Origin of the sequence: Amycolatopsis sp. 2-15, assembly GCF_030285625.1 — a bacterium.
GTDB lineage: Bacteria > Actinomycetota > Actinomycetes > Mycobacteriales > Pseudonocardiaceae > Amycolatopsis > Amycolatopsis carbonis.
Genome location: NZ_CP127294.1, coordinates 2,294,539 through 3,200,840, shown reverse-complemented (window position 1 = coordinate 3,200,840; position 906,302 = coordinate 2,294,539). Strand labels below are relative to the sequence as shown.

General features: G+C 70.1%; 873 protein-coding genes, 6 tRNA genes, 24 pseudogenes and 6 riboswitches (1 of these 909 running past the window's edge). Of the genes and pseudogenes, 422 read left to right on the top strand and 481 right to left on the bottom strand.

The genetic code is table 11. The features are described 5' to 3' along the window. On the top strand, positions 1-213 hold the end of the coding sequence (locus tag QRX50_RS15660; RefSeq protein ID WP_285972666.1) for an acid phosphatase. Its footprint begins 378 nt before the window's first position; only the last 213 of its 591 coding nucleotides appear in the window; the start codon falls outside the window, past its left edge; the stop codon is at positions 211-213. Positions 214-217: 4 nt separating this feature from the next. Beyond that, positions 218-700, top strand: coding sequence for a GNAT family N-acetyltransferase (locus QRX50_RS15655; RefSeq protein ID WP_285972665.1), 483 nt, complete (start codon positions 218-220; stop codon positions 698-700). Positions 701-714: 14 nt separating this feature from the next. On the opposite strand, the gene QRX50_RS15650 is transcribed toward QRX50_RS15655, so the two are convergent. After that, positions 715-1,197: a hypothetical protein gene (locus QRX50_RS15650; protein WP_285972664.1), complete on the bottom strand. Its 483-nt coding sequence runs from the start codon at positions 1,195-1,197 to the stop codon at positions 715-717. A 349-nt stretch (positions 1,198-1,546) separates the two neighbouring features. Here QRX50_RS15650 and QRX50_RS15645 point away from each other — a divergent pair, with 349 nt between their 5' ends. The 5 genes from QRX50_RS15645 (at position 1,547) to QRX50_RS15625 (ending at position 5,705) form a co-directional block, all read left to right on the top strand. Then, positions 1,547-2,473 (top strand): diacylglycerol/lipid kinase family protein, encoded by a 927-nt coding sequence (locus QRX50_RS15645; protein ID WP_285974473.1) that lies wholly within the window; start codon positions 1,547-1,549, stop codon positions 2,471-2,473. A 275-nt stretch (positions 2,474-2,748) separates the two neighbouring features. Beyond that, complete coding sequence (locus tag QRX50_RS15640; protein WP_285972663.1) at positions 2,749-3,003, top strand: WhiB family transcriptional regulator; 255 nt, start codon at positions 2,749-2,751, stop codon at positions 3,001-3,003. A 559-nt stretch (positions 3,004-3,562) separates the two neighbouring features. Continuing rightward, positions 3,563-3,946: a PadR family transcriptional regulator gene (locus QRX50_RS15635; RefSeq protein WP_285972662.1), complete on the top strand. Its 384-nt coding sequence runs from the start codon at positions 3,563-3,565 to the stop codon at positions 3,944-3,946. Continuing rightward, positions 3,943-4,902 carry a permease prefix domain 1-containing protein gene (locus QRX50_RS15630; RefSeq protein WP_285972661.1) on the top strand — a complete coding sequence of 320 codons (960 nt, stop codon included), beginning with the start codon at positions 3,943-3,945 and terminating at the stop codon, positions 4,900-4,902. Before QRX50_RS15635 ends, QRX50_RS15630 begins: the two co-directional genes overlap by 4 nt. Further along, positions 4,902-5,705 (top strand): VC0807 family protein, encoded by an 804-nt coding sequence (locus tag QRX50_RS15625; RefSeq protein ID WP_285972660.1) that lies wholly within the window; start codon positions 4,902-4,904, stop codon positions 5,703-5,705. Before QRX50_RS15630 ends, QRX50_RS15625 begins: the two co-directional genes overlap by 1 nt. Here the strand turns inward: QRX50_RS15625 and QRX50_RS15620 are convergent. Then, the gene (locus QRX50_RS15620) at positions 5,692-6,360 is read right to left on the bottom strand and encodes a MerR family transcriptional regulator (protein WP_285972659.1); all 669 of its coding nucleotides are present in this window, start codon (positions 6,358-6,360) and stop codon (positions 5,692-5,694) included. The two genes, QRX50_RS15625 and QRX50_RS15620, sit on opposite strands and share 14 nt — an antisense overlap. A gap of 146 nt (positions 6,361-6,506) precedes the next feature. Here QRX50_RS15620 and QRX50_RS15615 point away from each other — a divergent pair, with 146 nt between their 5' ends. Then, the gene (locus QRX50_RS15615; protein ID WP_285972658.1) at positions 6,507-7,721 is read left to right on the top strand and encodes an erythromycin esterase family protein; all 1,215 of its coding nucleotides are present in this window, start codon (positions 6,507-6,509) and stop codon (positions 7,719-7,721) included. Positions 7,722-7,734: 13 nt separating this feature from the next. On the opposite strand, the gene QRX50_RS15610 is transcribed toward QRX50_RS15615, so the two are convergent. After that, a complete protein-coding gene (locus QRX50_RS15610; protein WP_285972657.1) occupies positions 7,735-9,255 on the bottom strand; it encodes a sensor histidine kinase in 1,521 nt (506 codons plus the stop codon). A gap of 198 nt (positions 9,256-9,453) precedes the next feature. Here QRX50_RS15610 and QRX50_RS50300 point away from each other — a divergent pair, with 198 nt between their 5' ends. Beyond that, positions 9,454-9,528: a 50S ribosomal protein bL37 gene (locus QRX50_RS50300; RefSeq protein WP_098515123.1), complete on the top strand. Its 75-nt coding sequence runs from the start codon at positions 9,454-9,456 to the stop codon at positions 9,526-9,528. 86 nt (positions 9,529-9,614) lie between these two features. Here QRX50_RS50300 and rsrA read toward each other — a convergent pair whose 3' ends face one another. Beyond that, positions 9,615-9,947, bottom strand: a complete 333-nt coding sequence (gene rsrA / locus QRX50_RS15605; RefSeq protein ID WP_285972656.1) for a mycothiol system anti-sigma-R factor — start codon at positions 9,945-9,947, stop codon at positions 9,615-9,617. After that, a complete protein-coding gene (locus QRX50_RS15600) occupies positions 9,944-10,570 on the bottom strand; it encodes a sigma-70 family RNA polymerase sigma factor (protein WP_220244018.1) in 627 nt (208 codons plus the stop codon). Before QRX50_RS15600 ends, rsrA begins: the two co-directional genes overlap by 4 nt. Before the next feature lie 189 nt (positions 10,571-10,759). Between QRX50_RS15600 and ybaK the strand changes: the two genes are divergently transcribed. The 3 genes from ybaK to QRX50_RS15585 all read left to right on the top strand — a co-directional run bounded on the left by ybaK (position 10,760) and on the right by QRX50_RS15585 (position 12,548). Next, positions 10,760-11,236, top strand: a complete 477-nt coding sequence (ybaK, locus tag QRX50_RS15595) for a Cys-tRNA(Pro) deacylase (RefSeq protein ID WP_285972655.1) — start codon at positions 10,760-10,762, stop codon at positions 11,234-11,236. Between the two features lie 467 nt (positions 11,237-11,703). Next, positions 11,704-12,123 carry a prevent-host-death protein gene (locus tag QRX50_RS15590; protein WP_285972654.1) on the top strand — a complete coding sequence of 140 codons (420 nt, stop codon included), beginning with the start codon at positions 11,704-11,706 and terminating at the stop codon, positions 12,121-12,123. Between the two features lie 185 nt (positions 12,124-12,308). Then, positions 12,309-12,548, top strand: a complete 240-nt coding sequence (locus QRX50_RS15585; RefSeq protein ID WP_285972653.1) for a hypothetical protein — start codon at positions 12,309-12,311, stop codon at positions 12,546-12,548. A gap of 4 nt (positions 12,549-12,552) precedes the next feature. Here QRX50_RS15585 and QRX50_RS15580 read toward each other — a convergent pair whose 3' ends face one another. Beyond that, complete coding sequence (locus QRX50_RS15580; protein WP_285972652.1) at positions 12,553-13,161, bottom strand: alpha/beta hydrolase family protein; 609 nt, start codon at positions 13,159-13,161, stop codon at positions 12,553-12,555. Then, entirely contained in the window at positions 13,161-13,910 is a 750-nt protein-coding gene (locus tag QRX50_RS15575; protein WP_285972651.1) for an SOS response-associated peptidase, read from the bottom strand. The genes QRX50_RS15580 and QRX50_RS15575 overlap by 1 nt, the downstream gene beginning before the upstream one ends. Before the next feature lie 113 nt (positions 13,911-14,023). Between QRX50_RS15575 and rsgA the strand changes: the two genes are divergently transcribed. The 3 genes from rsgA to QRX50_RS15560 all read left to right on the top strand — a co-directional run bounded on the left by rsgA (position 14,024) and on the right by QRX50_RS15560 (position 17,000). Continuing rightward, positions 14,024-15,034 (top strand): ribosome small subunit-dependent GTPase A, encoded by a 1,011-nt coding sequence (gene rsgA / locus QRX50_RS15570; protein ID WP_285972650.1) that lies wholly within the window; start codon positions 14,024-14,026, stop codon positions 15,032-15,034. 157 nt (positions 15,035-15,191) lie between these two features. After that, the gene (locus QRX50_RS15565; RefSeq protein ID WP_285972649.1) at positions 15,192-16,079 is read left to right on the top strand and encodes an SCO4651 family lipoprotein; all 888 of its coding nucleotides are present in this window, start codon (positions 15,192-15,194) and stop codon (positions 16,077-16,079) included. Positions 16,080-16,229: 150 nt separating this feature from the next. Next, positions 16,230-17,000, top strand: coding sequence for an SCO4651 family lipoprotein (locus tag QRX50_RS15560; protein ID WP_285972648.1), 771 nt, complete (start codon positions 16,230-16,232; stop codon positions 16,998-17,000). 12 nt (positions 17,001-17,012) lie between these two features. Here the strand turns inward: QRX50_RS15560 and QRX50_RS15555 are convergent, their stop codons facing one another. Together QRX50_RS15555 and QRX50_RS15550 are read right to left on the bottom strand one after the other, a co-directional pair. Then, positions 17,013-17,222 carry an aromatic-ring hydroxylase C-terminal domain-containing protein gene (locus QRX50_RS15555; RefSeq protein WP_285972647.1) on the bottom strand — a complete coding sequence of 70 codons (210 nt, stop codon included), beginning with the start codon at positions 17,220-17,222 and terminating at the stop codon, positions 17,013-17,015. 233 nt (positions 17,223-17,455) lie between these two features. Further along, a complete protein-coding gene (locus QRX50_RS15550) occupies positions 17,456-18,988 on the bottom strand; it encodes an FAD-dependent monooxygenase (protein ID WP_285972646.1) in 1,533 nt (510 codons plus the stop codon). Positions 18,989-19,039: 51 nt separating this feature from the next. Here QRX50_RS15550 and QRX50_RS15545 point away from each other — a divergent pair, with 51 nt between their 5' ends. Further along, positions 19,040-19,810, top strand: a complete 771-nt coding sequence (locus QRX50_RS15545) for a TetR/AcrR family transcriptional regulator (RefSeq protein ID WP_353074121.1) — start codon at positions 19,040-19,042, stop codon at positions 19,808-19,810. Between the two features lie 163 nt (positions 19,811-19,973). Here the strand turns inward: QRX50_RS15545 and QRX50_RS15540 are convergent, their stop codons facing one another. After that, positions 19,974-20,465, bottom strand: coding sequence for a DUF6912 family protein (locus tag QRX50_RS15540; RefSeq protein ID WP_285972645.1), 492 nt, complete (start codon positions 20,463-20,465; stop codon positions 19,974-19,976). Beyond that, the gene (locus QRX50_RS15535) at positions 20,462-21,868 is read right to left on the bottom strand and encodes a WS/DGAT/MGAT family O-acyltransferase (protein ID WP_285972644.1); all 1,407 of its coding nucleotides are present in this window, start codon (positions 21,866-21,868) and stop codon (positions 20,462-20,464) included. Before QRX50_RS15535 ends, QRX50_RS15540 begins: the two co-directional genes overlap by 4 nt. Positions 21,869-21,902: 34 nt before the next feature. Between QRX50_RS15535 and QRX50_RS15530 the strand changes: the two genes are divergently transcribed. Further along, positions 21,903-22,664 (top strand): TrmH family RNA methyltransferase, encoded by a 762-nt coding sequence (locus QRX50_RS15530; RefSeq protein WP_285972643.1) that lies wholly within the window; start codon positions 21,903-21,905, stop codon positions 22,662-22,664. Here the strand turns inward: QRX50_RS15530 and QRX50_RS15525 are convergent. After that, positions 22,657-23,040, bottom strand: a complete 384-nt coding sequence (locus QRX50_RS15525) for an HAD-IA family hydrolase (RefSeq protein ID WP_285972642.1) — start codon at positions 23,038-23,040, stop codon at positions 22,657-22,659. The two genes, QRX50_RS15530 and QRX50_RS15525, sit on opposite strands and share 8 nt — an antisense overlap. 152 nt (positions 23,041-23,192) lie before the next feature. On the opposite strand from QRX50_RS15525, the gene QRX50_RS15520 reads away from it, so the two are divergent. Continuing rightward, positions 23,193-23,681: an Rv3235 family protein gene (locus QRX50_RS15520; RefSeq protein WP_285972641.1), complete on the top strand. Its 489-nt coding sequence runs from the start codon at positions 23,193-23,195 to the stop codon at positions 23,679-23,681. Positions 23,682-23,737: 56 nt separating this feature from the next. Here the strand turns inward: QRX50_RS15520 and QRX50_RS15515 are convergent, their stop codons facing one another. The 8 genes from QRX50_RS15515 to QRX50_RS15480 form a co-directional block, all read right to left on the bottom strand. Further along, on the bottom strand, positions 23,738-24,946 hold the full coding sequence (locus tag QRX50_RS15515; protein ID WP_285972640.1) for a cytochrome P450: 1,209 nt from the start codon (positions 24,944-24,946) through the stop codon (positions 23,738-23,740). A 470-nt stretch (positions 24,947-25,416) separates the two neighbouring features. Continuing rightward, a complete protein-coding gene (secA, locus tag QRX50_RS15510) occupies positions 25,417-28,323 on the bottom strand; it encodes a preprotein translocase subunit SecA (protein ID WP_285972639.1) in 2,907 nt (968 codons plus the stop codon). A gap of 257 nt (positions 28,324-28,580) precedes the next feature. Then, the gene (gene hpf, locus QRX50_RS15505; protein WP_285972638.1) at positions 28,581-29,288 is read right to left on the bottom strand and encodes a ribosome hibernation-promoting factor, HPF/YfiA family; all 708 of its coding nucleotides are present in this window, start codon (positions 29,286-29,288) and stop codon (positions 28,581-28,583) included. A 540-nt stretch (positions 29,289-29,828) separates the two neighbouring features. Next, positions 29,829-30,602 (bottom strand): ComF family protein, encoded by a 774-nt coding sequence (locus QRX50_RS15500; RefSeq protein ID WP_285972637.1) that lies wholly within the window; start codon positions 30,600-30,602, stop codon positions 29,829-29,831. 79 nt (positions 30,603-30,681) lie between these two features. Further along, a complete protein-coding gene (locus tag QRX50_RS15495; RefSeq protein ID WP_285972636.1) occupies positions 30,682-32,433 on the bottom strand; it encodes an LpqB family beta-propeller domain-containing protein in 1,752 nt (583 codons plus the stop codon). Further along, complete coding sequence (mtrB, locus tag QRX50_RS15490; RefSeq protein ID WP_434533274.1) at positions 32,430-34,214, bottom strand: MtrAB system histidine kinase MtrB; 1,785 nt, start codon at positions 34,212-34,214, stop codon at positions 32,430-32,432. The genes QRX50_RS15495 and mtrB overlap by 4 nt, the downstream gene beginning before the upstream one ends. A 7-nt stretch (positions 34,215-34,221) precedes the next feature. Continuing rightward, the gene (gene mtrA / locus QRX50_RS15485; RefSeq protein WP_139099890.1) at positions 34,222-34,899 is read right to left on the bottom strand and encodes an MtrAB system response regulator MtrA; all 678 of its coding nucleotides are present in this window, start codon (positions 34,897-34,899) and stop codon (positions 34,222-34,224) included. Positions 34,900-35,078: 179 nt separating this feature from the next. Further along, positions 35,079-35,420 carry a bifunctional 3-phenylpropionate/cinnamic acid dioxygenase ferredoxin subunit gene (locus QRX50_RS15480; RefSeq protein ID WP_285972635.1) on the bottom strand — a complete coding sequence of 114 codons (342 nt, stop codon included), beginning with the start codon at positions 35,418-35,420 and terminating at the stop codon, positions 35,079-35,081. Between the two features lie 166 nt (positions 35,421-35,586). Between QRX50_RS15480 and QRX50_RS15475 the strand changes: the two genes are divergently transcribed. The 3 genes from QRX50_RS15475 (at position 35,587) to solA (ending at position 40,029) form a co-directional block, all read left to right on the top strand. Beyond that, a complete protein-coding gene (locus QRX50_RS15475; RefSeq protein ID WP_285972634.1) occupies positions 35,587-36,372 on the top strand; it encodes an IclR family transcriptional regulator in 786 nt (261 codons plus the stop codon). A 220-nt stretch (positions 36,373-36,592) separates the two neighbouring features. Then, positions 36,593-38,887 carry an FAD-dependent oxidoreductase gene (locus tag QRX50_RS15470; protein ID WP_285972633.1) on the top strand — a complete coding sequence of 765 codons (2,295 nt, stop codon included), beginning with the start codon at positions 36,593-36,595 and terminating at the stop codon, positions 38,885-38,887. Further along, on the top strand, positions 38,884-40,029 hold the full coding sequence (gene solA, locus QRX50_RS15465; RefSeq protein WP_285972632.1) for an N-methyl-L-tryptophan oxidase: 1,146 nt from the start codon (positions 38,884-38,886) through the stop codon (positions 40,027-40,029). The genes QRX50_RS15470 and solA overlap by 4 nt, the downstream gene beginning before the upstream one ends. Before the next feature lie 4 nt (positions 40,030-40,033). On the opposite strand, the gene QRX50_RS15460 is transcribed toward solA, so the two are convergent. Together QRX50_RS15460 and QRX50_RS15455 are read right to left on the bottom strand one after the other, a co-directional pair. Next, complete coding sequence (locus tag QRX50_RS15460; protein ID WP_285972631.1) at positions 40,034-40,684, bottom strand: dTMP kinase; 651 nt, start codon at positions 40,682-40,684, stop codon at positions 40,034-40,036. Positions 40,685-40,723: 39 nt separating this feature from the next. Then, a complete protein-coding gene (locus QRX50_RS15455; RefSeq protein ID WP_285972630.1) occupies positions 40,724-41,749 on the bottom strand; it encodes an aldo/keto reductase in 1,026 nt (341 codons plus the stop codon). 140 nt (positions 41,750-41,889) lie between these two features. Between QRX50_RS15455 and QRX50_RS15450 the strand changes: the two genes are divergently transcribed. Then, on the top strand, positions 41,890-42,531 hold the full coding sequence (locus QRX50_RS15450; protein WP_285972629.1) for a TetR/AcrR family transcriptional regulator: 642 nt from the start codon (positions 41,890-41,892) through the stop codon (positions 42,529-42,531). On the opposite strand, the gene QRX50_RS15445 is transcribed toward QRX50_RS15450, so the two are convergent. Next, complete coding sequence (locus tag QRX50_RS15445; RefSeq protein WP_285972628.1) at positions 42,528-42,959, bottom strand: hypothetical protein; 432 nt, start codon at positions 42,957-42,959, stop codon at positions 42,528-42,530. The genes QRX50_RS15450 and QRX50_RS15445 overlap by 4 nt on opposite strands. Positions 42,960-43,153: 194 nt before the next feature. Between QRX50_RS15445 and QRX50_RS15440 the strand changes: the two genes are divergently transcribed. Both QRX50_RS15440 and QRX50_RS15435 read left to right on the top strand, forming a co-directional pair. Further along, positions 43,154-44,146: a hypothetical protein gene (locus tag QRX50_RS15440; RefSeq protein ID WP_285972627.1), complete on the top strand. Its 993-nt coding sequence runs from the start codon at positions 43,154-43,156 to the stop codon at positions 44,144-44,146. A 96-nt stretch (positions 44,147-44,242) separates the two neighbouring features. Further along, complete coding sequence (locus QRX50_RS15435; protein ID WP_285972626.1) at positions 44,243-44,539, top strand: hypothetical protein; 297 nt, start codon at positions 44,243-44,245, stop codon at positions 44,537-44,539. Positions 44,540-44,577: 38 nt separating this feature from the next. Here the strand turns inward: QRX50_RS15435 and QRX50_RS15430 are convergent, their stop codons facing one another. Then, positions 44,578-45,411 (bottom strand): acetoacetate decarboxylase family protein, encoded by an 834-nt coding sequence (locus QRX50_RS15430; RefSeq protein ID WP_285972625.1) that lies wholly within the window; start codon positions 45,409-45,411, stop codon positions 44,578-44,580. A gap of 366 nt (positions 45,412-45,777) precedes the next feature. Then, positions 45,778-47,259, bottom strand: a complete 1,482-nt coding sequence (ahcY, locus tag QRX50_RS15425; protein WP_285972624.1) for an adenosylhomocysteinase — start codon at positions 47,257-47,259, stop codon at positions 45,778-45,780. 98 nt (positions 47,260-47,357) lie between these two features. On the opposite strand from ahcY, the gene QRX50_RS15420 reads away from it, so the two are divergent. Beyond that, complete coding sequence (locus tag QRX50_RS15420) at positions 47,358-49,631, top strand: hypothetical protein (RefSeq protein WP_285974470.1); 2,274 nt, start codon at positions 47,358-47,360, stop codon at positions 49,629-49,631. A gap of 114 nt (positions 49,632-49,745) precedes the next feature. On the opposite strand, the gene QRX50_RS15415 is transcribed toward QRX50_RS15420, so the two are convergent. The 8 genes from QRX50_RS15415 to QRX50_RS15380 form a co-directional block, all read right to left on the bottom strand. Next, positions 49,746-50,471 carry an LPXTG cell wall anchor domain-containing protein gene (locus QRX50_RS15415; protein ID WP_285972623.1) on the bottom strand — a complete coding sequence of 242 codons (726 nt, stop codon included), beginning with the start codon at positions 50,469-50,471 and terminating at the stop codon, positions 49,746-49,748. A 334-nt stretch (positions 50,472-50,805) separates the two neighbouring features. After that, the gene (locus QRX50_RS15410; protein WP_285972622.1) at positions 50,806-52,359 is read right to left on the bottom strand and encodes an amino acid permease; all 1,554 of its coding nucleotides are present in this window, start codon (positions 52,357-52,359) and stop codon (positions 50,806-50,808) included. A gap of 80 nt (positions 52,360-52,439) precedes the next feature. Continuing rightward, positions 52,440-53,354 (bottom strand): cation diffusion facilitator family transporter, encoded by a 915-nt coding sequence (locus QRX50_RS15405; protein WP_285972621.1) that lies wholly within the window; start codon positions 53,352-53,354, stop codon positions 52,440-52,442. Between the two features lie 181 nt (positions 53,355-53,535). After that, positions 53,536-54,768: a mannose-6-phosphate isomerase, class I gene (gene manA / locus QRX50_RS15400; protein WP_285974469.1), complete on the bottom strand. Its 1,233-nt coding sequence runs from the start codon at positions 54,766-54,768 to the stop codon at positions 53,536-53,538. A gap of 107 nt (positions 54,769-54,875) precedes the next feature. Next, positions 54,876-55,970, bottom strand: a complete 1,095-nt coding sequence (locus QRX50_RS15395; RefSeq protein ID WP_285972620.1) for an SIS domain-containing protein — start codon at positions 55,968-55,970, stop codon at positions 54,876-54,878. Next, positions 55,954-56,199, bottom strand: a complete 246-nt coding sequence (locus QRX50_RS15390; protein WP_285972619.1) for a Trm112 family protein — start codon at positions 56,197-56,199, stop codon at positions 55,954-55,956. The genes QRX50_RS15395 and QRX50_RS15390 overlap by 17 nt, the downstream gene beginning before the upstream one ends. 86 nt (positions 56,200-56,285) lie before the next feature. After that, positions 56,286-57,641, bottom strand: a complete 1,356-nt coding sequence (locus tag QRX50_RS15385) for a phosphomannomutase/phosphoglucomutase (RefSeq protein ID WP_285972618.1) — start codon at positions 57,639-57,641, stop codon at positions 56,286-56,288. A 74-nt stretch (positions 57,642-57,715) separates the two neighbouring features. Further along, positions 57,716-58,069, bottom strand: coding sequence for a DUF3499 domain-containing protein (locus QRX50_RS15380; RefSeq protein ID WP_204093559.1), 354 nt, complete (start codon positions 58,067-58,069; stop codon positions 57,716-57,718). Between the two features lie 115 nt (positions 58,070-58,184). On the opposite strand from QRX50_RS15380, the gene QRX50_RS15375 reads away from it, so the two are divergent. Beyond that, positions 58,185-58,613 (top strand): metallopeptidase family protein, encoded by a 429-nt coding sequence (locus QRX50_RS15375; protein ID WP_220244053.1) that lies wholly within the window; start codon positions 58,185-58,187, stop codon positions 58,611-58,613. 84 nt (positions 58,614-58,697) lie between these two features. Here QRX50_RS15375 and QRX50_RS15370 read toward each other — a convergent pair whose 3' ends face one another. After that, positions 58,698-62,033 carry a glycosyltransferase family 2 protein gene (locus QRX50_RS15370; RefSeq protein WP_285972617.1) on the bottom strand — a complete coding sequence of 1,112 codons (3,336 nt, stop codon included), beginning with the start codon at positions 62,031-62,033 and terminating at the stop codon, positions 58,698-58,700. 787 nt (positions 62,034-62,820) lie between these two features. Then, positions 62,821-63,174, bottom strand: coding sequence for a WhiB family transcriptional regulator (locus QRX50_RS15365; protein ID WP_434533273.1), 354 nt, complete (start codon positions 63,172-63,174; stop codon positions 62,821-62,823). A 224-nt stretch (positions 63,175-63,398) separates the two neighbouring features. Here QRX50_RS15365 and QRX50_RS15360 point away from each other — a divergent pair, with 224 nt between their 5' ends. Continuing rightward, entirely contained in the window at positions 63,399-64,157 is a 759-nt protein-coding gene (locus QRX50_RS15360; RefSeq protein ID WP_285974467.1) for a site-2 protease family protein, read from the top strand. Positions 64,158-64,197: 40 nt separating this feature from the next. Here the strand turns inward: QRX50_RS15360 and QRX50_RS15355 are convergent, their stop codons facing one another. Genes QRX50_RS15355 through mshB form a run of 3 tightly spaced genes read right to left on the bottom strand, consistent with a single transcriptional unit; the run spans position 64,198 to position 66,212 of the window. Further along, positions 64,198-64,992: a hypothetical protein gene (locus tag QRX50_RS15355; RefSeq protein WP_285972616.1), complete on the bottom strand. Its 795-nt coding sequence runs from the start codon at positions 64,990-64,992 to the stop codon at positions 64,198-64,200. After that, entirely contained in the window at positions 64,985-65,350 is a 366-nt protein-coding gene (locus QRX50_RS15350; RefSeq protein ID WP_285974466.1) for a hypothetical protein, read from the bottom strand. Before QRX50_RS15350 ends, QRX50_RS15355 begins: the two co-directional genes overlap by 8 nt. Positions 65,351-65,384: 34 nt before the next feature. Next, positions 65,385-66,212: an N-acetyl-1-D-myo-inositol-2-amino-2-deoxy-alpha-D-glucopyranoside deacetylase gene (gene mshB, locus QRX50_RS15345; RefSeq protein ID WP_285972615.1), complete on the bottom strand. Its 828-nt coding sequence runs from the start codon at positions 66,210-66,212 to the stop codon at positions 65,385-65,387. 544 nt (positions 66,213-66,756) lie between these two features. On the opposite strand from mshB, the gene QRX50_RS15340 reads away from it, so the two are divergent. The 6 genes from QRX50_RS15340 (at position 66,757) to QRX50_RS15315 (ending at position 73,274) form a co-directional block, all read left to right on the top strand. Further along, positions 66,757-68,508 (top strand): ABC transporter family substrate-binding protein, encoded by a 1,752-nt coding sequence (locus QRX50_RS15340; RefSeq protein WP_285972614.1) that lies wholly within the window; start codon positions 66,757-66,759, stop codon positions 68,506-68,508. 185 nt (positions 68,509-68,693) lie between these two features. Next, positions 68,694-69,674, top strand: coding sequence for an ABC transporter permease (locus QRX50_RS15335; protein ID WP_285972613.1), 981 nt, complete (start codon positions 68,694-68,696; stop codon positions 69,672-69,674). Further along, positions 69,667-70,626: an ABC transporter permease gene (locus QRX50_RS15330; protein WP_285972612.1), complete on the top strand. Its 960-nt coding sequence runs from the start codon at positions 69,667-69,669 to the stop codon at positions 70,624-70,626. The genes QRX50_RS15335 and QRX50_RS15330 overlap by 8 nt, the downstream gene beginning before the upstream one ends. Further along, positions 70,623-71,717, top strand: coding sequence for an ABC transporter ATP-binding protein (locus QRX50_RS15325; RefSeq protein WP_285972611.1), 1,095 nt, complete (start codon positions 70,623-70,625; stop codon positions 71,715-71,717). Before QRX50_RS15330 ends, QRX50_RS15325 begins: the two co-directional genes overlap by 4 nt. Beyond that, positions 71,714-72,745, top strand: a complete 1,032-nt coding sequence (locus QRX50_RS15320; RefSeq protein ID WP_285972610.1) for an ABC transporter ATP-binding protein — start codon at positions 71,714-71,716, stop codon at positions 72,743-72,745. Before QRX50_RS15325 ends, QRX50_RS15320 begins: the two co-directional genes overlap by 4 nt. A gap of 82 nt (positions 72,746-72,827) precedes the next feature. Beyond that, the gene (locus QRX50_RS15315; protein ID WP_285974465.1) at positions 72,828-73,274 is read left to right on the top strand and encodes a tetratricopeptide repeat protein; all 447 of its coding nucleotides are present in this window, start codon (positions 72,828-72,830) and stop codon (positions 73,272-73,274) included. Positions 73,275-73,296: 22 nt separating this feature from the next. Here QRX50_RS15315 and QRX50_RS15310 read toward each other — a convergent pair whose 3' ends face one another. Beyond that, a complete protein-coding gene (locus tag QRX50_RS15310) occupies positions 73,297-75,021 on the bottom strand; it encodes an ABC transporter family substrate-binding protein (RefSeq protein WP_285974464.1) in 1,725 nt (574 codons plus the stop codon). A gap of 261 nt (positions 75,022-75,282) precedes the next feature. Continuing rightward, positions 75,283-77,211 (bottom strand): translational GTPase TypA, encoded by a 1,929-nt coding sequence (typA, locus tag QRX50_RS15305; RefSeq protein WP_285972609.1) that lies wholly within the window; start codon positions 77,209-77,211, stop codon positions 75,283-75,285. Positions 77,212-77,442: 231 nt separating this feature from the next. On the opposite strand from typA, the gene QRX50_RS15300 reads away from it, so the two are divergent. After that, positions 77,443-77,610: a hypothetical protein gene (locus QRX50_RS15300; protein WP_285972608.1), complete on the top strand. Its 168-nt coding sequence runs from the start codon at positions 77,443-77,445 to the stop codon at positions 77,608-77,610. 767 nt (positions 77,611-78,377) lie between these two features. Next, positions 78,378-78,587: a hypothetical protein gene (locus tag QRX50_RS15295; RefSeq protein ID WP_285972607.1), complete on the top strand. Its 210-nt coding sequence runs from the start codon at positions 78,378-78,380 to the stop codon at positions 78,585-78,587. Here the strand turns inward: QRX50_RS15295 and QRX50_RS15290 are convergent, their stop codons facing one another. After that, positions 78,588-78,887 carry a YciI family protein gene (locus tag QRX50_RS15290; protein ID WP_285972606.1) on the bottom strand — a complete coding sequence of 100 codons (300 nt, stop codon included), beginning with the start codon at positions 78,885-78,887 and terminating at the stop codon, positions 78,588-78,590. Positions 78,888-79,094: 207 nt separating this feature from the next. Here QRX50_RS15290 and trpS point away from each other — a divergent pair, with 207 nt between their 5' ends. Then, entirely contained in the window at positions 79,095-80,060 is a 966-nt protein-coding gene (gene trpS, locus QRX50_RS15285) for a tryptophan--tRNA ligase (RefSeq protein WP_285972605.1), read from the top strand. A gap of 61 nt (positions 80,061-80,121) precedes the next feature. Here trpS and QRX50_RS15280 read toward each other — a convergent pair whose 3' ends face one another. Genes QRX50_RS15280 through QRX50_RS15270 form a run of 3 tightly spaced genes read right to left on the bottom strand, consistent with a single transcriptional unit; the run spans position 80,122 to position 82,576 of the window. After that, positions 80,122-80,514 (bottom strand): (deoxy)nucleoside triphosphate pyrophosphohydrolase, encoded by a 393-nt coding sequence (locus QRX50_RS15280; protein WP_285972604.1) that lies wholly within the window; start codon positions 80,512-80,514, stop codon positions 80,122-80,124. A 23-nt stretch (positions 80,515-80,537) separates the two neighbouring features. Next, positions 80,538-81,869, bottom strand: a complete 1,332-nt coding sequence (locus QRX50_RS15275; protein ID WP_285972603.1) for a sensor histidine kinase — start codon at positions 81,867-81,869, stop codon at positions 80,538-80,540. Further along, positions 81,866-82,576: a response regulator transcription factor gene (locus QRX50_RS15270; protein ID WP_285972602.1), complete on the bottom strand. Its 711-nt coding sequence runs from the start codon at positions 82,574-82,576 to the stop codon at positions 81,866-81,868. The genes QRX50_RS15275 and QRX50_RS15270 overlap by 4 nt, the downstream gene beginning before the upstream one ends. Before the next feature lie 146 nt (positions 82,577-82,722). On the opposite strand from QRX50_RS15270, the gene QRX50_RS15265 reads away from it, so the two are divergent. The 3 genes from QRX50_RS15265 to QRX50_RS15255 are packed head-to-tail and all read left to right on the top strand — an operon-like array spanning position 82,723 to position 85,708. Then, on the top strand, positions 82,723-83,826 hold the full coding sequence (locus QRX50_RS15265; protein WP_285972601.1) for a LolA family protein: 1,104 nt from the start codon (positions 82,723-82,725) through the stop codon (positions 83,824-83,826). Between the two features lie 11 nt (positions 83,827-83,837). Beyond that, positions 83,838-84,833, top strand: a complete 996-nt coding sequence (locus tag QRX50_RS15260) for an ABC transporter ATP-binding protein (RefSeq protein WP_434533343.1) — start codon at positions 83,838-83,840, stop codon at positions 84,831-84,833. Beyond that, positions 84,830-85,708: an ABC transporter permease gene (locus QRX50_RS15255; RefSeq protein ID WP_285972599.1), complete on the top strand. Its 879-nt coding sequence runs from the start codon at positions 84,830-84,832 to the stop codon at positions 85,706-85,708. The genes QRX50_RS15260 and QRX50_RS15255 overlap by 4 nt, the downstream gene beginning before the upstream one ends. Positions 85,709-85,715: 7 nt before the next feature. Here the strand turns inward: QRX50_RS15255 and QRX50_RS15250 are convergent, their stop codons facing one another. From QRX50_RS15250 to QRX50_RS15240, 3 genes are read right to left on the bottom strand one after another with little or no spacing between them, the layout of a single operon-like run. Beyond that, positions 85,716-86,735 carry an ABC transporter ATP-binding protein gene (locus QRX50_RS15250; protein WP_285972598.1) on the bottom strand — a complete coding sequence of 340 codons (1,020 nt, stop codon included), beginning with the start codon at positions 86,733-86,735 and terminating at the stop codon, positions 85,716-85,718. Position 86,736: 1 nt separating this feature from the next. Continuing rightward, positions 86,737-88,377: an ABC transporter permease gene (locus tag QRX50_RS15245; protein WP_285972597.1), complete on the bottom strand. Its 1,641-nt coding sequence runs from the start codon at positions 88,375-88,377 to the stop codon at positions 86,737-86,739. Beyond that, on the bottom strand, positions 88,353-89,411 hold the full coding sequence (locus tag QRX50_RS15240; protein ID WP_285972596.1) for a thiamine ABC transporter substrate-binding protein: 1,059 nt from the start codon (positions 89,409-89,411) through the stop codon (positions 88,353-88,355). Before QRX50_RS15240 ends, QRX50_RS15245 begins: the two co-directional genes overlap by 25 nt. 18 nt (positions 89,412-89,429) lie before the next feature. Further along, a riboswitch (TPP riboswitch) is annotated at positions 89,430-89,544 on the bottom strand. A 33-nt stretch (positions 89,545-89,577) separates the two neighbouring features. Between QRX50_RS15240 and QRX50_RS15235 the strand changes: the two genes are divergently transcribed. Beyond that, positions 89,578-89,856 (top strand): 4a-hydroxytetrahydrobiopterin dehydratase, encoded by a 279-nt coding sequence (locus tag QRX50_RS15235; protein ID WP_285972595.1) that lies wholly within the window; start codon positions 89,578-89,580, stop codon positions 89,854-89,856. 544 nt (positions 89,857-90,400) lie between these two features. Here QRX50_RS15235 and QRX50_RS15230 read toward each other — a convergent pair. Further along, positions 90,401-90,907 carry a hypothetical protein gene (locus QRX50_RS15230; RefSeq protein ID WP_285972594.1) on the bottom strand — a complete coding sequence of 169 codons (507 nt, stop codon included), beginning with the start codon at positions 90,905-90,907 and terminating at the stop codon, positions 90,401-90,403. A gap of 506 nt (positions 90,908-91,413) precedes the next feature. On the opposite strand from QRX50_RS15230, the gene QRX50_RS15225 reads away from it, so the two are divergent. Continuing rightward, positions 91,414-94,941: an AAA domain-containing protein gene (locus QRX50_RS15225; RefSeq protein WP_285972593.1), complete on the top strand. Its 3,528-nt coding sequence runs from the start codon at positions 91,414-91,416 to the stop codon at positions 94,939-94,941. 144 nt (positions 94,942-95,085) lie between these two features. On the opposite strand, the gene ychF is transcribed toward QRX50_RS15225, so the two are convergent. After that, positions 95,086-96,168 carry a redox-regulated ATPase YchF gene (ychF, locus tag QRX50_RS15220; protein WP_285972592.1) on the bottom strand — a complete coding sequence of 361 codons (1,083 nt, stop codon included), beginning with the start codon at positions 96,166-96,168 and terminating at the stop codon, positions 95,086-95,088. Between the two features lie 102 nt (positions 96,169-96,270). Between ychF and QRX50_RS15215 the strand changes: the two genes are divergently transcribed. Continuing rightward, positions 96,271-97,701, top strand: coding sequence for a DNA-3-methyladenine glycosylase 2 family protein (locus tag QRX50_RS15215; RefSeq protein WP_285972591.1), 1,431 nt, complete (start codon positions 96,271-96,273; stop codon positions 97,699-97,701). Beyond that, complete coding sequence (locus QRX50_RS15210; protein WP_285972590.1) at positions 97,698-98,201, top strand: methylated-DNA--[protein]-cysteine S-methyltransferase; 504 nt, start codon at positions 97,698-97,700, stop codon at positions 98,199-98,201. Before QRX50_RS15215 ends, QRX50_RS15210 begins: the two co-directional genes overlap by 4 nt. 131 nt (positions 98,202-98,332) lie before the next feature. On the opposite strand, the gene QRX50_RS15205 is transcribed toward QRX50_RS15210, so the two are convergent. Then, positions 98,333-101,296 carry an AAA family ATPase gene (locus tag QRX50_RS15205; RefSeq protein ID WP_285972589.1) on the bottom strand — a complete coding sequence of 988 codons (2,964 nt, stop codon included), beginning with the start codon at positions 101,294-101,296 and terminating at the stop codon, positions 98,333-98,335. Beyond that, entirely contained in the window at positions 101,293-102,447 is a 1,155-nt protein-coding gene (locus QRX50_RS15200) for an exonuclease SbcCD subunit D (RefSeq protein ID WP_285972588.1), read from the bottom strand. Before QRX50_RS15200 ends, QRX50_RS15205 begins: the two co-directional genes overlap by 4 nt. Positions 102,448-102,744: 297 nt before the next feature. Here QRX50_RS15200 and QRX50_RS15195 point away from each other — a divergent pair, with 297 nt between their 5' ends. Both QRX50_RS15195 and QRX50_RS15190 read left to right on the top strand, forming a co-directional pair. Beyond that, the gene (locus QRX50_RS15195) at positions 102,745-103,659 is read left to right on the top strand and encodes a DNA recombination protein RmuC (RefSeq protein ID WP_285972587.1); all 915 of its coding nucleotides are present in this window, start codon (positions 102,745-102,747) and stop codon (positions 103,657-103,659) included. Between the two features lie 592 nt (positions 103,660-104,251). Then, positions 104,252-105,154, top strand: a complete 903-nt coding sequence (locus QRX50_RS15190; RefSeq protein WP_285972586.1) for a DUF6542 domain-containing protein — start codon at positions 104,252-104,254, stop codon at positions 105,152-105,154. 897 nt (positions 105,155-106,051) lie between these two features. On the opposite strand, the gene QRX50_RS15185 is transcribed toward QRX50_RS15190, so the two are convergent. Further along, positions 106,052-107,062: a 4-hydroxy-3-methylbut-2-enyl diphosphate reductase gene (locus QRX50_RS15185; protein WP_285972585.1), complete on the bottom strand. Its 1,011-nt coding sequence runs from the start codon at positions 107,060-107,062 to the stop codon at positions 106,052-106,054. A gap of 151 nt (positions 107,063-107,213) precedes the next feature. On the opposite strand from QRX50_RS15185, the gene QRX50_RS15180 reads away from it, so the two are divergent. The 6 genes and pseudogenes from QRX50_RS15180 (at position 107,214) to QRX50_RS15155 (ending at position 111,946) form a co-directional block, all read left to right on the top strand. Further along, on the top strand, positions 107,214-107,852 hold the full coding sequence (locus QRX50_RS15180) for a lipid droplet-associated protein (protein WP_285972584.1): 639 nt from the start codon (positions 107,214-107,216) through the stop codon (positions 107,850-107,852). Beyond that, positions 107,849-109,113 (top strand): annotated as a pseudogene (gene xseA / locus QRX50_RS15175) (exodeoxyribonuclease VII large subunit). The gene QRX50_RS15180 and the pseudogene xseA overlap by 4 nt, the downstream one beginning before the upstream one ends. Continuing rightward, a complete protein-coding gene (locus QRX50_RS15170) occupies positions 109,110-109,553 on the top strand; it encodes a hypothetical protein (RefSeq protein WP_285972583.1) in 444 nt (147 codons plus the stop codon). Before xseA ends, QRX50_RS15170 begins: the two are co-directional and overlap by 4 nt. Before the next feature lie 245 nt (positions 109,554-109,798). Continuing rightward, on the top strand, positions 109,799-110,029 hold the full coding sequence (locus QRX50_RS15165; protein WP_220244087.1) for an exodeoxyribonuclease VII small subunit: 231 nt from the start codon (positions 109,799-109,801) through the stop codon (positions 110,027-110,029). Between the two features lie 88 nt (positions 110,030-110,117). Then, positions 110,118-111,173 (top strand): class II fructose-bisphosphatase, encoded by a 1,056-nt coding sequence (gene glpX, locus QRX50_RS15160; RefSeq protein WP_285972582.1) that lies wholly within the window; start codon positions 110,118-110,120, stop codon positions 111,171-111,173. Between the two features lie 17 nt (positions 111,174-111,190). Then, positions 111,191-111,946 carry a S1 family peptidase gene (locus QRX50_RS15155; protein WP_285972581.1) on the top strand — a complete coding sequence of 252 codons (756 nt, stop codon included), beginning with the start codon at positions 111,191-111,193 and terminating at the stop codon, positions 111,944-111,946. Positions 111,947-112,048: 102 nt separating this feature from the next. Here the strand turns inward: QRX50_RS15155 and QRX50_RS15150 are convergent, their stop codons facing one another. Further along, complete coding sequence (locus tag QRX50_RS15150; protein ID WP_285972580.1) at positions 112,049-113,020, bottom strand: NAD(P)/FAD-dependent oxidoreductase; 972 nt, start codon at positions 113,018-113,020, stop codon at positions 112,049-112,051. Positions 113,021-113,158: 138 nt separating this feature from the next. Here QRX50_RS15150 and QRX50_RS15145 point away from each other — a divergent pair, with 138 nt between their 5' ends. From QRX50_RS15145 to QRX50_RS15125, 5 genes are all read left to right on the top strand, one after another. Next, positions 113,159-114,556: a class II fumarate hydratase gene (locus QRX50_RS15145; protein ID WP_285972579.1), complete on the top strand. Its 1,398-nt coding sequence runs from the start codon at positions 113,159-113,161 to the stop codon at positions 114,554-114,556. A gap of 707 nt (positions 114,557-115,263) precedes the next feature. Further along, positions 115,264-116,517 (top strand): formamidase, encoded by a 1,254-nt coding sequence (gene fmdA / locus QRX50_RS15140; protein WP_285972578.1) that lies wholly within the window; start codon positions 115,264-115,266, stop codon positions 116,515-116,517. Between the two features lie 95 nt (positions 116,518-116,612). After that, positions 116,613-117,773: an urea transporter gene (locus QRX50_RS15135; protein WP_285972577.1), complete on the top strand. Its 1,161-nt coding sequence runs from the start codon at positions 116,613-116,615 to the stop codon at positions 117,771-117,773. Positions 117,774-118,051: 278 nt separating this feature from the next. Continuing rightward, on the top strand, positions 118,052-118,963 hold the full coding sequence (locus QRX50_RS15130) for an NAD-dependent formate dehydrogenase (protein ID WP_285972576.1): 912 nt from the start codon (positions 118,052-118,054) through the stop codon (positions 118,961-118,963). Positions 118,964-118,985: 22 nt separating this feature from the next. After that, the gene (locus QRX50_RS15125) at positions 118,986-119,783 is read left to right on the top strand and encodes an alpha/beta fold hydrolase (RefSeq protein ID WP_285972575.1); all 798 of its coding nucleotides are present in this window, start codon (positions 118,986-118,988) and stop codon (positions 119,781-119,783) included. A gap of 27 nt (positions 119,784-119,810) precedes the next feature. On the opposite strand, the gene QRX50_RS15120 is transcribed toward QRX50_RS15125, so the two are convergent. Further along, positions 119,811-120,647 (bottom strand): helix-turn-helix domain-containing protein, encoded by an 837-nt coding sequence (locus QRX50_RS15120; protein ID WP_285972574.1) that lies wholly within the window; start codon positions 120,645-120,647, stop codon positions 119,811-119,813. On the opposite strand from QRX50_RS15120, the pseudogene QRX50_RS50575 reads away from it, so the two are divergent. The 3 genes and pseudogenes from QRX50_RS50575 to QRX50_RS15110 all read left to right on the top strand — a co-directional run. Continuing rightward, positions 120,622-121,146 (top strand): annotated as a pseudogene (locus QRX50_RS50575) (NADPH-dependent FMN reductase); the annotation flags it as partial. The gene QRX50_RS15120 and the pseudogene QRX50_RS50575 sit on opposite strands and share 26 nt — an antisense overlap. Positions 121,147-121,401: 255 nt before the next feature. Continuing rightward, positions 121,402-122,925 (top strand): ATP-dependent DNA ligase, encoded by a 1,524-nt coding sequence (locus QRX50_RS15115; protein WP_491700788.1) that lies wholly within the window; start codon positions 121,402-121,404, stop codon positions 122,923-122,925. A 124-nt stretch (positions 122,926-123,049) separates the two neighbouring features. Continuing rightward, positions 123,050-124,339 (top strand): S53 family peptidase, encoded by a 1,290-nt coding sequence (locus QRX50_RS15110; RefSeq protein ID WP_285972572.1) that lies wholly within the window; start codon positions 123,050-123,052, stop codon positions 124,337-124,339. 75 nt (positions 124,340-124,414) lie between these two features. Here QRX50_RS15110 and QRX50_RS15105 read toward each other — a convergent pair whose 3' ends face one another. Both QRX50_RS15105 and QRX50_RS15100 read right to left on the bottom strand, forming a co-directional pair. Beyond that, positions 124,415-125,476, bottom strand: a complete 1,062-nt coding sequence (locus QRX50_RS15105; protein WP_285972571.1) for an iron-containing alcohol dehydrogenase — start codon at positions 125,474-125,476, stop codon at positions 124,415-124,417. After that, positions 125,460-126,002, bottom strand: a complete 543-nt coding sequence (locus tag QRX50_RS15100) for a VOC family protein (protein WP_285972570.1) — start codon at positions 126,000-126,002, stop codon at positions 125,460-125,462. Before QRX50_RS15100 ends, QRX50_RS15105 begins: the two co-directional genes overlap by 17 nt. A 155-nt stretch (positions 126,003-126,157) precedes the next feature. Here QRX50_RS15100 and QRX50_RS15095 point away from each other — a divergent pair, with 155 nt between their 5' ends. Further along, positions 126,158-126,625 (top strand): MarR family winged helix-turn-helix transcriptional regulator, encoded by a 468-nt coding sequence (locus tag QRX50_RS15095; RefSeq protein WP_285972569.1) that lies wholly within the window; start codon positions 126,158-126,160, stop codon positions 126,623-126,625. Positions 126,626-126,695: 70 nt separating this feature from the next. After that, complete coding sequence (locus QRX50_RS15090; protein WP_285972568.1) at positions 126,696-127,349, top strand: Pr6Pr family membrane protein; 654 nt, start codon at positions 126,696-126,698, stop codon at positions 127,347-127,349. Here QRX50_RS15090 and QRX50_RS15085 read toward each other — a convergent pair. Next, positions 127,309-128,529 (bottom strand): NADH:flavin oxidoreductase/NADH oxidase family protein, encoded by a 1,221-nt coding sequence (locus tag QRX50_RS15085; protein ID WP_285972567.1) that lies wholly within the window; start codon positions 128,527-128,529, stop codon positions 127,309-127,311. The genes QRX50_RS15090 and QRX50_RS15085 overlap by 41 nt on opposite strands. Before the next feature lie 105 nt (positions 128,530-128,634). Here QRX50_RS15085 and QRX50_RS15080 point away from each other — a divergent pair, with 105 nt between their 5' ends. Further along, complete coding sequence (locus QRX50_RS15080; protein WP_285972566.1) at positions 128,635-129,258, top strand: MBL fold metallo-hydrolase; 624 nt, start codon at positions 128,635-128,637, stop codon at positions 129,256-129,258. On the opposite strand, the gene QRX50_RS15075 is transcribed toward QRX50_RS15080, so the two are convergent. Further along, on the bottom strand, positions 129,255-129,545 hold the full coding sequence (locus QRX50_RS15075; RefSeq protein WP_285972565.1) for an MmyB family transcriptional regulator: 291 nt from the start codon (positions 129,543-129,545) through the stop codon (positions 129,255-129,257). The genes QRX50_RS15080 and QRX50_RS15075 overlap by 4 nt on opposite strands. After that, positions 129,530-130,021, bottom strand: a complete 492-nt coding sequence (locus tag QRX50_RS15070) for a helix-turn-helix domain-containing protein (RefSeq protein WP_285972564.1) — start codon at positions 130,019-130,021, stop codon at positions 129,530-129,532. Before QRX50_RS15070 ends, QRX50_RS15075 begins: the two co-directional genes overlap by 16 nt. Positions 130,022-130,093: 72 nt before the next feature. On the opposite strand from QRX50_RS15070, the gene QRX50_RS15065 reads away from it, so the two are divergent. Next, the gene (locus QRX50_RS15065) at positions 130,094-130,822 is read left to right on the top strand and encodes an SDR family NAD(P)-dependent oxidoreductase (RefSeq protein WP_285972563.1); all 729 of its coding nucleotides are present in this window, start codon (positions 130,094-130,096) and stop codon (positions 130,820-130,822) included. A gap of 81 nt (positions 130,823-130,903) precedes the next feature. On the opposite strand, the gene QRX50_RS15060 is transcribed toward QRX50_RS15065, so the two are convergent. Then, positions 130,904-131,374: a DUF309 domain-containing protein gene (locus tag QRX50_RS15060; protein ID WP_285972562.1), complete on the bottom strand. Its 471-nt coding sequence runs from the start codon at positions 131,372-131,374 to the stop codon at positions 130,904-130,906. Positions 131,375-131,441: 67 nt separating this feature from the next. Between QRX50_RS15060 and guaB1 the strand changes: the two genes are divergently transcribed. Next, a complete protein-coding gene (gene guaB1 / locus QRX50_RS15055) occupies positions 131,442-132,881 on the top strand; it encodes a GMP reductase (RefSeq protein WP_285972561.1) in 1,440 nt (479 codons plus the stop codon). A 58-nt stretch (positions 132,882-132,939) separates the two neighbouring features. Here guaB1 and phoH2 read toward each other — a convergent pair whose 3' ends face one another. Then, positions 132,940-134,226, bottom strand: coding sequence for an RNA 5'-3' helicase PhoH2 (gene phoH2 / locus QRX50_RS15050; protein WP_285974463.1), 1,287 nt, complete (start codon positions 134,224-134,226; stop codon positions 132,940-132,942). Positions 134,227-134,962: 736 nt separating this feature from the next. Here phoH2 and QRX50_RS15045 point away from each other — a divergent pair. After that, entirely contained in the window at positions 134,963-135,208 is a 246-nt protein-coding gene (locus tag QRX50_RS15045) for a hypothetical protein (protein WP_285972560.1), read from the top strand. Between the two features lie 80 nt (positions 135,209-135,288). Here the strand turns inward: QRX50_RS15045 and QRX50_RS15040 are convergent, their stop codons facing one another. Then, positions 135,289-136,065 carry an isoprenyl transferase gene (locus tag QRX50_RS15040; protein ID WP_285972559.1) on the bottom strand — a complete coding sequence of 259 codons (777 nt, stop codon included), beginning with the start codon at positions 136,063-136,065 and terminating at the stop codon, positions 135,289-135,291. Positions 136,066-136,194: 129 nt separating this feature from the next. Here QRX50_RS15040 and trhA point away from each other — a divergent pair, with 129 nt between their 5' ends. Beyond that, positions 136,195-136,836: a PAQR family membrane homeostasis protein TrhA gene (gene trhA / locus QRX50_RS15035; RefSeq protein ID WP_285974462.1), complete on the top strand. Its 642-nt coding sequence runs from the start codon at positions 136,195-136,197 to the stop codon at positions 136,834-136,836. A gap of 27 nt (positions 136,837-136,863) precedes the next feature. Here the strand turns inward: trhA and QRX50_RS15030 are convergent, their stop codons facing one another. Beyond that, complete coding sequence (locus QRX50_RS15030; RefSeq protein ID WP_285972558.1) at positions 136,864-137,226, bottom strand: hypothetical protein; 363 nt, start codon at positions 137,224-137,226, stop codon at positions 136,864-136,866. A 482-nt stretch (positions 137,227-137,708) separates the two neighbouring features. On the opposite strand from QRX50_RS15030, the pseudogene QRX50_RS15025 reads away from it, so the two are divergent. Further along, a pseudogene (locus tag QRX50_RS15025) lies at positions 137,709-137,851 on the top strand (hemolysin III family protein); the annotation flags it as partial. Between the two features lie 244 nt (positions 137,852-138,095). Here QRX50_RS15025 and QRX50_RS15020 read toward each other — a convergent pair. Then, complete coding sequence (locus tag QRX50_RS15020; RefSeq protein WP_285972557.1) at positions 138,096-138,989, bottom strand: MBL fold metallo-hydrolase; 894 nt, start codon at positions 138,987-138,989, stop codon at positions 138,096-138,098. A gap of 91 nt (positions 138,990-139,080) precedes the next feature. Here QRX50_RS15020 and QRX50_RS15015 point away from each other — a divergent pair, with 91 nt between their 5' ends. After that, the gene (locus tag QRX50_RS15015) at positions 139,081-139,956 is read left to right on the top strand and encodes an AraC family transcriptional regulator (RefSeq protein ID WP_285972556.1); all 876 of its coding nucleotides are present in this window, start codon (positions 139,081-139,083) and stop codon (positions 139,954-139,956) included. On the opposite strand, the gene QRX50_RS15010 is transcribed toward QRX50_RS15015, so the two are convergent. Next, positions 139,940-141,835 (bottom strand): acyl-CoA dehydrogenase family protein, encoded by a 1,896-nt coding sequence (locus tag QRX50_RS15010; protein ID WP_285972555.1) that lies wholly within the window; start codon positions 141,833-141,835, stop codon positions 139,940-139,942. The genes QRX50_RS15015 and QRX50_RS15010 overlap by 17 nt on opposite strands. 126 nt (positions 141,836-141,961) lie before the next feature. Between QRX50_RS15010 and QRX50_RS15005 the strand changes: the two genes are divergently transcribed. After that, on the top strand, positions 141,962-142,456 hold the full coding sequence (locus QRX50_RS15005) for a hypothetical protein (RefSeq protein ID WP_285972554.1): 495 nt from the start codon (positions 141,962-141,964) through the stop codon (positions 142,454-142,456). Positions 142,457-142,524: 68 nt separating this feature from the next. Here QRX50_RS15005 and abmR read toward each other — a convergent pair whose 3' ends face one another. The 4 genes from abmR to mca form a co-directional block, all read right to left on the bottom strand. Further along, the gene (gene abmR / locus QRX50_RS15000; RefSeq protein ID WP_285972553.1) at positions 142,525-143,082 is read right to left on the bottom strand and encodes an ATP-binding transcription factor AbmR; all 558 of its coding nucleotides are present in this window, start codon (positions 143,080-143,082) and stop codon (positions 142,525-142,527) included. Between the two features lie 117 nt (positions 143,083-143,199). After that, positions 143,200-145,191: a thioredoxin domain-containing protein gene (locus tag QRX50_RS14995; protein ID WP_285972552.1), complete on the bottom strand. Its 1,992-nt coding sequence runs from the start codon at positions 145,189-145,191 to the stop codon at positions 143,200-143,202. 69 nt (positions 145,192-145,260) lie between these two features. Continuing rightward, positions 145,261-145,605, bottom strand: a complete 345-nt coding sequence (locus tag QRX50_RS14990; protein ID WP_285972551.1) for a hypothetical protein — start codon at positions 145,603-145,605, stop codon at positions 145,261-145,263. Continuing rightward, positions 145,602-146,516 carry a mycothiol conjugate amidase Mca gene (gene mca, locus QRX50_RS14985; RefSeq protein ID WP_285972550.1) on the bottom strand — a complete coding sequence of 305 codons (915 nt, stop codon included), beginning with the start codon at positions 146,514-146,516 and terminating at the stop codon, positions 145,602-145,604. Before mca ends, QRX50_RS14990 begins: the two co-directional genes overlap by 4 nt. A 158-nt stretch (positions 146,517-146,674) precedes the next feature. On the opposite strand from mca, the gene QRX50_RS14980 reads away from it, so the two are divergent. From QRX50_RS14980 to QRX50_RS14970, 3 genes are all read left to right on the top strand, one after another. Beyond that, positions 146,675-147,130, top strand: coding sequence for a DUF4307 domain-containing protein (locus QRX50_RS14980; protein ID WP_285972549.1), 456 nt, complete (start codon positions 146,675-146,677; stop codon positions 147,128-147,130). A 198-nt stretch (positions 147,131-147,328) separates the two neighbouring features. Beyond that, positions 147,329-147,829 (top strand): transcription elongation factor GreA, encoded by a 501-nt coding sequence (gene greA / locus QRX50_RS14975; RefSeq protein WP_285972548.1) that lies wholly within the window; start codon positions 147,329-147,331, stop codon positions 147,827-147,829. Between the two features lie 80 nt (positions 147,830-147,909). Continuing rightward, positions 147,910-148,722 (top strand): MBL fold metallo-hydrolase, encoded by an 813-nt coding sequence (locus QRX50_RS14970; RefSeq protein WP_285972547.1) that lies wholly within the window; start codon positions 147,910-147,912, stop codon positions 148,720-148,722. On the opposite strand, the gene QRX50_RS14965 is transcribed toward QRX50_RS14970, so the two are convergent. Continuing rightward, on the bottom strand, positions 148,719-149,201 hold the full coding sequence (locus QRX50_RS14965) for an Lrp/AsnC family transcriptional regulator (protein ID WP_434533342.1): 483 nt from the start codon (positions 149,199-149,201) through the stop codon (positions 148,719-148,721). The two genes, QRX50_RS14970 and QRX50_RS14965, sit on opposite strands and share 4 nt — an antisense overlap. Positions 149,202-149,304: 103 nt before the next feature. Between QRX50_RS14965 and hppD the strand changes: the two genes are divergently transcribed. The 7 genes from hppD (at position 149,305) to QRX50_RS50295 (ending at position 158,135) form a co-directional block, all read left to right on the top strand. Beyond that, positions 149,305-150,504 carry a 4-hydroxyphenylpyruvate dioxygenase gene (gene hppD, locus QRX50_RS14960; protein ID WP_285972546.1) on the top strand — a complete coding sequence of 400 codons (1,200 nt, stop codon included), beginning with the start codon at positions 149,305-149,307 and terminating at the stop codon, positions 150,502-150,504. A 308-nt stretch (positions 150,505-150,812) separates the two neighbouring features. After that, positions 150,813-151,361, top strand: coding sequence for a YbaB/EbfC family nucleoid-associated protein (locus QRX50_RS14955; RefSeq protein ID WP_285972545.1), 549 nt, complete (start codon positions 150,813-150,815; stop codon positions 151,359-151,361). A gap of 80 nt (positions 151,362-151,441) precedes the next feature. Further along, positions 151,442-151,756 carry a type VII secretion target gene (locus tag QRX50_RS14950; protein ID WP_285972544.1) on the top strand — a complete coding sequence of 105 codons (315 nt, stop codon included), beginning with the start codon at positions 151,442-151,444 and terminating at the stop codon, positions 151,754-151,756. Next, positions 151,756-155,715: a DUF8616 domain-containing protein gene (locus tag QRX50_RS14945; RefSeq protein WP_285972543.1), complete on the top strand. Its 3,960-nt coding sequence runs from the start codon at positions 151,756-151,758 to the stop codon at positions 155,713-155,715. The genes QRX50_RS14950 and QRX50_RS14945 overlap by 1 nt, the downstream gene beginning before the upstream one ends. Continuing rightward, positions 155,693-156,130, top strand: a complete 438-nt coding sequence (locus QRX50_RS14940) for a hypothetical protein (RefSeq protein WP_285972542.1) — start codon at positions 155,693-155,695, stop codon at positions 156,128-156,130. Before QRX50_RS14945 ends, QRX50_RS14940 begins: the two co-directional genes overlap by 23 nt. Before the next feature lie 63 nt (positions 156,131-156,193). Continuing rightward, positions 156,194-156,640, top strand: a complete 447-nt coding sequence (locus tag QRX50_RS14935) for a hypothetical protein (RefSeq protein WP_285972541.1) — start codon at positions 156,194-156,196, stop codon at positions 156,638-156,640. Between the two features lie 19 nt (positions 156,641-156,659). After that, positions 156,660-158,135 (top strand): hypothetical protein, encoded by a 1,476-nt coding sequence (locus QRX50_RS50295; RefSeq protein WP_434533272.1) that lies wholly within the window; start codon positions 156,660-156,662, stop codon positions 158,133-158,135. 6 nt (positions 158,136-158,141) lie between these two features. Here the strand turns inward: QRX50_RS50295 and ilvA are convergent, their stop codons facing one another. Next, on the bottom strand, positions 158,142-159,347 hold the full coding sequence (gene ilvA, locus QRX50_RS14925; RefSeq protein ID WP_285972540.1) for a threonine ammonia-lyase: 1,206 nt from the start codon (positions 159,345-159,347) through the stop codon (positions 158,142-158,144). A 96-nt stretch (positions 159,348-159,443) separates the two neighbouring features. Here ilvA and QRX50_RS14920 point away from each other — a divergent pair, with 96 nt between their 5' ends. Next, the gene (locus QRX50_RS14920; protein ID WP_285972539.1) at positions 159,444-159,743 is read left to right on the top strand and encodes a hypothetical protein; all 300 of its coding nucleotides are present in this window, start codon (positions 159,444-159,446) and stop codon (positions 159,741-159,743) included. 321 nt (positions 159,744-160,064) lie between these two features. Here the strand turns inward: QRX50_RS14920 and QRX50_RS14915 are convergent, their stop codons facing one another. From QRX50_RS14915 to QRX50_RS14895, 5 genes are all read right to left on the bottom strand, one after another. After that, a complete protein-coding gene (locus QRX50_RS14915) occupies positions 160,065-161,222 on the bottom strand; it encodes a cystathionine gamma-synthase (RefSeq protein ID WP_285972538.1) in 1,158 nt (385 codons plus the stop codon). 121 nt (positions 161,223-161,343) lie between these two features. Then, positions 161,344-162,081: a hypothetical protein gene (locus QRX50_RS14910; protein ID WP_285972537.1), complete on the bottom strand. Its 738-nt coding sequence runs from the start codon at positions 162,079-162,081 to the stop codon at positions 161,344-161,346. Positions 162,082-162,166: 85 nt separating this feature from the next. Continuing rightward, on the bottom strand, positions 162,167-162,694 hold the full coding sequence (locus QRX50_RS14905) for a hypothetical protein (protein WP_285972536.1): 528 nt from the start codon (positions 162,692-162,694) through the stop codon (positions 162,167-162,169). A 714-nt stretch (positions 162,695-163,408) separates the two neighbouring features. Further along, positions 163,409-165,052: a hypothetical protein gene (locus QRX50_RS14900; protein WP_285972535.1), complete on the bottom strand. Its 1,644-nt coding sequence runs from the start codon at positions 165,050-165,052 to the stop codon at positions 163,409-163,411. Positions 165,053-165,268: 216 nt separating this feature from the next. Further along, complete coding sequence (locus tag QRX50_RS14895; RefSeq protein WP_285972534.1) at positions 165,269-166,639, bottom strand: cystathionine beta-synthase; 1,371 nt, start codon at positions 166,637-166,639, stop codon at positions 165,269-165,271. A gap of 202 nt (positions 166,640-166,841) precedes the next feature. Here QRX50_RS14895 and QRX50_RS14890 point away from each other — a divergent pair, with 202 nt between their 5' ends. Beyond that, positions 166,842-168,062, top strand: coding sequence for an acetyl-CoA C-acetyltransferase (locus tag QRX50_RS14890; protein ID WP_285972533.1), 1,221 nt, complete (start codon positions 166,842-166,844; stop codon positions 168,060-168,062). 181 nt (positions 168,063-168,243) lie between these two features. Here QRX50_RS14890 and QRX50_RS14885 read toward each other — a convergent pair whose 3' ends face one another. Both QRX50_RS14885 and QRX50_RS14880 read right to left on the bottom strand, forming a co-directional pair. Next, positions 168,244-169,800: a DHA2 family efflux MFS transporter permease subunit gene (locus QRX50_RS14885; RefSeq protein WP_285972532.1), complete on the bottom strand. Its 1,557-nt coding sequence runs from the start codon at positions 169,798-169,800 to the stop codon at positions 168,244-168,246. A gap of 328 nt (positions 169,801-170,128) precedes the next feature. Beyond that, complete coding sequence (locus tag QRX50_RS14880; protein WP_285972531.1) at positions 170,129-170,995, bottom strand: Bax inhibitor-1/YccA family protein; 867 nt, start codon at positions 170,993-170,995, stop codon at positions 170,129-170,131. A 331-nt stretch (positions 170,996-171,326) separates the two neighbouring features. Here QRX50_RS14880 and QRX50_RS14875 point away from each other — a divergent pair, with 331 nt between their 5' ends. The 5 genes from QRX50_RS14875 to QRX50_RS14855 all read left to right on the top strand — a co-directional run bounded on the left by QRX50_RS14875 (position 171,327) and on the right by QRX50_RS14855 (position 178,857). Then, complete coding sequence (locus tag QRX50_RS14875) at positions 171,327-172,832, top strand: SpaA isopeptide-forming pilin-related protein (RefSeq protein ID WP_285972530.1); 1,506 nt, start codon at positions 171,327-171,329, stop codon at positions 172,830-172,832. Positions 172,833-172,848: 16 nt separating this feature from the next. Continuing rightward, positions 172,849-173,556: a class F sortase gene (locus QRX50_RS14870; RefSeq protein ID WP_285972529.1), complete on the top strand. Its 708-nt coding sequence runs from the start codon at positions 172,849-172,851 to the stop codon at positions 173,554-173,556. Between the two features lie 343 nt (positions 173,557-173,899). Next, positions 173,900-175,891, top strand: coding sequence for an SDR family oxidoreductase (locus QRX50_RS14865; protein ID WP_285972528.1), 1,992 nt, complete (start codon positions 173,900-173,902; stop codon positions 175,889-175,891). A 121-nt stretch (positions 175,892-176,012) separates the two neighbouring features. Continuing rightward, entirely contained in the window at positions 176,013-177,227 is a 1,215-nt protein-coding gene (locus QRX50_RS14860) for a coiled-coil domain-containing protein (RefSeq protein ID WP_285972527.1), read from the top strand. A 430-nt stretch (positions 177,228-177,657) separates the two neighbouring features. Continuing rightward, a complete protein-coding gene (locus QRX50_RS14855) occupies positions 177,658-178,857 on the top strand; it encodes an IS110 family RNA-guided transposase (protein ID WP_285972526.1) in 1,200 nt (399 codons plus the stop codon). A gap of 578 nt (positions 178,858-179,435) precedes the next feature. On the opposite strand, the gene QRX50_RS14850 is transcribed toward QRX50_RS14855, so the two are convergent. Then, positions 179,436-180,758 carry an amidase family protein gene (locus tag QRX50_RS14850; RefSeq protein ID WP_285972525.1) on the bottom strand — a complete coding sequence of 441 codons (1,323 nt, stop codon included), beginning with the start codon at positions 180,756-180,758 and terminating at the stop codon, positions 179,436-179,438. Between the two features lie 20 nt (positions 180,759-180,778). Continuing rightward, the gene (locus tag QRX50_RS14845; RefSeq protein WP_285972524.1) at positions 180,779-181,789 is read right to left on the bottom strand and encodes an NAD-dependent epimerase/dehydratase family protein; all 1,011 of its coding nucleotides are present in this window, start codon (positions 181,787-181,789) and stop codon (positions 180,779-180,781) included. An 88-nt stretch (positions 181,790-181,877) separates the two neighbouring features. Here QRX50_RS14845 and QRX50_RS14840 point away from each other — a divergent pair, with 88 nt between their 5' ends. Further along, a complete protein-coding gene (locus QRX50_RS14840; RefSeq protein ID WP_285972523.1) occupies positions 181,878-182,429 on the top strand; it encodes a TetR/AcrR family transcriptional regulator in 552 nt (183 codons plus the stop codon). Between the two features lie 91 nt (positions 182,430-182,520). On the opposite strand, the gene QRX50_RS14835 is transcribed toward QRX50_RS14840, so the two are convergent. The 3 genes from QRX50_RS14835 to QRX50_RS14825 all read right to left on the bottom strand — a co-directional run bounded on the left by QRX50_RS14835 (position 182,521) and on the right by QRX50_RS14825 (position 183,956). Further along, on the bottom strand, positions 182,521-183,156 hold the full coding sequence (locus QRX50_RS14835) for a response regulator transcription factor (RefSeq protein WP_285972522.1): 636 nt from the start codon (positions 183,154-183,156) through the stop codon (positions 182,521-182,523). 201 nt (positions 183,157-183,357) lie between these two features. Continuing rightward, on the bottom strand, positions 183,358-183,651 hold the full coding sequence (locus QRX50_RS14830) for a WXG100 family type VII secretion target (protein WP_285972521.1): 294 nt from the start codon (positions 183,649-183,651) through the stop codon (positions 183,358-183,360). Further along, positions 183,648-183,956: a WXG100 family type VII secretion target gene (locus QRX50_RS14825; RefSeq protein WP_285972520.1), complete on the bottom strand. Its 309-nt coding sequence runs from the start codon at positions 183,954-183,956 to the stop codon at positions 183,648-183,650. The genes QRX50_RS14830 and QRX50_RS14825 overlap by 4 nt, the downstream gene beginning before the upstream one ends. Positions 183,957-184,288: 332 nt before the next feature. On the opposite strand from QRX50_RS14825, the gene QRX50_RS14820 reads away from it, so the two are divergent. Beyond that, a complete protein-coding gene (locus QRX50_RS14820; RefSeq protein ID WP_285972519.1) occupies positions 184,289-187,579 on the top strand; it encodes an ATP-binding protein in 3,291 nt (1,096 codons plus the stop codon). Between the two features lie 138 nt (positions 187,580-187,717). Then, positions 187,718-191,425, top strand: a complete 3,708-nt coding sequence (locus QRX50_RS14815) for an ATP-binding protein (RefSeq protein ID WP_285972518.1) — start codon at positions 187,718-187,720, stop codon at positions 191,423-191,425. Positions 191,426-191,519: 94 nt separating this feature from the next. On the opposite strand, the gene QRX50_RS14810 is transcribed toward QRX50_RS14815, so the two are convergent. The 5 genes from QRX50_RS14810 to QRX50_RS14790 are packed head-to-tail and all read right to left on the bottom strand — an operon-like array spanning position 191,520 to position 196,508. After that, positions 191,520-192,893 (bottom strand): GH1 family beta-glucosidase, encoded by a 1,374-nt coding sequence (locus QRX50_RS14810; RefSeq protein WP_285972517.1) that lies wholly within the window; start codon positions 192,891-192,893, stop codon positions 191,520-191,522. Beyond that, positions 192,886-193,710 (bottom strand): carbohydrate ABC transporter permease, encoded by an 825-nt coding sequence (locus QRX50_RS14805; RefSeq protein ID WP_434533271.1) that lies wholly within the window; start codon positions 193,708-193,710, stop codon positions 192,886-192,888. Before QRX50_RS14805 ends, QRX50_RS14810 begins: the two co-directional genes overlap by 8 nt. Beyond that, positions 193,710-194,621, bottom strand: a complete 912-nt coding sequence (locus QRX50_RS14800; RefSeq protein WP_285972515.1) for a carbohydrate ABC transporter permease — start codon at positions 194,619-194,621, stop codon at positions 193,710-193,712. The genes QRX50_RS14805 and QRX50_RS14800 overlap by 1 nt, the downstream gene beginning before the upstream one ends. A gap of 7 nt (positions 194,622-194,628) precedes the next feature. Further along, the gene (locus tag QRX50_RS14795; protein ID WP_285972514.1) at positions 194,629-195,900 is read right to left on the bottom strand and encodes an ABC transporter substrate-binding protein; all 1,272 of its coding nucleotides are present in this window, start codon (positions 195,898-195,900) and stop codon (positions 194,629-194,631) included. Positions 195,901-195,914: 14 nt separating this feature from the next. Then, a complete protein-coding gene (locus tag QRX50_RS14790; RefSeq protein ID WP_285972513.1) occupies positions 195,915-196,508 on the bottom strand; it encodes a helix-turn-helix transcriptional regulator in 594 nt (197 codons plus the stop codon). Positions 196,509-196,684: 176 nt separating this feature from the next. On the opposite strand from QRX50_RS14790, the gene QRX50_RS14785 reads away from it, so the two are divergent. Both QRX50_RS14785 and QRX50_RS14780 read left to right on the top strand, forming a co-directional pair. Further along, positions 196,685-197,875, top strand: a complete 1,191-nt coding sequence (locus tag QRX50_RS14785; protein ID WP_285972512.1) for a glycoside hydrolase family 3 N-terminal domain-containing protein — start codon at positions 196,685-196,687, stop codon at positions 197,873-197,875. A 59-nt stretch (positions 197,876-197,934) separates the two neighbouring features. Beyond that, the gene (locus QRX50_RS14780) at positions 197,935-198,810 is read left to right on the top strand and encodes an oxidoreductase (RefSeq protein WP_285972511.1); all 876 of its coding nucleotides are present in this window, start codon (positions 197,935-197,937) and stop codon (positions 198,808-198,810) included. A 3-nt stretch (positions 198,811-198,813) separates the two neighbouring features. Here QRX50_RS14780 and QRX50_RS14775 read toward each other — a convergent pair whose 3' ends face one another. The 4 genes from QRX50_RS14775 to QRX50_RS14760 are packed head-to-tail and all read right to left on the bottom strand — an operon-like array spanning position 198,814 to position 204,062. Beyond that, complete coding sequence (locus QRX50_RS14775) at positions 198,814-199,704, bottom strand: hypothetical protein (RefSeq protein ID WP_285972510.1); 891 nt, start codon at positions 199,702-199,704, stop codon at positions 198,814-198,816. Further along, entirely contained in the window at positions 199,704-202,199 is a 2,496-nt protein-coding gene (locus QRX50_RS14770) for an Hsp70 family protein (RefSeq protein WP_285972509.1), read from the bottom strand. Before QRX50_RS14770 ends, QRX50_RS14775 begins: the two co-directional genes overlap by 1 nt. Continuing rightward, complete coding sequence (locus tag QRX50_RS14765) at positions 202,183-202,710, bottom strand: hypothetical protein (protein WP_285972508.1); 528 nt, start codon at positions 202,708-202,710, stop codon at positions 202,183-202,185. The genes QRX50_RS14770 and QRX50_RS14765 overlap by 17 nt, the downstream gene beginning before the upstream one ends. Then, positions 202,707-204,062: a hypothetical protein gene (locus QRX50_RS14760; RefSeq protein ID WP_285972507.1), complete on the bottom strand. Its 1,356-nt coding sequence runs from the start codon at positions 204,060-204,062 to the stop codon at positions 202,707-202,709. The genes QRX50_RS14765 and QRX50_RS14760 overlap by 4 nt, the downstream gene beginning before the upstream one ends. Positions 204,063-204,415: 353 nt before the next feature. Between QRX50_RS14760 and QRX50_RS14755 the strand changes: the two genes are divergently transcribed. Next, complete coding sequence (locus tag QRX50_RS14755; RefSeq protein WP_285972506.1) at positions 204,416-204,727, top strand: hypothetical protein; 312 nt, start codon at positions 204,416-204,418, stop codon at positions 204,725-204,727. Further along, complete coding sequence (locus QRX50_RS14750) at positions 204,724-204,993, top strand: hypothetical protein (RefSeq protein ID WP_285972505.1); 270 nt, start codon at positions 204,724-204,726, stop codon at positions 204,991-204,993. Before QRX50_RS14755 ends, QRX50_RS14750 begins: the two co-directional genes overlap by 4 nt. Positions 204,994-204,999: 6 nt before the next feature. On the opposite strand, the gene QRX50_RS14745 is transcribed toward QRX50_RS14750, so the two are convergent. After that, a complete protein-coding gene (locus QRX50_RS14745; protein ID WP_285974460.1) occupies positions 205,000-205,968 on the bottom strand; it encodes a LacI family DNA-binding transcriptional regulator in 969 nt (322 codons plus the stop codon). A gap of 239 nt (positions 205,969-206,207) precedes the next feature. On the opposite strand from QRX50_RS14745, the gene QRX50_RS14740 reads away from it, so the two are divergent. The 6 genes from QRX50_RS14740 to QRX50_RS14715 all read left to right on the top strand — a co-directional run bounded on the left by QRX50_RS14740 (position 206,208) and on the right by QRX50_RS14715 (position 212,873). Further along, positions 206,208-207,518 (top strand): ABC transporter substrate-binding protein, encoded by a 1,311-nt coding sequence (locus tag QRX50_RS14740; protein ID WP_285972504.1) that lies wholly within the window; start codon positions 206,208-206,210, stop codon positions 207,516-207,518. Continuing rightward, complete coding sequence (locus QRX50_RS14735; protein WP_285972503.1) at positions 207,515-208,498, top strand: carbohydrate ABC transporter permease; 984 nt, start codon at positions 207,515-207,517, stop codon at positions 208,496-208,498. Before QRX50_RS14740 ends, QRX50_RS14735 begins: the two co-directional genes overlap by 4 nt. After that, a complete protein-coding gene (locus QRX50_RS14730) occupies positions 208,495-209,340 on the top strand; it encodes a carbohydrate ABC transporter permease (RefSeq protein WP_285972502.1) in 846 nt (281 codons plus the stop codon). Before QRX50_RS14735 ends, QRX50_RS14730 begins: the two co-directional genes overlap by 4 nt. Before the next feature lie 2 nt (positions 209,341-209,342). Continuing rightward, positions 209,343-210,740: a GH1 family beta-glucosidase gene (locus QRX50_RS14725; RefSeq protein WP_285972501.1), complete on the top strand. Its 1,398-nt coding sequence runs from the start codon at positions 209,343-209,345 to the stop codon at positions 210,738-210,740. A gap of 387 nt (positions 210,741-211,127) precedes the next feature. Beyond that, positions 211,128-212,480, top strand: coding sequence for a ricin-type beta-trefoil lectin domain protein (locus QRX50_RS14720; RefSeq protein WP_285972500.1), 1,353 nt, complete (start codon positions 211,128-211,130; stop codon positions 212,478-212,480). A 165-nt stretch (positions 212,481-212,645) separates the two neighbouring features. Beyond that, on the top strand, positions 212,646-212,873 hold the full coding sequence (locus QRX50_RS14715) for a hypothetical protein (RefSeq protein WP_285972499.1): 228 nt from the start codon (positions 212,646-212,648) through the stop codon (positions 212,871-212,873). Here QRX50_RS14715 and QRX50_RS14710 read toward each other — a convergent pair. Further along, positions 212,839-213,618 (bottom strand): hypothetical protein, encoded by a 780-nt coding sequence (locus tag QRX50_RS14710; protein ID WP_285972498.1) that lies wholly within the window; start codon positions 213,616-213,618, stop codon positions 212,839-212,841. The genes QRX50_RS14715 and QRX50_RS14710 overlap by 35 nt on opposite strands. Positions 213,619-213,731: 113 nt before the next feature. Between QRX50_RS14710 and QRX50_RS14705 the strand changes: the two genes are divergently transcribed. Both QRX50_RS14705 and QRX50_RS14700 read left to right on the top strand, forming a co-directional pair. Beyond that, positions 213,732-214,259 carry a molybdenum cofactor biosysynthesis protein gene (locus tag QRX50_RS14705; RefSeq protein ID WP_285972497.1) on the top strand — a complete coding sequence of 176 codons (528 nt, stop codon included), beginning with the start codon at positions 213,732-213,734 and terminating at the stop codon, positions 214,257-214,259. Beyond that, positions 214,256-214,690, top strand: a complete 435-nt coding sequence (locus QRX50_RS14700; RefSeq protein ID WP_285972496.1) for a cupin domain-containing protein — start codon at positions 214,256-214,258, stop codon at positions 214,688-214,690. The genes QRX50_RS14705 and QRX50_RS14700 overlap by 4 nt, the downstream gene beginning before the upstream one ends. Positions 214,691-214,703: 13 nt before the next feature. On the opposite strand, the gene QRX50_RS14695 is transcribed toward QRX50_RS14700, so the two are convergent. From QRX50_RS14695 to QRX50_RS14685, 3 genes are all read right to left on the bottom strand, one after another. Further along, positions 214,704-214,931 (bottom strand): hypothetical protein, encoded by a 228-nt coding sequence (locus tag QRX50_RS14695; RefSeq protein WP_285972495.1) that lies wholly within the window; start codon positions 214,929-214,931, stop codon positions 214,704-214,706. A gap of 237 nt (positions 214,932-215,168) precedes the next feature. After that, entirely contained in the window at positions 215,169-217,343 is a 2,175-nt protein-coding gene (locus QRX50_RS14690) for a hypothetical protein (RefSeq protein WP_285972494.1), read from the bottom strand. Continuing rightward, the gene (locus QRX50_RS14685) at positions 217,343-218,227 is read right to left on the bottom strand and encodes a 5'-methylthioadenosine/S-adenosylhomocysteine nucleosidase family protein (protein ID WP_285972493.1); all 885 of its coding nucleotides are present in this window, start codon (positions 218,225-218,227) and stop codon (positions 217,343-217,345) included. Before QRX50_RS14685 ends, QRX50_RS14690 begins: the two co-directional genes overlap by 1 nt. 212 nt (positions 218,228-218,439) lie before the next feature. On the opposite strand from QRX50_RS14685, the gene QRX50_RS14680 reads away from it, so the two are divergent. Next, positions 218,440-219,147 (top strand): NUDIX hydrolase, encoded by a 708-nt coding sequence (locus QRX50_RS14680; protein ID WP_285972492.1) that lies wholly within the window; start codon positions 218,440-218,442, stop codon positions 219,145-219,147. A gap of 214 nt (positions 219,148-219,361) precedes the next feature. Here QRX50_RS14680 and QRX50_RS14675 read toward each other — a convergent pair whose 3' ends face one another. Beyond that, the gene (locus QRX50_RS14675) at positions 219,362-220,243 is read right to left on the bottom strand and encodes an ion transporter (RefSeq protein ID WP_285972491.1); all 882 of its coding nucleotides are present in this window, start codon (positions 220,241-220,243) and stop codon (positions 219,362-219,364) included. 78 nt (positions 220,244-220,321) lie between these two features. Continuing rightward, positions 220,322-220,852 carry a DUF4232 domain-containing protein gene (locus tag QRX50_RS14670; protein ID WP_285972490.1) on the bottom strand — a complete coding sequence of 177 codons (531 nt, stop codon included), beginning with the start codon at positions 220,850-220,852 and terminating at the stop codon, positions 220,322-220,324. Between the two features lie 305 nt (positions 220,853-221,157). Here QRX50_RS14670 and QRX50_RS14665 point away from each other — a divergent pair, with 305 nt between their 5' ends. After that, the gene (locus QRX50_RS14665; RefSeq protein ID WP_285972489.1) at positions 221,158-221,391 is read left to right on the top strand and encodes a hypothetical protein; all 234 of its coding nucleotides are present in this window, start codon (positions 221,158-221,160) and stop codon (positions 221,389-221,391) included. Here the strand turns inward: QRX50_RS14665 and QRX50_RS14660 are convergent. Together QRX50_RS14660 and QRX50_RS14655 are read right to left on the bottom strand one after the other, a co-directional pair. Beyond that, positions 221,388-221,954, bottom strand: a complete 567-nt coding sequence (locus tag QRX50_RS14660) for a M15 family metallopeptidase (RefSeq protein ID WP_285972488.1) — start codon at positions 221,952-221,954, stop codon at positions 221,388-221,390. The two genes, QRX50_RS14665 and QRX50_RS14660, sit on opposite strands and share 4 nt — an antisense overlap. 104 nt (positions 221,955-222,058) lie before the next feature. Beyond that, positions 222,059-223,048: an ArsR/SmtB family transcription factor gene (locus QRX50_RS14655; RefSeq protein ID WP_285972487.1), complete on the bottom strand. Its 990-nt coding sequence runs from the start codon at positions 223,046-223,048 to the stop codon at positions 222,059-222,061. Positions 223,049-223,115: 67 nt separating this feature from the next. On the opposite strand from QRX50_RS14655, the gene QRX50_RS14650 reads away from it, so the two are divergent. From QRX50_RS14650 to QRX50_RS14640, 3 genes are all read left to right on the top strand, one after another. Beyond that, positions 223,116-224,306, top strand: a complete 1,191-nt coding sequence (locus QRX50_RS14650; protein WP_285972486.1) for an MFS transporter — start codon at positions 223,116-223,118, stop codon at positions 224,304-224,306. Next, positions 224,303-224,764, top strand: coding sequence for a MarR family winged helix-turn-helix transcriptional regulator (locus QRX50_RS14645; protein WP_285972485.1), 462 nt, complete (start codon positions 224,303-224,305; stop codon positions 224,762-224,764). The genes QRX50_RS14650 and QRX50_RS14645 overlap by 4 nt, the downstream gene beginning before the upstream one ends. A 62-nt stretch (positions 224,765-224,826) precedes the next feature. Beyond that, a complete protein-coding gene (locus tag QRX50_RS14640; RefSeq protein WP_285972484.1) occupies positions 224,827-225,747 on the top strand; it encodes a trypsin-like serine peptidase in 921 nt (306 codons plus the stop codon). 48 nt (positions 225,748-225,795) lie between these two features. Here the strand turns inward: QRX50_RS14640 and QRX50_RS14635 are convergent, their stop codons facing one another. From QRX50_RS14635 to QRX50_RS14625, 3 genes are all read right to left on the bottom strand, one after another. Then, positions 225,796-226,593, bottom strand: a complete 798-nt coding sequence (locus tag QRX50_RS14635; RefSeq protein WP_285972483.1) for a family 1 encapsulin nanocompartment shell protein — start codon at positions 226,591-226,593, stop codon at positions 225,796-225,798. Continuing rightward, positions 226,590-227,624, bottom strand: a complete 1,035-nt coding sequence (locus QRX50_RS14630) for a Dyp-type peroxidase (protein ID WP_285972482.1) — start codon at positions 227,622-227,624, stop codon at positions 226,590-226,592. The genes QRX50_RS14635 and QRX50_RS14630 overlap by 4 nt, the downstream gene beginning before the upstream one ends. Before the next feature lie 148 nt (positions 227,625-227,772). Further along, complete coding sequence (locus tag QRX50_RS14625) at positions 227,773-228,396, bottom strand: TetR/AcrR family transcriptional regulator (RefSeq protein ID WP_285972481.1); 624 nt, start codon at positions 228,394-228,396, stop codon at positions 227,773-227,775. A 128-nt stretch (positions 228,397-228,524) separates the two neighbouring features. Here QRX50_RS14625 and QRX50_RS14620 point away from each other — a divergent pair, with 128 nt between their 5' ends. The 13 genes and pseudogenes from QRX50_RS14620 (at position 228,525) to QRX50_RS14575 (ending at position 241,432) form a co-directional block, all read left to right on the top strand. Continuing rightward, positions 228,525-229,328 carry an SDR family NAD(P)-dependent oxidoreductase gene (locus QRX50_RS14620; RefSeq protein WP_285972480.1) on the top strand — a complete coding sequence of 268 codons (804 nt, stop codon included), beginning with the start codon at positions 228,525-228,527 and terminating at the stop codon, positions 229,326-229,328. Positions 229,329-229,385: 57 nt separating this feature from the next. Continuing rightward, entirely contained in the window at positions 229,386-230,507 is a 1,122-nt protein-coding gene (locus QRX50_RS14615; RefSeq protein ID WP_285972479.1) for a DUF5938 domain-containing protein, read from the top strand. A gap of 16 nt (positions 230,508-230,523) precedes the next feature. Further along, a complete protein-coding gene (locus QRX50_RS14610) occupies positions 230,524-232,068 on the top strand; it encodes an acyl-CoA synthetase (protein WP_285972478.1) in 1,545 nt (514 codons plus the stop codon). A 260-nt stretch (positions 232,069-232,328) separates the two neighbouring features. Then, the gene (locus QRX50_RS14605) at positions 232,329-233,810 is read left to right on the top strand and encodes an LCP family protein (RefSeq protein WP_285972477.1); all 1,482 of its coding nucleotides are present in this window, start codon (positions 232,329-232,331) and stop codon (positions 233,808-233,810) included. A 134-nt stretch (positions 233,811-233,944) separates the two neighbouring features. Continuing rightward, positions 233,945-234,799: a class I SAM-dependent methyltransferase gene (locus QRX50_RS14600; RefSeq protein WP_285972476.1), complete on the top strand. Its 855-nt coding sequence runs from the start codon at positions 233,945-233,947 to the stop codon at positions 234,797-234,799. A gap of 236 nt (positions 234,800-235,035) precedes the next feature. Further along, a complete protein-coding gene (car, locus tag QRX50_RS14595) occupies positions 235,036-238,536 on the top strand; it encodes a carboxylic acid reductase (RefSeq protein ID WP_285972475.1) in 3,501 nt (1,166 codons plus the stop codon). Positions 238,537-238,663: 127 nt separating this feature from the next. After that, positions 238,664-239,211 (top strand): annotated as a pseudogene (locus tag QRX50_RS49500) (epoxide hydrolase N-terminal domain-containing protein). Next, complete coding sequence (locus tag QRX50_RS14590; protein ID WP_285972474.1) at positions 239,187-239,636, top strand: alpha/beta fold hydrolase; 450 nt, start codon at positions 239,187-239,189, stop codon at positions 239,634-239,636. Before QRX50_RS49500 ends, QRX50_RS14590 begins: the two are co-directional and overlap by 25 nt. A gap of 123 nt (positions 239,637-239,759) precedes the next feature. Next, a pseudogene (locus tag QRX50_RS14585) lies at positions 239,760-240,098 on the top strand (response regulator transcription factor); the annotation flags it as partial. Positions 240,099-240,195: 97 nt separating this feature from the next. After that, entirely contained in the window at positions 240,196-240,471 is a 276-nt protein-coding gene (locus QRX50_RS50290) for a hypothetical protein (RefSeq protein ID WP_434533400.1), read from the top strand. Then, positions 240,387-240,716: pseudogene (locus QRX50_RS50285) on the top strand (alpha/beta fold hydrolase); the annotation flags it as partial. The gene QRX50_RS50290 and the pseudogene QRX50_RS50285, both read left to right, overlap by 85 nt. 199 nt (positions 240,717-240,915) lie before the next feature. Then, complete coding sequence (locus tag QRX50_RS50280) at positions 240,916-241,197, top strand: hypothetical protein (RefSeq protein ID WP_434533399.1); 282 nt, start codon at positions 240,916-240,918, stop codon at positions 241,195-241,197. A 13-nt stretch (positions 241,198-241,210) separates the two neighbouring features. Then, a complete protein-coding gene (locus QRX50_RS14575) occupies positions 241,211-241,432 on the top strand; it encodes a hypothetical protein (RefSeq protein WP_285972473.1) in 222 nt (73 codons plus the stop codon). A gap of 69 nt (positions 241,433-241,501) precedes the next feature. Here QRX50_RS14575 and QRX50_RS14570 read toward each other — a convergent pair whose 3' ends face one another. After that, the gene (locus tag QRX50_RS14570; RefSeq protein ID WP_285972472.1) at positions 241,502-242,683 is read right to left on the bottom strand and encodes a thioester domain-containing protein; all 1,182 of its coding nucleotides are present in this window, start codon (positions 242,681-242,683) and stop codon (positions 241,502-241,504) included. A gap of 290 nt (positions 242,684-242,973) precedes the next feature. On the opposite strand from QRX50_RS14570, the gene QRX50_RS14565 reads away from it, so the two are divergent. The 5 genes from QRX50_RS14565 to argG all read left to right on the top strand — a co-directional run bounded on the left by QRX50_RS14565 (position 242,974) and on the right by argG (position 248,951). Beyond that, positions 242,974-243,498, top strand: a complete 525-nt coding sequence (locus QRX50_RS14565) for a PadR family transcriptional regulator (protein WP_285972471.1) — start codon at positions 242,974-242,976, stop codon at positions 243,496-243,498. After that, a complete protein-coding gene (locus QRX50_RS14560) occupies positions 243,495-244,175 on the top strand; it encodes an ABC transporter ATP-binding protein (RefSeq protein ID WP_285972470.1) in 681 nt (226 codons plus the stop codon). The genes QRX50_RS14565 and QRX50_RS14560 overlap by 4 nt, the downstream gene beginning before the upstream one ends. Then, positions 244,172-246,442, top strand: coding sequence for an FtsX-like permease family protein (locus QRX50_RS14555; RefSeq protein WP_285972469.1), 2,271 nt, complete (start codon positions 244,172-244,174; stop codon positions 246,440-246,442). Before QRX50_RS14560 ends, QRX50_RS14555 begins: the two co-directional genes overlap by 4 nt. A 128-nt stretch (positions 246,443-246,570) precedes the next feature. Then, entirely contained in the window at positions 246,571-247,338 is a 768-nt protein-coding gene (locus QRX50_RS14550) for an NPP1 family protein (RefSeq protein ID WP_285972468.1), read from the top strand. A gap of 161 nt (positions 247,339-247,499) precedes the next feature. Beyond that, positions 247,500-248,951, top strand: coding sequence for an argininosuccinate synthase (gene argG, locus QRX50_RS14545; RefSeq protein WP_285972467.1), 1,452 nt, complete (start codon positions 247,500-247,502; stop codon positions 248,949-248,951). Positions 248,952-249,090: 139 nt separating this feature from the next. Here the strand turns inward: argG and QRX50_RS14540 are convergent, their stop codons facing one another. Further along, the gene (locus tag QRX50_RS14540) at positions 249,091-249,792 is read right to left on the bottom strand and encodes a helix-turn-helix transcriptional regulator (protein ID WP_285972466.1); all 702 of its coding nucleotides are present in this window, start codon (positions 249,790-249,792) and stop codon (positions 249,091-249,093) included. A gap of 73 nt (positions 249,793-249,865) precedes the next feature. Between QRX50_RS14540 and QRX50_RS14535 the strand changes: the two genes are divergently transcribed. From QRX50_RS14535 to QRX50_RS14525, 3 genes are read left to right on the top strand one after another with little or no spacing between them, the layout of a single operon-like run. Continuing rightward, the gene (locus QRX50_RS14535; RefSeq protein WP_285972465.1) at positions 249,866-251,107 is read left to right on the top strand and encodes an acetate--CoA ligase family protein; all 1,242 of its coding nucleotides are present in this window, start codon (positions 249,866-249,868) and stop codon (positions 251,105-251,107) included. Positions 251,108-251,124: 17 nt separating this feature from the next. Beyond that, on the top strand, positions 251,125-251,526 hold the full coding sequence (locus tag QRX50_RS14530) for a carboxymuconolactone decarboxylase family protein (RefSeq protein WP_285972464.1): 402 nt from the start codon (positions 251,125-251,127) through the stop codon (positions 251,524-251,526). After that, entirely contained in the window at positions 251,507-252,631 is a 1,125-nt protein-coding gene (locus tag QRX50_RS14525; protein WP_285972463.1) for an FAS1-like dehydratase domain-containing protein, read from the top strand. The genes QRX50_RS14530 and QRX50_RS14525 overlap by 20 nt, the downstream gene beginning before the upstream one ends. A gap of 44 nt (positions 252,632-252,675) precedes the next feature. Here the strand turns inward: QRX50_RS14525 and QRX50_RS14520 are convergent, their stop codons facing one another. The 11 genes from QRX50_RS14520 to QRX50_RS14470 are packed head-to-tail and all read right to left on the bottom strand — an operon-like array spanning position 252,676 to position 262,367. Further along, positions 252,676-253,986 (bottom strand): MFS transporter, encoded by a 1,311-nt coding sequence (locus QRX50_RS14520; protein WP_285972462.1) that lies wholly within the window; start codon positions 253,984-253,986, stop codon positions 252,676-252,678. A 37-nt stretch (positions 253,987-254,023) separates the two neighbouring features. Beyond that, a complete protein-coding gene (locus QRX50_RS14515) occupies positions 254,024-254,602 on the bottom strand; it encodes an NADPH-dependent FMN reductase (RefSeq protein WP_285972461.1) in 579 nt (192 codons plus the stop codon). Positions 254,603-254,615: 13 nt separating this feature from the next. Then, positions 254,616-255,416, bottom strand: coding sequence for a tryptophan 2,3-dioxygenase (locus QRX50_RS14510; protein WP_285972460.1), 801 nt, complete (start codon positions 255,414-255,416; stop codon positions 254,616-254,618). Continuing rightward, positions 255,413-256,432, bottom strand: coding sequence for an amidohydrolase family protein (locus QRX50_RS14505; protein WP_285972459.1), 1,020 nt, complete (start codon positions 256,430-256,432; stop codon positions 255,413-255,415). Before QRX50_RS14505 ends, QRX50_RS14510 begins: the two co-directional genes overlap by 4 nt. Next, complete coding sequence (locus tag QRX50_RS14500) at positions 256,432-256,962, bottom strand: 3-hydroxyanthranilate 3,4-dioxygenase (protein WP_285972458.1); 531 nt, start codon at positions 256,960-256,962, stop codon at positions 256,432-256,434. The genes QRX50_RS14505 and QRX50_RS14500 overlap by 1 nt, the downstream gene beginning before the upstream one ends. A 1-nt stretch (position 256,963) precedes the next feature. Continuing rightward, positions 256,964-257,395, bottom strand: coding sequence for a RidA family protein (locus QRX50_RS14495; protein ID WP_285972457.1), 432 nt, complete (start codon positions 257,393-257,395; stop codon positions 256,964-256,966). Then, complete coding sequence (locus tag QRX50_RS14490) at positions 257,392-258,162, bottom strand: 2-keto-4-pentenoate hydratase (protein WP_285972456.1); 771 nt, start codon at positions 258,160-258,162, stop codon at positions 257,392-257,394. Before QRX50_RS14490 ends, QRX50_RS14495 begins: the two co-directional genes overlap by 4 nt. Beyond that, positions 258,159-259,184, bottom strand: a complete 1,026-nt coding sequence (dmpG, locus tag QRX50_RS14485; RefSeq protein ID WP_285972455.1) for a 4-hydroxy-2-oxovalerate aldolase — start codon at positions 259,182-259,184, stop codon at positions 258,159-258,161. Before dmpG ends, QRX50_RS14490 begins: the two co-directional genes overlap by 4 nt. Continuing rightward, positions 259,181-260,116: an acetaldehyde dehydrogenase (acetylating) gene (locus QRX50_RS14480; protein ID WP_285972454.1), complete on the bottom strand. Its 936-nt coding sequence runs from the start codon at positions 260,114-260,116 to the stop codon at positions 259,181-259,183. The genes dmpG and QRX50_RS14480 overlap by 4 nt, the downstream gene beginning before the upstream one ends. Next, complete coding sequence (locus QRX50_RS14475) at positions 260,113-260,916, bottom strand: 2-keto-4-pentenoate hydratase (protein ID WP_285972453.1); 804 nt, start codon at positions 260,914-260,916, stop codon at positions 260,113-260,115. Before QRX50_RS14475 ends, QRX50_RS14480 begins: the two co-directional genes overlap by 4 nt. Further along, the gene (locus QRX50_RS14470; RefSeq protein ID WP_285972452.1) at positions 260,913-262,367 is read right to left on the bottom strand and encodes a 2-hydroxymuconic semialdehyde dehydrogenase; all 1,455 of its coding nucleotides are present in this window, start codon (positions 262,365-262,367) and stop codon (positions 260,913-260,915) included. The genes QRX50_RS14475 and QRX50_RS14470 overlap by 4 nt, the downstream gene beginning before the upstream one ends. A gap of 111 nt (positions 262,368-262,478) precedes the next feature. Between QRX50_RS14470 and QRX50_RS14465 the strand changes: the two genes are divergently transcribed. Continuing rightward, positions 262,479-263,429 (top strand): LysR substrate-binding domain-containing protein, encoded by a 951-nt coding sequence (locus QRX50_RS14465; RefSeq protein WP_285972451.1) that lies wholly within the window; start codon positions 262,479-262,481, stop codon positions 263,427-263,429. Here the strand turns inward: QRX50_RS14465 and QRX50_RS14460 are convergent. Beyond that, positions 263,413-263,961, bottom strand: coding sequence for a flavin reductase family protein (locus QRX50_RS14460; protein WP_285972450.1), 549 nt, complete (start codon positions 263,959-263,961; stop codon positions 263,413-263,415). The genes QRX50_RS14465 and QRX50_RS14460 overlap by 17 nt on opposite strands. A 144-nt stretch (positions 263,962-264,105) precedes the next feature. Here QRX50_RS14460 and QRX50_RS14455 point away from each other — a divergent pair, with 144 nt between their 5' ends. Then, positions 264,106-264,606, top strand: coding sequence for a kinase (locus tag QRX50_RS14455; RefSeq protein ID WP_285972449.1), 501 nt, complete (start codon positions 264,106-264,108; stop codon positions 264,604-264,606). Positions 264,607-265,523: 917 nt separating this feature from the next. Here QRX50_RS14455 and QRX50_RS14450 read toward each other — a convergent pair. The 5 genes from QRX50_RS14450 to QRX50_RS14430 all read right to left on the bottom strand — a co-directional run bounded on the left by QRX50_RS14450 (position 265,524) and on the right by QRX50_RS14430 (position 269,725). Then, positions 265,524-266,063 (bottom strand): flavin reductase family protein, encoded by a 540-nt coding sequence (locus QRX50_RS14450; RefSeq protein ID WP_285972448.1) that lies wholly within the window; start codon positions 266,061-266,063, stop codon positions 265,524-265,526. Further along, positions 266,060-266,404: a cupin domain-containing protein gene (locus tag QRX50_RS14445; protein ID WP_285972447.1), complete on the bottom strand. Its 345-nt coding sequence runs from the start codon at positions 266,402-266,404 to the stop codon at positions 266,060-266,062. Before QRX50_RS14445 ends, QRX50_RS14450 begins: the two co-directional genes overlap by 4 nt. Further along, the gene (locus QRX50_RS14440; RefSeq protein WP_285972446.1) at positions 266,401-267,837 is read right to left on the bottom strand and encodes a 4-hydroxyphenylacetate 3-hydroxylase family protein; all 1,437 of its coding nucleotides are present in this window, start codon (positions 267,835-267,837) and stop codon (positions 266,401-266,403) included. Before QRX50_RS14440 ends, QRX50_RS14445 begins: the two co-directional genes overlap by 4 nt. 85 nt (positions 267,838-267,922) lie before the next feature. Continuing rightward, the gene (locus QRX50_RS14435) at positions 267,923-268,645 is read right to left on the bottom strand and encodes an alpha/beta fold hydrolase (protein ID WP_285972445.1); all 723 of its coding nucleotides are present in this window, start codon (positions 268,643-268,645) and stop codon (positions 267,923-267,925) included. Positions 268,646-268,750: 105 nt separating this feature from the next. Then, positions 268,751-269,725: an AraC family transcriptional regulator gene (locus QRX50_RS14430; RefSeq protein ID WP_285972444.1), complete on the bottom strand. Its 975-nt coding sequence runs from the start codon at positions 269,723-269,725 to the stop codon at positions 268,751-268,753. 205 nt (positions 269,726-269,930) lie between these two features. On the opposite strand from QRX50_RS14430, the gene QRX50_RS14425 reads away from it, so the two are divergent. Continuing rightward, the gene (locus tag QRX50_RS14425; protein ID WP_285972443.1) at positions 269,931-270,170 is read left to right on the top strand and encodes a hypothetical protein; all 240 of its coding nucleotides are present in this window, start codon (positions 269,931-269,933) and stop codon (positions 270,168-270,170) included. Positions 270,171-270,239: 69 nt separating this feature from the next. Here the strand turns inward: QRX50_RS14425 and QRX50_RS14420 are convergent, their stop codons facing one another. Beyond that, positions 270,240-271,313, bottom strand: coding sequence for an SGNH/GDSL hydrolase family protein (locus QRX50_RS14420; protein WP_285972442.1), 1,074 nt, complete (start codon positions 271,311-271,313; stop codon positions 270,240-270,242). Positions 271,314-271,443: 130 nt separating this feature from the next. Here QRX50_RS14420 and QRX50_RS14415 point away from each other — a divergent pair, with 130 nt between their 5' ends. Further along, a complete protein-coding gene (locus QRX50_RS14415; protein ID WP_285972441.1) occupies positions 271,444-272,037 on the top strand; it encodes a phosphoribosylanthranilate isomerase in 594 nt (197 codons plus the stop codon). Positions 272,038-272,085: 48 nt separating this feature from the next. Here QRX50_RS14415 and QRX50_RS14410 read toward each other — a convergent pair whose 3' ends face one another. After that, entirely contained in the window at positions 272,086-274,008 is a 1,923-nt protein-coding gene (locus tag QRX50_RS14410) for a LamG-like jellyroll fold domain-containing protein (protein WP_285972440.1), read from the bottom strand. Between the two features lie 288 nt (positions 274,009-274,296). On the opposite strand from QRX50_RS14410, the gene QRX50_RS14405 reads away from it, so the two are divergent. From QRX50_RS14405 to QRX50_RS14385, 5 genes are all read left to right on the top strand, one after another. Beyond that, positions 274,297-274,926 carry a DUF5134 domain-containing protein gene (locus tag QRX50_RS14405; protein WP_285972439.1) on the top strand — a complete coding sequence of 210 codons (630 nt, stop codon included), beginning with the start codon at positions 274,297-274,299 and terminating at the stop codon, positions 274,924-274,926. 216 nt (positions 274,927-275,142) lie between these two features. Continuing rightward, positions 275,143-275,283, top strand: coding sequence for a hypothetical protein (locus tag QRX50_RS14400; RefSeq protein ID WP_285972438.1), 141 nt, complete (start codon positions 275,143-275,145; stop codon positions 275,281-275,283). 150 nt (positions 275,284-275,433) lie between these two features. Continuing rightward, positions 275,434-275,844 carry a histone-like nucleoid-structuring protein Lsr2 gene (locus tag QRX50_RS14395; protein ID WP_285972437.1) on the top strand — a complete coding sequence of 137 codons (411 nt, stop codon included), beginning with the start codon at positions 275,434-275,436 and terminating at the stop codon, positions 275,842-275,844. Positions 275,845-276,365: 521 nt separating this feature from the next. Continuing rightward, on the top strand, positions 276,366-276,593 hold the full coding sequence (locus QRX50_RS14390; RefSeq protein WP_285972436.1) for an NfeD C-terminal domain-containing protein: 228 nt from the start codon (positions 276,366-276,368) through the stop codon (positions 276,591-276,593). Next, positions 276,547-277,758 carry an SPFH domain-containing protein gene (locus tag QRX50_RS14385; protein ID WP_285972435.1) on the top strand — a complete coding sequence of 404 codons (1,212 nt, stop codon included), beginning with the start codon at positions 276,547-276,549 and terminating at the stop codon, positions 277,756-277,758. Before QRX50_RS14390 ends, QRX50_RS14385 begins: the two co-directional genes overlap by 47 nt. A 137-nt stretch (positions 277,759-277,895) precedes the next feature. On the opposite strand, the gene QRX50_RS14380 is transcribed toward QRX50_RS14385, so the two are convergent. Further along, on the bottom strand, positions 277,896-278,342 hold the full coding sequence (locus QRX50_RS14380) for a hypothetical protein (RefSeq protein WP_285972434.1): 447 nt from the start codon (positions 278,340-278,342) through the stop codon (positions 277,896-277,898). 191 nt (positions 278,343-278,533) lie between these two features. Between QRX50_RS14380 and QRX50_RS14375 the strand changes: the two genes are divergently transcribed. The 4 genes from QRX50_RS14375 to zwf all read left to right on the top strand — a co-directional run bounded on the left by QRX50_RS14375 (position 278,534) and on the right by zwf (position 281,514). Continuing rightward, positions 278,534-278,827, top strand: a complete 294-nt coding sequence (locus tag QRX50_RS14375) for a hypothetical protein (protein ID WP_285972433.1) — start codon at positions 278,534-278,536, stop codon at positions 278,825-278,827. A 59-nt stretch (positions 278,828-278,886) separates the two neighbouring features. Beyond that, the gene (locus QRX50_RS14370) at positions 278,887-279,333 is read left to right on the top strand and encodes a DUF6325 family protein (protein WP_285972432.1); all 447 of its coding nucleotides are present in this window, start codon (positions 278,887-278,889) and stop codon (positions 279,331-279,333) included. Positions 279,334-279,357: 24 nt separating this feature from the next. Continuing rightward, positions 279,358-279,639: an SHOCT domain-containing protein gene (locus QRX50_RS14365; protein ID WP_285972431.1), complete on the top strand. Its 282-nt coding sequence runs from the start codon at positions 279,358-279,360 to the stop codon at positions 279,637-279,639. Between the two features lie 468 nt (positions 279,640-280,107). Continuing rightward, a complete protein-coding gene (gene zwf / locus QRX50_RS14360) occupies positions 280,108-281,514 on the top strand; it encodes a glucose-6-phosphate dehydrogenase (protein WP_285972430.1) in 1,407 nt (468 codons plus the stop codon). A gap of 6 nt (positions 281,515-281,520) precedes the next feature. On the opposite strand, the gene QRX50_RS14355 is transcribed toward zwf, so the two are convergent. The 5 genes from QRX50_RS14355 to QRX50_RS14335 all read right to left on the bottom strand — a co-directional run bounded on the left by QRX50_RS14355 (position 281,521) and on the right by QRX50_RS14335 (position 288,854). Next, positions 281,521-283,074 (bottom strand): GMC oxidoreductase, encoded by a 1,554-nt coding sequence (locus tag QRX50_RS14355; RefSeq protein ID WP_285972429.1) that lies wholly within the window; start codon positions 283,072-283,074, stop codon positions 281,521-281,523. Between the two features lie 17 nt (positions 283,075-283,091). After that, positions 283,092-284,429, bottom strand: a complete 1,338-nt coding sequence (locus QRX50_RS14350) for an NAD(P)/FAD-dependent oxidoreductase (RefSeq protein ID WP_285972428.1) — start codon at positions 284,427-284,429, stop codon at positions 283,092-283,094. Further along, positions 284,426-286,288: a glycoside hydrolase family 15 protein gene (locus QRX50_RS14345; RefSeq protein ID WP_285972427.1), complete on the bottom strand. Its 1,863-nt coding sequence runs from the start codon at positions 286,286-286,288 to the stop codon at positions 284,426-284,428. The genes QRX50_RS14350 and QRX50_RS14345 overlap by 4 nt, the downstream gene beginning before the upstream one ends. 104 nt (positions 286,289-286,392) lie before the next feature. Next, positions 286,393-287,427 carry a cytochrome d ubiquinol oxidase subunit II gene (locus QRX50_RS14340; protein ID WP_285972426.1) on the bottom strand — a complete coding sequence of 345 codons (1,035 nt, stop codon included), beginning with the start codon at positions 287,425-287,427 and terminating at the stop codon, positions 286,393-286,395. Next, positions 287,424-288,854: a cytochrome ubiquinol oxidase subunit I gene (locus QRX50_RS14335; protein ID WP_285972425.1), complete on the bottom strand. Its 1,431-nt coding sequence runs from the start codon at positions 288,852-288,854 to the stop codon at positions 287,424-287,426. Before QRX50_RS14335 ends, QRX50_RS14340 begins: the two co-directional genes overlap by 4 nt. A gap of 1,165 nt (positions 288,855-290,019) precedes the next feature. Between QRX50_RS14335 and QRX50_RS14330 the strand changes: the two genes are divergently transcribed. Further along, the gene (locus QRX50_RS14330) at positions 290,020-290,652 is read left to right on the top strand and encodes a GAP family protein (protein WP_285972424.1); all 633 of its coding nucleotides are present in this window, start codon (positions 290,020-290,022) and stop codon (positions 290,650-290,652) included. A 756-nt stretch (positions 290,653-291,408) separates the two neighbouring features. Here the strand turns inward: QRX50_RS14330 and QRX50_RS14325 are convergent. Together QRX50_RS14325 and QRX50_RS14320 are read right to left on the bottom strand one after the other, a co-directional pair. After that, positions 291,409-291,482: transfer RNA gene (locus QRX50_RS14325), tRNA-Leu, on the bottom strand. A gap of 31 nt (positions 291,483-291,513) precedes the next feature. After that, positions 291,514-292,125 (bottom strand): TetR/AcrR family transcriptional regulator, encoded by a 612-nt coding sequence (locus QRX50_RS14320; protein ID WP_285972423.1) that lies wholly within the window; start codon positions 292,123-292,125, stop codon positions 291,514-291,516. Between the two features lie 50 nt (positions 292,126-292,175). On the opposite strand from QRX50_RS14320, the gene QRX50_RS14315 reads away from it, so the two are divergent. Next, entirely contained in the window at positions 292,176-293,900 is a 1,725-nt protein-coding gene (locus QRX50_RS14315) for a multicopper oxidase family protein (protein ID WP_285972422.1), read from the top strand. Positions 293,901-293,964: 64 nt separating this feature from the next. Here QRX50_RS14315 and QRX50_RS14310 read toward each other — a convergent pair whose 3' ends face one another. The 3 genes and pseudogenes from QRX50_RS14310 to QRX50_RS14300 form a co-directional block, all read right to left on the bottom strand. Next, a complete protein-coding gene (locus QRX50_RS14310) occupies positions 293,965-295,290 on the bottom strand; it encodes an NAD(P)/FAD-dependent oxidoreductase (RefSeq protein WP_285972421.1) in 1,326 nt (441 codons plus the stop codon). Positions 295,291-295,374: 84 nt separating this feature from the next. Further along, a complete protein-coding gene (locus tag QRX50_RS14305) occupies positions 295,375-296,061 on the bottom strand; it encodes a uracil-DNA glycosylase (RefSeq protein WP_285972420.1) in 687 nt (228 codons plus the stop codon). Next, positions 296,061-296,716, bottom strand: a pseudogene (locus QRX50_RS14300) (endonuclease V). Before QRX50_RS14300 ends, QRX50_RS14305 begins: the two are co-directional and overlap by 1 nt. 40 nt (positions 296,717-296,756) lie before the next feature. Here QRX50_RS14300 and QRX50_RS14295 point away from each other — a divergent pair. Then, positions 296,757-298,241, top strand: a complete 1,485-nt coding sequence (locus QRX50_RS14295; protein WP_285972419.1) for a S10 family peptidase — start codon at positions 296,757-296,759, stop codon at positions 298,239-298,241. Positions 298,242-298,260: 19 nt separating this feature from the next. Here the strand turns inward: QRX50_RS14295 and QRX50_RS14290 are convergent, their stop codons facing one another. The 10 genes from QRX50_RS14290 to QRX50_RS14245 all read right to left on the bottom strand — a co-directional run bounded on the left by QRX50_RS14290 (position 298,261) and on the right by QRX50_RS14245 (position 310,118). Then, positions 298,261-299,124 carry an LLM class flavin-dependent oxidoreductase gene (locus QRX50_RS14290; RefSeq protein WP_285972418.1) on the bottom strand — a complete coding sequence of 288 codons (864 nt, stop codon included), beginning with the start codon at positions 299,122-299,124 and terminating at the stop codon, positions 298,261-298,263. Between the two features lie 161 nt (positions 299,125-299,285). After that, positions 299,286-300,233 (bottom strand): hypothetical protein, encoded by a 948-nt coding sequence (locus tag QRX50_RS14285; protein ID WP_434533270.1) that lies wholly within the window; start codon positions 300,231-300,233, stop codon positions 299,286-299,288. Positions 300,234-300,441: 208 nt separating this feature from the next. After that, entirely contained in the window at positions 300,442-302,139 is a 1,698-nt protein-coding gene (locus QRX50_RS14280; RefSeq protein WP_285972417.1) for a S8 family serine peptidase, read from the bottom strand. A gap of 89 nt (positions 302,140-302,228) precedes the next feature. Next, a complete protein-coding gene (locus tag QRX50_RS14275) occupies positions 302,229-303,227 on the bottom strand; it encodes an ABC transporter ATP-binding protein (RefSeq protein ID WP_285972416.1) in 999 nt (332 codons plus the stop codon). Beyond that, positions 303,220-304,221 carry an ABC transporter ATP-binding protein gene (locus QRX50_RS14270; protein WP_285972415.1) on the bottom strand — a complete coding sequence of 334 codons (1,002 nt, stop codon included), beginning with the start codon at positions 304,219-304,221 and terminating at the stop codon, positions 303,220-303,222. The genes QRX50_RS14275 and QRX50_RS14270 overlap by 8 nt, the downstream gene beginning before the upstream one ends. Positions 304,222-304,229: 8 nt before the next feature. Next, a complete protein-coding gene (locus tag QRX50_RS14265; RefSeq protein ID WP_285972414.1) occupies positions 304,230-305,183 on the bottom strand; it encodes an ABC transporter permease in 954 nt (317 codons plus the stop codon). Beyond that, positions 305,176-306,102 carry an ABC transporter permease gene (locus tag QRX50_RS14260; protein ID WP_285972413.1) on the bottom strand — a complete coding sequence of 309 codons (927 nt, stop codon included), beginning with the start codon at positions 306,100-306,102 and terminating at the stop codon, positions 305,176-305,178. Before QRX50_RS14260 ends, QRX50_RS14265 begins: the two co-directional genes overlap by 8 nt. Positions 306,103-306,197: 95 nt before the next feature. Then, positions 306,198-307,832: a peptide ABC transporter substrate-binding protein gene (locus QRX50_RS14255; protein WP_434533269.1), complete on the bottom strand. Its 1,635-nt coding sequence runs from the start codon at positions 307,830-307,832 to the stop codon at positions 306,198-306,200. Between the two features lie 153 nt (positions 307,833-307,985). After that, positions 307,986-308,939 carry a Ppx/GppA phosphatase family protein gene (locus QRX50_RS14250; protein WP_285972411.1) on the bottom strand — a complete coding sequence of 318 codons (954 nt, stop codon included), beginning with the start codon at positions 308,937-308,939 and terminating at the stop codon, positions 307,986-307,988. A gap of 24 nt (positions 308,940-308,963) precedes the next feature. Then, complete coding sequence (locus QRX50_RS14245; protein ID WP_434533341.1) at positions 308,964-310,118, bottom strand: lytic transglycosylase domain-containing protein; 1,155 nt, start codon at positions 310,116-310,118, stop codon at positions 308,964-308,966. 60 nt (positions 310,119-310,178) lie between these two features. Here QRX50_RS14245 and QRX50_RS14240 point away from each other — a divergent pair, with 60 nt between their 5' ends. Beyond that, on the top strand, positions 310,179-310,823 hold the full coding sequence (locus QRX50_RS14240) for a hypothetical protein (protein ID WP_285972409.1): 645 nt from the start codon (positions 310,179-310,181) through the stop codon (positions 310,821-310,823). A 99-nt stretch (positions 310,824-310,922) separates the two neighbouring features. Here the strand turns inward: QRX50_RS14240 and QRX50_RS14235 are convergent, their stop codons facing one another. Further along, positions 310,923-311,474: a DUF501 domain-containing protein gene (locus tag QRX50_RS14235; RefSeq protein ID WP_434533340.1), complete on the bottom strand. Its 552-nt coding sequence runs from the start codon at positions 311,472-311,474 to the stop codon at positions 310,923-310,925. A gap of 273 nt (positions 311,475-311,747) precedes the next feature. Between QRX50_RS14235 and QRX50_RS14230 the strand changes: the two genes are divergently transcribed. Next, on the top strand, positions 311,748-311,984 hold the full coding sequence (locus QRX50_RS14230; protein ID WP_285972407.1) for a hypothetical protein: 237 nt from the start codon (positions 311,748-311,750) through the stop codon (positions 311,982-311,984). On the opposite strand, the gene QRX50_RS14225 is transcribed toward QRX50_RS14230, so the two are convergent. The 5 genes from QRX50_RS14225 to QRX50_RS14205 all read right to left on the bottom strand — a co-directional run bounded on the left by QRX50_RS14225 (position 311,981) and on the right by QRX50_RS14205 (position 315,289). Next, positions 311,981-312,244, bottom strand: a complete 264-nt coding sequence (locus tag QRX50_RS14225; protein ID WP_285972406.1) for a helix-turn-helix domain-containing protein — start codon at positions 312,242-312,244, stop codon at positions 311,981-311,983. The genes QRX50_RS14230 and QRX50_RS14225 overlap by 4 nt on opposite strands. Continuing rightward, the gene (locus QRX50_RS14220; RefSeq protein WP_285972405.1) at positions 312,244-312,735 is read right to left on the bottom strand and encodes a DUF2975 domain-containing protein; all 492 of its coding nucleotides are present in this window, start codon (positions 312,733-312,735) and stop codon (positions 312,244-312,246) included. The genes QRX50_RS14225 and QRX50_RS14220 overlap by 1 nt, the downstream gene beginning before the upstream one ends. A gap of 115 nt (positions 312,736-312,850) precedes the next feature. Beyond that, on the bottom strand, positions 312,851-313,213 hold the full coding sequence (locus QRX50_RS14215; RefSeq protein ID WP_285972404.1) for an FtsB family cell division protein: 363 nt from the start codon (positions 313,211-313,213) through the stop codon (positions 312,851-312,853). 229 nt (positions 313,214-313,442) lie between these two features. Beyond that, entirely contained in the window at positions 313,443-314,729 is a 1,287-nt protein-coding gene (gene eno, locus QRX50_RS14210) for a phosphopyruvate hydratase (protein WP_220244276.1), read from the bottom strand. An 89-nt stretch (positions 314,730-314,818) separates the two neighbouring features. Further along, complete coding sequence (locus QRX50_RS14205) at positions 314,819-315,289, bottom strand: VOC family protein (RefSeq protein ID WP_285972403.1); 471 nt, start codon at positions 315,287-315,289, stop codon at positions 314,819-314,821. Between the two features lie 72 nt (positions 315,290-315,361). On the opposite strand from QRX50_RS14205, the gene QRX50_RS14200 reads away from it, so the two are divergent. Continuing rightward, complete coding sequence (locus QRX50_RS14200; RefSeq protein ID WP_285972402.1) at positions 315,362-315,763, top strand: tetratricopeptide repeat protein; 402 nt, start codon at positions 315,362-315,364, stop codon at positions 315,761-315,763. A 139-nt stretch (positions 315,764-315,902) separates the two neighbouring features. Then, complete coding sequence (locus QRX50_RS14195; protein ID WP_285972401.1) at positions 315,903-316,094, top strand: hypothetical protein; 192 nt, start codon at positions 315,903-315,905, stop codon at positions 316,092-316,094. A gap of 8 nt (positions 316,095-316,102) precedes the next feature. Here the strand turns inward: QRX50_RS14195 and QRX50_RS14190 are convergent, their stop codons facing one another. After that, a complete protein-coding gene (locus QRX50_RS14190) occupies positions 316,103-316,828 on the bottom strand; it encodes a lysozyme family protein (protein ID WP_434533268.1) in 726 nt (241 codons plus the stop codon). 47 nt (positions 316,829-316,875) lie between these two features. Further along, a complete protein-coding gene (locus tag QRX50_RS14185; protein WP_285972400.1) occupies positions 316,876-318,045 on the bottom strand; it encodes a hypothetical protein in 1,170 nt (389 codons plus the stop codon). Positions 318,046-318,066: 21 nt separating this feature from the next. On the opposite strand from QRX50_RS14185, the gene QRX50_RS14180 reads away from it, so the two are divergent. The 5 genes from QRX50_RS14180 (at position 318,067) to QRX50_RS14160 (ending at position 322,366) form a co-directional block, all read left to right on the top strand. After that, complete coding sequence (locus QRX50_RS14180) at positions 318,067-318,279, top strand: hypothetical protein (RefSeq protein WP_285972399.1); 213 nt, start codon at positions 318,067-318,069, stop codon at positions 318,277-318,279. Between the two features lie 386 nt (positions 318,280-318,665). Then, the gene (efeU, locus tag QRX50_RS14175) at positions 318,666-319,514 is read left to right on the top strand and encodes an iron uptake transporter permease EfeU (protein ID WP_285972398.1); all 849 of its coding nucleotides are present in this window, start codon (positions 318,666-318,668) and stop codon (positions 319,512-319,514) included. A 2-nt stretch (positions 319,515-319,516) separates the two neighbouring features. Beyond that, on the top strand, positions 319,517-320,662 hold the full coding sequence (efeO, locus tag QRX50_RS14170) for an iron uptake system protein EfeO (RefSeq protein ID WP_434533267.1): 1,146 nt from the start codon (positions 319,517-319,519) through the stop codon (positions 320,660-320,662). Continuing rightward, positions 320,659-321,918, top strand: coding sequence for an iron uptake transporter deferrochelatase/peroxidase subunit (gene efeB, locus QRX50_RS14165; RefSeq protein WP_285972396.1), 1,260 nt, complete (start codon positions 320,659-320,661; stop codon positions 321,916-321,918). The genes efeO and efeB overlap by 4 nt, the downstream gene beginning before the upstream one ends. 34 nt (positions 321,919-321,952) lie before the next feature. Next, positions 321,953-322,366: a PPOX class F420-dependent oxidoreductase gene (locus tag QRX50_RS14160; protein ID WP_285972395.1), complete on the top strand. Its 414-nt coding sequence runs from the start codon at positions 321,953-321,955 to the stop codon at positions 322,364-322,366. Positions 322,367-322,432: 66 nt separating this feature from the next. Here QRX50_RS14160 and QRX50_RS14155 read toward each other — a convergent pair whose 3' ends face one another. The 6 genes from QRX50_RS14155 to QRX50_RS14130 are packed head-to-tail and all read right to left on the bottom strand — an operon-like array spanning position 322,433 to position 327,205. Continuing rightward, positions 322,433-322,996: a hypothetical protein gene (locus QRX50_RS14155; protein ID WP_285972394.1), complete on the bottom strand. Its 564-nt coding sequence runs from the start codon at positions 322,994-322,996 to the stop codon at positions 322,433-322,435. Continuing rightward, complete coding sequence (locus QRX50_RS14150) at positions 322,993-324,357, bottom strand: hypothetical protein (protein WP_285972393.1); 1,365 nt, start codon at positions 324,355-324,357, stop codon at positions 322,993-322,995. Before QRX50_RS14150 ends, QRX50_RS14155 begins: the two co-directional genes overlap by 4 nt. Next, positions 324,354-325,157, bottom strand: a complete 804-nt coding sequence (locus tag QRX50_RS14145; RefSeq protein WP_285972392.1) for an ABC transporter ATP-binding protein — start codon at positions 325,155-325,157, stop codon at positions 324,354-324,356. The genes QRX50_RS14150 and QRX50_RS14145 overlap by 4 nt, the downstream gene beginning before the upstream one ends. A 21-nt stretch (positions 325,158-325,178) precedes the next feature. After that, positions 325,179-325,961, bottom strand: a complete 783-nt coding sequence (locus tag QRX50_RS14140; protein ID WP_285972391.1) for a zf-HC2 domain-containing protein — start codon at positions 325,959-325,961, stop codon at positions 325,179-325,181. After that, the gene (locus QRX50_RS14135; protein ID WP_285972390.1) at positions 325,958-326,539 is read right to left on the bottom strand and encodes an RNA polymerase sigma factor; all 582 of its coding nucleotides are present in this window, start codon (positions 326,537-326,539) and stop codon (positions 325,958-325,960) included. Before QRX50_RS14135 ends, QRX50_RS14140 begins: the two co-directional genes overlap by 4 nt. A 30-nt stretch (positions 326,540-326,569) precedes the next feature. Beyond that, entirely contained in the window at positions 326,570-327,205 is a 636-nt protein-coding gene (locus QRX50_RS14130; RefSeq protein WP_285974457.1) for a TetR/AcrR family transcriptional regulator, read from the bottom strand. A gap of 116 nt (positions 327,206-327,321) precedes the next feature. Between QRX50_RS14130 and QRX50_RS14125 the strand changes: the two genes are divergently transcribed. Further along, entirely contained in the window at positions 327,322-328,257 is a 936-nt protein-coding gene (locus tag QRX50_RS14125) for a zinc-binding dehydrogenase (RefSeq protein ID WP_285972389.1), read from the top strand. Here QRX50_RS14125 and trpC read toward each other — a convergent pair. The 3 genes from trpC to QRX50_RS14110 all read right to left on the bottom strand — a co-directional run bounded on the left by trpC (position 328,254) and on the right by QRX50_RS14110 (position 331,034). Further along, complete coding sequence (gene trpC, locus QRX50_RS14120) at positions 328,254-329,039, bottom strand: indole-3-glycerol phosphate synthase TrpC (RefSeq protein WP_285972388.1); 786 nt, start codon at positions 329,037-329,039, stop codon at positions 328,254-328,256. The two genes, QRX50_RS14125 and trpC, sit on opposite strands and share 4 nt — an antisense overlap. A gap of 160 nt (positions 329,040-329,199) precedes the next feature. After that, positions 329,200-330,114, bottom strand: coding sequence for a nucleoside triphosphate pyrophosphohydrolase (locus tag QRX50_RS14115; RefSeq protein ID WP_285972387.1), 915 nt, complete (start codon positions 330,112-330,114; stop codon positions 329,200-329,202). After that, on the bottom strand, positions 330,111-331,034 hold the full coding sequence (locus tag QRX50_RS14110; protein WP_285972386.1) for a hypothetical protein: 924 nt from the start codon (positions 331,032-331,034) through the stop codon (positions 330,111-330,113). The genes QRX50_RS14115 and QRX50_RS14110 overlap by 4 nt, the downstream gene beginning before the upstream one ends. A gap of 181 nt (positions 331,035-331,215) precedes the next feature. Here QRX50_RS14110 and QRX50_RS14105 point away from each other — a divergent pair, with 181 nt between their 5' ends. Further along, positions 331,216-331,629 (top strand): hypothetical protein, encoded by a 414-nt coding sequence (locus QRX50_RS14105; RefSeq protein WP_285972385.1) that lies wholly within the window; start codon positions 331,216-331,218, stop codon positions 331,627-331,629. Here QRX50_RS14105 and QRX50_RS14100 read toward each other — a convergent pair. From QRX50_RS14100 to QRX50_RS14075, 6 genes are all read right to left on the bottom strand, one after another. Beyond that, a complete protein-coding gene (locus QRX50_RS14100; protein ID WP_285972384.1) occupies positions 331,613-331,879 on the bottom strand; it encodes a DUF397 domain-containing protein in 267 nt (88 codons plus the stop codon). The two genes, QRX50_RS14105 and QRX50_RS14100, sit on opposite strands and share 17 nt — an antisense overlap. Continuing rightward, on the bottom strand, positions 331,860-332,747 hold the full coding sequence (locus tag QRX50_RS14095; RefSeq protein ID WP_285972383.1) for a helix-turn-helix domain-containing protein: 888 nt from the start codon (positions 332,745-332,747) through the stop codon (positions 331,860-331,862). Before QRX50_RS14095 ends, QRX50_RS14100 begins: the two co-directional genes overlap by 20 nt. A 91-nt stretch (positions 332,748-332,838) precedes the next feature. Continuing rightward, a complete protein-coding gene (gene mfd / locus QRX50_RS14090; protein WP_285974456.1) occupies positions 332,839-336,402 on the bottom strand; it encodes a transcription-repair coupling factor in 3,564 nt (1,187 codons plus the stop codon). Positions 336,403-336,822: 420 nt separating this feature from the next. Next, entirely contained in the window at positions 336,823-337,257 is a 435-nt protein-coding gene (locus tag QRX50_RS14085) for a hypothetical protein (protein WP_285972382.1), read from the bottom strand. A 2-nt stretch (positions 337,258-337,259) separates the two neighbouring features. Then, the gene (locus QRX50_RS14080; RefSeq protein ID WP_285972381.1) at positions 337,260-337,673 is read right to left on the bottom strand and encodes a hypothetical protein; all 414 of its coding nucleotides are present in this window, start codon (positions 337,671-337,673) and stop codon (positions 337,260-337,262) included. A gap of 227 nt (positions 337,674-337,900) precedes the next feature. Next, positions 337,901-338,818, bottom strand: coding sequence for an LLM class flavin-dependent oxidoreductase (locus QRX50_RS14075; RefSeq protein ID WP_285972380.1), 918 nt, complete (start codon positions 338,816-338,818; stop codon positions 337,901-337,903). Between the two features lie 150 nt (positions 338,819-338,968). Between QRX50_RS14075 and QRX50_RS14070 the strand changes: the two genes are divergently transcribed. Next, positions 338,969-339,772 (top strand): helix-turn-helix transcriptional regulator, encoded by an 804-nt coding sequence (locus QRX50_RS14070; RefSeq protein ID WP_285972379.1) that lies wholly within the window; start codon positions 338,969-338,971, stop codon positions 339,770-339,772. On the opposite strand, the gene QRX50_RS14065 is transcribed toward QRX50_RS14070, so the two are convergent. Next, positions 339,714-340,220, bottom strand: a complete 507-nt coding sequence (locus QRX50_RS14065; RefSeq protein WP_285972378.1) for a DedA family protein — start codon at positions 340,218-340,220, stop codon at positions 339,714-339,716. The genes QRX50_RS14070 and QRX50_RS14065 overlap by 59 nt on opposite strands. Then, a complete protein-coding gene (locus QRX50_RS14060) occupies positions 340,192-340,794 on the bottom strand; it encodes a class I SAM-dependent methyltransferase (RefSeq protein ID WP_285972377.1) in 603 nt (200 codons plus the stop codon). Before QRX50_RS14060 ends, QRX50_RS14065 begins: the two co-directional genes overlap by 29 nt. Positions 340,795-340,941: 147 nt before the next feature. Here QRX50_RS14060 and QRX50_RS14055 point away from each other — a divergent pair, with 147 nt between their 5' ends. The 3 genes from QRX50_RS14055 to QRX50_RS14045 are packed head-to-tail and all read left to right on the top strand — an operon-like array spanning position 340,942 to position 343,952. After that, complete coding sequence (locus QRX50_RS14055) at positions 340,942-342,069, top strand: histidine kinase (RefSeq protein WP_285974455.1); 1,128 nt, start codon at positions 340,942-340,944, stop codon at positions 342,067-342,069. Continuing rightward, positions 342,066-342,713, top strand: a complete 648-nt coding sequence (locus QRX50_RS14050) for a response regulator (RefSeq protein ID WP_285972376.1) — start codon at positions 342,066-342,068, stop codon at positions 342,711-342,713. Before QRX50_RS14055 ends, QRX50_RS14050 begins: the two co-directional genes overlap by 4 nt. A 45-nt stretch (positions 342,714-342,758) precedes the next feature. Continuing rightward, positions 342,759-343,952, top strand: coding sequence for a PQQ-dependent sugar dehydrogenase (locus tag QRX50_RS14045; protein WP_285972375.1), 1,194 nt, complete (start codon positions 342,759-342,761; stop codon positions 343,950-343,952). Here QRX50_RS14045 and QRX50_RS14040 read toward each other — a convergent pair. Continuing rightward, a complete protein-coding gene (locus QRX50_RS14040) occupies positions 343,937-344,656 on the bottom strand; it encodes an SDR family oxidoreductase (protein WP_285972374.1) in 720 nt (239 codons plus the stop codon). The two genes, QRX50_RS14045 and QRX50_RS14040, sit on opposite strands and share 16 nt — an antisense overlap. Positions 344,657-344,720: 64 nt before the next feature. Here QRX50_RS14040 and QRX50_RS14035 point away from each other — a divergent pair, with 64 nt between their 5' ends. Both QRX50_RS14035 and QRX50_RS14030 read left to right on the top strand, forming a co-directional pair. Further along, positions 344,721-345,239 carry an isochorismatase family protein gene (locus QRX50_RS14035; protein ID WP_285972373.1) on the top strand — a complete coding sequence of 173 codons (519 nt, stop codon included), beginning with the start codon at positions 344,721-344,723 and terminating at the stop codon, positions 345,237-345,239. After that, positions 345,236-345,625 (top strand): NUDIX hydrolase, encoded by a 390-nt coding sequence (locus QRX50_RS14030; RefSeq protein ID WP_285972372.1) that lies wholly within the window; start codon positions 345,236-345,238, stop codon positions 345,623-345,625. The genes QRX50_RS14035 and QRX50_RS14030 overlap by 4 nt, the downstream gene beginning before the upstream one ends. On the opposite strand, the gene QRX50_RS14025 is transcribed toward QRX50_RS14030, so the two are convergent. Beyond that, the gene (locus QRX50_RS14025; RefSeq protein WP_285972371.1) at positions 345,622-345,981 is read right to left on the bottom strand and encodes a nuclear transport factor 2 family protein; all 360 of its coding nucleotides are present in this window, start codon (positions 345,979-345,981) and stop codon (positions 345,622-345,624) included. The genes QRX50_RS14030 and QRX50_RS14025 overlap by 4 nt on opposite strands. 145 nt (positions 345,982-346,126) lie before the next feature. Between QRX50_RS14025 and QRX50_RS14020 the strand changes: the two genes are divergently transcribed. Further along, on the top strand, positions 346,127-346,396 hold the full coding sequence (locus QRX50_RS14020; protein ID WP_285972370.1) for a hypothetical protein: 270 nt from the start codon (positions 346,127-346,129) through the stop codon (positions 346,394-346,396). A 162-nt stretch (positions 346,397-346,558) separates the two neighbouring features. Here the strand turns inward: QRX50_RS14020 and QRX50_RS14015 are convergent, their stop codons facing one another. Both QRX50_RS14015 and QRX50_RS14010 read right to left on the bottom strand, forming a co-directional pair. Next, the gene (locus QRX50_RS14015; protein WP_285974454.1) at positions 346,559-347,149 is read right to left on the bottom strand and encodes a TetR/AcrR family transcriptional regulator; all 591 of its coding nucleotides are present in this window, start codon (positions 347,147-347,149) and stop codon (positions 346,559-346,561) included. A 108-nt stretch (positions 347,150-347,257) separates the two neighbouring features. After that, complete coding sequence (locus QRX50_RS14010; protein ID WP_285972369.1) at positions 347,258-348,082, bottom strand: oxidoreductase; 825 nt, start codon at positions 348,080-348,082, stop codon at positions 347,258-347,260. An 80-nt stretch (positions 348,083-348,162) separates the two neighbouring features. Here QRX50_RS14010 and QRX50_RS14005 point away from each other — a divergent pair, with 80 nt between their 5' ends. Continuing rightward, a complete protein-coding gene (locus QRX50_RS14005) occupies positions 348,163-349,056 on the top strand; it encodes a LysR family transcriptional regulator (RefSeq protein ID WP_285972368.1) in 894 nt (297 codons plus the stop codon). Positions 349,057-349,109: 53 nt separating this feature from the next. On the opposite strand, the gene QRX50_RS14000 is transcribed toward QRX50_RS14005, so the two are convergent. Then, complete coding sequence (locus tag QRX50_RS14000; RefSeq protein WP_285972367.1) at positions 349,110-350,072, bottom strand: acyl-CoA desaturase; 963 nt, start codon at positions 350,070-350,072, stop codon at positions 349,110-349,112. Between the two features lie 206 nt (positions 350,073-350,278). Here QRX50_RS14000 and QRX50_RS13995 point away from each other — a divergent pair. The 8 genes from QRX50_RS13995 (at position 350,279) to QRX50_RS13960 (ending at position 356,380) form a co-directional block, all read left to right on the top strand. After that, positions 350,279-350,350: transfer RNA gene (locus tag QRX50_RS13995), tRNA-Gln, on the top strand. 100 nt (positions 350,351-350,450) lie between these two features. Further along, positions 350,451-352,145: a GGDEF domain-containing protein gene (locus tag QRX50_RS13990; protein ID WP_285972366.1), complete on the top strand. Its 1,695-nt coding sequence runs from the start codon at positions 350,451-350,453 to the stop codon at positions 352,143-352,145. Positions 352,146-352,193: 48 nt separating this feature from the next. Further along, the gene (glmU, locus tag QRX50_RS13985) at positions 352,194-353,687 is read left to right on the top strand and encodes a bifunctional UDP-N-acetylglucosamine diphosphorylase/glucosamine-1-phosphate N-acetyltransferase GlmU (protein ID WP_285972365.1); all 1,494 of its coding nucleotides are present in this window, start codon (positions 352,194-352,196) and stop codon (positions 353,685-353,687) included. Beyond that, positions 353,684-354,664 (top strand): ribose-phosphate diphosphokinase, encoded by a 981-nt coding sequence (locus QRX50_RS13980; RefSeq protein ID WP_285972364.1) that lies wholly within the window; start codon positions 353,684-353,686, stop codon positions 354,662-354,664. Before glmU ends, QRX50_RS13980 begins: the two co-directional genes overlap by 4 nt. Before the next feature lie 91 nt (positions 354,665-354,755). Beyond that, complete coding sequence (locus tag QRX50_RS13975) at positions 354,756-355,607, top strand: TIGR03621 family F420-dependent LLM class oxidoreductase (protein WP_285972363.1); 852 nt, start codon at positions 354,756-354,758, stop codon at positions 355,605-355,607. 38 nt (positions 355,608-355,645) lie between these two features. After that, the gene (locus tag QRX50_RS13970; RefSeq protein ID WP_285972362.1) at positions 355,646-355,807 is read left to right on the top strand and encodes a hypothetical protein; all 162 of its coding nucleotides are present in this window, start codon (positions 355,646-355,648) and stop codon (positions 355,805-355,807) included. Next, entirely contained in the window at positions 355,801-356,100 is a 300-nt protein-coding gene (locus QRX50_RS13965) for a hypothetical protein (protein WP_285972361.1), read from the top strand. The genes QRX50_RS13970 and QRX50_RS13965 overlap by 7 nt, the downstream gene beginning before the upstream one ends. Next, the gene (locus QRX50_RS13960; RefSeq protein WP_285974453.1) at positions 356,045-356,380 is read left to right on the top strand and encodes an acyl-CoA dehydrogenase family protein; all 336 of its coding nucleotides are present in this window, start codon (positions 356,045-356,047) and stop codon (positions 356,378-356,380) included. Before QRX50_RS13965 ends, QRX50_RS13960 begins: the two co-directional genes overlap by 56 nt. Positions 356,381-356,417: 37 nt before the next feature. Here QRX50_RS13960 and QRX50_RS13955 read toward each other — a convergent pair whose 3' ends face one another. Together QRX50_RS13955 and QRX50_RS13950 are read right to left on the bottom strand one after the other, a co-directional pair. Then, a complete protein-coding gene (locus QRX50_RS13955) occupies positions 356,418-357,224 on the bottom strand; it encodes a ClpP family protease (RefSeq protein ID WP_285972360.1) in 807 nt (268 codons plus the stop codon). Positions 357,225-357,342: 118 nt separating this feature from the next. Next, positions 357,343-357,984 (bottom strand): TetR family transcriptional regulator, encoded by a 642-nt coding sequence (locus QRX50_RS13950; RefSeq protein ID WP_285972359.1) that lies wholly within the window; start codon positions 357,982-357,984, stop codon positions 357,343-357,345. 83 nt (positions 357,985-358,067) lie between these two features. On the opposite strand from QRX50_RS13950, the gene QRX50_RS13945 reads away from it, so the two are divergent. The 3 genes from QRX50_RS13945 to QRX50_RS13935 all read left to right on the top strand — a co-directional run bounded on the left by QRX50_RS13945 (position 358,068) and on the right by QRX50_RS13935 (position 360,208). Next, positions 358,068-358,778 carry an AMP-binding protein gene (locus QRX50_RS13945; RefSeq protein WP_285972358.1) on the top strand — a complete coding sequence of 237 codons (711 nt, stop codon included), beginning with the start codon at positions 358,068-358,070 and terminating at the stop codon, positions 358,776-358,778. An 86-nt stretch (positions 358,779-358,864) separates the two neighbouring features. After that, complete coding sequence (locus QRX50_RS13940) at positions 358,865-359,290, top strand: hypothetical protein (RefSeq protein ID WP_285972357.1); 426 nt, start codon at positions 358,865-358,867, stop codon at positions 359,288-359,290. Between the two features lie 45 nt (positions 359,291-359,335). Further along, the gene (locus tag QRX50_RS13935; protein ID WP_285972356.1) at positions 359,336-360,208 is read left to right on the top strand and encodes an esterase/lipase family protein; all 873 of its coding nucleotides are present in this window, start codon (positions 359,336-359,338) and stop codon (positions 360,206-360,208) included. Between the two features lie 42 nt (positions 360,209-360,250). Here the strand turns inward: QRX50_RS13935 and QRX50_RS13930 are convergent, their stop codons facing one another. Continuing rightward, the gene (locus QRX50_RS13930) at positions 360,251-360,895 is read right to left on the bottom strand and encodes an NAD(P)-dependent oxidoreductase (protein WP_285972355.1); all 645 of its coding nucleotides are present in this window, start codon (positions 360,893-360,895) and stop codon (positions 360,251-360,253) included. A gap of 100 nt (positions 360,896-360,995) precedes the next feature. Continuing rightward, positions 360,996-362,123 (bottom strand): hypothetical protein, encoded by a 1,128-nt coding sequence (locus tag QRX50_RS13925; protein WP_285972354.1) that lies wholly within the window; start codon positions 362,121-362,123, stop codon positions 360,996-360,998. A 351-nt stretch (positions 362,124-362,474) separates the two neighbouring features. Here QRX50_RS13925 and QRX50_RS13920 point away from each other — a divergent pair, with 351 nt between their 5' ends. The 3 genes from QRX50_RS13920 (at position 362,475) to QRX50_RS13910 (ending at position 364,247) form a co-directional block, all read left to right on the top strand. Continuing rightward, positions 362,475-363,083: a 50S ribosomal protein L25/general stress protein Ctc gene (locus QRX50_RS13920; protein ID WP_285972353.1), complete on the top strand. Its 609-nt coding sequence runs from the start codon at positions 362,475-362,477 to the stop codon at positions 363,081-363,083. Between the two features lie 10 nt (positions 363,084-363,093). Continuing rightward, positions 363,094-363,687, top strand: coding sequence for an aminoacyl-tRNA hydrolase (gene pth, locus QRX50_RS13915; RefSeq protein ID WP_285972352.1), 594 nt, complete (start codon positions 363,094-363,096; stop codon positions 363,685-363,687). Positions 363,688-363,881: 194 nt separating this feature from the next. Further along, positions 363,882-364,247 carry a DivIVA domain-containing protein gene (locus QRX50_RS13910; protein WP_220244318.1) on the top strand — a complete coding sequence of 122 codons (366 nt, stop codon included), beginning with the start codon at positions 363,882-363,884 and terminating at the stop codon, positions 364,245-364,247. Positions 364,248-364,457: 210 nt separating this feature from the next. Here QRX50_RS13910 and QRX50_RS13905 read toward each other — a convergent pair whose 3' ends face one another. The 4 genes from QRX50_RS13905 to QRX50_RS13890 form a co-directional block, all read right to left on the bottom strand. Beyond that, a complete protein-coding gene (locus QRX50_RS13905; RefSeq protein WP_285972351.1) occupies positions 364,458-366,146 on the bottom strand; it encodes a fatty acyl-AMP ligase in 1,689 nt (562 codons plus the stop codon). Positions 366,147-366,213: 67 nt separating this feature from the next. Beyond that, a complete protein-coding gene (locus QRX50_RS13900; protein ID WP_285972350.1) occupies positions 366,214-367,986 on the bottom strand; it encodes an ABC-F family ATP-binding cassette domain-containing protein in 1,773 nt (590 codons plus the stop codon). A 37-nt stretch (positions 367,987-368,023) separates the two neighbouring features. Then, a complete protein-coding gene (locus QRX50_RS13895) occupies positions 368,024-368,992 on the bottom strand; it encodes a 4-(cytidine 5'-diphospho)-2-C-methyl-D-erythritol kinase (RefSeq protein WP_285972349.1) in 969 nt (322 codons plus the stop codon). A gap of 201 nt (positions 368,993-369,193) precedes the next feature. Further along, positions 369,194-370,204, bottom strand: a complete 1,011-nt coding sequence (locus QRX50_RS13890; RefSeq protein ID WP_285972348.1) for a methionine ABC transporter ATP-binding protein — start codon at positions 370,202-370,204, stop codon at positions 369,194-369,196. A 213-nt stretch (positions 370,205-370,417) separates the two neighbouring features. Next, a riboswitch (SAM riboswitch) is annotated at positions 370,418-370,508 on the bottom strand. A 387-nt stretch (positions 370,509-370,895) separates the two neighbouring features. Here QRX50_RS13890 and QRX50_RS13885 point away from each other — a divergent pair. Then, positions 370,896-371,480 (top strand): TetR/AcrR family transcriptional regulator, encoded by a 585-nt coding sequence (locus tag QRX50_RS13885; RefSeq protein ID WP_285972347.1) that lies wholly within the window; start codon positions 370,896-370,898, stop codon positions 371,478-371,480. Here QRX50_RS13885 and rsmA read toward each other — a convergent pair. The 4 genes from rsmA to metG form a co-directional block, all read right to left on the bottom strand. Continuing rightward, the gene (gene rsmA / locus QRX50_RS13880) at positions 371,471-372,310 is read right to left on the bottom strand and encodes a 16S rRNA (adenine(1518)-N(6)/adenine(1519)-N(6))-dimethyltransferase RsmA (protein ID WP_285972346.1); all 840 of its coding nucleotides are present in this window, start codon (positions 372,308-372,310) and stop codon (positions 371,471-371,473) included. The genes QRX50_RS13885 and rsmA overlap by 10 nt on opposite strands. Positions 372,311-372,345: 35 nt before the next feature. Then, the gene (locus QRX50_RS13875) at positions 372,346-373,731 is read right to left on the bottom strand and encodes a resuscitation-promoting factor (protein WP_285974452.1); all 1,386 of its coding nucleotides are present in this window, start codon (positions 373,729-373,731) and stop codon (positions 372,346-372,348) included. 413 nt (positions 373,732-374,144) lie between these two features. Then, the gene (locus QRX50_RS13870) at positions 374,145-374,981 is read right to left on the bottom strand and encodes a TatD family hydrolase (RefSeq protein ID WP_285972345.1); all 837 of its coding nucleotides are present in this window, start codon (positions 374,979-374,981) and stop codon (positions 374,145-374,147) included. A 129-nt stretch (positions 374,982-375,110) separates the two neighbouring features. Continuing rightward, on the bottom strand, positions 375,111-376,904 hold the full coding sequence (gene metG / locus QRX50_RS13865) for a methionine--tRNA ligase (protein ID WP_285972344.1): 1,794 nt from the start codon (positions 376,902-376,904) through the stop codon (positions 375,111-375,113). A gap of 62 nt (positions 376,905-376,966) precedes the next feature. Between metG and QRX50_RS13860 the strand changes: the two genes are divergently transcribed. The 5 genes from QRX50_RS13860 to QRX50_RS13840 all read left to right on the top strand — a co-directional run bounded on the left by QRX50_RS13860 (position 376,967) and on the right by QRX50_RS13840 (position 381,401). Further along, a complete protein-coding gene (locus QRX50_RS13860) occupies positions 376,967-377,554 on the top strand; it encodes a PadR family transcriptional regulator (protein ID WP_285972343.1) in 588 nt (195 codons plus the stop codon). A 92-nt stretch (positions 377,555-377,646) separates the two neighbouring features. Further along, the gene (locus tag QRX50_RS13855) at positions 377,647-378,645 is read left to right on the top strand and encodes an ATP-binding cassette domain-containing protein (RefSeq protein ID WP_285972342.1); all 999 of its coding nucleotides are present in this window, start codon (positions 377,647-377,649) and stop codon (positions 378,643-378,645) included. Further along, entirely contained in the window at positions 378,635-379,399 is a 765-nt protein-coding gene (locus QRX50_RS13850; RefSeq protein WP_285972341.1) for an ABC transporter permease, read from the top strand. The genes QRX50_RS13855 and QRX50_RS13850 overlap by 11 nt, the downstream gene beginning before the upstream one ends. 95 nt (positions 379,400-379,494) lie before the next feature. Next, positions 379,495-380,106 (top strand): GH25 family lysozyme, encoded by a 612-nt coding sequence (locus QRX50_RS13845; RefSeq protein WP_285972340.1) that lies wholly within the window; start codon positions 379,495-379,497, stop codon positions 380,104-380,106. A 44-nt stretch (positions 380,107-380,150) separates the two neighbouring features. Then, positions 380,151-381,401 carry an aminodeoxychorismate synthase component I gene (locus tag QRX50_RS13840; protein ID WP_285972339.1) on the top strand — a complete coding sequence of 417 codons (1,251 nt, stop codon included), beginning with the start codon at positions 380,151-380,153 and terminating at the stop codon, positions 381,399-381,401. On the opposite strand, the gene QRX50_RS13835 is transcribed toward QRX50_RS13840, so the two are convergent. Next, the gene (locus QRX50_RS13835) at positions 381,402-382,361 is read right to left on the bottom strand and encodes a quinone oxidoreductase family protein (protein WP_285972338.1); all 960 of its coding nucleotides are present in this window, start codon (positions 382,359-382,361) and stop codon (positions 381,402-381,404) included. Between the two features lie 168 nt (positions 382,362-382,529). Here QRX50_RS13835 and QRX50_RS13830 point away from each other — a divergent pair, with 168 nt between their 5' ends. Next, positions 382,530-383,000 (top strand): QsdR family transcriptional regulator, encoded by a 471-nt coding sequence (locus QRX50_RS13830; protein ID WP_285974451.1) that lies wholly within the window; start codon positions 382,530-382,532, stop codon positions 382,998-383,000. 105 nt (positions 383,001-383,105) lie between these two features. On the opposite strand, the gene QRX50_RS13825 is transcribed toward QRX50_RS13830, so the two are convergent. Together QRX50_RS13825 and rsmI are read right to left on the bottom strand one after the other, a co-directional pair. Further along, positions 383,106-383,357, bottom strand: coding sequence for a hypothetical protein (locus QRX50_RS13825; protein ID WP_285972337.1), 252 nt, complete (start codon positions 383,355-383,357; stop codon positions 383,106-383,108). Positions 383,358-383,425: 68 nt separating this feature from the next. Further along, a complete protein-coding gene (gene rsmI, locus QRX50_RS13820) occupies positions 383,426-384,253 on the bottom strand; it encodes a 16S rRNA (cytidine(1402)-2'-O)-methyltransferase (protein ID WP_285972336.1) in 828 nt (275 codons plus the stop codon). 54 nt (positions 384,254-384,307) lie between these two features. Here rsmI and QRX50_RS13815 point away from each other — a divergent pair, with 54 nt between their 5' ends. Next, positions 384,308-385,876: a dolichyl-phosphate-mannose--protein mannosyltransferase gene (locus QRX50_RS13815; RefSeq protein ID WP_285972335.1), complete on the top strand. Its 1,569-nt coding sequence runs from the start codon at positions 384,308-384,310 to the stop codon at positions 385,874-385,876. Here QRX50_RS13815 and QRX50_RS13810 read toward each other — a convergent pair. Then, positions 385,827-386,588, bottom strand: coding sequence for an AraC family transcriptional regulator (locus QRX50_RS13810; protein WP_434533339.1), 762 nt, complete (start codon positions 386,586-386,588; stop codon positions 385,827-385,829). The genes QRX50_RS13815 and QRX50_RS13810 overlap by 50 nt on opposite strands. A gap of 82 nt (positions 386,589-386,670) precedes the next feature. Between QRX50_RS13810 and QRX50_RS13805 the strand changes: the two genes are divergently transcribed. Continuing rightward, on the top strand, positions 386,671-387,243 hold the full coding sequence (locus QRX50_RS13805) for a class I SAM-dependent methyltransferase (RefSeq protein WP_285972333.1): 573 nt from the start codon (positions 386,671-386,673) through the stop codon (positions 387,241-387,243). Here QRX50_RS13805 and QRX50_RS13800 read toward each other — a convergent pair. Both QRX50_RS13800 and QRX50_RS13795 read right to left on the bottom strand, forming a co-directional pair. After that, positions 387,237-387,644, bottom strand: coding sequence for a hypothetical protein (locus QRX50_RS13800; protein ID WP_285972332.1), 408 nt, complete (start codon positions 387,642-387,644; stop codon positions 387,237-387,239). The two genes, QRX50_RS13805 and QRX50_RS13800, sit on opposite strands and share 7 nt — an antisense overlap. Before the next feature lie 54 nt (positions 387,645-387,698). Beyond that, positions 387,699-389,426, bottom strand: coding sequence for a serine/threonine-protein kinase (locus tag QRX50_RS13795; protein ID WP_285972331.1), 1,728 nt, complete (start codon positions 389,424-389,426; stop codon positions 387,699-387,701). A 320-nt stretch (positions 389,427-389,746) separates the two neighbouring features. Between QRX50_RS13795 and QRX50_RS13790 the strand changes: the two genes are divergently transcribed. The 5 genes from QRX50_RS13790 to QRX50_RS13770 all read left to right on the top strand — a co-directional run bounded on the left by QRX50_RS13790 (position 389,747) and on the right by QRX50_RS13770 (position 395,470). Continuing rightward, positions 389,747-390,184: a hypothetical protein gene (locus tag QRX50_RS13790; RefSeq protein ID WP_285972330.1), complete on the top strand. Its 438-nt coding sequence runs from the start codon at positions 389,747-389,749 to the stop codon at positions 390,182-390,184. Between the two features lie 81 nt (positions 390,185-390,265). Next, complete coding sequence (locus QRX50_RS13785) at positions 390,266-392,140, top strand: propionyl-CoA synthetase (protein WP_285972329.1); 1,875 nt, start codon at positions 390,266-390,268, stop codon at positions 392,138-392,140. A gap of 46 nt (positions 392,141-392,186) precedes the next feature. Further along, on the top strand, positions 392,187-392,969 hold the full coding sequence (locus QRX50_RS13780; protein ID WP_285972328.1) for an alpha/beta fold hydrolase: 783 nt from the start codon (positions 392,187-392,189) through the stop codon (positions 392,967-392,969). 23 nt (positions 392,970-392,992) lie between these two features. Then, positions 392,993-393,802, top strand: coding sequence for a helix-turn-helix domain-containing protein (locus QRX50_RS13775; RefSeq protein ID WP_285972327.1), 810 nt, complete (start codon positions 392,993-392,995; stop codon positions 393,800-393,802). Between the two features lie 93 nt (positions 393,803-393,895). Next, on the top strand, positions 393,896-395,470 hold the full coding sequence (locus QRX50_RS13770) for a beta-N-acetylhexosaminidase (RefSeq protein WP_285972326.1): 1,575 nt from the start codon (positions 393,896-393,898) through the stop codon (positions 395,468-395,470). Between the two features lie 52 nt (positions 395,471-395,522). On the opposite strand, the gene QRX50_RS13765 is transcribed toward QRX50_RS13770, so the two are convergent. Next, the gene (locus tag QRX50_RS13765; protein ID WP_285972325.1) at positions 395,523-396,218 is read right to left on the bottom strand and encodes an MOSC domain-containing protein; all 696 of its coding nucleotides are present in this window, start codon (positions 396,216-396,218) and stop codon (positions 395,523-395,525) included. Between the two features lie 264 nt (positions 396,219-396,482). Here QRX50_RS13765 and QRX50_RS13760 point away from each other — a divergent pair, with 264 nt between their 5' ends. Next, positions 396,483-397,628 (top strand): hypothetical protein, encoded by a 1,146-nt coding sequence (locus tag QRX50_RS13760; protein ID WP_285972324.1) that lies wholly within the window; start codon positions 396,483-396,485, stop codon positions 397,626-397,628. Positions 397,629-397,697: 69 nt separating this feature from the next. Here the strand turns inward: QRX50_RS13760 and QRX50_RS13755 are convergent, their stop codons facing one another. From QRX50_RS13755 to QRX50_RS13745, 4 genes and pseudogenes are all read right to left on the bottom strand, one after another. Further along, positions 397,698-398,072 (bottom strand): DUF779 domain-containing protein, encoded by a 375-nt coding sequence (locus QRX50_RS13755; protein WP_285972323.1) that lies wholly within the window; start codon positions 398,070-398,072, stop codon positions 397,698-397,700. After that, a pseudogene (locus QRX50_RS13750) lies at positions 398,072-398,244 on the bottom strand (aldehyde dehydrogenase family protein); the annotation flags it as partial. The pseudogene QRX50_RS13750 and the gene QRX50_RS13755, both read right to left, overlap by 1 nt. 45 nt (positions 398,245-398,289) lie before the next feature. Next, positions 398,290-398,364: pseudogene (locus tag QRX50_RS49495) on the bottom strand (hypothetical protein); the annotation flags it as partial. Between the two features lie 210 nt (positions 398,365-398,574). Continuing rightward, positions 398,575-398,901, bottom strand: a complete 327-nt coding sequence (locus QRX50_RS13745) for a PadR family transcriptional regulator (protein ID WP_353074120.1) — start codon at positions 398,899-398,901, stop codon at positions 398,575-398,577. 158 nt (positions 398,902-399,059) lie between these two features. On the opposite strand from QRX50_RS13745, the gene QRX50_RS13740 reads away from it, so the two are divergent. The 4 genes from QRX50_RS13740 (at position 399,060) to QRX50_RS13725 (ending at position 401,077) form a co-directional block, all read left to right on the top strand. Continuing rightward, a complete protein-coding gene (locus QRX50_RS13740; protein WP_285972322.1) occupies positions 399,060-399,845 on the top strand; it encodes an SGNH/GDSL hydrolase family protein in 786 nt (261 codons plus the stop codon). Beyond that, a complete protein-coding gene (locus tag QRX50_RS13735; RefSeq protein WP_220244346.1) occupies positions 399,842-400,411 on the top strand; it encodes a TetR/AcrR family transcriptional regulator in 570 nt (189 codons plus the stop codon). The genes QRX50_RS13740 and QRX50_RS13735 overlap by 4 nt, the downstream gene beginning before the upstream one ends. A 262-nt stretch (positions 400,412-400,673) precedes the next feature. After that, a complete protein-coding gene (locus tag QRX50_RS13730) occupies positions 400,674-400,841 on the top strand; it encodes a hypothetical protein (RefSeq protein ID WP_285972321.1) in 168 nt (55 codons plus the stop codon). Then, positions 400,841-401,077 carry a hypothetical protein gene (locus QRX50_RS13725; protein ID WP_285972320.1) on the top strand — a complete coding sequence of 79 codons (237 nt, stop codon included), beginning with the start codon at positions 400,841-400,843 and terminating at the stop codon, positions 401,075-401,077. Before QRX50_RS13730 ends, QRX50_RS13725 begins: the two co-directional genes overlap by 1 nt. 143 nt (positions 401,078-401,220) lie before the next feature. Here QRX50_RS13725 and QRX50_RS13720 read toward each other — a convergent pair whose 3' ends face one another. Further along, positions 401,221-402,615 (bottom strand): phytoene desaturase family protein, encoded by a 1,395-nt coding sequence (locus QRX50_RS13720; protein ID WP_353074154.1) that lies wholly within the window; start codon positions 402,613-402,615, stop codon positions 401,221-401,223. A 208-nt stretch (positions 402,616-402,823) separates the two neighbouring features. Between QRX50_RS13720 and QRX50_RS13715 the strand changes: the two genes are divergently transcribed. The 3 genes from QRX50_RS13715 (at position 402,824) to QRX50_RS13705 (ending at position 405,713) form a co-directional block, all read left to right on the top strand. Next, positions 402,824-403,552: a DUF2786 domain-containing protein gene (locus QRX50_RS13715; RefSeq protein ID WP_285972319.1), complete on the top strand. Its 729-nt coding sequence runs from the start codon at positions 402,824-402,826 to the stop codon at positions 403,550-403,552. Positions 403,553-403,691: 139 nt separating this feature from the next. Next, positions 403,692-404,426 carry a GNAT family N-acetyltransferase gene (locus QRX50_RS13710; RefSeq protein ID WP_285974449.1) on the top strand — a complete coding sequence of 245 codons (735 nt, stop codon included), beginning with the start codon at positions 403,692-403,694 and terminating at the stop codon, positions 404,424-404,426. Positions 404,427-404,573: 147 nt separating this feature from the next. Further along, positions 404,574-405,713, top strand: coding sequence for an adenosylhomocysteinase (locus tag QRX50_RS13705; protein ID WP_285972318.1), 1,140 nt, complete (start codon positions 404,574-404,576; stop codon positions 405,711-405,713). Here QRX50_RS13705 and QRX50_RS13700 read toward each other — a convergent pair whose 3' ends face one another. The 3 genes from QRX50_RS13700 to QRX50_RS13690 are packed head-to-tail and all read right to left on the bottom strand — an operon-like array spanning position 405,714 to position 407,052. Then, a complete protein-coding gene (locus tag QRX50_RS13700; RefSeq protein WP_285972317.1) occupies positions 405,714-406,091 on the bottom strand; it encodes a VOC family protein in 378 nt (125 codons plus the stop codon). Further along, complete coding sequence (locus tag QRX50_RS13695; RefSeq protein ID WP_285972316.1) at positions 406,088-406,456, bottom strand: SgcJ/EcaC family oxidoreductase; 369 nt, start codon at positions 406,454-406,456, stop codon at positions 406,088-406,090. Before QRX50_RS13695 ends, QRX50_RS13700 begins: the two co-directional genes overlap by 4 nt. Beyond that, the gene (locus QRX50_RS13690; protein WP_285972315.1) at positions 406,453-407,052 is read right to left on the bottom strand and encodes an MPN domain-containing protein; all 600 of its coding nucleotides are present in this window, start codon (positions 407,050-407,052) and stop codon (positions 406,453-406,455) included. Before QRX50_RS13690 ends, QRX50_RS13695 begins: the two co-directional genes overlap by 4 nt. A gap of 184 nt (positions 407,053-407,236) precedes the next feature. Between QRX50_RS13690 and QRX50_RS13685 the strand changes: the two genes are divergently transcribed. Next, positions 407,237-408,103: a LysR substrate-binding domain-containing protein gene (locus QRX50_RS13685; RefSeq protein ID WP_285972314.1), complete on the top strand. Its 867-nt coding sequence runs from the start codon at positions 407,237-407,239 to the stop codon at positions 408,101-408,103. 25 nt (positions 408,104-408,128) lie between these two features. Continuing rightward, positions 408,129-408,617, top strand: a complete 489-nt coding sequence (locus QRX50_RS13680; RefSeq protein WP_285972313.1) for a VOC family protein — start codon at positions 408,129-408,131, stop codon at positions 408,615-408,617. A 2-nt stretch (positions 408,618-408,619) separates the two neighbouring features. Here QRX50_RS13680 and QRX50_RS13675 read toward each other — a convergent pair whose 3' ends face one another. The 5 genes from QRX50_RS13675 to QRX50_RS13655 form a co-directional block, all read right to left on the bottom strand. After that, positions 408,620-409,615, bottom strand: coding sequence for a P-loop NTPase fold protein (locus tag QRX50_RS13675; protein WP_285974448.1), 996 nt, complete (start codon positions 409,613-409,615; stop codon positions 408,620-408,622). A 743-nt stretch (positions 409,616-410,358) separates the two neighbouring features. Then, positions 410,359-411,294 carry a P-loop NTPase fold protein gene (locus QRX50_RS13670; RefSeq protein WP_285972312.1) on the bottom strand — a complete coding sequence of 312 codons (936 nt, stop codon included), beginning with the start codon at positions 411,292-411,294 and terminating at the stop codon, positions 410,359-410,361. Between the two features lie 731 nt (positions 411,295-412,025). Beyond that, on the bottom strand, positions 412,026-412,334 hold the full coding sequence (locus QRX50_RS13665) for a hypothetical protein (RefSeq protein ID WP_285972311.1): 309 nt from the start codon (positions 412,332-412,334) through the stop codon (positions 412,026-412,028). Positions 412,335-412,763: 429 nt separating this feature from the next. Next, entirely contained in the window at positions 412,764-413,429 is a 666-nt protein-coding gene (locus QRX50_RS13660) for a YdcF family protein (RefSeq protein ID WP_285972310.1), read from the bottom strand. Between the two features lie 12 nt (positions 413,430-413,441). Then, positions 413,442-414,206, bottom strand: a complete 765-nt coding sequence (locus QRX50_RS13655) for a GntR family transcriptional regulator (RefSeq protein ID WP_285972309.1) — start codon at positions 414,204-414,206, stop codon at positions 413,442-413,444. Between the two features lie 142 nt (positions 414,207-414,348). On the opposite strand from QRX50_RS13655, the gene QRX50_RS13650 reads away from it, so the two are divergent. The 14 genes from QRX50_RS13650 (at position 414,349) to QRX50_RS13585 (ending at position 422,212) form a co-directional block, all read left to right on the top strand. Continuing rightward, positions 414,349-414,732: a hypothetical protein gene (locus tag QRX50_RS13650; RefSeq protein ID WP_285972308.1), complete on the top strand. Its 384-nt coding sequence runs from the start codon at positions 414,349-414,351 to the stop codon at positions 414,730-414,732. Positions 414,733-415,179: 447 nt separating this feature from the next. Next, complete coding sequence (locus tag QRX50_RS13645; RefSeq protein WP_285972307.1) at positions 415,180-415,311, top strand: hypothetical protein; 132 nt, start codon at positions 415,180-415,182, stop codon at positions 415,309-415,311. Further along, positions 415,308-415,472 (top strand): hypothetical protein, encoded by a 165-nt coding sequence (locus tag QRX50_RS13640; RefSeq protein WP_285972306.1) that lies wholly within the window; start codon positions 415,308-415,310, stop codon positions 415,470-415,472. The genes QRX50_RS13645 and QRX50_RS13640 overlap by 4 nt, the downstream gene beginning before the upstream one ends. Before the next feature lie 3 nt (positions 415,473-415,475). Further along, a complete protein-coding gene (locus QRX50_RS13635; protein ID WP_285972305.1) occupies positions 415,476-415,643 on the top strand; it encodes a hypothetical protein in 168 nt (55 codons plus the stop codon). Between the two features lie 5 nt (positions 415,644-415,648). After that, positions 415,649-415,912 (top strand): hypothetical protein, encoded by a 264-nt coding sequence (locus QRX50_RS13630; protein ID WP_285972304.1) that lies wholly within the window; start codon positions 415,649-415,651, stop codon positions 415,910-415,912. A gap of 1 nt (position 415,913) precedes the next feature. Next, positions 415,914-416,099: a hypothetical protein gene (locus QRX50_RS13625; protein WP_285972303.1), complete on the top strand. Its 186-nt coding sequence runs from the start codon at positions 415,914-415,916 to the stop codon at positions 416,097-416,099. Between the two features lie 97 nt (positions 416,100-416,196). Next, entirely contained in the window at positions 416,197-417,564 is a 1,368-nt protein-coding gene (locus QRX50_RS13620) for an FtsK/SpoIIIE domain-containing protein (protein WP_285972302.1), read from the top strand. Further along, the gene (locus QRX50_RS13615; protein WP_285972301.1) at positions 417,564-417,917 is read left to right on the top strand and encodes a hypothetical protein; all 354 of its coding nucleotides are present in this window, start codon (positions 417,564-417,566) and stop codon (positions 417,915-417,917) included. The genes QRX50_RS13620 and QRX50_RS13615 overlap by 1 nt, the downstream gene beginning before the upstream one ends. 2 nt (positions 417,918-417,919) lie before the next feature. Then, complete coding sequence (locus tag QRX50_RS13610; RefSeq protein ID WP_285972300.1) at positions 417,920-418,141, top strand: hypothetical protein; 222 nt, start codon at positions 417,920-417,922, stop codon at positions 418,139-418,141. After that, positions 418,138-418,560 (top strand): hypothetical protein, encoded by a 423-nt coding sequence (locus QRX50_RS13605; protein WP_285972299.1) that lies wholly within the window; start codon positions 418,138-418,140, stop codon positions 418,558-418,560. Before QRX50_RS13610 ends, QRX50_RS13605 begins: the two co-directional genes overlap by 4 nt. A 37-nt stretch (positions 418,561-418,597) precedes the next feature. Beyond that, positions 418,598-419,431, top strand: a complete 834-nt coding sequence (locus QRX50_RS13600) for a hypothetical protein (protein WP_285972298.1) — start codon at positions 418,598-418,600, stop codon at positions 419,429-419,431. A gap of 105 nt (positions 419,432-419,536) precedes the next feature. Then, the gene (locus QRX50_RS13595) at positions 419,537-420,907 is read left to right on the top strand and encodes a replication initiator (RefSeq protein WP_285972297.1); all 1,371 of its coding nucleotides are present in this window, start codon (positions 419,537-419,539) and stop codon (positions 420,905-420,907) included. Beyond that, positions 420,879-421,055 (top strand): helix-turn-helix transcriptional regulator, encoded by a 177-nt coding sequence (locus tag QRX50_RS13590; protein ID WP_285972296.1) that lies wholly within the window; start codon positions 420,879-420,881, stop codon positions 421,053-421,055. The genes QRX50_RS13595 and QRX50_RS13590 overlap by 29 nt, the downstream gene beginning before the upstream one ends. Then, on the top strand, positions 421,055-422,212 hold the full coding sequence (locus QRX50_RS13585; RefSeq protein WP_285972295.1) for a tyrosine-type recombinase/integrase: 1,158 nt from the start codon (positions 421,055-421,057) through the stop codon (positions 422,210-422,212). The genes QRX50_RS13590 and QRX50_RS13585 overlap by 1 nt, the downstream gene beginning before the upstream one ends. 52 nt (positions 422,213-422,264) lie before the next feature. Here QRX50_RS13585 and QRX50_RS13580 read toward each other — a convergent pair. Next, positions 422,265-422,340: transfer RNA gene (locus tag QRX50_RS13580), tRNA-Arg, on the bottom strand. Positions 422,341-422,556: 216 nt separating this feature from the next. Here QRX50_RS13580 and QRX50_RS13575 point away from each other — a divergent pair. Next, positions 422,557-423,030 carry a DUF4190 domain-containing protein gene (locus QRX50_RS13575; protein WP_285972294.1) on the top strand — a complete coding sequence of 158 codons (474 nt, stop codon included), beginning with the start codon at positions 422,557-422,559 and terminating at the stop codon, positions 423,028-423,030. A 48-nt stretch (positions 423,031-423,078) separates the two neighbouring features. Here QRX50_RS13575 and rph read toward each other — a convergent pair whose 3' ends face one another. Further along, positions 423,079-425,667: a rifamycin-inactivating phosphotransferase gene (rph, locus tag QRX50_RS13570; protein ID WP_285972293.1), complete on the bottom strand. Its 2,589-nt coding sequence runs from the start codon at positions 425,665-425,667 to the stop codon at positions 423,079-423,081. A 367-nt stretch (positions 425,668-426,034) separates the two neighbouring features. On the opposite strand from rph, the gene QRX50_RS13565 reads away from it, so the two are divergent. The 7 genes from QRX50_RS13565 to QRX50_RS13535 all read left to right on the top strand — a co-directional run bounded on the left by QRX50_RS13565 (position 426,035) and on the right by QRX50_RS13535 (position 432,967). Further along, entirely contained in the window at positions 426,035-426,688 is a 654-nt protein-coding gene (locus QRX50_RS13565) for a response regulator (RefSeq protein WP_220244425.1), read from the top strand. 3 nt (positions 426,689-426,691) lie between these two features. After that, positions 426,692-427,312, top strand: a complete 621-nt coding sequence (locus tag QRX50_RS13560; RefSeq protein WP_285972292.1) for a trimeric intracellular cation channel family protein — start codon at positions 426,692-426,694, stop codon at positions 427,310-427,312. A 52-nt stretch (positions 427,313-427,364) separates the two neighbouring features. Next, positions 427,365-428,057, top strand: coding sequence for a response regulator transcription factor (locus tag QRX50_RS13555; protein ID WP_285972291.1), 693 nt, complete (start codon positions 427,365-427,367; stop codon positions 428,055-428,057). Between the two features lie 23 nt (positions 428,058-428,080). Further along, complete coding sequence (locus QRX50_RS13550) at positions 428,081-429,484, top strand: HAMP domain-containing sensor histidine kinase (protein ID WP_434533338.1); 1,404 nt, start codon at positions 428,081-428,083, stop codon at positions 429,482-429,484. A gap of 104 nt (positions 429,485-429,588) precedes the next feature. Continuing rightward, positions 429,589-430,389, top strand: a complete 801-nt coding sequence (locus QRX50_RS13545; RefSeq protein ID WP_285972289.1) for a DeoR/GlpR family DNA-binding transcription regulator — start codon at positions 429,589-429,591, stop codon at positions 430,387-430,389. Next, a complete protein-coding gene (gene galT, locus QRX50_RS13540) occupies positions 430,386-431,468 on the top strand; it encodes a galactose-1-phosphate uridylyltransferase (RefSeq protein WP_285972288.1) in 1,083 nt (360 codons plus the stop codon). The genes QRX50_RS13545 and galT overlap by 4 nt, the downstream gene beginning before the upstream one ends. An 80-nt stretch (positions 431,469-431,548) precedes the next feature. Beyond that, positions 431,549-432,967 carry a S1C family serine protease gene (locus QRX50_RS13535; RefSeq protein ID WP_285972287.1) on the top strand — a complete coding sequence of 473 codons (1,419 nt, stop codon included), beginning with the start codon at positions 431,549-431,551 and terminating at the stop codon, positions 432,965-432,967. A gap of 517 nt (positions 432,968-433,484) precedes the next feature. On the opposite strand, the gene QRX50_RS13530 is transcribed toward QRX50_RS13535, so the two are convergent. The 5 genes from QRX50_RS13530 to QRX50_RS13510 form a co-directional block, all read right to left on the bottom strand. Then, on the bottom strand, positions 433,485-433,940 hold the full coding sequence (locus QRX50_RS13530) for a hypothetical protein (protein ID WP_285972286.1): 456 nt from the start codon (positions 433,938-433,940) through the stop codon (positions 433,485-433,487). Continuing rightward, positions 433,937-435,118 (bottom strand): molybdopterin-dependent oxidoreductase, encoded by a 1,182-nt coding sequence (locus QRX50_RS13525; RefSeq protein WP_434533337.1) that lies wholly within the window; start codon positions 435,116-435,118, stop codon positions 433,937-433,939. The genes QRX50_RS13530 and QRX50_RS13525 overlap by 4 nt, the downstream gene beginning before the upstream one ends. A 260-nt stretch (positions 435,119-435,378) precedes the next feature. After that, on the bottom strand, positions 435,379-436,008 hold the full coding sequence (locus QRX50_RS13520) for a class I SAM-dependent methyltransferase (protein ID WP_285972285.1): 630 nt from the start codon (positions 436,006-436,008) through the stop codon (positions 435,379-435,381). Further along, positions 436,005-436,688, bottom strand: coding sequence for a TIGR04282 family arsenosugar biosynthesis glycosyltransferase (locus tag QRX50_RS13515; protein WP_285972284.1), 684 nt, complete (start codon positions 436,686-436,688; stop codon positions 436,005-436,007). Before QRX50_RS13515 ends, QRX50_RS13520 begins: the two co-directional genes overlap by 4 nt. Beyond that, complete coding sequence (locus QRX50_RS13510) at positions 436,685-437,344, bottom strand: glycosyltransferase family 2 protein (RefSeq protein ID WP_285972283.1); 660 nt, start codon at positions 437,342-437,344, stop codon at positions 436,685-436,687. The genes QRX50_RS13515 and QRX50_RS13510 overlap by 4 nt, the downstream gene beginning before the upstream one ends. A 143-nt stretch (positions 437,345-437,487) precedes the next feature. Between QRX50_RS13510 and QRX50_RS13505 the strand changes: the two genes are divergently transcribed. From QRX50_RS13505 to QRX50_RS13495, 3 genes are read left to right on the top strand one after another with little or no spacing between them, the layout of a single operon-like run. Then, entirely contained in the window at positions 437,488-438,897 is a 1,410-nt protein-coding gene (locus QRX50_RS13505; RefSeq protein ID WP_285972282.1) for a hypothetical protein, read from the top strand. 8 nt (positions 438,898-438,905) lie between these two features. Beyond that, a complete protein-coding gene (locus tag QRX50_RS13500; protein WP_285972281.1) occupies positions 438,906-439,607 on the top strand; it encodes a response regulator transcription factor in 702 nt (233 codons plus the stop codon). Continuing rightward, positions 439,604-440,665 (top strand): sensor histidine kinase, encoded by a 1,062-nt coding sequence (locus QRX50_RS13495; protein ID WP_285972280.1) that lies wholly within the window; start codon positions 439,604-439,606, stop codon positions 440,663-440,665. The genes QRX50_RS13500 and QRX50_RS13495 overlap by 4 nt, the downstream gene beginning before the upstream one ends. A gap of 27 nt (positions 440,666-440,692) precedes the next feature. On the opposite strand, the gene QRX50_RS13490 is transcribed toward QRX50_RS13495, so the two are convergent. Beyond that, positions 440,693-441,547 carry an MBL fold metallo-hydrolase gene (locus tag QRX50_RS13490; protein WP_285972279.1) on the bottom strand — a complete coding sequence of 285 codons (855 nt, stop codon included), beginning with the start codon at positions 441,545-441,547 and terminating at the stop codon, positions 440,693-440,695. Between the two features lie 48 nt (positions 441,548-441,595). Beyond that, a complete protein-coding gene (locus tag QRX50_RS13485) occupies positions 441,596-442,657 on the bottom strand; it encodes an NAD-dependent epimerase/dehydratase family protein (protein ID WP_285972278.1) in 1,062 nt (353 codons plus the stop codon). Positions 442,658-442,779: 122 nt separating this feature from the next. Here QRX50_RS13485 and QRX50_RS13480 point away from each other — a divergent pair, with 122 nt between their 5' ends. Further along, entirely contained in the window at positions 442,780-443,280 is a 501-nt protein-coding gene (locus QRX50_RS13480; RefSeq protein ID WP_285972277.1) for a MogA/MoaB family molybdenum cofactor biosynthesis protein, read from the top strand. 91 nt (positions 443,281-443,371) lie between these two features. After that, positions 443,372-443,539 carry a hypothetical protein gene (locus QRX50_RS13475; protein ID WP_285972276.1) on the top strand — a complete coding sequence of 56 codons (168 nt, stop codon included), beginning with the start codon at positions 443,372-443,374 and terminating at the stop codon, positions 443,537-443,539. A 3-nt stretch (positions 443,540-443,542) separates the two neighbouring features. Here QRX50_RS13475 and mscL read toward each other — a convergent pair whose 3' ends face one another. The 4 genes from mscL to QRX50_RS13455 all read right to left on the bottom strand — a co-directional run bounded on the left by mscL (position 443,543) and on the right by QRX50_RS13455 (position 445,777). Continuing rightward, positions 443,543-443,950 carry a large-conductance mechanosensitive channel protein MscL gene (gene mscL / locus QRX50_RS13470; protein ID WP_285972275.1) on the bottom strand — a complete coding sequence of 136 codons (408 nt, stop codon included), beginning with the start codon at positions 443,948-443,950 and terminating at the stop codon, positions 443,543-443,545. 58 nt (positions 443,951-444,008) lie between these two features. Continuing rightward, on the bottom strand, positions 444,009-444,656 hold the full coding sequence (locus tag QRX50_RS13465) for an SAF domain-containing protein (RefSeq protein WP_285972274.1): 648 nt from the start codon (positions 444,654-444,656) through the stop codon (positions 444,009-444,011). A gap of 128 nt (positions 444,657-444,784) precedes the next feature. Beyond that, positions 444,785-445,093, bottom strand: a complete 309-nt coding sequence (locus QRX50_RS13460; RefSeq protein ID WP_285972273.1) for an FmdB family zinc ribbon protein — start codon at positions 445,091-445,093, stop codon at positions 444,785-444,787. Positions 445,094-445,183: 90 nt separating this feature from the next. After that, a complete protein-coding gene (locus tag QRX50_RS13455) occupies positions 445,184-445,777 on the bottom strand; it encodes a 5-formyltetrahydrofolate cyclo-ligase (protein WP_285972272.1) in 594 nt (197 codons plus the stop codon). A gap of 24 nt (positions 445,778-445,801) precedes the next feature. On the opposite strand from QRX50_RS13455, the gene QRX50_RS13450 reads away from it, so the two are divergent. From QRX50_RS13450 to QRX50_RS13430, 5 genes are all read left to right on the top strand, one after another. Continuing rightward, on the top strand, positions 445,802-446,707 hold the full coding sequence (locus QRX50_RS13450; RefSeq protein ID WP_285972271.1) for a UTP--glucose-1-phosphate uridylyltransferase: 906 nt from the start codon (positions 445,802-445,804) through the stop codon (positions 446,705-446,707). Then, positions 446,704-447,987: a molybdotransferase-like divisome protein Glp gene (gene glp / locus QRX50_RS13445; protein ID WP_285972270.1), complete on the top strand. Its 1,284-nt coding sequence runs from the start codon at positions 446,704-446,706 to the stop codon at positions 447,985-447,987. The genes QRX50_RS13450 and glp overlap by 4 nt, the downstream gene beginning before the upstream one ends. Further along, a complete protein-coding gene (locus tag QRX50_RS13440; protein WP_220244402.1) occupies positions 447,987-448,646 on the top strand; it encodes a GNAT family N-acetyltransferase in 660 nt (219 codons plus the stop codon). Before glp ends, QRX50_RS13440 begins: the two co-directional genes overlap by 1 nt. A gap of 161 nt (positions 448,647-448,807) precedes the next feature. Beyond that, on the top strand, positions 448,808-449,671 hold the full coding sequence (gene sepX / locus QRX50_RS13435; protein WP_285972269.1) for a divisome protein SepX/GlpR: 864 nt from the start codon (positions 448,808-448,810) through the stop codon (positions 449,669-449,671). Between the two features lie 55 nt (positions 449,672-449,726). Next, a tRNA-Ala gene (locus tag QRX50_RS13430) sits at positions 449,727-449,799 on the top strand. Positions 449,800-449,806: 7 nt separating this feature from the next. On the opposite strand, the gene QRX50_RS13425 is transcribed toward QRX50_RS13430, so the two are convergent. The 3 genes from QRX50_RS13425 to QRX50_RS13415 form a co-directional block, all read right to left on the bottom strand. Continuing rightward, a complete protein-coding gene (locus QRX50_RS13425; RefSeq protein WP_285972268.1) occupies positions 449,807-451,105 on the bottom strand; it encodes a site-specific integrase in 1,299 nt (432 codons plus the stop codon). A gap of 1 nt (position 451,106) precedes the next feature. After that, the gene (locus QRX50_RS13420) at positions 451,107-451,247 is read right to left on the bottom strand and encodes a DNA-binding protein (protein WP_285974446.1); all 141 of its coding nucleotides are present in this window, start codon (positions 451,245-451,247) and stop codon (positions 451,107-451,109) included. Positions 451,248-452,065: 818 nt separating this feature from the next. Continuing rightward, complete coding sequence (locus QRX50_RS13415; protein WP_285972267.1) at positions 452,066-453,364, bottom strand: YfjI family protein; 1,299 nt, start codon at positions 453,362-453,364, stop codon at positions 452,066-452,068. A gap of 32 nt (positions 453,365-453,396) precedes the next feature. On the opposite strand from QRX50_RS13415, the gene QRX50_RS13410 reads away from it, so the two are divergent. Further along, entirely contained in the window at positions 453,397-453,831 is a 435-nt protein-coding gene (locus QRX50_RS13410) for an XRE family transcriptional regulator (protein WP_285972266.1), read from the top strand. 13 nt (positions 453,832-453,844) lie between these two features. Further along, a pseudogene (locus tag QRX50_RS13405) lies at positions 453,845-454,320 on the top strand (NUDIX domain-containing protein). Here the strand turns inward: QRX50_RS13405 and QRX50_RS13400 are convergent. After that, entirely contained in the window at positions 454,303-454,884 is a 582-nt protein-coding gene (locus QRX50_RS13400; protein WP_285972265.1) for an HDIG domain-containing metalloprotein, read from the bottom strand. The pseudogene QRX50_RS13405 and the gene QRX50_RS13400 overlap by 18 nt on opposite strands. A gap of 533 nt (positions 454,885-455,417) precedes the next feature. Next, complete coding sequence (locus tag QRX50_RS13395) at positions 455,418-456,008, bottom strand: HD domain-containing protein (protein ID WP_285972264.1); 591 nt, start codon at positions 456,006-456,008, stop codon at positions 455,418-455,420. Between the two features lie 454 nt (positions 456,009-456,462). Here QRX50_RS13395 and QRX50_RS13390 point away from each other — a divergent pair, with 454 nt between their 5' ends. Together QRX50_RS13390 and QRX50_RS13385 are read left to right on the top strand one after the other, a co-directional pair. Further along, positions 456,463-457,383 (top strand): NADP-dependent oxidoreductase, encoded by a 921-nt coding sequence (locus QRX50_RS13390; RefSeq protein WP_285974445.1) that lies wholly within the window; start codon positions 456,463-456,465, stop codon positions 457,381-457,383. A gap of 14 nt (positions 457,384-457,397) precedes the next feature. After that, complete coding sequence (locus tag QRX50_RS13385; protein ID WP_285972263.1) at positions 457,398-457,880, top strand: cupin domain-containing protein; 483 nt, start codon at positions 457,398-457,400, stop codon at positions 457,878-457,880. A gap of 52 nt (positions 457,881-457,932) precedes the next feature. On the opposite strand, the gene QRX50_RS13380 is transcribed toward QRX50_RS13385, so the two are convergent. The 14 genes from QRX50_RS13380 to QRX50_RS13315 all read right to left on the bottom strand — a co-directional run bounded on the left by QRX50_RS13380 (position 457,933) and on the right by QRX50_RS13315 (position 472,626). Beyond that, positions 457,933-458,208 carry a hypothetical protein gene (locus tag QRX50_RS13380; RefSeq protein WP_285972262.1) on the bottom strand — a complete coding sequence of 92 codons (276 nt, stop codon included), beginning with the start codon at positions 458,206-458,208 and terminating at the stop codon, positions 457,933-457,935. Between the two features lie 1,026 nt (positions 458,209-459,234). Beyond that, a complete protein-coding gene (locus QRX50_RS13375) occupies positions 459,235-459,765 on the bottom strand; it encodes a hypothetical protein (protein ID WP_285972261.1) in 531 nt (176 codons plus the stop codon). Positions 459,766-461,152: 1,387 nt separating this feature from the next. Then, positions 461,153-462,757, bottom strand: coding sequence for a cytochrome bc1 complex cytochrome b subunit (qcrB, locus tag QRX50_RS13370; RefSeq protein ID WP_285972260.1), 1,605 nt, complete (start codon positions 462,755-462,757; stop codon positions 461,153-461,155). Beyond that, a complete protein-coding gene (locus tag QRX50_RS13365) occupies positions 462,754-463,173 on the bottom strand; it encodes a hypothetical protein (RefSeq protein ID WP_285972259.1) in 420 nt (139 codons plus the stop codon). The genes qcrB and QRX50_RS13365 overlap by 4 nt, the downstream gene beginning before the upstream one ends. A gap of 242 nt (positions 463,174-463,415) precedes the next feature. Then, the gene (gene catC, locus QRX50_RS13360) at positions 463,416-463,697 is read right to left on the bottom strand and encodes a muconolactone Delta-isomerase (protein ID WP_285972258.1); all 282 of its coding nucleotides are present in this window, start codon (positions 463,695-463,697) and stop codon (positions 463,416-463,418) included. Positions 463,698-463,704: 7 nt separating this feature from the next. Further along, on the bottom strand, positions 463,705-464,550 hold the full coding sequence (gene catA, locus QRX50_RS13355) for a catechol 1,2-dioxygenase (RefSeq protein ID WP_285972257.1): 846 nt from the start codon (positions 464,548-464,550) through the stop codon (positions 463,705-463,707). A 27-nt stretch (positions 464,551-464,577) separates the two neighbouring features. After that, on the bottom strand, positions 464,578-465,678 hold the full coding sequence (locus QRX50_RS13350; protein WP_285972256.1) for a mandelate racemase/muconate lactonizing enzyme family protein: 1,101 nt from the start codon (positions 465,676-465,678) through the stop codon (positions 464,578-464,580). 35 nt (positions 465,679-465,713) lie between these two features. Then, complete coding sequence (locus QRX50_RS13345) at positions 465,714-466,754, bottom strand: NADH:ubiquinone reductase (Na(+)-transporting) subunit F (RefSeq protein WP_285972255.1); 1,041 nt, start codon at positions 466,752-466,754, stop codon at positions 465,714-465,716. Positions 466,755-466,768: 14 nt separating this feature from the next. Then, on the bottom strand, positions 466,769-467,089 hold the full coding sequence (locus tag QRX50_RS13340) for a phenol hydroxylase subunit P4 (RefSeq protein WP_220244470.1): 321 nt from the start codon (positions 467,087-467,089) through the stop codon (positions 466,769-466,771). 1 nt (position 467,090) lies between these two features. Beyond that, complete coding sequence (locus tag QRX50_RS13335) at positions 467,091-468,617, bottom strand: ferritin family protein (protein WP_285972254.1); 1,527 nt, start codon at positions 468,615-468,617, stop codon at positions 467,091-467,093. Between the two features lie 3 nt (positions 468,618-468,620). Next, on the bottom strand, positions 468,621-468,905 hold the full coding sequence (locus QRX50_RS13330; protein ID WP_285972253.1) for an MmoB/DmpM family protein: 285 nt from the start codon (positions 468,903-468,905) through the stop codon (positions 468,621-468,623). Further along, positions 468,902-469,918 carry a ferritin family protein gene (locus QRX50_RS13325; RefSeq protein ID WP_285972252.1) on the bottom strand — a complete coding sequence of 339 codons (1,017 nt, stop codon included), beginning with the start codon at positions 469,916-469,918 and terminating at the stop codon, positions 468,902-468,904. Before QRX50_RS13325 ends, QRX50_RS13330 begins: the two co-directional genes overlap by 4 nt. 553 nt (positions 469,919-470,471) lie before the next feature. Beyond that, on the bottom strand, positions 470,472-471,365 hold the full coding sequence (locus tag QRX50_RS13320) for a LysR family transcriptional regulator (RefSeq protein ID WP_285972251.1): 894 nt from the start codon (positions 471,363-471,365) through the stop codon (positions 470,472-470,474). A gap of 28 nt (positions 471,366-471,393) precedes the next feature. Next, the gene (locus tag QRX50_RS13315; protein ID WP_285972250.1) at positions 471,394-472,626 is read right to left on the bottom strand and encodes an NAD(P)/FAD-dependent oxidoreductase; all 1,233 of its coding nucleotides are present in this window, start codon (positions 472,624-472,626) and stop codon (positions 471,394-471,396) included. Positions 472,627-472,851: 225 nt separating this feature from the next. Here QRX50_RS13315 and QRX50_RS13310 point away from each other — a divergent pair, with 225 nt between their 5' ends. Together QRX50_RS13310 and QRX50_RS50275 are read left to right on the top strand one after the other, a co-directional pair. After that, the gene (locus QRX50_RS13310) at positions 472,852-473,580 is read left to right on the top strand and encodes a fumarylacetoacetate hydrolase family protein (protein ID WP_285972249.1); all 729 of its coding nucleotides are present in this window, start codon (positions 472,852-472,854) and stop codon (positions 473,578-473,580) included. Then, the gene (locus QRX50_RS50275) at positions 473,573-473,788 is read left to right on the top strand and encodes a hypothetical protein (RefSeq protein WP_285972248.1); all 216 of its coding nucleotides are present in this window, start codon (positions 473,573-473,575) and stop codon (positions 473,786-473,788) included. The genes QRX50_RS13310 and QRX50_RS50275 overlap by 8 nt, the downstream gene beginning before the upstream one ends. Here QRX50_RS50275 and QRX50_RS50270 read toward each other — a convergent pair. Then, positions 473,683-474,114: pseudogene (locus QRX50_RS50270) on the bottom strand (IclR family transcriptional regulator domain-containing protein); the annotation flags it as partial. The gene QRX50_RS50275 and the pseudogene QRX50_RS50270 overlap by 106 nt on opposite strands. A gap of 119 nt (positions 474,115-474,233) precedes the next feature. Between QRX50_RS50270 and QRX50_RS13300 the strand changes: the two are divergent. Beyond that, positions 474,234-474,710, top strand: a complete 477-nt coding sequence (locus QRX50_RS13300) for a RidA family protein (protein ID WP_285972247.1) — start codon at positions 474,234-474,236, stop codon at positions 474,708-474,710. Here the strand turns inward: QRX50_RS13300 and QRX50_RS13295 are convergent. The 4 genes from QRX50_RS13295 to QRX50_RS13280 are packed head-to-tail and all read right to left on the bottom strand — an operon-like array spanning position 474,685 to position 477,064. Next, positions 474,685-475,149, bottom strand: coding sequence for an ester cyclase (locus tag QRX50_RS13295; RefSeq protein ID WP_285972246.1), 465 nt, complete (start codon positions 475,147-475,149; stop codon positions 474,685-474,687). The two genes, QRX50_RS13300 and QRX50_RS13295, sit on opposite strands and share 26 nt — an antisense overlap. Next, positions 475,119-475,280 carry a hypothetical protein gene (locus QRX50_RS13290; protein ID WP_285972245.1) on the bottom strand — a complete coding sequence of 54 codons (162 nt, stop codon included), beginning with the start codon at positions 475,278-475,280 and terminating at the stop codon, positions 475,119-475,121. Before QRX50_RS13290 ends, QRX50_RS13295 begins: the two co-directional genes overlap by 31 nt. A gap of 12 nt (positions 475,281-475,292) precedes the next feature. Further along, positions 475,293-476,420 carry a luciferase domain-containing protein gene (locus QRX50_RS13285; protein ID WP_285972244.1) on the bottom strand — a complete coding sequence of 376 codons (1,128 nt, stop codon included), beginning with the start codon at positions 476,418-476,420 and terminating at the stop codon, positions 475,293-475,295. 14 nt (positions 476,421-476,434) lie between these two features. Then, the gene (locus tag QRX50_RS13280) at positions 476,435-477,064 is read right to left on the bottom strand and encodes an NADPH-dependent F420 reductase (protein ID WP_285972243.1); all 630 of its coding nucleotides are present in this window, start codon (positions 477,062-477,064) and stop codon (positions 476,435-476,437) included. Positions 477,065-477,173: 109 nt separating this feature from the next. Between QRX50_RS13280 and QRX50_RS13275 the strand changes: the two genes are divergently transcribed. The 4 genes from QRX50_RS13275 to QRX50_RS13260 all read left to right on the top strand — a co-directional run bounded on the left by QRX50_RS13275 (position 477,174) and on the right by QRX50_RS13260 (position 479,801). Next, entirely contained in the window at positions 477,174-477,620 is a 447-nt protein-coding gene (locus tag QRX50_RS13275; RefSeq protein WP_285972242.1) for a MarR family winged helix-turn-helix transcriptional regulator, read from the top strand. Positions 477,621-477,681: 61 nt separating this feature from the next. After that, on the top strand, positions 477,682-478,812 hold the full coding sequence (locus tag QRX50_RS13270) for an LLM class flavin-dependent oxidoreductase (protein WP_285972241.1): 1,131 nt from the start codon (positions 477,682-477,684) through the stop codon (positions 478,810-478,812). A 120-nt stretch (positions 478,813-478,932) separates the two neighbouring features. Further along, positions 478,933-479,370, top strand: a complete 438-nt coding sequence (locus QRX50_RS13265; protein WP_285972240.1) for an SAM-dependent methyltransferase — start codon at positions 478,933-478,935, stop codon at positions 479,368-479,370. Between the two features lie 29 nt (positions 479,371-479,399). After that, a complete protein-coding gene (locus tag QRX50_RS13260) occupies positions 479,400-479,801 on the top strand; it encodes a class I SAM-dependent methyltransferase (protein ID WP_285972239.1) in 402 nt (133 codons plus the stop codon). Positions 479,802-479,807: 6 nt separating this feature from the next. Here the strand turns inward: QRX50_RS13260 and QRX50_RS13255 are convergent, their stop codons facing one another. From QRX50_RS13255 to QRX50_RS13235, 5 genes are all read right to left on the bottom strand, one after another. After that, the gene (locus QRX50_RS13255) at positions 479,808-480,680 is read right to left on the bottom strand and encodes an SAM-dependent methyltransferase (RefSeq protein WP_285972238.1); all 873 of its coding nucleotides are present in this window, start codon (positions 480,678-480,680) and stop codon (positions 479,808-479,810) included. A gap of 34 nt (positions 480,681-480,714) precedes the next feature. Beyond that, entirely contained in the window at positions 480,715-481,593 is an 879-nt protein-coding gene (locus tag QRX50_RS13250) for a helix-turn-helix domain-containing protein (protein WP_285972237.1), read from the bottom strand. A 182-nt stretch (positions 481,594-481,775) separates the two neighbouring features. Beyond that, a complete protein-coding gene (locus tag QRX50_RS13245) occupies positions 481,776-482,006 on the bottom strand; it encodes a DUF397 domain-containing protein (RefSeq protein WP_285972236.1) in 231 nt (76 codons plus the stop codon). 241 nt (positions 482,007-482,247) lie between these two features. Next, entirely contained in the window at positions 482,248-482,601 is a 354-nt protein-coding gene (locus QRX50_RS13240; RefSeq protein ID WP_285972235.1) for a hypothetical protein, read from the bottom strand. Positions 482,602-483,133: 532 nt separating this feature from the next. Then, a complete protein-coding gene (locus QRX50_RS13235) occupies positions 483,134-483,913 on the bottom strand; it encodes a transporter substrate-binding domain-containing protein (protein WP_285972234.1) in 780 nt (259 codons plus the stop codon). Between the two features lie 195 nt (positions 483,914-484,108). Between QRX50_RS13235 and QRX50_RS49485 the strand changes: the two genes are divergently transcribed. Next, positions 484,109-484,846, top strand: a complete 738-nt coding sequence (locus QRX50_RS49485) for a class I SAM-dependent methyltransferase (RefSeq protein ID WP_353074119.1) — start codon at positions 484,109-484,111, stop codon at positions 484,844-484,846. A 34-nt stretch (positions 484,847-484,880) separates the two neighbouring features. Continuing rightward, positions 484,881-485,084, top strand: coding sequence for a hypothetical protein (locus QRX50_RS13225; RefSeq protein ID WP_285972232.1), 204 nt, complete (start codon positions 484,881-484,883; stop codon positions 485,082-485,084). A gap of 100 nt (positions 485,085-485,184) precedes the next feature. Here QRX50_RS13225 and QRX50_RS13220 read toward each other — a convergent pair whose 3' ends face one another. Both QRX50_RS13220 and QRX50_RS13215 read right to left on the bottom strand, forming a co-directional pair. Next, positions 485,185-486,606 (bottom strand): neutral zinc metallopeptidase, encoded by a 1,422-nt coding sequence (locus QRX50_RS13220; RefSeq protein WP_285972231.1) that lies wholly within the window; start codon positions 486,604-486,606, stop codon positions 485,185-485,187. Positions 486,607-486,664: 58 nt separating this feature from the next. Further along, entirely contained in the window at positions 486,665-487,639 is a 975-nt protein-coding gene (locus QRX50_RS13215) for a hypothetical protein (protein WP_285972230.1), read from the bottom strand. A gap of 285 nt (positions 487,640-487,924) precedes the next feature. Between QRX50_RS13215 and QRX50_RS13210 the strand changes: the two genes are divergently transcribed. Continuing rightward, entirely contained in the window at positions 487,925-490,639 is a 2,715-nt protein-coding gene (locus tag QRX50_RS13210; RefSeq protein ID WP_285972229.1) for an AfsR/SARP family transcriptional regulator, read from the top strand. Here the strand turns inward: QRX50_RS13210 and QRX50_RS13205 are convergent. The 3 genes from QRX50_RS13205 to QRX50_RS13195 form a co-directional block, all read right to left on the bottom strand. Next, complete coding sequence (locus QRX50_RS13205; protein WP_285972228.1) at positions 490,625-491,026, bottom strand: SRPBCC family protein; 402 nt, start codon at positions 491,024-491,026, stop codon at positions 490,625-490,627. The genes QRX50_RS13210 and QRX50_RS13205 overlap by 15 nt on opposite strands. A gap of 11 nt (positions 491,027-491,037) precedes the next feature. After that, entirely contained in the window at positions 491,038-491,865 is an 828-nt protein-coding gene (locus QRX50_RS13200) for an LLM class F420-dependent oxidoreductase (protein WP_285972227.1), read from the bottom strand. A 148-nt stretch (positions 491,866-492,013) separates the two neighbouring features. Beyond that, positions 492,014-492,838: a CDP-alcohol phosphatidyltransferase family protein gene (locus QRX50_RS13195; protein WP_285972226.1), complete on the bottom strand. Its 825-nt coding sequence runs from the start codon at positions 492,836-492,838 to the stop codon at positions 492,014-492,016. A 33-nt stretch (positions 492,839-492,871) separates the two neighbouring features. Between QRX50_RS13195 and QRX50_RS13190 the strand changes: the two genes are divergently transcribed. From QRX50_RS13190 to QRX50_RS13180, 3 genes are read left to right on the top strand one after another with little or no spacing between them, the layout of a single operon-like run. Continuing rightward, complete coding sequence (locus tag QRX50_RS13190) at positions 492,872-493,846, top strand: zinc-dependent alcohol dehydrogenase (RefSeq protein WP_285972225.1); 975 nt, start codon at positions 492,872-492,874, stop codon at positions 493,844-493,846. A 26-nt stretch (positions 493,847-493,872) separates the two neighbouring features. Next, entirely contained in the window at positions 493,873-494,271 is a 399-nt protein-coding gene (locus QRX50_RS13185) for a 6-pyruvoyl trahydropterin synthase family protein (RefSeq protein WP_285972224.1), read from the top strand. Beyond that, complete coding sequence (locus QRX50_RS13180; RefSeq protein ID WP_285972223.1) at positions 494,268-495,011, top strand: class I SAM-dependent methyltransferase; 744 nt, start codon at positions 494,268-494,270, stop codon at positions 495,009-495,011. Before QRX50_RS13185 ends, QRX50_RS13180 begins: the two co-directional genes overlap by 4 nt. Before the next feature lie 8 nt (positions 495,012-495,019). Here QRX50_RS13180 and QRX50_RS13175 read toward each other — a convergent pair whose 3' ends face one another. Continuing rightward, positions 495,020-495,979 carry a DNA polymerase domain-containing protein gene (locus QRX50_RS13175; protein ID WP_285972222.1) on the bottom strand — a complete coding sequence of 320 codons (960 nt, stop codon included), beginning with the start codon at positions 495,977-495,979 and terminating at the stop codon, positions 495,020-495,022. A gap of 41 nt (positions 495,980-496,020) precedes the next feature. Further along, positions 496,021-496,818, bottom strand: coding sequence for an oxygenase MpaB family protein (locus QRX50_RS13170; protein ID WP_285972221.1), 798 nt, complete (start codon positions 496,816-496,818; stop codon positions 496,021-496,023). A 399-nt stretch (positions 496,819-497,217) separates the two neighbouring features. Between QRX50_RS13170 and QRX50_RS13165 the strand changes: the two genes are divergently transcribed. Beyond that, complete coding sequence (locus QRX50_RS13165; RefSeq protein WP_285972220.1) at positions 497,218-498,678, top strand: SulP family inorganic anion transporter; 1,461 nt, start codon at positions 497,218-497,220, stop codon at positions 498,676-498,678. Here QRX50_RS13165 and QRX50_RS13160 read toward each other — a convergent pair. After that, entirely contained in the window at positions 498,675-499,550 is an 876-nt protein-coding gene (locus QRX50_RS13160; RefSeq protein WP_285972219.1) for a LysR family transcriptional regulator, read from the bottom strand. The genes QRX50_RS13165 and QRX50_RS13160 overlap by 4 nt on opposite strands. A 70-nt stretch (positions 499,551-499,620) precedes the next feature. Between QRX50_RS13160 and QRX50_RS49480 the strand changes: the two are divergent. The 3 genes and pseudogenes from QRX50_RS49480 to QRX50_RS13150 form a co-directional block, all read left to right on the top strand. Then, positions 499,621-500,031 (top strand): annotated as a pseudogene (locus QRX50_RS49480) (FAD-binding oxidoreductase); the annotation flags it as partial. 358 nt (positions 500,032-500,389) lie between these two features. Next, positions 500,390-500,761 (top strand): hypothetical protein, encoded by a 372-nt coding sequence (locus tag QRX50_RS49475; protein ID WP_353074206.1) that lies wholly within the window; start codon positions 500,390-500,392, stop codon positions 500,759-500,761. A 127-nt stretch (positions 500,762-500,888) separates the two neighbouring features. Further along, positions 500,889-502,928, top strand: coding sequence for an alkaline phosphatase family protein (locus QRX50_RS13150; RefSeq protein ID WP_285972218.1), 2,040 nt, complete (start codon positions 500,889-500,891; stop codon positions 502,926-502,928). 72 nt (positions 502,929-503,000) lie between these two features. Here QRX50_RS13150 and QRX50_RS13145 read toward each other — a convergent pair whose 3' ends face one another. Then, positions 503,001-503,216, bottom strand: a complete 216-nt coding sequence (locus QRX50_RS13145; RefSeq protein ID WP_285972217.1) for a hypothetical protein — start codon at positions 503,214-503,216, stop codon at positions 503,001-503,003. Positions 503,217-503,335: 119 nt separating this feature from the next. Between QRX50_RS13145 and QRX50_RS13140 the strand changes: the two genes are divergently transcribed. Further along, on the top strand, positions 503,336-504,487 hold the full coding sequence (locus QRX50_RS13140) for an acyltransferase family protein (RefSeq protein ID WP_285972216.1): 1,152 nt from the start codon (positions 503,336-503,338) through the stop codon (positions 504,485-504,487). A gap of 15 nt (positions 504,488-504,502) precedes the next feature. Here the strand turns inward: QRX50_RS13140 and QRX50_RS13135 are convergent, their stop codons facing one another. The 3 genes from QRX50_RS13135 to QRX50_RS13125 form a co-directional block, all read right to left on the bottom strand. Next, complete coding sequence (locus QRX50_RS13135) at positions 504,503-504,907, bottom strand: nitroreductase family deazaflavin-dependent oxidoreductase (protein ID WP_285972215.1); 405 nt, start codon at positions 504,905-504,907, stop codon at positions 504,503-504,505. 115 nt (positions 504,908-505,022) lie between these two features. Further along, complete coding sequence (locus QRX50_RS13130) at positions 505,023-505,595, bottom strand: oxidoreductase (RefSeq protein ID WP_285972214.1); 573 nt, start codon at positions 505,593-505,595, stop codon at positions 505,023-505,025. A 49-nt stretch (positions 505,596-505,644) separates the two neighbouring features. Next, complete coding sequence (locus tag QRX50_RS13125; protein WP_285972213.1) at positions 505,645-506,313, bottom strand: GNAT family N-acetyltransferase; 669 nt, start codon at positions 506,311-506,313, stop codon at positions 505,645-505,647. Positions 506,314-506,365: 52 nt separating this feature from the next. On the opposite strand from QRX50_RS13125, the gene QRX50_RS13120 reads away from it, so the two are divergent. Continuing rightward, positions 506,366-507,214, top strand: a complete 849-nt coding sequence (locus QRX50_RS13120) for a PaaX family transcriptional regulator (RefSeq protein ID WP_285972212.1) — start codon at positions 506,366-506,368, stop codon at positions 507,212-507,214. Here QRX50_RS13120 and QRX50_RS13115 read toward each other — a convergent pair. Next, entirely contained in the window at positions 507,204-507,596 is a 393-nt protein-coding gene (locus QRX50_RS13115) for a RidA family protein (protein WP_285972211.1), read from the bottom strand. The two genes, QRX50_RS13120 and QRX50_RS13115, sit on opposite strands and share 11 nt — an antisense overlap. Positions 507,597-507,664: 68 nt before the next feature. On the opposite strand from QRX50_RS13115, the gene QRX50_RS13110 reads away from it, so the two are divergent. From QRX50_RS13110 to QRX50_RS13100, 3 genes are read left to right on the top strand one after another with little or no spacing between them, the layout of a single operon-like run. After that, the gene (locus tag QRX50_RS13110) at positions 507,665-510,016 is read left to right on the top strand and encodes a bifunctional salicylyl-CoA 5-hydroxylase/oxidoreductase (protein ID WP_285972210.1); all 2,352 of its coding nucleotides are present in this window, start codon (positions 507,665-507,667) and stop codon (positions 510,014-510,016) included. Continuing rightward, positions 510,013-511,152 (top strand): acyl-CoA dehydrogenase family protein, encoded by a 1,140-nt coding sequence (locus tag QRX50_RS13105; RefSeq protein WP_285972209.1) that lies wholly within the window; start codon positions 510,013-510,015, stop codon positions 511,150-511,152. The genes QRX50_RS13110 and QRX50_RS13105 overlap by 4 nt, the downstream gene beginning before the upstream one ends. Before the next feature lie 60 nt (positions 511,153-511,212). Further along, positions 511,213-511,944 (top strand): dienelactone hydrolase family protein, encoded by a 732-nt coding sequence (locus tag QRX50_RS13100; protein WP_285972208.1) that lies wholly within the window; start codon positions 511,213-511,215, stop codon positions 511,942-511,944. Here the strand turns inward: QRX50_RS13100 and QRX50_RS13095 are convergent. The 9 genes from QRX50_RS13095 to QRX50_RS13055 form a co-directional block, all read right to left on the bottom strand. After that, positions 511,941-512,657, bottom strand: a complete 717-nt coding sequence (locus QRX50_RS13095; protein WP_285972207.1) for an aspartate racemase/maleate isomerase family protein — start codon at positions 512,655-512,657, stop codon at positions 511,941-511,943. The genes QRX50_RS13100 and QRX50_RS13095 overlap by 4 nt on opposite strands. A gap of 9 nt (positions 512,658-512,666) precedes the next feature. Then, positions 512,667-513,380 carry a DUF2306 domain-containing protein gene (locus QRX50_RS13090; RefSeq protein ID WP_285972206.1) on the bottom strand — a complete coding sequence of 238 codons (714 nt, stop codon included), beginning with the start codon at positions 513,378-513,380 and terminating at the stop codon, positions 512,667-512,669. A 390-nt stretch (positions 513,381-513,770) separates the two neighbouring features. After that, complete coding sequence (locus QRX50_RS13085; RefSeq protein WP_285972205.1) at positions 513,771-515,177, bottom strand: GH1 family beta-glucosidase; 1,407 nt, start codon at positions 515,175-515,177, stop codon at positions 513,771-513,773. A gap of 13 nt (positions 515,178-515,190) precedes the next feature. Then, entirely contained in the window at positions 515,191-516,207 is a 1,017-nt protein-coding gene (locus QRX50_RS13080) for an ABC transporter ATP-binding protein (RefSeq protein WP_285972204.1), read from the bottom strand. Continuing rightward, positions 516,204-517,196 (bottom strand): ABC transporter permease, encoded by a 993-nt coding sequence (locus QRX50_RS13075; RefSeq protein ID WP_285972203.1) that lies wholly within the window; start codon positions 517,194-517,196, stop codon positions 516,204-516,206. Before QRX50_RS13075 ends, QRX50_RS13080 begins: the two co-directional genes overlap by 4 nt. A gap of 3 nt (positions 517,197-517,199) precedes the next feature. After that, positions 517,200-518,180 carry an ABC transporter permease gene (locus QRX50_RS13070; RefSeq protein ID WP_285972202.1) on the bottom strand — a complete coding sequence of 327 codons (981 nt, stop codon included), beginning with the start codon at positions 518,178-518,180 and terminating at the stop codon, positions 517,200-517,202. Then, complete coding sequence (locus QRX50_RS13065) at positions 518,177-519,226, bottom strand: ABC transporter ATP-binding protein (RefSeq protein WP_434533336.1); 1,050 nt, start codon at positions 519,224-519,226, stop codon at positions 518,177-518,179. Before QRX50_RS13065 ends, QRX50_RS13070 begins: the two co-directional genes overlap by 4 nt. An 84-nt stretch (positions 519,227-519,310) precedes the next feature. Continuing rightward, entirely contained in the window at positions 519,311-520,981 is a 1,671-nt protein-coding gene (locus QRX50_RS13060) for an ABC transporter substrate-binding protein (protein WP_285972200.1), read from the bottom strand. A 199-nt stretch (positions 520,982-521,180) separates the two neighbouring features. Beyond that, positions 521,181-522,407: an ROK family transcriptional regulator gene (locus tag QRX50_RS13055; RefSeq protein WP_285972199.1), complete on the bottom strand. Its 1,227-nt coding sequence runs from the start codon at positions 522,405-522,407 to the stop codon at positions 521,181-521,183. 121 nt (positions 522,408-522,528) lie between these two features. Here QRX50_RS13055 and QRX50_RS13050 point away from each other — a divergent pair, with 121 nt between their 5' ends. The 6 genes from QRX50_RS13050 (at position 522,529) to QRX50_RS13025 (ending at position 530,290) form a co-directional block, all read left to right on the top strand. After that, entirely contained in the window at positions 522,529-523,779 is a 1,251-nt protein-coding gene (locus tag QRX50_RS13050) for an ROK family transcriptional regulator (protein WP_285972198.1), read from the top strand. 364 nt (positions 523,780-524,143) lie between these two features. After that, positions 524,144-525,388 carry a family 16 glycosylhydrolase gene (locus QRX50_RS13045; protein WP_285972197.1) on the top strand — a complete coding sequence of 415 codons (1,245 nt, stop codon included), beginning with the start codon at positions 524,144-524,146 and terminating at the stop codon, positions 525,386-525,388. Between the two features lie 556 nt (positions 525,389-525,944). Beyond that, complete coding sequence (locus QRX50_RS13040; protein ID WP_285972196.1) at positions 525,945-527,033, top strand: ricin-type beta-trefoil lectin domain protein; 1,089 nt, start codon at positions 525,945-525,947, stop codon at positions 527,031-527,033. 2 nt (positions 527,034-527,035) lie between these two features. After that, positions 527,036-527,323, top strand: a complete 288-nt coding sequence (locus tag QRX50_RS13035; protein ID WP_285972195.1) for a hypothetical protein — start codon at positions 527,036-527,038, stop codon at positions 527,321-527,323. After that, the gene (locus QRX50_RS13030) at positions 527,320-528,906 is read left to right on the top strand and encodes a ricin-type beta-trefoil lectin domain protein (protein WP_285972194.1); all 1,587 of its coding nucleotides are present in this window, start codon (positions 527,320-527,322) and stop codon (positions 528,904-528,906) included. The genes QRX50_RS13035 and QRX50_RS13030 overlap by 4 nt, the downstream gene beginning before the upstream one ends. Before the next feature lie 19 nt (positions 528,907-528,925). Beyond that, on the top strand, positions 528,926-530,290 hold the full coding sequence (locus tag QRX50_RS13025) for a ricin-type beta-trefoil lectin domain protein (protein ID WP_285972193.1): 1,365 nt from the start codon (positions 528,926-528,928) through the stop codon (positions 530,288-530,290). A gap of 511 nt (positions 530,291-530,801) precedes the next feature. Here QRX50_RS13025 and QRX50_RS13020 read toward each other — a convergent pair. Next, positions 530,802-531,509 (bottom strand): GntR family transcriptional regulator, encoded by a 708-nt coding sequence (locus QRX50_RS13020; protein WP_285972192.1) that lies wholly within the window; start codon positions 531,507-531,509, stop codon positions 530,802-530,804. A gap of 124 nt (positions 531,510-531,633) precedes the next feature. Here QRX50_RS13020 and QRX50_RS13015 point away from each other — a divergent pair, with 124 nt between their 5' ends. Genes QRX50_RS13015 through QRX50_RS12995 form a run of 5 tightly spaced genes read left to right on the top strand, consistent with a single transcriptional unit; the run spans position 531,634 to position 535,910 of the window. Continuing rightward, positions 531,634-532,899 carry an MFS transporter gene (locus QRX50_RS13015; protein ID WP_285972191.1) on the top strand — a complete coding sequence of 422 codons (1,266 nt, stop codon included), beginning with the start codon at positions 531,634-531,636 and terminating at the stop codon, positions 532,897-532,899. Further along, complete coding sequence (locus QRX50_RS13010; protein ID WP_285972190.1) at positions 532,896-533,684, top strand: putative hydro-lyase; 789 nt, start codon at positions 532,896-532,898, stop codon at positions 533,682-533,684. The genes QRX50_RS13015 and QRX50_RS13010 overlap by 4 nt, the downstream gene beginning before the upstream one ends. Continuing rightward, positions 533,675-534,424, top strand: coding sequence for a LamB/YcsF family protein (locus tag QRX50_RS13005; protein WP_285972189.1), 750 nt, complete (start codon positions 533,675-533,677; stop codon positions 534,422-534,424). The genes QRX50_RS13010 and QRX50_RS13005 overlap by 10 nt, the downstream gene beginning before the upstream one ends. Further along, positions 534,421-535,023 (top strand): 5-oxoprolinase subunit PxpB, encoded by a 603-nt coding sequence (gene pxpB, locus QRX50_RS13000; protein WP_285972188.1) that lies wholly within the window; start codon positions 534,421-534,423, stop codon positions 535,021-535,023. The genes QRX50_RS13005 and pxpB overlap by 4 nt, the downstream gene beginning before the upstream one ends. Then, positions 535,023-535,910 carry a 5-oxoprolinase subunit C family protein gene (locus tag QRX50_RS12995; protein WP_285972187.1) on the top strand — a complete coding sequence of 296 codons (888 nt, stop codon included), beginning with the start codon at positions 535,023-535,025 and terminating at the stop codon, positions 535,908-535,910. The genes pxpB and QRX50_RS12995 overlap by 1 nt, the downstream gene beginning before the upstream one ends. Here the strand turns inward: QRX50_RS12995 and QRX50_RS12990 are convergent. The 6 genes from QRX50_RS12990 to QRX50_RS12965 form a co-directional block, all read right to left on the bottom strand. Next, a complete protein-coding gene (locus tag QRX50_RS12990) occupies positions 535,879-536,499 on the bottom strand; it encodes an alpha-ketoglutarate-dependent dioxygenase AlkB family protein (protein ID WP_285972186.1) in 621 nt (206 codons plus the stop codon). The two genes, QRX50_RS12995 and QRX50_RS12990, sit on opposite strands and share 32 nt — an antisense overlap. A 218-nt stretch (positions 536,500-536,717) precedes the next feature. Beyond that, positions 536,718-537,773, bottom strand: coding sequence for an alcohol dehydrogenase catalytic domain-containing protein (locus tag QRX50_RS12985; RefSeq protein ID WP_285972185.1), 1,056 nt, complete (start codon positions 537,771-537,773; stop codon positions 536,718-536,720). A gap of 707 nt (positions 537,774-538,480) precedes the next feature. Then, on the bottom strand, positions 538,481-538,813 hold the full coding sequence (locus QRX50_RS12980) for a transcriptional regulator (protein WP_285972184.1): 333 nt from the start codon (positions 538,811-538,813) through the stop codon (positions 538,481-538,483). Positions 538,814-538,887: 74 nt separating this feature from the next. Continuing rightward, complete coding sequence (locus QRX50_RS12975) at positions 538,888-539,709, bottom strand: LLM class flavin-dependent oxidoreductase (protein ID WP_285972183.1); 822 nt, start codon at positions 539,707-539,709, stop codon at positions 538,888-538,890. Positions 539,710-539,976: 267 nt separating this feature from the next. Beyond that, positions 539,977-540,660, bottom strand: a complete 684-nt coding sequence (locus QRX50_RS12970; RefSeq protein ID WP_285972182.1) for a metal-dependent transcriptional regulator — start codon at positions 540,658-540,660, stop codon at positions 539,977-539,979. Between the two features lie 110 nt (positions 540,661-540,770). Next, positions 540,771-541,211, bottom strand: a complete 441-nt coding sequence (locus QRX50_RS12965) for a GNAT family N-acetyltransferase (RefSeq protein WP_285972181.1) — start codon at positions 541,209-541,211, stop codon at positions 540,771-540,773. A 55-nt stretch (positions 541,212-541,266) separates the two neighbouring features. On the opposite strand from QRX50_RS12965, the gene QRX50_RS12960 reads away from it, so the two are divergent. Continuing rightward, positions 541,267-541,614 carry a hypothetical protein gene (locus tag QRX50_RS12960; protein ID WP_285972180.1) on the top strand — a complete coding sequence of 116 codons (348 nt, stop codon included), beginning with the start codon at positions 541,267-541,269 and terminating at the stop codon, positions 541,612-541,614. A 1-nt stretch (position 541,615) separates the two neighbouring features. Here the strand turns inward: QRX50_RS12960 and QRX50_RS12955 are convergent, their stop codons facing one another. After that, positions 541,616-543,193, bottom strand: a complete 1,578-nt coding sequence (locus QRX50_RS12955; RefSeq protein ID WP_285972179.1) for an amidohydrolase — start codon at positions 543,191-543,193, stop codon at positions 541,616-541,618. Between the two features lie 47 nt (positions 543,194-543,240). Here QRX50_RS12955 and QRX50_RS12950 point away from each other — a divergent pair, with 47 nt between their 5' ends. Genes QRX50_RS12950 through QRX50_RS12935 form a run of 4 tightly spaced genes read left to right on the top strand, consistent with a single transcriptional unit; the run spans position 543,241 to position 546,527 of the window. Next, on the top strand, positions 543,241-543,984 hold the full coding sequence (locus QRX50_RS12950; RefSeq protein WP_285972178.1) for an enoyl-CoA hydratase/isomerase family protein: 744 nt from the start codon (positions 543,241-543,243) through the stop codon (positions 543,982-543,984). Beyond that, positions 543,981-545,513, top strand: coding sequence for an ATP-dependent acyl-CoA ligase (locus QRX50_RS12945; RefSeq protein ID WP_285972177.1), 1,533 nt, complete (start codon positions 543,981-543,983; stop codon positions 545,511-545,513). The genes QRX50_RS12950 and QRX50_RS12945 overlap by 4 nt, the downstream gene beginning before the upstream one ends. Beyond that, entirely contained in the window at positions 545,504-546,157 is a 654-nt protein-coding gene (locus QRX50_RS12940) for a TetR/AcrR family transcriptional regulator (protein WP_434533266.1), read from the top strand. Before QRX50_RS12945 ends, QRX50_RS12940 begins: the two co-directional genes overlap by 10 nt. A gap of 46 nt (positions 546,158-546,203) precedes the next feature. Next, positions 546,204-546,527 carry a hypothetical protein gene (locus tag QRX50_RS12935; protein WP_285972176.1) on the top strand — a complete coding sequence of 108 codons (324 nt, stop codon included), beginning with the start codon at positions 546,204-546,206 and terminating at the stop codon, positions 546,525-546,527. 107 nt (positions 546,528-546,634) lie between these two features. Here QRX50_RS12935 and QRX50_RS12930 read toward each other — a convergent pair whose 3' ends face one another. Further along, a complete protein-coding gene (locus tag QRX50_RS12930; protein WP_285972175.1) occupies positions 546,635-547,804 on the bottom strand; it encodes an acyl-CoA dehydrogenase family protein in 1,170 nt (389 codons plus the stop codon). A 147-nt stretch (positions 547,805-547,951) separates the two neighbouring features. On the opposite strand from QRX50_RS12930, the gene QRX50_RS12925 reads away from it, so the two are divergent. Then, a complete protein-coding gene (locus QRX50_RS12925; RefSeq protein ID WP_285972174.1) occupies positions 547,952-548,641 on the top strand; it encodes a 4'-phosphopantetheinyl transferase family protein in 690 nt (229 codons plus the stop codon). A gap of 153 nt (positions 548,642-548,794) precedes the next feature. Here QRX50_RS12925 and QRX50_RS12920 read toward each other — a convergent pair whose 3' ends face one another. Then, on the bottom strand, positions 548,795-549,949 hold the full coding sequence (locus tag QRX50_RS12920; RefSeq protein WP_285972173.1) for an isochorismate synthase: 1,155 nt from the start codon (positions 549,947-549,949) through the stop codon (positions 548,795-548,797). Positions 549,950-550,041: 92 nt separating this feature from the next. After that, positions 550,042-550,353 (bottom strand): integration host factor, actinobacterial type, encoded by a 312-nt coding sequence (mihF, locus tag QRX50_RS12915; protein ID WP_220244543.1) that lies wholly within the window; start codon positions 550,351-550,353, stop codon positions 550,042-550,044. A 463-nt stretch (positions 550,354-550,816) separates the two neighbouring features. Here mihF and QRX50_RS12910 point away from each other — a divergent pair, with 463 nt between their 5' ends. The 4 genes from QRX50_RS12910 to QRX50_RS12895 all read left to right on the top strand — a co-directional run bounded on the left by QRX50_RS12910 (position 550,817) and on the right by QRX50_RS12895 (position 555,588). Then, positions 550,817-552,445, top strand: a complete 1,629-nt coding sequence (locus tag QRX50_RS12910; RefSeq protein ID WP_285972172.1) for a long-chain fatty acid--CoA ligase — start codon at positions 550,817-550,819, stop codon at positions 552,443-552,445. Positions 552,446-552,545: 100 nt separating this feature from the next. After that, positions 552,546-553,850 (top strand): ABC transporter substrate-binding protein, encoded by a 1,305-nt coding sequence (locus QRX50_RS12905; protein WP_285972171.1) that lies wholly within the window; start codon positions 552,546-552,548, stop codon positions 553,848-553,850. Beyond that, complete coding sequence (locus QRX50_RS12900; protein WP_285972170.1) at positions 553,847-554,761, top strand: carbohydrate ABC transporter permease; 915 nt, start codon at positions 553,847-553,849, stop codon at positions 554,759-554,761. The genes QRX50_RS12905 and QRX50_RS12900 overlap by 4 nt, the downstream gene beginning before the upstream one ends. Then, on the top strand, positions 554,758-555,588 hold the full coding sequence (locus tag QRX50_RS12895; protein WP_285972169.1) for a carbohydrate ABC transporter permease: 831 nt from the start codon (positions 554,758-554,760) through the stop codon (positions 555,586-555,588). Before QRX50_RS12900 ends, QRX50_RS12895 begins: the two co-directional genes overlap by 4 nt. Here the strand turns inward: QRX50_RS12895 and QRX50_RS12890 are convergent. Continuing rightward, positions 555,508-555,897 (bottom strand): annotated as a pseudogene (locus QRX50_RS12890) (FAD-dependent oxidoreductase); the annotation flags it as partial. The gene QRX50_RS12895 and the pseudogene QRX50_RS12890 sit on opposite strands and share 81 nt — an antisense overlap. 39 nt (positions 555,898-555,936) lie before the next feature. On the opposite strand from QRX50_RS12890, the gene QRX50_RS12885 reads away from it, so the two are divergent. The 3 genes and pseudogenes from QRX50_RS12885 to QRX50_RS12875 all read left to right on the top strand — a co-directional run bounded on the left by QRX50_RS12885 (position 555,937) and on the right by QRX50_RS12875 (position 558,741). Continuing rightward, positions 555,937-556,416, top strand: a complete 480-nt coding sequence (locus tag QRX50_RS12885; RefSeq protein WP_285972168.1) for a DUF4190 domain-containing protein — start codon at positions 555,937-555,939, stop codon at positions 556,414-556,416. Between the two features lie 162 nt (positions 556,417-556,578). Further along, positions 556,579-558,305, top strand: a pseudogene (locus tag QRX50_RS12880) (TIGR03767 family metallophosphoesterase). Between the two features lie 52 nt (positions 558,306-558,357). After that, entirely contained in the window at positions 558,358-558,741 is a 384-nt protein-coding gene (locus QRX50_RS12875; RefSeq protein ID WP_285972167.1) for a PaaI family thioesterase, read from the top strand. Here the strand turns inward: QRX50_RS12875 and QRX50_RS12870 are convergent. Then, positions 558,738-559,526 carry a hypothetical protein gene (locus QRX50_RS12870; RefSeq protein ID WP_285972166.1) on the bottom strand — a complete coding sequence of 263 codons (789 nt, stop codon included), beginning with the start codon at positions 559,524-559,526 and terminating at the stop codon, positions 558,738-558,740. The genes QRX50_RS12875 and QRX50_RS12870 overlap by 4 nt on opposite strands. Before the next feature lie 122 nt (positions 559,527-559,648). Between QRX50_RS12870 and QRX50_RS12865 the strand changes: the two genes are divergently transcribed. From QRX50_RS12865 to QRX50_RS12855, 3 genes are all read left to right on the top strand, one after another. After that, positions 559,649-560,911 (top strand): C39 family peptidase, encoded by a 1,263-nt coding sequence (locus tag QRX50_RS12865; RefSeq protein WP_285972165.1) that lies wholly within the window; start codon positions 559,649-559,651, stop codon positions 560,909-560,911. A gap of 108 nt (positions 560,912-561,019) precedes the next feature. Continuing rightward, positions 561,020-562,117, top strand: a complete 1,098-nt coding sequence (locus QRX50_RS12860; protein WP_285972164.1) for an S-(hydroxymethyl)mycothiol dehydrogenase — start codon at positions 561,020-561,022, stop codon at positions 562,115-562,117. Further along, on the top strand, positions 562,114-562,740 hold the full coding sequence (locus tag QRX50_RS12855) for a gamma-glutamylcyclotransferase (RefSeq protein WP_434533335.1): 627 nt from the start codon (positions 562,114-562,116) through the stop codon (positions 562,738-562,740). The genes QRX50_RS12860 and QRX50_RS12855 overlap by 4 nt, the downstream gene beginning before the upstream one ends. Before the next feature lie 58 nt (positions 562,741-562,798). Here the strand turns inward: QRX50_RS12855 and QRX50_RS12850 are convergent, their stop codons facing one another. Together QRX50_RS12850 and QRX50_RS12845 are read right to left on the bottom strand one after the other, a co-directional pair. Then, positions 562,799-563,002, bottom strand: a complete 204-nt coding sequence (locus QRX50_RS12850; protein WP_285972163.1) for a hypothetical protein — start codon at positions 563,000-563,002, stop codon at positions 562,799-562,801. A gap of 421 nt (positions 563,003-563,423) precedes the next feature. Continuing rightward, positions 563,424-565,033, bottom strand: a pseudogene (locus QRX50_RS12845) (FAD-binding oxidoreductase). Between the two features lie 16 nt (positions 565,034-565,049). On the opposite strand from QRX50_RS12845, the gene QRX50_RS12840 reads away from it, so the two are divergent. The 5 genes from QRX50_RS12840 (at position 565,050) to QRX50_RS12820 (ending at position 570,706) form a co-directional block, all read left to right on the top strand. Then, positions 565,050-565,694 carry a TetR/AcrR family transcriptional regulator gene (locus QRX50_RS12840; RefSeq protein ID WP_285972162.1) on the top strand — a complete coding sequence of 215 codons (645 nt, stop codon included), beginning with the start codon at positions 565,050-565,052 and terminating at the stop codon, positions 565,692-565,694. A 34-nt stretch (positions 565,695-565,728) separates the two neighbouring features. Continuing rightward, entirely contained in the window at positions 565,729-567,264 is a 1,536-nt protein-coding gene (locus tag QRX50_RS12835; protein ID WP_285972161.1) for a glycerol-3-phosphate dehydrogenase/oxidase, read from the top strand. An 87-nt stretch (positions 567,265-567,351) separates the two neighbouring features. Beyond that, on the top strand, positions 567,352-568,263 hold the full coding sequence (locus QRX50_RS12830; RefSeq protein WP_285972160.1) for an ABC transporter ATP-binding protein: 912 nt from the start codon (positions 567,352-567,354) through the stop codon (positions 568,261-568,263). After that, complete coding sequence (locus tag QRX50_RS12825) at positions 568,260-569,450, top strand: ABC transporter permease (RefSeq protein ID WP_285972159.1); 1,191 nt, start codon at positions 568,260-568,262, stop codon at positions 569,448-569,450. The genes QRX50_RS12830 and QRX50_RS12825 overlap by 4 nt, the downstream gene beginning before the upstream one ends. A 68-nt stretch (positions 569,451-569,518) precedes the next feature. Continuing rightward, positions 569,519-570,706, top strand: a complete 1,188-nt coding sequence (locus QRX50_RS12820) for a serine hydrolase domain-containing protein (RefSeq protein WP_285972158.1) — start codon at positions 569,519-569,521, stop codon at positions 570,704-570,706. A gap of 49 nt (positions 570,707-570,755) precedes the next feature. Here QRX50_RS12820 and QRX50_RS12815 read toward each other — a convergent pair whose 3' ends face one another. From QRX50_RS12815 to QRX50_RS12800, 4 genes are all read right to left on the bottom strand, one after another. Further along, positions 570,756-572,096 (bottom strand): cryptochrome/photolyase family protein, encoded by a 1,341-nt coding sequence (locus tag QRX50_RS12815; RefSeq protein WP_285972157.1) that lies wholly within the window; start codon positions 572,094-572,096, stop codon positions 570,756-570,758. 72 nt (positions 572,097-572,168) lie between these two features. Continuing rightward, positions 572,169-573,485 carry a citrate synthase gene (locus QRX50_RS12810; RefSeq protein WP_285972156.1) on the bottom strand — a complete coding sequence of 439 codons (1,317 nt, stop codon included), beginning with the start codon at positions 573,483-573,485 and terminating at the stop codon, positions 572,169-572,171. Between the two features lie 191 nt (positions 573,486-573,676). After that, positions 573,677-574,618 (bottom strand): carbohydrate kinase family protein, encoded by a 942-nt coding sequence (locus QRX50_RS12805; protein WP_285972155.1) that lies wholly within the window; start codon positions 574,616-574,618, stop codon positions 573,677-573,679. Positions 574,619-574,659: 41 nt separating this feature from the next. Then, entirely contained in the window at positions 574,660-575,247 is a 588-nt protein-coding gene (locus QRX50_RS12800) for a TetR/AcrR family transcriptional regulator (protein ID WP_285972154.1), read from the bottom strand. A 126-nt stretch (positions 575,248-575,373) separates the two neighbouring features. Between QRX50_RS12800 and QRX50_RS12795 the strand changes: the two genes are divergently transcribed. Beyond that, entirely contained in the window at positions 575,374-576,519 is a 1,146-nt protein-coding gene (locus tag QRX50_RS12795; RefSeq protein WP_285972153.1) for an acyl-CoA dehydrogenase family protein, read from the top strand. A gap of 51 nt (positions 576,520-576,570) precedes the next feature. Here the strand turns inward: QRX50_RS12795 and QRX50_RS12790 are convergent, their stop codons facing one another. The 3 genes from QRX50_RS12790 to QRX50_RS12780 are packed head-to-tail and all read right to left on the bottom strand — an operon-like array spanning position 576,571 to position 579,193. Further along, positions 576,571-577,791 carry an amidohydrolase gene (locus QRX50_RS12790; protein WP_285972152.1) on the bottom strand — a complete coding sequence of 407 codons (1,221 nt, stop codon included), beginning with the start codon at positions 577,789-577,791 and terminating at the stop codon, positions 576,571-576,573. An 11-nt stretch (positions 577,792-577,802) separates the two neighbouring features. Beyond that, on the bottom strand, positions 577,803-578,321 hold the full coding sequence (locus tag QRX50_RS12785; protein WP_285972151.1) for a GNAT family N-acetyltransferase: 519 nt from the start codon (positions 578,319-578,321) through the stop codon (positions 577,803-577,805). Then, the gene (locus QRX50_RS12780) at positions 578,288-579,193 is read right to left on the bottom strand and encodes an aldose 1-epimerase family protein (RefSeq protein WP_285972150.1); all 906 of its coding nucleotides are present in this window, start codon (positions 579,191-579,193) and stop codon (positions 578,288-578,290) included. The genes QRX50_RS12785 and QRX50_RS12780 overlap by 34 nt, the downstream gene beginning before the upstream one ends. An 88-nt stretch (positions 579,194-579,281) precedes the next feature. On the opposite strand from QRX50_RS12780, the gene QRX50_RS12775 reads away from it, so the two are divergent. From QRX50_RS12775 to QRX50_RS12765, 3 genes are read left to right on the top strand one after another with little or no spacing between them, the layout of a single operon-like run. Continuing rightward, positions 579,282-579,860 carry a TetR/AcrR family transcriptional regulator gene (locus tag QRX50_RS12775; protein ID WP_285972149.1) on the top strand — a complete coding sequence of 193 codons (579 nt, stop codon included), beginning with the start codon at positions 579,282-579,284 and terminating at the stop codon, positions 579,858-579,860. Continuing rightward, the gene (locus QRX50_RS12770) at positions 579,860-580,669 is read left to right on the top strand and encodes an MBL fold metallo-hydrolase (protein ID WP_285972148.1); all 810 of its coding nucleotides are present in this window, start codon (positions 579,860-579,862) and stop codon (positions 580,667-580,669) included. Before QRX50_RS12775 ends, QRX50_RS12770 begins: the two co-directional genes overlap by 1 nt. Before the next feature lie 34 nt (positions 580,670-580,703). Continuing rightward, entirely contained in the window at positions 580,704-581,132 is a 429-nt protein-coding gene (locus tag QRX50_RS12765) for a DUF5958 family protein (RefSeq protein ID WP_285972147.1), read from the top strand. Here the strand turns inward: QRX50_RS12765 and QRX50_RS12760 are convergent. The 11 genes from QRX50_RS12760 to QRX50_RS12710 form a co-directional block, all read right to left on the bottom strand. Further along, positions 581,092-582,453 carry an APC family permease gene (locus QRX50_RS12760; RefSeq protein WP_285972146.1) on the bottom strand — a complete coding sequence of 454 codons (1,362 nt, stop codon included), beginning with the start codon at positions 582,451-582,453 and terminating at the stop codon, positions 581,092-581,094. The two genes, QRX50_RS12765 and QRX50_RS12760, sit on opposite strands and share 41 nt — an antisense overlap. A gap of 38 nt (positions 582,454-582,491) precedes the next feature. Further along, positions 582,492-583,022 (bottom strand): hypothetical protein, encoded by a 531-nt coding sequence (locus QRX50_RS12755; RefSeq protein WP_285972145.1) that lies wholly within the window; start codon positions 583,020-583,022, stop codon positions 582,492-582,494. A 24-nt stretch (positions 583,023-583,046) separates the two neighbouring features. Next, positions 583,047-584,414, bottom strand: coding sequence for an MFS transporter (locus QRX50_RS12750; protein WP_285972144.1), 1,368 nt, complete (start codon positions 584,412-584,414; stop codon positions 583,047-583,049). Between the two features lie 301 nt (positions 584,415-584,715). Then, positions 584,716-585,399 (bottom strand): pyridoxamine 5'-phosphate oxidase, encoded by a 684-nt coding sequence (gene pdxH / locus QRX50_RS12745; protein WP_285972143.1) that lies wholly within the window; start codon positions 585,397-585,399, stop codon positions 584,716-584,718. 175 nt (positions 585,400-585,574) lie between these two features. Further along, positions 585,575-586,192 (bottom strand): TetR/AcrR family transcriptional regulator, encoded by a 618-nt coding sequence (locus QRX50_RS12740; protein WP_285972142.1) that lies wholly within the window; start codon positions 586,190-586,192, stop codon positions 585,575-585,577. Between the two features lie 497 nt (positions 586,193-586,689). Continuing rightward, the gene (locus QRX50_RS12735) at positions 586,690-587,388 is read right to left on the bottom strand and encodes an urease accessory protein UreD (RefSeq protein ID WP_285972141.1); all 699 of its coding nucleotides are present in this window, start codon (positions 587,386-587,388) and stop codon (positions 586,690-586,692) included. Continuing rightward, on the bottom strand, positions 587,385-588,098 hold the full coding sequence (gene ureG / locus QRX50_RS12730; protein ID WP_285972140.1) for an urease accessory protein UreG: 714 nt from the start codon (positions 588,096-588,098) through the stop codon (positions 587,385-587,387). Before ureG ends, QRX50_RS12735 begins: the two co-directional genes overlap by 4 nt. Then, entirely contained in the window at positions 588,088-588,774 is a 687-nt protein-coding gene (locus QRX50_RS12725) for an urease accessory protein UreF (RefSeq protein WP_285972139.1), read from the bottom strand. The genes ureG and QRX50_RS12725 overlap by 11 nt, the downstream gene beginning before the upstream one ends. Beyond that, positions 588,774-590,495 carry an urease subunit alpha gene (locus QRX50_RS12720; RefSeq protein WP_285972138.1) on the bottom strand — a complete coding sequence of 574 codons (1,722 nt, stop codon included), beginning with the start codon at positions 590,493-590,495 and terminating at the stop codon, positions 588,774-588,776. Before QRX50_RS12720 ends, QRX50_RS12725 begins: the two co-directional genes overlap by 1 nt. Before the next feature lie 2 nt (positions 590,496-590,497). Then, positions 590,498-590,818 (bottom strand): urease subunit beta, encoded by a 321-nt coding sequence (locus QRX50_RS12715; protein ID WP_285972137.1) that lies wholly within the window; start codon positions 590,816-590,818, stop codon positions 590,498-590,500. A 9-nt stretch (positions 590,819-590,827) separates the two neighbouring features. Then, the gene (locus tag QRX50_RS12710; RefSeq protein ID WP_285972136.1) at positions 590,828-591,130 is read right to left on the bottom strand and encodes an urease subunit gamma; all 303 of its coding nucleotides are present in this window, start codon (positions 591,128-591,130) and stop codon (positions 590,828-590,830) included. Between the two features lie 304 nt (positions 591,131-591,434). On the opposite strand from QRX50_RS12710, the gene QRX50_RS12705 reads away from it, so the two are divergent. Continuing rightward, complete coding sequence (locus tag QRX50_RS12705; RefSeq protein ID WP_285972135.1) at positions 591,435-592,580, top strand: citrate synthase 2; 1,146 nt, start codon at positions 591,435-591,437, stop codon at positions 592,578-592,580. Between the two features lie 104 nt (positions 592,581-592,684). On the opposite strand, the gene QRX50_RS12700 is transcribed toward QRX50_RS12705, so the two are convergent. Further along, positions 592,685-593,272, bottom strand: a complete 588-nt coding sequence (locus QRX50_RS12700; RefSeq protein ID WP_285974442.1) for a TetR/AcrR family transcriptional regulator — start codon at positions 593,270-593,272, stop codon at positions 592,685-592,687. Positions 593,273-593,286: 14 nt separating this feature from the next. Further along, positions 593,287-594,990 carry an SDR family oxidoreductase gene (locus tag QRX50_RS12695; protein ID WP_285974441.1) on the bottom strand — a complete coding sequence of 568 codons (1,704 nt, stop codon included), beginning with the start codon at positions 594,988-594,990 and terminating at the stop codon, positions 593,287-593,289. A gap of 228 nt (positions 594,991-595,218) precedes the next feature. Here QRX50_RS12695 and QRX50_RS12690 point away from each other — a divergent pair, with 228 nt between their 5' ends. From QRX50_RS12690 to sepH, 7 genes are all read left to right on the top strand, one after another. Next, complete coding sequence (locus tag QRX50_RS12690; protein WP_285972134.1) at positions 595,219-596,058, top strand: ABC transporter ATP-binding protein; 840 nt, start codon at positions 595,219-595,221, stop codon at positions 596,056-596,058. Next, entirely contained in the window at positions 596,055-596,888 is an 834-nt protein-coding gene (locus QRX50_RS12685; protein ID WP_285972133.1) for an ABC transporter permease, read from the top strand. The genes QRX50_RS12690 and QRX50_RS12685 overlap by 4 nt, the downstream gene beginning before the upstream one ends. Next, complete coding sequence (locus QRX50_RS12680) at positions 596,885-598,057, top strand: sensor histidine kinase (RefSeq protein WP_285972132.1); 1,173 nt, start codon at positions 596,885-596,887, stop codon at positions 598,055-598,057. The genes QRX50_RS12685 and QRX50_RS12680 overlap by 4 nt, the downstream gene beginning before the upstream one ends. Next, positions 598,054-598,677 (top strand): response regulator, encoded by a 624-nt coding sequence (locus tag QRX50_RS12675; protein ID WP_220244584.1) that lies wholly within the window; start codon positions 598,054-598,056, stop codon positions 598,675-598,677. The genes QRX50_RS12680 and QRX50_RS12675 overlap by 4 nt, the downstream gene beginning before the upstream one ends. A gap of 24 nt (positions 598,678-598,701) precedes the next feature. Beyond that, a complete protein-coding gene (locus QRX50_RS12670) occupies positions 598,702-600,048 on the top strand; it encodes a serine hydrolase domain-containing protein (RefSeq protein WP_285972131.1) in 1,347 nt (448 codons plus the stop codon). 114 nt (positions 600,049-600,162) lie between these two features. Beyond that, entirely contained in the window at positions 600,163-601,290 is a 1,128-nt protein-coding gene (gene serC, locus QRX50_RS12665) for a phosphoserine transaminase (RefSeq protein WP_285972130.1), read from the top strand. Between the two features lie 258 nt (positions 601,291-601,548). Next, complete coding sequence (sepH, locus tag QRX50_RS12660) at positions 601,549-602,397, top strand: septation protein SepH (RefSeq protein ID WP_285972129.1); 849 nt, start codon at positions 601,549-601,551, stop codon at positions 602,395-602,397. Here the strand turns inward: sepH and QRX50_RS12655 are convergent. The 3 genes from QRX50_RS12655 to QRX50_RS12645 form a co-directional block, all read right to left on the bottom strand. Then, entirely contained in the window at positions 602,394-602,750 is a 357-nt protein-coding gene (locus QRX50_RS12655; protein ID WP_285972128.1) for an MmcQ/YjbR family DNA-binding protein, read from the bottom strand. The two genes, sepH and QRX50_RS12655, sit on opposite strands and share 4 nt — an antisense overlap. Positions 602,751-602,768: 18 nt before the next feature. After that, positions 602,769-603,359, bottom strand: a complete 591-nt coding sequence (locus QRX50_RS12650; protein ID WP_285974440.1) for a DUF2537 domain-containing protein — start codon at positions 603,357-603,359, stop codon at positions 602,769-602,771. A 319-nt stretch (positions 603,360-603,678) separates the two neighbouring features. Next, the gene (locus QRX50_RS12645) at positions 603,679-604,482 is read right to left on the bottom strand and encodes a TrmH family RNA methyltransferase (protein WP_285972127.1); all 804 of its coding nucleotides are present in this window, start codon (positions 604,480-604,482) and stop codon (positions 603,679-603,681) included. A gap of 226 nt (positions 604,483-604,708) precedes the next feature. Here QRX50_RS12645 and QRX50_RS12640 point away from each other — a divergent pair, with 226 nt between their 5' ends. From QRX50_RS12640 to QRX50_RS12620, 5 genes are all read left to right on the top strand, one after another. Next, positions 604,709-606,208 (top strand): glutamate-cysteine ligase family protein, encoded by a 1,500-nt coding sequence (locus tag QRX50_RS12640; RefSeq protein ID WP_285972126.1) that lies wholly within the window; start codon positions 604,709-604,711, stop codon positions 606,206-606,208. A 63-nt stretch (positions 606,209-606,271) separates the two neighbouring features. Next, positions 606,272-606,889: a TetR/AcrR family transcriptional regulator gene (locus QRX50_RS12635; RefSeq protein ID WP_285972125.1), complete on the top strand. Its 618-nt coding sequence runs from the start codon at positions 606,272-606,274 to the stop codon at positions 606,887-606,889. Between the two features lie 67 nt (positions 606,890-606,956). Continuing rightward, positions 606,957-607,625, top strand: coding sequence for a biliverdin-producing heme oxygenase (locus QRX50_RS12630; protein WP_285972124.1), 669 nt, complete (start codon positions 606,957-606,959; stop codon positions 607,623-607,625). 209 nt (positions 607,626-607,834) lie between these two features. Then, complete coding sequence (locus tag QRX50_RS12625; protein ID WP_285972123.1) at positions 607,835-608,458, top strand: superoxide dismutase; 624 nt, start codon at positions 607,835-607,837, stop codon at positions 608,456-608,458. A 101-nt stretch (positions 608,459-608,559) separates the two neighbouring features. Next, positions 608,560-609,372 (top strand): arylamine N-acetyltransferase family protein, encoded by an 813-nt coding sequence (locus tag QRX50_RS12620; RefSeq protein WP_285972122.1) that lies wholly within the window; start codon positions 608,560-608,562, stop codon positions 609,370-609,372. A gap of 266 nt (positions 609,373-609,638) precedes the next feature. On the opposite strand, the gene QRX50_RS12615 is transcribed toward QRX50_RS12620, so the two are convergent. From QRX50_RS12615 to QRX50_RS12605, 3 genes are all read right to left on the bottom strand, one after another. Next, entirely contained in the window at positions 609,639-610,898 is a 1,260-nt protein-coding gene (locus tag QRX50_RS12615; RefSeq protein ID WP_285974439.1) for an MFS transporter, read from the bottom strand. 200 nt (positions 610,899-611,098) lie between these two features. Then, positions 611,099-611,530 carry a MarR family winged helix-turn-helix transcriptional regulator gene (locus tag QRX50_RS12610; protein ID WP_285972121.1) on the bottom strand — a complete coding sequence of 144 codons (432 nt, stop codon included), beginning with the start codon at positions 611,528-611,530 and terminating at the stop codon, positions 611,099-611,101. 118 nt (positions 611,531-611,648) lie between these two features. After that, positions 611,649-613,115 carry an NCS2 family permease gene (locus QRX50_RS12605; protein ID WP_285972120.1) on the bottom strand — a complete coding sequence of 489 codons (1,467 nt, stop codon included), beginning with the start codon at positions 613,113-613,115 and terminating at the stop codon, positions 611,649-611,651. Between the two features lie 164 nt (positions 613,116-613,279). Here QRX50_RS12605 and QRX50_RS12600 point away from each other — a divergent pair, with 164 nt between their 5' ends. After that, on the top strand, positions 613,280-613,507 hold the full coding sequence (locus tag QRX50_RS12600) for a DUF2530 domain-containing protein (protein WP_220247183.1): 228 nt from the start codon (positions 613,280-613,282) through the stop codon (positions 613,505-613,507). A 16-nt stretch (positions 613,508-613,523) separates the two neighbouring features. On the opposite strand, the gene QRX50_RS12595 is transcribed toward QRX50_RS12600, so the two are convergent. Together QRX50_RS12595 and QRX50_RS12590 are read right to left on the bottom strand one after the other, a co-directional pair. Continuing rightward, positions 613,524-616,289: a sacsin N-terminal ATP-binding-like domain-containing protein gene (locus tag QRX50_RS12595; protein WP_285974438.1), complete on the bottom strand. Its 2,766-nt coding sequence runs from the start codon at positions 616,287-616,289 to the stop codon at positions 613,524-613,526. A 50-nt stretch (positions 616,290-616,339) separates the two neighbouring features. Next, positions 616,340-618,289 carry a DUF3027 domain-containing protein gene (locus QRX50_RS12590; RefSeq protein WP_285972119.1) on the bottom strand — a complete coding sequence of 650 codons (1,950 nt, stop codon included), beginning with the start codon at positions 618,287-618,289 and terminating at the stop codon, positions 616,340-616,342. Positions 618,290-618,339: 50 nt separating this feature from the next. Between QRX50_RS12590 and QRX50_RS12585 the strand changes: the two genes are divergently transcribed. Genes QRX50_RS12585 through QRX50_RS12575 form a run of 3 tightly spaced genes read left to right on the top strand, consistent with a single transcriptional unit; the run spans position 618,340 to position 621,654 of the window. After that, entirely contained in the window at positions 618,340-619,137 is a 798-nt protein-coding gene (locus tag QRX50_RS12585; RefSeq protein ID WP_285972118.1) for a glutaminyl-peptide cyclotransferase, read from the top strand. Between the two features lie 38 nt (positions 619,138-619,175). Next, positions 619,176-621,167, top strand: coding sequence for an MFS transporter (locus tag QRX50_RS12580; RefSeq protein ID WP_285972117.1), 1,992 nt, complete (start codon positions 619,176-619,178; stop codon positions 621,165-621,167). A 10-nt stretch (positions 621,168-621,177) separates the two neighbouring features. Further along, the gene (locus QRX50_RS12575; RefSeq protein WP_285972116.1) at positions 621,178-621,654 is read left to right on the top strand and encodes a DUF2771 family protein; all 477 of its coding nucleotides are present in this window, start codon (positions 621,178-621,180) and stop codon (positions 621,652-621,654) included. Positions 621,655-621,717: 63 nt separating this feature from the next. On the opposite strand, the gene QRX50_RS12570 is transcribed toward QRX50_RS12575, so the two are convergent. Continuing rightward, positions 621,718-622,104 (bottom strand): cold-shock protein, encoded by a 387-nt coding sequence (locus QRX50_RS12570; RefSeq protein WP_220247185.1) that lies wholly within the window; start codon positions 622,102-622,104, stop codon positions 621,718-621,720. Positions 622,105-622,235: 131 nt separating this feature from the next. On the opposite strand from QRX50_RS12570, the gene QRX50_RS12565 reads away from it, so the two are divergent. After that, entirely contained in the window at positions 622,236-622,466 is a 231-nt protein-coding gene (locus QRX50_RS12565; RefSeq protein WP_285972115.1) for a hypothetical protein, read from the top strand. A gap of 3 nt (positions 622,467-622,469) precedes the next feature. On the opposite strand, the gene QRX50_RS12560 is transcribed toward QRX50_RS12565, so the two are convergent. Next, on the bottom strand, positions 622,470-623,075 hold the full coding sequence (locus tag QRX50_RS12560) for an HAD family hydrolase (protein ID WP_285972114.1): 606 nt from the start codon (positions 623,073-623,075) through the stop codon (positions 622,470-622,472). Positions 623,076-623,177: 102 nt separating this feature from the next. Between QRX50_RS12560 and QRX50_RS12555 the strand changes: the two genes are divergently transcribed. Both QRX50_RS12555 and QRX50_RS12550 read left to right on the top strand, forming a co-directional pair. After that, positions 623,178-623,804, top strand: a complete 627-nt coding sequence (locus QRX50_RS12555) for a TetR/AcrR family transcriptional regulator (protein WP_285972113.1) — start codon at positions 623,178-623,180, stop codon at positions 623,802-623,804. 16 nt (positions 623,805-623,820) lie between these two features. Next, a pseudogene (locus tag QRX50_RS12550) lies at positions 623,821-624,788 on the top strand (R2-like ligand-binding oxidase). 45 nt (positions 624,789-624,833) lie between these two features. Here the strand turns inward: QRX50_RS12550 and QRX50_RS12545 are convergent. Then, on the bottom strand, positions 624,834-625,910 hold the full coding sequence (locus QRX50_RS12545) for a hypothetical protein (protein WP_285972112.1): 1,077 nt from the start codon (positions 625,908-625,910) through the stop codon (positions 624,834-624,836). Positions 625,911-626,028: 118 nt separating this feature from the next. After that, positions 626,029-627,687 (bottom strand): AMP-binding protein, encoded by a 1,659-nt coding sequence (locus tag QRX50_RS12540; RefSeq protein ID WP_285972111.1) that lies wholly within the window; start codon positions 627,685-627,687, stop codon positions 626,029-626,031. Positions 627,688-627,820: 133 nt separating this feature from the next. Here QRX50_RS12540 and QRX50_RS12535 point away from each other — a divergent pair, with 133 nt between their 5' ends. From QRX50_RS12535 to QRX50_RS12510, 6 genes are all read left to right on the top strand, one after another. Continuing rightward, on the top strand, positions 627,821-628,591 hold the full coding sequence (locus QRX50_RS12535) for an ESX secretion-associated protein EspG (protein WP_285972110.1): 771 nt from the start codon (positions 627,821-627,823) through the stop codon (positions 628,589-628,591). 203 nt (positions 628,592-628,794) lie between these two features. Continuing rightward, positions 628,795-629,304, top strand: coding sequence for a hypothetical protein (locus tag QRX50_RS12530; RefSeq protein WP_285972109.1), 510 nt, complete (start codon positions 628,795-628,797; stop codon positions 629,302-629,304). Further along, positions 629,301-629,846 (top strand): DUF3558 family protein, encoded by a 546-nt coding sequence (locus QRX50_RS12525; protein ID WP_285972108.1) that lies wholly within the window; start codon positions 629,301-629,303, stop codon positions 629,844-629,846. Before QRX50_RS12530 ends, QRX50_RS12525 begins: the two co-directional genes overlap by 4 nt. A gap of 11 nt (positions 629,847-629,857) precedes the next feature. Next, positions 629,858-631,309: a hypothetical protein gene (locus QRX50_RS12520; protein WP_285972107.1), complete on the top strand. Its 1,452-nt coding sequence runs from the start codon at positions 629,858-629,860 to the stop codon at positions 631,307-631,309. Positions 631,310-631,557: 248 nt separating this feature from the next. Beyond that, a complete protein-coding gene (locus QRX50_RS12515; RefSeq protein ID WP_285972106.1) occupies positions 631,558-632,322 on the top strand; it encodes a PhzF family phenazine biosynthesis protein in 765 nt (254 codons plus the stop codon). After that, complete coding sequence (locus QRX50_RS12510; RefSeq protein ID WP_285972105.1) at positions 632,322-632,696, top strand: YccF domain-containing protein; 375 nt, start codon at positions 632,322-632,324, stop codon at positions 632,694-632,696. Before QRX50_RS12515 ends, QRX50_RS12510 begins: the two co-directional genes overlap by 1 nt. On the opposite strand, the gene QRX50_RS12505 is transcribed toward QRX50_RS12510, so the two are convergent. The 6 genes from QRX50_RS12505 to QRX50_RS12480 all read right to left on the bottom strand — a co-directional run bounded on the left by QRX50_RS12505 (position 632,693) and on the right by QRX50_RS12480 (position 637,531). Beyond that, on the bottom strand, positions 632,693-633,487 hold the full coding sequence (locus QRX50_RS12505; RefSeq protein WP_285972104.1) for a metallophosphoesterase family protein: 795 nt from the start codon (positions 633,485-633,487) through the stop codon (positions 632,693-632,695). The two genes, QRX50_RS12510 and QRX50_RS12505, sit on opposite strands and share 4 nt — an antisense overlap. Before the next feature lie 37 nt (positions 633,488-633,524). Next, positions 633,525-634,319, bottom strand: a complete 795-nt coding sequence (locus QRX50_RS12500; protein ID WP_285972103.1) for an HAD-IIA family hydrolase — start codon at positions 634,317-634,319, stop codon at positions 633,525-633,527. Positions 634,320-634,427: 108 nt separating this feature from the next. After that, positions 634,428-635,504 carry a sulfate/molybdate ABC transporter ATP-binding protein gene (locus tag QRX50_RS12495; RefSeq protein WP_285972102.1) on the bottom strand — a complete coding sequence of 359 codons (1,077 nt, stop codon included), beginning with the start codon at positions 635,502-635,504 and terminating at the stop codon, positions 634,428-634,430. Further along, the gene (locus QRX50_RS12490; protein WP_285972101.1) at positions 635,501-636,301 is read right to left on the bottom strand and encodes an ABC transporter permease; all 801 of its coding nucleotides are present in this window, start codon (positions 636,299-636,301) and stop codon (positions 635,501-635,503) included. The genes QRX50_RS12495 and QRX50_RS12490 overlap by 4 nt, the downstream gene beginning before the upstream one ends. Positions 636,302-636,323: 22 nt before the next feature. After that, positions 636,324-637,130: a molybdate ABC transporter substrate-binding protein gene (gene modA / locus QRX50_RS12485; protein ID WP_285972100.1), complete on the bottom strand. Its 807-nt coding sequence runs from the start codon at positions 637,128-637,130 to the stop codon at positions 636,324-636,326. Beyond that, positions 637,127-637,531, bottom strand: coding sequence for a TOBE domain-containing protein (locus tag QRX50_RS12480; RefSeq protein ID WP_220244619.1), 405 nt, complete (start codon positions 637,529-637,531; stop codon positions 637,127-637,129). The genes modA and QRX50_RS12480 overlap by 4 nt, the downstream gene beginning before the upstream one ends. Before the next feature lie 428 nt (positions 637,532-637,959). Between QRX50_RS12480 and moaA the strand changes: the two genes are divergently transcribed. From moaA to QRX50_RS12465, 3 genes are all read left to right on the top strand, one after another. Then, positions 637,960-639,033: a GTP 3',8-cyclase MoaA gene (gene moaA, locus QRX50_RS12475; RefSeq protein ID WP_285972099.1), complete on the top strand. Its 1,074-nt coding sequence runs from the start codon at positions 637,960-637,962 to the stop codon at positions 639,031-639,033. 25 nt (positions 639,034-639,058) lie between these two features. Next, positions 639,059-639,310: a MoaD/ThiS family protein gene (locus tag QRX50_RS12470; RefSeq protein ID WP_285972098.1), complete on the top strand. Its 252-nt coding sequence runs from the start codon at positions 639,059-639,061 to the stop codon at positions 639,308-639,310. Between the two features lie 667 nt (positions 639,311-639,977). Next, on the top strand, positions 639,978-640,628 hold the full coding sequence (locus QRX50_RS12465) for a LysM peptidoglycan-binding domain-containing protein (RefSeq protein ID WP_285972097.1): 651 nt from the start codon (positions 639,978-639,980) through the stop codon (positions 640,626-640,628). A 141-nt stretch (positions 640,629-640,769) separates the two neighbouring features. Here the strand turns inward: QRX50_RS12465 and QRX50_RS12460 are convergent, their stop codons facing one another. The 4 genes from QRX50_RS12460 to QRX50_RS12445 form a co-directional block, all read right to left on the bottom strand. Then, positions 640,770-641,801, bottom strand: a complete 1,032-nt coding sequence (locus tag QRX50_RS12460; protein ID WP_285972096.1) for a molybdenum cofactor biosynthesis protein MoaE — start codon at positions 641,799-641,801, stop codon at positions 640,770-640,772. Continuing rightward, on the bottom strand, positions 641,798-642,271 hold the full coding sequence (gene moaC / locus QRX50_RS12455; RefSeq protein ID WP_220244624.1) for a cyclic pyranopterin monophosphate synthase MoaC: 474 nt from the start codon (positions 642,269-642,271) through the stop codon (positions 641,798-641,800). The genes QRX50_RS12460 and moaC overlap by 4 nt, the downstream gene beginning before the upstream one ends. Before the next feature lie 89 nt (positions 642,272-642,360). Beyond that, entirely contained in the window at positions 642,361-643,758 is a 1,398-nt protein-coding gene (locus QRX50_RS12450) for an NAD-dependent malic enzyme (protein WP_285972095.1), read from the bottom strand. 127 nt (positions 643,759-643,885) lie between these two features. Beyond that, positions 643,886-644,068, bottom strand: coding sequence for a hypothetical protein (locus tag QRX50_RS12445; RefSeq protein ID WP_285972094.1), 183 nt, complete (start codon positions 644,066-644,068; stop codon positions 643,886-643,888). Between the two features lie 92 nt (positions 644,069-644,160). Between QRX50_RS12445 and QRX50_RS12440 the strand changes: the two genes are divergently transcribed. After that, positions 644,161-646,401 (top strand): helicase-associated domain-containing protein, encoded by a 2,241-nt coding sequence (locus tag QRX50_RS12440; protein WP_285972093.1) that lies wholly within the window; start codon positions 644,161-644,163, stop codon positions 646,399-646,401. A gap of 4 nt (positions 646,402-646,405) precedes the next feature. Here QRX50_RS12440 and QRX50_RS12435 read toward each other — a convergent pair whose 3' ends face one another. After that, complete coding sequence (locus tag QRX50_RS12435) at positions 646,406-646,774, bottom strand: aldo/keto reductase (protein WP_285972092.1); 369 nt, start codon at positions 646,772-646,774, stop codon at positions 646,406-646,408. Positions 646,775-646,812: 38 nt separating this feature from the next. Here QRX50_RS12435 and QRX50_RS12430 point away from each other — a divergent pair, with 38 nt between their 5' ends. Further along, positions 646,813-647,244 carry an SbtR family transcriptional regulator gene (locus tag QRX50_RS12430; RefSeq protein WP_285972091.1) on the top strand — a complete coding sequence of 144 codons (432 nt, stop codon included), beginning with the start codon at positions 646,813-646,815 and terminating at the stop codon, positions 647,242-647,244. Positions 647,245-647,248: 4 nt separating this feature from the next. Here the strand turns inward: QRX50_RS12430 and QRX50_RS50265 are convergent, their stop codons facing one another. The 7 genes from QRX50_RS50265 to QRX50_RS50255 all read right to left on the bottom strand — a co-directional run bounded on the left by QRX50_RS50265 (position 647,249) and on the right by QRX50_RS50255 (position 654,664). Continuing rightward, positions 647,249-648,913 (bottom strand): DUF742 domain-containing protein, encoded by a 1,665-nt coding sequence (locus tag QRX50_RS50265; protein ID WP_434533265.1) that lies wholly within the window; start codon positions 648,911-648,913, stop codon positions 647,249-647,251. A gap of 3 nt (positions 648,914-648,916) precedes the next feature. Then, positions 648,917-649,342, bottom strand: a complete 426-nt coding sequence (locus QRX50_RS12420; RefSeq protein WP_285972090.1) for a roadblock/LC7 domain-containing protein — start codon at positions 649,340-649,342, stop codon at positions 648,917-648,919. 394 nt (positions 649,343-649,736) lie between these two features. After that, entirely contained in the window at positions 649,737-650,345 is a 609-nt protein-coding gene (locus QRX50_RS12415; RefSeq protein WP_285972089.1) for a GTP-binding protein, read from the bottom strand. After that, on the bottom strand, positions 650,326-651,090 hold the full coding sequence (locus QRX50_RS12410) for a DUF742 domain-containing protein (RefSeq protein WP_285972088.1): 765 nt from the start codon (positions 651,088-651,090) through the stop codon (positions 650,326-650,328). Before QRX50_RS12410 ends, QRX50_RS12415 begins: the two co-directional genes overlap by 20 nt. 27 nt (positions 651,091-651,117) lie before the next feature. Continuing rightward, positions 651,118-651,594 carry a roadblock/LC7 domain-containing protein gene (locus QRX50_RS12405; RefSeq protein WP_370643691.1) on the bottom strand — a complete coding sequence of 159 codons (477 nt, stop codon included), beginning with the start codon at positions 651,592-651,594 and terminating at the stop codon, positions 651,118-651,120. Next, complete coding sequence (locus QRX50_RS50260; RefSeq protein WP_434533264.1) at positions 651,591-653,201, bottom strand: sensor histidine kinase; 1,611 nt, start codon at positions 653,199-653,201, stop codon at positions 651,591-651,593. The genes QRX50_RS12405 and QRX50_RS50260 overlap by 4 nt, the downstream gene beginning before the upstream one ends. Then, the gene (locus QRX50_RS50255; RefSeq protein ID WP_434533263.1) at positions 653,171-654,664 is read right to left on the bottom strand and encodes a nitrate- and nitrite sensing domain-containing protein; all 1,494 of its coding nucleotides are present in this window, start codon (positions 654,662-654,664) and stop codon (positions 653,171-653,173) included. The genes QRX50_RS50260 and QRX50_RS50255 overlap by 31 nt, the downstream gene beginning before the upstream one ends. 762 nt (positions 654,665-655,426) lie before the next feature. On the opposite strand from QRX50_RS50255, the gene QRX50_RS12395 reads away from it, so the two are divergent. From QRX50_RS12395 to QRX50_RS12380, 4 genes are read left to right on the top strand one after another with little or no spacing between them, the layout of a single operon-like run. Further along, positions 655,427-656,389, top strand: coding sequence for an ABC transporter substrate-binding protein (locus tag QRX50_RS12395; RefSeq protein WP_285974437.1), 963 nt, complete (start codon positions 655,427-655,429; stop codon positions 656,387-656,389). Between the two features lies 1 nt (position 656,390). Continuing rightward, positions 656,391-657,158 carry an ABC transporter permease gene (locus QRX50_RS12390; protein WP_285972087.1) on the top strand — a complete coding sequence of 256 codons (768 nt, stop codon included), beginning with the start codon at positions 656,391-656,393 and terminating at the stop codon, positions 657,156-657,158. Further along, positions 657,155-657,982 (top strand): ABC transporter permease, encoded by an 828-nt coding sequence (locus QRX50_RS12385; protein WP_285972086.1) that lies wholly within the window; start codon positions 657,155-657,157, stop codon positions 657,980-657,982. The genes QRX50_RS12390 and QRX50_RS12385 overlap by 4 nt, the downstream gene beginning before the upstream one ends. A 22-nt stretch (positions 657,983-658,004) precedes the next feature. Beyond that, the gene (locus QRX50_RS12380) at positions 658,005-658,853 is read left to right on the top strand and encodes an ABC transporter ATP-binding protein (protein WP_285972085.1); all 849 of its coding nucleotides are present in this window, start codon (positions 658,005-658,007) and stop codon (positions 658,851-658,853) included. 66 nt (positions 658,854-658,919) lie between these two features. Here the strand turns inward: QRX50_RS12380 and QRX50_RS12375 are convergent, their stop codons facing one another. The 4 genes from QRX50_RS12375 to QRX50_RS12360 form a co-directional block, all read right to left on the bottom strand. After that, positions 658,920-660,137, bottom strand: a complete 1,218-nt coding sequence (locus tag QRX50_RS12375) for an acyl-CoA dehydrogenase family protein (protein ID WP_285972084.1) — start codon at positions 660,135-660,137, stop codon at positions 658,920-658,922. A gap of 44 nt (positions 660,138-660,181) precedes the next feature. Beyond that, complete coding sequence (gene mdlC, locus QRX50_RS12370; RefSeq protein ID WP_285972083.1) at positions 660,182-661,765, bottom strand: benzoylformate decarboxylase; 1,584 nt, start codon at positions 661,763-661,765, stop codon at positions 660,182-660,184. 35 nt (positions 661,766-661,800) lie between these two features. Next, a complete protein-coding gene (locus QRX50_RS12365) occupies positions 661,801-662,718 on the bottom strand; it encodes a class I SAM-dependent methyltransferase (protein ID WP_285972082.1) in 918 nt (305 codons plus the stop codon). A 181-nt stretch (positions 662,719-662,899) separates the two neighbouring features. Next, positions 662,900-664,540, bottom strand: coding sequence for a S53 family peptidase (locus QRX50_RS12360; protein ID WP_285972081.1), 1,641 nt, complete (start codon positions 664,538-664,540; stop codon positions 662,900-662,902). A gap of 420 nt (positions 664,541-664,960) precedes the next feature. Between QRX50_RS12360 and QRX50_RS12355 the strand changes: the two genes are divergently transcribed. Beyond that, positions 664,961-665,548: a sigma-70 family RNA polymerase sigma factor gene (locus QRX50_RS12355; protein ID WP_285972080.1), complete on the top strand. Its 588-nt coding sequence runs from the start codon at positions 664,961-664,963 to the stop codon at positions 665,546-665,548. A gap of 254 nt (positions 665,549-665,802) precedes the next feature. On the opposite strand, the gene QRX50_RS12350 is transcribed toward QRX50_RS12355, so the two are convergent. The 4 genes from QRX50_RS12350 to QRX50_RS12335 form a co-directional block, all read right to left on the bottom strand. After that, entirely contained in the window at positions 665,803-666,543 is a 741-nt protein-coding gene (locus QRX50_RS12350; RefSeq protein ID WP_285972079.1) for a GAF and ANTAR domain-containing protein, read from the bottom strand. Between the two features lie 24 nt (positions 666,544-666,567). Beyond that, entirely contained in the window at positions 666,568-667,305 is a 738-nt protein-coding gene (locus tag QRX50_RS12345) for an ANTAR domain-containing protein (protein WP_285972078.1), read from the bottom strand. A 69-nt stretch (positions 667,306-667,374) separates the two neighbouring features. Continuing rightward, entirely contained in the window at positions 667,375-668,052 is a 678-nt protein-coding gene (locus QRX50_RS12340; RefSeq protein WP_285972077.1) for a copper homeostasis protein CutC, read from the bottom strand. A gap of 15 nt (positions 668,053-668,067) precedes the next feature. After that, on the bottom strand, positions 668,068-670,833 hold the full coding sequence (locus tag QRX50_RS12335; protein ID WP_285972076.1) for a sensor histidine kinase: 2,766 nt from the start codon (positions 670,831-670,833) through the stop codon (positions 668,068-668,070). A gap of 197 nt (positions 670,834-671,030) precedes the next feature. On the opposite strand from QRX50_RS12335, the gene QRX50_RS12330 reads away from it, so the two are divergent. Continuing rightward, entirely contained in the window at positions 671,031-671,996 is a 966-nt protein-coding gene (locus QRX50_RS12330; RefSeq protein WP_285972075.1) for an ABC transporter substrate-binding protein, read from the top strand. Here QRX50_RS12330 and QRX50_RS12325 read toward each other — a convergent pair. Beyond that, positions 671,993-672,631, bottom strand: coding sequence for an LppU/SCO3897 family protein (locus QRX50_RS12325; protein ID WP_285972074.1), 639 nt, complete (start codon positions 672,629-672,631; stop codon positions 671,993-671,995). The genes QRX50_RS12330 and QRX50_RS12325 overlap by 4 nt on opposite strands. Before the next feature lie 89 nt (positions 672,632-672,720). Here QRX50_RS12325 and QRX50_RS12320 point away from each other — a divergent pair, with 89 nt between their 5' ends. Next, positions 672,721-674,367, top strand: coding sequence for a DNA repair helicase XPB (locus QRX50_RS12320; RefSeq protein ID WP_285972073.1), 1,647 nt, complete (start codon positions 672,721-672,723; stop codon positions 674,365-674,367). An 8-nt stretch (positions 674,368-674,375) separates the two neighbouring features. Here QRX50_RS12320 and QRX50_RS12315 read toward each other — a convergent pair whose 3' ends face one another. Then, positions 674,376-674,825, bottom strand: a complete 450-nt coding sequence (locus tag QRX50_RS12315) for a nitroreductase family deazaflavin-dependent oxidoreductase (protein WP_285972072.1) — start codon at positions 674,823-674,825, stop codon at positions 674,376-674,378. Between the two features lie 317 nt (positions 674,826-675,142). On the opposite strand from QRX50_RS12315, the gene QRX50_RS12310 reads away from it, so the two are divergent. Both QRX50_RS12310 and QRX50_RS12305 read left to right on the top strand, forming a co-directional pair. Further along, positions 675,143-675,904, top strand: a complete 762-nt coding sequence (locus QRX50_RS12310; protein ID WP_285972071.1) for a DUF4253 domain-containing protein — start codon at positions 675,143-675,145, stop codon at positions 675,902-675,904. Positions 675,905-676,526: 622 nt separating this feature from the next. After that, complete coding sequence (locus QRX50_RS12305) at positions 676,527-677,372, top strand: DUF72 domain-containing protein (protein WP_285972070.1); 846 nt, start codon at positions 676,527-676,529, stop codon at positions 677,370-677,372. A 630-nt stretch (positions 677,373-678,002) separates the two neighbouring features. Here the strand turns inward: QRX50_RS12305 and QRX50_RS12300 are convergent. Continuing rightward, entirely contained in the window at positions 678,003-680,756 is a 2,754-nt protein-coding gene (locus tag QRX50_RS12300) for an AfsR/SARP family transcriptional regulator (protein ID WP_285972069.1), read from the bottom strand. Between the two features lie 57 nt (positions 680,757-680,813). On the opposite strand from QRX50_RS12300, the gene QRX50_RS12295 reads away from it, so the two are divergent. After that, positions 680,814-681,749 carry an o-succinylbenzoate synthase gene (locus QRX50_RS12295; RefSeq protein ID WP_285972068.1) on the top strand — a complete coding sequence of 312 codons (936 nt, stop codon included), beginning with the start codon at positions 680,814-680,816 and terminating at the stop codon, positions 681,747-681,749. Positions 681,750-681,752: 3 nt separating this feature from the next. Here the strand turns inward: QRX50_RS12295 and QRX50_RS12290 are convergent, their stop codons facing one another. Next, a complete protein-coding gene (locus QRX50_RS12290) occupies positions 681,753-682,508 on the bottom strand; it encodes a nucleotidyltransferase domain-containing protein (protein ID WP_285972067.1) in 756 nt (251 codons plus the stop codon). A gap of 134 nt (positions 682,509-682,642) precedes the next feature. Here QRX50_RS12290 and QRX50_RS12285 point away from each other — a divergent pair, with 134 nt between their 5' ends. Next, positions 682,643-682,864 (top strand): PspC domain-containing protein, encoded by a 222-nt coding sequence (locus QRX50_RS12285; protein ID WP_220244657.1) that lies wholly within the window; start codon positions 682,643-682,645, stop codon positions 682,862-682,864. A 370-nt stretch (positions 682,865-683,234) separates the two neighbouring features. Here QRX50_RS12285 and groL read toward each other — a convergent pair whose 3' ends face one another. The 8 genes and pseudogenes from groL to QRX50_RS12240 all read right to left on the bottom strand — a co-directional run bounded on the left by groL (position 683,235) and on the right by QRX50_RS12240 (position 690,340). After that, positions 683,235-684,863: a chaperonin GroEL gene (gene groL, locus QRX50_RS12280; protein ID WP_220244658.1), complete on the bottom strand. Its 1,629-nt coding sequence runs from the start codon at positions 684,861-684,863 to the stop codon at positions 683,235-683,237. A gap of 242 nt (positions 684,864-685,105) precedes the next feature. Continuing rightward, on the bottom strand, positions 685,106-685,993 hold the full coding sequence (locus QRX50_RS50250; protein WP_434533262.1) for an alkyl sulfatase dimerization domain-containing protein: 888 nt from the start codon (positions 685,991-685,993) through the stop codon (positions 685,106-685,108). 187 nt (positions 685,994-686,180) lie between these two features. Next, positions 686,181-686,624, bottom strand: a complete 444-nt coding sequence (locus QRX50_RS12265; RefSeq protein ID WP_285972066.1) for an MBL fold metallo-hydrolase — start codon at positions 686,622-686,624, stop codon at positions 686,181-686,183. Next, a complete protein-coding gene (locus tag QRX50_RS12260; RefSeq protein ID WP_285972065.1) occupies positions 686,621-686,773 on the bottom strand; it encodes a hypothetical protein in 153 nt (50 codons plus the stop codon). Before QRX50_RS12260 ends, QRX50_RS12265 begins: the two co-directional genes overlap by 4 nt. A 602-nt stretch (positions 686,774-687,375) precedes the next feature. Next, a pseudogene (locus tag QRX50_RS12255) lies at positions 687,376-688,683 on the bottom strand (serine/threonine-protein kinase); the annotation flags it as partial. Positions 688,684-688,728: 45 nt separating this feature from the next. After that, positions 688,729-688,935, bottom strand: a complete 207-nt coding sequence (locus QRX50_RS12250) for a cold-shock protein (protein ID WP_184782712.1) — start codon at positions 688,933-688,935, stop codon at positions 688,729-688,731. A gap of 102 nt (positions 688,936-689,037) precedes the next feature. After that, entirely contained in the window at positions 689,038-689,661 is a 624-nt protein-coding gene (locus QRX50_RS12245; protein ID WP_285972063.1) for an AIM24 family protein, read from the bottom strand. Position 689,662: 1 nt separating this feature from the next. After that, positions 689,663-690,340, bottom strand: coding sequence for a TIGR00266 family protein (locus QRX50_RS12240; RefSeq protein ID WP_285972062.1), 678 nt, complete (start codon positions 690,338-690,340; stop codon positions 689,663-689,665). A gap of 75 nt (positions 690,341-690,415) precedes the next feature. Between QRX50_RS12240 and moeA the strand changes: the two genes are divergently transcribed. After that, positions 690,416-691,621, top strand: coding sequence for a molybdopterin molybdotransferase MoeA (gene moeA, locus QRX50_RS12235; protein ID WP_285972061.1), 1,206 nt, complete (start codon positions 690,416-690,418; stop codon positions 691,619-691,621). On the opposite strand, the gene QRX50_RS12230 is transcribed toward moeA, so the two are convergent. Together QRX50_RS12230 and QRX50_RS12225 are read right to left on the bottom strand one after the other, a co-directional pair. Continuing rightward, entirely contained in the window at positions 691,536-692,849 is a 1,314-nt protein-coding gene (locus QRX50_RS12230) for an MFS transporter (RefSeq protein WP_285972060.1), read from the bottom strand. The two genes, moeA and QRX50_RS12230, sit on opposite strands and share 86 nt — an antisense overlap. Positions 692,850-693,721: 872 nt before the next feature. After that, complete coding sequence (locus QRX50_RS12225) at positions 693,722-694,294, bottom strand: winged helix-turn-helix domain-containing protein (RefSeq protein WP_434533261.1); 573 nt, start codon at positions 694,292-694,294, stop codon at positions 693,722-693,724. 76 nt (positions 694,295-694,370) lie between these two features. Between QRX50_RS12225 and QRX50_RS12220 the strand changes: the two genes are divergently transcribed. Continuing rightward, the gene (locus QRX50_RS12220) at positions 694,371-694,691 is read left to right on the top strand and encodes a GlsB/YeaQ/YmgE family stress response membrane protein (RefSeq protein WP_285972058.1); all 321 of its coding nucleotides are present in this window, start codon (positions 694,371-694,373) and stop codon (positions 694,689-694,691) included. A 59-nt stretch (positions 694,692-694,750) separates the two neighbouring features. On the opposite strand, the gene QRX50_RS12215 is transcribed toward QRX50_RS12220, so the two are convergent. Further along, complete coding sequence (locus tag QRX50_RS12215) at positions 694,751-694,927, bottom strand: hypothetical protein (RefSeq protein WP_285972057.1); 177 nt, start codon at positions 694,925-694,927, stop codon at positions 694,751-694,753. 250 nt (positions 694,928-695,177) lie between these two features. Between QRX50_RS12215 and QRX50_RS12210 the strand changes: the two genes are divergently transcribed. Continuing rightward, on the top strand, positions 695,178-695,891 hold the full coding sequence (locus QRX50_RS12210) for a phosphatidylserine decarboxylase (RefSeq protein WP_285972056.1): 714 nt from the start codon (positions 695,178-695,180) through the stop codon (positions 695,889-695,891). 4 nt (positions 695,892-695,895) lie between these two features. After that, positions 695,896-696,903: a CDP-diacylglycerol--serine O-phosphatidyltransferase gene (gene pssA, locus QRX50_RS12205; protein ID WP_285972055.1), complete on the top strand. Its 1,008-nt coding sequence runs from the start codon at positions 695,896-695,898 to the stop codon at positions 696,901-696,903. 8 nt (positions 696,904-696,911) lie between these two features. Here the strand turns inward: pssA and QRX50_RS12200 are convergent, their stop codons facing one another. After that, positions 696,912-697,556, bottom strand: a complete 645-nt coding sequence (locus QRX50_RS12200) for a TetR/AcrR family transcriptional regulator C-terminal domain-containing protein (protein WP_285972054.1) — start codon at positions 697,554-697,556, stop codon at positions 696,912-696,914. A 74-nt stretch (positions 697,557-697,630) separates the two neighbouring features. Between QRX50_RS12200 and QRX50_RS12195 the strand changes: the two genes are divergently transcribed. Both QRX50_RS12195 and QRX50_RS12190 read left to right on the top strand, forming a co-directional pair. Then, a complete protein-coding gene (locus QRX50_RS12195; protein ID WP_285972053.1) occupies positions 697,631-698,254 on the top strand; it encodes a nitroreductase family protein in 624 nt (207 codons plus the stop codon). Between the two features lie 5 nt (positions 698,255-698,259). Further along, entirely contained in the window at positions 698,260-700,539 is a 2,280-nt protein-coding gene (locus QRX50_RS12190; RefSeq protein ID WP_285972052.1) for an AAA family ATPase, read from the top strand. Positions 700,540-700,585: 46 nt separating this feature from the next. Here the strand turns inward: QRX50_RS12190 and QRX50_RS12185 are convergent, their stop codons facing one another. Together QRX50_RS12185 and QRX50_RS12180 are read right to left on the bottom strand one after the other, a co-directional pair. Then, complete coding sequence (locus tag QRX50_RS12185) at positions 700,586-701,266, bottom strand: LytR C-terminal domain-containing protein (RefSeq protein WP_285972051.1); 681 nt, start codon at positions 701,264-701,266, stop codon at positions 700,586-700,588. Continuing rightward, complete coding sequence (locus tag QRX50_RS12180; protein WP_285972050.1) at positions 701,263-701,571, bottom strand: DUF3263 domain-containing protein; 309 nt, start codon at positions 701,569-701,571, stop codon at positions 701,263-701,265. The genes QRX50_RS12185 and QRX50_RS12180 overlap by 4 nt, the downstream gene beginning before the upstream one ends. Before the next feature lie 139 nt (positions 701,572-701,710). Here QRX50_RS12180 and QRX50_RS12175 point away from each other — a divergent pair, with 139 nt between their 5' ends. After that, on the top strand, positions 701,711-702,280 hold the full coding sequence (locus QRX50_RS12175) for a peptide deformylase (RefSeq protein WP_220244671.1): 570 nt from the start codon (positions 701,711-701,713) through the stop codon (positions 702,278-702,280). A 63-nt stretch (positions 702,281-702,343) separates the two neighbouring features. Here QRX50_RS12175 and QRX50_RS12170 read toward each other — a convergent pair whose 3' ends face one another. Then, positions 702,344-704,461 (bottom strand): glycoside hydrolase family 15 protein, encoded by a 2,118-nt coding sequence (locus tag QRX50_RS12170; protein ID WP_434533334.1) that lies wholly within the window; start codon positions 704,459-704,461, stop codon positions 702,344-702,346. Between the two features lie 180 nt (positions 704,462-704,641). Then, positions 704,642-704,773, top strand: a riboswitch (TPP riboswitch). On the opposite strand from QRX50_RS12170, the gene thiC reads away from it, so the two are divergent. From thiC to QRX50_RS12155, 3 genes are all read left to right on the top strand, one after another. Continuing rightward, complete coding sequence (thiC, locus tag QRX50_RS12165) at positions 704,767-706,410, top strand: phosphomethylpyrimidine synthase ThiC (protein ID WP_285972048.1); 1,644 nt, start codon at positions 704,767-704,769, stop codon at positions 706,408-706,410. It overlaps the preceding riboswitch by 7 nt. Before the next feature lie 27 nt (positions 706,411-706,437). After that, positions 706,438-707,256, top strand: coding sequence for a bifunctional hydroxymethylpyrimidine kinase/phosphomethylpyrimidine kinase (gene thiD, locus QRX50_RS12160; protein WP_285972047.1), 819 nt, complete (start codon positions 706,438-706,440; stop codon positions 707,254-707,256). 17 nt (positions 707,257-707,273) lie between these two features. After that, a complete protein-coding gene (locus QRX50_RS12155) occupies positions 707,274-707,486 on the top strand; it encodes a hypothetical protein (RefSeq protein ID WP_285972046.1) in 213 nt (70 codons plus the stop codon). A gap of 4 nt (positions 707,487-707,490) precedes the next feature. On the opposite strand, the gene QRX50_RS12150 is transcribed toward QRX50_RS12155, so the two are convergent. Then, complete coding sequence (locus QRX50_RS12150) at positions 707,491-707,886, bottom strand: winged helix-turn-helix transcriptional regulator (RefSeq protein ID WP_285972045.1); 396 nt, start codon at positions 707,884-707,886, stop codon at positions 707,491-707,493. A gap of 91 nt (positions 707,887-707,977) precedes the next feature. On the opposite strand from QRX50_RS12150, the gene QRX50_RS12145 reads away from it, so the two are divergent. Continuing rightward, entirely contained in the window at positions 707,978-708,901 is a 924-nt protein-coding gene (locus QRX50_RS12145) for an NADP-dependent oxidoreductase (protein WP_285972044.1), read from the top strand. A gap of 63 nt (positions 708,902-708,964) precedes the next feature. Here QRX50_RS12145 and QRX50_RS12140 read toward each other — a convergent pair whose 3' ends face one another. After that, positions 708,965-709,984: a phosphatidylinositol-specific phospholipase C domain-containing protein gene (locus QRX50_RS12140; protein WP_285972043.1), complete on the bottom strand. Its 1,020-nt coding sequence runs from the start codon at positions 709,982-709,984 to the stop codon at positions 708,965-708,967. A 113-nt stretch (positions 709,985-710,097) separates the two neighbouring features. Between QRX50_RS12140 and thiD (QRX50_RS12135) the strand changes: the two genes are divergently transcribed. Continuing rightward, positions 710,098-710,931 (top strand): bifunctional hydroxymethylpyrimidine kinase/phosphomethylpyrimidine kinase, encoded by an 834-nt coding sequence (thiD, locus tag QRX50_RS12135; protein WP_285972042.1) that lies wholly within the window; start codon positions 710,098-710,100, stop codon positions 710,929-710,931. 74 nt (positions 710,932-711,005) lie between these two features. On the opposite strand, the gene QRX50_RS12130 is transcribed toward thiD (QRX50_RS12135), so the two are convergent. The 4 genes from QRX50_RS12130 to thiO all read right to left on the bottom strand — a co-directional run bounded on the left by QRX50_RS12130 (position 711,006) and on the right by thiO (position 713,676). Then, the gene (locus QRX50_RS12130) at positions 711,006-711,437 is read right to left on the bottom strand and encodes a MarR family winged helix-turn-helix transcriptional regulator (protein WP_285972041.1); all 432 of its coding nucleotides are present in this window, start codon (positions 711,435-711,437) and stop codon (positions 711,006-711,008) included. 204 nt (positions 711,438-711,641) lie between these two features. After that, a complete protein-coding gene (locus QRX50_RS12125) occupies positions 711,642-712,397 on the bottom strand; it encodes a thiazole synthase (protein WP_285972040.1) in 756 nt (251 codons plus the stop codon). 2 nt (positions 712,398-712,399) lie between these two features. Beyond that, entirely contained in the window at positions 712,400-712,600 is a 201-nt protein-coding gene (gene thiS / locus QRX50_RS12120; protein ID WP_285972039.1) for a sulfur carrier protein ThiS, read from the bottom strand. After that, the gene (thiO, locus tag QRX50_RS12115) at positions 712,600-713,676 is read right to left on the bottom strand and encodes a glycine oxidase ThiO (RefSeq protein ID WP_285972038.1); all 1,077 of its coding nucleotides are present in this window, start codon (positions 713,674-713,676) and stop codon (positions 712,600-712,602) included. Before thiO ends, thiS begins: the two co-directional genes overlap by 1 nt. Further along, positions 713,671-713,776: riboswitch (TPP riboswitch) on the bottom strand. Its footprint overlaps the gene before it by 6 nt. Positions 713,777-713,806: 30 nt before the next feature. Here thiO and thiE point away from each other — a divergent pair. Continuing rightward, positions 713,807-714,472, top strand: coding sequence for a thiamine phosphate synthase (gene thiE / locus QRX50_RS12110; protein ID WP_285972037.1), 666 nt, complete (start codon positions 713,807-713,809; stop codon positions 714,470-714,472). On the opposite strand, the gene QRX50_RS12105 is transcribed toward thiE, so the two are convergent. Continuing rightward, positions 714,469-715,254: a hypothetical protein gene (locus tag QRX50_RS12105; RefSeq protein ID WP_285972036.1), complete on the bottom strand. Its 786-nt coding sequence runs from the start codon at positions 715,252-715,254 to the stop codon at positions 714,469-714,471. The genes thiE and QRX50_RS12105 overlap by 4 nt on opposite strands. A gap of 154 nt (positions 715,255-715,408) precedes the next feature. On the opposite strand from QRX50_RS12105, the gene QRX50_RS12100 reads away from it, so the two are divergent. Then, positions 715,409-716,353, top strand: coding sequence for a threonine ammonia-lyase (locus tag QRX50_RS12100; protein ID WP_285972035.1), 945 nt, complete (start codon positions 715,409-715,411; stop codon positions 716,351-716,353). Positions 716,354-716,356: 3 nt separating this feature from the next. On the opposite strand, the gene QRX50_RS12095 is transcribed toward QRX50_RS12100, so the two are convergent. Together QRX50_RS12095 and QRX50_RS12090 are read right to left on the bottom strand one after the other, a co-directional pair. Continuing rightward, on the bottom strand, positions 716,357-717,871 hold the full coding sequence (locus tag QRX50_RS12095; protein WP_434533333.1) for an MFS transporter: 1,515 nt from the start codon (positions 717,869-717,871) through the stop codon (positions 716,357-716,359). A 152-nt stretch (positions 717,872-718,023) separates the two neighbouring features. Continuing rightward, positions 718,024-718,779 (bottom strand): GntR family transcriptional regulator, encoded by a 756-nt coding sequence (locus QRX50_RS12090; RefSeq protein ID WP_285972034.1) that lies wholly within the window; start codon positions 718,777-718,779, stop codon positions 718,024-718,026. A 155-nt stretch (positions 718,780-718,934) separates the two neighbouring features. Here QRX50_RS12090 and QRX50_RS12085 point away from each other — a divergent pair, with 155 nt between their 5' ends. Together QRX50_RS12085 and QRX50_RS12080 are read left to right on the top strand one after the other, a co-directional pair. Continuing rightward, complete coding sequence (locus QRX50_RS12085; RefSeq protein WP_285972033.1) at positions 718,935-719,978, top strand: SIS domain-containing protein; 1,044 nt, start codon at positions 718,935-718,937, stop codon at positions 719,976-719,978. After that, positions 719,975-720,976 (top strand): N-acetylglucosamine kinase, encoded by a 1,002-nt coding sequence (locus QRX50_RS12080; protein WP_285972032.1) that lies wholly within the window; start codon positions 719,975-719,977, stop codon positions 720,974-720,976. Before QRX50_RS12085 ends, QRX50_RS12080 begins: the two co-directional genes overlap by 4 nt. A gap of 107 nt (positions 720,977-721,083) precedes the next feature. On the opposite strand, the gene QRX50_RS12075 is transcribed toward QRX50_RS12080, so the two are convergent. After that, on the bottom strand, positions 721,084-721,752 hold the full coding sequence (locus QRX50_RS12075; RefSeq protein ID WP_285972031.1) for a DUF3159 domain-containing protein: 669 nt from the start codon (positions 721,750-721,752) through the stop codon (positions 721,084-721,086). 276 nt (positions 721,753-722,028) lie between these two features. Between QRX50_RS12075 and QRX50_RS12070 the strand changes: the two genes are divergently transcribed. The 6 genes from QRX50_RS12070 to QRX50_RS12045 all read left to right on the top strand — a co-directional run bounded on the left by QRX50_RS12070 (position 722,029) and on the right by QRX50_RS12045 (position 726,774). Beyond that, positions 722,029-722,856, top strand: coding sequence for an SGNH/GDSL hydrolase family protein (locus tag QRX50_RS12070; RefSeq protein WP_285972030.1), 828 nt, complete (start codon positions 722,029-722,031; stop codon positions 722,854-722,856). Positions 722,857-722,940: 84 nt separating this feature from the next. Next, positions 722,941-723,678: an OmpA family protein gene (locus QRX50_RS12065; protein ID WP_285972029.1), complete on the top strand. Its 738-nt coding sequence runs from the start codon at positions 722,941-722,943 to the stop codon at positions 723,676-723,678. A gap of 6 nt (positions 723,679-723,684) precedes the next feature. Further along, positions 723,685-724,143: a LapA family protein gene (locus QRX50_RS12060; protein WP_285972028.1), complete on the top strand. Its 459-nt coding sequence runs from the start codon at positions 723,685-723,687 to the stop codon at positions 724,141-724,143. Positions 724,144-724,236: 93 nt separating this feature from the next. Further along, positions 724,237-724,713 (top strand): DUF6932 family protein, encoded by a 477-nt coding sequence (locus QRX50_RS12055; protein ID WP_285972027.1) that lies wholly within the window; start codon positions 724,237-724,239, stop codon positions 724,711-724,713. Next, positions 724,710-725,594 carry a hypothetical protein gene (locus tag QRX50_RS12050; protein ID WP_220244693.1) on the top strand — a complete coding sequence of 295 codons (885 nt, stop codon included), beginning with the start codon at positions 724,710-724,712 and terminating at the stop codon, positions 725,592-725,594. The genes QRX50_RS12055 and QRX50_RS12050 overlap by 4 nt, the downstream gene beginning before the upstream one ends. Before the next feature lie 529 nt (positions 725,595-726,123). Beyond that, positions 726,124-726,774 (top strand): DUF4190 domain-containing protein, encoded by a 651-nt coding sequence (locus QRX50_RS12045; protein ID WP_285972026.1) that lies wholly within the window; start codon positions 726,124-726,126, stop codon positions 726,772-726,774. Between the two features lie 523 nt (positions 726,775-727,297). Here QRX50_RS12045 and QRX50_RS12040 read toward each other — a convergent pair. The 8 genes from QRX50_RS12040 to QRX50_RS12005 all read right to left on the bottom strand — a co-directional run bounded on the left by QRX50_RS12040 (position 727,298) and on the right by QRX50_RS12005 (position 739,146). Then, the gene (locus QRX50_RS12040; protein WP_285972025.1) at positions 727,298-730,060 is read right to left on the bottom strand and encodes an AfsR/SARP family transcriptional regulator; all 2,763 of its coding nucleotides are present in this window, start codon (positions 730,058-730,060) and stop codon (positions 727,298-727,300) included. A 477-nt stretch (positions 730,061-730,537) separates the two neighbouring features. Beyond that, complete coding sequence (thpD, locus tag QRX50_RS12035) at positions 730,538-731,440, bottom strand: ectoine hydroxylase (RefSeq protein ID WP_285972024.1); 903 nt, start codon at positions 731,438-731,440, stop codon at positions 730,538-730,540. Between the two features lie 73 nt (positions 731,441-731,513). After that, positions 731,514-731,909 carry an ectoine synthase gene (locus tag QRX50_RS12030; RefSeq protein ID WP_285972023.1) on the bottom strand — a complete coding sequence of 132 codons (396 nt, stop codon included), beginning with the start codon at positions 731,907-731,909 and terminating at the stop codon, positions 731,514-731,516. A 27-nt stretch (positions 731,910-731,936) separates the two neighbouring features. Continuing rightward, positions 731,937-733,187, bottom strand: coding sequence for a diaminobutyrate--2-oxoglutarate transaminase (gene ectB, locus QRX50_RS12025; protein ID WP_285972022.1), 1,251 nt, complete (start codon positions 733,185-733,187; stop codon positions 731,937-731,939). 38 nt (positions 733,188-733,225) lie between these two features. Further along, entirely contained in the window at positions 733,226-733,729 is a 504-nt protein-coding gene (ectA, locus tag QRX50_RS12020) for a diaminobutyrate acetyltransferase (protein ID WP_285972021.1), read from the bottom strand. Positions 733,730-733,989: 260 nt separating this feature from the next. Next, positions 733,990-737,055, bottom strand: coding sequence for a patatin-like protein (locus QRX50_RS12015; RefSeq protein ID WP_285972020.1), 3,066 nt, complete (start codon positions 737,053-737,055; stop codon positions 733,990-733,992). A 53-nt stretch (positions 737,056-737,108) separates the two neighbouring features. After that, the gene (locus QRX50_RS12010; RefSeq protein WP_285972019.1) at positions 737,109-738,353 is read right to left on the bottom strand and encodes a DUF445 domain-containing protein; all 1,245 of its coding nucleotides are present in this window, start codon (positions 738,351-738,353) and stop codon (positions 737,109-737,111) included. 1 nt (position 738,354) lies between these two features. Continuing rightward, complete coding sequence (locus tag QRX50_RS12005) at positions 738,355-739,146, bottom strand: Abi-alpha family protein (RefSeq protein ID WP_285972018.1); 792 nt, start codon at positions 739,144-739,146, stop codon at positions 738,355-738,357. An 85-nt stretch (positions 739,147-739,231) separates the two neighbouring features. On the opposite strand from QRX50_RS12005, the gene QRX50_RS12000 reads away from it, so the two are divergent. Further along, complete coding sequence (locus tag QRX50_RS12000; protein ID WP_434533260.1) at positions 739,232-740,071, top strand: maleylpyruvate isomerase family mycothiol-dependent enzyme; 840 nt, start codon at positions 739,232-739,234, stop codon at positions 740,069-740,071. A gap of 54 nt (positions 740,072-740,125) precedes the next feature. Here the strand turns inward: QRX50_RS12000 and QRX50_RS11995 are convergent, their stop codons facing one another. The 4 genes from QRX50_RS11995 to QRX50_RS11980 all read right to left on the bottom strand — a co-directional run bounded on the left by QRX50_RS11995 (position 740,126) and on the right by QRX50_RS11980 (position 743,327). Then, complete coding sequence (locus QRX50_RS11995) at positions 740,126-740,509, bottom strand: LapA family protein (RefSeq protein WP_285972016.1); 384 nt, start codon at positions 740,507-740,509, stop codon at positions 740,126-740,128. Between the two features lie 106 nt (positions 740,510-740,615). Then, positions 740,616-741,749, bottom strand: coding sequence for a dipeptidase (locus tag QRX50_RS11990; RefSeq protein ID WP_285972015.1), 1,134 nt, complete (start codon positions 741,747-741,749; stop codon positions 740,616-740,618). 10 nt (positions 741,750-741,759) lie between these two features. After that, positions 741,760-742,365, bottom strand: coding sequence for an alpha/beta hydrolase (locus QRX50_RS11985; RefSeq protein WP_285972014.1), 606 nt, complete (start codon positions 742,363-742,365; stop codon positions 741,760-741,762). After that, positions 742,362-743,327, bottom strand: a complete 966-nt coding sequence (locus QRX50_RS11980; protein ID WP_285972013.1) for a ring-cleaving dioxygenase — start codon at positions 743,325-743,327, stop codon at positions 742,362-742,364. The genes QRX50_RS11985 and QRX50_RS11980 overlap by 4 nt, the downstream gene beginning before the upstream one ends. Positions 743,328-743,422: 95 nt before the next feature. On the opposite strand from QRX50_RS11980, the gene QRX50_RS11975 reads away from it, so the two are divergent. Both QRX50_RS11975 and QRX50_RS11970 read left to right on the top strand, forming a co-directional pair. Next, positions 743,423-743,875, top strand: coding sequence for a MarR family winged helix-turn-helix transcriptional regulator (locus tag QRX50_RS11975; RefSeq protein ID WP_285972012.1), 453 nt, complete (start codon positions 743,423-743,425; stop codon positions 743,873-743,875). Positions 743,876-743,949: 74 nt separating this feature from the next. Continuing rightward, a complete protein-coding gene (locus tag QRX50_RS11970; RefSeq protein WP_285974434.1) occupies positions 743,950-744,303 on the top strand; it encodes a VOC family protein in 354 nt (117 codons plus the stop codon). 396 nt (positions 744,304-744,699) lie between these two features. Here QRX50_RS11970 and QRX50_RS11965 read toward each other — a convergent pair whose 3' ends face one another. The 9 genes and pseudogenes from QRX50_RS11965 to QRX50_RS11925 form a co-directional block, all read right to left on the bottom strand. Further along, on the bottom strand, positions 744,700-745,200 hold the full coding sequence (locus QRX50_RS11965; RefSeq protein ID WP_285972011.1) for an RNA polymerase sigma factor: 501 nt from the start codon (positions 745,198-745,200) through the stop codon (positions 744,700-744,702). A gap of 377 nt (positions 745,201-745,577) precedes the next feature. After that, positions 745,578-746,432, bottom strand: coding sequence for an amidohydrolase family protein (locus QRX50_RS11960; protein ID WP_285972010.1), 855 nt, complete (start codon positions 746,430-746,432; stop codon positions 745,578-745,580). 13 nt (positions 746,433-746,445) lie between these two features. Further along, positions 746,446-748,008, bottom strand: a complete 1,563-nt coding sequence (locus tag QRX50_RS11955) for a benzoate-CoA ligase family protein (RefSeq protein ID WP_285972009.1) — start codon at positions 748,006-748,008, stop codon at positions 746,446-746,448. Positions 748,009-748,018: 10 nt separating this feature from the next. Next, positions 748,019-749,440 carry a benzoyl-CoA 2,3-epoxidase subunit BoxB gene (gene boxB / locus QRX50_RS11950; protein ID WP_285972008.1) on the bottom strand — a complete coding sequence of 474 codons (1,422 nt, stop codon included), beginning with the start codon at positions 749,438-749,440 and terminating at the stop codon, positions 748,019-748,021. 4 nt (positions 749,441-749,444) lie between these two features. After that, the gene (gene boxC, locus QRX50_RS11945) at positions 749,445-751,100 is read right to left on the bottom strand and encodes a 2,3-epoxybenzoyl-CoA dihydrolase (RefSeq protein ID WP_285972007.1); all 1,656 of its coding nucleotides are present in this window, start codon (positions 751,098-751,100) and stop codon (positions 749,445-749,447) included. 31 nt (positions 751,101-751,131) lie between these two features. Continuing rightward, the gene (locus QRX50_RS11940; protein WP_285972006.1) at positions 751,132-751,560 is read right to left on the bottom strand and encodes a hypothetical protein; all 429 of its coding nucleotides are present in this window, start codon (positions 751,558-751,560) and stop codon (positions 751,132-751,134) included. Between the two features lie 64 nt (positions 751,561-751,624). Then, on the bottom strand, positions 751,625-752,527 hold the full coding sequence (locus tag QRX50_RS11935) for a GNAT family N-acetyltransferase (protein WP_285972005.1): 903 nt from the start codon (positions 752,525-752,527) through the stop codon (positions 751,625-751,627). A 322-nt stretch (positions 752,528-752,849) separates the two neighbouring features. Next, a pseudogene (locus tag QRX50_RS49470) lies at positions 752,850-753,260 on the bottom strand (phosphotransferase); the annotation flags it as partial. 309 nt (positions 753,261-753,569) lie between these two features. After that, positions 753,570-754,016 carry a MarR family winged helix-turn-helix transcriptional regulator gene (locus QRX50_RS11925; RefSeq protein WP_285972003.1) on the bottom strand — a complete coding sequence of 149 codons (447 nt, stop codon included), beginning with the start codon at positions 754,014-754,016 and terminating at the stop codon, positions 753,570-753,572. 46 nt (positions 754,017-754,062) lie between these two features. Here QRX50_RS11925 and QRX50_RS11920 point away from each other — a divergent pair, with 46 nt between their 5' ends. Both QRX50_RS11920 and QRX50_RS11915 read left to right on the top strand, forming a co-directional pair. Further along, positions 754,063-754,527, top strand: a complete 465-nt coding sequence (locus QRX50_RS11920; protein ID WP_285972002.1) for a DUF1579 family protein — start codon at positions 754,063-754,065, stop codon at positions 754,525-754,527. 9 nt (positions 754,528-754,536) lie between these two features. Beyond that, positions 754,537-755,397, top strand: a complete 861-nt coding sequence (locus QRX50_RS11915; protein ID WP_285972001.1) for an alpha/beta fold hydrolase — start codon at positions 754,537-754,539, stop codon at positions 755,395-755,397. 1 nt (position 755,398) lies between these two features. On the opposite strand, the gene QRX50_RS11910 is transcribed toward QRX50_RS11915, so the two are convergent. From QRX50_RS11910 to QRX50_RS11885, 6 genes and pseudogenes are all read right to left on the bottom strand, one after another. Further along, positions 755,399-756,151, bottom strand: a complete 753-nt coding sequence (locus QRX50_RS11910) for a glucose 1-dehydrogenase (RefSeq protein ID WP_285972000.1) — start codon at positions 756,149-756,151, stop codon at positions 755,399-755,401. Then, positions 756,151-757,503, bottom strand: coding sequence for a cytochrome P450 (locus QRX50_RS11905; RefSeq protein WP_285971999.1), 1,353 nt, complete (start codon positions 757,501-757,503; stop codon positions 756,151-756,153). The genes QRX50_RS11910 and QRX50_RS11905 overlap by 1 nt, the downstream gene beginning before the upstream one ends. A 27-nt stretch (positions 757,504-757,530) precedes the next feature. Further along, the gene (locus tag QRX50_RS11900; protein WP_285971998.1) at positions 757,531-758,547 is read right to left on the bottom strand and encodes a terpene synthase family protein; all 1,017 of its coding nucleotides are present in this window, start codon (positions 758,545-758,547) and stop codon (positions 757,531-757,533) included. After that, a complete protein-coding gene (locus tag QRX50_RS11895) occupies positions 758,544-759,809 on the bottom strand; it encodes a cytochrome P450 (protein ID WP_285971997.1) in 1,266 nt (421 codons plus the stop codon). The genes QRX50_RS11900 and QRX50_RS11895 overlap by 4 nt, the downstream gene beginning before the upstream one ends. A 565-nt stretch (positions 759,810-760,374) precedes the next feature. Continuing rightward, on the bottom strand, positions 760,375-760,536 hold the full coding sequence (locus tag QRX50_RS11890) for a hypothetical protein (RefSeq protein ID WP_285971996.1): 162 nt from the start codon (positions 760,534-760,536) through the stop codon (positions 760,375-760,377). Continuing rightward, positions 760,536-760,725 (bottom strand): annotated as a pseudogene (locus QRX50_RS11885) (2-keto-4-pentenoate hydratase); the annotation flags it as partial. The gene QRX50_RS11890 and the pseudogene QRX50_RS11885, both read right to left, overlap by 1 nt. A gap of 221 nt (positions 760,726-760,946) precedes the next feature. On the opposite strand from QRX50_RS11885, the gene QRX50_RS11880 reads away from it, so the two are divergent. The 3 genes from QRX50_RS11880 to QRX50_RS11870 all read left to right on the top strand — a co-directional run bounded on the left by QRX50_RS11880 (position 760,947) and on the right by QRX50_RS11870 (position 762,531). After that, a complete protein-coding gene (locus QRX50_RS11880; protein ID WP_285971995.1) occupies positions 760,947-761,450 on the top strand; it encodes a VOC family protein in 504 nt (167 codons plus the stop codon). Positions 761,451-761,487: 37 nt separating this feature from the next. Next, the gene (locus tag QRX50_RS11875; protein ID WP_220244722.1) at positions 761,488-761,889 is read left to right on the top strand and encodes a CoA-binding protein; all 402 of its coding nucleotides are present in this window, start codon (positions 761,488-761,490) and stop codon (positions 761,887-761,889) included. An 84-nt stretch (positions 761,890-761,973) separates the two neighbouring features. Further along, on the top strand, positions 761,974-762,531 hold the full coding sequence (locus QRX50_RS11870; RefSeq protein ID WP_285971994.1) for an NUDIX domain-containing protein: 558 nt from the start codon (positions 761,974-761,976) through the stop codon (positions 762,529-762,531). Between the two features lie 8 nt (positions 762,532-762,539). Here QRX50_RS11870 and QRX50_RS11865 read toward each other — a convergent pair whose 3' ends face one another. The 4 genes and pseudogenes from QRX50_RS11865 to QRX50_RS11850 form a co-directional block, all read right to left on the bottom strand. Then, the gene (locus tag QRX50_RS11865; protein WP_285971993.1) at positions 762,540-763,940 is read right to left on the bottom strand and encodes a phosphocholine-specific phospholipase C; all 1,401 of its coding nucleotides are present in this window, start codon (positions 763,938-763,940) and stop codon (positions 762,540-762,542) included. Further along, positions 763,937-765,079, bottom strand: a complete 1,143-nt coding sequence (locus QRX50_RS11860) for an NHL repeat-containing protein (RefSeq protein WP_285971992.1) — start codon at positions 765,077-765,079, stop codon at positions 763,937-763,939. Before QRX50_RS11860 ends, QRX50_RS11865 begins: the two co-directional genes overlap by 4 nt. 208 nt (positions 765,080-765,287) lie before the next feature. After that, positions 765,288-765,479 (bottom strand): annotated as a pseudogene (locus tag QRX50_RS11855) (ATP-binding protein); the annotation flags it as partial. Positions 765,480-765,656: 177 nt separating this feature from the next. After that, positions 765,657-765,917 carry a hypothetical protein gene (locus QRX50_RS11850; RefSeq protein ID WP_285971991.1) on the bottom strand — a complete coding sequence of 87 codons (261 nt, stop codon included), beginning with the start codon at positions 765,915-765,917 and terminating at the stop codon, positions 765,657-765,659. A gap of 331 nt (positions 765,918-766,248) precedes the next feature. Here QRX50_RS11850 and QRX50_RS11845 point away from each other — a divergent pair, with 331 nt between their 5' ends. The 3 genes from QRX50_RS11845 to QRX50_RS11835 all read left to right on the top strand — a co-directional run bounded on the left by QRX50_RS11845 (position 766,249) and on the right by QRX50_RS11835 (position 770,082). Then, complete coding sequence (locus QRX50_RS11845; protein ID WP_353074152.1) at positions 766,249-766,971, top strand: IclR family transcriptional regulator; 723 nt, start codon at positions 766,249-766,251, stop codon at positions 766,969-766,971. 448 nt (positions 766,972-767,419) lie between these two features. Beyond that, entirely contained in the window at positions 767,420-769,102 is a 1,683-nt protein-coding gene (locus QRX50_RS11840; protein WP_285971989.1) for an L-lactate permease, read from the top strand. Positions 769,103-769,212: 110 nt separating this feature from the next. Then, positions 769,213-770,082, top strand: a complete 870-nt coding sequence (locus QRX50_RS11835; protein WP_285971988.1) for a nuclease — start codon at positions 769,213-769,215, stop codon at positions 770,080-770,082. 10 nt (positions 770,083-770,092) lie between these two features. On the opposite strand, the gene QRX50_RS11830 is transcribed toward QRX50_RS11835, so the two are convergent. The 3 genes from QRX50_RS11830 to QRX50_RS11820 form a co-directional block, all read right to left on the bottom strand. Beyond that, positions 770,093-771,271 carry an RNA polymerase sigma factor gene (locus QRX50_RS11830; RefSeq protein WP_285974433.1) on the bottom strand — a complete coding sequence of 393 codons (1,179 nt, stop codon included), beginning with the start codon at positions 771,269-771,271 and terminating at the stop codon, positions 770,093-770,095. Positions 771,272-771,397: 126 nt separating this feature from the next. After that, entirely contained in the window at positions 771,398-771,748 is a 351-nt protein-coding gene (locus tag QRX50_RS11825; RefSeq protein WP_285971987.1) for a YciI family protein, read from the bottom strand. Then, positions 771,748-772,176: a YciI family protein gene (locus QRX50_RS11820; RefSeq protein ID WP_285971986.1), complete on the bottom strand. Its 429-nt coding sequence runs from the start codon at positions 772,174-772,176 to the stop codon at positions 771,748-771,750. Before QRX50_RS11820 ends, QRX50_RS11825 begins: the two co-directional genes overlap by 1 nt. A 134-nt stretch (positions 772,177-772,310) precedes the next feature. On the opposite strand from QRX50_RS11820, the gene QRX50_RS11815 reads away from it, so the two are divergent. The 5 genes from QRX50_RS11815 to QRX50_RS11795 all read left to right on the top strand — a co-directional run bounded on the left by QRX50_RS11815 (position 772,311) and on the right by QRX50_RS11795 (position 776,961). Further along, the gene (locus tag QRX50_RS11815) at positions 772,311-773,348 is read left to right on the top strand and encodes a small ribosomal subunit Rsm22 family protein (RefSeq protein ID WP_285971985.1); all 1,038 of its coding nucleotides are present in this window, start codon (positions 772,311-772,313) and stop codon (positions 773,346-773,348) included. A 4-nt stretch (positions 773,349-773,352) separates the two neighbouring features. Continuing rightward, positions 773,353-773,925 (top strand): dihydrofolate reductase family protein, encoded by a 573-nt coding sequence (locus tag QRX50_RS11810; protein ID WP_285971984.1) that lies wholly within the window; start codon positions 773,353-773,355, stop codon positions 773,923-773,925. A gap of 369 nt (positions 773,926-774,294) precedes the next feature. Next, positions 774,295-775,053 (top strand): maleylpyruvate isomerase family mycothiol-dependent enzyme, encoded by a 759-nt coding sequence (locus tag QRX50_RS11805; RefSeq protein WP_285971983.1) that lies wholly within the window; start codon positions 774,295-774,297, stop codon positions 775,051-775,053. An 82-nt stretch (positions 775,054-775,135) separates the two neighbouring features. Next, complete coding sequence (locus QRX50_RS11800) at positions 775,136-776,296, top strand: sensor histidine kinase (RefSeq protein WP_285971982.1); 1,161 nt, start codon at positions 775,136-775,138, stop codon at positions 776,294-776,296. A 50-nt stretch (positions 776,297-776,346) separates the two neighbouring features. Further along, on the top strand, positions 776,347-776,961 hold the full coding sequence (locus QRX50_RS11795; protein WP_285974432.1) for a response regulator: 615 nt from the start codon (positions 776,347-776,349) through the stop codon (positions 776,959-776,961). Here the strand turns inward: QRX50_RS11795 and QRX50_RS11790 are convergent. Continuing rightward, on the bottom strand, positions 776,842-777,426 hold the full coding sequence (locus QRX50_RS11790) for an RDD family protein (protein WP_285971981.1): 585 nt from the start codon (positions 777,424-777,426) through the stop codon (positions 776,842-776,844). The two genes, QRX50_RS11795 and QRX50_RS11790, sit on opposite strands and share 120 nt — an antisense overlap. Before the next feature lie 157 nt (positions 777,427-777,583). Between QRX50_RS11790 and QRX50_RS11785 the strand changes: the two genes are divergently transcribed. Together QRX50_RS11785 and QRX50_RS11780 are read left to right on the top strand one after the other, a co-directional pair. Continuing rightward, positions 777,584-779,290, top strand: a complete 1,707-nt coding sequence (locus QRX50_RS11785; RefSeq protein ID WP_285971980.1) for an alpha/beta fold hydrolase — start codon at positions 777,584-777,586, stop codon at positions 779,288-779,290. 53 nt (positions 779,291-779,343) lie between these two features. Further along, positions 779,344-779,493, top strand: a complete 150-nt coding sequence (locus tag QRX50_RS11780; RefSeq protein WP_285971979.1) for a hypothetical protein — start codon at positions 779,344-779,346, stop codon at positions 779,491-779,493. Here QRX50_RS11780 and QRX50_RS11775 read toward each other — a convergent pair. After that, the gene (locus QRX50_RS11775; RefSeq protein ID WP_285971978.1) at positions 779,490-780,761 is read right to left on the bottom strand and encodes a cytochrome P450; all 1,272 of its coding nucleotides are present in this window, start codon (positions 780,759-780,761) and stop codon (positions 779,490-779,492) included. The genes QRX50_RS11780 and QRX50_RS11775 overlap by 4 nt on opposite strands. A gap of 48 nt (positions 780,762-780,809) precedes the next feature. Here QRX50_RS11775 and QRX50_RS11770 point away from each other — a divergent pair, with 48 nt between their 5' ends. Both QRX50_RS11770 and QRX50_RS11765 read left to right on the top strand, forming a co-directional pair. After that, on the top strand, positions 780,810-781,547 hold the full coding sequence (locus tag QRX50_RS11770) for an alpha/beta fold hydrolase (RefSeq protein WP_285971977.1): 738 nt from the start codon (positions 780,810-780,812) through the stop codon (positions 781,545-781,547). Between the two features lie 20 nt (positions 781,548-781,567). Then, positions 781,568-782,389 (top strand): acyl-CoA thioesterase, encoded by an 822-nt coding sequence (locus QRX50_RS11765; protein ID WP_285971976.1) that lies wholly within the window; start codon positions 781,568-781,570, stop codon positions 782,387-782,389. Here QRX50_RS11765 and QRX50_RS11760 read toward each other — a convergent pair. Continuing rightward, the gene (locus QRX50_RS11760; protein ID WP_285971975.1) at positions 782,358-782,909 is read right to left on the bottom strand and encodes a hypothetical protein; all 552 of its coding nucleotides are present in this window, start codon (positions 782,907-782,909) and stop codon (positions 782,358-782,360) included. The two genes, QRX50_RS11765 and QRX50_RS11760, sit on opposite strands and share 32 nt — an antisense overlap. A 129-nt stretch (positions 782,910-783,038) precedes the next feature. On the opposite strand from QRX50_RS11760, the gene QRX50_RS11755 reads away from it, so the two are divergent. After that, the gene (locus tag QRX50_RS11755) at positions 783,039-783,302 is read left to right on the top strand and encodes a hypothetical protein (RefSeq protein ID WP_285971974.1); all 264 of its coding nucleotides are present in this window, start codon (positions 783,039-783,041) and stop codon (positions 783,300-783,302) included. Between the two features lie 529 nt (positions 783,303-783,831). On the opposite strand, the gene QRX50_RS11750 is transcribed toward QRX50_RS11755, so the two are convergent. Then, positions 783,832-783,904: transfer RNA gene (locus QRX50_RS11750), tRNA-Thr, on the bottom strand. 120 nt (positions 783,905-784,024) lie between these two features. Beyond that, a complete protein-coding gene (locus QRX50_RS11745; protein ID WP_285971973.1) occupies positions 784,025-784,552 on the bottom strand; it encodes an NlpC/P60 family protein in 528 nt (175 codons plus the stop codon). Between the two features lie 512 nt (positions 784,553-785,064). On the opposite strand from QRX50_RS11745, the gene QRX50_RS11740 reads away from it, so the two are divergent. The 6 genes from QRX50_RS11740 to QRX50_RS11715 all read left to right on the top strand — a co-directional run bounded on the left by QRX50_RS11740 (position 785,065) and on the right by QRX50_RS11715 (position 793,169). Continuing rightward, positions 785,065-786,570, top strand: coding sequence for a threonine/serine exporter family protein (locus QRX50_RS11740; RefSeq protein WP_285971972.1), 1,506 nt, complete (start codon positions 785,065-785,067; stop codon positions 786,568-786,570). An 83-nt stretch (positions 786,571-786,653) separates the two neighbouring features. After that, positions 786,654-788,096, top strand: coding sequence for an alpha,alpha-trehalose-phosphate synthase (UDP-forming) (locus QRX50_RS11735; protein WP_285971971.1), 1,443 nt, complete (start codon positions 786,654-786,656; stop codon positions 788,094-788,096). Positions 788,097-788,134: 38 nt separating this feature from the next. Beyond that, entirely contained in the window at positions 788,135-790,669 is a 2,535-nt protein-coding gene (gene otsB, locus QRX50_RS11730) for a trehalose-phosphatase (protein ID WP_285971970.1), read from the top strand. A 152-nt stretch (positions 790,670-790,821) separates the two neighbouring features. After that, complete coding sequence (locus QRX50_RS11725) at positions 790,822-791,352, top strand: hypothetical protein (RefSeq protein WP_285971969.1); 531 nt, start codon at positions 790,822-790,824, stop codon at positions 791,350-791,352. 60 nt (positions 791,353-791,412) lie between these two features. Then, positions 791,413-792,030 carry an RNA polymerase sigma factor gene (locus tag QRX50_RS11720; RefSeq protein WP_285971968.1) on the top strand — a complete coding sequence of 206 codons (618 nt, stop codon included), beginning with the start codon at positions 791,413-791,415 and terminating at the stop codon, positions 792,028-792,030. Next, positions 792,027-793,169: a hypothetical protein gene (locus QRX50_RS11715; RefSeq protein ID WP_285971967.1), complete on the top strand. Its 1,143-nt coding sequence runs from the start codon at positions 792,027-792,029 to the stop codon at positions 793,167-793,169. The genes QRX50_RS11720 and QRX50_RS11715 overlap by 4 nt, the downstream gene beginning before the upstream one ends. Here the strand turns inward: QRX50_RS11715 and radA are convergent, their stop codons facing one another. Beyond that, positions 793,170-794,531: a DNA repair protein RadA gene (gene radA / locus QRX50_RS11710; protein ID WP_285971966.1), complete on the bottom strand. Its 1,362-nt coding sequence runs from the start codon at positions 794,529-794,531 to the stop codon at positions 793,170-793,172. Positions 794,532-794,566: 35 nt separating this feature from the next. Then, positions 794,567-795,214, bottom strand: a complete 648-nt coding sequence (locus QRX50_RS11705) for a copper chaperone PCu(A)C domain-containing protein (RefSeq protein ID WP_285971965.1) — start codon at positions 795,212-795,214, stop codon at positions 794,567-794,569. A 286-nt stretch (positions 795,215-795,500) separates the two neighbouring features. Between QRX50_RS11705 and QRX50_RS11700 the strand changes: the two genes are divergently transcribed. From QRX50_RS11700 to QRX50_RS11665, 8 genes are all read left to right on the top strand, one after another. Next, positions 795,501-795,992 (top strand): CarD family transcriptional regulator, encoded by a 492-nt coding sequence (locus QRX50_RS11700; RefSeq protein WP_033294400.1) that lies wholly within the window; start codon positions 795,501-795,503, stop codon positions 795,990-795,992. A gap of 64 nt (positions 795,993-796,056) precedes the next feature. Beyond that, positions 796,057-796,728: an IspD/TarI family cytidylyltransferase gene (locus QRX50_RS11695; RefSeq protein WP_285971964.1), complete on the top strand. Its 672-nt coding sequence runs from the start codon at positions 796,057-796,059 to the stop codon at positions 796,726-796,728. Between the two features lie 5 nt (positions 796,729-796,733). Next, positions 796,734-797,198 carry a 2-C-methyl-D-erythritol 2,4-cyclodiphosphate synthase gene (ispF, locus tag QRX50_RS11690; protein ID WP_285974431.1) on the top strand — a complete coding sequence of 155 codons (465 nt, stop codon included), beginning with the start codon at positions 796,734-796,736 and terminating at the stop codon, positions 797,196-797,198. 233 nt (positions 797,199-797,431) lie between these two features. Further along, positions 797,432-798,070, top strand: coding sequence for an HAD family hydrolase (locus QRX50_RS11685; protein ID WP_285974430.1), 639 nt, complete (start codon positions 797,432-797,434; stop codon positions 798,068-798,070). A gap of 42 nt (positions 798,071-798,112) precedes the next feature. Next, entirely contained in the window at positions 798,113-799,501 is a 1,389-nt protein-coding gene (cysS, locus tag QRX50_RS11680; RefSeq protein WP_285971963.1) for a cysteine--tRNA ligase, read from the top strand. Positions 799,502-799,538: 37 nt separating this feature from the next. Continuing rightward, positions 799,539-800,498 carry a 23S rRNA (guanosine(2251)-2'-O)-methyltransferase RlmB gene (rlmB, locus tag QRX50_RS11675; protein WP_285971962.1) on the top strand — a complete coding sequence of 320 codons (960 nt, stop codon included), beginning with the start codon at positions 799,539-799,541 and terminating at the stop codon, positions 800,496-800,498. 196 nt (positions 800,499-800,694) lie between these two features. Continuing rightward, on the top strand, positions 800,695-802,128 hold the full coding sequence (locus QRX50_RS11670) for an MBOAT family O-acyltransferase (RefSeq protein WP_285971961.1): 1,434 nt from the start codon (positions 800,695-800,697) through the stop codon (positions 802,126-802,128). 84 nt (positions 802,129-802,212) lie between these two features. Continuing rightward, entirely contained in the window at positions 802,213-802,704 is a 492-nt protein-coding gene (locus QRX50_RS11665) for a bL32 family ribosomal protein (RefSeq protein WP_285971960.1), read from the top strand. Here QRX50_RS11665 and QRX50_RS11660 read toward each other — a convergent pair. Next, entirely contained in the window at positions 802,695-803,387 is a 693-nt protein-coding gene (locus QRX50_RS11660) for a class II aldolase/adducin family protein (protein ID WP_434533259.1), read from the bottom strand. The two genes, QRX50_RS11665 and QRX50_RS11660, sit on opposite strands and share 10 nt — an antisense overlap. Before the next feature lie 89 nt (positions 803,388-803,476). After that, positions 803,477-804,517: a coiled-coil domain-containing protein gene (locus QRX50_RS11655; protein WP_285971958.1), complete on the bottom strand. Its 1,041-nt coding sequence runs from the start codon at positions 804,515-804,517 to the stop codon at positions 803,477-803,479. A 385-nt stretch (positions 804,518-804,902) separates the two neighbouring features. Here QRX50_RS11655 and QRX50_RS11650 point away from each other — a divergent pair, with 385 nt between their 5' ends. The 3 genes from QRX50_RS11650 to QRX50_RS11640 are packed head-to-tail and all read left to right on the top strand — an operon-like array spanning position 804,903 to position 808,716. Next, a complete protein-coding gene (locus tag QRX50_RS11650; RefSeq protein ID WP_285974429.1) occupies positions 804,903-806,078 on the top strand; it encodes a DUF445 domain-containing protein in 1,176 nt (391 codons plus the stop codon). Between the two features lie 42 nt (positions 806,079-806,120). Next, the gene (locus QRX50_RS11645) at positions 806,121-807,344 is read left to right on the top strand and encodes a DUF445 domain-containing protein (RefSeq protein WP_285971957.1); all 1,224 of its coding nucleotides are present in this window, start codon (positions 806,121-806,123) and stop codon (positions 807,342-807,344) included. Between the two features lie 52 nt (positions 807,345-807,396). Next, positions 807,397-808,716, top strand: a complete 1,320-nt coding sequence (locus QRX50_RS11640) for an alginate O-acetyltransferase AlgX-related protein (protein WP_285971956.1) — start codon at positions 807,397-807,399, stop codon at positions 808,714-808,716. 3 nt (positions 808,717-808,719) lie between these two features. On the opposite strand, the gene QRX50_RS11635 is transcribed toward QRX50_RS11640, so the two are convergent. Genes QRX50_RS11635 through QRX50_RS11625 form a run of 3 tightly spaced genes read right to left on the bottom strand, consistent with a single transcriptional unit; the run spans position 808,720 to position 811,379 of the window. After that, positions 808,720-809,607: a metal ABC transporter permease gene (locus tag QRX50_RS11635; RefSeq protein WP_285971955.1), complete on the bottom strand. Its 888-nt coding sequence runs from the start codon at positions 809,605-809,607 to the stop codon at positions 808,720-808,722. 3 nt (positions 809,608-809,610) lie between these two features. Beyond that, positions 809,611-810,447, bottom strand: a complete 837-nt coding sequence (locus QRX50_RS11630; protein WP_285971954.1) for a metal ABC transporter ATP-binding protein — start codon at positions 810,445-810,447, stop codon at positions 809,611-809,613. Continuing rightward, complete coding sequence (locus tag QRX50_RS11625; RefSeq protein WP_434533258.1) at positions 810,447-811,379, bottom strand: metal ABC transporter solute-binding protein, Zn/Mn family; 933 nt, start codon at positions 811,377-811,379, stop codon at positions 810,447-810,449. The genes QRX50_RS11630 and QRX50_RS11625 overlap by 1 nt, the downstream gene beginning before the upstream one ends. A gap of 184 nt (positions 811,380-811,563) precedes the next feature. On the opposite strand from QRX50_RS11625, the gene QRX50_RS11620 reads away from it, so the two are divergent. The 4 genes from QRX50_RS11620 to QRX50_RS11605 all read left to right on the top strand — a co-directional run bounded on the left by QRX50_RS11620 (position 811,564) and on the right by QRX50_RS11605 (position 815,248). Next, entirely contained in the window at positions 811,564-812,664 is a 1,101-nt protein-coding gene (locus QRX50_RS11620) for a LacI family DNA-binding transcriptional regulator (RefSeq protein WP_285971953.1), read from the top strand. 113 nt (positions 812,665-812,777) lie between these two features. Then, positions 812,778-813,269, top strand: a complete 492-nt coding sequence (locus QRX50_RS11615; RefSeq protein WP_285971952.1) for a beta-class carbonic anhydrase — start codon at positions 812,778-812,780, stop codon at positions 813,267-813,269. 24 nt (positions 813,270-813,293) lie between these two features. Beyond that, entirely contained in the window at positions 813,294-814,169 is an 876-nt protein-coding gene (locus QRX50_RS11610) for an HhH-GPD family protein (protein ID WP_285971951.1), read from the top strand. A 116-nt stretch (positions 814,170-814,285) separates the two neighbouring features. Next, the gene (locus QRX50_RS11605) at positions 814,286-815,248 is read left to right on the top strand and encodes a peptidoglycan recognition protein family protein (protein ID WP_285971950.1); all 963 of its coding nucleotides are present in this window, start codon (positions 814,286-814,288) and stop codon (positions 815,246-815,248) included. A 54-nt stretch (positions 815,249-815,302) separates the two neighbouring features. Here QRX50_RS11605 and QRX50_RS11600 read toward each other — a convergent pair whose 3' ends face one another. Continuing rightward, complete coding sequence (locus tag QRX50_RS11600; RefSeq protein ID WP_285971949.1) at positions 815,303-816,055, bottom strand: alpha/beta fold hydrolase; 753 nt, start codon at positions 816,053-816,055, stop codon at positions 815,303-815,305. A 111-nt stretch (positions 816,056-816,166) separates the two neighbouring features. On the opposite strand from QRX50_RS11600, the gene QRX50_RS11595 reads away from it, so the two are divergent. Next, entirely contained in the window at positions 816,167-817,585 is a 1,419-nt protein-coding gene (locus QRX50_RS11595) for a M1 family metallopeptidase (protein ID WP_285971948.1), read from the top strand. Here the strand turns inward: QRX50_RS11595 and QRX50_RS11590 are convergent. Beyond that, positions 817,561-818,964 carry an AAA family ATPase gene (locus QRX50_RS11590; RefSeq protein WP_285971947.1) on the bottom strand — a complete coding sequence of 468 codons (1,404 nt, stop codon included), beginning with the start codon at positions 818,962-818,964 and terminating at the stop codon, positions 817,561-817,563. The genes QRX50_RS11595 and QRX50_RS11590 overlap by 25 nt on opposite strands. A gap of 149 nt (positions 818,965-819,113) precedes the next feature. Here QRX50_RS11590 and QRX50_RS11585 point away from each other — a divergent pair, with 149 nt between their 5' ends. Both QRX50_RS11585 and QRX50_RS11580 read left to right on the top strand, forming a co-directional pair. Beyond that, on the top strand, positions 819,114-819,422 hold the full coding sequence (locus tag QRX50_RS11585) for an antibiotic biosynthesis monooxygenase family protein (RefSeq protein WP_220244783.1): 309 nt from the start codon (positions 819,114-819,116) through the stop codon (positions 819,420-819,422). Next, positions 819,415-820,218, top strand: a complete 804-nt coding sequence (locus QRX50_RS11580; RefSeq protein WP_285971946.1) for an SIR2 family NAD-dependent protein deacylase — start codon at positions 819,415-819,417, stop codon at positions 820,216-820,218. Before QRX50_RS11585 ends, QRX50_RS11580 begins: the two co-directional genes overlap by 8 nt. Here QRX50_RS11580 and QRX50_RS11575 read toward each other — a convergent pair. Together QRX50_RS11575 and QRX50_RS11570 are read right to left on the bottom strand one after the other, a co-directional pair. Next, positions 820,205-820,642 (bottom strand): acetyltransferase, encoded by a 438-nt coding sequence (locus tag QRX50_RS11575; protein WP_285971945.1) that lies wholly within the window; start codon positions 820,640-820,642, stop codon positions 820,205-820,207. The genes QRX50_RS11580 and QRX50_RS11575 overlap by 14 nt on opposite strands. Continuing rightward, complete coding sequence (locus QRX50_RS11570; RefSeq protein ID WP_353074117.1) at positions 820,639-821,601, bottom strand: endonuclease/exonuclease/phosphatase family protein; 963 nt, start codon at positions 821,599-821,601, stop codon at positions 820,639-820,641. The genes QRX50_RS11575 and QRX50_RS11570 overlap by 4 nt, the downstream gene beginning before the upstream one ends. A gap of 182 nt (positions 821,602-821,783) precedes the next feature. Between QRX50_RS11570 and QRX50_RS11565 the strand changes: the two genes are divergently transcribed. Next, positions 821,784-822,761, top strand: a complete 978-nt coding sequence (locus QRX50_RS11565; RefSeq protein ID WP_285971944.1) for an ATP-binding cassette domain-containing protein — start codon at positions 821,784-821,786, stop codon at positions 822,759-822,761. After that, the gene (locus QRX50_RS11560; RefSeq protein ID WP_285971943.1) at positions 822,758-823,555 is read left to right on the top strand and encodes an ABC transporter permease; all 798 of its coding nucleotides are present in this window, start codon (positions 822,758-822,760) and stop codon (positions 823,553-823,555) included. The genes QRX50_RS11565 and QRX50_RS11560 overlap by 4 nt, the downstream gene beginning before the upstream one ends. A gap of 85 nt (positions 823,556-823,640) precedes the next feature. Here QRX50_RS11560 and QRX50_RS11555 read toward each other — a convergent pair whose 3' ends face one another. Continuing rightward, a complete protein-coding gene (locus QRX50_RS11555; protein ID WP_285971942.1) occupies positions 823,641-826,811 on the bottom strand; it encodes an AfsR/SARP family transcriptional regulator in 3,171 nt (1,056 codons plus the stop codon). Positions 826,812-826,971: 160 nt separating this feature from the next. Between QRX50_RS11555 and QRX50_RS11550 the strand changes: the two genes are divergently transcribed. Further along, positions 826,972-828,417 (top strand): M1 family metallopeptidase, encoded by a 1,446-nt coding sequence (locus tag QRX50_RS11550; protein ID WP_285971941.1) that lies wholly within the window; start codon positions 826,972-826,974, stop codon positions 828,415-828,417. 169 nt (positions 828,418-828,586) lie between these two features. Then, positions 828,587-829,216: a pyroglutamyl-peptidase I gene (gene pcp / locus QRX50_RS11545; protein WP_285971940.1), complete on the top strand. Its 630-nt coding sequence runs from the start codon at positions 828,587-828,589 to the stop codon at positions 829,214-829,216. Here the strand turns inward: pcp and QRX50_RS11540 are convergent. Continuing rightward, positions 829,194-830,186 (bottom strand): BUD32 family EKC/KEOPS complex subunit, encoded by a 993-nt coding sequence (locus QRX50_RS11540; protein ID WP_285971939.1) that lies wholly within the window; start codon positions 830,184-830,186, stop codon positions 829,194-829,196. The genes pcp and QRX50_RS11540 overlap by 23 nt on opposite strands. 65 nt (positions 830,187-830,251) lie before the next feature. Next, positions 830,252-832,798: an ATP-dependent Clp protease ATP-binding subunit gene (locus tag QRX50_RS11535; protein WP_285971938.1), complete on the bottom strand. Its 2,547-nt coding sequence runs from the start codon at positions 832,796-832,798 to the stop codon at positions 830,252-830,254. A gap of 369 nt (positions 832,799-833,167) precedes the next feature. Between QRX50_RS11535 and QRX50_RS11530 the strand changes: the two genes are divergently transcribed. Next, positions 833,168-833,992, top strand: a complete 825-nt coding sequence (locus QRX50_RS11530; RefSeq protein ID WP_285971937.1) for a (2Fe-2S)-binding protein — start codon at positions 833,168-833,170, stop codon at positions 833,990-833,992. Between the two features lie 7 nt (positions 833,993-833,999). On the opposite strand, the gene QRX50_RS11525 is transcribed toward QRX50_RS11530, so the two are convergent. Further along, positions 834,000-834,581, bottom strand: coding sequence for a TIGR03086 family metal-binding protein (locus tag QRX50_RS11525; RefSeq protein ID WP_285971936.1), 582 nt, complete (start codon positions 834,579-834,581; stop codon positions 834,000-834,002). Between the two features lie 65 nt (positions 834,582-834,646). On the opposite strand from QRX50_RS11525, the pseudogene QRX50_RS49465 reads away from it, so the two are divergent. After that, positions 834,647-834,924: pseudogene (locus QRX50_RS49465) on the top strand (DUF6597 domain-containing transcriptional factor); the annotation flags it as partial. A 132-nt stretch (positions 834,925-835,056) separates the two neighbouring features. Continuing rightward, the gene (locus tag QRX50_RS49460) at positions 835,057-835,470 is read left to right on the top strand and encodes a helix-turn-helix domain-containing protein (protein WP_353074151.1); all 414 of its coding nucleotides are present in this window, start codon (positions 835,057-835,059) and stop codon (positions 835,468-835,470) included. Between the two features lie 94 nt (positions 835,471-835,564). On the opposite strand, the gene QRX50_RS11515 is transcribed toward QRX50_RS49460, so the two are convergent. Together QRX50_RS11515 and lysS are read right to left on the bottom strand one after the other, a co-directional pair. Then, positions 835,565-835,918, bottom strand: a complete 354-nt coding sequence (locus tag QRX50_RS11515) for a histone-like nucleoid-structuring protein Lsr2 (RefSeq protein ID WP_285971935.1) — start codon at positions 835,916-835,918, stop codon at positions 835,565-835,567. A gap of 150 nt (positions 835,919-836,068) precedes the next feature. Then, positions 836,069-837,577: a lysine--tRNA ligase gene (gene lysS / locus QRX50_RS11510; RefSeq protein ID WP_285974427.1), complete on the bottom strand. Its 1,509-nt coding sequence runs from the start codon at positions 837,575-837,577 to the stop codon at positions 836,069-836,071. 94 nt (positions 837,578-837,671) lie between these two features. On the opposite strand from lysS, the gene QRX50_RS11505 reads away from it, so the two are divergent. Together QRX50_RS11505 and QRX50_RS11500 are read left to right on the top strand one after the other, a co-directional pair. After that, positions 837,672-838,466, top strand: a complete 795-nt coding sequence (locus QRX50_RS11505; protein ID WP_285971934.1) for a class I SAM-dependent methyltransferase — start codon at positions 837,672-837,674, stop codon at positions 838,464-838,466. A 24-nt stretch (positions 838,467-838,490) separates the two neighbouring features. Further along, positions 838,491-838,554, top strand: a riboswitch (guanidine-III (ykkC-III) riboswitch). A 32-nt stretch (positions 838,555-838,586) separates the two neighbouring features. Then, entirely contained in the window at positions 838,587-838,901 is a 315-nt protein-coding gene (locus QRX50_RS11500; protein ID WP_285971933.1) for a DMT family transporter, read from the top strand. Here QRX50_RS11500 and QRX50_RS11495 read toward each other — a convergent pair. Next, positions 838,898-839,758, bottom strand: a complete 861-nt coding sequence (locus QRX50_RS11495) for a sigma-70 family RNA polymerase sigma factor (protein WP_285971932.1) — start codon at positions 839,756-839,758, stop codon at positions 838,898-838,900. The genes QRX50_RS11500 and QRX50_RS11495 overlap by 4 nt on opposite strands. Before the next feature lie 79 nt (positions 839,759-839,837). On the opposite strand from QRX50_RS11495, the gene QRX50_RS11490 reads away from it, so the two are divergent. Further along, entirely contained in the window at positions 839,838-840,581 is a 744-nt protein-coding gene (locus tag QRX50_RS11490) for an SDR family oxidoreductase (protein WP_285971931.1), read from the top strand. On the opposite strand, the pseudogene QRX50_RS11485 reads toward QRX50_RS11490, so the two are convergent. The 10 genes and pseudogenes from QRX50_RS11485 to QRX50_RS11440 form a co-directional block, all read right to left on the bottom strand. Further along, a pseudogene (locus QRX50_RS11485) lies at positions 840,578-840,775 on the bottom strand (integrase core domain-containing protein); the annotation flags it as partial. The gene QRX50_RS11490 and the pseudogene QRX50_RS11485 overlap by 4 nt on opposite strands. 13 nt (positions 840,776-840,788) lie before the next feature. After that, entirely contained in the window at positions 840,789-841,892 is a 1,104-nt protein-coding gene (locus QRX50_RS11480) for an IS110 family RNA-guided transposase (protein ID WP_285971930.1), read from the bottom strand. A gap of 246 nt (positions 841,893-842,138) precedes the next feature. Beyond that, positions 842,139-842,945: pseudogene (locus tag QRX50_RS11475) on the bottom strand (IS481 family transposase); the annotation flags it as partial. Positions 842,946-843,060: 115 nt separating this feature from the next. Beyond that, positions 843,061-843,834 (bottom strand): type III pantothenate kinase, encoded by a 774-nt coding sequence (locus QRX50_RS11470; protein ID WP_285971929.1) that lies wholly within the window; start codon positions 843,832-843,834, stop codon positions 843,061-843,063. 60 nt (positions 843,835-843,894) lie between these two features. Continuing rightward, the gene (gene panD / locus QRX50_RS11465; protein WP_285971928.1) at positions 843,895-844,389 is read right to left on the bottom strand and encodes an aspartate 1-decarboxylase; all 495 of its coding nucleotides are present in this window, start codon (positions 844,387-844,389) and stop codon (positions 843,895-843,897) included. 12 nt (positions 844,390-844,401) lie between these two features. Continuing rightward, positions 844,402-845,310 carry a pantoate--beta-alanine ligase gene (gene panC / locus QRX50_RS11460; RefSeq protein ID WP_285971927.1) on the bottom strand — a complete coding sequence of 303 codons (909 nt, stop codon included), beginning with the start codon at positions 845,308-845,310 and terminating at the stop codon, positions 844,402-844,404. Beyond that, positions 845,307-846,209, bottom strand: coding sequence for a Rossmann-like and DUF2520 domain-containing protein (locus QRX50_RS11455; protein ID WP_285971926.1), 903 nt, complete (start codon positions 846,207-846,209; stop codon positions 845,307-845,309). Before QRX50_RS11455 ends, panC begins: the two co-directional genes overlap by 4 nt. A 256-nt stretch (positions 846,210-846,465) precedes the next feature. Then, positions 846,466-847,572 (bottom strand): PrsW family intramembrane metalloprotease, encoded by a 1,107-nt coding sequence (locus QRX50_RS11450; RefSeq protein ID WP_285974426.1) that lies wholly within the window; start codon positions 847,570-847,572, stop codon positions 846,466-846,468. Positions 847,573-848,639: 1,067 nt separating this feature from the next. Then, a complete protein-coding gene (locus QRX50_RS11445; protein ID WP_285971925.1) occupies positions 848,640-850,388 on the bottom strand; it encodes a DUF6779 domain-containing protein in 1,749 nt (582 codons plus the stop codon). A 69-nt stretch (positions 850,389-850,457) separates the two neighbouring features. Next, positions 850,458-850,919, bottom strand: coding sequence for a DUF3180 domain-containing protein (locus QRX50_RS11440; RefSeq protein ID WP_285971924.1), 462 nt, complete (start codon positions 850,917-850,919; stop codon positions 850,458-850,460). A gap of 61 nt (positions 850,920-850,980) precedes the next feature. Here QRX50_RS11440 and QRX50_RS11435 point away from each other — a divergent pair, with 61 nt between their 5' ends. After that, entirely contained in the window at positions 850,981-851,916 is a 936-nt protein-coding gene (locus QRX50_RS11435) for a helix-turn-helix domain-containing protein (RefSeq protein ID WP_285974425.1), read from the top strand. Positions 851,917-852,009: 93 nt separating this feature from the next. On the opposite strand, the gene folK is transcribed toward QRX50_RS11435, so the two are convergent. The 13 genes from folK to dacB all read right to left on the bottom strand — a co-directional run bounded on the left by folK (position 852,010) and on the right by dacB (position 864,928). Then, positions 852,010-852,504 carry a 2-amino-4-hydroxy-6-hydroxymethyldihydropteridine diphosphokinase gene (folK, locus tag QRX50_RS11430; RefSeq protein ID WP_285971923.1) on the bottom strand — a complete coding sequence of 165 codons (495 nt, stop codon included), beginning with the start codon at positions 852,502-852,504 and terminating at the stop codon, positions 852,010-852,012. Further along, complete coding sequence (gene folB / locus QRX50_RS11425) at positions 852,501-852,860, bottom strand: dihydroneopterin aldolase (protein WP_285971922.1); 360 nt, start codon at positions 852,858-852,860, stop codon at positions 852,501-852,503. The genes folK and folB overlap by 4 nt, the downstream gene beginning before the upstream one ends. After that, positions 852,853-853,695, bottom strand: coding sequence for a dihydropteroate synthase (folP, locus tag QRX50_RS11420; protein ID WP_491700787.1), 843 nt, complete (start codon positions 853,693-853,695; stop codon positions 852,853-852,855). Before folP ends, folB begins: the two co-directional genes overlap by 8 nt. Beyond that, positions 853,695-854,321, bottom strand: coding sequence for a GTP cyclohydrolase I FolE (gene folE, locus QRX50_RS11415; protein WP_285971921.1), 627 nt, complete (start codon positions 854,319-854,321; stop codon positions 853,695-853,697). The genes folP and folE overlap by 1 nt, the downstream gene beginning before the upstream one ends. After that, the gene (ftsH, locus tag QRX50_RS11410; protein WP_285971920.1) at positions 854,293-856,695 is read right to left on the bottom strand and encodes an ATP-dependent zinc metalloprotease FtsH; all 2,403 of its coding nucleotides are present in this window, start codon (positions 856,693-856,695) and stop codon (positions 854,293-854,295) included. The genes folE and ftsH overlap by 29 nt, the downstream gene beginning before the upstream one ends. Positions 856,696-856,895: 200 nt before the next feature. Then, the gene (locus QRX50_RS11405; RefSeq protein WP_285971919.1) at positions 856,896-857,720 is read right to left on the bottom strand and encodes an ESX secretion-associated protein EspG; all 825 of its coding nucleotides are present in this window, start codon (positions 857,718-857,720) and stop codon (positions 856,896-856,898) included. Between the two features lie 98 nt (positions 857,721-857,818). Beyond that, entirely contained in the window at positions 857,819-858,622 is an 804-nt protein-coding gene (locus QRX50_RS11400; protein ID WP_285971918.1) for an ESX secretion-associated protein EspG, read from the bottom strand. A 134-nt stretch (positions 858,623-858,756) separates the two neighbouring features. Further along, complete coding sequence (locus QRX50_RS11395) at positions 858,757-860,163, bottom strand: hypothetical protein (RefSeq protein WP_285971917.1); 1,407 nt, start codon at positions 860,161-860,163, stop codon at positions 858,757-858,759. A 19-nt stretch (positions 860,164-860,182) separates the two neighbouring features. Further along, positions 860,183-860,548 (bottom strand): hypothetical protein, encoded by a 366-nt coding sequence (locus tag QRX50_RS11390; protein ID WP_285971916.1) that lies wholly within the window; start codon positions 860,546-860,548, stop codon positions 860,183-860,185. Positions 860,549-860,744: 196 nt separating this feature from the next. Beyond that, complete coding sequence (gene hpt, locus QRX50_RS11385; protein WP_285974423.1) at positions 860,745-861,296, bottom strand: hypoxanthine phosphoribosyltransferase; 552 nt, start codon at positions 861,294-861,296, stop codon at positions 860,745-860,747. A gap of 2 nt (positions 861,297-861,298) precedes the next feature. Further along, positions 861,299-862,282 carry a tRNA lysidine(34) synthetase TilS gene (gene tilS, locus QRX50_RS11380; RefSeq protein ID WP_285971915.1) on the bottom strand — a complete coding sequence of 328 codons (984 nt, stop codon included), beginning with the start codon at positions 862,280-862,282 and terminating at the stop codon, positions 861,299-861,301. Next, positions 862,279-863,295 carry a zinc-dependent metalloprotease gene (locus tag QRX50_RS11375; protein ID WP_285974422.1) on the bottom strand — a complete coding sequence of 339 codons (1,017 nt, stop codon included), beginning with the start codon at positions 863,293-863,295 and terminating at the stop codon, positions 862,279-862,281. The genes tilS and QRX50_RS11375 overlap by 4 nt, the downstream gene beginning before the upstream one ends. A 91-nt stretch (positions 863,296-863,386) precedes the next feature. Continuing rightward, positions 863,387-864,928: a D-alanyl-D-alanine carboxypeptidase/D-alanyl-D-alanine endopeptidase gene (dacB, locus tag QRX50_RS11370; RefSeq protein ID WP_285971914.1), complete on the bottom strand. Its 1,542-nt coding sequence runs from the start codon at positions 864,926-864,928 to the stop codon at positions 863,387-863,389. A 183-nt stretch (positions 864,929-865,111) separates the two neighbouring features. Here dacB and QRX50_RS11365 point away from each other — a divergent pair, with 183 nt between their 5' ends. The 3 genes from QRX50_RS11365 (at position 865,112) to QRX50_RS11355 (ending at position 867,127) form a co-directional block, all read left to right on the top strand. After that, entirely contained in the window at positions 865,112-865,720 is a 609-nt protein-coding gene (locus QRX50_RS11365; RefSeq protein WP_285971913.1) for a hypothetical protein, read from the top strand. A 15-nt stretch (positions 865,721-865,735) separates the two neighbouring features. Beyond that, positions 865,736-866,287, top strand: a complete 552-nt coding sequence (locus tag QRX50_RS11360; RefSeq protein ID WP_285971912.1) for a hypothetical protein — start codon at positions 865,736-865,738, stop codon at positions 866,285-866,287. A 324-nt stretch (positions 866,288-866,611) separates the two neighbouring features. Further along, entirely contained in the window at positions 866,612-867,127 is a 516-nt protein-coding gene (locus QRX50_RS11355) for an inorganic diphosphatase (RefSeq protein ID WP_285971911.1), read from the top strand. Between the two features lie 80 nt (positions 867,128-867,207). On the opposite strand, the gene QRX50_RS11350 is transcribed toward QRX50_RS11355, so the two are convergent. From QRX50_RS11350 to QRX50_RS11330, 5 genes are all read right to left on the bottom strand, one after another. After that, positions 867,208-868,842 carry an MDR family MFS transporter gene (locus QRX50_RS11350; protein ID WP_285971910.1) on the bottom strand — a complete coding sequence of 545 codons (1,635 nt, stop codon included), beginning with the start codon at positions 868,840-868,842 and terminating at the stop codon, positions 867,208-867,210. 12 nt (positions 868,843-868,854) lie between these two features. Then, complete coding sequence (locus tag QRX50_RS11345; RefSeq protein ID WP_285971909.1) at positions 868,855-869,301, bottom strand: ParB N-terminal domain-containing protein; 447 nt, start codon at positions 869,299-869,301, stop codon at positions 868,855-868,857. Between the two features lie 695 nt (positions 869,302-869,996). After that, a complete protein-coding gene (gene glyA, locus QRX50_RS11340) occupies positions 869,997-871,268 on the bottom strand; it encodes a serine hydroxymethyltransferase (RefSeq protein WP_285971908.1) in 1,272 nt (423 codons plus the stop codon). A gap of 21 nt (positions 871,269-871,289) precedes the next feature. After that, positions 871,290-871,375: riboswitch (ZMP/ZTP riboswitch) on the bottom strand. A 16-nt stretch (positions 871,376-871,391) separates the two neighbouring features. Next, positions 871,392-871,910 (bottom strand): gamma carbonic anhydrase family protein, encoded by a 519-nt coding sequence (locus QRX50_RS11335; protein WP_285971907.1) that lies wholly within the window; start codon positions 871,908-871,910, stop codon positions 871,392-871,394. A 19-nt stretch (positions 871,911-871,929) separates the two neighbouring features. Further along, entirely contained in the window at positions 871,930-872,517 is a 588-nt protein-coding gene (locus QRX50_RS11330) for a TetR/AcrR family transcriptional regulator (protein WP_285971906.1), read from the bottom strand. Positions 872,518-872,639: 122 nt separating this feature from the next. On the opposite strand from QRX50_RS11330, the gene QRX50_RS11325 reads away from it, so the two are divergent. Further along, positions 872,640-873,098, top strand: coding sequence for a GreA/GreB family elongation factor (locus QRX50_RS11325; RefSeq protein WP_285971905.1), 459 nt, complete (start codon positions 872,640-872,642; stop codon positions 873,096-873,098). Positions 873,099-873,172: 74 nt separating this feature from the next. Here the strand turns inward: QRX50_RS11325 and QRX50_RS11320 are convergent, their stop codons facing one another. The 5 genes from QRX50_RS11320 to QRX50_RS11300 form a co-directional block, all read right to left on the bottom strand. Next, the gene (locus QRX50_RS11320; protein WP_285971904.1) at positions 873,173-873,601 is read right to left on the bottom strand and encodes a hypothetical protein; all 429 of its coding nucleotides are present in this window, start codon (positions 873,599-873,601) and stop codon (positions 873,173-873,175) included. 74 nt (positions 873,602-873,675) lie between these two features. Continuing rightward, a complete protein-coding gene (locus QRX50_RS11315; RefSeq protein WP_285971903.1) occupies positions 873,676-875,928 on the bottom strand; it encodes a LuxR C-terminal-related transcriptional regulator in 2,253 nt (750 codons plus the stop codon). 86 nt (positions 875,929-876,014) lie between these two features. After that, a complete protein-coding gene (locus QRX50_RS11310; RefSeq protein ID WP_285971902.1) occupies positions 876,015-876,989 on the bottom strand; it encodes an alpha/beta hydrolase in 975 nt (324 codons plus the stop codon). A gap of 125 nt (positions 876,990-877,114) precedes the next feature. Next, the gene (locus QRX50_RS11305; RefSeq protein WP_285971901.1) at positions 877,115-877,498 is read right to left on the bottom strand and encodes a hypothetical protein; all 384 of its coding nucleotides are present in this window, start codon (positions 877,496-877,498) and stop codon (positions 877,115-877,117) included. Positions 877,499-877,699: 201 nt separating this feature from the next. Continuing rightward, a tRNA-Thr gene (locus QRX50_RS11300) sits at positions 877,700-877,776 on the bottom strand. Between the two features lie 135 nt (positions 877,777-877,911). On the opposite strand from QRX50_RS11300, the gene QRX50_RS11295 reads away from it, so the two are divergent. After that, entirely contained in the window at positions 877,912-879,591 is a 1,680-nt protein-coding gene (locus QRX50_RS11295; protein ID WP_285971900.1) for a hypothetical protein, read from the top strand. A gap of 63 nt (positions 879,592-879,654) precedes the next feature. Here QRX50_RS11295 and QRX50_RS11290 read toward each other — a convergent pair whose 3' ends face one another. The 6 genes and pseudogenes from QRX50_RS11290 to topA form a co-directional block, all read right to left on the bottom strand. Next, positions 879,655-880,854, bottom strand: coding sequence for a DNA polymerase III subunit delta' (locus tag QRX50_RS11290; RefSeq protein WP_285971899.1), 1,200 nt, complete (start codon positions 880,852-880,854; stop codon positions 879,655-879,657). Next, on the bottom strand, positions 880,851-883,016 hold the full coding sequence (locus QRX50_RS11285; RefSeq protein WP_285971898.1) for a bifunctional MFS transporter/dTMP kinase: 2,166 nt from the start codon (positions 883,014-883,016) through the stop codon (positions 880,851-880,853). The genes QRX50_RS11290 and QRX50_RS11285 overlap by 4 nt, the downstream gene beginning before the upstream one ends. 140 nt (positions 883,017-883,156) lie before the next feature. Next, the gene (locus tag QRX50_RS11280) at positions 883,157-883,771 is read right to left on the bottom strand and encodes a hypothetical protein (RefSeq protein WP_285971897.1); all 615 of its coding nucleotides are present in this window, start codon (positions 883,769-883,771) and stop codon (positions 883,157-883,159) included. A gap of 1,381 nt (positions 883,772-885,152) precedes the next feature. Beyond that, positions 885,153-885,788 (bottom strand): annotated as a pseudogene (locus QRX50_RS11275) (ESX secretion-associated protein EspG); the annotation flags it as partial. Positions 885,789-886,310: 522 nt separating this feature from the next. Further along, positions 886,311-887,450, bottom strand: a complete 1,140-nt coding sequence (locus QRX50_RS11265; RefSeq protein ID WP_285971896.1) for an MFS transporter — start codon at positions 887,448-887,450, stop codon at positions 886,311-886,313. Positions 887,451-887,521: 71 nt separating this feature from the next. Continuing rightward, complete coding sequence (gene topA, locus QRX50_RS11260) at positions 887,522-890,431, bottom strand: type I DNA topoisomerase (protein WP_285971895.1); 2,910 nt, start codon at positions 890,429-890,431, stop codon at positions 887,522-887,524. Between the two features lie 318 nt (positions 890,432-890,749). On the opposite strand from topA, the gene QRX50_RS11255 reads away from it, so the two are divergent. Continuing rightward, entirely contained in the window at positions 890,750-891,574 is an 825-nt protein-coding gene (locus QRX50_RS11255) for a S1 family peptidase (RefSeq protein ID WP_285971894.1), read from the top strand. Here the strand turns inward: QRX50_RS11255 and QRX50_RS11250 are convergent. Then, entirely contained in the window at positions 891,571-892,290 is a 720-nt protein-coding gene (locus QRX50_RS11250; RefSeq protein WP_285971893.1) for a hypothetical protein, read from the bottom strand. The two genes, QRX50_RS11255 and QRX50_RS11250, sit on opposite strands and share 4 nt — an antisense overlap. Before the next feature lie 40 nt (positions 892,291-892,330). Then, positions 892,331-893,692, bottom strand: coding sequence for an MFS transporter (locus QRX50_RS11245; RefSeq protein WP_285971892.1), 1,362 nt, complete (start codon positions 893,690-893,692; stop codon positions 892,331-892,333). Between the two features lie 52 nt (positions 893,693-893,744). Here QRX50_RS11245 and QRX50_RS11240 point away from each other — a divergent pair, with 52 nt between their 5' ends. Next, positions 893,745-894,200 carry a MarR family winged helix-turn-helix transcriptional regulator gene (locus tag QRX50_RS11240; protein ID WP_285971891.1) on the top strand — a complete coding sequence of 152 codons (456 nt, stop codon included), beginning with the start codon at positions 893,745-893,747 and terminating at the stop codon, positions 894,198-894,200. On the opposite strand, the gene QRX50_RS11235 is transcribed toward QRX50_RS11240, so the two are convergent. Next, positions 894,201-894,785 carry a hypothetical protein gene (locus QRX50_RS11235; protein ID WP_285971890.1) on the bottom strand — a complete coding sequence of 195 codons (585 nt, stop codon included), beginning with the start codon at positions 894,783-894,785 and terminating at the stop codon, positions 894,201-894,203. Between the two features lie 163 nt (positions 894,786-894,948). Beyond that, on the bottom strand, positions 894,949-897,210 hold the full coding sequence (locus QRX50_RS11230) for a sodium-translocating pyrophosphatase (RefSeq protein WP_285971889.1): 2,262 nt from the start codon (positions 897,208-897,210) through the stop codon (positions 894,949-894,951). 300 nt (positions 897,211-897,510) lie between these two features. Here QRX50_RS11230 and QRX50_RS11225 point away from each other — a divergent pair, with 300 nt between their 5' ends. Next, positions 897,511-900,870 carry a DEAD/DEAH box helicase gene (locus tag QRX50_RS11225; protein ID WP_353074116.1) on the top strand — a complete coding sequence of 1,120 codons (3,360 nt, stop codon included), beginning with the start codon at positions 897,511-897,513 and terminating at the stop codon, positions 900,868-900,870. A gap of 42 nt (positions 900,871-900,912) precedes the next feature. On the opposite strand, the gene QRX50_RS11220 is transcribed toward QRX50_RS11225, so the two are convergent. From QRX50_RS11220 to QRX50_RS11190, 7 genes are all read right to left on the bottom strand, one after another. After that, positions 900,913-901,533, bottom strand: coding sequence for a bifunctional DNA primase/polymerase (locus tag QRX50_RS11220; RefSeq protein WP_285971887.1), 621 nt, complete (start codon positions 901,531-901,533; stop codon positions 900,913-900,915). 421 nt (positions 901,534-901,954) lie between these two features. Beyond that, the gene (locus QRX50_RS11215) at positions 901,955-902,308 is read right to left on the bottom strand and encodes an Rv3654c family TadE-like protein (protein ID WP_285971886.1); all 354 of its coding nucleotides are present in this window, start codon (positions 902,306-902,308) and stop codon (positions 901,955-901,957) included. Beyond that, positions 902,305-902,643, bottom strand: coding sequence for a TadE family type IV pilus minor pilin (locus QRX50_RS11210; RefSeq protein ID WP_285971885.1), 339 nt, complete (start codon positions 902,641-902,643; stop codon positions 902,305-902,307). Before QRX50_RS11210 ends, QRX50_RS11215 begins: the two co-directional genes overlap by 4 nt. Continuing rightward, complete coding sequence (locus QRX50_RS11205; RefSeq protein WP_220244842.1) at positions 902,643-902,807, bottom strand: DUF4244 domain-containing protein; 165 nt, start codon at positions 902,805-902,807, stop codon at positions 902,643-902,645. Before QRX50_RS11205 ends, QRX50_RS11210 begins: the two co-directional genes overlap by 1 nt. A 31-nt stretch (positions 902,808-902,838) precedes the next feature. Continuing rightward, positions 902,839-903,531 carry a type II secretion system F family protein gene (locus QRX50_RS11200; RefSeq protein WP_285971884.1) on the bottom strand — a complete coding sequence of 231 codons (693 nt, stop codon included), beginning with the start codon at positions 903,529-903,531 and terminating at the stop codon, positions 902,839-902,841. Further along, complete coding sequence (locus QRX50_RS11195) at positions 903,528-904,280, bottom strand: type II secretion system F family protein (RefSeq protein WP_285971883.1); 753 nt, start codon at positions 904,278-904,280, stop codon at positions 903,528-903,530. The genes QRX50_RS11200 and QRX50_RS11195 overlap by 4 nt, the downstream gene beginning before the upstream one ends. A 478-nt stretch (positions 904,281-904,758) precedes the next feature. Continuing rightward, entirely contained in the window at positions 904,759-905,895 is a 1,137-nt protein-coding gene (locus tag QRX50_RS11190; RefSeq protein ID WP_285971882.1) for a TadA family conjugal transfer-associated ATPase, read from the bottom strand. Between the last annotated feature and the right edge of the window lie 407 nt (positions 905,896-906,302).

Sequence of the window (906,302 nt, the reverse complement as noted above, 5' to 3'; positions counted from 1 at the left end):
CTCGACCGCGCGCGGCGCGAGATCGACAACGGCGACGTGGTCCTGGTGGGCCACGGGCACTTCAGCCGCGTGCTCGTGGCACGCTGGGTGGGCCTGTCCTCCACGGCGGGTGTCCACTTCGGACTCGACCCGGCCGGCATCGCCGTGCTGGGCGACGAACGCGGCGAACCCCAGGTCGAGCACCTGAACCTGCTGCCCGCACTGGAAGGCTGACCCCTTGCCCGACCCCCGCATCCGGCGGATCCGACCCGAAGACGTCGACGCCGTGGTGGAACTGGTCTACGCCCTCGCCGAGTTCGAGCGCATGCCCGAAGAGTGCCATCTCGAGGCACCCCAGTTGCACAAAGCGTTGTTCGGTCCCGCACCGGCGCTGTTCGGCCACGTCGCGGAGGTGGACGGCCGCGTCGGCGGGTTCGCTCTGTGGTTCCTGAGCTTCTCGACGTGGCGCGGCGTGCACGGCATCTACCTGGAGGATCTGTTCGTGCGCACCGAGCTGCGTGGCTCAGGGCTGGGCAAGGCGCTGCTCGCGGCACTGGCGGCCGAGTGCGTCGAGCAGGGTTACCAGCGGCTGGAGTGGGCGGTGCTGAACTGGAACCCGGCCGTCGGGTTCTACCGGGCGCTCGGTGCGCTGCCGCAGGACGAGTGGACCACCTACCGGCTCACGGACGCGCCGCTGAAGGCGCTGGCCGCCGAAAGCTGACGCCACCGGACACGTCAATCTTGCTCGTGGCGCTCGCGTTCCTCGCGGCGCCCGGCGAGGCCACCGCGTTCGGCTGCTTCTTCCTCCGTCTCGCCGTCGCGCAGGCCCAGCGCCCACGCGCGGGCCGGGCGACGGAAGAGCAGCACGAGCGCCGCGAGGCCGCACACGCCGATCGGCACGCCCCACGCCGGCTGGCCGGACGGGCCCAGCACGTACCAGCCGACGCCCATGAGCAGCAGTGCGACCACGACCCCGGGCGAGCGCGCCCACTGCCGGCCGAGGATCAGCCCGGCCGACGCGGCCAGGAACGCGATCGCCAGCACCGCGTAGGTGCCGAACTCGGCCCAGATGTTGTTGCCCGGCTGCGAAGGTTCCTGCAGTCCGCGCACGAGGATCACGACGCCCAGCACCAGGAGCCCGAGACCGGGCAGCGCGGTGAGGATCCCGGCCAGCCGGACCTCGAACGGGGTGGGCGGCTGGTTCTCGTCGAGCGACACGGGTGCGGCCTTCCAAGCTGCTTTGCGGGAGCACAGCGACCCGACCTGCACGGGTCACGGTGGGTGAGCAGTTTCGATCGTATGCCACCCGGTCGGCCGTTTTCGCGCGGCGCCGGGCACGTGAAAATCGGGGTTGTCGTCGATGAGCGGGCGGTCGGCCCGGGTGCACTTGTCACGACGAGCGGATGTTCGCCGTACGCAAGGGAGGATCGCCCGCCACAGGGTCACCGGACGCAGTACTGGCGCTCTCCTCCGAGGCTTTCGCAGCCCCGTTCACCGTGCTGAGCTTCGCGTCACCTTGTGCCGTCGAAGGTTCTCCCGCCGGGTGAACGTCACCTACGCTGCGGAAGTGCGCGCCATCCTCGTCGTGAACCCGCAGGCCACCTCGACCACCGCCGGTGGCCGGGACGTGCTGGCGCACGCGCTGGCCAGCCAGGTGAAGCTCGACGTCGTCGAGACGGACTACCGCGGCCACGCGATGGCCGTGGCGCGCTCGGCGGCCCGCGACGGCTTCGACCTGGTCGTGGCCCACGGTGGCGACGGCACGGTCAACGAGGTCGTCAACGGTCTCCTCGCGGATTCCACCGGAAACCCCGGCGAGCTCGGGTGCGTCCCGATGCTCGGCGTGGTGCCCGGCGGCTCGGCCAACGTGTTCGCGCGCGCCCTCGGTCTTCCCGTGGATCCCGTCGAAGCGACGCACCAGCTGCTGAACGCGCTCGAGAACGACCGGCGCCGCCGCATCGGCCTCGGCCTCGCCGACGGGCACTGGTTCACCTTCAACGCCGGGCTCGGCTGGGACGCCGACGTGGTGGGCCGCGTCGCGAAACGGCGGGGCAAGGAAACGAGCGCGGCGCTCTATCTCCGTGCCTCGGTGCGCTCCTATTTCCGGCCGCCGCTGGGCCGGCCGGCCCTGACGGTGCGGATCCCGGGCGAGGAACCCGCCGAGGTCGTGACCGCGTTCGTGTCCAACACCGATCCGTGGACCTACCTGGGTGATCGCGCCGTCCACCTCAACTCGGGTTGCTCGTTCGAGACGGGATTGGGCCTGTTCGCGTTGAACGGTCTGGGGTTGCCCACCGTGTTCACGCATGTACGCCAAGCTTTGCTCACGAAGAGCGACCAGCACGGGCGTCGGCTGGTGCGCCACGACGACGTGCCGATGATCCGCATCGACGCAGCTGAACCGGTGAACTTCCAGGTCGACGGCGACCTCGTCGGGCAGCGGACGCGAGTGGAATTCCACAGCGTGCCGGATGCACTCACAGTAATCGTGTGACGGTGCGACCACTGATCGCCTGCGGCAAAGTGCATCTTGCCGCTCGTCGACGCAGAAGCTCCGCTCACCGCATCGCGCTTCCGCCGGGCGGTCCGTTTCGGACAGAAACCGCAGGTCAGAGGCGTCGCTCGGCCGGGTGAGCTGACTCACCGATCTTCGGGAAACCCTTGTCGAACGCGGTGCTTCGTGAAAGCATTCACAAGCACCCAAAAAACACGACCGCCATGACGACTGTGGCGCGGCCTTCCCGCGCCACTATGAAGGAGCTCACGAACATGGACTGGCGCCACGACGCGTCCTGCCGAGACGAGGACCCCGAGCTGTTCTTCCCGGTGGGAACCAGCGGTCCGGCTCTGCTGCAGGTCTCCGAGGCGAAGGCCGTGTGCCACCGCTGCACCGTCGCTTCCGACTGCCTGGCCTGGGCTCTGGCCAGCGGCCAGGACGCCGGCGTGTGGGGCGGCATGAGCGAGGACGAGCGACGCGCGCTCAAGCGCCGCCGTACGCACATCGGCACGCGTACCATCGCCTGAGCCTGACGGCTCAGAAGCACCACACCTGAACCGGATTTCGCAGAGGGTCTTCAGTTTCTTTTCGAAGACGCAGTGACCTCTCCGCCTGCGACTTGGGGCGATACCCATCCGGTTTAAGCGTAACAACCGAGGTGAAACCACCCGCACCCGGGTGCACTGCACCTCACCAGGACTGAACAAGTCCTCCCGCGGAACGTCGTGAGGGCCGGTACCGATTCGTTCGGTACCGGCCCTTCGGCGTGTCCGGGGTTCTTCCGGCCGCGCCCTCTTCGGCGCCGCCGGCCCGTCGCCCACCAGCCGTCCGTTGTGGACTGACTCTCGCGGCCGATCGCCCTGGCGTAGAAGATCTTTCGCGTTCGACGCTCCCCCGCCGTCGGCGTGAGCTTTCTCCGCCGCCCGCGTTTCCGCTGAGCGGTTACCCGTCGATTGAACGTTTCCCGAACGGCTCCTGAACGGGACGCGACCCAAGCCTGCGTGGCACCCCTCTCTCGCACACCCTGGCACCTCGCACAGCATTGCCGTTTGACGATACTGTGTCTCACACACTATCGTGGCAAGCGTGAAAGACACCGACTTGCTGGACGCGCATCGGCAGGAGCTGTGGCGGGGGACGGTGGTGCTGGCGAGCCTGCTGGCACTACAGAAGCCCGGGTACGGCTACGGACTGCTCGACGCCCTGGAGCGCGCGGGGGTACCCGCGCCGGCCAACACGCTGTACCCGCTGTTGCGCCGCCTGGAGGGTCAGGGGCTGCTGACCAGCGAGTGGGACACCTCGGGCACCCGGCCGCGGAAGTTCTACCGCACCAGCCGCGACGGGCTGCGGCTCGCGCGGGAGTTGCAGAAGGAGTGGCGCGCCATCGACACCGCGCTGAGCCGGCTGGACACCGAAGCGGACCCGGAGACGAACACCGAAGCAGACACCGAACTGGGGGAACAACCATGAGCACCACACTCACCGACCGATATGTGGCCGCCACCGTGCGGCACGTCTCGGGCAAGCACCGCGGCGAGATCGACCGCGAGCTGCGCGCCGCGATCGCCGACGACGTCGAGGCCCGCGTCTCACTCGGGGAAAACCCGAGCCAGGCCGAGTACGCGGCGCTGGCCGAGCTCGGCGACCCGGCGCAGCTGGCGACGCGGTACGCGGACAAGGCGACCGTGCTGATCGGGCCGGCGAACTACCCGAACTACGCCAAAGCGATGCGGCTGCTGAGCGCGACTGTGCTGCCGATCACCTACCTGGTCAACGCGATCGGGCACTGGGTGCGCGGCGAAAACGTTGCGACAGCGATCTTTTCACCACTGGGCGTGACGCTGACCGCCGCGGTGTACCTGTTCACCGGGGTCACCGTCCTTTATGTACTCGTTGATCGCTTCGGCAGCGACCGCGGCCCCGGGGAACCCGACGAGGACTGGAAACCCGACCAGCTCCCGTTCTCCGACGCCACGGCGACCACCACGTGGAGCGAGGTCGGCAGCGGGATCGTGCTCGCGGTCCTGCTGGTGGTGGCACTGTTCGTGCAACGCTCGGCCACGCTCGTGACCACGGCGTCCGGCGCCCAGGTGCCGGTGCTCGACCCCGCGCTGTGGGGGTTCTGGGTGCCGTTCTTCGTTGTCGTGCTGGTGCTTTCGCTCGCATTGGCAGTGGCGAACCTGCGCCTGGGCCGCTGGACGCTCGCGACAGCCGTCGCCGGCACCGTCCTCATCCTCGCGGTGACGGGACCGCTCGCGTACCTGTTCTTCGAAGCACGCGTGCTCAACCCCGCGCTCGGCACCGTCTTCACCTCCACCGGCAGCTGGATCGGCTGGCTCGCGCTGGTCGTCCTGGCCGCCGTCACCGTCGCCGTGCTCGCCAAGACCTGGCGCCACCGCGACCGTCAGCGAATCGAGGCTCAGTGATGACCACGCTCGCCCCTCCCGAAAAGCCCACCACTCCCCCGGAACTGCGCCGGGAACTGATCGTCAACCTCGCCATCAACCTCGTCGCCCCGGCCGCGCTCTTCTACGGCCTGCGCGCGCTCGGCGTGAACCAGTGGCTGGCGCTGCTGGCGGGGGTCGTCCCACCGGCCGTGCGCGCCGTGCAGACCGTCGTCACGAAGCGCCGAGTGGACACGCTCGCGGTGTTCACGCTGAGCATCCTGGTGCTGAGCGTCGCGACGTCGTTCCTGTCGGGCAGCCCGCGGTTCCTGCTGGCCAAGGACGGCTGGATGACCGCGGCCGCCGGGCTCTGGATGCTGGCGACGCTGCTGCGGACACCGTTCCTGTACCAGGTGCTGCGGTCGTTTCTGGGCCAGGCGGCGCGCGATCGCATGGAGCGCAACTGGCTCGGCTCGCCCACCTACCGCCACGTGCTGCGCGTGACCACCGCGAGCCTCGCGGGCATCTCGGCGGCCACGTTCGACCCGGTGTACTCGGCGAGCAAGCACGCGATCATCGGGCTCGTGCGGTCGTTGGCTCCGGCCTGTGCCGATTCGGGGATCACCCTCAACGCCGTGTGCCCGGGCTTCGTGGAGACGCGGATGATCGGCGGGCTGAAGGACTCGCTCGTGGCGAACGGCTTGGCCGTGGCTTCTCCGGCGGAAATCGCGTCCGCGGTCGCGACGATCGCCGCGGGCGAGGGCACCGGGGAGGCGTGGATGCTGCAGGCCGGGCGGGCGCCGGAACGCGTCGAGTTCCCAGTGGTCGAGCTCAGCCAGGTGTGACCGGATCGCGCAAGGTGAGGTAGGCGTCGAGCTGGGCGGCGCCGGCGAGCAGGGCGCGGCTGCGGGCGGTGAGCCGGTGTTGCCACGCGTCGAGAAAGGCGCTCAACGCGTCGGCCCCGCCCGCTTCGCGCAAAGACTCGAGGAACTGCGCGACCTGACGCAGCAGGTAACCGCCGCGGCGCAACTGCCGAGCGATCTCGGCGTCGCGGACGCAGTCGGGTCCGTATTCGCGGTAGCCGGTGGCCCGGTCTCGTTCGGGCCGCAGGATTCCCTCGGTTTCCCAGGCGCGCAGCGTCGCCGGGTGCACGTCGAGGCGGCGGGCGAGCTCGCCGACGGTCAGCGGCGCGCCTTGCAAGGGTGCCGGCGCCGTGGAAAGGCTGCTCAGGGCCGACGCGACCTCGGTGCGGGTGTCTCGTTCGGACAGCACGGCGACGTGCGCGGCATCGATGAGCCGGTAGGCGGATTCGGTGTCGCCGCGGTGGACCGAGCGCATGATCTCCACCGCCGGCTGGTGCCCGTGGCCCGCGCGCAACGCGAGGAAGGCACGCAGGGCCTGCGCGTGGAGCGGTGTGTAGCGGCGGTAGCCGGTGTCGCTGCGTTCGGTCGGCGGGAGCACCCCGGCGTCGTCGTAGTTGCGGACGGCTTGGGCGGACAACCCGTGCTCCCGAGCGAGGTCGATGGGGCGCAGGGTGCACCTCCGTTTGAGGCTTTTGGTCTTGATTACCAGGTGAACCGCGGCGAAGTTTCACCCGATTCTTCAACGATACGGTCGAGGACAGGTTTCTCTGGAAGGGGTTTTCCATGTCCACCACCACCGCCCTGCGGGGGATCGGCCGCGAAATCGGCGACGCGGCGAGCCTGGGCCGCGCCGTCGACGAGCTGCTCGCCGGGGCCGAGCCCGCGCTGCTCGCCCTCGGCGAGCCGACCCACGGGATCCGGGCGTTTCCCTTGTTGCGCAACGAACTTCTCGCCCACCTCGTCGAGCGGGGCTACCGGTCGATCTCGCTGGAGATCGACGCCTTCGCCGCGTCCGTGGTCGACGACTACGTGACTGGTGGCGCCGGAGACCCCGACGAAGTGCTGAAAACCGGCTTCAGCCACTGGTTCGGTCATGTGCCGGGCAACCGGGAGCTCGTCGAGTGGCTGCGCGAGCACAACGCCGGCCGCGCGCCCCAGGACCAGGTGCGGTTCCACGGCTTCGACGCACCGACGGAGACCACCTCCGCGCCGAGCCCACGGCGCGCGCTGACCGCCGTGATCGACTACCTGCCCCCGGCGTTGCGGCCGGCCTCGAGCCACGACCTCGACGCGTTGCTCGGCGAAGACGACGACTGGACGAACGAGCAGGCCATGTACGACGCGGCCGCGTCCATCGGCGGCTCCGACCGCGCCCGCGCGTTGCGGATCGTCGCCGACGACCTCGCGAGCGCCCTGCACCGCGCGGCACCCGTGCTGCAGCCCGCCGACCCGGCCGGATACCGCCTCGCCGCCGCGTACGCACGCACCGCCGTGGGTCTGCTCCGCTACCACGCGGCGATGGCCTTCGCCGCGCCCGATCGGTTCGGGACCCTGCTCAGCCTGCGCGCCGAGATGATGGCCGACAACCTGCTCGCGATGGTCGACGAAGAACGTCACCGCGGACCGAGCCTGGTGTTCGCGCACAACGTGCACCTGCAGCGGGTGCCGTCCACCATGCAGATGGGCCCGGAGGACGCGACGTGGGGCAGCGCAGGCGCGCTCGTCGCGTTGACGCTGGGCGAGCGCTACGTCTTCGTCGCCACCGACGCGAACCCGCAGGCCGAACCCGGCACGCTCCAGGGCGAGCTGGCCGCGGCGACCACGCGTCGCGCCTTCTTCCCGGCACCGGCCCTGCGTGCGGCGCTACCCGCGTCGACCGGTACGGGTGAGCCGATCCTGCCCGGCCACCTCCCGCTGAGCCCCGCCCAGGTCGACGGCGCCGACGCGGTGATCTTCGTGGCCGACACCGACGGGCAGCGCGTCGAGTACTGGCGTTAGAGCCGACGGGACTCTAGAGCCGACGGGACAACGGGATGCGCAGCGCGGCCTCGGTGCCCGGCACACGCGCGCCGGTGGCGTCCGTGCGCACCTTGCGCAGCGACAGGGACCCGCGCAGTTCCGACTCCACCAGCGTGCGCACGATCTGGAGGCCCAGACCGTCGCTGCGTTCCAGGGAGAAGCCCGAGGGCAGGCCGCGGCCGTTGTCGCGGATGAGGACGTCGAGCCAGCGCGCGGAGCGCTCCACGATGATCTCGACCTTGCCCGGGCGGCCCTGCGGGAACGCGTGCTCGATGGCGTTCTGCACGAGCTCCGTCAGCACCATCACCAGTGGCGTCGCGATCTCGGCGATGACGATGCCGAACGAGCCCTTGCGCGTGAGCCCCACCTGAGACTCCGCGGTGGCGACCTCGCCGACCATCGGCAGGACGTTGTCGAGCAGCTTGTCGAGGTCCACGCGCTCGTCGACGGAGATCGACAGGGCCTCGTGGACCATCGCGATCGACGAGACCCGCCGCACGGACTCGCCGAGCGCGAGGCGGGCCTCTTCGCTCGTGGTGCGGCGCGACTGCAGCCGCAGCAGCGCGGCGACGGTCTGCAAGTTGTTCTTCACGCGGTGGTGGATCTCGCGGATCGTCGCGTCCTTGGACAGCAGGGCGCGGTCGCGGCGCTTGACCTCCGTCACGTCGCGAACCAGCACCAGCGCGCCGGCCGCCTGGCCGGACGGGCGCAGCGGCAGCGCGCGGAACAGCACCACGGCGCCGCGCCGCGAATCGGCCTCCGTGCGGGTGGAGGGCTTGCCGTCGAGGGCCTCGATGATGCGGTGGGAGACCTCGGTGGCGTCGAACGGGTCGCGGATCAGCGAACGCGTCAACGGCGCCAGCCGCTGCCCCACCAGATCGGACTCGTGGCCCATGCGGTGGTAGGCGGACAGGCCGTTGGGGCTGGCGAACACGACGGTGCCGCTCGGGTCGAGCCGGATGAGACCGTCGCCGACGCGGGGGCTGGTGTGGGTGTCGGCCTGGTTGCCGCCGGGGGGCGGGAAGGTGCCGTCGACGATCATCTGGCACAGGTCGCCGGCGCTGCCCAGGTACGCGATCTCCAGCGGGCTCGGCACGCGCGGCGCGGCCAGGTTCGTCTCGCGGCTCAGCACGGCGATCACCTCGCCGCCGAAGCTCACGGGCACGGCTTCGCGGCGCATCGGCAGGTCGCGGTACCAGTGCGGGTCTTCCTCGCGGCCGATCTTCCGCTCGCGCACGGCCTTCGCCAGCTCCGGGTGCTCGGCGACGGTGAACCGCGTGCCGACGACGTCCTCGGGGTGCGCGGTGGGCGCGGTGGTGGGGCGGGCGTGCGCGACACACACGAAATCGCCGCCCTCGGGCTGCAGGTCCTTCGCGACGGGGACCCAGAGCAGGAAATCGGCGAATGACAGGTCGGCCAGCAGCTGCCATTCCGCGACGACGGTTTGCAGGTGGTCGGCCGCCTCACCCGGAAGCCCGGTGTTCTCGGCGAGCAGGTCGGAAAGCGTGGACACGAGCTACTCGACGACCACGAGTGCGTGGTGCGCGGTTCCTCCGGTCATCCGCCCATCAAACCAGAGCGGACGCCGATCAGCACGGGCGCCGCAGGTGAGCCGGGGCACGCATGACACACTGGAGCGGTTGACCCGAGCCCGGCAGGTGCTCCGGCACCCCGCACCCGGGCCATCCGGTGTGAATACGAGGAGTGAAGCATGTCGAAGCGCGCCCGCAAGCGTCGCGACCGCAAGAAGAACGGCGCGAACCACGGCAAGAAGCCCAACGCCTGATTCCGGCGTCCGGACGCGACACGGCCCCCGCACCAGCTGGTACGGGGGCCGTCGTCGTCGAAAATCCCGAAAAGCGTGACCTCGGGTTACTCGCCGGAGCGCTGCTCGACGGTGATCTCGGTGCGCTCGACCGTCACGCCGCCGCGGGTGGCCACGGTCTGGCGGATCGAGGCGCGCAGCCGCGTCTTCAGTTCCGCCGGAGCGAGGTCGCCGCCGCACTTGCGGTGCAGGAGCTCCTTGATCTGCTCGTCGATGCCGTACTCCTCGAGACACGGCGGGCAGTCGTCGATGTGGCGGCGCAGCTCGGCGTCGCGCAGGGGACTGCACTCCTTGTCGAGGAGCAGGTAGATCTCCGAAAGCGCCTCTTCGCAGCGGACCTTGTCCTTGGCTTCGTCGCTCGAGGCCCCACCCGTGCTCATCGCTTTGCCACCTCCTCGCGGTCACCGCGGATGAAGCCGCGCTCGCGCGCGACGTCGGCCAGCAGGTCGCGCAGCTGGGCGCGACCGCGGTGCAGACGGGACATCACGGTGCCGATGGGCGTGTCCATGATCTCGGCGATCTCCTTGTACGCGAAGCCCTCGACATCCGCCAGGTAAACGGCCAGCCGGAACTCCTCGGGCAGCTTCTGCAGCGCCTGCTTCACGTCGGCGTCGGGGAGGTTGTCCATGGCCTCGACCTCGGCCGAACGCAGCCCGCTGGAGGTGTGACTCTCCGCCTTGGCGATCTGCCAGTCGGTGATCTCCTCGGTGGGCTGCTGCACCGGCTGCCGCTGACGCTTGCGGTAGCCGTTGATGTAGGTGTTGGTGAGGATGCGGTACATCCACGCCTTGAGGTTCGTGCCGGCCTTGAAGGAGGCGAACGCCGCGTACGCCTTGAGGTAGGTCTCCTGGACCAGGTCCTCTGCGTCGGAGGGGTTCCGCGTCATCCGCATCGCGGCCGAGTACAGCTGATCGAGCAGGGGCATCGCGTCGCGCTCGAAGCGCTCCGCCAGCTCCAACTCGTCGGCCGCCGTCTCCGGCGCGGTGTTCGGGGTGCTCGGCAAACCGTTCCCTTCCCGTTCGGCGTCGATGCGCTTCTGCGCATACGGCAACGCCGAGTTTACGCGGGGGCTCGGTAGGCCCCGCTCGGTGCTGCGCCTACGAGGGCGGGCAGTGGTAAGCGTCGTGGTCACGTCTCTTTCAACAGCACGTGGCGGGCGTCCATTCCCGCCACCTTCGTAGACTCCGATCCCATGGCGGGCAAGGGAACACCGGCGACGGCGCTGCTCACAAAACACAAGGTGGCGCACACGCTCCACTCATACGATCACGACCCGCGCGCCGACTCGTACGGCCTGGAGGCGGTCGAAGCCCTGGGCCTGGAGGCGGCGCGCGTCTTCAAGACGCTGGTGGCGGACGTCGACGGCAAACTGACGGTCGGCGTGGTGCCGGTCACGGGATCCCTCGACCTGAAGGCGCTGGCCGCCGCGGCCGGTGGCAAGAAGGCACGGATGGCGGATCCGGCGGCTGCCCAGCGGGCGACCGGGTACGTGCTCGGGGGGATTTCGCCGCTGGGACACCGCAGCCACCTGCCGGTGGTGGTCGACGCGTCGGCTTCGGCGTTCGCGACGGTCTACTGCTCGGCCGGCCGGCGGGGGCTCGAGGTGGAGCTGGCGCCTGGCGATCTGGTGCGGCTGACGGGGGCTGTGGTGGCTTCGATCGCCGGTTGACGGCTTTCTCCAGGCCACTTCACTGGTTGTGCCGGCCTTCCCCACCGCCGGACAAACCCCCACCGCCGGACAACCCCACCGCCGGACAAACCCCCACCCTCCCGGGGGCGTCCCTCGTTCCATTCTACCGGCCCCCTCCGACAAAACCGGTGGTAAGCCGCCACGAGGGCCTAGTTGTCCACAGCTGAGGGAAGCCTGTGGACAACTGGTCGCCAAAACGCGGCCGCAGTCCTGGCGCCCGCCCGATGCACCACCAAAGGCGGCGCGAGCCCGACGCATCACAAAGCCACCAGAGCCACAGAGCCACCAGAGCCACTCGAGCCACTCGAGCCTTCAAAACCGCCGCGAGTACCTCAGGTACCTCATGTACTTGACGTACCTGAGGTACGTCCGACACACTTGCCCCATGGGCGAGCCGTGGCTGACGCGCGCCGTCGATTCGCTACGCGGCTTGGGAGGGAGCGGAAGTGAGCGCCTCGGTCCACTACGAAAGCTCGAGTGAAGCCCGCAAGAACCTGAAGAGCCTCTTCGACGCCGCCGGCCAGGGTCGCGTGGCCACGATGCGCCGAGACAACGACACGGTGGCGGTCGTGGATGTGGAGCGCCTGCGGCACTTCCTGGCGTCCGTGGTCCCTTCGCGCGCCGAGGTGGTGTCCGAGGCCGGCGGGTGGTCGGTGTTCATCCCCGGGCTTCCGGTGGCGGCCGATGCCGAGACGTTCGACGACGCCGTCGCCGGCATGGTGGAGGCGCTGCGGGAGTACTCGGACGATTGGCAGGATCACCTGCGCGACGCGCCGAACCACCGGGACAACTGGGGTCTGGTCCAGCTGATCGAGCTCAGCAGCGACGCGGACCTGCAGGCTTGGCTGGTGAACAGCGGCCGATGACCTGGCCGGCACCGACCCGGGCGGATCACGACGCGTTCTGCCGAGCCGAGGGATGGCAACTGGTCAGAGACGCGCGGGGGCGCGCTGTCACCCATCACGTGACGTATGAGCTGCACCTTCCCGACGGACGAATTCTGCGGACGAGGATTTCCCGCCCGCCGAACCGATCGACCTACGGACCGCAGATGTGGCGGGCGATCCTGCGTGACCAGCTCTGTGTGCCGGAAGCCGACTTCTGGGCCTGCGTGCAGGACGACGTGGTCCCGCAACGGTCCATCGCGCGTCCGGTGGCCGAGGTCGGCGTGCCGGCACAGGTCGTGCACACGTTGATCCACCAGGTCGGAATCCCCGACGCCGAGGTCGCCGCGATGAGCCGTGAGGAAGCGATCGCACGCGTCAACAAATTCTGGACCGAAGGCGCCTGACCACTCAGAGGTGTGGCCTCAACACCCGCCCCAACCACTCCGCCGCCGCACGCGAAACAGCGTCCAGATCAGCCGACAAAGTGTGGTCGCCCGAGACCATCACCACCTCGTGGTGCGGCCCCGCCGCGGGGCGGCCGAACGGATCGCGCTCGCCCTGCACCACCAGGGTCGGCACTTCCACCGCGTCCAGTTCCGCCTGCCGCGTCTTCTCCGGCCGGCCCGGCGGGTGCTCGGGGAACGCCAGGCACAACACCGCCACGGCCTGACCGGCCGAAGCCGTCCGGCAGGCGACCCGCGCACCCGAAGAACGGCCACCGAAGACCAACGGCAGGTCGTCGAAGTGCGCCGACAACTCGTCCGCCACGGCCAGCCAAGCCGCGTCCAGTTGCTTCGCCGGGGCAGGAGCCCGGCGCCCCGCCACGCGGTACGGCTGTTCCACCAGCGCCACGTGCACCCCGGCCGCCTTCGCGGCTTGCGCGACCGCGACCAGGTCCTTGGCCCCGATTCCGCCACCGGCGCCGTGGCCCAGCAGCAGTGCCGCGGCGCCGTCTTTGGCGCAGTGGAGCTCGGCGCGGGCGGGGCCGTGCGGGGTGTCGATCTCGAGGGTGGTCATCAGAACAGCGCGTCCGAGTCCACCGAGGGTTCGGTGCGCGTGAGCAGCTGGGGGCCGTTGTTGCGGACGTTGTTGACCAGCGTCGAAATCGGGCGCAGCTCGAGCGACTCGACGAAGTCCGGCGGCGTCGGCACGAGGAGACCGTCCACGGAGGACTGGTCCGGGTCGAGCCAGCCGTCCCAGTGCTCGCGCGGGACGATCAGCGGCATGCGGTCGTGGATGCCGCGCAGCTGGCCCTCGGCGTCGGTCGTGATGATCGAGAAGGTGATCAGCGGTTCCGAGTCCGACGAGCCGTCCTTCGGGCGCCAGCTCTCCCAGATCCCGCCGAACGCGAGCGACGAGCCGGAAGGATCCGTCATGTAGAACGGTTCCTTCTCCTTGCCCGTGCGGCGCCATTCGAACCAGCCGTCGGCCGGCACCAGGCAGCGGCGCGACTTCAGCGCGCGTTTGAAGGCCGGCTTTTCAGCCGCCGTCTCGGCGCGCGTGTTGATCATTCGCGAGCCGACGGAGGGGTCTTTCGCCCAGAACGGCACGAGGCCCCACTTCATGATCCGCAGCGACCGCTCGGCGGGCTCGTCCTCGAGCACCTGCCCGTCGGCGTCGCGGGGGTGGCGCTGGACCACGGTCACGACGTTCTTGGTCGGCGCGACGTTGTAGTCCTCGCGCGCGGCACCCTCGGTCAGATCGACCGCGGCGAACTCGTCGATCAGCTTCGCGGGGTCCTTCGTCGCCGCGTAACGGCCGCACATGCCAGCCTCCTCGCACCTCTCAAGACGCCATCGTTACACGCAGGCCGGGCCGGGCGCGACCGGCATGGGATCATTTCGACCAGGCAGGACGGACCGGGAGGACGGTGGGCGGTTTGGCGCGAGGCGACTGGAGCAAGCTGGACGAATCCGACGTGCGGGTTCGCCCCGGCAAGGGCACCAGGCCCCGGACCAAACGCCGGCCCGAGCACGCCGACGCCGTGACCGCCATGGTGATCGGCAAGGACCGCGGTCGCTGGACGTGCGCCATCGACGCCGATCCGCTCCGTGTGGTCACGGCCATGCGCGCCCGCGAGATGGGACGCGTCTCCGTGGTCGTCGGCGACATGGTCGCCGTGGTCGGCGACGTTTCGGGCCTGCCGGACACCCTCGCCCGCATCGTTCGCGTCGACGAGCGCACCAGCGTGCTGCGCCGCACCGCCGACGACACCGACCCGTACGAGCGCGTGGTGGTCGCCAACGCAGCCCAGCTGCTGATCGTCACGTCGCTCGCCGATCCCCCGCCGCGGACCGGGTTCATCGACCGCTGCCTGGTCGCCTGCTACGCGGGCGGGCTCGAGCCCGTCCTGTGCCTCACGAAAGCCGACCTGGCCAGCCCCGACGAGCTGCTCGCGGGCTACGCGGGCCTCGACGTGCCGGCCGTCGTCACGCGCCACGACGAGAAGCCCGAAGGCCTGGCCGAACGCCTGGAAGGCCGCGTCACGGCGCTCGTCGGGCACTCCGGCGTCGGCAAGTCCACGCTGGTCAACCGCCTGGTGCCCGACGCGGCGCTGGCCACGGGCGTCGTCAGCTCCGTCGGCAAGGGGCGCCACACGTCCGTAGCGGCCATCGCGCTGCCGCTGCCCCTGGCGGGCGGCGGCTGGGTGATCGACACGCCGGGCGTGCGGTCGTTCGGGCTGGCGCACGTGACGGCCGACGACATCGTGAACGCCTTCGAGGAGTTCGCCGAGGCCGCCGAGGAGTGCCCCACGAACTGCGGCCACCTCGGCCCGCCGGAGGACCCGGACTGCGCGCTCGACGCCGTCGTCACCGAAGGCCGCGCGAGCGCCGAGCGGCTGGCGTCGCTGCGGCGGCTGCTGGTTTCCCGAGCGGGTGGCGCGGAGTAGGCGGGAACCGGCGACGGTCACCGCGCGTCCCATGATTACTCCGCAGGTGGACGGCACATCGGGTGATTGGTCACCCAAATTGTGACCTGAAGGGCGTAACCGCTGCCCCGATCCAGCGATACTGCGGGTGGAGTAATGACCTTCATAGGGGGATTGCATGCGCAAAACCACTTTCGTCGTCGCAGCGGGTGCCGCGCTGGCGCTCGTTCTGACGGGCTGTGGTTCGAAGGCTGAGAACGGCACCGCGGCGCCGGCGGGCGACAAGGCCGCCTCGGGGATCGCCGCGCCGTTCGCGAACGTGCTCGAGTTGGCGAGCGCGTCCAAGCAGGGCACCGCGAAGTCGAAGTCGTCGAAGATGTCGATGACCATGTCGATCGGCGGCAAGAACATGACGGCCGAGGGCCTCATGTCCTACGACCCGGCCAACTTGAAGATGTCGATGACGATGACCACCGACGGTCAGCAGAGCGAGATCCGCCTCATCGACAAGACGATGTACATGAAGCTCCCGGCCTCCGAGGCCGCGCAGATGGGCACCGACAAGCCGTGGGTGAAGATCTCGCCGGACTCCGACGACCCGATCTCGAAGGCCCTCTCCGGCAGCATGTCGCAGGCTTCCGAGCAGAGTGACCCGACGAAGATCCTCGACCAGATCAGCCAGGCCGGCCGGATCGTCAGCTCCGACCAGACCACGCTGGACGGCCAGCCGGTGAACCACTACAAGGTCGAGATCGACGTCGCCAAGGGCATCGACAAGATGCTGGACAGCGTCCCGGCCGAGTCCCGAGACCAGGCCAAGCAACTGCTCGAGGGCAAGAACATCAAGATGCCAGCCGAGATCTGGCTCAACAAGGACCAGCTTCCGCTCCAGATCACCATGGACGAGGGCGAACTGATGAAGGCGTTGGGCGCGCCGGCCTCGGCCGCGGGCTCCGGCAAGATCCTCGTCAAGTACAGCGACTGGGGCACCCCGGTCGACGTCACCGCTCCGCCGGCCGACCAGGTCACGGACATGAGCGAGATCGCGAAGCACATGGGCGGCTGACCGCTCGCTGCTTCGTCCGAAGGGCGCCTCGACAACCGTCGGGGCGCCCTTCGCGTTACTACGGGTAGTGCCGCTTCCCCCGAACGGGTTCTCGGGTGCGCCTGTGCTTTTGTAGGGTCTCTTTCCGCCGGTCAGGACGGGGTTTTCCGGATGCGCAGGACGGCCGTGGCGTGCGCCGCGCTGCTCGTGATCGGCGGGTGTTCGGCTTCACCCGAGCGGTTCTCCGACGCGCGCGCCCTGGCCGACGCGGCCGTCGCGGCGACGAACGCCGGCCACTCCGCGAAGTTCACCACCGACGTCGCCGCGGGCGCCCTCGTGTCCCACGGCCAGGGCGAGGCCGTGTTCGGCCCCGGCGGAACGTCACTGCAGATGACCACGGACTACGTCGGCGAGCCCCTGGAGCTGCGCCTGGTCGCGCAGACGCTGTACGCGAAGGTCCCCCCGAGCGCCCTCGATCAGGTAACGGGCCGCAAACCCTGGGTGAAGGTCTCGCCCGACGGCAGCGACCCGTTCTCCCAGGTCCTCGGCGGCAGCCTCGCGCAGCTGGCCGAACAGAACGACCCCGCGCGCACGCTCGAACAGGTCCGCACCGCCGGCACCCTCACCGCCGGCGACGCGACCACCCTCGACGGCACCGACGCCGCCCACTACCGCGTCGACGTGGACTTTGCCCACCTCGGCGCCGAGCTGCCCGCGGGCCTCCCCGCCGACGCACAGCCCGGTGACACGAAGGTCCCCCTCGACCTGTGGCTCGACGACGACAACCGGCCCCTGCAACTGGTCCTCGACCTGTCCCCCGTCCTACGCGGCGCCGGCGGCCAGGGCAGCGCCCGCATCACGGCGCGCTACTCGGCGTGGGGCTCACCGGTGACCATCACAGCCCCGGCGCCCGACCAAGTCGGCACACTCGTCGGCGGCTGACGCGGGCGGAGCTCAGCCCACCGGCGCGTGCTCGGGCGACGGCGCGCCGGCCCAGTCGTGCAGGACCGGGGCGAGGCCGACGGGGTCGGGGACGTCCGTAGCCCAGGCGACGACGCCGTCCGGGCGGAGCAGGAGACCGGTCGGGGTGGCGGAGGCGTCCGGGACGGTGGTGACGCGGGTGGACCACGGGGCCGCGACGCGCGCGACCGACGGGCTGGGCAAGAAATCACGCGACTGCTTCCCCAGGATCGCAACCCGCCGCTGGCGTGGGCGGCCGCGGTAGGCGAGGTTCGAGCCTCCCGGCTCTGTACGAAGCCCGCCGGTCGATCAGCCGGTTGCGGGACCGCACTGGTTCGCGCAGGGGTCTCGTGTCAAGGACCGGCCGGCCCACGAGCCTCGCCACGCGGCGGAGGCCATCGCCGAGGTCGCCGGGCGAGCGACCAATGCCCCGGAGCTCAGCCCACCGGCGCATGGTCGGGTGACGGCGCGCCGGCCCAGTCGTGCAGGACCGGGGCGAGGCCGGCGGGGTCGGGGACGTCCGTAGCCCAGGCGACGACGCCGTCCGGGCGGAGCAGGAGACCGGTCGGGGTGGCGGGGGCGTCCGGGACGGTGGTGACGCGGGTGGACCACGGGGCGGCGAGGCGCGAGAACGCGCCGTCGGGAGTGCGGTCGAGCAGGACGAACCCGCCGGAGTGGGTGTGGTCGGCGAGGCGGGAGCCGTCGGACAGCCGCACGTCCGGGGCGTAGCGGCCGATGAGCGGGTGGTCGCCGGGGAGGTCGAGGCGCTGGGTGACGCCGGAGATCTTCTTGACGGCGTGGGTGGCGCCGTCGGGGGTGGCGAGCAGGTCGGCGACGACGGTGCGCAGCGCGGCCGACTTGGGGTCGCCGCGCAGGACGCCGATCTGGGCGCGCGTCCAGTCGAGGACCCAGGCGCCGAGGGGGCGGCGTTCGGCGTCGTAGGTGGTGAGCAGGCCGTCGGGGGCCCAACCGGCAATGACGGCGCCCAGTTTCCAGCCCAGGTTCATCGCGTCGCCGACGCCGAGGTTGAGGCCCTGGCCGCCGAAGGGCGGATGAACGTGGGCGGCGTCGCCGGCGAGGAAGACGCGGCCGGAGCGGTAGGTGGCAGCCTGGCGGGAGTTGTCGGTCCAGCGCGTGGCCGTGCCGCGCAGGGCGGTGAGGGTGACGTCGGTGCCGGAGACGCGGCGCAGGCTGCCCTGCACCTCCTCCAGCGTGACGGGCGCGGCACGGTCGACGGGGCCGCCATCGAACTCGACGGTGGTCACGCGGCCAGGCTGCGGTCCGCAGCGGTAGGCACCCGCGGCCGACCACGCCCAGCCGTCGGCGAGCTTCTCGGGGTCGACGATATCGGCGACGGCCAGGCGGCCGGTGAGCTCGGGGGCGGTGCCGGGGAAGTCGATGCCGGCGAGGCGGCGAACGGCGCTGTGCCCGCCGTCGCAGCCGACCAGCCACGCCGTGCGCACCGGGCCGGCCGTGGTGCCGACGAGCACGCCGGCGCCGGTGTCCTCGAGCGAGGTGACCTCGACACTGCGCCGCACCGGCACGCCGAGCCGCGCGACGTGCTCGGCCAGCAGCGCCTCCAGCTCGCGCTGCGGCACGAGCCGCGCGCCGTCGACGGCGGTGTGGGCCGCGAGGTCGGGATCGGACCAGTCGACGAGGTCGGCGTCGAGCACCATGCCCGCGAAGTGGCCGGTGAACCGCGGGCCGTCAGGCTTCTCGACCAGGCGCGCGAACGACCCCACCTGCCCGAGCGCCGCCCGCTGCACCTGCTCGGCCGCAGGCCGCAACCCGCGACGGTCGAGCGCCTCGGCCGTCGGCACGTTGATCGCGCCGGCCTTCACCGCCTCGTCCGGCTCGGTCAGCCGCTCGAGGACCTGCACTTTCGCTCCGGACAAGGCCAGCTCGGCGGCCAGCACGAGCCCCACCGGCCCCGCACCGACCACGGTCACGTCCACACGTTCCTCAGACACGAACAATGTTCTACTTACGAACGTCGTTCGTGTCAAACTAGGCTGATCCCCGTGAACCCCCGAGAGCGACGCGCGGCGCGCCACCAGCCGCCGACCTTCCAGGCCGACACCCGACCCCGGCGCCGCCGCAAAACCCCGATCGTGGAACAGGTCATCGACACGGCGCTCGACGTGATCGCCCAAGAGGGCTACGAGGCCCTGACCATGCGCCGCCTGGCCGACGCCCTCGACACCGGACCCGCCTCGCTCTACAACCACGTGGTCAACAAAGCCGACCTCGGCGAGCTGCTCATCGGACGCCTGTGCTCCGAGCTCACGCTGCCTTCCCCGTCTGCCGACGAGTGGCGCGACCAGATCCGCGACGTCTGCGAGCAGCTACGCGACCAATACCTGAAGTACCCCGGCATCTCCGCCGCCGCGTTCGCCATGGTCCCCACCGACCTGCAAGCCCTACGCGTCCACGAAGGCATGCTCGCCATCCTGCTCACGGGCGGCGTCGCCCCACAGACCGCCGCGTGGGCCATCGACGCACTCCTGCTCTACGTCGCGTCCTACTGCCTGGAACTCTCCATCGCCCACCTACGCTCCACCCGCGCCGACACCGCCTGGGTCCTCGACCGCGACGAACTCCGCCGCCGCCTCACCGCCCTACCCGCCGAGACGTTCCCCCACACCACCCGCCACGCCACCGAACTCACAGCCGGCAAGGACCACGACCGCTTCGACTTCACGGTGGGCCTGATGATCGACGGCCTCAACCGCCACTCGCCGGATTCACACTCGGACCCCCGCGACCCCAGCGAAAAGAATCGTCCACAATAGACAACGGCGACCACTCCCCAACCCCACAAGTGGATGGCCCTCCGCCACTCACGAACGCGAGATACCCTCCCACCCCCACCATCTCGGAGACCTGCCCGTCCGGCGAGGACACTCTCTTCTTCTTCAAAGCCCCCGAGCCTCCCAAGAAGCGCCCCGAAGCCCCCTACATCAGCTCCAGCAAGAACGGTAACTCCTGCGGCGCATACCAAGCCAACTCATGATCCTCCGCATCCCCCAACACAAACTCCGCATCTTCGTCGCCCAGGTCGGCCGCGTCGATCACCCCGGCAGCCGCAGAAACAGCATCGGCAGCCTCCGCGGAATCCACATGAATCGCAGCAATCTGCGAAAGCGCAACCGGACCGTCGAGACGCACAACAGCAGCATCGAGATCCGCACGCAGCGTCACGTTATCCACATCCGCCGAAACAACAGCCCGCCGAGGCTCGCCCTTCTCCTCTGCGTTGATCAACCGCAGCGACGCCCGAGCGGCATCCAACAACGCCGCATACTCCAACTCCTCGTCGGAGCCACTCACATACGCCTCCCGCAGCGCGGGCGTCAGCGCGAACGCCGTGCCGCTGCGGGCCCGGAACTCGCCGTTCGACTCGAGGTCGCGGAGCATCGCGATCGTCGCCGGAATGTAGACCCTCACCAGTGCGCACCCTTCAGCTCTTCCAACGCTTCTTCGATCATCCCGCCGAGCAGGTCGACGTCGAACGCGGCCTTGCGGTCGCCGTTGAGTCCGAAGTAGACACCGCCGTGGTAGGAGGTGACCCCGATCGCCAGCGCCTGGGTGCGCATCAGCGGCATCACGGGGAACATCTCGATCAGTTTCGCCTCACCCGCGTACACCGGTTCCTGCGGCCCCGGCGAGTTGGTGATCATGAGGTTGAAAATCCGGCCCGACAGCGAACCGCCGGCCCGCGCGCCGAGCGAATGCAGCGTCGCCGGGGCGAAGCCGCTCACCTTCAGCAGCCCGCGCGCGGCGACGGAGCGGCCGGAGTCGAGGTGCTCGGCCATCGCGTGGCCGACGTGCTGCAGCCGCAGCACGGGGTTCGGCTCGCCCACCGGCAGGTCGACGAGGTAGGCCGCCACCTGATTGCCGACCAGCGCCGGCGTCGAGTACTCGGCCGTCTCCTCGTCGCGCACGGCCATGGGCACCAGCGCGCGCACGGTGGCCGTCGACGTCAGGTTCACCCCGCGCGAAAGGAGCCACTCGCGCAGCGCGCCGGTGATCGCGGTGAGGATCACGTCGTTGACGGTCCCGCCGTGCTCTGCGCGGATCTTGCGGTAGTCCTCCAGCCGCGTGCGCACCACGGAGAACAGCCGACCGCCGGACACACGCACGTTGAGCGGGCCCTGCGGCGCCGGGTTGACGACCGTGCGCAGCGTGGACGCCACGTCGCCCAGCGTCTCGGCGACCTTGCCGACCGAGGTCAGGGCGTCGTTGGTGGCGGAGCGGACGTTCTCCACGAGCTCACCGGGGCGTTGCACGGCCTCGCTCACGGCGTCGAACACCAGCTGCGCGCGGCTCGGCTCGCGCCGCGGCGTCCAGGTGTCCTCGTACGGCTCGGGCGGGGCCGGGGCGTCGTCGAGGATGAGCTGGCCGAGGTCGATGGTGCCGATACCGTCCACAACGGACTGGTGCGTCTTCGTCACCAGCGCCACGCGGTCGCCGGCGAGCCCCTCGACGAAATAGGCCTCCCACAGCGGCCGCTCGGGCGCCAGCCGCCGGGACATCAGGCGCGCGACCAGGTCGAACAGCTGCTCGTCGGTGCCCGGCTGGGGCAGGGCGGAGCGGCGGACGTGGTAGTTGAGGTCGAAGTCGACGTCGTCCACCCACACGGGCCGGGCGAGGTGCCCGGGGACGTCGAGCACGCGCTGGCGGTAGCGCGGCAGGAACGGCAGGCGCGAGCCGACGAGGTCGAGCAGGTGCGCGTAGTCGAACCCGCTGCGCGGGCGCTCGAAGATCGCCACGCCGCCGACGTGCATCGGGGTCGCGTGGTCCTCGACGTACAGGAACGAGGCGTCGAGCGCGGACAGGCGGTCGGGCATGGGCCGATCCTTACACAGTGCGAGACTGACCGGCGTGGGTGATGAGGCGGAGGTTTCTCCGAAAGACCGGTTCCTGACCGTCTACGGGCGCAAGCCGGTGCTCGAAGCGCTGGCCGACGGCGGTCTGCAGGTGGACAAGGTCATCCTCGCCGACACCGCCCGCGGCCCGGCCGCCGCCGAGATCCAGCGCGCCGCGAGGGACGCCGGGGTGCCGGTGCAGCGCGCGAGCGCCCACCGCGTGAAGGTGCTGGCCGGCAACGGCAAGCAGGACCAGGGCGTGCTGGCCGACGTCGTCGCTCCGCGGATGCGCTCGCTCGCCGCCGCGCTGGACGACCGCCGCCCGCCCGCGCGGGTCCTGCTGCTCGACGGCATCACGACGCCCGCGAACGTCGGCATGATCCTGCGCACGGCCACCGCCGCCGGCTTGGAAGGCGTGATCGTGCCGCGGCGGGGGGTGGCCGCGTTGGACCCCATGGTGGTCAAGGCTTCGGCCGGCGTGGCGTTCCGCGCGCCGGTGCTGCGGTGCGGCAGCGCGCGTGAGGCGGCCGAGATGCTGACGGACGCCGGTTATGGCCTGTACGCGCTGAGCGCGTCGGGCAAGTCGACCGTGTTCGACGTTCCACTGCCTCAGCGGGCGGCGTTCGTGCTGGGCGGAGAGACGGAAGGCGTGGGCGCGGCTGTGGCCGAGCTGGTGACCGAATGGGTCTCCATCCCGATGCCCGGCGACGTCGAGTCGCTGAACGTCTCGGCGGCGGCCGCGGTGCTGTCGTTCGAGCTGGTGCGACGGGTCAGCTGAAGAGAACGGCCAGCTCTTCGAGAGTCTCCGCCATCGTGACGTGGTGGATGGCGACCATGCCCGCCTCCGCGGCGCCGCGGACGTTGCGGGCGGCGTCGTCCACGAACGCGCAGGTGGCGGCGGCGAGGCCGAGGCGTTCTGCGGCCACGAGGTAGATCTCGCGGTCGGGTTTTGCGACGCCGACCTCGCCGGAGAAGACCAGCGTGTCGAAGTAGTCGGCCAGCTCGTGCCGGACGGCCGACGTGGCGCCGGGCGCGTTGGAGACCAGGCCGGTGCGCGTGCCGCCGGAGCGGATGGCGCGCAGGTAGTCGTAGAGCAGGTGGGCGTCGGGGTCGGTGAGGACGCCGGCGTAGTCGACCAGCAAGCCTTTGAGCACGCGCTCACCCTAGCGATCCGGGATATAGCGCAACTTGCAGATCGGAATGGGCTGATTCGCGGATTTCGCCGGATCAGGCGCCGACGGTCCCCTTTTCGGCTTTGCCCGCGCACTACCTGCAGCGGATCGTCCGCGGTTCAGGGGAGGAACACATGACGAGCCACCGCCTCCGCGGGCTCGCGGGCAACGAGCCCGCTGCCCGGCCCCGCCAGCTCCGGCACGCCTCGCGCCACCGGCCGCCGGTCCGCGACCTGCCACCGGCCGTCCACAACGTAGTCCGGCTCCTGGGCCCGCCCAGTGAGAAACACCTGGCCGGACGGCTCAACTCCATCCTCGAAGTTCTCAGCGGCCTGCGCGCGGCGTCGCAGATCCAGCAGCTGGTCGCACCGCAGCTCTACGCCCGCCTCATCGCCCACGGGCGGCTTCCCAGCACCCACCACCGCATCGGCAATCTCCACCTCTGCCACCCGACAGACGCCGCCTTGGAAGCCGCGACGACCATCCAGAGCGGACCTCGGGTGCTCGCCCTGGCCGCCCGGTTCGAACGCAACCGCACCGGGTGGGTCTGCACGCGCTTCCACCTGCTGGCGCCCCGGACGGGCCCGCTCCGGATGGTCAACCAGCGCACCGCCGCGGCTTGAGGTCCACACGTCCGACCGCGTGACGGGACGGCTGTCCCAACTCGCGGGTCACGGCGTCAGCCGAGCGCCACCGGGAGTCGGGACAGGCCGCGCATGGTGATGGTCGGGTTCCAGGCCGGGGCGCCGGCCAGGTGGAGGGTGGGGGTGCGGATGGCGAGTTCGCGCAAGGCGGTCTGGCCTTCGAGGCGGGCCAGAGGTGAGCCGAGGCAGAAGTGGATGCCCTGGCCGAAGGCGAGATGACGGGAGGGCTCGCGGCTGGGGTCGAAGGTGTCCGGGTCCGGGTGGGTGGCGGGGTCGCGGTTGGCGGCGCCGATGAGGACGATGGCCTGGGCGCCGGGCGCGACGTCGGTGGTGCCGACGCGCGTGGGCTGCAGCGCGACGCGGCTGGTGAGTTGCACCGGGGAGTCGTGGCGCAGGACTTCTTCGACGGCGTTGGGCGCGAGGGCGCCGTCGTCGCCCAGGGAGCGGAGGCCGGCGTCGGTGCCGAGGAGGGCGAGGACGCCGTTGCCGATGAGGTTGGTGGTGGTCTCGTGGCCGGCGACGAGCAGGAGGGTGAGCGTGACCAGCAGCTCGGCTTCGGTGAGCTTGTCGCCTTGGTCAGTGACAGCCACGAGGTCCGACAGGAGGTCCTCGCCGGGGTCGCGGCGGCGTTCGGCGGCCAGTTCGCGGAAGTAGGCGTTGAACTCGCGGCCGGCCTCGCCCGCTTCTTCGAGCACGGAGTCGGCGACGAGGAAGGAGGGGTCGAGCGCGCGGGCCAGCGCATGCGACCACTCGGCGAAGCGCGACCGGTCGGCCATCGGCACGCCGAGCATCTCGCTGATCACCTCGACCGGCAGCGGCGCGGCCAGCGCGGTCATCAGGTCGGCCGAACCGGCGTCGATCAGGTCGGAAATCAGGCGCGCGGTGATGTCCTCGACGCGCGGGCGCAGGCGCTCGACCATCCGCGGCGTGAACGCCTTCGACACGAGCCGCCGCAGGCGCGTGTGGTCCGGCGGGTTGAGGCCGAGGAACGACACCACCGGGCGACCCTCGGCGTCGACCAGGTCGTCCGGGTGCCGGGTCGCCGGGTCGAGGACCTCCGGCTGCGGGTGCCCGAACGCGGGATCACGCACGACTTCCGTCGCCTCCGCCAGGGCGCTCACCACGAGGAATCCGGGCGCGATCTCGGCGACGGGCTCGGCCTCGCGCCACTTGCGGTACAGCGGGTACGGATCCGCCTTGTACTCCGGCGCGAACATCCGCGTGAAGTCTTCCAGGTCAGCCACGGCTCTCCCCCTCGACGGCACCACCGACCACGTTAGGTGCGAACGCGGATCCCGTCACGTGAAGACAGACCCGCACCAGCGACGCGCTGGCCCACGCAGTACTCAGGACGCGCAGCCGGCGCCCGGACCATCGCCTCGGCGCCGGCCGAACACGGCCTGACGCACCACCGCGACGCGAACACCGGCCCCAGCACGCGAAACGCGCTTCACTCGCGGCCCGCCCGAAAAGTCCGCTACAGCGGTGCGGGCCCCCGCGGCAATGCAGCGCTCACGACGCGAGCTTCCCGCACCCGCGCAATCGCCGCCGTGACTTCGCAGCGCGCCCCACCACACGAAAAAACTTGCGTCGGGCGCCGTGGCGGGCTGCCAATGCCGACGACTTTGTCCGAACGCGACACCGCCAGCCACACCGGGCGCAGCGCACAAAAAAGGGCGGGCCGCACGAATGCGGCCCGCCCCGGAAACCTGCGTCAGCGACGCGGGCCCTTCTTGCCCTTCTTCGCCTGTGCGCGCTCGGCGGCGCGGCGTTCGCGGCGGGTGTTGCCCGCGCCGCCGCCGTCGGTGTCGGCGCTGTCCGAATGGGACTCCACGCCGCCGCCCTCGGCGGGGCCGGACATGGTCAGTCCGGATTGGACGCCGCCGCCGACGCCCTTGCCGCGCAAGGCCGACGGGACCGACTCGGTGTCGGTGGTGGGCGGCTGGGGCGGGGTCGGGCGCGAGTGACGGCCGTTGTCGTCACCGAAGGAGGCGGCCGCGGCGCCCGTGGCCGAGGTGATGCCCGCGGGCAGCGCCGACGGGTCCAGCTGCGGCGCGGGTTCCGGCTCGCTGCGTTCGACCTGGAGGTTGAACAGGAAGCCGACGGCTTCCTCCTTCAGCGATTCGAGCATCGCGCGGAACATGTCGAAGCCTTCGCGCTGGTACTCGATCAGCGGGTCGCGCTGAGCGAGCGCCCGCATGCCGATGCCCTCCTTGAGATAATCCATCTCGTAGAGGTGCTCGCGCCACTTGCGGTCCAGCACGGTCAGCATCACCTGGCGCTCGAGGCGGCGCATCGCGCCCTTCTCGCCCACCAGCTCGTCGATCTCCGCCTCGCGCTTGTCGTACGCGTCGATCGCGTCGTCGACCAGCGCCTGGCGCAGGGTCTCGGCATCGAGGTCGCCGTTCTCCACCAGGTCGTCCCAGTTCAGGCCGACGGGGTAGAGCGTCTTGAGGGCGGTCCACAGCTGCTCGTGGTCCCAGTCCTCGGCGTAGCCATCGGAGGTGGCTCCGTCGACATACGCGCCGACGACGTCCACGGTCATGTGCTCGATCTGCTCACGCAGGTCCTCGCCCTCGAGCACGCGGTGGCGCTCGGCGTAGATCACCTTGCGCTGCTCGTTCATGACCTCGTCGTACTTGAGGACGTTCTTGCGCGTCTCCATGTTGAGCTGCTCGACCTGCGTCTGCGCGCTCTTGATGGCCTTGGAGACCATCTTGTGCTCGATCGGCACGTCGTCGGGCAGGCGCATCGTGGTCATCACGCGCTCGACCATCACGGCGTTGAACCGGCGCATGAGGTCGTCGCCCAGCGACAGGTAGAACCGCGACTCGCCCGGGTCGCCCTGACGACCGGAACGACCGCGCAGCTGGTTGTCGATGCGGCGCGACTCGTGGCGTTCGGTGCCCAGCACGTAAAGACCGCCGACCTCGCGAACGTGCTCGGCCTCCTCCTTGGCGCCGGCCTTGATCTCCTCGAGCACCTTCGGCCACGCGGCCTCGTACTCCTCGGAGTTCTCGACCGGGTCCAGGCCCTGCTCACGCAGCTCCTGGTCGGCGATGATGTCCGGGTTGCCACCCAGCACGATGTCGGTACCGCGGCCGGCCATGTTCGTGGCGACCGTGACCGCGCCCTTCTTGCCGGCGCGCGCGACGATCAGCGCCTCCCGGCCGTGGTACTTCGCGTTCAGGACCTCGTGGGGCACGCCCAGCTTCAGCAGCAGCTTCGAGAGGTGCTCGGACTTCTCGACGCTCGTGGTGCCGACCAGCACCGGCTGGCCCTTCTCGTGCCGCTCGGCGATGTCCTCGGCCACGGCCTCGTACTTGGCCTGCTCGGTCTTGTAGATCAGGTCGGCGCGGTCGGCGCGCACCATCGGCCGGTTGGTCGGGATCGGCACCACACCCAGCTTGTAGGTCTGGTGGAACTCCGCGGCCTCGGTCTCGGCCGTACCGGTCATGCCCGAGAGCTTGTTGTACAGCCGGAAGTAGTTCTGCAGCGTGATCGTGGCGAGCGTCTGGTTCTCGGCCTTGATCTCGACCTTCTCCTTGGCCTCGATCGCCTGGTGCATGCCCTCGTTGTAGCGGCGGCCCACCAGGATGCGGCCCGTGAACTCGTCGACGATCGTGACTTCACCGTCGCGGACGATGTAGTCCTTGTCCTTGTTGTAGAGCTCCTTGGCCTTCAGCGCGTTGTTCAGGTAGCCGACCAGCGGCGTGTTCGCGGCCTCGTAAAGGTTCTCGATGCCGAGCTGGTCCTCGACGAACCGCACGCCCTTCTCGGTGACCGCCACGGTGCGCTTGCGCACGTCGATCTCGTAGTGGTACTTCGAGTTGATCAGGTTGGCCTTCTCGACGCGCTCGCGCGAGCCCATCGTGGTGGTGTCGATGCCCTGCATCAGCGGCGCGAGGCGGGCGAACTCCATGTACCACCGCGACGACTGGTCCGCCGGCCCCGAGATGATCAGCGGCGTGCGCGCCTCGTCGATGAGGATCGAGTCGACCTCGTCCACGATCGCGTAGTTGTGCCCGCGCTGCACGCACTCGTCGAGCGACCACGTCATGTTGTCGCGCAGGTAGTCGAAGCCGAACTCGTTGTTCGTGCCGTAGGTGACGTCGGCGTTGTAGTGCCGGCGGCGCTCCTGCGGGTCCTGCTCGGCGAGGATCACGCCGACCTCGAGCCCGAGGAACCGGTGGATGCGGCCCATCCACTCCGCGTCGCGCTTGGCGAGGTAGTCGTTGGTGGTGACGACGTGCACGCCCTTGCCGGAGAGCCCGTTGAGGTACGCCGCGAGCACGCAGGTGAGCGTCTTGCCCTCGCCGGTCTTCATCTCGGCGACCTGGCCGAGGTGCAACGCGGCAGCACCCATCAGCTGCACGTCGTAGGGCCGCTGGCCGAGCACCCGCTTCGAAGCCTCACGGGCGACCGCGAAGGCCTCCGGGAGCAGCTCGTCGAGCGTCTCACCCTTGCCGTACCGCTCTTTGAACTCGTCGGTCTTCGCCTGCAGTTCGGCGTCCGACAGGTCCTTCACGTCGTCTTCGAGGGTGTTGATGTGATCGGCGATGTTGCGCAGCCGCTTCACCATCTTGCCCTCACCCGCGCGGAGCAGGCGGTTCAGCACCATCCGGTCGACCTCACTAGCTGATCATGATCGCACCCGAGCCGGTCCCGGGCTTGTGGGCACGGCGCGCACTCGTAGTGCGGCGCCGCCGTCTCACCACATCGTAGGGAACACACAGTGGTCCGCGCACGCACGTGCTCGCAGAAGGTCATGAGAGGCCCCTTCGAACCCTACTCCCGGCACGCGGGTGGCCCGCACGCGCTCGCGTGCGGGCCACCCGTGGCGCCGGCCGGCTCCCCGGCCGCACCGGTTCGGCGGGCTCAGCCGCCGAGCCGGATCACGCCGTAGTCGAAACCCTTCCGCCGGTACACGACGCTGGGGCGCCCGGACTCGGAGTCGTTGAACAGGTAGAAGTCGTGGCCGACCAGCTCCATCTCGTAGAGAGCCTGGTCCACCGACATGGGGTCCGCGTTGTGCTTCTTCTCGCGGACGACGCGGCCGGGCTGGTAGCCCAGATCTTCGTCTTCCCAGCGTTTCTGCTGGGGCAGGGTGATCTCACCGGAGCTGACGGCCGCGAAACCTTCGGTGATCGGTTCGGCCGTGTCCACGGCGGGTGCCTCCAGCACTGCCGTGCTCGCGGTGGGACGGGCGACGGCGTCCGGCGATCCGCCGGCCATCGCCATCGAGGTCGCCTCGGCGACCGACTCCGGGCGGCTGCGCCCGTAGTGCACGCGCCTCCGGTCGTGTGTCCGCCTCAGCCGGTTCTCCAGCTTCGTGACGGCGGAGTCGAGCGCTGCGTAGAAGTCCGCGGCGCACGCTTCAGCGCGCACGGCCGGACCGCGGCCCTTTCCGGTGATCTCGACGCGCTGGCAGCTCTTCGCCTGCCGGCGGTTCGGCTCGTGGAACAACTCCACGTCGTACCGGATGACCTTCTTGTCGTAGCGCTCAAGACGGGCCAGCTTTTCGCTGACGAGTGCCCGGTAGTGGTCGGGCACCTCCACGTTGCGGCCCTTTACGACGATGTCCATACACGACCTCCCTCGCTGAGATGACTGCGAGCTGTTGTGTGTTCACACGGCGCCGGTAGTGCGGGGACGGAGCCCGGATCTGGCGGGCTGAGAAGAACTCGATGGCCGGTCACGACGTCTCGTGGCGGATGCTCGAGCGCGGACTCAGCGCGCCTCCGGCGCCAGGGACATGGGCTGCACACCTCCCTGCCTGCGGGGATTGCTGATAGCGGAGCACGTTAGCTTCATCACGCCGCTCGCAACAGCCCCCGAGCCGGGGGATGTCACGATTCGGGAACCCATTACGGCGTGCAGCGAAACCCCCGTGCGCAGCCCGAAATCCCGCCCCTGACGGCCGAACGCGAGCGATGCGTTTTCACGCGTACGGCGCAACGGTGCGGGAGCCCGGAAGCCGAGAGTCACGGCCCGGTGCGCCACAGCCGCCACCCCGGTGGAGTGTTCGGCCGCCCGCGTGATTCCGAGCCAGACCCTCATGTCCCGACAACGGGCGGCCGTTGCGTCGCGTTCCCTGTTGACATCACTCGGGTAGGTGACGTGTGCTCACCCTGCGGCGAGCAACGCGACCACAGCCGACACGGCGACCCCGGCGTCGGTGAGTGCCCGCACGCACGCGGCCGCCGTGGCACCCGTGGTGACCACGTCGTCGAGCACCACGACCCGGCTGCCCGGCGGTGGCCGGCCCGCGGGCACGAACCGCAGCCGCCCGGCCAGGTTGGCGACGCGTTCCGCCCGGCTGAGACCCACGGCGTCACGGGCGCCCTTCAGCGCGAGAGCGGGCGCGACGAAGGCCTCGGCGCCCGTTTGGGCGAGACAGCACGCGGCGGCGTCGGCGAGGCGCTGCACGTGCGGGCCACCACGGAGGCGTGAAGCCGAGCGACGGCTCGGCGCCGGGACGAGGCACCACGGCCCGCCGCGCGCGGAATCCCCGGCGGCCACGGGCTTTCCGAGCCGTGAACCGGGGCGCGAAGACCCGGCGAAGGCCGGTTCACCGAACGAAGGTCCACCGAGTGAGTGTCCCTCACGGCTCGGGCCGGCGCGGGGAGCACCGGCGCGCGGCAAGGCCGCCAGCGCGGACGCGAGCACCCGGCCGAGTGCCGGCGCGACATCACGGCGGCCACGCTCCTTGTAGGCGATCAGGACGCGCTTGGCGACGCCCTGGTAACGAGCCAGCGCGTACGCCGGCGCGAGACCGGCCAGCGGCGCGCGGACCACCTCCGTGAGTGACCCCCACACCCGCGAACACTCCGCGCAGCACGGGACACCCCGGGCACCACAGCCGGCACAACGGGCGGGGACGAGCAGATCGAGAACCATGACTCGCAGTGTGCACCCGGGCACCGACAGTTTCGGAGTCCCCGAGGCCCGCCCGGCGAAAACGAGCGGGAAAACCTCGTCAGCCCGGGTAGAACGGCGTCGCGTTCAGCATCGTGTGGGCCTGGGGCCGCCAGACCTCACCCAGTTCGGTGGCGTTCCACAGCCCACCCGGGTCGGCCACCACGATGGGCCGGTTGGGCGCCGCCGTGACCGCCGTGACCGGCGCGGTCAGGTTCGAGCCGTTGAACGCGTCCATCCGGCGCCCGTCCACGGAAACGCGCTGCACGGGCTGGGAACTGGACGACGTGACGACCACCAGCGTGTCCGCGGTCGAACCCCAGTCGAGGTCCACGACATCCGACAGTTCACCCGGCTGGAGCACGCGCGGCTCCCGCAGCGTCACGGTGTCGCCGTTGCGCACGACCGCCGCGACCACGAGCTGGCCGTTGACGATCGCCGCCACGCGGGCGCCGTCGCGCGACAGGCGAAGGGCGCCGATGTCGGTGCCGAGGGCGAGCAGGTCGTTGGCGTTCACGCTCTGGCGCAGCCAGTGACCGGTCGGGTCGAGGACCATGCGGGCGACGATCGAGTGGTCCACCACCGTCCACACCTCGCCCGACGGACCGGCCTCGCTCGGCGCCGGCCGCCAGGTCGGGCGGCTCAGGGAACCGCCGGAGAGGTCCACCAGCGGCAGGTCGCGGCCCAGGTCGCCGACGCGCAGCTGAACGCGGTCGCCGCTGCGCTCCACCACCGCGAGCCGCTTGCCGTCGATCGACTGCGCGGCGCTGACCACGGCGTACGCGCCGTTGCCGGCCGGCCCCGCCACGGGCGCGCCGTCGCCGAGCGAGCGGATGCGCCCGTCGACCGTCATCAGGCCCAGCAGGTCGGCGCTCGGCGACGAGGCCGCGCTGTAGGAGGGCACGTCGCTGCTGCGCCAGTACTCGTGGCCGCGCACCAGCGGCTGGCCGTCGGCGAGCAGCCGGACGCGGCTGGACGTGACGGCCTGCATCGACAGCATGATCTGCGCCGCGATCAGCGTTCTCGTCTCCGGGCTCGCCCCGGTGAGCCCCGAGAGCTGCACGAGCAGCGAGCCGTCGTCGGCGTTCTTGACGTTGGTGTCGAGCGTGACCTGGTCGCCCAGCAGGTTCTGCACGGCCCCGGCCAGCCCCGCCGACGGACCCTGCAGGATCAGGTCCATCACCCGCCCGGGCAGGCCCGATTGCGGTTTCGCGGGCACGTAGCGCAGGTCGGGCACGAAGGCGCCGGAATCGGGCGAGTAGAAGCTCACGGCGACGCGGTTGTAGTTCGCCTCGAAGTCGTCGTCGGTCACCAGCAGCGTGGGCGGGGCGCTGGAGATCCGCCACTGGCCATTGGCCTGTTTGCGCACCTGGATCGTCAGCTCGGCCGGACCGGAGCCGGGGATGAACGCGCTGTCGGCGCTCAGCGTGCCGAGGGTGTACCCGCGCAGCCCCACGTTGCTCACGTTCGGGTCCGGCGGCGTCGTCGTGGACGGCGACGGCGACGGCGTGTCGTAGACGGTGCTGAAGGTGTTGTCGATGATCGTGATCGCGCGGCTGGGTTTCCACGCGCTGCGCTGCTGGTCGTCGAGGTACGCGCGCGCGGCCGCGTTGTTGGACCGCGGATCGCCGTTGGCGCGGACGAAATCGCGCACGATCGTGAGCGCGTCGAGGCCGTCCTCCGGTTCCGGTGCGTCGTTCGCCACCGGGGGCGTCGAGTCCACGGACACGACCAACGGCTGCGACTCCAGCGGCACGTTGGCGCAGCCCGCGAGCAGCAGTACACCCGCCAGCGCGAGCAGCACTCGCTTCACCGGCCGACCTCCTCGCGGTCGGAGTCCCGTTCGGGGTCGCGGTCGGCGAGGATCGCGTCGGGCGCCGGCTGCACCTCGAGCACCGAAGACGGCGACAGCGTGATCTCCGGCGTGGCGTCGGGCGGCGGCAGGCGCAGCGGGTTCTCCTCGATCGGCACGTTCTGGTGGCGCGGCAGGACGAGGCGGAAGCAGGCGCCCTGGCCGAGCTCGCCCCACGCGTCGAGGACACCGCCGTGCAGCCGCGCGTCCTCCTGGCTGATCGCCAGGCCGAGGCCGGTGCCGCCGGTGCGCCGGTTGCGCGACGGGTCGGCGCGCCAGAACCGGTTGAACACCAGGTCGGCCTCGCCCGTACGCAGGCCCACGCCGCGGTCGCGCACGGTGACGGCCACCGCCGTCTCGTTCACGGCGACGGTGAGCTGCACGGGTTTGCCCTCGCTGTGGTCGACAGCGTTGCCCAGCAGGTTGCGCAGGATCCGCTCCACGCGCCGGGCGTCGACCTCGGCTGAAGCGTCTTCCTCGGGCAGGATCAGCTCCACCGAGCTGCCCGCGGTCCCGGCGATCACGCGTACCTGCTCGACGGCACGTGTCGCGATGGGCCGCACGTCGATGTACTCGGCTGACAGCTCTTCGACGCCGGCGTCGAGCCGGCTGATCTCCAGCAGGTCGCCGAGCAACGCCTCGAACCGGTCGAGCTCGTCGACCAGCAGCTCCGTGGACCGCGCGAGGCCGGCGGGGAACTGCTCGCGTGACGCGTGCAGCACGTCGGCGGCCATGCGGACCGTGGTGAGCGGGGTGCGCAGCTCGTGGGAGACGTCGGAGGTGAACCGGCGCTGCAGCCCGCCGAACTCCTCGAGCTGGCGGATCTGGCGCTGGATGCTCGCGGCCATGCCGTTGTACGACACGGCCAGCTTCGCCAGATCGTCCTCGCCGACCACGGCGAGGCGCTGCTCCAGGTCCCCGCCCGCGAACTGCTCGGCCGCCGCGGCGGCCTGGCGGACGGGCCGCACCACCTGCCGGACCACCAGGTTCGTGATGCCGGCCAGCAACAGCAGCAGCACGAGGCCGCCCACGAGCAGCGTGTTCTGCACGGTCGACACGGTGTTCTGCTCGCTGGTCAGCGGGAACAGCAAGTACAGCTGCAGCGGGCTCGCCACCGAGCTCAGCGGCGTGCCCACGATGAGGTACGTCGTGGTCGCGTTGTTCTCGGAGACGGTGTGCTCGACGCGCGCGAGGTTGCCGCCCTCCACGAACTGGCGCAGCCGCACCGGCACGGACGTGAACGGCCCCACGAACACCGGGTCGGCGTCGGCCTGGTCGTGTCCGACACTCGCGAGCACCGGCTCGAACGTGCCCGCCGTGGACCCCGTGGGCGACGCTGACGTCGTGGAGATCTTTTTCAACGCGTTCTCGAGCCGCGTGTGCAGCGCGTCGGGCGACTCGCCGCCGACGCCCACCAGCTCACGCGCCGCGGTGTCCGCCAGCGCCTGCGTCTGCTCGACGGCGGCCTTGCGCTTCGTGTCGAGCAGGCGCTCGGTGATCTGGTTCTGCAGCACCATGCCCAGCACGAAAACGACGGCGGCCGACAGCGCGAGCGTCGAGATCGTCACCCGGAACTGCAGCGAGTGGCGCCACAGCTCGTTGAACGCCACCACCCGGCGGCGCGCCAAGACCACGAGGCGCCGCACGAGGCGCACCGTGGCTCGGGCGAAAGCGGTCGGCCGTCCCACCTTCGGGTGACTCTTCGTCCCGGCGGGTGGGCCGGCTGCCGCGGAAGCCGTCATCGGACCATCACGGCGGGCCGGCCTTGTAACCGACGCCGCGCACCGTCAACACCACCTCGGGGTGCTCCGGGTCCTTCTCGACCTTCGACCGCAGACGCTGGACGTGCACGTTGACCAGCCGCGTGTCCGCCGCGTGGCGGTAGCCCCACACCTGCTCCAGCAGCACTTCACGGGTGAAGACCTGGCGCGGCTTGCGGGCCAGCGCCACGAGCAGGTCGAACTCCAGCGGCGTGAGCGGGATGGCCTTGCCCTCGCGGGTGACCTCATGGCCCGGCACGTCGATCGCCAGGTCGCCGATGGTCAGCGACTCGGCGGGCTCGGCCTCGGTGCGGCGCAGGCGGGCGCGCACGCGGGCGACGAGCTCCTTCGGCTTGAACGGCTTGACCACGTAGTCGTCGGCACCGGACTCCAGGCCCAGCACTATGTCGACGGTGTCGCTCTTGGCGGTCAGCATCACGATCGGCACGCCGGACTCGGCGCGGATCGCCTTGCAGACGTCGATGCCGTTCATGCCGGGCAGCATCAGGTCCAGCAGGACCAGGTCCGGTTTGAGCTCGCGCAGCGCCGGCAGCGCGCGCGAACCGTCCGCGACCACCGCGGTGTCGAACCCCTCGCCGCGGAGCACGATGGTGAGCATCTCCGCCAGCGCGGGGTCGTCGTCGACCACCAAGACACGTGCCTTCATGAGCACATGTTCGCACTACTTGCGCCGCCGTCGAGCACGACCCGCGCGTTTGACCACCAGAAAGATCAAGATCGCGAGCCCGGGTTGCTCCATCCGGGCGCGCCCGAGCAGGTGCTGGACGGCCCGTGAAGGTTCCCGGGCAGGCCTCGGGAACCCCCACGGGCCTCGGGTGGGAAGAGCTACGCGGTGAGCTGGGCGCTGCCCTCACCGACGACGGCCGGCACCGGCGCGTCGACGAGCACCACACCGTCGGTGACCACCACGGCGTAGGTCCGGACGGGGCTCTTCGCAGGCAGGCAGGTCGGCACGCCGGTGCGCAAATCGAACTGGGCCGCGTGCAGCGGGCACTCCACGAAGCAGCCTTCGAGCCAGCCGTCGGCGAGCGAGGCGTCCTGGTGGGTGCAGGTGTCGTCGATGGCGTAGAAGCCGGTGGCGGTGTGGAAGACGGCGATCGGGGTCGGGCCGTCGATCCGGAGGGACTCACCCTCGGGCAGGTCGGCGACGGCGCAGGCACGGATCATCGGGAAGCCTCCGGAAACGGGTCACGGGAACCGGGAGCGGTTCGTGAATGTTGCGCATGACGCGTCGATGTGCACTGTGCGCAACAGTGCGGCCCGCCTGCCCCCGTCGTCAAGGGATTCGCCCGCTCAGCCGAACAGATCGCCGCCCAGCCGTTAGTGTTGCGCTATGCGGAACCAGGACTCGGGCAACGCAACGGGAAGTCAAGTTCAGTCGGTCGACCGCGCGATTCACGTGCTGGAACTGCTCGCACGCAACGGGGAGTCGGGGATCACGGAGATCGCCGGTGAGCTCGGGGTGCACAAGTCGACCGCGTCCCGGCTGCTGAGTGTCTTGGAACAGCACGGGCTCGTCGAGCAGCTGGGCGAGCGCGGGAAGTACGCGATCGGGTTCGGCATCGTCCGCCTCGCCGGCGCGGCCACCGGCCGCATGGACCTCGCGAAACTCGGCCGCCAGACTTGCCAGGCCCTGGCCGAGGAGCTGGGCGAGACCGTGAACATCGCGATCGCCGACGACGGCGTGGCCATCAACATCAGCCAGGCCCGCGGCGCGGCCGCCATCACCACACAGAACTGGACCGGGCAGCGCACGCCGCTGCACGCGACCTCCAGCGGCAAGGTGCTGCTGGCCGCGATGACCGAGGCCGACCGCAAGCGCGTGTTCGGCCACGGCCTTGAGCAGTACACGCCACGCACGACCGTGGACCCCGAGGAGCTCGAGTCGGAGGTCGAACGCGCGGCCGAGGACGGCTACGCGGCCTGCTTCGAGGAGCTGGAGCTCGGCATGCACGCCGTCGCGGTGCCGATCCACGGCCCGGGTGGCGAGGTCGTGGCGGCGATGAGCGCTTCGGGGCCGTCGTACCGGCTGTCTAAGCAGCGGATCAAGCAGATCGTGCGGCCGATGACCGAAGCGGCGAAAGAACTTTCAGCGCAACTGGGCTACTACGCCAGCTGATACTCCCCCTGGCGTCGGATCGCCTCTGCCGACGTTCGCGTTACGGGCTTCACCTGCCCGGGCGCAAGCGAAAAACCGCTTCCCCACGCGGTCTTGACACACGCCCCCGCGATCCCGCACTTTGTTGCAGAAGACGGAACACACACCCCCATCCGCAACCTGGCCCGTGCCCGGCGGGTCGTTCGGCGCGCCCGGTGAACCCCGGCCAGGAGGTACCGCGATGGCAGCCCGACCGCGAGTGGTCGTCATCGGCGCCGGGCTCGTCGGCTGCGCGCTGGCCGACGAGCTCACCGAACGCGGCTGGACCGACGTCACGGTGCTGGAGCAGGGGTCGCTCTTCACCGGTGACGGACCGGGCCTCGTGCGCCAGACCGACGCGGATCGCACCATGACGGAGTTCGCGAAGTACACCGTGGCCAAGTACGGCTCGCTGACGCTGGAGGGCCGGTGGTGCTTCCAGCCCGTCGGCGGCCTGGACCTCGCGACCACGCCGCCACAGCTGGCGGAGCTCCGACGACGCCACGGCTGGGCGACCTCGTGGGGCGTGCGCGCGTACCTGCGCTCGCCGCGGGAATGCGCCGAACTGCACCCGCTGCTGGACCCGGCGCAGGTCCTCGGCGGCCTCCACACCCCGGGTGACGGCGTGGCGAAACCGCTGCGCGCCGCCGAGGCCCAGGCCCGGCGCGCGATCGACCGCGGCGCGCGGTTCCTGGCGGGTCAACGGGTCATGGCCATCGAGCGCAGCGGCGGGCGCGTCACGGACGTGCGCACCGAGACCGATCGGTTCCGCGCCGACGTCGTGGTCTCCTGCGCGGGGGTGGGCGCGCCGGCGATCGGGCGGCTCGTGGACCTGGTCGTGCCGCTGGTGCCCTTGGCCCAGCACTACGTGCGCACGATAACGCTGCCCTCGCTCGCCGGCCACAATGATGACTTCACGGAGGCAGGCAAGCCGGTCCTGCGCCACGGCAGGCTGTCGGTGCGCGAGCACGTCGACCGCCTCGGCCTCGGCAGCGCCGCGCCGCGCACGGCCGGGCCGTTCGCCCCGGCCGACTTCGAGCAGCCCTGGGCCGAGGCCGTGCGCCTGCTGCCCGCGCTGGCCGACGCGAAAGTCGAGGACGGCGTGACCAGCCTGGTCGCGGCCACCGCGGACGGCAAGCCGCTGCTCGGCGAGCACCCGGACCTCGACGGTTTCTGGGTCGCCGAGGCCGTGGCCTTCCCGCACGCCGCCGGTGTCGCGCGTGAGGTGGCGCGGTGGCTCGTCGACGGGCAGCCTCGGCTCGACCTGCACGCGAGCGACCTCGCCCGGTTCGAGCGGGTGCAGCTCGCCCCGGGCCAGGTGCGGGAACGCGCGATCCGGACGTTCGCGGGCACCCGGCACGACGAGCCGCGGCCGCCGTTGCGCACGTCGCCGTTCTACGAGCGGCACGTCGCCTTGGGTGCGCGCTTCGCGGAAACCGGCGGCTGGGAGCGCCCGGTTTGGTTCTCCGCCAACGAAACCCTGCCCGAGCTGGCGCGCGTGCCGGCGTCGGCCGAAGGGCGGACGGCGGGCGCCGAGGCGATCGTCGCGCGCGAGCGGGTGGCGGTGTTCGACCTGACGCCGGCGACCCGGCTCGAGGTCACCGGACCGGGCGCGCTGCCGTTCCTGCGGACGATGACCACCAACGAGCTCGGCCACGCGCCGGGTGCGGTCACGTACACGCTGCTGCTCGGCGAAGACGGCGGCGTCCGCAGCGATCTCACGGTGGCCCGCCTGGGCACCGACCGGTTCCAGGTCGGGGCCAACAGCGCCCTCGACGTCGACTGGCTGCGCCGCCACCTGCCCGGCGACGGCACGGTGCAGATCCACGAAATCACCGCGGGCACGTGCTGTCTCGGCGTGTGGGGCCCCCTCGCCGCGCGGGTTCTGGCTCCACTGTCCACAACGGACCTGCCGGCGGACGGCGCGGTCACCGCGTTCATCGGCGCCGTGCCGGTACTCGTGCTGCGCCGGTGCGGCGATCCCGGCTGGGAGCTGCACACCAGCGCGGATCTGGGCCGCCTGCTGTGGGACACGCTATGGGAAGCCGGGCAGCCGCACGGGATCGTCGCCGCCGGGCACGAGGCATTCTCGAGCCTGCGGCGGGAGGACGGTCGGCGCACGTGGGGCGTCGACTTCACCGCGGAACACGACCCGTACGAGGCCGGGCTGGGTTCGGCCGTGCGCGAGGACAAGGGGTACTTCCTCGGCCGTGACGCACTGCTCGGGCGCTCGGCCGCCACCGTCGGGCGCAGGCTGACGTCCCTGGTCACCGACGATCTGGTGCAGGGCAAGGAACCCGTGTACTTCGAGGGCTGCCCGGCGGGCTACGTCACGAGCGCGGCGCGCGGCCACACCGTCGGCAAGAACCTCGCCTACGCGTGGCTTCCCGTCGAATGCGCGAAACCTGGTACACCGGTGGAGATCGAGTACTTCGGCCGGCGGGTACCGGCGGTCGTGGAACCCGAGGGACCGGACGGCACGAGGAGAACCGCTTGACGCACTACGACGTGATCGTGATCGGCCTCGGCGGCATGGGCAGCGCCGCGGCGTACCGGCTCGCGCAGCGCGGACAGCGGGTGCTCGGCATCGACCAGTTCGCGCCCGTGCACAACCTCGGCTCCAGCCACGGCGGTTCGCGCATCACACGCCAGGCCTACCTCGAAGGCCCCGACTACGTGCCGCTGCTGCTGCGCGCGCACGAGCTGTGGGACGAGGTCGAACGCGACACCGGCCGCCACCTGTTCACCCGCTGCGGCGGGCTGATGGCCGGGCCGCCGGACTCGCGCACGATCACCGGCAGCGTGCTCTCGGCCGAGAAGTTCGACATCCCGCACGAGTTGCTCGACGCGGCGGAGATCCGCCGCCGCTTCCCCACGGTGGCCCCGCGCGACGACGAGGTGGCGCTCTACGAGCCGGGCGCCGGGTTCGTGTCGCCGGAGGGCAGCGTCGCCGCGCACCTGCAGCTCGCCGCGCGCCACGGCGCCGAGCTGCACCACGAGGAGCAGGTGTTCACCTGGAGCACGTCGGAGTCCGGCGTGCGCGTGGGCACGACATCGAGCTACTACACGGCTTCGCGGCTGGTGCTGTGCCCGGGCGCGTGGGCGCCATCGCTGCTCGCCGACCTCGGCGTGGACTTCGAGGTGCAGCGGCAGGTGCAGTACTGGTTCGAACCGGCGGACGCGGCGCCGTTCGCGGCCGACCGGCACCCGGTGTACCTGTGGGAAACCGAGCAGGGCGACCAGTTCTACGGCTTCCCCGCGCACTCACCGCAGGGCGTGAAGGTGGCTTCGCACTACGCCGGCACGCCGTGCACGGCCGACACGATCGACCGCCGCGTGCACGACGACGAGGTGCGCGCTATCACCCGCCTCGTCGGCTCGCGGCTGCCGAAGCTGGGCACGTTCCGCCGCGCCGCGACCTGCCTGTACACGAACACACCCGACGAGGACTTCGTGATCGCTCAGCACCCGGCGCACCCGCGGTTGGTCGTGGCGTGCGGTTTTTCGGGGCACGGCTTCAAGTTCGTGCCCGTGGTCGGGGAGATCGTGGCCGATCTGGTCGTGGACGGGAGCACGACGCACCCCATCGCCCTCTTCGACCCCGCACGATTCGACCCCGCGGGCTTCGACGAACGCTGAGGGCTCAGGACAGCAGCGACTTGGCCAACGTCGGCAAGTCGACACCGGCCACCCCGTCGAGCACGTGCCAGGGCGCGAGCCAGCCGGCCGCGGCCAGCTCGTCGTACACGGCGGCGCAACGCTGCTGCAGGGCGTCGTCGGATTCGAACGCGTCCCGTGCCCGCGCGCTGTCCGCGGCGGCGCGGCGGACGGCCCGTTCGGCGGCGACCTCGGGCGACACCCGCAGCAACAGGTGCGCGTCGGGTCGCGGGAGCGCGAAGCGGTCGACCTCGAGGCCCCACACCCAGCGCACGACGTCGCCGTCGGCGTTCTCGCTCAAGCGTGCGGCGGCGTACGCGGCGTTTGAGGCGACGTAGCGGTCGAGCAGCACCACGTCGTTGTCCGCCAGCAGCGCGCGGATCTCGTCGGCCGCGCCGCGGCGGTCGAGAGCGTAGAGCAGAGCCATGCCGTAGACGGAGTCGGCGAGGTCGCCGTGGCCGCGGTGCAGGGCCTCGCGCACGAGGTCCGCGTGGATGCTGCGGCCGTAACGCGGGAACGCCAGGCTGCCGACCCGCGCGCCCCCGCGTTCCAGCTCAGCGGTGAGCCCGTCCGCGAGGGTGCGCTTGCCGGCACCGTCCAGACCTTCGATCACGACCAGTCGCCCCACGGGGCTCACCCTAGGACAGGCACCACCGGCCCGGCGCTACCGGCAGTCCTATCGACCCAGCGGCGGGGTGCCGCCGTAGGACCAGTTCTGGTCCAGCGTGACCTCGCGCTCGCCGGCGACCGTGAGCGCGTCGAGCCGCTTGAGCTCGTCGGCGGTGAGCTCCAGCTCGGCGCCGCCGGCGTTCTCCGCCAGGCGATCGACGTGCAGGGTGCCCGGGATCGGGACCACGCCCGGCGCCTGGGCGAGCAGCCACGCGAGCGCGACCTGGCCGGGCACGGCGGCGTGGGCCGTGGCGATTTCCCGCACGATCTCCACGGCGGCGAGGTTGGTCTCGAATACCTCACGCGCGAACCGCGGCATCTTGCGCCGGTAGTCGTTCTCGGGCAGGTCGTCGAACGAGGTGATCTTGCCCGTCAGCATCCCGCGGCCCAGCGGGCTGTAGGGGACGACGCTGATGCCGAGCTCGCGGCACAGCGGGAAGACCTCGTCCTCGATGTCGCGCGACCACAACGACCACTCGGTCTGCACCGCGGTGATCGGGTGCACGGCGTGCGCGCGGCGGATCGTGTCGGGCGCGGCCTCGCTCAGTCCGAGGTAGCGCACCTTGCCCTGCTCGACGAGCTCGGCCATCGCCCCGACGGTCTCCTCGATCGGCGTGTCGGGGTCCACGCGGTGCTGGTAGTACAGGTCCACGTGGTCGGTGCCGAGCCGCTTCAGCGACCGGTCGATGCGCTCGCGCACGTACTCCGGGCGGCCGTTGATGATCGCCGGCTGACCGTCGAACGGGCCCCGGACGATGCCGAACTTGGTGGCCAGCACCACCTGGTCGCGGCGGCGCGCGATCGCCTTGCCGATGGCCTCCTCGCTGTCGCCGTAGACGTCGGAGCTGTCCACGAGGGTGACGCCGAGGTCGAGCGCACGGCCGATCAGGGCATCGGCCGAGTCGTCGGTGGCGTCGTCCTGGGCCTGACCGTAGGGACGGGCGAAGCCCATCGCGCCGTAACCGATGGCACCGACGGTGGGACCGGTCGAGCCGAGCTGCCGCTGGGGAATGGGGCCCTGGGGTGTGGCCATGGAAGGAATCCTTAGTCGCGGTGGTTGATCTCCTCGACGCGGATAAGTCCGCGCCTGTGGACCACCATAAGTCCACGAGTGAGGACTTAGCAACCCGCGCGTGACTCCGAACCACCGACGCGCCTCGTACCCTGGCCTCCATGAGTCCTGATTCGACGCCGAAGCGCCGCGACCCCGTGGCCACGCGCGCGGCGATCCTGAACGCCGCCCGCAAGGCGTTCACCGAGCACGGCTACGACGGCGCCGGAGTCCGCGAGATCGCCGGTGCGGCCGACGTGGACGCGCGGCTGATCGGCAAGTACTTCGGCTCGAAGGAGGGGCTCTTCGCCGAGGTCGTGGAGATCGCGTTCGAGAAGTCGATGATGATGACGCCCGAACTCAACGCCGAGGCGGCGCGGGCCCTGCTGACCGGCGACGACCCGCACGCGTCCGACGGGATGCTGCTCACCCTGCGCTCCGTTGCCAACCCGCGTGCGGCGGCGATCATGCGCGAGAGCATCGAGCGCAACTACCAGAGCCGGCTCGCCGACGCGCTGCCCGGAGCCGGCACCACCGGCCGCTCGGCGCTGCTGATCGCGATCTGCGCCGGGACATTGCTCAACCGCATGCTGCTCGGTTCGACCGTGCTCAACGGCGCTGACGCCGAAGACCTGATCCCGTTCCTGCACGCGGCGCTCGACGCCGTGGCCGAAGACCCGGACCGGACCGCTCCGGACGAGAAGGTGGTCGACCGGCGGCCCGGCGGGAGGGACGGCACCGCCGGGCCGGCCGGTACGCCTTAGGCGGCCTCGCGCCACGAGTGCAGCAGGTAGCCCCCGCCGCCGGTGAGCAGCAGGCCCGCGAGGATGAGCAGCGGCAGCCAGCCGGAGTCGTGGTCCTCGGGCGGCGGGGTGTCACCGCGCGGCAGGACATCGGCCACGAGCCGGATGGCGCGCGCCTCGCCGGTGGCCGACCGCGGAACGAGGTGGGCGTTGCCGACGCCGGCGGGCTGCGCCGCGCTCGCGCCCGGTGCCGACGTCAGCAACGCCATGCCGACGAGCGCCACGAGCGCCAGAACCCGGCCCGTGGTGCGTACTCTCTCGATCCGGACCCGGCCACGGCGGGCGGCGGCCCGGGCGGTGACGGGTAGCTGCTTGGCGAACACCGGCACGGAACCTCCCCACCCCACGACGTGACCCTCGGTCGTCACAACGGTGAACAGTGCGGTCACGCGGAGCAAGATGCTCTTCCGGTGATCAACGCGTTCCGGGTCAGTTCTGGAACACGGAATAGGCACCCTTACGTGGCCAACCACCCCGAACGGGGGTCGGAGCGGCTACCGTGCGCTGCTAACGTGAACGTTCCGCGGTGTTCACGGCCGGCGCACGCAGTGATCTCCACACTGGTCTGGTGAAGGGACAAGCGGTGTCTCGAGACGGGGAAGGCGCACTGATCATCGAACCTGTTCGCCGTGGCTCTGGCGATCTGCCCGCGGAGCTGGCCGACGCGTTGCGCACCGGCGAGTTCCACCACGCCCTGCGCACGGCCATCTCGCATCGGGGACTGTCACTGGCCCGCCTGCGCGCCCACCTGGCGCTGCGCGGCGTCCAGATTGGACAGTCGACGCTCAGCTACTGGCAGCGGGGGCTGCGCCAGCCCGAGGTGCCCAAAGCGTTGCCGGCCGTCCGCGCCCTGGAGTCGGTGCTGCAGCTGCCGGCGGACTCGCTGGTGGTGCTGATCGGCCCGCGCACCGCTCGCCCGCGCGGGCACCAGGCCGCGGTGTCGTTCCACGACCTGCGCTCGGGCGACATGGGCTCGATCGTCGACCAGCTGCTCACCGACCTGGGTGTGCTGCCCTCGTCGAACCACTCCAACGCCGACCTGGAGCTGCTCTCGGTCCACGACCGCATCACGGTCGACGAGCGCCGCCGCCAGGTCAGCATCCGCACGCGCTTGGTCACGCGCGCGCGACGGCACGGCCCCGACCGCTACGTGACCGTGTACAACGGCGACCCCGGCTGCAAGATCGACGACGTCGAGCTGATCACCGCGGAGGGTTGCCGCGTCGGGCGGATCCGGCGCCACCCCGGCGGCGAGACGATGGCGACCGAGCTGCTCTTCGACCGCAAACTCGGCGAGGGCGACATTCACGTCTTCTGCTTCGAGGTGCGCGACGACTCCAGCGCGTTGTTCCCCGGCTACTACCGCATGCTGCGCGACCAGGCCGCCAGCTACCTGCTGCAACTGCAGTTCGCGCCCACCGCGATGCCCGCGCGCTGCACCCGCCAGGTCCGCGCCCGCGACGACGCCCTGCCGGTCGAGGCCGAAGAACTCCCGCTCGACACAGGCGGCGTGACGAGCGGCTACTTCAGGGACGCGGGACCGGGGCTGGCCGGGATCGCTGTGGAGTGGAACTGAGCCGACCGGTGAACAACGGGGCCCCCGACCTGCGTTGACGGGCCCAGATGCCGCGCGCACGATGAGTTTTCGGGGCAGCCTCACCAGGAGCCGAAAATGAGTTTCGTGCAAGTCATCGAGTTCAAGACCTCACACCCGGACGAGCTGAACGAGCTCATGGACGAGTGGAAAACCGCGACGCAGGGCAGTCGCACGGCCACCCACGCGGTCGTGATGAGCGACCGCGACCACCCCGGGACGTACATGGAGTTCGTCGAATTCCCGTCGTATGAAGAAGCGATGCGGAACTCGGAGCTGCCGGAGACCGCGAAGGTCGCCGAGCGCATGGGAAAGCTGTGCGACGAACCGCCGGTGTTCCACAACCTCGAGGTGATGCGGGACGAACGGCTCTGAACGGCCGGGCGCCTCTCGGGCACCCGGCCGCCACCGCATCAGAGGATGATCAGATCCGTGACGCTGTAGGACAACGAGCCGCGGAAGCCCGCGCCGGTGCGCTGCGGGGCCAGGTCAGCCAGCTCCTCGGCCTGCGCGGGGAAGAAGGACAGCTCGCCGGTGCCGGTCCACGTGCCGGCCACCTGCGGAGTGTCCAAAACGGACTGCGTCAGCTCGTGCACGGCGGGGTTCTCGTACTGCCCCTTCGTCAGCCGCGGGAAGTGGCGCAGGTTCACGATCGGCCGGCCGAGCGCCGGGATCGTGGGCGCGGTCTTCTCGAGCGTCACCTGCGCCTGCGCCAGCTGCCGGCCGTTCGACGACAGCGTTGCACCGAACCGGCCGCCGGGGCCGACCACGGGGCCGGCCTGGCTCGGCACGCCGAACGCGCGGGTCTGGTGCACGGCCCCGATCTTCTTCGGGAAGCCCTGGATCCAGCCGCGGGCCAGCGCCTCGTCGTTGTCCACGTAGATGAACGGGCACCACGCCACGGGCGAGCCCTTGTGCACGGCGTCGAGCAGCACGAGGAACTCGCTGTACTGGCTGCGCACCGGGTCGAGGTAGGTGTTGTCACTGGCGGAAAACTGCCAGTCGATGAACAGCGCGTAGCCGTGCCCTGAACTCGCCGGGTCCGGGTCCAGCCCGGTCGGCAGCGACGCGGCGGCCGCGGCCGGCGTGGTCCAGAACTCGACGCCGACCACGTCACCGACGTAGTGCCACGGCGGCGTCGGCGCGAGGTTGGCCACCCCGCGGGCGCTGAGCGGATAGCTGTAGCCCTTGAGCCGTTCGTTCACCGGCGTGGTCGTGGCACCGTCAGCGAACGCGGGGGTGCTCATCGCCCCCGCCGCCACCGCGGCCAGCCCTCCGGCGATTACCCCTCTTCGGCCCACTTCTCCTGCGGACAAGGCAGATCCCCTTCACTTCGACAATCCCCCGGCCGCGGTGCGCGGCCGCTCTCTTCGAAGGAACCACTGGATCGGGCCGAACGGTTCCGCGCGCGGAGAGGCCGGAGCCCAGGAGGCAGACCCGAAGCGGATCTTCGGGCACATCGGACGTCGCGGGCTTGTCCTCGGCCGGGGAACCGGAGTGCACTGCGGGGTGGTCTGAGCCGCCGGGGCGTCCACTATGGAGGCAGGCGCATCCGGAACGCCGAAGCGGCGCCCGGGAACACCCCCGGGCGCCGCTTCGGCACTGCGAAAACCTCAGTAGCGGTAGTGGTCCGACTTGAACGGGCCTTCCACGTCCACGTCGATGTACTCCGCCTGCTCCTTGGTGAGCTTGGTCAGCTCGCCGCCCAGCGCCTCGAGGTGGATGCGCGCCACCTTCTCGTCGAGCTTCTTGGGGAGGCGGAACACCTCCTTGTCGTACTCCTCGTGCTTGGTGAACAGCTCGATCTGCGCGATGACCTGGTTGGAGAAGCTGTTCGACATCACGAACGACGGGTGCCCGGTGGCGTTGCCGAGGTTGAGCAGCCGGCCCTCCGACAGCACGATGATCGTGTTGCCGTTGGGGAACACCCACTCGTCGACCTGCGGCTTGATGTTGATCCGGTGGATGCCCGGGTAGCGCGCGAGGCCGGCCATGTCGAGCTCGTTGTCGAAGTGGCCGATGTTGCCGACGATCGCCTGGTGCTTCATCTTCGCCATGTGCTCGACCATCACCACGTTCTTGTTGCCGGTGGTGGTGATCACGATGTCGGCCTCGGGAAGGACGTTCTCGAGCTTCTTGACCTGGAAGCCGTCCATCGCCGCCTGCAGCGCGCAGATCGGGTCGATCTCGGTCACGATCACGCGCGCGCCCTGGCCGCGCAGCGACTCCGCCGCGCCCTTGCCGACGTCGCCGTAACCGCAGACCACGGCGACCTTGCCGCCGATGAGCACGTCGGTGCCGCGGTTGATGCCGTCGATCAGCGAGTGGCGGATGCCGTAGCGGTTGTCGAACTTCGACTTCGTCACGGCGTCGTTCACGTTGATCGCCGGGAACAGCAGCTCACCAGCCGCGGCGAGCTGGTAGAGCCGCAGCACGCCGGTGGTGGTCTCCTCGGTGACACCGCGGACACCCTCGCCGATGGTGGTCCACTTCGAGGAATCGGCGGCAGCGCCCGTGATGGACGCGCGCAGCAGCTCCAGGAAGACCTTCCACTCGTCGGGGTCCTCGTCGTCGGCGGGCGGCACGACGCCGGCCTTCTCGTACTCGGTGCCCTTGTGCACGAGCATGGTGGCGTCACCACCGTCGTCGAGGATCATGTTCGGACCCTCGCCGTCCCAGGTGAGCATCTTCTCGGTGCACCACCAGTACTCCTCCAGCGACTCGCCCTTCCAGGCGAACACCGGCACGCCCTTGGGCTCCTCGGTGGTGCCGTGCGGGCCGACGACCACGGCGGCGGCCGCGTGGTCCTGCGTGGAGAAGATGTTGCACGAGGCCCAGCGGACCTCGGCACCCAGCGCCACCAGCGTCTCGATGAGCACGGCGGTCTGCACCGTCATGTGCAGCGACCCGGAGACCCGCGCGCCCCGCAGGGGGTAGACCTCGGCGTACTCACGGCGCAGCGACATCAGGCCCGGCATCTCGTGCTCGGCGAGGCGGATCTCCTTGCGGCCGAACTCGGCGGCCTCGAGGTCGGCGACGGCGAACTCGATGCCGCCCCGGGTGTCGTGCCGCTTGGCAACGCTTTCGGGGGTCATAGTGCGGTTCCTCCATGGATTGATGGCATCTGAACAGTACCGTTGTCGGCTTGACGTCCCCCCGACCGGCTTAGGAGACCCTTACCGTGCCCGCCCCGCTGCCCGGCCCCGACACCCGCATCGTCGAGCTCAGGGTGGCCGGACTCGCGGGCACGAGCGGCGAGACGCTGCTGGACGCCGTGTCCACCGTCGACGTCGCCGGCGACGGGATCGGCCGGATCGTGCGCCCGGCGGACCGGCTGCGGCGCCCGGCCCCCGGTCCGATGGTGCCCGCGCTGGGCCGCTCCATCCCACGCACGCTCGAAGGATACCTGTGGAGCCGCATGACCTCGGGCGGCGCCGCCAAGGCCACGTGGGCGCTGCTGTTCCCGTTCTCGCTGGCCAACGTCGCGTTCTGGATGCTGCCGCCGGTGCACCGCGCCCGGTGGCTCGGCGGGCTGTGCCGCGGGCTGCTGCGTGTGGTCGCCGTGCTGCTCACGATGCTGCTGGTCGGGCAGGTCGCCGTGACCGCGCTCGACCTGTTCGCCACCCAGTGCCTCGCGCCGGGCAGCGGCTGCCTGCCGTGGGTGCCCTCGTGGCTGCGCACGGACCCGGCGCGGCTGACGATCGGCGTCGCCGTGCTGTTCGCCGTGGTCGTCCTGCTGCACCGGATCTCGTCATCGAACTGGCAGGTCAAAGCCCCTGAGCCCCGGGCCCGGCGTGGCTCGCCGATGCAGCTGCTCGCCGACCCGGAGGCACCCGGGATGTCCGCGACGCACACGGTCGCGGCCCTGGCCTGCGTCGCGTTGCTGCTGCTCGGCGGACCGCTGCACGTGCCCGACGACGTGCCCCGGCTGATCGGCTGGATCTGTGTGCTGGGACTGGTGGTCGCGGTGATCGTCGGCGCGGCGATCGGGAGCGACCCCGGACGCGTCGCGCGGCGAACGCTGATGACCTTCGCGGCGGCGCTGGTGGTCTTCGCCGCCGTGCTCGCCGCGCCGCTGCCCGAGCGCGGCGGCCTGCGCGGCACCGACGGCACGGTCGAAGGACTCGGCGCGGCGCTGCTCGGGATCACCATCCTGTTCGCGCTGGCGCTCGTGCCGATGGCGCTGCTCGCGCGAACGACCTGGAAGACGCGGCCGAAACGGCTCCGTCCGTGGCTCGGCGGCTGGGCGGCGGCACCGGTGGTCGCGCTCGCCGGCCTGCTCGGCGGCGGCTTCGGCGCCGGGCTGGGCATCGCGATCCGCCGGCTGCTGGGCACGGACGGGCTGCGGCTGCCCGACACCTACGAGCTGATCACCGTGCTGTGGGGCGCCGGCCTCGCATTGATCGCGGTGCTCGCCGTGGCCGGCTACGCGATCGCGGTGCCGCTGCGTCGGCGCCGCCGCGGGATCCCGGCGCTGGTCGAGCTGGTGCAGCTCGGCGCGAAGCAGGAAAAAGCCGCGGCCCGCGCGTGGGCCCGCTCCGCGTGGGAACGCCGGCACCTGCACCAGCTGGCGATGATCGTGGCCATCGGGCTCGGTGTCGCCGGGCTGGCGTTGCTGGTGGTGCGCTTCGGCTTCGACCTGCGGCCCTCGTGGTTCACGCCGGTGTCGGCCGTCGGAGTGTTCGCACTCGGCGGTTTCGCGGCGGGCCTGCTGCGAGTGGTCTACTCCGCCGCGCGCACGCCGGAACGCAACCGGCACCTCGGCGCGCTGTCGGACCTCGTGTCGTTCTGGCCGCGCGCGGCGCACCCGACCGTGCCGCCTTGTTACGCGCTGAAGGTCGTGCCCGAGCTGACCGAACGCGTCAAGGAGCACCTCACCGAACCCGGCACGCGCGTGGTCCTGTCCGGACAGAACCTCGGCAGCCTGCTTTCGGTGCTCACGGCCGCGCGCCTGTTCATGGAGCTGACCCCCGACGAGCGCGATCGCGTCGGACTGCTCACCGCGGGGTCGCCTCTGCAGTGGGGTTACCAGCGCGCGTTCCCTGCGGTGCTGCCACAGGAAGCGCTCGCGACGTTGTTCGGCGACCTCGACGGCCGCTGGCGCGCGCTGTGCCGGGGCACGGACATCTTCGGCGGCGGCGTCACGACCTGGCGGCACAACGTCTCCGGCCGCCACCTCATCGGCGACGGCTACCTGCCCGAAGGCGGCTCCGGCGCGCTCGAAGCGACGCCCGAGGACTCCGGCGTGCTCGTGCTCGGCGGCGACCACTGGCTGCCCGACCCGCTGCGCGCGCCCGACGCCCGCCACCGCTGGGCCCCGGGCGTACTCAAGCACACCGACTACCTGGCCGACGCCGAGTGGGACCAGGCGCTGGCGATGGCCGCGGGGCTCGGCCGCCCGGGCGGCCGCTCCCGGCTGCTGGGCGAACAAGGCTCATTGTTCGGCGATCTGCCTCGCCCGCGCTGAAAATCCTTGTGCGGTAACCAAAAGCTTGTGCGGTAACAAGAAGACCGGAGGGGAGCCGCACCCGTGGGCAAACGGGTGCGGCTCCCCTCCGGTTTCAGGAACCCGAAAAGCAGGTCAGTTGGCGCCGCGGCGGCGGAACTTCAGCAGCGCGAGCAGGCCACCACCGACGACGAGCAGCGCCGCGGCGATGTAGATCAGCCACGCGTTGTCGAAGCCGGTGTTGGCGAGCTGGCCGCCGGTGCCACCGGTCTCGTTGCCGGCCGGGGCGGCGACAACGGCCGAGGTGCTGGTGGGCGCCTCGGTCGGGGCGGCCTGTGACGTGGTCGGCACCGACGAGGTCTCGGTCGGCTGCGTGGTCGGCGTCTCCGACGGCTTGGTCGGCTGCGTCGTCTCAGTCGGCTGCGCCGTCTTGCCGATACAGGCGAACCAATGGCTGATCGTCGCCTGCTGGCCACCACCGTTCAGCGGCGAGCGGAGCTTCTCCCACGGCGGGGTGGTCGCGAGCTCGCGCTTGCCGGGCTCGTAGACGTTGTACCCGTCGCCGCCCTTGACGACGACGGCCTCGACGGTGACACCGTCGGCGACCTTCGTGATGTTGAGGTACTTGTCCTTGGTGGTGCCACCGGTGAAGGTGAAGACCGACGCGGCGTCCTCCTGCGTCACCAACGTGCCCGGCAGGTGCGCGCCGGCGCAGGTCGTGACGTTCGCGCCGACCGGGTTCGCGCGGGTGTCGTCGGAGTGGCACGCCAGCGCGGAGGTGGCAGTGCCCAGCAGCGCCAAGCCGGTGGCGGCAGCGACTGTCAGACCTGCGCGAAGGGGTCGTCTGGTGATGGTGGGCATTCAGAGAACTCCTGTACCGAACGGGGGATACCGAGCGAAGATGAGTGCACTCCCAGTGAGGATCGAAACCACTTACCGTATGAATCACACACGAGTGATTAACCCGCCAGAGGGAAGACGAAGCGGACGGTATCGCATACGGCTCACTCGCTCACCCTGCGTTCGAGAGGTGGTCCAAACCGAGACGCGGAGGTAATTTTCTCGTGATCATTCTGATTTAGGTGACAACTCGGCCACATCACGCAACCTTCACGCTCCCCGGTGAATGCCCAGGTGGGAGACGTAAAACGGCCCGCCACCCCGAGTGGGGCGACGGGCCGCTACGAGCAGTGGTTCAGTCCTCTGAAGGCGGCGCTGAAGGCCCTGTGGAAGCCGATTTCGCCGCAGGTTCCTCACCCGAGGCGATCCGCTTGCCCAGCAGCGAGTGACGCCGGCTGTAGACGAAGTAGATGACGACCCCGACGACCATCCAGACCACGAACCGCAGCCAGGTCAGCACCGTCAGGTTCAGCATCAGCCACAGGCAGGCGAGGATCGCCAGGATCGGGATCAGCGGCACCGCGGGCACGCGGAACGCGCGCGGCAGGTCCGGTCGCGTCCGGCGCAGCACCAGCACACCCGCCGACACGAGGATGAACGCAAACAGCGTGCCGACGTTCACCATCTCCTCGAGCTTGTCGGCCGGGAAGAACGTGGCCGCCACGGCCACCAGGCCGCCGACGACCAGCGTCGCGCGCTTCGGGGTGCCGTGGCCGCCGGTCTTGGCCAGCCCGCGCGGCATGAGGCCGTCGCGCGACATCGCGAAGATGATCCGCACCTGGCCGAGCATCAGCACCATCACGACGGTCGTGAGGCCCGCCAGCGCGCCGACGGAGATGACGTTCGCGGCCCAGTCCACGCCGTTGACGGAGAAGGCCGTGGCGAGCGTCTTGTGGCTGCCGTCGCCGGCCGAGGTCGCCAGATCGGTGTAGGGCACCATGCCGACGACCACGAGCGACACGGCCACGTACAGCACCGTAACGATGGCCAGTGAGCCGAAAATGCCGCGCGGCACGGACTTCTGCGGGTTGCGCGTCTCCTCGGCCGTGGTCGCCACGATGTCGAATCCGATGAACGCGAAGAACACCAGCGACGCACCGGCCAGCAGGCCGAAGACGCCGAACGAGCTGCTCTCGCCACCCGCGATCACCGAGAACAGCGACTGCTCGACACCACTGTCACCGGGGGCACCCGGCTTGGCCTCGGGGATGAACGGCGTGTAGTTCGCACCCTTGATGTAGAAGATGCCGAGGATGATCACGAAAAGCACCACGGCGACCTTGATGCCCGTGATCACCATGGAGAACCGTGAAGACAGCTTCGTGCCGATGGCCAGCAGCGTCGTCAGCGCGACCACGACCACGAGCGCGCCCCAGTCGATGGTGACCCAGCCGAGGTCGATGGTGGTCTTCGCGCCCTTGCCGAAGAGGTAGCCGAGCACGGTCTCGAGGTAAACCGACCAGCCCTTCGACACGGCGGCCGCGCCGACGGCGAGCTCCAGGATCAGGTCCCAGCCGATGATCCACGCCATGAACTCGCCGAACGTGGCGTAGGAGAACGTGTACGCGCTGCCCGCGACCGGCACCGTCGAGGCGAACTCGGCGTAACACAGCGCCGCCAGCGCACACGCGATCGCGGCGCACACGAACGCGACCGACACCGACGGGCCGGAGAAGTCACCCGCCGTGCGCGCGGTGAGCGTGAAGATGCCCGCGCCGATGACGACCGCGACGCCGAACACGGTCAGATCCCAAGCGCCCAGGTTTCTTCGGAGCTTGGTCTCGGGCTCGTCGGTGTCCGCGATGGACTGCTCGATCGACTTCGTGCGCCACAAACCCTGCCCGGGCACAGTGACCTCCTGATGACCTGCGTGCAAACGGGGTGAATCACCCTAACGCGGCAATCTGGAGGCTGCGCGGTGGGAGTTGCTCACCGCGCGTTGCGGTCGAGATCCGGTTCGAGGTAGATGAGCGACGCGACGGGGACCTTCGCGCGAACGCGGGCCTCGGCGTCGTCGATGGCCAGGGCGACCTCTGACGTATCGAGGCCGGGCACCAGTGCGAGCTTGGCGGCCACGAGCAGCTCGTCGGGGCCGAGGTACTGCGTGCGGATGTGGATCACGCGCTCGACCTTGCCCGCGGCCAGCTCGTCGACGATCGTCGCGAGGTCGGTGTCCGTCGCACCTTCGCCGATGAGCAGGCTTTTCATCTCGACGATGAGGATCACCGCGATCACGCCCAGCAGCAGGCCGATCATCACAGTGCCGATGCCGTCCCACACCGGATCGCCGGTGAGCGTGGACAGGCCGACGCCGAGCAGCGCGAACACCAGACCGATGAGCGCGCCCGTGTCCTCGAGCAGCACGACGGGCAGCTCGGGTTCCTTGGCCTGGCGGATGAACCGCCACCAGCCGACGTTGCCCTTGATCTTCCGCGACTCGCCGATGGCGGTGTAGAAGCTGTAGCCCTCCAGGCAGATCGCGACCAGCAGGATGATCACGGCCACGATCGGCGAGTCCAGGCCTTCGGGCTCGATGATCTTGTGGATGCCCTCGTACAGCGCGAACGCCGAGCCGAGCGTGAACAGCATCAGCGCGACGATGAACGAGTAGAAGTACCGCTCCCGGCCGAAACCGAAGGGGTGTTCCTTCGTGGCGCGCCGGCGCGACGACTTCTGCCCGAGCAGCAGCAGGCCCTGGTTGGACGTGTCGGCCAGGGAGTGCACCGACTCCGCCAGCATCGACGACGAGCCTGTGACCAGGAACCCGACGAACTTCGCCACCGCGATCCCGGCGTTGGCCGCGAGCGCCGCGATGATCGCCTTGGTACCGCCACCTGCTGACACGGCGTGCTCCCCTGCCTGTTGCGCAATGGATTCCCGAAATGCCCGATCGGGAGCCTAGAGGACCGATCACCACGCCGTCGCTTCGGCCACGTGAACGTTTTGAGCTCGAACCCTGCGAACCGGGAAGGGCACCTCGCGGGAACCGGAGTCCCTCGAGGTGCCCTTCCCGGCACGTCGGAAGTCAGTCTTCGCAGGTGCCGGCGGTGGCGCGGAACAGCTGGGCCGGCCGGCCCGCGAGCGGGCGGACCGAGACGGCCGGGTCGGCCGCGGGCAGCCACACCGACTGGCCGCGCAGCAGCTCGACCTGCTCCCCGTCCTCGGCCGTCACGAGCAGGTCGCCGTCGGTGCAGAGCAGGATCTGCGGGCCGGTGCAGTCGACCACGAGCTCGGTGTCGTCGCCGGCCTCCCACCGCATGCGCGAGAGCTCGAACTCCGGCGCGTCGGTGTGGTAGACGGCCATTCGCCGGCCGGTGCATTCTCCTTGCTGCACCGGCATCTCGCCGCACGCGAAGTCGACCACACGCAGCAGCTCCGGCACGTCCACGTGCTTGGGAGTGAGGCCGCAGCGCAGGATGTTGTCCGAGTTGGCCAGGATCTCCACGGCCGTGCCCGACAGGTAGAGGTGCAGATTGCCGGCCGGCAGGTAGATCGCCTCGCCCGCGCGCAGCGTCAGGCGGTTGAGCAGCAGCGCGGCCAGCACGCCGGCGTCACGCGGGTGCGCTTCGCCCAGCTCCAGGATCGTGCGGCACTCCACGCCGAACTCGCCGTGGTCGGCGATGTGGCGCACGCACGCGTCGAGGACCTCGGGCAGCAGCCCGTCGAGCGAGGCTTGCGGCAGCGTGATCCACGTGGTGAACAGCGCGCGTAGCCCCGCCGGGTCCGGCTGCGCTTCCAGCAGGCCGGTGTACTTCGCCAGCCCCGGCGTTTCGATGGCTTTGAGCAGCTTCACCGTGCGCTGCGGGTCGCGGAACCCGGCCAGTGCGTGGAACTCCGTGAGTGCGCAGACCAGCTCGGGTTTCGCCGTCGGGTCCGGGTAGTTGCGGTTGGGCGCGTCGCGCGGGATGCCGAGGCGCTCCTCGCGTTCGTGCCCTTCGGCGGCCTGCGCGGCCGACGGGTGGGCCTGCATCGACAGGGGCTCCTCGGCCGCCAGGATCTTCAGCAGGAACGGCAGGCGGCCGCCCCAGCGCTTCGCACACCGTTCGCCGAGCTGGCCGACCGGATCGGCGTCGACGAGCTCCAGGAGGCTCCGTTCGGTGCCGTCCTGCCCGAGCACGCGGGACGGATCGCCCGGGTGGGCACCCATCCACAGCTCGGCCTCGGGGTGCGGCGCCGGCACCGGACGTCCCTGCAGCTGCGGGATCGCGGTGCGCGATCCCCAGGCGTAGGGCCGTACGGCGTTGCGCAACAGCTCCACTGTCACCTCAACTCCCAATCCTTCCCATCGGCCGGAGCCGATGTCGTGCGAGCGGTGCCGTCCCCACGGCGCCCGTCCGCACTTCCTCCCCCTGATCCCGTGAGCCGTCAGGCGGTCACCGGCTCGTACCTCCCGGCGCCGCCGATGTTGCCCGCCGCGAGCCCGAGGTACACCGCGGCGAGCTCGAACCGCAACGCGAGCACCGCGGCCCGGACTATCTCGTCCGCTTCGAACTCCTCCGCGGGCGCGATCACGTCCGCGTCCGGAAGGAACTCCTCGGCCTGGAAGCGGGCCGCCTCTGCGGCGGGCCCGGTCCGCACCGAGAGCAGGAGCACTCTCGTGGCGGTTCCACCGGGTGAGTCGTCCGGATCGGCGAAGATGTCACGCTCTTGGCCGCCCGATTGCGCAATTCGGCGAAGTGCGGGCCGCGCAAGCGCTTGCCGGTAGTCCTCCGCGTCGCACACCACGCCCGAGTGAGCCGCGAAAGCGTGCGCCGCGTGCTCCGCGACGGCCACCGCCACGGGGTCGAGACCCCACAGCAGCGGTACGCGGTCGGCCACGCGCAGCGCGAGCGCCTTGGCCGGGTTCGCGAACGACTCGCGCGCGAGGTAGTCCTTCTCGGCCTCGAGGTCGAGCTGGTCGGCGAGGGCCTGCACGTCGGCCACCAGCAGGCCCAGCGCGTTGGCTGTGAGCAGCCCGGCGGCGAGCCCGCGCGGGAACGCGAGCTCCGGCGGCACCGGGATGCGCGGCGCGAGCAGCACGCCCTTGCCGGCCACCGAAGCGGCGACCGGGCCTTCCGCCGGAGCGGAGAGCACCACGGTCGCGCCGAACCGGGCCGCGCGCTCCAGCGAGGCGGCCAGCTCGCGGTCGCCCGCGTCGTCGGTGTGCGCGAACACCACGTCGAGCGCGCCGATCCACGTCGGCACGATCTCGGCCACCACGACCGGCACCGGGCACGACGGCGCGAGCAGGGCCGCCAGCAGCCGCGTGAGCGTGCGGCTCACGCCGGGCCGGTCGATCAGTACCAGCGAACGCGGGCGCCCCAGGTCCAGCCGGTCGCTCAACTCCAGCTCGGCCGCGGCCTCGGCGGTCGCCCGCACCTGCGCCCCGGCCATGGCGGCGGCACGCAGCAGCCCCGCGCTGTCGGCCTCGGCCAGGCGCGTGGGGTCGTCGAGCAGCGAATCGTCAAGCACTGTCGGCATGGCTGTCATCCGGCTCACCGGGGGTGCCAGGGGCACCAGCACCACTGAGTACCGCTTCGTCGAGAAGCAGCACGGGGATCCCGTCACGGACCGGGTACACCCGGCCGCACTCGGTACAGGTCAGCGCTTCGGCATCCGCGTCGTCCGGCGTGCCGGGACGCAGCGGTGCGTGATCCGGCGACGGGCACGCGAGGATCTCGAGCAGCTGGGCGTCAAGCGTGATGGCCATGGTTCCTCCATACCACGCGTAGGTGGGTCGTTACGGCACCTTCCGGACACAGTTCGCCTCGGTCGGTCCGCATCAGCGTGGCTTGCTCAGCCCCGGACAATAACCAGTACATCGTCGGTCAGCGCCTCGACGGCGGCGCGGTCGGCCGCCTCCACGTTGAGCCGCAGCAGTGGCTCGGTGTTCGACGGGCGCAGGTTGAACCACGCGCCGCCCGGGAGCTGCACGGTCAGGCCGTCGAGCTCGTCGATCTCGACGCCCGGCTTGTCCGCGTACGCGTCCTTCACGGCGAGCATGCGCGCGACCTGGTCGGTCACGGTCGAGTTGATCTCGCCCGAGGCCGCGTAGCGCGAGAAGTCCTGGGTGAGCGCGGACAGCGGGCCGTCCTGCTCGCCCAGCGCCGCGAGCACGTGCAGCGCGGCCAGCATGCCGGTGTCGGCGCGCCAGAAGTCGCGGAAGTAGTAGTGCGCAGAGTGCTCGCCGCCGAAGATCGCGCCGGTGCGCGCCATCTCCGCCTTGATGAACGAGTGGCCCACGCGCGTGCGGACGGGCTTGCCACCGTGCTCGGCGACGATCTCCGGCACACCCTTCGACGTGATCAGGTTGTGGATGACCGTGCCACCCGGTTCCTTGGCCAGCTCGCGCACGGCGACCAGCGCCGTGATCGCGCTCGGCGAAACGGGCTCGCCACGCTCGTCGACCACGAAGCAGCGGTCGGCGTCGCCGTCGAAGGCCACGCCGGCGTCGGCGCCGACCTCGCGGACCTTGGCCTGCAGGTCGACGATGTTGGACGGGTCCAGCGGGTTGGCCTCGTGGTTCGGGAAGGTGCCGTCGAGCTCGAAGTACATCGGCACGATCTCGATCGGCAGCCCGGCGAACACGGTGGGAACGGTGTGGCCGCCCATGCCGTTGCCTGCGTCGACCACGATCTTCAGGGGGCGCGAGTGCGTGAGGTCGACGAGGTTGCGCAGGTAGGCGGCGTAGTCGCCCAGCACGTCGCGCTCGCTCACGCTGCCGGTCTTGCCCTCGAACGCGGGCACGCCCTGCTCGACGGTGTCGCGGATCTCCGTCAGGCCGGTGTCCTGCCCGACGGGGCTGGCGCCGGCGCGGCACATCTTGATGCCGTTGTACTTCGCGGGGTTGTGGCTGGCGGTGAACATCGCGCCCGGCAGGTTCATCGAGCCGGAGGCGAAGTACAGCTCATCCGTGCTGCACAGGCCGATCGACACCACGTCAAGGCCCTGCGACGTCACGCCTTCGGCGAAGGCCGCCGAGAGCTGCGGCGACGAGTCGCGCATGTCGTGGCCGATCACCACCGAGGGCGACTCGGCCTTGATGAGCAGCGCGAACGCGGCGCCGAAGTCGCGTACCAGTGAGGCGTCGAGCTGCTCGCCGACCACACCGCGGATGTCGTAGGCCTTCACGATGCCCGAAAGATCTGGCACGCCGTCTCCCCGCCGTCAGTTCTCGTCGCGGCGCCGGTCGCGCCGCCCGGAAAGCCTACCGGCGGGAGCGGGGCTCAGGCGCGCCCGGGGAGCACGCGGAGGTGGCCGCGCCTGCCGGACGGGCCCTCCGGCTCGGGCGGCGGCGCCGGCCGGTCCGAGCGGCCCGCCTCGCGGACGGCCTCGGCCAGCGCGGTTAGCTCGTCGGCCGACTGCTCCGGAGTGGCGAACGTGCCCTCGTGGCGCACGACTTCCCAGCCCTTCGGCACGGTCAGTCGCAGCGCGTGGGCCTCGCACAGGTCGTACGAATGCGGCTCAGAGGCAGTGGCGAGGGGACCGACGACGGCGGTGGAATCGCTGTACGCATACGTGAGCGTGGCGACAGCGGGCTCTGGACAACCCGTTCGCGAACATTTCCGTACGCTCCGCACGATCCAGAACGATAGCGCGTCGCCGCAAGGGGGCCCCGGCGACACGCGCGTGCCCCTCGCGACCGCATAGACTTGCGCGGTGGCGACGGCTCGTGATTACCGACAGCGGCAGCGAATGCGGAGGGACCGGCACGGCCGGGGCCTGCGCGGAGCGCTCTACCCCGCGTCCCTTCCCGCCGCCGCGAGCCGGGCGGAGAAGTTCGACGCGCTCGTGCTCGACGCGCTGGAACCCATCGAAGCGCGCTGGCGCCACGAGCTGACCAAGCTCGACGTGGCGGTCGACGAGGTGCCCGAGGTGCGCCCGGACGGCCGCGCACCGGCCGAGGGCGTGCTCCACGACGGCTCGGTTCCGCTGTCGCGCCTGGTCCCGGCCGGGGTCGACCGCGCCGGGCTGCCCACGCGGGCGCGCATCGTGCTCTACCGGCGGCCGCTCGAGGCGCGGGCCAAGGACCCGGGTGAGCTGGCGGAACTCGTGCATGACGTGCTGGTGGAGCAGGTCGCGGGCTACCTCGGCGTCGAACCGGACGTGATCGAAGGCGATTGACGCCTCCCTTCCCGCCGTCCGGACCGAACCGCCCCAATGTGGCGTTCGGTGCGTTCAACGCACCGAACGCCACATTGGGGTTCTTCAGGGGCGCGGCGCGCGCCGCCGTGAGGGCACCGCGGTGAGCGCCGTGAACAGCACCGCGGCGAGTTGGGCGAGCAGCAGCAGGCCGCGCTCGGTGCCCGGGAACGCGAGCGAAACCTCCGACGACTGCGGCGGGATCGACACCGCCACCTGGTGACCCCACGCGGGCACGATCGGCACGGCCTTGCCGTTCACGCTCGCCGTCCAGCCGGCCTCCTGCTCGGCGGCCAGCACCAGCAGCCGGCCGGTCGGGCCGTCGGAGGCGCGCACACGGACGTCGGGCAACCGCGCGTCCACGGGCGAGACCCCGGGTGACGCGCCGGGCGCGCCGCCGCCCGTGACGGCCGCCTTGGCCAGCTCCGGGGAGATCAGCGTGACCTCGCCCGCCTTCGGCAGGAGCCGGACCACGGGCCGGCCGTCGGACATCGGGGCCGCCGGGGTGACGAAGTCGCCGGCCAGCGAGACAAGCGCCTGCGGGTTGCTGCCGGGCGGAAGGATCACGTACTCGACGCCGGAGACCGCGGCGGCCGCCACGGCTGATTTGACCGCGTTGGCGTCACCCGTGAGCAGATCGCGACGCCAGTTCGCGAGCCGGTCGGGCGTGCCCGGGGTCGGGGCGAGCTGGTCGTCGCCGAACAGCGCGAGGCGACCGCCGGTCTGGCGGGTGAGCCGGCCCAGGTCGAGCACCGCGCGGCCGCTGCCGGCGACCTCGGCGGCCACTTCCGGGGCGAGGGCGGGGCGCGGCTGGGCGGTGAGCGGGCCGGTGTGCCCGGTGCCGACGGCGCTGACGCCCAACGCGATCAGCACCACCACCCCGGCGACGCCGGCGACCTTCGGCAGCCACGGCGCGGGCACGCTCGCCGAGCCACCGCGTAACCAGGTCGCGAGGACCGCCCACAGCAGCCCGGCACCGACGACCAGCAGCGGCACGCCCGTAAAGCCGGTGGCAGCGGGACCGCCCTGTATCGGCGGCACCGGGACCTGCCGCACGAGCACCACCGCGGCGACACCGAGCACGGCGAGCGCGAGTCCGCCGGCCACCTGTTTCGTCGGCCGGACCACGAGCGCGACGAGCGTGGCCGCCAGCACCACGACGCCGATGGGCCACGCACCGGGGCCGCCCGGCGTCAGCCCGGCCAGGTCGGCGCCGGACGCGGGTGCGGCGGGACCGCCGAGGCCGTGCAGGAGCAGTTCGGGGTGCTTGAGCAGCACCGTCGGCCACGGCAGGAGCAGCACGAGCGGCAGGATCACCACGATCCCGACCGACGCCGCGCGACGCGCGAGGCCCGTCGGCGCCGGAAGGACCACGAAGCCGAGCAGCAGGCCCACGAGCGCGAGGGCGTGCGCGAGCGGCGAGAAGGCGCCGAGCACCGCGACGCCGAACGCCGACAGCGCCGAAACGTGCAGCCAGCGCGTGCCCGGGCGCGTCAGCAGCCGCGCGATCCCCGCGACGACGAGCGGCAGCACGAGGTGGACCACCACGACGTCGAGGCGACCCTGTGCGACCGACGCGGTGGCGGCGGGCAGCAGGGCGTAGGTCGCCGCGACGACCGCGCGCACCCAACGCCGGACGGGCAGCTTGCGCGTGGCCACGTACGCGCTCAGGGCGGCGAGCGGGATGTCGCCGATGAGCAGGATCGCCACGAGCGCGGCCGGGCCACCCACGGGCGCGAAGATCGCGCCGATGGTGCCAAGCACGGGCAGTGTCGCGGGGGCGGGCGCGCCGGTGCCGCCGGCGACCGCGTGCCACGGCGCGAGGTAGGTGGACCAGAGGTCGCCGAGGCCGCCGACGGGCAGCAGCCCGCCGCCGGAGAGGTCCAGGCCGAGACGGCCGCGGTTGACCACGAAGGCCAGCGCCGTCAGCAGGACGACGAGGACCACCGGCGGGGCGAAGATCGTCGCGGCGAGCACACGTCGGCGGTTCACCTCGACGAAGACCAGCCCGGGTTCGCGAGCCGGCGCCGGCCGCGGAGTGGGTGAAGGCTTCGGGCCGTCGTCGAGCGCGACGACGGTTTCCTCCGGGACTTCCTCGCGTTCTGTTTCTTGTTCGGACGGCACGGCGACGGCCACGACCGTGCCCGGCCGGCGCAACCCCGAGCCACGGGAACTCAAGCCACGCAAGGCTCCGGCAGGCAGCGCTTCGGGCCCGACGGGCCGGCGGTCCGCGGCGCCGAGCGCTTCCGGCGCGATCCAGGCCGGCTCCTCGGCGAGGCCTTCGGGGACCGTGCCGAGTGCGACGTCGCTCTCCACGCCACGGCGCACGAGCCCGACCACGCTCGCGCGCAGGGCGTTGCGCAGCCGCGTGTACCGGCCGACGAACAACCCGCGCACGGTGCCGGGGCGAGGCGATTCCCGCCGTTTCGCCCGTGCTGCCCGGAGTTTTCCGCGGCCGCTCGTGAGATAGGCGAGCGCGGACAGTTCCGCGCTCGCTTCGGGACCGCGCCTCAGAACGAAGAAGACGAGCGCGCGCAGCAGCAGGAGCACGGGCAGCCGGACGAGACCGAACCAGAACGAGAACGGCGAGCAGTTCACGAGGAACACGCGCAGCCCGTGCGCGCGGTTCACGGCGGCGAGCGAACGGCCTGCCGCGTCGGGCGTGCGCCGGCCGGTCGAGAGGGCGCGCGCGTGGCGGACGCGGGCAGCGGGCACCGAGAGCACGAGCGCGCCGGCGGCGTTGGCGCGCCAGCCGAAGTCGAGATCCTCGCGCAGCAAGGAGAAGTCCTCGTCGAAGCCACCGAGGGTGTCCCAGAGTTCGCGCTGCACCAACGATCCCGCGCTCGGCACGGCGAGCACCTCGCCGGGCTCGTCACCGGGCGCGGCCATCTGCTGGCGGTGCCCGGACGCGTCCGTGGACAGCCCCGCCTCCACGATCAGGCGCGGCTCGGCCCAGTCGAGCCCGAGCGGTCCGAGCACCTTCGCCGACGGCGTCGCTTCGGCGGCCTGCAGGAGCTGCTCGAGGCAGTCGGTTTCGGGCGCGCAGTCGTCGTGCAGCAGCCACAGCCACGCGCCCGGGTCGCCCCACCGTTCCACCGCGTGCGCCACGGCGGCCGCGATCGCCGCAGCGAAGCCAGTTTCACTCGAAAGAGTGATGACGCCGGACAGTACCGGCTGCGAATCAGGCCCCGCCGCGACGCCGCCGGGCTCGGCCGCCTCGGCGAGCAGCTTCGCGGTCAGGTCGGTGGACCCGGTGTCGACCGCGAGCACATGCCGCGGCCGGACCGTGCTGCGCCGCAAGGAAGAAAGCGCGAGCGGCAGCCACTCTTCGCCGTCGTGACAGACCACAATGGCCAGAACGGGCAACGTCCTCACGAGCGACGGTGCGACGGTACGGGTCAACAACCACTCCTGGTCAGGCTGCGGGCGGGTGCGGTCACCCTACGGCTTCACCCGCGCACGCGGCGCCGGACCCGCACTCTCCTTTTCACCTTCGCGGCGTCGAACGTTTCGCGCGGAAAGCCGTGTGGATCACACTGACGTCTCCACCACACAGGTCCACACCTCGGGACACACCGACCACATGCGACACACCACGACGGCACAACTACCGTCGCCGCCCGCTTCGATCCCCACCGCCAGGCTGGGATTGGTTCGCGCCGAAACCCCCGCCACAGCGGCAAGTTCCCCACGCACACTCCGATGACGCCTGGCTACCCACGCGGTTGCCCGCCCAAACCTCGGAGTTTCGCCGAAGATCGAAACCCGCGGTCGCGAGCTTGCTTCACGTCGGGCACAACCCAGCCACGCGCGGGCGCCGACCAGCCCAATCCGGTGCCATACCAGCGAAAACCCCACAAAAGCGAGGTGGGCCCGTGCCGCGCACGGACCCACCTCACCCCTCACGAAACCCACGTCCGCTCACTACGGCGACCACACCGGTGGTCCGGGGCGTCGGGGCGGGTCAACGGGACGCACCCCAAGAAGCACCTGGACATCGAGATGGTCCACACCTCCGTGAACACAACCCCGCCCGCGCAAAACCCACGCCCAGCTGCAAAAAGGCGACCACAGCCGGGGGTCCGGGGGCGTACCCCCGGGCGGGGTCTGGGGGTTGCACCCCCAGAAGACACTGACCGCGCGAGATGGTTCGCGTTTTCCGCGAACACACCTCACCCCTCGCGAGCGGTCAAACGGCGCGCTTTTTCAGCTTCCGCCGCTCGCGTTCGGACAGACCGCCCCAGATGCCGAAGCGCTCGTCGTGCGCCAGGGCGTACTCGAGGCACTCGTCCTTGACCTCGCAGCCGAGGCAGATCCGCTTGGCTTCGCGGGTCGAGCCGCCCTTCTCCGGGAAGAACGCCTCGGGGTCCGTCTGCGCGCACAAGGCGCGCTCCTGCCAGTCCTGTTCCTCCTCGGTGGCATCGAAGAGGTCGGTCAGATCCCCCAGCTCCTGCTCAGGGTTCTCGCCCCAACCCACGACGTGCCCCCACTCCCTCTTTTCAGGCCTCGAGTCAGTCCTCGAGCCTTCCGCTTCCAACCGCACGTCCGCCTCCTCGCTCCTACGCACTCCCCAGGCTGGCGGTGGTGAAACGACATCCGCTGTCCCCTCTCGACAGCGAATGACATCACTGTGATTACACCCGTGTAGTGCGGTCAGGTCAAGCGGAGTAGCGAGTTCGGGGGATACCTCGGGCCGATCGCGCAAGGGGACACGCCGAACACTTCACACCGGGCATACGGAAGACTGGTGGGGTGCAGAGATCAGCAGTGCGGCCCAGCCCGGTCTTCATCGGCATCCTCGCGATCACCGTGCTCGGCGGAATCCTGGCCGCGTACGGTGATTCCCTGAGTCTGACGGGTGACAAGGACCCGCTCTACGTCACCGGTGTCGTACTCCTCGTGGCGGGCGGCTGGATCGCTTCGCTGACCCTGCACGAGTTCGGCCACGCCTTCGTGGCCTACCGCGGCGGCGACGCCGCGGTCGCCCAGAAGGGCTACCTCACGCTGGACGTGCGGCGCTACACCGACCCTGTCCTGTCGATCCTGCTCCCGCTGATCTTCCTCCTCATCGGCGGCATCCCGTTGCCCGGCGGCGCGGTGTGGATCAACCGCGGCGCGCTGCGCAACCGCGCGACGTCGTCGTGGGTCTCGCTCGCCGGCCCGCTGTCGAACCTCGGGGTGGGCGCCGCGCTGTGTCTCGTGGCGGCGCTGGTACCGATGTCGGCCGGCCTGTTCTACGGCCTGTCCTATCTGGCTTTGCTGCAGGTGATGACGTTCCTGATCAACATCCTGCCCATCCCCGGCCTCGACGGCTGGGGCGCGATCGAGCCGTATCTCTCACCGCAGGCGCGGGCGTTCGGCGCGCGCGTGCGGCCGTGGGCACCGCTGGTGCTCTTCGCGCTGTTCTTCGTGTTCCGCCCGCTGTCCGACGCGCTCTGGTACGTCGCCGGCCTGATCTTCGACGCCTTCGGCGGCAGCGGGCTCGCGGCGCAGATCGGGCAGTCGGCCTTCCTCTTCTGGCGGTGACGGCGGTGACGGCGGTGACGGCGGTGACACGAGCTTCGGCTCAGGAGAAAGAAGCCCAGTGCGAGTTGGCCATCAGCCACGCGTGCGCGCGCTTCCAGATCTGCTTGAGCCCCCAGCGTTCGCCGAGGTAGTCGCCCGCCGCGCCGACCACCGGGACCAGCCCGAGAGCCCGGTGGTAGAAGCGGCCGCGCGGGCGCTTCTCCAGTTCCTCGGTGATCCCCCACAGTGACCGGCCGAGCCGCCACAGTGTCCCGGCGACGGCTTTCACCGTCACCTTGCCGTGGGCGCGTTCGGATTCCGTCAGTTCTTCGGTGAGCTGTGCGGCCGCACTGTCCTCTGCGGACTGGTCGGCAGGCTTTCCCCCGGCGAGCACCGGGTCGATGTCGCGTTCGAACAACACCGACGCGATCAGCCGCACCCGGCTGCCGACGTCGGTCACGCCGTACTCCCCCGCGATCGCGCACAGCAGCAGCCCCTGCGAAGCGGCGCCGAGCGTGTCCTGAACCGGCAGCCGGTCGGCGAGCGCGCCGCCGAGGCCGGGGATCGAGGTGAGCAACGCCGTGAGCCGGCCGACGCGGTTGACCCACCAGCCGCAGCGCTCGTCGATGTCCATCCCGGCCCACGCGGCGGTGCCGGGCACCTTCACCGACGTGAGCGCGCCGATCACCTTCTCTTTGAAGCCGTCGTCGACGAACTCGCCGTCGCTCGCCTTCCGGGCCCGCGCCCGCAGACCGAACGGGTCCGACTCGCGCAACGCGTCGAGCATCGGCGCGCAGGCCCGGACGAACGGGCGCAGCGCCGCCACGACGTGCCGGTCCTCAATCGCCTCAGCCACGGACGTTGCCCTTCGCCGCCGCCGCGCGGCCGAGCCCGCCGCCGAGCACGAGCGCCGCCGGCAGCGCGCTCGCGCCGAGCAGCAGGATCGCCCGCCAGTCCTGAACGAGCACGAGATCACCGCCGGGTCCGGCAAAGCCGATGCCGAACACCACGACCACCCACACCACGAGCGGCACCCACGACAACCCCGGCCGCACGAGCTTCGCGGCCGTCAGCACCAGCCACGGCGTGCTGACCGCGGCGACGAGCACGGTCAGCGGCAGCGGCACCTCCCCGAGCGCGCCGACGCGCAACGGCAGGAAGAACACTTCGAGCAACGCCAGCAACAGTGCGTCCAGGCACAGCACCACCAGCATCAGGCGCTGCCCGGAGCTCAGCGGGGCCGGCACGTCACAGCCCGCCGAACAGGTCGGTGCCCGCGCCGGCCGCGTCGCCGTGGGCGAGCACGAAGTACTCGGCGGGCGGGATCGGCTGCGCGATGTCGTTGGTGAGGGCGAAGTGCACGATCTCTCCGTCGACGACCGTCAATTGCGTCTCGTGGGCGCGCAGGGCCGCGATCTTCGCCGGGAGATGGGCCGAGGTGTCGAGCACGGTCGTGACCTTCTCATCCGCGGTGCCGGGGAGCTCGTCGTCTTCAGGTACCCGGAAGGGTGAGCCGCCACTCGCGCGCAGCCGCGCGAGCCCCGCGTCGACCGCGGCACGGGAGTGCACCACGTGGAAGACGCGCTCGACCGAGGCCGCGCGCGGTGCCGCGGCCATGGTCACGTCGTGGGCGCGGATGTGGTCGGGGTGGCCGTATCCGCCGAAGGAGTCGTAGGTGACCACGACCTGGGGCCGCAGCTCGTCGAGCAGCTCCGCCAGCTGGGCGGCCTGCTCGTCGAGGCGGCCGGCGGCGAACGCGCGCGGGTGCTCGGCGGCCGGCGTGCCCGCCATGCCCGAGTCGCGCCAGCGGCCCATGCCGCCGAGGTACTCGTGGCGCGTCACGCCGAGGGCGGCGCAGGCGGCCGCGAGCTCGCCCGAGCGGTAGCCGCCGAGCTGGTCCGCGGCGGCCGAGGCCAGCAGCGCCAGCCGTGGCGGCACGATCTCGCCTTCCTCGCCGAGAGTGCACGTGACCACGGAGACCTCGGCCCCCTCGGCGGCGTACCGGGCGATGGCGCCGCCGGTCGTGATGGTCTCGTCGTCGGGGTGCGCGTGCACGAGCAGGAGCTTTCGGATCACGGCACCAGGTTAATGAACTCCGGCCGCGGGGCCGGGGCCCCGCCGTTCCGAGTCCCGGAACGTTCCGCGGCGGGGGTTCCGCCCACCCGTCGGGGGCGGCCTGGAAAGGATCGGACATGCCCTGCGGCCCGCACTCCGGTAAACGGTCGCCACCGTTCACGAGATCAGGTTAATTCCTTGTCACTTCCGGTTTGTCACGGCTGTGTGACTAGTCCATTCGCGGGGTCCACAAAGAGGATGGCGTCGGTTATTGTCCCCCGAGCCGAATGACCCACCGAGCCGTGGCCGTCCCCGAACGAGGATTGCGATGATCGAAGATTAGCTACCCTGAGTAGTCAATCAACCGCAGAACCCGAGGTGGAGATAGGCAAGACGAGATTGCTGTTCCATCACGATCTCACTGAGAGTGTCCGGATCGATAGTTTTGACGGCTGTCCACTGCCTAGGTTGCACGACTACGGTGAGCTAACTCGATTACATCGAAGCTCGCGGTCAGGAAGAGGTCGCCTCGCAAACCCGCGACGGCGTCGAGCAAGGAGAATGAATGTTAGTGACGACTAGGTCGCGCGCTGTGAAGCTCGGTGCGTTCGTCGCGGGCGCGGCCCTTCTGCTCTCCGCCTGTGGGGGCGGCGGCGGTGGCGGCAACAGCGCGGTGCAGACCGGGCAGGCCTTCGCCGACTGCGACAAGAGCCCGAACACTTGCAACACGGTTGCCGCGGACCAGCTGCAGCAGGGCGGCGACGTCACGTACGCCATCGAGAAGAACATCCCCAACTGGAACGTGACCTCGGCCGAGGGCAACGTCTTCGAAACGGGCATGGTCACCAAGGGCATCCTGCCCTACACCTTCTACGCGACGCCGGACCTCAAGCCGGTCCTCAACAAGGACTTCGTGGAGTCGGCGGACGTCACCAGCACCAGCCCGCAGGTGGTCGTCTACAAGATCAACCCGAAGGCCTCCTGGGACGACGGCACGCCGGTCTCGGCCGACGACTTCATCTACAACTGGAAGGTCCAGAACGGCAAGGACTGCCCCGACTGCCAGGCCGCCACGACCTCGGGTTACGACCAGCTCGCCTCGGTCGTCGGCTCGGACAACGGCAAGACCGTGACCGCGACCTTCTCCAAGCCGTTCACCGACTGGCGCCAGCTGTGGAGCTCCTCGGGCGCGATGTACCCGGCGCACCTGGCGGCCCAGCACGGTGACACCAGCACCCCGGCCGGCCTCGCCTCGTCGTACAAGTGGTTCGGCGACACCGTGCCGACCTGGACCGCCGGCCCGTTCAAGATCTCGAAGTTCGTGAACAACCAGTCGGTGACCGAGGTCCCGAACGACAAGTACTGGGGCGCCAAGCCGCACCTGTCGAGCGTGATCTTCCGCGTCGTCACCGACGCCACGCAGGAGCCGACGGCCCTGCAGAACAACGAGGTCCAGGTCATCTACCCGCAGCCGCAGGTCGACCTCGTGAACCAGGTCAAGAACATGCCGAACATCTCCTCCTACATCGGCCTCGGCCTGACCTGGGAGCACTTCGACTTCAACATGAAGTCGCCGGGTCTCGACAACAAGGCGCTGCGTCAGGCGTTGTTCACGGCGGTCAACCGCAAGGACATGATCGCGAAGACGGTCGGCCAGTTCACCAACAAGGTCGAGCCGCTGAACAACCACAACTTCATGCCGCAGCAGCAGGGCTTCAAGGACGTCGTGTCGTCGACCGGTCAGGGCACCGGTGACATCGACAAGGCGAAGAAGCTGCTCACCGACGCCGGCTACAAGCTCAACGGCACGCAGCTGGTGGACCCGTCGGGCAAGAACGTCGGCCCGTACCGGATCCGCTACACCGTCGGCAACCCGATCCGCCAGGACGAGTGCGAGCTCTTCGCGGCGGCCGCCAAGCAGCTGGGCATCACCGTGAACGTGTCGCCGACCGACGACCTCGGTGACACCACCACCAAGGGCGACTACGACATCATCGTGTTCGCGTGGGTCTCCTCGCCGTTCCCGTTCGCGGGTGCCGTCCAGAACTGGGTCACCGGTCAGGGCAGCAACTACGGCAAGTACTCCAACCCGCAGGTCGACAGCCTGATCTCCCAGGCCAACGCCGAGACCGACGAGGCCAAGGCCACGGACCTGCTGAACCAGGCCGACCAGATCATGTCCGACGACGCGTACGTGCTTCCGCTGTACCAGAAGCCGACCTTCATCGCGTCGTCCGACAAGATCGGGAACATCCGGAACAACTCCACGCTCGACGCCCCGGTCTACAACATGGCGGAGTGGGGCATCCGCAAGTGATCACCACCCGGTAGATTCGCGCAGGACACCACCGGTGAGGGGCCGGCAAGTTTGCCGGCCCCTCACCGCGTGTTCGAACGTTTTCGTCCGCTTCATCCCGAACTCCAGATTTGCCTCTCTCGTCGCCCGGCCCAGCCACCACAAGCGGCGGGCCGCGGCAGAACCACCAGAGCAGGAAGACCTCCATGCTTGCCTTCTCACTGCGCCGGCTGCTGATTTCGGTGCCGATCCTGATCGTGTCGACCTTCGTCGTCTTCGTGATGGTGTCGCTCTCAGCCAACCCCCTGAGCTATCTGATTCAGAGAAACCCCCCGCCGCCCCCGCAGACGATCGAGCTCGAACGGATCCGCCTGCACCTGGATCAGCCGATCCTCGAGCGCTACTGGCACTGGATCACGGGCGTCTTCAGCGGTGACTTCGGTCCCTCGGTCCAGTCGAACCTCGACATCGGCCACGAGGTTTTCGTCCGCTTCGGCGTGACGCTGCGGCTGATCGTGCTGGCCATGATCGTGGCCCTGATCCTCGCCGTGATCATCGGTGTCGTCAGCGCGGCCCGCCAGTACTCGAAGTTCGACTACACCGCGACCTTCTTCGGCTTCCTGTTCCTGTCGATGCCGTCGTTCTGGTTCGCCATCCTGCTCAAGCAGATCGGCATCTCGATCAACACCTCCGTGGGCGACCAGATCTTCTACACGATCGGCTCCTCGTCGGTGATCACACCCGACGGGTTCGGAGCACAATTCAGCGACGTCGCCGGCCACTTGATCCTGCCGACCATCTCGCTCGCGCTGACGAGCTACGCGGCCTGGAGCCGCTTCCAGCGCGCGTCGATGCTCGAGGTCCTCAACTCCGACTACGTGCGGCTGGCCCGAGCGAAGGGCCTGCCCCGCTGGACAGTTACCCGCCGGCACGCGCTGCGCAACGCGCTCATTCCGCTGACGACGGTGACCGCGCTGGACGTCGGTGCCATCCTCGGCGGCGCCGTGGTGACCGAGACCGTGTTCCAATGGCAGGGCGCGGGCACGTTCCTGCTGAACGCCATCCGGCAGAGCGACGTCTACGCCGTGGAGGCGTGGCTGCTCATCGCGGCCACGTTCATCATCCTGCTCAACCTCATCGCCGACCTGCTCTACGGCCTGCTCGACCCGAGGATCCGCTATGCCTGACGACTCCGCAGCCCAGACGCCGCTCGCCATCGGCGGTGCCCGCTTCTCCCCGGGCGATCCGCAGACGCCGAAGGGCGCTCCCGAACGTGAGTTCACGGTCAAGGAACGCAGCCAGGCCCAGCTGGTCTTCAAGCGGTTCCTGCAGCACCGGCTGGCCATGATCAGCCTGATCGTATTCATCCTGATCATCCTGTTCGCCTACGTCGGTCCGCTGCTCTGGAAGTTCACGCCGCAGTCGATCACCGACGACAACTCGGCGCCGCCGTCGGGCACGCACCCGTTCGGCACCGACGCCGTCGGCCACGACACGCTGGCCCAGGTGATGCGCGGAACCCAGATCTCGCTGCAGATCTCCGTACTCATCGCGATTTTCGCGACGATCGTCGGCACCATCTGGGGCGCGATCGCCGGCTACTACCGCGGCTGGATCGACACGCTCCTGATGCGCATCGCCGACCTCGTGCTCACGCTGCCGCTGCTCGCCGTCGCCGCCGTGCTGGCGCACCAGGTGGGCGGCACGTGGTGGCTGATCGCGGTGGTCATCGCCGGCCTGTACTGGGCCTACGTGTCCCGCGTTGCCCGGGGTGTCGTGCTCTCGTTGCGCGAGAAGGAGTTCGTGGAGGCGTCCAAGGCGCTCGGCGCGAGCGACGCCCGGATCATCTTCCGGCACCTGGTGCCCAACGCGCTCGGCGCGATCATCGTGAACCTCACGATCCTGGTGTCGATCGGCATCCTGCTCGAGACCGCGCTGTCGTTCATCGGGTTCGGTGTCACGCCGCCCGACACGTCGCTGGGCCTGCTGGTCAGCACCGCGCAGACGGCGGTCGACACCCGCCCGTGGCTGTTCTACTTCCCGGGCGTTTTCATCATCCTGATCGCGCTGACGATCAACTTCATCGGGGACGGCCTGCGCGACGCGTTCGACCCCCAGCAGACGAAGGTGCGCGCATGACCGAGTACGAGTCCAATGCACGCGGCGGTGATCCCGTCCTCGTGGTGGAGGACCTGACCGTCGAGTTCCCGAGCGGCGAAGGCCTCGTCAAGGCCGTGCGCGGCGTGAACTACCAGCTGCAGCGCGGTGAGGTGCTGGGCATCGTCGGCGAGTCCGGCTCCGGCAAGTCCGTCACGTCGCTCGCCATCATGGGCCTGCTGCCCCGCACCGCGCGGGTTTCCGGCTCGATCCGCTTCGGCGGCGTCGAGCTGCTGAAGGCCAGCGAGAAGGAACTCAACAAGGTCCGCGGCAAGGGCATCGCGATGGTCTTCCAGGACCCGATGACCTCGCTGAACCCCGTGTACACCGTGGGCGACCAGATCGCCGAGGCGATCACCGCGCACCACAACGTGCGCAAGGACGTGGCCAAGAAGCAGGCGATCGACCTGCTCGAGCTCGTCCGCATCCCGAACCCGAAGCAGCGCGCGGACGAGTACCCGCACCAGCTCTCGGGCGGCATGCGCCAGCGTGTGGTGATCGCGATCGCCATGGCCAACAACCCGGACGTGATCATCGCCGACGAGCCGACCACGGCGCTCGACGTGACCGTGCAGGCCCAGATCCTCGAAGCGCTGCAGGCGGCGCAGAAGGAGACGGGCGCGGCGATGGTGCTCATCACCCACGACCTCGGCGTGATCGCCGGCCAGGCCGACCGCGTGCACGTGATGTACGCGGGCAAGGTGGTGGAGTCCGGCACCGTCGACGAGATCTTCTACACGCCGCGGATGCCCTACACGCTGGGCCTGCTGGGCAGCCTGCCCCGCCTCGACGTGAAGACCGAACGACTCACGCCGATCACCGGCTCGCCGCCGGCCACGCAGAACATGCCGCCAGGCTGCCCGTTCAGCCCGCGCTGCCCGCTGTCGCAGGACATCTGCGACAAGGAGGAACCGCCGCTGGTGGCGGGCCCCGGCTCGCAGTTCGCGGCCTGCCACTTCACCGAGCAGGTCATCGGCCGCGACCCGGCCGAGCTGTTCAGCGCCACCTCGGCCGACACGGCAGCCGTCCCGGTCACCGTCGACGCCGCGACCGACACGGAGGCGAACCGATGAGCGAGGTTACGGCGACCCGGACGCCTGTCCTCTCCGCGCAGAACCTGGTCAAGCATTTCCCCATCCGCGGCGGCGGCCTCGTCCGCCGCACGACGGGCGCGGTGCAGGCCGTGTCGGACGTGTCGTTCGACATCTACCCGCACGAGACCCTGGCGCTGGTCGGCGAGTCGGGCTGCGGCAAGTCGACCACCGCGCGCATCGCGCTGGCGCTGCAGCCGCTGACGTCGGGCAAGGTCAGCTTCGAGGGCCGCGACCTCGGCACGATGGGCAAGCGCGAGCTGCAGCGGCTGCGGCGCGAGATGCAGATCGTGTTCCAGGACCCGTACGCCTCGGTGGACCCACGGCTGCCGGTGAACGAGATCATCGCCGAACCGCTGCGCATCCACGGCCTCTACGACAACGGCGGCCGCCAGCAGGTCCGCGACCTGATGAAGACCGTGGGCCTGCGCCCGGAGCACGGCAACCGCTTCCCGCACGAGTTCTCCGGCGGCCAGCGCCAGCGCATCGGCATCGCCCGCGCCCTCGCGCTCAAGCCGAAGGTGCTCGTGCTCGACGAGCCGGTGTCAGCGCTCGACGTGTCGATCCAGGCCGGTGTGCTCAACCTGCTGAAGGACCTGCAGGCCGAGTTCGGGCTGTCGTACCTGTTCGTGTCGCACGACCTCTCGGTCGTCCGGCACGTCGCGGACCGCATCGCGGTGATGTACCTCGGCAAGATCGTGGAAACCGCGGCGGCCGAGGACCTCTTCAACAGCCCGACGCACCCGTACACCCAGGCACTGATCTCGGCCATCCCGGTGCCGGACCCGCGCAAGGAACGCACCCGCCAGCGCATCGTCATCACCGGCGACGTGCCCAGCCCCGCGAACCCGCCCTCGGGCTGCCGCTTCCGCACCCGCTGCCCGAAGTTCGCCAACGAGATCGACGACGCGGGCCGCAAGAAGTGCTCGACGGAAGAGCCCCTGCTCGTCGACCACGGCCAGGGCCACCCGACCGCGTGCCACTTCGCGGAGAGCCTGCAGCTGATCTGAGCCGTCTTGACGAGAAACGCCCCGGTGCCGATTGTGCGCGCCGGGGCGTTTTCGTTGCGAGGCAAAGGAGTATCCCGTGATCATGGACCCCACGCTCACCCGGATCGGCGAGGCGGTGCGGCTCGGTCACAGCGGCGACCGGGAAGGCGCGCGCCGGGTGTTCACCGAAATCTGGGCCGAAATCGGTGGTACGCGAGGCGATCCGCTGCACCGGTGCACGCTCGCGCACTCGATGGCCGATGTGCAGGACGACGTTCGGCAGGAGCTGCTCTGGGACGAGCGCGCGCTGGCAGCCGCCTGGCTGCTGACCGACGCCCGCATGGCGGAGGCCGGATTGGCGCTGTCGGCGGCCGCGTTGGCTCCGTCGTTGCACCTCAACTTGGCCGAGTGCCACCGCAAGTTGGGCGACCTCGACCGAGCCCGTGAGCACCTGCGTGAAGCGGAGGCGACGATCGGCGCGCTCGGCGACGACGAGTACGGGCAGCTGATCCGGCAGGGCCTTCAGCAGATCGCGGATCGGCTGCGCTGACCGCACCGGTTCAGAGCGGTGCTCAGCTTGCGCCGCGCGTCCAGTTCACCGCGGAGCCGAACGGGCCCAGCATCGACGGCCCCGGCGTCAGGCCCGAGATGCCCTTGCCGACGGCCAGGGTCTCGGCCTCCTGGAACAGCGGGATCACCACGTTGGCCGACCACAGGTCGGGCTCCAGCGTCTTCAGCGCGTCCGCCAGGGTCGTCGAGCCGGTGAGGGCCGAGTCGATCGAGGCTTGGCGGCTTTCGTCGCACAGGCCGGCCGAGTTGGCGGGCACGACGGGCTTCGTCGGGTCTGCCGTGGCCTGGTCGGGGGCGCAGCCGAAAGTGGACGCGAGCACCGTGGCCGGGTCGCCGCCGACGGGCTGCGGGACCACGGCGATGTCGACGCCGACGTTGCCGTTGGCGTCGGGGCCGGCCTGCTGCTGGCCGTTGAGCACGGGCATGGCGAGCAGCGTCGAGAACAGGTCGCGCGGCTCGGGTTTGATGGTGTTGACCTGAACGCCGCCCGCGATGAGCTCGTCGGAGAGCTCCTTCGCGATCGACGCGTAGGGCTCCTCTTCGCCCGGCGACGCGATGACCAGCGACAACGTCTTGGTCCCCTTGCGCCACACGCCGGCTTCCTTGGTGTAGCCGGCGGCCTTGAAGTAGCCCTCGGCCTTCGCCAGGTCCGGTGCGGCGGGCGGGCCGGCCGGAATGGTGGGCGCGTAGCCGGCGCCGGTGGGCGGGATGACCTGCGCGTCGGCCTTCAGGGCGGCGGCGGGACCACCCATGGCGCCCGCCGTGATGAGCTTGCCGCGGTCGAGCAGGGCCGCGACGCCCTGGCGCACCTGCTTGTCCGACAACACCGCGCTCACGGGCCGCAGCAGCACGGTGGCCTCCATGGGCCGCGGCACCGTCGTGAGCTTCACGGCGGAGCCGAGGTCGTTGAGCAGCTGAAGGCCGTTGGCGTCGGTGCGGGTGAGGGAGAACTGGTCGTTGCCGCTGCGCAGCGCGGTCGCGATGCCCGACGGGTCGGAGCGGCGCAGGATCAGCGTGTCGACGGCCGCCGGCTTGTCCCAGTAGCGGTCGTTGCGCTGCAGCGTCACCTCGCCGCGGGCGGTGTCGATGGTCTTGATCGCGAACGGTCCCGCCACGGCCGGGAAGCTCGTGGCCAGCGCGGCCTGCCAGCCGCCCGGGGAGTCCTTGAGCAGGTGCTGCGGGAGCAGGTTGTCGAACAACGTCTGCCAGGCCGGATACGGCTTGCTGAAGGTGACCTCGACGCCCTTGCCGCCGTCGCGCGACTCGATGTCGCTGATGAGCCGGTAGCCGGCGGGCTCGATCACGCCGGGCTGCGACTTCATGGCGTCGGCGAGGTAGGTGAAGTCCTCGGTGGCGATCGGCGCGCCGTCGGACCAGGAGGCCTCGGGGCGGATCTCGTACTTCACCGTGAACGGCACCTGCGACACGACCTCGGCCGAGGTCATCAGCGTCTTGTCGAGGGTGCGCTTGCCGTCGTCGGACTGGCGGAACACCGAGGGCAGCAGCAGCTGCGACAGCGCCGAGGTGACCGTGGACGAGTCCGCGAGCGTGTGGGGGTTGTAGCCGCCCACCACGTCGTCGACACCCACCACGATCTGCGACGCCGTGGGCTGCGACGGGGTGCTCGACGTCGGCGCCGCGGTCACCACCGGCGGCGGTGGTGTGTTCGAGCACGCGGCGAGGAGCGCCCCCGCGAGCGCCAGCACCGGCGCCGCCTTGCGTCCCATCCGCACGCGTACCCTCCCGATTTCCCGCGGTCCGAGCCGACATGCTGCCACGCCGGAGCCTGCTCGGCACCGAGATTCCCACATCCGGCCGGACCGGCCGACACCGGAGTGGATACCGCCAACCGGTGGACGTGCGGGAACCCCGCCCGGTTCCCGTTCGTGATCAGCGGCGCGGCATCGTGACCGGCGCGCGACCCACCCGTGAAACGCCGAAGGGCGCCCCGCCCCGGCGAGGGGAGAGGCGCCCTTCGAGAAGAACCGTCAGCCGTTGTCGCGGCTCTTGGCGCGCGAACGCTCCTTGGCGCGGGTGTTGATGTCCAGCGTGACCTTGCGGACCCGCACGACCTCCGGCGCGACCTCCACGCACTCGTCGACCGAGCAGAACTCCAGCGCCTCTTCCAGGCCCATCTTGCGCGGGCGGGCCAGCGTCTCCATCACGTCGGCGGAGGACTGACGCATGTTGGTCAGCTTCTTCTCCTTGGTGATGTTGATGTCGAGGTCCTCGAAGCGCGGGTTCTCGCCCACGACCATGCCCTCGTACACCTCGGCGCCCGGCTCGACGAAGAAGGTGCCGCGGTCGGCCAGCTGGATCATCGCGTACGCGGTGACGGGGCCGGTGCGGTCGGCGACCAACGAGCCGCTGTGGCGGGTGCGGATCTCGCCCGCCCACGGGAAGTAGCCCTCGAACACGTGGTTCGCGATGCCGGTGCCACGCGTCTCGGTGAGGAAGTCGGTGCGGAAGCTGATCAGGCCGCGCGACGGGAGCACGTACTCGAGCTTGATCCGGCCGCTGCCGTTGCCGCTCATGTCCTCCATGCGGCCCTTGCGCGCCGCGAGCAGCTGGGTGATCGCGCCGAGGTGCTCTTCCGGCGAGTCGATGTACAGGCGCTCGAACGGCTCGTGCAGCTTGCCGTCGATCGTGCGCAGCACCACCTGCGGCTTGCCGACGGTCAGCTCGAAGCCTTCGCGGCGCATCTGCTCGACGAGGATGGCCAGCGCCAGCTCGCCACGGCCCTGGACCTCCCAGGTGTCGGGGCGCTCGGTCGGCAGCACGCGGATCGAGACGTTACCGATCAGCTCCTGGTCCAGGCGTGCCTTCACCAGGCGCGCGGTGACCTTGTCCCCGCCGTTGCGCCCCGCCAGCGGCGAGGTGTTCACGCCGATGGTCATCGAGATCGCGGGCTCGTCGACGGTGATCCGGGGCAGCGCCACCGGGTTGTCGGCGTCGGCCAGCGTGTCGCCGATCGTGATCTCCGGGATGCCGGCGATGGCGACCAGCTCACCGGCGCTCGCCTCCGTCGCGGGCACGCGGGTGAGCGCCTCGGTGACGAGCAGCTCGGAGATGCGCACGTTCTGCACCGTGCCGTCTTCGCGCATCCAGGCCACGGTCTGGCCCTTGCGCAGCTTGCCGGCGTGGATGCGGATCAGCGCGATGCGGCCGAGGAAGTTGGACGCGTCGAGGTTGGTGACCAGCGCCTGCAGCGGCGCGTCGAGGTCCGCGGCGGGCGGCGGCACGTGGCGCAGCAGGGTGTCGAACAGCGGGTCGAGGTTCTCGCTCTCGGGGATCTCGCCGTCGGCGGGCCGCTCCAGGCTCGCCTTGCCGGCGCGCGCGGAGGCGTAGACCACGGGCAGGTCGAGGATCGCGTCGTGGTCGGCGTCCTCGATGTCGCTGGCCAGCTCGAGCAGCAGGTCGTGGGTCTCCTCGACGACCTCGGCGATCCGGGCGTCGGGGCGGTCGGTCTTGTTCACCAGCAGGATCACCGGCAGGCCGGCCTCGAGGGTCTTGCGGAGCACGAAGCGGGTCTGCGGCAGCGGGCCCTCGCTCGCGTCGACGAGCAGCACCACGCCGTCGACCATCGCCAGGCCGCGCTCGACCTCGCCGCCGAAGTCGGCGTGGCCCGGGGTGTCGATCACGTTGATCGTGACCTGGCCGTCGGGGGTCTGGCGGTGGATGGAGGTGTTCTTCGCGAGGATGGTGATGCCCTTTTCGCGCTCGAGCTCACCGGAGTCCATGACTCGGTCGACGAGCTCGGCGCGTTCGGCGAAGGCGCCGGACTGCCGGAGCATGGCGTCGACCAGGGTCGTCTTGCCGTGGTCGACGTGTGCGACGATGGCGACGTTGCGCAGGTCGGGCCGGGTCTTGCCGGACGCGCGGCCGGTTTCGACTGCGGTGGCGCTGGCTGCGGGCACGCGAAGACTCCTGAACTTCAAAGGCGGGTGGGTGGCCGCGTCGCGGGCGGAGCGGTGGCCTCCACCGAAACGGCTTCGCCACCTCAACCGGCATCGTGACCGGCTTTGGCCACACGCGGACTTCATAAGGATACCCGTTGCCGAAGTGTGAGGACCGCCACGCCCCATCATCGGTTAGGCTCACCTAACCTGAACTGTCAGGAAGTGCCGCCGAGGACATGGGAGCCCACCATGGGCAAAAAGGACAAGAAGCAGCCGGACACCCCCGCCGCGGTCGTCCGCAAGCTGATGAAGGCCGGCAAGGTGAAGAAGAAGTGCTGCCGGTCGTCCTCCCGGTGCAAGAAGTGCCCGGTGCTCGCGCTGAAGAAGGCGAAAACGGATCTCGCGAAAGCGGCTTGAGCGTTTCCTGCCGACACTTCCAGTTGTTTTCACCGATCTTGCCCATCCCGGCTTCTACAGTGGACAACACATCGACTGATGCGCTTTCCGGGGAGGGAAAATGCATTCCGGTCGAATCGTCAAGGCATTGGCGTGTATCGCAGGTATCGTGGCCGGCACGGGCGTTGTGAGCGCCACACCCGCGGGCGCGACGGAGCCGCGCGACGCCACCGGCGGGCAATGGGTCGACCACTTCGACCACGGGGTGACCGAGCACCAGGCCGAGCTACTGATCCAGGACACCGCGGGAATCCAGCAGAGTGGCAACCGCTTCGTCTACGGCATGACGTTCAAGGTTGCCGGCAACAGCCTCGTCAGCCTCGGTTCTTCGAGGACCGGTCGCCATCGCAAGCGGCGCCCGACGAGTTCGCACTCGGAATCGTCACGGCGTACTGTCGCGGCGGCGGGCAGAACGGCCCGATCGAAAACCATTGCCCGCCGCTTCCCCCACCGTTTGATCATTAAGGCGAACCGGTTTACCGTCGACCGGTGGACGAAAAAGAAACCCGGGCCGCGGTCGCCTACGTCAATGAAGACTGGGCCGACCTTCGGAATCCCCGGGAGGCGGCGGCACGGAAGCCGTTCCGGGCGGCGAACCGGCTATCGATCCGCGCTACGAGGGCCGGTACCGGGTTCCGTACTGACCGGCGGGCGAGAGCGGTCCGGTCGCCACTGATCACCAGGGTTGGAGCCGCACCCGGTTCCTGGAGGCCACCGCGACCGGAAAAGTGATCGTTCTCACGTTCCAGTGGCCGTCTGACGACCCGGACGCGCGCACGTATTCGCTGGTGACAGACGTCTCGAAGTGGGACGTGGACGACCGGCTCACATCGTCGGTCCTCCAGTCCCGCCTCACCGCTCTCCTCGCGACCTCCGGCTGGACCACCCGGCACTGCCACCCCGTTTCAGGCTGGCTCGCCGTGGCGATCGTGCCCTGATCAGTGCGCCACGGCCTCGTTGACCAGGCGCAACTCGGGTGCCGTCTTCGTCGGTGAGAACTCGATCACCTGGTATTGCGCGAGGTGCTGCGTCGCGAAGGGGTCCGTGGCCAGGATGGCGTCGAGCTTCCCGCGCGCCATCGGGCGCGTGATGATCACGCCGCCCGTACGCGGGTTCTGGCGGCCGGAGGCCAGGAAATGACCGTGGTCGTACTGCTTGCCGAGCCACTCGGCGTGGTCCGGCAGCGCCAGGTCGATCTCCTCGATGGGCGCGGTGTAGGTGAGCAAGACGACGAACATGTCTTGACCGTAAACCCGGTTCCGCGCACAAGCACGCGCAAGTGTTCTAAGGTGTTCACCATGTTCTCGCACAGCACCCAGTGGTGGCCGCCCTCCGGCGGCCCCGTTGCTCTGCGCTGAACTCCAGCGAAGGCCGCCCCGGTGGGCGGCCTTCTCGCTTTTCAGGCGGGTCTCCTCCCGGGGCACACACCCAGGAGAGGAACCCCAGTGGTCCAGTTATCCGGCATCACCCCGTCCGGGCACGTGCACCTCGGCAACCATCTGGGCGCGCTGCGCCGCTTCGCGTCCGACAGTGAGCCCGACGACCTGTTTTTCGTCTCCGACCTGCACGCGATGACCACCGCGCACAACCCCGCGAAGCTGCGCGCCCTCGCCACGGAACAGCTGGCGGTGATGGTGGCGACCGGGGTGGACCCCGAGCGCGTGTTCGTGCAGTCGGACATCGCGAAGGAGCTGGGCGCGCTGACCTGGATCCTCGAGTGCACCTGCTCCTACGGCGAGGCCGCGCGCATGATCCAGTTCAAGGAGAAGGCGAAAGGCCAGGCCGGCGTGCGGCTGAGCCTGCTCACCTATCCCGTGCTGATGGCCGCGGACATCCTGCTGCAGGGCGCGTCCGACGTGCCGGTCGGCGAGGACCAGAGCCAGCACGTGGAGCTCGCCCGCACACTGGCCAGGCGGTTCAACTCCACCTACGGCGACGTGTTCACCGTGCCACGGGCGGTGCTGCCGCCCACCGGCGCGCGGGTGAAGGACCTGGCCGAGCCGACGCGCAAGATGTCCAAGTCGGCGCACGACGCCGCGGGCGTGGTCTTCGTACTCGACGAGCCGGACCAGGTGCGCCGCAAGATCCGCCGCGCGCGCACCGACGGCGGGTCCGTGCCCGCGTACGCCCCGGAGAGCCGGCCGGGCATCTCGAACCTGCTGGACCTCCTCGCCGCCTGCACCGGCCGCGACCCGAACGAGCTGGCCGACGAGTACCCGTCCTACGGCGTGCTCAAGGACGCGGTCGCCGACGCCGTGATCGAGGAGCTGCGCCCGGTGCGCGAACGCACGATGGCCCTGCTCGCCGACACCGCGGAGCTCGAACGCGTCCGCAAGGCCGGCGCCATCCGCGCCGCCGAACGCGGCGACCACCGGCTGTCCTCGGCGCTGCGCCTGATCGGCGCCGGCTGAAGAGCGCGGGCGGGTTTTCCTTGGCGAGCAAGGGAAACCCGCCCCCTGCCGCGGGTGAGCGTCAGCTGATCAGCAACGCACGCAACGCCGGGATCAAGCCGCGATCCGCCGGCAGCCAGTCCACGTCGTCGAGCTCGTCCGGCCCGACCCAGCGCAAAGCCGTGTGCTCGACCGCGCGCGGCTCGTCGCCCGGGGAGATCAACGCGGCGGAGTACACGCGCAGCACCTTCCCGCCCGGCAACGGCACCTCGTCACCGACGCGCCCGCCCACCGTGACGGCGACGTCGAGCTCCTCCTGGCACTCACGGGCCAGCGCGTACGAGTCGGTCTCGCCCTCTTCGACGCGTCCGCCCGGCAGCTCCCACTGTCCCGCGTGGTGCGGCGGCCACGCCCGCTGCTGGGTGAGCAACTTCCCGTCGCGCACCAGCGCCGCCCCGACGATGACCCCGTCCATCGGCCCAGTGTCCCGCATGGCGTTCACCCGGTTGCCGCGGCCCGATCCGCGCGCCACTTGACCTCGAAGCGCGCACCCCCGTCCGGCGACTCCCCCACGCGCACACGCCCGCCCCGCCGGCGCACGGCTTCGGCGACCATCGCCAGGCCCAGGCCGGTTCCGCCGGACGAACGCGCGCGGTCGTCGGCCACGCGGTAGAAGCGGTCGAACACCTTGGCGCGGTGCTCGGGCGCGATACCGGGGCCGTCGTCGTCCACCACCACGCGCACGTCGGAGCGCGAGGCGAGCACGGACACCACGATCTGGCCGCGGGCGTAGCGGCAGGCGTTGCGCAGGAGGTTGTCGAGCACCAGCTCCACCTCCGAGTGCGTCGCGAGCGCCCACGCCTGCGTGACGGCGGCGCTCACCCGCGCCTCGGGCGCGCCCGCCGGCAGCCGGCGTACGGCCGCGCGAACCTGCGTGACCAGCTCCACCGGTTCGGCGGGCGGCACCTCGCCGGCGTCGGACCGGGCGAGCGACAGCAGTCCGTCGAGCAGCGCGGACAGCCGTTCGGCCTCGGCGAGGATGTCCGTGAGCGTCTCCTGCGCCAGCTCCGGGTCCGGGTTCGCCACGGCGACCTCGGCCTGCACCCGGATCGACGCGACGGGCGAACGCAGCTCGTGCGCCGCGTCGCCGGTGAAGCGGCGAAGCCGGCTGCTCACCTCTTCCTGCCGGGCGAGCAACGCGTTGAACTCCTCCGCCAGCGCACGCAGCTCGTCGTGCGACGTCGGCAGCGGCAGCCGCGACCGCGGCGGCAACGAGCGCACCAAGCCCCGCATCCGGGCCACCGGCCGCAGCGCGAAGCGCACCACGAGCCACGTTGCGAGCCCCGCCACCACCGCGCCGACCAGCGCGACGATCACCAGCCACAACCCACCGGAATGCACGGCCGCCGCGAACCCGACGAGGCCCGCGCCCGCGACGACCAGCCGCTGGCTGCCGTCCGGCGCGCTCACGACCTGGCCCCGCCAGCGGTCGCCGTCCGTCCGCACGGGCACGCCCGCCTTGAGCTGCCCGATCGCGTCGCCGCTCAACGGCGGGCGGGGCTGACCGTCGACCGGCGCGCCTGAAATGTCCAGCACGCGCACCGAAACCGGGTCGGCGCCCGCCGGCGGCCGGCCCACCGCGACCGAGGCCGACGCGGGTCCGAGCGCGGCCATGAGCTCGTGGTCCACGGAATCGACGAGCAGCGGTTCGAGCCGGCTGGCGGCGAGCGTGGCGAGGCTGAGCAGGCAGGCGAGCGTGATCGTGGTGGCCAGCACCGTGATCCGGACCTGCAGCGACCGGCCCCGCCACCAGGACGGTGTGCCGATCACATGACCTCGTCCAGCTGCGCGTCGGACGCGAGGTAACCGTGGCCGCGCACGGTCCGCAGCAGCGCGCCGGCGCCAACCGCGTCGAGCTTGCGCCGCACGTAGCCGACGTAGACCTCCACGAGGTTGCGCGTCACGGCTTGTTCCTCGCCCCAGACCGCACGCAGCAGCTCGTCCTTCGTGACGACGGTGCCGGCGCGGCTCACGAGCACCTCCAGCAGCCCGAACTCGCGCGGCGACAGCGGCACCTCGGTGCCGTCCCAGCGCACCTGCCGCAGCGCACGGTCCACCTCCAGCGCGCCGAGCCGCAGCGTGCCGCGCGAAGCGTCGGGCCCGGCGCGCCGCAGCACCGCGCGCACCTGCGCGACCAGCACGACGAAGGAGAACGGCTTCACGAGGTAACCGTCGGCGCCGAGGTCGAGCCCGTCGGCCTGGTCGATCTCCCCGTCCTTGGCGGACACGAGCAGCACCGGCGTCGTCACGTTCTCCGCGCGCAGCTGCTGCAGCACGCGGTAGCCGGACAGGCCGGGCAGCATGATGTCGAGCAGCACCACGTCGAACGCGCCGGTGCGCGCCAGCCGCAGCCCGGACGGGCCGTCGGCCGCCGTGACCACGTCCATGTCCTCCGCGCGCAGGCCGCGTTGCAGCGCCTTGAGCACGCCCGGCTCGTCGTCGACCACCAGCACCCGAGGTTTCACGAACTTCATCATGGCCGGTTTGCGCAGGTCGTGCGCGAGCTCTCAGCGCGATCTCAGCCGCGGAGGCCGAGCATTCAGGGGTATCTCAGCCTCGAGAGGGAAGCGTCGGTTCCAGGAGCCGAGCACACTGGGGCTGAAGAAACACAGGGAGAGACGACATGGATCCGAAGAAGAAGGCCATCACCGCGGCCGTCGTCGGCACCGCGCTGGGGGTCGGGGGGCTCGTGGTGGTCGCGATGCCGGCTTCGGCCGGCGACGCGCCGAAGCTGCCGCAGATCAGCGCCGAGGACCTGGTGCAGTCGGTCATGACGGCCAACCCCGGTCCGTTCGACGGCACCGTGAGCGTGAGCAACGACCTCGGCCTGCCCGCCATGGGCGCGGTCGGCGGCGCGGTCCCGGGGATGAGCGCGCTGAACATCGACTCCGCGCACGTGTTCAGCGACGGCGCCGGCAAGGCCAAGATCTCGCTGACCAACGGCGCTTCGCAGGAGACGATCGTCCGCGACGGCACCACGGTGTGGGATTACCACTCCAGCAACAACTCGGCCACGAAGACGACCATCCCGGCCGACCTCGCCACGAAGCACGACATGGGTGCGGGCGAGATGGCCGACCCGGCCACGGCGACCAAGGAACTGCTGGCCAAGGTGCGCGAGAACAGCACCGTCTCCGTGGACGGCACGGCGAACGTCGCCGACCGCCCGGCCTACGAGCTGGTCTTCACCCCGAAGCCGACCGAACGCACGCTGCTGCGCGAAATCCGCGTGGCCGTGGACTCGCAGACGCGCATGCCGCTGCGGCTTTCCGTGCTGAGCAACGGAACCACGGCGCCGGCGCTGCAGGTGGCGTTCACCGACGTGAAGTTCGCGCCGCAGTCGGCCGACCTGTTCGCCTTCACCCCGCCGCAGGGCGCCAAGGTGACGGAGAAGACCGCGAAGGTCGACGACCAGACCAAGGCGATGGCCGACGAGGCCAAGCAGGACACCGAGCTCGTCGGTGACGGCTGGGACACCGTCATCACGGGCAAGGTGCCGGCCGACGCGCTGTCCGGCAAGAAGCCGGCCGGTGCTTCCGGTGCCGAGGGCCGCAACGCCGACCCGCAGCAGCTGCGCAGCCGTTTCGCCAAGCGCGTGAACGGCGCCTGGGGCAGCGGCTACCTGTTCACCACCAAGGTCGGCGGCGCGGTGCTGACCGACGACGGGCGGTTCGCCGCCGGTGCGGTGCCGGAGCAGGTGCTCTACGAAGCGCTGGGCCAGAAGTGACCGAGACCGACGTGGTCGCGACCGGGGCGGGCATCTCCCAGGAGGTGTCCGCCCCGGCGGTCCCGCTCGCCGCGCGCACGCGCGGGCTGCGCAAGGTCTACCGCGGCACGGTCGCGGTGGACCACCTCGACCTCGACGTGCCCGAAGGCGCCGTGCTCGGGATGCTCGGGCCCAACGGCTCGGGCAAGACGACCACGATCCGCATGCTGCTGGGCCTCGTGCGGCCCACCGAGGGCGAGGTCGAGCTGCTCGGCCGGCCGATGCCCGAAGGCGCGCCGCACGCGCTGCCCGACGTCGGCGCGCTCGTGGAGGGGCCGGGCTTCCACCCGTTCCTCTCCGGGCGCGACAACCTGCTGCGCTTCGCGGCCGCCGAGCCGCGGCTGGCGTCGGGGGCGATCCCCGCGGCCGTGGACGGGGCGCTGGAACGCGTGGGCCTCTCCGTGGCCGCGCGCCGCCGCTACAAGGGCTACTCGCTCGGCATGAAGCAACGGCTGGGGCTGGCCGCGGCGCTGCTCGTGCCGCGCCGGATGGTGATCCTCGACGAGCCGACCAACGGCCTCGACCCCGCCGGCACGCGCGAGATCCGCCGGATCATCGCCGAGCTGCACGCCGACGGCTGCACCGTGCTCGTGTCTTCGCACCTGCTCGCCGAGGTGGAGGCGACGTGCACCCACGTCGCGGTGCTGCAGTCGGGCAACGTGGTGGCGCAGGGCGAGCTGGCGGAGCTGCTGGAGTCGGGCAACGCGGCGCTGCTCGTGCGCACACCCGACGCGGAACACGCGGTGGAAGTGTTGCGGGAGAACCGGATCGGGGCCCGGCTCACGCCCGACGGCGTCCGCGCGGACCTCACCGCCACGCCCGCGCCGCGGGTGCTGCAGGTGCTCGTGAGCGCCGGCATCGAGGTGCACGAGGCGACGCGCGCGCGAACCGGGCTGGAGGATCTGTTCGCCCGCCTCACCGAAGGCTCTGACGACTCTGCAGGGTCTGCGACAAAGGGGGAAGCATGACCACCGCGACGCTCACGGCACCCGTGAGCCGCACCGGCCACGACACGGTCCCGCTGCCGCGGCTCGTCGCGGCCGAGCTGCGCTGGATCTTCCGGCGCCCGCGCACGCTGGCCGTGCTCGCGCTGCTGGCCGTGGTGCCGATCGTGATCGGCATCGGCCTCACGCTGGTCGGCGACAGCGGGCCCGACGGCGGACCGGCCGACGCCGACGCGGCGCTGCTCGCGTCGGCCGTGAACAACGCGCTGGTGCTGCCCATCGCCGCGCTGGTGATGACGCTGGCCCTGCTGCTGCCGCTCGCCTCGGCCATGGCCGGTGCCGACGCGCTCGCGGGCGAAGCCGCCCACGGCACGTTGCGCGCGTGGCTCGTCGCGCCCGTCAGCCGCGGCCGGCTGCTGGTCGTGAAGGCCATCGGTGTGGCGGTCGTGTGCGTGGTCGCGGTACTGGCCATGTGCGTCACGGGTGTGGTGACCGGGCTGATCATCAACGGCACCGGATCGCTGTTCACGCTGTCGGGCACGACGTTGTCGCTCGGCGCGGCGCTGGGCCGGATCCTGCTGGTGGCGGGCTGGATCGTGCTGCAGCTGTGGGCCGTCGGCGCGGTCGCGCTGGCCGTGTCGAGCTGGACGGAACACCCCATGCTCGTGGTGGCGTCGGTGCTGGCGGGCGACATCGTGTTCACGATCCTGGGGTTCCTGACCTCGCTCGACTGGCTGCACCCGTTCCTGCTCACGCGCAACTGGGCCGAGGCCCCGACGGAGATCCTGCAGGACCCGATCGGCGGCTCGATGCTCAGCGAGGGCGCGCTGCGGGCGGCTTGTTACATCGTGGTCGGCCTGTCCCTGGCCTACGGGCGGCTCGCCACGCGCGACGGCTGACGGGGGTTCAGCCGACGACGGCGATCCCGTCCGGGTCGAGTTCGAGCCGGACGGGATCGCCGGCGCGCAGATCCGCCGTCACGGGGGCGACGGCGTCGACGGTGTTTACGGTGTCCTTTTCGGACAGTCGCACGACCAGCCTGAGGTGCTCCCGCCGGTGCACCGCGGCCGTCACCTCGCCGGGCACGCCGGTTTCGGCCACGCGCAACGCATGCGGCCGCAGCCCGAGCCGAACCGGACCGTCTTCGAGCTCCTGCAGGGCGACGTCACCGAGGTCGGTGTGCACCACGCCACCCGCGGCCACCCCGTCGACGAACGATGTGGCGCCGAGGAACTTCGCGACGTCGTCGTCCGCCGGGTAACGCCACACCGACCGCACGGCGCCTTCCTGCCGGATCTCGCCGGCGTCGAGCACGGCCACGCGGTCGGCGAGCGTGAACGCCTCCTCCTGGTCGTGCGTCACCAGCAGTGCGGTGATCTTGCTGCGCCGCAACAGGTCCGCGAGATCGATGGCGAGCTGCTCGCGCAGCCCCGCGTCGAGGCCCGACAGCGGTTCGTCGAGCAGCAGCAGCCGCGGTTCGGGCGCGAGGGCGCGGGCCAGGGCGACGCGCTGCGCCTGCCCGCCGGACAGCTCGGTGACGCGCCGGCGTTCGAACCCCTTGAGCCCCACCAGTTCCAGCAGTTCTTCGACGCGCGCCCGGTGTTTCGCCTTGGGGATCCCGTGCATGCGCAGGCCGAACGCGATGTTCGCGGCGACGTCGCGGTGCGGGAAGAGCTGGCCGTCCTGGAAAACCAGCCCGAACCCGCGCCGGTGCACGGGCACGGTGGCGAGATCGGTGCCGTCCCAGCTCACCGAGCCCGACGTCATGGGTTCGAGGCCGGTGATGGCGCGCAGCAGCGTCGACTTGCCGGAGCCGGACGGGCCGAGCAGGGCGAGCACCTCGCCGTCGGTGATGTCGAGGCGCGCGTCGCGCACCGCGGTGAACGAGCCGTAGTGGACCGTGAGGTCGCGGACGGTCAGCGCCATGTCAGAACTCCCCCACTGAACCGTGCCCGCGAACCGAGCCGAACCGGTCGATCAGCGCGACGGCCGCCACCGTCACGATCATGAGCAGCGCGCAAGCGGCGTACGCCATCTGGTTGTTGAGCTCGCCCGGGCGCGAGATGAGCGTCGCGACGGCCACGGGCAGCGTCGGCGCGTCAGGCCGGGCGAGGAAGCTCGTGGCGCCGAACTCGCCGAGCGCCACCACGAAACCGAACCCGGCGGCCGCGACAAGCGACCGCGCGGTGAGCGGCAGGTCGATCTCGCGCCACACCCGCGCCGGGCTCGCGCCGAGCGTGGACGCGGCCTGGCGCAGCCGCACGTCGACCGCCCGCAACACCGGCAGGATCATCCGCACGACCAGCGGGATGATCACCAGCGCCTGCGCGAGCGGCACGAGCAGCGGCGACGTCCGCAGGTCGCCGGGCAGTGCGTCGAGGGTCACGAGATAACCGAAGCCGACCGTCACGGCGGAGACGCCGAGCGGCAGCATCAGGGCGGCGTCCATCGTCTCGCCCATGCCGCGCGCGAGGCGCCCGGGTGCGCGGCGCAGCGCGACGAGGACCACGCTGGCCAGCACACCGACGGCCATCGCGAGCAGCGTCGCGTCGGTGGCCGCGGCGAGCGAGTTCTTGGCGGCGACCCAGCCGGAGACCTGCAGCGCGTCGTCCGTGCCGGTGCTCGCGAGCGCGCGGAAGCCGGCAAAGCTCCACCCGCCCGGGGTGGACACCGACTCCAGCAGCAGCGCGACGATCGGCGTCATCAGCAGGGCGATCACGACCGCGGCGGCGCCGACCGTCCACCATTCGCCTTTTCTCGGCCGCCGGGGAGTGGACTGCTTGAGCTTCACGGCGTTCTCGCGGCGACGTCGGGCAATCGCGCCCAGCGCGAGCGCGGCGAGGACGGCGGCGAACTGGATGAGCGACAGCGCGGCCGCGCCGGAGAGGTCCAGAAGGTCGACCGTGCGCAGGTAGATCTCGGTCTCGAGCGTGCGGTAGCGACCGCCGCCGAGGATGAGCACCACGCCGAAACTGGTGGCGCAGAAGAGGAACACGACCGCCGCGGCCGACGCGAGGGCCGGGCCGAGCGCGGGCAGCGTCACCGTGCGGAAGGCCCGCCACGGAGAGGCGCCCAACGCGCGGGCCGCCTCCGTCGCGCGCGGGTCGAGGTGGCTCCACAGTCCGGCGACGGTCCGGGCGACCACGGCGACGTTGAAAAACGCGTTGGCCAGCACCAGCGGCAGCACGCCGCCGTCGGGCCACAACGCGCGGAACGCGAGCCCGACGACCACCGTCGGCAGCACGAACGGCACCAGCACCAGCGTCCGCGCCAGCCCGACGCCCGGCAGCTTCACGCGCGCGAGCACGTACGCCACCGGCAGCCCCGCGACCACGGCTACAACCGTCGACGCGGCGGCGCTGACCAGCGTGAACGCGGCGAGCTGCCACGTCTGCGCGTCGGCCAGGACCGTGTCCACGCCGCCGGCGGAGAAGCCGCGGCCGAGGATCGCGACGACCGGCCAGGCGAAGAACACGACCAGGAACGCGACGGGCAGCAGACCGAGCAGCGCCAGGCCCGCCGTGCGCGCGATTTGCGCCGGCGTTACGCGCCCATGAGCGAGCGCCATTCGCCGATCCACTTCTCACGGCCGGCCTGGATCTGGTCGGCGGGCAGAGTCGCGGGGTCCTGCGGCAGCGGCGCGGCCGCGGCCCAGCCCGCGGGCAGGTCGACGCCCTCGCGGGCCGGGTAGACGTACATATTGGCCGCGACCGTCGACTGGAACTGCTGTGACAGCAGGAAGTCGACCACCTTCTGGGCCTGCGGGACCTGCTTGCTGTTCGTGAGGACGCCCGCGTACTCGATCTGGCGGAAGCACGTGTCGAGCAGCGCCTTGGTGCGCGGCTTGCCGTCGTCCCCGATCTCGGCGGCCGGCGAGGACGCGTAGGAGACCACGATCGGGCGCGGGCCCTTGCCCGAGGAGCCGGAGAAGTCCTTGGTGTAGGCCTCTTCCCAGCCGCTGTCGACCTTGACGCCGTTGGCCTTGAGCTTGGCCCAGTAGTCGTGCCAGCCCTGCTCGCCGTACTTCGCCACGGTGCCCAGCAGGAAGGCCAGCCCGGGCGACGCCGTGGCGGGGCTCTCGGCGACGGTGAGGTCCTTGTACTTCGGGTCGGCGAGGTCGTCGTAGGTCTTGGGCTCGGGCAGGTGCTTGCTCGCGAAGTAGGCGGGGTCGATGTTGACGCAGACGTCGCCGACGTCGACCGCGCTCAAGCGGTGCTGCGGGTCCACCGAGTACCGCTGCGGCCCGCGGTCGGCCTCGGGGCTCGTGTAGGCCTGGAAGACGCCTTCACCGAGTGCGCGCGAGGCGAACGTGTTGTCGACGCCGAACGCGACGTCGCCGATCGGGTTGGCCTTGGTGAGCACCAGCTTGTTGGTGAGCTCCCCCGCGTCGCCCGATTTGAGGATCTTGAGCTTGATCCCGGACTGTCGTTGGAACGCGTCGAGCACGTCCTGCGGCGCGACGAACGAGTCGTGCGTGACGAGTGTGACCGTCGGGGTCTGCTGGGCGTCGCCGCCCGAGCTGCCGCCGGACAGCGAGCACGCGCTCGCCAGCACCGTGACCGTGGCCAGGCCCAGCACTGTGCGTGCGGTCCGCGGAATCATCTGCCCTCCTTGCGCCGGATGCGGGGAGAGCAGCCCTCCCTGCGCCGGCATGATCCGAATCAGGTGCGAACGGTCGCGGGCTTTCCTCGCCCGCCTCTCAGCCCAGCTGCACCGGACTCCCGTGGCAACCGTGCAGCGTAGCCCAAACGGGTTCACCATTGGACACATGGCGCAACTACTGACCGACTCCGAGGTCTCCTCCGCCCTGGCCACCGTGCCCGACTGGCGCCTTTCCGACGCCGCCATCACCCGCACGGTCGACCTCGCGTCCTTCCCGGACGCTGTGGCTTTCGTCGTCCGCGTCGGCTACCTAGCCGAAGCCGCCGATCACCACCCCGACATCGACATCCGCTGGCGCACGGTCACGCTCCGGCTCTCGACCCACTCCGAGGGCGGCCTGACCTCGAAGGACTTCGCCCTCGCCGCCCAGATCGACGCTCTGTGATCCGCCCTACCTTCGCGCCACCTTCCGCGGGTTGACACGTCCCCTCTTCGTATGCCGTTTCGAGGAGGGGACCTTTCATGACCCAGGCAATCGTCGTGGGAACCATCGCATTCACCCTGATGGTGGCCGCCGCCGGCGGAGTGCTCTGGCACACCGCCCGCACCCGCCGTGATCTCGACCACAGGCCGTAACACCACCCTTGATCAGCGCGCTATCCCAGCGGAATCTCCGGCCCACGCCCCGCTAGGACACGCGATGAACAACTCGCCCACCACCCTCTCCCCCACCCAGCGCGCCTGGATCACGATGTTCGCCACGGCGATCACGCTGGCGGCTTTGGTGGTGCTCGGCCTGCTGGGCTGAGCCTTCTTTTTCACCCTCCGAAACACCGGACGGTTCTGTGCCGACGACTCGGCATGAACCGTTTGTCCGTCGCGTGCGCGGCAGCCGTGCTGTGCGTGGCTGCCGCGTCGTGCGCACGGCCCGCTGCCGGGGCCGCTGGCGCTGACGTCGAATCGGCGGCCGGGGCCGTCTTGCGCACCTGCTAGCTCTCCGGCCCAGCGATCTCCGGCGGAGCATCGGCTCCGGGCGGCAGCTGAGGCAGCAGTCCCGGCACCGGGTCAGGCGGGTGTTGGTGGAAACGCGCGTGGTCCACCCACCCCGGAGGCAGCCACTGCCCGGTCACGAGCTGGGGATGTCGCGGGTGCACCGCGAACGCCCACGTCACGAACACCAGCTCCGCCCAGTCGGACTGCACGAGCCAGGAAATCGGGCCGCTCTTGCTCTCGCCCGTGATGTGCACCATCCCGGGCCCGACCATCGTCGCGCCGGTGATCGCCGGCCAGTTCCACGCCAGGACGCGTGGTGTGTGCAGGTAGAAGCCGTGTGCGCTCGGGTACAGCGTTCCCTGTTCAACCGGAACCCATCTCGGCACCGCCGCGGCCGCCGCGGCGGTACGGGCACGAGACTTGGCGACCGCTCCCCCGACGAGCGACCCGGCGACGAGACCCACGCCCAGCGCACCGGTCCCGAACACGAACGGCGTGGACACGCTCCAGCTTCCGTCGCCCAGCGCACGAAATTCGGACAGGACGAACGGTCCGGCTGCGAGCAGTCGTTCGCCAGGCGCGTTAGACGGCGGAAAGGGCGCCAGGATTTCCTGGAGATGACCAAGATCGTGCCCCTGGCCGATGAGCATCGCGAGATGGCAGGTGTATCTGAGCACCTCGTCACGTGGTGTCCAAGGCGGTACTGACATCTGCGGCCGCTTCCGCGCCATCGCCCGAGTCCCCCTCTGTCGATGCGCGCCTGATCATACTCAGCCGAACTCGACTGGCCGCGCTGTTCGACGAACCTGTTCCAGACCGAGGCGCAGTCCTCGCCTGGAACGACGTCAGGAGGCGGAAATGGCATCGTGCGGAGCCTCCGAGAGGCGCCGCCGGTTCATCGGTCACCCGCCCAGAGCAGACGGTCCTGGGCCTGTTCGGCCAAGCCTGCGACCGTTCGAAGATCCCGCTCGCCGCAAGCGCTCTTTCCCCCATCTGGCACACATCGGCGATGTCGATCTTGCCGTATCGTGCCGTGCAGCACGAGTGGAGGGGAGCCATTCCTGTGCGAGAAAACGAGCGCGCAGCACAAATCGTCGCGTTCTGGCGGGCGATCGAGGTGTTCGCACCGCAGAAGGTCCCGGATCGCACCCCGCCACGTTCTCGACGCCGTCCCCAATCCGTCGTGGTGGACCTCCAACCCGACGAACTGGCACCGTGGGACGACGGTCACCCCCTCACTGAAATCCCCCTCGCCGACCACCTGACCTGGCAGTTCACGGTATACGGGGGCCTGTACGAGGTCTCCGCGGTCCGCGCCGGCCTCGCCGCCGTCTTCGGGGACGACGACCGGCCCGCAGATGGCCGGCGAGCCGAAGCGACGGCAGTCTTCGCGTTCACACTCGACGCAGAAGGATGCATCGTCGAAAACTCCGCGACGTTGTCGGCGTGCGCGTGGGCGATGAACAGATTGCATTCACCGGGGCCGAACGCTCCGACGTGGCTCGACGGTTTCGAATCGCATCAGCGCGAATTCACCGAAGCGCTGGACCGACTGGCGCCGCGGCGACCATCGGAAACGGACAATAATTCCAAAAACGGAAACGGGGCCGGTAGGCTGGACCGAATAGGTGCCGCAGTCGCGCACCAGGTGAAAGCAGCCGCACAGGAAGCGGTCTCGGCCGGCGCGAAAGCGACCGGCACCGCGGTGACGACCGCCGTCGGCGCTGGTCTCGGCGCGGTAGCAGGGCCGGTGGTCGGCGGGATCGCCGGTGCAGTGGCAGGGAAGTTCGCCGAGAAGCTCCTCACTCCACCGACCGGGGCCAACGACGCGTCAGACGATTCTGGCCCAGCTCAGCCGAGTTTGCCGCGGCTGCACCTGACCACCGCCAACCTGCACGCGTTCACCAGTGAACTGACGGCTGCGCTCGACCCGAAGGGCACCCTCCGCGCTCGCGGCGTCCGCGTGTCGTGCAGCCAAGTCCCCAAAGCGAGCGCCGGCTCCGCCGACGAGCAGAACTTCCTCAACAGCTATCTCGCGGACGACCTGGCGAAGGTCGAAAAGGACGTGCGCGCGGGCAAGCACGGCGCGGCACTCGCGACGTACCTCGGCGACGAACGCGCCGTGGACGTCACGAAGCGGATCGACGTGCGCACCCGCCGAGAACCACTGTTCACCGGGGTGCAGCCGAACGTGGTGCCTGGAGCTCGATGGCCCACTTCGACGTCGCGGCCGTTGGTGGTCAGCCAGCAGTTCGCGGTCGACCGAGTCCTGCTCGAGCTGCGGGACTCAGCAGGGATCTTCGCCGTCAACGGCCCGCCCGGGACGGGCAAAACGACCATGCTGCGCGACGTACTCGCGGCGATCCTCCTGGACCGAGCTCGCCGTCTCGCAGTGCTGAAGAACCCGTCCGACGCGTACACCGAAGTTGTCGACAAAGTGCAGCTAGGCGGGCGCTACGTGCCGGCCGTCCGGGCACTCAAACCGGAACTGACCGGGTTCGAGATCGTGGTCGCCACCGCCAGCAACGACGCCGCCGCGAACGTGACCGCGGAACTGCCCAGCCTGAGCGCCGTGAGCGGGAACGCAGCCGCAGCTCTGGGCGTGGGCTATTTCCCCGACCTCGCTTCGCACCTCCTCGGCTCACCTGCGTGGGGACTGATCGCCGCGGTGCTCGGGAACATGAGTTACCGGAGCGCGTTCGGGAGCAAGTTCTGGTGGGGCGGCGCACGCGAACGACCCGACGGCTCGAACGAAAAGCACGCCGACGACGTGACTGGCTTGCTCGGGATCCTCCAAGACGTCCGCGAAGCACCACCGACAGCCGAAGACTGGGACGCCGCCGTCACCGCGTTCACAGACGCTGACGCGGAGGTACGCCGGCTTTCGGATCTGCGGCAGAGCGCTGCGCAGACGCTCGCCGAGTACCACGCCCAGCTGAGCGTCACGCAGGAGGCGGAGGTGGCCTGCCGGCGAACGGACGAGGCTCGCCGGCGTCTGTCCGCCGAGCTCGCCCGCGCTACTCAGCTGCGGACCACGGCGCAGAGCGAGTTCGAAGAAGCCGACGGGGAGCTAGAAGACTGGCTCAAGCACAAACCAGGCTTCTTCGAACAGCTTTTCACCTGGTTCCGTTCGCTGCGCGACTGGCAGAACAAGAAATCCGACCTCGCCACCGAACGCTTCGCCAAGCGCGAGCTGCGCCTATCCTGGGAGGCGGAAACACAACGGCTCGAGGCCGCGTTCCACGCTGCTCGCGAGGACAACGCGCGGTGGAACTGGCGGTATCAGGAAGCCACGAAAGCGCTGGCGAGCCTGCGGGGGCGGATCGAACAAGCACAGCAGCTGTGGCCGGATTCGGTGCCGCTCGGGCCCGCGTTCGCCGGTGAGGAAAGTTTCCAGCTCTGCGCGCCGTGGGCGGACCCGGAGTTCACGGAGGCACGCAACCGGCTGTTCCTCGCGGCGCTGGCCCTGCACAAAGCATTCCTCTTCCAGACCGAGCCGCTCGCCCGGGGCAACCTCGCGGTGATCTCCGCCGCCTTGCGGGGCAAGGTGCGGCTGAGCCCGCGGACCGCGCTGGCCGCCTGGCAGTCGCTGTTCCTCCTGGTCCCGATGATCTCGACGACGTTCGCTTCACTGCCCCGGCTTTTCTCGGGTCTCGGCGCCGAATCGCTGGGCTGGTTGTTCGTGGACGAAGCAGGTCAAGCAGCGCCACAACAGGTGGTCGGCGGCATCTGGCGGTGCCGCCGTGCGGTCATCGTCGGCGACCCGCAACAGCTCGAGCCCATCGTGGCCATGCCCCTTTCCGCCCAGCAAGCCCTGCAGCGGCATCACGGCGTGCACGAGCAGTGGCTCCCCGACTCGACATCCGCGCAGGGGATCGCCGACAAGCACGCCCGGCATGGCACCTATCTGCCCACGGGTGACGGCAGCGGCGCCAAGGTCTGGGTCGGCGCGCCACTGCGCGTCCACCGGCGCTGCGACCGGCCGATGTTCGAGATCTCGAACATCATTGCCTACGGCGGCGACCTGATGATCTACGGCACCCGCCACCCCGACGACTTCCCCGGGACCAACGCGTGGCTCGACGTCCGCTCGTCGCAGTCGGACGGCAACTGGGTGCCCGCCGAGGGAAAAGCGCTGCTCACGCTGCTCAGCCAGCTGCTCGCGGCGGAGGTCCAGCCGAACGGCATCAGGGTGATCAGCCCGTTCCGCGACGTGGTCCGCGGCTGCCGGGCACTAGTCTCCCGGGCGTTCGACGAGCAGATCCCGCTCAAGAACGTAGGGACCGTGCACACCGTCCAAGGGCAGGAGTCGGACGTCGTGATCCTCGTCCTGGGCACCCCGACAAGCAAAGTCCGGGCGCGGCAGTGGGCAGCCGAGAAGCCGAATCTGCTCAACGTCGCCGTATCTCGCGCGAAGCGGCGCCTCTACGTGATCGGGAACCGCGACAACTGGAAGGACCTACGCCACTTCGACGTCCTCGCGGCTTCGCTGCCCACCACAACGCCTGAAGGTCTGCACCTCAACCTCAGCCGCTGAACTCCACCAGATCACTGCCGCGAGACCGAGCCGTAGTCCGCACCTCGAACGACCTCGGGAGCAGGAAATGGCATCGCGCGGTGCTCTTCGAGAGCAGCGGCCAGTTCGTCGGTCACCCGTCGAGCCGACGACCGCGAGCAAGGCTCAGACGTTGAACCGGAACTCCACCACATCCCCATCCGACATCAGATAATCCTTACCCTCCATCCGCACCTTCCCCGCGGCCCGCGCGGCGGCCATCGAGCCGGCCTCCATCAGATCGGCGTAAGACACGATCTCCGCCTTGATGAAGCCGCGCTCGAAGTCCGTGTGGATGACGCCCGCGGCTTGGGGGGCGGTGGCGCCCTGGGGGATGGTCCAGGCGCGTGATTCCTTGGGGCCCGCGGTGAGGTAGGTCTGCAGGCCGAGGGTGTGGAAGCCGGCGCGGGCGAGGGCGTTGAGGCCGGGCTCGGCCTGGCCCACGGACTCCAGGAGCTCGCGCACGGATTCCTCGTCGTCGAGTTCCAGCAGCTCGGATTCGACCTTGGCGTCGAGGAAGACGGCGTCGGCGGGGGCGACGAGCTTCTCCAGTTCCTCGCGGCGACCGGAATCCGTCAGCACGCCCTCGTCGGCGTTGAAGACGTAGAGGAACGGCTTCGTCGTCAGCAGGCTCAGCTCACGCAGCGACTCGAAGTCCACTTCCTTTTGCGCCTGGAACAGCGTGCGGCCGGCGTCGAGGATTTCCTTGGCGCGCTGCGCGTTCTCCAGCGCCGGGCGCGCCTCCTTCTTGGTGCGCGCCTCCTTCTCGAGGCGCGGCAGGGCCTTGTCGAGCGTCTGCAGGTCGGCGAGGATCAGCTCGGTGTTGATGGTCTCGATGTCGCTCGACGGGTCGATGCGGCCGTCGACGTGGACCACGTCCGGGTCGTCGAACACGCGGATGACCTGGCAGATCGCGTTGGCCTCGCGAATGTTCGCGAGGAACTTGTTGCCCAGCCCGGCACCCTCGGACGCGCCCTTCACGATGCCCGCGATGTCCACAAAGGACACGACAGCCGGCACGATCTTCTCCGAGCTGTACATCTCCGCCAGCTTGTCGAGCCGCGGGTCCGGCAGCGGGACGACGCCGACGTTGGGCTCGATCGTGGCGAACGGGTAGTTCGCGGCGAGCACGTCGTTGCGCGTCAGCGCGTTGAACAGGGTGGACTTGCCGACGTTGGGCAGGCCGACGATACCGAGGGTCAGACTCACGACAGTTGAGTCTACGTGCCCGGCAAACGCCCCGGCCGACCCGGTAACGCCGTGTCGGATTCCCGCCAGCCAAGCCCGCGACCTGCTGGCACCATCGACCACATGGCCACCCAGACCGCCCCCCTCTGGCGCGACACCGAGCGCTGCTACCGGGCCGTCACCGCCCGCGACCAGCGGTTCGACGGCCAGTTCATCATGGCCGTGCGCACCACCGGCATCTACTGCCGCCCGTCGTGCCCGGCGATCACGCCGAAGGCCCAGAACGTGCGGTTCTTCCTCACGTCGGCCGCCGCCCAGACAAGCGGCTTCCGCGCGTGCCGGCGCTGCCTGCCCGACGCCGTGCCGGGCTCGCCAGACTGGAACGTCCGCGCCGACCTGGCCGCCCGCGCCATGCACCTGATCTCCGACGGCTTCGTCGAGCGCGAAGGCGTACCCGGCCTGGCGCGGCGGCTCGGCTACTCGGAACGCCAGCTCGGCCGCGTCCTCACCGCCGAGCTGGGTGCCGGCCCGCTCGCACTCGCCCGCGCCCACCGCGCGCACTCCGCGCGGCTGCTCATCGAGCTCTCGGCGCTGCCGCTGACCGACGTCGCGTTCGCCGCCGGGTTCTCCAGCATCCGGCAGTTCAACGAGACCATCCGCGAGGTCTTCGCGACGACGCCTTCGCAGCTGCGCGCGGCTTCGCTGCGGCGCGGACGCCGCGCCGAACCCACCGGCTCGACGCGCCTGAGCCTGCGCCTGCCGTTCCGCGCGCCGTTCGACGCGCAGGGCGTGCTGCGTTACCACGCATCGCGCGCGTTGCCCGGGGTCGAGGCCGTCGAGGAGCGCGCCGAGGGCATCACCGGCTACGGCCGCACGCTGCGGCTTTCCCACGGCCCCGGACTGGTCTGGCTCTCGCCGCAACCAGACCATGTCCGGTGTGACCTGGCGTTGACCGACCTGCGCGACCTCGGCAGCGCGGTCTCCCGCGTCCGGCGGCTGCTCGACCTCGACGCCGATCCCGAGGCCGTCGCACGCGTCCTCGGCGCGGATCCGGTGCTCGCGCCGCTGGTGACGAAGGTGCCGGGGCTGCGCGTGCCCGGTGCGGTCGACGGGCCGGAGCTGCTGTTGCGCGCCGTGCTCGGCTCGGCCGCCGCCTCCGTCGCCGCGCTCGGCTCGCAGGTGCCGCCCGGTGAGCCGCCGATGGACACCCTGACCACGCTGTTCCCCGAACCCGCGGTCGTGGCCGCCGCCGGCGTGAAACCGCACGTCAAGACGGTCGCCGCGGCACTGGCGGACGGCAGCCTCGACCCGCACGTCGGCCGGGATCCGGGTGAGCTGCGGGCGGAGCTGCTCGCGTTCGGCATCAACGCCGACTACATCCTGATGCGCGTACTCGGCGCCCCCGACGTCCTGCTCACCACCGACCCCGCCGTGCGCCGCTCCGCCGCAGCCCTCGGCCTCGCTCTGCCCGGCGCGGCCCGGGGCTGGCGGCCGTGGAGCTCGTACGCCACCCGCTACCTGCAGACCTTCGCCCCCGAGGAGAACCTCTCGTGAGCACCGCCTTCTGGTCCACTGTGGACACCAAGATCGGCCCCTTCACCGCCGTGGTCACGGGCGACGGCGCCGTCCTCGCCTCCGGCTGGACCGCCGACGTCGCCGACCTGACCCCGCTCGTCTCCCCGTCTCTGGCTCCGGCGACGCTCACCCAGCGCCGCGACCTCGGCCCCGTCACCACCGCCATCCGCCGCTACCACGCGGGCGAACTGGACGCCGTCGACGACATCGAGGTCCGCCAACGCTCCGGCGCCTTCCGCCAGCACGCCTGGGACATGCTGCGCAAGGTCCCGCCGGGCCGCCCGGTGAGCTACGCCGAATACGCCACGCTCTCGGGCAGCCCCACGGCCGTCCGCGCCGCCGCGTCGGCCTGCGCCTGCAACGCCGCCGCCCTCTTCGTGCCCTGCCACCGCGTCGTCCGCACCGGCGGCGCGGTCGGCAACTTCCGCTGGGGCACGGATGCGAAGCGCTGGCTGCTCACGCATGAAGCAGCCGCCTGAGTTACGCCGAGTACGCCGCCCTCGCAGGCAACCCACGGCCGGGAGCTTGTCTCGGCCCCTGTCGCCGCGGCGGACGGCGCCGTCAGCCCATTCCGCCGGGCCCTGGCTGCTCACGCACGAGGCTGCCTGACCTACGCCGTGCGGAGTTCGATTCGCGAGCCGGTACGGGACTTGTGCACGCGCAGGCGGGTCGGGATGCGCTGGCGGAGTTCTTCGACGTGCGAGACGAGGCCGACGACCCGGCCGCCGGCGCGGAGCTCGTCGAGGATGTTCATCACGACGTCGAGGGTTTCGGCATCGAGGGTGCCGAAACCCTCGTCGACGAACAGGGTGTCGAGCAGCGCGCCGCCGGTTTCGCCGGCGACGACGTCGGCCAGGCCGAGCGCCAGCGAGAGCGACGCGAGGAAAGATTCGCCGCCGGACAGGGTCTTCGCGGGGCGGACGGCGCCGGAGTAGTCGTCGAGCACGTCGAGGCCGAGGCCGCCGCGGGTGCCACGCGCGCCGGCCGCGTCGGAGTGCACGAAGGAGTAGCGGCCCTGGCTCATGGTGCGCAGGCGAGCGGTGGCCGCGAGCGCGACTTCCTCCAGCCGGGCGGCGAGCACATACGACCGCAGGGACATCTTGCGCGAGTTCTGGCCGCGGCCGTTGACCACTTCGGACAGTGCGCGCAGCTCGTCATACTCCTTCCGGACGGGCTCGAACTCCGCGAGCGCCTTGCCCATCCGCGCGGCCAGCTTCTTCAGCTCACCGTGTTGCGCCGACACGAATTTCACCGCCGCGAACGCCGTGTCCGCCCGTTCGCGCGCGGCCTTCGCCACTTCGGCCAGTGGCGCGACCTCGACGACGTCGTCGGGCGAGATGCCGAACAGCTCGGGCTGCGCCAGCAGCTCGCGCGCCCCGGCGGCCGTCGCCTCGGCTTCGGCGAGACCTTGTTCGAGTTTGGAGACCTGCTCGTCGGACCGGACCGCGCCCCGCATCTCGTCCAGCGCGGCAAAACCCTTGGCGTGCAAGGAGATCTCGACCAGACCGTGTTGCTCGGCAAGCCGGGACTCCGCACCACCCACGGCCGCACGCGCCTCCGCGACGGAGTCCAGCGCACCCGCCAAGGTGAGCAAGTGCCCTCGCCGCGCCGTGACGTCCGGGAACTCGCCACGCCCTTCGAGCAGCCGCTTCGAGCGTTCGGCCAGCCGTTGCTCCAGCGCCCGGACCTCGGCCTGCGCCTCCGTGACGGCCTGGTCGGCCCGGCGCCGTTGCTCAGCCAGCTGGTCGGCTTCCTGCTCCAGCTTGACGACCTGCCGGGCGAGCTGGTCCTTCCGCGCGGCCTGCTCGGACAACGCCCCCACACCGGCCCGAGCCTCCGTGAGCTCCGCGGCCACGGACTCGGCCGTCCACTCGCCCAGCCGCTCGCGCAACGCGTCCAGCCGCGCCTTCGCTTCTTCCAGCGCCGACACCACGCGTTGCCGCAAGGCACCGGCCTTCTGCTCCGACTCCTCCGCGGCCCGTTCCGCGGCGGGATCCACGAGCTCAGCCCCGTGCCGCGCCGGCGCCGGATGCTCCGCCGAGCCGCACACCGGACAAGGCGCGCCGTCGGCCAGGCCGGCGGCCAGCTCGGCGGCCATCCCTTCCAGCCGACGTTCCCGCAGGTCCAGCCGATGCTGACGAGCCGCCTGATGCGCGTCCACGACCTCACGCAGCTTCGCCTCACCGCGCCCGACCTTCGCGACGGCCTCCGGCAGCTCCGCGGCCGCGCGGGAAACAACAGTCAACTCGTCGACGCGCGCCTTCGCACCGTCCAGCTTCGCCGCCGCTTCAGCCGCCGACGCCGCTTCCCCCCGCACCGCCGTGAGCCGCTCGGGCAGCTCCGCCAGCCGCGTCTGCAGCTCGGTGACGCGCTCGGCCGCCGCACCGGCCGCGACCTTGCGCTCGTCGCGCCGCTCGGCGTCCACCCGCTGCTGCTCGGCCTCCGCGACGAGCTCGGCAAGCGCGCCCGCTTCCTCGCGCAACGATCCGGCGCGCTCACGCAGGTCGGCCGATGCGAGGCCGACGGAGTCAAAACCCAGCTCCCCCAAGGCCCGCGTGTGATCGGCCTCGACGAGCTGCGCGTCGCCCAGCTCGGAAGTCCGCCGCTCCAGCAGCTCGACCTCGGGCACCACGGCCGACGCCCGCCGCGCGGCCGCGATCTCCGCGGTCCACTCCGCGCGTTCGCCCGCCGTCTCGGCGATCTGCGCGAGTCGCGTGTGCGCGGTGCGGACGCGGCGGATGCGGTCGGCGTCCTCCTGGGCTTCCCGCAGCGTGGTCTCCGCCTTGGTCGCGGCCGAACGTGCTTGTGCCGCTTCGGTTTCCGCCGCGTCGGCGCGTGCGGCCACCTCCGCGAGCACGGCGTCGACCCACTCCGCCTGGTCTTCTTCCGGCGGCTCCTGCTGCGCTTCCTGGGCGTAGCGCGCGACGAGCTCCCGCAGCTCCTGCTGGCGCTTTTCCAGCGCCCGCCCACGTTCGGCGCGCAGGTCGGCGAACCAGCGCTCGACGTCGGAGAACCGCTCGGTGCCGAAGAGCCGCTCCAGCAGCTTCTCGCGCTCGGTGGTGTCGGAGCGCAGGAACTTCGCGAATTCCCCCTGCGGCAACAACACGACCTGGAAGAACTGCGCGGCCGTCATGCCCAGCAGCCGTTCGACGGTGCGCGCGACCTCGTCGATCCGGATGACCCCGTCGGGCGGCAGCCCGGCCGGCGGCTCACCGACCCAGGTCAGCGACACCTTCGCCTGCTGCGTGGTGAACCCGTCGCCACGTTTCTTGGCGCGCTGGTACTCAGGGCTGCGCACGATCCGCAGCCGCTGGCGTTGCACCGTCAGCTCCAGCACGACCTCGGTGAGCTGCTCGGGCGCGGCAACGTCGCAGCGCAGCCGCTTCACGTCACCGCGCGCACCCGGGACCACGCCGAACAGCGCGAACGCGATGGCGTCGAGCAGCGTGGTCTTGCCGGCGCCGGTGTCGCCGTGCAGGAGGAAGAGGCCGTCGGCGCCGAGTGCGTCGAAATCGACCACCTCGCGGCCCGCGTACGGACCGAACGCCTCAACCTCCAGCAGGTGCAGCCTCACAGTTTCGCCACCGCCGCCCGGTTGGCCGCTTCGAGCGCGAGGAACACCAGCCGTTCCTCGGTTTCCGTGGGGAACGCGCCGCGGCAGTCGTCGAGGAAGCTGCGGGCGATCTCGATGTCGGTGCGCCCGCGGACGGCGTCGGCGTACTTCAGTTGCGCGCCGGCGAGCCCACCCTCGGGCTCCCAGTCGAGGTGCACCGCGTACGGGAACCGCTCGCGCAGGCGGCGCATCGCGTCGACCGGGCGCACGCGGTCGGTGACCGTGACCGAGAGGAAGTGGTCGCGCCATTCCTCGTGTTCCGGCGCGTCGAGCAGCTCCTGCAGCTCGCCGCGCAACGTCGCGAGCGGGCGCGGCACGGGCAGTTCGTGGCGGCGCACCTCGGCGAGGCCGGCCGCGTCGAGGTCCACGAGCCAGACCGATTTCCGTTGGCGCGCCTCGGAAAACGAGTAGGCCAGAGGGCTGCCGGAGTAGCGGAGATGCTCGGCGAGGGTCTGCGGTCCGTGGAGGTGGCCGAGTGCGACGTAGTCGACGCCTTCGAAGACGTCACCCGGGACCTGCTCGACGCCGCCGACGGCGATGGTGCGTTCGGATTCACTGGCGGAACCGCCCGTGACGAAGGCGTGGGCCAGGACGACCGACCGCGTTTTCGCCCGCGTGGCAAGGTCTTCGCGCACGCGGCGCATGGCTTCGGTGAGCACACCGGTGTGGCCGCGCGCTTCCGGCACGCCCAGCGCGTGACGTGACGGCTCGGGTTCGAGGTACGGGATGCCGTAGATCGCGACGTCGCCGTGTTCGTCGTTCAGCAGCACGGGTTCGGCGAGGCCCGCGATCGTGGCGCGCAGGTGCAGACCGCCCGCGGCCGCGAAGTCCGCGAACGCACCCAGCCGCGCCGCGGAGTCGTGGTTGCCGGGCGTGATCACGAGCTGCGCGCCGGCCTGGCGGATGCGGCTCATGGCCTTGGTCGCGACTCGAACCGCTTCGGCCGAAGGGACCGCGCGGTCGTAGATGTCGCCTGCCACCACCACAACGTCGACCTGCTCGGTCGTGACGAGCTCGGCGAGATGGGTGAGGACGGCCTCCTGCTCGGCGAGCAGGTCGGCGCCGTGGAACGTACGGCCGACGTGCCAGTCGGAGGTGTGGAGGAGTCTCACGGCAACCACGGTAAGAGGCGATCACGACGAAACCGCGGAGACTCGCCGGAGAGCCACTCGAACGTGTGTACGAACCCTATCAGGGCTCTGGTGGACACGCCGACCGCCGAACCGATGAACGCCCTGGTCAGCTACGCAGCGCGACCGCGTGGGCCGGTTTTTGTCGGTGCGGTCCGCCATGATGTCCGCGTCGATCGGCACCGGCCGTTCCGACTGGTCCGGTTGGTCGGGCCGGGAAAGTTGATCGGGCAGGGCTTGATCAGACAGGGCTTGATCGGGCAGGGAAGGGAGACTCCGGTGGAGACGGTGATCACGACCGCGGCCGTCGTGCTCGCGCTGCTCCTGTGCGTCGCGGTCGCACTGCTGTGGCGGCTCTACGGCGACGGCATGCGCCGGGCCGACGCGGCGGCGCGGCTCGTGGCGGCCGAGCGCGCGAAGAACGACCAGCAGCAGCTGGCATTGCGGCGGTACGAGGTGGCGTTCGCGTCGATCAGCGGCCGCGGTGAGCTCGGCGAGCAGGTGCTGGTCGAGACCGCGCGCGCGTTGGGGTTGCGCGAAGAACTGCATTTCACGCTGCAGACCGACCTGGCCGGCGGCGGCAGCGTGAAGCCGGACATGGTGCTGCGCGTGGGCGGCGGCCGCACTGTGCCCGTCGACGCGAAGGCCAGCATGGCGATCTGGGCCGAGGCCGTGGAGACCGACGATCCCGAGGAACGGCTCGACGCGTTGCGCGCCCACGTGCGCCAGATCCGGTCCCGCGCGGCCGAGCTGGCCGGCAAGGGTTACCAGCGCTGGGCCGACGCGATCTACGGCACCATCATGTTCGTCCCGTCCGACGCGGCCGTGGTCGCCGCGCTCGACACCGATCCGGAGCTCCTGCGCTGGCTGATCGACCGGCGGGTGTTCCTGTGTGGACCGACGGGGTTCGGGGTACTGGCGTCGGCGGCCCTGTTCGCCGCGAGCGACCGGGCGCTGGTGGAGGACGTCGAGCAGGTCCGGGCGGGGGCGGCGGCCGCGCACCGCTCGGCGGGCAACGCGGTCGAGGCGCTGAACCTCACGAGCACGCACCTGCAGCGCTTCCTGTCCGCGCGACGGCGGGAGCTGGAGGCACTGGAGAGCTTCCGCGCGACGGTGGCACCCCTGACGGACGCGTCGGGCAGCCCGTCGCCGGTGCCGGAGGTGCGGAAGGGGGACGAGTTGGCGGCTAGCTGAGGACGGCTCCTTGTCTGCCCTCGCCAAACAGCCGTGCTGGCAGGCGGCCGATGGTCTGCTGCGCAGGTGGTCGCGCCCGCACGACCTGCGACACCGCTGACAACCGCATCCGGCAGCCGGGCGCCGGACGTGCGAAAAGCGCGCTGGACCGGCGGCAAGCCGAGACAGCGACAGCCTTGCCCGGGCGGCTCGTGGTCGTGGGAGCTGAGGCTGCACGGCTCGTCACGGTGCGTACCGATGGTGGCCGATTCGGGGTCGATGGGGCATTTGCGCTGCCCGGGGTTCGGTTCCGTCGCTGTGAGGTTTCCGGGGAGCGGGAACGTTCCGCGTCGACGACCGCCGCGCCTGGTGCGCGACGGGGCGGCTGGCGTCCGAGCGGCGACGGAACGGCTGGCCCGGACCAGACCAGTGGGCTGTATCCGCAGGTCAGGTAACCAGACCACGGACCGGGCGCGGAGCACGGCGCGACGGGCCGCGGGACACCACGTGTTCCGGCTTCCGGCAAGTCACGTCACGCTGCCGGGTGGCTGGTCAGGGCGGTCTTCGGCAGTGGCAGCAAGATCGTGACAAGTAACGGCTACGGTGTTGCCTCGTGACCGCGATACGCGATCGCCAGAGCGATCCCGATGCCGAAGACGCCACCGTGCCCTGGGACGAGCGTCTCGTCGTCGGCGAGAGGCATGGCCTGCCCTGGTGGGCGGCTGTCCTCGTGGGCTTCGGCCTGGCCGTGCTGGGCGCCATCATCGACGAGAAGACCAAGGGCAGCCTCGACTTCATTTTCAAGGCCGGCTACTTCGTGGGGGCCGTGCTCGCGGTGGGCGCGGTGCAAAGACGCGCTCTGTTCGGACCGATGGTGCAGCCGCCGCTGGTGCTGGCCGTCACGGTGCCCGGTGTGGTGCTCGTGACCGGCGGGTCCGGCTCGGGCAGCGACACCCTGTCGAAGCTGCTCAACATCGGCACGCCGCTGATCAACGGCTTCCCGACGATGGCGATCACCACCGGCGTCACGCTGCTGTTCGGGTTCGTCCGCATCTTCCGCGAACGCGACCCCGACGCCCCCGTGAAGCTCAAGGGCGGCAAGCCGCCGCGCGACCGCGAGGACGGCGACGAGCCGCCCGCTCGCCCGCGTACGCGCCCGCCGGGCTCGGGTCGTCCCGCCGGCGCCGGTCAGGCCCCGCCGCCCGCCGTCGCGCGCCGCCCGCCCCGCGACCGCGACCTCGACGGCCCGCCCCCGCGCCGCCCCCGGCCGCCCGCGGACCCCGGCGCCCGCCCGCGGCGCGAACCCGGCGACTCCGCCCCCCGCGGCGCGCGCAAGCCCCCGCCGGACGGCCGCCGCCCCCGCCCGCCCGAAGGCGACCCCCGCCGCCGCGACCCCCGCGGCGACGCGCCCCCGCCCCGCCGCCGCCCCCGCGCCGACGAACCGCCGCCCGGCCGTCCGCGGCCCCCGCGCCGCGAACCGCCACGCCGCCCGCGCCCCTGGGACGGCGAATCCTGACCCGACAACGTTGACAGCTGGGCCCTCAACGCCCGCACCACACCGAAGGCCGCCGATCCACCTCGGATCGGCGGCCTTCGTGCATTCGAGCCCCGACAACCGGCAACCGACGCACGGCCGAGCAGGAAAGGCGCCGCAACCCGAACGGTGCGCTCGACGCCAGGGCCGACACACGGCCAGTCCCCGGGGCCGAGCCCGTCAGGTTCAGCGCGCAGCAACCGCAAAGCCGCCCCCGAAGCGGCGGCGCCGGAGCCTCGATCCACAACGCCCAACGACCAGGCTCAAGCCGCGGCCATCACGAGAAGCGGGCCGCACCGTGCCCGTCCGACCCACGCCCACAGCGTCGCCGCAGCCACACCTCGGCCACGTCAGACGCCGACCAGCCGAAATCACCAAGCTGCAAGCCGCGGCAGCCACAGAAACGGGTCCGCGCCACGCCGGCCCAACCCACAACGTCGCCGCACCCGGACCACAGCCACCTCAACGCAAACGCCCGCCAGGCCCAACCACCAGCCTCAAGGCGCAGCAGCCACGCGAGAAGCAGCCGCACCAGCCTGACCCACAACGTCGCCACAGCCGCACCTCGGCCACGTCAAACGCCCGCCAGGCCCAACCGCCGGCCTCAAGCCGCAGCAGCCACGCGAGAAGCAGCCGCACCAGCCTGACCCACAACGTCGCCACAGCCGCACCTCGGCCACGTCAAACGCCCACCGGGCCAACCGCCAGCCTCAAGCCGCAGCAGCCACGCGAGAAGCGCCGCACCAGCCTGATCCACGACCCAAAGCCTCGCCGCGGCCGGACCGCAGCCGCCCCAACCGACCGGCACGCCACACGAAAAAGCCGCGGCGCCCGCCGGAAAATCCGGCGACCGCCGCGGCCTCAAAGCCAAAAACCCCGTCAGGACTCCGACTTGGCAGCCTTCCGAAGCTCCTTCGGCAACGCGAACGCGATCTTCTCGTTCGCCGTCGTCACCTCGTCGACCTGGCCGTAACCGCGTTCGGCCAGCCAGGTCAGCAGGTCCATCACCAGCACGTCGGGCACCGAGGCGCCCGAAGTGACGCCCACCGTCGACACCCCCGAAAGCCAGGCCTCGTCGACCTCCGAGGCGAAGTCGATCAGGTACGACGCCCGCGCGCCCGCCTTCAGGGCGACCTCGACGAGGCGCTTGGAGTTCGAGGAGTTCGTCGAGCCCACCACCAGCACCAGGTCGCACTCCGGCGCCATGGCCTTCACGGCCACCTGGCGGTTGGTGGTGGCGTAGCAGATGTCGTCGCTGGGCGGGTCGGCCAGGCCGGGGAAGCGTTCGCGGAGCTGGTCGACGCGTTCCATCGTCTCGTCGACCGAAAGGGTGGTCTGGGAGAGCCAGATCACCTTGGCCGGGTCGCGCACGTCGACCTTGTCGACGTCCTCGGCCTTGTCCACGAGCTGCACCTTGTCGGGCGCCTCACCCGCGGTGCCCTCGACCTCTTCGTGGCCTTCGTGGCCGATCAGCAGGATGTCGTAGTCGTCCTTGGCGAAGCGGTTGACCTCTTTGTGCACCTTCGTCACGAGCGGGCAGGTCGCGTCGATGGTGCGGAGGTCGCGGTCGGCCGCCTCGGCGTGCACAGCCGGGGAGACGCCGTGGGCGGAGAACACCACCAAAGCGCCCTCGGGCACCTCCGACGTCTCGTCCACGAAGATCGCGCCGCGTTCACGCAGTGTGTCGACCACGTGGCGGTTGTGGACGATCTCCTTGCGCACGTACACAGGCGCGCCGTAGAGCTCCAGCGCCTTCTCCACGGCGATCACCGCGCGATCCACGCCGGCGCAGTAGCCGCGCGGCTTCGCGAGCAACACGCGTTTGGCGGCGCCGGACTGGGAGATCGTCGGGGTACCGGCGGGCTCGGTTCCGGGACTCGCAGAAGTCATGCCTCCAGGGTACGGGCTGTGCCGTACCGGCTTCGAAGTCCTCTTTCGGATGACGTCAGCGGCCATCCGGGCTGTGCCGGGAGTCACGTCCTGTGCCTCAACCCACCCGTTCGGTTGGGCAGGATGGCCCACATACGGCACGCTAGACGGCATGAAGCCACTCCCGCTCCCCCTCCGGGTCGCCGCGGGCCTCGCCGTCACCACCGCCGAGCGGGTTCGTGAGCTCCCGAAGCAGATCACCGGCCTGCCGGTGACCGTCGTCAGCCAGGTCCTCCAGCTGTCCATGCGTGTCCAGCAACACGTCACCGAGCTGGCCATCAAGGGCGACGACGCACTGTCCGGCCTGCGCCCGGTCGAGGACACGCCGAGCTGGGCGACGTTCGACGAGGACGTCGAACCGGACCTGCCCACGCGTCCCACGCTGGTGCCCGTCGACGACCTGCCCGACCCGCAGGCCAACGGCCACCGCCCGAACCTGCCCGGGCTCACGGACGAACCCGAAGACCCGTGGACGCAGGAAGAGCGCGCGCTCGCCGAGGACCACGCCGACGGCGAGAACGACAGCACCGACGGCCCCGCGGGCCTGGCCGGCTACGACGACCTCACCCTGCCCCAGCTGCGCGCCCGACTGCGCCGGCTGACCGTGCCGCAGCTCGAGGAGATCCTCGACTACGAGAAGGCCAACGCCGACCGCGCGTCGTTCGTCGGCATGCTCGCGCGGCGCATCGGCAATGCGCGCAAGGCGGAAGAAGAGGCGACCCAGCAGGGCGACGACGCGGAAGGCCAGTGAGCAGCGACCCCTCGACCAGCGCCGAGAACCCCTGGCCCGTCCGCACCGTCGCGCGCAAGATCGGCGACTGGATCCACCGCCTCGGCGCCGTGTGGGTGGAGGGCCAGGTCACGCAGATCAACGCGCGCCCCGGCACGCAGACGGCGTTCCTGACGCTGCGCGACCCGTCGGCCGACGTCTCGATGTCCGTGACCGCCCCGATGTGGCTGGTGCGCGAGCTCGCGACGCCGCTGCGCGAAGGCGACCGCGTGGTGGTGCACGCGAAGCCGTCGTTCTTCTTCGGGCGCGGCACGCTCAGCCTGCGCGCGGACGAGATCCGCGCAGTCGGCATCGGCGAGCTGCTCGCGCGCATCGAACGGCTGCGCAAGCTCCTGGCGGCCGAAGGCCTGTTCTCCCCGAGCGCAAACGCCCGATTCCCTTTCTGCCCCAAGGCATCGGCCTCATCACCGGCCGCGCGTCGGCGGCGGAGCGAGACGTGCTCGTCAACGCGCAGGCCCGCTGGCCGCACGTGTTGTTCAAGGTCGTGAACACCGCCGTGCAGGGCCCGCAGGCCGTACCACAGATCCTCCGCGCTCTGTCCACATTGGACAAAGACCCGGAGGTCGATGTGATCGTGATCGCCCGCGGCGGCGGCAGTGTGGAGGATCTGCTGCCGTTCTCCGACGAGGCGCTGTGCCGGGCCGTCGCGTCCGCGGGCACGCCGGTGGTGAGCGCCATCGGGCACGAGCCGGACACGCCGTTGCTCGACCACGTCGCCGACCTGCGCTGCTCCACGCCGACGGACGCGAGCAAGCGCATCGTGCCCGACGTGCGCGAGGAGACCGCCCGCGTGCGCCAGATGCGCGACCGCGGCCGCCGCGCGCTGCACGGCTGGGTCGACACGCAGACGCGGCTGCTCACCCAGCTGCGCAGCCGCCCGTCGCTCGCCGACCCGTTGGGCCCGGTCCAGCGCCGCCTCGACGACGTCGAGATGCACCGCGAACGCGGCCGGCGCGCCATGCTCGGCCTGCTCGCGAAGGACCAGGCCGAAATCGCCGGCGCACGCGGCCGGCTGACCGCCCTCGGTCCGGCCGCGACGATGGCCCGCGGCTACGCCGTCGTGCAATTCACCGACGATTCAGGCAACCTCCAGGTGCTGCGCTCCGTCTTCCAGGTTGAGGACGGCGCACGCCTGCGCGTGCGGATCGCCGACGGGGCGATCCACGCCATCGCAAAGTCCACAGCGTCCACCGCATCGAGCGAGGAAGGAGACGGGCCGTGACCACCAGGGCACCGGCGTTCCTCCCGCTCACCGTCGACGCCGCCGCCCGCCTCGACGCCCGCGCCCTGCTCCACCAGGCGCGCGTCACCGACAGCGCCGCCAGCGAATGCTGGACCGCCCTGCTCGCCGGCTGCGGCACCGCCGCCCGCCGCCAGCTCGGCCCCCAGCTGCGCCGCCTGTCCGAGGCCACGTCCGTCCACGTCGGCACCCGCTGGTGGTTCGACGAGGGCGCCGAGCACCGCCGCCGCGTCGCGGGCGCCCAGGAAACCCTCGAGGACGCGATCGCGGACGGTGACGGCCAGGAGTTCGCCCTCGCCTTCGTCGGCTACGACAACGCCATGGCCAGCGCCCTCGTCTGCCGTGAACAGGCCCGGAACCCACCGCCGACCCCGCCGCCGCCACGAACGGGCGGAAGGCACCGGGTCGATCACCGGTCGTGACAGCACCGGGCGCGTCTTGCCCAGTGGCAGACGCGGGCTCGGTCGCGGACGCATCACCCGCCGGCCGGACTCGAGTGGCCGGACGGAGAGACCACGGGACACCGCACCGTCACCCACGGTGCAGGCGCGAGCCAAGCAGTCGCCGGCACGCGACCTCGCCCAGCCGGTACAGCGGTCCGGCACCGACCGACCCCAGCGCGGTACTGTGCCCGGACAGCCCCTCGGAACATCGGAGAGCGTCGAGCGTGAGCGAAGCAGGCAGCGAAACCGCCGGACTCGGTTACGAGCAGGCGCGCGACCGGCTGGTCGAGGTGGTCAGAGAGCTCGAAGCCGGCGGCCTCAGCCTGGAGCAGTCGCTGGCGTTGTGGGAAAAAGGCGAGGAGCTCGCCAAGGTCTGCGAACGCCACCTGGAGGGCGCGCGCGAGCGGATCGAGGCGGCGTTGGCGTCCGTTGAGAATTCCGACGACGCACAGTGATGCGCACCATGCGCGACTGAATCGTTCAGGTGACACGATCATCTGAGAGACTGTCCTCCCGCCGAATTCCGCGATCCGGGAGGCCCGCATGAGCACCGCCAGCGACCCACGTCGCGAAGCACCCGACCGCAACCTCGCCATGGAGCTGGTCCGCGTGACCGAGGCCGCCGCCATGGCCGCCGGCCGTTGGGTCGGCCGCGGCGACAAGATCGGAGGCGACGGAGCCGCCGTCGACGCGATGCGCCAGCTCGTCTCCACCGTCTCGATGCGCGGTGTGGTCGTGATCGGCGAGGGCGAGAAGGACGAAGCCCCCATGCTGTTCAACGGCGAAGAGGTGGGCAACGGCGACGGCCCCGACTGCGACGTCGCGGTCGACCCCGTCGACGGCACCACCCTCATGGCCAAGGGCATGCCCAACGCGCTGGCCGTGCTGGCCGTCGCCGAGCGCGGCGCGATGTTCGACCCGTCGGCCGTGTTCTACATGGAGAAGCTGGCCGTCGGACCCGACGCCGCGGGCAAGGTGGACCTGGCCGCGCCGATCGCCGAGAACATCCGCCGCGTGGCGAAGGCCAAGAACTCCAGCGTCGGCGATGTGACCGTGTGCGTGCTCGACCGGCCGCGCCACGAGCAGATCATCAAGGAGATCCGCGAGGCCGGCGCGCGTATCCGCTTCATCTCCGACGGCGACGTCGCCGGTGCCATTGCCGCGGCCCGCCCGACGACCGGTGTCGACATGTTGATCGGCATCGGCGGCACGCCGGAAGGCATCATCGCCGCGTGCGCGATGAAGTGCCTCGGCGGTGAGCTGCAGGGCCGGCTGTGGCCGAAGGACGAGGAGGAGCGCGAGAAGGCGCTGGCCGCGGGCCACGACCTCGACCGCGTGCTCACCAACGACGACCTCGTGCGCGGCGACAACATCTTCTTCTGCGCCACCGGCGTCACCGACGGCGACCTGCTGCGCGGCGTGCACTACCGCGCCGGCGGCGCCACCACGCAGTCGATCGTGATGCGGTCCAAGTCCGGCACCGTCAGAATGATCGACGGTTACCACCGGCTGGAGAAGCTGCGGGCCTACTCGTCCGTGAACTTCGACGGCAACCTCGACGTGCGCGAGGACGAAGACGTCGTCCCGCCCCTGCCCTGACCCCAAGGAGTCGCCAGGTGCCCAAGCGGTTGTTCGCGCTGCTGTTCACGTTGTTGGCCGGAGCGGCGCTCGCCGCCGGCAGCGCGACCGCCGGGCCGGCGCTCGTCGGCGGGACCGGCGCCGACGAGCCCTACCCGTTCGCGGTGTCCATGCACACCGAATCGGGCACGCTCTTCTGCGCCGGCTCGCTGATCACGCCCACGTGGGTGGCCACCGCCGCCCACTGCGTGTCCGGAAAGGACCCGGCGACGCTCACGTTCCGCTTGGGCACCAACGAAAGCGACTCCGGCGGCGAAACTGCCCAGCCGGTGGAGATCGTGCTCAACCCGCACTTCAACGCCTCGACGCAGACGGGCGACCTCGCGCTCGTCCGCCTCGCCGCGCCCGCGAAGACGACGCCGATCGCCGTCGGCGCCGCCGCCGCGCCGGGCACCCCGGCCCGCGTGCTGGGCTGGGGCCAGACCTGCGCCACGCCCGGCTGCGGCCGCCCCGTGCCGACGTTGCAGCAGCTCGACACGCACCTCGTCGAGGGCGCCAAGTGCACGTCGTCCTTCGACGGCACGGCCGAGCTCTGCACCGACAACCCGGCCGGCAAGGCCGGCTCCTGCTACGGCGACTCCGGCGGCCCCGAGCTGACCCGCGACGGCGGCCACTGGACGCTCATCGGCGTGACCAGCCGCCCCGGCAACGGCTCCCCGACGTGCGCGACGGCTCCCTCCATCTACACGTCGGTGGTCGCGTACGAGCCGTGGATCGCATCCAAGACCGGCTGACGCACCGCGCCCCAATGCGGCGTTGGTTGCGCTGAACGCACCGAACGCCACATTGGGTGCGTCCAACGCACCGAACGCCACATTGGGGCGTTCGGGATCGGGTCACTCGGCGTTGCTGGAGTGGCCCGGGAACAGGTGGGCGTCCGGGTCGAGCGCCACCGCGATGTTGTTCACCGCCGTCGCCGCTTCGCCGAAGCCGGTGGCGATGAGCTTCACCTTGCCCGGGTAGTGCGCCACGTCCCCGGCCGCGTACACGCGCGGGCGGGCCGTCGCCATCGTCGAATCGACTGTGATGGCACGGTGGTCGATCTCCAGGCCCCAGCTCTCGATCGGCCCGAGATCGGCCGTGAACCCCAGTGCGGCGACCACGGCGTTGGCCGGCAGCGACAGGTCCTCGCCGCCCTTCACCGACACCTCGACGCCCTCCAGCGCACCGGAAGGCGACTCGACGAACCGCGTCACCTCGGCGTCGGTGACCAGCGGCACGCCCAGCTCCCGCACCTGCCGCACGATCGACTCGGCCGCGCGGAACTTCCCGCGCCGGTGCACCAGCGTCACGCTCGCCGCCACCGGGTGCAGCGCCAGGCACCAGTCGAACGCCGAGTCGCCGCCGCCGACCACGACCACGTGCTGCCCGGCGTGGACCTGCAGCGACGGCACGAAGTGCACCATCCCGCGGCCCAGCCAGCCGTCGCCCGCGGGCAACGGGCGGGGCGTGAACTCTCCGATCCCGGCCGTGATCAGCACGGCGCCGGCGCTCAGCACGTCGCCGCCGTCGAGGGTCAACTCGACTCGGTCTCCCACCGTTTCCAGTTTCTCGGCCTTGCGGCCCAGCAGGTACGCCGGGTGCCACGGCGCGGCCTGGTCGACGAGGCCTTGCACCAGGTCGCGGCCGCGGATCGCCGCGAAGCCGCCCACGTCGTAGATCATCTTCTCGGGGTACATCGCGGTGACCTGGCCGCCCGGCTCCGGCAGGGAATCGACCACGGCCATGGAAAGGCCGCGGAATCCCGCGTAGTAGGCGGCGAACAGCCCGGTGGGCCCGGCGCCGATGATCACGAGGTCGTAGTCCATACAGCTCGCTCCAGCCAGTGGTGGTTGGCGGTGATCGAGAACACATCCGATCTTAGTCGCAACCACCGGGTGAATCGCCGGATCGGCGTGGGCGACGCCACCACGCCGTCATCACGAAACAGGGCCAGAATCGGGGGTATGGCAGAACAGGAATACCGGATCGAACACGACACGATGGGTGAGGTCCGCGTCCCGGTCGACGCGCTCTACCGCGCGCAGACGCAGCGTGCCGTGGAGAACTTCCCCGTCTCCGGCCGCGGTCTCGAGCGCGCTCAGATCCGCGCGCTGGGCCTGTTGAAGGCCGCCGCCGCGCGCGTGAACCAGAAGCTGGGCGTGCTGGACGCCGACCTCGCCGAGGCCATCGCCGCGGCCGCCGACGGTGTCGCCGAGGGCAAGTACGACGACCAGTTCCCGATCGACGTCTTCCAGACCGGCTCGGGCACGTCGTCGAACATGAACGCCAACGAGGTCATCGCGACGCTCGCCAGGCGCGCCCTTGGCCGCGACGTGCACCCGAACGACCACGTCAACGCCTCGCAGTCGTCCAACGACACGTTCCCGACGACCATCCACGTGGCCGCCACGGAAGCCGTGCTCACCGACGTCATCCCGGCCCTGGAGCACCTCGCCGGCGCGATCGAAACGCGCGCGCAGGAGTGGGCCGGCGTCGTGAAGTCCGGCCGCACGCACCTCATGGACGCCGTGCCGATCACGCTGGGCCAGGAAGCCGGCGCGTGGGCCGCGCAGATCCGCTTCGGCATCGAGCGCCTGCAGTCCGGGCTGCCGCGCCTGGGCGAGCTGCCCATCGGCGGCACCGCTGTCGGCTCCGGCCTCAACGCTCCCGACGGCTTCGGCGCTGCCGTCTCCGCGGAGCTGGCCGCGCTCACCGGCCTGCCGCTCACGGAGGCCCGCAACCACTTCGAGGCGCAGGCGACGCAGGACAGCGTGGTCGAGACGTCCGGCCACCTGCGCACGATCGCCGTGTCCCTCAACAAGATCGCGAACGACCTGCGCTGGCTCGGTTCCGGCCCGCGCACCGGACTCGCCGAGCTGGCCCTGCCGGATCTCCAGCCGGGCTCCTCGATCATGCCGGGCAAGGTCAACCCGGTGATCCCGGAGGCGACACTGCAGGTCGTGGCCCAGGTCGTCGGCAACGACGCCGCCGTCGCCTTCGCCGGCGCGGCGGGCAACTTCCAGCTCAACGTGAACCTGCCCGTCATCGCCCGCAACGTCCTCGAGTCGGCCCGCCTGCTGGCCGCCGTCTCGCGCCTGCTGGCGGACAAGGTCTTCAACGGCGTCACCGCCAACGTCGAGCGGACCCGCCAGTACGCCGAGGGTTCTCCGTCCATCGTGACTCCGCTGAACAAATACATCGGCTACGAAGCCGCTGCGGCTGTGGCGAAGCAGGCGCTCAAGGAGCTCAAGACCATCCGCGAGGTCGTGATCGAACGCGGCTTCGTCAAGGACGGCAAGCTCACCGAGGCTCAGCTGGACGAGGCGCTCGACGTGCTGCGGATGGCTCGCGGCGGCAAGTAGGGTTTCTCGCGCGACGGCCCGCTTCCTTTCGGGAAGGCGGGCCGTTCGTCGTTTCACCGCACCGGCCGGCGAACCGGTCACCGCAAGTGGACAAGGCGTACCTCTGCGCACAAATTCATTCCGGCGTATCCCTTCGTTGTGCCCGAATCACCTGGCTGGTAACGTCGATGATCGCTCTTATTTCCATTTCCACAGTGCGGTTTGATCAATTCCGCGACGGAGAGAGAGCAAGCAGTTGGGAGGCTGCGATGGCGACGTACCAATATCGATGCGCCCGGGACGGTGTGTTCGAGGTGCGCCTGCCGATGGGGACGGCCGAGCCGAGATCGCCGTGTCCGGTCTGCGGTGGCGAAGCAGCCCGGAACTACTGCGCACCGATGCTTTCACTGGCACCGCGTGAGCTGGTCACGGCCATCGACCGGACGGAGAAAACTCGCGACGAGCCGGCCGTGGTGTCCGCGGTGCCGCCCGCTCGCGGCCGGTCGCGCGGGCCGGTGACGACAGCGAACCCCGCGCTGCGACGTCTGCCGAGACCGTAGGCGAACGCGACCCAGCCTGCGCCCTTCCGGGCAATGGCCCGCTTGCTGGGCCGGCGAAGAAGAACTGCGGCTGATGCCCGGAGTGCTCTGCGGAGCCGCCACGCTCCGCGTTGCGGAGGTGCGCAGCACTCGCAATGCCGGTCGCCCACCAAGCCGTCGGGAGATGCCATGCCGCAAGTTGTTTTCTCACTCGATTCCACGAAGAAATTCACTGAACAAGCAATTGTCGGCCACAACCGGTGGCACGGGGATATTCCCGCCCAGGTTCAGGTCAAGCCCGGAGACTCGTTCCGCGTCCACTGCCGCGAATGGTTCGACGGCGCGATCCACAACGACGATTCCGCCGAAGACGTGCTGAACGCACCGCTGCCCGCCGTGCACGTGCTCAGCGGGCCGATCGCGGTCGAGGGCGCGCAGCCGGGTGACCTCCTCATCGTCGACATCCTCGACGTCGGTCCCATCCCGCAGGAGGACTCGGGACCACTCGCCGGCCAGGGCTGGGGCTACACCGGTGTCTTCGCCACCAAGAACGGCGGCGGTTTCCTCACGGAGTGGTTCCCCGACGCGTACAAGGTGGTCTGGGACTTCATGGGCGGAATCGCCACCTCGCGGCACGTCCCGGGGGTCTCCTACACCGGCATCGTGCACCCCGGCCTGATGGGCACGGCTCCGTCCGGTGCCCTGCTCGCCAAGTGGAACGCGCGCGAGCAGGCGCTGATCGACACCGACCCGGACCGGGTGCCACCGCTGGCGCTGCCCCCGCTGCCGGATTCCGCGGTCCTCGGCAGCCTCACCGGCGCCGACTTCGACCGGGTCGCGGCCGAGGCCGCGCGCACCGCGCCGCCCCGGGAGAACGGCGGGAACCAGGACATCAAGAACTTCACCAAGGGAACCCGGGTGTTCTACCCGGTCTTCGTCGACGGCGCGAAACTCTCGATGGGCGACCTGCACTTCTCGCAGGGCGACGGCGAGATCACCTTCTGCGGCGCCATCGAGATGGGTGGGTTCATGGACCTGCACGTCGACCTGATCAAGGGCGGGATGGAGACCTACGGCGTCTCCGAGAACGCGATCTTCATGCCGGGCAACGTCGACCCGTTGTACAGCCAGTGGCTCGCGTTCTCCGGCACCTCGGTCACGCTCGACGGGGTTCAGCACTACCTCGACTCGCACCTGTCGTACCAGCGGGCCTGCCTGCACGCCATCGACTACTTGCAGAAGTTCGGCTACAGCGCGATCCAGGCGTACATGATCCTGGGCTCCGCGCCGATCGAGGGCAGGCTTTCGGGCGTGGTCGACATCCCGAACTCGTGCTCCACCGTGTATCTGCCCACAGCGATCTTCGACATCGACGTGCGTCCTTCGGCTTCCGGCCCGGCGCAGGTCGAACAGGGAATGAGCGTGCCGACGGCGAGTTTCTGACGCCTGGACCGGCTCGGTGACCCGGGCGGGAGGTCGTCTGCCTCCCGCCCGGCCCGGCACGTCGAGAAAGCACCCATCCGCCGGAGGAGGCGGTCATGACCACAGCACCACCGGAACGCGGCCACCACGGACCGTTGCGATGGATCAACGGCACCATGCCCGAGGTCGACGAACGGGCGCTGAAGGTGCCCGTGGTCGGGTTCATCGAGTACTGCCTGCGCGGCATCGGGCAGGTCGTGTTCATGAACAGCCCGATCACGGGCGCGTTCATCCTGCTGGCCACCTGGCTTCAGGAACCGTGGCTCGGGTTCGGCGCCACGGTGGGGGTGGTGGCCTCGACGCTGGCCGCACTGGCACTGGGGTTCGACCGCGACGCGATCCACGCGGGTCTCTACGGGTTCAACGGCGTGCTCGTCGGCCTCGGGCTCGCCCTGTTCCTCTCACCTGAGTGGGACGGGATCGTCATCCTGTGGATCATCCTGCTGAGCGCGGTGTCTTCGATTCTGATGGCCGCGCTGGCGGCGGCGTTCGGCGGCGCGTGGGGCGTGCCCCCGTTCACGCTGGCCTTCAACATCACCACGCTGTTGTTCCTGATCACCGCGCTGCACATCACGCGCGGGCGGCTCGGTGAGGCGATCGCCCCGGCGGCACCCCAAGTGAACGGGCCCGGTGTGCGGACGTCACTGCGGGAGAGCGCCGACGCGGTCGGCAACACCGACGTGGTGGCCGTGATCAACGCGATCTTCCGCGGCATCGGCCAGCTGTTCTTCTGCAACAGCCTCCTCGCCGGTGTGCTGATCATCGTCGGGATCGCGTTCTGCTCCCGGATCGCGGCCGTCTTCGCGCTGGTCGGCTCGGCGGTCGGGATGCTGACCGGCATGGCCCTCGGTGCCGACGGCGTGCTGATCTACAACGGGCTGTGGGGCTTCAACTCCTTCGACGCCGCGCTGGCGATCGCCGGTGTGTTCTACGTGCTGACCTGGCGCTCGGCCATTCTCGGTGTCCTGTGCGCGATCTTCACGGCCCTGCTTTTCGGGGCCATCGGGTCGATCTTCGTGCCGTGGGGCCTGCCTGCCCTCACCCTGCCGTTCTGCTTCGGCACGCTGACGTTCGTGCTGCTGAAGGACTCGTCGAAGTTGTTCGAGTGGGTGCCACCCGCGAAGGTCGTCACCCCGGAGGAACACCTGCGGCGCTCGCACCAGGAGCACGCCATGGCCGCGTCCGGTAACCCGCAGCGGCAACGCGACACCGCGTGACTTGTCCGGTCACGCAACCGAAGGGATTCTCGTGGCGAAAGTGCTTTGTGTGCTCTACGACGACCCGGTCGACGGCTACCCGAGCTCTTACGCGCGGGACAGCGTTCCCCACGTCGACCGCTATCCGGACGGCCAGACCACACCCAGCCCGAGCGCGATCGACTTCACGCCGGGAGAACTGCTCGGGTGCGTGTCCGGGGCGCTGGGGCTGCGCCGTTTCCTGGAGGCGGCCGGCCACGAGCTGGTGGTGACCTCCGACAAGGAGGGGGCCGGCTCGGTTGTTCGAACGGGAGCTCCCGGACGCGGAAGTGGTGATCTCGCAACCGTTCTGGCCCGCCTACCTGACCGCGGAACGCATCGCGAAGGCGCCGAAGCTGAGGCTCGCGATCACGGCGGGGATCGGCTCGGACCACGTCGACCTCGCCGCCGCGATCGACCACGGGATCACGGTCGCGGAGGTCACCTACTCCAACAGCGTCAGCGTGTCCGAACACGTCGTGATGATGATCCTTTCCCTGGTGCGCAACTACCTTCCGGCGCACCAGTGGGTGCTCGACGGCGGCTGGAACATCGCCGACTGCGTCGCCCGTTCCTACGATCTCGAAGCGATGAACGTCGGCACCGTCGCCGCGGGCCGGATCGGGACCGCGGTGCTGCGCCGGCTGAAGCCGTTCGACGTCCGGCTGCACTACACCGACCGGCACCGGCTCCCGGCGGAGGTCGAGGCGGAGCTGGACGCCACGTTCCACCCGGACGTCCAGTCGCTGGTGCGGGAGTGCGACGTCGTCACGATCAACGCGCCGTTGCACCCCGAAACCGAGAACATGTTCGACGACACCCTGATCGGTCAGATGAAACGGGGCGCCTACCTGGTCAACACGGCCCGGGGAAAGATCTGCGACCGGGACGCGGTCGTGCGGGCCCTGGAGTCGGGTCAGCTCGCCGGATACGCCGGCGACGTCTGGTTCCCGCAGCCCGCACCACGGGACCACCCGTGGCGGACGATGCCGCACCACGGGATGACCCCGCACACGTCCGGCACCTCACTGTCGGCGCAGGCCAGGTACGCGGCCGGGACCCGCGAGATCCTCGAGTGTTACCTCGCGGGCCGCCCGATCCGCGACGAGTACCTGATCGTCGAAGGAGGCCAGCTGGCCGGGACCGGCAAGCATTCCTACAGCTCGAAGTGAGAGCGCCACTCTGATGGAGAGTGTGGCCACGGTGGATCTCGACGTCACCGAACACGGCGCGGGCGAACCGCTGCTGCTGATTCACGGAGGCGGGGCAGCCGAGGAAATGCTGCCGTTGCACCGCGAGCCGGAGCTCGCCGCCCGCTGCCGGTTGATCTCGTTCCGGCGCAGGGACTATCGACGGAACGCGGGCGACGCGCCGGTCTCCATCCGGCGGCACGCCGAGGACTGCCGGCTCGTGCTGGACTCTTGTGGCGTCGACAAGGCTCACGTGCTGGGAAAGTCCTCGGGCGGGCTCATCGCGCTGCAACTGACCGTGGACGCGCCCGCGCGGGTTCAGACCCTGTGCCTGCTCGAACCCGCACTGCTCTCGGTGCCGGACGGCGCCGCCTTCTTCGCCTCGGTGGAACCGGTGCTCGAGATCTACCGGGCCGGAGACACGGCGGCGGCGGTGGACGCGTTCTTCACGGCCGTGTGGGGCGCGGATTGGAAGGCGGAGTACGACAGAGTCGTACCCGGCGGCCCGCAACGGGTCGAGCAAGCGGCGGCCACGATATTCGAGTCGGAGCTGCCCGCCGTGCGGAGCTGGGACTTCGGCGCGGACCAAGCCACGACGATCGAGCAACCGGTCCTGTATCTCCTCGGCTCGGAAAGCCTCCCGGTGTTCGCGCAGGGCCGGGACCTGGTGCACGCCTGGCTCCCGCAGACCGAAGACGCCACGCTGCCCGGGCTCAACCACCTGCTCCAGGTTCGCGATCCGGCCGGAGTCGCCAGGGCACTGGCCGGTTTCCTGGCCCGCCATCCCCTCCGCTCGCGGTGATCAGCGCGGCGGCGGACGCCGGAACGTTCAGGAGATGGCCCGAAGCCGCCCGGCCGGCTGCCGGTGGAGTTGCGCGACGACCCGAGCCGTTTCTTCGTCCGCCGGCAGGAAGACGACCAACTGCTGCGCACCCTCGGCGAGCTCCATCATCTCCCGGTGCAGCCGCAACGAACGTCCACCCGGGTGGTTCAACCGCAGAACCCCGCGTGGTGGCACGACGGTCGAGTTGAGGCGGCTGGTGAACTCCGGACCGGCGACGGGGGCGAGTTCCGCCGTGAGCCACTCCGAGTTCTCGACCGTGGGCCCCAGCCACAGGTCGAACGCCTGCTCGTCGGCGACCTCGGCCCAGTCGGCGAAGAACGCGCGAGCGCGAGGGTCGGTGAAGACGTAGCGGGTGAGGTTCGGAGCCTCGGCGTCGAGCAGCCCCGTTCCGCTCGTCACCGCGGCGAAGCCGGTGGTGTGGGCGAGGACGTCACCCAGCCGGTTGGTCACCACGGCGATGCCGGGTTCGAGCAGCCGGAGGGTCTGGAGGACCGAGGCACGCACGTCCCGCCGAGCGGGTGCGGGCCGGACGTGGACTGTGCACTCGCCACCGGTGATCTTCGTGAGGTAGCGCAGGTGGGTGCGTTCGGCGGGGTCCAGGCTGAGCGCGTCGGCGAGGGCGTTCACGACCGGCACGGACGGGTTGCGGTCGCGGCCCTGCTCGATGCGCGTCAGGTATTCGACGCTGATGCCGGCCCGCGCGGCGAGGTCCGATCGCCGCAGGCCGGGCGAGCGGCGACGGCCGTGCGAAGGCAGGCCCAGCGTCTCCGGCTGGGTGCTGTCGCGCTTGGCCCTGATGAAGTCCCCCAGCGGCGTCCCCATGTCACCGAGCATAAGCCGGTTCGGGCGTGCTCAGCGTGGCCGCAGGGGGGCCAGCCTGAGCGCGGTCTGGTTACCGCCTCGGCCGGACCGCACTGTGGTGACCATGGCTTACAAACTCGTGATCATCGTCGGCAGCGTCCGCGACGGCCGGTTCGGCCCGATCGTCGCCTCGTGGGTGGCCGAGCGGGCCCGGGAGCACGGCGGGTTCGAGGTCGAGGTCGTCGACCTGGCGGACGTCGAGATCCCGCTGTCGCTGCCCGCGGCACCCCCCAAGTACGCAGGCAACAGCTACCCGCGCCCCGCCGGGATGGCGGTGCTGACCTCGGCGCTGGAAAGCGCGGACGCCGTCCTCGTCGTCACCCCGGAGTACAACCACAGTTATCCCGCGTCGCTGAAGGCCGCCATCGACTGGCACTTCACGCAGTGGACGGCCAAGCCCGTCGCGTTCGTCAGCTACGGCGGTGCGGCCGGCGGCCGGCACGCGGTGCTGCACCTGGAGAACGTACTGACCGAACTGCACGCAGTGACCATCCGCGACGGCCTCGCCTTCCCGAACTACTTCACCGCGTGGGGAGGACGGTCATCCGCTCGACCCACACGTCGCCGCGTACGCGAAAACGCTGCTCGACCAGCTGGCCTGGTGGGCGGGCGCGCTGCGGTCGGCGCGGAGGGCCGAACCGTACCCGGCCTGACGTTTCCCAGGTCAGTCGCGCTTCACCGGGAAACTGTCGGTGCCGCGGGTCATGATGGTCGGGTGCTGCTCACCCACATCGTCACCGCGTCCGCCGAGCTGGCGGCCACCCGGTCGAGGAAGGCGAAGATCGCCACCCTCGCCGCGGTGCTGCGCGCCGCCGAGACGGCCGAGCTGCCGGCCGTGATCGCGTACCTCACGGGGCAGACGGCGCAGGACCGGCTGGGCGCGGGGTGGCGCACGCTCGCGGAGCTGGCCGTCGAGCCGACACCGGAGCCGAGCGTCGAGGTGCGGGAGGTCGACGCGGCGCTCACGGAGGTCGCGGCGGCATCGGGGGCGGGGTCGGTCAAGCGCCGGGCCGACGTGCTCACGGCGTTGTTCACGCGGCTCACCCGCGGCGAGCAGGAGTTCCTCTTCCGGCTGGTCACCGGGGAGCTGCGGCAGGGCGCGCTGGAGGGCGTGATGGTCGACGCCGTCGCGGCGGCGGCCGAGGTGGACGCCGCGGACGTGCGGCGGGCGTTCATGTTGTCCGGCAAGCTTTCCGTCACGGGATACGCGGCGATGACGGGCGGTGCGGCGCGGCTGGCCGAGTTCCGACTCACGCTGGGGCGCCCGATCAAACCGATGCTCGCTTCGCCCGCGGAATCGCTCGACGAGGCGGTGGCGGAACACGAGCACGCGATCGTCGAGTACAAAATGGACGGTGCACGCATCCAGGTTCACCGCCAGGGCACGGAAGTACACGTGTACACACGCACGTTGCGGGAGATCACGGCCAGCGTCTCCGAGCTGGTGGACCTCGTGCGAGCGCTGCCGTGCGAGTCGGTGGTGCTCGACGGCGAGACACTCGCGCTCACCGACGACGGCCGGCCGCGGCCGTTCCAGGAGACGATGAGCCGCTTCGGCAGCACGCGCGAGGAACAGGTGCGGGCGCTACTGCTGCGGCCGTACTTCTTCGACTGCCTGCATCTCGACGGCGTGGACCTGCTCGACGCGCCGCTGTCGGAACGCAACGCGGCGCTGCGGAAGGTCGCGGGCGAGCACGTGATCCCCGGCGAGGTGGAGCCGCCCGACGCGGCGGCGGTGCTCGACGCGGCGATGGCGGGCGGCCACGAGGGCGTGATGGTGAAGGACCTGACGTCGCCGTACGCGGCGGGGCGCCGGGGCCGCGCGTGGCTCAAGGTGAAGCCGGTGCACACCATCGACCTGGTCGTGCTCGCGGTGGAGTGGGGCCACGGGCGGCGCACGGGCACGCTGTCCAACCTGCACCTCGGCGCGCGCGACCCGGACGGCGGGCCGCCGATCATGGTGGGCAAGACGTTCAAGGGCATGACCGATGAGCTGCTGGCGTGGCAGACGAAGCGGTTCCAGGAGATCGAGACCCACCGCGACAGCTACACCGTGTACGTGCGGCCCGAGGTCGTCGTGGAGATCGAACTCGACGGCGCGCAGATCAGCACGCGCTACCCCGGCGGGCTGGCGCTGCGGTTCGCGCGCGTGGTGCGGTACCGGCCGGACAAGGAAGCAGCCGACGCCGACACGATCGACACCGTGCGCGGCCTCCTGCGAGGTGATCGGGCCGAATGACATCCGGACACCACCGGTCAATTCGCCCGGCCGCGGCCGAAAGGCCAGACGAAAGTCGATGTTGTCCCCTCCGGCGATGCATGAGAGTGGGCGGTACCGCATCGCTCACCACTGGGGAGACGACATGACTTTTCGGGTTCGGTCCGCCGTCCGGCCGATGACCCTGCTCGCGGGTGTCGCGCTGGCCGTCACGGCCGTGGCGGCTCCGGCCGGCGCGGCCACGAACGCGCCGGCTCCGTCGCTGCACCACTTCTCGGCGGCGGCGAAGTCGTTCATCGGCGCGCACACGGTGGCCGATCGCGTCGCGAAGCTCGACGCGGCGATGTCCGCGCTGCCCAGGGAAAGCGTCGCGTACAACGCCACGAAGCTGTGGAACCAGGGCATCACGGGGGCGGGCGCCACCGTCACCACGCTGGTGTCGTTCGGCGACGACCAGGTGAAGCAGGTGCTCGACGAGTACTCCCAGCGCCACGGCCTGCCGCCGGCCAACGTCGAGGTGCTCCAGCCGTCGGGCTCGGTCCCGGCGTGCACCGACCCGGGCGTCGACACGGCGACCTGCGAGTCCTGGGGCGGCGAGACCGACCTCGACGTCACGATGATGCACGCGATGGCGCCCAACGCGAAGATCATCGTCGCCGCGACGCCGGTCGCCGAGACGCAGGGCTTCACCGGCCTGCCCGAGATGATGAACGCCGTCGACTACCTCACGAAGCACAAGCTCACCGACGTGATCTCGATGAGCTTCGGCACCACGGAGGAGAACTTCCCGTCGTTCCAGTCCATCAAAACGCTCGACCCGGCGCTGGAGCGCGCGAGCAAGGCCGGCATCACGATGGTCGCGTCCTCGGGTGACGACGGCCCGACCGGCGGCTTCCTGCAGGGCCCGGGCAACTACCCGTACCGCGTCGCGAGCTGGCCGGCCAGCGACCCGCGCGTGACCACCCTCGGCGGCACGCAGCTGCACCTCGACTCCACCGGCGCCCGCACGAAGCCGGACGACCTTGTGAACGTCGCCGACAACGGCTTCGGCGAAGGCGCGGGCCTGTCGAAGGCCTACGCGCGCCCGGCGTGGCAGGACAGCGTCAAGAAGATCACCGGCAGCAAGATGCGCTCATTCCCGGACATCAGCATGGAAGGCGTTTCCGGCACGTCGCAGTCGGCACCGCTGTTCGCCGGCGTGCTCGCCCTGGCGGTGCAGGCCAACCACGCCAAGCTCGGCCAGATCAACCCGGCCCTCTACGAAAAGCTCGGCCCAAAGGGTGCCAAGGCGGGCATCGTCGACGTCACCACCGGCGACAACAGCCAGGACGGCGTCGAGGGCTTCACCGCCGCCCCGGGCTTCGACATCGCCAGCGGCTGGGGCACGGTCGACGCGTCGGTCTTCGTCCCCGCCTTGGTGAAGGCGCTTCGCTGACGCGGCTCTGAACAACTACGGCGAAGGGCGCGGCTCGTGAGTCGCGCCCTTCGCCGGGCTTGTCGCCGAGGCAAGTCAGCAGCTCGCAGCCAAACGCTCGAACACCGCCGCTTCCGCCCGATCCCCTGCTGCCACGGACAACTCGGCAAGCAACGGCCGAAGCTCAGCCGCGCCAAGTCCAACCGCGCTCGCAGCCCGCCGCGGGTCGGCCTCCGCGGTCAAGCCCAGCCGCACCGCGAACTCGGCCACTGCCTGCTCAGCCGACACCCCGGGTCGTAGCTCCGCCAGTGCGGCACGCGCCCCGTCGGCTGCGTCTCCGTACGCGCGCAGTACGAGCGGTAGAAACAGCGCGTACAGAAGGCCTTGCCCGCACCGCGTGGACAGCAGATCACAAATCTGGTGCACCACACCGGGCCGACCGAGCTCGTGCAGCGCGTGCCCGGCCAGGCCGGCGCCGGCCAAGGCGTCTTGGCGCGTCGAGAGGTCATCAGCGCCGCCGGTGAGAGAAGCGAGGCTGTCCCACAGCAGAAGCAACCCCTCACGAGCCGACGCAAGAGCTTCCTCGCTTGCCGGATGGCACAGCACCTCCAAGCAATGCGCAACGGCGGCGATGCCACTGCCCGCCACGACCTCGCGGGGCAGCCCCGCGACCAGGTCGGGGTCGTAGAGCACCGCGCGCGGCAGAACCCGGCCGGACGTCCCCGTTTCCTTGCCGCGGTCGGTGGTGACGAAGTAGCGCGACGTGCGTTCCGACCCGGAGAAGGTGGTCGGAACCGCGATCAGCGGCAGCCGCAGCGCAAGGGAAACGATCTTGCCCAGCCCGATCGCCGAGCCGCCGCCGATGGCCAGGACTGCGTCGGCGTGGGTTTCCTGCGCCGAGCCGACGGCCAGGTTGGCCTGGTGGGCAGGCACGTGCGCGGGCACGTCCGACCACCGGCCGAGGTAGCGCCCGCCGAGCAGTCCCGGCAGCCGGGCGACGGCCGGATCCGCCGACCGGGACGCCACCGCCAGCACGCGGCGGCAATCCAGGACGTCGGTCATCGCCGGGAGTTCCCGCAGGGATCCGCTGCCCCACACCAGGTTCTGCTCGGGCGCGGCGTCGCGGGACCGGCGGACGGGTTCAGCGGTCCGCGCCACCGTGGCCGTCCGGCGTGTACTGCAGCAGGTGCTCCCCGTAGACGTCCGCGCCGATCGCGGCCAGCGCCGCCGGCACCGGCTCGGAGTCCTGCAGGAACGGCTGCGCGACATCGCACGGGTGCTGCCACGTGGCGAACTCCAGCGCGATCTTGTTCACCGGGTCCTCGAAGTAGATCGAGTGGCAGAACCCGTGGTCGAGTTCGCTGTTGACCTTGATCCCGTTCTCCTCCAGCACCGATTTCGCGTGCTGCAGTTCCCCCTCGGAAGGCACGGTGATCGCGAGGTGGTTGCCCGCCCCGAGCAACGAGTTGTCCGCGGCGATCTCGACGTCCTTGAACTCGAAGAACGCGATCGTGTCCTGCTCGCTGATGCGGAAGAAGTAGTGCCTGCTGCCGGCGAGGTTCCCGGGCACCGCACCGGGAAACGGGTCCGGGTCGGGCAGTTGCAGCGTCACCACAATGGGAAACCCGAGCACCCCGTTGTAGAACTTCACGGTTTCTTCCATGTCGTTGGTCACGAAAGCCATGTGATGACACCCGGTCGTCCGAATACCCATGACGATTCCTTTCGCTGTTCCCGGAGCTGTGAGAATGACGGTACGCGCAATCTCGTTTCCCCGTCAACGAGATTTCCGGAAAGGCCCCTCCCGGACCAACGTGCACGCTCGGTTACGGTGGGGGCGTGACCGCGACGCACGGGGAACGCCCGGTGCCCCACCTGTCGGAGGACGAACTGCTCGCCTGGCGCGGGCTGCTCGAACTGGAAGCACGCGTGCTCGGCGTACTCGACGCCGAACTGCGCGCGGACCACGACCTGTCGATCGCCGAGTTCGACACGCTCTACCAGCTGTGGCTCCAGCCCGGCGGCCGGTGCCGCATGAAGGATCTCGCAGAGAAACTGGTGGTCAGCCGCGGTGGCGTGACCAAGCTGATCACCCGGCTCCGCAGCCGCGGCCTCGTGGCCCGCGTGTCACAGCCCGGTCAGCAAGCCGTCGACGCGCAGCTGACCGAGACCGGCGAAAAGCTCCTCGCCACGGCGATGGACACCCACTTCGACGGCGTCCGCCGGCTCGTGACCTCCCGGCTGTCCGCCGCGGAGCTGCACACCCTTCGCACGGTCACCGAACGCCTGCGCGAGCCGCCGGCCTGAGCACCCCCGACGGGGTGACACCGCGTCGTTTCGGCTGGGTCCGAGCAGGCCGCAACCGTAATCTCACCGCATGCCACCGACGCGACTGACCCGGATCTGGTTCGGGGTGACGGCCCTCGTGGTCCTGATCGGCCTGGTCACGCAGGGCTTCGTGAGCGCGGGAACGCCGGGCCGCTACGCGTCGGCAGGCGCGCGCGTCGCCAACATGTTCGCGTACTTCACCATCGAGTCGAACGTGCTGGTGCTGCTGGCCTCCGTCGCGTTCGCGGCAGGAGCAGGCGCGCGGGCCAACGGGCTGCTGCGCGTGCTGTGGCTCGACGCGCTGATCGGCATCGCGGTGACCGGCGTGGTCTACCACGTCGCGCTGTCCGGCCTGCTCGACCTCAGCGGCGCGGCCCTGTTCGCCGACGTCATGCTGCACACCGTGTCGCCGATCATCGCGGTGCTCGGGTTCCTCGTCGCGTCGCCGCGCGTCCTGCAGTGGCGCGCGGTCGCGTGGTCGGCCTGCTGGCCGCCGGCGTGGCTGGCGTTCACCCTGATCCGCGGTGCGCAGGGCGGCTTCTACCCGTACCCGTTCGTCAACGCCGCCGAGCTCGGCTACGGCCGCGTGGCCGTGAACTGCGTGCTCATCGCCGTGCTGTTCGTCGCGCTGGCGAGCGTCGCGAAGGTCCTCGACGGCTGGCTCACGCACGCACCCGCCGAAACGCGTTCAGCGGATCGTTGATCCCCGTCCGCACCAGCGCGCGCCACGCGCCGCGGCTGCGGTCCGCCGGTTTGCCCGCCGCCAAGCGGTGCAGCTGCTGCGTGTGCCACTGGACTTCGAGCAGGCTGTCGGCCAGGCGGATCCCGGTGTGCGGGCACAGCCGTTCCGCGCGCACGTCCTCGCCGGCGAGCAACCGGCCCGGCAGCTCCGGGTCCACGGTCAGCGGCCGGCCCAGTCCGATCATGTCCAACGCCCCGGACCGCAACGCGTCCGCCATCCCGGCGGCGGTGGTGAAGCCGCCGGTGACCATCAGCGCGACGTCGCTCACCTGCCGCGCTTTCGCCGCGTAGTCCAGGAAATACGCCTCGCGACGCGCGGTGCTCTCGCGTCCGGAACCCATCATCACGGCTTTTTCGTAGGTACCGCCCGAAATCTCGAGCAGGTCGATGCCGGCGTCGCTCAGCGCGCGGACCACGCGCAGCGACTCGTCCTCGCCGAAGCCGCCGCGCTGGAAGTCGGCGCTGTTGAGCTTCACCGACACGGGCACGGCGTCGCCGACCGCCGCGCGCACGCGTCGCACGAGCTCCAGCAGGAAGCGGCTGCGGTCGCGGCCCCACTCGTCGTCGCGGAGATTCGTGAGCGGGGAGAGGAACTGCGAGATCAGGTAACCGTGGGCGCCGTGCAGCTGCACGCCGGTGAACCCGGCGTCGACGAACGTCCGCGCGGCCAACGCGAACCGGTCCACGATCGTCTCGATCTCGTCGCCGGTCAGCGCGCGCGGTGCCGCGAACGCGGTCCGCACCCCGCGGCTGCCGAACGGCACCGCGGACGGCGCAGCCGGTTGGCGGGAAAGGAATCGCGGGCTCTGCCGGCCCGGGTGGTTGAGCTGCACCCACAGCTGCGCGTCGGTGCCGGCCACGCTGCGCGCCCACGGCTCGTACGCGGCGGGATCGGGGCCGACGGGCAACGCGACGTTGCGGGGTTCGCCGAGCGCCGTGGGGTCGACCATCACGTTGCCGGTCACGAGCAGGCCCGCCCCGCCGTGCGCCCACGTGCGGTACAGGTCGGCGAGCTCGCGCGTCGGGGCGTTGCGCCGGTCACCGAGCTGCTCGCTCAACGCCGATTTCGCCAGGCGATGCGGCAGCACGGCGCCGCACCGCAGCTTGAGGGGTTCGGCCAGCAGTTCCCGAGCGGCGGTCATGGCGCTCCCGTCTTCGCGGCTAACTTACCGGCAGTAAGTCTACCCGAAAGTAGATACCGGCGACATACGGCTGGACGGCCGGATGGGCACTAGGGTCTGCAGACCATGACGGCGATAGTGCAGAACCTGGTCACCTCGGGCGTGTTCGAGCTCGACGGCGGCAGCTGGGACGTGGACAACAACGTGTGGATCGTCGGCGACGACACGGAGGTGATCGTGATCGACGCGGCGCACGACGCCAACGCCATCGCCGACGTGGTCGGGGACCGCGCGCTACGCGCCATCGTCTGCACCCACGCCCACAACGACCACGTCAACGCCGCCCCCGCCCTCGCCGAACGCACCGGTGCGCCGATCCTGCTGCACCCTGCCGACCGGGTCGTCTGGGACCTCACGCACCCGGACCGCGCCCCGGACGGCGACCTGGCCGACGGCCAGACCATCACCATCGCCGGCACCGACCTCAAGGTGATCCACACACCAGGCCACGCCCCGGGCGCCGTCTGCCTCCACGCGCCCGACCTCGGCGTCCTCTTCACCGGCGACACCCTGTTCCACGGCGGCCCCGGCGCCACCGGACGGTCCTATTCGGACTACCCCACCATCGTCAAGTCCATCCGCGAACGCCTTTTCTCCCTCCCGGACGCCACGTCCGTCCGCACCGGCCACGGCGAGGGCACCACGATCGGCGAGGAAAAGACGGCGTCGAAGGACTGGCCGGAGAGCTAAACCAGCCGAGCCAACGCGTGAGCAGCAGCGCTGCCCGGTTCAGCGTGGTAGATCAGCACATCCCACTCCCCACCCGGCACCGTCAGCACCTGCCGCCCCAGCGACAGCTCACCCACCGCCGGGTGGTGGAAAACCTTGCGCGGCGCGGCATTCGTGCGGACGTCGTGGCGGGGCCAGAGCCGGGCGAAGTCCGGGCTGGCCGCCAGCAGCTCGGCGACGAGGGTGTCCAGCGCCGGATCGGGTAACGCCGTCCGAGCGCGGAGCATCGCCGTCACGTTGAGGGCCATCGCCGCCCAACCAGGGTGCAGCGAACGCACCGAGGGGTCGAGGAAAACGCGCGAGCGAGATTGGTGCCCGGCCGGTACATCGGCGCCAGCGCGAGGGCGAGCGGGCTGGCGGCGAGCACGTCCATCCGCCGTCCCCACGCGAGCGCCGGGGCGCCGTTGTGCTCGACCAGCTCGCGCACGCCGGTCGGCAGCTCGCCGCCGGTGACGCGGGGCGGCGAAGCGAGGCGGTGCAGGTGGGCGGCGCCGTCGTCGCCCAGGCGGAGGGCGCGGGCCAGCGCGTCGAGCACCTGGGGCGACGGGTGCCGGTCGCGGCCCTGCTCGAGGCGCACGTAGTAGTCCACGCTCACGCCCGCGACGGCGGCCAGCTCCTCGCGCCGCAGCCCCGGCACGCGGCGCGGACCGTCGTCGGGCAGGCCGACGTCGGCGGGGCTCACCAGCGCCCGCCGGGCACGCAGGAACTCGCCGATGGCGTTCACGTTGCCAGGTTAACCGCGGGTGGCCCTGTTACGGCCTGGTGACCGCCGAGCTCCGCGACGACGCTGGCGGCCATGATCACAGCCCTCGTGAGCGGCGCCAACAAGGGTCTCGGCCGCGAAATCGCCCGCGGTCTGGCCCGCCGGGGCGCCACCGTCCTGCTCGGCAGCCGCGACCTCGCCCTCGGCGAGAAGACCGCTGCCGAGCTCCGCGCCGAAGGCCTGGCCGTGACGCCGGTCCGGCTCGACGTGACGTCCGCGGCGGACATCGACGACGTCGCCCGCCACCTCGAAACCCGCCACGGCAAGCTCGACGTCCTCGTCAACAACGCCGGCGCCCGCTTCTCCGTCGAACCCGCCGAGCTGACGGCGGAACACCTTCGTCGCGCCTACGAAACGAACCTCTTCAGCGTCGCCGCCGTCACGCACCGGATGCTGGGCCTCCTGCGCGCCGCCGAAGCGCCGCATGTCGTCAACGTCGCCAGCACCTCCGCGTCGCTCGCCCTCACCACCGCCGAGGGCTCGCAGTTCGCGGCCGCGACGGACATCATCGCCTACTCGTCGTCGAAAACCGCGCTCGTCATGCTCACCATCCGCTACGCGAGCACCTTTCGCGCCGACCCCGCGTACGCGCACTTCCACGTCAACGCCGTGACCCCCGGCTTCATCGCCTCCGACCTCAACGGCCACACCGGCCCCCGCACCGCCGAACAGGGCGCGCGCGTGGTCCTCGACCTCGTCGCGCAGGGCGCCGCGGCGCCGACCGGAACGTTCCTCAACGAGGACGGCCCCGTGCCCTGGTGATCTCACGACCTGTGCGGCCGGGCAAACGCCGCGAAGGCCTCGATCGCCTGGCAGCAGTGTGCCGGCCGGCACCGACCGGAATCAGCCTGCTTTCAGCCGCGGCGGAACGGGCTCGGCCAGCATGCGCGTCTTCGCCTCGCCGGCCAGCTCGCGAGCCCACGCCTGCAAGCCGGGTACGTCGATCCCGTGCGGCGGAGTGGCGGCGAAGGGCTCGAGGTTCACCGCACCGCGCTCCAGCAACGCGACGGCGCCCGCGCCGTTGCCGCGCAGGGCGTGGGTCATGCCGACGGCCAGCTGCGCCAGGCCGCGCCACAGTTCGCACTCGGGGCCGTCGGTGGCCTTCCACGCGTCTTCGAAGACCTCGTGGGCGTGGAACGGGCGGCCCTCGTCGAGGAGCTGCTGGGCTTCGGCGACCGTCTCGGCCGGAGTGCGGACGACGCCTTCCGGCTGGCGGGCGACGCCGTCGGCGCCGTACGGCAGGGGCCGGCCGAGGCCGTCGCGCGGGCGGGCGTTGCGCGCTCGGCCCGTTTCGTCGCGGTCACGGCCGTTCATAACGGCATTGTTCCACGGGTCACGCCGGGTTCGCGTCCCGAGCGTCGGGCACGTAGTCTGGGGACTCGTGCGCTTTCTCGACGGGCACCTGCCCCCTCACGACCTGACCTACGACGACGTGTTCCTGCTGCCGAACCGCTCGGACGTGGAGTCCCGCTTCGACGTCGACCTGTCCACTGTGGACGGAACCGGTGCGACGATCCCCGTGGTGGTGGCCAACATGACGGCCGTCGCCGGTCGGCGGATGGCCGAGACGGTGGCCCGCCGCGGCGGCTTGGTGGTGCTGCCGCAGGACGTGGACACCGCCGCGCTGGCCGAGATCGTGACGTGGGTGAAGAGCCGTCACACCGTCTGGGACACCCCGCTCGTGCTCACGGGCGGTGACGCCGTGGCCGACGCCCTCAACCTGGTCCACAAGCGCGCCCACGGCGCCGTCGTGATCGTGGACGGCGAAGGCCGGCCCGTCGGCGTTGTCGACGAAGCCGCGTGCGCGGGCGTCGACCGCTTCGCGCGCCTGGCGGAAATCGCGCAGCCCGCGACCGTCGCCGTGCCGCTGGACACGCCGCCGCGCGAGGTCTTCGACCTGCTCCACACCCACGGCGGGCGCCTCGCGCTCGGCCTCGACGCCGACGGCCGCCTCGCCGGCGTGCTGACCAGCGTCGGCGCGCTGCGCGCGGGCGTTTACACCCCGGCGACCGACGCCGGCGGCAACCTGCGCGTGGCCGGCGCGATCGGCGTGAACGGCGACGTGGCCGCGAAGGCCGAGGCCGTGCTGGCCGCGGGTGTCGACACGCTGGTCGTCGACACGGCGCACGGGCACCAGGAGAAGATGATCGCCGCGCTGAAGGCCGTGCGCGCGGTGTCGCCGGCCGTGCCGGTGGTGGCGGGCAACGTCGTCACCGCCGAGGGCACCCGCGACCTCATCCACGCGGGCGCCGACGTCGTGAAGGTCGGCGTCGGCCCGGGCGCCATGTGCACCACGCGCATGATGACCGGCGTCGGCCGGCCGCAGTTCTCCGCCGTCGCCGAGTGCGCCGCCGCCGCACGCGAGCTGGGCAAGCACGTCTGGGCCGACGGCGGCGTCCGCCACCCGCGCGACGTCGCACTGGCCCTCGCCGCGGGCGCTTCCGCGGCCATGGTGGGTTCCTGGTTCGCCGGCACCCACGAATCCCCGGGCGACCTGCGCTACGACGAGCAGGGCCGGCCGTACAAGGAGTCGTTCGGCATGGCGTCCAAGCGCGCCGTCGGCGCCCGCACGCGCACCGACAACGTCTTCGAGCGCGCCCGCAAGGCCCTGTTCGAAGAGGGCATCTCCACCTCGCGCATGGCCCTGGACCCCACCCGCCCCGGCGTGGAGGACCTGCTGGACTCCATCTGCTCGGGCGTGCGCTCCTCCTGCACCTACGCCGGCGCGCGCACGATCGAGGAATTCCACGAGCGCGCGTTGCTCGGGGTGCAGTCGGCTGCGGGATTCGCCGAGGGCCGGCCGCTGCCGTCCGGCTGGTAGGACTTCGTGAAGAAGGGCTCCCGAGCACCTCGCCCGGGAGCCCTTCTTCGTGAGCGGATCAGCCGTGGTCCTCCAGCATCTCCGTGACAAGAGCCGCGATCGGCGACCGCTCCGAGCGCGTCAGCGTGACGTGCGCGAACAGCGGGTGCCCCTTCAGCTTCTCGATCACCGCCGAGACGCCGTCGTGGCGGCCGACGCGGAGGTTGTCGCGCTGGGCGACGTCGTGCGTGAGGACCACGCGCGACGCGGTGCCGAGGCGGGAGAGCACCGTGAGGAGCACGTTGCGTTCCAGGGACTGCGCCTCGTCGACGATCACGAAGGAGTCGTGCAGCGAGCGGCCGCGGATGTGCGTCAGCGGAAGCACCTCGAGCATGCCGCGGTCGAAGACCTCGTCGAGCACGTCCTGGCTGACCAGCGCGCCGAGGGTGTCGAACACGGCCTGCGCCCAGGGCTGCATCTTCTCGCTCTCGGACCCGGGCAGGTAGCCGAGGTCCTGGCCGCCGACGGCGTAGACCGGGCGGAACACCACGACCTTGCGGTGCTGGCGGCGTTCCATCACCGACTCGAGGCCGGCGCACAGTGCGAGCGCCGACTTACCGGTGCCGGCGCGTCCGCCGAGGGAGACGATGCCGACGTCCGAGTCGAGCAGCAGGTCGAGTGCCACGCGCTGCTCGGCGGAGCGGCCGTGCAGGCCGAACGCCTCGCGGTCGCCGCGTACCAGCCGCACGCGTTTGTCCGCCGTGACGCGGCCCAGGGCGCTGGAGCTGCCCGCGAGCAGCCGCAGACCGGTGTGGCACGGAAGCTCACCCACGTCGGGCAGGCTGTATTCGACCGGGTCGACGCTGCCACCCGAGAAGAGGCTGTCGATCAGCTCCTGAGGGGCGTCCACGTCGGCCATGCCCGTCCAGCCCGACGGCGTGACCTCGCCCGCGCGGTACTCGTCGGCGGCCAGACCCACGGCCCCCGCCTTGACTCGCAGCGGGATGTCCTTCGTCACCAGCGTGACCGACGGCCGTTCCACCGCGAGGTTGAGCGCGCACGCGAGGATGCGGTGGTCGTTGGAGTCGGTCCGGAAGCCAACGGGCAGCACCGACGGATCGGTGTGGTTGAGCTCCACCTGCAGGGTGCCGCCCTCTTCGCCGATCGGGATCGGCGCGTCGAGCCGGCCGTGCTTGAGGCGCAAGTCGTCGAGCAACCTGAGCGACTCGCGGGCGAACCAGCCGAGCTCGGGGTGGTGGCGCTTCGCCTCCAGTTCACTGATGACGACCAGGGGCAGCACGACCGCGTGTTCGGCGAACCGCGTCACCGCCCAGGGGTCGGAGAGCAGCACAGACGTGTCGAGCACGTACGTGGACTGCCCGGATTCGGGCGAGATCGAGGCTTTCTCCGGGCCAGAGGCACCGGTCGAAGAACGGCCAGAGGCCTTGCGGGGTGAACGCTGCGCAGTCACGACGGCATCTCCCTCGAGGGCGTGTTGCACCCCACGCCCGCACTCGCTGGGCCGGGCACCTCCCTGGCTGGGTCCGCACTCCCTGACGTTGGCTACGTCAGCGCGCGCGGCCACGAGGGCCGGGTGCCGGCCCCCTCGTGCATCGTGTGGGCGGCTGTGCCGCCCCCTCGATCAACGCCACGACCAGGGCCTCCCGCGAGGACCCGCACGGAACGCGTGCCCTCACTTCCGGAAGGTACCGACGGATCGCGGTTCGTGCAGGCAGCCACACAGGTGATTCGCTCATTCGTCACCTCACCGTAGGTCCTCCGACATCGACGCCCGGTCACTGTCACACTGCGTCACCAGACGGGCATTCGGGTGATCACGCGGTGGCATGATCATGGAAAAAAGATCACCGAACGCGTTCGAAAGATCAGTGCAAAGGCTTGTACCACGAGGTGGACCGGAATGCATTTCGCGCCCTGAAGACAGAACCGGACCGGGTGAACAAGGCGTTTTCGGCCTCACACAATAGGCGTACCCAGCATTCATTTCGGCCGCGACGAGGGTAATTTTCTCACTGCGGGACACACCACCGGAAACTTCGGTGCCCCGGATCCCAGGTATCTCTACTGTAGGAGTGTGCGAAGTGCTGAAGAAGGCTGGAGTCATCGCCGGTGCCGCTGCGGGCCTAATGCTGATCGGCGGCACGGCGTTCGCCTCGCCGGCAGACCACGGCTACACCCCGGACCCGACGTTCGGCGACGCCTACGCGACCTTCATCGAGGGTGGCGGGGCCCTGGGCTTCGGCGCCGCCTCGCTGGTCGCCGGTGCCTACACGGGCATCGCCACCACCCCGGCGCTGGTCCTCCACTCGCTGGAGCACCACGGCTGATAGCCGACCTCGGCTACGGAAAGGCCCCCGGAGTTCCGACTCCGGGGGCCTTTCCGCGTTCTCCAGCCGGGCTCGGGCCCTCAGGTCCCGAAGCGGCGGTGACGCCAGGCGTAGTCACGAAGCGCGCGAAGGAAGTCGACGCGACGGAATGCCGGCCAGTAGGCCTCCGTGAACCAGAATTCCGAATGCGCCGACTGCCAGAGCAGGAATCCGGAAAGCCGCTGCTCTCCTGACGTTCGGATAATAAGGTCCGGATCCGGCTGGCCGGAGGTGTACAGGTGTTCCGAGATGTGGTCCACGTCGAGGATTTTCGCCAGCTCGCGGATCGAGGTGCCCTCGTCTGCGTGCTGCAGCAGCAGCTTTCGCACGGCGTCGGCGATTTCCTGCCGCCCGCCATACCCGACGGCGATGTTGACCTCCATGCCCGTCCGGTCCTCCGTGCGGGCCGCGGCGGCGGTGAGCTTCTTCGCGACGTCCAGCGGCAGCAGGTCCAGCGCCCCCATGATCCGCAGCCGCCACGGCACGGCGGGACCCGCGAGCTCGTCGGTGACGTCGGTGATGATCTTGAGCAGCGGCTCGAGCTCGTCGGGGTCGCGGTTGAGGTTGTCGGTCGAGAGCAGCCACATGGTGACGACCTCGACGTCGGCCTCGCGGCACCAGCTGAGGAAGTCGGCGATCTTCTTGGCACCCGCGCGGTGCCCGTCGGCCACGTCGGTGAACCCGGCTTCCCGCGCCCACCTGCGGTTTCCGTCGAGCATGATCGCGATGTGCCGCGGATGGCGGCCCCGCGCCTGCTGGATCAGGCGGCGGCCGTAGACGCTGTAGACGACGTCGGACAGGAAGGACCGGAGGCTCACGTCGGCTGAGCGTACGCACCCCCGCGTCACACGTGTGACGCGCCACGGGGGGTGGCGAAAAACCTACGCTCCCGTAGCGTGGGGGCGGTGAGCGTGACGACCGAACCCCCACCGTCCGGGCCTGCGCAAGTGGACACCCGCCCGCGCCTGCGCGGCCACATCCACTTCTGGTCCTTCTTCGGCGCCGTCGCGGGCACCGCCGCCCTCGTGAGCCTCGCCGCGTCGACCGTCTCGCCCCTGGCCGCCCTCGCGACGTCCGTCTACGGCCTGACCGTCCTCGGCGTCTTCGGCGTCAGCGCGCTCTACCACCGCCACCTGTGGAGCCCGCGCGCGTACAAGTGGATGAAGCGCGCCGACCACTCCATGATTTTCCTGTTCATCGCCGGCACCTACACCCCGTTCACCTTGCTGGCCATGTCGAAGCCCACGGGCTACATCATCCTGGGCATCGTCTGGGGCGGGGCGCTGCTCGGTGTGGCGATGAAGATGCTGTGGCCACACGCGCCCCGCTGGCTGGGCGTGCCGATCTACATCGCTCTCGGCTGGGTCGCGGTCTTCGTCATGCCGGAGCTCGCCCGGCACGCCGGCGTCGCCGCCCTGGTCCTGATCTGCGTGGGCGGCCTGTTCTACACGATGGGCGCGGTGTTCTACGCGGTGAAGTGGCCGAACCACTGGCCGGAGACCTTCGGGTACCACGAGTTTTTCCACGCGTGCACGGTGTTGGCGGCGGTGTCGCACTACATCGCGATCTGGCTCGTGCTCTACGCCTAGCCAGGGTGCTTCGAGGGGTTGATCCCCTCACTCCTCGATCCGGTCTCTCCGGCCTGGATCGAGGAACATGCTACCGATGTTCGTCCACTCGAATCGCTCGCGCCATGTCTTGTCGCGGGAGCACCAGCCCCACAGGGCGGCGACGACCTGCGGGCGATTTCTGGCGTATGCCTGGAAGTGTTCCTGCGGGCCACCAGCCCGGTACTCGATCTGATAATCACCCTGCGGGCGCCGCATCGACTGGATGTAGTGCACGTCGGGTGCGGCGGTTCTTTCGATGATCAGGAACTGACCCGCCGTTCTCAGGTAACCGACGTCGTTGCGGATCAGGTCTTCAGTGAGGTTGTACTTGGTGAAGCCGTTCGACCACCGCATGATCGCGTCGGACACGACGAGGCCCGCGGGTTCGGAGCTCGGCAAGGCAGCGACTTCCACGGACGGCCGAGCGAGTTGCGCGGAAGGCTCCTCCCAGCAGTCCCGAGCGTCGTCTCCGACCCCGTAATCCCTCGGGAGCGCCAACCAAGCCGCGAAGGAGGGATGTCGTTCCCGATGCTCCGGGGGAACCACGCTCACGTTTCCCGTCAGCTTTCGGCGACCACGAATGAGGTCCCGCGGCTTGCCCTCGCGCACGTAGACCGAGCCAGCGCCAAGGCTTTCGCCGGCATCATGCCACCCCCCGACGGAGTACTGGGACCGCACAATTCCAGCCAGTGCCCCACCGAAGCGATCCGGAGGAGCTCGTCCTCCGTGCAGGTCAAGACCCAGTGCGCGGCTTCGGCCTCGCCGTACTGAACCAGGTACCCGGCAATGCTCGAATCGCTGGCGTCGATCATTCCCGTAGCTTATCGCCGCTGGCACGCGAAACTGCTGTTTACACCCTGGGCGCGGTGTTCACGCGGTGAAGTGGCCGAACCACTGGCCGGAGACCTTCGGGTACCACGAGTTTTTCCACGCGTGCACGGTGTTGGCGGCGGTGTCGCACTACATCGCGATCTGGCTCGTGCTCTACGCCTAGCTCACCTCAGCAACAGCAACACCGCCGCACCCACGGTTCCCCGGCTGACCAAAACCAGTAGCGCGTAACGAAACGTCGTCGCCCAGCCGGCTCTGGCGGCGGTGAGCAGGGTGATGTGGCTGGTCCCCCGGGTGGCTGTCAAGGCCAGGACCTCCAGTGATGGGGATGAGTTCCCCCAGGCAGCGGCAGAACCGGCGCCTGGTCGAAGGGTAGCGAGCGGCCCGGGGTCGCCGCGAGAGGCCGATCAGGTGGCGTCGCGCCAGTGGTGGATGGAGAAGCCGGGCCCGGAGCGGCGGATTTCGACGGCCGAGTCGTCCGCGAAGTGGGCCGGGAGGACCAGTTCGCCCAAGTCGGCGGCGCGGTTCAAGACCCGGGTGCGCGTGGTCGCGGCCTGAGCGCGGTCTTCGCAGAAACAGCTGCTGTGTGCGGGCGCCAGGATCTGCACGGGACTGTGCAGCAGATCGCCCACGAAAACCGCGCGATCCGAACCGGAAGTCAAGCGCAGCAAGGAAGAACCGGGCGTGTGGCCGGGCGCGGGCTCCAGCACCAGGTTGCCGTCGATGCGGTACGAGCCGTCCCAGAGCACGGCGCGGTCGAGGACCGGGGCGATGCTGTCGGCGTAGACCAGCAGGCTGCCCTGCAAGCGAAGCGGGTCGACGGAGCGGCGGTGCGCGTTGCGCGGGTCGAACCACTCCTGGTCGGCGCGCGGGATGAGATACGTGGCGTTCGGGAAGGTCGGGACCCAGCCGTCGCCGTCGGCGCGGGTGTTCCAGCCGACGTGGTCGTAGTGGATGTGGGTGTTGACCACGACGTCGACGTCTTCCGGTTGCACCCCGGCGGCGGCGAGACGGCTGAGGAAGTCCGTGTCGAGGTGGTCGAACAGCGGGATCTGCGGGCGCGCGCGCCCGTTGCCGACCCCGGTGTCCACGAGGATCACCTTGCCTTCGCTGCGCAGCACCCACGTCTGCACGGCGGCGTGATACGCGTCGGCCTCCGGGTGCCAGTGCCGCGGCGCGAGCCACTCCTCGTTGTCCCGCCAGAGTTCGGCCGGGGTGTCCGGCAGGACGGCGGAGACGGGCGCGATGTCGCCCGACCACTCGACGATCTTGGTCACTTCGACTTCACCGAGCTGAATCATGCCTTCGACGCTAACCTTCACCACTGAGCGTTCCAATGCTTGAAACCCGCGTATTGATGCGTGAAAGTCTCACGTCCGTATGCTGGAGAGCATGGACGTCCTCAGTGACGCGATCGCCGTGATGCGCACCGGCGAGCCGTCGTCCAACCGGCTGCGCGTCGGCGGCGAGTGGTGCTACCGGTTCGCGCCGTACGCCGGCGCCGGGTTCCACGTGGTCCTTCGGGGCACGGGCTGGCTGCTCACCGAAGGCGAACCCGTGCCGCTCAGCCCCGGCGACGCCGTGCTCCTGCCCCGCGGTGCCACGCACGTCCTGTCGGCCACGCCCGACGGCCGGTGCGCTGTCCCGTTCGAAACCGCCGTCGACGATCCGGCCGGCGGCACAGATCTGCTCTGCGGCAAGTACCGCTTCGACCGCTCGCGCGCGCACTTCCTCGTCGAGGGCCTGCCCGACGTCGTGCACCTGCCTGCCCGCGTCGGCGAGCACACCGAACTGCGCACGGCCATCACACTGCTCGGCGGGGAGGTACACGGCAGCCGGCCGGGTCGCGACGCCGCCGTCGCCGGGTTGCTGGACCTGCTGCTCGTCTACCTCGTGCGCGCGTGGTTCACCGACCACCCGCAGGCCGGGTGGCCGAAAGCGTTGCAGGACCCTGAAATCGCCTCGGCATTGCAGGCGTTGCACGCGGACCCGGCGCGCGCGTGGCGGCTCGAGGACCTGGCCGCCGAGGTCGGCCTGTCACGCGCGACACTCGCCCGCCGCTTCACCGCCCTCACCGGCCGCGCGCCGATGGCCTACCTCGCGTGGTGGCGCATGACCACCGCCGCGCGCCTCCTGCGCGATGGCGACCGCGGGCTGCCCGCCATCGCGCGGCAGGTCGGCTACGGCTCACCATACGCGTTTTCTCATGCCTTCAAACGACATTTCGGCGTCGCGCCGGGCCAGTACCGGCTCAGTCCCGCAGCATAGGCGCGGCCAGGAACTGCGCCGGGATCGCGAAGGCGTCCACCAGAGTCCTGGCGTGGGGCCGCAGCTCGGCGCACAACTCGTTCACCGCGGCGGTCACGGCCTTCGACCGCGAAGCTGTGAGGCGGCCGTGTTCGAGGAACCATGCGCGGTCCGCTTCGATGGCCGACAGGGCGTAGAGATCGCACACCCGCGAGAGCAAAGCCGCGGCCTCCGGATCGGCACACGCGTCGACGGCGCGGGCGAACGCCGACAGCACAAGGCTTTCCACATGCACGCGGCCGGCGGAAAGCACGTGGTCCTGCGCCGCGTTGAAGACGCCGAACGGGTCGTCGGCGGCCTTGCGCAGGCGGTTGGCGACGCCGTCGAGGACGTGTTCCTCGCGGTCCTCGAAGAGGCGCAGCTGCCATTCGCGGTCGAAGAGCACCTCGGCGTCGTCGGATTCCGTCAGGCGCTCCACGAACTTGCGGGCGGAGGTGCGTTCCAATACCGCGCCCACGAGTTGTTCGGCGACGAAGCGCGCGGTCGCAAGTGGACTGAGGTCTTCGAAGTGCTCTTTGTATTGCGTGAGAAGGCCTTTGGCCACGAGCTGGAGCAGCACCGTGTTGTCGCCCTCGAAGGTGGTGAAGACGTCGGTGTCGGCTTTGAGGCCGGCCAGCAGGTTTTCCGACAGGTAACCGGCGCCGCCGCAGGCTTCGCGGGCGGCCTGGATCGTGGCGGTGGCGTGCCAGGTGTTGGCGGCTTTCAGACCGGCCGCACGGGATTCCAGTTCGCGCTGTTCCTCTTCGGGCGCGTCGGGCGCGATGTCGTTCAGCTTCGCGACGAGCTCTTCCTGCGCGAAGTGCAGCGCGTACGTCTTCGCGAGCGCAGGCAGGAGCTTGCGCTGGTGGCCGAGGTAGTCGAGGATCACGACCTCGTCGCCGTCGGGGCTCTTGAACTGCCGGCGCTGCTCGCCGTAGCGGATGGCCAGCGTCAGCGCGCGTTTCGTGGCGCTGCCGGCACTGCCGCCGACGCTCACGCGGCCGCGGATGAGCGTGCCGAGCATCGTGAAGAAGCGGCGACCGTCGCTCTCGATGGGACTGGAGTAGGTGCCGTCCTCGGCGACGTCGCCGAAGCGGTTCAGCAGCGCTTCGCGCGGAACGCGGACGTGGTCGAAGGCCAGGCGGCCGTTGTCGACGCCGTTGAGGCCGGCCTTGCGGCCGCAGTCCTCGATCGTGACGCCGGGCATGGGCTTGCCGGAGCCGTCGCGGATGGGCACGAAAAACGCGTGCACACCGCGGGAATCGCCGCCGGCCACGAGCTGCGCGAAGACGACGGCGGCGTGGCCGTCGCGCGCCGCGTTGCCGATGTACTCCTTGGTGGCGCCCGGATCCGGGCTGTGCACCACGAACTCCTGCGCCGCCGGGTCGTACGTCGCCGTCGTGTGCAGGTCCTGCACGTCGGAGCCGTGGCCGTGCTCGGTCATCGCGAAGCAGCCGAGCAGGTCGAGGTCCATGATGCGCTGCAGGTACTTCTCGTGGTGCCGCTCAGTGCCGAGCAGCTGGACGGCGCCGCCGAACAGCCCCCACTGCACGCCGGCCTTCACCATCAGCGACAGGTCACCGAGGCCGAGCATCTCGAACGACACCACCGACCCACCGATGTCGCTCTGCCCGCCGTACGCGCGGTCGAACCCGAGCGCGGGCCGGTCCGTGGCGGCGAGCTCGCGCAGCTGGTCGAGCACCTGCGCACGGTGCGCCTCGATGTCCAGCTCAACGGGATCGCGGAACTCCTCGGCCGACATCTGCGCACGTACCCCCGCGCGCAGCTCGGCCCAGCGGCCGTCGAGGACGGCGGTGAGCGCGTCCGGGTCCACCTTCGCGGGAACGGCAGGGATGTCCACGGCTCCTCCTCGGCGCGACTGGCTACTCACTGGTAAGCCTGCCCCGGCCACGACGTCGTCGCAGGTCGAGGTGACAAAGACGACTCGATCGTTTGGCGCGCGCACCACCGGGGAAAGCGCGCGGTGATGGGTTCGCAAGTCACGGCCACGTGGATCTCGGCGATCGGCAGCGCCGGTTCACTGCTCGGATTCGCCTCGTACGTGTGGATCATGCTGCTCAACCGCAAGGACCAGCCCGAGATCCGGCAACAGGAGCAGGCGCACTCCGTGTCCGCCTGGCTCGACGAGGGCACCCGCCGCGACCGCGCCGAGGACTACGTCGTGTGCGTGCACAACGGCGGCGACTCCCCGGCGTTCGACTGCACCGTGACCGTCCGGCGCCCCGACGAGGACACCCCGCACCGCCTGCGGCTCGCCATCATCCCGCCGGGCTCCACCGCCGTACGCGGCCTGCCGTTCGGCCACGAGCAGCTCCCGGCCGATGACCTGTACTCCACCGCCGCCGTCCCGGGCCTGGCCTTCACCGACTCCCACGGCGGCCACTGGGATCGGGACTCCGAAGGCCTGCTCACGAGGACGGACCGACGGACCTTGCGGGGACGGTGGCGTTCGCGGGCTTGATCTCAGGCCACCCAGCGCGAAGGGGACTCTCGCACCGAAGCACGAGAGTCCCCTTCGAACGCAGCCCGTCAGCTCAGGTCCGGGCCCTTCGAGCGCAGGTCGTCCACCTTGGTCATCGCGTCGCGCAGCTCGGCGAGCCACGTGTCGGCGTGTTCGCCCACCAGCCGGACGGCCCAGGCCAGCGCCTCGGAGCGCGAGCGGGCGACACCGGCCGCGACGAGGGTGTCGAGGACCAGGCGTTCGGGCTGGCGCAGCCGCGTCATCACGGGCGCGGACAGCGTCGTGAACAGCACCTGCGTGCCGCCGAGCTTGGCGCCCCACGCGACCTTGCGCTGGTAGCGGTGCTCGGCCTGCCGGGCGATCTCGATGCGCTCGTCGCGCGTGTCCTCGCGGAACCGGCTGATGCGGCCGTCCTCGGCGGCCGCGCGGGCCGCATCGTCGGCGTACTCGCCGGTCAGCGCAGGCAGCTCGCCCACGATGATGATCTCCTCGCGGTCGACCGTAACCTCCGGGTCGCCCGTGAACCAGCCGTCCGGGAGGCGCCCGCCGAGCCAGGCGGCCGCGTCTTCGGCCGACGGCACCTCGGCCTGCTGCCAGCCGCCGCGGCCCTTCCAACCTCGTCCCATGTGTCCCACCACCTTGAAGTGCGTGTGCATGTTCGCCTCCGCGATTACATGATTACCTCGTTGCCGAAGCTACGCCGAATACACCTCAAGCAGGGCACTGTTCACCAGAGGCGGAACTCAGAGCTGCGCGAGCAGGTCCTCCGCCGAGGTCACCGGGCGATCGCACACGTAGCCGCGACAGACGTACGCCGCCGCAGCGCCGTCCACCAGCGGACGGTCCGCCAGCAGCGGCACGCCGGGCGCGTCCGGAGCGCCACCCAGCACCACGCCGCCGCCGTGGATCTGCCGCGCGGCCGCCGCGACCAGCGCCGCCCGGTCCTCGCCGACCACGGCCACCTGCACCGGCCCCGACTGCGCCGCCTCAGCCACCGAAAGCCAGTGCCCGGCGAAGCGCGGCGCGCGATCCGCCAGCAGGCCGGCGCGTTGCAACGCCGCATCGGCCGCGTCGCGATACCGGCCGGCCTGCTCGAACCCGGCCAGCGCGGAAGCCGTCAGCAACGCTCCCGCCAGCGCCGAAGCGCCCGAAGGGCTCGCGTTGTCCGTGGGGTCGGAAGGGCGCTGCACCAACGTTTCCGCGTCGTCCGCGGTGTCGTGGTACGCGCCCACGGCGTCCGAAGCGAAGTGCGTCAACGCCAGGTCCAGCAGCCGCGACGCCTCCTCCAGCCACCGCGGCTCCCCCGTGGCCTGGTGCAGGGCGAGCAGGCCGTCGGCCAGGCACGCGTAGTCCTCGAGGACGCCGGCCGGCACGCCGACCACGCCGTCGCGCGAGCTGCGCCGCAGCCGGCCGTCCACGAGGTGCGTGGACAGCAGCAGGGACGCGGCCCCGCGCGCCAGCTCGATCCACTGTGGACGCTCCAGCGCGACACCCGCCTCGGCGAGCGCGGTGATGGCGAGGCCGTTCCACGCGGCTACCACCTTGTCGTCGCGCGCCGGCTGCGGCCGCGAAGCCCGCGCGGCCAGCAACGCCTGCCGGGCGCGCTCGAACCGGTCGGCGGACTCCGGATCACCCGGCAGCTGCAGCGTCGACGAGCCCTTCTCGAACGTCCCGGACTCCGTCACCGAAAACACCGAAGCCGCCCACACGCCGTCCTCGTCACCGAGCACCTCGCGCAGCTCAGCAGGCGTCCACACGTACGTAAGACCCTCGACGCCGTCGGTGTCCGCGTCGAGCGAAGCCGCGAAGCCGCCCTCCGCGGTCAGCAGATCGGCCTCCAGGAACCGGACGATCCCCTCGGCGACGCCCAGCGCGAACGAAGACCCCCGCCGCGCCAAATGGGCGTAAACCCGGAGCAGCAAAGCGTTGTCGTACAACATCTTCTCGAAGTGCGGCACGATCCACTCCGCGTCCACGGAGTACCGCGCGAAACCGCCGGCGAGCTGGTCGTGGATGCCGCCGCGGGCCATGGCCTCCGCGGTCGACGAAGCGAGCGACAGCGCTTCGGCCGAGCCCGTGCGCTTGTGGTGGCGCAGCAGGAACTCCAGCACCATCGACGGCGGGAACTTCGGCGCGCCGCCGAACCCGCCGTGGACGGGGTCCACCTCGGCCGCGAGCTTCGCCACCGCACGGGCGAGCACGCCGGCGTCCACCGCCGAGGCCTGCAACGGCCCGCCCTGCTCGGCGAGGTGCCCGATCAGCCGCTGCGCGCCCTCGCGCAGGTCTTCGGGCCGCTCGGCCCACGCCTCCGAGACGGCCACGAGCAGCTGCCCGAACGACGGGATGCCCGGCCGCGGCGTCGGCGGGTAGTAGGTGCCGCAGTGGAACGGCTCACCCTCGGGCGTGAGGAAACAGGTCATCGGCCAGCCGCCCTGACCGGTCATGGCCTGGGTGGCGGCCATGTAGACCGCGTCGATGTCCGGCCGCTCCTCGCGGTCGACCTTGATGTTCACGAAGTGCGCGTTCATCAGTGCCGCGGTGCCCTCGTCCTCGAAGGACTCGTGGGCCATCACGTGACACCAGTGGCACGCCGCGTAGCCGACCGACAGCAGGATCGGCACGTTGCGCTGCCGCGCCTCGGCCAGCGCTTCGGGCCCCCACTCGCGCCAATCGACGGGGTTTCCCGCGTGCTGCAGGAGGTATGGGCTGGTCGCGTCCGTCAGTCGGTTCGCCATGTCACCAGGGTGACACGGCGCCGGTCGGGGCCAGTCGGGCGCGTCGGCGAAGCCGCCCGGTGGGCGAGGTCAGTCGGACTTGGCCCGCGCCGGATCGGCCGGCTCGGCGGCCTTCACCTCGACCTGCTCGCCCGCGTCCGCCGACTCCGGCTTTTCACCCGAAGCGTCGGAAACCTCGGAGGAAGCCTCCTCCTTGTCGAAGCTCGCCGGCACCTTCTTCAGGTGCTTGCTCATCGACCGGATGAGGAACGCGACCGCGATCAGGAACAGGATCAGCACCAGCAGGCCGACGGGCGAGGACTTGCCGAAGTCCTCGCCCTGGCCGCCGTTGTCACCGCTGTCGGGCTGCTGGGCCAGGAACAGGGCCGAGGCCGTCAGCGGGGCGACCGCGACGGCCGGCACACCGAAACTCATGGACTCACCTTCTCCTTGATGCCGGCGAACAGATCATCCTCCGGCAGCGTGCTGTCCACCAGGGAGCGGTTCAGCTCGTACTCCTCGGTCGGCCACGTCTCGCGCTGGATCTCGAGCGGGACCACGAACCAGCGGCTGGTCGGGTCGATCTGCGTGGCGTGCGCCTTCAGCGCCTCGTCGCGCACCTCGAAGTATTCACCGCACTCGATCCGGGTGGTCACCCGCTCCATGATGTCGGGTCGCTCGGGGTCCCAGGACTTGAGCCACTCGTCATACGGCGACTCGAGGCCGAGCTTCTTGAGCGCGGTGTCGAACGCGATCATCCGGGCCTTGGAGAAGCCGTGCACGTAGTACAGCTTGAGCGGCTGCCACGGGTCGCCGGCGCCGGGGAAGCGGTTCGGGTCGCCCGCCGCGTCGAAAGCCGCCATCGACACCTCGTGGGTGCGGATGTGATCGGGGTGCGGGTACCCGCCGTTCTCGTCGTAGGTGATCAGCACGTGGGGGCGGAACTCCCGCACCACCTGCACCAGCGCCTCGGTGGACTCCTCCAGCGGCACCACGGCGAACGACCCTTCGGGCACCGGCGGCAGCGGGTCGCCCTCGGGCAGCCCCGAGTCGACGAAGCCGAGCCAGCGGTGCTGCACCCCCAGGATCTTCGCCGCGCGCGCCATCTCGTCGCGCCGGATGTCGGCCATGTTGGCCAGCACCTCGGGCCGGTCCATGGCGGGGTTGAGAATGCTGCCCGCCTCACCGCCCGTACACGTCACGACCATGACCTCGTGGCCCTCGGCGACGTATTTCGCCATGGTGGCGGCGCCCTTGCTGGACTCGTCGTCCGGGTGCGCGTGTACCGCCATGAGGCGCAGGTTCGAGGCGCGGTCGCTCGTCATCAGCTCGTCAGCTCGCACCATGTTCCGAACGACCCTCTCGTGTCCCGTTATTCCGTCGTACCCCGCCCCGGCTCCACGCCGCCGGAACGGCTCGCGGATACTCGATGACAGGTGGTGCCCCCAGTCGGGCTCCACCCATTGTCCCCGCGGGTACGACAAGAACGACCGGAGGCCCGGACTTGCAGACCGGAGAGACCGCAACCGCCGAGGGAGACGCCCGTCCGGCGCCGCCCGCGGACCGGTACGGGTCGGCGGGCAAGACCGGGTCGAAACGCTGGAAGCGCTGGGTTTTCACCGCGATCGCGGTGGTCGCGGGCTTCGCGGTCGCGTGGATCGCCTACGTCAACCTCGGCCAGGCGTCGATCGACGCCGAGCGCGTGGCGTTCGAACCCCGCCCGGGCAACGCGATGCAGATCACGATCAACGTCACGCGTGACGACCCGGACAAGCCCGGGGTGTGCGTCGTACGAGTGCAGGACAGGTCCGGCGCCGAGAGCGGCCGGAAAGAGGTGCTGGTTCCCGCCGGGGCCGGCCACAGCCGGGTGAGCACGGTGGTGAAGAGCATCGGGGAACCGGTGACAGCCGACGTGTACGGCTGCTCGTACTCCATACCACGATACATGTCAACCCCATAGCGGCCAACGGGGTGAAATGCGCGGCAGGCGTCCGCGCGGCGTGGAATGGACCGGCGTCGCTGCACGCTGCCGTGATAAGCTGACACACCAGCACGGCCCGAGGCGGGCCGTGTTTTTCCTTTATCCCAGCCGTGCGGGCGCAGTGAGCCCGTGCGGAGGCCGGCTTGAACACCCAAGCCTGGCAGGCCCGACGAGGAGATGGTGACCGTGAGCGACAAGGTGACCTGGCTGACCCAGGATGCCTACGACAGGCTCAAGCACGAGCTCGACGAAATGATCGAGAATCGTCCGGTCATCGCTGCGCGCATCAACGACAGCCGCGAAGAGGGAGACCTCAAGGAAAACGGCGGCTACCACGCAGCGCGCGAAGAGCAGGGCCAGGCCGAGGCGCGCATCCGCCACCTTCAGGAACTGCTGCGTTCGGCGAAGGTCGGCGAGGCCCCCGAGGACGACGGCACCGCCGGTCCCGGCAAGGTCCTCACCGTGAAGTACGCGGGCGACGACGACGAGGAGAAGTTCCTCCTCGCCACCCGCGAAGAGGGCGCCGAGGGCGCGCTCGACGTGTACTCCCCGGAGTCGCCGCTGGGCAAGGCCCTGCTCGGCGCCAAGGAGGGCGAGTCGCGCGAGTACGAGCTGCCCAACGGCCGTACGCAGCAGGTGACGCTGGTCAAGGCCGTGCCCTACAGCGAGGCCTCCTGACCTTTCGGTCTTCGCGTACCCGGCTCTCAGGGGCCGGGTACGCGACTAGCGTGGCCCTCGAACACCACTGGGAGGCCACGATGAGCATCGAACCGATATGCCGCACTTGCGGAATGCAATACCCCGGACCCCGCGCCGACTGCCCGATCTGCGAGGACGAACGCCAGTACGTCCCGCTCACCGGCCAGGCCTGGACCGACCTCGCGACGCTGCGGTCGAGCGGCGAGTACCGCCCGCGCGTCGAAGAGCAGGGACCGGGCGTGATCGGCATCGGGTCCGAGCCCGGTTTCGCGATCGGCCAGCGCGCGCTTCTCGTGCAGGCCGGATCCGGCAACTTTCTCTGGGACTGCGCGGCCTACCTCGACGACGAGCTGGTGCGGCAGATCAACGACCTCGGTGGCCTCACCGGCATCGCGATCAGTCACCCGCACTACTACACGACCATGGTCGAGTGGGCCCACGCGTTCGACGTGCCGATCTACCTGCACGAAGGTGACCAGGAGTGGATCGGGCGGCCCGACCCGTCGATCCGACTCTGGTCCGGCACCACCCTCGACGTGGCCGACGACCTGCGGCTGATCAACCTCGGCGTGCACTTCACCGGCGGCACCGTGCTCCACTGGCCGGCGGGTGAAGCCGGCCGCGGGGCCCTGCTGTCGGGCGACATCGTGCAGGTCATCCCCGACCGCACCCACGTCGGTTTCATGTACAGCTACCCGAACCTGATCCCGGAACGCCCGAGTGTGGTGCGCCGCGCGGCCGAACTACTGGAGCCGTACGCGTTCGAAGCGATCTACGGCGCGTGGTGGGACCGGATCGTGCGCACTGACGGGCACGAGGTCGTGCAACGCTCGGCGAAGCGGTACCTCGCGCACGCGCTCGACGCGTTCTAATCGCGCGCGGTGCGTTCCAGCAGCGGACGCACACGCGGCGGCACCGGCGTGGACAGGGCGATCGAGGTCGACGTGCGCAGCACCCCGTCCACGCCGACCACCTTGTCGATCACGCGTTGCAGGTCGTCGTTGTCGCGTGCGACCAGGCGGACGAACAGGTCGCCCTGGCCGGTGGTGGCGTGCACCTCGCACACCTCCTCGATGGCGGCGAGCGCCTCGGCCACGCTGCCGCGCCGGCCCTGCGCGATCTCCAGCACGGCGAACGCGGTGAGCCCGTAGCCCATCGCCGCGAGGTCGAGCTCGGGCGGGAAGCCGCCGAGGATGCCGCGTTCGGTGAGCCGGTCCAGTCGCGCCTGCACGGTGCCGCGCGCCACGCCGAGGCGGCGCGCGCACTCGAGCACGCCCAGCCGGGGCGAGTCGGTGAGCAGCAGCAACAGCCGGGCGTCGAGCGAGTCGAGCACGGTTTCCTCCCTGCGCAGGTTGTCCACGTTGACCGCAGCTTACGGCTTGCCGCCGGGCAGATTGTCCAGCGAATTCGGTGACCGTTGCTCATCTTGCCGTGACGCACCCATGCTTCATGGCATGACCCACACCATGGATCCGCAGGGCGCACTCGACGACGTCAGCTTCGACCAGCTCCGTCAGCTCGTGGGGCTCGTCGAGCACGACGCCACCAACGACCCGTTCCCGGTCAAGGCTCTCGACGCGGTGGTCTTCGTCGCCGGCAACGCGACGCAGACCGCGTGGTTCTACCAGGTCGCGTTCGGCATGCAGCTCGTCGCGTACTCCGGGCCGGAGACGGGCCGCGTCGACCGCAAGGCGTTCGTGCTCAAGTCGGGCTCGGCGCGGTTCGTGATCACCGGCGGCGTGCGGCCGGACTCGCCGCTGCTCGACCACCACCGCCGCCACGGTGACGGCGTGAGCGACCTCGCGCTCGAGACCACCGACGTCGACAAGTGCGTGGAGCACGCCCGCGCGCAAGGCGCGACGATTCTCGAGGAGCCGCACGACGTCTCCGACGAGCACGGCACGGTGCGGATGGCCGCGATCGCGACGTACGGCGAGACCTGCCACTCGCTGATCGACCGGTCTCGCTACGACGGGGTGTACCTGCCCGGGTTCGAGGCGCGCGAGAGCACGGTGACCCGACCGGAAGGTGCGCCGAAGCGGCTATTCCAGGCCGTGGACCACTGCGTGGGCAACGTCGAGCTCGGCAAGATGGACTACTGGGTCGACTGGTACCACCGCGTGATGGGCTTCGTGAACATGGCGGAGTTCATCGGCGACGACATCGCCACGGACTATTCCGCGCTGATGAGCAAGGTCGTGTCCAACGGCAACCACCGCGTGAAGTTCCCGCTGAACGAACCCGCCGTGGCGAAGAAGAAGTCGCAGATCGACGAGTACCTCGAGTTCTACGAGGGCGCCGGCTGCCAGCACATCGCCTTGGCCACCAACGACATCATCGCCACGATCACCGCGATGCGGGCCGCGGGCGTGGAGTTCCTCGACACGCCGGACTCCTACTACGAGGACCCGGAGCTGCGCGCCCGCATCGGCGAGGTACGGGTGTCGATCGAAACGTTGCAGGAGCACAAGGTTCTCGTCGACCGCGACGAGGACGGTTACCTGCTGCAGATCTTCACGAAGCCGATCGGCGACCGGCCGACGGTGTTCTACGAGCTCATCGAGCGGCACGGCTCGCTGGGCTTCGGGAAGGGGAACTTCAAGGCGCTGTTCGAGGCGATCGAGCGGGAGCAGGAGCGCCGAGGCAATCTTTGACACCGAGGCGCCATCGGATACAGCCGAGGCAATCTCCGACGCCCTTGCGGCGCCAAAGGAAACCCCTGATCGGTGTGGTTGTCAAGGATTGAGTGGTGCGAGCGGCCCGTTCGCGACGAAAAGTCGCGGGCGGGCCGCTTGCCACGTTTTGTGTCGGTGCGGGCACGTACAGTCGATTCAGGTGCCGGTGAGACCGGTTGACCCGGGTGGCAAACTGGGCCGATCGGATCAATTCGGACGGCACCGGAACCTGGGGCGGACCGGATCCGTCACTGTGGGGAAGTCGGCTCGAGAGGAATGGGGGCCCGATGTCGGACGGCGTCGACGCCAGCCAGCGCATGGTGGACGGCTGGACGCGGCAGCTGCAGGAGACGGCTGCGCGCTACCAGGCGATGGCCGACCGCATGCAGGGCCAGACCGTGACCGAGCGGGCGAAGGACGGCACGGTCGAGGTCACCGTAGATGCCAAGGGGCTGCTGAAGAACCTCGTGATCTCCGAGTCCGCGGGCGGCAAGCGGATGGCCGAGGTGTCGGCGCAGGTGATGCAGCTCGTGCAGAAGGCACAGGCGCGGATTCCCGAGCTGCTGCAACAGGTTGCGAGCGAGACGCTGGGCAGTGACGCCACCGGCGACAAGCTCGTGGAGGACGCGAAGAGCACGTTCCCCGCGCCGCCGCCGGAAGAACCACCTCCGCCGCCCGCGCCCGTGCACCGGTTCGGGCCCGAGGACAACGACCCGCCTCCCCCGCCGCCGGCCGCACAGCCGCGGCAGCAGGCGCCGCCACCGCCGCCTCCGCGTCGTCGCCGGGCCGAGACGTCCGACGACGACGATGACTTCGGCGGTTCGATCCTTTCTTGATCCACACAGCTTGATCCACACAGCTTGATTCCGGTTAGCCTTGATTCCGGTTAGCACAGCCATCCTGGGGGATGAACACCATGGCACCTAAGGGATACGAGGTCGGCGGCGACCTCGAGGCGCACGCGCGCCAGCTCGACGGGATCAGCGACGGGCTGCGGCAGGCCGTCGACGCCGCGAACCAGGTCAGCATGCCCACCGACGCGTACGGCATCCTCTGCCAGCCGTTCCGGGCCATGCTCGATCCGGTGGAGGAGTTCGGCATCAACGCATTGCAGAACACCGTCACGGCGATGGACGCGCAGGCGCAGAAGGTCCGCAACGCCGTGCAGGCGTACGAGACCTACGAAACCGGCACGACCGACGCCATCGCCTCCACGAAGGTGCCCGACTGATGGCCGACGGCAACCCGCTCGTCTCGCAGGCGAAGCAGGACGGAGACGGTCCCGGGCCGCTCACGGCGGGCAACGGCGACTACGGCTACGCCACGGGCATCGGCGTCGCCGAGTCGGCGATGGACGCGTTCAACGGCATCAAGGACGGCGACTGGGTCTCGGGCGGCCTCGGGGTGCTGAGCCTCGCGGGCGAGATCGCGGGCGCGGCGATCGACCCGTTCGGCTACCTGATGTCGTCGGTGGCGTCGTTCCTCATGGAGCACGTGCAGCCCCTGAAGGACATGCTCGATTCAGTGGCGGGCAATCCGCCCGTGATCCAGTCCTATGCGGACACTTGGGGCAACGTCGCGAAAGCGTTGCAGGACAGGCAGGCCGACTACACCAACGCGGTCAAGACCGGCACCGCGGAGTGGACGGGCGACGCGGCCGACGCGTACCGCAAGGGCGCGGCGGAGTGCGCGGAGGCCCTCGGCGGGGCCGCCACGGTGGCGAGCGCGATCGGCACCGTCACGATGATCATGGGACAGGTCGTGTCGTTCGTGCGGGAGACCGTGCGGCAGCTGATCGCCGACCTGGTGGGCAAGCTGATCTCGTGGGTGATGGAGGAGGTCTTCTCCCTCGGCTTCGGCACGCCGCTGGTGGTCGCGCAGGCCGTCACGGCGATCTCCAAGTGGGGCGAGAAGATCAGCGGCCTGCTGACCAAGCTGTGCGACACGATGCGCCGGGTCTCGCCGTTGCTCGGCAAGCTGGCCGACGTCTTCACGAAGATCATCAAGATCCTGGGCAAGCTGGCCGGCAAGGTCACGGGCCTCGACGTGATCAGCACGAAGAACATCAAGGCCGGCGGTTTCGCCCACCACACGGGCGGTGGCGGCTCAGGCGGTGGTTCGCACCACGGCGGCTCCGACGGTGACGGGGACTCGCCCGGCGGTGAGGGTTCGGACAGTCCTGACGGGTCGGACAGTTCGCATTCCGGGGACTCGGACACCGACAGTGCCCAGTCCGGTGACCCGGACTCCGGCAGTTCGCGATCCGGTGACTCCGATTCCGCCTCGGACGCCGATGGCTCGCACTCCGGTGACGGTGACTCCGCGTCGTCGAGCCCCGATGGTGGTCCCTCCACAAGGGACGGTTCTTCCGGCGACTCGTCGCGCCGGAGCACGGGCAACGGCACCCACGACGGCGGGGGCGGCGGTGACAACTCCGCGTCGACGTCCGGCGGCGATTCACCCTCCCACGGTGGCTCCGCGCCGCACAGCACCAGTGGTCCGTCCGGTGGCGGGTCGCCGAGCCACGCCGGTTCTTCGTCGAGCTCACCCAGCCACGCGGGCAGCTCTTCGCCATCCGGTGGCGGCAGTTCCGCGCCCTCGCACACGGGCGATGCGCCGAGCACCCACACCGGTGACGCGCCGAGCTCGGCGCACGCTGGCAGCTCGCCGTCCGGCGGGTCGGCGGCCCACGGCTCCGGCGGATCCGGTGGCTCCAGCGGCTCGGCGCCCCACAGCACCGGCGGATCCGGTGGCGGCGCCCCGGCCCATTCCGGTGGCGGCTCTTCCTCCAGCAGTTCGTCGTCTTCGCATCAAAGCTCGGGCGACAGCTCGACCTCGGCGTCGGGCTACGCGCCGCCTGAGGTCGACGAGCCCGCACCCAGCGCGCCCGCGCCGCGCACCGGCGATGGCGCCGGCCCGTCGGGCGCCACCACGCCGAACCAACCTGTCGCGGGTGGGCTGGCGCCGCAGGGTGGTGGTGCGCCGGCAGGTTCGCCGTCGGGCGGCGTTTCCGGTGGCACCCCGGCAGCCCGGCCCGGCAGCGGTGGTGGCTGGACCGGCACCCCAGGCAGTCCGGGCGCCCGTACGCCGGAACCCTCGGGTCCGCGCACCGGTCCCGATCGCGGGCCTTCGTCGCGGCGGCCCGGTGAGGGTCCCGAGCCCTCCTCGCGGCGGCCCGGTGAAAGTCCGGAGCCCTCGTCGCGGCGGCCCGACTCGGGTTCGCCGCGCCGTCCGAGTGACGCGAACACGCGCTCGCCTCAGAGCCCCGACGGCTCGCGCCGCCCGGGCGACCCGGCGGCGGGCGGACCGCGGCGGCCGAGTGACGCGCCGGAGCCCGTCGCGCGGGGTGGCTCGCCGACGGCGGCCCACGCGGAGACCGACAGTCCACATCGGACTCCCGACGCCAAGCCCGGCGACCGGTCCCCGCACCACGGCGAGCCGGACGATCGCGCTCCCCATCACCACGAGCCGGACGACGGCGCACCTCACCACGACACCGACGGCTCACCCGACCACCACGACAACGCCGATCACCACGACACTTCCGATCACCACAACCCGCCCGATCACGACGGCGGGCCACACCACCACGACGATGAACCCCTGACGCCGGACGAGGTCAACCAGCACCACTCCGAAAGCACCCCGGCGGGCAGCTCGTACCACCGCGGCGACACGGACATGGGCGACCTCCCCCACCGCGTGCAGCCGGATCCGGACGGGCGCTACACCGTCGACGTGCACGTGACGTCCGACGGGCACGCGCGCATCGGCGACCGGCACTACACGCCCGAGGAGTTCGCCGACGTCCTGCGCCACAACGCGGACTACGACGGCCGCCCCATCCGTCTGATCGGCTGCGACGCCGGCTCCAACGACTTCGCCGACCGGCTCTCCCGCGAGCTCGACACCGACGTGATGGCACCGACCAAACCGGCCTGGACCGACTCGAACGGCCGGGTCTTCTCGTCCGACTACGAGATCGGCCCGGACGGCCGGATGCGGCCGCGGATCCCACCGGACGGCGAGTGGTCCGTGCACCACCCGGACGGCACGTCTCACCACGCCGGCCAGGACGGTTTCGCGCCGGAGTCGCACCACCACGACCCGCACGACGTTGACGCCGACAGCGCCCACGCGCGGGGCGACGACGCCAACGGGGGTGTCCCGGAGGAGGAGTTCGACCTCCCGCCGGCGACCCGCACGTACAACCCGGACTCGCCGGAGTTCGACCGCCGGTTCGTGGACTGGGACCGGCCCGCCGACTCCGAGTTCGCCGGCCCGCGCCACCGCGACGGCCACCCGGACATCGACTCGCCGTGCGACCTCGACGACGTCCCCGCCCGGACCAGCAACGCCGACCCGGACCCGGACGGCGTGCCGCAGACGCTGCTCGGCGAGCGTCCGCTGGCGGGCCACGCCGAGTACCACGTGTCGTACGAAAACGGTGCCAGCACACGGTTCTACACCGACGCCGACGGCCACATCACGCACGTCGAGGCCACGCCCGGCACGGCGTCGCCCAACCACAACCCCGACCTGCGCTACCCGCTGATCCCGGGCGCGCAGTACCGCGTGCCGAACTTCCACGACCCGGCGAAGTCGTGGACCTTCCACATCGGCGAGAACGGCAAGCCCGACGCGATGACGGGCGACCCGAGCTTCGACGGCCGCAACGACACCTACCGCGACACCAACTCGCAGAACCGCTCCGGCGGCGAGGGCAAGGAGGCGTTCACGGGCCACCCCGAGTACGGCGACAAGTACGAGAAGGTGCGGTGGGCGGGCGGGCACCTCGCGGCCAACGAGATGGGCGGCCCGGGTGAGTACGTCAACATGCACCCGCAGATGGCGGCGTCCAACAGCGGTAACTACCGCGACGGCTGGATCCACGAAGCGTCGTGGCGCAACCAGGAAACGGCGCTCGGCAAGTTCGCGAACACCGAGGGCCAGGACATCCAGAACTACCAGGTCGCCATGCACGGTGACACCAACGGCGTGCCGGAGAGCGTCACCATGCGCTGGCAGGAAGTGGTCTACAAGACCGATGCCAACGGGCACGTGGTCCTGGAGAACGGAAAATCCGTGGAGATCTCGCGCGTGACCAAGGAGCGCGAGTTCCCGAACAACCCCGCGGACATCAACTTCGGAAAGAACAGGCAGTACAGTGACCGATCCCGTTCCCGCTGAAATCGCGACGGCACTGGGGAACGCGGCGCCGCCCGGGTGGGCGGAGATCGTGCTCACGGTGTCGGCGACCGTGGTGGCCAACGACTTCGCGCTGCAGGTGCGGATGCGCGACGGCTCCCCCGGCTCGATGGAGCTGCCCGCCCCGGTGAAGGCCGCGTTCCGCGCGCTGCGCGACGAGATGTACGAACCCGGCCGCGGCACGTGGTTCTCCGCGAAGGTCGTGCTGCGCCCGGATTCGCCGGCGGAGTTCACCTACGACCTCGACGGCGACCCGAACTGGTGGCCGCCCTTGCACCCCAGCGCGTTCACGCGCGATCTGGAGGCGTACCCGCGCGACGACGAGCACGTGCCGGCGTGGCTGCGGAAGCTGCTCGACGAGGGCGGCGAGCAGGAGCGCCTGCGGGCCCAGGAGTGACCGCGCGCCCCGTGCCATGATGGGGCCGCCCGAAAAGTCCGAACGATCAGGAGGACACGACCGATGCCGTTCAAGTGGCCGGAGCTGGACCCGATCCAGCAGAACGAGCTGCTGGGTGAGATCACCACGGCCGTGGTCGAAGCCCTGCCGCCGGGCTGGCAGCAGGTGATGATCGACTACCGCATGGTCGGCCGCAACGTCGACGTCGCAGTCGGGGTGAAGGACCCCAGCGGCACGTTCCGCCCGTGGGACCCGCCGGTCGACGTGTGGAAGATGTTCCAGCGCCTGCGCGGCGGCATGTACACCGAGGGCGAGGGGACGTGGTTCTCCGCGCGCTTCGGCATCGAGCCGCCGAGCCGGTTCACGATCCAGTACAACTGGCGCAACGAACCGGACTTCGACCCGTACCCGGCCGCGGAGCAGTTCGCGATCGAGCAGGAGCGGTTCCCCCGCACCGAGGAGTTCATGCCCGACTGGTTCCGCGAGCGGCTCGCCGCCGCCGGCAACTGACACCACCGCGGGAGACGCATTGAGCCAACCGCCGGTACCCCTGAGCCCGGCCCAGCAGCAGGACCTCGTCCAGCGGATCGGCCAGGCGTGCGCCTCGGCCGTGCCGCCGGGTTGGCGGCAGCTGCGGGTCGAGTACCGGGCCGTGGGGCGGCACGTCGAGGCCGACGTCGTCACCACGGCCCCGGACGGACGCGACTACCCGGCCCGCCCGCACCCCGAGGCCGTCCGCCTCCTCGCCGTCCTCCGCGGCGGCATGTACCGCCGCGGCCGCGGCACCTGGCTCAGTGCGACGCTCCTGTTCACCCCGCAGCACCCACCGCGCCTCGACTTCCGCCCGGACGTCGAGCCGGTCTGGCGCCGCCCGCCCCCGCAACTCGGCTTCCAGGACGAACTGCGGTTCTTCCCGCGCTCGGAAGCCTTCATCCCACCTTGGCTGCGAACCCGCGCGGGCCTGCCACCCCTCCCGGCGCCGTGGACGCCCGAGGCGCCGCCGCCACCGCCCGCCGCGCCGACACCTCCCGCCGGCGCACCTGCCGCCCCGCACCCGGACGCCGCTACCGCGCCACCCGCGGACCAGCGCACGGCAGCCGCGCAAAAGGACACCGCTGCACAGCAGGGCGGCGCGCCAACTCCCGTTGTGCCGGCGTCTCACACCGACGCACCTGCCGCACCTCGACAAGGTGCCGCCACGGCGGCGGACGAAAGCGCAGCCCCCGCCTCGCCGCAGGAGAACACCGGGACAGCGCTTGCGAGCACCCCCGCGGCTCAGCAACAAGGCATGACCGGTGAAGCAGCCACAGCGCCGCCAGAGGGCGCCGCTGCACCGGAGCCAGACGGTGGCGCAACGCCCGCGACTCAGCAGCGAGGCACGCCGGTAGATGCAGCCGCCGCACGGTCAGAGGGCGCCGCCGCACTGGCACCGGACGGTGGCGCAGCGCCCACAGCTCAGCAGCACGGCGCGCCTGCGTCCCTGTCGGCAGCCGAGGAAGCAGCCTCCGTACCGCCCGCGGACACCGCCCTGCCAACACCGGAACGTGCCGCTGCTCCCGAGGAAGCAGCCGGCCCCGCCGCGCCGGCTGGGCACGGCGTCGCCGATCCGCCGGCGACGACGGCGGCCGAGATGCGGACGCCGCGGGTCTACGACGGGCTCGACGAGGCCGGGCGGCCAGTGGTGGAGCGCGAGGCGCTGCCCGAGGCGGAGCGCGAGCGGGTGCTGGCCTACCTCGAGTCCGCGCCGGCTGTGTTGGCGTCGCGGAGTTTCGACGTCGACGCGTTCGAGCCGGGGCGCGCGGACGTGGTGCCGTTGACGTTCCGGACCGATGGCAGCTGGGTGTGGCCCGGCGCCGTCGCGTACTACCTGCGGGAGCACGCCGTGGCGCCGGACCCGGAGCTGCTGAGCCACATTCGCGGGCAGCGGTTCGAGGTGCCCGACGTCGGGGAGCCGGCGTGGCAGCTGGCGCTGGCGGCGGTCACCGGGGAACAGCCAGTCCACTGAGGACGGTCACGAGACGATGGTGAAACCGGCGTCGGCGAGGGCGGCCTCGACCTGCTTGCAGTGTTCGGGGCCGCGGGTTTCCAGGGCGAGCGCCACGTCGACCTCGCCGAGGGCGAGGCTGCCCGAGATGCGGGAGTGCTCGACGTCGAGGACGTTGGCGCCGAGCTCTTTCACGCACGTCAGCACGGAGACGAGCGAGCCGGGCCGGTCGGGCACGCGCAGGTGGAGCTTGAGGTAGCGGCCGCCGGCCGTCATGCCGTGCTGGATGATCTGCTGGAGCAGCACGGGGTCGACGTTGCCGCCCGACAGGATCGCCACCACCGGCGGCTCGAAGGCGCCCGGGTGCTGCATCAGCGCGGCGACCGTCGCGGCGCCGGCGGGCTCGACCACGAGCTTGCGCCGCTCGAGGCACAGCAGCACCGCGCGGGACAGTGACTCCTCGCTGACCGTGACGACGTCGTCGACCAGCGAAGACACGTGCGCGTAGCTGACCGGCCCCGGCTCGCCGACCGCGATCCCGTCGGCCATCGTGTGCAGCTCGCGCAGGCGCACGGGCGAGCCGGCCGCCAGCGAAGGCGGGTACGCGGCGGCGTCCTCGGCCTGCACGCCCACCACGCGGATGTCGGGCCGCAGCCCCTTCACCGCCGCCGCGACGCCGCCGACCAGGCCACCACCGCCCGTGGCCACGAGCACGGTCTTCGCACCGGGCACCTGCTCCAGGATCTCCAGGCCGACGGTGCCCTGCCCGGCGATCACGTCGACGTGGTCGAACGGGTGGATGAACACCGCCCCGGTGCGCTCGGAGAACGCGATGGCCTCCGCCAGCGTCTCTTCGAGGACGGCACCGTGGAGGTGCACGTCGGCACCGTAGCCGCGGGTGGCCGCGAGCTTCGGCAGGGGCGCGCGCAGTGGCATGAAGACCGTCGACGAGATCCCCAACAGCGAAGACGCCAGCGCCACTCCCTGCGCGTGGTTGCCGGCGCTCGCCGCCACGACGCCGCGAGCGCGTTCCTCCTGGGTGAGACCGTGGATGCGGGTGTAGGCGCCGCGGATCTTGAACGACCCGGTGCGCTGCAGGTTTTCGCACTTGAGGTAGACCGGGCCGCCGTGTAAGCGCCGCAGGTCGCGGGCATGTTCCATGGGGGTCACCCTGGTGATGCCCTCGAGGAGCTTGCGCGCCTCCTCGATCCGCTCGATGCTGACCAGTTCCATAGGTCGCGATGATGCCACCGACGGATGGCCGAGGTACCACCGCCGCAGGACCGGTAGTCTGATAACGGCAACCTCACGTGATCAGGGAGTGCGACCATGGCCCGCGGGAAAAACGCGACGACCGCTCGCGGGATGCGCGCGACCCGTTCGGCCGGTGTCCTGCCCCTGGTGCTGGGCGTCGCGTCCGCCGTCGCCCTCACTGGCGCCGCCTACTTCACCGTCGACGCGGCCGGCTGCGGCGCCCACTCCCAGTACATCCGCCACGACAACCACGTCGAGCTCGTCGGCGGCTGCATCGACGGCTCCGAGCTCCCGACCGCGCCCGCCGAGCAGCAGGAGGCCGTCCACCACTCCATGCACACGGCGGGTCCGCAGCCGAGCAGCTACCGGCCCTGACGGGTCTGGACCTCTCCTCCGAACCCCGCGCTTCGAAATCCGCGCGGGGTTCTTGTGTGCTGAGGTCCGCTCGATTCACCGGCTCGTGGCCGCCCAGAGGCACGCGCCCGTCCGAGGTAGACCCGGGTTATCCACAGCAGATCCCGCCGGCCCCGAGTTGTCCACAAATTTCCAGATCACCGTTTTCGGGCCGGTGACCTCGGTAAACTGGAACAGGGCAGTCCCCCCGAGGAGGGCGGGGGCTGTGCCGACCGAGTGAGTAGCCATCGCAGAAACCCCGCACCACGACAAAGTGGCACGGGGTTCCGCGAGAACGCCGGCTCAGCCCAGCGCAGCAGTGAGGTCGGCGACCAGGTCGGTGCCGTCCTCGATGCCGACGGAGAGGCGCAGCAGGTCGGCCGGGACCTGGAGCGTGGAGCCCGCCGTGGAGGCGTGGGTCATGCGGCCCGGGTGCTCGATGAGGGACTCGATGCCGCCCAGGGACTCGGCCAGGATGAAGAGCTTGGTGCGCGACGCGACGGCCAGCGCGGCCTGCTCGCCGTCGGCGTGGCGGAAGGACACCATGCCACCGAAGCGGCGCATCTGCTTGGCCGCGACCTCGTGGCCGGGGTGATCGGGCAGGCCCGGGTAGTAGACCTTCGAGACCTTCGGGTGCTTGGCGAGCGTCTGCACGATCAGCTCGGCGTTGTCGCTGTGCCGCTCCATGCGCAGCGCCAGCGTCTTCAGGCCGCGCAGCGTGAGCCACGCGTCGAAGGGGCCGGGAACAGCGCCGGCGGCGTTGCGGAGGTAGAACAGCTGCTCGCGGACCTCGTCCTCGTTGGTGAGCACGGCCCCGCCGACGACGTCGGAGTGGCCGCCGAGGTACTTGGTCGTGGAGTGGACCACGATGTCGGCGCCGAGGGCCAGCGGCGTCTGCAGGTAGGGCGTGGCGAAGGTGTTGTCGACGACCAGGCGCGCGCCCGCGTCGTGGGCCACGCCGGCCAGCGCCGCGATGTCGGCGATGCCGAGCAGCGGGTTGGTGGGCGTCTCGCACCAGATCAGCTTGGTCTCGGGCCGCAGCGCCGCGCGGACCTCGTCGACGTTCGCGAGGTTGGCGACGGTGTGCTCGATGCCCCAGAGGCTCAGCACCTTGTCGATCAGGCGGAACGTGCCGCCGTACGCGTCGTTGCCCAGCACCAGGTGGTCGCCCGGGCGCAGGGTCGTGCGCAGCACCGCGTCGGACGCCGCCATGCCCGAAGCGAACGCCAGCGCGTGGCGGGCGCCTTCGAGCGAGGCCAGGGCCTGCTCCAGCGCGGTACGCGTGGGATTCGCCGTGCGGGAGTACTCGTAGTCACCCTCGCGGGTGCCGCCGACGCCGTCCTGCGCGTAGGTCGACGTCTGGTAAATGGGCACGATAACGGCGCCCGTCCGCGGATCGGGCTGCTGCCCGGCGTGGATGGCGCGTGTTTCGAAACCCAGCACGGAGTAGTCGTCGACCATGGTTCCAGGGTACGGCCCGGTACCGACAATCCCGCCAGGTGGGATGGAATTCACGCCTGCCTCACCTGTCGTCGCAGGTCCCGCCAGTGCGGTCCCACGATGCGCCGGAGGGGACCGTTCGTCACCAGCCTTGTTGCGGAGGGTAGGTGCCCGGGTACTGCGGCTGCGCCGGTGTGCCGAGTCCGACCCACAACTGGGTGGGCTTGACGATCGCGAGGACCAGCGTGGCCACCGGCGGGATGAGCGCGACGAGACCACTCGCGATGCCGTAGCCCAGGAACTCGGCCGACGCACCGAGCGCGCCGACGCCTGCCGTCGACAGGATCAACGAGATCACGGAGAACGCGATCGAGACTCCGCAGCCGATGATCACACACATCCGGCCCGCCGGCTTGTGCATGATCAGGGCGATGGCGCCGTAGAGCAGCAAACCGGCGAGCGCGAGATCGACGACCAGCGAGACGATGAAGAGCACCTCGGTACCGTGCAGCGTCGACAGCCCGACGATCGACCCGATCACCCCGAGCAGCGCGACGATGCCCCCCAGGATCGCCAGCACGGCCGCGGTGATCGCGGTTCCGCCACCCGGCTTCTGCTGGAGCACGCCCGGGCCGCCCGGGTACGCGGGGAACGGCTGGCTCGGCTGTCCGTACTGCTGGGGGTATTGGCCGGGCACGGGCTGCGGTCCCGAGTACGGCTGACCCGGCATCGGCTGCGGACCGGAGTACGGCGCCGACTGCTGGCCCGGGTACGGCTGGCCGTAGGGCTGCTGGCCGGGGAAGGGTTGTGGGCCGGAGGGCTGCTGACCGTATGACTGCTGCGGATTCTGCCCCTGGCCGGGGTTCTGGGGATAGCTCACGGAAGTCCTCGGGAATCCGGCCCCCACCGGCTGCGGGGAGATGTCCTCGTATCGTGCCAGGCCGGAGACGTTTTCGGGGCGCGAATCACCACTGTCCGGGCACGCAGGTCCGGTACCTGAGATACGAGAACGTCGGGCGCAGCGCCGCCAGCACCAGCACGAGCGGCGCCAGCACCACCAGCACGGCCCGGTCGACGGCCGCGAACCCGTTCAGCGCGAAGACGACCTCGAAGTAGGCCGCGTAGCCGCCGTTGCCGAGCGTCGGCTCCAGCAGGATCGCGCCGATGGCGATCACCGCGCCGAGGATCAGCAGCACGGCGCCCGCGGTGGCGCGGAAGATCGTGGCGAGCGCGCCGACGAGCAGGAAGAGGGCGGCACCCAGGTAGCCGCCGAGGTCCACGAGTGTCCACACAGGAAGGTCACCGAGACTGAACCCCGAAGGGATGTCGATGAACAACGTCACCGGCAGGTAGCCCGCCGCCCCGACCGCCACGAGCCCCAGCAACGCCGCGACCAACGCCGTCGCCCCCGACGGACGGCCGCGCCGCGCCGGCGGTTCCCCGTGCGCGCGACCTGACCGCTGCTGCGCTGGAGATCCGTACGGGCCGGTCAACTCTGCTCCCCCTCGGGCCGAAGGCGAAAACGAACGGCTCACCCTAGCCCGGAAATCGCGATCATGGACGGGAAATGGTGAAGCGATGAAGAACCGGTGCCCGTTTCGCTCAGGTCAGGCAATGGTTCAAGATCAGAAGGGTGGGCTGTTAGTGGAAAACAGCATTTCTCAATTTCCGGCAAAGATCGGCTGTGTGGGTGACCAGGTGCGGCGTCGGCGGCTCCGCGCTCCCGGAGCGCAACGGGATAAGTGCCGACAGTGGGGAAATGGCCCGCGAAGACCGGGCGTGGGCCGGCTTGGGTGGGTGCGGCTCGCGATACCGAACGGTATTCGACAAGCCTCGACTATCTGATCCTGGACAAGCCCGGCACCGCATCGCGAAACCGAACAGCACTCGACGGCGAACGACCGTTACGACGGAACTCAGCGACTCGCCACGGCTTCTCCGCTTAGCTTCGGCCACCGACAGCAAGCTCCTGCAGCCCAGAACGCGACACCCGACCGAAGCCGCCCTCAGCACGAGCACCGCCCTGGACACGGCAGCACAAAGACGAACGCGAGTCGACCTGCGAGCAGGCGGCCGCAGCGATTGCCCGGCAGCGGCGCAAACGCGAGCGCGAGCCGACCCGGCTGCAGAGCCGAAGAGCCGCCGGACAGCAAAAGGCCCCTTCGATGCCATGCACCGAAGGGGCCTTTCACACGAAGCTCAGCTGGTCACCACTGCTGTTGCTGCGGCGGCTGGCCGTAGCCCGGGGGCTGCTGCCCGGGCGGGGGGCCGTAGCCCGGGGGCGGCTGCTGGCCGGGCTGGCCGTAGCCGGGGGGCGGGCCGTAGCCGGGAGGGGGCTGCTGACCGGGCTGACCGTAACCGGGCTGGGGCTGGCCGGGCTGGGGCTGGCCGGGCTGGGGCTGGCCGGGCTGGGGCTGGCCCGGCTGCGGGAAACCGCCGCTGCCGGGCTGTTCGCCGGGCTGGCCGTAGCCGGGCTGCGGGGGCTGGCCGTAGCCGCCGGGCTGGGGGAAGCCGCCGCTGCTCGGGTTGGGGGTGCCGGGCTGCTGGCCGAAGCCGGGCTGGCCGAACGGGGGCTGTTCGCCGGGCTGACCGAAGCCCGGCTGACCCGGCTGACCGGGCTGACCCGGCTGACCGCCGAAGCCCGGCTGGCCGAAGCCCTGCTGCGGCTGGCCGAAGGGGCCCGGCTGGCCGAAGCCACCCGCACCACCCGCGGGGCCACCGAAGCCGCCCGCGCCGCCCGGGGTGCCGCCGCCGAGACCGACGAACTGGGCGGTGGGCGGGATGAGGCCGAGGAGCCCGACGATGAAGATCAGGATGCCGAAGACGAGCGTCGGCATGCCGATACTGTCGGCGCCCGTGTTGCCGGCCTGGTCGAGGAGCTCCTGGTTCGGCGTGGAGCCGGCGATGAGCAGGACACCGAAGACGCCCAGCAGCACGCCGCCCACGGCGACCACGATCGGCACGATCTTCTTGATCCCGCCGCCGAGACGGCCGGCCAGGATGAGCCCGGCGCCGCCCGCGATGGAGACCACCGCGCCGACCAGGACCATGATCACGTAGAACCAGATGGCGCCCGGCGAGGCGAGGCCCGACTGGCTGAGCAGCTGATCGACCTGCGCGTCACCGGCCTTCTGGCGGGCCAGGTCGAGGCTGGACGAGTAGTCGCTCGCGTCGCCCATGTAGAGGAACGACCAGATCAGCGACAGCACGCCCAGCAGCGCCACGACGCCACCGGCGATGAAGCCGTACATGCTGTTGCCGCCACCGGACGCGACGGGCGCGGCGCCGAAAGCCGGCGGCGCTCCGAAACCGCCCGGCTGACCCGGCTGGCCGAACCCGCCCTGCGGCGGAGCGCCGAAGGCACCCTGGCCCTGGTCGAACCCGCCCGGGGCACCGAAGCCCTGCGGCTGGCCCGGCTGGCCGAAGCCACCAGGAGCGCCAGGAGCACCGGGAGCACCCGGAGCGCCGGGCTGTCCCCCGAAGCCCTGCTGGCCGAACCCGCCGCCCATGGCTGCGGGGTTGTCGGCCGCGCTCGGCGGCGGGGAGTACGGGATGGCCGGCGGCTGCGAGCCGGGCGGGACGAGCTGCGTCGACTCGGCGCCGAAGTGGCTTTCGCCTCCGGCGTTCGCGTCACCGGGCCGCACGACCTGCGTGGGCTCGGGGGCTTCGCCGAACAGTCCGCCTTCACCCGAAGACGGGGCCGACGGGTACGGCTGGCCCGGCTGGACCACCTGGGTCGGCTCCGACGCGCCGAAAGGACTGTCCTGCTGAGGTGTGGGACCACTCGGTGGGCCCTGCGGCGGCTGCTCGCCGCCGTCCCCGGGCTGGTTCGGTGGCTGCGGAGCACTCATGTGGGTCTTGAACCCCCTTGACGAGGACGCGAAAAAGTTCTATCGCGCCCACGCTATCGGATAGCGGGGCAGGGCGCTCGGAACGCCCCGGCCCGCGTAGCCCATTTACCAACCCGACCGGAAGTAGACGGGAACCTAACCGGACGGTGCTGCATCCGGCAACCATCCCGGCCGTGACTGTGGTCGGATTGGTGAAGAAGAGCGCAGTGCCTGCTCCTAGCGCCCGGCGAGGAACCCGAGCAGATCGTGCCTGGTGACGACACCCGCGGGCTTGCCGTCGATCAGCACCAACGCGCCGTCCGCGCCCTCGAGCGCCTTCATCGCGGAGCTGACCTGTTCGCCGGCGCCGATCGTCGGCAGCGGCGGCGACATGTGCGTCTCCAGCTTGTCCGCGAGCTGGGCCTTGCCGGTGAACAGTGCATCGAGCAGGTCGCGCTCGTTGACCGCGCCCACGACCTCGGCGGCCATGACCGGCGGCTCCGCGCTGACCACGGGCATCTGGCTCACGCCGAACTCCGACAGGATCGCGACGGCCTCGGCCACGGTCTCGTTCGGGTGCGTGTGCACGAGGTTGGGCAGGGAGCCGCTCTTCTTGGTGAGCACGTCGCCCACCGTGGCGCCCGAGGAGTCGGGCGGGAGGAAGCCGTAGGACGACATCCAGTCGTCGTTGAAAACCTTGGTGAGGTAGCCGCGGCCGCCGTCGGGCAGGAGGACCACCACGACGTCGTCCTCGGTCAGGCCCTCGGCGAGCTTCAGCGCGGCGGCCACGGCCATGCCGCACGAGCCGCCGACCAGCAGGCCCTCCTCCACCGCGAGGCGGCGGGTGATGTCGAACGAGTGCGCGTCGGAGATCGGGATGATCCGGTCGGCGATGCCGCGGTCGTAGGTCTCGGGCCAGAAGTCCTCGCCCACGCCTTCGACCAGGTACGGCCGCCCGCTGCCGCCGGAGTAGACGGAGCCCTCGGGGTCGGCGCCGACGACCTGCACGCGGCCGTCGCTGGCCTCCTTGAGGAAGCGGCCGGTGCCGGAGATCGTGCCGCCCGTGCCGACGCCGGCGACGAAGTGCGTCACCTTGCCCTCGGTCTGGCGCCAGATCTCGGGGCCGGTGGAGAGGTAGTGGCTCTCCGGGTTCGCGGGGTTGGCGTACTGGTTGGGCTTCCAGGCGCCGTCGATCTCGCGGACGAGGCGGTCGGACACGTTGTAGTAGGAGTCGGGGTGCTCGGGCGCCACGGCCGTCGGGCACACGACCACGCGGGCGCCGTACGCGCGCAGGACGTTGCGCTTGTCCTCGCTCACCTTGTCCGGGCAGACGAAGACGCACTTGTAGCCCTTGCGCTGCGCGACCATCGCCAGGCCCACGCCGGTGTTGCCCGACGTCGGCTCCACGATCGTGCCACCCGGCTTGAGGGCACCCGACGCCTCGGCGGCCTCGATCATCCGCAGCGCGATGCGGTCCTTCACGCTCCCGCCCGGGTTCACATACTCGACCTTCGCGAGCACCAGCGGCTTGAGCCCCTTGGTGAGGGAGTTCAGCTTGACCAGCGGGGTGTTCCCCACGAGGTCGACGATGTGCTCGGCGTACTCCACGACTGCGCTCCTGCCCTTCCGCGCCGGATCTCGGCGGCGAGGCCCAGCCTAAACGCTGGACCTGCGGCGCTGTCCACTCAGGCGGGCCGCCCGATAGTGGTCCACGTCGCCTTCGGCTTTGCGGGAGGCGGGACAGGCGGCACTATGGTGAGCAACCGCTTAGCGCCCGCCCGTTGTCACCGACCCGAGGAAGTGTCACGCCATGCCCGAAGCCGTCATCGTCTCCACTGCCCGCTCCCCGATCGGCCGTGCCGCCAAGGGCTCGCTGGTCAGCATGCGCCCCGACGACCTCGCCGTGCAGATGATCCGGGCGGCGCTCGACAAGGTGCCGCAGCTGGACCCCGCCGACATCGACGACCTGATGCTCGGCTGCGGCCTGCCTGGCGGCGAGTCCGGGTTCAACATGGGCCGCGCGGTGGCCGTCGAGCTCGGTTACGACCACCTGCCTGGCTGCACGATCACCCGGTACTGCTCCTCCAGCCTCCAGACCACCCGCATGGCGATGCACGCGATCAAGGCCGGCGAGGGTGACGTCTTCATTTCCGCGGGCGTCGAGGCCGTGTCGCGCTTCGCGAAGGGCAGCTCGGACTCCTGGCCCGACACGCACAACCCGCTCTTCTCCGACGCCGAAACGCGCACGAAGACCACGGCGGAGTCGGGCACGGACAGCTGGACCGACCCGCGCACCGAGGGGAACGTCCCCGACGTCTACATCGCCATGGGCCAGACCGCCGAGAACCTGGCGCGGCTCAAGGGCATCACGCGCGAAGAGATGGACGAGTTCGGCGTGCGCTCGCAGAACCTCGCGGAGAAGGCGATCGCCGACGGCTTCTGGGCCAAGGACATCACGCCGGTCACCCTCCCCGACGGCACCGTCGTGTCCAAGGACGACGGCCCGCGAGCCGGCGTCACCATCGAGGGCGTGTCCGGCCTGAAGCCCGTGTTCCGCCCCGACGGCCGCGTCACCGCCGGCAACTGCTGCCCGCTCAACGACGGCGCCGCCGCCGTGATCGTCATGTCCGACACCAAGGCGCGCGAGCTCGGCCTCACGCCGCTGGCCCGCGTCGTGTCGACGGGCGTTACGGGCCTGTCGCCGGAGATCATGGGCTACGGCCCGGTCGAGGCCTCGAAGCAGGCACTGGCCCGCGCGGGGATGTCCATTTCGGACATCGACCTCGTCGAGATCAACGAGGCGTTCGCCGCGCAGGTCATCCCGTCCTACCGCGACCTGGGCGTCGACCTCGACCGCCTCAACGTCAACGGCGGCGCCATCGCGGTCGGCCACCCGTTCGGCATGACGGGGGCGCGGATCACCTCGACGCTGATCAACTCGCTGCAGCACCACGACAAGCAGTTCGGGCTGGAGACGATGTGTGTCGGTGGCGGGCAGGGCATGGCGATGGTGCTGGAGCGCCTGTCCTGACGTAGACCGCTTTATCGAGCTGGACGCGGAAAAAGGGCCGCTCGCGACTTCGGTCGCGGGCGGCCCTTTTCGCGATGACGCTGGCGGACAACGCGCGCAGCACAAGCAAAGCCCGGTCGCACAAAGGAAAGGGTCGCCCCCGACAAACGCGAAACGGCCCTCCCCCGTGAAGCAAAACCAGTCAGTGCAACGGCGCCGCCGGCACCGGCGCGGCCGCGTCGTCCGAGCCGGTGGACGGGGGCGACGGGATGAAGCGCCGGTTCGGCAGGAAGGCGGCGGGCACCAGGCAGACCGCGAGGATCACCGTGGCGATGAGGAAGGGCGTCGCGAAGGCGCCGGCGGCGAGGGCGGACGCGGCGGTGTGCGTGGCGGGGTTCAGGGTGGCCGCGGTGGCCGCCAGCTGGCCCTCGTTGGTCGGGACGCCGAAGCGCGAGCCGAGCAGGGCGGCCAGCACGATGGACATGATCGCGGAGCCGATGGCGCCCGACGTCTGCTGCAGGATGCTCGTGGTGGTCGAGGCCTTGGCCATGTCCTCGGAGCGCAGCGTCTGCAGGGCGGCGGACGTGATCGGCATCATCGTGCAGCCCATGCCGAGGCCCATGACGAACGCGGCCGACAGCAGCAGCGCGTACGGCGTGGTCGACGTGACCTGCGTGAACGGCACCATGCCCACCACGATCAGCGCCAGGCCCGGCAGCACGATGCGACGGGCGGCGAACTTGTCGAACAAGCGGCCCGCGATCGGCATCATGATCATCGCGCCGAAGCCCTGCGGTGCGAGCAGCAGGCCCGCGTGCAGTGCTGATTCGCCGCGCACCAGAGTGAAGTACGTGGGCAGCAGCAGCATCGCGCCGAAGAAGCCCATGCAGAACACCGAGAGCGTGATCATCGAGACCGAGAACGTCCGGTTGTGGAACAGGCTCAGGTCCATCAACGGGTCGGCCACTCGCAGTGCGCGCAGCACGAAGCTCACCAGCAGCAAGATGCCCGCGATCGCCGGCAGCCACACCTCGATCGCGGTGACCGTGCCCGTGGACGGGATCCGCGAGACGCCGAAGATCAGGGCCGCGAGGCCCGGCGACACCATCAGCAGGCCCGCGAAGTCGAAGCGGCCCGACTTCGCCGCCTTGTCCTTCGGCAGCAGGTGCAGCGCCAGCACGAACGCGATGACGCCGATCGGCACGTTGATGTAGAAGATCCAGCGCCAGCTCACGGCGTCGACGAGCCAGCCGCCGAGGATCGGGCCGCAGATCGGGCCCAGCAGCATCGGCACGCCGAGCACCGACATCACGCGGCCGATGCGCTGCGGACCCGCCGTGCGCGTCAGGATCGTCATGCCCGCGGGCATCAGCATGCCGCCGCCGAGGCCCTGCACGACGCGGAAGATGATCAGCGACTCGACGTTCCACGCCAGCCCCGCCAGCATCGACCCGACCAGGAACGTGCCGATCGCCAGCAGGTATAGCCGCTTGGTGCCGAACCGGTCCGACGCCCAGCCCGTGACCGGGATGACCGTGGCCAGCGCGAGCATGTAGCCGGTCGCGACCCACTGGATCGTGTCGAACGACGTGGAGAACTCGATCGTGAGCTTCTGCAGCGCGACGTTGACGACCGTGGTGTCGAGGATCGCCATGATGGCGCCGAGCACCACCACGGAGGCGATCTTGAGCACGCCGCGGTCGAGTTTGTCGTCGAGTCCGGCAGCGCCCGGCGCGGCCGGACTCGGTTGTGCGGACATGCGGTGGACCATCCCCATCGTTCGAGAGCAAAAGGACACGCGAGCCCCAGGTCGGGTCCCCCTTGCGTGACTTCGTCGAGGCTAGAGGACGCCACCGACAAAAAGCCATCGATTTCGCCCGTAGCACGACGTAGACGACTTTTCGCACTCTCCGACCGGCCGCGGAAAGTCCTCCACCTGCACGGACGCGGCCAGGAATTGGTCCTGCACAAGCACTCTGCGTACGCGCTCCGTCGCGCGAAGAGCCATTTCCCCGCGTACAAAACGCGTACACAGAAAAGGCGCCCCGTAGTACACGGAGCGCCTTCTCGGGAGTCCTACGCGAGTGCTAATCGCGTAGGTAGGACAACAGCCGCAAGATCTCGAGGTACAGCCACACCAGCGTGGTCATGAGGCCGAAGGCCGCGAACCACGCCCACTTGGCCGGCATCCCCGAGCGGATCATGCGGTCGGCCTGATCGAAGTCGAGCAGGAAGCTGAACGCGGCGATGCCGATGACCACCAGGCTGAAGATGATTGCGATCGGCCCGCCGCCGCGCAGCGGGTTGAAGCCGAAGAACAGCGAGGTGAGGAGGTTGACCAGCATCAGGACCACGACGCCACCCACGGCCCCGACGATCCACTTGGTCAGCTTCGGCGTGACCTTCACGGCGCCGGTCTTGTAGACCACCAGCATCGCGATGAACACACCCGCCGTGCCGATCAGCGCCTGCAGCGCGATCCCCGGGTAGAGCAGCTCGAACAGCCCGCTGAGCGCACCGAGGAAAATGCCCTCGGCGGCCGAGTAGGCCAGCGTGAGCGGACCGCTCGCCTTCTGCCCGAAGATGATCACGAGCGAGAGGACCAGGCCCACGATCAGGCCGCCGAACAGCGCGCCGAGCAGCGCCCCGCTCATGCCCTCGACGCGGCCGAGTGAGTCGGTGACGAGCTGGGTCTGGGCCCAGATCGCCGTGAGGACGCCGAACACCAGGGCGACGCCCAGCGAAAGTCCGGTCTTGACGACGACGTCGTCGACCGTCATCGGGCGGTCGGCGGAACCGGCCGCCATCTGCCCGGGACCGTAGCCGGGCACACCGCCCTGGCCCTGAGGAGTGCCGTAGGGCCGCTGGTCGAAGCCCACGTTCGGCCCGTACTGCCCTGAAGCGGCCGAACCGCGGGACAGGTTGCGGAACGCCGGGTTGCTACTGGAACGCACCTGATCCTCCTGGATCTGCTGGCACCTTGCATGGGGTTCAACGACCGCTCGGGCCTGCTGGTTCCCGTCGAGACCGTCAAGTAAAGGAGACTTTACCCTTTTGCCCGATCAGGGGACCGGACCCGCGCCGGGCTACACCGTATGCGACCGAGATCACGACCGTTCACCGCAGGTCACCCGATGGCCCCTAGACAATCCGGGTGATCAGCCGCGAACCTTCACTTCGCGTGTTCGGAATGTGACCGAAGGCGTGTCGGGGAGTTGTTCGATCGTGTGACCTGCGTCGACGCAAAGGCGTCACGGCAGAGCATGTTGAAGGAGTCAACACACCATGGGGTGGTCTTCACGCCCGCGCGCTCGCCTGCGCGCGGCCGCCGGTCTGGTCGCCACGGCCGTGCTCGGCGCACTCTCCCTCACCGCAATCGGCCCGACCGCCGCCGACGCCGCGACCCAGCAGGGCATCGGGGTCGAGGTCCCGGCCCAGCGGTTCGACAACAAGGACCACAGCGGCAACTGGCTCGGGTCCTACCTCGTCGCCGGCAAGCAGGTCTTCTGCGTCAGCTTCCAGCTGAAGGCGCCGGACTCGAACGAGAAGTACAAGCCCGGCGACAAGCTGCTCACCAAGTGGGGCGACGAGATCCCCGCCGACAAGGCGGCCGACATCTCGTACCTGCTGCTGCGTTACGGCGACACCAAGGACGCGAACGTCGCCGCCGCGCTCGCGCACCTGCTGCACTCGTGGACCTCCGCGCCGCGGCCCGGGCACGACGACCTCAACCAGGCGCTGCCCGCGGACAAGATCGGTTACGACATCGACATGCACCTGCAGGGGCTGAAGGACAAGGCCCCCACGGCGTATGACGACGTCGCCGAACTGACCTCCGACGCCGAGGCCAACCGCGGCCCGTGGACCGCTTCGGTCACGCCGCCGAAGGAAGACCAGCACCTCGGCACCGCGGCGACCTGGACGGTCACCGTGAAGAACGCCAAGGGCACCGGCGTCCCCGACGTCGCGGTGAAGCTCGACGCCACCGACGCGACGCTGACCACCGGCAGCGGGTCCGACTCGCAGGACGACGCGCAGGCCAGCGACACGGCCGGCGGTAGCGCGACCGTCCAGGGCGCGCAGACGGAGACCACGCTCAAGACCGGCGCCGACGGCACGATCTCGGTGAAGCTCACGCCGACCGGCGACCAGCCGAAGCTCGCGATGTCGCTCTCGGCCCCGGCCGACCGGCCCTACGTGCAGAACCCGGTGAACACCGGCATCCAGAACGTGGTGTCCACCGGCGGCGAGAAGACGCTGACCGCGGAAGGTGTCGTCGCCGTCGCGAAGCCGGGCAAAGTCCAGGTGACCAAGACGGACGCGAAGACCGGCAAGGGCATCGGCGGCGCGACGCTGCGGATCACCGGCAAGGACAAGAAGTCCGCCGCCACCGGGCAGGACGGCAAGCCGCTCGACGGCCCCGACGGGCAGCCCGTGGTCGTCACGACCGCCGGCGACACCGGCGCGGTGACCGTGGACAACCTGTTGGCGCCGCAGGACATCTGCGTCGTCGAGGTCAACGCGCCGCCGGGCTACGAGAACGCGTTCGACCCGAAGAACCCGCCCTCGGTGTGCGGCTCATTGAAGCCGGGCGACACACTGGCGCTCACCGTCGCCAACACGCCGAACGAGGTCCCCCATGCGATCCCCGCGGGCGACCAGCCGGTGGCGATGGCGAAGGGTGCCGTCGAGACGAGCTTCTCCACGCCGGGGCTGATCGGCCTCGCGGTGCTCGCGCTCGTCGGTTCGGGTCTGGTCGGGTTCGCCGCGCGGCGCGCGTCCCGGAGGTAGTGAGAGCGGAACAGGTATGGCACGCAAGAGCCGGTTGATCACCGGTTTCGTCCTCGGCGCGGCGAGCGTTCTCGTGGTGGAGCTCGCCACCGTCGTGATCAGCGCACCCCCGATGGCGGTGGTGGCCGGCAGTGCTCAGCCGGCCGCCGCCGCCCTCGCGGGTTTGCGGCCGGCTGCGCCTTCGGAGGCGCCTTCTTCGGCGCCTCCTCCGACGCCGTCGTCCACCGCTCCTGCCGCACCGCCGCCGGCCGCGCCGGTGGAGCACAAGCAGCCCCCGCTCGCACCGCAGAAGCCGGGCACGCTCCGGCTGCCCGGCGGCGGGACGGCCGCGATGGTGCGCCAGGGCCTCGGCCCGGGCAACACCCTGCCGGTGCCGTCGGACATCGGGCAGGCGGCCTGGTGGGGCGCGGCGCTCGACGCGGTGAGCGGCGCCAGCGTCTTCGCGGGGCATGTGAACTGGAAGGGCGCGACGGGACCGTTCGCCGAGCTGTGGAACGAGCGCATCGGCGGCGAGGTGACCATTGTGGACAGTGTGGGAAAGACGTCGAAGTACCGGATCTCGCAGCTGGTCACCGTGCACAAGGACGATCTGCCGGGCCGCGCCGACGACCTCTTCGGGCAGGCCGGGCCGCACCGGGTGGTGCTCGTGACGTGTGGCGGCCGGTGGGTCGGCGGGACCGACGGGTACGAGGAGAACCGGGTCGTCGTCGCGGATCCGGTCTGATCCTTTTCAACGAGCTTTCACCGGGCCCTTCGACAACGGTGCCCCGGCGGGATTTCGCCGGGGCACCGGTTTTCTGCCTTTTTCTCCCTGCGCGGCGGGCAACCGCGTGCAGTTCGCGTGGTGCGAGGGGACCGTTCGCGCTGCGCGGCGGGTGTCGCGAACGGTCACCTCGTGCCACTCATCGGGACACCGGTGCCGGCAAAAGGTGCCCTCGACCTGCGGGACCCGGGTTTCGCGACAAGTTACTAGCGAGTAACATCACTCGGGCGCGCTGTGGTCAGCGCGGCGTCCATGCAGCAGAATGCGGCAAGGGTCCAGCGGTGTACGGCGGAGGGTGATGGAAATGGCGACGTTCTTGGTGACAGGTGCGACCGGGTTGATCGGCCGCCAGTTCACCCGGCTGCTGCTCATGCGGCCGGACGCGGAACGCGTCGCCCTCGTGGTGCGCGCGTCGTCGAGGGAGAAGCTGGCGAAGCTGGTCGACGGGTGGCCGCATGCGGACCGCGTGACGCTCGTGACCGGCGACCTCGGCGAGCCGATGCTGGGCGTGTCCGAGGAGGACCGCGACGACCTGCGCGGCGTGGACCACGTCGTGCACCTGGCCGCCCTGTACGACATCACCGCCGACGACGAGACCAGCATCAAGGCCAATGTGGACGGTACGCAGCACGTCGTCGACCTCGCCGCGGACTTGCGCGCCGGCGCGCTGCACCACGTGTCGTCGGTGGCCGTGGCCGGTGATCACGAGGGCCTGTTCACCGAGGACATGTTCGATGTCGGGCAGCGGCTGATCACGCCGTATCACCGCACGAAGTTCGAGGCCGAGAAGCTGGTGCGCGAGCAGCACGAGGTGCCGTGGCGCGTGTACCGGCCGGCTGTGGTGGTCGGTGACTCCGACACCGGCGAGATGGACAAGATCGACGGCCCGTACTACCTCTTCCCCGCCATCAGCAGGCTGGCCGGGCTCCCTGACGTGCCGATCGTCGGGCCGGACCTCGGCGACACCAACGTGGTGCCGGTCGACTACGTGGCCAAGGCGCTGCTGGAGCTGGTGACCACGCCGGGCCTCGACGGGCGTGCCTTCCACCTGGTGAACCCCGAGCCGCAGCCGGTGGTGTCGGTGTACAACGCGTTCGCGCGGTCCGCGGGGGCGCCGACGATCACAGTGCAGCTGGGCGACGGCTTCTCGAAGGGGATCCTCGGGCTGGTCAAGCTCAGCGAGCACATCCCGGGCTTCACGATCGCGCGCGACGCGGTGATGGAACGCCTCGGCATCCCGCCGGTGCTGCTGGAGACGATGGCGTTCCCGTCGGTGTTCGCGTCGACCGAGACGCGCAAGGCGCTGGCGGGCACGGGCGTGGAGGTGCCGCGGCTCGAGGACTACGCCGCCACGCTGTGGCGCTACTGGCGCGAGCACCTCGACCCGTTCCGCGCCCGCAAGCACGGCCCGCGCGGTGAGCTGGACGGGCGGCGCGTGATCATCACCGGCGCGTCTTCGGGCATCGGGAGGGCGACCGCGTTGAAGGTCGCGGCCGCGGGCGGCGTGCCGCTGCTGGTGGCACGGCGGCAGCACGAGCTGGAGGAGGTGCGCGACGAGATCATCGCGGCCGGCGGCACGGCGTCGGTGTACCCGGCGGACCTGACCGACGAGGACTCGGTGCACAAGGCCGTGGACGCGATGCTGGCCGAGCACGGCCGGATCGACATGCTGGTGAACAACGCGGGCCGCTCGATCCGCCGGTCGATCAAGCTGTCGTACGACCGCATGCACGACTACGAGCGCGCGATGGCGATCAACTACTTCGGCGCGGTGCGGCTGATCCTCGCGGTGCTGCCGCACATGTCGGAGCGGAAGTTCGGGCACATCGTGAACGTGTCGTCGATCGGCGTGCAGGGCATCGCGCCGCGCTTCTCCGCGTACGCCGCGTCGAAGGCCGCGCTCGACTACTTCTCACGGATCGCGGCGACGGAGACGCACGGTGACGGGATCACGTTCACCACGATCCACATGCCGCTGGTGCGCACGCCGATGATCCGGCCGACGAAGATCTACGACGCGTTCCCCACGAAGTCGCCGGAGCAGGCGGCCGACATGGTCATGAAGGCGCTGATCGCGCGGCCCAAGCACATCGGCACGCCGGCGGGGCAGGCCATCGGGCTCACCTACACGCTGGCACCGGGCCTCACCGACGCGATCGCGTACCAGGGTTTCCGCATCTTCCCCGACTCGACCGCGGCCGGCGGCTCGGGCCGGCTCAAGATCGGCCGTGGCGAGAAACACCTGTCCCGGGCGGCGATGGCGCTCGCGCGACTGTCGCGCGGGTTCCACTGGTAGTCACGGTGCGTTTCGAGGGTGAGGCCGTTCAGGGGACGATCACCAGGTAGGGCCCGACACGTGGCGGTGAATCACCAGTCCTGACGCCGACGACACAAGGTGCGCGAGTACGGTCGGGCCCATGGTTCCCGAGCGAGACAACGGCCTCCTGCCCCTGCGGCGCGAGTACACCCAAGCCTGGCACGGCTTCGACCGCAACGAGGTGCGCCAGTACCTCGATCACATCGAGGCGCAGCTGCGCCGGCTGCTCAGTGATCGCGACTCGTCGGCGACGCAGGTCGCCACGCTGTCGCGCGAGCTCGAGGCCGCGCGCGGCGAGGTGACCAAGCTGCAGGGCCGCGTCGAGGAGCTGATGAAGCCGCCCGAGCGGCTCGAGGACCTGGATGAGCGCATGCAGCGCACCGTGCAGCTCGCGCAGGCGCGCGCGGACGAGATCACCAAGCGCGCGCAGGTGGCGGCGGAGAAGCACTGGGCTTCGTCCACCGAGGCGTCGACGAAGCTGCGCGAGCGCTACACGCGCTTGGTGTCGGAGCTCGACAAGCAGGCCGAGGCGCTGCACTCCGAGCACGAAGAGGCTTTGAAGGAGACGCGCGCCGAGGTGCAGCGGCTCACCGTCGAGGCGGCGCAGCGCCGGGAACTCCTCGACAACGAAGCCGAGCGCAAGCGCCGCAAGATCGAGCGCGACTTCGACTCGAAGATCATCGCCGAGCGCAGCGCGCACGAGAAGCTGATCGCCGATCAGCGCACGGCGAGCAAGAACCAGGCCGAGCGCCGAATCGCCGAGGCGACGGCCGAGGCCAAGCGCCGCGTCGACGAGGCCACCACGGAAGCCAAGCGGCGCCTCGACGAAGCCACCACGCAGGCCGCCCAGCGCACCACCGCGGCCACCCGCAAGGTCGAGCGCCTCGCCGAAATCCGCGAGCAGGCGCGCAAGAACCTGGCGATGGCGGACGAGGTGCTGAAGAACAGCGAGAGCCTGCTGGCGGCCCTTCCGGCGGAATCGGTGATCCCGTCGGCGTCGAAGCTGGTGGGTGGGGATGATCCGGCTACTTCTTCTGGTTCGACCAAGCCTGCTGGTTCTTCTGGTCCGGCCAAGTCCGTGCCTGCCCCGGCCGCTTCCGCCGCTTCCGCCAAACCCGCTGCGGCACCGGCACCGGCTCCGGCACCCACGCCGAAGCCCGTTCCGGCCCCGAAGCCGAAGCCCGCGGTCGTCTCGGTCGACTCCCCGACCACCCCGGCCCCGACGGTGAAACCCAATCCCGCTCCGGCAAACGGCAACAGCAATGGCTCTACGCCTGAGCCGGTCTCCCAGGCGGCAGGCAAGTCCAACTCCTGATCCACGCTTCACGACCGAAGGCCGCTCCCCCTCAACCGGGGAAGCGGCCTTCGTCGTTTCTCACAGCGGCGCGAGCCTCTGTCAACCCCCGCCCCGCAGTTGTTCACAGGCCGCCGCCTATCCGCAGGAAATGCCGGATTCCCTTGCTACCAGCGGGTTTTGTCGGGGGTGGCCGATAGACTGGACGTGGGACGCCCCCCGTTACCTTTTTCGTAATTCCTGACTAAGGAGCTGTGGTCACCGGGTCCGGCATGACTTTGTCCCCCAGTCGCACGCATGATCCGGGGGGGGGTGGTGTCACCGGACCTGGTGGCATCGACCGACCGCTGATAGGGACACGGCCACCGCTGGGTAGGTCTCGTCGTAACGTGGGTGCCGGCGCTCGATGCCTGACTGGTGACCACTCGCGGCGAACGACACGGCATGGTGGATGAGCAGCAGTTTCGGGGTATTTCTCGGTCTGGACGTCGGCAAGGACTCCCACCACGCGGTCGGTCTCGACCCGGACGGCAAGCGGCTGCATGACGGGCCGCTGCCCAACAGCGAACCGAAGCTGCGAGCCTTGTTCGACAAGCTCGCTGCGCACGGAACACTGCTGGTCGTGGTCGACCAGCCGGCCACGATCGGGGCGTTGCCGGTCACGGTCGCCCGCGCCGCCGGTCACCAGGTGGCTTACCTGCCCGGACTGGCGATACGCCGCATCGCCGACCTCTACCCAGGCCGCGCCAAAACCGACGCCCGCGACGCGTTCGTCATCGCAGACGCCGCCCGCTCCCTGCCGCACACGCTGCGCCCGGTCGATATCGGCGACGAGGCCTTGGCCGAGCTGGAGGTGCTGGCCGGGTTCGACGACGACCTCGCCGGCGAAGCCACCCGGATCAGCAACCGCGTCCGCGGCCTGCTCACCGGCATCCATCCTGCCCTCGAACGCGCCATCGGCCCGAGGATCAGCCACCCGGCTGTTCTGGAAATCCTGTCCCGCTGTGGCGGGCCCGCCGGCATCGCGAAGGCCGGCCGCCGCAAACTCACCGCGATCGCCAAGGTCCACGCGCCGCGCCTGGGCGACACGCTGATCGAGGCGATCATGACCTCGCTGGCCGAGCAGAGCGTCACCGTCCCGGGCAATGCGGCCGCGGACACCGTGCTCCCCAAGTTGGCCGACAGCCTGAAAACCGTTCTGCAGCAACGCAAACAGGTCGCCGAGCAGGTTGAGGGGATACTCGATGCGCACCCTCTTGCCAGGGTCCTGACTTCGATGCCCGGCATCGGCGTCAGGACCGCAGCCCGCATCCTGCTCGAGGTCGGCGACGCCTCGAACTTCAAATCCTCGGCGCATCTGGCCGCCTACGCCGGCATCGCCCCGGTCACCCGCAGCTCCGGCACCAGCATCAAGGGCGAGCACCCGGCCCGGACCGGCAACCGCTTGCTCAAACGCGCGTTCTTCCTCGCCGCGTTCGCCTCCTTGTCCGACCCAGCCAGCCAGACCTACTACGACCGCAAACGAGCCGAAGGCAAGAAACACAACGCCGCACTCATCTGCCTGGCCCGCCGCCGCTGCGACGTCCTCTACGCCATGCTCCGCAACGGCACCCACTACCGCCACCCCGAACCCGCCCCGGCCGCAGCTTGACAACCACATAGGGACACCCCCGGAGGAGGGCGGGGTTCCGGCAAAGTCGGCGGGTGTTCGGGGGTGGATGCCGAGCGGGATGACCGAGCGGGGTGGTGTCGCCATCGAACCGACCGGTCACCTGGCGCACGGCCGTCTCGTCCACGGCGACGTATCCGCCCAACCGCATCGACACGCGCACCCAGCAACACCGGCGCAGGCCGGTGAGGGCCTCGTTTGCCCATTCCCTGATCGGGGCGAACAACCACCGCCACCACCGCCGCCGCCGCCGCCAAAGAATGCCGCACCCGACGCCAGGCCCGCGGATCCGGAAGCCGCCGCACGAACCCGCCCCCGGCCTGCCGCCCGCCCTGGATCTTCATCAGCATCGACGACCAGGCCAGACCACCAACCACGGCAGGAACCAGGCACGATTGCGCAACGAGCACGACTCTCACACGATCATGACACCCACACAATCACCTGATCAACAAAAGCGCCGCCCGCTCAGCGACAGGCCACAAACGACTCGCCGGAACCCCGCCCGAGGAGGGCGGGGGCATGTCACCACCCACGCCTTGTGACCACCGGCGCCGGGGTCAGCGGCTGCGAGGCCAGGGGTTGGCGGCCTCCAGCTGCGCGGCCAGGCCCAGCAACAGCGGTTCGCCGCCGGGTGGGGCGACCAGTTGGACCGAGGTGGTGAGGTCGAGGGTCGGGTGGTGGCCGACGGGGACGGAGAGGGCGGGGAAGCCCGCGAGGTTCCAGAAGCCCGTGAAGTCGGCGACGCGGACGGCCGGCAGGGCGTTCGCGAGCCAGGAGCGGCGGTGCCAGCGCTGGGCTTTCGGGGGCAGAGTGGCGAGCGTCGGGGTGATGAGGACGTCGTGGGAGGTGAAGAACTCCTCGGCGCGGGAGATCCACGTAGTGCGGGCGCGGTCGCGGACGAAGGCGCGCGTGAGGTGGCCCAGGCGGACGTGGGTGCGGGTGCGGGGCTGGAGGTGGCGGAAGGTGAACTCGGCGTCGGCTTGGGCGGCGGGGCCGGCGAACCAGCGGGCGACGAGGGCGAGCATGGTGTCGAAGCCGTAGGTGGGGGTGGCTTCCGTCAGCGAGTGACCACAACCAGCCAGCAACGTCGAGGCTTGCGTGACGGCCTGGCCGAGCGGGCGCGGGAGCGGGGCGCGCGTGACGGGGACCTGGGTGGAGAAGGCGATGCGCTGCGGGCCCGGCACTGGAACCTCGGCCAGTGCAGGGCGTTCGCCCAGCACGGACATCAGCAGGGCCGCGTCGGCGGTGGTGGTGGCGAGCGGGCCGTGCGTGGACATGCCGTACCAGCCCTCGGTGGGCTCCTGCACGACGCCGCGGCCGGGCTTGAGGCCGACGAGGCCGCACATGGCGGCGGGCAGGCGCACGGAGCCGAGGCCGTCGGTGCCGTGGGCGATGGGGACGAGGCCGGCGGCGACGGCGGCCGCGCTGCCGCCCGAGGAGCCGCCGGCCGTGTACGCGGGTTCCCACGGGTTGCGGGAGACGCCGGTGGGGTCGTCGCTCATCGGGTACAGGCAGAGCTCGGGCACGCGGGTGAGGCCGACGATCACGGCGCCCGCCGCGCGCAGGCGGGCCGCGATCACCCCGTCGGAGGAAAAGGGCGTCTGCGGGCCGGCGACCGAGCCCCAGCCCGCGTATTCGCCGGTGACCTCCGTGACGTCCTTGACCGCCACCGGAACGCCCGCCAACGGCAGATCACGAAGGTCCGGGCGGGCCGCGACCTCGGCGGCCTCCGCGAGGGCCTCCGTCGCGCGCACCCGCCGGAACGCGCCGACCACGCCGTCGGCCGCCGCGATGCGGGCGAGGGCCTCCCTGGTCACCTGGACAGGATCCAGCTCACCGGCGCGCACCGCGCGCGCGATCTCCACCGCAGTCTGCACCATGATCCGCACCCTAACCGTCCTCAGTGGACAGCGACAAGGCTGCGCGCGCAGTCGACGACGGTCGCGGCCGCGGGCCGGGGCCGCCAGCCGAGCAGCCGCTGCGCCTTGGCCGAGGTGTACACGTTCTTCCGGCCGAGGTCCGGTGCCACCTCGCGCACGCCCGCGTTGACGAGGGCGAAGCCGCGCAGCACGAAGTCGGGCAGGCCGCGCGTGGGCACCTTGGCGGCGTCGGGGCCGAGCTTCGCGCGGATCTCGCGCGCCGCCTCACGCAGCCACAGGAACTCGCCGACGGCCACGAACCGCTCACCCGCGGCCTCGGGCGCGAGCATGGCGCGAATATGGAGATCGGCGAGGTCACGGACGTCGGTGACGCTGTAGCCGAGCCGCGGGACGCCGGGGAGGCGGCCGTCGAGCAGGGCGCCGATCAGCTGCACGGAGCCGAGCGCCTGGCCGGCCAGCACCGGGCCGAGGATCGCGCCCGGCAGCACCGTCGCCAGCGAAGTGCCGCCACCCGCGGACTCGATGAAGTCCCACGCCGCACGCTCCGCCACGGCCTTGGAGCGGCGGTACGGGTTGAGCCGGCGGTCGTCGGGGTCGGTCCACAAGGTCTCGTCGAACACCTCGGTGCTGCGCGTGCCGATCGGCGGCGCGGCGGCGGCCAGCGAGGAGGTCATCACGACCCGCGAGACCCCGGCCTCGGTCGCCGCCGTGAGCACGCGCAGCGCACCGTCGCGCGCGGGGCCGATGAACCCGTCGGGGTCGCGCGAACCGTCGCCACCCAGGGGCGACGCGACGTGCAGCACGTAGGTGCAGCCGGCCACCGCCTCGGCCCAGCCGGTGTCCGACGTCAGGTCGGCGACCACGACCTCCAGCCGGTCACCGGGGTCGATCTCGCTGCCGACCGCGCGGCGCACGGCGGCTTCCTTGGCGGCCGAACGCACCGTCGTCCGCACGTCGTAGCCGCGCCGCAGCAGCTCGGCGAGGCACCAGCCGGCGACGTAGCCGGTCCCGCCGGTCACCAGTACGCGCATGGGTCTCCTCCGGAGTTCATTAGCCGCTCGGCTAATGAAACCACTGTAGCCCACCCCGGCCGGGAACGGCGTGGGTTAGCATCGCCGGGTGTCACCCACCCGGGCTGAGCAGGCCGAGAAGACCAGGCGCACGGTGCTCGCCACGGCGCGAGAGCTGTTCGCCGAGCACGGGTTCGACGCCACGTCGCTGCAGCTGATCGCCGACACCATGGGCGTCACGAAAGCCAACGTCTACTACTACTTCCACACCAAGGCCGACATCCTCGCGGCTCTTCTGCAGAGCAGCATCACGGCGTTCGACGAACTCCTCGAAGCGGCCGCGAAGGTCCAAATCGGACAGCGACGGCGCGAGCTGCTCGTCGACGGTTTCGTGGAGCAGGTCGTGGCCCACCGCTCCGTCTCGCCGCTTCACCGCACCGACCCGGGCGCGCGGCGGCACGAGAGCATCGGCCAAGCCCTTGACGACCAGGCCCGGCGCGGCCTGCGCCTGCTCTTCGGCGACCGCCCGACGCCCGACCAGACCGCCGCCTACTGGACGGCCGCCGAGCTCGGCCCCGCGCTGCGAGGACTGGACCACCTCTCCGACGACGACCTGCGCGCCACCCTGCGCCGCCTGTGCCTGCGCGTCCTGGACGTCTGAACCCGCTCGACAAAAAGGGCCTTCCCCCACGAAAGGGAGAAGGCCCGAAGCAAGGGCGGCGGCGCGCCGGTCGCTGCCCGGCGTGAGTGGCTCAGATGGCGCCGGCCCGCAGGGCGTAGGCCACGGCGTGGGCGCGGTTGTTGAGGCCGCAGCGGGTCATCAGGCCGTAGAGGACGTTCTTCACGGTCCGCTCCGAATAGCAGAGCTTGGTCGCGATCTCCTCCGTGCCGTAGCCCTCGGCGACCAGCCGCAGCACGTCGCACTCGCGGGCGGCGAGGCCGGACAGGGTGAGGCCGTTGGGCTCGAGCACGTCGCGGCGCATGCGCTGGACCTGGCCGAGCAGCGCGCCCTGCAGGCGCGGCGGCAGACTGGCGGTGCCGTCGCCGGCGGTGAGCACGGCGGACACCAGTTCGGCGCCACCGGTCTCGCGGCGCGGCAGGATCGCGACGACGCCGCACTCGATGGCGGTCATCAGGTCGCTCTCCCGGAAGTGGTCGGCGACGATGACGAGGTGCGGTCCGGCCAGCTGCTCGGACTCGCGATCCAGCTCCTTGACCCGCGACAGCACGCGGTCGGTCACGTGCTCCTCCATCACGAGGACCACGTCGGCCTGCGCGGCCGAGTCCTCGGGGAGGACCTGCAGCTCGGCGCGGGTGCCCAGCAGACTCGCGGCGCCGGCCTTGGTGATCGGGTCCGAGGCGAGAACAGCGACTTTGACGAGCTTCACGAGATCTCCTACCACCACTCCAGGTTGACGGTGACAAGTCTCGCGCGGACGACTTCACGTTTTCTTACCAAGATTCTTCACGCCCGCCGCGATCGTGAAGAACCTACCGATAACCGCAGGTCAGCGTTCTCTGTCCACCACTTCACGACGGTCTTGACGACAGGATCGAGCCACCCGCCGGCCCTGGCTTCACGCCGGTCTTCACGCCTCGGAGCACACCCCGCAGGGACCCGGCCCCGCCGCGCCGGAGTTCCCGGCGATCTCCCGGAACGCCTCCCGCGCCCGGTCGACGCAGTCGGGCATCCGGCCGACGGCCTCGGTCCAGGCCTGCTTGGCCGCCCAGTAGCGCGCCTGCGCCTCCTGCGTCCAGCCCGCCAGGTCCCGTTCCACAGTGGACTCCAGCTCCGCCAGCACGGCCCGGATCCCGCCGGTCGTCCTGCCCATCCGGTCGAGGATCTCGTCGGCGTCGGTGAAGTCGAAACGCCCTGGAGTCATATCCCGCTCAGGCCGCCCGTCCACGGCGTCGTCCGCTCGCCGGCGGCCGGGCGCGCGTCGGCCGCGCCGCCGGTGACCGCGAGCAGGTCGGCGAGCCGGCCCAGGATGAGGTCGTACTGCTGTTCCCAGTCGTTCATCGCCTGGCCGAAGCGCACCGAAGCGTCGCCCCGCCACGAAGCCTGCAGCGCCGCCATCTCGCTGTTGACCCGCCTCAAATGGGCGTTGGCCGAGTCTATGGCGCGGGCGAACTCACCCGCCGCACCACGCATACCGTCCGGCACCACCGTCGGAGGAATCGAATTCACGACACTCTCCTCACCACACGTCCCCAGTACCCCGCGCCCGTGCCGCGCGGGCTTACAACCGAGCGTGACCCACCGGCAGGGGGTGGCGAAACCGGGGACCAGGTGGTATGCCCGATTTTCGGATATCCTTGCCTGCCGTTCCACCGGGGTCTGCGCGGCGGAGTTTCCCCGGTGTTCGCTGTCACGCCGAGTGGTCGTTACACCGCGCCCCGAGACTGACGGTCAGGGCGGCCGGCGAGACCCGGCCCCGGCCCGCTCCACCACCCGTTCGGGCGTAAGATCACCACTGGCATCCGGCGTGTGACGATCCGTCAACGCGTGAAGGGAGACCGATGTCGGCAGCGGACGGCGCGGCAGGCGGTATCACCGCGCCGAAGATCCGACTGCTCGGCCCGGTCCGCGCCTGGCGTGGTGACACGGAACTCGGCAGCGCCGAACTCGATTTGGGCTCCGCCCACCGCCGCACGGTTCTCGCGGTGCTGGCGATGTCGCCCAACCGCACCGTTTCCCGCGAAGAGCTGATCGACGCCGTGTGGGGCGACTCGCCCCCGGCCAGCGCTCAGGGCAGCATCTACACCTACATCTCCGGCCTGCGCCGCGCGCTCGAGCCCGGCCGCGCCAAAGGCACCGGGCCGCAGCTGCTCGCGTCGATCGGGTCCGGTTACTCGCTGTGCGTGGAGCCCGAGACCGTCGACGTGCACCACTTCGAGGCGCTGCGCGACCGGGCCCAGCGCCACCTGTCGGCCGGCGAACGCGGCCCGGCGCTGGCGAAGCTCGACGAAGCGCTCGCGCTGTGGCACGGCGAGCCGCTGCAGAACCTGCCCGGCCCGTTCGCGGCGTCGCAGCGCATCCGGCTCGAGGAGCTGCGCCTCGCGACGGTCGAGCGCCGCGCGGAGGTGGTGCTCGACAACGGCGGGCACCTGGAGCTCGTCGCCGAGCTGGTCGACTCGGCGCGCGAACACCCGTTCCGCGAGCCGCTGCACGGGCTGCTCATGCGAGCGCTCGCGCTCGGCGACCACCGCACCGAAGCGCTGGCCGTGTACACGGACTTGCAGGACAAGCTGATCGAGGGCTTCGGCACCGAGCCGGGCCCGGCGCTGCGCGAGCTGTACGAGCGGCTGCTGGGCGGTGGTTCCGCGGTGGAGACCCCGGCCCCCGCGCCACGGCCGGCGCCGACACCCGCCCGGGTGCCGCGGTTCCCGTTGCCGGTGCTGCCGCCGCGCGCGGAGATCTTCTTCGACCGCGCGAGCGAGACCCTGCTGCTGCGCGAAGTCGTCGCCGGTCTCGCCGGCGGGCTCGGCCGTTCGGTGTGGGTCGAGGGCGAACCCGGTATCGGCAAGACGGCGCTGCTCGCCGAAACGCTGTCCCTGGCCCAGGGCACGGGCGTCAAACCGCTGTTCGCCTCCGCCGACGCGCTCGACCAGCGCTTCGCCCTGCGGCCGCTGCTCGACGCGCTGGGTGTGCACCCGCGCGCGTCGGACCTGCGCCGCGCGGAGCTGGCCGTCGCGCTCGCCGAGAACCCCGGCGCCGACCCGGTGGAGGGCATCCTCGGGCTCGTGCGCGAGCTGTGCGCGGAGGAACCGCTCGCGCTCGTGGTCGACGACCTGCAGTGGGCCGACGATACGACGTTGCGCGTGTGGCGCTACCTGAGCCGCGAGACGCGGCGGCTGCCGCTGCTGCTGATCGGCGCGTGCCGCCCGGTCCCCCGTCCCGCCGAGCTGGACGGCCTGCGCGCGGAGCTGGCGGTCGACGGCACGGACCTGCTCACGCTCGGGCCACTGCCGGAGAGCTCGATCCGCGACCTCGCGGGTGATCTCGCCGGCGCCCCTCCGGGCCAGGTGCTGCGCACGCTGATCTCGTTCGCGTCGGGAAACCCGCGCTACGCCAAGGAAATCGTGGAGACGCTGCTCTCCAACGCGATGATCCTGCTCGACGGCGCGCAGGCGATCGTCGACGGCAACGCCTGCCGCACGATCCCGGCGCCGCTGGGTTCGCGCGTCACGCTGTACCTGAGCTTCCTCTCCAGCGGCACGCGCGACGTACTGCGCTGGGCGGCCTTGCTGGGCAAGGAGTTCTCGCTGTCGGACATCGCGATCGCCACCGAGCGGCAGGCGACCGCGCTCGTCGGCGCCGTGGAGGAGGCGCTCGCGGCCGGTGTGCTCACCGAGTCCGACCAGCTGCTCGCCTTCCGCCACCCGCTGCTGCGCCGCGTGCTGTACGAAAAGACGCCGGCCGCGATGCGGGTCGCGCTGCATCGCCAGCTCGCCGAGGCGTTCCAGGGCGCCGGCGCGTCGCCCGAGCGCGTGGCCGAGCAGCTGGCCGCCGCGCCGGTGCAGGTCGACACGTGGGTCACCGCCTGGCTGACCGAGCACATCGGCACGGTCGCCACCGAGGCGCCGCGCATGGCCGTCGATCTGCTCAAGCACGTGGTCACGCAGCCCTCGCTGCCCGCCGACGCCCGCGAACCGCTCACGGCCACGCTCGCGCGGCTGCTGTTCTGGCTCGGCCGCGAGCCCGAAGCCGAGGCACGCTCGGTCGTCGCGCGGACCGAGGACAGCCGGCAGGCCGCGGAGATGCGCTGGATCCTCGCCTACATCTACTACCGGCGCGGCGAGTTCGCCGAAGCGTCCGAGGAGGTCCGCCGCACGCTCGCCGACCCGAACGTGCCCGAGATGTGGCGCGGCCGGCACGAAACGCTGCGCGCGACGCTCGAACGCCTGGCCGTGGACGAAACGTCCGAACCGGACCTGTCGGAGCTCGGTGTGCTCGACGGTCTCGACGACGCCGCCGAACCGCTCAGCACCGCGCGCCGGCTGGCCGCGACCCGCGCCGTGCCCGGCGAGATGCACCTCGCGGGCGCCGTCCATTACTACTGGCGCGGCCGCTGGCCCGAGGCGCTGGCCGAGCTCGACACGGTGATCAAGGGCGGCGCGGAGACGGCGTCGTACGTGTTGCGCAGCCCCGGTTCCGCGCTGCTCGTGCACGGCGTCGGCGCGTTGATCGCGAGCCACCGCGACGAGCCGGAAGAAGCGAGCGCGCACCTCGACGCCGCCGCGCACCAGCACTGGCCGCAGGGCCTCGAGCCCAACGGCGGCGACTACCTGCTGGCCGCCGAGGCGCAGCTGTCCGAGCTGGAGGGCAACCCGGAGGCGGCGCTCGCCGCGCTGACCCCCTTGCTGGACCAGGGTTATCCGCCTTCGGCGCGCCAGCAGTGGCTGCCGGACCTGGTGCGCCTGGCGATGCAGCTGGGTGAGACGCACTACGCGTACCAGGCGCTGCGGCTGATCGGTGATGCCGACGGCTCCGACGTCCCACCCGCGCACACCGCCGCCGCGGCCCACTGCCGCGGCCTGGTCGCGAGTGATCCCGACGCGATCCTCGGCGCGGCCGCGCACTACGAGGCCGCCGGCCGGGTGCTGAAACACGCCCGCGCCACCGAGGACGCCGCGATCCTGCTGGCGGAACACGGCCGGCTCGACGAAGCCCGCTCGGCGTTCCGCACGGCGCTCACCAGCTACACCACGCTCGGCGCGGCGTGGGACGTGCGCCGGGCCGAAACCCGGATGCACCCGCACGGCATCCGTCGCGCCAACCCCGTGCGCAGCCGCGCGGCGGGGGAATGATCCCGTTTTCGCACCACAGCGCACCACTGAGCGGGACTGACCATGAGGCTTACCGGAAGTGGCCACTCGTACGATGCCGGGTGATCACCGGCTCCCGGTAAGCTCGTCGGGTCAGACCGGTACGTCGAATGGAACGGCATGCCAGGGGATGCGCACAGCGGGTTGCGGGTGGACGTGCTCGGCCCGTTGCGGGCCTGGCGGGGTCCGGCCGAGATCAAGCTCGGGCCAGCGCGCCAGCGTGCCATCTTCGCGATGCTCGCGGTCAACGCCGGCCGGTCCGTGCCGCGCGCGGAGCTCATCGCGGGGGTGTGGGGCGACTCGCCGCCCGCCAGCGTCGAGGGCAGCGTGCACACTTACATCTCGGGGCTGCGGCGCGCCCTCGATCCCGAGCGAACGAAATGGGCGGCCTCGGGCGTGCTCGTGTCCGACGCCGGCGGTTATTCGCTGGCGCTGGACCCCGAAGGCCTCGACGCGGCCGTGTTCGAACGCCACCGAGAGCAGGCCCAGCAGCATGCCGCCGCCGGTGACCACGACAAGGCCGCCGCGGAGTACGACGCCGCGCTCGCCCTTTGGCACGGCGAAGCGCTGTCCGGCGTGCCTGGCGAGTTCGCCGAGCGCCACCGCGAGCACTTGGCCGAGCTGCGGCTGGGCACGCTGGAGCGCCGTGCCGCCGCCGTGCTGGAGCTCGGCGGCCACCAGGACCTGATCGCGGAGCTGACGGTGCTCGTCGGCGAGCACCCGCTGCGGGAGGCGGTGCACGAGTCGCTGATGCTCGCGCTGTACCGCAGCGGCCGACACTCCGACGCACTCGACGTGTTCCGCGACGCCCGCGCCACCCTGCGCGCGGAGCTGGGCGTGGAGCCGGGGCCACGGCTGCGGGAGCTCCACCAGCGTGTGTTGGAGCAGGACCCTTCGCTCGACCTGCCCAAGGCGAAGGCGCCGGAGCCGGTGGCCGGTCCTGAGCCGATTTCGGTGCTGCCACCGCGTGTCAGCCGGGCCCTGGACGACGGGGACGACAGCCTGTTGTTCGGCCGCGAAGCCGAGTCGGCGCAGCTGAGCGAGCTGCTGGCCGAGGTCCGCGACGGGCGGGGCCGGGCCGTGTGGATCGAGGGCGAGCCCGGCATCGGGAAGTCGGAGCTGCTCACGCGCGTGTTCAGCCACGCCACCGGCGGCGGGCTGCAGCTCGCGTGGGTGGCGGCGGATGAGCTGAGCACCAGGTTCCCGCTGCAAGTCATGCTGGAGTGCCTCGCGATCGACGCCGCCTCACCGGATCCGCGGCGCGCCCGCGTGGCGAAGGAGCTGATGGGCGAGGGGCCGACGCAGCGCGCGTGGGGTTCGAGCGACCCGGTACTCGGAGCCGTCGACCGGCTGTTGTCCCTGGTGGACGAGCTGTGTGCCGACGCCCCGCTGGTGCTCGTGATCGACGACCTGCAGTGGGCCGACGAGTCGAGCGTGCTCGTGTGGCACCGGCTGTGCGCGGCGACGCGGCAGCTGCCGTTGCTGCTCGTGGCCGCGACCCGGCCGGCGCCCGACCGCGCGGAGCTCGCCCAGCTGCGCCGCGGCGTCGAGTCGCGCGACGGCGTGGTGCTGGACCTCGAACCGCTCGTGTCCGACGACGTCGTGCGGCTGATCGAAGACCTGCTGGGCGCGGATCCGGGCCCCGGCCTGCGTGAGCTGGCCGCTCGTGCCGCAGGAAACCCGTTGTATGTCAAGGAAATGGTCGACGTCCTCGTGCGCGCCGGTGCGGTGGAGGTGGACCGCGGCTACGCCGACGTCGACGACCCCGCCGAGTTCGAGACGCCGCGCTCGCTCGTGGCGGCCGTCGACCGGCGGCTCGACTTCCTGCCGGCCGAGACGCAGGACGTGCTGCGCTGGGGTGCGTTGCTGGGCATGGAGTTCGCGGTCGGCGACATCGCCGCGGTGCTGGGCATCCGGCCGTCGGACCTGTTGGCGCCGTTGGAAGAAGCCGTGGCGGCCAACGTTCTCATCGACACGGGCACACAGCTCGCGTTCCGCCATCCGTTGCTGCGCCAGGCGTTGTACAACCGGCTGCTGTCGGGCACGCGAGCGGCTCTGCACCGGCAGGCCGCGGAGGCCCTGGCACGGATCGGTGCGCCGGTGAAGCGCGTGGCGGAGCAGCTTGTGGCCGCGCCGTCCACTGTGGACCCGTGGGTGCTGGACTGGCTGACGGAGAACCAGACGGCCGTGACCAACCGGGCGCCGCTGATCGCCGTGGAGCTGCTGGAGCGGGCGCTCACGGCGTGCTCGGCGGCCGACCCGCGGCGCGAGGCGCTGATCACCGCGTTGACGAAGGTGCTCTTCCGGCTGGAGCGAAACCCGGAAACCCTTGCCGTGCAAGCGCTTGAGCTGTCGCAGGACCCGGAGAACGTCGCGGAGATGCGGCACCTGCTCGCCACGCTGCGGTTCCGGCGCGGGGCCGTCGCGCTCGCCGTGCAGACGCTCGAAGAGGCCGAGGACGACCCGGCGCTGCCCGAAATCTGGCACGTGCGGCGCCGGCACCTGCTGGCGAACTTCCGCCGCGGCGGGCTCGACGACCTCGACGTCGCGGAGGCCAGCGCGCACCAGGCCCGCGCGGAGGCCGACGGCGACCCGTACCTGTCGGCGCACGCGTTGCAGACGTTGTGGCTCGTGGATTCCGTGCGCCGCCACCACGAAAGCGCGCTGGCGCACATCGACGAGGCCATCGAGGCCGTCGGCGACGAGCACGAGCTGGCCGACCTGCACCTGGATCTGCTGGACAACCGCGTGTTCACGCTGCAGAACCTCGACCGGCTCGGCGAGGCGGACCGCACGCTGCAGGCGGCGGGCGAGATCGCGCAGCGGCATTCGATGCCGATCGGCTTGCAGGTGTCGGTCGCGGTGCACCGGTACTGGGAAGGGCGCTGGGACGAGGCGCTGGTCGAGCTCGACACCGTGACGGAAGACGGGCCGGCGATCACCTTCTACGGCCTCCGGGAGCCTGGCGCGGCGGCGTTGCTGCTGCATGGCGTGGCGTCGCTGATCGCCGCCCGCCGCGGCGAGCGCGGGCAGGCGGCGGCACATCTGGACGCGGCGGAGGAGTACGCGCCGGCGACCGGTGCCGAGCGGGAGAGTTTCGACTTCCTGCTGGTGGCCAACTCGGTGGTCGCGTGGCAGCGCGGGGAGATCAAGGAGGCGCTGGCCGTCCTCGAGCCGATCCTGAATCCGACCTACGCCCAGATGATGCTGCGGCACCAGTGGCTGCCGATGTTCGTCGGGCTGGCCCTGGAGGCCGGCGACCAGGCGCTGGCGCAGCGCGGGCTGGCGGTGTGCGAGGAAGAGGCGGCCAAGGAACGCGAGCCGGCCCGGGCCCACGCGGCGATGGACTGGTGCCGCGGCCTCATCGACGGCGACCCGGCGCCGGTGCTGCGGACCGTGGAGCACTTCCGCTCGGTCGGCCGCCGCCCGGAGCTGGCCGCCGCCCTGGAGGACGCGGCCGTGCTGCTCGCGCGCACCGAGGACCTGCCCGCGGCCCACGCGGCGCTGGACGAGGCCGCGGAGCTGTACGCCTCGCTGTCGGCCCGGTGGGACCTGCAGCGCGCGGAGAAGCGCCTGCGCGAACTCGGCGTCCGCCGCGGTGGGCGGTTCGTGGGCGCGGCCCGGCCGGGGCGCGGGTGGGATTCGCTGTCGCCGCTGGAGGTCCGCATCGCGACGCTCGTGGCGGAGGGGCGGTCGAACCCCGACATCGCTACCGAGCTCGCGCTGCCGAGGCGGACGGTGCAGGCGCACGTGGCGCGGTTGCTGGGCAAGTTGGAGTCGCCGTCGCGGTCCGGTGTGGCGAATGCGGTGGCGCGGCGGATCGGCTGAGCTTCAAGCACCCCAATGTGGCGTTCGGTGCGCCCAACGCACCCAAATGCCGCATTCGGTGCGTTGAGCGCACCCAATGCCGCATGGGGGCGGGTCAGGGCAGGCGGTTGGCCTTCGCGACCTCGCCCAGGAAGCGGCCCGAGTCCTTGATCGTGCGGGCCTGCGTGTCGAAGTCGACGTGGATGACGCCGAAGCGCTGGGTGTAGCCCATGCCCCATTCGAAGTTGTCCAGAAGGGACCAGGCCAGGTAGCCGCGGACGTCGGCGCCCGCGGCGAGAGCGCTGTGGACGGCGCGGATGTGGGTGTCGAGGTAGGCGACGCGGGCGGGGTCGTGGACGCGACCGTCGACGACGGTGTCTTCGAAGGCCGCGCCGTTCTCGGCGACGACCAAGGGCAGGCCGCCCGTGTGGGAGTTCAGCCACACCAGCAGATCCGTGAGGCACGACGGCGTCTGCTCCCAGCCGAACGACGTCAGCGGGCCGCGAGCCGGGAGGACGTCCATACCTCGTAAACCGGGCAGCGGGCAGTTGCTCGGCGCGAGCGGGTCGGCCAGCGGTGCGACGCGGGCGGGGGCGTAGTAGTTCACGCCGAGCCAGTCGATGGCGGCCGCGATGAGGTCGGTGTCACCGTCCTGAATGGACGCGGCGAACCGACCGCCGTGGTGTTCGACGTCGGCCATCACGTCGGCGGGGTAGCCGCGGCCGAGCACCGGGTCGAGGAAGAAGCGGTTGTGGATGCCGTCGAACTTACGTACGGCTTCGCGGTGGGCATCCGTGTCGCCGTCGGCCAGCGCGGGGGCGAAGTTCAGCGCCAGCGAGAAATCCTGGCCGGGACGGGCCTGTTCCGTCAGCGCCCGCATCGCCAGGCCGTGGCCCAGCAGCAGGTGGTGCGCGGCGACCAGCGCGGTGTCGTAGTCCTGGCTGCCCGGCGCGTGGACGCCGCTGCCGTAGCCGAGGAACGCGGCGCAGAACGGCTCGTTGATGGTCGTCCACTGGGGCACGCGGTCGCCGAGTGCGTCGTGGACCACGGCGGCGTAGTCGGCGAACCGGTAGGCCGTGTCGCGAGCCGGCCAGCCGCCCGCGTCCTCGATGGCCTGCGGGAGGTCCCAGTGGTACAGCGTGAGCACCGGCAGGATGTCGCGGCTGAGCAGCTCGTCGACGAGCCGGTCGTAGAACGCGAGGCCCTCGGCGTTGCGGGTGCGGCCGTCGGGCATCACGCGCGGCCACGCCACCGAGAACCGGTAAACGGGCAGCCCCAGCTCGGACAGCAACGCCGCGTCCGTGCCGTACCGGTGGTAGTGGTCGCACGCGACGGCACCGGTGTCGCCGTTGAGGACCTTGCCCGGCGTCGCGCTGTAGGTGTCCCAGATGGACGGTCCGCGGCCGCCCTCGGTCACCCCGCCTTCGATCTGGTACGACGCGGTCGCCGCACCCCACCAGAAGCCGGACGGGAACTCGAGCTCAGCCATGGACAGCACCTTTCAGGATCCCCCGCACGATGTAGCGGCCCAGAACCAGGAACAGCGCGATCACCGGCAGCACGCCGAGGGTCGCGCCCGTGAGCATCAGCGCGTAGTCGGTGTAGTAGCCGCTGGCCAGCTGCGAGAGCACCACCTGCACGGTCGGCGTCTCGTTGGGGTCGAGCACGACCAGTGGCCAGAAGTAGTCGTTCCACGTGGCCATGAACGTGAGCATCGCCAGCACCGCGGCCTGCGGCCGGATCGCGGGCACGGCCACGTGCCAGAACGTGCGCACCACCGAGGCTCCGTCCACAGTGGCCGCGTCCACGAGCTCGCTCGCCACCGCGCCTTCGCAGGCCTGGCGCATCCAGAACACGCTGAACGCGCTCACCAGCGCCGGCACGATCACCGCCTCGAGCTTCCCGTACCAGCCGAAGTCGCCGACCACGAGGTACAGCGGGATCACGCCGAGCTGCGCCGGCACCATCGCCGAGCCGACCACGAACAGGAAAAGACTGTTGCGGCCCGGAAACCTCAGCCGGGCGAACGCGAACCCGGCCAGGCTGGCCAGGACCACATTGGACACCATCACCGTCACGGCCACGATGAGCGAGTTGCCGATCGCCAGCCAGAAGTCGACGGTGTCGAACACGCGCCGGATGTTCTCGAACAGGTGCCCGCCCGGCAGCAGCAGCGGCGAGGTCTCCCCGACCGCCGCGTTGTCCCGGGTGGAGATCACGAACGACCAGTACAGCGGGAACAGCGACGCGCCGACCACGCCGACGAGCACCACGTACACCCACGCGCCCGCGCGCCGCCGCGGCATCACGGCGCGCTCACGAACCGGCGCACCAGCCGGTAGTTGAAGAACGCGAACAGCACGCAGAACACGAACATCACCCACGACAGCGCCGCCGCGTAGCCCGCGTCGAACTTGCCGAAACCCTTTTCGTACAGGTACATCGTGAGCGTCTGGAACTGCCGGTCGTTGCCACCCGTGCCGCTGGAGCCCGTCGCGTCGAACAGCTGCGGCTCGGCGAACAGCTGCAGCCCGTTGACGGTGCCCGCCACCGCCGTGAACGCGATGGTCGGCCGGATGCCCGGCACCGTCACCGACCAGAACGACCGCCAGCGCGAAGCCCCGTCGAGCGCCGCCGCCTCGTACAGGTCCTGCGGCACGGCCTGCATCGCCGCCAGGTAGATCAGCGAGTTGTAGCCGGTCCAGCGCCACATCACCATCGTCGCGATGGCCAGGTGCGAGGACCACTTGCGCGCCTGGAACGAGATCGGGTCGATCCCGAACCAGCCGAGCACCTCGTTGACCACGCCGTAGTCACGGCTGTAGAGCTGCGCGAACACCAGCCCCACGGCCACGACCGACACCACGTTGGGCAGCAGCACACCGGTGCGCCACCACGTCGCCGCGCGCAGCGGCCGGTTCAGCAGCGCCGCGATCCCGAGCGCCAGGAAGAACTCGGGGATCGCGGCGAGCAGAAAGATGCTCGTGGTGTTGAACAGCGCGTTGTAGAACCGGCCGTCGGTGAACAACTCGGCGTAGTTCGCGAGCCCGAACCCGCCCTGGTCACCGGCGAGCAGATCCCAGTCGTGCAGCGAAACCCAGGCCGTGTAGACGAGCGGGAACGCGCCGAACACCACGAAAACCGCGAAGAACGGGGCGATGAACAGGAAGGGCGTCGCCTTCCGGTCCCATCGAGCCAGGAGGGGTCCACGCAGCACCAGGGGCCTACTTGATGGCCTCGCGGCCGAGCTTCACGGCGTCCGTCCAGGCCGCGTCGACCTTTTCGGACCCGTCCTCGATCCGCCCGAGCGCCCGGCCGAACTCCGGCCGGACGTCGGCGTCGTGCAGGCCGCGGTAGTTGGGACGAAGGGTGTCGGCGGAGGTGGCGTAGATCTGGCCGATCGGCGCGCCGGAGAAGTACGGCTCGGTGTGGGCCACGACCTGCGGGTCCTTGTAGACGTTCGGCTCGCTCGGCAGGATGCCGTCGGAGAGGAAGATCTTCTTCTCTTGCTCGGGAGCCGTGAGCCACTTCGTGAGGTCGTAGGCCTCCTTGGGGTGCTCGCTCTGCTTCGGGATCGAGAGGAACGAGCCGCCCTGGTTGCCGCTGGCGCCGGGGACGGTCGTCACGTCCCACTTACCGGTATTGCCGTCGCCGCCGGCTTCCTTGATCTGCGTGAGCATCCAGGCCGGGCACGCGATCGTGGCGAAGGTGCCCTGCTTGATCGCGACGTTCCAGGCCTGCGTGTACGTGGTCGCGCCGGCCGTCTGGCCCTTCTGCGCGAGGGTGCCGGCGAGCATGAAGGCGTTGCGCACGGCGGGGTTCTTGTCCGCGATGTAGGAATCGTCGCGCGAGGAGAAGTAGTTCTCCGGCGACTGGTTCAGCATCGCCGTGTAAACGGTTCCAGCCGAGTCGGCGAACTTCACCTTCGGCAGCTTGTCGGTGAAGCGCTGCGACAGCCGGGCGTACGCGTCCCAGGTCGGCATGAGCGCGGCGACGGCCTTGCGGTCGGTCGGCAGGCCGGCCTGCTGGAAGAGGTCGCGGCGGTAGCACATGGCGAGGCTGCCCATGTCGGTGCCGAGGCCGAGCACGTCGCCGTCCTTCGTGCCCTGGGCCCACTTCCACGCCGCCCACTGGTTCTGCAGCTGGTCGGCGCCGTAGTCCGCGAGGTTCACGAACTTGTCTTTCACCCCGAGGTACTTGGGGATCTGCTGCTCCTCGATGGCGACGATGTCGGCCGCGCCGTGGCCCGCCGCGAGCTGCGTGGCCAGCGTCTTGAAGTGCGTGTCGAAGTCGGTGACCCGGCTCTGGATCTCGATGTTCGGATGATCCTTCTCGTACTGGGCGAAGAGCGGGGCATAACCGAACTCACCGAAGGTGGCCACGGTCAGCTTGATCTTCCCGCCTTCGGCGGCGGAGCCGCCGCTGCAAGCGGTCACCAGCAGGAGGAGCGCGGTCGTCAGGACGGCGACGGCCGGGCGCCGGGTCAGCTTTCGCACGGGGTGAGCTTCCCTCAGATAACACCTGCGCGCAGGGCGTAGGCGACGGCATGCGGTCGGTTGCGCAGCTTCAGCCTATTGGTCATCCCGTAGATGACGTTCTTCACGGTCCGTTCCGAGTAGCAGAGCTTCCCGGCGATCTCCGCGGTGTCCCAGCCCTCGGCCATCAGCCGCAGCACGTCGACCTCACGCGGCGACAGCGCGGCACCTCCCGCGGTGTGCTGCAGGCTCTCGGCCTGACCCAGCAGATCGCGCAGCGAGGTCTCCTTGCCCGACGCGGCCGCGGTGATGCTGCGCACGAGCCGGTCGCCCGCGATGGCCTCGCGGGGCAGCACGGCCACGACGTGGCACGCGGCCAGCTCCGGCAGCTCGTCGGCGTCGACGTATCCGGCGACGAGGACGATCGCGGCCGGCGTCTCCGAGGCGGCCGCGCGCAGGGCGGCCTTCAGCTCCGGCGTCACGCGGCCGGCGGCGAACACGAGCACCGCCGCTTCCCCGCGCCGCGGGCCGGGCAGCACCTGCACCTCGGGCCGCGCCTGCAGATGGTCGATGAGCCCCGCGAGCGCGATGGGATCCGAAGCCCACGCCGCCACCCTGACCTGATCCATCGCTGCTACCTCCCTGAAGAAACACTCATCCCGTGTCTGCCAGTCTGGAGACAGCGGCTTCACGAATTCTCTAGCCGCGATGAAGTCATTCTTCACGACGTGAAGTTGGGCTCCCACCAGGGGTTCCGCTAGCGTCGCGTCGACACCGGGACCGAACATGTAAGGAATTCATGAAGATGCCCGCACGGAAGCGGCTACCTGCGGCGATCGGCGGCGCGGTGCTGGTCGCCGGCACCCTCGCCGGATGTGCTTCCGCCCACACGGTTTCCGGTACCGCGCTGGCGGAACCGGGTGCTCAGCCGAGCACGAGCGCCGCTCCGACGGTGTCCTCGGAGCCGTCGAGCCCGCCATCTTCACGGTCGGCTTCACCGTCTTCATGCGACTCGCTGATCTCTTCCCTCGACGTGCGCGCGCAGGTGGCTCAGCTGGTGGTCCCGGGTGTCGACGCCGCGAATCCCGCGGCGGTGACAAAACTTGTCCAGCAGCAGCAGATCGGCGGGTTCTTCGTGGGAGGCAATAAAACCACGCTGTTGCAGAACCATGCGCTCGACGCCGTGCAGAACGCCGCGAAGATCCCCGTGTCCGTCTCCGTCGACGAAGAGGGCGGGCGCGTGCAGCGCATCGACGACCTCGACGGCTCGATGCCGAGCGCGCGCGAGCTGGCCGCCACGAAGACGCCCGCCGAAGTCCGCGCGCTGGGCGTGCAGCGGGGCAAGCAGCTGCACGCGCGCGGGATCACCGTCGACTACGCGCCCGACGCCGACGTGAGCGACGAACCGGACGACGCGGTGATCGGAGACCGTTCGTACAGCTCGGATCCCGCCAAGGTGCGCCAGTACGCGATGGCGTTCGCCGAGGGCCTGCGCCAAAGCGGCGTGACGCCGGTGCTCAAGCACTTCCCCGGCCACGGCCACGGATCCGGCGACTCGCACAAGGGCACCGTCACCACGCCGCCGCTCGACCAGCTGCGCAAGGTGGACCTCAAGCCCTATGAGAACATCGCCGACTACGGCGCCGTGGAAGTGATGGTCGGGCACCTCGACGTGCCCGGTCTCACGAACGGCGTGCCCGCGTCGATCTCCCCCGCCGCGTACCGGCTGCTGCGCGGCGACTACCACTTCACCGGCCCGATCATCACCGACGACCTCGGCGGCATGAAGGCGATCACCGACCAGTACCCGCTGCCCGACGCCGTGCTCAAGGCACTGCAGGCGGGTGCCGACGAGGCCTTGTTCTCCTCGGGCAACGGCGACGTCGGCGCGGTGCTCGACCGGCTCGTGAAGGCGGTGTCCAGCGGCGAGCTGCCCGCGGACCGCGTGGCGGCCTCGGTGAAGCGGGTGCTGAAGTCGAAGCACGCGTGCAGCTGATCGCAGTCCACTCCGGACTAGGCTGACGGCCGGATCACCGGTCTCGGGAGGAGCACCACATGACGACGGACGCCACGGCGGCCGGCACCCTGCAGCTCGGCGGCGAGCTGACCGTGACCCGGATGGGCTTCGGCGCGATGCGCCTGGCCGGTCCCGGGGTCTGGGGGCCGCCGCAGGACCTCGCCGAGGCGTCGGCGGTGGTGCGCGAGGCCCTGGCTCTGGGCATCACGCACATCGACACGTCGGACTACTACGGCCCGCACACCGTCAACGAGCTGATCCGGAACAACCTCGCGCCTTACCCGGACGAGCTGGTGCTGGTGACCAAGGTGGGCGCGCGCCGCAGCGCCGACCACGGCTGGCCGCCCGCGCTCACGCGCGACGAACTGATCTCGGCCGTCCACGACAACCTGCGCAACCTGGCCGTCGAGGCGCTCGACGTGGTGAACCTGCGCCTGGGCGACGAAACGGGCGGCTACCCCGTGGACGTGTCGATCGTGGAACCGTTTTCAGTGCTCGCCGAGCTGCGGGAACAGGGCCTGATCCGCCACCTCGGCGTGAGCCACGTGACGGGCGCGCAGCTCGACGTCGCGCGCGAGATCGCACCGGTTGTGTGCGTGCAGAACGCCTACAACCTCGCGCACCGCGAAAACGACGACCTCGTCGACAAGTGCGCCGCGCTCGGCATCGCATTCGTCCCGTATTTCCCGCTGGGCGGGTTCAGCCCGCTGCAGTCCTCGGCGCTCGACGCGTGCGCCGCGCGGCTCGGGGCGAAGCCGATGCAGGTCGCGCTGGCGTGGCTGCTGCAGCGCTCGCCCGCGATCGCCGTGATCCCGGGCACGTCGTCGATGGCGCACCTGCGGGAGAACGTCGCGGCCGCCGCGCTCGAGCTGCCGGCCGACGTCGTCGCCGAGCTCGACGCGATCGGCGCCTGACACCTAGCGCGGCGTCACCTCCAGCGTCACTGTCCGGTTCGCGGCCGCGTTCGTGCCCTCGTGCACGGGCGTGGCCTGGTCGGCGCTGGTGATCGCGAACGTCGTGAGCGGCAGTCCGCTCGCCGTCGCCAGCACCCGCGCCGCCGAAGCCGCGCGAGCCAGCGCGGTCGACGAACCACCGCTGGCCGGTCCACCGGGAACGGCGATGCCGTGGCCGATCACCGTGACCCGCACGTCCTGTCCCTTGAGGACGGCGGCCCACCGCGCCAGCGCACGCCGGCCGTCGGCGCTGGGGCTGATCGCGTTGGGACCGAAGAGCCCTTCGTCGAACGAGATGGTGACGGCAGAGCCGGTCGTGACCTGCACGCCGTCGCCGCCGAGGTGCGCCGCCAGCGCGGTGAGCTTCTGCTGACGGCTCTGCTCCTCCTCGGCCGCCTGCGACTGCGACGCGTGCAACCGGTCCAGCTCGGCCTGCACGGCGGGGCTGGTCGTCGCAGGTGCGGCCGTCGGCGCGGGTTCCGGGGAAGACCACGGCAGCGTCGCCACGATCACGGCCACCCCGGCCACGACCACCACCACCGCGCCGGCGGCCGCGAGCCGTCGGCCGATCGGCCGCTTGCGCAGCCGCCCCGAACGGATCTTCGCGATCAGCCGCCGTCCCGCCAGCGCCGGCTCGGACTCCGGCGCCAGCTCCAGCACCCGCGCCCACGCGGCGTCGGCCTGCTCCAGATCACCGGCCTGGGCGTGGACGCGGGCCAGCAGGTCCAGGCGCGTCACGTCGTCGCTGGCGTCGCGCTGCAACAGCTCGGCGGCGGCCGCGTAGTCGCCGAGACGGGCCAGGTCGGCCGCCTCCGCGAGCGTCAGTTCCTCGGAAAGCCCACTGAACACGGTCATCACCAAGGCTCCTGATGTAGTACGCCGGGGCCGGGCTCACCCCGGGGGTTGGGCGGCAGCAGTGCTCGCAGCCGACGGTTGACGTCCGTCAGTGCCGGCCAGTTGTGCGTGTTGAGAGCGTGCTCGCCTTCGCGGACGAGCTCGCGTGCGCGCGCCGGGTCGGTCATCCGGTCCTGCGCCGCGCGTAGGGCGTTGAAGATCTCCTCGTCGAGCGAGCCGTCGCGCCGCAGCAGCAGCACTTGGAGGTCCCTGGCGCGGTCGGAGAGGCGTTCCGCCGCCGCGGCGTCGCGGCTGTCACGCACGGTCTCGTAGCGGCGTTCGATGTCCGCCAGCTCGGTGCGATCCTCCTCGGAGCCGACGCGGTGGACGAGCTCCCGGCAGTGCTCGATCTGGTCGCGCAGCCGGGCCATCACGTCGGGGATGCGCAGTTCTTCCTCGATGTCGTCGAGCTCCGCCTGGACCTCGCGCATCCGGGCATCAGCCTCCACTGCCGCGTTGTCGTCGGCGGCACTCGAAGTGACCGCGTCGCGCACCGTGCCGACCGTGCCTTTCTCGTCGAGCCGCATCAGCAGGCCGCGGGCACGATCCGAGTGCGCCGTCTCGGCCTCGGAGCGCAGTTGCTCGTGGCGGGCCTCGAGCTCGTTGAGCTGTCGGCGCAGCGCCGGCACCTCGGGGACCGCGGTCTTGTTCAGGTCGACGACGGCTTCGAACTCCGCGTCGAGCAACGGTACGAAAGCGGTGACCGAGACCAGTCGCGACTCGTCCATTTCGAAGGTCACGAGGATCTCGCTGCCGCGCGGCAGGTCGCGGCGCAAGTCCTGGGCCTTGATCTCGATCAGCCCGACCTGCTTGTTGCGTTCGCCGCGCCGGAACTCTCCCTCGGCGATGGGAATGCGGATGAACGAGCCGGTCTCCGCGCGGCGCATGCTCGCGGTCGAGAAGAAGGTCTGCGTGGTTTCCGTCGGCAGCGGTCGGTTCTTCATCAGCATCGGGGTGAACGTGCCGTCGGCCTCGGTCAGGCCGACGCTGTTGACCACCGTCTGGCCCTGCATCTCGTTGACCACGTGAGTGATCGTGAAGCCACGCGGGTTCACTGGCACCCGCACGCCCGTGGGGTCGATCAGCTCGATCCCGAATCGGTTCGAGATCAGCTTTTCGAGCGGCACGTCGAGAGTGAACGCGCCTTCGGCAGACAGAGCGATCTCCGCGCTCCGGTACTCCTCGCGCCGCTGCGATTCGCTCAGCACCACGCGGAACCGGCTCCAGTCGGCACCGCCCGGGGTCTCGAACCGGCCCGAAACAGGCACGCGCGACAGACTCGTGGTCGGCGGGTACGACAGCACGGCGGCGAACTGGCCCCGTGTCGGCACGACCTTGGCACGCGGCAGCTCGATCGTGCCGGCGTAGATCGCGGCGCCACGCGCGACGACCGTGCTCGGGTCCTGGCTGTGGTCGAGTTCGATGCCGAGGCCGTCGGCCGGGTCGGCAAGCAGCTCGCGTAGCCCGGGCGCCAGCGTCGGGCCGCCGACGAGCAGCAGCCGGTCGATGTCCGACGGCTGCAGGTTGGCCTTGGCCAGCGCTTCGCGGCACAGGTGCACCGCGCGCAGGTAAAAGGGCATCGCGAGCCGGTCGACGTCTGCGCGCGCCAAGGTGTAGTCGAAACTCTCGGGCGTCCCGTCGCCGAGGTCCAGCTCCGTCATGATCGGTGCCTGATCGGTCGACGACAGCGCGATCTTGGCTGATTCCGCGGCCCCGCGTAGCATCATGAAGTTACGAGCCCACCGCGGATTCCCGACGGTGAAGTCGGCCAGCCCGAACTCCTTGGCGGCGGCCGGGGCGAGCAGGGTGTTCACGATGGCCGCGTCGATGTTCTTGCCGCCGAGACCGAGGTCGCCCGCGTGGTGGAGCACCGACAGCTCGCCGTCGACCGTGCTGACCACAGCCGAGTCGAACGTGCCGCCACCGAAGTCGAACACCATCCAGTTGGCGCCGCGGCTCTCGTTCTGGAAACCGTAGGCGAACGCGGCCGCTGTCGGCTCCTGCACCAGCGGGCACCGTGCCGTGAAGCCGGCTAGCTTCGCCGCCTGGCTCGTCGCTTCGGTCTGGTTGAGCGCGAACGCCGCGGGAACCGTGATGACCGCCGCCGCGGGTGGCTCGCCGAACTTGCGGGTGGCGTCGCCGCGCAGGGACTTCAGCACCTCGGCCGACAGCTCGACCGGCGTCATCGAGGCCCCGGCCCTCGCGAAGGTCCGCCGGGCATCGGCGTAACCCATGGCCTGCTTGAACTCGACCTGAACGTTCTCGGGGTCGCGTTCCCGACGATCCTTCGCCTTGGTGCCGACTTGGATCAGGCCGGCCTTGGGCATCCACACGGCCGAAGGTGTGTAGTCGCCTTGCACGTTGTTCTTGACCACCGAGACCTGACCCCCGTCAAGCACGGCGAGCGCGCTGTTCGTGGTGCCGAGGTCGATGCCGAAGTCAATGGTGTTCCGCATCAGCTTCCTTCGCCGTAGTGCCGGGGGCGACCGGGCACCCCACGATGACCTGCCCCATCTGGATCCGCCGCCCCGCCAGGTAAACCGAGGGCCGCACCGTCTCCGCCACCCGCTCCGACGTGAGGCCCGGTTCGTCCTGGAACAGCACCGCTTCGAGCGCCAGCCCCGAGTCGAAGTCCGTCCCGTCGTGGTCCTGGATCAGCACGCCCGCCGCGTCGAGCGCCTCCTGGCTCGCCGACAGGTACCGGCCCGCCTGCTTCGCGACGCGGTCCTGCGCGCCGGTGAGCTTCTTGCGGGCCCGCCACAACGCCGTCGCCGCCACGGCGACGTCCGATTCGGACAGCCGGGGCCCATCCGGTTTCGCGGTAGAACCCGTCGTAGCCGCGAGCAACGTCGAGATCTGGTCGGCGAGCTCGCGTAGCCGCGCCCGTTCTTCCGCTCCCCACAACGGTTCCTCGATGCGGAACTCGCGGTGGTGCCGGCGCTGGCGCCGGTCTTCGGTGTTCGTCACGCCCTTGTCCTCTCCGTGCGCACGCGTACGGTCCCCACCACGAGCAGCAGCACCGCGGTCACCACGGTGATCCACGCGGGGATCGGCGTACCGGTCGAATCCACCAGCCACAGCACGAGTCCCGCCACGGCATCGGTCACGAGCAGGGCCGGCAGCCGCCCGCGGCCGACTGACGCGTTCGTGGCCAGCCCGAGCGCGCCGACCAGGCCGGGCACGCCGATGAGGAACACCGGCAGCAACGGCGAGGTCAGCAGCGTGGCCAGCAGGGTGACGCCGAAGGCCACGTGGAGCAGCGCCAGGAACACCCGTGGCGCGGAGACGTAGCGCCGTGGTGGCCCGCCGTCCTGCAGCTGTCGTATTTGGACGATCATCCGGCTCGCCTGCTCGCGGTCCTCGGAGCGCAGTGCGATCTCGATGATCGTGTTCAGCACGCGGGTCGCGTCGGAGTAGCGGCCGCGCTTGATGTAGCCGGTCGCGGTGTTCCACAGCTGCCCGACGTCGACGGGGGCGTTGACGGGGGCGTTGACCCGGCCGGCGCCGAGCGCGCCCTGCTGGTTGCGCTCGACGGTGGCGAGCGTGTCCGGGTCCGTGGTGTACCGCTTCGCGAGGGCGAAGACGTCCTTCACCAGCCTGTGGGGCGCGCCGGCGGAATCGGCGAGCGCGACGCCGATGTTGTTCAGCGCGACCGCCGCCAGTTCGGTGACGCTCGCCGTGCGCCGGAAGTCCTTGCTCGGCACCAGGTTTTCGAGCCGGTCGAGGGGCACGGGGAGCTCCGCGAGCGCGCGTTCGGCCGCCGTGCGCGCCTTGCCTTCGTCGAGGAGCTTGCGCAGCTCCTTCAACAGGTTCTCCAAGCGCAGGTAGGTCGGTTCGGCGGCTTCGCTACGGGCGTCGGCCACGGTGTGCTTGTCGCCGCCGAAGAGCGGCAGGTACCGCGCGAGCCGGTGCGGCTCGCTCGACTCGGCCGTGAGCGCCACGAGCGGCGCGACGAGCGCACCGGGCAGGGCGCTGCGAATGACATCCACAGTGGACTCGTCGAGCCGCGGGTCGCCGAGGCTCTTCACGCGGTGCGCGAGGTGCCCCCAGAACGCCTCGCTGCTGAGCGTGACAGCCCAGCTGCGCGCGGCCTCGTCCCACAGCGGCGCCGGGTGGTCCTCGGTCTGCTCGGTCTCGGCCTCGAGCGCGGCCGCGTGGGCCGCGACGGCGAGGTCGTGCTTGTGGTGCAGCTGCGGCGGGCATCCGCAGTCCTCGGGTGTGCCCCAGGTCCAGAACAGCTCGTCGACGAACCGGTGCTCGATGTTGCCGAGCGCGTCGAACGCCGCGCGGATCTCCTCCTGCGTCGCGTCGGCCGGCACCCGGGCGGTCGCGCGCCGCCGACTTCGAGCACGCCGAGCACCCGCAGCCGATGCTCGCGCACGGCCCGCCGGGACACCGTCGCGTTGAGCCCCGTGACCCGGAACGGGTTGCGCCGGTACAGCTGTGGCGTCGCGATCACCCGCAACCGCCCCGCCGCGGCCCGCCCGCGGCTCTCGTTCGCACCCATGGCGCAGAAGTTAGGCCCGGACCGCCGGGAGGGGTCCCGATCGTCCTCTTGCTGCCACCGCCGCGGACATGACCCAAGTCACCGAAACCCGGTGGAACCTCGCGGCGCTCACCGCGTAATACCCGGCATGAGCACCAGAAAGAGCCGGGCCGGTCGCCGCTGGGGGTGGCCGCTGGTCCTGGCGGTGGTCGTCGTCGCCGGGCTCGCGGAGACTTCGGCGTCGGCCGCCCCCGAACCGACTCCCCTCGTGAAGTACCGGAGCTCTCCCGCCAGGCCGAGAAGCTCAGCCAGGACCTGCTGGGCGCGCAGGCGGACCTCGACCGCAAGCAGGCCGACCTCGACCGCGCCGGTCAGGACCTCACCGCGGCGGAGAACGCCGGCGCCACGGCGGCGTCGGACAAGGCGCACTGTGTTGTCTGCCTCGGCTCCGCCGAGGCGTGCGAGATCACTTTGAGCCGGCTTATGTCGAGCTGGTGATCCTCCGCTGCGCCGCGCGCGCCAACGGCCTGCCCGCCGACCTTTCCCGTGCGCCGCAACGCACGGCCGCCCTTCTCGCGCCCGCGTCGCCGGCCCACAACCTCGACGGCGTGCCCGGCACCGCGTACACCCAGGCGGGGCCGAACGGCGCCAAGGTGGTCGTGCTCTTCGACGCGGACGGCACGTATCTCGGCAGCCCCACGGAGTCGTTCATGCGCGGCGCGGCGGCGGAACTCGGTGCGCCGCCGGTGAAACTGTTCGCCTGACGGACTTCAGCTCGACTCGCGGACGGTGAGCGACACCGGCAGGACCTGCTGACGCGGCTTCGGTTCCTGCCCGTCGAGCAGGTTCATCAGCGTCGCCACCATCGCGCGCACCTGCTCGCGCGGATCCTGGTGCACGGACGTCAGCGGCGGCGTCATCTCGGGCGCCAACGTGGCGTTGTCGTCGAAACTGACCATGGCGACGTCGTCCGGAATGGACCGGCCGGCCGACGAAAGCGTGCGCAGGGCACCGACGGCCATCATGTCGCTGGCCACGAAGACGGCGTCGAGGTCGGGCACGCGGTCGAGCAAAGACGCCATGGCCCGGGCGCCGCCGGCGAGAGTGAAGTCGGCCTCCTCCGCGAGGTCCGCCGGGTCGAGGCCCGCGTCGACGAGGGTTTTGCGCCAGCCCGCGAGCCGGTCGATGGGCGCGCCCTGGTCCTGCGGGCCGGCGATGGTCGCGATGCGGCGGCGGCCGGCCGACACGAGGTGCTGCACGGCGAGCCGCGCGCCGCCCTCGTTGTCGAAGTCGACCACGTGCACACCGCGGCGCAGGTCAGCCGCCTGGCCGCCGAAAACGACGGGCACGCGCAACAGCCGCAACGCCCGGGGCAGCGGATCGGCACGGTGTGGCGCGAAGACGAGCACCCCGTCGACGTGCCCGCCTTCGAGAAAGCGCACCGTACGCGTGAGGTCTTCGCGGGTGTCGCTGAAGATCAGCACCATCTGGCAGCCGACGTCGGCCAGCTCGCGGTAGCCCGCACGCATCACGGCCGTGCGATACGGGTCGTCGAGCAGCCGCGCCTCGGGTTCCGACAGCACCACGGCGATCGCGCCCGTCCGCCGCGTGACCAGCGACCGCGCGGCCTGGTTCGGCGAGTAGCCGAGATCTCGGGCCGCCGCCAAGACCTTTTCGCGCGACCGCGCGCTGACGTAGGTGTCGTCGTTCAACGCCCGCGAAGCGGTGGAGCGCGACACACCGGCGAACGCCGCGACGTCTTCCAGCGTCGGGCGCTCGTCCTCGGACCGAGGCGCCACTGCACCACCCCTCCACTTGTGATCGCCGGACAGCTTAGCCGCACAATTCAGGGAGCGCTCCCGGAAGGGCACGCTCCGATAACCACCCTTGACATGGAACTCCAGCCGACCCAGACTCGGCAACCGTCTGGGAGCGCTCCCAGAACTGAACCTTCAAGGGGTTGACGGTGTTGACAACGGTGACAACGTTCCGGAAGGGCCTGGCGACGGCGCTGGGCATCACGATGACGGCGCTCGCCGTGGCGGCGTGCGGTGGCGGCGGTGACAGCAGCAGCGACATCCCGGCGGCGGCCGGGCCGAACGAGCACATCGAGCTCACGCTGGCCACGTTCACGGAGTTCGGCTACGAAGCGCTGATCCCGGAGTACGAGCGGCTGCACCCGAACATCAAGATCACCCACCGCAAGACGGGCCAGGGCGGCCCGTACGCGCAGGACATGATGACCAAGCTCGCGGCGGGCTCCGGTCTCGCCGACGTGCAGGCCGTGGAGGAGGGCCACCTCTCCGACATCCTGTCGAAGTCGTCCAAGTTCTACGACCTCACCCAGATCGGCCCCGCCGACGCGAGCCCGGACCGCTGGCTGTCGTGGAAGTACGACGCCGGCAAGGACAAGAACGGCAAGCTCATCGGCTACGGCACGGACATCGGGCCCGACGCGATGTGCTACCGCAAGGACCTCTTCGCCGCGGCCGGCCTGCCGACCGATCCCGAGGCCGTGAAGTCGATCTTCGCCACCTGGGACAGCTACTTCGCCGCGGGCGCGCAGTACGTGCAGAAGACGGGCGGCAAGGCGTGGTTCGATTCGGCCGCGCAGAACTTCAACGCTATGGTCAACCAGCTGCCCGTCGGCTACCTCGACAAGGACGACAAGCTCACCGTCGAGTCCAACCAGGGCATCAAGGACGCGTGGGCGAAGGTGACCGACGCCGTCGGGAAGGGCGAGTCGGCGAAGCTCACCGCGTTCAGCAACGAGTGGAACTCCGGCTTCCGCCAGAGCGCGTTCGCCACGAAGGTCTGTCCCGCGTGGATGCTCGGTGTGGTCAAGGAGCAGGCCGGACCGGACAACGCGGGCAAGTGGGCGGTCACCGACGCGTTCCCCGGCGGGGGCGGCAACTGGGGTGGCTCGTACCTGACCGTGCCGACGCAGAGCAAGCACCCGCGCGAGGCCGCGGCGCTGACCGCGTGGCTCACGGCGCCGGAACAGCAGCTCAAGGCGTTCCAGGCGAAGGGCACCTTCCCGAGCCAGGTCAAGGCACTGGAGAGCCCCGAGCTGCTGAGCCAGACCGACGCATACTTCGGCGGCGCGAAGATCGGTGAGCTGTTCGTGGCGCAGGCCAAGAAGGTCGCGAAGCCGCAGTACAAGGGCCCGAACGACGGCCAGATCCAGGAGAACGTGACGGCTCCCGCGCTGCAGGCCGTGGAGCAGGGCAAGTCGCCGGCCGACGGCTGGCAGCAGCTCGTGGACGGCGCGAAGAAGCTCGCGCGGTGACAACCACCGTCACACGCGAGGGCACGCCGGCCGGGGTGCGGCGTCCCGCACCCCGGCCGGGGCTGCGCGACCGGCTGTCCAGGTGGGACGTGAAGGCCTCGCCTTACCTTTACGTGGCGCCGTTTTTCATCGTCTTCGGCATCGTGGGGCTGTTCCCGCTGCTCTACACCGCGTATGTGTCGCTGTTCCACTGGGACGCCGGCGACGACAACCCCGACTTCATCGGCCTCGACAACTTCAAGGAGCTCTTCGCCGACGCGCAGTTCTGGCACTCGCTGGAGAACACCGTGAGCATTTTCCTGCTCTCCAGCGTGCCGCAGCTGATCATCGCCGTGCTCCTGGCCGCGTTGCTCTCGACGCGGTTGCGCGGCGCGACCGGCTGGCGCGTCGGGATCCTGCTGCCGTACGCGGCAAGCCTGGTGGCGCTCGGGATCATCTTCGCGAACCTGTTCGGCCCCAAGTACGGCCTGGTCAACGGCCTCCTGCAAACGATCGGACTGTCCCCTGTGGACTGGCAGGCGAACCGGTTCGCGAGCCACGTGGCCATCGCCATCATGGTCAACTGGCGCTGGACCGGCTACAACGCGCTGATCGTGCTGGCCGCGATGCAGGCCATCCCGAAGGAGCTCCACGAGGCGGCACTGATCGACGGCGCCGGCACCGTGCGGCGGTTCCGGCACGTCACGCTGCCGCTGCTGAAGCCGACGCTGATCTTCGTCACCATCACCTCGACGATCGGCGGGCTGCAGATCTTCACCGAGCCCAAGCTGTTCGACGCCATGCCCGGGTCGAACAACGGCGGCTCGACCCACCAGTTCCAGACGGTGACGCTGTACCTGTACCAGACGGCGTTCGAGAACTTCGATCTCGGTTACGCGTCGGCGATCGCGTGGGTGCTGTTCCTGATCATCGTCGTCATCGCCGGGGTGAACTACCTGCTCACGGGCCGGCTCGCGCGCACGCCGAGGAGGAAGGGATGACCACGCTGACCGCCCGGGTGAGCCGGCTGGGCAAACCGCGCAAGGCCACCTACTGGGTGCTGGCCGTGTTCGTGCTCGGCTCGCTGTTCCCGTTCTACTGGTCGTTCCTCGTCGCCAGCCGCGACAACGGCATGCTCACCGAACGCGTGCCACCGCTGCTGCCGGGCGGGAACTTCTTCGCGAACGCGGCGCGGGTGTTCGACACCGTGCCGTTCTGGAAGGCGCTGGCCAACAGCGTGATCGTGTCGGGCACGGTCACGCTCACCACGGTGCTGTTCTCCTCGCTGGCGGGGTTCGCCTTCGCCAAGCTGCGCTTCCGCGGCCGCAACGCGTTGTTCGTGTTCATCGTGGTGACGCTCGCGGTGCCGACGCAGCTGGGCATCATCCCGCTGTTCATCGCGATGTCGAAGCTCGGCTGGGCCGGCGGGCTGCAGGCGGTGATCGTGCCGAACCTGGTGACCGCGTTCGGCGTCTTCTGGATGCGGCAGTACACAGTGGACGCCGTGCCGTACGAGCTGATCGAGGCCGCGCGCGTGGACGGCTGCAGCATGATCCGGATCTTCTGGAACGTGTGCCTGCCGGCCGTGCGCCCGGCGGCGGCGATCCTCGCGATGTTCACGTTCATGATGTCCTGGAACGACTTCCTGTGGCCGCTGGTGGTGCTCGACGTCGGCAACCCGACCGTGCAGGTGGCGCTGGAGAAGCTGCAGAGCGGCTACTACGTGGACTACTCGCTCGTGCTCGCCGGCACCACGCTCGCGACGATCCCGATCCTCATCGTCTTCCTCCTGCTCGGCCGCCAGATCGTGGCCGGGATCATGCAAGGTGCCGTGAAAGGGTGACCATGTCCGTTGATTCACAGGCCACCGGAACCGGGCTCGCGTTCCCGCCCGGGTTCGTCTGGGGCGCCGCCACCGCGGCGTTCCAGATCGAAGGTTCGACCACTGTGGACGGACGCGAGCCGTCCGTGTGGGACACCTTCGCCACCCGGCCGGGCGCGATCCGCGGCGGCGACACGGGCGAGCCGGCGACCGACCACTACCGGCGGGCCGGCGAGGACGTGGAGCTCATGCGCTCGCTGGGCCTCGGCGCGTACCGGTTCTCCCTGGCGTGGCCACGGATCCGGCCGGGCGGCGTGCCGAACGTGCGGGGTATCGCCTTCTACGACCGGCTCGTGGACTCGTTGCTGGCTGCGGGGATCCAGCCGTGGGCGACGCTGTACCACTGGGACCTGCCGCAACGGCTGGAGGACCTCGGCGGCTGGACCTCGCGCGACACGGCGTACCGCTTCGCCGAGTACGCGGAGACGATCGTCAGCGTGCTCGGCGACCGCGTGGCGAGCTGGTCGACGCTCAACGAACCGTGGTGCGCGGCGATGCTCGGCTACGCGAAGGGCATCCACGCGCCGGGGCGGGTCTCGGCCGGCGACGCGGCCGCCGCGACCCACCACTTGTTGCTCGGCCACGGGCTCGCGATGGACGTGCTGCGCCGCGACGCCCCCCGAGTGCCGGCCGGGATCACCCTCAACCTGTACCCGGTCACGGCGGATTCGGACGCACCCGAGGACGCCGAGGCCGCGCGGCGCGTCGACGGCCAGCAGAACCGGCTGTTCCTCGACCCGGTGCTGCGCGGCGACTACCCCGCCGACGTGGTGGCGGACCTCGCGCCGTTCGGGTTCGCGGACGTGGTGCGCGACGGCGACGAGGCCACGATCGCCGCGCCTGTCGACTGGCTCGGCGTGAACTACTACCGCGGCTACCGCGTCGCCGGCTCTCCCCGGCCCGGCAGCTCACCCGCCGGTGCGGAATGGCTCGGCGCGGCCGACGTGCACTTCGTCCCCGACCCGGCGGCGCCGCGCACGGACTCGGGCTGGGAGGTGCAGCCGGCCGGGCTCACCGCGTCACTGCTGCAGGTGCACCGCGACTACCGGCCGGTGCCGCTGTACGTGACGGAGAACGGCGCCTCCTACCCCGACGAGCTGCACGATGGCGAGATCGCCGACACCGACCGCGTCGCGTTCCTCGACGCGCACCTGCGCGCGGCGCACGACGCGCTGGCCCAGGGCGTGGACCTGCGCGGTTACTTCTACTGGTCGCTGCTGGACAACTTCGAGTGGGCCGAGGGGTACGCCAAGCGCTTCGGGCTCGTCCACGTGGATTACGCGACGCAGCGGCGGACGCCGAAGCGCAGCGCGCAGTGGTACTCGGAAGTGATCGCGCGCGGCGCGTTGGGCGCGAATTAACCCGGATTTCGCCGGCCGGAATGCGTTTCACCCGGAAAGCGCAAAGCTTCATTCACCGGAACAGGGTAAAGAGACCAATAGGACAAACAGGACGCCCGGTGTTCGCGCAGCCGAACACCGGGCGCACCACTGGCCCGGTCTGGTCTGAACCTGTCGGACAGGAGGCGGCCATGACCTGCTGTGATCGCTCCGCAACCCGTTGCCAAGGACTGGGACGACCGGTATAACTTTCTTCACAACACGCACGAAGTGGCTGGCAATTCGGTCCCCCACCGTTTCTCCGGAATTGCCCGCCCGCACTCGGTCCTGCCGTTTTCGCAAGAATTCGACCGGACGCGGGTAATCGTGCGCGCAATTCTCCCTCCCCGTCCCTCTGGAGTTCACGGAATGCGCATTTCGAAACTCAGAACGCTTGCTGCCGCGGCTCTGCCCGTGCTGGCCGGCGTCGCCATGGCCACCGTCAGCCCCGCCGTGAGCGAGGCCGCCCCGGCCGCCGGCGCGGCTTTCCCCGCCCACTACTCGGCCCCGTACCTGCAGGTCAGCGACGGCGACATCGGTCAGATGGCCGCCGACATGAACGCGACCGGCACGAAGTTCTACACCCTGGCGTTCCTCACGCCCTCCGGCGGCTGCAACCAGCTGTGGGAGGCGAACGGCACGGGCGTCGGCTCGTTCAAGTCGCAGATCAGCTCGCTGCAGGCCGCGGGCGGCAACGTGATCCCGTCGTTCGGCGGCGCCGCCGGCGGTGAGATCGCGCAGACCTGCACGAACACCTCGAGCCTCACGGCGGCCTACGCCAACGTGGTCAACACGTACGGGACGCCCCGTCTGGACTTCGACATCGAAGAAGACACCATCAAGGACACCGCGGCGAACCAGCGCCGCAACTCCGCGCTCGCGGCACTGCAGCAGCAGAACCCGAGCGTGCAGGTGGACTACACCCTCGCCGTTGACCCGAGCGGCCTCGGCTCCACGCAGATGGACATCCTGCGCGACGCCAAGAACAAGGGCCTCGACGTCAGCGTCGTGAACCTGATGGTGATGGACTTCTACGACGGCCAGCCGGTGCTGGACGACGCGCTCGCGTCGGCGCGCACGGCCGCGGGCCAGCTCGCGAGCCTGTACGGCATCTCGACGTCGGCGGCCTACGCCAAGATGGGCCTTACGCCGATCGCCGGGCGCAACGACGACGGCGCGCAGTTCAGCCAGTCGGACGCGCAGCAGCTGGAGACGTTCGCGGCGCAGAACGGCGTGCAGGAGCTGTCGTTCTGGGAGGTCCAGGACTACGACCGAGCGACCGGCTACGCGTACTCGCGGATCTTCAACGCCATCACCGGCGGCGGTGGCGGCACCACCCCGCCGCCGACCGGCGGCAAGCAGATCACGGGCTACGGCGGCAAGTGCGTCGACGTCGCGGGCGCCAACCCCGCCAACGGCACTAAGGTCGACCTCTACACCTGCAACGGCACCAACGCGCAGCAGTGGACCTCCACCGGCGGCACGCTGCAGGCGCTGGGCAAGTGCATGGACGTGGCCTCGGCCGGTACCAACGACGGGGCGAAGGTGCAGGTCTACGACTGCAATGGCACGGCCGCGCAGCAGTGGACGCGTTCGGGCAACCAGCTCGTGAACACCGGCTCCGGCAAGTGCCTCGACGCGACCGGGCCCAGCTCGGCCGACGGCACGCAGCTGCAGATCTGGACTTGCACGGGAGCTTCAAACCAGTCGTGGTCGCTCTGAGTCGGTAATTTTCAGCCGGTTCACCAAGGCCGGTGGGGAGCTCTTTCCTTGCTCCCCACCGGTTTTCTTGTTCTGAAGAACTTCTCGCGTTTTGCCGTCATGGCTCGCGGTGCCGGTCGTCGGATCCACGTCGGGGCCAGCCCACGAGCAGAAGCGAGGCAAACGATGACCGTTCAGTGCCACGACGCGGTGGAAGAGGTCGGCGTCTGGTTGACCGGCGAGTTTTCGGGACGGGTGTCCGCCACGACGGTGGCGGACGTGGTGCGCGCGACGCGGCGGGACCTCGAAGGCCGCATCGCGACGGAGGAGCTCGGCGAGATGCTGCACCGCATGGCTCGCGCGCGGCTGCAGCGGATGCTCAGTGCGGACGGCCGGATCCCGCGTTCCCGCTGACGGGTTTCTCCTTCAGGTCCGGGGTCGGTGTTCCGCCGAAGAGGTCCCGCAGGCGGTTGTGGCGCGCGGTGTAGCGAACGCCGAACCGCCGGCGCGACCGGTCGAGCTTGCGCCCGGCGTAGCGGCGCCGGGCCCACGCCGAGTCGGGTTTCGCCAGCCGCAGCGCGCCGACCAGGGCGATCAGCGGCACGACGACACCCAGCACCCCCGTCGCCAGCTTGCCCTTGAGCAGGCAGAACAGTGCCGTGACCAGGTGCACGGCGATGCCCAGCAGGTACGACCACATCGCCGACTCCCCGCGCGTCTCGCCGATCGGCGACGCTTCGAGCAGCAACAGGACACCCAGCGAACCGCCGATGAGCACGGCGTCGATGGACTTGCGGCCGTTTTCGGCCCAGTAGACGTCGTCGAGGTAGAACCAGAGCGCGAACTCGTCGAGCACGAGCGCGGCGCCCACCCCGAACAGCGCGGCCAGGATCTCGCCCCACGGCGCGTCGGGCGAGAACCGGAACTCGAGCGCGCCGACGACCAGGACCAGCAGGATGCCCCACACCTGGTGGTGCACGTGGACGCCGCCGATGTGGATGTCGCCGAGCAGGCCGCGTTTCGCCTTCGGCTTGTGGTGTTTCGCACGGATCCGGCGCGTGATGCCCCGGACGACCCCGAACGTGACGAGGAACCCGACCACCGCCCACATCGCGGCGGCGCGGCCGGTGTCCACGAAAACGCGGTCGTACCAGTTCACGGCAGTCTCCCCCGTGCTTGGTGGCGGAAGACGCTACCACCGTTTGATCCCGGTTGTCCTTTTCCTGGATGCGTTCGGAGGGCGTGTGATCCTGGCGCGGGTAGGGTCGAGGCGTGGAAGGCACGCCGGTGGAGATCGTTTCGCTGCTGACCTCGCCGGTGCACGCGTTCGAGGGCCGCCCGTCCGACGGCCCGCGGCCGGACCCCGGCCCGGTGTCGCGCTCGTGCGTGGAAGTGCGCGCGGGCTTGGGCTTGGTCGGCGACCGCTACTTCAACCACGCCGCGCACCGCGACGCCGCCGTGACGGTGTTCGACGTCGCGGCGCTCGACGCGTTCGGCCCCGTGGATCCGCTGCTGACCCGCCGCAACATCGTGCTGCGCGGCTTCAGCGTCGACGACCTCGCCGCCACGCGCACACATCCGGGAGCCGTGTTCACCCTGGACAGCGGCGACGGCCCCGTCCGTTTTCAAGCGCGCCGCCCGGCCAACCCGTGCGCCTGGATGGACGTCGCCGTGGCCCCCGGCGCCTTCCGCGGCCTGCGCGGCCGCGGCGGCGTGCGCTGCGTCCCGCTGGACGACGGTGTGCTGCGGGTGGGGCCGGCTCGTCTTATGGTAGTGGAACTGGCTGTGGAGGCCCGATGACCGACCAGTGGCACCAACCGCTGCACCACATCCGCGGCGGCTCGTTGACCGGCGACACCAACCAGACCACCGGGATGCGCCGGCTCGAAGCCATCTCGGGCAAAACGGTGGGCTCGCAGAAGGTCTGGATGGGCGAAACGCACGTCACGCCCCACACCAACTCCGGCGACCACCACCACGGCGAGGCCGAAACCGCCATCTACGTGAAGTCGGGCCACCCCGTCTTCGTCTTCGCGGACGGCCCTTCGGAGATCCGCCTGGAGACCTCACCGGGCGACTACGTGTTCGTCCCGCCGTACGTGCCGCACCGCGAGGAGAACCCCACGGCCGAGGACGCCGTGGTGATCATCGCGCGCAGCAGCCAGGAGGGGATCGTGGTGAACCTGCCCAGCTTGTGGGCCGAGGTGGAGATCCCCGCCGACGAGGACTGATCCTTCGCCGAGGTCAGGACCCCGGCAGCACCCGGCTGCTCAACGGCAACGCCTGGCGCTCCGGCGGCCACCACACCTGCGCGGGCGGGGGTGGCACGTCGTCGTCGGGCAGTTCGAGGGCGTCCAGGCCACGCTGCCACCGGCTCCAGTGCGCGGCGCACAGCCCGCGCCACAGCGAGTCCTCCGAGCACTCCTGCCGTCGGCACGGCTGCACCTGCTGCCCGCTATCCACCACGTTCACGTCTCCAACCCGCGACTCGGCTCCCGACGCTCCCCAGCTTGCCTCGGAAACGATCGGAACACCCCGTGTCCGCGCCAACACAACCCTTGTGCAGCAACGACAACGAAGGACTCCAGCGTACTCCCGCCCCTCCGCCGCCCGGGCCCGGGCGGGCAGCACTCGTTCAGCGGTTGACGGCACCGTCGCCCAAGGCCCGGGGGCGGCCCGAAGACCGCCCCCGGGTTTCCCTCCCCCGGGTCACCGTGGCGCGGGGACCTCCGGTCCCACCTTCGGATCGTCTTCACCGAAGGGGTCACGCAACCCGTCGGCGAGCAATCTCGGTCCGGCGGCGCGGCGCCAGTCCTCGTACCGCCGCCGACGGCGTTCCTGCTCCCGCGCGATCCAGTCCCGGCCTTCGGCGGCAACGGCTTCGAGCACGTGCAGCGCGCCGACGATGCCGGAGGCCTCGAGCGCGAAGAAGTTCAGCCGGGCCTCGTCCTCTTCTTCGGTCACGTCGACCTGCCGGCGGTAGGTCTCGACGACCACCGAGATGTCGTCCCCGTCGAGCAGGCGCAGCCGGAACGCCCGTTTGCGCAGGGTGTGCTTGTCCAGGTGCGCGGCGGTGTCGTCGGGCCGGACGATGTAGCGCTTGTTATCGGCGTAGCGCACCCCCACCTCGGACACTCGCGCCGACGCCAGGGCGTCGTACCGGAACGAGGTCCGCCGCTCGTCGTGGGTGTTCGCGTTCAGGAAATCGAGATCCACCTCGACCTCCCGCACCCCGCTGCCCGTCAGGAGGAACACGAGGACCACGTACTTCGAGTACCGCATCGGCCCGCCGGCTTCCCGGGCGCGGAGCGAGGCGGGATCGCCTTCCGTGAGAACCACGTGCGCGACCACGTCACGGTTCGTGAGCGAAGCCCGGCGCAGAGCCGCGGTCTTGAGGTGGGACTTGTCCAGGTCCAGCCAGACGGCCATCTCCGCGTCCGTCGGCCGATCGGCGAGTATCGCCAGCCAAGCGTCGTAGCCCTGCTGTTCCTCAGCGAACAACTGCCGGCCGGCCGCTTCCTGCTCCGTGCGCAACTGCCGCGCGGCGTAGACCTGCACGACCGGACGCCACACGAGGAACGCACCGACCGCGGCGAAGACCGCGGCGCCGACGTACCCGGCCTGCGAGCTGGCCATGCCCACGAATCCGGCGGCTGCCGCCGCGACACCCACGCGGAACAGCGCGATCGTTCGCGAGGACGGCAGCAGGCCCGCGCGATAGCCGAACCTCGTGCCGGTCAGCCAGCCGTCCGCGACGCGTTTCGCGTGCCACCGGATCAGCCAGTTCACCATGGGCGCCTTGACCTGGGCGTTGCCGTAGAGGGTCACGAACCGCCACTTGAGGTACTCGCGAACCCCTTCGGTCGCCGCCGGCCACTGACCTTCGACGTGCGGCCGGGCTTCGGAGAACCGCGCGTCCACCTGCTCGTGGATCTGCCGGACGAAGTCGGTCGAGACCCAGTGCCCCGGCGACACCATCGCCTGTCGCTGCAACGTGTACCCGTGCTCGGCGTCCAGCCACGCCAGTTTCCTCGCCCGCAGCTCCCGGTCGAGTCCGAATCGCACCGCACCGCCCAAGCCGACGCCGAAAACGACCAACGCGACCAACCCGAGCACCGTGTTCCCCGAACCGATCGAAGACAGGGCCACTATCACCGCGATCACGAACACCGCGACACCCAGCCAGATCCGGGCCCAGGTAGCCGCGGGAACGTTCACCGGCGGCACGCCGAGAAGCCTGGGCTTGGCCGGGGTGGGCTCGAAGAACTTCCACGCACGTTTCGCTCTGCCACGGTCCAGCCGCGCCTGGGCCACTCGCTGGGCTTCGACCACGTCGAGGTGGTCCTGGATCGCGCCACCGAGAATCATGTCGAGGTGCCGGGTGATCTCGATCTGACGGCCGACGGACAGGGCGTTGAAGTTGTCGATGGCCTTCGGCAGCGCGGTCGGGTCGAGACCCTCCCCGCTTTCCTGCCGCCACACGCACGAAAGCAGTTCCTCGACGACGGCGAGCGCGGCCCTCCACTCGTCGTCCGGAAACCGCGCCGCCGTGCGCTTCGCGTCTTGGTACCGCGAGTACATTTCGTCGCCCATCTCGTTCAGCGAGCGCTCGCTGAAGACGGAGAGCGCGTAGTAGTAAGCGATCTGCGCGCTGCCGTAGCCGTCGCGCACGAGGTCCCCGAAGATTTTTTCCGCGCTGCGCGCGGTCCCGCCTTCCAAATGGTTGAGCGCGACCTTGAACTTCCGGTCCGGCGGATCCGCCTGGTTGATGTGATAGGTCCCGTGGTCGTGGAAGGTGGCCGAACCCTCGATCCTGCCGATCTGGTAGCCGACCTGCGCATCGCCCTGAGCGATGGGGCCGCTCTCCTGCGGAGGGAGATTCATTACTTCTCACCTCCGAAGTTCGCGCCGCCGTGGATCACGCCGATCTGGTGGCGGACGCGGGCGTTGTCCCGCGCGATCAGGGTCGGCCCCGGGGTCGGCGGCACCGCCGGATCTTCCTTCGCGCGGCCCTCACCGTCCCGTCCGTCATCGAGAGCCGCGGCCAGCGCGACAGCGAAGGCGGCGGCATTGCGGGAAGCCGGCCCCTGCCAGCCTTCGCGGTCGGTGAGGTCCTTTTCGCCGCCGGCGTGGTCGCTGATGCCGCGGACCGTGACGGCCGGGATGTTCCCGTTGAGGTGACCGGCCAGCGCCAGGCCCGCGCTCTCCATCTCCACGGCCACGGCGTCGTTGTAGTTCTTGCGCAACAGTTCCGCGACGTCCGAGAGCTTGGAGTCGAGCAGCACGTCACCGGCCGCGATCGGTCCCAAGTGGACACGCGGAGTGTCGCCCTGACTCGGGGCGGAAAGGGAGCGGCTCCACGTGCCGTCGCGCTTCAGGGAGCGGGCGAGCTGGTCGGCGCGGTGGGACAGCTCCCAGGCCCGCGGCCGGCTCAGCAGCCCTTCGTCAATGCTGCGGCCGCCCTGGTAGGCATAAACCTTGTCCGCCACGATCACGTCGCCGAGCTGAAGCCATTCGCGCAGGCCACCCGCGACACCGACGAAGAGGATCGCCGCCGGGGAGAACTCCGCGACGGCGCGTTCCGCGAGCGCGGCGGCCTTGTCGTTGCCCATGCCGGTGACCGCGAGGGCCACGGTGCACGCCGGCCAGTCGTCGAGCGTGCCGACGTCGAACAGCGTGCCGGCCCGGTGGCTGCGCTGCTCCACACCGGTCATCCGGGCACGGACCGCGCCGTGCTCGATGTCCAGCGCGGTGAGGATGACGATCATGGGGTCGCTCCGATTCGTTCCGTCATAGCGTTTCCTCCCGGGCAGCACGGGGTGACCGGCGGCCCGGTCGGACGGGGTCGGCGGCGGGAGGTGACGAGTGCAAGTTGCACGGTAGACCGCACGGTGCATTCTCGTCAATAAGACGAATATTTTCCCGGCAGCTACACTGTGCACTATGGACACTCGCCCGGTTGCCGCGGAACGCGCCGACGATGCCTGACGACGAGGGCTGGACCCTGCCCGAAGTGGCCGTCGCGGTGGACCTCGCGGTGCTCACCGTCCACGACGGAGCGCTGCAGATCATGCTGGTGAAACGCGGAATCCCGCCCTACGAGGGGATGCTCGCACTCCCCGGTGGATTCCTCGCGTCAACCGAGGAAGACCTCGACGTCGCGGCCGCGCGCGAGCTGGAGGAAGAGACCGGGCTGCACGCGAAAGATCTACACCTGGAGCAGCTGCGCACCTACGGGACACCGGGGCGCGATCCGCGTCGTCGGGTCATCACCGTGTGCTACCTCGGCTTCTCACCGAACCTGCCGGAACCCGCGGCGGGCGGAGACGCGAGCGAGGCGGTGCTGATGCCTGTGGACAAGGTGCTGCGGCCGCGAGCGACGGTCGCGTTCGACCACAAGAAGATCATCACCGATGCCGTGGAACGCGCGCGGAGCAAGCTCGAGTACACCACGCTCGCGGCCGCGTTCTGCGGACCCGAGTTCACCGTGACGGACCTGCGCGAGGTTTACGAGATCGTCTGGGGCGAAACCCTCGACCCGCGCAACTTCCACCGCAAGATCATGAGCGTGCCGGGTTTTCTGGTCCCGACCGGTGAACGGGTGTCACGCCAAGCCGGCCGCCCCGCGGCCGTGTTCCGGCGCGGCCCGGCCACCATCCTGCACCCCGCGATGCTGCGCAGTCCCTGACGAAATTCTCGTCATCTTGACGTTAAAAGAGTGCAGGCCTACCGTGGACCGCATAATCGTCACATCGACATGAATGGGGTCGCGATGGAGATCCACTGCACGGCCGGCTACGCGGTCCGCGCCGTCACGCTCGCTTTCGCCGCCGGCGCGACACTGGGCGGCGTGCTGACCGGGTGCACGCTGAACACGGCCGCACCTCAGCAGCCGCCCCCGGTCACCGCCGCTGCTCAGGCGGCTTGGTCGGCTCCGGACGGGGATGGCTGAGGTCGTACTCCCGCGCCGCCGTCCGCTGCGGCCGGGTGCGAAGCAGGCCTTCGTCCGGGGATTCGTCCACCTCGTTCAGGCCCAGGGAAACGGCGCGGCGGATCTGTTCGCGGTTTTCCCGCACCACGGCGGAGAAGAAGTCGTCGATGCGGGGATCCAGGAGGACCTCCAGCAGGACCCGGAAGGACGCGTCGACGGCCGCGCGGACGATCTCGTCGTGGAAGGGGAGGCGGCGGAGGCGGCCGAGCTGCGGGTCGGCGGCGAGTTTTTCCGTGATGATGGCGCGGAGCTCCACCTTGTTCTCGCTGAGTGACCTCGCGAGGTTCTCCGGGTAGTTGCCCGTCTCCAGGACCTTGACGACCTCGTCCATCACGGCGATCGTCACGGGTTTTTTGATGGCACGCACGATCGGGTCGGAAAGTTTCTCCACCAGGCGGTAGAAGAACTGCTCCCCGACGGCCCGGTCGGCCGCGCGGCCGATGCGGATGAGCAGCAGCAGCCCGGCGATCAGGTGGTGCTGCGCGACGAACGGCGGGTACGCGACCGGGATCATCGCGAAGACCTCGTACCAGTTGCGCGTCAGGAAGGCCGTGCGCCAGGCGATCTTGCGCCACCGCCAGAGGAAGTGGAGCAGGAAGATGCCGCAGACCACGCAGTCGACGCGGAAGAACCACGCGTCGAGATCGGCCGGCGGCGGGGGCCCGAGCAGCAGGTAGCCCAGGCCCCCGACGGAGACGACTGCGAGCACGAACATCACCCAGTCGTCCACGTGCACGTTGCCGGGAAGGATCCCGCTGTTGAGCTCGGCCTCCCGCCGGCCGGTGGTAATCATGCCATCTCCAGGAATCGACGCCGCGTGGCCCGATCATGGCACGTCAGCACCCCTCGGGCCGCGCGACGAGCCCCGGCGTCAGGCGGCGATGACCGGGCCCACCGTGACATTGTGGGCCTCGGCGGAAGCGTCCAGCGGCGACTGGTCCCACGGCAGCGTGATCTGCGGGTCGCTGGTGTCGCCCCGCGGGGTCGTGGTGCCGGGCGCCGTGATGGTGACGGCGGAGGGCTGGACCTGGCGCTCGGGCGCCTCGATGCCGCTCCAGTGCAGGAGCATCGTGGCCTGCTGACCATCGGCAATGGTGACCAAGGGCGCGTCCGAAGAGCCGGCCTCGGGGGTGACGGTGACGCCGTCGGCGCCGGTGAAAGAGACCGGCAGGGCGCCCTGGAAGTTGCAGGACTCGCCGGGCTTCGCGGTGAACACGACGTTCGCGTAGCGCTGCCCGGCGCCCGGGTCGCCGGCGACGACGGTGGTGTCGACCTGCGCCGCGGTGCAGCGGAAGTCGGTGGGCATGGCCGAGGCCGTACCCGCGCCGAGGAAGGCGACGGAGGCGGCTGCCGCGCCGGCCAGAGCGGTGATGGTGGCGGCCCGGCGAAGAGTGCTGGTCATGGGGTGGCTCCCTCCCTGGACGCGAGCGGACGATCCGCCGCGGAGCGCGGCCTCCGGTGATTCATTCACCCGTCCGGCCTGCTCTCTCGAAATATGCCCACGCGACAGACGGATTACCGCCTTACGTGGGATTGACCCCACGAAAGCAACCTTGCGTGACCACAAGCGTCCACCAGGTAGTGATCGCCGCGGGAGGATGACTGCGCGCCGGAGACCTGACCGAAGTATTACCTCATGTGTAACCTGTTTGACCGGTGATTAATTCGCGTGCCAAGCTCGGTGTCACGAACCGGAGGAGGACGCGGATGAGGACCATCGGCAAGGGGGTCGCGGCGCTGGCCGTGATCGGCGGCTCGCTGGCGTTCGAGGCGGTGCCGGCCACGGCCACCGGCACGGCCTTCACCACACAGAACGGCCGAGTCGTCAACCCGCCGGGACCCGGCTTCGGCACCCCGGAACGCGGCGGCGATCCGGTCGCGTGCTTTCTGATCGACACGTTTCGCCGCCGCACCAAGGAAAGCCGCACCAACGAAAGCTAACCCGCCGCGTTCGGCAACGGCGCCGGGCACGTGCCACCCGGCGTCGTGAGCAGCTCGAAATGCCACAGCTCGTTGGAATACGCCTGGCAGAGGCCGTAGTCGTCGCCGTGGCGGATGAGCCAGTCGTCGGCGTCGGTCGGGCCGATGTCCACGGCCTTGCCGGAAACGTGCGTCGATTTCTCCGGCGTGTTCACGTATTGGCGCGCGTTTTCGAGGCTCCCGTACTTCTGGATCCCCTCTTCGAGCAGCCGCTGCTGATACGCCTTGCTCCGCCAGCCCGAAGTCACCTTGAACTCGATCCCCCGCCCGCGCGCGTCCGTCGCCGCCTGCTGCACGGCCTTCAGCAGGCCCGGATCCAGATTCGACACGGCCGGGTAGCTCGTGTCGAACGGCGTGAGGTCCTTGCCCGACGGAATCCCGCCCTGCGCCGGATCGGTGTCGGGGTCGGAGCCGGAAGAACCCGAGGCGACGCCCGTCGGCCACTCCGCCGCCGCTGTCGAACACCCCGCGACGAGCACCGCGGGCAGCAGCAACAGCACGAACTTGGTACGGATTTCAGGCATTCCCACTCCCGGACGACCCCACGACGATCACCCGGACCACGGTGCGGCCCGCGTGTCGCCGGACCGTCAGGCGAATGTCCGCGCCGCGTAACAGCTGCGCAGGATCACGTAACAGGGCGCCGGCCGAGCAGCGCCTCGCCGAGCGGAGTCGTCAGGTACAGCACCGAACGCCCGGACCGTTGCCCCGCGACCAGGCCGTTCTCCCGCAACACGCGCAGGTGCTGCGACACCGCGCTCGGCGAAACACCGAGCGCCGACGCCAGATCCGTGGTCGTCGTCGGCGACCGCAGGGCTTCCAGCAGCTCGGCCCGCGCCCGGCCCAGCAGGCGGACCAGGGCGTCTCCGGCCGGCGCGGCGCCGACTGTCCACAGTGAACCGACGCCACGCGCCGGATACCGCACGGTGGTCTGCGTGGCGGTGTTGCGCTTGATCAGCACGTCCGGCGAACCGAGCACGAGCGGCATCAGCACCAGACCCCCCGGCCCCCGGTTGACGACCACGTCCCGGCCCGTCCCGGACAGGCGCAACCACCCGGCCGACCAGCTCAGCTCGGGGTGCAGATCGGCGAACAGCCGTTGCGCGCCACCGACCGTCAGCTGACGCGCCCGGTAGACGACGTCGGCGTCCAGCACGGCCCGGATCCGCGGCCAATGCGGCGCCACCAGACGAACGTAGGCCACGCGTAGCTCGTCCGCCAGCACCCGCAACCCCGCCGCCGGACGCGCCGCGAAATCCGCGACGACCGGCGGCGGATCGTCCCCGAAAACCCGCGAGATACTGGCCCGCACCTGCCGCGCCGTGGTGCGCCCGAGCAGGGCGAGGTCGTCGTCGATCGTGCTGGTCGCGTGCGCCGGAGCGGGGACGAGGAAGTTCGGCCAGCCCAGCCCCTTGGCGGTCAGCAAAGCCCAGGCCAGCGGCACGTCGAGCGGCTCACGCGCGAGCTCGTCGGCAACCCACCGCAACCACGGCTGGTGCAGCGGCCCCAGGGTGCGCCCCATGACCTGCAGCAGCGCCGCCACCGTCTCCGACAACGGCGACACGGCGAAGCGCGTCGCCGCCAGCTCGGCGACGCCCACCTCGACGATGTCCGCCACTCCACCGAGTATGTAGCACTCGGCTAAATCATGTCGCCGCCGACGCGGCACGGCCAGGATCCCCGTCGTGACGAAACTGCCGCTGGGGTACCGGAAGCTGTGGTGGGCCAACGGGATCGACAACGTCGGCAACGGCGCCTTCGTCACGGCCATGCCCCTGCTGGCCGTCACCGTCACGCGCGATCCCCGGCTGGTTTCGCTGGTGGCCGCCGCCGGGTACGTGCCGTGGTTGCTGCTCTCGCTGCCGGCGGGTGCCTGGGCGGACCGGCACGACCGCGTCCGGCTCATGACGCGCGCCCAGCTCTCGCAGGCCGCGGTCGCGGGTGCCGTCGCGCTGCTCGTCGCCGGCCACCAGGCGACGGTCGTGCTGCTGGTCCTCACGGCCGTCGCCCTCGGCGCCGGCGACGTCGTGTTCGGCACGGCCGCACAGGCGTTCCTGCCCGACGTCGTCCCGAAACCGTTGCTGGCCCACGCCAACGGCTCGCTTCAGGTCGTGAAGACGGTGGGCGTCCAGTTCGCCGGCCCGCCGCTGGGCAGCGCGTTGTTCGCGCTCGCGGCCGCGCTCCCGTTCGGGCTCGACGCGGTCTCCTACGCCGCGTCCGCCGCGCTCGTCGCGAAGCTGCCTCGCCGCACGCACCAAGGCACGCGGAAAGCCCCGGTCGTCGAAGGCCTCCGCTGGCTCGCACACCACCGGCTGTTGCGCACGCTCGCGATCCTGCTGGGCGTCAACACCTTCTGCGGCCAGCTCGCCACGGCGACCCTCGTTCTCCTCGCGACCGAGACCCTCCACGTCAGCGCCGGCGGCTACGGTGTGCTGCTCGCGGCCGCGGCCGTCGGCAGCGTCGCCGGTGGTCTGGTCAACGCCCGGGTCGTCGCGAAAATCGGGCCGTACCGTGCCCTGATCACCAGCCTCGCCGCGAACGCCGCGGTCTTCGCCGCCATCGGCCTCAGCCCGAACGCCGTGGTCCTCGGCGTTCTCCTCGCCCTCAACGGTTTCGTCACCACGCTCTGGAACGTCGTCACCGTCAGCCTGCGCCAGGACCTCGTGCCGGCGCCGCTGCTCGGGCGCGTCACCAGCGTCTACAAACTTCTCGGCTGGGGCCTCATCCCTCTCGGCACGCTGACCGGCGGCTTCCTCGCGGCGGCCTTCGGGCTGCGCGCCCCCTACCCCGTCGCCGGCGTCGTGCGCGGCCTCGCGTTGCTGGCCGCGTTGCCGGCGCTGACGCGAAACCGACCCCGGTACCATCGCCCCTCATGAAAGAACAGCGCTGGCTCGGCGACGGCGAGCAGCGTGCCTGGCGTGCTTTCCTCGAGATGAGCCGGCGCCTCGACCACGCGCTCACCCGGCACCTGCAGGACGAGTTCGGCCTCTCCGGCGCCGACTACACGATTCTGGTCACCCTGTCGGAAGCCCCGGACGAGCGCATGCGCGCGTACGAACTCGTCGAATCCACCGACTGGGAGAAAAGCCGGCTCTCCCACCACCTCAAGCGCATGGAGCACCGTGGCCTCGTCTGCCGCGAACCCACGGACAACGCGCGCTCCCCCGAGTTCTGCCTCACGCCCGCCGGGCACCAGGCCATCGTCGACGCCGCCCCCGCCCACGTGGCGCAGGTCCGCAAGCTCTTCTTCGACGTCGTCTCGCCCACCGAAGCCGCCCGCTTCACCGCGACGTGCGAGAAGATCCTCGACGCCCTCGGCGGCACCCCGGCTTAGCACGACCGGGCAATTCACCGGACCGAGTCGGAACCGCCCGCAGCCCCGGCCGTCTCCTGATCATGACGATCTTGACGATCCGCCGCACCCTGGTGACCCTCGCCGCGGTGGTGGCCGCAGCCGCCACGGCGACCACCACCGCCTCGGCCGCCGGTGAGAACGATGTGACCGCCTTCAGCACCGCCGACCGCGCGGCCGCGCTCGCGTACTGGACGCCCGAGAAGATGAAGGCCGCCGGAGCCGACACGATCGACCGCGTGGAGCAGGTGGCGAAGCGCTGGGCCGGGCCGGAGCCGCAGGGCGTCGGGCGGCTGTTCTTCACCGAGGTCTCGCCCGGCGAGGCGCCGCAGGACAGCTGGTGCACCGCGACCGCCGTGCCGAGCACGAGCGGCGACGTCCTCGTGACGGCCGGGCACTGCGCGTACGCCGGGCAGAACCGCGAGGACCAGGTGATCCCGATCAAGAACTCCGTGTTCGTGCCCGGCTACGACCAGGGCCGCCGCTTGCACGGGGTGTTCGCGACGCGCGCGCTCGCCTTCCGCCACTCCTATACCACGGGCAGCGAACCCGACGTGGCCATGGTCGTGCTCGACCAGCAGCAGGGCCACCACATCGCCCAGGTCGCGGGCACACAGCGGATTTCCTTCGACCACAAGGGAACCACGCAGGCCGCGATCGTCGGGTACGCCGGTTCGAAGGCGTACTTCGGGGAAGCGCTGATGTGGTGCGACCTGCCCGCGCACCAGGACCCGGCCGGGTTCGACCACTGGATGTCCACGTGCGACATGGCCGGCGGTTCCAGCGGCGGCCCGTGGTTCGACGGCTTCAACCGCTGGACCGGTGACGGCGAGATCTTCTCGGTCACCAGCCGCGGCGAACTCGACTACGACGAGACCACCGGCGAGTCCAAGACCCTCAGCCTCGAAGGCGCCACGCTCGGGGCGGACGCGAAGAACCTCTACGAAGCGGCCGAAAAGCTCTGAAGCGAAAAGGGGAAGCCGCCCACACGAGGGCGGCTTCCCCGGTCGAACTCAAGCAGTCAGGCCGACCGCGGCTTCGGCCGTGTTGACCAGGAACGTCAGCGTCTCGCGGAAGTACAGCTGCACGCTGTCGGCGTCGTGGCTCGTGTAGCCGATCGACAGGTCCTGCCCGAAGTGCAGCTCGTAGTCGCCGCCGCGGGTCGTGAGCACGCACGCGCCCTCGATCGCCGGCGTCAGGATCAGGTCCCCGTCCACGATCTGCTTCAGGTGCTCCAGCACCGGGTAACCGTGGTCGGCCGCCTCGATCGCGGCGGTGTACGCGGCGTTGCTCAGCAGCACCGAGTACGGCCCCGCGACGCCGGCCGAACGCAGCTTCGCCAGCGCGTCGCCGATCGCCTTCGGATACGCGCTCGCCTCACCGGGCAGCGCGACCGGGCTCAGCGAAGACGCCGGTCGGATGCCCGCGATGCCGGCGCCGGCGAAGCCGTCGAACACGATGCGGTCCTCGGCGTACGCGATGGCCTGCGCGGCGTCCTTCACCGGCTGCCAGTCCGGGTCCTTCGCGCCCCACTCCACGGAGTCGACGGCCTCGCGCGTGACGGTGAAGGGCACCTTCAGGTCCACGATCCGCTGCGCCGTGCGAAGCCTCGTGGTCACGCCGGCCAGCGGGCTCTCGACACCCTCGACGTGCCCCGTGCCCACGGCGGACAGGGTCGCGTCGTCGACCACGACCACGTCGACCACCTTGCGCGCCGACGCGAACTCGGCGAACGTGCGCCGGGCCTCGTCCTCGAGGTCCGACCAGGCGACGTCGGAGATCGGGGCGAGTTCGCGATGCAGGTTGTTCATGACCGGGGACTCCTTCGCAGGCTGCCGATGCCCAGCGAGGTGCCGGGCTTGGGTGCCGGGGACTGGGGCTTGAGTGACGAGGGCTCGGACTCATCCGACGCGTCGCTCTCGACGATCGGGCCTTCCAGGAACTCCGCCGTGGGTACGTAGAACAACGCACCCGTGAGCGGCGTCGAGAAGTCGAGGATGCGGTCGGTGTTGCCGGGCGGCGAGCCGACGAACATGTTCTCCAGCATCTTCTCGATGATCGAGGGCGTCTTGGCGTAGCCGATGAAGTACGTGCCGAACTCGCCGTACGCAGGGCGCCCGAAGGGCATGTTGTCACGCAGGATGTCGAGCTCGTTGCCGTCTTCGTCTTCGATCACGTTGAGCGCGATGTGCGAGTCGGCGGGCTTCTCGTCGTCCGACAGCTCCACATCGGACAGTTTGCGCCGGCCGATCACCAGCTCCTGCTGCTCGGTGGTCAGCTTGTTCCACGCCGTCATGTCGTGCAGGTATTTCTGCACGATCACGTAGCTGCCGCCGTTGAACGCCTCGTCGTCGTCGACCAGCACGGCCTCGACGGCGCCGCGGCCGGTCGGGTTCTCGGTGCCGTCGACGAACCCGAGCACGTCACGCGCGTCGAAGTAACGGAAGCCCTGCACCTCGTCGACGACCGTGACCACGCCCTCGAGCCGCGCCATGATCAGCGACTCGAGCTCGAAGCACAGGTCCATGCGCTCGGCCCGCAGGTGGAACAGCAGGTCGGCCTTGGTCGTCACGCTGGTGTGCTTGTCCCCGGCGAACACCGGCAGGTCGTGCAGTTCCGCCGGCTTCGGCGAGCCGTAGATCCGGTCCCACGCCGACGAGCTGATGCCGGCCACGCACGTGAGCCCGCCGTCCAGCGACCGGAACCCGACGGAACGCTGCAACCCGGCCAAATCGGCCAGCAGGTCCTTCGCCACGGACTCCCCGCCGGGGTTCACACGGACCACCAGGAAGATCGCCGCGCGCGTGAGCGGGCCGACCACCTCCTGGGGTTCCGGAGGCAACTCAGCTGAGGATGCCGTCACAGAGCACCCCCTGCGCAGCGCGCTTTCCCGACCACTGGCTCTCCTGCCTGCCGACCGAACGTCCGGAATCCTAGCCTGGTGCGCTGGATTTGCCCGCCGCACTCACACGGCCGGGCAGCACACGACGTCAGGTCGTGCAGAACAGTTGCTTGACCACCCGCGGCACGGCTTCACCCAGCTCGGCGACCGCGCTCTCCCGCCCGGCCACGTGCCGGAGCAGGAACTGCTGGAAGAGGCCGTCGAACGTGGCATACGCGACCGCCTCGGACACCTGCGGCACGGCGCCGGCCAGCTCGGCGTAGCGCTCGACGACGCGCCAGATCATGGCCTGCCTGCGCTCGTCGATCTCGATCACGTCGGCGCGGAAGGACTCCTCGAACAGGCTCTGGTTGCGCAGGTCGTACCAGAGGCGGTGCATCACGGCGTCGGTGCGCAGCGTGGCCGCCATGGCCGCGCCGAAGCCGCGTTCGAGCTCCTCGGCGGTGTTCGCCTCGGCCACGACGTCGTCGTAGCGCGTCACGCAGACCTCTTCGAACTTGCGCACCGAGTAGGTGAGCAGCTCGACCTTGTCGGCGAAGTAGTAGTGCAGCACGCCGTGGGAGAAATCGGACTTCTGGGCGATCTCGCGCAGGCTGGTGCGGGCGTAGCCCAGCTCGGCGAGCGCCTGCAGCGCGGATTCCGCCAGCTGCTCGCGCCGCTGGGCGAACTTGTCCACGCCCCGGCGCGAGATGCGCTCCTTTGCCTGCGTCACGCCGGGAGTCTAGCGCGGCTCGGTCCGCGGCACGGAAATTCCTTGACGACCGTCCAAGAAAATCTTGACGACTGTCCAAAGTTGGCTACGGTGTGACCTACGCCGCATGTCTCAAGGAGGAGATGTCGATGGTTTCCTACGACCTCAGCGGGCGAACCGCGCTGGTGACGGGTGGGGCACAGGGCCTGGGGGCCGGGATGGCCGAGGCGCTCGCGAAGGCCGGGGCCACCGTGGTCATCGCCGACGTGCAGGAGGAGCTGGGCCGCGCGACGGCCGACGCGATCAAGCAGACCGGCGCCACGGCCGGGTTCGTCCGCCTCGACGTGACCGACGACGCGGGCTGGGAGCAGGCCGTGGCCGCGGTCGTCGGTGAGCACGGCGGGCTCGACGTGCTGGTGAACAACGCCGGCGTGGAGATCACCGGCCTCCTCGCCGACCTCGACCCCGCCCACGTGCGCAAGATGCTCGAGGTCAACGTGCTGGGCACCGCGCTCGGCGTGAAGCACGCGTTCCGCGCGATGCGCCCCGGCGGCGCGGCCGGCAACGGCGGTTCGATCGTGAACATCTCCTCGGTGGCCGCGACCATCGCGTTCCCCGGCATCGCGGGCTACTCCGCCACGAAGTCGGCCGTCGACCGGCTCACGCGCGTGGCCGCGATGGAGGCCGGGAAGCTCGGTTACGGCGTGCGCGTGAACTGCGTGTACCCAGGGCTGGTGCCCACGCAGATGGGCAACCAGCTGGCCAACGACGTCGTCGAGGTGGGGTTGTTCCCCAGCGTCGAGGAAGCGATCGGAGCCGTGGTCGGGCAGACGCCGGCGGGCCGGCTCGGCGAGGTGGCCGACATGGCCGACGCCGTGGTGTTCCTCGCCTCCGACGCCGCCCGGTTCATCACCGGCGCGGGGCTGCCGGTCGACGGCGGCATGGGCATGTGACCGGAAACCCGAGCCGACACCACTGACTTCAGCGACCTCTGCGAAAGGACAACCGTCGTGAGCAAGCCCGTCGTCGTCTACGGCGCTTCCGGCTACACCGGACGCCTGATCTGCGAATACCTGCGCGAGTACAACGTGCCCTTCGTCGCCGCGGGGCGCGACAAAGCCCGCCTCCAGGAATCGCTCGACCACATCCCCGGCCTCGACACCGTGGACCACGAGGTGGTGGAGGTGGCCCACGAGGTCGGCCCGCTCACCGAGCTGTTCGCGGGCGCGTCGGTGGTGTGCAACACCGTCGGCCCGTTCAGCGAGTACGGCCACGAGGTCGTGCAGGCCTGTCTCGCGTCGGGGGCGCACTACCTCGACACGACCGGGGAGCAGGACTGGCTGATCTCGGCCGAGGAGCGCTACGGCGCCGACATGGCGGCCCAGGGGCTGCTGCTGTCGCCGGGCGTCGCGCAGATGTACACGACCGGCGAGATCGCCGCGAACATCTGCCTGGAGACGCCAGGGCTGGACACCCTCGACATCCTGGTGTTCTGGAAGGGCTACCCGACGGTCGCCTCGACCCGCACCATCCTCGTCAACGCGGCGCTCTCGTCGGCGTACTACCTGGAGCAGAACGAGTACCAGGAGTGGCCGGCCGACGGTGGGCTGCACGACGTCGTCGTACCCGGCCACCACGAAACCGGCCTCGCGCTGCCGTGGGGCGGGACTTCGCACCCGGTGTGGTTCAAGCGCGACCCGCGCGTGGCCAACGTGAAGGCCATCGGCGGCGTATTCGACCGCGCGCTCATGCAGGGCGTGCCGATGATCGTGGCCGCCGTGCTGGAGCAGATCAAAGACCTGCCCGAAGCCGAGAAGCTCAAGGTGCTGAACGAGCAGGCCGCGGCCGTGCGCGACGAGATGCCGCCGCGGGAGAACCAGCGGCTCAACACCTCGCTGGACTCGGTGCACGCGTCCGGCCCACTGGGCCGCGCCCATTGCGTGATCCACGGGACCTGCAACTACAAGCAGACGGGCTTGTTGCAGGCGTATGCCGCGTACTCGCTGTTGCAGCAGCCGCCGCGGCGCGCCGGGTTCGCGTCGGCGTGCCAGGCGTTCGGGCACCGGGAGCTGCTCGGGGTGCTGCGGTCGTTCGGGCTCGTGTCCAACCCCGTGCTGACCGTGCACGCGTGAGCCGGGGAGACGAGCGGTGCGGTTGATCGACTACCTCGACAAGGGCGCCTCGCTGGGCCCTTCGGCGCCGTGCTTGACCTACGGCGGCCCAGCGAAGGATGGCGTTTCGCTGAGCTACGGCGAGGTCCAGGAACTCTCCTGGCGGGTCGCGCGGGCGCTGGCGCGCTCGGGCGTGCGGCCGGGCGACAAGGTCGCGATCCTCTCGGGGAACGACCCGGTTGCGTTCGGTTGCGTCTTCGGCATCAGCCGCGCAGGGGCGGTCTGGTGCCCGGTCAACCCGCGCAACGAGGCGGCCGAGAACAGGGAGCTGCTCGACCTGTTCGACTGCACGTGCTTGCTGGTGCAGTCTTCCTTCGCGCCGCTCGTCTCTCGCATCGTGGCGGACCTGCCGGCGGTGAAAACGGTGGTGTGCCTGGACGGTCCGATGCCGGGCGCGGTGTCGTTGCCGGAGTGGCTCGGCGGGCTCGAGGCGGCACCGTTCGAGGTGGCGCCGCCCGACGACGTGGCGCTGCTCGTCGGCACTGGCGGCACCACCGGCCGGCCGAAGGGTGTGATGCTGACCGGGCACAACGTCGAGACGATGTCGGCGTTGACGCTCATGAGCTACCCGTTCTCGCCGCGGCCGCGGTACCTCGCGTTGGCGCCGCTGACGCACGCGGCGGGCGTGCTGTGTTTCCCGGTGCTGATGCTGGGCGGCGAGATCGTCGTGATGCCGAAGCCGGATCTGGGCGAGTTCCTGGCGCTGGTGCAACGGCACCGCATCACGCACACGTTCCTGCCGCCGACACTCATCTACTTGCTCCTGGACCACCCTGGGCTGTCCACAACGGACTTCAGTTCGCTGGACTGCCTGTGGTACGGCGCGGCTCCGATGTCGGCGGCGCGGCTCGAGGAGGCGATCACGCGCATCGGCCCGGTGCTGGGCCAGCTCTTCGGCCAGAGCGAAGCACCCATGATGATCTCGACTCTGGCGCCGGCCGAGCACTTCCACGCCGACGGTTCCCTCGCCCGCGAACGCTTCACCTCCGCGGGCCGGCCCACGCCGCTCACCCGCGTGGCCATCATGTCCGACAACGGATCCCTGCTGCCGCCCGGCGCGCGCGGCGAGATCGTGGTGCGCGGACCGCTCGTGATGCCGGGCTACTACAAGAACCCCGCCGCGACCGAGGACGTCAGCCGCTACGGCTGGCACCACACCGGCGACATCGGTTACCTCGACGACGAGGGGTACCTCCACATCGTCGACCGCGCCAAGGACATGATCATCACGGGCGGTTTCAACGTGTACTCCGCCGAAGTCGAGCAGGCCCTGATGACGCACCCGGCCGTGCAGGACTGCGCTGTGGTCGGTCTGCCGCACGAGAAGTGGGGCGAACAGGTCACCGCGGTCGTGCAGCTCCACAGTGGACGGTCGGCATCCGAGGACGAGCTCCGCGCCGTCGTGAAGGAACTGCTCGGCAGCGTCAAAACCCCGAAGGTCGTGCAGATCTGGCCCGACCTCCCGCGGTCGAAGGTGGGCAAAGTGCTGAAGACGGACGTCAAGGCACAGCTGCTCCGCTGAGCGGCACCCACCGGGCACTTCGCCGCCGTGCGGGACCCAGCGTCCCCGCGGCGGCGATTTCGCGTGTCCGCGTGAACACTCTGCGCCAACCCCGAATAATCACACCGGCACAGACCTTTGTCCGGTCTTGCCCACTCCCGTAACGACATCGAAAACGCCCCCCGGCCGAGGCCGGAAACGGGGCCGCTACCGTTGGCATTTCGAGCACCGGATGGCGTCGGGCCCCGGGATGCCGGAGAAACTGCAGAAGAGGAGCCCTGATGCGTCGCACCAAGGCCTCCGGTCCGCTGCGCGCGGCCCAAGTCGTGGTCGTGGTCGTGTCCCTGCTCGTACTGGGCGGCACCGGCTACGCATGGTCGACCCTGCAGTCACTCACCGACGGCCTGACCAGGGCCGATGTGATCACCGGAGCTGACCAGCCGCCGCTGGGCGAGCAGAACATCCTCATGGTCGGCCTCGACACGCGCACCGACGCACAGGGCAACCCGCTGCCCGCCGACGTGCTCTCGCAGCTGCACGCGGGCGGCGCCGACGACGGTGGCGACACGACCGACACCATGATCGTCATCCACATCCCCGCGGGTGGCGGCCAGGCGACCGCGATCTCCATCCCGCGTGACTCCTACGTGCAAGTTGCCGGCGGCTACGGCAAGCACAAGATCAACTCCGCGTACACCTACGGCCTCGTCGCGGAGAAGAACAAGCTGGTCGCGCAGGGTGAGTCCGGGGCGCAGGTGGAGACGGACTCCGCGCAGGCCGGCGCGAAGACGGCGATCGACACCGTGCAGCAGTTCACCGGCCTCACCATCACGCACTACGCCGCCGTGAACCTCGCCGGGTTCTACTACCTGAGCGAAGCCGTCGGCGGCGTGCCGGTTTGCCTGAGCAAGGCCGTGCACGACTCCTACTCGGGCGCCAACTTCGCGGCGGGCCCGCAGAGCGTCGGCGGCGCGAAGGCGCTGCAGTTCGTGCGTCAGCGCCACGGGCTGCCCAACGGCGACCTCGACCGCATCAAGCGCCAGCAGGTGTTCATGGCGAGCATGGCCAAGACGATCCTGTCGGCCGGCACGCTCGCCGACCCGGGCAAGCTGGACAACCTGATCACGGCCGTGAAGAAGGCCGTGGTGGTCGACTCCGGCTGGGACATCGTCGGGTTCGCGCAGCAGCTGCACGGCATGAGCGCGGGCGCGCTGAAGTTCGTCACCGTGCCGGTCGTGAACATCTCGCTCAAGACGCCGTCGGATGGCGACGCGGTGGAGGTGGATCCCGACCAGGTGCAGCAGTTCGTGCGCCAGCAGCTGGGCACGCCGGCGACGTCTTCGTCGAACGCGCCCGCCGCGCCGGGCGACTCCAGCCTGAGCCAGTACACCGTGGACGTGCGCAACGCGTCGGACACCAGTGGCCTGGCCGCGAACGTGGCCGACAAGCTCGCGGCGGCCGGCTACGGCAAGGGCACGGTGGCCAACGCGACCACCCGCAAGATGTCGATCGTCTTCTACGGCCACAGCCAGAAGACCGAGGCGACGCAGATCGCGAAGACACTCGGCGGCATCGCGGTGAGCCCCGACTCCTCGCTGGACAAGGACCACTTCCGCGTGTTCCTTGGCAAGGACTACGAGGACTCCAGCGGCTCGTCGAGCACCGGCGGCGCGCCGCAGGTGCACCCGGCGGCGTTCGTGAGCCCCGCGCCCGCGCAGGCCCCGCCGCCGATCACCGGCGACGGCGTCCCCTGCGTGAACTGAGTCCTTTTCGTCCCGATAAATCGTTTTTGGGCATTCTGGGAATTCGCTTTTATTTCGGGCACTTCGGTAACGCCTGCTGGGTGGTTTCGGACTGAGCGAGTGAACCGAAACGACGGCGAAAAGGGTTCCCCGCCATGCCCGAAAGACAGAAACCGGCCAACTTCCGGAACCTGCTGAACCACGTTTCCGCGGCCAACGCGAAACGGGTGGCGGCGAGTGCCGAAGAGCTCGCACAGCGTGTGCTCGCGACCGTCGGCGCCCGCCAGCCGGAGTCGCGGATCTCCGCCGACTCTCAGACGTACTGGCGCCGGCCGAGCGGGGATCGCTGGCAGGCCAACGCACATTGGCGCGACGCGTCCGTGTTCCAGGGCAGCGATCTGTGGTCGCGCCTCGGCCACGAGCACCTCGACCTGTTCGACGCGGGCGCCCGGATGGCGGGCTTCACCGGCCCGTGGCACCGCGTTCTGGAATGGGGCTGCGGTGGTGGCGCGAACGCGATCCACTTCGCTCCGCGCGCGGAAGAATTCATCGGCGTCGACATCGCGGCGGAAACGCTGCAGGAATGCGAGCGCCAAGTGAGAGCCGCGTGTGACACCCCATTCCGGCCGGTCGCGATCGACGTCGCGAATCCGGAAGAAGCGCTCGATGCCGCCGGCGGGTTGGTCGACGTCTTCTTCTCCTGCTACGTCTTCGAGCTCATCCCCACCCCGGAGTACGGCGAACGCCTGCTGCGCATCGCCCGGCAGCTGCTGACTCCCGGCGGCCTGGCGATGATCCAGATCAAGTACGACCCCGGCTCGTGGCACACCGGGCCTCGCCGCCGCGCCTACCGCACGGGGCTGGCCGAGATGACCACGTACGGCATCGACGCGTTCTGGCAGACCACCACCCGCTGCGGCCTGCAGCCGCTCGCCGTCCACCTCGTCCCGAAGAACGAGCTGGACGAGCGCTACGCGTACTTCTTCCTGCGCAACGGAAATCCCTCCTGATCCCCGTTGCGTAGTTCGTCCGCGTCAGAGAATCTCGGGGTACGTGTGACTCCTGTTGCCCATTGACCGTTTTCCTACCAGGCGTGATCGAGACGCCACAACGCGTTCATGATCACAAACACAACCGGGTGTCCACCCGACCACGATCAGTAAACTTAGGGGACGCAAACAACTAGCCCAAAAGGAGCCAACGGCGCCTCCCGCTGGACGAACGCCGACCCAGGGAGGGCTGAGCATTGGCGACCCCGCCGACCGAGATCACCAGTACCGAGCACCGCGTCGAGGAGCTACTGAGGGCTGAGCCCCCACTGCGGGACGCGGCCCCGGACGCGGGGGTCGCCGACGCGATCCGACGACCGGGGCTGTCGCTGGTCGAGCTGATCGAAACGGTGATGACGGGGTACGCGGACCGCGCCGCTTTCGCCGAACGGGCCACGGAGGCGGTGACCGATCCGGCGACGGACCGCACCACGCGCCGGCTGCTGCCGCGGTTCGACACGGTGACCTACGGCGAAGCATGGCGGCGCGCGGGCGCCATCGCGGGCGAGTGGACCCACCACGCCGATACCCCTCTGGCAGCCGGTGACTTCGTGGCCACGCTCGGCTTCACGAGCACCGAGTACGCGATCATCGACCTCGCCTGCGTCCGCGCCGAGGTGGTGTCGGTGCCGCTGCAGGCCGGCGCGACGGCGGGCACGCTCAAACCGATCGTCACCGAGACCGGGCCGAAGCTCCTCGCGGCCAATGTGGACAACCTCGAGACCGCCGTCGACCTCGTGCTCGACAGCACGACCGTGCAGCGCGTGCTGGTGTTCGACTACCACTCCGACGTCGATACCGAGCGCGAGAAGTTCGAGGCCGCCAAGGCGCGGCTCGCCTCGGCCGACAGCCCGATCGGCGTCGAGCCGCTGAGCGCGGTACTCGAACGCGGCGCCACCACGGCGCCCGCGCCGGCTCCTGCCGCGGACCCGGATCGTCTGTCGCTGCTCATCTACACCTCGGGCAGCACGGGCACGCCCAAGGGCGCGATGTACACCGACCGGCTCATCGCGAACCTGTGGCACGGGTTCTTCCCCGAACGACCCTCGTTCGCGTTGGTGGACCTCAACTTCATGCCGCTCAGCCACGTGATGGGCCGTGCCTTGCTCGTCGACACCCTGGCCGAGGGCGGTACCGTCCACTTCGCCGCGAAGAGCGACCTGTCCACCTTGTTCGAGGACATCGCACTGACGCGCCCCACCCAGATGGTGATGGTGCCGCGCATCTGCGAAATGATCTTCCACCACTACCAGAGCGAGCTCGACCGCCGCGCGCTCGGCGCCGGCTACTCGGCCGAGCTGGAAGCCGAGGTCAAGCTCGACCTGCGCACGAGCTTCCTGGGCGGGCGGATGGTCTGGGCCGGTTCCGGTTCCGCCCCCCTGTCGGCGGAGATGCAGGCCTTCATCGAGTCGGTGCTCGGTCTCGAACTGCACGACGGTTACGGATCCACCGAGGCCGGCATCGTGCTGTTCGACCACAAGCCGACCCGCCCGCAGGTGCTCGACTACAAGCTCGACGACGTCCCGGAGCTCGGCTACTTCTCCACCGATTCCCCGCACCCGAGGGGGGAGCTGCTGATCAAGGCGACCAGCCTGGTGCCCGGCTACTACAAGCGCCCCGACGCCACGGCCGAGGTGTTCGACGAGGACGGCTACTACCGCACCGGCGACATCATGGTCGAGACCGCACCGGACACCCTGTTCTACCTCGACCGGCGCAAGAACGTGCTGAAGCTGTCGCAGGGTGAGTTCGTGGCCGTGTCGCGGTTGGAGGCCGAGTTCGCGGCCGCGCCGGCGATCCGGCAGATCTACCTCTACGGCAGCAGTGAGCGCGCGTACCTGCTCGCGGTGATCGTGCCGACGCCGGAGGCCTTGGAAGCGTTCGGTGACGGGCAAAAGCTCAAGGTGCAGCTGAGCGAATCGCTGCAGAGCATCGCGAAGGAGTCCGACCTCAACTCGTACGAGATCCCGCGTGACTTCCTCGTGGAGACCGAGCCGTTCAGCCCTGAAAACGGGCTGCTCACAGGAATCCGCAAGCTGTCGCGGCCGAAGCTCAAGGAGCACTACGGCGAGCGGCTCGAACAGCTCTACCGCGAGATCGCCGAGCGCGAGTCGAGCGAGCTGCGCGAACTGCGGCAGGTCGGGCGTTCGCAGCCGGTGTTCGACACGGTCGTGCGGGCGGCGCAAGCGCTGCTCGGCGCGTCTTCGGGCGAGCTGAGCCCCGAGGCGCACTTCGTGGAGCTGGGTGGCGACTCGCTGTCGGCGCTGACGTTCTCCAACTTGCTGCGGGAGATCTTCGACGTCGAGGTGCCGGTCGGTGTGGTCATCAGCCCGGCGACCGACCTGCGCAAGCTCGCGTCGTACATCGAGGACGCGCGCGAGTCGGGCGCCAAGCGGCCCTCCTTCGCCAAGGTCCACGGCGCGGGCAGCACCGAGGCCCGCGCCGACGAGCTCACGCTGGACAAGTTCCTCGACGCCGCCACCCTGGACGGCGCGTCGACGCTGGCGCGCCCGGCGGGCACCGTCGGCACGGTGTTGCTGACCGGCGCCAACGGGTACCTCGGCCGGTTCCTGTGCCTGGAGTGGCTGGAACGCCTGGCCGAATCGGGTGGCCGGCTCATCTGCATCGTCCGCGGCAGCTCCGCCGACGCCGCGCGCAAGCGGCTGGAGGACGCGTTCGACAGCGGTGACGCCAAGCTGCTGCGACACTTCCGCGATCTGGCCGCCGACCACCTGGAGGTGCTGGCGGGCGACATCGGCGAGCCGGACCTCGGCCTCGACGAGGCGACCTGGCGACGGCTGGCCGACACCGTCGACCTCATCGTGCACCCGGCCGCGCTGGTGAACCACGTGCTGCCGTACGACCAGCTGTTCGGCCCCAACGTGGTGGGCACCGCGGAGCTGATCCGAATGGCGTTGACCGCACGGATGAAGCCGATCACGTATCTGTCCACAGTGGCCGTGATCGCCGAGCAGGCGTCCTCGGCCGACGAGGTGTCGGACATCCGCGTGACGAGCCCCGTGCGCGTGCTCGACGACGGTTACGCCAACGGCTACGCCACCAGCAAGTGGGCCGGCGAGGTGCTGCTGCGCGAGGCCAACGACGCCTTCGGCCTGCCCGTCGCCACCTTCCGCTCCGACATGATCCTGGCGCACAGCCGGTACTCCGGCCAGCTCAACGTGCCGGACATGTTCACGCGGCTGCTGCTGTCCCTCATCGTCACGGGCATCGCGCCCGGATCGTTCTACCGGACCAGCGCGCCCGCCCACTACGACGGCCTGCCCGCCGACTTCACCGCCGAGGCCATCACCACCCTCGGCACCCAGGAGACCGAGGGCTACCGCACCTACAACGTCCTCAACCCCCACGAAGACGGCGTCTCCCTCGACACCTACGTCGGCTGGCTCGTGTCGGCCGGATATCCGATCAAGCGCATCGACGACTACGCCGAGTGGTTCACCCGCTTCGAGACGGCCATCCGCGGGTTGCCGGAGAAGCAGAAGCAGCACTCGTTGCTGCCGCTGCTGCACGCGTTCTCCGCGCCGGCCGAACCGGTCGACGGCGCCGGCATTCCGACCGAGCACTTCCGCTCGGCGGTGCAGGACGCCGGTATCGGCGCGGACAAGGACATCCCGCACGTGACGGCGGAGCTGATCCGGAAGTACGCGGCGGATCTGTCGCAGCTCGGATTGATCTGAGACTCTTGCCCGGCGCCGGTGACGGCTCGGCGCCGGGCAAGAACTCCGTAATACTCACCCACGAAAAACGCCAGGAAAGCAACGGCAATCGCCATCTTTTCGAGGCGGGACGCGGGCGCTGGCCGCGATGATCAAGAACGGCGAGCGTCGGAAACGGCTGTCCAGGCCGCATTCTTTCCCGCCGAGGAGAACCAGTGATGTCCGAGAACACGTCCGAGCATTCCCGCGTAGATTCCTCGCCACGTCGGCGGGGGCGCGGGCCGTCGCGGCCAGTGCGTCGACGCTGCTGTCGGCGCCTGCGAACGCATTGGGGAGCACCACAGCCGGACCCAGCGCGATCCGCCGCTTCCGCGGCAACGTGCCACAACGCGACCTCACCGACCTCCGCGACCGGCTGCGCGCCACGCGATGGCCGACCCGGGAGACCGTCACCGACGATTCGCAAGGCCTTCAGCTCCAACGCGTCCAGAACCTCGTCAAGTACTGGACCACCCGCTACGACTGGCGCAAAGTCGAGGCGAAGCTCAATTCCCTCCCCCGTTCGCCACGGAAATCGACGGCCTCGACATCCACTTCCTGCACATCCGCTCGAAGCACGAGAACGCGCTGCCGATCGTCATCACCCACGGCTGGCCGGCTCGATCCTCGAAATGCTCAAGGTCATCGGCCCCCTGACCGACCCGACGCGCCACGGCGGCAGCGCAGCCGACGCGTTCCACGTAGTCATCCCCTCGATGCCCGGTTACGGCTTCTCCGGCAAACCGACGGCGACGGGCTGGGGCCCAGCGCGGATCGCGCGAGCGTGGGACGTCCTGATGAAACGCCTGGGCTACCACGAGTACGTCTCACAAGGCGGCGACTGGGGTTCGGTCGTCTCCGACGTGCTCGCCGCGCAGAAGCCCGCCGGCCTGCTGGGCATCCACGTGAACATGCCCGCGACCGTGCCGCCGGAGATCGCGAAGATCCTCACCGACGGCGGGCCCGCACCGGCGGGTATGTCCACTGAGGAGCGTGCGGCGTTCGACTCGCTGAATGCCCTGTACACCCGCGGCTCCGGCTACTCGCCGCGGGGCTGGTCGAGGTGGACGCGACGACCGTGACGTTCCGGCACGCGCTGACCCGCGCCGCCATCGTCCGCTCAGCGACACCCGCCGCGCGTCGCTCCGCGCATCACGCATTGGCCGCGACGCTGACCGAACCCGGACGACGGGCGTGGCATCGGGCGCCGGCATCGCCGGGCGGCGGAGTCGCGGCCGGTCCTGCGGGCGGCACGGGAAACGTTCGACGCGCTGGGCGTCACGGCGTCCAGCGATCGGGCCGCTCGCGAGCTGCGCGCCGCGGGCGAAGCGACGCCGGACCGCGAGCCGGACGCGCTCGGTGACCTCACGGCGCACGAGCTGAACATCGCGCAGCTGGCCGCGGAGGGCCTGACGAACCGGGAGATCGGGCAGCGGCTGTACCTGTCGCACCGGACCGTGAGCACGCACCTGCACCGGATCTTCCCGAAGCTCGGCATCAGCGCCCGGGGCGAGCTGAGTGCCGCGCTGCGCCGCGAGGGATGACGTACACCTACGGCGTCACCTGACGGGCGCGAAGTCACCCCGCCACTGCCTACCGTTCGAGCGCGGTAGAGGGTTTCGACTTCGGGAGTGGCTTCGGATGATCAGCAGGAGACAGTTTTCGCAGGTGCTCGCCGCCGGGGTGGCGACGGCCTCGGTCGTGGGTGCCGCTGCTCCGGCGGTCGCGGCTGCTGGGGTTGGCACGCACACGTCGTTCGGCCCGCTGAAGCAGGTGCGGGCGGGTGTGCTGAACATCGGCTACGCGGAGGCCGGCCCGCGAACGGACCGGTCGTGCTCCTGCTGCACGGGTGGCCCTACGACATCCACAGCTACGTCGACGTCGCGCCCGCGCTGGCGGCGCGGGGTTACCGCGTGATCGTGCCGTACTTGCGCGGCTACGGGACCACCACGTTCCGCTCGGGTTCGACGTTCCGCAACGCCCAGCAGTCCGCGGTCGCCGCCGATGTCATCGCGCTGATGGACGCGCTGAAGATCGGCCGTGCCGTGATCGGCGGCTTCGACTGGGGCTCCCGCACGGCCGGCGCGGTGGCCGCGCTGTGGCCGCAACGGTGCAAGGCGCTGATGCTCGTGAGCGGGTACCTCATCACCAACGTGAAGACGCAGCGTGACCCGCTGCCGCCCGCCGCCGAGCTCGGCTGGTGGTACCAGTACTACTTCTCGACCGAACGCGGCGTGCTCGGCTACACGCGCAACACCGACGAGTTCAACAAGCTGATCTGGCAGACCGTCTCCCCGAAGTGGCACTTCGACGACGCGACCTACCAGCGCACCGCCCAGTTCGTTCACCAACCCGGACCACGTGGCCATCGTGGTCCACAACTACCGCTGGCGCCTGGGCCTCGCCCACGGCGAACCGCAGTACGACCGGCTCGAAGCGAAGCTGCAGCAGAGCCCCACCATCGCCCTGCCCACCATCACCGTCGCCAGCGACTTCGACGGCACCGCCGCCGACGGCTCGGGCTACCGCAAGCAGTTCACGGGCAAGTACGACCACCGCGTCCTGCCCGGCATCGGCCACAACGTCCCCCAGGAAGCGCCTTCGGACTTCACAAAAGCGATCGTGGACGCGGACCGGCTCTGAGTACCGTGGCCCCATGGGCCACAAGGGCATCCGCGACGGCGGACCACCGCGAGATCCTCAGTTCCGCCCTGAAGACGTGGTCGGGATGCCGATCCGGAAAGCCGTGATCGAGCTGAGCCGCCACGGGTTTCTCATCGACACGCCCAGCCCCCATGACCGCGCCCTGATCAAGCTGCACAACCGCGTGCGGCTGGCGGCTCACGAGGGCGTGATCACCGGGGTGATCGTCGGCTGACCCGGCAGAAACGAAAGCGGGGCCGGTCCACAATGGACCGGCCCCGCCTTCTTCGTTCAGCTACAACACTCAGGCGTTGCTACGACGACGGCGCACCAGCACCAGCATCGCGCCGCCGGCCAGGACGAGGGCCGCGCCGATGCCGATGGGCAGCGAGGCGTCCACGCCGGTGTTCGCCAGCGGCTGCGAGCCGCCCGCCGGCGGGGCGGCCGGGGTGGTCGGCGCCGCCGGGGTGGTCGGCGGGGTGACGCCGGCTTCGGTCCAGGCGGCGGTGGCCGAGGTGTCGACCGTGGTCTTCTGCGACTCCGCGACGATCAGCGACTGCGCCGGGTGCTTGACGTAGTTCTCGCCCACGAAGAGGCGGCCGGTGTCGAGGTGGCCGACGGCCTTGAGCGCCAGCTCGGCGGTGCCGGCCTTGGCGTCCTTGGGCACGTCGAGGTACAGCTTGGTGCCGTCCTTGACCTCGCCCTCCGTCACGGCCTTGCCGTCGGCGTCGGTGAGCTTGACACCGTCGGGCAGCTGCGTGGTGAGGTCAGTGATGTCACCGGTGGTGGCGATGGTGAACGGGCCGATGCGGGTGCCGGCCTCGCCCTTGGCCGAGGCCGGGGTGATGCTCAGCGTCGGCTTGGGCTGCTGGCCGATGCCGACGTTGTCGCTGCCCGTGAGGTAGTCGTACAGCGCGAGCACGTCGGCGCTGTTGTCAGCGTTGCCGTACTGCACCGGCTTGTCGCGGTCCAGCTCCTTGCCGTCGCTGAAGTGCCAGACGGCGGCCTGCGTGGCGGCGATCGCCTCGGCCTGCGAAAGGCCGTCGTGCAGCGTGACGCCCTTCAGCTCGGCCTCGATGCCCTTGAGGTCCTCGGTCGGGAAGCCGTGGTGCAGGACCCAGTTGATCTTCGCGTTGTTCTTGTTGAACGGCGAGTTCGGGTTCGGGTACTTGTCCCACGGCGTCTCGAGCATGTCCTGCTGCTCGTCGATGTTCGTCTCGATCTCGACGCAGTACAGCTTCAGCGTGCTGCCGTCGGAGAGCTTGAGGCCGAACAGGACCGTGTCGTAGTAGTGGTCCTTGCCGTTTTCGTTCAGGTTGACACCGAAGCCGTTGGTGAACGCGCCGGGGACCAGGCGCCCACGAGCCGCGCCGTCTTCAGCCTTCGTACCGGTGTCCGCGGTGGCGCCCTGAGCGGCCGCCATCAGCGCGACGGCCGCGGCGGCAGCCGCGATCCCGCCTCGCACCAGACCTGACCTGACCTGCATCTGTTCTCCCATCCAAGCCCGAACCAGAAAGTCGGAGCCGCGTGAGAAAACACACCCCGATCACGACGGCCACCAATCAGGTGAGAATCCACCCAGTCAAGCGATGCGGAAGCATACACACAGCTCACATGGCCACTCACGGTGGTCCCCACCCCCGTTAGGGTCGTCCACCTGGGCGTCACCAAGCCGTTTACGCACTGCCACTGAGCAAATCGGACACACCCCGATCACCTGCGTATACACGCGATGTATATTCTCGATGTATAGCGATCGTCCGAAGGGGACCAGACATGTCGGTGGGGACCACCCTGCTCGCCTTGCTCGAGCCAGGACCGCGGCACGGGTACGACCTGAAACGCGCGTACGACGAACAGTTCGGCCAAGACCGGCCACTCGCCTACGGGCAGGTCTACGCCACGCTCTCGCGCCTGCTCAAAAACGGCCTCGTCGAGGTCGCGGGCGTCGAGGCCGGCGACGGGCCGGAGCGCAAGCGCTACACGATCACCGACGCCGGCATCACCGACGTCGAACATTGGCTCGCGACGCCGGAGAATCCCGAGCCGTACCTGCAGAACACGCTGTACACCAAGGTCGTGCTCGCGCTGCTGTCCGGACGCAGCGCCACCACCGTGCTGGACGCGCAGCGCGCCAAGCACCTCGACGTGATGCGCGAGCTCACGCGCCGCAAGCGTGAGGGCGACCTCGCGACGCAGCTGATCTGCGACCACGCGCTGTTCCACCTCGAAGCCGACCTGCGCTGGCTCGAGCTCACGGCCGCGCGCCTCGACGAGCTGGCGAGCGAGGTGCGGTCATGACGGAACCCCTGCTCGCCGCCGACGGCGTGGAGAAGGCGTTCGGCCCCACGCAGGCGCTGCGCGGCGCCGGCGTGTCCGTCGCGGCCGGGGAGGTGCTCGCGATCATGGGCCCGTCGGGCTCGGGCAAGTCGACGCTGCTGCACTGCCTCGCCGGCATCGTCCGCCCCGACGCCGGCACCATCACCTACGGGGGCCGCGACCTCGTCGCCATGAGCGACCGCGAGCGCAGTGCGTTGCGGCGCACGGAGTTCGGCTTCGTGTTCCAGTTCGGACAGCTCGTGCCGGAGCTGACGTGCCTGGAGAACGTCGCGCTGCCGCTGCGCCTGGCGAAGGTCGGGCGGCGCAAGGCCGAGGATGTCGCGCGCGAGTGGCTCGAGCGGCTGCAGGTGTCCGACGTCGCGGACAAGCGCCCGGGTGACGTCTCGGGCGGGCAGGGGCAGCGCATCGCCGTCGCCCGTGCGCTCGTGACCCGGCCGAAGGTGGTTTTCGCCGACGAGCCGACGGGCGCGCTCGACTCGCTCAATGGCGAGAAGGTCATGCGCATGTTCACCGAGGCCGCACGGCAGACCAACGCGGCCGTCGTGCTCGTGACGCACGAAGCGCGCGTCGCCGCGTACTCGGACCACGAGATCGTGGTGCGCGACGGGCGCGTAGCGGATCGGGAGCTCGCGCAGTGATCGCGAACCTCCTTCTCGGCCTCCGGCTGGCCGTCGGGGGCGGCCGGATGTCGGGACAGGCGCTGCTGCGCCTCACGATGACGGCGGTGGGCATCGGGCTCGTGGTGGCGGTTCTGCTGCCGGCGGCGTCCGTGAGCTCGGTCGTCGGCGCGCGGGAGGACCGCGCGGCCGCGACCGCCGAGATCACGCAGCCGAAGCCCGGCGTCGACCCGCTGTACGCGGTCAAGTGGTCGGCGATCCGGGGCAACCGGTTCGTGGACGTGCACTCGGTCGCGGCCGGGGGACCGCACGCACCGGTGCCACCAGGGCTGAGCGCGGTGCCGAAACCGGGTGAGCTCATCGTGTCGCCCGAGCTCGCGCGCCTGCTGGCCGGGCCGGACGGCGCGGGGCTGCGGGCCCGGCTGCCCGCGGCGCCGGCGGGCACGATCAGCAAGCCCGGGCTCGTCGACGCCGGCGAGATCACCGCCTGGTACGGCACCACGGTCGCCGAGGCGAAGTCGAACCCGGACGTGGAGACGATCTACGGCTTCGGCGGCGGGCAACCGCCGCGGCTGGCCGTGGCGACGTCGATGCTCATCGCGGTGGTGCCGGTGGTGATCGCGCTGCTGCTGCCGTTGCTGATCTTCGTGACCACGGCGTCGCGCATGGGGGCGGCGCAGCGCGACCAGCGGCTGGCGGCGCTGCGCCTGCTCGGCGTGGACGCGCGGCAGATCCGCTGGGTCGCGGCCGGGGAGTCGTTGCTGGGCGCGACGATCGGCCTGGTGCTCGGCGTGGCGCTGTTCCTGGCGGTGCGCCCGACGCTGGGGTCGCTGGACCTGTTCGGCTACCGCGTGTTCGGCGAGGACTTCGTGCCGTCGTGGCCGCTCGCGGTGCTGGTGGTGGTGCTCGTGCCGGCGCTGGCTGTCGGGGCGGCGCTATTCGGGCTGCGGCGGACGATCGTGGAGCCGCTCGGCGTGGTGCGCCAGGGCAAGCCCGTGCGACGGCGGATGTGGTGGCGCTGGCTGATCACCGGCGTGGGCGTGCTGCTCGTCGGCACGGCGTACGCGACCGAGCCGGGACACGGCAGCGACAGCGTGCTGATTGCGCTCACCGGGGGTTCCGCGTTCCTGCTGGTGGGCGTGACAGTGCTGCTGCCGTGGATCGTCGAGGGGATCGCGAGCCGGCTGCACGGCGGCCCGCCCGCGTGGCAGCTCGCCGTGCGGCGGTTGCAGCTCGACAGCGGCACGCCGAGCCGGGTCGTTTCGGGGCTGGTCGTGGTGGTGGCCGGCAGCATCCTGCTGCAGGTCGTGCTCAACTCCCTGCTCGCGGCGGACGCGGCGGAAACCCAGGATCACCCGTCGTGGGCGGGCGCGGCGCACGTGAGCGTGATCGCGGACAAGGCGACGGCCGCCGAAGCGCAGCAACGCGTTTCGGGCCTGGCCGGGCTGCAGGTGGGCATGATCCGGCAGACGTCCGCCGTCGCCGGTGACCAGTACGCCGGGTTGGAGATCGGATCGTGCGCCGCACTGGCACTGCGAGCCGATCTGCCGTCCTGTGTGGATGGTTCGGTGTTCACGGTGGGCGACGGGGTGGTCCCGACCGGGGCGGTGCGTCTCACGTCGTCCGGTTCGGACAGTGGTGGTCCGATGTGGACGGTCCCGTCCGGGGTGGTGCGCGTGCCGGCGAGCTCGGCCGCGCGCTACCTGGAGGGCACGCTGCTCGTGACCGACGGCGCGCTCGCCGGGATTCAGGTGCCGGTGCGGGCGCCCACGGTGTACGTCAAGGGCCCCGGGAGCACTTCGGCGCTGGCCGACCGCGTGGCGGCCACCGTCGCGAGCCTGACCTGGCACGTCGAGGTGGACACCGACGAGCCCGCGAGCGCGCCGATCGGCGTGCTGGGCACGATCCGGGCGGTGCTGCTCACGGCGTCGCTGTTCGTGCTCGCCGTGGCGGCGCTGAGCCTGCTGATGCTGGCCGTCGAGCAGATCACCGAGCGGCGCCGGGCGTTGGCCGCGTTGGCCGCTTCGGGTGTTCCGCTGGGCGTGCTGGCCCGCAGTTCGTTCGCGCAGACGGCGCTGCCTGTGGTGATCGGCGTGCTGCTGGCCGTGCTCACCGGGACCGGGCTGACGCTGCCGATCCTGCGCGCCGCGGACATCCCGCTGAAGCTGGACGGCGGGCTGATCGCGAGCATGGCGGGCGCGGCCGTGGCGGCGGTGTTCGTGGTGACGGCGTGCACGATTCCGCTGCTGCGCCAGGTCACGCGGGTGGAGTCGCTGCGCGCCGAGTGAGTGTTCACCGCCCCGAAAGGCCCGCGACCCACCTTCGTCGCGGGCTTTTCGGGTCCAACTCCTTCTCCACGGGGGCCGGGTGCGCCAGCATGATCAACGCCCTGTCCCCATTCGGAAGGTCGACCTTTATGCGAACCTTCAAACGGCTCGGTGCGGTGCTCGGCGCCACCGTGCTGGCGCTGGTGATCCCGGCCGCCGCGGCGTACGCCGATCCCCCGCACAACCTCCCCCAGAACGCCGGCGGCTACGACCAGTCGTTCTCGCCCGCGTACGACTACGACGGCGACGGCTGCTACGCCACGCCCGCCATCGGCCCGGACGGCACACTCGCCCCCGGCCTCAACACCACCGGCGCGGTCAACGGCAGCTGCCGCGACCAGTCCGACCTCGACAACTCCCAGACGTACTCCCGCTCGAAGTGCAACAACGGCTGGTGCGCAGTGGTCTACGCCAGCTACTTCGAGAAGGACCAGGCCGTCGCCGGCAGCGGCCTCGGCGGCCACCGCCACGACTGGGAGCACGTGATCTCCTGGATCAACCAGGCGAGCAACCAGGTCGAGTTCGTGACCACGACGCAGCACAGCAGCCAGGTCACGTACCCGCGCTCGCAGGTGCTCTTCGACGGCTCGCACCCGAAGGTCGTCTACCACAAGGACGGCCTGGGCACGCACTTCTTCCGCCTGGCCAACAACAACGACGAACCGCCGGAGAACCACTACCACAACTGGCGTTACCCGCCGCTGGTCGGCTACGACGGCTACCCCTCCACGGCCCTGCGCGACAAGCTCATGTCCGCCGACTTCGGCTCGGCGACGATCAAGATCAACGATGCTCGGTACAACGACCTGCTGGCGGCTTCACTGCCGGCGGGAATTCCGTTCGACCCGCGTGGCTGAGGTCTGAGGGTTTGCGCTGAAGGACGGGTGTCATCCTCTACGGAGGGTGGCACCCGTTTCTGCGTGTCGAGGCTGGTCCGCGCGGCCGGCCGGAGCGATCTGCGTCACGACTTCCCGCCCCGACTATGCACAGTCATACATCCTGATGCATAATCATACCCATGTCCAAGGTGCTCACTTCCCTTCCCGTCGGCGAGCGGGTCGGCATCGCGTTCTCCGGTGGCCTCGACACGTCCGTTGCGGTGGCGTGGATGCGTGACAAAGGCGCCGTGCCCTGCACCTACACGGCCGACATCGGGCAGTACGACGAGCCCGACATCGAGTCGGTGCCGGGGCGTGCGACGTCGTACGGCGCGGAGCTCGGGCGGCTGGTCGACTGCAAGGAGGCGCTGGTCGAGGAGGGGCTCGCGGCGCTGACGTGCGGCGCGTTCCACATCCGCTCCGGCGGCCGCAGCTACTTCAACACCACGCCGCTCGGCCGGGCGGTCACCGGCACGCTGCTGGTGCGCGCGATGCTCGAAGACGACGTCCAGATCTGGGGCGACGGCTCCACCTACAAGGGCAACGACATCGAGCGGTTCTACCGCTACGGCCTGCTGGCCAACCCCGCCCTGCGCATCTACAAGCCGTGGCTCGACGCCGACTTCGTGACGGAGCTCGGCGGCCGCAAGGAGATGTCCGAGTGGCTGGTGGCCCACGGGCTGCCCTACCGCGACAGCACCGAGAAGGCCTACTCGACCGACGCCAACATCTGGGGCGCCACCCACGAGGCCAAGTCGCTGGAGCACCTCGACACCGGCATCGAGATCGTCGAGCCGATCATGGGCGTGCGGTTCTGGGACGCGAGCGTCGAGATCGCGCCGGAAGACGTCACCATCGGCTTCGAGCTGGGCCGCCCGGTGTCGATCAACGGCAAGCAGTTCGCGACGTCCGTCGACCTCGTGCTCGAGGCCAACGCGATCGGCGGCCGCCACGGGCTCGGGATGTCCGACCAGATCGAGAACCGCATCATCGAGGCCAAGAGCCGCGGCATCTACGAGGCGCCGGGCATGGCGCTGCTGCACGCGGCGTACGAGCGGCTCGTCAACGCGGTCCACAACGAGGACACCGTCGCCAGCTACCACAACGAAGGCCGCCGCCTCGGCCGCCTCATGTACGAGGGCCGCTGGCTCGACCCGCAGGCCATGATGCTGCGCGAGTCGCTGCAGCGCTGGGTCGGCACGGCCATCACGGGCGAGGTCACGCTCCGCCTGCGGCGCGGCGAGGACTACTCGATCCTCGACACGTCCGGGCCGTCCTTCAGCTACCACCCGGACAAGCTGTCGATGGAACGCACCGAGGACAGCGCGTTCGGCCCGGTCGACCGCATCGGCCAGCTGACCATGCGCAACCTCGACATCGCCGACTCCCGCGCGAAGCTCGAGCAGTACGCCAACCTCGGCATGGTCGGCAACACCAACGCCCACCCGGCCCTCATCGGCGCCGCCCAGGCCGCCTCCACGGGCCTCATCGGCGCCATGCCCGAGGGCGGCGCCCAGGCCATCGCGTCCCGCGGCAAGACGGACGACGTCTCGCTCCTGGACAGCGCCGCCATGGAGTCCGGCACGGACTGAGTTGTCTGCGCCGGCTCCGCCGACGCGCGCGAGATCGCTTTGAGCCGGGTTCTTCCCTCCCGGTGTGCTCGGCCCCTCGGGCCGAGCACACCGCTCAGTCCAGAAACCGGCGCGATCTCGCGGTGGTGCTCGGCAAGGTTCAGAGCGCCCCGATCACCGACAAGAGCTGCAGCTTCTCGTGGCTTTCCGTGCCCGGCACGGCCGTGAAGATCAACAGCGCCTGGTACTGATCGGGGTCAAGCAGCGTCTGGCCGTGGACCTCGATGGCGCCGACCTCCGGGTGGAGCAGGCGTTTCGGCTCGCAGTAGGGGCCGAGCACGGGGTGTTCGGCCCACAGCGCGGCGAACTCGGGACTGCGCGCGGACAGCTCGTCGACCAGCGAGCCCGCCGGGGACGAGCGGCCCGTCTTGGCGAAGACCTCCGCCAGGCGCGCCACCAGCGTGCGGCTGTGGTGCGCGTGGTCCTCCGGCGGCAACCGCTCACGCGCCGACGCCGAGGTGAACCAGCGGAAAACCCGAGCGCGCGAAAGTCCCGTGTATGCAGTCTCGTCACCCAGCAAAGCAACCGCGAGCGGCGTCTGACGCAGGGTCTCCCCGAGCACGTTCTCGATCTGCGCCGGCGTGTCCGGCAGGCGGTCGAACACGCGCATCAGGCCGGCGTTGATGTGGTCGCCGCGGACGGCGCGCTGCGGGGTGCCGTGGCCCGCGAGGCGGAACAGATGGTCACGTTCCTCCAGCGTCAGGTGGAGGCCGTGCGCGATCGCGGCCAGGATCTGCTCCGACGGCACCGGGCCGCGCTGCTGCTCGATGCGGCTGTAGTAGTCGCTGGAAACGCCACTCAACGCAGCCACCTCCTCCCGCCGCATCGCCGACAGCGACCTCGGGCAGCTCGCCGCCGGCGGGCACACCGGGCGGGTGGTCGGGTCAAGCGACATCTCCCACGCGGTGCTGAAACAAGCCGGGTTCGTGCGAGTGCCGGGCATCGCGGAGCTGGCAGACTGCCTCGTGACCGCGCAGGTGGTCGGCGAGTTGCCGGCGCGGCCGCGGATCGCCGCCGCGTCGGTGTCGGGGGCGGGAGCGGTGGTGCTGGCGGACCGCGTGCAGCAGGCGCCGGCGTTGTCGCTGCCGGAGCTGGGTTCTTCCACCCGGATCCGGCTGCGGGAGGTGCTGGCCGATCGGGTCGAGCTGCACAATCCCATGGACGTGCCGTTCCTCGGCGAGACCGAGACGTTCGCGCGGACGGTGGCCACGTTGTCCGAAGCGCCGGAATCGGACATCGTCGTGGCCGTCGAGTCGAGTCTCGCGCACGACCGCGAGGTGCTGGCCGAGGTCCTCGTCGCGCGGCCCCCCACCGCGAGTCCGGTCGTGCTCAGTCACCTCAGTGAGGACGACCCGATCCCGGAAAACCTCCTCGCGCGGCTCGCCGCGGCTCGGGTGGCCGTGGTCCCGACGCCGGAACGCGCCGTGCAAACGCTGGGCCTGCTGGCGGGCGACGCGGGTGCGCAAGCCGCGGCCGAACCCGCCGAGGACCTCACCGGGTACCTCGGCCTGCCGGACATCGCGGCCTTGCTACCCACCGACTTCCCCTGGGCGCCTTGGGTTTCCGCACCCGACCGGGAGGCCGCGGCGCAGGCGGCCGGCCGGTGGGGCTACCCCGTGGCGGTCAAGGCGGCCGGGCGGACGATCGCGCACCGGTCCGAGCTCGGCGCCGTCGCGGTGGTGCGCGGCGAGGACGACCTGACGGCGGCGTACGAGCGGGTCGCGATGGTGTGCGCCGAACGCGGCGACGACGTCGTGGTGCAACAGGGCGTCGGCGCGGGACAGGAAGTGCTGGTGGCCGTGGTGCGCGACCCGGAGTACGGCCTGTCCGCCGTGCTCCGCCCGGGTGGCGTGTACGCCGAGCTGCTCGACGACCAGGTCGTGCTCTGGCACGGCTGGCCCGCCGGGCAACGGCTGGCGACGCTTCGTGAGTCCCGGCTCGGCGTGCTCCTGTCCGGCTACCGCGGCCAGGCGGAGAGTGACGTCGAAGCGCTCAACACCGCGGTCACCACCTTGTTCACGGCGCTGGCCGACCAGCCGGTGTCCTTTGTGGAGCTCAACCCCGTGCTCGTGCTGGCGGACGGGGTCCGCGCGATCGACGCGATCGGGCGGAAATGAAGGGTGAAGGGAAGAGCATGACCGCACAAGACAGGTTGCAGCACTACCAGGAGTCGCTGGGCAACATCCCGCCCGCCATCTCGACGATGTTCGCGATGGACGAGGGCTTCGCCGGCGACTACACCGACATCCGCGAGCGGATCTACACCCAGCACGCCGACGGGCTCTCGCTCGCGATGAAGGAGCTGCTGCTGGTCATGTTCGACCTCGCCGTAAGCAACGCCGGCGGCGCGATCAACCACCTGCGTGCGGCCAAGCGCGCCGGGCTGACCGCCGAGCAGCTGCGTGAGTCGCTGCAGATCGCGTTCCTCGTGCTGGGCGTGTCGGGCTGGGGCAAGGTCGGCTACAAGCTGTGGGCGGCCTGGGAGAACGACTTCGAGGAAGAGGGGGCGAGCACCAATGGCCACCACGCGTCTTGAGTTCAGCACCGAGATCACCGACGAGATGCTGTCGGAAGCGGCAGCGCTCGAAGGTCAGGAGATCCGCGTCGAACCGTGGAACAACGAGGCGACGCTGGACACCATCCGCCACTACGCTTGGGGCCTCGGCGACCACAACCCGCTGTACCACGACGAGCAGTACGCGGCGGCGAGCCCGCACGGTGGCGTCATCGCCCCGCCGACGTTCCTGTACTCCAGCTACGACGGCGCCGTCGGCCTCGGGTTCCCCGGCGTGCAGCCGATCTACGCGGGCACGGAGTGGGTGTTCCACGAGACGATCCACCGCGGCGACCGGATCCTGCCGAAGGCGCGGCTGGGGAAGGTGACCGTCCACAGTGGTCGCCACGCCGACCGGTTCGCGATCCAGCGCGTGCACACGGAGTACCGCCGCGAGAGCGACGGCGTGCTGCTGGCCGAGGCGCTGGCCAGCACGTTCCGCGTGCCACGCGCGGCGGCGTCCGGCGGGCTGTCGTACAAGGCCCGCGACCGGCACGTCTACCGCGACGAGGAGCTGGAGGAGATCCGCCGCTGGGCGACGACCGAGGCTCGGCGGGGCACTGATCCCCGGGACCCGGCCGAGGTGCAGGTCGGCGACGTGGTGCCCGAGGTCGTGAAGGGCCCGATCGACCAGATCACGATGACGGCCTACTACGCCGGCTGCATCGGCTCGCCCGGCTACAAGGCGGGCGAGATCTCGTGGCTGTACCGCACGTGGGCCGTCGAGGAGCCGGAGCGGCTGCCGAACAACTACGACCCCACGTACTTCAGCGAGCGCGTGCTGCCCAGCCTCGGGCACCAGGACCCCGAGGTGGCCAAGGAGATCGGCATGCCCGGCGCGTACAACAACGGCCCGCAGAAGTGCGGCTGGATGGCGCACCCCGTGCTGAACTGGATGGGTGACGCCGGTTCGCTGCGCGAGTTCTCCGTGCGCCTGCGCCGTCCCGACATCTTCGGCGACACCGTCTGGTGTGGCGGCAAGGTGACCGAGGTGCGGGACAACGCCGAGGTGCTGATCGCCTTGTCCGCGCGCAACCAGCTCGGCGAGCAGACCGCCGAGGGCAGCGCCCTGGTGCGCTTGAGCTGAACCCGGCGGGCGGCGCGGTGTGCGCGCCGCCCGCCGGCACTTCGTCAGTCCACCGGAGTGGCGAGCGGGGTGCCGACCGTCCCCTTGCGACGAACGGACTCCGTCACCAGGAACACCGCCACGAACGACACCGCGGCCATCAGCGCGAGGTACAGCGCGATCGCGTTGGCCGACTGGAACTCGGCGAACAACGACGTCGCGATGATGGGCGCGAGAGCACCGCCGGCGACCGCGCCGATCTGGTACCCCACCGAGACACCCGAGTAGCGGACGCGGGCACCGAACATCTCGGAGAACAACGCCGGGCACGGGCCGTAGGTGAGGCTGAAGATGACCTGCGCGACGACGAGCGCCACGGTGATCAGCACCGGCGAGCCGGTATTCACCAGCAAGAACATCGGGAAACCCCACACCGCCAGCCCCGCGGCGCCGCTCAGGAACACCCTGCGGCGGCCGACGCGGTCGGACAACGCGGCGGCGGCCGGGATCGTCAGGCCCGAGGCGACCGCGGAGATCAGCACGGCCACCAGGATCGTGCCGCGCGGCACGCCCAGGGCCTGCGTGGCGTACGACAGGATGTAGACGGTGAGCAGGTAGTACGCGCCGCCGTTGATCACGGTCGCGCCGGCGGCGAGCAGGATCTGCTTCGGGTGCGAGCGCAGCAGTTCCAGCAGCGGAGCGCGCCGCTGCGCCGGCTCCTCCGCGGGCGCGGCATGGGTTTCCGACGCGCGCGACTGCGCGTAGAGCCCGACGGCGATGAGCAGGATGCTGAGCAGGAACGGGATCCGCCAGCCCCACGACAGGAACGCGTCCTGCGAAAGCGCGGCCGAGAGGATCAGGAACATCACGTTGGAGAAGATCAACGCGATCGGCACGCCGAGCTGCGCGAAGCTGCCGTAGAACCCACGTTTGCCCTCCGGCGCGCTCTCCGTGACCAGCAGCACCGCGCCGCCCCACTGCCCGCCCAGCGCGAGGCCCTGGACCAGCCGTAGCACCACGAGCAGGATCGGCGCGGCCACGCCGAGCGTGGCGTACGACGGCAGCAAGCCGATCGCCGTCGTGGCACCGCCCATGATCATCATGGCCGTGACCAGCGCCGGTTTGCGGCCGAACTTGTCACCGAAGTGCCCGAACACGGCCGCCCCCACGGGCCGGATCAGGAACCCGACGGCGAACGTGCTGAACGCGAGCAGCGTCCCCGCGACGGAATCGACCGACGGGAAGAACAGTTTGTTCAGCACCAGCGCCGAAGCCGACGCGTAGATGAAGAAGTCGTACCACTCGATGGCCGAACCGGCGACGCTGACGAGGATGTTCTTTCTCATCTGCCGCGGCGGCGGGGACACCTGACTCATGGGGGAACTCCGTTGTTCAGGGGACGGGGAAAGCGCTTCACCGGCCGAGCGAGGCCAGGGCGCGCCGGTGTTCGATCAGGCCGACCAGGCCGTCGACCACGGCGGTAAGGATCGCCGGCGACGGCGAACCCGCCGGCAGCTCGCCGTCGGCGAGGGCCTGGTGGGCGTGGGGCAGCACGAACTCGGGCTGGCCGAGAGCGTCGGCGTTCATCTTGTGCAGCACCGAGCGCAGGTTCAGCTGAGCGCGAATGGTGCCCAGCGGCCCTTGCGAAGCGCCGATGATCGCGACGGGCTTGTGTTCCAGCACCGGACCTTCGGCCACGGGGCGGGAAAGCCAGTCCAGCGCGTTCTTCAGCACGCCGGGCATGGCCGCGTTGTACTCCGGGGTCGCGATGAGCACCCCGTCGGCCGCGCGGATCCGGTGGCGCAGCTGCGCGACGGCGGACGGGGCCGGGTGTTCGTCGTCCTCGTTGAACAGGGGGATCGCCGCCAGGTCACCGAAGACGTCGAACGTGAGCTCCGGCGGCGCGAGCCGCGTGACCGCCGTGAGCAGGCGCGTGTTGAGGGAATCCTTGCGGAGGCTTCCCGACAGCGCGAGGATCGTCAAGTTCGACAAGGGTTTTCTCCAGTCAGGAATCTTCCGGGTCCATCGACCACAGCTCGGGGAACGGCACCTCGATCGCCGTCCGCGCCAGCCAGTCGAGGCCGCTCGAGCCGTAGTAGCCGGGCCGGTGGCCGAACGAGCGGCGCGTGGCCACGAGGTGAAGGTGCTTGTACTCGGCGTAGCCCTCCGCGATCTTCATCAGGGCCTCACCGCAGGACCGCAGGTCCACCAGCGCGGGGTCACCGCCGTAGAAGACCGTGGTCCACGCGCGCACCAAGTCGGGGTGCGGCTCGTGTTCCTCCTGCGGGTCACGCTTGGCGACCGAGTCCGGAATGGACAGCCCACGCCGGCTCAGCAGCGCCAGCGCCTCGTCGTAGACGCTCGGCTCGCGCAGGGTCGTCAGCAGCGCCGAGTGCTCGGCCGGCATCGACGACACGGGGTCGGCCAACGCGTGCGGACGGATGCCGAGCAGGAACACCAGCTCGCGGTACTTCCACGACTGCAGCGACGAGGACTTGCCGTGGACGGAGCCGAGGCCGTTCTTGATCGGCAGGAAGTCGCCGACGGTCATCCACTCCAGCGATTTCCACGACGCGTTGAGGCCGGCGAAATGGTCCGCCGCTCGCCGCAGAGCCGCCGCGGCTGACGGGGTCTCACCGTCCCGGAAGTGCCTCGCGGCGAAGCGCAGCTCGGTGGTGATGAGGCCGAAGTACAGCTCCTGCACCTGGCACACCACGAGGAACGACCGCTCGCCCTCCAAGTCGGTCACCGGCTCCTGCAGCGTGTGCAGCACGTCGGCCTTGAGGTAAGAGTTGTACGCGGTCATGTCGTGACCTCCTCGGGCAGGGACAGGAACCGCGCGGCGTTGCCGCCGAGCAGCAGGCCGCGTTCGGTTTCGGACAGGAACTGTGCCTTTCGCACCACCTGGCCCACCGGCCGTTCGCCCAGCGGGTACGGGTAGTCGCTGCCGAGCAGGATGTTCTCCACGCCGAGCACGTCGACCAGCAGCCGCAGCGCCGACGGGTCGAACACCACGCTGTCCACGGAGAACCGGCCGAGGTAGCTCGACGGCGGGTTGGCCGAGCCACCGATCACGTCGTGGCGCTCGTGCCAGGCGTTTTCGAGCCGGCCGAGCCAGAACGCGAACGAGCCACCACCGTGGGCGAAGCAGATCTTGAGCGTCTCGGGCACCTGGTCGAACACACCGCCGAGGATCATCGCCAGCAGCGAAAGGTGCGTCTCGGCGGGCATGCCCGTGAGCCACTGCGACATCCAGCGGCCCAGCCGCGGCGAGCTCGGCATGTCCCACGGATGCACGAACACCGGCACGCCCTTGGCCGCGCAGTGCTGCAGGAACGTGACGATGCCGGCGTCGTCGAGGTCGCGGTCGCCCACGTGGTTGCCGATCTCGACACCGCGGTGACCGGCGGCGAGGCAGCGGTCGAGCTCTTCGCACGCGAGATCCGGGTCCTGCAACGGAACCTGGCAGAACGGCAGCAGCCGTCCGGAGGCCGGCTCGCAGATCTCCAGGGCGAGGTCGTTGAAGACCTTCGCGATCCGCACGGCCTCGGCGGGCGTGCGGTCGTAGGAGAAGAACACCGGTGTCGGCGAGACGACCTGCACGTCGACCCGGTCCTCGCCCATGTCGCGCAGCCGCTCGCCCGCGTCCCAGCAGTTGGCGAGGATGCGCCGGAACTCGCGCGAGCCGACCATGATGGTCGCCTCGCGCTCGTTCTCGACGCGCAGCCACGGCAGAGTGCTCTCCTGTCCCGGGCCGGCTTCGCCCAGCTGCGGCCAGCCGCGCGGGACGTAGTGCGTGTGGACGTCGATCACCTGCGGCATCAGAGCGCGGACCTTCCTGGGTGCACCACGGCGCAATTGGCACACTTGCGCAGGGACTCGTCGTTGTAGAACTGCTCGAACACCGGCGGCAGATCCGCGACGATGTCGCGCACCTGGAGTTCGACCTCGTGCACGAGGTGTTCGCAGTTGAGGCAGTACCACTGGAACTTCTCCAGCGTGCCCTCTTCGCGGACGCGCTCGATCACGACACCGATCGAGCCGGTCTCCGGGCGCTGCGGCGAATGGGGCACGTTGCCGGGCAGCAGCCACATGTCACCCTCGCGCACGTGAACGGTCTGCTGGCCGTCGTCGGTCATGACGTTCACGTGCATGTTGCCCTTGACCTGGTAGAACCACTCCTCGTACGGGTCCACGTGGAAGTCGGTGCGCTGGTTGGGCCCGCCGACGACCTGCACGATGAAGTCGCCCGTGCGTTCCCACATCTGCTTGTTGTTGACCGGCGGCTTGAGCAGGTGCTGGTGTTCTTCGACCCACGCGGCGAAGTTGAAAACGGGGTTGATGTCGGTCATTTCAATTCCCTCCACTGGATTCACGCGGCACGTGGGCGACGGCCTGGATCTCGATGAGCAGGTGCGGATGCGGCAGCTGGTGCACGGCGACGGTGGTCCGCGTCGGGCCGTTCTCGTCGAAGTAGCGGCCGTAGACCTCGTTGTAGCCGCCGAAGTCGTTCATGCTGACCAGGTAGCTGGTGACCTGCACGACGTCGTCGAGGCTCGCCCCGACGGAGCCGAGGATGTCGCCGATGTTGTCCAGCACAGCGGCGGTCTGCACGCGGATGTCGAGCGTCGTGGTGCCGAACTCGTCGGCCTCCGCGCCGGCGAACGTGTTGTCCGGCAGGCGGCTGCTCGTGCCGGAGACGAAAACGAAGTCGCCGGCGCGTTTCAGGTGGGGGAACCGGCCGCGGGGTTTGGCCTTGTCGGCGAGCGTTTTGGCTTCGGTCATCGGGGTTCTCCCTGGTCTGCGACGGAGAAGCGGGCCCGGCCGAGGCCGGAGACGGTGGCGCTGACGTGGGTGCCCGCGGTGAGCGCGACCGCGGGAGTCGCCGCGCCGGCGAGCAGGACGGTGCCCGCGGTGAGCGGGAGACCGTAGCGCTGCGCCATGCGGACGGCGGCGGGAATGGCCCGCAGCGGGTCGCCGAGGATGGCGGCGGTCGAGCCGGCGCCGGCGATGCGTCCGTCCACTTCGAACACCACGCCGCGGTTGTCGAGGCCGGCTTCGAGCGGCTGCCACTGCCCGAGCACGACGGCGGCGGCCGAGGTGTTGTCTGCGACGACGTCGGCGAGGGAGAACTTGAAGTCGCGGTAGCGGGAGTCGATCACCTCGATCGCGGGGGCGACCGCGTCCACGAGGCCAGGCCCGGGAGCTTCGCCGGGCTCGACGTCGCGGCTCAGGCGGAACGCGACCTCCGGCTCGGCGCGGGGGTGGATGAGATCGCCGAGATCGAGCTCGTCACCGTCGGCCAGGACCATGCCCGAGGTGAGGCGGCCGATGATGACGTCGTCGACGCCCATCTGCGCGGCCTTGGCCTTGCTGGTGAAACCGAGCTTGACGCCGAAGTGGCGCTCCCCCCGGGCGAGGCGGCGTTCAACCAGCTCCCGCTGGACGGCGTAGGCGTCGTCCAGCGACAGTTCGTGGTCCGCGGACAGCTGTGCACACGGCTTGCGGGTGGTGGCGGCTTCGTCGAGCCGCGCCGCGAAGTCCTCGATCACGCCGGGGCCGCCTCTCGCTTGGCCACGAGGTCGAGCGCGACGTCGACCAGCATGTCCTCCTGGCCGCCGACGAGGCCGCGTTTGCCGGCTTCGAGCAGGATCGCGCGGACGTCGAGGTCGTAGCGGCCGGCGACGCGTTCGGCGTGGAGGAGGAAGCTGGAGTAGACGCCGGCGTAGCCCAGCGTCAGCGTCTCGCGGTCCACCCGCACCGGGCGGGTCTGAAGTGGACGGACGAGGTCTTCCGCCGCGTCCTGCAGACCGAACAGGTCGCAGCCGTGGTCCCAGCCGAGCAGATCGGCGACGGCGATGAACGCCTCGATCGGTGTGTTCCCAGCGCCTGCGCCCTGGCCGGCCAGCGACGCGTCCACCCGGTACGCACCGTGCTCGACGGCGGTGACGCTGTTGGCCACGGACAACGACAGGTTCTCGTGGGCGTGGATGCCGATCTGCGTGTCCGCGTCGAGGACTTCGCGGTACGCGTCGATCCGCGCGGCGACGTCCTGCATGGTCAGGCGGCCACCGGAGTCGGTGACGTAGACGCAGTGCGCGCCCGCGTCTTCCATGATCTTCGCCTGCTTGGCCAAGTCCTCGGGCGGGTTCATGTGGCTCAGCATGAGGAACCCGGCGACGTCCATGCCGTTGTCGCGGGCCCAGCCGATGTGCTGGATCGCGATGTCGGCCTCGGTGCAGTGCGTCGCGATGCGGACGCTGGCGACACCGAGGTCACGCGCGGCCCGCAGGTCTTCGATCGTGCCGACGCCCGGGAGCAGCAACGTGGTGAGCTTGGCGTTCTTCACCACCTCGGCGGCCGCGGCGATCCAGCCCGCGTCGGTGGCCGCGCCGTGGCCGTAGTTCACGCTCGACCCGGCGAGCCCGTCGCCGTGCGCGACCTCGATGGCCGCCACGCCCGACGCGTCCAGCGCGGCGGCGATCGTGCGCACCTGCTCGACGCTGTAGCGGTGGGCGATGGCGTGCATTCCGTCGCGCAGCGTCACATCCTGCACGTAGATCTTGCCGGTCATCGAAGGGCTCCTTCCGCGGCGACCTGCACGAGCCGTTCCGCGGTCCGCAGCGCGGCCGAGGTCATGATGTCGAGATTCCCGGCGTATTCCGGCAGGTAGTGCCCGGCGCCGGAGACCTCCAGGAACACCGCCACCTTCACCCCGCGGAACGCGCGCCCGAGCGCCGGCAGGAACGGCTCGTCCACGCGGTCGAACTGCACGCGCTGCTTGAGGCGGTAGCCCGGCACGTAGTCCTGCACGCGCGCGACCATGGCCTCGACGGACGCGCTGACGGCGGACTCATCGATTTCGGACTGTTCGACAAGGCAGAACACCGTGTCCCGCATGGTGATGGGCGGGTCGGCCGGGTTGAGCACGATGATCGCCTTGCCGCGCCCGGCGCCGCCGACGGTTTCCAGCGCCCGCGCTGTGGTCTCGGTGAACTCGTCGATGTTCGCCCGGGTGCCCGGGCCGGCGGACTTGGCCGCGATCGTCGCCACGATCTCCGCGTACGCCACCGTGGCCACCGCCGAGACGGCGGCCACGATCGGCGTCGTCGCCTGGCCACCGCAGGTGACCATGTTGACGTTGGGCGCGCCGAGGTGCTCGTCGAGGTTCACGGTCGGCACCACGTACGGCCCGATGGCCGCGGGCGTCAGGTCCACCAGCCGCTTGCCGTGCGCGCTGAGGACCTCGTTGTTGTGCCGGTGCGCGCCGGCCGACGTCGCGTCGAAGACCAGCCGGATGTCGGCGAACTCGGGCAGGGCGACCAGCCCGGCCACGCCCTCGTGCGACGTCGCGATGCCGAGCCGGCGCGCCCGCGCGAGGCCGTCGGAGCCGGCGTCGATCCCGACCATCGCCGCGACTTCGAGCTCGCTCGAAAGCCGTTTCACCTTGAACATCAGGTCGGTGCCGATGTTGCCCGACCCGATGATCGCCACCGGGGTGCTCATGCGCGTTTCCCTCCGTCCGGCCCGGCGGTGAACCCGACGCGGACCTCTCCGATGTCTTCGAACCGGGCCACGTAGCTCCCGGGCGCCGTCACGGGCACCATCGGTCCCCACGCGCCGGCCAGCACCACTTCCCCCGCCCGCAACGGCTCGCCGCGGCGCGCGACCTCCTGCGCGAGCCACGCGACAGCGACGGCAGGCGAGCCGAGGCAGGCCGCGCCGACGCCGGTCGAGATCGGCTCGCCGCCGTGTTCCAGCACCATGCCGAGCCCGGCGAGGTCCACTTCGGACAGTTTCACCGGCCGAGTGCCCAGCACCAGCGCACCGCTGGACGCGTTGTCCGCCACCGTGTCCGTGATCCGGATGTTCCAGTCGGCCACGCGCGAGTCGACGATCTCGATCGCCGGCAAAACGAAGTCCGTGGCGCGCAGGACGTCGACCACCGTGGCGCTGCCCGGCAGGTCGGCGCCGAGCACGAACGCGACTTCGCCTTCGACGCGCGGCTGGCAGAAACGGTCGAGCGGAACCTCCGCGCGGTCGCCGAACACCATGTCGTCGAGCAGCACGCCGAAGTCGGGCCGGTCGACGCCGAGCTGGCGCTGCACCGCCTTCGACGTCAGCCCGATCTTGCGGCCGACCACCCGCGCGCCACCCGCGACCTTGTCGGCGATGATCCGGCGCTGCACCTCGTAGGCGGCATCGACGTCGTCCTCGCCGAGCAGCTCGCGCACCGGCGCGACGGGCTTGCGGTCGCGTTCGGCCTGCAGCAGGAGCTCGGCCACGGCCCCGATCGCCGCGTTCACAGCGCCACGCACACGTTGGTCGGCTCGGTGTAGAAGTGCAGCGAGTGCACACCACCCTCGCGGCCGATGCCCGAAAGCCCGTTGCCACCGAAGGGCGATCGCAGGTCACGCAGGTACCAGGTGTTGACCCACGACATGCCGACGCGCATGGCGCCCGCGACGCGGTGGGCGCGTTCGAGGTTCGTGGTCCACACGGCGGCGGCGAGGCCGTAGTCGCTGTCGTTGGCCAAGCGGATCGCCTCTTCCTCGGTGTCGAACGGCACGAGCGCCGCGACCGGGCCGAAGATCTCCTCGCGCAGCACGCGGTGGGCGTTGTCCAGCCCGGTCCACAACGCGGGGCGCACCCAGGCGCCGCCTTCGAGGTCGGGGCCGAGGTCCGGGATTCCGCCGCCGGCCAGGAGCTTCGCGCCCTCCTGCTCGGCGATCTCGTAGTAGGAGAGCACTTTCTCGCGGTGCTGGCGGGAGATCAACGGCCCAGTGGTGGTGTTCGGATCGTCCGGGCGGCCGAAGCGCAGGGACTCGGCGCGTTCGGCGAGGCCGGCGGCGACCTCGTCGAAGATGCCGCGCTGCACGTAGATCCGCTCGGTGCACAGGCAGATCTGGCCGGTGTTGGTGAACGTCGAGCGGGCGAGGCCGTCGACGGTCTTGCCGAGCTCCGCGTCGTCGAACACCACGGCCGCGTTCTTGCCGCCGAGCTCGAACGACACCGGCAGCACGCGCGGCGCCACGGCCTGCATGATCGCCGAACCCGTGCGGGATTCGCCGGTGAAGGTGACGCCGTCGATGCCCGGGTGGTTCGTGAGGAACTCGCCGGCCGAGGCGGGGCCGAAGCCGTGGACGACGTTGAACACGCCGTCGGGCGCGCCGGCCTCGGTGATGAGCTCGGCCAGCAGCGTCGCGCTCGAGGGCGTCTCCTCCGACGGCTTCACCACCACGGCGTTGCCCGCGGCCAGGGCCGGCGCGACCTTCCAGGTCAGCAGCAGCAGCGGCAGGTTCCACGGCACGATCACCGCGACCACGCCCAGCGGCTTGCGCAGCGCGTAGTTCAGCGCGCGCCCGGCCGGGCCTTCGGTGAGGAACGAGTCGAGCCCGGCCGACGCGATCGTGTCGGCGGCGGCCCGGAAGTTGGCCGCCGCGCGCGAGACGTCGAGGCGGCGGGCCAGGTCCTGCGGCTTGCCGGTGTCGGCGACCTCGGCCGCGAGCAGGTCGTCGAACCGCTCGTCGATGCGGTCGGCGATCTTCCGGAGCAGCCGCGCCCGTTCGGCGTCGGAGGTGCGGCCCCACGCGCCGTCGAGGGCGGCCCGGGCGGCGCGCACCGCGCGGTCGACCACCGCCTGGTCGGCCTCCTCGACCTGGGCGACCAGGGTCCCGTCGACCGGGCTGACCTTGTCGAACAGGTCACCACCGCTGTCGGTGAACCGCCCGTCCACGAAGCTCTTGAGCACCGTCATGTCCGCCTTCCCGCGTGGCTGTGATCCCTGCCCATCGTCGCGACCTCCAGCTATGCCTGACAAATGCCAAAGCCTTAAGTTGATATGTGCATATGGCTATAGTCGCTCGGTATGACCCCTCGTGAGCTGCCGCGACTGCTCGACGGCCGGATGAAGTTCCGCCACTTGGTGCTGCTCGACGCCATCTCGCGGCGCGGCACGATCGTCGGCGCGGCGGCCGAGCTGCACGTGACCCAGCCCGTGGCCACACGCGGGCTGCGGGAGCTGGAGGAGATCCTGGAGGTCGAGCTCTTCCAGCGCGGCCCGCGCGGCCTCACCCCCACCGTCTACGGCGAGGCCTTCACCGAGCACGCGCGCGCGATCCTCGCCCAGGCCCGCCAGGCCGCCCGCCACGTCGTGGAGCTGGCGGGCGCCGAACGCGGCACCGTGGTGGTCGGGACGCACCTGTTCGGCTCCAACGTGCTGCTCCCGCGGGCCATCGCGGCGTTGAAGGCGGAACGGCCGAACCTGACGGTGGCCGTGCGCGACGGGACCCCTGAGTCGCTGCTGGTGGAGCTGAGCGCGGGCCGGCTCGACCTGATCGTCGGGCGGCTCACGCAGATCTCCGACGAGGGGTTCCTGCGCCGCAAGCTCTACGACGAGTCCGTGGTCCTCGTGGTCCGCGCCTCGCACCCGCTGGCCGCCGCGAAGACCGTGGACCTCGCGACGGTCGCCGGGTACCCGTGGATTCTGCCCGGTCCGGAGACGGCTTTGCGGCGTGAGCTCGAGGAGCTGTTCCACAGCAACGACGTGCTCCTGCCCGCCAACCGCGTGGAGGCGACTTCGTTCCTCACCGTGCGCCAGCTGCTGCGCGACACCGACGTCGTGGCCGCGCTGCCGCGCCTGATCACCGAGGAGGACCCCGGAATCGCGCGCCTGCCCTTGTCGCTCGAACCGATCGGCCACAGCGTCGGCATCACCATGCCGGCGGCCGGCACGCCCACGCCCTCGGCAAGCGCGCTGATCGACAAGCTGGTGGCCGAGGCCGTCCAGGTGACCCGCCGGTTCAGCCCTGCTTCGTGACCCGGGGACGTTCGAGCTGGTCACCGAGGTCGTGGTAGGCCGACTTGTGCCAGACGAGCGGCTGCAGGTCCTCCCGCGGCGTCGACCCGTAGTCCAGCGACTCGCCCACGAAAATCGTGTGGTCCCCACCGTCGTACGCGGCCCACTTCCGGCACACGAACCACGCCAGCGCGCCACCCACCGTCGGACACCCGTGGTGCAGATCCATCTCCACGTCCACCGCCACACTCCACGGCTGGCGCGCGTAGAAATCGGCGATCGCCCCTTGGTCCTGGCCCAGGATGCTGAGCCCGAAGTGCCCGTCCGTGCCGTGCAGCAACTGATGCATCCGCCCCGGCTTGTTCACACTCACCGCACACAACGGCGGATCCAACGACACCGACGCGAACGAGCTCGCCGTCATCCCGTGCACCCCGCCGTCCCCGTCCACGACCGTCACCACCGACACACCGCTCGGGAAGTGCCGCAACGCCCGCCGGAACTTCAACGCGTGCGGATCGGTGGGGGCGTAAGTGCTGCGCGGTGTTCCCACGGACGTCCTCCTCGACTTCACCCGCCTCTGACCAGCGGTGATGGTTTATCCATCGTCACTGCCGGAGGCATACCCGTCCAATGCCGATCCTCGCCATGGCCATGTCTGAACGGTCATACTCGCGCTGCGTTAGCGTCGATCCCCGTGGCCAACCTCCTCATCCTGCGCGGCCCCTCCGGCGCAGGCAAAACCACAACGGCCCTCGCCCTGCGCACCCACTGGGGCCGCGGCACGGCCCTGATCCAGCAGGACGTGGTCCGCCGCCAGATCCTGCGCGAGCACGACGTGCCAGGCGGCGTGAACATCGGCCTCATCGACGTGATGTGCCGCCACGCTTTGGGCGCCGGCTTTGACGTGATCCTCGAGGGCATCTTCCACGCCGACCGCTACGGCGCGATGCTGCGGCGTTTGATCGCCGACCACCACGGTCCCACGCTGGCCTGCTTCTTCGACGTCCCGTTCCCCGAAACCGTCCGCCGCCACACGACGCGCCCGCTGGCTGCGGAATTCACGCCGGACGACATGCTGAGCTGGTACGTCCCGGACGACCGGCTGCGCGTTCCCGGCGAGGTGGTTCTGGGCGACGATTTGACATTGGAGGACACAGTGGAGCGAATCACTGCGGCTTTCCCCAGATCGGACTGAGCGATCCAGCTGACCGATGCGAGCAGATTCTTGCCGGGTGCCACCCGCCACGCGCTCTCCCGGGCTTGGTGGTACGCCTGTCGAACCAGGTCGGCCACGGCTGCGTGAAGTCGAGCTCGGCGTGGTGGTTTACGTCCGCCTCGCCGTAGAAGTGACCGTCGTCCTCACGTCGCCACAACCCGAAGGACAGCGTCACCTGGTCGCCCGCAAGTCAGCCAAGACCTCCGCAACCCACTCCGTACGGTGCTATCGTCGGCGGCCAGCAACTCGATCAGCGCGCCGATCGCGCGATTGTCGCACAACTTTTGGAAGATCTCGATGGCGCATAACCAGGGTGCGGACGAGGGAATTGTTGGCTGTCGGGGAGGGTGATTCTCGGCGTTTTGACCAGCCGATACCCGCCTACATCGGCCAGCCATCAGGCAAGTGGTGCGGGGTTTTCCGTCTACCCAACTTAGCCACCTGACAAAGCCGTCGATATCTCCGGCCAACCTTCCCCCGGCCGGCCCCCGGCGAAGCACTTTCTTCTACGGGACTTGCTTTGTGTCAAGGCACTCTTTCCCGCCTTGACACAAAGCAAGTCCCGTAGAACCATTGAGCGCAGCGGGGGCTAGCCATCTGCATCTTCTTTTATTCTTTTGATCTTTGGCTTTTAAAGATCAAAAGAATAAAAGAAGACCTGCGAATAGCTCCCCGAAGTTCAATTGTCACGACGGCTCGGGGTAGCTTGTCAATGCGGGAAAGAGTACCTTGACAAGCTACCCCGAGCCGTGTTGGTTCACCTTCGTCGGGGGCCGGCCGGGGGAAAGGTCGGGGGGTTGGTTGAGGAGATCTTGGGTCGGGTGGGCCCGCTGTCTGTTGGGTGGGTGGGTTTGGCTGGCGTTGAGCGGATGGTCCAGGGAAGTCGGGTGGGTGGTTCAGAAGAACCAGGCGACCGGTTCGTGGCCGCGGTCCACTACGTCGCTGAATCGTCCGCCGAGGAAGCCCAGGGGTTTGCCTTCCCGGGAGCAGACCTTCGATACCTCGCCGATCACGACCTCGTGGTCGCCGGCTGTGAGCGCGCGATAGACCGAGCATTCCAGGTGCGCCAGTGCGTCCGGGATTACCGGAACCTCGTGCGCTCCCGTTTTCACTGGTAGACCTGAAAAGTGGTCCTCGCCGCGTCGTGCGAAGCGGAGGGCGAGTTGTTCCTGGCGGGTGGACAGTACGTTGAGCGCGAAGCGATCCGCCGAGAGGATGGCGTCGGTGGTGCGGGCGCCGGTTGTCAGGCAGACGAGTATCAGGGGTGGGGAGAGCGACACCGAGGTCAGTGAGTTCACTGTCATCCCGTGGGGAATGCCGTCCAATGCCGTGGTCACCACTGCGACCCCGGTGGCAAAGTGGCCCATCGCGGTGCGCATCGCCGGCGCGTCGACGGGGCCGGAGGCGGGTGTGCAGTCGGGCGGCATGGTGGTCATGCGCGGTAGCGGACCTCGAAGGTGAGCACACCCTCGTCGGTGCGCCAGGGGCCGTGGGGCATGCCCGGCGGACGGCAGGCGTACATGCCTTTGGTGAAGGTCTGACCCAAGGTGAGGTCGGTGAACGAACCCTCCAGGATGTAGACCTCCTCCCAGAAGTCGTGAGACTGGACGCCCATCGGTGACGAGTCCGCGCCCGGGGCGTATCGGAGGATGCGGGTGGCGACGCCCGTTGCCTCGTCCGTGGACAGGACGCGTTCGGTGATGAGGGGGTCGTCGCCCTTGCAGACGGTGAAGTCGACCTCGGTCACCGGGAAGAACTCGTGTTCGGGTTTGGTCACTGGTCCTCCTCGGAGTAGCCGGCGAGGAAGCGGTCCACTTCGGACAGGGGGCCGTCGAAGCCGTAGTTGCGGAAGGAGTAGCCCTTCACCACGAAGGGCGCGCCGGCGTAGAAGAGTTCGTACTGGTGGTGGCGGCCGGCGAACTCGCTGCCGACGGCATCCCAGACGAGTTTGAACAGTTTCACGCGGTCGGCGGCCGGGGTGCCCGGGCTGTAGATGTAGCGGTCGATGTCGGCGCGCGTTTCCGGGGTGGTCATGTCGGCGACGCTGGAGGGGACTTGCAGCACGCCGCCGCCGACGAGGTCGCGGAGGGTGGCCAGGACGCGGGGGTACAGCTCCGACTGCAGGCCCATGGCGCCGTACAGTGCGCGGCTGCCGGGGCGCCAGAGGCCGGCCGAGTCGGGCTCCGCGGTGTACTCGGCGGCCAGAACCGCGGACTCCACAAGGGACACCAGGCTGGCCAGCTCACCGAGTTTCTCCACGACGCCGGGGAACTTGTCGACGCCGTTGACCGCCGCGACCTTGCGCGCCAGGCCGGCCAGGAACTGCAGCTTCACCGAGAACCGGATCTGCGCCTGCCAGTTGCCCAGCACGTGCGCGCCCGTCGCGAAGAACTGGTTGCGGACGCCGGCGACGTCGCGGTAGAGGAACACGCGGTCCCACGGCACGAACACGTCGTCGAAGATCAGCAGCGCATCGGTCTCGTCGAAGCGCGTGGTGAGCGGGTAGTCGTAGTGGCTGGTCGCGGCGGGCGCGTAGGGGCGGCGGCAGTAGAGCTTGAGGCCCTCGGTGTCCACGGGCAGCACGAAGCTCAGCGCGAAGTCCGTGTCCTCCGGCGTCAGCGGCTTGATGCACGACACGAGGATCTCGTCGGCGACCGGACCGCCCGTGGCCAGCATCTGCGCGCCCCGCACCACGATGCCGTCGGCGCGCTCCTCGGAGACGCCGACCTGCACCAGGTCACCGTCCCACGCGCTCGCCGTGGTGGCGCGCGAAACCTGCGGCGGGATGATCGCATACGACAGGTACAGGTCCTCCTCGACGACGCGCTTCTGGAACGCCGTCACGTTGGCCGCGTAGTCGCCGAACACGTCCGGGTGCGAGGCGAACGCGGCCAGGAACGCACCGACGTGGTCGGGACTGCGGCCCACCCAGCCGTGGGTGTGGCGGGCCCAGGTGGTGGCGGCCTCACGGAACGCCGTGAGGTCCTCGCGGCTGCGCGGGGCGGTGAACAGCCGGTTCACCACGTCGCCGTTCGGCCCCGGCCGAGTCATGCCGGACGCGGGGTCGGCGGCGAGGTCGAACAGCTCCGACACGGTTTTCGCGATCGGCGCGAACGCCGGGTGCCGGGCCACGCCGTCCACGCGCTTGCCGTCGAGGTAGACGCGCCGTCCGTCGTCGATGGCGTTCAGATACTGCGATCCGGTGCGCATCAAGCCTTCCTTCGCTGGGTTTCATGGGTCAGGGTTTCGCCCGCTGCGACCCCGAAGAGTCCACACCGGACTCCTCAACGGACGGTCAGTCCCGCCCCGCCTCGATGAACTTGCGCGCCGTCAGCTCGGGATTCGCCAGCAGCACCTCGTGGCTGCCCTCCATCCCGATCAGCCGGAACATCACGAGCCGATTGGACAGCCGCGGATGCCGCCCCCACTCGCCCTGCGTGATGTCGTTGTCCTCCGACGGCGCCAGGTAGCTGAACGCCTGCGGCACCTTGTCCCAGCCGGTCATGTCGGCCGGGTCGGTGAAGGCGCTCCACGGCTGCGGGCGCAGCACGTCGTACACGCGCTTGGCCTCCTCCGCCGAGGCGTCGCCGTAGAACGCGTCGCGCCACACAGGGAACGGCAGCACGACACCGCCGTCGGTGCGTTCGTCGTAGCTCGCCTGGAGCGCGGCGACGAGGTGCGGCGGGATCTCGTCGACGAGCGCCCGGCCGTGCGCCGGCACGAACGCGGCGAAGTAGACCAGCCGCCGCATCCGTTCGGGCAGCTCGATCGCCACACGGGAGATCACGTAACCGCCCCAGCTGTGCCCGACCAGCACAACGTCGGTCAGGTCGTGCTCGCGGATGTAGTCGACGATCGGCGCTGCGGCGCCGCGCAGGTCAACGTGCTTGTCGTCGTTTTCGCCGAGGCCGCCGGCCGTCGGGGTGTGGACCTCGTGGCCCGCGTCCTCCAAGTGCTTGCGGACGGGGTCCCACAGCTCCCCGAAGTGCCATGCTCCGTGCACCAGTACGAATCGCATCCGCCGCTCCGTTCTCACCATTGAGTGCGTACGGCACATGCTGCTGTCGGCGAGCGGCAACGACTATCGGTGAAGCGACGCGCGAGCATCGGATTCGCGCAACCTTCAGCGGCGGCCCAGCACCGCCGACGGCGTGACCCCGAACCGCGCCTTGAACTGCGCGGCGAACTCGCCCAGGTGGAAGTACCCGCATTCCGCCGCGACGCCGGTCACGGTCGTGGTCCCCGGCTCACCCGCCACGAGCAGCCGGCGGGCCCGGTCGAGCCGCTGACCCCGCAGCCACTGCCCGGGCGTCGTGTCGAGGTCCCGCCGGAACCCGGCTTGCAGGCTGCGCAGGCTCGTCCCGCTCCGCCGCGCGACCTCCGACAGGCTGATCGGCTCGGCGAGGTGGTCGAGCAGGTACTCCATCGCCCGCCTGACCTGCGCCGATGGCACCCGCCCTCGCTCGGCTTCCTCCTCGCGCAGCTGCGTGAGCAGGAACGACTCGATCACCAGCTCACCCAGCTGCTGCCCGACCTCCGGCCGCGCGCGCGGCCCCAGCGTCGGCAGGCTGACCACGCTCTCGAGCAGCCGGTACAGGAACGCGGGCTGCTCCGGCAGCGACAGCGAGAGGTCCACCGGCCCGGCAGTCGCGACACCGCGGATCCGGCGGGCCGTGCTCTCGACCCAGCGCCGGTCCATCCGCACGATCAGCTGGTCGAACGCGCTGTCGATGTCCAGCTTGAACTCGCGATACGGCCCGACGATCGCGGGCCGCCCCGGCGCGAGCTCCGCGGTGTCACGGCCGTAGGTGAACTTCGCGGACCCGGCGACGGGCAGCGTCAGCAGGAAGTTGTCCTCCTCGGGCACGGCGGGCGCCACCGTGACGTCGGCTCCGTAGCGCAGGCGGTTGAGCGAGATCGGGCCCGCCGAGAAGTGCTCCAACCGGGTCGACAGCCGCGCCTGGCGCGAATGCACCACGAGCCGATGCGGGCGCAACGCCTGCGTGCAGGCCTGCGTGACCTCGTCGGGATCGCCACTGGCCGCGAGCACATGCTGCGACACGCCGGCCAGGCCGGCCGCGAGCTGCGCTGCTGTCATGCCGCCTCCCGGTGCGTTGTCCCTCAGGACAACATCCCGGCTCGCGGTTGTCCAGCGGACCGAGAACCGGCCGCACTCGCCGATGGCTCGATGACATCGGTACGGAGCTGGGTCAACTGCCGAGGCGTCACGCCGCCCTGCCCGGAGGCGGCCAAACCGGACAGGAAAGGCAGCCAGGCCGTGGCCCCACGCCTACGGTGGCCCGATGAATCCGGCCGACTTGATCAACCAGCTGCTTGCTATCGGCACGAAGGAGCAAGCTCTGCTGGCTCCGCGCGGTTCAGAGGTGAGAGGGCGGGTCCAGAGCATCGGCGCCGCGCTCGACGAGGCCGGCGGCAAAGAACTGATGCTGCGAGCTCACGGGGTTATCCGCCAGAAACTCGGGCCCGTTCTGGCACGGCAGCTCGAAGCGGCCTGGGATGGCGTCGGTGACTGGCTTGGCTAAGCCCGATGCGGGTCATCGCTACACCTGCGGCCCGGCATCACCGTCGCTGAGACAGGACACCCGCGTCGCTCAAGCCGAAACCACGCCCAGCTCCGCCGCCGCGATGTCCGCCGCACCGGCGGCGTTCGGGTGGAAGGCGTCGTTCATCAACCCCGCGTCCGCCGCGGCGGCGAAGCTGCCCCAGCGGTCGAAGAGGTCGAGCACCGGCACGCTGTGGGCCTTCGCCACGTCGTACACGGCTTCGCGGTACGGGGACAAGTCGACCCATGCCGGATCGCCGGGGATCTGCGCTTCGAGGACCACGTCGCAGGTGGTCTCCAGTGCGGACACCATCGTGTCGAGGTTGGCCGCGTACCGGTCCGGTGCGACTGCCGTCTGCTCGTTGGCGTCGTTCGTCATCAACGCGATCAGGGCGAGATCCGGCGACCAGGCCACCACGTGGTTCAGCGCCGAGTACGCCGCGCCACCGGCGACCCAGTCGGCGGTCGTCGACATCGAGATGCCGAAGTCGCCGATCGTGATGCCGTCGACCGCTTCGATCCCGATGCTGCCGACCCGCAGTTCACCGGCGTCGCCGGCGACGGTGACCGTGACGGTGTGCCGTCCGGCGGTCAGCTTGGGGAGCGCGACGAGGTGTGTCGCCAGGCCGGCCGCACCGCTCACCCGGACCGGGGCGGGCTCGTCACCGTCGATCGCGATCGTGCACTCGCGCGAGTCCTGCGTGGTGATGACGCGGGCCAGGTAGTCGCCGGACTCCGCGACGAAGGCGGTGAGGGAGACCGAGCCACCCCCGGTCGCGGACGAGGCGAACGTGGTCAGCGCACCCGGCGCGAACTCGGACCAGGACCCGGTGAACGTCAGCCTCGAATCCGCCGTCATGGTGCGCGGGTTCAGGATCACCGACGCACCCCGCACCGGGAAGCCCCGAGCGGCCAGCATCCCGCCCATCACCACCGGCGGCGACTGCGTGGCAGGCTGGAGTCCCTGGCCGGCGCTGATGGAGTCGCCGATCTTCGCGTACCTGGCCGAACCGGTCCCGGCGACGGCGGCGGCCCGCTTCCAGCGCCAGCGTCGGATCGAGGCGGCAGTCATCCCGGACAGCTGCCGGCCGTCGTCGCATCCACCGGGATTGGCCGTGACCATCGTGCGAGCTCCTTCGTCGGGCGGAAGTCGACCCATAATCACACCCGCGCCGCCGCCCGGGCGTCCGAACCGGCACGTTGGTGAAGCCAGTGCGCGCGTGATGCCCGGTCGTCACCGTTAGGGTCGGGGCGTGTTCGTGAAGATCTGTGGCCTGAAGACGGCGGCCGACGTGACGTGCGCGGTCGAAGCGGGAGCGGACGCCGTGGGGTTCCTGCTGTGCGAAAGCCCGCGGCAGGTCACCCGGGCCGAGGCCGCACGGCTCGCGGCGGGCGTGCCCGGCGAGGTGCTCACGGTCGGGGTGTTGAAAGGCGTGCCGGTGGCGGAGGTCCGCGACGCCGTGGCCGAGACCGGGATCCGAGCCGTGCAGCTCCACGGCTCCGGGTACTCGCCGGCCGACTTCGCGGCGTTGCGGGACCTGCCCGTGCGGCTGATCCGTGCCACCTCGCTGCGCGAAGGAGCGGCGCCCAAGGTCGGCGAATACGGCGAGGACCTGCTGCTGCTCGACTCCCCCGACGCGGGCTCCGGCGAGACCTGGGACTGGTCGGCCGAGACCCCCGGCGGCGACTGGCTGCTGGCCGGCGGGCTCACCCCGGACAACGTGGCCGACGCCGTCGCCACCGTACGGCCGTGGGGAGTGGACGTCTCCAGCGGCGTCGAGTCCTCACGCGGCGTGAAGGACCAGACACTGATCCGAGCTTTCCTCGCCGCCGCAAGGAGTTCCTGACCGAGGACGACAGCGGGTGGGCGCCGATGACCACCCGCTGCCGGTGGATCACTTGGTCATGAACTCGTCCAGGCGCAGCGCCCGGTTCACGATGCGGACGTCACCGATCCAGCCGTGGAACACGTTGTCGATCGCGCCGCCGTACTCGTGGCCGCCGAGCAGCCAGGTGAGGCCGAGCGAGGCGATGCCGACCGAGTCGGTCGACGGGTTGTCGGCCACCGGCGAGCTTTCGATGTACGCCTTGGTGTGGTGGCCGTCGTTGACCACCGCGAGGTGCCACCACTGCTCCTCGGGCATGCCGTGGCTCCAGTTGGTGGTCGGGTAGGTCTGGCTGAGCGGGTAGCAGTTGAACTGCAGTTCACGACCGTTGTTCGTGGTCATGAGCTGGGCCACCGGCTCCTTGGGGTCGGTGTTCTTGCCGTGCTTGCCCGCGTCGCCGGCCGCGCCGCGGCGGACCAGCACCGGCATGTTGCCGTTGTTGCCGCCGTCCCAGTCGCGCGGGATCTTCACGAACGTCTCGATCGTGTAGCCGTGCTTGAACGTCTCGGCGTTCAGCGCCGCCTTCGCCGCGGTGGTGAGATACGCGCCGTGCAGTGGGTTCTTGCCGCCGACGAAGCGCAGGCTGGCGTGGCCCGGCTGGTCGGGGTGGTGGTCGTCGGACCAGGTCAGCGCACCGGGGACGGTGCCGGGGGTGGACGCGAGCGTGAGGTCGTTGCCGTTGCCGGACAGGTCCTTGACCTTCTGGGTCGTGGTGACCGGGCTGCCGGCCGCGGCGCGGTTGCCGTCGAAGCGCCAGTACGCGAGCGTGCCGGGCAGCAGGACCTTGTTGGCCGCGCGGGCCGGGCGCGTCTTCACCGGGATGAAGCCGGAGAAGCGCTGCTCGAAGTCGAACGGCATCGAGAACCGGTCGACGGCCGTGGTCAGCCGCGACTCCATGACCTCGAGGCGGTTGCGCTTCGCCGGGTCCTTCTCCAGGATCCACGGCGAGATCGTCTCGACGTCGATGGTGTTGCGCTCGAGGTCGAAGTGGTACAGGCGCAGCATGCCGCCACCGCTCATGTAGCGGTTCTGGTAATTCGTGATGTGCAGGTGCACGTCGTTGCCGGCCGTGTTCTTCTTCGTCAGGCGGCCCGAGGGCCAGTAGTGGCCGTTGAGCGTGAGGAAGATCTGGTCGTTGTCCTTGATCAGCGAGTCCCACACGGTCTGGCCGTAGTCGGTGATCTCGGCGTTGTTCTCGGGGTCACCCGACTCGTACGGGTAGACCTCGTCGCCGTAGGTCGGCGCGACGATCTCGTGGCAGGTCAGGATCACCGCCATCTTCGGGTGCGCCTTGATGACCTGGTTGGCCCACGCGAACCCGGCCGCCGACGTCCGCCAGTCCATGGCCAGCAGCAGCCAGTCACGCCCGGCCGCGTGGAACGTGTGGGCCGTGTTGTAGCCGCTGGCGTCCGAGCCGACGAACGACTTCTGGCCCTTGAACCGCTGCGGGCCCATCGTCTGCAGGTACGGCGTGGTGCCGCGCGTGTCGTCACCGGACACGTCGTGGTTGCCGGCGAGCACGCTGTAGGCGACGTTCCCCTTGTCGAGGATCTTGAACGTCTTGTCCACGGCCTGGAACGACGTGACGTCGGCGTCCTGCGTCACGTCACCGAGGTGCGCCATGAACACGATGTTGTTGTTCGGCGTGCCGCTGTTCTCGATCACGTACCGGAACGAGGCTTCCTGCGGCTCCGGGTTGAGGCTGTTCTGGCTGCCCCAGTAGAGGTACTGCGTGTCCGGCATCACGGCGACGGTGAACTGGAGGCTCTCGCCGTCCGGTTTCCATCTGCCACTGCCTCTGCTTGCGGTGTTCGCGGTGTCGGCCTCGGCCGGCGCGACGCCGAGCGCACCCAGCGCCGTGGCGCCGACGCCGGCGAGTCCCGCGTTGCGCAGGAAGGACCGTCGGTTCGGGCCCACCTGGTTTTCGCGCATGGTCTACCCCATTCAGGTTTCCAGGGAGAATTCTTCAACGCCCCGACGCTATTCACGGCTGTTTGAGCCAACACGAACACCAGGTGGCCTGTTCACGTCGGCTCCCTTACGTTGCGCACCCTTGAGACGCAGGTCACGGGCGGTGGGCCTGGCGGGCACCGAGCCTGCCCTTTCGTTTTCGACAATTCCTGTCTCGTCCGGGGTATTTCCCGCCGGTTGTCACGAATCGCGACTGTGCGTGGTCTATCGGGTACTCGTTTCGATCGCTTCGGCGGAAGGACCTCTCTCGTGCCGGCGTCCGTGTCCTGGCTGCTGACGGCGGCGTTCACCGCGTTGGCGTGGACGCCACTGACGCACCTCTGGCGTGGGGTGACCGCTTGGCCGGCGGACACTGCTGGGCGGCGTGGGTCTCCAGTGGAGGTCCATCGTGGTCAGGCGTCGCCGCCTGCCGCGGGTTCCTCGTTGCCCGCTGTCGGTTCCTCGTTGCCCGCCAACGCCGCACCGTCGCTCCGGTCACCGACCCGCGCCGACTCCGTGGCCGAACTCGTCCTCTGCGCCGCGATGATCGCCATGACCTCCCCCGTCGGCGCGCCCATTCCGGCCGCCGGCTGGCAGGCCGTGCTCCTGCTCACCCTGGGCTGGTCCCTCACGACCCGGCGCCTGCACCACCTCGCCCCCACCGCGACGATGCTGTTCATGCTCACCGCCATGCCGCATCCCGCGGACGGCCACGGCCCGTGGCTCACGATGCCCGCCATGGGCCACGGCTGGTGGACGCCCTTCACCTTCGGCGCGGCCGCGTGGTTCCTCCTCGACGCCGCCCACTCGGTCCCGGCGTGGCACACGGACCCGGCCCGCGCGTTGTCGCGCACAGGCATGAGCCTCGGAATGGCTTGTGCGCTGGTCGGCTCGGCCTGAGACGGCAATCTCGAAGGAAACCCGGCCGTGTAACGGTAATATGAGCGGTCGTGCTCTCCACAGCTCGACGGCTGACCGCGCAGTGGACCGCCCAATACGGTGAGAACGCCACGGCAGACTGGGCCGCGCACTGCACGGAGGAAGAGTTCACCCGAGTGTGCGGTTTGGCCGACTGGCTGATCCACCTCGGACCGCCCACCCCCGTCCGGCGGAGGCATGGTGGCCGCCCGCTACGCCGAACCTGACCGCACAATGGACAGCTTCCCGGACCTCAAAGCGCAACGCCGTGCCGGCACCGACTACGGCGTGACAGAACAGTTCGAGGCCTTCTGGTCACCTTCCGTCGACGTTTCCTGACCCTCGACACCGCCTCGACCGCACCGGGAGTTTCCCCGACAGTTTCGGCCCTGGCATTTCCCCGACCATTCGATGCTACGATCACAATCGATCGCCACATTCGTGCGCCTGGTCACGGTCAGCATGCACGCCCAATTTCAAGGAGCACTCATGGCCCAGAAGGTTCTCGTCGAAATGCTGGACGACATCGACGGCAGCCCGGCCACCCAGACAGTCCCCTTCGGACTCGACGGTGTCAGCTACGAGATCGACCTGTCCGACGACAACGCCGCCGCCTTGCGCGACGAGCTCGCGCGCTACATCGGCGTGGGCCGCAAGACCGGTGGCCGCAAGGTGCGCGTCGCCGCGGGGCAGCCGACTGCGGCCACCCCGGCCGACCGCGAGCGCTCGCGCACGATCCGCGCGTGGGCCAACGAAAACGGCTACCAGATCTCCGAGCGCGGCCGGATCCCTTCCGACGTCGTGAGCGCCTACGAGCAGGCCGAGCTCGAAGCCGCCAAGCCCTCCGCGCCGGCTCGCAAGCGCCCGGCTCGCAAGAAGGTCGCCGCCGCCAAGAAGTAGTACGGCGAGCCTGCTGACCGAGCTGCCGGCTCGTTGACAACGGACCCCCGTTCGTCAACGAGCCGGCGCCAGTCGGTCCACAGTGGATCGCCACCACAGCTCGATGACGGTTTCCACCGAACCGGTACCGACGTCGTGAACAAGACCGCGGTTCGCCTCCGCCGGCCCGATACAGGGAGCCGGATCCTGGATCAGGAAGACACCGCGGCCGTACGACGTCCTTCCAAATCCACCGGGACCAGCCTCCGCGGCGATATGCCACACCCTCACGAGTTGCTCGCACGTGTCCGGCGTGACCCATCCGCCGACGTTGCGCAGCGCCCCTCCCCGCGCCCCGCTCGCCCGCGCGACCCGTTCTGCCAGTCCATCGCCGACACCGACGTGACGCGGTTGTGCCCTGGTGGCGGGTGTGCCGCCGTGGGACACTTCACTGATCGTTCCCATGGTGCCGCGCCGGTGCCGCCGGCTCTGGACCTCGGCGGGTGGGACACCACGCCCGAGTTGTCCGGAGGTGTCGGGTAATGGCCGCCGATCGGTCGCCGGAGGGGCGGACCGGTGTGCTGCTCGTCGGCACCCGGGGGCCGGCGGGCCCAGGTGAGGTCCTGCTGCGGATCCGCGGCGGCACCGAGACCTACCGGGCGTACTCCGAGGCGCCGCTCGCGAAGGGCACGACCGTGCTCGTCGTCGAATCCCTCCCCCATCGTGCCGTCGAGGTCATCGCCTGGACGGATCCCTTCACCAGCAGCTAGGAGAACGACGATGTTCGGTTATCGCGTGCCCGCACCCGACGAGGCGATGCTCATTTCCGGCGGCAAGAGCAGCGGCACGGGAGAGACACCGTTCCGGGTGGTCACCGGGCACGGCGCGTTCGTCATGCCGTTCTTCCGGAAAGTGCGGTTCCTGACTCTCAGCATGGCCGAAGCCGAGGTGTCCGAGACCTGCGTGACCAAGCAGGCCATCGCCCTCAACGTCCGCGCGGTCATCGCGTTCAAGGTCGGCAACGACACCGAGAGCATCGTCAACGCCGGCCAGCGATTCCTGTCCGACCAGCAGCAGATGTCGGTCCTGACCGGCCGTATCTTCGCCGGTCACCTGCGCTCGATCGTCGGCTCGATGACCGTGGAGGAGATCGTCACCGAGCGGCAGAAGCTCGCGACCGAAGTCCTCGACGGATCGGCCGCGGAAATGGCGAAGATCGGTTTGACGATCGACTCGCTGCAGATCCAGTCGATCGACGACATGAAACTCGGCTACATCGCCGCGATGGCCGCACCGCACAACGCCGCCATCCAGCGCGAGGCCCAGATCGCCCAGGCGCGCGCGGACCAGGCCGCAGCCGAGGCGGAGCAGGAATCGCAGCGGCGGCAGGCGGAGTACGCGCGGCAGACCTCGGTCGTGCAGGCGCAGTACAAGGCCGAAGTCGACAAGGCCCAGGCCGAGGCCGCACAGGCCGGACCGCTGGCCCAGGCCACGGCCCAACGAGAGGTGATCGACGCCAGGACCGAGCTGGCACAACGGGAAGCGCTGCTGCGCCAGCAACAGCTGGTGGCCGAGGTCGTCAAACCCGCCGAGGCCCGCGCCGAGCAGGTGCGGATCATGGCACGCGCCGACGCCGAGGCGACGGAAGTCACGGCCGCGGCCGCCGCGTCCCACAACCGGGTCGCGCTCGACCGGCTGCTCATCGAGCAGCTGCCGCAGATCGTGAAGGAAGCGGCCGCAGGACTCAGCGGCGCGAACGTCACCGTCCTCAATGGAGCCGACGGGATCGGCCAGGTCGCGGCCGGGCTCGTCGGCCAGGGCCTGGCAATCCTCGAATCCGTGAAGAAAGGCGTCGCCGAGTCCGGCCCACAACAGCCGAAGGCGGCGGACAACGGCCCCGCGGAGCGAGGGAACAACCACGCTGTGACGAGCTGACGCCACCTTGATCACCGCGTTGTGACGCTTTTCGTGGCCTGGCTCCCGATTCCCTGAAGAGCCAGGCCACGAAACACTGATCACCTTGCGATTACCGTTTCCGACCGGGCCCGCGAAAGGACGCTCCCGGTCACACCTCAGTCCACATTGCCCAGCGCGCAAGCCCACTGCGCATCGAAGACCGCCACCCCGTCGTCTTCCAGAATGACCGCACAGAGTTTCGTGAGCCCGCCGTGCGCCAAGGTGCACGCGCTGTTCACCTTCGGCCCCACGATGTATCCGGTGCGGTTTCGCGAAAAAAGCCGGATCGAAGCGACGACCGTTGGAAAGTCCGAAAAGGACCGCGCACCGGCATCGAGCCGCGCCAGATGAGGCCGCTGGGGGGATGATGGCCCGCGCTGTGCCCCCTCGATCAGCAGTCCGCAACAAGTACCTTGACGAACTTGACCTGGCAACCATCCCCGCAGCGCTACTCTTTGGGTGATCCGGGCGCCGAAATGCTCGGGCGGGCTTCGGATGAGCGCCACATGCCCACGCGCGAGCGGAGCTCTTCCTGCCAACGCCCCGCAGATCTGCGCGCCCACGCAAAGCCTGTCCTCCGGGCGGGCACGGGCACTCTCGACCACAACTCACGCTTAGCACGTTTCCGCAGGTCAGGTGCTCGCGTGCCCGAATCATGCCTGGTACGCGCCCTGGTGGCAGGCACCGCGGGAGTCCAAGGTCGTTTTTCGGCATCCCGGCGGCTGTTCGACTCAACCTTCCCGCAACGCCGTGCATGCGGATTCGTCGTGACGAACGCCGCCGCGACGAACTCATCGCCGAGTTGCGGACGGCTCGGCTCGTACCCGGGTGCGTCGTCAGCGGCATCGAGCACCGGAAGGCCGCAACGATCGTCCGAACCGGGCTCCCCACCGTCGATTACCGGCGACGCACCCTTCATCGGCACCTCGACGAGGACCTGTTCATGGACCTTGCCGCCGATGCCGCAGTGCGGGTGCGCCGCACACGACGTCACCTGCTTGAGATGAGGACAGAACGCGCCATTCCCTCGATGGTCGATGGGGCGTAGTGCGGGTCCGCTGCGGCGCGCCTTTCGCCGCAGCTGGGAAGCAAGCTAGGAGGCCTGTGATGACCGACGACGTCGAGGCGATGGGGCCGATCAGTTATCTGGTAGTCGAGTTCCCGGGCACGAAGATAACCGGCCGTGGCTTGCCGATCTTGGTGGACCTGGTCGACCAGGGCCTGATCCGCGTCCTCGATTTGATGTTCGTCGCCCGGGACGCCGATGGGTCGGTGCGCGCGGTCGAGTTGCGCGACCTGGACCTCGACGGCCAGCTCGACGTGGCGATCTTCGAAGGCGCATCCTCGGGCCTGCTCGACGACGGCGACCTGGCTGATGCCGCGTCCGCGATCGAACCTGGATCGTCCGCGGCGATTTTGCTGTACGAGAACCGGTGGGCACGGTCGTTCACACAGGCCCTGCGCCGCGGCGGGGCCGAGGTAGTGGCCGTCGGCCACGTCCCGCTCGATGCCATCGCGGCATCGCTCGATGCCGCCGAAGCAGCCGACGTCTAACCCAACGGAGGAAGGGAGAGGACCATGCCGGGACTCCTCCGAGGTCTCGCACGAACTGCCGCGATCGCGGGGACGGCAACCGCCGTGTCGAACCGAGTTTCCCGTCGCCAGGGCCAGCGCTGGTCGAGACAAGAGGACGAACAGTACGCCCAGCAACAGCAGCACGACACGCCGCCGCCGCAATCGGCTGCGGCACCCGCTCGCGACGCCGTCACGCAGCTCAAGGAGCTTGCCGAGCTCAAGGCGCAGGGTGTCCTCACCGACGCCGAGTTCGAGGCCGAGAAGGCCAAGATCCTTGCGTCCTGACACTGCGGGCCCTGGATAAACGTGGGGATCACGCAAGTGCGATGCGAACGCCCGCACTTCTCTCGACGTGATGGGTGATGTAGCCCAGCAAGTTGGATCTGCTTACCGAGATCGAGAGCGTGGCATCGCCGATGTGTGCGGCAAGGCGCGGTGCACCTCGAGATCGAAGGCCGCCGCTGTTCCAAAGCACGGCGTGTTTGCGGCTCGATTTCGAGTTGAACCGGTTCGCCCCGCGGCTGCCTTGCCCGTGCGGGTCATCCTCCATGGATGAGGCCGGGCCGCCCGATCGGCGGTGACGATGATCCTGAACACGACGGGAGGCCGCGATGGGTTGTCTGAGGCGTGCCCCAGCAGCTTGAGGATGGTCCGGCCTCGTGCGGTCGGAGTCATCCGGATCGGGCGACGCGCACTGGGCGTTCCGCGCGCCATCGTCGACCGGACGCGGCCGTGACCGAGGAGGAGGCAGGGATGATGGCGACAGCACCGGGGTCGGACACGCAGTCGGCGGACGTACTCGTGATTTTCGGTATCACCGGCGATCTGGCGAAGGTGATGACCTTCCGTTCGCTCTACCGGCTCGAGGCCCGCGGCCTGCTCACGTGTCCCGTCGTCGGGGTGGCCGCGGACGACTGGACACTCGATCAGCTCATCGAACGGGCCCGCTCGTCGATCGAGGCGACCGGAGATCTCGACGAGGCGGTCTTCGACCGGTTCGCCGCCAAGTTGTCCTACGTCAGCGGCGACTTCACCGACCCCGCCACCTACGAGCGGGTGGGAAACGCCGTCAAGGGCGCCGAGACTCCGGTGTTCTACCTGGAGATACCGCCGTTCCTGTTCGGACGAGTGGTCAAGGGACTGTCGGAGGCCGGCCTGACCACCGCCGCCCGCCTCGTGATCGAGAAGCCGTTCGGGCACGACCGCCGGTCCGCGCGTGAGCTGGCTGATGAGCTGCACCAGTACATCGACGAGTCGCAGCTGTTCCGGATCGATCACTACCTGGGGAAGATGGGGCTGGAGGAGATCCTCCACCTCCGCTTCGCGAACGCCATCCTCGAACCGTTGTGGAGCCGCAACTACCTCGAGTGCGTGCAGATCACGATGGCGGAGAGCTTCGGCGTCGAGGACCGCGGCCATTTCTACGACCCGGTCGGCGCCCTGCGGGACGTTGTCGTCAACCACCTGATGCAGGTGGTCGCGGCCGCCGCGATGGAGCCGCCGTCGCGCGGCGACCCGGTGACGCTGAAGGATTCGCAGGTCGGTCTGTTCCGAGCGGTGGAGGAGGCTGATCCGGCCCACTACGTGCGCGGCCAGTACGACGGCTACCTCGACATCGACGGTGTTTCGCGCGACTCGACCACTGAGACGTTTGCGGCACTGCGGCTCGACATCGAGAACTGGCGCTGGGCCGGTGTGCCGTTCTTCATCCGGACCGGCAAGCGGCTGCCGGTGACGCAGACCGAGCTGCGGCTGGTGTTCAAGCGCCCGCCACGGCTGGGTTTCGGACTGGTCGGGCATACAGCGCAGCCGAACCAGCTCGTCCTGAGGCTCGACCCGTCGACCGGGGTCCGGATCCAGGTCGACGCGCATCGTGCCGACGTGGCCCGGATCGCGCCGATCGAGCTCGACATGGAGTTCGCGGACGAGGGCGGTGAGGGGCCGACGCCGTACGAGACCTTGCTGCACGCGGCGATGACCGGGAAGAGCACGCGATTCTCCCGGCAGGACAGCGTCGAGGAGACCTGGCGGATCATGCAACCCTTGCTCGACGCGCCGCCGCCCGTGCACTCCTACGCGCCCGGCAGCTGGGGCCCGGCCGCGGCCGACGACATCGCGGCCGGGTTCGGCGGCTGGCGTGCGCCCTGGATTTCGGGCTGATCGCGCTCAGCCGAGTCGCTGCAGCAGGTGGTCGCCCACTCGCAGCGCGTTCGCGATCGCCGTCAAAGCCGGGTTGACCGCGCCGATGCTCGGGAAGAAGCTCGTGTCGACGACGTAGAGGTTGTCGACTTCGTGCGCCTTGCAGTCGGTGTCGAGGACGGATGTCGCCGGATCACGCCCGAACCGTACGGTGCCGGCCTGGTGCGCGCAGCCCGCGACGGGAATGTCGTTTTTCATGTAAACGTCCCGCGGAATCAGATGATGCGGATGCATCCCCAGCCGGCTCAGGTGTTTCTTCACCCTGTGGTAGAGCTGTTCCATCGGCTCGCGGTTGTTCGGTGTGTAGCTCAGCACCACGTTCCCGTCGCGGTCGAGCGTCACCCGGTTGTCGGGAGCGGGAAGGTCTTCGGCCGACAGCCAGAAGTCGACCGCGTGCTCGGCCACGTCGTGGAGGGCGAAGGTCGGTGCCAGCACCGTCTCGACGGGCTTTTCGCCTCGGTACATCGGTGCGGACGACTTGCCGACCATCTGCAGATTGCCCATCGGGTAGTCGAAGTCGTCATCGCCGAAGTAGTAGTCGTTGAGGCCCAAGGTCTTCTGGAATCGGGTGTCGTTCTTCTCGGTCGAGATCGCCAGGAACGCGCGGCTGTTGTGGAACACGTAGTTGCGGCCGACCTGGTCCGACCCGTTCGCGAGGCCGCCCGGATGACGGTCGCTGGCGCTCGCGAGCAGGATCCGGGCCGAGTTGACCGCGCCCGCCGACACGACGACCACGTCGGCGGCGAACCGCTGCTCGGCACCGTCCACGTCGGCGACGACCGAGGTCACCGTCCGCCCGGACTCGTCGGTCTCCAGGCGGCGCACCCGCGCGTTGCGGACCAGGGTCACCGTGTCGTGCTCGATGGCCGGCCGCACGGCGATGACGTCCGCGTCGGACTTCGCATGGACCAGACACGGGAACCCGTCACACGTGGCGCAGCGGATGCACGCGCTGAAGGCGGGCCGGGCCTCGTCGAGCATCACGCCCGCCGGCGCGTGGAAGGGGTGGAGCCCGACGGCTGCCAGGTCGTCGAACAGCCGCTGGATGCGCGGCTCGTGCGAAACCGGCGGGAAAGGGTACGGCGCGGAAGCGGGCGGATCGGTCGAGTCCTCGCCACGGACACCGTGCACCTGGTAGAGCTGCTCGGCCTGGGTGTAGTACGGCTCCATCTCGTCGTACCCGATGGGCCACGCGGGTGAGACGCCGCCGTGGTGCTTGAGCTCGCCGAAGTCTCGCTCGCGCAGCCGGTACAGCGCGGCTCCGTAGAACTTCGTCGCACCGCCGACGAAGTAGTGGACCTGAGGCTGGAACGGTTTTCCCTTGTCGTCCAACCACTTGTCGCTCGACACGTAGCGGTTGTCGACGAAGACGGCCTCGGCGTCCCAGTTCTGCGCCTCGCGGGGTAGCCAGTCACCGCGTTCGAGGATCAGCACGCGCTTTCCCGACGGCGCGAGGCGGTGTGCGAGGGTGCCGCCACCGGCTCCCGACCCCACGATGATGACGTCGTAGTGCTCGGCCATGCTGTCCTCCTCAGGGGCTATCGACTTTTCCTTGAAGAGTGGTCACGGTGCACCGAGATGTGCGGGACGTCCGCGGCGTCGTCTCCCCAGGCGATGCGCTTCGGCTTCGCGGACCACTCGACGGTCGCGGCGTGGTCGCGTTCGAAGTAGTCCCAGGCCCAGGAGATGAACGCGTCGGCCTTGCTGTGGGCGCCGCTCAGCAGCATCGCGTGGACACCGAGCCAGGCGGCGAACGCGATGGGGCCGTCGACCTGATGGCGGTGCTTGCCGACCTCGGCGACGGCCGCGTTGCGGCCGATCATGGCCATGATGCCCTTGTCCTTGTAGTGGAACGGCTGCGGCGGTTGTCCGTTGCGCTCGCGCAGGATGTTGCCGGCGGCCCAGTCGCCGGACTGTTGCGCCACCGAGCCCAGTTGCGGCAGCGTTGTGCCGTGCGCCCCCGGGATGTTGGCGGCGTCGCCGATCGCATACACACCCGGGTGCCCTTCGACTGTCAGGTCGGGCAGCACGTCCACCCGTCCCCCGCGACCGGTCTTGAGTCCGGCGGCGGCCTGCACCACGGGCGCCGCCGACTCACCGCCACCCCAGATGACGGTGCGAGTGCGGATGGCGGTTCCGTCGTCGAGCTCCACCCGGTCGGCGTGCACCGAGGCGACACCCGTGTCGAGCCGGGGTTCGGCGCCCTGCGTGGTGAGCTTCTTGTGCGCGTACTTGTGTGACCGGCTGGAGAATGCGCCGAGCAGGGTGCTGCCGCGGTCGATCAGGAAGATCCGCCCGGACTTCGGTATCCGGTCCATGGTCGCCAGCGCGGCCATCAGCTCGGTGAGCGCGCCGGTGATCTCGACCCCGGTCGGGCCGCCGCCCACGACGACGACGTCGAGGGCGTCCTCGTCAAGCTGCCCTTCCGAGACGGCCCGCACCAGGTCCTGCACGTGGAGCCGGAGCCGCTCGGCGTCCGCCACCGAGTAGAGCGGGAAAGCGTGTTCGGCGGCGCCTGGGACACCGAAGAACTCGGGCTGTGCGCCGGCCGCGATCACCAGGTGTGATCCGCCGACCACCTCGCCGTCGGACATCGTCAGGCTGAGGTTCGCGACGTCGACTTCCGTGACGTGCGCGGTGCGGACCTCGACCGTCGGGTAGGCGTGGAAGATCACCCGGTGCGGGCGGGCGATGTCCTCCGCGGGCAGTTGCGCGGTGGCGACTTGGTAGAGCAGGGGCTGGAACTGGTGGTAGTCGTTACGGTCGACGAGGGTCACCCCGATGCCCTCGTCACCGAGCCGGTGGGCACAGGCGACTCCCGCCAGCCCGCCGCCCAGGACCACGACGTTCCCGCTCTCGTTTCGCTGCCCGGTCACAGTGACAGCTCCGCCCGGAAGTCGGACAGGATGATCCGGCCGGCCGCCTCGATCAGGGCGAGGTGGGAGAACGCCTGGGGGAAGTTGCCCAGGTGTCGTGCGCGGTCGACTTCGAACTCCTCCGCGTACAGGCCCAACGGCGACGAGATCCGCAGCAGGCGCTCCATCAGGCTCGTCGCCCGGTCCATCTCGCCGACCACGGCGAGCGCGGAGACCAGCCAGTACGAGCAGATCAGGAACGTGCCTTCCTTGCCGGACAGGCCGTCGTCGGTTTCGTCGGTCCGGTAGCGAAGGACGAAGCCGTTCTCGGTCAGTTCGCTGTCGATCGCGTCGACGGTGTTGCGCATCCGTTCGTCGGTGCCCGGCAGGAAGCCGAACAGGGCCGCGAGCAGGGTCGACGCGTCCAGCGCGTCGGTGTCGTAGTGCTGTCGGAGCACGCCGCGGTCGCTCACCCCGTGCTCGAGGATGTCCGCGCGGATCTCGTCCGCCGTCGTGCGCCACCGGCCGGCGAGCTCGTCGTCGTCGCGGATGCTCGCCAGCTTGGCGGCCCGGTCGAGCGCCACCCAGCCCATCAGCTTCGAGGACACGTAGTGCTGAGGCTTGCCGCGCGCCTCCCAGATGCCCTGGTCCGGCTCGCGCCACGCGGCGGTCGCACCGGCTGCCTGCGACTGGACGAGGGGCCAGAGCCGGCGCGGCAGGTGCTTGCTTCGGGTGGTGTGCAGCAGCAGCGAGTCGAGGACCGCGCCGAAGACGTCGTTCTGGCGCTGGTCGAACGCGCCGTTGCCGACGCGCACCGGCCGGGCGCCTTCGTAGCCGCCCAGGTCGTCGCGAGTGGACTCGGTCAGGTCCCGGCGTCCGTCGATGCCGTACATGATCTGCAGGCCACCGTCGGCGTTCGGCTCGAGGTCGGCCACGAACTGCATGAACTCGTCGGCTTCCCAGTCGAGGTTCAGGTAGTGCAGCGCCTGGAGTGTGAACGTGGTGTCGCGGATCCAGGTGTAGCGGTAATCCCAGTTGCGCTCACCGCCCGGCGCCTCGGGCAACGACGTCGTCAGGGCCGCGACCGTCGCGCCGGTCGGCATGTAGGTCAGGCCTTTGATGGTGAGCGCCGAGCGTTCGAGCGGATGACGCAGCGGGTGGTCCGGGATGCGGGCACGCGCCAGCCAGCTGCGCCAGAACTGGATCGTCGCGTCGATCCGTGCCTGCGCGTCCGCGGCGTCGGCCGGCGACGCCAGGCCCTCCGCCCACGACACCGCGCAGAACGCCTTGTCGCCCTTCGACAGCACGTGCCGGGCCCGCGCCGTGCCACCCTCGATGCCGATCAGCATGTCGGTGCTCAGCCGGAAGGTCTGACCGGCTCCGGTCGCGTCGGCCGCGTGATCGTCGTCGCCGACGATGGTCCAGGTGGCCGGCGTACGCCCGTAGTCGAACGCCGGCTCACAGACCAGCTCGATCTCCAGCGCGCCTTCGAGACACTCGACGGTGCGCACGAGCATGTGGTCGGCGTCGTCGTCGGCGGGCGGCCTCGTGTGAGGCGTGATCGTGTCGGGGCCGCGCCGCGGGCCCATCGTCAGGGCGTCGTGGACCAACAGCCAGCCGCGTGGCGTGTGCCACGTGGTGGTCATGACGTTCGTGCCCGGGACGTAGGTGCGCGCAGTGGGCACGTTGATCCCGTAGGGCCCGAACCGGAACGAGCCGGCTCCGCGGTCGAGCAGGTCACCGAAGGCGCTCGGGGAATCGAACGCGGGCAGGCAGAGCCAGTCGACGGATCCGTCCGGAGCGACCAGGGCACCCGTATGACAGTTCGACAGGAACGCGTAGTCGGCGATCGGCGGGAAGGGCGAGGTCGTGGAACTCACGAGGGCTCCTTCACAGTCGTGACACGCGAAATCGCGGGCCTTTTTCGACCATCGATGCACTGGGCCGCGCGGCAATCACCCTTCGCGGGTGATTGCGGCGCAGCTCAGCCGGCCGCGCGGTCAGCGGCGTCCTCAACGCCTTCCTCGGGCAGCAGCCGGCGCTGGTCGAGCACGTACAGCAGCACGAAGCCCGGCAGCACGATCAGCACCGCCACTCCCACCGCGACCAGCAATGCGACCAGGGTTCCGGTCGGCGCGGCGGCAGCGGAGACGGTGACGCTCTCCGGCAGCAGGTAGGGCCACTGGGCCACGCCCCAGCTGAAAATGATGCAGGCCACCGCGACCACGGCGAGCGCTCGTGCACCGCGGGCGGCGTCGCGGACCAGCAGCACCAGGGCGCCGAACCCGCTCAGGACGCTGAGCACGACCGGTGGCAACGCCCAGGACGAGATCATGCGGTCGAAGACGTGCGGGGCCGAGGAACTCAGGACGACGAAGCCGATCACGGCGACCACGGCCGCGACCACGGCGGTCACCACCGCGCGGCGGCGGAAGTAGACCGCCATCGCGGTGTCGTCTGCTCGCCGTGCGTCCCAGACGAGATACACCGCCGCCAGGTACGCCGCCAGCACGACCGCCAGGCCGCCCGTCACCAGCGATGTCGGGTTCAGCCAGCTGTCGACGGGATCGCCGGCCTTGCCACCGGCCGGCACATGACCCGAAGCGATGCCGCCCGCGATCGCACCGAAGCAGAACGGCACCAGCACGGACGCGAGTGCGAATGCGCCACCGAAGACACGACGGGAGCGAACGGTGACCACAGACTTGCGGAACGCGAAGCTCGCGCCACGCAACACGATGCCGAGTGCCGCGATGGTCAGCGGGACGAACATGGTCAGCGTGATCGACTGGTACGCCAACGGAAAGGCGGACCACGTGACGACGAAAATGAAGATCAGCCAGACGTGATTGGCCTCCCACACCGGGCCAATCGATCGCTCAATCAGGCCGCGCGGTGCGGCACCTCGCGCGGGCCCGCCGGCCGTCAGGTCCCAGAATCCGGCGCCGAAGTCGGCTCCCCCGAAGACCGCGTACGTCGCGAGGGCGACCAGCAGCACGATGGCGACGGCGGTGCTCACGGCTCGGACTCGACGGTCTCGGCCGGCTCGGGTTTCTCCGTCGGCCCGTACGGAGTGTCGATGTCGGCGAACCCGCCTGCCCGGCGGAAGCGCCTGCTCATCGAGCGGAGCACCATGATCGTCGTGACGCCGAGTGCCAGGTAGAGAACGATCACCGCGATGAAGGTGATCCAGACACCGGCGTTCCCGGTCGCCGCGGCCTCGACCTTCATCAGGTTGTAGACGATCCACGGCTGCCGGCCGACTTCGGTGACCACCCAGCCGGCCTCCATCGTGATGACCGCGAGCACGCCCGAGCACGCCGCCACGCGCAGGAACCACTTGCCGGTCGGCGCGCGTCGCCGGATCAACCAGATCGCGGCGTACCAGAGCGACAGCAGCAACAACAGTGTCCCGAGACCGACCATCACGTCCCAGGCGAGGTGGACGACGTTGGCCTCCAGGACCGTCGGACGGGTGTCGGCCGGCACACTGTCGAGGCCTTGGACGACGGTCGACCGGCCGGTGCTCGGGTCGGACAGCCACGACGCCATGCCCGGGATCGGGATACCCCCGGTGACCGTGCCGTCCTCGTTGAGGTGGCCCAGCAGGGTCTCGGGAACGTCCGAGCTGGTCGTCGGCACCAGTTCGATGGCGGCGAACTTGACCGGCTGATTGTCATACACCCAGCGCGCCAGGGTGTCGCCCACGCCTATCTGGATCGGCGTCGCCACCGCGGCAACGCTGAAAGGGATGGCGAACCCGAGCTTGTGGTAGCGATCGACCCGGCCGCGCAGCATGCCGACCGCGTAGACCGACGAGATCAGGAACCCGCCGACCAAGTACGCGGCGACGACCATGTGCGCGGCCTGCAGCGGCATCGCGTCGTTGAAAATCACCGCGAGCGGATCGACGTCGACGATCTCGCCCTTCGCGTTCGCGGTGAACCCGGACGGGGCGTTCATCCAGGCGTTCGCCGCCACCACGGAGACCGAGCCGAACACCCCGGCGAGGACGATCGGCACGCCGGTCCAGAAATGCGTCCACGGTTTCAGCCGTCGCCAACCGAAGATGTAGATCGCGACGAAGATCGCCTCGGTGAAAAAGAACAGCCCCTCGAACGCGAACGGCACGCCGAACGCCTCGCCCCAGGTCCCCATGAAATGCGGCCAGAGCAGCCCGAACTCGAAGCTCAGCACAGTCCCGGTCACCGCGCCCACCGCGAACGTCACGGCCATGTACTTCGACCAGCGCTGCGCGAGCACCAGCGCGGCACGGTCGTCTTTCCGCAACGCCCGGTAGTTCGCGATCAGGACCATGAACGCCCACGACACCCCGAGCGGGACCAGGATGATGTGGAAAGCAAGGGTGAACGCCATCTGCGACCGCGCCCACGGCACGGGGTTCACGGCAGCCATGGTCGCCAGGCCGGTCAACGTCTCGCCCACGAATCACCCCTGACTCCCTGTGCCCGGCCGCCGCCGCTCGGAGGGTTCGCCGATTGCGGCGCTGGCCCGACCCTCTCCGGTCCCGATCCCGCCGAGCATCACCCCACAGGGATGACGTCGACCGTGGATCGGACCGCGGCGCCAGGACTTCCCGGTGGCGTGACGCTGCAGTCCACGCTGGATTGTTGAAATGGAGAGACGGTCGCGTTTGACCGTTGACCGGGCGTAGTCCATCTCGCATCGCCCTGCCCCTCACGTTGGTCGCCGTTGTGACCGTGCACGCTGGTTGTCGCCAGGTGACGTGGGCGACGTCCGGGTCCAGTCGTTCGTATGCGCGATAGGTGTCACCAGGTGTGCACGGTTTCTGTCACCACCACGAGAGGTGTGCTGCGGTCGTGCGACGCTGCCGGGTCGTGGAGTGGCGAGGTACGCGCGTGAGACCGTCCGAGAAGAGGCGTCGGTGTCCGAATGCCGGTGCCCGTGTCAGGTTCCCGGGGTGGCTGGGACCGGTGGCGCCGGGCGGGGGAAGTGGATGGCCGCGCCATCTGGCCGGAGGCGACGATCCGCTGGGGCACCGCAGTGCAGCCAGATCCCCGGCAGGCGTGCCCGCAACAACGCCGTCGTGATGGCGGTCCGCCGTTTCGTCATCGGCGCGGTTCTGATCGGCAAGGGCATCGCTGCGCTCGGGTGAGGCACGGGTGGTGTTCACCTGGCGCAGGTGAGGCCGGGCGGCGCCGGGCAAGGTCGGATGGTGCGGGCGAGGCCGCCTTCAGCCGGGCGATCTGAGGAGGGACATGAGCAACTCGTTCCGAGGCAAGGCCAACATCGACATCCGAGACTCGGCTCCCGGCTGGGAGCCGTTCGAACCGCCGCGGGCGCCGACGGCGCGCCGGACGTGGTCTACGTGATTCTCGGCGACGTCGGGTATTCCGCGATGCGGGACGTGAGCGGCAACCCCTCGTCCACCTGGCGCGCGAGGCCGAGGCGATGCTGCTGCGCGAGTAGCAGGACACCCCTGCGCCGACGCTTCCCCGTTCGCCGCCGGCGGAAAGACTCGGGTCAGGAGTAGTTCCGCGCACCCGACGCCCCTCTTCGGGTCACCTGCGGTCACTGAAGAACCCATCTGGTCGCAATGCACGAGGACACGAGGAGGTGACGGACGGCGATGTTGTCCGAAGCTGTTCCTGCCGCGTTCGGTGCGGCGATCTACCCGCCGGCCTTGCTGTTCATGGCATTCCTGTTGGTCAACCCGCAACCCAGAAAGCGGGCGCTGATTTTCCTGGCCGGCGCTGTGATCATCACCCTCGGCTTCGGCTTCCTCTCGGTGCTGGTGTTGCAGAGCAGCGGAGCGGAGAGCACCAAGCACCGCACCGTGCCGGCCTGGATCGACCTCTCCATCGGCATTTTGCTGGTGGCCTTCGCCCTGGTGGTCTACTCCCGGCCGCCCCGCGGACCCAAGGCCGCCAAAAAACGCCGCGAGTTCGGCGTGATCGGGTTGCTGACCATCGGTCTGCTGATGTACACGCCGACAGCGTTGTACATCGCCTCGCTGCACGCCATCGCCAAGGCGCACGCCAGCCTGGTGGTGACAGTGCTGAGCATCATCCTCGTCGCCGTGATCTACATGCTGCTGATCGAGATACCGATCGTCGCCCACGCCATCTGGCCGGAGGCGACGATCCGCTGGGTCACCGCCGTGAACGCATGGCTGGCAAAACACGGCCGCACCATCATCATCGTCGTGTCGGCCGGCTTCGGCATCTACCTCATCAGCTCGGGCATCGCCCACCTCGTGTAATCGACAGCCGGTCCCATCTCCGCGACGCCGTGCACGCTGAGTTCCTCGCCCATGCGCTCCCTCTCTTCGTGGTGATAATTGATCATCGAAGAGAGATCGGCCAGTGTGCTGAGCCCGAGAGCCCGGCTGGCCGTCAAAGACAGTGCGGTCGCGCCCGGCTGAGTCAGCGCGAAGGTCTTGCGCCGACCTCCGACAGCTTCCGGTTTGGCCGCGTCCGGGACAGAGTCAGCCTGCTCTCCGCGTCCTCATCGCGAATGATCTTGACTAGCTTTCGAGCCCGAACGGAACCGACCCCCATTCTGGTGCGCAGCTTGTCTGACGAGATCGGCTTCTGGTGTGCCGCGTCTTCACGTCGCGCCTGGTTCGGACCAGCCGATTAAGGAGAAGCGGCCCGACCGCATCGAAAGCCGCCTTGCCGGCTGAAGCACGGCGCTTGGAGCACCGACGAGCACCAAGCGCATTGTTCCAAACAAGAGCCCGAGTATGGAGAGATCGACGGCGGGAGCGACCCATACCGGAACCCCGAGCCCAAGCGCGAAGGTGAGTACGTTGCCGCAGCCGAAGAGCCTACGACTGTGCCCACGATGCCCGTCACCGCGCGGATGATTACCGCGCCCTCAATCCCAGTGACTGCGTCGCCCCGAGAACGCGCAGTGGGGCCGCCCATCACGACCGCCCCCGCGGCGACGAGAGGTCGTACGTGCCCTCGACAATCGACGTGCCCGTCAGATCGGGCCGTTCGGGGGACGCTGTACGTGCCCCCGACGGGGTTCGAACCCGCACTGGGTCGATTTTAAGTCGACTGCCTCTGCCAGTTGGGCTACGGGGGCACCGACACCTTAGCGGGACCCGCGCGGTCCGTCAGATGCGCGGCGTGTGATCCGCCACAGCGGACGCCGGCGCCAGCCCCGAAGCGCCGGCCGGAACAAGCGCGTCCATCAGCAGGTCGAGATACCGGCGCCAGCCCTCCGAAGCCTCCGCGGGGAACGACGGCAATGTCCCCACCAGCATCAACACCAGCCGCGGGATGTCGTCGGGGACGAGGTCCGCGCGGAAGGCCCCCGAGGTCTGGCCGGCGGCCACCAGGGCGGCCACCGGGGAGAAGAACCGCCAAGCCAGGTCCATCGTCAATGCACCAACGTTGTTGGCCGCCGCGAACAGCGGCTGCTCGGCCGCCGCCAAACTCACCGCGGCCTCCAGTGCGGCATAAACGCCCTCCCGCGGATCGCCCAAGGAGGCGGCCCGGGACAGCACCGGCGCGATCACCTCGTCGAACCGTGCCTCCAGCACCGCCCGCACCAGGTCCTGCTTGTGGGGAAACCGGCGGTACAACGTCGCGACCCCGACGCCGGCCGCGGCGGCGATCTCCTCCATCGGCACGGTGACGCCGCCGGCGGCGAAGACCGAGTAGGCCGCGTCGACGATGCGGCGGGCGTTGCGGGCGGCGTCAGCACGCAGCGGCTGCGGGGGCATGCCCTACACTACCAACTGATAGCTCACTATCACTTGGACAGGAACCTCCCATGGCAGAAGGCATCTCCCGTCGACGGCTGTTCAAAGCGACCGCGGCCACGGCGGCGACCGCGGCGATCCCGGCCAGACCGCGAACCGACGTGGACCTCCGCACTTTCCCCTCGCCCGACCTCCCGCCCTACGTCGACGAGCTACCGATCCCGCGGACCCTCCGCGGCGACCGCCGCCTCGCCATGGCCGAGTCCACACACCGCTTCCACCGCGACCTCGCCCCCGCGCCAACCTGGTCCTACGGTGGCGCCGAGTACCTCGGCCCCACCATCGAGGCCCACACCGGCGAGAGAATCCAGCTCACCTTCGACAACAACCTGGGCAAACACCTCTTCGCAGCCGACGTCGACCCCACCCTCGACGGCGCGTCCGAAGAAAGCCGCACCAGGCCCCACACGTCCGTCCACCTGCACGGCGCCGTCACGCCGCCCGAGATGGACGGCCACCCCATGGACGTCTTCCTCCCCGGTGAACACCGCACCTACCGCCACGAAAACCGCCAGCCCGCCGCCGGCCTCTGGTACCACGACCACGGCATGGGCCTCACGCGCTTGAACGTCCACGCGGGACTCGCCGGCCTGTATCTCCTGCGCGACGAGGGCGACACCGGCGACCGCACCAACGCGTGGCACCTGCCCAGCGGCGAGTTCGAACTGCCGCTGATCCTGGCGGACCGCCGCTTCCACCCCGACGGCTCGCTCAACTACCGCACCCTCACCCTCGTCCCGCAAGGCCACTGGGACGGCGGCCAGATCGGCGACCGCATGACGGTCAACGGCAAGGTCTCGCCGTACACGCACGTCGCCCGCGGCCAGTACCGGTTCCGGGTGCTCAACGCGTCGAACTTCCGCGCCTACCACCTGTTCTTCCGCGACCGGCGCCCGTTCCACGTGATCGGCAACGACGCCGGCCTGCTCGACGCCCCCGTCGTCACCACCGAAGTCCGCCTCACGCCCGGCGAGCGCGCCGACTTCGTGGTCGACTTCTCGGACCTCGGAAAAGGCGAGCACGTCGACCTGATCAACGACCAGCGCGAAGCCGCGCTCATCGCCCTCGTCACGGGCGCGCAGCCGCTGCCCGATGTCGTGCGCTTCACCAGCACCGGCGCGAGAGGTCACCAGCAGGCACTGCCGACTCGGCTGCGCGTCACGAAAAAGCCGTCGGCGCCCTATCGCCGCCGCGTCGTCACGCTCACCCAGGACCTCAAGCTCACGCGCTGGCCGCCGGTCGGCATGTCACTCAACAACCTGTGCTTCGAGGACGACCCGATCGCGATGCCGCGCCAGGGCACCACGGAGCTGTGGGAGGTCGTGAACCTCACCATCGAGGACCACCCCGTGCACCTGCACCTGGTGAACCTGCACCTGCTCAACCGCCAGATGTTCGATCCGTTCGCCTACTCACTGGCGAACCCGCGCCCGCTCCTGCACACGGAATGGGCTCCGCCGCCGGACGGCTTCCTCATCGGCGCGCCCCAGCCGCCCGCACCGTGGGAGGCGGGGCCGAAGGACACCGTGAACTGCCCGCAGAACACCGTCACGCGCTTCCTCGTGCACTTCCCGACGGCCGACGAGCTCGGCTTCGACCCGGACGCGACGTTCACCCCGGCCGCAAACGCGATGCCGCACATGGACATGAAGCTCCAGGGCTACGTCTGGCACTGCCACATCCTCGACCACGAAGACGACTGCATGATGGCCCGCTATCGGCTCGTCACCCCGTAAAACCCTGCGAAACGACCGAAGCCGGACCTCCCCGCAGGAGGTCCGGCTTCAGCGGAAAACAGGCTCAGCCCTTCGAAACCCGGGCGAACTCTTCCTTCGGGTTGTTGATCTGCCCGAGCGAGATCACCTCACGGCGGAACAGGCCGCCGAGCATCCAGTCGAACAGAATGCGGATCTTGCGGTTCCACGTCGGCATCGCCTTGAGGTGATACGCGCGGTGGAAGAGCCAGGCCGGGAAGCCCTTGATCTTCAGGTTCAGCGCATCGGCGACACCCTTGTGCAGGCCGAGGCTGGCGACCGCACCGAGGTTCTTGTGGAAGTAGTCCTTGGGCTGGCCGCCGCGCAGGACCTTGATGATGTTCTTGGACAGCAGCGTCGCCTGGCGCACGGCGTGCTGCGCGTTGGGCGGGCACGTGGCCGTCGGGTCCTGCTCGGTGCGCGAGAGGTCGGGGATCGCGGCGTTGTCGCCCGCCGTCCACACCTCGGGGTGGCCGACGACCTGCATCGCGGCGGTGGCTTCGACCCGGCCGCGCTTGTCGAGCGGCAGGTCGGAGCCGGCGAGCACCGGGTTGGCCTTCACGCCGGCCGTCCAGATGAGCGTGTCGGTGTCGAACTCGGTGCCGTCCGAGAGCACGACGTGGCCGTTTTCGAACGACTTGGCCGCCGTCGACAGGTAGACCTCGATGCCGCGCTTCTCCAGCTGCTGCACCGTGTAGACGCCGAGCGTCTCGCGGACCTCGGGCAGGATCCGCCCGGCGGCCTCGACGAGCACCCAGCGGATGTCGGCGGGCTTGATGTTCGGGTAGTAGTTCTCGACCGCGAACCGGGTCATGTCCTCGAGCTCGGCCAGCGCCTCGATGCCGGCGAAGCCGCCGCCGACGACCGTGAAGGTCAGCAGGCGCTTGCGCAGCTCGGGGTCGAGCGTGCTGGCCGCCTCGTCGAGCTTGGTCATGATGTGGTTGCGCAGGTAGATGGCCTCGCCGATGGTCTTGAAGGCAATGCCCTGCTCCGCCAGGCCCGGGATCGGCAGGATGCGGGCGACGGCGCCGAGCGCGACCACGAGCACGTCGTAGTTCAGCGTCTCGATGTGGCCGTCGGCGGCCTCGACCGTGACGGCCTTGCGGTCGTTCTCGATCTTCGTCACGCGCGCGGTGAGCACGTGGCAGCGCTTGAGCACGCGGCGCAGGGGCACCACCACGTGACGGGGTTCGATCGCGCCGGCCGCCGCCTCGGGCAGGAAGGGCGCGTAGGTCATGTGCGGCTGAGGGTCAACGACGGTCACGGAGGCCTCGTTGGCGCGCAGCATCTTCTGGAGCCCGTACGCGGTGTACAGGCCGACGTATCCACCACCGAGGATCAGGATCCGAGTCGGTTCCGACTTAACAGCCATGACTCCATAGTCGCACTTGCCGAGCCGTATCGCTCGGGTACCCCGCCCCGCTGTGACCAGCGTCGCCATGCAGGCGGTAACGATTCAGAAGAGGCCTCCGGCCCTGGCCGCGGAGGCGAACACGTCACACACCATCGCGTGAGTCACACGGCCCGTCCGGACATTACGGGGTGACACGTGGTAGCAGCAATGCAGCTGTAGGTCACCGAGCTCGACGACGGTCCCGTGCCCGAACGCCGGCCTCGGCGACGGCACCGGCCATCCCGCGTCGGCGAGCACCGGCAGCAGCGCCTGCCAGCCGAACGAGCCGAGCACCACGACGGCCTTCAAAGTCGGGCGCAGGAGCCTCAGCTCGTCGGCGAGCCAGTGGCGGCAGGTGTCGCGCTCGGCCGGCGTGGGTTTGTTCTCGGGTGGCGCGCAGCGGACGGGCGAGACGAGGCGGGTGCCGCGGAGGGTGAGGCCGTCGTGCTTGCCGGTGGACGTCGGCTGCGACGCCAGCCCCAGCTCGTGCAGCACGCGGAACAGGAAATCCCCCGACGGGTCACCGGTGAACATCCGCCCGGTGCGGTTGCCGCCGTGCGCCGAGGGCGCGAGCCCCACCACGGCCAGCGCGGCATCCGCCGGCCCGAAGCCGGGTACGGGCTTGGCCCAGTACTCGTCGTCGAGGTAGGCGGCCCGCTTCGTGACCGCCACTTTCTCGCGCCACGCCACCAGCCGCGGGCACGCGCGGCACTCGGTGACCGCCGCGTCGAGCTCGGCGAGGGTGTCCATCAGCGGCCGGCCAGCGCCGCGCGGCACAGGTGGTCGGCCGCGCGCGTCGTCTCGGGCAGGCGGTAGCGCGGGCTCAACGCGAGCGTGAGCCGGCAGGCGTGGTCGAGGCTGATCAGGTGGCCCGCGGAGACGTAAACCGGTTTCACGCCAGGCCGCGTGCGCACGACGGCACCGAGTTGCTCGTCGCCGTCCAGCGGCGACGGGGTGTCGCCGGGTTCCGGGCCGGGCTCCGCGTGCGTGCCGACGAGCCGCGTTTTGCCGACGCCGAACGCCGGGATCCCCGTGAGCACCCCGAGGTGGCACGCGAGCCCGAAGCGCCGCGGGTGGGCGAGGCCGTGGCCGTCGCAGGCGAACACCTCCGGCGGGTGCGTGAGCGCGGCGATGGCGTCGAGCAGCGGCGGCAGCTCGCGGAGGCGAACAGGCCCGGCTCGTAGGGGAAACTGACCTCGCCCGTGACCACGCGTTCCTCGACCACGCGCAGATCGTCGAGGGCCACCGTCACCGCGGCGGCGGCGATGCGTGTGCCGGCGGGGTCGTAGGCGACGTCGAGGCCGGTCACCGTCGCCGGTGCCGGGCAGGCGTCGGTGAGGTCCACGCGGCCGCGGAGCGCGTCCTGGACCTCGCGGGCCTCGGGAATCGTGGCGGGCCAGCGCATTCCGCCAGCTTTCCACAGCCGGTTTGGCTAGGTTGGGTCCATGTCGGACACCACCGAAGAGACCCCCGAAAAGCCGGCCACCGCGGAGAAGCCGCCGGAGCCCGTCGACGACCTCGTGACCACGCACCACACGCTCACGGTCAAACGCCGCAAACTGGCCTACACCGCGCAGGCCGGGCGCGTGGTGCTGCGGCAAGAGGTGCTGAAGGAGGGGAAGTCGGAGGGCCACAAGCCCAAGGCCGAGGTCTTCCTCACCTCCTACACGCTCGACGACGCCGAGCCGGGCACCCGCCCGGTCACGTTCGCATTCAACGGCGGCCCTGGCTCGTCCAGCATCTGGCTGCACATGGGCCTGCTGGGCCCGCGGCGGGTGCTCTCGGGTGACGTCGACGACCTGGTCGCGCCGCCGTACGGCATCGAGGACAACACCGAGACCCTGCTCCAGCACAGCGACCTCGTGTTCATCGACCCCGTCTCCACGGGCTACTCGCGCGTGACCGAGGGCGGCGAGTCCAAGGACTACACCGGGTTCCAGGGCGACATCGAGTCGGTCGCCGAGATCATCCGGCTGTGGGTCTCGCGCAACGAGCGGTGGCTGTCGCCGAAGTTCCTGGCCGGCGAGTCGTACGGCACGCTGCGCGCGGCCGCGCTGGCCGGGCACCTGCAGGACCGCTACGGCCTGTACCTCAACGGCCTGCTGCTCATCTCGTCCGTGCTCGACATGGGCACGCTGCGCTTCCACGAGGGCAACGACCTGCCGTACTCGCTCTACGTACCCACCTACGCGGCCATCGCGCACTACCACGGCTTCCACGGCGACCGTCCCCTCGACGACGTACTCGCCGACGCCGAGGACTTCGCGTCGAAGGAACTGCCGTGGGCTCTGGCCCGCGGCGCGCGGCTGTCCACTCAGGACCGAGCGGAGACCGTCGCCACATTGGCTTCACTGACGGGCCTTTCAGAGTCCTATGTGGATCGCGTCAACCTGCGCATCGAGCACGTCCGCTTCTTCACGGAGCTCCTGCGCGACCGCGGCCTGCTCGTCGGCCGCATGGACGGCCGCTTCACCACGTGGGAGGTCGACGGCGGCCGCGAGCACATGAGCGACGACGCGTCGATCTCGCGCATCATCGGCGCCTACTCGGCGGGCTTCAACCACTACATCCGCGCCGAGCTCGGGTACCAGAACGACCTGCCGTACGAAATCCTGTCCGGCGATGTCTTCAAGGCGTGGTCGTACAAGGACTTCGAGGGCCGGTTCGTGTCCGTTGTGGACTCCGTGAGCGCCGCCATGCGCGCCAACCCGCACCTGAAGGTCCACGTCGCGTTCGGCCACTACGACGGCGCCACGGCGTACTTCGCATCCGAGCACGTACTCGCCCACCTGCAGATCCCGGACGAACTGCGCGAAAACATCGAGACGGCGTACTACCCGGCCGGGCACATGATGTACGTGCACGAACCGACTCGCATCCAGCAGTCGAAGGATCTGGGGAAGTTCGTGAAGTCGGCTTCGAACCGGTAATTCTTTCGGGTCTTTCGGTCTAGAGGACGAGGTCGGCCAGCCGGTCGACCTCGTCCGGATCCGCGACGGTCGGCGTGAACGTGAGCTCGTTGAGCCCCGCCACCTCGAAGTCCCGCACGATCGCCCTGATCTTCTCCGGCGTCCGCACAGCCCCGTCGGCGATCGTGTCGGCGTGGTCTCCGGCGTAGGCGTAATAGGAACGCAGGTAATCGTCGCCGTTCTCGGCTTGTGTCGCCGAGAAGTACGCCAACCCGAGCAACCGCGGCTCATCGCCCCGGCCGGCTTTCGCCCACGCGGCCCGGATCTCCTTCACCGTCGGCTCCGCCCTGGCCGGCCCACCTCCGGCACCCGTCCACCCGGCCGCGTGCTCGACCGTCCGCCGCACCGCCCGTTTGCTGTGTCCACCGATCAGAATCGGAATCCCCGGCGGCTCCGGCACCACGGCCCTTTTCTCGCCCGGGAAATCCCCTTCGGCCACCGCTTCACCCCGCCACGCCCGCTTGAGGTAGCTCAACTGCCGATCGAACGCGGCACCGCGTCCGGCGAAATCCCGTTCCACCGGCAGGTAATCCGACTCCCGCGCCCCCACACCGAGCCCGAGCGTCAGCCGCCCTTCCGCCAGCGACGCCACGGTGCCGGCCACCTTCGCCAGCACCGCGTCCGGATACGTCGGCCCCAGCACGGCATTGGTGACCAGCCCGATCCGGCTCGTCGCCCCCGCCACCCCGGCCAACGCCGTCAACGAGTCCAGCGACGGGTACGCCACGCGCCCGATCGTGGACACGAACGCAAACCCGCGCCGCTCCGCCCGGCGCGCCCACTCGAGCACCACCGCTCCACTCGTGCCGGGCACCGTGTTGGGAATTCCGATACCGATCCGCATGCCGCCAGTGTGCAACCAACGGCCGGCCACCGCAGCGCTCGGCTCCGCGACAAACCACCCCAATGTGGCGTTCGGTGTGCTCAACGCACCGAACGCCACATTGGGTGCGCTCAACGCAACCAACGCCACATTGGGACGCGCCGGGCCGGGCACGTGATCGGTCACGGACGGCGCTGAACTGGTGGTCGGGGGCGGCTCCGGGCCGCCGCGTAGGCCGCCCGAAGTTCGGCGGCCACGCGGTCCGGCTCCGTACGCAGGCGCATTGGCAACGTCTGCAGCACCACGATCCCCGCTGCCGCATAGCGTGCGTTGCGCGCGAGCGTGTTCGCGTAGCCGTCCCACTCCTCATGCCACGCTCGTGAGTCGATTTCCCACGCGAAGGCGATGTCGTCGCACCAAGCATCTGGCTTGGCGACATATCCACCCTGCTCGTCGAAAACGGTGACGTTCCACTCGGCATCTGGCAGTCCGGTGCTCTTCCACAGCTCCCACGCGTCCGCCTCCGCCACAGATTCCGCCCCACCGAGGAGCGTGGCCAAGGCGCGCCGAGGAATAGCCGAACCACGCTGGCTTCCTCGGCTGAGCTCTCGATCCAGTTGAATCAAGCTGCAGCGTTTCCGCTGTACGGCCTCGGCCAGTAACGCTTGGACTGATTCGAAGTTTCGCATCCTGCGCACGGCATCAAGCACGGCCCTGTACGCCGGCGCGGCTGGAACACCACCCAGCATCACGGGGTACGGAAGCCTGGTCGAGCGCTCGACCAGCGCGAAACCCGCACTCGTGATCTCGCGGCGATCAGGTACGAGAATATGGACGTCGTTCGGCTCCGGCATCATGCGGAGACCATGCCGCCTGGCGGCCCAGAGACCTGTCAGCATCGCGTCCGGCCCACCACGCAGGAGGGCCGCACCGATACGTTGCTCGTCCGTTGGGTCTGTCGGCAACAGCAACACGATGCCCGGCAGCACCCACCGCCAAGGCCCGCCGGGCAGACAACGCCGATAGATGCTGCTCCGACTCATCCCCGTTGCCTCGAGGGCCGCAACTCGAACCACTATCTCGTCACTGTTCCGCCCGGCCATCACCGGATGCCAACGTCCACGCCGCATCAGCCCAGGTTGACGCACTAATGCCGAGAGATCGAGCCGCACCCGTCACCAACGGTCCACTCGCGACCATTTCCAGCTAATTCCACTCGTTCGAGGCCCTGAACCCTCGCGCCCCAATGTGGCGTTCGGTGCGTTGAACGCACCGAACGCCACATTGGGTGCGCTCAACGCAACCAACGCCACTTTGGGGCGCGCCGGCCGAGAACTACTACTTCACATAGTTCGCCCCACGCGTCACCGCCGCATAAGCATCTACCGCGCCATGCCCGTAAAACCCGTTGAACGCGGCATTCCCCGTACAAGTAGCCGTGAACGACTCGTCCCGGCCCTCGTCCAGGTAGTCCACCGTCCGCGGCACGGGGCAAGCGACCGGCGAAGCCGTCCCCTCCAGAACGCGCTGCACGGCATCCGGGTCCATCCCGAAACCGGAACCCGACTTCTTCCCGTACTCCGAAACGATCAACGCCGCCACACCGGCAGCGTGCGGCGTGGCCATCGAAGTCCCCTGCAGCCACTGGTAGTACCCGACCCGGCCGTCACGAGCGACGGCCTTCTGCACACCCGCCGCGACCCCAGCCGGAGTCACGTTCCCGGTGGCATCGACGTTCCCCTCGGCCACCGCCACATTGCGCGGGTATGCCGACAGGATCTCGTTCTCCACCTTCTGGAACCAAGGCGTCCCGAACCCGTCCCGGTAATACCCGCCCGGCGCGGAAACCGAGATCTGCTCGGTCCCGTAATTGGAATAGTCCGCCTTCGCCTGCGAAGGGCCGAAAGCGCCGACACCGATCGTGTGCGGGCCTTCCGTCGGGAGGTTGAAGCACGAAGCGTTGTCGATCTGGCGCGGGTGCGCCGAGCTGCTCGGATAGTCCGGACTGGTCGCGTCCGGCAGCGGCGCGCCGAGGTCCGTGTGTTCGTTGCCCAACGCGACGACCATCGACACGCCCTTGCGGTGAGCGTAGTTCAGCGCCCGCGTGGTGGCCTCGATGACGGTGCGCTGCTCGGCCTGCTCCTCCGCCGAGTCGGCCGGGTTCGCGCGGCAGTTGTAGAGCCACGGGTCGGTGTAGAAGCTCATGTTGACCACGTCGATGCCCGCGTCGCCGGCGTAGGTCAGCGCGTCGACGGTCGGCTGCAGGAAGAAGAAGCCGGAGTCCTGGCCGGCGCGGATGTTGACCAGCGAGACGCCCGGCGCCACACCCGAGACACCGAAGCCGTTCACCGCCGCGCCGATCGTGCCGGCGACGTGGGTGCCGTGGCCGTTGTCGTCGTGGTCCACGGGGTCGACGCAGCCGCGGTACTCACACGGGCCGTCCACCACGGCGCCGTTGACGTCCGCGACGATGTCCCGCGTGAAGTTGCGCGAGTCGGCCCGGTCGAAGTTCGGCGCGATGTCCGGGTGACCGGCGTCGACGCCGGTGTCGATGATGCCGACCTTCACGCGCTTGTCGCCGGGCTGCACGGTGCGCGCGAGGTCCGACCGGGTGGACTTCAGGCCCCAGAGCTGATCGTCCAGCGGATCAGTCCCCGACGGACCCGAACCAGCACCCGAAGCCTTCCCCCGGCCCTCCTTCTCGACCGCGTCGCGCTTCACCTTCTTGCCGTCGCGCGGCGCCGACCCGATCGCCTTCGACCGGGCCGCGCCGAACACCGCGCCGCTGGACGACACCCGCGCCACGAAGCCCGCAGCCGGCGCCGAAGCCGTGATCAGGCCGACGGCGTCGTTGCGGGCCACCACCGTCCCGCCGGCGGCCTCGACCGCGGCCACGGCGGCGCCGACGTCCGAACGCGCCAGCACCGTGAACTCCGTGACCGGGCCGGACACCCCCGCCGACGCGACCGGCACGAAAGCGGCCACACCGAGCAGGGGTACCGCCAACACGGCGAGAAGCAGTCTGGGTCTTTGCACAGGTCCTCCTCCAACGCGAAAACCGACACTGCAACGTACATACCGGACAGACGTTGCAGCAATCGCCAAGCGGAGGAACCCGACTAAAGTCAGGGCACCACGGACCGGGCTTCCGCGAAGTGACACGCCGAGAGGTGCCCGTCGGTGCGCGGCGACAACTCAGGCTCCTCCGTGGCACAGATGTCCTGCGCCTTCCAGCACCGCGTGCGGAACCGGCAGCCCGAAGGCGGGTCGAGCGGGCTCGGCGGATCACCTTCGAGCCGGATGATCTGCCGCTGCCCGCGCACCTCCGGGTCGGCCACCGGCACGGCCGAGAGCAGCGCCTGCGTGTACGGGTGCGAGGGCCGCTCGTAGATCTCGTCCTCGGTGCCGATCTCCACGATCTTGCCCAGATACATCACGGCCACGCGCGTGGCGAGGTGGCGCACCACGGACAGGTCGTGCGCGATGAACACGTACGACAGCCCGAACTCCGTCTGCAGGTCGCCGAGCAGGTTCATCACCTGCGCCTGGATGGAGACGTCCAATGCGGACACCGGCTCGTCGCAGATGATCACCTTCGGCCGCAGCGCGAGCGCCCGCGCGATGCCGATGCGCTGGCGCTGCCCGCCCGAGAACTGGTGCGGGTAGCGGTTGAGGTGCTCGGGGTTGAGCCCCACCACTTCCAGCAGTTCCTGCACCTTCTGCGCGCGCGAGCCCTTCGGCGCCACCTCGGTGTGGATCTCGAACGGCTCGCCGACGATGTCGCCGACCGTCATCCGCGGGTTCAGCGACGTGTACGGGTCCTGCAGCACGATCTGGATCTCGCGCCGCAACCGCCGCAGCTCGCCGCCACGCAGCTTGAAGATGTCGCGGCCCTCGAACGTCGCCCCGCCCGCGGTCGGCTCCTCCAGGCGCATCAGCACCTGCGCGAGCGTCGACTTGCCGCAGCCCGACTCGCCCACCACGCCGAGCGTCTCGCCCGGCGCCAGGTCGAACGAGACACCGTCGACGGCCTTGACGTGCCCGATGGTGCGCTTGAACAGCACGCCCTGCCGCACCGGGAAGTGCTTCACCAGCTCCTGCACGCTGAGAATCGGCTCAGACACGGCTTTCCACCACCTCTTCGGCGAAGTGACACGCACTGACCCGGCCGAAACCGAGGCTGTGCAACGACGGCCGTTCCTCCGAACAGCGTTGCTCCGCCCGCTTGCACCGCGGGTGGAACGGACAGCCCGAAGGGATGTCGAGCAGGCTCGGCGGCAGCCCCTTGATGGTCTCCAGCGTCTGGCCCTTGAGGTCCAGCCGCGGCAGCGAGTCCATCAGCGCCGCCGTGTACGGGTGGCCCGGCGACTTGAACAGCTCGTACACGTCGGCCTGCTCCACGATCCGGCCCGCGTACATCACCGCGATCCGGTCGGCGACCTCCGCGACCACGCCGAGGTCGTGGGTGATGAGGACCAGCCCCATCTGCCGTTCGCGCTGGATCTCGCCCAGCAGGTCCATGATCTGGGCCTGCACGGTCACGTCGAGCGCCGTGGTCGGCTCGTCCGCGATCAGCAGCACGGGGTCGAGCGCCAGTGACATCGCGATCATCGCGCGCTGGCGCATGCCGCCCGAGAACTGGTGCGGGTAGTCCTTCACCCGCCGAGCGGCGGCCGGGATGCGCACCAGGTCCAGCAGCTCGACCGCGCGTTTGCGGGCGTCCTGTTTGGACATCCCCTGGCGCACGCGCAGCTGTTCTTCGATCTGGAACCCCACGGTGAACACGGGGTTCAGTGCCGAGAGCGCGTCCTGGAAGATCATCGCGATCTCGGTGCCGCGCAGCTCACGCCGCCGCTCGGGCGTGGCCGTGAGCAGGTCCTCGCCGCGATAGCGGATCGAGCCGCCGGTGATCACCCCCGGCGGCATGTCGAGGATGCCCATGATGGTCTGCGCCGTCACGCTCTTGCCGGAGCCGGATTCGCCCAGCACGGCCAGGGTTTCGCCGGCGTGCACGGAGTAGCTCACCCCGTTGAGCACGTTGGCGACGCCGTCGGACGTGCGGAACTCCACCCGGAGGTCTTCGACCTCGAGCAGCAGCTCGTTCGTTGGTTCGGACATCGGGTGGGCTACCTCGACTTCGGGTCGAGCGCGTCGCGGATCCCGTCACCGAGCATCACGAACGCGAGCACGGTGATGGTGACGAACGCACCGGGGAACAAGAGCATGTGGGGGTCGGCCCGGAAGTAGTCGCGCGAGTCGCTGATCATCACGCCCCACGAGATCACCGGCGGCCGCACGCCGATGCCGAGGTACGCGAGCGTCGCCTCGGCGCCGATGGCCGCACCGAGCGCGATGGTGGCGTAGACCAGCACCGGCGCGAGCGTGTTGGGCAGCAGGTGCCGGAACACGATGCGCGGTGTGCTGGCGCCGAGCGCGCGGGCGGCCTTCACGTAGTCGAGCTGCTTCGCGACCAGCGTCGCCGAGCGCATGATGCGCATGGCGACCGGCCAGGTCAGCACCGCGATGGAGCAGACCACCTGCACGATGATCGTCACGGCGCCGGGGTTGGAGCCGGGCGCGTTGAACGTGGTGAGGATGACGATCGCGCCGAGCACGAACGGCAGGCCGGCGAAGATGTCGCCCAGCCGCGAGAGCAGGCTGTCGATCAGGCGGCCGTAGTAGCCCGCGAGGATGCCGACCAGCGAGCCGAAGACCACGGTCAGGAGCGTCGCGAACACACCGACCAGCAGCGAAGCGCGGGTGCCGTAGATGGTGCGGGCGTAGACGTCGTAACCCTGGTTGTCGTAGCCGAACCAGGCCTCGGACGAAGGGGGCTGGTTGGCCTTCGTCAGGTCGCTGAACCCGGCTTCGCGGTGGGAGAACAGGCCGGGCGCGATCGCGATCAGCACCACCAGCAGGATGATCACCGCGGAGATCACGAACGCCGGCTTGCGCCGCAGCTGGCGCCAGGCGTCGCCCCACAGGCTGCGGGGCTTTTTCGTCTCGGTCGCGGAGTCGTCGATGCGCGACAGCTCCGCCGCGTCGACAGCCGTGCCTCCGACGAGGTTGGGGTCAGTCATAGCGGATCCTCGGGTCGAGAACGGCGTAGAGCAGGTCCACGATCAGGCTCATCAGCAGGTACACGAGCACGAGCAGCACCACGACGCCGACGACGGTGGCGCTCTCGCGGTTCTGGATTCCGCGGAAGATGAGCCCGCCCAGGCCGTTGATGTTGAACACGCCCTCGGTCACGATCGCGCCGCCCATCAGCGCACCCAGGTCGGTGCCCAGGAACGTCAGCACCGGGATCACCGAGTTGCGCAGCAGGTGCACGCCGACCACGCGGCTGTTGGGCTGGCCCTTCGCGATGGCGGTGCGGATGTAGTCGGCGTGGCGGTTCTCCGCGATCGAGGTTCTCGTGAGCCGCGCGACGTAGGCCATCGAGAGGCTGCCCAGCGCGATGCCGGGCACGATCAGTTCACCGAAGGACGGGTTGTCGGACACGCTCGTGTCGATGATGCCGAGCTCGGTGCCCAGCACGAGCTGCAGCACGATCGCGGTGACGAACACCGGCAGCGAGATGAGGAACGTGGTGGAGACGAGCACCAGGTTGTCGAGGAAACCCTTGCCGCGCAGGCCGGTCAGCACACCCGCGGTCAGGCCGATCACGGCCTCGATGAGCACCGCGACGAGCGCCAGGCGCAGCGTGATCGGGTAGGAGGTGGCGATCAGCTCGCCGACGGAGGTGCCGTTGAAGGTCTCGCCCCAGTCGCCCGTGAACAGGCTGCCGAGGTACTTGAGGTACTGGAGGATCAGGTTGTCGTTCAGGTGGAACTTCTCGGTCATCAGGTCGACGTAGGCCTGGGGGCAGGCCGTCTGACCGCACTTGCCGGAGAAGGGATCACCCGGGACGGCCCACACCAGCACGTAGATCAGGAAGGTCGTTCCGAAGAACACCGGGATCAGCTGGAGCAGGCGTCGCAGGACGTAGCGAATCATGCGTCAGTTCCTAGGAGTGCGCGCCGGGCGAGCCGCAGACCGTCCTTTTGAGACGGTCCGCGGCTGCCCTGGTGGTGGGACGTCTTCTCAGCGCGTCACTTGGTGACCTCGACCGACGAGTAGTCGGCGCGGCGGCGGAAGTCGAGCGTCACGGTCTTGGTGTGCTTGGACTTCGCGGCCACACCCTTCTCGTCCCAGACCGGGATCGAGGGCAGGTCCTTGGCGATCGCGTCCTCGGCCTGCTGGTAGATCTTGATCGCGGCGTCCTTGTCCGGCGTGGAGTCGGCCTGCTGAAGGAGCTGGTCGACGGCCGGGTTGGAGTAGACCGAGTCGTTGGACGAGGCACCCGTGCGGTAGATCGGGTTCAGGAAGTCCTCGATCGACGGGTAGTCGGCCGACCAGTCCGAACGGCCCATGCCGGTCAGCTTGTGGCCCGTCACGATGCTGCGCCACTGGCCGAAGTCCGTGGCCGGCACGAAGTCGCACTCGACGCCGAGCACGTTCTTGATGCTGTTGCACGCGGCCACCAGCGGCTCCTTGCGGCCACCGTCGGCGTTGGAGGCGATGGTGAGCTTGCCCTTGAAGCCGGACTTCGCGAACGCCGCCTTGGCCGCGGTCGGGTCGAACTTGCAGAACTCGCACACGGCCGGGCGGTAGCCCTCGATGCCCTGGGAGACGTAACCGTCGGCCGGCACGTAGGTGTCGTTCATGACGGTCTTGGTGATCTGCGCGCGGTCGATCGCCATGGAGATCGCCTTGCGCAGGTCGAGGTTGTCATAGCCGGGCACGTAGTACGGCACGGCGATGGTGCTGATGCCGAGCAGGTGACCGATGACCAGGTTGTCCTTGAGGTCAGTCTTGTACTTGCTGCCGGCCAGCGCCGAGGGCGGGAGCGTCTCGATGAAGTCGAGCTTGTTGCTCAGCAGGTCCTGGTACGCGGTTTCCTGGCTGGCGTAGATCTTGATGTTCAGGTCCTTGAACTTGACCTTGTCCTGACCCTTGTAGTCGTCGTTGCGCGTCAGCTTGATGTCGACGTTCGGCGTGCGGCTCACGAACTTCATCGGGCCGTTGCCGATCGGGTGCTGCGCGAAAGCCTTGGGGTCGGAGAAGAACACGTCAGGCAGCGGCGCGAAGGCCGTGTAGCCGATCTTGGTGGCGAAGACCGAGAACGGCGCCTTCAGCGTCACCTGGAACTCGTAGTCGCCCTTGAGGACCAGGCCGGACATCTTGTCCGTGGTCGGCTTCGCGTTGTCGTCGGCCGGGTGGACGTCGTCGTAGCCCTGGATGTTCTCGAAGAACGTGCTGTTGATCTGCCCGTTGGGCGAGTAGGCGCCGTAGTTCCAGGCGTCGACGAAGTTCTTCGCCTTGACCTCGGTGCCGTCGTGGAACTTCCAGCCCTGCTTGATCTTGATGTCGAAGACCTTGGAGTCGGTCGTGGTGATCGACTCGGCCATCTGGTTGTAGGGCTGCGCGTTGTCACCCTTGAACGCCACCAGCTCGGCGAACATCGCGTCGACGGCTTTCGAGCCACCCAGCTCGTTGGTGTTCGTGGGGATCAGCGTGTTCTGCGGCTCGGTGCCGTAGACGGTGAAGGTCCCGTTGGGATCCACCTCGCCGGACGACCCGCTACTGCTGGAGCCACCACCGCACGCGGCCAGGACCAATGACAAGGTTGTCACCACCGCGGCGGCTCCCCAGAGCCTGCGTGAACGCCGCATGTTCCCCTCCATCTCGTGTTCCCGAAAAGTGAGATGGACGTTAGCGGGCGATTGGCGGTTTGTAACCAGATCGCTCGGTTGCAAATGAGTGACAACCTTGTCGCTCACCCGGCCAGAACACTACCAAGGTATTGATGATCACCCAGCGTGCCCGCACTGGTCCGCTCAGGCGAGAGACAGCGCGATTCCGTCGAGGATGTCGTGTTCGCTCACGACCAGCTGGTCCGGACCACCGCGTTTCGCGAGCTGCTCGGCCAGCACCTGCACGATCACCGCACCCCCGCCGATCACGTCCACCCGGCCCGGATGGATCACGGGATTGGCCGCGCGGGTGGCGCGGTCGGCCGCCAGCAGGCTCGTCGCGAGGCTGTCGATCTGGGCGTGCAAGAGCTTCGACAGGTGCGTGCGCTCGGAGTCGTACTCGGGCAACTCCTGCGCGACCGCTGACAACGTGGTCACCGTGCCGGCGACCCCGATCCACGTCTTGGCCTTGGCCACGTCGACGACGTCGAACGCCTCTTGGAGGATGGTCTCGGCGGTGGTTTTCGCCCGGGCGATCTCGTCCGGGGTGGGCGGATCCTGGGTCAGGTCACGCTCGGTGATCCGGACGCAGCCGATGTCCACGGACTTCGCGGCGAGCACCTCCGCGCGCTGCCCGTCCCACGTGCCGAGGACCAACTCGGTGGAGCCGCCGCCGACGTCGACGACCAAAAAGGGACCGTCGTCCGGGTCCTGCTCCCCGACGGCGCCGGTGAAGGACAGGCGCGCTTCCTCGTCGCCGCTGATCACTTCGGCCTCGACGCCGAGCGTCTCGCGCGTCATGGCGAAGAACTCGTCGCGGTTGCCGGCGTCCCTGGTGGCGGAGGTGGCGACCATCCGGACCTTTTCGACGCCCTTGCGGCGGGCGGCGATCGTGTAGTCGGCGAGGGCGACGCGGGTGCGTTCGAGGGCTTCGGGCGCCAGGCGGCCCGTGGCGTCGACGCCTTGGCCGAGGCGCACGATGCGCATCTCGCGGTGCAGGTCGCGCAGGTCCACCGTGCCGTCGTGGCGCGGCGTCAGCTCGGCGACGAGCAGGCGGATGGAGTTGGTCCCACAGTCGATCGCGGCTACACGAGGCATGGCGTCGACCTTACTGGGTCGCGATCAGGGCGCTGGGGCGTTGCTCGTCGTGCTGTCCGTCGAGGTGTCGTCGCTTGGCGGTGTCGAGCTCGATCCGCCACACGGCGGGAGGCTCGCGGTGGTCGTTGTCGTGGTTGTTGTGGTGCTGCTCGGCGGTGTGCTGTCCGCTGTCGTACTGGTTTCGCAGGTCGGCGCGCTGGTGGTGGTGTCCGTCGACGTGCTGCTGCTGCTGCTCGTGCTTCCGCTCGGCGGCAACGACGCCTGCGGCGGCCCACTCGGCGGCGTACTCGACACCGGTGGCGGCGGCACAGCCGGCGGTGGCGGGTTCACGCCCGCGTTGGGCGCCCCGACGGGGATCTGGCTGTCCGGCAGCGGCACGACGCCGTTGCGGTAGGCCTCGGCCCAGAGGATGACGGTGTTCACGTAGACGTCGGAGTTGTTGTAGCGGTAGATCGCCGTGCGCAGCTGGTCCGGGTTCGCGACGTCCAGGTCGCCGGAGCAGAGGTAGCGCGCCGTGGCCAGCGAGGCGTCGAACAGGTTCTCCGGGTCGGCTGCGCCATCGCCGTTCCCGTCGGACGAGTACGCGCGCCACGTCGCGGGAATGAACTGCGCCGGCCCCACCGCGCGGTCCCAGACGGTGTCGTGGTCCAGCACGCCCCCGTCGGTGTCGGGGATCGCCGCGAAGGGCCCGGTCCCGTTGAGCTCCGGGCCGAGGATGGGTTCGAGTGCCGTGCCCGCCGCGTCGACATAACCGCCCCGCGCGTGGTTCGACTCGATCCGCCCGATGCTGGCCACCAGCGCCCAGTCGATGTGGCAGTTCGGCTGCTCGTGGGCCAGGATGTCGGCCGCGTTGTGATACGCGGCCAGCGCGGTGGCGGGAATGCCGAGGGGCCCGTTGGGCAACTCGTACGCGGGCAGCGGCAGCGGGACCGGTGATTCGGGCAGGCTCCCGTCGACCGCGACCTTTTCCACCTGGGGGTTCTGGGGGTCGTACCCCTGCTCGAGGGCCACGTTTTCGGTGTGGGTGGTCGGCAGCCCGGCCGTCCACACTCCGACGGCCAACGTCGCGGCAATCGCCGGCACGACGGCCAGGACCCCGACGGTGACCGAGACGACGTTCCGGTGCCTGGCGGTGACCTTTCGGCTGCGGTACCGGGCCTTCCTCGTGGCGATACGCAGTGCTCTCGGCCCAGGCCCCAGTGGGACTCGGGCCGGCCTTGACGAGCGGCGGGGTGTGTCTTGAGCTTCGGTTTCGCCCGCTTCAGCTTCCGCTGTTTCTGCTTCGCCCGCTTCGATTACTTCGGCGGGGGCTCCGGCTTCGCCTTCCTCACCGCCGGCAACGTCGGCTTCGGCTGCGGTTCCGGCTTCGCCTTCTTCACCGACTTCGGCAACTTCACCACCGGCAACCTCAGCCTCACCCGCTTCGACCTGGGCAGCTTCGCCTTCACCTGTATCGGCTCGCGGAGCTTCGACCGCTCCAGCTTGGACTTCGGGTTCCCCGTCTGCTTCAACCTCGGCAACGTCCGCTTCGGACGCCTCGGCCTCGGCCTCGTCGACCGCTTCGGCTCGGGCTTCCTCAGCCGTGTTCTCACCGCGGCCAAGATCGTCACCAGCTGGACCATCGTGTTCCGACTGGGCCTCCGCGCTCAGAGCTCCGGCCTCGCCGCCGGTCTCCTCAGTCGGGGATTCCTCATCGAGGTCGTGGCCGCGACCGTCCACATCGTTCGCCTCGGCTTCGGCCGGAGCCTGATCGCCAGCGGCGTCGGAGTGGGGTCCATTGCGGAGCTTCCGGGCGATGTGCCCGAGTCCGCGTGGCACCCGCATGGTCCGAACCCTCCTCGGGATCACCCGGTGGTGAGCCCGATGGTTGCCTACGTCGTGTGAAGATTCCGTACTCAGCTTGGCGGTGGGCCACCCATACGGGAACCCACAGATGCGGTAACTGCCCGCCTGTCCGGACTATCTGCACACGAGACGGGAGCGTTACCCCTCTTCGGCAGCGGCTTCGACGGCGCACTCGCCCGAGGGCCAGCCCTGGGTGTGGAGCCAGGCGAGAGTCTCGTCGCCGAACGGGTTGACGCCCGGGCCGGCGGCGAGGGTGTGGGCGAGGTGGACGTGGAGGCACTTCACGCGCCCCGGCATGCCGCCGGCGGTGACCTGCGTGCCGAGGGACTCGATGGCGTCGCGCTCGGCGAGGTAGGTCTCGTGCGTGCGCAGGTACGCCGCGGCGAGCTCCGGGTCGGTCTCGAGCCGCGCGGTCATCTCCTTCATCACGCCGGACGCCTCCAGCGTGCCGACGAGCGACGTCAGCCGCGGGCAAGTCAAGTAGTAGAGCGTGGGGAACGGGGTGCCGTTCTCGAGCCGCGGGCTCGTCTGCACCACCGACGGGTGCCCGCTCGGACACCGCGCCGCCACGGCCCGCAACGCGCGCGGCGGCCGCCCGAGCTGCTCCCTGATGATCTCGCGGTCGGCATCGGTGACCGGCTCGAAGCGGGGCGTTTCCGTGCTGCTGTTGCTGCTGTTCACGCCCCCCAGGTTAGTGCCGCCGACGCCCGGCCCCTCCGCCACCTCCGCCTGAACCCCCGACTTATCCACAACTCGGCTCCCCTGTGGACAACTCGGCCCCTCGCGGCCTCGACCACAGTTTTCGTCAGCCCCCGCCGGTAGAATGGGGACGCCCCTTGGGAGGGCGAGGGCCTGTGGTCCCGGCGGCGGCACCGCGCGAGGCAAGATTGACAAGCGGCTACGCCCTCGGGTGACGGGCGCACAACAGGCGCCTTCACCGCGATCCCAGCCAGAGGAGACTCCATGACAGGCGCGCCCAAGGGCCTTGGCCTGGGGGCAATCATCGTGATCACGGTCGGAGCGGTGGTGCTGTCTGTCGGATCCATCAGTTACCAGGCCGATTCCGGCTCCGGAAACGGGGCGAACATCGGCGCCGGCGTCGCGCTGACGTTCGGTCCCTATCTCGTCGCCCTGGGCCTGCTTTTGGGAGTCGGCGCCGCCGTGGCCCACCTCAGCAGCCGGGCACGCCAACGCCGCTAGCCCGTGGCACCAGGCGTTTTCGTGCCCGCCGCGGCGCTTTCAGCCCCCACCTCACCCTCGGCTTCCCAGCGCAGCAGATCACCCGGCTGGCATTCCAGCACTTCACAAAGCGCGGCCAGCGTCGCAAAGCGCACCGCCTTGGCGCGGCCGTTCTTCAGCACCGCCAGGTTCGCCGGCGTGATCCCCACGCGGTCCGCGAGCTCGCCCACCGACATCTTCCGCCGGGCCAGCATCACGTCGATGTCGACGGCGATGGGCATCAGATCACCTCGTCGAGCTCGGCCTGCAGCTGTGTCGCCTCGACGTCGCGCGCGACGGCCTGGGCCAGGAGCATCCGGAGGACCAGCACGATGAGCGCGACGCCCAGGATGGCCACGCCGATGCCGCCCATGATGAGGGTGACGCCGGGGTCGTCGCGCTGGCCCGGGGCGTTGATGGCGGTGACCGCGAACCACACGAGGGCGGCCGCCGCGATCGCGCCTATGACCGTGTCGACGTAGCGGAAGGCGGCGGGGGAGAACACCGTGCCGCGGCGCACCATCGTCACCAGCCGCCACACGCAGACCACGGCGACCTGCACCGTCACCAGGCCCAGGATCGTGACGAGGCGCAGCGCGGTCAGCGGCAGCTTCCCGTCCTCCGGATCACTGCCGGTGACCAGGACCCACACCATCAGCACCTGGATCAACACGGTTCCGGTGAGCACCACCGCGAGCACCGTGCGCAGTGCGTTCACTGCCAGCTTTCCCACGACTGATCCTTCCATCGAGTTACGATGGAAATCTATCGAATCTCGATAGGTACTACAAGAAGAAAAACGGCGGAGCACCCGAAGGCGCCCCGCCGCTCAACCCGAAACCGAAAACTCACCCGCCGGAAACGGAGTCCCACAGCTTCTCGTACCAAGACCCCTGCGGAACCGCCGCCGGGTTCGCCGCGGGAGGCGGCGCGGAAGCCTGGTCCTCCGGCAGCTGCACGATGTACGGCGTCTCTCCCGGCTTCACGTACCGCAGCCGCCGGCGCGCCTCCGCCTCGATCTGCGCCGGGTCGCTCAGCTGGGCCTTGCGGTCGCGCAGGACGTCGACTTCCTTCTGCAGCTGGGCTTGCTGCGCCTCCTGGTCACGCACTTCCGAGCGCTGGCTCAGGTACGTCCGCAGCGGCACCGCGACGGTGAACGCCAGCGCACACACGACGATCGCCACCACGGCCGCGCGCCGGGTGGTCGACATGCCGAGCACCTTGGCCGCGCCGGATGCGCGTTTGGCCGCGAGGCCACGGCGCAGCCGGCTCCTCGTCGTCTCCGCTGACGAAACCTCCGACGTCCGGCGCCGGGCCGACGCGGGGCGACGGGCCCGGGTGGACCCGCCTCCCTCGGCACGCCGCGTCCGCGAGGACCCGGCGCCGTCGGCTCGGCCTCCGCGTCGGCTGCGCGCCCTCCCCCGGTCGGCCATGAAACCCTCAGGCCTCCGCGGTGAACCGCGGGAAGGCGAGGTCGCCGGCGTAGCGCGCGGCGTCCGCCAGCGTCTCCTCGATGCGCAGGAGCTGGTTGTACTTCGCGATCCGCTCCCCGCGCGCCGGGGCGCCCGTCTTGATCTGGCCGACGCCCGTGGCCACGGCGAGGTCCGCGATGAACGTGTCCTCGGTCTCGCCGGAGCGGTGGCTCATCATCGACTTGTAGCCGTACGACGTGGCCAGCGACACCGCGTCCAGCGTCTCCGACAGGGTGCCGATCTGGTTGACCTTCACCAGCAGCGCGTTGGCAGCGCGGCGGGTGATGCCCTCCTCGAGGCGGTCCGGGTTGGTGACGAACAGGTCGTCGCCCACGAGCTGGACCTTGTCGCCGACCTCGGCGGTCAGCTGGACCCAGCCGTCCCAGTCGTCCTCGCTCAGCGGGTCCTCGATGGACACGAGCGGGTAGTCGCGCAGCAGTTCGGCGTAGTAGGCCGACATCTGCTCGGCGCTGCGCTTGGTGCCCTCGAACGTGTAGGCCCCGTCGGCGAAGAACTCGGTGGCGGCGACGTCCAGCGCGAGCGCGACGTCGCGGCCCGGCGCGTAGCCGGCCTTCTCGATCGCCTGCAGGATCAGGTCGAGCGCCTCACGGTTGTTGCCGAGGCTCGGGGCGAAGCCGCCCTCGTCGCCCAGGCCGGTGGAGAGACCACGGCCCTTCAGCACGCCCTTGAGCGCGTGGTAGACCTCGGTGCCCCAGCGCAGCGCTTCGCGGAACGACTCGGCGCCGATCGGCGCGATCATGAACTCCTGGATGTCCACGTCGGTGTCGGCGTGGGCGCCACCGTTGAGGATGTTGAGCATCGGCACGGGCAGCACGTGCGCGTTCGGGCCGCCCAGGTAGCGGAAGAGCTCCAGCTCGGCCGACTCGGCGGCGGCCTTCGCGACGGCCAGCGAAACGCCGAGGATCGCGTTGGCGCCCAGGCGCGACTTCGCGGGGGTGCCGTCGAGGTCCACGAGCTTCTGGTCGACGATCCGCTGGTCCACGGCGTCGACGCCCACCAGGTCCGGACCGATCTCGTCGAGCACCGCGGCGACCGCGCGCTCCACGCCCTTGCCGTTGTAGCGGCCGGTGTCCCCGTCACGCAGCTCGACTGCTTCGTGCTCGCCGGTGGACGCACCCGACGGGACAGCGGCCCGCGCCAGCGTGCCGTCGTCGAGCGCCACCTCCACCTCGACGGTCGGGTTGCCACGCGAGTCCAGAATCTCGCGCGCGCCTACCTGCTCGATGAGAGCCACGCCATGCTCCTCAGTGGGTCGTGCCTGCGGTGACGCCGCCCAGAGTAGCCGTCCGCGGCTTTCACCCGTTGGAGGCACGGCCGTTCCGCTCAGTGCCCATCAGGGTGCTCCGGCCGCACTTCACGCCACCCGGACGGCAGCTCGACGGTCTGCGACGTCTGCTGCCAGAACGTCCAGCTGTTGCCCCCGGGGTCCGCCACCGTGAACACGCGCGCGCCGTACGGCTGGTCCTGCGGTGGCTCCGGCTCGGCGTCCTCGCCCAGCAACGAGCGCACGCGCTTGTATTGCGCGTCGACGTCGGTCACGTAGATGATGTTCAGCTGCCCGACCGGTCCCTCGACGCCCTTGGCCGCCCAGTATTCGGGACCGACGCCCGCGAGCTGGACCGTTCCGGTACCCGCGCAGAGCGTCGCCTGGAAGACCTCCCCGGACGCGTCCTCGAACCGCACTTCCTCCCGGAAGCCGAAGACCCTGGTCAGCCACTCCAGCGCCGCCGTCGCGTCGGTGTAGTAGAGGTAGGGCGCCAGGCCCAGGTAGCCGGGTTCCTGTCCGCTGCTCATGGCAGGACAGTCCACCACGACCCGTCCGCCGCCTCGTGCCAACCCCTCCGGAGCGGTATCGTCGGAGTGACCATGACGGACGCCGCAGCAGCACCAGAGCCCCCCGGCGAAGACCGTTTCCGTGCCTTCCGCCGGGCCGAGGATCTGGTCGAACGCCACCGCCCGCTCGACGCGCTCAAGGCGCTCGAACCCCTGCTCGACGAGACGGACAAACCGAGTGTCCAGCTCCTCGCCGGCCGCGCCTACTTCCACTCCGCGCAGTTGCGCCGGGCGGAGCGCGCGTTCACGCGGGTCCTCGAGCTGGATCCGACGGATCACTACGCCCGCTTCGTCCTCGGGCGGACCCTCCAGCGCCTCGGCCGGTTGGCCGAGGCGCTGGCGCAACTGCGGATGGCTTCGGCGATGAACCCCGTGCCGGAGTACCTGGAGGCGATCGCGGAAGTGACGGCGCGGATCACGTTGCAGGATCGCTGACGGGCTCGGTCTTTCGGCTGGCCGGCGGTTCTCCGGGCGTGGCCTTTCGGCGCTTCCGCTCGGCCGGTCGGCTGATCCGCCGGCCCCCTGTCGCGAGCGAACCTTGAGTCATCACGGAGAACGACCCGAGGAGCTCGAGATGAACGTCTTCACCTTCATCGCCGTCTACGCCGGCCTTGCCGTCCTGCTGCTGGCGGCGCTCTCGCCGGTGATCGTCGAACTGGACACGCGGTTCCCGGTTGCCCGCCGCAAGCGCGCCGCCGCCGCTTCGCCCGCCGCGCCGCGTCCGGCCAAGGCCCTCAAGGGCACCCGGATCACCGCCCACGCCTGAGGCGCGGCTCAGGGAGCGACACTCGCCGCCGCATAGGAATCCGCGGCGGAGAACACGCTCTGCACGTAGTCCACCGAAGCGTTGTAGAACAGCATCGCGCGCCACCAGCCCGAGGGGGTGCCGAGGTCGTCGCCGCCGGAGCAGAGGTAGCGGGCGGCCGTGAAGGCGGCGTCGTCGATGTTATGGGGGTTGGCGGGTTTGCCATCGCCGTTGGCGCGTTCGGCGTACTTCTTCCAGGAGGCCTGGGTGAAGTGCAGCGGACCCAGCCCGGTGCCGGTGGCCGGAGCATCGCCGGCGGCGGAAACCGTGAGCGAGGGCGTCGCCAGGTGGCCGATGCCCGCGAGAGTGGCCCAGGACAGGTGGCAGGCCGGTTTCTGGCGCCGCATCCACATCTCCGCGCGGCCGTACGCGGCGAGGACGCGGGCGGGCAGCTGGGTCTTCCCGGCGACGCGAGTGGCCCACGCGTCGAGCTCCGCCTGGTCGGATTCCGTCGGACGGTCGGGTGGCGCGGCCAGCCCGGCGCGCGGCGCGGCGCCGCCCGATTGGGGCCGCTGCGGCTGCACCGAAAACGACGAAACGGGCGCAGCGGCGGCCTGGGGAGGAGCGGCCGGCACCGGGTTGCGTACGCCGATGGTCACCACCAGCACGATCCCCGTGAGCACCAGTCCCAGTGACAACGCGATCCGGCTGACGTAGCGACGAGGCGGAGACGTCGTCTGAGTGGTATCGGCCACCCGGACAGGTTACTTCTCCCACCACCGCGTGACGCCAGATCGAGTGATCAAGCCTTTCGTCGGCTGAACCGCAGAGCCCGCAGCACGGTGCCGAGGCCCGACAGCGTGTCCGGGTGGGCCAGTATCGTGGTCACGGCGGCGAGCTTTCCGTTGATCACCGGGTCGACCCGCGACGCCTTGAGCATCACGTCGCTGAACCACTTCGTCAGGCGATCCCCCTTCGGGTAAGGCCCGTCGACGTGCGGGAGCTCCAGGTCGGCGAGAGTGGAGGTCTGCCACGCGGAGTCGACGACCAGGCGCACCAGGTCGAAGTACGCCTTCGCCGGCTGCGCCAGGTCGGGTTGCGAACGCAGGTACTGCGAAAGGCACGAGGCGTGCAGCATCGCGGACGTCATCCCCTGGCCGTAGATGGGGTTGGACGACGCCACGGAGTCACCCGCCGCGAAGAGACCCGCCGGCACGCGGTCGAGCTCGTCGAAGTCCCGCCGCCGGCTGTCGGCCTGGTGGTAGGTGGCGATGTCGCCGATCATCGTGGCGTGCGAGGCGATGTCGCCGTACAGAGCCGGGAAATCGCGGTTGCAGCGGGCGATGAACTCGTCGGGGTCCCGAGTGGACCGGTCGTCGTCGTAGCCCGCGACGACCATGTGCCAGCGCTGGCCCTCCACCCTGGCGATCCCGCCGACCCGGGCGATCCGGCCCGTCCTGGCGTCCGGCATTGTCTGGGACACCGAGGACACGACCTTGCTGATCGTCGGGTCGTACTCGAACGTCGCCACCGAGTAGTTCAGCTTGATCGGCATGCGCCGCAGCGGAGGCCGCGGCCAGCCGTCCTCCAGCCAGTCGCTGACGCGGCTCGACCGGCCCATCGCGTCGACAACGATGTCAGCGGCCGCGAAAACGGACTCTTCGCCGCCTTCGGGCACGTACCGAGCGCCGGCCACCCGATCGCGCTCGAAGACGAGACCATCGGCGCGGCCGGCGACGAGCGTGATGTTCTCGACGGCGAGCGCGCGGCGCCGCACCAGGTTCTCGAGGAACGGCCGCGAGCTGACCAGCACCGGCGCCTCGACCTTCCCCTCCGCGGCGAGCGGCATCGCCGGCTCGCCGTTGATGAAGAACGCGAAGCCGGAGCCGTCCTCAGGCAGCAGGACCGCGTCCTCGGCCACCGCTTCCTTCGCGAACCCCGGGAACCCCGGGAACCACCGTTCAAGCTGCACCGAACCAGCGGGAAGCAGGGCGTGGACCTCTGTGTGCCCTGCGGCACCCCCGGACGCGGCGCGCTGCCGTGGTCCTCGGCGTCGCGCTCGATCACGAGCACCTCTTCGGCGTGGTCGCTCAGGACCCGGGCCGTCACCAAGCCGGCGATGCTCGCGCCGAGCACCACCGCGCGCTTCTTGAGCACCGGCGTGACCTTCGGCGGTTCGGGCGTGCTGAGTTCGGCGAACGCCTGAATCTTGGAACCGCTCACAACGGGTACTCCCTACATCACACCGGCGCAGGGTCACGCCGGGAAACCACCGAGACACAGGTTGGATCGCGCAGGAGCGCTGCGACTGTTGCAGCCACCGCGCCGGAGCGTCCCGGTAGTCCCCCGGGCGGCTGTCCGATCGGCAGTGGAGGCAAGCGGACGGTTAACTCCCAGCCCCAGCCGCCCATGTCACACAATTCGTTATGGATCCGCAGTTCACCTCGCTGACCTGCGGTTACCCTAACCTAACCCGACCGTATAGTCCGATTTGTCCGATCACGTACAGGCCCCCGGGCGTACGCTCCTCTGGACTTACAGGCAAGCCTTACCTAAAAACATCAGGTCAGGTGTGCAGAGGAGGGCTGAGCAGTGGTGTTTTCGAGCGCGCTCATCGGGTTGCGCGAAGGGCTCGAGGCCGCCCTGGTGGTCAGCATCCTGGTGGCGTTCCTGGTCAAGACGGACCGGCGGCACGCGCTGAAGTTCGTGTGGCCGGGTGTGGGCGCCGCGGTGCTGCTGTCGGTCGCCGTCGGCGCGATCCTGACCTACAGCACCGCGCAGCTGAGCTTCGAGCACCAGGAGCTGCTCGGCGGCAGCCTCTCCATCGTCGCGGTCGCCTTCGTCACGGCGATGATCTTCTGGATGCGCAAGGCGTCCAAGCAGATGGCCGCGGAGCTGCGCGGCAAGATGGAGGACGCGCTCGACGTCGGCCCCGCCGCCGTGCTGCTGCTGTCGTTCCTCGCCGTCGGCCGCGAGGGCCTCGAGACGGCCGTGTTCTTCTACTCCGCCGTGCAGACCGCGCAGTCGGACACGATCCAGCCGCTCATCGGGTTCGTGGTCGGCATCGCCGCCGCGATCGTGATCGCGTACTTGCTCTACCGCGGCGCCGTGCGGTTCAACCTCGCGAAGTTCTTCACCGTCACCGGCGTGCTGCTGGTGTTCGTCGCCGCCGGCGTGCTCGGTTACGGCCTGCACGACCTGCAGGAAGCCGGCTTCATCCCGGGCCTGACCACCCTCGCGTTCGACGCGTCGAGCGCGCTGCCGGAAACCTCTTGGTACGGCGCGCTGCTCAAGGGGATCTTCAACTACTCGCAGCAGACCACCGTGCTGCAGGCGATCGCGTGGGTCGCCTACGTGGTGATCGTGCTCCCGCTCTTCCTCAAGCCCACCAAGAAGAAAACCGTCACGGCTGAAGCCGCTGCGGCCGCTGTCAAGGAGTGACCGTGCCCCTTTCTCCCAGAACCCCGCTGGCCGTGCTGGCCGGAGTCGGCGCCCTCGTCGCCCTGTCCGCGTGTGACAGCACCGATTCCGCATCGGGCGGCTCCGGCGCCGCGGGCGCGATCAAGGTCGAGGCCTCCGACAGCACGTGCGCCGTCGCCGCGAACACCGCCAACGCGGGCAACGTGACGTTCGAGATCACCAACAAGGGCACCAAGGTCACCGAGTTCTACCTCTACGCCGAGGGCGACCGGATCATGGGCGAGGTCGAGAACATCGCCCCCGGCCTCAACCGCCGGCTCATCGTCGAGGTCCCCGAGGCCGGCAAGTACCAGACGGCGTGCAAGCCCGGCATGGTCGGCAACGGCATCCGCGGTGATTTCACCGTCACCGGCGGCGCGCAGAAGCAGACCGACACCAACGCGCAGAAGGCCGAAGCCACCAAGAACTACGCCACCTACGTCGCGAACAACACCGCCGCGCTCGAGACGGAGACGCAGAAGTTCGTCGACCTCGTGAAGGCCGGCAAGGTCGACGAGGCCAAGTCCGAATACGCCAGCACGCGCGTGTACTACGAGCGCATCGAGCCCGTCGCGGAGAAGTTCGGCGACCTCGACCCGCTGATCGACGTGCGCGAGGCCGACCTCGAGCCGGGCCAGCAGTTCACCGGTTTCCACCGGCTGGAGAAGGACCTGTGGGTCACCGGCCTGCAGCCCGACAGCTCGCAGGTCGCCGACAAGCTGCTCACCGACGTCAAGGACCTGGTCACCAAGACCAAGACGCTGCAGCTGAGCGCGCTCGATCTCGCCAACGGCGCCAAGGGCCTGCTTGACGAGGTCGCCACCGGCAAGATCACCGGCGAGGAAGAGACCTTCTCGCACACGGACCTGTGGGACTTCCAGGCCAACGTGGACGGTTCGAAGGGCGCGATCGCTTCGCTGCGCCCGATCCTGCAGGAGCGAGACCCGGCCCTGGTGTCCACTCTGGACAAGAAGTTCGCCAACGTGCAGTCACTGCTGGACAAGACGCGCGTGGGTGACGGGTTCAAGTACTACAACCAGCTGTCGCAGGACGAGATCAAGGCGTTCGCCTCGGCGGTCGACGCGTTGAGCGAGCCGCTGAGCAAGGTCGCGGAGGTTGTGTCGAAGTGAGTGAAGAGGGCACCCGCGTCTCCCGTCGGAAGCTGTTCGGCCTGGCGGGAGCGGGGGTCGCCCTGGCCGGCGCGGGTGCGGCGGCCGGGGTCGGCATCGACCGGATGGGCGGCGGTTCCACCGCACAGGCCGCGGTGACCACTGTGGACTTCCACGGTGAGCACCAGGCCGGCATCGTCACGCCGACCCAGCAGAACCTGCACTTCGCCGCGTTCGACGTGACGACGACCGACGTCGGCGAGCTGCGGCAGCTGTTGCGCACGTGGACTTCGGCGGCGCGGCGGATGACGGCGGGCCAGGAGGTCGTGCCCAATGGCGCCGTCGGCGGCGCGGCCGAAGCCCCGCCCGGCGACACCGGTGAGGCATTGGACCTGCCCGCGTCCGACCTGACGTTGACGATCGGCTTCGGGCCGTCGCTGTTCGACGACCGGTTCGGCCTGGCGTCGAAGCGGCCGGCGCAGCTGATCGACCTGCCGCTGTTCCCGAAGGACAAGCTCGACCCCGCGCGCACCGGCGGTGACCTGTGCATCCAGGCGTGCGCCAACGACCCGCAGGTCGCCGTGCACGCCGTGCGCAACCTCGCGCGGCTGGGCTTCGGCGTCACGGAGGTGCGCTGGTCGCAGCTCGGCTTCGGGCGCAGCTCGTCGACCTCGCGTGAGCAGGCCACGCCCCGCAACCTGTTCGGCTTCAAGGACGGCACCAACAACATCAAGTCCGAGGACACCGACTTCCTGCGCGACGAGGTGTGGGCTGTGGCCGGCGACGGCCAGGCCTGGATGGCCGGCGGCTCGTACCTGGTGGCACGGCGGATCCAGATGCACATCGAGACGTGGGACCGCGAACCGCTGGAAGGCCAGGAGCAGATCATCGGCCGCACCAAGGGTTCCGGCGCTCCGCTGGGTCAGACGGCGGAGTTCGACGACGTCGACCTCGGCGTCCGCGGCGCGGGCGGCGTGCCCCTGATCGCCGACGACGCGCACATCCGCCTGGCTTCGCACCAGACGCTGAAGGGGACCCGGATCTTGCGGCGGGGCTACAACTTCGTCGACGGCTCCGACGGCGTCGGCCACCTCGAAGCCGGCCTGTTCTTCCTGGCCTTCAACCGCGATACGCGCAAGCAGTACGTGCCCATGCAGCAGGCGCTGTCGTCGAAGGACGCGATGATGGAATACGTGCAGCACACGGGTTCGGCGCACTTCGCGGTTCCGCCGGGCCTGACGCCCACCTCGAGCTGGGGCGACGGCCTGTTCGCTTGACTTCAAGTGTGGTTGAACTTGCACGGTGGAGTGCATGTTCACCTCAGCAGAACTCGACTACCTCGCCACGCCGGGTCTCGGCCGGCTCGCCACGCAGCAGCCGAACGGGACCCTGCAGGTCAGCCCCGTGGGCTTCACCTACAACGCCGAGGCCCAGGCCATCGACATCACCGGCTACCACCTGACGCAGAGCCGCAAGTACCGCAACGTCGCCGCCAACGGCCGCGCAGCTTTCGTGGTGGACGACCGCCCGTCACTGAACCCCATGCGCGTGCGCTGCCTGGAAATCCGCGGCCACGCGGAGGTACTGACCGACGTCTTCACCCCTGACGGTCACCTCGACGGCGCCGTCATCCGGCTGCACCCGGAGCGCATCATCAGCATGGGCATCGACGACGGCGATGTGCCGCCGTTGGAGATGAAGCCGAACAACCGCAACGTCGAGTAGACCGAATTCCGGTTGCCGTACCTGACCCGCAGACAGGTACGGCAACCGGCGGTCCCCCAAGAACATTCAGCGGCGCGCCCCCACCACCGCATACGTCCCCGAACCCAGCACGAACAACACTCCGGCCACCCACCACGCCACAGCGACGTCGGCGGGCTGCAGTGGCCACGCCAGCACGCGGCTCAGCTCGATCGGCTCGCCCGGGACGAACAGTGCGACCACGATCCAGCCCAGCGGGAACGTCCAGCCGAACTGGCCGCCGAACAAGGTCGCTGCCAGGCCCGCCAAACCCAGCAGGCCGGCGCCGTCGCGGAGGATCACGGAGGCGGCGACCTGGGTGGCACCGGGGGCCTGCACGAGGAGCAGCACGCCGGCCGCGAGCAAGCCCATCAGCAGGAGGTGCGCGAGACGGCGTGGCAGCCAGCCGAAGGCGGCCGTGCGGTCGAGGTCCACGTCCTGGCCGGACAAGCCCGTCGCGGCGACTGCCACGGCGGCGCCGAGTGTGAGGGACACGAAGAACGTCGACCAGTCGCTGCCCACGATCAGCCGGATCACCACCGTGCACAGCACGAGGGCGGCCAGCGACACCGGGAGGCGGCGGGAACGCGCGTAGAGCGCCAGCCACCTCATCCGGCCGCCCCCTCGGTCAGCGCCGCGTAGGCGTCTTCCTGGCACGACAGCTCGGCGTGTCGCACGGCGGCGACCCGCGCACGCTGCTCGGAGTCCGGTAGGGCGCGCAGCTTCGTCCACGCGTCCTGCATCAGCGCGGGCAGCTGAGGACTGTAGTAATTGGCGTGCGAAGGCTGTCGCAGCTCCCCGACGAGCCATGAACCGGCGACGAACCGTGCGGCATCCTGCTGCTCCGCGCCCCTCGTCGAGGGGTCACCGCACGAAGCCGTGCCCCCGCCCGCCACGAGCGCGTTCACCAGGTCGCGCCCCTGCACCCCGGACAGCAAGCTGTCGTCGTACCGGAGGAGCAGCGTCGAGCCATCCCTCCGGCCGCCGTGGGTCACCCCCGCCCGCTCGGTCGACTCCACGATCCGCTGTGGATGGTCCGGAAGTTTTTCCAGCAACGTCAGGGCTTCTGTGCCCGGTCCGGCCAAAGTGGACAGCCAGGTCACGTGCATTTTCGTGACGCACACCGGCCCGTCGCACACCAGCGCGGTCGCGGTCTGGTTCTCGGCGACGTTGTCGGCCGCGGAAGCCGGGAAAATCGGCACTGCGACCGCCAGCCCGGCCACCACCGGCAGCAGCGCCAGCAGCCGTTTCCGCGCCGTGCCGGCCGCCAGCAAGAGGAGACCCGTCGCGGACAGACCCAGCAACCAGCACAACTGACCGATGTTCACCGCCATGACCGGCACTGTGAACGGGCTGCGCGGCTGCGACGCCGTGGGCGACAGCAGTGCGATCGAGTTCGGCACCAGGCGCTGTGTGGGACTGCCGGCGTCGCTCGAGGCCTGCAGCAGCACGCCGACCACCAGCGCCACCACCGCCGCGGCGGGAGCCGTGAGCGGGTGTGGCAGCAGCCGGCCGACGGCGAGCCCGACGGCGACACCCGCCACCACCGAAGCGATACCGACCAGCAGCGGCAGCACCCACGTGAACGTGAACATGCCGTCGTGCGCGATCACCTGCCCGAGGCCGACCACGACGATCACGAGGTAGCCCACCACCGCCGACGAACCCAGTGCGAGCCCGAGCTTCGCCGTCCGGTGGGACACCGGGCGCGGGGTGGTCGAGAGCAGCTCGACCATGCCCGAGCGCCTGTCTCGCATCCCCTGGATCGCCGCGGCGCCGACGATGATCGGCCACAGCAGGGACAGCAGGTACCGCACCCACAGCACCGAGCTGGTCCACTGCGCGTTCCACGCCGCGGCGTTCTTCCACCACGGCCCACTGAACAGGAAGAAGAACCCCAGCCCCACAGCCAGCATCAGGACGGTGATCCACGGCGCGATCGTCCGTCGCGTCTCAGTGCGCAGCACGCTCACCAGGAACCCCTCCCTCGGTCGTGGTTGAGCAGGGCCGAGTAGCCGCGTTCGATGGGGCTGTCGCCGATGTCTTCGGGCGTGCCCGCGGCGGCCAACTGGTCGGGCGTGCCCTGGAAGACGAGCTTGCCCTCGGCGAACAGCACCACGTCGGTGCACGCCGTGGCGACGTCTTCCACCAGGTGGGTGGACACGACGACGCAGGCGTCCTGGCCGAGCTGCGACATGAGTTCGCGGAACCGCACGCGCTGCGCCGGATCGAGCCCCGCCGTGGGTTCGTCCAGCAGCAGGATCTGCGGGTCGTTCACGATGGCCTGCGCGATGCCGACGCGGCGGACCATGCCGCCCGAGAGGGTCTTGAGCTTGTCGTCGGCGCGGTCGGCCAGCCCCACGCGCTCGATCGCGCGCTGCACGGCGGCGGGTATGTCCTGTTTGGACATTTCCTTGAGCCACGCCAGGTACTCGACGAACTCACGCACTGTGAACCGCTTGTAGTACCCGAACGTCTGCGGCAGGTACCCGATCCGCCGGCGCAGGCGGCGCTGGTCGATGTGTCCCCCGACCGACTCACCGAGCAGCGCCAGCCCGCCTTCCGCCGGCCGGAGCACCGTCGCCAGCGCCCTGATCAGCGTGGTCTTGCCGGCCCCGTTGGGCCCGAGCACGCCGTGGACTCCCTTGCCCAGGGACAGATCCAGGCCGTCGACGGCCATTTTTCGCCGCCCCACCCGTACTTTCAGCGCTTCCGCCTGGATTTCCCAGGCATAGGTCGACGGAGCGACCTCAGCGGCTTCGACTGCCCGCATGTTTATTGTCCCCTTCCTCCCTCAGTGGTGCGCGCTGAGCCGGGCGAAAGCGCTCCGACGGAGCACCACAACCACGGCCGTCAACGCGAAGATCCCGCCCCAGACCGGGAGCGATCCCGGTCGCAGTGCGAACGAAGAACCCCAGGCCACCGCCGGCAGCAGCAGCACCGCGAGCCACGCGGCCACCAGCACCATCGCGGCCCGGCTCACGCCGACGAGCGCGCCCAGCGCCAACGTTCCCGTGGTGAACGCGAGGCTCGGCACCAGCGCCAGCCCCAAGCTGGTGCCGGTGAGCCAACCCGCGACCAGCAGTACCGGAATCACCGCCACCAGCACCGCCGTGGTCCGGCGCAGGACGAGGTCCAGGCCGGCTCTCGGGCTCGCGGCGATCACCTCGAACGCCGGGTCGAGGCCGCGCGACCACGACGCCGCGACGCCCAGCACCGGCAGCACCGGCGCGAAAACCGGGACGAACGACAGGTTGTTCTGGAACCCGCGGTCGAGCAGCACGGCCACGACCGCCACCAGCACCGTCATCACCAGCCACGGCAACATCACCGGTGTCACCCAGCCGCGGAAACCGACCTTGAGCCGGCTGGGTACCGGCTGCGGCTTGGCGGTGAGCTGGGGCTGGAGCCCAGTCCAGACCGCGGTGAGCATTGAGTCCGATGTGGACAGTTGTGCCAACCGGGCCCGGCAGACGGCACACGTCTCCAAGTGGGCCTCGGCGGCCCACTCCTCGTCGCCCGGCAGTGCGCCGCCTTCGAGGTAGCCGGTCAGGAGTCGATCCGAGACGTGTTTCATGTCAGTGCCTCTCGCATGGCGATCCGCGCGCGGCGCGCCCGCGTCTTCACAGTTCCTTCCGGCAGCCCGAGCAGCACGGCAGTCTCGCGGACGGACAGCCCGTCGAGCACCATCGCCTGCAGGACCTGCCGCAGCTCGGGGGCGAGCGTGCGCAACGCGTCGCCCACCTCGTCGCCGACGGTGCCCTTGAGCGCTTCCTCCTCCGCCGCCGGCGCGGTGACGTCGACCCGCGTCACGGTCGGCACCTGCGCGTGCTGCGCCCTCCGCCGAAACGCGTCAACCAGCCTTCTCGCGGCGATCGTCCACACCCACCCGCCCGCCGACCCGCCGGCCGCCGCCCCCGCGAACGACCCGGCCGCCCGCCACACCGCCAGATACGTCTCCTGCATGACCTCCGCGACGACCTGCTCATCCGCACAGCGGCGCCTCAACCGCACCGCCAGCCAGGGCGCCGTGCGTCGGTAGAACTCCTCGAACGCCGCCCGATCGCCCCGCGCAGTCCGGCGGACGAGCTGCTCCTCGTCCACCTCTGGCGCGCGCTTCTGGTGCTTCACATCAGGCAAGACGCCGCGAATCATCCCACGGTTCTCGTGATTGTGTGGCCTGAGTCACACCACTGGGTGCAGCGGCATGCGGATCGCAGGCGGGAGTGGGGACGGCTGAGGAGCGGCGCGAAAGGCCTGGACCGCCAAGGCGGCGAAGCGGCGAGAAGCGGCGACGCGGGCGGCGGGTGAGGTGGCGTGGATGCCGTTGTTGGCCATGAGGACCAGGACGAGGTCGTCGACGACGAAGTCGGGGCGGAGGTGGCCCGTGGTTTTGGCGCGGCGGGCGAGTTCGGCGATCGAGGCGAGGGCGGAGTCGCGCGAGGTGGTGAAGGCGAAGGCGCGCGGGAAGCGTGAGAGGAAGGCCGCGGTGAAGCCGCGGTCGCGGGCGTGGACGTCGAAGAGTTTTTCGATCACCAGGCAGAAGCCGAGCCACGGGTCGGGGGCGGCGAGGCCCTCGTCGACGATCTGCTGGCAGACCTGCAGCTGATCGGCGAAGGCGGTGCCGGCCAGGTCTTCCTTGGTCGGGAAGTGGCGGTAGAGCGTGGCGGGGCCGACGCCGGCGCGGCGGGCGATTTCGCGCATCGGGACGTCGAGGCCTTCGGTGGCGAAGACCTCGCGGGCCGCGGTGATGATGCGGTCGCGGTTGTCGCGGGCGTCGGAGCGGAGGGTGCGCGAGGCATCCGGGCGCGGGGCGTCCAGGGGCGAGGCATCCGGGCGCGGGGTCTGAGGCAAACGAGCCGTCACGCTCTCACTTTAGCCGAAACGGACGCCCCCGTCCGTTAGCGTCGGCGGCCGTACGAGAGGAGAACACGCAGGTGAAAGCAGTGGCGATTCAGGAGTTCGGGCCGGCCGAGGGGTTGCGGGTCATCGAAACGCCGGAGCCCACGCCCGACACGGGGCAGGTGCTCATCGAAACCGAGGCCATCGGCGTCGGCGGGGTCGACGCGGTGATCCGGCGCGGCACGCTCGGCAGTTACGGCTTCAAACCCGGCCACATCCCCGGCAGCGAGGTCGCGGGCAAGGTCATCGCGGTCGGGGCGGGCCTCGACGAGAGCCTGAAGGGCCGGCGCGTGTGGGCTTTCACCGGCACCGGCGGCGGGTACGCCGAGAAGGCCGTGGCCAGTGACTTCCTGCCGATCCCCGAGACCCTGACCAGCGAAGACGCCGTGGCCATCGGCACCTCGGGAGCCGTCTCGCACTTCGCGCTGGCCCACGCGCACTTCGAGGCCGGCGAGTCCGTGCTGGTGCGCGGGGCGGCCGGCAGCATCGGGGTGTCGGCGGTTCAGCTGGCGGCGCGAAACGGCGCCAAGAACGTGGCCGTCACGACCTCGAACCATGAGCGGGGTGAGCGCCTCAAGAAACTCGGCGCGACGGAAGTCCTCGACCGCGCGGGGACCGGCGAAGGCAAGTACGACGTCATCATCGACCTGATCGCCGGCCCGAACCTGCCGGACTTCTTCGACAAGCTCAACCCCAACGGGCGCCTCGTCGTCGTCGGTGTCGTCGGCGGGATGCCGCTCAGCGACTTCGCCGCGAAGCTGCTGCAGAACTTCCAGAAGTCGTGGTCGTTCATGACCTTCAGCGCCGACACCGTGCCCCGCGAGGACCTACGACGAGTGCGCTTGGAGCAGTTCGGCGACGGAATGTTCAAGGGCATCGTCCACGAAATCCTGCCACTCGACCAAGCCGCCCTCGCCCACCAGAAGATGGACGACGGCGAAGTCTTCGGCCGGATTGTGCTGAAACCCTAAGCGTTGGCCGCCTGGATGAAGTCGCGGACGGACGTCACCGGGTCGCCCGAGCGCACCAGCGCCTCGCCGACCAGGACGACGTCCGCGCCCCAGCCGCGGTACTCCGCGACGTCACCCGGGCCGGCCACGCCCGACTCCGCCACGCGCACGCGGTCGGCCGGGATCCGCGGGCCGAGCTCCTTGAACACGGTCCGGTCGACCTCGAGAGTCGTGAGGTCCCGCGCGTTGATCCCCAGCACCTGCGCATCGGAAGCAACCGCGCGCTCCAGCTCGCCGGCCGTGTGCGATTCCACCAGCGGGGTCAGGCCCAGCTCCACCGCCAGGCCGTACAAGTCGTCGAGCAGCGAACCCTCCAGCGAGACGACCATCAGCAACGCCAGGTCCGCCCCGAACGCCCGCGCTTCCCACAGCTGATACGGCTCCACGATGAAGTCCTTGCGCAGCACCGGAACATCCACCCGCGCCCGCACGGCTTCGAGGTCCGCCAGCGACCCGCCGAACCGGCGGCGCTCCGTCAGCACGCTGATGGCCGCCGCCCCGCCCTGCTCGTATTGGCCCGCGAGCGCGGCCGGGTCGGTGATGTCGGCGAGCGCGCCCTTGCTCGGGCTCTTGCGCTTCACCTCGGCGATGATCGACACGCCGGGCGCGCGGAACGCGGGCAGCGGATCCCGCGTCGGCGGCAGGTCGCGGACCCGCGCCTGCAGGTCGGCCAGCGACGTCGACCGCTTGCGCTCCTCCAGATCCTCGCGGACACCCTCGAGGATCCCGTCCAGCACGCTCATACTCAACTCCTCCACGCCACGACCGGCCACCACCATCGTCGGTCCACCCGGGACAGAAGGCACGCGGGAGTGCGCGTGATCACTGCGTGACGTACCACCCAGGGCACGCAGCGTGGCCGAACCGGCGCCCACCGCGCCAGGCAAAAAGCCGAAATGCCCGTTACGGCCAGAACTTGCGCCAGCCGTCCGCTTCCAGCGTCGAAGGTTCCACGCCCGCCCCGCGCGCCGCTTCCTCAGCCGCCCGGATGTCCCGCGCGAACTGCTTCGCGACCGCCCGCAGCTCACCCTCCGGATCGGTGCCCGTGCGGCGCGCCGTGGCCGCCGTGCGGAACAGCTGCGCCGCCGGGTCCGACCCGGCCGGGAACAAGTCCAGGGGAATGCCTGCCCGCCCGCTGCGTTGCCCGAGCTTGGCGGCCAACGCCACGGCGGGCTGACCGAGCGCGACACCGTCCACAATGGAGCGACGCTGCTTCTCCGCCTGCTTGAGCTCTTCCCACCTCAGGTTCTGCTGGTCGACCGTGGCCACCTTCGCCGCGTCGGCGAACACGTGCGGGTGCCGCCCGACGAGCTTCGCCGTCAACGCTCGCGCGACGTCGTCGATCGTGAACGGATCCTCGGCGTCCTCCGCGGCCACGCGGGCGTGGAAGAGCACCTGCAGGAGCACGTCGCCGAGCTCTTCGCGCAGGGCCTCGCGGTCGTTCTCCTCGATGGCTTCGAGCAGCTCGTAGGTCTCCTCGACCAGATACTGGCGCAGCGTTTCGTGCGTCTGCACCGCGTCCCACGGGCAGCCGCCGGGCGAGCGCAGCCGGTCCATGACCTCGGCGGCTTCCACCAGCGGCGCCACCGGAGCCTCGATCACGCGCGCACCCGCAGCCACCAGCGCGGCCGCCTCCGGCGACGACACCGACGCGGTGATCAGCACGAAATCACCGGAAACACCGGACGGAACCGGCGAAACCCCGAACGCCGACGCATCGACGTCCGAAGCCGCATACACCGCAGCGCCACGCAACAACCCCACGGCTGCGGCCGGAACGGTCGCCCCATGAGCGACCACGACAACCGACCCGGTCACTGCTGAGCCGGAGCACTACCCCGGACCGGCAGCACGACACCCTGCAGGCTGTTCGCGTTCGCGGCGAGGTCCATGCCCACGGTGTCCCACACGCCGTAGCGCGGGTTGATCTTGTAGTTGACGTCGTTCACGTACGGCTGCAGCAACCGCACCCCGACGGCCCCGATCTGGTCCGGCGTCGGCTGCTGCGGCTGGTCCGTCGAGACGGGCTTGTCAGTGGCGCGCTGCTTCACCACGGCCACGATCCACCCGCTCGGCGCGCCGGTCGAGTTGGGCTGGAAGGCGATGACGTTGTTCGGCGCGGTCCCGAAGAGAACGGTCGACGCGTCCGCCGGCGACGACAGCCCCACGAGCGGCTCCCCGACGTTGCCCTGCGCGCCCTTCGCCAGATCTGCCTGCAACGCGGCCGGGTCGGCGGCGTAGCGCTGCGCGTTGGCCAGGGCCTCGCTGCGGGCGGTGGCGGGGTCGATGGTCGGCGCACCGTCGTCGGCGCTCGGCGCGCCGATCACGGTGTAGTCGACGGTCACCGAAAGCATCGGCAGGTACTTCGCCGCGAGCTTCTGCTCCAGGTACTGGTCGGTGATCGCCTCGCGGTGGTCGCGCACGCGCCAGACGAGCTGCGTCACGGCCGCGGGCTGGTCCTGCGCGAGGTTCTCCGGCAGTGCCCCGGCCAGCGGATCACCCTGCGACATCGCGGCGGAGATGGCGGCGTCGTCGGTAGACAGGCCTTCCTTCTGGGCGGCCTTGCGCACCACGGCGTGCAGCAGCTGCTGGCGCACGATCTCCCGGCCCACCAGGTCGAGCTTGTGCTGCGCGGCGAGCTGCTGCGCGTACGGCTGCTCCTGGACGGCCTTGTCCAGCAGGCCCTGCACCTGGTCGATGGTGGTGACCTGGCCGTCGATGACGGCCGCGGTGCCCACCTGGCTGGGCCCGGCGCCGCACCCGGCAAGCAGAAGGCCACTGGCGACAACACCCACCAGCGCGCTAGACCGTTTTTTCGAGCCGAGGCGCCCCATGATCCGCATCACAGGCCATACCCTCTCACACCGTCGCCCCCGAAACGCAACACCATCGGGGTGCGCGAAGCGTTATTGTCGACAAATGGACTCATGGTTGTCGATCGAGGTTCTCGACGGGGAGTTCCCGGCCCGCAGCTGGCAAAGCGCGCACGGCGACAACCTCACCGAAGCCGCCCTGACCCACGGCGCCGAACAGTGGACGTGGCACGTCCACCGCTGGGGCGTCACGCTCGAAATCGAGTTCGCCGACGAGGCCCAGCGCGACCGGTTCCGCGGCCTCCCCGCGGTGACCGCCGCCCTCGACGCCGTCCCCGACCCCGACCGCGGCCTGGTCGTCTACAACGGCCGCGGCGGCGGCTCGGGCTCCCGCGCGCGGCGCGGACCGAAACCCCGGCCCATGTCCGACGCGGGTGCACTGCTTACGCCGAAAGAGGAAGTCCGTTTACAGCTGGCGACAGGCGAGCCGCCGATGTTCCAGCTCAGTGCAGGCGGCTGAGCAGCTCACGCCAGGCAGCCGCGGGGACGGTGATGTGGCCGGCTTCGCGGTCTTTCGTGTCGCGGACGAGCACCTCGCGACCGGTCGCAACCTCAACGCAGTCACCGGCATTGGGGCTGTAGCTGCTCTTACGCCAGCCGACCTCAACACAGTCGCCACCGTTGGCGCTGTAGCTACTCTTCCGCCACGCGACCTCGACGCAGTCGCCACCATTCGAGCTGTAGCTGCTCTTACGCCAATCGAGGGACATCCTGTCGCGCTCCAGGTGAGTAGAGGTCTGTCGCCAGCATGGCGACAAGCTCCCTCGATTCTGCCTCACCTAGCGCAACCTGACCAAGGCGATGAAGAGCCTGGCGGTATACCCGGATTTCTTCGGGCTTCTCCAGGAAGAGCGAAGCAACTTCGCTATCGATGTACGCGACCGGAGCGAAGGCTTCCGAGTCGATGAGCTGGAACTGCCCGGCAGTCGCGGGATGCGCCCCGATCGCCACCGGAACCACCCGGATGGTGATGTTCGGTCGCATCGACATTTGCAGCAGATGGTGCAGCTGACCGGACATTACTCTCTTGTCGGTTCCGCCTACCGGAAGCCGCAGCACAAACTCATGAAGGTAAACCTTAAAGGTCGGCGCGGATCGCTTCGTCAGGATCACTTGCCTGGACATACGAGCGAAAACTCGCTCATCAATGGCATCGTCTCCCCCGACCGCACCGTTTCCCACCATCACTGCCCGCGCATAGTCGGCAGTCTGCAGCAGACCCGGCACAATCGAGCCCTGGTAGGTCGAGATCGCCGTGGCGCGTTCTTCGTGCCACACCAAGGTCTGCACCTGCACCGGCAAGTTCGGGTACGTCTCCAGGAACCCGGGCTCGTCGAGGTCGTCGCACAGGGCGTAGATCTCCGCGGCCTCGTCCCCGATCACGCCCATGAGTGTGAGCATCTTGACCACGTCGATGTACTTGCTGCCGCGCCGCGCGTTGAACATGTTGGAGATGCGGGTGGGCGGCCAGTCCAACCGGCGCGCCATTTCCCGCACTCCCCAGTGGTGTTCGGCCATCAGCTCTCGCAGACGGACACCGAGCTGGCGGCTGCGCACGGTCGAATAGCGGTCCTCCATGCGAGGAAGGCTACGGCCGAAACCGGTTCCGCCACAGGGTTTGCGCTGGTAGTTCGCCCGAAGAGGCGCGGTGTCCCCAGCTCGGTACACGTCACACGGCGGCGGGTGTTTTCGTGAGCTGGGTCAGCAACTTCGTGCACCAGTCGAGCAGCTCCTGGTCCCGCAGGGTCGGCGCGCCCATGCGGCCGCCGGCGGGGCCCTCCGTCGGCTTGGGGAGGGAGACGGTGTTGGTGATGGCCTTGTACGCCGCCTTGGGGTAGAGGCGCTTGAGCCGCACCAGTTGCGAGTCGGCCAGTGGCAGGGGCGCGAAGCGGATGGTGTTGCCCTGCGCGGCAACCTCCGTGACGCCCGCCGCGCGGCAGGTGTGGCGGAAGGCCGCGACGGCGAGGAGGCGGTTGACGGGTGCGGGCGGCTGGCCGTAGCGGTCGATGAGTTCTTCGCGCACGGCGTCGAGGCCCGCGGTGTCGGGCGCGGCCGCGATCTTGCGGTAGGCCTCGAGGCGCAAACGCTCGCCTTCGACGTAGTCGTGGGGGATGTGGGCGTCGATGGGGAGGTCGACGCGGACTTCGGCGAGCTCCTCCTCCTCGGAAGGCTCGGCACCGGCGTGGCGGCGGAACGCTTCGACGGCTTCGCCGACCAGGCGCACGTACAGGTCGAAGCCGACGCCCGCGATGTGGCCGGACTGTTCGGCGCCGAGGATGTTGCCGGCGCCGCGAATCTCCAGGTCCTTCATGGCCACGGCCATGCCCGCGCCGAGCTCGGTGTTCTGGGCGATGGTCGCCAGCCGGTCGTGCGCGGTCTCCGTCAGCGGTGCTTCCGGCGGGTAGAGGAAGTAGGCGTAGCCGCGTTCGCGACCACGGCCGACGCGGCCGCGCAGCTGGTGGAGCTGGGCCAGCCCGAGGAGATCACCGCGTTCGACGATGAGGGTGTTGGCGTTGGAGATGTCCAGGCCGGTCTCGACGATCGTGGTGCAGACGAGCACGTCGTACTCGTTTTCCCAGAAGCCCTGGATGATCTTTTCGAGCTTGTCCTCGTTCATCTGCCCGTGGGCGGTGACCACGCGCGCCTCCGGCACCATCTCGCGGATGCGTTTGGCGGCCTTCTCGATGGAGGAGACGCGGTTGTGGACATAGAAGACCTGGCCGTCGCGCAGCAGCTCGCGGCGGACGGCGGCGCCGACCTGCTTGTCGTCGTAGCTGCCGACGTAAGTCAGGATCGGGTGCCGGTCTTCGGGCGGGGTGAGGATGGTCGACATCTCGCGGATGCCGGCGAGCGACATCTCCAGCGTGCGCGGGATGGGGGTGGCGGACATGGTCAGCACGTCGACGTGCGTGCGCAGCGCCTTGATGTGTTCCTTGTGCTCCACGCCGAACCGCTGCTCCTCGTCGACGATCACGAGGCCCAGGTCCTTGTAGCGGATGCCGGTCTGCAGCAGGCGGTGGGTGCCGATGACGATGTCGACCTCACCCTCCCCGAGCTGCTCGATGACCAGGTCGGACTCGGTCTTGTTCGTGAACCGCGAAAGGCCCTTGATGGTGACCGGGAACGACTGCATGCGCTCGGTGAAGGTGTTCAGGTGCTGCTGCGCGAGCAGCGTCGTCGGCACCAGCACGGCGACCTGCTTGCCGTCCTGCACCGCCTTGAACGCGGCGCGCACGGCGATCTCCGTCTTGCCGTAGCCGACGTCGCCGCAGATCACGCGGTCCATGGGGACGCCGCGTTCCATGTCGGCCTTGACCTCGTCGATGGCGGCGAGCTGGTCGTTGGTCTCGGTGAAGGGGAACGCGTCTTCGAGCTCACCCTGCCACGGCGTGTCCGGGCCGAACGGGTGGCCGGGCGCGGCTTGGCGGGCGGCGTAGAGCTGCACGAGCTCGGCCGCGATCTCCTTGACCGCCTTCTTTGCCCTGGCCTTGGTGTTCTTCCAGTCGGAGCCGCCGAGCTTGTTGAGCGTGGGCAGCTCGCCGCCGACGTAGCGGGAGACCTCGTCGAGCTGGTCGGTGGGCACGAACAGCCGGTCGCCGGGATGGCCGCGCTTGGAACTCGCGTACTCCAGCAGCAGGTACTCGCGCGTGGCGCCGGCGACGGTGCGCTGCACCATCTCGACGAAGCGGCCGATGCCGTGCTGGTTGTGCACCACGTAGTCGCCGGTCTTGAGCGCCAGCGGGTCGACGGCGTTGCGCCGCCGCGAGGGCATCTTGGCGTTGAGGTCCTTTGTGGACGTTCCGGCGTTGGCGCCGCGGCCCGTGAGGTCGGCTTCCGACAGGACCACGAGGGCGCGCTCGGGTGAGACGAAGCCGTCGACGAGGGCGCCGCAGGTGACGGTGACGACGCCGGCGCGCGGGGCCTCGGTGATGCCTTCGCCGGCCAGCGCGGCCGGGACCTCGGCGGTGGTGAGCTGCTCGACGGCGCGGGTGGCCGTGCCGTGGCCCGCGACCACGAGCACGCCGGTGCCGCCGGCGGCGACGTGGGCGCGCAGGTCGGTCATCGCGCGGTCGAACTCGCCGCGGTAGGCGGGCGCAGCCTCGACGCCGACTCGGTAGACGTCGGGGTCTTCGCTGCTCAGCTGGGTGATCGTCCACCAGGCGCGCTTGGTGTCCTGCGCGTGCTCGGCGATCTCGGCGAGGTCGCGGTAGGCCGACGCGCCGAGGTCGATGGGCGCCTGCCCGCCGGCCGCGGCCGTGGTCCAGGACGCTTCGAGGAACTCCTGGCCGGTGCGCACGAGGTCGTGGGCCCGGGCGCGGATCTTCTCCGGATCGGCGAGCAGCACGTGGCTGCCGCGCGGCAGGGCGTCGGTGAGCAGGGTGAGCTCGCCTGCGCACAGGACCGGGATGAGGGCTTCCATGCCTTCGACGGGGATGCCGTCGGCGAGTTTGGTGAGCATTTCGGCCAGCTGCGCGTCGGCTTCATAGGTGACGGCGAGCTCGGCGGCCTTGGCCTTGACGTCGGCGGTGAGCAGCAGCTCGCGACACGGCGGCGCGGTGACGTGCTGGATCTCGCCCGGCAGGGACCGCTGGTCGGAGACGGCGAACGCGCGGATCTCGCTGACCTCGTCGCCCCAGAACTCCACGCGCACGGGGTGCTGCGCGGTCGGGCCGAACAGGTCGAGGATGCCGCCGCGGACGGCGAACTCGCCACGCTTCTCGACCATGTCCACGCGGGTGTAGGCCAGCTCGACCAGCCGCTCCAGCAGGCCTTCGAAGCTCTGCTCCTCGCCGACGACCAGGTCGACGGGGTCGAGCGAGCCGAGGCCGGGGGCCATGGGCTGGATCAGGCTCCGGACGGTGGAGACGACGACCTTGAGCTCGTCGTCCCCCTTGTGCAGGCGGTGCAGCACTTCCAGGCGGCGCCCGACTGTGTCGGCGCGCGGCGAGAGGCGCTCGTGGGGCAGCGTCTCCCACGAGGGGAAGTCGACGACCTTCTCGCGCCCGAGCAGCGCTTCGAGGGCGGCGGTGAGCTCGTCGGCCTCCCGGCCGGTGGCGGTCACGGCCAGCACGTGGCGGCCCGCGCCACCTCTGGCTTCGTCTTCGGCGAGCGCCGCGGCGACCAGCTGCCGCGCGGTCACGGCGCCCTGCAGCTCGAGCAGCGGGGCGCCCGCGCGCTCGACGACCCCGCGCAGGGCGGGGTCGGGCAGGATGGCTTGGAGGAGTCCGGACAGTGGAGCGTCGGTCACGCCTTCCAGACTACGTCGGGGCACCGACAGGATGGGCGTGGCCCAGCCAGGTGGTGAGGGCGGTCCGGAGGTCCTGGGGTCGGCTTGGCCGACGATCACCCACGCGACGTGGCCCTGCCGGCTTGGCTGCCGGTGGAGCCGGGGGTCCGCGCCGGGAAGGACGAATGCGGCCGGTGCTGCGGCCGGCGTCGGCGCCTACCAGCCATTTTGTGATGATCGCCGGTGATGGTGTGGATGGTGGTGCCCCTGAGGCCGGTGAGGCCGGCGCCCTTCTCGAGGTTTCCCGAAGCCCGATTGCTGCGGGTGCCGGACAGACTTGCGGCAACCGTGTCGTGAATCAGCACGCACTCCGGCCGGGCCGGAGTGCAGGCTCGCCCGTTCACGAAACGGCTCAAGCCGCGCGCCTCACTGCTTGATCAGCGTCGCGACGTTGATGTGCGGCCAGTCGATGCCGAGGAAGCGCAGGATGATCGTCTGGGTGTACTGCAACTGGAGGAAGTGGCCCAGCACCGGGTCCTCCACCTTCTCGATCCAGAACACGGCCGTCATGCTGGTGGCGTTGGCGTTCGCCACCACGAACGGGATGTTCTGGATGCCCCCGGCGGTGCCGCCGATCGCGTCGGTGGTCGAGAGCGGGAGCACGACGGTTTCGGTGATCTTCTGGCCCTTGATCGCGTCGGTGAGCACCACGTTCGGGTTCACCACCGCTTCGGCCGGGATGCCGACGGGCAGCGCGGTGTTCTTGAACGGCGCGAGGTACTTCTCATCGGTGACCGGTTTGCCCGTGCTGGTGGTGATGGGCGTCGAGTCCACCGGATCGATGCGCGGGCCGCCTTGCACGGTCAGCGGTTCTCCCTGCGCCAGCAAGGCATCCCGTGCGGGATGGTCGCCAGCCTGGTCACGGTCTCGGGCGCGGCCGGCGCGGTGGTGGCCGGAACGTCCAGCCACATGCCCGTTTCGAAATGCAGCGCGCCGCCCGTGGCCGCGTCCGCGATCTGCTGCGTGTAGTGCACACCGCGGAAGAAGATATCGTCCTGGGCCGACCCGCGGTTCGGCACCGGAGCGCCGATGGGCGCGAACTCGATCGTCTCCTGCGTGGCGCTGAGCTGCAGGAAAAACGGCTGTTCGTCGTGCTTGTCCGGGCGCGAGATCAGGTTGAACCCTTTGCCCATCCACCGGCCCGGAAGCTCCCGCAGCGACCGCAACGTCGCGAGGTTGGCGGGAGCACCCGCGCGGAAGACGTGAGGAGTGGTCATGACTGAACTTCCTTTCCGTGGCAACGGATCCCGGTGATCGAGTCCGTGGGTGACACGGCGGGGACCTGAGCGCTGGTTCAGAGGTTCACTCGATCGGGCAACGACGTTGCCCGGGTGGTGCCGCGGTTCCAGTCGGGGTCTCCGGTGATCTTCATGACTTTCCTTTCGTGTCAACGGATCCCCGGGTGGGGATCCATTCACGACACGGACGGGAGGCCCCGGAGGGTTCAGTGTTGCGGCAAATTGGTCTGCACGAGTCCCGCGAGCAGGCGCAACTGGTCGGCCACCACGTCGGCGTCCAGCGCGGCGATGCGCAGCAGAATGTGGTCTGCACCAGCGAGTTCGTACTCGCGCAAGCCGGCTGCGACGGTTGTGATCGGGCCGGTGAGCATGGTCTGGATGGTGCCGATCGCGGACAGCGGGCGGGCGTACGTGGCTTGGCAGTAGGTGTCCAGCGCCTGGCGGCCGCGTTCCGGGTCGTCGGCGACGAAGGCCGTCGCGAACAGCGCCGGGGTGATGGGGCGGTCGGTGAGCGAGCGGATGGTGGTGAGGCCGCGGGCGTAGTCGGCGGGGTCGGGTGGGTACGGGAGCCAGCCGTCGTACAGGTCGGCCGTGCGGCGGAGCGCGGACGGCGTGGTGCCGGCGAGCCACAGGGGTGGGCCGCCGGGGCGGGAGGGCGCGGGGACGTCGGGGAGCCAGTCGTGGTGGAGGACCTTGCCGTGGAAGGAGCGGGGGGTGCCGGTCCAGAGGTCGCGCCAGAGGCGGGCGACGTCGTCGAGGTGGGAGAAGCGCGTCTTGAACCGCACGCCGACCAGGTCGAACTCGGGTTCGCTGAAACCGGGGAACCCCGCGCCGAGGCCGAGGACGAGGCGGCCGCCGGAGAGCTGGTCGAGGGTCGAGATCGCACACGCCGCCTGCACGGGCTGGCGGAACGCGGGCAACATCGCGGCGGTCCCCACCGTCACGCGCTGAGTGGCCTGCGCCACGGCGGTCAGCAAGGTGAGCGGCTCGGCCCGCGCGCGGACGAGCGAGTCGCCCGCCCAGACGGAGTCGAAGCCGAGGCGCTCGGCCTCGCGCGCGAGCTCGACGACGGCGGTGACGGGAAGCTGGGCCTGTCCGGCGGGCAGGAGGAGTCCGTAGTGCATGGGGTCGAGACTGTTCCGCCGCACGTCCGGCGGCAATTCCCTTGAAGGAATGACGCGGGTCTGCTTGCCTGAGGTCGCGAGATCGGTCCTCGCAACGCCCGCCGCCGCAACCCGGTTGAAGAACCACATCGGCTCTGCTTGCCTGGCCCCATGGACCCGGCTTTCGCCACCGCGTTGCGCGACGCCCGCACCCGCCGCCGCCTCAGCCAGCTCGACCTGGCCCTGGCCGCCGGCACCACGCAGCGGCACGTGAGCTTCCTGGAGCGCGGCCGTTCGACTCCCGGGCGGGGCATGGTCGTCCGCGTGGCCGAGGCCCTCGGCCTGCCGCTGCGCGAACGCAACGCCCTGCTCCTGACGGCCGGCTTCGCGCCGAGCTACGCCGAGACCCCGCTCGACGACCCCCGGCTGGCCCCCGTCCTCGATTCCTTGGCGGCTCTGCTGGACGGCCACCGCCCGTACCCGGCGCTGATCGTCGACCGCTACGGCACGCTGGTGTCCGCGAACGACGCCTTCACACTCCTGACGGAAGGCGTGGCCGGCGAGCTGCTGGCGCCACCCGTGAACGTCCTGCGCCTCGCCCTCCACCCCGACGGCATGGCCCCGCGCATCCACAACTTCGCCGACTGGGCGCAGCACGTGCTCGAACGTCCTCGCCAGGGGCTGCCAGACCCACGTCAGGCCGAGTTGCTGGACGAGCTCACTTCGTACCTGCCCGCACCTTCGCCACCTTCGCCGGACCACCTCGGCTTCGCGGTGCCCCTGCAGCTGTCCACCTCCCTGGGCGACCTCCGCCTGATCACCGCCATCACCCGCCTCACCACGGCGGTCGACGTGACGATCGCGGAGCTGAGTCTGGAGACGTTCCTGCCGGCGGACGCGGAAACGGCGGCTTTGCTCACGGCACAGCCCACCCCGTCAGCTGCCCCGCGAACAACTCAACCCCAGCCCACATGACGGCAGCACAAACGCTCCCCACCACAAACCGCCGATACGGCAACCCCGCCGACCCGGCCACTCGCGGCACCAACGTCCGCACCCCCGCGAGGCACCGGCCCAAAACCACCGCCGGCACGCCGAACCGCACGACCACCGACTCGGCCCGATCCCAGCGCGCGGAGCCAACCCGGCGGCCCAGGCGCGAAGAACGCAACCGCGGCCCCAGCACCCGCCCCTCCCAATACGCCACCTGGTCCCCCGCAAAAGCAGCGAACACGCACACCACCAAGGCCACCCACCAGGACAACGTCCCCCGCTGCACCATAAAGCCCATCAGCAGCAGAGTGGACAGTGTCGGCAGCACGATCCCCGGCAGCAGAGCCGTTTCCGCCGTGATCACCAAGGCGCACACGACGTAGACGACCACCGCGGGTGCGTCAAGAAGCGGGTGCAGCAGCGCGTTCACGGGAAATCCCGGCGGAAACCGGCAGCGCGGCCCGATACACATACGCCGGGGGCAGGTTGCGCCACACGACCGGAGTTCGCTCCACCACGAAGAACCGGCTGCGCAACAGCCGGGCGAAGTGGCGGGCCGGCGGGGTCCAGGCGGTGTGGGCGTAGGCGAACGTCGTGAAGCAGCCGCGCGGAGACAGGACCGAGCAGACCGAGTCCAGAATCTCCTGCTGACGCGAAGAGGGCATGGCCGTCCAGGGCAGGCCGGAGATCACGACGTCAGGCGGCGCCACACTCAGGGAACCCACCGAGCAAGCCGAGCCGCACACCACCGAGACGGAGGGGAACCGCGAACGCAGCGCAGAAGCCAGCCGAGGGTTGATCTCGATAGCCGTGAACGACGCGGACGACGGCAGCAACGACAACACCGCCGAGGTGAACACCCCCGTCCCCGGGCCCAGCTCGACAACAGAACCAGCGCCCTCGAGACCCAGGCCGCGGGTCATGGCCGTGGCCAAAGACGCGGAACTGGCCGCAATCGCACCCGTCAGCATGGGGTGCCGGAAGAACTCCGTGGTGATCGACATGAACCCGAACCTAAGGACGCCACCCGTGGCCGCGGATCGGCCGATCGGGCCGCGTGGGTCGTCCCATCGGAGGAGGCGAGGCATACCGCGGAAGGACGCGGCGAGCGGCCGTCGGGCGTTACGTTCGGAGACGTGCGAGCACTGGTGATGTGGGTGCGCAGGCAGCGCTGGACGCTGGACTTGCCGCTGTATGCCGTCTTCGTGCTGCTCGGGCCGAACATCGCCGCCGGCGACTGGTCCCTGCAGCTGGTGCCGCTGGCGTTCCTGCTGCCGCTGCTCGTGCGGCGGCGGTGGCCGCGGACGACGGCGGTGCTGATCATCGCCGGGGTGGCGGCCGTCTACACGAACGAGGTGTGGGCGTTCGACCGCGGGCGCAGCGAGCTGGCGATGGCGGTGATGCTGTTCACGCTGGTCAAGAGGGGTGACCGGCGGTTCGCGGCTGTGATCGCGGCGGCGGTGCTGGTCCTCGACTCGATGTGGGGGTTCAGGTGGGGCGTCACCACGCAGAACCCGACGCTGACGATCCTCGGCGTGCTGCCGCTGCACATCGCGGCGTGGGCGCTGGGCGAGTTCTTCCGCGCGAAGGAGCAGCTGACCGACGAGGAACGGCTGCGCGCGGACCTCGCGGCGTCGGAGCGGCAGGCGCAGGCGCGCGCGGCCGTCGCGGAGGAACGCACGCGGATCGCGCGCGAGCTGCACGACGTGCTCGCCCACAGCATGAGCGTGATCGTGCTCAACGCCGAAGGCGCGAAGCTCGCGCGGCACCAGGACCCGGACGCCGTGGACCGCACGCTCGACACCATCAGCCGCACCGGGCGGGGCGCCCTGGCGGAGCTGCGGCGGCTGCTCGAAGTGATGCACGCCGGCGAACCCGCGCGCACGCCCCAGCCGACGCTGGACCAGCTGCGCACGCTCGTCGAGCAGTCCGGGCGCGAGGTCGAGCTCGAAGTGACCGGCGAAAACACCGACCTGCCCACGGGCGCCGCGCTGCAGGCGTACCGGATCGTCCAGGAGGCGCTGACCAACATGCTCAAACACGCTCCCGCCGACGCGTCCGCCCGGGTGCGCGTGGAGTTCACGCGCGCCGAGGTGCTCGTCGAGGTGACGAACACCGGGGGCCGCGAGCCGGTCGCAGCGGGGCTGCCGTCGTCCGGACGCGGGCTGGCCGGGATGGCGCAGCGGGTGGAGCTCTACCGCGGCAAGCTCGAGACAGGCCCGCTGCCCGACGGCGGTTTCCGCGTGCTCGCGACGCTGCAGACGGGCGCGGCGCGATGACGTCCGTGCTGATCTGCGACGACCAGGAGCTGGTGCGCGTCGGGCTGCGGATGATCGTCGACAGCCAGCCGGACCTCGACGTCGTCGCGGAGGCAGGCGACGGCGCGGAGGCCGTGCGGATCGCCCGCGAACGGCGGCCCGACCTCGTGCTGATGGACGTGCGCATGCCGGTGCTCGACGGCGTCGCCGCGACCGAGCGCATCTGCGCCGACCTACCGGACGTGCGGGTGCTGGTGATCACGACGTTCGACCTCGACGAATACGCCTATTCGGCCCTGCGCGCCGGCGCGAGCGGGTTCCTGGTGAAGGACGCGCCGTCGGACGAGATGCTGGTGGCGATTCGCGGGGTGCTGCGCGGCGACGCGATGGTGTCGCCGTCGGTCACGCGGCGGCTGCTCGACCGCTACCTGACCGGGCGTCCCGTCGAGTCGGCGAAGCTGGGTTCGCTCACCGAGCGTGAGAAGGACGTGCTCGGACTGATCGCTCGCGGGCTGTCGAACGGCGAGATCGCGGACAAGCTGTTCATCGGCGAGACGACGGTGAAGACTCACGTCGGGCGCGTCCTCGCCAAGCTCGGCCTGCGGGACCGGGTGCACGCGGTGGTGTTCGCGTACGAGTCGGGGCTGACCCGGCCCGGCGATTGAGCCGGTTGAGACGCGAACGTCGCTTTTGTCGGGCATGCTGGCCGTATGCGCTTGCCCGGAGTCGTGCTGCTCGCGGTCGTCGCGGTGCTCGCTACCGCTTGTTCGGGGGCGGCGAGCGCGCCGCCCCCGTTGACGAGTGCCCCTTCGGCGGCGTCTGCCACCGGGTTTCGCGTCGAGGAGGTGGCGGGCGGGCTGGAGCACGGGTGGGACATCGGGTTCCTGCCCGACGGGTCGCTGCTCGTGCCGCAGCGTCCGGGCAAGCTCGCCTTGATCCGCGGTGGGCGAACCACTGAGGTGCGCGCCGACTTCTCCGACGTCCTCGTGCAGGGTGAGGGCGGGCTGATGGGGATGGTGCTCGCCGCGGATTTCGCTTCGTCGCGCGAGTTCACGACGTGTCAGACGCACCAGGAGGATGGCCGGGCGGTCGACGTCCGGCTGGTCACGTGGCGGCTCGCGCCTGATGGGGCCGGCGCGTCGAAGGTGCGCGATCTGCTGACGGGACTGCCGGTGAACCCCAGCGGCCGGCATTCCGGTTGCCGGCCGACGCTGGCGCCTGATGGCGCGTTGCTCGTCGGCACCGGGGACACGGCGCGGCCGACGCTCGCGCAGGATCGCCACAGCCTGGGCGGGAAGCTGCTGCGGATCAACGCGAAGACCGGGGAAGCGTTGCCGGACAACCCCTTCTACTCCTCGACGGACCCGCGGGAGCGGCGGATCTACACCTACGGGCACCGCAACATCCAGGGTGTCGCGATCCGGCCCGGCACCGGACAGGTGCTGACTTCCGAGCACGGGCCGACGTTCGACGACGAGGTGAACCTGATCCGGCCCGGCGCCAACTACGGGTGGGATCCCTCCAAGGGCGGGACGGATTCTTCGTACGACGAGAGCGTTCCGATGACGGACCTCACGCGATTCCCCTCCGCGGTCCGTCCACTCTGGACTTCCGGCGAGATCACCGAGGCGACTTCCGGTGACGCGTTCCTGACCGGTCCTCAGTGGGGCGTCAATGAAGGCGCGTTGGCCGTGGTGGCGCTGAAGGGCCAGAAACTGTTGCTGCTGCACCTGGACACCGCGGCCAATGTCACTTCGGTGACGCTGCCGCCCGAATTCGACGACCGGTTCGGGCGGTTGCGCGCCGTCCGTTCCTCGCCGGACGGCGCGCTTTACGTGACCACCTCGAACGGATCGGACGACAAATTGCTCCGCGTCACCCCGGGCACTCAAGAGCCCAGGTAGGCACCGCCGTTCACGTGGACGACCTGGCCCGTCACGTGGCCCGCGCCGGGGCCGGCGAGGAACTCCACGACTTCGGCGATGTCTTCCGGACGACCCTCTCGTTTGTTCATCGTGTTGGAGACCAGCCGGCCGCGGCGTTCGTCGGTGAGCTTGCCGTGGAAGAACTCCGTGTCCACGATCAAGCCGGGCGCGACCACGTTCGCGGTGATTCCCCGCAACCCCAGAGCCCGGGCGATATCCGAGTTCCACGCCTCGACGGCGGCTTTGGCCCAGCCGTACGAACCGGCGCCGATGTGTGCCGCGATGGAGCCGATGGTGATGATCCGGCCGTTGTCGGCGAGCCGGTCGCGCAAACCCGCCGTGACCAAAGCGGCGGTGAAGACGTTGGCGCGGAAATTGGCCGTCCAGGCGGTGTTCAGGGTGGCGAGATCGGTGTTGTCGTCGCGGAGGAAATCGGTGTTGCCGCCGGCGTTGTTCACCAATACGTCGACGCTTTCCGGCAATTCCGGCAACGCCGTCTCGACGGCCGCGTGATCACCGGCGTCGAACGCGACTGCCCGCGCGCCGAGCAGCGCCGCGGCCTCGGTGAGCACGCTCTCGCGGCGGCCGGTGATCGTCACGCGGTCGCCGGCGCGCGCGAACGCGGCTGCGATGGCGTAGCCGATTCCCGTGCCACCGCCGGTGACCACTACTTCCCGGTTCATCCCGAACATCCTTTCCCCAGCAGACGAACACCGACCGTACCGGGATCGGCCTAGGATCTGCCGTATGACTGAGATCGACCCCGCGTCGACGGCGCTCGTGCTAGTCGACTTCCAGGAGCGGATCGTCGCGATGCCGACGACGCCGTTCGCCGGGCCCGAGGCCGCCGCCAACGCCGTACGCTTGCGCGACGCGTTTTCCGAAGCCGGCGCGCAGATCGTGATCATCCAGGCGATGCGCCCGGGCTCCGAAGGCGCCCCGGGCAGCGACGTGATCCCGGAGCTGAAGCCGCGCAACGGCGAGAAGCTCGTGGTCAAGGCCACGATCGGCGGCTTCTACGACACCGACCTGCACGCGCACCTGCGCGACGCGGGCGTGCGCACCGTCGTGTTCGGCGGCATCGCCACGGAGTTCGGTGTGGAGTCGACGCTGCGTGCCGCCGCGGACCACGGGTACGCCGTGATCGCCGTGTCCGACGCGATGACGGGCCTTTCCGACGTGTCGCACGAATCATCCACCACGAAGATATTCCCGCGGCTCGGCACGGTACTCACCACGGCCGAAACTCTTGCGGCGCTGGGATGATCGACAAACTCGCGTGGCTGCACGTGGTCGACGGCCGCGTGCTCGCGACGGTGTCTACGGGCAAGGACACGTGGTACCTGCCGGGCGGCAAGCGGGAGCCGGGCGAGTCGGACTCCGAGGCTTTGGTGCGGGAGATCGCGGAGGAGCTGTCGGTCGCGCTGGACCCGTCGTCCTTGGCGCCCGCCGGCGTGTGGGAGGCGCCGGCGGACGGGCGCGCGGCGGGGACGGTCGTCCGGATGACCTGTTACACGGGCTCGTTTTCCGGCACGTTGGTGGCTTCCAGCGAGATCGCGGCCTTCGCTTGGCTCGGTTTCGAGGACCGCCCCCGGGTGTCGGCCGCGACACAGCTCGTATTCGACGACCTGCACGCGCGAGGCCTGCTCTAGCCGAGCTGCTTCTGCATCGCCGCGGCGAGCGCGTTGAGGCCCGACAGCGGGCGCACCATCACCACGAGCTCGGAGATCTCGCCGGAGTCGTTGGTGCGCAGGAAGTCGCAGCCTTCCACCTCGCGGTCGCCGACGCGCGCGGTGAAGACCAGGGCGTGTCCGTGGTCGTCGTTGAGTTCGCGCTGATACGCGAAATCCTCGAACACCGCGAACGCGGCCCGCAGAATCACCCCGACCTGCTCGCGCCCCTGGTAGGGCCGGTGCACGGCGGGGCTGCGGAACACGGCGTCCTCGGCGAACAACGCGATCGCGGCCTCGATGTCCCGGCCTTCGATGGCTTCCCGGAAAGTCTTCATCGGATGATCGTCAAGCACCGACGCCGTGGGGACAAGTCCCCGGCTCAGCCCAGCCGCATGATGCTCGGCTGGTGACCCGTCTCTACGCCATGCTCCGCAACAAAAACTCATGACCCGACGCCACCGCGACCCTGGAATCACCAGCGTGATCAACGACCAGCCGGGCGACATTCATCCCGGAGACATCTACGAGGACTGCGCGTTCCACCCTGTGCTCTGCACCTACATCGACGACGGCGACGAGATCGGCGGGATTTCCCTCATCGACGCGAGCGACCCACGGGCCTGCTCACTCAGCGGCTGCGCCGTGATCAAACTATCCATCGCCGACGTGCTTGCAGCACGAGCCGACTGGCCCACCTACCTAGCCCGCCGCAAAGCTGAATTCGAAGCGCAAAGCCCCCCGCCAGCTTGACAACCACAGGGCCACCCCAAGCCCTCCCGCAGGTGACGTCCTCACATTGATTCCCTCGCCCCGTCGACAAAGCTCCGGCCGAATCGTTCGGAGGCCGCGTAGGTTCTCGAGGCCGAAAGGTCCGCTCAGGAGTGCCGGCGGGCACCGGGACAAGTCCCCGGCTCAGCCCAGCAGCCTCGGCTTGTGCTCCAAATGCGACAACCCGTTCCAAGCCAAGTTCACCAGATGCGCTGCCACCTCGTCGCGCTTCGGTTTGCGCGCGTCCAGCCACCATTGGCCCGTCAAGGCGACCATGCCCACCAGGGCCTGCGCGTACAGTGCCGACAGTTTCTCCTCGTATCCGCGCGCCGCGAATTGCTGGGCGAGGATGTGTTCGACCTGGCCCGCGATGTCGTTCAGGACAGTGGAGAAGGTGCCCGTGGAGCTGGCCACCGGGGAGTCGCGGACGAGGATGCGGAAGCCGTCGTGGGAGTCCTCGACGTAGCTGAGCAGGGCGATCGCCGCTTGTTCGAGCATGACGCGCGGGTGGCCGCCGTGGAGGGTGTTGACCATGCGGTCGAGCAGGAGCTGCGTTTCGCGGTCCACGACGACCGCGTAGATGCCTTCCTTGCCGCCGAAGTGTTCGTAGACCACGGGTTTCGAGACGTTCGCGCGGGCGGCGATCTCTTCCACCGAGGTACCGTCGAAACCCTTCTCGGCGAACAACGCGCGCGCGACGAGGAGCAGTTGCTGCCGGCGCTCGCTGCCCGTCATGCGGACGCGCGTCACCGGCGCCGCCGGTCGCGCGCCGGTTACCGCTGCTTCGCGCTTCGCCCTTCGTCTCCCCGCCATGCGCAGCAGGGTAGCCGGGTGGCGGCGCGCTCAGGCGAACGCGGTGTTGCGCGCGTGGTCCTCCCACGCGGTCAGCTCGGCCCGCACCTGGTCGAGGTGGCCGCCGATGGCGTCGACGGCGTCGCCGCCGAGGGCCAGGCGCAGCGGGGCGTCCGGCGCGTCGAGCGCGGTGAGGATGGCGGCGGCGGCCTTGGCGGGGTCGCCGGCCTGCGTGCCGTCGGCATCGACGACGAGGCGGCGCGTGGGGCCGACCGACTCGGTGTAGTCGTCGATCTCGCCGCTGCGGCTCGTGCTGCCCCACAGACCGGTGCGGAACGCGCCCGGCTCCACGATCAGCACCTTGATCCCCAGGCGGCCCACCTCGTCGGCGAGCCCTTCGGAAAGCCCCTCCAACGCGAACTTCGTGCCGCTGTAGGCCGAGAACCCCGCGAACGACAGCTGCCCGCCCATGCTGCTCATCTGCACGATCGCGCCGGACCGCCGCTCGCGCATGTGCGGCAGCGCGGCGCGCACGAGGGCCGCGGGGCCGAAGACGTGTACGTCGAACAGCGATCGCAGCTCCTCGTCGGTGGTCTCCTCGAACGCGCCGACGTGGCTGCGCCCGGCGTTGTTCACCAGCACGTCGAGCCGGCCGTGCCGCGCGATCACCGACGACACAGTGGCGTTTACGGCCGCGAGGTCCGTGACGTCGAGCGCCACCGCCTCCACCTGGTCCGGGTGCGTGGCGACGACGTCAGCGAGCGTTTCGGTGCGCCGCGCCGCCGCGACCACCACGTCGCCGGCCGCCACCGCGGCCTCGGTAAGGGCGCGGCCGAAGCCGCTGTTCGCGCCGGTGATCAGCCAAACCTTGTTCATGTCCTGAGCCCCTTTCGCTGACATCGACTCTGGGCGAAAATCGCTCGCGGGGCCAAGACCTGCTGTGATAACCATTGGCTATGGACGTGCACGGCCGCGATCTGCGGTACTTCGTCACGGTCGCCGAAGAGCTCCACTTCACGCGCGCGGCCGAGCGGCTCTACGTCTCCCAGCCGGCGCTGAGCAAGCAGATCCGAGTGCTCGAACGGCAGCTCGGCGCGCCGTTGTTCGACCGCGACCGCCGCGAAGTCCGGTTGACGCCGGTGGGCGAGGCCCTACTGCCGCACGCCCGCCGGGTGCTCGCGGAGTGGGACGCGGCGCACGACGCCGTCACACGGGCGAAAGCCGAGCAACGCGGGACGCTTGTCGTCGGCATGAGCACCAGCCCCGGCCGCGGCGGCATGCTGCCCGCGATCCGGTCGAGGTTCACCGACGAGCACCCCCACGCCCGGGTCACGCTGCGCCAAGTCGGCTGGCACGACTCCACCGCGGGGCTCGCCGACGGCTCCACCGACGTCGCCTTCGTGTGGCTCCCGGTGCCGGGCGCCGAACGCTACCGCTGGATCGTGGTCGCCGAGGAACCCCGGCTGGTCGCGATGTCCGCCGCCCACCGGCTCGCCGGAGAGTCCACAGTGGACTTCGCCGACCTGCTCGACGAACCGTTCCTCGCCCTGCCCGCCGACGCCGGCCCGCTGCGCGACTACTGGCTCGCTCCGGAGGCCCGCGGCGGCCGCTCCCCCGTGATCGGCGCGGAGATCGGCAGTGCGGACGAGACCTACGAGGCCCTCGTCGACGGCCTCGGTGTCTGCCTCATCGCCGCAGGCAACGCGCCCCTGCTCACCCGCGGCGACGTCGTCGCCCTGCCCGTGCGCGGCGTATCCCCCAGCCGCCTCGCGCTGGCGTGGCGCAAGGACGACACCCGGCCGCTGGTCCACGCCTACGCGAACGCTGCCCGGCTGGCCACCCGGCCGTGAAATGCAAAGCGGACCACCGGAAACCGGTGGTCCGCAAAGAAAGCAGGAAGAACTCAGCCCTCGGACGCGATCCGAGCCAGCCGCTGCGGAGTCGGCCAGCGGACGTCGTGCACCCAGCCGAACTTCTCGAACATCCAGATCAGGCGGGCCGACATGTCGATCTGGCCGCGCTTCACGCCGTGGCGGGCCGAGGTCGGGTCGGCGTGGTGGAGGTTGTGCCAGGACTCGCCGAAGGAGAAGATCGCCAGCGGCCAGAAGTTGGCCGAGCGGTCACGCGCCGCGAAGGGGCGCTCGCCGATCATGTGGCAGATGGAGTTCACGGACCAGGTCACGTGGTGCAGCACGCAGATGCGCACGAGGCCGGCCCAGAAGAACGCGGTGAGCGCGCCCCAGAACGACCACGAGATCAGGCCGCCCAGCAGGGCCGGCAGACCCAGCGAGAGCAGCGACCACAGCCAGAACAGGTCGTCGACCTTCCGGATCGCCGTGTCCTTCACCAGGTCGGGCGCGAAGCGGGCCTGGTTGCTCTTGTCGCGCTCGAACAGCCAGCCCATGTGCGCGTGCCAGAACCCGCGGGCGATGGCGGCCGGCGAGGTGCCGAACATCCACGGCGAGTGCGGGTCGCCGTCGCGGTCGGAGAACGCGTGGTGACGACGGTGGTCGGCCACCCAGGTGATCACGGGGCCCTGCAGGGCGATGCTGCCGGCGATGGCCATCACCACGCGCAGCCACTTCTTCGCCTTGAACGACCCGTGCGTGAAGTACCGGTGGTACGCGACGGTGATGCCCAGGCCGCTGATGCCGTAGAACACCACGAACAGCGCGACGTCGACCCACGTCAGTCCCCAGCCCCACGCGAACGGGACGGCGACCAGCAGGGCCACCAGCGGCGCGAGCACGCCGAAGTACACGGAAAGCTGCACGCCGATGCCGCGCTGACCTTCGACGATCGGCTTGGGGCCCTTCGGGGCCGGCGGCTCTCCAGTTGGTTGGGAACGGTCGAGGGTGGCCGTCATACAGTTCACTTCTTCCTACGAGCCCCTGCGAAGGGTGACCTAACCTACGATGCCGTAAGTTACGGTACAGGAGGTTTCGAGCCCTGGGGAGGCCCGAAATGTCCATTCCGCTCCGGCGCGGTTCACCGTGTGGAGTACCCCGGGCGCGGGCGTTTCACCCTCCCGCCACCACCGTCGCCGATCATCGCTATCCTGACCAGGATCGATCCGCCGTAGTGTAATCGGCAGCACTTCAGATTTTGGTTCTGACAGTTCAGGTTCGAATCCTGGCGGCGGAGCAGACGTGTGACCAACCCGAGCCGAAGCGATGGGGGTGTGGGGCGGCTGAGCGATAAAGCGATCGACCCCGGAACCCCCCGGCGTCCGACTCTCGTCGAGATGTCCGACGCGTGGCTGGTCGGACGCGCGCGTGAGCTGATCGCGGCCGTCCAGCGGCAGGAGTTCGACAAGCAGCTCGAGATCGTCGCGATCATGGACGAGCTGCTCGAGGAAACCCTGCGCCGCGGCGAGCCCACGCTGGTGGCGCAGCTGCTGCGCGCCTCGGCGTTCGCCCGCCTGGTCACGCGCGGGCTGGCCGCCGAAGCGGAGCCGCGGCTCGACGAGATGCTCGCCCACACCCGCCGCCACGGCCTGTCCCTGCTGCGCGCCGACGCGCACGCGCTGCGCGGGCGCCGGCTGGTACTGGCCGCGCAGGAGGACGCCGCGCTCACCGAGATCGCCCGCGCGCTCGCGATCCTCGACGACTCCACGATCCCCGACCGCCAGGTCGGCGTGCGCAACTGGAACCGCATGCAGTCGATGGCGCTCATCGACTGCTGGATCGTGCTCAACCAGCTCGGCGTGTACGAGGCCGCCGAAGAGGTCATCAGCCGCGCCCACCAGGCGATCCGCGAGAGCGCGAGCCCCCACGAGATCACGCTGCAGCTGATGAACCGCGTGAAGATGCTGCTGGGCTGGGGCCTGCGGCTCGAGCGCATCGAGCAGTACGACGAGGCGGCCGAGAAGTTCCGCACCGCCGCGTCGATGTCGGTGGCGGCCGAAGGCCCGTTCGCCGAGTCGCTGTTCCCGCGCAAGGCCGGCGTTTCGGCCGTCGACCAGGTGGGTGTGCTCGCTTCCGCGCTGGCGCTGCACAACCCGGCCGCGGAGCACGTGGACCGGCTCAAGCAGATGCACCGGGGCCACCACTTCCCGCACGAGCAGGAAATCGTCGCCATCGCGCTCGCACGGTGCCTCGACCGCTCCGGGCGCCGCGAAGAAGCACTCGACGTGCTGCGCGAGACGCGCAAGGCGATGTCCGAGGACATCTCCCAGCCGTCGATGCGGCTCAACATCGCCCGCGAGCTCGCGCGGCTCGACACCACGCCGGACTACGCGTCGGGCGCCAGCAAGTCTTTGATCGACTACGCAACCACTCTCGAGTCCGAGATGTGGACGCTGCGCGAATCGCAGATCGCCACGCTCAACGCGCGCCGCGAGCACGAACGGCTGTCGGCCGAACACGGTGCGATCACGCAGCAGGCACTACAGGACCCGCTCACCGGCCTGCCGAACCGCCGCGCGCTCGACGAACGCCTGCGCGCGCTCGCGTCGTCGGCCGACGCGCAGCCGCTCGCCGTCGGGCTCGTGGACCTCGACGGGTTCAAGGGCGTCAACGACAAGCAGTCGCACGCCGAGGGAGACAACGTGCTCCGCGTTGTCGCGAGCACGCTACGTGACGCGTTGCGCGGCGACGACGTTGTCGCGCGCTACGGCGGCGACGAGTTCATCGTCCTGCTGCCGGGCGCGCCCGCGTCGGCCGCGAAGATGGCGCTGGGGCGTGCGGTGAAGTCCGTTGCGGAGCTGCCGCACCACCTTTCGCACGGCGTCACCCTGTCCATCGGGCTGGTGTCGCTGCGGCCGCAGGAGCGGGCCGAGCAGGTGCTCGCGCGCGCGGACGCGGCGATGTACGAAGCAAAACGCGGTGGCGGCAACCAGGTCGCCTCCGCCAATTCGATGGCGGGCGACGCCGGCGCGAGCTGGCCCGCGGAGAGCATCCCGGCCGACCCCTCGTGGGGCGTCGAGGAGCCCACGTAGGATCGTTGCCCGTCGGAACGAGCCGGTAAATCGTTGTTGGGAGTCTCGTTGAGCGGCCCGCTGAGCACGCTGATCCTCGCCGCGGGTGAGGGCACCCGCATGCGTTCGTCCACCCCGAAGGTGCTGCACCCGATCGCCGGGCGCCCCTTGGTGGAACACGCCGTCCGCGCCGCGGCCGGACTGAACCCCGAACACCTGGTGGTGGTGATCGGCCACGGCCGCGAAGCCGTCGGGGCCGAGCTCGCGCGAGTCGGCGAGGTGCTGGGCCGCGAGGTGACCACCGCCGTGCAGGCCGAGCAGAAGGGCACCGGCCACGCCGTGTCGTGCGCGCTGCACGAGCTGCCCGCCGGCCTCACCGGCACGGTGCTCGTGAGCTACGGCGACGTGCCGCTGCTCGACACCGAGACCCTCGCCGCATTGCTGGCCGAGCACACCGGCTCGGGCAACGCGGTCACCGTGCTCACGGCCGTGGTCGCCAACCCCGCCGGCTACGGGCGGATCGTGCGCGACGACGCGGGCGTGGTCCAGTCGATCGTCGAGCACAAGGACGCGACGCCGGCGCAGCACGAGATCACCGAGATCAACTCGGGCGTCTACGCGTTCGACGCCGCCGTGCTCGCCGACGGCCTTTCGCGGCTGTCGACGGACAACGCGCAGGGCGAGCTGTACCTCACCGACGTGCTGGGTATCGCCCACCACGACGGCAAGGGCGTCGGCGCGCTCGTGGTCGACGACCCGTGGGTCACCGAGGGCGTGAACGACCGCGTGCAGCTGGCGACGCTGGGCGCGGAGTACAACCGACGGATCGTGCGCCGCTGGCAGCGCGAGGGCGTGACCGTGACCGACCCGAACACCACGTGGATCGAAGCGGATGTGACGCTCTCGCGCGACGTGCTGCTGGAGCCGAACACGCAGCTCAAGGGCACCACGTCCGTCGACGAGGGTTCGGTCGTCGGACCGGACACCACGCTGGTGAACGTGACGGTCGGGGCCGGCGCGTCGGTGGTGCGGGTGCACGCCAACGACTCCGAGCTGGGCGACGGCGTGAACGTCGGCCCGTACACGTACCTGCGCCCCGGCACCAAGCTGGGCGCGAAGGGCAAGCTGGGCGCGTTCGTCGAGACGAAGAACGCGCAGATCGGCACCGGCACGAAGGTGCCGCACCTCACCTACGTGGGCGACGCGATCGTCGGCGACCACAGCAACATCGGCTGCTCCAGCGTCTTCGTGAACTACGACGGCGTGAACAAGCACCAGACCGTCGTGGGCTCCTACGTGCGACTCGGCGCCGACAACACGCTGGTCGCGCCGGTGCGAATCGGTGACGGCGCTTACAGTGGAGCGGGTGCGGTCATCCGGGAGGACGTCCCGCCTGGTGCACTAGCGGTGTCGGCGGGGCCGCAGCGCAACGTCGAGGGCTGGGCGGTTCGGCGCAGGCCGGGCACGCCCGCGGCGGAGGCGGCGGAAGCCGCGCTCGCCGCGAGTGAGGACACCGCCGTGTCCGTGTCGGAAGCAGGAAACGACGGGGAGTCGCCAGCATGAGTCCGAAGTCAGGTACGCCGAAGAAGAATCTGATGCTCTTCTCCGGCCGTGCGCACCAGGAGCTCGCGGAAGAGGTGGCCAACCACCTCGACGTGACGATCACCCCGCAGACCGCGCACACGTTCGCCAACGGTGAGCTGTTCGTGCGGTTCGAGGAGTCGGTGCGCGGTACCGACGCGTTCGTGATCCAGGCGCACACCACGCCCATCAACGAGTACGTGATGGAGCAGCTGATCATGGTGGACGCGCTGAAGCGCGCTTCCGCCAAGCGGATCACCGTGGTCATGCCGTTCTACCCGTACGCGCGGCAGGACAAGAAGCACAAGGGCCGCGAGCCGATCTCGGCCCGGCTCATCGCCGACCTGTTCAAGACCGCGGGCGCCGACCGGATCATGACCGTCGACCTGCACACCGCGCAGATCCAGGGCTTCTTCGACGGCCCGGTCGACCACCTGATGGCGCAGTCCGTGCTCGCCGACCACATCAAGGCCACCTACGGCGACGCGGACATCACGGTCGTTTCGCCCGACTCGGGCCGCGTGCGCCTGGCCGAGAAGTGGGCGCAGCAGCTGGGTGACCGGCCGATCGCGTTCATCCACAAGACGCGCGACCCGGACAAGCCCAACCAGGCCGTGGCCAACCGCGTGGTCGGCAAGGTGCAGGGCAAGCTCTGCGTGCTGATCGACGACATGATCGACACCGGCGGCACGATCGTCAAGGCCACCGAAGCGCTGATCGAGGAAGGCGCCGCGGACGTCGTCATCGCCACGACGCACGGGATTCTGTCCGACCCGGCAACCGAGCGGCTTTCGCAGTGCAAGGCGCGAGAGGTCATCGTGACGAACTCCCTGCCGATCCCGGAGGAGAAGCGGTTCCCGGGGCTGACGGTGCTGTCGATCGCACCGATGCTGGCGGAGGCGATTCAGCAGGTGTTCGAGGATGGTTCGGTGACCTCGTTGTTCGACGGGGCCGCCTGAGGGTTTTGCCGTTTCGCCGTCGGTGGATTTCGGTCCGCCGGCGGCGAAACTGTCTGTGCTGCGCGGTGTGGTGCGGCTAGCTTCTCTGGTCATGGGGAAATTCAAGTTCGGAGTCAGTCTGCGGACTGTCGATTCATCGTTCGTCGGTCTGTGCCGCCGGGCCGAGGAGCTGGGGTACGACGCGATCAGCGTGCCCGACCACCTGGGTGCCGGGCGTCCGGCGCCGTTTCCCGCGCTGGTGGCCGCAGCGGCTGCCACTTCACGGCCGAGCGTCGGGACGCTCGTGTCGAACCTGCCGTTCTACAACGTGGCTTTGTTCGCCCGCGACGTCGAGAGCACCCACGTGCTGACCGGCGGCCGCCTCGAACTCGGTCTGGGCTCCGGCCACATGAAATCCGAATTCGACGACGCGCGCCTGCGGTGGCTGAAGGCAGCCGACCGGATCGCCTACTTGCGCGACGGCCTGGCCGAACTGCGCTCCCGGCTCGACACCCTGCCGCGCCTGCTCATCGCGGGCAACAGCGACGGCGTCCTCGCCCTCGCCGCGGCCGAGGCCGACGTCGTCGGGTTCGCCGGGCTGCGCCAGGCCCGCGGTAAAGCACCGGGCACGTTCGTCCTCGACCCGGCCCCGGTGATGGACGATCGCGTCGCGTACTTCCGTTCGCTCGCCGCTGATCGGGATGTCGAGTACAACCTGCTGGTGCAACGCGTGGTCGTCACCACCGACCGCCGGGCGGCGGCCGAGGAGTGGCGCTCACTGACCGATCCGGAGCCCGGTGCCGACGAACTGCTGGAGGCTGCGCAGCTCCTGTTCGGAACGGTCGACGAGATCGCCGATCAACTCGTGCAACGCAGGAAACGCTGGGGCTTCTCGTACATCACGGTGTTCGACTCGATGATGGAAACCCTCGCCCCGGTGGTGGCTCGGCTTCGCGGACACTGACCTGTAACGCAGGTCACAATTGTGAACTCCCTGCGGCGGTGGCGCTCCAGCCGCTGCTGAGGGAGCACGTGGCGGACGGCGAGCGCGACCGCCGCCTGTCGGACGAGGTGAGCACCGCGCTGGCCGACGCCGGGCTGCTCCGCATCCTCGCGCCCCGGCGGCGCACCACGCCACCTGGGCGTCGCTCGGGGCGATGGTGACCAATGAGGACGGCAGTTTCGTCGATGCGGTGCTGTGCATGGTGCCCGCATCGGAAGAGAAGCTGGAGAAGACGTGGGAGACCGTCGGGATGCGGGGCACCGGCAGCGACACCTGGGTCGCCGACGACGTGTTCGTGCCACACCACCGGACGATCTCCATGGGTGCTGTGGCGGAGGGCGTGTCGTCCATCCCCACCGACGAGGCGATGTACCGGATCCCGTTCGCGCCGTTGGCGAATCTGCCCCTGCTCGGCCCGCTGCTGGGCATCGGTCGCGCGGCTGCACGCCTATGACATCGCCGACGAACTGGACGCCACGACCCCGGCGGACTACGTGGCCCGCGCGGAAATGCGCGCCCGCTTCGGTTACGCCGCGCAGCAGGTGCTCGAAGCGCTCAACATCCTGATCAACGTGCACGGCGCCGCGGGCTTCGCGGAAACCGGCCGCCTGCCGCAGTTCTGGCGGGACGCGAACACCGCCGCCCGCCACGCAGCGCTGAACTCCGTGGTCGGGTACGAGATCTACGGCAAGGCCCTGCTCGACGTCGAGGAGCGGATCAGCCCCATGGTGTGAGCCGAAAGCACGGCAGTAATCCACAAAGGACACATGGTCAGCCCGCCACGGGTTTCTCCGTCACCCAGTCGACCAAGCCGTACTCGACCGCCTCGGCCGCGGTGAACTGCCGCCGCCGCTGGGCATCCGCGCGAACCCGCTCGATGGGCCGGCCGCTGCCCGCCGCGATCAACCCGACTACTTCGCTGGTCCACTTGTCGAGCAGAGCGAGGTGCACCGGCGACGGATCCGGCGGGAGCCGGGGGAGGCTCAGCGCCACCATGGCCTGCGGGAGGGCGGCCCGTTTGCCGGTGGCGCCACTCGACACGAGCAGCTGCGCCATGCCGGCGGCCAGCCCCGTGGCGCACGTGGCGACGTCCGGCTCGACGAGGTTCATCGTGTCGAGGATGGCCATGCCGGCCGTGACGGAGCCGCCGGACGAGTTGACGAGGAAGGTGATGTCGGCCCTCGCGTCTTCATCCTCGAGGAGCAACAGCTGCGCGGAGATCGTGTTGGCGATCGCGTCGTCGATCTCGCCGTTCAGGAGGACGACGCGCTTTCGCAGCAGCTGTCCGGCGTGCGCGCTGAAGTCATCGTTGCGGGATCCGCCGGCCGACGCCGGGGGCCGGCCGGAACCGTGGTGCCGAACCTCGGCTGGGCCTGAAACGTAGCCGGAGGTGATACCCGCCGCGGTCTCGTCGTTGTCCCGGCGAGCTGACTCATCGACGATTTCCCTTGCCCGCTCGGCCGCGGCCGCGGATTCGGACGCCAGCTCCTCACCCAGATCTCGCTGCGCGCGCTCGGCTCCGGTGGTACCGCGCAGAATCCCGCGCAGCCGCCGAGCCATGTCATCACGGCGCGTCACAGCCGGACCTCGCGCCGTCGAGAGCACCGCGGTTCGCGATGGGCGGCATGGCTTCCCAGCACCTCAATCATGACCGCGACGGTAGCCCCGCGCTTCGGGAGCGGTCCCGGGCAACGGTTCAGTCGCCGGCCACGCTTTCCGCCGCGGAACGCACCGCAGCCACCGCGTCGCCGGCGAGCAACGTCAGGACGCGGGCCAGCAACCCCTCCGGCACGGCTTCCTCATCGATGTCCGCCTCCACCGCCAGGCCGTTGCTCAGCGCCAACAGGATCACCGCGAACTCTTCGGCCGGCAACGGCAAGGAGAAGCCGAACCCCGACGCCAAGCGCTCCAACGCCCGCGCGATGGTTCCGCGCACCTCGCGGCGGCGTCGGCGCAGAGCGGCGCGGCGGTCCGCATCGTGGTGCGCCAACGCGAAGAACTCCGCCAACAGCCGGTGCCACACCGCGTCCGTGCGCATTTCGTGCATCAGCACCGCCGCGACGTCCGCGAGGCCGGCCGTGCCGGTGTCGGCGGAGGCGAAGCTTTCGAGGCTGGCGGAGAGCCGGTGTGCGGCGTGCTCCTCCATCAGCGCCAGCACGAGTTCGTCCTTCGACGCGAAGCTGGAGTAGACCGCGCCCTTCGTCAGGCCGGCGGCGGCCGCGACCTCGGTCAGCTTGGAGGCCGCGATGCCCTGGTCGCCGAAGACCTTGAACGCCGCGTCGAGGATGCGGCGGCGTGTTTCGGCGCGCGTCGGCCGCGTGCGGCCCGGTGCGGGCATCGGGGTGCATCCTCCTGATCAAGGCCTTGACTTTCACGAAGCAAACTCAATACCTTCAGGTATCCAATACCGGGAGGTATTCGATGTCAAGCGCACAGCGATACCTCGACAACGGCACCTGGCGCGAGCGCACGTTCGCCCGGCTCCACGAAGACGTCGACCGCGTGGCGACCGGGTTGCGGGACCACGCGGGCGAGGGCGACAAAGTGGCGTTGCTCGCCCCCATGAGTCCGGAGTGGACGATCTGCGACCTGGCGATCGCCCGCATCGGCGCGATCTGCGTGCCGATCTACCCCACCAGCACGCCGAGGCAGATCAGCTGGATCCTCGAAGACTCCGGCGCCGTCGCGGCGTTCGCGGACGAGCCCGGGCGGATCACCACGATCCCCGTCCTCGGCACCGAGATCCCCGACACCGAGCCGAATCCCGGGCCACCACAACACCCACACCCGGACGACGTCGTCACGATCGTCTGCACCTCCGGCACGACCGGCGACCCCAAGGGCTGCGTGCTGACCCACCGCAACATCACCTCGATCGTCGCCACGCTGCGGCAGCTGACCGACGCCGGCCCGGGCGACGTCCTGTTCGCCTACCTCCCGCTCGCCCACCTGCTCACGCGGATGCTGCAGTACTTCTGCCTCGAAACGGGCGCCACCATCGCGTACTCCAGCGGCGACATCCGCGCCGTCCTCGCCGAGCTGGCCGAGGTCGCCCCCACGTACCTGCCCTCGGTCCCGGCGATGTTCGAGAAGATCCACGCCGCCGTGCGCGGGCCTCGGCGTGGAGCTTGAGATTGCCGAAGACGGCGAGGTGCTCGCGCGTTCGGAAGGTGTCTTCAAGGGCTACCACAACAATCCCCGAGCCGCCCGAGAGACCATTGTGGACGGTTGGCTGCGCACAGGGAACCTCGGCCGGCAAGAACCTCTCGCCCGCCGCCATCGAGAACGACCTGCGCCGCACGCGCTGGATCGCCGGCGCCGTGCTGCTCGGCGACAGCCGGCCGTACCCGGTGGCGCTGCTGAGCGTCGATCCGGACGATCTCCCCGCGCTCGCCGCGGAAACCGGGATCAATCCGGACGTTCCCGGCTGGCACGCCGACGAACGACTCCGCTCGGTCATCACCCGTGACGTGGAGTCGGTGAGCGCGCGCTATTCTCCGCCCGAGCGAATCCGGGACTTCGCGCTCGTGCCCGAGCCGTTCTCCGTCGAATCCGGTGAGCTGACCCCGACCCTCAAGATCCGCAGGGACGTCGTCGCCCGGCGCCACGCCGCGCCGGTCGACGCGCTCTACCCCGCCCCCTGAACCACCGGCAACGCCGCCGGTGACCGTGAGGAAGGACCCTTCTCCATGAGGAAACTGCGGACCAAAGCGGCCGTGCTGGCCGCCGTGGCGCTCGTGGCGGCCGCGTTCACCGCCGCGCCCGCGCAGGCGGCAGTGCAGGCGGCCGGCGGCAACAACGACCCGTCGTGCCACCCGAGCTCGGCGCACCCCCGGCCCGTGGTCTTCCTCCACGGCCTGGGCGCCACCTACTACGAGGACCTCAACTTCCTGCAGTCGGCCGTCGCGGCCAAGGGCTACTGCACCTTCAGCCAGACCTACGGCGCCTACCCCGGCTTCCCCGTCGTCGGCGGCCTGCGCCCGATCGCCGACTCGGCAGGCGAGATCAAGCAGTTCATCGGCCAGGTGCTCGCGGAGACCGGGGCGTCGCAAGTGGACATCGTGGGCCACTCCGAGGGCGGCTTCCAGTCCCTCTACGTCACGAAAACCCAGGGCATCTCGGACAAGATCGGCTCGGTCGTGTCCATCGCGCCGCCCACGCACGGCACCACGTTCGCCGGCCTCACCAAGCTCGCGTACCTGCTCGGGCAGGGTGAGCGCGACTCGGTCGGCAAGGCCCTGTCCACGCTCGGCTGTCCCGCCTGCGACGACCTGATCACCGACGGCGCCGCCGTGAAGAAGCTGACCACCGGTCCCATCGCGCAGCCCGGCGTGAAGTACACCGTGATCACCTCGCGCTACGACGAGCTCGTGACCCCCACCGACACGTCGTTCGTGCGCGAGCCCGGTGTGGTCAACGAGTACGTGCAGGACACGTGTCCGTTCGACCCGGTCGGCCACATCGGCGAGGCCTACGACCTCAACGTGTGGAACCTCGTCACGAACGCCCTCGACCCGGCCCACGCCACGAAGTTCTTCTGCACCGTGGGCTCCCCGGGCTGACCCGAGCCGGGGCCCCTCGGGTTCGAGGGGCCCCGTCCGGCGTCAGTACGCGACGGTGAACCGCGCCCGGCTGTGGCGCGGCTCGTCGATCTCGTCCACGAACGCGATCGCGAAGTCGGCACCGCTGATGTGCGAGTTGCCCTCCGCGTCCGACAGCAGCACGTCGCCGCCCACGTGGTACGACCCGGTGCGCTCGCCCGCGATCCACGCACCGAACTTCGCGGGCGGGCTCACGTAAAACCACTCGACGTCGGCCGGCAGCTCGCGCAGCGCGGCGAGCACCTCGGTTTGCGCAGTCGCCTCGGCTCGGTACGTGTCCGGGAAGTCCGGTGTGTCCAGCAGCCGCGGACCACCGGGCGCCACGAGCAGCGAAGCCGCGCCGCCCACGAACGACAGCCGCGCACCGGCCGCGCGGGCCGCGTCGGCGAGCGCCGGCAGCACGTCGAGCAGCCGCCGTCCCTGCTCGTCGGCCCGGCCCGGGGTCGCGACCACGATCACGTCGGCGCCCTTGGTCGCATCGGCGATGAACCCGGCGTCGTGCAGCGAACCCGTGCGGGCCTCGACGTCGGCGTGCAGGCCCTCGGCCTTGCGCGCCACCCCGACGACGGCGTGCCCGCGCCGCAGCGCCTCGTCCGTGATCCGGCCACCGACGTATCCCGTCGCGCCGAACACCACCAGCTTGCTCATGTCCCCGCTCCTCCTGGTTGAACACTCAACAAGGGCGAGGGTAGAGACGGAAGATCCACTACTTCAACGAAACCAACGCACCCCGCGGTAGGCGTGCAGGTCAGCCGCCGAGCGTGCCGAACGACTTGTCGAGCTTCGCCTTCACCGCGTTCGCGTCGAAGGGCACGTGCACCTCGCCGACGGCAGTCGGCTTCGCGAGCACCTGATAGCTGGCGGTGCGGTTGGGCAGCGAGAACTTGACCGTGCACGACATGGTGATGGTCGCGTCGGCCGCCGCGTCGCCCTGTGTGGAGCAGGTCTTCGAGCCGAGCGAATCGGCGCTGACGTCGATCGTGAGCGTCACGTGGACCACGGGCTTGGCGCCCGGGCCGTTGCCGACGACGCTGTTGGTCACGTCGACGGTGGCGGTGCACGAGCCGACGAAGTCCTGGCAGTCGAGCCGGTCGTTGGTGACCACCACGCTCGCCTGCGACAGCCCGTCGAACGGCTGCCCGAGGCCGCCGACCGCGTTGTCGAAGTCCGTGTGGAACTTCTTGAGCGCGTCGCCGGTCAGCGGCTTCACCTGAAAGCCGGTGCCGAGCTTCGGGCCGCCCAGCGGGTCGAGCAGCGCCGGCGCGAACGAGACCACGCGGTGGGGCTGCGCGGTGGTCACCTGCAGCTCGCCGAGGCTGCCGCCGAGCTGGTAGACCTCCGTGCCGTCGTCGAGCTTGCGCTTCACCGGGTCGGTCGTCTGATTGAGACTCGACAACGATTTGACCAGCCCGGCCACGAGCTTGTCCGGGGCGAAATGCGGACCGGGGTCCATCGGCAGCTCCGTGCCGACGGTGTGCACCCAACCGGCACCGAACTGCGTGCTGTTTTCCTCGAGGCCGTGCGATTTCCAGTAGTCGGCGTCGGCGGAGAGGTAGAGGTCGTCCCCGAGCTCGGTGACCTGCACCACGTGACCTTCGAACGGCAGCGCGCCGAAGCCGTCACCGTCGCGCGTGATGCGGAAACCGAGCCCGATCGGCTTGCCCGACGCGTCCTTCACCGTGGTGTCGAGCTCCAGCGCGGGCGCCTTGCCCAACGCGTCCAACGCGTCGTCCACGGCAGCTCGCTGCTCCGTCAACCGGTTGGCTATCTGCTGGTCAGCGGCGGAAACCCCCGCCGAACCGGCCACTGAGACCTGGCACCCCGCGAGGACACCACCCAGCAGCACGACCGCCGCGGCGATCCATCGAGCCCGCATTCTCGCCCCTCTTTTTCGCGGGAATCATCCCATGCCCGCGGCACGCGCCTGAACCACCGGAATCGGGTCGTCACCGACCGGCAGGACCAAGGTTTAGTCGCGCGGGGCCACCCGCCGCAACCTCCTTGTCGAACGAGGGTTTACACTTCTCGAGTTGTCTCGGCGAGGCGGGTGCACCCTATGGTGCCCAGCGTGATCGACGCGGCGGCTCGAGAAGCCCCGTGGAATGTGCACGCCTGGAAACTCGCCGCCGTACGCAGCTGATTTTCGAAGCACAACGCCCCGAGCAGAGATCGACGATCCCCGCCGCCACCTGCTGCACCGATTTGTGATTTGAAGGAGTGCTACACCGTGTCCGAGGTACGTCTTACCGTCGAGCCGCGCACCGAGTTCGGCAAGGGAGCCGCGCGGCGCACCCGTCGCGCCGGCAAGATCCCCGCGGTCCTCTACGGGCACGGCTCGGACCCGCGGCACTTCGCGCTGCCGGCCCTCGAGTTCGCCCGCGTGGTCCGCGAGAACGGCAGCAACGCCGTGCTCACCCTCGACCTCGAGGGCTCCAGCGAGCTGGCGCTGACCAAGACCATCGTGGTCCACCCGCTGAAGAACTACATCGAGCACGTCGACCTGCTCGTGGTTCGCCGCGGCGAGAAGGTCACCGTGGACATCCCGGTGGTCGTGACCGGCACCGCCGGCCCGGGCGGCCTGGTGAACCAGGACCTCGACACCCTCCAGATCGAGGTCGAGGCGCTGCACATCCCGGAGCAGATCGAGGTCTCCGTCGAGGGTCTCGAGATCGGCACCCAGATCACCGCCGCGCAGGTCACCCTGCCGCAGGGCGCGGTCCTCGTGACCGACGCCGAGGCGCTGGTCGTGGCCGTGAACGAGCCGCAGCGTGAAGAGTCCGGCGACGAAGAGGGCGCCACCGAAGGCGCCGACGCTCCCGCCGGGGACGCCGAATAAACTCACTTCCGTGAGTGAAGACCTGCCTGGGGCCGGCGAGCTGATCGTGCTCGCCGGCCTCGGTAATCCCGGGCCCCAGTACGCCGGCAACCGCCACAACGTCGGCTTCATGGTGCTCGACGAGCTGGCCACCCGCATCGGGGGCAAGTTCAAGGCGCACAAGAGCGGCGCCGAAGTGCTGGAAGGGCGGCTTTCGGGCCGTCGCGTGGTGCTGGTTAAGCCGCGTTCGTTCATGAACCTCTCCGGCGGGCCCGTGGTCGGCGCCGCCCGGTTCTTCAAGGTCGAGCCCTCGGGCGTCGTCGTGGTGCACGACGAGCTCGACGTGCCGTTCGGCGCGCTCAAGCTCAAGCTCGGCGGCGGCGACAACGGGCACAACGGCCTGCGCTCCATCACCAAGTCGCTCGGCACGCGTGAGTACTACCGCGTGCGCTTCGGCATCGGCCGTCCCCCGGGCCGCCAGGACCCTGCCGATTTCGTGCTGAAGGACTTTTCGACGGTGGAGCGCAAGGAGCTCCCGTTCGAGGTTTCCGTGGCCGCAGATGCGGCTGAGGCGCTCGTTGCCAAGGGGCTCACCGCGGCCCAGAACGAGTTCCACGCAGGTTGATCGGCCGGTTGCTCTCTGCAATTGAAAGCGGTTCGTGATCATTAGTTGCTCTGCGTAGTTTTTCCTCACTCGATGGGCGGCTTATGGGGCCCTGATCGAGTCGTCCCGACGCGTGCGGGCTTCCCGCTGCCTCGGTGACCGGTTAGGACGGAATGCGGGAGTCCGCACACCGACCCTGAATCGGAGAATGTTTCATGTCGTTCACCGCCGAGGACCTCACCGAGGTCACCTTCGGTAACGCCCCGATCGGCCGCCGTGGTTATGCCAAACAGGAGGTCGACGAGTTCGTGCGGCGCATCGCGAAAACGATCGCCGAAGAGGACGACCTGACCGCGGCCGAAGTCCACCACGTCATGTTCAACAAGCCGCTGATCGGCAAGCGCGGCTACGACGAACGCGAGGTCGACCAGTTCCTGGACACCGTGGAAGAACAGCTGGCCGACCTGTCCGGCCGCCGCGCTCCCGCCGTGCCCGGCGCCCGCGACGAACACGAGGCGACGGCCTCCCGCGCACCGCGTCCGGAGGTGACGGAGAACGCCGAGTCCTTCCAGGACCGGTAGGTCTTTCCGGCCTTGACCGCGTCGTTCCCCCGCGGCGCTTTCTCGGTCTGCGTTTGTGTTCTTCTTCCTGAAACAACCCCGCCCTCCGGACTCCCAAAGCCCCGAAACACGGAACCGGCCCGCTCAGTTCGCTGAGCGGGCCGGTTCCGTTGTTGGTGGCTGCGCTGAGGCCACGGCTCCCGGCTGCGCAGGAGTCGATGAAGCAGCTCGTCAGTGTTCGGCGTTGTGCGCGATCTTGTCCGCGTACTGCACCGCGGTCGCAGCTCGTTTGACCTTGCCCGAGGGGGTCTTGGGCAGGCTGCCGGCCGGGAGGACCACCACGGCGAACGGGCGCATGTCCACCGCGTCGCGGACGCGGGCGGCGACCTGCTTCGACAGCGCGCGTTCGGCGTCCGCGTCGCCCGCCAGCTTGGATTCCACGACGACGGCGAAGCGTTCGCGGCGGCTGCCCGCGTCGAGGCGGACGGCGACGGCGTTGCCGGCGCGCACGCCCTCGACCGAGGTGGCCGCGCGTTCGATGTCGGTGGGGTACAGGTTGCGGCCGCCCATGATGATGACGTCCTTGCGGCGGCCGCAGATGACGATCTGGCCGTCGATGAGGTAGCCCAGGTCGCCCGTTTTCATCCAGCCGTCGGCGTCCTGCGTGTCGAGCGGGCCGTCGACGGTGAGGTAGCCCGGGGTGACGGCGGGACCGCGGAGGCGGATTTCGCCGACTTCGCGGTCGCCCAGCAGCGAGCCGTCGGCGGAGACGATGCTCGCCTCCAGGCCGTCCAGCGGGCGACCCAGCACGGCGAAGGAGCGCACCGCGTCCGTGCCTCGCCGAGCGTCGCCCTCCGGGACCGGGACGGCGCGATCGTCGGCCTCCAGGGCATCGGCCTCGACGACGTCCAGGGTCAGCCCGGTGAACAGCGGCGCGAAGGACACCGCCAGCGTCGCCTCGGCCATGCCGTAGGCCGGGAACACGCACTCGGCCGGCATCTTGAAGCGGGCGCCCGCGTCGACGAACGTCTGCACGGCCGCCTCGTCGACGGGCTCGGCCCCGTTGAGGGCGATGCGGAGCTTGGACAGGTCGTAGGCGTTGTCGTCCTCCACACGGGCCATACGGCGGCCCACGATGGCGTACGCGAAGTTCGGCGCGGCTGTCGTGGTGCCGTTGTACTTGGAGATCAGCTCAGGCCAGATCAACGGGCCGGACAGGAACTCGACGGGCGTGATCTTCACCAGCTCCACGCCGAAGGTCATCGGCACGGTCAGGAAACCGACCATGCCCATGTCGTGGAACGTCGGGAGCCACGACACCATCACGTCGACGTCGAAGTCGAACTCCGCGCGCTCGACCATGGCCTTCACGTTGGTGTAGAGGTTGCCGTAGGTGATCCGCACGGCCTTCGGCTCGGCCGTCGAACCGCTGGTGAGCTGGAGCAACGCGGTGTCGCCCTCGTCGGTGGGCACGACCTCGGCCAGCGGCTCGGCCTCGGCCAGCTCCGTGATCAGGCGGTGCTCGATGCCCTTCTCGGCCAGCACGGGCGCGAGCTGGTCGAACGGTTCGCCCAGCACCACCAGCCCGGCGCCGATCATGCCCAGCACCTTGACCGTGTCCTCGGCCCATTCGGCGAGGTTCGTGCGTGCCGTCGGCTGGTGCAGCATCGTCACGCTGCCGCCGGCCAGCCACACGGCCTGCACGGTGGGCGCGATGAGCACCGGCGCCGCGGCCAGCACGGCCACCGCGCTTCCGGGCTTCAATCCGCCCGCGACCAAACCACCGGCGATCTTCTTGGCCTGGTCGTGGACCTCGGCCCACGTCCGGCGCACCGGCTCCTTGGGCTCGCCCGTGACCATGCCGCGCTGCTGACCCCGCCCCGTCGCCGTCCCGACGAGCGTGTCCACGAACCGACTCATGCGCGACAGATTACTGTCTGGCTGTCAACGCCCGCCTGCGGTGGCGTGAACAGCACCGATCCAACCGTCATTCGAGCGCTTCGGACGTCTCCAGCCACTTCGCCTCGACGTCTTCCTTCTCGGTGTGCACGCCCTTGAGCTCTGTGTTCAACGCGATGAGCTTGTCCGGGTCCGTGGCCGCTTCGAGCAGCGCCGCGTGCAGCTTCTCCTCGCGCGCGGCCAGCTGGTCGAGCTTGCGCTCCAGCCGTCCGAGCTCCTTCTGCGCGGCCCGGATCTCCGCGTTGCTGCGCTTGGCCTCGGCCTTCTCCGGGGCCGCCGACCCGTCGCGCCGCGGAGTCGCCTCCCGCAGTTTCGTGCGGCGGTTGAGGTACTCCTCGATACCGCCGGGCAGGTTCGTCACGTGACCGTCGCCGAACAGGGCCACGGTGGTGTCGCAGACGCGCTCCACGAGGTAGCGGTCGTGCGAGACCACGACCATCGTGCCGGGCCAGCCGTCGAGCAGGTCTTCGAGCTGCTGCAGGGTGTCGATGTCGAGGTCGTTGGTGGGCTCGTCGAGCAGCAGCACGTTGGGCTCGGCCATCAGCAGCCGGCACAGCTGCAGCCGGCGCCGCTCGCCACCGGACAGGTCGCCGACGGGCGTCCACTGCCGTTCGGCCGGGAAGCCGAGCTTCTCGCCCAGCTGCGACGCCGTCATCTCCTGCTTGCCGAACACCACGCGCCCGGCCACCTGCTCGATCGCCTGCAACACGCGCAGGTCGGCCGGCAGGTCGTCGAGCTCCTGGCGCAGGTGCGCGAGCGCGACCGTCTTGCCCTCGACCCGCCGCCCCGTCTCGGGAGCGACGTCGCCGCCCAGCAGCTTGAGCAGCGAGGTCTTGCCCGAACCGTTCACGCCGACGAGACCCACTCGGTCCCCCGGCCCGATCCGCCACGTCACGTGGTCGAGCAGCGTGCGGTCGCCGACGCTCAGCGTCGCGTCTTCCAGCTCCAGCACCGTTTTGCCGAGGCGGCGCTTGGCGAACGCCATCAGCTCCACGGAGTCGCGCAGCGGCGGCACGTCGGCGATCAGCGCCTCGGCGGCTTCCACGCGGTAGCGCGGCTTCGACGAGCGCGCCTGCGGGCCGCGGCGCAGCCACGCCAGCTCCTTGCGCGCCAGGTTCTGCCGCTTCTCCTCGGCCGTCGCGGCCAGGCGCGCCCGCTCGGCGCGCGCGAAGATCCAGTCGGCGTAACCGCCTTCGTACTGCTCGACGCGCCCGTTCGCGACCTCCCACGTGACGCTCGCGACGGTGTCGAGGAACCACCGGTCGTGGGTCACGACCACCACGGCGATCCGGCGGGCGAGCAGGTGGTCGGCCAGCCAGCGGACACCTTCCACGTCCAGGTGGTTGGTGGGCTCGTCGAGCACCACGAGGTCGAGCTCGCCCGTCAACGCAGCGGCCAACGCGACGCGCCGGCGCTCGCCACCGGAGAGGTTGGTGGTGGGGGTGTCGAGGCCGATGGCCGTGATGCCGAGGCCGTCCACAATGGACCGGACGCGCGCGTCGGCCGCCCATTCGTGTTCCGCGCCATAGCGTTCGAGCACGACGTCGCCGACCGTGCTGCCTGAAGGCAGCTCGGTGCGCTGGGTGACGACGGCCATGCGCAGGTCACGAACATGGCTCACCCGCCCGGAATCCGGCTCGCTCAGACCCGCGAGCACCTCCAGCAACGTCGTCTTGCCGCCCCCGTTGAGACCGACCACGCCGATGCGCTGTCCCGCGGCGACGCCGAGCGAAACGCCGTCCAGGAGCGGTTTCACGCCGTACGACTTGCTCACCGACTCCAGGTTGACCAGGTTGGCCATCCGATTCAGCCGATCCTTTCCACAGTGGACTAGAGGTTCAGGCGTGCACGCGCGGTGGCGCGCCACGGGGTGCGTCGTCGCCGCCGACCAGCCGGGCGCCGGGCACCGGGCCGTGGGCGACGCGCACCGTCCGGCAGACGCCGGCGCCGGACAGCTCGGCCGCCACCTCGACGGCGGCCTGCGCGTCGGCACAGAGGAACGCGCACGTGGGCCCCGAGCCGGACACGCAGCCGGCCAGCGCGCCCGCGTTCACGCCCGCGCGCAGCGTGCGGCGCAGGCCGGGGCGCAGCGACACGGCCGCCGCCTGCAGGTCGTTGCCCAGCAGCAGCGCGAGCTGGCGCGGATCACCCGAAGCGAGGGCCTCGACGACGGGCGTGTGCGAGCCGATGCGCGGCGGGTTGCCCTCGGCGCGAAGGCGGTCGAGCTCGCCGAACACCTTCGGCGTCGACAGGCCCTGGGTGTCGAACGCGAGCACCCAGTGGAACGTGTGGCGCGACAGCACGGGCACGAGCTGCTCACCGCGGCCGGTGCCGAGCGCTGTGCCGCCGTAGAGCGCGAAGGGCACGTCGCTGCCGAGCTTGCCCGCGATCGCGGCCAGCTCGTCGCGCGTCACGTCGAGCTTCCACAGCGAGGCCAGGCCGACGAGCGTCGCCGCCGCGTCGGCGCTCCCGCCCGCCATGCCGCCCGCGACCGGGATGCCCTTGCGCAGCACGATCCGCACCTTCGGGTCGTCGCCTTCGGCGCGACCGGCGTAGGTGGCGAGCTCCTGGGCCGCGCGCCAGGCGAGGTTGGTGGCGTCGGTGGGCACCGACCCCTCCCCCTCGCCGAAGACCTCGAGCCCCGGGTCGTCGGTGACCGCGACGGTCACCTCGTCCGTGAGCGACAACGCCTGGAAGACGGTGACCAAGTCGTGGTAGCCGTCCTCGCGCAGGTCACCGATGGCCAGGTGCAGATTGACCTTGGCCGGGACCCGGACGGTGACTGGTGGTGGAACTACGGCGAGCACCCGTCAAGCCTACGTGGCCGGGCGCCTGGGCTCCTCACCAGGAGAAAACAGCCGTTTTCAGGACGGCTGTCCCAACCTCTCGGACACCCCTTCACCCCTCTCGGGCCCCACGTCCCACCAGCCACCCCAATGCGGCGTTGGGTGCGTTGAGCGCACCCAACGCCACATCGGGGTGCGGTGGGCCGGAGGTGAAGCGAGCAGTCAGGCGGCGACGCTCTGCGGGCCGCGGGCGGCCTGCGTCACGTGGGCGCCTCGGTCGGCGATCCACGCCAGCGCCGCGTCGGCACGCTCGCCGCGGACGCCGATGCGGAACCGGGCGATCGGGGTGTCACCGATGCGCGTGAGACCGCCGCCGATGGTGGCGACCTCCACGTCGAAGCGGCCGGCCGCTTCGGGCAGCAGGGCGCCGACGGACGCGAAGCCGATCAGCACGACGTCGGCAGACCGGTCGTACTTCGCGGCCTGAGCGCGGGCGGTCTCGATGACCGGCAGCACCGCCTGCGCGGTCCAGCTGCCCGGCGAGGCGATGAGGTCCAGCACGTGACCGCGTTCGACGACCGCGCCGTCTTCGAGCACCGCGACGTCGTCGCAGACGCGGCGGACGACCCCGGCGTCCGGCGTCGTCAGCAGCACGGTGGTGCCCAGCTCGGCGCGCGCCCGGTCGAGCACGGCGAGCACGGCGCCGGCCTCCTCGGGGGCGATGCCGGCGGTGGGGTCGTCGGCGAGCAGCACGGCCGGGCCGGCGGCGAGCGCCTTGGCCACGGCGACGCGGCGCAGCTGGCCGGGGGTGAGGTCGGCCGGCTTCTGCGCGGCGCGGGCGGTGAGGCCCACGAGGTCGAGCAGGTTGCCGACGCGGGTCTTGCGCTGCGGGCCGTCGACGCCGAGCTGCTCCAGCGGCGTGGCGATGTTGCCGGCGACGGTGCGCTCGGCGAGCAGCTCCGGCTTGGTGCCGACGACACCCAGCTGGCGGCGGACCTCACGCAGCCGGCGGCCGTCGAGCGCACCAGTGTTGAGGCCGTCGAGCCGCACGACACCGCGGTCCGGACGCTCCTGCAGGGCGATGCAGCGGGCGAGCGTGGACTTGCCGGAGCCGGCGGGGCCCACCACGCCGAAGAGGGAACCGGCCTGCACGTCGACGCTCACATCACGCAGCGCGGCGACCGGATTTCCGTTGAAGGGAAAGGACTTGGACACGTTTTCGACAGTGATCACGAAGAGAGCTCCAGGCATGGGGCGCAGCACCGTTTCCGGGCGCGCCAGCGTCACCGAATTACCGTCCTTTTCGGACGGTGCGCAGAATTGTGGAAGAAATGATCAGGCGATGACTGTGGAGCGTCGACACGCACATACCGTGCGGCGACCTTCATCGACGACACGCCGCCGAGTCAACAGGAGCGGGCGGGCTACCCTCTGCATCGGAAACAGCCTCCATCGGTCCTGGCTGTAGCACCTGCCCCATGGGGAGTGGTTGCTGCGACTTCGGCGAGCCAGGTCTCTCAGTCGCTCGGGATGGACGGTTCTGAGTAAAGCCGATCCCATTGGGTGAACGCAAGCGCGTTGGTGCAGATCACACGAGTGGTGGTGCCCGGATAGCGGGACACCCGCAGCCACATCGTGGACCTCGAAAGCTCCGGCACCGAATTTCTTCCACGCGGCGAATCCAGCCCGCTATTCCACTGTGGACGCTGCCGATCCCTGGTGGAGCCGCGATTCCGGCACGAAAATTCCGCGGCAGCCCACACGTGGGTAAACGACGGTTCGGCGAGGTAGCTCGCCACGGCGAGACACCGGGTCTCCCCGGCCGGACTCCCCCTCCCGTCCGCGAGCCGTTTCCGGACGTCCGTCACACCGTGATGATACACGCGTATCCGATACAGTCGTACCACAACAGCGGAGGAAGACCGTGGCGAAGCGGGTGGACCACGAACAGCGCCGGCGCGAGATCGCCACGGCGGTGTGGCGGATCGCGGCCGAACGCGGCCTCGACTCGGTGAGCATGCGCGAGGTGGCCGCCGAGGCAGGCGTCTCGCTGCGGCTGGTGCAGTACTACTTCGAGACGAAGCACAACCTGCTCGTGCTCTCGCTGGGTTATCTGCACGAACGCGGCGAGCAGCGCACGCAGGCCCGGATCGCGGCGCAGATCGACCAGAGCGTGCGCGGCGTGGTCCGAACGCTGCTCACCGAGCTGATCCCGCTGGACTCCGAGCGCGAGCTGTCGCTACGCGTCCACCGCGCCTACTTCAGCCGCACCCACAGCGACCCGGCGCTGGCGAAGGTCTTCCTGCAGGCCGAGACGCCGATCGAGGACCTGCTCACCAGCCTGTTGCGCCGCACGGTTCTCCCGCCCGGCGTCCAGCCGAGGCAGGAGGCGAACCTCCTGGTCGCAGGCTTCACCGGCCTCGGCCTCGACGTCCTCCACGGCCGCTTCACGCCGGGCGAGGTCCTCGCGACGCTGGACTACCACCTGGGGCGGCTCTTTCAGGCTTGAGCCGCGAGCCGCACGAAGTCGTGCACATCGAGCTGCTCGCCGCGCGTCTTCGGGTCGATGCCGGCCGCCACGAGGAGCTCACCCGCGCGGTCGGCCGAACCGGCCCAGCCGGCGAGGGCCGCGCGCAGTGTCTTGCGGCGCTGGGAAAACGCGGCATCCACAACGTCGAAGAGGCGTTGGCGCTCGATGCCCTCCACCGGCGTGCCGCGCTCGAAGGACACGAGGGACGAGTCGACGTTCGGCACCGGCCAGAACACCGACCGCGGCACAGCGCCGACCTTGCGCGCCGGCCCGTACCAGGCAAGCTTCACGCTGGGCACGCCGTAGATGCGGCTGCCGGGACCGGCGGCCATGCGATCCGCGACCTCGGTCTGGACCATCACCATCCCCCGCTGCAGCGAAGGCAGCTCGGCCAGCAGGTGCAGCACGACGGGGACCGCGACGTTGTACGGGAGGTTCGCCACCAGCGACGCGGGCTCGGCCGGGAGATCCGCCGCGCTGATCCGCAACGCGTCGGCGCCGACCACGGTCAGCTGATCCGCGACGGAAGCGGCGCGTTCGGCGGCAGTACGCGGAAGGCGCGCCGCCAGCTTCGGATCGATCTCGACGGCCACCACGCGGGCACCGGCGTCGAGCAGGCCCAGCGTCAGCGACCCCAGTCCGGGGCCGACCTCGAGGACGACATCACCCGGCCGAACCCCGGCCAGCTCGACGATGCGGCGAACCGTGTTCGGGTCGTGCACGAAGTTCTGGCCGAGCTTCTTCGTCGGCCGGACGTCGAGCTCGTCCGCCAGCCCGCGGATCTCGGCAGGCCCCAGCAGTTCAACCACCGGTGAAGCCTACCGAGCCTCGGGAACCGCTGAACTCAGGCCCGCTTGCCGCAGACCGGCCAGGCGCTGTAGCCGCCGCGAGCGTCGCGGACCTTCTCGGCGATCGCGATCTGCTGGGCGCGCGAAGCCTGGTTCGGGTAGGACGCGTACGCGTCGCCGCCGTAGGCGTCCCAGGTGCGCTTGTCGAACTGCAGGCCGCCGTAGTAGCCGTTGCCGGTGTTGATCGACCAGTTGCCACCGGCTTCGCACGCCGCGATGCGGTCCCACGCGGAACCGTCGCCGATCGCCGGTTCGGCGGGCTTCTTACTGCCGACCTTGAGGATCTTCGCCTTGGCCTCGACCAGGATCTTCTCGGAGACCTGCTCGCGCGAGATCTCTTCGCCGTTCTTCTTGGTGACCTTGTAGGTCACCATCTTCTGGCCCGGGGTGCCCGGGTCCTGAACGGTGGTCTTGCCCAGCTCGAGCGTCGGGTCGTCGACCTTCTGCACGTCGGGGTCGATGGTCTCCTGCTGGTTGACCATCGAGACGCCCATGCGGCTGACGTGGACTTCGGCGCCGTCCTTGAGGGAGACGTTCAGCCCGCCCTCGACCGCGTCGTCCGGGCCGAGGTTCATCTTGAAGTCGGAGAGGAACTCCTTGGTGGTCACCGCGTTGGTGGCGACCTGGCGCGGCGCGTTCGTGCCGTCGAAGAGCGTGATGTGCTTGAGGGTCTTGACCTGCACGGTCGAGCCTTCGAGCGGCAGCTCGCCGGTGCCCGGCATCGAGGTCCAGGCGCCCTTGCCCATCATGTCGGCCATGCCGAGCTGGGTCATGGCCTCGCCGAGCGTGGTCGCGCGCACCCAGGACGGGCGGGACACACCGTCGACAACGAGGTTCAGCTGACGGCCGCGCTCGAGCTTGATGACGCCGCCGTCGCCGACCTCGGCCTGCGGCGAGGGCGAAAGCGAGTCGTGGGCGCCGACGGAAAGGCCGGCGTCTTCCAGGACGTCGCCGACGGTGTCGCCGTAGCTGTGGACGGTGACCTCGTGACCGTCGACGTCGACGGTCACGCTCTTGTTCATCGCCAGCGCCGCGGCACCGCCGCCGCCGACGGCGATCAGGACGGAGAGCACAGCACCCTTGAGGAAGCGGCGCTTCCAGGTGCGGGTGGCCTCGCGCAGGCCTTCCTCGACGGCGACCTTCTTGGCCTCCGGAGTGGCGGTGCGGTCCTCGGCGAGCTCGTCCGGGAGGGCGAGCGGCGGGAGCATGGTGGTCTCGGCGTTGATCAGCCGGATCAGCTCGTCGACGTCGACGTCGATCTCGGCCATCATCGCGCCGGCGTCGGGGCCGAGCGCGGCGAGCACGTCCTGCTCGGTCACGTACAGCTCGTCGGAAAAACCAAGGTCTCCATAGGCGGTGTCTTCGAGCTCGCGGTCGAGCACAGCCACCGAACCAGCGGAAGAGAATAGGGTCTGCGCAGCACCATGGTTCTCGGTGCTATGGCGCGAGGCACCCTGCCTGCTACCAGTCACTGGGTCGTTCCCTTTCCCAGGGCAGGACGTGTCACCACGACCTGTCCTTCGTCGCGACGCGCCATTCGGCGCGCCTCTCAAGTCCGACACCCCCAGCCAGCGCCATCGTCACGGTCCCGAGTTGTACCAACCTCGGTGCCGCTTCCCCGACGTGCACTGACGTGACTGTGGGCGTATCAGCCGGATCCGCGTCCGCGGTTCCGACCGGCACGATCACGGGACAGTAACGGAGGTCGCCGGGTTGCGCAAACACCCCCCGGAGTGTCGTGACCTGTGTCACTCGTCAGTGTGGGCTAGTGCGTTCCCCGAACGTCGCAATCCGTTCAACCCGTTGTGACACTGGGCAATTGGTAGACGCGCTCGGCGGTGGTCCGGACCGCTTGGGCGACCTCGTGGACCGCTTCGCCCCTCAGCGCCGCGAGGTGCCGGACGGTGTAGGCGGTGCAGTAGGGCTCGTTCGGGCGCCCACGGAACGGGTGAGGGGTCAGGAACGGCGCGTCCGTCTCGGCGAGGTACCGGCCCGCCGGCGCGAGCCGCGCGGCCTCGTGGAGCCCGCGGGCGTTCTTGAACGTGACGGTGCCGGCGAACGAGAGCACGTAGCCCTTGTCGAGGCAGCGGCGCGCGATGTGCTCGTCGCCGGAGAAGCAGTGGAAGACGACGGTGTCCGGTGCGCCCTCTTCGTCCAGGATGCGCAGCACGTCCTCGTGGGCGTCGCGGTCGTGGATCATCAGCGTCTTGCCGAGGCGCTTGGCGAGGTCGATGTGCCAGCGGAACGCGTCCTGCTGGGCGTCGTGCGGCGAGTAGTCCCAGTAGTAGTCGAGGCCGGTCTCGCCGACGGCGACCACGCGCTCGGCCGACGCCAGACGCTCCACTTCGGACTTGTCCGCGTCGGAGAACTCTTTGGTGCGCGTGGGATGCACGGCGACGGCGGCGAACACGCGCTCGTCCCACGTGGACGCGTCGACGGCCCAGCGCGCCGAGGCGAGGTCGTCGGCGACCGTGACGACGCGGGCCACGCCGGCGCGTTCGGCGCGGTCGACCATGGCCGTCACGTCGGCGGCGGTCACCGCCCCGCAGGCGTCGAGGTGGGTGTGGGCGTCCACGACCGCGGTGGGCAGGCGGTCGGGAATCGGCGGCAGTTCGCGCTTGTCTTCACCCATGCCCTTGAATTTACTGCGTCGCGAAGCGACTCCGTTGAGGGCGGTGGCGGTGAGGAAGGCGGAGTTACGGGGCAGGAAAAAGGGCGCCCCGAGGGAGTCCTCGGAGCGCCCTCCACGGCGTTGACAGTGTTACTTGACGATCGGGGCCCAGTCGGGGCCGGTCTCGCCGAGGCCCGGGTCGAGCTTCGTGAACAGCGGCGTCGGCTTCTGCAGGGGACGGCCGACCTCGATCGGCCGCGACTCCCACTTGGCCTGCTCGCCCGCGTAGTCACCGGTGAGGATCGGGTTGATCCGGCCCGGGATGTCGAGGTCCTCGACCTCCTGCAGCTCCGGCTGCGCGGCCCACACGCCCGTGCCGCCGAGCGCCTCGTGCACCTTCTGCGCCGAGTGCGGCAGGAACGGCGTGAGCAGCGTGTTCGCGTCGCTGACCACCTGCAACGCCGTGTGCAGCACGCTGTCGCGGCGCGCGGGGTCGTCCTTGAGCTTCCACGGCTCCTGGTCCGACAGGTACCGGTTGGCGGCCGTGACCACGCGCATGGCCTCCGACGCCGCCGCCTTGAAGCGGGAGCGGCCCAAGTGGGCCCCGGCGACGTCGAACGCCTTGCGCGACAGCTCCTTCAGCTCCTCGTCGGCCGCCGTGGGCGCGTCGGGCCGCGGGATGGCGCCGACGTTCTTGTGCGCCATCGAGATCGAGCGGTTCACGAGGTTGCCCCACTCGTTGGCCAGCTCGAAGTTGGTGCGGCGGACGAACTCGTCCCACGTGAAGTCGGTGTCCTGCGTCTCCGGGCCCGCCACGGAGATGAAGTAGCGCAGCGCGTCGGGGCCGAACTCGCGCAGGAAGTCGTGCACGTAGATGACCGTGCCGCGCGAGGTGGAGAACTTCGAGCCGCTCATGGTGAGGAACTCGCTGGACACGATCTCGTCCGGCAGGTGCAGCTTGCCGTACTTGCCCGCCTGGCCGCCGTGGTCGCCCTCGCCGTTGTGGCCCAGCAGCAACGCGGGCCAGATCTGGGCGTGGAAGGTGATGTTGTCCTTGCCCATGAAGTAGTAGGAGCGCGCGTCGGCGTTGTTCCACCACTCCTGCCACGCGTCAGGGTTGCCGGTGCGGCGGGCCCACTCGACGCTGGCGGAGAAGTAGCCGATCACGGCGTCGAACCACACGTAGAAGCGCTTCATCGACTGGTCGCGCCAGCCGTCCAGCGGGATCTTCACGCCCCAGTCGAGGTCGCGCGTGATCGGGCGCGGACGCATGTCGTCGATGAGGTTCTTGGTGAAGTTGAGGACGTTCGGGCGCCAGTCGTTTTTCGTCGACAGCCAGTCGCCGAGCGTCTTGGTGAACGCCGGCAGGTCGAGGAAGTAGTGCTCGGTCTCGACGAACTTCGGCGTCTCGCCGTTGATGCGCGAGTGCGGGTTGATGAGCTCGGCGGCGTCGAGCTGGTTGCCGCAGTTGTCGCACTGGTCGCCGCGCGCGAACTCGTAGCCGCAGATCGGGCAGGTGCCCTCCACGTAGCGGTCGGGCAGCGTGCGCCCGGTCGACGGGCTGATCGCGCCGCGCGTGGTCTTCGGGACCACGTAGCCGTTGCGGTTGAGCGCGAGGAAGATCTGCTGCGTGACCTCGGCGTGGTTGCCGGTCGACGTACGCGTGAACAGGTCGTAGGACAGGCCGAGGCCGCGCAGGTCCTCGTCGATCTGGCGGGTGTACTTGTCGGCGGTCTGCTGCGGGGTGAGGCCCTCGTTGTCGGCCTGGACGGTGATCGGCGTGCCGTGTTCGTCGGTCCCGGACACCATGAGCACCCGGTTGCCGGCCATTCGCTGGTAGCGGGAGAAGACGTCGGACGGGACGCCGAATCCGGATACGTGGCCGATGTGGCGGGGGCCGTTGGCGTAGGGCCAGGCCACCGCTGTCAACACAGAGGTGCTCATACCTGTTTAGCCTACGGAAACCGTCCAAGGCATTGTTGGGCGGTACGCGAAGGGAGAACGCGGTGTCGGCGACGCGTCTGCTCGTGCTCGGGGTCGTGCGCATGTTCGGCCGGGCGCACGGCTACCAGGTGCGCCGGGAGCTGCTCACGTGGTCCGCGGAGAAGTGGGCGAACGTCCAGCCGGGTTCGATCTACCACGCGCTGAAGAAGATGACGGCCGAGAACCTGCTGGAGAAGGTCGACGTCGAACCGGGCGACTCGGGGCCCGACCGCGTCGCCTACCGGCTGACCGACGACGGCGAGCAGGAGTTCCAGCTGCTGCTGACCCGCGCGTTGTCCGACCCCGAGGTGGGTCATCCGGAGATGTCGGCGGGCATCGGCCTCATGCCCGCGCTGCCCCGCCAGCACGCGATCAGCCTGCTGCGGCAGCGGCTCGTGCACCTCGAAGGCGAGGAACGGCGGGCGCGGCTGATGCTCGACGACCAGGCCGACTGGGGCCAGCCGGCGCACGTCGTGGAGCTGTTCCGGCTGTGGGCGGGCATCTCCGGGGCGAGCCACACGTGGCTGGAGAACCTGATCGAGCGCCTGGAGAAGGGCGAGTACGTGATGGCCGACGACGCCGAACCGTTGTTCCGCAACCCTCCGCAGTAATCAAATTTGACTAGCGCATCTCGCTCCGGCACAGTGTGCTCGTCGATTAGTCAATTTTGACTAGTTGATCTCTGGGAGGAGAGGAGTTCTTCATGATCACGGCACGCGGTCTCGAGCGGCGGTTCCGCCGCAAGGGCCGGGGTGGGGCCAGCAACGAAGTCCACGCCGTCAAGGGGGTCGACCTCGATGTGGAGGCCGGTGAGCTGGTGGGGTTCCTGGGCCCGAACGGGGCGGGCAAGACGACGACCCTGCGCATGCTCACCACGCTGCTGAAACCGTCGGCCGGGACGGCGACCGTCGGCGGGCACGACCTGCTCGCCGATCCGCTGGGGGTCCGGCGCAACATCGGCTACGTCGCGCAGGGCGGGGGCGCGTCGCCGGAGGTGCGCGTCGCCGAGGAGATCGAGCTGCAGGGCCGGCTCTACGGCATGTCGAAGGCCGACGCGATCGCGCGCGGCGCGGTGCTGAGCGAACAGCTCGACCTGGCCGGGCTCGACCAGCGGCTCACGAAGACGCTGTCCGGGGGTCAGCGGCGCCGGCTCGACATCGTGCTCGGGCTCGTGCACAATCCGGGCCTCGTGTTCCTCGACGAGCCCTCGACCGGGCTCGACCCGCAGAGCCGCGCGAACCTGTGGGACCACATCCGCCGGCTGCGCGCGGACCACGGCGTGACGATCTTCCTGACCACGCACTACCTCGACGAGGCCGACGCGCTGGCCGACCGGCTGATCGTGATCGACGACGGCCGGATCGTCGCCGAGGGCACGCCCGACTCGCTGAAGTCCCGGGTTTCGGGCGACGGCGTGGTCATCGGCGTCGACCCGGCGGTGGTCTCGGATGCGGCGGATGTCGCCCGGCAGCTCACGGGCGCGCACGAGTTCGACGTGGCGGGCGGGTTGATCCGCTTCCGCGTGCCACGCGGCGACACGGCCATGCCCGAGCTGCTGCGCGCGCTCGACGCGAAGGGCATCGTGATGGAGTCCATGCAGGTCACGCGCCCGACGCTCGACGACGTGTTCCTCACGCTGACCGGCCGCACCCTGCGCGACGCCGAGCAGCCCAGTTCCCCGGAGGTGTCCGGTGTTGCTTGACACGTGGCTGATCTTCCGCCGCGACATGACCGCGGCGCTGCGCAATCCCGCGTGGCTGCTGATCGGGATCATGCAGCCGCTGCTCTACCTGTTCTTCTTCGGGCCACTGCTGGTGAAGACGCTCAACGCGCAAGGCCTGTCCGACGTGGACGGCTGGATGGTGCTCACGCCCGCGCTCATCGCGCAGCTGGCGCTGTTCGGCAGCTCGTTCGTCGGGTTCTCGCTGCTGGCCGACTACCGCTCCGGCGTGGTCGAGCGGCTGCGCGTCACGCCGGTGAGCCGCGCGGCGCTGCTGCTCGGGAAGGTGCTGGCCAACGCGTTGCAGGCGACCGTGCAGTCGGTGCTGATCATCGTGCTGGCATACCTGGTGTTCGACCTGAACGCGCCGGTCGGCGGGGTGCTGCTGAGCCTGCTGATCGTGTTCCTGCTCGCGCTGACGCTGGCTTCGTGCTCATACGCGCTGGCGCTCACGTTGAAGAGCGAGGAGTCGTTCCCCGCGCTGCTCAACGCGGTGCTCATGCCATTGCTCCTGCTGTCCGGGATCCTCATCCCGATCACGGCCGGGCTGGCGCCGCAGTGGCTGTACACGATTTCGCAGATCAACCCGTTCCGGCACGTGGTGGACGTGGAGCGCAACAGCTTCCGCGGCGACTTCTCCATGGACGCGTTGTTCACCGGCAGCGTGGTGGTGCTCGTGATGGCCGTGCTCGCGATCTGGTGGGGCACACGCACGTTCCAGCGGGAAAACGCCTGATCAAACGCCGGGACACGCCGGGTCCTGGCCGCGCTGCGTCCGGGTTCGGGACGTAGGGTGGCCTTTCACTTCACCGGACGTGGGGCTGGCGCAGAGTGACCGAACCGGAGAGCGAGCGTGGGCTCACCCTCACCCATCGAGAGCAGGTGCTCGACTGGGCGGCGGTGCGTGCCGCCGACATCCGCTTCGCGTCGGTGACGATCAGCGAGAACGTGAACTGGAGCGACCCCGGCGCCGAGCGGATGCTCGCTTCGGCCCAGCACGCGGGCATCCACACGGGCGCGCGGCACTACGCGCGGCCCGGTGCCGTGCACGACCAGGCCGACCACTTCGTGCGGACGGCCAGCAAGCTGGGGGCGTTCGCGCCGGGGTCCCTCGCGCCCGCGCTGGAAGTCGACGCGCAGAGCGTGGACGACCGGTTCGTGAAGGCGTGGATCAAGCATGTCCGCCACGCCGCGCGGATCCGGCGCGTGCTCGTGTACGCCGGGCACGACTGCTGGGCCCACCGCCTGCACCCCGACCGCTGGGCCGATCCCGACGTGGTGCTGTGGCTGGTGCGGCACAACGGCATTCCCGGCCGGGCCGGCTGGTTCCACACGCGGCTGGGCCTGCACCAGCACGCGTTCTCGGCGCTGCCGGGCGTGGCGGGACCGGTGGCGCAGGACGCTGTGGTCTATCCGTTCACGCTGTCTGACGTGCTGCTCTGATCACGCCTTGGCCTTTTGTCGGTGTTCGTTGGCAAGATGTGCGGGTGCGCTTCTTCCGGCAGCGGTTGACCACGGACGTGACAGCTTCGCGCGCCGTCGCGTTGTTGTCCGCTTTCGCGGATTCTCATGGGCTCCCGCAGCCGGCGGCGTTGTGTGGGTCATGGTTCGGGTCTTCGGGGGTGGTGGCGCCGTTCGTTTCGGTCGCGCCGGGGCCGTTTCCCGCCGGCTTTTCGATTGCGGCTCCGCCGGAGTGCGTCGGGGGTGGGTGGTTCGGGTACCTGTCGTACGACTCGGCGGATCCGTCTGGGCGGTCTTCGGGGGTCCCCGCCTCGGCTTGGGGGTGGGCGGATCACGTCCTGCGGTGGGATCTTGCCGGTGCATGCTGGTTCGAGTCGCTGGCGGATGATCCTTCTGAGCTTTTGTCCACTGTGGATCGTGTTCTGGGCTCTTCTGCTTCTTTGTCGTGGACTGCTTCGTCTCTGGAGCGACCTTCTGCTGCTTCGCACGAGCAGGCGGTGAAGTCGTGCGTCGCCTCCATCGAGGCCGGGGAGCTTTTTCAGGCGAACATCTGCACGCGGTTCACAGGAACGTTCTCGGGGTCTCCCGCCGCGTTGTTCTCGGAGGGAGTTTCTCGCCTGTCCCCTCGGCGCGCTGCTTTTGTCGCCGGCTCCTGGGGTTCGGTGGTGGCGCTGTCGCCGGAGCTGTTCCTGTCGCGACACGGCCGGCGGGTGCGTTCGACGCCGATAAAGGGCACGTTGCCCCGGCGGGGTCCTCATGACGACGGGAACGCTTTTTTGTTGCGACAGTCGGTCAAGGACGTCGCCGAGAACGTGATGATCACCGACCTGGTGCGCAACGATTTGGGGCGAGCGTGCACGGTCGGGAGCGTGTTCGTGCCTTTGCTGCTCACCGTGGAGCCGGCACCGGGGGTGTGGCATCTCGCGTCCACTGTGGAGGGCGTGCTGGCCGACGACGTCTCGGATTCGGCTTTGCTCGACGCGACTTTCCCACCGGGTTCGGTGACCGGCGCCCCGAAGATCCGTGCTCTGGACGAGATCGCCTCGCTGGAACCGGCCGCGCGCGGCGTCTACACGGGCGCGGTCGGGATGTTGTCCCCGGTGGCCGGGCTGGAGCTGAACGTCGCCATCCGCACCTTCGAGATCTCCGGTTCCCGGATCTCCCTGGGCGTCGGCGGCGGCATCACCGCCGATTCGGACAGTGCGGCGGAATGGCAGGAGTGTCTCCACAAGGCTGCGCCCCTGGAGGCTCTCCTGGCCACTCCACCTGCGGTTTGACTACTTGCGCGGGTCGAGCAGCAGCTTGCCGACCGTGCCACGGGAGCGGAGGGCTTCGTGGGCCGCGCGGGCGTCCGCGAGGGCGTACTCGCCGCCCGCGATGGCGCGGAGCTTGCCGTCCTGGATGAGGGTGAACAGCTCGGTCAGGGCGGTGCCGAAGACGTTGCCGGGCAGGCGGAAGACGTGCGGCAGCCACATGCCGGTGACCGTGGTGCTGTGGCCGAGCAGGTTGCGCAGCTCCACGGGCTTGGGCTGCTGGCGGCCGGCCATGCCGTAGAACGCAAGTCGCCCGAACGGCGCCAGTGCCGCGATGCTCTGGTCCGTGGTCGTGCCACCGACCATGTCGAGGACGATGTCGACGCGCTTGCCACCGTTGGCTTCCATGAGCGTCTCGGTCATGTTCTCTGCTTTCGAGTCGACCGCGACATCGGCGCCCAGTTCGAGCGCCAGGTTTCGCTTCTCCTCGCTGCTGGCCGTCGCGATGACCCGCCCCGCGCCCCACACCTTGGCGAGCTGTACCGCGATCGACCCCACACCCCCGGCTGCCGCGTGGACGACCACGGACTCGCCGGCCTGCAGGTGGGCGTTCTTGCGCAGCAGGATCCACGCGGTCGCGCCCTGGACCAGCATCGATAACGCGTTGAGATCGTCAACACCCTCGGGCACCTCGAACGCCATCACCTCCTCGGCGACGGCCTTCTCCGCGTACCCACCCCCACCGTTGAGCAGCGCGACGACCCGCCGCCCGTCCTGCGTCCGGCCAACCACCTCGCCCCCAGGGACCAGCGGCAACTTGCTCGGCGCCAGGTACGAGTTCTCCGCCTGATGCGTATCCGCGTAGTTCACCCCGACGCGCTCCACGTCGATCAGCACCTGCCCGGCCTGAGGCGTCGGCTCCGCCACCTCGACGGGGGTGAGCACCTCGGGCCCACCGAACTCGGTCACCTGCACAGCACGCATGGCTTCTTCTTTCGTCGTCGGGTGTGAGACATTCTGCCATATGTCTCATCGGTGCGACACTTCGTGGTAACGTCTCACCCCATCGACGAGCCCTTCGCCTCCCGCCCAGACCCCGCAAGCGCCTTCTCTCTGGCGCGCTCGTGGTTCCTCGCGTGCCGCCGCGTGGACATGCGCGAGCTGGCTGCCGAGCTGGGCGTCAGCCGCGCCACCCTCCACCGCTGGGTCGGCAGCCGCGACCACCTGCTGGCGGAAATCCTGTGGTCGGAAACGGCGGCAGTGTTCGACAACGTCACCTTCACCGGCCGGGGCGCTGCTGGCGTGGCGGATGCAATCGGCTCGTTTGTGTCGACAGTGAACGGGTCTTTGGCTTTCCGGACCTTCTTGCAGCGCGAACCTGAGCGAGCGTTGCGGTTGCTCACCACAAAGGCGAGCGTGGTCCAGTCACGCACCATCGCTCAGCTGACATCGCTGCTGACATCCGAGATCACCGCAGGCCGCCTGACTCCCCCGTTGCGTCTGCCGGACGTCGCCTACGTCCTCGTCCGCCTGGGCGAGTCCTTCATCTACACGGACGTGATCACCGGCGAAGAACCCGACGCAGAGAAGGCGCGGGCCGCGGTGGCCGCGCTGCTCAGCTGAGCCGCGTTCTACGAGGTCTGATTCCGTTCGGAGTACCGATACTGGCTCTCGGCGATACGTTCGACTGCCGCTTCCCCGATCGAACGCACCAGCGCGTCTCCCCCGTCACCACGCGCACGCGCCACACGGCACGGATGGAACGATCAGCATCTCTTCGCCTTTGACGTACCGAACTACTTCCGAGCCGGCCGCGTGCGGACCGCCCATGACGGAGAACTCGCAGCCCAGATACATCCCCACCACGACGAGGTCATCGGTACGCGCGATCCGACTGCGAAGCGACGGGCACTCGTCAAGCGCTTCACTCTTGATACCGAAAATCTGCGGATAGAGCAGCTCGGTGTCCTCGAACGACAACCCACCGGCTCGACGTCCCATGAGCGACAGGAACCTCCGCCACTCCCGAGGCAGCTCGGCGGCTGACATCACTTCCGAGAAGCGACCACAGCGTCATAAAGGTCCTTTTTAGACACCCCAGCGCCCTCCGCCACCTCCGCCGCCACAGCCTTCAGCCGCTCCCCGGCCGCCACCCGGGCGGAAACCTCGCCCACAAGGTCCGAAACCGACACAGGCGCAGCCACAGCCCCCTCAAGCACCACCGTGATCTCACCCCGCACGCCATCCGCAGCCCACTCGGCCAACGAACCCAGAGTGCCCCGTTTGACCTCTTCGTACGTCTTCGTCAGCTCACGGCACACCGCGGCCCGACGAGAAGCACCCAAAGCCGCAGCAGCGTCCGCCAACAAAGACCCCACCCGGTGCGGCGACTCGAAGAACACCACCGTCCGCGGCTCCGACGCCAACGAAGTGAACCACCGGGAACGCTCCCCCGGCTTCCGCGGCGCGAAGCCCTCGAAGCAAAACCGGTCGCACGGCAAACCGGACAAAGCCAGCGCCGTCGTCACCGCGGACGGGCCCGGCAGGCAGGTCACCGGGATATCGGACTCGACGCAAGCCGCAACCAGGCGGAAGCCCGGATCCGACACCGAGGGCATGCCGGCGTCCGTCACCAGCAGCACCGTCTCGCCGGAGTGCAGGGCCTCCAGTAAGCGGGGTAGCCGGGAAACCTCCACGTCCTCGTAGAAGGACACCACGCGCCCGGAAGGGGTGACGCCCAAGGAAGAAGCCAGTGAGCGCAGGCGGCGGGTGTCTTCGGCGGCGATGACACCCGCCGAGGCCAGGGCGGAGACCAGGCGCGCCGAAGCGTCACCCGGGTCGCCCAGGGGGGTGGCGGCGAGCACGAGACGTCCCATGCCCGCCAGCCTAACGACACGGCCATCACACCCGGGGTCGTAGTATCAGGCCCCGTGACCGCGCTGCTGACCCGTCCCGACGACGAGAGCGTGCGGCCGGACCCGGTCGACGCGCTGCGTCCGCCGACCGACCGCGAGGCCACCCTGCTGGGCCGCGGCATGCCGACCGACCGCCTGCGCGGCTGGCTCGTCACGCTGATCCTCACGGTGATCGGCGGCGTCGTGCGCCTGCAGAACCTCGGGGTGCCCACCGATCACGGCACGCCGGTGTTCGACGAGAAGCACTACGTGCCCCAGGCGGCGCAGATGCTGCGCAACGGCGGGTACGAGGACAACGCCGGCTACGAGCTGATCGTGCACCCGCCGCTGGCGAAGGACTTCATCGCGATCGGCGAGTGGCTGTTCGGCTACAACGGCTGGGGCTGGCGCATCATGCCGGCGCTCGCGGGCACGCTGATCATCCTGCTGACCATCCGCATCGCGCGGCGGCTCACGCGCTCGACGCTGCTGGGCGGCATCGCGGGCGTCCTCGTGATCAGCGACGGCGTGCTGCACCTGCAGTCGCGAATGGGGATGCTGGACATCTTCATCGCGCTGTTCGTGCTGGCCGCGTTCGCGTGTGTGCTGTGCGACCGCGACCAGGTGCGGCAGCGGCTGGCCGTCGCGGTGCGCGAGGGCTGGGTCAACGAGTCGGTGTGGGGGCCGAAGCTCGGGTTCCGCTGGTGGCGCTTCGCGGCGGGCCTGATGATCGGGCTGACATTCGGCGTGAAGTGGTCGGCGCTGTACTACATCGCGGCGTTCGGCCTGCTCACGGTGTTCTTCGACGTCGCGGCGCGGCGCGCGGCGGGCGTCGAGCGGCCGTGGGTGGGGACGATCCGGCGGGACGTCGCGCCGGCGTTGTGGGCGATCGTCGCGATCCCGCTGCTGATGTACTTGGCCGCGTTCTGGGCGTGGTTCGCGAGCGAGACGGCCACCGACCGGCACTACACCGAGATCAAGGACATCGCCCCCGGCCTGTTCGCCTGGGTGCCGCCCGCGTTGCGCTCGCTCGGCGACTACACGCTGAACGTCCTGCACTTCCACGAAACGCTGCTGACGCCCAAGGACAACCCGCACCCGTGGGAGTCGAAACCGTGGACGTGGCCCATGGGCCTGCGCCCGATGCTCTACTACTACGACGGCGCCGTCACCGGCTGCGGCGAGTCGCGCTGCGTCGGCGCGACGATGCTGATCGGCACGCCCGCGATGTGGTGGCTCGCGCTGCCGATGCTCGGCTGGGGCCTGTGGCGCTGGATCTTCCGCGCCGACTGGCGCTACGCCGCCGTGCTCACGGCCTACTTCGCCGGCCTGCTGCCGTGGTTCACGAACATCGACCGGCAGATGTACTTCTTCTACGCCACGCCGATGGCGCCGTTCCTGGTGCTCGGCCTCGTCCTGGTGCTGGGGCAGATCCTCGGCGGCGCCCGGCGCGGGTTCGAACGGCGGGGCACCGGCCTGCTCGTCGTGGCGCTCTACACGGGACTCGTGGTGGCCAACTTCGTGTGGCTGTGGCCGATTCTCAACGGGGTGCCGATCACGACCGCGCAATGGAACGCGGAGATGTGGTTGCCCTCGTGGCGGTGACAGCGGTGGTGAAGTAGGCCCCGGGCGGTACCCCGACGGCCCGCCGGAACGCCGCGACGAACGCGCTCGCCGTCGCGTACCCCACGCGGTGCGCGACAGTCGTCATCGGCAGTCCTTCGGCGAGCAACGGCAGCGACGCCCGCAGCCGCACCTGCGTGCGCCAGGTCCCGAACGTCATGCGGCAGTCGCGCACGAACGCGCGCGCCAGCGTCCGCTCGCTCGCCCCGACGGCGCGGCCCAGCTCGGCCAGCCCGCGGCGGTCGGCGGGGTCGGCGAGCACCATCGCCTCGACGTCACGCGCCCGCGGGTCCTCCGGCGACGGCACCACGATCGGCGCGACGTCCACCGGCTCCAGCACGTCGAACACCACGGCCTCGGCGCGTTCGCGGGCCTCGGGCGCGGGGTCGCCCGTGAGGTACTCCAGCAGCTCCCGCAGCAACGGCTCCACCGCGACGATCCGCGGCTGCGCCCACCTGACGGGGCAGCGCTGCGGATCCGCGTAGACGCCCCGCAGCTCCGCGTTGGCCACGGCGCCCGTCCGGTGCGGCACGCCGGCGGGCACCCACAATGCGCGCGTCGGCGGCAGCACCCAGTGCGCCTCGCCGATGCCGACGGCGACCACGCCCTCGGCCGCCCAGACGAGCTGGTGCACCGGGTGCTCGTGCCACGGGTACCACGCCCCCGCGGGCAACCGCAGCTCGCCGAGGAGCATCGCCCCGGCGTGACCGTCCCACGACATGACTTGGCAGCCTATCGTCTATCGGTCACGCACGGCGGTTTCTACCGTTTGAGGCATGCCCATGAACCTGATCCACCGCCGCCTCTGCTCCTCCGAGAAGTGGGCGGCGATGATCGCCCAGGTCCTCCCGCCGTGGCTCGCGCAGCACAACCTGGGCGACGACGTCCTCGAAATCGGCCCCGGCTTCGGCGCCACCACCCGGGTCCTCCTCGACACGGTGCCTCGGCTGACGCTGCTGGAGATCGACCCGGCTTCGGCCGGGCTGTTGCGCTCCGAGTTCGGCTCGCGCGCCACCGTCGTCGAGGGCAGCGGCGCGGACATGCCCTTCGACGCTGGGCGCTTCTCGGCCGTTGTGTGTTTCACGATGCTGCACCACGTGCCTACCGCTGGCCTGCAGGATTCGATCTTCTCGGAAGCGTTTCGCGTGCTGCGTCCCGGCGGCGTGTACTGCGGGACGGACAGCCAGCTGAGCTTCCGCTTCCGGCTGCTGCACCTGGGCGACACGATGAACGTGGTCGACGCTTCGACCCTGCCTTCGCGACTGTCTTCCGTGGGGTTCGGGGAGGTGGACGTGAAGCACCGGCCGAAGGAGCGGCTGGAGTTCTCGGCGGTGAAGCCGGGTCAGTAGCTGATTCGACGCCGCCACCACGGCCACTCAGCCGGCGCAGTCGGGTCGGGCAGGGTCTTGCGGCGGATCTCCTCGTTGAACGACTCGACGATGGCCCGCAGAGCCTTGCGGCTTCGCGGTGGCAGTGCGCGCAGAGCTTCCTCGAGCGTCCAGCGGGTGTCGGGTTCGCAGCAGGGACAGTCGAGCGTCAGGGACGACCCTGTCCGGTGGGCCACGCGAGCGTATTCGCGCAGGTCACGGACCGCTGTGGCGACGCGGCCAGGCCTCAGGTGCGTCGCCTCGATGCGGTGGATGTCGGCCAGAACCCAGCGCGGCAACCCGGCGAAGACGGAGAACGGGCGTCCCTGGCGCGGCCGCACCGGCAGACTCGCGCGAACGCTGCCCGGCGGTCTACGCGCCATGGCCCTTTCGAAAAGTCGTCATGCTCCGATCATCCCGCACGGCGCCACCGGATTTCAGCGGTGCAGCCGCCGCGGGACGATCTGCGTGACCGGACCGTCCGGGGACTTCCCGGCGCGCGACAGCCAGCCCTCGACCTCGCGGCGCACCGCGTTCAACGTCGGACGGCGACGGGGTTCCTGGTCCAGCGAAGCGCCCAAGATCCGCGCGTGCGCCGAACGCACCGGCAGCCGCGACACAGGCTCGGCGCGCGCGGCGGCCATCAAAGCCGCCATGGGCGTCTCCCGGGTCCCCCGCGGAGGTTGTCCGGTCAACGCATAGCTGATGGTCGCCGCCAGCTGCCAGGCGTCGGAGGCCGGGCTGGCCTGGGCGCCCATGGCCTGTTCCGGGGCGACGAAGTCGGGCGTGCCGATCATCATGCCGGTGGCGGTCATCTTGGAGTCGCCCTGGCTGCGGGCGATGCCGAAGTCGATGAGGTGCGCCAGGCCGTCCGGGTCGAGGACGATGTTGGACGGCTTGATGTCGCGGTGCAGCACGCCCTTCTCGTGGGCCGCGACGAGGGCACCGGCCATCGTGGACCAGAGGCGGCCGGCGGCGACGTCGTCGAGGGGGCCCTGGCCGTCGACGACCTCGGCGAGCGGGCGGCCCTCCAGGTACTCCATGACCAGCGCGAGGCCGTCGGGCTCCTCGACCAGGTCGTACACCTTCACGCAGTTCGGGTGGTTCACCGCGGCCAGCGCCCGGGCCTCGCGCTGCATGCGCTCCTCGGTGTCGCGGTCGGGGGCGTGCGCGATCTTCAGGGCGACGGTGCGGTTGAGCTGGGTGTCGACCGCTTCCCAGACCGTGCCGAAACCACCGTGGCCAAGGCGCCGGACGCGTTGATAACGGCTCCCGCCGGCACCGCGCGAGCCGGGCGGTGGCGGGACCGGGCCGGGAGCTGCGGCCAGCAAACCGGGCTCTGGCGCGGAAGCCATCGCCGTGGCCGGGTAGGGCTTGTTCACCGGAGGCGGCGGGGGCGGCGGCAGCTGCGGACGCGGCGCGGCCTGCGAAACCGGCGGACGCTCCGGCGAAGGCGAGGGCTCGCGCCGCGGCTCCGGCCGGTTGATCACCGACCACGGCGGCGGCCCGACCAGGCCCACCGGAATCAGCCCCAGCACGCTGAACGGCAGGAACCCGAGCCAGAAGTGCACGGCCGTGTTGGCCGTCATCCCGACGCTCGCCACCGCCATCACCACGAACGGAACCCAGAAGAACCGCGACGGCCACTTCGGCCCGCGCCGGAACGCCGTGCGCGCCTGCAGCATCACGAACAGCAGCGAGCCCGCGGGCAGCACGATGAAGGCGAGCAGGTACAGACCGTAGGAAAGCTTCAGGCCCTTGTTGTAGAAGAGCGCCTCGAAGACGTTGGGGCCGCCGCCGAGGTACTTCGACTGCACGCCGACGAAGCAGTACGGCGAGTCGAGCGTCGACCGCGCGGCCGCGCCCAGCCCGCCGGTCCCGCCCGCGGCGACCGAGCGGAACGACTCGGAGATGCCGTTGGACAGCAGCCACGGCAGCACCAGCACGGTGACCACGCCGATCAACCCGAACACGGTGAGCGTCGTCGCGTCGTAGCGGTTGCCCGTGCCCTTGCGGACGATGGCCACCACCAGCGCCCCCAGCGCGGGGAACAGCGCGACGAGCGCACCGGCTGTGGTCGTCGCCCAGACCCAGTCACCCGGGCAGAACCCCGGGCCGAACAGGGTGTGGGCGAACGAGAGCAGCGCGCTCGCGAATCCGCTCACCGCCTGGTTCCCCTCACTCTCAGTGGTCCCGTGGTACCGCCACGCGGCCGAACTCCGTAGTCCAGCTTAAGACGCACGCCGCCCTCGCGGGGTTGCCGGGTCAGATCCCGGATCGGGTAACAAGTGCGTTGACCTGCTGCGCCCGAACCCACCACCGCTGACGGCAGAACGTCAGCACCCACCATGCGACGAAAGCACTGCTGACGACCGCCGACACCACCACGACTGCGACACTTCCCGCGCTTCCGCCCAGGAACGCACCAAGAAGGCCGAGCAGAACCGCGATTCCCAGCACGACCACGTCGCGCGACAGCCGGCTGGTGCCGGCGGTCGTCGAAGTGCTGCGGGAAGGCGGGTTCTCGAGCGTCGCGTTCGAACAGCGGATCAACGTGGTCGCGAGCAACAACGTGACGATCGAGGGCAGCGACAACGCGCCGATGATCTTCGGCGGCACGGTCAACGGCAACGTCAGCGGCGCCACGGTCGGGGCCGCCGACCAGACCGCGCCCGGCGCGGAGCTGCGAGACCTCATCGCGGAGCTGCGTGAACTCGTGCGAACCCTGCAAATCGCCAAACAAGAGGTCATCGAAGACAACCTCGAAGAACTCGCCGAGGCAGCGGAAGACCCCGGCAGCGCGAACCCCGCGGTCCCCGTCAGCCGCGGGGAAAAGGTCAAGAAGCTGCTGGGCGGGGTGGCGGAGTTCGCCGGGCTCACGGTCAAGATCTCCGAACAAGTCACGAAGCTCTGGCCCAGTTGACCTGCACGACACCCTCGCCAGGGCCATCATGAGGGACGGGTCCGGCCGACCGGATCGAGTGACGCTGTCGAGGGAGACACCGTGGGCGCTTATTCCGAGACCTACCGGCGCAGCCTGGACGATCCCGAGGGGTTCTGGCTGGACGCGGCGAGGGCGATCGACTGGACGAAGCCACCGACGAAGGCCCTGGACGCCTCGCGCGAACCCTTCTACCGCTGGTTCCCCGACGGTGAGCTGAACACCGCGTACAACGCGCTCGACCGCCACGCCGACGGCGGCCGCGGCGGGCAGCCCGCGTTGATCTGGGACTCGCCGGTCACGGGGCAGAAGCGGCGCTACACCTACGCCGAGCTGCGGGACGAGGTGGCGGTGTTCGCGGGCGCGCTCAAGGCGCTCGGCGTGACGCAGGGTGACCGCGTGATCCTGTACCTGCCGATGATCCCCGAGGCCGTCGTCGCGATGCTCGCGTGTGCGCGGATCGGGGCGGTGCACTCGGTGGTGTTCGGCGGTTTCGCGCCGAAGGAGCTGGCGGCGCGCATCGAGGACGCGAAGCCCAAGCTCGTGCTGGCCGCGTCGTGCGGGATCGAGCCGACGCGGGTGGTCGAGTACAAGCCGATCATCGACGCGGCGCTGGAGCTGACCGAGCACCAGCCCGGCCACGTCGTGGTGTTCCAGCGCGACCAGGCGCCCGCCGAGCTGTCAGGCACGGATCTGGACTGGGTGGACCTCGTCGAGACCGCGCAGCCGGCCGACCCCGTGCCGGTGAAGGCCACGGACCCGCTCTACATCCTCTACACGTCCGGCACCACCGGGAAGCCGAAGGGCGTGGTGCGCGACGCGGGCGGCCATGCTGTCGCGCTGGCCTGGTCGATGGGCGCGCTCTACGACGTCCACGCGGGTGACACGTGGTGGACGGCGTCCGACGTCGGGTGGGTCGTCGGGCACTCCTACATCGTCTACGCGCCGCTGCTGGTCGGGGCGACGACCGTCCTCTACGAAGGCAAGCCCGTCGGCACGCCCGACGCCGGCGCGTTCTGGCGTGTGATCGCCGAGCACGGCGTCGAGGCGCTGTTCACCGCGCCGACGGCGTTGCGCGCGGTGAAGAAGATCGACCCGGGCGCGGCGGAGCTCAAGAAGTACGACCTGGCCAAGTTCCGCACGCTCTTCATGGCCGGCGAGCGCCTCGACCCCGAGACCTACCACTGGGCCAGCGAAATCCTCGGCACGCCCGTGATCGACCACTGGTGGCAGACGGAAACGGGCTGGGCGATCGCCGCCAACCCGCGCGGCCTCGAGCCGATGCCCGTGAAGCCCGGGTCGGCGACGAAACCCGCGCCGGGCTGGGACGTGCGCGTGCTCGACCAGGGCGGCGACGAGCTGCCCGCCGGCCGCGAGGGCGCGATCGTGATCAAGCTGCCGCTGCCGCCGGGCTCGCTGCCCACGCTGTGGGGCGACGACGAGCGCTACCGCGAGGCCTACCTGTCGCGCTTTCCCGGCTACTACCTCACGGGCGACTCCGGGTACTTCGACGAAGACGGCTACCTGTTCGTGATGGGCCGCACCGACGACGTGATCAACGTCGCCGGCCACCGCCTGTCGACGGGGTCGATGGAGGCCGCACTCGCGTCGCACCCGGCCGTGGCGGAATGCGCGGTGATCGGCGTGGCCGACGAGCTCAAAGGCCAGGTGCCACGCGGGTTCGTGGTGCTGAAGGCGGGCGTGGACGTCGACGAGGGACAGCTGCGCGACGAGCTCGTGGCCGTGGTGCGCCGCGACGTCGGACCGGTGGCGGCGTTCCGCGACGTGAGCGTGGTCGAGGCGCTGCCGAAGACGCGTTCGGGGAAGATCCTGCGCAAGACCATGCGCGGGATCGCCAACGGGCGGGAGGAGCCGGTGCCGTCGACGATCGAGGACCCGGCGGTGCTCGACGCGCTGCGGGCCGTGCTGCAGCGCTGACATTTCTCCAAGACGGGCGGCGGTGCGCGGGCGCATCGTCGCCGGTATGAACGACTACCTCCACGTGGTCCACGACGGCCCGGCCGACGCGCCGCCGCTGCTGCTCATCCACGGCTCGGGAGCCACGAGCGGTTCCTGGAGCGAGGTGGTGCCGGCGTTGGCCGAGCGCCACCACGTCATCCGCGTCGACCTGCCCGGGTGCGGGCGGTCGACGCCGCCGCCGTCGTTCGCCGTGCCGCGGCAGGCGAGCCGCGTGGCGGAGGTGCTCGACGAGCTGGGCCTGGCCCACGTCGTCGTGGCCGGGCATTCGAGCGGCGGGTACGTCGCCACTTCGCTGGCCGAACAGCGGCCTGACCTGGTAGGCTCGCTCGCGTTGGTCAGCACCGGCCCGCAGCTCGACGCGCTCCTGCCGCAGCCGCTGATCCTGCGGCTGTTGCTGGCACCGCCGTTCGGGCCGCTGCTGTGGCGGAGGCGGTCGGACGCGGTGATCCGGCGCGGGATCGGCGCGACGATGGCCCGTCCCGTCGCCATCCCGGACGACCTGGTCACCGAGCTTCGCGGGACGACCTACCGCGCGTTCCGGCAGGTGCTGCACCACAACGGCGCCTACCTCGCCGAGCGGAACGTGCCCGAGCGGCTGGCGGCACTCGACGTGCCGGCGCTGGTGGTGTTCGGCGCGGCGGACCCGCGGTGGGACCCGTCGTCGGCGCACGATTACGACGCCGTGGCGCGCGTCGAGTACCTGCCGGGCGTCGGGCACGTGCCACTCATCGAGGAGCCTGCGAAGACCGGCGAGCTGCTGCTGGCTTTCGCGGCTACCCGTCTGTGACCCGCGACGCCTAGCGTGGTCACGTGCAGGCCTTCGACTGGACGGGCGTGGACATCGCGGTCCCGGCGCGACGGCTGCCGGGCATCCGCATGGCCGGGTTCCGGCAGGCGGTGCCCGCGCCCGTCGACATCACGATGGTGGCGCACCCGGCCGTCACGGTGCTGGTGGATCTCAGCGATGGCCTCGGCTACGAGGCTTTCGGCCGGCGGGGGCGGGGCAGCGTCGTCGTCGGCCTGTGCCCGGGAGAGCTGCGGGCCGCCGGCCGGATCGGGGAATGCCTGCAGATCCGGCTCGAACCGGCCGTGGCCGCGGCGGTGCTCGGGGACACGCTGAGCGGGGCGGTCTCGCTGGAGGACGTCGTGGGCCCCGACGCCCCGCGCTGGGAGGATCGGCTGCGCGCGGCGGCGTCGTGGGACGACCGGTTCGCGCTCGCGGCTGAGCTGCTGAGGCGGCGGCTGGGGTCCCGCCGCGTCGATCCGGAGGTGGCCCAGAGCTGGCGGCAGACGTTGGCGGCGCGGGGGCTGACACGCGTCGAGGGGCTGGCGGACGAGGTCGGGTGGAGCCGCAAACGGCTGTGGGCGCGCTTCCGGGCGCAGCTCGGCATCACGCCGAAGCGCGCGGCCCGCCTGGTGCGGTTCGACCATGCCGCGCATTTGCTGGCGGCCGGACGGCCACCGGCTGAGGTCGCCGTGGCGAGCGGGTTCGCGGACCAGTCGCACCTGCACCACGAGGTGCGCGCGTTTTCGGGGCTGACGCCCGCGGCTGTCGCGGTGGCGCCGTGGCTGGCGATCGACGACGTCGCGTGGCCGGAACCGGACCGCGGTTGCACGTGACCGGGCCCGGGCGATCCTTTCGGCTGTTGTCCGCGGCCTGCCTAGTGGTCTATACCTCTTAAGGTCTGTCTTCTCCCCGACCGGAGGTAGTCCGTGAGGAAGAGCTTGTCCAGAGCCGTGCTGGGGGCGACCGTGCTGAGCCTCGCGGCGCTCGGCCTGCCGGCGTCGGCGACGGCCGCGACCGCCGCGCCCGAACGCAGCGTCACCGACCTCGTCCCGTTGCCCGTGCAGGCCAAAGCCGACCCGAAGGCAAACTTCACACTGTCGCCGCTCACCGTGATCCGCGCGGGCAAGGGCACGAACCAGGTGGCCGACTACCTGCGCGGCCTGCTGCGCCCCGCCACCGGCTACCCGCTGCCGGTCGTGCCGGTGAACGCCGGCCTGCCCGCCATTTCGCTCGACCTGGGTCACGCCGACAGCCGTGTGGGCACCGAGGGTTACCAGCTGTCCGTGGCGAAATCGGGCGTGACGCTGAAGGCCAATACCGCCGACGGCCTGTTCGAGGGCGTGCAGTCGCTGCGGCAGCTGCTGCCGTCGGCGATCGAGGCGAAAAGTGTGCAGTTCCGCAAGTGGACGATCGCGGGCGGCACCGTGCTCGACTACCCGCGCTTCGGCACGCGCGGCGCGATGCTCGACGTCGCGCGGCACTTCTTCAACCCCACGCAGGTGAAGACGTACATCGACCAGCTGGCGCAGTACAAGATCAACACGCTGCACCTGCACCTGGCCGACGATCAGGGCTGGCGCATCGAGATCAAAAGCTGGCCGCGCCTGGCGACCGAGGGCGGCAAGGGCGCCGCGGACGGCGACCCCGGCGGCTACTACACGCAGGCGCAGTACCAGGACATCGTCGCCTACGCGGCGTCGCGGCACATCACGATCGTGCCGGAGATCGACATGCCGGGGCACACGAACGCGGCCCAGTCGGTATACGCGGAGCTCAACTGCGACGGCGTCGCGGTCCCGCCGCGCACCGACACCGAGGTCGGCTACAGCTCGCTGTGCATCGACTCGCCGATGACGTACAAGTTCGTGGAGGACGTGATCCGCGAGCTGGCGGCCATCACACCCGGCAAGTACCTCGGCATCGGCGGCGACGAAGCGCACTCGACGTCCGACCCGGACTACAAAGCCTTCTACGCCAAGGTGAACCCGCTCGTCGCGAAGTACGGCAAGCTCATCACGGGCTGGCACGAGATCGCGAAGTCGGACCTGCCGGCCACAGCGATGCCGGAGTACTGGGACCAGGGCGGCGCGAACCCCGACCTCGCCGCGTTCGCCGCACGCGGCGGCAAGGTGCTGATGGCACCGTCGAACCACGCGTACCTCGACATGAAGTACACCGAGGACACGCCGCTGGGCCAGGACTGGGCCGGCCTCGTGGAGGTCAAGGACTCCTACGACTGGGACCCCGCGACGTTCGTGCCGGGCGTCGGCGAGAGCTCCGTTTCCGGCGTCGAGGCTCCACTGTGGACAGAGACCATCCGCACGAACGACAACATCGAGTACATGGCGTTCCCGCGCCTGCCGGGCCTGGCCGAGATCGGCTGGTCGCAGCAGCCCGGACGCGACTGGGACACCTACCGCGTCCGGCTGGCGAAGCAGTCGCCACGCTGGGTGGCGCAGGGGATCGACTTCTACCGTTCGCCGCAGGTGGACTGGAAGTAGTTCTTTCGACGAAGGGCCCCTTCCCTGGGCTTACTCGGGGGAGGGGCCTTTTTCAGCCCGCGTTGCGCAACCGCCAGCGTTCGACCGACGAGCGGATGCCACCGGAGTACGACGGAGAAAGCGTCGGTGTCGCCAGGATCTTCTCCGCGCGTTTGACTTCCGCTTCCGCGATGCGCGGCTCGAGCTGCGCGAAGTTGGCGAACGCGATCAGGTGCACCTCGGCCACGGTCGGCGCCTGGGCGTCGGACTCGACCACGCGCACGGCACCCGACGTCGGCACGCGGCCCGGCCGCAGCACCCGCAGGTACCAGCCGCAGCGCCCGGAGTCGATCATTCCCGGAACGACGTCCTTGCGCCCGGTCCGCATGGCCAGCTTGAAACACGGCTGCCGTGGCTGCGACACCTGCAGCCGCGCGTCGCCCCACTCCCAGACGTCGCCGATCCGCACACGCGTCTCGTCGGCGCCGCTCACCGCGAGGTTCTCCCCGAACGCGCCGAGCTCGACGTCGAACCCGTCGGCCGCCCACGCCCCGTAGTGCTGCGCGGGATAGACGTAAACCGCTTTGTCGACCCCGCCGTGCACGCTCAGGTCGGCCTGCTCGTCGCCGTCCAGGTTCAGTCGCGTGAGTTCCAGCTCGGGTGCGGCCACCCGGTCCTTGACGATCGCGCTGAGCACCGGGCGCTCCCGTCGCCGCCCGAGCACGGCGGGCCGGCCGATGAAAACACCGGCGAGTTCGAGTGTGGTCACCTACGCGAAGCTAGCACGCGACCCACCGCGGAGCAGGCGCCTTTATCCACCGCCGAAGCCGCCCGCGACGGCTGTCAGCGCACTGCGCAAACGCTTGCGGCCAACGATTTCGGACCTCGTCGGCGAGCCGCCGTCGGACCCCGGCCGGCTGCTCCGATCGGAGGGTTCAGCCGGGTGAGGGCGACACGACCCCCTTGATCTTGATCGAGGCGGCGTTCAGGTGTGGCCTGGAGACAACCGCACGCCGAAAGGACGGTTTCGACGATGAGACTGTGGCGCCGGAACCGCGCCTCCCGGGCTTCGCGACGCTCCGGCGAAGACATCGCTTCGCTGATGCCCTACGGCCCGTACTCCTCCGTACGCGTCCGCAACGAGGCAGTCGAGCGCGGAGACGTGGGGTGGGACGTGGCGTATTGCTGCTTCGCCGACCCCGAAGAAGCGACGCGGTGCCACGCCGCCTGGCAGCAGCACGCTCCCGCGCTGAAGAGCACGATCGTCCACGGCCGCCGCAGCGCCTGCGAGCCGGATGTCGACGGCTCTTACGTGCACGAGGACGGAACACGGCACAGCGGGCACCCCGCCGAGATCATCGCGCTGATGGCCGAGCTGGCTCCGCCGAGCGCTGCGGAGCTGGCGGCCCGCCACGCGCGCGAGGCCGAGCTGGCCCTCGAAAAGGTGCGCGCGGAGAAAGCCGCGTGGGAAGCGCGGCAGCCGAAGGAGATCGTGCTGGCGGAAGCGGGGGACGATGCCCCGATCCCCCACCACGACAAGTTCGTCAAGGCCACGCAGCTGACCGCCGGCGGGCAGCCCGTCGACCAGGCGAAGTTCCACTTCACCGAGTTCACCGGCGACGAGCCGGAGCCGGTCGCGCCCGAGCACGACGGCACCGACACCGAACGGCATCGCCTGGTCCGCGACGAGTTCGAGGTGGCCCGCACCTTGTGGGCCAAGGCGGTCTACCGGCGTGAGGCCACGCCGGTGCTGCGCGCCGCCGCGTCCGCCTGGCCCGAGGTCGCCGAGGCCTTCGCCCGGATCGGCCGGGCCTGGTCGGACCTCGACGACCCGCCGCACGGCTGGGAAGTCGCGGTCAAGCGCCTGCTCGACGCCCACGACCACGCGCGGCCCATCGTGGAGAACTGGGAGCACCTCCACGCCCGCGAATTGGCCACCGTCGGCGCCGAGCTGACCTACAGCCGCGATGAGCTGGCCGAACTTCGCAAACAGCTGAGCGTCGAGCTGGGTATCGACAACATCGAGCAGTGGCACATCGGTCGGGTCGAGGACGGCACCTCTGATCCGCGCCACGCCGACATCCAGGACGGGGCGAGCGTTCAGCTCGAATCCCTCATCCGGCCCCAGCGCGACCGCCTCGCCCTGATCGCCGACGTCGCGGGGCGGCTGACGGCGTGAGCGCGCGCTTACGGCCCGGGTCCCGCCGTCGTGGCCAGGACCCGGGCCGCACGCGACCCCTCGGCGTTTTCAGCCGTTCAGTGCCGCCGACTCCTCGTCCCTGAAGAGGCGGGACCTGATCAGAAAACGCACGCCCTCCGGCGCCTCCAGGGAGAACCCGCTGCCGCGGCCCGGGACGACGTCGATGGTGAGGTGCGTGTGCTTCCAGTACTCGAACTTCGGGCCCGACATCCAGACCGGCACGGCGTCGACGCCGTCGACGGCGAGGTCACCCAGGTGCACGTCGCGCTCGCCGACCTTGAACTCGCCGAGCGGGTAACACATCGGGGCGCTGCCGTCGCAGCAACCGCCGGACTGGTGGAACATCACCGGGCCGTGCGTCGCCTCGAGCTTGCGCAGGAGGTCGGCAGCGGCCTCGGTGAGGTCCACCCGGGAGACGTCCATCAGAAGAATCCCAGCGCCTGGTCGGAGTACGACACGAGCATGATCTTCGTCTGCTGGTAGTGGTCGAGCATCATCTTGTGGTTCTCGCGGCCGATACCCGAGGCCTCGTACCCGCCGAACGCCGCGTGCGCGGGTAGGCGTGGTAGTTGTTCACCCACACGCGCCCGGCGCCTTCGCGAGGCGTGCGGGCCACCGTGGTCGCCTCGTGCCCGCGCAGCCTCAGCTGCTCCAGCACGTGGTGTCCCAGCAAGCCGCTTCCACCCACCACCAGGATCTTCAGGGCGAAGATCATCGCGGACGGGCCCGGCACGGTCCAGCGGCCTTCACCCCACCCTCACGCCGGGCCCAGACCCACCATCACCCCATCCCGCGCAGCCAAGTCATTACCCGCCGCATCACCCGGCCCGACGCGGTCGAACCCGGCCAGGCCGCCACCGGCGGTTCCCCCGCCCTCACGGCGTTTCCACCAGAACCAACGGCGATCCGCCCCAGCTCACGAAATTCACGCGTGTCTTGCCTGCCAGCCGCGCAGGCGGGCCGTTGCCGCCTCGGCGTTGGCGTGTTGGCGGGCGGCCTCGGCGGCGACCGCGTCGGCGCCTGCGCGGGTCAGGCGGTAGTAGCGGCGCAGCCTGCCTTGCAGGACCTCTTCGCGGTCGTGTTCCACGAGGCCCTCCGCGGTGAGGCGGTCGAGCGCGCCGTAGAGCGTGCCGACCTTGAGCTTCACACGCCCCTCCGACAGTTCCGCGACTTCGCCGACGATGCCGTAGCCGTGCCGCGGCTCGCCGACCAGCGCGGTGAGGATGAAAAAGACCTGCTCGGACATCGCCATGCCGCCAACGTATCGCTGGGCGATATATTTCGGCAAAGCCCTTCCGGGTGAACCCGAGAACCCGAGAACCCGAGAAGAAGTGAACCTCACGTAGACACCGTCTACTAGAGTTTGATAGACAGTGTCTACAAGGTGAACCACGGGTTACGGAGATCGACATGGGCTTTCAGAAATTCGTCGCCGTCGGCGACAGCTGCGCCGAAGGGCTCGACGATCCGTACCCGGACCACAGCCAGTACCGGGGCTGGGCGGACTTCGTCGCGGGCCGCCTCGCCCAGGACGAGCCCGATTTCCGCTACGCCAACCTGGCGGTGCGCGGCCGGCGCCTCGACCAGATCATCGTCCAGCAGCTGCCCGCCGCCGAGCGCCACGAGCCCGACCTGATCGCCCTGTTCGGCGGCGGAAACGACGTGATGAGCGGAGGCTGGAACGCCCGCACCGTGGCGCGCCGCGTCGACGCCGCGATCCGCCGGTGCACGCACATCGCGCCCACCGTGGTCACCTTCACCTTGAGCGACATCGCCCACCGCATGCCCTTCGGCGCCCGCATGCACCCGCGCGTGACCGCTCTCAACGACGCAATCCGCGAAGCGTCGGTGAGCTACGGCGCCAAACTCGTGGACCTGTGGCCCGACCACGCCGCCCACGACTCGCGCTACTTCGGCCCCGATCGCCTGCACCTGTCCGAGGCGGGCCACCTGCGCGTGGCCGGCCACGTGCTCGACCGCCTCCACGTCGGCCACGACGACGGCTGGCTCCAGCCGCTCCCCGGCGTCCCCGCGCGCCCGAGCCTGCGAGCGGACCTGCAGTGGTTCTGGCAGGAGGTCGTGCCGGTCGCCGTCACGCGCCTGCACAACCGCCTGATCGGCCGCTCGCCCGGCGACGGCTTTTTCCCCAAGCGCCCCGACCTGCTGCCCGTCGCGTTCTCCGAAGCGCAGCTATGAGCGCCCGCCAGCGGCTGATCACCACCGCGGAGACGTTGCTCGCCGACGAAGGAGTGGACGCGGTGACGTTGCGGGGCATCGCGAAGGCCGCCGGCGTCTCCCACGGTGCGCCGCTGCGGCACTTCTCCGGCCGCGCCGAGCTGCTGTCGGCCGTCGCGACGCTCGGCTTCGCACAGCTGCTGGAACGCGGCGCGAAGCTGCCCGAAGGCAACCCGCGCGAACGCGTGACGGCCGCCTGCCACGCATACGTGGCCTTCGCCCTGGCCAACCCCGCGATGTTCGAGCTGATGTTCCGCCGCGACCTGATCGACCCGGCCGAACCCGGGCTCGTGGCCGCGAGCAGCGCCGTCTTCGACTACTTCGCCGACCTCGTGCGCCTCGACCGCGAGGCAGCGCACGACGACCGGCTCAAGCCCGGCACCGACCCGCGACTCGTCGCGGCTTCGCTCTGGGCAGCGCTGCACGGGCTCGCGCAGCTGTGGCTGTGGGGCGGCCTGGCGGGCGCCAGCTTCGCCCCGTCGCCGGAATCGGCCCTCGCAGTGACGCTCGACGCGTACCTGGGCTGACGCTCGACGGAGAGCAGCTCCGGGTTCCTCCCCGGCCTCGGACGCTCCCCGCCGAGCAATGCCGAATGGGTGACCATTCGCGCCAGACGCTATCCGGACGGACCACCCGCCCGAATCCCACCAAGGCCGCATCCGGCGGTAAACCTTGGCGGTACACGCCACGCCGGCCTACCGCGCCGGTGGTAGCCGGCTGGGTTTCCGCCGGTCAGGCCGGTAGCTTCGCCTGCGCGCCGGTTTACCGGGTGGGGGTGGTGCGCGGCCGGTGCTGGCGGACAGCCTGCTCGAGGCCACCGTCGCCGATTTCCTGCTGGCGGGCGCGGCCGTGCGCGGCGGCGAGCTGGGCGACCGGCCGGGGCGTTCGGGCTGGTCCGCGCGGCCGTCGGCGCCGCGCCACTGCTGTTTCGCCGTCGGTTCCCGACCGGTTCACTGATGGCCGTCACCTCGCTGATGGGCGCGTTGCACCTGTGCGGTTTCCGCGCGACGCTCGGCCAGCCCGGCATCCTGATCGCCGCGTACACGGTGTGGGCGCGCTACCCGGCGAGCAAGGCGTGGCCGCCGTCCGCGGTCGCGATGGCCGGGTACGAGGCGACGATGATCGAGGGCGGTGCGTCGCACCCGGTCGGCGATTCGGTGATCGCCCTGCTGCGGCTTCCGCGACCATCCTGATCGGACACTCCGTCTACGTCCGCGCGAACCGGCTGCGCACCACCGCCGAACGCGCCGAGCGGGCCGAACGCGAGATCGAGTTGGAAGCCCAGCAGGGCGTGGTCGTGGCCTATGAGACGGGCATGGTGCGCCCGCGCGACTGATCACCAGCCGGCGGGTAGCGAGAGGCCGAATTCGCGCCGCAGCGCGGTTTTCGCGGCGTGCAAGCCGGCCATGCCGTGCACACCGGGGCCCGGCGGGGTCGCGCTGGAACAGAGGTAGACGCCGCTCAACGGGGTCGTGTGGGGATTCCAGCGGACGACCGGGCGGGCGAGCAGCTGCCGCAGCGTCACGGCGGCGCCGGAGATGTCGCCGCCGACGTAGTTCGCGTTGTAGTTCTCCAGCTCGGCCGCGGGAACCCCGCGTGACGCGAGAATCGTGTCGCCGAAGCCCGGGGCGAAGCGTTCGATGCGACGACGGACGACATCGGTGGCGTCGAGTGGATCGCCGTTGGGCACGTGGGCGTAGGCCCAGATCGGCTGCTTGTGCGGAAGACCGCGCGACGGGTCGGCGGCCATCGGCTGGGCGAGCAGCACGTACGGTTCCTCGGCGCGCCGCCCGCCGGCCACGGTGTTCTCGCCTGCGCGGACCTGCGCGGCCGTCCCTCCGATGTGGACGGTCGCGGCCTTGGCCAGCTCCGGCTCCCGCCACGGGATCGGCTCCGACACGAGGAAGTCGACCTTCGCCGCCCCCGGCCCGTAGCGCACGTTCTCGAGCGCGCGACGGTAGCCGGGTGGCGCGAAGGGACCCGCGAGATCGAGCAGGCCACGTGGGCTGACGTCGAGCAGCACGGCGCGTGTCTTCGCGAACTCCCGCAGGTCCGTGACGCGGCTGGAGGTGTGGACGCGGCCGCCGTGCGCGACGAAATCGGCCGCGAGCACGTCGGTGAGGACCTGGGTACCTCCACGCGGAACCGGCCAGCCGCCGGCGTGCGCGAGGTGCCCGAGCAGCAGGGCGGTGCCCCCGCCGACCAGCGACGGCAGCCGGCCCATCGGGTGTGCGGCGACGCCGGCGAGCAACGCGGGGGCTTCGGGACCGCGGAACAGGACCTCGTCGACGCCGGTGCCGAGCGCGAGGATCCGCGGCGCCAGCAGGGCGGCAGCGTTCAAGTCGGACGGCCGTGGTGGACGTCTGAGGTCGCCCAGCAGCAGTCGGGTGATCTCGGCGGTGTGCTCGACGAGCGGTCCCATCAGGCGGCGCCAGCGCTCGCCGTCGGCACCGAGGCGGGCGCAGGTGCGGTCGAGGTCCGCGTTCGCGAGGCCGGTGCGGCGCTCGTCGACGGGGTGCCCGTACGCGACTTCAGGCCGGCAAAGCTCGACGCCGTGCGCGGCGAGGTCGAAGCCTTGGAAGAACGGCGAAGCGACGACCATCGGGTGCACGGCCGAGCAGACGTCGTGGATCACCTCGGCGTCGAACAGGCGCGCCGAACGCGCGCCCCCGCCGAGCTCCGGAGCGGTTTCGTGCAGGTCGACCGCGAGACCGGCGCGGGCCAGCAGCACGGCGGCGGCCAGGCCGTTGGGGCCGGAGCCGACGACCACGGCATCAGGGGCGGCGCGAGTGTCCCCGGACGAATCCACTCACGGATCGTATCGACACGCGGGCACCCTGCCACGTGTCCGAACACCTGATCGAATATTGTCGTACCCCGCGCCTACCTTGGACCCCACGCCGGCCCGCCCGGGCCCGGCCCAGCAGGAGAGGGGGATCATGCCCGCCCACGACACGCAGCTGGAGCGCATCCGCAAGCTGCTCGCCAAGGCCGAAGACCCGGCGGTGACCGCGGAAGAAGCCGAGCTGTACAACACGAAGGCGGCCGAGCTGATCGCCCGGTACGGCATCGACAACGCGATGCTCGCCGCTGCCGGGCAGGGCTCGGACGACATCACCGTGCTGAAGATCCCCATCGAAAACCCGTACAGCCGCGACAAGGCGAGCCTGCTCACGAACATCGCGTACCCGTTGCGCTGCCGCACGTTGCTGCACCGGGTGGGCCAGGGCGTGGACGCGGTCACGGTGTTCGGCTTCAAGTCCGACCTCGGGCGCGTGGAGCTGCTGTTCACCAGCCTGCTGCTCCAGGCGAGCACGCAGCTCACGCGCGTGCGGCCCGACGACCGGGTGTTCCGCGAGTCGCTCGCCGCGTACCGCCGCACGTGGCTGCACGGTTTCGCGCGCGCTGTGCACGATCGGCTGGTGCGGGCGGAAGACACGGCCGCGCGCGAGTACTCGGGCTCGGGCGTCCAGTCGGCCGAGCTGGTGGTGCGCGACCGGACCACGCTCGTGCAGAGTGCGTTCGACCGCGAGTACGGCGACCTGCGCGCGGCCGCACCGCGCCGGCTCTCGGGTTCGGGGTACCGCGAAGGCCATCAGGCGGGCACGCGCGCCACGCTCGACCCGGCCGCGCTGGCCCGGCGCAGGCAGGCCTTGCCGGTGCGATGATCGAATTCTGGGGCTGTCCCGAGGATTCGCGGTTTACCCTGCGAGCTATGAACGTCGCCGGTCACCTCGTCCCTTGTCCGGAGCCGCCCTCGGCTTCCGGCGGGAGAAGCGGTGCCCGGTCGTGAGCGGCGAGCCGGCCGTGCGAGTCGAGGACCTCGCGACGCGTCCGGACTTGCGCCGGCCCGCGCTGGAGCTGGGGGTGGTCGGCGGGGAGTTCCTGGCGCACGACGTGATCGGCGACCTCGCGGCGTCCGCGCGGCTGGCGGCGCGCTGGCCGGAGTTCTTCCTGGTGCTGCTGGAAGACGACGTGCCGGTGGCCCGCGCGGCGGCGATCCCCGTGGCGTACCCGACGGAAGAGCGCACCGAGCTGCCGGACCACGGCTGGGACGGCGCGCTGCTGTGGGCCGCGCAGGACGTGATGGACGACCGCGAGCCGACCACGCTGGTGGCCCTGGAGGTCAACGTCGCCGAGCGCGCGCGAGGCCAGGGCGTCGCGGCGCTGGCGCTCACGGAGCTGAAGAACCGGGCGCGGCGCGCGGGGCTGTCGCGGCTCGTGGTGCCGGTGCGTCCGACGGGCAAGGCCGACCACGCCGTCGAGTCCATTGTGGACTACCTCGCCCGGCGGGACGAGCAGGGCCGGCCGGCGGATCCCTGGCTGCGTAACCACGAACGGCTGGGCGCACGGCTGGTGAAGATCGCGCCGTTCGCGATGACCGTCACGGGCACGCTGGACCAGTGGGAGGAATGGACCGGCGTGCGGCCCGGCGACGGCCTCACGACCGTGCCCGGCGGAATCGCGCCCGTGCTCGGGTCGGTAGCGCAGGACCTGGGCGTGTACGTGGAGCCGAACGTGTGGCTGGAGCACCCGCTCTGACCTGGGCTATCGTGGTGGCGTGTGTACTCGTCGGCAGGAGCTCGTGACGCCGATCTTCGGCGACCACTCCTACCGGTGTGACTTCTACGGCTGACGACGCCGTCCGTCCCCGTTCGAACGTCACCACAACCGAAGAGGAACACAGTCATGCCCGAAACCCATCCCGCCACGGCCTGGGCGCTCAAGCACATGCCGCTCACCGCGCAGGCGGTCGCCGAACTGACCCCGGTGCTCGCCGGCCAGCGGCTGGCGATGTGCCTGCACGTCGAGCCGAAGACCGCCGCGCTCGTGACGCTGCTCGTCCGCTCCGGCGTCGACGTGCGGCTCACCGGCTCGCCCGGCACCACCCACGACGACGTCGCTGACACCCTGAGCGAGCTGGGCGTCGCCGTGTTCACCAGGCGCAGCGACGGCGAGGCCGAGCACGCCCGCAACATCGAGCGCGTGCTCGAGGTCGAGCCCGACCTCACGCTGGACAACGGCGGCGACCTCACGGTGTCGCTCCTCGGCTCCGGCACCCCGGCGGGTTACCTCGGCGGCACCGAGGAGACCACCACGGGCGGAATCCGGCTCCGTGAAACGAAAGCGCGGCTCGGCAAGCCCGTGGTCGTGATCAACGACTCGCGGCTGAAACTCCTGGTGGAGAACGAGTTCGGCGTCGGCCAGAGTGTGGTGCAGGGCTTCCTCAACGCCACCAACCTCATGGTGCCGGGGATGCGCGCCGCGGTCTTCGGTTACGGGCCGTGCGGCAAGGGCGTCGCGGACACGTTGAGCCGGCTCGGCGCGCGCGTGTCGGTCTGCGACACCGAGCCGATGCGCGCGCTGGAAGCGATCCTCAACGGTCACAGCGTCGGCTCCGCCACCGAGGTCGTCTCCGACGCGCAGCTGGTGTTCACCGCCACCGGCCACCCCGGCGTGCTGGGCGCGGCCGAGCTCGCGGCGTTGCGCGACGGCGCCGTGCTCGCCGGCGTCGGGCACTTCGCGTGGGAGATCGACCAGGCGGCGCTCGCCGAAAAGACCGTCCGCACCGTCGAGTACGGCGCGCCTTCGCGACGCACGGGCCACGTCCTCGACGACGGCCGCGAGATCGTACTGCTCGACCAGGGCCGGATGCTCAACCTCACGGCCGCCAACGGGAACTCCATCCAGGCCATGGACCTCGGCCTCACGCTTCAGGCCCGCAGTCTCGCCGCCGTCGCCGCGGGCGGGCTGGCCGACGAGGTGCAGCCCGTGCCCGCAAATGTCGAGCACCGCATCGCGACCGACCTCGTGGCCGCGTTGCGCTAGCTACTCCGCGAGGCCCGGCGGCAGGAAACCGTGCTCGGACAGGTCGAACCAGTTGCCTTCCGGGTCGATTGCCCGGTATTCGGCGAACGGGCGGTCGCCGCCGCGCAACACCGGTCGGGGGACGCCCGCTTCGGCGAGCTTCTCGGCAATTGGCGGGATTTCCGAGACCTGGAAACCGAAGTGGTTGAAGCCGGTGGCGACGTCGCCGTCGAGCTGCTGCTGGATCAGCGCCAGGTTGAGGTAGCCGTCGGTCACGAAGTGGCTGCCGTCGGGGTCGGTGTGGAACAGCTCCATGCCGAACTGCTCGCAGTAGAACGCGGCCATGCGCTTCGCGTCCTGGACGACGAAGGCGAGGTGGCGCAGGCGAGGGCGGGTCATGCGGTGGGTCCCTTCGGGATCATATTGTGGAAAGCCGCGATCGTCGGCTCGCCGTCGTGGCGGACCACGGCTTGCGCGTGCGTCACCACGCCGGCGGGCCCGATCTCCGACGTCGCGTGCACGAGCGAAAGCTCAGGCGACAGCCGGCGGATCAGCGTGACTTCGGCGGACAACTTGGTGCCGCGATAGGCCGTGGCGAACAGCTGCGCGTGGCCCGTCTCCACGGCTTCGCGGCCGACGAGTCTTTCGCCGCGCACGTTGACGAAGTCGACATCGGACGCGAAGACGGAGGCGAACTGCGTTGCGTCGCCGCGCGCCCAGCCGTCGGCCATGGTGCGCCAGAGGGCTCGGATCGACTCGTTCACGCCGTCACCATCCCGACGCGCAGTGGCAGCGATTCGCAGTCGCCGTTCCACGCGGCCAGCGAGTAGTAGAACTCGCCGTGCTGCCGTTCGAGGTAACAGACGACGTTGAGCGGCCAACCCGCGCTGCGGAAGACGTACGCGTCCATCGGCGTCGGGCGTTCGCTCAGCGGGCGGCCGCGTTCGCATTCAGGCCCGAGGCGGTGCCAGTCCGGGTGCAGGTGGACGGAGCCGAGCACGTCCAGACCACGCGCGTCGGCTTCGCGGGTGATGCCCAGCAGATCGGCGGGATCGAGCCACCACGCGCGCACCGAATTCTCATACGCAGAGCCGAATTTCGGCACGATCGTGGTCGCGAACTCCTCACGCGCGCTCGGGTCGGTGACCCGAGCGTTGCGGCCGAACGCGAGGTCCGAGACGATCAGCGCGTCGTCGGCGAAGGTGCCGAGCAGCACGGCGAAACACGGTCTCGGTTCCTCGGGCGTGATGAACGCGTATTCGATGGCTGCCGCGTCGAGGAACCGCTGCAGCACTTCGTCGGAGAACAGGACGGGAAGCGTCGCTTTCCCGATGAGCGGAACGGGGACCAGAGATGTCACGCCGGGCACCGTAACCAGGCGCGATGCGGTGTGGCCATGATCATCACGGGATCGGCCCTATTGCATCCGGCGATAATGTTTTCCCCATGCGCCTGGAAATCCGGCACCTCGAGCTCGTGGTCGCGATCGCCGAGGCCGGCAGCCTGCGCAGAGCCGCGGCCGCCTGCACCTCACGCAGCCGGCGGTGACCACGCAGCTCAAACGGATCGAGCAGTTCCTCGGCGGGCCGCTGTTCGTCCGTTCGGCCGAAGGCGTGCTGCCCACCCACACCGGCACGGAGCTGGTGCGCGACGCGCAGAAAGTGCTGCACGGCTTCGACGCCCTGCAACGCGCGGCGCGCCGCAATGCGCAACACGAAGCGGGCGCGCCCGTGCGCGTCGGCGGGATTCCGGCGCAGCAGTTCAGCCTGCTGGTGAACGCGTTGACGACCATGCTGCCCCGGCGCGACGTCACCAGCCGCACGATCCGCGAAACCAGCGCGTTGACGGCGTTGCTGCGCTCGGGTGAGCTCGACGTCGCGGTGATGCGCGCGTTCCCGGGCTTCCCGCTGATCCCTCCCGACGGCGTCGAGCACCGGCTGCTGCTTCGGGAACCGTTTTTCATCGGTGTCGCCGAACACCACGCCTTGGCCGCGCGCGGCGAGGTCGCGCTGGCCGACCTGGCGGACGAGAAGTGGGTGATGCCCGACCCGGACGACAGCGGGATGAACGAGTTCTTCGCCCGCACCTGCGCGTCAGCCGGCTTCGACCAGCGCATCACCCACCTGACGAACGAGGCGCACGTCGCGTTCGCCCTCACCGCCGAGGGCCGCGCGATCTGCCTGCTCTACCCCATCGGCACCGACCGCACCGGCATCTCGACGGTGTCGCTGACCGGCACTCCGCTGTACCGTGAACTGGTCCTCGCGTGGCGCACCGAGTCCCCGATCGCTTCACTGGTGGACGAGATGTGTGCCAAGATCGACGCCGGGTACCTCGCCTTGGTCGAGGACTCGCGGTTCTACCGGAAGTGGTGGCACGACGGCGGTTCCGCGTTCACGTTGCCCGTTTGAAGTCGTCGCTGTGAAGGAGTCGCTCATGCCGATCCGCGGTCTGAACCACGCCGTCCTCTGGGTCCGCGACGCCGCCCGCAGCAGTGCCTTCTACGTCGACGTCCTGGGCTTCCGCGCCGTGCACACCTCGGACCGCGCCGTCTTCCTCCAGGCCCCCGACTCCCACAACGACCACGACCTGGGCCTCTTCACCCTCCCGGACGCCACCGCGGCCCCTTCCGGTTCCGTCGGCCTGTACCACTTGGCGTGGGAAGTCCCCACCCTCGCGGACCTCCAGACCTACCTCGACGCCCTGCAGACCGCCGGCGCCCTCGTCGGCTCCACCGACCACGGCACCACGAAAGCCCTCTACGCCAAGGACCCGGACGGCCTGGAGTTCGAGATCTGCTGGCTGGTCCCGCAGTCCCAGATCACCGACGCCGACCGCGCCCACAACGGCCCCCTGGACCTGGCCACGGACATCACCCGCTTCGGCGCCGACACGCCTGGTGAGTCGGTCCGCGTCCCGGCGTGAGCTCAGGCCGCCGGCGAGAGCACGTAGGAGAACCGGCGGATCACCAGAACCCACTTCTGGAAGTGGGCCAGGCGGTCGACCTCCAGCGCGGCCGACACCTGCGTGAGTCCTCGGTGCAGCCGAAGCCAGTCTCGCGCTTCTTCTTCGCTCAGGTCACCGACGACCGCGTTCCCCCATCGCCCGCCCTCGCGCCGGGGCTCGCAATCGGCGACGAACTCGGCCCACGTCGCTTCGCTTGACCGGCGCGCCAGACCACCACGGATCGACCGGCTCACGTCGGCCGGGCCGTCCAGCGCCTTGCCCAGCAGGTGGGCCGGCGCGGTCAGCAAGCCGAGCAGCGCGACGACCACCTGGTACTCGCCGGGTTCCCCGTCCTCACCGAGGAACCGCGACGCCTCGGACAGATCCCGGGTCGAGCGGAGCATCCGGTACAGGTTGAACAGCCGTTTTGCCTCGCGCGGTGTGGCGACCAGCCGGTCCAAGGCGGACAACAGCTCGATCTCCCGATCGGTGAGCGGGCGCGGCGGTTTCACGGCCCGCCCGGGCCGCCGTCGGCTGTCCACTTCGGACCTGGCTTCGATGTCCGGAACGGCCTCCTGCGCAACCGGCGGCGGGGCCGGCGGCTCGGCGACGGATCGGTTTTCGGTGGTCCGTTCCGGCACGAGCGAGCGCAGCAACTGACGCAGGCTTCCCGACGACATGCCGGGCAGGACCAGCGGCAGGTTGATGATCTTCTCCAGGTAGTCCTCGGGCGTCACGTGCCCGCCGCCCGGCGTCTCGGCGAGGATCTCGTCGTAGTGGCTGCTCAGCGACCGCACCAGCCACCGGGGATCGACCCCGACCACCACTACGAACAGCTCCAGCGCGAGAAGCAGGTGTATCGCCTCGAGCACCTCAACCACCTGCCGCGAGCTGCACCGGTCGAGGTCGTCGATGTACAGCACGATCCGGTCGATCGCCTTGCCGCCCGGCTCAGGATGCGCTCGCCAGTCGGCCATCAGCTCGACGAGCTGCTCGAAGTCCTTCCGGATCGTCGAAACGAGGCCGAGGTTGCCTCGGTAGGAGTCGTCGCGCGCGCGTTCGGCGAGGAACGTGTAGAGACTTCGACCCGGCGTCAGCTCGGTCAACTGCCGGCCGAGCTCACCGACGCGAGCCACGACCTCGTCCAGCTGAGCCTCGGCGACCCGCTGGTCGGCCTCCGTCCTGCGGATCTCGTTCAGCAGCCCGGTGACTTCCGGCGAGGCCCGGTCCATCCCGCTGCGCAACTGGTCGCCGAGTTCGCGCAGCGCCTGGATTCCCGACCTGGCCCGGGCCAGGAACGCGATCCCGGTGCCGGCCACGGCGACGAACCCGGCGCCCGCCGCCGTCAGCCACTGCCACGCCGCCGGCGCGACCACCGCGACGAGGAAGCCCACCAGCAGGATCACCGCGGCCGCGGCCAGCGCGACCTTGCCCCAGCGGTCCTTGGGCGATCTCCGCAGCGCGTCGGCCTCGGTCAGCGCGCCGCGCAGCTGCTCGACCAGCAGCGCGCCTTGCTCGGCCTCGTCGTGAACGCCGAGGTGCCGCCACACCTGCCGGGAGCCCGCCAATGCGTGGACGAGGGCTTTCCCGGTGGTTTCGCGTTTCGAAGCGGCTTTGTCGACGTCGGCCTGGAGCTTCGCGACCGTTGTCTGCGCCTGGTCCTTGGCATCCTCGAGCTCCTTGGCCTGCTCGAGTCGCCCGCTGAGTTCTTCCCGCAGCTTCACGCGGCGTTCCTGCGCACTCGGGCCGGGCCCTGCGAGCCGGCGAAAGATCTCGTCGCCGAGGCTGGCCCACAGGTTGGCATCGGCGTAGTGCCAGGCGTTGAAGCCGATCTGGACAACCTCATGCACGTAGGCGGGGTTGCCGGAGCTTGCCAGCCGACCGACCTCTTCCCGCAGCAGCCCCATGAGTAGCTCTTGCCGGAGCCCCACTCACCGAAAACCCCTACGGACAACGGCAACGGGGTGCTGCGGTCGGAGATCACCGTCGCCATCATGGACACGTACGGCGCGACGCCGAGGCGGTCGCGCTCGAGCGGAATCCCGACGGTGGGGTCGACCCGATCACTCGAAACACCACCGGCCAGGTCGGCCGCACTCGTCTCGCCGTTCCAGGCCGCCAGGATCGCGTCTTCCGTCGCGCGGTCGCGGCAGAGGAAAACCAGCCGCTGGAGGCTTCCGCCGTCGACGCCTGGAAGCGCCTTCACCGCCGCAGGAATCGCTTCGTCAGCAACTGCGCCCGGCTCGAAACCGAGGCTGCCCGAGCCCAGCAGCGGCAAGCCCAACGCGACCGCGCCCACGTCTGCGGCCTTGCGCACCACGGATTCGGTCGCCACGGCAATCGCCGGCAGCGTCGGGTCTTGGAACGAACCACCATCATGGGGCGTCGCGAGCAATGCGAAACGCAGGGACTCGAGCCCGCCGTTTCGGATGTCGAGAACTTGTGGCAGCTCCGGAGTGATCGTGTCGAAGCCGATCGTTTCCCAGTCCGCGTCGGGTAACTCCCGGCTGACCGCGTGCCCGAGGGTGCCGAGCGTGCCGCCGACGGAAATCACGATGGCATCGATATCGGCTTCCCACGGACGTTCCGTTCGCGCCAGATAACACGAAACCGCGCCCGCCGTGCCGAGGTAGCCCAGTTCTGGTTCCTCTGCCATAGCAGCGTGCGACCTCCCCATCGCGAGCTGACCTTCGCATCGACGCGAGCGCTCAGCGTATCGCCCAGAGAACAAGCGAAACAGAAAAAGGCCCGTACCCTTCACGAGTACGAGCCTTGCCTGTGGAGCTGAGGGGAATCGAACCCCTGACCTTCTCGATGCGAACTATCAGCACGAAAGCCAGTGCCGGTCTTTGCCGAGGTCAGAGGGTCGTCGCCGGTCGATCGCGGACACTGAGCGTCGGTGCGGTTGCTGTACTTCGCTGCTGTACGGCAGCCAACCAGCTGGGGAAAGCAACGCGGGATCGGAAGCAGGCAGATGGGCGATCCGCACTGGTGACGACGGGTGCCCCGGGGCAGGGATCGAGCCTGCGACACCCGCTTTTGTGGATCATGGTGTGCGACGTTGGGTGTTGGTGATCAATGTGGATCACTACCAGGCATGTTCGCAGAAGCAATCGAGGGTTACCGGGCAACCTTGGCGGTCATTGGCCGTTGTTTGGCGAGGGTAAAACATGGCAGGTGCGCAGGCCATGTGGCGCCGGCTTCCGTCTTGACCGGACGACCCCTTGACCTCATCCGGCACCGCTGGGGCCACCGGCGTTACGGCAAAGATGCCGCCTGACCTGCAGAGTCTCGATCGTCGTTGGTTGTCGCCGGTAGGCCTTGGGTGGTGCTGTGTGACATGCATGTGGCATGGGCTGGCACGCGGCCGGCGTGGAGAGCGGCCTGTTACGGCATTAATCGAATCTTATGCGAAGAAGAACGACAAATCGCCGCATTCGTGTCGATTATGTTATATATCGAGAGAAGGGCGCCGATTGCTTCTGCCGGGTCGGAACCGACGACTTCAAGCATATGTGCACGACTACTGTCGTTTTCGAATCTTGCAGATTCAATCTTTTCTCTCGCTTGTCGAACCAGTTCGTCTTCATCGAGAACGATTATCGTAGTTTTTACTTCCAGCTGGTATTGAGCGCCGCTTGTAAGTGCCCGGTGAAGCTTTTCTTCTTCTTCTGGAGTAGATGGGTAGTAATCCATGGCGACACATTAGCACTTCATGACACCCTGAAAAATCCCCAACCTACAAGTGGGTGGCCTCTTCGCCATCTCGTCGACCTGGCGTAGCCCGATCACGCCGTGTCAAGGGGGCACATTAGAGCGGTCCGGAGCGTGCCGGCTGAGCTGCCCCCTTGACGCGGCGTGATAGCCCTCCGGGAGGTTGGCGAGATGGCGACAGGTCACTCACGGACGCGACGTGCCTGCGCTTCTCGACCATCTCGGAGACCTGCCCGTCCGGCGAGGACATTCTTTCTTCTTGAGCTGCGGCTCCCGTGCAGCCGCCGGCCGGTCGCGTGGGGTGCCGGAGGCGGGGCCCCGCGCGTGCCGGCCGATCGCGGCGCGGCCCCGCAGGGGCCGCCTTGAACAAGAAAAGAAACTCTGAACACACGGCCCACGCCGTTGCCGGGCTCAGGACGTTTGGATGAGCCGGTCGGTATAGCCAGCGTTGATGAGCCGTTCGTAGGCTGTGGTCACCTGGTCCGGCACGTCTTGCTCGACTGCATACCCGGCTTGGGCGTAGACCGTGATCCGTTGGGTGTCGCCGACGAGCATGTTGATCACGCGGTCCGTGTCGCCGATGCTTTTCACGTAGTCGTCGATGGTCTGCTGAACCGCCGAGCACAGGAAGTCGACCTTCGGCCACAGCTTCTTGGCTGTCGCGTACGCGCGCCGCTGCTGGTATGGGCGACTGAGAATGAGGGCGGTCCCGACTGCGAGGTTGTGGCTCTCGACCAGCTTCCGGCTGAACTCAAAGTTCTCTGCCGTGTTCGTCGCGTCGGGCTCCACGAGGATGGCTTCGTCCGGCATGCCAGCCTCGATAGCGAGTTCGCGGTAGTGGACGGCTTCGCCCCGCGGGAACCGCTCGACGGTGGTCGGTGCGTTCGCTCCGGTGAAGATCACGCAGGGAAAGAGTCCACGCCCGTACAACTCTGCTGTGTAGGTGGCAACGCTCGGATCATGGCTGCCCAGCCCGATGGCGAGGTCGACGGGTGCCAGTTCGTCGTCAACACGGTGGTAGTTCCAGAGCGTTTCAACGTCGGCACGCACCTCGTCGGGAATGGTGGCGTCGGACATGCGGGCCTCCGCTCACTCGGGGATCTTGAAGGTGTACGTCCACGAGAACCGGGACGCTGCGTGGACACCTCGCGCGAACTCCACCGGGTTGCCGTCGGCAGTCCGTGTCGTCCGGTGAAGGATCATCACCGGTTCGCCGGCGGGAAGTTCGAGTTCGTCGATCTCTTCAGGAGTCGGCATCCGCGCTGAGATCGTCTCGGTCATGTTGTCGGGCTCGAGACCCTGCATCGTCAGGACTGCGAACCCGCCACCCGGCGAGGCGTTGCCTGGCTTCGGGTCAACGATCGGCGTGTTCTCGACGTCGTCCGGCCGGTAGTAGCTCGTGAGCGTGTGGGTGGGGTGGCCGTCTTGCTTGACCAACCGGGCTCGCTCGTAAACCGGGCTACCCAACTCAACGCCCAGCGCTTCCGCGACCTCGTCGTCGGCCTCGACCTTCGCGACGCGGTTGGTCTGGTCGGAGCGGTTCCACGTTGCGCCGGACGCCTCTCGGTCCGCCGCGAACGCCACGAGCCCGAACTTCCATTTGCTCTTGGCGTAGCGCTCCGCGCCCAGACGTCGTAGTGCCGGCCGCGCCCGGACGACGGTGCCCCTACGTCGCACCGGTGTCACAAGCCCCTCTGCTTCGAGCGTGCCGATTGCCTTCCGGACGGTGTTGACGTTCACCCCATGGAGGCTCGCCAGCTCGTCTTGCTTAGGCAACGTCGTCTCGGGCGCGTACTCGCCGCTCTTGATCGCGTCCCGGAGGATGGCGGCCAGGTCTCTGTAGCCGATGGTCACACGACCTCCCTTCGCAGGTCGATAACTCTATCTCTACCTGCATCGTACCGTCTCGTCGGGAAGATAGAACTATCTCTATTGACACCCACCGTCGACTGAGGTTCAATAGAGATAGTTCTAACAGCGACCGAGGAGGGTCAACATGCAGGACATCCCGTTCTACAGCGGCAGCTTCAAGTTCATGGTCACGGAGGCGCCGACCATGAAGATGCGCGAGGACAAGAGCGGGGACCTGTCCCCGGTGGTCGACCGGCGGACCGGTGAGACGGCGTTCGTCGTGATGCTGTTCGCGAAGCCGCGTCCGGTGGTTGGGCAGCGCGCCGGCAAGGGGGAGGAGATCAAGGTGACGCTGGCGACGGACCCGGGGGAGGGGTTCGACGAGGGCACCTATGTGGAGCTGATCGACCCGGTGCTCAACACGTACCAGACGACGAACGACGAGGGTCGCATCACGGGTTCGGGCCTGTGGTTCAAGGCCCAAGGGATCAAGCTCGCCGGCTCAGGCGCGGTTCGCGACGCTGCCTAGTTCCGGCTGATGACCGGCGGGTGACCGGTCACGCTGCGGCTACCTCCCCGGCCGTGAGCGCGCACAACACCCTGGAGCCCTTCCCAAGTCGGTTGGCTGCCCGTTTTCGAGTCGGGCGAGGGCACTTTTCGTTCATTGACAAATACAGAGTGGGCCGATCCATGCCAAAAACGCGCCTGTTTGTGGTGGCGCGCCTCGATTCCCGCGCGATTTTGGTGCGGGAGTCCTGGGGTTTCACCAGAAGCAACCGAGCACGGAGAGGAGTACGACATGAGCACGGTTTCGCCTGGCCGGGACGGGTTGTCGACGTTCGACCCGCACGGCCCGAAGCGGGTGGCGTGATGGCTGGTCACGTCTGCTCGGCTGATTTTTGGCTTTCGACGGCTGGAATTGCGACGTGCAACGTGTGTGCGCGGCAGTGGAACTACTTCGACTGAGGAGGAAACGATGGTGGTTGAGTGGAGTCCGTTTGTGTTCTGGGTGGTGATCGTGGGTTGTCTGGCGGTGGCCTCGCCGATCATGGCGGGGTTGACCCTCGCGGCGGCGGGCACGGTGTTGCTGGCGGGGAGGAAGCGGTGAGCCGCCCGGTCCGTGTCGGTGTGGTGATCCGGATGTTGGCCGCCCGGTTGGAGCGCGAACGCGCCGACGCCTTGGGGGAGCCGGTCGACGACCTGGCTTGGCAGGCCGGTTACTGCGAGGGCCTGCGCCACGCCCAGCACGTGATCCGGAAGGAGAGCTGAGCAATGCCGGAGATCCTGGCCATCATCGAGGCCGCGAACACGGCCTACCGCACGTTCATCGAGTCCCATCCGGACCGCGAGATCCGCGTCGCGGTCGGTAACGCGGTCAAGTTCCTGACCGCAGACCTCACCACGGCGGCCGCGCTGACCGCCGCGACTCGCGAAGGGTAATGCCGATGCAAATCGGATTCATCAACCGACGAGCACAGCAGCGCTACGGGACGTTCGTGTCCACCTTGGACTTGGTCGCCGACGTGCTGAGCAGTGTCGATCGGGTCATCGAGAGCTACGACGAGGGCGCCATGAGCGGCTCGTGGACCATCGCGACGCAGGACGAACTCAAGGCGCACCGCAAGGCCGCGTTCGACGAACTCGACCACCTGCGCACCCTCGGGAAGAAGCATGAGGCGGAACTCGTCTCGCGGAACTGGAGGCTCTGACGTGGCACATCACCAGGTCGACCGGGTCATCGAAGACCTCGACTCCGCACTTCGGCAGCTCAAGGAAGCCATGCGGGGGATGCCGGTGCACGAGCACTCATTCAAGGCTGCGCACGACAAAGCCGCCCGCGTGTGCGGGGTGCTCACCACCGAGCTGACCGACGCGCGCCCTGCCCTGCATCCCTGAACATCCACCACACCCCACCACCTGACACGAGGCCGGCCCCGCCCTCCACACCGGAGCGCTGCGGGGCCGGTCTTGTCGTACCGGAAGGAAAGACCTGATGAAACACCCCAAGTCCAACCGCAAGGTCGGGTCCGAGTTCAAGGGTCTCAAGTGGACTGCCCGTCACCCGGGCGCCGTGCTCGCCCCGGCCGGCCTCGTCGCCTCCGGGATTGAGCTGGGCTGGAGCGCCACCGGCGGCGTCATCGGTGGCACCACGCTGGGGCTGTGCGCCTGGTACCGGGCACACCCGGACACCTTCGACCACTACGCCGCACCCCGGATGCGGGCCTGGCGGCGGCGCTGGTCCACCTACTTCGGCCCCCGGTTCAACCGGGCGCTGCGGGCGTGTGACCTCTACGTGGTCGACCGCCGCACCGACGAGATCCGCTTCCCCCGGGTGGTCAAGGTGCGCTCGCACTCCCCGTCGGTGGACACGGTCACCATGGAGATCCCGCCCGGCATGGGCCGCCGCGCCTTCGAGGACCGACTCGAAATCCTCGCCGACGCCCTGCGCGTGGAGCGCATCGCCCTTGAACGGGTCAAGCCCGGCCGGGTCGCGCTGGTCATCGAACGCCACGAACCGTTCACCGACACCATTCCGGCCCCGGACATGCCCGACGAGTCCGGCGCCGTGGACCCGGGCGACGTCTACATCGGCGAAACCGAGTACGGCACCGAGTGGCGCCAGTCCATCCTCGGCAAGCACATCTTCATCGCCGGGGCCACCGGGTCGGGCAAGAACTCGATCCCGCTGTCCCTGCTGCGTGGCCTGGCTCCGCTGATCCGGGACGGGCTCGTGCGGCTGTGGATCTGCGACCCGAAGCAGATGGAGTTCCGCAAGCTGGCCGGCATCGCGCACCGCTATGCCGACGAGGAAGGCACCTGCGCGGAGCTGATCCACGACTTCATCGAGGACATCCGCCGGGTACAGCGTGACTTCGCCGCCACCGGGCAACGCAAGATCACCATGTCCCGGGAGACCCCGCTCAACCTGCTGATCATCGACGAGATCGGGGCTCTGATGGCCTACGGCGACGGCTCGATCGCCCGCACGATCCGTAAGGATCTCGCGGTGGCCGTGTCCCAGGGTCGCGCCACCGGGCACGCCACCATGGCACTGGTTCAGGAACCGACCAAGGACACCGTTCCGGTGCGGGACCTGTTCCCCATCCGCATCTGCCTGCGGGTGACCACGCAGTCCCACGTGGACATGGTTCTCGGGGAAGGCGCCCGCCTGCGTGGCGCGCTCGCTGACGAGATCCCCGAGGGCGAGGAAACCGCCGGCATCGGGTTCGTCATTCGCCCGCGCTCCCGGGTCCCGCAGCGGGTCCGCTCGGCCTACGTCGCCGATCGCGAGATCGACGACATGGTCGCCTTCATTGCGCGTGGCCTGGCTGGTTCCCCGGCGCTGACGGTGGTGGCCTAGTGGCCGCGACGTTCCCGGCCGTCGTGCACGCGCCGCACTACGAGGTGCTTGTGTGTGACCGGCGCGGGTTTCCCGAGCAGACCAACCAGCGGCTCTACCTGAGTCGGGAAGACGCCCAATGGGCGATGGACCGCCACGCGGTGCTTCCCGGTGAGGTTGGCGCCCGCGTCGTGGAATACGAGCTCGCGTTCTACGCCCGCTGCCTCGTGTGCGGTGAGTTCCCGGACGGCGAGAACTTCATCTACCCCGACTGGCCCGGCCTCGCCCAGTGCATCGCCGCTTCACCGGGCTGGTCCTGCACCTCCGAACAGCTCGTGTTCTGCCCCCATCACGCCCCGGACAAGGAGAACTGACCATGTGGCGTATCGGTTTCTACGTGTGGCGAACCTGGCTGTGGGCCAAGCTCGCCTTCCCGGCCCTGCTTGTGCTGGGTCTGATCTACCTCGCTCAGGGCGCCTCCGGGCTGTTCTGGAGCGCGCTGGTGGTGTTCGGCTGCATCGGCCTCGGGGTCGGCATCGCGCTGGCCGACTTCCGCAACCGGGAGTTCGGCCCGGTCGGTCGGGAGCGTGTCCGATGAAGCGTCCGGAGGAGGACCCGGGACAGTTCGGGCTCTTCGGCGGCGTCGCCTCGGCACCGCCCCCGGCATCCGGCCGGCAGTGCCCGCCGGCGAAATCCCGCAAGCCGCGGGGCGGGCACGTCGGGAACCCGCTGGTGGCCAAGGACGTGCTTGCCGAAGTGCAGGAGGGACGCTTCGCTCTGCTCGACGACACCGACCGGGTCGTGGTGTTCGAGGACACCAACTGGGTCCGGGTCGCGCTGGATGAGGACATCGTGTTGCACCTGCTGTCCATTGACTACATCCGTCGGGGACCCGCGCGCGACACCGTCACCGCCTACCACGGCGCGGTCCGCCGCCCGGTCACGCCGCTGAAGCTCACTCCACGGGGCCGCTCGATGCTCCAACGCTGGTCCAACCTCGCCCCGCTCCACACCTGATCGTCCGATGTGGACATTCCTGAAGGGAGGGAACACCGTGTTCGGCAAACCCAAGTCCACCGCAGGGGAAGGCCCGGCCCCCTCGCGCCGGGTCCGCGTCCTGGCTGAGCAGCTCGACGAGGCCCGCGCCGTGCACCGGCTGTCCACCAACCCGCTGCTCGAGGCGGTCACCGCCGACCGGTTCCGCGTCTCGGTCACCCGCACCATGTGGGTCTTCCTCGCGGTCGGACTCGGGTTCACCACCACCGGCGTGCATGACTTCCTTGCCGGTGACCGCCCTGTCACCGACCCGCTGTGGTGGGGCGCCTGGCTGGCCGAACCCGCGCTCGCCGGCATCCTCGTGACGCTGCTGCGCTGGGAAGCCGCCATGCTCTCCCACAGCATCGCCACCGACGCCACACCCGTGCGCTACCTCAAGCGGCTGCTGCTAGGCGCGACGCTCGTGGCCAACGTGTGGGCCGGACTCGCCCCCGCCCACGGCGGTGTCTCCAAGGGCATGGTCTTCTTCCACCTCGTCATCCCGCTGGTGGTGTTCCTGCTCGCCGAGGTCATGCCGATCATCCAACAGACCTGCACCCGCGTTCGCGAACAAGCCCTCGCCACCGTCCCGGACACCCCCGCACCCGCGCCCGCCGCCTCGGCTCCGAGCACCTCGGCACCGGAACCCGCGTCGGCACCGGGCCGGGCCCCGTCGTTCAAGCTCCCGCTGGACATCGCCGCCCGCATCGACGCCGCCGCCACCGCCGCACGCGACGAGGGCCGCGACCTCACCACCGACGACATCCGCCGGGTGTCCCGCCTCCCGGAGCCGATGGCCGCCCGTGTTCTCGCGGACCTGACCGGCCACAACGGACACCCCGTCACCGCCTGATCCGCACCACCCGCGCACCACGAGCCGGGGCGCGGGAGTCGGCTGCCCACCACGGCCCGGATCCTGCGCCCTTTTCCATGTCTGCCAACGAAAGGGCCCTCGTCGATGCACACGCTCGAAGACCGCCTCGCCGCCCGCGTCCAGGCCCTCGACTACGACACCTGGCGCGCCAAGGTCCACGCCGTCAATGGCTGCGCCCGCCCCATCCGGCTCTCCGGAGCCCACCAGCTCCAGGACGCGACCACCGGACAGGTGCTGCACCACCACGGCGGCGACATCTTCGCCCCGTGCGGCAACCGCCGCGAATCGGTGTGCCCATCCTGCTCGGACCGCTACGCCGCCGACGCGTTCCACCTCATCCGCGCCGGCCTCATCGGCGGGCACAAGGGCGTCCCCGAGACCGTCACCGACCGCCCCCGCGCCTTCGTCACCCTCACCGCCCCCTCGTTCGGGCACGTGCACCACGCCCGCACCAGCGCCCGGGGCAAGCGCATCCCCTGCGGCTGCGGGGAGTTCCACCACGACGCCGACACCCGCGTCGGCACCCCGCTCGACCCCGAGACCTACGACTACACCGGCTCGGTGCTCTGGCAGGCCCACGCCGGCGCCCTGTGGCAGCGCTTCACCACCCGCCTGCGCCGCGAGATCGCCAAACGCGCCGGGCTCAAGGTCCGCGAGTTCACCGAACAGGCCCGCCTCTCCTACTCCAAGGTGGCGGAGTACCAGCGGCGCGGCCTTGTGCACTTCCATGCCGTGGTCCGCCTCGACGGCCCCGAAGGCGCCACCAGCCCGGCCCCCGCATGGGCGCACCCGGACCTGCTCGACGACGCCGTCTACGCCGCCGCTGGAGCCGCCTACGTAAGCGCCCACTACCCCGACGGGACCCCGTTCACCGTCGTGTGGGGCGAACAGGTCGACGTCCGCCGCATCGAACCGATCGGTGCGGCAGAGCTGGAGGACGACGCTGGCCGGATCAGCGAGGGCCGCCTCGCCGCCTACATCGCCAAGTACGCCACCAAGGGCACCGGCAAAAGCGAAGCCGCCGACCGCCCCATCCGCTCGCAACTCGACATCGACTTTCTGAAGGTGAGCGAGCACCACCGCCGCATGATCCAAACCGCATGGAACCTCGGAGACCTGTCCGCCTACGAGGACCTCAATCTGCGCCGCTGGGCCCACATGCTCGGGTTCCGAGGCCACTTCCTCACCAAGTCCCGCGCCTACTCCACCACCTTCAAGGACATTCGCGGCGACCGCCGCCGTTACCGGCTCGAGGAAACCCTCGAGCGCCTCGGCCTGGCCGACCGGGCCGACTCCATCGCCGTGATCAACGCGTGGGACTTCGACGGCGCCGGCTACCGCGACGACGCCGAACGCGAACTCGCCGCCGGCATCGCCGAACGCATCCGAGACGACCGCAAACTCAAATACAGCAAGGAAAACGACCATGGACAAGAAACTGCTCAGCGTGGATGACCTCGCCGGCTACCTCGACGTGCCGGTCAACACCGTCTACCAGTGGCGCAAGACTGGCAAGGGCCCCAAGGGCTACAAGATTGGCAAGTACGTCCGGTTCCGGGCCGACGAGGTCGATGCCTGGATCGACGGCCAGGGAACGGCCTGATGGCGCGTCCACCGCTGCCCCTCGGTACCTGGGGCAAGATCAGGACGTACGCGCTGACAGGCGGACACCGCGCCGTAGCGAACTACAAGGACTACGACGGTGTTACGCGTCCGGTGGAGCGTGTCGGGGCTACGAAGACCCAGGCCGTCAACAACTTGCTTGAAGCGCTTCGCGATCGTGCGCGGCGCAGCAGCGACGGCGAGATCAAGCCCGACACGAAGGTGTCCGTTGCAGCGTCAATGTGGCTCAAAGAGGTGGACGAATCGAGCAAGGCCGCTCGGACCAAGCGGGAGTATCGCGACACGTGGAATCGCTACCTCGCGGGTCCGCTGGGTGAGCGGCGTGTCGGTGACGTGCGCGTCTCAACAGTGAACCGGGTGATCATCGAGACGCGCGATCGCCACGGCCGTGGGGCGGCATCACACCCGAAGGTCGTGCTGTCCGGGATCTTCAGCCTCGTTGTTCGGCATGACGCTCTCGACAAGAACCCGGTGAGGGAGATCGAGAGCCTCGGTACCCGGAAGCGGAAAAAGGAGCGCATGGTCAATTCCGCAAGCATTAGTCGGGTGCTGGGCGTGTTCCATGCGTCCGAGGATGCGAAGCGGTGGGACCTCGTCGACATGGCCGACGTGCTGTCTGGGCTTGGCTGTCGCATCGGTGAGCTTCTCGCACTCGATTGGGACACGTCGATCAACTTCGACGCTGGGACGGTGCGGTTTCACGGCACCGTGATCCGGGTTACCGGACAAGGACTGTTCGTCCAGGACCACACCAAGAGCCGTGCCGGGATGCGCACCGTACGGCCCCCGGCTTGGGTCATGGACATCCTGAAGAGGCGCCACGCCGACGCCACGTCCGCGTGGGTGTTTCCTTCGGCTGCGGAGACGCTCAGAGATCCGGACAACACTCGCGCGCGGATCCGCAGGGTGGTCGCCCAGACGCCGTTCAAAGGGTTGCACCCGCACGACTTCCGGCACTACGTCGCCGGCGTCCTCGACGATGCAGGGTTGACGGCGCGCGAGATTGCCGACTACCTCGGGCACGAGCGCATCAGCACGACCCAGGAGGACTACATGGAGCGCGGGGTTGTCGGCGAGGACGTCGGCCCAGCGCTGGCGGCTCGCCCGAAGATTGAACTTCCCAAACACGAGGGTTAAGCGTGGGCTCCCGGCAAACCAATCCCCTGGCCATACTCTGCGACCAGGGGATTGGTGCCCCCGGCAGGATTCGAACCTGCGACACCCGCTTTAGGAGAGCGGTGCTCTATCCCCTGAGCTACGAGGGCATGTGTAGCCAGCCAGTAGCTTACCGGTCCCGCACACCCTGACAAGCACCTACCTGCTCGACCGGCGGCGTCACCCGCGCGGGGACGCCGGTGCGCGGCGTTTTGAAGATCATTTCAACCCACCTCGGCATGATTGGTAACGATCAGGCATTCCACCCGATAAGGCGTGCGCCGGGCCGTAAAGTTCCGGTTCCCATCCGTGGAAAGGTGAAGTACGTGAGCACGCCCGACAACCCTGAGCAGTACCAGCAGTACCCGGCCGGCCAGAGCGCCCCCTTCGCGGCTCCGCCGGTCGGCGCCGGTTACGGGCAGCAGCAGCCCGTGGGCGGCGCGCCGCGCAACGGGTTCGGCGTTACGGCCCTCGTGCTGGGCATCATCGCCCTCGTCCTGTGCTGGACGGTGTGGGGCGGCATCATCCTGGGCGTCCTCGCGCTGATCTTCGGCATCCTCGGCGTCAAGCGCGCCAACCGCGGCCAGGCGACGAACAAGGGTGCCTCGATCGCCGGCATCGTCACCGGCAGCATCGGCCTGGTCATCGGTGCGGTGATCCTCATCGCGATCGGCTCGATCTTCGCGTCGTACGGCAGCCAGCTCAGCGACCTGCAGGACTGCCTGAACAAGGCCGGCACCGACAGCTCGCAGATCCAGAGCTGCCGGCAGCAGTTCAGCGACAACGTGCAGAACCGCTGACCAAGCCGTAGGGCCGTCGGGGATCGGGTGATCCCCGACGGCCGGGCGTCAGTCGAGGAGCTCGACGTAGCCGTTGGTGCCGTTCACGCGGATCCGCTGCCCGTCGCGGATCAGCCGGGTGGCCTGGTTGACGCCGACGACGGCGGGCAGGCCGTATTCGCGGGCGACGACCGCGCCGTGGGTCATCAGGCCGCCGACCTCCGTGACCAGGCCGGCGATCGTCACGAACACCGGTGACCAGCTGGGGTCGGTGTAGGCGGTCACGAGGATGTCGTCCGCGTCCAGGTCGGCTTCGGCGAGGTCCAGGACGACGCGGGCGCGGCCCTCGACCGTGCCGGTGGACACCGGCAGGCCGGGCAGCGCCCCGGCCGGTGCGTCCGAACGCCGGTAGCTCCCGGAGACGGTTTCGCCCTCGGAGGTGAGCACCCGCTGCGGGGTGAGCGCCTGGTCGGCCTCGAACTGTTCCTTGCGCCGGCGGATGAGGTCCGCGTCGGCGACTCCGGTGCGGGCGACCTCGTGCAGTTCCTGGAACCGCAGCGAAAAGCTGTCCTCCGGCGCCTCGAGCACACCGGCCTCGACGAGCCGTTCGGCCTCGGCCAGCAGCGCCTTCTTGTACTGGAAATAGCGGCTGATCATCCCGTACTTGGGGTATTCACGGTAGCCGACAAAGGTGCGCAGCCGGTCGATCATCGCCTTGGTCTCTTCGGCTTTTCGCGCGCCGTCGGGCAGAATCCGCAAACGCTCCAGCAGTTCCTGTTCTTTCTGCCCGGCTTCCCGCAGCCCTTGGTCGAAACGCCGCCGGGCCGCCCCGGGTTCGAAGTTGTCGACGTTGCCGAGCAACACGGGCAGCAGCGTGCTGGGACGTTCGCTCCACCGCGGCCGTGTGATGTCGATTTCGCCGACGCACCGCATGCCATAAGTGTCGAGATACGCCAGGATCGCGTCCCGTGCTTCACTTCCGCCCGGCAACTCGGGAAGTTCGTCCAGGAAGCCCTCGTTCCGCACGGTCCGGAGAAACGCCACCACCTTTGCGTGCGGGCGGAGGACATCGGCGACATCCAGCAGGGCGAGGCCCATTTCCGACGAGACGTTGTCGGGCGCGGACTGCGAGAGCGTGTCGGCGGCGTTCTCCTCGCCCAGCCATTCGTGCAGGTGTTCGTTCAGCCACGTCGTCGCGTCCATTCCGGCCATGATCGCCTGGTGACTGTGCGGGTTGAACAACAGCCGCCGCAGTTCCTGCAGATCCGCGAGGATGAAGTCGAACAACTCCGCACCGCGTTTCTCCCGGATATCACGCTCGAGCGCGGCCAGCGACGCTTTGCTCTCCGCGATCAGCCCGTGGACGATCGCGGGGTTCGTCTCGATCGGCTCGGGTGCGACGCCGAACGGCAGGGGAGCGGCGCCGCCTTCGGTCGGCTCCGGCAGGAAACCGCGGTCGAGCACGGTCTGCAGCGCGTCGCGCATCAGCGGATCGGACGCCCCCATCATCTCCAGGTACCCGGCGCGCCCGGCCTTCGTCGCCAAGCCGGGGGTGGCGTCGACGAACAGCCGGCTGCCCGCCTCCGCCATGGGCCGCGGCGTGGTCAGCTGCCACACGGACAGGCCGAGCGGCCGCATCGCGTCGGTCATCATCTGCTGGTGCCCGACCGAGAGGTAGACGTGGTTGCCCTCGTCGGCGGCAGGCGGGATCGGGAACAGCGTGGTGATCGGCCGGCTCTGCACGACCTGGAACTCGCCGTCGGCCAGGCACCACTCGATGTCCTGGGGCCGGCCGAACTGCGCTTCGATGCGGCGGCCCAGCCGTTCCAGCTCCAGCACCTGCTCGTCGGTCAGCGCCGGGCGCTCCTGCTCCTCCGGCGCGATCGTGTCCTCCCGGGTGCCGCCGCCGGGCACCGCGTGGATGGCGAGCTGCTTGGCCGACACCGTCTTCTCGACGATTTCCCCTTCGCGCACCCGGTAGCTGTCGGCGTTCACCAGCCCGGAGACGAGCGCTTCGCCGAGGCCGAACCCGGCGTCGACGGTCGTGACCTTCCGGTTCGACGTGATCGGGTCGGCCGTGAACAGGATCCCGGACGCCTCCGACAGCACCATCCGCTGCACCACCACGGCCATGTGGACCCGGCGGTGGTCGAAACCGTTGCGCAGACGGTAGGTCACGGCCCGGTCGGTGAACAGCGAGGCCCAGCAGAGCCGGATGTGCTCGCGGACCGCCGCCGGCCCGACGACGTTCAGGTACGTGTCCTGCTGGCCGGCGAACGAGGCCGTCGGCAGGTCTTCAGCCGTCGCGCTGGAGCGCACGGCGTAGGCGGCTCCCGGCTCCACCGGCGCGATCAGCGCGGCCGCCACGTCGTCCGGAACGGCTGCCGCGGAAACGACCGCACGGATCTGCGCGCTCAGCTCCGCGATCGGGTCCCGGTCGTCGGGATCCAGCCGGGCCAGGCGGTCCAGCGCGCTCTCGAACGCCGGCACCTCCGCCAGCACCTGCCGAAAAGCACGTGTCGTCACGCAATACCCGGGCGGCACCAGCACGCCCTCGATCCGCGATAGCTCCCCCAGGTGCGCACCCTTGCCTCCGGCGAGGTCGACCTGGCTCCGGTCGATCTCTCCGAAATCCAGCACGAGCTCGGTTACGCCCACTCTTCGTCCCCCGTTTTCCATGGCCGGAGAATTCCGGCCGAGGCGGACGATTGTGAACGACGACCGGGGTCTTGCCACAAGTGCGGGGGTGCGCTATAGGTTGGAAGGGGCGGGAGGAGTACTTGCTCTTCCGCCGCATCCGTCCGGTCTGGACACCCACCTGTGAAGCTCACGGCTGTGGGTCAACCGACGACCGGACCCGCCCGTGTGGGGGACCCAGGTAGGCGGGGACCAGCACGATCACGGACCGGCCGGACCAGTGGCATCACCTGGTCGTGTCTTGTTTCGAAACCTTGAACAACAGTAGGTAATCTTCCTAAACGGGAAGCGGGGAGCCGCTTCGACCACCGGCTGCCGGAGGGCTTCGTTGATCAAGCTCATGTTCGCGGACGACGAGGAACTGGTTCGTTCGGGCCTGCGCGCCATGATGTCCGGGGCCGCGGACATCGAGATCGTGGGTGAGGCGAGCGACGGCAGATCCGCGGTGGAGGTGGCGCGGCGCTATCACCCCGACGTGGCGCTGCTCGACATCAAGATGCGCGCGCCCGACGACGGGATTCGCGCGCTGCGGGCCATCCTCGCGCTGCCGGACCCGCCCATGGTCGCGATGCTGACGACGTTCGACATCGACGAGTACGTGAGCCTCGCGCTGCGGCTCGGCGCCAACGGCTTCCTGCTGAAGGACATTGACCCCTCGGCTCTCCTGCGCGCCATCCGTGACCTGGCCAAAGGCGGCGCCGTGCTGGACCCGGGCGTGGCGGCGCGCATGGTCCAGTCCCATCGCGACGAGCAGCGGGCCGCGCAGCCGGCGCGCAAGCTCCTCGCCTCGCTCTCGGAACGGGAGCGCGAGGTGGTCGCGCTGATCGGACAGGGGTTGTCGAACGCGGAGATCGGCGGGCGGCTGCACCTGTCGGAGGCCACGGTGAAGGGATACGTGTCCGCGGTGCTCTCCAAGATCGGCGCCGCCAACCGCGTGCAGGCCGCGCTGCTGGCCTACCGCGGCGGGCTGCTCGACCAGTAGCGGATGGTGCTCACCGCGCTCGAGCTGCTCGGGCTGGTGGCGTTCGCGGCGTCCGGGGCGCTGGCCGCCGTCCGGGCGCGCCTCGACGTGTTCGGCGTGATCGTCGTCGGTCTCACCACGGCGCTGGGCGGCGGCATCATCCGCGACGTCCTCCTCGGCATCCACCCGCCGACGACGTTGCGGAACTGGCCGTACCTCGCCGTCTGCGCGGCGACGGCGCTGATCGTGTTCGCGTTTCACCCCCAGGTCGCGCGGCTGAGGCGCGCGGTGCTGCTCGCCGACGCGCTGGGCCTGGGCGTGTTCGCGACGGCCGGCACGACGATCGCGCTCAACGCCGGCGCCACTGCCTACGCCGCGTGCTTGATCGGCATGACGAGCGGCATCGGCGGCGGCGCACTGCGTGACCTGCTGCTGCGCGAGATCCCGCTCGTCCTGCGCAAGGAGATCTACGCCGTCGCCGCGCTCGCCGGGGCGGTGCTCGTCGCGATCGGTCACGCTCTGCCACTGCCGTCGGGTGCGGTGACGGTTGTCGCGGCGGCGGTGGTGGTAACGATTCGGCTGGTGGCTCTGTGGCGGCACTGGAACGCGCCCGTGGCCCGGCCTGGTGATACCGACTCTTTGTGAGTTCTGCGTGTGTTCTTAGGCGGGTCTCAGCACTCTGCGTAAGACTGGCGTCATGCGCATCCTTGTGGTGGACGACGATCGAGCCGTCCGTGAGTCGCTCAGGCGGTCCCTGGAGTTCAACGGGTACACCGTCGAGCTCGCCAGCGACGGTGCGCAGGCCCTGGAGACGATCATCGCGAACCGGCCGGACGCGATGGTGCTGGACGTGATGATGCCGCGCCTCGACGGGCTCGAGGTGGCCCGCCGCCTGCGCAGCACCGGCGACGATCTGCCCATCCTCGTGCTGACCGCCCGCGACACCGTCTCCGACCGGGTCTCCGGTCTCGACGCCGGCGCCGACGACTACCTGCCCAAACCGTTCGCCCTGGAAGAACTGCTCGCCCGCCTGCGCGCGCTGCTGCGCCGCGCCGTGCCGGACAACCAGCAGGGCGAGACGAGCGAGGTGCTGTCGTTCGCCGACCTCACGCTGGACCCCGGCACTCGCGAAGTCCGCCGGAGTGGCCGCGAGATCAGCCTCACCCGTACCGAGTTCGCGCTGCTCGAGTTGTTCCTCTCGTACCCCAAGCACGTGCTGACCCGCGGAAGGATTCTGGAGGAAGTATGGGGTTACGACTTCCCGACGTCGGGCAACGCGCTGGAGGTCTACGTCGGCTATTTGCGTCGCAAGACGGAAGCGGGCAACGAACCGAGGCTGATCCACACGGTGCGGGGAGTGGGCTACGTCCTGCGCGAAACTCCGCCGTGACCGACGCCCCCGCGAGCACCGCTGTGCCGACCGTCGACGTCACCGACCCGCGCGGCGACCGTTGGGGCACCCGCCGCTTCTCGCTGCGCGGCCGCGTGACGCTGCTGGCCGCCGCCTGCGTGGCCGGCGCCGTGGCGCTCGTGTCGCTGGGCGCGTACATGATCGTGTCGAGCAACCTCTACCAGCAGCTCGACAACAACCTGCTCGCGCGCGCCCAGGCGGCGGTGAACTCGCCGCCGGTGCAGACGCAGCTCGAGCAGGTGCCCGGTGCGTTCCTCGCGAGCGCCGACCTGCAGATCGGGCAGCTCAACGCCTACAGCAACAAGCTCATCTACCCGCAGGCCGGCTCGCCGCCGCCATACGGGCCGCTCGAGCTGGACGTGGCCACGGGACAGTCGCCGAGGTCGCTGCGCACCGACGTCGCCACCGATACGCGGGTGGTCGCTCTGCCGTCGGGGCACGGCGAGGCCATGGTGCTCGCGCAGTCGATGGAGCCCACGAAACGCACGCTCAACGAGCTGGCCGTTGTCCTCTTCCTCGTGGGCGGCGCCGGGATCGTGGTCGCCGCGGGGGCCGGCACGGCCGTCGCGCGCACCGGGCTGCGGCCGGTCGACCGGCTGACGTCGGCCGCCGAGCGCGTCGCCGCCACCGGCGACCTGCGGCCGATTCCCGTGAGCGGTGACGACGAGCTCGCCCGCCTCACGCAAAGCTTCAACACGATGCTCGGCACGGTCGCCGACTCCCAGGAACGGCAACGCCAGCTCGTCGCCGACGCCGGTCACGAGCTGCGCACCCCGCTGACTTCCTTGCGCACCAACCTGGAGCTGCTGCTCTCGGCCAGCCGGCCGGGCGCCCGCTCGCTGCCGGAGGAGGACCGCGCCGACATCGAGGCCGACATCCGCGGGCAGCTCGACGAGCTCACCCAGCTCATCGGCGACCTCGTGGAGCTCGCCCGCCAGGACGAGCCGCGTGAGCAGACCGAGCGCGTCGAGCTGGTCGACGTCGTCGAGCGCGCCCTCGACCGCGCCCGTCGCCGCGCCGGGGACATCGAGTTCGAAGTGGACCTGCAGCCGTGGGTCCTGACCGGGGACAACAGCTCGCTCGAACGGGCCGTGCTCAACCTGCTGGACAACGCCGTCAAGTTCTCGCCGTCCGGTTCGCGCGTGCGGGTGACGCTGCGGCCGCTCGGCGACGGCACGGCCGTGGTCGAGGTGGCCGACTCCGGCCCGGGCATCGCCGAGGAGGACCTGCCCAAGGTGTTCGACCGCTTCTACCGCTCCTCGGAAGCCCGTACGCTGCCGGGTTCCGGCCTCGGCCTGTCGATCGTGAAGCAGGCCGCCGAACGCCACGGCGGCGCGGTCTACGCCATGCACGCCCCGGAAGGTGGTGCGCTCCTCACGATCCGGCTGCCGGGCGCCCCCGGCTGACTCCTCGCCCGTCCGGGGGATGCCCCGGGTGGCACGTCCCGCACACCGCATGTTTGATCGTGTAGGATTTTGTGTGGTTGATGGTTCGTGCTTGAGGAGTGGCGGTGCTCGCACGTCAGCGACAGGCGGTGATCCTCGAGGAGGCACGCCGGACCGGTGCGGTCCGGGTCAGTGACCTCGTCGCGCGGCTCGGCGTGTCCGACATGACGGTGCGCCGCGACCTCGACGTGCTCGCCGGCCGCGGCCTGGTCGAGAAGGTCTACGGCGGCGCGACGTCGGTGGTCGGCAAGAGCACCGACGAGCCCGGCTTCGAGGCGAAGTCCGTGCGCCAGCGCGCGCAGAAGGAGGCCATCGCCGAGCTCGCCGCCGGCCTGGTGAAGCCCGGCACCGCGATCGGCCTGTCCGCCGGCACCACCACGTGGACGCTGGCCCGCGCGCTCGACCCCATTCCGGGGCTGACCATCGTCACCAACTCCATCCAGGTCGCCGACGTACTGCGCGCCTCCACGCAACCCGACCGCACGGTCGTGCTCACCGGCGGCGTGCGCACGCCGTCCGACGCGCTCGTCGGCCCGGTCGCCGTGCACAGCCTGCGCTCCCTGCACCTGGACCTCGTTTTCCTCGGCGTGCACGGCATGGCCGAAGGCGCCGGTTTCACCACCCCGAACCTCACCGAGAGCGAAACCGACCGCGCGCTCGTGGAGGCCGGCCGTCGGCTGGTGGTGCTCGCCGACCACACGAAGTGGGGCATCGTCGGCATCTCCACGATCGCCGACCTCGAAGAGGCCCACGTGGTGGTGACCGACGACGGACTTCCCGACTCGGCGAGGGAGACCCTCACCGAGCGGGTCGGAGAACTGATGATCGCCGAAACGGCGGAGAACCTCGAGGCAGAAGACGCGTGAAACGCACCTTGCGACACCTGGCGGACGGCCGGGAGATCATCTACTTCGACCACGACGGCGAGCACGAGCGCACCGCCGAGGACACCCGCGACCTCCCGCCGGTGGCCGCGGCGTCGGAGATCCGCCTCGACCCGCTGACCCGCGAGTGGGTGGCCATGGCCGCGCACCGGCAGACGCGCACGTACAAGCCGCCGGCCGACCTGTGCCCGCTCGACCCGACCACGCCGGGGCGCCCCACCGAGATTCCGGAACCGGACTACGACGTGGTCGTGTTCGAGAACCGGTTCCCCTCGTTCTCCCAGAACGCGCACGGCGATCCGTCCACTGTGGACGATCTTGGCCTCGTACCGACGGCGCCGGGCCGCGCGCGTTGCGAGGTCGTGTGCTTCTCCAGCGACCACGGCGGCTCGTTCTCCCAGCTGAGCCCCGAACGCGTGCGCCTGGTCGTGGACGCGTGGGCCGACCGCACACTCGCACTGGGTGAGACCCCGGGCGTCGAGCAGGTCTACCCGTTCGAAAACCGCGGCGAAGAGATCGGCGTGACGCTCTCGCACCCCCACGGCCAGATCTACGGCTACCCCTTCGTCACGCCCAAAACCGAGCGGATGCTCGACGTCGCGCGCGCGTACCGCGAAGAACACGGCCGCCCGGTGATGGGCGACGTGCTGGCAGCGGAGCAGAAATCCGGCGCGCGCGTGCTCGTGGAAGGCGAGCACTGGACGGCGTTCGTGCCCCCGGCCGCGCGCTGGCCCGTGCACATCCAGGTCGTGCCGCACCGCCAGGTGCCCGACATCCCCGCGCTCACCGACGCCGAGCGCGACGACTTCGCCCGCGTGTACCTCGACGTGCTGCGCCGCTGCGACGCGCTCTACGACCGCCCGTTGCCCTACATCGCCGCGTGGCACCAGGCACCCGTGCGGCGCGACCGCGACCTGGCGTGGCTGCACCTCGAGCTGTTCTCCGTGTTGCGGGCCAAGGACAAGCTCAAGTACCTCGCGGGGTCCGAGTCCGGCATGGCCGTGTGGATCAACGACGCGACGCCCGAGCAGATCGCGGAGCGCCTTCGCGCAGCGGGCTGAGTTACCGGGCGCGGCATACTCATCTCCGAAACACAGGTTCGGCTCAGGAACCTCTCAGGCCCGGCCGCTTAGGTGAGGATATGACCGAGAACGACCCCCACGCGCACGACTCCGCGGCGGGTCGCCAGAACCCGGGTGCCCAGCCGGGCACCGAGGGTCAGGCGGCCTGGAGTCAGCCCACCGCCCCCGGCGCGTCACCCGCGCCCGCGCCCGCCTCCGGCGAGCAGCCCACCTACGGCGAGCAGGCGCAGCAGAACCCCGGGTACGCCACGGCGAACCCGTGGTCCGCGCAGGGCGCGCAGACCGGTCCGATGGGCTACAACAACCCGTACCCGCCCACCGGCGGCACGACGCAGCAGCAGTACGCCGCCCCGGGCACGTACAGCGTTCCCCCGGCTCCCGCGCCCAAGAAGTCCGGCCCGGGCAAGCTGCTGGCGGGCGTCGCCGCGATCGCGCTCGTCATCGGCGGCGTCGCGGGCGGCACCGTCGGCTACCTCACGGGCGGCTCGTCCGGCCCGTCGGTCAACGCCCTCGACCAGCCGAAGCCCGCGCAGCAGACGGGCAACGCGCCGTCCGGCTCCATCGAATCCGTGGCGCAGAAGCTGTCGCCGAGCGTCGTCGAGCTGCAGGTCTCCGGCCGCACGGCCGCGGGCGAGGGTTCCGGGTTCGTGCTCAGCACCGACGGCTACATCCTCACCAACAACCACGTGGTCGAGGTCGCCGCCAACGGCGGCCAGATCCAGGCCGTGTTCCAGGACGGCAAGAAGGCCGCCGCGAGCGTCGTCGGCCGCGACCCGACGACCGACATCGCGGTGGTGAAGGTCAGCGGCGTGAGCGGCCTGAAGCCGGTCGAGCTCGGCCGGTCCGACGACCTGCGCGTCGGTCAGCCGGTGGTCGCCATCGGCTCGCCGTTCGAGCTCAGCGGCACGGTCACCTCCGGCATCGTCAGCTCCCTGCACCGGCCGGTGCAGGCCGGCGGCGACGAGACCGACCAGACCACGGTCATGGACGCCATCCAGACCGACGCCGCGATCAACCCCGGCAACTCCGGTGGCCCGCTCGCGAACATGAACGGCCAGGTCATCGGCATCAACTCGGCCATCTACAGCCCCAACAACGGGCAGGGTGGCCAGGGCGGTGCGTCGCAGGGCGGCAACGTCGGCATCGGTTTCGCCATCCCGATCGACCAGGCGCGCCGCACGGCCAACGACATCATCAACACCGGCCACGCCACGCAGACGTTCATCGGCGCCAAGGTCACCGACGCTCCGCAGGGCGGCGCACAGCTTGGCGACATCACGCCTGGCAGCCCCGCCGAGAAGGCCGGCCTGAAGTCGGGCGACATCGTCACGAAGATCGACGACCGCGCCATCGACAGCGCAGACACGCTCGTCGCGGCCATCCGCACCCGCGCCCCCGACGAGAAGGCGACGTTCACCCTCTCCGGCGGCCGCACCGTGCAGGTGACCCTGGGCGGCCAGCCCGTGCCGGCGAACTGATCGCTCGGCCGCGGACGCGGCCGAGACCAACCACGGCCTGACCCCCTGGGCAGGGGCCGGACCCTTGAAGGCCACGCGCGACCGGGCACTTGATGCCGGTCGCGCGTGGCCGTTTGCGTTGCCGACGCATTCGACAGCCTCGGCCTCCGGTGGTGGCCTCGCGACGGTTGACGGTTACTGCCAGGACCAGTTCGCGGCGGAACTCCCCGAGCTGATTCCCCGGTCGTCGCAGGCAGATGCGCTCGGCAGCTCGAAAACCGTTGGCCACACGCTCGTCGGTCACTGTGAGCGGCATGGCGGCACCCGGCTCACAGCGCTTCGGGCGCGGCCGGCTGCGTTGTCCGGAAGATTCCTTCGTGATTCCCGGGACTGTGACCAGGAACTTTTGCCCAGTAAGGAAAATTCGTGGGGAATCGATGTTTAGCCCGTGCAACCTGTGGGCACCTCACCCCCCGCACGGAGACCTCTCCGTACCGAGTCGGAGGCGGTACGGAGAGGTCTCCGGCGTCTTCCCGGCCTACTGCGCGGCAACGCCCTTCGCCGCGGGACGGCGCGGTTTCCGCTGCGCCAGCACGGTGCGGGCCACCCCGGTCAGGATCACGACGGCCCATACCACCGCCAGCGTCAGCAGCAGCCCCGCCCACGTGTTGCCGTCGTGCAGGCCCGGCTTGGGGATGACGCCGTAGGTGCGCCACAGCAACGGGAACGCGATGAACCCGAGCACGGCTGTCAGCACCGCCCCCACCTGCACGGGCGCCCGCCACGCCGCCGGCAGCACCCGCGCGAGCAGCAGGCCCAGCACACCCGCCACCGGCGCGAACACGGCGTCGTTGACGATCGGGCCGCCGCCGATCCACAGCACGGTCTTGAAGCTCTCCGGCCACACGGGCGCCGCGTAGTCGACGAACAGCGACGCGCCGAAGCCGAGCGCCGCCAGGCCTGCCAGCGCGAGCAGGATCCGGATGATTTTCACAGCACCTCCAGCTTTTCGACCCACTTCGTCTGGAGCACACCCGGACGGCTCGGCGCGATCACGCGGCACGGGTAGCCGTGGTCGACGTCGAGCACCTCGCCGTTGAGCTCCAGCGCCAGCAGGGTCAGGTCGTCGGCCGTGTGCTCGCCCGGGAGCGTGCTGGCGCCGTACAGGCCGGTCTTGTCGAGCGACGACACGCGCACCTGGGCACCCGGCTCGGCGCCGACCGCGCGCAACAGCGTGGGGAACGAGATCCCGCGCCAGCTCGCCATCTGGCTCCAGCCCTCGACGCACGCGATCGGCAGGTCGGCGCTCACCTGCGGCAGCACCCGCAAGTCGGCCAGCGTGAACTGCTTCGTCCCGCCCCGCGTCACCACCGACAGCCGCCAGTTCGGGTCGACCGCCGTCCGCGTCACGCGCGCCGCGACGGCGGTGCGGTTCACCGGCAGCTTCTGCAGGCCCTTGTCGGTCTTCCACGAGAGCCCGGAGACGTCCTTCAGCCACGGCACGGTCGCGCCCGCCGTGGACAGCACCGCCACGCCCGTCGCGATCCACGTCGTCCGCAGGAAACCGCGTCTGGTGAACCCGTACACCGGCTTCTTCTCGGCCTTCTTGGCCGGCTGTTCCTCCGGCTGAGCCGCAGACTTCGTGTCGGGCTGTTCTTCCGGCACCGTCTCGCGGGTCAGCGCCCGCCGCACGATCGGCAGCTTCACCGCTACGTGCACCACCACCGACCCGATCGCCACCCACGCCACCGCGTAGTGCACTTCCGGGAAGTAGAAGTTCCACGGGTAGTTCTGCGCGACGTTCAGCAACCCCGAGCTCAGTTCGAAGAACGCCGACCCCGACAGCACCAGGATCGACACCCGCTCCAGCGCGTGTGGCAACGACTTCACCAACGGCCGCTCGAACAGCTTCGGGAAGACGCTCCACAGCTTCGCCAGCAGCAACGGGATCGCCGCGATACCCGAGATCACGTGCGCGCCCTGCGTCAGCCGGTACAGCCACACTGGACGGCTGGGCCAGAAGAACCACTCCGGCGGGTGCTGGATCAGGTGGCTGAGCAGGCCCGTGACGAAGCAGATGAGGAACGCCAGCCCCAGCAGCGAGCCGATCCGCGCCGTCACGCGCTCGCCGTGCGCCCCGCCCTTGAACTGCTCCTCACGCGGAATCGGCAGCTTCTCGATCCGCTCGTCCACGCGCGCTTTCGCTTGCTCCGCCCGCACTTTCGCGCGCGCGGCACCCGCCCGCGCCTGCGCGGCCCGCTCGCCGAACCGCACCTGCGCCCCGGTCACGTGCTCGTCGAAGCGCTTCCACGCCGCGACGAGCCGGTGTTCCTGCGGCGCCGAAGGCTCTTCTTCGGCGTGCTCTTCGGTGTCCACGGAGCTCTCGGCCCAGTCGCCGTCCGGCGGCGTGTCCTCGGTGGGCTTCTCGTCGGTCATGCCTGCTCCAGCCTTGCGAACCAGCGGTGGCCCCGGCTCGTGGTCCAGTCCACGCGGAACCCCACGCGCATGGCCACTTCCGCGATCGCGTCGGCCCCGACCCACGCCCAGCCGAACCACGGACCCGACGAACCCGGCAGCAGCCGCACCGCCTCCCGCCGCACGCCCCGGCCCGGTGGCTCCAGCTCCACCAGCACGTCTCCGTCCGGCGCGATCAGCTCCCGCATCCGGTCCAGCAGCACGAGCGGGTCGCCCCCGATGCCGATGTTCCCGTCGGCCAGCAACGCGTGGTGCCAGCGCCCCTCGCCGGGCAGCGGCTGGAAGACGTCGCGCCGCAGCGCCACCGCGCCCCGCTCCTGCGTCAGCCGCACGGCCGTGGGCGAGGTGTCCACTCCCAGCGCCACCACGCCGCGCTTCGCCAGCGCCGCCGTGAGCCGGCCCGGGCCGCAGCCGATGTCGAGCGTCGGGCCGTCGCACGCGTCGAGCAGTACGGTGTCGCCCAGGTCGCAGCCCTCGGTCCAGCGGTCGACGGGCAGGTCGACCCGGTCGCCGTTGGCGAGCTCCAGCCAGCAGCGCTGCCCCAGCAGCCCGCGGTCGAACTCCGTGCCGGTACTCAGTTTTCTCACGCCACTTCCCGTCCTTCGACCGCGCGCACGGCCGCCGCGAACCGCCCGCGTGGCGCCTCCGCGGCCACGCGCACGGCGTCACCCATCGTGTCCACATCAGACAGTTCCGGCAGTGGTCCAGGCGACAGGCCGACCCCAGCCAGCGCCCGAATCGTGCGAACGCCCGTGTCCTCTTGCGACATCGGCACGCCCGCCAGCACCTGCGCGTGGTGCGGGTCCCTGAGCCCGAGCCCCCACCAGCCGCCGTCTTCGGCCGGCCCCAGCACCGCGTCGTGCACGCCGTGCAGCACGGGCTCGATCGACGCGCCCAGCAGCTGCGGCGTCACCTGCGGCGTGTCCATGCCGATCTGCAGCACCGGCAGCCCGGCGTGCACCGACGCCGTGTCGGCGTGCGCGTTGGCCAGCCGCGCCCCGAAGTCCCAGCCCCGCTGGGCGATCACCGTCGCCCGCCGCAGCGACCGGCCGATCTCGCTCCCGCGCGCGGCCGAGCCGAGGTCGCCGGTCATCGCGACCACGGGCAGCGCACCCGGCGTCGCGCACACGGCGTCGAGCGTGTCCAGCAATGCCGCCGCGGCGATCTCCGCGGCCTGGCGCGCCGTCGCGGGCGGGCACAGGCGGGTTTTCGCGAATCCGGGCACTGGCGCCTTCGCGACCACGAGCACGCAGAACCGGGAACTCATCGGGCCAGCACCCGCCCGAAGTCGCGGACCGCGCGCAGCGTGCCCCGCACCGACCCGGACACCTTCGACTTCGTGCCCTTCGCGCGCTCCCCGTAGGCCACGTCGAACTCCCGCACCCGCCAGCCCGCCCGCTGCGCACGGATCAGCAGCTCCAGCGGATAACCGAACGCGCGATCGGTGACGCCCAGCCTCAGCAACGCGTCCCGCCGTGCTGCGCGCAGCGGCGCGATGTCCCGCACCGGCAGCCCGCGGCTTCGCAGCATCAGTGAAAGCACGGCGTTGCCCGCCCGCGCGTGCCACGGCCACACACCCGCGTGCGTCGGCACCCGGCGCCCCACGGCGAGGTCTGCGCCGCCCTCCACCGCGGCCACTAGGCGCGGCAGGTCACCGAGGTCGAGGGAACCGTCGGCGTCGGCGAAACACACGATGTCCGCCGTCGCGGCCTCGAGCCCCGCGTGCACGGCCGCGCCGTACCCGCGGCGGGGCTCGTCCACCACCTTCGCGCCGAGCGCGGCCGCCACGTCGGGCGAGCCGTCGGACGAACCGTTGTCCACCACGATCGCGCGGAATCCGGCCGGCAGCGCGGCCAGCACACCGGGCAGCGCCCCCGCCTCGTCGAGGCACGGGAGCACGACGTCTACCTGAAGATCGCTCACAGGCGTACGGTAGGTCCGTAAAGGACGGTCGAGAACCCTTGTGGTGCTTACCGAATCATGACGCGTACCCAGTTCTTACCGAGTTCTCACGGCTGCGTCTTTCAGGCCCGCGCGAGACCTCGGCCGGGGTTATCGTGCGGTCGATGAGCGAGTCGACTTCGGCTGCCCGGCTCGCCGAGCCGCCCGCGCCACCACCCGAGCCCCGCCGCGCCGGCACGCGCGGCGACGTGATCGCGGTCGGCGCCGCCCTCGCACTGGTCGTCGCCGCGGCCGCAGTCGGGCTCTACTACAACCGGCCGGACTCCGGCGTGGTGATCTATGCGCCCACCGCGCCGATCTTCGCCCACTGGCTGCCCCACGTGGGCCCGGGCTCGGTGTTCGCCGTGCTGGTCGCGGCCGCCGTGGTCCTGTGGAGCCCCGCGGTCGCGGCCCGGCTGTCCTGGCGACGCGCCCTCGCCGCCGGGTACGCGACGTCACTCGCCTGGATCTTCTCCCTAGCCATGATCGACGGCTGGTCGCGCGGCTTCACCGGCCGCCTGACCACCCCGCAGGAGTACCTCCACGAGGTGCCCGGCATCACGGACATCCCGCGTTTCCTGCGCGAGTTCAGCTCCCGCATCCTCGATTTCCAGCCGAAATCGTGGACCACGCACGTCTCCGGCCACCCACCGGGCGCGACCCTGGTGTTCGTCTGGCTCGACCACCTGGGCCTGCGCGGCGGCGCCTGGGCCGCCGCCGCCGTGATCCTGGTCGCCGCCCTCGTGGCCGTCGCCGTGCCGGCTACGGTCGCCCTGCTCGGCCGCCAGAGCGCGGCCCGTGCCGTGCTCCCGTTCGCCGTGCTCTCCCCGGGTGCGGTGTGGCTGGGTGTCTCCGCCGACGGCCTCTTCGCCGGTGTCACGGCCACCGGCATCGCCCTGCTCGCCCTGGCCGCCGCCGGCTTCATGCACGGGCGCCGCTACGCCGTGCCCACCGCGCTGGCGTCGGGCGTGCTCCTCGGCTTCGGCGCCTTCCTTTCCTACGGCCTCGTGCTGCTCGGCCTCGTTGCGCTCGCTGTCGCCGTGCTGGGCCGCCAGTGGCGCGCCGCCGCCCTCGCCGTGGTCGGTGCGCTGGCCGTGGTGGCCGCCTTCGCGCTGGCCGGCTTCTGGTGGCTCGATGGTTACCACCTCGTCGTCGAGCGCTACTACCAGGGCATCGCCATGCTTCGGCCATACTCGTACTGGGTGTGGGCCGACCTGGCCGCCGTCGCCGTCGCTGCCGGCCCGGCGGTGGTCGCCGCCGCTCGCCGCGGGGTCACCGGGGCGTTCCTGCCCGAGTCGCGCCGCGGCCTGCTGCGCGACCCGGTGCTGCTGCTCGGCATCGCCGCCGTGGTCACGATCGTGTTCGCCGACGTGTCCGGCCTGTCGAAGGCGGAGGTGGAACGCATCTGGCTACCGTTCGGCGCGTGGCTGCTGCCGATGACGGCCCTGCTGCCCGCACCCGGCCGCCGCTGGTGGCTGGCCGGGCAGGCGGTGACCGCGCTGGCGGTCAACCATCTTCTTCTGACGAGCTGGTGAGGTGAGGCATGGAGGACCAGGCCGGGCGCGTGCTCGTGGTCGACGACGACGAGACGGTGCGCGACGTCGTCCGCCGCTACCTCGAGGTCGCCGGCTTCACGGTCGACGTCGCGGGTGACGGCGCCGCGGGCCTCGCGCTGTTCGCCGAACGCGACCCCGACCTCGTGGTGCTCGACGTGATGATGCCCGGCATCAACGGCCTCGAGGTGTGCCGCCGCCTGCGCCAGGTGAGTCACGTGCCCATCGTGATGCTCACCGCCCTCGGCGAGGAGGAAAACCGCATCGCCGGCCTCCAGCTGGGCGCCGACGACTACGTCACCAAACCCTTCAGCCCCAAGGAGCTGGCGCTGCGCGTGGCCTCGGTGCTGCGCCGAGCCCGCATGCCGCGCGCTACGCCGCCGGCACCCGAGCTCGTCGACGGCGACCTGCGCCTGCAGATGACCGCCCGCCAGGCCACTCTCGGCGGCGCCGAACTGCCGCTGACCACACGCGAGTTCGACCTGCTCGCGTTCTTCCTGGGCCACCCGGGCGTGGCCTTCTCCCGCGCCGACCTGCTCGAGAAGGTGTGGGGCTGGGACTTCGGCGACCAGTCCACGGTGACCGTCCACGTGCGACGGCTGCGCGAAAAGATCGAACGCGACCCGGCCAAGCCGACGCGGGTCGCCACCGTCTGGGGCGTCGGCTACCGCTACGACCGGGAGCAGTCATGATCAACACCGGTGAATCCGCCCTGGACATGCTCAGCCACGTCCTGCACATCCTGCCGTTCGCGCTGCTGTTCGCGCTTCCGGTGGCCGCGGTGGGCGGGCTGGTGCTCTACAAGCTGCGCCACCGCTCGCTGGCCACCACGATGACAGTCCTGGTGCTCATCCCTGTGATCGCCCTGCTCGTCGGCGTCATCGGCATCAGCGGCTTCATGTTCACCGAAGCCCTGATGACGGAGCTGCTGGTCTGCCTGCTCGTCGCCTTGGTGACGGTGCCGGCCGCGATCGTGCTCGGCCGTGTCATCGCGCGCCGCAGCGTGTGGGAACGCGAAGCGCGTGAACGCGAACGCGCCGCCGAGGCGTCCCGCCGCGAGCTCGTCGCCTGGATCAGCCACGACCTGCGCAGCCCGCTCGCCGGCATCCAGGCCATGGCCGAGGCGCTGGCCGACGGCGTGGTTTCCGAGCGCGCGGAGGTCGCCGACTACGCGCAGCGCATCAGCGGTGAGACCACGCGGCTCTCGGGCATGGTGGGCGACCTGTTCGAACTCTCCCGCATCACCGCCGGAGCGCTGGAACTCACCATGTCCGCCGTGCCGCTTCGCGACGTCGTGAGCGATGCGGTCGCCGCGCAGTCACCCGTGGCCGAGCGCAAACGCGTGCGCGTACTGGAGAACGCCGAGGCGTGGCCGGTCGTGTCCGGCAGCGACCCGGAGCTCGCCCGGATCGTGCGCAACCTCGTCTCCAACGCCATCCGCCACACCCCGCCCGACGGCACGGTCGCCGTACAGCTCGGCATCGACGGCGACCAGGCCATCCTCGCCGTCGACGACTCCTGCGGCGGCATCCCGGACGACGAGATCGGCCGCGTCTTCGAGGTCGCCTTCCGCGGCACCCAGGCCCGCACCCCCGACCGCAGCGGCACGACCTCCGGCGGTGGCCTCGGCCTGGCGATCGCCAAAGGCCTCGTGGAAGCCCACCGCGGTCACATCGGCGTGCACAACCACGGCCCCGGCTGCCGGTTCGAGGTCCGGTTGCCGCTGGCCAAGGTTGCCGCCACCATCTGACCGACCGGCCACAGTGGACGGACGCGGTCAGCCGACGGTGACGGCCTCCACCGGCTCCGCCACCCGGTCCGCGGTCACGCGGAAGAACTGCATCCCCGGGAAGTGCGCGGGCGCGACGATCGTGTCGGTTCCCGCGACCTGCCGCAGCCACTGCTGGCGCGTCAGCAGCGCGAGCGACGGATCGCTGTCGCTGATGAACCGGATGTTCGAGTCGACCAGCTGCGCCGGCGTGTGCAGCACGTCGCCGAGCAACACGACGCGACGGTCGTCCGCGGTGATGTCCACGACGTAGTGGCCCGGCGTGTGCCCGGGCGCGTGCCGCGCGGTGACACCCGGCGCGATCTCCACGGCCCCGTTCAGCGCACGCAGGTGTCCGTGGCCGCGCACGGTTTCCAGCCCGATCCGCGTCCAGTCGTGACGTCCGACCGGCTCCACGAGCTCGGCCCAGTCCTGCGTGCCGTAGTGCACCGTGGCGTTCGGGAAATACGGCTTCCCCTGCGGCGCCAGCCAGCCGACGTGGTCGGAATGCAGGTGCGTCAACAGAACCGTGTCGATGTCGGCCGGGGAGCACCCGGCCTCGGCGAGCGCGACGGGCAGGCCGCCGCCCGCGCCCATGTCGCCGTCGTCGGGCCGCAGGCCCTCCGGGAACTCGATCTCGCGCGGGCCGAGCCCCGCGTCGACGAGGATCGTCCGGGCGTTGCCGCGCACGAGGAACGCACCCGTGGGCACGTGGACGGTGCCGTCTTCCGCGAACGCGCCGGGAAATCTTCCCGCGTCGAGTCCCGGGAAGAACGGCGCCGGCAGCCGGATCCGACCGTCGGCCAGCGCATGGATCTCGATGTTCCCCACCTCGATGGACCGCATGCACACGACCAAGATCACGGTGGCAGGAAATAATTCCGGGAAGTGACCTTCGTCTCAAGTGAGGTCTCAGACGCTGACGGGCGCGCGCAACTCCGCCGTGGCGAACGAGGTGATGCCGTCCTCGAACGTGGTTTCCGCCGTGAACCCCAGAAATTTCCTGGCCAGTGCGGGATCGGCGACCACGTGCCGGACGTCCGCGGGGCGCGCGCCGCCGACGATCCGCGGCTCCGGCCCGCCGTACGCACGCGCCAGCTCCCGCGCGAGGTCGCCCACCGTGTGCGGATCACCCGAGCAGACGTTGAGTGGCGTGATGTCCCCGCTCGGCCCGTCGGCGTGCAGCGCCAAGGCGTTGATGCGGGCGACATCGTGGACGTGGACGAAATCCCGTTGCTGTCGCCCGTCCTCCAGTACGGTCGGCGCCTCACCGCGCTCGAGCGACGAACGGAACAACGACGCCACCCCGGCATACGGCGTGTTCTGCGGCATCCGCGGGCCGTACACGTTGTGGTAGCGCAACGCCCACACCGTGCCGCCGGTCTGCCGCGCCCACGCGCCGGCGAGGTGCTCCTGCGCCAGTTTCGTTGCTGCGTAAGTACTTCTGGGCAGAAGTGGTGCACCTTCGGGCACAAGTTGCCAGTGCAGCTCCCCGCCGCAGTCGCCGCACGTGGGCTCGAACCGGCCGGCGTCCACATCGGACTGCCGCCGCGGTGAGGGCGGCACGATCCCGTGGCGCGGGCACGAGTAGCGGCCCTCGCCGTAGACCACCATCGATGACGCCAGCACGAGCTTGCGGACGCCGGCGGCGTGCATCCCGGCCAGCAGCACCGCCGTGCCGTAGTCGTTGTTCAGGGCGTACGACGGCGCATCCGACGGATCGACCCCGTGTCCGACGACGGCGGCCTGGTGACACACCGCGTCGATGCCCTGGAGCAGCTCGGCGACCTCGTCCGGGTCCGTGACGTCGCCGCGCACGAACCGGTGGCGGCCCGTGTAGGCCGGCGGCGTGGCCGTGCCGTGGGCGGTGGGCAGGAGGGTGTCCAGCACCACGACCTCGTCGCCCGCGTCGGCCAATCGGTCCGCGACGTGGGACCCGATGAACCCGGCTCCGCCGGTGATCAGTACTCGCACCCTGCCGACGCTAGGGCGCGCGGACCGGACCACGCCCGCCCCAACCGGACCACGTCACCGAATCGTCAGGAATCACCCGCCCACGGCGGCGGGCGGGTGCCGTCACCGGATACGGTGTCGGCATGGAACGGAGCGCACAGCGGCTGGGCCGGGCACTCGTGGTGATCGTGGACGACCGGGTCGCCCACGGGGAGCACGAGGACACCACCGGACCGCTCGTCAACGAGCTGCTCGAAGAGGCCGGTTTCATCGTCGACGGAGTCGTGGTGGTCGAGGCCGAGACCGCCGGCATCCGCAACGCGCTCAACACCGCGGTGATCGGCGGTGCCGACCTCGTGATCACCGTCGGCGGCACCGGTGTGTCGCCGCGTGACCGCACGCCCGACGCCACGGCCGGCGTGCTCGACCGGCCGATCCCGGGCATCGGCGAGGCGCTGCGCGCGTCGGGCCTCGCCGCGGGCGCGGTCGACGCCGGCATCTCCCGGGGCCTGGCCGGCGTCTCGGGCAGCACGCTGGTGGTCAACCTCGCCGGCTCGCGCGCCGCGGTGCGCGACGGCATGGCCACCCTGTCGTCGCTCGTGCCGCACGTGATCGACGAACTCTCCGGCCTCGACGAGGTCTGAACCCCGGCCGCCGCGCCTGGCCCGCCACCACGAGGGCCAGGCGATTCGCGTCTCTCTGCAGTTGTCAAACAGCGGGTGGGACGATGGGGTCATGCCACGTGAAGAACCCCGCCCCTCCGACACCGCGGCCGAGCGCCGCCGGGTCGACGAGATCTTCGGTGACGTGCTGCCCGAGACCACCTCGGACGAGCGAGGTCTGAGCGGGGACACTCCGGACTCCTGGTACCTGGAGAACCGGCCACCGCACCACGACCGCTGACCCTCAGACGTCCGACTTGGTGACCTGCTCACGCAGCAGGTCACGGATCTCCTTGAGCAGCTCGACGTCGGTGGGCTCCGACGGACCCGGCTCCTGACCGCGCTTGCGGCGCTCCTGCAGGTGCTTCACCGGCAGCACGAACAGGAAGTACACGATCGCGGCCACGATCACGAAGTTGATCGCCGCGTTGATCACGGAGCCGAAGTCCAGGAACGTCCCCTTGTTCTCGGCGAAAATGTAGAAGCCGAGGCCCTGCGCGGCGTCGCTGCCGCCGATCGCGTTGATCAGCGGCTTGATCAGGCCGGTGGTGAACGCCGTGACGATCGCGGTGAACGCGGCGCCGATCACGACCGCGACCGCGAGCTCCACGACGTTGCCGCGCATCAGGAAGTCTTTGAAGCCCTTCAGCATGTGCCACTCCTCGAGAGGTTCAGACGGGGGTGCCGTCGCCCATCGGAACGGGGACGGGTTAGCGGAGAGTAACCGTAACCGGTCGTTCCAGCGACGTCGCAGCGACCTCGGTGGCAACGTTCACGGGCAGCGCGAGGAGCACCAACGGGCCTTTGTCGGGCGCGATCACCCCCTGACCCCCGCCGTCGGGTCGGTGGACGGTGACCACCGTGGCGTCCTTCACCAGCTCAGCGGCGGTGTGCGTGGCATCCGGAGCCGCCACGACGCCGACGTGCTGACCCGGCCGCAGCAGCTCCGCGACGCCCGCGTCGGCGAGCCGGACGGCGACCGTGACCGTGCCGGATTCTCCCGTGGCAGGGAGAGTCGTTCCCAGCAGGCGGACGTCAGTCAGTGGCTCACCCGCTCGGGCGGCACCGGACAGCAGCCGGCCCACGGCCGCGCCGACGTCGCCGAGCGCGCCGGCCGGCCGGACGTCGTCGGGAAGGTCGGCCAGGCGGAGATCGGCGGCACGCAGCACGGAGCCCGCGGGCAGATCCCGCGCGGCCACCACGGTGGCTGTGGAAGGTGCACCACGCGCCGAGGCGGGGTGCAGAAGGACGAGCAAGCCGGCCAGCAGCAGAGCCGCGGCCAGGAACCGGCGAAGCAGCCGGGCGCGCCTGCCGCGCAGCACGTGCAGATCGGTCAGGCGGCTGAGCAGGGTGTCCACGGTCGTCCCCTCGTCGGTTCCCGTGCGGCGCGATGCCGCACGAAACCGACGTTAGGGACGGTGGTGACCAGCGGGAAGAGGAACTTCCGCGACCTGTGGACAACTACCCCCTTGTGGACAACTGGGGGTCAGGAAGCGGTCGAAGCCGTTTTCGTCGTGGTGGAGGAGGACGATGAAGAGTCCGACTTCGACTCGCTCTTCGTCTCCGTCTTGGTCTCGGACTTCGCCGGCGTGGCGGCTGTGGTCGAGGACTTCGACGCGTCGCGTGAGTCGGTGCGGTAGAACCCGCTGCCCTTGAAGACCACGCCGACCGAGCTGAAGACCTTGCGCAGCGGACCGGAGCACTGGGGGCAGACGGTCAGGCTGGCGTCGGAAAAGGACTGCACCGCCTCGAAGCGGTGGTCACATTCCTTGCAGGCGTACTGGTACGTGGGCACTGGAGCTCCTTCATGCAACTGGCACTCGTGAGACAAGAGTGCCAACCCAATTGTGCTGGACAGCATTCCCCGTGCGCAATTCCCCCTGGCTCACATCACTGCGGGAGACGGCAACCGGACCAGACCGGCGGGGGTCAATGCCCCGCTCATCGGGACGTCGTGGGCCTCACCTGGGAGCGAATCCACCAGCTCCTCGGCCCGGACCACCGCGAACCGGTCCGCACGGCCCGAAGTGAGCGAACGGTCATAGTGACCAGCGCCACGTCCGAGCCGCACCCCGCGGCGGTCCACGGCGAGCGCGGGCACGAGCACCACGTCGGCCTCCGACACGGCGTCGACCCCCAACCTCGGCCCCGAGGGCTCGAGGATGCCGCGCAGCCGGCCGGGCACGAGCGTCGACTCGTCGGTGTAGACGGCCCAATCCAACGGCCCGACGACGTCCGGGATCACCGGCAGCAACACGCGCGAACCGGCCTTGACCAGGGCGTTGAGCAGCGAAACGGACCCGGGCTCGGTGTCGAACGGCACGTACGCGCACACGGTCTCCGCCGCCACCGACACGGCCGCCGAAGCCAGCGCCTCGGCCTCCGCCGCGTGCTCCGCAGGGCTTACTGAGGCGCGCGCCTGAAGAACTCGTGCACGCCACTCCGCCTTGCTCAGGTGCTCATTGCCCGGTACCCGCATGCGACCACGTTAGGCTTTGCGCCCATGACGGGCGCCTCAACCTCCCAGACGTTCAGAACAGCCATCGTGCCTGCGGCCGGACTCGGGACCCGGTTCCTGCCGACCACCAAGGCGGTGCCGAAAGAGCTGCTGCCCGTGGTCGACACACCGGGGATCGAACTCGTCGCGAGCGAAGCCGCCGCCGCGGGGGCGAAACGCCTGGTGATCGTGACCTCGCCCGGCAAGGATGCCGTGGTCAAGTACTTCGAGGCCCAGCCCGAGCTGGAGAAAACGCTCGAGGCCAAGGGCAAGACCGAGCTGCTCGAGAAGGTGCGCCGCGGGCCGGGGCTGCTCGAGGTCGAGGTCGCCATCCAGGAGCAGGCCCTGGGGCTGGGCCACGCCGTCGCGCAGGCCGAGCCGAACCTGACCGACGAGGACGAAGCCGTCGCCGTGCTGCTGCCCGACGATCTCGTGCTGCCCACTGGCGTGCTCGACCGCATGTCGGCCGTGCGCGCTCAGCACGGCGGCAGCGTGCTCTGCGCGTTCGACATCCCCAAGGAGCAGATCTCGCCCTACGGCGTGTTCGACGTCTCCGACACCGACGACCCGGACGTGAAGCAGGTTCACGGCATGGTCGAGAAGCCGCGGCCGGAAGACGCGCCGTCGACCTACGCGGCGGCCGGGCGTTACCTGCTCGACCGGGCGATCTTCGACGCGCTGCGCCGGATCGAGCCGGGCTCCGGCGGCGAGCTCCAGCTGACCGACGCCGTGGCGCTGCTGATCAAGGAAGGCCACCCCGTTCACGTGGTCGTGCACCGCGGCGGACGACACGACCTGGGGAATCCGGGTGGTTTCCTGCGCGCCGCCGTCGATTTCGCGCTTGAAACGCCCGAATACGGGCCATCGTTACGGACGTGGCTGACCGAACGGATCGGGACCGAACGCCCATGACGGACTCTCTCGACGCTGCCCCGGCCGAAGAGGCCCCCGAACCCGCGGAGGCGGAGCTGCGCTCTGTCGACGCGCAGATCGCGCTGACGCTGGACGCCGCCGTCCGGCCGCGGCCGGTCCGCGTGGCGATTTCCGAGGCGCAGGGCCTGCTGTGCGCGGAGGAGGTGGTCGCCGAGCACGCCCTGCCCGGCTTCGACCAGGCCGCCGTGGACGGTTACGCGGTGCGCAGCGTCGACGTCCGCGCCGCCGGCGAGGAACCGGTGCAGCTGCCGGTGGTCGGCGAGATCCAGGCCGGCTCCCGCCAGCCGCGGCGGCTGCAGCCCGGGCAGGCGGTGCGCGTGGACACCGGCGCGCCGCTGCCGACGCTCGCCGACGCCGTCGTGCCCACCGCGTACACCGACGGGCACCAGGCCAAGCTCACCGTGCACAAGTCTGTGCCTTCGGCTGCGTACGTGCGCCGTGCGGGCGAAGACGTGCAGATCGGCGACGTCGCCGTGCGCAAGGGTGACACCATCGGGTCCGCGCAGGTCGGCCTGCTCGCCGCCGTCGGGCGCGCGAAGGTGCTGGTCTACCCGCGTCCGCGCGTGTCGATCGTGTCCGTGGGCGACGAGCTCGTGGACGTCGACCGCACGCCGTCTGTTGGACAGGTCTACGACGTCAACTCCTACGCGCTGGCCGCGGCCGCGCGTGACGCCGGAGCCGAGGTGAGCCGCGTCGGCATCGTGCCGAGCGACCCGAAGCGGCTGCGCGAGATCGTCGAGGGCCGGCTGCTGATGTCGGAGATCGTGGTGGTCGCGGGCGGTGCCGGCGGCGCTTCCGGCGACGAGGTGCACGCCGCGTTGTCCGATCTCGGCCACATCGACATGACGCGCGTGGGGATGCACCCGGGCTCGGTGCAGGGCTTCGGGCGGCTCGGCCCGGACTCCGTGCCGACGTTCCTCATCCCCGGCAACCCGATGAGCGCCCTGGTGGTGTTCGAGGTCCTGGTCCGGCCGCTGATCCGCGCCGCGCGCGGCACACGCAACCCGCACCGGCGCATCGTCGGCGCGCGGCTGCTGTCGCCCATCACGTCGACGAAGGGCCGGCGCGGCTACCTGCGCGGCCAGCTGCTGCGCGACGAGGCCAACGGCGAGTACCTCGTGCAGCCGCTCGGCACGTCGGGTGCGCACCTGCTGGCGTCGCTGGCGGAGGCGAACTGCCTGATCACCGTGGACGAGGACCTCACCGAGGTGGCCGCGGGCGAGCAGGTGAAGGTCACGTTCCTCGCGCAGCGGGCCTAGTGGGCTCGTACTCGTACCCGGTCGAAAGCCGCCACCCGGGCTGGCCCGCGAAGCTGGGCGGACTGCGCGTGGCGGCCGGGGTCGTCAGCGTGCGGCCGGTGCGGCTGCGCGACGCCGGCGAGTGGAGCCGCATCCGCCTGCGCGACCGCGACCACCTCGAGCAGTGGGAGCCGACGGGGATCGGTCCGTGGCCCGACCGCAACGCGTTCTGGTCGTGGCCCTCGCAGTGGGCGGCCCTGCGCGGCCTCGCGCGGCGCGGGCAGTGCCTGCCGTTCACGATCACGGTCGACGGAAAGTTTGCGGGCCAGATCACGGTGGGTAACGTCATCCGCGCCTCGCTGCGATCGGCCTGGATCGGGTACTGGGTGTCGTCGGACATCGTGCGCGGAGGGGTCGCCACCGCGGCCGTGGCCCTCGTGACGGATCACGCCTTCGAAGCGTCCGGCCTGCACCGGCTCGAGGCGACCGTGCGTCCGGAGAACAACGCGAGCATCCGCGTCCTCACCAAGGCCGGCTACCGGCAGGAGGGCCTCTTCGAGCGCTACCTCGACGTCGCCGGCGCCTGGCGCGACCACCTCTGCTTCGCCGTGACGAAAGAGGAGATCGGCGACGGCCTCGTCTCCCGGCTCGTGGCCCTGGGCCGCGCCGACCTGCTCTGATGGTGACTACGGGTCCGGTTCCGATCACGCGTTACCACATACTGTGAGATTCACCTAATCCGGTGAGGCAATTTCGTGATCGAACCCGGCGAGTCTGCGTCTCGTGTGTGACTGTTGTGGCTAGCGTGACTACAGCAGAGGATCGGGGGAGGTGACGGGAGATGCCCAGCTCGGTGATCATCGTCGCGCTCGCCGCGGCATGGCTCGTCGTTCTCGTGCCCATGGTGGCTCGCAAGCGCCAGCAGGTCGCACGGACGCCGTCGTCCGCGCTCGCAGCGCGCGTCGTGCGCAGCGGGGGAGCTCGCAATGAAGGACAGGAGGAGTTCGCCGTGTCCGAAAGTGCGAAACCTTCGGTGGAGGACGACCTCGCCGAACTAGAGGCGGAGCTCGACGCCGACCTCGAAGAGGAAGAACCGGAACCCGAGCCGCTGCCCCAGCCGGCCGCCGACGTGCGCGACGAGCCGTCGCGCTCGCGGTCGTCCGGCTACCGCCCGGGCCGCGGCGGCTTCGACCCGGAGGCGGCGGAGATCGCCGCGCGGGCGAAGTACGCGTTCCGCCAGCGGATCGTCGTGATCCTGCTGATCCTCGCCGTCGCGTCGGCCGCCTTCGCGGGCTTCGTGATGTCCGTGGTGTGGTGGGGCAACGCCGTGGTCGACGTGATCCTGGTCGGCTACCTCGCGTACCTGCGCCGCCAGGTCCGCATCGAAGACGACATCCGGCAGCGCCGCATGGCGCGGTATTCGCGGGAAGGCCGGGACTCTCGAGAAGCTCGGGAGCCGCTTCCGGCGCCGCGCCGCACCGAGCGTCCTGCCGCTGCGGCTCCGGTTGCTCCGGTTGCTTCGGAGGAGGACGACGACGTCGAGGTCGTCTCCCCGTCGCCCCGCGAGATCGTGGAACGCAAACCGTCACCCATGTCGCGCATCCGCCGCCAGGCCGTCGTGGTCGACCTGGACGACGAAGACCCGGCCTTCGAGGAGCTCGACGAGCCGGGGACCAGCCCGTACCGTCGGGCAGTCGGGGAGTGACCCCCGACGTTCGGTGCTCTTGGGGCGGCTGATACGCTCTACGAGCACTGAACAAGGGGCTGTAGCGCAGTTGGTAGCGCGTCTCGTTCGCATCGAGAAGGTCAGGGGTTCGATTCCCCTCAGCTCCACCGCAGGTCAAGGGCCGTCCACAGTAGAGTGGACGGCCCTTGTCGTTGCCCTGATAGCAGCAAAGTACAGCAGTGGCGCTACTCGTCGAGGCTTTCGCCAAGACGCTTGAGCGCGTCCCGCGTCTTCTTCGAAGACGCTTGTGAGTAGATCTCCATCGTCATCGAGAACTGTGCGTGCCGCAGGATGCGCATGATCCACCCGGGGGTGCACGTCCAGGTCGACCAGCAGCGTGCCGCAGGACCGCCGGCCATCGTGAACGGTGATCTTCCGGACCCCGGAGCGCGTGACCCGGTTGTCCCAGGACCGGTTGAAGTTCCGGGGGTCGATCGGCAGCCCGTACTTCGTGGTGAACACCAGATCGTTCGGGTGCCAGGCCAGCTCAGCCTCCTTCCGATCGGTGAGCTGGTCTCGCCGGCGCTTCTCCAGGGCCGCAACGACGATGGCTGGCAGCGGCATGGTGTCGTCCGAAGCGGCCGTCTTCGTCTCGCGGTGCAGCAGCTCACCGCTGGCCCGCTGGAGCTGGTGGCTGACGGCCAGCTCGCCGTTGTCGAAGTCGAGCGCACCCCACGTGAGACCCAGGATCTCACCCTTGCGCAGGCCCAGGACGACGGCCAGCACGTAGCCCGCGTACATCGCGTCCCGGGCGTCCCGGGCCGACTCGAGAAACTTCCGGGCCTCCTCACTCGTCCACGCCGTTCGTTTGCGCTTGCGGACCGTCGGGAGAGTCACCAGCTCCGCGACGTTCCGGCCGATCAACTCCTCACGTATCGCGTGGTTCAGTGCCGCGCGCAGGCATGCGCGGATGTCGGAGACGGTCCGGGATGACGGCGCGTCCTTGCAACACAGGCGGGCGCTCAACGCACAGCACCGGCGGCGGTTCTCGTCTCGCCGCGCGTCCTTGCCCTGCGCGCAACACTGACAGATTCCCGGAATGGCGTTGATCCACTTCTGGACGTCGCGCACACCGAGCTTGTCCAACCGCAGGTTGCCCAACGCCGGCTCGATGTAGAGCCGGGTGAACAGCTCGTAGTTGACGTATGTGAGGGGCGCGCGGTTCGGTTTGATCACCTCGGTCAGCCAGTAGCTCATGTACTCACGCAAGCGCGGCACTGACGTTGCCACTGGGCCGTTCTTCGCCGCCTGGTGAAGCTTGAGCCACTTCTCGTGGACCACTTCGCGCGACGGGCCATAGACGTACTTGCGCTTCCTTTCACCGGCGGGAGTGGAGACCCACACATACGCGGCGAACCCATTGCGGAACGGGTAAATCGAACCCTCGCCGTTGGCGCGTCCTTTGCTCGCCATGTCAGGCTGCTTCCTCCACGAGTCGATTGATGTACTCGTCAACCCAGGCAGGCAGAATCCGACGGTTCCCGCCGTCCTTAATGGACCTGATCTGGCCGGTGGCAACGAGCTGCTTGGTCTTCGAGAGTCCGTAACCGAGCATGAGCGCGACTTCGGATACTGTGTGCCACTTGGGCTGAATCGTCTGACTCAAAGCGCACCTCCGGTTTCAGGGATGGTTGTGGGCAGACTGAATCGCTGTGCGGCCAGCTGATGGCGCACGTTGGGAAATGCCATGGCGGAGTCGATCTCCAGAAGTGAGGGCGTCCCGACGCCGATGCCAGGCGGCGGGCCACGAAGCGACCGCGGTCACTGGCGTGGCGCGGCGAACAGATGGCGTTGGCGACAGACCGTGGCACCTGCGGGCTTGGTTACGTTCAGTGATGTCTCGGTGGTGGCTGGTGGGCGGTGTCCCGCACAATGCGCAGAAAACGCAGAATCGTTCTTGCGGGCGTTCTTGCTGGTCACCGGGGCGGTGAGGCCCGGCGTGTTGATCACGCAGAATGCCCGCAGAAATCCCGGTTGCCCGCACAAATGGCTAGCGGGCACCCTCGGAGGTTCACTCGTGGCGCCCACTGTCACGGTAGGTAATCCGTTGCTGCGGGAGTGCTCGGGTATTTGTGCGTGCTGAGGGTCTTTGTGCGGGATTTCTGCGTGGGTCGGCCCCGGCCTGGTTGCAGGGCGGTGACCTGCGCGAAGGATGCTCCCCACGGGTTTCTGCGTAATGTGCGTATTGTGCGGGGCACCGTCGCCCGGCCTTGCCGGATGGCGGTGCACCGGGGGTTCTCGTTCAGTTCCGATGGCAGGGGTGGAGCCAGTAGTAGGGGCTGGGGCGACGGCCCCGGCGCGCCAGCTCGGGGGCGGGTTCGGCGGCGATGTGTCCGAGGTCTTCGAGCAAGTCGAGGCCGGGTTGTAGTTCCTTCATGGTGGGTACGGCTTCGCTGCGGACGGCGTTGTAGATCTGGCGGGCCTGGAATCGGTGGCCGTGTGGCCAGCTGCGGGCGGTGATCTTGTCCAGCACCTTTGGGCGACGGCGACGGAGGGCGGGGCCCCGATCTTGGCCAGGGTGGCCTGAGCGTGGGTGGTGTAGTACTTCGCGATTTCCCAGGCGTTGGCGAGGGTGTCGCGTTCGATGGTCGGGTTGTTCCACGCGTTGAGCGGGTGTTCGGCCAGGTGCAGCAGCGCGGCGATTCGGGCGGTCTGGCCGGCGAGTTTCCCGGACCAGTCGGCGATGTTGGCGAGGGAGCCGGTGAGCGGGTCGAGCTTGGGTTCGATCTCCCGCTCGATGTCGGCCATGAGGTCGTCGGCCTCTGGCGAGAACGTGAGGGTGATCGGGTCGTCGAAGCCGTGCAGCTCGCGGGCGATGGTGAGCATGTTGCGGTGGTAGGTGTCGGCGGCCTCCTGCGGGATCGGGCCGGGTCGGATGATGCGGTGCCCGGACATGGGGACGGGTTGGGAGAACAGGATCCGGGCGAAGAACCCGTTGCCCCGCAGCTTCTTCGGCAAGTCCTCGATGACGGCGGGCTGGATGGTCACCCCGAGGGTGAGCGCAGGGCGGGGCACGTACTCGGAGCGGTCCCCGCGGTCCACCCGCAACTCGGTGCCGCTGTAGCGCTTGAGGAACACCTCGGCCTGGACGTTGCCCGAGTAGCGGCCGGCCACGATCTCGAACACCGTGCCTTCGTCCGAGAGCACCGACAGGCGACCGTTCTGCTGCGCGAGCATCGTGGCCACCTTCGGAGGGGTGACGTCGTCGGCGATCAGCTGCGGCGGGTGCGGAATCCCGATCGCCTCCGCTTCCAGCGCGGCATCGACCGCGTCCGCGATCGCCTCCTCCTGCGCTCGTGTGTCCGCGCCTTCCCCGAGCATGGTCGCGGCCTTCTTCTGCGCGTTCTCCCGGGCGCTGGCGGCCATCTGCTGCTGCATCCGCGCGGTCTCGATGCTGTGCTTGGCCTCCTCTCGCAGAGCCGCCTCCAGAGCGCGGATCGGTTCGGTCATGGCCGTGAAGACCGGCGACTTGCGTGCCGACGGCTCCATGATCACCACGGTGTAGATCGTGGTCTGCTCAGACCAGGACGGGCGCACTCGCACCATTACCCGCCCGCCGGCCGCGGTGGACAACGTGGCCAGCGCGAGGCTTCCGGCCAGGTCGATCGGCGCCTGGATCGTGTGGGCGACAGCCTCGGTGAACTCGCGCAGCCAGGCCGGGAACGCGGCCACCGGAAACGCTGCTGACCGGAGTTAGCCGGAGCATGGACGTGCTGGTCTTCTCGGGCGCTTTCCTCGTAGAGCAGTACGACCTGATCCCCCTCATTCGCAAGAAGGCGGAGGAAGGCGTCGTGTTCCGGATTCTGGTGGGCGATGAGACATCTGAAACTGTCAAGCAGCGCGCGATTGACGAAGGAACGCCAGGTGGACTTGAGGGGCGGATCCAACTGATGCGCCGCTATCTTGCCGACATTGTCGGTCTCCCGGGCGTGGAAGTGCGAACGCACTCAACGATTTTGTACAACTCGATCTATCGTTTCGATGACGAATTACTTGCCAACGGCCATGCCCACGGCGCACTCGCGGGACAGAGCCCCGTCTTGCATCTTCGAAGGACCCCTGACGGACAAATGTGGGGGCACTACATGAATTCGTTCGAGCTAGTCTGGAAGAACGCAAACCCGGAAACCGACGCGTAAGGATAGTGCATCAGTGTCGCGCATTGACTATTTCGACGACCCTACAGCCCCTCAGGCAAACAGTGTTGTACCGTCGGTAACGGTGGCGATTCGAGACCAGGACAGGCGCCTTCTCCTGATTCATAAGATTGACAACAATCTCTGGGCGCTCCCAGGTGGCGGACACGACGCAGGCGAGCGGATTGCGAACACGGCCGTGAGGGAGGTGCACGAGGAGACCGGGCTAGACGTGGAGGTCGTCCGCCTTATTGGCACGTACACTGACCCGCGACACGTGATCGCCTACGACGACGGTGAAGGCGTCAGCAGTTCTCGCTTTGCTTCGAGGGGCGCTGGGTCGGCGGAATTCCCCATGAAGACGGTACGGAAACAAAAGAAGTTCGATGGGTGGAACCCAGCGAACTCGACAGCCTCAACATTCACCCATCCATGCGCTTGCGCATAGACCACGCGCTGGATGAGAGTCGAACATCACCCTACCTCGGCTAGCCTGGATTGCACGCGAAGGATCGACTCTTCAAGAATTGGCGCAGCAAACTTCCAAGTTTTATGCACGGGGTCATCTTCGGGATATCGTTGTAGAATTTCTTCAATACGCTCGTCGTACGTCAACGACTGTCCCTGCGGTCCCGTTGTCAAGTCAGCCGCAACCAAGGCGTCAAGAAGGTCGCTGTCCGCAAAAGGGAACTCTTTCAGGTCTTCAGTCAGACCGCGCTGTTCTGCTTCGAACCTGGCTCCGGAGTGGTGTGCCACCAGGTTCACGATGTCGTCTGGCCACCCCATCTGCCGCAAGAAACGGGCGCCATCCAATGGGTGGAACCCAGTGTGTTTGATCTCGTGCGAATACCCGATATCGTACAACCACCCCGAAGCCACCAAGGTCTGGCGATCTTCCGCAGCAACCGCCCGGGCAAGGTTCTCGGCTCGTTTGGCAACGGCCTGCACGTGACTCCAACGCTGACCGAGTGGAGCGACCATTCGTTCGGCAAGAAGCGCCGCGGACGACACCAAGTCGTCGGCAGTGACCTGCTGGGCCCGTTCGTCGTCAGCCATAGCTCTCGATCCTAGGGGTCTGGCCGGCCTCGCGAGCGAGCGTCACGGCAGTGATGGTCGGGGTGGGTGGCATCGAGGCTGGCCAGCGGGATGGAAGGCCGGTTATCCACAGATCTGCGAATGGCAGACCAGTCCGCTTGGTGGTGTGCCAGCGTCAGGGGACGAGTGACACGTGGTCGTTGCGACCTTTGCCTGAGTCTGAGCCGCTGGCGCGCCTGGTACCCGCATGCTCAGGCTTGTGGGAGGACCTTGAATTCGTTCCGTGGCTGTGCGCCCCGGAGTCGACCGCCGTACACGTCGTCGACGATCCCGGGGCCGAACGACCGCCGAACCTCGCACCGTGACGTCGTTGCTCGCCTCACGGCAGGACGTGACGGCGTGACTGGGCGTTTAGGTCGACCTCGCCTCGGGGACTGGTCACCGGTGTTTTCAGCCAAGTCGCGAACCTTTACGATCGAACATGTGGTCGATTGGGCGCCGGTGGTGGAGCGGGAGGACCTGCCGTTCAGGCATCCTCGCGCGACCGTGCGGGTTCAGGCCGAAGACTGGTTGTCGAGCGGGTGGCCGGTCATCCGCTCGGCGAGGTTCTTGCCGATCGAGGTGGCGCAGGCGCTGCTGGGCTTGCGCCTCGCCTGGTCCTCGAACTCGGCGAGGAGCTCCGCGCTGAATCCCAGTCGGGGATATCGGGCGAGCACCTCCGTCCTCGCGTCCGGCGGGAACTCCTCGGCCCACCGCCCGGTCACCTCGAAGCTGGTGGCGATCTGCAGCAGGTGAGCCTCGGGGTCGGCGTCGCGGGATACGTCGTCGCCCATGTGCAGCACGATGATCTCGGCGGCGCGGTCGGCCTGCTCGGCCGGCCAGCCGGCGGCCACGCCGAAGACCCAGGCCAAGTTTCCGCCGGCCTCCTCGAACGGCCGCCAGTGGTTGTCGAACGCCTCCGTCAGCCCGATGTCGTGCAGCAGCGCCGAAACGTAGAACAGCTCGTCGTCGAAGGCGATCTCGTGCGCCGCACCGTACATCGCGCCCCACAGGTAGCAGCGGATGGAGTGGTTGAGCAGCGTGGGCGAGAAGAATCGGGTGGCCACGCCCAGGGCGGCACCGGCGGTGGGAGCTTGCGGCAACATGGGTTCAGCGTTTCACAGGAGTCGTCCGGCCCGCGACCTCCTTGCTTCAGCGTGAACGACCATTTGGCGCCATCGACGTCGGTGCCGTGTGGCGACCGGCGGCCGGTGTTGCCTGGCGGAGCGGTTGCGGACCCCCGCCCACGCCGCACCGCGCGGTCGGGTCGATCAGCTCTGTGCGGGCGTCCGACCACCTCGGCTTGGTCGAGGTCGGCGGAGAGCTCGCTCTCGTGTTCCCTCGCCAGGGCCGCGTATAGTCGGTCGACACGGTGCAGAGCTCAGACGGACGGAACACACCGCGCACCACAGGGTTTTCGACCCGGACAAACTCATTCACGTCGGGCTGTCACCCCCGGCGGGGCTACCTCGTCTCCCTGACGGAGAACGCACAACGCGGCGATGAGGGAATGCTCGCGGGCAGGTGCGCTCGATCGATCCCCTCCCAGTTAGGACTGTCATGCAAGCCATCACTGTTCGAGACCGAGACGCCGGTATCGCAGGGCTGTCACTGACGGACCTGCCCGTTCCCCAAGCGGTTCAGAACGACGTTCTCGTCCGGGTGCACGCCGCGGGTTTCACCCGCGGGGAACTCGACTGGTCGGCCACGTGGGCCGATCGCGCGGGCCGCGACAGGACGCCGAGCGTGCCCGGCCACGAGCTGTCGGGTGTCGTCGTCGAACTGGGCTTCGGCACCACCGGCCTGAGTGTCGGCCAACGGGTGTTCGGCATGGCCGACTGGTTCCGCGACGGCTCGCTCGCGGAATACACCGCGGTGGAGGCCCGCAATCTCGCACCGCTGCCTGCGGACGTTGACCACACCGTGGCGGCCGCGCTGCCGATCTCCGGACTGACCGCCTGGCAGGGCCTGTTCGATCACGGCCGCCTGGCCACCGGCGAGACCGTCTTGGTCCACGGCGCTGCGGGCGGCGTGGGGTCGATCGCGGTACAGCTCGCCCGCGAAGTCGGCGCCCGCGTTATCGGTACCGGCCGGGGCTCCGACCGGGACCGGGCGGTCGCGCTCGGCGTCGAAACCTTTGTCGACCTCGAGACCGAGAAGCTGGAGGACGTCGGCGAGGTCGACGTCGTGTTCGACGTGATCGGTGGAGACATCCTCGACCGCTCGGCCGCCCTGGTGCGCGCCGGTGGCACGCTCGTCACCATCGCCATGCCGCCCACCGTCCGGCCCGCGGACGGACGAGCCGTCTTCTTCGTCGTCGAACCCGACCGCGCCCGGCTCGCCGATCTCGCCACGCGGCTGAGCGACGGACGGCTCAAGCCGGTTATCGGCGCCGTACGGCCACTCGCCGAAGCACCCGCCGCGCTCGCCCCCGGCAAGCGCACCCCCGGCAAGACGATCATCCGCGTCACTGAAAGCTGAACAGGAGACCTCTCATGATCGGAATGAGGATCGCCGGCGGCGTGCTGGCCGTCGCCACGCTGGCTGTGGCCACGGCCTGCGCCGCCTCGGACCAGCCCGCCCCCGCCACCACCCAGCCCGCTGCCACGGCTCCGACGCCCGCCACGGCGTCGCAGCCACCCACGGAAACCCTGACCCCGCTGCTGCAGCAGGCCCTTCCGAATGTGCAAGGCAAGACCTTCACCTCGGTGATCGTCACTTTCCCACCCGGCGCACGTGCGGCGTCGCACCGGCACGGCGACGCGTTCGTCTACGCCTACGTTCTCGACGGCACCGTTCGCAGCCAACTCGAAGGCCAACCCGTCACCACCTTCCACCAAGGCCAGAACTGGATCGAGCAGCCCGGCGCCCACCACGTCCTCACGGAGAACACCAGCTCCACGGAACCGGCTAAGCTCCTGGTCGCCTTCGTCGCCGACCCCGGAGCCCAGCTCAAGGTCGACGACCCCCACTCCTAGGTCCTGTCCTTAAAGCCAGATGAGCAGGGTGGCCAGGTCGATCAGGTTCTACCTACTCGTGGGTCAAGCAGCTGATAAGTCCGTGCGTAGCCGCCGGCCGCCCTCGGGTGAGGAACGTCTTGCGGGACTTGCTGAGCGCCCACTTCGCGACCGAGGCCAGGAATGACGACATGACCACGCCGACGAGGACGGCCAGGCAGATCTGTGCGGCGACGCCGTAGGGCATGGTCGGGACGGTAGGCCACCAGTCGTGCACGATCCCCACGACCCACGTGAGCGCCCAGGCCAGCACGAACGCCGTGCCGGCCATGAGCACCACCGCAGCCACCCATCCGGCCACCCGCTGCCGCGGGCTGCGCACTTGCGTCCTGACCTCTCCAGATCCGCCGGGCTGGGATGTCGCGTATGGCGGGCACGGGGCCGGCTGGAGGCGGCTGATAGGTCATCACGGCTCCTGTCGTGCCGTGCAGACGAGGTCCGTCCGGCGGCAAGTCGATCACGGCGAAAGGATGCCCGTCGGTGGCGCCGCTCGCTGCGCGAAGGTCGCAAATGTCGGTCTGGACCGCCCTATCTCCGGCGTGGCCACCCCGAGGACGCCCCGAAATGGCAGCCGAGGACGCCCCGAACGCGACGTTCCCGCTGGTCAGCCCGCCCTGCGGTCGTCCAGTGGCTGCGCTCTCCTAAAGCGGCTCGTCGGCGACACCCAGCGGATCACGGTCTACGCCCAAGCCTGATGTGCAGTCGAGCAAGACGTGCCGGACCAGGTGACCACAGCCTACGAACGGCTCGTCAACGCTGGCTATACCGACTGGCTCATCGAAACGTCCTGAGCCCGGTGACGGCGCGGACCGCGTGTTCAAAGCTTCTTTTCTTGTTCAAGGCGGCCCCTGCGGGGCCGCGCCGCTGTCGGGCCGGGCGCGCGGGGCCCCGCCTCCGGCACCCACGCACCCGGCCCGGCGGCTGCACCTGAGGCCGCGTCCAAGAAGAAGAGAATGTCCTCGCCGGACGGGCAGGTCTCCGAGATGGCCAGGACCGCGCGCACGTTGCGTCGGTGAGTGACCTGCCGCCATCCCGCCGACCTCCCGGAGGGCTATCACGCCGCGTCAAGGGGGCAGTTCGGCCGGCATGCTGCGGACCGCCGGGAGGTGCCCCCTTGACCCGACGTGATCGGGCTGCGCCAGGTCGACGAGATGGCGAAGAGGCCACCCACTTGTAGGGGTAAAGACACGCAGAAATTGCCGCATGCTGACCCGAATGTGGACCGCAGGGAAAAAGAGCAGCGGGCGACCGGTCAGAAAAACGGTTTTTAGGGGACCTTCCAAATGTGCGGATTGGAACTATTCGAGGCATCAACTCAATATGGAACTGGCGTGCTTATGCCTTGCGGAAAGTAAATTTTTCGACGCTGGATCACATTTTCGGAGTATTCAGTTAGCGTGCCGTCGGTCATTCGAATCCAGTGGCAGTTTCGTGAATCACTAAATGCGACCATCACTCCCGGTTGCGCACTCATCCCTTGCCAGCCTTCATGTACGGGCATGCGCCACTTTCCGGGAGGTAGTATCGCATACAGAAATTCGTCTCGCCCAATATCTTCGCCTCGATAAATGTAAGGCGTCAATGTGGGTAAAACTTTGAATATATCGAAAGAGACGATAACACTACTTATTGCCTCGGAATTTGCATTCGATAATACCATGTAGAGACTTACGGGAGAGCCATCCAGGAATTTGTCAGACTCTTTAGCCGATTCAATCCAAGTCGTAACTCTCGATGCTTGCTCCTGACGGTCTTTTATCGCTTTCTCGCGCCGGTCTTCTTGGAGTCGTCTATTGTCTCCAATAGCGATCCACAGTGCTACAATTACCGCGGCGATCGTGCCCACGGCACCCGCCCATTGACCTGCAGCTCCCCACCAGTCCGCGGTTCGAGGCCGTGTAACCCACGACCAGGCCCTCGCACGCAGAGGGCCGACCGTCAAGAAGACCCCGCATGCCGCCAGCAAAGCGAACAATGCTAGACGAACGAGCCTCAGCCCCCTGCTCAGTCGATCGGTCATGCGTGTCGCCCTCCAAGGCCCTCAGATGTGCCAACGCACGCCATCGTTTCACGGCACCCCTATCAGTCGTCGTTGCCGCACACGTCGTGTCCCTGTCCAACGGGCCCCGGTCGTAGCTCGGTGCACCTGCCCACGCTTTACCCTCGCCAAACGACGGCCAATGACCGCCGATTCCACTCGATGACGTTCGATTGCTTTTGCGAACATCCCTGGCAGTGACTCATATCGATCACCAACACCCAACATCGCCAAGCATGATCCACAAAAGCGGGTGTCGCAGGTTCGAATCCTGCCGGGGGCACACACGATCGGGCGGTCTGTGCCCGCGGAGAGCGCGGGCTGGGATCGTGTGTCTTAGTTCTGGGGGCCGAGCCCCCAGACCCCCGCCGGGGGCGAGCCCCCGGACCCCCAGGGTGGTTGGGTTGCAGTGGTGGGTGTGGCTGGTGGGGAGCTTGGGTTTATAGGCGACTGTCTACTGGGGACTGTGTGTCCAAGTGGCGAGTATCGTCGTTGGGGTGGTGGAGTCCACATTGGATGGTGCGTGGGCGAGCGTGGGGCGACGAGGTTGGGTTGGCGCGCCGCGAGGGTGGGGAGTTTCGGGGGATCGTCCCCGGGCGATGTGCGGGGGAAGCCGGTGAGAGCGAGCGTGTCCGTCCTGGCCGGGGCGAAGGCGGGGTCGTGCGGGTCGCGGTGAACGGGGCGGTGGTCGAGGTGGCGGCGCCGTCCGAGGAGGACAGCCGGCGGTTGCCGGGGTCAGCGGCACACGGCTGCGGTTCCCCGTTTTCCCGGCTGGAACACGCTCGACCGGTCGAACTCCGTGGAGCACCAACCCGATTCGCAGCCCTTTCACATCAAACCGACGGCGCGGGCCACACCACGTTCGGCGACCAGCCGGCGATGCTGACGCGCGAGGGCGCCACCGTCCGGGCGCGGTCGCCGCGGGACGTGCGCACGGTCGTCGAGTTCGCCGGGCCGGTAGTGCGCCACTACCCTGCTGTGGCTCGCGGTGCAGCGCTCGGATCACCTGGTCGAGGTACTCGACATCGCGACCGGGCGTGGTTTTGCACCGCGTTGAAACCATCGGCTGAACAGGCTGAATGGCTTGGCCGACGAGGAACTGCGGGCCGAGCTCACCGCCGGGTTTCCCTTGTCGGCAGGGAAACCCGGCGAACTTTCGGTGATCGATACTTCACACCGGGTTGCGCGACTGCGATCAGTGGTTGTGCTTGCCCGCACGTACGTGGGCGACCGCGGTGGTTTCCTCCGGCGGGTCCGGCGTCAGGAGCGAGCCGGGGACGCCGTGGCCGGCGGCGCCGAGTTTGTTCATCTTCTTGGGGACCGTCGCGCCCTGGTAGGTGAGGGGGGTGGGGTGGCCGTGGCCGTCCACGGGGCCGAGGGGCTGGTGGATCTCCAGGTAGCCGCCCGAGGGTGCGCGCGTGATGATGCCCGTCTCGATGCCGTGTTCGAGAACTTCGCGGTCGGCGCGTTGCAGGCCCAGGCAGATGCGGTAGGTGATGAAGTACGCCAGCGGCGGCACGATCAGCACGCCGATGCGGCCGGCCCAGGTGGTGGCGTTGAGGGAGATGTCGAACTGGTCGGCGATGATGTCGTTGAAGCCGGACAGCTCGATCACGAGGAAAAAGCCCAGCGCCATCATGCCGAGTGACGTGCGCACGGGCGCGTCGCGCGGGCGTTGCAGGATGTTGTGATGCGCCGTGTCCTTCGACAGCCGGCGTTCGATCCACGGGTAGGAAAGCAGCAGCGTGAACAGCAGCGGCATCCCGATCGCGCCGGGGAAGAACACTGCCGGGATCGTGTAGTTCCCGAGGTAGACTTCCCAGGCGGGCCAGATGCGCAGGAGGCCGTCGGCCCAGGCGAGGTACCAGTCGGGTTGCGAGCCGGCGGAGACTTGCGACGGGTTGTACGGGCCGATGTTCCAGATGGCGTTGATCTGGAACAACCCGGCCAGCAGCGCGATCACGCCGGTGACGATCGTGAAGAACGCCCCCGCTTTCAGCGCGAACGCCGGGAAGATGCGAATGCCGACGACGTTCGTTTCCTTACGCTTCACCCCGGGAAACTGTGTGTGTTTCTGGTACCAGACGATCGCGAGGTGTGCGGCGATCAACGCCAGCATGATGCCCGGGATGATCAGGATGTGGACCGTGTAGAGCCGCGGGATGATCTGGTTGCCCGGGAACTCGCTGCCGAACACGGCCCAGTGGATCCACGTGCCGATCACGGGGATCGACAGGATGATGCCGGACAGCGTCGCGCGGATGCCGGTGCCGGACAACAGGTCGTCGGGCAGCGAGTAGCCGAAGAAGCCTTCGAACATGCCGAGGATGAGCAGCGTCGCGCCGATCAGCCACGTCGCTTCGCGCGGCCGGCGAAACGCGCCCGTGAAGAACACGCGGCACATGTGCACGGTCATCGCGGCGATGAAGATCAGTGCGGCCCAGTGGTGCACCTGCCGCACGAACAGCCCACCGCGGACTTCCATCGAGATGTCGAGGGTGCTGGCGAACGCCCGCGACATCTCCAGGCCCTGCATGTTGGTGAAGCTGCCGTGGTAGGTGACCGTCTCCATGGACGGGTCGAAGAACAGGGTCAGGTAGACGCCGCTGAGCAGCAGCACGATGAACGCGTACAGGCCGATCTCGCCGAGCAGGAACGACCAGTGTGTCGGGAACACCTTGTTCATCTGGTGCCGCAGGCCCTTGGCCACGTGGTAGCGGTCGTCGACCGCCTTCGCGGCCGTGCCGGCGGCCTTGAGCGCGCCCGGGTCGGACTTGGTCGGACTGGTCAGTGAGCTCATGTGATCCTCACTCGCCTACGCAGGACGGCCACCGCGAACACGGCGCCCAACACTTCGACGACGGACAGCACCCCATTTGTGACAACCCCCGCCGGCAACCACGCTCCGCACACGAACGACCCGGCCATCGTGACGCCCAGCAACACCGCGCCCAGGCGCCCACGCGTGCGGAAGTGCCGCCAGACCCCGACCACCGACAGCGCCACGATCCCCGCGGCCACGCCGACGGACGCCACGCTCGGGTGCACCACCGCGCGGGCCACCACGCCGGCACAGTGCACGGCGACGATCACGGCGAGCACCCGATCGATCCGCACCACCAGTGGCGGGTCCTTCACCACGGCGTGGCCGTTCACCCGCCGCACCCCCTCCGGCTCCGGCGTCACCGTCACGGCTCTGGTCGGATCCCCGTCCATGCGTCAGCCTTTCTCCGCGAGAGTCCTGATCCCGGTCCACCGCCACCGCGTGCCCGATGTTTACCTCGCTCGTCCGGCCACACAGGACAGCGCTAAATCTAGACACTTTATATCCAGATTCACGACACGTGATTACGACAAGCCAGCCCACAGCTCCTCATAACCAGGACACTAATCATCCCGATTAACCGTGTCAAGACGGGCGCGCGAGCCGAACGACCGGCCCGCGCGCCCGTGAGATCTCAGCCCGCCAGCGCAGACGGATGCTGCGCCAACGGCGTCACACTGACACTCATGTACTTGAACAACGGCAGGTTCCACAGCAGGTCGTGCAGCTCGCCGTTGTCCGAGACGTCGAACACGCTCAGGTTCGAGTACTCACCCACGACCCGCCACAGGTGGAGCCACTTCCCCTCCCGTTGCAGCTTCTGGCTGTACGCCTTCTCCGTCGCCAGCAGCTCATCCCGGAGCCCGGGGTCGAGGTCCAGCGGCAGAACGACGTCCATCCGCACCGCGAACAACATGCCGGCCTCAGGCGGGGTCGAGCACGAAGTCGTACCGGACCTCTTCGCCCGCACCCGAGGAAGCCGCTGTCGGCGCGAGGATCAGGGCGTCCTTGACCGCCGTGGCGATGTCGTCGCCGACGTGCTCGCCACCGTCGAAGTACAGCTGCGTCGTGATCAGCTGGTGGCCTGGCGCGGACACCTTGATGTGCAGGTGCGCCGGACGCCACGCGTGCCAGCCGGCGGCGGCGATCAACGCGCCCGTCGCGCCGTCGGTCGGAATCTGGTACGGCGCCGGGTGGATCGTGTGGATCGAGAAGTTGCCCTCGGCGTCCGTGGTGAAGCGGCCGCGCAGGTTCCACTCCGGAATGCCGGGCGCGAACTGCGAGTACAGACCGTCGTCGTCGGCCTGCCAGAAGTCCACGACAGCGCCCGCGAGCGGTTCGCCCGACACCGAGCGCGCCTGGCCGAAGAAGCGCAGCGGCTGCCCGCCCTCGCCGTCCCGCATCGGCAGGGTGCCTTCCGCGCCGAACTCCGGCGCACCCTCCACATAGTACGGACCTTCGATGCTCCCGGCGGTCCCCTCGCGGCTGGCGTTGGCGACCTTCTCCACCTCGTGCTCGATGAACACGTCGAGGAACAGCGGCCACTCGCCGTCTTCGCCGACCCGGATCAGCCACGCCTTGAAGGCGTTGTACTCGTCGTAGGTCAGCTGGTGCTTGCGGATGACCTCGTGCAGCGCGGCCAGCGCGTCCGTCGCGATGGCGTCCAGGCGGGCGGCGTCCGACGCGGCAGAACTCTTGGCGCGCTCCTGGAAACGCTCGGTCGCCGACGCACCCGAAGCTGCGGCTGTGGGCGAAACGACTTCAGTCATGGCAAATACCTCTCTTCGTGGTGGGAATCAGTCCTGGCGGTAGCGCGCGAGCTTGTCCTCGTCGAGCTGGATGCCGAGGCCGTGGCCTTGCGGCACGCGCAGCTCGCCGTGCTCGATGCGCAGGGGTTCGGCGAGCAGGTCGTCGGTCATGTCGAGGAAGTTCGACAGCTCACCCGCCCGCCGGGAGGTGAGCTCGAACGCGGCCCCGAACGTCGCCGCGCACAGCGAACCGATCTGCCCGTCGATCTGGTTGCCGAGCACGACCTCCACTCCGAGCCCGGAACACTGGCTGAGCACCCGCTGCGAGTACGTGAAGCCCGTGCGCGCGGTCTTGATGCTCACGCCGTGGGCCGCGCCGGCCAGCAGCTCGCGCGTGACCTCGCCCGGCCGCGTGGCGCTTTCGTCGGCGTAGAGCGGAATCCGGCTCTGCGTGGCGAGCCACCGGCGGCCGAGCACGTCGTCGGCCGGGCACAGCTCCTCGGCGAACAGCAGGTCGACGTCCTCGAGCGCCCGCAGCGCGGCGGCCGACTCCGAGGCCGTCCAGCCGCGGTTGCCGTCGATGTAGAGCTCGACGTCTTCGCCGAGCCCGGCCCGCAGCGCGCGGCAGACGTCCACGTCGAGGCGGATCGGCTTGCGGCCCACCTTCACCTTGAACGTCGTGATGCCGTAGAGGTCGCGCACGCGCTCGGCCTCGTCCACCATCTCGCCCGGCTGCGCGAACCCGACCATGTGGCACACGCGCATGCGGTCGGTGTAGCCGCCGAGCAGCTCGGTCACGGACACGCCGAGGCTCTGTCCGATGAGGTCCCACAGCGCCATGTCGATCGCGCTCTTCGCGGCCGGATTCCCCACCGTGCGGTCGAGTTTGGCGTGCACGGCCTCGCGGGCCAGTGGCGACATCCCGAGCAGCTGGGGTGCGAAAACCGAGTCGATGACGGCCTTGATCGAGCCCTGGGTCTCCCCGTAGGTGAACGGCCGGGGCGGGGCTTCGGCGATCCCCACCAGGCCCTCGTCGGTGTGCACCCGCACGAGGATGTGCGCGGCCGTGTCCACCTCGCCACTCGCGAACCGCAGGGGTTTGCGGTACGGGATGGCGAACGGGATCGCCTCGATTTCGGTGACTTTCATCGCGGTCCTTTCACAGGGGCCGGATCAGCGCCTGATCAGCGGACTGCGCACCACGTGGGTGCCCGCGGCGCGGTCGGCGGAGTCGAAGAAGTCCTCGCGGTAGATGTCCCGGGGAACAAACGCGCCTTCATCAGCGCCTTCATGGTGTCCGAGACCATGTCCGGGCTGCCGCAGATATAGGCGACGTTCCCGCCCGCCCGGGGGTAGTCCTCGGCCAGCAGCGCCGGAACCCGCCCCGACCGGCCGTTCCAGTCGTCGCGCGAGAGCGCCGGCCGGTAGGTGAACCAGTCCGTGCGCGCTTCGAGCTCCTCGAAGTACTCCCGGTCGTAGAGATCGTCCTTGGTGGCCACGCCGTGGTAGAGCGTGACTTGGTACTCGCCGCCGTCCTCGTCGATGTGGCGGATCATCGCCTTCAGCGGCGCCAGCCCGGTGCCCGAGCCCAGCAGCAGGATCGGCTGCGTCCGAAGTGGACGGAACGAGAACCGGCCGTACGGACCGGACAACGTCACCTCGTCGCCGGCCTTCAGGCTGGAGAACACCCAGCCGTCGGTGGCGATCCCGTTTTCCGAGCGCTTCAGGTGCAGCTCGATCAGCGACCCGTTCGACGGCGTGCTGGCGATCGAGTACGGTCGCTGCTGCCCGCCCGGCACGTCGAGCAGCACGTACTGCCCGGGGTTGAACCGCATCGGTTCGTCGAGGGCGAGCACCAGCCGGCGGACGTCGGGCGCGATCTCCTCGAGGCTGTCCACCCGGGCGCGGAAGTCGCGCACCGGGTGGACACCGACGCCCTCGTCCATGTCGACTTCACCTTCGAGCACCACGTCACCGCGCGGCTGGGCCACGCAGATCAACGCGGCACCCTCGTCGCGCTCGCTTTCCAGCAACGCGTACGGCGACGCGTCGCCCAGGTCGACCTCACCGTCGAGGATCTGGGCCTTGCAGGTGCCGCACGTGCCGTGGGTACACGCGTGCGGCAGCCAGATGCCCTCACGCAGGCACGCGTCGAGCACGGTCTGGTCCTCCCGGCACTGGATTTCGGCGCCGATCGGTTCCACGCGGATGGTGTGCGTCGTCAAGACGAAATCTCCGTTCAGGCGGTGAACTGCAGCAGCGCCTTGTGGCCGATGCCGAGTTCGGTGAGCGGGGCTTCGGCGGAGCCGTCGAGTGGCCGGCCGTTCACCCGCCAGTCGCGCACCGCCGTCGGGTCGAAGTCCGGGTCGGACGCGGCCCAGGGGCCGACGACCGTCTCCACGAACTCGCCGAAGCCCAATGCCTTCGGCACGCGGAAGCACGCGGCCGAGCAGAACAAGGGGTTGCCTTCCCAATGCACGTACACGAGCTGGTCGTCGCCGAAGAGCTCGGCGCGGTCGGCCGACGGGAAGTCGTAGTCGTAAAGAGCTTTCACCGCCATGTCACACTCCCTGTTCCACGTCGCCGTTGTGCCAGCCGATCCACGACTTGTGGTCGAGCGAGCCCTTGTACTCCCCGTTGTCGCCTTCCTGGATCCCGTACCACTCCAGGACTTCCGGCACCGACGGGCCACCGCAGTTGCCCTGGTAGATCTGGTGCACGGGCAGCCACGCCTGCACGAACTTCTCCGGCTCGCGCTCGAAGATCCACTGGCACCCTTCGCTGCAGGTGTGGAACTGCTCGTCGCGGAATTCGCTGGAGCGGAAAGACGTCTTACCCGGGTCGTCCTTTTCCGTGAACACCATGGGGATCTGGCAGACCTGGCACAGCTGCGGGAGGCCCTGGAAGAACATCCGGCCGCCATTGGCCTCGATGCGGTGGTGCTTCTCCCACACGGGCCGGTAGTGCTGGTCGAACGTCTCCGGGTACTGCTCGGCCAGCCACTTCATGTGCTGCTCGTTCGGCGCCTGCGTGGTGAACGAAGCCGCGAAGGAGAAGTTGTGCAGCACCTTGTAGACCTCGTGCGACAGCTTGTCCTTCTCCGCAATCGCGTCCTGCACGTGGCGCGGCGGGCGGATGCCGTAGAACTCCAGGTCCGGGAAGAGGCCGCCGAGCATCTGGTCCTCGAAGTAGAGCTCGAACGCCTCCTTCCAGCTCATCACCGGCTTCGGCAGCATGTAGTCCATCATTCCGGCGACCAGCGCGGACATCCGGTACGCGCGCCAGAACCACTTGTCGATCCAGTCCTGGATGATCGGCACGTTGCCCTCGTCCTGCTCCAGCAGGAACTTGATGGCCTCCAGGCCGAGCGTCATGTGCCGGCTTTCGTCCGACTGCGCCGAGAACCCGAACGACATCGTCGGCATGTCACCGTTGAAGCTCGCGCCACTCATGAACGGCACGAACAGCAGGTTGGTGAGCAGGTACTCGAAGCTGAACGAGATCGAGATCAGGAACTCGAACGGGCCGGCCGTCATGGCGTCGTCGAACAGCGACTTCGGCACGGACAGGTACCACACGCGGTCGTGCATCTTCGACCAGCTGTGGAACCCGCCGTAGTACTTGTTGTAGTTGCTGATCGTGTGGATCTGCGTCTGGCAGTGGCGCAGCTCGTCCACGCTCTGGCACAGCGCCGCGAACCGCGGCGCCGGGCCTTCGAGGTAGCGCGCGAGGTAGGCGAAGTGCCGGTGCGCGGCGTACTCCAGCGGCGTCACGCCCTGGATGAACAGCTTGATGGCGTTGAGGTAGCTGGCGTCCGCGAGCCCGAGGTGGCCCTGGCTCTGCGCGAACCCGTCGAGCACGGCGTAAAGCCGCTTGTCCTTTTCGGCCTGGTACTTGTAGTACGCGTCCACGGTGAGGCGGAACGGGTCTTCCCAGCCGTCCCAGTCGTGGACCTTGATGCCCTCGTAGCTGGTGTAGGGGAAGAGCTGCTCCTTGGTGACGTAGCTCGGGTCCCAGTCCAGGTCACGGGTGAGCAGCGCGTAGCGCTCCTTGAGCGGGAGCTTGCGGCGCGGTGCGGTCTGAGTCATGTCCTAGTGCTCCCACTTCACGATGATCTGGTCGTCGTCCCACTCGGAGAGGTTTCCGGCGAACGAGACGATGGCCAGCTGGAACTCGCCGGTCTCCCACTCCCGCCCGAGCTCGCGCTCCACCGTCTCCCGGTTGATCACGATCTGGCCCGCGGCCTGGATCTTGACCAGCCCCGGGAGGTGCCGGACGGTCAGCTCCGGATTGTCGGCCCGGATGGCGGCGACGAGGCCGCGGTTCTCTTCGGACTCCTGGATGTCGATGCCGACCTGGCGCAGGGTGTCGCTCACGCCGCACCTCCGGTGACCTGGGCCCAGCGCTGCTCGGCGGCGGCCGTGGTCCGCGCGAGCGCGGCGACCGTGCCGGCGTCGGGCAGCTGGTGGTCGACGACGCGGGCCAGCTCCGTGGCCGCTTCGTGCGCGAGCGGGTTCCACGTCGCGACGATGCGGGACAGGTGCTCGCGGTTCTCCGCGCCGTGCTCCTCGTCGGCGGCCCACGCCTTGATCAGCGCGTCGAGCCACTTGCGCTGGTCCTTGAACCAGGTGTGCAGGTACTGCGTGAACAGGCTGTACGCGCCGGCGCCGCTGGTGAGCGCGATCTCGTCGAGCTCGCGGTAGAGCACCGGGTAGACCAGCGAGTCGACGAGGTCGACGGCGACCAGGCCCTCGGCCCAGTCGGGCGTGACCATGGCTTCCTCGGTGAAGCGGCGCAGCGGCTGCAGGTGCTCGCTGTCCAGCCATTCGCGCTTGGCGACCTGCAGCAGGTCGCCGGTGCCCGAGCCGAGCGCGATGCCGACGCGGGAGAGCATCTGCGCGTTGCCGATGCGGTCGAACGCCGCGTAGGTGCAGCACTGCTCCAGCGAGGTGCCGTACGCGAATCGCGCACCGCCGACGCTCACCATCTGCGCGCCGGATTCGTAGTGGCGCAAGGGAAGGATGGCTGTGGTGAGCACCGTGCGCCACGCCGTGGGCAGCTTCGCCAGCAGCTCGCGCTCTTCGAGGTACGCCATCTGCTTGGTGAACTCGTCGTGCAGGTTCGCGCGGTTGGTGACATACGGCGTGTAGTAGAACTGGCGCGGATCCGTGTAGCTGTAGGGATCCGTGAGCTTCAGCGCGGTGTAGTCCGCGTCGTAGAGCTCCCGGTGCTGGTCCCACGTGGGCCGGTAGTGGAAGTTCTCGCGCGGCTCGACGTCGAGGGTCGCCTCGAGGTAGCGGCTGGCCGGCTGGTCGCCGAACCGGTCGATCACGTTCTGGTAGGTCTGCCTCTTCGGCTCGATGACCTGATACCGCAGTTCGTATTGCATCAGTCCTCTTCCAGGTCAGTGGTGGGCGGGGAGGGGCCGGCCGCAGCAGGCTCAGCAGCAGCGCCCGGAGCTCCTCGTCGCCGGCCAGGCGCCGCGGACCGTCGTCGGGTTCACCGGCGATCACGAGCTGCACGGTCGCTTCCCGGCCGGACATCGCGGTGCGGATGCGCGCGCTGCGGTCGGAAAAGCCCACGGTGAAAGCGAGTTCGCCGCTGTCGCTGTCGTCGACGAGGCTGAAGACCGGCCCGTGCTCGCGGAGGATCGCGTTGGCTTCGCACACCAGCTGCTCGGCGAGGGAACGGATGATCACCTGCTCGTCGGTGGCCACGGCCACCGATCTCGGGGCGGCCGCTTCGGTGGCCGGCACGGGGGCGTCCTCCCCGTCCAGCAACGACTGGACAGCCAGCATGAACGGGGTCACGGCTCCTCCTTGAGTCCGGGAAAACCTCGACCAGGGAATACCTGGCACTTCCCGATTGTTTCCGACAGATTCGGAAATGAGAAATACTTACAACTTCACGATCGATAGATGCGGCTTATCAATCGCGCTGGTTCAGCGCGGGCCGCCGAGCAGCGAGTGGGCGCGCGAGAGCACCTTGGCGACGTGGGGCGAGAGGTCGTCCGCGCGCGTCGCGGCGGCCAGCTGGACCTCACGGGTCGTGCCCGCCAGCGGCCGGTACTGCGAGCCGGTGATCTGCAGGTGCCGCACGGACGCGGGCACCAGAGCGACGCCCAGTCCACCCGCCACGAACGACACCAAAGTGGACGTCTCGCCGACTTCCTGCACCACGGACGGCACGAAACCGGCCTGCTGGCACGCGTCGAACACGGCGTCGTAGACCACCGAACGGTGGTGGGAGGGGTAGCAGATGAACGGCTCGTCACGCAGGTCCGCGAGCCGCACGGTGTCCCGGCCGGTGAGCGGGTGACTGGCGGGCAGCACCGCGATCAGCGGCTCGCGGCGCAGCACCTGCACCACCAGCCCCGGCTCGCGGACGGGCGGGCGGAGGAAACCGATGTCGAGGGTCTCCTCCACCAGCGCCGTCACCTGGTCGGGGGTGAGCATCTCGCCCTTGAGGTCCAGCTCGATGCCCGGGAAGTCGCGGCGCAGCACTCGCGCGAGCGAGGGCAGCAGCTCGTAGGTCGCCGAGCCGGTGAAGCCGATGGCCACCCGCCCGACGTCACCGCGGGAGACGCGCCCGGCCTCGACACCCGCGGCGTCCACCGAGGCGAGCACGGCGCGCGCCCGGTCGAGGTACCGCTCGCCGGCGGGCGTGAGCTGCACCTTGCGCGTGGTGCGCGTCAGCAGTTCGACACCGAGCTCGGCCTCGAGCTGCTTGATCTGGTGCGACAAGGCCGGCTGGGCGATGTGCAGCCGGTCGGCGGCGCGGCCGAAGTGGCACTCCTCGGCGACGGCGACGAAGTACCGCAGGTGCCGCAGCTCCATCCGGACCTCACCTCCGACCCACCTCGGTTCACACCGCGAGCGACTCCACTGTTCCAGCCGGCTCGTACTCCGGCCAGGCCGCGTACGGGCCCGCCTGGTCCAGCAATTCTGCCGGGTCGTCGACCGGAGGGTAGATCCACTGCTCGTTGATCGTGTGCTTGAGGTCCTTCGCGATGTGCTCGGTCATCTGCACCTCGCGGTCCCAGCCCGACGTGACGACCGCGCCCGCCGGCCCCAGCGAGAGGCAGGTGACGTAGGGCGCCGGCTCGAACCGGACCAGGGCCTCGTCCAGCAAGTCCGCGGCGACGTTGTGCCCCGCGAACTTGCCCTGGGGCAGGGCGTGCTGGCAGCTCTGCATCACCACGCGGCCCTCGGCGGGCGACAGTGCGGCGGCCGTGTCGCCGGCCGCGTAGACGTCGGGTACACCGCGAACGCGCAGGTACTCGTCCACGTCGAGGCGGCCGAGGTGGTCCTTCTCCGCCGCGATGAACGAGGTGAGCGGGCTGGCCGTCATGCCGGCCGTCCACACGACCGTCGACGTCGGGATCACCGTGCCGTCGGAAAGGCGCACCTGGTCGTGGGCGAGCTCCTCCAGGCTGACGCCGAGCCGGACCTCGACGCCGAGGTCGGCCAGGGCCTTCTCGATCGCCGGCCGCGGGCCCTCGCCCAGCTCCGGCCCGACGGCGTCGAGCCGCTCCACGAGCACCACGCGGAAGTCCTCGGCCAGCTCCTTCAGCCGACCCACGAGCTCGGTCGCGATCTCCAACCCGGTGAACCCGGCGCCGACGACCACAGCGGTGAACCGGCCGGGCCCGGCCTCGCGGTCGGGCAGCCGGCGCAGGTGCGAGTCGAGCGTGGCCGCGCCGGCGAGGGTGTCGATGTCGAAGAGGTGCTCGGCGCCGGGCAGCGCGGGCCGGACGACCTGGCTGCCCGAGGCGAGCACGAGGCGGTCGTAGCCCAGCGTGGCGGTGGTCCCGTCGCGGCGGACCGCGGAGACCGTGCGCGCGCCGGTGTCGATCCCGACCACGGTGCCGGCGACGCGGCGCACGCCGATCGGGCCGAGCACCCGGTCGAGCGGCACGCGCATGCGGTCGGGATCCGCCTCGTAGAGCCGCGGCCGGATCACCATGTCGTCACCGGCGTTCACCACGGTGACCTGAAGGTCCTTTTCGGACAGTCCGCGTTCCTGGCGGAGCTTCACCGCGCTCGCGGCGCTCCACACCCCGGCGAAGCCGCCGCCTACGATCAGGATCCTTGCCATCCGGATTCTCCTCCTGCACGATACCGTGTCGACCACCGTCGGTCAGCGGCCGGTGACGTCGAACGATACGAATCTGGATATAGACTGTCAAGGTTCCACGCCTCCGAACGCCGACTGATAAGCGGGAACGACGAATCCATACCTTCGCCGTCCGAATGGCGCCGGGCCACCCCGGTATCCCACTGACCCGGACGTCATCCGCTCGAACCTTCCAGGAGGCTCGGCATGAAACTGACCACGATCCGCACGAGAGGCGGCACGCGCGCGGCGCGGGCCGAAGGCGACGGCACGCTCGTCGAACTGCCGTACCCGGACGTCGGCGCACTGCTGCTTGATCCACAATGGCCAGTCGCCGCCGGGCAACGGGTGCACGAGGCGATGTTCTGCGACCGGGCGCCCTTGCTGACCCGCCCGGGGAAGGTGGTACGGGTCGACCTGGGCCGGCGGTCTTTCCACGTGACCCGGCCGGAGTCGCTCGCCGGGCCGCGAGACGCGATCGTGCTGCCGGACGAATCCGTGGCCACCACGTGGAAAACCGAGCCGGCGGTGGTCATCGGGAGGCTCGGCACCATCGCGGGGTTCTCGATCCTGAACGAGGTCACCGTGGGGTGGCTGTCACTCGGACCGGCGCTGGTGACTCCCGACGAGCTGCCGGGAGGCCTGTTGCCCCGGCTGACCTTGCACAGCTTCGTCGACGGCCGGCCGGTGCAGAAGACCGACACGGGAGACCTGGACTTCGTCGCGTTGGTCCACCGCCTTTCGCAGCACCTGCGGCTCGACCCGGGTGACGTCGTCGCGGCCGGGCACGAGAAGGTTCCGCTGCTGCTCAGCGAAGGTTCCGTGCTCGAAACGGAGATCGACGAGATCGGTTTCCACGAGAACGTCCTGAAACGGGTCGAGTGGGTGTCGCCGTCGCCCGGAAGGTGCCGAGGCGGTCGGCGATGCGGTGACTGATGGCGAGGCTGACCTCGGTGACGTTGCGGGCGGCTTCCGCACGGCTTTGCGCGTGAACGTCTCGCTCAACCCAGCGATGGAGACGGCGCCGACCGGGGTGCCGGTGAGGTCGGTGATCGCGGCGGCGACCGAGGTCGTGCCGCGCTGGAACGAGTGGCTGACGAGGAACCCGTCGCACCTCGCCGCCGTCAGCACGGCGGCGAGGTGAAATCGGGCGCGGGCAACCGTTCCGCGTCGCAGGTCAGCCCTGTCGAGCCGCTGCACCACCCCGGGTTCCAGCACACTGAGCGCGGCCTCGCCACAGCCGGTGCGATGCGCGGGCGCGCGCAGGCCGACGCGGTTGCGCATCGGCCGCGACTCCCGGCCGGTGATGCGGTCGAGGTACACGACCCAGCCGTCGACGAACTGCGCCAGGTGCGTTTCCTGACAGGTGACGCGACGACCATGGCGTGCCTCCGTTCGACCCCGCTGCGGAAAGTACGCCTCCCCGGGCGAGATCGGCGAACCTCCGTCCGGCTGGACCGGACGCTGCATTTCGCCGGGTCAGAACGGGTCCGGTCAGGCCGGACGCTCCGGCTGTGTGCCGCCGTTTCGACCGCTAGCGTGCCGAGGATGTCCAGCGTGTTCCGGATGTCCCCCGAGAGGAGCCCCATGTGTCTGGTGCGACGCCGGAAGAACGGTTGCGGGCCACCGGTCTGACCTTGCCCATGCTGCGGCCGGCCGCCGGCAACTACGTGGGTGCGTACCAGGAAGGCGCCCTCGTCCACCTGGCTGGGCAAGGCTCCGAGGATTGGCTCGGCCGGGTGGGCGAGACCCTCACGGCCGAAGACGGCTACGCGGCCGCGCGTGAATGCATGCTGCACCTGCTGGCTCAGCTGCGGCAGACGCTCGGCAACCTCGACCGGGTGCGCGGCATCGCGAAGGTCGTCGGCTACGTCTCGTGCACCGACGACTTCACCGGCGTCGCACAGGTCCTCAACGGCGCATCCGACCTGCTGGTCGAGCTCTTCGGCGACGCCGGGCGCCATCCCCGCTCGGTCGTCGGCGTGAAGGCGCTGCCGAAGGGAATCGCCGTCGAGGTGGACATGGTCGCTGTCGCGGCGATCAGGCCAGGCCGAGCTGCTGGTTGAAGGTCTGGTTGTCCCAGAACAGGAATTCCTCGTCCATGGTGCCGTGGCGGTTCCAGATGCCGACGGTGGCCATGTTGATCGCGTACTTCCGGCCGGTCGGCTGGATGAAGCCACCCTTGCCGTCGGGCATCGGGCGGGTGAAGGTGCCCTGCATCACTCCGGTGACGGCGGTGAGCTCGTTTTTGGCCACCCGCAAGGGATGCGAGTGGATGCGGGTGTCGGGTGCCCAGACGAACATCGCGGCGAGGTCGGCGATGTGCTGGTCGATGCCGTCGGTGTAGTGCCCGTCGGGCCAGTGCACGCGGATGTTGCGCGCGTGACTCTCATCGAGGCGTTTCCAGTCGGCGTGGGAGAAGACGTCGAAGTCGAGCTCGTCGAACGTCTCCAGGTGCTTGCGCTCGTCGTGCGTCAGATTGCGCGGGTACGGCGGGTTGGGCACGGGGGCGCGGCCGGGTCCGGCAGCAGCGGCTGCCCGGCGGCCTCGGCCACGTTCCCACTGGCGACGGCGGTGAGGGCGAAGGCACCGAACGCGGCGGCGGCTCCGCCTTTGAGCGCGGTACGGCGATCCATGATTACTCGCTTTCAGCTGACAGAAGGGAGTTCGCGTCCGGTTGCCCAGGCGTGGCTGGTGGAGACGATGGCGGTGACGACGTCGAGCTCGGTCTCGTCGCGGGGCCCGTAGACGAGGACCATGCCCGGCGTCAGCCGGATCCCGGCGAGCGGGTGGGCGACGGCCCAGCCGCGTTCGATCGCTTCCGCGGCAAGGGGAACCGGCAAGGCGACGTGCAGGGATCCGTCGGTGCGCGGGTGCAGGTGGGCGAACTCGCCGGCCCGCGGCACGAGGTACGCGTCGGCCGGCCCCGCCTGCTCGTCGGCGAGCGTGAACCCGCGCGCGCCCGGCACTGAGATGGCCGACTGCGTGCTGCGCACCCCGGGCAGCGCGGTGATGCGGGCGAACAGCTTTTCCTGCAGCTCGGCCGGGGCGTTGCCGGTGAGCTGCTGCTGGGGAATGGTGACGCTGACATCCGGCCGCTTTCCCGTTCGCAACGGGAGCTCTCCGAGCCCGTCCCACCGCGCCGGCTGGGGTCCGGGCGCGCGGCGCCGCTCGAGGAAGCCCGCGCGCTCGGGGAGCCAGCCGCCGAGGAAGGCCAGGGCGTCGGGCGCGATGGCGTGCCCGACCGGGTCGCGCCGCGCGATGGTGGGCGCACCGGACTCGGCCGTGAGGTAGCGCCAGGTGCGGTCCTGCAGGTCGCGCGGGATGACCTGGTCGTACTCGCCGTGCGCGAGGAACACGGGCAGGCCCGCCAGGCGCGCCGGGTCTGTCGGCACGCCCGCGTCGAACGGCAAGGTGCCATAGAGGATGGCGGCGCCGGCGAACCGGTCCGGATCATCCAGGACCAGGCCGCCGGCGAACGCGGCCCCGCCGCTGAACCCGATCAGCAGCACGGGCCCGCGTTGCCGGTCGAGCCAGCCACGGAACCAGTCCATTGTGGTCCGGAGTGACTCCGGCGCCGGACGGCCGATGCCACGGTTGGCGAACCAGGCGAAGCCGCCGCCTTCCGCGATCGGTGCTCGCACTGCTGCGTAACGGAACCCGCCGGGCAACGCGTCGGCGATCCCGATGATCTCGGTCTCGCGCGAGCCTCGGCCGTGCAGCAGCACGACCAGCGGCCCCTCGGCACCACGGGTTTCGACGACCGGCTCGTTCATCGGAATGTCGGCGTTCAGACCGTCGGGCCGAGCAGCGCCCAGCCGGACTGCCAGGGCCAGTTGTTGCCGGCATTGAGGGCGATGTTGAGGAACGCCATCTCCTCCAGTGCGCGGGCCATGCGCAGGCCGCCGGCGTCGATCGGACGGAAACCCAGCGAGGAGAGCAGCTCCGCGACGACCTTCTTGGCGTCGGTGTCGTCGCCGGCGTAGAAGGCGTCGAGCCGGTGGCCGCTCTCGGTGGGGGTGCCGAGGCGGCCGGCGAAGATCGTGTTGAACGCCTTGACCACGGCGGCGTCGGCGACCAGGCGCTGCAGCGTCTGCACGGCGGCGGTCTCTTCGATGTCGAGGTCGGTGAAGGTCGCGTTGAGCGGGTTGGTGGCGTCGACCACGACCTTGCCGCGCACGGCGGGCGCGATCTCCTTGGCGACGGCGCCGACGGCATTACCCGGCACGGCCAGCACCACGACGTCGGCGGCGGCCACCGCCTCGAGGTTGCTCGCCGCGGCCCGCGCGCCCGTCTCGGCCGCGACCGTGGCGGCCTTCTCCGGGCTCGTCGCGGTCAGGGTCACCGCGTGCCCGGCGTCGACGGCGGCCTTGCTGAGAGCCGAGCCGACGTTGCCGGCTCCGATGGTGGCGATCCGCATGATTACCTGCTCCTTCAGTATCTGACTGTTCAGATACTGACACGGTAACCACAAGATGCCTTCCAGTGCAATAGCTGACGCGTCAATCTTCTCCGCGTACACTTGCGGCATGGACCCGATCGACGACCGCCTGATCACGACGTTCGGCAGACTGGTCGAGGCCAGCAGTCAGCTGGAACACCGGCTCGGGCCCGCCATGCAGGCCGAGGCCGGGCTGCAGCACACGTGGTTCGAGGTGCTGATCCGGCTCGCCCGCTCGGAGGGCGGGCAGTTGACGATGAGCGCGCTCGCGAGCGAAGTGGCGCTCACCACAGGCGGCGTCACGCGGCTGATCGACCGCATCGAGGCGGCCGGCTACGTCGAGCGCCGCCCGTGCCCGACCGACCGCCGGGTGGCGTACGCGGCCATCACCGACGCCGGGCGCAAGGTGCTTGACCAGGCCGCGACGGTCCACGCGCGCAACCTGCGGGCCGCGTTCGCCGCGTTCTCCGAGGCCGACCTGGACACCCTCGACGGGCTACTGGACCGCGTCCGGCACGGTTTTGAGATTGCTTGAAGGTTCAAGTCAGGCGGCGTAGCGTTTGACTGAACGTTCAACTGCCCACTTGCAGACGTCCGTGCGATTCCAACTCCTCGACATCCTGCCGCACCTGCAGAACCCGGTCACGGGCCGAATCGTCAGCACGTCCGACCGATACGCGCAGGCGTTGAACACCGCGCAGCGCGCCGAGCAGGTCGGCTTCGACGCGGTGGCGCTCGGCGAGCGGCACGCGGGCCCATTCCTCTGGGCCGGCGTGACCGTGCTGCTCGGCGCGATCGCCGCGACCACGAGCCGGGTCCGGATCCAAACCGGCGTCACCGTGCTGTCCATTTTGGACCCGGTGCGCATCGCCGAGGACTTCGCCACGATCGACCAGCTCTCCCGCGGCCGGGTCGAGATCGTGATCGGCAAGGGCAACGAGGCCCGGCAGCTGCCGATGTTCGGCGTCGAGCCCGGGCAGCAGTGGGACCAGCTGGCGGAGAAGTACGAGCTGCTGCGCCGGCTGTGGCGCGAGGAAAACGTGACGTGGGAAGGAAAGTTCCGCGGCGCGCTCGACGGGGTCACCACCCTGCCCTGCCCCTACGCCGGCGCGCCCCGCATCTGGCACGGCTCCGCGACCACGCTGACGTCCGCCGAACTGGCCGCGAAATGGGGCGACCCGCTGTTCAGCGCCAACGCCATCCAGCCCCGCGACAACTACAAGATCCTCATCGACCACTACCGCGCCGAGTACGACCGCCACGGCCACGACCCCCGCTACGCCTTCGTCGGCGCAGGCGCGAGCTTCCTGTACCTGACGGATTCCACAAAGGACGCTCGCGAGCACTTCGGCCCGGTGTACGAGAAGATGGTCGAGTTCTTCAACAAGCCGGGCAACCACACGCCCGGCAACGAAATGGTCTTCCGCGACATCGACCACGCCATCGCCGAAGGTCCAGTCCTGGTCGGCAGCCCGCAGCAGATCATCGACAAGATCCTCTACTTCCACGCCGCCTTCGGCCACGACCTCCAGCCGTTCAGCCTGCCCCCGATGCTCCCGCACGAACAGCAGCTCGAGATGCTGGAGCGCTTCGCCGCCCAGGTGATCCCCGTGGTGCGCAAGGAAGTTCCCACGACACTGTGGACAGACGCGGACCCGTACGGCGCCCGCCCCGCCTTCGTGGGCAAGCAGGTGGCCGACGCCGCCGCCATCGTCGACGGCCGCTGAGGTCCTTTTCTGTCCGGCCAGGCAGGACGCGAAGCTTGATCACCCCGTTGGCGGCATCCGTTCGGGGCGGGCTTGCCGGTACCGTGAGCGCCGACTTCCCGGCCGAAAGGTGTTCAGCAGGTGTCGGACTCAGATCTCGCGGCGGGCGTCAGCTCCACCGCCCTAATGGTCGCGGCCGCGCGCGCCATCGAAACCCACCACCCGCACAGCCTGCTGCACGACGAGTACGCCGAGCACTTCGTCCGCTCGGCCAACTCCCCCGTCGCCCTGCCCACCCGCATCGAGGACGTCGAACTCGGCGACGCGGATCCCTTCTGGGGCCACCTGGGCCGCTTCTTCGCCGTCCGCGCCCGCACCTTCGACGACTTCCTGGTGGACTCCGCCCCGCACACCCCGCAACTCGTTTTTCTCGGCGCCGGCCTGGACACCCGCGGGCTGCGCCTGGGCCTGCCCCCTTCGGTGACCGGCTTCGAGATCGACCGCCACGACGTGCTCACCTTCAAGACGAAGGTCCTGGACTCCTTGGGCGCAAGGGCCCCGTTCCCCACCATTTGCTGACCGCCGACCTGGCGGACGATTGGTCCTCCGTGCTCCTGGCCGCGGGCTTCGACCCGGCCACGCCCACCACCTGGATCGCCGAAGGCCTGCTCCTCTACCTCCCCGCACCGGTCGAGACCTCCCTCATCAACACCCTCGACACCCTGTCGGCCCCCGGCAGCCGCGTCGGCCTGGAAACCCTCCCCGGCCAGGACTCCCTCCGCGACCACACGCTCTTCGACACCAGCACCTCGGAAACCGGGTCTCACCTGGGCAGCCTGTTCGACCCTGACGCCCGCCCCGATACGCCCGGTGCTCTGCGCGCCTTCGGCTGGACCCTCACCACGTCCCCGGTGGACACCTTCACCAGGCGGTACGGCCGGGGCCCGGACCCGTCGATTCCGGGGCCGATCCTTCAGTCCCGCTTCGCCTTCGGCCAGAAGGACTCCTGACCGGCGTCATTTCCGGGCGACGCCGGCGAGCAGCAGAGATTCGTTGGGTGAGGCCAGGTGCGCCGTCCGGTCGCCGTCGCTGGCGTCCTCCGGGTGCCAGAGCGGGGTCCACGTGACACCAGGTTCCAGCAGCGTGAAGTCGCCGAATAAGTCGGCGATCTCCTTGCGGTTGCGGAAGACGACCGGGCTCGACGACGTGTCGTACAGGCGTTTGAGGTCCGCGAGCATCTCGGGGTAGCCAGGCGGGACGCCCTCGTCGGTGACGTGCGAGAGGGCCAGGTACGAGCCGGGGGCGAGCAGGTCGCGGTAGGTGGCGACGAGGCAGGGACCGAGATCGTCGGTGCGGCCGCTGCCCGGCGCCGGCGGCTGCTGGATGTGGAGTACAGCGATCAGCAACACCGCGACCGGCTGGCTCAGGTCGATGAGCCCGGTGTCCGCGACGCGCGACCACAGCCGTTCGGGATCGCGCATGTCGGCGTGGATCACGGTGTGGCGGCTGGGGTCGCCGTGTTTGTTCAACACCCGCCGGGAGTGCGCGACCGCGACGGGCTCGTAGTCGACGTACACGACTTTCACCTCGCCGGGCGCGAGGTGCTCGGCCACCTCGTGCGCGTGTCCCATCGTGGGCACCCCGGACCCGATGTCGACGAACTGCCGGATCCCGCTTTTCACCAGGTGCCGCACCACGCGGTGGAGGAACATGCGGTTGGCGTGGGCGATGGGCCGGATGATCGGGTACGCCTCGAGGATCTGGTCGGCGAACTGCCGGTCGATCTCCCAGTTCGTGGTGCCGCCGAGGTAGTAGTCGTAGATGCGGGCCACGTTGGGGTGGCTGAGGTCGACTCCCGGTGGCGGAAAGGGTTCGTCGAGCCCGGTCACGGACTACTCCTTTTCGGTTGGTGGCGCGAGTGTTCTAGCGTAGCCGTTCGATCGTGCCGGTCACGGTGGGCATTCGGGTGGTGGCGAGGCCGTGTTTCGCCTGGTCGAGAAGGTCGCGGGATTCTTGCGCGGTGAGCGCGACCGAACTGAGCGACTCCCAGGCACTCAGGTCGGTTTGAAAGGTGGCGCAGTTCGAGCGCTGTATGCCGTTCGAGGTTTCCCCGTACGAGAAGTTCCCTCGGTCGCCGGCGAACTTGAATATCGTGAGGTCGGGCGGGACGTAAAGCCCGGTGCCGAAAGGCACGACCCTGATGCCGATCCAGGGGTGCTTCTCGGTGAGACCCAGCAGGTGCTTGATCTGGTCGAGCGCGACGTACGGGTTGACTGTTCTCGCCCGAACGAGGCGGAGCAACGCGCTTTCACTCAGCAGGAAATCGTAGGCGCGCTCCGGGTACCGGGTGAGCAGTTCTCCCCGATCGAGGCGTTCGGAAACGGCGTCGTCGACGTCCACGAGCCCGTGCGCGTTGAACTGTTCGAGCATGTAGCTCTCACATTGCAGCTGACCGCTGATCCGTTCGCCCGTCCAGCTCAGCACCGCCGTGGCCTCGCGTTCCGCGGCGACGACGTCCCGGAACCACCGGGGCGTCGCCTTCAGCCGCGCGTCGGTCCCGAGGTGGTCCACCTGCGAAAAGTCGTTGAGGCGGCGCATGGTCGCGGCGGTGCTCGGAGCCACCTCGAGCGTGTCGATCAGCCCTTCGAGCACCACGGCCGGGATCCGCGCGAGGCCTTTCTCGAACCGGCTGATGACCGGCTGCATGTACTTGACCGCGGCACCGACGTCGGTCTGCGTCAGACCGCGGGTTTTGCGGGCTTGCTTGAGCAGCGAACCCAGTTCTTTCAGCTGGGATTGCACGGTAGGCGAGGTCACCGGTCAGCGCCGTCCAATCGGGGGAAGGAGATACCCCATCGTACGACACGGAAACAGTTCGCACCCCACTTTACTGCGAATATCGGTTCTTGAAATTACCCGATCTCCGAAGTCAAGGGGCCGAACGGATTATCAACTCGCCAACAGCGCTCGCCGCGCCACCGAAGTCACCGGTCGAATTCTCCGGCGCGCGCCGCGGCCATGAACGCTTCCCATTCCGCGTTGTCGAAGATGAGGACCGGCGATGTCGCGAGCTTGGCATCCCGCACCGCCACGACGTCGGCGTTTCCCAGGTTGACCTCAACACAGTTGCCGGAATTCGGCCCGCACAGTCGCGGGCGCGCCCAGGCGCGGTCATCCAGAGAAGATCCGGCAGTGTTCGGGTCGTAAGCACTCATGGCTACCCCTCGTCAAGCCAGTTGGGCCTATTCGGATATTCCGTCGGCTCAGGATTCCGTTGGAATATTCCAATGGCAAGCGAAAGGGTCGCGCCGACGGCAAAAATGATCTAGGTTCACCCGTTCGGCCAAGGATGTTGTTGCGCAGCAAGGGCTGTTGACGCGATCAGCTCCGCGCACACCCGCGCCGGGCAGGCGGTGCTCGAGCGAGAGGGGACGCCGCGAGCACCGCCTGCGTTTGCTATCGCGTCGTCTTCCGGTGCCGGCCACCGCCGCGCCGACGCCTCGCGAAGGCAGCCAGCGCCAGGCCCGCGATCCCGGCGTTGGCCGCGTTGCCCCCGACACTGTGCGCGGCCGGCGCGAACACCGCGAGCACGACGAACAGCACCTCGCCCGCGATGATGCTCGCGCGCAGGGTCCACTGCCAGCTGCCGAGAACCGCACCGAGCAGCCCGAGCCACGGGTGCGCACCGGCGGAAAACGCGGCTCCCGCCTGCACGGGCAGGCTGCCCGGTCCGGCCGCCCGCGGCTCACCGCCGGATGGAGTGGCGTTGGCGTTCTTCCGCAGCCTTGCTTTGGTGGTGACGTCTGGCATGGTCGTGTTGCACTCCTTTTCGATTTCAACCGGTCGTCGGTCGTGCAGCGCCGACGCGGCTCCCTGTGCAAAGGGGGCCGCGTCTTTCGATCCAGCCGCGATGCGCCGTTCGATCTCCTCCCCGCCCCAGCACGCTCCGGCCGAATCCCCACCCGAAGCCACCTCAGCACGAATGGGATCCGATGCACAGTTGGATGCATGTGCATTTGTCCGTGCAGTGTATCCACGCCACCCACCCCCGGCGACGTCCCAATGTCGGCGCGATGCCCGTCAACCTGGGCTTTTCGACCGCGCGAGCCGGGCCCTACCTGTCCACAGCCGTCGACACGTTCCACCAAACGGACGCACCACCAGCACTGATCGCGCGGGTAGCGCCCGGAATAACCCGTTGTCAACCAGGCACTTAGTTGGGCTTCCGACTATTTCCCGCATATTCACGCGCGCCGATCCACATATTCAAGTCGCCCGACGCTGGTGTATGCGCGGTGAACGGTCACAAGGCGGCAGGGCGTCGACCGAGCATGCGCACTTCTCAGCTCAACGCCTGTTGGTAGAACCGGGTGAAGGTGCCGTTCTGCAGAGCGGCGTTGAGCCACTCGTTCACCCGCGCGGTGAGGGGACTGCCCTTCGGGAGCAGGTAGGCCTTGTGGTCCGACGTGAACGGCTGGTCGGGGTGCACGGCGACGAGGCCGGGGTTCTTGCGGGCCTGGTATTCGGCCTCGATGGCGTCGGTGATCATCACGTCGGCGTGGCCGGCGAGGAGCTGGGCGAAGCATTTCGTGTTGTCCGAGGAGACGACGAGGGTGGCGTCGGGCAGGCGCTGCTGCGCGAAGGCGAGGTTGGTGCCGCCGGTGTCTTCGAGGACACGGGTGCCGCGGGTGTTGATCTGGGCGACGGTCTGGAACTCGGCGGCGTGGGCCGTGGTGGTGAGGGGCGTTTTGCCGTTGGCGAGGTAGGGCGCGGTGAAGTCGGCCTGTTGCCGGCGGGCCGGGGTGACGGAGATGCCGCCCATGGCGATGTCGCATTTCACGAGGTCCGGCATGAGGGTGGCCCAGGTCGTGGGCACGAAGGTGGCCGCGCGGCCGAGGTGGGTGGCGAGGTCGCGCGCCATGTCGATGTCGATGCCGGTGTAGTGGCCGGTCGCGGGGTCGCGGTAGGTGAGGGGCTGGTAGTCGCCCGTGGTGCAGACCTTGAGCGGGGGCGGGGCGGCGCTCGTGCTCGCGGAGCAGCCGGCCGCGAGGACAGCTGCGGCCAAGGCGGCGACGACTCGGGTGGGGATGCGCACGGCGACCTCCTCGGCCTGGTTGCTCACGCTTGGTCAAGATCGTAATTCGCTTCGCGCGCAAACGGTGGCGGGCGCGGCGGCGCGAGCGGGCCACTGGGGCTTGTGAAGGCGGCGTACGCCGAGATCGTGGACTGATACGAGGGGCAGTTCCTGAGCGAGCAGCAGTCGGATCGGCTCGGGATCTCGGCCGCGCTGCGGGAGCTGCTCGGCGAGGGGACCGGCGTGTGCCTCGAGGTCGGGCGTGGCACAGGCGTCCACGCGGGCGTGGTGCGCGAGCTGCAGTGGACGCCCGTCGGTGTCGACTTGTCGGCCGGGATGCTGCGGTACGGGCGCGAGCGGATGCCCGTCGCCCGCGCGGATGCGCAGCGGTTGCCAGTGCGGGACGGCGGCGTGGACGCGGTCGTCGCCGTGATGGTGCACACCGATATGCCGGCCTACCCGGCCGTGCTGCCCCAAGGTGGGCGCGTGCTGCGGCCGGGCGGGGTGTTCGTGCACGTCGGGGTGCACCCGTGTTTCTGCAGCAGCTTCGCGGACCGCAGCGACCCGACCGCGGCGGTGATCCGGCCGGGTTACCGCGAGCGCCACCGGACGAAGGATTCCTGGACGGACCAAGGAATCCGAGACAAGGTGGGGCGGCGCACCGGCCGTTGCCAGAGTTGCTCAACGCGTTCGTGGACGCGGGGTTCGGGCTGGAGCGGTTCGGTGAGGGTGGCGTTCCGGTGCCGACCGTGTTGTCGGTACGGGCCAGGTTTTCAACGCCGGCAGACTGACCGGGCCGACATAATGGCGACATGCTCATCAACTCGCGAGCCTTCGCCTACCCGTTTCGCGAGGTCCCGTGGATGCGGATCGCCCAGAAGTTTCGCGCGACGGGGGACCGGTACCCGGCGTTCGCGCACATGGCGGACATCGCCGACAGCGTCCTCGCCTGTGACGGCGCTTCTCGCCTGGCCGGCCTGACCTCGATGCACGACCTGATCGTCACGCCACGCCCGTGCCCGACCGGCCCCCGGTCGAGGTGGTCGTGGTGCGTTCGCCTTCGTCGGGCTTCGTCGGCGCCGGCGGGGTGTTCATCGAGCACCGTTCGTACACCGGGTTCGACGATCGGATCTACCGGCCGAGTTCGGAGGCCGTGCCGCTGTTCTGGCGGTTCATGATCGAGAAGTTCGCGGTGGCGCCGGTGCGGGCCGGCGCGTAGAGGAGGGCGCCGAGCATCGGCGGCCCAACCGGTCAGCGGCCCGGAAGCCGTGCGGCCCTTCCTCCGCCAAACCGGCGAGGAAGGGCCGCAGGAAAAGAACTCAGTCGCCGTACTTACTGGTGCACGTGGCGACAGTCGGCGAAGTGAACCCGTCGCGGAACGCCTCCACCCGGGCGAAACCGGAAGGCACCGTCGTCCCGGAAGGGTCGGAGGCGATGACGCTCTTGGGCGACAACAGTTCCGCGATGGCCTCGTCCAGGTCACCCGGCGAAAGCTCCAGCGAGGCCTTCTTGTCCGGGGTCAACGTGCCCGCCCACATGCCGGTCAGGCAGGCCGTGAGCTGGCCCGTGGAAGCCGTGTCCAAGCGCAGGCCGTAGGCCTTTTCGACCGCCAGCGCGTACCGGGAGGCCACCTCGGCGAACGCGGCGAAGTCGCCGAAGCCGCCGGAGGTGCCGCGGGACGGTGGGGTGCCGACGCGGCGCAGCGAGGTCAGGTCGACCGACACGGTGTCGGTCGAGGGGCAGTACGCGGAGGGGGTGGTCACGCGCGCGTCCGAGCAGGACTCGGGGTCGGAGACGAGCTTCGGGGCGCCCTTGGGGAAAGCGGCGCGCAGGCTCGACTCCAGGTCCTGCAGGTTCGCCGGGTCGACGACGTCCAGGTTGCCCTTGCCGTCGCCCGTGTCGAGGTCCTTTGAGGAGAACGGCAGCTGGCTGGTGCGGCTGACGACCTCGGCGTTGTCGATGGCGGCGCAGCGCTTCGGGCCGCCGGTGAAGCCGAACTGGAAGGCGGACACGCGGTCGAACGCGCTGCCGTGGGCGCCGGCGGTGTCGAAGCTGGAGCCGGCGGAGTCGCGGATGAAGAAGAGCGTCGCCATGATCTGGTTGAGGCCCGCGCCGGTGGACACCTGGAAGTGCGGCGAATTGCCCTCGGCGACCCAGCGGAAGAAGGTGCCGGCGTAGCAGTCGGCCTGCTGTTCCTTCACGATCGACGGGGTGTTGGGGCTCAAGCCGAGCCGGGTCTGCACGGCGTGGCCCAGCTCGTGCGCCAGGACGGCGACCACGGACATCGGGCCGAAGGAGTCGTTCAGCATGGGCAGGAGCTCGCCGCGGTCCCACGCGACAAGATCACCGGAGGGGCAGTAGAACGCGTTCACGAGGCCGGCGGTGCTGGAGCCGCAGAGGTTCAGGCCCTGGCCGCGCGAGTCGTAGGAAATGAGCTGCCCGACGGGTTTGTAGTCCTTGCCGAAGTTCTCCGGCAGCTGCTCGGTCCAGTACTGCTGCACGTCGGCGACGGCGTTGGCGGCGAGCTTGTCGATCGCACCGCCGTCGGTGTTGGCGACGGGCAGGTCGGTGTCCGCGACGCCCGCCTTCGGGCCGCTGGGACCGTCGGTGATGGCGAGGCCGGCGACCTTGGCCGGGTCCGGCCGGTCGACACCCGCGCTGCCCTGGACGGCCGTGGTGCACCCGGCCAGCAGCACGGCGCCCGCGACCAGCGTCGCCACCCACGTGAACCGCGAAGTCATTGCTCCTCCAAGGAAAAAAAGCCGGTGCGACCGAAGGGCCGCACCGGCTCGAAGTAAATCAGGCGCTGAACTTGACGGACTCGATGGCGTTGTCGAAGGCGGTCCCGGTGAAGTCGGTGTCCTTCGAGACGACCATCGACTGGCCGGTGCAGTTCGGGCCGGTCCACAGCTTGATCGAGCCGGTCACCGAGATCGACGAGGCCGAGTCGCGCTGGCTGAGATCCTGGCAGGCCTTGTCCTTGGCCGGGTCGAACGAGACGCCCTCGACGGACGAGGTCTGGTCCTGGTTGGGGCCGTCGAACAGGAGCGCGCTGGTGGCGGGCTTGCCGGCCGATCCCGAACCGGTGTCGGTGCCGGTACCCGTGTCAGTACCCGTGCCGGTGCCGGAAGTGTTGCCGGTCGAGCCGTTGTTCTGCGAACCGGTGTTCGGGTCGCCGAGAACCTTGCCGCCCTTCGGGTCCACCGCGTGCCAGGTGCCGCCGACGTTCTGGCCGTTGATGTCGCCCTTCTTCTTGTCGCCGGAGAACTTGTAGACCGGCCATTTGCCGATGGTCAGCTGCAGCGTGCCGTCCGAACGCTTCACCACGCCGATCGCGGACCCCTGGATGTTCCCGGAGAGGATGACCTTGGTGCCCTTCGTGACCAGCACCGGCGGCCACTTGGTCGTGCAGCCGTCGTCCGCGTTGCAGTTGGACGTCGGAGGCTTCGGGGAGTCCTTGTCGAACCGGTAGAGCGTGCGCCCGGCGCCGTCCTTGACGATCGGGCTGAGGCCACCGGCCGAGCCGACCGACAGCTTGACCCACTGGGTCTTGGTCGACGCCGGGGCGCTCGCCGGGGCGTAGTCGCCGGTCCCGGCCGCGGGCTGGGGAGCGGCGGCCGCCGCCGCACCCGAGAGCAGCTGGATGCCGCCGAGGTCGCTGCCGCCGCCGGCGGCGCTCGCGGTACCGGCGGTCTCGCCACCGCTGCAGGCCGACAGGAGAGCAGCTCCGGCCGCGACGCAGGCAGCAAGGAACATAGCTTGTTTGCGGAACATGTTCTGGCTCCTAAGAATTCGGACCCGGCCCCCAGGTACCTTCCCAGGCCGGCGATGCCCATGACACGGCGCCGGTGCGCTGTCCGGTTCACGCGAGTTCTGAAATTCTTCAAGTTTCTTGTTTGCCCAGTTCAGCGGAAGTGTCGACTTCGGACAGTGGGAGCACGGGCCGGGCCAGGCAAGCGAAACCGGGCAACCGGCGGTGGGCGATCGGGCAACGGAGAGGGCTTCCGGCGGCGATCATTCGGCTCGCCCGGGGAGGTGCGCGTGCGGTAAGCATGGGCCATGACCAAGGTCCGGTTCGGCTTGCTCGGCCCCGTGGAGGCGCACGTCGCCGGCGAGCCCGTCGACCTCGGGCACGCGCGGCAGCGCTGGGTGCTGGCGGCGCTGCTCGCCGACGCCAACCGGCCCGTGTCCACCGAGCGGCTCGTCGAACGCGTGTGGGCGGACGAGCCGCCGTACCGCGCGCACCGGCTGCTCGCCAGCTACCTCTCCCGCCTGCGCCGCACGCTCGCCGCGGCCGAGGGCGTCGAGATCAAGCACGGGCCGAGCGGCTACGTGCTCACCACGCCACCCGGGAGCGTCGACGTGCTGCGGTTCCGGGCGCTCGTCGCGCAGGCCCGCGCGGGGCGACGGCCGGAACTGTTCGACGAGGCCCTCGCCCTGTGGCGCGACGACGCGTTCGCCGGCCTCGACACCCCGTGGGCCGATGCCGCCCGCGAGACGCTCGCCGCCGAACGCCTGTCCGCCCAGCTCGACCGCACGGACCTCGCCCTGCAGCTCGGTGAGCACAACGCCGTGCTCGCCGACGCGGCCCAGCGCGCCGCGGCCTTCCCGCTCGACGAGCGGATCGCCGGGCAGCTGATGCTCGCCCGCTACCGCGCCGGGCGGCAGGCGGGCGCGCTCGAGGAGTACGACCGGATCCGCCGCCGGCTCGCCGACGAGTTCGGTGCCGACCCCGGCCCCGCTCTGCGCGAGCTGCACCAGCGCATCCTCACCACCGACCCGGAGCTCAGCCCACCGCGCGAGACGCCCGTGCCGCGGCAGCTGCCCGCGCCGCCGCGGTGGTTCGTCGGGCGCGACGCCGAGCTGGCCGAGCTCGATGCCGCGATGGCCGGCGGCTCGGGCACGGTCGCGATCTCCGCCATCGGCGGCGCCGGCGGCATCGGCAAGACGTCGCTGGCGCTGCGGTGGGCGCACCGGAACGTCGCCCGGTTCCCCGACGGCCAGCTGTACGTGAACCTCCGCGGCTTCGACCCGGCCGGTGCGCCGCTGCGGCCCGAAGCCGTGGTGCGCCACTTCCTCGACGCGTTCGGCGTCGCGCCCGCGGCCGTGCCCGCCGACCCCGAAGGCGGCTTCGCGCTGTACCGCAGCCTCGCCGCGGGCCGGCGCCTGCTCGTGGTGCTGGACAACGCACGCGACGCGGCGCAAGTCGAGCGGTTGCTGCCGGGCAGCGAGACGTGCACGGTGATGATCACCAGCCGCCACCGGCTCGGCGGCCTCGGCGTCCGCGGCGCACAGCTGCTCGACCTGGGCGAGCTGGCCGAACGCGAGGCGCGCGAGCTGCTCACCCGCCACCTCGGTGACCGGCGTGTGGCCGCGGAGCCGGCGGCCGTCGACGACCTCGTGCGCTGGTGCGGCGGCCTGCCGCTGGCGATCAGCGTGGTCGCGAGCCGGGCCGGGGCGAACCCGCGGTTCCGCCTGGAAGTGTTGGCGCGCGAGCTCGCGGACACGTCGGCGCGGCTCGACGCGCTGGATGCGGGAGACCTGGCCACGAACGTCCGCGCGGTGTTCTCGTGGTCCTACGAAGCCCTCGACGCGGGAGCCCGGCGCGTGTTCCGGTTGCTCGGCGCCGTGCCGGGACCGGACGTGAGCCTCGCGGGCGCGAGCGCGCTGGCCGGTCTGGAGCGGCCCCGGGCGTTGCTGCGCCGGCTCGTCGACGCGCACCTGCTGCAGGAGCACCTGCCCGGCCGCTACCGGATGCACGACCTGCTGCGGCTGTACGCCGACGAGCTCGTCACCCCGCCGGAACGTGCCGAGGCACTCCGGCGCTTCACCGACTTCCTGCTGCACACGGCCGGCGTCGCGAACCGCCTGCTGCGGCCGGAACGCCAGTCGATCGACCTCCCGGAAGCGACCGCGCCCCCGCTCGCCGACCGCCGGGCCGCGACCCGCTGGTTCGACGACGAACAGCACAGCCTGCGCGCGACGCTGGATTCCGCCGTGCGGCGCGGTGCGCACGAGGACGTCTGGCGGCTCGCGTGGAGCGTCAGCGGGTACCACGTGATCCACGGCCAGCTCGTCGAAGACCTCACGGCCTGGCAGGCCGGTCTCACCGCCGCTCGCGCCCTCGACGACCCGGAACCGCAGGCCATCGCGGCGATGTACCTCGGCACGGCCTACACGCGCACCGGGTCCCACGACCAAGCCCTCCGGCACCTGCGCGAAGCACTTTCCCTTGCGCAGCAAGCGGATCTCGCCGCCGACGCCGCCCGCGCGCTCGGCTGGGCGCTCGGCCAGAGCGGCGACTTCGACGGCGCCCTGCACCACACCGCCGCCGCGCTGAAGCACTACCGCGCCACCGGCAACGGCCTGCGCCAGGCCGACGCGTTGAACACCCTCGGCTGGTACTCCGCGCAGCTCGGGTTCCTGGCCGAAGCCCGCGAACACTGCGAACAAGCGCTCGTGCTGTGCCGCAAGCACGGCCACCACCGCGCGGAGACCGTGACGCTCGACAGCCTCGGGTACATCGCCTCCGCGATGGGCGAACGCGAGGAGGCGCTCGCGCACTACACCGCCGCCCTCGCGCTCGCCCGCGACACCGAAGACGCCTACGACGAGCCCGTGATCCTCGCCAACCTCGGCGACACCCACGCCGCGCTCGGTGACCTGGCCGCCGCCCGCGACGTCCGGTCCCGGGCGCGCGAGCTGTTCCAGGCCCACGGCCGCACCGGCGACGCCGAGCGGATGGCGGCGAAGCTCGCGTCAGCCGAGCAGTGACGCGAGGTTGTCCAGTGCCGCCTGGAAAGTCGCCTCGACGTAGGGGACCACGGCCTCAGGTGCGGTGAACGTGCCCGTGTACTCCAGGACGGCGCCACCGCCGGGTTCCGCGTGTACGACGAACGCGCCGACGTAATCGCGGATCGGCCCGTTGTCGCCGAGCACGCGCCAGCGCAGCGTGCGCTTGTCCGCGGAGAACTCCACAAGCTCTTCGAACGCGACGGCACCGGTTTCGGTGGTCACGCGACGCGTGTCGATGAGTCCCGGCGCCGGTTCGCTGAACTTCGCGGCGGGGAACCAGGTGTGGACGTTGTGGAAGTCCGCGATCCGCTCCCACACCACGGCCGGGTCAGCGGTCATCTGCTTGCGCAGCTGCACGGTGGTCATGGCTCGTACCCTCAGTACTTCGAGACGAACGCGGCGAGCTTGTCCAGCTCCGCCAGCGACTCGTCGCGCGAGAGCGTGGGCAGGATCAGGGCGATGCGCTCGACGCCGAGGTCTTCGTAGGCGTGGATCAACCCGGCGTCGGTCGGGGTGTAGGTGACGGTGACGGGCACCGGGTGGCCCGCGCGTTCGCGCAGGTCCTCGGTGTAGGCGCGCATGGCGTCGGCCGGCAGTGGCGGCGCGAGCCAGCCGTCGCCACGCTCGACGGTGCGGCGCGCGGCCGCCTTGCTCCAGCCGCCGATGTAGATCGGCGGGTGCGGCCGCTGCACGGGCTTGGGCCAGCTGTAAATCGGGCCGAAGTCGACGTAGTCGCCGTGGTACTCCGCCTTTTCCTGCGTCCACATCGCCTTCACGGCGTCGATGCGCTCGTCGAGGACCTTGCCGCGCTCGGCCGGGGCGACCCCGTGGTTCTGCAGTTCGTCGAGCACGTTGCCCGCGCCGACACCGACGATCAGCCGGCCGCCGGACAGCTCGTCGAGCGTCGCGGCTCCCTTCGCGAAGACGATCGGTTCGCGCTGCACCAGCAGCGTCACGGCGAGGATGAGCTTGAGCCGCGCGGTCACCGCGGCCACCGCGCCGAGGGAGACGAACGGGTCGGGCATGCGGAACCACGTCGGGTCCATCTCGTCGCCGTTCCCGTCGATCCGCGGGCCGGCGGTGACCGGGATGTGCGTGTGCTCGGGGACGAGCAGCGACTCGAAGCCCCGCTCCTCCAGCGCCCGGCCGAGCTCCGGGTAGGTGATGCCGCCGGTGTTGATGACCGTCCAGATGCCGAATTTCACGCCAGACCCCTCGTGTGCCGTCGAAGATCGTTCGTGATCAACGCTGACACGAGGAGGGGCCGCCGACCTGCCCCTGAGGTGGGTACCCGCAAGGCCCCGCGGCGAGGGAAAACCGGGCAAGCCGGGCGCGTGATCCCTGTCTCTTCGGCTACGGGTTGCGCGTCGCCAGGTGGCGCCGGCGACGCAGGGTCGAGCGAGGCCGGACGACGCACGTCGCGTGGCTGACGCGGGTTTCAGGCCGAGCGGGGGCGCGGTGGGCGCTGTGCAGCCACAAGACGTCGCGGCCGAAGGACCACACGAGCGTGACCAGGGCGGCCACCGTGACGGCCAGGCCCGCGAAGTGCGGCAGCAAGCCCGAGCCCGCGGCCACCAGCAGCACACCCTGTAGTGCGGCCACGACCTTGCGCGCCCGGCTGGGCGGCAGCGCGCCGTTGAGCCACGGCAGGGCCCAGGACGCCGCCACGAACGCGTAGCGCATCAGGCCGATGGCGAGGACCCAGTAGCCGAACGTCTGCGCGGCCAGCACGCTGAGCACCAGGATGAGGAACGCGTCGGACTCCATGTCGAACCGCGCGCCGAGCGCCGAGGACGTGCCGGTGCGGCGCGCGACCTGCCCGTCGACGGCGTCCAGCGCCAGTGCGACCGAAGCCAGCGGCACGAGCACGGCGAGCGGTGCTCCCCCGTTCAGGTGGTCCGCGACCAGCGCCGTGACGCCGCCGATGAGGATGGCGCGGGCGAGCGTGACGTGGTCGGCAGGGCCGAGGGACCGGGCTCCGGCTTTACGCGCGGCGCCCGCGAGCAGGGCCCACAGGCCCACGGTGTACGCCAGGCCCGCGGCCCAGCCGGCGGCGCCGAGGCCGACGGTCAGGGCGAGCACACCCAGCAGGGCCACCTGGGCTCCGGCACCCGCGGCCTGCTGCCGAACGAGTGAACCCACAGTGGAACGTGATCGTGTAGTGGTGGTGACAGCCATATCGCCTCGATCTCGCGGCAGAGGAGGACGACCATGACACGTACGGGACAGGCCTTCTGGTTCAAATCCGCCGGAATCGGTGAGATCCGGACGGCGGAGATTCCCGCGCCCGGACCGGACGAAGTGCTGGTCAGGACCCTGTTTTCCGGCATGAGCCGCGGCACGGAAAGTCTCGTGCTGCGCGGCGGTGTGCCCGAGAGCCAGCGCGAGGTGATGCGCGCGCCGTTCCAGGAGGGCGACTTCCCGTTCCCGGTGAAGTACGGCTACCTGAACGTCGGGCGGGTCGAGGCCGGGCCGGCCGAGCTGGTGGCGCGAACGGTGTTCAGCCTGTTCCCGCACCAGACCGAGTTCGTGGTGCCGGCCTCGACGGTCACCGTGGTGCCGGACGACGTGCCGGCCGCGCGGGCCATCCTCGCGGGCACCGTGGAGACTGCCGTGAACGCGCTGTGGGACGCCGCGCCGCTGGTCGGCGACCGGATCGCGGTAGTGGGGGCGGGGATGGTCGGCAGCAGCGTCGCCGGACTGCTCTCCCGCTTCCCGGGAGTCGACGTTCAGCTCGTGGACACCGATCCGGCTCGGGAGAAGGTCGCAGCCGCGTTCGGCATCCGCTACGTGCGGCCGCAGGACGCCGAGGGCGACCTCGACCTCGTGGTGCACGCCAGCGCGACCGACGCGGGGCTCGCGCGGTCGCTGGAGCTGCTTGGCCGCGAGGCGACGGTGGTGGACCTGAGCTGGTACGGCGACCGGCGCGTGAGTGTGCCGCTCGGCGAGAACTTCCACTCGCGACGGCTGACGATCCGCAGCAGCCAGGTGGGCACGGTCTCCCCGGCCCGCTCCGCGCGGCGCACCTACGGTGACCGCATGGCCACGGCACTGCGGCTGCTGGCCGATCCGGCGTTCGACGTGCTCGTGACCGGCGAGACCGCTTTCGAGGACCTGCCGGACCTGATCTCCCGCCTCGCCGGCGGGGACCTGCCGGGGCTCGCGCACCGGATCGTTTACCCGTGAGTTCTTTGATTCCTAAGGAGAAAACCTTGTTCAGCGTCACCGTCCGCGACCACATCATGATCGCCCACAGCTTCCGCGGTGAGGTCTTCGGTCCGGCGCAGAAGCTGCACGGCGCCACCTTCGTCGTCGACGCCACGTTCCGCCGCACCGACCTCGACGCCGACAACATCGTGGTCGACATCGGCCTCGCCACGCAGAAGCTGGGCTCCGTGCTGGCCGACCTCAACTACCGCAACCTCGACGACGACCCGGCGTTCGAGGGCATCAACACGTCCACGGAGTACCTGGCGAAGGTGATCGCCGACCGCCTGGCCGACGCAGTGCACGCCGGGGAGCTCGGCGAAGGCGCGCACGGGCTGTCGGGGATCTCGGTGACGTTGCACGAGTCGCACGTCGCTTCGGCCGGCTACGAGCGTTCGCTTTGACCGAGGTGGATCCGTCCGGCTACGCGCCGGAGTGGTTGCGGCTGCGGGAAGGCGCGGATTCCGTCGCGCGGGCCGCGTCCCTTGTGGACTCGCTCGCGCCGGCCACGCCGGTCGTGGTCCGCGATCTGGGCTGCGGCACCGGTTCCATGAGCCGCTGGCTCACGGGCCGGTTGCCGCGGCCGCAGCGGTGGATCCTGCACGACCAGGATCCGGGACTGGTGCGGCTGGCTGTCGCGGGTGTTGAGAATGCGACAGGCGAGGTTCGGGATGTCACACGGCTGACGGCGGCGGATCTTTCGGGCACCTCACTGGTGACGGCGTCGGCGTTGCTGGACCTGTTCACGGCCGAGGAGATCCGGCGACTGGTCGACGCTTGTGCGGGGGCGCGGGTGCCGGCGCTGCTGACGTTGTCGGTGGTCGGGCGGGTCGCGCTGACGCCGGCGGATCCGCGCGACGAGGCGGTGGGGGCGGCGTTCAACGCGCACCAGCGCCGGGAAGGGCGGCTGGGGCCGGAGGCGGTGGCGTTCGCGGCGGCGGAATTCGCCGCGCGCGGGTTCACGATGCGCCGGGTGGCGACGCCGTGGCGGCTGGGGGCCGGGGACGCGGCGCTGATGGAGACGTGGTTCTCGGGCTGGGTTTCCGCGGCGGTGGAGGAGAATCCGGCGTTGGACTTGTCGGGGTATCGGCGGGAGCTCGAGTCGGTGGTCGTGGCGCACGAGGACTTGCTGGCTCTGCCTTAGGTGTTGCCTCAGCCGTCGGCTTCCCGGCGGGCTTTGGCTCGCCGTTTGCCCTCGTGCATCGCGGCGACCCGGGCGATGGGGATGGTGTGGCCTTCGGCAACGAGGTCGTCCGGAAGTGCTTGCGGTGCGGGCATTTCCGTCGCCCATGGGTCGGTGTCGCCGAGGAGGCCGAGTGCCGTGTGGACGGTGAAGTCGCGCGGGATCACGTCGTCGGCCGCCGACCACGGGATCGGGAACGACACGGTGAGGCCGGGCCGCACGCGCGGACTGTAGGCGGCGACCACGGTGGCGCCGCCGGCGCAGGTGGAGTCGAGGAACACCTTGCCGTGGCGGTCATCGCGGATGAACGCGGTGGTGGCGAGCGCCGGATCCAGTCGTTCGGCACGGGCGGCGACCGCGCGGGTCGCGGCGGCGACGTCTTCATGCGCCTGGCCGGGCTTGAGGGGCACGAAGACGTGGACCCCCTTGGAGCCGCTGGTTTTCAACGCGCCGGCCAGCCCCGCGTCGGCGAGGGCCTGGCGGACCAGGCGCGCGCCCGCGACGGCGACGCCGAACGGCGCACCCTCGGGCGGGTCGAGGTCCATGATCAGGTGGGTCGGACCCTGGGTGTGGTCGACCAGCGTCAACGTGGGGTGGTATTCGATCGCACGTTGGTTGCCGAACCACAGGAGAGTGGGGCGATCGTTGCACAACGCGTAGGAAACTTCCCGCTTCGAACTCTCGGCCCACAGCTTCACGCGCGGCACGAACTCGGGCGTGTACTTCGGCAGGTTCTTCTGCATGAACGCGTCCTGCCCGCGCAGCACGCGCACCACCGACAGCGGCCGGTCGTGCAGCACCGGCAGCAGCCGCTGCGAGACGCCGTCGAGGTAGTCGAGCAGGTCGCGTTTGGTCGCGCCGGCGTCGGCGAACAGCGGCTGGTCGAGATTGGTCAGTTTGACACCCTCGCGTACGTCGTCGCTGCTCATCGGCCTACCTTCGCCCACCGCGCGGGCGCCGGTCAACCGCTTCACACGAGCGGACGGCCGTCGCGGCGACGCTTGCGGAGGTCGCGCAGGTACGCGTTGTAGGGGAAGCACTGCACGCTGCGCGGGAGGCGCCGCACGACGTGTCCGATCCCGCGCGTGAGACGTTCGAATGTTCGCTGATCATGTTCGGTCCAGGACAGCCGCATGTGCTCACGGAAACACGCGGGCAGGAACCCGGTCGTCACGAACCGGTGGAACCGCCCGAACACCAGCGGCAACGGCTGCGGCAGGAACCGCAGGTCGACGAGGTCCGTCAGGTACGCCCGGGTGCGGTCGTCGATGGTCACGCGTTCGAGCCCGTCGGCCCAGTACTTCGCGAACGCCTCACGGTCCTCGGGCCACATCTCCGGCCGCACCTGCAGCGTCGTGCCGAGCACCACGGCCTCGGCGTACAACTCCTCGGGCGCGGCCCCGCCGAAGAACGCCGCGTGGACGTCCTCCAGCCCCTTGTACAGACACGCGGCGACCCACAGCTGCAATTCGGGGTCGAAGGCGTTGTAGCCAACCGGGCTGTCCTTTGTGGATCGGACGTGCCGGTGGGAGCCGTCGACGGCCTCGCGGTAAGCCCTGCGCTCCTCGTCCGTCCCGAACGTCGCCACCGCCAGGTAGGTCCCCGTGGTACGCGCACGTTTGACCGGGTGCCGAAACAGGTTCCCGCTCTCGACGCGGCTCTCCATCACCCCGTACCCCACCGGGGGCCGCCCGAGCTGCATGATCACGTTGGCGCTGCCGGCCATCAGCCCGACGCCGACCATGGCTCTCTTGAGCGCGTCACCCATGGCGCCTCCCGTCGGAATCAAGGAAACGCGACTGTTTACGCCGAGTCAAGAGCCGCTACCCGCACGAGCACAGGCTCCCCGCCCACCTCAAGCCCCATCCAGGCCACGTTTGCTCGATGTCGTGGCCGCAGATGCTCGCGAAGGAAGACTCCGCGCCTTTGACCGGAGACCGGCCGGGGTGATCTCCGCCGCACTCGGGCGGGGAGGTCGGGACCACGCGGTTCACGCTGATCTAGCGTGAGGGCCCGAGTCGCCAGTGAGGGCGGCTCGTTCCCGGGGACGGGTTGGGCGGCGCCCCCGCAGTGGCCGCCGGGCCGGAGAAGCCGGGGGCGAACCCCCAGGCGCGTCGACGGCGCGTCCGAGCGAGTCAGGGCGTGTTGCGTGCCGAAGGTGTTCCGAATGGCCCGGCCGGCGTGGTTGTCGCCGAAGGTGGCGCGGGTGGAGGTGCTCGGCGGGCTCGTCGTGGCGCTCGCGTTGATCCCCGAGGCGATCTCGTTCTCGATCATCGCCGGGGTCGACCCGCGGGTGGGGCTGAGCGCGTCGTTCACGATGGCCGTGGTGATCTCGATCGTCGGCGGGCGCCCGGCGATGATCTCCGCCGCCACGGGGGCGATCGCGCTGGTCGTGGCGCCGCTGGCGCGTGAGCACGGCCTCGGCTACCTCGTCGCGACCGTGATCCTCGGCGGTCTGATCCAGATCGTGCTCGGCGCGCTCGGCGTGGCCAAGCTGATGCGGTTCGTGCCGCGCAGCGTGATGGTCGGGTTCGTCAACGCGCTGGCCATCCTGATCTTCCTCGCGCAGCTGCCGTCGCTGATCGACGTGCCGTGGCCGGTCTACCCGCTCTTCGCCGGCGGGCTGCTGCTGATGGTCATCCTGCCCCGGCTGACCAAGGTCGTGCCGGCGCCGCTGATCTCGATCGTCGTCCTCACCGCGCTCACGATCGGCGCCGGCATCACCGTGCCGACCGTCGGAGACAAGGGCGCGCTGCCATCCGCGCTGCCGGTGCCCGGGGTGCCCGACGTGCCGTTCACGATGAACACCCTGACCCTGCTCGCACCGTACGCGATCGCGTTCGCGCTGGTCGGGCTGATGGAGTCGATGATGACGGCCCAGCTCGTCGACGACATCACCGACACCCCGTCGAGCAAGACCCGCGAAGCGATCGGCCAGGGCATCGCCAACGTCGTCACCGGCATCTTCGGCGGCATGGGCGGCTGCGCGATGATCGGCCAGACCATGATCAACGTCCGGACCGCCGGTTCCCGCACGCGCCTGTCGACGTTCCTGGCCGGCACGTTCCTGATCATCCTGTGCATCGTCTTCGGCCCGCTCGTCTCGCGGATCCCGATGGCCGCGCTCGTGGCCGTGATGGTGCTCGTCGCCTTCGGCACGTTCGACTGGCACAGCATCGCCCCCGCCACGCTCAAGCGGATGCCCGCCGGCGAGATCGCGGTCATGGTGATCACCGTCGCCGTCGTGGTCGCCACCAGCAACCTCGCGATCGGCGTGGTCGTGGGCACGATCACCGCGATGGTCATCTTCGCCCGCCGCGTCGCACACCTGCTCGACGTGACCGCCGCCGTGGACCCGGACGGCACCCAGGTGGTCTACGCCGTCACCGGCGAGCTGTTCTTCGCCTCCAGCAACGACCTCGTCTCCCGCTTCGACTACGCCGGCGACCCCGCCCACGTCGTCCTCGACCTGACCGACGCCCACATCTGGGACGCGTCCACCGTCGCCGCGCTCGACGCCGTCACCACGAAGTACGCCGCACGCGGCAAAACCGTCGAGATCGTCGGCCTCAACTCCCCGAGCGCCCGCATCCACGGCCGGCTCACCGGCGAGCTCACGGCCCACTAGAGCACCGAGCGCGCGAACTCGATCAACGTGCGCGCGGCGGGACCGCTCGGGCCGTCGGCCCGCCACGCCAACACGAGCTGACCGCGCAGCCGCGGCCGCAACTGCAGCGTGTGCAGCTCGGTGGCGTAGTACCGCGCAAGGGACTCCGGCACGATCGCCACGCCGAGACCGCGCATCGCCAGCTGCGCCAGCACGTTCGGGTCGCTGGCCTCGATCGTCACGCGCGGGTGGACGCCCGCCGTCGCGAAGGCGCGGTCGAGCACGCCGCGCACGCCCGTGCCCTTCGGCAGGCAGATCAGGCCGCGGCCGGCCAGGTCGGCCAAAGCGACTTCGGCGCGCGAGGCCAGCGGATCACCGGGCGCGGTGACGGCGACGACGGCTTCGTCGAGCACGACCTGCGCGGCGAGTCCCGCGGGCACGCCGTCGGCGAGGCCGATCACGGCGACGTCGAGGCGGCCTTCGCGAAGCGCTTCGACCATCACGTCCGAGTTCGCTTCGCCCAGGGTGATCTCGACGCCCGGGTAACGCTCGGCGAAGGCGGCCAGGAAATCGGGCAGCGCGACCGGTCCCGCCGACGTCACGATCCCCATCGCCACCTGCCCGCGGACGAGGCCCTCGTGCTCGGCCACCGTCTCGCGTACGGCGGCCACCGCGGCGAGCGCGGCGCGGGCGTGGGGCAACGCGGCGGCGCCGACGTCGGTGAGCCGCACCGCGCGCCCCGACCGGTCGAACAACGGCTGGCCCAGCTCGCGTTCCAGGCGCCGGATCTGCGCGCTGACACCAGGCTGGGCGACGTGCATCCGGGCCGCGGCGCGCGTGAAGTTGGCTTCTTCGGCCACGGCCACGAAGTACTCGAGCTGGTGCAGTTCCATAACCACTGATTCTAGTCAGGGGAACCACTATCTCTTGGACTTCTCGAAAGCCGCGAGCCACGCTGGGGTCATGCGAACCTTCACCCCTGGCCAGGACGGCTACCGCGAGGAAATCGCCGGTTTCCAGACCGGCATCGAGTCGACGCCGAAGCTGGTCGTCGCCGCCACCACGGCCGACGACGTCGCTGAGGCCGTGCGCCACGCCGCGGCCCGTGACCTGCCCGTGGCGGTCCAGGCGACCGGCCACGGCCTGCGAGCCCCGGTCGACGGGGTGCTGATCTCGACGCGGCGTATGACCGACGTCGAGATCGATCCGGTCGACGCCGTCGCCCGGGTCGGGGCCGGCACCACCTGGGGCAAGGTGCTCGAAGCCGCGGCCGAGCACGGGCTCGCGCCGCTCAGCGGTTCGGCGCCCGGCGTCGGCGTGGTCGGCTACACGCTCGGCGGCGGCTTCAGCCTGCTCGGGCGCCGCTACGGCCTCGCCGCCGACCACGTGCGCTCCGCCGACGTCGTGTCCGCCGACGGCACCCTCGAACGCACCACCGACCTCGGCGACGGCGTGATCACCGCACTGGAGTTCGGCCTCGTCCCCGTGACCAGCCTGTACGGCGGCGGCCTCTACTTCGACACCCCGAAGCTCGCGGACGTCCTGCGCACCTGGCGCGACTGGACCGCCGACCTGCCCGACACGCTCACCACGTCACTCGCCCTGATCCCCTACCCGGACCTGCCGATGGTGCCGGAACCGTTGCGCGGCAAGCACATCGCCCACGTCCGTCGCCCACCTCGGCGACGACGGCCCGCGGCTCGTCGCTCCCCTGCACACGCTGGGACCGCTCGTGGACACGCTGGAGACCATGCCGTTCACCGACTCCGGCTCCATCGCCGCGGAGCCGCCGCATCCACACGCGTACCTCGGCGACAACCGCGTGGTCGCGCAGCTGCCCGACACCACGATCGACGCGATCCTGGAGCACGCCGGTCCCGGCGCGCCCCTGCCGACGGTGCTGATCGTCGACCTTCTCGGCGGCGCCTACGCCCGGTCGACGGCCCCGGATTTCACGGCACAGTCGCGCTACACGATCCGCGCTCTGTCCGTTTTGGACGAATCCGGGCCGGACCCCGTGCGCGCGGCGCACGGAAAGCTCTTCGACCCACTCACCGCGACCGGCCGGTTACGCAGTTTCGTCTACGGCCAGCCGCTGGCCTGAGCTCTTGAAGCATCTGCTCACAACCGTCGGGATCCGGCCAGAACTCGCTCCGCGGGTGTTCACGTGGCGTTGGTGTCGACTGGATTGGATCAAGGGTCGACACCACCCCCGCGTGAGGAGTTCCACCTTGTCCGCCGACCCCACCACCCCCACCCCCGAGCCCGAAGCCGGCCCCACCCGCCGCCGGTTCCTGCAGGGCGCGGGCGTCGCCGCCGGAGCCCTGATGTTCGGCGGGATCGCCGACGCCGGCTCCGCGAGCGCCACGACTCTGGGCAAGAACGGCTTGCCCAGAGGGTTCAGAGGCGACATGGCCGACCTGAAACACGTCGTGATCCTGATGCAGGAAAACCGTTCGCTCGACCACTACTTCGGCACGTTCCCCGGCGTGCGCGGCTTCAACGACAAGCAGGCGCTGAAGTTCCAGGACGGCACCAGCGTCTTCCAGCAGAAGGACAAGACCGGCGCCATCGTGACGCCGAAGGTCGACGACGGCATGTGGGGCAACGACCACGGCGCTTGGGGCGACGTCGCGCACCGCAGCTGGGACCAGTGGGTGCAGCACAACGGCGCCAGCTGCATGAACTACCACAGCGACGGCTACATGAGCTTCTACCACTCGGTGGCGGCCCAGTACACGATCGCCGACCAGAACTTCTGCTCCGAGTTCGGCCCGACCGACCCGAACCGCAAGTACCTGTGGAGCGGCACGTCGAACACCGAGACCGGCAACACGGACGAGTCGAACTACAGCCGCCCGTGGATCACCGTGCCCGAGCAGCTGCAGCAGGCCGGCATCGACTGGCGTCTCTACTCCGACAACAGCGGCAACGGCCGCCAGGGCTACCTGAGCTCGTGGATCGGCGACTACGGCGACAACGAGCTCAAGTACTTCAAGGGCTTCGAACCCAACGGCCTGAGCCCGCTGGACCCGAAGCTGCAGCCCGGCACCGGCCTGATCTGGCGCGGCAACGCCACCTACTACGCCGGCAAGACCACGCCGAACGACGACTCCGACGCCAACCTGCAGGCCGTCCTCAAGGACTTCCGCGACGCGTGCCAGCCTGGTGCCGAGCACCCGCTGCCGGCCGTCTCGTGGATCGTCGCGCCCTACGGCTGGTCCGAGCACCCGGACGCCGACACGCTGCACGGCGAGCGCTACGTCAAAGAGGTGCTCGACATCCTGCAGGGCAACCCGGACATCTGGAACCACACGCTCTTCATCCTCAACTACGACGAGAACGACGGGAAGTTCGACCACGTGCTCCCGCCGTGGCCCGAGGCCGGCACCGCGGGCGAGTACACCGGCTCGTACCCGCTCGGCTTCGGCCCGCGCGTGCCGATGGTGCTCGTCTCGCCGTGGTCGCGCGGTGGTTACGTCGCTTCGGAGGTCTTCGACCACACGTCGACGATCAAGTTCCTGGAAAAGTGGGCAGCGCACCTCGGCAAGCCGTTCACCTGCCCCAACATCAGCGACTGGCGCCGCGCGATCGCCGGTGACCTGACGAGCGCGCTCGACTTCGCCCACCCGCAGACCGGGCCGGCGACGTTCGCGGACCCGACGGCCGAGCAGCCGGTGAAGGTCGCGGCCGGCCACATGAAGCCGCGGCCGCTGAACTTCCACCCGCACGCCACGGTCACGCAGGACCACAAGGGCAAGGTCACGGCGAAGATGACGCTGGCCGGCGGCGACAAGGGCAAGGCCGTGAGCTTCCAGGTCTTCCCGGACAAGCTCAAGCCGTTCACCAGCACGCCGTTCACGGTCACCGAGCGCAAGTCGCAGTCCTACACCTGGGACACCTCCGCCACCGGCGGCGAGTATGCGTTCTCGATCTACTCCAACGACGGCTTCGTGCGCTCCTTCGCAGGCAAGGTCACCTCGTCCGGGCACGACCCGCGCGTGGACGCCGACCTGCTGCAGCCGACCCTGCTGGTGCGTGAGCAGCACGTGCGCTTCACGCTTCACAACGACAACCTGCTCAAGCCGATGCACTACAAGCTGACCGCGAACGACTTCAGCGGTGGGACCAAGACCGTCACGGTGCTGGGCCTGCTGCCGGCGATCGTGAACTGGCCGACCGAGAACGGCTACTACGACGTGGTCATCACGGTCGAGGGCGACCCGACGTGGAAGCAGCGCTACGCCGGCCGGATCGGCGAGGGCCGCTAGTTCCGACGTTCACACAGGCGGCCGGTGGATCCCGCTCGGGTCCGCCGGCCGCTTTCGTCAGCGCTTGTTCCGTCAGCGCTTGTTCCGGCGGACGCGGTCGAGCCAGGAGAAGTCGCTGCTCTGGTAGCGCGCGAGCTCGGCGGCGTGGAAATCGCGGCGCGTCTCCCTGAGCGTGTCCCAGCCGTCTTCGGCGGCGCGACGGCCGCGCCGGCGGGCCCGGAGGTCGAGGGCGGCGGCGACGCTGATCACCACGAGCACCGCCCCGACGAGGATCACCAGTAGAGTCACAGCCCCCACCACCCAACGTAATCGCAGGTCACGGGCGTGGGCCCACCGCGCGGGTGCCCGTGATCGTCCACCTATACTCCCACAGCAGCCAGGCGATTGGGGTCGATTTCTTGCGAACGATGAGCCATGACGAGTACCTCGGCATGCGCAGGTTCCCCGGCCTCGACGGCCTGCGCGCCATCGCCGCGACGATCGTCGTGTTCTTCCACTTCGCCGGGCCGAAGTTCGTGTGGCCGTCGGGCTGGGTGGGTGTCTACATCTTCTTCGTGCTGTCGGGGTTCCTGATCACGACGCTGCTGCTGCGTGAGCAGGACCGCACCGGGCGCATCTCGCTGAGCGGCTTCTACGTGCGGCGCGTGTTCCGGATCCTGCCGCCGTACCTGGTGATCCTCGGCGGGATCATCGCGTTCGTGCTGCTGCGCGGCGAGTTCCTCGCGCGCGACTTCCCGCACGCGCTGAAGTACTACCTGACGTTCCTCAACGAGTTCTTCCCCGGCTCCCACGGCAACGGCTCCGACAACTTCTTCTCCGGCTCGTGGACGCTGGGCATCGAGGAGAAGTTCTACCTGGTGTGGCCGTTCCTGCTGGTCGCGATCGGCATCGGCGCCGCGCGGCGCAAGCTCGCCCTAGCGCTCGCCGCGATGGCCGTGCTGCTGGCGCTCGTGCCGCTGACCACGGGCGGCTGGCTGCTCGACTTCTCGCCGACGGCCGTCTACCGCTCGAGCATCCACTACGCCATCCTGCTCGGCGGCTGCCTGCTCGCGATCCTGCTGCACTACCGGCGTGGCTTCGCCGTGCTGCGGCCGTTCACGCATCCGCTGGCCGCGATCCCGATCGTGGCCGGGTTCCTCGTGCTGCACGCGAACCTCGACCCGCTCTGGGTCGCGACGCGGCAGAACCTGCTGGTGCTGCTCGCGTACGCGGTGCTCACCATGCTGCTGCTGATCGTGCTGCTGTCACCGGGCCCCGCGCGCTGGCTGCTCTCGACGGCGCCGATGCGGTTCGTCGGCGAGCGGTCGTATTCGCTGTACCTGCTGCAGGGCCCGGTGCACTTCGTGGTGGTGCAGGCCGTGCCGGCACTGGGGCACAACCGGCTGATCACGGCCGTGACGGTGTTCCTGGTCGACCTCGCGATCGCCGACCTGATCCACCGCTGGGTCGAGCAGCCGATGATCGCGACCGGCAAACGGCTGCTCACGCGCCGGCAGGCCCGCAAAGCCGCACGGGCCGCGGTTCCTGCCGACGCGACGCCGGTGCCGGCCGGCGTTTGAGCGGTTTCTTCGTGCTCAGCGCTCGAGCACGAAGACCGGGATCAGGCGCGTGGTCTTCTTCTCGTAGTCGGCGAACCCGGGCATGTGCTTGACCATGCCGGCGTAGAGGCGGTCCCGCTCGGCGCGGTCCTCGACCAGCTTGGCGGTGGCGTCGAACTTCTCGGTGCCGATCTCCAGCGTGACCTTCGGGTTGGCCACGAGGTTGTGGTACCAGTCCGGGTTGGTGTCCGCGCCGCCCTTGGACGCGGTGATGACGTAACGGTCGCCGTCGGTGGTGTAGACCAGGGGCGCGATGCGCTGCGTGCCGGTCTTCGCGCCGGTGTGGGTGAGCAGGACCATGTTCGCGCCCTCGAACATCCCGCCGACCTTGCCCTCGTTGGCGCGGAACTCGTCGATGATCTGCTGGTTCCAGTCCGACATGGGGTGGTGTCCCTCCAGTTTGGTTTGCGACCAAACTTACTTTGTTTGCTTCCGGGGCGTGCTCGCCCGGGCCGCAGACCCCGCCGACCGCCGCCGCACGATCGTTCGCAGCAGTTCATGGATGGGTGCTGCTGAGGGCTCCCTCGGCGAGCGCTTCGGCGTGGGCCTCTCCCGGGCAGGCGTGGGGGCCGGTGCCGAACGGGAAGTCCGTGAGATCGACGGCGACTTCGGCGCCGTCGACCCAGCGGCGAGTGCTGGGGACTGGCGGGCCTGGGGTGTTCTTGATCAGGCTCTCGGTGGCCGCGGCCTGGACCAGCAGACCGACTTTGGCGGCGGTTCGCTCGTCGGGTTGGCCCAATGCTTCGACCAGCCGCTGGCAAGCTTCATCGGCTTCAGTGCTTTGGGAGAAGTGGGGCTGGTAAGCCTTTGCCACTTTGGCGACATCCGCGGGGTCGACCTCGAACCCGAGCACCTCGGCGAGCGTTGCGACGGGTCCTTGGTGGGGTCTCGCTGCGGCCGCTTCCCTGAGCGCTCGTGGCTCCACGTTGGCGAGTTCCTCGATGACCAGCTTTCGCCGCGTGGCGTGGTCCTCGCCGCTGCTGAACCTGGCCACCATCGCCCGCAACCAGCCCACATCCACGGCGACGGGCGGCACGGGGGCATCGGTGAGAAGTTCGCGGGAATCCATATCGGAGACGGTAGGACCGGGAAACGTCGGCGCGGGCCGAAGCGTCACCTCAAAACGACAGCCACTCCGCCTGCGGCCCCTCACACCGATGCGGCCGCGGCACGTCGTGCTGGTACCACCAAGCCTCGCTCACCCGGCCGTTCGGCAGGGTGTACCGGGGCGGCCCCGCGGCCCGGCGCATGCCCGCCGCCTCCAGGGAGCGTCCGCTCGCCACGTTGCCCACCTCGGCCCCCGCCCGGACGCGCGGCAGCCCGAGGTGCGCATGCGCCAGCACGAGGCCGGCGGTGAACAGGTCCCGGCCCAGGCCGCGGCCCCGGTACGCCGGCGCGAGGTACCCGCCGGTCTCCGGGGCGCCGTTCTCGCCGGCGTGCACGCTGACCAGGCCGGCGCAGCGGTTCTCGCGCAGATCGATGGCAACGATGTCGACGGACTGCGGATCCGGGTAGGTCCAGGCCGGGCCGGTGCCGGGCGTCACGCGGAGGGCTTCGGAGCGCAGCGGCTCGGCGATGACCGAGTCCGCGAGCCAGCCGAGCCACCGCTGGGCGGCCGGATCGCTGCCGGACGCGACCGCGGCGGCGTATTCCCAGGCGGTGGGGGTGCGGAAGAGGAACCGGCCGAGGGCGAACGCGTGGCCCCTGCGGTCGCAGGTGCGTTTCGCCATGAGCCGGCCTCGGCGGGTCAACCGGCCGAACAGCGGTGCTTCACCCAGGTTCACCATCGCGGGCCAAATGGTACCCGCAGTCACGGCCCGCGGTTGTTATGGTGACCGGGTGACGGCCGTACCGGAGTCAACCGAGCTCGACGCCGGGCGTGCCGCCCAGCCTCGGCAGCTGATCGTGTCCGTATACGGCTTCTACCACCGCATCGAGGGTGGCTGGCTGTCCGTGGCGTCGCTCATCGACCTGCTCGCGGCGCTCGGCGTCGACGAGCCGGCGGTGCGCTCGTCGATCTCGCGCCTCAAGCGCCGGAGCATCCTCGACGCCGTGCGGCGCGACGGGACCGCCGGCTACGAGCTGTCGGACACCGCGCTGGCGATCCTGCGCGAAGGTGACGACCGCATCTTCCGCCGCGACCGCGCGACACTGGCCGACGGCTGGCTGCTCGCGGTGTTCTCCGTGCCCGAGACCGAGCGCCACAAGCGCCACGTCCTGCGCACGCAGCTGGCGCGGCTCGGGTTCGGCACGGCGTCGTCGGGCGTGTGGATCGCGCCGGCACACCTGCACCAGGTGACGGCCGAGGCGCTGACCCGGCTGGGCCTCGCGAGTTACGCCGACCTGTTCCGAGCCGAACACCTGGCGTTCGGAAACGCACAGGACAAGGTGCGCGAGTGGTGGGATCTCGATCAGCTCGACGAGCTGTACACGGCGTTCCTCGACGAGCACGCTCCCGTGCTCGACCGCTGGAAGCGCCGCCGCAGCGTGCCCGGCAACGAGGCCTTCGCCGACTACGTGCGCGTGCTCACCGGGTGGCGGCGCATGCCGTACCTCGACCCGGGACTGCCCGCCGAGCTGCTGCCCGCGAACTGGTCGGGCGTCCGTGCGGCCGAGGTGTTCTTCGCGCTCCACGAGCGCCTCGAAGCCCCGGCCCGCGAGTACCTGCTGCAGGTCCTCAGCGGCTGAGCACCGCGAACCCCTGCACCTCCACCAGCGCCTCGACGTCCCACAGCCGGCTCACGCCGATGCCCGCCATCGCCGGGTACTCGGTGCCGGCGAGGCTCTTCCAGACCTTGCCGATCTCGCGCGCGTGAGCCTTGTAGTCGTCCATGTCGACGATGTAGATCGTCACGCTGCACAGGTCCGCGGGCTCGCCGCCGGCCGCGCGCAGTGCCGTGAGCAGGTTGCCGAGTGCCTGGGAGAACTGCTCGACCACGCCGTCGCCGACGATCTTGCCCTCGGCGTCGAGAGCGGTCTGTCCGGCGAGGAACACCAGCTGTCCGGTTGCGGACACGGCGTGAGAGAAACCGGACGGGCGGCCCAGCTCGGGCGGGTTGATGCGCTCCATGTCGCGGAAGCCTAGCTCATGTATCGCATTCTTGACGATCGTATGCCAGACGACATATCCTTGCTCTCGTGCGGATATCGGTTCTCGGCGGCGGCCCGGCGGGCCTGTACTTCGCCGCCCTCGCGAAGCAACTCGGGCCCGGCCACGAGATCACGGTGTGGGAACGCAACGCGCCGGACGACACCTTCGGGTTCGGCGTGGTGTTCTCCGACGAGACGCTCGGCGGCATCGAGCACGCCGACGCGCAGGTCCACGAGGCCATGAGCCGCGAGTTCGCGCGCTGGGACGACATCGACGTGCACTACCGCGGCGAGGTCCACACGTCCGGCGGCCACGGGTTCGCCGCGATGAGCCGCAAGCGCCTGCTCGCGATCCTGCAGGAACGCTGCCGCGAGCTGGGCGTGGACCTGCGCTTCCGCACCGAGGCCCCCGACCCGGAGCAGCTCTCGCGCGACTACGACCTCGTGATCGCCTCCGACGGCGTCAACTCGGGTGTGCGCCGGCGCTTCGCCGGCTCGTTCCGCCCGACGGTCGAGACGCGCCGCTGCCGCTACATCTGGCTCGGCACCGACCTCGTCTTCGACGCCTTCAAGTTCCACGTGCTCGAGACGCCCCACGGGATCATGCAGATCCACGGCTACCCCTACGGCCGCGACGGCAGCACGTTCATCCTCGAGCTGCACGAGGACGTGTGGCAGCAGGCGTTCGCGCCGATCGCCGCCACCGACCTCGGGCCGGGCGAGAACGACGAGAAGTCCATCGAGCTGATCCGCGAGCTGTGCGCCGACGTCCTCGGCGACCACCACGTGCTGGCCAACAACTCGAAGTGGAACACCTTCGGCACCGTCCGCTGCGAAAGCTGGGTGCACGACAACGTGGTGCTGCTCGGCGACGCCGCCCACACCGCCCACTTCTCCATCGGCTCCGGCACGAAGCTGGCGATGGAGGACGCGCTGGCGCTGGTCGCGTGCCTGCACGAGCAGGACACCGTGCCCGAGGCGCTGGCGGCGTACGAGGCCGAGCGCAAGCCGGTCGTCGAATCGACGCAGCGCGCGGCGCAGGCGAGCCTGGAGTGGTTCGAGAACCTCGCGCAGTACACGCACCAGGAGCCGGAGCAGTTCGCGTTCAACCTGCTCACGCGCAGCCGCCGCGTCACCTACGACAACCTCAAGCTGCGCGACCCGGAGTTCGCCACGGAGCTCGACGCGTGGTTCGCGCGCTCGCTGGGCACGACACCCGCGCCGCCGATGTTCCAGCCCGTGAAGATCGGTGAGCTGGAGCTGCCCAACCGCGTGATCGTGTCGCCGATGGACATGTACGTGGCCGTCGACGGCGTGCCCGGCGAGTTCCATCTCGTGCATCTGGGCGGCAAAGCGCTCGGCGGCGCCGGCCTGGTGATGACGGAGATGATCTGCGTGTCGCCCGAGGCGCGGATCACGCCGGGCTGCCCCGGGCTCTACAACGACGAGCAGGAGCAGGCCTGGAAACGCATCGTCGACTTCGTGCACGGCAGCACGCCGGCGAAGATCGGCCTGCAGCTGGGCCATTCCGGGCGCAAGGGCTCGACGAAACTCATGTGGGAAGGCATGGACGACCCGTTGCCGGAGGGCAACTGGGAGGTCTGCGGGCCGTCGCCGTTGCCGTACCGGGCCGACAGCCAGACGCCGCGTGAGCTGAGCGTCGAGGAGCTGGCGGAGATCCGCGAGCAGTTCGTGGCTTCGGCGCGCTCGGCGGCGCGCGCCGGGTTCGACCTGCTGGAGCTGCACTGTGCGCACGGGTATCTGTTGTCGTCGTTCATCTCGCCGCTCACGAACCAGCGGACGGACGAGTACGGCGGCTCGCTGGAGAACCGGCTGCGGTTCCCGCTGGAAGTGTTCGACGCGGTGCGTGAGGCGTGGCCGGCCGAGCGGCCGATGACGGTCCGCATCTCGGCCGACGACTGGTACGACGGCGGGATCGAGGCCGACGACGCCGTCGCCATCGCGGCCGCGTTCGCCGAGCACGGGGCCGCCGCGGTCGACGTGTCGACCGGGCAGGTCGTGAGCGAGGAGAAGCCGAAGTTCGGGCGCAGCTACCAGACGCCGTACGCCGACCGGATCCGCAACGAGGTGGGGCGCAAGTACGGCATCGCCGTGATCGCCGTCGGCGCGATCTCCTCCTACGACGACATGAACGCGCTCATCCTCGCCGGTCGCGCCGACCTCTGCGCGCTGGGGCGGACGCACCTCTACGATCCACAGTGGACGTTGCACGCGGCGGCGGAGCAGGACTACGTGATGCCGTGGCCGAAGCCGTGGGCGGCCGGGAAGCGCCGGCCGCAGACGGGCCGCACCGACGGGCCCGAGCCGCGGCTGGAACTCGTACGCACCGGTGGGCACCAGACCGCGCACGCCCGCTGGCGACCGGAAAGGGACCGATGAACGCCTTCGCACTGACGCCCGAACAGCAGGCCTTCACTGCTTCCGTCCGCACCATTGCCGCGGAGCAGCTGCAACCGCTCGCCGAGGCCGGCGAGGAAGGCGCGGTGAACCGGCCGCTGCTCAAGGCGATGGGCTCGCACGGACTGCTGGCGCGGCTGTTCCCCGGTGTCTCCGCGGGCAACCCGACGCGCCAGGCCGCGGCGTTCGACCTGTGCCTGCTGCGCGAAGCGCTGGCGTCCGTGAACACCGAGGCCGAGACGGCGCTCGCGTTGCAGGGCTTGGGAAGTTACCCGGTGCTGCAGTCCGGAAAGGACGAACAGGTCGCGCGCTGGCTGCCGGCCGTGGCGGCGGGTGACGCGGTGGCGGCGTTCGCGCTGACCGAGCCCGACGCCGGTTCCGACGCGGCCGCGCTGCAGCTGGCCGCCGAGGCCGACGGCGACGGCTGGCGGCTCACCGGACAGAAGATGTGGATCTCCAACGCTCCCGAGGCCGACTTCTACACCGTCTTCGCCCGCACGACGCCGGATGCCGGCTCGCGGGGCGTGAGCGCGTTCGTCGTGCCGGGCGACCGCGCGGGCCTTACCGGCGAGCACCTCGACCTGGTCAGCCCGCACCCGATCGGCACGCTGGAGTTCGACGGGGTGCGCGTGCACCGCGACGAACTGCTGGGCGAGGAGAACCGCGGTTTCGCCGTCGCGATGCGGACGCTCGACTTGTTCCGGCCGAGCGTCGGGGCGTTCGCGGTGGGGATGGCGCAGGCCGCTCTCGACGCGACCGTGGAGTACACCGGCCGGCGCGTCGCGTTCGGTGGGCCGCTGGCGAAGCAGCAGACCGTGGCGCACACATTGGCGGAGATGGCGACGCGGACGGAAGCGGCGCGGCTGTTGGTCTACGCCGCAGCTTCCGCGTACGACGCGGGCGAGACCGGCCTGGCCGGCCGCGCGGCGATGGCGAAGCTGTTCGCGACGGAGTCGGCGCAGTACGTCGTCGACTCGGCGGTGCAGCTGCACGGCGCTCGGGCGTTGCGGCGCGGGCACCTGCTGGAGCACCTGTACCGCGAGGTCCGCGCGCCGCGGATCTACGAGGGCGCGTCGGAGATCCAGCGGACGATCATCGCGCGGTCGCTGCGTTCCTGAAGTTTCCGCTCAGCGCGATACTGGCTCCGCAACGTCCGGCCGGACGGTAGTTTCGGCGACATGTCGAGGATCGCGGTCACCATCACCACGCCGGACGGCCTCTGCACGGCCACGTTGCACACGCCGCTGAGCGCCGGCCCCGCGGTGATCCTGTACGCCGACGCGGCCGGCGTCCGCGGGACGTTCGCCGAGATGGCGGACCGGCTCTGCGCGCTCGGCTACGTCGTCCTCCTGCCGGAGGGCTACTACCGCACGCCGTACGCGCCGTTCGACGTCACCACGGTGTTCACCGTGCCCGAGGAACGCGAGCGGCTGACGCGGCTCGCGCGGAGCGTGACAGCGGAGATGGCGGTGCGCGACACGGGCGCGTACCTCGATTTCCTGGCCGACCGGAGCGAGGTCGCGGGCTCGCTGGTGGGGACGACCGGGTACTGCATGGGTGGCCGGTTTTCGCTGTGGGCCGCCGCTCAGTATCCGTCGCGGGTGGCGGCCGCCGCCTCGTTCCACGGCGGCAACCTCGCCGCCGACGATCCCGACAGCCCGCACCTGCTGGCCGACCGGATGCGCGCGTCCGTGCTGGTCGCGGCGGCGGAGAGCGACAGCGCGTTCCCGGCCGAGCAGTTCGAGCGGCTACGTGAGGCGTTCGTCGCCGGCGGAGTGCGGCACACGCTGGAGACGTATCCCGCCAAGCACGGGTTCGCGGTGCCGGACAACGACACGTACGACAGCGCGGCGGCGGAGCGCCACTGGGCCGCACTGGCCGCGTTGTACGCGGAGAACCTGCCGCGCTAGACACGGAAAAGCGGTCCGGCGCCTTCGGCGGTGGGCTGTGCTCCGACGAGCCTGGCGGCGGCCCACAGCGTGACCTGGGTGGCGGTGAGCACGGGGCAGCCGGCGGCCCGTTCGAGGTCGGCCGTGAGGCGGTTGGCGTGCAGGGCGGTCTCCGGCAGGAGCACGGCCTGCGCCGCCGGGTGCGCGGCCCGCGCGACGAGGTCGACGATCCGCTCGGCCGGCCACGCGGCGAGCTCGCGGTCGGAGCCGGCGGAGGCGTCGACGCGGTGGATGACATCGGCGTCGAGGCGCGCGATGAACTGGTCGGACAGGCTCGGGTGGTAGACCGAGGCCAGCGAGACCGTGTCGAAGCCGAGGAAGCGGATCGCGTCCTGGAACGCGGCGGTGGTGCTGGTGGCCGGGGCGCCGGCGAGACGGCGGAGGGTCTCGAGCTGGTGCCGGGTGTCGGTCAGGAAGCTGGAGCTGGTGACGGCGAAGGCGACCGCGTCGAACGGCTCGAGGTCGCACAGGGCCGTTTCCAGGTGCGCGTCCGAGCCGAGGCAGCGGACGGCGTCGGTGACTTCGGCGAGGTCCAGCGCGCCCACATCGTCCACATCGGACGGCCACGCGAAGTAGTGGACGGCCAGGTCGAGCGGGGGATGGAGCCGGCCGGCGAGGTCGAGGAAGTCGTCCTCGCCCGCGTTCCTGGTCGGGTAGAGCAGACCGAGACGCATGGGCCGAGACTAGGCGGCGACGGCCTTCTTCGGCTTGCGCTCCAGCCACAGCTGGGCGCCGACCAGCGCGACCGTCCAGCTCAGCCACGCGGCGGTGGCCGCGACGGACTGCATGAACGCGACCTCGCTGCCGCCGAACGTGGTGGCCATCTGGGGTTCCAGAATGAAAATCGCGATCGGTGAGATCAGCCGGTTGAGGATGATCGACATGGTCAGCGCGAAGCTGCGGATCATCCAGCGCCGGTGGTCGCCGAAGCGGCGATCGCGGGCGGCACGGTAGCCGGCCCAGGTGCAGCCGATCCACATGACCGCGAGCAAAACGTCGCTGGCTCGCGTGGCGGGGCCGAAGGGGCTGGCGGCGCCGATCGTCAGGGCCATCACGCCGGAAGGCAGCACGCCGCCGAAGACGTAGGCGCGGCCGGCGTAGCGGTGCACCACCGGGAAGCGGCGACGGACCCATGGCCAGATCTGCACGACCGCGCAGATCATCGCGATCGAGCCGAACACCACGTGGCCCACGAGGAACCAGTAGTGCGCGCCGAAGCCGGCCGGCGCCGGCACACGCGACCGCGCCGGGTCGAGCGCGAGATATGGCGGCAGCGAGTACGCCAGGAAGGCCACCACGACCAGCCCCAGCACCCCGATCCACGGGCGGCGCTTCTTCGCCGTGCGCGGCTGCTGCGCCGGCACCCGCGGTGGTCGCAGATCCGTCCCCGCCGTCATGGCCACTCTCCCTCGCTCGTCGCCTGATGCTCTCCGAACGTAGGTCCGGCGGGGGTGGCGCGGCCATGGTGTGCGCTGGCGTCGGCGGGGTGGGGACAGCCTTACCCTCGGCCGGGTGATCTTCGGGCTTGCCTTGCCGCGCACGGCAACGCGGACGCGGGGTGGCCGTGCAGCTGGTGGTCGAGGGTGACCTGGCCGACCGCGGCAGCTACCGCGACAAGGCCACCCAGTGACTCACCCTGCACTGGGGTCGAATGACCGACTGGGTCCTCGAACACACCAAGGTCGTCGAGGCGACGGTGGGTCCGCTGCAGCCGGCGAGCCGACGCCCGCGGAAAGCCGAAGGGCGCCCGCGCTGAGGCGGACGCCCTTCTGTTCACCCGGGGTGACTCAGGAACCGCGGACCCGCCGCACCGTGTCGCGGTAGAACAGGCCGCTCTGCTTGATCGTGCGCACTTGCGTTTCGTAGTCGACGCGCACGAGGCCGAAGCGCTTGGCGTAGCCGTACGCCCACTCGAAGTTGTCCAGCAGGGACCACGCGAAGTAGCCCCGGATGTCCACGCCGGCCAACCTCGCGGCGGCCACCGCGGCCAGGTGCGAAGCCAGGTAAGCCGTGCGGCCCTCATCGTGGACGAAGCCGTCGGCGTCGGGCGCGTCGTCGAAGGCGGAGCCGTTTTCGGTGATGTACATGGGCAAACCGGGGTAGTCGCGGCCGAGGCGGGTGAGCAGCTCGGTGAACTTGCCCGGCAGGATCTCCCAGCCCATGGCGGTGGTCGGCTCGCCGAACGGCACGGCGCGCTGGATCGGGAAGCCGTCCTCGCCGACGGTGCGGCCCTGCTCGTCGACGCCGGAGTACTGCTGGCCGAAGTAGTAGTTCACGCCCAGGAAGTCCAGCGGGGTCGAGATGATCTCCAGGTCACCGTCCTCAATGGGCAGTGAAGCACCGCGGACGGCGAGATCCGACACCACGTCCTCGGGGTAGGAGCCCCGCACCAGCGGGTCGAGGTAAACGCGCACGCCCATGCCGTCGGCGTTGCGCGCGGCCTCGCGGTCGAGCTCGCTGTCGGACGCGGCGTCGGAGGTGCCCATGTTGAGGGTGATGCCGAACTGCGTGCCCTCTGGCGCGGCCTCGCGCATGCGCTGTGTGGCCAGGCCGTGGCCGAGCAGCAGGTGGTGGATGGCCTTCATGCCTGCCGCGAAGTCGCGCCGGCCGGGAGCCATCACGCCGTGCACGTAGCCGTGCATCGCGGAGCACCACGGCTCGTTCAGCGTCGTCCAGTGGCGCACGCGGTCGGAAAGCCGGTCGAGAACCAGCATCGAGTAGTCGGCGAAGCGGTAGGCGGTGTCACGCGCCGGCCACCCGCCCGCGTCTTCGAGCTCCTGCGGCAGATCCCAGTGGTAGAGCGTGAGCCACGGCGCGAGGTCCTTGGCCAGCAGCTCGTCCACGAGCCGGTCGTAGAACCCGATCCCGGCTTCGTTCACCGGGCCCTTGCCGTGCGGTTGCACACGCGGCCACGCGACGGAGAAGCGGTAGGTGTCGGCGCCGAGCTCCTTGACGAGCCCCACATCCTGGGGCATGCGGTGGTAGTGGTCGCAGGCGACGTCGCCGTTGTCGTTGTTGTCGATCGCCCACGGGACCTGGCAGAAGGTGTCCCAGATGGACGGTGTGCGCCCGTCTTCGGCCACCGCGCCCTCGATCTGGTACGCGGCCGTCGCCACGCCCCACCGGAAGTCCGGCGGCAGCGAGTCGATCAGCGCCTGCTGCTCGCGGGTCGCAGCGTCGGTGGTCTCGGTCAAGGGGTCTCCTTATCTACGACTTGACGGCGGCGACGGGGTCGGCCGGGTGCAGCCAGCACGCCACGGTGCGCGCGGGATCATCACGGTCAGCGGGCACGCCGAGCACCGGCACCTCGGTGGTGCAGCGATCGAACGCGTGCGGGCACCGCGGCGAGAACGCGCACCCGACCGGCAGCGACCGCGGGTCGGGCGGCGAACCGGGAATGCCGGTGAGCTCGCGCCGCGGCCCGCGCAGCGCGGGGAACGAGTGCAGCAGACCGTCGCTGTACGGGTGCAGTGAATCGCGGTACAGGTCCACACCGCGGGCCTGCTCCACGATCCGGCCGCCGTACATGATCGCGATGCGGTCGGAGAACTCCACCAGCAGCGACAGGTCGTGGGTGATGAACAGGACCGAGAAGCCCAGCCGCTCGCGCAGTTCCACGAGCTGCGCCAGGATCTGGCGCTGCATCACCACGTCGAGCGCCGTGGTGGGCTCGTCCATGATCACCACGCGCGGCTCCAGCGCCAGCGCCATCGCGATCATCACGCGCTGGCGCATGCCGCCGGAAAGCTGGTGCGGATACGCGTCGAGCCGGTCGGCCGCGATGCCCACCAGGCGCAGCAGCTCGCGCGCGCGGGCGAGCCGGGCCGTCTTGGTGCTGCGGGGATCGTGGGCCTTGATCACGTCCATCAGCTGCACCGACACCTTGTGCACCGGGTTGAGCGAGTTCATCGCGCCCTGGAACACAATGGAAGTTTCGGCCCAGCGGAAGTCCCGCAGCTGCTTGGGAGTCAGCTTCAGCACGTCGTACGGCTCGCCGTCGCCGGGGTGGTAGACCACGCTGCCACCGCGGATCACGCCCGGCGGCGGGAGCAGGCGGGTCAGCCCGTAGGCCAAAGTGGACTTGCCACTGCCGCTTTCGCCGGCCAGGCCGAGCACCTCGCCGCGGTGCAGCGTCAGGTGCACGTCCTGCACGGCGTGCACGGCCTCGGCGCCGAGGCCGTAGTCGACGTCCAGGCCCTTGATCTCGAGTACGGGTTCGTTCATTCCTTCTCCCGGCCGAGCACGGGCGTGAAGCCGACGCGCAGGCGCACCGTCTTGCCCTCGGCGTTCTTCGCCTTGGTCTTGCCGCTCGAGCGCAGCCGCGGGCTCACGAACTCGTCGATGCCGAAGTTGAGCAGCGACAACGCGGTGCCGAGGATGGCGATCGCGAGCCCCGCCGGCACAAACCACCACCACGCGCCCTGCGCCAGCGCCTGCTGGCTCTGCGCCCAGAACAGGATCGTGCCCCAGTTCCACTCCGAGAAGCTGGAGACGCCGACGAACGCCAGCGTGATCTCCGACATCACCGCGAACACCACCGTGCCCACGAAGCTCGACGCGATCACCGCCGTGAGGTTCGGCAGGATCTCGAAGAAGATGATCCGCCACGTCGACTCACCGCTCGCGCGCGAAGCCTCGACATATTCCCGGCGGCGCAACGAAAGTGTCTGCGCGCGCAGGATCCGCGCGCCCCAGGCCCACGACGTGAACCCGATGATCACGGCCACCAGGTAGTCGCCACCGCTGGGCAGCGCCGAGCCGATGATGATGATCAGCGGCAGCGCCGGGATCACGAGGAACACATTGGACAGTGCGGATAGTCCTTCGCCCGGCGTCCCGCCGAGGTACCCGGACGTGACGCCGACGACCACGGCGAGGATCGTCGCCACGATGCCGGCGGTGAGCCCCACGAGCATCACGCTGCGCGTGCCCACGATCACCTGGCTGAAGATGTCCTGGCCGAGGTGCGTGGTGCCGAACCAGTGCTTGCCCGAAGGCGATTCCAGCAGGTCGTTGCTGCGCGCGGACGGGTCGAACGGCGCGATCCACGGGCCGATGATCGCGATGACCACGAAGAAGGCCAGCACCAGGAGCCCGGTGATCGTCTTGCCACCGGTCAGGAACCGGAAGCGCCGGCGTTTCGCGGCGGGCCCGGCGATGGCTCCGGCGCCGACCGGCGCGACGGCCTTGAGATCGGCTGCGGGAAGTGCCACGGCTCAGCCCTCCTTCCGGGTGCGGGGGTCGAGCACGAGGTAGGCGACGTCGGCGAGCAGATTCGCCACCAGCACCGAGAGCGTGATGATGAGGAAGATGCCCTGCATCAGCGGGTAGTCCTGCGAACCGACGGCCTGGAACAGCTCGTAGCCGACGCCGGGGTAGGAGAACACGATCTCCACCAGCAGCGTGCCGCCCACGATGAAGCCCAGCGCCAGCGCGAAACCGGACACGCTCGGCAGCAGCGCGTTGCGGGCCGCGTAGCTCACCATCACGCGGCGTTCCTTGAGGCCCTTGGCGTGTGCGACGGTGATGTAGTCCTCCGACGCGACGGTGACCATCATGTTGCGCATGCCGAGGATCCAGCTGCCCATCGAGCTGATCAGGATCGTGATCGCCGGCAGCAGGCTGTGCTGGATCGCGCTGCCGATGAAGTCGCCGCCCCACCCGGGCACCACGCCCGGGTCGTAACCGCCCGACGCCGGGAAGAAGCTGCCCGGGCCGGCCAGCAGCGTGATCGCGATCAGGCCGAGCCAGAAGTACGGAATGGACGACAGGAACGTGGTCACCGGAAGCAGACCGTCCACCCAGGACCCGCGCCGCCACCCGGCGACGACGCCGAGGCCGGTGCCGATCAGGAAGCCCACCACCGTGGTGAACCCGACGAGGATGATCGTCCACGGCAGACTGTCGCCGATCACCTCGGACACAGGCGAGGGGAAGAAGGTGAACGACAGCCCGAGGTCGCCGCGGAAGAGCTGCGCCCAGTAGTGGAAGTACTGGGCGACCAGGCTTTCGTTCTTGTCCAGTCCGAAGAGGACGTACAGCGACTGGATCGCGTCCGCGGACAGCGAGCCCTGGTTCTTCGTGATGAGCGACTGCACCGGGTCCCCGGGGATCAGCCGCGGGATGAAGAAGTTGATGGTGACGGCGGCCCACGCGGTGAACACGTAGAAGCCGAGCCGTTGGAGCAGGTACCTCACGGGCGCACCGCCGAGTCGTACAGCCAGCACGCGGCCCAGTGGCCGGGGGCGTCGTCCACCTCGAACCGCGGCGGCAGGTCGGTTTTGCAGCGTTCCATCGCCACGGGACACCGCGGGTGGAACCGGCAGCCCGACGGCGGCGCGATCAGGCTCGGCGGCTCGCCGGAACCCTTCTCCTTGGGCGCCTCACCAGGTGCCGCGTCCGCGCCCGGGTCGAGCCGGTCGGGGTCCGGTGCCGATTCGATCAGCAGCCGCGTGTACGGGTGCGCGGGCTGCTGCGTCACGGTCTCGGAGTCGCCGCCCTCGACCATGCGCCCGGCGTACATCACCAGCGTCTCGTCGGCGAAGTAGCGTGCCGACGCAATGTCGTGGGTGATGTAGAGGATCGCGAGGTGCAGGCGTTCCTTCAGGTCCCGCAACAGGTTCAGCACGCCGAGGCGGATGGAGACGTCCAACATGGACACCGGTTCGTCGGCCAGCAGCGCCTCGGGATCGGCACCGAGCGCCCGCGCGATCGCGACACGTTGGCGCTGGCCGCCGGAGAGCTCGTGGGGGAACTTGTCGACGTAGCGCTCCGGCGGGGTCAGCTGCACCCGCGTGAGCAGCTCGTGCAGCGCCTGCTCCAGGTCCTGAGCGCCGCGGCCCGCGCGGTCGTGGATTTTCAACGCCCGCGTGAGGTGGTAGCGCACGGTGTGCACGGGGTTCAGCGACGCGAACGGGTCCTGGAAGATCATCTGGACCTTGCGGCAGTAGGCGCGGAACGCCTTGCCGCCCTTCACGGTCGTGGACTTGCCGTGCAGGCGGATGTCGCCACCCGTGCGCGGGTAGAGCTGGGCGAGCAGCCGTGCCACGGTCGACTTGCCCGAGCCGGACTCGCCCACCAGCGCGGTCACGCGGCCGCGCCGCAGCACCAGGTCGACGTCGTCGACGGCCTGGACGCTGCGGCGCCCCTTCGTGAGCACCTCGCGCCCGCGCTTGCGCACGGGGAAGTGCTTGGTCAGCCCGGAGGCCTCGAGCACGATCGTGTCCGAGGCCCCGGTTTCGATCTCGCCGGCCGGGGAGGCCACCCCCGCCTCAGGAGAGGCGGAGGTGGCTTCCCGGGTGGCCACTGCGTTGTCCTCGGCCATAGATCAGGCCGCGGGCTTCAGGTGCATGACGATGTCCAGCGCGTTGCGCAGAGTCGGCTGCGCGGGGCCGTACGGGTTGGTCTCGTCGGGCCAGCCCGTCCAGTTCTTCGTGCTGTACTCGCCGCCGGAGTTGGCGGCCATGAGCGGGACCATCGGCTGCTGGTCGATCATGATCTGCTGCAACGTGTTCATCGCCGTGGCGCGGCTCGCGTCGTCGGCGGCGTTGGCGTAGGTCTCGAGCGCCTGCGTCGCCTGGTCGTTCTTGTAGCGGCCGTAGTTGCCGTTGATGCCACCCTGGCCGGTCGGCTTGTAGCGGTTGCCGTCCATCACGTCGCGGTACAGGTCGTACGGCGTGGCACCGTCGTTGGTCCAATGCAGCAGACCCTCGAAGTCACCGGTGTCGACGGACTTCGTCCACGCGTCCTGGTTCATCTTGTCGACGGTGGCGGTGATGCCGATCTGCGACAGGTTGTCCTTGATGATCTCGAGGTCGGTGATGTAGTCCGACCAGCCCGAGGGCACCGTGAGCTTGAGGTTCACCGGCTTGCCGCTCGGGTCCACGAGCTGGTTGCCGTTGTACTTGAAGCCCGCGCCGGTGAGCAGCGACTTGGCGCCCGGCACGTCGACCTTCACGGTCTGGCCCTTGTACTGCGCCGCAATGAACGAGTCGCCCGCCGGCGTCGGGATGCCGGTGACCTGGTCGTTCTTCGGGTAGAAGTAGCCGGCCTCACCCTGGTTGAAGATGTCGTCGCGGTTGATGACCTTGTTGACCGCCTGGCGCAGCTTCGGGTTGTCCCACGGCGCCTTCTCCGTGTTGAACCACAGGCCGTGCACGGCGAGCTGGGCCGGGAACCACAGCTTGTAGTGCTGCGGGTCCTTGTTCACGTAGACGGTCTTGTAGTTCGGGATGAAGACGAAGCTCCACTCGGCCGCACCACTGGTGAGCGCGGCGACCTGCGCGTTGTTGTCGTTGTAGGAGGTGTAGCGGATCTCCTTGACCGCCGGCGCCTGCTGCCAGTAGCCGGTGCGCTGCGTGACGGTGATCGTCTGCGGGGTGAAGGACTTCAGCGTGAACGGTCCGGTGCCGACCGGGTTCTTCACGGTGTCGGTGGACGGGTCCTTGATCTGCGACCAGATGTGCTTGGGTACCACGATCGTCTGCAGGATCTTGACCTGGTTCACGAACTGCGAGGTGTCGAAGCCCAGGGTGACCTGGTTCCCGCTCGCGGTGATGTCCTTGTACGGCACCGAGTCGATGTTCAGGGCCTTGTTGTCGCGCAGCAGCTGGAACGTGTAGGCCACGTCGTCGCCGGTCATCGGCGTGCCGTCGGAGAACTTGACTCCGTCGCGGATGGTCAGGACCAGCTTCTTGTAGTTGTCCGACCAGTTCCACTTCGTGGCCAGCCACGGCTTGCCGGCTTCCTGCGGCTTCACGCGGTTGAGCATCACGAGGGGCTCGTAGATCACGTAGCGGTACCCGAGCGACGCCGCCGCCGAAGTCTCCAGGAACGGGTTGTTGTTCTCGGGCTGCGGCCCGTTCGGCATGCCGACGTTCAGCACGGCCGCGGCGTTGCCGCCGCCACCCGCGCTGCTCGAGCCGCCGCCGCAAGCGGCGAGCACCGCGGCTGCCACCACGGCGACGAGCGCTGCGACGACGGAGCGCTTCACTCGCATTCGTCCTCCTAGGTCCTGGTGCTACGGATTCCGCCCGCGCTCGGAGAGCTCGGTCCGGCCGCGCGACAGGAGGAGTCAACCCGGGTGACTCGGGTCACGTCAATAACACGGCGGTAACATTTTGTGCCTAAGTTTAAGTACTGAAAGAAAGGCTCACGCTCGGTACCCGACCGTCGATCTCCTTGCGGGACAAGGACATTCAGCCGGCTGAACGCCCACCCGACGCCAGCAGCGCCGCGATCGGCAACGTCGCCGCCCCCAGCGCGACAGCCTCCGGGCCCAGCTCTCCGAGCTCGACCACTGTCGCCTCGGCGAGGTAACCGAGCGCGTGCCGGGCGGCGGCGTCACGGACGTACGGCAGGATCGCCGGGCCCATGATCGCCCCCGCCGAGCCTGCCAGCACGACCCGGTCGGGCGCCAGGAGGTTGATCAGATTGGCGATGCCGATGCCCAGGTATTCACCCGTCGCGGCGAGTGTTTCGGCGGCTGGACCAGACCTTTCGGCCGGGCTCGTCTCGGTTTCGGCTTCGGCCAGGGCGACGAGCTCCGCGAGCCGGCTCTCGCTGTCCGCGCCGGGCAGCGGCTGCGCACCGGGAGTCTCGCCATACCGCCGCACCACGGCCTCGGTACCGACATACGCCTCCAGGCACCCGCGCGAACCGCAGCGGCAGGCGGCGCCCGCGGCCTGCACCACGGTGTGGCCCCACTCGCTGGTCGTGATGCCGGGAAAAGACCCACCGTCCGTGACGAAGGCGGCGCCGACGCCCACCCCGAGCAGGGCGATCACGGCGCGGTCGGCTCCGCGGCCGGCGCCGAGCCACATCTCGGCCTGGCCGAGCGTGCGGGCGCGGTTGTCGAGGTGCAGGGGTGCGTCGGCGAACTGCGGGTGGGCGCGCAGCAGGTCGGCGAACGCGACGCCGGCCCAGCCGAGCGTGGGGGCGTGCACGATGCCGCCTTCGCGCACCGCGCCCGGCACGCCGACGCCGACGCCGAGCACGCGGGAAGCCCCGCCCGAAGACAGCACCGAGGCGACGCCGGCCCGCGCGAGCTCGACGACTTCCGCCGGGTCGGGGTTGCTGCCCGCGAGCGGGTGCTGCACGGTCGCGAGCGTCCCGAGCGCGCAGTCGAAGAGCCCGGCGCGCACGTGGGTCTCGCCGACGTCGACGCCCACGACCTGCCCGTACTCGGGCCGGACGCGCAGCAGCGTGCGCGGCCTGCCACCATCGGACTCGACGGAACCGGCCTCGGCCACCACACCGTCGCCGATGAGCTCCGCGACCACGTTCGTCACGGTCGCGGGACTGAGCCCGGATTCGGCGACGAGTTCGAGCCGGCTGACCGGCCCTCGCAGGTAGAGCGACGACAGGAGCGCCGCTCGGTTGTGCCGCCTCAGGTCGCGGGTTGTCTGCCGGAGCACCCTCGTCACCTGGGGGATTCTGCCAGACGACCATATGTTCGGGACTTAGTTCACTAGTTAATACATGGCCACAACTTACGGTGATCAGGCATCCTGGTGCCGGGAGAGTTCGAGGCCAGATGGGTGTCACATGGCGACCAAGCGCACGACCGTCCGAGATCTGCGGCGGCACAACCGTTCCCTGCTGCTGTCGAAACTGTACTTCGACGGCCCCTTGTCGCGGCACGAACTGAGCCAGCTCACCGGCCTTTCGGCGGCGACGGTCAGCAACGTGACCGCCGAGCTCAGCGAGGAACGGCTCATCACCGAGGCCGGCCTGGTCGAATCCGACGGCGGACGGCCGCGCGTTCTGCTGCGCGTGGACCCGGCGTACGGCTACGTGGCGGGCGTCGACATCGGCGAGACGGGCGTGCGCGTGGAGCTGTTCGACCTCGCGATGCAACGGCTGGCCACGGTCGAACACGAGCTGTCACCGGCGCGCACCGAGCCGGCCACGGTCGTCGCGGCCGTCGTCTCCGGGTTGCGCGAGGTGATCGCGTCCGCAGGGGCCGAGGAGTCGGCCGTGATCGGCGTGGGTGTCGGCGTGCCCGGCACGGTCGAGCAGGGCGAACGCGTGCTGGTGCACGCGCCGACCATCGGCTGGGATTCCGTCGCGCTGGCCGACGACCTGCGCGTGGCCGGCATCGAGCTGCCCGTGTTCGTCGACAACGGCGCCAAAACCCAGGGCCAGGCCGAGATGTGGTTCGGCGCCGGGCGCGGCGCGCGCCACGCGGTGATCGTGCTCATCGGCTCGGGCGTCGGCGCGGCCGTGATCGCCGACGGCGCCACCTACCGCGGCTCCACGAGCAGCGCCGGCGAGTGGGGCCACACCACGATCGTCTACGGCGGGCAGGCCTGCCGCTGCGGTTCGCACGGCTGTCTCGAGGCCTACATCGGCGCCGAGGCCGTGCTCGCGCGCTACCGGCGCGCCCGGGGCAAGCCCGTGCCCGGCGAGACCGAGCAGGACCAGTTCGCCGCGCTTCTCGCGTCGGCCGACCGTTCGAAGTCGGCCCAGAAGGTCCTCGAGGAGACGGCCGGCTACCTCGGCGCCGGGATCGCGAACCTGATCAACCTGTTCAACCCCGAGCGCATCGTCGTCGGCGGGTGGGCCGGCCTCGCCCTCGGCGAGCGCCTGCTGCCGCTGATCCGTTCCACTGCGTCGGCCCACGCGCTGAGCCACCCGTTCGGCGAGACCACGATCCAGCTCGGTTACCTGGGCCTCGACGCCGTCGCGACGGGTGCCGCCACCCTGCCCGTCGCCGACCTGCTGGAACAGGGCGCCGATCCCCGCCTGCTGGCCAAGCCGGCCCCCGCGATCCGTTCGGGCGCCGGCGCGGCCTAGGACCCCGCTGTCACCCAGCGAACACTTCCGAGAACCCCAGGTGACCGGCCGGTGATGATCGTCCGCGCCCTCGTCGATCACCTGGGCGGCAACCGTCGGCCCTTAATTCGGGTTGAAAAAATTCTCACATTCGCCATTGCCGCAGTGGTACGGACCATGCATACTGCTTTTACTTTGTTGCCAGGCACAACAAAGTAGTCCGATTAGTCCGACGCCTGCCGCCCGCCTGCGGTCCACCTCCGGAGTGGACACGAAGCGCTCGGCCGAGAACCGCACGGTCCCCCGCCGTGCTCTCCTCCGCCCCACCGCGTTTTTCGTGCTGCGCGTGAAAGCGCGGTCCCCTCCGCAAGAAGAGGTGACAACGATGTCCATCTCACGTTCTCTGAGACGTTCCCGCTGGGCCGGGCTCTTCGCGGCCGCTTCGCTGCTGGCCGTCGGTGTGCAGGCGACGCCCGCCGTCTTCGCGCCCACGGAAGCCGCGGCGGCGGCCAGCTTCACCGACGACTTCAACGGGCCCGCAGGCAGCCCGGCCGACGGTTCGAAGTGGAACTACGAAACCGGCGACAACGTCAACAACCACGAACGCCAGTACTACACGTCCGGCACGAACAACGCGTCGCTCGACGGCCAGGGCCACTTGGTGATCACGGCCAAGCGCGAGAACCCAGGCAACTACAACTGCTGGTACGGCCGCTGCGAGTACACATCCGCGCGCCTGAACACCTCCGGCAAGTTCAGCCAGGCCTACGGCCACTTCGAGACCCGCATGAAGCTCCCGCGCGGCCAGGGCATGTGGCCCGCGTTCTGGATGCTCGGCGGCGGCAACTGGCCGACCGACGGCGAGATCGACGTGATGGAGAACGTCGGCTTCGAGCCCAACACCGTGCATGGCACCATCCACGGCCCCGGCTACTCGGGCTCGGGCGGCATCGGCGCCGGCTACAACGGCCCGAACTTCTCCGACGACTTCCACACCTACGCCGTGGACTGGTCGCCCAACAAGATCGTCTGGACGGTCGACGGCAACGTCTACCAGACCCGCACGCCGGCCGACCTCAACGGCAACCGCTGGGTCTACGACCACAACTTCTTCATCATCATGAACCTCGCCGTGGGCGGCTACTGGCCCGGCGATCCCAATGACAGCACGCAGTTCCCGCAGCAGCTGGTCGTCGACTACGTGCACGTGACCACGAGCACCGGCGGCGGCACCACACCGCCGAGCGGGAGCACCGGGCGCATCACCGGCATCGGCGGCAAGTGCGTGGACGTCGCGGGCGCCAACAGCGCCAACGGCACGCCCGTCCAGTTCACCGACTGCAACGGCAACGCGGCGCAGAACTGGACCGTCGGCAGCGACGGCACCCTGCGGGCGCTGGGCAAGTGCATGGACGTCGCCTCAGCCGCCACCAACGACGGCGCCCCCGTGCAGCTCTACGACTGCAACGGCTCCGGCGCCCAGCAGTGGGTGGTCACCGCGGCGCACGACATCGTGAACCCGGCCGCGAACAAGTGCCTCGACGCCACCGGCAACAGCTCGGCCAACGGCACCCGCTTGCAGATCTGGACCTGCACCGGCACGGCCAACCAGAAGTGGACCGCACCCTGATCCACTGACCGGCACCGGCGATACGCGTTGCGCCACAACGAGTTCTCGGTGCTCCGAAAGCCGCCGCGCGGGGCTGCTCGCCTCCTCTCCCTCCTCCGGCAGCCCCGCGCGGTGTTCCACTCCGGTCCCCACCGGTTCCCCGTTCGCCCGGGCAGCGTGATCCCGATCGGATCGCACCACCCGGCGCCCCGGATCCCCACCGGCCCGCCTCCACCCGCGAGGCACCCGCCGGGGCGTCCACGAACGCGCTCGATCCGCCCGTTCCCCACCGGGCTCCCCTCCCCACCGGGATCCCCCGTTCCCCACCGGGCTCTCCCCTCCCCACCGGCCTGGCCCCCACCGAGCATCTCCCCAACCGCCCGACACACAGCCACCGCCCCACAGACAGCAACTGCCCGACACACAGCCCCCGCCCTCCCAAGGGGGGCGTCCCCATCCCATTCTACCGGCGAGGTCTGACAAGAAGTGGCCAAATGGCCACAGAGGGTCACCTTATCCACAACTCGCCTCGCCTGTGGACAACCGAAATCTCCCTTCCCCCAAGGAGAACCCCACCGTGCGGCGATTCCTCGTCGCGTTGGCAGGCTGTTTCCTGCTGACGCTTTCCTTCCTGTCCGGAACCTCAGCCACGGCCGCCCCCGCGGCACCCGCCGCCGCGGCACCCGCCGCCGCGCCCACCGCGGCCCAGCTGCTCGCGAAGACCAACTCGTGCCAGCAGATCTCCAACGGCAAGTACAGCTACGACGAAGGCGGCGCGGCCACCGTGCCCGTCTGCCAGTCCAGTGGCGCCGTGTTCTTCAAGGCCGACATGGACATCGACTGCGACGGCCAGCGCACGACGCAGTGCAACGAGAGCACCGACTGCTGCTTCTACCCGGACACGGCGTTCCACACGTCCACCGACCAGCCGTTGAACGCGGCGCAGCTGCCCTACATCGTGCTGCCGCAGCCAACGTCCACTTGGGACTATCGCCAGTACGGGATCGACGGTGGCTCGGTGGTCGCCGTCATCTACAACAACAAGGTCACCTACGCGGTCGTGGGTGACACCGGCCCGACGAGCATCATCGGCGAGGCCTCCTACGCCACGGCCGTGAGCCTCGGCATCGACCCCGACCCGAGCACCGGCGGCACCGAGGGCCCGGTCACCTACGTCGTGTTCCCGAACACGCACGTGAACCCGATCGAGAACCACGACACCGCGGTGAGCGTCGGCGAGTCGTCGGCGAGCAGCTGGGTCGGCGGCGGCCAGACCGACCCGCCGACGGGTGGCGTCGGCCAGATCACCGGCCTCGGCGGCAAGTGCGTGGACGTCGCGTCGGCCAACAGCGCCAACGGCACCGCCGTGCAGCTGTACGACTGCAACGGCACCACCGCGCAGCAGTGGACCGTCGGCTCGGACGGCACGATCCGCGCGCTCGGCAAGTGCCTCGACGCCGCCGGCACCGCCAACGGCACCAAGGCCCAGATCTGGGACTGCACCGGCGGCGCGGTGCAGCGCTGGACAAGGAACTCGACCGGCAACCTCGTGAACGCCGCTTCCGGCAAGTGCCTTGACGCGACGGACAACAGCTCCGCCAACGGCACCCGTTTGCAGATCTGGACCTGCGCGGCCACCGCCAACCAGCAGTGGACGGTGTCGTAGGCATGCGCAAACACCATCTGATCCCACTGCTCGGCGCGGCGGCCCTGGCACTGTCCACAATGGCCGTCCCGGCCGCGCAGGCGGCGAACGAGACCGTGAACATCTGGCTCACCACCACCGACGACGCCAAGGGTGTGAATGTCACACGCGGCCTGGAGCCGCAGACGCCCATCACGTTCTCGGCCGGCACCGGCAGCGGCCAGCAAACGATCAACGTCAACGAGAACACCACCTACCAGCAGTTCGAGGGCGGGGCGCGTCCTTCACCGACAGCGCGGCCTACCTCATGAACTCCAGCAACCTGCTGTCGGCGAGCACCCGTAGCCAGGTCATGCAGAAGCTGTTCGACCCGAACGCGGGCATCGGCATCGACTTCCTGCGCAACCCCATGGGCGCGTCGGACCTGGCGCGCAACAGCTACACCTACGACGACATGCCCGCCGGGCAGACCGATCCGAACCTGCAGCACTTCTCCATCGCCCACGACCAGGTCGACGTGTTGCCGCTGACGAAGCAGGCCAAGCAGCTCAACCCGCAGCTGAAGGTGATGGCTTCGCCGTGGAGCCCGCCGCCGTGGATGAAGGACAACGACTCCTACAGCCAGGGCTGGCTGGAATCCCAGTACTACAACGCCTATGCCCAGTATTTCGTGAAGTACGTGCAGGCCTACCAGAACGCCGGCGTGCCGATCGACTACCTGTCGGTGCAGAACGAGCCGACCTGCTGCCCCGGCTACCCGTCGACGCAGTGGAACGGCTCGGGGCTGGCGGTCTTCACCAAGAACAACCTGCTGCCCGCCCTGCACTCGGCGGGGCTGTCCAGCAAGGTCCTGGCACTGGACTGGAACCCCGACAAGTACGACGAGATCGCGGCGCCGACGGTGGACGACGCGGCCGTGCGCAACGACCCGAACTTCGGCGGCATCGCCTGGCACGGCTACGAGGGCGACGTCTCGACGCAATCGACGGTGCACGCCAAGTACCCGAACGTCAACGCCTACTCGACCGAGCACTCCGGCGGCACCTGGATCGGCAACCAGCAGGCCGAGGACATGAACAACATCGTGGACTACACGCGCAACTGGAGCCGCTCGGTCGTGAAGTGGAGTCTCGCGATCGACCAGGCGCACAACCCGCACAACGGCGGCTGTGACACCTGCACCGGTCTCATCACCGTCCACAATGGCGACGGCCGCAACGGCCAGGTCGACTTCACCGTCGAGTACTACACGATGGGCCACCTCACCAAGTTCGTGAAGCCGGGCGCGGTGCGGATCGACTCGAACGACACCTCGGCCGTGCGCAACGTCGCCTGGAAGAACCCCGACGGTTCCAAGGCGCTCATCGCGTACAACTCCACCGCGGGCAACCAGAGCGTGCGCGTGAACTGGGGTGGGCAGTCGTTCACCTACACGCTGCCGAGCCACACCTCGGCCACGTTCACGTGGGCCGGCACCCAGGCGGGCGGGGGCACCACCACGCCGCCGACCGGCCGCACCGGCCAGATCACTGGGCTGGGCGGCAAGTGCCTCGACGTCGCGTGCGCCAACAGCGCCAACGGCACCGCGGTCGACCTCTACGACTGCAACGGCACGGGTGCACAGCAGTGGACCGTCGGGTCCGACGGCACGATCCGCGCGCTGGGCAAGTGCCTCGACGTCAACGCGGCGTCCACAACGGACGGTTCGAAAGTCCAGTTGTACGACTGCAACGGCACCGGCGCGCAGCAATGGACGGCGAACTCGTCCCGCGACATCGTGAACACCGCCGCCAACAAGTGCCTCGACGTCACCGGCAACACCTCGGCCAACGGCACCCGCACACAGATCTGGACGTGCACCGGCACCGCCAACCAGAAGTGGACCGCACCGTGACCCTCCCCAGGAGTCCCCGATGAGAAGAAGAGTCTTCGCGGCGCTCGGTGGCCTGCTCGCCGCGTCCGCCGTCACCCTCATCCCGGCCAACGCGCAAGCGGCGACCGGGCAGATCACCGGCCTCGGCGGCAAGTGCGTCGACGTCGCCGGCGCGAACAGCGCCAACGGCTCGGCCGTGCAGCTCCATGGCTGCAACGGAACCACGGCACAGCAGTGGAACGTCGGCTCCGACGGCACGATCCGGGCCCTCGGCAAGTGCCTCGACGTGGCGTCGGCGGCCACCACCGACGGGGCCAAGGTCCAGCTGTACGACTGCAACGGCAGCGGCGCGCAGCAGTGGACGGTCAGCGCCGCCCACGACATCGTGAACACCGCGGCCGACAAGTGCCTCGACGCCACCGGCCAGAGCTCGGCCGACGGCACCCGGCTGCAGATCTGGACGTGCACCGGCACCGCCAACCAGAAGTGGACCGCGCCTTCCGGCGGCGGCGACACGACCCCGCCGCCCGCGGCCGGCGCGATGGCCGTGGCCCCGTACCTCTACAACGGCTGGGGCGCGCCGCCGAACCCGACGACGATCGTGAACGCGACGGGCGTGAAGTGGTTCACGCTGGCGTTCGTGCTGTCCAACGGGTACTGCAACCCGCAGTGGGACGGCGCGCGTGCGCTCACCGGCGGTGTGGACCAGGGCACGATCAACACCGTGCGCGGCGCGGGCGGCGACGTGATCCCGTCGTTCGGCGGCTACAGCGGCAACAAGCTGGAGTCCTCGTGCGCCACCGCGGGTGAGCTCGCGTCGGCGTACCAGAAGGTGATCAACGCCTACGGCCTCAAGGCGATCGACATCGACATCGAGGCCGGCGCATACAGCGACCCGACGGTGCAGCAGCGCACCGTCGACGCGCTGAAGACCGTGCGGGTCGACAACCCGGGCATCAAGATCTACCTCACGTTCGGCACCGGCACCAGCGGTCCGGACTCGAGCCTGGTCAACCGCGCCGCGCAGTCCGGCTTCGCGGCCGACGGCTGGGTCATCATGCCGTTCGACTTCGGCGGCGCCGGGCAGAACATGGGCACGCTCACCACGCGTGCGGCCGAGGGCCTGAAGAACGTCGTCAAGAACGCCTTCGGCTACACCGACGACAACGCCTACCGGCACATGGGCATCTCGTCCATGAACGGCATTACCGACCAGAACGAGACCGTGACGGTGGCAGACTTCACCACCATCCTGGGTTACGCGAACCAGCACCACCTGGCGCGGCTGACGTTCTGGTCGGCCAACCGCGACCGGCCGTGCACGGGTGGTCCGGACGACAGTTGCTCGAAGGTCTCGCAGCAGCCGTGGGACTACACCAAGGTGTTCGCCCGCTACGCCGGCTGAGGATCCGAAGTGGACTGACCCGGAAATGGTGCAACGGCGAACCGTGATCTCCCCCCCGGGGACCACGGTTCGCCGCTGCTCCACCATCTCCACCATCTCCTGGCCACGCACGCCGGATCGGGCACTGGGGGCGACCATCCCGATTCGATCTTCGCGATGGCGCCCACGCCCCGTCTGGGGGTTCCGGGGCCTGGGATGCCATTCGCTTCACGCGACCTGCTGAAGACGTTAATCAGGTGTCCGCGATCTTGACACCACCCAGACTACGGACGGCCCGAACGGCCACAATCGGATGTCCATCCGCGCGGAAGCACGCTATGTAAGCAAGTGCTTCATCCCTTTTACGACGGAAGTAGTGCTGTTCCTGAGTCGCGGACACGCAACTCGTGACAAACGTTTTCCATGGCGCAGCACACACTTTCCCGTCGGCAACGGCGATTTTCGGGTCCCTGACACGGATCCCGCCCCGGCGCGGACCCGCGGGCACTCCGGTTTGGACCACTACCGTCAGCTACGAAATCACGCCGTCCACCGAACGCTCCGAGTACGCCTCGACGAGCTGCGCTTCCGCGTCGGAGAGGTAAGCCGCGAGCAGCTCTTCCGCGCGCCGGCCGTCGCCTTCTCCGAGCGGCCCGAGCAGTTCGCGGTTGCGCGGCAGGTATCGCTCGTGGAACCGCCGCGGGTCGGCCATCACGTGGAACACCAGCCGCAGCTCGGCCGTGAGCCCCTGCATCAGCTCGACCACGCGCTCGCTGCCGGTCAACGCGACGAGCTCGCTGTGGAAGCGGATGTTCGCCGTGCCGAGGTCCTGCCAACGGCCGGTTTCGGCCGCTTCGTCACCCTCGGCGACCGTGGCCGCGATCTTGTCGTAGGACGCCGGCCGCTCGGTGATCCCGCGGACCGCGGCGCACTCGACGAGCTTGCGGACGCGGTAGATGTCGCGCACGTCGTCGACCGTCGGCACCCGCACGAAGACGCCGCGGTTGAGCTCGTGGGTGAGCAGCCGCTCGTGCGTGAGCAGGCGGAACGACTCGCGCAGCGTATTGCGCGAGACGCCCAGCGCGGTGCCGATGTCCTGCTCCGACAGCCGGCTGCCGGGCAGGAAGAAGCCCTCGGAGATGCGCGTGCGCAGCACTCCGGCGACCCGCTCCGCGGTGCTCGTGCGACTCAGCAGGCCGCGGTCGGCTTCCAGGCCCAGCGGGCTCTCGTCGGTGACCACGTCGCCCAGCGTAGCCGCAGGGTTGAGAACAATAAAATGAGAGACTTGTGGAATTGTTGAACGATCCGTACGGTGATTGCCATGTGACTCGTGCCACTATGAGAACTCTCCCTGCGAGGTACCCATGAACACGAACGTGACAGCAGGCACCACGAGTGCGGCCCGGCCGTTCGAGTGGTTCCGCTCCCTCGGCCCCAAGGGCAAACGCGCCTTCTTCGCTGCCTTCGGCGGTTACGGGCTCGATTCCTTCGACTACCAGACCCTGCCGTTCGGCCTGGCGGCCATCACGGCCTACTTCGGCATCTCCTCCGGCGAGGCCGGGCTGCTCAGCACGACCACGCTGGTCGTCTCCGCGATCGGCGGCATCGGCGCCGGCGTGCTGGCCGACCGCATCGGCCGCGTCCGCACGCTGCAGCTGACCATCGCGCTGTACACGGTCTTCACGGTGCTCTGCGGTTTCGCGCCGAACTTCGAGACGCTGCTGGTGTTCCGCGGCTTGCAGGGCCTCGGCTTCGGCGGCGAGTGGGCCGTCGGCGCCGCGCTGGTCGCCGAGTACTGCTCGGCACGCTACCGCGGCCGGACCGTCGCGTTCGTGCAGAGCGCGTGGGCCGTGGGCTGGGGCCTGCTGGTGATCGTCTACACGGTGCTGTTCAGCGTGCTCGACGACGCCGTCGCGTGGCGCGTGCTGTTCTGGGTCGGCGTGCTGCCGGCGCTGCTCGTGCTGTGGGTGCGCCGCCGGGTGTCCGACGCCGAGCACGTGACCGAACGCCGGCTGAAGACCAAGGCGCGCGGTTCGCTCGCCGGCATCTTCCGCCCCGGCCTGCTGCGCACCACGCTGTTCGCGGCGCTGCTCGCGACCGGCGTGCAGGGCGGGTACTACACGCTGTTCACGTGGATGCCCCAGTACCTCAAGACCGCCCGCGGCCTGTCCGTGGTCGGCACCGGCGGGTACTTCGCGCTGCTGATCCCCGGCGCGTTCATCGGCTACGTCTGTGGCGGGTACCTCGCGGACCTGTTGGGGCGCAAGCGAACCTTCCTGTTGTTCTCCGTGCTGTCGGCGGTGCTGATCGTGCTGTTCGTGCAGCTGCCCTACGGCGCCAACGGCCTCATGCTGCTGATCAGCTTCCCGCTGGGCTTCTCGACGTCGGCGATCTTCAGCGGCTTCGGCGCGTACCTCGCGGAGCTGTACCCGACCGAGGTGCGGGCGACAGGCCAGGGCTTCACGTACAACTTCGGGCGCGCGGTGGGTGCCGCGTTCCCCGCGGTAGTCGGGTTCATGGGCGCGGGCGGCGCGATCGCGCTCGGCGCCGTCGGGTACGCCATCGCCGCGCTCGCATTGCTGGGCCTGCCCGAAACCCGCGGACGGGAACTGACCGGGATCGGGTCATGACCACGTTCCGCGACCCCGCCACTCTGACGCCCGCCGAGGCCCGCGCGCTCTTCCGCGCGGGCACCGAGCGGCCGACCGAGGGCTGGGCGCGGGGCTACGCTCAGGCCAACCTGATCGCCGTGCCGCACGACTGGGCCGACGACGTGCTGCTGTTCTGCGCGCGCAACCCGCGCGCGTGCCCGGTGCTCGACGTCAGCCCGCCCGGCGACCCGGGCTCGCGGCTCGCGCCGGGCGCCGACCTGCGCACCGATCTGCCGCGCTACCGCGTGTGGCACCACGGGGTGCTGACCGGCGAGGTCGGCGACGCGACGGGCCTGTGGCGCAGCGACATGGTGGCGTTCTCGATCGGCTGCACCTACTCGTTCGAAGCGCCGCTGGTCGCGGGCGGGGTGCCCCTGCGGAACCTGACGCAGGGGCGCGGCGTGGCGATGACGGACCGGCCGTGCACGCCGGCCGGCCGGCTGCACGGGCCGCTGGTGGTGACGATGCGACCGGCCCCGGCCGAGCTGCTCGACCACGCCGTGCGGATCACGTCGGCGTCGCCCTCGCTGCCGGGCGCCCCCTTGCACGTCGGCGACCCGGCGGCGCTGGGCATCGCGGACCTGGCGCGGCCCGACTTCGGCGACGCCGTGGACCTGGAACCCGGTGACGTGCCGGTGTTCTGGGCCTGCGGTGTCACGCCGCAGGCGGCCGTGATGGCTTCGCGGCCACCGTTCGCCATCACGCACGCGCCGGGGTACATGTTCTTGACGGACCAACGCGAGACGGGAGTGACATGGATCTGAACAGCGACCTCGGCGAAGGCTTCGGCGCGTGGCGGATGGGCGACGACGAGGCGATGCTCGACATCGTGACCAGCGCGAACATCGCGTGCGGCTTCCACGCGGGCGACCCCGGCGTGATGCGGCGGGTGTGCGCCCGCGCGGCCGAGCGCGGCGTGACGATCGGGGCGCACGTGGGCTACCGCGACCTCGCCGGTTTCGGCCGGCGGGCGCTGGACATCTCGCCGGCGGACCTCACGGACGACGTGCTGTACCAAATCGGCGCTCTGGACGCGTTCGCGCGCGCGGCGGGGTCTTCGGTGAAGTACGTGAAGGCGCACGGGGCGCTCTACAACACGGCGGCGGTGGATCCGGCGCAGGCGGCGGCGCTCGTGGAGGGTGTACGGCAGTTCGGCACCGGGTTGGGGCTGTTGTGCCCGCCGGACTCGGAGATGCTGCGCGCGGCTTCGGCGGCCGGGGTCACGGGGTACGCGGAGGCCTTCGCCGATCGGGCTTACACGCCGGAGGGCCGGCTCGTGTCGCGCAAGCTGCCGGGCGCGGTGCTGCACGACGCCGACGAGGTCGCCGCGCGCGCCACGGCCATGGCGACGACGGGTTCGGTCATCGATGTGGACGGCGGGAAGCTCGAACTGCGTGCGGTTTCCCTGTGCGTGCACGGTGATACGCCGGGGGCTGTGGACATCGCGCGGCGGATCCGGGCTTCGCTGACGGACGCGGGGGTCACGGTGGAGTCGTTCGTGTGAGGGCCGTGTTGCCGTACGGCGGGTCCGCGGTTCTCGTGGAGTCTCAGGACGTGCTCGGGTTGCAGGCGGCGTTGGCGGCGGATCCGCCGGTCGGGGTGGTCGAGCTGGTGCCGGCGGCGCGCACGCTGTTGGTGCGGTTCGATCCCGCGGTGGTGGAGGTGGCTTCATTGACCCGGTTGTTGTCCTCGGTGTCCACTGTGGATGTTGTTACCGGCGCTTCGGAGGCGGTCACCGTGCCGGTGCGGTACGACGGGGCGGATCTCGTGGACGTCGCGGAGGCTTCGGGGTTGTCGGTGCGGGAGGTCGTGTCCTTGCACAGCTCGGCTTCGTACGTGGTGTCGTTCTGTGGCTTCGCACCGGGTTTCGCTTACCTGACGGGGCTGGATCCCGCGCTGCACCTGCCGCGCCGTTCCGTGCCGCGCACCCGGGTGCCCGCCGGTTCGGTTGCCATCGCGGGCGAGTACTCGGCGGTTTATCCGCGGGCTTCCCCCGGCGGCTGGCACCTGGTGGGGACTACGTCGGTGTCGGTCTGGGATGTGGAGCGCGACCCGCCCAACCGGCTCACACCGGGCACGCGCGTGCGGTTCGAGGCGGCGTGATGACCGGGAAGGTGGAAGTGCTCGCGACCGGCCCTTTCGCGACCGTTCAGGATCTGGGCCGGCCCGGGCTCGCCGCGGTGGGTGTCGGGCGATCCGGGGCGGCGGACCGTTCGTCGTTGCGGCTGGCGAACCGGCTGGTCGGCAACCCCGAGACGCATGCGGCGTTGGAAGTGACGCTCGGTGGGTTGCGGCTGCGGGTCTCCGAAGCCGCGTTGGTCGCCGTGACCGGGGCCGAGGTCGAGGTGCGAGCCGGCCGGCGGGCGGCCGGACCGAACGGACCCCTCGTGCTGCGGGCCGGCGAGGAGCTCGTGCTGGGCACGGCCACGCGGGGCCTGCGGTGCTACGTCGCCATCCGGGGCGGGTTCGACGTGCGGCCGGTACTCGGCGCGCGGGCCACCGACACCATGGGTGGGCTCGGGCCGCCGCCGCTCGCGCCGGGGATGACGCTCCCAGTGGGTGATGTCGTCGCCGGGCAACCGGTCGTCGACCTGGCTCCGCTGGCCCGGCTTCCGGAAGAGCCGGTGCTGCGCGTCACCCCCGGGCCGCGCCTCGACTGGTTCACGCGGACGACACTGTCCACTTTGGTCACCGCGGTTTACACGGTGACCGCCGACCTCGACCGCGTCGGCGTCCGGCTCGACGGGCCGTCGCTCGACTGCGCGCGCTCCGGGGAACTCCCTCCGGAAGCCGCCGTGCCGGGCGCGCTGCAGGTGCCGCCGTCGGGCGTGCCGATCCTGTTCCTCGCCGACCACCCCGTGACCGGCGGTTATCCCGTGCCCGCCGTCGTGTGCGAACCCGACCTCGACGTGGCCGCGCAACTGCGGCCCGGTCAGCGCGTGCGCTTCGCGCTGGACGTCACAAGCCCGACACCCGCAACGTCAGGTTGAGCCGCCCGGTCAAGCCCAGTGCCGGGTCCGATGTGCCGGGCAGGGTGCGCGGCACGCCGTGGTACGCCAGGCGCGAGGGGCCGCCGAAGACGAACAGGTCGCCGGAGCGCAGTTCGAGGTCGGTGTAGGGGCGGTTGCGGTTTTCGGTGTTGCCGAAGCGGAACACGCACGTGTCGCCGAGGCTCAGGGACACGACCGGCTCCAGGGAGCGCTCGTCCTTGTCCTGGTGCTGGCCCATTTTGGCCGTGGCGTCGTAGTAGTTCACGAGGGCGACGTCGGGGTCGTAGCCGGTCCCGTCGCCGTACGCCGTGGCCACCGCGCGCCGGCCGAGGTCGCCGAGCCAGGAGGGGAACGGGTCGACCGGCGAGCCGTCCTCGCGGATACGGGAGTAGCGGTACGGGAGCCAGTGCCAGCCGAGGCAGACCATGCGCACCGACATCACGCCGCCGCTGGGCAGGCGGGTCTGGCGGTAGCCGCGCCAGCCGCGGCACGATTCGACGAGCGACCGCTGTTCGTCGAGGTCGAGCCAGTCGGGGACGTGGACCGCGCCAGGCGCGAGTTCGGACCGGGGCCGCGGCAACAGTTCCATCGCGGAGCATTCTCGCAAAGGTTGCCACCCGGGGTTGCGGCAGAGCGAGGAGCGGCAGACCGCAGGAGCTACCCGAAGGGTCCAGCCGGGTGCTCCTGCGGCGGCACCCCTCGCCGCAACCGCCGCCCTGACACTCCCACACTCGGGTGTCACAGGCCAGGTGTCGATCAGCTACAAGATGGACACGTGACACGCTGACCAGGTGAGATCACACTGCGTCACCTGAACTCGACCACGGTCACGCCTGCCCGCGCGGGCACGGGGTCGTTCATCGCGGCCAGCGCGGCCGGCACGTCGTCGAGGCCGATCCGGGTGCCGATCAGGCCCGCGAGGTCGATGCCCGACCGCTCGACCACGCTCAGCAACTCCGGGTACTCGTGCGCCTGCAGGCCGTGGATGCCCACGATCTCCAGCTCGCCGCCGATAACCCGATGCATCGGGATCGGCGCGACGCCCTGCGCGGGCGGCATCAGGCCCGCCTGCACGTGGCGGCCGCGTTTGCGCAGGCTGCCGACCGACGCGGCGCACGTGGCCGGCGAGCCCAGGCAGTCGAGCGACACGTGGGTGCCACCGCCGGTCAGCGACCGGACGTGCTCGGCAAGCGCTTCCGGCCCGTCGAACGCGCCCGCGTCCACGCTCAGCACCGCACCCGAACGCTCGGCGAGCGCCCGCGCGGCCGGCGAGACGTCCACCGCCACGACCTTCGCGCCCGCCGCAGCGGCCAGCAGCACGGCGGAGATCCCGACGCCGCCGCAGCCGTACACGGACACCCACTGGCCGGCGCGCACTCCGCCCTGCCGCAGCACCGCGCGGAACGCCGTGCCGAAGCGACAGCCGAGCGCAGCCGCCTCCGCCGCCGACATCGCGTCCGGCAGCGCGACGAGGTTGGCCTGCGCGTGCTCGATCGCCACGAGCTCCGCGAACGACCCCCAATGGGTGGCGCCCGGCTGGAACTCGTCGTCGCAGATCTGCTGGTCACCGCGCGCACACTGCGCACAGCCACCGCACGCGCACACGAACGGCACCGTCACCCGCGCGCCGACCTCCCAGCCGCGCACGCCCGCACCGACCGCCGCGATCCGCCCCGCCAACTCGTGCCCGGCGACGTGCGGCAGCTTCACGGCCTCGTCGTGGCCCTGCCACGTGTGCCAATCACTGCGGCACACCCCCGTGGCCTCCACCGCGATCACCACCCCACCGGGCGGCGCCACCGGATCCGGCACCTCGACCACCTGGGGCAGCACCCCGAACTCCTGAATCACGACGGCACGCATGGAACCGATCGTAGAGATCGGCTATCCGTGGCCCCGCGCACTTCGGGTTCGCCCTCAACCTGGCCAGGCCGCGCACCGCCGCCCCGCCCAGGCCACTCAACCCGGCCAGGCCACGCGCTCCCGCACTGCTCAAGCCCCCGCAACCTGGCCAAGCCGCACACTCGCGCCGTGCCCAGGCCACTCAACCTGGCCAGGTCACGCACTCGCGCATTCCCAACTTGCCCGGCAACCCGAGCAGACCGCGCACCGCCGCCCCGCCTGAGCCGCTCAACCTGGCCAGGCCACGCACTCACGCCCCGCCCAAGCCCCTCAACCCGGAGACCGCGCACCGCCGGCCCGTCCGAGCCACTCTCAACCCGGCCAGACCGCGCACTCACGCGCTTCCGTCCTGCCCCTCAACCCGGCCAGGCCTCGCACCACCCCGACCAAGCCACTCAACCCGAGCAGGCCGCGCACTCACGCACTTTCGGCTTGCCCCTCAACCCGGCCAGACCGCGCACTCCCGCCGCCCCGCCGTGCCCACAATCCGAGCAGGCCGAGCAGCATCGCCCTGCCCCAGCCCTCAAACCCAGCCCCGGAGCGAGATCGCGCCGGTTTCTGGATTGGGCGGCGCGATCGGCCGCCAGGCCGATCCGGCCGCTCGATCGACAAGCCGGCTCAAAGGCGATCTCGCACGCCTCGGCGGAGCCGAGGCAGAGAACACAGAATCATCTGTGCAACTGCGCGCGTGAGCGCGGGGGCCCGAGCAGGCGGCGCAGGGAATTCGGCGGTACCCCGAGGATGTCCTCGAGATTCCTTAGGGCCTGCAACGATTCCGGCCGCTCCGGCCGGCACCGGCCCGACTGCCAGTGGCTCAATGTCGCGAGACTCAGGGAAGTTCCCCTGCCACGCAAGCGATACCTGATCCTGTCCAGTCCTAACCCCCTCGCTCTGATTGCCGCACGCAGGGCGTCCGCGAACGGACCGGCCTCGAGCAGCCGCCCGAGATCCCGTTCCGCCGTTTCCGCCCTGTCCATCGTCGACGTTCGCTGACCGGTCATCGCACACGCTCCGAACCATGTCGCTTCCCGAAACCTCGGAGCGTAGGCCGGAGTCAGCATGATCGGAAGGGCACTCACCCGCCTGCGGTGAGAGAACGAGCGATCTCCGCAAGGGTTTCTGCGTAGCCGGAATTGACGGTGACGTAGGAAATCCCCCACCGTTCGCGCCACCGGAGAAGAGTTTCCTTTGCTGCAGCCCGGTTTTCCGGAAGAACCGTGACGGCGCCGCCGGCGGCGAGCTCGGGAACGTCCACTCCGGTGTACTTCGCGATCTGCGGTGCCGGCGCATTTCCGACGGCTATCAAGTTGACCGAAAGTTCGATGTCGGCGAATCGCGTGCCCGCCATTTCACGAAGGTTGTCCACAATAGAGTCGGCTTCGGATTCCGTGGTCTGGGGTGCCCACGACAGAGTGATCACATCGGCCTCGCGCGCGGCGAGCGCGAGCATCTTCGGCCCGCCGCCGGCGAGCAGCAGCCGCGGCCGCTCGGGTGTCTCCTTCAGGAACGCGATGGTGTCGGCCAGGCGCGCGATGCGCTCACCCGGCGCCGCGAACTCGCGGCCCAGGCCGCGGGCGAACCCACCGGCGCCGGGCCGGCCGACGCCCAGGCCCAGCTCGAATCGGCCGCCCGTCACGCGGTGCAACGTGGACACCTGCCAGCCGAGCTGGCGGCCGTCGCGGAACGGGTCGGCGAGCACGAAGGTGCCCAGCGTGAGGCGACTGGTGACGGCGGCGGCCGCGGGCACGAGCGTGAGCGGGTCGGCGTCGCCGACGGGGTCGGTGGCGAGCAGGGTGTCGAGGCCGAGCTCCTCGACCCGGCGGGCCTGGTCGGTCCAGGCCTTGAGGTCGGGGGCGTACCCGGCGACGATCCCGAAGCGGAACGGTTTGGTGGTCATGGCGACCATCGTCAGCTCCGGCGGGGGTAGCCCACATCCGCCGAGGAGCGACACCGGCGCGTACGCCCGTCGGCGCAGGTTCGCTCAGCGCGGAATCGGCGATCTCGGTTGCCTGTGGACAACTCCGGTGAGCACCGGGTTTTGTCGGTGCGCGCCGGTAGAATGGATCTTGGGCGGCCCCCTGTCAGGGTGGGCCCTGCCCCCAGCCGAGCACCGCTCAGCCCAGAGCAGCTCGGCGCTGACAGCTCAGCCCCGAACCAGAACAGCTCAGCGCACCGCGACAGACAGCGCTTGCGCGATCTCCTTGCCGATCGCGTGCGTCGCCGCGTCCGGCGGCTGGCCCACCTTCACGACCATCGGCCCGCCGAACGGCTGGCGCTCCACCACCTCGATGCGCTCACCCAGGCCGATGGCGTGCTCGGTGAGGTAGCGCAGCAGCTCCGGGTCCGTGTCCCACACGCGCACGATCTCGCCGACGGCGCCGGGCGGCAGGTCGTCGAGGATGCGCATCGGCACCTCCTCGATGCTGCCGTCGGGGGCCGGGATGGGGTCGCCGTGCGGGTCGCGCAGGGGGTTGCCGAGCTTCGCGGCGATGCGCTCGACCAGCCGGTCGGACACCGCGTGCTCCAGCGCGTCGGCCTCCGAGTGGACCTCGTCCCAGGTGTAGCCCAGCTCGGAGACGAGGTAGGTCTCGATCAGCCGGTGCCGGCGCAGCACCGAGCGCGCCAGCAGCCGCCCCTCCGCGGTCAGCTCGATGCCCCGGTAGGGCACGTGGGCCACCAGCCCGAGCTGCGAAAGCTTCGTGACCATGCCCGACGCCGACGAAGGGCTCACCTCGAGCCGTCCCGCCAGCGTCGCGTTGGTCACCGCCTCACCGCGCTCGACGAGCCCGTAGATCACGCGCACATAGTCCTCGACCGACGACGACCTCCGGACGGAACCATCTTCCATACCGCATACGATACGGGTTCACCCCTCACCGTCCGGACGCCGTGGGGCGCCCGAATGTGGTTCAACGCTGAACGACTCTGTCAGGCCCAGCGTGGTCCCGACAGCGGCACTCACGGCCGCCAGCGGTACCGGATCCAGCCCGGCACGGGCTCCGCGCCCAGCTGTTCGTAGAACGCCTCGGCCTTCTCGTTGCCCGCCTGCATGTCCCACTCGACTCGGCCGGTGGTGCGTGACCGCAGCTCGTCGAGCAGCTCGCGGCCCAGCCCGTGGCGGCGGTGTTCGGGGCGGATGAACAGGTCGTCGAGCCAGATCCCCGGCCGCGCTTCCCAGGTCGAGAAGTTCCAGCTGCAGAACGCGAAGCCCGCGACCACGTCCGGGCGGCCCGGCGGCGTCGCGAGGACGACCCACGCCTTGGGCTCGGGCCCGAACAGATACCCGCTCATCTCGGCGCGGTCGAGCTTCAGGTCGTGCTTGTCCTCGTACAGGGCGTGCTCTTCGATGAGCGCGCAGATCTCTTCGGCGTCTTCGAAGACGGCGTCGCGGACGGGCATGCGAGGAGCCCCAATCTTGTCGGTTCTTGTCGGTGGTGGCGGTTACGGTGCGGACATGAGCCCCGAAGACCGGTTCGAGGACCTGATCGACGAGCTGCTGGGCGGCGAAGACGCCGAGGACGTCGAGCCGCCGCGGCCCGGGAGCGGGTTCGGGTCGAGTGCCCTGCGCGTGGACAACCGCATCTTCGCCATGCTCGTGCGCGGACACCTCGTGGTGAAGCTGCCGAAACCGCGCGTCGACGCGCTGGTGGCCGAAGGCCATGGCGTGCGGTTCGACGCGAACAAGGGCACGCCGATGAAGGAGTGGTTCACGCTCGACGAGGGCTCGTCGCTCGGCTGGCCCGCGCTGGCGCGCGAAGCGTGTGCGTTCGTCGGCAAGCAAGACAAGCGGGGCAAGCGATAGGTCACGATGCCTCGTAGCGCAGCTCGCCGCCTACGGCGGTGGCGAGCACACGGAGATCATCCATAGTGGACAGTGGATCACCCGAGAGGACCACGAAGTCGGCCAGCTTGCCCGGCTCCAGCGTGCCGAGGTCGTGTTCGGCGAAGGTCGCGTACGCCGAGCCGTAGGTGTACGCGCGCAGCGCCTCCTGCGGGGTGAGCGCTTCCTCGGGCGAGAACGGCGCCCCCGACGACGTGCGCCGGTGCACCATGTCGGCCAGGCCGAGCAACGGCGCGCCGTCGACGACCGGACGGTCGGAGCTGGCGGCCAGCACGCAGCCGGCGTCGAGGACGCTGCGCAGGCGGTAGCACCACGGCACCCGAGCCTCGCCGAGCGCCGCGCGCATGCCGTCACCCAGCTCGTTCACGAACCGCCCCTGCGGCGACGCGATGAGCCCCAGCCGGGCCAGCCGAGCCAGCTCCGCCGGCTGCAGCACCGCGCAGTGCTCGATGCGGTGCCGGTGGTCCTCGCGCGGCGAAGCGGCCAACGCGGCCTCGTACGCGTCGAGCACCACGGTGATGGCGCGGTCGCCGATCGCGTGCGTCGCGATCTGCCAGCCGGCGTCGTGCGCGAGACGGATCGTGCGCGCCAGCTCTTCCTCAGGTACCTGGAAGTAGCCGCGGTTGTCCGGCTCGCCGGCGAACGGCTCGTGCATCGCGCAGGTGCGCCCGACCAGGGAACCGTCTGCGAACAGCTTCATCGGGCCGACGCGCAGCCACTCGTCGCCGAAGCCCGTGCGCAGGCCCAGGTCGAGGCCGAACCCGGCGCCGTCGGGCAGGTCGTGGAGCACGCTCGCGGCCACCATCACGGTGCTCCGCACGCGCAGCACCCCGCGTTCGCGCGCCAGCTGGTAGGCCGCGAGCTCGGCCGGCGTCTCGCCCACGAGCCCTCCGCCGATCCCGGCCTCCTGCACGCTCGTGATGCCCTCGGACAAGAACTGCTCGCTCGCGCGGTCGAGGCCGCGGACCACGGACTCCACCGGCGCCGGGTAGGTCAGCGGCCGCAGCAGCAGCTGGGCCTGCTCGCGCAACAGCCCGGTCGGCGACCCGGCGGCGTCGAGCACCACGTCGCCGCCCACCGGCACGTGCGCGAGGTCGAGCTGATGCAGCACGGCGGAGTTGACCACGGTCATGTGCCCGGACGTGTGCTTGAGCCGCACGAGCATCCCGGGCGCGGCGCGGTCGAGGCCGTGGCGATCCGGGTGCGCGCCGCCGGCCAGCTTGTTCTGGTCGTAACCGCTGCCGATGACCCAGCTGCCGACGGGCAGCTCGGCGGCCCTGCGCGCCACGGCGTCGTAGACCTCTTCGACGCTGCGGCAGCCGCTCAGCGGCACGTCGTCGAGGCCCATGCCGAACCACGCCATGTGGTTGTGGGCGTCGTGGAAGCCCGGCACCACGTACGCACCGCCGAGGTCGATCCGCCGGCGCGCGGAGAGCGCCTCGGCGTCTTCACCCAGCGCCACCACCCGGCCGTGCAGCACGGCGAGCGCGCCTTCCCCGGTGAGCAGCCGGGCGTTCTCGTACACCGCGTCGACCCGCATGAACGAGACCCTATCGATCGATCGATCGAACGTCTAGGCTCGCTGCCATGAGCACCGTGGACCTCGCCATCGAGGGCGGCATCGCCCACATCCGGCTGAACCGCCCCGAGCGGCTCAACGCCGTGGCGCCCGTGCTGGTGGACGATTTCCTGACCGCGCTGGACGGCGTCTCGCGCAGCACTGCCCGCGTGGTCGTGCTGTCCGGCAACGGCCGCGCCTTCTGCGCCGGCCACGACCTCAAGGAGCCGACCCCGGAAGGCGACTCTCGGGCGCGGCTGGACCGGCTGCAGGACGTGACGCGGAAGCTGCGCGCACTGCCACAGCCGGTGATCGCCGCCGTGCACGGCTACGCGCTCGGCGCCGGCGCGGAGTTCGCACTCGGCTGCGACCTGGTACTGGCCGCCGACGACGCCGTGTTCGGCTTCCCCGAGGTCTCGCTCGGGCTGAGCGTGACGGGCGCGGCCTCGCGCCTGCTGCCGTTGCTCGTCGGGCCGATGAGGGCCAAGGAGCTGCTGCTGCTCGGCGAGCGCTTCGACGGCCTGCGCGCCCACGACCTGGGCCTGGTCAACGCCGCCGTGCCGGCCGCCGAGCTCATGACACTGGCGCTGGGCTGGGCCGAGAAGATCGCGCACCATCCCGCCGAGGCCGCCACGATGGCCAAGCGGGCGCTCGACTCCGGCCTCGACCACGCCCTGGAATCGGCCCTGGAGCTGGAGGTCAGCCACGCGCTGATCACCGAGCACTCGGCCGCCGTGCGCGAGTCCACCGAGGCGTTCCGGAGCCGTGCGTGAAGCCTCTGCAGCAGGCCGACACCCTTGTGGCGCTGCTCGACCGGGCCACGCAGCTGTGGCCGCAGCGCACGTCGTGGGTCTTCGACGCGACGGGCGAGCGGTTCACCTTCGCCGACGTCGACGAGCGCAGTGGCCGGTTCGCCGCCGCGTTGCACGAGCTGGGCGTGCGGCCTGGCGACCGCGTGGCCGTGATGCTGCGCAACCAGCCGGAGTTCCCGCTGCTGTGGCTCGCGCTGGCGAAGCTCGGCGCGGTGCTGGTGCCGGTGAACACGAACTACCGCGAGTTCGACGGCGCCCACGTGCTACGCCACTCCGGCGCGCGGTTTGCCGTCGCGGCTGAGGAGTTCGTAGCGCTGCTGGAGAAGATCGCGCCGGACACCGCCGTGGAGCGGGTGCTGACGCCGGCGGACCTGCGCGCTGCCGAACCCCGGCCGGCCACGGACGTGGTCGCCGAGCAGCCCGTGAACATCCAGTACACCTCCGGCACCACCGGTGCGCCGAAGGGCTGCGTACTGCCGCACCGGTACTGGACCACGCTGGCGATCAGCCTCACCACGGACTTCCCTTCCGTGGGCGAAGAAGACGTCCTCCTGACCGCCCAGCCGTTCCACTACATCGATCCACAGTGGAACGTCGCGTTGGGACTGGCGGGCGGCGCGACGCTCGTGGTGCTCGACCGCTTCCACCCCTCCACGTTCTGGGCCAAGGTGCGCGAGCACGGCGTCACGTGGTTCTACTGCGTCGGTCTGATGCCGACGCTCCTGCTCCGCCAGCCGCCGCACGAAGACGACCGCAACCACCGCGTACGCGCGATCTGCGCGTCGGCCATCCCGCGCGAGCTGCACGCCGAGCTGGAACAGCGGTGGGGCGCGCCGTGGTACGAGGCGTTCGGCATGACCGAGACCGGCGGCGACATCCGCGTGCCGGAGGCGGACCACGACGTCGCCGTGGGCACCGGCTGCATCGGCCGGCCCAGCCGCGACCGCGAGGTGATGATCGCCGACGAGCACGGGAAACCCCTGCCGCGCGGGAAAATCGGCGAGCTGCTCATCCGCGGCATCGGCCTGATGCACGGCTACCACGACGATCCGGAAGCCACCGAGCGCGCGTTCGCCGGCGGCTGGTTCCACACGGGCGACCTCGCGAGCATGGACGCCGAGGGCCGCGTGTTCTTCGTGGGCCGCACCAAGGACATGATCCGGCGCAGCGGCGAGAACGTCTCGGCCGACGAAGTGGAACGCGCGCTGCTGCTGCATCCCGCCGTGCGCCTGGCGGCCGTGCTCGCGGTGCCCGATGAGCTGCGCGGAGAAGAGGTGAAGGCCTACATCGTCCGCGACGGCGAGGTGACGCCCAAAGAGCTCGCCGAATTCTGCGCGGAGAAGCTCGCGTACTTCAAGGTGCCGCGCTTCTGGACGTTCGCCGACGAGCTGCCGCTCACCCCGTCCGAACGCGTCGCGAAGGGCGAGCTGCGGAAGGTGGCGGATCTGCGCGCGGGCGCATGGGACCGGACCACGGGGGCATGGCTGTGAGCAGCGGGGAACGCGTACGCGCGGCGGCCGTGAAACTGTTCGCCGCCAAGGGTTTCCACGGCACGGGCATCCGCGACCTCGCGAGCGAGGCCGAGCTGTCGTCGGCGAGCCTGTACCACTACATGGGTACCAAGGAGGACCTGCTCGTCGAGATCATGACCACCGCGTTGCGGCGCCTGCTCGACGCGGCGGGCAAGGCCACCGCGGGCGCGGTCGATCCCGTGGCGCGCCTGCGTTCGCTCGTCGCGCTGCACGTGCTCGCCCACGCCGCGCGGCCCGCCGAAACCCGCGTGGTGGACAACGAAGTCGACGCGCTTTCGGATGCCGCGCGTACGCGAGTCGTCGCTCTGCGGGACGAATACGAGAGCCTGTGGGCGCAGGCGATCTCCGACGGCGTCGCCGCGGGCGTGTTCCAGACCGCGCACCCGGCTGTGACGCGCCTGGCACTGCTGGAGATGTGCAGCGGGGTGGCGCGCTGGCACTCGCCGCTGGGCCCGTTGCCGCTCGAAGACCTGGCCACGCACTACGCGGAGCTGGCGCTGGGCGCCCTCGGCCACCCCGTCGCCGTGGCCGTTCCCGATCTGCGACAGTGCCTGGAAGTGGTCGCCCAGGTGTGGGACATGCCTGTTCAGCCGGGGTTTTAGCGGCCTACGCCTTGCTGATTGGGCGAACGTGGGGGACGCTCGAAGGGTGACTGAGCAAACGATCCACCTGGAATTGGACGACTCGGGTCTCGCACCTAGCCTGCCCGCTCCAGCAAATCCCCGCGACCAGGTGCAGGATGTGCCTTACCGCCCGGTCGAGTTCCGCGACGACGATCTGCCGACCGCACTAGAGCGCTGTGCCGTGTGGTTGCGTCAAGCTCAGGAGTGGCTCGGTGAACCGCTCGACGTCCTGGCGATTCACCTCGACTACGACGACCGCCAGGGGTCGCCCTACTACGACGTCAAGGTGCTCTGCAACGAAGAGGACCTGGCCGGCGTCCCCATCGCCCTCCGCAACAGCAGCAAGTGATTAGCTGAGAACACCGTTTACCCATTGACGGCCTCGTGGCCGGACCGCGCGTCCCGCCACGAGGCCTTCACGGTTTTCATGCCGTTTTCACAAGGCTTGTACCCGCCTCAGCCGAGTGCGCCGCCGACCTTCACGTGGCCCTTGAGGAGGTTGCGCGCGATGGTGCGGCGCTGGATCTCGTCGGTGCCCTCGTAGATGCGCAGCAGCCGCAGCTCGCGGTACCAGCGCTCCACCGGCAGCTCGCGCGTGTAGCCCATGCCGCCGTGGATCTGCAGCACGCGGTCCACGATCTCGTTGGCCTTCTGGCCGCCGTAGAGCTTCGCCATCGACTGCGCGTGGCGCGAGTCCATCTTCTGGTCCACCTGCCACGCGGCGTGCAGCACGAGCCAGCGCAACGCTTCGAGCTCCACGCCGGAGTCGGCGATCATCCACTGGATCGCCTGGCGTTCGGCGATCTTCTGCCCGAACGTCTCACGCGTGTTGGCGTGCTCGATGGCCATGGTGATCAGGCGCTCGCACGAACCGATCGCGCGGGCGGGCAGCAGGTAGCGGCCCTGGCCGATCCACTGCATCGCGAGCTCGAAGCCGCGGCCCTCTTCGCCGAGGATCTGCGACTCGGGTACGCGCACGTCCTGGAACACCAGCGCCGCCGGGCCCCACTCGCCCATCGTGTCGATGTACTCGGACTTCCAGCCCATCTCGCGGTCGACGAGGAAGCAGGTGACGCCGCCGTTCGCACCCTTCTCCGGGTCGGTGATGGCGAAGACCATCACGAAGTCGGCCTCGTTGCCGCCGGTGATGAAGGTCTTCTCACCGTTGATGATCCAGTCGGAGCCGTCCTTGCGCGCGGTGGTGCGGATAGCCTTCGCGTCGGAGCCGGCGCCGGGTTCGGTGATGGCGAAGCACGACTTGCGCTCGCCGGAGATCGTCGGCAGCAGGTAGGTCTGCTTCTGCTCCTCGTTGGCGTGGAACAGAATGTTGTCCGCGGCGCCGCCGAAGCGGAACGGCACGAAGGTGCGGCCGAGCTCGGCCTCCAGCAGCGCGGCCATCACGGCCGACAGCCCCATGCCGCCGTACTCCTCCGGCGTGAGCACGCCCCAGAACCCGGATTCCTTGGCCTTGAGCTGGAGTTCCTTCAGCTCGTCGGCCGTGACCCCCGGCTGGCCGGCGCGTTCGCGGCGGAGCACCTCCTGCTCACGCGGCACGAGCTCGCGCTGGACGAACGTGCGCACCCAGTCGCGCACTTCGCGTTCTTCGGTGCTCAGGGTGAAATCCATCGGGTCGTCCCTTTCCAAGCCGTCCGGCTAAGCGCTTGCTTAGCCGAGGGTACCGCGTCGTCTTGGGGTCCCCCCAGCACCCGGCCGGTTACCGTGACAACACGCCTCGGCGCCGGGAAGATCGAGGGTGGACGAGGAGGGTGCCAGGTGACGCAAATCGTGGTCCGGTGGTCGGAACCGCTGGCGGTGGAAGACCGCTTCCTGCGGTTGCTCGACGAGCTCGAGCGCGGCCGCTTCGAGGCCTACCGACTGGAGCTGGACAAGCGCCGTTTCCTGACCGGCCGCGTGCTGGCGAAGACGCTGACTGCGGCGCGCCTGGGCGTGTCCGTGGAGTCCGTGGTCTTCGACGCCACCTGCGAGGACTGCGGCAAGCCCCACGGCCGGCCCCGCGTGCCCGGCTCGGACCTCACGCTGTCCATTTCGCACTCGGGCCAGCTCATCGGGGTCGCGGCCACCGACGGCGTGCCGGTGGGGCTGGACGTCGAGACCTCTTCGCGCCGGGCCGACCGGTCGCTCATCGAGTACGCGCTGAGCCCGGCCGAGCAGCAGGCCGTGGCGGGGTTGCCCGAGGCCTCGCGGTCCGCCGCCTTCTTCGTCTACTGGACCCGCAAGGAGGCCGTCATGAAGGCCACCGGCAAGGGCCTGAAGATCCCGCTGCAAAGCATCACGTTCTCGCCCTACGACGCCCCCGCCGAGCTGGTCTCCTCAGGCGACCCGGCGCTGGACCCGGCCCGCACCCGCCTCGCCGACCTCAAAGCGACCGAGGGCCACCGCGCGGCTGTCGCGGCCCTCACCACGGAGGCGCTGGAGGTCACCGAGGAGCACTGGCTCCCCTGACGGCCCCGAGCACCCCAATGTGGCGTTCGGTGCGTTCAACGCACCCAATGTGGCGTTCGGTGCGTTCAACGCAACCAATGCCGCATTGGGGTGCTTCCCGCAGTCCGGGTCAGGCGGAGCCGGCGCGAGACGGCGAAGCAGGAGGGCGTTCGGCTAGACCAGGCCCATCGCGCCGAGCAGCGTGCGGAACTTCGCGATCGTCTCGTCGAACTCCGCCTGCGGGTCCGACGCCGGCACAATCCCGCCGCCCGCGTACAGCCGCATCGACGTGTCCGCCACCTCCGCGCAGCGGATCGCCACGGCCCACTCGCCGTCGCCGGCCGCGTCGACCCAGCCGACGCTGCCGGCGTAGTAGCCGCGGTCGAAGGGCTCCAGCTCCTGGACCAGGTCGCGCGCGGCGGCGGTCGGGGTGCCGCAGATGGCGGGCGTCGGGTGCAGGGCCGCGGCGAGGTCGAGGGCGGTGACGGAACGGTCGACGAGCTCGCCGGTGATGGCGGTGCGCAGGTGCCAGATGGCGGGCGTCGACACGAGCTCCGGGGCCGGCGGCACGTCGAGCTTGCGGCAGAACGGCCGCAGGGCCTCCACGACGTAGTCGATCACCACGGCGTGCTCTTCCTGGTCCTTCGCGGACGCCAGGAGGGCCTCGCCGTTGGCGCGGTCCGCGACGGGATCCGCCGAGCGCGGCATGGACCCGGCGTGCGGGGTCGTGAACACGGAGTCGCCGGCGCGGGAGAGCAGCAGCTCGGGCGTGGCGCCCACAAGCGTGCGCCCGCCGGGCAGCTCAGCGGCGTACGTGAAGTGGCGCGGGTTGCCGCGGGCCAGGTTGCGCACGATCTTCTCGACCGGCACCGACGACGAGAACTCGAGCTCCAGAGCCCGGGCGAGCACGGCTTTGCGCAGGCCACGGTCACGCAGGGCCGCCACGGCGGCCCGCACGTTGGCCTTGTGGCCCTCCTCGGACGGCACCTCACGGGTGAGCGTCGGGGCGGGCAGGTCTTCGGCAGCCGGCGCGGCGCCGGTCGAGGCCTCCGCCTGCGCCCGGTGCACGGTGCGCGGCAGGACGAGGTGACCCGGCGTGGTCGTGTCCGGGCCGGTGTCGAACGGCAGCGTCCCGACCGCGAGCGGCACGCCCGAGCCGGTCAGCTCTTCGGCCACGGTCCGGGCCAGCCGCCGTGGATCGGTGTCGGTCACGGCAGCGACCGAACCCTGGGCGAGAAGTGCTCGCCGGGCCGTCGCGAACAGGAAGTCGCCGCGCTGGTAGCGGACGGTTGTCTCGACCGGGGTCGCCGGTGCGGTACTGGTCGTCACCGCTCCAGCGTCCCAGGATCCGGGAGCTCCGCGGGGAAAGTGTTGCCAGAAGAACACCTTCGGCGCACTTTCCCCGCGGGAGACCGGGGTCCTTACTTCAGCGCGTCGATGAGAGCTTCGCGCTGGCGCTCGCCGAGGCCTGCGGCCCGGCGGTCGGGGTCGATCCCCGCCTGCTCGAGCAGCGCGGCGACCTTGACCGCGCCCAGGCCGGGGACGGCCTTGAGCAGCTGGGTGACCTTCGTCTTCCCGATGGTCTTGTTCTCCTTGGCCTGCTTGAGCACCTTCTCGATGCTCGTGGTGCCGGACTTGATCGACGCGAGCAGCTCCGAACGCGCCTTACGCGCCTCTGCCGCCTTGGCGAGGGCGTCGGCGCGCTGCTCCGGAGTCAACGTGGGCAGAGCCAACGTAGTGTCCTTTCCTCTCAGGTCTCCGCTTACGCGGCCGACGGCTTTTCTCCGATGCTTGCAAGCGCAAGCGCTGGCCAGCCGTCTCTTACCACGGCCCCAGTAAACGCCACACCCCCGAAGAGCGCGCAACCGACACGCACTTATCACCCTCCGACCACCCGGTGGGCAAGTCACGAGATGACCCCTCGCGGCCTGCGGAAACGTCAGACGTCCCTCGTTTTCGACACCATTACCTCACCCGAATGAGGCTCTATCTCGAGACGGTTACGACGCCATTTTTTGTTGTCCCGCAAGGAAAAGTCCGGTATTAAGTTGATCATGGACACAGGAGGCCGCCACCCGATACGGGGATGGCCGTGACCGAACGGTTGCCCGAGTTGACCATGCCCCGGCGCCCCGTCCGCCGTTAGAGTCGGCGGCACCCCAGTTCACCGGCGAACGAGCACCACGGGAGTCACCCATGTTGAGCACGATGCAGGACGGGCAGCTTTCGCTGGCGAAGCTGCTGCGCCACGGCACGAAGGTTCACGCGCGCAGCGAAGTCATCACCTGGACCGGTTCAGAAGCCCGCCGGGAGACCTACGCCGAGCTCGGGCAGCACGCCGCCCGCCTGGCCAATGCGCTGCGTAGCCTCGGCGTGACGGGCGACCAGCGCGTCGGCACGTTCATGTGGAACAACGCGGAGCACCTGGCCGCCTACCTCGCCGTGCCGGCCATGGGCGCGGTGCTGCACACCCTGAACATCCGCCTGTTCCCCGAGCAGCTCACCTTCGTCGCGAACCACGCCGAGGACCACGTGGTGATCGTCGACGGCACGCTGGTGCCGCTGCTGGCCAAGCAGCTGCCGCAGCTCACCACGGTCAAGCACGTGATCGTGGCCAACGGCGACGTCTCGGCACTGGAGGCGCCCGAGGGCATCACCGTGCACGCCTACGACGAGCTGCTCGCGGCCCAGCCGAGCGAGTTCGACTGGCCCGAGATCGACGAGCGTTCGGCCGCCGCGATGTGCTACACGTCCGGCACCACAGGCGACCCGAAGGGTGTCGTCTACTCGCACCGCTCGATCTGGCTGCACTCGATGCAGGTCTGCATGACCGACAGCATGGGCCTGGCCCAGGAAGACACCGCGCTGGCGATCGTGCCGATGTTCCACGCGATGTCGTGGGGCCTGCCATACGCCGCGATGATGGTCGGCGCGTCGCTGCTCATGCCCGACCGCTTCCTGCAGCCGGCCCCGATCTCGGCGATGCTGGCGGCCGAGAAGCCGACCTTCGCGGCAGCCGTGCCCACGATCTGGCAGGGCCTGCTCGCCCACCTCGACGCGAACCCGCAGGACATCTCCCACGTGCGCGAGGTCGTGGTCGGCGGGTCGGCCGCGCCGCCTTCGCTGATGCACGCGTTCGAGGAGCGCTACGACGTGCCGATCCTGCACGCGTGGGGCATGACCGAGACGTCGCCGCTGGGCAGCGTCGCGCGCCCGCCGGGCAGCGCGACCGGCGAGGAGCGCTGGGCCTACCGCTACACGCAGGGCCGGTTCCCGGCGTCGGTGGCCGCGCGACTGATCGGTGACAACGGCGAGGAACTGCCGTGGGACAACGAAGCCGTGGGCGAGCTCGAGGTGCAGGGCCCGTGGATCGCCGGCGCCTACTACGGCGGCGACGCCATCGACCCGGACAAGTTCCACAACGGCTGGCTGCGCACGGGTGACGTCGGCAAGATCAGCCCCGACGGCTTCCTCACCCTCACCGACCGAGCCAAGGACGTGATCAAGTCCGGCGGCGAGTGGATCTCCTCGGTCGACCTGGAAAACCAGGTGATGGGCCACCCGGCCGTCGCCGAGGCCGCCGTGGTCGGCATCCCCGACGAGAAGTGGGACGAGCGCCCGCTGGTGGCCGTCGTGGTGAAGGAAGGCCAGAGCGTGACGGCCGAAGAGCTGCGCGACTACCTGACCGACAAGGTCGCGAAATGGCAGCTGCCGGAGAACTGGACCTTCGTGGAGGAAGTGCCCAAGACCAGCGTCGGCAAGTTCGACAAGAAGCGGATCCGCGCGTCCTACTCGGAGGGAAAGCTCGACATCTCACAGCTCTAACGGGTAATTCTCCGGCGAGTCGTGAATCATCCGGCGCCTGTCTTGAGGGAGTCTGACGCTCTCAAGGCAGGCGTCGGAGCGCGTCGGAGGAAGTACGGGGATGCAGTCACGCAGCAGGAGGTCGTTCCTCACCCTCGCGGGAACGGCGGCAGTGGGCGCGGTCGCGGCCGCGTGCGGTTCGAACACCGGGCGCCTGGGCGACCCGCCGCCGTCCACGGCGATGTCGGCGGGGCCGCCGCCGTCGAAACCGGCCGCGAAGGTGCCGCTGCAGCAGTGGTACCACGCGTACGGCGAGGACGGCGTGCAGGACGCCGTGCGCGGCTACGCGGCCTCGTACCCGGGCGCGACCGTGAAGGTGCAGTGGAACCCGGGTGACTACGACTCGAAGATCGTGACCGCGCTGCAGAACAGCGCCGTGCCCGACGTGTTCGAGGCGCAGGTGAAGATCGACTGGGTGCGCCAGAACCAGGTCGTGGCGCTCGATGACCTCATCGGCCCGGTGAAGAACGACTTCAGCCCCGCCGTGCTGGCCGCGCAGACCGTGGAGGGCAAGGTCTACGGCATCCCGCAGGCCACCGACACGCAGGTGCTCTTCTACCGCCCGAGCCTGCTGCAGGCCGCCGGCGTGCAGCCGCCGCAGACCGTCGACGAGCTCATCGACGCCGCCGGCAAGCTCTCGCGCGACGGCGTGAAGGGCCTGTTCGCGGGCAACGACGGCGGCGTCGCCACGCTGACCGGCCCGCTGCTGTGGTCAGCCGGGCTCGACTACCTCAAGCCCGGCGGCCGCGAGGTCGGCTTCGACGACCCGCGTGCGGCCACCGCGCTGGGCAAGCTGCGCACGTTGAACGCGAACAGTTCCTTGCTGCTCGGCGCGCCCACCGACTGGTCCGACGCGGGCGCGTTCATCGACGGCCTGTGCGCGATGCAGTGGACCGGGCTGTGGAACATGCCGAAGATCCGCGACGCGTTCAACGATGACTTCGCCGTGCTCCCTTTCCCCAAGCTCGACAACAGCGGCGCGCCTTCGGTGCCGGTGGGCGCGTACGGCGCGATGGTGAACGCGAAGAGCAAGCACGTGGCCGAGGCCAAGGCGTTCGTGAAGTGGCTGTGGATCGACCAGACGACCGACCAGCTGGAGTTCGCCACGCGCTTCGGCTTCCACTTGCCCGCGCGCCAGAGCCTCATCGACAAGGCCGACACGCTGCGCTCGGGCCCGGCCGCCGACGTCGCGCGGTTCGTGAAGGAGAACAGCCACCTCGTCGGCGGTCCCGTGTGGACCCAGCAGGCGAACACCGCGCTGTCCGACGCCGTCGCGAAGATCGCCAAGGAGGGCGCCGACCCGGTGGCTCAGACCAAGGCGGCGGTGACGGTCGCGCAGTCCGAGCTGAAGCGCCTGTTCGGATGAAGCTGTCCCGGAAGACCCGGGAGACGCTGGCGTTCTGGGGGTTCGTCGGCCCGTTCCTGATCGGGCTCGCCGTGTTCGCGTACCTGCCGATCGGCTGGAGTGTGTACCTGTCGTTCTTCGACGCGCGCAACACCGTGACGCCGAGTGTGTTCGTGGGGCTGGACAACTACGCGCACATGCTCACCGACGGGCCGTTCCTGGCGAGTCTCGGCACGTTCAGCGTGTTCGCGCTGGCGATCGTGCCACTCACGTTCGTGCTGTCGCTCGCGCTCGCGGCGGGCGTGCACCAGCTGAGGTTCGCGCGCGCGTTCTTCCGCTCGGTGTTCTTCCTGCCGTTCGCTTGCTCGTACGTGGTGGCTTCGCTCATCTGGAAGACGTCGCTGTTCTCCGGCGTCCGCTACGGCCTGGCGAACACCGTGCTGGGCCTGTTCGGCGCCGACCCGGTGGCGTGGACGGGCACGGTCGACCCGCCGCTGTACTGGATCGTGCTGGTGACCGCGCGGCTGTGGCTGCAGCTGGGCTTCTACATGATCCTGTTCCTCGCCGCGCTGCAACGGATCCCGGGCCGGCTCTACGAAGCCGCGTGGCTCGACGGCGCGAAGCCGGCCTGGCAGGTCTTCCGCCACATCACGCTGCCGCAGCTGCGGGCGACGTCCGTGGCTGTGCTGCTGCTGAACCTGATCAACGCCTACCAGGCGTTCGACGAGTTCTACAACATCATGGGCGACTCCCGCGGTTATCCGCCGTTCGCGCGACCGCCGCTGGTGTACCTCTACTACACGTCGCTGGGCTCGGGCGGCCAGGACCTCGGCCGCGGCAGCGCGGGCGCGGTGCTGCTGGCGTTGCTCATCGCGCTCGTGACATTGGCGCAGGGCCGGCTCTTCCGCTTCGACCGTGGTGCCCTCTCATGAACAGCGCTGTCGTGAAGGCCGCGCTGCGCTGGACGGCGCTGATCGTGGCCGCGGTGCTGTTCCTGCTGCCGTTCTACCTGCTGCTGCGCAACGGGCTCGCCTCGCGCGCGGAGATCACCGCTCCCGATTGGACGCTGTGGCCGCGGCAGGTGCACTGGGAGAACTTCTCGCGGTTGTTCTCGCTGGAGGACGTGCCGTTCGCGCGCAGCCTGCTGAACTCGGCGGTCGTGGCGACGCTGCAGACGCTGGGACTGCTGGTGATCTGTTCGCTCGCCGGCTACGGGTTCGCACGGATCCCTTACCGCCACTCGAAAACCGTCTTCTACGCGGTGCTCGCGACACTGATGATCCCGACGTCGGTCACGTTCGTGCCGAGCTTCGTCGTGGTGTCCACGCTGGGCTGGCTCTCGGACCTGCGCGGCCTGGTGATCCCGGGGCTGTTCAGCGCGTTCAGCGTGTTCCTGTTCCGCCAGTACTTCCTGGACTTCCCGCGTGAGCTGGAGGAAGCCGGCCGCGTCGACGGGCTCACGCGCTGGGGTGTGTTCAGGCGCATCGTGGTGCCGAACTCGCGTGGCTTCTTCGCCGCGATCGCCGTGATCTCGGTGATCGGCAGCTGGAACGCGTTTCTGTGGCCGCTGATCATCGCGCAGTCACCGGACTCGTGGACGGTTCAGGTAGCGCTGTCCGGGCTGCTGACCTCGCAGAACCCGCAGCTGAACCTGCTCTTCCTCGCCGCGGCGGTGTCGATCCTGCCGATCGTGCTGCTGTTCGCGTTCCTGCAGCGCTACCTCGTGCGCGGGGTCACGGAGTCGGGGCTGAAGGGCTGAGCCGTGGCAGGGCGCGTCGCGCAGCGCCCGTAGCTGCAGTGACATCCGGGCGGCCTGGCGCGCGGCCTTCGCGATCGCGTGGGTGCGCGGAAGGCGAGCCTCGTCGTAGCGGCTCGACGCAGTGGCCGGGTCGTGCTGGAGCGACGCGCCCGCCGACCAGCCGCATGCACCCGAACTCGAGATCCCCGCTCCGTCGTCGCTCCGGCGGGTCGCGCGGTCGAGCACCGTGACGCGCCACCCGATCCGGTGCAACCCGATCGCGGTGGTCAATCCGCCGATTCCGCCCCCGACGACCACCGCCTCCCCCATAAGCTCTTTGTACCCGACGTCCGAAAACTGGAGCGCCCGATGACTGATCCGTACCAGCAGCAGCCCCGCCAAGAGGGTCAGTACTACGGCGCCGACGGTTATCCGGCACCCCAGCAGCCCCCGCAGCAGCCCTCGGCGCCGCTGCCCGTGCCGTATTCCGCGCCGTATTCGGGGCCGTACCCGACGCCGTATTCGGGATCGCAGCCCATGCCGTACGGGCCGTTCCCCGGCTACGTGCCGCTGCGGACGAGCGGTATGGCGATCGCGGGGATGATCATCGGGATCCTCGCGCTGATCACGTTCTGGGTGCCGTTCTGGGACGTCATCGCGGCGTTCACGGCGATCGGCCTGTCGTGGGCTGGCATGGTGCAGGCGCAGAAGCCCGGGTACACGGGTCAGGGCATGGGGATCGCCGGGCTCGTGTGCGGGATCATCGCCGCGATCCCGGCGGTGATCTTCCTGGTGCTGTTCTTCGTGGCGATCGCGGCGACGAGCACGTCGTGCGCGTTCTACTGCTGAAGTTCCGCTGCTGAACCCACCTTCGTCGGGTAGCCGAACCGCGGTGCCTGTGACAGAGTCAGCCGCACTGTCACGGTGAATGTGAGCGAGATTCATGTTGCGTTCACCGGGGGTCCACCGCCGTCCGGCAGCGTGCTGGGCAGCCGACACCGGGGAGCGAAGGTGGCCCAGCTGACCAGGCGGACGTTCACCGCGGCAGGTGCCGCTGGCGTGGGGTTGCTGCTGTGCACCCCGACCGCCAACGCGCTGGACCGGGCACTCAAGCGCACGGCCTCGCGCACCGTCAGCACCACCGGCACGACGCTGGAACAGGTCGCCACCGCCGTCTCCCCCGGCACGGCCACCTACTCCCGGCTCACCGGCGGCCCCGGCTGGCCGCTCGTCGTCCGCGGCGACCTCACCGCCCGAAGGACGGCCGCGACGACCGCCGCGCGGCGCTGGGCGCGTTCGTGCAGTTCACCGACCTGCACAGCACCGACACCGAGTCGCCGGCGCGGTTCGAGTACCTGCACCCGTACGTCAGCTCGGCGCACCGGCCGCAGGAAGCCCTCGGCACGGCCGCGACGAGCGCGCTGGTGCAGCGGGTGAACAGCGTCGCGAAGGGACCGTTCACCGGCCGGCCGTTCGACTTCCTCGTGACCACCGGCGACAACACCGACAACCACGAGCTGTTGGAGCTCGACTGGTTCCTGACCAGCCTCAACGGCGGCGCGATCACCCCGAACTCCGGTGACCCCAGCCGGTACGAGGGCGTGCAGGCGTCGGGCAACGACGTGTTCTGGAACCCGTCGACCCCGCTCGCCGACGACTACTCGAAGAAGGGGTTCCCGCAGCTGCCGGGCCTGCTCGAAGCGGGCATCGCGCCGTTCACCGCGCCGGGGCTGGACGTGCCGTGGTTCTGCACGTTCGGCAACCACGACGACAGCGTGGTCGGCACGCTGCCGGAAGGCATCCCGGGCATCGAGAACTGGTACACGAGCCGGTACAAGGTGATCGGCAAGGACGAGAGCACGGCGAAGAAGCTCGGCGCGGCCATCAACAGCGGCAAGAGCGTGCCGCTGGTCGAGCTGTTCGGCGGCACCGGCACGATCCGCGAGGTCACGCCCGACGCGCGCCGGCGCCCGTTCACCACGGCGGAGTTCGTGACCGCGCACCTGGAAGCCGGCAACACCGGCCCCGGCCCGGTCGGCCACGGCTTCTCGGCGAACAACGCCGACGGCCGCAACGTCTACTACACGTTCCGCATCGCGCCCGGCGTCACCGGCATCAGCCTTGACACCACGACGCTGGGCGGTTTCGCCGACGGCTCGATCGGGCTCGGCCAGTTCAACTGGGTGGAGTCGACGCTCAAGCGCAACTCCTCGACGTACTACGACTTCTTCGGGCGCAAGGTGAAGCAGTCGGTGACCGACGAGCTGTTCGTGCTGTTCAGCCACCACACGAGCGACACCATGGGCAACCTCCTGCCCGACTCGCGCCACCTGCTGGAGCCGCGCCTGAACGGCGACACGTTCGTGGGGCTGCTCAACCGCTTCCCGAACGTGGTGGCGTGGGTCAACGGCCACACGCACCTCAACAAGATCACCCCGCACGTCGGCAAGACGCCCGCGCAGAGCTTCTGGGAGATCAACACCGCCTCCCACGTCGACTTCCCGCAGCACGCGCGCATCCTGGAGCTGGCCGACAACGGCGACGGCACCCTGTCGGTTTTCACCACGCTCATCGAGGCTTCCGCGCCGTACGCCGTGGACTACTCCGCGCGCACCCCCGAGGCACTGGCCTCGCTGTACCGCGAGCTGTCGTACAACGACATCCACGTGGACCTGGGCCGCGTCGGCTCGGACGGCGACCACAACACGGAGCTGCTGCTCACCAACCCGCTCGGTTGATTACCTCGCGGGTAATCGACGCCGCGCACCTGGCCGCGGTTGACTTTCCGGCATGACCGAGCCGTTCCAGACCATGCCGTTCGCCGAGCGGCTGGGCATCGAGGCACTTTCGCACGCCCCGGATCTCGTCCGCGCCCGCCTCGCGTGGGACCCCTCGCTGTGCACCCTCGGCGGCGCCCTGCACGGCGGCGTTTTGATGTCGCTGGCGGACGCGGCGGGTGCCGTCTGCGCTTTCCTCAACCTCCCTTCGGGCGCTTCGGGCACCACCACCCTGGAGTCGAAGACCAACTTCCTGCGCGCCGTCCGTTCTGGGCACGCGGTCGCGTCGTCCCGGCCGTTGCACGCAGGCCGCCGAGTGATCGTCGTCGAGACGGAAATCCACGACGACGAGGGGAAGCTGGTCGCGAAGGTGACCCAGACGCAGGCAGTGCTCTAAGCGGCCCAGGAGAGGCGGATGGCTTCGATCTGGGTGTCGTCGAGCAGTGCTCCGATCAGCTCTGGCGAACCGGCGACTTTGGTACCCCAGAGGTCGTAGCCGGTGCAGAAGCACCACGAGCGGTCCTCGGCCCAGAGGTTGGACGGGGTGAAGTGGGTCTCGGGGTCGTTGTAGAGGATCGCGGCGTCGCCGAGGCGTCCGGTGAGTACCCGGACGGTTTCGTAGTCCTCGAACCCGCGAGTCGCCGGGCCGAAGAAGGCAACACACGGGGTGTCGGGACCGCTGTGTTCGGCGAGGAGGCCGATCAGCCTGGTCCAGGTCTCGCGGTCCAGGCTGCCCTCGGTGGGCGGAATGATGCCGAGGGGCCAGCTGTGATCTTTCTTGGCCGAGGGGAAACACCGGAAACAGGGCAACAGCCCTTCCGGCACGATCGGATCGCCGACGCGTTCGGCGAGTTCCGCCCAGCGCAGCCGCCTCCAGCCGGGTCCCGGATGCTCCGCACGGCCCAGCCCGCCGCCCGTGGTCACCGAGACGGCGTCGAGGTCGAGGTCGCCGATGACGTGCGGTTCGACGACGCCTTCGGCGATCTGCGCCTGGTGGTGTTCGTGATAGGTGATGCCCGCGGGGCCTCCCTCGTGCTCATAGATGGCATTGAGCACCCACGCGGCGTCCGGCATCGCCGGCGGCATGAATCCGGTCAGGCCGTCTTCGCCGGACAGCTCGCGCAGCCAGTCGACGGCAGCGGCCGGCGCGGGTGACCACAGCTCGGTGAACGAATTCAGCACGTCCTCATCGTTCCAGCGGCCGCCAGCGATTTCGCAGTCTTGCCCTGGTCGGCCCTTTACGAACCCGCCCCAACCGGCGAAAATCTCTCGCTATCACTGGGGTCTCGGGGACGGAGCACGGCATGCGGGTGCGGAGCTTGATCACGCTATTGTCGATCGCCATGGTGACGGCAGGAGCGACGCAGGTCGCCGACGCGGCGCCGGCGCATCCGGCGAACGACGAGGCGATCAACTACCACGAGTGGTCCGGCGGGACGTTCTACGCTGGCCGCCTCGACGGGCTGGCGCTGGGTCGCGACGGGCTGCGCATCACGCGGCCCGAGGGGACCGTCGAGCACAGCGAGCCGGGGCTGGGGACGACGAAGACCTACGAGTACGGCTCGTGGACGTCGCCGGTGTTCCGGCAGGGGTTCGACGCGACGCAGCTCATCGCCTCGTGGAACGCGCAGACGCCGGCGAAGACGTGGCTGGAGGTCGAGGCGAAGGGCCGTACGTCGGCGGGCGTCGAGACCACCTGGTACGTGATGGGCCGCTGGGCCAGCGGCGACGCCGACATCCAGCGCACGAGCGTCGACGGCCAGAGTGACGACAACGCGTCGGTGGACGTCGACACGCTGGCCACGAAGACGGGTGTCACGCTGCGCTCGTATCAGCTGCGCGTGAGCCTCTACCGCGACGCGGGCACGCGGGTGACGCCGACGGTGTCGACGCTCGGCGCCGTGACCTCGAACGTTCCGGACCGCTTCGACGTGCCGACCACCAAGCCGGGCCGCGCGCGGGGCATCGAGCTGAAGGTGCCGGCGTACGCGCAGAACATCCACAAAGGACAGTTCCCGCAGTACGGTGGCGGTGGTGAGGCCTGGTGCAGCCCGACGTCCACCGAGATGGTCGCCGAGTACTGGGGCAAGAAACCGACCGCGCAGCAGATGAGCTGGATCCCGTCGGACTACGTCGACCCGTCCGTCGTCTACGCCGCGCGCAACACCTACGACTACGCCTACGACGGCACCGGTAACTGGCCGTTCAACACCGCGTACGCAGCCTCCCTCGGCCTGCGCGGCCACATCACGCGCCTGCACGACCTCAACGAGCTCGAGGGCTACATCGCCCGCGGCATCCCGGTGATCACCTCGCAGTCGTTCCTCTCCGACGAGCTCGACGGCGCCGGCTACGGCACGTCCGGCCACATCATGGTCGTCGTCGGCTTCACCCAGGCCGGCGACGTGATCGTCAACGACCCGGCCTCCAGCACCGACGCCCGCGTCCGCAACGTGTACAAGCGCGACCAGTTCGAGAAGATCTGGCAGCGCACGAAGCGCTACACGGCCGACGGCAGCGTGGCGAGCGGGCCCGGCGGCGTGGTGTACATCGTGACGCCGGCCTGAGCCGCGATCTTTTCGAGACGCGACACCCACGCATCGTGGTATGGCCACGTGTGCATGTTCCGTGATTAGCTGCCCCGGCAAGCTTTCGGTGCAGGAAAGGGTGAGCGCATGCCGTACGAGGTCCAGGGGATCGTGTCCCGCGCGAAGGGCGAGCCGGTGGCGCTCGAGACCGTGGTGGTGCCGGACCCGGGTCCGGGCGAGGCGGTCGTGTCGGTGCAGGCCTGCGGGGTCTGCCACACCGACCTGCACTACCGCGAGGGCGGGATCAACGACGACTTCCCGTTCCTGCTCGGCCACGAGGCCGCGGGCCGGGTCGACAAGGTCGGCGCCGGGGTCACGGACATCGCGCCCGGCGACTACGTGATCCTCAACTGGCGCGCGGTCTGCGGCACGTGCCGGGCGTGCAAGCGGGGGAAGCCGTGGTACTGCTTCTCCACCTTCAACGCCGAGCAGCCGATGACGCTCACCGATGGCACGAAGCTGTCGCCCGCGCTGGGCATCGGGGCGTTCCTCGAGAAGACACTGGTCCACAGTGGACAGTGCACGAAGGTGGACGAGCGGGCCGAACCCGCGGTGGCGGGCCTGCTCGGCTGCGGCGTGATGGCGGGCCTCGGCGCGGCCATCAACACCGGCGCCGTGACGCGCGGTGACTCCGTGGCCGTGATCGGTTGCGGCGGCGTGGGCGACGCGGCCATCGCGGGCGCGCAGCTGGCCGGCGCGACCACGATCATCGCCATCGACACCGACGACCGGAAGCTCGAGTGGGCCAAGGGCTTCGGCGCCACCCACACCGTGAACAGCAAGGGCCTCAGCCAGGACGCGGTGGTGGCGGCCATGCAGGACGCCACGCACTCGTTCGGCCCCGACGTGGTCATCGACGCCGTCGGCCGGCCCGAGACGTGGAAGCAGGCGTTCTACGGCCGTGACCTCGCGGGCACCGTCGTGCTGGTCGGCGTGCCGACGCCGGACATGCGGCTGAACGACCTGCCGCTCATCGACTTCTTCGGCCGCGGCGGCTCGCTGAAGTCGTCCTGGTACGGCGACTGCCTGCCCTCGCGCGACTTCCCCATGCTCGTCGACCTCTACCTGCAGGGCCGGCTGCCGCTGGACAAGTTCGTGACCGAGCGCATCGGCGTCGGCGACGTGGAGCAGGCCTTCGAGCGCATGCACCACGGCGACGTCCTGCGCAGCGTGGTCGAGTTCTGAGGCTCTTCACCGACGCCGACTACCCGGCCGTCCCCTACCCCGGGGCGCGGCCGGGTACGTCGTTCGTCCACTTCGACGGCGCCGGCCACTCCCTGGACACCGCCCCACCCGGCTGGCGCGACCGGCTGCCCGTCTTGGCGTACGGGTCCAACGCGTGCCCGTCGAAGATCACCTGGCTGCGTGACGAGCTCGGCCTGACCGGTCCCGTCGTGGCCGCCCGCGCGCGCTGCACCGGGCTGGCCGCGGTGTGGGCCTCGGGCCTGCGCAAGGTCGACGACCAACGCCCCGCCACCCTCACCTCGCTGCCGGGCGTCGAGCACCACTTCCTCTGGTTCGTCACGCCGGAGCAGCGCGCGATCCTCGACGTCTGCGAAGGCCGCGGCACCCGCTACCACCTGGCCCACCTGGACAACTACACCGTCAAGACCTCCCATGGCACGCGTGTCGAGGGTGTCCACGCCTACGTCGGGGCATCGGCCGTCCGCTACCCGCTCCTCGTCGACGGCCACCCGGTCCGCGTCACCGACGTCCCCCAGGCCGAGGCCGCCTTGCTCCTCGGCGAGCCGGCGGGTGAGCACGGCCTGGAGTGCACGGTCGTGGAACCGGAGCAGATCTTCACCTGACGCGCGGGTCCGGAATCGCCCGGATGGCCAGGAACCCGGTCGGCTGTCGGTAATGCCGCTAGTACCGCCCGGGATCCACGTCGGCCACGTCGGTCGCGGCGGCCTGCGGTCGAGGCTCGAGCAGCCGCTCGATGAGGAACCCCGCCTCCCGCAGCTCGGCGCACGTGTCCTGCAGCGGGGAGAGCCAGAACCGTTGAGGATTCGCGCGTTCATACCCTCGGTGCCCCCGCCAGGCCTGGTGTTCGCCGTGGCAGAAAGCCAACCCGCGGACCAGGCTTTCGATGCCCGCTCGACTCCAGCTTTCGCAGGTTGTGGGCCCTGGGCCGGCCGGGACAAACCCCCGCCCTCCCTAGGGGGGCGCGCCCATGCCAAGTCTATCCGCCACCCCTGACAGAAGCCGGTGCTGCAAACCCACTGAGGGCAGTTGTCCACAACCCGGACGAGTGGTCATGACGGCCACGCGCAGCCGCTTGACCAACCGAGGTGGGCTTCCTGATCGAGTAGCTGGTGGAGCCCGGCCCGTCGCGGAGCCCATCGACGCCGCGGGCAGCCAGTGCAGGAGCACGCCGAGGCCGCGCACGCGGAACGACCCGGTCAGCACGGCGCGCGGCTCAGCGAGACCATGCGGGGCTCAGGTCGACGCCGGTCACGCAGGCCGTGAGCTAAGCGGCGTATCTCCCAGCTCAACCAAGCAGTTTTCCGGGGTTCAGGATCCCCGTCGGGTCGACCGCGGACTTCGCGGCGCGCAGCACGGACAACCCCAGCGAGCCGATCTCCGGCTCCAGGTAAGGCGCGTGGTCGACGCCCACGGCGTGGTGGTGGGTGATCGTGCCGAGGCCGACGATAGCCTCCGACGCGGCGTGCTTGGCGCGCTGCCACTGGCCGACCGGGTTGGTGTCGTCGCGGGAGGTCAGTACGGTGAAGTACAGCGAAGCGCCTGTCTCGTAGACGTGCGAAACGTGGCACATCACGATCGCGCGGCCGAGCGAGGCCACGAGAGCCGCGCGGACGGCGTCGTGCAGATCATCCAGCCGAGACCAGTACGCGGCGGTCTCCAGAGTCTCGACGCACACCCCCAGGTCCATCAACGCGTCGCGCTGGCGCGGGCCCGAGAACCGGCCGTGCCGCCACGACTCGCCGAGGGCGGTGCCGATGCGCAGCGCGCCCGCGCGCCGCAGGAATCGCGTCGTGCGGTGGCGGCGGGCCCGGGCGTCGCGCTCCCAGCCGACGATCAGCAGGCACGGGTGCTTGACGCCGCGCGCAGCGAGATACGCCCGCAGCGCGGAGGTCTTCAGGCCGGCGTTCAGCGCGAACGACACCGCTGTCTCGTCCACATCGGACAGACGCGTGACGTCGGCCGTCGCGTGGTTCTGGGCGAGGGCGCGCATGGCCTCGGAACCAGAATCCCAGCCGTCGATCACCCAGCCCTCGTAGCGGCGCTCGACCGGCACCGGCCGTACGCGCAGCGCGACCTCGGTGATCACGCCGAGCGTGCCCTCGCTGCCCACCGCGAGATGCCGCAGATCCGGCCCCGCCGCCGACGCGGGCGCGACACCCAAGCGCCACTCGCCCTGCGGCGTCGCGACGCGGACGCCGGCCACCATGTCCTCGAAGCGGCCGTAACCCGCCGACGCCTGCCCGGCCGAGCGCGTGGCCGCGAAGCCGCCGATGGTCGCCCGCTCGAACGACTGCGGCACGTGGCCGAGCGTGAACCCGTGCTCACCCAGCAGCCGTTCGGCCTCGGGCCCCCGCACGCCGGCCTGCAGCACGGCGAGGTGCGACTGCTCGTCCACCGACACCAGCGCGTCGAGGCGCACCAGGTCGAGCGCGATCACCGCCGCCTTGCCGCCGCGCAGCGCCGCCACGCCGCCGACCACTGACGTGCCCCCGCCGAACGGCACGACCCCCACGTCGTGGCGCACACAGACCTCGAGCACGGCCTGCACCTGCTCGGGCGAAGCGGGCAGCACCACGGCGTCGGTGTCGGCACCGAGTCGCCGAGCCGGCGGTGCAGCAGGTCCAGATAGGACAGACCACCGGCGCGTTCAAGCCGCGATTCGGCGTCGACCAGCACGTTCTCCGCGCCGACCACGGCCGAAAGGTCCTCGCGGGCCTGGCCGGGAAGAGCGGAACCGGTCAGGTTCGGGACGGAATCCTGATTTCGCCCTCGATCAGCACCCACCGGGCCGATACGCTGGCCGAGCCACCGGACCGCCCGATCGGGCAGCGAGGCGGCGCCAGCGCCGTCGCCGGTCCACGACTGCCGGAGGCGGTGGTTTATGAGATCACTCACGACTACAGTGTGACATATGGACGTCAAACGTCACTCCCCGCCGGGAGAGACTCCCTCGGCCCTGGCGGGGGCCCGCAGCCGCCAGACCTCAGCGCGCGTTGCCGACGACGTGCTGCTTGACGCCGCGCGCGAGTGCGTGCTCGCGGTCGGTGTCCGGCGCACCACGCTCGCCGAGATCGCGCGCACCGCGCGCGTGAGCCGCATGACCGTGTACCGCCGGTTCCCCGACGTGCGCAGTGTGCTCGCCGCGCTCATGACCCGCGAGTTCAGCGGCCTGCTCAAGACCGCCAGCCACGCGGGCGACGACGCGGCCAACACCCGCGAGCGCCTCGTGCTCATCGCGGCGGCCGGCGTCAGCGCGCTGGCGGCCGACCCGCTGTTCCGCACCCTGCTCGACGTCGACCCGGAGCTCGTGCTGCCCTACATCGTGGAGCGGCTCGGGGCCACGCAGATCTTCGCCGAGCAGGTGCTGCGGTCGCTGCTGGAAGCCGGGCACCGCGACGGTTCCGTGCGCAAGGCCGAGGTCACCGCGCAGGCGCGCTCGATCCTGCTGGTCGTGCAGTCGTTCGCGTTCTCGCTGCGGCCCGCCACCGCGGACCTCGACGAGCAGGCGTTGCTCGACGAGTTCCGGTACCTCGTCGACGCAGCGCTCAAGCCATGAGTACCGCCGACGCACTCCCTCCCGCGGAGGCGGCATGAGCACCGGTTCCCTGAACGCACGGCGGCGCGAACGTGAGCTCGACCGGCTCACGAACGGTGAGCGAGTCGACGTCATAGTGGTCGGCGGCGGGGTCACCGGCGCGGGCATCGCCCTCGATGCGGCGGCCCGCGGGCTGTCGGTCGCGCTGGTCGAGGCCCACGACCTGGCGTTCGGCACGTCCCGCTGGTCGAGCAAGCTCGTGCACGGCGGCCTGCGCTACCTCGCGAAGGGCGAGTTCGGGCTCGCGCACGAGAGCGCCGTCGAGCGCGGGATCCTGATGACCCGCACGGCGCCGCACCTCACGCGCGCGATGCCGCAGCTGTTCCCCTTGTACCCCAGCACTTCCCGCGCGCAGCAGGCCGTGATCGCCACCGGCCTGCGCGCGGGTGACGCGCTGCGCCGGGCCGCGCGCACGCCGTCGTCGGTACTGCCGCGGCCCCGGCAGATCCCGGTGGCCGAGGCCGTCGCGCTGGCCCCGGGCCTCGCGCCCGCCGGCCTGCGCGGCGCCCTGCTCGCCTACGACGGCGCCCTGGTCGACGACGCGCGCCTGGTCGTGAACCTCGCCCGCACGGCCGCGATGCTCGGCGCCCGGATCCTCACGCACCTGGAGGCCGTGTCGCTCACGGGCACCGGCGTCCGTGTGCGCGAAGGCTCCACGGAGTACGAGCTGCACGCGCGCCAGGTCGTCAACGCGACCGGCGTCTGGGCGGGCACCCTCACCGACGCCGTGCGGCTGCGGCCGTCGCGCGGCTCGCACCTGGTTCTCGCGCCAGGGGCCGCCGCGGTGGGCGGGACGTCGGTGAACGTCGCCGTGCCCGGGGAGAGCAACCGGTTCGTCTTCCTGCTGCCGCAGGTCGACGGCCGCGTCTACTTGGGACTCACCGACGAGCCCATCGACGGTGAGATCCCGCCGGTGCCCGAGGTGCCGGAGTCCGATGTGGACTTCCTGCTGTCCGTGGCGTCCTCGGTGCTCGCCCGGCCACTGACCCGCGCCGACGTGATCGGCTCCTACGCCGGCCTCCGCCCCCTGGTCGCCGGTTCGGCGGGCCGCAGCGCCGATCTCTCCCGCAAGCACGCCGTGGTCACCGGCACCGATGGCGTGCTCACCGTGGTCGGCGGCAAGCTCACCACCTACCGCCGCATGGCCGAGGACGCCGTCGACGCGGCCCTGGTGCACTCGGGCCTGCACGCCGGCCCGTCGCGCACCGCGCGGCTGCCGTTGCTGGGCGCCGCCCCACGCGCTCGGCTGTCCCTTGTGGACGCTCCGGCCCGCCTGGTCGCCAAGTACGGCACAGAGGCCCCTCGTGTCGCCGCCCTCGGCGAGGTCGACCGGACGTTCGCCGCGCCGCTGTTCGACGGCACGCAGATCACCGCGGCGGAGGTCGTCTGGGCCGTCCGCCACGAGGGCGCTTTGGACATCGAAGACGTGCTCGAACGCCGCACCCGCCTGTCGCTCGTCCCCGCTGAAGCCGACGCCGCGCGCGCCCGCGTGGCGGAGCTCGTGGAGAAGGCCCTGGCCGGGCTGTCCTGAACAGCGGGAAAGGACCCGCGCCGTTCGCTAGAGTTGGCGGCACGGGACTCACCACTGTCCACACAGGTGTTCGAAGAGGGGGCGGTTGTGCCCGGAGGAGCACTCGAGATCGACGCGATCTCCAAGCGCTACGGCCGCAAGGTCGCCCTCGACGGCGTGACGTTCGACGTGCGGCCGGGTGAGCTGTTCGGCTTCGTCGGCAGCAACGGCGCCGGCAAGACCACCACCATGCGCATCGCGCTCGGCGTGCTCGCGGCCGACTCCGGGCAGGTCCGGTTCGCAGGCGAGCCGGTGACGCACGAAACCCGCACGCGCATCGGGTACATGCCCGAGGAGCGCGGTTTGTACCCGAAGATGAAGGTGCTCGACCAGCTCGTGTTCCTCGCGGAGCTCCACGGCCTGAGCACCAACGACGCCCACCGTGCCACCGAGCTGTGGCTCGCGCGCCTCGGGCTGGGCGAACGCCGCAAGGACGAGGTGCAGAAGCTCAGCCTCGGCAACCAGCAGCGCGTGCAGCTCGCGGCCGCGCTCGTGCACGATCCCGACGTACTGGTGCTCGACGAGCCGTTCTCCGGCCTCGACCCGATCGCCGTCGACGTGATGAGCGTGGTGCTGCGTGAGAAGGCGGCCACCGGCGTGCCCGTCGTGTTCTCCAGTCACCAGCTCGACCTGGTCGAGCGCCTGTGCGACCGCGTCGGCATCATCCGCGACGGGCGCATGGTCGCCGTCGGCACGGTCGAGGGCCTCACGCGCGGCGCCGGCAGCCGGCTCGTGGTCACGGCGCCGGCCGCGCGGCCCGGTTGGGCGTCGACGGTGCCCGGCGCGCGCGTCATCGAGTCGTCCGGCGCCACGACGGTGCTGGAGCTGGCCTCGAGCGCCGATGACCAGGCCGTGCTCGCCGCCGCGCTGGCCACCGGGCCGGTCACGGAGTTCAGCCGGCAGCGGCGTTCGCTCACGGAGCTGTTCCGCGACGCCGTCGCCCAGGGTGGGTTCACGTGAGCCGCATCAGCGCCGCGCGGGCCGTGCGGCTCGTGGCGAAACGCGAGGTGAACACGCGGCTGCGCACGCGAGCGTTCGTCATCAGCACGGCGGTGTTGGTGCTGTTGCTTGTCGGATACGTGGCGCTGCAGGCGTTTCTCCTCGGGTCCGCCACCACGACCAAGGTCGCGCTGACGGGTCAAGCGCAGGGGATCGCACAGCAGCTGCAACTCGCCGGCAAGGCCGGCGGGGAGACGATCGACGTCGTCACCGTCGCGTCCGAACAGGACGGGTTCGCGCAGGTGCGCAACGGAGACGTCGACGCGCTCGTGTCCGGCAGTGCCTCGCGGCTGCGGGTCACCGTGAAGTCCACTGTGGACCCCACGCTGCAGCACACGCTCGACGGGATCGTGCAGCAGCAGGTGCTCGACGCGCAGCTCTCGGCCGCGCACCTCGACCCGGTCGCGGTGCACCAGGCCGTGTCCGCGGCCCACGTCGACGTGCTGCCGTTGGAGAAACGCGATCCGCGGGCCGGGCAGCTCGTGGTCGGCGTGGTCGTGGCGGTGTTGCTGTACCTGAGCATCATCACGTACGGGATGCTCGTGGCCCAAGGCGTCGTCGAGGAGAAGTCGAGCCGGGTGGTGGAGATCCTGCTGTCGGCCGTGCGGCCGTGGCACCTGTTGCTGGGCAAGGTGATCGGGCTCGGGCTCGTCGGGCTGGCGCAGCTCGGGATCCTCGCCGTGGTCGGGCTCCTCGCCGCGCTGGGCACCGGCGCGCTGGGGTCGATCTCGGGCATCGCCGTCGGCGCCGTGGTGTGGGGCGTCGTCTGGTACCTGCTCGGTTTCCTGCTCTACGCCATGATCTACGGCGCGGCGGGCTCGCTCGTCTCACGCCAGGAGGACACGCAGTCGGTGGTGGCGCCGGTGAACATCGCGCTGGTCATCGGATTCGTCGCGGGCATCAACCTCCTCACGCAGTCGCCCGACGGCGCGGCGACCAAGATCCTGTCACTCATCCCGCTGCTGTCGCCGGTGCTGATGCCGGCGCGCATTGCCACGGGCTCCGCCGAGCTGTGGGAGATCGTGCTGTCGCTGGTGCTGACGGCGGCGCTGATCGCGATCGTGACGTGGGTCGGGGCACGGATCTACCGCAACGGTGTACTGCGGGTGGGCAGCCGGTTGAAGCTGCTCGAAGCCCTGCGCGGCTGACCCTTAGGTAGCCGGGCCCGGGTTTCTCCCCGATGGCAGGTCGTTCGCAAGTCGAAAGACTCGCGGTCATGAAGAGAAACCCACTGATCCGCATCGCCGCGGCTGCGAGCGCCGCGCTCCTGCTCACCGCCGCCGTGACCCCGGCCGCGCTCGCCGAGCCAACGTCGTTCCCGCACTCTGCAGTGCCTCCAAAGAACGCGCTGCCTCCGAAAAGCGCGCTGCCTCCGATGAACCCGGCCTCACTGGCGGGCGCCATCGCCGGCCTGCCCAACGCCCAGGCCACCGGCGCGCTCGTGCAGGTCCGCGGCTCGGCCGGCGCGTGGAGCGGCGTGTCCGGGACAGCCGACCTGACCACCGGGGCACCCGTCCCGGCGAACGCGCACTTCCGCATCGGCAGCATCACCAAGACGTTCACCGCCGTCGTCCTGCTGCAGCTCGCCGCCGAGCACCGCCTCGACCTCGACGCGCCCGTGCAGCGCTACCTGCCGGGCCTGCTGCCCGCGAACTACCCGCGGGTCACCGTCGCGCAACTGCTCAACCACACCAGCGGCCTGCCGGGCGTCGACCTGCCCGAGGATCCACAGTGGATCGTCGATCACCGCTACACCGTCTTCACCCCACAGCAGGTGCTGGCCACGGCGTTCCAGCACGACCTGGTCTTCGCACCCGGCACGAGCCAGCAGTACACGAACACCAACTACCTCGTCGCCGGGCTGCTCATCGAGAAGCTCACCCACCGGTCGTATGGCGACGAGGTGCGCGACCGCATCTTGCGTCCGCTCGGCCTGCGCGACACGTCGGTGCCCGGCAACGATCCGAACCTGCCCGCGCCCTACGCCCACGGCTACCAGGTCGTGAACGGGCAGCTCGTGGACCTGACCCGCATGAACCAGTCGATCCCGTGGGCCGCAGGCGAGATGATCTCGACGACCGCCGACCTCGACAAGTTCCTGATCGCCCTCTTCCAGGGCCGGCTCGTGCCGAAACCGGTACTGCAGCGCATGTTCACGGTGCCGAACGTGACCGCCTTCGGCACCGACGACCCGGCGATCTACAGCCAGGGCCTGATGACCTCGACCGTCAACGGCGTCACCGTCTGGGGCAAGACCGGCAGCCGCTACGGCTACACCAACGGCATCTGGGCCACCCGCGACCTGCAGCGCCGCTCAGTCTACTCGATCAACACCACGGACAAGGACTTCGACGGCCAGCCCGAGATCGTGCAGAAGCTCGCGCTCGCCATCGGCGGCCTCTGAGGGGAGTGGACGGCCCGGCCCTGGGGGTCCGGGCCGCCCACTCAGGGCTTCAGGATCCCGTGATCGCTCCGTAGCGCTGCAACGCCACCTGCCGCTCGTGCGCGTGATCCACCAACGGCTCCGGATAACCCGACGGCCGCTCCTTCAGCTTGTGCACGGCTTTCCCCGCCACACCACGCAGCTCCGGCACATAACGCCGCACATAATCCCCGTCCGGATCGAACTTCTCCCCCTGCGTGGTGGGGTTGAAGATGCGGAAGTAGGGCGCCGCGTCGGTACCGGAGCCCGCGACCCACTGCCAGTTGAGCTGGTTGGACGCCAGATCACCATCAACGAGGTGCCGCATGAAATGCCGCGCACCCCACCACCACGGCAGGTGCAGGTCCTTCACCAGGAAACTCGCGACGACCATCCGGACCCGGTTGTGCATCCAGCCCTCGGCCAGCAGTTGGCGCATGCCGGCGTCGACGATCGGGTAGCCGGTGCGGCCGGCGCACCACGCGTCGAACGCGGCCGAATCGGAGTCGTGGTCCATGTGGTCGAAGCGGGAGTCGTAGTTCTCCCGGGCGGTTTCCGGGCGGTGCCACAGGACATCCGCGTGGAACTCGCGCCAGCACAGCTCCGAGCGCAGGGCCTGGGCGCCGTCGCCGGAGCCACCCGACAAGTCCGCGAGCATCGTGCGCGGGTGGATGGCGCCCCAGCGCAGGTATGGCGACATTCGCGTGGTGCCCGCGCGGTCGGGACGGTCGCGGTCGGTGGCGTAGGAACGCACGCCCGAGTCGAGGAAATCGTGCCAAGCCGAGAGGGCCGCCGGTTCGCCGGGCGTAGGCAACGCCAGCTCACCGAGGTCCGGAGGCGCTGGGAGCTGCCGCGACTCGACAGGGGTCAGCCAGTCCACAAGGGACGCACCGGTGTCCGCCGGCCGCCGCCAGCCGTGGCGGGTCCACGCGCGGTGGAACGGTGTGAACACCCGGTACGGGTCACCGTCCGGTTTGGTCACCCGCCCCGGCGCCACCGCGTAGGGCGACCCGGTGGCCACCCATGAAATGTCGTGCTCCGCCAACGCTTCTGCCACGGCAGCGTCCCGGCGGCGGCCATAAGGACCGGCATCGGCGCTCACGTGCACCGCCGAAGCGCCCACCGACCGCGCCACCCGCACAACTTCCCGCACCGGATCGCCGTGGACCACCATCAGCCGGCCGTCCAGCGCGGCGTCCAGCGATTCCAGACACCCCAACAGAAACGCTCGCCGAGGCGCGCCCGACGGTTTCAACAGCTTCTCGTCGAGCACGTACAACGCCAGCACCGGTCCACCGGCCTCAGCGGCCGCCAGCAGTGCCGCGTGGTCGCCGAGCCGCAGGTCTCGCCGGAACCACAGCACGCTCGTCATACCCGCCAACGCTAAACGCCCCGCCGTGCGGCTGCACGGCGGGGCGTTCAGAACATTTCACGGAGCCGGAACTCAGCGCTCCGAGATCGACTTGTAGTCGCGCGACGCGTGACCGGTGTAGATCTGGCGCGGGCGCCCGATCTTGGTCTGCGGGTCGTTGATCATCTCGCGCCAGTGCGCGATCCAGCCGGGGAGCCGGCCGAGCGCGAACAGCACGGTGAAGAACTTCGTCGGGAACCCGAGCGCCCGGTAGATGAGGCCGGTGTAGAAGTCCACGTTCGGGTAGAGCTTGCGCTCGACGAAGTAGTCGTCGGAAAGCGCCGTCTCCTCGAGCTTCTTGGCGATGTCGAGCAGCTGGTCGCCGCCCGCGATCTTGCCGAGGATCTCGTCGGCGGTGTTCTTGATGATCTTCGCGCGCGGGTCGTAGTTCTTGTAGACCCGGTGCCCGAAGCCCATGAGCTTGACACCCTTTTCCTTGTTCTTCACGCGGTTCACGAACGAGGCGACGTCGCCGCCCTCGTCGCGAATGCCCTCGAGCATGTCGAGAACGGCCGCGTTGGCACCGCCGTGGAGCGGGCCGAACAGCGCGTTGATGCCCGCCGAGATGCTGGCGAACAGGTTCGCCTCCGACGAGCCGACCAGGCGCACCGTCGACGTCGAGCAGTTCTGCTCGTGGTCGGCGTGCAGGATGAACAGCAGGTCGAGCGCCTTGGCGACGGCCGGGTCCACCTCGTACGGCTCCGCGGGGAACCCGAAGGTCATCCGCAGGAAGTTCTCCACCAGGCCCAGCGAGTTGTCCGGGTACAGCAGCGGCTGGCCCACGGACTTCTTGTACGCGTAGGCAGCCAGGGTCGGCACCTTCGCGAGCAGGCGGATGGTGGACAGCTCCACGTTGGGCTCGTCGAACGGGTTCAGCGAGTCCTGGTAGAAGGTCGACAGCGCCGAGACCGCACTCGAGAGCACGGGCATCGGGTGCGCGTCGCGCGGGAAGCCCGAGAAGAAGGCCTTGAGGTCCTCGTGCAGCAGCGTGTGCCGCTGGATCTTCTCGGTGAAGTCGGCGAGCTGGGCCTCGGTGGGCAGCTCACCGTAGATGAGCAGGTAGGACACCTCGATGAAGCTGGACTTCTCGGCGAGCTGCTCGATCGGGTATCCGCGGTAGCGCAGGATGCCCGCATCACCGTCGATGTAGGTGATGGCCGACGAAGCGGCACCGGTGTTCACGAAACCGGGGTCGTAGGTGATGTACCCCGTCGACGCCAGCAGCTTCCCCAGCTCGATTCCCGGTGCACCCTCAGTCGGGTGCACAACCTTGAATTCGTGCTCGCCGCTGGGCAGGCGCAGCGTCGCGGTTTCGCCGCCGGACTGCCCCGCATTCGTCGCGTCGGACATGCAGGTCCCTCTCACGTTGGCACGGGCCGGCGGCGCCTGTACGTTTCACAGGTAGCCACGTGTTCACGCGAGGAAACAGGCGCCTCGCTGCACACCGCCCCGCTGGGGTATGAATTCCCCCCTACGCTAGTCGAAATAAGGGTGTGCGCGCAGCCGCTGCGTTGCCCTCAATAGCCCCTTTGGGACCAGGTTCACACGGTGGAAGCCATTTCCCGCGCCGTCGGCGGCTCCGCGCCGCTGCGGGAGACGGTGATCGAGGCCGCTTTCGCGGCGTAGCCGAGCGCCTCGCGCCACGCGTCGGCGTCGAGTGTGACCAGGTCACGGACCTCGCGGGCGTGCAGCCACGCCAGCAGCGCGCCCTGCACGGTGTCGCCCGCCCCGATCGTGTCGACCACCGGTACCCGCCGCGAGGGCACGTGGGCCAGCTCACCTGCGGCGGTGATCACGGACAGGCCTTCGGCGCCTCGGGTCAGGACCACCGCGTCCACACCGGACTCGACCCAGGTCTTCGCGGCCGCCACCGGATCGGCGCCTTCGGTGAGCCACGCCGCATCGTCGTCGGAGATCTTCAGCAACCGGACATCGGGAAGCCACGACGCGAACCGTGCACGGTAGGCGGCCGGATCGGCGATGAGCGCCTCACGGATGTTCGGGTCCAGCGCGGTGAGCGTGCCGCGCGCGGCCTCACGGCGCAGCATCGCTTCGTACGCGCTGGCGCCGGGCTCCAGCACCAGGCCGAGCGTGCCGAGCGAAAGGGCGGAGGCGTCGTCGGGCAGCGTGCCCGGGTCGGTCACGAGCCGGTCGGCCGTGCCCTCGACGTAGAAGGTGTAACGAGCGGCACCCGTTTGGTCCAGTGCCACCACGGCGAGCGTGGTCGGCTCGTCACCGCGCTGCAGCAGCGAGGTGTCCACGCCGGAGTCGACGAGACGGTCGACGAGCGCGACCCCGAACCGGTCGGTCGACACGCGGGACAGGAGCGACGCCGGCACACCGAGCCGCGCGGCGGCCAGCGCGACGTTGTAGGGCCCGCCGCCCAGCCGGGGCAGCAGAGCGCGCAGCCCACCGTCCACATTGGAGTCCAACGGTTCACCCGGAACGAGGTCGACCAGCGCCTCTCCACCCACCACGATCACGAGCGCGAGTGTAGAGGACGGTTTCGTGACAAATCCTGTCCTCAGTCTTTGGTGAGGCCGCCAAGGAGGAGCTCGCCGAGGGCGGTGAACGCCTCGGCGTCGGACACGTCGGTGCGGCGCCCGAGCACGCCGGTCTGGATGCCCTCGACGATCAGGCCCGTCATCTCGGCGACGAGGCGAGCGTGCACGTCGCGGAACACGCCGTCGGCCACGCCCTTGTCGATGAACGCGCGGATGCGGCGGGCGGCGGCGCGGCTGTTGAGCTGGTAGGTGTCGCGGGCCGGCTCGAACTGCGCGATGTCGGTCATGAACGCGGGCGACGCGCGGTTCAGGTGCTCCGAAACGCCGGCGAGGTACTCCCCGATCAGCTTGCGCGCGTCGTCGATGCCCTCGATGCGGGTCTCGATGCGCTTCGCGGCGCCCCGGAAGAAGTGGGCGACGACCTTCACCGCGAGCTGCTCCTTGCTGGGGGCGAGCGCGTAGAGGGTCGACTTGGAGCAGCGCAGGCGAGCGGCCAGGTCGTCGAGCGTGAATCCGGCGAAACCCTCCGCGAGGAACAGCGTCTCGAGCTCGGCGAGCAACGCCTGCTGCCGTGCCGTCGGGCGACGGCGGGCTTCGGGTTCGGTCATTTCTGGGCCACCAGCTTTCGTGATCCAGCCACTATCCCTCATCAGCGCGGGGCAGCTCCGACCTCCGTACGGTACTCTCAAACAGACCCCAGTACTGTTTTCAGTACTCCTGCCACTGGAGGAGCCATGCCGGCGGAACGTTTGCTGCCCACCCCCGAAGCCGAGGACCTGCTCGCTTTGGTCAGGGAGATCGCACGCGACGAGCTGCGGCCCCGGGCCGCCGCGGCCGAAGAGGCCGAGGAGTTCCCGCGCGAGATGTTCACGCTGCTGGGCAAGTCCGGGCTGCTGGGGCTGCCGTACGCCGAGCGCTGGGGTGGCTCCGACCTGCCGTACGAGGTGTACCTGCAGGCACTGGAGGAGATCGCCGCCGCATGGATGACCGTCGGCGTGGGGCTGTCGGTGCACACGATGTCCTGCTACGCGCTGGCCCACTACGGCACCGACGAGCAGCGCTCACGCTGGCTGCCCGACATGCTCGGCGGCTCGCTGCTGGGCGCATACGCCCTGTCGGAGACCCAAGCCGGCTCCGACGCGGCCGCTTTGTCGACCCGCGCCCGCCGCGACGGCGACGACTACGTGGTCAACGGCACCAAGGCCTGGATCACCCACGCCGGCGCCGCCGACTTCTACACCACCATGGTCCGCACGAGCGACGACGGCGGCCACGGCATCTCCTGCCTGCTCGTCGACGGGTCGACGCCCGGCTTGTCGGCCGCCGCTCGCGAACGCAAGATGGGCCTCACGGGCTCCCCGACGGCCCAGATGATCTTCGACAACGCCCGGGTGCCGGTTTCGCGGCTGGTGGGTGCCGAAGGCGACGGCCTGAAGATCGCCCTGTCGTCCCTGAGCTCCGGCCGCCTCGGCATCGCCGCGTGCGCCGTGGGCCTGGCGCAGGCCGCGTTGGACGAAGCCGTCGCCTACGCGAAGGGCCGCACCCAGTTCGGCAAGCCCATCATCGAGTTCCAGGGCCTGGAATTCCTGCTCGCCGACATGGCCGCCACGGTCGAATCCGCCCGCGCGACCTACCTCGACGCCGCCCGCCGCCGCGACCGCGGCCTCGACTTCCAGCGCCAGTCGTCCATCGCGAAACTCGTCGCCACCGACGGCGCCATGCAGGTGACCACCGACGCCGTCCAGGTCCTCGGCGGCGCGGGCTACACGCGCGACTTCCCGGTCGAGCGGTACATGCGCGAGGCGAAGGTCCCGCAGATCTTCGAGGGAACGAACCAGATCCAGCGGATGGTGATCGCGAGGGCGTTGAAAGCTTCTTGACCTACCGGTGGGTGGGTGCCGTCGAGCACGGAACGGCACCCACCTCGCAGGTCAGCGGGTTTCGCGGTACCGGCGGTCCGCCGCGACGCCCTCGCCCGAGGACTCGTCGTAGTGGTAGACCTCGCGGCCCCGGACGAAGACGCGCAGGGCGCGGTTCATGACGTCCAGCGGGTCGCCCGACCAGAGGACCACGTCGGCGTCCAGGCCGGGGGCCAGGGAGCCGATGCGGTCGTCCAGGCCGAGCATCTCGGCCGGGTGCACGGTCAGGGCACGCAGCGCCGTCTCGGGGTCCAGGCCGTCCTTCACGGCGAGGGCCGCCTGGTAGACGAGGAAGTTGATCGGCACCACGGGGTGGTCGGTGGTGATGGCGATCTTCACGCCCGCGCGCGCCAGGATGCCGGCCGAGCGCAGGGAGCGGTTGCGCAGCTCGACCTTGGACTTCGTGGTGAACAGGGGGCCCAGGATGACGGGCACGCCGCGTTCGGCGAGCAGGTCGGCGATGAGGTGGCCCTCGGTGCCGTGGTTGATCACGAGCTTGTAGCCGAACTCGTCGGCCAGCCGGATGGCCGTGACCATGTCGTCGGCGCGGTGCACGTGCTGGTCCCAGTACAGCTCGCCCTCGAGGACCTTCGACAACGTCTCGTTCGTCAGGTCGACCTCGTGCGGCTTGCCTTCCGCGAGGGCGTGCTCGCGCTTGGCCTGGTAGTTGCGGGCCTTCGTGAACGCCTCACGCAGGATCGCGGCCACGCCGAGGCGGGTCGACGGCGTCTGCTTCTTGTCGCCGTACACGCGCTTCGGGTTCTCGCCCAGGGCGCTCTTCACGCTCACCTGCTCGGCGAACGTCATGTCCAGGATGCTGCGGCCCCACGTCTTCACGCCGATGGTCTGGCCGCCGATCGGGTTGCCCGACCCCGGCTTGATCACCACGCTCGTGACGCCGCCGGCCAGGGCGTCGTCGAAACCGGGCTCGTACGGGTCGATGCCGTCGACCGCGCGGAAGCGGGCGCCGTTCGGGTCGGTCATCTCGTTGGTGTCGTTGCCGGCCCAGCCTTCGCCGTCCTCGTGGACGCCGAGGTGCGCGTGCGCGTCGATGAAGCCCGGCAGGACCCAGCTGCCGGACGCGGCGACGAGCTCGGCGTCCTCCGGCACGTCCACGTCGGCGGCGGCGCCGACCTGCACGATCCGGCCGTCTTCGATGAGCACGGTGCCGTCTTCGATGGGAGCCGCACCGACGGGGACGACGTAGCCCCCCACAATCGCCTTAGAAGCCATAGTTTGACACGCTAACGAATTGCCGCGGGCGCGCGCTCGCGGGGTTTCTCCAGGTGGATGAGCTCGTAGTCCGCTTCCGGGCTGCGGTGGGTCTCGCGGTAGCCCAGCTTCGCGTACAGCCGCAGCGGCTCGGCGGAGCGTTCGCCGGTGAACAGCCGGAACCGTGTCACCACAGGCGGGGCCAGCTCCTCCGCCGCGAGCAGCAGAGCAGTACCGAGCCCCGCACCCTGCCGATCCGGGGCCACGGCCAGCCGTCCGATCTCGCCGACGTCGCCGTTCACGCGGACCCGCACGGTCGCGATCAGCCGCGAGCCGGCGCGGATGCCCCACACCGGCAACACGGGGTCGGTGAGCGCCGCGCGCACGCTCTCCAACGGCTCCACCAGCGGCGGGAGCTCGAAGTTGTCGTGTGCGCGGGCCTCGCTGAGGTACGCGGCGCGCTGCAGCGTCAGCAGCTCGCCGGCGTCGGCCTCGGTCAGCAGCTCGGGCCGCACACTCACAGGACGCGGATGCCCCAGCTGCCCGACCACGACGCCGCGGGCTCCAGTTCGATCAGGTCGGTGCCGGTGTTGAGCGCGTCGGCCGGGCAGGTCATCGGCTCGAGCGCGACGGCGCGGCCGCGGCCGGTCAGGTCGTCGGGTGTGAAGACCTGCACCCAGCGGAAGTCGGGACCGGTCCAGACCACCAACTGCTGGTCCCCGTGGGAGAGCACGTGGTGGTGCGTGCCGTCGTCGGCGAGGGAAAGAGAGCCGAACGCGGTGTCGAGGTCGACGCCCGCGAGCACCCGGCCGCCGCGGAAGTCGTACTCGGTGTCCGCGACGTCCTGCTCGTCCGCGTACGGCATCTGCTGGTCACCGACGTACGGGCGCACGCGCGAAGCCGGCAGCGTGAGCGTCAGCTCGTCCGTCGGCACGTCGCCGATGCGGAAGTACGGGTGCGTGCCCACGCCGACGCCGATGGGGTGCTCGCCCTCGTTGCGGATCTCGTGCGTGATCGTGAGCTCGCGCGGCTGCAGGTCGTAGGTGATGGTGGCGCGCAACGGCACCGGCCAGCCGGGCTGCACCTCGACGTCGACCGCGAGCGTGATCGACGATTCCGCGTGCTCCAGCAGCTCCCACTCCTTGTGGCGGGTGAGGCCGTGGATTGCGTTGCCGCGTGCGGCTTCCGTGATCTCCAGCTGCTGCTTCTCGCCCTGGAACTCCCACTCGCCGCCCTTCGTGCGGTTCGGCCACGGGAGCAGCACCTGGCCGAGGCCCTTCGGCGGCATCTCGTCGGCCGCGTACTCCTCGACGTAGGGCACGCCGCCGATCTCGAACGCACGCAGGCCGGCACCGATCTCGGTGACGATGGCGCGCGCGTTGCCGCGGGTGATTTCGAACTGCTCTCCGGTGGGGTTGGCCATGCCGCAGACATTACCGGCGGCCGGTGGCCTGTCGCGGAGGATTAAACTAACTAGACCGGTCGTCATAGTTCGAGCTACGGTGAGCCGCATGGTCCGCCGCACCGACTCCCGCCGCCGCATGCTCGACTCCGCCGCCGAGCTGTTCCAGGCGCAGGGTTACCACGCCACCGGCCTCACCCAGCTCGTCGCCGCGGGCGGCGCCCCGAAGGGCTCGCTGTACTTCCACTTTCCCGGCGGCAAGGAGCAGCTGGCGGCCGAGGCCGTGCGGCTGTCGAGCGAACGGGTGGCCGACGTGTTGACCGCCGTGGTCACCGCCGCACCGGACCCGGCGTCGGCGATCGACGCGGTGGTCGACGCCCTCGCCGCCTCGCTCACCGAGTCCGGCTTTCGGCGCGGGTGTCCACTTGCGACAGTCGCGCTGGAGGCGGCCGCGGAGAGCGAACCGATCCGCGAGGCCTGCCAGGACGGTTACGCCGACTGGCACACGCGGCTGGCCGAGTACTTCACGCGCTCCGGCCTCGCGGCGGACCGCGCCGCTTCCCTGGCGACGGTGGTGCTCGCCTCGATCGAAGGCGCGCTGCTGTTCGCCAAGACCCGCCGCGACATCGCACCCCTGCGCGACATCGCCGCCCACCTGCACACCACCGTCGAGAGGGAGTTCTCCTGATGCGCGTGCACCACCTGAACTGCGGCACCATGACCCCGATCGGCGGCCGGCTCGTCGACGGCCGCCCCGGCCTGTTCCGGCGCGCCACGCTCGTGTGCCACTGCCTGCTCCTCGAGACCGACACCGGACTCGTCCTCATCGAGACGGGCATGGGCACCCCCGCCGTCGCCGACCCGCAACGCTGGCTGGGCCGCCGGTTCCTGCGGCTGTCGAGGCCGGTGTCCCGGACCGAGGAGACGGCCGTGGCCCAGATCCGCGCCCTCGGCTTCGACCCGGCGGACGTGCGCGACATCGTGCCGACCCACCTCGACCTCGACCACGCGGGCGGCCTCGTCGACTTCCCGCAGGCCCGCGTCCACGTCTACGCGGCCGAGCTCGCGGCCTACCACGGCGGGAACCAGCGGTACCGCCGCGTGCAGTTCGCTCACGGTCCACAGTGGACTCCCTACGAAGACGCGGGCGACGACTGGTTCGGCTTCTCCGCCGTCCGCGAACTCGACGGCGTCCCCGACGTTGCCCTGATCCCCCTGCACGGCCACACCGCCGGCCACGCCGGCGTCGCCGTGCACACGAACACCGGCTGGCTCCTCAACGCCGGCGACGCGTACTTCTTCCACGCGGAGATCGACGAACCCGCCTCCATCCCGCCGGGCCTGGCACTGTTCGAGCGGTTGGTGCAGACAATTCCTGAGCAGCGCATCGAAAACCAGCAACGCCTGCGCGAGCTGCGGCAGACTGGCGACGTCACCATCTTCGCCGCGCACGACCTCGCAGACTTCGAACGCCTCAGCCAGCGGACCCCGGCATGAGGTCGCGCCCCGTCGAATTTCGGAGTCCAGTCCGATGAACCCCGCGCTGCTGAACGAGCTCGCCCAGGGCCTGCGCCCGCTGGACCAAGGCATGGCCTGGTTCGAATCCCTCAACCAGGATGGCCGCCACCGCGCGCTGATCGAGCTGCAGGAGTACTGCACCCAAGCCAGGGCGACCGCCGACGACGTTGCGGAGGCCGCCAGTCGAGTGGGGTTGAAGCCAGGCAACACCGCGGTGGTGGTCGCGTCGACCGGGCGAATACCTGAACCGATGGCGGTCCAGCTACGCAAGCTCACCGAACTGCGCCCGCCCGACCAGCAGCGCAGTGCGTTCCGCCTCCTGGTCGGCCTCCTCAGCGTCGCGGACGAGCGCCGTCGGCGACGCTGCGGTGGCGACTGCACCCACTGGTGGCACCACCCGCCTACCCCACACGCTCCGAACGACGGTCCAGGCCCCGCTTGACCAGCCAGTTCACGAACCACAACACCACGCCCACGCCCAGCAGGACGGCACCCACGGTGTAGTCGCTGGCGGGGCGGCCCGACAGGGGGCTCACGAGGTAGAGGCAGAAGATCGCCGCCAGCACGGGGATCGCGGTGGGGGCGCGGAAGTGTTTGTGCGCCACCTTGTCCTTGCGCAGCACGAGCAGGGCGACGTTGACGATGGCGAACACCACCAGCAGCAGCAATGCCGTGGTACCACCGAGCGCACTGATGTCCACAAAGGACACCAAGAGGATCGCGATCGCGCTCGTGAAGATGATCGACACCCACGGCGTGCGGCGCGTCGGGTGCACGCGGCCGAAAACCGCCGGCAGCACGCGCTCGTTGGCCAGGCCGTAGAGCAGCCGGCTGGCCATGAGCATGTTGATCAGCGCCGAGTTGATGACGGCGAACAGGCCGATGGCCGAGAAGATTTCGCGCGGGAAGCCGGGGGCGCCGACGTCGAGCACGGTGAGCAGCGCGCTGCTCTTGGCTGCGGCCAGGTCACCGGCCGGGACGAGCAGCGAGGACGTGATGGACACCAGCACGTAGATCGTCGCGGCGATGACCATGCCCCAGAGCATCGCCTTCGGGAAGATGCGCACCGGGTCGTGGCACTCCTCGGCCATGTTCACGGAGTCCTCGAAGCCGACCATGGCGAAGAAGGCCAGCGAGGTGGCCGACGTGATCGCCACCAGCCACGTCTTGTCGGCGGTGTTGATCTCGACCAGCCGCGACGGCTCGCCGTCACCGTTGATCACAGCCCACACCCCGACGCCGATGATGATCAGCAGGCCGGACAGTTCGATGCAGGTGAGCACCGCGTTGGCCTTCACCGATTCGCCCACGCCGCGGAAATTGATCAGCGCCAGCGCGATCACGAACACGATGCCGACGAGCACCATCGGCAGCTTCACGAACGCCGCCAGGTAGGTCGCGCCGAACGCCACCGCGGCCGACGACGCCGACGTGATGCCGGAGCACATCACCGCGAACGCGACCATGAACGTCAGGAACGGCACCCCGAACGCCTTGTTCGTGTACAGCGCGGCGCCCGCGGCTCGCGGATACTTGCCGACCAGCTCGAGGTAGCTGAACGCGGTCATGAACGCGACCACGAACGCCAGCAGGAACGGCAGCCACAGCGCGCCGCCGACGCGGCCGGCGACCTGGCCGGTCAGTGCGTAGATCCCCGTACCGATGATGTCGCCGACCACGAAGAACAACAGGAGCTTCGGCCCCATCACGCGCCGGAGACTTGGTCCACCCGTCTGCGGACCGTCCGCCCTAACGTCCGTCATGGGCGAATAGTCTGCCTTGTCCGGGCGCCCGGCGAAAGTCAGACGGCGGTGACAGCCGTTTTGACCAGCGGAATCATCATCTGCTGCGTCATCTTCACCGGACCGGTGTAGTTGACGAGCACGGGCACGCCCTTGGCGATCTTGGCCGTGGCGAGCGTCGCGGTCTTCTGCTCGTCGATGTAGTACACGGCGCCGTTGGGGAAGCCCGGCACGTCGACGGCGCCCGGCTTGGCCTTCTTGATGGCCGCGACCATCTCGGCCGGATTGGCCTGGCGGCCCTCGTAGCGGGTCACGGCCAGCGCGCCGGCCTGCTTGTCACCGACGAGGTATTCGCAGCTCGTGGCCTTGCCGCCGTTGCCGGCGCTCTCCTGGTTCGGGCCGACCTTCGACGTGACGCCGGGGATCTTGATGGCGTTGCCGACCTCGCCGGCCGACAGCAGCGAGCACGTCGAACCCGGCGGCGCGGGCTTCGTTGACGACGGCTTCGGCGGAGCGGCCTGCTGCTCACCCGAGGAGCAGGCGGTGAGCGCGGCGGCGGTGAGCAACAGGGCGACCGGGTAAACACGCATGCCCGGCATGTTAGGCCGTTTGGTCTATTCCCCCGCGACCGGTTCGGCGCCCTTCGCCGCGACCTGCGATTCGGCACCTGCGTGGTCGGATTCACCGGCGTCGGATTTACCGAGGGGCGCGCGATAGCGCCAGAACGCGGCGAGCGGCAGCATCGCCGCGAACACCAGCACGATCACCAGCACGCCACCGCCCGTCGCCGCGGCTGCGGTGCCCCACACTGCGCCGGCCCAGCCGTGCGTGAGGTCGGCCAGCCGCGGACCACCGGCGACGACGACGGTGAAGACACCCTGCAGGCGGCCGCGCATCTCGTCGGTGGTGGCCGTCTGCAGGATCGCCTGGCGGTAGACGGAGCTGACCATGTCGGCGGCGCCGGCCAGCGCCATGAAGATCACCGCGAGCCACAGCGAGTGCGCGAGCCCGAAGGCCGCGATCGCCGCGCCCCACAAGCTGATCGACACGACCACGGCCACGCCCTGGCGCGAAACGCGGTGCAGCCAGCCGGAGAAAAGGCCGATCACCATCGCGCCGGCCGGCAGCGCGGCGTAGAGGAACCCGAGGGCCGGCCCACCGCCCGGCGGGTCGCCGAACGTGCGCTCGGCCATCTCCGGGATCAGCGCCCGCGGCATGCCGGCGACCATCGCGATGATGTCGACGACGAACGACGCCAGCAGCACCTTCTGCGTGGCCAGGTACCGGAACCCGTCGACGACGTCCCCGATCCCGGCCCGCCGCGACGGCCCGTTGAGCGGCGGGATCGACGGCAACCGCCACACGGCGATGAGCGTGATCATCAACGCGCAGACGTCGACGAGGTACAGCGTCGACAGCCCGATCACGGGGATCAGCGCCCCACCGAACAGCGGCCCGAACACCGCCCCGAACGTCGACATCGTCGTGTTCAGCGCGTTGGCCGACGGCAGCAGCTCCGGAGGCACCAGCCGCGCGACGACGGCACCGCGCGTGGGCATGTTGATCGCGAAGAACGCCTGGTTGGCCGCGAGCAGCACCAGCACGAGCGTCACGGAGTGGAAGTTCGCGAAGGCCTGCAACCACAGCAGCGCCGACGAGACCGCCACCCCGATGTTGGTGACGAGCAGCAGCTTCCGCCGGTCGACCGCGTCAGCGATCGCCCCGCCCCACAACCCGAACACGAGCAGCGGCACCAGCGCGACGGCCCCGGTCAGCCCCACGTACCCGGACGACCCGGTCAGGTCAAAAATCTGCTTCGGCACCGCCACAGCCGTCAGCTGCGACCCGACCGCGGTCACCGCCGTCGACACCCACAACCGCCGAAACGCCGGAATCTTCAACGGCCGCGTATCGACCACGATGCGCCCGAGGACTCCACGCGCCCCCCGACGAGGGCGCGACGACCCCGGATCAGAACTCACGACTCACTATCTTAGCCGCGCTAACTATCGCCCCGCGGGTGATTTTGATCGCCGCGCCCACCGCCCGAAATGCCGCTTTCATCAGCCCATCGCAATAGACCCAACCACCCACAACCCGCAGCCAGCCTCACCCTCACAACGGCACCGATGCACCCAACTCACCAGCGCACCCAGACCCCGCCCTGCACCTCGATCCCCGCGCCCTTCACAGAAACAATCAAAGATCGGGGTGCGCCACCACACACCAAAAAAGGCGAGCAGCCCCCTCAGCGCAACCAGCAGCCACCCACACAAGACCAGATCAGGGAGCCAACCTCTCCACCAACCACCCATCATCCGTCCGCCTGAACCTCAACCGGTCATGCATCCGGTCTTCCCGCCCCTGCCAGAACTCCACGAAATCAGGCCGGATCCGCCACCCACCCCAATGCGGCGGCGCCGGAATCTCCTCCACATCACCGAACCGCCGCTCGATCCCCCGCAACGCGTTCTCCAGCGCCCGCCGGCCGTCCACGATCCGCGACTGCGGCGAAGCCCAAGCCCCCAGCTGCGACCCCCGCGGCCGCTGCGCCCAATACGCGGCGGTCTCCGCGGAGCCGACCTTCTCCACCTCGCCCCGCACCGTCACCTGCCGCTGCAGCGAGTACCAGGGGAACGTCGCCGACGCGTACCGCGTGGCCGTGAGGTCGTGGCTCTTCGCCGAGGTGTAGTTCGTGTAGAAGACCACGCCGCGCTCGTCGAGGCCCTTGCACAGGACCGTGCGCGACGAGGGGTGGCCCTCGTGGTCCGCCGTGGCGAGGACCATCGCGTTGGGTTCGGCGACACCTTCGGAGATCGCCTGACCCAGCCAGTTCTGCAGCTGCTCGGTCCAGGTGGCCGCGAGCGCCGTCTCGTCGAACGGGGCGCCGTCGTAGGCCACCCGCATCCCGGGCAGCCGGACCACCGCGTCGGCTACGTCGGCCACCTCGTCGGTCTCCGGCATCATGGGCCCCAACCTCCGTACCCCCTGGTGAGGGTGTCGACTCATCGGTATCCGGAGACGGTATTGGGTCCCCAGCTGCGGCGAAACCCACCGAACGGTGACTCCTGCCACCCTCACTGGACCGGGCGGCGTAACCCGCGGTTAACTCCGTGGCCCCGAATCGATCAAGCGGTATCGGTCACGGTCGGGTGATCGCCGCCTGCATCAACGCGCGCAGCTCGGTGCCCACGTCCGCCACGGGCAACGGCGGTTCGTGCGCCTGCCATTCACGCAGCAGACCCGTGGCGGCGCCGACGAGCGCGATCGCCGTCAGCCGGTAATCGCGGTCCGGCGCAGCGCCGGCTTCGGCGGCGTGGCGGGCCTCCTTCTCGATGAACGTGGCCCAGCGGTCCACCCACACCTGGTGCTGCGCCTCGAGCTCCGGGCTCACGCCCACAGCCTCGACGTAGTTCAGGCGCGGCATGCGCGGGTCGAGGGTCACGGTGGCGACGAAGACGTCGAGCAGCCGCGCGATGCGAGTCATCGCGTCGGCGTCCTTGACCTCCTCCAATGCGGCGGAGACGTGCGTGAGCGCGAGCGAGTTGATCCGGTCGTGCAGCGTCCGCAGCACCTCTTCCTTGCTGCCGAACTCCTCGTAGAAGTTCCGGGTGGACACCCCGGCACGAGTACACAACTGGGTGATCTTCGCCTGCCGGAAGCCCGTCGAGGTGAACAGCTCCAGTGCGGCCGTCAGCAGCCGCTCCCGGCGCTCGGCGCGTCTCTGCTCCGGCGGGACGCCACCGTAGGTACGGGCCACCGGCCCTCCTTTCCGCCGCGCGCCGCCCAGGGCAACGCCGGCGTCCATCTTGTGAAAATCCCAATTACCGATCAAACGGACGTGGGAGCGCTCGAAAATTAATTCCGGTAATCGCGGTGGCCACTCCGTCGAGCACTCACGAAACGCGGCCCACGCGCACGGTCCGACGGCCGGTCGCGCCGTCGAACCCGCGACGATCACGGTATCGAGCAGCGGAACACCGGCTCGCGCAGGCCCCACCCCAGGCGATCACCGAACGCTAAGTCGTTGCCACGCCTGGGAATCGTTCCTGCACCTCGCGCTTGAACACTGTTCTACACGGGGGCGTTACGGCGGCACGCGCCGATCCGCGGTCCGGCGTGCGCGACACCGCGCAGCCCTCGCCGCGCGCTCGGTACCGACGTGGACTGGCAGGGCTTCCCCTCGCTGGAACACCGTGTGGGCGTTCCCGGTCGACGTGCGCTGGCTGGGCACGAAGTTTTAGCAGCCCAAGCGTTTCAAGGCAACAGCGTCAAGGCAACCACGGCGTCTTCGGCCAGCGCCGTCGTGAGCGTGACCCCGGCGGCCGGCGAGGTGCACGCCCACCAGTCACCCGAAGCCGTGGGACGCGCGGGAAAACCCACTTCGAGGTCCGTCGCGAGCACCCGCTTGCCCGCCAGCACGGCCAGTCCGCCGTCCAGTGCGGGGTCGCCGATCGTCTGCGTCTGGCGCAGCAGGGGAACTCCGCCACGGATCACGTGCGTGGCCGTGGTGAGCCGGCCGGGCCGTTCGCCGGCGCGGCCCAATACCAGGACTTCCCGGGTGTGGAAACGGGAATTTTCCCCCAGCGCTGCGCGCAGCACGGCCGAGTGGTCCGCGCGGGCGGTGACGACCGTCGGTTCGGGCAGGTAGGTCAGCGAACCACCGTCGGCCACCTCGATGTCCACAGTGGACGAACTGCCACCACCGGAGGGCCCCGGCAACGCGAGCGTCGCCGCCACCCCGGACAGCCGCAGCGCCGCACCGGGTCCGACGCGGACGTCGAGCAGCAGCTCGTCACCACCCAGCGGCGCGGTGGCGGAGCCGACGAGGTGCACCACGGCTTCCCGACCGGTGCGGCGGCGCGGGAACAACGTCAGCGGCGCCATCGAGCGCAGCTCGCGCAGCACCGTCCGGCCGTCCTCCAAGCACGCGACCACCCGGGCGTGGGCCTTCACCCCGCGTGCACCGGCAGCACCGACCGCACCCACCGCGCGACGGCGGGCGCGTCCGGCGTGTCCACGAGCGACTGCGCGATGACCGGCAGCTCGCCGCGCATGCGGTGCGCGTCGGACGTCATCACGTCGAGGTCCGCGCCGACGAGGTGGGCGATGTCGATCTTGTTGATCACCAGCAGGTCGGCCGTCGTCACGCCGGGGCCGCCCTTGCGCGGCACCTTGTCACCGCCCGCGACGTCGACCACGAACACCTGGCTGTCGGCGAGGCCCCGGCTGAACACCGCGGTGAGGTTGTCGCCGCCGCTTTCGATGATGACCAGGTCCAGGCCGGGGAAGCGCTCCTCCAACTGCTCGACGGCGTCGAGGTTGGCGGTGATGTCGTCGCGGATCGCGGTGTGCGGGCAGGCGCCGGTCTGTACGGCCTCGATGCGCTCGGGCGCGAGCACGCCGGCCTTGCGCAGGAAGTCGGCGTCCTCGGTGGTGTAGATGTCGTTGGTGACCACGGCGAGGTTCAGCTCACCGCCGAGCGCTCGGCACAGCGCCGCGGTGAGCGCCGTCTTGCCGCTGCCGACGGGACCGCCGATGCCGATGCGGTAGGCGCGCCCAGCCGTCGGGGCGGGCTCGTAGTGGTCCGGTTCGGTCTCCGTGGGATCGAAACTGACCGGGTGGACGTGACCGTGCCCGTGGTGATGGCCGTGTTCAGCTGGCAAAGAGACGCACCTCTTCCTCGTGGTGCCGGGCGTGGGCCTCGGCGAACAGGTCCAGCGCGGGTGAGCCTGGCGCGGGCAGGTCCGCCGGGTCCAGCCCGGCGACGTCGGCGGCCGCACCGGCCACGGCGCGCACCTCGGCGCCGAGCCGGGCCACCACGGCGTTGACGGCGAACGGGTCGAGCCCCAGCAGCCGCACGGCCGCGCTCGCCGGCCCGCTCACGGCCAGGTAGGCCACGGCCGCCGCGGCCTCGGCCGGCTCGCCGCCGGCGATGCCCACCAGCGCGCCGCAGACGATCGGGTGGTGTGGCCGCGGCGTCTCGGCGAGCAGCGCGGTCAGCACCGGCGACGGCCACGCGACCGCCCCGGCCCGCGCGGTGCCACGGCCTTGGGCGCGCGACGCCACGCGCTGGGCCGGCGAGGGCGTGCGCGCGTCGAGTTCCAGATCGAGCTGCCGCCAGTGTCCACTGTGGACGAGACGACTGGCCGCGTGGGCCGAGGCCGCGGCGAAGGACGCGGCCAGCGCGCCGGCCGTGCGCAGACGACTGAGCAAGAAGCCCGGCAGGTCGGCCTCGGTCGTCACGAGCTTGCGGCTCACGGCTTCCTCGAGGCCGCCGGAATGCACGTGGCCGCCCCCGGGGAAGCGGGAGTCGGCGAGGATCAACACGGAGAGGTCCATCAGAACAAGAAGTACCGCTGGGCCATCGGCAGCTCCGTGACCGGCATCGGCTCGATCAGCTCGCCGTCCACGCGCACCGCGAAGCTGTCGGGCTCCACGCGCACGTCCGGGGTCGCGTCGTTGAGCACCATGTCCGCTTTGGTCCGCGTCCGCGTGTTCGCGACGGCGACCAGCGGCCGGTTGATGCCGAACGTCTCCGCGAGACCCGATTCGAGGGCTTCGGGCGCCACGAAATGCAGGCTCGACGCGGCGGCCACGCGCGGCACGGCACCGAACATCGGCCGTGCCAGCACCGGCTGCGGCGTCGGGATCGACGCGTTCGCGTCCCCCATCGCCGCCCACGCCGGGAAGCCTCCCTTGAGCACCACGTGCGGGCGCACGCCGAAGAACTTCGGTTCCCACAGCACGAGGTCCGCGAGCTTGCCGACCTCCACCGAGCCGATCTCGGCGTCCATGCCGTGGGCGATGGCGGGGTTGATCGTGTATTTGGCGACATAACGACGTGCGCGCAGGTTGTCGGCCGCGCCGTCGCCGGGCAGGGCGCCACGGCGGCGTTTCATCACGTGCGCGGTCTGCCAGGTGCGGATGATCACCTCGCCGATGCGGCCCATGGCCTGCGAGTCGGAGCTCATCATCGAGATGGCGCCGAGGTCGTGCAGCACGTCCTCGGCGGCGATGGTGCTCGGCCGGATCCGGCTCTCGGCGAACGCGAGGTCCTCGGGCACCGACGGATTGAGGTGGTGGCAGACCACCAGCATGTCGAGGTGCTCGTCGAGCGTGTTCACGGTGTGCGGGCGCGTCGGGTTGGTCGAGGACGGCAGGATGTGCGGCAGCGAGACGACCTGGATGATGTCCGGCGCGTGGCCGCCGCCGGCGCCTTCGGTGTGGTAGGCGTTGATCGAGCGGCCGCGGATCGCCTCCACAGTGGACTCGAGGAAGCCCGCCTCGTTGAGCGTGTCGGTGTGGATGGCCACCTGCACACCGGACTCGTCGGCCACGGTGAGGCACGCGTCGATGGCGGCGGGCGTGGTACCCCAGTCCTCGTGCAGTTTGAACCCGCCGGCGCCGGCGGCCAGCTGCTCGCGCAGGGCCTCGTGCCGGACGGTGTTCCCCTTGCCCAGCAGCAGGACGTTGACCGGGTAACCGTCCATTGCGGACAGCATGCGGCCGAGGTTCCACGCGCCGGGCGTGACGGTGGTGGCCTTGGTGCCCTCGTTCGGCCCGGTGCCGCCGCCGACGAGCGTGGTCAGGCCCGCGGCGAGCGCGGTGTCCACGAGCTGCGGGCAGACAAAATGCACGTGGCAGTCGATGCCGCCCGCGGTGAGGATCTTCCCGTTGCCCGACAAGACTTCCGTGGCCGGGCCGATCACGAGCGCCGGGTCGACGCCGTCCATCGTGTCGGGGTTGCCGGCCTTGCCGATGCCGACGATCCGCCCGTCGCGCACGCCGACGTCGGCCTTCACCACACCCCAGTGGTCGAGGATCACGACACCGGTGATGACCAGGTCGGGGGCACCTTCCGCGCGCGTGACCAGCCCCTGGCCCATCGACTCGCGGATGACCTTGCCGCCGCCGAAGAGCACCTCGTCGCCGGAACCCGACGGGCCCATCGACCGGTCTTCGGTCACCTCGATGAGCAGGTCCGTGTCGGCCAGCCGGATCCGATCACCGGTGGTGGGGCCGAACAATTCCGCATAACGCTCGCGATCGATTTGCGGCATTCTCAGAACTCCCCTGTGCCACTGGAAAGCCGAAATTCGGACCGCAGCCCCGGCACCCGCCGGTTTCCCCGCAGCGGAACAAGGTCGACTTCCCGCTCGACCCCCGGCTCGAACCGCACCGACGTCCCGGCCGGCACGTCGAGCCGGTGCCCCCGCGCGGCTTCGCGGTCGAACTCCAGACCCGGGTTCACCGCCGCGAAGTGGTAGTGCGACCCGACCTGCACGGGCCGGTCACCGAGATTGCGCACGCGCAACCGCACCCGCTCCCGTCCGGGGTTCAGCTCCACGGGCTCGTCGCCGGGAATGATCTCGCCTGGCCGCACTCGTTTCTCCTAGACGATCGGGTCGTGCACGGTGACGAGCTTCGTCCCGTCCGGAAAAGTGGCCTCCACCTGCACGGAGTCGACCATTTCGGGCACTCCGGAGAGCACCTGCGCACGCGAGAGCACGCTGCGGCCACTCGATGCGAGCTCGCTCACCGAAAGCCCGTCGCGCGCGCCTTCGAGCACGTGGTCGGTGATCAGCGCGACGGCCTCGGGGTAGTTCAGCAGCACGCCGCGCTCGAGCCGGCGGCGCGCGACGTCGGCGGCGACGTGGACCAGCAGCTTGTCGCGTTCCTGCGGGCTCAGGTGCATGCGACAGGTTGTATCACCGGCCCGCCGCGTCGCCGGGTTCGGAAACACAGGATTTACCTCCGGTACACCGGACGTCTTCGGCCTCGGTCACCGCCCGTTGCCGAAGAACTTGCCGCCAGACGCCTTCCTGGACTGAATCGTTCTCGGAATCGTGACCGAAACCACCACATCTTTCATTGCCCACGGCTCGGCGAAGGAGCAAGGTTTGTCCAACCGTGCGATGAGGCGCGCCGAGGTTGCGTGTATCCCGTCAGCGCGAGTGGTCAGACAAAGCCGGGGAAATGCGCATCGAAAGGTTCGCGAAGTGACTACCTCCACCATCAAGCAGACGAACTCCGACCAGGCCGACGACGGCTTCCGCCCCGGCCTCGAAGGCGTGGTGGCGTTCCGTACCGAAATCGCCGAACCCGACCGGGACGGCGGCGCGCTGCGGTACCGCGGTGTCGACATCGAGGACCTCGCCGGCACGGTGAGCTTCGGGGACGTGTGGGGCCTGCTCGTCGACGGCCGGTTCGGCAACGGGCTCCCGCCCGCCGAGCCGTTCCCGCTTCCGGTTCACACGGGCGACGTACGCGTAGACGTGCAGGCGGCCCTGCCGATGCTCGCGCCGATCTGGGGTTACGAACCTCTGCTCGACATCACCGACGAGCAGGCCCGCGACCAACTCGCGCGCGCCTCGGTGATGGCGCTGTCCTACATCGCGCAGTCGGCCCGCGGCATTTCCCAGCCGGCCGTGCCGGAGTCGAAGGTCGACGAGGCCTCGACGATCACCGAGCGCTTCATGGTGCGCTGGCGCGGCGAGCCGGACCCGGCCCACGTGAAGGCGCTCGACGCCTACTGGGTCTCCGCCGCCGAGCACGGCCTCAACGCGTCGACCTTCACCGCGCGAGTGATCGCCTCGACCGGTGCCGACGTGGCCGCCGCGCTCTCGGGCGCCATCGGCGCGATGTCGGGCCCGCTGCACGGTGGCGCGCCCGCGCGCGTGCTGCCGATGATCGAAGAGGTCGAGCGGACCGGTGACGCCACCGGTCTGGTCAAGGGCATCCTCGACCGCAAGGAGCGCCTGATGGGCTTCGGCCACCGCGTGTACCGCGCGGAGGACCCGCGCGCCCGCGTGCTGCGCCGCACCTGCCAGGAGCTCGGCTCCGAGCGCTACGAGGTCGCCGCGGCGCTGGAGCAGGCCGCGCTGTCCGAGCTGCGCGAGCGCCGCCCGGACCACCCGATCGAGACCAACGTGGAGTTCTGGGCCGCCGTGATCCTGGACTTCGCGAAGGTGCCGCCGGCCATGATGCCCGCGATGTTCTCCTCCGCGCGCACCGCCGGCTGGGCGGCGCACATCCTGGAGCAGAAGCAGACCGGCCGCCTCGTGCGCCCGTCGGCGAAGTACGTGGGCCCGGAGCCCCGCAAGCCCGAGGACGTCGAGGGCTGGGAAACCGTCACCAAGCACTGACCCGCACCCCGGCCAAAGCACCCCAATGTGGCGTTCGGTGCACCCAACGCACCCAATGTGGCGTTCGGTGCGTTGAACGCAACCAACGCCGCATTGGGGTGCGGTCAGCGGCGGGCGCGGGCGGGGTCGTGGGCGGCGGTCGTGGTGAGCATGGCCGTGAGCTGGTCGACGAGCCAGCCGTCGAGGATTTCGCGGGGCACGTTGCGGTCCTGCAGCCACGAGAGCAGCGCGCCCTCGACCACGGCCGTCCAGCACCGCAGGGTGAGCAGCACGAGCGGCGACGGCTCGGCGAGGCCCAGCGCGTCGAGGATCAGCTCCACCGACCGGTTGCGCACCTCGTCGATGGCCGCGTCCGTCTCCGACGTCGCGATCACGGAACCGCTGCGCAGCAAGGCGACGTAGCCCGCGCGGTAGTGATCGGCCACGTCGATGAGCCCCCGCACGGCCGTGCGCAGCCGGTCTTCGGGCGGCCCCTGTTCCAGGTGCGCGAGGCCGTCGACGAGGCCGTCGGTGACCGTGCGCAACGCCTCGACCTGCAGCTCGCGCAGGCTCGGGAAGTAGCGGTAGAACAGCGGCCGCGACACCTCGGCGCGCGCGACGATGTCGTCCACCGTCACCAGCTCCGGCGCGCGGCTGCCGAACAGGTCCAGCGCGGCGGCGATCAGGTCGTCGCGCCGGGCCTGCGGGGTCATCCGGCGCGGGCGGCTCACGGGGTGACGTCCAGCTTCGCCGCCGCGCGCAGCAGGCCGGGCGTCAGCCGCGAGAGGACCAGCGCGACCTTCGCCTCCGGCGTCGACGGCTGGATCGCACGGTCGCGCTCGACGGCCCGCAGGATGTCGCGCGCCACTTTCTCCGGGCCGAAGCCGCGCCGCGCGTAGAGCTTCGTCGACGCCTTCTGCCGTCGCGCTTCCTCGTCCGGTGCGACGCCGACGAATCGCGTGGTGCTGGTGATGTTGGTGTTCACCAGCCCCGGACAGATCGCCGTGACACCGATGCCGGCGCCCGCCAGCTCCGCGCGCAGCCCGACGCTCAGCGCGAGCACCGCGGCCTTCGTCGTGCCGTACGCCGTGAGGACCTTCGACGGCAGATACGCGGCGGCGGACGCGAGGTTCACGATCTGCCCGCCCTCGGCGCGCTCGACCATCATCGGCGCGAACGCGCGGCACCCGTGGATCACGCCCCACAGGTTCACGTCCACGACCTTCTCCCAATCGGCCAGCGACGTGTCGAGGAACGGCCCGGACATCCCGATGCCGGCGTTGTTCACCACGATGTCGGGCACGCCGAACTCCGCGCGCACCTGCTCGGCGAACCGGGCCACGGCGTCGCTGTCGGCGGCGTCCACTGTGTACTCACCGGCCCCGACTCCCTTGTCCCGCACCAGCTTCGCCGTCTCCGTCGCCGCGGCCGGGTCCAGATCGGTGACCACCACGTCGGCACCCTCATCGGCGAACGCCAGAGCGGTCGCGCGCCCGATGCCACTGCCGGCCCCGGTGACGACCACGAGCCGGTTCGGGAACCGGCCGCGCTCGGCACCACCGACGCGAGCACGCTTCAGCGCCCGGCTCTCCTCTCCGCCCTCGACGTGGTCAATCAGCTCGGCGGTCGCGGCGGCGACGACACCGGGATCGCTGCGGGTGATCCAGTGCGAGCCGACGAGCCGGCGCACCCGCAGGTCCGGCACCCAGCGCTCGATCTCCGTCTGCAGCGGAGTGGTCACGTAGGCGTCGCCGGTCGGCGCCAGCACTTGCACCGGCACGTCGGCGGTCCGCGGCACCGGCCGCGAAAGGCGCGAGCCGATGTTCGCGCGGTAGAGCTCCAGCCCGTTCAGGCCGTCGGCGGTCGCGGGCGTGGCTTCGGCGGGCTCCAGGCGGCGCATGAGCGCGCGCATCAGCCCGGTGCGCCAGAACAGTTCCGGCACGAGCGGGAGCTGGAACAGCAGGATGTAGTACGAGTGCAGGAATTGCCTCAGCGCGCGCGGCAGCCCCGACGGCCGCCGTAGCTGCGCGCGGAACCACGCGCCGGCGTGATCGAGGCTCGGGCCGGAGATCGAGGTGTACGACGCGATCCGCCCGCGCAGCTCGTCGCCGGTGACCGCGTGCCAGGTCTGGATCGAACCCCAGTCGTGGGCGAGCAGGTGGACCTTGCCGGTCGGCTGCACCGCGTCGACCACCGCGGCGAGGTCCGCGGCGAGCTGGTCGAGGCGGTACGCGCTGCGCTCGCGGGGCTTGTCCGACTCGCCCGCGCCGCGTACGTCGTAGACCACGACGCGGTGGCGGCGGCCGAGCTCGGCGGCCACGCCGTCCCACATCGAGCCGTTGTCCGGGTAGCCGTGCACGAGCACGACCGTGGGTCCGTCCGCGACGCCGGTCACGCGCACCGAGAGGCGGACACCGTCACTGGCGGTCACCTGCTTGTGAGACATTCTGTCATGTTAGACAATCTGTCAATAGAGGCGGTTCACCTCGGCGGCGGTTGCCGTCTGCCGGGCGTTCGTGCAGTGGGGGATTTTCGGGGTTCGCAACGGCGTTTTCGCTGGTTCCACGGGAAACACCGGCCGTGTCCACCGTTCGGTGGACAGCCGGATTCCACTGGCCGGACGTCCCGCGACGACGGTGCGTGGCCGCAGGATCAAGTCATGACCACAGCAGTGAGGGTGCGCGGACTGCGCAAGGAGTACCCCGGCCACGTCGCCGTGGGTGGACTCGACCTCGACATCCACCACGGCGAGGTGTTCGCGCTTCTGGGGCCCAACGGCGCGGGCAAGACCACGACCGTCGAGATTCTCGAAGGACACCGGCAGCGCACGTCCGGCGAAGCCGACGTGCTCGGCGAAGACCCCGGTAAGGCCGGCCGCGCGTGGCGCTCCCGGCTCGGCATCGTGCTGCAGACAGCGACCGACGCGGCCGAGTTGACCGTCACGGAAACCGTGCGGCACTTCGCGAAGTACTACCCCAAGCCGCGAGACCCGGAGGCGGTGATCGACCAGGTCGGCCTCACGGAGAAGGCCGGCGCCCGCGTGAAGTCGCTTTCGGGCGGGCAGCGCCGCCGCGTCGACGTGGCGCTCGGCATCATCGGCCGGCCCGAACTGCTCTTCCTCGACGAGCCCACCACGGGTTTCGACCCCGAAGCGCGGCGGCAGTTCTGGGGCCTGATCGAAGGTCTCGCGAAGGAGGGCACCACGATCCTGCTGACCTCGCACTACCTCGACGAGGTGGAAGCGCTGGCCGACCGGCTCGTGGTGATCGCGAACGGCACGGTGGTCGCGGAGGGGACTCCCGAAACGCTCGGGGGCCGCGGCCAGGCCGAGGCGATCGTGCGGTGGAGTGACGAAACCGGGGAGCACGAGGAACGCACCGCGTACCCGACGAAACTCGTCACGCAGGTGTCCGGCGGGACGAGGGAGCTCGCCGGCCTCACCGTGACGCGCCCCAGCCTGGAGGACATCTACCTTGAACTGATCGGGGAGAACCTGTGACCACCGCCGTCAAATCGCCGACCCGGCCGGCCTTGCCGGGCACCTTCACGCTCGGCGCCGCCCGCGGCAGCTTCGAGCTGCGGCAGTTCTTCCGCAACAAGGAGCAGGTGGTCTTCACCTTCTCCCTGCCCGCGGTGCTGATGATCCTGCTCGGGTCCATTCTGGACGGTCCGACCGGACAGGCCGGCGTGTCGTCCGGCCAGTTGCTCGCCGCGAGCATGATCGGCGCCGGCATCGTGTCGACGTCGTTCAACAGCGTCGGCATCGGGATCGCCGCCGACCGCGAGGTGGGTGCGCTCAAGCGCCTGCGCGGCACGCCGATGCCGGCCGCGTCGTACTTCATCGGCAAGATGATCATGGTGCTCGTCACGAGCGTCGCCCAGACGGTGATCATGTCCGCGGTCGCGATGCTCCTGTTCGGGCTGAAGCTGCCCACCGACGGCGAGAAGGGGGCCACGCTGGTGTGGGTGATGCTGCTGGGCGTGATCTCCTCGACGCTGCTCGGCATCTCGATCAGCTCGCTCACCCGCACCGCCAACGGCACCGTGGCCGTGGTGCAATTGGTCTACCTCGTGCTGCAGTTCATCTCGGGTGTGTTCGTCACGCCGATCACGCACCTGCCGAAGATCATGGTCGACATCGCGTCCTTCTTCCCGCTGAAATGGATCTGCCAGGGTTTCCGGTCGGTGTTCCTGCCGGAGGCGGCCGCGAGTCAGGAGATGGCGGGGACATGGGAACTTCCGACGGTGGCACTGGTGCTCGGCGCCTGGTGCGTGGTGGGGCTCGTGCTCGCGCGGCTCACGTTCCGGTGGACGAACGAGCCCCGGTGAGTTCGCTCGACGACGCCTGGGAGCGCTCGTACTGGGTCTGGGAGGTGCTGTTCGCGGTCGTCTACGTGGCGACCGCCCTCCTGGTCCTGTTCGACGACGTCTCCCTCGCGGAGAAGGTGGTCGCGGAGACGGCGCTCGCGGCGTTGCTCATCGGCTTCTTCGTGGCCGGGCGCCGGATCGTGCGCACCGACGACAACCCGGTGCCCCGCACTGTCGCGACGGGCGTGCTGGTGGTGCTCGTGGCCACGGCGATCTTCTCCGACACCACTGCCTCGTTCATCCTCTTCATGGCGTGCCCGATGCTGTTCATGCTGCAGGAGATCCGCCCGGGCATCGTGCTCACGACGGCGCTGATCCTGCTGGACCCGGTGGCCGCCGTCGTCCGGAGCGGCTGGGAGAACCCGAGCCTGCCCATCCTGCTGCCGATGACCGCGATCCTCGTGGTGTTCAGCGTGCTCGCGGGGAAGTTCACCACCGACGTCATCAAGCAGAGCGCCGCGCGCGCCGAGCTCATCCGGCAGCTGGAAGACAGCCAGGCCGAGGTCTCGCGGCTCTCGCGCGAAGCCGGCACTGCCGCCGAACGCGAACGCCTGGCGCGCGAGATCCACGACACGCTGGCGCAGGGGTTCACCAGCATCGTCACGCTCACGCAGGCCATCGAGTCCGAACTGGACACCGACGTCGCCGCGGCCCGCCGGCACCTCGCCCTGGCGTCGACCACAGCTCGCGAGAACCTCGCCGAGGCCCGCGCGATGGTGGCCGCGCTCGCGCCTTCGGACCTCACGGCCGGCACGCTCACCGAGGCGGTGCGCCGCGCGGCCGAGCGCCTCGCCGACGAGGCCGGCCTGCGCGTCGAGTACGAAGTGGACGATGCCCTGCCGCCGCTGGCCACGGCCACCGAGGTCGTGCTGCTGCGCGGCGCGCAGGAGGCACTCGCCAACGTCCGCAAGCATTCGGGCGCGGAGTCCGTGCTCGTGCGGCTGTCCGCTGTGGACGGAACGGTACGGTTGCGCGTGCGCGACGACGGCTGTGGCTTCTCGCCGGACGCGCCCACCGAGGGGTTCGGCCTGCGCGGCATGCGCTCGCGCGTCGAGCAGGTGGGCGGCCGGCTGAGCCTGCGCGGTGACGCGAGTGGCGGGACCGAACTGGAGCTGGAGGTGCCCGCGTGATCACGATCATGCTGGTCGACGACCACCCCGTGGTGCGCGAAGGCCTGCGCGGGATGCTCGAGGCCGAGGCCGACCTGACTGTCGTCGGCGAAGCGGGTTCGGGCCACGAGGCCATCGCGCTCGACCGCGTGAAGCAACCCGACGTGGTGCTGATGGACCTGCGCATGCCCGGCCTCGACGGCGTCGGCGCGATCCGCGGCATCCTCAAGGAGACGCCGAAGCGGCGGATCGTCGTGCTCACCACGTACGAGACCGACGCCGACATCCTGCGGGCCGTCGAAGCCGGCGCCGCGGGTTACCTGCTCAAGGACGCGTCCCGCGCCGAGCTGGCCGGCGCGATCCGGGCGGCGGCGCGCGGCGAGACCGTACTGGCGCCGTCGGTCGCGGGCAAGCTCGTGAACCGCGTGCGCAACCCGGAACCCGCGTCGCCGCTGTCGGCGCGCGAAGTCGAGGTGCTGCGGCTCGTCGCGAAGGGACTGACGAACGCCGAAATCGGGCGCTCGCTGCACATCGGCGAGGCGACGGTGAAAACGCACCTGCTGCGCGTGTTCGGCAAGCTCGGCGTGTCGGACCGCACCGCGGCCGTGACCACGGCGCTGGACCGGCAGCTACTGGGCTGAGCCGCGCGGGGCAGAATGGCGCGCATGCTCGCTTCCACCGAACTCGCCCTGTACCGCCGGCTCGCGCGGGAGCAGGCGTCCTCCCGCACGCCGTCCCTCGTCGCCGCCGTGGTGCGCGACGGGAACCTCGTGTGGTCCGGCGCGCGCGGCCGCGTCGGCTCCGCGCGTCCCGACGACGACACGCAGTACCGCCTGGGCTCGATCACCAAAACGATGATCGCCACGGCCGTGCTGCGCCTGCGTGACGAGGGCCGACTGGAGCTCACCGACCCGATCGAGAAGCACCTGCCCGGCACCGCGTTCGCCACGGCGACGGTGGCGCAGCTGCTCTCGCACACCTCCGGCCTCACGTCGGAGTCTCCGGGCCTGTGGTGGGAGCGCACACCGGGCGCCGACTGGGCCGCGCTCGTGGCGAGCCTCGACAAGGACGCGACGAAACTGCGTCCGGGCTTCAAGTTCCACTACTCCAACGTCGGCTTCGGCGTGCTGGGCGAGCTCGTGGCGCGCCTGCGCGGGAAGCCGTGGTTCGACGTCGTGCGCGAGGAGATCCTCACCCCGCTGGGCATGACCCGCACGACGCCGCACCCCCAGGGCGCGCACGCCGAGGGCTTCGCCGTGCACCCGTTCGCCGACGTCCTGCTGCCCGAGCCCTCGCCCGACGCCGGCGCGATGGCCCCGGCCGGCCAGCTCTGGTCGACGGTCAAGGACCTGGGCCGCTGGACGTCGTTCCTCGGTGGCCACACCGGTGGGGTGCTGAGTGAGGACACCGTCGCCGAGATGCGCACGATGAACACCGTCGACGACACCGAGGTCTGGACCACGGGCTTCGGCCTCGGTGTGATGGTGGTGCGCTACGAGGGCCGCCACCTCGCGGGCCACACCGGCTCGATGCCGGGCTTCCTCGCCGCGTCGCTCGTCGACCCGGCCACCGGCACCGGCGCGCTGTGCCTGACCAACGCGACCGCGGGCGTCGGCATCACGCAGCTCGCGCTCGACCTGCTCACGATGACCGACGAGCTGGAACCCGCGCTGCCCGACGAGTGGGAGCCGTCCACTGTGGACCCGTCGCTACTCGCGCTCACCGGCCTGTGGCACTGGGGCCCGACGCCGTACCACCTGCGCGTGCTGGGCTCCGACCTGATCTCGCTCGAGCCCACGAGCGGCGCCGGGCGCGCTTCCCGGTTCCACGCCACCGGCCCGGACACCTGGCTCGGCCTCGACGGGTACTACACCGGCGAGACCCTCACCGTCGGCCGCGACGCGTCGGGCACGGCCAACCACCTCGACCTCGCGACGTTCATCTTCACCCGCACCCCGTACGACCCCGCCGCGCCGATTCCGGGCGGTGTCGACGAGAACGGGTGGCGCTGAGTCTTTCGGCCAGGGTGTCCCGTTCGCCGGGAGAGGCCGGGGTGTCCGATTCCACATGCCGGACACCTCCCCACCGCATTGAGCAGGCGCATCCCGACCTGAGAGACTGCCCACATGACCGATGCAGCGGAGTTGAGCATCCCCGAAGACCTCAAGCCGGCCGATGGGCGCTTCGGTTGCGGACCGTCCAAGGTCCGTGACGAGCAGCTCGCCAAGCTGGCTGAGTCCGGCCACACCTACCTCGGCACGTCGCACCGCCAGAAGCCGGTGAAGTCGCTGGTCGGGCGCGTGCGCGCGGGGCTGTCCGAGCTGTTCTCCCTGCCGGAGGGCTACGAGGTCATCCTCGGCAACGGCGGCACCACCGCGTTCTGGGACGCCGCCGCGTTCGGGCTCGTGCGCGAGCGCGCACAGCACTTCACCTACGGCGAGTTCTCCTCGAAGTTCGCGAGCGTCACGAACAAGGCGCCGTTCCTCGCCGACTCGATCATCGTGAAGGCGGACGCGGGCAGCGCGCCCGACATCGCGTACGAAACCGGTGCCGACCTCGTCGGCTGGGCGCACAACGAAACCTCGACCGGTGTCGCGGTGCCGGTCCGACGCCCGGCGGGCAGTGACGGCGCACTCGTGGCGATCGACGCGACGTCCGGTGCCGGTGGCCTGCCCGTCAAGGCCGAAGACTTCGACGTCTACTACTTCGCGCCGCAGAAGTCCTTCGCGTCCGACGGTGGCCTGTGGATCGCCCTCGCCTCGCCGGCCGCGGTCGAGCGCATCGGCGAGCTGGGCGACGGCGACCGCTGGATCCCCGAGTTCCTGTCGCTCACCACGGCGCTGGACAACTCGCGCAAGGACCAGACGTACAACACCCCGGCCGTGGCCACGCTCTTCCTGCTCGCCGACCAGATCGAATGGATGAACGGCCAGGGCGGGCTCGCCTGGACGACCGCGCGCACGCAGGACTCGTCGAACCGGCTGTACGAGTGGGCCGAGAAGACCTCCTACACCACCCCGTTCGTGAAGGACCCGGACCTGCGCTCGCAGGTCGTCGGCACCGTCGACTTCGCCGATGAGGTCGACGCCGCCGCCGTGGCCAAGGTGCTGCGCGCCAACGGCATCGTCGACACCGAGCCGTACCGCAAGCTGGGCCGCAACCAGCTGCGCATCGGCCTGTTCCCCGCCATCGACCCCGACGACATCACGAAGCTCACGCAGAGCATCGAGTACGTCGTCGAGCGGCTGGGCTGAGTTCTCGTTCGCCGACGGGCCCCTCTCACTCCGGGAGGGGCCCGTCGTGCGTAGGGCGACGAACACGGAACACCACTCATTCGTGACGGAACGTGGTCGGCGTGTCCCACGGGTTCCCGGTGAGCGGGCCCGGGAGGATGACGCAGACCGTCTCCAAAAAGGTGACGGATGGGTGATGCATCGGCGCGCCTCGCGCGTCAAGTCGACGCGCCGTTCTAACGTGAGCACCCACAAAGGTGAAGATCGGGGAGGCGAGAAATGCGGGCGCTACGGGTGGTCGGGCTGCACGAGGATGGCAAGTCCATCGTGCTCGAGGACCCGGCGAGCCGTACCCGCTTCCTGCTCCCGGCCGACGAGACACTGCGAGCGGCAGCGAGGGGGGACATCGCCCGGCTGGGCCAGATCGAGATCGAGTTGGAGAGCCAGATGCGGCCACGCGAGATCCAGGCGCGAATCCGCGCCGGCGAGTCCGTCGAACAGGTCGCGAGCGGCGCCGGCGTCTCGGCGCAGCGCGTCGAGCGCTACGCCTACCCCGTGCTGCTGGAGCGATCGCGCACGGCCGACCTCGCCCAGAGCGCCCACCCGGTCCGCGAAGACGGCCCCGACGTGCAGACGCTCGGTGAGGTGATCGCGTACGCGTTCGGCGTCCGCGGCCACGACTACAGCCAGGCCCGGTGGGACTCCTGGCGCGGCGACGACGGCAAGTGGGTCGTCGTGCTGCAGTGGAAGGCCGGGCGCTCCGACAACCGCGCCCACTGGTCCTTCTCGCCCGGCGCCCACGGCGGCACCGTGCACGCCCTCGACGAGAACGCCGAGGTGCTGCTCAACCCCAACTCCTACCGCCCGCCGCGTACGGTCCGCGCCATGGACCCGGCGCGCGACGCTGTCGTGCAGCCGACGCTGGACTCGGCCGAGGACGAGCGGCTCGCCATCGAGGCGCCGGCCGACCCGCACGAGGAGGACGACGACACCCGGGAGATCCCGCGCGTCCCGTCCGACGACGAGGCCGCCGACGACGACCAGCCGCGCGCGAAGCCCAAGAAGAACCACCCCATCGTGCCTTCGTGGGAAGACGTCCTGCTGGGCGTGCGTTCGCAGCGCGGCTAGTTCTCGAGCAGCACGGCCAGCGACTTCGGCGCGACCAGCCGGTAGGCGTCACGCACGATGTGGTCGATCTCGCCCCAGTCGACGTCCACGTCGAGGCGCACGCCGAGCCAGCCGCGGTGCCCGACGTAGGGCGGGCGGAAGAAACGTTCCGGCTCGGTGCGCACGAGGCCCTCCTGCGCACCGGGCGGCGCCGGGCACCAGAAGGCCAGGCGCCGGTCGTCGTGGTGGTGGTTCGCGAACATCACGAACGTCTTCTTTCCGCGCACGAACCACGTCGGCTCGCCGTGGCTGAGCCGTTCGGTGGCCTCGGGCAGCGCGAGGCACAGCTTGCGCAACTCGTCGAGGGGTGCCATCGGGCCAGTATCGGCCGGTCAGAGCACGATCGCCAGCACACCCAGCCACGCGACGACGACCCCGGCGCCCGCGCCATAGACCGCCCACCGCACGATCGGCAGCCGCCGCCCGAGCCACAGCGACGGCCCGATCCCGGCGGTCACCACGACCGACGCCACCAGCGCGAGCCACACGCTCGTCTCGCGCGCGAGGGTGCCCGCCAACGCGAGCATCGCCACGGCCACGAGCACCGCGGCGAACGCGGACACCGTCAGCCCGGTCAGCCACGGCGTCGGCTCGGTCGCGGCTCCAGGCACCCCACGCCGCCGCGCCACCACGCGCGCGGGCGGCTCGATCACCGTCTCGACGCCGGACACCGGATCCACGAACCGCACCGTCGTCCCCATCACCGTCGCCAGCCGCCCGGCCAGCTGCCGGCCCCGCTGCGACACGACCGAAGTGGCGACCTCCGCGTCGCCCTGCGACACCGCCGACGCGACGCGCGCCCACTCGTGCAGCGCCTGCGCCAGGTCCGCCCCGATCGCCAACCGCCGCGGGTCGACTTCGCGCGCACCCTCGCCACCCGGGCCGGCGAGCACCGCGCGCTCGCCCCGGATCCGCAGCTCCACTGACGTCCTCCTGCTGGGCATTCCCACCTCCAGGCGCCTGTCGCCGAACGCGACTGCGCCTGCCCGCAGCAGCGTAAGCCCCGCGAGCCGCTCACCGGGACCGGCACCCGGCGCGGGGAGCGAACGGATCAGAGCCGCACGTCGAGCAGCTCCGCCACCGCCACCCGAATGTCGATCACCGCGCGAAAATAACCGCGCGGCCCCGCCGGTGCCAACGGTCGCCGCGCGGCCGGGGCCCGACGGGCCACCGTCGTTGACCGATCGACATCTTCGCCTGTGGTTACCGGCGCGGAATGGGTATCCCGGAAAGGTGAGCACCTCAACGCGTGGCAGCGACCTCGTGGAACGCGACCGCGGCGGCGGTGGCGACGTTCAGCGAGTCGACGCCCGCCACCATCTCGATGCGCACGGCCAGATCCGCGGCCGTGATCGCCTCGGCGGTGAGCCCGGGGCCTTCGGCGCCGAGCATCAGCGCCACGCGCTCGCCCACCTTCTCGCGCAGTCCGCGCAGCGGAACGGAACCCGGCCGCGGTGTGAGCGCCGCCACGGTGAAACCGCTCTCCCGCAAGAGGTTCAGGCCCTCGGGCCACCCGTCCAGCGGAGCGAACGGCACGCGGAGCACGTGGCCCATCGACACGCGCACGCTGCGCCGGTACAGCGGATCCGAGCAGCCCGGCCCCAGCAGCACGCCGTCGACACCGAGCGCGGACGCGTTGCGGAAGATCGAACCGAGGTTCTCGTGGTCGCCGACGCCTTCGAGCACGGCGAGCACCTGCGCGCCGGCGATGATCTCCGAAACCACGGGCGGCGCCGGGCGATCGGCCACCGCCAGCACGCCGCGGTTGAGGTGGAACCCCACCACGGAAGCCATCGTTTCCGCCGAGGTCACGTACGCGGGTGCGTCGACGCCGGAAAGGTCCAGGTCACGCACCCGCCGTTCCACGCCGAGCAGCGCCCGCACGGGGTACCGCGAAGCGAGCATCCGCTCGACCACCACGGTGCCTTCCGCGATCACGAGTCCCCGCCCACCGGGACGGTCCGGCCGCCGGTCCGCAGTGGACAAGTCGCGGAAATCGTCGAGCCGGGGATCTTCCGGATCCTCGGTGAAGATCAGTTCAGCCACACCGCACAGTGTGACATCCGCGTGCCGGGACCCCACTCGGTACAAAGCTGGTCCGAACGACCGGAGAACTCTGGTACGAATGGGCCATTTTTGCGCACGGTCAACCCCCCGTGACGGAGAGCACCAGTTTGGCCGCTAGCCCGGATGCGCCGCACTGTGCGACGGTGGGCGGCCTGGCAGTCCCCGCCCGGACACCTGCGGACAGCAGCCAAGGAGCGCGTCAGACATGGGTACCGATCTTTCGGCGAAACCGTTCGACCAGCTGGACCGAGGACGGTACCGCCGCAAGGTCCAACGCTGCCTCGACACGCTCGCGCGGATGCTCACCGACGGCAGCTTTTCCTTTCCCCGCAAGAACATCGGGCTCGAAGTGGAGCTCAACCTGGTCGACGGCCAACTGCGCCCGTCGATGACCAACACGGCGGTGCTGGAAGCGCTCGACGACCCGTCGTTCACCACCGAACTCGGGCAGCACAACCTCGAGCTGAACGTGCCGCCGCGCCCGCTCGCCGGCGATTCGGCTCTGCAGCTGGAAGACGATCTGCGCGCATACCTCGGCAAGGCGTCCGCCAAGGCCGCCGACGCCGGTTCGACGCTCGCGATGATCGGGATCCTGCCGACACTGCGTCAAGAACACTTCGACCAGAAATGGCTCACCAACAACGCGCGGTATTCGTCGCTGAACGACCAGATCTTCGCCGCGCGCGGTGAGCGAATCGCGCTTTCCATGGACGGCGCGGCGCTCCCGGGCGAACAGCCGGAAAGGCTGCGCAGTTTCGCGGAATCCATCCTGCCGGAAGCCGCGTGCACGTCCGTTCAGCTGCATCTTCAGGTGGCGCCCGAGGAATTCGCCGCGCACTGGAACGCCGCGCAGTGCCTCGCCGGCGTGCAGACGGCGCTGGCCGCCAACTCACCCTTCCTGCTCGGCAAGGCGTTGTGGCACGAGACGCGCATCCCGCTGTTCCAGCAGGCCACCGACACGCGCCCGGAAGAGCTGAAGAACCAGGGCGTGCGCCCGCGGGTGTGGTTCGGCGAGCGGTGGATCACGTCGATCTTCGACCTGTTCGAGGAGAACGTGCGGTACTTCCCGGGCCTGCTGCCGCAGACCGACACGGAAGACCCGCTCGAGACGCTGGAGTCGGGCCAGGCGCCGAAGCTCACCGAGCTGCGCATGCACAACGGCACGATCTGGCGCTGGAACCGGCCGGTGTACGACGTCGTCGACGGCCTGCCGCACCTGCGCGTGGAGAACCGCGTGCTGCCCGCCGGGCCCACGGTCGTGGACATCGTGGCCAACGCCGCGTTCTTCTACGGCGCCCAGCGCGCGCTGGCGGAGCAGGAACGCCCGGTGTGGACGCAGATGTCGTTCCAGGCCGCGGAGGAGAACCTCTACGCGGGCGCGCGCAAGGGCTTCGAGGCGCAGCTCTACTGGCCGGGCATCGGCTGGATCCCGCCCGACGAGCTGGCGCTGCGCGTGCTGCTGCCGCTCGCCCACGAGGGCCTGCGCCGCTCCGGCGTGTCCGACGAGGCCCGCGTGAAGTACCTCGGCGTGATCGAACGGCGCTGCCTCGCCCGGCGCAGTGGCGCCACCTGGCAGCGCGACTTCGTGCTGCGCGCGCAGGACCGCGGCGCGGACCGCGAGACGGCGCTCAACCTCATGCTGGGCCGCTACCTCGAGCTCTCGGCCGCCGGCGAACCCGTGCACACCTGGTCGCTCACCGACTGAGTACGAGCCCCCGTTCGGCCTTATGGTGGCTGGAGCAGGTCTCAGGCAGGCAGGGGAACAACGGTGCCGAAGGTACTCGGCGGCTCGCTCGAAGCGCACCGGCGCGAGGTCCGCGCGCGGGTGTTCGAGGTGCTGCGCGCGCAGCTCTACGAGCGCGGCTTCGACGCGATCACGCTCGCCGGCGTCGCTGCGGAGGCCGGGCTGGGCCGCACCGCGCTGTACAACCACTTCCCCGACAAGGAAAGCCTGCTCGTCGCGTTCGTCGAGGACGAGGCGGCGCGCTACGTCGACCGGCTGCGCGCGGCCGTGGAGGCCGAGACGGACCCGATCGCGCAGCTGGCGACGTTCGTCCGGCTGCAGCTGCGCGTGCTCGCCGAGCACCACCTGCCGCCCGGCGGCGCGCTGGAGTCGGCGCTCGCGCCCGCGGCCTACCGGCGCATCAGCGCCCACGCCGACCCGATCACCGGGCAGCTGCGGGCCGTACTGCTCGCCGGCGTCGACGCGGGCAGCTGGCCCGCGCAGGACGTGGACGTGGTGGTCCCCATGATCACCGCGGCGCTCGGCACGCGGCAGGTGATCGACGTGCCCGCCGAGCGGCTGGCCGGCGTGATCGAGGCGGCCGTGCGGTTCGTGCTGCAGGCCGTCGGTTCGAGTGAACTTCCGGATCCCCGTCCGATTTAGGGTAGCCTAAGTCCCGATCTTGGCTTACCCTCTTTCTGACAGCGTGTCAGAAAGAGGGAGGGCCGCCATGTCGGTGACCACTGAGCTCGAAGCCCGGCCGTTCTCCGGACAGCTGCGGGAGTCGACCAGGGGCGTGCACGACCGGGCCAACCACTCCACGTACATGAACGCGCTGCTCGGCGGCGAGCTCTCACTGGCGGGCTACACGCAGCTCGCGATCCAGTACTACTTCATTTACCAGGCCATCGAGCGCGTCAGCGACACGATGACCGGCGACGCCGTGGGCCGCGAGTTCGTGTTCGACGAGCTGCGCCGGCTGCCCGCGCTCGAGCGCGACCTCGCGGGCCTCGTCGGCCCGGCCTGGCGCACCGAGATCCGGCCGCTCGCCAGCACGGAGGCGTACGCCGCGCGCATCACCCAGGCGTCGGCGTGGGCCGGCGGGTACGTGGCGCACCACTACACGCGCTACCTGGGCGACATCGCGGGCGGCCAGGTCATCCGGCGGCTGCTGGAGAAGAACTTCGACCTCACCGAGGCGGGTTCGCTGTTCTACCACTTCGACGAGATCGGCAGCGCGCCCGCGTTCCGCGACCGCTACCGCGGGAAGCTCGACGCCGCGCCGTGGGACGAAGCCGCCCGCGCCCAGGTGATCAACGAGACACTGGTCGCCTTCGAACACAACGTCGCCGTGTTCGACGAGCTGGCGCTGAACTTGGACCGCTACCGGATCGCCTGACCGTCACCCGGATGAGGCTGATCACAAGAAGTTGACCTCCAGTTTGGTGGAGGTACAAGGCTCGGTTTCGCACGGTGCCCACCCGGGTACGCAGTGGCCGAACGAGGTGCCCACCCTGCGGACCGCAGACCGCCCCCGGTCGCCACGAACGCGGGTGTGCTACTAGGTTCGGTAAGAGAAAGCTTGTGTCGAAGACAGAAGGAGGGCCAATGGCCCGGTACGTGCTGCCCGATCTCGACTACGACTACAGCGCGCTCGCGCCGCACATCTCGGCGCAGATCAACGAGCTGCACCACAGCAAGCACCACGCGACCTACGTCAAGGGCGCGAACGACACGCTCGACAAGATCGCCGAGGCGCGCGAAGCCGGCGACTTCGCCAACATCGTCGGTCTCGAGACCACGCTGGCCTTCAACCTGGCCGGCCACGCGAACCACGTCGTCTGGTGGAAGATCCTCTCCCCGGAAGGCGGCGACAAGCCGACCGGCGAGCTGGCCGCGGCGATCGACGAGGCGTTCGGCTCCTTCGACAAGTTCAAGGCGCAGTTCACCGCCGTCTCCACCACGATCCAGGGCAACGGCTGGGGCGCGCTCTCCTGGGACCCGATCGGCAAGACGCTGATCACCCAGCAGCTGCGCGACCACCACAACAACCTGATCCTGCCGACCACGCCGATCCTGCTGGTCGACGTGTGGGAGCACGCGTTCTACCTGGACTACAAGAACGTGAAGCCGGACTACGTCAAGGCCCTGTGGAACATCTTCAACTGGGCTGAGATCAGCAAGCGCTTCGACAACGCCGTCGCCGGCGGCAACGGCCTGCTGCTCGGCTGAGCCTGCCGTTTTTCCACAAAAGCGGGGTTCTCCTTCACGGAGGGCCCCGTTTTTTGTTTCGCGCTTGACTTCGAGTGCACTCCAGGTGTGAGGCTGGGGTCATGGACGTCGACGCCTACCTCGCCCACCTCGACCTCGCGTTGCCCACCAAGGCCGACCTCGCGGCCCTGCGGCAGCTGCAGGAACGCCACCTCGAACGCGTGCCGTTCGAGAACCTGAGCGTGCACCTCGGTGAACCGATCGAGCTGACCGAGGAAGCGCTGTTCGACAAGATCGTGCGCCGCCGGCGCGGAGGGTTTTGCTACGAGCTCAACGGCCTCTTCTCGGCCTTGCTGCGCGAGCTCGGCTTCGACGCCGCATTGCGCGGCGCCCAGGTTTTCAACGACGAAGGCGTGCCCGGGCCGCCGCTGGACCACGCCGCCGTGGTCGTGCAGCTCGACGGCGATCAGTGGCTGGTGGACGTCGGCTTCGGCCGGTTCAGCCGGGGCCCGCTGCGCCTGTCGGCCGTGGAAGTCCAGTCCGATCGCGACGGTGAGTTCCTCTTCCTGGACGCGGCGTTCGGCGACGTGGACGTGCTGATGGACGGCAAGCCCGTCTACCGCCTGGAGCAGCGCACGCGGCCACTCACGGACTTCGTGCCGATGGCGTGGTGGCAGTCGACGTCGCCGCTGTCGGGCTTCACCGGGCGGCTCACGTGCTCCCGCCCGACGTCGCAGGGTCGCGTGACGCTGTCGGGCCACCGGCTGATCGAGACGGTCGACGGCGTGCGCCACGAGGTGCTGCTGCCCGACGACAACGCCGTCCACACCGCGTACCGCGTGTACTTCGGCATCACACTCGCGCGGCTGCCGACCCCACCAGGTGAGCACCCCTTGACGGAGCACGCGGCCGACCCGACCATGACCCCGTCATGAGCCGGTGAAGGACGCTTTGCCCGAGACCTCGTTAATGAACGGAGCCCCGCTCCTGGGGTTCCCAGGTGCGGGGCTCCGTCCGTTCCCGAACTGACTGCCGCTCCCACCACGAAGCGGACGTGTATGAGGTTAGCCTAACCTCAGCAGCCTCGGCAAGTCCCCTCTTGCGGAGACCCACCTCTCACTCGTCCGGGTGACCCTTGAAAAGCCTCTGAAATGCCTGAAGGGCACCTCGGCGAACCGAGGTGCCCTTCAGGACGAGCAGGTCAGACGCGTTCGCGCTTGAGCACCCGCAGGCCGTTGCCGAACCGGCGCACGGGCAGCGAGACGCCGCCGCGCCGGATCAGCACCACCGCGCACACCACGGCGGCGATCAGCGAGATCGCGCCGCCGATGTAGAACGGCGAGCGGCCGCCGAACGCGTCGGCCATCCAGCCGGTCATCGGACCGCCGATGGGGTTGCCACCGATGAGGACCAGCACGTAGATGCCCATCACGCGGCCGCGCATCTCGGGTGTGACGGACGTCTGCACCAGCGCGTTGGCCGTGTTCAGGAACGTGATGGTGGCGAAGCCGAGCGGGATGAGGCCGAGGCCGAAGGCCAGGTACGTCGGCATGAACGCCGTGATGAACTCGAACAGCCCGAGCCCGGCGGCGGCGATCAGCATCGTCCGCACCCGCGGCCGGCTCTTGATCCCGCGGCGCGCGGACAACAGCGCGCCTACGAAGGTCCCCACGGCGACGAGCGTGGACAACAGGCCGTAACCGTCGGCCTGGGTGTGGAAGACGTTGGCGGCGACGATCGGCAGCGACGTGAAGTAGGTGATGCCGAACGTGCTGACGAAGAACATCAGCACCATCACCGTGACCAGGTCGGAGCGGTGGCGCACGTAGCGCAGGCCCTCCATAAGCTGGCCTTTCGCGCGCGGGATCGCGGGGCCGCGGAAGAGCTTGGCCGGGTTCATCAGCGCGAGCCCGGTGACCACCGCGATGGTGCTCACCGCGTTGGCGATGAACAGCCAACCGGTGCCGACCCAGGTGATCGCGAACCCGGCGATGGCCGGGCCGACGATGCGGGCCAGGTTGAAGATGGAGGAGTTGAGCGCGACGGCGTTGGCGATCTGGTCGCGGCCCACCATCTCGGCGACGAACGACTGGCGTGTCGGCACCTCGATGGCGGAGGTGATGCCGAGCATCATGCACAGCAGGTACACGTGCCAGATCTGCACAACGCCGGTCAGGTTCAGCACGCCGAGCAGCGTGGCCTGCAGGCAGTTGATGCTCTGGATGAGGATCAGCATCCGCCGCTTGTCGACGCGGTCGGCGAGCACGCCGGCCCACAGCGAAAGCAGCAGCGTGGGCGTGAACTGGAACGCGACGGCGATGCCGAGCGCCACCGGGTTGTTGCCCGAGAGCTGGAACACCAGCCAGTCCTGGGCGATGCGCTGCATCCAGGTGCCGACGTTCGAGATGACCTGGCCGCTGAAGAACAGCCGGTAGTTGCGCACGCGCAGCGAGGCGAACATGCCCTTGCCACGCTGGGGCTCCGCGGGTCTCACGGGTTCTTCGGGCACGCGATCGGCGCCGTCGGGCAGGCTCTTGACTTGGCTTTGCCTCGTACCGGGTGGTCCGGACGTGGGCGGGCTGGCCGGCTGTGGCGCCGTGTCCCGGGTAGCAACGATTTCGGTCGTACGCTCTGCTTCGCTACCCGTGGTCGCCACCGGTGTTAGTTCCCCGCCATCCTGTCGATGATCTCAGCGGCTCGGGAGAGCACTTCCAGCTCTTCCTCGCCGAGTTCGGCCAGTTGCCGATCCAGCCACGCCTCCCGGACGGAAATGGCCTTCTTCACGTAGGTCATACCGCTGTCGGACAGCTCGACTATGGCCTGCCGGCCATCCGTCGGGTGCGGGCGCCGCTCGACGAACCCCATCTCCTCGAGCGCGGCGATGACCCTCGTCATCGAGGGCGGCTGGACGCCTTCCTTCGCGGCCAGCTGACCGGGCGTCAGCGGGCCACACTTGTGCAAGGTGGACAGCGCCGCGGTCTGCGTCAACGTCACGTCGTCACCCACGCGCTGTGCCCGGAGCCGGCGGTTGAGCCGGACCACCGCGAGACGCAGGCGGCTCGCGAGGGAGCGCTCATGCGTGTCGCCGGACATATAGTTAGCTTACCTCACGAAAATGGCGCCGGCGGGTGAACCCCGCCACCCTCCGCGATCACGCTCAGCTCAGCGCCGACCGCTTTCGGCACCGGTCAGCGCGGCGCCGTTTCCGCGTTCAGCTCAGCGCGGCCTGGATCGGGCCCACCGCGAAGTACGCCACGAACGCCACCGCGATCACCCACATCAGCGGGTGGACCTGGCGGGCCTTGCCGGTGGCGGCGCGGATGACGACGTAGCTCACGAAGCCCGCGCCGATGCCGTTGGCGATGGAGTAGGTGAACGGCATGACGACGATCGTGAGGAAGGCCGGCAGCGCGATCGAGAAGTCCGTGAAGTCGATTTCGCGGACCTGCCCCATCATGAGCGCGCCCACGACCACCAGCGCCGGCGCGGCGGCTTCGACGGGCACGACCTGATACAGCGGCGTCAGGAACATGGCGGCCAGGAAGAGCACGCCGGTGACGACGTTGGCGAGGCCCGTGCGCGCGCCCTCCGCGATGCCGGACGCGGACTCGACGAAGACGGTGTTGGAGCTGGCCGAGCCGAAGCCACCGGCCGCGCCGGCGAGGCCCTCCACGAACAGGGCGCGCCCGACGTTCGGCAGCTGGCCGTCCTTGCCGATGAGGCCGGCTTCCTTGCCGAGGCCGGTCATGGTGCCCATGGCGTCGAAGAAGTCGGCGAGCACGAGCGTGAACACGAGCAGGACGACGGTGATGATCGGCAGCCGCGTCCAGGCGCCGAAGGACACGTCGCCGACGAGCGACAGGTCCGGGATGCCGAAGACGTTCGACGGCAACGCCGGGTAACCGAGGTTCCAGCCGAGCGGGTTGGTGCCGTTCGACGGCCCGGCCTTCACGATCGCCTCGACGATGATGGCCAGCACGGTCGAGCCCAGCACGCCGATGAGGATCGCGCCCTTGACCTTCTTCGCCACGAGAACCGCGGTGAGCAGGAGGCCGACCACGAACACGGCCGTCGGCCAGGAGGCGACCGAGCCGTTGATACCGAGGCCGACCGGGACGGTGGTGTGCGCGGCGTCGGGCAGGCGGCGCACGAAGCCGGCGTCGACGAGGCCGATGAGGCAGATGAACAGGCCGATGCCGACCGCGATCGCCGACTTGAGCGCCGGCGGCACCGCGCGGAACACGGCCGTGCGGAAACCGGTGAGCACCAGCAGGACGATGATCACGCCCTCGATCACCACCAGGCCCATCGCCTCGGGCCAGGTCATCTGGGGTGCGAGCGTGACGGCGAGCAGGCTGTTGAGGCCCAGACCGGTGGCAATGGCGAACGGGTAGTTGGCGACCAGGCCCATCAGGATCGTCATCACGCCGGCGACCAGCGCCGTCACCGCAGCCACGGCCGGGACCGGCAGGATGTGGCCGAGCACGTCGGCGTGCGCCGAGGGGGTGCCCGCGGCGAAGCTGCCGATGATGAGCGGGTTGAGCACCACGATGTAGGCCATGGTCACGAAAGTGACGACGCCGCCGCGGATCTCCCGACCGGCCGTGGAGCCGCGTTCGGTGATCTTGAAGAAGCGGTCCAGAGTGGACACGGTCTCCCGCTCGCGCTGATCCGTCATGCCCTGCCCCTGTCTTGCGTGCTGCTGTGCTGCCTTGATGCCGTGGTCAGTCTTCTCATGTTCGGCGGCGTCCTGCCAGGTCCTGCGTCGCCGTGTGTCCGAACGTCCGGGGTAGCCTTCACCACGTGGATGAACCGATCAATCCCGCGGAGGTTACGGGCTCGTTGCGGCACACGCCGGACCTGCCCAAGCGCCTGACCGACCTGACCCCGGTGGTGATCGTAGGTACCTCGCTGTGGGCCGTCGCGCTGGTGGTGCTCTTTTTCGTCGCCGACGGCGTGTGGGTGTGGACGGCGTTCGCCGGGATCGTCCTGGGGTTCATCGGCTTCGGCATCATCTTCTGGCAGCGCGCGGCGGCTCGGCGGGGGTCGAAGTCGGCCCAGCGTCTCTAGTCGTCTCCGGTTGTCGCTAGTTCAGGAACGTGTGCGGCGCCGGGTCGTCGAGCAGTGCGGTGATGCGGTAGCGCTCGGTCCAGTGGTCGGTGGCCCAGGCGAACGCGCGGGCCAGACCTTCTGACGTGTCGGCGGCGTGGAGGCGGTTGTCCTCGTCCGACCACCACGGGACGTCGGCGGTGGTGCCGTCGACGGTCACGGTGAGCACGTCGTGCAGCAGCGGGCCGCTCTCGGGCACGGTGAGGCCGAGCTGGTCGGCGACGAGGCGGATCGCGGGCAGGTCGGCCCAGGCGACGTACTCGCCGGTGCTGGTCACCTCGCCGGCCAGAGCGCCGGCGAGGGGCACGTCGAGCAGTTCGGCGAGGCGTTCGGGGTCTTCGGGGGCGGCGATGATCTTCGTCGCCGGCAGCGCCGAAGCCGGCCACGGGACGTCGAGGACCACGGCCTTGTCGGCGTCGGCCACGCTCGCGTCGGCCGCGCGGACGCGGGCCGGGGCGTCGAGGTCGTCGACGTCCACGGGCGAGAGCACGAGCGCGCGGTGAGCGCGCGCGGCTAGGCCGGGGGTGAGCGTGCGGGCGGGGTCCCCGAGGCGGTCGAGCAGGTCGGTGACGTCTTCGGCCGTCGCGAGGTCGAGCGTGGTCCGGACGCCGGCGGCCTGGAGCAGTTCGGCGGTGAGCCCGAGGTCGGGCACCTCGTCGTAGAGGCCGGCGAGGTCGGCCGCGGCGGGCAGGCGCCAGGAGCCGGGCGCTTCGCCGGCCAGCAGGGCGTAGCGGGCGAGCCACCAGCCCGCGTGGCCCTCGGGTGCGTGCAGCGCCTGCCACGTCTCGGGGCGCGCGGCGATGAGGCGCAGCGCGGCGGGCCACGCGTCGTCGGCGACGAGGTCGAGGTCCCGGATCGCCAGGACAGTGGTGGGCTCGGCCGAGTCCCACCACGCGTCTTCGTCCGGCAGGCCGTGATCGGGCTCGTGCGGCTCCTCGTCGCGGACGACGGCGAACGAGTCAAGCACGCCGACCGCTTCGAGTGTCGACTGTGGCCAGTCGTCGGCGAACTCCTCGTCGAGAACGGAAAGCGCACCGTCCTCTTCGAACACTTCGGGGTCGAACACGTCCATCAGCGGCGAGGTCGGCAGCACGAGCTCGTCGGCGCGACGCCAGCCGTCTTCGGACGGGAGGGCGAGCGCACCCGCCCACTCCGGCGCGTCGTCACCGCACTCCGCGATCAGCCTCAGCACGGCGCCCGCGAGGTTCATCCCGTCCAAACCGGACCGGACGTCTTCCACGCTGCGTTCCACGGCGTACTGCACCTGCTCGGCTTCGAGCAGCTGGCGGGCGTCGGCGTGCCTGGCGCCCAAGCGTTCCAGCAACGGGTGCGCCGCCGCGGGGTGCACCAGGCGCAGCCCCGGAACGTCCACATCGGACAGAAGTTCGAGCAGCTCACTGGATCCGTCGAGCAGCAGTGTGCCGCGCGCACCGGGCAACGTTCGCCCGTCGGACAACGGCACCGGCAGCCCGTCGAGCTGCGCCGGCGACACCTCGTGCGTGTCCACGGCCACGGCGAGCGCCGCGTAAAGCCGGTGCCACCACCCGGGTTCACGGTCGATCCCGGTGAGCACCTCCAGCACGTCTTCGATGCCGATCGCCTGCGCCGACACGGGCTTCAGCGCCCGCGCCGCCCCCGCCGGCGCGGCCACCAGCCCCGGCACGAGGTCAGCCAGCAACGGCGGCAGGTCCGGCACGTCGACGTCGAGCACCTTGGCCTGCCGGCCGGACACCTCTTTGTTGTCCATGGTGGACAACCACGGCTGCGTCGCCAGCTCGGCGAACACCTGGTCCCTCAGCTGCGCGTCCACTGTGGACCGCGGGAACCCGGCCTGGGGCACCAGTGCAAACCGATGCTCCTGCGGCACGGCCTTGACGAGCCCGACGTATTTCCCGGCCGCCGCCGCGATCGCCTCATCCAGCGCCGCCCCCGGCAGCACCCTCCGCCGCGACGGCTCCAACGGCACGGGCGCGATCAACCGCGCCGGCAGCGACAACGCCTCATCCGTCGGCGTCGGCGCGTGCAACACGTCTTCGTCCAGCGGCTGCGGCACCCCGTCCGCGTCGATCGGCACGGCCCAGCCCTCGTGCGTCAGCCACCTTTGGCCCTTCCCGGGCCCGGCGATCTCAACCTGATCCGCGCCAGTGCGTGTCCAAACCCGACCGTCCACTTCGGCCTCACCCAACCACGGCAAGGCAAGCAACAGATCGGAAATCTCTTCCTGGAGGGCGTCCAGCAACGCCTTCCCACTCTCCGGCTCCCGCAGCGGCAGCCGCACCTCCGTGTCAAACCCCTCCGGCGGAGCCTCCTCCGACGGCCACGGCAGCCGCAGCACGGGCACATCCCCGTCCCGCCCGGCCGCCTCCCGCGTGCGCTCCGCGGAGAACCGCACCCCACCGCCGGTGGAAACAACCCGCGGCTCATCGGACACGGTCAACACCGCGGCAAACCCGACGCCGAACCGCCCGACCGTGCCCAGCCGCTCCTTCGCCGACGCCCGCAACGACGCCAACGACTCCACACCCCGCGTATCCAGCGGTGCCCCGGTGTTGGCGAACCTGAGTTCACCGTCCACAACAGACACCTTCACCCGGCCGGGTTCATCGGCCGCCTGCGCCGCATCCGCCGCGTTCTGCGCCAGCTCCACGAAGAGCCGATCGCGATACGCCCCGACCCTCAGGTCCCGCTCGGCGTTCGTGTCCTCCACAAACCGCGTCGGCGAGTCCCGCCACGCGCGCAACATCGCCTCACGCAGCCGCCCCGTCCCGAACGGATCCGCCCCCACGCCCTCACTCACCGGAGGCCGTCACCACTCTCAGCGCCGCGCTGCGCCTCGCCGGTCTCCACTTCTGCGGCGTGGTTCGCTTCGCCCGCTTCGGTGGCGTGGGCCGCTTCGCCAGCGTGGTTCGCTTCGCCCGCTTCGGCAACCTGGCCGACTTCAGCGACCTCGGCCGTTTCCGGCGCTTCGGAGGCTTCAGTCGCGGTGGCAGCTTCGGCACCTTCGCGCACGTCAGTGGCGTCCGCCGCGTTCGCGGCATCGGTCGCCTCGGCGGCTTCGGCAGAATCGCCGGCAGCTTCTTCGAACGACTCCGCAGCCGACTCGTCGACCGTGGTCGCTTCCGGCGCCGCGCTCTGGGCGATCTCGTCTGCCGCGGAAACCGCCGGCTCCTCGGGCACCGCAATGTCGGCGACCGCAGTGGTCTCCGCACCCGCGCCACCCTGCGCAGTCGGCTCGGCAGCAGCTTGCTCAGAAGCTCCGGCCTGCACCTCGCCGGCCGATGCCGAATCCTGCTCGGCAGCGTGATCCGCCCACAGCCCCACTGCTTCCCAGGCCGCACCTGTCGGCTTAACAGGGGTAGCGGCTTCGGGCTCCGAGGTCACGGCCGCGGTGTCGGCAGCGGCACCCGGCGCCGTCGTGACCGAAGTCGGCTCAGCGATCGAGTCGGTCGAAAGCTCTGCGGCCCGTTCCCCGGGAGCCGTCTGCGAAGTCGCATCTGCGGCAGCCGGGGTCAACCCCACCGCATCGGCGGCGGGAGCCGCCTCCGGAGTCGAGGTCGCCGCGGCTGGCTCGGTCGAGGCAGTCACCTCGGGCTGCGAGGGCGCGGCCGCAGAGTCGGCAATCGCATGAAGTGCTGGCGTCGCCGCGTCCGCCGAAGTGTCGGCAGTTGCCTCCGGTGCCGTCGCAGTCGTGGCATCGGCGGTCGGAGTCTCCGGCGTCGTGACCGTGGCAGCCGGCGCGGCAGTGTCCGAGGAAGCAGCCGAAGCAGTCTCCGCAGCGGCGTTCGTCGCAAGGGTCTCCGCAGCCGGAGTTTCGGTGACCCCAGCCGAGGCCGTCTCCTCGAGCGCGACCTCAACCGCAGCAACCTCGGCGGCGGCCTCGGGCTCCACCGTCGCCGCGGCGGAGGCCTCTTCGGCAGCCGCCGAGGAAGCCTCCGCCGTCAGTGAAGGCGAAGGCTCAGCGGAAGCAGCAGCAGGCGAAGCCTCACCATCCGACACAAAGTCGATCAACGAATCGTCATAAACCAGTTCCGCCACCGGGATCGAGGAGGTGATCTCCACCTCCACCTCGGAATGCGCTCCGCAGCCGTACTCCACGTCGACCGCGTGCCCGTCCGCGGGCGCGATGTCGTTCGTGCACACCCCGAACGCTCCGCGCAAAGACCCGGCGAGCGGCACGAAGAAGCCACAAGACCCACAAGTCGCCGGCGCGCTCCGGGCCATGTCGGAGCGCGGGCCGAACTCGCCGCCGTGCCAGCGGGTGGCGGCGTCCTGGCGGCCGTAGCGGGAGAGGACGTGGACGCGGCCCAGGCCGACGTCGTGGGCGACCTCTTCGACGGCCGGGTCGTCGGACTGCAGGTACGCGGGCGCGAGGCGCGGGTCGTCCTTGTCGGCGGGGAAGATGTCGCCCACGCCGAGGTCGCCGGCGCGTACGCGTTGCTCCCAGGGGACCCACGTGGGCGCCACGAGGGACGCCGGGCCGGGCAGGAGGGCGAGCTCGCTCACGGTCACCGGCTCGTCCAGGCCGGCGACAGCGACCGTCACGGCCCAGCGCCAGCCGCGGTAGCCGGGCACCGACGCCTCGAACAGGTGGGTCGCCGAGACGGCGTCCTCGGAGGTCACGCCGACGTGTTCGCCGACCTGCTCGGCCGGGGCGTCCGCCAGCACAGCCGCGCGCGCAAAGTCTTCCGCGTCCGCGAGCTTCCGCTGGATAGAGCCGTCGTCCAGGGTCAACAGCAACGTCATGCCCCCAATTGTGCCGCACGCATCCGCGCCGCCCGTGCCAGGCTGTTCCCGTGCGCACTCCCCCGACGCGAACCCCGTTGATCTGGCCGCTGCTGGCGGTGGCCCTGCTCGGCGGCTGCGCCGGCACGCAGGCGACACGACCGGCGCCCGAAGACCTCACCGTGCAGGTGCTGCAGACGCTGCCGCACGACACGTCGGCCTTCACCGAGGGCCTCGAGTTCGCCGGCTCGACGCTGTACGAGAGCCGCGGCCTCTCCGGCGAGTCCGCGCTCACCGCGGGCCCCGCCGGTCAGCAGCCGGCCACGCGCGTGGCGCTGCCGTCGCCGCTGTTCGCGGAGGGCATCACCATCCTCGGGCCCAAGTTGTGGCAGCTGACCTGGCAGGACGGCTTCGCCATCGAACGCGATTCGAAAACTTTGGCCGAGCTGCGCCGCGTGCCCTTCGACGGCGAGGGCTGGGGCCTGTGCCACCAGCCCAGCAGCCGACTGGTCATGAGCAACGGCACCGCACAGCTCACGTTCCGTGACCCGCAGACGTTTGCGGTCACCGGGAGCGTCGACGTCGGCGTGGACCAGCTCAACGAACTCGAGTGCGTCGGTGACACGGTGTACGCGAACGTGTGGAAAACCGGCACCATCCTGCGCATCGATGCCAAAACCGGACAGATCACCGGACGAATCGACGCGAGCAAGCTCCGCACCCCCGTCGACCCCGGAGAAGACGTGCTCAACGGCATCGCGGCCGTCCCCGGCACCGACGAATTCCTCGTCACGGGCAAGCTCTGGCCCGCGATGTACCGGGTGAAGTTCGTCCCCGCCGGCACCTCCGGGACACAGAACGGCACGTGACCGGGCGGAACGGCACCCTGATGAGGCAGGATTGACACGTGGCACTCTTCGGTTCGCACTCCGAACCCGACGGCACCTTCTCCGGGCGGTCGGGCAAGGGTCGCGGCCGGAAGTCCAAGCGCAAGTGGACGCCGGAGCCCAGCGCCGCCCAGGCCCGCTCCTGGCGCGACTCACCGCAGCCCACTCGCGCGGACCCCGCCGCGCACCCGGTCGAACCACCGACCCGGGGCGTCGCGGCGGAGCCCCCGACCCGGCAGGTCCCACCGCGCGCGAGGCCCGAGCGGCACGAAGAGCGGTACGAGCCCCGCGCCCGTCCCGAGCGCATCCCCGCCGAAGGCCGGGAGCCGCGCGCCCGAAGCCCGTTCTACGACGAGCCCCGCACCCCGACGGCCGACGAGGCCCCGACCGGCGCCGTCCCCCTTGGCCACCGCCCGCCGCCGCCCAGGGGTGCCCGGCCGTACCCGTCGCAGGACCACCGCACCGAACCCGTGCGGCCACGCCCGGAGAACCCACGGCCCGGCAGCGGCGAATACGAGCACTACGACACCGGCGGCTACGCGGGCGAGCCCCGCGTCGACCCCGACCGTGACGAAGAACTCCGCACCACGGCCGTGCCGGGCGCGGGCTCGATCCCGAAGCTGCCGAAGAAGATCACCGTCACGCGCGTCGCCGCGTTGCGCAGCCGGCAGCTGAGCGGCCAGGCCATCGGCATGTTCCAGCGCGCCACCAAGGCCGACGGCGCGGACAAGTCGGGCCTCACCTCGCTGATGTACGCGGTGATGCTCAACTACGCCAGCGACGCCGCCATGGCCATCGCGCTCGCCAACACGCTCTTCTTCGCCGCCACCAGCGGCGAGAGCAAGGGCAAAGTGGCGCTGTACCTGCTGATCACCATCGCCCCGTTCGCGCTCGTCGCGCCCGTGATCGGCCCGGCGCTGGACAAGATCCAGCGCGGCCGCCGCCTCGCGATGTGCGTGGCGTCGATCGGCCAGGGCCTCATGGCCGTGGTCATGGCGCTGCACTTCGACGACTGGCTGCTCTACCCCGCCGCGCTCGGGATGATGGTGCTGTCGAAGTCGTTCACCGTGCTCAAGGCAGCCATCACGCCCCGCGTGGTGCCGCCGGAGATCACGCTGTCGAAGACCAACGCGCGGCTCACGATCTTCGGTCTGGTGGCCGCCGGCGTGTTCGGCGGGCTGGCCAGCGGCGTCAACGCGCTCAGCGGTTCGGCCGGCGCGCTGTGGTTCACCGCATTGATCTGTGTGGCCGCGGCCGTGCAGTCGATGCGGATCCCGTCGTGGGTCGAGGTGACGGAGGGCGAGGTGCCCACGTCGCTGTCGGCGCGGCCCGAGCCGAAGCAGAAGAAGCAGCGCCAGCCGATGGGCCGCCACATCGTGGTCGCCTTGTGGGGCAACGGGTCCGTGCGCGTGCTCACCGGCTTCCTCATGATGTTCGCCGCGTTCGCGGTGAAGGCGCAGACGGAGGGCACGGGCCACAGCCCGTTCATGCAGCTGCTCCTGCTGGGCATCATCGGCGCCGCGGCCGGGGCGGGGGGCTTCGTCGGCAACGCGCTGGGCTCACGCCTGCAGTTCGGCTCGCCGGACCAGGTGATCGTGTGGTGCGTGGCCGCGTGCACGGGTGTGACGCTCATCGCCACGCTCCTGCCCGGACTCGCGACGGCCGCGGTCGTCGGCCTCGTCGGCGCCACGGCGAGCGCGCTCGCGAAGATCAGCCTCGACGCCGTGATCCAGGAAGACCTGCCGGAGCAGTCGCGTGCGTCGGCGTTCGGCCGCTCGGAAACGGTGCTGCAGCTGGCCTGGTGCTTCGGCGGCGCCGTGGGCCTGCTGCTGCCGCCAACGTATTGGATCGGCTTCCTCGTGGTCACGGTGCTGCTCGGCGTCGGCCTCACGCAGACCTACCTCGTGCAACGCGGCGGCTCGCTCTTGCCGGGACTGGGCGGAAACCGGCCACTGCGGCCCGAACCGACCGGCAGCTTCCCCGCGCAGGGCGCGTCCCGAGAGCGCCGGTAATCTTCGCACCATGCGACGTTCCCGATTGGTGGCCGTGCTCGCGGCCGGTGGTCTCGCCGTGGCCGGCTGTTCGGCGCCCCCACCGGCCGAGGTGACGTTCTACGGCGATGGGCACACGATCAACGTCGGGCCCATCGGCAACTGCGATGTGAGGACCGGCATCTGCGCCGCCAACCCCGGCGCCGCGGGCACGCTGAAGCTGCGCCCGGGCAAGTCCGTGCAGATCTCCGTGCCGAAGGAGGTCGCGGAAGGTCCGTGGAAGGTGACGGTGCAGTTCGTCAACAGCAAGGGCCAGCCGCAGCCGTTGAAGGAAGAAATCATCACCAGCGGCGACCGCTACGCCTACACCGCGACGCCGCCCACCAAGGACGACCAGATCGTGGTGGTGGAGATCGCGCAGGCCACCGTGGTCAGCCGCACGGGTGACCCCGACGACGCGGAGCCGATCACCTCGGCCCTGTGGTCGTTGCAGGTGCAGCCCGCCTGATCCCGTGCACGGGCGGTGAAGGGCACCCGTCGAGATGCCCTTCACCGATGACAGTGCGGGTCTTTAGGGGTCGATGTCCCGGGCGACCGCGCGCATGATCTCCGCGATCTGCTTGGTGTTCTTGCGATCCGGGTAGCGATTGCGCCGCAGGTCGGGCTGGACCTTCAGCTCGAGGAGCTTGATCATGTCTTCGATCAGGCCGTGCAACTCCTCGGCGGGACGCCGGCGCGCTTCGGCGACCGACGGCGGCGGGTCCAGCAGCCGGACGGAGAGCGCCTGCGGCCCGCGACGGCCGTCGGCGACGCCGAACTCCAGCCGCTGCCCGGCCTTGAGCCCCTCGACGCCCTGCGGCAGCGCGGCCTTGCGGATGTAGACGTCGGCTCCGCCGTCCTGCGTGACGAACCCGAACCCCTTCTCCGCGTCGTACCACTTGACCTTGCCGGTCGGCACTTCTCTCACCAGTCCTTCTGCTGTACTGCTCACGACGAACGCGCCCCGGGCGTACCCAGGGCGCGCGTCCGCTTAGCGTATCTCGCCACATGCCCTGGGGAGAAGCGGATACGGCCGATACCCTCAGCGCCATGGACAACGCAGCAAAGCAGACCGCGGGCAAACCGATCCTCATGCGGATCGGGATCGGCCTGTTCGCCATCGGGCTGCTCGCCGTGCTGGCTGTGTTCATCATGTTCGCCGCCGGGCTGGAGAACCTGCCGGTGTGGCTCAGCGCGGTCGCCGGCGTGGTGACGCCGCTGGGCCTGCTGCTCGGCCTGATCGCGCTGGTCCGCGAGGCGCGAGCCGGCAAACACGGCTGAGCCTCACAACGCGCGGGCGAACCACTCCGGGAACTGCGTGAGCGAGCCGAACACCACGTCGGCTCCCTCGGCGAGCAGTTCTTCCCTCGTGCACGGCCCGGTGGTCACGCCGACCGCGAGCGCACCGGCCGCGCGGGCGCCCCGCACGTCACCGAGGTGATCTCCGACATACGCCCGCGCGTCGTGCTCCTTGAGCGCCACCGCTTTCTGCGTGGACCACAGCTCACCCACCAGCTCGTCGACCTCCAGCCCCAGCGCCTCGACGTGCAGCCGCGCGTTGGGCCCGTATTTGCCGGTGACCACGAGCGTGCGCCCGCCCGCCGCGCGTACGGCCTTCAGCGCTTCCGCCGCGCCCGGCAGCGCGACCGTGCTCGGCACCACGAGGTCGGGGTACAGCGCACGAAACCGGTCCACGAGACCCGGGATCCGTTCCTCGGGCGCTTCGAAGCCGCGCAGGATGTCGTCGAGCGGCGGGCCGAGGTTGGCGGCGAAGTGCTCGCCGTCGAGCGACAGGCCCGACTCCACGCCCAGCGCGTTCATCGCCGCGACCATGCCCGGTCGCGGGTCGATCAGTGTCATGTCCAGGTCGAAGCCCACGGTGATGCCCACGTCCGCCACGGTAGCGGGGACCACCGACAGAACCGGCCTGTACATTCGATCGTGGTCAGTAAACCTTCTTGACACGACCTCGATCTGTGTCAAGCTGACGGTGTGACGAGCTTCACTGAGCGCACCAAGGCATCGCTGCGCGAAGCACTGCTCGACGCGGCCGCGGACCTGCTCCCCGACCGCGGCCACCAGGCGCTGCGCATGGCCGACGTCGCGGCGCGCGCAGGCGTGAGCAGGCAGACCGTCTACAACGAGTTCGGCAGCAAAGCGGCGCTCACGCAGGCCGTGGCGCTGCGCACGGCGGCGGAGTTCCTCGACGGCATCCGCCGCCGCTTCGAGAACGCCGACGGGCTGATCGCCGGCATCCACGGCGCCGTCGTCTACACGATCGACCACGCCCGAGAGAACCGGCTCGTCGCCGCCGCGCTCGGCACGGAGGCGGGCGAGGATTTGCTCCCGCTGCTCACCACCAAGGGCGAGCCCATCCTCACGGCCGCCGCCGACCTCGCGACCGAGCAGTACCGCACGCTGGAGCCCCGCCTGTCGCAGAAGTCCGCCGCGCTGCTGGCGGAAACCGTGGTGCGGCTGTCGCTGAGCCACCTGGTGCTGCCGACGCACTCCGCCACCGAGGCAGCCGACGCCGTCGTGGCGGTGCTTGCGCCGGCGATCGAGAACTTCCTCACGGAATCGTCCACGGACTCGTCCACAGAATCGTCCACAATGGAGTGACACGAAAGGGCCGGACATGACGGACACGCTTCCCGAGCTGCGCAGCGGGTTTTCCTCGCTGCGCAAAGGTGGGCTCAACTGGGACTCGTTCCCGTTGCGCCTGTTCGTGAAGGGCAACAAGAAGTTCTGGAACCCCGCTGACCTCGACTTCAGCCGCGAACGCGAAGGCTGGGAACGCCTACGCCGGAGCAGCAGCGCTCCACCACGTACCTCGTGGCGCAGTTCATCGCCGGCGAAGAGGCCGTGACGGAGGACATCCAGCCCTTCATGCGTGCCATGTCCTCGACCGGCCGGTTCGGCGACGAGATGTACCTGACGCAGTTCTGCTTCGAGGAGGCCAAGCACGTCGAGGTCTTCCGCCGCTGGATGGACGCCGTGGGGCTGGACCAGGACCTGCACCGGTACGTCGCCGAAAACCCCCACTACCGCAAGCTTTTCTACGAGGAGCTGCCGCAGTCGCTGCGCGCTCTGGAGGACGATCCCAGTCCCCTCAACCAGATCCGCGCGAGCGTCACGTACAACCACGTGATCGAAGGCAGCCTGGCGTTGACGGGCTACTACTCGTGGCAGCTCATCTGCACCCAGAACCAGATCCTGCCCGGCATGCAGGACCTCGTCCGCCGCATCGGCGACGACGAACGCCGCCACATGGCGTGGGGCACCTTCACCTGCCGCCGCCACGTCGCCGCCGACGACGCGATGTGGGACGCCGTGCAGCAGCGCATGGGCGAACTGCTGCCCCACGCGCTCAACATGATCCAGTGGGTGCAGGACCAGTTCGAGGAAGTCCCCTTCGACAACGACCCGGAGGAGCTCATCCAGTACGCGGCCGACCGCGCCCAGCGCCGCCTGGGCGCCATCGAGTCGGCGCGCGGGACGCCGGTGGAACAGATCGACCTGGACTACTCGCCGGAGCAGCTGGAAGAAACGTTCGGCGAGGAAGACGAGAAGGCACTGGCGGAGGCGGCGGCCGCGGCTTCCTGACGGGCGGTGGCCGTCTCCGGATAGCGCCGGGGACGGCCACCGGCGTCACCTCCAGATGACGCCGCGCCAGAAGTCGCCGTAGGACATCCCCGCGGTGAGGCCGCGCGAGTTGATCAGCAACGTCGACGCGGAAGTCGTGGCCCGGCAACGGTTCCAGCCGCGTGCGGATGCCGTCCGGCGCCCATTTCGCGCCGACGCCCTCGGCCTGGCCGGCGATCGTGCCGGCGCGGTTGATGGCGTTGGCCGTCGCGTTGCGGGTGCCGCTCGGCAGGTACGTCGGCCGGCCCGAGCGATCCCACCGTGTCGCGTAGCTGCCCCGAAGTCCGGGTCGACGAGCCCCACGACGGTGCCGTTGTCGCTGATCCCCATCGTCGCCCCGAAGCTCGGCGCCGCGGTTCCGCCCAGCGTCACGACGTGGCCTGAGGGATCCCACCGCTTGGCCACGGTGTTGCCTCCGGCCAAGGTCGACGAGCCGATGATCGCGCCACTACGGGAGATCCCGGCGACGGTGCCGTACTCGCCGTCCGGCGTGAGGTCTGTGATCCGGCCGCGCTCGTCCCAGCGCACGAGGTGGGTGTGCCCGGCCGCGTCGGCAGCGATGCCGGCGACGATGCGACCGTCGGGCGTGATCTCGCTCGCGAACGCCGAGCCGCCACCGGACAGGCCAGGCAGCTCGCGGACCCGGCCGTCGCGCTCCCACAGCAGCGCGTGCGAAGCGGTGCCGTCGTAGGAAGCGCCGACGATCCGGCCGGTGTCGCTGATCGCGCTCGCACTGCTGCTCTTGCCCGGGTCCGGCAGTCGCGCGACCGTGCCGTCGGCGGCCCAACGCGCGGCGCGCTGAACGCCTTGCGCGTCCTCGGCCCACCCGGCCACGACGTCGGCCTCGTCGATCGCGACGGCCTGGCCCGGGGCGCCCCCGAGCGTCGGCAGCGCGGTGGGCTCGCCGGTGGCGGACCACTTCATCGGGCGGTAGAGGATCCGCACGTCACGCGGGTAGGACTCGCCCACGACCGTGCCGCGGTCGTTGATCGCCTCGAGCCCGGTGTAGGTGTCGCCCGCCCGTGGCGCGAGCTCGATCGGCCCGGCCGGCGCGGTCACGGCGCCGGCCGCCGGCGTGAGCACAGTGATCGTGGCCGCGGCGACCCCGCGGCGAACGTTCTTCGGCTGACCTTCACGATGTTCCCCCTTCGTCGGTCTCGGAGGGGGAACATCGCGTGACCCTGTTGTCCGGTTGCCTGCCCTATGCGTGTTTCGCCGAAGCGGCGGCTTCCAGGCCCAGCAGCGTCACGGACTCCTCGCGCATTTCGACCTTGCGCACCTTGCCCGTCACGGTCATCGGGAACCCGTCGACGATGTGGACGTAGCGCGGGATCTTGTAGTGCGCCAGCTTGCCCTGCGAGAACTCGCGCACGGCCTCGGCGGTGAGCGGCTGCGCGCCCTCGCGCATCTGGATCCAGGCCATGAGCTCTTCGCCGTACTTGACGTCGGGAACGCCGATCACCTGCGCGTCGAGGATGTCCGGGTGCGTGTAGAGGAACTCCTCGATCTCGCGCGGGTACACGTTCTCGCCACCGCGGATCACCATGTCCTTGATGCGGCCGGTGATGTTGAGGTAGCCGGCGTCGTCCATCACAGCGAGGTCGCCGGTGTGCATCCAGCGCGCGGCGTCGATGGCCTCGGCCGTCTTGTCGGGCTGTTCCCAGTAACCGAGCATCACGGAGTACCCACGCGTGCAGAGCTCGCCGGGCACGCCGCGCGGCACGGTCAGGCCCGTCTCGGGATCGACCACTTTGGACTCGAGGTGCGGCCCGACGCGGCCGACCGTGGACACGCGGCGCTCCACCGAATCGTCCGCGCGCGTCTGCGTGGAGACCGGCGAGGTTTCCGTCATGCCGTAGCAGATCGACACTTCCGTCATGCCCATCCGGTCGATCACCTGCTTCATCACCTCGACCGGGCAAGGCGAGCCCGCCATGATCCCGGTACGCAGCGACGACAGGTCGAACTCGCCGAAGTCCGGGTGGTTCAGCTCCGCGATGAACATCGTGGGCACGCCGTACAGCGACGTGCACCGCTCCGCCTCCACGGCCTCCAGCGTCGCCCGCGGGTCGAACGCCGGCGCCGGGATCACCATGCACGCGCCGTGGCTGGTGCACGCGAGGTTGCCCATCACCATGCCGAAGCAGTGGTAGAAGGGCACGGGGATGCACACACGGTCTTCTTCGGTGTAGTTGCAGAGCTCGCCGACGAAGTAGCCGTTGTTGAGGATGTTGTGGTGGGACAGCGTGGCGCCCTTGGGGAAGCCCGTGGTGCCGGAGGTGTACTGGATGTTGATGGGGTCGTCGGCGCTCAGGTTTTTCTGGAGCTTCGCAAGGGCCTCCGGGTCGTTGCCCTCGCCCTTGGCCATGAGGTCCGTCCAGGCGTCGGTGCCCAGCAGCACCACGAACTCGAGCCCCGCGCAGTTCGGCCGGACCTGCTCCACCATCGCCGCGTAGTCCGACGTCTTGAACTTGTCCGCCGCGACGAGCATCCGCACGCCGGACTGGTTCAGCACGTACTCGAGCTCGTGCGAACGGTACGCGGGGTTGATGTTGACCAGGATGGCGCCGATCTTGGCCGTCGCGTACTGGAGCAGCGTCCACTCCGCGCGGTTCGGCGACCAGATCCCGACGCGGTCCCCCTTGCCGATCCCGGTGGCGACGAGGCCGTGCGCGAGCTGGTCCACGTCCTTTTTGAGCTCGGCATACGACCACTTCGTGCCGGCCGCGCGGTCCACCATCGCGTCGCGCTCCGGGAACGCGGCCACGGTGCGGTCGAGGTTGTCCCCGATGGTGTCACCCAGCAGGGGGACATCGGACGTCCCGGAGGCGTAACTGGGCAGGGCGGGCACGTCGGGCATGGTTGCCTCCCGGTGGGGTCTTCGACGACACCCGCGAGTCTAAGAACCCGGGGGTTCGACGACCACCCGGCCGGGCCCGCGCCTTCCGCTACGCTCGGTGCGGGTTCGTTTCACGAGGGGTTGGGGTTGGGCCGTGCCGGAGGAGTTCTCCCTGAGCTGGACCGAAGTCGACGTCGCCGTCCGCCGCAGCGGCCTGCCGGCTTCGTGGCACCCCTTCGAAATCCGCAGCCCTGGGCTGACGCTTTCTGAAAACCGACGCCTGTCGGACGCGTCTTGGGACGCGCTGCTGTCCCGCGGGCTCGCTGCCGGGGACAAGCTCGACCACGACGTTCTGGCCACCTTGCAGGCCTGGACGCGGCCCGAGGTGCTGATCATCGTGCGCGCGGCGGAGCTGCCGTCGGGGACGGTGCTTTACCGGGCCTGCATCGGTGAGGGGCTGGGGGTGTTTTCGTCGTCCTCACCTGACGGGATCCGGTTCCAGCAGACGCGGCCGGATCGCCTGGTGGAGACGGTGTTGAGCATGTTCCCGGCTTATCCGCCGCTGCCGGTTGCTCCCGTCTCTCTCACCCAGGCCCCGGCTCGGCATTCGTCCGCATCGCCGGATGATTCGGACTTTTCGGACCGGGACTTCACTTCGGCGCCTTCTCGCCGTGATCGGGATGCGTTGGGGGCGTATTCGCAGTGGCCGGTGCACCGGCACGGGACTGTGGAGCTCTCGCTGCGACCCCGGCACGGCGTCCTGCGACCGATGTCGACGGCGACCTTTGTCGATACGGATGGGGGGCGGTACGTCACGTTCTCGGAACCGCTGCGAGATGGGGGCTTCCGGCTGCGGTTCGTACCGTCCGATGGTTCTCACCTGCGAAGGTGGCTGTTCGAGACGATCGAGGAAGGGATTCGCTGAGGCGCTTTGTCGACCGGCGCCCGGGCTACCCGCACCAGCCGGGCGAAGTCCTCCGCCTGCGAATACTCCTTGTCGAGAACTCGATGCGCGGTCGCCCGGGTACGTCGTCACGACGCATCCGGAACCGCTGACAAGGCCTGATCGTCACTAGTAGAGTGCAAGTGGGCCACGCTGGGTGGTCACTGGCCGTCAGGGAGGGCAGGGTGTCAGAAGCGCACTTCGGGCCACGAGGCTCCGCGGTACCGTCGACGCCAACGCCGCCGCCCTCGGGCGATGCCGGCAAATCCCTGCTGCCCGATGCTCTCTCCGCGCCGCTCGACGCCGCGGGAGCCAAGCAGGTCAGCGAAGCTGGCGCGCGGCTGAAGGAGCTCGCGAGCAGCGGCGGATTCGCCGTGAACGAAGAGGGCTTTCAGGCATATCTCAAAGCCTGCAACTTCTTCTTGAGCGGCTTCACCGCCATGCGGAGGGACGTCGACCTCCTGAGCCAAGGGGCCCTTATGGGTTCCAGCGACTACGCCAAGAGCATCGCCGCATACAACGTCACCGTTGCCTCCGGCGACCATGAGGCCCTGATTCCGATCCTGGACAAAATGCTTGATGGAATCACCCAGGCCCGCGATGCGATAACGATCGCCCGCGACAACTACCGTGAGTCCGACGAAGAAAGCAAAGTCCCGTTCTCGAAGCTCAACAAGGAAACTGATTCCCGGTGAAGTGGCGATATCTGAAGCGCGTGATCGTGGCAGCAGCGGTGAGCCTATCGGTGGCAGCGTGCACGGGAAATGTCGACGGTAGCGCCAAGCCGGATCCGGCACCTTCGCCCTCGTCCGCGGCGAACACGTCGAACCCATTGAGTGGTATCGCACCTTGCACGACCCTGGACCAGGTGGTTTCGGGCCAAGGGTTCAGTCCCGCGGTTCCGACCGTTGCGGATTCCGAACACAGCTGTCGGGTGCACAAGGATGTCCAAGGCGCCACACCGGCTCTCGACATCAGCCTGTCTTTGCACGACGGACAGAACTACAAGGCGAACATCCGGAATCCGAGCCAAGCGAGTTCCGGATCGGTGGGCCCCCGGGCGGCGATCGAAGAAGCAGAGCCGCTGAACGTCAAGGGTGACTGCGACGTGTCACTGGAGGTCAAGCCCAACTCGAAGGCCACCGTAGGCGTGTCCACCGATACCACTGACAACGCGTGCAAGACGGCCGAGAGCCTGGCCGAGAAGCTCGAACCATTGCTTCCCAAGAACACCTGAGGGGCCACGTCATGAGCGAGTCACACCGGGCGCAGCACCAGCAGTCTGCAGGCGACTTCTACGCGCAGACTCAGCTGAAGCTGCAAAGGAACGCGGCGCGATTCGGCTCAGAAGATCGTGCCAATGCCGAAAAGGGCATCACCGCCGAGACCGAGAAGGAAGCTTCCTCGTACTCGGTCACACAAGGTGACCAGCTACTCCAAGGACAAGTCACCCGGAGCGGCGCCCCTGCTCCCGGCCAGAACTACGCAGCGCAGTCGCATGAAGACCTGTACAACATGGTGCACGTCGGTCTCGACTTCAGAGAGATCAACGAGCGCAGCACAGTGGCCAACGTCTACGGCAACTGGCTGGCCGACGCGTCCAACGCTTTCCGTGATGCCGCGAGCACCGCTGGAGCGTCGTGGCAAGGCGCCGCCGCCTCGCAGGCGAATTCGTTCTTCCAGAACACAGCCAGCCACACTGAGCAAACCGGCAACGCGATGCAGCTCATTTCGAACCGGTACTCACAGCAGTCCGCGGCAGCGGACTACGCGCAGAAGAACATGCCGGAGCCCACCGGGTTCAATCAGCAGGCCGAGATGGACAAGGCGACGAAGCAGTTGTCCGGCGGGGACCCGGCAGCCGCGGCACAGACAATGACCGCCTTGGCCGCCAAACAGCAGCAAGCCGACGCCGCACACCAGCAGGCCGTGCAGGTGATGGAGGGGCTGGACAACACCTACCACGAAACGGCCACAACCCAGCCGACGTTTGCGCCTCCGCCGGCGCCCGGTGGCTCCGACGACAGCACCCGAGCCAGCAGCGCCCAGCCCGGCGCCGGCCTCGGGGCCCACGCAGGTGCACTGAACAGCGGCAGTGGCGGCTTCGGCGCACCCGGCGGTGGGGCACCCGGCGGTGGCACCGGTGGGCCGGCCGGCTTCAGCGGCAACGCCTACGCGCCGCCCGGTGCAGGCTCCAGCACTGGTGCCGGGGCCTTCGGTGGGCCCGGCGGTACGGGCGGCGGAGGCTTTCGGCCGCCCGCCGGTGGCGGCGGCTTCGGACGACTGTCCCCGGATGCGTTGGCGTTCGGCGGCGGCCCGGGCGGCGCCGGGGGTGCCGGCGAGGAGACCCTCCGCGGCGGACGAGCCGGCGGCGGGACCGGGCGGACCGGCGGCGGGTTCGCCGGTAGCCGCGTGTCCGGTGGCGGCGCGACGGCGAAGCCCGGCGAAGGCCCAGGCTCCGGCAAGGGCGCCGGCGAGCGGCTGGAGCGCGGAGCGACCGCGGCGGCCAACGCGGGCAAAGCCGGGAAGGCCGGCGCGGGCGGAGCGGCCGGCGCGGCGGGGGCCGGCAAGAAGAAGGAAGACGACAAGGAGCACAAGAACAAGCTCCCCAACCAGGAAGACCCCGACGAGGTGTTCGAGGTCCGCCCCGAACGCGGACCCGACGGGGAGAAGATCACGCCCCCGGTCATCGGTGGGTGAGTAGAGGCTGACGGAGCGCGGCGCCGCCTGTGGGGTGGCGCCGCGTTGTGTTTGACCGAGGGCCAAGCCGAACATCGACGTCGGACGTCGAGAACCCACAGGCCAGGCCGGCCGCAAAAAGAACCCCGCGCCAGGTCGAAGGAATGACAGGCGCGCAACAAGACCATCCAGGTCGACAAAGCGACACCCACAAAACCCAGGGTAAAACCCTGACACCCCCACCCACCCACGCCGGTACCGTCGACCCCATGCGGTTCTACGTGGTCGATGCGTTCACCGGGGAGGCGTTCGCCGGGAATCCGGCCGGGGTGGTGGTGTTGGAGGGGCCCGCGGAGGATGGGTGGATGCAGCGGGTGGCGGCCGAGATCGGGCATTCCGAAACCGCGTTCGTCACCGCCAGCGAGACCAGCACACAACTGCGCTGGTTCACCCCCGCCACCGAGGTGGACCTGTGCGGCCATGCGACCATCGCGGCGACCCAGGTGCTCGGGGGGACCCAGAAGTACGAGACCCGCAGCGGCATCCTCACCTGTACCAAGCACGAAGACGGCTGGATCGAGATGGACTTCCCCGCCGATGAGCCGCGGGAAACCCAAGAGGACGTCAGCCACATCCTCCCCGACACAACAGGCAAACCCCTCTACGTCGGGCGGGCCAAGGAAAACCTGTTAGTCGAGCTCGAGACGCCGGAGCAGGTCGCCGAAGCCACGCCGAACCTCGCGCGGCTGAAAGACACCTGGACCGGCCGGATGATCGTCACCGCACAAGGCAACACCACGGCAGACTTCGTCAGCCGCTTCTTCGGCCCCGGCGTCGGCGTGGACGAGGATCCCGTCACGGGGTCCGCCCACTGCGCCCTGGCGCCGTACTGGGGTAAGAAGCTCGGCAAAAGGAAGCTGCAAGCCCACCAGATCTCCCAGCGTGGCGGGATCGTGAGAACCGAACTCGACAACGACCGCGTCCGTATCAGTGGGCAGGCGGTCACCGTGGTGAGTGGGGAGCTGCACGTCTGATGCGCCTGCTGCTGAACATCATCTGGCTCGTGCTCTGCGGATTCTGGATGGCCTTGGGCTACGTCCTCGCGGGCATCGTGTGCTGCATCCTCATCATCACCATCCCGTTCGGGCTGGCGTCGTTCCGGATCGCGAACTACGCGTTGTGGCCGTTCGGCCGGACGGTGGTCGATCGGCGCGACGCGGGTGTCGGGTCGGTGCTGGGCAACATCATCTGGTTCATCTTCGCCGGGCTGTGGCTGGCGATCGGCCACGTGGTCACCGGCATCGCGTTGTGCATCACGATCATCGGGATCCCGCTGGGGATCGCGAACTTCAAGCTGATCCCCGTGTCGCTCATGCCGCTGGGCAAGGAGATCGTCGACGTCCCCTAGGGCTCAGGCGTGAAAGGCAACGGCACCACGAGGCACGGGCCACCCACGAACAAGCCGCCGTCGATGCCCAGGGCCTTGCCGCCGGCGTAGAGGTACGGGCCCTCTATCTGCGCCGGGTGGATACCCAGTTGGTCGGCGATCACACTGTGGCCGTGGACGATCCGCGAACCGCCGAGAGCCGCCATCAACGCGTCCGCGTTCTCCTCGCCGGCCGGGCCGCGGAAGGCGTAACGCGTGGTCATCCGGCGCCAGACTTCCCACCACGCCTCGATGTCGCTGCCGGTCAGGATTTCCCCCACCGACGCGTTGATCGAGGCGATGTCCGAGCCCCAGTCGAGGTACTCGAGCGTGTCCGAATGCATCAGCAGGTGGTCGTCCACCAGCGCCACCAACGGGCGCGCCGAAAGCCACTCGATGTGTTCCGGCGTCAGGCGGTCCTGATCGGACAGCAGGCCGCCGTTGATCTCCCAGCTGCGCGCGAAGCTGCGCGGCCCGAAGTCCGACGGCACCTGGCGGTCGCCGAAGTGGTACATCCCCAGGAGCAGGATCTCGTGGTTCCCCAGCAGCATCTGCACGGAGCCGCCCGCCTCCGGCGCCTGTTCCTGCAGCGAACGCACGAAGTCGATCACGCCGACGCCGTCGGGACCGCGGTCCACGAAGTCACCGAGGAACCACAGCTGGTCTTCGGCGCCGCTCCACTTGCCGTCGCTGTCGACCAGTCCCTCGGCGCGCAGTGCGTCGGCCAGGGCGTCGCGGTGCCCGTGGACGTCGCCCACCACATACACGCTCATCGTTCGACGATAGGCCCTGCTCCGGCGCGCGCGCCGGTCAGCCTTCGCCGAACGGGTCCAGGGTTCGCCCGATCAGGTCCGCGACCGAGTCGATCACCATCGTCGGCCGATACGGATAGCGTTCGGCCGACTCCTGGCTGGATATCCCGGTGAGCACGAGGATCGTCTGCAGCCCCGCTTCGAGGCCCGCGTGCACGTCGGTGTCCATGCGGTCGCCGATCATCAGCGTCGACTCCGAGTGCGCGCCGAGACGCCGCAACGCCGAGCGCATCATCAGCGGGTTCGGCTTGCCCACGTAGTACGGCGAACGCCCGGTCGCGCGCTCGATCAGCGCCGCGACGGACCCCGTGGCCGGCAGCGACCCCTCCATGCTGGGGCCGGTCGCGTCCGGGTTGGTCGCGATGAACTTCGCGCCGCGCTCGATCAGGCGGATGGCGTTGGTGATGGAGCTGAAGCTGTACGTGCGGGTCTCGCCCAGCACCACGTAGTCCGGGTCGCGTTCGGTGAGCACGTAACCGACCTCGTGCAACGCGGTGGTCAGCCCGGCCTCGCCGATCACGAACGCCGTACCACCCGGGCGCTGCGACTCGAGGAACTGCGCCGTGGCCAGCGCCGAGGTCCAGATCGACTCCTCCGGCACGTCGAGCCCGGTGCGCAGCAACCGCGCCCGCAGGTCACGCGGGGTGTAGATGGAGTTGTTCGTGAGCACCAGGAAGCCGATGCCGTTGTCCCGCAGCTCGCCGAGGAACTCGTCCGCGCGCGGCACAAGGTGCTCCTCGCGAACCAGGACGCCGTCCATGTCGCTCAGGTACGTCCAGCGGCCTTCTGTCACCCTCGCCGTCCTCTGTTCTGCGGTACTTGATCGAAACAGGCGCACAGTACCACGGCACCCCGGCAGGTTGCGCCCGAAACGGAAGATTTCCGTTGGGGCACAACGCAGTCAGGCTTGCGTGGGGTGCACCGCCACTGTCGCGGCCTTCACCGACAGCGTCACAGCCGAACCCGGCTCCAGCTCCAGGTCGGCGACCGCCGCCGGCGTGAGGTCCGCGGTCAGGCCCTCGGCCCAGCCGCCGCCGGTCACGCGGACCCGGATCACGGGCCCGTGCGGTTCCAGGGCCGCGACCGTGGCCTCGGCGGTGTTGCGCGGGCTGCCGTGGTGCTCACCGTCGTGCGGGTACACGGCCACCGCGCTGGGCTCGAACACGGCGACCGCGGCCTCCCCCACCACGGCGTCCTCGGACAGCAGCCCCGACACGAGGTCACCCGACTTCGTCCGCAGCCCCTCGGCCTCCGCGACGCCCGCAACCAGGTTGAGCCCCGCGATCCGGGCGGTGAACGCGGTGCGCGGCGCGGCCAGTACCTCCCGCGTCGGCCCGCGTTCGACGATCCGGCCGCCCGACATCACGGCCACGTGGTCGGCGAGCGCGAGCGCGTCGAGCGGGTCGTGCGTGACCAGTACCGTCGTCGGGCCGCCGCGCAGCACCCGCCGCAGCAGGCCGCGGATCGCGGGCGCCGCGTCCACGTCGAGAGCGGCGAACGGTTCGTCGAGCAGCAGCAACGACGGCGTCGAGGCCAGCGCCCGCGCGATCGCCACCCGCTGCTGCTGGCCGCCCGAGAGCTGGCCGGGCCGCCGGCGCGCGAACGCCGACGCGTCCACCTCCGCCAGCCACTTCTCCGCCACTTCCCGCGACTTCGCCTTCCCCGCACCGGCGGAACGCGGCGCGAAGGCGACATTGTCCAAAGCGGACAGATGCGGGAACAACAATGCGTCCTGCGACAGCAACCCGACCCCACGCGCGTGCGGCGGCAAGTCCACCTTTTCACCCGCCAGCACGCGGCCGGACAACGTGATGTCGGCCGACGTCACGGGCACGAGCCCGGCCAGGCCACCGAGCACAGTGGACTTGCCGGAGCCGTTCGGCCCGAGCAGTGCGAGCACCGTTCCCTCGGGGACGGTGAACTCGACGTCGAGGGAGAACGTGCCGCGCGAGAGTGCGATCCGGGCCGAGAGCGTCACCGGAAACCACCTTCGAACGACCGCGGCCGCGCCACCGCGATGACCACGATCGCCACCACGATCAGCAGCAACGCGAGCGCCACCGCGCTGTCGACGTCCACCTCGGCCTGTGTGTAGACCTCCAGCGGCAACGTCCGCGTGACCCCTTCGAGCGAACCGGCGAACGTGATGGTCGCGCCGAACTCCCCCAGCGCGCGGGCGAAGCTGAGCACCACGCCGGAGCCGAGCGCCGGCAGCAGCAACGGCAGCGTCACGCGGCGGAACACCGTCCACGGCCGCGCGCCGAGGGTCGAAGCCACCTGTTCGTAACGGTCGCCGGAGCCGCGCAGCGCGCCTTCGAGGCTCACGACCAGGAACGGCATGGCCACGAACGTCTGCGCGATCACCACTGCCGCGGTCGTGAACGGGACCTGCTGCCCGGTGAGCGCGTTGATCAGGATGCCGAGGAAACCCTTGCGCCCCAGCAGGTACAGCAGGGCGAGGCCGCCGACCACGGGCGGGAGCACCAGCGGCAGCAGCACGATCGAGCGCAGCAGCCGCGTGCCGCGCACGCGCGAGCGGGCCAGCACCACGGCCAGCGGCACGCCGAGGATCACGCACGCCACCGTGGACAGCAGAGCCGTGATCAGCGACAGCTTCAGCGCGGCCAGCGACGACTCGGAGATCAGGAGAGACGGGAACCGGGCGACGTCCGAGCGCACGAGCAGCCCGACGACGGGCAGCACCACGAGCGCGAGCGCCACCACGGCGGGGATCCAGAGAACAAGGGGAACCCGCGAGTGCGGCGGCCGGGCCACGGCCGCCGCACCGCGTTGCCCCTTACTGAGCCGGGCCAAACCCGATCTTGGTCAGCTCGGCCTTGCCCTGCGCGCCGAGCACGAAGTCGTTGAACTCCTTGGCCAGAGCGGCCTGCGGAGCGTCCTTCACGACGGCGATCGGGTAGTTGTTGATCGCGCCGGAAGACTCCGGGAAGTCCACCTTGTCGACCTTGTCCGCGGCCGACGTGGCGTCGGTGACGTAGACCAGGCCCGCGTCGGCGTCACCCGACTGCACCTTCGCCAGCACCTGCTTGACGTCGGTCTCCTCGCTGGCCGGCTTCAGCGTGACGTGGGTGTTGTCCTCGACCTTCTTGGTCGCCGAGCCGCACGGCACCTGCTGCGCGCAGACGACCACGGTCAGGCCGGCCTTGTTCAGGTCGGCGAAGGTCTTGATGCCCTTGGGGTTGCCCTTCGCCACGGCGATCGCCAGCTTGTTGGTGGCGAACACCGTCGGCTGCCCGTCGATCACACCGCCCTGCACGGCCTTGTCCATGTTGGCCTGGTCGGCGGAGGCGAACACGTCGGCCTTGGCCCCGTTGTCCAGTTTCTGCACGAGCGCCGACGAGCCCTCGTAGTCGAACTTGACGGTGACACCCGGGTGCGCGGCCTCGAACTCCTTGCCGAGCTCGTTGAACGACTCGGTGAGCGATGCGGCGGCGAACACCGTCAACGTGCCCGTTGCGCTCGAACCGGCGGGCGAGGGCACCGCCGGGCCGCCCGAGCTCGGGCTGGTGCTGGCCTCGTCGTTCGCGCTGCACGCACCGGCCAACAACGCGACCGCCGCGACGGCGATAGCGAGCTTCTTCATCTGTTTCCTTCCGGGGTCTCCACCACGACGGTGGTCGCCTTGACAACGGCCACCGCGAGCACACCCGGGCGCAGCCCGAGCTCGCGGACGGCTTCTGAACTCATCAGTGACACCACTCGGTGCGCCCCGCACTGCAGCTCGACCTGGGCCATCACCTTGTCGGCGGTGACCTCGGTGACGAGTCCCACGAAGCGGTTGCGGGCGGAGCGGCCGACTGCCGACGGGTCCTCGGGACCGGCGGCCTGCGCGCGGGCGAACCCCGCCAGCTGGGCACCGTCGACGACCTTCCGGCCGGCGGCGTCGTCCGTCGCGGTCAACTGACCGCCGCGGACCCAGCGCCGGACGGTGTCGTCACTGACGCCGAGGAGCCGGGCGGCCTCGGACAACCGAAATTGCGGCATGGCCGGAAGATTATCGCCGCAGTTGAGGAAAAGCTATGTGAAACGTGAATTGTCGAGCAGTTCGTTGTGTGACTCTTCGAGTATTGCGTTCTGATAACGCTCGGGGTGTTGGCCGGACGGTCTCCGGCGGCTGGCCCCGTTGTCGATCGAGCCGGCCGATGACCCGCGTCACAGCCGGTGTGGACGGTCGGATCCGCACCGCGATCCACGTCCCCGCCTGGGGTTTCCGCCTCCTGTCCTGCGAGGTCGGGGGCGGTGCGGTCGATTCCGGACAGCCGCGGTGGCGCCGGCACGCGAGCGGCGTGGCCGACTGCGTGAGCAGACGGTCACAGCGAGGTCACCGAAAGCTCGTGAGACATCGTTCATCGGCCTGCCCGCTGATAAGGACGAGTCGGCTTTTCAGAGCTCCGCGAGTTAAGCTGTGAGTAATGACAGCAGTACATCTCGGGTTTCCTCGCGTCCCCGGTACACGAGGTTCGTCCGGCGTGCCCTCGGCACCCCGCCCCGATCATCCGGGCTTGCTCGACCAGTTCGGCCGCGTGGCCACGGATCTGAGGGTTTCGCTCACGGACCGCTGCAACCTGCGCTGCACGTACTGCATGCCCGCCGAAGGCCTCGACTGGATGCCCGGCGAGCAGGTGCTCAGCGACGACGAGCTGGTGCGGCTCATGCGCATCGCCGTCGAGACGCTGGGGGTCACCGACATCCGGTTGACCGGCGGAGAGCCGCTGCTGCGTCCGGGCCTGGAGGACATCGTGGCTCGCGTCACGGCACTCGAGCCGCGGCCGCGGGTTTCCATGACCACCAACGGGATCGGCCTCGCGAAGCGGGCGAAAGGCCTTGCCGAGGCCGGCCTGGACCGGATCAACGTGTCGCTCGACACCGTTGACCGCGCCCTGTTCGAGCAGATCACCCGCCGCGACCGGCTCCCCCACGTGCTGGCGGGTCTCGCCGCCGCGCGCGACGCGGGGCTGGCGCCGGTGAAGGTCAACTCCGTGCTGATGCGCGGGATCAACGAGCACGAGGCCGTGCCGCTGCTGCGGTTCTGCCTCGAAGAGGGCTACCACCTGCGGTTCATCGAGCAGATGCCGCTCGACGCGCAGCACGGCTGGAACCGCGGCGAGATGATCACCGCCGAGGAGATCCTGTCGATGCTGGGCGAGGAGTTCTCGCTGTCGCCGTTCCCGGCCGCCCGCGGCGGCGCACCGGCCGAGCGGTGGCTGGTCGACGGCGGACCCGGCGACGTGGGCGTGATCGCGTCGGTGACCAGGCCGTTCTGCGCCGCGTGCGAGCGCACCCGCCTCACGGCTGACGGGGCGGTGCGCTCCTGTCTCTTCTCCAACGACGAGACGGACCTACGCGCCCTCGTGCGCGCGGGCGCGCGTGATGAAGAGGTGGCGGACGCGTGGCGGGCCACGATGTGGGGCAAGCTCGCGGGCCACGAGATCAATGAAGCCGGGTTCGCGCAGCCGATCCGGCCCATGAGTGCGATCGGCGGATGACATGTCACCCCAGTCCCTGGAACCGATGACCGTGCTGGTCCGCTACTTCGCCTCCGCCCGCGCGGCGGCGGGAGTGGAAGAGGAGAAGCTGAAGCTTCCCGAAGGCTCGACCGTCGCAGACGCGGTTCGCCTGGTGCGCGAGCTGCATCCGGGGCCGCTGCCGCGCATCCTCGACGCGGCGAGCTTCCTGCTGAACGAGGTTGCCGTCCGTAATCAGGATCGCGCCCTCAGTGACGGAGCGCAACTCGACGTGCTCCCGCCCTTCGCCGGCGGCTGACCCTCGCGAGACCCCGTCAGACCCGGCTCAGGGGCTCACTGGGCCCCCGAACCCTCCTGTCCGGCCGGTTGGTCCGGACCACGCCGAACGGCGCTCAAGGCGCCGTGAGCGGCCATTCTTGTCAATACCTACTCTCCGAAGTAGTTCGCTCACGGCGTATTCCCGGGCACCCACAGAACCACTCGGCGGGCACTGGCGGACTTCGCACTGAGTGGTTTAAGGTGCCCGACTCAATGGCTGCACGAATGGACCGTTGACGCCTTATTGACGTGATCCAAGCCTCACGATCCGTGAAATATCTCAGGCAGAAAACGGGCAGATAACGGCCCTCTGACCTGCGCAAACATGCCGATCGTGAGAGGTTGCTTGCTGTTACTGTGACGTAGGTCACATGCCGAATAATTTCCGATCACGGCTCTCGTTACGTACCGTCGCTTTTCGGTTGGCCCCGACCGACCGAGCAAGACCGGGAATCCGTAGCGCCTAGCCCTGTCCAGCGGATACCCGGACCCATACCCCGAGCGAAAGCATTTCCGGACAGGGACGAGGGGACGAAGACCGCGCGTCGTGCGCTGTCCGCGTCTGCCGCCCGGCAACGGGCGGACGGGCTCCCAACCCGGCCCTCAGCCTTCGGGCTCGTAGGCGCAGGAAGCCGAGAAGTATTCTCATGTCTTACCGAGGCAAGCACCGCAAGATGTCCGCCGCCACCCGCACCATCGCCCGCGTCGCTGTCGCGGGTATCGCGGTCGGCGCGCCCATCGCGATCGCCGCGACCCCCGCGTCGGCGACCAACTGGGACGCTGTCGCGCAGTGTGAGAGCAGCGGCAACTGGAACACCAACACCGGCAACGGCTACTACGGCGGCCTGCAGTTCACGCAGAGCACCTGGAAGGCCTACGGCGGCACCGGCAGCGCGGCGAACGCTTCCCGTGAGCAGCAGATCGCCGTGGCCGAGCGCGTTCTCGCGGGCCAGGGCGGCGGCGCGTGGCCGAACTGCTACGGCAGGGGTGCCGGCGGCTCGACCGCGGCGCACAAGTCGACCAAGTCGACGAAGTCGACCTCGAAGTCGACCACCAAGAAGTCGACCCCGAAGAAGAGCACGAGCAGCGCCCCCAAGAAGGTCGCCAGCACCCCGGTGACCGGCGTGCCGAGCTCGAACCCGAACGGTGACTACACCGTCGTGTCCGGCGACAGCCTGTCGAAGATCGCCAAGCAGCTCGACGTTCAGGGTGGCTTCCAGAAGCTGCAGGACCTGAACAAGGGCTACATCCCGAACGCCGACCTGATCCTCGTCGGTCAGAAGATCGCCACCAAGTGACTCCTGACCTCTCCGTGAGGTCGTGAAGTAGTCCCTTCAGGGCGCAGCGTTCGATTGGCTGTGATCCGGCGAAAGGGCCCCACCGCGAATTTCCCCCGGCGGTGGGGCCCTTCGTCGGGTCTGGTGAACGGCCCCGGCGGATCAGGGTGAGTTGACCCATTCGTCGGAGCCGTCGGTGAAGTGCTGGTGCTTCCAGATCGGGAGCCGGGCCTTCACCTCGTCGACGAGTTCCGCGCAGGCCGCGAAGGCCTGGCCGCGGTGCTCGGCGGCGACGGCGCACGCCAGCGCCACGTCGCCGATGGCGAGCGGGCCGACGCGGTGGCTCACGGCCACGGCGCGGACGCCCGTCCAACCGGCGGCGAGCTCGGTGACGACCTGGGCGAGCACGTCGCCCGCGGTGGGGTGGCCTTCGTAGGTGAGGTCGCGCACGCCCTTGCCGCCGTCGTGGTCGCGCACGACCCCGCCGAAGGTGACGACGGCGCCGGCCGCGTCGTCTTCCACGAGGCGGGCGTGCTCGTCGACCGACAGCAGCTGGTCGCTGACCTCCGCGCGGAGGATGCGGACTCGAGGTGTGCTCGGGGTCTTGGCTTCGAGCGGATCCGCGGGCAGCGAGTCCGCGGCGAGTGCGCCGGCGACGGACGCGGAGTTCTCAGTGGACTCCGCGGCTTGGTCGGCCTTGGCCAGATCTTCCGCGGCAGGCCGCGGGTGGTCACCACCGGCGAGCTGGTCCACGGCGTGGTCCAGGATCGCCTCCAGCACGCCCAGGCCGTCCTTCACGCCGCCGCGCGAGCCGGGCAGGTTGACGACGAGCGTGCGGCCCGCGACACCCGCGAGGCCGCGCGACAGCACGGCCGTCGGCACGTGCGGCAGGCCCGCGGAGCGGATCGCGTCCGCGACGCCCGGAAGTTCGTAGTCCAGCACTTCGCGCGTGACGTCCGGAGTGCGGTCCGTCGGCGAAATGCCCGTGCCGCCCGTGGTCAGGACCACGGCGACGCCCTCGGAAACCGCCGCGCGCAACGCGATCCCCACCGGTTCGCCGTCCTCGACGACCACCGGGTCGGGTACCGCGTAACCGCGCCCGGCGAGCCACTCCACGAGCACCGGGCCGGTTTTGTCCTCGTAGACGCCCTTCGCGGCGCGATTGGACGCCACGATCACCCGTGCCTCGCTCATGACTGCCGCTCCCACGTACCGGTCTTGCCGCCGTCCTTGCGGATCAGGCGGACGTTGTCGAGCGTCGCGGCCGGATCCACGGCCTTGATCATGTCGTGCAGCGTGAGCCCCGCGACCGCGACGGCGGTGAGGGCCTCCATCTCGACGCCGGTGACGTCGGTGGTCTTCGCCGTCGCGCTGATGTGGACGGCGCTCCCGTCCAGTTCGAACTCCACCTTCACGCCGGACAACGCGATCTGGTGGCACAACGGGATCAGCTCCGGCACGCGCTTGGCGCCCATGATGCCGGCGATCCGGGCCGTCGCCAGTGCGTCGCCCTTCGGCAACCCGTTGGCGGACAACAGATCCACCACCTCGGCGGTGGTGTGCACCGTGCCGCCGGCGAGCGCCGTGCGCGCGGTCGCCGTCTTGCCGGAGACGTCGACCATCCGCGCGGCGCCGGTTTCGTCGACGTGGCTGAGTTCACTCACCCCAGGAGGCTATGCCAGCGGTGTCCCGGCTGACAAAAGGCCCCGTCACCGCGGTGAGCGATGACGGGGCCTCGGGGCAGTTCGGAACCTCAGCCGGCCGTGGCTTCCGCGCGCACGGCCGCCTTCACGGCTTCGGCGACGGCCGGGGCCACCGCGTTGTCGAACACGCTCGGCACGATGAACGACGCGTTGAGCCGGCTCTGGTCCACCACGTCGGCGATCGCGTCGGCAGCGGCGAGCAGCATGTTGTCGTCGATGTTGTGTGCGGCGGCGTCGAGCAGGCCGCGGAAGACGCCGGGGAACGCCAGCACGTTGTTGATCTGGTTCGGGAAGTCGCTGCGACCGGTGGCGACCACGGCGGCGTGCTGCTGCGCCTCCAGCGGGTCGATCTCCGGGTCCGGGTTGGCCAGCGCGAAGACCACGGCGTCCTTGTTCATCGTCGCCACCTGGTCGGCGCCGAAGAGGTTCGGGGCGGAGACGCCGATGAAGACGTCGGCGTTCACGAGGGCCTCGTGCAGCGTGCCGGCCTGCTTGTCGCGGTTGGTGTGGTTCGCGATCCAGGTGAGGTTGTCGTCGAGGTTGCCGCGGTCGGGGTGGACGATGCCATCGATGTCGGCGGCCACGATGTCACCCGGGTTCTTGCGCAGCAGGAGCCGGATGATGGCCGAGCCGGCCGCGCCGACGCCGCTGACCACGATCTTGCAGTCCTCGATCTCCTTGCCGACCACGCGCAGCGCGTTGCGCAGGGCCGCGACGACGACGATCGCCGTGCCGTGCTGGTCGTCGTGGAACACGGGGATGTCGAGCTGCTCACGCAGGCGCGCCTCGATCTCGAAGCAGCGCGGCGCGGCGATGTCCTCGAGGTTGATGCCCGCGTAGACCGGCGCGATTGCCTTGACGATCTTGATGATCTCCTCGGTGTCCTGCGTGTCCAGGCACACGGGCCACGCGTCGACGCCGGCGAACTTCTTGAACAGCGCCGCCTTGCCCTCCATCACGGGCAGCGCGGCGGCCGGGCCGATGTTGCCGAGGCCGAGCACGGCCGAACCGTCCGTGACCACGGCCACGGTGTTGCGCTTGATGGTCAGGCGGCGCGCGTCCTCGGGGTTCGCGGCGATCGCCTGGCACACACGGGCGACACCCGGCGTGTACGCGCGGGAGAGGTCGTCACGGTTGCGGAGCGCGACCTTGGGCGTGACCTCGATCTTGCCGCCGAGGTGGATCAGGAACGTCCGGTCGGAGACCTTGCGGACCTTCACGCCCGGCAGCGAGTCGAGCGCCTGGGTGATGTCCTGCGCGTGGTTCTCCGACAGCGCGTTGGCGCTGATGTCGACCACGATCGTGTCGGCGTGCGACTCGACGACGTCGAACGCCGTGAGCACTCCGCCGACGCGGCCGACGGCGGTGGTGAGGTCACCGGCGGCCGTGGAGGAAGCCGGGGCCTCGACCCGGACGGTGATCGAATACCCGGGACCGGGAACCGGCATGGCACTAACTCCCCGCTGGGAAACCTGTGGCTAGGACACTTCGAACACTAGCCCCGTGACCGCCGCCACCTGACCCCAACCGGGTGACTGACCAGTAACTACGGTTGGTTCCCCCAGAAGTGGGGAATCAGCGGTTGATTTCCGTCTCCGGGTGCACGTAGGGCACCGTGTCGAGCGGGAAGGTCATGTCACCGAACGGCGACAGCGCGCCCTGACGGTCGGATGCGAGCTCCGACACGGGGTGCTCACCGTCTTCCGCCGGCCAGGTGGGGTCGATGCCCTTTTTCCTGCCGTTCTCGCCCTTCGCCACAACGCCCTCCATTGACCTGGTGCCGCCGGTTCGCCCACAGTCTGCCCGAACACCCCCGGCGCCCGCTCACCCGCCCGGTATCCTGGACGTCTATGCCCGCGACCTCTCTGGCGGACTGGCTGCGTGCGGAGTCCGACGACGCACTCGCCGACCTGCTGCGCACCCGTCGCGATCTGTCGACCCCGCCGCCTTCCGACACCACCGTGCTGGCCACGCGCGCCGGCACGCCGGGCTCCGTCGCGCGCGCCTGTGAGGACCTCGACACGTTCACGTTGGCCGTGCTCGACGGCTTGCTCGTGGCCGGGGCGGACACCGCGCCGGTTTCCCTGGCTTCGGTTGCGGCACTGGTCGGAACAGACATTTCGGGCCCGTTGAAGCGGTTGCGGGCGCGGGCGCTGGTCTGGGGCACGGACGACGAGCTGCGGGTGCCGCCCGCGGCGCGGGACGCGTTGGGGCCGTTCCCGGCGGGGCTCGGGGCGCCGTCGCCGGCGATGGCTTCGACCGACTTGGCCGCGCGGCTGGCCGAGGTCGGTGACGACGAGCGGAAGGTGCTGACGGCGCTGGCCGCGGGCCCGCCGATCGGGCGCACGCGCGACGCGAGCTTCGACGTCTCGCTGTCCGATGCGGCCACACCCGTGCAGAAGCTGCTGGCGCGTTCGCTGCTGCTGCGGCGCGACGACCAGACAGTGGAGCTGCCGCGCGAGCTGGGTCTGCTGCTGCGCGGCGGGGTGGCGTTCGAGGCGGCCACGCTGGTCGAGCCGAAGCTGCCCGTTCATCCACATCAGACGGACACTGTGGACTCTACCGCGGCCGGCGAGGCGATGGAGTTGCTGCGGCAGACGGAAACGCTGCTGCGTTCGTGGTCGGTCACGCCGCCGACCGTGCTCAAGTCCGGCGGGCTGGGCGTGCGGGAGCTGCGGAAGCTGGCGAAGGACCTGGAGTCCGACGAGGCTCGCGCGTCGTTCGTCGCGGAGCTGGCCGTGGGCGCCGGTTTGGTGGCCGACAGCGAGGCGACCGCGCCGGAGTGGGTGCCGACCACGCTCACGGATTCGTGGCTCGCGTCGCCGACCGTGCAGCGCTGGATGACGCTCGCGCAGGCGTGGCTGGAGCTGCCGCGGCTGCCCGGGCTGGCCGGCGGGCGGGACGCGAAGGACAAGCCGATCGCGCCGCTGTCGGAGGATCTGCGCCGGCCGCTCGCGCCGGTTTCGCGTCGCCGGGTGCTGGTTGCTTTGGGAGATCTGGCGCCTGGTTCCGGGGTGAAGAGCGTGGACGAGCTGGTGTCCGTGCTCGCGTGGCGCGCACCGCGGCGAGGCGGACGGCTGCGCGACGAGACCGTGCGCTGGACGATGGCCGAGGCGTCGGCGCTGGGCCTGGTCGGCCTGGGCGCGCTGACCACCGCCACGCGGCTGCTGCTGGAGGACGACCGCGCCGGCGCCGTCGAGGCGATGCACGACGCCCTGCCCACGCCGGTCGACCACGTGCTCGTGCAGGCGGACCTCACGGTCGTCGCGCCGGGCCCGCTCGAGCCCGAGCTGGCGACCGCCATGGCCGCCGTCGCCGACATCGAGTCGGCCGGGCACGCGACGGTCTACCGCGTCACCGAGACGACCGTGCGCCGCGCCCTCGACACCGGCCGCACGGCCGACGAGCTGCACGCGCTGTTCCGTGCCAAGTCCGCCACCCCCGTGCCGCAGGCGCTCACGTACTTGATCGACGACGTCGCCCGCCGCCACGGCCGCCTCCGCGGCGGTGCCGCCGGCTCGTTCCTTCGTTGTGACGACGAAGCCCTGCTGGCCGAGGTGCTCGCCCATCCCGTCGCCGCGGAGTACGACCTGCGCATGATCGCGCCGACGGTCCTCATCAGCCCCGTGCCACTCGGCGAAGTCCTGGAAGCCTTGCGCAGCGCGGGTTTCGCGCCCGCCGCCGAAGGCCCGGACGGCCGCGTCGTCGACATCCGCCCGTCCGGCCGCCGCCTTCCCGCGCGCGCCCGCGCGGCCCGCTCGCGCCCCGGCGAGCAGGCCGTCCTCACCGACGACCAGGCCACGCGCATCGTCGCCAACCTCCGCGCCGGCGACGCGGCCACCGCCCGCCGCCGCGGCTCCGCCGTTCGCGCCCACTCCGGCGGCGGCGCCGACACCACCGCCACGCTGGAACTGCTCTCCCGCGCAACCCTCGAACGCCGCGAGGTGTGGATCGGCTTCGTCGACTCCCGCGGCACGGCCAGCCAGCGCGTCGTGCGCCCGGTACGCGTCGGCGGCGGTGTGCTGGAGGGCACGGATCACGAGCGGTACCCGTTGCACCGGATCACTTCGGCTGCGCTGGTGGAGGAATAGGTCCTCACCAGGCGTAGGCCTCCGGCGCCGGTTTCGCGCCGTTCGGGCCCGGAGCCGGGAAGACGCGGTCCAGCTCGGCAAGGGTGTCCTCGTCCAGCTTGAGCGCGAGGGCACGCAGGGCGCCGTCGAGGTGGGCGGAGGTGCGGGGGCCGATGACGGGACCCGTCACGCCGTCTTGGGCCAGCAGCCAGGCAAGGCCGACGCCCCCCGACGTGGCACGGTCGACGTGGTGCATCTGGCACAGGTCGACGTGGTCGGTCCGCAGCCGGCGCAGGGACGCGTCGATCGTGTGGCGGATGCGGCGCGCGGACAGGCGCGTTGGCGGTGTCGAAGAACGTGATGCCGTGCTCGTGCGCGCGATCCATGAGGGCATGGCTGTCCTCTTAGGACGTTCGCGAGCCGAAGTTCATCGTGCACCGGCGTTTCACGACCAGGGAAGCGCTCGTCGACGCGCAGGCGTTGTGGGCCACGCAGCGTTTCGCGTCCGCGGTGGACGCCGCGCACCCGGATGCCGTGCCGCCACTGGTGGCGCTTTACCAGACGACGGCGAACGTCCTCGGCGTGAAGATCGGCTGGGGCTTCGCGATGAGCCAGGCGTCATCGGCGAACGCCGAGGTCGCTCGCGTGCACGCGGAGGTGCACGAAACTTGCGTGCGGCTTTTCCGGCGCGCTCAGGAAGCCGGCGTGCTGCGCGCGGACCTGGACCTCGACTGGACCCGCCGCGTCTACTACGCGCTCATCCGCGAAGCCGCGCAGGACACGGACACGAAGAGCGCCGACGCGCTCGCGACGATCGTCGTCGACACGCTGCTGCGCGGCGCCGGCACCGGCAGTGCCCTCTGACGGCTCAGAGGTTGCGCAGGCCCTGCAGGACGCGCTCCATGAAGTCGCGCGAGGAACGGTCGCCCAGGACGATTTCGGTCTGGTGGATGAGAACCAGGCCGATGTCGGCCATGTCGCCGACCAGGATCTTCACCACGCCGAGCGGCAGGTGGAGGTGGGCGGCGATCTCGGCGACCGAGCGGGTGTCCAGGCAGAGATCGCAGATGCGGCGGTGCTCGATCGAGCGCACGCCCCGGTAGCGGCGGCCGTCGTCGCTGGTGGAGACGAGGGCTTCCAGCGCGAGGTTGTGGTCGGAGCGCGTGCGGCCGCGAGTGCGGGCGTAGGGGCGGACGCGGGATTTCGCCGGTTTCGCCGCTGGGGCCCGGTCTTCGCGGGACCAGGCCTGCTCGGACTCGGGTGAATACGGCTCGGCCGGATACTGATCCTGGTGTGCCGCAACGGGTTCAGTCGCGTACGGCTCGGCCCGGGACGGGTACCCGGCAGGCTCGGATGAATACGGCCCAGCCGGGTACGAATCCTGCTGCGGCGCAACGGGTTCGGGAGCACGGCGGCGGCCGGTGGTGCGCTCCGGGGGTTCGGCAAGGCGGTGCTGGGCGTCGGCCGGCGGGAGGTAGCCGACGTCGGCCGGGGTGGGGCGGTAGGGCCGGTCGCGGTCGGCCGTGTCGACGGCGGCGCGGCGCCCACGCTGGTCCGAGTGCGAAGGCGCGACGACGGCGTGGCGGCCGGTCGACTCGGAAGGCTCGTAGGCGGGCTCTTCGAAGTAGCCCGAGGAGTACTCGCCGGCAGGGGCCCGGTGGTTCTCGGCGGGGTACGACTCCGGTGCGGCAGAACGGTTGTAGTCCGCGGGATAACCCGCATCGGCGGCCGGCAGCTGGTGGTGGTGGCCGGAGGCGTACGGCTCAGCGTGCTGGTACCCCGACGCGTAGGCATCCGAAGCGGGAGTCTGGCGGTAGCCCAAAGCGTAGGCATCCGAAGCGGGAGCCTGGCGGTAGCCCAAAGCGTAGGCATCCGAAGCGGGAGTCTGGCGGTAGCCCAAAGCGTAGGCATCCGAAGCGGGAGCCTGGTGGTAGCCCGACGCGTAAGCGGCATCGGAAGCCGGTGCCTGGTGGCGGTACGCGTCAGCGGCAGGCGCCTGCTGGTAGCCCGAAGCGTAGGCCGCGTCCGAAGAAACCGGCGCCTGCTCATGGCCATAACCGGAACCGTGGGACTCCGGAACCCGCTGGTACCCCGACGCGTAAGCAGCATCCTGCTCGTACCCCGCCGCACGCGCAGGCTCCTCCACCGCGGCCAGATGCCGCCGCTCCGGAGCCTGGTAGTAAGCCGAGTCCTCCGGCACCTGACGATCCTCGTGCGTCAGGTACGACTCGGCGTCGTAGTACCCCGAGGAAGTCCCGGTCTCCTCCCAGTACCCCGACCCCCCGTCCTCGACCCACTCGTACCCGTCGTCGTCGTAGTACTCGGAAGACGCAGGCGCGGCCGGAGCAGGAGCAACCGGGCGAACGGGAGCAGGCGGCGGCACAGCGGAAGCAGCCGGCCGCCGGTGCGGCAGCATCGTCTTCAGCGTGCTCAGCTCGAAATGGCTCGGCGAGTCCACGCCTTCCCGATCGGTGCCCTTGTGCAGCGCGTCCCAGGCGCCCGTGTCCTGGTCGCCGAAGCCGGAGATCCTCATGTACTAACCACGCACCCCGCCCTGGAGCTGGGCGCGCAGTTCGGGCGTGATCTGCTGGCCGACGCGCTCCACGAGCAGCGTCATCTCGTACGCGACCGTGCCGATGTCGCACGTGGGGGCGGCCAGCACGGCCAGCGACGACCCGTCGGACACCGACATGAGGAACAGGTACCCGAGCTCCATCTCGACCACCGTCTGGTTCACACCACCGGCCTCGAAGCAGCGTGCGGCGCCCTGAGTGAGGCTCACGAGGCCCGACGCGACGGCCGAGAGCTGTTCGGCGCGCTCCTGCGGCAGACCTTCCGACGGCGCGAGCAGGAGACCGTCGGCCGACACCAGCACGGCGTGCGCGGCGCCGGGCACCCGGCGCACGAAATCCGTGATCAGCCAGCTGAACGTGCCCTGGCCTTCCTGGCCGGAAACGGTCACTGTCCCTCCAAACTGGTCGAACACCGCCGAACACCGCCATGATCGCCGGGCGGGCGTGAAGACGCCGTTCCAGCGTATTCACCCGCCCGACACTGTCGAGTCCGCGTCGGGCGAGCACCCGGGCACTGTGCGTACGCATCCGGACGCACACCGCGCGAGCCCCTCCGGGACCACGCATCCGTGGGTCACTCGGTGGTGGCGCCGGCAACTGTGCGCAGCGGGGTGTCTGTGCAGGTCACCGGCCATTCGGCTGCCCGTTCGGGCCTTGCCGGCCCCGACCGTACCGAAGAGCGGGCGGGGCGCCCTACTCCGGTCGGAGGCACCACTCCCCGAAGCGGGTGAAGCACGTGGAGTTCACTCCAACGGCCGCACCCCGCTCCGGGTACTCGGGTTTCTAGCCTGCCCTCAGTGCCGTGTCGTGAGCGATGGCGTGCTGTACGACCGAGATCAGCACCTGCTTGGCCGAGTCACGCTCGCGCGCGTCGCAGGCCATGATCGGCACCGACGGGGAGATCGTCAGCGCGTGCCGCACGTCTTCGATCTGGTGGTGCAGCAACCGGTCGAAGCAGTTGATCGCGACCACGTACGGCAGTTTCCGGTTCTCGAAGAAGTCGATGGACGGGAACGCGTCGGCGAGCCGCCGCGTGTCCACCAGCACCACGGCCCCGATCGCACCGACGGCGAGGTCGTCCCACATGAACCAGAACCGGTGCTGGCCCGGCGTGCCGAACACGTACAGCACGAGGTCCGAGTCGAGCGAGATCCGGCCGAAGTCCATGGCGACCGTGGTGGTCGTCTTGTTCGGCGTGGCCGAAGTGTCGTCGTGGCCGACACTCGCCTCGGTCATCATGGCCTCGGTGGTCAGCGGGTCGATCTCCGAGATCGCCCCGACCAGCGTCGTCTTGCCCGAACCGAACCCACCCGCGACCACGATCTTGGCCGACGAGGTCGGACCCGTCACCTGCGGTGTGTTCGCGTCGGAGTCAAATTCTCCGAAGCCCACTGAGCACCCTTTCCATGAACTCGATACTGGGGCGGTCGCCCGAGGAAGTACTGCTGGTGGTGTGCACCAGCACCAGTCCGAGACCCGCCACGTCACCAATGAGCACCCGCACGACGCCCAGCGGCAGGCGCAGCAGCGCGGCCACCTCCGCGACCGAGCGGGTGTCGATGCACAGATCGCAGATGGACCGGTGCTCGGGCACGCGCACGCGGTCCAGCACGCGCCCCTGCTCGCTGGTCGAGACCAGGGCCTCGATCGCGAGGTCGTAGGTCGGCCTCGTCCGGCCGCGCGTGCGGAAGTACGGGCGCACGAGCCCGGACGTCTCCACCTCGGCCACCGGCGGTTCGTCCACGTACTCGCCCGCGGCCTGCATCGGCAGGGCTTCGGCGAGCTCGTTGGACGACGGTCCCGGCGAGCCGTCGCGTTGCGCGCTGAACGCCGCGAACTCCGCGGAGTCATACAGCGGCCCGCTCGCGCCGCCGAACAGCTCGGCACCCGGACCGCCAAGGAGGCGGTCGCGGTACTCGCCGGTGATCGGTTGCTGCCCGGCGTTGGAGTCCGTCAGCCAGTTCGGCGGCTCCCGCACCGGATCCGCGTCGGATCCCGTGGCGCGCCGGGCGCGCCACTCGCGGTCCACTCGGTCCCGGAAGGACTTCCAGTCCTCCCGGCCTTCGCCGGCCTCGGCCCAACCGCCGGTGAAATCGTCACCGAGCCGGCCATCGCCCCTCAAGCGCCCGTCGTCCACGGTCTGCTCCTGAAGTTCCCGATCCGCCTAGCGGCGGATCGCAGCGCCCTGCAGTTGCGCGCGCATTTCCGGCGTCAGCTGCTGGCCGACTCGTTCGACCAGCAACGTCATCTCGTACACGACGAGACCGATGTCGCTGTCCGGCGCGCCCAGCACCGCGAGGCACGAGCCGTCGGAGACCGACATCAGGAAGAGGAAACCGTTGGCCATCTCGACCACGGTCTGCGCGACCGGGCCGCCTTCGAACACCTTCGCCGCGCCGCGCGCCAGGCTGGTCAGCCCGGAGGCGACCGCCGCCAGCTGATCGGCCCGGTCCTTCGGCAGCCCTCGCGAAGCCGCGAGCAGAAGCCCGTCGGCCGAAACGACCACCGCGTGGGCCGCGCCCGGAACCCGGTGGACGAAGTCCGTGATCAGCCACGCGAAGCTGCCCGCCACGCCGCCGCCGGCCCTGCCGTTCGGCTGCGCCGAGCCGCCACCCGGCTGCACTGCACCCGCCCGTGTCACTGTCGCTCCTCACTGCTGTCGCTCACATACCCGGACCCGGTGACGCGTACGCCTTCGTCGTCGAGCCGGGCTTCGTCGGCCGGCCGTTCCTTCAAACTGTGCCGTCCGGAGGTGTACCCACGCTGGAAGCTTGCCATCCTGTTGCGGGCCGCGGCAGCCGAGCGGGTGATAGCACCCGTTCCGGGCAGACCGGAAGTCGCGTCGGTGAACGAATTGTGCTGGTCATCCGGTGCCGAGTCACCGCCGATCGAGCCCGGCACGAGGTACGCGTTGGGCACCCGCTTGGGCAGGCCCGCCGGCGTGATCTCCTCGGCCTTCTTCTCCAGCAACGACTGCGCGGCCTGCCAGCCCTCGTCCGACGCGCTGCTCCAGCCGTCGTCGGAACCGGGGTAGAGAGGCGTCGCTTCGATCGGCTCCTCCTCACGGCTGTCAAAGGCGCTGTCGATCCCGGACGGCTCCTCGGCGGCGGCCGGGGCCCCGTTCGTCGCCGGGGCCCCGAGTGCCTCGGCGGCTTTCGGTTCCGCCGGAGCCGTCTCGGCCGGGGCCGCGTCGGCGGCCGGAGCGCCGTGCTCGTCGGCCGCACCGGGTTCGCCGTCCTCGCTGCCCTCGCTGAACCACCGCGAAAGCACCGACTGGTAGATCGGCAGGCGCCGCGTGGGCACGTCGTCCTCGAGGGCCGACGCACCGTCGTCCACGGCCGGATCCTGGCGCTGCGGCTCCTCCGGCGCGACGTATTTCGGTTCGCGCTTCGGGAGCACCAGCGGCGGGAACTGGGTCTCCGACAGGCTCGCACCATCCCCGTTGGACTGCTGGGTGAGCGGGGCGAGATCTTCGGCCGTCGGCCACGCCGGTGCTTCCGGCAGCGACGCCTCCGGGCTCAGGAACGGCCCGGCCGCGCGGTTTCCGGCCACGAGGTCGTCGAGGCTGATCGGCTGGTCGAGCGGCACGAGGCCACCGTTGGACTGCGCCGGCACGGCCGGTGCGGGCGGAGCCGCGGGCGGTGCCGAAGGAGGCGGTGGCGTCGAGTCGAACTGCGAGTCGAACTGGTCGAACTGCTGCCGGTTGACCGGCGGCAGGCTCGGGTGCGAGACCTCGTTGCGGTTCAGCGGCGGCGGCGTTTGCCGCGGCGCGGGGTTGTTGACGCGCAGCTGCGTGAGCAGCTCGGCCGGCACCACCACGCGGGCGATCACGCCGCCCTCGATGTCCTCGTTCTCGCGCAGCCGCACCTCGATGCCGTGGCGCTGGGCCAGGCGCGCGACCACGTACAGACCCATTCGCCGCGTCACCGAGACGTCGAGGTCCGGCGGGTCGGCCAGGCGCTGGTTGACCTCGGCGAGGCGGTCCTCCGTCATGCCGACACCGTGGTCGGTGATCTGGATCGCCAGGGCCTTCTTACGTGTGACGACGGCGCGGACTGTGACCTTCGTCTCCGGCTCGGAGAAGTAGGTCGCGTTGTCCAGCAGCTCGGCGAGCACGTGCACGAGGTCGTGGATCGCGAGGCCCTGCACGGCGACCTCGGGGACGATGCCGACCTCGATGCGGGCGTACTGCTCGATCTCCGAGACCGCGGCGCCGATCACGTCGGCCGCCGGCACCGGCTTGGGCACGGACTTCGCGAGGCCGGCGCCGAGAGCACCAGCAGCGACTCACCGTTGCGCCGCAACCGGGTGGCGAGGTGGTCGAGCTCGAACAGGCTCGCCAAGTGGTCCGGGTCCTGCTCGTCGGCCTCGAGCCGGTCGATCACGCCGAGCTGGCGTTCCACCAGCCGCTGCGACCGCCGCGAGAGGTTCACGAAGATGCCGTTGACGTTCTCGCGCAGCAGGGCCTGTTCCGCGGCCATCTTCACGGCCTGGCCGTGGACCACGTCGAACGAGCGCGCCACTTCACCGATCTCGTCGCGTGAGGTGACCGGCACCGGGTCGACAGCCTTCTTGGACGCGTTGACCGGGTCCGGATCGTCCAGAATGGACTGAACCGTCTCCGGCAGCCTCGTGTAGGCCACATCGAGTGCCGTGGTCCGCAGCACGCGCAGCGGCCGCAGCATCAGGCGGGCGATCACGAGCATGAGGATCAGCGCCGCGATGAGCGCCGCGAGCACGATCACCCCGCCGACCCACGCCGAGCGCACGGCCGAGCTGGCCAGGTCGTCGGCTTGCGTCCGCAACTGCGTGAGCAGGTTCGTCTCGACCGCGCGCATCTTGTCGGAGGCGACGGTGCTGTCCTGCCCGAGCTGCGTCGGGTCGATGTTGAGCGCTTCGCCTTGCTGCGCGAAGGAGAACGCCTGCGTCTGGATGCGGCGCCGGTCGTCGACCTCCGGGCCCGAGACGGTGTCGGAGTACAGCTGCACCTGGTCGTCGGTGGCGTTCGCGAGGAACGCCGCGATCGACGCGTCGCCACTGGCCTCGGCGGCGCGCGTCTCGTCGAGCAGGTCGCCGGGGAAGCCGTTGCGGAAGGCCGCGATCTGCAGGGCCGTGTCGCCGCGGAGCGTGAACTCCTTGGCCTCACTGATGGCCTGCGTGCTGTTGCCCAGCCGCAGCAGGTCCCGGTCGGTGACCGCGGTGGTCACCTCGCGGCCCAGCTGGATGAGCGAGTTGAGGATGGAGGAGTAGGTGTCGAGCACCGCGACGTCGGAGTAGGACGACGAGCCGACGGCCGCGCGGAGCGGGCGCAGCGCGTCGAGGCGCTGGATTCCGCGGGCGTACCGATCAGCGGTGGCCTGGTCATCGGGATTCAGGTTGACCAGCGAGTTGCGCAGGTCCTCGACGTCGTGGTCGACCTTCGCGATCTGCGCGTCGAGCCCGGTCTGGCGCAGCGCGTCGCCGGAGGAGATCCGCGCGACGGCGAGGCTGCGCTCACCCTGCAGGTCGTGGATGACCGTGGTCACCTTGCCCGCGAACGCGACCTGGTCCGCGGTGTGGCCGAGCTGCACGGCCTGCTGCGCGTCGTCCGCCACCCGCAGGGCACCGAGCACCAGCGCGGTGAGCGTCGGAATGATCAGGATGAGAGCGAGCTTCGAGCGAAGCCGCCAGTTGTTCAGCGCGAAGACCGAACCCCGTCGTGCGGGATTCACCCCACTTTCGCGCGCAGGGGCCCCTCCCACCCCCGCGGTGTCTTCGTTCGGCACCGCCGCACCACCATCTTCGTCCGGGCCCGAGGGACCCTGTGAGTTGAAGCCTGCCGTGCCCGCGACCACTACCCGCACGCTCCCGGCAGCCCGCCCGGCACCTCAGCGGCCCGGTCAGCCTGGGCCATTACACCCTTTCGGGCGAAAAGATCCACTTCCAGGTGCGGTTTCGCGCCGCCCTGGACGCGGAATCGGTTCAGTACTTGCATGGCGTTCGGTCCCCGCACTGGTCGATCACTGGTCCATTAGGCCTAAGCCACCAGTCCGCCGACGAGCGCCGGCCCGCGCAGAGTGCCTCTCAGCGAGGCTGACTCTCACTACATCGGTGGTCCACACCTCACACTGCCGGAGCAGAGGGTAGCGAACGACTCGGTGATTTGTAACCCTCTTGACAGCCGATCCGGAACACCCAGGTAGCGGATCAAGCCGATTCGTAGTTGGCTCCGACGTGCCAGATGATCTTCAAATCGACCACCTCGATCCCCTGATCGAGTGATTCACGCCACTGTCGGACCGTTGATGAACACCCATTGTGATGGATGCGTCGCTTCTCTACAGTAGCCGCGTGACTCCGGACAATGAGCCACACCCACCAAACCCAGCACTGGTCAACACCCACGTGACCTCATTCTCCAAGGAGTGGCCTTGTTTGAAACAGCCGGGAGCAGCCAGGCAAGACTCGGGCGCCGTGGCTTCCTCTCCCTCGCCATGGCGAGCGGCGTCGCACTGACCGCGAGTGGCTGCGGCCTGCTCGGAGGTTCGGACGACTCGGGCAGCACCAACGGCGCGTCGGGGCTCGAGAAGACGAAGATCAAGGTCTCGATCATGCCGACGATCGACGTCGCGCCGTTCCACCTCGCGGTGCAGAACGGCTACTTCAAGGACGAAGGCCTCGAGGTCGAGTCCGTCGACGCCGCCAGCGGTGACGCGTCCGTGACGAAGCTCCTGTCCGGAGAGGTCGACATCGCCTACGCGAGCTACACGCCGTTCTTCATCGCGAAGAGCAAGGGCAACGCGGACATCAAGTTCGTGTCCGACGCCTCCTCGGCCGGCCCGAAGAGCACCGAGATCGTGGCCATGCCCAACGGTTCGGTGAAGAGCGTGCGCGACCTGGCGGGCAAGAAGATCGCCATCACCGCGCAGAACACCATTTGCGACACCCTGACCAAGTCCGTGATGCGCGACAACGGCGTGGACTTCTCCAAGGTGCAGTGGGTTTCCCTGCCGTTCCCGAGCATCGGCGCGGCCGTGAAGCGCGGCGACGTGGACGCGGGCTTCCTCACCGAGCCGTTCATCACGGGCTCGGCGAAGACCAACGGCACGGTGCCGATCATCGACACCGCGACCGGTGCCACCCAGGACTTCCCGACCGCGGGCTACGGCGCGCTGGGCAAGTTCACTTCGGCGAGCCCGAAGACCGTGGCCGCGTTCCAGCGCGCGATGCTGCGCGCCACGAAGGAGTCGGCGGACCGCTCGAAGATCGAGCCGCTGATGGTGCAGTTTTCGAAGGTCGACGAGGCCACCGCCTCGCTCACCGCGCTGCTCACCTTCCAGTCCACTCTGGACGCCCGTCGTCTGCAGCGCGTGCCGGACCTGCTGCAGCAGTTCGGGTCGATCCCGGCCAAGATCGACGTCGCGCAGATGATCGTGGCGCAGCCGAGCGCCTCCTGACGTGCGGATCGTTCGGAACCTGGTCGGCCTGCTCGGCTTCCTCCTGATCTGGGAGGTCGTCGTGCGGGTCGGCCTGATCGACCAGAACGACGTGCCGCCGCCCACGGTCGTGTTCGCGCGCATCGGCGAGCTGTTCGGCGACACGGAGTTCGTGCGTGACGTGATCGCGTCCGTGCTCGCGTGGCTGATCGCGATGGCCGTGTCCATCGCCGTCGCGGTGCCGGCCGGACTGTTGCTCGGCAGCGTGCGCTGGCTGCGCGACGCGACCAAGGCGATCGTCGAGTTCCTGCGGCCCATCCCTTCCGTGGCGTGGATCCCGCTGATCCTGATCGTGGTCGGCGGCGGACCCGAGTCGAAGATCCTGCTCGCGGTCTACGCCGCCGTGTGGCCGATCCTGTTCAACACCATCTACGCGATGGCCGAGATCGACCCGGTGCTCATCGAGACGGCGCGCTCCTACGGCACGCCGAAATCGCGGCTGCTGACCTCGGTGGCGCTGCCGCACGCGGCGCCGTTTGTGTTCACCGGCATCCGGATGTCGGCGGCGATCTCGCTGATCCTTGTGATCAGCACGGAGTTCCTCGCCGGGGCGAAGCTGGGTATCGGGCAGTTCGTGCTCGAGGCGTCGTCCGGCTCCGGGCGGATGGACCTGGTGCTCGCGGGCACCGTCGTGGCCGGGGTGCTGGGATTCCTCGCCAACGAAGGGCTCGAACGGCTGGGCAAGCGCCTGTTCCGCTGGAGCAGCAACGACGAAGGGGACGTCGCGTGACCGTCGTCGGCAAGCCGGTAAGCGCCGCGCGCAGCCGCGTGGCCCGCGGCCTGAGCGGGTTCGCGCGCAAGTGGCTGCTGTTCGTGGTGCTCGTGGTGATCTGGCAGGTCATCACGCAGTTCACGGAAAGCGTGTTCTTCCCGCCGCCCACCAAGATCGTCGCGGCGGCGGTGAAGCTGTGGTTCTCCGGCCCGGCTTCGCACGTTTTCCTCGGCCAGGCGGTGTTCGACCACGTCCTGCCGAGCCTCGCGCGCGTGCTCGGCGGCTGGCTGCTCTCGGTGGTGCTGGGTGTCGCACTGGGAACAGCGCTCGGGCGTTCGAAGACCGGCATGGACTACGTGGGGCCGCTGTTCGCGTTCTTCCGCGCGATCCCGCCGCCCGCGCTGGTGCCGGTGTTCATCGTGTTGTTCCACATCGGACCGGGCATGCAGATCGCCACGATCATCTTCGGTTCCGTGTGGCCGATCGTGCTCAACACCGTGGACGGCGTGCGTTCGGTCGACAAGGTGAAGGCGGAGACCGCGCGGGCGTTCCGCACGCCGCGGTTCTACTGGATCACCACGGTCGTGCTGCCGGCCGCGATGCCGAAGATCTTCGCGGGTCTGCGGCTTTCGCTGTCGATCTCGCTGATCCTCATGGCGATCTCGGAGCTCGTCGGCTCGCTCAACGGCATCGGCTACGCCCTGATCGCCGCCCAGCGCGCGTACGATTTCGACCAGATGTGGGCGTGGATCGTGCTGCTGGGCATCCTGGGTTACGGGTTCAACGCGGCCCTGCTCGCCGTCGAGCGCCGGGTGCTCAAGTGGCAGCCCGGCCGTCCCTAGAACTTTCCGGAAGGTAGTCAGAATGTCGACCATGCTCGAGGTCTCCGACCTCAGCCACCGCTACGGCGCGGGCGACAAGGCGCATGTGGCCGTGAACGACCTGACGTTCACCGTCGAGGCGGGCCAGCTGGCGTGCATCGTCGGCCCTTCGGGGTGCGGCAAGTCGACGCTGCTGCGTGCGATCGCGGGCCTGGTGCCGCCGACGTCGGGCACCGTGAGCCTGCACGGCGACCTGGTCACCGGCGTGCCCGACGACCTCGCCGTGGTGTTCCAGGACTACAGCCGCTCACTGTTCCCGTGGCTGACCGTGGCGAAGAACGTCGAGTTCCCCTTGCGCTGGACCAAACTCCACAAGGCCGAGCGGCGCAAGCGAGCCGCTTCGGCGCTCGAAGCGGTCGGTCTGGCCGGGGTCGGGGCCAAGTTCCCGTGGCAGCTTTCGGGCGGCATGCAGCAGCGCGTGTCCATCGCGCGGGCGCTGGCTTCGCGGCCGGCACTGCTGATCATGGACGAGCCCTTCGCCTCCGTCGACGCGCAGACGCGCTTCGAGCTGGAGGACCTGCTGCGGCGGGTACAGCGCGAGCAGGGCACCACGGTGCTGCTGGTGACGCACGACATCGACGAGAGCGTGTACCTGGGCGACCGGGTGCTGGTGCTGTCGAAGTCGCCGGCGCGGATCGTCGCCGACCTGCCCGTGGGCCTGCCGGCGGAGCGGGACCAGATCACCACGCGGGAGTCGGCCGAGTTCGTGACGCTGCGCGGTGAGGTGGCGCGGTTGCTGCACGGGCCGGCTTCGGCGGCGGTGGCGGATGAAGCCGAGCGTGAGCTGGTGGAGTCCGAAGAGGCCGTGGTCAAGGCTGAGGCCAAGAGCTGAGGGGTGTTCTCGCAAAACGGGGCACCCTGCCGGGTGCCCCGTTTTCTTTTCTCAGTACTGCCTGTCTCAGGCCTTCGCTCGGGAGTCCGGGCCGGTCTCGTCGGGCCCGATCTCCGGCAGCGTCCGCACGCCGAGCACGTTGGCGCCCACCAGCTTGCGCGTGGCGAGGTTGCCCATCGGCATGAACGTGCTCGCCTGCACGTCGCGCCACATCCGCTCGAACGGCAGCTTCTTCGTGTACGACATGCCGCCCAGCACGTCGACGAGGCGCTGCATCACCTGCACGGCGTTGTTGGCCGCCACGTACTTCACGACGGCGCAGCGGGCCACTCCGTCCTGCACGTCGCCGGTGAAGAGACGCCTCGACATCACGTCTTCGGCGTGGCTGCGGATGAGCGCCCGCGAGCTGTCGAGGAGGATCTGGCATTCGCCGATCACGTCCTGCAGCACCGGATCGCCCGTTTTGCCGCGCTTCTGCAGTGAACGGACGGTCCAGTCGAGCGCACCCGCCGCGACTCCCGTGTAGACGGCCGAGAACGCCGGCATCGCCCACGACCACACGGTTTCCAGCACCCGTGCGTCGAGGTGCTTCACCGGCAGCGAGTGGACGACCGCGCTGTCCTCGACGAACACCTTGGCGAGTTCGACGTCGTTGCTCTGCGTGCCGCGCATGCCCATGGTGTCCCACGTCTGGTGGATCGTGACCCCGGGCTGGTCGAGCGCGATCTGGCACAGCAGCAGCCGCGGGCCGCCTTCGGCGTCCTCGTACCGCGCGGTGGTGGAGCAGTGCGTGGCCACGGCCGTGTTGGTGGCGAAGCTCTTGCGGCCGGTGAGCTCGAAACCGCCTTCGACGCGGACGGCCTCGGTGTTCGAGTCCGTCATGTCGTTGCGCAGGCCCGTTTCGCTGGTCACCGACGCCCAGATCAGCTTGCCGTCGGCGGCTTTCGTGAGCAGCTCGGCCAGGCGCGGCGACTGCGTGCGCCGCCAGACGCTCGCCCACTGCCCCAGCGGCGAGAGGTGCATCGTGAACGCGAGCGCGGTGGCGCCGTCGCCCATCGCCAGGCGCTCCAGCACGGGCAGGATCTCCGGCAGGCCCGCGCCGAAGCCGCCGAGCTCCTCTGGCACGGACAGGCGCAGGAAACCCGCTTCCCGCAGGTCGTCGTAGTTCTCGTGGGGGAAGGAGTTCTCGCGGTCGTGCAGGCTGGCGCGCTCGGCGAAGGCGTCGGCGAGCTTGCCGGCCTGTGCGACGAGTTCCTGCTGTCCGGGAGTCAGTAGAGGCTGCACCAGGTCATCCAAACAGCGTCACCCGGTCGGGTCAATCGCGAAGATCAATACAGTTTCTGCGGATTCGGGTCCACCTTCACATGGACGAGCGCGGGGCCGTTTTCGGCGAGGGCGTCGGTGAGGGCCTCGCGCAGGTCACCGCCCTTTTCGACAGTACGCGCGGGCACGCCCATGCTCTCGGCCAGCTGCGCGAAGTCGATGCCGCCGAGCTCGGTGCCTGGCACCTTCTTGCCACCGGCCGACTCACCGAGGATCCGCACGGCCGCGTACTGCGCGTTGTCCAGCACCACGAAGGTGACCGGCACGTTCTGGCGCGCGGCCGTCCACAGTGCCTGCACGCAGTACATGCTGGAGCCGTCGCCGAGGATCGCGACGACCTTGCGGTCGGGCCGGCCCAGCGCCGCGCCGACGGCCGCCGGGAGGCCGTAACCGAGCGTGCCACTCGCGACGGTGAGGAATCCCGTGTCGGTGGAAGTGATCGGCAGGTGGTCGTGGAGGCAGTTGCGGTGGCTCGGCGTCTCCTCGACGACGATCGCGTTGTCCGGCAACAGATCCGCGACCGTGGCGTAGGCGAAGTCCGGCGAGATCGGTGTGGTTTCGGCGGGCTTGGCCGGCTTCGCCTGCGGGGCCGGGATTTCGCGGCTTTTCTTGGTGACGCTGCCGGTGAGGGCCTGGATGGCGAGCTTCGGCGTGGACCGGATGCCGGTGCCGTTGCCCGCGCGGGCGAGGATCTGCTCGTCGTCGCTCACGAGGTACAGCGGCGGCAACGGCTCCTCCGGCTCGCCGCGGTACACGTGGTAGGTGAACGCGGGCGCGCCCAGCACCACCACGACGTCGTGCTCGCGCAGCGCCTCGGCCACCGCCTTGCGTTCGGGGTGCAGGAAGCCGAGGAACAGGTCGTGGTCCTCGGGGAACGAGCACCGCGACGACATCGGCGCGGCCCAGACGCCGGCCTTGAGCTTCTCGGCGAGCGCGACCACGTCCGGCACGGCGCCGTCGCCGTCCACACTGGCGCCGACGACCAGCGCCGGGTTTTCCGCTTCGTCCAGGGCTTTCGCGAGCTCCTGCAGAGCGGCGGGGTCGGGCGCGAAGCTCGGTGTCCGCCGGCCGGCGGGCAGCGGCATGGTCGCCTCGGCGTCCCAGTCGTCCACGGGCACGGAGACGAACACCGGACCCTGCGGCGCCTGCGTCGCGATGTAGTACGCGTGCGCGATCGCGGCCGGCACGTCCTGCGCCCGCGCGGGCTCGATGCTCCACTTCACGTAGGGCTTCGGGAAGCTCGCCGCCTCGACGGCCCCCAGGAACGGCTCGTCCGGCAGCAGCGAGCGCGTCTGCTGCCCCGCCAGCACGATCAACGGCGCCCGGTCGCGGAAAGCGGTGAACACGTGGCCCAGCGAATGGCCCACGCCACCGGCCGAGTGCAGGTTCACGAGCACCGGCTTGCGCGTCGCCTGCGCGTACCCGTCCGCCATCGCCACGACGGCCGACTCCTGCAGCCCGAGGACATAGGTGAAGTCGTCGGGCCACTCGGTCAGGAACGCGATCTCCGTGGTGCCGGGGTTGCCGAACACCGTGGTCAGGCCGAGATTCCGGAGCAGTTCCCGCGTGGCGTCGCGAATCGTGCGCATGATCCGGAGGTTATCCCGGCTCCCGGCGGGTTGTCTCACCCACCCGAGTGAACATTGGTGCCGCTCACGTAGCGCACGTCGCTCAGGCGCAGCGAGTCGTCTGCCAGGGGCAGGCCGTTGGCGGACAGGAGTTCCGCGATCGTGGCGCCACTGAGCTCCCAACCGAGCCCGGTGAGGTAGGGGGCGGCTTCGTTGCGCTCACCGTAGTAGCGGACTTTCGCCATGTCCGTGTCGAAACCCTGCTCCCGCCAGCGTTCCGCGATCCGGTTCAGCCCCGCCTTGGTCTTCTCCTCGTCGCCCGGCTTCGGGTTGGGCCGGCTCTCGGTGGCCACGCGGCTGCCCGGCGCGCTCAGCTCGGTGATGGTGTCCAGCAGCCGATCCTGCGCCTCGGGCGGCAGGTACCCCAACAGCCCTTCGGCACTCCACGCGGTCTTCTGGGTCGCGTCGAACCCGCCGGCCTTGAGCGCGGCGGGCCAATCCTCCCGCAGATCAATCCCGACGACCCGTCGCTCCGCGGTCGGCTCCGCGTTGAGCTCGGCCAGGGCACGGGTCTTGAACTCGATGACGTCGGGCTGGTCGAGCTCGTACACGACAGTCCCCTCCGGCCACGGCAGCCGGTAGGCGCGGGAATCCAGTCCCGCGGCCAGGATCACGGCTTGCGTGATGCCGGCTTTCGTCGCTTCTCGGAAGAAATCGTCGTAGAACTTCCCGCGCACCTTGGCGACCTCGATCGCCACCCGCCCCACCAAGTCCCCGGGCGGCTCTTCCCCACTCGCCAGCCGCGTGAGCAGATCGATGCCCACCGCCCGCACGAGCGGCTCGGCGAACGCATCCGCGAACAGCCCGCCGCCCTCCCGCGTCGCGATCGCCCTCGCCGCCGCGGCCATGGTCGCCGTGGCGCCCACGCTGGACGCGAGGTCCCAGGTGTCTCCGTCTTGCCGGGTGGAAGTCATGCGCCGCCCTGTCTTTTCGGGAAGGTGTTGTCTTTCCGGGAAACGTGTCCACCCTATCGGCCACCACCGACAGAACCGGCCGGCCAGTTCGGCCCACGGGCCTGCCGCACCCGGCCGTAAACACCGAAGCGGGGCCGTTCCCGAACCGGAAAGGGCCCCGCCGCAACGAAAAGAGGAAAACTCAGCCGATCAGGCCCGAAAGCCCCGTGCCCTTGAACGAACCCCAACCAGTCACCTGGTCATAACCCGTGCCGGCGCTGAAGCCGGTGGTGCCGTTGAAGGTGTTGTTGCCCGTGGTCACGTCGTGGAAGCCCGTGGAGTACGAGGAACCGTTGCCGATGCTGTAGAAGGTCGGGTTCAGGTTGCCGAGCGGACCGCCGTGGACCTGGTTCTGCAGTGCGGTGAAGGCGGCCCACAGCGGGGCGGCGCCGGAGGTGCCCCAGACGTTGCCGGTGCTGCCCTCGCTGACGATGGTGTACGCGGAGCCCGAAGCGGCGTCCCCGGCGACGTCGGGGACCTTGCGCTTCGTGGTGCTCTGGTGCGACTGCCAGGACGGCGCGGTGAACAGCGTCGAGATGCCACCGCCGCCGGCGCCGCCCGAGGTGCCGTCGTTCCAGGCCTTCTCGCTGCTGTAGCCGTTGGACGACGTGACGGTGAGCTGGGTGCCGCCGACGCCGGTGACGTTGGGGCTGGACGCCGGGAAGTCGACGGCCTGCGAACGGCTGCCGGTCTGGCGGGCGCAGTCGGTGGTGCCGTCGTCGCCCGCGGCGGCGAAGTAGGTGATGCCCTCGGCGGTGCCGGAGGCGATCGCGTTGTTCACGCTGTTGGCGGCCGACGAACCCTCGGCCGACTCGCACGAGCCCCACGAGATGGAGACGACGTCGACTTGCGCGTCCGACGCGATCTTCTGGTACATCGCCAGCTCGCCGGCGTTGGAGTTCGGGGCCTCGTAGACGAACGAGCTCACCTTCGACGCGAGCGCGTGCACGACCTCGATGTCAAGGTCGACCTCGACCTCACCGTCGCCCGGGCTGGAGTCGTAGTTGGCGCCGCTGACCGGGACGGTGGTGACGCTGCCGCCGGAGAGGCCGTACTTCGAGTCGTAACTGGTGATGTCGGACTTGCGGTAGCCGTCGAACTCGACGAAGCCGACGTTCACACCCGAGCCCGTGGCCGAGAGGCCGCTGGTGGAGTAGGCGCTCTTGAGGATGCTCGGCGTCACGGCCTTGACCACCTTGGGAGCGGCCGTGGTGGCCGAGTGCTCCTTCACGGCGTGGTTGTCGAGGCCGACCACGGCCTGCACCACCGACGAAACGGAGGCGGGCAACGCGGGGGCGGAGTCGTTGGCGAAGAACTTGCGGCCGGTGGTCGTGTCGGTGTAATTGCCGAGGCGGGTGTGGAATGTGGATTCGAGCTGTGCGGCCGAACCGGTGAACGTGATGGCCTGCCGGTTACCGGAAACCTCGATTCCGCTCGCGCCGTTTTGTTTCAGAAATGAAACGACCTTGGCGACATCGGCCTGCGTTGGGCCGAATGCCGCATTGAACTGCTCCGGAGTGAGGAAGTGGTGGTACTGCGGCGAGGCCGGGTTCTGGACGTCGGAGAGGAACTGCTGGAGGGCCTGCTGGTTGTGCAGCTTCAGCGACAGCGCCGCGTTGATCTGCTGACCAGCGTCGACGTCGCCGCTGCGGGCGCTCGAGGCCAGCGGAGCCGCGTTGCCGCTCATGGTGATCAAGGGATCGGCGTGGGCCACGCCGGCCAGGGAAAGGCACAGCAACGCCGGCAGCGGGACCGCTGCGGCGACGAGCTTGCGCAAGCGCATGGCAATTCCTCTCAAACGGTGGGGGACCTGACCGAAACACTTCATGCGTCGACCTAGGAAGGAGCATAAGCCGCCGAGGAACCTACTTTTGGCTGAGCTTTTCACAGTCCGTTTATGTTTCACGAGAGCAATTTCGGCAGGTTTTCGCCGCAGCTGTCCTGAAAATGGGCCGGTTTCCTTAACGCCCGTTTTCGGTCGTTTTGGGTGGTTCTTGATCGAACACAGCTGCGCAGCCCGTCCGACTGCGACCGAGCCCGTTGCCCCAGTCTTCCTGTCACCGAGCCTGTCCGATGGACAATCCCGGCCCCTCGGAGCAGGCTGTCGGAGGCTCGCGAAGCGTCCCCGGCCCCCGGTTGTCGAGCGTGCTCATCCGCCGCGCCACTTCGGTCCGGCGGCCCGCCCGACCTGGGAACGATGTGGATGGCCACCGACGACCGCGCGCCGACGCTGCGTCCGGACAGCCGGCTCGTCGCGGCTGCCGTGGCGGGCGATCGCGCCGCGGTGGGCGAGCTCGTGGAGTTCGTGCGCCCCTTCGTGCTCCGCTACTGCCGCGGCCGGCTCGGCCTGAGCGGCGGCGCCGAGGACTGCGCGCAGGAGGTGCTGCTCGCCGTGCTGGTGGAGCTGCCGCGCTACCGGTACGAGACAGACAGCTTCCTGCCGTTCGTCTACGGCATCGCGGGCCACAAGGTCGCCGACGAGTTCCGCCGCCGCTCGCGCAACCGCGCCGACCCGCACGCCGACGCCGGCGACGAGGACCAGCCCGGCCCCGACGAGTTCGCCCAGACTGACTCCCGGCTGCAGATCGAGGAGCTGCTGGGGCATCTGGCCCCGGAGCAGCGTGAATTGCTGACGTTGCGGGTGGTTCTCGGCTATTCCGCCGAGGAAACGGCCGCCGCGCTGGGGTTGCCGAGCGCCGTGGCCGTGCGGGTGAGCCAGCACCGGGCGCTCACGAAGCTGCGCCGGCTGATGCGGGGTGGACCGGAGCCGAAGAAGAAGGAGGACGACTGACGCGTCAACACCGGCCCCGAGCCCGGCGGTGAAAGAGCCTTCGGATCAGCGGCACACCCATCACGAGCGGGTGCGCCGCGATCGAGGAAACCCCTCGCCGATTCCTCGAGAGCACGCCGAACTGAATACGCACGCCCACAGTGCGCCTCCTGCACCTTGCCGGACCGGAACCGATTTCCGCCGAGGTCCAGGACGAAGCAACCAACGTTAGTGCCGAATCACAGCCGTGTACTCCGCCGACCGGTCGAAACGTTTCAGCGCGTCGGCGGGTTACGGAACAGCTCCCCCACGGTCTCCGACCGGTTCACCACTTCGGCCGCCACCACGCTCAGCTTCCGGCTGTTGCCCCGCGCGAACCGCCGCAGCACGGTGAACGCCTGGTCCATCTCCAGGTTCAGCCGCTCCGCGATGAACCCCTTCGCCTGCTCGATCACGACCCGGCTGCTCAACGCGGTCTGCAGCTGCTCGACGAGCACTTCGTGCTGCTGGATCGTGCGGGCCTGCAGCAGGCCGATGGTGGCGACGTCGACCATCGCGCGCGCGACCTGCAGGTTTTCCTCCGACAGCTCGCCCGGCGTGGCCGCGAAGAGGTTGAGCGCGCCGATCACGTCGGACCGCAGGCGCATCGGAAACGCGTGCACCGAGTGGAAGCCGTGCCCGAGCGCGGCCGCGGCGAACGCGGGCCAGCCGGCGTCGTCCTGGGCGAGGTCCGCCGCGCTCACGGGGGTCCGCGTCCGGAACGCGTCGAGGCAGGGACCCTCGTCGCGCTGCAGCTGGAAGAGCTCCAGGAGCCGCACGTGCTCGTCGGAGCTCGCCACGAGCTGCAGCTCGCCGCTCGGGCCCGCCAGCAGGATGCCCGCGGCGTCGACCGGGAGCAGCGCCACGCTGCGAGCCGCGAGCAGGTGGAGGAACTCGATCACATCGAAGTCGTCGGTGAGCGTGTCCGCCAGCTCCACGAATGTGTCCACCAGCTGCCCGTCAGCCACTTGAACCATCTCCCACCACACAGAACGCCACGTTCATGAGGTTCCCCCTTCCAGTTCAAACCGAAACCGCCTGCTCACCACGTCCGCGGCAAGTTCGGACAGGGGGCGCTGCTCCGCGAACGCCCGCGCCCGTAGCGCAGCGAAGGCGTCGTCGAGACCGACATCGAGCTGTGCCGCCACCATGCCCGTGGCCTGGTGGACCTGCGCCGCTCGCAGCGACAGGTTCACGGGTTCGTCGCCCGCCGCTCCCACCTGCTCGTCAAGCAAGAGCAGGAGCATCAGTTCACCGTAGGCCAGTGCGTCGGCCAGCAACGCGGGCTCCAGCGGCACGGGTGCCTTCCGGTGGAACACGGCCGTGCCCACGTCGACGAGCCCCACCCGCAGCGGCAGCACGAACTGCGCGTGCACCCCGGCCTGCACGGCGAGCGGCGCGTACAGCGGCCAGCGGCGCGTCTGCTCGACCGCATCGAAGTCGCCCACCAGCACCGGAGACCGCAGGTCTCGCGCACTGCGGACCGGGCCCTCGCCCACCGTCATCTCGATCTCGGCGAGCACGGCCGCGAGGTCGTCGGTGGCCACCCGCACCTCTTGCCGGCCCGGGCCGATGCTCACCAGCACGGACGCCCCGGCGACACCGAGCCACGCCACGGCCGAGTCGCACAGTGCCGCCACCGTGACTTCGACGCGGAGCAGGCGTGCTTCGTCCTTGACCCGGCGCCAGGCACGAGAAAGCGCGGTGTCGTCACGCTCTCCGTTCTGACTCGCCTCCACGACCCGTGCCTTCGGCTTGTGCTGCCCGGCTAAGCGCCACCCGGGCGGGAGACCTCCCTACACCTTAGCTCAGCTTTTGACGAGCTCCGCCCATTCACGAACGGCCGCAGCGTCCACAGGGGACTCCCAGCCACCGGGACGCACCGCGCTGCCCACGTGGAACCCGCGCACGCCACCGGCGCGCAGGAGGTGCACCTGCTGCGCGCGCAGGCCACCGCCGACGAGCAGCGAAGGGCCTTCAGTGCGCCGCGCCAGGCGCTGCAGCACGGAAAGCCCGCTGCCGACGCCATGCGGGCTGCCGGCCGCGAGCACCGTGTCACAGCCGAGCTCGGTGAGCACGTCGAACGCGGCGAGCGGGTCGCGCGCGCGGTCGATGGCGCGGTGGAAGGTCCACGGCGCACCGTCGAGCTCCTTCAGCAGTGAGCGGCACGCGTCGACGTCGATCTCGTTGTCCTCGGTGAGGAAGCCGAACACGAACTCGCGCGCACCGGCGGCCAGGAGCCTCGCGGTGTCGGCCCGCAGGGCGTCGAGGTCACCGGCGGCGAAACCGTCGCTGCCGCGCAGCATCACGCGCACCGGCAGGTCGGTGGCGGCGAGGACATCGCGCACGGTCTGCTCCGAAGGAGTGAGCCCGTCGCGCGCCATGTCCGCGACCAGTTCGAGCCGGTCCGCCCCGCCTTCCTGAGCGCGCTGCGCGTCTTCCGGACCCAGCGCGATCACTTCCAGCAGGGCGGTCTTCGAGCTCATGGGTCATCCGTTCGATCAGGTCGTGGGGTTCTCGTCCCCCCGGGCGTGGCGGCCACGCCTGAACCCGCCTTGAAGGCTCGTCATCCGCTCGCGCACCGCTTCGGGGGAAAGCGAGAGTATCGGCCGCTGCTCGGGCACCTGCCCGGGGCTGGCCTCCATGCCGTCTTCGCCTGCGTTTTCGATCTCGGACACGCGCAGGAACGGCCACGTGTCCTCGGCGCCGTCCTCCTGCTCGAGCTCGTCCGAGGTCGGCCACTCCGGCGGGGCCGGGCTCTCGTCCGGATCGGTCGTGGGGAACTGCTCGGCCGGAAACGCGGGTGCAACGTAGTCCGGTTCCAGCACGGTGCGGGCGTGCCGCGCGGGCGGCTCGGGAGCTGGGGGTTCCGGTACAGATTCCGGCGTGCGGTCCGGCCGCGGTTCCGGTTCTGCCACGGGTTCCGCCACGGGCAACGGTTCCGGCGGCGCCGGCGCCCGTCCCTCGGGTGGCGGCGTGGCCGCGTCGAACCACCGCGACAGCACGTCCCGGTAGGCGGGCATGCGTTCCGTCGGCGCGTCCAGATCGAGGTGCGAACGGCCCTCCTGCGCCGGCCACGGCGGCGTGCTCTCCACCACCGGCGCGCGCCGCGGCGGGCCCGGTTCGAGCACCGGAACGATCGGCGCTTCCGCCGGCGGCTCGGGATTTTCTTCCTCGGCAGCGGGTCCGGCCGACGCGGCGACCAGCGGGGCCAATGGCGGCAACAGCTCCGGCGCCGGCTCGGGTTCGGCGGCGACGGGCGCGGGCGGCTCGGGCAGCGGCGGCGCGTCGACGATCAGTTCGGTGGGCACGAGCACCGTCGCGGTGATGCCGGTGCCTTCGGCCAGGCGCAGCGAGACGTCGATGTGGTGGCGCTGGGCGAGTGTCGCGACCACGTAGAGACCCATCCGGCGCGAGACCTCGACGTCGACGTCCGGTGGGTTGGCCAGGCGCGCGTTGGTGCGGTCGATCTCGGCCTGCGGCATGCCCGCGCCGCGGTCGGTGATCTCGATGCGCCAGCCGCCGTCGGGGGTTTCGGCGCTTTCGACGGTGACGCCTGCGCGTTCCGACGAGTAACGCGTGGCGTTCTCGAGCAGCTCGGACACCACGTGCACGAGGTCGTTCACGGCCTCGCCGCGCACCGCGAGCGTCGGCGCGGAGCCGAGCTCGATGCGCTGGTAATCCTCCACTTCGGACAGCGCGGCGCCCACGATCTCGTCGGCCACCACCGGTCCGCTGTCCTCGCGCACGAGGTCGGTGCCCGAGAGCACCAGCAGGTTCTCGCTGTTGCGGCGCATGCGCGTGGCGAGGTGATCGAGCTCGAACAGGCCCGCGAGCGTGTCCGGGTCCTGCTCGCCGGCTTCCATGCGGTCGAGCACGGACAGCTGTCGTTCGACGAGATCTTGGCTTCGCTGCGAGAGGTTGACGAACATCGAGTTGACGTTCTCGCGCAGCATCGCCTGTTCGGCCGCGAGCCGCACGGCCTCGCCGTGGACCGCGTCGAACGCGCGCGCGACCTGGCCCACCTCTTCGCGCGTGAACACCGGCACGGGCGCGACGGCCGCGCGGTGCCGCAGGTTCTCCGGCGCCGGATCGGGATCGGTCAGCAGCCGTTGCACGGCCTCGGGCAGCCGGTGGTCGGCCACGTCGAGCGCCGTGCGCCGCAGCACGCGCAGCGGCCGCAGCAGCGAACGCGCGATGACCACGGACAGGATGCCGGCCACGAGCAGCACGGCGAGCACGATGCCGCCGTCCCAGATCGTCGACGTGCGGGCGCGCGCGGCGAGCGAATCGGTCTGCTGCTGCAGCTGCACCAGCAGCGCTTCCTGCACCTGGTGGGCGAGGTTCACCGTGTAGGTGGCCGCGGTGTCCCATTGGTCGGGGTCCAGACCTTGCAGCGACTGGCCGTTCTCCGCGCGGGTCAGCGCCGACTCGACCATGTCGTTGCCGATGTCGACGACGAGGCCGATCACCGTGTCGTCGTACATCCGCAGCTGGTCGGGCGTCGCGAAGGTGCGGTAATCGTTGCGCGCGGCGTTGAGCTCGGCCTCCGCACCCAGCAGCGCGCGCGTGCGGTCGCGGTTGAGGCTGCCCTCGGCGAGCGCCTCGGACATGATCGCGCGCTTGACCGACATCTGGTCCTTGATCCGCGCGAGGGCGTTGCCGGCGAGGCGGAGCCGGGCGAGATCGGGGTCGGACACGTCGGCGGCGGCCATGTCGCTGATGTCGAGCAGGCCGGAGATCAGCTCGCTGTACGAGCGGAGCACGGCGTCGGCGGGGAACGCGGAGTGCTCGGCGGAGTAACGCAGGCCGCTGAGCACCCGCAGCCGGTCGTCGCTCTGCTGCAGGCTGCTGGCGGCCACGGCGTCGAGGCGCGGCAAGCTGGCGGCGAGCGTCTTCTCGAACGTGCCGATGGCCTGGTCCACGCGCGTGCGCTGGCCCGTGAGGTCGGTGGTGGCGCCCTGGCGGTTGCCGGCGACGAACCGCACCGTGACGTCGCGCTCGCGCTGCAGCTGGTGCAGGACCTCGGCCACGGTGCTGTCCACGCGGCCGCGAGCGGCGAACTCGGCGAGCTGCTGGGCGTCGCGCAGGTCCGTGCTCACGCGCAGGCCCACGAGCCCGATCACGGCGAGCGCGGGGATCAGCAGGACAGCGAAGAGTTTGGTCCGCAGGTGCCAGTTGCGGAGGCGCCAGCGGCCCCCGACCTGTCTGGCGGCAGCGGGATCCGTCGCGTCGCCCGTTCGGGGACGCTGGTCGCGACGGCTCACCTAAGCTTCCTTTTCCACCGCGGCACCTCATCCGCGGACGACATCGGGGGTGTCCGATTCGAGTTTACTCGGCAGTAGCTTTGCTCGACCGGATCGGGAAGCCGCACTGGCGGGGTCACGGCCCTGTCGGGGATCGTATGGGCAGCGGCCCATACGATCCAGCGTGATGCGGAGATTCTCCCGGTGGTTGAGAGCGGATGAACGTGCGTGCACTGGTGTTGCCGCTGGTGGCGGTCTTGCTGGCCATCAGCGGCTGCTCGCTGTTCGATTCCGGTGACGCAGCGGCGCCGGCGCCAGTGGAGCGGACCACTCTGCGCGTGGGCGTCGGCGGGCCGATCGACACCGCCCCGCTGCGCATCGCGGCGGCCGCCGGGAAGTTCCGCGAGGCCGGGCTGAACGTGACGCTCGTGGACCTCGGCACCGAGGACGGCCTGGCGAGACTCGGCTCGGGACAGCTGGACGTGACGTTCGCCAGCGACGTGTCCCTCTTCCGCGCGGCCAATGCCGGCACCGCGTTGCAGCTGCAAGGCGAGGCCTACACGTCGGGCAACAACACGATCGCCCTCGTGACGCTGCCGAACTCCGACTACACCGAGCCCACGGCGAAGAAGTCGCCGAAGATCGCCGTGGACGACCTCGACGACATCGGCGCGCTGACCGCTCGTTCCGTGCTCGCGACCGCCGGCGTCGACGCGGCGAAGATCCACTTCGTGGCCAAGCCGTTCGCCCGGATGCCCGACGCGTTGCAGGCCGGCGACGCCGACGCGGCGCTGATGGTGGAGCCGTACATCACGCGGGCGGAAAAGGAGCTCGGCGCGCAGATCCTCGCCGACGGGTCCAGTGGCGCCACCCTCGACTTCCCGGCTTCGGGCTACGCGACAACCGGCGCGTTCGCACGCGACAACCCGCGCACGCTGGCCGTCTTCCGGCGCGTGCTCGTGCAGGCGCAGCAAACCGCCGCCGACCCGGCGATCGTCCGCGACGCGCTGCCGACGTTCTCCGACATCGACCCGACCACGGCGGCGCTGATCTCGCTGGGCACCTACCCGACCACGCTGTCGGGCATCCGGCTGCAGCGCGTGGCCGACCTCATGCACACGTCGGGCCTGCTCCCGAGCCGGCTCGACGTGCAGGCGATGCTGCCGGACGAGAACCAGCCCTAGATGTTCTCGCCCGCGGGCTGCAGGCAGACCGTGCGCTCGGGCGGGCCGGCGTAGACGAGGGCGGTGTCGGCAACACTGCACGAGCTCTCGTCGCCGCTGCCCTGGTGGACGACCGCCCGGGCCTCGGCGTCGGGGTCGCTGCAGGTGACCTTGCTGATCGCGGCCTCGTCGTCGACGTCGCGCAGGCAGTCGCCGGACGAGACGTTGAGCGCCAGGCACAGCGTCTCGCGTGGCGCGCTGGTGCGGCTCGAACTGCTGGTGCTCCGGAAGAGCTGGAAACGCACGTAGTCCCCGCCGCGGCAGCTCGAGGTGCCGTCTTCGACGTCGTCGACGCGGTAGGTGGCGCGCTGCTCGGAGCAGCTCACGCCGTGGTAACTCTGCGTGCCGACACTCTCGTCGGACAGGTACAGGCAGCTGCCCGCCACCGGCGTGCCCGACGAGCGGGCGATCGCGGCCACGCCGAACGCGGCGAGCACGCCCACGCCGAGCGCCGCCACGATTCCTGCTGCGACCAGCACCTTCGCGGTGCTCGAGAGACGCCGGGGCGCGCCCGGCCGGGGCGGCTGGAACGAGCCGGTACCCGGCGGCTGGAACGGGTTGGCGGCCGACGGCACGCCGAACGGTGGTGTGGTCAAAGGTCCCCTCCAGCTTTTCCTGCCGATCATCTTGGCACCCGGACGGCCGCGACGGGAGGGGACGGCGCGGGGGAACGTATAAAGGACGAGTGACTGATGGCCCCCTGATCGTCCAGTCCGACAAGACCGTGCTGCTCGAGGTCGACAACCCTCAGGCCAACGACGCGCGGATCGCCATCGCGCCGTTCGCCGAGCTGGAACGCGCGCCCGAGCACGTGCACACGTACCGCATCACGCCCCTGGCGTTGTGGAACGCGCGCGCCGCCGGGCACGACGCGGAGCAGGTGGTGGACGCGCTCACCACGTACTCGCGCTTCCCCGTGCCGCAGCCGCTGCTGATCGACGTGGTCGACGTGATGGGCCGCTTCGGGCGGCTGCAGATCACCAACCACCCCGCCCACGGCCTGGTGATGTCGACCACGGACCGCGCGGTGCTGGAAGAGGTGTCGCGGCACAAGAAGATCAGCCCGATGCTCGGCGCGCGCGTCGACGAGGACACGGTGCTCGTGCACCCGTCCGAACGCGGGCGGCTCAAGCAGGCGCTGCTGAAGGTCGGCTGGCCCGCGGAGGACCTCGCGGGCTACGTCGACGGCGAAGCGCACCCGATTGACCTCGACGAGCAGGACTGGCACCTGCGCGACTACCAGCGCCAGGCGGCGGAGGCGTTCTGGGCCGGCGGCTCGGGTGTCGTGGTTCTGCCTTGTGGCGCGGGCAAAACACTCGTGGGCGCGGCGGCCATGGCGCACGCCAAGGCGACCACGCTGATCCTGGTGACCAACACCGTCGCGGGCCGGCAGTGGAAGCGCGAACTGGTGGCGCGCACGTCGCTGACCGAGGACGAGATCGGCGAGTACTCGGGCGAGAAGAAGGAGATCCGCCCGGTCACGATCGCGACGTACCAGGTCGTGACGCGCAAGACCAAGGGCGAGTACCGGCACCTGGAGCTGTTCGACTCGCGCGACTGGGGGCTCGTCGTGTACGACGAGGTCCACCTGCTGCCGGCGCCCGTGTTCCGGATGACGGCGGATCTGCAGTCCCGGCGTCGCCTGGGCTTGACGGCGACCCTGGTGCGCGAGGACGGCCGCGAGGGCGACGTGTTCTCCCTGATCGGGCCCAAGCGGTACGACGTTCCCTGGCGGGACATCGAGGCGCAGGGCTGGATCGCGCCCGCGGAGTGCACCGAGGTCCGCGTGACCCTGACGGACGCCGAGCGCCTCGCGTACGCGACTTCGGAGCCGGACGAGCGGTACAAGCTCGCGGCGACGGCGATGACGAAGCTGCCCGTGATCAAGTCCATTGTGGAGCGTCATGCCGGCGAGCCCACCTTGGTGATCGGCGCGTACCTCGACCAGCTGGAAATGCTGGGCGCGGAGCTGGACGCGCCCGTGATCCAGGGGTCGACGCGCAACAAGGAGCGGGAGGAGCTGTTCGACCGCTTCCGCCGCGGCGAGCTGCGGACGCTGGTGGTGTCGAAGGTGGCGAACTTCTCCATCGACCTGCCGGAAGCGTCGGTGGCCATCCAGATCTCGGGCACGTTCGGCTCCCGCCAGGAAGAGGCGCAGCGGCTGGGCCGGCTGCTGCGCCCCAAGGGCGACGGGCGGCAGGCGCACTTCTATTCGATCGTGTCCCGGGACACCGTGGACACGGAGTACGCCGCGCACCGGCAGCGGTTCCTGGCGGAGCAGGGGTACGCGTACCACATCGTCGACGCGGAGGACCTGCGCCGGCCGCTGTAGTCACTTCGTCATGGGTTCGGGGTGAGCAGGACGATCGGGATGACACGCTCGGTCTTCTGCGCGTATTCGTTGTACAGCGGGAAGATCTCGGCCATCTTCGGCCAGAGCGTCGCGCGCTCTTGTTCACCGGCGACCCGGGCGCGCGCGGTGAACCGGCGCGCCCCGACCTGCACGCCGACGCTCGGCTCGGCCTCGAGGTTCTTGAACCAGGCCGGGTGGTCGTCGTCCCCGCCCTTGGAGGCGACTACGACGAAGTCCTCGCCCTGCGTGCCGTAGATCAGGCAGGTGCGGCGGGGCTCGCCGGTCTTGCGGCCGGTGGTGGCGAGGATGAGGGTGTAGATGCCGTTCTGCTCGTGCCCCTCCAGGCCGGCGGAGCTCACGTACTTACGCGTCTGCTCGGCTACCCAGTCCCCCCACGTCGAGTCGCTGGCGCGATCGATGTCTTCGGCGACGGCCATGGTGACGGTCCTTTCCTCTTGCGGCCCCGTCGGCCGCTCGTGCCCGGGAGACGGAGCCGGTCGGGGGTTCTCGACATCGGCTGGACGGGAACTTACCGGTTTCTCGGTCGTGGTGATCTCCGCTTGATGTCTCGGCGGTTTCGCGTCACCCATCTGTCGCAGTGACCTCATCTGTCACAGCAGCCTCGCCCCGTTGACCCTGACCTGCTCATTTAGATGTTCACTCGAACGGATGAGCGAAACTTTTCCTGGAAATTGTCGGCCCCTCGAACTACTGTTCGACGTGCAGGACCGAACACCAGTTCGAGGGGAAGCTCATGACGATCGCACCGTTCCGCCCCGGCCTCGGGGCACCGCCGGTCCAGACGTTGCCGCCCGGGCGGTGGCACGGGCGCATCTGGGTGTCCGAGGAGCCGCTCGCGCGGCCGCACCGGTACCTGGAGTGCGTCGCGGAGTTCGAGCGCTCCGGGCTCTGGCCCGTGCTCATCCCGCACGACCAGCGGTTCGCCGCGCGCGGGGAAGACTGGCTGGACGACCGCGGCCGCCTCGCCCCGGCCGGGCACCGCGTCGACTCCGCGGACCCCGCCGACGCCCTCGCGCGCTGGTGGGACACCTCGTGCTGCGACGGCGCGTGCCTGCGCCCCTTCGGCGCCCGCTTCCCCGGCCTCGCGCGCCGCTCCCACCGCCGCGCCGACCCCCTCGCCGAGGCCGGCAACACCGGCTCCATTCTGGCCAACCGCAGCGCCCACCGCCTCGGCCTCGTCCAGACCGACCGCCCAGCCGACATCCCCGCCCTCCTCGGCTGGACAGGCATGATCAAGTCCACCGACCAGGTCGCGGAGCTCTCCGCCGTCCTGCGCAGCTGGGAAGACCGCTTCGGCGCCACCCTGCTCTCCCTGGGCTTCGACTCCCTCACGCTGTCCGTCTCCGCCCCACCGCGCACCCTGGCCCGCGCCCTCACCGTGGCGGCCGAGCACCGCGCCTTCAGCCTCCCCACATACCTCTCCCAGCCCGGCACCCTCCGCGAGTACGCCGGCGGCCTCGTGCAGACCCGCCTGTGGACCTTCTCGTGGGCCTGACCCCACCCCACCCGCGCCGGCCGGCCTCCCGGACCCCGAGTCCGGCCGGCGCATCCAACGCCGGCCAACGAGCCGCCCTGAGCAGGCCACTGGCCATCACCTGTGCACGGCGGCCGGCCTCCCGGACCCGAGCCAGTCGGCGCACCCCACCCCTCTGCCGACAAGCCATCCGGAGCAACTCGCGACCCCATCACCAGCCCGCGCCGGTCGGCCGGACCGCGAATCCAGCCGGCGCATCCACTCCCCGCCGCCGATCCGACCGAGGTAGCCCGCCGCTCCATCACCAGCAGCCGCAGCCGCCCGCCCAGACCCGAGCACAGCCTGCGCATCCCCGCCACCAACCGGCGACCCGCCCGGAGCAACTCGCCACCCCATCACCAGCCCGCGCCGGCCGGTCTCCCGGACCCCGAGTCCGGCCGGCGCGCCCACTTCGCCGTCGTTCCACGGCGGTGAGACGAGGCCGTTCACCGAATCTCCACCACACTGAGCAAGACAGGGCGTGAGACGGATGTCCTCTCGGTTGGGTCGGCTGTCCCGAAGTCCGGTGCGGGTGTCCGGGCGGCGGTTGCGCGGGCGGGTTTACCGGAATCTGCCGAGGGGAATCACGCCGAGGAGGAAGGCGGTGAGGGAGATCGCCGGGATTCGGATCGGGACGTCGGGGTGGCGGTACCCGCCGTGGCGCCGCGAGTTCTACCCCGAGGGGCTGGCGCAGCGACGCGAGCTGGAGTACCTGTCGCGGCGGCTGAACTCCGTGGAGCTCAACGGGTCGTTCTACTCACTGCAGACCCCCGACCGCTACCGCGCCTGGGCTGACCAGACCCCGGCCGATTTCGTGTTCGCCGTGAAGGGCGGGCGCTTCATCACGCATCTCAAGCAGCTGCGTGACGTCGAGCCGGCCGTCGCGAACTTCTTCGCGTCCGGCGTGCTCGCGCTCGGCGAAAAACTGGGCCCGGTGCTGTGGCAGCTGCCCGCGCGGCTCGAGTTCGACCCCGACCGCGTCGAGACCTTCCTCGGCCTGCTCCCCCGCACCACCATCGAAGCCGCCGCCCTCGGCGCGAAACACGACGACAAGCTGAAGACCCCACCCCACCTCGAACCCGGCAAGGGCCGCCCCCTCCGGCACGCGCTCGAAGTCCGCCACCCCAGCTTCGTCACCCCGGGAGCCCTCGACCTGCTCCGACAGCACGACGTCGCCCTCGTCGTCGCCGACACCGCCGGCCGCTGGCCCTACCGCGAGGACCAGACCACGGACTTCACCTACGTCCGCCTCCACGGTGACGTCGAGCTCTACACCAGCGGCTACACCGAATCCGCCCTGCGCACCTGGGCCGCCAAGATCACCGCCTGGCACGCCGCCGGCCACCGCGACGTCCACGTCTTCTTCGACAACGACGTCAAAGTCGAAGCACCCCGCAACGCCATCACCCTCTCGAACCTCCTGCACCTCAAGCCGCCGCCGGAGCAGTGAGCGCACAGTGAGCGCCATCCGGTTGGGTAAGGCGTACGGGTGCAGGTGGTCTGCCTGCTGTCTCTGGGGGTCGGCACGCAGACCACCCGCACCACGTGCCCTGGCAACTTGCCACACCCCACGGCAATCCCCGCCGCGCTCTGGCAACTCGCGATTCGATCTGGCAACCGTCCACGCGCCCGGCAACATGCCAGACACCTCGGCAACTCCCACAGCGTGCCAAACGAGTGGCGGTCGCCAAGCCGACTGGCAAGACGCCAAGCCCCACAGCAACATTCCCCGCTCGCCGTCACATCGCCTTCGCCGCTGGCATCCCGCCACGCCGAATGGCAAGCCGGCCGCTCGTGCTGAAACATCTCGGCCAACTTCCATGAACACCGTGCGGCGGCGTGAGAGCGGGTGGCATCGCGCCGCGCCGAATGCCAAGGGACTGGCAAGACGCCAAGCCCCACAGCAACATTCCCCGCTCATCGGCACATCGCCCTCGCCGCTGGCATCCGCTACACCGCATGGCAAGCCAGCCGCTCGAGGCAAGGCCTCTCGGCCAAACTTCGCATGAACGTCGCGCGGCGGCGCGGGAGCGGGCGGTATCCCGCCACACCGGATGGCAAGCCGACCAAAGCCGGCAACTCACCCCGAGACCAGCGCCGCCAGTTTGGCGCGGACGTCGGCCGCGTCGGGGTGAGCGAGGTCGGTGAGGAGGCGGACGGAGCGGAGCCAGCAGTCGCGGGCGGCGGCGGGGTGGCCGAGGCGCAGGTGGGCCGTGCCGAGTTGGGCGAGGACATCGGCGGCTTCGTAGTGCTCGTCCATCGCGAAGAACATGTCCACGGCGTCGGACATGCACTCGATGCCCTCAGCCGGGCGGCCCACGCCGAGTAGGGCTTTGGCGCGCGTGGTCAGGGAAAAGCGGCCGTCACGGGGCGTGGGAGCCAAGGCCAGCGCCTCGTCCGCCAGAGCCAAGGCGCGCGGGAAGTCACCGAAGCGGCAGCACAGGTCGCCGAGTGCACGGAGCACGTTGGCCTCGAAGCCGGTCATCCGGAGGTCCCGCACGATCTCCAGTGCCCGTGTGCCGTGGGCGAGAGCGGCGGGGAAGTCGGGCGACGAATCGGCCGCCATCGCCAGGTTGTACAGCGCCCGCGCCTCGCCCTCGCGGGAGCCGAGTTCGCGTTGCAGCTCCAGCGCTTGCTCGAGGTAGCGCCGCGCCGACGGATAGTCCCGCACGACGCCGTCGATCACACCGAGGCAGTTGAGGATCCCGGCCTCGCCACCCCGATCGCCCGACAGCCGCGTGCCGCGCAGGGCCAGCTCGTTGAGCGCCCGCCAGTCGTCGACGCGGGCGCGGCCGGCGAAGTACGTGAACATCAGCCACGTGAGCTTCCAGCAGTGCGCGTATTCCTGCAGCCGGAACGCCAGGTGCACCGCCGCGACGAGATTTCCGTACTCCGCGGCGAACCACGCCAGCCCCGCGTGGTAATCGGCGAACTCGAGGCCACCGGCCACACGCAACTCCAGCGACCCGTAGATCCGCTCGGGCCGCATCGCTCGCGAAGCGTTGAACGCCGAGGAAAGATAGAAATCCAACAGCCGCGAACGTGCCGCCGCCGTCTCCTCCGCACTGTCCACATGATACACAAGCTCCGCCGCATACGCCCGGATCAGATCGTGGAACTGGTATCGCCCGGGCTGCGACTGAGTGAGCAAGTGCGCGGACACGAGAGCGTCCAAAGCAGACCCCGGCGGCGATCCCAACAGCACCTCGGCGACGGCCGGCGTCACGTCCGGCCCCGAAGGAAGACCGAGCAACCGCAACAACCGTGCGGCATCCGGCGGCAATGCCCGATACGAGTAGGAAAATACCGACCGGATGTTCGTCTCCTCACCATCCCCGAGATCGAACAACCCGAGACGGTCCGGTTCGGCATCCAGTGCATCCACAAAGGACGCCAGCGGATAGTCCGGGAACTGCGCCGCCCGCACGGCCAGGATCCGGATCGCCAGCGGAAGGCCGCCGCAGTACTCCACAAAGCGTGACGTGGCAACGGGATCCGCGTTGACGCGGTCAAGCCCGATCGTCGAGGCCAGCAGCTCGACGGCGCCCGCCTCGTCCAGCTCCTCGAGCGCGATCCGGCGCGCACCATGCGTGGCGACGAGGCCGCGCAGCTGCCAGCGGCTCGTGACCACGACCAGGCAGCCGGGCCCCGGCAGAAGTGGCCGTACCTGCTCGGTGCTGTTGGCGTTGTCCAGCACCACGAGCAGCCGCCGCCCCGCCGTGTGCGTGCGCCACGTCGCGGCGCGACCGTCCACATCGGCCGGGATCTGATCACAAGGGACACCGAGCGCCGACAGGAGAGTCTCCAGCGCCGCCAACGGTTCCACCGGCTCGCCAGGACCGTATCCGCGCAGGTTCAGGAACACCTGCCCGCCCGGAAACCGGTCCGCGATCTCGTGTGCGAAGTGGACGGACAACGTCGTTTTCCCCGTGCCACCCATCCCTTCCACGGAGGCGATGGGGGTCGAAGTGCTGTCCCCTGCCGGAAGCAGAGCGTGCAAAGCCTTCAAATCAGCCTCGCGACCGGCGAAGGCACCGAGGTCGGCCGGCAACTGGTGCGGTACCTGCGGCTCGACCGTCGGCCGATAAGGCGCCCCACCCAGCACGAGCCGGTGAACCCGCTGCAGGCCGGCACCGGGGTCGAGGCCCAGCTCCTCGGCGAGCACCGCGCTGATCCGCCGGTACACCTCAAGTGCCTCGGCCTGCCGTCCGGAGTGGAACAGTGCTAGCACGAGCTGTTCGTGCAGCCGTTCCCGTAACGGGTGTTCCCGGGTCAGCCGCGTCAGCTCCGGAACGACGGTGCCGAACTCGCCGACGGCGATCAGCGCGTCGGCCCACAGCTCGCGCACGCGGGTGCGTTCCTCGGCGAGCTGGCCGGCCTCGTCGCGGTGCAGGACGTCGGACTCCACGTTCTGCAGCGCCGGCCCGCGCCACTCCGCGAGTGCGCCGGCGAACAACCCCGCGGCCCGACGGTGTTCGCCCTGTTCGAAAGCTGTCCTCCCCCGGGCCGCGAGTGTGCGAAAACGACCAAGATCCGTCAGCAACGGATCAAGCTCCAGTAGATAACCACCACGTTCTGTGCGAATCGCGGCCCCCGGCCCCAGTGCGCGCCGCAGCCGCAGCACGTACGTCTGGAGTGCGCCCTTCGAGCGGCGCTGGTCGTCGTCCCACAGCCAGCGGCCGAGCTCGTCCACGGACACCACGCGGTTCGCGCGCAGCAGCAGGCCGGCGAGCACGATCAGCGGGCGGCTCCCGCCGAGCGGCACGGCGCGGCCCCCGGCCAAGACCTCGGCCGGGCCGAGCACCCGGAAGTCGAGGCCGTCCACGTGTCTCATTCTGGCCGGTCACCGCCCGATCGGCACGTGAGTTCGCCAGTGGCATGATCTGCAGTGATGAAGGTCTACGCGCTGCCCCTGCACAACCGGTTCCGGGACATCACCGTCCGTGAAGGCGTCCTGCTCGAAGGGCCCGCCGGGTGGGGTGAATTCGGCCCGTTCGCGGACTACTCGGACACCGAGAGCGTGCCGTGGCTGGCGAGCGCCCTGGAAGCGAGCGAGCAGGGCTGGCCCGCTGCGGTGCGCGAACGGGTCGAGGTCAACACGACCGTCCCCGTCGTGCCGCCGGACCGCGCCCACGCGCTGGTCCGCGCCTCCGGCTGCCGCACGGCGAAGGTGAAGGTCGCCGACAAACGCTCCACACTCGCCGACGACTGTGACCGGCTCGAAGCCGTCCGCGACGCCCTCGGCCCGGCCGGCGCCATCCGCGTCGACGCCAACACGGCCTGGGACGTCGACACCGCCGTCACCGCGCTCGCCGCCCTCGACAAGGCGGCCGGCGGCCTCGAGTACGCCGAACAGCCGTGCCGCACCATCGACGAGCTGGCCGCCGTCCGGCGCCGCGTGTCCGTGCGCATCGCCGCCGACGAGTCGATCCGCCGCGCCGAAGACCCGCTGAAGGTCGCCGTCGCCGGGGCCGCCGACATCGCCGTGCTGAAGGTCGCTCCGCTCGGCGGCGTGCGGCGCGCGCTGGAGGTGGCCGAGGCGTGCGGGCTGCCGTGCGTCGTGTCGTCCGCGGTGGAGACCAGCGTGGGCCTCGCCGCCGGCCTGGCCCTCGCGGGCGCCCTCCCTCAGCTCGACTTCGCCTGCGGCCTGGGCACGATGTCCTTGCTGAACGGCGACGTCAGTACGACCTCACTGTCCCCTGTGGACGGTTACCTCCCGGTGCTGCCGCAGGCGCCGGCGCCGGATCGGTTCGAGGAGTTCGCCGCCGCACCCGACGTCGCCGAGTCCTGGCTGGCACGGCTGGATCGGGTGCGCGCGTTGCGCTGAACCTCAGCGCCACCACGAGAAGTGGGCGCGGACCAGCCACGCATCAGCCCACTCCTGATCCGGCTCCTCCGGCAGCGGGGACCCACCGGCGACCAGCGACTCCAGCTCACGCTCCAGCTCCTCGGCAGCCGCCAACGCCTCGGCCTGCGAATGCCGGCCACGGCGGAGGTCGCGGAGCCAGGTGAGCCACGGGTCGGCGATGGGGAGCGGCAGCCGGCCCGTGCGGAGGAGCTCGACGCCCTGGACGCCGAGGCGGACCATGTGCATGGCGTACTTCGTGTCGAAGCCGTACTTCTCGATGAGCTCCGGGCGATTGCCGGCTTCGAGCAGGCGGCGGCGTTGGCCGCGGAGGTAGCCGACGAAGCGCACACCGGCGCGGCGGGAGACGATGCGGTGGGCGTTGGCGCGCAGGTCGCGGCCGAGGTCGGTGAGGTGCACGAGCTCCGCGTCCGGGGCGAAGAGCGGCAGCACCAGCGTCGGATTGCCGGTGAGGGCAAGGCGCATCCACTTGCGCACCGAGTAGACGGTCAGGTCGAGGTCGCCCGGGCCCGAGCGCGCGCCTTCGGGCTGGGTGCGGAAGATGTACTGCTCGAAGCGGCGCATGCCGACGACGTACTCGGCCGGCTCGAGGCACAGGCCCATCTCGTCGCGATCGTCCTGGCCGTCGACGGCGGTGCCGTGCAGCCCGGAACCCACCTGGCAGCGCAGGATCGTGCCGCGCTCGGCGAGGGTGGCGAATTCGGGACTGTCGTGGTTCATGCCGGAAGTTCTACCGGCGGCGTCCGACGACAGCACCCGAATTTCCCTGACCTCGCCTCAGGGTCGGAGTCCAGGGTCGGTCTCCGGGCCGTTCCCCGATGTGCCGAGGGGCCGCTCGGCGGAGTATTCATGGCATGACGAACAGCGTGTACACCCCCGAAACCAAGAAGCTCTTCCGCAGCCGCACCGACCGGATGTTGACCGGGGTGTGCGGGGGCTGGGCCGACTACCTCGGCGTCGACCCGACGATGGTCCGCATCGCGGTCGTGGCCGCGACGGTGCTGTCGGCCGGGATCATGTTGCCGGTTTACGTCGCCGCCGCCGTGCTGACACCCGAAGCGACCCAAGCCGCCTGACCCGTCGCGGCAGGGGAGGGCCGCGGTATGAGGGGGAAAGGGGTGGCACAACCAAGGGGGAGCAATCGGCCCGGGCGTGGGGAGCGCCCGGGGCGTTTGCTGTGTCCACATCGGACGAGACCAAGGACGTCCTGCGGCCGACCAAACAGAAGGCAACACGGATCCGGCCCGCTGTGCGGCTTCGATCGGGTCGGTCGGTTCTGCGGCATCGGTGTAGCAGTCGGCCGGCGTGCTTGCACGGCGTGTTGATGCACTGCCAGCCGCGCCCGAAGCCCCACCGCCGGCACGAAATCGTGGCCCGCAAAGGGAAAAGCCCGGCCCACCGAAGTGGACCGGGCTTTCCGGATCTAGCGTCGAACAGCAGCCGAACTCAGAAGTCCATGCCACCCATGCCGCCGGACGGGTCGGCCGGAGCGGCGGAAGCCTTCTCCGGCTTGTCCGCGACGACAGCCTCGGTGGTCAGGAACAGCGCCGCGATGGAGGCGGCGTTCTGGAGCGCGGAGCGGGTGACCTTCGTGGGGTCCGGCACGCCGGCGGCGAGCAGGTCCTCGTAGACACCGGTGGCGGCGTTCAGGCCGTGACCCTGCGGGAGAGACTTGACCTTCTCCGCCACGACGCCGCCCTCGAGGCCGGCGTTGATGGCGATCTGCTTGAGCGGCGCCTCGACGGCGACCTTGACGATGTTGGCACCAGTGGCCTCGTCGCCCTCGAGCTTCAGGCCCGCGAAGGCAGCCTCGGCGGCTTGGATCAGAGCCACGCCACCACCGGCGACGATGCCCTCTTCCACGGCGGCCTTGGCGTTGCGCACCGCGTCCTCGATGCGGTGCTTGCGCTCCTTGAGCTCGACCTCCGTCGCGGCACCGGCCTTGATGACGGCGACGCCGCCGGCCAGCTTCGCGAGGCGCTCCTGCAGCTTCTCACGGTCGTAGTCGGAGTCCGAGTTCTCGATCTCCGCACGGATCTGGTTGACGCGACCCTGGATCTGGTCGGCGTCGCCCGCACCCTCGACGATCGTGGTCTCGTCACGCGTGATCACGGCCTTGCGGGCGCGGCCCAGCAGCGACAGGTCCGCGTTCTCCAGCTTGAGGCCGACGTCCTCCGAGATCACCTGGCCACCGGACAGGATCGCGATGTCCTGCAGGATGGCCTTGCGGCGGTCACCGAAGCCCGGAGCCTTGACGGCGACGGACTTGAAGGTACCGCGGATCTTGTTGACGACCAGGGTCGCCAGGGCTTCGCCCTCGACGTCCTCGGCGATGATCAGCAGCGGCTTGCCGGACTGGATGACCTTCTCCAGCAGCGGCAGGACGTCCTTGACGTTCGAGATCTTGGAACCGAAGAGGAGGATGTAGGGGTCCTCCAGCTCGGCTTCCTGACGCTCCGGGTCGGTCACGAAGTAGCCCGACACGTAGCCCTTGTCGAAGCGCATGCCCTCGGTGAGCTCGAGCTCGAGACCGAAGGTGTTGCTCTCCTCGACGGTGACGACGCCTTCCTTGCCGACCTTGTCCAGCGCCTCGGCGATCAGCTCGCCGATGGTGCGGTCAGCGGCCGAGATCGAGGCGGTAGCAGCGATCTGCTCCTTGGTCTCGATCTGGACGGCCATCTTGTGCAGCTGCTCGGTGATGGCCTCGACGGCCGCCTCGATGCCGCGCTTCAGGCTGATCGGGTCGGCACCCGCGGCGACGTTGCGCAGACCCTCGCGAACGAGCGCCTGGGCGAGCACGGTGGCGGTGGTGGTGCCGTCACCCGCGACGTCGTCGGTCTTCTTGGCAACTTCCTTGACGAGCTCGGCCCCGATCTTCTCCCACGGGTCCTCGAGCTCGATCTCCTTGGCGATGGAGACACCGTCGTTGGTGATCGTCGGCGCGCCCCACTTCTTTTCGAGCACGACGTTGCGGCCACGCGGGCCGAGCGTCACCTTGACGGCTTCGGCGAGAATGTTCAGGCCGCGCTCGAGACCGCGGCGGGCGTCCTCGTCGAACGCGATCAGTTTGGCCATTGCGGTGTGGTCCTCCGGTATTGGGCGCCACCGCCGCGCTGTCTCGTCGAAAGACTAACCAGCGGCGGCAGCAGGACACGTCCTCGGCCAGGCTCGGTGCCCGCGACGGACGACTGACCTTGGTCAGCCTCACCGTCCCGACCTTCAAGCGCGCAGTCGGTGACCGCGCGCTTGGCACTCAACGGCGTCGAGTGCCAATGCCGTGTTTAGCACTCCCACGGTGAGAGTGCAAGAACCGCAGGTCAGTGATCCACGGTTGTCACGGCGTGACGATGGCGAAGGCGGGGTCGTCCGGGTCCAGCAGGGTGAGCAGGCGCTTGAGCACGGCGGGGTCGCCGGTGTGGTCGAGGTCTTCCGGGCGGGCGCCGGACAGGAGCCCGAGCAGCTGTTCCTTGGTCAACGTGAGGGTCAGGTCGACGTCGGCGGGGGACGTCGGGTTCGCGGTCTGGATCAGCGCGCCGTTGGACAGGGCGGTGCGGATCGTGGTGGCGAGGTCGGTGAAGCGCCACCACGATGGTGAGCGGGTCGGCGGCGGCGCGGGGACCGTCGACACGGATGGCGAGGGAGTCGAAGAGCTGCTCGACCGTGAGCGCCGCCGTCATGCCGCCGCCGATGTCGAGGGGCGGCGGGGTGATGCCCTTGCGCAGCTCGAGTGCGCCGACGAGGTAGAAGTTGCGCCAGGTCGGGTTCTCGGCGCCGTAGCCGAGGCGCTGGTAGACGTCGGCCAGCGCTTGCCTGGCGGCGGAGCTGTCCTGGTCGGCGAACACGGCGTGCTTGAGCAGTTCGGCGGCGAAGCGGAGGTCGCCGGCCTCCGCGTACTCCTGCGCCTTGTCGACAACGGCGGGCACCCCGCCGAGGACATCCACGTAGCGCGTGGCCAGCGCCTGCGGCGGGTGCTGCCACAGCGAGGTGGGGTGGCCGTCGAACCAGCCGAGGTAACGCTGGTAGATCGCCTTGACGTTGTGGCTGACCGAGCCGTAGTAGCCCCGCGCGTGCCACGCGTTCTCCAGCTCCGGCGGCAGCGTGAAGTCCTCGGCGATCTCGATGCCGGTGTCGCCCCGGTTGAGCCGGCGCAGGGTCTGGTCGTGCAGGTACGCGTAGAGATCTCGTTGCTGCGAAACGAACTTCACCACGCGGGCGGTGCCCCAGGTGGGCCAGTGGTGCGAGGCGAACGCGACGTCGGTGCCGGCGCTGGAGAGCTCGATCGCCTCGTCGAGGTAGTGGGCCCAGACGCGCGGGTCGCGGACCAGCGCGCCGCGCAGCGTGAGGAGGTTGTGCAGATTGTGCGTCGCGTTCTCGGGTCCGGGAAGTGGAAGTTCATCTCGGCCGGCGCCTCGGTGCCCGGCGTGAGCTGGAAGACGATCCGGAGGCCGTCGAGCACCTCTTCCTGCCCGGTCGCGCCGTGCCCGCGTACACGTTCTCCGCCACGGCGTTCTCGAGGACGCCCGCCGGGGCGAGGATCGGGACGTCGTCCGCGCCGTCGGGCAGCACGCCCAGCACGCCGCCGAAGTGGTCGGCGTGCGAGTGGGTGTAGATGACGGCGGTGACCGGCCGGTTTCCGCGATGGGCGCGGTAGAGCGCGATCGCGGCCGCCGCGCAGTCCTCGGAGATCAGCGGGTCGATCACGATCACCCCGCGCTCGCCTTCGACGAGCGTAATGTTGGAGATGTCGAGGCCGCGCACCTGGTAGATACCGGTGGTCACCTCGTTCAACCCGTTGGTGCGGCCCAGCTGCGCCTGCCGCCACAGGCTGGGGTTCACCGCGTGTCCGGGCAGTCGCCGTCGAGTTGGGCGTACGGGCGCAGGTCGAACACCGCGCGGCCGTCGGCGCCGGTGATGGTGGCGGGGTCGAGCGTCGCGACGAACCCGCGGGCGGCGTCCTCGAAGTCCTGCCTGTCGCTGAAATCCACGGCAGCCCCCTCAACCTCCGGCGTGTCCGCAGAGTCGATTACGGCCGGGATTCGAGGTCACCTGCCGGAGGTGAGATCGCGGGTCAGCGGCTCGGCTGGATGGGGATCGACGCCGGCGGCGGCTTGAGCGACGGTGAGCCGGACTGCGAACCGCTGGGGCCGCCCGGGCCGACGGGGATGTTCGGCGCCGTCGTCGTGGGGGTGGTCGTGCCGCCGCTGTCGCCGCCGCCGAAGAGGAAGATCGCGCCGACGATCAGACCGGCCAGCACGACGATGCCGAGACCGATCCACAGCCACTTCCGGCCGCCGCCGCGCGACTGCTGGAACGCGCCGGCGCCACCGGCGGGCGACGGCGGACGCAGCCGCATCGGGTCGCCGGGCGGCCCGTAGCCCGGGTGCATGCCGGGGTAACCCTGCTGCTGGTTGGGATAGCCGTAGGCGGGCTGTCCCGGGTGGCCCTGCTGGCCCGGATATCCCTGCGGTGCTTGAGGTCCTTGTGGCGGAAGGCCGGGGTAGCCGTAGCCGGGGGCCGGGCCTTGCGCCGGGACGCCGGGGGGCTGGCCGGGGTTCTGCGGGGCGCCGGACCAGCCGCCGGGGCCGGCCCACGGGTTTCCGTCACCACCGGGTCTGGGCTGGCCGGGTGTGCCTTGGCCTGGTGCACCGTGCGCGCCGGGTCCACCTGGGACACCAGGTCCGCCGGGTCCCGACCAGTGGGCACCGTGCGCCGGATCGTTTCCCGGACCACCCGAACCACCAGGCCCACCGGCACCTTGCGGAACACCCTGGCCGCCGGGTCCCGACCATTGGCCGTGCGCCGGGTCGTTCCCCTGACCACCCGCGCCACCGGGACCTCGCGGCCCACCTTGGCGGTAGCCCGGCTGCTGTCCGAAGGGCGGCATGCCGGCCCCCTCCCCCTGAGCACCCTGCGCACCCTGGCCGCTCTGACCGCCCTGGCCACCCGTCGCACCCGGAGCAACGAGGCCACCCAGCCCGTTCTGCACCCCACCCGAGCCCGGCGGCCCCGGCGGCGTGTCCGACGCCGCGAGCGGTCCCAGCGCCACGCGGGCGGCGGCGATCATCGCCACGCAGTTCGGGTACCGGTCGGCGGGGTTCTTCGCCATGCCCTTGCGGATCACGTCGTCGACCTCCGCCGGCAGCGCGACCACGCGCGACACCGAAGGCGGCTCGCCGTTGAGGTGGCCTTTGATCACGGTCGGCACGTCGCCCTTGAACGGCGGGGTGCCGGTGAGGCACGCGTAGAGCACACACGTGAGGGCGTACTGGTCGGTGCGCCCGTCGAGGGGCTCGCCGCGCAGGTGCTCGGGCGCGGCGTAGGTCGGGGAGCCCAGGAAGTCGCCGCCGCGCGTGCGGTGGCCGGTGGCGCCGCGGCGGGTGAGGCCGAAGTCGGCGACATACACGTGCTCGCGGGAGGTTTCCTTGCTGGTGACCAGCACGTTCGCGGGCTTCACATCGAGGTGGACGAGGCCACGGTTGTGGAGGGTGTCCAGCGCGTCGGCGACCTGGTCGAGCAACGCCAGGGCGCGCGCGGGCGCGATCGGGCCCGCGGAAATCAGGCCGGCGAGGTCGCCGCCGTCGACCATGCGCATGGCGATGTAGAGCATGCCTTCGAGCTCGCCGAAGTCGTACAACGGCACGATGTTGGCGTGGTCGATCGCGGACGTGTTGCGGGCTTCGTCCACGAACCGCTCGCGGAACTCGGCGTCGGTGCCCAGGTGGTCGCCGATGACCTTCAGCGCCACCTTCCGGCCGAGCCGCACGTCGGTGGCCTGGTAGGTCACGCTCATGCCGCCCTTGCCGAGCACCGAGTCGATGCGGTAGTTGCCCAGCCGGCGACCGGTGAGGTCCCCCGACACATCGCCTGTCACGCTGCGCAGCTTAACGCCCTGCATTCCGCAGCGATGGGCGGTTCGCCCAACCGGTCGGCTGCCCCGGAATCAGGAGACCTTGCGGACGTCCGCGGCCTGACTGCGCCCGTCGCGGCCGGACTGGACCTCGAACTCGACCCGGTCACCTTCGTCGAGCGTCCGGAATCCTTCGGCCTGGATCGCCGAATAGTGGACGAACACATCGGGCCCTTCGGGCGATTCGATGAACCCGTAGCCTTTTTCCGAGTTGAACCATTTGACGGTGCCGACAGCCACGGCGCCCTCCCTCAGGACAAGATCCGCTGTCCGGTAGCGGCTGGAAGTGCAGTTCACGCTACCGGAATTACGCCCCTCGGCAATGGTTGATTCACAAATTCGTCAGCCCCGGGAAACCCGCCTGTTCCGCGCTTGCACGAGAACGGTGCCCGGTCCGGCGAAATCGAGGACCAGACCTTCGCCGGTGCGCAGCGACTGCGGGCCACTCGGGTCCACGGCGCGCAGCCGGCACTGCAGCGTGTCCGGGTAGGCCAGCACGTAATCCGGCCGCACCGTGACCAGTTCACCGGCCGACAGCTCGAACGAGTCGACCGGTCCCGGCGCCGTGAGCACGAGCGGACCGGTGCCGCTGTAGTGGTCGAGGAACCCGGCGTCGGCGCCGAAAAGCTGCTGCAACGGCGCCCACGTCTGGTCGAGGCGCACGGAAGGCGGCCGCGCGAGCACGGCGTCGCGATGCACTGACCAGCCGGTGGTGCCCGTCAGCTCCAGCGGGTAGACGTCGCCGGGCCCGAGCGGGGCGAGGTCGACCCAGCCGCCCTCGGCGGGCGCCGTGAACACGGAGACGCCGGGCTTGCGCGCGCCGCCCCGCGCCGACGGCGGAGCGCCTTCGCGCACGCCGAAGCTGGTGGCCAGCATCGTGTCCGACGCCGACTGCACGGCCTCGCCGGGCGCGAGCAGCACTCGTGCCACGCCGAAGTTGGGGGTGTGCCTCGTGTGGACGCGCATGTCAGCGGGAGGGGACGTGCGAAAGGATCCAGCTGATCAGCGCGGACGGGTTGCGCGTCTGCGTGAGGATCTGGCCGGGGCCGGCGAAGTCGAACACGAAGCCTTCACCGCTCTTCATCGACTGGATCACTCCCTGCGCGACCTTGCGGAGCTGGTACTGAACGGTGTCGGCGTAGGCCACGACGTGACCGGTGTCGACGGTGATCGCCTCGCCGGGCTGCAGCGTGATCACGTCGAGCGCGCCGTAGCACGAGACCAGCACCTGGCCCTGGCCCGTGGCGTGCGAGAGGAAGCCGCCTTCGCCGCCGACCAGGTTCTTCATGCCGCCCCAGCGCGTCTCCGTGTGCACGCCGTGCGACGAGGCGAGCCACGATCCGCGCGTGACGCACCAGCCGGTCTGGCCGTCGAGGGTCACGACCTGGATGTCGCCGGGCAGGTTGGCCGCGACGTCGACCCAGCCGCCGTTCTGGGGTGCGGTGTAGGTGGAGATGAAAAAGGACTCGCCGCCCAGAAACGCCCGGCCGAGCCCCTTCATGATCCCGCCCTGGGCCTGCGACTGGACGGTCACGCCGGAGCTCGTGGCCATCATCGCGCCCGACTCGACCTGCACGGGCTCACCCGGCGCCAGCTCCAGCCGCGCAACCGCGAACGACGGCTGGTGGCGGACTCGTACCTGCATCAGAACTCCCCTGATCCCCGACTCTTGCCGCGGGAGAGTGTTGCACGCCCGCGCGTGAGGGGGAGGATGGTCCGCGTGATCTCCGTCGATGCCTACCGCGAGACCGTGACCGAGCTGCTCGGCCGCACGCCCGTGACCACCCTGCCCCTCGCCGAAGCCGCCGGGTTCGTCCTGGCCGAGGACGTGCACGCGGGGGTGTCGCTGCCGCCGTTCGACAACTCCGCGATGGACGGCTACGCCGTGCGCGCGGCCGACGTCGCCGGCGCCGGGCCTGACTCGCCCGTGACGCTGCCCGTGGCCGATGACATCCCGGCCGGGCGCGTGGACGTCGCGACGCTGGAGCCGGGCACTGCGCACCGGATCATGACGGGCGCGCCGATGCCGCCGGGTGCCGACGCGATCGTGATGGTGGAGGACACCGACCGCGGCACCGAGTCGGTGCGGATCGCCAAGGCCGCGTCCTCGGGCGACCACGTGCGGCGCACCGGCGAAGACGTGGAACGCGGTGTGGTGGCCCTGCACGCCGGCACCGTGCTGGGCCACTCGCAGCTGGGTCTCGCGGCGGCCGTCGGCCTGGCCGAGCTGTCGGTGCACCGGCCGCTGTCCGTGCTCGTGGTGTCGACCGGCACGGAGCTCGTCGAGGCCCCGAACCCGTTGCGGCACGGGCAGATCTACGAGTCCAACAGCGTGATGCTCGCCGCCGCGCTGCGCGAGCTGGGCTGCCGCGTCGCCGTGGTGCGCAGCGTGGTTGACGACGTCGAGGAGTTCCGCAAGATCATCGAACCGAAGCTCGCGGACGCCGACCTGCTGATCACTTCGGGCGGCGTCAGCGCCGGCGCGTACGAGGTGGTCAAGGACGCACTGACGGGCCAGGGCGTGCAGTTCCAGAAGATCGCCATCCAGCCCGGCGGGCCGCAGGGCTGCGGCCACTGGAACGGCGTGCCCGTGGTGACGCTGCCGGGCAACCCGGTGAGCGTGCTGGTGTCGTTCGAAGCCTTCCTGCGGCCGGCTTTGCTGTCGGCCATGGGCCACACGGATGTCGACCGCCGCCGGGTGCGTGCGCGCCTTTCGGAGGCCATGACCTCGCCCAGCTCGCGACGCCAGTTCCGCCGCGGCTTCTACACACCCACCGAGGGCGAGGTGACCGGTGTGGTCGGGCCGCGGGGCGGGCCGGGCTCGCACCTGCTGGCGGCGTTCACCCAGGCGAACTGCCTGATCGTGCTGCCGGAGGGGGTTGGTGAGGTGGCTGAAGGGACTGAAGTGGACGTGCTGCTGCTGTAGGGAAGTCCTTGTCGCGGCGCAGCGGGCTCTTGAGGAGGATCACCAGCGAGGCGAGCTGCACACCGGCCATGATCAGCATCGTCTCGCGCACGCCCAGCGCTTCGCCGAGGACACCACCGAGGAACGCGCCCAACGGGATGGTGCCGTAGTTGACGACGGCGGAGCTCGCGGTGATGCGGCCGAAGAGCTCGGGTGGGCAGTAGGTCTGGCGGAAGGTTCCGACGAGCACGTTGGACCCGACGATCCCGGCGGCGACCCCCATCCCCGACAGCACGAACACCGTGAGCCCGGCGCCCGGGGTGGCGAACGGACCGAGCAGCATCGCCGGCGCGGCCAACGCTTCGCAGAGCAGGAACGCGCGCGCCGCCCCGACGCGCTTCCCTAGCCGCGCGGCCAACGGCGCGCCGGCGACGCCACCGACCTCCGCGATGGCCAGGACCACCCCCACGGCTCCGGGCCCGGTGCCGAGGTCGCGGACGAGGAACACGACCTGGATGGCGGCGTACCCGTCGAGCGCGAGGTTCGCCACCGCGGCGGCTCCGATGAGAGACCGCAGGTACCGGTCGCGCGCGATGAAGCCGATTCCCTCGGCGATTTCGGTGCGCAGCCGCCTGTTGCCGCGGGGCTTCAGGGTTTCCTTCGCGCGGACGTAACGCAGGCACAGCACGGAAATACCGAAACTCACGGCATCGGCGAGCACTCCGGCGACAGGTCCCGCGACGGCCGCGAGCAGCCCCGCCAGCCCAGGCCCGCCCACCTGCGCGGCGGACTCGCTGCCCTGGAGCTTCACGTTGGCCTCGAGCAGCTGCGCTCTGGTCACGATCACCGGCACGTAACTGCGGTAGGCCAGCGAGAAGAACACTTTCGCGAACCCACCGACCAGCGCCGCGCAGAGCAGGTACGGCACCGTGAGCCACCCGGCTACGTACCCCACCGGCACGGCCGCGAACGCCACCACCGACGCCGCGTTGCAGGTCACCATCACGCGCCGCTTGCGCCACCGGTCCACCCACGCCCCGGCCGGCAACCCCACCACCAACCACGGCACCCACGCGACGGCGGTCAGCAGCGCCACCTCGAACGTCGAGGCGCGCAAGACCAGCAACGCGACAAGCGGCAACGACGTGCCGGCCACTGCGCTGCCGAGGGTGCTGACGGTCTCGCCAGTCCAGATCAGGCGGAAGTTGCGGTCTCGCCACAGGTTGTCGGTCATTCGCGGTTCAGTCATGGGCGATCGTGGTGGTTCGGCTGGTTTCCTGTGTGCTGTGGATTCCGTTGGCAGTCCGAGGTTTTGGGTGCGCGGACGGCGTTGGGTGCCGACGGCGCTTCGCTTGGCCGAGCGGTCTCGCGGGCTTGAAGGGTCGCGCGGCTTCGAGCGGTCTCGCGGCTTCGAGCAGCCTCGCAGGCCCGAAGGATCTCACAGGCTTGAGCCGTCGCGCGGCTTCGAGCAGCCTCGCAGGCCCGAAGGATCTCACAGGCTTGAGCCGTCTCGCGGCCTCGCGGGCCCGAAGGTTCGCGCGGCTTCGAGCGGTCGCGCGGGCTTGATCGATTTTGCGCGCGCAAGCGACTTGGTGCCTCCGAAGGGCACCGCCGGCTCGAGCGGCTTGGCGTGCCCGAAGGACGTCGCCGACCTGACCGGTCTTTCCCTCCCGAAGAGTGGCGCCCGCCCGACCCGCTTCGCACGTCCAAACGGCTTCGCCGCGCCGCGCGCTTTTGTGCACTCGCAGGGCTTCGCCGAGCCATTCGGCGTTGGCCGCCCACGGCGCATCGCTGGGCCGAGCGCCGTTGCGCAGCCTCGATCTTGCACGCCCAACCGGCTTCGCGCCCCCTGAGAGCGTTGCCCACCCGAAGGGCTCTGCGCCATCAACAAGGGGCTTCGCCCAACCGACCAAAACTTTCGAGCGGCCTCGCGACCGCGGCCGAACCGCCTTGTGCCCCCAGTAACTCACCTTGGGAAAGCCCCCACCCATCCTCGGGGGAGCGGCCCTTGGCCAGTCTACCGCTCCCCACCGACAAAATGATCTCCAAAGCCGAGTTGTCCACAGTGAAGCCAAGCTGTGGACAACAGCAGAAAGCTTGGCCCTGCAACGAAAAAGCACATCACGGTTGCGCGGGAAAACCTCGGGCGAAGAGGAAGACCGGGCGGCGCTCAGCGTCGTCGTCCGGGGTCGGGCGGTCCGTGTACTCGGCGAACAGCTCGAGGATCCGGGAGCTCAGCTCCATCACCTCGGCAGGAGACAAGCGCACCCAGGTTTCGTTGGTGAACCACGCGTCGCGCCAGTGCGTGGGTTCCGTTTCCAGGTCCGAGAGCCACGAGCGGGACAGCGAAGCCTGCCGGTCGAGTGAGACGACCTCGGCGGCGTCGCCCACGGGATCGCCGACGAAGTCCGAAGTGGACCAGGACAGGCCGCGCGAAGGGCGGCGCCACCAGCGTTCGCGGCGGTCGCGGGCGAGTTCCGGAGCTTCTTCGACCAAGCCGGCGGCGGCGAGAACCTTGAGGTGGTGGCTGATGTTGCCGACGGCCGACGTCGTGCGTTCGGCGAGGACCGAAGCCGTGGCGGGGCCGTCGAGCTTCAGGAGGTCGAGGAGGCGCCGGCGCAGGGGGTGGGACATCGCGGCCAGCACGTGGGAGTCGCGGATCTGCTGGACATCAACCGAATCGGGATCAGACACAATCCACAAGAGTAGTTGTACAACACACATTGCACAACACCCCTTGTGCAACCGCGCCCCAGGTATCCTCACCCACATGGGCTTCTTCACCTGGATCATCTTCGGCGCGCTGGTCGGCTGGCTCGCGAACCTGGTCGTCGGCGGGCCGGACCGGCGCCGGCAGGGGTGCCTGGTCAGCGTGCTCGTCGGGGTGCTCGGGGCGGCGCTCGGCGGCTTCATCTACCGGCTGGCGACGGGTGAGCAGCAGCGCTTCGAGTTCGACTTCCCGAGCTTCGGCGTCGCGATCCTGGGCGCGATCGTCCTGCTGGCGGTGCTGCGGCTGGTCGGCTCGATCGGCCGACGGTCCAGGCGCGACGACTACCCGCACGACAGCTACCGCCGCGACAACTACCGGTGACCTTTTGTAACGGTTTCCACACGAACTGTCAGTAACCCCCGGAAAACCGCCTAAACTGACTAGTTCCGCGTCCGGGTGCATGCGTCGTCGGGGGACGCATGCACCCGGCCCGCCCGGATCGCCTCCCGGACCACGCGCACGGCGCGCGCCGTGTCCACGAGCACGGGCATGGGCGCGGCGGAGATCTCCCGTCGCCAGGCACACAGCAGCTCGGTGAGCGGATCGGGTACGGACATCGCTTCCTCGGCGGACTCAGGCCCGGGCACGGCTCCCGAACGGCGGGTACTACTGAGAGTTGTCGAGGAATTCGATCAGTCGTTACCGGTTTGTGGGCACACCCACCCGCGCCGGGGAAACCCTGGCGGGGGAGCCGCCACCGGCCCTGGACGTGTCCGCCCGCCGACGGGCGGTAGCGTGGTGATTCCCAAATCGGACGCGAAACCCGTCCTCTCCCTCCGAACGCAACGAACAGCGGGGAACCGATCCATGAGCGGCAAGCCCACCGGCAATCCCCTCACGCACGCAGTGCAGCTCGCGCGGGAGACGATCCCGCCGATGCACCCCGCCGGACGCCCGTTCGTCTTCGGCGGGCTGGCGGCGACGCTGGTGCTGCGCCGGTTCTCCAAGCGCCTCGGCGTGGTCGGCGCGCTCGCGACTGCGGCCACCGCCGCGTTCTTCCGCGAGCCCAAGCGCGTCGCGCCGGAGCGGGACAACATCGCCGTGGCCTCGGCCGACGGTCTGGTGTCTCTCATCGAGGAGGCCGTGCCGCCGCCCGAGCTGGGGCTGCCCGCCGAGCCGCGGATGCGCGTGAGCGTGTTCCTGTCGGTGTTCGACGTGCACGTCCAGCGGATCCCGGCCCCCGGTGTCATCGAGAAGGTGGCCTACCGGCCGGGCAAGTTCCTCTCCGCGGACCTGGACAAGGCGAGCGAGGACAACGAGCGCAACTCCGTGCTCATGCGCACCGTCGACGGCCACGAGCTCGTCGTCGTGCAGATCGCCGGCCTCGTCGCGCGCCGCATCCTGTGCGAGATCCACGAGGGCGACAAGGTGGCCGCGGCCGCCACCTACGGCATCATCCGGTTCGGCTCCCGTGTCGACCTCTACCTGCCGCCCGGCAGCCGCGTGCTCGTCGCCAAGGGCCAGCGCACGGTCGGCGGCGAGACGGTGATCGCCGAACTCCCGGCGCTGGGAGAAGGCTGATCTCATGGTCCGCGTGACCACCCCGAGCATTCGGCTCCTGCCGAACGCCATCACGGTGCTGGCGCTGTGCGCCGGGCTGTCGTCCGTGCAGTTCGCGCTCACGGGCAACTACGCCATGGCCATCGCGGCCATCGGCATCGCGGCGGTGCTCGACAGCCTCGACGGGCGCATCGCGCGCCTGCTCGACGCGACGTCGAAGATGGGCGCCGAGCTCGACTCGCTGTCCGACGGCATCTCGTTCGGCGTGGCGCCGGCGCTGGTGCTGTACGTGTGGCAGTCGCACGGAGACCGCATCGGCTGGGTGGCTTCGCTGATCTTCGCGGTCTGCATGATCCTGCGCCTCGCACGCTTCAACACCCTGCTCGACGTCACCGACAAGCCGCCCTACTCCTCGGAGTTCTTCGTCGGCGTGCCCGCGCCGGCCGGCGGTCTCGTCGCCATGCTGCCGCTCATCGCGACGCTGCAGTGGGGCGAGGGCTGGTGGTCCGAGCAGTACGTGGTGATCGCCTGGACGATCGCCGTCGCCGCGCTGCTGATCAGCCGCATCCCGACGTTGTCGCTGAAGACGGTCAAGGTGCCCGCCAGAGCCATCGCGCCGCTGCTGGTGGGCGTCGGCCTGCTGGCCGCCGCGATCATCCAGTTCCCGCTGGTGGCGCTGGCCGTCGCGCTGGTGCTCTACCTGCTGCACATCCCGTACGCGGTGTACCGCAACCGTTGGCTCGCCGCGCACCCCGAGGCGTGGACGGTCCCGCCGCGCGAGCGCCGGGCCATCCGCCGTGCGCGTTCGCAGCGACGTCTGCGGCTGCGTCCGGCGTCTCGCCGGGTCGCGGGTGCGGCGATGCGCGCGGTGCGGCTGCCGCGCAACGGCTCGGACTTCGTGCGGGCGCGGGCGTTGCGGGATCGCGACCACTCCGGGTCCGCCTCCGGCAGCTCCGGCAACTCCGCCGGTGCCACGTCCGGCCCCAACCAGCGACGCCGTAGCTGGCGCCGGATCGGGATCCGCCGCCGCTGACCCGCACGTCAGCGAGCCGCTGCGGTGCGCAGGCCGGCGAGCAGCAGGTCGAGCTGGTCGTGGAAGTCCTGCACGCAGTCGACCTCCGCCAGTGACGGCAGCACGCGGTACAGGTTCGGCAGCTCCCCCGGCGTGACCATGCGGCTGAACCAGTCGGCGACGGGCTCGTCGCGCTGCGCGACACCCCCGGCGACGGAGTCGGCCAGCGCCGCGCCGAACGTGAGCCCCATCAACGACCGGTAGCCGCGGGCCGCGGCCTCCTCGTCGAGCCCGCCGTCGAGCAGCGCGCCAAGCAAGGCGTCGATCACGCGCAACGCGCCGGGCGAGCGCGGGTTCGCCTCCTCGGCCGCCAGGGCGCGCACCACGGCCGGATGCCGCGTGAACGCCGTGTAGAGGCCTTCGGCGAGCCGGCGGACGCGGGTTTCCCAGCTCCACGACGGCACCGGCAGCGGCAGCGGCACGGACTCGAAGACGCGCGCGGTGAGCCCGTCGAGAAGGTCGCCCTTGTTCTTCACGTGGTTGTAGAGCGACATCGCCTCGACGCCGAGGCGGGCCGCGAGCTTGCGCATCGACAGTGCGCCCATGCCGTCGGCGTCCACCAGTGCCAGCGCTTCGTCGAGGACCTTTTCCCGCGTGAGGGTTTCGCGCACCACGGCCGAATCGTAGCTTACGGCGTAAGTACTTACGGTGTACGTTTACGGTGTAAGTATCGATCTGGAGGGACGCCATGGACGCCGAAACGCTGCTCACCACCACCCGATCCGTCCGCCGCAAGCTGGACCTCGACCGGCCGGTCGACCCGGCGGTGATCGAAGACTGCCTGCGCATCGCCCAGCAGGCGCCCGCCGCCGGTGGACTGCTGAAGGCCCAGCGCTGGGTCGCGGTACTGGACCCGGAGCTGCGCGCCGAAGTCGCCGCGATCACCAGGACGGCCGCCCACCAGGTGTGGCAGCACTACGCGCACCTGGCCGACACGAGCATGTTCGCCTCCGCCCGCCACCTCGTGGACCACCTCGACCGCGTACCGGCGCTGGTGCTGCCGTGCATGCCGGGCCGGCGGCCGGCCTCGGCCGCGGAGCAATCGTCGTTCTACGGCTCGATCTACCCGGCGATCTGGAGCTTCCAGCTCGCGCTGCGCACGCGCGGCCTCGCGAGCTCGCTGTGCAGCTACCACCTCGCCGGCCACGAGCCGGACGTCGCGCGCCTGCTGGGGATCCCGGCCGACGTCACGCAGGTCGGCCTCATCGCCGTGGCGCACTCGACACAGCGTGAGTTCTCCCCCGCCGCGCGGCCGCCGGTGGGCGAGATCCTGTCGTTCGACGCCTGGGCAGGCTCCGCGTCGCTAGGGTGAACGGCGTGAGCGACCCGCAGATCACACTGACCGTCAGGCACACGCCGTCCGCGCTGGATTCCCGGCGCGGAGTCGTGCGGATGCACCCCGAGGTGCTCGACGCGCTGGGCCTGCGCGCCTGGGACGCCGTGCACCTCACCGGCGCCCGCCGCAGTGCCGCGCTCGCCGCGCCGGCCGAGGAGGGCACGCCGGGCGTGGTGCTGACCGACGACGTCACCATGTCGAACCTCGGTGTGTCCGAGGGGTCCGAGATCGTGGTGACGCCGGCCGACGTCGCGGCGGCCAAGACGGTCACGGTCTCCGGCTCGCGGCTGGCCAGCGTGTCCGTGCCGCCGCAGACGCTGCGGCTCGCGCTCACCGGCAAGGTGCTCACGCGCGGCGACGCCGTTTCGCTGCTTCCCCAGGACCTCGCGCCGGCGCCGGGTTCGGACGTCGCGGCCGTGCGCGGGCAGCTGTCGCGCGCGATCGGCGCGACGTGGACCAACGAGCTGCTCACCGTCACCGCCACGGAGCCCGCGGGCGTGGTCGTGGTGGGACCGTCCACTGTGGTCAGCTGGCGCGACGGCGCCCGCACGGGCGAGACGCCGACCGACACCGTCCCCGCGCGCAGCGCGACTGCCCTCGTCCGCAGCACGGCCGTGACGGCGGCGGAGGACTACCTCGACGCGGAGGTGGTCGAGGAGACCAAGCCGGAGGAGATCTCGGAACCGGTCCCGCCCGTGGCCGACCTGGTGGGCGCGGAAGGGGCCGCGCGCAAGCTCGCCGAGTGGTTCGACCTGGCGTTCCACCGGCCGGAGCTGCTGGAGCGGCTGGGCACATCGGCGCACCTGGGGGTGCTGCTGTCGGGGCCGGAGGGCGTCGGCAAGGCGACGCTGGTGCGCTCGGTCGCGCGGGCCGAGAAGGTGCGGGTGGTATCGCTGGTCGCGCCCAACATCGCCGTGCTGGAGCCGAACACGGCCCACGCCCGCCTGCGTGAGGCCGTGACCCGCGCCGCCGAGGGCGACGGGCCCGGCGTGCTGTTGATCAACGACGTCGACGCCCTGCTGCCGGCCACGCAACCGCCGCCGGTGGCCACCGTTGTCCTGGAGGAGCTGCGCGCGGCCATGCGCCGCGAGGGCCTCGCCGTGGTGGCGACGACGCAGCGCGCCGAGTCCGTCGACCCGCGGTTGCGCACCGCCGACCTGCTCGACCGCGAGCTCGGCCTGCCGCTGCCCGATGCGAAGACCCGCATCGAACTGCTGCGGATCCTGCTGCGTGATGTGCCCGTGGAACCCGGCGCCGACCTGGGCGTGCTCGCGGAGAAGACGCCCGGGTTCGTCGCCGCCGATCTCATCGCCCTGCGCCGAGACGCGGCCCTGCGGGCCGCGCTTCGCCAGCGTGACGTCGCCGAGCCGCGAATCTCGGAGCACGACCTGCTCGACGCGCTCGCCACCGTCCGGCCGATCTCGCTGTCCACTTCGGACAACCTGGCCACCGGCGGGCTGACGCTCGAAGACGTGGGCAACATGGTCGACGTCAAGCAGGCCCTCACCGAGACGGTGCTGTGGCCGCTGCGCTACCCGGATTCCTTCGCCCGCCTGGGCATCGACCCGCCGCGTGGCGTGCTGCTCTACGGCCCGCCGGGCGGCGGCAAGACCTTCCTCGTGCGCGCGCTGGCAGGCACCGGGGCGCTCAACGTGTTCGCGATCAAGGGCGCCGAGCTGCTGGACAAGTGGGTCGGCGAGTCGGAGCGGGCCGTGCGCGACCTGTTCCGCCGGGCCGCCGACGCCGCGCCGTCGCTGATCTTCCTCGACGAGATCGACGCGCTGGCGCCGCGGCGCGGGCAGTCGTCCGACTCCGGTGTGGCCGACCGCGTGGTCGCGGCCCTGCTCACAGAGCTCGACGGCGTGGAGCCGATGCGCGAGGTCGTGGTGCTGGGCGCGACGAACCGGCCCGAGCTCGTGGACCCGGCGCTCCTGCGGCCGGGCCGGCTGGAGCGGCGCATCTACGTGCCGCCGCCCGACGCCGAGTCGCGCACCGCGATCCTCAAGGCGACGTCGAAGAACACGCCGCTGGCGTCCGATGTGGATCTGGCGGCCGTCGCGTCCACCCTGGACGGTTACTCCGCCGCCGACTGCGCCGCGCTCATCCGCGAGGCCGCGCTCACCGCGATGCGTGAATCGCTCGAGGCGCACGTGGTCACCGCCGCCCACCTGGAGAAGGCACGGCAGGTCGTCCGGCCGTCGCTGGATCCGGCGCAGCTGGCGACGCTGGAGGCGTACGCGCAGGCCCAGCAGGAACGCTGACGAAAACGGGCCCCACCTGCGCGGTGGGGCCCGTTGTTTTCGCTGGTCAGCTGCCCTTGTGGCCGCTCTGGTAGTCCTTGGTGATGATCACGATCACGCCCGGGCTCGAGCTCTGGATGCCGTCAAACCGCGGCTCGGCCTGGAACCCGAACTCGGCTGCCAGCTGCTTCGCGGCGGCCTCCTCGTCGGTGCCCGGCCGGAAGTAGGCCGTGGTGTGCGGGATGACGCCCTGCGGGTAGTTGCCGACCTCGGGCACGTTCCAGCCCGACGCGCGGAAGTCGGCGGCGGCCTGCTCGGCGAGGTGCGGGATCGTGGAGTTGTTGTAGACCCGCACGGTCACCCACTTGTTGGACGCCTGCTGGCCGGCGCCCGGCTGCCCCGGCTGGCCACCGGGCTGGCCGGGCTGACCCGGCTGTCCGCTGGGCTGGCCGGGCTGACCAGGCTGGCCCGGCTGCCCCGACTGGCTGGCCGGCGGCGAAGAGGGCGCCGACGACGAAGCCGGCGAAGAAGGAGCCGAAGACGAAGGTGGCGTCGCACTCGACGAGCCGGGCGACGACTGCGAAGACGTCGGCGACCCGCTCGAGCTGGTGGGCCCGGCGTTGTTGTCTCCCGATCCGCCACCCGAAAGCGCGGTCACGCCGCCGATGATCGCGGCGATCACGGCGACGCCGATGAGCGCGACGCCCGCGGCCCGCATGGGCCGGGACAGTCCCGAGAAGAAGCTCATGACAGTTCGATCCCCAGCCGCCTGGCGCCGCGCTTGCGCTGCCGGGCGGCGCGCGTCTTGCGCAGCCGCTTCACCAGCATCGGGTCGGCCGCCATGGCCTCAGGCTTTTCCAGCAGTGTGTTCAGCAGCTGGTAGTAACGGGTCGAGGACAGCGAGAACCGTTCCCGGATGGCGTTTTCCTTGGCACCGGCGTGCCGCCACCACTGACGTTCGAACGCGAGGATCTCCACCTCACGCTCGGTCAGGCCGCCCACATTCTCCGGCGGCGACGGCTGGTCCCCAGCCATCGACTCCGCGGCGTCCATGCGGTCCTCGCAATCGGTGTCGGCTGTCCTTCCGCGGGCGCCATTCAACCACGGAACCCATGCTCGACATGGGCATCCGGCGCGGCGCGTCACGGTCCGATCCAGGTGTATCAGACGGCTCCGACTAAACTCGCTGCTCGTGACCGTCCACCCCATCCGCATCGCCGGCGATCCCGTGCTGCACCAGCCGACCCGTGAGGTCACGGAGTTCGACGAGCAGCTGCGCACGCTGACCGAGGACATGTTCGAGACGATGTACGCCGCCGAAGGCGTGGGCCTCGCGGCCAACCAGATCGGACTCGACCTGCGCCTGTTCGTCTACGACTGCCCCGACGACGAGGGCGTCGAACACCGCGGCCTGGTGGTGAACCCCAAGCTGGAGACCTCCGAGGTCCCCGAGACCATGCCGGACCCGGACGACGACTGGGAGGGCTGCCTCTCGGTCCCCGGCGAGTCCTACCCCACCGGCCGCGCGTCGTGGGCGCGCGTGACCGGTTTCGACGTGACCGGTGAGCCGATCACCGTCGAGGGCACCGGCTACTTCGCCCGCTGCCTGCAGCACGAGACGGACCACCTCGACGGGTACCTGTACCTCGACCGCCTGGTCGGCCGCCACGCGCGGGCGGCGAAGAAGATGCTGAAGAAGAACAAGTGGGGCGTGCCGGGGCTGAGCTGGCTGCCGCCGAAGGACGAGCCGGCCGAGGCCTGAGTTTCTTTGTCGACGAGTCTCCCGGTCCCGGGTCGGGGCCGGGAGACTCGTCGTTTCAGGGGTTCAGTACCCCAGGAAGTGCTCGCGCACGACGGAAGGCTGCTCGACCGGCCGGTTCCGCGCGACGGACCAGGCCAGGCGGATGTACTGGGCGTGGGTCCAGGCGAGCGGTGTGGCCGAGGCCGTCGGGGTGCCGGGCGTGTGGCCGGGTGAGCCCGAAGGCGGGTTCTCGTCCCAGACCTGCTCCGGCATGGTGTCCGACGAGCCGGCGGCGTGGGACAGGTCGGTCAGGCGGCGTTGGGCCGAGAGACGGTTGCCGGCGGCCAGGTCGTACTCGCCGCGTTCGCCGGCGAGCAGCGGCCAGAGGCGGCCGTAAGTGGCGCGACTCTCGGACGGGAACGTGTAGTCCCACGGTGAGCCGTCGGGTTGTTCGCCGTAACCGTCCATTGTGTAGCGGTGCCAGAACTGGCCGGCCGGCGTGGTGAAGGAGATGTCGGCGTCGGTGACCTTGATGCTGTTGCGGATCACGGGGTCGTCGGCCGGGTAGATGCCGAGGCGGACGAGCTCGAGGAAGCCGGCGTCGGTGACGGAGCGCTGGTCGACGGTGAGCGACGAGTTGCCGAGGTTGTAGGTGAGGCCCGAGTTCGCGTCGCCGTTCTTCGTGAGGCGGACGAAGTAGGGCTGCTTCGACAGAGGGCCGTTGGTCGTCACGGTCTGGTGCGCCAGCCCGGCTTTGAAGCGGTCGGCCGTCGCGAGGTAGCGGGCCGCGTCGGCGTTCGCGCCCGAGTGGGTGGCCAGGTCGGCGGCGCAGACGAGGCCCGCGATCACCGCGGCGATGGTCGAGGGCGAGTAGCCGTCCTGTTCTTCCCAACGTTCCTGTTGCGTGTACGGGGAGGCCTTGCCGTCGGCGGAGCGGTAGGACAGCAGGAACTCGGCGGCGCGGCGGACGTTCGGCCACAGGTCGGTACGGCCGAGCTGCTGGGCGAGCACGATCGGGAGCGCGGTCTCGTCGAGCTGGATGGAGGTCCAATAGGGCTTTCCGTCGACGTTGCTGTTCTGCGGCAGGTGCCCGTCGGGCAGTTGCTGGGTGCCGAAGAGGTAGTCGACGGAACGGTCGGCCGCGGACCGGTCGCCGGCAGCGAGCAGGCCTGTGGCGATTTGGTAGAGGTCGCGGGGCCACACCAGGTGATAAGTGCCCGAGGGCGAGTATTCGGGGTCGTTGTTGCCGAAGCGCCACGGCATGCTCGGCGACGCGATGAAGGCGCCCGGGTGGTGTTTGTCCTCGCTCGCGGCGAGCGTCAGCACGGAGGCTCGGTACAAATCGCGTGACGCCGGGCTCGTCAATGAAGACGGCGCGGTGCGGACGGTGGAAAGGTAATCGCGCCAGCCGCGGGAGTAGTCGGCGGAAATCGCGTGGAAACCGCGGCGGGCGGAAGCCTGGGCTTTATTGACCGCTTCGGAGCCGGAAGAACCCATTCCCAGGGACAAAGTCACGTGCCGGGAACGCACGCCGTCAGCCGAAGTCTGTCCGGTGAGGACGACGTTTCCGCTGGCGGCGTGTGAATACGAAACCAGCTTTTTCGAGGCCAGCAACTGGGTCGCGCCATCCGAAACACCCGCGTATCCCACGGACGTCCGCGAAAACGCCGGGGCGGCCGTCAACGCGGCCGCCGTGGCACCGTCGGAAGCCGACGCCACCGCACCGGAAGCGGATGCCGAATCGTCACTGCCGTCGTTGGTCAGATCCGGGTCCGCCACGGCGTAGAGCGAGAGTGGCCGCCCGGCCAGCGACGTGAACTCGACGTCCACCAGCACCGTGGACCGCGCGGGATCCGTCACATACGTCCGACTCAGCCGCCACCGGCGCTGATCGTCGGTGCTGGTCTGCTCGTACGTGAGGTCGTCGACTCGCCGGACCTGCTGCGACTTCGCGGCCGACGCGAGCGTCGCGAAGGTCCGCCCGTCGCTCACGACGAGGTCCAGCGACCGCACGCTCGGGGTCGACAGATCGGGGTAGTACACCTCCGACATGCGCCCGCCCTGCAGCGTGAACCACACGTCGCTGGCGCGATCGCGGGCCGTGCCGAAGCCCGTTTTGTCCGCCGGCAGCCAGCTCGGATGAGCACCCGGCCCGCCTGGCGCGTCACCCTCGGTCGCCGAAGCGGCCGGGACCATGCTCATCGCCAACACCGTCACCAATCCGGTGAGCAGGACTTTCCGCACGAGACACCCCCGAGTCGTCGGAGACGATTGTCACGTGAACTCCTGCCGGCCGCATGCTCCGATCCGGTGAAGAACACACCGGTTGAACAGTCGCCTTGTGCTCGCGTGATCCGCCGTGGCATGGTCGAGGGACAACCTCATAACCAACGCGGGAGCTCGCGCCTTGGCGGGCTGAGAGGGCGGCTGGTGTCTGTCTGTGGACACCTGGTGCCGCCGACCGCATGAACCTGACCGGGTAATGCCGGCGTAGGGAGTGAACGTCGTTGACGACGCTGGAGAACGAGCCTGCCATCACGCCTTCCGTGACCACGGGGCCGATCACCGGTTCGCACAAGGTCTACCACCGCACCGAGTCGGGCCTGCGGGTTCCGGCACGGCGCATCGACCTGTCGAACGGTGAGCACTTCGACGTGTACGACACGTCCGGGCCGTACACCGACCCGGACGCGAAGATCGACGTCCACAATGGACTTCACCCGCTGCGCACGAGCTGGGCCGACGGCCGCGCGCACAACACCCAGCTCGGCTGGGCCAAAGCCGGCGTGATCACGCGCGAGATGGAGTTCATCGCCGCGCGCGAGCGGTGCTCGCCCGAGTTCGTGCGCGACGAGGTCGCGCGCGGGCGGGCGGTGATCCCCGCCAACCGCAAGCACCCGGAGAGCGAGCCGATGATCATCGGCAAGAAGTTCCTGGTGAAGATCAACGCCAACATGGGCAACTCGGCCGTCTGGTCCTCAGTGGAGGAAGAGGTCGACAAGATGGTGTGGGCCACCCGCTGGGGCGCCGACACGATCATGGACCTGTCCACCGGCAAGCGCATCCACGAGACGCGCGAGTGGATCGTCCGCAACTCCCCCGTACCCGTGGGCACCGTGCCGATCTACCAGGCACTGGAGAAGGTCAACGGGGAGCCGGAGAAGCTGTCGTGGGAGGTCTACCGCGACACGATCATCGAGCAGTGCGAGCAGGGCGTGGACTACGTCACCGTCCACGCCGGAGTGCTGCTGCGTTACATCCCGCTCACCGCCCGGCGCGTGACCGGCATCGTAAGCCGCGGCGGCTCGATCATGGCCGCGTGGTGCCTCGCGCACCACCAGGAATCGTTCCTCTACACGAACTTCGAGGAACTCTGCGAGATCCTGCGCAAGTACGACGTCACGTTCTCCCTCGGCGACGGCCTGCGTCCCGGCTCGATCGCCGACGCCAACGACCGCGCGCAGTTCGCCGAGCTCGAGACGCTGGGTGAGCTCACGCACATCGCGCGCGAGCACGACGTGCAGGTGATGATCGAGGGCCCCGGCCACGTGCCGATGCACAAGATCAAGGAGAACGTGGAGCTGGAGGAACAGCTCACCGGCGAGGCCCCGTTCTACACCCTCGGTCCACTCGCGACAGACATCGCGCCGGCGTATGACCACATCACCTCGGCCATCGGCGCGGCGCAGATCGGCTGGTACGGCACGGCGATGCTGTGCTACGTCACGCCGAAGGAGCACCTCGGCCTGCCCAACCGCGACGACGTGAAGACCGGCGTGATCACCTACAAGATCGCCGCGCACTCCGCCGACCTCGCCAAGGGCCACCCCCACGCGCACGAGTGGGACGACGAGCTGTCCAAGGCCCGCTTCGAGTTCCGCTGGAACGACCAGTTCAACCTTGCGCTCGACCCCGATACCGCGCGTTCGTACCACGACGAGACGCTGCCCGCGGAGCCGGCGAAGACCGCCCATTTCTGCTCGATGTGCGGCCCGAAGTTCTGCTCGATGCGGATCACCCACGACGTGCGCAAGTACGCCGAGGAGCACGGGCTGTCCACTGTGGAGGCCATCGAGGCCGGCATGGCGGAGAAGTCGGCCGAGTTCGGCGAGCAGGGCAACAAGGTCTACCTCCCGGTCGTCGGGCAGTAGCTCCACCCGCTATTAGAGGCAGTAGTCATGACTGAAACCCCCCGCACCGCCCTCACCATCGCCGGATCCGACTCCGGTGGTGGTGCGGGCGTGCAGGCCGACCTGCGCACGTTCTTCGCCCACGGCGTCCACGGGCTCGTCGCGCTCACGGCCGTCACGGTGCAGAACTCGCTTGGCGTGCAAGGCTTCACCGAGATCCCGGTCGACGTCGTCACGGCGCAGATCAAGGCCGTGGCCGGCGACATGGGCGTGAACGCGGCCAAGACCGGCATGCTCGCCACGGCCGACATCATCGAGGCCGTGGCGAAGACGCTCGACGAGGTCCACATCGGACGCGACACGGACACCCCGTTCGTCGTCGACCCGGTGGCCGCGTCGATGACCGGCCACGCTCTGCTGCGCGAGGAGGCGCTGGAGGCCATCCGCACGGAGCTCTTCCCGCGCGCCACGCTGATCACGCCGAACCTCGACGAGGTGCGGCTGCTCACCGGCATCACGGTCACCGGCGCGCAGACCCAGCGCGCGGCGGCCGGCGCGTTGCTGGAGTTCGGGTCTCGGTGGGTGCTCGTGAAGGGCGGGCACCTCTACGAAGCCGAGGATTGCGTGGACCTGCTCACCGATGGCACGGACGTGCTGGAGCTCAGCGGTGTGCGCATCGACACCGACAACACCCACGGCGGCGGCGACACGATGGCCTCGGCCATCACCTCGTCGCTCGCCAAGGGCGCCGACGTGCCGACGGCCGTGACCGAGGCGAAGCAGTTCATCGCACGCTGCGTCGCCGAGGCTTATCCGCTCGGCGCCGGGGTGGGGCCGGTGTCCCCGTTCTGGCGGCTCGCCGACTGAGCGGCCACACTGGACCCGTGACCGACGACACCGCCGCCCGCGCACTGTGGGCGCAGATGCCTTTGGACCTGCAGTTCGAGGTCGACCAGCTGGTCTCGGCCAACAAACCGGCGGCGGCGCTGAAGGTGATCCGGAAATGGGGCTTGGACCCCAAACCGGGCATCGCCGAATCGCGCGCGGTGACCGACTACCGCAAGAGCGTGCTGAAGCCGCCGCCCCGCTTCACCTGAGTCGCTAGTTGACGGGTTCGAGCGAGCGCGTGTCGTAGGTGCTGCGTGCGTCGCGGATCCGGTCGAAGTTCGACTGCGACCACGTGCTCAGGGCCACCAGGTGGGCGCTGACCTCGGCGCCCATCGGGGTGAGCGCGTACTCCACCGTCGGCGGTGTGGTCGGGAAGACCTTGCGGCTGACGAAACCGTCGCGTTCGAGGTTGCGCAGGTTCTGCGTGAGCATCTTCTGGCTGATGCCGCCGACGGCGCGGCGCAACTCGCCGAAGCGGTGTGCCCGCTGCGCCAGCACGCCGAGCACGAGCGCCGTCCACTTGTTCGCGAGCAGGTCGAGCACGTCGCGACAGGGACAGCTCTTCAGGTAGACGTCCCAGGATCCGTGCTGGTCACAGGTGGTATCCATCAGGTACCTACTATACCGGGAAGTGCCTTCTGGCGAAAAGTGACCACCGGGCAGAGCATAGGGGACAACCAACCGGAAGGAGAGATCCGAAATGCGCGTGGTGACCCAGCGGGAGTTCGGCGGCCCGGAGGTGCTGCGGGTGACCGAGGCCGACCGCCCGGCGCCGGGCCCGACGGAGGTGCTGGTGCGCGTGCACGCGGCCGGCATCAACCCCGTCGATTGGAAGACCCGGGCCCACCCGGTCTTCATGGGCGAGCCGCCGTACACGCTGGGCTGGGACGTGTCCGGCGTCGTCGAAGAGGTGGGTTTCGGGGCCACCGGGGTGAAGCAGGGCGACGAGGTGCTCGGCATGCCGTGGTTCCCCCGCGAGGCCGCGGCATACGCGGAGTACGTGACCGCGCCGTCGCGGCAGTTCGTGCGCAAGCCGGCCGGGCTGTCGCACGTGGAGGCGGCCGGATTGCCACTGGCGGGGCTCACGGCGTGGCAGGCGCTGGTGGACGTGGCGGAAGTCCGGAGTGGACAGCGGGTGCTCGTCGACGCGGCGGCGGGCGGTGTCGGGCACCTCGCCGTGCAGATCGCAAAGGCGCGCGGTGCCTACGTGCTCGGCACGGCCAGCGCGGCGAAGCACGATTTCCTGCGATCGCTGGGTGTGGACGAGCCGATCGACTACCGCGATGAGCACGCAACAGCGGCGGACCTTGACGTCGTGCTCGGGCTCGTCGGCGAGGACAGCGATCTGCGCTGGCTGCCGTCGCTCAAGCCGGGCGGCTTGCTCGTCAGCGTGCCCGGCGGCGTCGGCGCACGGGCTCAGGAGGAAGCGGCGAAGCGGGGTGTGCGGACGGCGCCGATCCTCGTGGAGCCGGACCGCGTCGGGCTGCTCGGGCTGGTGGAGCTCGTGGAGGCCGGGCAGCTGAAGGTGCACGTGGACCAGACGTTCCCACTCGAAGACGCGGCGAAGGCCCACGAGGTGGGCGAAGGCGGCCGGGTCACCGGGAAGCTGGTACTCACCGTCTGATGTGGACGCACAGCGGCCCCCGACCGCGCGGTCGGGGGCCACTGTGGACTGTCCGGATGAAACTCAGCCGCGGGCGTCGACCTGCGGCAGCACCGTGGTCAGGCCCGTCCAGTCGGACGTGACCACGGACGCGTGCTGCGCCGCGAGCTCGGCCACGCGCTGGTTGGCCTGGTCGACGGTCGGGTTGTGGTCGTCGATGGCCGGGGCGACGTTCTGGCCGTCGGTCATCACCACGTAGTAGTGGTTGTCGTCGTACCACGCCGGGCCGGTCTGCGTGACCCACGCGTTGGCGTCCCCGTCGAAGACCACGAACCACGGCTTGAGGTTGGCCGCGTACTTGTCGCGCGGGTCGCCGCCGACGGCGCCGTGGACGGTCGGGAAGATCTGGACGTCACCAAGCTTGCCCGCGTTCTTCTGCGCCAGCAGGTAGTTCGCGTACTCGATGTCGGTGTGCAGCGTGTCGGTGGGGTTCTGCTCTTCCACCGTGCCCGGGATGATCTCCGTCATCACCTTGCCGTGCAACGCGTCCACGGTCGGCCAGTTGTCCGCCTTGGCCGCGTCGTCGAGCGTCGCGTAGCTGCCGAGGAGGTCGGCCGGCTTGAAGACGGCGCTGCCGAGGTGGGCGCGGAAGGCCGCGTCGAGCTCGTCCGGGCCCATCCCGGTGTTGTCCGAGAAGCCGGTCTTCATCTCGAGCTTCAGCGTGAGTGGCGTGTGGTCCGGGTGGGCCGCGAGCCAGATGCGGATGTCGTCGAGGCAGTACTCGAGGTTCTTGTTCGTCCCGCCCTTGTAGAGGTCGGCGGTCGTCGACGCGGCGACGCAGTTGTTGCTGTTGCCCAACGGGTTCGAGTGGCTCACCTTCCACTCGTGCGTGATGAAGTCCGGCCACACGTCGAGCTCGATCAGCGACGAGCCGTTGTCCAGCGCCTGCGCGAGGAACGGGTATGCGGCCGGGTCGTAGGTGTTGTGCACGCCGACCGTGGTCACGTGCGAGAGTTTCGGGCTGTCCGCGTTCGCGACGGCTGCCCCGGACAACGAGGCGGCGACGAGCGCGCCGACCGTCACGACCACTGAAGCGAGTTTCATCCTGACCCCTTCACCCACCGATGGTGCGATGGCACTCACACTGTGCCACCGTGATGGACTGTGGATGAAGGACAGCTGACCAAATGGACTAGACCAGAAGTCGGAAAGTGCCCATGACTGAAAACCCGAGCCTGCCGTCGGCGTTGACCATCGCCGGTTCCGACTCCGGCGGCGCAGCCGGACTCCAGGCCGATTTGCGGACATTCCTCACTTGTGGGGTCCACGGGCTCGTCGCCGTGACGGCCGTGACGGTGCAGAACACGTTGGGAGTCCACGATCGCGCGGACATCCCGCCGCACGTCGTCGCCGGCCAGATCGAGGCCGTCGCGTCGGACATGGGTGTGGGCGCGGCGAAAACGGGCATGCTCGCGTCGGCGCAGATCATCCACGCCGTCGCGACGGCGTGCGACAACGCGGGCATCGGTCGCGACCACGACGTGCCGTTCGTGGTCGACCCGGTGGCGGCGTCGATGACCGGCCACCCGCTCTTCGACGCCGACGGCCTGTCCGCGCTGCGCGAGGAACTGCTGCCGCGCGCGACCGTGCTGACGCCGAACCTCGACGAGGTGCGCCTGCTGACCGGCCTGACCGTGACCGACCGCGAGGGCATGCACACCGCGGCCGTCGCGCTGCACCGCCTGGGGCCGAAGTACGTGCTCGTGAAGAGCGGCCACCTCGTGTCCGACCCGGAGTGCGTCGACCTCCTCTTCGACGGCTCCACGTTCGTCGAGCTGCCCGGCCCGCGCTTCAACACCCCGCACACCCACGGCGCGGGCGACACCATGGCCTCGGCTCTCACGGCCGGGCTGGCGAAGGGTATGTCGGTCGTCGAGGCCGCGCGCTACGGCAAGTGGTTCGTGTCGCACGCGGTCGAGCACTCGTACCCGATGGGCGCGAAGGTGGGGCCGGTGTCGGCGTTCTGGCGGCTCGCGCCGGAGGACCGCTAGCCCGCGGTGGAGATCGAACCGGTCGTCGCCCGTGTGATCACGAGCGGACGACCGCGGCGGCCGGGAGTGGTCTCCTAGCTGTCGTCGGAGATCAGGGCCTCCAGGGCCGGCAGCGCGACCGTGAGGGCTTCGCGGTACTCCGGGCTCAGCTTGTCGAGGCGGCGGTTCAGCTCCTGCACGCGCGTGGACCGCACGCCGGACACGAGCCGCTCGCCCTCTTCCGTCGCGCGGGCGAGCCAGGCGCGGCGGTCGACGGGGTCGGATTCGCGCGTGACGTAGCCCGCCTCGACGAGGGTGGCGATTATGCGCGACATCGTGGCCGCCGCGACGCCCTCCTTCGCGGCGAGGTCACCGAGGCGCAGCTGACCGAAGTGGACGAGCGTGGCGAGCGCCGAGATCGCGCCGTGGCCGGGCCCGGGGACCCCAGCCTGCCGCAACGAGCGCGACAACCGTCCCACGGCCAGGTACAACCTGCCCGAGACGTCCTGGACCGAGGATAGAGTCACGGCTGGCTCCTCCTGCCACTGTTGCCCGCCGCCTTTGCGCCGGAAAGGTGTCGTCCACCATAAGGCCTGCCGGTGCACGTTCAGCGTTAAGCGCGGACGAAATCACCGACCGGGGCACGCAACGCGGACCACTTGCACCAGGCGGCTTACCCGCGTTCACCCCGGCAGGGCGAAACGGGCCGCGCACGCACGGCAGCGAGGCCGTCAGCGAGGCGGGCTCGACGCGTGGGCCCAGAAGCGCTGCGGGACCCGGCCCGCGTCGCGCGCCAGGCGGCCCGCCTCGACGCCCGCGCGCATGGCCGCGGCCATGCGTTCCGGGTCCTTGGCGCGGGTCACCGCGGTGGACAGCAGCACCGCGTCGCAGCCGAGTTCCATGGCGAGGCAAGCGTCGGAGGCGGTGCCGATGCCCGCGTCGAGGACGACGGGGACCATGGCGCGCGCGACGATGAGCTCGATGTTGTGCGGGTTGCGGATGCCGAGGCCCGTGCCGATGGGAGCGCCCAACGGCATCACGGCGGCGCAGCCGGCCTCCTCGAGCCGCAGGGCGAGCACGGGGTCGTCGTTGGTGTACGCGAGCACCGTGAAGCCGTCGGCGGCCAGCTGTTCCGCGGCGTCCAGGGTTTCGAACGGGTCGGGCAGCAGGGTGCGGTCGTCGGCGTGGACCTCGAGCTTGATGAGGTCCGTGTCGAGCGCCTCGCGGGCCAGCTGGGCGGTGAGCACGGCCTCCGCGGCGGTGCGGCAGCCGGCGGTGTTGGGCAGCAGCTTGATGCCGAGGCGTCGCACGAGGCCGAGCACGCCGGTGCCGCCGTCGGCGTCGGCCTTGCGCATCGCGACGGTCGTCAGCTCGGTGCCTGACGCGACCAGCGCGCGTTCCAGCACCGACAGGTTCCCGGCGCCACCGGTCCCGATGATCAGCCTCGACGACAGCTTGTGTTCGCCGATGACCAGAGCGTCGTCCATCGTCAGCCTCCCTGCACCGCGGTCAGCACGTCGATGTTCGCGCCCTTCGGCACGACCGACGCCTCCCACTCGCCCCGGCGCACGACCTCGCCGTTCACCGCGACGGCGACGCCCTGGCGGGTCACGTCGAGTGCGTCGAGCACCTCGGACACGGTGGCGCCGTCGGGGAACTCGCGCCAGCTCCCGTTGACCTTGATCTCCATCAGACTCGCTCCTTCTGCAGCAAACGGGCGGGCGCGGCCGCCCCGATCTCGTCCGGCGGCGCCTCGCCGGCCAGCCACGCGACCACGGCGTCGGCGGTCACGGGGGCCATCAGCAGGCCGTTTCGGTGGTGCCCCGTCGCCGCGTACACGCCTTCGCCGAGCTCCCCGATGTACGGCAGCGCGTCGCGGCTCCCCGCGCGCAGCCCGGCGGCGATCTCGACGAGCTCGTACTCCGTGATTCCCGGCAGGATCCGTTCGGCGCCTTCCAGCAGCTCCCGCACGCCACGCGCGGTCACCGCCTCGTCGAAGCCCGCTTCGTACTGCGTCGCGCCGAGCACCAGTTCGCCGTCGGCGCGCGGCACGAGGTAGATCGGCCGGCCCTCGACCATCGCGCGCACCGTGTACGGCGGAGGCGGCAGACAGCCCCGACGCGGCCGCAGCCGCAGAATCTCGCCCTTGAGCGGCCGCACGGCGTCGGCCAGCAGCGGGTGCAACGCGCCCGTCCACGCGCCGGCGGCCAGCACGACGGGGCCGGTCACATCGTCGAGCGAAGCAATCCGCGAAGCAGAGAACTCGACCCCGCGCTTCGAGCACGCCGCCAGCAGCGCCGTGAGCAGCTTCCGGTTGTCGACAGCCAGGTCACCCGGCACGTGCAGACCGCTGCGCACCGCGCCCAGACCCGGCGCGAGCCGCCGCGCCGCCCGCCCGGTGAGCCGCTCGACGGCACGGCCCAGCGACGTCAGGTACTCCGCGAGAATTTCGAGGTGCCCGGCGTCGGCGCTGTCGAACGCGACCACGATCGTCCCGTGCGAAGCCAGCCCCGGGTCCGTCCCCTCCGCCGCGAGGTCACGCGCGAAATCGGGCCAGCGCCGCAGCGACTCCTCGCCGAGGCTGAGCACGTGCTCCTCACCCGGCCACGCCTCCGTGACCGGCGCCAGCATGCCGCCGGCCAGCCACGAAGCGCCGCGCGCGGGTGAAGGATCGACCACCGTGACGCGGTGGCCGCGGGCCGCCGCGCGCCAAGCCGCGGACAGGCCGATGACACCGCCGCCGACGACGGTGAGGGTCTCGTTCATGGGAATCACGCTCCCTGCGCCGGCATGACCCGGATCAGGTTCCACGGTCGGAGCGGCAGCTCCCTCTCAGCCCGTGCCTCGGGCTCCCGTGCGGACCACCCCACCGTAGCGCGCGGGTAACGTCCCCGCCATGCCCGCCCTGACCGGATCACAGATCCGCACCCGCCTGGCCGATTCGCGGCTGTACCTGTGCACCGACGCCCGCTCGTCGCGTGGCGACCTCGCCGAGTTCATCGACGCGGCCCTGGCCGGCGGCGTCGACATCGTGCAGCTGCGCGACAAGACGAACGGCGCCCCGCTCGAGGCCGCGCAGGAGATCGCAGCGCTCGAAGTGCTCGCCGAAGCCTGCGCGCGCCACGGTGCGCTGCTGTCGGTGAACGACCGCGCCGACGTCGCCCTCGCCGCGGACGCCGACGTGCTGCACCTGGGGCAGGACGACATCCCCGTGCCGCTCGCCCGCCGCATCCTCGGCGACGACGTGGTGATCGGCCGCTCCACGCACTCGGTCGAACAGGCCACCGCGGCCGCCGCCGAAGACGGCGTGGACTACTTCTGCACCGGCCCGTGCTGGCCGACGCCGACCAAGCCCGGCCGGTACGCGCCGGGCCTCGACCTGGTCCGGGCCACGGCTGAAACCGGTACCGACCGGCCGTGGTTCGCAATCGGCGGCATCGACACCGAACGCCTGCCGGAGGTGGTGGCGGCCGGCGCGACGCGGATCGTCGTGGTCCGCGCCATCACCGACGCCGAAGACCCGAAGGCGGCCGCGGAGACACTGAAGGCGCGGCTCGGTTAGGGCGCCGGAGTCCCCGACGCCGCGCCCTTCGTCTGCGGTGCGCTCGGCGTGGTCGACGCCGCCCCGCCCGTGCTCGGTGGCGTGTCACTCACCGAACTCTGCGACGTCTCCGACTCACTCGTGGACGTGTTCGAGGAGGACGAGGGCGGCGTGTTCGACTCGGTCTCGCTGGGCGGCGGGGTGTTCTCCGACGTCGCGGGCGGGTTGTCGTCCTGCTTCTGCTGCTGGGTCGTGCCTGAATTGCCGTGGTGGAAGACACCGGGTCCGACGTTGCCGCCTGAGACGAAGTCCGCCCCGACCGCCACGGCGATCGCGATGACCGTGGCGACCACGCTCGTCCCGATGATCAACGGCCAACGCAGCTTCCGCAGCTTGTCTGCGAACGATTCCTCCGGCTCCGGCTGCTCCCGCCCGGTGAGCTTCGAGATCCGCACCGTCGGCATCTCCGACGGGTCGAGCGGCATCAGCACGGTCGGCATCTGCGCCGGATCGTCGACCGGCGGCAGGCCGGGCCTGCTGCCCCTGCGCTGGCCCGCCGTCACGAGCACCGCGCGTGCCTTCAGCGCGGCCTCGCGTGTGCGCTGCAGCGAACGCAGGTACAGCTCGGCGCCGACCGTGGTGATTACGCTCGCCAGCCCGGCACCGACCACGGTGCCCGCGACCCCCAGTGTCGACCCCAGCAGCGCCGCCGTCACCGCGGCCAGCGCCGTGGCGACGATCTGCGCGGGGCGGAAGTTCTTCTTCGCGCCCTGCTCCGATGTTCTTTCCCGCTCCTCGCTCATGATCCCGATCTACTAGTGCCCGGAAATTTCCCCTCTGGTGTTCAACGGTTAAGTCGTCTCAGGAACTCCCCGCGTTGCCCAGTCGTGAGGGAGGACACGTTGACTGTCCATAATGGATAGACTATTGCTCACACTTTCCTGACATACTCGCCGCATGCGATTGGTGACGATCTCCGACATCGAGGCCGCGGCGAAGCGCGTGGCGGACCACGCCGTACGCACTCCGCTGTTGCGCCAGCCCTGGGCCGAAGGCGAACTGTGGCTCAAACCCGAGAGCCTGCAACAAATCGGCGCGTTCAAGATCCGCGGTGCGTACAACGCGATCGCCTCACTCGACGACGTGGAGCGCGCACGCGGTGTGGTCGCGTATTCCAGCGGTAACCACGCGCAGGCGGTCGCCTACGCCGCGAACGCCTTCGGCATCCCCGCCGTGATCGTGGTGCCCGACGTGGCGCCGCGGCTCAAGGTCGAGGCCACCCGGCGCTGGGGCGCCGAGGTCGTCGAGGTGCCGATCGCGGACCAGGCGCCGGCCGCGGCCGCGCTGGCGCAGGAGCGCGGGCTCACGCTCATCCCGCCGTTCGACCACCTCGACGTGATCGCGGGCCAGGGCACCGCGGGCCTGGAAATCGCCACCGACCTGCCGGACGTCGACACCGTGCTCGTGCCGGTGAGCGGCGGTGGGTTCGCCGCGGGCGTCGGCACGGCGATCAAGGCGCTGTGCCCGGACGCGAAGGTGATCGGCGTCGAGCCCGAGCTGGCCGGCGACACCGCCGAGAGCCTGCGCGTCGGTCGCCGCATCGAATGGCCCATGGAGCAGCGTGCCCGCACGATCGCCGACGGCCTGCGTGCCCAGCCCTCGGACCTCACCTTCGCCCACTTGCAGAAAGTGCTCGACGACATCATCACCGTGACCGAGGACGAGATCCGCGACGCCGTGCGCGTGCTGGCCCACCGGGCGCGGCTCGTGGCCGAGCCCAGCGGCGCGACGGCCACCGCCGCGTTCCTGCACCACGCCGGCGAGCTGCCGGGCGGCAAGACGGTGTCGGTGGTCTCCGGCGGCAACGTCGACCCGAAACTGCTGGCCGAGCTGCTCGCATAGGGATCAGTCGCGCACCGGGCCCGGGCGGACGTGGGTCGGCGGCCCGTCCACCCCGCACGAGTAGCACTCGCCGAGGTGGGGCGACTCGTCGTCCACGACTCGCTCGGCCTCGGGCCCGGCCGGGCCACCGGCGGTGTCTCCGGAATCGTCCGGAGAACCGAGCACGCCGTTGTGAATCCCCAACGCGATGAGGCCCCCGGCGATCGCCAGGACGGCGCAGATGAGCAGAGCCATGCGCCAGCCGGCCGTCAGCGCGACGGGGTCGCGGTAGGCCGAACCGGTGAGTCCGGCGGCAGCGGGGAGCACCGCGACCGCAAGAAGACCACCCGTTCGGGCGATCGCATTGTTCACCCCGGACGCGACACCGGCGAAGCGGTCGGGGGCCGCGGCGAGCACCGTCGCGGTCACCGGCGCCACCGTGCACGCGAGTCCGAGGCCGAACACGACCACCGCGGGGAAGACCGAACCGAGGTACGAGGACCCCGGTCCGACGCGGATCAGCAGGAGCATGCCGATGCCGATCACGATCGGTCCGACCACCAGCTGCAGCCGCGGCCCGATGCGCTGGGCCAGCGCGCCCGAGCGGCCCGAGAGCAGCAGCATGATGATCGTGATCGGCAGTCCGGCCAGGCCCGCGAGCGTCGGCGGGTAGTTCAGGGAGACCTGCAGCTGCAGGACCAGCAGCATCATCACGGCGCCGAGGGCGGCGTAGACCACGAACGTGAGCGCGTTGGACAGCGTGAACGTCCGGTTGCGGAAGAGGCTCGGCGGAACGAGCGGTTCGCGGGAGTGGTGCTGCAGCCAGAGGAACACGCTCAGCCCGGCGATGCCGGCGACCAGCGCGATCAGCACGATCGGGTCGCCGATGCCGCGGCCGGGCGCTTCGACCAGCGCCCCGGTGATCCCCGCGAGCCCGATCGCGCCCGTCGCGGCGGCGGTGAAGTCGGGGTGGCCGGTGGCCGTCTCGTCGCGCGACTCGGGCACGAACTTCAGCGCCATCAGCACCACGACGATGGCCAGCGGCACGTTGATCAGAAACGCCAGCCGCCAGGACCAGACCTGCACCAGCACGCCGCCGAGCAGTGGTCCGACCGCGGCGGCCAGACCACCCAGCCCGGACCACGCGCCGATCGCGCGCGCCCGGTCGTTGTGCCTGAACGACGACTGCAGGATCGCGAGTGAGCCGGGGGTGAGCAGCGCGCCGCCGATGCCCTGGATGATCCGGAAGATCACCAGTTCCGTGGTCGAGGTGGCGATCGCGCACAGCGCCGAGGCGATGCCGAACCAGACCACGCCGATCAGGTACATGCGGCGCCGGCCGTAGCGGTCGCCGAGCGAGCCGGCCACGAGGATCAGCGCGGCGAGCGCCAGCATGTAGCCGTCGAGGATCCACTGCAGCCCGGCGACCGTGGCGCCGAGCTCCTCGCCGATCCGGGGCAGCGCGACATTGACGATCGTCCCGTCGAGCATGGCCATGCTCGAGCCGAGGATCGTCGTCCACAACACCCCGCGCGCCAGCGGGGTGCCCCAGCGGATACCGCTGTCCGTCGTCGTCACCGTGCGATCACCGCGCACGCTCGAAGCTCATGCGCACACGGTGACGCGACGCCGGGCCGGGCGCAACCACCCACGCCCGGCCCGGCGAGTGCTCCCGGGCCCGCCGGCCCGGCTCACGGCAGCAGCGTCGTGACGAACTTGTAGCGGTCGCCGCGGTACACCGAGCGCGCGAACTCCACCGGCTTGCCGTCGGTGGCGAACGAGTGCCGCGTCAGCATCATCACCGGCATGCCGACGTCCGCGCCGAGCATCTCGGCTTCCTGCGGGCCGGCGAGCGACGTCTCGATCGTCTCCTCGGCGCGCAGGAGTTCGACGCCGTAGTGCTCACGAAGCACTGCGTAGAGCGACCCTCCGGCCGAAATGTGCTTGCGCAGCCCGCGGAAGCGCCCGAGCGGCAGGTGCGTCGTCTCCAGCGCCATGGGCTGGGAGTCGGCCAGCCGCAGACGGCGAAGGCGAAGAATTTTCGCACCCTGGCGGATGGCGAGCAGTTTCGCGAGTTCGCCCTCCACGGGCAATTCCTCGAGTTCGAGCAGTTTCGACGACGGCTTCAGGCCTTGCTTGCGCATGTCCTCCGTGTACGAGGACAGCTGCAGCCGCTGCGCGAGCTTCGGCTCGGCCGCGAACGTGCCCTTGCCTTGAACGCGGTGCAAGCGGCCCTCGGCCGTCAGGTCCGCCAGCGCCTGCCGCACGGTGGTGCGCGACACGGTGAACTCGCCCGCCAGCGCCCGTTCCGTCGGGATCGGCGAGCCTGGCGGCATGGCGTCGAGCAGATCCAGCAGGTGCTGTTTCAGCGCCCAGTACTTGGGTTCGCGCTGCCCGCGCACACCCGCCGTTGTCCCCGCCTCACTCGCGGGGGATGTCTCCAACATGACCGGCTCCCTCAGCTTTCCCTCACTATCGCGCCACTTCCCCGTCAAGAAACGTACCCTTCACCACAAACGCTCCGCCGAGCTAGCATTGGTCTAGACCTGACCGCACGCCGCTCAGCACACCCGGGGCTCCGGTCCCGGCGGAGAGGAAAGTGATGACCCAACAACATCCCGGCGAGCACATGGCCGCGGAAATCTCGGAGCAGCCTGCCGTACTGGCCGGGCTCGTCGAGCGGCAGGGCGAAATAGCCGAAGTAGCTGAAAAGATTTCACAAAAGCCGCCCCGTTTCGCTTTGCTCGCCGCACGGGGATCGAGTGACCACGCTGCGTTGTACGCCAAGTACCTGATCGAGGTACTCCTGGGTCTTCCCGCGGGTCTCGTGTCACCGTCCACCGCGACGCTCTACGGCGCACGACCAGACCTCAAGGACGTGCTCTTCGTCACCGTGAGCCAGAGCGGCGGCTCACCCGACCTCATCGAGGTCACCGAAGCGGCCCGGCGCCAGGGGGCGCTCACGGTATCGGTCACGAACACACCGGACTCGCCGCTGCGCGCGGCGGCCGAGCTGGGCGTGGACATCGGCGCCGGTCTGGAGAAGGCGGTGGCCGCGACCAAGACGTACTCCGCGACGCTGCTCGCGCTGTACCTGTTCATCGACGCCGTGCGCGGCGGCAAGGCGGCCGACGCGCAGAAGCTCGGCGACCTCGCCCAGCAGACGCTCGACGGCGCGACCGAAGGCGTGCAGCGCGCGGTGGACCGCTACCGCTTCGTCGACCGCGTGCTCACCACCGGCCGCGGTTACTCCTACGCGACGGCGCTCGAAGGTTCGCTGAAGCTGGCGGAGACGAGCTACCTCGCCGCCCGCGCCTACAGCGGCGCAGACCTGCTCCACGGCCCGGTGGCGGCCGTCGACGGCGAGACCGCCGTGCTCGCGGTAACCAGCGCGGGCCACGGCGGCGCGGCCATGGGTGAGGTGCTCGAGGCCGTCGGCAAGCGTGGCGCCGACGTGCTCGCGGTCGGCTCGGCGTCGGCCGACGTGCCGGCGGCGCTGCGGATCCCCGTGGCCCCGACGGCCGAGGAACTCGCGCCGATCCTGGAGATCCTGCCGATCCAGCGCATCGCGCTCGGGCTTTCGCTCGCGCGCGGCGGTGACCCGGACAGCCCGCGCGGGCTGCTGAAGGTGACCAAGACCCGGTGAATCTCGTCGTGGGCGTGGACGCCGGTGGCACGTCGACCCGAGCGATCGCGGTCGACGCCACCGGCGCCGTGCTCGGCTCGGCGACGGCCGGCGGCGCCAACCCCAACTCGCACCCGCCGGCGGAGGCGGCCGCGCGCATCGCCTCGGCGATCGAGCGGGCGCTGGGCGGGCGCACGGACGTGCGCGCCGCTGTGGTCGGGCTGGCCGGGGTGAGCAAGCTGTCCGACCCCGCGGTCGCGGCGGTGTTCACCGAGGCGTGGCGACGGATCGGTTTGGCCGGTGTGGTCCGGACGGTGGCCGACGCCGAAGTCGCGTACGCGTCGGCGACGTCGGCCCCCGACGGCACCGTGCTCGTGGCGGGCACCGGCTCGATCGCCGGCCGCATCCGCAAACGGCGGATGACCGCCACGGCGGGCGGCTGCGGCTGGCTGCTCGGCGACGAGGGTTCGGCGTTCTGGCTCGGGCGCGAGGCGGTGCGATCCACTTTGGAGGCGCTCGGCCGCGGGCCGGCACTCACCGGGCTGCCGGCCGCCGTGCTCGCCGAGGCGTTCGGACCGTCTTTTGTGGACTCTCGGGACCAAGTGGCCACTTCAGACAATCACGATTTCCCCAATTCGCTTGTCACGGAAGCGAATCGGTTGGCCACCGCGCGTGCGCTCATCACGAAGGTCAACGCCGAAGCGCCCATCCGGCTCGCGCGGTTCGCGCCCCTCGTGAGTGCCGCGGCGGCCGCCGGAGAGCCCGCCGCGACGGAAATCGTGGCCCGGGCAGCCGATCTTCTGATCGCCACGGCCCTCGCCACGCGCGATCCGGGCGAGAAAACTCCCGTGGTACTCGTGGGCAGCGTCCTCACGGGAACGGGTCCGGTGGGACCGCTCGTGCAGGCCGGGCTGGCCGGGCTCGACGTGCTGACCAGCTCCGACGGAGTGCTCGGCGCCGCGTGGCTGGCCGCCGTCGACGCCTGGGGAGAGACGGCGGCGCGACCTTCGGCAAGGTGAATACGACCAAAACATGGTTCGAAGTGCCCAAACCGTCGACTCAACCCCTCCGGGCCGGGTACCGTAGACATCGGCCCCCGGACCCTCCCCCCTCGCCGGGGGCCGCCTTATGTCCTGGGCCCGTTTTCCGGACCCGGTTCCGAGGCGAGCCGCAGGCCCGGATGCCCGGCCGGCAGCGCCTTGTAGAGCACCCAGCCGCTCACCGCCACGGTCGCCGCGACCAGCGGCCAGGAGAGCGCGGTGCGCGCGATACCGAGAGCGACCACCTGCCCGCCCCACCACAGCAGGCCGTAGACCACCACGCGGATCAGGTACTGCAGCACCCACACCCAGCTCGCCCACGAGTACGCACGCAGCAATGCGGGGTCACGGCGCCAGCGCGTCTTCTGTCCGATCAGGAGTCCCACGATCACGCCCAGCAGCGGCCACCGCACCACGATGCTGGCGGCGAACAGCAGCGCGCTCGCCGCGTTCGAGAGCAGCTGCAGCAGGAAGAAGTCCTCCGCGCGGCCGGTGTGCAGCGCGATGAGCGCGGCGATCACCACGGCCGCGAGGCTCACGACGACCGCGCGTGCCTTGTCGCCGCGGATCAGCCGGTAGGTGCCGAGCACCACGGCGACCCCGATGGCCACGATCGCGCCCCACGAGATCGACTGCCCGGTGGCCAGCCAGCCCACCACGAAGGCCACCGGCGGAATGCTGGCGTCGATCGCCCCTCGGCGGCCACCGAGGATCTGCGCGAGCGACTCGCGCGAAGGCGTCGTCTCGTCCGTCACATCCCCAGCCTGCCGGATTCCGGAGCGGCAGTCCCGAAGCGGGAGACCTTCGCCACACGCGTGTCCGATCAGTGCTCGATTGAGCGGTTCGTCACCCCGGATCGAGGTGAAAATCGCGTAATACACGCGCGCGACGATCCGACAAGATAAGAGACTGTGACTTCCGCCTGAATCAGGGGTGGCTGCCGGGAAGGATACGGGGACGTCCGATTGTTAGTTGTGGTGTACAACTTAACGCGGGGCAGGCGCGGTTAGTCCGGGGAAGGGGATCCCAGAGTGTACGGAATCGACAGTTACGTGGCGATCGGTGACAGCTTCACCGAAGGCCTCAACGACGAGCTGCCCGACGGCTCCTTCCGGGGCTGGGCCGACCGGCTCGCCGAGATGCTCGCCGCGGGACGGCCGGACTTCCGATACGCGAACCTGTCGCTGCGCGGCAAGATGCTCGACGAGATCATGGACGAGCAGCTGCCGATCGCGCTCGAGGTCAAGCCCGACCTGGTCACGCTGTGCGCGGGCGGGAACGACGTGATCGTGCCGGGCGTGGATGTCGATGCCATCGCGGCCCGGTTCGAGGCCGGCGTGGTGAAGCTGCGCGAGGCCGGCATCCCGGTCGTGATCTTCAACGGTCCCGACACCAAGGCGCTTTCGGTGATGAGCGTGCTGCGCGGCAAGATCGGCATCTACAACACCTACCTGTGGGCGATCGCGGCCCGGCACGGCGCGCAGATGGTCGACCTCTGGACCATGGCGCCGCTGCACGACCGGCGCGCCTGGAGCGACGACCGCCTGCACTTCACGCCCGACGCGCACCGCCGCATCGCGCTGCTGACCGCCGAGGTGCTCGGCGTGCCCGTGACCGAGGACTGGCGCGAGCCGTACCCGCCGACCGCGGAGCCGGCCACCTGGATCACCTCGCGGCGCTCGGACCTCGACTGGACCAAAACGCACCTGCTGCCGTGGATCCGCCGCCAGCTCAAGGGCCAGTCGATGGGTGACGGGCTGTCACCGAAGCGCCCGCAGCTCTCGCCGCTGGTGCAGGCCGAGGCCGCCGCGCTGGAGCTCGACGTGCGCGACCTCCAGGACAACGCCACCGCGTCCTGACCTGGTCCCGGTTCGGATCAGCGCCACCCGAATGGCGCGCCCGACCAGGTCGCCAACGGGCCGGGCCCGGCCTATGGTCCCTATATGTCCGGTGCTCGCGGTTGGCTCCGCCTGATCCCCGTCGCGGTGCTGGTCACGGCTGTGCTCGCCGGGGTGGTCACGTGGGTGGGGGCCGGCAGCATCGAAGGCGACCTCGCCGGACGATCACGCTCCGCGCTCGCCGCGGCCGGCATTCGGGGTGGCGACGTGTCGTTCTCGGGCCGGCAGGCGACGTTGTCGGGTTTCCCGGCGGACCAGGCCGGGCGTGCGCTGGGGATCGTGCAGGGCGTCGACGGGGTCGAGTCCGCGGAGGTTTCCGGTGGGGCGGCGCCGAATCCGCCTTCCGTGACACCCACGGCGCCGTCGAAGACGAGTCCGCCGCCGAGCAGCAGCGCGCCACCGAGCACGACTTCGTCGGCGCCGCCGACCGACCGCGCCGGGGTGCAGAACGAGCTGGACGCACAGCTGGCCGACGCGCCGATCACGTTCAAGCCGAACAGTGCGCAGCTCACGCCGGAGGGCACGCAGTCGGCGCGCGCCGTCGCGAAGCTGCTGAAGGACGCGCCCGACGACCTGCGCTACCGGATCACCGGGCACGTCGCCGAGGGTCCGGGCGGACGGACGTCGGCGATCCGGCTTTCGCAGAGCCGGGCGCGGGCGGTGATGCGGTTGCTGACCGCCGGCGGAGTGCCGGCCAACCGGCTGCTCGTTCGCGGCAGCAGTACCGCGGCGCCGGGTGAGGGCGGGGACCGGCGGGTCGAGATCACGGTCGAAGAGAGGTGATGGCGGATGCTCTGGCTCTTCGGGCAGATCTGGCTGTGGCTGCTCGTCGCGTTCCTGCTGGGGGCGCTGGTGATGTGGCTGATCATGCGAGCGGGGCGGCCGAAGCGTTCTCGTGAACCCGCGGCTTCGGCGGCGGGCGCAGGCTCGACGTCGGGCTCGACGTCGGGCTCGCTGGCTGACGTCGCGGAGCCGAGCGACGCCGAGCGGACGCAGTACATTCCGGTGACCAGCTACGACTACGACGAGCAACCCGAACGGGTCTACAACGACTACCCCGAGGTGGACCCCGACGAGCCGTACGCCCCGGACGAGCCCTCCGGCCACCGGATCGGGCGACTGCCGGACCCCGAACCGCACCTCTCGGGTGACCTGAACTGGCCGACCGCCGAGGAGCCCGTGGACGGGTGGCCGCGCGACGACGAGCCCCACAAGTCCGCGCCGCGCCGACCTGGGCGAGGTGGCTGACACCCACCTGGTAAGTTCGGCTACGCACTGTGAGCAATGGTGTGCGCGGGAGCCGTGAGCCTCTCGTCGAGGTTCGCGAGGTCAGGAGGTCCGATGCCGCTCCCGCACTGGACGCCGCAGAACCTGCTGCCCCCGGGCCGTCACCAGGCCGATCTCGCCGACGTCTACGAGCGGCTCGTGTTCGACGCCCCGCACCAGAACGATCGCGAGATCCTCTTCAGCGCGCTCAACAGCTACCTCGGTGTCGCCCGCCAGGTGATCTCTTCGGGCCGCGCCTGGATCGGCGGCGCGTTCGTCATGCGCACGGGCCACCCGCCGCGCGGCCTCGACGTGGTGCTGTTGCCCGACGAGTGGGGCGCGCTCAAGCGGCTCGACGACGAGGGCCGAACGGCGCTGTACGGCCTGCTCACGCTGCGCGGAGTCATCATCGGGCAGCCCGCGATGTACCTCGAGCAGGTACAGCCGGTGGGCGGGATGCTCGACGGGTTCCTGTGCCGTCCCGGCGACGAGGACGTGTGGGAGACCGTGTGGGCCGAAGGTGGCAAGGGGTTCCCGGAGATGGTCTGGTGAGGAACGAGTTCCGGCGCATCGCCGACGAGATCCCCGGCGGCACGTGGCTCGACGACCTCGCGCGCGCGTCGGCGATGGCGGCCAACGCGAAGTTCGAGCGCACGTCGCGCTCGCCGCTGCTGCACGTGTCGGTGATCGGCGAGACGCACATCGACGCGTACACGTTCTCCGACATCAGCCGCGCGCTTCAGGACGCGACGGCGAAGATCGGGCACATCATCCGCAACCCGTCCAACGAGGTCACCTTCGTCCAGCAGGCCGACCGCGACAAGGCGCCGCTGATCCAGAAGGGCCAGGCGGGCAACGCGATCTTCTTCGGCTTCCCCGAGCCGGCGCTCGACGACGCGCTGATCCACGACGGCATCGAGACCCTGTCGGAGCGCGCGGTCAAGGAGCTCTGCGACTTCTTGCCCGCCAACGGTTCCGACGACGGCGCGCTCGACGCGGTCCTGCTGCAGCGCGACACCGTGCGCAACGCGGTGAGCGACATCGTCAACGCGGTGAGCAAGCACGCCGGCATCGGCATGGCGCTCACCCCCACCGCGGGCGAGCACGTGACGCGCAGCGTGACGACCGAGCAGGCGCGGATCCTGAGGGACAGCCTGCGCGAGTCGCGCGAGGCCGTGGGCTACGAGACCGTGTCCGGCCGCCTCGACGGTGTGCGCACGCGGCGGCGGATCTTCTACCTGGAGCGCGAATCCGGCGGCACGATCCAGGGCGCCGTCGCCGAGGACCTGCTCGATCAGATCAAGGAGAACCTCGACCGTCCGGTGACCGCCCGCCTGCGTGTGGTCCGGACGACGACCATCGACGGCCGTCGCGGCCGCCCGGTGCACGAACTGCTCGAGATCACGCCCGAAGTGAGCTTGTTCGACCACTGATTTCGCGCGGTTCGTTCATTCGCGGCGCCGATAATGTGCATACGCGGCGCATGCTCAATTGTGGTTTCCCTGGTCACTCACTGGGGTGCGGGACGGTAAATGACCAGTGCGCGTCCGGCGCGGTGAATAGATGACGTTTTCTGCTATGTAACGATTTCGCCTTCCACTGGTCGGCATGGGTTAACGTCGTCGCACTTCGACCCGGAAGGCCCCACGCATGACCTCCCCCGACCCGCGGCACCAGCCCGCCCCCGCGCGCCACGGCCGCCCTTCCGGACGTGCCTCCGCGCCGCCTGGCACCGGTTCCGACGGCGGTTCACGTGGTGCCTCTTCGGGTCGTGATTCCGCGGATTCTTCACGGCGGGATACGGATTTCGGTGCCGCGGCTTCTCGCGGTGGCGGATCCGGCGCTCACGGAGCTTCCGGCGGTGGTGCGCGCCGTCGTGGACCTTCGGATTCCGGCGCGTGGCGAGCCGAACCCGCCGCCTCCGCCTACCGCGGCGGCTCCTCGGACTCGGGCTCCTGGCGCGTGATCCCGCCCGACCCCCGGATCGCGGCCGCTCCCGGCGGCGTCCTGCCCACGCCGCCGAACCGCACTCCGCCCAAGCCGAAGCCGAACGTCCTCGGCATCGTCGGCCTGGTACTCGGGCTGGCGGCGATCGCGGCAGCGTTCGTGCCCGGCTACGGCTTCGTCGCGTGGCCGCTCGCGGGCGTCGGGCTGGTGCTGGGGATCGTCGGCACGGTCCAGGCCACGCGCGGCAAAGCGGGCGGCCGGGGCATCGCGGTGACGGCGGTGATCGTCGCGGTGATCGCGGCGCTGCTGTCGGCCACGGTGGTGCTGTTCCCGTCGGTCTTCGGCACCAGCGGCGCCGGCGACCTCCACATCCCGCCAACTCCGGGCGACGAACACAACGTCGACTTCGAGGTGACCTCGGCCGGCGGCGCCACCGTCCGCTACGGCACCCTCAACGACCAGCGCACCGAGTCGGCCCCCGCGAGCACCGACCAGTGGCACGGCCACGCCTCCTTCAGCGGCGGCACCCCGATCCTCACCCTGACCGCGGACACCGCCAACGCGAGCGTCGCGAACCAGATCTCGTGCACGATCCTGGTGGACGGGAAAACGGTGGCAGACAGCAGTGGTTCGACGATTGCGCTTTGCACGGCGAATGTGGGGTGAGGTCGAGGACAGCGGCTGGCTTTGCACAGCCCTGCGCACGCCCTGAACAGAAGAACTTCGATCGCTGGGCCCACGGGGTGCCAGACCACTCGAATGACGCCCTCAGGCGCTCCTGTCGCCTCGGGGCCTGGCGGCCGGCCGGCCTACCCCCAAGTCGGCCGGCCAACCGCCACCGAGCCGCTCCTGGCGGCTCTTCCGGACCCGCCGTACACGACTGCGGACCCGCGGCGCCGGCTTCACAGCCTGCCCCTCCCCTAGGGCTCCGCCGACACCATCTACGACCCTACGCGGCCCACACCCCGGGAGGCTAAGAAACCACTAAGTATGCCCAGCCAGGGTATCCCCGACCTGCGCAAACCCGGGTGAACACTGTGCAAGAAACCTCTTGTGCACCCCCGCGGACCGATCTTCAACCGATCTCCACGCCCTGCTGCCCGGGCGGACAGGCCGAGCTCTCAGAAGCAGCGCCCAGCGAACCATCGGGCCGGCGCCCAGCGAACAGGTCGAACCGGTCCACCCAGGCTCACCCCAGCTCAGCCGCCTCAGCCTGCACCTCCGGAACCTGGGCCGGATTCACCCGCCCGTACAGCACCGCCGCCAGGGCGTACTGCTCCGCAGCCGACCCAACCGTCGAGGGCGACGAGCGCAAGATCCGCGCCAAGGTCACCCGAAGGATCGCCTCGTGCAGGTCGAACCCCCGGGCCTGCGCGAGATCGATCCCCTCCCACGCATAACGCGAAGCCGTCGCCGAGTCGCCCAGCCGTTGCGACAGGTCGGCCAGGTTGTTCAGCGAAACGACCGCGTAGCTGTCGTTCCCCAGCTCCCGGTCGATCGCCAGCGAAGCCAGCTCGTGGGCCACCGCCTCCTCGAACCGGCCGGCGCGCTTCTCGGTCTCGGCGCAGTTGTTCAGCGCCTGCCCGCGCAGCTCGAGGTCGCCGGTGCGTTCGGTTTCGGCGACGGCCTCCAGCAGGCGGGAGATGGCTTCGTCGTGGCGGGACAACAGCGACAGCATGCTGCCGAGGTGGATGTTGGCGACCGTGATGGCGCGTTTGTCCCCGAGCTGGACCGCGAGGTCCAGGGCGCGTTCGGCGTCGGCGGGGCGGACCTGGGGCAGCTCGAAGGTCAGGGCGATGGCGCAGCGCGAGATGAGCATCCAGCACTGGCCGAGGACCTCGCCGGAAGCCTCGGCGGCGGCCAGGCCCAGGTCGATCAAACGAGTCCACTCGTCGAGCAAGGGCCAGACCACGCGGTAGGTGTGCGAAACCCGGGCGAGGCGCCAGACGTCGCCGTACAACGCGGCGGAATACGCGGCGTCCAGGACCACCAGGAGGTTGGGCCACTCCGCTTCGAACCAGTCCTGGGCCTCGTCGAACGTGTGCAGCGCCGGGAGGGCGTCGGCGGGCAGGAGGTCGGTCAGGTCGAGCGGGTCGACGATGCGCAGCATGCGGCGGCGGGCCGTATCGGAGGCGGCCTGGTAGAAGTGCACGGCGCGGACCAGGACCGCTTCCGTGGACCGACTGTCCAGTTCGGACTCCGCGAGCTCCCGCAGGTAGAGCCGCACCAAGTCGTGGGGGGCGAAGACGTCGCGGGCCGTCTCGGTCAGCAGGTTGTGCGCCGCCAGGGTGCGCAGGGCGCGGCGCGCGCGGTCGACGGGCATGGCCGCCACCGCGGCCGCCAGGTGAGGGCCGACGCGGCGGACCGGCAGGACACCGAGCCGCAGCAGGAGCCGCGCCAGGTCCGAAGGGAGGCTGCGGAAGGAAACGTCGAACGCGGCCCGCACGCCGTCGTCCGCGCCGTCGACCTCCAGGGCGGCGAGGCGGGTGCGTTCGTTGCCCAGCTCGTCGACGAGGTCCTGGGTGGTCCATTGTGGACTGGCGGACAGGCGCGCGCCGGCGATGCGCAGGGCCAGCGGCAGGTAGCCGCACAAGCGCGCCAAGGCGTGGTTCAGCTCGAAGTCCGCGGGACCGGCCAGCTCTTCGATCAGGCGCACCGCGTCGTCCGGTGCCAACGTGCCCAGAACACGCAGCCGCGCCGCATTGGACACCGCCAGGCCTTCGAGCTTCGACCGGCTCGTCACCACGGTCATCGACCGCGAACCGGGCGGCAGCAACGGCCGCACCTGCTCGGCGGAACGCGCGTCGTCGAGCAGCACCAGCATGCGGCGGCCCGCGATGAGCGAGCGGTACAGCGCGACGCGTTCGTGCAGCTGCTCCGGCACGTCACCCGTCGCGACGCCAAGGCCGAGCAGGAACTGCGTGAGCAGCTCCGCGGGCTCCAGCGGCGCGTGCCGTGGGTCGAAACCGTGCAGCGACGCGAACAGCACGCCGTCCGGGAACCGTGCGGTCGTGTGGTGGGCCCACCACACGACCAGCGCGCTCTTGCCGACGCCGGCCGTCCCGGACACCACGGCGACGGTGCTCTCGCCGGTCTCCGCGAGGCCGTCCAGCCACGCCAGCTCGGCGTCGCGGCCGGCGAGCGAAGGCACCGCGGCGGGCAGTTGTGAAGGCGCTTTCACCGGCGCCGTGACCTCGGGGACGGCGACGTCCAGATCGTCGTTGAGCACGCGTTCGTGCAGCCACCGCAGGTCGCCGCCCGGTTCGACGCCGAGCGTGCGCAGCGTGGCGCGCGAGACGGTGCGGTAGAGCTCCAGCGCGTCGCCCCGGCGGCCGGCGTGGTAGAGCGCGCGCATGAGCTGCCCGGCCGTGCGCTCGGCCAGCGGGTCGGCGCGCACCAGGGGGCTGAGCTCCACGATCAGCTCGTTGTGCCGGCCCAGCTCCAGGTCGGCGTCCACCCGCGCGCCGTGGATCGCGAGACGCAGGTCCTCCAGCTCGGGCGCACGCACCGAATCCGGCACGCCGGACAGCGTGGGCCCCCGCCACAGAGCCAAAGCCGAGCCCAGCAGCGTCGACGCCTGCTCCGGCGGCTCCAGCACGGCGCGGTCCAGCAGGGCCCGGGCGTGGTGCACGTCGATGCGCGCCGGATCCACCGCCAGTTGGTAGCCGGGTGGGCTCGTGAGGATCTCCGCGACGGAGTCACCGCGCAGGTCGCGCAACACGCGGCGCAGGTGCGAGACGTTGCCGTGCACGATCGTCCGCGCGGTGGCGGGCGGGTCGTGGCCCCACAGCGCGTCGATGATCTCCTCTAGCGGCACGACCTTGCCGACCTTCAACGCCAGCAGTGCGAGCAGTCCTTTCACGCCGGGACCGCCGATGGAAACTGCACGTGCACCGTCGAGCAGCGTGACGGGGCCGAGCAGCTGCACGTGCGCGCCCGCGTTTTCGGCCATGCTCGCGCGCACCTCCCCGTGTTGGTTCCGGCGTCTCCCCCGCCAGGAGGCACAACCTACCGTGGTGATGAGCGGACAGACACAACTCTTTCGTGAACTCCACACGCCGGACACCCACGTGTCAGTCGCTGTTTCACCGGCTGTGCGCACGGTTTTCCCGGCCGAGCAGCGGTCGTAGCCCGAATGTCGTAGCCGGCGTTCCCCCGGACAAAACGAATCCGGCCCCGCACCATCAGTCCCGATCTGATGGTGCGGGGCCGGACTCGGTGACGTCGGCTGGGCCGCCAGGGGGCGCGGTCCACCCGACCTCAATGCTGCCCGGGCGGGACGGGTGGGCTCACCCCGAGCTAGGAACCCGGACTGCCGCGGACAGCTCCTCCGCGGCGGACCCACGAGGCCCGTGCGGAGTGGCGACAAAGTAACAGGGTGCGCATTCCCGGCTACGGGCGACCCGCCACGGCGCGGACGTAACCCTCGTCACCGGCGCACCGCGGTGCTGTCGCGGCCGGCGATGAACGACGGCCGCGGGCTGCCGGCCGCAAACGGTTCCTGCAGCGCGTTCTCCACGCTGTTGAACACCAGGAAGATGTTCGAGCGCGGGTACGGGGTGATGTTGTTCGACGACCCGTGCATCACGTTGGAGTCGAACCACAGCGCCGTGCCGGCCGTGCCGGTGAACTGGTCGATGCCGCACTCGGCCGCCAGCTTCGTGATGTCGTCCTCGGCCGGGACACCGACGCGCTGGTCCTTGAGCGAGCTCTTGTAGTTGTCGTCCGGCGTCTCGCCCGCGCACTGCACGAACGTGCGGTGCGAGCCCGGCATGACCATGAGCCCGCCGTTGTACGGGTAGTTGTCCGTGAGCGCGATCGAGCAGCTCACGGCCCGCGGCGTCGGCATGCCGTCCTCGGCGTGCCACGTCTCGAAGTCCGAGTGCCAGTAGAACCCCGTGCCCTTGAAGCCCGGCATGTAGTTCACGCGGCTCTGGTGGACGTAGACGTCGGATCCCAGCATCTGCCGGGCCCGGTCGAGGACCCGCGGGTCGCGCACGAGCTCCGCGATGAGATCCGAGATCACGTGGACGTCGAAGATCGACCGGACCTCGCCGGTCTTCGCCTCGGTGATCACCCGCTCGTCGGCCCGCAGCTCCTGGTCGGAGGACAGCCGCACGAGCTCCTGCCAGTACGTCTGGACCTCACCGGGCGAGAGCAGGCCTTCGTCGACGGTGTAGCCCTTGGCCTCGTGGTTGGCCAGGGTCGCGGCGTCGATGGGGCCGTCTGCCTCGGTACCCCACACCGTGGGGTGCACGCGCGGAAGTTGCTCCGGCGTACCGGTGATCCGGGTCGGGTAACCGTCCTCGACCCGGGTGTCCATCAGCGTCACAGTTGCTCGCCTCCTGGTTCTCGCGTTCTTTCCTGTCGGGGTGTGGTGGTGGCGCGGCAGCAGCCGTGAAGGCTCAGGCGGATTCTTCGGTGACGAGCGGGTACACGCCGTTCTCGTCGTGCACCTCACGGCCGGTCACCGGCGGGTTGAACACGCACACGCACTTGATCTCGGTCTTGGGCCGGACCTGGTGCTTGTCGGAATCGTTGAGCACGTAGATGGTGCCCGGCGCCAGCGGGAAGACCTCACCGGTCGCCTTGTTCTCCACCTCGCCCTCGCCGGAGGTGATGAACACCGCCTCGATGTGGTTGGCGTACCAGAAATCGTTCACCGTGCCCGCATACAGCGTGGTCTCGTGCACCGAGAAGCCCAGGCCGTCCTTGGCCAGCATGATGCGCTTGCTGCGCCAGTTGGGCGTCTTGATGTCGGCGTCGGTGTCGGTGACTTCGTCGAGAGTACGGACCAGCAAAGGTCGCTCCTTACCTGTTGTTCGGAACTACTTGAGGACGGCGGCGATGGAGTCGTTGATGATCGACAGGCCCTGCGTGAGCTCGTCGTCGGTCAGCGTCAGCGGCGGCAGCAGCTTCATGACCTCGCCGTCGGGCCCGGAGGTCTCCATCAGCAGGCCACGCTCGAAGGCTTGCTTGCACACGGCGCCGGCCAGGTCGCCGTTCGCGAACTCGATGCCGCGCGCGAGGCCGCGGCCCTTCGCCACCAGGTTGGCGTCCGGGTAGGCCTCCACGAGGTCCTTGAAGGCGGCGGCGATGCGCTCGCCCTTGGCCTTCGTGGACTTCTCGAGCTCGTCGTCGCTCCAGTAGAGGTTGATCGCCTCGGTGGCGGTCACGAACGCGGGGCTGATGCCGCGGAAGGTGCCGTTGTGCTCACCCGGCTCCCAGACGTCGAGCTCCGGCTTGATAAGCGTGAGCGCCATCGGGAGGCCGTAGCCGCCGATGGACTTCGACAGGCAGACGATGTCGGGCTTGATGCCCGCGTCCTCGAAGCTGAAGAACGGGCCGGTGCGGCCGCAGCCCATCTGCACGTCGTCGAGGATCAGCAGGATGCCGTGGCTCTCGCACAGGTCCGACAGGCCCTTGAGCCAGGCGAGGCGCGCGGCGTTGATGCCACCCTCGCCCTGCACGCCCTCCACGATCACGGCGGCGGGCTCGTTCAGGCCGCTGCCGGAGTCTTCGAGCAGCTTCTCGAAGTAGAGGAAGTCGGGGATCGTGCCGTCGAAGTAGCGGTCGTACGGCATCGGCGTCGCGTGCACGAGCGGGACACCCGCGCCGCCGCGCTTCATCGAGTTGCCGGTGACCGACAGCGCACCCAGCGTCATGCCGTGGAACGCGTTGGTGAAGTTGATGACCGACTCCTTGCCGGTCACCTTGCGCGCGAGCTTCAGCGCGGCTTCCACCGCGTTGGCGCCACCGGGGCCGGGGAAGACGATCTTGTAGTCCAGCTCGCGGGGCTTGAGGATCTTCTCCTGGAAGGCCTCCAGGAAATCGCGCTTGGCGACGGTGAACATGTCGAGCGCGTGGGTCACGCCGTCGCGCTGGATGTAGTCGATCAGCGCGGCCTTGAGCTTCGGGTTGTTGTGGCCGTAGTTCAGCGCGCCGGCACCCGCGAAGAAATCGAGGTAGGCCTTGCCGTCCTCGTCGTACAGCCAGCTGCCCTGCGCACGGTCGAAGACGACCGGCCACCCCCTGCTGTAACTGCGGACTTCCGATTCGAGCTCTTCGAAGATGCTCATGACGTTTCTTTGCTCCTACTCGCCCCGAAATACACGGCTTATTGACGGATCAACGGCCCGATGCGGTAAAGGTTTTCAGGCTGGTGCCCACCTTCCCCATCTTCCGGGAAATCTCCGGCTTCGAACAGCCTGCTGCTCTCCAGCGCGGCGTTCCACCGCTTCGCGAACGACGCGAAGAGGCGGATCGAAGCCTCGTTGTCAGGGGTGATCGTGGTTTCGAGGAAACGCACCCCGTCGTCGACCAGGCGGGCGAACAAGGCGTCGAGCAGCTGCCCGGCCAGGCCTTTCCCACGCTGCGAAGAGTCGACCGCGACCTGCCACACGAGCGCGACGTCGGACTCGGACGGCCTCCGGTAGGCGATGACGAAACCCACCGCCTCACCGTCGACTCGGGCGACCACCGAACTCTCCGCGAAATCGCGACACCACAGCAGGTATGCATACGGAGAGTTGAGATCAAGCTTCTGCGAATCGCGTGCGATTCGCCAGAGGGCGGCGCCATCGGCCTTGGTCGGGGATTCGATCAAGTGCTTTCCGGACATACTCAGGAAACGTAACAGAGAATTTTCCTGCCGCCAGCGACGCGGACCACTCCCACCCCGCCCACCTGCGGCAACGCGGATACCCCGGTGAGGAGCCCCACAAACACGTTTGATCGGCGGCGCGGCGGGGCATGCCGTGCTCCTGGGCCACCCACCTCGGTGAGCGGCCTTGTGTCCCCCGACCATGACGCCTCAGGCGTTTCGGCGCAAGACGGACGAACTCAGCGCCTGTTCACGCGGCGCGTCTCGACGGTGATCGGTCAGCTCCGCTGTGTGTTCCTCGCCGGTTCGCGCCGTTTCCGCCGGCGTAGGGCCGCGATCGGCGTCCACACCGCGGGCAGCACGAGCAGCAGCACCACGAGCAGCCACCACACGGGCGCCTCGCCGCGGCGCCAGCCCGCGACCACCGTACCGAGCCAGCCGAACAACGGTTGCGCCAGCGGCGGCAGGAAAGCCGCGAACAGCAACGCCGCCACCACGAGCACGCACAGCAGCGTGAGCACCATGCGCCACGTGCGTTTCAGCGTCAGCAGGCTCACCACGAGGAACACGAGCGCACCCGCGGCCACGGGCGGGCCGACCCACTGCAGCACCTGGCCGCCGTTGCCACCGAGCACGAGACCGGCCACGGCCGTCACGGCGGCCGCGATGAGGTTCCACGGGCGGCCCAGCTTCGTCGCACCCTGCGTGACCCACCACGCGCTGCGCCCGGTCGCCTGGGCCACCTTCGCGGCGGGCTGCAGCGACGTCGGCACGCGGGTGGCGCCCGCGGCGGCGTTGACTCCTGTCGCACCGGCCTTCACGAGCGTTTTGGTGAGCAGCATCGTGCCACGTTCGCCTTCGAAACGCTCGGCGGAGACCTGGCAGGCCTGGAACGCGCGTTGCGTCGCGGCCGCGTCGGCCGGCGGGGTGGCCATGATCTTGCGGAAGGCCTCGGACGGCTTGCCGTTGCCCTCCACTGCGTCGTCGGCCGCCTGCTTCGCGACGACCGGCAGCTCTTCCCGCGCGATCTCCAGCTGACGGGCGCGCGCCAGCACCATCGACGTGACCGGCAGGCTCGTCGGCAGGTCGTCGCCGAACGCCACGTCGCCCAGCTGCGCGTCGAGGCCCAGGAACGCGAGCTCCTCCCCGAGCTGCGCGACCAGCGACTCGACGTCGGCGGCCGGCACGTTGTCCGCAACGCTCGGCAGCTGCCAGCCCACCGCCTGGAACGCTTCGCGCACCTCCACGCGAAACGCCTCCGGGCCGACAACGTTGCGCAGCACCCGCAGCCGGCGCGGATCGAGCAGGCACTGCACAAGCCAGCCGACGGCGTCGACGCGACCCCACATCCAGTCGTTCGCGCGCCAGGAGGACTTGTAGAACGCGCCGAAGTAGTCGGCCTGCAGGCCGGTGAGCTTGTCCCAGCCACGCCGGCGGCCCAGGTCGAGCAGCGTGCGGGAATCCGCGCTGACCTGCACGAGGTCCACGCGCTGGTCCACCGACGGCGGCTGCGCGAGCAGACCACGGGTGGCGACGTGCAGGAGGATGAGACGGGACATCAACGTCCGTTCGTCCCCGGCGCCGTCTTCGGCCATGCCGAACCAGCCGACGAGCGTGGTGACGGTGTCGACGGCCTCGGCCACCAGACCGGCGACCTCCGTCTCCAGCTTGAGCCCGGGAGCTTCCGGCGACGGCGCCTGCCCGCCCAGCTGCAGCACCGCTGCAGCCGCCAACGGGTCGCTCGCCAGCTCCCGCAGCACCGGCGCCGCGTCGCGCAGCGCGCCGGTGACCATCGGCCACGCCTCGCGCAGCGCGTCCGACTTGCCCAGCCGCGCCCATTCCTGCGCCAGCTGCCCGATCCACTCGGCCGCCGAAGTGCCCGGGGCGGGCGGCTCGTGGTGTGCCACCCACGGCGAGATGCGGACGCCCCGCGCGGCCTTGCTCCGGGCCGCGTGCAGCCGGGCCCGCACGTCGTTCAGCGTGGCGGCCTGCTGCTGGTCCGGGCACAGGTGGAACGCGGCGTTCACGAGCTGCAGGCCCGTGGCGACGGAGTCGTCGAGGGCCGTGGTGCGGAAGTCGGCGAGGTCTTCGACCTCGCAGACGACTCCCGGCGCCTTCGCCGGCATGCCGTGCCTGAGACCCTGCGCGGCCGCGGCCCGCAGTTCCGTCGACTGGCCCATGGCCCAGTCGGGACTGTGGCCGTCCACAGTGGACAACGCGTAGTACCGCGTGGCCGTGCGCACCAGCTCGGTCGCGTCCTCGGCCACGCGCCGCTCCAGGTAGGCCGCCATCACGCGGTGGTCCACCAGCTCGCCGCCACGCAGTCCCAGTGCAGCGAGGGAAACGCGGGTGTCGCGAGTGGCGACCACGGCGTCGTTGTGTGCGGTGAGCTCCTCCAGATCGGCGCTGATCGTCTGGTTGATCACCGACGACACGACCTTGGCCAGCGCCGCGCCCAGCAGCGGCGGGTTCGCCGGATCCACCGGCACCGCGGCCGCTTCGGCCTCCACGGTGGGCACCACGTACAGCAGCAGCCGCCGCACGTCCGACGAAGACGGGAGTTCGAAGATCTCGCGCAACGCCGGGCGCAGCGGCTTGCTCACGAGCACGCCGCCGTCGGTGAGCCAGTGTGAGCGCGTGAGCTCGGTGTAGTCGGTCATGTCCGGGTGCAGGCGGTCCGCGACGTCGGCGCCGACCGGCAGCCGCGACAGCTCGAACGCACCGGGGAACGACGCGGTCGAGCGCACCGCCAGGGCGAGCGGTGCCGTCACCTGGTTGTTCCACAGTGGACCGACGAAGCGGAACAGCATGCGCCGCTCGGTGTCGCGCACGAGGTTGCCGAGCGCGTCGTCGTAGCACACGGTCTCGCCGTCGATCATCGTGGCGGGCAACAGCAGCGTGACGTCCGGCGGTTCGGCCGGCGTGGTGCCGCCGCTGACGATGGTGCGGAACGCGCCGTCGAGGTCACCCAGGAACCGGTCACCGTCGAGCAGCGAGCGCGGCTGCGGCTCCTTCGGGTCGCGGATCAGGTTCGCGAGCGAACCCCCGGCCAGCAGCGTGTCCCGCAACGGCGCGGGCGACGACGCGAACGCCTCCGCCAGGCCGAGCGCCGCCGCTCCGACGCCGCCCGCGCTCGTGCCCGTGAGCACGTCGAGGCGCACCTTCGCGTGCAGCAGGTCGAGCAGCTTCCGGTACCCGCCGGCCGGCTCAGCAGAGCGCGACGCCTGCAGCAGCGCCGAGGTCTCGGTGGCCACGCCGCTCATCCACACGGACAGGCTCGCGCCCCCGACCATGGTCACCGCGAGCCGGATCTCCTGCGGCCACGGAGCCGCTCCCTCGCTCATGCCGCACCCCTCGACGATCTTGGCCAGGCCCGCGGCACACGATAGTGCCGGAGTCAGGTCGCGAGGTGCTCCAGCAGCAGAACTTGGCCCTCTCCTACACAAAACCCGAGTACAGCGCCCGTCGCGATGAGGATCCACTCGTCCTGCTGGAACGCCGGGCGCAGCAGCTGCTCGAACTCCTCGGGCGAGAGCTCCTTCATCTTGGTGACCAGCACGTTGCGGATGTCCATCGCGTCGGTGGCGTAGTCCTCGATGTAGCGCATGGTGTCGGGCAGGTGCGCCATGATCTGCTCGGAGATCGCGAACTTCACGTCCTGGTAGCGGCGGCTGCCGATGGCGAACACCAGCAGCGGCTTCGCGACGTTGGCCGCGCGGCCGATCTCGACGTCGAGCTGGCGCTGGATCAACGCCAGCACGCGGTCGGACAACGGTCCCTGCAGGATCGCCTCGATCACGTTGTGCGGCGTGATGATCTCCTTGGCGATCAGCGCGCCGTACGCCTCGGCCACCTCCCCGCGCCGCTTCAGGAACAGGCCCTGCCACTGCACGCCGAAGTACCGCTTGGGCTCCAGCGGGTAGAAGATCATGCGCAGCGCGAGCCAGTCGGTGAACCAGCCCGTGAACAGGCCGAAGATCGGCATGATCGGCGGGAACTTGAACAGCACCCACGCCACCATCTGGATCACGCCGATCAGCCCGCCGAAGAACAGGCCCGAGCGCGCGATGAACTTGAACTCCTGCTCGCCCGCCTCCTGGAAGATCCGGTTGAGCAGGCGCTTGTCCTTCACCAGGCTGGTGACGACCATGCCCTTGAGGTCGAACACACTGTCCACATCGAACTTTATGAGCTCCAGCACGGCCTTGACCATGTGCGGCGACTCGGTCTGCACGCGCTGGATCACCAGCCGCTGCACGCCCACCGGCAGCGATTCCCACAGGCCCGGCTGGTAGTGCCCGGCGACCTCGCGCACGATGTCCTCGACCGCCGCCTGCAGCGGTTTCGCGATCTCCTGGGCGATCCGGTCGGCGTCGAGGCGCGCGACGATCTCAGCCGGCTTGATCAGCTGCTCGGTCATCGTGTCGCACGCGATGCTCGCCATGCGCGCCGCGCGTTTCGGCACGATGCCCTGCCAGCCGAGGAACGGCTTGATCCCGAGGAACTCCACGGGCTGGAACATCATGCGGATCGCCACGAGCTTCGTGCCGTACCCGATGAGCGCGGCGACGACGGGGATCGAAACATAGAGCGGCCAGTGGCGGGCGAAATCGTCGAGCAGGCCCGCGAGGAACGCGCCCACGCTAGCCCAGGCTCGGGTCGCAGGCCTGCCAGAACTGAGCCCCGAGCCGGGAGATGTGCACGGTCCGGCGGATCACCTTCACCCGCTTCACCTGCTTCTCCACTCCACGCACGGTCTCGTCGGTCAGGAGGATCTCGTACTGCGTCTCCAGCGCCGGCACCTCTTCGTCGAGGTCGACCAGGCCCAGCCCGATCAGCCGCGTGAGGTAACCGGGCACCTGGTCGGGCAGCGACACCCCGGCCGCCTTGCCGACGGTTGACGCGTTGCGCAGCACGATCCGCCCCGCGCCGCCGAGGTTCGTGCGCTCGGCGACGTCGATGGCGGGGAACGGCGAACCGTCGGACAGCGCCGCGAGAATGCGCGCCTCGTCGGGCGTGAGCTGGCGCAGGATGATCGCGTAGAAGTACTCGCGGGCGCGCTCGCGGCCGAAGCCGATGGAGTGGTTGAGCAGCTCGGCCATCGCCGCGCGCAGCGGCTCTTCGTGGTCGCGGGCGGGCACGAGCGTCACGGTGCCTTCGAAAACGCGGCCGCTGTTGTCGCCGCGGTTCATGGCCGACGCCGCGGTGAGGGCCGCGTGGTACGGGTCATCGACCTCGTCGAGACGGCGGCGCAGCTCGCTGAGCAGGCTGCGCTCCACCTGCCGGATCCCACGCTCGGCCTGGTCGAGCCCGGGCAGCTTGCGGGTGAGCCCGAAGCCGGCGCGCGCGGCCCAGCCGGCCAGCTGCCCGGCGCGGCGAGCCACGTTGACCACGTCCTCGGCCGAGCCCCGGCCGTTCGGTCGCTGACTGTCCACAGGCGTGCTCCCCTCGTGTTCCGGGCTGATGCTACCTGCGGGTAGGCGATGCGGCGCCGTGATCGCCCGGTGTTGGATGGCGCGCATGACCGCCACCGTCTGGGGACCGCCGATCGACGTCCTCCCGCTGTTCGCTCGCGAGGAACAAGCCCTGGTCAGCGTGCTCACGGACCTCGACGCCGGCCAGTGGGCCGCGCCGACGGCGTGCCCCGGCTGGACCGTGCACGACGTGGCCGCCCACATCCTGGGCGACAAGCTCGGGCGGCTGTCCCGGGACCGCGACGGCTACCACATCGAGGAGCCGCGCGAGGGCGAGCCGTTCCCGGCGTTCCTGCACCGGATCAACGACGAGTGGGTGCGCGCGTGCCGCCGGCTCTCACCCGAAGTGCTGTTCGCGCTGCTCGTGGACAGCACCGCGCAGCTCACCGACATGTGGAAGCGCCACGACCTCGACGAGCTGGGCGGACCCGTCACGTGGGCGGGCCCGGAGCCGGCACCGCGCTGGCTGGACGTGGCGCGCGAGTACACCGAGCTGTGGGTGCACCAGCAGCAGATCCGCGAAGCCGTGGGCGCTCCGCTGCTCGACGATCCCGAGTTCCGGGCGCCGGTGGTGGACACGTTCATGCGCGCCTTGCCCCACGCGCTGCGCGACGTCGAAGCCCGCAGCGGCCGTCAGGTCGGCTACACCGTGACGGGCTCGAGCGGGGGCCAGTGGACCGCTCGCGCGGCGGCGAAGGGCTGGACGCTGGATCGCGGCGCGCCGACCTCACGCAGCCCGCTGGCCTCGGTCACCACGGACGCGGACACGTTCTGGCACCTCTGCACGCGCGCGCTGAAACCCGCCGACGTCGAGGACCGCGTGACGGCGAAGGGCGACGAAAGCGTTTGCGCGACGGTGCTCGAGATGGTTTCGGTCATCGCCTGACACAGGTCAGCCCTGTGGATGTCGCGAGCGCGGCATCCACCGTGACCGCTCCGGTCAGTGCCGCTGACGCTTGGTCTGCTTCCTCAGCTGCATGATCCGGGCGCCGCCGACGAGGGCGATGACCACCATGCCGCCGAGGGCGGCCAGGAGCATCGCGATGCCGAGCGGCAGGTTCCCGGCCATGCCGAGGAAGTGCACCGTGACGCTGTCGAGGTTCTGCAGGATGAACACCAGCAGGAACGCCAGCAGCACGATGGCCACGATCGCCGCGATCCACGCCCCGCTGACCCGGGTTGGCCGGCGTTTCGTGGTCGTGGGCGGTGCGGTCGTGGTGGGGTCAGTGGTGAGCGGACCGGTCCCGGGCACCTCGACACCCGGCACCTCAGGGGTCCCGGGGCTCGTGGCCCCGGTGGGGTTGTCACTTCGCGCGTGGGACATGCCCTGATTGTCCGCCCGCGTTCCCCGGAACGCCGGTTCTGCGACCCTAACGGGTGAGTACCGGTGTTTCAGCGCTTCCTTTCAACGCCGAGGTCAGCGCTCGAGGTCAGTGCTTGTCCACGTCACGCAGCACCCGCAGCGAGTTGCGGCCGGCGAGCTTCGCGCAGTCCTCGTCGCTCCAGCCGCGTTCCATCAGGGCGGCGAACAGCACGGGGTAGGTCGAGACGTCTTCCATCCCTTCCGGGAGCGTGCCGACGCCGTCGTAGTCGCCGCCGAGGCCGATGTGGTCGATGCCCGCGACCTCACGCGCGTGCTCGACGTGCGCCACGACGTCGGCGACGGTCGCCTTGGGCTTCGCCGGCCCCTCCCACGTCTCGGCGAAGCGTTTGCGCTGCCCGAGGTTGAGGAACTCCTGGCCGGCGGCGGCCATCGCGGCCTTGAGCTGCTCGTCCCACGCGGCGACGGCCGGGGAGATGAAGGCCGGTACGAAGGTGATCATGGCGACGCCGCCGTTGCCGGGCAGCTGCGCGAGGACGTCGTCGGGGATGTTGCGCGGGTGGTCGTTCACGGCGATGCACGAGGAGTGACTGAAGATCACCGGCGCGCTGCTGACCTCCAGCGCGGCGCGCATGGTGCTCGGCGCGACGTGCGAGAGGTCCACGAGCATGCCGATCTCGTTCATGGTCCGGACAACCTCGCGGCCGAAGTCGGTGAGGCCGCCGTGCGCCGCCTCGTCCGTGCCGGAGTCGGCCCACGGGGTGTTGAAGTTGTGCGTGAGCGTCATGTACCGCACGCCGAGCCGGCGCAGGATCCGCAGCACGCCGAGAGATTCGTTGATGCTGTGGCCACCTTCGGCGCCGAGCAGCGACGCGATCTTGCCGGCGGCGAACGCGGCTTCGGCTTCGTCGGCCGTGGTGACCAGCTCGAGGCGGTCGGGGTAGCGCTGCGCGAGCTGGTGCACGAGCTCGATCTGCTCCAGCACGGCGGTGACGGCGCTGTCGCCCGCGAGCTGGCACGGCACGTAGACCGACCAGAACTGCATGCTGAGCTTTCCGTCGGCCAGCTTGGGGAAATCGGTGTGCAGCGAAGGCTGGCGCACGGTCAGGTCGAGCGCCGCGGCCGCGGCTGCGGGGTCGGGTCCACCCTGCAGCCGCAGCTCCCACGGCAGGTCGTTGTGACCGTCGGACAGGATCGTGGTGCTCAGCAGGTTCGTCGCTCGTTCGAGTGCCCCGGAAGTCATGGGCTCGACCCTAGCGAGCGAGCCACTCCCGGGCCGCGCGGACGCCGTCGAGCGTGATCTGGTGCCCGCCGGGCTGGCGGTGCGTGGTCACTTCGGCGCCCCGCTCCTTGAGCAGGCGGATGTACTCCTCGGTGGAAGCCAAGGGGGCCATCGGGTCCTGCTCGCCGTTGGACAGGAAGACACGCGTGTCCGAAAGGTCGCGGTCTGGCGGTTGCGGGACCGGGGACATGCCGGAGAACAGCGCGGCTTCGGTGAGGACTTCCGGACGGAGGAGCGTGACGGCGGCGGCGATGTTGGCGCCGTTGGAGAAGCCGACGGCGACGAGGCGGCGGTCTTCGAAACCGTACTCGTTCTTGGCTGCCTCGACGAAGTCGGCGAGGTCGTTGGCGCGCTTGACCACGTCTTCGTGGTCGAAGACGCCCTCGGCGAGCCGGCGGAACCACCGCGCCGCGCCGAACTCCGACACCGGGCCGGCCGGGGCGAGCGTGGCCGAGCCGGGGCTCAGCTCACGGGCGAGGCCGAGCAGGTCGTCGGGGCCACCGCCGGTGCCGTGCAGCAGGAGCAGCACCGGCAAGCCCGGCTGGCCCTCGGTGTACTTGTGCTCGAACGTGCTCACTTCTGCTCCGGGTTGTTCTCGCTCGGGAGGTTCAGCTTGGGCAGCATGTGCTCGATCTCGTCGCGGCGCGGTTCCAGCCACGGCGGGAGCTTCAGCGCACGGCCGAGCTCGAGCAGCGGCTCGTCGTAGGTGAAGCCGGGCGCGTCCGTGGCCACTTCGAGCAGGGTGCCGCCGGGCTCGCGGAAGTAGATGGAGCGGAAGTACTGGCGGTCCAAAATAGACGTGACGTTGACACCCTTGTCCACGAGCTCCTCACGCCAGGCCGCCTGCGTCGGCTCGTCGGGCGCGCGCCAGGCCACGTGGTGCACGGTGCCCGTGGCGACGAGGCCGCGCGGGGTCTCCGGCGTCACGAGCACGTCGACGAGCGCGCCCGGGCCGCCTTCGCCCGCCTCGAAGCGGAAGCGGTTGCCTTCCTGGCTGTGGAAGGAAAGGCCGAGGCCGTCGGTGAACATGCCGGCCGTCGCGTCCTCTTTGGACACCGACAGCGTGACGGAGTGCAGGCCGCGGATGGCGTTCTCCGCCGGGACGAGCTTCGTGTCCCACGGGTCGCGCGGGTCGCCCTGCGGGTGCGCGACGAGGGCGAGCTGCAGGCCGTCGGGGTCGCGGAAGGCCAGGGTTTCCTCGTTGTCGGCGTTGCGGATCTGGCTCGTCTCCACACCCTGAGCCTTCAGGTGCTGCTGCCACCAGCCGAGCGAGGTCTCCGGCACGGAGAACGCCGTGGTCGTCGCCTGGCCGGTCCCGAGGCGGCCGGCGGGCGCGTCGGACCAGGGGAAGAAGGTGATCAGCGAGCCCGGTTTGCCGGACTGGTCGCCGTAGTAGAGGTGGTAGGTGCCCGGGTCGTCGAAGTTGACGGTCGTCTTCACCAGCCGCAGCCCCAGGGTCCGCAGGTAGAAGTCGACGTTGCGCTGGGGGTTGCCGCCGATGGCGGTGACGTGGTGCAACCCGCTCGTTTTGATGGACATCAGGTCTCCTCGGGGTGCTGGTGTCTCAAGCTAACTCACAAAACCTCTCGCGCGCAAGATATATTCCAGTGAGACTGTGCGGTAGCGTGTGCGCCGTGACACCTGACCCGCGCACGGACGACGACGAGATCGTGACCTGGTGGGGCCTCGTGATCGAGGGTTACCTCGCCACGCAGGACAAGCTGATGGGCGAGATCGCCGATCGGTTCGGCATCGCGCCCGCGTCGTTCGACATCCTGCTGAGACTCGTGCGCTCACCCGACCACCGCATGCCGATGACCCGCCTGGCCACCGAGGCGGCGCTGTCCAGCGGTGGCTTCACCAAGGTGGCCGACCGCCTCGTCGCCGCGGACCTCATCTGCCGCATCCCCAGCCCGGACGACCGTCGCGTCACGTTCGCCGCCCTGACCGAGCACGGCCTGGACGTCGCCCTGAAGGCCCGCTCGGCCTGCGCGGAAATCCTGCGCCGTATCGTCCTGACCCCCCTCGGCGACGACGCGTCGGCTCTCGCTTCCGCCATGCGCACCCTGCGGTCGGCCAACGGCTGAAAAACGCGCCCTACCGACGTTTTGCCTGGTCGGCGCATGCTGCTGACATGCTTACCGACTCGACCATCACCACCATGCTCCCGGTGTCCGACGCCACCCGCGCCGCCCACTTCTACGCCGACTCCCTCGGCCTCGCCCCCGTCAACACCGGCGAAGACGGAACCCAGTACTTCGCCGCCGGAGCCGGCACCATCGGACTGCGGCTGATGCCCGAGGGAGCGCAAAGCCCGAACACGGCGTTGAGCTTCGAGGTCGTCGACCTGCCGGCCGAGATGACTCTGCTGGAGCGGCGCGGGGTGCAGTTCCAGGACGTCGACGTGGAGGGGCTGAAGACCGTCAATCACGTGGCCCGGGTGGGGCAGGAGAGGGCGGCGTGGTTCGCGGATTCGGAGGGGAACGTTTTGTGTCTGCATGAGATCGTAGATTGATTTTGGGCTGTTGAGCTGCGGCTTTGCGCGCGAGCTCGACTGTTCGGTTTCGCACGGGTTCGGGCCTTCGGCCTTGCGCACCTGATCGAACGCGGTCGCGGGTAGGTGCAGCCCGGCGCGGTGAACGGGTATCTCAACGCCGGCTCCGCTGCTTGTCCAGGCATCTCGGCGAAATCCGCGGGCCAGCGGACGTCTGTCGCTCGCTGACCGGGCTTCGTCGCCGCTCGCCCGAAGCGCCGTTGCGACGTGCGCCGACCCTGCCGCTATTGCGCTGACTTGCGGAAGTCCGAGGCTCAAAGCCCGCGCCCGCGCTGGAGCTGCCGACTGAGACGCGTCGACCGCGACCGAACCTTCGCCACCGGTAAGGCGGCCGACCCGGCGTGCTGCATCCGCCGCTCACGGGTACGTGTACCCCTGCGCCGTGAGCCGATACCTCAGCACGGCGAGGCACCGGCTCCGCACCTTGCCCAGGCTGCTCGGCGAAATCCCCAGCTCAGCCGCCACCTCACGGACCGACAGCTCCGGCCGGTGCGCCAGCAACCACACCAGCCGCCGGTGGCGGTCCGGCAGGCTGTCGACCGTGCGCCACAACGCGATGGCCACGTCGTTGTCCAGCGCCGCCGCTTCGGGCGACTCGGCGGCGCCCGCCGGGGCGACCGCGGCCTCGACCTCCGCGGACCGCGCCCGCCGGCTGACGGCGCGGATGGCGTGCCGCCGGGCGACCGTGGTGAGCCAGGCGCCGAGGCGCGAGTGGTCGCGCACGGTGTCCGGCCGGCCGAGGAACTCGGCCCATGCCGCCTGGCACGCGTCCTCCGCGTCGCCGCGCAGCCCCGGGTCGGCGGCGACCACGCGTACGACAAGGTTCGAAATCCGGCGCAACTCCCCGTCCTCGGCCATGCCCACGTCCTTTCGTCCGCAAACGCAGACGACGTGACCACCCCCGCCGGCTCCCGATCACCGGAACGACCGCCGAATCGGGCGACTCCGCGTATCCGCAGGTCACCTCGGCGCACGCAAGAGGTGTTCGGTGTTCTGTATTGACCGAACACCGAACAGCGCGGCAGTCCGCACGCAACTCGCCGAGGCCGGCGCACAGCTGAAGGAGGATGCTGCGCTTCACGTCCGAAAGTGGTTCAGCAAGGACTCGGCCCGAAGCCTGCGCAAAGTCCGGAGCACCCCGGCAGGTGCAGGGATGGAGCTCGACACCCTGGTTCTCACTGGCGAGCTGCTCCTGGCTTCGCTCTCCGGCTGACCGCGTCGAGCCGCACGCGGCGCTACTTCAACCCCGGCATCAGCCTCAGCGCATTACCCGCCAGCACGTCCTCCAAGGTTTCCTCCGGCAGGCCCAGCCCGGCGATCGAGCGGACGTTCACGGCGGTCCCTGGCACGCCCGGCCAGTCCGTGCCGAAGATCCACTTGCGGGCCAGTCGGGGCAGGTCGAAGCGGGCGTAGTAGTCCGGCAGTTTCTTGGGTGGCAGGCCGGCGAGGTCGAGCCAGACGTTGGGGCGCGACTGGGCCATGAAGGCCGCGGTGTCGTACCACCAGCCGCGGCCGCCGTGGGCGAAGACGAAGCTCACGGTGGGGAAGTCTTCGACCACGTCGGACAGCAGGGCGGGGTCGCCGAAGCTCGCGCGGGAGCCGGGAAACACCGAGAGGCCCGAGTGCAGAATGACGGGCACGCCGGCGGAAGCGCACAGCTCGTAGACGGGGTACAGCTCCTTGTCCGCGGGCGAGAAACCGCCGTGCACGGGGTGGAGCTTCAGCGCGACCGCGCCCAGGTCGAGCTGGCGGGCGACCTCGTCGCGAAGCGGGTGGTGCAGGTGCGGGTTCACGTTGGCCACCAACCGGAACCGCGAAGGGTTGTGTGCGACCAGCGGCAGGTTGTCCTCGATCGGCTGGATGCCGGTGGCGCGCGGGCTGTACTCGCAGAACAGCAGTACGCGGTCGACGCCCTCGGAATCCATCAGCTCGTCCATCGCGGCGGGGATCACGGAACCCGCGTCGTCGTAGACCGTGCGCCACGGGTACGTGCCGGCGAAGTCGCGGGCCCAGTCCATCCAGGCCGGTTTGAGCGTGGGCAGCCGGGGGGTGTGGACGTGGGCGTCGACCACGAAACGACCGTCGATCATGCCGGCCAGTCGATCACGGTTTCGCGGGAACCACGAGCAGCGACTCGCGCACCTGGTCGCGGATCACATTGCGGCGAATCTTGCCCGTCGCCGTCTTCGGCAGCTCCGGCAGCTCCACCACGCCGCGCGGACGCTTGAACGCCGCCAGACCCGCGCGGCAGAACTCGATCAGCTCGTCCGGGTCCACGGCGAAGCCGGGCGCCGCGACGACGCACGCCACCGGCTTGTCGAGGCCGTCCGCGTCCGGCGCGGCCACCACCGCCACCTCGGCGACGGACGGGTGCTGCAGCAGTCGTTCCTCCACTTCGGACGGTGACACCCAGATCCCGCCCGCCTTCAGCATGTCGCCGAAGCGGCCCAGGCAAGTCAGCGTGCCGTCCTCGTTGCGGACATAGCTGTCGCCCGTGCGCAGCCACTCGCCCTGGAACACGCGTTTGGTGGTCTCGTACCGCGCCCAGTAGCCCATCGCCGTCGACGGGCCCGACACGAACAGCTCACCCGGCTGCCCTGTGCCCTCGATGAGCGCGCCGTTCTCGTCGCGGATCTCCACGGCGTAGCCCGGCACAGCGGTCCCCGTGCTGCCCGGCCGGATCGAGCCCGGGCGGTTGGACAGAAAGATGTGCAATGCTTCCGTGGAGCCGATCCCGTCGAGGATCTCGACGCCGAAACGGTCGCGGAAACGCGTGAAAATGGTGGCGGGCAACGGTTCCCCGGCCGACACGGCGTAGCGCACCGAGGCGAACGAGTCGTCCGGGACGTCGCTGGCCAGCACGCCGGCGAAGAACGTCGGCACGCCGAAGAACAACGTCGGCTTGTCGGCGCGAGCGCGGGCGGCGAACAAGGCCGGTGTCGGCCGCGCGGGTTCCAGCAGCGTCGTGCCGCCGGCGGCGAGCGGGAAGAACGCGGAATTCCCCAAGCCGTAGGCGAAAAACAGCTTCGGCACGGACAGGAACCGGTCGGCCGGCGCCGTCGCCAGGATCGAATGCGCGTAGGTCTCGCACACCGCGCGGATGCTCGCGTGCCGGTGCATCGCGCCCTTCGGCTGCCCCGTCGTGCCCGACGTGTACAGCCACAGCGCGGGCGAATCCTCCCACGTGCGAGCGGGTTCCAGGTCCAGATCATCCACAGTGGTCAGTTCGGCCCACGCGTGCGTCGCCACGCCCGAGGAGAACTCCGCCGCGTCCGCGCGGTCGAGCAGCACGTCCGTGACCTCCGGCGCGGCCGCCAGCGCACCGACGGCCTGCGCGGCGAACTCCCCGGACACGCACAGCACGCGCGCCCGCGAGTCGGCCAGGACCTTGCCCAGCTCGAGGCCCGTGACCATAGTGGACACCGGCACCGCGACGGCGCCGGCCAGCATCGCGCCGAGGATGCCCGTGAGCAGCTCGACGTCGTCGACCATGCAGAACATCACGCGTTCTTCCGGGCGCACGCCCAGGGAACGCAGGCCCGACGCGACCCGGTGGGCCTCGTCGGTGAGCTCGGCGTAGCTCAGGGTCCGCCGCGCGGAGACGACGGCGGGTGCGTCGGGACGCCCCTGGGACAACAGGTATTCGGCTGCGTTGAACCCGCCCATGGGGCCCCCTCTAGGTGAGGTGCACGTACTCGTAGTCGAACGGTTTGCCGTTGATGCCCTGCCTCGGCGGCGCGACCCAGCTGGCGATCTTCCCGCGCTCGTACACCGGGTGCATGAGCGAGCGGACGAACGTCAGGTCCTCGGCGGTCGGCAGCCACCGGTGCCGGCTGGCCTCCCACGTGGCCTCGTCGACGATGTTGCCGTCGGGAGTGATGTGGTGGCCGGAGTTTATGCCGACCTCGCGGTTGAAACCAGGGTGCGGAAGCTTGAAGCGGAAGTCGAGGTCCGCGTCCGCGAGAATCTTGTTCCAGCGGTTCACACCGGTCTGGCAGTCGGCCGTGTACTCGCCGCGCAGGTCGAGGTTCAGCAGCAGGATGGCCTGCAGCTCGTCCGAGGTCCACGTGCCGTCGCCGTTGGGACGGTCGAGGTCGCGGCTGTCGTCGGTGAGCTTGTGGTCGTCCTTGCGCCGCGTCTCCTGCCAGCGGCCCTTGAGGCCCGCGGTGTAGTAGTTCGCGGCGTTCGTGGAGGTCTCGCTGCCGAACAGGTCGAGCGACACCGTGTAGTGGAAGTTCAGGTACCGCTGGATGATGTCGAGCGGGATGCCACCGTGGGAGGCGATGTCGAGCGTGTCGTGCTCCCGGATGAGATCCGCGGACCGCTGCACCACGCGGTCGACACCCGTGGTGCCGACGAACATGTGGTGCGCCTCTTCCTTCAGCATGAACTCGCACGTGCGCGAGAGCGGGTCGAAGGAGGACTCCTTCAACGTCCCGAGCTGGTACTTCCCGTCGCGGTCGGTGAAGTAGGTGAACATGAAAAAGGCCAGCCAGTCGGCCGTTTCCTCGTTGAACGCGCCGAGGATGCGCGGCGCGTCAGGGCTGCCGGAGTTGCGCAGCAGCAGGCCTTCCGCCTCGTCCCGGCCTTCACGGCCGAAGTACGCGTGCAGCAGATAGACCATCGCCCACAGGTGCCGGCCCTCTTCGACGTTGACCTGGAAGAGGTTGCGCAGGTCGTACAGGCTCGGCGCGGTCAGGCCCAGCAGCCGCTGCTGCTCGACCGACGCCGGCTCAGTGTCGCCCTGGATCACGATCAGGCGCTGCAGGTCGGCGCGGTACTCACCGGGCACCTGCTGCCACACCGGCTCCCCGGCGTGCTCGCCGAAGGCGATGCGCCGGTCGGGGTCGCGCTCGGCCAGGAAGATGCCCCAGCGGTAGTCGGGCACGTTCACGTGGTCGAAGTGCGCCCAGCCCTCACGCCCGACGCTCACGGCCGTGCGCAGGTAGACGCCGTGCGTCTGCAGGGTGGGGCCCATCTCGCCCCACCAGTTCATGAACTTCGGCTGCCAGCCTTCCAGCGCCCGCTGCAACCTCCGGTCGTCGGCGAGGTTGACGTTGTTCGGGATCTTGGCGTCGTAGTCGATCCGTTCGGGCATCGGTTCAGACCCGCTTCCTGTCGAAGATCGCCTTCTGGCCCGTACCGTAGCGGCGCAGCGCGCCTTCGGGGCCAGAAGCGTTAGGTCGGGTGAAGATCCAGTTCTGCCACGCGGTGAGGCGGCCGAAGATCTTCGTTTCGATCGTTTCCGGGCCGACGAACCGGTGGTTCGCCTCCATCCCGGTGAGCGCGTCGGGGCTCAGCGAGGCGCGGCCCTCCAGCGCGATCCGGATCTCGTCCTCCCAGTCGAGGTCGTCCGGCGCGTCGGTGACCAGGCCCAGCTCCACGGTCTCGGCCGGGGTCAGCGCGTGGTCGCGCTCGCGGACGAGCCAGGCGAGGTGGTCGTCGTCGCCGTAGAAGCGCGACTGCAGGCGGGTGAGGCCGTTGCCCATGGGGAACGGGCCGAAGTTGGCTTCCGACAAGGTGACCGACGCGCGTTCTTCGGAATCTTCGTCGTCGATCGGCGGACCGTCCAGGATGTACTGGCGGTCGGCGGCGAGCGCGAGCTCCAGTAGCACGCCGGCGAAGCAGCTGCCCGGCTCGATGAGCGCGATGAGCGTGCGGCTGGTGACGTCGAGGCGCTTCAGCGTGCGCTTGTAGTAGTGCAGGATTTCGTTGCTCAGCCAGTCTTTCGCGCCGAGCACCTGCTGTTCGTGGGCGAGTACCTTCGTCGGGTCACCTTCGGTGCGCAGGACCCACGTGCCGAGCTCGGTTTCGTTGGCGCGCAAGCGGAGGATCGCGTCGTCGAGCTCGCGGGTGAGGCGCAGCAGCCAGCCGTCGGCGCCTTCGGCGTGCAGGTCACCGGGTTCGTCCTCGGGGCCGCGGACGGTGATCGTCGCGAGCGAGGCGGGGCGGTCGTAGGTGATGTCGACAAAGCGGTACTTGATGCCGTCGTCGGTGACCTCGGGGTTCAGCGGCGTGAGCTGCACACCCTGATCGCCCGGCAGTCGCTCGGACTCCGCGGCCAGCTCGCGCGCCCGCGCCAACACGGACTCGCGGAAGCCCACGCGGGGCACGAGCTCGTCGACCAGCCGCCAGTCGACCGCCGTCTTGCCCTTCACACCGTCCGAGCGCGTGGCGAACACGTCGGCGAGGTCGCGGCGCACGCGGCGCTTGTCGACCACGCGCGTGAGGCCGCCGGTGCCGGGCAGCACGCCGAGCAGCGGCACCTCCGGCAACGCGACCGTCGACGAGTTGTCGTCCACGAGCAGGATCTTCTCGCACGCGAGCGCGATCTCGTAGCCGCCGCCTGCGCAGCTCCCGTTGACCGCCGCGACGTACCGCTGACCGGAGAACTCCGTGGCGTCCTCGATGCCGTTGCGGGTTTCGTTGGTGAACTTGCAGAAGTTCACCTTCCACTCGTGCGGCGACGACGCGAGCATCCGGATGTTGGCGCCCGCGCAGAACACCTTGTCCTTGGCGCTCGTCACGATCACGGCCTTGACGCCGGGGTGCTCGAAGCGCAGGCGCTGGGTGGCGTCGTAGAACTCGATGTCCACGCCGAGGTCGTAGGAGTTCAGCTTCAGCTCGTAGCCCGGCACGAGGCCGCCTTGCTCGTCGACGTCCATCTCGAGCCAGGCGACCTCGCCGTCGACGCTGAGCTTCCAGTGCCGGTAGGTGTCCGGGTGGCGCTCGAACGTCACAGTCGTGGTGGTGGTCACTCCCCGATTGTCTACATATCGCTGACTAGCGTCAATGTTGTGTAGACGCTTGATCTCCGATACTCACCCGGTTGAGCTGCGCCGCCACCCAGGACACGAAGAGCCACAACGCTATCGCGGCCGCCGTGTCGGTGAAGATCGTCGCGAACCAGAACGCCGGGATTTGCGGCACCCCCACCAGGAAGTGACCCGCGCTGACCAGACCACCCAGCGAGCAGACCAGCAGGAACCCCAGCGCCCGCCAGTACCGCCCGCGGGCGTAGCAGCGGTAGCCGGCCAGCCCGAACCCGGTGAACAGCACCCACCCGAACCCGACCACGATCTGCGCCGCGAGCACCGGGATGCCCGGGATCTGCGGATAGTCCTGCGCGCGGATGACGTTGTGCGCGTAGTGAAACGTGGTCGTGAGCAGCGTGAACGCCAGGATCACGCGGAGTGCGGTGAGACCTTTCTCCGGCATGGTCGTTCGTCCCCTTCGCGATTTGATAGATCGCTCTAGCGAGAGAGTAACGCCTGATCGGCGCTCACACCAGGTCGATGCGGTGGTAGCTCACGGGGTAGCCGGCCTTCGCGAAAGCCGCCGCCATGGGTCCGTTCGTGACATCCGTGGCGGCGACGATCTTTTCGACGCCGTACCCGACGAGCTCGTGAGTGGCCTCGACGAGCAGGTCGTAGGCGTACCCGCGCCCGCGGTGCTCCGGCACAACGCCGACGTACGCGACGATCGGCACGCTCGGGTTGCGCGCGGGGATGGTGAGACCGACGAGGTCACCGCCTTTCGTGTACGCGAGCCGCCACCAGTCCCGCGGGCTGGGGAGCCAGAGGAGGAGGTCGAGGTCCTCTTGTGCCGCCGCGTCCAGACCGTGCCGCGCGGTGGTGCGGCGGACGTGCGCGTCGAGGCTGCCCTGGTGGACGCGCCGGAAGACGTCTCGGATCTTGTCGTCCTGCGGTTCCGGGCGAAACTCGAGGCGGCCGGGCTTTTCGGGGAGCCCGTCCGCGGTGGTCCAGGTGTAGCGGTAACGCTCGACGAGCACCTCCATCCCGGCGGCGATGGCGGCTTGGATGCGGCTTTCGACCTCGGGTTTGACGGCTGGGTCTTCACGCCAGCCAGGCGGGACGGTGAGGGAGTACTCGGTGCGGAACGGCGCCTGGCGCAGGACTTCGATGCCGGCTTCGACGTCGGTGAAGTCGAACCAGTCGAGGGCCAGGGGTTGTTCGTCGTTTTCGCCCGCCCACCAGGCCGCGCGCGCCACGGGTTTGCCGTTTCGGGTGGCCAACCAGGTCCACTCGGGACGGTATTCGCCGCGTCGGGCCATTCTTTCGTAGTCCCGCCCGAGCAGGGCGCTGCCGACGCTCCGGGTGGCCGTGAGATCGGTGAAGAGGTGCTCTTCGCCCGCGACGAGCGGGCGCACGACCAGGTCGGTCATGTGTTTCCTTCCGGGAGTTTCGCGCTCCCGTCAGACCCTCGGCACCCTCAGCCGGAGGCGGGAACGCGTGATCGAGTAGCCGAACATGGCGTCCACCTCCTGTTCTGTGTGGTGAGGGTGCTGCGCAGTACTCAACCTGGTTGCCGTGGTGGTGGTCAACTGGTTTATCCCAGCAGGGCAGCCAGGGTGTCGACGACCGCGGTGACGGCCGCCGGTACGCGGAGGTGCCTAGACCACAGGGCCGACTCCGCCGCCCTCCCTGCGTCCATCGGCGCGCCCGCTCGCGGTCGACCTCGGCTGCCTCGGCGAACTCCGCGATTCGCCGGTTTACCGCCTGGCGCAAGCTGACTTCCGCCGTCGCCGCGGGCCAGTCGCCGCGCAAGACGGGCAGCAGCTCGAACGCCGGGTCGCCGGCCAGCCCGTCGGGATCGATGACCCGCGGTTCCTCATCGCTGTGCATGATGTTGCCGAACTGCAGGTCACCATGCAGCAGCGAGGTCCGGCGATCAGCCGTGAGGTCGCGAACGTTGGCAATCGCGGCGTCGATGATTCGTGCCGGCAACGGAGATCCCAGCCGCGTGGCGTGCCCAGGCAAGTCCCAGCCGAGTGCTTTGTCCGCCAGCGACGGCACGCCGGGCGGCGCCGGGATGGCCAACCGCCGGGCGAGGCGGCCGACCGTGGTGAACGGGGCCGGGTCCGGCTTCGCCACGGGCCGCAGCCGTTCGAGCAGCATCGCGAACCGGCTGTCGTCGCGTTCCAGGAGGTGAGCCGCCGTTGCCCTGCCACGCGGACAGGGCCACCGGCTCGGCGGTGTTCGCCGACGACGGGAACGCCAGCTTGAGCACGACCTCGGTGCCATCCGCGCGGAGGGCGGGGACCACCACACCGACGAAGCCGTGCAACACCGGCCCCGGCTCGGTGCACGCCCAGTGCTCCAGGAGTTCCGCCGCCAGCTCCGGCAGCGACTCCACCCAGCGCCTGCCCGCCTCACCCTCGCGGGCGATCGTCGCCACGGCGAAGTCCGACGGCACGGTCAAGCGCCTCACCGTGGTTCCGCGAGGCGAACCCGCAACGCCGCCAACGTGCGAAGCGTGACCTCGACATCCTCGGGCGACAGCGCCGAAGCCACCTCGTCCGCCCACCGAGCCTGGCGGGTTCCGAGGTCGCTGAGGGCCGAGTGCGCCGTGGGAGTCAGCTGCAGAAGCGGTGCACGGGCATCGGCGGGATTCGAAGCGCGCGTGAGCATTCCGTTGCGCAGCAGGCGGTTCACGGTTTCCTGCACGCTCTGGCGACGGAGGCCGCGGCGGCGGGCGAGTTCGGCGGTTGTGGCGGGGCCGTCTTCGAGGAAGCCGAGGACCAGCCACTGGGCGGCGGTGAGACCGGCCGCCGCGGTGAGGGCGTCGCCGGTGGCCAGGAGGGTGCCGTTGGTGAGGACGACGTCGTTGACGAGCTGAGTGAGCTGCTCGGCGCGGGCGGTGCGGCGGGTCATCGTGCTAGCGTCCCATATTGACAGGCGCCTGTCGAAAGGAGAGGTCATGGAGATGCCCGAAATCAGCAGAGCGCACGAAGAGCTCAAGGCCCTCGAAGGGGACTGGGCCGGCACGGAGGAGCTCGCGGCCTCGTCGTGGGCGGCCGCGGCAACCGCGAAGGCCACGGTCAGTTACCGAGGCGCGCTGGACGGGTTCGCGGTGGTGCAGGAGTACGTCCAGACGCGGGAGGACGGCAGCACCTTCCTGGGCCATAACGTCTTCACCGTCGACCCGGCCACGCAGGAGACGCTCTGGTACGGCTTCGACAGCTACGGCTTCCCGCCCGGCGAGCCGGGGCGCGGCGGGTGGCGCGAAGGGACCCTTCACCTCGAAAAGCGCACTCCGCGTGGCATCGCGCGGCACCGGCTGACCCCGAGCGAAAATGCCCTCACCCACGAGATCGACGTGAAGATGGGCGACGCCGCGGAGTTCAGTCCGTTCCTGCGTGCCCGGTACACCCACACGCAGTAAGAAGAGAGCATGAGCGAGTCGACCACCCAGGCCAATGGCATCACCCTCTGCCACGAGGAGTTCGGCGCCGCGACGGCCCCGCCGCTGGTGCTGATCATGGGCCTCGCCGCGCCGATGACCTGGTGGGACGACGACTTCTGCGAGCAGCTCGCCGCGCGCGGCTTTCGCGTGGTCCGCTTCGACAACCGCGACGCCGGGCGCTCGCAGCGCATGTCCGGGCGCGCCGACGTCGTGCGCGCCTACCTGCTGCGTGCGGCGCCGTACTCGGTGGCCGACATGGCCGACGACACCGCCGGCCTGCTCGACGCCCTCGGCATCGAGCGCGCTCACGTCGTCGGCGCGTCGATGGGCGGCATGATCGCCCAGACGCTCGCCATCCGGCACCCGCGCCGCGTCAGGTCGCTGACCTCGATCATGTCCACCACCGGCAGCCGCCTGATCGGTCACCCGAGCCCGCGCGCGGCCGCGTCGATGCTGGCGCCGCAGCCGCGCAGCCGGGCCGAGTACGTCGAGCTGCTGGTCAAGACGTTCCGCCTCATCGGCTCCCCCGGCTACCCCTTCGACGAGCAACGCATGCGCGCACGCGCCGAACGCACCTTCGACCGCGGCGTCAACCCGGGCGGCGCCGCGCGCCAGCTCGCCGCGATCCTCTCGACCCGCGACCGCACCGCCGCCCTGCGCCGCCTCACCCTCCCGTCGCTGGTGGTCCACGGCGCGCGCGACCCCCTCGTCCACGTCTCCGGCGGCCGCGCGACAGCCCGCGCCCTGCGCGCCGACCTCGACGTCGTCCCGGGCATGGGCCACGACCTGCCACAGGAGATCTGGCCCCGCGTGCTGGACGGCATCGAGCGGGTGGCCGCACGGGCCTAGCTCACTGAGCCACCAACCCGCCGTCCACAGCCCACGCCTGGCCCGTCACGAAGGACGCCCGGTCGGACAGCAGCCAGGCCACGGCCTCGGCGATCTCCTCCGGCTGGGCGGCCCGGTTGATCGGCTGCATGGCCGCGATCTGCTCCTCGGTGACGACGCCGGTGGCCACCACCTGCTCGTACATCCCGGTGCGCACGGTGCCCGGGCAGACGGCGTTGACGCGGATCCCCTGCGTCGCGTACTCCAGGGCGGCGGCGCGAGTCAGGCCGACGACACCGTGCTTCGCGGCGACGTAAGCGGAGAGCCCGATGCCCATCCCGACCAGGCCGCCAGTGGACGAAGTGTTCACGATGGACCCGCCGGACCCGAGCATCCGGCGTAGTTCAGCGCGCAGGCAAAGCCACACGCCTTCGAGATTCACCGACATCACGCGGTGCCAGTTCTCCGAAGTGGACTCGGCGACGGACTCGAAAGCACCGTCCACACCGGCGTTGTTGAAGGCGCCGTCGAGCCGGCCGTACACCGCGACCGCCGCCTCCACCATCGACTCGACGTCGTCCTCGACGGACACATCGGCCTTCACCGCCGTCGCCGTGCCGCCTTGGGCCACAACCAGGTCGGCCGTCTCGCGGCAGGTGCCGTGGTCGATGTCGGCGAGCAGCAGGCGGGCGCCGTAGCCGGCCAGGACGAGCGCGGTGCTGCGGCCGATGCCGGAGCCGGCACCGGTGACGATCACGGATTTGCCTTCGAGCATCAGTTGTTCCCTCGCGCGTGGACGGTCATCGGCAGCTGGTCGAGGTGCACGATGCTGGAGATCACGGTCTTCGGGCGAAAGCCGGCGGGCAGCTCCAGCCGGCGGCTCGCGACGATGCCCGCGATGGTGATCTTCATCTGCACAGCCGAAAACGCGTCGCCGATGCACTGTCGGTTGCCGAGCCCGAACGGCATGAACGCCCGCTGCATCCGCTCCGTCGGCGCGTCGCCGAGCCAGCGATCCGGGTTGAAGCGCAACGGGTCGGCGAAGATCGCCGGGTCGCGTTGCAAAGCTGCGGGGCTGTACAGGACCTCGCTGCCCGGCTCGATGGTCACCCCACCGAGCGTCACCGGCTTGACCGCGCGACGCATCAGAATCCACAGTGGATGGTGCAGCCGCAGGTTCTCCCGCACGAAGGCCTCGGTGAGTGTCAGCGCGGGCAGATGCGCCGCCTCCAGATCCCGACCATCGGCGACCTTGTCGACTTCCGACTCCAGCCGCTGCCGCAATGCGGGATCCCGCGCCAACTCGTACATCGCCCACGTCATCAACGTCGCCGGCGTCTCGATGCCTGCGATCAGCAACGTCATGATCTGGTCGCGGATCTGCGTGTCGGTGAGCGTGGTGCCGGTCCGGGCGTCCTGCGCGCCGAACAGCAGTGACACGAAGTCACCGAGATCACCGAGATCCTTGCGGTAGACGGCGACGAGACGCGCGGCGGCGTCACGCAGGTCGGCGCACGCGGCGGCGAACCGGCGGCCCACCGAAGTGGGTACGCGCGCGAGGAAGTCGGGCAACAGCGTCCGCTGACCAAGCCCCTGCAGCAGGGCCGGCAGCTCGTCGCGGGCCAGCTGCACCACTTCCCGCGCCTCCGGGGCGAGGAACATGGTCTGGCCGATGATCTCGCTGGCCATCACGTGCATCTCGCGGTCCATCGCGACGGTCTCGCCTGGCCGCCAAGCAGCCGCCTGCTCACGGACGACGTCGCTCATGATCCGGATGCTGCGCTGGATCTGTTCCCGGTGGAACGCCGGCTGCACCATCCGGCGTTGCCGAAGGTGTTCAGGGCCCTCCGCGGTGAAGAGCCCGTCGCCGACGTATGGCCGCGCCTTCTGGAAAATGCGCCCGCGATCGAAGCTCTTCGCCTCTTCGACCATCACGGTACGCACGAGTTCCGGCGAGTTCAGCACGAGGAACGGCCTCGTGCCGATCCGGATCCGCACGAGGTCACCGACCGGCTGCAAGGACGTGAGATAGCCGACGCGATCACTGCGCAGCAACGAAAGCGTGTGGCCGAGCAGCGGGAGACCGCCCGGCGCGGTCGGAGCCTGGCGAGCCAGGAGCATGGTCATGGAACGCTCCAAACGGAACTCAGAAGGTCAGATGGTCGGCCAGCCGAGGAGATCCTCCACATAGGACGCCTTCGCGCCGTCGGGAGAAGCCTCGGACGGCGAGAAGCGGATGGTGTCCGTGCGGTCCCAGGCCTCCATGCCGGCCGCCCACGACTGCTGGTCACGCACGCACCGCAGCACCCGCTCGGGCGCCTCGATCCCCAGCCCCGCCATGACTTCCGGCAGCTCCCGCGCAGCAGCGAGGTGGTCTTGCACCCGCAACGCGATCCGCGCGGCCACGGCATCGATCGAGCCCCGCACACCCAGGTGCTCATGGTGATCCAGCACGGTCACGAGGTTGATCGGGTCTCCCTGCTCCATGTGCAACGAGTGGATGTCGTTGATCCAGCACATGATGTCCGCGGTCCCCAGCGCCAGCGTCTGGTACTGTGGCGTCCGATACAGCTCGTCCGGCACCGTGGCACCCTCGGCGAGCTCCACGAGGTCCACAGTGGGCAGCACCGTGGAAGCGTTGCGCCGCACTGAGATGTAGTCCTCGACGGTCGGCACAGTCCCCGAAAGCCGATATGCGTTCTCGGCCAGGTGCCCCGTGAGCCACAGGTCCAGGTTGTGCCGGAACCGAGAAACCCAGTACGGAGCGCGACCGGCCAGCGTCCGCTCCAGCAAGTCCTGCAAGGCCGCCACGAGCGGGTGGTCCTCGTGGACCACCGCGGCGCCACCGATGACGCGCCGCATGTTCGCCACCAGACTCTCGTAACGCTCGGCTCGCCCGGTCGTCACGCCGATGTTCTGCTGGTCGTCCGTCACGAAGAAGAAACTGTTCCAATCCGTGATCAGGGCCAGCCCCTCGAGCGGCGCCCACGGTGTGAGCGTGGCCATGATGCGCCCGTAACCGAGAGCGCGGAACTTGGCCGCCACCTCCGGCGACCGCAGCAGGCCGAACTTCCGACACCACGTCTCGGTGAGCTCCTGCACGTGCCCGGCATCGGGATGACTGGCCGTCTCGAACGGCAGCCGCAGGTCCGGCAGCTCCACGGCGTTCACACCGAAGCCGGGTGCGTACGACGGCTGACGGTCATGGGCAGCTTGTCCGGGCGGATCAGCGCGCTCGCCACCTCGCGGACATCCGTGCCCAGCGCGAGGCTCAGGTGCCAGCGCGAGCAGATCACGGCGGTGATCATGGTGAGCTCCATGGTGGCGAACACCTTGCCGATGCACTGGTACGAACCGGCGGCGAACGGGATGTAGGCGCCCTTGGGGATCCGCTGCGCGTTCTCCGGCAGCCACCGGTCGGGGTCGAAGCGCAGCGGGTCCGGGAACCAGCGCACGTCGTGGTGCAGGAGGTACGGGCTGTAGATCAGCTCCGCGTCGGCCGGGATGGTGGACCGGCCGGCGCGGACCTCGGTCAGCGTGCGCCGCGAGAACAGCAGCGGGGTGTGCAGCCTGAGCACCTCGTCGATCACGCGGCCGAGGTACTCCAGCGCGGGCAGGTCGTCGTACTCCGGCGCGCGGCCGCCGAGGACGGCGTCGAGCTCGGCGTGCACCCGCGCGGACACCTCGGAGTCGCGCCCGATCTCGTACAGCACCCAGCCGAGCGTCGCCCCGGGTGCTTCGACGCCGGTGAGCGCCAAGGTCATCACCTGCGCGTGGAGCTCCTGGTCGGTGAGGCCGTTGCCGTCGTCGTCGCGCACCGCCAGCAACGCGGACAACACGTCACCGCGGTCCTCGCCCGCCTCGCGGTAGGCGCTCACGACCTCGTCGATCGAACGGTTCATCCGGTTCATGGCCCGGGTGAAGCGGAGGTTGCCCGGCGTGGGGACCTTCTCCCACGCGGACGGCAGGACGATGCGCTTGAGCAGGCTGTGGGTGAGCAGGCGCATACCGTGCTTGATCGCGTCGGCCGTCTCGGTGCTCGCGGTGAACTTGAACAGGCTGCGGGTCAACGCGGTGAGCGCCAGGTCGTTCATGACCTCGTCGGCCGCGAGGGTGGCGCCGTCCGGCCAGGAATCCGCGGCTTCCTCGGCCGCGGTGCGCATGATCGACGAGTATTCGACGAGACGCTCACGGCTGAAAACCGGCTGCAGCAGTTTGCGCAGCCGGCGGTGCTCGTCGCCCGACGCGGTCGCGATTCCCTCGCCCAGGCCGGGTTTCAGGCGCTCGAAGCAGAGGCCGCGTTTGTAGTCGAGGTCGCCCGGAACCAGCACGTCGCGAGTCGCGTCGGGGTCGGCGATGACGTAGACGGGGAAGTTGCCGAAGCGCACCTTGACGACGTCGCCGTAGCGGGCCAGTGCGGGGAGGAACTCCAACGGTTTGCGCAGGACCGGGACGATGTGGCCGAGGACCGGCCACGCCCCGGGAGCCTCGACGGCCGCGTGGACTTCTTCTGTCCTGTATGGACATTCAGCCGGAGAGCCGGCTGTTCCCGGTACACCCTTCTCCGGGCATTCTTTGACGCCTGACACAGAGCCCCCTGAAGGGTGAAAGTGGTGGGTCCGCCGGCCCGGGAAGACGGGTCGCGATTCGTCGAGGTTCGGCCCTCGCTGCTCGTTCGATTCCAAGCTTCGCACCGGAATCTGTCAAGGAACGCCACCCGGATCACCCGCTCGACGTATTCCGCCGCTATCAGCCCCAGTTCCTGTTCAAGCCTCGAAGAAGTGTTCTTTCGGGCAAAACCAAGCGGAATCCACGCTCGGAGGTGACAGCGGGCACTGCATTACCGGGCATATACCCGTAAATGTCGATCGGGCACGAGGTACGCCCGCAGTCGCGTTGTCGGCGGTGTTCAGAGCGTGATCACACCCAGGTGCGTGAAGTGCGCGGCCACCCGGGAATCGAGACGGACGTCGACGAGCTCGGTGAGGCCGTCGGTCATCACCAGCAGGCATCCCTCGACGTGAGCACCGCGGTCACGCTGCCAGCCGTGCTGCTGGAAGTCGACGGACCCACCACACCCTGTGCCAGCCGGAAAACCAGCACCGGCCGCGCCCGCATCCCCGCGACGACGGGAGCCGTGAGCATCTCGTCCATCCGCATCACGCGTCCTCCTCCGCCGCGAACACCGCAGTCACCTTGCCGGGGCCGGCCATCGCCGCGACGACCGTGTCCCCCGGCCGGCGAACCCAGCACGGCCCCGCCGGCGCCGGTCGCGGCGAGCGCGCCGTTCACGTGCAGGGTGCAGCCGGTGAGCCGCAGGTCCACGTCGCCCAAGGCCGTCGGGCGGGACGCCGCCGGACGCTCTCGCCGCTCGTGGGGCCCCGGGCCAGGCTGTCGACGACTTCCCGCAGGTGCTCCACGCCGTGGCGCTATCCCCGGACGGACCGCCCCGACCAAGGCGTTCGTTCCACTGGACGGCACCCCAAAATCTCTCGCGAAGAAACTTCTTGCGCGCGAGACATCCCAGGAGTACCTTTTGAAGGACCAACCCTGAGAGGACGTGACCGGAGATGGCACCCACCGAGACCGAAGTCGCGAAGCTCACCGAAGCCCGTGACCAGCTGCGGGACAAGCACCTGCACCCGGCCGCCGTCCGGCCCACGACCGCGGGCCGCGGCATCCACCACACCGCGCTGCTCTCCAGCGACGTCGAGCGGACGATCACCTTCTACCAGGACGTGCTCGGCTTCCCGCTCACCGAGCTGATCGAGAACCGCGACTACCCGGGTTCCAGCCACTTTTTCTTCGACGTCGGCAACGGCAACGCGGTCGCGTTCTTCGACCTGCCGGGCCTCGACCTCGGCCCGTACGCGGAGGTCCTCGGCGGCTTGCACCACCTGGCGCTCTCGCTGACGCCGGAGAACTGGGCCGCCGCGCGCACCCGTCTCGACAAGGCCGGCGTGAAGTACCTCGAGGAGAGTGGCACGTCCATCTACCTCACCGACCCCGACGGCGCGCGCATCGAGCTCATCGCCGACGACCTCGGTGAGATGTACGGCTCGAAGATCGGCTGACGCGGAATCGTCTTCTTTCGAACGGCGTTAAACCGACATGCAACCTGAAGAAATCCTCGCGAACGCCACGACGATCGCGGTGGTCGGCCTGAGCCGCGACCCGGCGAAGGCCGCACACGGGGTGCCCGCCACGCTGCAGGCCCACGGTTTCCGCATCATCCCCGTGCACCCGTCGGCCACGGAGCTGCTCGGCGAGAAGGTCTACCGGTCCCTCAAGGACATCCCGGAGCCGGTGGACCTCGTCGACGTCTTCCGCCCGGCCGCCGAGGCCCCCGGGATCGCGGCCGACGCCGTCGCCATCGGCGCGAAGGCGCTGTGGCTGCAGCAGGGCATCGTCTCCGCGGAGGCGAAGCGCATCGCGGAAGAGGGCGGGCTCGAGTACGTGGAGAACCGCTGCACCGCGGTGGTTCGTGCGGTCGCGGCGATCTCGAAGAACTGACCGCGGCGGGCCAGGTGGGCTGGGGCATCATCAACGGGTAGCAGCGTCCGCCGGCCGAGGCACGCTCCTGGCCGGCGAGGCACCGTGACCGACGAACAGCCCCACCACCGCGGCGACCGGGCCGTTTTCGCCGCCGACCTGCGGGCCGACGGCGAACCGGAGGCCGAGTTCAACCCCGGCATCGCCGGGCGGCTGCCTCGCAAGAACGTCGCCGCCGGCGCGCTCGTGCGCGACGAGCAGGGCCGGGTGCTGTTCGTCGACCCGACGTACAAGCCGTTCCTGGAGATCCCCGGCGGCCTGGTCGAGAACGACGAGTCCCCGCTCGCGGCCTGCCACCGCGAGGTCCGGGAGGAGCTCGGCCTCGACCTCGAGCTGGGGCGGCTGCTGCTCGTCGACTGGATGCCGACCCACGGCGTCTGGCGCGACAGCCTGCAGCTGATCTTCGACGGCGGCACCCTCGGCCGCGCGCAGATCCAAGCGATCGGACTGGCCGGCGACGAGCTCGGCGGCTTCGAGTTCCTCGACCTGGACGCGGCCACGCCACGGCTGCGGCCGTCCAAAGCCCGGCGCGTGGCGCTGGCGCACCAAGCCCTGCTCGCCGGCGAGACTTTCTACGGAGAGTTCGGCCGCCCAGCTCGGTAGCGCCGGGTTCAGTTCGGCATCGACTGCGGCCCGGTCGGCACCGACGGCGCCGGGTTGTCCCGAACCTGCACTTGCGCCTGCAGCAGATCCGCCGTCGTCGCCGGGTAGTGCAACGCGCGGTTGTCCCGCGGGTAGCGCGAAGGCTGCCGGTCGAACCGGAACGCCGACGTCAGATCACCGACGGTACGGCGGCGCCAGGCGCTGATGTGCGGCTCCCGCACCCCGAACCGCGCCTCCAGCAACCGGATCAACGAGGTGTGGTCGAACGTCTCCGAGCTCACGTACCCACCGGCCGTCCACGGCGACACCACCACGGTCGGCACGCGGAAACTGAGTCCGATCGGCACGCCGCCGACGAACTCGTCCGCAGTCCCGGCGGGTGGGGTCGGCGGGGCGACGTGGTCGAAGTACCCGTCGTTCTCGTCGTAGGTGAGGATGAACGCCGTCTTGGCCCACACGTCCGGGTTCGCGGCGATCGCGTCGAGCTTCGACGCGATGTACTGCCCACCGGCGGCGGGCATCCAGTTCGGGTGCTCGGTCTGCGCCGAAGGTGCCACCAGCCACGAAACAGCGGGCAGATTGTCGTTGCGGGCGTCGTGTTCGAACCAGCCCGCCGACTTTTTCACCATCGCGTTCTTGTAGAGCGGCGACGACTTCGGTGCGTCCGCGAACTGGCGGAACCAGGCCAGCGCGTTGTCGTCGTAGTTGTCCTCCTCCTGGTAGATCCGCCAGGAGACGCCGGCGTCGGTGAGCCGCTCCGGGTAGGTCTTCCAGGACAGCGCCGGGTTGTCGGACGACATGAAGTTGGTGTTCGCGGGCCCGCCGGCGGTGCCGTGCGGGTCGATCCAGCCGGTCCACATGTAGAGCCGGTTGGGGTTCGTCGGGCCGATCACCGAGCAGTGGTAGTGGTCGCAGACCGTGAACGCCTCGGCGAGCGCGAAGTGGAACGGGATGTCGTCGCGGTCGTAGTAGGCCATGGTCTTGGCGCCCTTGGCCTCGATCCAGCGGTCCATCTTCCCGTTGTTCCACGCGGTGTGCTGGTCGGTCCAGTCGTGCGGGAGGCCGGGCGTGGCCTGCGCGCTCGTCGTGCGCGTGTTGTAGCGGAAGGGCAGCAGGTAACCGTCGGGGTGGCCGCTGTAGGGCTGCTGAAAGACGGAGTTCCCGCTCGGCAGCTTCATGGCGTGCGGGTCGGCGAAGCCGCGGACGCCGTCCATGGTGCCGAAGTAGTGGTCGAACGAACGGTTCTCCTGCATCAGGATCACGATGTGCTCGATGTCGGTCAGCCGTCCCGGCCGGCGCACGGGCTCGGCCAGCGCCTTGCGGACGTTCGCCGGCAGCGCGAGCGACCCGGCGGCGGCCGCGGCTGCCGCGGCAGCGCCCAGAACCCGGCGCCGGGTGAGCTCGCTCACGCTCTCACTCCAAAGTGGACGATACGATCGTTTCCGGTGTCCGCCACGAAGATGCGGCCCTGCGCGTCGACGGCCACGCCGAGCGGGAAGCTCAAGGCGCCGGGACCGTCGGTGCCGAACTCGGCGCGGTACGGGCCGGTGGTGCGGAACTGCGCGACCCAGCCGTAGTCGGGAACGGTCACGTACGCGTCGCCCTGCGTGTTGAGCGCGACGCCCGCGGGGTTGGACAGGCCGCCGAACTCGCTGTGCTGGCCGCCGCCGATCGAGCCGATCACCTTGCCGTCGCCGGAGTAGTGCACGACGGCGACACTGCCGCTGGCGGCGCGGCCGTTCTGCACGATCCACGCGCCGCCCGCGCCGTCGCTGACGATGCCCTGCGGCGAGCTGACCTTCTCGGTGATGTCGGCGAGCGCTTTGCCCGTGTGGGTGTCGAAGCGGGCCACACGCTGGTGGCCGGTGTCCGAGACCAGCAGCCGGCCCGCGGTGTCGATGGCGACGCCACGCGGGTTGTCGAGCCGGCCGGCGCCGTACTCACGCGCGAAGCCGCCCCACCAGGAGTACTGGACCACGCGGTTGTTGCCGGTGTCGGCCACGTAGACGTTGCCCGCGTGGTCCACGGCCACGGCCTGCGGCGCCTTGAACCGGCCGGCGAGCACACGCACCAGCCGGCCGTCGCGGGTGAAGGCCTGCACGCGGTCGTTGCCGGTGTCGGCGACCCAGATCTGGCCCCGCGGGTCGACCGTGAGGCCGGCTGGGCTGCTGAACTGCGCCGGCCCACGCCCGCTGCGGCCGAACGCTCCCTGGTACACGGGCGGCGGCGTCTGCGGTGTCGGGCGCACGACGAAGCGCACGGGTTCGGCGAGCCAGGCGTAGCCGTCGTTCGCGAGGTAGAACGCGACGTAGTTCCCCGGCCCGAGTGAGCCGGTGGAGAACGAGACGGTGCCGGTCGCCAGCGGGGTGTACTCCCACAGCGTCGACGGGCCGACGCAGGACTGGTCGACGGGACCGCCGCCCGGATCGGAGTAGAGCCCGACCCAGTTCTTCGGGGTCACCGACGACTGGGGCGTCGTGTAGGTGAAGGTGATCAGCTCGCCCTGCTCCACGGAGGGCGCACTGCTGACCAGGGTGCCGGTAGCCACGGGCACAGCATTCACTGGCACGGTCGTACCAGGAAACCCGGGGTGGTGGGTGTTCAGGAAGAGTTCGCTCAGGTGACGAGTCGGTAGCCGGCCCCGCGCAGGGTCTCGATGGTGTGGGTGCCGAAGGGCGGGGGTCGGCGACGTCCACATAGGCCACGTGGCCGCCGTGGCGCGCGGCGATGCCCGCGACGATCGGGAGGCCGAGGCCGGTGCCGCCGTGACCACGCTGACGCGAAGCGTCCAGCCGGACGAACCGTTCGAAGACGCGCTCGCGGTCTTCGGGAGCGACGCCGGGACGGTCGTCGCTGGCCTCGACCACGACGGTGGTTTCGTGGACCCAGCTGGCGATGCGGACACGTTCGCGGGCGTGACTGCGGGCATTGTCGACGAGGTTCCGCACGGCCCGTCTCAGCCGTGCTTCGCTGCCACGGACTTTGGCCGGCCCGGCGCGGACCTCGATCCCGCGGTGAGGTCTCTTGTGGACACTTCGGCGACGGTGCGGCGCATGCGTTCCACCGGCCGCAGGGCGGCGCCGACGGTGTCGACGATTTCCCGGCCGGGTGCGGACCGGTTCGCGTCAGGGCGGGTCTCCGGTGATCGCGGGGTCGCCGGCGATGGGCGTGGCGAGCTTGTCGAGCACCTGCGTCACGGCCTCGGTGTCGCCGGTGCTGGCGACGTCGCTCGCGGACAGGTCGCGCGAGCCTTCGCGGACGAGCTGGATGGCGACCTGGCGGCCGGTGCTGCGCGCACTCTCCGTCACACTGCGGTCGAGTGATTCTTCGAGCAGCACGACGACGACCACGCTCGCCACCGCGATGGCCAGCGCCAGCACCACCACCCGCGACGGCCGTGGTCCGCATCCGGACGCCGATCACCGCTCTCACGTACGCAGGGTAACGATTTCCGGACCGGGCCCGTCGACTGTCCTATTCGGACTCAAAAATCCTTTGTTAGGTGTCCTAACGATCAGAGGTTGAACCATTCAGGGCAACCTTGACCTGCCGCAATACGAAAGTAGGTCAAGATCTTCCGTCCATACATCCGAGGTGTTAGCGTCCAACCCCGCTTAGCGGAAACACGTGCCGGTGAGCGGGAATTTGGGCGAAGGGGCGAACGACGTGACGGAACGAGGGCTGGACCAGAGCGGCACGCTGGAGCGAGGGCTCGCGGTGCTGGAGCACGTGGGGCAGCACCAGGAGATTTCCACCAACGCGATCGCGAGGCAACTGGGGCTCTCGCGCAGCGCGGCGTACCGCATCGTCGGCACCCTCAAGCGGCTCGAATACCTCGAAGCGGATACCGCGACCGGCCGCGTGCGCCTCGGCACGCGCCTCGTCGAGCTCGGCGCCCGCGCGATGGCCGCGACCGACCTGCACCGCTGCGCCCCGCGCTACCTGGCGTCCCTGGCCGAACGCTCGGGCGAGACGACGTACCTCGCCGTGCCCGACAACGACACGATGGTCTACGTCGCCACCGAACGCAGCGCCAGCGCCGTCACGCTCGCCTGCCGCCTCGGCACGCGCCGCCCGCAGCACGCGACGTCGCTCGGCAAGGCGTGGCTCGCGGCGCTGCCGGAGATCGACCGGGTGGAGCGCGTGCGCCGCATGAAGCTCGACAGCCTGACGCTCAAGACCATCATCGACCCCGGCCGGCTCCTCGACGACCTCGCCCGCACCAGCCGCCGCGGCTGGGCCATCGACGACGTCGAGAACGAGCCCGACGTGGGCTGCGTCGCCGCCGCCGTCCGCGACCACTCGGGGCGCCCCATCGCGGCGATCAGCGTGGCCGGCCCCGCGCCACGGGTGCTGCGCCGCGTGGAGGAACTGGGCACGACCGTGGCGGGGACGGCTGCGGCGCTTTCGCTTCGGTTGGGGTACGTCCGGAGCCGGTAGGTCACCGGCCGGCGCGGCTCTGGCTTCGGCCGACCCCACCTGGCACACCCCGGCTCACCGAGCCGGGCATTCGACAGCCGCACCCCAGGTCTCGGCTCACCCAAAGTCGACCACCGGCCGACCCGACCCACCCCGACGCGGCTGCCACCGCAGCCGAACCACACCCGCCTGGCCGCCACCGCAGCCGGCGAGCCCACCACCCCCGGCCCCCAGCCCACCGACCTCCGGTCCGGCGCGGCGACAGCCGTCAAGACCCGGCACACCCCTCCGCCGGAAACCCGCACCCAATCCACCCTCCGAAGGCTCGGCACCAGCCGCAGCCGAGAACACCCGCCGCCAGCGTAGGCCGGCTCGGCGTCCGCCGTGGCCGGGAGGAAACGAACATCCCTGGGTCTCCCGGAACCGCCGCCGCCGGGAGGGCCGGGCGGATCAGCGAAGGGGCTGACGCGTGACCTGGATCCAGGATTACCAACCGGCGGGCGGGCTGTGGGTGTCCGCATTGCTCGCCGCGCTGCCGATCGTCGTGTTGCTGGTGGCGTTGGGTGTCGTGAAGCTGTCGGCGCACCTGTCGGCGGCGCTGGCGCTCGTCACGGCGCTGGTGGTGGCGCTGCTGCTCTACCGGATGCCGGTGGGGCTCGCCCTCGATTCGGCGGTGATGGGGGTGGTCTTCGGAGTGTGGTCGGTGGCGTGGATCGCGTTTCACGCCGTGTACTTCCACAACGTCACGGTGACCACCGGGCGCTTCGACAGCATCAAGCGCGTGCTCGCCGGGTTCAGTGAGGATCGGCGGCTTCAGACGTTGCTGATCGCGTTCGGTTTCGGGGCGTTGCTGGAGGGCGTCGCCGGTGGTGGGTCGCCGATCGCGATCACGGCGGCGATGATGGCGGCGCTCGGGTTCCCGCCGGTGAAGGCCGTGGTGCTGGCGCTGCTGGCGAACACGGCGCCGGTGGCGTTCGGCGGGCTCGGCAACCCGTTGATCGTGCTCGGCCGGCTCACCGGGCCGATCATGCACCTCAAGCCGGAAGAGGCGACGGCCGCGTTCTCGTCCATGGTCGGGCGGCAGGTGCCGTTCCTGGCGGTGATCATCCCGGCGTTCCTGATCGTCGTGCTGGCCGGCTGGAAGAAGATGCTGGAGGTCTGGCCCGCCGCCGTCACGGCCGGGCTGGCGTTCGCGCTCATGCAGTTCGCGGCGTCGAACTACATCAGCGCGAGTCTCGTCGACGTGCTCGCCGCCCTGGCCGCGATGGCCGCGCTGTACGTGCTCACGCGGTTCTGGCAGCCGAAATCCGTGTGGCGCTTCGAGGGCGAGCAACCCGTCAGGTCGACGAGCCTGGGCGCGGCGAAGTCCGAACGCGGCGCGCTCTACGCGTGGACTCCGTACGTGATCCTGATCCTCGCGATCTTCCTGTCGCGCATCGGCACGATCTTCGCGCACCTGCCCGTGTGGTTGGACCTCACGAAGCTGCTGCACAAGGCCGACTGGGTGTTCGCGTGGCCGGGGCTGCACAACCACGTGATCCAGCACGCGCCCATCACACCGAAGGACACGCCGTACGCGGCGACGTTCACCGTCGACATCCTGTTCTCCCCCGGCACGATCGCGCTCATCGCCACGGTGATCGCCGGCTTCGCCATGGGCGCACGGCCGAAGCAACTGGTACGGACGTACCGCGACACGTTGCACCAGATGCGCTGGGCGCTCGCGACGATCTTCATGATCCTGGCCATCGCGTTCGTGATGAACTACTCCGGCGCCACGCAGACGCTGGGCCTCGCGCTGGCCACGACCGGGGTACTGTTCCCGATCTTCTCCGCGTACATCGGCTGGCTCGGCGTGTTCCTGACCGGCTCCGATGCGTCGACCAACAGCCTTTTTGGGCCCATGCAAGTGATCTCCGCGCAGCAGCTGCACCTCAACCCCGTGCTGGCGGGCGCGACGAACACGTCCGGCGGCGTGATGGGCAAGATGATCTCGCCGCAGAACCTGTCGATCGGCGCGACGGCGATCGGACAGAGCGGCAAGGAAGGTTCACTACTGCGCCAGACGTTCCTGTGGTCGCTCGCCCTCACCGCCGTGGTCGGCGTGATCTCGCTGCTGCAGGCCACCGTGCTCGGTTTCATGATCCCCTGACACGGTTTCCGTGTTTCCGGGCAACCAGTCACCGTCCACTGTGGGCGGTGACTGGGCTGTCCGGATGAAAACCGGACACACCCGGCTCCGCGCGACCTACCGTGGTGCACATGCCACTGACGCTGATCAAAGGCACGTTCCAGCTCCTCGGCGCAGCACCGGACGGCGACTCCGTGCGGTTCTACCCCGACGATCCCGCCGCCACGAAGAAGGCCGGCCTGCGCGTCCGCCTCAACTCCCGCGGCGGCATGCAGCTGCGCCTCGACGCCATCGACGCGCTCGAGACCCACTACCGCCCCCGCGGCGGCGAACTGCTGCACCAGCCCGCCTCTCTCGGCGCCGCCGCGGCCGACCGGCTCGTGTCGCTGCTGGGCTTCACCTCCGTCACGCGGGGCGAAGGCGGCGTCGTCACGGCGGCGAAGCCGGAGAAAGTCGCGGGCCACATCCTCACGCGCTTCGCCGACAAGTACGGGCGTGCGGTCGCGTTCGCCTTCCCAGGTCAGCGGCCCGGCCGTTCGGTGGACGGCAGCGAGGTGTTCCTCGACGCGAAGACGCTGAAGAACTCGGTGAACTTCCAGTTGGTTTCCGAGGGGCTCACGTATCCGACGTTCTATTCGCTGTTGTACGTGGATCTGCGTCAGGCACTCGCGGACGCCGCTTCGTCGGCCCGGGCGTCGGGCAGCGGGGTGTGGGCTTCGGACCTGACCACTTCGGGTTTTCGCCTCCGTTCCCGGGCTCAGCTGCAGGATGAGCTCGTGCTGCTGCCCAAACTCTTCCGCCGGCTGGCGGATTACCTCGCCCTGGACGAGACGGGCGGCGTCTCGCTGACCGGCTTCGCCCACTTCCTCGACACGCGCGACGACCGCTTGTTCACCGTCCCGGATGGACAGTCGACGGAGCTCGCCACGCTGGTGGAGGTGAAGCGGCAGACGGTGAAACTGGTTGTGCCGCCAGAGCGGATCGTGTTCGTGGAGGCGTGACGAACGCCGCTCAACAAGCCGCTGCGCGGTCGAGCAGCAGTGTCCGCTCGCGGGCATTCCCGGTCATGTCAGCCGCCCGCTCGAACTCCGCCTTCGCTTCGGCCAACCGGCCCAGCTTCACCAGAAAATCCCCGCGAACACTCGGCAGGAGGTGATAGTTCTTCAACGCCGGCTCATCCGTCAGCTTGTCCACAAGCTCCAAACCGGCCTCCGGCCCCTCGGCCATCGACACGGCCACCGCCCGGTTCAGCTCGATCACCGGCGAAGGCGTCAGCTGCGCAAGCCCGGCATACAGCGCGGCGATCCGCGTCCAGTCCGTCTCCTCCGGCACCCGCGCCCGCGCGTGACACGCGGCGATCGCCGCCTGCGCCGAATACGGGCCATAAGCGCCCTCGGCCAGTTCCTCCGAACGAGCCAACGCCGCGAGCCCACGCCGGATCAGCAGCTGGTCCCAGCGGCCCCGATCCTGCTCCAGCAGCAACACCGGCTCTCCGGAAGGACCGGTCCGTGCGGCCGAACGCGAAGCCTGGATCTCCAGCAGCGCCGCCAAGCCGTGGACCTCGGGCTCCGTTGGCATGAGCCCCGTGAGCACGCGGGCCAGCCGCAGGGCGTCTTCGCACAGGGCGGGGCGCAGCCAGTCGTCGCCGTGGGTGGCGGAGTAGCCCTCGTTGAAAATCAGGTAGATGACTTCCAGGACGGACGACAGGCGGGCCATGCGCTCCTCGCCGACGGGGACCTCGAAGGGCACCTTCGCGTCGGCCAGTGATTTCTTCGCGCGCACGATCCGCTGCGCCACGGTGGATTCCTTGACGAGGAACGCGCGGGCGATTTCGTCGGTGGTGAGGCCGCCGAGCATGCGCAGTGTGAGAGCGACGCGCGCCGGCGTGGGCAGCACGGGGTGGCAGGCGGTGAACACCAACCGGAGGATGTCGTCCTCGATGTGTTCCTCGTCGAGGACCGCGTCGAAGTCGGCGAGGTCCGGCTCGAAGACCTGCTGTTCGCGGCCGAGCTCGTCGAGCTTGCGGCCGAACGTCTCGTTGCGGCGGAACTGGTCGATGGCGCGGCGTTTGGCCGTGGTCATCAGCCACGCGCCGGGGTTGCGCGGCACGCCGGTCTCCGGCCACTGCTCCAGTGCGGCGACCAGCGCGTCCTGCGCGAGCTCCTCGGCGAGCCCGACGTCGCGCACCATCCGCGCGAGTCCCGCGATCACCCGCGCCGACTCGATCCGCCAGACCGCCTCCACGGCACCGTGCGTCTCCACGGGCCCATCAGACAGGCTGGCCCGCCCGAGGGCAAGCCTCGGGCGGGCGCGGCGTCACGGAACGAGCGGCCTGATCTCGACGGTCCCCGCCTGCAGGTCGGGGTTGGGCGCGCGCTTGAGCAGCTCGACGATCTCCGCGACCGACTCCCCCTGCAGGATCCACAGCCCGGCCACGAGCTCCTTCGTCTCCGCGAACGGCCCGTCGACCACCTGCGGCTGCGGCTCGCCGTCGAAGTAGACCAACCGCGCGCCCGCCGAGCTGGGGGCGAGGCCCTCGGCCTGCACGAGGTGCCCCGACGCCGCCAGCTCGTCGTTGAACTTCGACATCTGCGCCATCAGCTCGGCGCTCGGCATGACCCCGGCCTCGGAGTCGGCATTGGCCTTGACCATCACGAGAAAGCGCATCAGGCGTTCTTCGCCGCTTCCGCGCGCAGCTTCTCCTCGGCCTCACGCAGCTCCGGCGTCAGGTTGTCGCCGAAGTCCTCGGCCTCGGCGATGCGCCGGATCTCGATCTCGTGGTGCGCGCCGTCCGTGTTGGGCACGCGCTTCACCCACTCGATGACCTCTTCCTTGGACTTCACCTGCAGGATCCAGAAGCCGGCCACGAGCTCCTTGCTCTCGGCGAACGGGCCGTCGATCACGGTCGGCTCGGCGTTGCCCGCGAAGCGCACGCGCGCACCCTCCGAGCTCGGCAGGAGCCCCTCACCGGCGAGCATCACGCCCGCCCGGACGAGTTCCTCGTTGAACTTCCCCATCTCGGCGAGCATCTCGGTGGTCGGCATCTGGTTGGACTCGGACTCTTCGTTCGCCTTCATGATCACCATGAACCGCATTTGGGAGATCCTCTCTCTTCGGTCTTGCCGTCACCCCTGCGTCGAACGGGCGGCCACTGGATCGACAAAGCGCCCGAACTTTTTCCCGCGGCCGAAACTAGCAGGTCAGGCGCCCGCCTGGGGACAAATCGGGCATGGGAGAATTCTCCGTCGTGGCGCACCTTCCCGACGACCTGCGAACCGCCCTCGACCACGAGCTCGGCCGCTTCCCCGAATCCCGGCTCGCCCAGGCGGTCGACAAGCTCAGCTCGCGCTACCGCTCCGGCGAAGCCGCGACGTCGCCGATCCTCATCTCGGAGCTCGACGTCGCCGCCTACGCGGGTTACCGCATGCCGGCGACGTACGCGGCCGTCAGCTCCGTGCTCGGCGAAGTGGCCGCGGCCGCCCCCGAGTTCGCGCCGCGCACGCAGCTCGACATCGGCGGCGGCACGGGGGCGGCGATCTGGGCCGCGGCCCGCGCTTGGCCGACGCTGGAAAAGTGCACGGTCGTCGAGCAGGTCGCCGGCGCGCTCGCCTTGGGCCGCAAACTCGCGGCGAGCGCCGCAGACGCGGCGGTCCGCGGAGCGACGTGGCAGCGCGGGCTGATCGACCCGTCGTCCCCGCTGCCGGCAACCGACCTGGTGACGCTGTCCTACGTGCTGGGCGAGCTGCCGGAACGCACGCGCGACGAGGTGGTCCGCTGGCTCGCCGCGTCGGGTGGCGCGGTGGCGCTGATCGAGCCCGGCACGCCCGCCGGGTTCGCCCGCATCCGCGCGGCGCGCGACGTGCTGCGCGGGCTCGGCCACACGGTGCTCGCGCCGTGTCCGCACGACGGCGACTGCCCGATCAGACCCGGCGAGGACTGGTGCCATTTCGCCGCGCGCCTGCCGCGCAGTGGCGTGCACCGGCGCATCAAGGCGGGCACGCTGGGGTTCGAGGACGAGAAGTTCTCCTATGTCGTCGCGGCTCCGGCGGGGGCCGCGGCCGACCGCGCCGACGCGCGGATCCTGCGCCACCCGCGCAAGCACAAGGGCTTCGTGCAACTCGACCTGTGTACGGTGGATGGCCTCGCTTCCGGCGTCACCGTTTCGAAACGCCACGGTCTCCGCTACCGCGCCGCGCGCGAAGCGGAATGGGGCGACGCTTGGATCATGAACAGCGGGACCACGGACACCGGGACCACAAAGGAGTAGTCCGATGGGGAAGGTCGTCGCGGAGATCAGCATGTCGCTCGACGGGGTCGTCGCGGGCCCTGGCACGGACATCGACAACCGCCTCGGCCGCGACGGCGAGCTGCTGCACACGTGGATGGCGCACGGCAACGAGACCGACCACGACGTGATGGCCGGGTTTTTCACCGACACCGGCGCGTTCGTGCTCGGGCGCACCACGTTCGACATGGGCATCGACGTCTGGGGCCCGGACGGCGCTTTCGAGCGGCCCGCCTTCGTCCTCACCCACCGCGCGGCCGAACCGCTGGAGCGCGGGAAGACCACGTTCACCTTCGTCACCGGCGGCCCGGAAGCCGCGCTGGCTCAGGCACGCGAGGCCGCGGGCGAACGCGACGTCGTGATCATGAGCGGCTCGGCGATCGACCAGTACCTGCGCCTCGGCCTCGTCGACGAGCTGCGCCTGCACCTCGTGCCCCTGCTGTTCGGCGAGGGCGTGCGGCTGTTCGACGACCTCGCCGACCACCGCGTGACGCTGGAGCGCACCGACTTCGTCACCACCCCGACGATGACGCACCTGACCTACCGCGTCACTTCCTGAGACCGACGCCGTAGCTGTCGAATGGGTGAGTAGCACAGTCGCGCCCTTCCCAGGCCCGGGAAAGAAAGCCCGAGGCCCGACGGACACAACGCGTTCCCGAAAGCCTCGGCCACCCTATTGCCGGTGCCGCCGCGGACCCGCTGCTCCTAGCCTCGCGCTCGACTTCCCCCGCCGCGCGAGGTCCTGGAGTTGCAGATAGGTGCTGGCCGTCGCTGGTTCGTCACCGGGGCGTCCCGGGGCTTGGGCCGGGCGCTGACCGAGGTCGTGCTGGACCGCGGAGACCGGCTCCGGAAGATTCCTGAGCCACCGTGTCCGATCGGCGGCGCCGGCTCCGACTCCGTGGTGAACCGAACCGGAAGGACGACCACCATGGACTTCGAACGCCGGGCCGCCGGGATCGTGGCGCAGACCGAGCTGCTGCGGGCCACCGCGAACGGCGCCGACCTCGCCACGCGGATCGCGGCGTGCCCGGACTGGAGCCTGGGCCAGCTGCTCAACCACGTCGGCGCGGGGCACCGGTACGCCGAGGGAATCGTGCGCGATCGCGCGTCCGAGGCCCCCGCCGACGACTACCTGCGTTACCCGGGCCACGAAATCCGGCCGAGCAGCTGGCTCACCGACGGCGCCGAGGCCCTGGCGGCGACCTTGCGCCAAGCCGGGCCCGACGCCGAGGTCTGGACCCCCGTCCCGGCCGGAGCTCCGCGGGCCGCGTTCTACGCCCGCCGCTTCCTGCACGAGACGGCCATGCACCGCGCCGACGTGACACTCGCCCTCGGGCAGAGCTTCGAGCTCGACGGCGACGTCGCCCACGACACCCTGGACGAGTGGCTCGAACTCGGCTCCCTGCCGGTGATGTTCGACTACTTCCCCGAGCGCCGCACGCTGCAGGGACCCGGCCACACCGTCCACCTCGCGCCGACGGACCACGCGGCTTCGTGGACCGTCGACCTCACCGGCGACCTGCCCGCGTGGCACCCGGGCGCCGTCGAGGACCCGGCCGTGACCGTCGAGGCGCCGCTGACCGATCTGCTGCTGATCGTCTACGGCCGCGTGCCCGCCACCACCGCGAAGCTCACGGGCGACACGGCGTTCCTCGACACCTGGCTGTCGCTGGTGAGTTTCGGCTGAACCCCCGCCTCAGCCTCACGGCCGAGGCACTTCGCACCCGCGCAGGAGGCGAAGCGCGCCCCGGCGCGAGACGATCAGGACCATGACCACCCAGCGTGTGGGCCCGCGCATCGCCCTGGTCGCCGAGATCGCGGCGCTCGGGGTGCTCGTGGTGCTCGACGCCGTGGTGTTCGCGCGCTCCGGCCCCGCGCAGGGCACCCTCGCGCTGATCGCCGTCGATTTCGCGCCCGGGCTGGGGCCCGTGGTGGCCGTGCTCGCCGTGCTGCGCCGCCGGTTCCCGGACCACGTCGCGCTCGTGGCGACGGCGGTATCGTGCCTGTCGCTGCTCGGCACGGCCGTCACGGCGGGCGTCGCAGCGCTCGGGCAACGGCTGCCCGTGCAGCCCAGTGGTGCCGAGTCGCTCGCGATCGCGCTGGTCGTCGGCGCGTGCTGCCACCGGCTGCAACGCCCCCCCGCGGCGACTTTGTCCATCCTCGGCGGGATCGCGGCCGTGACGGCGCCGGTGTTCCGCTACGGCATCGGCTCGCCCGCCGCGCTGTTGTCCGCGGCCGCGGCCGTCGCGTGGGGTGCGGCGCTCGCGATCGGCCTGCTGCTGCGCGACGCCGACGCGCGGGCCCGGGCCGAAGCCGTCGAGGTGCGCGCGGCGGAGCGGCTGAACCTCGCGCGCGAGCTGCACGACCTGGTCGCGCACCAGATCACCGGCGTCGTCGTGCGCGTGCAGGCCGCGCACCGCGTGACCGAACGCCAAGGCGGCGACACCAGCGCGTTCGCCGAGATCGAGCAGGCGGGCGCGGAGGCGCTGGCGTCGATGCGCCGGCTCGTCGGCACGCTGCGCACCGACGGCGAGAACTTGTTCAGCCCACCGTCCGGGCTCGCTTCGGCCGTGGACCGCGCGGTGCCCGACGACGGCACCGTCACCCTCGACGTGCCCGACGACCTCGGCGGTCTCAGCGCGACGCCCGAGGTCGTGACCACCGTCCACCGGCTGATCACCGAGGCCCTCACCAATGCCCGCCGCCACGCGCCACGCGCCACCGACGTGCGCGTGAGCGTGCGTCGCGACCAGCGTGACCTCGTGGTGGAGGTCGGCAACGACGGCGCCGCCAAGCCCGCGCGGCCCGGCGGCTACGGCTTGATCGGCATGACCGAACGCGTCACCGCCGTCGGCGGTACGGTTTCCGCGGGCCCGGCGGCCGGGCACCGCTGGCTGGTGGCCGCGCGGCTGCCGCTCGAAACAGCCTGAGCAGGAGGATCCCCGTGCCGGTGACCGTGTTGATCGCCGACGACCAGGCGATGGTCCGCACCGGCTTCCGGCTGATCCTCGAAGGCGAGCCGGACATCGACGTGGTCGGCGAGGCCGCCGACGGTCAGGACGCCGTGCGGCTGGCCCGGCAGCTGCGTCCGGACGTCACGCTGATGGACATCCGCATGCCCGGCGTCGACGGGTTGCAGGCCACGAAACTCCTCGCCGGTCCCGATGTCGCCGATCCGCTGCACGTCGTGATGGTCACGACCTTCGGGCTCGACGAGAACGTCCACGCGGCTTTGCGGGCCGGCGCGTGCGGTTTTCTGCTCAAGGACGCGGGCGCGACACTGCTGATCGAGGCCGTGCACGCCGCCGCGCACGGCGAAGCGCTGGTTTCGCCGGCCATCACCACCCGCTTGCTGGCCCACTTCGTCGGCAGCGCGGGCAAGGAACGGTCCGAACCGGACAGTCCGCTCACCAACCGCGAGCTCGACGTGGTGAAAGCCGTGGCGGGCGGCCAGACCAACGCCGAGATCTGCGAGTCACTCGTCCTGTCGCTCTCCACCGTGAAGACTCACCTCGCGGCCGCCCAGCGCAAGCTGCGGGCTCGCAACCGCACCGAGATCGCCATCTGGGCCTGGGAGACCGGGCTCGTCCGCTGAGGCTGTCGGTCCTGGGACACGGGCCGGGACGCGCACGACCAGCGTCCCCGCGACCAGGTCACCGAGGCGCTGCCGGCGTGGGCTGACCAGCATGATCACCACCCCCGCAAGGCCCCAGCAGAACCCGTCGACCACCATCAGCACCGCGCGGATCACGAGGGCGCGCAACGGCGGCTGCCCGCCGTCGGGCAGCACCACGCGGATCCGCAGCCAGCGCATCGCCGGCGTCTGGCCTCGGTGGCGGTGCGGCCACCAGATCTCGAGGTACAGGCTAGCGACGATCCAGATCCCGAACGTCGTGAACGCCACGACCTTGGTGAACGTGAGCAGCGAGCCCGGCGGGGGCACGTAGAGCACGACGAGCACCGCGACCACCGCCACGGGCACGGTGGCGAGCAGCTGGTCGAGCACACGCTGCACGACCCTTCGGCCCACCACGCCGGGGCCGGGCGCGGGAATGGTCATGTCGCCAGTTTCCCCGCTGCGGCGGCCTCGCGCGCGCTGGCCCGCCTCATTCGCACGGCCGATGCGGCACCGGAAGTTGGTACCCGAGGCTGATCGCCGGGGTCCGCGCGCACACGAGACTCGACGGCAAGCGGATCACGGACGAAAGGACTCCCCGGTGCGAACTCCCAGAGCAGTACTGGTCTCGGCGGTGATCGCGGCCGCCACCGTCACCACCGCCGCGTTGGTCCCGGCGACGGCGACGGCGGCCGAAGACCCTTACACGAGCCAGAAAATCACGTGGGGTGACTGCGCGTTCAAACCGGCAACCGGGGCGAAACCCGCACAATGCGCTGAAATCACCGTGCCGCGTGACTGGGCGGACCCGGCCGCGGGCGTCGACCTCGAGGTGTCGATCAGCCGCGCCGCCGCGACCGGCGACCGCCAGGGCGCGATCCTCGTGAACCCCGGCGGCCCGGGCGGGCAGGGCACCTCGCTGGCCGGCCAGCTCGCCGGGCTCGAACCGACCGTGAACGCGCAGTACGACTTCATCGGCATGGATCCGCGCGGCACCGGCCGGGAAGGCAGCAGCGACAAGGGTTTGTTGTGCCAGGTGCCCACCGGCCGGCTGCCCGACACCGCCCTCGACGCCCGGGACCGCTCCGCCGCCAGCATCGCGGCGCACCAGGCGACACCGCGTGCGATCGCCGAGGCCTGCCAGAGCGACGCGCTCACGCCGTACATCACGACGTGGCAGACCACGCACGACATGGACCTGATCCGCACGCTGCTGGGCGAACAGCAGCTCAACTACCTCGGCTACTCCTACGGCACCTGGCTCGGCGCGAAGTACGCGTCGATGTTCCCCGACCACGCGGGCAAGATCGTGCTCGACTCGAGCGTGAACTTCGAGGGCCGCCTGCAGGCCGACTTCGAAGCGTTCCCCGAGGTCGACCAGCGCCAGTTCGACGACGTGTACGTGCCGTGGCTTTCGCGCCAGTTCCCCGACCAGCTGGGCAAGACGCCGGAGGCGGTGAAGCAGAAGTACGAACAGGTGCGCGCGTACTACGCGGCGAAGGGCATGTCGCCCGACAACTTCGACCACATCTTCGTCGGCAACGGCAGCAAACTGCAGTGGCTGCTGGGCGCGCTGGTCTTCACGCAGGGCGCGGCCGCGCTGGACGGCACCGCGCCGGCGCAGCCGAAGGACCTCGCGGCCGACCTCGACGCCGAGTCGCGCACCGCGTTCGGCGTGCCGACCGCGGACCTCACGGTGGCGAAGGTCCTCGCGGCGACGCCCGACTACGCACCGGTCGGTGGCACCCGCTACGCCGTGGCCTGCGGTGACCAGCCAACGCGCTCGGCGGCCTGGTACAAGAACCTCAGCGACCGGCAGGGTCCCGTCGACCCGCTCTACGGCTGGTCCTACGGGCTCAGCGAGCCGTGCGGCTTCTGGTCCCCAGCGCCGCGGCACGAGCCAGCACCGCAGCACGAGCTGCCGGACCTGCCGGCGTCGGTCGCGAGCCACGTTCTCGTGGTGCAGGGCGAGTTCGATCCGCAGACCGGCTACGAACAGGGCCGCGCCGGGGCTCGTGCGGCCGGCGTGCCGCTGATCTCCGTGGACGACGCGCCCTTCCACGGCGAGTACGCGATCAACGGCAACCCGTGCGTCGACGGGCTCGTGAACACCTTCCTCACCAAGAACTCGCGGCCCGCCTCGACCACGTGCCCTGGTGTGCCGCTGCCCGGCGAGGACGAGGTGCACCCCGTGGCCGGGCCGGTCGACCACCACTCCGGCGGCATCGCGACCGAGGTGCGCGACTCGCTTTCACACCTGCGCCAGACCGTGCAGGACCTGATCCGCAACCTCAACTCCGGGAGGTAGACATGGGACTTCGGTGGCTTCCCCGCACACGGGCCACGGCTTGGGCTTACGTCGTGATCGGGTTGGTGATGCTGGGCCTGCTGATCGCGGAGCTGTCGACGGGGTTCGCCGGGGATTCCCTGGTGCAGTACGGAATCCTGGCCTTCATCTTCCTCGGGTTCACCTCGACCGGCGTCGCGAAGCTCGTCGTGACGTGGGATTAACCCCACTGGACGGGGAGGCTCTTGAGGCCGTTCTGGAAGTTCGAGCGCAGCCGCCGCGGTTCGCCCGCGAGGCGGACTTCGCCGAGCTGGTCCAGGACGGCCTCGAAGAGTGCCCGCATCTGCGCGCGCGCCAGGTGCGAGCCGAGGCAGAAGTGCGGGCCGTGGCCGAAGGTCAGGTGCTCGCTCGGCGCGCGCGTGACGTCGAACGCGTCGGGATCGGCGAACACGGTCTCGTCGCGGTTGGCCGAGGAGAACCAGACCACGACCTTGTCGCCGGCCTTGATGTCCACATCGGACAGCCGGGTGTCCTCGGTGGCCGTGCGGCGGAAGTGCATGACGGGCGTCCACCAGCGCAGCATCTCCTCGACGGCGCCCGGGAGCAGCGAACGGTCGTCGAGGAGCTTGCGGTACTGCTCCGGGTGCCGCAGGAGCGCGGCGAGCCCGCCGGGCAAGCCGTTGCGCAGGGTTTCGTTGCCCGCCACGGAAAACAGCCAGAACAGGTTCTCGAACTCCGCGATCGAGACGCGTCCGCCGTCGTCGTCGACGTGCTGCATGAGGTTGCTCATCACGTCGTCGCCGGGGTGGGTGCGCTTGTACTCGCCGAGCGCGTTGGCGTACGCGTAGAGATCCGGCATCCCGGCGCGCGTGCGCGGGTCGGGCATCGAGCCGTCCGGCCCCGGTTCGGGCCGCACGGCGAGCGCGGCGCGGGCGAGGTCCGTCACGTCTTCCGGCCGGACGGTGGCGCTCACCGCGTATTCGGCGTCCTGGAAGCCGATCACGCGGTTGCTCCAGTCGAACATCAGCCGCCGGTCCTGCTCGGGCACGCCGAACACCTCGGCAAGCGTGAGCAGCGGCAGGTCGGCGGCCACGTCCTTGGCGAAATCGCATTGGCCGCGGTCCGCGACGGCCGCGACCAGGTCGTGGGCCCAGCCCTCGATGCGCTCGGTGAGCCGGCCGATCGCGTGCGGCGTGAACGCCTTGGTCAGCAACCCGCGCAGCCGGCCGTGCTCGGGCGGGTCCATGTTCAGCATCATGCGCCGCACGTAACCGAGGTCCTCGGGCGTCGCGGGGTCGCGGATCTGGGTGCCACCGAGCTGCGACGAGAACGTGGCGGGGTTGCGCAGCACTTCGCGCACGTCGGAGTGGCGCAGCACGGCCCAGAAGTCGCCGACGCGCGTCACCGGCGTCTCGCGGCGCAGCTTCGCGAGGACGTCGTAGGGCACACCTTCGACGTAGGTGTCCGGGTCGGCGATCAGGGCACTCGACACGGTCTCGACCCTAGCCCCGGAACCCGTGGGCGGGGAAAGATCCGACTGGTGGAAACGCTGAAGCTGCGCACCGACGGGTCCGGCGAGCCGGCCGTGCTGCTGCTCCACGGCCTGGGCGCGACCGGCGCGGTGTGGGACGGGCTGGCCGAGCTGCTGGACCGGCGGCTGCTCGTGCCCGACCTGCCCGGTCACGGTGGTTCGGCGCCGCTGCCCGCCTACTCGTTCGCGGCGCTGGCGCGGACGGTCGCGGCGGCGCTCGACGGGGTTGGTCCGGTCGTGGTGGCCGGGCATTCCCTGGGCGGGGTGGTGGCGCTGGAGCTGGCTTCCGGGCGGCACCGCATGGACGTCGCCGGGGTGCTGGCAGTGGGCGTGAAGGTGGAGTGGAGTGCCGAGGATCTGGAGCGCGCCGCCGCGATGGCCGCGCGTGCGCCGCGGTTGTTCGCCTCGCGGGAAGACGCCGAGGTCGCGTATCTGAAGGTCGCCGGGCTCACCGGGTTGGCGCCCGCCGATCCCGGTGGGGTGGTGGAGACCGCGGACGGCTGGCGCCTGGCGCTGGACTCCGCGGCGTTCGGCGTCGGCGCCCCGGAGATGCCGCGGTTGCTGGCCGAGGCGACTTGCCCGGTCGTGCTCGCCGCCGGCGCCGACGACCCGATGTCGCGACCCGAGCAGCTGCGCGCCCTGGGTGCTGACTCCGTCACACTGCCGGGCCTCGGGCACAACGCCCACGTGGAAGACCCCGCCGCGCTGCTGCCGTTGTTGACGCAGCTCACCCCGCGTGAGCAGTGAGCGGTCCTTAGGATGACGGGGTGATCACCGACCCCGTGCACCCCGGCATCGACCAGCTCCTCAAGCTGGAACCGCTCGAGCGCAACCTCTTCCGCGGCACCAGCCACGAGGGTTCGCCGCAACGGGCGTTCGGCGGCCAGGTGGCGGCGCAGGCGCTCACAGCGGCCGGCGCGACCGTGCCCGAGGACCGGCACGTGCACTCGCTGCACGGCTACTTCATCCGCGGCGGCCGCACGGACCTGCCGATCGTCTACGAGGTGGAGCGCACCCGCGACGGCGGCTCGTTCACCACCCGGCGCGTGGCGGCGATCCAGAACGGCGAGACGATCTTCAGCCTGTCGGCGTCGTTCCAGAAACCCGCCGCCAGCAGCGAACACCAGGCCCGGATGCCCGAGGTGCCGGCACCCGACGACGTCGAGGTCCGCGACGAGGACGAGCTGCCGATCATGCTCTCGGTGATCGAGGCGCGGTTCATCAGCGACCCGGCGGCGGGGTTGCCGGACGTCGGCAGCGGGCCGCGCCAGCGCATCTGGGTGCGCGCGAAGGGCCGGCTGCCGGACAACCCGCTGGCGCACGTGTGCGCGCTCACCTACATCTCCGACATCCGCCTCGCGGGCACCGCCGCACTGCCCCACCGCGACGAACCCGGGCGCGCGCAGCTGACCTCACTCGACCACGCCGTGTGGTTCCATCGCCCGTTCCGCGCCGACGAGTGGCTGCTGTTCGACATGGAGAGCCGCAGCTTCACCAACGAGCGCGGCCTCACCCACGGCGAGTTCTACACCACAGACGGCCGCCTGGTGGCTTCCGTCACGCAGGAAGTCCTGCTGCGGCGGCGGTGAGCTCACCGTCCTTGATGGACACTCCATTGAGGACTTTGGTCAGGTTGCGCGCCTCGAGCCCCGCGAGCACCGTGTTGGCCACCGCGAGCACGAGGTACACGCCGGCCTGCAGCGAGAGCGTGAACGGGTGCAGCCCCGACGCGCCCGCCAGCAGCACGAAGTGACACACCGCGACCACGACCAGCGACGCGGCGGAGAGCACGCCCAGCGCGAACAGCATCCCCCGCAGTACGCGCGTACGGCGCCAGCGCAGGCGGCCGGTCTTCACGAGGTCGGGCGTGCTGACCATCACGAGGCCGCAGCCGTAGCCGCAGAAGCCCCCGAGCACGCCGCCACCGGCGACCAGCGCCGTGGTGGTGTGGTACGACACGGGCACGCGATACGCGGCCAGGATCGCGGCAACGCAGACCAGCAGGCCGAGCGGCAGGTGCGGCCACCCGAACCAGGGCAGCCTCCGCTCCATGCGGACGATCGTCGGCAGGTCGACATCACGGTACGACCCGGAGTCAAGCAGGGGCATCTCGCCATTCCTGTTCTTCCGGTGATCGGCGCAGCCTAGGCCAGCGCGCGCCCGGCCGCAAAAAACGCCGGTCAGGCGCTCGTCCACGGTGGACGGTTTTCTGTCGGTGGTCGTCGCTAGGGTTCCCTCATGAGTTACGAGGAAAACTCCACTCTGGAAAACACCGCTTGGGGGGACACGATGGGGGACGTTGTGCACGAGGTTGCCGCCGAAGATCTCACGCAGGGCCAGTGGTTCTGGCACGTCCCCGTCCCAGGCCTGACGGGCTGGCCCCTGCAAGTCGCCACCGCCGAACTCCTGGACGACGCCGTGCGCATCATCACGACGGACGAGGTGCGCGAACTGGTGTCCTACGCCCGCGACCGCCGCGTCCGGCTGACGGCCGCGTTCTGACGTGCGCGGCCGGACCGGTTCGAAAGCCTTTCCTGCCAGCGTGTTTGATCAAGCTCCGCTCGACAGGCTCGCCGCGATCCAGCACACCGTGACCCGGGCAAGTGCGAGTCCGACGCCGGCCGCACCCGCTCGGTGCGGCGGTGCACGTCGTGCCGGCGCACCATCGACCTGATGTGGCGCTTCACCGCGTGCTGACCGATGTGCGGGTGTTCGCCGATCTCGTGACGGCCGATCCCAGGCGCGGCCACTGAACGCGGGCGGTCCGACGTGTGCCACCCGCCCGGCGCCGCACCCGCTCACTCGCGATCCGAGGTTCGAACCGGCTGCCGCCCGCGCCGATCTCGCGCGGAATGCCGGGCACGCGCGCGACTGTGCTCACTGTCGGTGGTCACGGACCACGCCGAACCACATGGCCACTTCATCGCGATGATGGCGGCCGTTTCGCTGCCGGGCCGCGGGCTGTTCCCCGCCGGACACCCGCATCTCAGTCCATTGAGGACTGAATGAGGCTTGACGAGGAGAAGATCGGAGCCGGCAAGGGGGCTCGAACCCCTGACCTTCTGTTTACAAGACAGATGCTCTACCAGCTGAGCTATACCGGCCGACGCCCCGCGCAGCAGCCCAGGACGAGAGAAGTATATCGGCCTGCCGCCACTCGGCGGCACCCGGAAGGCGGCTGCGGGGGAACAGCCGCGCGACCGGGTGCCGGGGCGCATGTCCCGTCAGATGCGGCGGGCGTTGTGGAACGGCATCGAGGACAGCGGCGACAGCTTCACCGGAACTCCGGGGCGGCTGGCGTGCAGGACCATGCCGCCGCCGGCGTAGATGCCGACGTGGCTCACGGGCGTGTAGAAGAACACCAGGTCACCGGGCTGCAGTGCGGCCTTGGACACGGCGACGCCCGCTGTGGACTGCAGGCGCGAGCTGTGCGGCAGCGCCACGCCGGCCTGCTTGAACGCCCACACGACGAGGCCGGAGCAGTCGTAGGCGTTCGGACCGGCCGCGCCCCAGACGTAGGGCTTGCCCTGCTGGGTCAGGGCGCGGCTGAGAGCGGTGGCGCCAACCCGAGCGCTGGCCGACGCGGAGGCGGCCGGGGCCGCGGTCGCGGCGGACGCGGTGCTCGCGAGGACCGGACCGGCCGTGGCCGACATCGCGGCGGCCAGCGCGGTCGCCGTCAGGGCGGCGCGGACGAAGCGCCGCTTGCGGGACGGCGCGGCTTCGGATCGAGCTTCGAATCGGTGGAGTGCCATGTCGGGGTAGGGCTCCTTCTCGGGGGACCGAAATCGCAGGTAACTGCGAGAACACGGGCACATTACGAAATGAAATATGAGAATGCACCAAAGAGTGACAAGCGGCACAGATCAACAATTATCGACTGCAGGTAAGCGCAAATGGCGAGTAGTGCCAGCTGCAATTTACCGGCGGTTGAACCTCCCCCTACCAGCAAAGACAAACCAGAAACCGACACGCGAGATGCACTCAGCGGAATTCCGGAAAGCACATTTCGAAACCGGTTTCACCCAGGAATTCCGCACTCATGGCACGCGCCGGCCGGAACACCCCGGCTCGAGCCCGCCCAGGCCACCCCGAACCCCCAGCTCCACCCCCGAAAACGAGCGCCCCGGACGACCCTGCGAGACGATCGTGGGCAGACGTGGTGCACACCACTTCCGGATCAGTGCAACGGTCGGGGCGCGTCGGCCGATGGTCCCCGGGAACGTCGAGGAGAACGACGCCAGATGGACGAGGAGGTGGGATCGATATGAAGATCAACGAACGCGCCGACCAGGGGATTCACCGCAGACGGTGGCCGATCCTGGAGCCTCCCCGGCCGAGCTCGAACCAGCGGCACCGGCCGAACCTCCTGCGGCGCCGCGCGTGGCACATCCTCGAGGCACCGACGGCCGAACAGCCGGCCGTCGAAAGCGAAGAGGCGCTGGGCCCGCAGCCGCCCGACGACGCGACGGTCAACTTCGTCCTCGACCTGACGCTGCGCATCGGCGAGGTGCAGATGGCCAGCGGCGCCGGCGCGTCCGACGTCACCGCGACGATCCTCGCGCTCACCGCCGCGCTCGGGCTGCCCCACTGCGAGGTCGACGTGATCTTCACGTCGATCACTGTCACGTGCCACCGCGGTACGGACCTGGCGCCCGTCACCGCGTTGCGAGTGGTCCGTTCGCGCAGCCTCGACTACACGCGGCTCACGCAGGCCGAGATCCTCGTGCGCAAGATCGTCCGCGGCAACATGGGGGCCGAGGAGGCGCACACGGAGCTGGAACGCATCGCGGCGGCGCCGCACCCGTACCCGCGCTGGGTCGCCACCATCGCCTGGGGCGGGCTGGCCGCGTTCATCACCCTGCTGCTCGGCGGCGGCCCCGACGTGGCCGTGGTGGCGTTCGTGATCTCGTCGGTGGTCGACCGGCTCGGGCGGCTGCTCAACCGGTACAACCTGCCGTTCTTCTTCCAGCAGGTCGTCGGCGGACTCGTCGCGACACTGTCGGCGATGGCGATCGTGAGCAGCAACATCCTCACCACCGACCAGCCGACGCTCGTGGTCGCCGCGGCCGTCACGGTGCTGCTGTCCGGACTGTCCACCGTCTCGGCGGTGCAGGACGCGATCACCGGCTACAACGTCACCGCGGCCGGCCGCACGATGGAGACGGCGCTGATGTCGGCCGGCCTGATCACCGGTGTGGTGCTGGCACTGAAGGTCGCTCTGATGCTCCGCCTGCCGAGCAGGCCGTTGCCGGAGGTCATCAACTCCACCCCGCAGCAGCTGCCCATCGTGGTCATCACGGGCGCCGGCGCGGCCGCGTGCTTCGCACTTGCCTCCTACTCGACGCTGCGCGCGCTGCTCGTCGCCGCGGCGGCGGGTGCCATCGGCGCGCTCGTGTACGGCTCGCTGATGCTCACGCAGTTCGACGCGGTGAGCTCGTCGGCCGTCGCGGCCACGCTCGTCGGCTTCTGCGGCGGCCTGCTCGCGCGGCGGCTGCGCGTCACCCCGCTGGTCGTGGCCGTGTCCGGGATCACTCCCCTGCTTCCCGGCCTCTCCACCTATCGTGGTCTGTACCAATTGGCAGTCGAGCCCGGCGGCAACATCTCGACGCTGATGACCGCCGTCGCTATCGGGCTCGCGCTCGCCGCGGGCGTTGTCCTGGGTGAATACCTCGCGCAGCCCGTCCGGATGCGGCTCGGGCGGCTCGAACGCAAGCTCGCCGGACCACGGATGGCGGGACCGCTGGAGCCGCCGGAGCGCCGGCTGGAGTAAGCGCTTGATCACCGGCCGGTCACCTGGCGCGCGCTAGGGTTTCACTGGGGCCGCGACCCGCGGATGACGAGGGAGCAGCTGTAGTGACTGACGAGCAGAAAACCGCACCGTCCGCCGATTTCGTCGTGGTGGCCAACCGGCTGCCCGTCGACCTGGAGCGCACTTCGGACGGCGCCCAGCGCTGGACGGCGAGCCCCGGCGGGCTCGTCTCGGCGCTCGAACCGTTCCTGCGCTCGCGCAAGGGCGCGTGGGTCGGCTGGCCCGGCGTCCCCGACGTCGACGTCGAGGAGTTCGACGACGACGGCCTGGTCCTGCACCCCGTCACCCTCACCTCCGCCGAGGTCCGCGACTACTACGAGGGCTTCTCCAACGCCACGCTCTGGCCGCTCTACCACGACGTCGTCGCGCCGCCGGTGTTCGAGCGCCGGTGGTGGGACAGCTACGTGAAGGTCAACCGCCGCTTCGCCGAGGCCAGCGCCCAGGTCGCGGCCCACGGCGCCACGGTGTGGATCCAGGACTACCAGCTGCAGCTCGTGCCCACGATGCTGCGCGAACTGCGCCCCGACCTGCGCATCGGCTTCTTCCTGCACATCCCGTTCCCGCCCGTCGAGCTGTTCATGCAGCTGCCGTGGCGCGCCGAGATCGTGCGCGGGCTCATCGGCGCCGACCTCATCGGCTTCCACCGCCCCGGCGGCGCGCAGAACTTCCTGTGGCTGGCCCGCCAGCTCGTCGGCCTCGAGCCGACGCGCGGCGCCGTCGGCGTGCGGTCGCGGCCCGGCATGGTGCAGGTCGGCGACCGCACCGTGCGCGTCGGCGCGTTCCCGATCTCGATCGACGCCGCCGGCCTCGACACCCTCGCGCGCAGCAAGGGCGTGATCGAGCGCGCCAAGCAGATCCGCCGGGACCTCGGCAACCCGAAAGCGGTCATGCTCGGCGTCGACCGCCTCGACTACACCAAGGGCATCGACCTGCGGCTGCAGGCGCTGCACGAGCTGCTGCACGAGGAGCGCATGCAGCCCGAGGACGTCGCCTTCGTGCAGCTGGCCACGCCGAGCCGTGAACGCGTGGAGCACTACCAGCGCATGCGCGGCGAGATCGAGCAGATGGTGGGCCGCATCAACGGCGAGTTCGCGCGTGTCGGTCACCCGGTCGTGCACTACCTGCACCAGTCCGTGAACCGCACCGAGCTGGCCGCTTTCTTCTCCGCCGCCGACGTGATGGTGGTGACACCGCTGCGCGACGGGATGAACCTCGTCTGCAAGGAGTACGTCGCCTGCCGCCACGATCTCGGTGGCGCGCTGGTGCTCAGCGAGTTCGCCGGCGCGGCCGCCGAACTGACCAGCGCATTCCTGGTCAACCCGCATGATCTGGACGGGGTGAAGAACGCGTTGGTGGCTGCTATTACGCTCGACCCCGCCGAGGGCCGACGCAGGATGCGCGCCATGCGTCGACAGGTCCTCACCCACGACGTCGACCGGTGGGCGCGCTCGTTCCTGCAGGCGCTGGGTGCGGAGCCGGTCGACTGACCTCCCCCGTACCGCGCTGGACCTCCTGAGGAGGAGTGTTGACCGCCGAGGCGTTGCCTGCGGAGCTACGGCGCGCGATCGTGCAGATCGCCCGTACCCCGCGCCTGCTGGTCGCCTGCGACTACGACGGCACGTTGGCCCCCATCACCGCCAACCCCGACGAGGCCCGGCCGTTGCCGGAGTCCGTCGGCGCACTCAGATCTCTGGCCGGCCTGCACGAGACCACCACAGCCGTCATCTCAGGTCGCGCGCTGCGTGACCTGGCGACGCTGTCGCGCCTGCCCGCCGAGGTGAACCTCGTGGGCAGCCACGGCTCCGAGTTCGACATCGGGTTCATCCACGCCCTCGACGACAAGGCGCGTGCCCTGCACCGCCGGCTCGAGGCGGAGCTGGAGAACCTGGTGCTCGACGTGCCGGGCGTGTCGCTCGAGGTCAAGCCCGCGAGCATCGCGGTGCACGTGCGCCGGGCCGAGCACGAGGCCGGTCGCCGCGTGCTCGCCGACGTGCACGAAGGCCCGTCGACCTGGGAAGGCGTGTCGACCACCGACGGCAAGGAGGTGGTGGAGCTCGCGGTCGTCCAGACGGACAAGGGCCGTGCGCTCGACACCCTGCGCCACCAGGTGGGCGCCACCGCCGCCATCTTCCTGGGCGACGACGTGACCGACGAGAAGGCGTTCGCGCGCCTGTCGGGCCCGGACTTGGGCATCAAGGTGGGCGAGGGCGAGACGCTCGCGACCTTCCGCGTGCCCGACACCGTCGACGTCGCGCTGGTTCTCGGGTTCCTCTTGGAGGAACGGCGGAACTGGCTCTACGGCGAGTCGGCCCCGCCCATCGAGCGACTGTCGATGCTGGCCAACGAGCGCTCCGTCGCGCTCCTGACGCCGGACGCGAAGCTCACGTGGCTGTGCCACCCGGGCCCCGACGCGCCGGCCGTGTTCGCCGACCTGCTCGGCGGGCCCGGCGCGGGAGCGTTCTCGATCAAGCCGCACCGCAACGGCCTGCCGCTGGGCCAGCGCTACCTGCCGAACACGATGACGGTCGAGACGCGCTGGTCGCGCCTGCTCGTGACCGACTACCTCGAGCCGGAAAGCCCTTCGCACCGCACGGACATCGTCCGGGTGATCTCGGGCGAGACGGCGGCGGACGTGCTGTTCGCGCCGCGGCCGGAGTTCGGCGGCGTGCCCGTGAAGCTGGTCGCCGAGGGCGACGGACTGCGGGTGCTGGGCACGTCGGAGCCGTTCGTGCTCCGCTCGCCGGGCGTGGCGTGGACCATCACGTCCGACGGCCTGCACGACACCGCCACGGCGCTCGTGCAGCCGACGCCGGAGACCCCGGTGGTGCTCGAACTCCGTTGCGGCACCACGGATCTCAGCCCCCACGAACTGTCCGAAATAGACCGTCGCGACCGCGCGGGCCGCTACTGGAGCGACTGGGCGGCCAAGCTCAAGCTGCCGACGGTGCAGGCTGAGCTGGTGCGCCGCTCCGCGCTCACGCTGCGCGGGCTGGTCAACACCGACACCGGTGGTGTGCTGGCGGCGGCCACGTCTTCGCTGCCCGAGGAGATCGGCGGCGTCCGCAACTGGGACTACCGCTACTGCTGGATTCGCGACGCGTCCATGACCGTTCGCGAGCTGGTGCACCTCGGGTCCAACGAGGAGGCCGAGGGCTACCTGCAGTGGCTCCACGGCGTGCTGTCCACTTTGGCCGGTCCGGAGCGCCTGCACCCGCTGTACACGCTGGCCGGCAGCGTGATCGGCGCCGAGGCCGTGATCGAGTCGCTGCCCGGGTACGCCGGTTCGCGGCCCGTGCGCGTCGGCAACCTGGCCAACCACCAGGTGCAGCTCGACGTGTTCGGCCCGGTCGTGGAGCTCGTGGTCACGCTGGCCGAGGCGCGCGGCGAGCTGCGCGACGAGGACTGGCAGATGGTGCGCGCGATGGCCGAGGCCGTCACGCGGCGCTGGAACGAGCCCGACCACGGCATCTGGGAAGAGCGGCACGTGCCGCGCCACCGGGTGTACTCGCGGGTGATGTGCTGGGTCACGATCGACCGCGCGGTGAAGCTCGGCCACGAGTACGGCCGCGACGTGCCGGGTGCCTGGCCGGAGCTGCGCGAGCGCATCAAGGCCGACGTGCTGGAGCACGGCTGGAACGACGAGGTCCAGGCGTTCACCACGGCGTACGACGGCACCGACCTCGACGCCGCCTCGCTGTTCGTGGGTCTCACCGGCCTTCTCGACCCGGCCGACGAGCGCTTCCAGCGCACGGTGACCGCGATCGAGGCCGAGCTGCGCAGCGGTTCCACGGTGTACCGCTACCGGCGCGACGACGGCCTGCCCGGCGGCGAAGGCGGGTTCCACATCTGCGCCGCGTGGCTGATCGAGGCGTACCTCATCACCGGCCGCCGCAACGAGGCCGAGGAGCTGTTCACGCAGATCGTCGCCTCGGCCGGCCCCACGGGCCTGCTGCCGGAGCAGTACGACCCGATCGCCGAGCGTTCGCTGGGCAACCACCCGCAGGCGTACTCGCACATCGGCCTCATCCGGTGCGCGAACCTGCTCGCCGAGAAGCTGTGAACACCTGTCACCGGCCTAACCGCGTTAGCACAGGTCGGTGACAAGTGCCGTGAAGGTCACCTTGAGAGACCTACCGTCCCTTAAGGTGACCTTCACGAGCATTTGCACGTTCATTCGTCGCTCGGACGCAGGTCGGTGCAGGAGGTGACGGGATGAAGCAGTACTACGGCGAAGCCACGGACTACGCCCCGCTGCCCCCGCTCTTCGCCCGCCGCGTGCGCAGCGGCTCCGTGGTCACCGGCATCGCGCTGCTGGTCGGCACCGCGTTCGTGTTCGGCGTCACCGCGTTCGTGAACCGCCCGCTGCACGGACACAGCCTCCCCGACGCGCCCGTGGGCGTCATCGGCCTGCTGCTGCCGACGCTCGCGGTGGTGATGACAGCCGTCGTCGTGTTCGCCTGCCGCAGCTGCCTGCGGGGCGACTACCTCGTGGTCGCCCGCGCCCGAGCCGCGCGCACGGCGCTGGTCGCCTGCTTCACGGCCACCGTCGTCACCTGCCTGCTGGCCCTCACGGCGTCGGCGCTCGTGGACCTGTGGAGCGACCACGACCGCTTCGGTGCGACGGACCTGCTGGCCACCTTCGCGAACTTCGCCCTGGGCGTGCTCGGCTACGCGGCGGGCCTGTTCTACGTCCGCCCGTCCGTCACGACGCTGGAGAAGTTCAGCGACCACCCGATCTGGTGAGTCCGGTCACTCGGTGAGCGCCGCTGTGAACGCCGCGGATCCCTGCGGGCAACACAGGGCATGCAGGTGATCCACGACGATCCGGAGGCGGCGTTGCCGGACTCGTTCGACCGTCCCGACCTGGGCGTTCCCGATCCGGCGCCCGTTTTCGGGCGGCTCTTCGACGCACACTCGCGCCAGCTGCACCGCTACCTCGCGCGCCGCGTCGGCGACGACGCCGCCCACGACCTCATGGCCGAGACGTTCCTCGTCGCGCTGCGGCGGCGCGAGTCGTACCGGCCGGACCTGGGCACGGCGCGCTCGTGGCTGTACGGGATCGCGACGAACCTGCTGCGCCACCACATCCGCAGCGAGACGCGGGCGCTGAGGGCGACCGCGCGGCTCGCGGCCACCGGCGAACACTCCACGGCCGGGCACGACGGCCGCGTCGCCGACCAGGTGGACGCGCAGACCCGCGCGGCCCAGCTGGCCGGCGCGCTGGCGAAGCTCAACGCCGCCGACCGCGACACGCTCCTGCTCGTGTCGTGGGCCGGGCTGGAGCCGACTGAGGTCGCCGAAGCACTGGGTGTGCCGCCTGGCACGATCCGCTCGCGGCTGCACCGCATCCGGCGCTGGCTTCGGGCCAACGCCGCATCCGTCCAGGCCGCTGACACCGCCGAGGAGGCGAAGGAACTGTGAACGACGACAACGTGCGCCACCTGTGGTCCGACGCCGAGCTCGACGAAGCCCTCGACGCCTTGCACCCCCACGTCCGCACCGACCCCGCGGAGCTGGACCGCGCCCGCGCGACGCTGCTGCGGGCCGCCTCGGCCGAGACCGGCCAGGCCCACACCGCCCCGCCTGCGAAGAAGCGGTCGGGTACGTGGCGCTGGATCGCGGTGGCCGCCGCGGTGGTCGTGGTGACGGGTGGTGTGGTCGTGGCCCGCGAGATCGTCGAACAGCCCGCCACGGTGGCCCCCGCCGCCACGGCGACCGCCGACGTGCGGCCCGGTCCCGGCCAGTACACCCACGTGACCAACACCTACACGGACATCGAGTGGGTGGCCGACCGCAGTGCGTTCGCCGTGCAGCAGAAGGTCGAGTTCTGGATCCCGGCCGACCGGTCGGACATGTGGATGCGCAAGTGGACCCGCGATGGCGACCCGGTCGTGCTCACGGGGCAGACCTACGACAAGGCGAGCCTGCCCGGCCCGGACTCCACCACGCAGATCGCCGCGGGCGGCGACTTCAGGACGCCGTTCCCCTACCCCGGCGGCTGGGACACGGACGTCCCCGGCGGCTGGTACCGGCCGACGCCGGCATTCGTCGAGAACCTGCCGACGGACAGCGCGGCTCTGCTGAAAGACGTCACGAGCGCGTCCTCGCCACCCCAGCGGTTCGTGGACGGCGCCACGGAGGTCCTCCCGCCGATGCAGTCGTACCCCGGCCTCTTCCAGCAAGCAGCCGGCGCGACGACCACGGCGAAGACACCGCTGGCGCCCACCCCCGGGTCCGCGGTCGCGACCTACGCGGGGCCTGGCGACATCCAGATGCGCCTGCTCACCGTGCTCGCGTCGGGGCTCGCGCCGCGCCCGGTGCGCGCGGCGATCATCGATCTCCTGCGCAGCCAGGCCACGACGTGGAAGGTCGAAGGCGACACCGACACCTACCTGGTCAGCTACGGCAACCACCAGCTGGTGATCGACGTCGACAACTCGACTTCCCAGCTGCTCAGCGCGCGCGATGTCACGAACCAGAACTTCTACGGGATCCACCCGGGCGAGACGCTCAGCACCGCGAAGTTCAGCTTCGAGATCACCAGCGAATTCGGGTCGTGATCACTTCGCGTGGTTGGCGGCGTTGAGCGCACTGGCGACGTCGCCGACCTCTAGGGCGCGGATGCCGTCGGGCAGCTTGCCGGAGTCGGGTGGCACCAGGGCGTGGGTGTAGCCGAGCCGCGCGGCCTCCGCGAGGCGGCGCGCGACGTTGGGCACCCGCCGCACCTCGCCGGCCAGCCCGACCTCGCCGACGGCGACCAGGCGCTGGGACAACGCGACGTCGTGCATCGACGACGTGAGCGCCAGGACCAGCGCCAGGTCGATCGAGGGTTCGGTGATCTTCATCCCACCGACCGTGGCGACGTAGACGTCCTTGTCACCCAGCTTCAGCCGGCCGCGTTTCTCCAGCACGGCGAGGACCATCGCCACGCGCGAGGAGTCGAGGCCGCTCACCGCGCGCCGGGGCTGCGGCATGCTCGTGCTCGACACCAGCGCCTGCACCTCGCCCAGCAGTGGCCGTTTGCCCTCCATGGCGACCGTGATGGCCGTGCCCGGCACCGGTTCGGCGGTGCGGCTCATGAACAGCCCGGACGGGTCGGGCACGCCGACGATGCCGCCCTCGGTGAGCTCGAAGCAGCCGATCTCGTCGGCCGCGCCGAAGCGGTTCTTGATGCCGCGCACCATGCGCAGCGTCGAATGCTTGTCGCCCTCGAACTGCAGCACGACGTCGACGAGGTGCTCCAGCACGCGCGGACCCGCGACCGAGCCGTCCTTCGTCACGTGGCCCACCAGCACCACGGGCAGCCCGCGTTCCTTGGCCAGCGCCACGAGCCCCGCCGCGACGGCACGCACCTGGGTGACTCCGCCCGGCGAGCCCTCCACCAGCGGTGATGCCATCGTCTGCACCGAATCGACGATCAGCACACCCGGTTTCACGGCGTCGACGTGGCCCAGGACCGCCGACAGGTCGCTCTCGGCCGCGAGGAACATCTCGCCATGGACGTTGCCCGTGCGCTCGGCACGCAGCCGGACCTGCCCGGCCGACTCCTCACCCGTGACATACAGGGAGCGCCCGGCCGTTTTGGCCCACTGGAATGCCACTTCGAGCAGCAGGGTCGACTTGCCGACACCGGGTTCGCCGGCCAGCAACACCACAGCACCGGGCACGAGCCCGCCACCGAGCACGCGGTCGAGTTCGGAGACGCCGGTCGCCTTCGCGCGGGCTGTCTCGACGTCGACCTCGCCGATGGGCCGCGCGGGCGCGCTCGGCGCACCCGCAGCCACTCGCGTGATCGCCGGTTTGACTCCGCCCCGCTCTTCGAGCGAGCCCCAGGCCTGGCACTCCGGGCAGCGGCCGAGCCACTTCGCGGCTTCATGCCCGCATTCCGCGCACCGGTAGACGGTGCTGGTCTTCTTCACCACGCGCCGAGGCTATCGGCGGGCACCGACAAAAACCGTCAGGGCTCGACGTGGGCCGGCGCGGCGACCGGCATCGCGACGGTGATCGGGCCCGCGTTGCGGAAGGTGAAGGTGACGTTGATCGTCATGCCCGGCCACAGCGGCTGCGTGAGGTCCTGCAGTACGACCGTGCCCTGGCCCAGCTTCGTCGCCGCGCCGCCGTCGCCTGGGGACGCGCTGCTCGTGGCGGTCGGCGCGCCCGAGGAGGTGTTACTGGGCGGTGTGGAGGCCGAGCTCGACGTGGTCGGCGTGGTTGGCGCGGTCTGCTCGTTGGTCGACTCGACCGCGTCGTCCGGGCCGATGACCAGCGTGTGCCCGGCGACGATGTCGGTGGCGCCACTGATCTGCGCCGGCGACTTCGTGCCCTCCGAGCTGACCGAGACGAGCTGGTCGTCCTGGGTGCCCTGGTTGACGATCGTGAGCGTGAGCGGCGCGGGCTGGCCGGCCGAGTAGGCGGCGCCCTGCGCGGGGTACTGGACGGCGGCGTCGCGCAGCACCAGCGTCTTCACCTGCGCGTACGTGCCGTTGACCGCAGGCTGCTGCGTGTCGGTCTGGGTGATCTGACCGGCGCCGCAACCGGCGAGCACCAGCGCGGCACCGAGCGCCGACACACCTGCGCCGAGCACACGACGTTTCTGCAGCCTCACGTCAGAGTCCTTCCATCTCACGGCCTCGTCACGACGAAGACTAGCCGGGCGCCGCCGCGCGCACGGAACCGGTGGGGCCCAACGGGTGCGCCAAGACCCAAGATCAACCGTCCAATTAGGATTTCGGACCTGCTGATCAACGCCTTCCCCATCACCAGCATGAGCACGGGCGATTCAGGTTTGTCAACCCCCGCCAAGCCGCTGACCTGCGACGACGATCCCGGGTCGCTAGGTGGCCATCTGAAGACCGTGCTAAGATGGAATCAGCGAAAGGGGCAGAGGACACATGGTTTTCAAGGTCGGAGAGACCGTCGTCTACCCGCACCACGGTGCCGCACTCATCGAAGCCATCGAGACCCGCGTGATCAAGGGCGAGGAAAAGAAGTACCTCGTCCTCAAAGTCGCGCAAGGGGATCTCACGGTTCGCGTGCCTGCTGACAACGCCGAGATCGTCGGTGTGCGTGATGTCGTCGGGCAAGAAGGACTGGACAAGGTTTTCGACGTACTGCGTGCTCCCCACACCGAAGAGCCCACGAACTGGTCTCGTCGGTACAAGGCCAACCTGGAGAAGCTCGCCTCCGGCGATGTGAACAAGGTGGCCGAAGTGGTGCGCGACCTCTGGCGGCGAGAGAAGGACCGCGGACTTTCAGCCGGCGAGAAGCGCATGCTGGCGAAGGCGCGGCAAATTCTGGTCAGCGAGCTCGCGCTCGCGGAAGGCACCGACGAGGACAAGGCGGAAACACTCCTCGACGAAGTTCTGGAAACCGCGACGGTCTGACCCTCGGGGTCATCCGGCTCCCGGCGGAGGCACCGGGCAGCCACTTCTCTACGATCACGACCCGATGAACCAGCAGGTGCAGAGCGTCGCGTTCGTGACTGTCGCACACCACACCGCCGATGAAGAGCGTGCTCTCACGACGGTGAACGGTGAAGTTCTTCTCAAACACACCGTGCGGGGGCTGCTCGACACACCAGAGCTCGATCTGGTGGTCGTGTCAGCCCCAACTCGGTGTGCTGAGTCGTTTTCGGACGCTCTAGCGGACCTGGTTCCCGGGCTGTCCGATCGCTGCCGGTTCGTCCCCGGCGCGTCGCTCCGGCAGGTTTTCCCCGCCGTCGAGCCCTCGCTTTCCCCTGATGCCGTGGTCCTCGTCCACGACGCCTTGCGCGCCTTCACTCCACAACGGACTTTCCGTGAAGTACTGACCACGGTCCGTGAAGGTGCATCTGTCGTAGTGCCGGTGCTCCCGATGGCGGACACCGTGAAGGCGACCGACGCCGGCTTGATCACCGCCACCGTCGACCGCGACGGCCTGCGCACCGCCCAGACCCCCGTCGGCTTCTCGCTCGACGCGTTCCGCGCGGCGCTTGCTTCGAGCCCCACCCCCGGCCTCGACTCCGTGGCCGGCGCGACCACCGTCCCCGGCGACCCCGACGCCATGCGCGTCGCGAGCGCCTTCGAACTCACGCTCGCCGAAGCCCTCGTGGCCGGCGGCGACCAGGAGGCCCCACTGTGACCGACCTGCGTGTGGGCAACGGCGTCGACGTCCACCCCATCGAACCCGGCCGCGACTGCTGGATGGCCGGCCTCCTCTGGCCCGGCGCCGACGGCTGCGCCGGCCACTCCGACGGCGACGTCGCCTCCCACGCCCTCTGCGACGCCCTGCTGTCCGCCGCCGGCCTCGGCGACCTCGGCGCCGTCTTCGGCACCGGCGACCCCCGCATGGACGGCGCCCACGGCACCGACATGCTCGCCGAAGTCCGCACCCTGCTCGAAGCCGAAGGCTGGCGCGTCGCCAACGCCACCGTCCAGATCATCGGCAACCACCCCCGCATCGGCAAACGCCGCACCGAAGCGCAACACGTCCTCGGCACCGCCATCGGCGCTCCGGTCAGCGTCGCCGGCACCACCACCGACGGCCTCGGCCTCACCGGCCGCGGCGAAGGCATCGCCGCCATCGCCACCGCCCTCCTCACCCGCGACTGACCTCGCCCCGCCCACACCCGCACGGCCTCCGCCCCACCCACCTCCGCCCCACCCACCGCACCCAACGCGGCGTTCGTTGCACCCAACGCACCCAATGCGGCGTTCGTTGCGCTCAACGCACCGAACGCCACATTGGGGCGCTTTGGCCCCCACTCAACCGCCACCCGCCTGCCCAACTCAGGCCACGCGCAGCACCTCCCCACCGCTTCGACTTCTCCGGCACCCTCTTCCGACTGGAACAGGACTCCTCCTGGCTCACCCACCTCATCGACGACGACGGCGAATCCCTCGACCTGGAAGCCCAGACTGAGCTCATGCGCCGCATGACCGCCCCCGTCGGCCAGGTCGTCGAGCTCGACGCCGAGTACCAGCGGGCCTGGAACGACCGCGACCTCGACCCCGGCCTCCACCGGAAGGTCTATCTCGAAGTTCTCTCCCGTTCCGGCGTCCCCCACCGCGACCAGGCCGAGGCCCTCTACAACCGCCTCATCACCCCCAGCGAGTGGACGCCCTATCCCGACACCGAAGCCGCTCTCAAGCTCGGCGCCTCGGCCGGGCGCAAGGTCGGCGTTCTCAGCAACATCGCCTTCGACATCCGCCCCGCCTTCGCCCAACGCGGCTGGGACGCCCACATCTCCTCGTTCGTGCTGTCGTTCGAGGTCGGAGCCGTCAAACCGCAGCCCGAGATCTTCCGCGCGGCCATCGACCAGCTGGGCGTTCGCGCCGAAGAGACCCTGATGGTCGGCGACAGCGAGGAGGCCGACGGCGGCGCCCGCGCTCTGGGCTGCGCGTTCGAGCTCGTCGACCCGCTCCCCACCGCCGAACGGCCGGATGCACTTCTCGGAGCCTTGCGCAAGCACGACGTCTTTTGACGTCTTGCGACATCGCCCACACCGACCCCGTACCCTTTATGGGTGGCCCTACACCTGTTCGACACCGCGACCCGTGCCCCTCGGGAGTTCGTTCCCGTCCGCAGCGGAACGGCGTCCATCTACCTGTGTGGCGCCACCGTGCAGGGCGTGCCCCACATCGGGCACGTGCGGGGAGTGCTGAACTACGACGTCCTGCGGCGCTGGCTGCTCCACAGTGGACTCGACGTGCTCCTGGTCCGCAACGTCACCGACATCGACGACAAGATCCTCACCAAGGCCGCCGAAGCGGGCCGGCCGTGGTGGGAGTGGGCGACCACGCACGAGCGCGCGTTCGAGAAGGCTTACGACGACCTTGGCTGCCTCGCGCCGTCGGTCAACCCGCGCGCGACCGGGCACATCACGCAGATGATCACGCTGATGCAGCGCTTGATCGACACCGGGCACGCCTACGCGGCCGACGGTGACGTCTACTTCTCGGTGAAGTCGTTCGACGGCTACGGCAAGCTCTCGGGCCAGCAGCTCGACGAGGTGCAGCAGGGCGAGACGCCGACGCGCGGCAAGCGCGACTCGCGTGACTTCACGCTGTGGAAGAGCGCGAAGCCGGGCGAGCCGTCGTGGCCGACGCCGTGGGGCGACGGGCGGCCGGGCTGGCACCTGGAGTGCTCGGCGATGTCGACCAACTACCTCGGCCCCGAGTTCGACATCCACGGCGGCGGCGTCGACCTGGTCTTCCCGCACCACGAGAACGAACGCGCGCAGTCGAACGCCGTCGGCGACCCGTTCGCGCGGTACTGGCTGCACAACGCGTGGGTGACGATGTCCGGCGAGAAGATGTCGAAGTCGCTGGGCAACACCGTGTCGATCCCGGCGATGCTGGAGCGCTACCGCGCGCCCGAGCTGCGCTACTACCTCGTGCAGCCGCACTACCGCTCCACCGTGGAGTACTCCGACGGCGCGGTCGCGGAGGCGGCGCAGGGTTACCGGCGCATCGAGGCGTTCCTGCGGCGCGCGGCGACCGCCGGCGAGGTGCTCGCGGGCGCCGTGCAGCCGGACTTCGCCACCGCGATGGACGACGACCTGGCCACGCCGGCCGCGTTCGCCGTGGTGCACAACACGGTTCGTGACGGTAATGCCGCGCTCGACGCGGGCGATACTCCCAAGGCTCTCGAACTCGCTTTCTCGGTGCGTGCGATGACGGGGGTGCTCGGCATCGACCCGCTGTCGGAGCGCTGGGCCGACGGCGGCGGCAGCGAGACCCCCGTCCGCGAAGCACTCGACGAGCTCGTACAAGGCTTACTGGCCGAACGCCAGGAGGCGCGCGCCGCGAAGGACTTCGCGCGCGCGGACGCCGCCCGTGACCGCCTCACGCAGGCGGGCATCGTGGTTGAGGACACCCCGAACGGTCCGCAGTGGACGGTCAGGAACTCCTGATCCGTTCCACTGCGGTGGATTAAGGACTCGGTTACACATGGCAGGCAACTCACGGCGTCAGGGCGCCGTCCGCAAGACCGGCACCAAGAAGGGCCAGGTCGTCGGCTCCGGCGGGCAGCGGCGCAAGGCGCTCGAGGGCAAGGGCCCCACGCCGAAGGCCGAGGACCGGCCCGGGCACAAGGCGTACCGCTCCGCCAACGCCGCGAAGACGCGGGAGCAGGCGCGGCAGAAGAAGGCCGACCGCCCGGAGCTCATCGCCGGCCGCAACCCGGTCGTCGAGGCCCTGCGCGCCGACGTCCCGGGCACCGCGCTGTACGTGGCGGTGAACATCGAGATCGACGACCGCGTGAACGAGGCCGTCCGGCTGGCGGCCGACAAGGGCATCTCCATCCTGGAGATCCCGCGCGAGGAGCTCGACCGCAAGACCAACCGCGCCATGCACCAGGGCCTGGGCCTGCAGGTGCCACCGTTCGAGTACGCCCACCCGAACGACCTCATGGAAGCCGCACGCGACTCCGGCAACACCCCGCTGTTCGTCGCACTCGACGGCGTCACCGACCCGCGCAACCTCGGCGCGGTGATCCGGTCGGCCGCCGCGTTCGGGGCCCACGGCGTGCTCCTGCCCGAGCGCCGCAGCGCCGGCATGACGGCCGTCGCGTGGCGCACGAGCGCCGGCACAGCCGCGAAGCTCCCGATCGCCGTCGCGACGAACCTCACGCGCCAACTGAAGGCCTGGGCATCGGACGGCCTCATGATCGTGGGCCTCGACGCCGATGGCACCGTCGACATCGACGCCCTCGAACTCGCAGCCGACCCGCTGGTCATCGTCCTGGGCTCCGAGGGCCGCGGCCTGTCACGACTGGTCCGCGAAACCTGCGACGCCACGGTCTCCATCCCGATGGCGGCGGGCGTCGAGTCCCTGAACGCCTCGGTGGCCGCCGGCGTGCTGCTGGCCGAGGTCGCCCGCCGCCGCCGCGCGGCGGGCCGGCTGGGCTGACGGTTTTGTTCCACTGCTGCCGGGCTGCCTGTTGTCGGGGCGGCCCGGCAGTGGTCTGAACCCCTCGGTGCGACCGGTCCGGTTGCCCCTTTCGCCACCACCCTCAGTGATTCGCGTCCGGATCCGCTGGCCTTCACTCCACCGAGCCACCCGCTCGGGCTAAGGTCAGCTCCGGAACCGAGGGGGTCCGTCACCGATGTCGTTCGTTTCGCCGCTGTTCTTGTGGTACTTCATGCCTGCGGTGCTGGTCGCCGTACTGGTGTGCCCCCGCAGCTGGCGCAACGGCATCGTCGCGGTGGCGAGCCAGCTGTTCTACACGATCGGCGCCGGGCCGTACCTGTTCCTGCTGCTCGGCTGCATGGCCGTCAACTTCCTCGCCGGCCCGGCGCTCGAGCCCAGCCCCTGGGACGTCCGCGGCACGCGGCGCAAGCGGATCCTCATCGGCCTCGTCACGCTCGACGTGCTGGTGCTCGTCATCTGGAAGTACGCGGGCTTCGCGACGCAGCAGATCGCGGCCGTCGCGCACTGGTTCGGCGGGGACGTCGGGGTCGCGAACATCGTGGTGCCGATCGGCATCTCGTTCTACACGTTCCACCACATTTCGTACGTCGTGGACATCTATCGCGGCGAACGTCGCGCGCTTCGCAACCCCGTGTCGTTCGCGGCGTACATCGCGATGTTCCCGCAGCTCATCGCCGGTCCCATCGTGCGTTACCGCGAGATCGCGGACCAGCTGCCGCAGCAGCGTTCCCACCGCCTCGACGACATCGCCGCCGGCTTCCCACGGTTCGCACTGGGGCTGTGCAAGAAGTCCATCGTCGCCGACTCGCTCAGTCCGATGGTCGAAGCGTGCTTCTCCACGCCCCCCGACCAGATGACCTTCGCGACGGCCTGGCTCGGCGCCATCGGCTACACGCTGCAGCTGTTCTTCGACTTCTCGGGCTACTCGGACATGGCCATCGGCCTCGGCCGCATGCTGGGCTTCCGCCTCCCGGAGAACTTCGCGCGGCCGTACTCGTCGGTCACCATCACGGAGTTCTGGCGCCGCTGGCACATGTCCCTGTCTCGCTGGTTCCGCGACTACGTCTACATCCCCCTCGGCGGCAACCGCTCGGGCGCCGGCAAGACCTACCGCAACCTCTGCATCGTCTTCGTCCTCACGGGCTTCTGGCACGGCGCCCAATGGACCTTCCTGGTCTGGGGCTGCTACCACGGCGCCCTCCTGGTCATCGAACGCCGCTTCAACCTCGGCGACACCCCGGCCGGCCGCGCCGCCCGCATCGGCCGCCGGGTGCTGACCCTGGTCCTCGTGGTGTTCGGCTGGGTGTTCTTCCGCTCCACCGACCTGCCGCACGCGTTGAGCATGATCGGCCACATGCTCCTGCCGGACTTCGGCGGGCTGGGCGATGTGGTATCGAGCGCGTTGACGAACCAGCGGCTGGTGATTTTGCTCCTGGCTTTGGCCGTGTTCGTGCTCCCGGCGCACCCGGTCACGGGACCGTTGCTGGAGTCATCGAGGACGCGTCCGGCGACGGCTTTGCGAGTGGGCGTGATGACGGCGGGGCTGGTGTATGCCGCGATTCTGGTGGCTACGGGGACGTTCAGTCCGTTTTTGTACTACCAGTTCTAGCCCGCCGAAAATGGCAATAGGGATCGGCCGGCATCTACGTACCCTGTACTTCCGTGGTCAGCTCTGCCGACCGAAGGGACCAACGTGACAGCCGATCAGCTGCGGTTCCGCGACCAGCGGCTGACCGCGTGGCACTTTTCCGCCGGTGAGGTGCTGGTGCGGTGTCCGCGGTGCGGCGAGTGCGCGAGGGTTGTTGTCGTACCCGGGGCGGGTGCGGAGCTGCGCGAGCCCCGGCGGCTGGCGTGTGGGCAGTGCGGTTATGTGCGGGGCCAGACGGGTCAGACGCGATACGGGCCGGCGCCATCGGGGACTGTGTGCGATCCGTATCTACAGGAACCGCTGTGGTTGCAGGGCGATTGCGGTGGGAATGTGCTGTGGGCGTACAACGAAGCGCACCTTGATTACCTCGAGGCCTTTGTCGTTGCGAGGCTTCGGGAGAAGGTGGTTGTCGGCGAGGGTGAGTGGCGGCGGAGGATGACGATGGTCGCCAAGTTGCCCGCGTGGTTGAAAGCGGCCAAGAATCGCGAAAGGGTGCTGCGCGGCATTGAACGGATGCAGGCGACGCTTCAGCCCTGACCGTAACCACGCAGTTTTTCCACCACCTGCTCAATCTCATCCTGCGGCAACAATGCCGGCGTACCACCCGACCGAGCCAACAGCCACACCTGACACAGCCACTCAAGCTGACGAGCCCGGTCGTAAGCCGCACCCAACGTGGCCCCATAGGTGACAGTGCCGTGGTTGGCGAGCAGACACCCCCGGCGAGACTCCAGCGCAGTGAGGATGTGGGTGGCCAAGGCAGCAGTGCCGTACGTCGCGTAGGGGGCCACGCGGACCGACGGGCCGATGGTCGCCACCAGGTAGTGGATGGGCGGGAGCTCGTCGACCAGCGTGGACACCGCCGTGGCGTGGGCGGAGTGCGTGTGGACGACCGCGTTCACCGGGGAGCCGTCGGGGTCGGTGGCGTGGTTGTAGACGGCCAGGTGCATGGGGAGTTCGCTGGTGGGCCGGAGGCTGCCGTCGACGGGTTCGCCGTCGAGGCCGACGATCGGGATGTCCGAGGGCTTCAAGGTCGAGTAGCGGACGCCGGTGGGGGTGACGGCGACGAGGGCGCCGTCGCGGATGGAGAGGTTGCCGGAGGTGGCGACGGCCAGGCCGTCCGGAGCCAGGCGGCGGGCGTGGGAGCAGATGGCTGCGCGTTCGACTTCGAGGATCAAGGGACTAGGCCTCCGGAACCCGGCGCTGGTGGACAGCGACATTCTCGGGGCCGACAGCCATGGCGCGCGAGGCGTAGCCGAAAAAAAGAGCGGGCCCACCGGTGTGGTGGGCCCGCAAATGACCGGAGAAATCAGCGAACGGCGACGTCTTCCGACTCGGAAGCAGTGTCCTCAACGGACTCCGGCTCCGTAGCCGCCTGGTCCGCCGGGTTCAGCAGGCGCAGGGCTTCCTGAACAGCGACGTTGGTGGCGGCCAACCGGTCCGCCACCCTGGCCCGCAGGTCGAGCGCCAGGGTGCGGGCTTCGGTGGCCTCGGTCTGCTGCTGGAGGGCGTCGGCGAGGGCGGTGTCCGTCTGGGAGCGCTTGGCGGCGATCTCCTCGGACGCGACGCGGTCAGCCTCGGCACGGGCGGCGGCGGAGGCGGCTTCGGCGGCGGCGTCGGCCTCGACGCGGGCGCGGGTGGCCGACTCGTCGGCTTCGGCGCGGGCGCGGGCGGCGGCTTCGTCGGCTTCCGTGCGGGCGCGGTCGGCGGCTGCGGTGCGGGTCGCGATGTCCTCGTTGGCGGCGGCCGTGCGCGTGGCGATGTCTTCATTCGCCGCCGCGGTGCGAGAAGCGATGTCCTCATCCGCGGCCCGGGTCCGGCGCTCGATGTCCGCGTCGGCGGCAGCCGTCCGCTCGTCGATGTCCGCCTCGGCCGAAGCAATACGAGACGCGATGTCCGCCTGTGCCTCCGACAGCAGCCGCTCGCGCTCGGCTTCCGCTTCCTTGCCCAGGCGCTCGACGGTGCGCTGCGATTCGTGCGCGTACTTGTCCGCCTCGGCCCGGGTGGCGGTGGCGTCGGCTTCGGCGGCGGCGCGGAGGTCGGCGATCTCCTCCTCGGCGAGCTGCATCATCATGCGCACGCGCTCGGCCATGGCGCCGGCGCCGGACGGGCTCGAGCTCAGCCGCACGAGCGCGGCCTTCGTCTCGGACAGCTCGTTCTGCGTGGTGGTGAGGGCCTTGGACAGCTCTCCGGCCGTCGCGATGGCCTCGTCGCGGCTGTGCGACGTCTCCCGTAGCTCACGCGAGAGCGCCATGAGCCGCTCGTCGACCTGGCGCTGGTTATAACCCCTGACGGCGACGGCGAACGGGGCGCTCTTCGGGGTGGCTTCGGACTTCTCAGGCGCGACCATCGGGCCACCTTAGTGAGGGCAGGTCCGTGTATACGTACCGCCAAACGGCTGCATTACAAAATGCGCAACCCCCGGTCACGCATGGCATCGCAGACGAGGAGGGACGGCCGGGAGAACAACGCGGAAACGGTGGGAGACCGGAATGGACGGTCCGAAACGACGCGCCGGATCGATCTTCGGCCCGACCGGCACGAACCCGGCGAATTCGCGGCCCCGAAGAGCCACCACCGTCGATCCGCAGCCGGGCCGGCCGGAAGCCGAGCGAAGCCCGAACCGGTGAACGCCCGACGCGGCTCCCCGACGCACCGGCCGCCGCCCGCTACCGTGCGCCTGAGCGCGACACGGGGAGGCAAGCGCGGTGCACCACTGGCAGGTCTACGCGACGATGCCGTTCATCGCCGCGCTGATCGGCTACGTCACCAAGCGCGTGGCCATCGAGATGATGTTCCGCCCCGTCGAGTTCGCCGGGATCAGACCGTTCCTCGGGTGGCAGGGCGTGCTGCCCGCGAACGCCGAACGCATGGCGACGACCGCGACGGAAATGCTCACCACGAACCTCGTCGACCCGAAGGAGATTTTCGCCCGGCTCGACCCCGCGCAGGTCGCCAAGGAAATCGAAGAACCGCTGCTCAAAGTCGTCGAAGACGTCACGCGCGAGGTGATGGAGACCTACCAGCCGCGGCTGTGGGAGGTGCTGCCCACCGCCGCGCAGCAGTTGCTGCTCAAGCGCGTGCAGGCCGAAGCGCCGCGCGCGATCACGAAGATCATGCGCGAAATCGCCGCCAACATCGAAGACGTGCTCGACCTCAAGCACATGGTCGTGGCCAACCTCGTCCGCGACAAGGCGCTCCTCAACCGCCTGATCCGCGACATCTCGAAACCCGAAATGCAGTTCATCGCACGCTCCGGAATCGTGTTCGGCTTCATTCTCGGCTGCGTTCAGCTGCTCGTGTGGACGTTCACGAAATCGCCGATCGTGCTGCCGCTGTTCGGCCTCGGCATCGGCTGGTTCACCGACTGGCTCGCGTTGAAAATGATCTTCCTGCCCCGCGAGCCGAGACGGTTCTTCGGCCTCTACACCTGGCAAGGCGTGTTCCAGAAACGCCGCGACCAGGTCGCCGCCGACTACGGCGACATGATCGCCCGCGAGATCATCACCGTGCCCAACCTGCTGGAAGCCGTGCTGCGCGGCCCGAAGTCCGATCGCCTGTTCACCATGATCACGCGCGAGGTGCAGAAGACGATCGACGCGCAGGCGAGCGTGGTGAAACCGTTCGTCGCGATCGCTGTCGGCACGAAGCGCTTTCAGGAAATGAAGCAGACGGCCGCCGCGATCGCCGCGCAACGCGTGCCCGAGACGATCCGCCACGCCGAGGACTACGCCGTGAACGCGCTCGACGTGCGCAACACGATCGTCGACCGGATGCGCAAGCTCACGCCGCTGGAATTCGAACAACTGCTGCGCCCGGCGTTCCGGCAGGACGAATGGAAGCTGATCGCCGTCGGCGCGGTCATCGGCGGGCTGGTCGGCGAGCTCCAGGCGCTGGTCCTGCTGCACTGACAACTGCGATACGGTTTCTCCGGCGAGCGGAGGGAGGCCGGATTGGACGCAGTCCTCGACGACCTCGCGCGGCACTGGCCGGTCTACGCCACGATGCCGTTCATCGCCGCGCTCATCGGCTACGTCACCAAGCGCGTGGCGATCGAGATGATGTTCCGCCCGCTGGAGTTCGTCGGGATCAAGCCGTTCCTCGGCTGGCAGGGCGTGGTGCCCAAGCACGGCGGCCGGATGGCGGCCATCGCGACCGAGCTGCTGACCACGAACCTGCTCGATCTCAAGGAGATCTTCGAGAAGATCGACCCGGTCATCGTCACGCGCGAGCTGGAGCAGCCGCTGCTGCGGGCCGTCGACGCGATCGCGCGCGACGTGCTGGAGGAGCACCACCCGCGTCTGTGGGAAGTGCTGCCGACGCTCGCGCAGGAGCTGCTGATCAAGCAGGTCCAGGCCAACGCGCCGCGGCTCGTGCGCGAGTTCCTGGAGGACGTGCGCGACAACCTCGACGAAGTGCTCGACGTGCGGCACATGACCGTGGAAAGCCTCACCCGCGACAAGGCCCTGCTCGTGCGGCTGATCCGCGAGACCTCGCGGCCGGAGATGGCGTTCATCGCCCGGGCCGGCATCTTCTTCGGGTTCGGCCTCGGCGTCGTGCAGGCGATCGTGTGGGCGTTGACCCGCGAGCCACTCGTGCTGCCGATCTTCGGCGGCTGCATCGGCCTGTTCACCGACTGGCTCGCGATCAAGATGATCTTCCTGCCCCGCGAGCCCGTACGCGTGGGCCGCGTGATCCTGCAGGGCAAGTTCCAGCGCCGCCGCGCGGAGGTCGCCCGGCAGTACGGCGAGCTGATCGCCAACGAGGTCCTGACCACGGCGAACCTGCTCGAAGCCCTGCTGCGCGGCCCGAAGTCCGACCGGCTCGTGGCGATGGTCGAACGCGCGGTGGGCCACGCCGTCGACGAGCAGGCCAGCCTCGCGAAGCCCGTGCTCACCCTGGCCGTCGGCGGGCGCCGGCTGCAGGAGATGAAGCACGAGGCCGCGCGGCGGGCGCTGGCGGAGCTGCCGCAGACCGTCCGCTACGCCGAGGGCTACCTCACGCAGGCCATGGATGTCGCCAAGGTCATCGAGCAGCGCATGCTCGCGCTGACGCCCGTCGAGTTCGAAGGACTACTGCGCCCGGCGTTCCGCCAGGACGAGTGGAAGCTGATCGCCGTGGGTGGCGTGATCGGGTTCATCGTCGGTGAGCTGCAGGTCCTGCTCATGCTCGGCTGACTTTTCGGTGGTTGCCCACACCTCGTTCACTCGAAGTGGCTACCGTGATCGAGTGGCGTCCAAATCCCCTCAGCTGCCAGCCGTCCACGAGGCGTACCTGCCTCGCGAGCACGCGCTGCACCGTCCGCGGCACGGCAGGCGGCAGCTCACGGCGCTGATCTGCGCGCTGCTGTTCTTCACCACGCCCACGCTGCTGTGGGTGTTCGGGGTGCGCCCGACCGAGATCGAGAACCACAAGCTCGCGGGTTTCCCGAGCATCGGCGACGGGTTCGGCTTCTTCACCGGCCTGCCTACCTGGGCCGTGGACCAGCTGTCCTTCCGCGCGAGCGCCATCAACGCCGCCGACGGGGTCAGTCGCTCGATCTTCGGCGAGGACGCGCCACTCGACCAGGGTTCGTCCTCGGACTCCGGCCCGATCCCCGCGCCGCCACTGCAGCAGCCGGGCGCGCCCAACCAGGGGCCGGCCGCGCCGACCCTGCCCGGCAGCAACCAGGCCGGCTACCGCAAGGTCGTGCAGGGCCTCGACGGCTGGCTGTACTACGGCTACGACGCCGAGTCGAAGTGCACGCCCGCCCAGGACATCGACACCACACTCAAGAAGGTCAACGAGCTGCGCACCGCCGTCGAGGCGTCCGGGCGCAAGTTCGTCTTCGTGGTCACGCCGGACAAGACGACGATGGTGCCCCAGTTCCTGCCCGCCAGCTTCCCGGGCAAGGAGTGCTCGCAGGCCGCCGCGCCGAACGACTGGCACAAGATGACCACCGTCGGCCACTCGCTGGACCTGCGCCCGGCGTTGGCCGCGTCCGCCGCGCGCGTCGGCCACCCGATCTACGCCCCGAACGACACGCACTGGCGCGACGAAGGCGGCCTCGTCCTCACGCGGACCCTCGCCGAGACCGTGCAGCCCGGGGTCACCACGGGCTGGCGGTCCACTCCGGACGGCGAGTACGACGGCGTTGCCGACCTGCCGCTGCTGCTCGGCAAGTCAGGCACCAAGTCGAACACGCAGTACACCCTTGAGCCCGACGGCGTCACCGACCGCGCGGCCGGCTTCATCGGCAATATCGACACTCCGGTGCATCGCACCTCGGCGCCCCTGCCCGGCACGATCGCCGAGCCCACGCTGGTCTACGGCGACTCGTTCAGCCTCGCGTCCTCGCGCTACCTCTCCGCGGCGTTCACGAACCTGACCTACCTCGCCTACTCCACCGACAAGACGCCCCAGGCGGCCGCGGTCGACGAGTTGGTGAACTCGCGGGTGGTCGTGCTGCAGGCCGTGGAACGCAACGTCGTCGGCGGCCTCGTGCCGTTCACGAACGACGGCTTCATCGCGGCGGTGAAGACGGCGATGGCCGCCCACCCGGTGGGCTGAACCTCAGCCGACAGGTACGGGCTGCGGCACCGGCGGCGTGTTCGCACGCACGCCGCTGCGCCGTTCCCGCGCCCACGAGATCACGCGGCACACCAGGTAGATCAAGAACGAGATCGCCGTGACGAAGGCGCTCACCGGTTTGCCCGGGGCGAGCGACAGCACGATCCCGCCGAGTGCGGACACCTCCGCGAAGATCACCGACAGCACCGTCGCGCGCAGTGGGCTGGCTGTCACGCGGGCGGCGGCCGCGGCGGGGGTCACCATCAGCGCCACCACCAGCAGCGAGCCGACGATCTGCACGCTCAACGCCGTGGCCACGCCCACCAGCAACGCGAACACCACGGTCAGCGTCTTCACGGGCACGCCGCGTGCGACGGCGACGTTGCGGTCCACGCTGGCGAACAGCAGCGGCCGGTAGACGCACGCCAGCACGGCCAGCACGGCGACGGCCGAGATCACCAGAGACGTCAGGTTCGTCGAGTCCACGGTGATGATCTGGCCGGTGAGAATGCCGAACTTGTTGGCCGACCGTCCCTTGTAGAACGACAACAGCAGCACGCCCATGCCGAGGCCGAACGACAGGATCACGCCGATCACGGAGTCGCGGTCGGCGTCGCGGGTGCCGAGGATGCCCAGCAGCAACGCGGCGGCCACGGCGCCGAGCAGCGCGCCGTACTCGACGCCGACGCCGATCAGCAGCGCGCCCGCCGCGCCGGTGAAGGCCAGCTCGGATGTGCCGTGCACCGCGAAGGACATGCGGCGCATCACGATCAGCGGGCCGAGGACGCCGGCGAGAAGCCCGAGCACGGCGGCCGCGATGAGCGCCGTCTGCACGCCGTCCAGCTCGGTGATCAGCTCCCACGTCTTGGCGAAGTCGAACATGCCGTCCAAGGCTCAGCCCACTGCTTCCTGCTCGTGGTGGTGCGGTTGGTCTTCGCACAGGGAGCTCTGCGAACCCGCGATGTGGATCTGCCCGCCGACGCGCAGCACCTCGACGCGCGTGCCGTACAGCTCGGACAACGTCTCGGAGTTCATCACCTCGTCGGGCTTGCCGACGCGGAACGAGCCGTTGACCAGGTACAACACGCGGTCGACGAACTGCAGCACCGGGTTGATCTCGTGCGTCACGAACAGCACGGCCGTGTCCGCCGTGCGCCGGCGCCGGTCGATGAGTTCACTCACGGCGCGCTGGTGCGCGAGGTCGAGCGAAAGGAGCGGTTCGTCGCACAGCAACACGGACGGGTCACCGACCAGCGACTGCGCCACCCGGAGGCGTTGCTGTTCACCGCCGGAAAGCCGCCCGATCGGCTGCTTCGCGTACGCCGTGCCACCGACCGCCTCGATCGCCTCCGCGACGCGACGCCGGCGGTCGCGCAGGCCGAACACGCCGGTCCCCCAGCGGTGCCCGTCGAGGCCGAGGCCCACGAGGTCGACGCCACGCAGGGTCAGGCCGTCGTCGATCGCGCGCTGCTGCGGGATGTAGCCGACCTTGCGGTTGGCGCCACCCGGGCGGCCGCCGGCGATCTCGACGCTGCCGGCCGAGAGGCTCTGCATGCCGAGCAACGCCTTGAGCAGGCTGCTCTTGCCGGACCCGTTGGGGCCGAGGATCGCGAGGAACTCGCCCTGCTCGACATCGAGGTCGAGGCCGGACCAGAGGGTGCGGCTGCCGAACGCCAGGCCCGCCCCGCGGACGCGAACCGCGGGGCGAACCGTCGAGAGCGCGGCGGACATCAGCTGTTCAGAGCCCCGGACAGCGAGTCCACTTCCTTGGTCATCCAGTCAATGTAACCCGTGACGTCGGCGGGCAGCGTCTCGGCCACGTCGACCACGGCGACGTTCGACGCCTTCGCGTCCGACACCACCTGCTGGGTCAGCGGGGTCACCGTCTGGACGTTGTTGATCAGGGCCTTGACCTGCTTGTTCTTGATGAGCTGGGTGAAGTCGTTGACGGCCGTGGCGGGCACGTCGGTCTCGTTCTCGACCGCGTCGGAGAAGGCCTTCGGGGTCGCGTCGGTGATCTTCGCGGTCTCGAGCAGGTAGTGCGCCACGGGCTCGGTCACCACGACCTTGGTGCCCGGGTGCGCGGCGCCGAGGGCTTCGGTCTTCTTGACCAGCGCGTCGACCTGGCCCTTGAACGTCTTGGCGTTGTCGTCGAAGGTCTGCTTCGACGCCGGCTGGATCGCGCTGAGCGCCGAGGCGACCTGGTCGGCCACCTTCTCCACGCCGGGCAGGTCGAACCAGACGTGCTCGTTCTCGTCGCCGGTCGCGGCGATGTCATAGGCCACGAGGTTCTTCGCACCCGATGCCTGGTCGGCCAGCTTGCCGAAGAAGTCGTCGTAGCCGCCGCCGTTGGCGAGCGTGAGCTGAGCGTTCTTGGCCGCCAGCGCGTCGTCGGCCGTGGACTCGTACGAGTGCGGGTCGCCCGTCGGGTCGTGGATGATCGACTTGACCTGCACTTTGTCGCCGCCGACGGCCGTGACGACACTGCCCCACACGTCCGTCGCCGCGACGACGTTGATCTGGCCCGACGTCGAGGAACCGGAACCGGCGCCGGTGCCGGCGCCCGAGTCGGTGCTGGAGCACGCGCTGAGCGCGAACACGGTCAGAGCCGAGGCGGCGGCGAGCACGCCGCGGGCGGGGCGGGTACTCAGTCGGGAACTCATCGAAGACTCTCCTGGGTCGAACCGATCAGCTAATGGAAATCGTTGTCAGATTCACTTTACCCCATCCGAATGACAGGGCCAGCTCCACCGGGTGGCAGAGGGCCCGTCCGTCACTCAGCGGATCGAGACACTCACCACAGGGGTGTCGCTTCTGGAAAACGATCTGAACCGTTACGGTTTGCGGATGGGCCGTCCTATTCGCACCCGGAGGCAGGCGACATTGGCGTCGCTGGCGGCGGAGCTCGGGGTGTCCAGGACCACCGTGTCCAACGCGTACAACCGCCCCGACCAGCTGTCTCCCGAACTGCGCCGGCGCATCCTCGAGACCGCCCGCCGCCTCGGTTACCCCGGTCCGGACCCGGTAGCCCGATCGCTGCGCACCCGCAAGGCCGGCGCCGTCGGACTGCTGCTCACCGAGAACCTGTCGTACGCGTTCCGTGACCCGGCCGCGGTCGGTGTGCTCGAAGGCCTCGCCCTCGCCTGCGAGGACGCGGGGGTCGGCCTGCACCTGGTGCCCGCGAGCCCCGGCCGCGAAGACGTCGCCGCCGTGCACCGCGCCGGCGTCGACGGTTTTGTCGTCTACTCCGTGCCCGACGACGACCCGCACCTCGCCGCGGTGCTGGAGCGGCCCGTCCCCACGGTGATCATCGACCAGCCACGCATCGAAGGTGTGGACCGCGTCGGCCCGGACGACGCGGCGGCCGTCACGCGCCTGGCCGAGCACCTCGTTTCGCTCGGGCACCGGCAGGTCGGCGTGCTGTGCATGCGCTTGGCGCGCGAGCGCAACGACGACTTCGTGACCGCGCAGCGCCAGAGCAGCGCTCACTTCCACGTGCAGCGCATCCGCCTCGAAGCCCTGGCCACGGCGTTCTCCGCGGCCGGTGTCGACTGGGCCACCGTGCCGGTGGTCGAGCGCTTCGACCACACCGTCGACGACGGCGCTTCGGGCGCCCGCCAGCTGCTCGACGCGTACCCGCAGGTCACGGCCGTGATCTGCACGTCGGACATCCTCGCGATCGGCGCGATGGCCGAGGCCGAGCGCCGTGGCCTGCGCGTGCCGCTCGACCTCACTGTGACGGGCTTCGACGGCATCGCCGAGGCCGAGCGCCTCGGGCTCACCACCGTGCACCAGCCCGTGCTCGAGAAGGGCAAGGTCGCGGGGCGGCTGCTGCTCGGCTCGGCCGAGCGTGTGGGCCCGAAGGTGATCACGCTGCCCACCGAGCTGCGGATCGGGCGCACGTCGGCGCCGCCGCGGACCGTCGAGGAGCCGTGGTTCGGCGGCTGATGGGGTCCCTTGTTCCCGTGATTTGGGACCTATCCCGTTGTAAGGGACACCGCGGGCCGGTTCCATGGGAGGGACCTCCCGCGTAGCCGGGGAAGCGTGGCCGAAAGGTGACCATGACCTCCGCTGATGAGTTGTTCCGCCGCCACAGCGTCGCCGGCCCCGTGCCGCCGCCCGAGGGCGCGACAGCGATCCCGAGCCTGCACGCAACCGTGCTGACCTGCATGGACGCGCGCATCAACGTGTACGCCCTACTCGGCCTGGAGCCCGGCGAGGCCCACGTGCTGCGCAACGCCGGCGGCGTTGTCACCGACGACGTGATCCGCTCCCTCGCGTTGTCGCAGCACAAGCTCGACACCGAAGAGGTGCTGGTCGTGCAGCACACCTCCTGCGGCGTCTCGACCGTGACCGAGGACGGCTTCAAAGACGAGCTCGAGGACTCCACCGGCGTGCGGCCCACGTGGTCGGTCGAGGCGTTCAGCGACGTCGAGGCCAGCGTGCGCCGCGGCGTGGAGCGCGTGCGGCACAGCGAATTCCTGCCGCACCGCGACAAGGTGCGCGGTTTCGTCCTCGACATCGACAAGGGAAGCCTGACCGAGGTCGTCTGACGCGCGTCGGTTTCAATGGTCGGCGTGGCTGTGGACGCGGACGTTCTGATCGACTGGTTCGACACGCACGGGCGAGACCTGCCGTGGCGGGAGCCGGAGTGCTCCGCGTGGGGCGTGCTGGTGAGCGAGATCATGCTGCAGCAGACGCCGGTGGCGCGCGTGCAGCCGATCTGGCTCGAGTGGATGGCGCGCTGGCCCGTGCCCTCGGCGCTGGCCGCGGAGACCACCGGCGAGGTCGTGCGCGCGTGGGGCAAGCTCGGTTACCCGCGCCGCGCCCTGCGGCTTCACGCGGCGGCCACGGTGATCGCGGCCGAACACGGCGACGTCGTGCCGTCCGATGTGGACACCCTGCTCGCGCTGCCCGGCATCGGCGCGTACACCGCGCGGGCCGTGGCCGCTTTCGCCTACGGCAAGCGGGCGCCGGTCGTCGACACGAACGTGCGCCGCGTGGTCGCGCGGGCCGTGCACGGCGTCGGCGACGCGGGCCCGGCGTCGAACACTCGCGACATGGCCGACGTCGAGGCGCTGCTGCCGGCCGAAGACGCACCGGCGGCCAAGCTGTCGGCGGCGTTGATGGAGCTGGGCGCGCTGATCTGCACCGCACGGGCACCGCGCTGCGCCGACTGCCCGGTCTACGACACCTGCACCTGGCAGCACAACGGCCGCCCCGAATACGCGGGGCCGGCCAAGCCCGTGCAGAAGTTCGCGGGCACCGACCGGCAGGTGCGCGGCCTGCTGCTCGACGTGCTGCGCGGCAGCGAGGGGCCGGTGGAGAAGGCGCGGCTCGACATCGTGTGGCACGAGGCCGGGCAGCGGGACCGCTGCCTCGACTCGTTGCTGGTCGACGGTCTGCTGGAGCAGACGGACAGCGGGCTGTTCGCGCTGCCGGGTGAACACTGACGGACTGGTTATCACGGGGTACGACGAAAGTCGGCAAAAAGTTGTCATGATCTCCGTGGCGGGTTAGCTTTCCCCCGACGCTGTTCCGGCGCTGTTTCCGGCGGAGGAGATTTCGCATGGGGGAAGCCACTCGTCGTGCCGTGCTCAGGGGCGGGCTCACGGTGACCGCGGCGGGCGCGTTCGGCCTGGTCGCGGCGCGAACGGCCACAGCGGTGACGGCGGTGACCGCGCCGCAGATCCACTCGACGTCGGAGTGGAACGCGCGGCCCGCGACGGGCGCGATCGTGGTGGAAAACCACAAGCCGACGTACATCGTGGTGCACCACACCGTCGACCCGGGCAACAACACCGACTACTCGCTGGCCCACGCGTTGCAGATCTCGCGCGACATCCAGAACTTCCACATGGACACCCGCGGCTGGATCGACACGGGCCAGCAGTTCACGAACAGCCGCGGCGGCTACGTGACGGAAGGCCGCCACCGCAGCCTGGAGATCCTGCGCGGCGGCACGCAGCACGTGCAGGGCGCGAACGTCGGCAACCACAACAGCGAATGCCTCGGGATCGAGAACGAAGGCCTGTACAGCACGGTCGACGTGCCGGTGGCGTTGTGGAATTCGCTGGTCTCGCTGGTCGCCTACATCGCCGACCAGTACGGGATTTCGCCGAGTTTCATCAAGGGCCACCGGGATTTCAATTCCACGGAGTGCTGTGGGCAGGTGCTGTACGACCGGCTTCCGGAGCTGCGGACGGCCGTTTCGCGGGTGCTCGGCGTCGCGGCTTCGCGGGCGGAGGTGCCGGAGTGGCCGCTGCTGAAGCCGGGCGACGTGGGGCCTCGGGTGCTTACGGCGCAACGGTTCTTGCGTGCCGCTGGCTACGGAGTGCCGACCGATGGCGTGTTCGGACAGTCCACAACGGACGCTGTAGCTGCTCTGGCGTCTTCCCATGGGCTGTCCCGCGACAGCTGCACGGCGGCGCGGGCGGCGGACGAGTCGGGGTTCCTCGGCTCGGACGTGTGGCCGCTCATCGTGCCGTCAGGGAAGTCCGCCGCGGCGTGGCGGGTCGAGCTCGCCCACTGACCCCGGCGGGTCACGCGAGCCGGCGAGGGCGGTCCGCGTGACCCGCCGGTTTGCTCAGAGACCGGCGAGGAACGCTTCGACAGCGCCGCGGTAGATCTCGGGCGCCTCGGCGTGGGGCAGGTGCGCCGAGCCGGGGACGACGAGGTGTTTCGCGCCGGAAACGCGTGCGGCGACCTGCGCTTGCTGACCTTCGGGCATGGCCGTGCATTCGCCTTCGACGATCAGCAGGGGGCATCGGATGGCGTCCACAAAGGACCAGTAGTCGCGGCGGCCCCATTCGGCGGCGATCTCGTAGAGGTCCTCCAGATTCGCGATCAGGTGGTAGCCGTCTTCGCGTTCTTCGACGCATTCGGTGAAGTAGTCGCCCGCGGTGCCGAAGAACTCGCGGACGTGGGCGAGTGATTCGAACGGCGCCGGCCAGCTGTCGAAGTAGCCGCGCCAGGTCTCGACGGTGCGGCCGCGCTGGTCGGGCGCGAAGTCCTCGCTGACGACTGCGCGGACCAGCTCCGGGTGCTTGGCCGCCGTCGCCCAGGCGTGGAGGCCGCCCATGGAGTGGCCGATCAGCACCGACGGGCCGAGCTCGCCGAGCACCTCGGCGATGTCCTCGGTGAACTGCTCGGTGGTCCACGGGCCGGTGTGCCGCGCGCGGCCGTGACCGCGGGCGTCGAGGGCGTGGACGGAGCCGTAGCGCTTCAGCCACTGGGCGACCGGCCACCACGTGCGGGCCCGGCCCATCAAGCCGTGCAGCAGGAGCACCGACACGCCCGTGGTGTCGTCGCCGCCGAAGTGGATCAGCCCAGGTCGCATGGAGTCTCCCGCCGTTTCGCCGGGTAGCCAACCACACCAACAGGCACAGTGTGGCGAAGCCACTCCATTGAGGGTGGTGGTGGGGAGGAAGGTTGGAATTAGGGTGAACCGATGCGCAGCCCCCGAACGGCCGTCTTCGCCCTCGCCGGTGTGCTCGCGCTGTCCGCGTGCAGTGCCGACAATCCGGACACACCACCGATGCATCCCTCGGCAGGGGCGAGCGGCGCGGGCGATCCGTATTACCCCGAAGACGGTAACGGCGGTTACGACGCGCTCGACTACCACGTCGACGTCGGCTACGACCCCGCGAGCGGCCACCTCGACGGCGACACGACCGTGACCGCTAGGGCCACGCAGGACCTCAACCGGTTCAACCTCGACCTGCGGGGGCTCGACGTCGCGTCGGTCGAGGTCGACGGGAAACCGGCGAAATTCAGCCGGGAAAAGGGCTTCGAGCTGGTGATCACGCCGCCCCAGCCGTTGCGAGCGGGCTCGACGTATCGCACGCGCGTGCGGTACTCCGGCGATCCGTCGAAGACCGAGCACGACGGCGGCAGCGAGACCGGCTGGAGCCGCTCGGCCGACGGCGGCGCGTTCATGGTGGGCGAGCCGCATTCGGCGGCGTTCTGGTACCCGGTGAACGAAACCCCGCGCGACAAGGCGACGTTCAGCGTGACCGCGCACGTGCCGGACGGCTGGACGGTGATCGCAGGCGGCCGTGAGCAGAGCAGTTCTTCGGCCGGCGGGAAGACCACCACCACGTGGACCGAGCCGAACCCCGTCGCCAGCTACCTCACGACGATCGCGATCGACAAGTTCACGGTGAAGCGCTCTTCGCTGCCCGACGGCACGCCCGTCGTGTCGGCGTACGCGCCGGGCGCCGAGCCGCTCGAGGCCAGCGGCGACCGGCTGCCGGACATCCTGGCGTTCCTGAGCAGCAAGTTCGGCCCGTACCCGCAGAGCGCCGCCGGCGGCATCTACCTAGCGGAGGACATCCACTTCTCGCTGGAGACGCAGACGCGCCCGACGTACGCGAAGTGGGCCGACCTCCTCACCCTCGTGCACGAGAACGCCCACCAGTGGTTCGGCGACTCCGTGTCGCTCGACTCGTGGTCAGACGTCTGCCTCAACGAGTGCTTCGCGTCGTACGCGCAGTGGCTCTGGTCCGAGCGCGAGGGCCAGAACCTCGACGACCGCTACCGCGCGGCCCTCGAGATCACCCACGCCAGCACCGACTTCTGGAACCGCAAACTCGTCGACCCCGGCCCCGGCCACGAGTTCGAAGCCGTGTACGACAAAGGCATCCTCGCCCTGCACGCCCTGCGCCGCCGGATGGGCGACGGCCCGTTCTCCACCCTGCTGCACGACTGGCCCGCCGAGCACCGCCACGCCAACGCCACCTGGGCCGACTTCACGAAACTGGTGAACCACCTGGCCGGCCAGGACCTGACCCCCTTCCTGGACGACTGGTTCCGCACGGCGAAACTCCCGTCGGACGCCGACCTCTACCCGGGCACGCTCCGTCCCTGAGCCGAGGCGCCCAGGAGTGACCTGGTCAGCGCGTTGCGCGCGTCCGTCATCTCCGCCAGGGCGCCGCCCAGCTCGGCGTCGCCGACCACGACTTCGGCGTCGGGATCGGCAGCGAGGCTGCGCAGCGTCGCGCGGCGGAGGAGTTCCTTCACGAAGGACGCCGTGACGCCTTCGGTTGCGTCGACGATCGGGGCCAGGTCGGCCGTCACCTTCAGGCCGCGGGAGTACAGCTCCAGCAGCGCGGCGCGGCCGGCGGCGTCGGGCAGCGGGATCTCGACGGCGAGGTCCACGCGGCCCGGCCGGTCGGCCAGCGCTTTCTCCAGGTCACCGGCGCGATTGGTGGTGAGGAGGAAGGTGACGTCGGCGTCTCCGCCGACGCCGTCCATGGCGTCGAGCAGGCTGAACAGCAGTGGCGTGCCGCCGCGGGAGTGGTCGCGGTCCTCGGCGATGAGGTCGACGTCCTCCAGCACGACGACGCTGGGCTGCAGCCGGCGCGCGAGCGTGGCGGCCTTCGAGACGAAACGCATCGCCGAGCCGGTGAGGATGACGACCGTGCTGCCGGGCAGCCGTCCCATCAGGTAGCGGACGGTGTGGGTCTTGCCGGTACCGGGCGGGCCGTGCAGCAGCACTCCGCGCTTGAGGTGCTGGCCGGCCGCCAGCAGGCGTTCGCCGTGTTCCGCGATGCCGAGCGTGTGGCGTTCGACCGCGTCGAGCACGCCTTCGGGCAGCACCACCTCTTCCGGACCGATCGCGGGCCGAGGCAGGAAGGTGAGCAGCTCATTGCCGCGGTGCTCGCTCACGCCGAACGCCAGCACGTGGCCGCGCAACACGTCGTGCTCCGCGATCAGCTGCTCGATGCGGTCGCGCGTGGCCGTCGCCGCGGCGCGCTCCCCGGCGATCACCTCCAGGCGGCAGTACATCTGCCCGTACTGCTGGTTCGTCCCCCGCACGCCGACGATCACCGGCGTCCCGTCCGGCGCGACCGTCCCCACCAGCCCCAGCTGCACGACCTCCGCCGCCGCGTCGGGCCCGATCGTCGCGGTCGTGTAGTCGACGGCCCCCAGCTCGTACAGCTGGTGGTTGCGCGCGGCGAACAGCATTCCCACCAGGTCCTCGTGACCGCGCTGCCCGCCGGCGATCCCGAACCAGTCCGTCCGCACCCCGCGCTCGGCCAGGTACGCGTCGACACCCGCCTGGATGTTGGCGTGCTCCCAGTCCTCGTAGTTGCGCGTCACCACCAGCGCCTGCGTCAGCGCCACCCCGAGATGCCCGGTGACGCGGTCGATCAGCTCGTTGGCCTGCCGCGAGCCGACCGCGTCGGCCGTGGCTTTGATGATGCGCTGCAGGTCGCGTGCGAGTGCTTCGTGATCTTCCCCCATGCACTCCAGAGTGGCACGAATCGCCCGGTCAGGCCACCGATGTCAGATACCGCGAGTAGTCCGCCAGGTCAAAGCCCCGGTGCGATAGCCACAACTATTTGACAGTTGCTACCACTTTCTCCCGCGGCAGACGGAAGTAGGCTGGAGCCATGGCAGTGGTGAAGATCAACGCGATCGAGGTCCCCGAAGGCGCCGGCCCCGAGCTGGAGAAGCGGTTCGCCGCGCGGCTGCACGCCGTCGACAGCCAGGCCGGGTTCCTCGGCTTCGAGCTCCTCCGCCCGGTTTCCGGCGAGACACGCTACTTCGTCTACACGAAGTGGGAGTCGGAGGAGCACTACCAGGCGTGGGCGGCCGGACCCGCGCGCGAGGCCCACGCGGGCGAGCGCGCGAAGCCGGTGTCGTCGGGTGCGAGCCTGCTCGAGTTCGAGGTCGTCCAGGCTTCGAAGCCGGGTGAGTGACGACCTCGCCCGCGCGGCCGAACTGATCCACGGTGCCGGCGCGCTGCTCGTGTGCGCCGGCGCCGGGATGGGCGTCGACTCCGGCCTGCCCGATTTCCGCGGCGACGAAGGCTTCTGGCGCGCGTATCCGCCGTACGCCGGGCTCGGCCTCAGCTTCGAGGAGCTGGCCGACCCACGCCACTTCGCCGACGACCCCGATCTGGCCTGGGGTTTCTACGGCCACCGGCTCGAGCTGTACCGGAAGACGGTGCCGCACCGGGGTTTCGAACTGCTGCGGGAATGGGGCGAGAAGAAGCCGGGCGGCGTCCGCGTGTTCACCTCCAATGTGGACGGCCAGTTCCAGGTCGCGGGCTTCGCGCACGTCGCCGAGGCCCACGGGTCCATCCACTACCTGCAGTGCCTCGACGGCTGCACGGACGACATCTGGCCGGCCGGCGACGTCCACGTCGACCTCGACGAAACGACCATGCGCGCCCGCCCGCCGTTGCCGAGCTGCCCACGCTGCGGCGGCCTCGCCCGGCCCAACATCCTGATGTTCGGCGACTTCGAGTGGGTCCCGACGCGCAGCCAGGCCCAGCTCGACGAGCTCACCGCGTGGCGCCGCCGACAGCGCGACCTCACCGTGGTCGAGCTCGGCGCGGGCCAGGCCGTGCCCACCGTCCGCCGCTACGCCGAGCTGGCCAGCGCCGCGACGGGCGCGCTCGTACGCATCAACCCACGCGAGCCGCAGATCCGCCACGGCCGCGGCGTGTCCATCGCGGCCGGCGCGGTGGAGACGTTGGTCAAGCTCGCCTGAGGTGCAGCAACGGGAACGGGCGGCCCTCGGAGTCCATCTCCGAGCGGCCGGCGATCACGAACCCGTGGTGCAGGTAAAACCCGACCGCCTGCGGATTCTGCTCGTTGACGTCGACGGTCAGCGCCGGGAACTCGGCGAACGCCTTGCGTACCAGCGCGGAACCGATTCCGGCCCCACGGTGGCCGGCGTGCACGAAGAGCATTTCGAGGCTGGCGTCAGAGACACCGGAGAACCCCGCGGCGGCACCGTCCACAGTGGCTACCGTGATCTCGGCTCCGGGGAAGTAGCCGGGCACGCGCTCGGCGAAGAACTCGACGTCCGCCGGCGTCAGGAAATCGTGCGTGGCCTCGACCGCGCTGCGCCAGATCGCCAGCAGCTCCGGGTATTCGGCCGGACCCGAGACCGGACGCAGCGAGATCGTCACGGCAACCGCACCTCCGCATACACCGCGCGGTGGTCGGTCCCGGGCACGTCGAACACCCGGTAGTCCTCGACGGCCGCGCGCTTGTCCACCAGCACGTGGTCCAGCGTAACGAGCGGCGTGGCATCAGCGGGCCACGTGGGCTGCAGGCCGTCGCCGCGTTCGTCGGCGGCGTCGTGGTAGCCGCGCGACAGCACGGTGGCCAAGGCGGCGTGGTCGAGGGTCGCGTTGAAGTCGCCGGCCAGGATCCGCAGGCCGTGCTCGCCGGCCGCGCGCGAAAGGTCCTTCGTCTCGCGTTCCCACTGATCCACGTCGGTGTCGGGCGACTCCGGGTGCACCGCGACGAGCTCCACCACCGTGCCGCCGCCGAGGTCGGCTTCCGCACTGGGCTGCTTCGCGGTGGAGTCCCCCGTGTAGTTCTCCTCGGTGAGCGGGTAGCGCGACACGATGCCCGAGCCGTCCGCGCCCGGCGCCGCGTGCAGCACCCGGTAGGGCAGCAGGCCGAACAGCCCCGCCTTGTCCAAAGCGGACACTTCGGCCGCCGTCATCTCCACGAGGTTCAGCACGTCGACCCGGTTGTCGCGCACCAGCTTCACGACCGCGGCGGCGTCGGCCCGGCCCAGGTACAGGTTCGCCGACATCACGCGCAGCGACTTCCCGGCCACGGCCGGTTGCTCGTCGGCCATCACGCGCGGCGCCACGAATACGCCCAGCAGGATCGCCAGCGCCAGCGCGATTCCGCCGGTCCACCACCGGCGCAGCACCAGCGAAACCCCACCCAGCAGCGCTCCGTACACGACCGCGTACGGAGTGAGCGCGAGCAGCACGAGCGTGTACCAGCCGCCGTCGTACCCGATCGTGCGCAGGGCCGCGATCGCCAGCAGGGGCACGCCGAACAGCAGCAAAACGCCCGTGACCAGCCGGTTTCGCGGCCGCGCCCGCACCTGGTCGTTGATCACCATGGGCCGAGTATGCCGACTCCGGCCGGGCCGGCGCGCCCCGGACACCGCACCTCCACAACACCTCCCCAACTCCTGACAGCGCAGGACAGGTCCGCGACCGGCGCTGTCAGCGTGCTGTGCGCGCCCTGACAGGCCGCCCGTCCACTGTGTTGCTCGGAGGGCGACAGCAGGAGGAGGACCACATGTCGTTTGCGATCAAGGCCGAGGGCCTGGTCAAGCAGTTCGGGGAGACGAAGGCGCTGGACGGGGTGGACCTGGAGGTCCCGTTCGGCAAGGTGGTGGGGGTGCTCGGGCCCAACGGCGCGGGCAAGACCACGGCGGTGCGCATCCTGGCCACGCTCATCAAGCCCGACGCCGGGCACGCCACGGTCGGGGGTTTCGACGTGGTGCGGGACCCGGTGCGGGTGCGCTCGCTGATCGGGCTCACGGGCCAGTACGCGTCGGTCGACGAGGACCTCAACGGCATCGAGAACCTGGTGCTGATCGGCCGGCTGCTCGACCTGTCGCGCGCCGACGCGAAGGCCCGCGCGAAGGAGCTGCTGGAGCGCTTCGAGCTGTCCGACGCCGCCAAGCGCCCGATCCGCACCTACTCCGGCGGCATGCGCCGGCGGATCGACCTCGCCGCGAGCCTCGTCGGGCGGCCCGAGGTGCTCTACCTCGACGAGCCCACCACCGGGCTCGACCCGCACGCCCGCAACGAGGTGTGGGCCGTGGTCCGCGGCCTCGTCGCCGACGGCGCGACGGTGCTGCTCACCACGCAGTACCTGGAGGAAGCCGACCAGCTCGCCGACAAGATCACCGTGTTCGACCACGGCCACGTGGTCGCCGACGGCCGCGCCGACGAGCTCAAGCGCCGCGTCGGCGGCCAGACGCTGCAGGTGCGCCCGACGTCGCTCGCCGACCTCGACGCCGTCGCCCGCATCCTGGGCGAGCTCACCGGTGTCCGGCCGACGCGTGACAACGACACGGGCCTGCTCACCGCACCGGTTTCCGACCCGGTGCTGCTGTCCACGCTCGTGCGCAAGCTCGACGAGGCCGGCATCACCTCCGACGAGCTCGCGCTGCGGCTGCCGAGCCTCGACGAGGTGTTCCTGGCCCTGACCGGCCGTTCCGCCGAACCGTCCACTCCGGACGCCCAGCTCGAAGGGAGCCTCGCGTGACCACGCTCGCGCTCGACCCGCCCCGCCGCGTCAGCCCGGTGAAAGGCACGCAGCACGCGCTTTCCCTGGCCTGGCGCGGAATCCTGAAGATCCGCAAGAACCCGGAGCAGCTGGCCGATGTGACGCTGATGCCGATCATCTTCCTGCTGATGTTCACCTACCTGTTCGGCAACGCGCTGGGCGGGTCCATTTCGAACTACCTGCAGAGCCTCGTGCCCGGCCTGGTCGTGATGAACATCCTGCAGGCCAGCCTGACCGTGGGCGTGCAGCTGAACACCGACGTCACCAAGGGCGTGTTCGACCGGTTCCGCAGCATGCCGATCGCGCGGTCGGCGCCGTTGGTCGGCGCGGTGCTGGCGGACCTCGTGCGCTACGTCGTGTGCCTGGCCGTGCTGATGGTCGTCGCGATGGTGATGGGCTACCGCATCGAGACGGGGCCGATGCAGTTCCTGGCCGCGATCCTGCTGGTGCTGGCGTTCGGGCTGTGTTTCTGCTGGGGCTCGGTGTTCGTCGGGATGCTGATGAAGTCGCCGGGTGCCGCGCAGGGCCTGATGTTCGTGTTCATCATGCCGCTCACCTTCGGCAGCAACGTGTTCGTGTCCACCGCGACGATGCCGGGGTGGCTGCGGTCCCGGGCGGACATCAGTCCCGTGAGCCTGATGGCCAACGCGTTGCGGGGCTTGATGAACGGCGGCGCGGTCGCCGGGCCGCTCGGCGGGGCGCTGGCGTGGATGGTCGGGGCCGTGGTGGTGTTCTTCCCGCTCGCGACCTGGGCCTACCGCCGCCGGGTCTGACCCCGGCTGTCCAAAACAGGACCACAACAGAAAATGGGGGCACTCGGCCCCCTTCACCGCGGGGGTGGTGGAGGGACCGAGCTCGTCAGCCGCCGATTTCCTCGGTGAGCCAGGCGATTCCGTCGGCCCGGTCCAGCGCCCGGGTGGCCGCCACGAGCTTCACGTACCGGTCCGCGCCCAGGCGTTCCCGCAGCCGGTCGATCAGCCCGAGCACCTCCGGGTTGCCGAGGTCGAACTCGCCGCGGATCAAGGCGCTCAGCGCCAGCACGCGCGCCGCCGTCTCGAGCCGGCCCTGCGCGTAGCGGATCTCCGCGACTACCTCGGCGATCTGGGCCAGATCGGGCATGTCCATCCGCCGGCTGACCGACCGGACGGCAGCCACCGCGTGCGGCAGAGCCTCGTCCGGTTTTCCATCCGCCAACGCGATCCTGGCGTGGACCATGCCGAACCACTCGTCCTCGAAGCTGCCGGGGAACGGCCAGTCGTCCCGTCCGCGCAGGATCGTCTCGCCGACGGTGCGGGCCTCCTCCAGCCGACCCTCGCGGATGAGCAGTTCGAGCCGGCCGAACATGAGGATCAGGCTCAGCTCTCGCTTGCCACTGTTCTCCGCGTACCGCTCGGCCGCCGTCAGCTCCCGCCAGGCGCCTTCGCTGTCACCACCGCGCGACCGCTCCACGGCAAGGCGCCACCACTGCTGGACGACGTCGTCCTGCGAACGCAGCTCCAGGGCCAGCCGCAGTCCTTCGGTGTACGCCGCGATCGCCCCGGCGTGGTCACCGCGCTGCGACAGGCTCATGGCGCGGAAGCTGAACGTCATCGCCAGGCCCCAGCGGTCGCCGATCGCGAGGAATCCGGCATGGGCCTCCTCGCGGGCTCGGGTCGACTCGTCCAGGTCGCCCTCGTCGGCGAGCACGAAGCTCTCGGCCCAGTGCGCCGCGGCCCGGCTCCAGGGGTCCCCGACGCCGATCGCGCGCTTGATTTCGCGCCGGGCCAGTTCGCGGTGGCCGCTGAGGAAGGCCACCATCGGCAGTGCGAGCGAGAGCCACGGGTTGCCGTTCGTGGCGCCGGTGCGCACGCACTCCTCGATCAGGTCGGGAGCGTCCGCCATCGCCTGTGGCCCGGTCATGATGTGCATCATCATTTGGCTCAGCCGCAGGGCCGCCGCGACGTCGGGTGCCAGGCGGTCGCCGAAGGCCAGCACGTCGCCCATGAACCGCTCGGCGCGTTCGCCCTGGCCCAGGATCGACAGGTACCAGAACATGCCGTAGAGCAGGCGGCTGGAGGAATCGACGTCCTCCGACTCGATGGCGGAGCGCAGGGCGACGGTGAGGTTGTCGTTCTCGTTCTCGAAGACCTCGATCGCGGTGAGCTGATCGCGGGTGCGCAGCAGCGGCTCGGTGCGTTCGACGAGGTCGACGAAGTAGCGCACCATGCCGGCGCGCAGCCGCTCGCTCTCCCCCGACGCGGTGAGCCGTTCGCTGGCGTACACCCGCAGCGTCTCCAGCATGCGGTAGCGCTCGCCGACGGTGTCCACAATGGATTTCTCGACGAGGGAACCCAGCACGTACACCACGTCTTCGGCGAGCAGAAGATCGTCGTCCGCGCAGACGGCGGTCACGGCGTCCTCGTCGAACGTCGCGGCGAACACGGCCAGCCGCCGCGCCAGGGCGAGCTCCGAGTCGATGAGCAGGTCCCAGCTCCACTCGACGACGGCGCGCAGCGTGCGTTGCCGCGGCAGGGCCGTGCGGCTGCCGGAGGTGAGCAGGCGGAAGCGGTCGCCGAGGCGTTCGGCGATGCTCGTGACGGGCATCGACCGCAGGCGCGCCGCGGCCAGTTCCAGAGCCAGCGGCATGCCGTCGAGCCGGCGGCAGATCTGCGTGACGGCGTCCACTGTGGACTCGTCGAGCCTGAAGTCCGGGCGCACGGCGATGGCGCGGTCGAGGAACAGGCGCGCGGAGTCGAGCGCACCCACCTCACCCGGCGGCGTGGACTCCGCCGGCACGGGCAACGGCCCGAGCAGGCACAGCGCCTCGCCGGTGATGGCGAGCGGTTCGCGGCTGGTGGCCAGGATGCGCAGCGCCGGCACGCGGCGCAGCAGGTCGTCGGCCAGCTGCGCGGCGACGTCGATCACGTGCTCGCAGTTGTCCAGCACCAGCAGGGTTTCGCTGCCGCTCAGGGCCTCGGCGGCGTGCTCGAACAGGTCGATCGGCTTGCGCAGCACGTCGGTGTCGGTGGCGCGCACGTCGCGGATCTCCAACACGGTGAGCAGCGCGCCCAGCACGTCGTCGGCGTCGCGGACGCCGGCGAGCGGCACGAACCACACGCGCCCGGGCCCGTGCGCGGGGTGGCGCGCCGCGGCCTCGGTCGCCAGGCGCGTCTTGCCCGCACCACCCGGGCCGACGAGTGTGACGAGCCGGGAGCCGTCGAGCAGTTCGGACAGCTTCTTCAGCTCGTCGCCGCGGCCGACGAAGCTCGTGAGGCGCACCGGCAGCCGGTCGGTGACCGGCGCGGCGGGCGCGAGCTCACCGCGCAGAGCCTGCAGGTGGATCTCCTGCAGCTCGGCCGACGGGTCCACACCCAGCTCGTCGGCCAGCGTCGCGCGGATCGTGGTGTACGCGGCGAGCGCGTCGGCTTGGCGGCCGGCCGAGCACAGCGCGCGGATGCGCAGGCCGGCGAGCCGCTCGCGCAACGGGTGGGCCTCGGCGGCCGCGGTGAGGTCGGCGAGCACGTCGGCGTGGCGGCCCAGGCGCAGCTCCGCATCGAAGCGGTCCTCGGCGGCCTCCGTGCGCAGCTCCTCCAGCCGCGTCGCGGGCGCCGCGGCGAACGGCGCGTCGAGCACGTCGGCCAGCGCGGCGCCGTGCCAGAGGTCCAGAGCAGTTCGCAGCAGCTCAGCCGCACGCGAGTCGCGACCCGCCGAAAGCTCCCGGCGGCCCTCCGCGGCGAGCCGCTCGAACCGGTGCGCATCGACGGCGTCCGCGGGCAGCGCGAGCCGGTAGCCACCGGCGCCGGACTCCAGGTCGGCCCCGGCCGGTCGCAGCGCGCGGCGCAGGCGCGAGACGAGCGACTGCAGCGCGTTGGCGGCGTCGGCCGGCGGCTCGGTGCCCCACAGGCCGTCGATGAGCACCTCGGCCGGCACCGGGCGGCCGGCGTCGAGCGCGAGCCGCGCCAAGAGCATGCGAAGGCGCGCACCGCCGATGTCCACCGGGGTGCCGTCCTCGCAGGCCGCCCGCAGCGGACCCAGGAGCGCCACGCGCATGCCACCAGCTTTCCAGACGGATGCTGAGGACGGGTCCGAACGGCCGCCGGGGAACCGACGTAAGTGTGGACTTTCAGGACAAAACACCATGACAAGGCGTCAACGGCCCTTCGCGGCGATACGTTGCAAACGGTTTCCCGAGCAGCAGACAGGAGCGTTCATGAGACTGCAGCACCGCTGGCGTCGCCCGGCAGTGACGGTCGTCGCCACGCTGGCCGCGCTGAGCCTGGGCGGCGGCATCGCGTCCGCGGGACAGGACGGGTACGGCTGGGGCACCCCGGGTGCCGACGGAGCCGGCGACAGCTACTACCCGCAGGACGGCAACGGCGGCTACGACGTCGCCGACTACAACCTCGCCGTGACCTACGCGCCGGACAGCCACCAGCTCACCGGCGTGCAGACGATCAGCGCGCGAGCCACCCAGACGTTGAGCTCGTTCAACCTCGACCTCAACGGCCTCACCGTCGACTCGGTGAAAGTCAACGGCCTGAAGGCCAAGTTCACCCGCAGCGGCGACCACGAGCTCACCATCACGCCGCTGATCCCGCTGCTGCGCGGCCTGCCGTTCCGCACCGTGATCAGCTACCACGGCGTGCCCGCCCCGATCAGCGACCCGTCGCTGGGCAACAACGGCTGGCAGTACGCCACGGACGGCGGCGCGTTCGCCGCGGGCGAGCCGAAGTCGGCCAGCACCTGGTACCCGGTGAACGACACCCCGCTCGACAAGGCGACGTTCCACCTGGCCATCACCGTCCCCGACGAGTGGGGCGTGATCGCGAACGGCCGTGAGCTGGGCACGCACAAAACGGCGAAGGGCACCACGCACGTGTGGGCCGAGACCACGCCCGCCGTGCCGTACATGACCACGGTCGCCATCGACAAGTGGACGTTCGACAAGCGCAAGCGCAAGGACGGCACGCCGATCGTCAGCGCGTTCGCGCCCGGCACACCCGACTCCACGAAGCAGGCCGACGCGCGGCTGCCGGAGATCCTCGACTTCCTGGAGTCGAAGTTCGGCAAGTACCCTGTGGACGCCGCCGGCGGCATCTACCTGGCCGAGCCCATCGGGTTCTCGCTCGAAACCATGAGCCGGCCGATCTACTCGGGCCGCGCGGGCAACGTCGGCACGATCGTGCACGAGAACGCCCACCAGTGGTACGGCGACACCGTGGCCGTGGACCACTGGAAGGACGTCTGCCTCAACGAGTGCTTCGCCTCGTACGCCGAATGGTTGTGGGACGAAGCCAAGAACGGCGTCAACCTCGACGACCAGTACCGCCAGGAAGTCGCGAGCGAGTCCGACCGGTTCTGGAACGGAAAGCTCTACGACATGGGCGCGGGCAACGAGTTCACCTACGTGTACTCCAAGGGCCCGGTCGCACTGCACGCCCTGAGCAAGTACATGGGCGAGGCCGCGTTCGACAAGGTGCTCAAGACGTGGAACTCGCTGCACCGCAACGGCAACGCGAGCATGCAGGAGTTCCAGAAGTACTGCGAGTCCGTGGCGCACAAGGATCTGCAGGGCTTCTTCGACGCGTGGATCTACGGCTCGGGCAAGCCATCCGACCAGTACCTCTACCCGGGTGATCTGAAGCCGGTCGCTTGATCTGTACCGTTTCGTGAAGGCAGTGTGATCTCGTCGGCTCCGCCGACGCGCGCGAGATCGCGCCGGTTTCTTCCCTCCCGATGTGCCCGGCCCTCGGGCCGGGCACATCGCTCAGTCCAGAAACCGGCGCGATCTCGCGTCGTGGTTCAGTTCCGCAAGGATATGCAGCATGACTGTCTTACTAACGGGGTTCGCGCCGTTCGGCGGCTCGGCGACGAATCCCTCCTGGCAGGCGGCGCGGCTGGTGGCCGCGCGGCGCGACGACGTGGTGGCCGTGGAGCTGCCGGTGGAGTTCGGCACGTCGCTGCCCGCCTTGCGGGCGACGATCGAGCGGCACCGGCCGAGCCTGGTGGTGTGTGCGGGAGAAGCGGGTGGGCGCAGCGCCGTCACGCCGGAGCGGGTGGCGATCAACCTGATCGACGCGCGGATTCCCGACAACGCCGGCGACCAGCCCGTCGACGTGCCGGTGATGGCGGGCGGCCCGGCGGCCTACTTCACCACGTTGCCGGTCAAGGCGGCGGTGGCGGCGATCCAGGCCAAGGGTGTGCCGGCGGCGGTGTCGCACACGGCGGGAACCTATGTGTGCAACCAGGTCTTCTACGGCCTGATGCACTTGCTCGCCACCGAATTCCCTTCACTACGAGGCGGATTCGTCCACGTGCCGTCCGCGCCGGAGCAAACCGGGGCGGGCCGGCCGGCGCTCGAGGTGCAGCAGTCGGCGGAAGCGTTGGACGCCCTGATCACGACCGCGCTGACCACTGTGGACGACCTCGACGTCAGCGCCGGAACGTTGAACTGAGGCTCGGGAACGGCGCCTCGCGGTCCGCGCGGAGCCGGTCGTAGAAGTCGGTGAACACCACGGCCGTCTTCGCGTGCCGCGCGACCACCGATGCCACGGGGTCCGGCAGCGGCAGCTCACCGGCGGCCGCACGGCGGACCGCGGCCACCCGCGCGGCCCGGTCCCAGGTGCCGCAGACCTCCGTGACCAGCCACTGCGTCAGATGCATGGCCAAGTACGCGGAATCGTGCTCGAGGTTGAGCTCGGCGAACGCGCGCTCCTCGGCACTCAGGTCGAACCGCGTAGCGAAGGCGAGGCCGAAGTCGGTCAGGTAAAGGCGCTCGCCGTCGGTGAGGAAGTTGCCGAAGTGCGTGTCGAAATGCAGCACGCCTTCTGCGCGAAGGAAAGCGGCCGTCTCGAACAACTGCTCCTCCACCCGCTCGGTCTGGTCGAGGTGCGAGGGCAGCCACGCGTGCAACGTCGTCGGGAAGTGCTCGCAGAACAGCACCACGCTCGACTCGGCGGCCTCGACTTCTTCCAGCCGTCGGCGCACAGCGGAAGAGCCGCCCCAGTACTCGACGTCCGCTTCGAGAGGGCGATCGGGCACGCGGTCGGCCCGCAGCGGCAGCACGCGCCAGTGGTGCAGCAGCGGGAAGTACTCGCACTCACCGCCGAGCGCCCAGCCGGTGGCCATGACGTGCAGCGCCAGCTCACGCCACGCCGAGCCCGCCGGCGAGCCGAGGCCGTAGTGGCAGAACACCGGCAGGTCGTAGAGATTCGCCGTGGAGTGCGGATGCCGGAGTTCGAGCTCCGTCAACGGCACCCGCTTCGCGAACACCGGCGTGCCGTCGACGTCGAGCCGCACACCCGTGCCGCCGATGCCTTCCGATACCACCTCGGCGGACGAGAGCCGTTCGGTCAGCTGCCGGTCGCTCAGCAGCGCCAACGCCGTGGCCACTCGCAGATGGTCCGTCAGTCGCGAGTCCCCCATGGACTCGACAATACGGAGAAGGGCGGCTCCCCGTGGGGAACCGCCCTTCTCAGCTCGTCAAGCGATCAGTCGTTCTCGGTGTCGTGCTCCGAGGCACCGATGCTGACCGGCGGCGCGTCCGGAACCGAGGACGGGCGCTTCTCACCGCGGAAGGTGAAGTGCGCTTCGTCGTCGCGGTCCTCGGGGTTGCCGCTCCAGCCGTCGACGTCGACCAGGATGATCTGGCCGGGCTCGACCTCGCCGAACAGGATCTTCTCCGACAGCTGATCCTCGATCTCGCGCTGGATCGTGCGACGCAGCGGCCGGGCGCCGAGCACGGGGTCGAAGCCACGCTTGGCCAGCAGAGCCTTGGCCTTCTCCGTGAGCTCCAGCTCCATGTCCTTGGCCTTGAGCTGCGTCTCCACGCGCCCGATCATCAGGTCGACCATCATGATGATCTGTTCCTGCGTGAGCTGGTGGAAGACGATGATGTCGTCGATCCGGTTCAGGAACTCGGGCCGGAAATGCTTCTTCATCTCCTCGTTGACCTTCTGCTTCATCTTCTCGTAGCGGTTGGTGATGTCCGCTCCGGAGGAGAAGCCGAGGCTCACGGACTTGGAGATGTCCGAGGTGCCCAGGTTCGAGGTGAAGATCAGGACCGTGTTCTTGAAGTCGACCGTGCGACCCTGACCGTCGGTGAGGCGGCCGTCTTCGAGCACCTGCAGGAGCGTGTTGTAGATCTCCTGGTGCGCCTTCTCGATCTCGTCGAAGAGCACCACCGAGAACGGCTTGCGCCGCACCTTCTCGGTCAGCTGCCCGCCCTCTTCGTAGCCGACGTAGCCCGGAGGGGCACCGAAGAGCCGCGAAGCGGTGTAGCGGTCGTGGAACTCACCCATGTCGATCTGGATGAGAGCGTCGTCCTCGCCGAACAGGAAGGCCGCCAGCGCCTTGGACAGCTCGGTCTTACCGACACCGGACGGGCCGGCGAAGATGAACGAGCCCGACGGGCGCTTCGGGTCCTTCAGACCCGCACGGGTACGGCGGATCGCCTGGGAGACGGCCTTGACCGCGTCCTCCTGGCCGATGATGCGCTTGTGGAGCTCTTCCTCCATGCGCAGCAGCCGGGTGGTCTCCTCTTCGGTGAGCTTGAACACCGGGATGCCGGTCCAGTTGGCCAGCACCTCCGCGATCTGCTCGTCGTCCACCTCGGCGACGACGTCGAGGTCGCCGTCCTTCCACTGCTTCTCGCGCTCGCCCTTCTGGCCGAGGAGGGTCTTCTCCTCGTCACGCAGGCGGGCGGCCCGCTCGAAGTCCTGCGCGTCGATCGCGGACTCCTTGTCGCGGCGGACGTCGGCGATCTTCTCGTCGAACTCGCGCAGGTCCGGCGGCGCGGTCATGCGGCGGATACGCATGCGGGCGCCGGCCTCGTCGATGAGGTCGATGGCCTTGTCCGGCAGGAACCGGTCGTTGATGTAGCGGTCGGCCAGCGTGGCCGCCGCGACCAGCGCCGAGTCGGTGATCGAGACGCGGTGGTGCGCCTCGTACCGGTCGCGCAGGCCCTTGAGGATCTCGATGGTGTGCTCGAGCGACGGCTCGCCGACCTGGATCGGCTGGAAGCGGCGCTCCAGCGCGGCGTCCTTCTCGATGTACTTGCGGTACTCCTCGAGCGTGGTCGCACCGATCGTCTGTAGCTCACCGCGGGCCAGCATCGGCTTCAGGATCGAAGCCGCGTCGATGGCGCCCTCGGCGGCACCTGCGCCGACGAGCGTGTGCAGCTCGTCGATGAACAGGATGATGTCGCCGCGGGTCTTGATCTCCTTGAGCACCTTCTTCAGGCGCTCTTCGAAGTCACCGCGGTAGCGGGAGCCGGCGACCAGAGAGCCCAGGTCCAGCGTGTAAAGCTGCTTGTCCTTGAGCGTCTCGGGCACCTCGCCCTTGACGATGCTCTGGGCAAGGCCCTCGACGACGGCGGTCTTGCCGACGCCGGGCTCGCCGATGAGCACCGGGTTGTTCTTGGTGCGGCGGGACAGCACCTGCATGACCCGCTCGATCTCCTTGCCGCGCCCGATGACCGGGTCGAGCTTGCCCTCGCGGGCGAGCACGGTCATGTTGCGGCCGAACTGGTCGAGCACCAGCGACGACGACGGGGTGCCCTCGCCGCGGCCCGAGCCGCTCTCGGTGGACTTCTCGCCGGTCTGGTAACCCGACAGAAGCTGCAGCACCTGCTGGCGCACCCGGTTGAGGTCCGCGCCGAGCTTGACGAGCACCTGTGCGGCGACGCCCTCACCCTCGCGGATCAGGCCGAGCAGGATGTGCTCGGTACCGATGTAGTTGTGGCCGAGCTGAAGCGCTTCGCGCAGCGACAGCTCAAGCACCTTCTTGGCCCGCGGCGTGAACGGGATGTGCCCGCTCGGCGCCTGCTGACCCTGGCCGATGATCTCTTCGACCTGCTGGCGCACTCCCTCGAGGGCAATGCCCAGCGACTCGAGCGCCTTGGCGGCGACACCCTCACCCTCGTGGATCAGACCCAGGAGGATGTGCTCGGTGCCGATGTAGTTGTGGTTGAGCATCCGGGCCTCTTCTTGGGCCAGGACGACCACCCGCCTCGCGCGGTCGGTGAACCTCTCAAACATGCGCACTCCCTCGACTGCTGCGTCGGCGGCCCGTTCCCGCCACGAGATTGCACCCGCGACGGACAGCACCGTGAGACCACTGTAGTAGCCAAGCGGTCGCGCTTGCGTACCACTACGGCTTGCGGTGGCCTTTTGGCACCCGGCCGGTGACCCTTCGAGTCATCGTCCAACGTCCGGTTGCCCTGCACTTTTACCTCTTGTCGAACGTACGGCCCCGCGTTCGGATTCCGCCCGCGGCCCCCTGTCCGCTCAGCGCGAACACATCGGGGAGCTGGCCGTTTCCACCAGGTGGGCACCCGATTGGCGCAACTGCGAAACCTCTGTAAGGTTAGGCACGCCTAATCAGTTCGGCCAACAAGGAGGGCCGCGGTGAACCAGCAGCGGTCTTCCCGCGACGCCAGCGACGTCGGAGACGGTCTCGCCGATTCGCTCCTGCGGGTCGGGGGACTGCAGGAGCGCGGTGAGCTGCGGAGAGACGTCCCGACCGGGTGGTTCCACTGCGCCGAGCTGCTCGAACACCCCGAGCTTTTCACCGAATGGCGTGAACGGCTGGAAAAGTGGCTTCTCCACAACCACGGCGCCGCGCCCGAGCGCACGGCCGCGAGCTACGTCATATCGTGGTACCTGCACGTTCCCGCGTACGTCGGCGCACTGCTGCTGCACCACGAACGCCGCGTGCCCTCGCTCAAACCCGAGCAGCTGGCCTTCGGCCTCGGCGACGACCGGCCACACCCCGAAGGCATGGCCGTGCTGGGCGACAGCTTCTACTGCCTGCCCACCGACCCCGGCTCCGCACGCCCGGAAGCCACCGTCGTGGCCGACGAACGCGCGCTGGCCGGCGTGCTGCGCGCCCAGTTCGTGGCGCACGCCACACGCTTCGTGCGCGCGTACGCGCCGAGCAGCCGGCTGGGCCGCCGCATGTTGTGGGCCGCGGCCACCGACGCCCTGGACAACTCGCTGTGGTGGGCCGGCCGCCAGGGCGGGACACCGGACGCGGAAGGCGCCGGTGTCGCCGACGCCGCGTTGGTGCTGGACGACAGATACCGGCCGCTGACCTCCGCGTCGACCTTGCGCATGGCCGTGGGTGCCGAGGGGCACCGCGCTTGGGAACGACGACGGGAGAGTTGCTGCTTCTCCTACCTGCTGCCGGGCGAGGCCGAGTGCGCGGAATGTCCGCGCGTCTGCTCGCGATAATCGCAGGTCACACAGTCCACGCCGGGTCGCGGCCCGAAGCGCCCAGCGCGCGGTCGAGGGCCGGAGCGCCGGCCGGAACCGGCACCTCGGGGCCGTAGACGCCCATCGCGCGCGCCTGCTCGCCCATGGCGACCGCGGAGGCGCGCACGGCTTCCGCGGCCGCTGTGGCTTCTTCGGAGCAGGTCAACGGTGTGCCGGCCGCGCGGGCGAGATCCCAGCCGTGAATCACGAACTCGCCGAGCACCATGTCGCCGACGGTCGCCGCGGGCATCGTGGCCGAGCCGAGCGTCGCCAGGCCTTCCCACGCGGCCGCGGGCGCGAAGGCGTCGACGAGGTCTTCGGTCTGCTTCTCCAGCGTCGCGAGCCAGTCTTCGCCGACGAGGACGGCGTCGGCTTCGGTGCCGGTCGCCGTGTACGTCTCGCGCCGGCCGGCGGCGGCGAGCCAGGGGCCCCAGTAGAGCAGGTGGTTGAGCAGGCCGCGCACGTCGTAGCCGGTGCACGGGGTGGGCGCCGTGAGCGGTTGCGCGGCGGCCGCCACGCGCAGGAACTCGGCCGCGGCCGGGCGCAGCAGGGCGGAGTGGTCGGTCATGCGCGAAGCCAAGCACGGCGGGTGACGGCCGTCTTGAACGAACGCGACGCACTAGCGTGAAGCGCATGCGCCGGATCCCGCGCGGCATCGTCGACGAGCACGTGGCCCGCACGAAGTTCACGCTCGCCCGCCACACGCCGGCACCCGCGCTCGCCGAGTTCGTCGACTACCACTGGGTGCTGCGCTGGGACCTCGACGGCTTCCACGACCAGCACGTGCTGCCCAACATCGCCGTGCACGTGACCTTCTTCCCGGCGCGCGCGGCGTCTACGGTCCGGGCCACACGCTGTTCACGCACCGGCTCGAGGGCCGCGCCCACGGCCTCGGCGTGCGGTTCCGGCCGGGGTGCTTCCACCCTTTCCTCGGCGCCCCCGTGCGGATGCTCGCGGACCGATCCGTTCCGCTGGCGGACGTCTTCGGCCACGACGGCACCGAAGCGGCCGAATCGGTGCGAAATGCGAGTGACGATCGGGAAATGATCGCTGCAGTCGACAACTTGCTGATCGCAAAGCACTCGGCTCTTCCATCCGCCGCGCGGACGGCCGCCGCCGCGGTGGAAACAATCGCGGAGGATCCGGAAATCACGCGCGTCGATCAACTCGCCGCGAGCGCCGGCTTGTCCGCACGGGCACTTCAGCGGCTCTTCGCGGAACACGTCGGCTGCACGCCCAAGTGGGCGATCCGGATATACCGCCTGAACGATGCCGCGCGCAACCTCGCCGACGCCGACAGTCCCGATTTCGCGGACCTCGCCGCCCGGCTCGGCTATAGCGATCAACCGCACTTCACCCGCGATTTCCGCGCGGTGACCGGATCCTCGCCCGGGGAGTTCGCCCGTTCGGCCCGCCTCGCCGCCTCAGCCGAACCGATCGAACACAAGCCGCACTGAACGCAAGCCGACCCGGCACAAGCGACCGGACAGAAACCGGACAAGCAAAACGGCCGCCGGAAATAACCCGGCGGCCGCCTCCTCGTTGTGCCCCTCAGTTCTTCTGGTGGTAGGCCTCCACGACCTCCGACGGGATCCGGCCCCGGTCGGAAACCGCGAAACCGTTCTTGCGCGCCCAGGCACGAATGGCCTGGTTCTGCTCGCGGTCGACCGTGGCCGGGCGGGCCGAAGCCTTCGCACCCGCGACCGGACGCAGTGCGGCGCGCTTGCGGCCACCCGCACGGCGAGCGTGCTCCACGTACTGGGCCAGTGCGTCGCGCAACTCTTCGGCGTTTTCCGAGGACAGGTCGATCTGGTAGGTCACACCGTCCAAACCGAACTCGACGGTCTCTTCGGCCTCACTGCCGTCGAGGTCATCGACCAGGGAGACGAGCACCTTCTGTGCCATCTGATTCCTCCTGCGGGGCTTACGCGAATGATCTGGTTACGGGGCGAGCCCCGGGACAGAAGTCTTTGTCACTCACATTAATACCCGCTCATCCGGCCGCGTGCAAATCTCGTTTGAGATAAACCCGGCCGGTTCCTACCGACGGGTGGGTTATTCCGGCCGTACGAGGGGGAAGAGGATCGTCTCCCGGATACCGAGACCGGTCAGCGCCATGAGCAGCCGGTCGACTCCCATTCCGACTCCACCGCTCGGCGGCATTCCGTACTCCAGGGCGCGAAGGAAATCCTCGTCGAGACGCATGGCCTCGCTATCACCCTGTGCCGCCAGGAGGGACTGTTCGGTGAGGCGCTGCCGCTCCACGACCGGATCCACCAGCTCGGAGTAACCCGTGGCGAGTTCGAAACCGCGCACGTAGAGGTCCCACTTCTCCGCGACCCCGGCCCGGCTCCGATGCTGCCTGGTCAGAGGGGATGTCTCGAGCGGAAAATCACGCACAAATGTGGGCGCGGAGAGATCGTCGCCCACGAGGTGTTCCCACAGTTCTTCGACAAGTTTGCCGTGGCCGAGCTTCGGGTCCACCTCGATCTCGCGCGCCGCGGCGATCTTGTGCAACCGCTCGGCGGGAGTCTCGGGTGACACTTCTTCACCCAATGCCTCCGACAGCGACTCGTACATGCCGAGTGTCGTCCATTCGCCGGAAAGGTCGTACTCCGTTCCGTCGACGAGGGTGACGACCTGGGTGCCGAGCACGTTCTCCGCGGCCTCCTGGATGAGTTCGCGGGTCATCACGGCATTCGTGTCGTATGTGGCGTAGGCCTCGTAGTACTCCAGCATCGCGAACTCGGGCGAGTGCGAGGAGTCGCTGCCCTCGTTGCGGAAGTTGCGGTTGATCTCGAAAACCTTCTCGATCCCGCCGACCACGCAGCGCTTGAGGTAGAGCTCCGGCGCGATGCGCAGGTACAGCTCGAGGTCGAACGCATTCGAATGTGTGACGAATGGCCTGGCCGCGGCGCCGCCGTGCAGCGTCTGCAGCATCGGCGTCTCGACCTCGGTGAATCCACGGCGGTGGAACGACTCGCGCAGCGAGCGCACCACGCCGGCGCGAGTGCGCACCACATCGCGGGCCCGATCGCGCAGAATCAAGTCGACATAACGCTGCCGGATTCGCGTTTCCTCGGCGAGGTCGGAGTGCGTGTTGGGCAGCGGCCGCAGCGCCTTCGACGTGAGCTGCCACTTGTCGGCCATCACGGAAAGCTCACCGCGCTTGGAAGTGATCACCTCGCCGGAGACGAATACGTGGTCACCGAGATCGACATCGCTCTTCCACGACGCGAGCGACTCCTCACCGACCTTCGCGAGGCTGAGCATCGCCTGCAGTTCCGTGCCGTCGCCCTCACGAAGAGTGGCGAAACACAGTTTGCCCGTATTGCGCAGAAACATCACCCGGCCGGTGACGCCGACCGTCTGACCAGTGGCGGTGTCGGGCGCGAGATCTGTGTGCGCGGCCCGGATCTCGGCAAGCGAGTGGGTGCGGGGAACCTCCACGGGGTAAGGATCGACACCCTCCGCGATTATCCGGTCGCGCTTGTCCCGGCGCACCCGCATCTGTTCGGGCAGGTCGTCTTCGCGCAGCGCGTCGGGCGCGGGGAATTCGGTCATGGGCCATAGCGTACGAACCCGCTGGTCGGCTACGCCAACCGGATTACCCTTCGAGGCACCGGTGCTGCCTTTTCCCGTATTAGTCTCGGTTCCCGTGACCGATCCCACGTATGACCAGGAACTCCACGCCCGCCGCGCCTCGTCGTTCGGCGGCCACGCCGCCGCCTACGCCGAGCACCGGCCCGACTACCCGCAGGCCGCCGTGGAATGGGGGCTCGCCGGCGCCGCGCACGACGCGCGCGAGGTGCTCGACCTCGCCGCCGGCACCGGAAAGCTCACGCAGGGGCTGGTCGACCTCGGCCTCACCGTGACCGCGGTGGAGCCCGACGAGGGCATGCTCGCCCAGCTGTCCAAGCTCCTGCCGGACACGACGGCGCTCACGGGCAAGGCCGAGGACATCCCGCTGGCCGACGAGTCCGTCGACGCCGTGTTCATCGGGCAGGCGCTGCACTGGTTCGATCTGGAGCCGGCGTTCGCGGAGATCCACCGGGTGCTGCGCCCGGGCGGGGTCGTCGTGGCGCTGTGGAACCACGACGACCTGACGGTGGAGTGGGTGGTCGAGTTCTCCAAGATCGTGCGCACGGGCGTGAGCCGCCTGTTCCGCGACGAGAACGAGGGCCTGTCGGCGGCCGGCTTCGAGCCGTTCGAGGACCACGAGTTCCCGCACACGCACCGCCGCACGATCGACACACTGCTCGCGACCGTCGCCACGCACTCCAACTTCCTGGTCGCCGAACCGGCCGAACGCGACGCGGCCCTGGCTGCCGCTCGTGAGTACCTCCTGGCGGTGCCGGAAGCCGGCGCGGGCGAGTTCGACTACCCACTGGTGACGACGGTGTTCCGCGCCCGAAAGAGCGAGTCCGGAGGGCGGGGAAGCTCACCCGCCTAGAGTTCCGAATGGTGCTACCTTCCGTCGTGACGCCACCCGGGCGTCCCGGACGAGAGCGTCGTACCCGGTCAGGACAAGACGGCGCAGTGGATGAACACGTCACTGCGAAAGGTTCTGATCATGGCTTGGGTTGTTCTCGTCGTCGCCGGTGTCCTCGAGACCGTGTGGGCCGCGGCGTTGTCGGCCACCAAGGGCTTCACGAAACTGTGGCCGACGGTGGTCTTCCTCGTCGCCCTCATCGCCAGCATGGGTGGTCTCGCGTACGCCCTGCGCAGCATCCCCCTCGGCACCGGTTACGCGGTGTGGGTCGGCATCGGTGCCGTGGGGACCGCCTTGTACGGCATCTTCGCCCTCCACGACCCCGCGACGGTCGGCCGCATCGCGTGCCTGGTGCTGATCGTCGCGGGGGTCGTGGGGTTGAAGGTCCTGCACTAGGGAACGGTGATCGTGAGCGCGTTGAGTCGCTCGGGGTCGCCGACCACGTCGATGGCCGTGATGCGGTCGCCGTCGAAGGTGAACGTGAGCACGACCTCCAGGCGGCCGCGCGGCGCGAGCACCAGGGCGGGAGCGCCGTTGACCAGCGCCACCTGCGTGCCCCGCGCGCGTGCCGAAGCGAGCAGCGCGCCCTTGCTCACGCTGCGGACGCCACGCAGCACGACGGGCGCCGGAGCTCCCGAAACGGCGGCGTCGGCCTGCAGCACCACGTCGGGATCGAGCAGCTGCAGCAGCGCCTCGAAGTCACCGCCGCGCGCGGCCGCCAGGTAGGCCTCGACGGCCCGGCGGCTGCGCGTGACGTCGGCCGCCGGCTGCTCGCCCCGGACCCGGCGCCGGGCGCGGCTGGCGATCTGGCGCACGGCCGCCGGGGTGCGGTCGAGCATCACGGCGATGTCCTCGAACGGCACCGCGAACATGTCGTGCAGCACGAACGCGATGCGCTCGGCCGGGCCCAGTGAGTCGAGCACGACCAGCAGCGCGAGCCCGACCGAGTCGGCGAGCTGCGCTTCCGCCTCGAGGTCGAAGTCGTCGCCGCGTTCGAGGACCTGCGCGTCGAGCGAGTCCTCACGCCGGCGTTCGCGCGTGCGCAGCTGGTTGAGGCACTGGCGCGAGACGACCGTGGTGAGCCAGGCCGGCAGGCTCTCGATCTCGCGCGAGTCCACGCCGTCGAGCCGCAGCCAGGCTTCTTGCACGGCGTCTTCGGCTTCGCTCAGCGAGCCCAGCATCCGGTACGCGACCGAGCGCAGCCGCGGCCGGTTCTCCTCGAACTGCTGCGCCAACCAGGCCTTTTCGTCCACGTGTCACATTCCTCCGTCGCGCGGGTTCACCGAAGTACACACCGACAATCCCGGTCACGTGACCGGAACGGAGGAAGAAATGAGCACGATCCTCATCACCGGCGGCACCGGCACGCTCGGCACCCTCGTCACCCCGCTGCTGCGGGACGCGAAGGTCCGCGTGCTGAGCCGCCACGCCCACGAACCCGCCGACGGCATCGAGTACTTCGCGTGCGACCTGCTCAGCGGCGACGGCCTCGAAGCCGCGGTCGACGGCGTCGACGTGGTGCTGCACCTGGCCGGCGGGCCCAAGGGCGACGATGTGGCCACCGCGAACCTGGCGAACGCCGCCGAACGCGCGGGCGTCGGCCACTTCGTGCTCATCTCGGTGATCGCCGCCGACCGCGTGCCGCTGGGCTACTTCACGCGCAAGTTCGAGGCGGAGAAAACCGTGATCGCCTCGGGTCTACCGTGGACGATCCTGCGCGCCGCCCAGTTCCACGGCTTCTGCCTCGACGCCGTGCGCGCCGCCGCGAAACTGCCCGTCGTCCCCGTACCCGGCGGCATGCGGTTCCAGCCGGTGGACGCCCACGACGTCGCGGCCCGCCTCGCCGAACTGACCCTCGGCGCACCCGCCGGCCGCGTCCCCGACCTGGCGGGACCGAAGGTCTACACCATGCGCGCGCTCGTGGAGGATTATTTGCGGGCCAACGGAAAACGTCGCCCCAAGCTGCCCGTGCGCCTGCCCGGCAAGGCCGGCCGCGCCTACCGCGCGGGCGACAACCTCAACCTCGACGCCGACGAGGGCACCCGCACCTGGGAGGAATTTCTCGCACAGATCTAGCTGTATGAGGCCGTGACGTTGGTGACGCCGGTGTGGAGCCGGGTGACCGGTGGCTGGTTTCCAGCGGTGGTGTGTGGTCGATGGTAGTTGTAGTGGATGTTCCATACCGTCAAGGCTGCGGTGCGTTGCCCTTCGCTGGTCCAGATGTGGGCGTAGAGGAATTCTTCGGCCAGGATGCGGTTGTAGCGTTCGATGCTCCTATGTTTGTCAAGCAACGCTCGGAAGGGCTGGCTCTGGGTCGACCGTCGCCGATCGCGGAAGGTTGGCGTAGATCTCGCGGGCGATGTAGCGCTTGAGGCAGCGGATGATCTCGCGTTTGCTCCGTCCTTCGGCGGTCCGCCGGTCGAGGTAGTCACGAGTGGGCTGGTGACGGCGCATGCGGACGATGGTCACGATGTAGAGGGCGCTGTTCGCGGCGCGATCGCCGCTGCGGCTGAGCCGGTGGCGGCCGGTGGTGCGGCCGCTACTGGCTGGTTGTGGAGCGACTCCGCAGAGTTTGGCAAAGGCTGCCTCGCTGCGGATGCGCTCGGCGTTGTCGCCGGCGGTGACCAGGAATTGCCCAGCCAACTCGATGCCCACCCCGTGAAGTTCGACGAGTTCCGGCGCGGTGGAGCGGACCAACGCCTCGATCTGTTTGTTGAGCGTTGTGATCTCTTCGTCCAATGCCTTCCAGCGGCGTGCCAGGTCGCGCAGCGCTGTTGTCACTCCGGCCGTGAGCAACTGCTCGGGTGCGTCGATCAGAGTGAGGACGTCATCGGTTTCTGGGTCCAGTTGCAGGCATCGGTTGATCAGGGTCCTCTTGGTCAAGGCCACCAGGTCGTCCCGTAAGGGCGAGGGCGCACCGATCATCACGCCCCAGAGGGTGTTGAACGTCTGGGTCCGGGCCTTGACCGCGCTGGTTCGGGTGATTCGGAGGGTTCGGATCACCTCGACGACGCCAGACTTGGCTTTCGGGGTCGCGGTCGATGTTTGCCCGAGAACAGCGCGGGCGATCTGCTCGGCGTCCAGGCGGTCGGACTTGCCATCCAGACGCCGGGCCAGACGGTTTGGCCGGTTGACCTCGATGACCCGGACGTTGGCGGCGGTGAGAAACCTGCTCAGGGAAGCACCGAACGACCCGGTGCTCTCGACACCGATCGAGGCGATGACGCCGTGGCCCCTGATCCATTCCAACAACTGTGCATAGCCGCGGTCGCGGGCGGGGAACTCACGGTGTCCGAGTAACCGGCCGTGCTCGTCGACCACGGCCGCGTAGTGGGTGTGTTTGTGGGTGTCGACGCCGCCGATGACACGGGTTGCGATGGTTGCCATGCTGGAACTCGCTCCTCCGGTGGGTTCACGCTCGCGGACGGGGCGAACCGACCGGACGGGCGACAGGTCTGTGACGGGGCTTCTGGTCCAAGCTCCTATCAGGTCAGACCCGTCTGGCCGGTGCGCGTACGGTGCTGCGCCCGGACCGGCCGACAAATCGAACGCAGGACACCAAGGTCGCGCCTCGGGTCATACCTTGGCCGGGGTCAAACCAGCCCGGCGCAGCACCAAGCCCCAGTCTTCACAGACTTTGCCGTTGTGGCGTGGGGTGTAGGGCGTGATTCGCTGGTGGCGGGCTCCGTGTAGGACGGTGGCGAAGTCGTTGGCGCGGTAGCAGGCGCCGTTGTCGGTGACGAGGCGGTGGATGTGGGTGATGCCGTGGGCGGCGAAGAACGCGCGGGCGCGGTGGACGAACCTGATCGCGGTCTGGGCTTTCTCGTCGGGCAGGGCTTCGGTGTAGGCCAGGCGGGAGTAGCCGTCGATGGCGGAGTGCAGGTAGGTGTAGCGGGCCCGGCCGCCGCGGGTCTTGCCGCGGCGGGCGTGTTTGTCCTGGTCGCTGCCTTTGCCGTGGATCCGCCAGCCACCGCCGTCGGGGATCTGGCCGGTCTTCTTCACATCGAGGTGGACCATGTGCCCGGGCCAGCGCGCGATGATCCGCCGCGGTGCCCGGTTGGTCGCCCCGGTGGGGTCGAGGAAGCGGCGCCGGTTCAGGCCCAGCTGCAGCAGGTGGCGGCCGATGGTGCGGACGGAGATGGTGATGCCCTCGGCGGCCAGTTCGGTGGCGATCCGGCGGGCGGAGTATTTCCGCTGTCGGCGTAGCTGCTCGATCCGGGCCACCACCTGCGCGGGAGTGGTGGTGGGCTGGTGGTGCGGGACGCTGGACCGGTCGAGCAGGCCGGCTTCGCCGTAGCGGCGCCAGCGGTTGACCCACTTGGATGCGCATTGCCGCGAGATGCCCATCTCGGCGGCGACATGGGCGATCGGACGGGTCTGGCACCGCTGCACGAGCCGGCGACGGCCCTCGAGCGACAGCGGGGCATTACGGTGGTGCATGGACGGGTCTTTCTGCTCGACGGACGAGTGGGTCGCACTTCTCATCCTGCCGCCGAAAGACCCGTCCCCTGTCTCAGGCCCTGCCAGCCGACACCAACGTCATGACCCGCAACATCTAGCGCACGTTTCGCTCGTAAACCAAGCGCAAGCCCAGCAAAGTCAGATCGGGCACGTGCTCCTTGATCGTCTCCGATTCGCCGATCACCAACGGCGCGAGGCCGCCGGTCGCGATCACCGCGACCGGCTCGGTTTCGTCGCTGCGCAGTTCGCGCACGATGCGTTTGACGAGGCCGTCGACCTGGCCCGCGAAGCCGTAGAGGATGCCGGACTGCAGGCATTCCACGGTGTTCTTGCCGATGACCGACCGCGGCGGCACGAGCTCCACCTTGCGCAACGCGGCGGCGCGGGCGGCGAGCGCGTCCACGGAGATGTCGATGCCGGGGGCGAACGCGCCGCCGAGGAACTCGCCCTTGGCGGAGATGGCGTCGACGTTCGTGGACGTGCCGAAGTCGACCACCACGCACGCGGTGGCGTGCAGGTGGTGGGCGGCGAGGGTGTTCACGAGCCGGTCGGCGCCCACCTCCTTGGGGTTGTCCACGAGCAGCGGCACACCCGTGCGCACACCGGGTTCCACCACGATCTTCGGCAGCCGCGGGTAGTACCGGCTCAACATCACCCGCAGTTCGCGCAGCACAGCGGGCACTGTGGACAGTGCGCTGATGCCGGTGATCGCGTCGGCGTGCGGGCCGAGCAGCCCGCGCATGGTGAGCGCGAGCTCGTCGGCGGTCATGCGCGCGTCGGTGCGCATGCGCCAGTCGCCGACGAGCCGCTGCCCCTCGTACAGCCCGAGGACGATGTTGGTGTTGCCGACGTCGACGGTGAGCAGCAACGCGGACTTCCTTTACTGCGGCCCGGTTTCGCCGCCGGCTCGGTGGATCACAGTGATGGCTTAGCTTTCCGCGTGCAGCAAGGCGTCGAGGCGGCGCGCGTCGGCGGTTTCGGCCACCGGGAAGGCGATCGTGTCCTCCTCGGGCAGCGTGACGGTGCCGCTCAGCAGGCCCGACCCCTCCGGCGCGTGAGCCGGGTCGGTCCCGCGTTCGACGATCTGGTTGTCCTCGTCGACGAAGATCACCCGCGGCTCGTAGTTCAGCGCCTCCACGCTGTCCATCTGGCCGTAGGAGATGAGGATGACGAGGTCACCGGGGTGCACCAGGTGCGCCGCGGCGCCGTTGATGCCGAGCACGCCGCTGCCGCGCTGGCCCTTGATCACGTAGGTCTCGAGCCGGGCGCCGTTCGTGACGTCCACAATGGACACCTGCTCGCCCGGCAGGAGGTCGGCGGCCTCCATCAGGTCCTCGTCGACGGTCACCGACCCCACGTAGTGCAGATCCGCCTGCGTCACCGTGGCCCGGTGGATCTTCGACTTCAGCATCGTGCGGTACATCGTGGACTCTCCCTATTCCCCTGCGTCCAAATCCACGCTCGGATGGTCCACAGCCCTTCCGAGCAGCACTCCCACGTTGTCGATCAGCCGGGTGCTCCCCACCCGGGCGGCGATCAACAGCCGTGCCTCACCGTCGACGGGCGCCGACCCGAGATCGGTTCCCCTCAGCTCCAGGTAGTCCACCTCCACCTGCGGACGCTCGGCGAGCGTCCGGCGAGCCATCTCCAGCACCGCTTCGGCCCCGTCGCGGCCGACGTGCGCCCCCGCGGTCAGCGCCGCGGAAAGCACCACGGCGTCCTCCCGCTGCTCCGGCGTCAGGTACACGTTGCGGGAAGACAGAGCGAGCCCGTCGCGCTCGCGGACCGTCGGCACCCCGATCACGCGGGTGTCGATGTTCAGGTCGGCCACCATCTTCTTGATCAGCACCAGCTGCTGGTAGTCCTTCTCCCCGAAGAACGCGTAGTCCGGGCGCAGCAGGTTGAACAGCTTCGCGACGACGGTGAGCACCCCGGTGAAGTGCCCGGGCCGCGCGGCGCCCTCCAGCTCGTCGCCGAGCGGGCCGGGATGCACGGTGACCATCGCGTTGTCGGTGTACAGGTCACTCGCCTTCGGGGTGAAGGCCAGCTCGACACCGGCTTCGCCCAGCGTCGCGAGGTCCTCCTCCATGCGCCGCGGGTACGCCTCGAAGTCCTCGCCCGCGCCGAACTGCAGCGGGTTCACGAAGATCGACGCGGCCACGATCGTGTTCGGCAGGCGCTTCGCGCGGCGCATCAGCTCGCGGTGGCCGGCGTGCAACGCGCCCATCGTGGGCACGAGTGCCACCTTGTGGCCGGCGCTGCGCAGCGCGCGGCTCACCTGGCTGATGTGTTCGGGCGGCTGGTAGGCGTTGAGCGTGGCGCGCTTGAACTTCGGTGTGGTCACGGGGTCTGCCCTTCGGCGGGGTCGTCGAGGAGGTCGGTCAGCTCGGCGGCGGTCGCCGCGTCGAGCAGGCCGGCGGCGCGGGACCGCTCGGCCGTGCGCCGGGCCAGTGCCCGGTAGGCCGGGGCGATCGCCGGCTCCGTGTCCGAGAGCACGGTGAGGTGCTTGCGGACGGTGCCGAGATCACCACGCGCCACCGGGCCGGTGAGGGCGCGGTCGCCGTAGCGCAGCACATTATCCAGTGCGGCCGACAGCAGTGGTGCGACGAGTCGTTCCGAATGCCCGATTCCGGCTTCGCGGAGGAGCTCCGTGCAGTCGGCGACGAGCGTCATCAGGTGGTTGGCGCCGTGCGAGAGCGCCGCGTGGTAGAGCGCGCGGGCGGCCTCGGGGATGCGCACCGGCTCGGCGCCCATCTCCACGGCCAGCGCCTCGCCGACGTTCCAGGCCACCTCGTCGTCGGGTGCCGCGGTGACGCCGATGCTGGCGGTGCTGAGGCGTTCGAGGTCTTCGGCGCGGCCCGTGAACGTGAGCACGGGGTGCAGCGCGAGCGCCAGCGCGCCGGCCTGCGCGGCGGGCTTCAGGACGTCGACGCCGTGGGCGCCGGAGGTGTGGACGACGATCTGGCCCGGTCGCAGCGACTCTGTCGCCACGAGCCCACGGACCATGCCTTCGAGGGCGTCGTCGGGCAGCGCGAGCAGCACCAGGTCGGCGCGGCGGACGACCTCGTCGGGCGGCAGCAGGGGAACGTCGGGCAACAGGCGTTCGGCCCGCGCCAGCGACTCGGCCGACAGGCCGGAGGCGGCAACCACCGTGTGCCCCGCCCTGGCCAGCGCCGCGCCCAGGACGCTGCCCACCCTCCCGGCCGAGACCACGCCCACCGCGAGGCGGGCCGGTCGGTTCATGGCGTGCGCCTGTGGACGCTCATGGCTCGAAACTCCTTGGCTCGTTCCAGTCCCGCTGTTCCGGGTACCAGACGACGGCGCGAGAGTAGCCCCGTCGCGTCCGGATCGCGGAGCTCTGGTGACGAGCTTCACCCGGTCGTTCAATCGCGGAAGTAATTTAATCGCGCCTCGGGGACCTGCGCGGCGGAGGGCCGCCGCACCCCCGCTGAGCATGGGTTTTCGGCTCGATCGAGCTACCCCGCCGGGGGGATGACGATCATCGCGGCTCGGCCGTGGTGGCGAGGCGCACGGCGTCGGCGCGCGCCGTTTTGAGGGTGCGCAGCAGCTCATCCTGGCGCCGCTGGTCCTCTTCGCTGCGGATGCGGTTGCGCCCCAGGAACGCGAGCTCCGAAACGCTCGCCTGGTACAGTCCGACCGCCCGCGCCGCCGCTCTGCCGGACTCGCGTCTGGCCTGTCTGCGCCACGCGCGGCGCCCCGAGAGACTCGCCAGCAGGCTGACCTCCGACTTCGCGATCCACCGGTCGGCCACCATCTTCGGCAACGCGGCCGCCACGATGCGTTGTTCGCGCCGCCGTTGCAGCACGATCACGTAGACCACGCCGATGAACAGCGGCACCATGATCAGGAAGTACACGGTGAGGAACGCCTTCGAGCCGCCGAGCGTGGCCGCGCTGTTCCACAGCGCGTGGAGGCACACTCCCGCCAGGTACCCGGCGAGTGGCGCGACGACCCGCAGCCACCGCTGCCGCGTGCGCGCCGCCACCCCGAATCCGATGCCCGCCATCACGGCGAACAACGGATGCGTGAACGGCGACAGCACCCCACGCAGGAAAAACGCGGCAAGCACACCCGCGTTGGCGCCGTTGCCGAAGCCGTACTCGGCGAACGCGCGGCCGAAGTAATAGATGTTCTCGGTGAACGCGAAGCCGGCCGCCGAGAAGCCCGCGTAGACGATCCCGTCGACCACTCCGTCGAACTCCGCGCTGCGGCGCCAGAAGATGAGCAGCACGAAGGCGTCCTTCGCCGCTTCTTCCACCAGCGGAGCGGAAACGAGCGCGCTGACTTTCGAGCCGTTGCCACTGCCGAGCAGGATGTCGCCCACAGCCTCGGCGCCGCTGTTGATGACCAGCGCGGTGATCGTCGCGATGCACGCCCCCCACGCGAACGCCAGCAACAGCAGCTTCGCGGGCTCCGGTTCCCACCGGTCCACCCACAGGAACCCCGCGACCACCACCGCGACCGGCACGAGCGCCGCCAGCACCCCGATCGCCACCGCCCCCACACCGACGCGCGCCGTGGCCAGCCCGAACAGGAACAGGCCACACAACGCCACGACGATCAACCCGACCACGGGCAACAACACCGTGACCCGACGCGGAAGGCGAGCACCGGGTCTCGCCGCTGAGCCCTTCGTGGTGGGGAGGGTTCCGTTCACGAGCGGTCACCATACGGGGGCGAGGTGTGTGGTGCTGGCTGTGGCTCTTCGCGGCCACGGTTTTTTCTGTCGAGGGCAACGGCTGCGCGGGTCGCACCGGTGATCTCCCGGCGATCGGGTGTTTCGGGCGGCGAGGTGCCGAGCCCCGAATCCGGCTCGGTCCGCGCTCCCCGGCGCCGACCACGATCGCCACGCAAGCCCTCGGGACCCCGGGCCACCGGCTTCTGCCGCAGCAACGCACCCGCCTCACACCGACCACCACGCTCCCCGGCACCGGCCACCGTTGCTGCGCAAGCCCCTCAGGCTCCAGGCCACGGGTTTCTGGCGCAGCGACGAACCCGCCTTAAACCGACGAGTGCGCTCCCCTGCGCCGGTCACGGTTGCCGCACGAGCCTCTGGGGCTCAGGCCCACGGATTTCTGCCGCAGCGACAATCCCGGCTCAAATCGACCACCGCGCTCCCCCGCTCCGGACACGGTTGGGGAGCTCCCCGGCACAGCGGCGCTGCCGGGCCAAGGTTTCGGTGCTGTTCGTCTCGTCACCGAAGACTGCGCAGCGCGCGCCACCGGCTTCTGCCGCAGCGACGAACCCGGCTCGAACCGACCACCGCACGCGGTTGCCACACGAGCTCCCTCGGGCTCCCGGCCACCGGCTTCTGCCGCAGCAACCAACGCACCCGGCTCACACCGAGCACTACGCTCCCCCCGGCACCGGAAGGGTTGCGGAGCTCCCCGGCACAGCGGCGCTGCCCGACCAAGGGTTTCGGTGCAGTTTGTCTCCTCACCGAAGACTGCGCAGCCCGCGCCGCCGCCGTCCTCGCGCAGCGGCAGCGCGCGGCGACCCGGCGACTACTGGCGGTGAAGCGCCGGATTCAGATCGAGCCGCCGGCCGCGCGCAATCGGCGAGTGGTGAGAAGGCCCCGCGATGCCAGTAGAAGGCTTGTACACAGCGAAAAGCCCCGGCCCGTTCGTGCTGGGCCGGGGCTTTCCGGGAGGTTCAGTCCTCTGCTCGACGACGACGGCGCGGCGCGGATTCCGCGGCACCGTTGGCGGCCAGGAGTTCCGTGACCGACCGGCCGGCCGCGTGGGAGCCGCTCGCCGGCGCGGGGTCGGCGGAGCGGCGGCCGCGGGAGGGGGTTTCCTCGGGGGCGTCCACGGGGGGCACGTTGCGGCGGCTCTGCGAAGCCCGCTCGGTGACCATGCCTTCCCACGCGGGGGGTTCGCCGTCCGGGCGACGGCGGCGGCCGGACGGCGAGCCCGGCGTTTCGGCCGGCTCGTCGTCGGAGCGGCGGCGGCGGCCACCGCCAGAGCTCTTGGCGGCGGTGCTGCGGACCGACTCCGGCAAGGTCGGGTTGGCCGGCTCCTCCGGTTCGTCACCCGAGTTCGAGTGGGCGCCGTGTCGCGTCGAGGGTGTGGAGTCGGCCAGGGGCGACAAGTCCGTGCGCGAGAACTGCTCCAGGCGCGAAGGCTGGCGCTGGCTCGGTTCGGCTTGCGACGGCTCCGGGGTCTCCGCCACGGGCGGGAGATCGGTGCGCGAAGCGGTGGCCTCGCGAGGCTTCGGCGGAGTGTCACCGGAGGAGCGGCGGCGCTCGCCGAAGTCGGCGGACGCGTCCCACGCCGGCTTCCACGCGGCCGTCGACTCGCCGGTCGGCGGGTCCTGACGGCTCACGCGGGGCAGATCGGGCCGGGACACCTCGGCGCGCGACACCGGCGGCTCGACGCGACGCAGATCCGGCCGCGACGCCTCAGCGCGCGAAACGGGCGGCTCCACCCGGCGCATACCCGGGCGCGAAACCTCGGCCCGCGGCACCTGGCGCGTCTCCTCGAGCGACTCGGGCGCGACCGGCGCGACGGTGCGCGTCGGCTGCGACTCGGCCGCGGCCTGGCGACGCGCGGCTTCGGCGCGCAACTCGGCGGCCTTCACGGCCCGCGCGGCGGCCGACTCGGGCTCGGGCTGGGACGACGGCTGCGGCTGCGGAGCCGGTTTCGGCCGGTTCTGCTTCGGCCGGGCGAGCTGCTGCGTGCGCTGGGTGTTCAGCGAAGCGGGCGGCTTGCCGTTCGGACCCTGGCCCTGGCCGGGACCGTGCTGACCCGGCTGCCCCGAGCCGTTGGCCGGCTTGCGCCGCCGGTCGGTGCCGGGGGTGTCGAGCACGCGGTCCATCAGCTCGGTGGGCCGGTCGTTGCCGACCTCGACCACCGGGTTCTTCGGCGCCATCAGCTGCGCGGGCTTCTTGCCGTTGCCGTTCTTCGACTCCGAGCCGGCGGACACGAGCCGCTGGTCGTCGTTGAGCGAACGCATGCGCGTGGCCTGCGCGGTGAGCGCGACGCGTTCCAGCAGCACCTCGCCGCCGAACAGCGACTGCAAGCTCTCGCGCAGCGCCGACACCTCGGCGCGCAGCGCATCGAGCTCTTCGCGCGAATTAGCCTCCGCGGCCTCCCTCGTCTCGGCTTCGATCTCCAGCTCGTACTCACGCCGAGCCGCGATCTCGCGTTCCAGTTCCAGTTCGTATACCGCCTGCGCCTCGGCGACCGCGTCCTCGCTGTGCGCCGCGTGCTTGCGATACCTCACGGCGAGGAAGGCGCCGATCAAGGCGGCCCAAAGGGCTGCGACGATTCCCAACCGAAGGAACCGGAGGTCGTCGCTGAGCACCAGTGCGAGAGTGGCTCCGATGGCGAGGACGAATCCGACGACTAGCCACGGCCTACCCAGAAGGCGGCCGCGCGAGTCGTCACCCACGCCGGTCATGACAGACACCGTACCTTCCAGTGACCCGAACGAGACCTAGTCGGTACTTCGAGCGGCAGGATCTGGTCGTTAACCGGTCGTCGGACGGCTGTCCTGCCGCTCGTCGCGGGGAGGGGTCCGGCAGGAGTGCTCGAGCCACAAAGCCGCAGCTACGAGCATCGCGGAGCACACCGCGCCGACCACCGCGGCACGGGTGTCGAAGACACTGGCGACGAGTTCGTCACGTCGGGGAAAAGCATACGCGAACGCCGCCAGCCAACCCCCTGTCATGAATGATCCGGCCAACGAGGACGCCTTCGCGAGCGCTACTGAGCGTGCGATGCCGATCGACGCCGTCACCCGTCCGGCCTTGATTCTCGACCTGATCGTGTAAGCCATGATCGCCTCGATCACGGCGAGTACTGCGAACGTGACTCCTGCCAGCGTCGGGAGTCGGGGCAGGTCACCGTAGGCGAGCTGGAAGACGACGTAGACCAGGACAAGGCCGAGGACCGCGGCCACCACCAGCTCACGGGGCCGGGTGAAGTGCATGCGGTCTACCGTACCGAGAAGCCTTGACCCTCCAGTGACTGGAGACTCCATCATGCGTCGTGTGGGTGCCACCGCGGTCTTCACGATCGGCGAGCTGTCCCGGCGCACGGGACTGCCGGTCAAGACCATCCGCTTCTACTCCGACGAGGGCCTGCTCCCGCCCACGGAGCGCACCGACGCCGGCTACCGGCTGTACGACGCGCACGCGCTCGCCCGGCTGGAGCTGGTGCGGACGCTGCGTGAGCTGGGGCTCGGCCTCGCCGACGTCGCTCGCGCCCTGGAGCGCGAGGCGTCGGTGCGCGACCTGGCCGTGCGCCACGTCGAGGCCCTCGACGAACAGATCCGCAGGCTCCGGCTGCGCCGGGCCGTGCTGCGGGCGGTGGCGAAACGCGATTCCGAACTGGAGGAAGTGAAGCTGATGAACCGCCTCGCACAGATGTCCGACGAAGAGCGCAAGCGCCTCGTCGACGAGTTCTGGGCCGAGATGACCGAGGGCCTCGACGTGGACCCCGAGTTCTACGAACGCATGGGTTCGGCCAAGCCCGAGCTGCCGGACGACCCTTCGCCCGAACAGCTGGAGGCCTGGCTCGAGTTCGCCGAGCTCGTGCAGGACCCGGAGTTCCGCCGCCTGATCCGCGGCATGAGCGAAAGTCACGCGGCCGACCGCAGCGCCGGCGCATCCACCGAGGTCACGCAGGCCCAGCGCGACAACTGGTTCGCCTGGTCCGCCGACGCCCGCTCTGCCATCGACGCCGGTCTCGGCCCGGACTCACCCCAGGGCCGGGAGCTCGCCGACACCATCGCCGCAGCGTCAGCCGGCCCGGACGACGACCCCGCGGACCCGGCGTTCCGCCGCGCTCTGGCCGACAAGTTCGCCTCCGGCGGCGACCCCCGGGCCGAGCGCTACTGGCAGCTGCTGGCGATCATCAACGGCTGGCCGCCGATCCCGAGCGCCCAGCCCGAGGTCGGCTTCATGCTGGCGGCGCTGCGTTCCTGAGTGAGCGCAGGCCTGAGTGAGCGCAGGCCTGAGTGAGCGCAGGCCTGCGTGCGTTACCGCCGAATCGGTGAACGGCGGGTGAACGGCGCCGAGTCACCGAAGCCGCAGGTCCGGCCGGAGCACGACACCCGCTTTGTCGTCTTCCGGCCGGGCCCGCAAAAGATCCGCGACGGGCCCGCGGCCCAGCAGGACCGCGTCCGGCTCGATTTCCAGCCACGGGATCAGCACGCTGGCTCGGTCCGGCGTACCCGGATGCGGCAGGAGCAGCCGGGGATCGTCGGAAACCACGGCGTCGACGGTCACCACGTCCACGTCGAGGGTCCGCGGGCCCCAGCGCAGTTCGCGGACGCGGCCGGCCGCCTTTTCCGCGGCCTGGGCCGTGGCGAGCCACGCCCAGTGGTCGCGCGCGGGGTCGTCGACGAGGCACACGGCGTTGAGGAAGTCCGGCTGGTCCTCGACGCCCCACGGCTTCGTCTCGTACACGCTCGACACGGCCACCAGCGCCGGCCCGACGATGTCCAGCGCGATGCGCAGGTACGCCAGCCGGTCGCCGAGGTTGGAGCCGAGCGAGAGGACGGCGCGGCTCACCGCTCGCGCCGGACGGTGACCGCGACGTCGTCGAACGTCAGCGCGATCGGGGCCGACGGCTTGTGCACGGTGACCTCGACGGCGCTCAGCCGGTCGTCACGCATGACCTCGTCGGCGATCTTGCCCGCGACGCTCTCGATGAGGTCGTACGGCTCACCCGCCACGATCCCGGCGGCCAGCTCGGCGAGCTCGCCGTAGTGCAGCGTCTTGGTCAGGTCGTCGGACGCGGCGGCCGGGCCGAGGTCCAGCCACGCGGTGACGTCGACGACGAACTCCTGCCCGTCGCGCTTCTCGTGCTCGAACACGCCGTGGCGGCCGAACACCCGCAGCCCCGTCAACGTGATGCGATCAGCCATCGGCCCGCCCCTTCCGCCACGCGGCCGCCACGGCGACCGCGTCGAGCGACGCGCCCACCTCGTGCACGCGCACTCCCCACGCCCCGGCCGCGGCGGCCAGGGCGGAAATCGCCGCGGTAGCGTTCTCGCGCCCGTCCGGCGGCCGCGGCTCACCGTCCTTTTCGGCCAGCAGCCGCCCGAGGAACCGTTTGCGCGAAGCCCCCACGAGCACCGGGAAACCCAGCGACAGCACCGAATCCAGGCCGTGCAGCAGCGCCCAGTCGTGCTCGGCGTGCTTCGCGAACCCGAGCCCGGGGTCGAGCACGATCGCGCTTTCGTCCACACCGGCGGCGAGCGCGTCGTCCACTCTGGACTGAAGCTCGCTGCGCACCTCGGCCACGACGTCGGTGTACGTCGCGAGCTTGGTCATGTCCTTGCTGTGCCCCCGCCAGTGCATCAGCACCCACGGCACGCGGCACTCCGCGGCGACGCGCCCCATGTTCGCGTCGGCCAGCCCGCCGGACACGTCGTTGATCACCCGCGCCCCCGCCCCGACGGCCGCCTCCGCGACGGAAGCCCGCGTCGTGTCCACGGACAGCGCGACACCTTCGGACGCCAGCTGCCGGATCACCGGCAGCACCCGCGCCGCCTCGGTCTCCGCGTCCACGCGCAACGCGCCCGGCCGCGTCGACTCGCCACCGACGTCGATGAGGTCCGCACCGCGCGCCCACATGTCGCGCGCGTGCTCCAGCGCCTGGTCGAGGTCGAGGTAGCGGCCGCCGTCGGAGAACGAATCCGGCGTCACGTTCAGCACGCCCATCACGGCGCACCGCCCGGGCCGCGGCAGACCCGAGATCACGGACGCCGCCCCTTGATCAGCTCGATCGCCTCCGCACGCGACGTCGCCGAGGTCCGCATCAGCCCCCGCACCGCCGACGTGACCGTCAGCGAACCCGGCTTGCGGATTCCGCGCATCGACATGCAGAGGTGCTCGGCCTCCATCACCACGATCACGCCGCGTGGCTCCAGCTTGCGGTTCAGCGCGTCGGCGACCTGCGACGTCAGGCGTTCCTGGACCTGCGGCCGCTTCGCGTAGAGATCGACGAGCCGGGCGAGCTTGGACAGCCCGGTGACCTTGCCGTTGGCGTTGGGGATGTACCCGACGTGGGCGACGCCGTGGAACGGGAGGAGGTGGTGTTCACAGTTCGAATACATCGGGATGTCCGTGACGAGCACGAGCTCCTCGTGCGATTCGTCGAACGTCTTCGCGAGCACTTCGTCCGGGTCGGTGTACAGGCCGCCGAACATCTCGCGGTACGCGCGGGCCACGCGGGCCGGCGTGTCACGCAGGCCGTCGCGGTCGGGGTCCTCTCCGCAGGCCAGCAGGAGTTCCCGGACAGCGCGCTCCGCCCGGTCCTGGTCGAAGACCGGGACCGGGCGGAGGCCGTCGTTGCTAGTGCTTGTCTGGTCCGTCCACGTCACGCCGCTGCTGCCCCTCGTCCGGCTGCTGGCCGTTCGCGCCGTCGGCGAACCAGCCCTGCTCACGCGGACGGTCTTCGGCTGGGCGCCACGGCTGGCTGCCCGGAGACGTCGCCGGGGTCCATCCCGGAGGCGCCCCGTAGTTGGGCGGACCGCTCTGCGCACCGCTCGGGCCACCCGGGTGGTAGCCACCTGCCGGACCGCCCGGCTGCTCACCACCATACGACTGGGGCCAGCGACCGGTGCCGTTCGGCCCACCGTTCGGACGGCCGCCGTTGGGCGGCGGGGCGTACGGGTTGGCGTTCGGGTCGGGCGGCGTCGGAGCCTGGTAGGGCGGGCCACCGGGGAGGTCACCCGCGCCCGCGGCGGTGCCGACGGGCGTCGGCGCCGGCTGCAGGACCGGCTTCTCCTTCTCCGGCGGGGGCCACGGCTCGCCGCGCTCCATCGCCAGCTCGCCCGGCGTCTTGATGGGCGGCTTGTCCGACGGGGTGCGCTCACCGAACTCGTTGAAGACGGTGATGTGCGGGCGCTTCTCGACAGTCGCGAAGATCCGCTCGAGGTCCTTGCGCTGCAGCGTCTCCTTCTCGAGCAGCTCCAGCACCAGGTTGTCGAGTACGTCGCGGTAGGTGTTGAGCACGTGCCACGCCTCGGTGTGCGCCGTCTCGATGAGCTTGCGCACCTCCTCGTCGATCTCGTGCGCCACCTCGAGCGAGTAGTCGGCCTGCCGGCCCGCGGAGCGGCCCAGGAACGGGTCGCCCTGCTCCTGGCCGTACTTCACGGCGCCGAGCCGCGCGCTCATGCCGTATTCGGTGACCATGGAGCGGGCGATCTTCGTGGCCTGCTCGATGTCGGAGGAGGCACCGGTGGTGGGCTCGTGGAACACGAGCTCCTCCGCCGTGCGGCCACCCATCGCGAACACCAGGCGGCCGATCATCTCCGACCGGGTCATCAGCTGCTTGTCGTCCTCCGGCACGAGCAGGGCGTGGCCGCCGGTGCGCCCGCGCGGGAGGATCGTGAGCTTGTACACGGGCTCGATGTCCGGCATCGCCCACGCGGCGAGCGCGTGCCCGCCCTCGTGGTAGGCCGTGATCTTCTTCTCCTTCTCGGAGATGATCCGGCTCTTGCGGGCGGGACCGCCGACGACGCGGTCGACGGACTCCTCGAGCTCGACCTCACCGATCACGTGCCCGTTCTTGCGGGCGGTGAGCAGCGCGGCCTCGTTGAGCACGTTGGCCAGGTCCGCACCCGACATGCCGACGGTGCGCTTGGCCAGGCCCGTGAGGTCCACGCCCTGCGCGATCGGCTTGCCCTTTGAGTGCACGTCGAGGATCGCCTTGCGGCCCCGCAGGTCCGGCGCCGACACGGGAATCTGGCGGTCGAACCGGCCCGGGCGCAGCAGCGCCGGGTCGAGGATGTCGGGCCGGTTGGTGGCCGCGATCAGGATGATGCCGCCGCGGGCGTCGAAGCCGTCCATCTCCACGAGGAGCTGGTTCAGCGTCTGCTCGCGCTCGTCGTGCCCGCCACCGAGGCCGGCACCGCGCTGGCGGCCCACCGCGTCGATCTCGTCGACGAAGATGATGCACGGCGCGTTCTGCTTGGCCTGCTCGAACAGGTCGCGGACGCGGGACGCGCCCACACCGACGAACATCTCGACGAAGTCGGAACCGGAGATCGTGTAGAACGGCACGCCCGCTTCACCGGCGACGGCGCGCGCGAGCAGCGTCTTACCGGTACCGGGCGGCCCGTAGAGCAGCACGCCCTTCGGGATCTTCGCTCCGAGTGCCTGGTAGCGCGCCGGGTTCTGCAGGAAGTCCTTGATCTCGTACAGCTCTTCGACGGCTTCGTCCGCGCCCGCCACGTCACCGAACGTCGTCTTCGGCATGTCCTTGTTCAGCTGCTTGGCCTTGGACTTGCCGAAGTTGAGGACGCGGTTGCCGCCGCCCTGCGCGTTGTTCATCATCCACATGAGCAGGCCCAGGACGAGGGCCAGCGGGATGGCGAAGATGAGGATCTGCGTCAGGATGCTCTGCTGCGTCACCTTGGTGTCGAACTTGACCGGCTGCTGCCCGTTGACCTTCGCGGAAGACAGGTCGTTGTAGATGTTCACGGCCGCGTTCGCCGGGTACTGCGCGACGATCTGGTCGGTCTGGGTGCCGTTGACGTCGATCTTCTGGGTCAAGGACAGCTTGACCTGCTGTTCCTTGTCCTCGATGCTGGCTTCCTTGACGTGACCCGCTTCGATCTGCTGGTTCGCCACGGAGATCGGAGCCTGGGTGTAGCCACGATCGCTGTCGAAGATCGTGTTGTAGGCGAACAACGCCAGCAACCCTGCGACGATCCACAGCAGTGGGTTCCTGAGCACGCTCTTCCGGTTCATACGACTCGGCCCTTGCGGCCTCGACCCTCCCTGGTTGGGCGGCTCCTGTGATACCCGCCATCACGATCTTGACAACCCGTGGTGCCCGGGCCAGTCCCACCAGGGTACCGCCCGTCCGGACGATCGACCCTTGTGAGCCTCACGCAGGTCAACGGGCAATACCGCGCTGGGGTTCCCGGATCGTGCCGGTTCGCGTCACCCTAGCGTGTGTCGGCGGCCACTGAAGCCACCATCTCACCGAGCCGCGTCCGCAGCGTCATCGGGTCCGCGGGCGCCACCGTCACCCATTCGCGGCCGTCGGATCCCGCCCGCGACAGGCTGAGGTAACGGCCCGTGGCGGTGTCGAACCAGCCCAGCACGCGGGACCGCTGCCGGGCCCCGAGCTGGGTACGGCTGTTCGCGGCCAGCTGACCACCGCGCAGCCGCGGCTGGCCGGAGATGAGCGCGTACGTCTCGCGCGGGTCGACTGTCGCGCGCTCGCTCAGCGACTGGCGCTTGGCCCGCCTCCCTTTCTCTTCGGCCCCGCCGAGGCCACCGGCCGCGACGGGCACGCGGATCGGGCGTGTGTGCAACGCCTCGTCCAACGGGAGTGTGACGGACGCCTCGCTGCCGCGGCGGCCGCCGGGCAACAGCTCGATGATCGTCGAGACCAGACCGTCGGCCGGGGTCTCCCGCAGCCAGATGCCGTCGGCGTCCTGGATGGCCACCACGCCGGCGGCTCGCCCGTCGCCCGCCGCGAGCAGTGCGACGGGGTGGGCCTGGAAGTCGGGGATGTGCAGCGCGTCGAGCGAGATCGGCGCGCGGGCGAGCAGGTTCAGCCACTCGTCCACGGGCGGTTCGAGGCGGCCGCGTGCGTCGCGGACGCCCCGCGCCTTGAGCTCGATGTCGACCCGGTGCCGCAGCGATACGCGCTCGTCTTCCGTGGCGCCGTGCGAGCGCACGCGCAGCGGGTAGGGCAGCTCGCCGAGCCCCGCGGACTCCCAGAGGAAGTCGAACGCCAACGGCGAGAAGAACTCTTGGTGCATGCGGTGGTGCTCACCCTCCAGGATCGATCTCTTGCTCAGCGTAGCGCGAGCGTGCCCCGGGCAGGAACGGCCTGAAGTGCTGAACTACCAGCAGCTCCTCAGAACGCCGCCGCGCTTTCCTGCCCCGCCGCGCCGGCCATCATCTCGCCGAGGCGGTGTCGCAGGGTCGCGGCGTCGGCCGGCGCGATGGTGATCCAGTCGCGGCCGTCGCGACCTCGGGTGGCCTGCGTGAAGTAGCGGCCGGTCTCGGTGTCGAACCAGCTGAGCACCGGCGACCGGCTGCGCCCGCCGAGGCGGTTGCGCGCGTTGGCGCCGATCTGCCCGCCGCGCAGCCGGGGCTGGGCGTGCAGGCGGGCCAGTGCCTTGCGGTCCTCGTCCACGCTCGCGCGGCCCGAGGCGTCGACCTGGTTGCCGCGCCGCTGCATGAAGTCGACGCCGGAGCTGCCCACGAGCTGCTCCAGCGGCACCGTGATCGACTTCTCCGTGCCGCGCGGCGCGCCCGGCAGGAGCGAGACGATGGCGGTGGCCAAGCCGTCGGCCGGGCACGGCTGCAGGTGCAGGCCGCGCTGGTCCTGCACGGCCAGCAGGCCCTGCTCGCCGACAATGCCGGCGACGGCCAGCAGCGGTTCGGCGCTGGGGTCGAGCAGCTGCACCGTGTCGAGGCTCGTGTCGGGCGCGGCGAGGATGCCGAAGTACTCCTCGACGTGTGGCGCGGGCCGGCCGCGGCCGTCGGCGAGACCCCGCTGGACGAGGCCGCCGAGCGTGCGGGCGCGCAGTGCATCGCGCTCGTCGACGGTGGCGCCGTGCGAACGGATCCGCAGCGGATAGGGCAGCTCACCCAGCGCGGCCGACTCCCACAGGAAGTCCACCTCGAGCGGGGTGAGCAGCTCCGCGTTCGGCATCGACCAAACCCCCAAACCCGTGTCACACCTTGTGTTCAGGACGTTGTGTTCAAGACATCTTCGGTGGTGCTGCGCCGTGTTCGGGACAGACACGGGCGCGCGGCCGGAAAGGCCGCGCGCCCGCGGGAAGTGCGTCAGTTGTCGTCGTCGTCCGACCAGGCACCGATCACCGGCGGAGGCGTGGCCTCGTTGGCGCCGAAGGCGTCGTCCGGGTCCGGCTCGATGAGGAAGGACGCGTGGGTGTGCTCCTGGTCCTCCTGGCCCTGGCCGCCATGAGCGCCCATGCCACCACCCATGCCGCCGCCCATCGGGTTCATGCCCGGCGGGGTCTGGCCACCGATCGTGCCGCCGGCCGAGACCACGCCCTGCTGCTGCGCGGGCGCGGCACCCTGGGCGCCCTGGTGCTCGGCGGCCGCTGACGTGCTCTCCTCGTTCTTGCGCGCGCCACTGCGCGAGCCCTGGCCGAGCTTGCCGCCGGCGAAGCCGGCACCGCCGCCCAGCGCGCTCAGGCCGAGCGCCGAAGCGGCACCGCCGCCACCACCACCACCGCCGCCGGCGGACACGGCCGGCGCGGCCGGTGCCGGGGCGTGCGCGGCACCCGCGCCGGCGCCGGCCGACGCGGCCATGCCGCCGTCGAAGCCGGAAGTGCCGTAGGTGCCCGAGTTGCCGGTGACCAGCGGGCCACCCGCGCCGGACGTGCCCGTGGCCGCGCTGCTGCCGGAGTGGCCCGTGTAGCCCGTCCCGCCGCCGCCGGCGTAGCTGGCGGCGGCGAGGGCACCGGCGCCGACCGGCGCCGAGATCGTGCCGACGTTGCCGAAGTCGTTGCCGTTGAAGTGCGTGGGCGTGGGCTTCATGCCGAGCGAGTCGGGGCCGAAGCTCGGGGTCGTGTTGTCGACCTCTTTCATCGACTGCGTGTAGGCGTTGAAGAACGCGACCTGCTGGGCCTTGACGTCGTTGGCGGCGTCGGCCTGGGCCTTCTGGTCGGCGGCGAGCGCGGCGGGACCACCGGCGAGCGCCGCGGACATGGCCTGCTTCGGGTCGTAGTCGAGCGGCGCCGGCATCTTCTTGACCTCGGCCGCGGCCGCGGCCTGCTTCGCGAGGCGGTCGGCCATCGTGTGCGCGGCGTCGGAGGCCTGCGTGCCCGAGTTGGCGATGGACACGAGCGCGCCCTGCGCACCCGCGGCACCTTCGCCGACCCACGCGTTGCCGAGATCGGCGACCGCGTTGAACAGGTCGTCCGACGCCGTCTTCAGCTCGGTGCCGTGCTTGGTCCAGTGCTGCCCAGTGGCCTCGGCCGTGCCGGGGTCGTTGTCGGTGGTCGCGCCGTTGTAGAGCTGGTGGCTCTCCTGCGCGTTCCAGTTGGGCGGGTTGGCGATCGCGCGGTCGCCGCCCATCTCGAACCCGCCGGCGCGACCACGCGCGGAGTCGACGATGTTCTGCGAGACCGAGTTGTCGCCGAGCTGCACTGCGGACCCGCCGGCGGGCACGTTCTGCGCCGGCGGTTGCTGGCCGTAGCTGCTGCTGTCGTGGTTTCCAGCCATGACTTCGTGATCCCCCTCGTCAGGCCTTGCGGAACGGGTCGGCCGCGGACTGGTCGAACTCGTGGTAGCGCGCCATCGCCGTGAGGATGCCCTGCTCGGCTGCCTCGTACTGGCTCAGCAGGTTCTGCAGCGCCGCGGAGTAGGAGTCGCCGCCACCGTCGGCGCGCTGGACGAACTTCTCGGCCATCGCCTGGCCGACCGGGTTGGCGCCGAGCTTCGGCGGCTGCGCCAGTGAGCCCGCGCTGTTGAGCAGGGCTTCGACCGCGTCCTTGCCCGTGCGGATCTTGTTGAGCGCGGTCTGCGCGGCGTCCGGGTCGATGCCGACCTGGCCGTTGACAGCGGCGCTCTTGAACGCGTTGGCATCGGCCAAGCTGCTGTTGCCCATTGCCCTCTCTCCGTTCCCCCGCGCGAGCTCCCCGCCCGCTTGGCATTAGGTCTTCGCATAGGTTAACGCACCAGGTCGGCACCTATGACGCGATCGGCGAACCCCAGGTTCCCCGCTGTGTGTGATCGCCGCAACACCGCCTGCGCGTTACCACCCTTGACACGTTCGAAGGCCCCGCGAGGTTCACCGCCGGCCTTCAGGACGTGTAGACGTGCGAATCCAGTGTGCCGATGTAGGGCAGGTCGCGGTAGCGCTCGGCGTAGTCGAGGCCGTATCCGACCACGAACTCGTTGGGGATGTCGAAGCCGATGTACTTCACCGGCACGTCGACCTTCACGGCCTCCGGCTTGCGCAACAGCGAGACGACCTCGAGCGACGCGGGGTTGCGGCTCGCGAGGTTCTTCAGCAGCCACGACAGCGTGAGGCCGGAGTCGACGATGTCCTCGACGATCAGCACGTCGCGGCCCGCGATGTCGCGGTCGAGGTCCTTGAGGATGCGCACCACACCCGACGACGAGGTCGAGGAGCCGTACGACGACACGGCCATGAACTCCAGCTGCGTCGGCACCGGCAGAGCGCGGGCGAAGTCGGTCATGAACATCACGGCACCCTTCAGCACGCCCACCAGGAGGAGGTCACCCTGGCCGTTTTCGGGGTAGTCCGCGGCGATCTTGGCCGCCAGCTCCGCGATCTTGTCCTTGATCTGCTGCTCGGTGATGAGCACGGAGGCGATCTCGCCCTCGTACACGGTCATTCCCCTCGGGTGGTGGGTTCGGGTCCGGACAGCGAGAGCCTGCCACGGCACCGGCGCGCCTCCAAGTTGCCCGGCAGCCAGACACCGCCCTGCCCGCGCCAGCGCGCCACGAGCGCGTCGACCGAGCGCAGGTGCGCGTCGGTGAGTTCGCGCACGCCCGAGCCCAGCAGCCACCTGCGAAGAACCCTTCTGCGCAGTGCCGCCGGCTCACCTTCGAGCACCGTCACGTCCAGCCCTTCGGGCCCGCCCGCTCGGGTGAGAATCCTGTCCGCGACTGTGTCCAACGCCTCGGTGTCGTCGCGCAGCTGTGCGGCCGTTCGGGCCAACGCGGCCGCGACGCCGCCGGCGAGCACGTCTTCCAGCAGCGGCAGCACTTCCGCCCGCAGGCGGACACGGGTGAAGCGCGGATCGGCGTTGTGCGGGTCCTGCCACGGCTCGACGCCGAGCTCGGCGCAGGCACCACGGGTCTGCTCGCGCGTGACGCCCAGCAGCGGACGGCCCCATGGCGGGTCGAGCGGGCGCATACCGGCCAGCGACCGCGGCCCGGAGCCGCGGCCGAGGCCCAGCAGCACCGTTTCGGCTTGGTCGTCGAGGGTGTGGCCGAGGAGCACGAGTCCCTCTTCGCCGCCTTCGCTGCCGGGCAACGCTTCGCGCAGCGCGCGGTACCTCGCGGTGCGCGCGGCGGCTTCGGGGCCGCCCTTGCCCGTGACGTCGACGGTGAGGATCTCCGCCGCGTCCACGCCGAGCTCTTTCACGGCCGCGGCGGCTCGCGCGGCGACTTCGGCGGAGCCATCCTGAAGCCCGTGATCGACGATCAGGGCTCGCGTACGCAGCTTTCGGTGGCGCGCGACGTACGCCGTGGCTTCCGCCAGGGCAAGGGAATCCGCCCCGCCCGAGACGGCGACGCACACCTCCGGCGGCGGCGCGTGCGTCGTGAGGAACTCCCGCACGGCCCGGCGGACCGCCGCGAGCGCGCTCACCCGTGCAGGCGCCGCACCCAGGCCGCGGGATCGCTGATCTCGGCCCGGGTCGGCAGCGTGTTCGGCGAGCGCCAGACCGCGTTGAACCCCTCCATGCCGACGGCGTCCACCACGTGCTTCGTGAACTTCGCGCCTTCTTCGTACTGGCGGATCTTCGCGTCGAGGCCGAGCAGGGCGCGCAGCATGCGGTCGAAGACACCGCCGCCCTGGCGACGGGCGCTGAAGCGCGAGCGGATCACCTCGACGCTGGGCACGACCTGCGGCCCGACGGCGTCCATCACGTAGTCGGCGTGGCCTTCGAGCAGCGTCGAGAGAGCCAGCAGCCGGTCGAAGATCGCGCGTTCCGAGGGCGACTGCAGCAGTTCCGCGATGCCGATGCCCTTGCCGCGCTGCTTCAGCGCCTCGGGCAGGCGACCCACGAGATCGGACAGGCCGTCGGCGGAGTGGCCGGCAATGCCGGTGACGAGGCGTTCGACCTCGTCGGCAAAGTAGTCGCGCAGCCACCGCACGGCGGTGAACTGCAGGCGGTGCGTGCACTCGTGCAGGCAGACCCACAGCCGGAAGTCGGGCGCGTGCACCTTCATCGCGCGCTCCGCGGCGACCACGTTGGGCGCGACGAGCAGCAGCTGCCCTTCGCGTTCGGGGCCGCCGAAGGGGTCGTACTGGCCGAGCACGCGTGAGGCGAGGAAGGACAGCACCAGCCCCGTCTGCACGCCCGCGCCCGACGCCAGGATCGGGCCGAGCGGGCCACCTTGCGCTTCGGGCAGCGCGCGGCCCGTGAGCGCTTCGAGGCCCGACGCGGCGGAGCGCACCCAGCCGGGCCGGTCGACGACCGTGCCCGGCAGCAGCGGCAGGTCCTGGCCCAGGCCCGTCAGCTCCCGCACGTGGCCCTCGGCCTCGGCCGTGAGGTCACGCAGGTCGGTGACCGCGCGCGCGGCCTCTTCCTTCGGCACCTGCGGACCACCGCGCACCAACCGCGCTCCGGTGGACGCCGCGAGGTCCCAGTCGACCATCGGCCGCCGTCGGGTCTCGGTTTCCTGGCTCACCTGTCCGACGCTACCTGCACGAGGGCACTTTGCCCGACTGAATCCGGAACGGATTCGCCTAGTTGCAGCCACACTTCCGCAGGGTGGTGGCCAGCACGTCGAGCGCGGCCTGGCCCGGGTTCTTGTCCGAGCCGTTGGACATGAACGCGAACGCGAGCACGCGGTTGTCGCTGTCGAGCACGTAGCCGGCGAGGGTGTTGACGCCGGTGAGCGTGCCCGTCTTCGCGCGGACCCAGCCCTTGCCCGCGGCCGAGTTCGGCGTGGCGTAACGGGTGGCGAGCGTGCCGGCGGGGCTGCCGGCCACGGGCAGGCCCGCGAGCAGCGGGCGCAGCTTCGGGGTGTCCGGGTTCTTGCCGTCCGGCGCCGCCGCCTCGGCCAGCACCTGCGCGAGCAGCCGCGCTGGCACCTTGTTCTGGTTGGACAGGCCGCTCGTGTCGGACAGCTGCAGGCCCGTGACGTCGAACCCGTGGTCGGCCAGCACCTTTTTCACGGACGCGGCCGCGCCGGAGAACGATGCCTCCGCGCCTGCGGTGATGGCGACCTGGCGACCGAGGGCGTCGGCGAGGACGTTGTCGGAGATCTGCAGCAGCGCGTACGCCAGGTCCGGCAACGGCGCCGACTGGACCTGCGCGACGACCTTCGCGTCGGCGGGCGCCTTCGCGGTGCCGGCGGCCTGCGCGCCGAGCTTGTCGGCGACGAGCTGGGTGAGCGTGGTCGCCGGGTTGCCCGAGCGCGGCGTCTCGTCGACCGACGGGTTGAGGCGGCCGCCGTCGGCCATCGCGGGCACGATCGGCGCGCCGTAGGTCGAAGGCGCGTCACCGGGCTCCCAGCCCGGGGCGGTGGTGGGGCCGGAGTACGCGCTGACGTCGACCTGCACCTTCTGGACGTTCGGGTCGGCCTTCTTGATCTGCGCGACGAGGTCGTCCACGTGGGCCGCGCCGGGGTAGAGCGGCGAGTCGGTGCCGATGGGCAGCGCCGTGAGCGACGGGTCGCCACCGCCGACGATGATCACCGTGCCGGGGGACGAGCCCTGAACGACCTTGGTGACGATCCGCTTCGTCGGGTCCATCGACAGCAGCGCGGCCGACACCGTGAGGATCTTCGTGGTCGACGCCGGGGTCAGCGGAGTGGCCGAGCTGTGGTCCCACAGGACGGAGCCGGTCGCGGGGTCGATCACGCTGCCGCTGAGCTGCGAGAGCGCCGCCGCACCGGCGGGCCCGGCCAGCGCGGAAGCAACACCGCTCGCCGACGGTCCCTGGCCCGACGTCTCCGGGCCGTGCAACGCGAGCGTCACGGACGCAGGGTCGGGGCTGTCGCCCTTCGGCGCGTTGGGCGCCCACGGCAGGCCGAGATTGTTGGACACCTGCGGCATCGCGGAGGCGACCCCCGCCGCCGCGAGCACCAGCACCACGACAAGTCCGAGGACGACGAACTTCTTCTTGCCCTTCTTGACTTTCGGCTCTTCTGCCGGGGTTTCCCGTTGCGGCTCACCGCGGGGCGGGTCCTGGTCGTCGTAGCCACCCGCGAACCCTTCGGCGGGGCGCTCGATGCCGACGGTCGCCTCCGCCGGGAACTGCTCACCCGACGGCTCGATACGCACGGGGCGGGCCTGCATCCCCGACGCCGGGGGCACCGCACCACGCGGCGGCTCGGGGAGGCCGCGGGGGTTGTCGGGGTTGTTTTGATTGGTCTGGTTTTTCTGGGACCAGGGGCCTTGGTTTTGGAGGCTGTCCCACTGGGGTGCGTCGCGTGGGCCATCGGGTTCGTTGCCGCCCTGGGCGGTGTGGAAGACGTCCCAGCGTTCTTCGCGCGGGGATTCGGTGTTCTGGCGCTGGGGTTCTTGGCGTTCTGGTTGCTGGCGTTCTGGTTGGCGCTGGGGTTCTTCGCGCTTCTGCTCGTTGCGGAAGACGTCCCATTTGGACACGTCGATGTACTCGGTGCCGCTCTCCCTGCCGGCGGTTCCGGCGCCTTCGTTCGTCTCTTCCTTCGCCGGCTCGGCAGCCTCGAACATCGACCCGACCCGGCGCGGCTCTTCGCTCCGGTTCTGATCGCTCCGGTTCTGATCGCTCCGGTTCTGATCGCTCCGGTTTTGGTCGCCACGGTTCTGATCACCGCGGTTCTGGTCCCCATCACTCGGCCGCGCGGGCCGCTCCACCGGCACCCACGGCACGGCCGGCGGCACCCGCAACTGCTGAGTCGACTGGTCGGACGGCGCCTGCTGCGACCGCTCCGACGCGGACTGCTCCTGGTCCAGCCGGCCTTGCTGCTCCTGCTGGCCCGGCTGGCTCTGCCCCTGCGGCCGCTGGCCTTCGGAACAGTCCTGCTGTGGGCCCGGCTGGCTCTGCCCCTGCGGCCTTTGCCCTTCCGGTCGGTCCAGCTGCGGCCCTTGTGACCACGAGCCTTGCTGTTGGGGACCCTGACCCTGCTGGCCCTGCTGCTGCCGCCCCTGCTGGGACGTGCCTTGCTGTTGCTGTTGACCCTGTTGCTGGCCCCACGGCGCGTTCGCGGACTGCTGCGGGCCCGGTCCCTGCTGCGACTGCCGGCCTGGCTGGGACTGGCCGCCCGGACCTTGCTGACCGAACAGACCCTGGCCCTGCTGGGCCTGGCTGCGCTCGCCCTGCGACTGCTGCCCCGGTGTTTGCTGCCCCGGCGTTTGCTGTTTCTGAGACTGCTGGCCGCGCGGCTGCTCTCCCGGCCGCGGCCCCAACCGATCGGCCAGGTCCTGCCGCGGCTGTCCCGGCTGCCGCATCTGCGCGGACTGACCCGGCTGACTCTGCTGCCCCGCCTGACCCGGCTGTCCCTGCTGACTCACCTGGCCTGGCTGCCCCTGCTGTCCCGCCTGCCCACCAAGGTCACCCGCCGGACGCGGCTCGACCGGAGTGTTCAGCCCCGGGATCAGTTCAGGCGGCACGTTCGGCTTGAACCACGACCCCGGCGGACGCTCGCCGGAGCCGGGTGAAGAACCCGTGGGAGGTGTGACGTTCGGCACGGCGAGCTGGTCCGTGACGGTCTGGCCGGGCTTGGGGATGGGGAAGCGCGCTGTCGCCCCACCGGCGCGCGACGACGTGTCCTCGTCACCCTCGGGCCACATCGGCTGGTCGTTGTCCGGCACCCACCACTCCTTCTCACCTGCCCGGAAGGGGCCAAGGTCACATGCTGCCTAGCCGACATCCATGGGACCCGGCGGCAGCGCGTAGTCCACACTAGTGACGTCAATGAGGTGATTACGGTTGCCGCCCACGACGTGTGGGATACCGAGATTCGAGAAGCAGCGAGGACGGCCGTGGAGTTCGACGTCACGATCGAAATCCCCAAGGGGGAGCGCAACAAGTACGAGGTCGACCACAAGACCGGTCGCATCAAGCTGGACCGGACCTTGTTCACGGCGACGCAGTACCCGGCGGACTACGGCTTCATCGACGACACGCTCGGCCAGGACGGCGACCCGCTCGACGTGCTCGTGCTGGTGCAGGAGCCGACGTTCCCGGGCTGCCTGATCCGCTGCCGCGCCATCGGCATGTTCCGCATGACCGACGAAAAGGGTCCGGACGACAAGGTGCTGGCCATCCCGACCAACGACCCACGCCTGGAGCACCTGCGCGACATCCACCACCTCAACGAGTTCCACAAGCTCGAGATCCAGCACTTCTTCGAGGTCTACAAGGACCTCGAGCCGGGCAAGAGCGTCGAGGGCTCGTCGTGGGTGGGCCGCGCGGAGGCCGAGGCCGAGATTTCGCGGTCGTACCAGCGTGAGCAGGACCGGCTGGCCAAGGAAGAGGTCGAGGGCTCCGCTCACTGAGAGCCAGCGACGGCTCACTGAGGACGCGCGAAAGGGCCGTTCACCCCGGCTGGGGTGAACGGCCCTTTCGTTGATCTATTTCAGTGCGCCAGCGCGAGCGCTTCCTGCTCCGAGCGCTGCTCCATCGCCGACTTGTCCGAAAGCGGCTTCTCCTTGAGCAGCCAGACCAGGGCGAACCCGACCGTCAGCACGATCCCGCCGACCAGGAACACCGCGCTCATCGAGCCGGCGAACCCGTCGAGGATCGGGCGGGCCAGCACCGGGTCGAGGTGGGCGAGGAACGAGGTGTCGTTCACGTCCACGCCGCCGTTCGCCATCTGCTGCGCGAACTCCGGGTGCTGGGCGAGCGCCGCGACGTACGACGGGCTCGCCATCGCCGAGCGCACGGCCGCCGCGATCCGGTCACCGACCGTGCCGAACAGGATCGAGAGGAACACCGCGGTCCCCGCCGTGCCGCCGATCTGGCGGAAGAACGTGGCCGACGAGGTCGCGACACCGATGTCCTGCGGGGCGACGTCGTTGGTGGCCGCGAGCTGCAGCGTCTGCATCGAGGCGCCCAGGCCCAGGCCGATCACGAACGCGATCGCCATCACGACGCCCAGAGGCGTGGCCGCGCCGATCGTCGACAGCCCGAGCAGGGCCGCCGCCATCAGTCCGAGGCCGGCCACTGCGAAGACCTTGTAGCGGCCGGTCCGCGAGATCACCGCGCCGGAGCCGAGGCTCGCGACCATGATCCCGAGGGTGAGCGGGAGCATCTGCAGGCCCGCCTGCGTCGGCGTCGCGCCCTTCACGATCTGCAGGTAGAGCGGCAGCGACATCATCGCGCCGAACATCCCCGCGCCCTGGATCACCGTGACCAGCGTGGCCACCCGGAACACCGGCCGGCGGAACAACCGCAGCGGCAGCAGTGCCGCGTCGCCCACCCGGCGTTCTTGCAGGATGAACAGGACCACACCGACGAGCCCGATCGCGTATATCCCCAGCGACGCGGGCGAACCCCAGCCCCACTCACGTCCCTGCTCGGCGACGATCAGCAGCGGCACCAGGCCCAGCGTCAGCGCGCCGGTGCCGAGGAAGTCCACGCGCTGCTGCACGCGGGTGTGCGGGAGGTTCAGCACCTTGCTCACCACGACCAGCGCGGCCAGGGCGATGGGGACGTTGACCAGGAAGACCCAGCGCCAGCCCGTGAGCCCCGCGAAGGAGTCCAGCCCCGCGAAGAACCCGCCGACGACCGGTCCCGCCACGCTCGAGATCCCGAACACGGCCATGAAGTAGCCCTGGTACTTGCTCCGCTCCCGCGGCGCCGTGATGTCCGTGATGATCGCCAGCGCGAGCGACATCAGCCCACCGGCGCCGAGTCCCTGGAACGCGCGGAACGCGGCCAGCTCGTACATCGAGCTCGCGAACCCGCTGGCCAGCGAGCCGGCGAGGAACAGCGAGATCGCCGTGAGGTACATGGGTTTGCGCCCGAACAGGTCGGACAGCTTGCCGTAGAGCGGCGTCGAGAGCGTCGCGGTGATCAGGTAGGCCGTGGTGGCCCACGCCTGCAGGCTCTGCCCGTGCAGCTCGTCCGCGATCGTCTTCATCGCCGACGACACGATGGTCTGGTCCAGCGCGGCCAGGAACATGCCGAGCATCAGCCCGGGCAACACAGTGAGGATCTGCCGGTGCGACAGCTTGCCGGTGCCCCCTTCCGCGGTGATGGTGGCGGTCATCTTGGTACTCCCTTAAGTCTGGTCGAGCAGTTGCTTGTATCCATCAACTACTTTCGGGGCGCAACTGTTCCTGAAAAGCTTGCATGAGACAAGCAAGTGGGGGTGTGACGCTGGTCGCCGGGAGAGGTGCGCGTTGAGCAGGGCGAAGTCGGCTTCACGCATGGGCTGCGCGTGGCCCGGCCGGGGGCTTCGCGGCTCTTTCACCAGCGCGACGGGCACCTCGGCCGGCCCCAGCCTCACCGCCACGGCGATGCGGTGGTTGCCGTCGAGGACCCCGAACTCCTCGTTGAAGCCCAGCGTGAGCGGCGTCAGCACCCCGCGCCGCGCGATGTCCTCGGCGAGCTCGTCGAGATGGCGCGGCGTGTCGACCAACGCGGACCCGACCAGCTCCCGATCTACGGCCCGATACCGCAGGACGAGCTCGGTCGGCAGGACGATCGGCAGGAGCAGAGGTGGCATCGGCTCGTCGTCACCCGGACCGCCGCCGAGCGACCCAGTCCTGACGGCTCCGCGCCCGGGCTCCGGCGGGCCCGTTCGCCACGCGAACGGTCCCCTCGCCGCGCCGACACGGTGCGAACGGTCCCCTCACACCACCCGCTCGGCGCGACCGGTCACCCCGCACAACCACCACGGCGCCCACGGGCCGCTCGCACCGGCACCTCGGCCCGAGCGGGACCTCCGCGACCACCCGCCCGACTCGACCGGACCTCTCACACACCGACGCGACCGGTCCGCTCAGGCAGGGCAACCCGCCCGAAAGCACCGCTCGCGCCAGGTTGGCGGCGCGAAGGGACCGATCACACAACCGCCAGCACCACGAAGGTCCCGCTCGGCCCGTCGACACGGAACGACCCGCCCATCGACGCCAACTACTCCGCGAAGCGTCCCCTCACACCAAACTCCCCGCACGACCGGCCCCCTCACACCAAACTCCCCGCGAGAAGCGTCCCCTTGCACCAAGCCCGCAGCCCAAACGTCTCCACACCGGAACGCTCGGCGCAAGAGGTCCCCTCGTGCCACGCCTCCAGCGCGAAAGGTCCCCTCGCAACACCGAAACGGCACGAAACACCCCTTCGCACCAACCCCACGACGCGAAAGGTCCCCCCGCACCAACCACCATGCACGAGGGGACCCTTCGCTCAGCGAAACCAGCCTCAGGCGACGTAACCCGGGATCGGGAACGGCTCCAAGAACTCCCGGATCTCAGCAGCGATCCGGTCCAACTCCGCTTCCGCAGAAGAAGCGGCCGCCGCGACCACCGTCCGGTCGATCCACTCCGCGACCTGCACCTGGTGCTCCGGCAGCAGGCCCCGCGTGGTGATCGCCGAGGTGCCCAGCCGGATGCCCGACGGGTCGAACGGCTTGCGCGGGTCGAACGGCACCGTGTTGTAGTTCAGTTCGATCCCGGCGCGGTCCAGAGCCTGGGCGGCGGGCTTGCCGGCCACGTTCTTGTTCGTCAGGTCGATCAGCAGCAGGTGGTTGTCCGTGCCGCCGGAGACGAGGTCGTAGCCGCGGTCGAGCAGTGCCGAAGCCAGAGCCTTGGCGTTCGCCACGATCGTCTGCGCGTAGGTGGCGAACGACGGCTGCGCGGCCTCCCCCAGCGCGACGGCGATGGCCGCCGTCGTGTGGTTGTGGGGGCCGCCCTGCAAGCCGGGGAACACGGCCTTGTCGATGGCCTTGGCGTGCTCAGCGTCCGAAAGGATCATCGCGCCGCGCGGGCCGCGCAGGGTTTTGTGCGTGGTGGTCGTGATGACCTGAGCGTGGCCGACCGGCGACGGGTGCGCGCCGCCCGCGATGAGGCCGGCGATGTGGGCGATGTCGGCCACCAGCACGGCGTCCACTTCGCGCGCGATCTCCGCGAAGCGCGGGAAGTCGATGGTGCGCGGGATGGCCGTGCCACCGGCGAAGATCAGCTTCGGGCGGTGTTGCAGCGCGAGGTCGCGCACCTGGTCGAAGTCGACGCGGCCGGTTTCCTTGCGCACGCCGTAGCGGACCGGGTTGAACCACTTGCCCGTCGCGGACACGGACCAGCCGTGCGTCAGGTGGCCGCCGTCGGGCAGGGCCATGCCGAGCACGGTGTCGCCCGGCTGCGCGAAGGCCAGGTACACGGCGAGGTTCGCCGGGGAGCCGGAGTACGGCTGCACGTTGGCGTGGTCCACGCCGAACACGGCCTTCGCGCGCTCGATCGCCAGGTTCTCGATGGGGTCGATGAACTGCTGGCCCTCGTAGTAGCGCTTGCCGGCGTAGCCCTCGGAGTACTTGTTGGTGAGCACGGTGCCGGTGGCCTCGAGCACCGCGCGCGAGACGTAGTTCTCCGACGCGATCAGGCGGATCTTGTCGTGCTGGCGCTTCGCTTCGTCCTCGACGAGCCCGGCGATCTGCGGGTCGGCGGCGGCGAGCGTGGAAAGGGCGGGCTGGTGTGTCATCACGTCTCCGGCTCTAAACCGGCCGGGCACCCAGGCGCGCGGTGCCGGCCTCGTCGTCGCTTCCCGGTGGTGCTCCACCTCTGATGGCGCCAGTCGCAGCTGCGTGCCGAAGTTTAGTGCACGTCAGACGGGCTTGGAGCCCTCCCGGTGCCGTCGCGCGAGCTCCTGGTAGATCCCGGCGTTGTGCTCCACCCACATCCGCGCCGAGTCGGTGAGCGGCACGAACTTCTTGGCCGGGCTGCCCATCGCGATCACTTCCTCGGGCACCTCCGTGCCGGGCGTCACGGTCGAGCCCGCGGCGATCAGCGACCGTGCGCCGATCACGGACCGGTCGAGCACCGTCGACCCGTTGCCGATCAGCGCCTGCTCGCCGACGGTGCAGTCGTGCACCAGGCACTGGTGTCCCACGGTGACGTTCTTGCCGACGTCGGTCAGCGTGCCGCCCGAGTGGATCACGGAGTTGTCCTGCACGTTCGCGCCCTCGCGGATGATGATCGGCCCGAAGTCGGCGCGAATCACGGCGCCGTACCAGACCGAAGCGTCCTTCTCGACGGTCACATCGCCGATCAAGGTGGCGGTGGGGGCGATCCAGGCGTCCGGGTGGACCTGCGGGCTGGCGCCCTCGAAGGAGAACAGAGGCATGCCAGCACCCTAAGCGGCGTCAGCGATAGCCGGCGAAGCAGAGCGCCTCGACGTCGCCGCGCAGGCTCTCGAACGGCCGCGGCCGCACCCGCTGCTGCACCACCGCGCCGAGCAGGTAGCTCAGCAACGCCCGGGCGCGCGCCCGCGGATCGTCGACGTCCAGCGGCGCCAGCAGCTCCGCGAACAGCTCGGTGATCGACGTCAGCATCGCGTCGATCGCCTGCGGGTGCTGCGCGCGCCCGGCGGCGATCCAGTACTCGAACCACAGGAACGCGCCGTTGGGCCGCTCCGCGAACTCGGCCAGATACGCCTTGGTCACCTCGAACAGGCGCTCGCGCGGGTCGTCGAACTTCTCCCCGACAGCGCGCAGATCCGTGGCGAACGTGGTGATGTGGGCGGCCATCGCGCGGTCGATGAGCACGTCGATGTCGGCGAAGTAGTAGTGGATCGCGCTCTTCGTGAGCGGGCCCGCGTCGGCGATCGCGCGTACTGTGCACCCGGCGAGCCCGTCTCTGGCGAGCACGACGCGTGCGGCCTCGACGATCTGCTCCTGCTTCTGCAGCTGGTTGGGCGACAGCTGCGCGCTGCGGCCGGGTACGGCGGTCACGGTGATCCTCGTTACGTTATTCAGGACGACAGCCCCGAATCCTAGGGCAGACGTCCCATCGCGCCCTCTCGGGTGAAAAAGCGGATTGGCCACCCCGGTCCGCACAGCGGACAATGCCCGGCATGGTGATCTCAGGGGACAAGGGGCTCAGCGAGGCGGCGCGCCGCCAGCTGGAGAAGGAAATAGCCGACCTGCGCGCGCAACGGGCGGCGCTCGCACCGCAGCCCGGCGAGCAGGAACGCACGGGGGACGCGGCCGACCAGGCCGACGTGATCGACCGGGCCGAGGCCGCCGCGCGGCTGGAGCGCCAGATCTCCGACGTCGCCGCCAAGCTCGAACACGGCGCCTACAACAGCAATCTGCTCCCCGACGGCACGCGCGTTTCGCTGCGTTTCGCCGATGGTGACGAGGAAGTGCTCAACGTCGTCACCATTCCGGGCGAAGACCTCGACTCCCTGACCTCCGACAGCCCTCTGGGCCTCGCCCTGGTCGGCGCCAAGGCCGGCGACAAGATCACCTACCGCACCCCGCGCGGCGAAGCCACCGCCACGGTGATCGAGCTGACCCCGCCGAAGGACTGACCACTTCGGACTCCACGGATCGGGCTGCCGGGCACCGCGCCTCGGCAGCCCGATCCGTCTTTTCGCAGTCGTTTTCAGCGACGCTGGTCGAGCGTCTCCGGTTTGTACGCGTAGATCAGGCCCTGGTCGGCGACGACGTGCCAGTCGGTGTCGCAGACGCGGTCGGTGCGGCGTTCCTGGCCGGCGGGCCACCAGTCGGCCGACAAGGTCGCGGGGGTCGCCGACGCGAAGCCCTTGGCGCACGCCGCTGGCAGGCCCGAGGCGCCCGGCGTGTAGCGCAGGATCCGTTCGGACCCGGTGGTGCGGATGACCTCCGTGACGGCCGTCGCGTCGTCGGGGATCCACGACGGCAGGCGCGCGTCGGAGTCGGCCTTGCCGAGGGCGCCCGTGTCGTAGGCGACGTTCTTGACGTGCTCCGGCCCGTCCGGCGCACACGCGGTGACGGTCGCCAGTGCCGCCGCGATCGCCGCGAACCAGATCGCGGTTTTCCCGATTTCGTTCATGCCACCGAGTCAATCCGGGCGCACTCGCGGCAGCATCGGCTTTCCGGCCCGAAGCCGCGGGCCGGATGGCCGACTCAGCGGGCCCGGCGCGTGATCCACGTCGCGATCTGCGAACGCGAGCGGAAGCCCAGCTTGTCGAGGATGTGGACCACGTGCGACTCGGCCGTGCGGCGGCTGATGACCAGGCGTTCGGCGATGTCCTTGTTGGACAGCCCGTCGGCGACCAGCCGCGCCACCTCGTACTCGCGGCGGCTGAGTTCGGCCGGCCGCTCGTCGGGTGTCCCACCGCCCAGCGCGAACGCGATCGCCGAGTCGAGATCGGCCACGGCGGCCGCGCCCCGCTCGTAGGCCGGCCGGAACCGCGCGCCCGACGCCGAAGCCACGTCGGCCGCGCAAGCCTCGTGCGCGTCGATCATCCGGCCGAACCCGAACAGTGGCCGCCCGCCGACCAGCGGCCAGACCGCGGAAGCCGTGCCCAGCAGCTCGGCCGCGCGGTCCGGCTGCCCCAGCGCCGCACTCGTCCACGCGAGGAACTCGACGGCTTTCGCGGCGCCCAACACGTCGCCGAACGGCCGGGCCGAGCGCAGCGCCGCAGTGAGGTCCTCGGCGGCGGCCGCGAACGAGCCCAGCCGCCAGTGCGCCAGACCTCGGATCCCGAGCAGGCCGCTGCGGGAGAATTGCTCGCCACACAACGCGAGCCCCCGCGACGCGACGGCGAGCGCCTCCTCTCCGTCGTCGTGCCAAACGGCCGTGTGCGCGGCGGCCAGGAGGATCTGCAGCAGCACCTCGCCGTCGGCGTCCGTCTCGGCTTGGCGGAACAGCGCGGCGGCTCGGTCGACGTCCCCGCCCAGGAACGCGCACCCGCCGAGCACCAGGCGCGCGTGGGCCAGCTCGTCGGCGTCGTCGTGCTCCAGGGCCCACGCCTCGGCCTCCCGCCCCAGCGCGACCGCCTGTTCACCTCCGCCCCGGAAGGCCAGCGACGACGCCACGATCCACAACGCCCGAGCCCGGTCCTTGCCCGGCTCTGGGTTCAGCGCCAGCGCGCGCTCCAGCCAGTGCGCGCCCTCCGCGACGTGGCCGCAGAACAGCCAGAGAAACTCCAGCGCCACCCCCAGCCGCAGGCCGACGGCCGGCGCCCCGGCGAGGCTGTGCTCCAGCGCGGCGCGCAGGTTCGGCAGCTCCGCGCGCACCCGCGCGGCCATGAGCGCCTGATCGGGGCCGTGACCCCAGTCGCGCGCGGCCTGTTCGGCCAGGCCCAGGTAGTGGTCGCGGTGGCGGTCGCGCAGCTCCTCGCACACGCCGAGCTCCCGCAGCTTCGCCTGCGCGTACTGCCGGAGGGGCTCGAGCAGGCGGAAGCGCGTGGTGCCGGCCGGCCGTTCGGCCTGCACCACGGAGCTGCCGACCAGCCCGGCCAGCAGGTCGAGCACGTCGTCGCGTTCGATCCCGTCGCCGGCGCACACGCGCTCCACCGCCGTGACGTCGAAGCCGCCCGCGAACACCCCGAGCCGCGCCCACAGCAGCCGCTGGCCTGAGCTGCACAGCTCGTGGCTCCACTCGACGGTGCCGGCGAGCGTCCGGTGCCGCGCGGGCACGACGGCGCTGCCGCGCCTGAGCAGGGCGAAAAAGTCGTCGAGCCGGGCCAGGAGCTCCTCGACGCTCAGCACCCGCAGCCAGCCCGCGGCCAGCTCCACGGCGAGCGGGATCCCTTCCAACCGGTGGCAGATCTGCACCACCCGCGGCCAGTTTCCACTGTGGACGGTGAAGCCGGCCGACACGGCGGCCGCGCGATCGGCGAAGAGCTTCACGACGTCGAGCGCCTGCGCGCCCGCGAGGTCGCGCACCGGCGGCACGGCCAGCGGCGGCACGGGAAACACGTGTTCGCCGTCGAGGCCGAGCACGTGCCGGCTCGTGGTGAGCACGCGCAGGCCCGGCACCACCACCAGCAGCTCGTGCACCAGCTCGGCGAGCGCCTGGCCCAGGTGTTCGCAGTTGTCGAGCACGAGCAGCAGCTTCTTGTCGCACAGGAACTCGACGAGCCGGGCGGACGGATCGCCGCCGGTGTCGCCGAGGCGGAGCGCCGCGCCGATCGTCTGCGCGAGCAGCGCCGGATCGCGCAACGCGGCCAGCTCGACGAGCCACACGCCGTCGGCGAAGGAGCTGCGCACCTCGGTGGCGGCCCGCAGCGCGAGCCGCGTCTTGCCGACGCCGCCAGTGCCCGTGAGCGTGACGAGCCGGGCCGCGGCGAGCAGCTTCCGCGTCGCCCGCAGCTCTTCGCGGCGGCCGACGAAGCTCGTCACCTCCACCGGCAGTGCGCCCACCTCGGTCACTTCCCTCGTCCGGGGACCGGCCGAGGGCAAGGCTAACGCGCGCGCCGCCCCTCCGAGTATCGCCGGAGGGGCGGCTGGTGTGCGGTTCAGGACAGCAGGTGCTTCAGGTCCGCGGCCGCGTGGCGGAACTCGGCCCGGGTGCTCGGCACGTCGTGGATCGGGTTCAGCAGGGCCATGTCGTGGATCTGGCCCACGTACTGCACCGAGATCACGTCGACGCCGGCCTCGTCGAGCTTGTGCGCGTACGCGACACCTTCGTCGCGCAGCACGTCGTTGGACGAGGTGTGGACGATCGCCGGCGGCAAGCCGCGCAGCTGGTCCACGGTGGCCCGCAACGGCGAGGCGTACGGGTTGGCGCGCGTGGCCTCGTCGGGCGCGTAGACGTCCCAGCCGAACTTCATGAACGCGCGCGGCAGGAAGCGCCCGTCGTTGAACTCGCTGTAGGACTCGGTGTCCACCCGCGCGTCGGTGGCCGGGTACATCAGCAGCTGGGCCTTGATGGGCGGCCCGTCGTGGTCACGCGTATACATCGTGAGCGCAGCACTGAGGTTGCCGCCGACGCTGTTGCCCGCGACCGCGAGCCGTGACGCGTCCAGACGCTGCGAAGCACCTTCGCGCGCAACCCACTTCAGCGCGGCGAAGCACTCTTCGAGCTGTGTCGGGAAGACGGCGTCCGGGATCGGCGTGTACTCCACGAACACCACGGCGTACCCCGTCGCGAGCACGAGGTCGCGCGTGAGGCGGCGGTGGTTGTCGAAGTCGCCCGCAATCCAGACGCCGCCGTGCAGGAAGAGCACCACGGGCAGCGTCTCCTGCGATCCGGCCGGCCGCTGCACGTAGAGCTTCGTGCGCACGCCGTCGACCTCGACGTCGCGTTCCTCGGTGTCGACCCCGCTCAGGTCGACGTCGACGGTCGCCTGCAGGCCACTGAGCGTGGCCCGCACCTGCTCGCCCGGCAGCAGCCAGAACGGGTCGGGGTTCTTGTTGAGCTCCGCGAGGAACTCGCGGACGCGTCGCTCGATGCGCGGGTCGGTGCCCGCGTCGGGCACGTCGGTGGTCATGTCGGTCCTCCTGACGTCTGCGTTCTGCGCGGCTCCGGAGCCTGGGACGTCACGAGTCTCGCGGCCTCGACCGTCGGCGGGCATCCGGCAAAACACGGACTTCGACCCCGACGATCGGGTGGCGGCTACTTCTCCTTCGGCTCCACGACGTAAGACGTGATCGCCAGCGCGGTGTTGACCGCCGAGATCGTCGTGGTCAGCTTCGCCGCCGTCGGCGAGATCTCTCCGCGTTGCCCGGCGTAGAAGGCGGCCAGCGTGTCGACGCCGTGGATCAGCACGGCCTGCTTGAGCAACGCGGCGCGCCGCGGCCCGCCGCGCACCAGCAGCAGGTCGAAGCCGAGGACGAGGGTGCGGATACCGAACATCCGCGCCGGGTAGACGAACGTCTTGTCGTCCTCCATCGCACTGCCGAGCTGCTTCGCCATCTTCTCCGGCGCCACCAACCCGAGGGCGCCGTTGAAGATGCGGATGAGGGACAGCACCGTGGCCGTAGCCCGCCTGATCGCCATGTCGGTCCTTCGGGTTCGTTCACTGGGAACCGCTCGAGCGATCCGCGGCGAGCTTACCGAGCTTGATCAACTTCTCCTGGCGACTGCGCAGCGTGACCCGGATGGGTGGTTTCCACGATCTTGCCGACGCTGCGGATGCGCCGCCGGACCCGGCACGAAACCAGGGACCCTCCGAATTCCGGAAAGTCCCTGGTCAAATACTGGAGCCGCCTAGGGGAATCGAACCCCTGACCTATTCATTACGAGTGAATCGCTCTGGCCGACTGAGCTAAGGCGGCATGTCAGATGGCTGGCGCCGTCCGACGGGAACAAGTGTAGCGGAGGCCGTTGGCGTCACCTTGCGGGGGCCGCGTCGTTAGGGTCCTATGACCTCGGTCTCACTCCCCGATCGGCCTACCTGGAGGACTCGGCACATGCGGCGAAGACTGCCCCGCGCGGTGGCCCTGCCCGCGGCAGCTGCGTTGCTGCTGCTCATCGCCGCGCCGGCGAGTGCGCAGGAGATCCCGACGACGCCGATTCCGGAGCCGGCGAACCCCACGCAGCCCCCGATGTCGGCGCCGACCGGGCCGCAGCCGCTCGGCCACGCGGTGGGCGACGCGGGCACGGCCCTGGGCGTGCTGCGCCTGCTGCCCAACTCCGTGCCGACGTCGACGATCCTGCCCGGCTTCGGGCAGACGCTGCCGAAGCAGTCGGCGCTGGAGGCCGGGATGGGCCTGTCGAGCGCGTCGGCGAACTCCGAGGCGTACCTGGCGTACGAGAAGTCGATCGCGCAGGCGTCGCCGTTCGGGGTGGCCGTAGGCGGGCAGGCGCCGCAGACGCCGGGCAGCGTGGTGCAGACCGCGCTGCCGGACAATCCGCAGCCGCTGTCCGGCGGGCTCAACGCACCGTCGAACCCGCTGCTCAACATCGGCGTGCTGAACGGCACCGCGCACGCCCGCTGGAGTGACTCGCTGGGCCCGTGCGTGGACACGATCGCCGACGCGAGCACGTCGGTGGCGAGCCTTTCGCTGCTGAACGTGATCCCGTCGCTGCCGCAGATCCCGCTGCTGGGCCAGGGTGGTCTGAACCTGCCGCAGGGCACGCAGCTGGCGCAGGGCTTCGACCCGGCCAAGGGCCTGCAGAGCCTCGGTGGCCTGTTGTCCGGCGGCGGCCAGACCGCGGCCAACGGCACCGGTTCGCTGCTGAGCCTGCCGAACACGCTGTCGTCGCGTTCGCAGGTGAAGCTCGTGGACATCCCGGGGTCGAAGAACAAGGCGGTGCAGTCGAGCTCGACGCTGCAGGCTGCCAACATCGACATCCTCAAGGGCACGCCGCTGGAGCTGTCGATCAAGGTCGCCGGCCAGCCGACGCTCACCGTCACCTCGACCGGCGACGAGAAGACCTCGAAGGTCGACTACACCGCGCCCGTGCTGACCATCGAGGCCGGTGGCAAGACGCTGTACACGCTCGACGCGGCGCACCCGACCAAGGACATCCCGATCGGCCTGCCGCTCGCGGGCCTGAGCGACAAGTTCGGCCAGCTCAACTCGATCCCCGTGGTCGGCGGGCTGGTGTCCACGCTGACGAAGGGCATCCAGCAGGTCGGCGACACCGCGGGCACCGTCCTCGACCTCGGCGTCCTGCGCTTGTCGATCGCCGGTCTGGACCAGAAGGGCTCCGCCGCGACGACGCCGTATAAGGGCTACCAGCTCGGCGCCTCGGCGCGGCTGTTCGACCTCCAGGTCCTCCCGACGAAGAACCTGAAGACCCTGCTCCCCGCCGGCGCCGGCGACAACCTCCCGTCGTCCCTGGCGCAGCTGTCCCTGGGCGAACAGGTCGCCCGCGCCTACGCCCCCACCGGCGGCGTCGTCTGCGGCACGGCCACCACGGCCCCGCCCGCGGCCGGCGGCCAAGCACCCAAGGGGCCGGTGAAGAACCTCGCGTACACGGGCACCGCGTACGACACCGTGCCGCTCTTCTGGGCGGGTACGGCGATGCTGCTGATGGGCGTCGTGATGGTCGCGGCGTTCCCGAACCGGCGCCGCATTGCCGCACCGGTGAAACTGCACTCCGACGACGCTCCGCGCAAGCCTTCACCGCATCCTCGGGATTGAGTTGCCGCGGAAAACGGCCCGGTCACCTTTCACGGTGGCCGGGCCGTTCTCGTTGGCGCGCGGTCAGCCCTGGCGAAGCGTGGTCACCATGGCCTCCACGGCAATGCGCGGCTTGACGTTCAGCTCGATCGCCTCGCGGCATTCGAGGACGGCTTCCAGGCGGCGCAGCGTGGATTCCGGCGTCCAGGCCGCGGCGGCGGCGCGGATGTCGTCGGCGTGGTCCGGGTGGTTGAGGGTGGCGCCGGAGTGGGTGGTGGTGACGAGGACGTCGCGGTAGAAGCCGGCGAGATCGACGAGCGCGAGGTCGAGCGTGTCGCGCTGGGTGCGGGTGGCGCGGGACTTCTGGCGTTTTTCGAGCTGCTTCACGGCGGCCTCGGCGGCGCGCTTGGCGCCGGCGACGCCCTTGCCGATGCCGTCGCCGCCCATGGCGGTGCGGAGTTCGGAGCGTTCGTTCTCGTCGCGGGCCTTGCTTTCCTCGCCGGCGTCGGCCTCCGCGGCGCTGATCAGCTGGTCGGCGCTGGTGAAGACGTCGGCGGGGCGGCGCAGGCCCGTCGGGATCCGCAGCACGGTGGCGCGGCGCTGGCGCGCGGAGTCGTCCGTGGCGAGCCTTCGCGCGCGGCCGACGTGGCCGCCGCAGACGGACGCGGCCCACTGCGCGAGCTCGGGGTCGACGCCGTCACGCGCCACCAGCACCTGCGCGATGGCCTCGGGCGGTGGCGTCCTCAGGGTCACCAGGCGGCAGCGCGAGCGGATGGTCACCGACACGTCATCCGGGTGGTCCGACGGCGCGCACAGCAGGAACACCGTGCGCTCCGGCGGCTCCTCGACGGCCTTGAGCAGCGCGTTCGACGCGCCTTCCGTGAGCCGGTCGGCGTCCTCGATGATCACGACCTGCCACTCGCCCGTGGTCGGGCGCCGCGCGGCGGCCTGCACCAGCGCGCGCATCTCCGCGACCGAGATCGACAGGCCTTCTGGCACCACGAGCCGGACGTCGGCGTGGGTGCCCGCCATCGTCGTGCGGCAGCCGGGGCACGCGCCGCAGCCCGTGCCGGTGCTGCACTGCAACGCGGCCGCGAACGTGCGCGCCGCGACCGAACGGCCGGACCCCGGCGGGCCCGTGACCAGCCACGCGTGCGTCATCGCGCCCGGCGGGACCGGCTCGCCCGCCACGATCTTCGCGGCCGCCGACGAAGCCGTCGACAGCGTTTCGACCGCCGGCTCCTGACCCACGAGCTCGGCCCAGACACCGATCGGCCCGGTCACTTGGCGTCCACTTCGGACACTTCCTGCGCGGGCGCGAGCTCGGCCTCCGCGACGGCACCTTCGACGACGTCGGCCGTCGCCACGGCGTGGGTGCTGTGGTCCAGCTCCGGACGTTCGGCCGGCTCCGAAGGCGCGAGCCCCGACAGGCGGCCGACGAACACCGCGAGCACGGCCGTGCGGACGCGTGCCGCGACCTCGTCGTCGGTGCCGTCGGCGTCGACGACCACGTACCGGTCGGGGTCGGCCGCGGCCATCTCGGCGAGCAGGTGCTGCACGCGCCACTGGTCGTTCACCGACACCGACGAGTTCTGGTCACGCTGACCCGGGTCGGCGTCGAGCAGCACCGTGAGGTCGGGGCGCAGCTTGCCCGTCGCCCAGTCGGCCAGGCCCTCGAGCTCACCGGCGTCGAGGCCGGCGACCGTGCACAGGTGCGCGAGCGGCGAGTCGACAAAGCGCTCCATCACCACCACGGACCCGGCGTCGAGCGCCGGCTGGATCTCGCGTTCGACCAGCTCCGCGCGCACGGCCGCGGCGACGAGCGCCTGGGCCCGCGCACCCGTGAGCGACGCGTCGGAGATCAGCGAACGGAACCGCAGCTCGTCGAGCGCGGGGTCGGCGGCCAGCACCACCGGCCGGGTGCCGGTGCCGAGCCAGCGCGAGAGCCGCGCGGCCTGGCTGGCCGTGTTGATGGCCGTGGTGCCTTCGAGCGCGATGAGGAAACCGTTGACGCGCCGGGGTGCGCGGCGCAGGGCGTTGCGCAGGTCGGTGAGGATCTTCTCGCTTCGGCGGTCGTCCATCTGCCGGTAGGCGATCACGCCGAGCAGCACCGCGAGCACGCCGCCGCCGATCATCACCGGGCGCGTGCCGTCGATGGTGACGGGGCTGCCCCACACGTTGATCTGGTGCGGGCGGACCAGGCCGATCAACGCCGGCGTGACGATCGTCGAGCCGAACAGCACGATCTTCAGCATCGATTGGTAGATCGCGTTGACCCGGCCGCGGATCGCGTCTTCCACGCGCGAGCCGATGATCGTGACGCCGGTGAGGAACGCGATGCCGGCGCAGAAGCCGGTGAGCGCCACGGCGATCACCGAGATCGCGAGGTGCGGCGACAGCGCGATGATCACCAGCGACAGCCCGGCCACGACGATCGAGATACCGAACAGCCGGTCGTGCGGCAGCCGCCGCGCGAGCTTGGGCGCGAGGGCCATGCCGGTGGCGAGGCCGAGGAACACGGCGAGCACCAGCAGGTTGAACGCGGCATCGCCCGCGAGCAGCGACGACGAGTACGGCTTGGCCGAGGCCACCACCGCCCCGCCCGCGGCGAACGCCCCGAACGCGCCGATCAGCAGACCGCGCACCAAGGGCGTGCTCTTCACGAAGCGCAGGCCGTCGCGCACCATGTCGCCGAAGCCGAACTTCTCTTCGTCGGCCTTTTTGACCTTCTGGTCGGGCAGCTTGTGGACGTCGCGCAGCGAGAGCTCGGGAATCCGCGTGGCGATGAGGATACCGCTGGTCAGGTAGAGCAGGCCGTTGATGACGACGACGATCTTCGCGATGTAGAGGTCGGCCGTCGCCCCTTGGAACAGGTGGAACGTGGTGTTCGCGCCCAGGATGAGGGCGTTGGCGCCGGCGGCGGTGATCACGGCGAGGCCGTAGGTCATCACCATGCCGAGCTGGTTGGCCGTCTCGACCTGGTCCGGGCGGCGCAGCAGGTTGGGCACCGCCGCGTCCTTCGACGGGATCCACATGATCGAGCAACAGCCGACCAGGAAGTTCGCGACGAACAGCCACCACGGCGCGCCGACGATCGCGATCGACAGCAGGAAGCCGCAGCGCAGGAAGTCGCAGACGACCATCACCTTGCGGCGGTCGAAGCGGTCGGCGAGGATGCCGCCGATCGGCGCGAACAGCAGGCCGGGCAGCAGGTTCGTGAGCACCACACCGACGAACGCGAAGTTCTGCGCGGTGTAGTTGCTGAGCAGTTTCGTGCTCAGGCTCGTGAGAGCCAGCAGGTTCAGCCAATCGGCGACACTGCACAGGTACGTGACGCCCCACAGCCGACGGAATGGTCTGATCGCCAGCACCCGACGGACGCGGTGGATCGTGGACGCCTCGGCACTCGCCGAGCCACCCGATCCGGCGCCGGGTACCGACCGCACGCCTTCGCTGATACGCCCACCCCACTCGTCACGGCGACGTCGGGAAACCCCGTTTCGGATCCCCCGACCGTGTCGTCAGGGTAGCCCGATCGCCGATCCGGACACCGCACCGGCCCGGGTGTGGCGGTGGTGGAGCGACGTCAGCTGAACAGGCCCGTCACACTGCTGACCAGGCTCGACACCATGTACAGCGCGATCACGACGAACACGATCAGCAGCACGATCGCGAGGATCACGCCCGCCGCGCTCGTCGACGGACGGCCCAGGTTCGGCATCCCGATGTTCGGCAGACTGCGCTTTTTCGCCTGCCGTTCGGCTAGTTCGGCCTCGATGTCGTCGTCGGCGACCTCGGCTTTCGCCTTCGGCCGCGGCCGCGGCACCCGCTTGAGCAGCTGCGGCGCGCGCGTGGGCCACGTCCGCTGCCGCGGCAGCAACCCCAGCGGCACGCCGTCGGGCTTCTCCTCAGCCGGCTGGATCGGCTGCGGCGTGCGGGCGGCCTCCTCCCGCAGCGCGGCTTCGACCATCCGCTTCACGGCCTCGGGGTCGTGCTGCACAGGCCGCGCGGTCGGCAACGGCCGCGCGTCGTCCGCGGGCGCCGCCTCGGCCGCCGTGACCAGCCCGGCGAGCGGATCGGCGAACCGCTCCCCGCCGACGCTGCCGTCCAGCGTCCCGTCGCGCTCCGGCTGCGGCGCGCTGCGGGCGCTTTGCGTGCCCTGGGGGGCATTGAAGAAAGGAGCCCCACCGCTCGTGCTCATGGTGACCACCTCACTACGGAATGTCCTCGCCTTCCAGTGTCGGCGACACTACCGGCTCCCGCATCCGCCCAATGGCCGCAGAAACGCTCGCGAGCCCGCCGCCGACCGGACGGTCCCGCAGCAGTTTGCAGGCCACGGCCACCCCGGTCGACCGCCGAAAGCGACGTCCACGGGTGATACCGGTCACGAGATCGGGCACTCTTCGTAATCGATCGTGGCCGGCGGCCGGCGGTGTGGACGAGACATTTCAGGCGCGACGGCAGTCGGCGCCGCCCACTCGACCGGCGATCAGGCCGGGCTCACCCACTCAGCGAACCCTGCACCGCGACGGTCCGCGATGCCGGGTCGACCCGCGACGGCGCCGAGCTCACCTCTCCCGGCACGCCATCTGAGCCACGCCGACAGTCGGCACCGCCTGCTCGACCGGGGATCGGGCCAGGCTCGCCCGCCTACGAACCGCGTACCGCGCCGGTCGCGATGCCGGGTCAACCCGCGACAGGGCCGAACTCACCCACCCCGGCGAGCCATCTCAGCCGCGACGACAGGCGGCGCCGCCCACTCGACCTGGGATCAGGCCAGGCTCACCCGCCGGCGAACCCCGCTCCATCGCAGTCCGCGATGGCGGGTCGGCCGATCGTGGGCTGCGCTCACCCGCCCGCCAAGCCATTGACCCGCGACGGCAACCGACACCTCCCGCTCGGCCGGCGATAGAGCTCACCCGCCCGCCGCAGTCCGCAGCGCCGGGTCGACCGGCCGCTGGGGCCGAACTGATTGACCCGGCGAGCCATCTCAAGCCGCGACGACGGGCGGCGCCGCAAACTAGACCTGGGATCAGGCCAGGCTCACCCACTCGGCGAACCCGCTCCGCCACAGTCGCGATGCCAGGTCGACCGGCCGCGGGACTGCGCTCACCACCCGGCGAGTCACCACCCGGCAAGCCATTTGACCCGCGACGGCAGCCGACGCCTCCCGCTCGGCCGGCGATAGAGCTCACCCGCCCGCCGAACCCCGCACCCGCCGCAGTCCGCAGCGCCGGGTCGACCCGCGGCAGGGCCGAACTCACCCACCCGGCAAGCCATCTCAGCCGCGACGACAGTCGGCGCCGCACACTCGATCGGCGATCAGGCCAGGCTCACCCACTCGGCGGACCCCGCTCCGCCACGGTCCGCGGCGCCCGCTCAGGTGGATGCCGCGCCGGTACGCCGGTCCCCAGCGGGTCGGCACCGCCGGGCAGCGCCGGCGAGCCGACTGCGGCGCCGCGAGCCAAGCACCGGTGCGGCGCGGACTTGGCTCCAGTGGCTCAGCCGCTGGGCGCCCTCAACGCCGGTCCCCTTCACCTCCGTTCCCGGTCTCCGAATGCCCAGGTGAGCCGCCGTGTCGGTTAGGCATGGTTGCGGACCGCCTCGACGATCCAGGCTTCCGCCGTGCTACGGGTGGCGGGTTGCCAGGTCATGATCCAGCCGCCGTCGGGGCGGGGGGCGGCGCGGAACTGGTAGCGGCCCTGGTCGTTGTCGACGAGGCCGAAGGCGCCGTGCGGGTATTCGGCGAGGACGGCGTCGCGGACGGCCAGGTCGACGAGCACCGTGCCGAGGCGCGGGCGGGCGACCGCGGCGCGGATGACGTCGAGCGAGCCCCACGCGGCGCGCGGGACGAGGCCGCTGCGGTCGGTCTCGATGCGGACGGCCGGCCCCGGCCCCGGCGGACGGTCCGGCAGCCCGTCGAACACCCAGCCCGGCAGGGCGCTGAGCAGGCCGGAACGCAGCCGCGCGCGGCGGCCCAGCTTGCTCATCACGGTGGTGTAGTCCTCGTCGCCGAAGAAGCGCACCTCCCACGGCTCCGGGCGCGCCGGGAAGACGCCGGTCACCACGCCGCGGATGAAGCCGCCCCGCAACACGCGGTAGAGCCCGACGGCCTCCGGCGTCACCTGGCCCTCGGGCACCAGGCCGAGCTCCGACATGCCCGCGACGAACCGCGTGTACTGCTCGACCTCATCGATCAACGACGGCATCAGCGTGGGCCCGAACGACTGCCGCACCTGGTCGGCCAGGCTCAGCTCCTCCGAAGACCCAGAAGCCCCCGAAGACCCAGAAGAGCCCGACAAGCCCGAAGACGCCGACGAGTCCGAAGAGCCCGACGCACCCCCGGAAGCTCCCGAGTCACCCCGCACCCCGGCCTCGCCCGAACGATCCGAGACATCCCGAGCGCCCGAGCCGTCCTCAGGATCCGAGCGAGCACGCCCCGAGCCCTCCGCGTCCCCCAGATCCCGGTAGCCCGAGTCACCTGGCCCCCAGCCAGGCGGCCCCGAACCACCGGAACCAGAACCACCCACCCCCTCCAGCACCGGCGGCACCGTGAACTGCGGGTCGTAGAACTCCATCACCGACGGCCGCTCCGGTACCTCGGCCCGGAGCGGCGCGATGACTTCGTCGATGACGTCGAAGACTGCGGTCGCTGAACTCACCTCTGCATTGAACACCCTGGCACCGACAATTTTTCGAACTTTTGTTCGACTCGCCGCCACTGTGCGCCGAACGGTCGGTCAGCGGGCCGGAACCGGGGCCGCCCGCATGGTCGGCGCCAGGAAGTACACCGACACCACCAGCGCGCCCACCACGCCGAGCGCCCAGTGCAGCCCGATGCCGCCGGCCAGGGCGCCGATGAGGACCGGGCCGACGAGGAAACCGAAGTAGCCGCAGGCCGCCACGGCCGCGATCGCGCGCCCCGGCGCAGCAGTCTGCTTGCGGCCGGCCGCGCTCCACGCCAGCGGCACCATGCCGGACACCCCGAGCCCCACCACGGCGAACCCGGCCACCGCGAAACCCGGCACCGGCACGGCCACCACCAGCACGAACCCGACCACCGTCACCAAGGTCGCCACCCGCATGAAGGGCACCACGCCGAACCGCGCCACCAGCCGGTCGGCCACCACCCGCACCGCGATCATCGTGATCGAGAACGCGAAGTACCCCAGCGACGCCAACGCAGCCGACGCGACCGTGACGTCCCGCAAGTAAACCGCGCTCCAGTCGTTCACCGTCCCCTCGGCCACGAAGCCGCAGAAGGCGATCACTCCCAGCGGGATCAGCGCCTTGCCCGGCAGCGCGAACGCCGCGTCGCCCTGGCCGCGGTCGGCGCCCGGCAGGAAGCGCGTCGACGCCGCCAGCGTGATCACCAGCAGCACCACGCCCGTCACGGTGAAGTGCACCCCGATCGGCACGTGCTCCAGCAGCGCGCCGACGCCGGAACCCAGCAGCCCGCCGATGTTCCAGAACGCGTGGAACCCCGCGAAGATCGGCCGCCCGTATGCCTCCTCGACGCGCGCGGCGTGGGCGTTCATCGACACGTCGAGCAGGCTGTTGCCCACCCCGAGCACCACGAGCGCACCCACGAACGCAACCAGGTTCGACGCCAGCGCGGCCAGCGGCAGGCCCGCGCACAGCACCGTGGCACCGATCACGACACCTCGCCGGCTGCCGATCTTCGTGAGCATCGGGCCGGCCGCCACCAGCGCCACCACGGACCCCGCCGCGAGGCCGAACAGGCCGATCGCCAGCTGCCCGGCGCTCAGCCCCGCGTGGGCCTGCGCCGCCGGGATCCGCGCGGCCCACGTGGCGAACGCCGCCCCGCACACCGCGAACACCACCGAGACGGCTGCCCGCGCACGCAGCGTCTCCTGCATCGAAAACGCCCCCAGACGCGAAGAAGGGGCCACCCGAAAGTCTCGGGTGGCCCCGACGGAAACTCCGCCTGCTACTTGGCCTTCGCGGTGCTCGCCTTCTTGGCGGGCGCCTTCTTGGCCGTCGTCGTCTTCGCCGCGGCGGCCGACTTCGTGGCCGAAGCCGACTTCGCCGCCGTGGACTTCGCCGGCGCCTTGCGCGTCGTGGTGGTGCGACGCTTGGGGGCCGGGCCCTTCGCCCGCTTCTCCGCGAGCAGCTCCGCGCCGCGCTCGGCCGTCAGCTCCTCGATGCTGTCGGACTTCCGCAGCGTCGCGTTGTATTCACCGTCGGTGACGTACGGGCCGAAGCGCCCGTCCTTGACCACCATCGGCTTGCCCGACACGGGGTCGTCACCGAGCTCCTTGAGCGGCGGCTTGGCCGTGGCCGACCGGCCGCGCTGCTTCGGCTCCGAATAGATCTTCAGCGCCTCTTCCAGCGTGATCGAGAACAGCTGGTCCTCGGTCTGGATCGAACGCGAGTCCGTGCCCTTCTTCAGGTACGGCCCGTAGCGCCCGTTCTGCGCGGTGATCTCGTCACCCGACTCCGGATCCTTGCCCACCACGCGCGGCAGCGACAGCAGCTTCAGGGCGTCTTCGAGCGTCATCGTGTCGATGGCCATCGACTTGAACAGCGAGCCCGTACGCGGCTTCGGCTGCTTCGCCTTGGCGGCCTTCTTCTGCGCGGCCGTCGCGCCCTCGGGCAGCGGCTCGGGCTCGGGCAGCACCTCGGTGACGTACGGGCCGAAGCGGCCTTCCTTCGCCACGATGTCGTGCCCGCTCACCGGGTCGACGCCCAGCTGACGGCCTTCCTGCGGCGTGGCGAACAGCTTCTCCGCGATCTCCGACGTCAGCTCGTCCGGCGGCAGGTCCTCGGGCAGGTTGGCGCGCTGGGACTGGCCGTCGACCTCGCGCTCGAGGTACGGCCCGTATCGGCCCACGCGCACGACGACCTTGTGCCCGTCGGCGTCGTTGAACAGCGGGATCGAGTTGATCTCACGCGCGTCGATGCCCTCGACACTGCCGTCGACCAGCTTCTTCAGCCCGCCGAGCCGCCCGACCGAGCCCTCCACGCCGAAGTCACCGCCGAAGTAGAACTTCGAGAGCCACTCCACGCGCTGCTCGTCGCCGTTGGCGATGCGGTCGAGCTCGTCCTCGAGACCGGCGGTGAAGTTGTAGTCCACCAGGCGCTCGAAGTGCCGCTCCATCAGGCCGATCACGGCGAACGCGACCCACGAGGGCACCAGGGCGGAGCCCTTCTTCCACACGTAGCCGCGGTCCTGGATGGTCTTGATGATCGACGCGTACGTCGACGGGCGGCCGATGCCCAGCTCTTCGAGCTTGCTCACGAGGCTCGGCTCGGAGTAGCGCGCGGGCGGCGAGGTGGTGTGGCCGTCGGCCGACAGGTCGGACGCGGTCAGCCCCTGGTCCTTCACCAGCACCGGCAGGCGGCTCTGCTTGTCGTCCGCCTCGCCGCCGGCCTCGGTGTCGACTGCCTCGACGTAGGCCTTCAGGAAGCCGGCGAAGGTGATCGTGCGGCCCGAAGCGGCGAAGGTGCACTCCTCGCCCGAGGTCGCGGTGCCGATGATGCGCACCGACATCGTGGTGCCCTTCGCGTCGGCCATCTGCGACGCGATCGTGCGCTGCCAGATCATCTCGTACATGCGGAACTCGTCGGAGTCCAGCTCGCCCGCGACCTGGCCCGGCGTGCGGAACACCTCGCCCGACGGGCGGATCGCCTCGTGCGCCTCCTGCGCGTTCTTCACCTTGCGCGTGTACTGCCGCGGCGAAGGCGACACGTACTCCTTGCCGTACAGCTGCGTCGCCTGGCTGCGGGCGGCCGAGATCGCCGACTCCGACAGCGTGGTCGAGTCGGTACGCATGTAGGTGATGTAGCCGTTTTCGTACAGCTTCTGCGCGATCCGCATCGTGCGCTCGGACGTGAAGCGCAGCTTGCGGCCCGCTTCCTGCTGCAGCGTCGAGGTCATGAAGGGCGCGTAGGGCTTCCGCGTGTACGGCTTCTCCTCGACGCTGGACACGGTGAAGTCGCGGTCGGCCAGCGCCTGCGTCAGGGCCTGCGCCTCGGCCTCGCCGAGCACGCGGATCTCCTTGGCCGTGCCCTTGAGCTGACCGTCGGAGTCGAAGTCGCGGCCGGTGGCCAGGCGGGCGCCGTCGACGCCGACCAGGCGCGCCGGGAACGTCTGCGGCGAAACTGTGTCCTCAGAAGCGCCGGCGGCTGTGTTCACCTGCATCGTCGCGGAGATGTCCCAGTACGAAGCCGAAGTGAAGCGCATGCGCTCCCGCTCACGCTCGACCACGATCCGCGTCGCGACGGACTGCACGCGGCCCGCCGAGAGCTTCGGCATGACCTTCTTCCACAGCACCGGCGAGACCTCGTAGCCGTAGAGGCGGTCGAGGATGCGGCGGGTCTCCTGCGCGTCGACGAGGTCGACGTCGAGCTCGCGGGTCGAGTCGGCGGCCGCGCGGATCGCCTGCTCGGTGACCTCGTGGAACACCATGCGGCGCACGGGCACCTTGGGCTTGAGCGTCTCGAGCAGGTGCCACGCGATGGCTTCGCCCTCGCGGTCGGGGTCCGTGGCGAGGTAGAGCTCGTCGACGTCCTTCAGGAGGCCCTTGAGCTCGGTGACCTTGGACTTCTTGTCCGGCGTGACGATGTAGAGCGGCTTGAAGTCGTTGTCGATGTCCACGCCGAGGCGCGCCCACGACTCGCCCTTGTACTGGGCCGGCACGTCGGCCGCACCGCGCGGAAGGTCGCGGATGTGCCCGACGGAGGACTCGACGACGTAGTTGCCGCCGAGGTACGGGGCGATCTTGCGGGCCTTAGTAGGCGACTCGACGATCACCAGCCGCCGAGTCGCGGCGCCGTTCGTCCCGGTGCCGTCCTTCTTGGTCCGTGCTCCTGCCACGCTGCCCTGCTCTCCAGTCATCCCCGCACCATCGCCCTCGATGGCGGCGGCACTCCTTATAACCCCTCGACGAGGGGTGCTGCGCCCGCGTCTTCGACCTGCCAGTGTGCACGCCCGCACCGGCCGCGCAGCGGCTAGGTGGCCTGACACGCCGCCGGGCCCCTGCCCGTCGGATCGCCTTTGACCTCGGCGATGTTTCCTCTCCACACCTAGCACGTGATTCCGGACACGTGCCGTGCAGGGTAGCTCGTGATCACGCCGATACCCTCCGTTCGACGGTGGTGGACCCGACGTTGGCACCGCTTCACTTACTACCTCGTCGAGGCGAAAGGAACCACCATGACCCGACGCCTGCTCGGTGGCGTGCTCGCGGCAGTGGCCGCGTTCGCCCTGGTCACCGCCCCCGCAGCGAGCGCCGTGAGCGCCGCGACCACCACGTTCTCCGGCACGGTGGCGCTGTCCAACTGCTCCGGCTCGGTCGTCAAACCGGCCGGTACGCCCGACACAGCACCCGCACTCGTACTTTCCAACGGTCACTGCCTGGAGTCGGGTTTCCCCGATCCCGGCGAGGTCATCGTCGGTCAGCAGTCCACCCGGACCTTCAGCCTTCTGTCGTCGGACGGCAAAAGTTCACTCGGGACGCTGAAGGCCAAAAAGGTCGTGTACGCGACCATGACCGACACCGACGTGTCGCTCTACCAGCTCGACACGACGTACGCGGCGATCAAGCAGAAGTACCGGGTCTCCCCGCTCGAGCTCGTGGCGACGCACCCGACCGCGGGCACGCACATCGACGTGGTCTCGGGCTACTGGAAGACCATCTACTCCTGCTCGATCGACGGGTTCGTGCACGAGCTGCACGAGAACGGCTGGGTCTGGAAGGACTCGATCCGCTACACACCCGAGTGCAAGACCATCGGCGGCACGTCCGGCTCCCCGATCGTCGAGACCGCGACCGGCAAGGTCATCGGCGTGAACAACACGTCGAACGACGACGGCCAGCGCTGCACGCTCGACAACCCGTGCGAGATCGACGGGTCCGGGAACGTGACCGTGCATCCCGGTACCAAGTACGGCGAGGAGACGTTCGGTATTCCCGCGTGCCTGACGGCGGCGAGCGAAATCGACCTCAACTGGGCCGGGTGCACACTGCCGAAGCCTTAGCCGACGGCCTCCAGGACGTCGCCCAGCAAATACTGAAGGGGACTCCCGCCGCCTCTGTCGCGGCGGGAGTCCCCTTCAGTGCGTTCGGGCCGGGTTTCCTCACGGGGTTCGGGCAGCTCGGGCCACGCGGCCTCCGCGCCCGCGGGCGCCTCGCCGATGAGCTCCAGCAGCCCGTCGAGCTTGCGCCGCCCGGTCAACCGCGCGGCTGGCTCCTCGGCCTTCGGCCCCAGCAACCGGGCGTGGACGCCCAGCGGCGCCAGCGCGGCCAGCAGGTCGTCGTGCAGGTGGGGCGCCAGTGGGTCCATCCCGAGCAGGTAGCCCGACGACCCCTGCCGCCCCGCGGCCAGCGCCCACATGCGCAGCATCGCGCCGCTCAGCCGGAAGCCGTCGGGGAGCGCTTTGCCCGAATCGTCTTCGGACGGACCCGAGCAGCCCCGGCGCAGCCACTGCACGGACAGGGGAAGCAGGTCGACTCGGAACGACGTGCGCACCTGCGGCCGCCCGCACTCCCGCACCGCCACCTGCGCATCGGCCCCACGCCGGCGGCACTCGCGTGCCAGCACCCGGGCGCGCCACTGCTCGTCGACATTCACGGACAGCCGAGCCGCCGTGCGCCCGAAGCCGGTGATCTGCCCTTGGCAGCACAGCAGGCCGGCCAGGTCCGATAGCCCCGGGCCGCTCGCCTCTGCCGAGAACAGCGAGATCGTCCGCTCCACGCGGATCATGATAGAACACAAGTTCGATCGGACGCGAGGGTTACGCGGCGGATTTTCGCCGATCGAGCGATCGTGGCGACAGGCGGTCATGCGCACGCCGAGGCGCGACGACCACGGCCACCAGCATCGCGGCAGCGGCCACGAGGAACACCACAGGCAGCGCGAGCAGGCTGAAGACGGCGATGCCGAGGGAACCGCCGATCTGGCGCGCGAAGGTGAGTGTGGCCAAGCCGGCGCCCAGGATGTCCTTTGGCGCCGACGACTGCGCGAGCAGCGTGTAGGCCTGCATCGACAGTCCGAGCGCGGCGCCGCTGGACGCGAGCCCCACGACCACGGCTGCAAACCGCGCCGGACCAGGCGCCAGCAGCGGGATCGCCGCGGTCACGAGAAGCCCGACCACGCCGAGAGCCAACCCGAACCGGCCCCAGGCGGAGACCCGCGACCACCTGCGGGCAAGCAGCGCGAACCCGCCCGTGACCAGCACCTGACCCACACTCATCGGCACGAGGAGCAGGGCCGTGGCTTCCGGACGCGCGGCGCCGATGACCAATGGCACGTAGGTGAAACTGCCGAACAACGCCACACCCGTGAGGAAGGTGACCGCGACAACCCGCGCCAACCCGGCATCGGCGAACAGCCGGGGCGGGACCAGCGGAGCAGCCGTACGTCGCTCGACCTGCACGAAGGCCCCGGTCGCGGCTAGTGCGGCGACCACCAGCACGGGTGCCCACACCGCGTCGCGTGCCAGCGCCTCACCGCTGCCGAGCACGACGACGCAGCCTCCAGCGATCGCGACCAGAACCGCTCCCGCGGAGTCGAACCGGATTCGGTCTACTCGCCGGAAGCCGGGCACAGAACGCGCCCCCAGAAACAAAGCCACGACGCAGATCGGCAGGTTGATGAGGAAGATCGACCACCAGCCCGCGACGGCCGCCAGCAGGCCACCCAACGGCGCACCACCGATCGACGACAGTGCGAACACCGCCGTCAGCCAGCCCTGCCGCCGCACCAGCTCGTCGCGGTCGAATAGCTCCGCCATCGCCGCAACGGCAGCCACGATCAGCCCACCCCCACCCAGCCCCTGCACCGCGCGAAACCCGATCAACGCGGCCAAGTTCGGCGCCAGCGCACACGCCACCGACCCGACGGCGAACGCTGTCACCGAGCCGACGAACATGCGCCGCCGTCCCCAACGGTCACCGAGGCTGCCGTGCACCGGCGTGGCGACCGCGACCGCCAACAGGTACGCCGCCGTCACCCCGCCCACCGAGCCTGGATCGCCCAAATCAGCGCCGATGGACGGCAGCGCCGCAACCACCACGTTCGTGTCGAGCGACGCCATCAGCCGCCCCAGCACGAGCGCGGCGAACGCGGCGTCGCGGCCACGGAGAAGTACATGCATATCGCACACGTTATGCATGCGAATCGCACACAGTCAAGGTAGAATGGAACCCGTGACGACACCCCTCACCGAAGCCGGCCCCGCGTTGTTCCGCCTGGTCAGGCACTGGTCTCGGCGCTGGACCCTGCGCACGTCGACCGAGCTCACGGGCGAGATGCGCCACGTGCATCACATCCTCGCCGTCGAGGCCGTCGACACGGGCAGCGAGCACACCGACGAGGTGACCGTCGCGACCGTCGCGCACCACCTCGGCCTCGACCACTCCGGCGCCAGCCGCATGGTCCGCGACGCGACCGCAGCCGGCTACGTCACACGCGGCACCTCGGGCCAGGACCGGCGTCGAGCATCACTGGAGCTCACGGCCAGCGGACGCGACCTGCTCAACGCCTCGCACCAATGGCAGCGCAGGACGTTCAACGACCTCACCGCCACGTGGTCGGCGGCAGATCGGCAACGCTTCGCCGGCTACCTCATTCGGGTGACGAGCGCACTCGACTTGGAGAACTAGTCAGCGCGGCGCCGGCGGCACGACAAGCTGCTGACAGTCCGGCGCCCGCTTCCCCGCGGCCGAGAGCTCCGGCGTGGCGTTGAGGGCCTGGAGGACGTCGAGCGCGGCGACGTCGTCGAGGGTGGCCCGGGCGTCGCTGAGGGCGGTTTTGGTGGTGGAGGCGTCGGTGGCCGTGTCGAGGCGTTCGCGGGCGGTGTCGGCGCGCGAACGGACGGAGGAGAACTGCTTGAGCAGGTCGCCGCGGGCCTGGTCGTCGCCGGGCAGCGGCGGGGGGCCGACGCGGTCGAGGCCCTCGACGGTCTGGTCGATGCCGTCCACGACGGACGACAGGAGCCGGCTCGACGTGCGGGAGGCCTGTTCGGGCGAGCTGGGGTCGATCTCGGGCAGGTTCGCGAGCGTGCGCACGAGGTGGGTGACCGCCGAGCAGTAGCCGTCCGCCCATCTCGCGGCCGGATCGGCCTGGCTGGAGGTGTCCGCTTGCCCACCGCTGTGGGTCTGCGACACCGGCGGCTGCTGCCCGCAGCCGGCAAGGCCGATCCCGAGTGCCGTGACCAGCGCGGCTAGAACGGTCGACCGCGGCCGCACCGCGACACCTCCTGCCCTTCGACGTCCAGGTGCCCCGACCGTACCGATCCGAGAATCATTCGCAAGTCACCCACCGGAGTGCGGGAAGAATTCCCGACACGCCGGAGCCCGGCACGCGAGCAGCGCGCCGGGCCCCGGACGGTATGCGAACTGAAGTGGCGGATCAGGCTTTCGCCTCCGCCGGGGTGTTCTCGATGACCGTGCCGCGTCGCTTGGACACGATGACCGCCGCGACGATGACCGCGAGCGCGACGACCGCGATCACGATGCGCCACGTGGTGTCGGCGCCGCCGCCCAGCGTCAGGCTGACGACCGCCGGCGCGATCAGCACGGAGACCAGGTTCATCACCTTGATCAGCGGGTTGATGGCCGGGCCCGCGGTGTCCTTGAACGGGTCGCCCACGGTGTCACCGATGATGGTGGCCTCGTGCGCGTCGGAGCCCTTGCCGCCGTGGTTGCCGTCTTCGACGAGCTTCTTGGCGTTGTCCCAGGCACCACCGGAGTTGGCGAGGAAGATCGCCATCAGGGTGCCGGTGGCGATCGCACCGGCCAGGTAGCCGGCGAGAGCGCCCGTGCCGAGGCCGAAGCCCACGGCGATCGGGGCGAACACCGCGAGCAGACCCGGCGTGGCGAGCTCACGCAGCGAGTCGCGCGTGACGATGTCCACGACCTTGCCGTACTCGGGCCGCGTGGTGCCCTCCATGATCCCGGCGATCTCGCGGAACTGGCGGCGCACTTCCTGCACCACCGCACCGGCCGCACGCGAAACCGCGTTGACGGCCAGACCCGAGAACAGGAACACCACAGCCGCGCCGACGATCACGCCGACGAGGGTCGACGGGTTCACGATGTTGGCGACGAACTCGCCCGTCCCGCCCACGGCCTTCGTGATCGCGTCCGAATAGGACCCGAACAGCGCCGTGGCCGCGAGGACCGCCGTGGCGATCGCGATGCCCTTGGTGATGGCCTTGGTGGTGTTGCCCACCGCGTCCAGCTCGGTCAGGATCTGCGCGGCCTTCTCGTCGACGTCGCCCGACATCTCGGCGATGCCCTGCGCGTTGTCGGAGACGGGGCCGAAGGTGTCCATCGCGACGATGACGCCGACGGTGGTCAGCAGGCCGGTGCCGGCGAGCGCGACGGCGAACAGCGCGATGCCGCCACCGAGCAGGTACGCGCCGAACACAGCGGCACCGATCACGAGCGCGGTGTACACGGCGGACTCGAAACCGACCGAGATGCCGGACAGGATCACCGTGGCGGCACCGGTTTCCGACGTCTTGGCGACGTCCTGCACCGGCTTGTTCTCGGTGCCCGTGTAGTAACCCGTGAGCTTCAGGATGATCGCGGCGAGCACGATGCCGATGATCACGGCGACGGTCGCGATGACAGCCGGGTTGCCGCTGTTGCCCGCGAACTCCGCACCGAAGTCGGAGAAGCTGCTCGGCAGGTACACGAACGCCGCGACGGCCGACAGCACCGCGGAGATCACCGCGGAGATGTAGAACGAGCGGTTGATCGTGACGAGACCACCCTCGCCCGCGCGCGCCTTCGTGATGTAGACGCCGATGACGGCGGTGATGACACCGATGGCCGGCACGATGAGCGGGAAGATCAGGCCACTGGAACCGAAGGCGGAGCTGCCCAGGATCAGCGCGGCGACGAGCATGACCGCGTAGGACTCGAAGAGGTCCGCCGCCATACCGGCGCAGTCGCCCACGTTGTCACCGACGTTGTCGGCGATCGTGGCGGCGTTGCGCGGGTCGTCCTCGGGGATGCCCTGCTCGACCTTGCCGACGAGGTCCGCGCCGACGTCGGCGGCCTTCGTGAAGATGCCGCCGCCGACACGCATGAACATCGCGATCAACGCGGCGCCGAACCCGAAGCCCTCCAACACCTTCGGGGCCTGGCCCGTGTAGACGAGCACCACGACCGCGGCACCGAACAGGCCGAGGCCGACGGTGATCATGCCGACCACGCCGCCGGTGCGGAACGCCACACGCATCGCGATCTCGCGCCCGCCTTCCTCGCGCGACGCAGCCGCCACGCGCAGGTTCGCCTGCGTCGCGAGCCACATGCCTAGGTAGCCGATGGTGAACGAGAACACCGCGCCGACGAGGAAGAAGATCGAGCGGCCGATGCGCTCGTTCCAGTCGTCGGCGGGGAGCGCGAACAGCAGCAGGAACACGATTACGCCGAAGATGGCGAGGGTGTTGCGCTGCCGCTTGAGGTATGCGGCCGCACCTTCCTGCACCGCCTTGGCGATGTCCTGCATCTTGGCGGTGCCCTGGCCCGCGGCCAGCACCTCCCTGAGCAGCACGTAACCGATGGCGAGTGCGGCAAGGGCGACCACGGCGACCACACCGACGATGGTGTAGCCACCCCCGGAGAGCGTGAGACCGCCCTCCGCGAGGAACTGCCGGGACATTCGTCCTCCTGGGAACGCCGTAGGCCAATGCGGACTCGTCGTACCCGGCGTGCCTGCACTGGCGTGGGATCTGTACCGAGCGACACGCTAGCCGTGCGGGCAATGCACGTCTCACATGACGATCGCCACAGAGGGTGTGGATTGCGGGAGTGTATTGGTAGTGCTCAGCGGGCCCGCAACGCGTCCCGGTCACGGTACGTTCCGTGACCTTGTGTGATTGCTCACTTGATCGATCTCGCCCCGGTTCTGTCGGTGCCTTGTGCGAAGCTTCGGCACGTGGTCGAGCGAGGACGGAGGCTGTTGAGCCGGGTCACGGCGGGGCTCCCGGTGAGCGAGAACCCGGTCACGCACGTGGCCGAGCTTCCCGCGCGGGCAGCCGGTTTCGCGGCGTGGCCGGAGTGGGCCGCGCCGTCGGTCGTGTCGGCGTTCGCGGGTTCCGGAGTGGAGACTCCCTGGAAACACCAGGTCGAGGCGGCTTCGCTGGCTCACGCGGGGTCCCATGTGGTGGTGTCGACGGGCACGGCTTCGGGGAAGTCGTTGGCGTACCAGCTGCCGGTGCTGTCCGCACTGGCCACGGGCTCCGCGGCGACCGCGTTGTACCTCTCGCCCACCAAGGCGCTGGGCGCTGACCAGCTGCGTTCGGTGTCCTCTTTGGACGTCCCCGCGGTGCGGGCGGCGTCGTACGACGGCGACACCCCGATGACCGAGCGCGACTGGGTGCGCGCACACGCGAACTGGGTGTTCACGAACCCGGACATGCTCCACCGCGGCATCCTGTCCTCGCATTCGCGGTGGACCCGGTTTTTCAAGAACCTGGCCTACGTGGTGGTCGACGAGTGCCACAGCTACCGCGGGGTGTTCGGTTCGCACGTCGCACTGCTGCTGCGCCGACTGCGGCGGGTGGCCGCGCACTACGGGGCGTCGCCGGTGTTCGTGCTGGCCTCGGCGACCACAGCTTCACCGGCGGAGTTCGCTTCACGGCTCACGGGGCTGCCGTGCGCGGCGGTCACCGAGGACGCTTCGCCGCGGGGCGCCCGGACGGTCGCGTTGTGGGAGCCCCCGCTGCTCGACGAGCTGACGGGTGAGAACGGCGCACCGGTGCGACGTTCGGCGGGTGTGGAGACGGCGCGGATCCTCACGGACCTCGTGATGGAGGGCGCGCGTTCGCTGGCTTTCGTGCGCTCGCGGCGCGGGGCGGAGCTCACGGCCTTGGGCGCACGACGACTACTGTCCGAAGTGGACCCGGCGTTGGCGGAAACCGTTGCGGCGTACCGATCTGGCTTCCTGCCTGAGGAGCGTCGGGCATTGGAGGCTGCGCTGCTCTCCGGCCGGTTGCTGGGGGTGGCGACCACGAACGCGCTGGAGCTCGGCGTCGACATCGCGGGCCTCGACGCCGTGGTGCTCGCCGGCTACCCGGGCACGCTGGCGTCGTTCTGGCAGCAGGCCGGACGCGCGGGCCGCTCGGGCGACGAGGCGCTGGTCGTGTTCGTGGCCCGCGACGACCCACTCGACACGTACCTCGTGCACCACCCGGCGGCGTTGCTGGAGCGTCCGGTGGAGACGGCCGTGCTCGACCCGACGAACCCGTACGTGCTCGGGCCGCAGCTCGCGTGCGCTGTCGCGGAGCTGCCGTTGACGGAACCCGAGCTGGAGACATTCGGCGGTCCGGCCGCGCGCGCGGTGCTCGCGGACCTGGCGGAGGAGAAACTGCTGCGCCGCCGGTCCAGCGGCTGGTACTGGACCGCGCGCGAGCGCCCCCACGCGGAAGTCGGCATCCGCGGCTCGGGCGGCGACCAGATCGCCGTGGTGGAGGCCGATTCCGGCCGCATGCTCGGCACCGTCGACCCGGGGTCGGCTTGCTACGCGGTGCACCCGGGTGCGGTGTACCTGCACCAGGGTTCGTCATACGTCGTCGACGAGCTCGACCTCGAGACCGGCCTCGCCCTCGTGCACGCCGAGGACCCGGACTGGCACACGTCGCCGAGGGAGGTCGTGGACATCTCGGTGCTGTCCACGCAGGAACAGTGCTCCCACGGCGGTGTCACGGTGAGCCTCGGCGAGGTGGCGGTGACGTCGCAGGTCGTCGGCTACCTGCGCCGCCGCCCGTCGGGTGAGGTGCTGGACCACACGCCGCTCGACCTGCCGGAACAGAGCCTGCGCACGCGCGCCGTCTGGTACACGGTGACGAGCGATCTGCTCGGCCCGTCGCATCGGGTGGGGACCGGTGCCCTGGGCGCGGCGCGGGCCGGGGCCGTCGCGCCGGTGGGGACCGGGGGCGCTCGGATCGGGACCGAGAGCATGGAGTCGGTAGAGACCGACGGTGCGCTGGGCGACGCCGCGGGTGCGGATGCCGTCGTGCCGGCGGGGACCGGAGCCGCTCGAATCGGGACCGAGGGTGCTCCTAGCGACGCCGCGACTGCGACCATCGCGCCGGCAGGGACCGGGGGCGCGCGGGTCGGGGCCGAGAGCATGGAATCGGCGGGGACCAAGGGCGCGCTGCGCAACACCGCGGTTGCGGCCGTCGTGCCGGCAGGGACCGAAGGCGCCCGGATCGGGACCGAGAGCGTGGAGGCGGCGGGGACCGGGGGTGCTCTGGGTGACGCCGCGGGTGCGGCCGTCGCGCCCGTGGGGACCGGGGGCGCTCGGGTCGGGGCCGAGAGCGTGGAGGCGGCGGGGACCGGGGGTGCTCTGGGTGACGCCGCGGGTGCGGCCGTCGCGCCCGTGGGGACCGGGGGCGCTCGGGTCGGGGCCGAGAGCGTGGAGGCGGCGGGGACCGGGGGTGCTCTGGGTGACGCCGCGGGTGCGGCCGTCGCGCCCGTGGGGACCGGGGGCGCTCGGGTCGGGGCCGAGAGCGTGGAGGCGGCGGGGACCGGGGGTGCTCTGGGTGACGCCGCGGGTGCGGCCGTCGCGCCCGTGGGGACCGGGGGCGCTCGGGTCGGGGCCGAGAGCGTGGAGGCGGCGGGGACCGGGGGTGCTCTGGGTGACGCCGCGGGTGCGGCCGTCGTGTCGGCGAGGACCGGGGGTGCTCTGGGTGACGCCGCGGGTGCGGCCGTCGTGTCGGCGAGGACCGGGGGTGCTCTGGGTGACGCCGCGGGTGCGGCCGTCGTGTCGGCGGGGACCGGGGGTGCTGAGGGCGGGGCTGGTGCTGATGCTCGGGCCGAGACCGTCGCGCTGGTGGGGACCGGGGGCGCTCGGGTCGGGGCCGAGGGTGAGGCGCCGGTGGGGACCGGGGGTGCTGGCAGAGCACCGGGGGGCGCCGGATTGGTTCCGGCGCGCGTCCCCGGTGCCCTGCATGCCGCCGAGCACGCGGCGATCGGCCTGCTACCGCTGTTCGCTACGTGCGACCGCTGGGACATCGGCGGGGTGTCTACCGCGTGGCACGAGGACACCGGGGAGGCAACGGTGTTCGTGCACGATGGGCATCCCGGGGGTGCGGGATTTGCCGACCGCGGTTATGCCGCGATTGTCCCGTGGCTGGCCGCAACGCGGGAGGCGATCGTCTCCTGCGAGTGCCCGACGGGCTGCCCGTCCTGCGTTCAGTCGCCGAAGTGCGGGAACGGCAACGAACCACTGGACAAGGCAGGGGCGGTGGCCGTACTGGATACCGTGCTTGGGGCATTGCGTCAGCACGGGGAGCAGTGCGGCCACAGTGGTGCGTGAAATCTCTTCAGTTGTCGACGCTGCTTGCCGGGGTCGAACCGGTCAGGCAGCGGTGGTCTCCACGAGCAGCGGGGCGTGCTCGTCGGCGAGGGCGCGCATGAGCACGTCGTGCACCTCGGCCGGGTCGGGCAGCTGCCAGCCGCACACCTCGGGCTTCACGCGCCAGTGCACGACACCGTGCTGGAACGGCGACGGCGGCAGCGGGATGTAGCTGCCGGCACCGTGCCACTGCACGGACGCCTGCTCGGCGAGCTCGGCCGGGATGTGGTCGGCGGGCGTGGTGAGGAACAGCCAGCGGCCGTTGGGCATCGCGACGATCGGCGCCGGGTGCCCGAGGGCACGCAGCAGGCGAGCGGCGCGCTTGCCCAGCTCGTCGTCGACCTCGATGGCGTCGACGACCGTGCCTGTGGCCACGAGCAGGCTGTGGGTGCGGGCGGAGAACCAGGTGGCGACCTCGTGGGCGTGGGTGCCGACCAGCTCGCGCCAGTCGTCCCGCACCGGCACCGGCCGGCGCCACGTGAGGTCGTCGCCCTCACCGGTGATCGGCGCCGGGGTCGCCCCCGGGAGCACCGGCCAGCCGCGCCAAGCGAGGCCGATCGCCTCCGCACGAAGTTCGATGCGGAAGGCACTCCGCCAGCTGTCCGGCCAATTCGCGTCCAACATTGCTTTCCTGCCTTCAAGGTCCGGTTTCGCGCCACCCGGGTCGGGGCCGTTGGTGGCGCACGTCTCACTAAACGGCAATTTGCACATTGCGCGGAAGAGCCGCGCGACAACCGGTGGTTACTGGGCGATGAACGCCCGGTACCGCACCGCTCGGCCGATAACGGACAGCCGATGATCGGCCGTTGAGCCCCCGCTGAGGCCCTCCAGCACGCGGGTTGACACTTTCGCCGCCCTTCGCAGCCACTGAGGCGCACCAGGTCGTTTGCGCCTCTGACCAGCCGCTTTAACCGCTCGCCGTGCGTCAGCTACCGCTGCTCGTGGCTGTTCGCCGCTCGTCGAGACAGTGCGTCTGGTTGCCCCGGTGATGATCCACATCGCCCGCCACTCGTCGTGACCACTCGGGGACGAGCGGTGGCGGGCGTCACTCCGGGAGGCCAACGGGCCCGGCCCGGGCCCGCGCCGAGGGCGGCGGCAAGCCGGGAACGGGTGGACTTGCAGCTCGCACCTCGACGAGGGCGTCGCGCTCGCGCCAACTGCAAGCCGTGACGACCGCGCCCTCGTGATCGGCCACCTCACGAGCGCGGTCGCAGGCCCGGGCGGGCCCGTCGGCGGCGTGCGCGGCCGCGGCCAGCGCGCCGAGGTCGGCGGCGGCCTCCACCCGATGCCTCGCCGCCACGGCCGCGCCGAGCCAGCACCCCGCCGCGGCGAGGCCGACGAGCGCGGCGATCACGATGGCCGTCCACACGGTGGCGACGCCTTCGTCGTTGCCCCTCATTGCTGTGCTCCGGGTTCGGCGACGGCGTAAGCACTGGCGTCCAAGTGAAAGCCGGTGAGGGTTTCGGTGGTGACCTCGGCGGTGATGCCGTCGCCGGACCGGCGGATGGTGAGGCGCGCGCCGCGGGGCGCGATCGTCTGCACGACGGCCTCGGCCGCACCGGGCTGTCCGGCGGCGGCCAGGCGCGCGGCTTCGCGGGCGGCGTCGAGGCACCGGATGTGCCCGAGCACCGCGGCGAGGCCGGCGAGCAGCAGAGCCACCACGGCCGTGAGCGCGCCCAGCGAAAGGGCGGCTTCGACCGTGACCATCCCGCCGTCCCGGCGACGGCCGGCCATCAGGTCGCCACCGTCAGGGCCCGCTGCACGAGACCTGACAGCGCCGTGCTGATCGAATCGCCGCTGAGCAGCACGAACAGCGCGAGCGCGAACGCCGCGGCGGCCACCGTGCCGATGGCGTACTCCGCCGTGGTGGTGCCCTCGTCTCCGGGGAGGAAGTGCATGATCGGTCCTTTCTGTCCATTGTGGATTCATCTACAACACGCTCCCGATCCGCTCGGCCAGGCCGAGCACCACCGGCAGCACGCCGAGCACGAAGAACGCGGGGAGGAAACAGAGCCCCACCGGCAGCGCGAGCGCGACCCCGGCCCGTTCCGCGCGCTCCTCGGCCTCGACGCCGATCCCGTCGCGCAGGCGGCGGGAGACTTCTCCGGCCGTCGCGGCCAGCGCGGCGCCGGACCGGGCCGTGCGGGTCGCGGCGACCGACAGCTCCTCGAACCCGGGCCGGGTTTTGAGCTGGGCCCAGGCTTCGGCCGGTCCGGCGCCGAGTGCGAGGAGGTTGGCGGTGGCCTTCATGGCGGTCGACGTCTGCTCGGGTGCCGCGGCGCTGACGGCTTCGAGAGCAGTCGGCACCGGCAAGCCCGTGCGGAGGCAGGCGCCGAGGAGGTCGAGGGTGGCGGCGGAGTTCAGGCGTTCGGTGACGTCGTCGCGGGGTTTGGGTCGGCGGGAGCGGTGGAGGAGCCACCAGGCTGTTGCTCCCGCCAGCACGCCGCCCGTCAGTCCGGCGACGACGGCTACCGACGCTCCGGCCACCGCCGCGCCGAGGGCGTGTCTCGTGCGGAGGCTCGGCAGCGTCGGCCGCCTTGTGGTTGGCGGCGCGAGGCTCCGCGGCTTCGGCCCACTCGGCCAGACGAGCAGCGCGACGGCGGCGAGAACGTACGGCGTCATCGGACCTCCCGGCGGCCGGTGAGCGCTCGGGACCACGCGGTGCCCGCCCAGAGCAGTGCGGCGCCGGCGACCAGGAACAGCTGACCGAGGACGGTGTGGGTGAGGACGGTCAGCGGTTCGGCGCCGATGGCCTGCCCCATGGCGAGACAGAGGACGGGCAGCCCGGTCAGCACGGTCGCGCTCATCCGCGGACCGGCCATCTTGGCGTGGAGCCGCCGGGCGAAGGTGGTGGCGGCGTCGACGTCGCGGCGGGTCGCATCGAGGACGTCGGCGATGGGGAGGCCGTGCCGGCCGGCGAGGGTCCAGGCGGCGGCGAGTTCCGGGAGTTCTTTGGATTCGAGCGTGCCGTCGAGTCTTGCGGCGGTGGCGAGGTTGGTGAGCTCGCCGCTTAGCGCGGGGACGGCTTCGGCCGCCGCCTCGGCCGCGAGCACCGGGTGAGCCCCGGCCCGCAGCTCGGCGACCATCGTGCGCAGCGCGGCGGAAGTCTGCTCGGCTCGGGTGAGCGCCGCGGTGGTTTCCCTTCTGCTGCGCCATTCCTGCCTTGCCGCGACGGTGATCAGCGCGGTCGCCACCGCGGCTCCGACTCCGGCCAGCGGGAGGGCGAGGAGTGTCGGCAGCACCCAGACGGCCTGCCGCGGCGGCGTGGGGATGGTGAGCCGTCGCCGCGGTGGTGAGAGCAGTCGGGTCGGGAGGGTGGGCCAGGCGAGGATGGCGGTGCCGAAGCAGAGGAAAGGCCAGGCGGTGATCATGCGGTCGCCTCCTCGGTGACGACGGATCGGGTCGCGTGCAACCACGCGAAGCCGCTACCTCGACGCCGGCAGCGCCCGACCTCCGCGGCAATCAAGGATCGGGGCACGTATCGCCACTTGAAGCCGCCGCCTCGGCGCCAGCACAGGACCGCCGCCTCTGCAACCAAAGACCCAGCCACGTACAACCACACGCAACCGCCACCCCTGCGCCACCGGCGACCGACCCCCGCGGCAACCACGGATCGGGGCACGTATCGCCACTTGAAGCCGACGCCTCGGCGCCAGCGGCGACATGGAACGCCGATGGGCGCCAAGTCGGCATCGCGCCGGCGACTGTGAGACGGGACGGCGGGGCGGCGGAGGGCTCCAGACTCGGGCCGGCTGCGCGAAGCGCGCCGCGCGGATTGCGGAGGCAGCGCGCCGAGGCAGGGTCGCGTGGTGTGAAGGGCCGCGGGTCGCACGGGCGAGCGGGTCGGAGTCATGCGGTCGCCTCCTCGAAGAGGGGGCGGTAGGGGGTCCAGTGGCCGTCGCGCCAGATGGGGGTGGTGTGGGTGGTCGCGGTGGTGCGGTGGAGGGTCGCGATTTCGGTGAGGCGGCGGACGCCGGTGGGGTCGCGGCGGAGGTGGAGGACGACGCGGATGGCAGCGGCCAGCTGGCTGTGGAGGGCGTCGCCGGTGAGGCCGCCCAGGGAGGCGAGCGCTTCGAGGCGCGCGGGGACCTCGGAGGGTGAGTTGGCGTGGAGAGTGCAGGCGCCGCCGTCATGGCCGGTGTTGAGGGCGTTGAGCAGGGAGCAGACTTCGGCGCCGCGGACTTCGCCGACCACCAGGCGGTCCGGGCGCATGCGCAGCGCCTGGCGGACGAGCTCGGGCAGCTCGACGGCGCCGGCGCCTTCGACGTTGGCCGGGCGCGCGACGAGGCTCACGAACTGCGGGTGCGCGGGACGGAGTTCGCCGGCGTCCTCGACGCAGATGATGCGCTCACGCGGGCTGACCTCGGCGAGGAGTGCACTGAGGAGGGTCGTCTTGCCGGCGCCGGTGCCGCCCGTGACCAGGAACGCGAGGCGGCGCGTGATGATCGAGCGGAGGATCTCGGCGCCTTCCTCGTTGACGACGCCGAGCGAGGTCAGGGTGTCGAGGGTGTGCGTCGCCGGGCGGAGGACGCGCAGGGACAGGCAGGTGCCGTTGGGCGCGATCGGCGGCAGGACGGCGTGGACGCGGACGTGCCCGCCCGGGACGGGGAGCCAACCGTCCACATAGGGCTGTGCGTCGTCGAGTCGCCGGCCCGCCGCGAGCGCGAGACGCTGCGCCAGGCGGCGGACGGCTTCTTCGTCGGCGAAGCGGACGTCAGTGCGGGTCAGGCCCGAGTCGCCGTCGGTCCAGGTCTGGTCGGGCGCGGTGACGAGGACGTCGGTGACGGTGGGGTCCTCCAGCAGCGGCGCGAGCGGGCCCGCGCCGACGAACTCGTGGTGGGCCTGGCGGACGGCGTCGAGGACGGCGTCGTGGCTGAGGGTGCCGCCGGCTTCCGCCCGCACGGCCTCCGCGACGGCGACAGGATCCGCCGGACGGCTCTCACCGGCGAGCCGATTGCGGACGCGCTCGACGAATTCGGTGGTCATGTCGGCGGCTTCGGACGAGTGGGCATGGCTGGCTCCAGACGTACGGTGGATGGGCTGGCGCTAAAGGGAAAGAACAACGACCACGCGAGTGCAGGCGAGCGATGGTCGACCCCGGCCCGCAACGCATTCGGCCGGCCGGAACGAAGGCAGACTTAATTCACTCGGCAGCTCGGCCTACGGCCCGCACCGTATTGAGTGCCGCAACCGGAGTTCGGCTGGCAAGGCCACGCCGCCGGCGTCAAGACGGAGGAACTGAGGTAGGAGTTGGGTCAGTGCGGTCGTGGTGCCGGTCGACCACGCCGCAGCCTGACGAAGTCGACGACGAGCCGGTACGAGGCCGCATCTCAAGCCGCCGCGGGGAGGACGGCCGGGGTGGAGTTCGGCCAACGCGGTCGTAGCGTCGGTCG

What these genes read in the sequence shown, in the direction of transcription:
- QRX50_RS13900 (WP_285972350.1), bottom strand. Translation starts at nt 367,986, where the DNA reads ATGGCCAACCTGGTCAACCTGGAGTCGGTGAGCAAGTCGTACGGCGTG.
- QRX50_RS14270 (WP_285972415.1), bottom strand. Translation starts at nt 304,221, where the DNA reads ATGTCCGAACCAACGAACGAGCTGCTGCTCGAGGTCGAAGACCTCCGG.
- topA (WP_285971895.1), bottom strand. Translation starts at nt 890,431, where the DNA reads ATGACTGGAGAGCAGGGCAGCGTGGCAGGAGCACGGACCAAGAAGGAC.
- QRX50_RS14410 (WP_285972440.1), bottom strand. Translation starts at nt 274,008, where the DNA reads ATGCGCGAAAACCAGGTGGGCCCGAACCGACGGTCCTTCCTGCGCAAC.
- QRX50_RS11295 (WP_285971900.1), top strand. Translation starts at nt 877,912, where the DNA reads ATGCGGCGAAGACTGCCCCGCGCGGTGGCCCTGCCCGCGGCAGCTGCG.
- QRX50_RS11320 (WP_285971904.1), bottom strand. Translation starts at nt 873,601, where the DNA reads ATGAACGAAATCGGGAAAACCGCGATCTGGTTCGCGGCGATCGCGGCG.
- QRX50_RS14955 (WP_285972545.1), top strand. Translation starts at nt 150,813, where the DNA reads ATGTCGGACGGCGTCGACGCCAGCCAGCGCATGGTGGACGGCTGGACG.
- QRX50_RS11400 (WP_285971918.1), bottom strand. Translation starts at nt 858,622, where the DNA reads ATGCCGAACGCGGAGCTGCTCACCCCGCTCGAGGTGGACTTCCTGTGG.
- QRX50_RS12170 (WP_434533334.1), bottom strand. Translation starts at nt 704,461, where the DNA reads ATGAGCATGGTCCCGGCCGCTTCGGCGACCGAGGGTGACGCGCCAGGC.
- QRX50_RS12590 (WP_285972119.1), bottom strand. Translation starts at nt 618,289, where the DNA reads ATGACGTTGCTGTTGACCCTGGACGACGGCTCTATCCAGCGGAAGCTC.
- QRX50_RS11980 (WP_285972013.1), bottom strand. Translation starts at nt 743,327, where the DNA reads ATGTCCATCAAAACGAGCGGGTTGCACCACGTCACCGCCATCGGCGGC.
- QRX50_RS12720 (WP_285972138.1), bottom strand. Translation starts at nt 590,495, where the DNA reads ATGCCGCAAATCGATCGCGAGCGTTATGCGGAATTGTTCGGCCCCACC.
- QRX50_RS15250 (WP_285972598.1), bottom strand. Translation starts at nt 86,735, where the DNA reads ATGGCGCTGACCGTCCGCGACCTCACGGTCCACTACGGCTCGTTCACC.
- QRX50_RS11700 (WP_033294400.1), top strand. Translation starts at nt 795,501, where the DNA reads ATGGTTTTCAAGGTCGGAGAGACCGTCGTCTACCCGCACCACGGTGCC.
- QRX50_RS11395 (WP_285971917.1), bottom strand. Translation starts at nt 860,163, where the DNA reads ATGGCTGGAAACCACGACAGCAGCAGCTACGGCCAGCAACCGCCGGCG.
- QRX50_RS13285 (WP_285972244.1), bottom strand. Translation starts at nt 476,420, where the DNA reads ATGAACGAGCCGGTCGTCGAAACCCGTGGTGCCGAGGGGCCGCTGGTC.
- QRX50_RS14845 (WP_285972524.1), bottom strand. Translation starts at nt 181,789, where the DNA reads ATGCGCGTACTGGTGACCGGCGGGACCGGCTACGTCGCCGGCTGGTGC.
- pdxH (WP_285972143.1), bottom strand. Translation starts at nt 585,399, where the DNA reads ATGATGCCGGAGACCGACGAGGTGGCCGACGTAGCCGACGCGGTGGTC.
- QRX50_RS11390 (WP_285971916.1), bottom strand. Translation starts at nt 860,548, where the DNA reads ATGGGCAACAGCAGCTTGGCCGATGCCAACGCGTTCAAGAGCGCCGCT.
- QRX50_RS11335 (WP_285971907.1), bottom strand. Translation starts at nt 871,910, where the DNA reads ATGCCTCTGTTCTCCTTCGAGGGCGCCAGCCCGCAGGTCCACCCGGAC.
- QRX50_RS13035 (WP_285972195.1), top strand. Translation starts at nt 527,036, where the DNA reads ATGCGCAAACACCATCTGATCCCACTGCTCGGCGCGGCGGCCCTGGCA.
- QRX50_RS15135 (WP_285972577.1), top strand. Translation starts at nt 116,613, where the DNA reads ATGACCACAGCACCACCGGAACGCGGCCACCACGGACCGTTGCGATGG.
- QRX50_RS12565 (WP_285972115.1), top strand. Translation starts at nt 622,236, where the DNA reads ATGGACAACGCAGCAAAGCAGACCGCGGGCAAACCGATCCTCATGCGG.
- QRX50_RS13290 (WP_285972245.1), bottom strand. Translation starts at nt 475,280, where the DNA reads ATGGATCGCCGTACCGCGCTCAAAGGCGGAGCCGCCGCCGCGTTCGGT.
- QRX50_RS11990 (WP_285972015.1), bottom strand. Translation starts at nt 741,749, where the DNA reads ATGACTTCCGGGGCACTCGAACGAGCGACGAACCTGCTGAGCACCACG.
- QRX50_RS11955 (WP_285972009.1), bottom strand. Translation starts at nt 748,008, where the DNA reads ATGGGCGGGTTCAACGCAGCCGAATACCTGTTGTCCCAGGGGCGTCCC.
- sepH (WP_285972129.1), top strand. Translation starts at nt 601,549, where the DNA reads ATGCGGGCGCTACGGGTGGTCGGGCTGCACGAGGATGGCAAGTCCATC.
- QRX50_RS12230 (WP_285972060.1), bottom strand. Translation starts at nt 692,849, where the DNA reads ATGACTGAACCGCGAATGACCGACAACCTGTGGCGAGACCGCAACTTC.
- QRX50_RS13660 (WP_285972310.1), bottom strand. Translation starts at nt 413,429, where the DNA reads ATGTCCGACGCCACCATTCCCGACGAGGTGCGTGCCGACGTTGAAACG.
- QRX50_RS12240 (WP_285972062.1), bottom strand. Translation starts at nt 690,340, where the DNA reads ATGCAGGTACGAGTCCGCCACCAGCCGTCGTTCGCGGTTGCGCGGCTG.
- QRX50_RS12090 (WP_285972034.1), bottom strand. Translation starts at nt 718,779, where the DNA reads ATGTTGGAGACATCCCCCGCGAGTGAGGCGGGGACAACGGCGGGTGTG.
- QRX50_RS14510 (WP_285972460.1), bottom strand. Translation starts at nt 255,416, where the DNA reads ATGACCGCGTACAACTCTTACCTCAAGGCCGACGTGCTGCACACGCTG.
- QRX50_RS12140 (WP_285972043.1), bottom strand. Translation starts at nt 709,984, where the DNA reads ATGAAACTCGCTTCAGTGGTCGTGACGGTCGGCGCGCTCGTCGCCGCC.
- QRX50_RS13425 (WP_285972268.1), bottom strand. Translation starts at nt 451,105, where the DNA reads ATGGCGAGCAAAGGACGCGCCAACGGCGAGGGTTCGATTTACCCGTTC.
- QRX50_RS11820 (WP_285971986.1), bottom strand. Translation starts at nt 772,176, where the DNA reads ATGCGGTTCATGGTGATCATGAAGGCGAACGAAGAGTCCGAGTCCAAC.
- QRX50_RS13420 (WP_285974446.1), bottom strand. Translation starts at nt 451,247, where the DNA reads ATGCTCGGTTACGGACTCTCGAAGACCAAGCAGCTCGTTGCCACCGGC.
- QRX50_RS13280 (WP_285972243.1), bottom strand. Translation starts at nt 477,064, where the DNA reads ATGCGGATCGCCACCATCGGAGCCGGCAACGTCGGCTCGGCTCTCAGC.
- QRX50_RS12900 (WP_285972170.1), top strand. Translation starts at nt 553,847, where the DNA reads ATGAAGCTGTCCCGGAAGACCCGGGAGACGCTGGCGTTCTGGGGGTTC.
- QRX50_RS14700 (WP_285972496.1), top strand. Translation starts at nt 214,256, where the DNA reads ATGACCGACCAGTGGCACCAACCGCTGCACCACATCCGCGGCGGCTCG.
- QRX50_RS11605 (WP_285971950.1), top strand. Translation starts at nt 814,286, where the DNA reads ATGGGGGAAGCCACTCGTCGTGCCGTGCTCAGGGGCGGGCTCACGGTG.
- QRX50_RS14420 (WP_285972442.1), bottom strand. Translation starts at nt 271,313, where the DNA reads ATGGTCACGGCCAATCCCGGTGGATGCGACGACGGCCGGCAGCTGTCC.
- QRX50_RS11280 (WP_285971897.1), bottom strand. Translation starts at nt 883,771, where the DNA reads ATGAGCACGAGCGGTGGGGCTCCTTTCTTCAATGCCCCCCAGGGCACG.
- QRX50_RS11535 (WP_285971938.1), bottom strand. Translation starts at nt 832,798, where the DNA reads ATGTTTGAGAGGTTCACCGACCGCGCGAGGCGGGTGGTCGTCCTGGCC.
- mscL (WP_285972275.1), bottom strand. Translation starts at nt 443,950, where the DNA reads ATGCTGAAGGGCTTCAAAGACTTCCTGATGCGCGGCAACGTCGTGGAG.
- QRX50_RS12470 (WP_285972098.1), top strand. Translation starts at nt 639,059, where the DNA reads ATGACCGTGCTGGTCCGCTACTTCGCCTCCGCCCGCGCGGCGGCGGGA.
- QRX50_RS14365 (WP_285972431.1), top strand. Translation starts at nt 279,358, where the DNA reads ATGCCGGGACTCCTCCGAGGTCTCGCACGAACTGCCGCGATCGCGGGG.
- glpX (WP_285972582.1), top strand. Translation starts at nt 110,118, where the DNA reads ATGAGCACCGCCAGCGACCCACGTCGCGAAGCACCCGACCGCAACCTC.
- QRX50_RS11935 (WP_285972005.1), bottom strand. Translation starts at nt 752,527, where the DNA reads ATGACCGACCTGGTCGTGCGCCCGCTCGTCGCGGGCGAAGAGCACCTC.
- QRX50_RS13480 (WP_285972277.1), top strand. Translation starts at nt 442,780, where the DNA reads ATGGAACGGAGCGCACAGCGGCTGGGCCGGGCACTCGTGGTGATCGTG.
- QRX50_RS13605 (WP_285972299.1), top strand. Translation starts at nt 418,138, where the DNA reads ATGAAGCGTCCGGAGGAGGACCCGGGACAGTTCGGGCTCTTCGGCGGC.
- QRX50_RS14400 (WP_285972438.1), top strand. Translation starts at nt 275,143, where the DNA reads ATGGTGGCCGCCCGCTACGCCGAACCTGACCGCACAATGGACAGCTTC.
- QRX50_RS11805 (WP_285971983.1), top strand. Translation starts at nt 774,295, where the DNA reads ATGGACTTCGAACGCCGGGCCGCCGGGATCGTGGCGCAGACCGAGCTG.
- QRX50_RS15560 (WP_285972648.1), top strand. Translation starts at nt 16,230, where the DNA reads ATGCGCAGGACGGCCGTGGCGTGCGCCGCGCTGCTCGTGATCGGCGGG.
- QRX50_RS13060 (WP_285972200.1), bottom strand. Translation starts at nt 520,981, where the DNA reads ATGCGAGTGAAGCGCTCCGTCGTCGCAGCGCTCGTCGCCGTGGTGGCA.
- QRX50_RS11585 (WP_220244783.1), top strand. Translation starts at nt 819,114, where the DNA reads ATGGCAGTGGTGAAGATCAACGCGATCGAGGTCCCCGAAGGCGCCGGC.
- QRX50_RS11650 (WP_285974429.1), top strand. Translation starts at nt 804,903, where the DNA reads ATGCCGTTCATCGCCGCGCTGATCGGCTACGTCACCAAGCGCGTGGCC.
- QRX50_RS12885 (WP_285972168.1), top strand. Translation starts at nt 555,937, where the DNA reads ATGACTGATCCGTACCAGCAGCAGCCCCGCCAAGAGGGTCAGTACTAC.
- QRX50_RS13560 (WP_285972292.1), top strand. Translation starts at nt 426,692, where the DNA reads ATGGTGCTCACCGCGCTCGAGCTGCTCGGGCTGGTGGCGTTCGCGGCG.
- thiO (WP_285972038.1), bottom strand. Translation starts at nt 713,676, where the DNA reads ATGAACGAGACCCTCACCGTCGTCGGCGGCGGTGTCATCGGCCTGTCC.
- QRX50_RS15520 (WP_285972641.1), top strand. Translation starts at nt 23,193, where the DNA reads ATGACGAGCCACCGCCTCCGCGGGCTCGCGGGCAACGAGCCCGCTGCC.
- QRX50_RS13620 (WP_285972302.1), top strand. Translation starts at nt 416,197, where the DNA reads ATGAAACACCCCAAGTCCAACCGCAAGGTCGGGTCCGAGTTCAAGGGT.
- QRX50_RS13165 (WP_285972220.1), top strand. Translation starts at nt 497,218, where the DNA reads ATGGCCCGGCCGGCGTGGTTGTCGCCGAAGGTGGCGCGGGTGGAGGTG.
- QRX50_RS12960 (WP_285972180.1), top strand. Translation starts at nt 541,267, where the DNA reads ATGAGCCCCGAAGACCGGTTCGAGGACCTGATCGACGAGCTGCTGGGC.
- catC (WP_285972258.1), bottom strand. Translation starts at nt 463,697, where the DNA reads ATGTTGTTCGCGGTGCGGATGGACGTCGTTCTGCCGCTGGACCTCGAC.
- QRX50_RS11925 (WP_285972003.1), bottom strand. Translation starts at nt 754,016, where the DNA reads ATGACCCGCCGCACCGCCCGCGCCGAGCAGCTCACTCAGCTCGTCAAC.
- QRX50_RS15085 (WP_285972567.1), bottom strand. Translation starts at nt 128,529, where the DNA reads ATGACCGCCGCTCGGGAACTGCTGGCCGAACCCCTCAAGCTGCGGTGC.
- QRX50_RS14465 (WP_285972451.1), top strand. Translation starts at nt 262,479, where the DNA reads ATGACCCCTCGTGAGCTGCCGCGACTGCTCGACGGCCGGATGAAGTTC.
- QRX50_RS12435 (WP_285972092.1), bottom strand. Translation starts at nt 646,774, where the DNA reads ATGCCCTCATGGATCGCGCGCACGAGCACGGCATCACGTTCTTCGACA.
- QRX50_RS13365 (WP_285972259.1), bottom strand. Translation starts at nt 463,173, where the DNA reads ATGGACGGGGATCCGACCAGAGCCGTGACGGTGACGCCGGAGCCGGAG.
- QRX50_RS12625 (WP_285972123.1), top strand. Translation starts at nt 607,835, where the DNA reads ATGGCCCGGTACGTGCTGCCCGATCTCGACTACGACTACAGCGCGCTC.
- QRX50_RS14045 (WP_285972375.1), top strand. Translation starts at nt 342,759, where the DNA reads ATGCGCTTGCCCGGAGTCGTGCTGCTCGCGGTCGTCGCGGTGCTCGCT.
- QRX50_RS13930 (WP_285972355.1), bottom strand. Translation starts at nt 360,895, where the DNA reads ATGAGCAAGCTGGTGGTGTTCGGCGCGACGGGATACGTCGGTGGCCGG.
- rsmI (WP_285972336.1), bottom strand. Translation starts at nt 384,253, where the DNA reads ATGGGACGTCTCGTGCTCGCCGCCACCCCCCTGGGCGACCCGGGTGAC.
- QRX50_RS14015 (WP_285974454.1), bottom strand. Translation starts at nt 347,149, where the DNA reads ATGACGGGCAGCGAGCGCCGGCAGCAACTGCTCCTCGTCGCGCGCGCG.
- QRX50_RS14355 (WP_285972429.1), bottom strand. Translation starts at nt 283,074, where the DNA reads ATGGCCGAGCACTACGACGTCATCATCGTGGGGTCGGGAGCCGGTGGC.
- QRX50_RS15075 (WP_285972565.1), bottom strand. Translation starts at nt 129,545, where the DNA reads ATGGCCCTCAACGTGACGGCGATGCTCCGCGCTCGGACGGCGTTACCC.
- QRX50_RS13495 (WP_285972280.1), top strand. Translation starts at nt 439,604, where the DNA reads ATGATCAACACCGGTGAATCCGCCCTGGACATGCTCAGCCACGTCCTG.
- QRX50_RS11745 (WP_285971973.1), bottom strand. Translation starts at nt 784,552, where the DNA reads ATGGCACTCCACCGATTCGAAGCTCGATCCGAAGCCGCGCCGTCCCGC.
- QRX50_RS14295 (WP_285972419.1), top strand. Translation starts at nt 296,757, where the DNA reads ATGTCGGACACCACCGAAGAGACCCCCGAAAAGCCGGCCACCGCGGAG.
- QRX50_RS11625 (WP_434533258.1), bottom strand. Translation starts at nt 811,379, where the DNA reads ATGAGTTCCCGACTGAGTACCCGCCCCGCCCGCGGCGTGCTCGCCGCC.
- QRX50_RS12055 (WP_285972027.1), top strand. Translation starts at nt 724,237, where the DNA reads ATGCCGCTCCCGCACTGGACGCCGCAGAACCTGCTGCCCCCGGGCCGT.
- QRX50_RS13645 (WP_285972307.1), top strand. Translation starts at nt 415,180, where the DNA reads ATGGTGGTTGAGTGGAGTCCGTTTGTGTTCTGGGTGGTGATCGTGGGT.
- QRX50_RS14780 (WP_285972511.1), top strand. Translation starts at nt 197,935, where the DNA reads ATGACGACGGACGCCACGGCGGCCGGCACCCTGCAGCTCGGCGGCGAG.
- QRX50_RS12295 (WP_285972068.1), top strand. Translation starts at nt 680,814, where the DNA reads ATGAAGGTCTACGCGCTGCCCCTGCACAACCGGTTCCGGGACATCACC.
- QRX50_RS12965 (WP_285972181.1), bottom strand. Translation starts at nt 541,211, where the DNA reads ATGCCCGTCCGCGACGCCGTCTTCGAAGACGCCGAAGAGATCTGCGCG.
- QRX50_RS15150 (WP_285972580.1), bottom strand. Translation starts at nt 113,020, where the DNA reads ATGGACTACGACCTCGTGATCATCGGCGCCGGGCCCACCGGGCTGTTC.
- QRX50_RS11550 (WP_285971941.1), top strand. Translation starts at nt 826,972, where the DNA reads ATGAGACTGCAGCACCGCTGGCGTCGCCCGGCAGTGACGGTCGTCGCC.
- QRX50_RS13965 (WP_285972361.1), top strand. Translation starts at nt 355,801, where the DNA reads ATGGTGACCAATGAGGACGGCAGTTTCGTCGATGCGGTGCTGTGCATG.
- QRX50_RS13980 (WP_285972364.1), top strand. Translation starts at nt 353,684, where the DNA reads ATGAGTCCGAAGTCAGGTACGCCGAAGAAGAATCTGATGCTCTTCTCC.
- QRX50_RS12595 (WP_285974438.1), bottom strand. Translation starts at nt 616,289, where the DNA reads ATGTTGCGCGCGTGGCGGGACTCGCCGACGCGGTTTGTGGAGGACACG.
- QRX50_RS12910 (WP_285972172.1), top strand. Translation starts at nt 550,817, where the DNA reads ATGTTGAGCACGATGCAGGACGGGCAGCTTTCGCTGGCGAAGCTGCTG.
- QRX50_RS12760 (WP_285972146.1), bottom strand. Translation starts at nt 582,453, where the DNA reads ATGACGGACGTTAGGGCGGACGGTCCGCAGACGGGTGGACCAAGTCTC.
- QRX50_RS12085 (WP_285972033.1), top strand. Translation starts at nt 718,935, where the DNA reads ATGACCCAACAACATCCCGGCGAGCACATGGCCGCGGAAATCTCGGAG.
- QRX50_RS13205 (WP_285972228.1), bottom strand. Translation starts at nt 491,026, where the DNA reads ATGACCACCGTGCAGCTGCGCAAGCAGATGACCGCTGACCCGGCCGTG.
- QRX50_RS12185 (WP_285972051.1), bottom strand. Translation starts at nt 701,266, where the DNA reads ATGAGCTTCTTCTCGGGACTGTCCCGGCCCATGCGGGCCGCGGGCGTC.
- QRX50_RS13595 (WP_285972297.1), top strand. Translation starts at nt 419,537, where the DNA reads ATGCACACGCTCGAAGACCGCCTCGCCGCCCGCGTCCAGGCCCTCGAC.
- QRX50_RS15320 (WP_285972610.1), top strand. Translation starts at nt 71,714, where the DNA reads ATGAGCGAGGTTACGGCGACCCGGACGCCTGTCCTCTCCGCGCAGAAC.
- pssA (WP_285972055.1), top strand. Translation starts at nt 695,896, where the DNA reads ATGGTCCGCGTGACCACCCCGAGCATTCGGCTCCTGCCGAACGCCATC.
- QRX50_RS13100 (WP_285972208.1), top strand. Translation starts at nt 511,213, where the DNA reads ATGTCGAGGATCGCGGTCACCATCACCACGCCGGACGGCCTCTGCACG.
- QRX50_RS14870 (WP_285972529.1), top strand. Translation starts at nt 172,849, where the DNA reads ATGGCACGCAAGAGCCGGTTGATCACCGGTTTCGTCCTCGGCGCGGCG.
- QRX50_RS15575 (WP_285972651.1), bottom strand. Translation starts at nt 13,910, where the DNA reads ATGTGCGGCCGTTACGCGGCGACGAAGGACCCCGCGAAGCTGATCGAC.
- QRX50_RS12245 (WP_285972063.1), bottom strand. Translation starts at nt 689,661, where the DNA reads ATGCGCGTCCACACGAGGCACACCCCCAACTTCGGCGTGGCACGAGTG.
- QRX50_RS13990 (WP_285972366.1), top strand. Translation starts at nt 350,451, where the DNA reads ATGTCCGACGCGTGGCTGGTCGGACGCGCGCGTGAGCTGATCGCGGCC.
- QRX50_RS12700 (WP_285974442.1), bottom strand. Translation starts at nt 593,272, where the DNA reads ATGACCCCGCAGGCCCGGCGCGACGACCTGATCGCCGCCGCGCTGGAC.
- QRX50_RS14440 (WP_285972446.1), bottom strand. Translation starts at nt 267,837, where the DNA reads ATGCGCACCGGATCGCAGTATCTGAACGCCATCGACGACGGACGGCGC.
- QRX50_RS11970 (WP_285974434.1), top strand. Translation starts at nt 743,950, where the DNA reads ATGCTCCCGGTGTCCGACGCCACCCGCGCCGCCCACTTCTACGCCGAC.
- QRX50_RS15080 (WP_285972566.1), top strand. Translation starts at nt 128,635, where the DNA reads ATGACGGCGATAGTGCAGAACCTGGTCACCTCGGGCGTGTTCGAGCTC.
- QRX50_RS11725 (WP_285971969.1), top strand. Translation starts at nt 790,822, where the DNA reads ATGAAGCAGTACTACGGCGAAGCCACGGACTACGCCCCGCTGCCCCCG.
- QRX50_RS12865 (WP_285972165.1), top strand. Translation starts at nt 559,649, where the DNA reads ATGCGGGTGCGGAGCTTGATCACGCTATTGTCGATCGCCATGGTGACG.
- QRX50_RS12220 (WP_285972058.1), top strand. Translation starts at nt 694,371, where the DNA reads ATGGGCTTCTTCACCTGGATCATCTTCGGCGCGCTGGTCGGCTGGCTC.
- QRX50_RS13945 (WP_285972358.1), top strand. Translation starts at nt 358,068, where the DNA reads ATGTCAAGCGCACAGCGATACCTCGACAACGGCACCTGGCGCGAGCGC.
- QRX50_RS13975 (WP_285972363.1), top strand. Translation starts at nt 354,756, where the DNA reads ATGGGGAAATTCAAGTTCGGAGTCAGTCTGCGGACTGTCGATTCATCG.
- QRX50_RS14995 (WP_285972552.1), bottom strand. Translation starts at nt 145,191, where the DNA reads ATGGCGAACCGACTGACGGACGCGACCAGCCCATACCTCCTGCAGCAC.
- QRX50_RS12640 (WP_285972126.1), top strand. Translation starts at nt 604,709, where the DNA reads ATGGGTACCGATCTTTCGGCGAAACCGTTCGACCAGCTGGACCGAGGA.
- QRX50_RS11995 (WP_285972016.1), bottom strand. Translation starts at nt 740,509, where the DNA reads ATGTCCCACGCGCGAAGTGACAACCCCACCGGGGCCACGAGCCCCGGG.
- QRX50_RS12450 (WP_285972095.1), bottom strand. Translation starts at nt 643,758, where the DNA reads ATGCCGGTTCCCGGTCCCGGGTATTCGATCACCGTCCGGGTCGAGGCC.
- QRX50_RS13215 (WP_285972230.1), bottom strand. Translation starts at nt 487,639, where the DNA reads ATGTTCCGCAAACAAGCTATGTTCCTTGCTGCCTGCGTCGCGGCCGGA.
- QRX50_RS13385 (WP_285972263.1), top strand. Translation starts at nt 457,398, where the DNA reads ATGATCGGAATGAGGATCGCCGGCGGCGTGCTGGCCGTCGCCACGCTG.
- panD (WP_285971928.1), bottom strand. Translation starts at nt 844,389, where the DNA reads ATGTACCGCACGATGCTGAAGTCGAAGATCCACCGGGCCACGGTGACG.
- QRX50_RS12970 (WP_285972182.1), bottom strand. Translation starts at nt 540,660, where the DNA reads ATGGAAGATGGTTCCGTCCGGAGGTCGTCGTCGGTCGAGGACTATGTG.
- QRX50_RS14935 (WP_285972541.1), top strand. Translation starts at nt 156,194, where the DNA reads ATGCCGTTCAAGTGGCCGGAGCTGGACCCGATCCAGCAGAACGAGCTG.
- QRX50_RS11720 (WP_285971968.1), top strand. Translation starts at nt 791,413, where the DNA reads ATGCAGGTGATCCACGACGATCCGGAGGCGGCGTTGCCGGACTCGTTC.
- QRX50_RS13190 (WP_285972225.1), top strand. Translation starts at nt 492,872, where the DNA reads ATGACACGTACGGGACAGGCCTTCTGGTTCAAATCCGCCGGAATCGGT.
- QRX50_RS12460 (WP_285972096.1), bottom strand. Translation starts at nt 641,801, where the DNA reads ATGAGCGAGGCACGGGTGATCGTGGCGTCCAATCGCGCCGCGAAGGGC.
- trpC (WP_285972388.1), bottom strand. Translation starts at nt 329,039, where the DNA reads ATGAGCGTGCTGGACGGGATCCTCGAGGGTGTCCGCGAGGATCTGGAG.
- QRX50_RS12215 (WP_285972057.1), bottom strand. Translation starts at nt 694,927, where the DNA reads ATGTCCGTACCCGATCCGCTCACCGAGCTGCTGTGTGCCTGGCGACGG.
- QRX50_RS13935 (WP_285972356.1), top strand. Translation starts at nt 359,336, where the DNA reads ATGAGGAAACTGCGGACCAAAGCGGCCGTGCTGGCCGCCGTGGCGCTC.
- QRX50_RS12125 (WP_285972040.1), bottom strand. Translation starts at nt 712,397, where the DNA reads ATGGACGACGCTCTGGTCATCGGCGAACACAAGCTGTCGTCGAGGCTG.
- serC (WP_285972130.1), top strand. Translation starts at nt 600,163, where the DNA reads ATGACCGATGCAGCGGAGTTGAGCATCCCCGAAGACCTCAAGCCGGCC.
- QRX50_RS13830 (WP_285974451.1), top strand. Translation starts at nt 382,530, where the DNA reads ATGCGCGAGCTGGCTGCCGAGCTGGGCGTCAGCCGCGCCACCCTCCAC.
- abmR (WP_285972553.1), bottom strand. Translation starts at nt 143,082, where the DNA reads ATGGGACGAGGTTGGAAGGGCCGCGGCGGCTGGCAGCAGGCCGAGGTG.
- QRX50_RS13500 (WP_285972281.1), top strand. Translation starts at nt 438,906, where the DNA reads ATGGAGGACCAGGCCGGGCGCGTGCTCGTGGTCGACGACGACGAGACG.
- folB (WP_285971922.1), bottom strand. Translation starts at nt 852,860, where the DNA reads ATGGCTGATCGCATCACGTTGACGGGGCTGCGGGTGTTCGGCCGCCAC.
- QRX50_RS14050 (WP_285972376.1), top strand. Translation starts at nt 342,066, where the DNA reads ATGACGTCCGTGCTGATCTGCGACGACCAGGAGCTGGTGCGCGTCGGG.
- QRX50_RS14320 (WP_285972423.1), bottom strand. Translation starts at nt 292,125, where the DNA reads ATGCCCCCGCAGCCGCTGCGTGCTGACGCCGCCCGCAACGCCCGCCGC.
- QRX50_RS14100 (WP_285972384.1), bottom strand. Translation starts at nt 331,879, where the DNA reads ATGTCCCTCGATTGGCGTAAGAGCAGCTACAGCTCGAATGGTGGCGAC.
- QRX50_RS15265 (WP_285972601.1), top strand. Translation starts at nt 82,723, where the DNA reads ATGGATCCGAAGAAGAAGGCCATCACCGCGGCCGTCGTCGGCACCGCG.
- QRX50_RS14140 (WP_285972391.1), bottom strand. Translation starts at nt 325,961, where the DNA reads ATGAAACACGTCTCGGATCGACTCCTGACCGGCTACCTCGAAGGCGGC.
- QRX50_RS14520 (WP_285972462.1), bottom strand. Translation starts at nt 253,986, where the DNA reads ATGAGTCAGGTGTCCCCGCCGCCGCGGCAGATGAGAAAGAACATCCTC.
- QRX50_RS11310 (WP_285971902.1), bottom strand. Translation starts at nt 876,989, where the DNA reads ATGACCACCGACGTGCCCGACGCGGGCACCGACCCGCGCATCGAGCGA.
- QRX50_RS14255 (WP_434533269.1), bottom strand. Translation starts at nt 307,832, where the DNA reads ATGGAGGGGAACATGCGGCGTTCACGCAGGCTCTGGGGAGCCGCCGCG.
- QRX50_RS12930 (WP_285972175.1), bottom strand. Translation starts at nt 547,804, where the DNA reads ATGGATTTCACCCTGAGCACCGAAGAACGCGAAGTGCGCGACTGGGTG.
- QRX50_RS12300 (WP_285972069.1), bottom strand. Translation starts at nt 680,756, where the DNA reads ATGAGACACGTGGACGGCCTCGACTTCCGGGTGCTCGGCCCGGCCGAG.
- QRX50_RS13585 (WP_285972295.1), top strand. Translation starts at nt 421,055, where the DNA reads ATGGCGCGTCCACCGCTGCCCCTCGGTACCTGGGGCAAGATCAGGACG.
- QRX50_RS12990 (WP_285972186.1), bottom strand. Translation starts at nt 536,499, where the DNA reads ATGGAACTGTTGCCGCGGCCCCGGTCCGAACTCGCGCCTGGCGCGGTC.
- QRX50_RS13705 (WP_285972318.1), top strand. Translation starts at nt 404,574, where the DNA reads ATGCCCGAAACCCATCCCGCCACGGCCTGGGCGCTCAAGCACATGCCG.
- QRX50_RS14505 (WP_285972459.1), bottom strand. Translation starts at nt 256,432, where the DNA reads ATGCCGCAGGTGATCGACGTCCACACGCACTACGTCCCGCGCGGCTGG.
- QRX50_RS14025 (WP_285972371.1), bottom strand. Translation starts at nt 345,981, where the DNA reads ATGAAGACTTTCCGGGAAGCCATCGAAGGCCGGGACATCGAGGCCGCG.
- QRX50_RS11940 (WP_285972006.1), bottom strand. Translation starts at nt 751,560, where the DNA reads ATGCCGGAGAAAGGTCTCACCGCACTCCGCGTGATCCTGGCGTTCACG.
- QRX50_RS12655 (WP_285972128.1), bottom strand. Translation starts at nt 602,750, where the DNA reads ATGGCACCCCTCGACGAGTTGCGCAAGCTGTGCCTCGCGCTGCCCGAG.
- QRX50_RS14215 (WP_285972404.1), bottom strand. Translation starts at nt 313,213, where the DNA reads ATGTCGACCACCCGGCGCGCGGCCGTGGTGGCGATCGTCGTGTGTGCG.
- QRX50_RS15340 (WP_285972614.1), top strand. Translation starts at nt 66,757, where the DNA reads ATGTTAGTGACGACTAGGTCGCGCGCTGTGAAGCTCGGTGCGTTCGTC.
- QRX50_RS15185 (WP_285972585.1), bottom strand. Translation starts at nt 107,062, where the DNA reads ATGACTTCTGCGAGTCCCGGAACCGAGCCCGCCGGTACCCCGACGATC.
- QRX50_RS14805 (WP_434533271.1), bottom strand. Translation starts at nt 193,710, where the DNA reads ATGCCGCGGCGGCGCGCGGGCGCGTGGGTGTACGTGGTGCTCGTCGGC.
- QRX50_RS13635 (WP_285972305.1), top strand. Translation starts at nt 415,476, where the DNA reads ATGCCGGAGATCCTGGCCATCATCGAGGCCGCGAACACGGCCTACCGC.
- QRX50_RS11905 (WP_285971999.1), bottom strand. Translation starts at nt 757,503, where the DNA reads ATGACCATGCTCCTGGCTCGCCAGGCTCCGACCGCGCCGGGCGGTCTC.
- QRX50_RS14810 (WP_285972517.1), bottom strand. Translation starts at nt 192,893, where the DNA reads ATGGCTGAGCTCGAGTTCCCGTCCGGCTTCTGGTGGGGTGCGGCGACC.
- QRX50_RS12770 (WP_285972148.1), top strand. Translation starts at nt 579,860, where the DNA reads ATGCGCGTGCACCACCTGAACTGCGGCACCATGACCCCGATCGGCGGC.
- QRX50_RS13275 (WP_285972242.1), top strand. Translation starts at nt 477,174, where the DNA reads ATGGACCCGATCGACGACCGCCTGATCACGACGTTCGGCAGACTGGTC.
- QRX50_RS14890 (WP_285972533.1), top strand. Translation starts at nt 166,842, where the DNA reads ATGCCCGAAGCCGTCATCGTCTCCACTGCCCGCTCCCCGATCGGCCGT.
- QRX50_RS13630 (WP_285972304.1), top strand. Translation starts at nt 415,649, where the DNA reads ATGCAAATCGGATTCATCAACCGACGAGCACAGCAGCGCTACGGGACG.
- QRX50_RS14330 (WP_285972424.1), top strand. Translation starts at nt 290,020, where the DNA reads ATGTTGTCCGAAGCTGTTCCTGCCGCGTTCGGTGCGGCGATCTACCCG.
- QRX50_RS11405 (WP_285971919.1), bottom strand. Translation starts at nt 857,720, where the DNA reads ATGCACCAAGAGTTCTTCTCGCCGTTGGCGTTCGACTTCCTCTGGGAG.
- glp (WP_285972270.1), top strand. Translation starts at nt 446,704, where the DNA reads ATGACGGACTCTCTCGACGCTGCCCCGGCCGAAGAGGCCCCCGAACCC.
- QRX50_RS15225 (WP_285972593.1), top strand. Translation starts at nt 91,414, where the DNA reads ATGTCGATCTTGCCGTATCGTGCCGTGCAGCACGAGTGGAGGGGAGCC.
- QRX50_RS15615 (WP_285972658.1), top strand. Translation starts at nt 6,507, where the DNA reads ATGTCCACCACCACCGCCCTGCGGGGGATCGGCCGCGAAATCGGCGAC.
- QRX50_RS13240 (WP_285972235.1), bottom strand. Translation starts at nt 482,601, where the DNA reads ATGCCAGACGTCACCACCAAAGCAAGGCTGCGGAAGAACGCCAACGCC.
- QRX50_RS15120 (WP_285972574.1), bottom strand. Translation starts at nt 120,647, where the DNA reads ATGGGGACGCCGCTGGGGGACTTCATCAGGGCCAAGCGCGACAGCACC.
- QRX50_RS12290 (WP_285972067.1), bottom strand. Translation starts at nt 682,508, where the DNA reads ATGAACCACGACAGTCCCGAATTCGCCACCCTCGCCGAGCGCGGCACG.
- QRX50_RS11915 (WP_285972001.1), top strand. Translation starts at nt 754,537, where the DNA reads ATGAGCGAGTCGACCACCCAGGCCAATGGCATCACCCTCTGCCACGAG.
- QRX50_RS14250 (WP_285972411.1), bottom strand. Translation starts at nt 308,939, where the DNA reads ATGCCTCGTGTAGCCGCGATCGACTGTGGGACCAACTCCATCCGCCTG.
- QRX50_RS13170 (WP_285972221.1), bottom strand. Translation starts at nt 496,818, where the DNA reads ATGGGTGACGCGCTCAAGAGAGCCATGGTCGGCGTCGGGCTGATGGCC.
- ahcY (WP_285972624.1), bottom strand. Translation starts at nt 47,259, where the DNA reads ATGACCCCCGAAAGCGTTGCCAAGCGGCACGACACCCGGGGCGGCATC.
- QRX50_RS12610 (WP_285972121.1), bottom strand. Translation starts at nt 611,530, where the DNA reads ATGTCCGGCGACACGCATGAGCGCTCCCTCGCGAGCCGCCTGCGTCTC.
- QRX50_RS11265 (WP_285971896.1), bottom strand. Translation starts at nt 887,450, where the DNA reads ATGCAGGAGACGCTGCGTGCGCGGGCAGCCGTCTCGGTGGTGTTCGCG.
- QRX50_RS12905 (WP_285972171.1), top strand. Translation starts at nt 552,546, where the DNA reads ATGCAGTCACGCAGCAGGAGGTCGTTCCTCACCCTCGCGGGAACGGCG.
- QRX50_RS14105 (WP_285972385.1), top strand. Translation starts at nt 331,216, where the DNA reads ATGGACTCATGGTTGTCGATCGAGGTTCTCGACGGGGAGTTCCCGGCC.
- QRX50_RS14725 (WP_285972501.1), top strand. Translation starts at nt 209,343, where the DNA reads ATGTCCGTTGATTCACAGGCCACCGGAACCGGGCTCGCGTTCCCGCCC.
- QRX50_RS14575 (WP_285972473.1), top strand. Translation starts at nt 241,211, where the DNA reads ATGGGCCACAAGGGCATCCGCGACGGCGGACCACCGCGAGATCCTCAG.
- QRX50_RS12105 (WP_285972036.1), bottom strand. Translation starts at nt 715,254, where the DNA reads ATGAGCGAGGAGCGGGAAAGAACATCGGAGCAGGGCGCGAAGAAGAAC.
- QRX50_RS13115 (WP_285972211.1), bottom strand. Translation starts at nt 507,596, where the DNA reads ATGGAGCGCATCAACCCGCCCGAGCTGGGCCGCCCGTCCGGTTTCTCT.
- QRX50_RS50265 (WP_434533265.1), bottom strand. Translation starts at nt 648,913, where the DNA reads ATGAGGATCTCCGGCTTCGGCGACCAGGACACGGGCGCCTGGGACGCG.
- QRX50_RS15335 (WP_285972613.1), top strand. Translation starts at nt 68,694, where the DNA reads ATGCTTGCCTTCTCACTGCGCCGGCTGCTGATTTCGGTGCCGATCCTG.
- QRX50_RS13310 (WP_285972249.1), top strand. Translation starts at nt 472,852, where the DNA reads ATGAAACTGACCACGATCCGCACGAGAGGCGGCACGCGCGCGGCGCGG.
- QRX50_RS14600 (WP_285972476.1), top strand. Translation starts at nt 233,945, where the DNA reads ATGCCCGAAAGACAGAAACCGGCCAACTTCCGGAACCTGCTGAACCAC.
- QRX50_RS15625 (WP_285972660.1), top strand. Translation starts at nt 4,902, where the DNA reads ATGACCACGCTCGCCCCTCCCGAAAAGCCCACCACTCCCCCGGAACTG.
- QRX50_RS15005 (WP_285972554.1), top strand. Translation starts at nt 141,962, where the DNA reads ATGGGTTCGCAAGTCACGGCCACGTGGATCTCGGCGATCGGCAGCGCC.
- QRX50_RS15245 (WP_285972597.1), bottom strand. Translation starts at nt 88,377, where the DNA reads ATGGCGCTCGCTCATGGGCGCGTAACGCCGGCGCAAATCGCGCGCACG.
- QRX50_RS13675 (WP_285974448.1), bottom strand. Translation starts at nt 409,615, where the DNA reads ATGGCCGACTGGCGAGCGCATCCTGAGCCGGGCGGCAAGGCGATCGAC.
- QRX50_RS11890 (WP_285971996.1), bottom strand. Translation starts at nt 760,536, where the DNA reads ATGCGGATGGACGAGATGCTCACGGCTCCCGTCGTCGCGGGGATGCGG.
- mtrA (WP_139099890.1), bottom strand. Translation starts at nt 34,899, where the DNA reads ATGAAGGCACGTGTCTTGGTGGTCGACGACGACCCCGCGCTGGCGGAG.
- QRX50_RS14565 (WP_285972471.1), top strand. Translation starts at nt 242,974, where the DNA reads ATGTCGGTGGGGACCACCCTGCTCGCCTTGCTCGAGCCAGGACCGCGG.
- QRX50_RS14660 (WP_285972488.1), bottom strand. Translation starts at nt 221,954, where the DNA reads ATGCCTGAAATCCGTACCAAGTTCGTGCTGTTGCTGCTGCCCGCGGTG.
- QRX50_RS15110 (WP_285972572.1), top strand. Translation starts at nt 123,050, where the DNA reads ATGACTTTTCGGGTTCGGTCCGCCGTCCGGCCGATGACCCTGCTCGCG.
- QRX50_RS14815 (WP_285972518.1), top strand. Translation starts at nt 187,718, where the DNA reads ATGCCAGGGGATGCGCACAGCGGGTTGCGGGTGGACGTGCTCGGCCCG.
- QRX50_RS14620 (WP_285972480.1), top strand. Translation starts at nt 228,525, where the DNA reads ATGGTTTCCTACGACCTCAGCGGGCGAACCGCGCTGGTGACGGGTGGG.
- QRX50_RS14970 (WP_285972547.1), top strand. Translation starts at nt 147,910, where the DNA reads ATGAGCATCGAACCGATATGCCGCACTTGCGGAATGCAATACCCCGGA.
- QRX50_RS15090 (WP_285972568.1), top strand. Translation starts at nt 126,696, where the DNA reads ATGCCACCGACGCGACTGACCCGGATCTGGTTCGGGGTGACGGCCCTC.
- QRX50_RS14195 (WP_285972401.1), top strand. Translation starts at nt 315,903, where the DNA reads ATGAACGTCTTCACCTTCATCGCCGTCTACGCCGGCCTTGCCGTCCTG.
- QRX50_RS12840 (WP_285972162.1), top strand. Translation starts at nt 565,050, where the DNA reads ATGGACGTCAAACGTCACTCCCCGCCGGGAGAGACTCCCTCGGCCCTG.
- QRX50_RS12355 (WP_285972080.1), top strand. Translation starts at nt 664,961, where the DNA reads ATGGCCACCGACGACCGCGCGCCGACGCTGCGTCCGGACAGCCGGCTC.
- zwf (WP_285972430.1), top strand. Translation starts at nt 280,108, where the DNA reads ATGATGGCGACAGCACCGGGGTCGGACACGCAGTCGGCGGACGTACTC.
- QRX50_RS11455 (WP_285971926.1), bottom strand. Translation starts at nt 846,209, where the DNA reads ATGAACCGACCGGCCCGCCTCGCGGTGGGCGTGGTCTCGGCCGGGAGG.
- QRX50_RS13135 (WP_285972215.1), bottom strand. Translation starts at nt 504,907, where the DNA reads ATGTCGGACTGGAACCAGCAGATCATCGACGAGTTCCGCGCCAACGAG.
- QRX50_RS14145 (WP_285972392.1), bottom strand. Translation starts at nt 325,157, where the DNA reads ATGCGGGCAGTCGAAGCCGCTGAGGTCGCTCCGTCGACCTATGCCTGG.
- QRX50_RS14590 (WP_285972474.1), top strand. Translation starts at nt 239,187, where the DNA reads ATGCTCAAGGTCATCGGCCCCCTGACCGACCCGACGCGCCACGGCGGC.
- QRX50_RS15060 (WP_285972562.1), bottom strand. Translation starts at nt 131,374, where the DNA reads ATGAACGGCCGTGACCGCGACGAAACGGGCCGAGCGCGCAACGCCCGC.
- QRX50_RS14160 (WP_285972395.1), top strand. Translation starts at nt 321,953, where the DNA reads ATGTTCACCTCAGCAGAACTCGACTACCTCGCCACGCCGGGTCTCGGC.
- QRX50_RS11540 (WP_285971939.1), bottom strand. Translation starts at nt 830,186, where the DNA reads ATGGGGGACTCGCGACTGACGGACCATCTGCGAGTGGCCACGGCGTTG.
- QRX50_RS13160 (WP_285972219.1), bottom strand. Translation starts at nt 499,550, where the DNA reads ATGGAACTGCACCAGCTCGAGTACTTCGTGGCCGTGGCCGAAGAAGCC.
- mtrB (WP_434533274.1), bottom strand. Translation starts at nt 34,214, where the DNA reads ATGACGGCTTCCGCGGCAGCCGGCCCACCCGCCGGGACGAAGAGTCAC.
- ectB (WP_285972022.1), bottom strand. Translation starts at nt 733,187, where the DNA reads ATGAGCATCTTCGAAGAGCTCGAATCGGAAGTCCGCAGTTACAGCAGG.
- QRX50_RS12015 (WP_285972020.1), bottom strand. Translation starts at nt 737,055, where the DNA reads ATGAGCGAGGGAGCGGCTCCGTGGCCGCAGGAGATCCGGCTCGCGGTG.
- QRX50_RS14305 (WP_285972420.1), bottom strand. Translation starts at nt 296,061, where the DNA reads ATGGACACCCTCGCCGAGCTCGACGCGGCGGTCACCGAGTGCCGCGCG.
- QRX50_RS12615 (WP_285974439.1), bottom strand. Translation starts at nt 610,898, where the DNA reads ATGTTCGCCTCGCTGCGCGTGCGCAACTACCGGCTGTTCTTCAGCGGC.
- QRX50_RS11200 (WP_285971884.1), bottom strand. Translation starts at nt 903,531, where the DNA reads ATGACGCCGTACGTTCTCGCCGCCGTCGCGCTGCTCGTCTGGCCGAGT.
- QRX50_RS11570 (WP_353074117.1), bottom strand. Translation starts at nt 821,601, where the DNA reads ATGGTGATCAACGACCAGGTGCGGGCGCGGCCGCGAAACCGGCTGGTC.
- QRX50_RS12510 (WP_285972105.1), top strand. Translation starts at nt 632,322, where the DNA reads ATGCGCCTGCTGCTGAACATCATCTGGCTCGTGCTCTGCGGATTCTGG.
- QRX50_RS15015 (WP_285972556.1), top strand. Translation starts at nt 139,081, where the DNA reads ATGGACGTCCTCAGTGACGCGATCGCCGTGATGCGCACCGGCGAGCCG.
- QRX50_RS12575 (WP_285972116.1), top strand. Translation starts at nt 621,178, where the DNA reads ATGCGACGTTCCCGATTGGTGGCCGTGCTCGCGGCCGGTGGTCTCGCC.
- QRX50_RS13025 (WP_285972193.1), top strand. Translation starts at nt 528,926, where the DNA reads ATGAGAAGAAGAGTCTTCGCGGCGCTCGGTGGCCTGCTCGCCGCGTCC.
- QRX50_RS15330 (WP_285972612.1), top strand. Translation starts at nt 69,667, where the DNA reads ATGCCTGACGACTCCGCAGCCCAGACGCCGCTCGCCATCGGCGGTGCC.
- QRX50_RS11825 (WP_285971987.1), bottom strand. Translation starts at nt 771,748, where the DNA reads ATGCGCTTTCTCGTGATGGTCAAGGCCAATGCCGACTCCGAGGCCGGG.
- rsrA (WP_285972656.1), bottom strand. Translation starts at nt 9,947, where the DNA reads ATGAGCACGGGTGGGGCCTCGAGCGACGAAGCCAAGGACAAGGTCCGC.
- QRX50_RS12800 (WP_285972154.1), bottom strand. Translation starts at nt 575,247, where the DNA reads ATGACCGAACCCGAAGCCCGCCGTCGCCCGACGGCACGGCAGCAGGCG.
- QRX50_RS11600 (WP_285971949.1), bottom strand. Translation starts at nt 816,055, where the DNA reads ATGCGACCTGGGCTGATCCACTTCGGCGGCGACGACACCACGGGCGTG.
- QRX50_RS13095 (WP_285972207.1), bottom strand. Translation starts at nt 512,657, where the DNA reads ATGCGTCTCGGTCTGCTCTACCCGACCAGGAACGCGGGCGAGGACGAC.
- QRX50_RS12860 (WP_285972164.1), top strand. Translation starts at nt 561,020, where the DNA reads ATGCCGTACGAGGTCCAGGGGATCGTGTCCCGCGCGAAGGGCGAGCCG.
- QRX50_RS12670 (WP_285972131.1), top strand. Translation starts at nt 598,702, where the DNA reads ATGCTCGCTTCCACCGAACTCGCCCTGTACCGCCGGCTCGCGCGGGAG.
- QRX50_RS11670 (WP_285971961.1), top strand. Translation starts at nt 800,695, where the DNA reads ATGTCGTTCGTTTCGCCGCTGTTCTTGTGGTACTTCATGCCTGCGGTG.
- QRX50_RS11830 (WP_285974433.1), bottom strand. Translation starts at nt 771,271, where the DNA reads ATGGTGCGCGACGTCGGGCTCGCCGAGGAGCTCGCGCAGGACGCGCTG.
- QRX50_RS14715 (WP_285972499.1), top strand. Translation starts at nt 212,646, where the DNA reads ATGACCGTTCAGTGCCACGACGCGGTGGAAGAGGTCGGCGTCTGGTTG.
- QRX50_RS12330 (WP_285972075.1), top strand. Translation starts at nt 671,031, where the DNA reads ATGAACGTGCGTGCACTGGTGTTGCCGCTGGTGGCGGTCTTGCTGGCC.
- QRX50_RS12790 (WP_285972152.1), bottom strand. Translation starts at nt 577,791, where the DNA reads ATGGCTTCTAAGGCGATTGTGGGGGGCTACGTCGTCCCCGTCGGTGCG.
- QRX50_RS15580 (WP_285972652.1), bottom strand. Translation starts at nt 13,161, where the DNA reads ATGACCACCCTCGAGATCGACACCCCGCACGGCCCCGCCCGCGCCGAG.
- QRX50_RS12040 (WP_285972025.1), bottom strand. Translation starts at nt 730,060, where the DNA reads ATGGCCGAAAACGCGGGCGCGCACGTGCAGCTGCTCGGCCCCGTCACG.
- QRX50_RS11350 (WP_285971910.1), bottom strand. Translation starts at nt 868,842, where the DNA reads ATGACCGCCACCATCACCGCGGAAGGGGGCACCGGCAAGCTGTCGCAC.
- QRX50_RS11910 (WP_285972000.1), bottom strand. Translation starts at nt 756,151, where the DNA reads ATGCTCGAAGGCAAATCCGTGATCGTCACCGGTGCCGGCTCCGGCATC.
- QRX50_RS14095 (WP_285972383.1), bottom strand. Translation starts at nt 332,747, where the DNA reads ATGGAGGACCGCTATTCGACCGTGCGCAGCCGCCAGCTCGGTGTCCGT.
- QRX50_RS14830 (WP_285972521.1), bottom strand. Translation starts at nt 183,651, where the DNA reads ATGACTCCAGGGCGTTTCGACTTCACCGACGCCGACGAGATCCTCGAC.
- QRX50_RS13015 (WP_285972191.1), top strand. Translation starts at nt 531,634, where the DNA reads ATGAACACGAACGTGACAGCAGGCACCACGAGTGCGGCCCGGCCGTTC.
- QRX50_RS12940 (WP_434533266.1), top strand. Translation starts at nt 545,504, where the DNA reads ATGGCTGTGAGCAGCGGGGAACGCGTACGCGCGGCGGCCGTGAAACTG.
- QRX50_RS13700 (WP_285972317.1), bottom strand. Translation starts at nt 406,091, where the DNA reads ATGACCCGCCCTCGCCTGCGCCACCTCGCCTTCGTCGTCCAGGACGCG.
- QRX50_RS13045 (WP_285972197.1), top strand. Translation starts at nt 524,144, where the DNA reads ATGTCCATCTCACGTTCTCTGAGACGTTCCCGCTGGGCCGGGCTCTTC.
- QRX50_RS12710 (WP_285972136.1), bottom strand. Translation starts at nt 591,130, where the DNA reads ATGCACCTGAGCCCGCAGGAACGCGACAAGCTGCTGGTCCACGTCGCC.
- QRX50_RS15630 (WP_285972661.1), top strand. Translation starts at nt 3,943, where the DNA reads ATGAGCACCACACTCACCGACCGATATGTGGCCGCCACCGTGCGGCAC.
- QRX50_RS14945 (WP_285972543.1), top strand. Translation starts at nt 151,756, where the DNA reads ATGGCCGACGGCAACCCGCTCGTCTCGCAGGCGAAGCAGGACGGAGAC.
- QRX50_RS14370 (WP_285972432.1), top strand. Translation starts at nt 278,887, where the DNA reads ATGACCGACGACGTCGAGGCGATGGGGCCGATCAGTTATCTGGTAGTC.
- QRX50_RS14375 (WP_285972433.1), top strand. Translation starts at nt 278,534, where the DNA reads ATGCGGATTCGTCGTGACGAACGCCGCCGCGACGAACTCATCGCCGAG.
- QRX50_RS14030 (WP_285972372.1), top strand. Translation starts at nt 345,236, where the DNA reads ATGATCGACAAACTCGCGTGGCTGCACGTGGTCGACGGCCGCGTGCTC.
- QRX50_RS11440 (WP_285971924.1), bottom strand. Translation starts at nt 850,919, where the DNA reads ATGCACTTCACCCGGCCCCGTGAGCTGGTGGTGGCCGCGGTCCTCGGC.
- QRX50_RS14205 (WP_285972403.1), bottom strand. Translation starts at nt 315,289, where the DNA reads ATGAGCAGCGGACAGGAACCCGGCTACCTGGGCCTGGCGCCCTACCTC.
- QRX50_RS15475 (WP_285972634.1), top strand. Translation starts at nt 35,587, where the DNA reads ATGCGGAACCAGGACTCGGGCAACGCAACGGGAAGTCAAGTTCAGTCG.
- QRX50_RS11215 (WP_285971886.1), bottom strand. Translation starts at nt 902,308, where the DNA reads ATGAGGGGCAACGACGAAGGCGTCGCCACCGTGTGGACGGCCATCGTG.
- QRX50_RS13320 (WP_285972251.1), bottom strand. Translation starts at nt 471,365, where the DNA reads ATGGAGCTGCGGCACCTGCGGTACTTCGTCGCCGTCGCCGAGGAGTGC.
- QRX50_RS14495 (WP_285972457.1), bottom strand. Translation starts at nt 257,395, where the DNA reads ATGACCGAAGCCAAAACGCTCGCCGACAAGGCCAAACCCCGCGGCCGG.
- QRX50_RS13665 (WP_285972311.1), bottom strand. Translation starts at nt 412,334, where the DNA reads ATGGATTACTACCCATCTACTCCAGAAGAAGAAGAAAAGCTTCACCGG.
- QRX50_RS13400 (WP_285972265.1), bottom strand. Translation starts at nt 454,884, where the DNA reads ATGGCTGACGACGAACGGGCCCAGCAGGTCACTGCCGACGACTTGGTG.
- QRX50_RS13535 (WP_285972287.1), top strand. Translation starts at nt 431,549, where the DNA reads ATGACCGAGAACGACCCCCACGCGCACGACTCCGCGGCGGGTCGCCAG.
- QRX50_RS14075 (WP_285972380.1), bottom strand. Translation starts at nt 338,818, where the DNA reads ATGCACTACGGACTCCTCCTGCCCGCCGGACAGGCCCAGCTTCCCGTC.
- QRX50_RS14900 (WP_285972535.1), bottom strand. Translation starts at nt 165,052, where the DNA reads ATGAGTGCTCCGCAGCCACCGAACCAGCCCGGGGACGGCGGCGAGCAG.
- QRX50_RS12765 (WP_285972147.1), top strand. Translation starts at nt 580,704, where the DNA reads ATGAACCCCGCGCTGCTGAACGAGCTCGCCCAGGGCCTGCGCCCGCTG.
- mdlC (WP_285972083.1), bottom strand. Translation starts at nt 661,765, where the DNA reads ATGCGCACGATTCGCGACGCCACGCGGGAACTGCTCCGGAATCTCGGC.
- QRX50_RS11515 (WP_285971935.1), bottom strand. Translation starts at nt 835,918, where the DNA reads ATGGCACAGAAGGTGCTCGTCTCCCTGGTCGATGACCTCGACGGCAGT.
- QRX50_RS15215 (WP_285972591.1), top strand. Translation starts at nt 96,271, where the DNA reads ATGGCCACCCAGACCGCCCCCCTCTGGCGCGACACCGAGCGCTGCTAC.
- QRX50_RS14470 (WP_285972452.1), bottom strand. Translation starts at nt 262,367, where the DNA reads ATGACGGTGCTCAAGAGCTTCGTGGACGGGCGGTTCACCGACAGCGGT.
- QRX50_RS13175 (WP_285972222.1), bottom strand. Translation starts at nt 495,979, where the DNA reads ATGAGCAGCGACGACGTACGCGAGGGTGTCAAACTGACCAATCTCGAC.
- QRX50_RS11565 (WP_285971944.1), top strand. Translation starts at nt 821,784, where the DNA reads ATGTCGTTTGCGATCAAGGCCGAGGGCCTGGTCAAGCAGTTCGGGGAG.
- QRX50_RS14775 (WP_285972510.1), bottom strand. Translation starts at nt 199,704, where the DNA reads ATGACCGTGTTCAGTGGGCTTTCCGAGGAACTGACGCTCGCGGAGGCG.
- greA (WP_285972548.1), top strand. Translation starts at nt 147,329, where the DNA reads ATGGTGACCGTGAGCGACAAGGTGACCTGGCTGACCCAGGATGCCTAC.
- QRX50_RS13350 (WP_285972256.1), bottom strand. Translation starts at nt 465,678, where the DNA reads ATGAAAGTCACCGAAATCGAGGCGATCCCGTTCGCCATCCCGTACCGC.
- QRX50_RS15535 (WP_285972644.1), bottom strand. Translation starts at nt 21,868, where the DNA reads ATGCCCGACCGCCTGTCCGCGCTCGACGCCTCGTTCCTGTACGTCGAG.
- QRX50_RS11555 (WP_285971942.1), bottom strand. Translation starts at nt 826,811, where the DNA reads ATGCGCGTGGCGCTCCTGGGTCCGCTGCGGGCGGCCTGCGAGGACGGC.
- QRX50_RS15500 (WP_285972637.1), bottom strand. Translation starts at nt 30,602, where the DNA reads ATGGTTCTCGATCTGCTCGTCCCCGCCCGTTGTGCCGGCTGTGGTGCC.
- QRX50_RS14860 (WP_285972527.1), top strand. Translation starts at nt 176,013, where the DNA reads ATGGTTCCCGAGCGAGACAACGGCCTCCTGCCCCTGCGGCGCGAGTAC.
- QRX50_RS14135 (WP_285972390.1), bottom strand. Translation starts at nt 326,539, where the DNA reads ATGATTCGCGGCGTCTTGCCTGATGTGAAGCACCAGAAGCGCGCGCCA.
- QRX50_RS15480 (WP_285972635.1), bottom strand. Translation starts at nt 35,420, where the DNA reads ATGATCCGTGCCTGCGCCGTCGCCGACCTGCCCGAGGGTGAGTCCCTC.
- QRX50_RS13925 (WP_285972354.1), bottom strand. Translation starts at nt 362,123, where the DNA reads ATGCGGGCTCGATGGATCGCCGCGGCGGTCGTGCTGCTGGGTGGTGTC.
- QRX50_RS13810 (WP_434533339.1), bottom strand. Translation starts at nt 386,588, where the DNA reads ATGCTCCTCGGCGAGCTGCGGTTGCCCGCGGGGGCGTGGTACCCGTGG.
- QRX50_RS12210 (WP_285972056.1), top strand. Translation starts at nt 695,178, where the DNA reads ATGAGCGGCAAGCCCACCGGCAATCCCCTCACGCACGCAGTGCAGCTC.
- QRX50_RS11325 (WP_285971905.1), top strand. Translation starts at nt 872,640, where the DNA reads ATGGTGATCTCAGGGGACAAGGGGCTCAGCGAGGCGGCGCGCCGCCAG.
- QRX50_RS15065 (WP_285972563.1), top strand. Translation starts at nt 130,094, where the DNA reads ATGATCACAGCCCTCGTGAGCGGCGCCAACAAGGGTCTCGGCCGCGAA.
- QRX50_RS14645 (WP_285972485.1), top strand. Translation starts at nt 224,303, where the DNA reads ATGAAAGAACAGCGCTGGCTCGGCGACGGCGAGCAGCGTGCCTGGCGT.
- QRX50_RS13475 (WP_285972276.1), top strand. Translation starts at nt 443,372, where the DNA reads ATGCCACGTGAAGAACCCCGCCCCTCCGACACCGCGGCCGAGCGCCGC.
- QRX50_RS12835 (WP_285972161.1), top strand. Translation starts at nt 565,729, where the DNA reads ATGAGCACCGGTTCCCTGAACGCACGGCGGCGCGAACGTGAGCTCGAC.
- QRX50_RS15450 (WP_285972629.1), top strand. Translation starts at nt 41,890, where the DNA reads ATGAGTCCTGATTCGACGCCGAAGCGCCGCGACCCCGTGGCCACGCGC.
- QRX50_RS13680 (WP_285972313.1), top strand. Translation starts at nt 408,129, where the DNA reads ATGCCGATCCGCGGTCTGAACCACGCCGTCCTCTGGGTCCGCGACGCC.
- QRX50_RS12310 (WP_285972071.1), top strand. Translation starts at nt 675,143, where the DNA reads ATGACGATCGCACCGTTCCGCCCCGGCCTCGGGGCACCGCCGGTCCAG.
- QRX50_RS14875 (WP_285972530.1), top strand. Translation starts at nt 171,327, where the DNA reads ATGGGGTGGTCTTCACGCCCGCGCGCTCGCCTGCGCGCGGCCGCCGGT.
- QRX50_RS15325 (WP_285972611.1), top strand. Translation starts at nt 70,623, where the DNA reads ATGACCGAGTACGAGTCCAATGCACGCGGCGGTGATCCCGTCCTCGTG.
- QRX50_RS14885 (WP_285972532.1), bottom strand. Translation starts at nt 169,800, where the DNA reads ATGTCCGCACAACCGAGTCCGGCCGCGCCGGGCGCTGCCGGACTCGAC.
- QRX50_RS12195 (WP_285972053.1), top strand. Translation starts at nt 697,631, where the DNA reads ATGGACGCCGAAACGCTGCTCACCACCACCCGATCCGTCCGCCGCAAG.
- QRX50_RS12395 (WP_285974437.1), top strand. Translation starts at nt 655,427, where the DNA reads ATGGCGAGCGGCGTCGCACTGACCGCGAGTGGCTGCGGCCTGCTCGGA.
- QRX50_RS11500 (WP_285971933.1), top strand. Translation starts at nt 838,587, where the DNA reads ATGGCTTGGGTTGTTCTCGTCGTCGCCGGTGTCCTCGAGACCGTGTGG.
- QRX50_RS14005 (WP_285972368.1), top strand. Translation starts at nt 348,163, where the DNA reads ATGGACGTGCACGGCCGCGATCTGCGGTACTTCGTCACGGTCGCCGAA.
- QRX50_RS13105 (WP_285972209.1), top strand. Translation starts at nt 510,013, where the DNA reads ATGAACGCCTTCGCACTGACGCCCGAACAGCAGGCCTTCACTGCTTCC.
- moaA (WP_285972099.1), top strand. Translation starts at nt 637,960, where the DNA reads ATGACAGCAGTACATCTCGGGTTTCCTCGCGTCCCCGGTACACGAGGT.
- QRX50_RS12540 (WP_285972111.1), bottom strand. Translation starts at nt 627,687, where the DNA reads ATGCCCGACGTGCCCGCCCTGCCCAGTTACGCCTCCGGGACGTCCGAT.
- QRX50_RS49460 (WP_353074151.1), top strand. Translation starts at nt 835,057, where the DNA reads ATGATCGCTGCAGTCGACAACTTGCTGATCGCAAAGCACTCGGCTCTT.
- QRX50_RS15310 (WP_285974464.1), bottom strand. Translation starts at nt 75,021, where the DNA reads ATGGGACGCAAGGCGGCGCCGGTGCTGGCGCTCGCGGGGGCGCTCCTC.
- QRX50_RS12975 (WP_285972183.1), bottom strand. Translation starts at nt 539,709, where the DNA reads ATGACCACCAAACCGTTCCGCTTCGGGATCGTCGCCGGGTACGCCCCC.
- QRX50_RS14920 (WP_285972539.1), top strand. Translation starts at nt 159,444, where the DNA reads ATGGCCCGCGGGAAAAACGCGACGACCGCTCGCGGGATGCGCGCGACC.
- QRX50_RS15240 (WP_285972596.1), bottom strand. Translation starts at nt 89,411, where the DNA reads ATGATTCCGCGGACCGCACGCACAGTGCTGGGCCTGGCCACGGTCACG.
- QRX50_RS14480 (WP_285972454.1), bottom strand. Translation starts at nt 260,116, where the DNA reads ATGAGCACCCCGGTGGCGATCATCGGGTCGGGCAACATCGGCACCGAC.
- QRX50_RS15270 (WP_285972602.1), bottom strand. Translation starts at nt 82,576, where the DNA reads ATGATGAAGTTCGTGAAACCTCGGGTGCTGGTGGTCGACGACGAGCCG.
- QRX50_RS11875 (WP_220244722.1), top strand. Translation starts at nt 761,488, where the DNA reads ATGCAACCTGAAGAAATCCTCGCGAACGCCACGACGATCGCGGTGGTC.
- metG (WP_285972344.1), bottom strand. Translation starts at nt 376,904, where the DNA reads ATGAGCACCTCTGTGTTGACAGCGGTGGCCTGGCCCTACGCCAACGGC.
- QRX50_RS11695 (WP_285971964.1), top strand. Translation starts at nt 796,057, where the DNA reads ATGAACCAGCAGGTGCAGAGCGTCGCGTTCGTGACTGTCGCACACCAC.
- QRX50_RS11305 (WP_285971901.1), bottom strand. Translation starts at nt 877,498, where the DNA reads ATGGCGATCAGGCGGGCTACGGCCACGGTGCTGTCCCTCATCCGCATC.
- pcp (WP_285971940.1), top strand. Translation starts at nt 828,587, where the DNA reads ATGACTGTCTTACTAACGGGGTTCGCGCCGTTCGGCGGCTCGGCGACG.
- QRX50_RS15100 (WP_285972570.1), bottom strand. Translation starts at nt 126,002, where the DNA reads ATGGCTTTCGTGACCAACGACATGGAAGAAACCGTGAAGTTCTACAAC.
- lysS (WP_285974427.1), bottom strand. Translation starts at nt 837,577, where the DNA reads ATGACCGAATTCCCCGCGCCCGACGCGCTGCGCGAAGACGACCTGCCC.
- QRX50_RS15585 (WP_285972653.1), top strand. Translation starts at nt 12,309, where the DNA reads ATGTGGCGGGCGATCCTGCGTGACCAGCTCTGTGTGCCGGAAGCCGAC.
- QRX50_RS14430 (WP_285972444.1), bottom strand. Translation starts at nt 269,725, where the DNA reads ATGACAGCAGCGCAGCTCGCGGCCGGCCTGGCCGGCGTGTCGCAGCAT.
- QRX50_RS50290 (WP_434533400.1), top strand. Translation starts at nt 240,196, where the DNA reads ATGATCAGCAGGAGACAGTTTTCGCAGGTGCTCGCCGCCGGGGTGGCG.
- QRX50_RS14450 (WP_285972448.1), bottom strand. Translation starts at nt 266,063, where the DNA reads ATGACCACCATGCCGCCCGACTGCACACCCGCCTCCGGCCCCGTCGAC.
- QRX50_RS14865 (WP_285972528.1), top strand. Translation starts at nt 173,900, where the DNA reads ATGGCGACGTTCTTGGTGACAGGTGCGACCGGGTTGATCGGCCGCCAG.
- thiD (WP_285972042.1), top strand. Translation starts at nt 710,098, where the DNA reads ATGACTGAAAACCCGAGCCTGCCGTCGGCGTTGACCATCGCCGGTTCC.
- QRX50_RS12690 (WP_285972134.1), top strand. Translation starts at nt 595,219, where the DNA reads ATGACCACAGCAGTGAGGGTGCGCGGACTGCGCAAGGAGTACCCCGGC.
- QRX50_RS13080 (WP_285972204.1), bottom strand. Translation starts at nt 516,207, where the DNA reads ATGAACGAACCCGTACTCGAGATCAAGGGCCTGGACGTCGACTACGGC.
- fmdA (WP_285972578.1), top strand. Translation starts at nt 115,264, where the DNA reads ATGCCGCAAGTTGTTTTCTCACTCGATTCCACGAAGAAATTCACTGAA.
- QRX50_RS13760 (WP_285972324.1), top strand. Translation starts at nt 396,483, where the DNA reads ATGAGACTGTGGCGCCGGAACCGCGCCTCCCGGGCTTCGCGACGCTCC.
- QRX50_RS13245 (WP_285972236.1), bottom strand. Translation starts at nt 482,006, where the DNA reads ATGAGTGCTTACGACCCGAACACTGCCGGATCTTCTCTGGATGACCGC.
- QRX50_RS13410 (WP_285972266.1), top strand. Translation starts at nt 453,397, where the DNA reads ATGGACGTGCTGGTCTTCTCGGGCGCTTTCCTCGTAGAGCAGTACGAC.
- QRX50_RS13755 (WP_285972323.1), bottom strand. Translation starts at nt 398,072, where the DNA reads ATGGACGTCTCCCGGGTGGACCTCACCGAGGCCGCTGCCGACCTCCTG.
- argG (WP_285972467.1), top strand. Translation starts at nt 247,500, where the DNA reads ATGTCCAAGGTGCTCACTTCCCTTCCCGTCGGCGAGCGGGTCGGCATC.
- QRX50_RS14675 (WP_285972491.1), bottom strand. Translation starts at nt 220,243, where the DNA reads ATGATTACCACCGGCCGGCGGGAGGCCGAGCTCAACAGCGGGATCCTT.
- QRX50_RS14635 (WP_285972483.1), bottom strand. Translation starts at nt 226,593, where the DNA reads ATGAACAACCTGCATCGCGAACTCGCCCCGATCTCCGACGTCGCCTGG.
- QRX50_RS11210 (WP_285971885.1), bottom strand. Translation starts at nt 902,643, where the DNA reads ATGGCCGGCCGTCGCCGGGACGGCGGGATGGTCACGGTCGAAGCCGCC.
- QRX50_RS11795 (WP_285974432.1), top strand. Translation starts at nt 776,347, where the DNA reads ATGGTCCGCACCGGCTTCCGGCTGATCCTCGAAGGCGAGCCGGACATC.
- ybaK (WP_285972655.1), top strand. Translation starts at nt 10,760, where the DNA reads ATGGCGGGCAAGGGAACACCGGCGACGGCGCTGCTCACAAAACACAAG.
- QRX50_RS15375 (WP_220244053.1), top strand. Translation starts at nt 58,185, where the DNA reads ATGCGGAGGGACCGGCACGGCCGGGGCCTGCGCGGAGCGCTCTACCCC.
- catA (WP_285972257.1), bottom strand. Translation starts at nt 464,550, where the DNA reads ATGACTGAAGTCGTTTCGCCCACAGCCGCAGCTTCGGGTGCGTCGGCG.
- QRX50_RS15430 (WP_285972625.1), bottom strand. Translation starts at nt 45,411, where the DNA reads ATGAGCACCCCCGCGTTCGCTGACGGTGCCACGACCACGCCGGTGAAC.
- QRX50_RS13740 (WP_285972322.1), top strand. Translation starts at nt 399,060, where the DNA reads ATGGGCTTTCAGAAATTCGTCGCCGTCGGCGACAGCTGCGCCGAAGGG.
- QRX50_RS14285 (WP_434533270.1), bottom strand. Translation starts at nt 300,233, where the DNA reads ATGCGGCGTGGACGTTGGCATCCGGTGATGGCCGGGCGGAACAGTGAC.
- QRX50_RS12100 (WP_285972035.1), top strand. Translation starts at nt 715,409, where the DNA reads ATGCGATTGGTGACGATCTCCGACATCGAGGCCGCGGCGAAGCGCGTG.
- QRX50_RS14435 (WP_285972445.1), bottom strand. Translation starts at nt 268,645, where the DNA reads ATGCGATTCGTACTGGTGCACGGAGCATGGCACTTCGGGGAGCTGTGG.
- QRX50_RS14790 (WP_285972513.1), bottom strand. Translation starts at nt 196,508, where the DNA reads ATGGATCAGGTCAGGGTGGCGGCGTGGGCTTCGGATCCCATCGCGCTC.
- thiE (WP_285972037.1), top strand. Translation starts at nt 713,807, where the DNA reads ATGCCCGCCCTGACCGGATCACAGATCCGCACCCGCCTGGCCGATTCG.
- QRX50_RS12630 (WP_285972124.1), top strand. Translation starts at nt 606,957, where the DNA reads ATGTCGGTGACCACTGAGCTCGAAGCCCGGCCGTTCTCCGGACAGCTG.
- QRX50_RS13130 (WP_285972214.1), bottom strand. Translation starts at nt 505,595, where the DNA reads ATGGATTCCCGCGAACTTCTCACCGATGCCCCCGTGCCGCCCGTCGCC.
- QRX50_RS11195 (WP_285971883.1), bottom strand. Translation starts at nt 904,280, where the DNA reads ATGATCACCGCCTGGCCTTTCCTCTGCTTCGGCACCGCCATCCTCGCC.
- QRX50_RS13050 (WP_285972198.1), top strand. Translation starts at nt 522,529, where the DNA reads ATGGCGACCAAGCGCACGACCGTCCGAGATCTGCGGCGGCACAACCGT.
- QRX50_RS13745 (WP_353074120.1), bottom strand. Translation starts at nt 398,901, where the DNA reads ATGGCGATGTCCGAGCAGGTCTTTTTCATCCTCACCGCGCTGGTCGGC.
- dmpG (WP_285972455.1), bottom strand. Translation starts at nt 259,184, where the DNA reads ATGACCGGCAAGATCTACGTGCAGGATGTGACGCTGCGCGACGGAATG.
- QRX50_RS14525 (WP_285972463.1), top strand. Translation starts at nt 251,507, where the DNA reads ATGGCCACCACGCGTCTTGAGTTCAGCACCGAGATCACCGACGAGATG.
- QRX50_RS12620 (WP_285972122.1), top strand. Translation starts at nt 608,560, where the DNA reads ATGGACGTCGACGCCTACCTCGCCCACCTCGACCTCGCGTTGCCCACC.
- QRX50_RS13950 (WP_285972359.1), bottom strand. Translation starts at nt 357,984, where the DNA reads ATGCCCGCACCGGGCCGCACGCGGCCGACGCGCGCCGAAACACGCCGC.
- QRX50_RS13805 (WP_285972333.1), top strand. Translation starts at nt 386,671, where the DNA reads ATGCCCATGAACCTGATCCACCGCCGCCTCTGCTCCTCCGAGAAGTGG.
- QRX50_RS14820 (WP_285972519.1), top strand. Translation starts at nt 184,289, where the DNA reads ATGTCGGCAGCGGACGGCGCGGCAGGCGGTATCACCGCGCCGAAGATC.
- QRX50_RS13735 (WP_220244346.1), top strand. Translation starts at nt 399,842, where the DNA reads ATGAGCGCCCGCCAGCGGCTGATCACCACCGCGGAGACGTTGCTCGCC.
- QRX50_RS12795 (WP_285972153.1), top strand. Translation starts at nt 575,374, where the DNA reads ATGCCGGCGGAACGTTTGCTGCCCACCCCCGAAGCCGAGGACCTGCTC.
- QRX50_RS15280 (WP_285972604.1), bottom strand. Translation starts at nt 80,514, where the DNA reads ATGGACGGGGTCATCGTCGGGGCGGCGCTGGTGCGCGACGGGAAGTTG.
- QRX50_RS11255 (WP_285971894.1), top strand. Translation starts at nt 890,750, where the DNA reads ATGACCCGACGCCTGCTCGGTGGCGTGCTCGCGGCAGTGGCCGCGTTC.
- QRX50_RS15020 (WP_285972557.1), bottom strand. Translation starts at nt 138,989, where the DNA reads ATGATTCAGCTCGGTGAAGTCGAAGTGACCAAGATCGTCGAGTGGTCG.
- QRX50_RS12505 (WP_285972104.1), bottom strand. Translation starts at nt 633,487, where the DNA reads ATGAGCGTGTATGTGGTGGGCGACGTCCACGGGCACCGCGACGCCCTG.
- QRX50_RS14055 (WP_285974455.1), top strand. Translation starts at nt 340,942, where the DNA reads ATGTGGGTGCGCAGGCAGCGCTGGACGCTGGACTTGCCGCTGTATGCC.
- thiS (WP_285972039.1), bottom strand. Translation starts at nt 712,600, where the DNA reads ATGGAGATCAAGGTCAACGGGAGCTGGCGCGAGTTCCCCGACGGCGCC.
- ftsH (WP_285971920.1), bottom strand. Translation starts at nt 856,695, where the DNA reads ATGAACCGGAAGAGCGTGCTCAGGAACCCACTGCTGTGGATCGTCGCA.
- QRX50_RS14310 (WP_285972421.1), bottom strand. Translation starts at nt 295,290, where the DNA reads ATGGCTGTTAAGTCGGAACCGACTCGGATCCTGATCCTCGGTGGTGGA.
- QRX50_RS11655 (WP_285971958.1), bottom strand. Translation starts at nt 804,517, where the DNA reads ATGGTCGCGCCTGAGAAGTCCGAAGCCACCCCGAAGAGCGCCCCGTTC.
- QRX50_RS15145 (WP_285972579.1), top strand. Translation starts at nt 113,159, where the DNA reads ATGGCAGAACAGGAATACCGGATCGAACACGACACGATGGGTGAGGTC.
- QRX50_RS12350 (WP_285972079.1), bottom strand. Translation starts at nt 666,543, where the DNA reads ATGGTTCAAGTGGCTGACGGGCAGCTGGTGGACACATTCGTGGAGCTG.
- QRX50_RS15415 (WP_285972623.1), bottom strand. Translation starts at nt 50,471, where the DNA reads ATGCCCACCATCACCAGACGACCCCTTCGCGCAGGTCTGACAGTCGCT.
- QRX50_RS13325 (WP_285972252.1), bottom strand. Translation starts at nt 469,918, where the DNA reads ATGCAATACGAACTGCGGTATCAGGTCATCGAGCCGAAGAGGCAGACC.
- QRX50_RS12895 (WP_285972169.1), top strand. Translation starts at nt 554,758, where the DNA reads ATGAACAGCGCTGTCGTGAAGGCCGCGCTGCGCTGGACGGCGCTGATC.
- ectA (WP_285972021.1), bottom strand. Translation starts at nt 733,729, where the DNA reads ATGTCCGGAAAGCACTTGATCGAATCCCCGACCAAGGCCGATGGCGCC.
- QRX50_RS12440 (WP_285972093.1), top strand. Translation starts at nt 644,161, where the DNA reads ATGCCCGCGACCTCTCTGGCGGACTGGCTGCGTGCGGAGTCCGACGAC.
- QRX50_RS14915 (WP_285972538.1), bottom strand. Translation starts at nt 161,222, where the DNA reads ATGGTCGACGACTACTCCGTGCTGGGTTTCGAAACACGCGCCATCCAC.
- QRX50_RS12605 (WP_285972120.1), bottom strand. Translation starts at nt 613,115, where the DNA reads ATGACGGATCAGCGCGAGCGGGAGACCGTGTCCACTCTGGACCGCTTC.
- QRX50_RS15640 (WP_285972663.1), top strand. Translation starts at nt 2,749, where the DNA reads ATGGACTGGCGCCACGACGCGTCCTGCCGAGACGAGGACCCCGAGCTG.
- QRX50_RS12365 (WP_285972082.1), bottom strand. Translation starts at nt 662,718, where the DNA reads ATGACTTCCACCCGGCAAGACGGAGACACCTGGGACCTCGCGTCCAGC.
- QRX50_RS12810 (WP_285972156.1), bottom strand. Translation starts at nt 573,485, where the DNA reads ATGTCCGACGCGACGAATGCGGGGCAGTCCGGCGGCGAAACCGCGACG.
- QRX50_RS12060 (WP_285972028.1), top strand. Translation starts at nt 723,685, where the DNA reads ATGCTCTGGCTCTTCGGGCAGATCTGGCTGTGGCTGCTCGTCGCGTTC.
- QRX50_RS12755 (WP_285972145.1), bottom strand. Translation starts at nt 583,022, where the DNA reads ATGCGTGTTTACCCGGTCGCCCTGTTGCTCACCGCCGCCGCGCTCACC.
- QRX50_RS12000 (WP_434533260.1), top strand. Translation starts at nt 739,232, where the DNA reads ATGACCGCCACCGTCTGGGGACCGCCGATCGACGTCCTCCCGCTGTTC.
- QRX50_RS11800 (WP_285971982.1), top strand. Translation starts at nt 775,136, where the DNA reads ATGACCACCCAGCGTGTGGGCCCGCGCATCGCCCTGGTCGCCGAGATC.
- QRX50_RS12145 (WP_285972044.1), top strand. Translation starts at nt 707,978, where the DNA reads ATGCGCGTGGTGACCCAGCGGGAGTTCGGCGGCCCGGAGGTGCTGCGG.
- QRX50_RS13910 (WP_220244318.1), top strand. Translation starts at nt 363,882, where the DNA reads ATGTCGTTCACCGCCGAGGACCTCACCGAGGTCACCTTCGGTAACGCC.
- QRX50_RS13780 (WP_285972328.1), top strand. Translation starts at nt 392,187, where the DNA reads ATGAACGACTACCTCCACGTGGTCCACGACGGCCCGGCCGACGCGCCG.
- QRX50_RS14040 (WP_285972374.1), bottom strand. Translation starts at nt 344,656, where the DNA reads ATGAACCGGGAAGTAGTGGTCACCGGCGGTGGCACGGGAATCGGCTAC.
- QRX50_RS14690 (WP_285972494.1), bottom strand. Translation starts at nt 217,343, where the DNA reads ATGAATCTCCCTCCGCAGGAGAGCGGCCCCATCGCTCAGGGCGATGCG.
- QRX50_RS14730 (WP_285972502.1), top strand. Translation starts at nt 208,495, where the DNA reads ATGACCACGCTGACCGCCCGGGTGAGCCGGCTGGGCAAACCGCGCAAG.
- QRX50_RS14230 (WP_285972407.1), top strand. Translation starts at nt 311,748, where the DNA reads ATGACAGGCGCGCCCAAGGGCCTTGGCCTGGGGGCAATCATCGTGATC.
- QRX50_RS11480 (WP_285971930.1), bottom strand. Translation starts at nt 841,892, where the DNA reads ATGGCAACCATCGCAACCCGTGTCATCGGCGGCGTCGACACCCACAAA.
- QRX50_RS11880 (WP_285971995.1), top strand. Translation starts at nt 760,947, where the DNA reads ATGGCACCCACCGAGACCGAAGTCGCGAAGCTCACCGAAGCCCGTGAC.
- qcrB (WP_285972260.1), bottom strand. Translation starts at nt 462,757, where the DNA reads ATGAGCTCACTGACCAGTCCGACCAAGTCCGACCCGGGCGCGCTCAAG.
- QRX50_RS12360 (WP_285972081.1), bottom strand. Translation starts at nt 664,540, where the DNA reads ATGCGCTTGCGCAAGCTCGTCGCCGCAGCGGTCCCGCTGCCGGCGTTG.
- QRX50_RS11590 (WP_285971947.1), bottom strand. Translation starts at nt 818,964, where the DNA reads ATGGGGGAAGATCACGAAGCACTCGCACGCGACCTGCAGCGCATCATC.
- QRX50_RS14550 (WP_285972468.1), top strand. Translation starts at nt 246,571, where the DNA reads ATGCGAACCTTCAAACGGCTCGGTGCGGTGCTCGGCGCCACCGTGCTG.
- QRX50_RS14070 (WP_285972379.1), top strand. Translation starts at nt 338,969, where the DNA reads ATGGACCCGGCTTTCGCCACCGCGTTGCGCGACGCCCGCACCCGCCGC.
- QRX50_RS13715 (WP_285972319.1), top strand. Translation starts at nt 402,824, where the DNA reads ATGCCCGCCCACGACACGCAGCTGGAGCGCATCCGCAAGCTGCTCGCC.
- QRX50_RS14685 (WP_285972493.1), bottom strand. Translation starts at nt 218,227, where the DNA reads ATGATCGTCATCCTCACCGCGCTGGACATCGAGCACGGCGCGGTCCGT.
- QRX50_RS13855 (WP_285972342.1), top strand. Translation starts at nt 377,647, where the DNA reads ATGATCACGGCACGCGGTCTCGAGCGGCGGTTCCGCCGCAAGGGCCGG.
- QRX50_RS15565 (WP_285972649.1), top strand. Translation starts at nt 15,192, where the DNA reads ATGCGCAAAACCACTTTCGTCGTCGCAGCGGGTGCCGCGCTGGCGCTC.
- QRX50_RS12465 (WP_285972097.1), top strand. Translation starts at nt 639,978, where the DNA reads ATGTCTTACCGAGGCAAGCACCGCAAGATGTCCGCCGCCACCCGCACC.
- QRX50_RS11960 (WP_285972010.1), bottom strand. Translation starts at nt 746,432, where the DNA reads ATGATCGACGGTCGTTTCGTGGTCGACGCCCACGTCCACACCCCCCGG.
- QRX50_RS11740 (WP_285971972.1), top strand. Translation starts at nt 785,065, where the DNA reads ATGAAGATCAACGAACGCGCCGACCAGGGGATTCACCGCAGACGGTGG.
- QRX50_RS13670 (WP_285972312.1), bottom strand. Translation starts at nt 411,294, where the DNA reads ATGGCAGAGGAACCAGAACTGGGCTACCTCGGCACGGCGGGCGCGGTT.
- QRX50_RS14035 (WP_285972373.1), top strand. Translation starts at nt 344,721, where the DNA reads ATGACTGAGATCGACCCCGCGTCGACGGCGCTCGTGCTAGTCGACTTC.
- QRX50_RS14200 (WP_285972402.1), top strand. Translation starts at nt 315,362, where the DNA reads ATGACGGACGCCGCAGCAGCACCAGAGCCCCCCGGCGAAGACCGTTTC.
- QRX50_RS14060 (WP_285972377.1), bottom strand. Translation starts at nt 340,794, where the DNA reads ATGTCGATCACCACGGAGTTCTTCCGGCACCCCATGCTGACGGGTGCG.
- QRX50_RS15290 (WP_285972606.1), bottom strand. Translation starts at nt 78,887, where the DNA reads ATGTTCGTCGTCTTGCTCACCTACACCGCGCCCATCGAGGAGATCGAC.
- QRX50_RS11490 (WP_285971931.1), top strand. Translation starts at nt 839,838, where the DNA reads ATGAGCACGATCCTCATCACCGGCGGCACCGGCACGCTCGGCACCCTC.
- QRX50_RS14265 (WP_285972414.1), bottom strand. Translation starts at nt 305,183, where the DNA reads ATGACTGACCCCAACCTCGTCGGAGGCACGGCTGTCGACGCGGCGGAG.
- QRX50_RS12480 (WP_220244619.1), bottom strand. Translation starts at nt 637,531, where the DNA reads ATGCCGCAATTTCGGTTGTCCGAGGCCGCCCGGCTCCTCGGCGTCAGT.
- QRX50_RS15390 (WP_285972619.1), bottom strand. Translation starts at nt 56,199, where the DNA reads ATGGCCATCACGCTTGACGCCCAGCTGCTCGAGATCCTCGCGTGCCCG.
- QRX50_RS13450 (WP_285972271.1), top strand. Translation starts at nt 445,802, where the DNA reads ATGACGGGCGCCTCAACCTCCCAGACGTTCAGAACAGCCATCGTGCCT.
- QRX50_RS15255 (WP_285972599.1), top strand. Translation starts at nt 84,830, where the DNA reads ATGACCACCGCGACGCTCACGGCACCCGTGAGCCGCACCGGCCACGAC.
- QRX50_RS12980 (WP_285972184.1), bottom strand. Translation starts at nt 538,813, where the DNA reads ATGACCGGTCAGCGAACGTCGACGATGGACAGGGCGGAAACGGCGGAA.
- QRX50_RS13905 (WP_285972351.1), bottom strand. Translation starts at nt 366,146, where the DNA reads ATGAGTCGGTTCGTGGACACGCTCGTCGGGACGGCGACGGGGCGGGGT.
- QRX50_RS12985 (WP_285972185.1), bottom strand. Translation starts at nt 537,773, where the DNA reads ATGCGTGCCGTCGTGATTCAGGAGTTCGGGGTGCTGCCCCAGGTGGTC.
- QRX50_RS12150 (WP_285972045.1), bottom strand. Translation starts at nt 707,886, where the DNA reads ATGGATACCACCTGTGACCAGCACGGATCCTGGGACGTCTACCTGAAG.
- QRX50_RS11660 (WP_434533259.1), bottom strand. Translation starts at nt 803,387, where the DNA reads ATGTCGCTGTCCACCAGCGCCGGGTTCCGGAGGCCTAGTCCCTTGATC.
- hppD (WP_285972546.1), top strand. Translation starts at nt 149,305, where the DNA reads ATGACCCACACCATGGATCCGCAGGGCGCACTCGACGACGTCAGCTTC.
- QRX50_RS11620 (WP_285971953.1), top strand. Translation starts at nt 811,564, where the DNA reads ATGGGCCGTCCTATTCGCACCCGGAGGCAGGCGACATTGGCGTCGCTG.
- QRX50_RS11835 (WP_285971988.1), top strand. Translation starts at nt 769,213, where the DNA reads ATGCCACTGACGCTGATCAAAGGCACGTTCCAGCTCCTCGGCGCAGCA.
- QRX50_RS12380 (WP_285972085.1), top strand. Translation starts at nt 658,005, where the DNA reads ATGTCGACCATGCTCGAGGTCTCCGACCTCAGCCACCGCTACGGCGCG.
- QRX50_RS14155 (WP_285972394.1), bottom strand. Translation starts at nt 322,996, where the DNA reads ATGAGGTGGCTGGCGCTCTACGCGCGTTCCCGCCGCCTCCCGGTGTCG.
- QRX50_RS11205 (WP_220244842.1), bottom strand. Translation starts at nt 902,807, where the DNA reads ATGCACTTCCTCCCCGGAGACGAGGGCACCACCACGGCGGAGTACGCC.
- QRX50_RS14290 (WP_285972418.1), bottom strand. Translation starts at nt 299,124, where the DNA reads ATGCGGATCGGTATCGGAATTCCCAACACGGTGCCCGGCACGAGTGGA.
- QRX50_RS15235 (WP_285972595.1), top strand. Translation starts at nt 89,578, where the DNA reads ATGGCGCAACTACTGACCGACTCCGAGGTCTCCTCCGCCCTGGCCACC.
- QRX50_RS13590 (WP_285972296.1), top strand. Translation starts at nt 420,879, where the DNA reads ATGGACAAGAAACTGCTCAGCGTGGATGACCTCGCCGGCTACCTCGAC.
- QRX50_RS15470 (WP_285972633.1), top strand. Translation starts at nt 36,593, where the DNA reads ATGGCAGCCCGACCGCGAGTGGTCGTCATCGGCGCCGGGCTCGTCGGC.
- QRX50_RS14670 (WP_285972490.1), bottom strand. Translation starts at nt 220,852, where the DNA reads ATGACCAGCACTCTTCGCCGGGCCGCCACCATCACCGCTCTGGCCGGC.
- QRX50_RS14570 (WP_285972472.1), bottom strand. Translation starts at nt 242,683, where the DNA reads ATGCAGGTCAGGTCAGGTCTGGTGCGAGGCGGGATCGCGGCTGCCGCC.
- QRX50_RS14560 (WP_285972470.1), top strand. Translation starts at nt 243,495, where the DNA reads ATGACGGAACCCCTGCTCGCCGCCGACGGCGTGGAGAAGGCGTTCGGC.
- QRX50_RS11810 (WP_285971984.1), top strand. Translation starts at nt 773,353, where the DNA reads ATGGGGAAGGTCGTCGCGGAGATCAGCATGTCGCTCGACGGGGTCGTC.
- boxB (WP_285972008.1), bottom strand. Translation starts at nt 749,440, where the DNA reads ATGCCCGAACGGATCGACTACGACGCCAAGATCCCGAACAACGTCAAC.
- QRX50_RS14665 (WP_285972489.1), top strand. Translation starts at nt 221,158, where the DNA reads ATGAGGACCATCGGCAAGGGGGTCGCGGCGCTGGCCGTGATCGGCGGC.
- QRX50_RS14605 (WP_285972477.1), top strand. Translation starts at nt 232,329, where the DNA reads ATGCGTCGCACCAAGGCCTCCGGTCCGCTGCGCGCGGCCCAAGTCGTG.
- QRX50_RS11965 (WP_285972011.1), bottom strand. Translation starts at nt 745,200, where the DNA reads ATGGCCGAGGACGGGGAGTTGCGCCGGATTTCGAACCTTGTCGTACGC.
- sepX (WP_285972269.1), top strand. Translation starts at nt 448,808, where the DNA reads ATGCCCAGCTCGGTGATCATCGTCGCGCTCGCCGCGGCATGGCTCGTC.
- QRX50_RS14530 (WP_285972464.1), top strand. Translation starts at nt 251,125, where the DNA reads ATGACCGCACAAGACAGGTTGCAGCACTACCAGGAGTCGCTGGGCAAC.
- QRX50_RS14720 (WP_285972500.1), top strand. Translation starts at nt 211,128, where the DNA reads ATGCGCATTTCGAAACTCAGAACGCTTGCTGCCGCGGCTCTGCCCGTG.
- QRX50_RS14390 (WP_285972436.1), top strand. Translation starts at nt 276,366, where the DNA reads ATGGCCGCCGATCGGTCGCCGGAGGGGCGGACCGGTGTGCTGCTCGTC.
- QRX50_RS11790 (WP_285971981.1), bottom strand. Translation starts at nt 777,426, where the DNA reads ATGACCATTCCCGCGCCCGGCCCCGGCGTGGTGGGCCGAAGGGTCGTG.
- QRX50_RS13650 (WP_285972308.1), top strand. Translation starts at nt 414,349, where the DNA reads ATGCAGGACATCCCGTTCTACAGCGGCAGCTTCAAGTTCATGGTCACG.
- QRX50_RS13800 (WP_285972332.1), bottom strand. Translation starts at nt 387,644, where the DNA reads ATGGCGCGTAGACCGCCGGGCAGCGTTCGCGCGAGTCTGCCGGTGCGG.
- QRX50_RS13030 (WP_285972194.1), top strand. Translation starts at nt 527,320, where the DNA reads ATGAACTCCAGCAACCTGCTGTCGGCGAGCACCCGTAGCCAGGTCATG.
- QRX50_RS14680 (WP_285972492.1), top strand. Translation starts at nt 218,440, where the DNA reads ATGCCTGACGACGAGGGCTGGACCCTGCCCGAAGTGGCCGTCGCGGTG.
- ilvA (WP_285972540.1), bottom strand. Translation starts at nt 159,347, where the DNA reads ATGGAACTGGTCAGCATCGAGCGGATCGAGGAGGCGCGCAAGCTCCTC.
- QRX50_RS15300 (WP_285972608.1), top strand. Translation starts at nt 77,443, where the DNA reads ATGGGCAAAAAGGACAAGAAGCAGCCGGACACCCCCGCCGCGGTCGTC.
- QRX50_RS14010 (WP_285972369.1), bottom strand. Translation starts at nt 348,082, where the DNA reads ATGAACAAGGTTTGGCTGATCACCGGCGCGAACAGCGGCTTCGGCCGC.
- QRX50_RS12955 (WP_285972179.1), bottom strand. Translation starts at nt 543,193, where the DNA reads ATGCGGGTCGACGCGGTGTACGAGAACGCCCGGCTGCTCACCGGGGAA.
- QRX50_RS13335 (WP_285972254.1), bottom strand. Translation starts at nt 468,617, where the DNA reads ATGACTCAGACCGCACCGCGCCGCAAGCTCCCGCTCAAGGAGCGCTAC.
- QRX50_RS11220 (WP_285971887.1), bottom strand. Translation starts at nt 901,533, where the DNA reads ATGTTGGACGCGAATTGGCCGGACAGCTGGCGGAGTGCCTTCCGCATC.
- QRX50_RS13195 (WP_285972226.1), bottom strand. Translation starts at nt 492,838, where the DNA reads ATGGCTGTCACCACCACTACACGATCACGTTCCACTGTGGGTTCACTC.
- QRX50_RS13010 (WP_285972190.1), top strand. Translation starts at nt 532,896, where the DNA reads ATGACCACGTTCCGCGACCCCGCCACTCTGACGCCCGCCGAGGCCCGC.
- QRX50_RS14855 (WP_285972526.1), top strand. Translation starts at nt 177,658, where the DNA reads ATGAGCAGCAGTTTCGGGGTATTTCTCGGTCTGGACGTCGGCAAGGAC.
- QRX50_RS12725 (WP_285972139.1), bottom strand. Translation starts at nt 588,774, where the DNA reads ATGGACCTCTCCGTGTTGATCCTCGCCGACTCCCGCTTCCCCGGGGGC.
- QRX50_RS12875 (WP_285972167.1), top strand. Translation starts at nt 558,358, where the DNA reads ATGACCGAGCCGTTCCAGACCATGCCGTTCGCCGAGCGGCTGGGCATC.
- QRX50_RS14850 (WP_285972525.1), bottom strand. Translation starts at nt 180,758, where the DNA reads ATGGTGCAGACTGCGGTGGAGATCGCGCGCGCGGTGCGCGCCGGTGAG.
- modA (WP_285972100.1), bottom strand. Translation starts at nt 637,130, where the DNA reads ATGAAGAAGCTCGCTATCGCCGTCGCGGCGGTCGCGTTGTTGGCCGGT.
- QRX50_RS11760 (WP_285971975.1), bottom strand. Translation starts at nt 782,909, where the DNA reads ATGCCCCTGCTTGACTCCGGGTCGTACCGTGATGTCGACCTGCCGACG.
- QRX50_RS13455 (WP_285972272.1), bottom strand. Translation starts at nt 445,777, where the DNA reads ATGCGGGTACCGGGCAATGAGCACCTGAGCAAGGCGGAGTGGCGTGCA.
- QRX50_RS15435 (WP_285972626.1), top strand. Translation starts at nt 44,243, where the DNA reads ATGAGTTTCGTGCAAGTCATCGAGTTCAAGACCTCACACCCGGACGAG.
- QRX50_RS13140 (WP_285972216.1), top strand. Translation starts at nt 503,336, where the DNA reads ATGAGCCATGACGAGTACCTCGGCATGCGCAGGTTCCCCGGCCTCGAC.
- QRX50_RS11615 (WP_285971952.1), top strand. Translation starts at nt 812,778, where the DNA reads ATGACCTCCGCTGATGAGTTGTTCCGCCGCCACAGCGTCGCCGGCCCC.
- QRX50_RS13555 (WP_285972291.1), top strand. Translation starts at nt 427,365, where the DNA reads ATGCGCATCCTTGTGGTGGACGACGATCGAGCCGTCCGTGAGTCGCTC.
- QRX50_RS13220 (WP_285972231.1), bottom strand. Translation starts at nt 486,606, where the DNA reads ATGACTTCGCGGTTCACGTGGGTGGCGACGCTGGTCGCGGGCGCCGTG.
- QRX50_RS15455 (WP_285972630.1), bottom strand. Translation starts at nt 41,749, where the DNA reads ATGGCCACACCCCAGGGCCCCATTCCCCAGCGGCAGCTCGGCTCGACC.
- QRX50_RS12180 (WP_285972050.1), bottom strand. Translation starts at nt 701,571, where the DNA reads ATGGACGCCGCGGAGTCGATGGCTGGGGACCAGCCGTCGCCGCCGGAG.
- QRX50_RS13870 (WP_285972345.1), bottom strand. Translation starts at nt 374,981, where the DNA reads ATGGGTGAAGACAAGCGCGAACTGCCGCCGATTCCCGACCGCCTGCCC.
- QRX50_RS11595 (WP_285971948.1), top strand. Translation starts at nt 816,167, where the DNA reads ATGCGCAGCCCCCGAACGGCCGTCTTCGCCCTCGCCGGTGTGCTCGCG.
- groL (WP_220244658.1), bottom strand. Translation starts at nt 684,863, where the DNA reads ATGGCCAAACTGATCGCGTTCGACGAGGACGCCCGCCGCGGTCTCGAG.
- QRX50_RS14425 (WP_285972443.1), top strand. Translation starts at nt 269,931, where the DNA reads ATGAATCCGGCCGACTTGATCAACCAGCTGCTTGCTATCGGCACGAAG.
- secA (WP_285972639.1), bottom strand. Translation starts at nt 28,323, where the DNA reads ATGGTGCTGAACCGCCTGCTCCGCGCGGGTGAGGGCAAGATGGTGAAG.
- QRX50_RS11375 (WP_285974422.1), bottom strand. Translation starts at nt 863,295, where the DNA reads ATGGTCGACTGGGACCTCGCGGCGTCCACCGGAGCGCGGTTGGTGCGC.
- QRX50_RS14640 (WP_285972484.1), top strand. Translation starts at nt 224,827, where the DNA reads ATGACGATCTTGACGATCCGCCGCACCCTGGTGACCCTCGCCGCGGTG.
- hpf (WP_285972638.1), bottom strand. Translation starts at nt 29,288, where the DNA reads ATGGACATCGTCGTAAAGGGCCGCAACGTGGAGGTGCCCGACCACTAC.
- QRX50_RS13315 (WP_285972250.1), bottom strand. Translation starts at nt 472,626, where the DNA reads ATGGCAAGGATCCTGATCGTAGGCGGCGGCTTCGCCGGGGTGTGGAGC.
- QRX50_RS11230 (WP_285971889.1), bottom strand. Translation starts at nt 897,210, where the DNA reads ATGTCCCGGCAGTTCCTCGCGGAGGGCGGTCTCACGCTCTCCGGGGGT.
- QRX50_RS13725 (WP_285972320.1), top strand. Translation starts at nt 400,841, where the DNA reads ATGGCCGTCACCTCGCTGATGGGCGCGTTGCACCTGTGCGGTTTCCGC.
- QRX50_RS13395 (WP_285972264.1), bottom strand. Translation starts at nt 456,008, where the DNA reads ATGTTGCCGCAAGCTCCCACCGCCGGTGCCGCCCTGGGCGTGGCCACC.
- QRX50_RS13210 (WP_285972229.1), top strand. Translation starts at nt 487,925, where the DNA reads ATGACCAAGGTCCGGTTCGGCTTGCTCGGCCCCGTGGAGGCGCACGTC.
- QRX50_RS15395 (WP_285972620.1), bottom strand. Translation starts at nt 55,970, where the DNA reads ATGCCGACAGTGCTTGACGATTCGCTGCTCGACGACCCCACGCGCCTG.
- QRX50_RS13390 (WP_285974445.1), top strand. Translation starts at nt 456,463, where the DNA reads ATGCAAGCCATCACTGTTCGAGACCGAGACGCCGGTATCGCAGGGCTG.
- QRX50_RS14770 (WP_285972509.1), bottom strand. Translation starts at nt 202,199, where the DNA reads ATGCGGAACACCATTGACTTCGGCATCGACCTCGGCACCACGAACAGC.
- QRX50_RS11815 (WP_285971985.1), top strand. Translation starts at nt 772,311, where the DNA reads ATGGGAGAATTCTCCGTCGTGGCGCACCTTCCCGACGACCTGCGAACC.
- QRX50_RS13090 (WP_285972206.1), bottom strand. Translation starts at nt 513,380, where the DNA reads ATGACGGCGGGGACGGATCTGCGACCACCGCGGGTGCCGGCGCAGCAG.
- QRX50_RS12950 (WP_285972178.1), top strand. Translation starts at nt 543,241, where the DNA reads ATGAGCACCGTGGACCTCGCCATCGAGGGCGGCATCGCCCACATCCGG.
- QRX50_RS13610 (WP_285972300.1), top strand. Translation starts at nt 417,920, where the DNA reads ATGTGGCGTATCGGTTTCTACGTGTGGCGAACCTGGCTGTGGGCCAAG.
- QRX50_RS15350 (WP_285974466.1), bottom strand. Translation starts at nt 65,350, where the DNA reads ATGCTGGTGGTGCTGTGCCTGGACGCACTGTTGCTGGCGTTGCTCGAA.
- QRX50_RS13835 (WP_285972338.1), bottom strand. Translation starts at nt 382,361, where the DNA reads ATGCGTGCTGTGCAGGTGACCGAGTTCGGTGGGCCCGAGGTGCTCACC.
- QRX50_RS13515 (WP_285972284.1), bottom strand. Translation starts at nt 436,688, where the DNA reads ATGAGTTCCCGGTTCTGCGTGCTCGTGGTCGCGAAGGCGCCAGTGCCC.
- QRX50_RS12315 (WP_285972072.1), bottom strand. Translation starts at nt 674,825, where the DNA reads ATGGCCGTCGCCGAAGACATCGATCGCGCCAGCGACTCGACGTGGGGG.
- QRX50_RS14950 (WP_285972544.1), top strand. Translation starts at nt 151,442, where the DNA reads ATGGCACCTAAGGGATACGAGGTCGGCGGCGACCTCGAGGCGCACGCG.
- QRX50_RS15180 (WP_285972584.1), top strand. Translation starts at nt 107,214, where the DNA reads ATGAAGCCACTCCCGCTCCCCCTCCGGGTCGCCGCGGGCCTCGCCGTC.
- QRX50_RS11755 (WP_285971974.1), top strand. Translation starts at nt 783,039, where the DNA reads ATGAGTTACGAGGAAAACTCCACTCTGGAAAACACCGCTTGGGGGGAC.
- QRX50_RS13340 (WP_220244470.1), bottom strand. Translation starts at nt 467,089, where the DNA reads ATGGCGGTGAAAGCTCTTTACGACTACGACTTCCCGTCGGCCGACCGC.
- QRX50_RS14080 (WP_285972381.1), bottom strand. Translation starts at nt 337,673, where the DNA reads ATGACCACTCCTCACGTCTTCCGCGCGGGTGCTCCCGCCAACCTCGCG.
- QRX50_RS12775 (WP_285972149.1), top strand. Translation starts at nt 579,282, where the DNA reads ATGGTCCGCCGCACCGACTCCCGCCGCCGCATGCTCGACTCCGCCGCC.
- QRX50_RS15315 (WP_285974465.1), top strand. Translation starts at nt 72,828, where the DNA reads ATGGACCCCACGCTCACCCGGATCGGCGAGGCGGTGCGGCTCGGTCAC.
- QRX50_RS12515 (WP_285972106.1), top strand. Translation starts at nt 631,558, where the DNA reads ATGCGGTTCTACGTGGTCGATGCGTTCACCGGGGAGGCGTTCGCCGGG.
- QRX50_RS14990 (WP_285972551.1), bottom strand. Translation starts at nt 145,605, where the DNA reads ATGAGTTTCGGTGTGCCGGCCGTCGCGGTCGCCCCGCTGACGGCCTCG.
- QRX50_RS11190 (WP_285971882.1), bottom strand. Translation starts at nt 905,895, where the DNA reads ATGACCACCGAATTCGTCGAGCGCGTCCGCAATCGGCTCGCCGGTGAG.
- QRX50_RS12520 (WP_285972107.1), top strand. Translation starts at nt 629,858, where the DNA reads ATGAGCGAGTCACACCGGGCGCAGCACCAGCAGTCTGCAGGCGACTTC.
- QRX50_RS11445 (WP_285971925.1), bottom strand. Translation starts at nt 850,388, where the DNA reads ATGACCGGCGTGGGTGACGACTCGCGCGGCCGCCTTCTGGGTAGGCCG.
- QRX50_RS13505 (WP_285972282.1), top strand. Translation starts at nt 437,488, where the DNA reads ATGAGCGAGTCGACTTCGGCTGCCCGGCTCGCCGAGCCGCCCGCGCCA.
- QRX50_RS14500 (WP_285972458.1), bottom strand. Translation starts at nt 256,962, where the DNA reads ATGACCGACATCAACCCCGTTTTCAACTTCGCCGCGTGGGTCGAAGAA.
- QRX50_RS14785 (WP_285972512.1), top strand. Translation starts at nt 196,685, where the DNA reads ATGCCCGCACGGAAGCGGCTACCTGCGGCGATCGGCGGCGCGGTGCTG.
- QRX50_RS13125 (WP_285972213.1), bottom strand. Translation starts at nt 506,313, where the DNA reads ATGGTGAACCTGGGTGAAGCACCGCTGTTCGGCCGGTTGACCCGCCGA.
- thiD (WP_285972047.1), top strand. Translation starts at nt 706,438, where the DNA reads ATGACTGAAACCCCCCGCACCGCCCTCACCATCGCCGGATCCGACTCC.
- QRX50_RS12340 (WP_285972077.1), bottom strand. Translation starts at nt 668,052, where the DNA reads ATGAGCTCGAAGACCGCCCTGCTGGAAGTGATCGCGCTGGGTCCGGAA.
- glyA (WP_285971908.1), bottom strand. Translation starts at nt 871,268, where the DNA reads ATGACACACCAGCCCGCCCTTTCCACGCTCGCCGCCGCCGACCCGCAG.
- QRX50_RS12995 (WP_285972187.1), top strand. Translation starts at nt 535,023, where the DNA reads ATGACCGGGAAGGTGGAAGTGCTCGCGACCGGCCCTTTCGCGACCGTT.
- QRX50_RS14395 (WP_285972437.1), top strand. Translation starts at nt 275,434, where the DNA reads ATGGCCCAGAAGGTTCTCGTCGAAATGCTGGACGACATCGACGGCAGC.
- QRX50_RS12815 (WP_285972157.1), bottom strand. Translation starts at nt 572,096, where the DNA reads ATGACGAGCGTGCTGTGGTTCCGGCGAGACCTGCGGCTCGGCGACCAC.
- QRX50_RS12065 (WP_285972029.1), top strand. Translation starts at nt 722,941, where the DNA reads ATGTCCGGTGCTCGCGGTTGGCTCCGCCTGATCCCCGTCGCGGTGCTG.
- QRX50_RS14000 (WP_285972367.1), bottom strand. Translation starts at nt 350,072, where the DNA reads ATGACGGCCACCCTCGACCGTTCCCAACCAACTGGAGAGCCGCCGGCC.
- QRX50_RS11630 (WP_285971954.1), bottom strand. Translation starts at nt 810,447, where the DNA reads ATGTCCGCCGCGCTCTCGACGGTTCGCCCCGCGGTTCGCGTCCGCGGG.
- QRX50_RS11525 (WP_285971936.1), bottom strand. Translation starts at nt 834,581, where the DNA reads ATGACCGACCACTCCGCCCTGCTGCGCCCGGCCGCGGCCGAGTTCCTG.
- QRX50_RS13005 (WP_285972189.1), top strand. Translation starts at nt 533,675, where the DNA reads ATGGATCTGAACAGCGACCTCGGCGAAGGCTTCGGCGCGTGGCGGATG.
- QRX50_RS14225 (WP_285972406.1), bottom strand. Translation starts at nt 312,244, where the DNA reads ATGCCCATCGCCGTCGACATCGACGTGATGCTGGCCCGGCGGAAGATG.
- QRX50_RS12780 (WP_285972150.1), bottom strand. Translation starts at nt 579,193, where the DNA reads ATGGCCAACCCCACCGGAGAGCAGTTCGAAATCACCCGCGGCAACGCG.
- QRX50_RS14315 (WP_285972422.1), top strand. Translation starts at nt 292,176, where the DNA reads ATGGCAGAAGGCATCTCCCGTCGACGGCTGTTCAAAGCGACCGCGGCC.
- QRX50_RS12820 (WP_285972158.1), top strand. Translation starts at nt 569,519, where the DNA reads ATGAAGAGAAACCCACTGATCCGCATCGCCGCGGCTGCGAGCGCCGCG.
- QRX50_RS14260 (WP_285972413.1), bottom strand. Translation starts at nt 306,102, where the DNA reads ATGATTCGCTACGTCCTGCGACGCCTGCTCCAGCTGATCCCGGTGTTC.
- mca (WP_285972550.1), bottom strand. Translation starts at nt 146,516, where the DNA reads ATGGTGCGAGCTGACGAGCTGATGACGAGCGACCGCGCCTCGAACCTG.
- QRX50_RS11245 (WP_285971892.1), bottom strand. Translation starts at nt 893,692, where the DNA reads ATGCATGTACTTCTCCGTGGCCGCGACGCCGCGTTCGCCGCGCTCGTG.
- rlmB (WP_285971962.1), top strand. Translation starts at nt 799,539, where the DNA reads ATGGCAGGCAACTCACGGCGTCAGGGCGCCGTCCGCAAGACCGGCACC.
- QRX50_RS12285 (WP_220244657.1), top strand. Translation starts at nt 682,643, where the DNA reads ATGACGAACAGCGTGTACACCCCCGAAACCAAGAAGCTCTTCCGCAGC.
- QRX50_RS11920 (WP_285972002.1), top strand. Translation starts at nt 754,063, where the DNA reads ATGGAGATGCCCGAAATCAGCAGAGCGCACGAAGAGCTCAAGGCCCTC.
- QRX50_RS11345 (WP_285971909.1), bottom strand. Translation starts at nt 869,301, where the DNA reads ATGCCACCTCTGCTCCTGCCGATCGTCCTGCCGACCGAGCTCGTCCTG.